Genomic DNA, 888042 nt, shown 5'->3' with positions numbered 1-888042 from the left:
ATAAAACTCAAGGAGCCTTAAATGAACAAGTTCAAACAGTTTCTTAATAATTTGGCCTTAGCTTTGATTGATGCTCGCAAAGCATATACCAAGCGTCATTTGAACCATTTATTGGGCTCATAACCATTTAGGTGACCATCAATGCGCTTGAGTGTATTTCGTTATAGAGTCTGGGATAAGCAAGATAGAAACCAGCCTCAAATTGCACCCTTCTATGCCGTCCGAGAATATATTGAACAGCTAGAGGGGGTAACCATTATTGAGGAAGATTTCTTAGAAGTGGATGAGTCCGATCTTGATATTCACGGAAGAATAGCCGCTAACTAATAGGAATGCTCTTAAAGGAAAAGTACTATGTTTATGTTTCGCAGTCTTATAACCTTGTGTTTTATCTTAATATTGTCCAACCAGTCATTTGCCCAAGCAATCTCTAAAGATTATCAAAAGAATTGCGCTCGCGAGCAAGTAGCTGAACATCAAGGCATTAAAGGCAAAGCGCTGACTGAGGAAGACTTTACCGCTTATTGCAATTGCCAAGCCGACTTCATTTCTAAAAATGCTTCAAATCGGCAAGTTAATGAATTAGTCATGAATCCAAAAGCAAAGCCTGAATGGCTGAAGGTTATAGAGTTAAAAGCACTGAAAGCTTGTATTACAGATCCCAAAATGAGTACATAGGACTTGGGAAATGATGGATAACTTCGGTCCTGTTATCTTGCTTGAAGTAGTGCTGGTGTTTGGAGGGATTTTGCTATTTGCCTGGTGGCAATTGCGTGATCTTAAAAAGGAGCGAGAAAAAGACCAGAAGAAGAAAGCACAAAATACGGAGCTGGATCGCCAAGAATGTAAATGATGATTATTAGGATTGTTAGCTTATTTACATTATTGTTTGCTGCCAATCTCACACTCGCGCAGCAGACTACCCCACCAGGATATGTCTCTATCCCAGCCAGCGCTGATGGCATCGGTAAGCGCTATATGGATCGTGAAATCTCAGGGGTCATGGGCTGGCAAGGTGCCTCATGGCTTGAGCGGGATAAGCGGGAGCGCGAAGAGCGTACAGATTTATTACTAGAAGCATTGGCATTGCAACCAAGCATGGTTGTTGCGGATATTGGCGCCGGTACCGGCTACCTATCCCGTCGCATGGCTCCGCTGGTGATGCCAGGCGGAAAAATTATCGCACTGGATTTACAGCCCGAAATGGTGAATATTCTACAAACCGGGGTAAAACGCTCGAAGCTTTCGCAGATCGAAGTAAGGCTAGGTACAGTCGACGATATTAAATTACCTAAGAACTCTATCGATATGGCCATTATGGTCGACGTGTATCACGAACTGGCCTACCCTTATGAAGTAATGAACAGCATCATGCAGGCCCTCAAACCCCGAGGTCGTATTGTTTTCGTGGAATACAAAGCAGAAGATGCGCGCGTACCAATCAAACCTCTACATAAAATGAGTGAGGCGCAAATTAAGCGGGAAGCAGGTATTTTCGCTTTAGATTGGGAGCGAACTGTAAGCACCCTGCCATGGCAACATGTTGTGGTGTTTCGTAAACGAGAATAAACCTGTTGCATTCATGAGAATTAATTAATAAGAATTTGCCAAGCCTAAAGTGATTACCGTAAAACACAATACAGAGCTTCTTGAATTTGAAACCCTAGACCAAGCAATGGCTTGGGCGAAAGAACTAGGTGAGTTTGTAACAATTCAATTCAATGGCACCGAAGTAGTAGGAAAGTTCGGAGCCGATGGTATCTTGGATGGTAAGTTTCCAAATGGCGAACTCTATACATGGAAAAAACGTAGAAGGCAGTAGAAATTAATTGATTCTGCGGATATGCCTACACACTCCTCTATTTAAAGTTTCTATCAAAAGCCTTTTATTCATTGGTACAGGGTTAATTTTTTATTAGGTTTTTGGCCTACCCAGCAAGATTCGAACGTGCGACCTTGACCTTAGTTAGTTGTTACCTCTCTAAACTCATAGCCTCTTATTAATGGTTAGCAGTTCTTCAATACACCAAGTCGATGCTCTATGTTGTCATTAAAACTGCGTAGTGCTGCCTGCACACTTTTTTAACACCCCCAGCCTTACTTAAAGTAACGCTCAAAAGACAAAACCCACACCATTTCTGATGAGGGCTTGCTTTACTGGTGGGCCCACCAGGACTTGAACATGGAATCAACCAATTGTGAGCCCTGCTTTAATCAATTGTCATTTTAGAAGTTTGAATCACTTTACCCCAGCGATCCAACTCCTTGCGCGTGAAGTCGCCTAGCTCTGCCGGCGTCATCGTTTGAATAGTTGTTCCAGCGCCGTCCGCTCTAGCTCTGGCTTCTGGCGAGTTCAAAGCCGATCCCAGTGCTAGATTCAGTTTTTGGATGATCTCTGGATTAGTGCCTGCAGGCGCAAACATAGCAAACCACGAATCTAATTCATAATTTGGCAAGCCAGCCTCATCTGTTGTTGGCATCTGTGGCAAAGCGCCAAGGCGCTTCTTTCCAGTTACGGCTAAACCACGCAAGCTTCCCGCTTGAATTTGGCTGACAACGCCAGCTGGAGTTGTAATAAACATATCAACCTGCCCACCTATTAAATCTTGAACTGCAGGGCCCGATCCGCGATAAGGAATATGGGTAATGAATGTTCCTGTTTGTTGTTTAAAGAGTTCACCTGCAATGTGCTGAATGGATCCAGACCCTGAAGAGGCGTAATTCAATTTACCAGGATTCTTCTTTGCATACGCAATCAGTTCCTTCAAATTATTAATTGGTAACTTAGGGTTAATTGCAATCACCTGCGGAGCTACCGTCATCATCCCTACTGGAGCAAAATCACGAATCGGGTCCCAGCCTGCCTGCTTAAACAAATGGGGATTTCCTACATGGTATCCGCTATAACTCACAAGCAAGATGTAGCCATCAGGCTTAGATCGTGCAACGAATTGATTTCCAATATTGCCAGACCCACCGGGTTTATTGTCAACCAATACCGGCACCCCCAGTGTCTTACTCATGGATTCGGCTACCAGCCGCGCAGAGAAATCGGTTGTTCCTCCAGGCGCTGTTGGCACAACCAAAGTAATAGGCTTATTAGGCCAGCTTTGGGCATGCACGCTAGCAGATGCGATAAAAATACAGATTAGGCTGGTTGCAATTAGTTTGAAATTTTTGAGCATGTTATCTAGTCCCTATTTGATTAACTCGGAAATCTCAATCAAGTTCTGATCGGGATCGCGTACGTAAACGGAATTGATTTTTTGAGTGGCGCCTGTCCGCATGACTGGTCCCTCAATAATAGGCCACTGCGCTTGATTCAGCTTAGCTATAACCTCATTCAGTGATCGGTCGGCAATAAAACATAAATCCAAGGATCCCGGCGTTGGAATATCTGCCTTGGGTTCAAACTCTTTGCCCTTAATGTGTAGATTGATTTTTTGATTGCCAAAACGAAAGGCTTTGCGTTCAACCGGCGGCGTTCCGCCAACAAAAGACTCGAGCTGCATACCGAGTACCCGGGTGTAGAAATCAATGCAGGCCGCTTCTTTTGCGGTTGTTAAAACCAGGTGGTCTAAGTGATCAATCATATTGCTCTCCCTATTGGCATGGTGGCTCTGGATGCAGATCATGAATGCGCCCGGCTTTAGCAACTTGACCAGGAACATCGTGCCCCACAATCCGAGGGAGTCCTTTTGCAATCGACAGCAGTGCATCCAATTGAATACCTGTGTCATATCCCATCGCATCCACCATGTGAATGGCGTCTTCGCTGCATACGTTACCACTAGCTCCAGGGGCATAAGGACAACCCCCCAAACCCCCCAATGAGCCGTCAAATCGGGTAATTCCAGACTCTACCGAAGCTAGTATGTTCGCCAATCCCATGCCCCTCGTATTGTGAAAATGCATGGTGAGCTGCAGGTGTTTAAATTGATTATGGAGTGCGTCGATCATTTTTTTCACCTGCACAGGCTGAGCCATACCCGTTGTGTCACAAATGGTCACACCACGAACGCCTAAGTGATCAAAACGACTTACATAATTCAAAACACCATCTTGGGGAACGTCCCCCTCCATCGGGCAACCAAATGCAGTTGATAAAGAAACGTTGATTGGGATTCGGCCGTTGATGAATTCAATAACCTCACGCAAAGCTGAGAAACTCTCTTCACGACCCATCCGTAAATTACTGCGATTATGGGTTTCTGAAGTTGACATAACTAAATTCAGTTCGTCTGCTTTTGAATCTAAGGCGCGCTGTGCGCCTCGTAAATTAGGCACCAAAACCGAATACTCCACTTTGGGATTGCGCTGAATTCGGCTCATCACCTCTTCAGCATCTTTCAGCATCGGAATTGCTTTAGGCGATGTAAATGAGGTGACTTCTACCTTTGCATAACCACATTGGCTTAAAGCGTCGATCAATTCAATTTTTTGATCGGTCGGAATAAAGTTTGGCTCAATTTGAAAGCCATCTCGCGTTGCAACTTCATTAAAGTAAATTCGATTCATATTCATCTCAGTGTGTAAATGCAATACCTTTGTCTTTTAATGCAGTAATCTGCTGACTACTAAGTCCAAGCTCCTGCAAGATTTGATCGGTTTGTTCCCCCACCTCAGGCGCCAATGATTTCATCGAGCCCGGGGTTCTTGATAACTTTGGAATAATGCCCGGAACCTGTAGTGCACTGCCATCCTTCATATAAATTGTTTCGATCATTCCGCGGGCGTGGTAGTGTGGATCCTTCGCAATGTCTTCAATCGTAAATATCTTTCCAGCAGGAACACTGGCTTGATCCAATGCTTCAAGAGCCTGTTCAACTGAAATCTGGCTGGCCCAAACGCCAATTGCCTCATCCAATTCACCAACCCGTTTCACTCGCCCATCATTGCTACCGAATTCTGCATCTTCAGCCAAATCTTCTCGTCCTATGAGTTTCATGAGACGCTTAAAAATACTATCGCCATTGCCTGCAATCAAGATGTATTTTCCATCCTGGCACTGGTATGCATTGGATGGCGCAATACCAGGTAATGCACTGCCAGCTGCTTGGCGGACTTCACCAAACGCGCTGTATTCTGGTAACAAACTCTCCATGCAATTAAACACCGCCTCATACAGTGCAATATCGATGACTTGTCCTTTGCCGCTGGTGTGCCGCTCCTGTAATGCGAGCAGTATTCCAATGACGCCATGCAGTGCGGCGAGAGTATCTCCAATACTGACGCCAACTCGTACTGGAGTTCTCCCAGGCTCAGCAGTTAAATGTCGTAAACCACCCATTGCCTCAGCTACTACGCCAAATCCAGGCTTATCACGGTAAGGGCCTGTTTGCCCATAACCACTAATGCGCAGCACGATTAATTTGGGATTGATCTGCAGTAAATCCTGAGGATCTAGACCCCAAGACTCCAAGGTGCCTGGACGAAAATTCTCAATCAGAATATCCGCCTCCTTTACTAGGCTCCTGACAATCTCTTGTGCTTCAAAGAGTTTCAAGTCCAATGAGAGTGAGCGCTTATTACGCGATTGAACCTGCCACCAAACCGATGTACCGACTTTTAGCAAACGCCATTTACGCAGAGCATCTCCAACAATTGGTGCCTCGATCTTAATGACATCTGCACCAAAATCAGCTAATGTTTTTGCCGCAAAAGGGCCGGCAATAAGCTGGCCCATTTCGATTACTTTGAGATTTGCTAAAGGCTCCATGGTCATTCTTAAAATAATTTGGTTGTCTTACTTTATGTTGATTTAAGGCCACTGTGAATTGCTTTATACAACACAAGCCTTCTCATTTTGCGAAGGCTTCGCTAGAATGGGTTGATGCGCAATCCAATCAATCCCAGCAGAATCGATTTTGTCACCCTCAAACTCTTTTGCGCTGTTGCAAAAGCGCAAAGCATTACCAAGGGCGCTCAAAAATGCAGCTTAGCACTCTCAGCAGCGAGCCGGCGCATGTCTGAACTAGAAGAAACTGTGGGTCTTGTTTTGCTGGAACGCTCTGCCAAAGGCGTGACTCTGACGCAAGCTGGCCATACCGTTATGCAACATGCATTACGGCTGTTCCAAGGCTTCGAGCAATTCAGTAATGAGATCGGCGACTATTCCAAAGGAATTAAAGGGCATGTGCGACTTTGGGCCAATATGTCTGCACTCTCTGAATTTCTACCCTCGGCACTTGCCTCTTTTTTAAAACTGCATCCCCAAATTCAGGTTGAAGTTGAGGAGCAGCTCAGTAGCGATATCGTCAAAGCGTTGGTTGATGGTATTGCAGATATTGGCGTCTTTGCCGAAGGGACACCGGTCACCGGCCTAGACACTATAGTTATAGGCGTAGATGAGCTTGTAATTGCATGCAGCAAAGATCACCCGCTCCACAAAAATAAAAATAAGATCGTTTCGTTTAAAGATTGTCTTCAGTATGACTTTGTTGGCCTAAACCGCGGTAGCGCCTTGTTGGAACTCACGTCAAGACATGCAGAAAAATTGGGGGAACGGATGCGCCTGCGTATTCAGGTGCGTAGTTATGATGCGATGTGCAAAATGATCTCCGCCAATTTAGGAATCGGGGTGATGCCGATTCAAGCCTGTTCCGCTCAGTTGCAGGCCATGGATCTTGCTGCCATAAAAATCAAAGACTCTTGGTCAGTACGAAATCTCTTGCTAGCTACCAATGCAGGCTCCGCACTATCCCCATCTTCTGCCCTGTTAGTCGAATTTCTGAATGAAAACTGTCAACCTAAGCGCAAATAAAAACGACTTAGGAATTTCTCCCTAAGTCGTTTTTATTACTGGTGGGCCCACCAGGACTTGAACCTGGGACCAAAGGATTCCGGTTTGTGTAGCTTTCGCCACTCCCTGGACTATGCCTTCATCATATTGATTGCTCAACTTAGATGGGTGCCGTCTAGTCTCTACACCTTCAACAGCACTTTCACGCTGAAGCTTGGCTCGGCGTTAGCTTGTGCAGCTTTTGGCTACATTTAGCTTTCTCCGAATTTGACACCATCCCTTATGCAGTTTCCAAGCATAAGGCACAACTTTCGCTATGAGTCCTCTGCTCTAACCAACTGAGCTATGGGCCCTAAATCGTTACATTTACTACACACCTTACTGCTGGTGTTTACCACTGCAAAACCACACTAAAACCGCATTTACTACACACCTCGGTTTTTGCTCCGGTGTGTAGTCGGTGTGTAAGCAATTTTGACCACCTAATCGACCACTAACCTCTTGAATCTATTGAGGTCTTTGTTACAAGACCCCTAGGACTTCTTTCTTATGAGTCCTCTGCTCTAACCAACTGAGCTATAGGCCCGTTAGTCTTTGGATCAATCCTCTTCGAGGAAGGTCTTGAGTTTGTCGCTGCGGCTTGGATGACGCATCTTTCTTAAGGCCTTAGCTTCAATCTGACGAATACGCTCACGCGTCACATCAAACTGCTTACCAACTTCTTCGAGAGTATGGTCTGTACTCATCTCAACACCAAAGCGCATACGCAATACTTTTGCTTCGCGTGGTGTTAATGAATCTAGAACATCCTTCACTACATCGCGCATTGAGTCATGCAAAGCTGCTTCAGCTGGAGCTAAGGTATTACTGTCTTCAATGAAGTCACCCAAGTTTGAGTCCGCGTCGTCACCAATTGGTGTCTCCATGGAGATTGGCTCTTTAGCAATCTTCATGATCTTGCGAATCTTGTCCTCAGGAATTTCCATCTTGAGAGCCAAGGTTGCAGCATCTGGCTCATGACCAGTCTCTTGCAAGATTTGACGGCTAATACGGTTCATCTTGTTGATCGTCTCAATCATATGAACTGGGATACGGATCGTACGTGCCTGGTCAGCAATAGAACGGGTAATCGCCTGACGGATCCACCAAGTTGCATAAGTAGAGAACTTATAACCACGACGGTATTCAAACTTATCTACCGCCTTCATCAAACCGATATTACCTTCCTGAATCAAATCCAAGAACTGCAAACCGCGGTTGGTGTATTTCTTAGCAATCGAGATTACCAAGCGTAAGTTGGCAACCGTCATTTCACGTTTCGCTTCACGCGCACGCTTCTCGCCAGCAATCATCTGCTTGTTTACTTCTTTTAATTCTGGAAGTGGCAATACAACACGCGTCTGAATGTCGATTAATTTCTGCTGTAATTCCTGAATCGCTGGAACATTACGTTGCAGCAATGCGGTGTATGGCTTGTTTTCTTTGAGGAGCTTATTTACCCACTCTAGATTCATCGACATTTTCGGGAAGTCTTTTAATACTTCGCTACGATTTACGCCAACTTTATCTACCAATAAGCTCACAATGCCGCGCTCGAGCTTCCAAACTTGATCTACTTGTAAACGCATGGTGTCACATAATTTCTCAACACTCTTTGCAGTTAAGCGGAAACCAAGCAACTCGCCACGAATAGCTTCTTGTGCCTTGATATAAGCTGGGCAGTTATAGCCCTCTTTATCAAAAGCGCGACGCATCTTGTCAGACTGGGTGCGCACAATTGCAAATTTCTCTAGAGAGATCTGCTTTAACTCCTCTAATTGCTTAGCGTTAGCTGTAGCTGCGCCACCGCCGCCACCGCCGCCCTCATCTTCACCGCCTTCATCGTCGCCCTCTTCAGCATCTGGGTCGATCTCTGGCTCTTCAGGTCCAAGCTTAATATCTTCGGCATTAGGATCGACCAATCCATCTACGAACTGATCAATCTCCATCTCGCCACTAGCAATCTTGTCTACGTTAGCTAAGATCTCGCCAATAGTGACAGGGCAAGCAGCCAAAGCCATCACCATATCTTTAAGGCCTGCTTCAATCTTCTTCGCGATCACGATCTCGCCTTCGCGAGTCAGCAAATCGACAGTACCCATCTCGCGCATATACATACGCACTGGATCGGTTGTACGACCAAACTCTGAGTCGACGGTAGCTAAAGCGGCTTCAGCCTCTTCTTCAGCCTCTTCTTCGGAAGTGGTTGCTGAAGCATTTTCATTCAGGAGGAGCGTCTCAGCATCTGGAGCCTGCTCATACACAGTAATGTTGATATCATTTAAGAGGCTGATCAATGTTTCTAATGCATCAGCGTCTGACAACTCATCAGACATCACGTCATTCATTTCTCCATGAGTTAAATAACCCTTGGACTTACCCATCTTGATCAATGTCTTTAGACGGGTACGACGTAATTCTTGTTGCTCTTCAGAGCCTAACTGTTGTGCTGCGAATTCTTTTAAGAGTGCTTTTTCTTTGGCCTTACGCTCACGCGCTTTTTGACGATCTGTCAGAACTGGCTCAGCGCCTTCCGCAGGAGCATCCGCTTTCGGTTTGCGACCTTTTTTTACCTCTTCAGTCGCAACAAGCTCAGTCTTTAGCTCAACTGCTTTTGCTTTTTTGCCCTTGGCTTCTTTAGCTTCCGGAACTTCCTTAGTAGCTTTAGCTGCCTTAGCTGGCTTTAACTCAACCTTAGGAGCGGCGGCTTTACCTTTTTTAGGTGCCTCCACTTTTGCTACTGGTTTAGCCGCAGTCTTTGCTACAGCTTTTGCCGCTTTAGCCGGTGCCTTTACTGGCTTAGCTGCTACTTTTGTTGGTGCCTTAGCTTTAGCTGCTGGTTTAGCAGGCGTCTTTGCTTTGGCCACTGGCTTAGCTGGCGCTTTGGCTGGTGCCTTAGCTTTAGCTACTGGTTTAGCGGGTACCTTGGCTTTGGCCGCTGGCTTTGCTGGCGCTTTGGCTTTTGCTACCGGCTTAGCTGGTTTAGCCGGAGTTTTTACTTTGGCCGCTGGTTTAGCAGGTGCCTTGGCTTTTGCCGCTGGCTTGGCTGGTGCTTTAGCTTTCGCTACTGGCTTAGCTGGTTTAGCTGCTGGTTTTTTCTTGGTATTGGGCATTTATTAGCACTTACTCACGTTACTGATGATTGTTCTCGACTGCTAAGGCGCAGCCACTTAGTCCACTTGCCCCAAATTTCTTCAAAATAAAGCGCAAGTGGCTGAATTAAATCGGTTTTTTTCTGGGAATAGAGGATTATAGTCGATTGTGACTTTTTTACCCCCATCTTCACTCAAAATATGGGGTAAATTTCGGGTTTTCCTAGGCTTAAATCAGAAAATTCTCAGGAGAATTTCAATCTTTCGCCCAACTCGCGATATCTAGCTCGATCTTGCTCTGTAGCAGTGCTGCCAGCAATCTTTTGGGCGATTTCTGTCATTTCTGTTTTCAGGTGGGTCAGCTCCAGCTTTTTGAAAGCCCCATCTAAATCAGCAATCGCACCCTCAATCTCTAAATCGGAGCCCATGACCCGCTTTCTTAACACCTCATAGAGCGGGGCCAGCTCACTGCGAGATAGCTGCTCTTGGAACAAAGCGAATGCACCGGCACCCACAGTAGGTGGCTTGCCGTTCTCACCGGAAATGAATTCAACTTGATCACATTGAATCAATAAATCCTTCATGAGCTCCAATGCTTTTTCTGAGCGTAGCTCGGAAGCCTGCAACGCAAGCGCCCTCTTATTAGCATCCAAAGCTTTTCCTAAATGTGGAAACTGAATCAAAACTCGCAACATCTGCTCCGCCAAATCAGTAGGGGCTTGCGGAGGTGGAATATTAAGCACTGGGGCTCTTTTCGCTGAACCCTTAGAAGTCTGCCAAGGGGCGCCCTGAGTCCGGTTACCGCTATTAGCTTGCACAAAATTAGGTGCGCGTTGATTCGTTGCCGCATAAGAACCCTGCTGCACTGGTGCAGGTACTATCGTCAATCCGCAGAAAGACTCTAACTCTGCAGGCGTTGAATTAGTGCGAATGGCGAGCTCACGCAATATTTGCGTACGCAGAGCAATTGGTGGCATTGATAGCAGCATCGGTTTTGCTGCATGATGCGTTTGCGCTCTTCCTTCAGGCGTTGTCAACTCGTGGTCTTGACTTGCAATCTTAAAAAAGAAGCTTGAGAGCGACATGGCTTCTTTGATGATTTTTTCAAAAGCAGATGCACCATAAGCTCGGACATAACTATCGGGGTCATGCTCCGTCGGTAAAAATAAGAAACGAATTTCTTTGTCATCAGACATTAATGGGAGGCACGCTTCCAGCGCACGTTGCGCCGCACGCTGTCCAGCAGAGTCACCATCAAAGGAAAACACAATGCGATCAGTTTGGCGCAACAACATACGAACGTGGTTTGCGGTACAGGCTGTACCTAATGTGGCTACAGCATTAGGAAAGCCCAATTGTGCGAGTGCCACGACATCCATATAACCCTCACATACAAGAACATATTCTTGAGAGCGAATGGCCTGTCTTGCTTCGAATAATCCGTAAAGCGTATTGCCTTTAGAGAACAGTGGTGTCTCTGGTGAATTTAAATACTTGGGCTCACCTTGGTCCAGGATACGTCCACCAAAGCCAATAGTCTGCCCCTTAGGATTGCGAATCGGAAACATGATGCGGTCACGAAAGCGATCGTAGCGTCTTGCAGTTTGATTATTATCAGTCTGCTCGCTCTGAATCAATAAACCACCCTCCAGCAAAGTCTTAGCCACTTCATCATTGGCATAAGTACCAAAGACTGCTTCAAGACCTTGCCAACCATCGGGCGCATAACCCAAGACATAACGCTTAGCGATCTCACCGGTAAGGCCGCGCCCCTTCAGATATTCCACTGCACGTGGTGCTACTTTGAGCTGTTGGCGATACCAATCAGCAGCAGCACTCATCACTTCACTTAATGCCATAGTCTGCTGTTGGCGGGCAACATCATTCGCAGTGCGCTCTTCACGTGGCACATCCAATCCTGCGGAACGAGCTAAGTCTTCGATGGCATCCACATAACCAAGTCCGGAATACTCCATCAGAAAACTAATAGCAGAGCCGTGCGCTCCACAACCAAAGCAGTGATAGAACTGCTTGGTGGGTGATACGGAAAATGAAGGGGATTTTTCTGAATGGAAAGGGCACAAACCTTGAAAGTTCGCGCCCGCTTTTTTTAGCTTCACATGCTGCCCAACCACATCCACGATGTCCACCCGATTTAATAAATCGGCGATGAAGGATTGGGGTATGAGAGCCATCAGTATGGGATGAGGCTGAGCTTGTTAACTTACTTAGCCAGCGCCGCTTTTACCAAACTAGAAACTTTGCCCATATCAGCTTTACCAGCTAATTGAGCTTTGAGAACGCCAATCACTTTACCCATGTCCTGTGGACCAGCAGCACCAGTCGACGCAAGCGCTGCTGCCACAGCTGCCTCTACTTCAGCATCAGATAACTGCGCAGGTAAGTAATCTTGCAGAATGACCATCTCAGCCGCTTCAATCGCTACTAAATCATCACGATTGGCTTTTTCAAATTGAGAGATGGAATCTTTGCGCTGCTTAATCATCTTCTCAATAGTAGCGATGACACTGGCATCATCCATCACAATACGATCATCCACTTCACGCTGCTTGATGGCTGCTAATAAAAGACGAATAGTTCCAAGGCGCGCTACTTCTTTTGCACGCATCGCGTTTTTCATATCTTCAGTAATTTGATCTTTCAGACTCATGGCATTTTTCCCCAGTATTCAATATCTCATAAATTGATGGTGATTCAAAAGCAAAAACCCGCTGCGTTTCACCGTCAGCGGGTTTCAAAGCCTCTCGGTGAGGAGAGCTTTTAAATTCGATTAGTAAAGCTTCTTAGGCAACATCTGGCTACGAATACGCTTGTAATGGCGTTTAGCAGCAGCAGCCTTCTTACGTTTACGTTCAGCCGTTGGCTTCTCGTAGAACTCGCGGGCACGCAAGTCTGTCAAAAGGCCATTCTTTTCAATGGTGCGCTTGAAACGGCGCAATGCCACTTCAAAAGGTTCGTTCTCACGGAGGCGGACTGTAGTCATACTTGTTTAACTCGTATATGCTCGAAAAATATCGATAAATTAACTGAAATGCGATTCTAGCACGACCAAGTAGAAAAATGATTGTTTTAGGGATAGAAACTTCTTGTGATGAGACCGGGGTAGCCATATACGACACCACCCCCTGGGAAAACCACGCCCCAGCCCATCAGGGCATCCTAGGGCAGGCACTGCACTCCCAAATTGCCATGCACCGAGACTACGGCGGCGTTGTCCCGGAATTGGCCTCTAGAGACCATATTAGGCGGGTTTTACCTCTTCTGGACGACACTTTGCATGAGGCTGGACTCAAATTAAAGGATCTTGATGCGGTCGCCTATACCCAGGGGCCTGGATTGGCTGGAGCCCTCCTCGTGGGCAGTGCTTTTGCCAAATCCCTAGCCCAGGGGCTCAATTTACCCTCGATTGGGGTGCATCACCTTGAAGGGCACCTGCTTTCACCACTTTTAGGGGTTTCTGTACCGGAATTTCCTTTTATTGCCCTCCTAGTCTCCGGCGGACATACCCAACTCATGCTGGTGAGCGGAGTTGGTAAGTACCAACTTCTGGGTGAAACCTTGGACGACGCTGCGGGCGAAGCCTTTGATAAAACAGCCAAATTATTAGGCTTGGACTACCCAGGCGGTGCCGCCATCTCCAAATTGGCAGAAAAAGGGCAATCCGGAAGATTTGATTTGCCAAGGCCAATGCTGCACTCAGGCGATTTGGACTTTTCTTTCTCTGGACTCAAAACAGCGGTTCTGAACCAGGTGAAAAAATTTGAGGCGCTAGGCATTACCGATTCTGATGAGATTGCCACTTTTCATGCGGATATCGCACGCAGCTTTGTCGATGCCTTAGTTGCAGTACTAGTGAGTAAATCAGAAAAAGCACTCAAACAAACTGGCTGTAAACACCTAGTGCTAGCAGGTGGTGTGGGTGCCAATTTGCAATTACGCGCGGCACTAAATGCCAGCGCCAAGAAGAATCGCTTCGAAGTGCACTACCCACCAGTCGATCTATGCACTGATAACGGTGTGATGATTGCATTTGCTGGAGCACTGCGCATGTTGGCAGCAAATAACGGCTCTACAACTTCAGGCGCTTTTGATATCAAACCCCGCTGGGATTTGGCGAGCAATAATCTTATTTAGATTATTGCTGAGTTTATTACTTAGTCAGACTAATTTTGGCGTAGGCACTGTGATTGTGAATCGACTCAAAGTTCTCAGCCTCAACCACTAAAGACAAAATACGTTGATCACCTTTAAGCTGGCCAGCTACATCGCGCACTAAGTCTTCTACAAACTTCGGATTGTCATAAGCGCGCTCGGTAACCCACTTCTCATCAGGTCGCTTGAGTAGGCCCCACAACTCACTAGAGGCTTGGCTCTCAGCAGCTGCAACTAAATCTTCTACCGTCATCTTAGTTTGCGAATCCAGCTCTACTGACATGGTCACGTGTGAGCGTTGATTGTGAGCTCCATACTCCGAAATCTCTTTAGAGCAAGGGCATAGACTCATCACTGGAACGAGAGCGCGCAGATTTAACTGAACATCAATTGCACCAGATGCATTTTGTTTTGCTTTTGCAGTCCAAGTCACCTCGTAGTCCATCAAGCTTTCAACACCGGATACAGGTGCAGCTTTTTTTACGAAGTGGGTGTAGGTAAATTGAATGCGACCTTCAGTGGCATTGAGCAGGGGCAACATCTCACGCACCATGACAACAACGTATGCGCTGTCAATAGGCTCATTATGTTTTTGCAAGAGTGCAATGAAGCGAGACATGTGAGTGCCCTTCACATGCTCAGGCAAAGCTACATCCATTTCAAAATGGCCAACTGCTGGCATCACACCCGTCTGAGTGCGAATATTCAATGGATGACGCAATCCCCGAATCCCCACCTGCTCAATTGGTAAAGCGCGCTCATCATGCGAAGACTGTATGTCTGGCATGGATTGCGGTTTGAGAAAGGCGGTGTTGATGTCGTTCATGACTCTATTTTCAGGCAAAAATGACTTATTTGCCTACAGCCACAGGATTTACTGCAGTTTTAGCGGGAAAACGTAGAGAAATAGCCTTTGTAATCCCCGCAACGTCCAAGCCACATTGACTCATCAGGAGCTTGTAATCGCCATGCTCCACGAATACATCAGGAAGACCTAATTGCAAAAGGGGTTTGTTTATCACCATTGCAGAAAGTGCCTCTAAGCACGCACTGCCTGCACCACCCTGAATCGCACCATCTTCAATCGTCACAAAATAATCATGGTCTTGCGCCAAGGATTTAAGAAGCTCAAGATCCAAGGGCTTAACAAAACGCATATTAGCAACTGAGGCATCCATTTGTTCAGCCACTTCGAGCGCTGGATAAAGCAAGGTGCCAAAAGCCAAAATAGCAATACGCTGACCAGCAGGCGCGCTCGACTTACGACGCACTTCACCTTTACCTAGTGGCACAGTACGTAATTCTTTTGAAGGAATCGTTCCAACACCAGCACCGCGTGGATAGCGCACTGCGCTTGGGTGCGGCTGATGATATGCAGTCGTCAGTAAATCACGACACTCTGCTTCATCAGCCGGCGTCAAGACCAACATATTGGGGATGCAGCGAAGGTATGGAATGTCATACGCACCAGCATGAGTTGCACCATCCGCCCCAACTAAACCAGCACGATCTAATGCAAACAGTACCGGTAGATCCTGAATCGCGACATCATGAATGAGTTGATCATAGGCTCGCTGCAGAAAGGTGGAGTAAATAGCTACTACTGGCTTCATACCTTCACAGGCCATACCAGCAGCAAAAGTCACTGCATGTTGTTCAGCAATACCAACATCGTAATAACGCTTAGGGAAATTCTTTTCAAACTCCACCAGTCCAGAGCCTTCACGCATTGCTGGCGTAATACCAATCAGCAATGGATCAGCATGCGCCATATCGCACAGCCATTCACCAAATACTTGAGTAAAGGTTTTTTGAGAAGGAGTGGCGGACTTCTTAACCCCCTCTTCTGGATTGAACTTACTTGGTCCGTGATATAGCACCGGATCTGCTTCAGCCAACTCATAGCCCTGACCTTTGCGAGTGACTACATGCAAGAACTGGGGGCCGCGCCCCTCAAGCGCCAAGCGGCGTACATTTTGCAACATCGGAATGAGAGCATCCAAGTCATGGCCATCGATTGGGCCGAAGTAGTTAAAACCAAACTCTTCAAAAATAGTGGATGGGGAAACCATGCCCTTAGCATGATCTTCTAAGCGTTTAGCAAACTCACGCAAAGGTGGTGCAATGGATAGAACGCTATCGATACCCTTCTTGGTTGCAGAGTAAATATTGCCGCTCAATAGTCTAGCAAGGTGTCGATTGAGTGCACCCACTGCTGGCGAGATCGACATATCGTTGTCATTCAGAATGACTACTAATGGTAGGTCCTCATACACACCCGCATTGTTCATGGCTTCAAATGCCATACCGCCAGTCATGGCGCTATCGCCAATCACCGCAACGGCGACTTGCTTCTCACCCTTAGTTTGGAAAGCGCGAGCCATGCCCATTGCCGCAGAAATACTCGTTGAAGAGTGGCCAGTACCAAAGGCATCGTACTCACTTTCAGCACGACGTGGAAAACCTGACAAGCCATTCAACTGGCGCAAGCTACCCATTCGCTCACGACGACCAGTCAAAATTTTGTGCGGATAACTTTGGTGACCCACATCCCACACAATCCGATCATGCGGGGTATCAAATACATAGTGCAAGGCGATGGATAACTCGACCGTACCTAAGTTAGAGGAAAGATGTCCACCCGTTTTAGATACTGAATCCAACACAAACTGGCGCAACTCATCTGCAAGCGCAGGCAGTTGCTCGCGAGAGAGTTTTTTTAAATCTGCAGGGGAGTGAATGGAATTTAAAGTCATCAAATCTTTAGTAATCTTATTTACCTCTATTAACCACTAATAGAGCCAAATCTTTCAGGGCTTGGGCTTTAGCGCCAAAACTCTCTAAGCTGGCAATTGCCGTTTCTTGTAAATCGGTTGCCGCTTTCTTGGCATAGTCTAAACCCATCAAGGTCACATAGGTGGGCTTGTCGTTAGCTGCGTCTTTTCCTGCGGTTTTACCCAAAGTTTGACTATCTGCAGTGACGTCCAAAACATCATCCACAATTTGAAAGGCCAGGCCTAAAGCTTCAGAGTAATTTTTGAGATGCTGCATTTGAATCGAATTGAGCTTGGCAGCAATGCCGCCCATCTGCACTGAACAAGAAAGCAAAGCGCCTGTTTTCATCGCATGCATTTGTTTTAAGCCTATGAGATCTAATTTTTTACCCACACTCTCCAAATCAATTGCCTGACCACCAGCCATACCGCGCGAACCAGACGCACTAGCCAACGCGCTGATCATTGCCAAGCGCGTGCTCCCATCGCACTGCGTATTTGCCAAAACCTCAAATGCACGAGTTTGTAATGCATCGCCAACCAATAAAGCAGTCGCCTCGTCATAAGCCTTATGCACAGTAGGACGTCCACGACGTAAATCATCATCATCCATACAAGGCAAATCATCGTGCACCAAGGAGTAGGCGTGAATACATTCGATTGCAAAGGCAGCAGAATCTAGGGCATTATTTTTCTCTTCGCCGGAATCATCACCTAGCTCACCAGCCGCATAAACCAATAAAGGACGAATACGCTTACCGCCACCTTGAGCGGCGTAACGCATGGCTGCGTGCAAACGTGCAGGATTAGCATTCGCAGCATCGAGCAAACTCTCGAGAACCAATTCAGTTCGCTGCCCGTGAGCACGAACCCAATCTTCAAATGAAAGTGCGTGGTTCATAAAGGCCAAGTCTCAGAGGGGCTTAGGCCTCAAATACCCGAACTTGCTGCTCAACTTGAGCAAGCATAGCCTGGCAATGTTTTAGAAGTGCTGCACCACGCTGATAAGCCAAAAGTGTCTCTTCCAAAGAGAATTTGCCCGATTCCATATCTGAAATCAGCTTTTCCAGCTCCTTGACAGCCTGCTCATAACGCAAATTAGGGTCGATTTGCAGCTCAAGACCGGGCTTCTGATCTTCAGATTTCTTCGCTGGCATTGGCTTATTTCCTTCAAATTTCTAAGAGATGTAGCCCCCTATATTAAAGCGAGATGAGGGTCAGATGGGTATAATCGCTTCCTTCCTTTCCAATATCGATCCGTCGATGGTTGGATTGGTTATTCCGCTTAGCTTCGGCTGACGTTTTCGGGGGTGGGGAGAATGACTAATCTGGCTACCGCGCAGCAGCTTGCGCCGTCCAACTTACAACTGCCGGTTTCGGCCTATTTTGACGTTGATCTCTATCAGCGTGAGATTGAACTGCTTTTTAAGCAGGGCCCAGGCTATGTTGGTCACGAACTCATGGTTCCCGAGATTGGTTCTTACCAAACTTTGATATCCGAGAATGAAGGCCGCTTATTGGTCCGAAACCAAGCGGGCGTTGAACTCCTTTCTAATGTCTGCCGCCATCGCCAAGCGCTCATGCTCAATGGCAAAGGGAGAGCAGATAACATTATTTGCCCCTTACACCGCTGGACCTATGATTTAAACGGTCAACTTATGGGCGCACCCCATTTTGAAGATAAGCCCTGCCTCAATCTCGGTAAATCACCTTTGCAGAATTGGCAAGGACTTCTATTTGAGGGTCCACGTGATGTACGCACCGATCTTGCTAGGCTTAGCGTAGCTGATGATCTCAACTTTGAAGGCTACGTTCTAGACCATGTTGAGGTCCATGAGTGCAATTACAACTGGAAGACTTTTATTGAGGTCTACCTTGAGGACTATCACGTAGTGCCCTTTCATCCAGGCTTAGGTAAGTTTGTTTCTTGCGAAGACTTACGCTGGGAATTCGGTGACTGGCATAGCGTGCAGACGGTTGGTATTCACAAGAACTTAGAAAAACCTGGCTCACCCATCTATCAAAAGTGGCATGAGGCAGTGTTGCGCCATCATCAAGGCAAGACACCCCGACATGGCGCTATCTGGCTTACCTACTATCCCAATGTGATGGTCGAATGGTACCCGGGTGTTTTATGTGTTTCTACATTACATCCATTGGGCCCTAATAAAACACGTAATGTGGTGGAATTTTATTACCCAGAAGAAATCGCACTCTTTGAACGAGAATTCGTAGAAGCAGAACGCGCAGCCTATATGGAAACCTGCATTGAGGATGATGAAATTGCAGAGCGCATGGATGCTGGTCGCGCCGCCTTACTAGCCCGCGGTCAAAATGAAGTGGGCCCATACCAAAGCCCCATGGAAGACGGCATGCAACATTTTCATGAATGGTACCGTCGAGCCATGAATTATCAAGGCGCATAATTCAGTAACACCCATCACGCTATCTATAGGAAGCCATCATGACGCCTCTCATTACTGCAAATCAATTAGAAGAAATTATTAACAGTGGTGAGAATGTTTTACTGTGCGATTGCCGCTTTGATTTAGTCGATCCACTAGCCGGTCGCAAGTCCTATTTAGAAGGTCATATTCCAGGAGCACTCTATATCGATCTAGACCACGATTTGTCTGGTGAAAAGACGGGCAAGAATGGTCGCCATCCGCTACCTAGTCCGCAGGCTTGGGCGCAAACCAAATCTCGCTTAGGCATTGACTCCAACACTTTAGTCATTGCCTACGATAATCAAGGCTCTGTCTATGCCAGTCGCCTCTGGTGGATGCTCAAAGCTACCGGCCATGCCAATGTACAAGTCTTGGATGGTGGACTAGATGCTTGGAATGGTCCCATCGGCACAATGCCACGCGAAGCAAATCCAACAACAACGCTAGTACCCACAATGCCTTATGTTGGCTTAGTGACAGTAGAAGAAGTTGTTCATAATCTTCAAGCTAAAACGAATGTCATTATTGATGCTCGTGCAAGTGATCGCTTCCATGGTCAAAATGAAACCTTAGATCCTATTGGTGGACATATCCCTAACGCAATTAATTACTGTTTTAGAGAAAATCTTTCCAGAAAAAGTTTTAAGGCCCCAGAGCAACTTTTTAAAGACTTTGTAGATCTCCTGGGCTCAACCAAACCTTCTGAGGTGATTCATCAATGTGGTTCTGGGGTTACGGCTTGTCATAACCTACTAGCCATGGAAATCGCTGGCCTCAAGGGCTCACGTGTATACGCAGGTAGCTGGAGCGAATGGTGTGCCGACCCAAGCCGACCAGTAGCTCTTTAATGCAAGAGTGACAGCAGAATTACCAAACCAACGCCACAGGCAATCAAAATCGTTTGACGTAAAGACTCAGCCCAATGTGGGCGTCGGTGCATTTGTGGAATCAGATCACTCACTGCAATGTAAATAAAACTACTTGAGGCAATAACTAGCAAATACGGCATTGCCGCATGCGCCCTCTCCAAAAAGAAGTACGCCAAGACGCCACCTAGCACTGCAGCTAAGCCACAAATTAAGTTGTACATCAAAGCACGAGTACGAGTAAATCCAGCATTCAGTAGTACGATGAAATCACCAATTTCTTGCGGAATCTCGTGAGCAATGATGGCGATCGCAGTAAAGATACCCACCTGGTAATCCGCCATAAAGGCAGCAGCAATCAAAACACCATCCACAAAATTGTGTATGCCATCACCGACCAAAATCATCCAGCCACTGCGTCCCGCTACTTCTGCATCATGACCATGGTGATGATCATGACCATCCCCTTCATGATGATGGCTATGACGTAATAAAGAAATTTTCTCGAGGAAGAAAAAACCCAAGAGTCCCGCAAGCAAGGTAGCAAATAGCAGCTGAGGGTTCACATCCGGCATCGTGAAGGCTTCAGGTAATGAATGGAGCAAGGCGGTGGCCAGCAAAATACCAACTGACACACTCACCATGCTATGAACCATCTTTGATAGCAAAGACAAAGAAAAACTTGCGGCAATGAGAACGCTAGTAGTTCCCGCTAGCGCTGTTACCAACAAGATGCTTTGCAGTACTGACATGGAAATTAGGCAACCCCGTTTTGTTTAAACCAAGCAATACATTTTTCCCAGCCATCTTTTGCAGGACCTTCGCGATAGGTAGCGCGGTAGTCTGCATGGAAGGCATGCGGTGCATCAGGATAGATTTCAAAACGAGAGGCTTTGGCTGCTGAATTTTTGGGGGCTGCTTTTGCAAGCGCTTCACGCATTTGCTCAACACTCTCTAGGGAGATGCCGGTATCAGCGCCGCCATACAAGCCAAGCACTGGCGCCTTGAGATCAGCGGCAATATCCACTGGATGGCGCGGATTGCCTTCCGTTTTCTCACCAATGACACGACCATACCAAGCTACACCAGCCTTAACCTGAGGCAGTGTGGCCGATAGCCAAGTAATGCGACCACCCCAACAAAAACCAGTAACGCCAACTTTTTTCAAATTGCCACCGTTCTTGCCAGCCCATACTAAGGCTGCTTGTAAGTCATTGAGAACTTGAGTATCGCCAGTTGCGGCAACAATATTTTTTTGGATCTCGGCAATAGTGCCGTAAGTATTCGGATCGCCAGCACGAGTAAAGAATTCTGGGGCAATCGCCAAGTAACCCAATTTAGCAAAACGTCGCGTGACATCGGCAATGTATTCGTGTACACCAAATATTTCGCTGGCAACAATCACAATCGGCAGATTACCTTTAGATTTTTCTGGACGTGAAATATAAGCGGGCATCTGAAAGCTTCCTACTGGAATCATTTGCTCGCCCGCTTTAATGCCGGTGAAATCTGTTTGGATCGCTGCAGCCATGACCGGCTCAGAAGCAGCTACAAAACCAATTCCCATAGTTGTTGCTGTAATAGCAGAGGCTTTCATAAAACCTCTTCTATCGCTAGACACCATGTTTGAACCCTGATCTTTTTTAGTTGTCATCTCTTAGTCTCCCAATTTAGTGTGCTTCTTCCCAATTATCGCCAATCCCAATACCAACCACCAAAGGAACCTTTAGTTCAGCTACCTTACACATTAAATCAGGTAGCTTTGCTTGCAAAAGCTCCAGCTCATCTAGCGGCACATCAAATACCAGCTCATCGTGGACCTGGAGCAGCATGCGAGTCTTGAGCTGCTCTTTTTCTAACCAGTTTTCGACCGCAATCATGGCCAATTTAATCAGGTCAGCCGCCGTTCCCTGCATTGGCGCATTAATTGCAGCCCGCTCTGCTCCTTGGCGGCGAGGACCACTCCCCTTAATTTCTGGAAGCCATAGACGCCTACCAAAGACCGTCTCGACATAACCATTCTCTCTGGCCTCCAAGCGAGTGCGCTCCATATACTGAGCAACTCCTGGATAACGATCAAAGTACTTAGCAATGTAGTTTTGGGCTGCTGAGCGCTCAATACCCAGATTACCGGCTAGACCAAAGGCACTCATGCCATAAATTAAGCCAAAGTTAATAACCTTGGCATATCGACGCTGCTCGGATGTGACACTTTCCAGCGGAACACCAAAGATCTCAGCAGCGGTAGCTTGATGCACGTCTTTACCAGCAGCGAATGCAGCTAATAAGTTTTCATCCTCGGCAATATGCGCCATGATGCGCAATTCAATTTGAGAATAGTCGGCAGAAAGTAACTTACAACCCTCAGCCGGAATAAACGCTTCCCGAATGCGACGGCCCTCTTCTGTGCGCACAGGAATGTTCTGTAAGTTCGGATCGCTTGAAGCCAAACGCCCCGTCACCGCAGTTGCCTGAGAAAAACTCGTATGCACTCGTCCCGTTTTAGAGTCTGCCATACGTGGGAGCTTCTCGATATAGGTCGACATCAATTTAGCGAGACTGCGGTAATCCAAGATACGCGCTGGTAAAGGGTAATCCTCCGCCAACTTCTGCAACACTTCTTCATCGGTCGATGGCGCACCCGATGGTGTCTTTTTAATTACGGGGAGCTCTAACTGCCCAAATAAAATCTCTGCGATCTGCTTAGGGGATTGAATATTAAACGGTTGCCCAGCTAGCTTATGAATCTCACCCTCTAGAGCTAACAGACGTTTGCCAACTTCTTGACCTTGCTGAGATAGCAAGGCAGAGTCAATCCGAATCCCATTACGTTCCATAATGCCCAGCACCCGCATTGCTGGCATCTCGATATTTTCATAAATATAAAGAAGGCCAGGACTTGCCTGAATTTGTGGCCACAACACTTTATGTAATCGCAAGGTAATGTCAGCATCTTCTGCTGCGTAGTCGGTGGCGATTTTCAGATCTACTTGATCAAAGCCAATCTGGTGGACGCCCTTACCGCATACCTCTTCATACTTAATAGTCTTCATGCCGAGATGTCGCTCGGCTAAGTTATCCATGTTGTGAGGCATATGCGATTCGAGCACATAAGATTCCAACATAGTGTCAAAAGTAATGCCATGCAAAGCAACACCATAGTTCGCAAAGATATGGCTGTCGTACTTGAGGTTTTGCCCTAGCTTTAAATTAGTCGCGCTTTCTAACCAGGGCTTCATGCGCGCTAAAACCAGTTCGCGGCTGAGCTGAGCTTCTCCATTGCGATGCGCTAACGGTATGTAACACGCCTCTCCGGGAGTGACGCAAAGCGAGATCCCAACAAGCTCTGCAGCCAGTGCATCTAAGCTAGTAGTTTCGGTATCAACCGCCGTAAGATCAGCACCTGCAATTTTTTTAATCCAACGATCTAAGGTCTCTTCATCAACTACACATTCATAGTGTTTTGCAATGGCACCTTGTAGATCCGCTGCTTCTTGAGATAAGGCAATTGTCGCTTCTGTAGCAGTGGGGCCAAATTTCTTGACTGCACTTTTTACATTTTCTTCAGCACTATTTTTAATGGGGCTACCAGCTAAATCAAAATCTCCAACAGACTCAGAAGTCACACTCCCCAACTGTCTCTCCACATCACGCAACCAAGTCTTAAATGCGTAGTGCTCAAACAACTCCCGCAAGAGCGGTGCATCTTCTGGTTTCGCATGCAAGTCATCTAAACCTGGGAGATGTGGCGATAAATCGCAATCGGTTTTGACGGTAATGAGTTGTCGTGCTTGTGGAAGCCACTCCAAACTATTTCGCAAGTTTTCACCTACAACACCTTTTACTTGATCAGCGTTTGCCATCAAGTTGTCTAAGTCGCCAAATTCAGCCAACCATTTATTTGCAGTTTTAGGGCCGGCCTTAGGAACGCCCGGTACGTTATCGACCGTATCACCAATGATGGAAAGGTAATCTACGATTCGCTCTGGGGGTACTCCAAATTTTTCTATGACACCATCAATATCCAACTTCTCATTGGTCATCGTATTAATTAAGGTGACAGAAGCGTTCACCAACTGAGCCAAATCTTTATCGCCAGTAGAAATAATCGTTTCCCAACCAGCTTGGGTCGCTTGACTAGCTAAGGTGGCAATCACATCATCAGCCTCAACCCCAGAAACCATTAATACCGGCCAGCCCAAGGCTTTCACCATGGCATGGATCGGCTCAATCTGCTTTACCAAATCTTCAGGCATAGGGGAGCGATGCGCCTTGTACTCGGGATACATTTCATCCCGGAAAGTCTTGCCTTTGGCATCAAAAACACAGGCAATGTGATCAGCCTTGAGTTCTGAGCGGGCTCGGCGCATCATATTCACCATTCCATAGATGGCTCCCGTTGGGTCACCTGCCCCATTTCTGAGGTCTGGCATGGCATGAAAGGCGCGATAGAGGTAGCTAGAGCCGTCTACCAACAAGAGTCTATGTTTAGTCATACCGCAATCGTACAATCTAGTTGCTAACTGCCTACAGATCAGGTTCAAATCCTCCTGAAAAGAGGCCTAAAAAGGTGAAAAATGATGCACGCGCTAACTAACTTACTCCACTCTTCTTTGAGTCAAACCCTTGTTCTGACTAGCTTTTTAGTGGCTTTCGCCTCTTTTAGCCTCAATTCAGCACACGCTCAAAACAATTCGCAAGCGCTCAGCCCCTCTGAGTTGCAGCGCATTAATAATCAACCTTTAGCGCCTGCAGTGAGCGCATCTCAAGCAACCAGCGCGCCTGAAAGTCGTAAACCGAGCTTTCAACACAAAGAAGCTACTGGTACTGAAATTACTGAATATAAAGATACCAATGCGCCCACTCAGGTGGATGTTAAGACTCGCTATACCAGCTACGAAATGGCGCCTCCGGCAACAGTGATGCCTGGCGTACCCAAAGAAACTGACCTGATCAGCGTACCGAGTATCAGAGTTCCTTTTTAATCTTTACTCATGGCCGTTTTCACCCCCATTGAACTAAGCGATATCTCTGCTTGGATCTCAAGCGACTTTGATATCGGGCAGGCCATCGACATTCGCGGAATTCATGGTGGGATTGAGAATTCCAATTTCTTTCTTGACACTGAAAAAGATGGCAAGAAACAAGAATATGTTCTGACTATTTTTGAAAGACTGTCTGCAGAGCAGCTTCCGTACTACCTAGAGCTGATGCGCCACTTGGCCAATAAAAGCATTCCAGTACCTAAGCCACTTGAAAACAAACAGGGGCAAATTTTATTTACCCTCAAAGGTAAGCCTGCAGCAATTGTGAGTAAGCTTCCCGGCCTTTCTAGGCTTGCACCCGAAGCTAAGCATTGCGCTCTGGTTGGGGAGTACTTAGCCAAAATGCATTTAGCCAGTAGCGACTTTAAGCACGCTCAAGAGAATCTTCGCAGTCTTTCTTGGTGGCAAAAAACAGTTCCACAAGTGTTGTCACACTTGAGTGACGCACAAAAAGAGTTACTGACTAGCGAGCTCTTAATCCAAGAGCAATTCTTTAGCTCTGAAGCCTATGCATCACTGCCACAAGGGGCGAGTCATTGTGATCTCTTTAGAGATAACGTGCTATTTGATACTCAAGGCGCAAGCGATGGCTCTCAAGATCAGCTGGGTGGTTTCTTCGACTTTTATTTCGCCGGAACAGACAAGTGGTTATTTGATTTAGCAGTTACTGCAAATGATTGGTGTCTTGCTGACAACAGACAAGACTTAGATCCTGCTCGCTTCAAGGCGCTGATGGATGCCTATCAAGCTGTTCGCCCACTAAGCAAAGAAGAGCAGGCAAGCTGGCCCCTGATGGTGCGTGCTGCAGCACTACGATTCTGGATCTCCCGCCTGTGGGATTTTTATTTGCCACGTGATGCGCAAATGCTCACCCCACATGATCCCCATCATTTCGAAAATATTCTTTTAAGTCGCAAGGCAATATGAAACTGAACTCCGTCGCCCCAAAAGAGGGTTACACCTGGATACGTCAAGGCATTTGGCTTTTTAAACAAAATCCTTTGGGTTTTTTAATGCTGGTATTCATGTACATATTTGTAGCGCAGCTTGCGGTACTCGTACCCGTGATTGGTATCTTTGCCGTCTTATTGCTCACACCTACTTTGTCGGTGGGCTTTATGACCGCCTGTCGCCTAGCAATTCAAAAAGAACGTATTCGACCTTCGGTATACGTGATTGCCCTGCAATCCACGCCTTTGATTCGTAAACGTATTCTCCAATTGGGATTGATCTATGCCGCGCTCATCCTAGTCCTCAGTTTTATCTTAAGCATGTTGGTAGATTTTGAGTTGCTTATTCCACTAATGACTAACGACAAGCCCATCACTTCAGAAGCTATCAATCAGATTTATCTGATTCTCTTTTTTGGCGGTCTTCTGTATGTGCCAGTGGCGATGTTGATGTGGTTTTCTCCCGTACTCGTTGCTTGGTCTGATATGTCCATAGCACAAGCCCTTTTCTCCAGTGCTATTGCTTGCTGGACTAATCGAGGTGCATTCTTTATATATCTCACGATTTGGGGTGCGATCTTAATCGCCATTCCTTTAACGATTGGCTCAATCTTTGATGCTCTCGACCTAGGCCAAGCCGCATCATTCATCATCGCGCCTATTTCTATGGCCGGGCTCACTGTAATGCACTGCTCTTTCTTTGCTACCTGGAAGGCATGCTTTGCCGAAAAAGAATCGGCTACTTTAATCGCTTAATCGATCGCAGCAAGCTTAGCAATACTGAGCTGCAGCCATTTCACGCCATGGCGCTTGAAATTCACCTGAGCGCGCGCATCAGCATCATTACCCTCTAAGCCTGTAACGCGCCCTTCACCAAACTTGGTATGGAACACATTTTGCCCAATCGTAAATGGGTAATTTCCTCGTGGTGGTGAGGCCATTCTAGTCACGGCGGTTGAGGCAGAGCCTACTCGGCCAATTTGCCTTGCAGGTCGCTCACGCTCGTTACCACTATCAAAGAAATCATTCGATCCAAACTCACGCTGACGTGTATAGCCATCTTGCCAAGTTGACCCTGAGCGACCGCCATTTCCATTGCTAGTGCCACCCCAACGGGCATCTTTGACTTTTGGAGTGAGCCACTTCAGCGAATCAGATGGCAACTCTTCCAAGAAGCGCGATGGCATGTTGTAGCGCACTTGACCATGCAACATCCGTGACTGCGTGTGAGAGAGATAGAGACGCTCTTTTGCGCGAGTAATCGCCACATACATTAAGCGACGCTCTTCTTCTAAACCATGCTGCTCATTAATACTGTTCTCATGTGGGAATAATCCCTCTTCTAAGCCGGTAATAAATACAGAGGTGAACTCCAAGCCTTTAGCAGAGTGCACCGTCATCAGCTGCACAGCATCTTGGCCTGCCTGAGCCTGGTTATCACCGGCCTCAAGTGAAGCGTGCGAGAGAAATGCGGCTAATGGCGAGACCTCGACTACGCCAGGGGCATTCTCACCAGGTAAAGTGGCAGCAGTGGCATCCTGACCATAACCTTCTTCCGCAATAAATGCGGTTGCGGCATTAATTAATTCTTGTAAGTTTTCTACGCGGTCCTGGCCTTCGCGTTCTGAGAGATAGTGCTGAATCAAACCACTGTTTTGAATCACGAACTCCACAGTTTCAGGCAAGGTATTGTGACGGGTAGCTTCACGCATATGATCTACCAGGCGCACAAAGCCGCCTAAGGAGGCACCAGCTTTACCATCTAATGTCGATGCCGCTAAATACAAAGAACTATTTTGTGCACGAGCTGCATCTTGCACAGCCTCAATCGATCTTGCGCCAATACCGCGTGTTGGGAAATTCACTACGCGCGAGAAGGAGGTGTCGTCATTCGGATTTTCTAGCAGACGTAAATACGCTAAGGCATGTTTAATCTCTGCGCGCTCGAAGAAGCGCAGTCCACCGTAAACCCGATATGGAATCGCCGCAGAAAATAAAGCGTGCTCAATAATGCGTGACTGAGCATTACTTCTGTAGAGCAAGGCAATTTCAGTGCGCTTGATACCGCTATTCACCAGGGCTTTAATTTCATCTACAAGCCATGCAGCTTCAGCGTGATCACTTGGCGCATCATAGATGCGAACGGGCTCGCCATGACCTGCATCAGTGCGCAAGTTTTTACCAAGACGATCCGTGTTATTAGAGATGAGGTAATTGGCTGTATCCAAGATATGGCCATGCGAGCGGTAGTTCTGCTCAAGCTTGACCATCATTGGGTGATATTGCTTTTCATACAAACGCATGTTCTCCACATCTGCGCCGCGGAATGCGTAAATACTTTGATCATCATCGCCTACCGCAAAAACTGCACTACTTCCCATGCCGCTGACATTGACGCGACTAGCATCGTGACCAGAGAGTAATTTGAGCCAAGCGTATTGCAAGGCATTGGTATCTTGAAACTCATCAATCAAAATATGACGGAATCGTTCTTGGTAGTGCGTACGAATGGCCTCGTTATGTTTGAGCAATTCATAACTACGTAATAAGAGTTCAGCAAAGTCGACTACACCTTCACGTTGGCATTGCTCATCGTAGGCTTCATAGAGTTGAGCCATCTTCGCCTGAAAGTCATCTCCTACAGATAATTCTTTGGCACGCTGGCCACGCTCTTTGGCGTGCGCAATAAAGTATTGCAACTGCTTAGGGGGGTATTTCTCATCATCGACCTTTAAGCCCTTCAAAAGACGCTTGATGGCGGAAAGCTGATCCTGGGTATCCAAAATCTGAAAAGTGGACGGTAAACCTGCTTCTTTGTGATGTGCACGCAATAAACGGTTGCAAAGACCATGAAAAGTGCCGATCCACATGCCTCGGGTGTTAATGGGCAACATGGCGCTTAGACGCAACATCATCTCTTTAGCGGCCTTATTGGTGAAGGTCACCGCAAGGACGCCAATAGGTGAAACCTGACCCGTTTGGATCAACCAAGCTATACGGGTCGTGAGTACGCGGGTTTTTCCACTACCAGCGCCTGCCAAAATCAGGGCTGACTGGGCCTGGCCATTTTCATTTACCGGCGGGAGGGTCACTGCCTCGCGTTGTTCTGGATTAAGGTTTGCGAGTAGGTCTGAGTACATCGCCCCAATTATAATTTGCCTCTTATGCCAAATGCTTCGAATACCCCTAATTCATCAGCGGCCAGTTCCCTAGAGGAACTAGCCAAATCCTACGAACCCGCCCCAATTGAAGCTTATTGGGGTCCGGAATGGGAACGCCGAGGCATTGCCGACGCCACCCTAGACGAGGGCAAGGGGGATTTCTCGATTCAGTTGCCGCCACCGAATGTAACCGGCACACTGCACATGGGTCACGCTTTTAATCAAACCATCATGGACGGCTTGGTGCGTCATGCCCGCATGTCCGGTAAAAATACCTTATGGGTTCCGGGTACAGACCATGCTGGTATTGCTACACAAATTGTCGTTGAGCGCCAGCTTGATGCACAGAAGATCTCTCGCCATGATTTGGGTCGCGAGAAATTCTTAGAAAAAGTGTGGGAGTGGAAAGAAACTTCTGGCAACACGATTACCCGTCAGATTCGTCGCTTAGGCGCCTCAATTGATTGGGGTAAAGAATATTTCACGATGGACAGCAAGATGTCCAAAGCAGTTGTTGAGGTATTCGTTCGCCTGCATGAACAAGGATTAATTTATCGCGGTAAACGTTTGGTGAACTGGGATCCAGTACTCGGTACTGCTGTTTCAGATCTAGAGGTAGTGAGCGAGGAAGAAGATGGTTCCATGTGGCATATCCGCTATCCATTAGCAGATGGCTCCGGACACCTGACTGTTGCCACCACGCGCCCAGAGACTTTATTGGGTGACGTGGCCGTTATGGTCAATCCAGAAGACGAGCGCTACAAACGCCTCATTGGTAAATCAGTTCAGCTACCACTGTGTAATCGTGAGATTCCGATCATTGCCGATGACTATGTAGATTTAGCCTTTGGTACTGGTGTCGTCAAAGTGACACCTGCGCATGACTTCAACGACTATGCCGTTGGACAGCGCCATCAGTTACCAATCATCAATATCTTGACCCTCGATGCCAAGATTAATGAGAATGCACCAGCGGTATATCAAGGCCTTGAGCGCTTTGCTGCCCGCAAACAAATCGTTGCCGACTTAGATGCAGCTGGCTTATTAGAAAAAGTACAGCCGCATAAATTGATGGTGCCTCGTGGAGATCGCACCCAAACCATCATTGAGCCGATGCTCACTGACCAATGGTTTGTCGCAGTATCCAAACCAAGTCCTGATAACCAATATCAACCAGGCTCCTCTATTGCAGGCGCTGCGCTAGATGCAGTAAAAAATGGTGACATTAAGCTCGTTCCAGAAAACTGGATTAGCACCTACTCCCAGTGGCTGGAAAATATTCAGGACTGGTGCATCTCTCGACAACTCTGGTGGGGACATCAAATCCCCGCTTGGTATGGCGATGACGGACAGATTTTTGTGGCACGCTCCGAAGCAGAGGTGAAATCTAAGGCTGCTACCGCTGGCTATACCGGTCAACTCCATCGTGATCCCGATGTCTTAGATACTTGGTTTAGCTCTGCTTTGGTGCCCTTTAGTTCATTAGGTTGGCCAGAGGAAACGCCTGCTCTAAATCATTTCTTACCATCATCGGTCTTGGTTACTGGTTTTGACATCATTTTCTTCTGGGTAGCCAGAATGGTCATGATGACTTGTCACTTCACTGGCAAGGTGCCATTTCATACGGTGTATGTTCATGGCTTAGTACGTGATGCCGAAGGCCAGAAGATGAGTAAGTCCAAAGGTAATACTTTGGATCCGATCGATTTAATTGACGGCATCAAGATTGAAGATCTAGTTGCTAAGCGCACTACTGGCTTGATGAATCCAAAGCAAGCTGAAAGCATAGGCAAAAAAACTAAGAAAGAGTTTCCGGAAGGAATTCCTGCATTTGGTACAGATGCCCTGCGCTTTACCTTCGCCTCACTTGCATCACTAGGTCGAAATATTAATTTTGATCAGAAGCGCTGTGAAGGCTATCGCAACTTCTGCAACAAACTCTGGAATGCCACTCGTTTTGTTCTTATGAATTGCCCTGGCGATGATCAAGAGAACGGCTTTGCTCCTTGTGACAGCCAATGCGGTCCAGAAGGGCAGCTTGATTTCTCCCCAGCAGATCGTTGGATTGTTTCTTTATTACAAAGAACGGAGGCTGATGTTGCGAAAGGCTTCCAAAACTATCGCTTTGACAACATTGCCACAAGTATTTACCAATTTGTTTGGGATGAATACTGCGATTGGTATTTAGAGTTAGCCAAGGTACAACTCCAAACTGGAACGCCTGCACAACAACGCGCCACTCGTCGCACTCTGCTGCGTGTTTTAGAAACCATCTTGCGCATGGCGCACCCACTCATTCCATTCATTACCGAAACCCTCTGGCAAACCGTTGGGCCAAAGGTTGGTAAAGATCTGGCTAAACAAGATAAGCAAACCATTGCGCTGCAGCCATACCCAGTTGCTCAACTCGATAAGATTGATGAGCAAAGCGAAGCTTGGGTTGCCCAGATTAAATCGATTGTGGATGCTTGCCGTAACCTACGTGGCGAGATGCAAGTTTCTCCTGCGTTCAGGGTACCTCTCTGGATTAGTGGGCCACAAGATTTCTTGAACAAAGCAAGTCCGTACTTAACTGCTTTAGCCAAGCTATCTGAAGTCAAAATCTACGATGACGAGTCCGCTTTAGAAAAGGATGCTCCTGGCGCACCAATGGCTTTGGTTGGTAATCTGAAGTTGCTACTCAAAATTGAAGTAGACGTGGCGGCCGAGAGAATTCGTTTAGGCAAAGAAATAGAGCGCTTAGCTAATGAAATCACCAAAGCACGTAGCAAGCTTGGCAACGAAAGCTTCGTAGCGCGAGCCCCAGAAGAAGTGGTGGCTCAAGAAAAGCAACGTCTTACTGGCTTTGAGCAAAACCACGAGAAACTTGTTGCACAATTAGAACGACTGAAATAAAGCCTCAACAAAACTGATCGGAATTGCAATGCCATTAAGCACTAAAGCCGTTACTAAAGCCGTCTTCCCGGTTGCGGGTTTGGGCACTCGTTTCTTGCCAGCCACCAAGGCTAGCCCGAAAGAGATGCTCAATGTAGTGGATAAACCACTCATTCAGTATGCGGTTGAGGAAGCAATTGCCGCTGGCATCACTGAAATGATTTTCGTGACTGGCCGTAGTAAGCGTGCCATTGAAGATCACTTTGATAAAGCTTACGAGCTTGAGGCCGAACTTGAAGCAAAAAATAAACAAGCTCTTTTAGAGATCGTTCGAAGCGTAAAACCAAGCCATGTCGATTGCGTCTATGTACGCCAACCTGAAGCTTTGGGTTTGGGTCATGCAGTTTTATGCGCAGAAAAGCTCGTACGTGATGAACCTTTTGCCATCATTCTTGCGGATGACTTACTTGATGGCCAACCTCCAGTACTCAAGCAAATGCTCAAAGTATTTGATGAGCAAAATGGCTCCGTCTTAGCGGTGGAGAAAATTGATCCATCCAAAAGTAGCTCCTACGGCATTATTTCTGGAGCAGAAGTATCCAAAGGCATCTATCGCTTAAACGGCATTGTGGAAAAGCCACAACCTCAGGATGCGCCATCCAACTTAGCAGTAGTAGGTCGCTATGTTCTCTCTTCAGATATCTTTAATCACATTCGCAATCTGAAGCCCGGTGCTGGCGGTGAAATCCAACTCACTGATGCGATTGCCTCATTACTCAAAGAAGACCCCGTATTTGCTTATGAATACGACGGTGTGCGCTATGACTGCGGCAGCAAGCTTGGCTACCTCAAGGCTTCAGTAGAGTTTGCTTTACGGCACCCAGAAGTGAAGACTGAGTTTGCGGCTTACTTAAAGAATCGTTCTTTAACCTAAGCATCACAGTGAATCTCTAGGGCGAGAAAAGCAAAAAGGCAGAAATCAATTTCTGCCTTTTTCTTTGGTGCCAGTAGTTTCAAAACATCTTATCTTCTCTTGAGAAAGAAAACCAATACGTCACCCTCAGCGCTGCTAGAGAGCAGTTCGTTGCCAGTCTGTTTTGCAAACGCAGGAAAGTCATGCGCAGCACCAGCATCCGTGGCTTTCACTTTAAGCACTTCACCGGACTGCATGGTAGCTAGAGCTTTCTTGGTACGCAAAATTGGGAGTGGGCAATTCATGCCAATCGCATCAACCTCGAGATTAAATTCGATAACGTCGCTCATTTAGATGCCACCCAATCTTTTACGCCAGCTAAAGCAGCCCCCAACTTGCTTGGGTCGGTACCGCCGGCCATCGCCATCTCTGGTTTACCGCCACCCTTTCCGCCGACTTGCTGGGCAACGAAGTTTACTAAGTCCCCTGCTTTTACCTTAGCAATAGAATCCGCAGTCACGCCGGCAATCAGACTCACCTTATCGCCCTGCACCGAAGCCAAAACTATTGCGGCAGTCTTTAGTTTGCCCTTTAAGGCATCCATAGTCTCGCGTAAGACTTGAGCATCGGCACCATCTAAGCGAGCCGCCAATACTTTGATGCCATTGACATCAACTGCTTGTGTTGCCAACTCATCACCTTGGCTAGCAGCGAGCTTGGAGTTCACCTTATCTAACTCACGCTCAGCCTGACGCAAACTGTCTTGAAGTTGAGTAACACGACTCACTAAATCACCGGGGTGAGTTTTGAGAACTGCGGCCGCTTCGTTAATTTTGTCTTCTAAACCTTGTAAAAAGATCAGGGCATTTTTCCCAGTCACCGCCTCAACACGACGAATGCCAGCTGCTACACCACCTTCAGAAACAATCTTCAAGCTTCCGATATCACCAGTACGTCCAACGTGAGTTCCGCCGCACAGCTCTTTAGAGCTGCCGATTTCTAGTACACGCACTTCATCAGCATACTTTTCACCGAAAAGCATTGTGGCACCGGTTTTTTGAGCATCATCTAGAGACATCACTTTTCCAGAAGTCGCAGTATTTGCCAAAATTTCAGCATTCACAATATCTTCTATCCGTCGAATTTCTTGCGCAGTAATAGGTGCGTTGTGAGTAAAGTCAAAGCGGGTTTTAGTGGCATCAACTAATGAGCCTTTTTGCTGCACATGATCACCCAATACTTCACGCAATGCTTTATGCAAAATATGGGTAGCACTATGGTTACGCATTGTTTCTGTTCTTTGCTGAGCATCTACCAAGGCGTTCAGCGTATCGCCTATCTTGAGCTCGCCCTCTTGCACTTCACCTTGATGACCAAAAACATCCGCCTGAATCTTGAAGGTATCTTCAACTGCAAAGCGAACTACTTCATTGCGTAACTCACCCTTGTCTCCAACCTGCCCACCGGACTCAGCGTAAAAAGGCGTGTTGTCTAACACGATCACGGCTGCATCACCAGCCTTGATGGACTGCACTACAGAACCATCAACATAGAGTGCGGTGACTTTAGCGCCCTCATGCTTCAAAGTGTCGTAACCATGAAACCGGGTTGGCTTGCCAGAGTACTCCAAGCCTTGAGCCACTTTGAACTTACCAGCCGCTCTTGCTTGGTCACGCTGCTTTTGCATTGCCAAGTCAAAACCTTCGGCATCGACTGTGACATCGCGCTCACGGCATACGTCAGCAGTGAGATCTAATGGGAAGCCAAAGGTATCGTGTAAGCGGAAGGCGGTTTCACCATCAACCGTCTTAGCGCCACCAGCAAGCGCGCTCTCCAAAATCTCCATACCGTTAGCGATCGTCTGGAAGAAACGCTCCTCCTCCTGCTTAATCACTTCACTCACTTTATCTTTCGCTGCCTGCAACTCTGGATAAGCCTGACCCATCTCTTTTACGAGGGCTGGAACGAGTTGATAAAAGAACGGTTTGCGTGCGCCTAATTTGTAACCATGACGAATTGCGCGGCGTGTAATACGACGAAGGACATATCCGCGACCTGCATTACCTGGAATCACACCATCCACCACAATGAAACTACAGGCACGAATGTGATCGGCAATGACTTTGAGAGATGGACTGCTTGGATCGCAATTCTCACCACCGGCAGCATCAACAGCCTCTTTAGCTGCTTTGAGCAAATTAACAAAAAGGTCAATTTCATAGTTCGAGTGCACGTGCTGCAACACTGCCGCAATGCGCTCAAGGCCCATACCAGTATCGACGCTCGGCTTGGGCAATGGATGCATATTGCCCGCTTCATCGCGATTGAACTGCATGAATACGTTATTCCAGATCTCAATATAGCGATCGCCGTCTTCATCAGGACTACCAGGAGGACCACCAGCAATGTGCGGGCCGTGGTCATAGAAGATTTCAGTACAAGGCCCGCACGGACCTGTATCGCCCATCATCCAGAAGTTATCTGAAGCATAACGAGCGCCTTTGTTATCGCCAATGCGAATAATGCGCTCAGCTGGAACGCCGATTTGCTTATTCCAAATCTCATAAGCCTCGTCATCTTCCGCGTAGACGGTGACAAGCAGCTTTTCTTCTGGCAGCTTAAAGACTTCAGTCAGTAAACCCCAGGCAAACTGAATTGCATCCTTCTTGAAGTAGTCCCCAAAAGAGAAATTACCCAGCATTTCAAAAAAGGTATGGTGACGCGCTGTATAGCCAACGTTATCCAAGTCATTGTGTTTGCCACCGGCACGAATACATTTCTGGGCGGTTGTAGCTCGGTTGTAAGGGCGCTTATCAAAGCCTAAAAACACGTCCTTAAACTGATTCATCCCCGCATTCGTGAATAACAAGGTCGGGTCGTCTCCAGGCACAACTGGGCTGGATGGGACAATCTGATGGCCTTTTTGGGCGAAGTAGTCCAGGTACGCCTGGCGAATTTGAGAGACTTTCATGCGAATAATTATCGCATTGGCACTAGTCGGGGGCAAAACCTGGGTAAATCACCTCAATCCTGCCTTACAATCCCGTAACATCAATAAATAGATCGGCCTTTAAGTCGATATAAGGAGCTCAACTTGAAAATTCGCAATCAACGGGATTTTGGTGCCGGAATCATGTATATGGTTATTGGCCTATTCTTCACCATCGTAGCTACCCATTACCCCATGGGCACTGCAGCCAAGATGGGGCCAGGCTACTTTCCATTTTGGCTTGGCATACTGATGACGTTTTTGGGGCTCTTAGTCCTAGTTAAATCTATGGGCGCTAAAGCTGCTATCGAATCCATTCCTAAGTTCAATTGGAAGATCATTGCGCAAATTACAGGCTCGGTAGTGCTCTATGGCTTATTGCTGCCACGCATGGGCTTTCTAGTCGCTGTAGTGGTCTTGGTACTAGTGTCAGCTAGCGCCAGCAAAGAGTTCACTTGGAAAGGCTCCTTGATTAATGCAGCCTTCCTGGTGACCTTTACTTATTCAGTCTTTGTTGTGGGTCTCAAGCTTCAGTTCCCACTCCTACCTGTATTTCTACAACAATAACGAACCGGGACTCTAAAAATGGATTTATTTGCTAATTTAGCGCTCGGTTTCGACACAGCGTTTACCTTACAAAATCTGATGTACTGCCTGATTGGCTGTATTTTGGGTACATTAATTGGTGTTTTGCCAGGTCTGGGCCCAATTGCGACAATTGCGATGCTCCTGCCAGCCACCTATGCATTGCCTCCAATTGCTGCTTTGATTATGTTGGCGGGTATTTACTACGGCTCACAGTACGGTGGCTCTACTACTGCGATTTTGCTCAACATACCAGGAGAAACGTCCTCGGTGGTGACGGCGATTGACGGTTACCAAATGGCCAGAAATGGTCGAGCAGGTGTAGCCCTCTTTACTGCCGGTATGGGTTCATTCTTCGCTGGTTGCGTAGCAACATTGGTTTTGGCTGCTTTTGCTGCACCACTCTCCCAATTAGCATTTAAGTTCGGTCCCGCTGAGTACTTCTCCTTAATGGTTCTTGGACTGATTGGCGCCGTCGTTCTTGCCTCAGGCTCTCTGATCAAGGCGATCGGCATGATCATCCTTGGTCTTTTAATGGGCTTGATTGGTACTGACGTGAACTCTGGCGTGTCACGCTATGCTTTTGACATCCCCGAATTAAGTGACGGCATTGGATTCGTAGCCGTTGCCATGGGTGTCTTTGGTTTTGCGGAAATTATGGGCAACCTAGAAAAAACTGGTGATGACGAGGGCTTCCTGAATAAGCTCACCACTATGATGCCAACCAAGACTGATATCAAGCGCATGATTCCTTCGATCTTGCGCGGTACCACCATCGGCTCCACCTTAGGTATTCTGCCAGGCGGCGGTGCGGCTTTGGCAGCCTTTGGCGCCTACTCAGTTGAAAAGAAATCCTCTAAGTACAGCCATGAGTTTGGTAAGGGTGCGATTGAGGGTGTAGCAGGTCCTGAAGCAGCAAACAACGCTGCCGCTCAAACCTCCTTCATACCATTGCTTACCTTAGGCATCCCACCGAATGCCGTCATGGCCTTGATGGTTGGTGCGATGACAATTCACAACATTCAGCCTGGTCCGCAAGTCATGACAAGCAACCCAGCTTTGTTCTGGGGTCTGATTGCCTCGATGTGGATTGGTAACGTGATGTTGATTCTCTTGAACTTGCCGCTGATTGGTTTATGGGTAAAGCTACTGAAGATTCCATATCGCTTTCTCTACCCAGCAATCTTGGTGTTCTGCTGTATCGGCGTCTATACCGTCAACAACACCGTATTTGACGTTTATGTAACCGCAGCCTTTGGTTTAATTGGTTACCTCTTCTTTAAATTAGGTTGCGAGCCACCCCCATTGCTCCTAGGCTTTGTACTTGGACCGATGATGGAAGAGAACTTCCGCCGCGCCCTCTTGTTGTCACGTGGTGACTTCACGACCTTCGTAACCCGACCACTCTCCTTAGGTTTGCTCATTGCGGCAGCCCTCTTAGTTGTGATCGTAGCCTTACCTGCGGTTAAGAAAACCCGTGAAGAGGCTTTCGTAGAAGATTAATTCTCGAGCGCTTCCCAGAAACGAGCCCGCAGCAGTTTGCGGGCTTTTTTCTTTATAGGAAGGGCTTTTCTCTACAATGGGCGCATGTCCCAAGATAGCAAACCATCTAAATCGCCTGCCGGCACTCTTGCTGAGCCCTCTAACTTTTTGCGCCAGATCATCGATCATGATCTGGCGAGTGGCGTCTACCAGAATCGGACTAATCGAGAGGGTCAGGCCATCCCTTCCATCATTACGCGCTTCCCACCAGAACCCAATGGCTATCTTCATATTGGCCATGCCAAAAGTATTTGCTTGAACTTTGGCTTGGCCGCTGACTACAACAATCAAGCGGGTGGTGCGCGTTGCAATATGCGCTTAGATGACACCAATCCAGTCAAAGAAGATGTTGAGTACGCTGACAGTATTTTGGATGCAGTGAAATGGCTTGGCTTTAATTGGGGTACACATCTGTATCACGCAAGCGATTACTTTGACCAACTGTATGAGTTTGCCGAAATTCTGATTCAAAATAGCAAAGCCTATGTTGATAGTCAGAGCGCAGATGACATCCACACCAATCGCGGCAACTTTGGACAAGCTGGAAAAAATAGTCCGTATCGCGATCGCACGCCCGATGAGAACCTCGCTTTATTTCGCGAGATGCGTGACAGTAAATATAAAGATGGCGAGCATGTACTGCGCTTGAAGATCGACATGGCGCATCCGAATATTGTGATGCGTGATCCTGTGGTCTATCGCATTCGCCATGTAGATCACCACCGCACTGGTAGTAAGTGGTGCATCTACCCTTTATATGATTTCACACACTGTATTTCTGATGCCCTAGAAAATATTTCACACTCTATTTGCACTTTGGAGTTTGAAAATAATCGTCCGCTCTACGATTGGATTGTTGCCTCATTAGCGGAGCTAGGGAACTTCAAAAATCCTGTTCCACATCAATATGAATTCGCCCGCCTCAACTTAACTTACACCATCACAAGTAAACGTAAGCTCTTGCAATTAGTAGAAGAAAAGCATGTAGATGGCTGGGATGATCCTCGGATGCCAACCATCGTAGGTATTCGTCGTAGGGGTTACACGCCAGAGAGTATTCGTCTGTTCTGCGAACGCATTGGCGTTTCTAAAGCAGATAGCTGGATTGATATGAGCACCCTAGACCAAGCTTTACGGGATGATCTTGAAGCCAAGGCTCCACGAGCCACAGCAGTCCTCAAGCCACTCAAGCTCGTCATTGAGAACTGGGTTGCGTCCGCGAGCGAACCTTGCTCAGCGCCGCGCCATCCACAGCATCCCGAGTGGGGTAATCGCGAGTTTCATTTCACCAAAGAATTGTGGATTGAAGAAGATGATTTCATGAAAGAGCCCGTCAAGGGGTTCTTCAGACTCTACCCACCAATTGGCGACCAAGCTGGGGGACGTGTGCGTTTGCGTCATGGTTTTGTGATTGAGTGCACCGGATTTGAAGTAGATGCTAATGGCAAGGTGATTCAAGTTAATGCAACGCACTTCGCAGATAGCAAGAGCGGCACCCCCGGCTCAAATAATTACAAGGTCAAGGGCAATATTCATTGGGTCAGCGCTGCGGAAGCTGTGCCTGCACAAGTGCGCCTTTACGATCACCTGTTTAATGATCCGCATCCGGATAGCGGGGATAAAAATTTCCTGGACGCAATCAATCCTCACTCGAAACAAACGATTAGTGCGTACTTAGAGCCGTGCATGAAGGACGCCAAAGCGGAAGATCGTTTTCAGTTTGAGCGCCATGGCTACTTTGTTGCGGATCTAAGCGAATCAAAACCAGGTCAACCGGTATTTAATCGTACGGTCGGACTTAAGGATTCTTGGAAATAGTTTTCAGAAACTCTGCCACGCTAGGATAGCGTAGCGGGGTTTTCAATTCGGCTAGCCGTGTATTTGTTACGCGCCGTGACTCCCGCATAAAAGACCACAGCATGGGGGATACGATTTTCTCCAACTGCTCAGCTGGCAATCTGGGTGGCCGCTCTAAGCCAAACGCATCAGCTACTTCATCAAAGTAATCACCCATCTTGGTTTCACCACCGTCACATGCATTAATGACGCGTTGTGGCTTGCCGTGATAAACAGCAGCGCAAACTAATCTTGCCAAGTCATCACTCTGTATGTGGTTTGAGTAAGCATCCTCAGCTGGGTTTAAGGCGGGGGTGCCGGCCTGAATGCGCTCAACCGGCAAGCGGTCAGTAGCATAAATACCTGGCACTCGCAGAATGGTGAGGGCAACTCCATGCGCTGGCGCCCAAAGACGTAGGCAGTTTTCTGCATCCACCCTTCTCTTAGCTCGCTCGCTTTGAGGTTTAACCGGCGTCACTTCGCTTACCTTGGCGCCTGCGTGATCACCATAAACGCCCGTTGTACTCACATAAATCAGGCGCCCAACAGTATCAGAGCCTTGGGCTAAAATTCGGAGGAGGTTGCGAGTTCGGCAATCACGATGACCTGTATTTTGGGGTGGTGCCAAGTGGATCACGGTTTGCGCTAATCCACTTAAACGCCACAAGCTATCGGGCTTATCCAGATCCCCCAAAATCGGAATCGCGCCAACCGCTCTCAACTCCTGAAAACGTGTTTTCTGGGAAGTTAAGGCATACACGCGATGACTTCGAGCGAGCTGTTTGGCAACACGCAGACCAATGTCACCACAGCCAACGATCAGGATTCGAGATTTACCAAAAGATTGCATAGATCACATCGTAACGATTTATTGAAAGGAATGAGAGTGTCTTATCAAGTCACGCTCAAGGCGAGCGGCAAACAATTTACCGTCCAGGAGGATGAAACCCTTCTTGAAGCAGCATTACAACAGGGCATCACCCTACCCTATGGGTGTAAAAACGGTGCCTGTGGTTCTTGCAAAGGCAAAATTCTAGAGGGCCAGGTAGAGCATGGCCAGCATAGTGCTGCAGCCCTGAGCTCGACCGATGAAGCCGCCGGTGGTACCTTGTTTTGCTGCGCCCATCCCAAATCAGACCTTCTCATTGAAGCTCGTGAAGTTCAGGGGGCCGGTGATATCGCGATTCGGAAAGTGCCTTGTCGCGTGAATACCATTACAAAACCGAGCGCAGATGTGGCCATTCTTCAATTGCAATTACCAGCTGCCGAGCGCTTTCAATTTCTGGCTGGACAATATTTGGAGTTTCTTCTCAAGGATGGGCAGCGCCGCGCCTACTCGATTGCCAATGCGCCAGATCAAGACGGCCCTCTCGAGCTGCATCTTCGCCATTTACCCGGCGGTCTTTTTACTGACTTTGTTTTTGGCGCAAAAGATCCCGCCCTGAAGGAAAAGGATATCCTCCGCTTTGAAGGTCCATTGGGTAGCTTCTTTTTAAGAGAAGATTCTAAGAAGCCCATCATCTTTCTTGCTGCAGGCACCGGCTTTGCGCCAATCAAATCCATCGTCGAGCAAATGCAGCTCAAAAAGATCCAGCGCCCGATTCATCTGTATTGGGGTGGGCGGCGCCCAAGCGACCTCTACCTCAATGAGCTCTGCCAGTCATGGGCAAAAGATATTCCTGACTTCAAGTACATCCCAGTCATTTCAGATGCCCTGCCTGAGGATCAATGGTATGGACGCACAGGCTTTGTGCACCAAGCTGTGATGGCCGACCATCTCAATATGAGCCCTTACCAGGTCTATGCCTGCGGCGCCCCTGTAATGGTCAATGCGGCTCGCCAGGACTTTTCATCCCAGTCCAACCTGCCCGAAGAGGAATTCTTTGCAGACTCCTTTACCAGTGCTGCTGACCTCGCGACAAACTAGTCTGCTAAGCGCGATAATAGAAACCTCATTTGATTTCACTTTGCATACGATATGAATAAGCCAGCCCAATCCGTAGATGCCCACTCAGTGATGTTTATCACCCCGCGACCAGAGTTGACTATGGTTGAAGGTAAAGGCTCATGGCTGACTGATAACAAGGGCAAGCGTTATTTGGATTTCTTGCAAGGCTGGGCAGTGAACTGTCTCGGTCATAGCAACCCCGGCATGATTGAAGCGCTCAATGCACAAGCGAAGAAACTCATTAATCCGAGTCCTGCTTTTTATAACGAGCCAATGATTCGCTTATCGAATCTTTTGACCGAAAACAGTTGCTTTAACAAAGTATTTTTCGCCAATAGCGGAGCTGAGGCTAATGAAGGCGCCATTAAGTTGGCGCGTAAATGGGGGCAACTGAATAAATCAGGCGCCTTTGAAATCATTACTTTTGACCACAGCTTTCATGGTCGTACCTTAGCAACGATGAGCGCATCTGGCAAACCAGGCTGGGACACCATGTTTGCCCCACAAGTTCCCGGCTTTCTTAAAGCCGATTTAAATGACTTAGATTCCGTCAAAAAATTGGTAACCGATAAGACTGTTGCGGTCATGCTCGAGCCAGTTCAAGGCGAGGGCGGCGTCATCCCCACTACTAAGGAATTTATGCAAAGCCTGCGTAAATTCACTAAAGAAAATAATATTCTGTTGATCGTCGATGAAGTTCAAGCTGGCTGTGGTCGTACTGGCACCCTCTTTGCCTATCAGCACTACGGCATCGAACCAGACATCATGACCTTGGGCAAAGGCATTGGTGGTGGCGTGCCATTAGCTGCACTAATGGCAACCGATGCGGTTGCTTGTTTTGTACCTGGCGATCAGGGTGGTACCTATAACGGCAATCCACTGATGGTCGCAGTAGGTATCAGCGTGATCGAACAATTGTTAGCGCCAGGCTTCCTAGAGTCTGTGCGCACTAAGGGTGAATTGCTTAGTAAAGAGCTTCTTGCCATCTCCGCAGAATTTCATCTGGATGGCGAGCGCGGTGAAGGACTATTACGCGCCCTGATGTTGAGCAGTGATATCGGCGCGAAGCTAGTTGAATTAGCTCGTGATAGAACTCCAGAAGGCTTATTAATTAATTCTCCAAGACCTAATCTGCTACGCTTTATGCCAGCACTCAATGTTTCTGATGATGAAATCCGTCAGATGTGCAAGATCTTGAGAGAGTTGCTCAAGCAAGTTAGCTAAACAATACTCAGATTGAGTGTAATAAAGGGGCTCAGAGCCCCTTTATCTTTTATTACAGCAATCATCCCAAACATGGCGTTACTTGCTAGCCCACTAAATTCTTTGGCAGTGAGAATATGACATCCTCCACCACACCTTCTAGATTACGAATGCTTCGCGGCCCAAATTCTTGAATCTTTGCCACAATCGATAGGGCCAGGCTTTCAGGGGCAGATGCGCCTGCTGTTAGGCCTACGCGCTTCTTGCCAATAAACCATTCAGCCTGAAGCTGCTCTGGTGCATCGACCATGTAGGCCGGTACGCCCAGTTTTTCAGCTAATTCACGCAAGCGATTCGAGTTCGAGCTTGCCTTACTTCCGACCACAATAACTACCTCAACTTGAGGGGCCATAAATTTCACAGCATCTTGGCGATTTTGAGTGGCATAACAAATATCTTGCTTACGAGGTTGCACGATATGCGGGAATTTTTTAATTAAGGCATTGACGATTTCCTTCGTCTCATCGACGGAGAGTGTCGTTTGTGTGACAAAGGCGATTTTTTCATTCTCAGTAAAAGGCAGCTTAGCAATATCTGCCACTTTCTCAATCAAATGAACACCTTCCTTAACCTGCCCCATCGTACCTTCGACCTCCGGGTGCCCCGCATGGCCAATCATCAAGACTGTAAAACCATCCTTACACATCTTGATGACCTCAACATGCACCTTTGTAACCAAAGGACAAGTTGCGTCGTATACCTGCAAGCCACGCGTCTCAGCATCTTGACGAACTTCCTGAGAAACACCGTGGGCGCTAAACACCACAATGCCGCCTTTAGGAACTTCATGCAACTCCTCAACAAACACAGCGCCCTTATCACGCAGCTCATTCACGACGTAAGCATTGTGAACAATCTCATGACGTACATAAATTGGAGCACCAAAGCGTGTGAGCGCTTCATTCACAATATTAATTGCACGATCAACTCCCGCGCAAAAGCCGCGGGGTTGCGCCATCAAAATTTCAGCAGCGCTTTCTCCGCCTGCTTGTGTATTCGTTTGTTTATTCATTGGCTACAAAATCGCAACAATTTGAGCTTCGAAGGTAACAGGCCTTCCAGCAAGTGGGTGATTGAAGTCAAACCAGGCGCCTTCTTCGTTAATCGATTGCAGCACACCTGCGTATTGAGCACCACCAGGCGCATTAAATTCAATGACATCACCAGGATTAAATTCCGCATCATCATCACGACCTTCTTTAAGCGCATTCAGAGAAACCCACTGAATTAATTCTTCTTTACGCTCCCCAAAACTTTCTTCCGGGGGCAATAAAGCACTTTTCTTATCACCCACACCCAATCCGATTAATACCTTTTCAAAACAAGGCGCAAATTGTCCAGAACCCATCAACACCGTCGCAGGGCGATCGATAAAAGTATTGATGTAGTCATCCCCACTGGGCAAAGTCAGCCGATAATTGAGGGTCAGGAAGGAATTGGGCAAAACCGTAAGCTTATTCATAAGGTAATTGTATCTAGGCCCGACCGTAGCGTGCACTTACCGATTACGGATTGGCCAAAAATGGAGCAACCTCGCGAAAAACTGCGCACTCTTGGTGCTGCAGCCCTAAGTGATGCTGAATTACTCGCGATCTTTCTGCGTGTTGGCGTTAAAGGCAAAACGGCCGTTGCTTTAGCTGAGGACCTTCTCCACCATTTCGGCAATTTGCCACGCCTAATGTCCTGTACCCCAGAAGAATTAACCCAGATTCATGGCATGGGCATTTCTAAGTGGTCACAAATCCAGGCGGCCTATGAGCTTGTAAAGCGTAGCCTTGAAGAAACCCTCTCCCAGGAGCCTGTCCTTACCTCACCAGGCTATGTCCGGGAGTTCTTACAGGCTAGATTTGGACGCCTGCCACACGAAGTCTTCCTTTGCCTATACCTCGACTCCCGCTTACGCCTGATTGAGTGCCAGGAGCTCTTTAGAGGCTCCCTAAGCCACACCGCCGTTTACCCGCGAGAAATCCTCAAGGAGGCTCTTGCCAGGAATGCTAGCGCCCTGATCGTGGCACATAACCACCCCAGCGGAAACCCACGACCGAGCATTGCCGATCAAGAATTAACCAAGACCTTAGCCAAAGCCTTGCAGTTGATAGATATCCCCCTGCTTGATCACTGCATTGTGAGTGATGGCGGTTTTTTCTCATTTTCTGATGAGGGTCTTATGAAAAATGATGATAAATAGAAGTGAATACTAACTTAATAGTATATTTTCGCCAATACTGCCGACTATTTCTTCTTATCCTCAAAACTAAAGCCAATAAGGGGTGGATCAAAGTAGCTGGAGACTGATACAATATTCTTTTTTCGCAATTAATGGAGTTATGTCATGGCAAAAGTTTGCCAAGTCACTGGGAAGAAGCCGATGGTTGGCAATAATGTATCCCATGCAAACAATAAAACGAAACGTCGCTTTTTGCCGAATTTGCAAAATCGTCGTTTCTGGGTTGAATCTGAAAACCGCTGGATTAGCTTGCGCTTAACCAATGCTGGTTTGCGCGTTATCGACAAAAACGGCATTGATGCTGTCTTGTCTGATCTCCGTGCACGTGGCGAAATTTAAGGAGCGCACAAATGGCTAAAGGCGGCAGAGAAAAAATTAAATTAGAGTCATCAGCTGGTACTGGTCACTTCTATACAACATCAAAAAATAAGCGCACAAAGCCTGAGAAAATGGAGATCATGAAATTCGATCCAACCATTCGCAAGCACGTTGCTTACAAAGAAACCAAGCTGAAGTAATTTATCGATTCGATATTTATTTTTAGCAAATAAAAAACCCGCTACATCAGCGGGTTTTTTATTGTCTTCGATTTCATTAAGCGTAGCGACGCAATCTCAAAGAGAAGTCACGCAGACTCGATAAACCACTCTCTTCAGCATGCTGACACCACACATGCAACTGAGTCAGCAATTGATCGCCTGTGGCGTTAGATCGGCCCCAGATTGCTTGTAAATCACGACGCATCTCAATCATCTTGCGTAGCTGCGCATTAGTTGCCATCAACTCTTCAAGCTTCTTTTTTTCTTCCACAGTTAAACGAGATTCATCCTTGCCCAACCAGGTGCGCGCATCCTTTAAGTGAGCTGCCAATACCTGCATGTGCTGAACTTCGATATTGAAGAAGGTGCTCAAAGTCTTGCTATAACGGGCCATGATTTCATAACGGTTAGCAATAATGGCTTCGAGTGTGCTTTGATCCGCAGGACGTAAGTCGCTCAGCACCGGCTTTGGAGAAGTCTTTTTTACTTTCGCTAAGCCAACAGCACTCATGATCTGAATGTACATCCAGCCAATATCAAACTCGTACCACTTACTGGAGAGCTTAGCGCTGGTAGCGAAGGTGTGGTGGTTGTTATGTAACTCTTCGCCACCAATCAAAATACCCCAAGGCAAAATGTTTCTTGAGGCATCTTCGCAATCGTAATTACGGTAACCCCAGAAGTGGCCAATACCGTTAATAACTCCAGCAGCAGTAATAGGGATCCACAACATCTGCACTGCCCACACAGTTAAACCAATTGCACCAAACAAGAGTACGTCGATGATCAACATCAAGGCTACGCCTTGCCATGAATACTTTGCATAGAGCTTGTGCTCAAGCCAATCATCGGGTGTGCCATGACCAAACTTATCTAAAGTCTCTTGATTGCGTGACTCATTTTTATATAACTCAGCACCACGAGAAAGCACAGTATGAATACCCAAAACTTGCGGGCTATGCGGATCATCCACGGTTTCACACTTGGCGTGGTGCTTGCGATGAATCGCCGCCCATTCTTTGGTCACCATACCAGTTGTTAGCCAGAGCCAAAACCGGAAAAAATGGGACACGATGGGATGCAATTCCAGAGCGCGGTGCGCTTGGCAACGATGCAGAAAAATGGTGACCGCAGCAATGGTGATATGGGTGACGACCAAAGTAAAAACCAGGATTTGCCACCAAGCCCAATTTAAATAGCCATTGGAAAGCCAATTAAGGAATAAATCAAAACCAGAAACTGTGTTCAAAAGGGTATCCCCAGAGAGATCTAAAAGCCTATTTTAGTTCTTTATCAGCTTTCTTGCTTTTGACTTTTACCGACTTTTCGTCATCTTTATCGACAGTTACTGCAGAAACAGCTGCTTTTTTCTGAAAAACAGCCCCAAAGAAGCCATCAGTCCCATGAATATGAGGCCATAACTGCCACCACGGGTTGTCAGGACTGCAACCTAAAGGCATTTTATCCTTTGGAAACAATGCTTTAAGAACTTCAGCTGCAGGAACCACCTCAAAATTAGGATGCTTTGCCAGGAAATCCTCTGCAATTTGCTGGTTTTCTTGCGGCAACAGGCTACAGGTGGCATAAACCAAGCGACCACCCGGTTTTAGTAAACGGCTTGCAGAGGCCAAAATATTCATCTGCTTTTGATTCAGCTCCAAAACACCTTCCGGGGTCTGACGCCATTTGAGGTCGGGGTTGCGTCGCAATGTACCCATGCCACTGCAAGGAGCATCCACTAGGACGCGATCAATCTTCCCAGCCAAGCGCTTGATCTTGGAGTCATTCTCACTATCAATCCAGACAGGATGCACATTAGAAAGGCCGCTACGGGCTTGCCTAGGTTTTAAATTAGCTAAGCGACGCTCTGACGTGTCCAGGGCATACAAACGGCCTGTGGAGCGCATGATTGCCCCAATTGCCAAAGTCTTACCACCGGCTCCAGCACAAAAGTCCACCACCATCTCGCCACGCTTTGGTGCCAACAAGTAAGCCAATAACTGACTACCTTCATCTTGAACCTCAAACATCCCCGTCTTAAAGCTCACAGTATTTTGCAAAGCGGGCTTACCCATGATGCGAACACCATCAGGTGCATACGGAGTTGGAATGGCTTGATAGCGACCACCAAGAGCATTCATCTCTGCAAGCAATTGCTCGCGAGTGGTCTTCATGGTGTTCGCACGCAAATCCAAAAGAGCTGGATGCATTAGTGATTTCGCCAACGCTTCACGTGACTCTTCGCCGGGATATTTTCCAAATGCATCCCAAAGCCATTCAGGCAAATTATTTCGAACCAGCGGATTGAGTGCTGATGGATCGACTGTTGCAAAACGCTGCAACCACTCATATTCGCCTGTTTTCAATACATGAGCTAAGTCGGCAATAGCACTCTCTGCACGGTTAGCAGAGCCTAGACCACCCTCGGAGAGAGCAGACAGCAAACCTAATAGGGCTAAGCGTCTAGCCTGTGAACCCTCGCCGCTAGAAGCAAATTGTGAGAACTCATTCTTCCGACGCAAGATGGCAAAAGCACTCTCAGCAATCAAGGCACGATCACGATTACCCAGCTGAGGCTCAGATCGGAAATAGCGACTCACCACACGATCAGCTGGTTGCTCGAAATTAAGCAACTCTGGCAGCAGACGCTCTAAGTGAATTGCATGCTGAGGCAAAGCCTTGGCATTAGAAAAGTTTTTCTGACCTTCTGGCGCGATGATATTGCCACTGGCGTTGCGACGCTCTGGGCGACGCAATGGATCCTTGGATTTGGCGGCATAACTTTTTTGTGGGCCTAAACGTGACCCAGATCTTGATCCTGATTTGCTGCCAGCGCTAGCTGCGCGTGATGAACGTTCTTTACTCATAATTTGATTAATTGCGACTCCGGTGGTTTAACCTGAACTTGATTACCTTCTATTCGCAATCGTCCATCTAGGAACCATTTTACGGCCCGCGGGTAAATCTGATGCTCAGCAGCCAAAACTCGCGCAGCCAAAGTATCCGCATCGTCACTGGGGAGCACTGGAACGGAGGCTTGGCAGATGATAGGGCCCTCATCTACCCCCTCGGTAACAAAATGCACGCTGGCGCCATGTTCAGCCACCCCAGCCTCCAAAGCCCGCTCATGGGTATGCAATCCTGGGAAGGCTGGCAGTAATGCGGGGTGAATATTCATCAGACGACCCTCAAAATGGCGAATAAAGCCAGGGGTCAGAATTCTCATAAAACCAGCCAGAACCACTAAATCAGCCCCTAATTCATCGATTTTCGCCATGAGAGCGCTATCAAAGGACTCGCGAGTAGCGTGTTCGCGATGTTCAATAGCAAAAGCTGGAATGCCCTGAGAGCGAGCAAAATCAAGGCCCTTGGCAGCAGAGTGGTTAGCAATGACGCCGGCAAAAGTAACCGGCCAATGCTCTTTTTGAGCTGTTTTGACGATAGCCTCGAAATTAGATCCGCGGCCTGAGATTAAGGTGACGATAGATGGCATGCCCACAATATAATTGATGGTTACCCCGAAAGCGACCCTGAAAGTGATTTAGTGAACGTATTCCGTGGCCCCACCCAGTTTTCTGCAGGACCGGCTTGTGCCTTAAGCATCGGTAATTTCGATGGCGTGCACAGGGGCCATCACGCCCTGCTCAAGGAACTGAAAGATAGCGCGCAAGAACGTGGTTTAGTTAGCTGCGTCATGACTTTCGAACCGCACCCTAAGGAATTCTTTTCCCCAGAACAGGCGCCACCACGAATCCTCAACCTGCGTGACAAGCTGGCTGCCTTTGCTGACATTGGCATTGATCGCGTAGTAGTGGAGCATTTCAATAGTGCATTTGCGCGCCTTACTCCCGAAGAATTTGTTTCTGAGATCATTGTCAAACGACTCAATGCTAAATGGATTTTGATTGGCGATGATTTTTGCTACGGCGCTAAACGTGCGGGCAACTTTGCAAGCCTCAAAGCAGCTGGCGAACAATTTGGGTTTGAAGTTTCTAGCATTCATACCGTGCAAGAAGGTGGCGAAAGAATTTCTAGCTCGGCACTACGTAATGCCTTGGCTATTGGGGACATGGATCAAGCCAGTAACTTACTAGGTCGTCCTTACGGTATCTCCGGTCATGTCATTCACGGGCAAAAGCTAGGTCGTACTTTAGGGTTCCCAACATTGAATCTCGCTGTTGCTAATCACCTGCATCACCGCAAGCCTGCCTGCTCTGGCATCTTTACTGCACAAGTCTTGGGGCTTGGAGATAAGCCACTGCCTGCTGTAGCCAGTCTCGGTGTGAGACCAACGGTAGAAGATGAAGGTCGCGTATTGCTTGAGACTCATATTTTTGATTACAACGCCGATGTCTACGGAAAAATTATTACCGTAGAGCTCTTAGAAAAAATTCGGGATGAGGCGAAATACTCCGACCTCGATACACTTACCAAAGCGATTGCATCTGATGCAGCGCATGCCAGAAATTATTTCCAGAAAAAATCTTATGTCTGAAAAAGAAAACTCTTATCCCGTTAATCTTCTAGAAACATCGTTTCCGATGCGAGGAGATTTACCAAAACGTGAACCACAATGGGTTGCACAGTGGCAGAAAAATAAGCTTTACGAAAAGATTCGTGCGGCACATGCTCACCAGCCAAAATTTATTTTGCATGATGGTCCTCCCTATGCAAACGGCGATATTCATATTGGTCACGCGGTAAATAAGATTCTCAAGGACATGATCGTCAAGTCTCGCTGGTTAATGGGCTTTGACTCTGCCTACGTTCCAGGCTGGGACTGCCACGGTATGCCGATTGAAATTCAGATTGAAAAAGAATTTGGTAAAAATTTACCGACTGCTGAGGTCCAATCAAAAGCACGTGCTTACGCTAAGGTACAAGTAGATAAGCAGAAAAAAGATTTTGAACGTTTGGGCGTATTGGGTGATTGGAATAACCCGTATCTCACTATGAACTTCCGCAATGAGGCCGATGAAATTCGTGCGCTCGGAAAGATCTGGGAAAAAGGGTATGTTTTCCGCGGCCTAAAGCCAGTGAACTGGTGTTTCGATTGCGGCTCCGCACTGGCTGAGGCTGAAGTGGAATATCAAGATAAAACTGATCCAACAGTAGATGTGGGGTTTGCTTTTGATGATGCGCAGCGCCCGCAACTAGCAAAAGCATTTGGACTATCTGAGATCCCAGCTAAGCCTGGAATGATTGTGATTTGGACAACAACACCTTGGACCATTCCATCCAATCAAGCATTGAATGTTCATCCTGAACTGAGTTACGCCCTAGTAGATACAGGCGATAAGTTACTCATCTTGGCAGAAGACCGCGTAAAAACTTGCCTTGAAGATTTTGGACTTGAAGGAAAAGTGATTGCCACTTGTCTGGGTAGCCAGTTAGCCAACATTTCTTTCTGGCATCCGCTGGCTGCATTGCATGAGGGATACAAACGCCTCTCGCCAATCTACCCGGCCCAATACGTCACCTTAGATACTGGTACTGGCGTAGTGCATTCTGCACCAGCCTACGGCGAGGAAGACTTTAAGTCTTGTAAAGCAAACAACTTGGCTGATAAAGATATCTTGAGCCCTGTAATGGGTAATGGTGTTTATGCCTCTTGGCTTCCACTCTTTGCCAATGAATATATTTGGAAAGCCAATCCCAAGATTGTGGAGGCCATGCGTGAAGCAGGAAGCCTCTTGCGAGATCAGACCTATACCCACTCCTACATGCATTGCTGGCGTCACAAGTCGCCGATTATTTATCGCGCGACCTCGCAGTGGTTTGCGAGCATGGATAAGCAACCAACTGATGGCAGCGCAAGCTTGCGCGAGACTGCACTAGCGGGCATTGAGAACACCGAGTTCTTCCCAGCATGGGGTAAGCAACGCTTAAACAGCATGATTGCTAATCGTCCTGATTGGACCTTGTCACGCCAACGCCAATGGGGTGTGCCAATGGCTTTCTTTGTGCATAAGGAAAGTGGTGAGCCACATCCACGCACAGCTGAGTTGCTTGAAGAGATTGCAAAGCGCGTTGAAAAAGAAGGTATTGAAGCTTGGCAAAAACTCGAAGTAGCCGAATTACTTGGTGAAGAAGCTGCTCAATATGAAAAGAATCGCGATACCTTGGATGTATGGTTTGATTCTGGCACTACACATTGGCACGTCATTCGTGGCTCGCATCGTGCTGAACTCTATCGCCCTGAAGCTGAAAATGCAGATAGTCGTTTAGCTGACCTGTATTTAGAGGGCTCAGACCAACATCGCGGCTGGTTCCACTCCTCATTACTCACTGGCGCCATGCTAGATGGCAAGCCGCCATACAAAGCACTACTTACGCACGGCTTCACGGTTGATGGCCAAGGCCGCAAGATGAGTAAGTCGGTAGGCAACGTGATCGCCCCGCAACAGGTTGCTGATAAGTTGGGTGCGGAGATTATTCGTTTGTGGGTAGCTTCTACTGACTACTCTGGCGAGATGACCATCTCCGATGAAATTCTGAAACGTGTGGTGGAAAGCTATCGCCGTATTCGTAATACATTGCGCTTCTTGTTAGCCAACCTGTCTGACTTTGATCCCAGTAAGCATGTGATGCCTGCAAGCGAATGGCTAGAGATTGATCGCTACGCTGTTGCACTCGCCAATCAGCTGCAACAAGATGTGCAGGCGCACTACAAGGCTTATGAGTTCCAGCCGGCTGTAGCGCGTATGCTAACTTTCTGTTCAGAAGATTTAGGTGGCTTCTACTTAGATATTCTGAAAGATCGCCTCTATACGAGTGCGCCGGATTCGAAAGAGCGGCGTGCAGCACAAAACGCACTATTCCATATCACTCGCAACCTGCTCAAATGGCTAGCTCCTTTCCTATCCTTTACCGCTGAGGAAGCCTGGTTGTCATTCCCGCATGGTGCGGATGAAAAAGCCAAAGAGTCTATCTTCATGGAAGAGTTCGGCACTTTCCCAGAAATCGCTCACGCTACTGAGCTCCTCGCTAAATGGAATCGTGTTCGAGAAATTCGTTCCGAGATCACTAAAGCCATTGAGATTGAACGTGAAGCTGGTAATGTGGGCTCATCTTTGCAAGCGGAACTCACGATCAAAGTGGGTGATGTCGATTTTGCAATTTTGCATTCTCTTGAAGATGACTTGCGCTTTGTCACCATTACTTCTAGCGCCAAACTAGAGCTCAGTAATGCAGGCCTTGAAGTACTCGTGCGCGGTAGTCAATACAAGAAATGTGGTCGTTGTTGGCATCACACTCAAGATGTTGGCTCTAACACTGAGCATCCAGAGCTGTGTGGTCGTTGCATCAGCAATCTTTTTGGAAATGGTGAATCTCGCCTTTTTGCATAAAGAACATAGTAAAAAGATCGCCACCCCATCATGAGTACAAATCTCTCCTTTCTCCGTTATCTAGCGATTGCAATCGTGACGCTCTTGCTAGATCAGCTAAGTAAATGGTCCGCCTTAAGCAACTTGCAATTAGGAGTACCTGAACCCGTTTTGCCATTTATGAACTGGTTGCTGCTATTTAACCCAGGTGCAGCCTTTTCATTTTTAGCGCAAAGCTCTGGATGGCAACGTTGGTTCTTTACAGTCCTGGGCTTAGCAGCGTCAGCCTACATTCTTTGGCTGTTGCGAAAGAGCTTAGGGGACAAGATGCTCTGCTGGGCTCTTAGTCTCATTTTGGGTGGTGCATTAGGCAATGTCCTAGATCGCATCATGTATGGCGCTGTGGTGGACTTTATTGACCTGCATTACGCTAACTGGCATTGGCCAGCATTCAATATTGCGGATAGCGCGATTTGTATCGGCGCAGCCCTCATTATTTGGGGCGAGTTACGCAAGTCATTTGGCAAAAATCCCCAATCCCTTTAAGCTGGCGCCATGCAATCACTTTTAAATAAGAAAATCATTCTCGGCATTTCTGGCGGCATTGCGGCCTATAAGTCTGCAGAGCTAGCACGCCAGTTAATGCAAGAAGGTGCCAGCGTCCAAGTGGTGATGACAGAAGCTGCGCAGCAATTTGTGACGCCTGTCACCATGCAAGCACTTACTGGTAACCCCGTTTACACAAGCCAATGGGATAGCAGCATTGCTAACAATATGGCGCATATTGAACTCTCTAGAGCTGCCGATGCAATTTTAATTGCGCCCGCAAGTGCGGATCTCATGGCTAAACTTTCCCTTGGATTAGCTGATGATTTGCTGAGTACTTTGTGCCTAGCAAGAGATTGCCCGCTCCTGTTAGCTCCCGCGATGAACAAACAAATGTGGGAGCATGCAGCTACACAAAGAAGCGCAGAACGACTCATTGCAGACAAAGTCACATTACTCGGCCCTGCAAGTGGATTCCAAGCCTGTGGTGAAGTCGGCTTTGGGCGCATGCTTGAGCCCGTAGAAATTACCGAACAACTCATAGCATTCTTTCAGAAGAAATCACTCCTCGGAAAACATGTACTGATTACAGCTGGGCCTACCTTTGAGGCGATTGATCCGGTGCGTGGCATCACCAATCGTAGTTCAGGCAAGATGGGCTTCGCCATTGCCCGCGCAGCTGTTGAAGCTGGCGCAGAAGTGCACTTAGTAGCAGGCCCCTGCGATCTCACCACGCCATTAGCGGTAACTGGAAAAATTACCCGCACTAATGTGGTCGGTGCCAAAGAAATGCATACAGCCACCATGCAATCTACTGACTGCGATATCTTCTTTGCAGTTGCTGCGGTCGCTGATTGGGGCATTGCCAAGCCAGCTAAAGAAAAAATTAAGCGCCAAGGTAAGCAAGCTCCAAATTTAGAATTTGTGGCCAACCCAGATATTCTTGCTGATGTAGCAAAAATGGTCAAAACTAAAGGTGGTAAGTTGCATCCTTACTGCGTTGGCTTTGCAGCAGAGTCTACTGATCTCCAAAAGCATGCTGATGAAAAGCGCAAGCGTAAAGGCATTCCGATGATTGTCGGTAATATTGGTCCAGATACCTTTGGTAGCGATCTTAACCAACTACTCATCGTTGATGAAAGTGGTAGCAAGAAAATGGCTCAGGCCGAAAAGCTTCAGCTTGCACGTCAGCTGATTCAGTTAGTCGCCAAGAAAATTTAATCTCGCTTTAGGAAATTTTATGCAACAACTTCAAGTCAAAATTCTCGATGAGCGTATGCGCGATCAATTGCCTGCATATGGAACCCCTGGAAGCGCTGGATTAGATCTGCGCGCCTGTATTGATCAAGCAATTGAAATTGCTCCTGGACAAACAGTCCTCGTTCCAACGGGTTTAGCGATTTATGTAGAAGATCCACGTTATGCCGCATTCATCTTGCCGCGCTCTGGTCTTGGACATAAGCATGGGATCGTTCTTGGTAATTTAGTGGGATTAATCGATTCGGATTACCAGGGTCAACTGATGGTGAGCACTTGGAATCGTGGCTCTATAGCATTCAAATTAGAGCCCATGGAGCGCTTAGCGCAATTGGTAGTGATGCCAGTACAACAGGTAGAACTCAAAGTTGTTGAAGAGTTTACTGAGAGTAGTCGTGGGGCTGGTGGTTTTGGAAGTACAGGTCGTAGCTAATTTAGATACTTTAGTCTTATCCAATAAAAAACCACCCGTAGGTGGTTTTTTATTTGCCTTAAATCTCCTCGACCGGAGCTACATCAGCTTTTGGCCGCTTACCGGGTATTGCTGGAGCATCAAACTGAAGTTGAACCTTACCATCAGCGTCAATATCGACATCCACGTGACCACCCTGCGCCAACTTGCCAAATAGTAATTCGTCAGCAAGTGCTTTACGTACCGTATCTTGAATGATTCGCTGCATTGGTCTTGCGCCCATGAGCGGGTCAAAACCATGTTTAGCCAAATGGGCACGCAATGCCGAACTAAATGTAGCATCCACCTTCTTCTCATGGAGTTGCTCTTCTAACTGCATCAAGAACTTATCCACCACACGCATGATGATGGTCTCATCAAGCGCCTTGAAAGAAACAATCGCATCTAAACGATTACGGAATTCTGGCGTGAAGAACTTCTTGATATCCGCCATCTCATCACCAGACTCACGCGCATTAGTAAAGCCGATGGTGGACTTCTGCATTGCTTCTGCACCAGCATTCGTTGTCATGATGATGATGACGTTACGGAAGTCAGTCTTGCGACCGTTATTATCCGTGAGAGTGCCATGATCCATGACCTGCAAGAGAATATTGAAAATGTCTGGATGCGCTTTTTCAACCTCATCAAGTAGGAGAACGCAATGCGGCTTCTTGTTAACAGCCTCAGTGAGTAAACCACCTTGATCAAAGCCTACATATCCTGGAGGGGCACCAATTAAGCGACTGACAGCATGACGCTCCATATACTCAGACATATCAAAGCGGAGAAGTTCGATACCTAAAATATAGGCGAGCTGCTTAGCAACCTCTGTCTTACCCACACCAGTTGGACCCGAGAACAGGAATGAACCAATCGGTCTATCGATTTTGCCAAGTCCAGCACGAGTCATCTTAATTGCGCTCGCTAGAGCCTCAATGGCAGGATCTTGACCAAACACCACACTTTTAATATCTCGATCTAATGTTTGCAGCTTGCTACGATCATCCACCGTTACAGATTGTGGCGGTATACGGGCAATCTTCGCTACGATCTCTTCAATCTCTGGACGACCAATAGTTTTCTTCTGTTTGGACTTTGGCAAGATGCGTTGCGCTGCACCTGCCTCATCAATCACATCAATTGCTTTATCTGGCAAATGGCGATCATTGATATAACGAGAAGATAATTCAGCTGCGGCTACCAAAGCTGCGGAAGCGTACTTAACGCCGTGGTGTTCTTCGAAGCGTGACTTCAAACCACGCAAGATTTGCACGGTCTGATCGACAGTGGGCTCAACCACATCGACTTTCTGGAATCGACGTGACAATGCGGCATCTTTTTCAAAAATGCCCCGGTACTCAGTAAAGGTAGTTGCACCGATACACTTGAGCTGGCCATTTGATAGCGCAGGCTTTAGTAAATTGCTCGCATCCAATGTGCCACCCGATGCAGCACCCGCACCAATTAAGGTATGAATCTCATCAATAAATAGAACACCATGGGCGCTGTCTTTTAAAGACTTAAGAACACTCTTCAAGCGTTGCTCAAAATCTCCGCGGTACTTAGTACCCGCTAATAGCGCGCCCATATCTAATGAGTAGACTGTGGCATCAGCCAAGATCTCAGGGACATCACCCTTCACAATTCTCCAAGCTAAACCTTCAGCAATCGCAGTCTTACCCACGCCTGCCTCACCCACCAATAGGGGATTATTTTTACGACGACGGCACAGCACCTGAATCACGCGCTCGACTTCACTATCGCGGCCAATCAGGGGATCAATCTTGCCCTGCTTAGCTAGTACATTGAGGTTCTGGGTGTATTGCTCTAAAGGACTTTCCTTGCCGCCAGACGACGCATCCTCGGTCTCTTGGGTGGCCTCAGCGGGCTTCACATTCTCAGCTTGATCTTTACGTACACCGTGGCTAATAAAGTTCACTACATCCAAACGAGTGACGCCTTGCTGCTGCAAGAAATACACCGCATGAGAATCTTTTTCACCAAAGATAGCTACGAGTACATTCGCCCCCGTAACTTCTTTCTTCCCATTTGAAGTGGATTGCACATGCATGATGGCGCGTTGGATCACGCGCTGAAAACCCAGAGTTGGCTGGGTATCAACTTCATCGTTACCCGGAACCACAGGCGTATTGTCGTTAATAAAATTTTTGAGCTGGGCACGAAGCTCAGCAATATTGACAGCACAGGCTTTTAAAACCTCCACTGCGGTCGCATTGTCAAGTAAGGCGGCAAGCAAATGCTCCACCGTAATAAATTCATGTCTTGAAGCTCGCGCATCAACAAACGCCATGTGCAAACTTACTTCTAATTCCTGGGCAATCATGCTTCCTCCATAGTGCACTGTAGTGGGTGACCCGCTTCGCGGGAGAGCTCGATAACTTGATGCACTTTTGTTGCTGCAACATCACGTGTAAATAAACCGCAAATACCTTTACCAACCAAATGAACCTGCAACATGATCCGTGTAGCCGTCTCATGATCCTTATTAAAATACTCCTGAATGACCATCACCACAAATTCCATTGGCGTGTAATCGTCATTTAATAGTAAAACTTTATACATCGAAGGCGACTTTAATTTCTCGGCCTGCTTTTCGAGAAGAATGGTGTCCTCAATGTGGGGGTTGTTTGGATTGCCAACCGTTGGATTTTTCGTTGTACGACTCATATGAAACATTCTAAACACAGATGTGAAAATTAGGATTCGGCAGCTTTGTTGCATAAAAACCATCCAGAAAGTGCCTTAAACACTATATTGGGGCGTTTTTCGATAAAAAAAGGGGGGTTAAATAGTAACTATATTTACCCACCCCCTTGACACCCCACCATAAAGGGCAAACAATCAGGGGGTAGGCTTCATTTGAAGTCCTATTTAGGCGTGTTGTAGAGCGAGACTGATTAAAAAGTATTCACCCTCATCACGGTTGTTTTAAGTTTATGTAATGGAGTTCGCATGGCGACCGGAATTGTTAAGTGGTTCAATGATGCAAAAGGTTTTGGCTTTATCAAACCTGATGATGGTGAAGAAGAGTTGTTTGCGCATTTCAGCGCAATCACAATGCCTGGGTTTAAAACACTCAAGGAAAACCAAAAGGTAACGTTTGATATTACCCAAGGTCCTAAGGGCAAACAAGCTACTAATATCCAAGCAGCTTAATCTGCTTTAGATCATTACTAAAACCCAGGACTTGTTCCTGGGTTTTTTTTCGCCTACATTTTCTTGTCTTACTAGCCCTGCCTTAAAATTAGCTTCACTCACACCCACCAATCAAAACACTATGCGCTCACCCAATATCAAAAAATTGATCTTTTCACTTGCAGCGATTGCTGGGATCTTTTTAAGCACCGCGTTTGCCCAGCAGAATGTTGGCTTGCCAATGATTGAGCTCAAAACTGGGATCTATCGCATTCAGGCAGAGTTAGCTGATACACCTAAAGCGCGTGAGGTTGGACTCATGAATCGCACCAGCATGCCCACGAACTCTGGCATGCTTTTTATCTTCGAGCAAAAAGCAGGGCATTGCTTCTGGATGAACAACACAAAGATTCCCCTATCGATTGCCTTCATTGCTGATGATGGCAAGATTGTGAATATCGAAGAGATGCAAGCGGAAACTACTAACAACCACTGTCCTAAGGCAGCAGTACGTTATGCACTTGAGATGAATAAGCAGTGGTTCTCCGAGAGAGTCATCGTGCCTGGCACAGTCATTCAAGGGCTTCCTAAAAAATAAGAGGGTGATCCTAGCCATAAAACAAAAAACGCAGACTCAGGTCTGCGTTTTATTTTGGGCGCAAGCAGCATTAACATCTTGCTTATCAGCCTACTTATTCAAAGTGACAAACATAGTGCACTGGAGATTCGGCACGAATGATGAAATAACCCCCTTTTGCTACTTCCCAGCTTTGGCCCGCCTTGAACTCGACTTCTGGGGCGCCGTTAATACTGACAAACGCATTACCGTCAACCACTTCCATGATTTCTTTAGTGCTGAGGTCAAAACGTAAAGTACTTGGCAATACAACGCCAACAGATTTACGAACGCCGTTTGGCAAAGTCACGGTATGAGATACGCACTTACCATCGAAAAATACATTGGCTTTTTTGCCTACAGAAACTTGATCAAATTGCATCTTCATTCTTTCTAATCTGAATTACTAGTTGGTTGTTTTATCTGAATTATTTAGCACGCTTACGTCTTGCAGTTTCAGCAATCCGCATACGCAAAGCATTAAGCTTAATAAATCCACCCGCATCGGCCTGGTTATACGCACCGCCATCATCATCAAAGGTGGCGATAGTCTGATCAAACAAAGTATTCGCTGAATCGCGCGAGATCACAGAGACAGATCCTTTGTAGAGCTTCAGACGCACAACACCGTTCACCATTTGTTGCGTGTGATCGATTAAGGTTTGCAGAGCCAGACGCTCTGGCGCCCACCACAGGCCGTTATAGATCAGGCTTGCGTAACGTGGCATCAGGTCATCCTTGAGGTGAGCTACTTCACGGTCTAAAGTAATACTCTCAATACCGCGGTGCGCTTTTAACAAGATAGTGCCGCCAGGGGTTTCATAGCAGCCACGGCTCTTCATACCTACAAAGCGGTTCTCAACCAAGTCAAGACGACCAATGCCATGCATGCCGCCGATGCGATTGAGTTCAGCTAATAACTCATGTGGCTTATAGGCTTTGCCATTAATTGCCACCGGATCACCGGAACGGAATTCAATTTCAATAATTTCTGGGGCATCTGGAGCTTTTTCAGGAGATACCGTCCAACGCCACATAGATTCTTCTGCTTCAGCATTCGGGTTTTCGAGATGACGGCCTTCATAACTGATGTGCAATAAGTTGGCATCCATAGAATATGGTGAGCCACCTTGCTTATGCTTCATCTCTACTGGGATGCCATGCTTTTCTGCATAGGCCATGAGTTTTTCACGAGAGAGTAAATCCCACTCGCGCCATGGTGCAATTACTTTAATTCCTGGCTCAAGGGCGTAATAGCCCAACTCAAAACGTACTTGGTCATTACCTTTACCAGTGGCGCCATGCGATACAGAGTCCGCACCAGTCGCGCGAGCAATTTCAATTTGACGCTTAGCAATCAACGGACGCGCGATGGAGGTACCCAAAAGGTACTCGCCTTCGTAAATCGTATTGGCGCGGAACATGGGAAACACAAAGTCACGTACAAACTCTTCACGCAAGTCGTCGATAAAGATATTTTCTGGCTTGATGCCAAACTGCAGCGCTTTGGCGCGTGCCGGCTCCAACTCTTCACCCTGACCTAAGTCAGCTGTGAAAGTAACGATCTCACATTGATAGGTATCTTGAAGCCATTTGAGAATCACACTGGTATCAAGACCGCCGGAATACGCTAAAACTACTTTTTTAATATCAGACATAATTTCTATTCAATCAAAAAATGAATCAATAAAGAACCAAGATAAATTACTTAAACAATTAATCCAAACGGCCACAGAGTAAGTACTCCATTAAGGCCTTTTGAACATGCAAACGGTTTTCGGCCTCTTCCCAAACGATGCTTTGAGGGCCATCAATCACTTCTGCAGAAACCTCTTCACCACGATGCGCCGGCAAGCAATGCATGAACAAAGCCTCTGGTTTTGCTAAGGCCATTAGCTCTTCATCGACCATCCAGTCTTTAAAAGCAGTCATACGAGAAGTATTTTCATCTTCGTAGCCCATGCTAGTCCACACATCAGTGGTGACTAAATCGGCACCTTTACAAGCATCCTTTGGATCAGCGCAAATCGTCAGATGCTTTAAAGCCCTCTCGGTCAATCTGGAACTATCCAGCTGATATCCACTAGGGGCGGAGAAGCGAATTTGAAAATCCAAACATTCTGCCGCCTGAATCCAGGTATAGGCCATGTTGTTGGCATCACCTACCCAAGCAACTGTTTTCCCTTGGATGGCACCGCGGGCCTCTACAAAAGTAAAGATATCGGCCAAGACTTGGCAAGGATGGTATTCGTTTGTAAGGCCGTTGATCACAGGCACTCGAGAATTAGCGGCAAAGCGCTCAATAATCTCTTGGCCAAAAGTACGGATCATGATGATGTCCGTCATCCTGGAAATCACCTGCGCAGCATCCTCCACAGGCTCGCCACGACCTAACTGGGTATCTCGGGTATTGAGGTATACAGCATGACCACCAAGCTGGTGTATGCCCGCCTCAAAAGAAAGGCGGGTACGAGTTGAATGCTTCTCAAAAATCATTGCTAGAGTGCGATCGTGCAAGGGGTGCCAAGTCTCGTAACTTTTGAACTTCGTCTTAAGCCAAGCAGAGCGCTTGAGGAGATAGTCATATTCTTTACGCGTCAGGTCGGCAAACTGCAAGTAATGCTTAACCTGGCCGGGCACTTGGGGCTTTGCCAAAGATGTCATTTTTGAGCTTTCTACTAGAGTTTTAGCTTGCATTATTGTTTGGGGCATCGAACTGCACGAAAATAGTTCCTAAAGTTATCCTAGGGCCTTCGCAGACTGTTAAGCTAAGGTCTAAGTAACACCGATTCCTTACTACGATTTCTACGCCAACTTGAACCACAAAAAGCTTTTCATTCAAGGCATTACAACCTCTGGCAAACCTTTTCGACCTAGCGACTGGGCCGAACGTCTTTGCGGGGTAATGGCCACTTTTCGCCCACCAGGCGATGCTGGTGATCCCCGCTTTACTTACTCACCTTATGCCAGACCAGTGGTTATTGCAAAAGTAACCTGCGTTGTTATTGATACCAGACTAAGAGACCTCGATCCGAGAGCGCTCGACTTTGTCATCAACTTTGCCAAAGACAATTGCCTGCCAATCGAAGAAGCCTGCGAATTCGAACCGAAACCGCGATCCCAGCCCTAAAAACAAAAACCCGCTCTGATAAGGAGCGGGCTTAGACCTAAATTACTTTAGAGTCTGCCTAAATCTATAAAAGTCTTACGCTGCCATCGCCTTAATAGCTGCAGACAAACGTGACTTCTGACGTGATGCAGTATTTTTGTGAGCAATCTTTTTGTCGGCAATCTTGTCGATTGTGGACTGAGTTGCTGCGAATACTTTAGCAGCAGCATCCTTGTCGCCAGTTTCAATTGCTTTGCGAACTGCCTTGATGGAAGTGCGAAGCTTTGAACGCAAGCTAGAGTTGTGCTCATTCTGTTTTACTGCCTGCCGTGCGCGTTTACGCGCTTGTGCGGTATTGGCCATCTTTAAACCTTGCTATATAAAAATTACAAAATACGGTTAACTAAAATTCTGTGTGGGTTCGCCAAATTTGTAAGCTGACTCACCAAAACCCAAGATTTTACATTAAAGGACTAAAAAAGCCCAGCCGCTTGATAAATAGGGGAAAATTAGCCTATGAATCTGCTTTCAGCTGCCGCTAAGGTCAGCTCCCTCACCATGCTCTCCCGAATTACTGGACTACTTCGGGAGACCCTGATTGCCCGTAGTTTTGGAGCTTCTGAGTGGACTGACGCCTTTAATGTAGCCTTCAGACTGCCCAATTTGCTACGTAGACTCTTCGCTGAAGGGGCCTTTTCTCAAGCATTTGTGCCCATTTTGGGAGAAATCTCCAGTCAAGGGGATGTAAAACAGTCCCAAATCCTCGTAAATGCTGTTGCCACGCTCTTATTTTGGGCCCTACTGCTAACGGTAGTCCTGGGGGTTATCGGCGCCCCTCTGTTGATTCTGGTGATTGCTACGGGATTTGAGGGCGGCCAAGCCTATGAGGCAAGCGTAGTCATGACCCGCATCATGTTCCCTTACATTGGTCTTATTTCGATGGTTTCCCTCTCTGCGGGGATCCTCAATACCTTTGGCCGTTTTGCCATTCCAGCATTTACTCCAGTTTTACTCAATTTAGCCCTAATCGGTAGTGCCATCTTTTTGGCACCCCACCTAGATCAGCCGATTTATGCTCTGAGTATCGGCGTGCTCTTAGGAGGCGTATTACAGCTAGCCATTCAAGTTCCAGCCCTCGCTCAATTGGGCTTACTTCCAAGAGTAGGACTGCTACCCGGGGCAATTACAGCGGCATTTAAAAATCCGGATGCACGTCGTGTCATGAAATTAATGGGGCCTGCTGTGTTTGCAGTTTCGGTCGCCCAGATTTCTCTCATCATTAATACCAATATTGCTTCTCGTTTACAAACAGGTAGCGTATCTTGGCTCTCTTATGCTGATCGCCTCATGGAATTTCCAACAGCCCTTTTGGGGGTAGCGCTGGGAACGGTCTTGCTACCGAGCTTGAGCAAAGCAAACGCAAAAAATGATTTGGTGCATGCGGGTGAACTGTTAATTTGGGGGTTGCAACTCACCTTTTTATTGGCAGCGCCATGTGCGATCGCTCTCTTTATTTTTGGAGAACCGCTAGCAGCAGTTTTGTATCACTACGGTAAATTCAGCGCTTTAGACGTGTTAATGACGCAGCGTGCTCTAGCAGCCTATGGTGTTGGACTAATTGGCCTTATTTTGGTGAAGATCTTAGCTCCCGGCTTTTATTCCCGCCAAGATATTCGCACACCAGTAAAGATTGGTTTGCTGGTCTTGGTGGCAACTCAATTAGCTAATTTAGTTTTTGTTCCTTGGTTAGGTCATGCCGGCCTTGCGCTATCGGTTGGCGCTGGCGCCTGCTTAAATGCCGCACTACTGTGGGTTGGCCTGCATCGACGTGGAGCCCTACCTAGCGCTGCATGGTTAAAGTATTTGGGGCAACTATTGCTTGCCTTAATTCCTTTTGCGCTCCTGATGTATTACGCTGCCACCGCACATGATTGGATAGCACTGCAATCTAGCCCCTGGATTCGAGTGGGCTTACTGGCTGCTTGGTTAGCCGCTGCAGCAGCAGTGTATTTCGCAGCATTATGGCTTGTTGGAATTCGCTGGCAAAAATTCCTGCGTCATGCAAAATAGCCTTTATGCCTACACAACAACTCGACTATTTCACATCCCTCGTAGCCGAAGACGAGCACTTCCCCCTAACTGAGGCAGCGGTGGCAGTTGCACAACATGCCTACCCAGATCTCGATGTTCAGGGCGTACTTGATCAGATCGATCAGTGGGGCAACAAAATCAAGCAGCGTATTACTCCGGACACACCACCGATTCAGCGCCTGCAGTTGCTCAAACATTTCTTTTATAACGAGTTAGGCTTTGGGCCAAACCAGAATGACTTCTACGCGCCTGAGAATTCTTACCTCCACCAGATCATTGAGAGTCGCCGCGGCATTCCCATCTCATTAGCCATCTTAATGATGGAGCTTGGACAGCAAATTGGTTTAAATATTCGCGGAGTATCTTTTCCCAATCACTTCATGATGCGTATTTCTTTGCAACAAGGCGAAATCATCATGGATCCGTTGAATGGCGAATCCCTCTCCAAAAATCAATTACAAGAAATGCTCGATCCCTATCTCGATGCCAAAGGCTATCGCGGTGAGCTCAGCCTGCCACTCAATATTTTCTTGCGAGCCTCTAGCTCTCGAGAAATTCTCTCGCGCTTTATGAGAAATCTCAAAATGATTTATTCAGAAGATGAACGCTGGGAACGTTTGCTGGGGATTCAAGAGCGGCTAGTGATTTTGTTGCCAGACTCAGCTGAAGAGGTTCGTGATCGTGGCTTGATCTTTGCACAACTAGAATATGTGAGACCTGCGATAGCTGATCTACATCACTACTTAGGCGAAATGCCTGGCGCAGAAGATGCGGCAGATATTCGTGAGCATATCGCCACGCTAGAGAGCCAAACTAAACTGCATTAGGCAGGGCGCACTCAATCTCAATAGTGCTTGCTTATTTCATTCTTATAATGGGGTATGCAAACTGAACCTCACATTCAGCCTACGCATTTACCTCATCAGCCACCCATACTTTGTATTGTTGGCCCCACGGGCGCAGGCAAAACCCATCTCGCGATGGCATTGGCTAAACATGCCAAATCCATAGGCCAGACTATTGAATTAATTAGTATGGACTCCGCACTGGTCTATCGCGGATTAGATATTGGTAGCGCTAAACCCACTCAGGCTGAGCAAGCTGCTGTTCAGCATCACCTCATCGATATCTTGGAACCCACTGAATCCTATTCAGCCGCGCGCTTTGCAAATGATGCCAAGCGGCTAAGCGAGGAAATTCGTGATCGGGGAAATATTCCCGTTGTAGTGGGTGGCACGATGTTGTACTGGCGAGCCTGGGCATATGGCCTCTCATCTCTACCGCCAGCAGACCCAGAAATCCGAGCCTGCCTCGATCAGAAAGGCAAAGCAATTGGCTGGCCTGCGATGCACGCTAAATTAGCTCAAGTTGACCCCATGACTGCCGCGCGTTTACAGCCCAATGATTCTCAACGAGTACAACGTGCTTTAGAAGTTTATGAAATTACGGGCAAGCCGATGTCCGAACTGCTGGCAGATTCACCAAGCGAAGATGGTAGGGAAGGGTCGGCTATTCCAGAATGGATTAATCTCATTTCATTAGAGCCAAGTGATCGCTCCCGCTTGCATCAGAACTTAGAAAAACGGTTTGATGAGATGCTTACTGGAGGATTATTAGAAGAAGTTGCACTATTGAGAAAAAATCCTGATCTGCATGGTGATCTGCCCGCCATTCGCTCGGTGGGTTATCGTCAAGTCTGGGAATATTTATCTGGTGAAGTAGACCAAGCCGAAATGCGCTACAAGGCACTGGCAGCTACTCGGCAGCTTGGCAAACGACAATTAACTTGGTTGCGCGCGATTGCTGGAAGAAAAACATTTGACCCGTTCAACCCAACTGAGTTAAACGCGGCCCTTGAGTATTGCAAGCAAAGCCTAAATCAATAGGTTTTTACTGAGTATTAAATAACGATAGTTTGTGGTGCGCCAGCAGGACGCTCTACAACTTCACCAACTGTCCAAGCATGTAAACCCTCAGCCTTGAGAGATTGGATTGCAGCATCAGCTTGATCAGTAGACACAATTACTACCATACCAATACCGCAGTTAAATACGCGCACCATTTCCGCATCGGCTACGCCACCCTTCATTTGTAGCCAACGGAATAGTTCTGGCATTTGCCAGCTATCGCGATGCAATACTGCTTGAATATTTTCTGGCAGTACGCGTGGCACGTTATCCACTAAGCCACCGCCAGTGATGTGGGCCATGCCCTTCACATTGATTTCATTGATCAACTTTAGTAATGGCTTGACATAAATTTGTGTCGGAGCCATTACGACATCACCCAAAGGTCGGCCGCCCAAATCATCAGTTGGCTTGGCTCCGGCACGCTCAATAATTTTACGGACTAGTGAATAGCCATTGGAATGTGCGCCACTAGAAGCAATTGCCAAGACCACATCTCCTGGGGCAATCGTTGCACCAGTAATAATTTTAGATTTTTCAACTGCACCAACAGCAAAGCCGGCTAGATCGTATTCACCTGGAGGATACATACCGGGCATCTCAGCAGTTTCACCACCGATCAGTGCACAACCAGATAACTCGCATCCAGTCGCTATTCCGCCAACGACAGTGGCTGCAGTGTCGACAGTGAGCTTGCCGCAAGCGAAGTAGTCCAAGAAAAAGAGGGGTTCAGCACCTTGCACCAAAATGTCATTCACGCTCATCGCCACCAAATCCTGGCCGATCGTATCGTGACGATTCCACTCAAAGGCCAATCTGAGCTTGGTACCAACCCCATCAGTACCGGATACCAAAACTGGCTCTTTGTAGCGTTTTGGGACCTCAAACAGGGCACCAAAGCCACCAATCCCCGCTAGCACGCCTTCACGCATGGTTTTCTTGGCTAAAGGCTTAATACGATCCACCAAGTCATCACCAGCATCGATATCGACACCTGCGTCACGGTAGGAAAGGCCTTTTGAGGAAGAATCGGTAGATGAGTTCATGGCAGAGATAGAAGATTAGTAAAAAACGCTACTTGGTCGGTAGAATCATTGAATTCTAGAGGATTCGAGGACGATGGCTGAAATTTTTACCCCTTTTCTGACTGCATTTATTCTGGCTTATGCCTTGCGCCCAGTTTGCTTGTGGCTTGAGAGGCATCGCCTACCCCGCGCAGCGGCCGCTGGGATTGCCATGATTTTTGGCCTGCTTGTCGTATTTTTAATACTGACTCTATTTATTACTCTCCTCAAAACCGAAATCCCCCTAATTAAGGCTCAATTTCCGACTTGGCTCCAAAATACGCAAGCCTGGCTTGGCCCCAAGTTGAGTGAATTTCATATTGATGTGGATTGGGGCACGCTTAAATCCAGTGCGACTCAAAAAATTACCACGCACCTTAACGACAATTCCGATGCGCTCATGTCCTCCACCTTGGAGACTGTGCTGATGTCAGGCAGCTCGGTTATTGCAGGATTCGTTAATGCGGTTCTGATCTTGTTTGTCATGTTTTATTTGTTGATCGACTGGAACCATTTTTTCAAACTCGTTAGAACGATTGTTCCGGTCCGCGCACAAGATACGGTCCACCACCTCGCAATGCATGCTGATGGCTTACTCTCGCAATACCTCCGGGGCATGCTGATTGTGATTTCGATCATGTCCGTTTTCTACAGCGTAGGCTTAAGCATCATTGGGGTTCAAGGTGCGGTCGCCTTAGGCGTCTTTACTGCGCTGATGATTGTGATTCCCTATATCGGCATTACCCTGGGCTTTACTCTAGCAGTCCTTGCGGCCCTTTTGCAATTTGGGCCTGGTGGCGCCATTATTGGAGTCCTAGTGCTGTATGGACTAGGTCAATTTATTGAGGGCTTCTTTCTCACGCCACGCCTAGTGGGTGAACGAATTGGCTTGCACCCCGTTGCCGTGCTCTTTGCATTACTGTTATTTGGAAAATTATTTGGTTTCTTTGGTGTCCTACTCGCATTACCTATCAGCGCAGTTGGTTTGGTGCTTTTGCAATATGGCTGGACACGCTACACCCAATGTCCGTGGTACCAAAAGTAAATTACTGCAGCAATGAATAGTCCATCACTACCAAGACAGTTTGCACTCGATATCGGTCACACACCCAAACCCAGCTTAAGTAATTTTTTAGCCGGAGAAAATCTAGCGCTGTACTCTACTTTATTGACTATAGCTAAATCCTGGGAAATGAATACCCCAAGATTAGCCAGTGAGAACCCTCTCAATGAACGCTGGATCTATTGGTGGGGGCCAGAAGGCTCTGGTCGCACCCACTTACTCGGTGCAATCGGCAATGCTGCTCAGCCATTAGGCTTGAAGCACTTCCCCCTAACTCCCAATGAACCCATTTCTTGGGTGAGTCTGGAGGAAAATCTGCCTGCTCTTTGCTCCAGTGCTGCACCCTCAGTTATTACCGTTGATGACGTAGATCGACTTGATGAACGCCTCGTAGCCTCCTTATTTCGTATCCTGAATGCCATTCAGGGTAGTGAAGCAATACATATTTTCATGGCAGGTAATGCTGCCCCTGGTGCATTAAGACTGAGAGAAGACCTGCGCACCCGACTGGGATGGGGCTTGGTCTTTCAAACCCATCTTTTGGGCGATGATGAGAAAATAGAAGCCTTACAGCAAGCTGCGCAAGCGCGCGGCTTGGTTTTATCGTCAGATGTATTGCCTTGGTTGCTAAATCGCTTTTATCGAGATATGCCCAGCCTGATGGCATTGATTGATGCTTTAGATGCTTACTCACTAGAAACAAAACGCGCTGTCACCTTGCCCCTCGTTAGAGAGCTCTTGCAGCCTAAATAAATATTAATGACTCAATTAGCACTGTTCGATTTAGATCACACTCTTCTCCCCTGCGATAGCGATTACGAATGGGGTCAGTTCTTGGCGCGCATTGGTGTAGTCGATAGGAAGTACTATGCGCAGCAAAATGAACGCTTTTATCAAGATTACAAAGATGGAAAGCTCAACATCCAAGAGTTCCTACGCTTTGCATTAAAGCCACTCTCCGAACATTCTCGCGCACAGCTCAAAGAATGGCATGATGCCTTTATGCAAGAGGTCATTACAGGCCAGCTCCGTCAACAGGCGCTTGACCTCGTGAAGCGCCACCAAGATGCTGGCGATCTTTGCTGTGTTGTGACTGCAACCAATAGCTTTGTTACTCGCCCAATCGTAGAAAGTTTTGGCATCGAACATCTGGTAGCTACTGAACCTGCCACTGTGGGAGATCAGCCTTTCGCCGATTTCACAGGTGAAGTTAAGGGGATTCCGAGTTTTCGGGAGGGCAAAATTCAACGAGTTCATGATTGGCTTGCTACTCAAAATCTAGCATTCGATGGGTTGCCACAAAGCTATTTTTATTCAGACTCGATGAACGATTTACCTCTCCTTGAAAAAGTGAGCAATCCTGTTGCCACCAATCCAGATGCTCGCCTACGTGATGAAGCCTTAAAACGTCAGTGGCCCATACTTGAACTGTTTGCATGATTACCAAATTTATTAAACGCATTTTGCGTCGTGATCCGATGATCCGACATACTGCAGTCCATACCTCTGGTGCGCCGAAACGAGTCCCTAAAAAAACTCACCGCATTGACCCAGATTTACTTTCTAAAAATGCTGTGAAGGTAACTCAAACATTGCAGCAGGCTGGTTATGATGCATTTATTGTGGGTGGCGCCGTACGAGATTTAGCTTTAGGCATCGGTCCCAAGGACTTCGATGTGGCAACCAATGCCACCCCAGAGCAGGTACAAAAACTATTTCGCAAGGCACGCCTCATTGGTCGTCGCTTTCAGATTGTGCATGTCACTTTCTTTGGTAAAGGCCAACCTGAAATTATTGAGGTATCTACCTTTAGAGCTCTACTAGAGAACGCTGGCGAGCATGTAGCAGAAAATGGCCGCATCTTGCGCGATAACGTCTGGGGCAGCCAGCATGAAGATGCTGCACGCAGAGATTTCAGTATCAATGCGATGTACTACGACCCTGCTACTGAAACCGTACTCGACTATCACGGCGGTATGGCTGATATGCAGAAGAAGACATTGCGCATGATTGGTGACCCGGCTAAGCGCTATCGTGAAGATCCGATTCGGATGCTGCGCGCCATTCGCTTTGCAGCCAAGACCGGCTTTACCTTAGACGCAGCAACGCGCGCACCCATCGCCAAATTAGGTAAATTGATTCACGATGTACCTTCTGCTCGCCTCTTTGATGAAATTCTCAAGCTACTCATGTCTGGTTACTCATGGGCTGCGATTCAAGGTCTTAAGGACGCGGGGCTCCATCACGGCCTCCTGCCCTTACTGGATCACATCTTGGATCAGAGTGCAGACTCTAAAGAAGCAAATGATTTTGTTCGTCTTGCCCTTGCCAATACCGATCAACGTATTCAATCGGGCAAAAGTGTTTCGGCGGGCTTCTTGTTTGCCACCCTACTTTGGCCAGATCTGCTCAGCAATTGGAAAAAGAATATCGCCAAAGGGATTTCTAACATTCCTGCACTACATGACGCCATGGATGAGACCATTGCCAGCCAAAGCAGCGGCATGGTAATTCAGCGTCGCTTCGAGAGTGATATGCGGGAAATCTGGTCCATGCAGCCCCGCTTTGAAAAGCGTGTTGGACGCTACCCTTATCGCCTGATTGAATCTCCACGTTTTAGAGCAGGTTATGACTTTATGCTGCTGCGTTGCGCCACGGGAGAAAAGAATTCAGCTCTGGGCGAATGGTGGACAAGCTTTATTGCCACTGACCCAACTGAACAAGAAGCTCTGATGGCGAGCGTTAAAAACGAGACTGGCAATAGCGCCTCCCCCACAAAACGACGTCGCCGTAGAAAAGCCAAAGTGGCTGAACCCAGTGAAATTCCAGCAGACTAAGCAGACTTGAGAAAAATTCAGTAAAGTAGTTTCAGTAGTTTTTCTGTACCCCTCTCTTGTTTGGAATGAGCATGGCTCGAGCTTTTATTGGATTTGGTGGCAATATCGGTGACACGCGTCAACTGATTACTGATGCGATTGTGTGCCTCGCGCAGCGTTGCGAGCTCCAAATACTAGCTAAAAGCTGCTTTTACCAAAGCGCGCCCTTCGAAGCCACCGGCGGAGACTACATCAATGCAGTCATTGAAATTGAAACGCAATTAAACCCTTATGGCCTTTTGCACGTGTGCCAAGCAGTCGAACAAGAATTTGGGCGCGAGCGTCCTTACGCTAACGCACCCCGAACGATTGATCTAGATATCCTATCCTTTGAGGGTGTATCTCAAACGGATACCGAACTTACAATCCCCCACCCTAGAATCATTGAGCGCTCGTTTGTCCTGCTTCCCTTGCTAGAAATTGCCCCAGATTTCTTTTTACCCAATTTGGGCGAACTCAAGGCGTATTTGCCTAAGGTAGCCGATCAGCGCATTGAAAAACTCTCTTGCCGCAACTGTAATTGCGGTGAAAAACAGGTTTATAGCCGATCAGCGCATTAATTCATTAAACTCACGCCATGGGTTACCTGCAAGGCGAAAAGCCAATTACGATTTCTAAACTCCTCGCCATGCGTGCTGAGGGTGAAAAAATTGCCATGCTGACGGCATACGATTCAACCATGTCAGCCTTGTTAAATCGCAGCGGGGTGGAAACCATCCTGATTGGGGACTCCTTAGGCAATGTGATTCAAGGTCACTCCAGCACAACACCAGTAACTGTTGAGCATGTGGCTTATCACACTGAATGTGTCGCTCGAGCTAACACCCATGCATTCATCATTGCTGACCTACCTTTTGCCAGTTATGGTGACCCCGTTCAAGCCTTAGATTCAGCAGCAGAACTCATGCGCGCTGGTGCTGACATGGTCAAACTTGAGGGTGGCGATTGGCAAATCGACATCATTCAGTATTTAGTAGAACGTAGTGTTCCTGTTTGCGCCCATCTAGGACTATTGCCACAGTCTGTTCACATCCTAGGTGGTTATAAGGTTCAAGGTAAATCGAAAGATGCTGCAAGCCTCATGCTTGAGCAGGCAATTGCTTGCGAGCAAGCTGGCGCACAAATGATTGTGCTCGAAGCAATCCCCTCCTCACTGGGTAAGCTGATTACCGAATCACTCTCCATTCCTACCATTGGAATCGGTGCAGGTGCGAATTGCTCAGGTCAAGTATTAGTATTGCAAGATATGCTGGGCATCAGCCCTGGAAAGCCACCAAAGTTTGTTAAAAACTTTATGGATGGACATGCCTCAATTGAGGCAGCAGTCAAAGCCTATGTTCGGGAAGTGAAATCCGGAAAGTTCCCCGGACCCGAACACGGCTTTGCTGGATAAGCCTGAGCTAGTAGTTAACTAAAAAAACTTTTTACGCCGTCGAACCAACCTTTTTGATGGGGGTTATGTTTATCGCCACCCGATTTGAGGCTATTGTCAAAACTCTGCAGTAATTTTTTCTGTTCATCAGTCAACTTCACTGGAGTCTCGATCGCGACGTGGACAAAGAGATCACCTACGATAGTTGAGCGCAAACCTTTAATGCCCTTGTTGCGCAAACGGAATGTTTTTCCAGTTTGCGTACCCTCAGGAATCGGAAACTCAACGCGCCCTGAAAGCGTTGGGACTTCAATATCCCCACCAATCGTTGCAGTTGCAAATGAGATTGGCATCTGAACATGCAAATCACTACCATCACGCTCAAACACTTTATGAGGCTTGACTCTCACTTCTACATAAAGATCGCCGGATGGTCCACCATTGACGCCGGGCTCGCCATTTCCAACGGAGCGCACACGCATACCATCATCAATACCCGCAGGAATTTTGATTTCAAGCGTCTTTTGTTCTTTATGTTTACCGCTGCCATGGCAAGTCTTGCATGGCTTCGGAATATATTCGCCCGTACCACGACACTTGGGGCAAGTTTGCTGCATTGAGAAGAAACCTTGCTGGACACGGACTTGGCCATGACCGCCACAAGTAGTACATCTCTCGGCTTTGCTACCAGGTTCAGCACCAGTGCCATGACACGGCTTGCAATTACTCCAGCTTGGTACCCGAATTTGAGTTGTGTAACCCTCGGCAGCTTGCTCGAGAGTGATTTCCATGTTGTAACGTAAATCAGCGCCTTTATATACCTGCGGTCCTGACTGACGTCCGCCACCCTGACCAAAAATATCGCCAAAGATATCTCCAAAAGCGTCAGCGAAACCGCCACCGCCAAAACCACCGCCACCAAAACCACCTGATTGATCGAGGCCAGCGTGCCCATACTGATCATATGTAGCGCGCTTATTTGGGTCCGTTAAAGTTTCATAAGCCTCTTTAACTTCTTTAAATTGCGCTTCTGCTGTTTTGCTATCGGGGTTGCGATCAGGGTGATGCTTCATCGCCATTTTTCGATAAGCTTTTTTTAGCTCCTCATCGCTAGCGCCTTTAGCAACTCCAAGGACCTCGTAATAATCGCGTTTACTTGTAGACACAAAATTCCTCTCAACAACCTCAATGACACAAGTCGGCACGTGGCCGACTTGTTATTTAAGTACCTCTTAACTACGTTAAATGACTTTCAATCCCCGGGATTATTTCTTGTCATTCACTTCTTTGAAATCCGCATCCACTACGTCAGCATCGGGAGCTGCACCTGGGGCACCACCGGGGGCTGCTCCTGGAGCACCACCAGCCTTAGCCTGTTCTGCAGCCATGGCCTTTTCACCCAGCTTCTGACTTGCTTTACCCAAAGCCTCAGTCTTGGCCTCAATAGCAGCTTTATCGCTACCCTTGATAGCTTCGTCCAATTCTTTCAGGGCAGCTTCGATTGCTTCTTTCTCAGAAGCCTCCAAAGCGGAACCATGCTCCTCCAAAGCTTTCTTGGTTGAGTGAGCCAAAGCATCAGCAGTGTTGCGTGCCGTTACTAATTCCAATGCTTTTTTATCTTCATCAGCATTCGCTTCAGCATCTTTTACCATGCGTAAAATTTCTTCTTCAGTCAAACCTGAGTTTGCCTTAATAGTGATCTTGTTCTCTTTGCCAGTCGTTTTATCTTTTGCAGTTACATGCAAAATACCATTAGCATCAATATCAAAAGTCACCTCAATTTGCGGCATACCGCGTTGTGCTGGGGCAATGCCTTCCAAATTAAACTCACCGAGCAACTTGTTGGCAACAGCCATCTCACGCTCACCTTGGAAGCACTTAATAGTTACCGCAGGCTGGTTATCTTCCGCTGTAGAGTAAACCTGTGAATGCTTCGTCGGAATAGTCGTGTTCTTCGGAATCATCTTAGTCATCACGCCACCCAAGGTTTCGATACCCAAAGACAATGGAGTTACGTCCAAGAGTAGGACGTCTTTACGATCGCCAGACAATACCGATCCCTGAATCGCGGCACCAACTGCAACCGCTTCATCTGGGTTCACATCTTTGCGTGGCTCTTTACCAAAAATTTCTTTTACCTTGTCCTGAACAGCGGGCATACGGGTTTGACCGCCAACCAAAATTACATCATCGATATCAGCAGGATTTACGCCAGCATCTTTAATTGCAGTCAAGCAAGGACCAGCCGTACGATTGATCAACTCTTCTACTAAAGATTCCAACTTAGCGCGGGTCAGCTTCAAGTTCAAATGCTTAGGGCCGCCAGCGTCAGCAGTCACGTATGGCAAATTGATCTCAGTTTGTTGTGCAGATGACAATTCGATCTTGGCTTTCTCAGCAGCATCTTTTAAACGCTGCAATGCCAATACGTCTTTACTCAAATCTACGCCTTGCTCTTTCTTGAACTCAGCAATGATCCAGTCAATGATGCGCTGGTCAAAATCTTCGCCACCCAAGAATGTATCGCCGTTAGTTGAAAGCACTTCGAACTGCTTCTCACCATCTACGTTAGCAATCTCAATAATGGATACGTCGAATGTACCGCCGCCCAGATCATATACGGCAATCTTGCGATCAACCTTGTCCTGCTTGTCCAAACCGAAGGCTAATGCCGCGGCAGTTGGCTCATTGATGATGCGCTTTACATCTAAACCAGCGATACGACCTGCATCTTTAGTAGCTTGACGTTGACTATCGTTGAAGTAAGCAGGAACAGTAATCACTGCCTCAGTCACTTCTTCGCCGAGGTAATCTTCGGCAGTCTTTTTCATTTTGCGCAGAATTTCTGCTGACACTTGTTGTGGTGCCATTTTTTTGTCACGCGCCTCGACCCAAGCATCACCGTTGTCCGCTTGAACAATTTTGTAAGGCATCAAGCCGATGTCTTTTTGTACTTCCGCATCAGTAAATTTACGACCCATCAAACGCTTTACTGCGTAGATGGTGTTTTTAGGATTGGTTACTGATTGGCGTTTTGCAGGTGCGCCAACCAATACTTCGCCGTCTTCAACATAAGCGATGATGGAAGGAGTTGTGCGACCGCCTTCTGCGTTCTCGACAACCTTAGGTGCATTGTTTTCAACAACAGAAACGCACGAGTTCGTGGTTCCCAAGTCAATTCCGATAATCTTTCCCATAATGGCTCCAAAAAATTAAGTTAGGTGTTATTTCGTCAAACTGCGAATAATTCGATAAGGAATAAATGGGGTCGAAGCAGAGAAATTCAAGGGTTGAAAAGCAAAAAAGGCAGATTTCTGCCCTTTTTATCTTTTTTGACCCAGAAAACCCCATTTAGAGGCTTTTAATACCTTATTTAGGCGCGCTCACGGTTACTAAGGCTGGGCGCAAAATCCGATCAGCGATGGAATAACCTCTCTGGAGCACTGAAACCACGGTATTGGCCTCTTGATCCGAAGGAACTGAAGCAATGGCCTGGTGGTGGTGAGGATCGAACTTGTCACCTACAGCAGGATTAATCTCAGTCAAACGACCTTTTTCAAAAGCAGACAGCAGTTGTTTTAGGGTGATCTCTAGGCCCTCTTTAAATGCTTTGGCATCTACAGCCTCTGCATTCAGGGCTGCGTAGAGACTGTCTGTTACCGGTACGAGGTGTTCAGCAAAACCTTCAATTGCAAACTTATGCGCCTTTGAGACATCTTCAGCGGCTCGGCGACGAATATTTTCACCCTCGGCCTTGGCGCGCAGATAGTTATCTTGCATCTCGCTTAGCTTTTGATTTAACTCGGCAATTTCTTGCTCTGGAGTCTTTACTTCGGTATCTGCAGGGGCTGCTTGTGCACTAACTTCAGCCTGAGGATCAGGAGCAGTATGTTCTTGCTCGGGAGATGGATTTTGATTTTCTTGGGTCATAGATGCAAATTCACTTTTCTATCAGGATGGCTACTTCTGAACAATATGGGGCCAATTTAGGCAATTTCAAGTGTGCCAAGCTTTAAGCAATCTTCGTTTTAGCTAACTCAGCCAAGCGGTCACGCTCCTGTAATACTGCATCAGACTCAACACCTAAACTCCAACCAGATAGATGCTGATGGGCAATGTCGTACATTGCATCGATCCACTTTGGATTGCTATTTAAGCAAGGAATATAGCGGTAGTCTTTGCCACCATGCTCCAAAAAGATTTCACGCGCCTCCATTGCGATCTCTTCTAAGGTTTCTAAGCAATCTGCCGGAAATCCTGGGCAAAAAATATCTACTCGTTTGCAGCCTGTTTTACCTAACTCTTCAATCATTGGGGCCGTATAAGGCTTGAGCCACTCCGCCTTACCAAAGCGAGATTGAAAAGTAACTAAGTATTGTCCAGGTTCTAGACCCAATGACTCACCAAGTAAGCGGCCAGTTTTCAAGCACTCGCAATGGTAGGGATCGCCCTTCATTAAATTACGCTTGGGTAATCCGTGGAAAGACATTACAAAGCGATCACCAGCAGCAAAATCTGGGCGACCATCTTTATCCCATGCACCAAGTACTTGGTCACGTAATGCTGAAATATATGCAGGGATATCGTGGTAGTACTTAACCAAACGCAACTCGGGTTGATTACGCCAAGTCCCCAGTACGCGAAACACTTCATCAAAACTGGAGGCAGTAGTAGTCGCAGAGTACTGTGGATATAGTGGCAATAACAATAAACGCTCCATGCCCTGTGCCTGCAGAGCTTCCAAGGCTTGCTGAGTTGAAGGTTCACCATAACGCATGGCTAAATCTACCAGCACTACTTCACCGTGGCTTGCGAATTTCTCACCTAACTCTTTTGCTTGCAGGCGGGAGTAATGCATCAATGGAGAACCCAATTTTGGCAACCAAATGGAAGCGTATTTCTTTGCAGAAGCACCACTACGAATCGGCAAAATAATCCCATTCAAAATACACCACCAAATAATGCGGGGGATTTCTACAACGCGTGGATCAGATAAAAATTCCTTGAGATAAGCCCTTACCGCTTTAGCAGTTGGTGCGGAAGGAGTGCCCAAGTTGAGCAATAACACTGCTGTCTTAGAGGGGCGTAGGTGGGGATTTTGATTCAAGGAAGATCCGTCTTTATTAAAGAGAGCTAAAAAATATAATGACTATTAAGAACTTATTGGCGCACTTAATGCGCCCGATAACAACTTAGAGGTGATGTCGACAATCGGAATCACCCGATCGTATGCCATACGAGTAGGTCCAATCACGCCAAGGGTGCCAACAATCTGACCATCTACACTGTAAGGTGCACTAATCACCGCCAAATCTTCATAAGGCAGCAAATCACTTTCGCCACCAATAAAGATTTGAATACCATCGGCATGACTAGATACATCTAGCAACTGCATGAGGACCGACTTTTGCTCCAGCATATCGAACATCTTGCGCAGCTTATCCAAATTCGTACTGAGATCGCCAACGTTGAGCAAGCGCCGCTCACCTGATAGCAGCATATCTCCTTGACCCATACCGTAATCACTAACGCCACTGTGCAATGCCAGAGCCATCAGCCCCGAGATATCGCTTCGTAAATTATCCAAATCAGAGGCAAGATGCGCACGCACTTCTGCAAAGCTCTTGCCGGCAAACTGAGTATTGATGTAATTTCCAGCTTCAACTAGCTGACTTGGGGTGTAGTCCTGCGAAGTAGGGAGGATGCGGTTTTGAACATCGCCTTCAGGTGTAACCATGATGAGCAGGATTTTGCCCTCACCCAGCCTCAAGAATTCAATATGCTTAAAGACCTGAGCTCGCTTGGGCGTCATCACCACCCCGGCAAAATGGGTCAAATTAGACAGGATTTGCGCAGCGGAGTTCAGTACTCTTTGCGGTGAATCTGGCAAAAGCCCTTTTTCCATCTCACGGGCGGCAATTTCCTCTAGGGGGCGAACGGTCACCATCGTATCTACAAAGAGGCGATAGCCCCTAGGAGTTGGGATGCGGCCCGCTGAGGTATGGGGGCTGGTTACTAGACCCATTTCCTCTAAATCCGCCATGACATTGCGAATCGTGGCCGCAGAAAGATCCAGTCCCGAGAATCGAGATAGGGTGCGTGAGCCAATAGGCTGCCCCTCTTCGATATAGCGCTCGATGAGGGTTTTCAGTAAGGCGCGGGAACGATCATCCATGGTGGAAGGGATTTTATGCGTATGGTTTAATCGTTATATGTTAAGCCCATCCCCAAATTCCAGCAAAAAGGCCTTTAGCCGGGTTGCGCTTGTCGGCAAATATCAGGCTGACGGCATGCAAGAGCGTCTTAAAGACCTGGCAGCACTACTTGGCCACCAAGGCTGCGAGGTCTTTATTGAAAGCGCCACCGCAAGCCACCTCAGCCTAACCACCTACCCGATCAAAAAAGTAGAGGGGTTTGCGGGAGCCATTGATTTAGCAGTGGTTTTAGGTGGTGACGGAACAATGCTGGGGATTGGACGCCAACTGGCCGGGAGCAATGTCCCCTTGGTTGGTATCAATATGGGCCGCTTGGGCTACATGACGGACATCCCGATTCAGAACGTTCAAACGGTTTTGTCACAAATTATTGCTGGCGACTACGAAGCGGATACCAGAACGCTACTAGATGCAGTTGTGATACGTGATGGCAAAAAAATCAATCAAGCTCTTGCCCTCAATGATGTAGTGGTTAATCGCTCCGGAATCTCAGGAATGGTCGAGCTTGCGGTGCGCGTCAACGGTTCATTTATGTATAACCAGCGATCAGATGGCTTGATTGTGTCTACCCCTACCGGCTCAACTGCTTATGCCCTTTCCGCTGGCGGACCAATCCTACATCCACGGGTTGCCGGAATTCTATTGGCACCAATTGCACCGCACTCTTTATCCAATCGCCCCATTGTCTTACCGCAAGATATTGTGGTGAGTATCGAGGTGGTTGATGGTAGAGAAGTAATTGTGAACTTTGATATGCAATCACAAACGCATTTGCAATCAGGTGACATTATTGAAGTCAGTCAATCTCAAAAAACCATCACCCTACTTCACCCTCGCAGCCATAGCGACTACAAAACCTTGCGCGAGAAGTTACATTGGAATGAGTATCCATCGACATTCTGATGTCGAATTTTTTGGTACGCTAAAGCATGCTACAAACACTATCGCTTCGCGACTTTGTCATTGTTGACCAGCTAGAACTCGACTTTTCCTCTGGGTTTACAGTCCTGACTGGTGAAACAGGCGCCGGTAAATCCATCCTCTTGGATGCGCTTGCTTTGGTATTAGGCGAACGTGCAGATAGTAGCCAAATTCGTGAAGGCTGCAGTCGTGCAGAAATTAGCGCGCTCTTTCGGATTGACGCACAGCAAATTAAACACTTCAATCAATGGCTAGATGAGCAAGGCTTTCCAATTGAAGACGATGGGAAAGGTCTTTTACTGAAAAGAACTGTAGAGGCCAATGGCCGTAGCCGCGCTTTTATTAATGGTAGCGTAGCAACCTTGGCGCAGCTGCGAGAAGCAGGTGATCAATTGGTAGATATTCATGGTCAACATGCACATCAACTACTGCTCAAAGGTGGCGCGCAACGTGAACTATTGGATCGCCACGCTAATCATCTAGATCTTGTTACTGAGGTCTCCCAATTATTTAAAATCCTCAGTGACTCGCGTCGCAAACTAGAGCAAGCTGAAAATGCTGGGCAAGATATTGAACGTGAGCGCGAGCGTTTGGAATGGCAATTAGAGGAGCTCACTGAACTCTCTCCGCAAGAGGGTGAATGGACCACCATTCAAGGTGAACATGCTCGCCTAGCGAACGGCGCAAAAATTATGAGTGGCTGCCAAGAGGCAATTGATGCTCTAAGCGATGCGGATAACTCTGTCGAATCTACCCTCTCTAAGGCTAGCGCAAATATAGGCGCCCTAGCCGAACATGACTCCGCACTCAGTGAGATCAGCCAAGCCTTAGAGTCAGCCCAAATTCAGATAGATGAAGCGGTGCATGGCCTCAATCGTTATTTACAAAAACTGGATTTAGATCCTGCGCGTCTCAATGAAGTGGAGGAGCGTATGCAAGCGCTGCATGGTGCAGCCAGAAAATACCGCACCGAAGCAGATGACTTACCAAAGCTTCTTTTAGATACTACCGAGCACTTAGAGGCATTAACTGCCTCGCAAAATATAGAAGCCTTGCGCGAGAGGGTGAAACAAGAAGAGCTTGCCTATCTCAAGCAAGCAAAGCAACTCTCACAAAAACGTAACAAGGCTGCGCAAGATTTAGGTAAGCAAGTTACCACTGCGATGCAGGACCTATCGATGGCGGGCGGGCAGCTGGAGATTGCCTTGCTACCTTTGGCCGAAGGTGGCGCCCATGGTCTTGAACAAATTGAGTTTCTAGTTGCAGGTCATGCTGGAAGCACTCCGCGCTCATTAGCAAAAGTAGCTTCCGGCGGTGAGTTAGCGCGTATTAGCTTAGCTATTAGCGTCATCACTAGTAAGGCGTCCTTTACCCCTACACTGATATTTGATGAAGTTGATGCGGGTATTGGTGGCGCCGTTGCTGAGACCGTTGGGAAGTTATTACGTCAACTTGGCGGGTCACATCAAATTCTGTGTGTGACTCACTTGCCACAAGTGGCTGCGCAAGGTAATCACCACCTCAAAGTAAGCAAATCTCAAGCGGGTGATAAAACTCTATCACAGGTCATGCCACTTGGAAGGTCCGAGCGAGTAGAGGAAGTTGCGCGCATGCTGGGCGGAGCAACGATTACCGACACTACACGCCGACACGCTCGTGAGCTACTAGAGCAAAACTAAACGGGTTCAGCATCCGAAGGAGCCAGAAATATTTCTTGCCATAAAGTGAGCACTACCCCTCTTGCTTGCACCAGTTGTGGCTCAAGTCCCAAATCTACCCGCGTCTTTTCTGCACCATCTAAACGCAAGCGATGTTGGCGCGCCCGAAGCAAACGATAGGCATCCCCCACCTCTTGCGCTACTGAAGCTTGAATTAAGCCCGCCTCTCCAGCAATCCGAAGTAAGGCAATGTTTCCCAGATTACCAATCAGCTGTGGATAAGCACTTGAGAATGCTAAGACTAAAAATTGCACGATAAATTCAATATCCACCATACCGCCGGCATCATGTTTCAAATCAAAGTCGGGGCTGGGGTTTGGATGTCCAGCATGAACCTTGCGACGCATCTCTAAAATCTCGTGGCGCAGTTGTCCGACATCACGCTTCTGACTTAAAACGTCAAATCGCACACTATCAAAAAATTCTCCAACTGCTCTTGATCCCGCCGAGGATCTAGCTCGTGTCAGAGCTTGATGCTCCCAAACCCATGCGGCGTTGTCACCCTCCCGCATCTGGTACTTCTTAAATGCATCGGCATTTGTTACCAGAAATCCAGCGGAACCATTTGGGCGAAGTCGTGTGTCGATCTCAAAGAGACTCCCGGCCGACGTGTAAGCGGTTAACCAGTTGATCATCCGCTTAGCGAGTAGCGCATAAATTTCTTGGGCAGCAAAATCAGCCTCTTCGGCTTGATACAAGAAAACCAAGTCCAAGTCGGAGGCATATCCCAACTCTTTACCACCCAACTTGCCATAAGAAATTACTGCGAATGGCGCAGTCGCATCAAGCGGTAATGCAAACTTCTGGGCAACGCTAGGCCATACCCGCTCAAAAGTGGTCTGCAATATCAAGTCTGCCAAAGCAGATAGATGATCACTCACCTTCTCAACCGAAAGCTCGTGATCCATGCCAATTCCTAAGTCTGCGAGCAAAGTGATAAAGGTTTCGGTGTGATGGGTAATGCGCAAAATATCCATCGCCTGCTCTGAGCCATCACCATCTGCCATCACGTCATCCAGACGCATATCCAAGGTCGCCTTTACTTCCTGCCAATACTGTTCAGGATCTTCAATCAGGGCTTTCTCAGTACGCGAGTTGAGCAAATAATCCAAGAGATGAGGATGCCGAGTTAAATATTGCGCACCCCATTGAGAGGACTTGAGCAAAGCCAATACATTGAACAGCGCCTGAGGATATTCAGACAAGATGGAGAGATAGGCGCTGCGCCTTGCAACCGCTTCTAACAAATCAAAAAAGCGAAGCAAGGTTTGATCTGCGCTAATCACAATAGGCTGATCCACTTGCAAGTTCTCCGCAGCTTTGCGAATGAGGTTGTTAAAAATAATTCTACTTTTTTCTGGTAACTGTCTTTGCTTAGAGCTATCAGCCCAAGCCAACCATCGGGTAGCAGACTCTGGGAATAGGGTGGCGTCAGGCTCCCAGCCTGCCGGAAGAGAGGTATTGTCTAAACGTGCAGCATCATCGAGTACAAAAGCTTTTTCAAAATGCTGAGCTACTGCCGTTTGGTGTGTGTCGAGCTCAGATAAAAAACGAGCTTGTTCTTGAGTCTGATCAGGGCCGACCATACTAGCTGCCAAGCGAGCACGAGGGGCCTGATCCTCGGGCAAATAGTGTGTCTGCTGATCCTCCCAAACCTGAATCCGATGCTCTAAGCGACGTAAGTAAACGTAAGCCACCTTTAAATCATCAATTTCTGTGGCAGGCAAAATACCCTGCTGCTTTATTAACTCCAATACCTCCAGAGTAGGTCGAATACGAAAGCGTGGATCCGTGCCACCACGCATCAATTGAAACATTTGCGCTAAGAACTCAATCTCACGAATGCCGCCACGACCCAACTTAATATCTCTAGATCGACCATGATGATTCGATGAACGCTTCTCAGCCTCATGCTGTATCTGCCTATGCAATTCACGGATAGAAGCAATCACACCGTAATCTAAATGACGGCGATAAACAAAAGGGCGAATCAGCTGATCGAGCTCACGCTCACAATAAGCAAAGGAGGATGAGTCAGGTAAAGGTGAGATCAACCTGCCTTTAATCCATGCATAGCGCTCCCACTCTCTCCCCTGTACCAAGAGATATTCTTCGAGCATATCGAGACTACAGACCAAAGGCCCAGAATCTCCATTGGGTCTTAAGCGCATATCCACCCGAAATACAAAACCATTAGCGTCATGCTCAGCTAATAATTTAATCAGACGCTTACCCATTCGCGTAAACCACTCGTGATTCGACAGGCTCTTGGGCCCACCCTGAGTATCACCTTCGTGCTCATACAAAAAGATCAAGTCGATATCAGAAGAAAGGTTGAGTTCTAGCCCACCCAACTTACCCATACCCACCACCATTAAAGGCATCTCTGAATCCGTGACCCGACTCCAAGGCAAGCCAAAACGACGCTGTAGATCTTCTCGACTATAGACAATCGCAAGGGCTATTGCCTCCTCAGCAAAATGACTCAGTGCATGCGTTACCTCACTGAGGTCAGCCATGCCATTGAGGTCTCGGAAGGCAATCCAGAGCATGAGGCGTTGCCTAGCCAGCCTCAGATCCGCCATAAATTGAACCTCATCTTGCTCGGGGGCGGCTAAAGCATCTTGGCAAGGACTCAATAAATCCCTGATTCCAATCGCATCCACTTTTTGGGCGCCCTGAGAACGCAGCCAATCAGACCAGTCAGGGCGAGAATGAAGCCAGCGTTGCGCATAGCTAGAGTGCTGCTTTAGAAATTCAAGTTGGGCGGCAAAATCGGTCATTTCTCCATCTTAATCCGACTCTAGACTCAAACTTGTAGAAGCTTGGCGATCACCTAATAGCTGACGGATAATAGAGATCATGCTTGTAAATATTATCCGGACTCGCCTGCAGAGCGTGCTTCAAAAACGTCCTCCAGGTTTTGGTGGTCGTTGGCGTAAGCGTGCCCTCATTCTTGTCGGTGTCACTATGGCTTTTTTCGTATTAGGCCATCTTGGGGTGCGTTTTATTCTTTGGCCACAAATTGAGAAATCAAAGCCAACTATAGAGCGCTTAATGAGTGCTCGCTTGGGCACCAACGTCACAATGGATGATGTACAGGTATCCTGGACTGGAATTCGACCTCACTTTGCGATTCAAGGTTTGCGATTCAATAATGCAAGCACTTCCACCCCGCCCTTACTCATTGAAAATATTAGCGGGCAACTTAGCTGGCTTTCTTTCTATTATTTAGCACCCTATTTTCACGAGATCACCATTGATCAGGCGCAGCTATACGCACAACGAGATGCAAAAGGCATAGTTTCGATTGCCGGAATTCCGATTCAAGGCAATGCTGATAATTTTTCAACTGGAAACTGGTTGCTCGCTCAAAATAATATCCAAGTTAACAATGCCAAAATTTATTGGGAAGACCAACAAAGTCGAAGGCTAAAAACCGCCATTGATATTCAAAGCTTCCGCTTAATAAACGGTATTCGTAGTCATGAAGGTCAGATCCTTACCCAAACCCCTTGGAGTCCAAGCCCAATCAAACTTCAAGCTGACTTTGTCCATCACCTTGGTGGCCAAGCGGGTAACTGGCGCGACTGGATCGGAACTGTTTCATGGGATTTTGCTGACCTCAAGCTCAGTCAAATTTCCAAAGACCTGAGTCTTCCAATTTATGACCTAGGCGGCAAAATCAACTCTCAGGGCAGCCTGAAGCTTGATGGGGGCAAGGCTAATGGCGGGCAAATGTCCTTAATAGCTGATCAGCTCATAGTGCAACTAAACAAGGATGAGGATCCCCTTGAGTTTGGCAGGCTAGAGACAGAGCTCATCCAAGATACAGATGGCGGCTTAAATTCTCTCACAACAAAAACCTTGGCATGGCGCAATATCGACAGCCCACAAACTGCGCCGCTTGAAAAATTAAGCCCTATTACTTTCCGTTGGCGTGCGCCAAAAGATGGTGGCGAGATTAAAGAGTTTGGCTTCTCATCACCAAAAATACAATTAGAAGATATTGCACTTTTTGCCCTAAATCTTCCTCTGCCAAAAAAGATTCATCAATGGATCAAGATTTCTGAAGCGGATGGTGAATTACAGAATGTAGATATGAATTGGTCCGAGAGCCAATCCGCCCTATCGGCTTTACCCATTCCAGGAAATTGGTTTTCCTCAAGCAAACTCGACTTCACTATTAGTGCAAAGCTGAATGATATTAGCTTCACTGGAGTGAATAAATCGATACCCTCAGTTACAAATTTGTCTGGTAACTTAGTGGTTAATCAGAAACAAGGTGATTTCGCACTAGATTCGAGCAACCTTGAGTTAGAGATGAATGACTTTTTATCCGCCTCTGAAATTCAATTGGACCGCGCAAAGGGTGAGATTAGTTGGTCCAAACAGAAAGGTGGTTGGCTAATTAATGCTAAGAAATTGCAGCTCAGTAACTCTGAAATCACCACCAATATTGATCTCAGCTATTTGATTGGCGGCCCTAAGCAACCCGATCAAATAACACTCGATATGGAGTTTGTTAAGGCTAAGTTAGCAACAGCATATCGCTATTTACCAGTTGGAATGGATAAGGATAGCCGCCTATACCTGAGCAAAGCCTTTGAGTCTGGGGAGATTCAAAATGGCTCTTTGCATATTAAAGGCGACCCCAATCAAGCGCCTTACCCAGCTGGCACTGTGGGAGAGCTCAGCTTAAACCTACCTTTCTCCAAAGCAAGCTTCAAGCCAGTACCTCTGCTTCCAAAAAGCCAAGGGGTTTGGTCAGCACTTAACAATGTCAGCGGCAGTATCAAAATGAAACAAGCAGCATTGAAGGTTGACGTTGATACAGCAAACTACAAAAAGGTGGCTATCACTAAGGTCCAATCACAAATTCCAGATCTCAGCGCTAAAAATCTGGCCTTACTCATTAATGGCTCCATTGAGGGAGATGGCTCTGAAATCCTCGAATACCTATTTGCATCACCCGTAGGCATTGCACAAGCGAACTTAGCCAAGAATCTCTCCCTCAAGGGCCCCGTAAATGTCGGTCTTGACTTAAAAATTCCGCTATCTGGAAGTAACGATGTCAACTTCGATGCAAAAATTAATCTTCCCGGAAATCAAATGCAATGGGGGCAGGTTCCTCCCTTGGAAAATCTAAAGGGTAAGGTGCGCATTACCGAAGTTAATCCTGAGTTTGATAATGTCACCGCAAACTTTTTAGGTGGTGTCCTCAAGATTGCTAGCGCACCCTCTTCAGCAGGCAACACTAGCTTTAGCATCGGAGGTGATATCAATGCTAGCTTCATCAAAGATTACATTTCAGGAAATTTAAGATCTCGAGCTCACCCTGCACTCCTCACCGCGATGAGTGGAACGGCCAAATACGAAGGTCTGATCAACTTTAACAAAGCGGGCAGTCAAACCAAGCTCAATTTTGATTTACGTAATTGGGCAAGCTCCGCCCCCTCACCCGCTAAGAAACTAGCAGGAACTCCTATGTTGGGAGAGCTCAGTCTAAAAATTTACCCAGTCAGCAAGAGTAATTTAGTGCGTGCAGATTGGTCTGGAAAATTAGGGGGGCAATACTTTCTTCAGGGAAATCTCAATTCGGTAAATGAAGTAAAAAATGCAATCGGAGTTGGGTCGCCGGCATCATTGCCACAGCAAGGTACTTCTCTCTACTTAGCAAGCAATGAACTTGATCTTGATCAGTGGGTAGAGTTTTTGGGGGCAGGAAAATCAAAGGGGAGAGCGAATGAAGTCAATCCGTCAAATACTCTCCAGGAGGATGTACAAATCTCTGCTCAAGTGAAGAAATTAATAGCCCTAGATCGCGAGTGGGCTGATGTCAGTATGCAGTCTCAGAAAAAAAATATTGCTTGGCAACTGCGTTTAAATTCACCCCAGATCGCTGGACAATTGCAATGGCAACCCGACAGTAGTGATCACCCTAGTGGATTTGTTTCTGGAAGACTTGCACGCTTAAAAGTTCCAGATCAACGCACATCTCCAGCCTTACTACCCAAAGAAGATGCCCTACAAAAAGCTACTCCCCTCAAGACTCCAGTCGACCCAAATGCTATCCCCAGCCTAGATTTAACGATCGATGATTTGAGTTGGACAAAGGCGCAACTAGGTGCTGTAAAGATCAAATCCAAAACTAGTCGTGATCTCATGAAGCTTGAGTCAATGCAAATTAATAATCCTCAAGGCAACTCCACCATCAAAGGTCAGTGGCAGGCTCGCACCCCAAATAATCCTGAACTAAGCTCATTTACCGCGGATGTGAATATTAAAGATGCGGGGCAGATTATTGCTCACTGGAGTAACTCTAAATCGGTAGAGGGTGGCGAAGGAAAGCTTAATGCCTCACTCTCATGGTCTGGGTCACCTTTTTCTCCAGCCTATGATTCTCTTGCTGGCAACGTGAGCCTAGACCTCGCCAAAGGTCGCTTACTAGAAGTCAATTCTGATGGAGCTAAGTTATTGGATGTTCTGAGTCTGCAAAGTCTCTTTAGATTTGCAACCTTTGACCTAAAAGGTAGTCTCGGAAACTTAGCAACTAAAGGTACACCCTTCAATTCTATCGCTAGTAATTTTGAGATTGCACAAGGGGTTGCACAAACCAAACAATTCACCATGATTCTAGATCAAGCTCGGGTTGCCATGACGGGGCAAATTAATGTCGCCAAAGAAACTCAAGATCTCCGCATCACCATCTTTCCTACAATTGACGCCACTGCAGGCTCACTAGCGGCATTTGCAATCAACCCCATTATTGGCCTAGGAGCAGTGTTGGGGCAGTACCTCATCACCAATCAAATTAACCGAACCATGCAGACAGATTATTTAGTTCAGGGATCATGGGACAATCCGGAAGTGATCCCCCTAGATCAAAAGGGTCAACCACTCGATTCTAAAACCTTAGAGACAATTCGCACTAAGAATCTTTTGAAAGAGCAAACAAAACCAAGCTCGCCCAATTCTGCTCCAGCAAGCCCGCCTGCAAACCAAAACACCTCCAACTAAATGCCAGGTTAAATAGATGAACGCACCTAGTAATGCTTCTGAACTCAACATAGCATCAATACAAATGGTGTCGACTCCCAGCCTTCATGAAAATCTCGAGACTGCAGCTCGCTTAATTAAAGCGGCTAAAGATTGCGGAGCGCAGATTGCCGTATTGCCGGAATATTTTTGCTTAATGGGATTGAGGGATACCGATAAGGTAAATGCGCGCGAATCGGCAGGGTCTGGTCCAATTCAAGAACGTCTCGCCGCGATTGCACAAGAAAATAATATCTATTTAGTTGCAGGGACTATTCCTCTGGAGGCTAAAGAATCTAATAAGGTTCTCAATACCTCCCTAGTGTTTGATCCTCGAGGCGTACAAATCGCTCGTTACGACAAAATTCATTTATTTGGATTTCAAACTCCAACGGAGCGTTATGAGGAATCTGAAACCATTTCAGCGGGTAGTCAACCGGGTCAATTTGTAATCCAGCTTAATGAAGTTGAATGGCGTTTTGGCTTAAGTATTTGTTATGACTTACGTTTTCCAGAGCTATATCGCGCCCTTGGCCAAGTGGATTGCCACATTATTCCGGCTGCGTTTACCTACACCACTGGAAAAGATCATTGGGAAATTCTTCTGCGCGCTCGTGCAATTGAAAACCAATGTTATGTCCTAGCTTCAGCACAAGGTGGTGTTCACTTGAATCAACGGCGTACTTGGGGTGAGAGCATGCTAATCGATCCATGGGGAGAGATATTGAGTAATCTTCCTGAGGGGGAGGGTTTTATTCAGGGCACACTCAGCAAAGATAAATTAAAAGAGGTACGCTCTAAGCTACCCGCACTAAAACACCGCAAGCTTTAATACAGAAAGTTCAGCAAAATCAAGATGAGAGCACCAGAAGCATTATTTCCAAGTGATTGGACAAAGCCCAAGAAACAGGCCGATCTTCTCAAGCTGGCTAAATCCATTCTGCTTGAGCCAACCGGCCTCTCTGAGCAAGATTTGCATCACACCTTTGGCAATATGTTTACGCATCAGCTCGATGATGCTGACTTGTATTTTCAACACACCCGCAGTGAGAGCTGGAGTCTAGAAGAAGGTATTGTGAAATCTGGTAGTTTTAGCATTGATCAGGGTGTTGGTGTGCGCGCGATCTATGGAGATAAGACTGCCTTTGCATACTCTGATGAAATTAATTTAGAGGCTCTGAATAAAGCAGCTAAATCTACTCGAGTAATTGGGCCCCAAGGTGGGACGCGTGCCGTTGCAAGCAAAATCTTTACGCCCGTTTCCAACGGACTCTACTCAGACTTAAATCCTTTAGATTCACTAGCGCCCCAAGAAAAGATCACCCTACTTGAAGGCATTGAGCGTCGTGCAAAAGCGCGCGACCCACGGATCATTCAGGTGATGGCTAGCTTGGCAGGTGAGTTTGATGTGGTGCTCGTAGTTCGAGCTGATGGCTTATTAGCAGCTGACGTACGTCCACTGGTGCGGGTATCAGTGCATGTGATTGCCGAACAAAATGGTCGTCGCGAATCCGGATCTTCGGGCGGTGGCGCTCGTCATGATTACCACTACTTCAATACAGAGCTCATTAATCAATATGTTGATGAGGCTGTTGATGGCGCACTAATTAATCTAGATTCTCGCCCTGCCCCAGCGGGCCCAATGACAGTAGTGATGGGACCAGGATGGCCTGGAGTTTTACTACACGAAGCAGTAGGTCATGGCCTTGAGGGCGACTTTAATCGCAAGGGCTCATCAGCTTTTGCTGGCAGTATTGGACAACGCGTTGCTGCTAAAGGTGTCACCGTAGTCGATGACGGAACACTTTCTGGTCGTCGTGGCTCACTCAATATCGATGATGAAGGTACTCCCACCCAATGCACTACCTTAATTGAAGATGGTATTTTGAAGGGTTACATTCAGGACAGCCTGAATGCCAGACTCATGAATATGCCCCTGACAGGTAATGGACGGCGCGAGAGTTTTGCCTCCCTACCGATGCCCCGCATGACCAATACCTATATGCTGGCTGGCAAGGATGACCCTCAAGAAATCGTAGCCAGCATTAAACGCGGCCTTTATGCCGTCAACTTTGGGGGCGGTCAAGTCGACATTACTAGCGGTAAATTCGTATTTTCAGCCTCAGAAGCCTATTGGGTAGAAAACGGCAAAATTCAATATCCCGTCAAAGGCGCCACCATCATTGGAAGCGGCCCAGAGTCCTTAAAACAGGTCTCCATGATCGGAAATGACCTGAAATTAGACGGCGGTATCGGGGTTTGCGGCAAGGAGGGTCAAAGCGTCCCCGTGGGCGTTGGGCAGCCAACTTTACGTATCGACAGCCTGACTGTCGGAGGAACGGCTTAATACGGCTTAAAATAGCCGAATGAGCCAACAAAATACGAATCCCGCAAACTGGTACGCTGCCGTTGATAAAACGTCAGATACGGATGATCAACGCATTCACAATATTACTGTTCTGCCACCACCAGAACATTTGATTCGCTTTTTCCCGATCGCTGGAACACCTACAGAAGCGCTGATCAGCAAAACACGTAAAAAGATTCGTGACATCATTCATGGAAAAGATGATCGACTGCTTGTGATCATCGGGCCCTGCTCAATTCATGATCCCCGTGCGGCATTAGAGTACTGCCAACGACTGCTCGCAGAGCGTGATCGCTTCTCGGGTGAACTCGAAATTGTGATGCGAGTCTATTTTGAAAAGCCACGCACCACCGTTGGTTGGAAGGGTTTAATTAATGACCCATACTTAGATGAGAGCTATCGCATTGAAGAAGGCTTACGCATGGCTCGCCAAGTATTGATGGAAATTAATCGCCTAGGCATGCCTGCAGGTAGCGAATTTTTAGATGTGATTTCTCCGCAATACATTGCAGATCTGATTTCTTGGGGCGCTATTGGCGCACGCACTACCGAGAGTCAAGTGCATCGCGAACTGGCTTCTGGCCTCTCAGCGCCAATCGGATTTAAGAATGGCACTGATGGCAACATCAAGATTGCTACCGATGCTATTCAGGCAGCTAGCCGTCCACACCATTTCTTATCCGTTCATAAAAACGGTCAAGTATCGATTGTGGAAACTAAAGGCAATAAAGACTGTCACGTTATTTTACGTGGTGGTAAAGAGCCTAACTATGAAGCGCAATATGTGCAAGCAGCCTGCTCTGAGCTTGAAGCTGCCAAGCTTCCAGCCAGCTTGATGGTTGACTTATCGCACGCAAACTCTAGCAAAAAACATGAGCGTCAAATTGTGGTGGCGGAAAATATTGCTGAACAAATTGAATCTGGCTCAAAGCAAATTTTTGGCGTCATGATTGAAAGTCATCTCAATGATGGCGCACAAAAATTCTCACCTGGAAAAGATGATCCAAATAAATTGGAATATGGCAAGAGTATTACCGACGCTTGTATTAACTGGGAAGACTCAGTCAACGTATTGCAACGCTTAGCTTTAGCTGTAAAGAACCGCAGAAAAGCAAAGAAATAATCAGGTAAGGAAATAAAGTAAAGCTACTTTATTAATCCTAAAAGAGACTAATTTATTTAGTCTCTTTTTTTTCGTGCTTCCATAGAACGTCTTGACCACCTGCCGCACGATTGAGTACCCGCGCTAATACAAACAATAGGTCTGATAAGCGATTGACGTATTGACGCGGAGCATCGTATAAAGGCTCCTCCCAACCCAAACGCACAATCGATCTCTCTGCCCGTCTACAGACTGTGCGACAGACATGAGCTTGAGAAGCTGCGCGAGTACCGCCTGGAAGAATAAATTCAGTCAGAGGAGGCAAAGTCGCATTGTATTTTTCAAGCCAAATATCCAACTGGGCTACCTGCTCTGGCTTGAGTAGGGTGTAATTGGGAATACAGAGTTCCCCACCTAAGTCGAATAAATCATGCTGTACTTGCAAAAATAGACTTTTGAACTCCTCTGCAAGACTCTCGGGAATCGATTCAGTCATCAAAACCCCGATTTCAGAGTTCAATTCATCTACATCACCCATGGCGCAGATGCGCAAATGATCCTTTTCGACCCGGCTACCATCGCCAAGTCCGGTCATGCCCTCATCACCAGTTCTGGTGGCTATTTTTGAAAGTCGATTTCCCATAAAACTAATTATAGGTAAATGGCTAAAATGATTCCTATGAATATGGTGACCCCACCCCCCGAACTCGCGGCTATTACCGCCCTGCAATCCAAATTGGTATCGGCCCTACGCCCTATCCTCCCCGAGCGTGCCTTGTTGTGGGAGCCTGAGGACACGATTCCTTATGAATGCGATGGCCTAGCAGCCTATCGACGTATGCCTTTGGCAGTAGCCCTTCCGGAGACTGAGGAGCAGGTTGTTCAGATTCTGAAGACTTGCTTTGCGATGCAGGTACCCATTGTCCCCCGTGGATCTGGCACTGGACTATCTGGTGGCGCTATGCCCATATCGCAGGGCCTAGTACTCTCACTAGCTAAACTCAAAAAGATCATCAATATTGATCAGTTCACCAGAACTGCAGTTGTGCAACCGGGCGTACGTAATTTAGCGATCTCCGAAGCGGTGGCCCATCTCGGACTGTATTACGCCCCAGACCCATCCTCGCAAATCGCTTGCTCTATTGGCGGGAATGTCAATGAAAACTCAGGTGGTGTTCACTGTCTCAAATACGGCCTGACGCTTCACAACGTTCTAAAAGTGCGCGGCATCTTGATGAACGGTGAGATCGTAGAGTTCGGCAGTCTTGCACCAGACTCCCCGGGACTCGATTTAATGGCAATCGTAATGGGTAGCGAGGGAATGCTTGCTGTAGTGACTGAAGTCACAGTAAAGCTGGTTGCTAAACCTAAGTTAGCGCGCGTCATCATGGCGAGCTTTGACGATATTGAAAAGGGTGCCGATGCAGTAGCGGCCATTATTGCTGCCGGGATTATTCCAGCCGGCCTGGAGATGATGGACAAAGCCACCACTCGCGCAGTAGAAGAATTTGTTCATGCAGGATATGACCTTGAAGCCGAAACTATTTTGCTTTGCGAATCCGATGGCACACCTGAAGAGGTTGCAGAAGAAATTGAGCGCATGACAAAAGTTCTAGAGCAAGCTGGGGCTAGCGGTATTCAGATTTCTCAAAATGAAACGGAGCGCCTGAAGTTTTGGAGCGGTCGTAAAAATGCTTTTCCAGCAGCAGGCCGCTTAGCAGCCGACTACTACTGCATGGACGGCACTATCCCACGCAGAAATATCGGCACCCTACTCAGACGCATACAAGGCATGGAAAAGAAATATGGCCTTGCCTGCTTAAATGTATTTCATGCGGGTGATGGCAATATGCATCCCCTCATTTTGTTTAACGGTGCCGATCAGGATGAGTGGCATCGCGCCGAAGAATTTGGTACTGAAATTTTAGAGGCCTGTGTTGAGCTTGATGGCACGATCACTGGTGAACACGGTGTTGGTATTGAAAAGATTAACTCTATGTGCGTTCAATTCGGTGAAGGTGAACGCGAATCCTTTTGGGGGGTTAAATCCGCATTTGATCCAGAGCGACTATTGAATCCCGATAAAGCTATTCCCACTTTGAATCGTTGTGCTGAATATGGCCGTATGCGTATTAGTGGTGGCAACTTACCGCATCCTGAGTTGGAGCGCTTTTAATGTCCACGACTAGCAATGCAAATATTGACTTATTTCAAGAGCAAATTCTGGCGGCAGTTAAAAATAAAACCCCTTTATCGATTGAAGGTGGCGGCACAAAGTCTTGGTATGGTAATGCCAATTCTTATGCCAAGTTAGATACCCGCACTTACTCTGGGATTCTGGAATACCAGCCTGAAGAGTTGGTGATTACTGCGTGTGCTGGTACACCGCTAAAAGAAATTGAAGCTGCTTTAGTCAATAAGAATCAAATGTTGGCATTTGAGCCACCCCACTTTGGTGAGAGCGCAACTTTTGGTGGAGCGATTGCTGCAGGCTTGGCGGGTCCAGGACGCATTAGCGCGGGGAACTTACGTGATTTTGTTCTAGGCGTACGTATCCTCGATGGTAAAGGCCAAGACTTATCTTTTGGTGGCAAGGTGATGAAGAACGTTGCGGGATATGATGTCTCACGCTTACTACCCGGATCAATGGGAACCTTGTCACTGTTGCTAGAGGCATCTGTAAAAGTATTGCCGCGACCAGCTGCCACAACATCTCTGCGTTGCAATATTACCCAAGCACGCGCACTACAACTCGTCAATGAATGGGCAGGGCAGCCTTTACCGCTCTCGGCAAGTTGCTGGATCGGTAGCTCAACAGGTGGTGATGGTGAACTCACTATTCGCTTAGCCGGAGCTGCTGCTGCAGTCAAGGCGGCAATTCCGATCATGGGCGCAGCTGTCAATGCAAGTGAATTAGACCCTCAAGTTGCTACGGAATTTTGGGTCGCCTTGCGCGAACAGCAATTAGTTGTTTTTTTAAATCTCAATAGTGATGAGACTTTGTATCGTCTCGCGCTACCGGCCGCCTGCGGACCACTCACTCTTGAGAATATTAGCGGTGATATTGCTTTGGAATGGCATGGGCAGCAACGTTGGCTAAAGGCGCCTGGCGATGATGCCACTTATGCATCCATCAAGGCATTAGCTACCGCTCATGGCGGGCATGCAAGTCGTTTTAAGCAAGGTAGCAATATTGATCCTGGCAAGCAACGCTTTACCCTTTTGAGTGAGCAAGTGCACTCAAGTGCTTTAGAGGCAGTACAAGCACGCCTCAGAACCGCCTTTGATCCAGCAGGCGTATTTGCTACTTCACGTCTTCCTTAAGCGCCTCTTTTAGCACCCTATGCAAACTCAACTCGCTCCCCAATTCGCCAATACTCCTGAGGGTATTGAAGCCGCCAGAATTCTTGGAAAGTGTGTGCACTGCGGTTTCTGCACGGCCACATGCCCTACTTATCAACTGCTTGGTGATGAGCTTGATGGTCCTCGAGGTCGCATCTACCTCATCAAGCAAATGGCAGAAGGCCAAGCCCCCACTGAAAAAACACGCCTGCATTTAGATCGCTGTCTCACTTGCCGTAATTGCGAGAGCACTTGTCCAAGCGGTGTGCAATATGGCAACTTAGTCGATATTGGTCGCAAGTGGGCAGAAGAAAATACTCCCGAGCGTCCTCTTGGTCAGCGCCTCACCCGCTGGGCTCTGAAAGAGAGTTTAACCAGCCCTAAGTTATTTAATTCTGCGATGGCCATTGGCCGCTTAGTTCGACCACTCATGCCAGCTGGTATACAGCGCAAGATTCCGGAAGCTAAAAATAAAGCGCTCAATATAAATACGGATCCCTATGCAAGGCCACAGACTAGCCACTCACGCAGGATGCTATTGCTCGAGGGTTGTGTTCAGCCTGGCATGCTGCCAAACATCAATTCAGCAACAGCACGTGTTTTAGATGCGCTCAAGATTCAGTTAATTTCTGCACCTAAGGCCACTTGCTGTGGTGCATTGCGTTACCACTTAAATGATCAAGCTGGTGGCCTAGAAAATGCCAAACAAAATATCGATGCCTGGTGGCCGCAGGTTGAGCAAGGCGTTGAAGCTATTGTGATGACCGCTTCTGGTTGTGGTGTGATGGTCAAAGACTATGGTCATCTATTTTCGAGTGACCCGCAATATGCCGCTAAAGCCAAGACCATCTCCGATCTCACTAAAGATATTTCAGAAATCTTGCCAGCGCTTCAGGAAGAGCTCGTTGCTCTGGTGGGCACTGATCCAAAACCTGGTGTGGTGTATCACCCCCCCTGCACACTGCAACATGGCCAACAAATTCGCGGCAAGGTAGAGGGTCTGTTAGCTGGTATTGGCATTGGAGTGCGCCTATGCGCCGATAGCCATCTCTGCTGCGGCTCTGCGGGAACCTACTCAGTAACCCAGCCAGAACTCTCAGAACAGTTGCGCCATAACAAACTGACTCACCTCAATGCTGCCTGCGAAGAGTTTGGCGCACAAGTGATTGTTTCCGGAAATATTGGCTGCATCACCCACCTTCAACAAGAGGACACTCCAGTACTCCATTGGATCGAGATTGTTGATCAACTTATTAATCAACAAACCCAAATCCAATCATGAGTCAAGTCACCACCAAGCTCATGATGCTGAGGCAGAGGCTTGAGCTGGCAGCTTTGGCAGCTAAACGTGAGCCAGAGGATATTCAGCTTCTCGCTGTCAGTAAAACCTTTCCCGCTATAGCGGTTGAGGAGGCCATGCATGCCGGGCAAACTGCTTTTGGTGAAAATTATGTCCAAGAAGGTGTTGAAAAAATTCAGCAGCTATCTAAATTGCGCCCTTGGCTTGAGTGGCACTTTATTGGCCCATTACAAAGCAACAAGACACGCGATGTTGCAGAACACTTTGACTGGGTACACAGTATTGATCGCATCAAAATTGCAGAACGCCTTTCCACTCAACGTGGAGAATTTTCTAACCTAGGCCCATTGCAAGTTTGCGTTCAAATTAATGTTAGCGAAGAGGACAGTAAAAGCGGTATTTCTCTCGAAGAGGTTGATGCTCTTTGCGATGCGATTTCCAAATTACCTAATTTAGCTCTTCGTGGACTCATGGCAATCCCTGCACCTAGCGATGATGTTAGCCAACAACGTCAATCTTTTGCAGCTGTTCGGGAGTGTTTTGTCGGAATTAAGGCAAAACACAGTAATGATGTTGGGTTCGATTTCTTTGATACGCTCTCCATGGGAATGTCTGATGATCTAGAGGCTGCAATCACTGAAGGTAGCACCATAGTACGTATAGGTAGCGCCATTTTTGGGAAGCGCGATAAGATCAACATATGAGCACACAACAAATAAACCAAAACGCCCACATCACCTTCATTGGCGGCGGCAATATGGGTCGCGCTTTAATTAGCGGCTTACTAAGTAATGGTTTTGAGGCCAATCAACTTTCTGTAGTCGAGGCCAATGCTAGTACTGGCTTGCAATTGCATCAAGATTTTGGTGTGCAGATCATTGGTGCTTTGGATCAAATTGCTTTTGACTTCTCTAAAAACAATGTCGTAGTGATGGCGATTAAGCCTCAGGACTTTAATGTAGTAGCTAAGTCTTTAAGTGCAAAACTCAAGCATGCGACAGCGCCAGGCCCACTCATTCTGAGCATTGCTGCCGGCATTCGTCTCAAAGACATGAGTCGCTGGCTTGATCATGAGCGTTGTGTGCGTGCGATGCCTAATACCCCAGCATTAATTGGTAAAGGCATTACTGGACTGTTCGCCGATGCTGCCGTCAATACTGCCGACCGTGCCCTAGCGGAAACTATTTGCAATGCAGTAGGTCAAGCAGTCTGGGTGCATGAAGAAAAACTCATGGACGCTGTTACTGCTGTTTCTGGCAGCGGCCCTGCCTATGTTTTTGCTTTCTTAGAAGCCATGCAATCGAGTGGGGAGAAGCTTGGACTGGACTCGGCTACCGCTCGCAAACTTGCTTACGCCACTTTAGAGGGCGCTACACAATTAGCCCATAACTCAGATGAGCATGCCGGCGTATTGCGTGAAAGAGTCACCTCCAAGGGTGGCACTACTGCTGCTGCACTAGATATGCTCAAGCAACTCGATTGGCATGGTGCACTTGAAAAAGCAATTGAAGCAGCTAGTCAGCGTGGTAAAGCCATGGGTGATGAATTAGGTAAGACCTAATAGGATTCCCAGAAATAGGAATCCGCCCAACCAGTTGTTGTGGCGAAATGCCTTGAAACAATCTTCTCGCTTGCGACTAGCAACCAACTTCAGATGATATACAGCGCAAGCGACAGCAAAGCACCAACCCACCCAAAAGTAATTATTCAGATTTGCTAATTGAGCGACCCAAATCTGACTCAGAAATAGCAGGGCATAACTCAATGCAATTGCTAAAACATCAAATCGACCAAAGGTAATGGCCGAGGTGCGCAAACCCAAACGTAAATCATCATCACGATCCACCATGGCATAGGCCGTATCATAAGCAATCGCCCAGAAAATATTTCCAACAAACAAAATCCAAGCTTCCATTGGAATGAAACCCAATACAGCGGCATAGGCCATCGGAATTCCAAAGCCAAAGGCAATGCCAAGGACTGCTTGCGGAATAGCAAAAAAGCGTTTGGTGAAAGGATAAATAATCGCAACTGCCAAGGCAAAGAAAGAGAGCTCTTGAGTTAAAGCATTCAGGGGTTGAATTAGTAAGTAAGCTATCAATGCCAAAGTAGCTGCCACAGCTAACGCTTCTTTCCCAGAAATTTTTCCGCTCGTAATGGGGCGATCTTTAGTTCTCAATACATGACGATCAAAATCTTGATCCGCATAGTCATTCATAGCGCACCCGGCACTGCGCATTAAAAATGTTCCCAAGATAAAAATAATGAGTAGATGCCATTCAGGAAAACCGCCACTTGCCAACCAAAGTGCCCACAAAGTTGGCCACAATAGAAGTAGCGTTCCGATTGGTTTATCCAGACGGATCAGGTAAGCGTAAGCAACAATACGATCGCGCATCAGATAATTAGTCTTTCTTTAATAGCAATCATAGTCATGATGCAATTATCAAGCTTTTAGAAACTCAGTGCGAGAGCCAAGCCAACGCTCAAGATGTCTTTCAACTAAGTCGGCATGCTCAGCTAACAGACGCTCTGCTGCTTTTTGAGCTAACTCAATCAGCCATGCATCACGTTGAAGGTCGACAAATCGCAACATCGCATCCCCAGACTGCTTGGCTCCCAATAATTCACCTGGGCCACGAAGAGATAAGTCGCGCTCTGCTATTACGAATCCGTCTGACGTTTCTCGTAAAGTTTGCAGACGCTCTTTAGCAGCCATGGATAATGGCTCCGCATACATCAAGATACAGACTGAATCTGCCGAACCGCGCCCAACACGCCCTCGTAACTGATGAATCTGCGCATAGCCGAATCGTTCTGCATGCTCAATCACCATGAGTGCTGCATTGGGCACATCCACACCAACTTCAATTACCGTTGTAGCCACTAAGAGCTGGATTTCATTGGCTTTGAAAGCTGCCATCACTGCAGCCTTCTCCTCACTCTTTAAGCGCCCATGGACTAGACCAACCTTAAAGTTCGGAAGTGCCTGTGTGAGCTGCTCAAAACTTTCAACTGCGGTTTGCAATTGCAAGACTTCAGATTCTTCAATCAGAGGACAAACCCAATAGGCTTGCAGACCCTTTACCAGCCAATCATGTAAACCGCCAATCACCTCATCTCTGCGTGTTGCTTTCACCACCTTAGTGGCAATAGGTTTTCGACCGGGAGGTAATTCATCAATGACAGAAACATCCAAGTCGGCATAATAGGTCATTGCCAGAGTCCGTGGAATCGGAGTAGCTGACATCATCAACTGGTGGCAATAGAATAGCTCCGAGCCAACGCGTTGCTGAATCTCTAAACGCTGTCTTACGCCAAATCGATGTTGCTCATCAATAACCGCTAAACCTAACTTCGTAAAACTCACCTTATCCTGAATGAGTGCATGCGTACCAATAATGAGTTGCGCCTCGCCGCTCTCAATCATTTCTTGTGCGAGTCGTTTTTCCTTAGCCTTCAAGCTGCCAGAGAGCCATGCAATCTTCACCCCTAAAGACCCAAACCACTCCTGCATTTTGAGATAGTGTTGCTCTGCCAGAATCTCTGTCGGCGCCATGATGGCGGCTTGATAGCCATGATCCATGGCACGCGCAGCAGCCAATGCTGCAATCACTGTTTTGCCACTACCCACATCACCTTGTAATAAGCGATTCATTGGAAAGGTATTGGATAGATCACATCCAATCTCCGACCAGACACGAGCTTGGGCACTCGTTAACTCAAAGGGCAATATTTTGATTAAGCCTTCTTCGATACTGACATTTTTTTTGTTTGCCTTACTTACTTGCTGACCCTTCACGAAACTAGGGGCACGTCTTTCTCTCCGGATAGCATGCGCCCGCTTTAAGGAAATCTGCTGGGCCAATAATTCTTCAAACTGAACACGCCGCCAAGCGGGATGAGTTCGTTCTAAAAGTGATTGGGTATTGGCATCAGCAGGTGGCTGGTGCAAATAGGTAATTGCATCTTGCAGCGGTGGCCAATCATTTTTTGGCAGAATTTCTCCCATGAGTGTGGATGGTAAAAACTCTGCCAAACTTTCTTTGAGGCTAGCATCCTGCAGAGCCTTAAGTACCGCCTTACGAATCATGGTTTGCGAGATACCAGCGCTTGCTGGATAGACAGGAGTCAAGCTCGCTGGCAATGGTGCTTCTGGAATAACTGCACGAACAGTAGGGTGAACTATCTCCGCACCTTGATAGCCCTCTCGGATTTCGCCCCGCACCCGGATATGACTGCCGACTGCCATTTGTTTTTGCTGACTAGGATAGAAATTCAGGAAGCGAAGTTGCAGCGAAGCAGTATTGTCCTCAATCGTGACTAGTAGCTGTCTTCTGGGGCGAAACGTCACCTGATTGCGAATCACGATACCCTGAGTCTGAATCGAATGGAATCTTCCAAGGCCTAAGGCCTCCTCGATGGTGAAGAGCTCAGTCTCATCTTCGTAACGGGACGGCAGGTGCAAAGCAAGTGCCATAGGGCTGTTTAAACCCATCTTTTCGAGTACAGTTGGCGGTCGCTTAGTCGTCATCGTTAAAATCCAATACCTGATGGTAATGCTATGCAACTTTCCGACTTCAATTACGACCTTCCGCCCGAACTGATTGCCCAGCACCCGCTGGCAAATAGAACGGATAGCCGCCTCTTGGAGCTCAATATAGAGGAGGGTAATGCCGCCCAATTGATTGATAGGCAGTTCCCAGACATCCTAAAACTAATGAAACCCGGGGATTTACTGGTCTTTAATGACACCAAAGTGATTCCTGCTCGCCTACATGGCAAAAAGGAGACGGGCGGCAATGTCGAGCTCCTGATTGAACGCATCAGCGGAGATAAACAAGCTTGGGTACAAATCAGGGCGTCCAAGGTTCCTAAGACCGGCAGCATTGTTCATGTACACAATCAGGCGGGCGAAACATTCCCCGTCGAAATGATTGGCTATGACGGCCGATTCTATGAAGTGCTCTTCCCCGAGAATGTATTTGATTTGCTGGAGCGTTTCGGTGAATTACCTCTACCCCCCTACATCGAGCATCAACCAGATCAAGAGGATGCTAATCGCTATCAAACTGTTATCGCCAAGAATCCTGGTGCGGTAGCAGCTCCTACGGCAGGCTTGCACTTTGATGAAGCTATTCTTAAGCAACTGAGTGAGCTCGGCGTTAAACAGGCCACGGTCACTCTGCATGTAGGCGCAGGCACCTTTACACCGGTTCGCGAAGAAGATCTCAGTAAACACAAGATGCATTACGAGTGGTTTTCAATTCCTGTAGAAACGCTTGCAGCAATTACGGCCACCCAGCAGTCGGGCGGTAGAGTCATTGCAGTGGGGACGACGAGCCTGCGTGCCCTAGAGAGTCAGGCTAAAACCCAGCAGCTTAGTGGAGAAACGAATTTATTTGTTACACCTGGTTATACATTCAAAACTGTAGATTGCTTACTGACTAACTTTCATCTGCCAAAATCGACTCTACTGATGTTGGTGAGCGCCTTTGCTGGTGTAGCCAATATCCGCAATGCCTATCAACATGCTATTCAGAATCAATATCGCTTTTTTAGCTACGGCGATGCGATGTTCTTAAGCCGTCTTAACTAAACCAGCCCATGACAAAACCTGTTCACTTTAATATCCTTGCGCGTGACTCTGCTAGCCCTGCACGCCTTGGTCAGCTTGACCTTCCTCACGGCAGCGTTCAAACACCAATCTTTATGCCGGTGGGCACTTATGGCACCGTAAAGGCGATGACCCCACGGGATCTGCATGAGGCTAAAGCCCAAATTATCTTAGGCAATACCTTTCATTTGTGGCTGCGGCCTGGTTTAGATGTTGTGAAGAAGCATGGTGGCTTACACCGCTTCATGGGCTGGGATAAGCCGATTCTGACTGATTCTGGGGGTTTTCAGGTCTTTAGCTTAGGAGCGCTGAGAAAAATTTCTGAGGAAGGCGTGACCTTTGCCTCTCCGATCAATGGCGATAAATTATTTATGTCGCCAGAAGTGTCCATGGAAATTCAAGCGGTGCTCAATAGTGATATTGCGATGCAGTTTGATGAATGCACCCCTTATGAAATCAAGGGGCAGGCAACCTCAGAAAAAACTGCACGTGCCTCATTGGAGATGTCACTTCGTTGGGGTGATCGCTCCTTGAAACGCTTTCGCGAGCTCGAGACTGGTAACGGCCTTTTTGGCATCGTCCAAGGCGGCATGTTTGAAAATCTCCGTGAATTCTCCCTGGATGCCGTAAGTCAGCAGGGTTTCGATGGGATTGCGATTGGCGGCCTCTCCGTTGGGGAGCCAAAGCCTGAGTTTGAACGCATTCTCAATTTCACAGCCCCTAAGTTGCCAGAGCATATGCCACATTACCTTATGGGGGTTGGAACACCTGAAGACTTAATGCTAGGCGTTAGTCTGGGCATTGATATGTTTGACTGCGTCATGCCGACTCGTAATGCCCGTAATGGCTGGCTCTTTACCCGCTTTGGCGATCTCAAACTGCGTAACTCAGGGTACAAGGATGATGATCGCCCTGTCGACCCTAGCTGCGCTTGCTATACCTGTAAAAACTTCACCAGATCCTACTTAAACCACCTCCAAAAAGCGAATGAGATCCTAGGGTCGCAGCTCAACACCATACACAACCTCTCGTATTACCTACAGCTGATGGAAGAGGTCCGAGAATCTCTGGCGAAAGACCGTTTTAGCACTTATCGCGAGGAATTTCATCGTAATCGCCAGCGCGGCGTAGAGCCCGGACAGGATTAATAGCCTTGGGAGCGTAAATAAGCCCTCAAAGCCCCATACAGTTTAGAATTGCGGGTTTACGGCTTCGCTTTAACAGCCTAAAACTGAAGCAGTTCCTTAAGCAGTTTTCAACTGGTAATTAATGGAGGTTTTGTATGTGGATTAGTAACGCTTTTGCCCAGGCTCCAGCCGCGGGTGCAGATTCTGGTGGCTTGATGAGCTTTCTTCCCTTGCTGTTGATGTTTGCAGTCTTGTACTTCATCATGATTCGCCCACAAATGAAGCGTCAAAAAGAAACTAAAGCAATGCTGGAGTCTCTTTCTGTTGGCGACGAGGTAGTCACTGTTGGCGGCATCATCGGCAAAGTAACTGCATTAAAAGACCAAGTAGTGACTGTTGAAATTGCTACTGGTACTGAAGTGCAAATGCAAAAAGGTGCCATCACAACAGTATTGCCAAAAGGCTCACTGAAGTCTGCTTAATACGCTTGTTTAAAAGTATCTCAATATGAATCGCTACCCTCTCTGGAAATACATAGTCATCCTCTTTGCTTTATTGATTGGAGGACTATATTCATTGCCCAATTTCTTCGGAGAGGCTCCAGCGGTTCAAGTCTCGTCCGCCAAGCCAACCATCAAGGTTGATTTGGCGACACAGTCTCGAGTCGAAAAGATTCTGACTGATGACAACATTAGCAATACCGGCATCTTCTTCGAATCTATAGGCAATGTAGGCTCAATCAAAATTCGTTTTAACAATACTGACATCCAACTTCGTGCACGCGACTTGCTGCAACAGAAATTGAACATCGATCAAAACGAACCTAATTTCACAGTCGCATTAAACCTGCTCTCCAATACACCAAGCTGGTTAAGCGCACTCAATGCCTTACCGATGCCCCTTGGCCTTGACTTACGTGGCGGCGTGTACTTCTTGCTACAAGTGGACATGAAAGGCGCAGTTCAAAAGAGGGTTACTTCTTTGGCAACAGATATTCGTAGTCAGCTGCGTGATAAATCGATTCGCCAGCAAGGTATTGAGCGTGGCCAAGACTCCATCACTTTAACTTTCGGTAGCACTGAAGATGCCGAAAAAGCTCGCTCTGTCTTGATGACTAGCCAGCCTGATCTGACCTGGCAAGTTAAGCCTACCGGCCTGTCTCCAAAACTGGTTGGCGAATTTAAACCGACTGCCTTAAAAGAAATTCAAGACAACGCAGTAAAACAAAATATCGTCACACTCAATAAGCGCGTTAATGAGTTAGCCGTTAAAGAACCAGTGATTCAACAGCAAGGTGCAGAGCGAATTGTTGTGCAGCTTCCTGGTGTGCAAGATACTGCGCGCGCTAAGGACATCATTGGTCGCACCGCAACACTGGAGTCTAGGTTAGCGGATCCAATCGTTTCAACTATTGCCATTGGTGAGACTCCACCTCCAGGTATGGATGTATTCCGTTTTGGCGAGAACCGTCAGGGCGTATTCAAAAAATCGGTCATCTTTAGTGGTGATCGTATTACTGATGCCAGCGCTGGCTTTGATCAAAACCAACGCCCTGCAGTCAATATCTCTTTAGATGCTGCTGGTGGTCGCGTCATGCAAGAAGTGACCCGTGAAAACATCGGCAAACCGATGGGCATGATCTTGTTTGAAAAAGGTAAAGGTGAGGTTCTCACGATTGCCACGATTCAAGGTGAGTTTGGCTCTAAGTTTCAAATTACTGGCCAACCAACCACCGAGAGCGCAAATGACTTAGCACTCTTGTTACGCGCAGGCTCATTAGCAGCGCCAATGGAAATCATTGAAGAGCGCACGATTGGACCAAGTCTGGGTGCAGAGAATATTGAGAAGGGTTTCAAATCTCTGATCATTGGCTTTGGAGCAATCTCTATTTTCATGATTGCTTACTACCTCTTATTTGGTACTTTCTCAGTAATTGCATTGGCAGTGAACTTGCTACTCTTAATTTCTGTATTGTCGATGCTACAAGCCACATTAACACTGCCAGGTATCGCTGCGATGGCATTGGCGCTAGGGATGGCGATTGACTCCAACGTCTTGATTAATGAGCGTATTCGTGAGGAGCTTCGTAACGGCGCCGCTCCGCAAACAGCTATTGCCGTTGGTTTTGATAAAGCCTGGGCAACAATTTTGGATTCAAACGTCACCACCTTAATTGCCGGTCTTGCACTGCTGGCATTTGGCTCTGGCCCGATTAAAGGCTTCGCAGTAGTGCATTGCCTTGGTATTTTGACGTCTATGTTTTCAGCAGTCTTTTTCTCACGTGGCCTGGTTAACCTTTGGTACGGCAGAGGTAAAAAAGTTCAGAAACTCGCTATCGGCCAAGTTTGGCGCTCTCAGGAGAAATAAGTCATGGAATTTTTCCGAATTAAAAAAGACATTCCCTTTATGCGCCATGCACTGGCGCTAAATGCACTCTCTCTCATCACCTTCTTCGCAGCTGTTTTTTTCCTTTGGCAAAACGGTCTTCACTTATCAATTGAGTTCACTGGCGGCACAGTCATGGAAGTGTCTTATCCACAAACAGCCCCTCTAGATTCAATCAGATCCAAGGTAGAAAAACTGGGTTACTCCGATACCCAGATTCAGAATTTTGGTAGCTCGCGTGATGTAATGATTCGTCTGCCACTTCAAAGAGATTCTGAAGGAAAAATGATTTCCTCTGCAGATCAAAGTGCAGCGGTCATGCAGGTGCTTGAACCAAGTACTTCCGGAGTGAAACTGCAGCGTGTTGAGTTCGTTGGCCCACAGGTTGGACGCGAGCTAGCAATCGATGGATTGATGGCACTGCTATTTGTGATCATTGGTATTGTGGTGTACCTCTCCTTCCGCTTTGAGTGGAAATTTGCAGTCGCAGGCATCATCGCAAACTTACATGACATCGTGATTATTCTTGGCTTCTTTGCCTTCTTCCAGTGGGAGTTCTCACTCTCTGTTCTGGCTGCGGTATTGGCTGTATTAGGCTACTCAGTCAATGAGTCGGTGGTGATCTTTGACCGTATTCGCGAAAACTTTCGTAAGTATCGCAAGATGAGTACTTCCGAGATTATTGACAATGCCATTACCAGCACAATCAGCCGTACCGTGATTACTCACGGCAGTACCGAGATGATGGTTTTAGCAATGTTGATTTTTGGTGGCCCTACCCTCTTTTACTTTGCCTTAGCGCTCACTATTGGTATTTTGTTCGGTATTTACTCTTCAGTATTCGTGGCAGCAGCTCTGGCCATGTGGCTTGGCGTAACCCGCGAAGATTTAGTGAAGGGCGATAAAAAGCCAGATGATGTTACACGCAACGATGATCCCAACTTTGGGGCTCAGGTTTAATCTCTCAATCTGAGTTCGTTTGAATTCTCCAGGGCGGCCATAATCTTTTGGGTCGCACCTTGATGCTCGAGCGCATAGGACTTCGCGGCGCTCGACATCTTTGCCAGTTCAGCGGTATTCAATAGCAACTCTTTTAAACCCTCCATGAGAGCTACAGAATCACTCAAGCTGAAGTCTCCCTGAATACGCTTTGCAGCACCCATCTCAATTGCATCTAAAGCAGCTTGTTGGAAGTTATAGGTATGCTCACCGAGTACTACCGGGCAACCGGCAGCACAAGCCTCAATTAGATTTTGACCACCAAATGGAAGTAGACTGCCGCCCATGACTACTAAGTCAGCAGCGCTGTAATACATTGGCATCTCACCCATTGAGTCACCCAGAATTACATCTATACCAGCATCGCCCTTTGGTGTCTCAATCCATTCTGTACGGCGTCGAAATTTCAGGCCAGCATCCTCAATTTGATTAGCCACTTCAGGGAAGCGCTCAGGATGACGTGGGACTAAGCAGAGCAATGGCGCAATCTCAAAAGTGTTGTCAAGTAAGAGATCTTTCCAAGCCTTCAGGATGATTGCCTCTTCACCATCGCGAGTGCTAGCAGCGCAGACCATCAAGCGTTGTTCGCCATGGAGTTCTTGCTTCCAAGCTTTACCTTGCTGAACTAAGCTGGGATCAAGTGGCACATCAAACTTTAGGTTACCGACAACCTCTACCTGCTTAACGCCGAGACTACGATAGCGGTCAGCATCTAATTGTGTTTGAGCCAAGATACCTGAAAATGCTTGAAATAAAGATCTTCCCGCATTACCAAATCGATTTACGCGGCGAGCACTTCGTTCAGATAGCCGTGCGTTTACTAAAAATAATGGCAGACCAATATCTGCGCAATAAAACACTATCGTTGGCCAAGCTTCGGTTTCCATAAACAAACCGAGCTTTGGCTTAAAGGCGCGAATGAAATTAGCAACAGACCAGCAGAGGTCATAGGGTAAATAGACTTGACGTAACTGACCTGCGGCAATTGCTTTCTCGAATAGAGCGGCGCCAGTACGGCGACCATTGAGTGTCATGTGCGTCAACAGAATCGTCTCGCCACGGGCTAGATAAGCTTCCACCAAAGGTTGAGCTGCCCTAGTCTCACCGACAGATACCGCATGAATCCATACAGATCCCTGGATAGTTGTTTTGCCGTAAGCAAAACCCAAACGCTCAGAGAAGTGATTTAAATATTCAGAGGAATGGCGTGTGCGCCAAGCCAAGCGAATAAATGCAAAAGGTAGAAGCAGATGCCACAGCAGTTGATAAACAGCAAACCAGATCTTAGGGCGAGCACCGTATTGCAGTTCCTTCGGTACGGGCCCAAGGCTTGGAGTCAAACTCACTTTTTCAGACGTTCGGTCAATTCGACCGCCTTGCCTAAATAAGAAGATGGGGTCATCTCCAGTAACACCGTTTTTGCATCATCAGGAATCTTTAGGCCACGAATAAAGGTTTGTAAATCAGCCTGGTTGATGCCTTTGCCACGAGTGAGTTCTTTGAGTTGCTCATACGGATTCTCAATGCCGTAACGACGCATCACAGTTTGCACTGGCTCTGCCAATACTTCCCAGCACGCATCTAAATCAGCGGCAATTGCCGCATGGTTCACCTCTAGCTTACCTAAACCACGTAAGGCGCTGTCATAAGCTAAAACACTGTGTCCAAAGGCAGGGCCGAGGTTACGCAAGACGGTTGAATCAGTGAGGTCGCGCTGCCAGCGAGAAATTGGTAACTTCTCTGCCAGATGACGCAACAAGGCATTGGCTACACCCAAGTTACCCTCAGAATTTTCAAAGTCAATTGGGTTGACTTTATGCGGCATGGTTGAAGAACCAATCTCACCCGCTTTAGTGCGTTGCTTAAAGTAACCAATAGAAATATACGCCCAGAAATCACGATCCATATCCAACAAGATGGTGTTGGCGCGAGCAATTGCATCAAATAATTCAGCCATGCCATCATGCGGTTCAATCTGAATCGTATAAGGGTTAAAGGTAAGGCCTAAGCGTTTCTCAACGACATTCTTAGAAAAGTTTTCCCAATCAAAATTAGGATAGGCAGATAAATGCGCGTTGTAGTTACCCACTGCACCATTCATTTTTCCTAACAAAGGCACTGCCGCAATCGTCGCAATCGCACGCTCTAAACGTTTAGCGATATTGGCTAACTCTTTGCCTAAGGTACTTGGAGAAGCAGGTTGGCCATGAGTGCGTGACAACATAGGCACTTTTGCATTCTCAATTGCCAAATCCGTTAATACGGAAAGTACTTTTCTAAGTTGTGGCAGTAGCACCTCATCACGCGCTCCACGTAACATCAAGCCATGCGAAGTGTTATTAATATCTTCAGAGGTACATGCGAAGTGAATAAATTCACTGGCTTTTAAGAGATCTGGGCGACCGGCTACTTTCTCTTTTAAGAAATACTCCACCGCTTTGACATCGTGATTGGTGACCGCCTCGATATCCTTAATGCGTTGCGCATCGGCATCAGAGAAGTTTTCTGGTAAAGACAATAGAAAGGCTTCATCTGCTGAACTAATTTTTGGTACATCTGGCAGGCCCGCAGAGGCTAAAGCCAACAACCAATGAATCTCTACAAACACGCGCTGCCGCATAAATGCAGCTTCGGATAACCAGGGCCTCAAGGCATCCAGCTTGCCGGCATAGCGACCATCTAAAGGGGATAGTGCATTAAGAGTAGAAATCGGCTGACTCACAAATATTGCCTTTACATTGATTATTTCAATAAAACCTGATTTTAATCGCTCTTAGAAGCAATTCAGTTTGATTGGCATCGCTATACTAAGCATATGAAACTCATCGGATCCCTCACTAGCCCCTACGTACGCAAAGTACGCATTGTTTTCTTGGAAAAAAAGGTGGATTTAGACCTAGAACTCGAGAATGTCTGGGCCGCAGACACCAAAATAGCCCTGAACAACCCCTTGGGCAAAGTGCCTTGTCTTCTTTTAGATGATGGCGAAGTGATTTACGATTCGCGCGTGATTGCTGAGTACGCTGATACATTGAGCCCGGTGGGCAAACTTATCCCGACAGGTAGTCGTGAACGCGCTACTGTCAAAACTTGGGAAACCTTGGCTGACGGGGTAGAAGATGCAGGAATTTTGGCTCGCTTAGAAGCGACCTTGCGCCCACCCGAGCAGCAGAGCCCCGCCTGGATTGAGCGTCAAATGGGCAAAATAAATACCTCTCTTGCCCAAATGTCCCGTGAATTAGGTGAAAACGCCTGGTGTCACGGTAACCAGATGACTTTGGCCGATATTGCTGTTGGCTGCGCATTGGGTTACCTGCTGTTCCGCTTTCCCAATATTGCTTGGCAAGCTCAATATCCCAATTTAGACGCCTTGTATCAAAAGTTGATGCAAAGGCCTTCCTTCGCAGAAACAGCGCCTCCAGCCGCTTAAATCAAGGCGCTAGCAGCCGGAAAGACTTAGGTGGCAATAATTCCGCCGCCTAAGCAAATATCTCCGTCGTACAAAACGGCAGACTGGCCTGGAGTAACGGCCCATTGAGCCTCTGGAAAGGCCAATTCAAAACTCAAAGGTCCCGCGGCTCCAGTAGCAAGCGTGCATAGTGAGTCTGTTTGGCGATAGCGGGTTTTTGCAGAGTACTGCCCCGGAGTAGGAGCAACTCCAGCAACCCAACTAGCATCAATTGTAGAAAGCTGATTGGCTAGTAGCCATGGATGATCATGGCCCTGGGCGACGTATAGGGTGTTATTGGCTACTTCCTTACGGGCGACGTACCATGCATCACCATTGCCGTCCTGGCTGCCACCCAAACCAATACCCTTGCGCTGCCCTAACGTGAAAAAGGCAAGGCCCATATGCTCACCCACCGTTTTACCTTCAGGGGTTTTAATGGGTCCTGGAGTACGCGGTAGATAACGGTTTAAGAATTCGCGGAAAGGGCGCTCACCAATAAAACAAATCCCTGTGGAGTCTTTTTTAGCGGCATTATGCAAGCCGATTTGCTCAGCAATCTTGCGCACTTCCGTCTTTGGAATCTCCCCCAAAGGAAAAAGTACATTCGCTAATTGACTTTGGGTTAAGCGGTGCAAGAAGTAGCTTTGGTCTTTGCTAGCATCCAAGGCCTTTAATAGCTGTACACGACCATCTTCATGTCGAACCCGCGCATAGTGGCCTGTGGCAATGGCATCCGCGCCCAAACTGATGGCATGGTCTAAAAAAGCTTTGAACTTAATTTCTGCATTGCACAAAACATCTGGGTTGGGTGTCCTGCCGGCAGCGTATTCACGCAAAAACTCAGCAAAAACACGCTCACGGTACTCAGCTGCAAAGTTGACGGCTTCGACATCAATCCCAATGAGGTCAGCTACAGACACCACATCTAGCCAATCCTGACGTGCGGAGCAGTATTCATCGCTATCATCGTCTTCCCAGTTTTTCATGAAAAGTCCAATCACTTCATAGCCTTGCTGCTTGAGCATCCAGGCTGCAACAGACGAATCTACCCCTCCAGACATCCCAACAACGACTTTAGAGGGTTTTGAAGCAGGTATTGCGACAGAATTGAGGGGGATCATCAAAAAATGCGAGAATTCGTTATCAGCTAAAAAACCCATTGTAGAAGTCTTGCTCCAAATTTACGAGATTTGTGGCAAAACCAAATAAATGGCATTAAGGGTAAATAGATAGGTAGCTTCTCACCTAACTAACTAAAATAGATTTTTTGAAAAATTTGCTTTTGGAGAAATGCCATGCGCATAGGAGTACCGCTGGAAATCAGACTCGGGGAAACTCGAGTCGCCGCCACACCGGAAACCGTTAAGAAACTGATTGGCCAAGGCCATACAGTTGTTATTCAAAAAGATGCGGGAGTTACAGCCAGCCAACCTGATTCCGCCTATGAAGCTGTTGGTGCGACGATTGGTAGCGCAGCAGATGCCTTTAGTGCGGAGATCGTCCTAAAGGTGCGCGCGCCTGAAGCTGCAGAACTCAAGCAAATTCAATCTGGTAGCGTGCTCATTGGCATGTTAGATCCATTTGATAATGACAATATCGCCGCGATGGCTGCCCAAGGCGTGACTGCATTCTCATTAGAGGCTGCTCCACGCACTACTCGTGCACAAAGCATGGACGTCTTGTCTTCGCAAGCCAACATCGCAGGTTATAAAGCGGTGATGGTTGCCGCTAATGAGTATCAGCGCTTTATGCCTATGCTCATGACTGCAGCCGGAACTGTTAAAGCAGCACGTGTGCTGATCTTGGGCGCTGGTGTTGCTGGCCTCCAAGCGATTGCAACTGCAAAGCGTTTAGGTGCTGTGATCGAAGCATCTGACGTGCGCCCTGCCGCTAAAGAGCAAATTGAATCTCTCGGCGCTAAGTTTGTTGACGTTCCTTACGAAACAGATGAGGAGCGCGAAATTGCTAAAGGCGTTGGTGGCTATGCGCGCCCAATGCCAGAAGCTTGGATGAAACGTCAAGCAGCATTAGTTGCGGAACGTGCCCAACAAGCTGACATCGTTATTACTACCGCCTTAATTCCAGGTCGCAAGCCGCCAGTCTTATTGCATAGCGATACCGTTGCCAATATGAAACCCGGTTCGATCGTGATCGACTTAGCAGCTGGTCGTGGTGACAATGGATCAGGCAACTGTCCTTTGACCCAAGAAGATAAGATTGTTGAGAAAAGTGGTGTGAAGATTATTGGTTACAGTAATCTCGCCAGCATGGTGGCTGCAGATGCTTCTGCTTTGTACGCACGCAACTTGCTCGATTTCATGAAGCTGATCGTTGATCCAGAAGCAAAATTAGCTATCCCAACCGATGACGACATCGTTACTGCCTGCCTCATGTGTCGTGATGGCCAGGCTATCCGTAAAAACTAATACAGAATATTCAAAGGAAACATCATGGATCTCGCTGCGTATCAAAGCATCCTCACAGTCCAAAACATCACCGTGTTTGTTTTGGCCATTTTTGTTGGCTATCAAGTAGTTTGGAACGTCACCCCTGCATTACATACTCCACTAATGGCAGTTACTAATGCCATCTCTGGGATCATTATTGTTGGTGCCCTACTTCAAACTGAAGTCATTGGTGGTGATGAGATCACTCTCACCAGCATCATTGGCGCTGTAGCCGTCTTTTTAGCATCAATTAATATTTTTGGTGGCTTTATGGTCACCCGTCGCATGCTTGAAATGTTCAAGAAAAAAGCCCCTAAAGCTGATGCGACTGGAACTAAATAAAAACTAGAACAAGACCTATACAGAGACCACAATCATGTCAAACATAACCGCGATTTCCTACCTCATTTCATCGGTGCTTTTCATCCTCGCCTTGCGTGGATTGTCTTCACCAACCACATCACGTCAAGGCAATACCTTCGGCATGATCGGCATGCTGTTGGCTGTGATCACCACCTTCATGATTCCTGACTTTAAACCTGTCTTCTCATTGATTATTGGTGCCATTGTTGCGGGTGCAATCATTGGAATACTTGCTGCTAAACGTGTGCAAATGACCAAGATGCCTGAGCTTGTAGCATTGATGCACTCTTTTGTTGGCTTATCAGCTGTATTGATTGCGATTGCAGCAGTGTTTAACCCAGCCCAAGACCATACTGGCGCTCAAAAGATCGAGCTCTTTATCGGCGCATTTATTGGCGCGATCACCTTCACTGCTTCTATCATCGCTTTTGGAAAATTGTCCGGTAAAGTTAGTGGTAAATCAGTGACCTTTGCAGGTCAACACTTGCTCAACCTCATTCTCGCAATTGTCATGATTGCTGGTGGCGTCATGTACTTCATGACAGGTAGCCACGAAGCATTCTTAGTGATGTGCGCGATTGCCTTGGTATTGGGCGTGACTTTGATCATTCCAATCGGTGGCGCAGATATGCCTGTGGTTGTATCGATGCTCAACAGTTACTCTGGTTGGGCAGCTGCTGGTATTGGTTTCACACTGAACAACCCAGTATTGATTATTGCGGGTGCTTGCGTAGGTTCATCTGGCGCAATTCTGTCTTACATTATGTGTAAGGCAATGAACCGCTCAATTCTGGCAGTCTTGCTTGGCGGCTTCGGTGCTGAAGCTTCTGCCGGTGGTGCTGATGATGGTGGTCCGAAGAACTACAAAACTGGTTCACCAGAAGATGCTGCCTTCCTGATGGAAAATGCCGATACAGTTGTGATTGTTCCTGGCTACGGCTTGGCAGTTGCCCGCGCTCAGCACGCACTCAAAGAATTAACAGAAAAACTGACTCATCATGGTGTAACCGTGAAGTACGCAATTCATCCAGTAGCGGGTCGCATGCCTGGTCATATGAATGTACTCTTGGCTGAGGCTGAAGTTCCATACGATCAAGTATTTGAGATGGAAGATATCAACAGCGACTTTGGTCAAGCTGATGTAGTCCTAGTACTTGGTGCAAACGACGTAGTAAACCCTGCTGCTCGTACGCCAGGCAGCCCAATCTTTGGTATGCCGATTTTGGAGGCATTTAAAGCTAAAACAATTATTGTTAACAAGCGCTCCATGGCTGCAGGTTATGCTGGCCTAGATAACGAACTCTTTTACATGGACAAAACCATGATGGTCTTCGGTGATGCGAAGAAGGTTGTGGAGGACATGGTGAAGTCAGTAAGTTAAATAGAAAACTTGTCTATAACAGACCGCCCTCGGGCGGTTTTTTATTGCGTTAAGATACACACAGGCACCTCTAGAGCGCTAAAAATTATATTAATACGAGACAAAAAATGAACATTAAAAAATGCTTACTTTTAGTAATGGGCTTAATTTGGGTTGCATCTGCCCAAGCTCAAAATACCTACCCCAATAGACCGATTCAGATGATCATGCCCTTGCAGGCGGGAAGTGGTGTTGATATTTTGATGCGGCCTATTGTGCAAAAAATGAGTGAGAACTTGGGTCAGGCAATTACGATTGAAAATCTTCCTGGTGGCGCCGGTTTAATAGGGGCTACCAAGGTAGCTCAAGCCAATTCAGAAGGCTTTGTATTGGGCGCATTTAATGACAGCATTTTGACGATGCTACCCAATCTGCATAAGAAAATTGACTACGATCCTATTCAAAGTTTTGTGCCAGTTTCTGAGGTAGCTGCAATCACTTTCGTGATGGTGGCCAACCCATCCTTTCCAGCAAACACAGCCGCAGACTTCATTCGCATCGCTAAAGAAAATCCAGGAAAAATTGATTACGCTTCGGGTGGCAATGGCTCGCCTCAGCATATTGGTATGGAGATCTTTCGTCAGTACACGGGTGCGCCATTGGTTCACATCCCTTACCGTGGAGCAGCGGCGGCGGTTACCGATGTCATGGCAGGCCAGGTGCCTGTAATGATTAGTGCTTTATCGGTTGTGCTTCCCCATATCCGATCGGGGAAACTAAAGGTGCTTGGCATCACTAGCAAAACGCGCTCGGCACTATTACCAAATGCACCTACCGTTAGCGAAAGTGTTAAAGGCTATGAGTTCTCTACCTGGGGTGCGATTGTTGCCCCCAAGGGTTCATCACCAGCAGTCGTTACCAAGCTTAATGACTCATTGGCTTTGGCATTAAAAGATCAGAAGTTGCGGGATCAGTTAATACAGCAAGGCTTTGAATTTGTGCCCCTGGGACCAGATCATTTAAAAGAAATGATTGCCCAAGGTTTAGTGAGGATGAAAAAAGTGATTAAAGATGGTGGTATTCAGCCAGATTAATAATGAAGAAGATTCATTAAAAAAACGCCTGGTCTTTTGAACCAGGCGTTTTAGTTTCTACAGCTTGATAGCTGAGGAAGTGTGCAGCATTACATCATGCCGCCCATTCCACCCATACCGCCCATACCGCCCATATCAGGCATACCACCACCAGCTGAATCATCCTTTGGTGCTTCGCAAATTGCGCAATCGGTAGTCAACAATAAGGCTGCAACAGATGCTGCATTAACTAGTGCAGTTTTTGTTACCTTGGTTGGATCGATCACACCTTGAGCGACGAGGTCGCCATATTCACCAGTTGCTGCGTTGTAGCCATTATTGCCCTTACTGGCCAACACTGCGTTCACAACTACGCTGGCTTCATCGCCTGCATTAGAAACGATGATACGAATTGGCTCTTCCATTGCACGCAATACGATGCTGATACCAGCGTCTTGGTCAGGGTTATCACCCTTCAAGCCTTTGATGCCCTGCATTGCGCGTAACAAAGCTACACCACCGCCAGGAACAATACCCTCTTCAACCGCTGCACGAGTTGCGTGCAATGCATCATCAACGCGGTCTTTCTTCTCTTTCATTTCAACTTCGGTAGCAGCACCAACACGAATCACTGCAACACCGCCCGCCAACTTGGCAACGCGCTCTTGTAATTTTTCTTTGTCGTAGTCGCTAGTTGCTTCTTCGATCTGAACACGGATATTCTTCACGCGCGCTTCGATTGCTTTAGCATCGCCAGCACCGTCAATAATGATGGTGTTTTCTTTGCCGATTTCGATACGCTTAGCTTGACCTAAGTGCTCAAGAGTTGTTTTCTCGAGTGTGAGGCCGATTTCTTCAGCGATCACAGTACCGCCAGTCAAGATTGCAATGTCTTCCAACATGGCCTTACGGCGATCGCCGAAGCCTGGAGCCTTAACAGCGCAAGTCTTGATGATGCCGCGAATATTGTTCACAACCAAAGTTGCCAAGGCTTCGCCTTCAACATCTTCTGCAATGATCAACAATGGACGACCTGACTTTGCCACTTGCTCGAGCACTGGGAGCAAATCACGGATGTTGCTAACTTTCTTATCAAACAAGAGAACGTATGGAGTTTCCAATACGGCAACTTGCTTTTCAGGTTGGTTAATGAAGTATGGGGAGAGATAACCGCGGTCAAACTGCATACCCTCAACTACTTCAAGCTCATCTTCCAATGACTTACCATCTTCAACAGTGATAACGCCTTCTTTGCCTACTTTTTCCATTGCTTCAGCAATACGCTGACCAATACTTTGGTCGCTATTAGCCGAGATAGAGCCAACTTGAGCGATTTCTTTAGTAGTTGTGCAAGGCTTGCTAATTTTCTTTAGCTCTTCGAGTGCCGCTGTAACAGCTTTGTCGATACCACGCTTCAAGTCCATTGGATTATGGCCTGATACTACGTATTTCATGCCTTCGCGAACGATAGACTGAGCCAATACAGTAGCGGTAGTGGTACCGTCACCTGCGATGTCATTGGTTTTAGAAGCAACTTCCTTCACCATCTGAGCACCCATGTTTTGGAGCTTGTCTTTGAGTTCGATTTCTTTTGCTACGGACACGCCATCTTTAGTGATGATTGGGCCGCCAAATGAACGCTCGATAACCACATTACGACCCTTTGGTCCTAAAGTTACTTTTACTGCGTTTGCGAGAATATTGACGCCTTCTACCATCTTGGTACGGGCGTTATCTCCAAATACGACGTCTTTTGCTGCCATGATTGAATTCCTTTCTTAGGTACTAATTACTTCTGTACAACAGCCATGATGTCTTCTTCGCGCATAACGAGAAGCTCATCGCTGCCGACCTTAACTGTTTGACCTGCATATTTGCCAAATAACACGCGATCGCCAACTTTGACGTCTGGTGCATTCAACTTGCCGCTGTCATCACGCTTGCCTGGGCCAACTGCCAATACTTCACCTTGATCCGGCTTTTCAGCAGCAGCATCCGGAATAATGATTCCAGAGGCAGTTTTTGATTCTTGATCTAAACGTTTAATGATTACGCGATCATGTAAAGGACGCAGATTCATTCCTTCTCCTATGTTAGTAAGTGTTAACTAATTAAAAAACCAATATAAATCAATATGTTGCATTCTCTTAACACGAGAGCAACAAGCTTTTTAGCTGAATAAGCCTGTTTTAGCACTCGCGTGTAGGGAGTGCTGATTATATAGGTCTGATTCCAGGGATTTCAAGGGCAAATTCACCTTAAATTTCAAATGAGTCTCCTGCTCTTTCTATAATAGAGGCAGGTAAGTAGGTGGATTCCTACACATAAATAAGCTTTAAGCCCTTACTCCTCCAATCTGTCCTGCCTAGACTGACTGTTCAATGATTGGAGAATGCTGATGAGCCCGAAATCCCGGCTGTACACGCTTGTAAAGGCTTGGAAGAACAAACCCTTCCAAGAAGTGCGCGATGCTTGCGGCCAGCCTTGGCTTGGTCTCAGTGGCGAAGCGCTAGAAGAACACCAATCCTGGTCCCAGCGACAAGCGATTAGTAACGAACCCATCTTTAATAGCCAAGGAACTAAGCTGACGAGCTCTTTATTTAGACCATTACTGACCGCTACCGACACGCAGCTCCTCAGATTGTTCATGGAGGGCTTAGATACCATTACGTATTGGTACCGTAGCGGTCGCTTCATTCCAGGCATCTTACCGATACCAGCGCAACATCTGACATCAAGCAGTTTTATAGATGCTTTAAGTGACCTCATTCTGAACTCACGACTTCCAGTTGGCCTAGTAAGTTTGGGCATGCACAAACTCAAGGATGCTGACTCTATGGAATCCTGCATGGAGGGCTTATTGCGAATGCGTCGTCTCGGCGTTCTGATCCATCTTCTTGATTTTTCTGGGGCGAGTGCGCAAATCCGCTGGGTAGAGAAGATCGAGCCCGAGGGCATTCATATTGAGATGGGGCAATTTCGAGCTGATGGCTTACCAAGCGAAATGATTTCCCTTGGCCAGAAATTCCAGACCCAAATCTATGCCAGCAACATCACCCTGGTGAAAGATTTAGAAAATGTCATGGCAATGGGGGCGCACCATAGCTATGGCGGACTCATGATGCCACCAGTAAGCCGACATCAAATGCTACACATGAGCGATAGCCGTATCGCCAAGGCCATTTTTTCGCTGCACCCTCATAAAACCCAAAACGGAGACAAGTAATGAGAAAACGCGTGATGTTGGTAGATGACCATCCAGCTATGCTGATGGCATTAAAAAGTATGTTGCAAGATCAATTGCTTTTTGAGATTGCAGGACAGGCGCAGCATGGTGAAGAGTGCCTACGCTCAATTAAAGAAGTCAATCCTAATATGGTCATCTTAGATTTGGATATGCCCAAGACGGATGGTTTTGATGTGATCCGTCGGATTGGCTTGATGCATCCAGAAGTTCGTATTCTGGTGCTATCTAGCCTAGATGAAGCAGTCTATGGCGGCAGAGTGCGGTCCTTAGGTGCGCATGGTTTTGTGAATAAGACTGCTGGGGCTGATGTCATTTTGGCTGCATGCGTTGCTATCTCCCAAGGCTATACCTTCTTTACACATGGCAAGAACGGCAACACTTCCTTGAGCGATAACGACAAATTGGCATTGATATCGGATCGTGAGCTTCAAGTCATGAAGTATCTAGGCAAAGGCAATACCAACCAGCAGATATCAGACCTACTGCACATTAGTAATAAGACAGTTGCAACCTACAAGACCAGAGTCTTTGACAAACTAGGTATTAATAATATTGCTGACTTGATCTTGTTCTGCCGCATGAACAACATCATCGAAAGCTAAAAACTGTATGCATCGGTTCATATTGAAAAAAGTATTCATTCTCTGCTGTGTCTATGCAGGTCTAGCGGATGCCGGACCCTTTAGCGTTGCTGAGCAATCATGGATCGATGCCCATCCAGTTGTGCGCTTCAGTATTCACGAAAAATATGCCTCCTATCTCAGCCCATCTAGTCATCAGCAGGGTACGGCACCCTTTATGGCGCTGCTATCCAAAATTGAAGAGTGCACACGACAGCAATATGTTCCGGTATGGAGAAAATCAGACTCTGAAGGCTTAAGGCAGCTCAGTAAAGGCGAGGTAGATTTCATCATTGATCCACCAAACATTGATGACCACGTATTGCAATTTGGATCTCTATCTGAAGCCATCTTTTGGGGTCATGATGCTATTGTCACTAAGTCCTCAAGTAAGCTGGACTCAAGCTCTGTGAAGATTGGCTACTTTGATCGAGGTCTTGAAAATGCGCCTGCCAGTATTAATAGTTTCAGCGACATTAAAGAGGCGCAGTCGCCCGCCAGCTTAATTCAATCTCTCATTAAAAGTGACATCGAGGCACTAGTCATGCCCATTCGCTTGGCACGTCAACTATTACGTGAAAACCAAAATTCAGATCTAAAAATTGATGGTTTATATAGTCGCGATCCTTTTGCCTATCGCTGGCTCATCTCAGACCAGCACGCCCCACTTCACGACGTACTGAGCCACTTTTTAAATGACTTAGACCCTATTGCATCACGTCAGCTTTTTGTATTAGACGATGAGTACAAGCGAGGTTCAAACCTACTTCCTTGGCTGAGCGCCACACTTATTCTCATGATTGGTGGAGCGATGTTTTATCAACTCCAAAGAAAATATTTTGACCAAAAGAAAACCGCTCATGAGTTACTTCACTCAAAAGAGCTGGCTGAAAAAGCGAATGCTGCAAAGTCAGCCTTTCTAGCAACTATGAGCCATGAAATTCGCACACCGATGAATGCTATTTTGGGCGTTCAAGAACTACTGCTTGGTAGCGCGCAATTTCCTAAGAAAGATAAGCCTCTACTAAAAAGTGCTCAAGCTTCTGCCGAGTCTCTTTTGGGTATGCTCAATCAAGTGTTAGATATTTCTAAGATTGAGGCTGGCAAACTCACCCTCAACCTAGAGCCTTGCAATCCACATCAATTGATTATGGATATTCATGCGGCATTTTCTACAGTAGCTAAGAAACAGAATCTGCTACTCCACACTTCGATTGATCCCAGAATCGCTGAAGTACTCATGATTGATTCCTTACGTCTGAGACAAGTTCTACAGAATTTACTGAGCAATGCGATTAAGTTCACCGCTGAAGGTGAGGTGTACTTTTCTACCAGCGTTCTAGCTGATGATCATGCTGGTCAATTACTCGAGTTCAGGGTGATTGATACTGGAGTAGGAATGGGAAGTGATCAAATTAAATTGGCTCTGCAAGCTTTTGAGCAATTACCAGCTGCGCAAGAGTCTTATCTATCAGAGCAAAAGAGGGGGACCGGCCTTGGTCTTACCATCACCAATCATTTGGTGAATTCCATGAACAGCCACCTTTATTTTGAGAGCGCCCCAGGCTTTGGAAGCAATGTCCACTTTTCAGTGGCACTTCCTAGAACGAGTGTTGCTGCAGCACAGGCTCCGGGCTTTAATTCGCTCGTACCATCATCTAAGAACTTAATTTTAAAAAGATCGGGTCGAAAAAATTCTCACATTCATGCTTTAGTAGTTGAAGACCACCCAGCTAGTCGGCAAATTTTATCCCTGCAATTAGAAGCGCTTGGTATCAGTACTTGCGTTTGTGAGAATGCAACTACGGCATTACAGTTAATGAAGGAGTATCAATTTGATCTGATGCTAACAGATCAATCGATGCCAGGAATGCAAGGCTCTGAATTAGCTAAACAAATCCGATCTCTCGGTAATCGTGACTTAATCATTATTGGTGTCACTGCAGATATTTATGCTCTAGACTCTCGCCATCAATTTTTATCATCTGGCATGAATGGCGTACTCATCAAGCCTTTAAGTTTGGGCGCTCTTGAAAATGAACTTTTACGTTATTTTGACTCCAGCCGAGAGTCGGGCCCCACTAGTGAGGTCTATTCGTTTGATGCCTTCTCTAATCTCATCAAAAATGATTCCCACCAGATTATAGTGATCCTGGAGGAAATTGAGAAGGTTCACCTAGACACTCTGCATCAATTGCAATCAGATGGCAATCAAATCCTAATTGATGAAGTCTATTTTCAAAGTCTGGTTCATAAAGTCAAAGGTGGGGCACAACTGCTGCAGGCTACTGAATTCACTCATGCATGCGAATCACTTCAAGCGAATGGTCCACTTATAGAGCGCATTAAGCAATTCATCGCCCTTCTAAAAGAACAAAATCAAACTATCGAGACCTACAAGAAAAAATATCGGCGGTAATTTTGGGAAATCTTAGGATCTTGCGCACCTAGGTTTATCCTATTGGGCATGCATACCCGAAACTCTTCATTCATTACTGCTGCCGTGTTGGCTAGCCTATTATTTAGCCCACAGATATCTTCTGCCGATCTAGTTTCTCAGGAAACTGTCCCTCAGCTTATTCCTAAGGCCGTAGCCGCTAGCCTTGAGAAGAGTCAGATCCCCAAAGGGGCGATCAGCATTTCAGTAGTGGAAATGAATTCAGGGCAGCCAGGGAACATAACAGCAAAAACAAAATTGGACTGGCGCTCAAAGCAAGCGATGAATCCTGCCTCCACTATGAAGCTCGTCACCACCCTCTCTGGCTTAGATATGTTGGGGCCACAATATCGTTGGCGCACCAATCTATATACCGATGGAATTATTCGTCAGGGTACCCTCAAAGGCAATATCTATTTGCAAGGCACCGGAGATCCAAAACTGATTCCTGAAGAATTCGTCAAAATGATGAAGGCCCTACAAAATCTAGGCATACAAAAAATCGATGGCAACCTATTCTTTGATAGAAGTGCCTATGCCCCTAGCGTTATGGAACACAACACTATTGATGGCGAATCGCTGCGTGCCTATAACGTACCGCCCGATCCCCTGCTGTACGCTTTTAGAACGCTTTCATTTCAGCTGGGTAAATCTCGCACTGCGGACTTCATTGATATTAGCTACACGCCACCACTATCCCAACTCAAGGTGGTTAACCAAATGCAATTAGTTGCGCAATCTTGCGATAGTTGGAAAAATAATATTCGCTTTAACCTAGATCCCGAAGGTGATGAAGCAACTACCAACCAGCTTCTGACTGCACAGTTTTCTGGAAGCTTTCCAAATACGTGTAAGGGAGTGAATTACAACGTCGTTGCTTTAGATGCCAACACATTTCTTACTCAAGGATTTGCTGCAGCCTGGGAATTGGCTGGCGGAACTTGGAAACAAGCACCTACTGGCAAGCCAAGTACTGTTCCTCTAGGGGCAAGACTACTACTGCAATTTGAAGGCCTCACTTTGGCTGACAACGTACAAGATATTAATAAATATTCTAACAACGTCATGGCTAGACAACTTATGCTGACCTTGGCTTTAGAGAAAATGGGTAAACCAGCGACTACTGAGAATGGCGAGCTTGTGATTCAGAGTTGGCTAAAGGGATTAGGACTTCAGTTCCCAGAGCTCGTTATTGAAAATGGCTCTGGCCTATCTCGTAATGAAGCAATCTCAGCTGAACATATGACGCAATTATTAGTTGCAGCTCGTAACTTATCCGTTGCAGATACGTTTTATAACAGCCTTCCGATTGCAGGGACAGATGGCACAATGAAAAATCGCCTCATGGCACATTTACGAAAATTTCTACATCTCAAGAAAAAGCCTGAGGCTCGTATCAAAACAGGGGCACTTGTAGACGTCAGAGCAATATCAGGCTATGTGATGAGTAAGTCTGGAAGGATGTATGCGGTGACCTCTTTCATAAACCACCCTAATGCCTTGAGAGGCTTAGACGCCCATGATCAACTATTGGCGTGGTTACTAAATGATGGCCCAGATCCAAAACAGGCGCGCTGAAGTCGGTCCCGAACCCCATCCCACTCCTCGCCTGGTGGCGGCTCCGGAAACAGAATCAGATCCCAACCCTGTTGATCTAAGTCCCGTAAGGTCCGATATAGGCGACTTGTGAACACAGTACTATCACTAGGAACAATCACTTCCTCAAAATGAACGGATGGATGACCATCCTCACCCAATGAGGAGTCTGAATCCCACACTGCAACTGCTACTTGCGACTTTATATCCGGAAACTCACTCAGCGCATCTAAGATGCGTCCTGAGGCATACATTCTTAATGGCGTCGTTGGGGCGTAATGCGCACGTAGACTTCCAGATACTCTTGGTAAAGCAGCATCCCGCTTACTGACAGCATCCTCACCAGGTAAATAGACTTTGATGCCGGTCTTGGTCGAAATTTCACTTGGAGTAATCAGGCCAGGTCGCAGCAAAACTGCGCGATCACTAGATGATAAATCGATGATGGTCGACTCAATACCGACCTCACAATCGCCACCATCTAAAATCATCAAATCTAATACGTCATCAAACTCGTCACGGACATCAGCCGCACTCGTTGGCGATACCTTTCCAAATCGATTAGCTGAAGGCGCTACTATTCCACCTTGAAACTGACGCAATAAGGCTTGCGAAATTGGATGGGCTGGCGCTCGAATGGCTACCGTATCTTGACCACCAGTCAGTTCATTCAAAACGCTTTTATCTTTTTTAAAGACTAAGGTCAGTGGACCTGGCCAAAAAGTGTTGATGAGTTTTAATGCATCTTCTGACAAATCTCTTACCCACGGCGCTAGCACTGGCACCCAATCTATTTGAGCCCGATCGAACTTATCAGGCGCTGCAAGGTGAACAATTAATGGGTGATTGGATGGTCTGCCCTTAGCAGTAAAAATTTTTTTGATTGCATCAGGATTCTTTGCATCCGCCCCCAAGCCATAAACCGTCTCAGTCGGAAAGGCAACTAAGCCACCATCTCGCAAAGCTTGTACCGCTTCATTAATCACTGCAGAGGAATGCAATGAGCTACTGTCACTGGACATTATTAGGTCTCGATCCCTAATTCAAGGGCAACAGCTGCACAATTTTGACGAGCTTGATTGAGTGACTCGCCTAAACAATTGATATGACCCATCTTACGACCCATGCGTGGATCAGATTTGCCATATAGATGTAACTTGGCATCCGGATGAGTAAGCACCTTGTCCCAAGCAGGCTCTCTTGCCTTATCTTCGCTGCCTTCGTACCAAAGATCTCCCAAGAGATTGAGCATAGAGACTGGCGCTAGCAAGCGGGTGTCGCCTAAAGGTAAGCGGGCCATACTTCTAACCTGCTGTTCAAACTGGCTACTAACACAGGCATCCATAGTGTAGTGGCCTGAGTTATGTGGGCGTGGAGCGATTTCATTAGCAACAATGTCGCCACTCTTCAGCACAAAGAACTCCACACACAAGACACCTACATAATCAATCTTACGAATCAGCGCTTTAGCGGCTTCAATAATTTTTTTCTCTTGAGCAGGCTTCAGTGATGGGGCTGGTACGGTTGAGGTATGCAAGATACCGTCACGATGAATGTTCTGAGATACGGGGTAAGCCACTACCGCATCGTCGTACCCGCGTACCACCAAAGCAGACACCTCAAAATCCAAATCCATGCGCTTTTCAAGAACACAAGGCACTTTACCCAATTCAGCCCAAGCTGCGACTAGATTGGCAGAGTCATAAACGGTGATTTGACCTTTGCCGTCATAACCCATGCGAGCAGTTTTCAGAATACTGGGAAATAGATCCGCTGGCACATGCTCAATGTCCGCATCGTGCTCAAGCACAAAGTAAGGAACAGGACCAATATTGGTCTCTGCTTTCCAGGTAGCCAAGAACTTTTTCTCAGCAACGCGGTTTTGAGCTAAAGATACGCAACTACTGCGAGGTGCTACAAAGACGCCTAAAGATTCAAGTTCATCTAAAGCTTGTGCAGGAACATTCTCAAATTCGGTACTAACGGATTTGCATAATGCTGCCATTTCTTTTAGGGCGGCAGAGTTTGTGTAATCAGCTTGAATAAATTTTTCTGCGATGGAGCCGGCCGGACTATCGGATCCAGGATCCAAAACGCAGACTTTGTAGCCCATTGCTTGAGCGGCTTGCGTAAACATCCGCCCCAATTGACCGCCACCTAAAATTCCTAAGTACGAGCCCGGCAAGATGGGCTCCAAACGATCTACCATCTGATTAATATCCCGGCAAATTCATGGAGCGTGCAGTATCGGACTGCTTTGAACGAAACTCTTCAAGCTGTTTTGCTAAAGCAGGATCATTGACTGCTAAATTGGCAATGACATGCAAAGCTGCATTTGCAGCCCCGGCCTCACCAATTGCAAATGTCGCTACCGGAATACCTTTAGGCATTTGCACGATGGAATAGAGAGAGTCTTCACCTCGTAAGTATTTGCTAGCGACTGGAACGCCATAAATCGGAATAATGGTTTTTGATGCCAACATGCCCGGCAAATGCGCAGCGCCACCAGCACCAGCAATAATCGCCTTGAGGCCATTTTTGGAGGCATTTTCTGCATAGGTAAACATATCGTCTGGCATGCGATGGGCAGAAACTACTTTAGCCTCATGAGCAATGCCAAATTGATCAAGCATTTGAGCAGCATGCTGCATGGTGTCCCAATCTGAATTGGATCCCATTACTATTCCGACTACTGGCTTTTTGCTCATTTCCTTCTCCAAATGCCCTGATCTACATCGTTAATCTATCTAAGTCCTTATTATCCCAGCCTTTTAGGGCTCTATAGAAATTAGACCTTAGTTAAGCGAGCGAGGGCTTCACGGTACTTTTCGGCTGTTTTATCAATCACCTCTGCCGGCAAAGCAGGTGCTGGGGCTGTTTTTGGCCAAAGCTTGCCATCGACCATCGCTGTTTCGAGCCAATCCCGCACAAATTGCTTGTCATAGGAAGGTGGGTTTGCCCCCACATAGTAGGTTTCAGCAGGCCAAAAACGGGAAGAGTCGGCAGTGAGGATTTCATCCATCAATACCACCTGACCAGCATCATCCAAGCCAAATTCAAACTTGGTATCAGCAATGATGATTCCGCGAGTCGCGGCAAATTCAGAAGCTTCTTTGTATAAACGAATACTGACCTCACGAATTTGATTGGCCAACTTCTCGCCAATCATCTCGATCACTTTGTCAAAAGAGATATTTTCATCATGCTCACCCATTTCTGCTTTTGCAGCTGGAGTAAAAATAGGCTCCGGTAACTTCTGCGCATTCTCAAGGCCTGCTGGTAAGGTAATGCCGCAGACCTTGCCAGTTTCTTTGTAATCTTTCCAACCACTACCAGCCAGGTAACCTCGCACTACTGCTTCGACCAAGATTGGCTTGAGGCGTTTAGCCACTACCGCACGGCCTTTAACCTGATCAAGCTCATTGGCAGGTACTACACTTTCAGGATCAATACCCGTTAAGTGATTCGGAATCACCTTAGCCAACTTCTCAAACCAAAAATTAGCCATTTGATTGAGCACAATTCCCTTCTCAGGAATCGGCTGACCCATCACTACGTCAAAGGCAGACAGGCGATCTGTGGTGACCATGAGCAGCTTGTCATCACCCAATGCGTATACATCACGTACCTTTCCTTTGGAGAGTAAAGGCAATGACTTAATAGAGGTGGCATACAAAGCGGGCATATCTATCTCACTTCACGATCTGGGCTAATTTGCCACTCTTATACAGCTCAGCCATTTTCTCTAGAGGAATTGGTTTAATTTTGGATGCCTGACCTGCACAGCCAAAAGCATTAAAGCGCGCAATACAAACCTTCTTAGCAGCTTCACGTGCAGGCTTAAGGTAATCACGTGGATCAAACTTGCTTGGATTCTCAAACAAATAACGGCGAATCGCACCGGTCATCGCCAACCGAATATCAGTATCAATATTGATCTTACGTACACCATTCTTAATACCCTCTTGAATCTCTTCAACAGGCACGCCATAAGTTTCTTTCATATCGCCACCAAACTCACGAATCTCAGCGAGCAGCTCTTGTGGAACACTGGATGAACCATGCATTACTAAATGCGTATTTGGAATACGGGTATGAATTTCTTTAATGCGCTCGATTGCCAAGATGTCGCCTGTCGGCTTCTTAGTAAATTTATAGGCGCCATGACTTGTACCAATAGCAATTGCCAAGGCATCGCACTGGGTAGCCTTTACAAAGTCAGCTGCTTGCTCAACATCTGTCAACAACTGCTCACGCGTCATCTTGCCATCGGCGCCATGACCATCTTCTTTATCGCCCTGCATAGTTTCCAGCGAGCCGAGAACACCTAACTCAGCTTCAACGGTAACTCCAATTGAGTGGGAGAACTTCACCACCTCTCTAGATACATCAATGTTGTATTCATAGCTAGCAACAGTCTTGCCATCAGCTTCTAAAGAGCCATCCATCATCACACTAGTAAAGCCACTCTTAATGGCAGCCATACAAACTGCTGGGCTTTGACCATGATCTTGGTGCATTACGACTGGAATATGTGGATAAGCCTCAACTGCAGCTGAAATCAAATGTCGTAAGAATGATTCGCCAGCATATTTACGTGCTCCAGCAGAAGCTTGCATGATGACTGGAGAATCCGCCTCATGAGCAGCCTCCATGATCGCTGTTACCTGCTCTAAATTATTGACGTTAAACGCTGGCAAACCGTAGCCGTTTTCAGCAGCATGATCCAAGAGTTGTCGTAAAGATACTAAAGCCATAATGATTTCTTAATTAAAAATGTTAGTGATGAATAGTTTGAATAAAAATCTTAAAAAAATGAATTACTTCACTTGAATAATCTTGAGTGAATTCGTACCGCCTGGCTCCCCCATTGGCTCACCAGAGGTCAGTACAACCACGTCGCCCTTCTTCACTGCTCCCATCTTTTTCAAGCAATCTTCTACTTCCTGTAATGCGGTATCACGATGCTTGGTGTAATCCAGTCCAATGGGAAATACATTGCGGTAAGTACTTAAAGCACGCTGAGTAGCAATCTTTGAAGTCAAAGCAAAAATAGGTAAATGGATATTATGGCGACTCATCCAAACTGCAGTAGACCCAGAGTCTGTCAAAGCGGCAATCGCATTGGCATTCAGGTGGTGCGCTGTAAACAGAGCACCCAAGGCAATCGTTTGATCAATGCGTGAGAAGGTTTGATCCAAGAAATCCGTATCCAGTTTTACACGGTCTGACTTCTCAGCTTCAACACAAATCTCAGCCATTGCCTTGATAGTTTGTACCGGGTAGTTACCAGCAGCAGATTCTGCAGACAGCATCACTGCATCCGTACCGTCTAACACTGCATTGGCTACGTCACTGACCTCAGCGCGGGTAGGCACTGGAGCATTAATCATCGACTCCATCATTTGCGTTGCAGTGATCGTAAATTTATCAGCCTCAAGTGCGAGTTTGATCATGCGCTTTTGCAAAGCAGGAACGGCTGCATTACCAACCTCAATTGCTAGGTCGCCGCGTGCAACCATGATGCCGTCACTCTCCGCAATGATGCTCTTTAGAGCTTCAGTTTCAATAGCTTCAGCGCGCTCCACCTTAGCAATCGTGCGAACCTTACCAACGCCATGCTTTGCACTAGCGGCATTTGCTAGCTTACGAGCATAAGCCATATCTGCACCGTCTTTTGGAAAGCTGATCGCCAGAAAATCCACGCCCATCGCAATCGCAGCATCCAAGTCGGCAATATCTTTTTCTGTTAGTGCCGGCGCCGTTAAACCACCTCCAGCACGATTAATACCTTTGTTATTTGAAAGTGGGCCACCTTGCTCTACCAAGGTAAAGATTTCTCCGCCTTTTACACTCTCGACTCGAAGAACAACTAAGCCATCATTCAATAACAGTCGATCACCCGGTCTAACATCTTGTGGTAACTCCTTGTAATCCAATCCTACGCGCTCTTGATTACCAAGATCACACGCAACATCCAGAATAAATTGTGCACCTTCTTTAAGGAGAATTTTGCTATTGACAAATTTACCCACGCGAATTTTGGGGCCCTGAAGATCGGCCATGATGCCAACCTCTTTGCCAACTTCTGCAGAAATACTTCGCACCAAGTCGTGACGCGCTTTATGGTCAGCAACAGTGCCATGAGAAAAGTTCATTCTCACAACATCTACGCCAGCACGAATCATCTCGCGCAATACTTCAGGCTTTTCTGATGCAGGTCCTAATGTGGCTATGATTTTAGTTGCTCTCAACATATTTAGTCTTTCGCTCTTTCGGCTAATACTGCAAAGGCTGGCAAGGTTTTACCTTCTAAGAATTCTAAGAAAGCGCCACCACCAGTAGAGATGTAATCCACTTGATTTTCAATACCGTACTTCGCAATTGCCGCTAAGGTATCGCCACCACCAGCAATCGAAAATGCGGGTGAATGGGCAATCGCTGCTGCCAACATCTTAGTACCACCGCCAAACTGATCAATCTCAAATACACCCAATGGGCCGTTCCAAACAATCGTGCCAGCGTGCGCCAGCATGGTGGATAAACGTGCGGCAGTCTTGGGGCCGATATCCAAAATCATATCGTCATCAGCTACTTGATCAGCAGCGACTCGATTGGCTCGCGCTAATGGAGAAAGTTCGTTTGCAACAACGACATCTTCAGGGATGGGAACGTGCGCACCGCGCTTTTCCATAATCTCCATGATTTCTCGTGCTTCATTAACTAAATCTGGCTCGGCTAATGACTTACCAATTGGCAAACCTTTAGCCAACATAAAAGTATTTGCAATACCGCCACCCACAATCAATTCATCCACTTTGTCAGCTAGAGCCTTGAGAATAGTGAGCTTTGAAGATACTTTAGATCCTGCCACAATCGCTACCAATGGACGCTTCGGACTTGCTAGAGCACGACTCAAGGCATCTAACTCTGCTGCCATCAATGGGCCTGCACAAGCAATCGGTGCATATTTGGCGACACCATTCGTAGTTGCTTCAGCACGGTGAGCAGTACCAAAGGCATCATTGACATAGACGTCACACAAAGCGGCAATCTTCTTAGCCAACTCATCATTGTTCTTTTTCTCGCCTACATTAAGGCGGCAGTTCTCCAGCAATACCAACTCGCCTGGATTGACTTCAAAATTACCTCCCACCCAATCGCTAATTAAGGGCACTTTACGATTTAAGAGAGTGGCAATTCGATCAGCTACTGGAGCCAAACTATCTTCGGGTTTGAATTCACCTTCGGTTGGACGTCCCAAGTGGGAGGTCACCATCACTGCTGCACCAGCATCTAAACACATTTGTACTGCCGGCATGGACGCTTTAATCCGGGTATCTTCCGTGATATTACCCACCTCATCCTGAGGAACATTGAGGTCGGCACGGATCAAAACTCGCTTTCCCTTGAGAAGACCTGCTGCAGCTAGTTCACTAAGGCGCTTTACTTTAAAGAGGGAATCCGGCATGAGAATAGGCAAATGGAGTGGTTTAAGGGGAATGCTCCATTCTAAATCGTCTCGGCTTTAGACCCCCAAGGAATTGGACTACCCCACCACGCTCCCTGCTCTACAATAAAGGCTGAGACGTATTCCAGGCCTTGGGGCTCCCTAGTTGCTTGGCACCCTGTTTTACCGAATTGAATCACCCAATTTATATAAATATCTAAAAGGTAGAGAAAATGTCGATGTCCGACCGCGATGGCTTTATTTGGTCCGATGGGAAGTTGGTTCCCTGGCGTGAGGCCAATGTTCATGTGTTAACCCACAGTCTTCACTACGGAATGGGCGTATTTGAGGGTATTCGTGCCTACAATACCCCCCAAGGTACCGCCATTTTCCGCCTTCCAGAGCACGTTAAGCGCCTATTCAATGGAACTAAGATTTTTCAGATGAATATGCCTTGGACTCCTAAAGAGATCTCCAGTGGCATTATTGAAGTCGTGAACAGCAATAAGCTGGAATCTTGCTACATCCGACCAATTATCTTTATCGGCTCCCAAAAACTCGGTATCTCTCCAAAAGGAAATAGCATTCATACGGCGATCGCTGCATGGGAATGGGGCGCTTATTTGGGTGAAGACGGTCTTAATAAGGGTATCCGAGTTAAAACCTCTTCATTTACCCGCCATTTTGTGAACTCCTCACTAGTTCGCGCTAAAGCCTCCGGTTACTACATTAACTCCATTTTGGCTAACCAAGAGGTGACGGCTAATGGTTACGATGAAGCACTCCTACTAGATACGGAGGGTTACGTATCTGAAGGTTCTGGAGAGAATATCTTTATCGTTAACAACGGCATTATTTACACCCCAGATCTGGCCTCTTGTTTAGATGGCATTACTCGTAACTCCATCATACAAATCGCCAAAGATCTTGGCTACGAATTACGTGAGAAGCGCATTACTCGTGACGAAGTGTACTCAGCAGATGAGGCCTTCTTTACCGGTACTGCCGCTGAAGTAACGCCTATTCGTGAGCTAGATGATCGCACCATTGGTGAAGGTAAGCGCGGTCCGATTACTGAACAAATCCAGAAAACTTACTTTGATGCGGTCTACGGCAGAAGCGATCAATACAAGTCTTGGCTAACTTACGTTAAGTAATTGGAAATCAGATAATGAGTGAAGCTCAAGTTGTAATGGTTGATGGCAATAAAGATTTGCCTTTGCATTGCCCAACCAATAAAACCCCTAGCTGGAATTCGCATCCACGTGTATTTCTTGATGTAGCAAAAACGGGTGACGCTAAGTGTCCTTACTGCGGCACTGAGTACAAACTCACTCCCGGTACCGAGCCCCACGGGCACTAAGCCTAGCAGCACCCCCAAGTGGGGTGCTGTGTCGGGATACCTCATATGAATCGTATTCTGATCATCGCCCCCAACTGGATTGGTGATGCTGTGATGTCCCAGCCACTACTGGCGTATCTCAAAGCAATTTACCCGCAGTCACAGATTGATGTTTTAGCAAGCCCTTGGGTTGCACCGATTTATCGTGCCTGCTCAGAAGTTCATCAAGTCATTGAAGCGCGACTAGAGCACAAACAATTGCAATGGGGCTTACGTAAGCAACTAGCAAAGCAACTTGAATTAAATCAATACACCACCTGCTTTGTTCTACCCAATAGCTTGAAGTCTGCCCTCATTCCTTGGCTTGCTAATATTCCATTTCGAATTGGCTATCGCGGTGAGATGCGCTTTGGGCTTATTAATCTTGCTCTAGATAATCCGAGCAAAGTGAATCGTCCACCGATGGCGAATCATTACCTTGCACTTGCTAAATCGCTGGAGCACTCACAAGTGATTGATGCCAGCAAGCCTGCAGATCCTAGGCTCAATATCCTACCTGCAGCCAAAGAATCAATCTGTGCTAAGTTAAGAGCCGCAGAAATTAGCGAAAATTTAATTTATGTACTTTGCCCAGGCGCTGAGTATGGCGCAACAAAACGCTGGCCTGCCGATCACTTCGCCTCTCTTGCACAGCAGTTAATCGCCCATGAGCCAGATGCTCATGTGATTCTTTTGGGTGGTAAGGGCGATCACGACTTAGGTGAGAGCATTAGGACCGAGGCAAAGAATGACTTGCAAATACACAACTGGTGCGGCCAAACTTCACTAGACGAAGCGATTGCACTTATTGGGGTGAGCAAGGCGCTGGTCAGCAATGACTCGGGCTTAATGCATATTGGTGCTGCATTAAAAGTTCCGCAGGTCGCCATTTTTGGCTCAAGTGATCCACATCACACCCCACCACTATCCGAAAAAGCTAAAGTACTTTGGCTCAATCTACCTTGCAGCCCCTGCCATGAAAGAGAGTGCCCATTAGGTCACCTTAAATGCTTAAAAGATATTTTGCCCATCACCGTATTAGGCGCCATTCAAACACCCCATTAATTTTGTAGCGCTATACATCACCAGAAAGTACGCCATGTCAAAACTAGCCAGACTTTTTCATAATGCCGATGACGTGGTGGATGCTTGGCGTGAGGCCTTAAAAAATCGTGATGTCAAAGGGGCTTTGGCAATCTGGCTAGATGATGATTCGATTACTTGCGTCCTTCCAGAAGGCCAGCGCCTTAGCGGTCATGTAGAAATTCGGGACGGTCTAGAGCGCCTCTTAGCCAAGCAAGCTCTTTTTTTGGAGCCGATTGCCTGCATAAGTCACTCTGTTTTAGGGGCCGCGGTTTACGACACCACTGAGGCTGTCCACATCCGACCCGATCAAATTGAAGCAGCATTCTTTCTCAATATCACCTTAGTTCTTCTGCAAGATAGTCAAGGCTGGCGGATTGCACATCTTCATGCTAGCCACTCCACCGAGGATACGTTTGATGCGCCCTCAACTCCACATGGATTGCATTAACTAGCAATGCCATATAGATTGATGTCTTATGGATGAGCAAGTTCTTCGATCACTAATCAAGTGGCCAAATGTCCCTCACTGCTTTGGCTGGCTGGCTCTTGATCGTCGCGGTCAATGGCGTATGCGTGATGAATTTGCCCAAGCCAATCAACTAGCTGGGAGCGTAATTCAGCACGTAGCCTTGAATGAGTTTATCTCCAGAAATTATGCGCACGACTCTTTGGGTAGATATTTTTTCCAGAATGGGCCACAACGAGTTTTTGTTACGCTAGATGCCACGCCATTCATTGCTAGAATCTTTCCGATCGAAAGTGGTCTTCAGCTATTAACCCAAGGCGGCACAGAGATAAAACCGCAGGGAGCACTGAGTGATGAAAAAGGAAACATTTATATCACCGGGTTATTTCAACAATCACTCTCTGATCAAATTGATGGGGCAGCATTTACTAAAACAGAATCTTTATCCGTCGCGCTATTACATGATCATGATTTAGATCTATTCTCAGATCAGTCAAAAGTGATGGAGGATGCATGTAGCTTTAGAGGCTCCTGGCAATGGAAAGGTAATCAACTGCTGATTGAACCTATTCACTCTAATGAATTAGCCAATCGCTTTAATTTCGCTAAAGTACCAAAAAATTAATTAGCTAGGCATATTTTTGCCCTGCTCCTTCAATTCTTCTTGATATTGCTTCTGCATTTCACGAAGACGTGCATCAATGCTAGAAGCCTGATAGAAATCTGCGCCACCAGAAGATCTAGCAATCTTGAGTTGCTCAATCGCTGATGGCCATGCACCCTCAAGCGCATATTTTTCTCCAAGGGCGTAATGGCGCATCGCTATATTCTTTGCCTGATCATAGGCATTAGATAACATGGTCCACCACACCAACTCATTGGGCTGCACTCTAGTGCGCGCCTTTAACCAGGCAATGGCGTCATTGGTACGACCTAGTTTCAGATACGCATTCATCATCGCTGCTCCAGCAGCATAGGATTGTGGGAAAGCTTTTAAAGTGGCTTGGGCGATTTGCAAAGCCTCATCACCCTTTCCTCTAGCCAATGCTAACTCGGAAGTAGTAATGTCTAAAGACAGACTTTGTCGCAGTATGGGTGATCCTGGCGCGCTAACGCTATTGGCTAGGTTGCGTGCTTGTTGCAAATAGCTTGAAGCTTGATCGAATTTACCCTGCTTTAGAGCAACCAGTGCAAGTCCATAAAAACCTTCTATCTGCTTTCCAGGGACTGATTGTTTACTCAAACCTTCAAAGGTATTTTTTAAATCGTACATCTGACTAGAGCTTCCAGATTGCTCCATGCGAGCACGTGCTTTGATGAAATAAAACTCCACTGCCGTAGGCACATTTCTGCTGGCGATATTTCGAGCACGATCTTGCATATCCGCAATACGATCAGTGGTTAATGGATGGGTACGCACATAAGATGGCACTCCACTATCCATAATTCCTGTCGCCTTTTGTAGCCGCTGGAAAAAGCCTGGAGCACCATTGACGTCATAGCCACTCGCTGCCAGAATCTGAAAGCCGATACGATCAGCCTCGCGCTCAGCATCTCTTGAGTAGGAGAGCTGATTATTAATAGCAACTGCCTGACCACCCTGCATGAGACCAGATGCTGCGCCTGGATTACGTGAGGCAGCTAAGGCACCTAGCAATATGCCAGCGAGGGCAATCATTGTGTTGGTGGTTTGTTTGTCCATCTGACGAGCCAAGTGGCGCTGTAAAACGTGACCTGTCTCATGACCCATAACAGAAGCTACTTCCGAATCTGTTTCAGCACTAACTAGCAATCCCGTATGAAAACCAATAAATCCACCGGGCAATGCAAATGCGTTAATGCTACTGTCTTTAACAGCAAACACTTCAAAGTTATAAGCACCACTACCCTGCTCATTGGCACCGCCCAATTGCAGACGTTTTGCGGCCTGCAATAAGCGTCGCTCCATATCATTTAAATAGTCATAGATCGGTAAATCATTTGAATAATCCGGATCTGGACGGATCTGGCGCATGATCATTTCGCCATACTTTTTCTCATCCATGCGACTCAAGCTATCGCCACCAGGGTCACCCATATCCGGGAGCACAAAACTGGGTTGGCTAAGAGGCGCATTGCGTGATGGCAGATTGGAGGAGCGAGCATCAGGCGACTGGACCGCTCTACCCAAATTTTGCAAGGCGGCAGACTCACCCTGTACCGATACATCCCCAGTGCTCGAAGAAGGCGCAGGGCCAGCCGCATAGACGAAACCAGCACTTGGCCAAGCCAAACTCAGAATGAGCTGAGTAGCCAAAATTCGTCTAAAAATCGATATACCCCTTGATGTCTTTATGACTTGCATCCCTATATGGTAAAACTTATCCCATGAACAAACTAACTCATTTTGATACAAGCGGCCAAGCCCATATGGTCAATGTTGGTGATAAGCCCAATACCCATCGGATTGCCGTTGCTACAGGCAAGATCACCATGCTGCCAGCAACCTTTGGCATGATTGAGGCGGGCACCCATAAAAAAGGAGATGTTTTAGGCATCGCCCGAATAGCTGGTATTCAGGCATCTAAGAAGACATCGGACTTGATTCCCCTTTGTCACCCGCTAGCCCTAACGCACGTGAGTCTAGAATTTGTCCTAAGTAATGAAACCAGCACTATTACCTGCCAAGTGAGAGCCGAAACAACTGGTCCCACTGGCGTGGAAATGGAAGCCCTCACTGCAGTACAGGTGGCCCTACTCACAATCTACGATATGGCCAAAGCTGTTGATAGGGGAATGGTGATGGGAGATGTCCATCTTCTGGAGAAGAGTGGCGGTAAGTCTGGAGAATGGAAGGCCTAATAGACAAACTTCATCATGCAAATAATTAAGCCGCCCTAGGGTGGCTTAATTTCTCATGAAGCACTAATCATTGCGTTACTTCGTAATGCGGCACTCTGAAGGCAATAGTTGAGGCAAGAGATTTGTCTCAATGGAACGACAAGACCACCCACCCGCCCAAGTCGATCCCTCTGGCTTGGATAAATCGATTGTTCTTGGAGCATTAGCATCAGGGTTATTTGTTGGGATGAGATGCAAAGTATTTTTATTATCGGGTGCTACATTATTTTGAAAGTCAATGGCAATTGCTCCAGATGGTGTGATTTCAATTAACTTCACGCTGCGGGTTGGCACAAAAGTAAACGAGCCCTGTGTTGCATCATCCATCGGCACAGCACCTCTGCTGGCAAAAGCTTCTGTCACAGCAAGCTTTGCACTTGAGGAGAGATTCATGCCCTCTACGATGCGACTGCGAGCAATGTAATCTTGATATTGAGGAACGGCTACTGCCACTAGAATACCGATGATGGCAACCACCACCATCACCTCAATCAAGGTAAATCCAGACTCTTGTTGCTGATCTTGCGTAGACATATTCATTAGCTCCTGAGGGTTAAATGCCTCATCATCCAGTCTATACCCAACACATTCAAGATGTCCAAATGTAAGAAAAAGCCGGCTTTGAAGGCCGGCTTTTCTGATTAATACGAAAGAAAAATTAATGCGCTTCTTTAGCCGCGTTCTTTTTCTTGAAATAGGTGCCAACCAAAATCACAATCGCTATACCAACCACTTCAAAGCCTAGTTTCGCATCACCTAGCGCAGCCTGAATGCTATCTTTGATCGCAGGATCGTCGACCAACATGCCGCCAGCCAAGAAACCTAAAAGCCCTGCACCAATAGTGATAATGATTGGGAAACGCTCCATTACCTTTAGCAACATAGCGCTGCCAAAAATAATCAATGGAATAGACATTGCCAAACCAATAATTAAGAGCAAGAGTCGAGTTTCTTCAGGGCCTTTTTGAGCTGCTGCTGCAACGGCTAGAACGTTATCTAAGCTCATCACTAAGTCAGCGATCAAAATCGTACGAATGGCCGCCCAAATACTGGTCTTGGCTTCCATATGCTCTTCACCGCCACTATCGGATAACAACTGAATACCAATATAGAGCAATAGCAAGCCACCTATGATTTTTAAATATGGCAGCGTTAATAGAGCAACCGCAGTAATCGTTAGAACAACGCGCAAGATGATGGCTGCGGCACTACCCCAAAAGATTGCCTTTTTTTGCTGGGCAGGTGGTAGATTGCGTGATGCCAGCGCGATTACCACTGCGTTATCCCCAGACAGCAAAATATTCGCCACGATGATTGAAAGTAATGCCGCCCAAAAGGCTGCATCTGAAAATGCTGAATAATCCATGATGTCTCCGTACTTTTATTTTTAGTTTTAACTACAAGATCCTACAAAATTCATGCCGACGAATCGGCATGAATCTTTGATTACAACATAGCTTTAAGTAATGCAGCCATTTCTGATGGATTTCTTGTTACCTTAAAGCCACATTCTTCCATCACAGCAAGCTTTGCATCCGCCGTATCCGCACCACCAGAAATCAATGCACCTGCATGGCCCATACGTTTTCCAGGAGGCGCTGTTACACCGGCGATAAAGCCAACAATCGGTTTCTTCATGTTGGCCTTGCACCAGCGTGCTGCTTCAGCTTCATCTGGACCACCGATTTCGCCGATCATGATAACTGCATCTGTATCTGGATCTTCGTTGAACATGCGCATTACATCAATATGCTTTAAGCCATTGATTGGGTCGCCACCAATACCTACTGCAGTGGACTGCCCTAAACCGATCGCTGTCAATTGACCAACTGCTTCATACGTCAAAGTACCTGAACGACTTACTACACCAATACGACCCTTTTTATGAATATGGCCAGGCATGATGCCGATTTTGATTTCATCTGGAGTAATGATGCCAGGGCAATTTGGGCCAAGTAATAAAGTCTTCTTACCTCCGGCAGCTTCTTTTGCATGCATCTTGTTGCGCACTTCCAGCATGTCCTTGACTGGAATGCCCTCAGTAATGCAGATCACAAAATCAAGGTCGGCTTCAACGGCTTCCCAAATGGCAGCAGCAGCACCAGGGGGCGGAACATAAATAACCGAAGTAGTTGCACCAGTTTGCTGAGCAGCTTCTCTTACAGTTCCATAAATTGGAATATTGAAAATAGACTCGCCTGCTTTTTTAGGATTAACGCCAGCAACAAAACAGTTTTTACCGTTTGCGTATTCCTGGCACTTTTCTGTATGAAATTGGCCAGTCTTACCAGTAATACCTTGAGTAATTACTTTAGTATTTTTATTTACCAAAATAGACATATTGATTTCCTTGGTTATTTATTTTTCGCAACAGCAGCAACTACCTTAGTAGCAGCTTCTGCCATTGAATCGGCGCTAATGATTGGTAAACCAGAGTCTGCAAGAATCTTCTTGCCTAGCTCCTCATTGGTACCCTTCATACGCACGACCAAAGGTACAGTCAAGTTCACTGCCTTACACGCTGTAACCACACCATCAGCAATCACGTCGCAACGCATAATGCCGCCGAAAATATTTACCAAGATTGCCTCAACGCTCTTGTTCTTGAGCATGATCTTGAAGGCTTCTGTTACCTTCTCTGCAGTTGCGCCACCACCAACGTCCAAGAAGTTTGCTGGCTCGCCGCCAAACAACTTAATGGTATCCATTGTTGCCATTGCTAAACCTGCACCATTCACTAAGCAGCCAATATTGCCATCAAGTGAAATGTAGGCTAAGTCAAACTTAGAAGCCTCGATCTCGGCCGCATCTTCTTCATCAATATCGCGATAAGCCACAATTTCTGGATGACGATACAAAGCATTTGGATCAAAATTGAATTTAGCGTCAAGCGCCTTGATCTTGCCATTGCCTTCAAGAATTAATGGATTGATTTCCACCAATGAAGCATCAGTTTCCCAATAGGTTTTATACAAGTTTTTAAACACGTCACTTGCCATTGGAATTGAAGCATCGGGAACACCAATACCTTTCGCAATAATCTGACAGTCAGCATCAGTCAAACCAATCAATGGATCAACAAACACTTTAATAATTTTTTCTGGATGAGATTCTGCAACCTCTTCAATATCCATACCACCTTCACTAGAAGCCATGATGACATTCTTCTGTGTGCCTCGGTCAGTAACGATACTGAAGTAGTACTCTTTTTTAATGTCTGCACCGTCTTCAATTAAGAGACGATTGACTTTTTGACCTTCTGGGCCTGTTTGATGGGTTTTCAACTGCATACCCAAAATTTCAGAAGCGTATTTTTTCACTTCGTCCATGCTGCGAGCCAACTTCACACCACCACCTTTACCGCGACCACCTGCATGAATTTGTGCCTTAACAACCCATACTGGACCACCAAGCTTTTCGGCAGCTTTAATTGCCTCATCAACATTAAATGCAGGGATGCCGTTTGGAACAGGCACATTAAATTGGTGCAGTAATTCTTTCCCTTGGTACTCGTGAATTTTCATTATTACTCCCGAAACGGTATCTTTTTAAGCAAGCGATGAGGATTAGCAAAACCGAATTAACCGTATCCACCTATTTGAGTCAACGGTAGCGGTTTAGCTGACTCCGTAAGTCTATCATGCTGCAATGCGGCAACATGGCCTATTTGCTCCGTAATTGCCCTAGTCTGGACGCCCAGCCACTACCTTAGAGACTACGGCTGAGCTAAAGCCCTTGGAGGCTAGGAAACGATATTGACGAGCCCGCTCCTTCTGCTCTGTTGGTAGAGCTCCAAATTTACGCAACCACAATTCGTAAGCGCGCTGGTATTCAGTCTCTTTTAAGGTCTTTAAAAGCGCTACAGTCTTTGAGCTATCCACCCCTGCCTGTGTGAGCTCATCTTGTATTTTTCTAGTGCCAAAGCGCTCGCTACGACGTCTAACAAGGGCTTCTGCAAAGCGCTCATCAGATAACCAACCACGAGCCTCAAAATCATCCAAGACAGCCTCAATCTGAGAAGTCAGGGAGTTGGTTGGTGCAATCTCCTCAGAATCCTCCCCGACAGTCTTAAGCTTCAACATCCTTGCTGCTGACTCTTCAAGCTTTGCTGCAAGCCCCTTGCGGCTGTACTCGCGCATGGATAAAAGGCGCAAAGCCCGAGCTTTGAGACTCGGGCTTTGTTTTTTCTTTTTTTGAACGGTGCTACCTAGCTCTGACATCGAAGAATTACGCTTCCTCTTCTTCGCTTAAAACATCGCTAACTATTGCTGTGCCAGTCTTTACTCCCAATTTCGCACGAATCTTGGCCTCAATATCTTGGGCAATGGCTGGATTCTCTTTCAAGAACTCACGCACATTGTCTTTTCCTTGACCAATGCGATCACCGTTATAGGCATACCAAGAGCCTGATTTTTCAACGATATCAGCCTCAACACCCATATCAATAATTTCACCCTCTCGAGAAATTCCAGCGCCGTACATGATGTCAAAGATTGCTTCGCGGAATGGTGGAGATACTTTGTTCTTAACCACTTTCACGCGAGTCTCATTACCAACAATTTCATCACCTTTCTTGATACTGCCGATACGACGAATATCTAAACGCATAGAAGCGTAGAACTTCAGTGCATTACCACCTGTTGTAGTTTCAGGTGAACCAAACATCACGCCAATTTTCATACGGATCTGGTTGATGAAGATGACGGTTGTATTAGTGCGCTTGATCGCACCAGTCAACTTACGCAATGCTTGACTCATCAGACGGGCTTGGAGGCCGGGCAATGAATCACCCATATCGCCCTCGATCTCCGCCCTTGGAACTAAGGCCGCTACAGAGTCAATGACGATTAAATCGATAGAGCCCGAACGCACTAATGCATCTGCAATTTCCAATGCTTGCTCGCCAGTATCTGGTTGTGAGATCAAGAGATTATTAACATCTACACCTAAGCGTGAAGCGTACTGAACATCTAAAGCATGCTCCGCATCAATAAAGGCGCAAGTTCCACCAATCTTTTGCATCTCTGCAATCGCATGCAAAGTCAGAGTAGTCTTACCTGAAGATTCTGGGCCGTAAATCTCAATAACACGTCCACGCGCCAAACCACCAACTCCCAGTGCAATATCCAAGCCCAGTGAGCCACTAGAAACTACCTGAATATCTTGATGAATCTCTGCATCGCCCAATCTCATGATTGAGCCCTTACCAAATTGCTTCTCAATTTGCGCTAAGGCCGCAGTAAGCGCCTTTTGCTTGTCTCCGCTCATACCGTCAAATTCGGATGAGGCTGATTTTCTCTTATCGTCCAAGGCCATGTTTAATCCCTTTTCACTGTTTGTTAGGCTGTTTTTCGAGTTTTTTGTGTTTTTTGTTAGCATGCAAATCACTGTATATAAAAACAGTACTATTTGCAAGCATCTTTTAAAAAGAATTTACTGATTTTTAATTAGGCTTGCACTGACATGACGGCTATGCCAATGGAAAAATAGCGGCATAGCAACACCCCATACGATTGCCAAAAGGGCGAGCCCCCCCAGTTGCCCATCTGGCCTCCAAGAGCCTGCTCCCATACGAATACCCGCCTCATAGGACATTGGACCCGCTATTGCCCCTAAGATGGCCCCCAACCATGGCCTGCCACGTAACCAGGATAAGGATCCATTAACAGTACTGGCTACCAATGCCCATAGGGTCCACATCCAAAATGGGGATAAATAGGCGCTAGGCCAAGCATCTTTAAAGTATAGAAAGCCTAGATTGGCTATAAGTGTGTCCGCACTCACTCCAAATATAACTGCCTTAAATACAAGCTTTAGCTCTAGCTTTGAATGCTCCGAGCGCCAAATATGTATCGCAAGATATAAAAGGGTGCCAATGACAGGCCATAAAACCTGCTCATTGGCTGCACCAATAATGCAAGCAAACCAACCCGCCTGAAATAGGATGAAATTCCAAAATTTAGCCATATTTCATTTTATCCATCAAAGAGAAAGAGAAAGGTCAGCCCCAATATCTAACGATATTTCAAATTGATGGGCTAGCACCTAACTCAGATAAAGCGGAAAGCGATGATGGCGATGATAGTGGGGGGTAGTGCATATAGAAACAAGTAAAGCGGACTAATTGCACCTTCCTCAAAGCTGGGCTTCAGGATGGAGAAGCCTGCGGGATTGGGGGCATTAGCAATAACGGTTAAACCGCCACCAGTGAGAGCGCCAGAAACTAATGAGTACTTAAATTCATCAGAGAGCCCATCAACCAGCGATCCTAAATAGGTAAGCGCAGCATTATCAGTTATTGCAGTAAGGACGGTAGCGCCGTAATAAACCGAAGTTGAATCTAAATTGACCAAGAGAGATTGCAACCACCATTTTTGTTGCCCACCTAGAACAACAAGACCCGCCAAGAAAAATGCTACTAATAAACTTTCACGAATAATCAACTTATTTTGATAGCGTGCATAGGCTGCGGTGTACCCCACGAAAAACAAGAATAAGCCCATGAATAAAACTGAATGGTGAACTGAGATCACTACTCCAACTAAAAATGCTAAATGGATTGTAATGACGCCGAAAGGAATCGCATCAATTTTTTTCTCGTTGGGTTCGATTCTAAAAGCATTTAATTCTTTAAAGAAGATTAATACGAGCAAGGCAGAATTGGTTGCAACTGCCAGTGCAGAGCGCCAGCCAAAGTTTTGCAACATAAACCCAAGATCCCAATTCCAAGTGGACGCAACCATCAATATGGGAGGAGCTGCATAGGGCGTTAATGCGCCGCCAATGGAAATATTCACAAACAATACCGCCAGCGCTGCATACATGAGCTTAGGGGAAATCTGCTTTGAGAAATAATAATTGCGCAGCAGCAAAGCAGCTACTGTCATGGCAGCAGGCTCGGTAATAAATGAACCAAGCAAGGGTACTAGAGTGAGCGTGACCCACAAAAATCCAACCGATTTCTTGACAGGCAGTAAAGCTGTCACACGCAATACTAAAAAAAGACAAAACTCTAAAACCGGTTTACTCGCCGCAATGATCATGATCACAAAGACAAATAGCGGTTCGGTAAAGTTCAGCTTATCAAGGTAAGCGATCGTCGCATCATGTCCAGAGTAGACAAAAAAGAATGACACCAACACCATCGCCCAAAAACCAAATACCACCTCAACCTCACCAAGTAAATGCCAAATACCAGAATGATTTGGATATCTATGTGCTAGACCCTCAAAAAACTTGGTTGAAAAAGTATGTAGTACCGCCACTGCAAAAATAGCACTACTGACAATATTGATAATGGTTGGATTCATACCAATAAGTATAAAGATGAAATCTACATTATTTGAGACTCTAATTTGTTTGATGTGCAATAAAAAACCCGCTCCGAAGAGCGGGTCTATAAAGCCTCGGGGATAAACCCGAGAATCAATCTGACAACTTAACTAGCTTGTGTATTGATGTCTCCACGCAATGTTGGATAACGAACGTGATCAATCAAATCTTGAATATCTTTACGTGGGGCTGGGGTTACCAAGCTCACCAAGAAAATCAATGCAAAGCCAAGCGGTATACCAAAGACACCAGCTGAAATTGGCGCAATTCCATACCAAAGTTCAATCGGTGATGTGACACCAAATATGCCACGCAACCAAGGCTGAGTCATGACCATGTAGTAGAAGGTCAAACCTAAGCCGCCGACCATGCCAATACATGCACCTGCTTTTGTAGCGCGCTTCCAGAAAATACCGAGGGTAAGTGCTGGGAAGAACGCTGCGCCAGCAAAGGAGAACGCTGCGCCCACTAAGAACAAGATGTCAGCCGGTTTCTGCGCAGCCACATATGCGGCTGCCAGAGCTACAACCAACAATAGTGCTTTAGAAATCAAAACACGTTTGCTAGCTGGGGCATTTGGGTTGATCATTTTGTAGTAAAGGTCATGTGACAAGGCGTTTGCAATGGTCAGCAACAATCCATCCGCTGTTGACAGCGCTGCCGCCAAACCACCAGCAGCAACCATGCCTGAGATCACGTATGGCAAACCACCAATTTCGGGGGTTGCCAGAACAATGATGTCACCACCAATGGTCATTTCAGCCAGCTGGAAAATACCATCTTTATTGATATCAGCTACTGATAATAAAGTGGCATCAACCTTATTCCATTGCGCGATCCAGGCTGGCAGTTGATCAAATGGCGTTCCCACCAACATCGTAAAGATCTCATACTTAACCAACACTGCCAAAGCAGGTGCAGTGAAGTAAAGCAAGAAGATGAAGAACAAGGACCATGTCACAGACTCACGTGCTTGCTTTACCGACGGGGTCGTGTAAAAGCGCATCAGAATGTGTGGCAATGCCGCTGTACCCACCATCAAACAGAAGATCAATGCTAAGAAATTACGACGTGAGGTATCAAATGCCGTGCGTGCTTTCTCATCACCTTCGGGATCACCCGCAAACTGCTGAGCATGGCGTGGCATATTAGCAAGCGGCTTAGAGCGATTCTCTGCTCCAGTTTTGCCCGCTGTCCAAGCTTTTTTAGCTGCTTCAGCATCCTTTGGAACAGCAGCTAGCGCTTTTTCAGCAGCAGCCAACTCTTCCGCGGGAGCATTTGCAGCTTTTAAATCAGCCACTTTTGTCTCAGCAGCTGCTTTATCAGCAGCCAGCGCAGCAGGAACGTCTTTTAATTTTTCACCAAAAGCATCAGCACGTGCTTTGAAAATCGCGCGCACTTCTAACTCTTTTGGATCTTTAATTAATTCTGCTTCTTTTGCAGTTACTTTTTCCAACTGGTATCCATAGACAGCCTGTGGAATTGGATTATTCGTTTGCTTAACTGATAACCAAACCACTGGAATCATGTAAGCAATGATCAAGATGATGTACTGGGCTACTTGTGTCCAAGTAACAGCACGCATACCACCCAAGAACGAACATACCAAAATGCCAGCCAAACCTAAGAAAATACCCACTTCAAATGGCACACCAGCTAAACGGGTTGTAATCAAACCAACACCATAAATCTGCGCAACCACATATGTGAAGGAGCATAAAATCGCCGCAAAAATTCCGATAAAGCGTGGAAGATTACCGTCATAGCGCGCGCCCAAAAAGTCTGGGATCGTGAACTGACCGAATTTACGAAGATAAGGGGCTAAGAACAAAGCCACTAAACAGTAACCGCCTGTCCAACCCATAATGAAGGCTAAACCACCGTAACCGGTTAAGTACAAAGTACCTGCCATACCGATAAAGGACGCAGCTGACATCCAGTCAGCACCCGTTGCCATACCGTTATAGATCGCAGGAACGCGACGTCCAGCTACATAGTATTCAGCAGCATCATTGGTTCGACTCATTACACCAATGCCGGCATAAAGCAAAACGGTTGCGCCCAAAAAGACGTAACCAATCATTGCACGGCTTAAGCCCATTTGCTCTGCAATAGCTAAAGCAATAACGAAGGCAATAAAGCCGCCTGTGTACAAAGCATAAACTTTGTTTAGCGCCTTTCTAAAATCGGCATTAGTTCCGCCGCCTCCAAACATACTTCCATCACCACTAGGTGTCATTCCGGCCATGATTATTCCTCCTCCACTTCAGCGCAATCGTATTCTTTATCAAGATTGTTCATGTAATGCGCATAGTAGGCAATAATTAGAACGTAAACCACCAATGCTCCCTGTGCACCCACCCAAAAGCTAAACGGCCAGCCAAAAAAGGTGAAATTCAGGTCGCGCGCAGCATATCCCACAACAAAGGTCACAACAAACCAGATGGCTAACAATAATGCTGTCATCCTCAGGTTTTTCTGCCAATATTGCTTATGCGATTCTGTTAATTGCATAACAGTGTCTCCTCAAGTTAATAAATTACTTCTAAAACAGTTGCCTACTACTAAAAACCACTAAGCAGCCAAACCGGTTTCCCGCTCTAGCTGCTTAGCAAATTTAGGTTCAAACTCTTTTAAATGGCGAATAATTTTGGTCGCCTCATCAGGCTGATTGCGCTCAACGTAAACCCGCGCAAGTTGATACCAAGCGTAAGGGCTCATTGGTTGAAGTTGAGTATTCTTCTTGAGGGCTTTGATCGCTTCATCAAAGCGTTGTAATTGAATTAGAACCAAGCCAAGACCATACCAAGCTTGATCTAACTTTTCATTAATTTTGAGGGCTTGCCGAAAGCTGTGTTCGGCATCCTGAATTTGACCGACCTCCTCTTGCAAAAAGCCGAGGTTATACCAAGTGGCTGCCGTGGCATCAGGGGACAATATGAGCCGCTTGTAATCAACAATCGCCCCTTCTTTGTCACCGCACTCAGTTTTTAGAAAGGCGAGGCTGTTAATGGCATAAGCATCATTTGGAAACAGCTTGAGCATTTCTTCAAATACTTCCATTGCCTGATTTTTCATACCAAGCACAATCATTGCGGTGGCACGCCACTTCAAAATATGCCAAGGGAGAGGGCGTCTTTTTACTGACATGCTTCAATTCCAATCGTGAGGCAATGTTCAATCTTTGCTATGGTCACAGCCATATAAAGAACACCGACAATACAAAATGCCACAAATGGGATTTGGCTATCCACAATTTGCTTTGGCGAAACAAAGCGTGCGATTACTGTCCATGGTTTGTTTACCATGCCGATGAGCTGATAAAACAAATTGGTATCCCTGCCTTGACCAGCGATAACATAAAGCAAGCCTTGACCAGCTAGGCTAAGCCCGCCAATATATAAAAGCAATTGAGCAATGTTTAAAGATAAAAGCACAAAGATTTCCTAAGGTTTTATTCCTACTAATGAATCGGATTATGTTAAATTTGTACTATTTGATATATCGGTGCTTTCCCGTATTAAAACCCCTACACAATCAAAGGTTTATGGGGTGCTTTTATAGCGTGGAATCCAGTTGGCTTGCTGGGCAATTCTCCTTAAATTAGCAAATGAACTACCTTTTTCGTTAGATAAGGTCATTGGCGCATCAAACGCTCTGCAGTAGCAAATGTATCAATCGCAGCTTGATAGCGGACAGCCTACTCAATTCTAAAAAGTTCTAGTCGATCATCAAGCGACTAAATTTTAGGGTTTAGCCTAGTAATTCTGGCAAGTAATGCGATGTCCAGCCATTCATTGTGCAGATGTTTAAGGCCAAACGAGGAATGGGTGCTAATAAGCATGGCTTCATCAAAGGCAGCATGAAATGCCAGTAATGGATAGTTGCCTTCCAAACGCCGAAATTCTTCTAAAACCTTAACTGCCGGCTTACTGTCGCTGCACTTAATATTTTTTGTCATCCGAGTACTACCTGACAGATGAACATGACTTTTGCTGAGGACCTGTTTTGATTGAAACAGGCTTAGAGGACTGTAAATATCTGCGCTTAGGCGTCCATGCTTTGCAAGCGCTTAGGAATATGGTGGCGATTCAGGGATTCGAACCCCGGACCTGTGGATTATGATTCCATCGCTCTAACCAACTGAGCTAAATCGCCGAAGGTGAGATTTTATCTTATTTGGCGCGAAGCTGAACTTTTTTTAGAACTTCCTTAAGAAAGATCCACAGGGCTGGTAGGCCTGGAATGATGATCATTGCTAAGGCAACTAAGGAAAAATTGCTTTTTACCCAGGCATTGTCACCAATAAAGAAACCAAGACTTGTCAAACTGCAGACCCACAGAATGCCGCCAGCGATATTATAAAAAGCGAACACGGGATAGCGCATGTGAGCAACCCCAGCCACAAATGGGGCAAAAGTTCGAATAAAGGGCATAAAACGCCCCAAAACAATCGTCACTGGACCATATTTTTCATAAAAGGCATGCGCCTTATCAAATGCATTGCGATTAAACCAACGTGAGCTTTCCCAAGAAAAGACCCGGTTGCCGATATAACGTCCAATTGAATAGTTCAGAGCATCGCCAATGACCGCTGCAAAAGTCAACAAAGCCATCAGCATCCACAAATCTAAACCACCCACTGCAGCTATAGCGCCAGCTACAAATAATAGAGAGTCCCCAGGTAAAAAGGGCATCACGACAAAGCCTGTCTCTACAAAAATAATGGCAAAAAGCAGGGCGTATATCCAGACACCCCACTCATTAGCTACCAGAGCTAAATTTTTATCGAGGTTAAGAAATAGATCTAAAAGATAAGAGAAGTCCAAAGGGATCCCGAGTATTAAAAGTAATAGACCCTAGTTTACCTATTGCAGCATCGGTATATTAGCTACAGGCACTAGTAAGAAACATTAGATTACCGAATTTGGAAAGTGTTCAAGCTCTCCTCGCGGTTATAGCGTACGAAAACTTCAATTTTCTTGGCTAAAAAAAGTTTCTTCAAGACCTCATCTTTGTTTTCAAAAGTGATTGCCGTTTGCTCTGGGAAGCGCGAAAAAGGATCACTCATCACCTCAATGGATTGCCCATCTACTTTAATCAGCCGAATAGTACGCTTATATAGGCGATCAGATTGAATGAAAATCAGGCGCTTGACATACTTATCTAAAACCAGCTTTTGCCCCTGATCGTTGGTTTTAAAGTAATAAACCAACTCATCTTTACCATTGGTAGTAACGTCACGCTCTTCATCCCACTTAGCAAATGCTGTCTGGCTAGTAAGCGTCAAAAGAATTGCTACCATTAATAATCTATACAGAGGCATCATTTACTTTCTTAATTCATTTCATCTTATCAGCCAAAGCACTTATGCGACTTCTCTCCATAGCCTCCGGCAAAGTGATGCCACTGTTTGGATCTCATCACCCAAACTATTCAACGGTAGCCTCAGCTATCAATAAACAGTCCATCAGTAATCTTGATACCCCCACCCCCATTGAAATCACCCGACTAGGCGTAGCAGGAGATGAGCAAGCTGATCTGTCAGTGCATGGTGGCATTGAAAAAGCGATTTACGTCTATCCAATCGAGCACTATGCTTTTTGGAACGAACTACTTTCTCGAGAAACTAAAAAATCCGTCAATCTCCCATTAGGTGCTCTGGGTGAAAACTTCACGATTGAAGGCTTACTAGAAACTGAGATATTTGTTGGGGATGAAATGCAAATTAGCACTCTTCAATTTACTGTAGTCAAGCTACGCGAACCCTGCTTTAAGTTCAATGCCAAGATGAAATACAAGGGTGCAGCCAAAGCGATGTTGCAATCAGGCTTTAGTGGATGGTACCTGCGGGTGAATCAAACTGGTGCACTTGCAGCGGGTGATGCCATTTCAGTAGTGCCGGGTCAAAGACTGATATCTATTTCGGATCAGAATCAAGCCCTCTTTAATCGCGGTAATCAAAAAGATCTATGGGATTAATTGCTGTAATGTATTTTTGGCAATAAAAAAACCCGACCACAAAGTGGTCGGGTTTAGTTTTTTGAAACAGGCTAATAAAACTTAGTCTTTAGCGTAGATATCTACGTCTTTAGTTTCTTTTACAAACAATACACCGATTACCAATGTCATCGCAGCGATGATGATTGGGTACCAGAGACCGTAGTAAATGTTACCGTTTTGCGCTACCAAGGCGAAGGAGATCGTTGGCAACAAGCCACCAAACCAACCGTTACCAATGTGGTATGGCAAGGACATCGAGGTGTAGCGAATGCGAGTTGGGAACATCTCAACTAACATCGCCGCGATTGGGCCATAAACCATGGTTACCAAGATCACCAAAACTACTAAGAGAGCAAGAACTGCAGGGTAGTTGATTGCAGCAGGATCAGCCTTTGCAGGATAACCAGCAGCATTCAATGCCTCGCGAATTGCTTTCTTGAACTCAGCATCTTTTGCTTTCGCATCAGCTGGAGCCAAACCTTTAGCAGAGTAGCCTTGGATATCTGTATCGCCAATCTTCACAACTGCAGTACCACCGGCTGGGCCAGGGATAGTTGTGTAGCTTGCAGAGTTAGAAGCCATAACCTGCTTTGCAATATCGCAAGAACTTGTGAACTTCGCAGTACCTGTTGGGTTGAACTGGAAAGTACATTCGTTCACATCAGCAGTAATGCTTGCTGGTGAAGTTGCCATTGCCTTTTCCAATGCTGGGTTAGCAAAGTGGGTTAAGCCGTTAAACAAAGAAACTGGTGTGTTCGGGATATACAAAATGATGGCAAACAACAAGCCAGCCATGATGATTACCTTACGACCAATCCTGTCAGATAAGCTACCGAATACTACGAAGAATGGTGTACCGATTACCAAAGAAGCAGCAATCAACAAGTTCGCAGCCTTAGGGTCAACCTTCAACACTTGGGTGAGGTAGAACAAAGCATAGAACTGACCTGTGTACCAAACTACTGCCTGACCTGCAACCAGACCAAACAATGCCAAGATAACGATCTTCAAGTTTTTCCATTGACCAAATGACTCTGTCAAAGGCGCCTTAGACAGCTTACCTTCATCTTTCATCTTCTTGAAAGCTGGTGACTCATTCATGGACAAACGAATCCATACAGAGATCGCCAACAATGCGATAGAAGCGATGAAAGGAATACGCCAGCCCCAAACGTCAAAGTTAGCGCCTGTGAATTCACGTGTGAACAAAATCACGAGCAAGGACAAGAACAAGCCAAGAGTAGCTGTTGTCTGAATCCATGATGTGTACGCACCACGCTTACCGTGAGGAGCATGCTCAGCAACGTAAGTTGCAGCACCGCCGTACTCACCGCCCAATGCTAGACCTTGAAGCATGCGTAACGCGATCAAGATCACAGGGGCAGCAACACCGATACTGGCGTAGTTCGGCAGAATACCCACGATGAATGTTGCACCACCCATCAAGAGAATCGTCACCAAGAAGGTGTATTTACGGCCAATCAAATCACCTAAGCGACCGAATACCAAAGCGCCGAATGGGCGAACGATAAAGCCGGCAGCAAACGCAAGCAATGCAAAAATGAAGGCAGAACCTGCATCTAGGCCTGAGAAGAATTGCTTGGCGATAACGGCAGCCAGTGAACCGTAAAGATAAAAGTCGTACCACTCAAAAACCGTACCTAAAGAGGAAGCAAAAATAACTTTGCGTTCTTCAGCGGTCATTGGGGCTGCTTTAGTTGATGTTGACATCAGTAGCTCCTAACTATTTCATTAAAAAAATACAACCACCGATTATCACTTGAAAAAAGCTAAAGAAATCCGCCAGTTAGGGTAATTCCCCACTAAATTATCTTGGGGTTTTCCCCATAAATGTGTATTTGTTGCAACGCATTTGCTGCATTATCTAGCAAGGGTCTTGCACCAAGATAATGCAAGCAGCCCAATTTAGGTGCAAATCTCAATGAGCGCCCGATGGTATCCCGATTTAATGGCATTAGCGGTCAGTATCTGGCAGCGCACTAAAAAGATAACTAATTAAGGAGCTATACAAATGAAAAGACGTGACTTTTTAAGCAAAACTGCATTGGGTGCAGCTGCTGGTGTACTGGCAGCTCCGGCTATTGCTCAATCTATGCCAGAAATTAAGTGGCGCTGTGCCTCTAGTTTTCCAAAAAGCTTAGATACGATTTACGGTGGCGGCGAATACATCTCTAAGCGCGTTGCCGCGCTGACCGATGGTAAATTTCAAATCCGTATTTTTGGTGCCGGTGAGATTGTTCCCGCATTTGGTACTGTAGATGCGGTTCAGCAAGGTACTGTTGAATGCACTCATACAGCCGGATATTACTTCGTTGGTAAAAATAAAACCTTTGCTTTCGATACCACCGTGCCATTCGGTATGAACCAACGCCAGCAAAACGCCTGGATGTATTGGGGCGGAGGCTTAAAACTCCAACGTGAATTCTTACGTGATTACAACATCGTCTCTTTCCCAGCAGGAAATACTGGCACGCAAATGGGCGGCTGGTTCAAGAAACCAGTCAAAACAGTCGCTGACCTCAAAGGTCTAAAAATGCGTATTGCAGGCTTAGGCGGTGAAGTGATGTCACGTCTAGGCGCGATCCCCCAGCAAATCGCTGGCGGTGATATTTACCCTGCTTTAGAAAAAGGTGTTATCGATGCGGCTGAGTGGGTTGGCCCATATGATGATGAGAAATTAGGATTTTACAAAATTGCACCTTACTACTACTACCCAGGATGGTGGGAAGCTTGCTCGATGTATTCCATGTATGTCAACATCAAGGAATGGGAGAAGTTGCCCAAGCAATATCAAGAGGCTTTTACCTCTGCATGCGCAGAATGCAATATCGACATGATGGCTGAATACGATTACAAAAATCCGATCGCCTTGCAAAGCCTCATTAAGAATGGAGTGAAGCTGCAGTCTTATTCAACAGAAATTATGAAAGCCGCATCTACTGCAGCCTTCGAAATGTACGAAGAAGAAGCAGCTAAAAATCCATCGTTCAAGAAAATTTATGAGCCTTGGAAAAAATTCCGTAACGATCAAATGTTGTGGAACAAAGTTGCTGAGCAAACTCTCATGAGCTTCATGTTGACTAATCCAGTCAAATAAGAACTTAATGAGAATCTGATATGCCAAAACAATTTTTAGTTTTCACAAGTTTCGTTGATCGTTTAAATGACCGTTTTGGTGTATTAGCGAGTTGGATGGTATTGATAGCCGTACTGGTCAGCACAGCAAATGCGCTGATTCGGTATGGCTTCAATGTCAGCTCCAACGGTTGGCTAGAAGCGCAGTGGTATCTATTCGCCGGCATGGTGATGTTTGGTGCCGCAACCACTTTCCGTCTCAATGAACATGTGCGAGTAGACGTACTTTATGCAATGTACCCTAACAAATTTCGCCTCTGGTTAGATTTTTGGGGTGGCATTATTTTCTTCTTACCAGTAACCATCATTATTGGTTATTACTCTTGGGAATTTTTTATTACCTCAGTAATTCAAAATGAAACTTCGAGTAATCCTGGTGGGCTGATTCGTTGGCCAGTTCGTGGCGCAATTACCTTGGGCTTTTTCTTGCTAACACTCCAAGGTATTTCAGAAATCATCAAACGCTACGCTGCCATTATTGGCATGATTCAAATCGATCCTAAGTACGAAAGACCGCTCCAATGATTAGCCATGATTTGATGGCCCCCATCATGTTTGGGGGCCTTATTATATTTTTATTGCTTGGATATCCAGCCGCTTTTTCCCTTGGCGCTGTTGGCTTATTCTTTGCATTTATCGGCATCGAAATGGGCATGTTTCAGCCCACTTTCTTGCAAGCGCTGCCAGACCGAGTATTCGGTATTCTGTCCAATGATCTATTGCTCTCCATTCCCTTCTTCACGTTTATGGGTGCGATTCTGGAGAAGTGTGGATTAGCTGAAGACATGCTTGAAGGTTTAGGTCAGTTATTTGGCCCGATCCGAGGTGGTTTAGCTTATGCCGTCATTATTGTCGGTGCAATTCTAGGGGCCATTACTGGAACCGTTGCCGCATCAGTGATTGCAATGGGATTAATCTCCCTGCCAATTATGCTGCGCTATGGATATAACCCACGTGTAGCTACTGGAGTGATTGCTGCATCAGGAACGATCACCCAACTCATTCCACCATCACTCGTATTGATCGTGTTAGCTGACCAGTTAGGTAAGTCCGTTGGCGATATGTATGCTGGCGCTATTGGACCATCCATCATTCAAGTAGTGCTGTTCTGTTTATTCATTTTCTTCTTGTCGATTTTTAGACCGCAAGATGTACCAGCGCTTCCACCAGAAGCACGCCCAACAATAGATTGGAAGTTATTTAAGAAAATCCTCTGGGGCATTGTTCCTTCAATCGCATTGATCTTCTTAGTGCTCGGGACTATTTTGATGGGTCTAGCCACTCCAACTGAAGGTGGCGCCATGGGTTCTGTAGGGGCATTAGTTCTTGCGGCAATGAACAAACGCCTACAAAAAACTTTAGTCTGGGAGGCGATGACCTCTACTATGCGCATCAATGCCATGGTGATCTTCATTCTGATTGGCTCCACTGTATTCGGTTTGACATTCCGCGGCGTAGATGGGGACCTTTGGATTGAGGAGCTCTTAACAGGTCTGCCAGGTGGGCAAATCGGCTTCTTGATTGTGGTGAACTTATTTGTCTTCTTCTTGGCCTTCTTCTTAGACTATTTTGAAATTGCGTTCATCATTATTCCTTTGTTGGCTCCAGTTGCAGACAAGCTGGGGATCGATCTCATTTGGTTTGGCGTGCTTCTCGGCGCCAATATGCAAACCTCGTTCATGCATCCGCCATTTGGATTTGCATTGTTTTACTTGCGAGGGGTAGCCGATAAAACCGTCAAAAGCTCGGATATTTACTATGGCGCCCTACCGTGGGTTGGTCTGCAACTGATTCTGGTAGCGATCATCATCTTCATACCAGAAACGGTGACTTACTTTGTTGATAAGCCGACTGCTGCTTTTGATGCTAGCGGTCCATCGGTTGATCCATTGGCCGGTGTAGAGCAAAATGAGATTACAGTAGACTCGAGCTCTGATATTGAACGTCAGCTACGAGAGAATAAATAACAATACATATTGAGACAGCAGTCAAAGGGATTTAGTAATGCAACAAAAATGGGGTATTCGAGGGATGGCGGTAGCGCCACACTCACTAGCATCTGAATCAGCATTGGCGGTACTGCGTGAAGGTGGTAATGCATTAGAGGCAATGATCGCAGCAGCAGCGACCATTGCCGTTGTTTACCCCCATATGAACTCCATTGGCGGTGACTCTTTCTGGGTAGTTCACTCCCCTGGTAAAGCCATGGGCGGAATTGATGCCTGCGGTGCAGCGGCCGGTTTAGCAACCAAACAGTGGTACGCGGAGCGCGGAGTCACCAAAGCTATTCCGTTTCGGGGTGCCATTGCAGCCAATACTGTTGCAGGCACCATTTCTGGCTGGGGTGCAGCGCAAAAGCTTTCGAAACAAGGCTTAGGCGGAAGGCTCCCACTCTCCCGCTTATTGGCAGATGCCATTCACTATGCTGAAGCTGGGGTCCCGGTAACTCACAGTCAATCAAGTTTGACTGAAAAAAAGAGAGTGGAGTTAAGCCCCATTCCAGGATTTTCAGAGACATTTTTAGTTCATGGCAAGGCTCCTGAAGTAGGTAGCATCTTTAAACAAGAGCGCCTTGCAAAAACCTTGCGCCAAATCTCTCGCAAGAGCACAGAGGATTACTATCGCGGTGATTTAGCCGAGCTACTTGCAAAAGAACTGACAGAGATCGGTAGCCCCCTCAGACTATCTGACCTGCATCGCCATCAAGCGAAGCTGATTGACCCGCTTGAGCTCAAGCACAGCATGGGCAATGTATACAACATGACTCCACCAACCCAAGGGGTTGTGTCTTTAATGATCATCGGCATCTTAGATCAACTCAATCTCAAGCGATTCAAAGTCGATAGTGCTGAATATGTTCATCACTGCGTTGAAGCTACCAAACAAGCATTCAAGGTGCGCGATCAATTTGTCACTGATCCAGCGTACATGACAAGAAATGCGCAGTCTTTCTTGGCTCCTGCATTCTTAAAGAAATTAGCAAAAAACATTGATCCTGAAAAGGCATTGCCTTGGGGTCAAGGCAAAGGACCGGCCGATACGATTTGGATGGGTGTAATCGATGGCAATGGAAATTGTGTTTCCTTTATTCAAAGTATTTATCACGAGTTTGGTGCTGGCATCGTATTACCCAAGTCTGGTGTGAACTGGCAGAACCGCGGATGCAGTTTCTCGCTGGATCCAAAGACACTCAATCACCTTGAACCCTATCGCAAACCATTCCATACATTGAATCCAGCCATGGCTTTATTTAAGGATGGTCGGTCAATGGTGTATGGCACCATGGGTGGCGATGGTCAACCCCAAACACAGTGTGCAGTCTTCACTCGCACAGCAACCTATGGACTTGATCCACAGGACGCTATCAGTCGTCCACGCTGGTTGCTCGGAAGAACCTGGGGACAAACTAGTGACAGCTTGAAATTAGAGTCACGCTTTAGTCCATGGGTTGCTAAAGAGCTACATGCTCTAGGACACGAGATTGAAATGCTCGATGCCTTTGATGAAACCGTTGGCCATGCTGGTTGCATTATTCGCGATCCATCAGGCACGCTACATGGCGGCTGGGATCCCCGCAGTGATGGCGCCGTTAGCGCGTTTTAGTAATAAATAATTTGGGTACGCGCAGATCCCAATAAATGGCAGCTGCGCGTAGTCCAAAAATACCTAGCATGCACATCACCGATCCCTCGAGTGTGTATGCCGGGAGAAAATTCAAAATCAGAATATAGATGCAGCAACCCAAAGTAACAGGGATTGCATACAGCTCATGTGACATCAATAAAGTTTTTCTGCCTGCCAATATATCGCGCAACAAGCCACCACCAATCGCAGTAACCATGCCCAGAATCACGGGGGCAACCGGCAACCCAAAGCCTAAGTTCCAAGCTTTATCTGCTCCCTGAATGCCAAACAAAGCAGCACCAAGTCCATCGATATAGAGCATCCAACGATAAATTTGCGGCTGTGTAAAAAAAGATTCCGCTACAAAAGTTACGATGCACGCACCCAAGGCTACCCAGATGTAAATTTGGGCAATAGACCAAAATGCAGGGACATCCAAAATGATGTCACGCAGTGTTCCACCACCAATGGCAGTGATGATCCCCAAAACCAATACACCAAAAAGATCGACTCCGCGATCAGCAATAGCTAGAACACCCGTCACCGCAAAAGCGATCGTGGCAATAATGCCAATCCAAAAATTAATTTGATCCATACTGACTAGTCTAAATCATCGCTATCAGTCACTCAATGAAGTCCTTAATATACTGAAGGTAATACCCCAAAGGAATCTTTTATGAAAACTCAGCTTTATAGCTTTTGGCGAAGCTCTGCAGCCTTTCGGGTGCGCATTGCTCTTAATTTAAAAAATCTTGATTACGAGGTAATTCCTGTCCATCTCGTAAAAAATGGTGGGAAACAATCTTCGCCTGAATACAGTCGCAAGAATCCGAATTGCCTGATACCTCTTTATAGTGACGGAACTCACAGCATCCACCAATCTCTTGCCATCATTGAGTACCTAGAGGAGACTCATCCAAGCCCATCACTTTTGCCAAAGAATGCAATTGATAGAGCTTGGGTACGCTCATTAGCGATGGATATTGCGATCGATATTCACCCGATTAGTAATTTACGGGTATTGCGATATCTGATTCAAAAGTTAGGAATCAGCATGGAATCGAAAGAGGTGTGGTATCAACACTGGATGGTATTAGGATTAGATAGCCTGGAGAAACAATTAAGCGCTGATGCAAGAGTAGGTCACTTTGCTTGCGGAGATCAGCCTGGCTTGATCGATATTTGTTTAATTCCTCAAATTTTTAATGCATTAAGTATCAAGATGGATATGAGGGCCTATCCCACACTGATGAAGATATTTAATGAATGTATGAAGCTACCGGCATTTATGAATGCCTCTTGGGAAAAACAAATCGATGCTGAAGGACCAAACCCCTCTATTTAATTTGGGATTCGAGCATTTTGACTAAGGCATTAACAGATTCGTTGTACGGTGTAGCGACCCCATGGCGCTTACCCAATTCCACAATATAGCCATTTAAGAAATCAATCTCTGTCATTTTTCCCTTAAATAAATCTTGAGCTGTAGAGGAAATCTGCGTAACCATAGTGGTCGCTATTGACTCGTTTGCGGCAAGCGCCTCTGCCAGAGTGATGTTGACATTCTCAAGCGCGGCAATAGCCAAAAATTCCCTAGTAATTTCTTCAATCAGATTGACAATGCCGGGGGACTTAACCATCTCCCCATAAGAAATCTGGCCAATGCCAGAAATAGCATTAAAAGAACAGTTCACCAAAAACTTTAGCCACATCTCTCTTTTAATCTGCGGGCTAATCGTACACGGAACATCTGCGACTTCAAACAGTTTGCATATCTCTTTCAGATTTTGCTCATCTCCTAAGGCACTTTCTTTCATATCACCAATCAGTAGCTCACCTCTACCGTGATGTTTCATAGTTCTATGACCGACCATACCGGCTGCGACATAGACCACTGCTGCATAAACTGGGTTGGCCACTATTTTGGAGGCAATATCGATATTGGCTATCCCATTTTGCAAACTGAGGATCAGTGCCTTGCTTGGCAAAATAGACTTAACATCTGCCATAGTCCGCTCTGTATCGAGTGACTTTACGCTTAGCAAAACTAAATCTGCATCACTCAAAACGGAAAGATCGGAACTTGCTCTGACTTTCACTGTCTCATGAAATGTTTTGCAATCCAACTCTAAGCCAGATGCATTCAAGGCCGCTGCACGCTCAGGTCTTGCAACAAAAGTAACATCATGATGTGCTCGAGCTAACATACCACCAAAGTAACACCCTACTGCACCCGCACCTAAAACATATATTTTTTGATCACTTTGTGTTTTATAAATCAAGGACCAGTGTTCCGCTTTTGATATGAGAGATGCAGGGGGTTAAATACTCTTGATGCTCGAGATCACTCAAAATACAATCTCCATGCTCTACATCACCACTGAGATATCTTGTCTTACAGGTACCACATAAACCTGATTGACAAGAGGTAGCTATCTCAATGCCTGATCTTGCCAAAGCATCGATGATTGACTCGGCTCTCGTGATACTTATTTTTTGGCCAGTACTCTGAATCTCGATCACTAGTTGTTCAGAGTCCGCACTGGAAATTGTATTCACTTTTTTGTCTCGCTCCACACAAAGAATGGGCTGTAATCGCAGCCCATTTCTTCTGATCTAAAGATTAATGCTTAAATTGTGCTTTTGCAGTTTGCTCAAGCTCTTCCATTTTTTGCTTTACAAAGTCAGTGCGCTCTTTGCCTTTATGCTGCTCACTCTCCGTGAGAATCGCAATTACACCTTTAGCAACAAATCGTCTTTGCGCTACCTCATCTTCAGTAGTGGCACCAATTGGTAATTCAAATACATTACCAGAGCAATAACTATTGGGCGCACCATTCAATTCCTTTAACCACTCAGCAAAGGCTTCTGCACTTGCCGCTGGATTAGAGCCTCGAATAGCATCCCGCAGCATCTTCCTAAATAAATAAGGGCCTGCATCAAATTTAGTGGGATTCTCTAGAGCATGGATTGCTATCGGTCTTTGACTAATGATTGCCTCGTAATCACCTGGCGCATATTGAGCCATCTTGTAATTGGAGCGCGCCCTGTGATCAGTAGGAATGTCCACAATATCGTTAATTGTGTGCTTACCAAAACGCTCAGCCCTTCTCAAGGCAACTTGGCCATCCAAAAAGTCGATTGATTCATATCCGACCAGCTCTTTTTGTCCGATTCCACGCGTATCAATGCCGGGGCCCATCACACGCCAGCCAATCATCTTGCTATTGAAATCATCGACTGGAACCGTCCAGCGAATAATGTGAAACCGGCTAAATAGCTTCTTATTAGAGCCATCCTCAGAAGTGTAGGCATGCAAGCTGAGGTTTGGTAGTACTTGATGTTGAACACGTATAAACAATTTATCGTTATTGACACGACGTGCACCAGAACAAGCCAAGCCTCGCCCACCATGGATTGGCACAAACTGCATATCCGGATGAACTTCCATTGTTGGAGAGCCTACCTCATCAAAAGTTGTGCCTTGAAAGTGACCGCCTACTACGTTTTTGGCAGCATGTAATTCAGCTGTATGAAAGTTATCCGCAGCATTGTCTTGAACTTGCAACCAATTACAGTGTTGGAAATTGCTATATGGCACAAGCTCATCGCCAGGAGCTACCGTGAAATCAGACTCCCACTCTGGAAATGGTGGCTCTTTATCAGGTGCGCCCATATAGGCAAATACTAAGCCATTTCTTTCGAAAGCTTTGTAGGCGCCCTGTTGAATTGAGCATGCATATTTTTTTGCTTCCGCTTCTTCGCCTTTAGGGAAGGGCGCATTCAAACAAGTACCGTCTACATCAAATACCATGCCGTGATAACAACACTTAATGCCACGATCTTGAATCTGCCCATACTCTAGTGAAGCGCCGCGATGAACGCAGTGCGCATGTAAAACCCCAATGCGGCCACTACCATCACGAAACGCTACCAACTCTTCACACAAGATAGTTAAAAATTTTGGTGTGTCGGTTAATTCAATTGACATACAAACTGGATGCCAAAAGCCGCGCATGTACTCGCCTGTTGGCGTGCCAGGACCAACCTCTGTGAGCTCAGGATCATGTCCTGGAACTTTATTTGTGTAGTAGCCACCGTAAGGAACCAATTTCTTGGGTGTTCCAGACCCTGCGGATGCTCCGACCTTTTTTTCCGCTTGTTCCTGTTTACTCTTCATTAATGGTGCTCCTATTGATTCACTAGCTATGTCTAAAACTATTCAATTACTCAAACATATCTGGCTGGTTTTCTTTTAGATAACCCCAGATTGGCTGGAAGTGTAACCAACCAATATACTCACTACCCACGTGTTCACGGCTGTAACGCGCAGTTTCTGGTGATAACAACACAGGCTTAATGCCTGTTGCCTCAACAATCATCTGCTGTTTGCAGCAACGCTCTAAGGCTATAAACCAGAAAGCTGCAGCCTCAATACTATGACGACTTACTGTTAATAAGCCATGATTGCGGTGAATAATCGCTTTCACTTTTTTTAATGAGCCCGCTACGTTATAGCCTGAATTATCCTCAACGGCGACTTGGCCAGCTTGTTCCGCTAAAACCATATGGTCCTCAAAGAATGCTGCGGCATCTTGAGAGATTGGATCTAGTGGTTTACCTAGCGCTGCAAATGCTGTTCCATAGACTGTATGTGCATGACACATAGCCACGATATCAGGATGCTTTTCATGAACCGCTGCGTGCAACACAAATCCAGCACGATTCAATGCATGTTTACCTTCCAAAATATTGCCTTCATGATCTGCCAAGATTAAGTTAGAAACTTTTACTTGATCAAAATGCACGGCCATTGGATTGGTCCAGTACAAATTTGGATGCTCTGGATCACGAACTGTTAAATGTCCCGCAAATCCATAATCGAACTTTTCTAGGGCAAATGCTCTGCATGCAGCAACCAATCGCTCCTTGAGATGCTGACGCTCCTCAGCAAAGCTTTTGAATTTTGGCTGGTAAGGAAAAATCTGGGATTTGTCTTCAGGTTGGTAAATGGACTCTCTGTCGCCCAAGTTCAATTTACGTTCTTTCTCCATTACCGCAGCCATATGAATTCCTTTTTAAAATGATGCGAATTTGATGCTTTGACCATATTCAAAACCTAACTAAGCCGCAATCATCAACTTTCCCAAAGGTTTTGACAAACGATAAGTATTCATGAATAGATGAATAAAAATCATGTATATTCTATTTACATGAGAAAAGTACCAAATTATGTTCTTTTGCGGGCTTTTGAGGCGGCTGCGCGCCTAGAAAGCTTCACCTTGGCCGCTAAAGAGCTACACCTCACTCAATCAGCCATTAGCCATCAAATTAGAGAGCTCGAAGACTATTTTGGTAAGTCACTATTTCTAAGAAAGAATCGCAAAGTAGAACCAACGGCTGAAGGGCGACGTTTTTTAGAGTCGCTTTCTAGAGTGTTTGATGTCATTGAAGCGGCATGCAATGAGGTGACGCTCGCTCCAAGCTCACAAGTTCTTGCTTTGCACTGTTCACCTAGTTTTGCTGCCAAGTGGCTTAGCCCAAGACTACCGGAGTTCATTAAAAATAATCCCGACATTACTATTCGACTTACTTCTGGCGCTGAGCCTATTGATCTTTTGCGCAATCAAGAAATTGATATTGCCATCTCCTATCAAGCAACTCATGAAGGCCCCGGAATTACATCTCTATCTCTGGGCGAAGAAAAAATTATGCCGCTGTGTTCGCCAGACTTAATTGATCCTACACTTTCAGTAGAAGAGTTAATGAGTAAGTTAACCCTCATCGAGTCATCACTGAATCACCATACCTGGGAGCGGTGGTTTGAGATTAATCAACTTAAAAATCCATCAAGCCGAAAGATGTCATTTGATCGTGCAGCCCTCTCAGTCTCAGCCGCCGTGGATGGCATAGGTGCCGTACTTGAGAGCGTTCGGTTTGCCGAAAGAGAGCTCTCACGAGGTGAGTTGGTTGAACTCGGCGAGGGAATCTTTTTAGCCACTACCGATAGGACTCATTTTTTATCCTATCGTTCGAATACTAAAAACAGTCAAAAAATTCAGCTCTTTAAAGAATGGATATGCATTAAGGCTGGGGTCTCTGCGGAGTGAAATCTCCAGTCTTCCTTTTTATTTTAAGTGGAATCTGCTTTTCTACAGTAGATGCAATGGCCAAGATTCTGGTCCAAGACACTAATCTCATCGCTGTGGTGTGGTCTCGATTTTTTGGTCAATTATTACTTGCGGCTCCGATAGCTTGGTACTTCCTAGGGAAAAATTTCTGGCGTACTCAAAAATTAGGTCTGCAACTCTTTCGCTCTTGCTTACTTGTCGCAACTGCAGCCTTATTTTTTGCAGGGCTCAATTGGCTGCCTTTAGCTGAGGCATCATCAATTACATTCACCGCTCCAATTTGGGTAGCAATCCTATCAGGGCCTATATTAGGTGAGCGCGTTGGACTAAAAGATTGGTTGGTTGCTGCAATAGGATTCCTGGGCATCCTCTTCATTGCCAGACCAGGCTCGGCAATTTTTCATTTAGCAGCGCTACTACTTGTTCTCATGGCATTTCTCAATGCCATCTTTCAGCTATCCACTAGAAAACTAGTTGAAGACTCGGAATACACCACTTTCTTTTATAGCGGCATCGTTGGGCTTGTGATCTCTACTGTCTTACTACCGATTGCGGCTCCACTTCCCACATTACCTGCATATGAATATGCATTATTTGGTTTGATAGGCTTATTTGGCGGAATTGCCCATCTATTGGTTGTGCTAGCGTTCTATCAAATGCGACCCTACAAACTAACCCCTTTAGTTTTCTTACAACTGATCTGGGCGGTTGGCTATGGCTACCTGATTTTTGGTGAGCTACCCGATGGCTTAAGCGTCGTTGGCATGATTCTGATTGCCTCTTCAGGGATCTGGCTGATCTGGAACCATCGCACAATATCTACCTAAGACCTAAGTGAATACTTTTTCCATTTCGCGTCGAAATTGAATGGCTTGCTGAGTAGCGTCGTAATCCACATCGCTCCAACATACCGGCTTCCCAGATGGAATCTCTTTGTTTAACACCATATTGTGTGCTAAACCAATTGGTAGAGCACCAAGCTTGAGTGAATCTGCAGCGGTCATTAGCTTTCCATAAACCGTGAAGCCACCTTCTCCATCTAATTTCTCACCAGCCTTCAGCGTGCGCTTAGCAGTAGCAACAACATCGCCCCGCCAGTCGCCAGTTGCTCCTGTCGCTTCCCCCCGTACCGCAATACTGGCGACGGAAATACCGAGCTCTAAGCCAATCAGGTGATAGGGCTTATACATTGCGGCATATTTTCCAGTGCTATCTGTTTTAAGGCCATATTGTGCAAAGCAATCAATCACATATTGACTGGGGGCTTCAAATACTGCAAAAACGCCCCATCGTAAATCCCTAAATACCGGACGGCCATCTCTCTCAATTGAAGACACTACTTCGACAGTTCCTTTTTGCTTCAAAATGCCGCCTTCAGATACGGGACGGAAGATATGTGGGAGGTCATCAACCCCACAAGGCGGGAACTCTAAGCCGTTACTCGGTGGAGTTAAATCACAAGCGTTCGATACTGCAGCCATTTCCAGCGCAGATTTTGTCCCGTCCAAAAATGAATTAAACATTTGTGCATTGAAGTCACCACCAGCAACTTGTTCCTCAGAAAATCCATAATGCCCCCAGACAGTATCGGGAGTAGCCTGATGATAGATAGGTAAATATTTAGTGCCTTTACCTGCACATACCACTTCTAAGCCAATCGTCCTTGCCCAATCCACTAATTCGGCGATGAGTGCTGGCTGATCTCCAGAAGCCATCGAGTAGATCACACCAGCCTCTGCCGCCTTACGTGCAAGTAAAGGGCCCGCCAAAACATCTGCCTCTACGTTAACCATGATGATGTGTTTACGATGATCAAAACAAAGTAGAGCATGACGTATGCCGGCTGCTGGACTACCTGTAGAATCGATCACGATATCAATGTGCTCACTAGCTATCATTTTTTCTGCGTCGTCAGTCACAAAGGTGGCGCCTGACTTAGCGGCGTCCTGTAATGAGGAAGCGCTATAACGAGGGGCATCCCAACCTACCCGAGCAAGCGATTCTTTTGCACGAGTGGGGGATAAATCGGCGACCGCAACCAAATGAATACCTGGGGTGCGCGGCGCCTGCGAAAGATACATGGATCCGAACTTGCCAGCCCCAATAATCCCCACACGCACGGGATTGTTGTTAGCTGCGCGTATATTGAGCTTTTGAATAAGGGACATCTAAGCATCTCCAGAAAATTTGGTCATTCTTGATGACTATCATGGCGACCAATATGCCTTTTTTAGGCAGAGGTTAATGAGTGGTCGATAATTAAGCGATTTTCTTCAGCGTCTTAGTGTAACGCTCTGCATTAATGACGTAGCGTCTAGCAATATCTTCGATGCCAGCAATTTGCTCTGGAGTCAGTGTCTTCACTGCCTTAGCGGGTGAGCCCAAAATCATCGAGCCATTGGGAAATTCTTTACCTTCGGTGACCAATGCTCCGGCGCCAACTAAACAGTTTTTACCAATTTTGGCACCGTTCAAAATCACTGCACCAATACCAATTAAACTGCCATCGCCAATTTGACAACCATGCAGCATTACTTGATGGCCAACGGTAACCTGTTTACCAATAATGAGGGGGAAACCAGGGTCGGTATGCAAAATTGATGCATCTTGTACATTGCTGCCCTCGCCAATTTGTATCAGATCATTATCGCCACGGATCACGACTTTGGGCCACACACTCGCATTTTGATGAAGCTCGACCCTGCCGATGACTTCTGCGCTTTCGGCAACCCAAGTTCCCTCGTCTAAGCGAGGAGCATTTCCATCTAGTTCAAATATAGCCATGGCTCATTATAGGTAATGGCTATATTTAAGACAGCCTACCAGTTAGGCTCACGATCAGGAGTGGAAGAAATCCGGTGAATACTTAAATCAGCACCTTCATACTCCTCCTCTTGTGACATCCGGATGCCTAGAGAAGCTTTTAGCAATCCATAGACCACAAAACCACTGATGAGGGCAATCGCAACTCCTAAGCCAGTCCCAATCAACTGCCCCAGGAAAGTCACTCCGCCAAGACCGCCGAGTGCTTTTGTCCCAAAGATGCCTGCAGCCAAGCCACCCCATAAACCGCATAAACCATGTAGTGGCCAAACACCCAACACATCGTCAATCTTCCAGCGGTTTTGCACTAAGGTAAACATATAGACAAAAAGAGCGCCAGCAATTAAGCCCACTACTAAAGCTCCCATTGGGTGCATTAGATCTGAGCCAGCACAAACCGCTACTAAGCCAGCTAAAGGCCCATTGTAAGTAAAGCCTGGATCATTACGACCAATTACCCATGCAGCCAAAGTGCCGCCAACCATTGCCATCAGAGAATTCATGGCCACTAAGCCACTAACTTTATCTATAGTCTGCGCACTCATGACGTTAAATCCAAACCAACCTACCGCCAAAATCCAAGCACCCAATGCCAAGAATGGAATGCTAGATGGTGGATGCGCAGCTACGTTGCCATCCTTGGTATAGCGACCGCGACGAGCGCCCAAGAGAATGATGGCTGGCAATGCAACCCAACCACCCACTGCATGAACCACAACTGATCCCGCAAAGTCATGAAACTCTTCGCCGGTCAGTGTCTTAATCCACGCTTGAATGCCGTAATGCTGATTCCAAACAATGCCTTCGAAGAAGGGGTAGATGAAACCCACCAGAATAAAAGTAGCAATCAGTTGAGGATTGAACTTCGCACGCTCCGCAATACCGCCTGAGATAATCGCTGGAATAGCAGCAGCAAAGGTCAGCAAGAAAAAGAATTTGACTAATTCATAGCCACTTTTCTCGGCTAAGATTTCAGCGCCCGAGAAAAAATCAACTCCGTAAGCAATGCTATAGCCAATAAAGAAATAGGCAATGGTTGACACTGCAAAATCCACCAAGATTTTGACCAAAGCATTGACTTGGTTCTTTTTGCGTACAGTGCCGAGCTCAAGAAATGCAAATCCCGCATGCATAGCCAAGACCATGATTGCGCCGAGCAAAATAAATAGGACATCACTGCCTGATTTCAAATTTTCCACCGAAATAACTCCCCATGTTTTTTGCATCATTATGGGGAATATCAAGACCGGATTTGCTCATTAATGCACTTATTTAGTGCAATTTGATGCCTCCAATATGGTTTATTATTAAATTCACATACACCCAAGGGAGAACCCATGAAAAAAGTTTTAGTTCTATTGGCCGCCTTAAGCACATTTTCTGGCTTAGCTCAGGCTCAAGAAAAAATTCAGGTTCTAAGCACACAAGAACTTATAAACGTTTGTAAATTGCCAGCGAGTCCTGAATCCCGCAGCTTTTGTGTAGGCTATACAACCGCTATTTACGATACTTATTTGGCTACACGCCACCCTCAGCGCGCAAAGCCATATATTTGCGTAAAGCAACCAGCGCCGTCCCGTGATGAAGTAATTAGTGAATTTGTAAAATTTGGCCAATCAAATCAACAAACTGCTGACAAACCAGCAGCAGGCGTTTTCTTGGGCTTTTTGGAATCACGCTTTCCTTGTGCCAAAAAATAAGCTAAGTAAGCAAGCTATTGAGCCAATCCAATTTATAGACTAAGGAAGAGTTGATATGAAAAAAATTATCGCTATTACTGCCGCAACCCTTGCAATCGTAGGTTGCTCCAATATGAGCAATACCGAACAACGTACTTTATCTGGCGCTAGTATCGGTGCGGCAGCTGGTGCAGTAGGTACAGCTATTTTCCACGGCAACCCAATCTGGGGCGCAGTCGGTGGCGCAGCAGTTGGCGCGGCCTCTGGTTACGTATACGATGCCTACAAAAAAGAGCAGGCCTCTGAATACAACTCTGGTTACAACGCTGGAAAAAATAATCAACCAGCCAAAGCTCCTCAGTAATACTGAATATTTCTTGTAGCAAGAAAATAAAAACCCGACCTGCGTAATGCAAGTCGGTTTTTCTTTAAGGCTTCAGTAATTTAAGACAGTAGCAGCTGATTAATACGCTTTACATAAGCGGCCGGATCATTCAATTGGCCACCTTCTGCCAAGAGAGCTTGATCAAACAAAACCTGAGTCCATTCATCAAAGTGCTGATCACCTGACTTCAACTTAAGGAGCAAAGGATGCTCTGGATTGATCTCCAAAATAGGTTTGGTATCCGGCGCTTGCTGGCCTGCTGCTTTGAGCATGCGCAATAAATTTCCAGAAAGCTCGTTCTCATCAGAGACTAAACAAGCTGGAGAATCAGTCAAGCGGAAAGTCACACGCACATCCTTCACCTTGTCTTCTAGAGCGGCCTTCATACGATCGAGCAAGTCCTTGAAATGCTTCTCAGTTTCTTCATGCTCCTTCTTTTCCTTCTCATCACTGAGACTACCAAGGTCAAGCCCGCCCTTTGCTACCGAGGTCATCTGCTTGCTATCAAACTCCGTAAAGAAAGAAAGCATCCACTCATCCACGCGATCTGAGAGCAATAACACCTCAACGCCCTTCTTTCGGAAGATTTCTAAATGCGGACTATTTTTAGCAGCATTAAAAGTATCGCCAGTCACGTAATAAATCTTGTCCTGACCTTCTTTCATACGTGAAACATATTCAGCTAAAGAAACAGTTTGATCGGCAGAATCTGTTTGCGTACTTGCAAAGCGTAATAGTTTTAAGATGCGCTCTTGGTTTGCTTGATCCTCACCAATGCCTTCTTTAAGCACTTGCCCAAACTGAGCCCAGAAGGTGCGGTACTTTTCTTTCTTAGCATCATCGCCATTGGCTAGATCCTCCAACATGCTCAGCACACGCTTGGTGGAGCTTTCACGGATGATTTTGACATCACGTGATTCTTGAAGAATCTCACGGGAGACGTTTAAAGGCAGATCTGTTGAATCAATCACACCAGTAACAAAGCGCAGATACATCGGCATTAATTGCTCGGCATCATCCATGATGAATACCCGCTTCACATACAACTTAATACCGCCACGCTTATTACGATCCCACAAATCAAATGGTGCACGTGCAGGTACATACAGTAGTTGCGTAAATTCACTGCGGCCTTCAACCCGATTCAGGGAATGGCACAAGGGATTTTCGTAGTCGTGAGACAAGTGCTTATAAAACTCGTCATACTGCTCTTGAGTAATCTCCGCTTTAGAGCGCGCCCATAGAGCGCTGGATTGGTTAATACTTTCAAGCTCATCTTTAATCACCTGCTCTTTTTTATCCGCATCCCACTCTTCTTTATTCATCTGAATCGGCAAAGAGATGTGATCAGAATATTTACGAATAATCGATTTGAGCTTATGGATAGAAAGGAAATCGTCTTCACCTTCACGTAAATGCATCATGATCGATGTTCCACGTTGTGAGCGATCAATACTTTCTATCGTAAATTCGCCCGAACCATCAGACTCCCAACGAACCCCATCGGTCGCTGGCAGACCAGCACGACGAGTCTCCACCGTAATACGGTCAGCCACAATAAAGGCTGAGTAAAAGCCCACACCAAACTGACCAATTAAAGCGGCATCTTTTTGTTGATCGCCGGATAGCTTGGAGAAAAATTCTTTCGTACCAGAGCGAGCAATAGTGCCCAAGTTAGCAATGGCTTCATCGCGGCTCATACCAATGCCATTATCAGAAATAGTTACGGTTCTGGCTGCTTTATCAAAACTGACTTTGATCTTCAGATCAGGATCATCGCCATACCAATCGGGATGCTCGATTCCCTCAAAGCGAAGCTTATCTGAAGCATCGGATGCGTTAGAAATCAACTCTCGGAGAAAAATTTCCTTGTTGGAATACAAGGAATGAATCATTAGTTGTAAAAGTTGCTTTACCTCGGCCTGAAAGCCTAAGGTTTCTTTGCTAGCTACAGTCATGCGTATTCCCTCTTCCTTCTTAATCAATGAACATCATCTCAAGTAAATGGGGCTTATTTAATACATTTCAAGATCTACACCGCTAGAAATTTAACTCTGATGTGGCTTTGAATGTTTCTCCGCTATCGGCAATTCAGCCTTTTTCCAAGCACTAAAACCGCCCTCTAGATGACAAACACCTGGCACCCCCATTTTTTGAAGGGTTTCTGTTGCCAAGGCAGAGCGCCATGCGGATGCGCAATACAGCAGTAAACGCTTACCTTCACCAAAAATCGGCTTGTAATAAGGGCTGTCTGGGTCAACCCAAAATTCCAACATGCCACGCGGTGCATGAATTGCATTCGGAATCATCCCATCACGCTCCAACTCCCTCACATCCCGAATATCTACAAATACTGTATTTTGATCATCTAGAAATTGTTGCGCTTGCTCTAAGGGCACAGTCTCAATTTGAGCCATCGCATTAGCAATTAATTCTTGATAACCCAATTTCAATTTCATCAAAATCTCCTAAATTGCTAACAGTTTTACTGAGTTAGTTTTGCAGCTATTTTGACAGGCTTGTCCTGATAATATGTAGCTATGAACTTTACCCCTACCGAGCTTGGCGCAAGCATCATTTTTGCGATCGCAGTACTTCATACCTTTTGTACCTCGTATTTTGAAGCGCTTGCTAAAAAATCTCCAAAGCACGCCGGCTTATGGCATCTTCTTGGCGAAGTAGAAATCGTCTTTGGCTTTTGGGCGGCTATTTTGATTATTTTTATGTGGCTTGCTAATGATCTCGCCACAGCAAAAGAATACGCCAACCAACGTAACTTCACTGAGCCACTATTTGTTTTTGCCATTATGGTGGTCGCTGGTAGCAAGCCGATTTTGCATTTTGCAACCCAGCTGCTACACAAACTCGGTAAGGTAATTCAACTCATCTTCCGCACCAAGCAAGCTCCTACGCTATATTTCCTGACCCTGAGCATCACACCTTTGTTGGGCTCGCTGATTACTGAGCCTGCAGCAATGACGCTGGCAGCCTTCTTATTGCGTGACCTAGTCTATCGTCACAAGTGCTCTACCCCACTACTATTCGGTACCTTGGGTGTGCTGTTTGTCAATATTTCAATTGGTGGCACGCTGACTAATTTTGCAGCACCGCCGGTACTCATGGTTGCATCCACTTGGGGCTGGAGCAGCGCTTTCATGTTTGCCAACTTTGGCCTTGAAGCAACGATTGCCATTTTTATTAATGCAACAATCGTAACGCTGCTTTTTTATAAGCAATTAATTGAACCTACGAGCAAAGCTGATCACGTTCGCATTCCGATCGCCATCACAGCCATTCATCTACTCTTTTTGCTGGGTATTGTGGCTTTTGCACATGACCCCGTGATTTTCATGTGGCTACTACTTTTTTTCATTGGCTACACCACCGCTTATCCAAAACATCAAAGCCCGCTCATCTTGCGTGAAGCTTTGCTGGTGGGATTCTTCTTGGGTGGATTAGTCGTATTGGGTGGACTGCAAGGGTGGTGGCTACAACCGATTCTGGAAACCATGAGCCCGACGGCCGTTTTCTATGGCAGCCTGGCATTAACGGCAATTACTGATAATGCGGCACTCACTTATTTAGGCTCATTAGTACAGGGCACTACCCCAGAATTCAAGTTAGCTTTGGTTGGCGGCGCAGTAGCAGGCGGCGGCCTAACCGTCATTGCCAATGCCCCCAATCCTGCTGGACTGGCTATTTTGCGTATTTACTTCCCCAATGCGGCTGTTTCGGCAGGCTTGTTATTGGTAGCCGCCATTCCACCAACCATTGTTGCGATTCTGGCCCTACGTCTTCTCTAAGCGACTTATCCCGTAAAATCTCAGCTTCGCCCCCAGCTATAAACCTGAGAACGGCATATGAAAAAGCTCTATATCAAAACCTTTGGCTGTCAAATGAACGAGTATGACTCGGGCAAGATGGCCGACCTCCTTCATGCCAATGAAGGCATGGTCATGACCAACACCCCTGAAGATGCAGATGTGGTTCTATTGAACACCTGCTCGATTCGTGAAAAAGCAGAAGATAAGGTATTTTCTGACTTAGGGCGCCTGCGTGAGCTCAAGAAGACCAAACCCGATTTATTGATTGGTGTTGGCGGTTGCGTTGCCAGCCAAGAAGGTCAACAGATTATTAGCCGAGCTCCTTATGTGGATGTGGTCTTTGGTCCACAAACGCTGCATCGCTTGTCTGATCTCATTACGCAACGTCGCGAAACTGGCAGGCCTCAAGTGGATATCTCTTTTCCAGAAATAGAAAAGTTTGATCATCTACCCGCCTCTCGTCAAACGCGCGGCTCGGCTTATGTTTCCATTATGGAAGGCTGCTCAAAATACTGCAGCTACTGCGTGGTTCCTTACACTCGCGGCGAAGAAGTATCGCGCCCCTTTGATGACGTATTGACAGAAGTAGCCGGTCTTGCAGCTCAAGGGGTGAAAGAAATTGTCTTACTAGGTCAAAATGTGAATGCTTATCTTGGCAAAATGGGTGATACGGAAGAGATTGCAGACTTTGCGCTACTGATTGAATATATTGCAGAAATTCCGGGTGTTGAAAGAATTCGTTTTACTACTAGCCACCCAAAAGAATTTACCCAGCGCTTGATTGATGTCTACGCAAAAGTTCCTAAGCTGGTGAGCCACTTGCATCTTCCAGTGCAACACGCATCCGACTCCGTTTTATCTGCAATGAAACGTGGCTACACCGCCTTAGAATACAAAAGCATTATTCGCAAGATGCGTGTTGTGAGGCCCGACCTGACACTCTCCAGCGACTTCATTGTGGGCTTTCCTGGCGAAACAGATGAAGACTTTGCAAAGCTTCTCAAAATGGTTGAAGAACTCAATTTTGATAATAGCTTTTGCTTTATTTTCAGCGCACGTCCTGGGACACCCGCTGCCAATTTAAGCGATGACACGCCTTATGAAGTCAAACTCAAGCGACTACAAACTTTGCTTGCGCTAGTTGAGTCACAAGCAAATCAGATTAGTAAAGATATGCTGGGTAATACTGAACGAGTTCTGGTTGAAGGCTTAGCAAAGGATGGAGTGAACCTGCAAGGTCGCGCTACCAATAATCGGGTAATACACTTTACTGCGCCAGATGCAGATATCGAATCACTCATTGGTCAAATGGTAGACATCCGCATCACTGAAGCGCTCAATTACACACTCCGAGGTGATCTCATCAGTGAACTCACTTCTGCGCACGCCCATTAATATGGCAGGCAAGCAATCGTCCCCTTCTAAATTAGAGATAGATATTCAGTTTGCTAGCACTGCAATTGAGGAAAAAGTTTTGACGATTGCTTCTCAAGCAGTAATCAAAAAATGGGTAAAGGCAGCGGTTCATTTAAATGGTCTGATTACCTTACGCTTTGTTAATGCAGTTGAAGGGAAAAAACTCAATTTTGCCTTTCGCAGTAAAGACTATGCGACTAATGTCCTCACTTTTCCATATGAGCTCAGCAACAAGACTTTGACTGCCGACATTATTTTTTGCCTCCCCGTGATTCAAAAAGAGGCCTCAGAACAAAACAAGACTGCTAAAGCTCACTTAGCTCATCTGATTATTCATGGCTGCTTACATGCCCAAGGTCTTGACCATGAGAACGATAAAGAGGCAAAGAAAATGGAAAGTAAGGAAATCACCCTCCTGACATCTATGGGCTTTGCCAATCCCTACGCACCCATTTAAGAGACTCTTAATACCTCCTTCATTGAATTTACTTATTTCTGCGATATTCTTGACATATGCCTGACCCCAATAAATCCCTTTTAGAACGCTTGGCCGATTTTTTAACGCCACAGCCAACCAGTCCAGCAGAACGTCGTCAGGAGCTGATTGATACCCTCAGAGAAGCTCAGACAGAGGGCTTAATTGATGCAGATGCCCTCTCCATGATTGAGGGAGTATTCCAGGTAGGTCAATTATGTGCGCGCGATATTTTGATTCCCAGAGCGCAGATTGACTGGATTGACATTAGCCAGCCTTTATCGGAAATCATCAAAAGTGTGATTGCTGCCGCTCATTCACGCTTCCCTGCATTTGAAGGTACTCGTGACAATGTGGTTGGCATACTGTTGGCAAAAGATTTATTGCGTCACTCCACTGAAAAAGATTTTCAGGTGCGTGATTGGCTCCGTCCCGCAGTATTTATTCCTGAATCTAAGCGCTTAAGCGTGTTGCTACGTGACTTCAAAGACAACCGCAATCACTTAGCTATTGTCGTAGATGAATACAGCAGCGTCGCTGGCGTCATTACAATTGAAGACGTGCTTGAGCAAATTGTTGGCGACATTGAAGATGAGCACGATATTGATGAAGAGGCAGATAACCTAATCTCTTTAGACAATGGTGATATTCGCGTGAAGGGAATTACCGAGCTCGAGCAATTTAACGAGACCTTGGGTACGCAATTTGATGTTGAAGGTATCGAAACGGTTGCAGGTTTAGTTATTCAGCATCTTGGTCGAGTGCCGAAGATGGGTGAACTGATTGAAATCGATGGGGTTGAATTTGAGGTTCAGCGTGCCGACCCAAGACAAATTCATATTCTGCTTGCACGACAACTCCCGAAAAAACCTTCCTGAGAATTACCTTGATTGATTCACAATCAGCAAGGCTTCCGAATAGCGCCAATGTATTGCTGCTATTTTTTCTCGGAGTCTTACTGGCTGCAGCAGCAGAACTACCGAATGGTGGCTGGATACAAATCCCGATCTTAAGTTTAATTTGGTGGAGGATGGGTCAGCAAGTAAGTGCGACCATCAAAGATCGATTTATTTCTGGAATGTCCTTTGGTCTAGGCTACTTTGTTCTCGGTCTATGGTGGATCTACATTAGTCTGCATGACATAGGCGGAATGCATGCTGTACTTTCTTGCTTAGCGGTATTTTTACTGGCTGCTGGAATGGCTTTATTTTTCTCCAGCGCCTCTCTCTCCCTCTGCCTGGCAAAACATAAGCGCCTGACAGGTCTGGTACTAGCGGCCTCATGGGTAATTATTGAATATCTACGTAGCGTGGTCTTTACCGGCTTTCCTTGGATGGGATTTGCTGAAGCCCAATTCAATGGCCCCTTCGCACCAGCAGCACCATTCTTCGGCGGTCTGGCATGCACATTTTTAGTGGTGTGGGTCTCTTGGGAAATCAGTCAACTCAAGAAAAATATCTTTTATAGTGGTGCCTGCATTATTTCTGCCATCACTCTTGCGCAACTTGCTAGCTTCTGGACTTTCACAAAACCGATTGGCGAGCCACTCAGTGTTCGTTTAATTCAGGGAAATTTTGAGCAGAGCCTCAAGTTCAATCCCAAAGCTATTGAAGAGCAATTTAGTTTTTATACCAACGCCATCGAGAGTCAATCAGCAGATCTCATCATCACTCCAGAGACTGCTTACCCCTGGCCCCAAAGCAATCTTCCTACAGGCCTATTGGGATCACTCCAACAGTTTTCCACTAACACCTCTAGCAATGTCTTGCTTGGCGTGATTGGAGAGACGGGTAATTCCGCTGGGGCACAGTTCACCAATCGTGCGCTTGGACTCTCTCCGAATGCACCAAGATATCAATATGACAAATCGCACTTGGTACCTTTTGGAGAATTTATTCCGCCGGGTTTTCATTGGTTTGTAAATGCCTTCAACGTACCCATGAGCGACTTTGCACGAGGCAAGCAAGATCAAGCTCCTTTCAGCATTATTCGCTCTGGAAAAGATGTGATTCATGCGGCAATCACGATTTGTTATGAGGATGTCTTTGGCGGGGAATTAGCTTCCCGCATTCTTCACAGTAGTCAACCTGTCAACCTATTGATCAATATGACCAATCTGGCCTGGTTTGGGGATTCTCAAGCACCAGCTCAGCAGTTGAGGTTATCCCAGTTGCGCTCCTTGGAGACTGGCCTTCCAGCCTTACGTGCCACTAATACAGGCATCACGGCAGCGCTTGGGCCAGATGGCAAAGTACTGTCACAACTCGATGAATTTACCCAGGGGGTACTTAGCATTAAGATCCAAGCCTACTCCGGCACAACTCCTTACGTACTTTGGGGAAACGCGCCCATTTTGAGCCTTTCTGCTCTCTTACTCCTTCTGGGTCTAATTCGCCAAAAACGAATCTAAGTGCAATTTCCTAGTTCGCTAGCTTAGCCATGTAAAATCAAAGGCTTAGCCAGGTACATCATGCTTACTTTTCAGCAAATCATTTTAAAACTCCAAGATTACTGGGACCAACAAGGTTGCGCCCTATTGCAACCTATTGACCTTGAGGTCGGTGCCGGTACATCCCATACAGCTACTTTCTTGAGAGCCATTGGCCCTGAGCCATGGAAAGCAGCATACGTCCAACCTTCACGTAGACCCAAAGATGGTCGCTACGGAGAAAATCCGAATCGCCTGCAGCACTACTACCAGTACCAAGTAGTACTGAAGCCTGCGCCAGAAAATATTCTTGAGCTCTACTTAGGATCGCTTGCAGCCTTAGGTCTTGATCTTCAAAAGAACGATGTACGTTTTGTTGAAGATGACTGGGAAAACCCGACCTTGGGCGCATGGGGCTTGGGCTGGGAAGTTTGGCTTAACGGCATGGAAGTAACTCAATTCACCTATTTCCAGCAAGTGGGCGGCATTGACTGCAAACCTGTTTTAGGCGAAATCACCTACGGTATTGAACGCTTGGCAATGTATATCCAAAATTGCTCTAACGTTTACGACCTCGTTTGGGCAGACGGCATCTCTTATGGTGACGTGTATCACCAAAATGAAGTGGAGCAATCTTGCTATAACTTTGAACATTCCAACACCGACCTCTTGTTTGCAAACTTCACCAACTATGAAAGTGAAGCCAAGCGTTTGATGGAAGTGCCATTAGCCTTGCCCGCTTATGAAATGGTACTTAAGGCAGGACATACCTTTAACTTACTTGACGCCCGAGGTGCTATCTCGGTTACCGAGCGTGCAGCCTATATCGGACGTATCCGCAATCTTTCTCGCGCAGTAGCGCAGGCTTACTTTGAGTCTCGCGAGAAATTGGGATTCCCGATGTGCCAACGTCAATCTAAAGCCTAAGTAGCTCAATCAAATTATGAGTACACCGAACTCCCTTTCTCGATCAGACAACTTTCTGATTGAGTTGTTTACTGAAGAGCTTCCACCAAAATCATTACGCCGCTTAGGCGATGCTTTTAGTGAGGGTATTTATTCAACCCTAAAAGCTGCAGGACTCTTGAGTGACAACTCTTTTGCTACTGGCTTCGCTACACCGCGTCGCCTTGCCGTTCAAATTACCAATGTCTTGAGCCAAGCTCCCGACTATCCGGTACGTGAAAAATTACTGCCGACCAGCATTGCTTTTGATGCTGATGGAAAGCCGACTGCGCCACTACAAAAGAAATTAGCTGCCTTGGGTTACGCTGATATTGACCTCTCCACCTTAGAGAAAGCCGGTGAAGGAAAAAATGAAGCGTTGTATCTCAATGTCATCGCCAAAGGTGCAGCATTAGAGCAAACTGCGCAACAAGCCCTCGAGCAGACGCTGAGCAAATTACCCATCGCCAAAATGATGCATTACCAAGTGTTGCAGAAAAATGGTGAATTAGCAGACGTTGAGTTTGCACGCCCAGCGCACAGCATCATCGCTATCCATGGCAAACAAACATTACATATCAGCGCACTAGGCATTGACGCTGGAAACCAAACAGAAGGCCACCGCTTTCTGGCTCCAGGCGTCATTTCTATTGCCTCTGCAGATCAGTATGAGTCTGACCTCACCACCAAAGCAAAAGTGTTACCAAGCTTTGACAAGCGCCGTGAATTTATCGAATCCGCATTATTAAAGGCTGCTGGCTCCGATTTAGTTTTGATGCCAGATAGTCTCTTAGATGAAGTAACTGCCTTAGTAGAGTGGCCAGCAATTTATGAGTGTCACTTTGATCAAGAGTTCTTAGAGGTTCCACAGGAATGCTTGATTCTGACAATGCAGACCAATCAAAAATACTTTGCTTTAACTGACAAGCAAGGTAAATTACGCAATCGTTTTCTGATTGTTTCCAACATCGAGACTGATAAACCAGAAGCAATTATTTCTGGCAATGAACGTGTAGTGCGTCCACGACTTTCCGATGCACGCTTCTTCTTCCAACAAGATCAAAAGCGTCCACTAGCATCTCGCGTAGCTGATCTAGGAAAAGTGGTTTATCACAATCAGCTCGGCAACCAATTGGATCGCACCAAGCGTGTTCAAGGTATTGCTGTTGGCGTTGCAAAAACTTTATCAGCTAATGAAACGCTGGCTAGCCGTGCTGCTGAGATTGCTAAAACGGATTTATTAACTGATATGGTTGGCGAGTTCCCAGAACTCCAAGGCATCGTGGGTCGCTACTATGCAACCCACGATGGCGAAAATGCTGAAGTAGCCTCTGCTTGTAGCGAGCATTACATGCCTCGATTTGCTGGTGACGCATTACCCCAGACTCAAACCGGCACCATCTTAGCGATTGCCGACAAGCTAGAAACCCTTGTCGGTATTTGGGGTGTTGGCCTTGCACCAACTGGTGATAAAGACCCCTACGCCCTACGTCGTCATGCTCTCGGAATCTGCCGGCTCTTGCTGGAGAAGAATCTCAGCCTAAGCCTGCCTCACCTAATTGAGCTGGCACGCAAACAATTTCCCCAGAAAGACGTTCAAGAAAAAGCAAAGGCTGAAGATATTAATGCTTTCATTATTGATCGCCTACGCGCTTACTTACGTGACCAAGCGGTTGCTGGCAAACCATTCACTACCGAAGAGATTGATGCAGTATTAAGTCAATCACCTGCCCAATTAAATGACTTGATAGATCGCTTAACTGCATTACGTGAATTTAATTCCTTAGCGGAAGCTGCTCAGTTAGCTGCTGCCAACAAGCGTATCAGCAATATCCTGAAAAAGAATGTCGCTACTATTCCGGGAGCCTGCTCAAGCAAGCTCTTACAAGTTCCTGCTGAAATCGCTCTACACCAAGCGCTTGAGAAGCTCACCCCAACGCTGACTGCTGCTTATGAGCAACGTCAGTTTGTGGATCTATTAAAAGCTCTCGTAGCTTTAAGTACTCCAATCGATCAATTCTTTGCCGATGTCATGGTGATGGACCCCAATCCAGAGCTGCGTGATAACCGCCTAGCTCTCCTGCAACAACTTCACCAGAAAATGAATCTTATTGCCGACCTCGGCAAATTAGCATGAGCAATAGCTCTTCCAAACTAATCATTCTTGATCGCGATGGCGTGATCAATGAAGACCGAGATGATTATGTCAAGTCGAGTGATGAGTGGGTTCCCCTGTCAGGCAGTCTTGAAGCTATTGCACTACTCAATCAAGCGGGCTATCAAATCGCTGTGGCAACCAATCAATCTGGGTTAGCGCGAGGCTATTTTAATATCAATGATCTGCATGCAATGCATAGCAAGATGGATAAACTCCTCAAACCCTTGGGCGGTCATATCGATAGTATTTTCTTTTGCCCACATACAGACGCTAATGCATGCGATTGCCGCAAACCCCTACCAGGGATGATGAAAGAGATAGCGCTGCGTTACAAGAAAAATCAGAGTATCACGCCCTTATTAGGTGTGCCGATTGTGGGCGACTCCTTGCGTGACTTACAGGCAGGAGTTGCATTGGGCGCTAGTCCGCATTTAGTGTTAACCGGCAAGGGCAGTAAAACCCTAGATAAAGGTGGCCTCCCAGAGGGAACACAGATTCATGTGGATTTGATGGCATTTGCTACCGCACTCCTACAAGATCAGGTTTAATGCCAATATGACTTTTATTCGCTCAGCCTTATTCACCCTATTTTTGCTGATATTCACGCCAATCTGGTCGGTACTTTGCATCCTCGTTTTTCCATTCCTCAATCCTGAGAATCGTTATCGCTTTATTGGGCTTTGGAATAAAGCTGTCATCTGGATTTTGCAGCCTCTTTGTGGAATTCGTTACGAGATTCGTGGGATGGAGAACATGATGGCGGTTTTAGATAAGTCTGTTGTCGTTCTAAGTAAGCATCAATCTGCGTACGAAACTATTTTCTATATCGCCCTACTTCCCAAGCAGGTTTGCTTTGTTTTCAAAAGGGAGTTACTTTGGATCCCTTTCTTTGGCTGGGCTTTGGCTTTACTCAAGATGATTCATATCAATCGCAACAGCAAAGAAACTGCCGCCATCTCTGTTGTTGGTCAAGGAAAAAAACGCTTAAGTGAAGGTAAATGGATTTTGTTGTTTCCAGAGGGGACCAGAACGCCTACCGGATCTCATAAGCCCTACAGCAAAGGTGGCGCAAGACTAGCGAGCGCTACTGAAGCTTTAGTTATTCCGATTGCCCACAATGCCGGTCGTTGCTGGCCTAAAAATAGTTTTCTAAAGCAAGCAGGTACAGTGATCTTCTCAATCGGCCCCGCCATTACCTCTACTGGAAAAACAGGTGGTCAACTTCATCAAGAAGTAGAGAAGTGGATTGAGTCTGAAATGCGGGTGATTGATCCTACTGCTTACCAGTAAAACCAGAAGCTTAATGAGCTAAAGTTTTAGCCCATTCAATGTAGCGCTCCACCGGAATATCCTGAGCGCGCGCTTTTAATTCCGACTCAGATAAAGATAATCGATCAGCAAAGGCTGATAAGTTCGTACGCAGCATTTTTCTTCTTTGTGAAAATGCTGCAGCTACTACTTTTTCCAAAGCATGCCACTGCGCATCACTTAAGCTAAAGTCTCTTCGCGGAATCATACGCACCACAGCAGAGTTGACCTTAGGCTGAGGATCAAATGCTTCAGGGGGAACCTCTAAGACTTGCTCCATATCGTAGCGCGCTTGCAGCATCACAGAAAGCCGACTAAATTCAGAACCACCAGCCTTAGACACCATTCGCTCTACGACTTCAGCTTGCAGCATGAATACCTGCTCATCAATTGCGTGGGCGGCAGAAACAAGATGAAAGAGTAATGGAGAGGAGATGTTGTAAGGCAAGTTACCAACCACCTTACATAGACCACTATTAGCCGGCCGTGCATTTGCCCATTCCAGAAAATCAAACTTGAGAGCATCTCCCTCAATCACATTCAGACCCTGGAGATTCTCTTGATTCCAGTAAGCCACCAAATCTCGGTCAATCTCCAAAAGATCTAGGTGCTCTAAGTTACTCAATAAAGGCCTTGTTAATGCGCCAAGGCCAGGGCCAATCTCAATCACGTGCATATTTTCACTGGGATTAATTGCGGCAACTATGGAGTAGATTACTCCGGAGTCCTGCAAAAAGTTCTGACCAAATCGTTTACGGGCTTGATGCATCATGTTGATAGATTCTTTGCCTTCTTTGCATTTACCGCTAATTGATAGGCGAGTCGCAAAGCCTCTAACATGCTGCCTGGATCTGCAATACCTTTTCCAGCAATTTCTAGCGCAGTACCATGATCGACTGAGGTGCGAATAATCGGCAAACCTAGGGTGACATTCACGCCACCACCAAAACTGACAAACTTGAATGGTGCTAAACCTTGATCGTGATACATGGCGATAAAAGCATCCACGCTATCTAAAGTCTTAGCATCAAACATCGTATCCCCTGGATAAGGTCCACTTACTTGAATACCCAAAGCTTTCGCAGCCTCGATAGTAGGAATAATGACATCAATTTCTTCGCGCCCAAGATAGCCAGATTCACCTGCATGCGGATTGAGTCCCGCTATCCGAATGACAGGTTTAGCAACACCAAATTTTGCCCGCAGATCCCGATCGACAATCTGAATGGTTTCCAAAACATACTGTTGGTTGAGCGCACCAGAAACTTCATTCAAAGGCAGATGGGTTGTGACCAAGGCCACCCGAAGGTCATGGCTTTTATGCAAGCCTAAGGAGCCAGCCGGTAATGTCGCGCACAACATCATGACAACATGATCTTGATGGCAAAGCTTTGCTAGGTATTCCGTGTGTCCGGTAAATAAATCTTCATTTGGAGTATTGCCTTGGTTGATCACACTCTTTTGTATTGGGGCAGTCACCATGGCATCAAAACGACCATTAAGACAGCCTTTAACCGCAGTATCCAGAATACTCAGAACATATTGTGCGTTGGCAGGATTCAATTGACCCGCAGTTGTTGGAGAAGCTAATGCAATAGACTCCAACCTAAAACGATTTGATAGTTCTTCAGGGATCTCAGTGGCTAAAAATAAGCTGCAATCGCCAAGCAAAGTAATCGTGCTGGCAGGCTGCTCTTGCAAGAAGGCTAATGCAGCTGCAATAGAGACTTCTGGACCAACTCCTGCAGGCTCTCCAGAGCTAATGACAAGATTAACGGGGACTGGCTGCTGGATCATCTGCGTTAATGATCTTCACCGTAGCGGTGTCGCGTAATTCACGTAGCCAATCTTGATAAGCCTGCTCAAACTTACGTTCACGAATGGCTGCGCGAGCGAATTGGCGCTGCTTCTCTAAAGTCAACTGCGCTTCCCGGCGCTCGAGCACCTGAATCAAATGCCAACCAAATTCAGTCTTTACTGGATTACTCACTTCACCTATTTGCAAGCGATTCATTGCCTGATCAAATTCTGGAACTAAATCACCGGGCCCCATCCAACCTAAATTACCTCCATTGGCAGCAGACCCATCTTCAGAATATTTTTTAGCTAGATCGCCAAAATCAGCAGTTTTTGCACGAACCTGATCACGGTAACCCGCTAGGCGTCTTTCAGCATCTTGGTCTGTCAAGCCCGCACGACTACGCAACAAAATATGGCGAGACAAAGTCTGCGTCACCATAATATTTTGCGGGGTGATAGCACTTTCTTGGGGGGCAGCTTGCTGCGGCTCAGGAGCACCAGTAACTAGCGCTCGACGATCTAAAACCTTCAGAACATGATAGCCCGCAGGGCTTTTCACTACAGCATTGGCAACTTGTCCACTGCCTGTATTTCTGACGGCCTCATAAAATAATTGCGGCAGGCGATCTGGGGTACGGTAACCTAAATCTTGAAACTTAATTTTTGGATTATCTTTCGCAGCCATTGCACCTAACTGCAAGAAATCTACATCACCACGCGCTTCACGCAAAAGGACTTCTGCCTTCTTCTTTGCCTCAGCCTGAGCACCAGCACCAGCATTGGCATCTGCAGGAATAAAAATCTGCGCAACGTCAATCTCTTCTGGCTCACCTTTTGCGGCAGGGCTTGAGCGTACAGGCTTTCCTCCACCAGCTAGCTCACGGTTGCGATCAGAAATAAAGTTATCTACCTCCGCGTCAGAAATCTTAATCTTGCCCTCGACCTCCCGCTCACGGTAGCGACTAATAATCACATCATCGCGCAGCATTTGGCTATAGCGCTCATAGGTACTACCAGTAGCGGCAATTTTTACTTTTAACTCCGCAAGTGTTAACTTATTCTTGGCAGCAATATCAGCAATAATCTTATCCAACTCTTTATTACTAACTGCAAGACCCTCTTGCTCCGCATTTTGTAATTGAATTTTTTCAAGGATGAGGCGCTCCAGCACCGTCTTACGCAACGCAGCCGCATCAGGGAGCTTACCTCCCTGCTTTTGTAGGGCAACGATCCGATCATCAATTTCTTTACGTGTCACATAGCCCGTATTCACAACTGCCGCAACACCATCAATATTCCGAATTTTGCTATCAGCTGAAATCTTTGCACCATCTTGCGCAAACGCGAGCTGAGGCAGCAAAGCAAGGCCAGCCAAAATTGTAGCTGCAAGTGCTTGGTTAAATCGATTCCTACGCATCATTGATAGTTCTCATAAATTGAAGGTGGTACAGGCTTGGAAGTAGGCATATATCCGGGAACATTTAGCTTCATGATATCAACTGGATTACTACCAGCGCTACCAAAGCCCCTAAATTCTATTTGGAATAAAACCTGAGTGGTTGTGATTTGCGAGGTGTTGAGCATCTGTGAGTAAGCACCGCGTAAAGTCCAGCAGTCACGCATCCACTCCAAAGCCACCAGCGTATTGAGCGTTTTGGTCGTTAAAGCATCGTAACCCCAGCGGCCCATGACAGATACTTCACGCGTAATGGGCCACTGGCCTGAGACGTTGTATTGGTCTGTGGTAGTGACTGCGGTTGAAACAGGAGTTAGTTGATTCGTTGAGCCAAAAACGTTTCGATAACCAAAATTCAAGCTGCGCCCTGGTGTCGGACGCCAACTCCCGCCAACAGTTGTTTGCATTAAGCGGTTTAATTGCGTGTTGTATTGACCGAATGCATCAGCACTAAAGTTTCCAAGCAAGCGAACCGATCCAGCCCCTAGAGTGTCTGAATAGGTTGTCGGATTTGTATTTGTAGCTCCGAGAGTCACTTTCTGCCCGGTAAAGTCCTGTCTTTGTGCGAGTGTTACTGTCGCACGTTCCGCACCAGTATTCGCCTCAATCATGCGACTAGTCATACCCATAGTCAGTTTATTGTTATCAGCAATGCGATCATTACCCACAAAGTCATTTTCTGCAAAGATTTGACTTATTCCAAAACCCGCATATGCCGTATCAAAAACTGGCGTATACGTTTGATTTTGATAGGGCGTATAAACATAAAAGGCTCTTGGTTCCATCGTGAGCAACATGTCGCGCCCAAAGAAGCCTTTTAATTCAGCGGCATCTCTTTCAAATGCCAAACCTGAATCCAAACTAAATGTTGGAATCGTAAAACCTTGTGTGGCTGGAGCTCCTACAGGATTGTATGGAGTGGCGTTATAGGTGTTCGACTGAAAGCTCACCTTAGGGGTAATGTAATAACCAGGAGTAATTTGAGGCAGCGCCAATGCGCCTTTAATCACTGTTCGATCAGCTTCACTATATAGGCCCGGAGCAGTTGCTGCCAAGTTACCACCAATGTTATAGGCAAAACGCGTGAAATCGGTTGAAAAAGTCGTTGCAGGGCCCGTGGGTAAAGTAATGTACTTACCACTTGCATCAGCAACTGCAGGTGTTAAACGATTGTTATAGGCAGCTGTGACATTCGGCAAAATATTGTAAGGAGACTGTACCGTCACAGTAGGGTCAGGCTGCAAAGTCTGGAAAGTCATTGCTCTGGCCCCCACAGTCCAATTACTTAAGCTACCAGTCAAGTTCTTGGTAGTGCCAACTTCTTGTCGAAACTGGCTAGTAATTGCACCAGCCATACTTTGCGAAAAGTCAGTGGGGTATAAGTTATCCGAAACTCGGGCCACATTGGCATATCCAGTCCAAGCACCAGCAATGGGAATCCCACCCATGCCCAATAAATCACCGCTAAAGTTTTGCCTCTGCTGCCAGTCATAGCGCCAGCGATCCGTACCAGTCTTACGATCGTAAGGAAGATAGTCACCCATCAAGTTACCAGAGTACTGCTTATCCAAAAACTGATACTTTGCACCCAACTGCACTCCACGTTGACCCATAACGCGCGGCAGTAAAAGCAAGTCACGATTAGGTGCAATGTTGACGTAGTAAGGCTGCGTTACATCAATGCCGTTATTGGAGTTATAGCCAGCAACTGGCGCCAAAATTCCGGAACGGCGTTGATTGGATGTTGGCGCAGTGAAGTAAGGCGCGTAAGCAATGGGCACATCAAAGAATCGCATCACACCATTTGTGCCAACCATTTCTTTTTGCTCGTTATCAATCTCCAGTGTACTGGCTGTGAAATACCAATCTAAATTTTCTGGGGTGCAAGTTGTATAGGTGGCTTTATCAAAGACAAACACATCGGCAGTTTGGATTGTGAGTTTTGTTGCATTACCACTCGCTCGGTTATCTCGCAGCTCATATTTGGGAGCTTCCATTTCCCCTTCACGTGCATCAACTCTAAAGCGCGCTTTAGGTCCTTTGAATACTGCATTACCTTTTGAAAATTCAGTATTACCAGATAAATTAGCTACATCAGAATCAGGGTCGTACTTAATTTCGTCTGCTTTAATCACTGCGCCATTGCGACGAATTTGTGCACGGCCTTTCAAGCGCATTTCGCGATCAACGATTCCGTCAATCGAATCACTAGAGGTAAACGTTAAAGCTTGCCCATCATTAATTGGTTTACCAACTCGCAATTGATCATCTAACTTTAGGACGGTGACATCACCACGATCGGGAATTAAAACGGAGTTAGCAGAGCTCCCTAAAGACTGTGCGGAAGGAGGTAAAGGTGCAGGTGCCTGAGCCTGACTTGCGAGTGCAAATTGCGACAATATAACCCCCATCATTAAACGCAGGGTAGCAGCTACAAAAAGAGGGGCGCAATGGCCAGCCCAAGGGCGATAATGACTCATAGATCCAGACCCGCCTTATTATACGAATCGACCATGACCGACTCTCGCTTAGACTCCCTCCGTAGCTGGCTAAAAGGCCTTGAACCTAGCTGGCAATTAGATCTCCCCACTTTGGCCCCCGCCTCAGCAGATGCCAGCTTTAGGCGCTATTTCCGGATTGCATCCAAAAACCCGGATTTTCCATCTTTGATCGTGATGGACGCCCCACCCCAACACGAACCCTTAGACGCTTTTATTGAGGTTGATTTATTACTCGAAAATGCCGGTTTAAATGTCCCGAAAATTTTAGAAAAGAATGTGGCTGAGGGCTTTCTTTTACTCAACGATCTGGGCACTAAAACTTACCTTGCAGAACTCAATTCAGAGAGCGCCAACTATCTCTATAAAGACGCAACACAAGCCTTGATACAAATGCAATTAGCAAGCAAATCAGATGTGTTGCCAAACTACGATGAGGCATTACTGAAGCGTGAGCTAGATTTATTTCCCGAATGGTATTTAGGGAAACATCTGCACATTGAATTAAGTAAACTTCAGAACTTGCAGCTTAAGCAAGCATTCGAACTGATTATTCAAAACAATCTTGCGCAGGCAAAAGTCTATGTTCATCGTGACTACCATTCACGTAATCTGATGATGACTAAAAAAAATAATCCTGGCGTAATTGATTTTCAAGATGCAGTCTATGGCCCCATCACTTACGATGCATCTTCACTCTGGCGTGATGCGTACATTTCATGGCCTGAAGAACGTGTGATTGATTGGGTGATTAAATTTTGGGAAGAAGGTCGTCAAGTAGGCTTGCCCATGCCAAACGATTTTGGTCAGTTCTATCGCGACTTTGAATGGATGGGCTTACAACGGCATCTGAAGATCTTGGGTATTTTTGCAAGGCTATTTCATCGCGATGGCAAAGATGGCTATCTCAAAGATATTCCTTTGGTACTCGAGTATGCGATTGCCACTGCCAATCGTTATATCGAATTAAAGCCCTTGGCACGCATTCTGGAATCAACGCGCACTACTCAAGATGAATAGTCACTCATCATGAATAAGCCCAATCTCATTCCATGCTTTTTATTGGCAGCAGGTCGAGGTGAGCGCATGCGCCCCTTGACGGATGAGCTACCCAAACCGCTCCTCACCATCAAAAATAAATCCTTGCTTGCCTGGCACGTGGAGGCATTGAGTGCGGCAGGTATTCAGGATGTAGTGATTAATCATGCTTGGCTTGGCAAGAAGATTGAGGAAGCACTGGGAAATGGCAGCCAATTTGGACTCAACATTACCTACTCCCCAGAAACGAGCGCACTAGAAACTGCTGGCGGCATTCGCAAAGCCCTACCTTTACTGAATCCAAGCGATTATTTTCTAGTCATCAATGGGGATGTTTTTAGCCCGAATCTACCAATTCAGCAGCTCTTAAACCAAGCTTCTAACTTACGAAGCCTGCCAAGCAGACCCCTGGCACACCTATTAATGGTGCCCAATCCAATTCAGCACCCTGGGGGTGACTTTTATATTAAGGGCTCACAAGTGACTAATGAACCTCTGAATGGTGCTGAAAAACTGACCTTTTCTGGCATCGGACTCTACCACCGGGACCTTTTTAAGGACTTGGAATTAGATGTACCTACTAAGCTAGCTCCAATTTTGAGGGAGGCCATGTCTAAAAATAGAGTGTCCGGTGAAAAATATACCGGACCGTGGCACGATGTAGGTACACCCCAACGATTACAAGAACTCAATGCAGCAAATGAATAAATCCATCATTTACCAACAACGCCGAGTTGAACTCGCCAAACAGATCTGCGCCAAAACTGGTGGTGGCGTTGCCATCATCACTACAGCGCCTGAGACAGCGCGTAATCGAGATAGTGAGTTCCCCTATCGTCACGACAGTGATTTTTTCTACCTCACTGGCTTTGAAGAGCCAGGCGCAACACTCGTACTCAAAATTGCTGGATCACCATCACAACCCCAATTGGAAGCACATCTGTTTTGTAGGCCTAAAGATGCAGAACGTGAAATTTGGGATGGTATTCGCTTGGGGCCAGATGCAGCTCCATCAGTTTTAGGTGTGGAGCATGCCTATAGCATTCATGAATTAGATACCAAACTCAGTGATTTGCTGGCTGATCAAAATGCGGTTTACATTCGCCTTTCAGAAAGCGCTGAAATCGATCGTCGCTTACGCCATTGGATGAAACAAGTACGAGCTCAGGCGCGTGCTGGTGTCAATCCTCCCTCAGAATTTCATGATGTAGAGAGTTTGATTCATGAGATGCGTCTTTTTAAAGATGTTTATGAGATTGACATCATGCGTCGTGCAGCTGCGATTTCTGCACGTGCTCATATTCGTGCCATGCAAGTCTGCAAACCCGGAATGCGTGAATATCATCTCGAAGCAGAGCTACTTCACGAGTTCCGCTACAGCGGTGCACAAAGTGTTGCGTACAACAGTATTGTTGCGGGCGGCGCTAACTCCTGCATCCTGCATTACCGTGCTGGTGATACTGAACTACGTGGCGGAGATCTGTGCCTCATTGATGCCGGTTGCGAGCTTGATAGCTATGCTTCAGATATCACTCGCACATTCCCAGTGAATGGGAAGTTCACAGGTCCACAACGCGCACTGTATGACATTACACTTGCGTCGCAAGAAGCCGCTATCGCAATGACTAAGCCTGGTAATACATTTATGCAACCACATGAGGCGGCACTTAAAGTACTCACTCAAGGCTTACTTGATGAGAAGCTGCTTAAGCTGACGGAATTAGGCTCTTTGCATAATGCAATTGAGACTGGAGCCTATCGTCGCTTTTATATGCACCGTACCTCACATTGGTTGGGCATGGATGTTCATGACGTTGGCTCATATCGCGAACCACTTGACACAGCACTAAGTTCTTCAGAAAAGCCATGGCGTGTTCTTAAACCAGGCATGGCACTTACTATCGAGCCTGGTTTATATATCCGCCCTGCTGATGATGTAGATGAGCGCTTTTGGAATATCGGCATCCGTATTGAGGATGATGCTGTAGTAAACGATTCTGGATGTGAATTGATTTCTCGCGGTGTGCCGGTTAAAGCCGATGAAATCGAAGCACTTATGAAAAATAATTAGAGCGCTACCAATAAAAGATAGATTACCAAGCATGTCAGTTGAGAACTTCGATATCGTAATTCAGGGTGGTGGTCCAGTCGGCCTAGCCTGTGCAGCTTGGTCCTTGCAAAAATTTCCCGAAGCAAATATCGCACTGATGGATCGCAATCCTGCAGATGATGTTGATTTAACAGCTGCAGATACCCGGGGAGTCGCCCTATCTCACGGCAGCAAGCTATTGTTAGACACTATCAATGCATGGCCTACTGAGTGCGCCGATATTCATCGGGTACATGTCTCGCAAGCGGGCCGCTTTGGTCGTGCCCTGATGACTCGCGAAGAACTTGGTCAAAAAGCCTTAGGTCACATCATTCGTTATCGCGATATTCACCTCACACTGCGTAAAGCCTTGAGAGCTATTCAAAAAAATAGTCCGCATTTCATTTGGAAACATATCGACCCTAATGCCGATGTTGAAAACATTCAAGCCAAGTGCGTAGTTCATGCTGAAGGTGGTTTGTTTAAAACCCAAGACTGGGTGGAATCTGGCAGAGACTATGAACAATCAGCTTTAGTTGGCTTAGTGGAGGTTGAGAATGCGCCACCCTTGCAAGCGTGGGAGCGCTTTACTTCTGAAGGACCTTTGGCTGTTCTACCAAGTCACTATGGTCCCAATATTTTGAATCTAATTTGGTGTGGAACCCCAAGCTCATCACAAGCACGTCTCGCTTTGAGTGAGGCTGATTTCCTGAAAAGCTTGCAAGCCGAGTTCGGCTCACGTATTGGACAATTTCTCAAAATCCAGGATCGCCGACTTTACGAGCTCGGGCTCAATTACCGCAAAGACATTACCCAAGCTAACGAGGTGTGGATTGGCAATGCCGCCCAGACCTTGCATCCCGTTGCAGGACAAGGTCTGAACCTCGGATTACGGGATGCTTATCTCCTGGCAGAAAAACTGAGCATCCTCTTCTCCAAGCCTGAGGATCAAAAAACTCCTCTAGCCATCGAAACCACCTTGGCTGAATATGCTCAAAGTCGTAAGCTTGATCGGTCAGCCACCATTGGCCTAACTGACTTCATGGCCAGAATCTTCACTTCCAATCTACTTCCCGTTGTGATTGGCCGTGGATTAGCTTTATCAGCCCTCCAATGGCTCCCTCCTGTCAAAACAGCCTTAGCCCGGCAGATGATGTTTGGTAGGCGCTAAGAGGCTGAAATAGCCTCCAAAATACAAATGCCTTCTGTTTGACTTCAGTCATAGAGTGTGCCTATTTTTTAGGCAAATACAGGCTAAATTGTGCTAAAGTGTCACCCTTTCCCCCAGACCTAAAAGCCATCCAGAACCTAGCCTGAAACACATGAAGATTGGCCCGCACCTTCTTGCAAATAAATTATTTGTTGCCCCAATGGCCGGGGTAACTGATCGTCCATTTCGGCAACTTTGCAAAAAGCTCGGCGCCGGTTATGCCGTATCTGAAATGATTGCATCTAACGCTTTGCTTTGGAAGAGCGAGAAAACCCAACGTCGCGCTAACCATCAAGGTGAATTCAAGCCTATTGCAGTCCAAATTGCTGGGGCCGATCCGAGGATGATGGCAGCTGCCGCCAAACTCAACGTTGATCACGGTGCTCAGATTATTGATATCAATATGGGCTGCCCAGCCAAAAAGGTGTGCAATGTTGCGGCTGGTTCCGCGCTATTGAGAGACGAGCCCCTTGTACAGCAAATTTTAGAAGCTGTAGTCCAGGCTGTAGGGGTGGGTCCTGATGCAGTGCCTGTGACCTTGAAGATTCGGACGGGCTGGGATCGCGAACATAAAAATGCGATTCATATTGCGCGTCTTGCAGAACAATCTGGCATCTCCATGCTGACCGTTCACGGTCGCACGCGGGCAGATCTCTATCACGGTGAAGCTGAATACGAAACGATTACCGCAGTAAAAAATAGCGTTGCTATTCCCGTGGTTGCCAATGGCGATATCACTACTCCAGAAAAAGCAGAATTTGTTTTGAAAGAAACTGGTGCTGATGCCATCATGATTGGTCGCGCTGCTCAGGGACGTCCTTGGATCTTTCGTGAAATTAATCACTTTCTGGAAACGGGCGGTAAGTTACCAACACCGCAGATTAATGAAATTCAAGAGATCATGAATGCTCATCTCATTGATCATTATGAGTTCTATGGCGAATACGTTGGCTTGCGCACAGCGCGTAAGCATATCGGCTGGTACTGCAAGGGCTTGCGTGACTCCCATGCCTTTCGCCAAAAAATGAACACTGCCGATGACTGCAAAACCCAATTACAAATGGTGAATGACTTTTTCAATGAAATGAAATCCCATTCAGATCGTTTGTTATTTTTAGAAGCAGCCTAAATTTAGTTTTTTATTTAATTTATCCATGACTAATAAGCACCCTATCACCGAATGTATTGAGACCCAACTCCAAGCTTATTTGGACGATCTCAAAGGAACGCCTCCCTCCGATCTATACCAGATGGTTCTCGCAGTGGTTGAAAAGCCGATGCTCGAATTGGTAATGCAACACGCGAAGCAGAATCAATCTTTGGCAGCACAATACCTTGGCATCAACCGAAATACGCTGCACAAGAAGTTAGTTGAGCACCAGCTACTGAAATAAGTCAGACCCCATGCGTAAATTCTTGATTAATCAAACCTTCTGAAAAATATGATCCGCACAGCCTTACTCTCTGTTTCCGATAAAAAAGGCATTGTGCCTTTCGCCAAAGCCCTCCATGAGCAAGGCATTAAACTAATCTCTACTGGCGGTACTGCAAAACTACTGGCTGAAAATAAGCTACCCGTAGTAGAAGTATCTTCACTTACCAAGTTTCCCGAGATGCTCGATGGTCGCGTAAAGACCCTGCATCCGATGGTACATGGTGGCTTATTAGCCCGTCGAGATTTTCCTGAGCATATGGCTGCCCTTAAAGAGCATGGTATCGATACGATTGATATGCTCGTGATTAACCTCTATCCGTTTAACGAAACAGTCGCTCAAGCGGATTGTTCATTTGAAGATGCAGTTGAGAACATTGATATTGGTGGTCCAGCGATGCTGCGCGCTGCCGCCAAGAATCACCAAGATGTGACGGTATTGATCTCCCCAGAAGATTACGCTCCTGTTCTCGAAGAGATGAAAGCTAATCAAAACGTAGTTTCTTACAAGACCAATTTGAGTTTGGCTAAAAAAGTATTTGCTCATACCGCTCAATATGATGGCGCTATTGCTAACTATCTCTCATCACTAGGTGACGATTTGGGTCACAAGACACGTTCTGCCTATCCAGCAACGCTCCATCTTGCCTTTGAAAAGGTGCAAGAAATGCGCTACGGCGAGAACCCACACCAATCAGCCGCTTTCTATAAGGATATTGATCCAGTCGATGGTGCGCTTGCTAATTACAAACAATTACAAGGCAAAGAACTTTCCTATAACAACATCGCTGATGCCGACTCTGCTTGGGAATGCGTCAAGAGTTTTACTGGCAACGCTGGTGGTGCCGCAGCCTGCGTCATCATCAAACACGCTAACCCTTGCGGCGTAGCCGTTGCTGCCAACGCACTTGAGGCCTATCAGAAGGCTTTCAAAACAGATCCAAGTTCAGCCTTTGGAGGGATCATTGCTTTTAACGTGCCCTGTGATGGCGCCGCAGCTGAAGCGATTTCTAAGCAGTTCGTAGAGGTGCTAATTGCTCCTAGCTTTAGTGACGAAGCAAAGGCCATCTTCGCTACGAAACAAAATGTGCGTCTCTTAGAGATTCCTCTGGGTACTGCATTTAATGCTTTTGACTTTAAACGTGTTGGTGGTGGCTTGCTAGTTCAGTCTCCTGATGCAAAGAACGTCCTTGAGAGCGAAATGCGGGTTGTCAGCAAACGTCTTCCAACTCCAAGTGAAATGCACGACATGATGTTTGCATGGCGTGTTGCGAAGTTCGTAAAATCTAATGCGATTGTGTATTGTGCCAACGGCATGACTCTCGGTATTGGTGCTGGCCAAATGAGCCGTGTCGACTCTGCTCGTATGGCAAGCATTAAGGCTGAAAATGCAGGCTTAAGTCTCAAAGGCTCTGCAGTGGCAAGTGATGCCTTCTTCCCATTTCGTGATGGCTTAGATGTGGTTGTGAATGGTGGTGCAAGTTGCGCCATTCAGCCGGGCGGCAGTATGCGTGATGATGAAATTATTGCAGCAGCCAATGAACATGGCATCGCTATGATATTTACTGGTACTCGTCACTTCCGTCACTAATCACTTATGCGCTGGATAGGAATCGACCCCGGTTTACGAACAACAGGTTTTGGTGTGATTGATGTCAATGGCCAAAAGCTGAGCTATGTAGCCTCTGGGACAATTGAAAGTGGTGATCCAGACCAAGGCCTTCCTGTGAGATTAGGAATCTTGTACGCGGGCATTAAAGAAGTGTTGCTGACTTATCATCCAGAGCAAGCGGCTATTGAAGAAGTATTTCTCAACGTCAATCCTCGCTCCACCCTCATGCTGGGGCAAGCTCGAGGCGCAGTAATTGCTGCTTTAGTATCTGATAAGCTCCCCGTTGCTGAATACAGCGCACTGAGAGTAAAGCAATCCATCGTAGGAACCGGTAGAGCCACTAAGCCACAAGTTCAAGAAATGGTGAAACGTTTGCTGCGTCTGAGCCGCGCCCCGGGAACGGATGCTGCAGATGCTTTGGGGGTAGCGATTTGCGCTGCACATCATGCCCAAATCCCAAAAGCAATTACTACCGCTCTTGCACCCAAAAAGAGTAGCAAGAAATAACAATCTAAACAGGTTAAGATCTTTACATGATTGGTCGCATTCAAGGAATTCTCGTTTCAGTTCATCCTCCCCGCCTCTTGGTGGATTGCCAAGGTGTTGGCTATGAGATCGATGTGCCCATGAGTACCCTGTACCAATTGCCAGAGACCAATCAAAAAATTACACTACTCACCCACTTCCAAGTCCGAGAAGATGCGCAGCAGCTGTTTGGATTTGCCACTGAAACTGAGCGTGAAGCATTTAGACAACTGATCAAGATCAGCGGCGTTGGTTCTCGCACAGCACTTGCGGTACTTTCTGGCATGAGCGTCAATGAATTAGCGCAAGCGATTGCCATGCAAGAGGCAGGGCGTCTAACTCAAGTACCTGGAATTGGTAAAAAGACTGCGGAGCGTCTTTGCCTTGAGCTGAAAGGGAAGCTAGCTCCAGATTTAGGAATTATTGGCGGTAAGCCTCAGGTAGTTGAAGCAAGTAGCGAGGTATTACAAGCCCTATTGGCGCTGGGGTATTCAGAAAAAGAGGCTCATCTTGCCCTCAAACAAATCCCGCCAGATACCACCGTATCAGATGGTATCCGCATGGGTCTGAAATACCTCTCGAAGTCTTCATAACTAGTCACCTAAACACCACTACACTTGCAGTATGGCAATCCACACAGAAGACCTTAGCTCAATCCCCGAAGATTTACCAGAAAGCAATGACCGCATTGTTAGCGGTTCAGCGGGCAATTCTGAAGCCGTTTTTGAAAGGGCCTTGCGCCCAAAACAACTTGACGAGTATGTTGGCCAAACAAAGGCTCGCGCCCAATTAGAGATTTTTATTACAGCGACCAGAGCAAGACAAGAAGCACTTGACCATGTTCTCCTCTTCGGCCCTCCTGGACTTGGCAAGACTACTCTAGCCCACATCATCGCGAGAGAGCTTGGCGTGAACTTACGCCAAACCAGTGGGCCGGTTCTGGATAGACCTGGTGACCTTGCCGCATTACTCACCAATTTAGAAGCGAATGACGTGCTCTTTATTGATGAGATTCATCGCCTCTCTCCAGTGGTTGAAGAGATCCTCTATCCAGCTCTTGAGGATTACAGTCTAGACATCATGATTGGTGAAGGTCCTGCAGCACGCAGTGTCAAGATTGATCTCAAACCATTTACTTTAATTGGCGCAACCACTCGCGCCGGCATGCTAACTAATCCACTACGTGATCGCTTCGGTATTGTGGCAAGACTCGAGTTCTATACGACTGAAGAGCTCACTAAAATTATTACGCGCTCTGCCAGCTTACTCAAAGCTGATATTGACCCTGAGGGGTCAGTTGAAATTGCGAAGCGTGCCAGAGGCACGCCACGTATTGCTAATCGTCTATTACGTCGAGTGCGTGACTACGCCGAAGTAAAAGGCACCGGTACCATTACTAAAGCGATGGCTGACGCAGCGTTGAAGATGCTCGATGTCGACCCCAGCGGTTTTGATGTGATGGATAGAAAATTGCTCGAAGCTATCTTGCACAAGTTTGATGGTGGACCTGTCGGGATTGATAACTTAGCCGCAGCGATCGGTGAAGAGCGCGATACTATTGAAGATGTCTTAGAGCCTTACTTAATTCAACAAGGCTACCTACAAAGAACTTCTAGAGGAAGAGTGGCAACGCGTCAGGCTTATGAGCACTTTGGGCTCACACCACCAAGTAACTCCGCAATAGAATCCTAAGACTTAATTCAAGCTTAACTAAGGCTTACCTTAGCAAACTTACGTTTGCCTACCTGTACAACATAGGTACCGACCTCAACCTTCAATTGCTTATCAACAATTGTTACGCCATCAATCTTTACGCCGTTTTGCTCGATATTACGCATAGCTTCTGATGTCGATGGTGCCAATCCAGCAGCCTTGAGTAGGCTAGCAATCCCTATCGGTGCACCCGAAATATTTACCTCAGGAATATCATCTGGCACACCACCTTTGGCTCGGTGATTAAAGTCTTCTAAAGCTTTTTCAGCAGCAGCTTGTGAATGAAAGCGTGCCACGATTTCTTGTGCGAGCAGCACTTTGCAATCTTTAGGATTTCGGCCGGCAGCAACTTCTTGCTTCATTAAATCAATTTCAGCCATCGGTCGGAATGACAGCAATGTGAAGTAATCCCACATCAACTCATCGGAGATACTCAAGAGCTTGCCAAACATCTCACCAGCAGGTTCGCTGATGCCAATGTAATTTCCTTTGGACTTACTCATCTTATCTACGCCATCCAAACCAACGAGGAGAGGCATAGTCAAAATACATTGCGGCTCTTGGCCATACTCACGTTGGAGCTCGCGACCGACTAAGAGATTAAATTTCTGATCAGTACCACCGAGCTCTAAGTCACTCTTTAAGGCAACTGAGTCGTAGCCCTGCATCAATGGATACAAGAACTCATGCACAGAGATGGGTACGCCACTACGGTAGCGTTTTGTAAAGTCATCGCGCTCTAACATTTGTGCAACGGTATATCTGGCGGCTAACTGAATCATGCCGCGCGCACCTAATGGATCACACCACTCGCTGTTATAGCGGACTTCAGTTTTAGCAGGATCAAGCACCATACTCGCTTGACGATAGTAAGTCTGAGCATTGACAGCAATTTCTTCAGCAGTCAGTGGTGGGCGTGTTGCATTCCGTCCAGAAGGATCACCAATCATGCTCGTGAAATCACCAATCAAGAAAATCACGGTATGACCTAAATCTTGGAGTTGGCGTAATTTATTCAGCACAACCGTATGGCCTAAATGAATATCAGGCGCTGTAGGATCTAAACCCAACTTAATACGCAAGGGAATACCTGTTGCCTGGCTCTTAGCTAGCTTTTGAATCCAATCCGCCTCAACCAATAACTCATCACAACCTCTTTTTGTTACTTCAAGGGCTGCAAAAACTTCGGGGGTCAGTGGGTATTTTTGTTCTGGTTTAGCCGTCATGCTGTATTGGTGAACTGATTCGGTTAAATTAGTATTTAGATTGCTAAAGCATAATTGTCGCATTCCTGAGAACAAAGCCCTGATACCGCATGAATAAGCCCCATCCACTCTATATCGGCCTGATGTCTGGCACTAGCCTAGATGGGATAGATGCCGTACTGGCAAAGATTGAGAAGGCTGACGATACCAGGCTTCTGGGCTCCATAAGCCTTGCCTTTAGCCCTGAATTACGCAAAGCCCTTCTGGACTTACAGAGTCCTGGGGCAAACGAGATTCACCGAGAAAATCAGGCAGCCAATGCCCTAGCGCTAGCTTATGCAGATGCAGTCAAACAATTACTTACTCAGAATGATCTTTCTCCTGGCGATATCAGTGCGATTGGTGCCCATGGCCAGACAATTCGCCATCAAGCTGATCTTGCCCATCATCTGGCCTATACACACCAGACTCTCAACCCAGCACTTCTTGCAGAGCTGACCGGAATTGATGTCATCGCAGACTTTAGAAGTCGCGACCTTGCTGCTGGTGGTCATGGTGCCCCTCTAGTGCCAGCCTTTCATGCGCAACAATTTGCTACAGATAAAAATATCGCGGTATTAAACCTGGGCGGCATTGCTAATCTCACGCTCCTTCCAAGCAAGGGTGAAGTCAAGGGATTTGATTGTGGTCCTGGCAATATGTTGATGGACGCCTGGATTTCGGAACAGCAAGGGCACACCTTTGATGAAAATGGTGCCTGGGCATCTCAAGGCACAGTCGATCAAGCACTGCTTTCAAGAATGATGACCGATGTATTTTTTGCAAAAGCTCCGCCAAAAAGTACAGGCCGTGACGACTTTCATTTAGAGTGGCTGCAAAAGTATATTGGTACAGAAAACATCAACTCAGAGGATGTGCAAGCTACGCTACTGCAACTGACTGTGGACTCGTCACTGCAAGCAGTGCTACGTTATGCACCGCAAACCCAGATTCTCATTGTCTGTGGTGGTGGTGCCCGCAACACTGCATTACTAGACTTATTTAAAGCCAGAGCTAAAGAGATATTTAAAAACTCACTCGATATCATGACCAGCGATATGTTTGGCATTGATCCACAACTAGTAGAGGGTCTTGCATTCGCATGGTTGGCTTGGGCTCATAAAGAAAAACGGCCAGCAAATCTGCCAGCCGTTACGGGAGCGAAAGGTCCTAGGATTCTAGGAGCTTGCTATCCAGCTTAAGTTATTAAGCTTGTTCTTATGCGGAGAAAGAAGAGCCACAGCCGCAAGTTGTTTGCGCGTTAGGATTCTTAATCACAAACTGTGAGCCGTTGATATCTTCTTTGTAATCAATCTCAGCACCAACTAAATATTGGAAGCTCATTGAATCCACCAACAAAGTGACGCCGTTCTTTTCAAATAGGGTGTCATCTTCGTTCACGGCATCGTCAAATGTGAAGCCATACTGAAATCCTGAACAACCACCACCCTGAACAAACACGCGTAGCTTCAATTCTGGATTACCTTCTTCAGCAATCAAGTCAGCCACTTTTGCAGCGGCGCTATCCGTAAACACCAATGGGGTTGGTGGCTCGGCTAAGTCTTGTACTGGTTGCGTAGCTAATTGGGTCATGATTTACTCCTGATTCAAAAGGCGATGGTTTATTTTAGGCTTTTAATTCCAAGTGTGCTGAAGGGTCTTTCCAATTGGTCCTATTATGGTGAAATAGCAATCTGTGTCAATCCAGTGGTCTCAGGCAAGCCAAACATCAGGTTCATACACTGAACCCCTTGGCCTGAAGCACCCTTCACTAGGTTATCCTCAACCACCAAAATCACTAAAGTATCGCCATCACCAGGGCGGTGAATGGCAATCCGCAAACCATTGCTACCCCTCACTGAGCGTGTTTCTGGATGGCTACCCGTCGGCATCACATCTACAAAAGGCTCGCCTTTGTAGAAATCTTCATAGAGCTTTTGGAAATCCACCTTCATTCCAGCCTCAGTCAAACGCACATACAAGGTTGAATGAATACCCCTAATCATTGGCGTTAAGTGCGGCACAAATGTCAGGCCAATCTGATCGTGACCGGCAATAGCCTTTAAGCCTTGAACAATTTCTGGAAGATGGCGGTGGCCTTTAACAGCATAAGCTTTGAAGTTATCAGCAGATTCTGACAATAAAGTCCCAATTTCTGCCTTGCGTCCAGCACCTGAGGTACCCGACTTAGAGTCAGAAATAATATGCATGCCATCAATGAGCTGTTTACCACCATTAGACTTTGGTGAAAGCAGTGGAGCAAGTCCAAGCTGCACAGAGGTGGGGTAACAACCAGCTAAACCCACGACGCGGGCTTTTTTGATTTCTTCACGATTGATTTCCGCCAAACCATAAACCGCTTCAGCCAAAATTTCTGGGCAGCCATGTTCCATACCGTACCACCTAGTAAATTCTTTGACATCTTTTAAACGGAAGTCGGCAGCCAGATCCAAAATCTTCACATTGTTTGCAAGCAATTCTTTTGCTTGTGCCATTGCTACGCCATGTGGTGTTGCAAAGAACACGACATCACATTCATTTAATTTGGCTTCATCCGGTGTAGTGAACTTGAGATCAATGCGACCACGCAAAGAAGGAAACATCTCAGCGACTGGCATGCCAGCTTCTGTGCGAGAAGTAATTGCCTCGATCTTGACTTCGGGGTGCTGCGCCAACAAGCGCAGTAGCTCCACTCCGGTATATCCAGTGCCACCTACGATGCCAACTTTAATCATGCCATTCTCCAAAATACCGACAGATGAATTTTATCTCTCTAATACCTAGATTGTAGAAACAAAAAGGGCCGCTTGCGCGACCCTTTCGATTAAACTGAAGCGACTGAGAGAATTAGCGCTTGCTGAACTGCTTACGACGACGCGCGCCATGCAGACCAACTTTTTTACGCTCAACTTCACGAGCATCGCGAGTTACCAAGCCTGCTTTAGACAGGGTCGGCTTCAAAGCGTTGTCGTAGTCGATCAATGCACGAGTAACACCGTGACGAACTGCACCAGCTTGACCAGTTTCACCGCCACCGCTAACGTTTACTTTGATATCAAAGGTTGTTAGGTGAGCTGTGAGAGCCAAAGGCTGACGAGCGATCATGCGTGATGTTTCACGAGCAAAGTAAGCATCGATGGGCTTACCGTTAACAGTAATCTCACCTTTGCCAGATTTAATGAATACACGTGCTACAGAGCTCTTGCGACGACCTGTACCGTAATTCCAATTTCCGTAATTAATAGCCATTTGGTTTCCTTAAATCTCTAACGCTTTTGGCTGTTGAGCCGCATGCGGATGACTGGCGTCGCCATAGACTTTTAATTTCTTAATCATGGCATAACCTAGTGGGCCTTTTGGCAACATACCCTTCACAGCCTTCTCTAAGGCACGACCTGGAAAACGATCTTGCATCTTGTCGAAGTTGGTCGAGCTAATACCACCTGGGTATCCGCTGTGACGGTAATAAATTTTGTTCAAGCCTTTTGTGCCTGTGACACGTAGCTTAGAAGAATTGATGACAACAATAAAGTCGCCGGTATCAACGTGTGGGGTGTATTCAGGCTTGTGCTTGCCGCGTAGACGGAGTGCCACTTCACTGGCGACACGACCGAGGACTTTGTCCGTAGCGTCAATCACGAACCATTCATGCACTACCTCGTGGGATTTTGCAGAAAAAGTTTTCATGATTTCTTAAATTGTTATAGTCAAAAAATTACTCCAATCAAATTACGTCCACCTTGGCCCTGCTTATGTTTGCAAGCTCGCAGATTCTGTAATTCACTTGGTAAAACAATTACCGCTGACTGGTTCGGTAATTCAGTAAAGCCTTGAATTGTAACCCAAAAAAAACCCAGGAACGAGTCCTGGGTTGGAATCCACCTATGTTTAAGTGGAGGAGACACTGGGAGGCACATCGATATCTTATATAAGACTGACAGCCAATGTGGTTATTCTACACAAGAAATATGGTGCAACGCAAGAATATTGACCAAAATCAATTTTTTGATGCTTTTTAGCAAAAAATAGCTAATAACTTTAAGCTGTAATTATTGGTAAACTATTGATAATATTGATTAATTTTGTAAATTAGGGGTCGCTAACATGGAATGTCAAGTAAGTTGGTTGGGTAATGGCGGCATGGCGTTTTCGGCAAAAACCGGTAGTGGTCACCAAGTCACAATGGATGGACCCCCCGAAGCTGGGGGCAAAAATAGCGCCTCAAGGCCTATGGAACTGATTTTGGCGGGAACTGGCGGCTGTGCCGCCTTTGATGTGGTTTTAATCCTACAAAAGGCTCGCCAAGAGATTAGCGCTTGCGATGTCCAGCTGACAGCCGAGCGAGCAGAGACTGAGCCCAAAGTATTTACAAAAATTAACCTGCATTTCACGGTTAAAGGCAAAAACCTCGATTTGTCTAAGGTTGAGCGTGCAGTCAAGCTTTCCCACGAAAAGTACTGCTCCGCGACAACCATGCTCGCCAAGACGGCAGAAATTACTTATTCGATCGACGTCCTGAATGACGAATAAGTCTTGAGAAAGTGCAGAGTCAATCGATAAGCCGGATTCTGTCGCCTAGATTTGCATCTAGGGGCAATCATTCCTCTAGGCCGGCAGTTACCTGACGGCTCAAGCTCCCTACCCGCAGACTCAGCGGGACGCCTCATCGCCTGCTTACTTGGGATTGCTCCAGGTGGAGGTTACCGCGTTTCACCGTAACTAAATACGCTCGTCTCTGTGGCCCTATTCCTCACGTCACCGTGGATGGCCGTTAGCCATCACCCTTCCCTATGGAGTCCGGACTTTCCTCCCCCACAATAAAGTGGCGGCGATTGCCCAATTGACTCTGCGCCTGCAGTCTAACGCAGTCGCAGAAATTTAGTCTAAAAATGAATAGCGAAAGTCTTAACTTACTTAAGCCAAGGTCCAAGCAATCGTCTCACCAGCACGAAGCGGCACAATCGTGTCATCACCCAAAGGAAGCTCTGCAGGAATGTTTTGCGCCTGCTTCACCAAAGTTACCTTTTGAGTATTACGCGGCATTAGATAAAAATCTGGGCCGAAGAAACTAGCGAAGCCTTCAAGTTTGTCCAGCTTGCCTACACTCTCAAATGCCTCAGCATATAAACCTAAGGCATTGAAACCACTATAACAACCAGCGCAACCGCAAGCAGCTTCTTTAGCGCCCTTAGCATGGGGCGCACTATCTGTACCCAAGAAAAATCTGGGGTTGCCACTCGTTGCGGCATCTAATAAAGCAACACGATGCTCTTCACGCTTCAGTACTGGCAAGCAGTAGTTGTGCGGACGAATGCCGCCAGAAAAAATTGCATTGCGATTCATTAATAAATGTTGTGGAGTAATCGTAGCAGCGATATTGTTTTTTCCAGCAGTGTGCGCGTCACGAACATAGTGCGCAGCTTGTTTGGTAGTAATGTGCTCAAACACAATCTTGAGCTCAGGAAAATCTTTACGTAAAGGTTCGAGCACTTGATCAATAAACACTGCTTCACGATCAAAGATATCAATATGCGCACTAGTCACTTCACCATGTACTAACAAAGGCATACCGACGGCCTGCATTGCTTCTAGTGCAGCATAACAACGCTTGATATCACTCACACCTGCATCACTGTTAGTTGTCGCTCCTGCAGGGTAAAGTTTAAATCCAACAATGCCAGCATTCTTTGCTTTACGCACTTCATCGGCAGCTGTGTTGTCCGTGAGATATAGGGTCATTAATGGTGTAAAGCTTGTCACACCCAAAGATTGAAGGTTGGCTTCAATACGACCACGATACGCATTTGCCAAATCAACCGTAGTCACTGGAGGTTTCAAATTTGGCATGATGATGGCACGCGCAAATTGGCGCGCAGTATCTGCCAAGACATCTCGCATCACTTCACCATCACGAATATGCAAATGCCAGTCATCTGGCTGAATCAGTTGAATTTGTATTTGGCTATTGGACATAATTATTTATCAAGCAAGATGATGCGAAAGTCATTCACATTTGTCAGTGTGGGACCAGTTTCCACCAAAGCATCAAATTGCGCAAAAAAACCATAGCAATCGTGCTGATCTAGAAACTGTGAAGGGATCAAGCCTTGCTTATTGGCAGCCTGGCGGATCTCAGAGGTAAACCACGCACCGGCATTCTTTTCACTACCATCGATACCATCAGTATCTGCAGCTAAAGCGGAAATATTCGGAAGATCAGTTGATGCCGCGAAGAATGAAAGCAGGTATTCACTACAACGACCACCGCGGCCTTTAATTCCATGAGGAATAGTTACCGTGCACTCGCCACCTGAGATGAGGGCAATTGGCTTATCCATCTTCAAGTGCTGACGTGCTAGAGAAGCTTGCTCTATCCCTACAGCTTGTGCCTCGCCCGTAATAGTGTCACCCAAAATAACGGGCTCGTAACCTTGTGTACGGACATAGTCTGCCGCAGCCTCAAGACTCTTATAGGCCGTAGCAATGACATGATTGCTGACCTCCATATTTTGGAGATCTGCTTCTTTTAGAGTCTCTGGAACTTCACCGGCTACACCACGTTGCAAATGGGATGAAACAGACTCCGGAATAGAGTTAGAACTTAATTGATACTTGGTCAAAATATCCAGAGCATCCTGGTAGGTCGAATAATCTGGAGCGCAAGGACCGCTGGCAATGTCTGCAGGAGAATCTCCCGTCACATCGGAAATCAGCAAGGCTTCAACTCGAGCACCACGTGCAATAGCCAGTCTTGCCAAATTACCACCCTGAATCGCTGACAAATGTTTACGAACGACATTCATCTCTTCAATTGGCGCACCGGAGCGTAATAGCGCTTCGGTTGTCTTGCGCATATCTTCGATACTGATGCCAGCTTGGGGCAAGGTAAGTAAACTTGAACCGCCACCGGAAATTAAGGCAATTAAAACATCGCCAGCTTGTAATTCACCAACCAAGCGATAGACTTCTTTAGCGCCGTCCATACCCGCTTGATCGGGCACAGGATGACCTGCTTCAATAATTTTGATGTGATTAGTAGGAGAGTTGTGCCCATAGCGGGTCAATACCACTCCCTCAATAATTGCATTAGGCCAATGACTCTGAGCATGGGACTCTAGGGCGGTTGCCATTGATGCACTGGCTTTGCCTGCACCCACCACTAAACATCTTCCCTTGGGCTCCGAGCCTTGAGGAAAGATCTTGCTGAGGTATTCAGGAACGATTTTGTTTGGGTCAGCAACCGCTAAAGCTGCGGCAAAGGCATTTTTGAGAATAGTTTCTTGCTGGCTCATGTAGATATTCTAATCAAGAACAATGCGCTCTTGCATTTGCCACATTTCAGCATAGCGACTACCAGCAGCCAATAGCTCTGTATGTGTTCCCCGCTCGACTATCTGGCCATGTTCCATCACTAAAATTTGATCCGCATGAACAATGGTGGAAAGCCTATGCGCAATAATCAAAGTTGTACGGTTTTTAGCCAAGCCAAGTAGCTCTTCCTGAAATGCCCGCTCCGTTTTAGAGTCCAGCGCCGATGTTGCCTCATCAAAAATTAACATTGCTGGCTTTTTGAGTAAGGTGCGCGCAATCGCAACACGCTGCTTCTCGCCACCAGATAATTTCAGACCACGCTCACCTACTTGAGTGTCATAGCCATCCGGGAGATGCTTGATGAAGCGATCGATCTGCGCTGCCCTAGCAGCCTCATGAACCTCTTCAATTGAAGCATTGGGATTGCCATAAGCAATGTTGTAGCCAATGGTGTCATTAAACAAAACAGTATCTTGAGGAACGATACCAATCGCTTTTCGTAAACTCAATTGAGTAACATCCACAATATTTTGATAATCAATGAGGATTTTTCCGGACTGAACATCGTAAAAACGAAACAGTAGGCGGGCTAAGGTACTCTTACCGGCACCGCTCTGCCCTACAACTGCAGTAATAGTGCCAGCAGGGATATTAAAGCTAACATCCTTCAAAATCTCACGTTTGGCATCGTAATGAAATGAGACATTCTCAAAACGAACGTCTGGGCCACGGCTTTGATTACTGATACGCAAAGACTGGGCATTGGGTGCATCCGCAATCTCCTTCTCCGTATTCAGAAGTGAAAACATACGATCCATGTCAGTCAGCGCCTGTTTAATCTCACGATAGATCACACCCAGAAAATTCAGCGGTATATATAACTGAATCATCAAGGTATTAACCAATACCAAATCACCCAAGGTCATAGATCCATCAATCACACCCTGAGTTGCTCGCCATAAAATTAGGACTAATCCAATCGCAATAATTGCTTGCTGCCCAAGATTGAGTACGGCTAAAGATTTTTGTGACTTGACTGCAGCCACTTGGTAGCGCATGAGATTTTGATCGTAACGACTAGCTTCAAAGGCTTCATTACCAAAGTACTTCACCGTCTCAAAATTCAATAAGGAATCAATTGCCTTCTGATTGGCCTTGGAATCCATGTCATTCATGGTGCGGCGGAAATGCGTTCGCCATTCTGTCACCACTACCGTAAAGACAATATAGAGTACCAATGCAACTAAGGTAATGATGGCAAACCACATATCATATGCGTAAGCCAAGTAGCCAAGTACCAAACAAAACTCAATCAGGGTTGGTAGGATGCTATATAGGGAATAGGAAATTAGCGACTGAATACCGCGAGTACCGCGCTCAATATCTCGACTAACTCCACCAGTCTGACGCGCTAAATGAAAGCTCAGAGCCAGCGAGTGTAGATGCTCAAAAACTTGTAGCGCTACTTTACGAACGGCATTTTGAGTTACGCGAGCAAAGAGGGATTCTCTTAGCTCGGTAAATAAAGAAGCAGACACCCGTAAGAGACCGTAGGCTAAGATCAATCCGGCTGGTACTACTAATAAAGCTTGAGGAGAGTCTACTCTGATATTGAGCTCATCAATCAATTGCTTCATCAAAATCGGAATGCCAAGATTAGTCACCTTAGCAGCCACTAAGCATGTCAGAGCAATCGCAACCCTAAACTTGTATTCCAATAGATAGGGGAGTAAATCGCGAATAACTTTCCAGTCGCTACCCTTTGCTGGCTTTGAGTCTGCTACTGAATGATGATGCCCTGATGAATGTCTCATCGCTCTATCTTAGTCAGTTACGCTCTGACGCGCAGAAAATAACTTGAGAATTGCTGCGCCATTACTGGGAGAGAAACATTTATTTGCCGCTTCAGCGTGTGGCAGCCATTGATAGGCAACATGCTCTCTTGGCGCCAATCTGACTAAAACTGCATTTGGAACCAGTAATGAGAACCAATGCTCAGCATTTTTGGTCACTCCAGGAGCGTAGCGATGACGCCATTGCGGATAAATCTCATACTCAATCTGATGATGCATATCCTGTAAGGAGGCTGCTGGAAGAGATTGGACATCAATGCCGGTCTCTTCAAGGACTTCACGCGCAGCGGCAGCACTAAGATCCTCATCAAGGAAATCAATGCTACCAGTAACAGATTGCCAAAAATTGGCTTTATCGGCCCGCTCGATTAGCAAGACCTCCCCATTCGATTTGTAAATGACAACTAAAACCGAAATGGGGATTTTCAAGATGATCTAAATACTGTCTTACTTAAGCAGCAGGTGCAGCTTGACGCAAGCGGATGTGAAGCTCTTTCAACTGACGCTCGTCTACTGGGCTAGGAGCTTGAGTAAGTAAGCACTGCGCACGCTGTGTTTTCGGGAAGGCGATCACATCACGGATAGATTCAGCACCGGTCATCATCGTGACAATACGATCCAAACCAAATGCAATACCACCGTGTGGAGGCGCACCGTACTGCAAAGCATCCAACAAGAATCCAAACTTCGCCTGAGCCTCTTCTGCACCGATCTTCAAGGCACGAAATACCTGGCTTTGCACTGCTTCTTGATGGATACGAACTGATCCACCACCAATCTCGCTACCATTCAGAACCATGTCATAAGCCTTGGCTAAACACTTTCCTGGGCTCGATTCGAGGTACTGCATATGCTCATCTTTAGGGCTAGTGAATGGATGGTGACATGCAACCCAACGGGCATTATCTTCATCATATTCAAACATGGGGAAATCCACTACCCACAATGGTTTCCAACCTTCGGTAGATAGACCATGCTCTTTACCCCAAGCAGAGTGACCAATCTTCAGGCGCAAACCACCAATAGCATCATTAACCACTTTCTCTTTATCAGCACCGAAGAAAATAATATCGCCATCTTTAGCGCCAGTGCGCTTTAAGATGCCTTCGATAGCAGCATCATGCAAGTTCTTGACGATGGGTGATTGCAAGCCATTACGGCCTTCTGCAAGCGAGTTCACCTTGATCCATGCCAAACCTTTAGCACCATAGATCGCTACAAATTGAGTGTAGTCATCAATTTCACTACGACTAATCTCAGCACCGCTAGGTACGCACAAACCAACTACGCGCCCATCCTCTTGGTTTGCTGCACCAGAAAATACTTTGAAATCGACATCCTTCATTAAGTCAGTCAGTTCAGTGAATTCAAAATTCACACGCAGATCTGGCTTGTCCGAACCAAAGCGCGCCATACCCTCTGAGTAAGGCATAGTTGGGAATGGATTTGGCAACTCTACATTCATAGTAGTTTTGAAAATATGACGAATCATGTTTTCAAATAACTCACGAATTTCTAGCTCATCCAAGAAAGCAGTTTCACAGTCGATCTGAGTAAATTCAGGCTGACGATCAGCACGCAAATCTTCGTCACGGAAGCACTTAGTAATTTGGTAGTAACGATCAAAACCAGCCACCATCAACAACTGTTTAAATAGCTGAGGAGACTGTGGCAAAGCAAAGAACTGACCATCATGTACACGTGAAGGCACTAGGTAGTCTCGAGCACCTTCAGGAGTGCTCTTCGTTAACATCGGCGTTTCGATATCAATAAAACCTGCAGCGTCAAGGTAGCGACGGCATTCCATAGCCACGTTATAGCGTAAACGTAAATTCTTTTGCATTTGCGGGCGACGCAAGTCCAAAACACGGTGAGTTAAGCGAGTAGTCTCCGATAAATTCTCATCTTCCAGTTGGAATGGAGGAGTAATAGACGCATTCAAAATCACTAGGCCATGGCAAAGCACTTCAATTTTGCCACTGGCTAGATCATTGTTCTCGGTACCAGCAGGACGTGCGCGAACCAAGCCTTTAATCTGAATACAAAATTCATTGCGAACCTGCTCAGCCAATGCAAACATCTCAGGGCGATCTGGATCGCAAACAACTTGCACAAAACCTTGGTGATCACGCAAGTCAATAAAGATTACGCCACCGTGGTCACGGCGACGATTAACCCAACCAGAGAGGGTAATCTCTTGACCAATGAGTGATTCAGTTACCTGGCCGCAGGTATGGCTTCGCATCGACATAACAATTTCCTATAAATCAAAGATGATGGTTTGACTGAGCAGCATTCAAACCAGTTGAACTGGTGGGAGGAACTGATCCCATTGAAACAATATGTTTGAGCGCCTCTTCGACACTCATCTCTAATTCAATGGTGTGCGCACGTGGGACGATCATAAAAAATCCAGAGGTTGGATTTGGAGTAGTGGGCAGGAAAACATTAACGTAATCCTCGCCCAACTTAGCAGCCACTTCTTTTGCTGGCATACCAGTCTGAAATGCGATCGCCCAAGAATCTGCATGTGGATAGCGAATTAATAATGCTTTGCTAAATGCTTGGCCACTGCCAGAAAATAAAGTGGAGGATACTTGTTGAACACTAGAATAAATCGATCGCACAATCGGAATGCGATTCATCAAGCGGTTCCATATCTTCATCCACCACTGCCCCGCAAAACTGATTGCAAGTAATCCAGTGACCATGATGACTGATATAACAATCAGAATGCCCACACCGGGTAATTCACGGAAATGTTGCAAATCACCGGCAAACTGATTGGGGAATACAGCAATAATGGCATGCATCACAGAACCAAAAACGCCGTCGAGCAGACCTAATCCCCATGCAATCACCCAAATGGTGATTGACATCGGTGCCCACACCAGAATGCCTGCGATAAAGTATTTTTTCATTTGCCCACGCTTACGCTTTGCCTAACCTGGCATTTTAGCGGTTTAAGCGGCAGCCGGGGACAGTCTAGTACAGACCAAGGCCGATTATCAAAATCCCAGCCAAAAAGCCACCCACGAACAGCAAAGCGCCGACCAAAAGGCGATGCGTCCGTCTTTCCTGCATTAAAAGCCCCTTTAAGACCTCTAATTCAGCATTTTGGTCTCTTTGCGGACCGCGCCCTTGCGCCAAACTCTCCGCAATCAGGCGGGGCAAGGTTGGCAGTATTTTTGCCCAAGAGGGCGCTTCACTTTTAAGCCCCTCAACCAATCCACGCCAACCCAACTGCCTACTGATCCATTTTTCCAGAATCGGCTTTGCAGTCTGCCAAAGATCGAGATCAGGATCTAATTCACGCGCTAAACCTTCCACATTTAGCAATGTCTTTGATAGCAGAGATAGTTGTGGCTGCACTTCGACCTTAAAACGACGAGATGTTTGGAACAAACGAACCAGAACAATGCCCAAAGAGATGTCTTTTAAAGGTCGATCAAAGTAAGGTTCGCAAACGGAGCGTACCGCACCTTCTAATTCTTCCACACGGGTATCTGCAGGCACCCAACCAGATTCCACATGCAATTCTGCTACACGCCGGTAATCTCGATTAAAGAAGGCTAAAAAATTAAGCGCCAAGTAGTTTTTATCGGTCTCACTTAATGCGCCAACAATTCCGAAATCCAAAGAAATAAATCGCCCAAAACTATCTGGCTCCAAGCTAATCATAATATTTCCAGGATGCATATCTGCGTGGAAAAAACCATGTTCGAATACTTGGGTAAAAAATATCTCCACACCCTCTGCCGCTAATTTTTTGAAATCTACTCCAGCGGCACGTAACTCATCAAAACGACCGATAGATATACCGTTCATTTTTTCCATGACAATCACATTGGTGTGACATAAATCCCAATACATTTCTGGAATCATGAGCTTGTCTGAATCAACAAAATACCTTCTCAACTGACTGGCATTAGCAGCCTCACGCATGAGATCGAGCTCATCATGCAGATGTCTATCAAACTCCGCCACGTTTTCAGTTGGCTTTAAACGACGACCATCAGAAGATAATTTTTCAATAATTTTTGCTAGGTCATACATTAGAGCAATATCACTCTCAATAACCGGGAGAATGCCTGGACGTAAGACCTTGATCGCAACTTCTCGTCCATTCCATTCTGGATGCCTCTCAGTGGCACGCAAAGTTCCAAAATGTACCTGAGCTACAGAAGCGCTAGCTACCGGTGTTGCATCAAAACTAATAAAGACTTCTTCAATCGATAAACCCAGCGCCTTCTCAATTAAGAGTCGTGATTCTGTATTGGAAAATGGTGGTACTTGATCCTGCAACTTTGCTAATTCATTGGCGATGTCTTCTGATAATAAATCACGTCGAGTAGAAAGCACTTGTCCAAATTTTACAAAGATCGGGCCGAGCGCTTCTAAGGTCAGGCGGATACGCTCACCCCTAGGTAGAGATTGTCCTGGTGATATCCAACAAAGAATAGTTAATAGACCACGAGAAATACCAGGCTTCAGAATATCGCGCAGTAGTGGCAATAAGCCATAACGCCATGCGGTAAAGAAAATGAAATAGAGACGGGCTAAACGACGCACAATGAATTAACCTTTTCGCTCTAAAATTTGGATGCGCTTTTCTAGGCGATCAACCGCATCACGCAACACATTTAATTCATTCTTACGAATTAAAAAATCTCGTTTATTCAAGAGGACTTTTCTTTCTTCACTGACATATTCAATTACATTTTCTATTAGATCGGTCGCTGCAGATTTCCCAGCAGAAATGAATTTCTTACCTTGCCGTACAGCAAAGTTTGCAGGTGCATCTCCAATGAAGCGCGCTAGGTCTTCCTCATACTCCCACCGAATTTGCCCTGCTAATCGACCCAATAACTGTGCCAAGTCAGCATCGCCAGTAATCCTCACCGACTTCATTGCTTGCTCCCGCAAGTTGCCAGGGCCACCAGCTAAAGCGCTCAAAGCTTCAGGTGAAACTTCCAACTCTAATGACGGGGTATCCGCATGAGTCAAGGCAAGCAGGGAGCCCTCCGGCGCTATCTCAAAAAAAAGCTGCCCAATCGGCAAACTGAGCAAAATGACTTTGCCAGCATGGCGCGCCAATTCACCCATAGCCCATGGCTCAGCTTTCAGGATGTGATTTATTCCTCGGCAAGCGGCAGACGCTGCAATATGGTGGGTGGTGGGAGATACGGTGTTCATCAGTGTAAAAAACCCGCACAAGTGCGGGCTTTCGGTGGAAAGTACTACAAGCTTAAACTAACTGGGAGATACCCGCTAGTACCCAGCCTCCAGGACCGCTTACCGGCTTGCTAAGGTTCCACACTTCAGAGAAACTATTTGCTTGTGCACCTACTTGTTCACGAATCATGCCCGTGAACTGAACGCTACAGTAGTACGTATTGTCAGCTGTCTCAATTCCGAGCAACTGTGCATTGAGTGTCACTACATCGGTTTGATTAGCGCTGTCAGCACGTCCGGCCAGATCTTGCTCAATCGTGGCATACATCTCCGCGGTGGTGTACTCACGCAATGCAGCTAAATCGCCCTGATCCCACGCTTTTTGTAAGCCTGAGAAAAACTGTTTAGCGTTATCCAAAAATGCGTACTCATCAAACCCTGGCGGCAACGTTGATTGAAATGGTGCAGGCTCAGAAGCAGCAACACCACCGAATGCACTAGCAGTTGGTGTAAACGCAGGCTCTTGTCTTGGCGCCTGATCTAGATTGCTACGCTGCATACCTTGCGCAGTCATTTGAGGACTCTTATTAGCGCCAGATAAAGCAGGCATCATTTTTCTCATGATGAACATGATGGCAAATCCAGCTAGAGCTGCAATCAGTAAGCCAGTAATCAATGAGGATGCGCCCTCACCTAAACCAAAATGGGATAAGAGAAAACCAATACCAAGACCTGCAGCTAAGCCACCTAAGATTCCACCCATGCCACCAAAGCGACTTGGTGCTGGCGCTTGAGGAGCTGCAGCTGGTGCCGTTGGTTGCGCTTGTTGAGTTGGCTTTTGTGCGGGAGTAGCTTGTTTTTGCATTGGTGCACTTGGTGCCTTACCGACACTTTTACCGCTACCTAGACGGGCAGCATTGGCATGACCAACGGTAGCAAATATTAAGCTAACGCTTAACAGAACTGCTTTGAAGAAATGCTTACTCATATTTTGATCCCCTATAGAACTACTCTAATTCTTGACCAACAAAAACTACAAAAACACTAGTATTTAATACCAATATGGAGCGCAACGATACCCCCAGTCATTCTATGGGTATCTACCTCGTCAAAACCCACTCCCAGCATGATGTCTTTAAGGGCTTGGGCATCCGGATGCATCCGAATAGATTCAGCCAGATAGCGATAGCTCTCAGAATCTTGGGCAATCTTTTCTCCCAGCCAAGGCAACACCTTAAATGAATAGGTGTCATAAATGGGCCCTAAAAAGGCATCCGGTTTCGAGAACTCCAGCACCAACACTCGACCACCAGGCTTAATTACTCTGAGCATCTCAGCCAAAGCAACGTCCTTATGAGTCATGTTTCGCAAGCCAAACGCCACTGTCACCACATCAAAGTGATTCGCGGGGAAAGGGATTTTCTCCGCATCGAACTGAACGCAGGGTAAAGCTAGTCCCTGATCGAGAAGGCGATCACGGCCAACTCCCAACATGGAAGCATTGATGTCACTTAGCCATACTTGAGCTTCAGGGTTATGGCCCCAGCCTGCTGCACGTGCAAAGGCAGTAGCTAAGTCGCCCGTACCGCCGGCAATATCCAATACTTTTTGACCAGGGCGCACTTGAGCACGAGCAATCGTCACTTTTTTCCACAAGCGATGAAGTCCAAATGACATCAAATCATTCATGACGTCATATTTACTCGCTACAGAATGAAATACCTCAGCGACCTTACCTGCTTTTTCAGCCTCATCAACGCTTTGGTATCCAAAATGGGTCTTACTCATATTCTTCTTTACTTAACTGAAACGGCGGTTAATGACTGCCACAAGATTTACCGCCAGCAACACTCATTGGCGCATCACGATCTAGGCCAGCAGCAGCTAGTTTATCCAAGTGCTCTTTCCAAAGTGCTTCTTGGTTCTCGCATAAAAATTGCAGGTAGTCCCAAGAATACAAACCAGAATCATGTCCATCAGAAAAGGAAGGCTTAAGAGCGTAGTGACCTACTGGCTCAATGTTTGCTATCAGCACTTCACGCTTACCTGTTTGTAAAGTCTCCTGCCCAGGACCATGACCTTGGACTTCAGCCGAAGGAGACACCACCCTTAGAAATTCAAAAGGTAGGCGAAAGGTATTGCCATTCTCATAAGAGAGCTCTAGCACTTTTGACTGCTGATGCACTACAACATTAGTTGGAATCATTAAACCAATACCCTCTCAATACCACCTTGATTTGCCTTAGCAACGTAATCTTGCATCCAATCAGGACCTAATAACTTTTGCGCCATTTCAACCACGATGTAGTCGGCCGTAGTATCACTATCCGCATCAAAGCGAGTGAGGCCTTGCAGACAAGATGGGCAGCTAGTGAGCACTTTGACCTCACCAGTGAAATCATCTTTACGCAATTCGTTAGCAGCCTTCTCCATCTCAATTTGCTTGCGGAAACGTACCTGAGTTGAAATATCAGGACGTGTCACCGCAAGAGTGCCAGACTCACCACAGCATCGATCATTTTTCTGGATCGCTTTTCCATCTTCTGACTGAATCAGCTCATTCACTGTCTTGAGGGGGTCTTGCAACTTCATTGGTGAGTGGCATGGATCGTGATACATGTACTTCACACCAGTCACATTCGAAAGCTTGACACCCTTCTCTAGTAAGTACTCATGAATATCAATAATGCGGCAACCAGGGAAGATCTGCTCAAACTGATAACCTGCTAACTGGTCATAACAAGTGCCACATGAAACCACAACGGTCTTGATATCTAAGTAATTTAGGGTATTGGCTACGCGATGAAAAAGAACACGGTTATCCGTAATCATCTTTTCTGCTTTGTCGAAGTCGCCATTGCCACGCTGTGGATAGCCGCAGCAGAGGTAGCCTGGAGGTAATACTGTTTGTACACCTACATTCCACAACATCGCTTGTGTAGCTAAACCTACTTGTGAAAACAAGCGCTCAGAACCACAACCGGGGAAATAGAACACTGCTTCAGTATCTGCGGAAGTTGTTTTTGGATCCCGAATAATCGGCACGTAATTTGCATCTTCAATATCCAAGAGTGCACGAGCGGTTTTCTTCGGCAGATTGCCAGGCATCTTCTTATTTACAAAGAAAATAACCTGCTCTTTAATGTTCGGCTTGCTTACTGTGGCAGGTGGGTGCGCAGTTTGTTTGCGAGCGAGCTTACGGAACACATCATTGCCCAAACGCTGAAGCTTATAACCCCAACCAATCATGGTCTTGCGAAGCAAGTTAATAGTATCGGGATCGGTAGCATTTAAGAACATCATCGATGCCGCTGTTCCCGGATTAAAGCGTTGCTGCCCCATCTTGCGCAACAAGTTGCGCATGTTCATCGAGACCTCACCAAAATCAATATTGACAGGGCAAGGTGTCAAACACTTATGGCATACAGTGCAGTGTGCTGCTACGTCATCAAACATTTCCCAATGACGAATCGATACGCCACGACGCGTTTGCTCTTCGTACAAGAAGGCTTCGATTAACGAAGAGGTTGCCAAAATTTTGTCACGCGGGCTGTACAGTAAATTGGCGCGCGGTACATGCGTAGAGCAGACTGGCTTGCACTTTCCACAACGCAAGCAATCTTTCACGCTATCAGCAATCGCACCAATGTCACTTTGCTGCATGATGATGGATTCATGACCCATCAAACCAAAGCTTGGGGTATAGGCAATGCTGAGATCCGCATGCGGCATTAACTTACCCTTGTTAAAGCGGCCTTCAGGATCTATACGCATTTTGTAGGCGCGGAAATCCTTAAGCTCAGCTTCAGTCAAGTACTCAAGCTTGGTAATGCCAATACCATGCTCACCAGAAATCACACCATCTAATGAGCGAGCCAATTTCATAATCCGATCGACAGCGCGATGAGCATCTTGCAGCATCTCGTAGTCATCCGAATTTACTGGTATGTTGGTGTGCACATTACCATCGCCAGCGTGCATATGTAGCGCTATAAATACACGCTTACGTAAAATATTTTTGTGAATAGATTCCAGTTCATTGAGGATAGGCTCAAATGCTAGGCCACCAAAAATGATTCTGAGTTCAGAGCGCACTTCTGTTTTCCATGAGGCGCGCAAACTGTAATTTTGTAGATCCGGAAAATACGTATCCATCTGCGTCAGCCAATCCGACCAGCGCGCCCGTACCTTGGCAATGAGTTCAAGAGCTTGCTGTACGCGATCACCCAAAATTTCAGCGCTGGGGATTTCATAGCCCTCATCGTTCTTGCCAAGTGGCAGGGCGCTCTTTTTTAGGAAATCTTTTAGGCCATCTAAAACTTGTAATTTATTTTTGAGTGAAAGCTCAATATTGATACGCTCGATACCGTTGGTGTACTCGCCCATGCGTGGCAGCGGAATCACGACATCTTCATTGATTTTAAAAGCATTGGTATGACGAGCAATCGCAGCAGTACGCGCACGATCTAACCAAAACTTCTTACGCGCTTCAGCGCTCACTGCCACAAAACCTTCGCCTACACGATTGTTTGCCATGCGCACGACTTCACTAGTCGCGGCTGCTACAGCCTCTTCATTATCACCAGCAATATCACCAATCAATACCATCTTAGGCATTGCATTGCGCTTGGATTTAGTGGAATAACCAACCGCCCTCAGATACCGATCATCCAAGTGCTCTAGACCGGCCAAAATTGGTCCGCCATTCTTAGTCAAGCCATCGAGATACGCTTTAATTTCTACAATGCTGGGAATAGCTTCTTGCGCTTGACCAAAAAACTCTAAGCAAATAGTCCGCATGAATTTAGGCATGCGATGCAAAATCCAAGTAGCGCTTGTAATTAATCCATCGCAACCTTCTTTTTGAACACCAGGTAAGCCTGATAAAAACTTATCAGTCACATCCTTACCCAAGCCCTCTTTACGAAAGCGCTTACCCTCTACTTCCAAGACTTCTGTTTTGAGAACGTGTTCGCCTGGCTCACTCGCACCATCAGACCAAGTCAGCTGAAAGCGTACTTGTTCAGCAACGTGAATTTTTCCTAAGTTGTGATCAAGGCGCTCGACATCAAGCCAGTTACCTTCTGGATCCACCATGCGCCAGCTAGCTAAGTTATCTAATGCAGTACCCCATAAGACCGCCTTCTTACCGCCGGCATTCATGGCAATGTTGCCACCAATACAACTAGCATCGGCAGAGGTAGGATCAACCGCAAACACTAGACCAGAGCGCTCTGCCGCATCTGCGACTCTACGTGTAACTACTCCCGCACCAGTAAAGATAGTTGAAACTTCATGATCCACGCCTGGCAAACGCTTTGCCTTAACGCCATCAATCTGCTCAAGCTTTTCAGTATTAATCACTGCCGACATAGCGTAGAGAGGAATAGCACCGCCGGTATAACCAGTACCACCTCCACGCGGAATGATGGTTAAACCCAAGGCAATACATGCTTTCACAAGGCCGGGGATCTCAGACTCGTAATCAGGCTTAAGAACGACTAAGGGAAACTCAACGCGCCAATCAGTCGCATCGGTTACATGCGCTGCACGTGAAACACCATCAAAACAAATATTATCTGCAGCAGTGATGCGGCCAAGCTCTTTTCGAGCACGCTTACGAATCTCCGTCACCTCTTTAAAACCCTGCTCAAAACTCTCAACTGCGCGATGTGCAGCTTTCAATAAAACCTGAACTTGCTCAACCGATTCACCGCTAGATCTTTTCTTGACTTCGCCAAGGCGATGCCATAAAGCGTCGATTAATAACTGACGGCGATTAGCGCTATCCAATAGGTCGTCTTGCAAGAAGGGGTTGCGTTGAACTACCCAGATATCACCCAACACCTCGAACAACATACGAGCTGAGCGGCCGGTGCGGCGAATCCCACGCAAATCATTCAGAACACGCCATGACTCCTCGCCCAACAAGCGAATAACAATTTCACGATCAGAAAAGGAAGTGTAGTTGTAGGGAATTTCGCGGAGGCGGGGAGAACCCGCTTCGGCATCCAACAACTGGTTTAAAGCTAATGGGGCGTTCATAGCGTCATATTTGGTAAATGTGCATTTTAATTGAGGGAGGTTGATATTGGCAGGAAACCAATAAAGATGTTGGCTTGGGGCGATAAACCCCTTCAAATTTAAGGGCTTAGAGCCCGTTCATGGTACGCTCATCGCATGGCAACGAACTATTTAAAGAAAATTTTATCGGCCCGAGTCTACGATGTAGCTAGGGAAACAGAGCTCCAAGTAGCCCCCGAACTCACAAAGCGCCTAGGCAATCAAGTATTACTCAAAAGAGAGGACAACCAGCCGGTTTTCTCATTCAAATTACGTGGCGCCTATAACAAAATGGCCCATTTACCCTCAGAAGCCCTAAAAAGGGGAGTAATCGCCGCTTCAGCAGGCAATCATGCCCAAGGCGTTGCCCTAGCGGCAGCCAAAATGAAGTGCAAAGCAGTCATCGTGATGCCCCTCACCACTCCTAGCCTCAAAATCGATGCCGTGAAGGCGCGTGGGGGGCCTTGGGTAGAGGTGATTTTGCATGGCGAATCTTATAGCGATGCCTTTAAGTACTCTGAGCTTTTAGAGAAAAAACGAGGGCTAACCTTTGTTCATCCTTTTGATGACCCCGATGTGATTGCAGGACAAGGCACCATTGCCCTGGAGATCTTTCAGCAACACCAAGAACCAATTGATGCCATTTTTGTAGCTATTGGTGGTGGTGGTTTAATCGCTGGCATTGGGGAATATGTCAAAGCTGTCAGCCCCAAGACTAAAGTGATCGGCGTTCAATCAGTTGACTCGGATGCGATGAGAAGGTCACTTGAAGCCAACAAGCGCATCGAGATGAAAGATGTGGGGCTTTTCTCGGATGGTACGGCAGTGAAGTTGGTTGGCAAAGAAACTTTCCGCATTTGCAAACGCGTAGTGGATGACATCATCACCGTGGATACCGATGAAATCTGCGCTGCGATCAATGATGTCTTTACAGACACCCGCAGCATTCTAGAGCCCGCTGGTGCTTTAGCTATTGCTGGTATGAAAAAGTATGTAGATAAGCATCGCCTGAAAAAGAAAACATTGGTAGCGATTGCTTGTGGTGCCAATATGAATTTCAGTCGCCTGCGCTTTGTCGCAGAACGTGCCGACGTGGGTGAATTTCGCGAAGCTATTTTTGCTGTAACCATTCCTGAGGAGCGGGGCTCATTCAGGCGCTTCTGTGAATTACTCGGCAATCGCAATGTCACTGAATTTAACTATCGCATTGCGGATCAAAGTGAAGCTCATATTTTTGTCGGCATCGGAACCCAAAAGGCAAGTGATAGCACTACGCTTGCAAAGCATTTTCGTAAAGCAAAGTTTGCAACGATCGACCTGACTCATGATGAACTAGCGAAATCTCACTTACGCCACATGGTAGGCGGCCGCTCAGCTCTCGCCCAAGATGAATTACTTTACCGCTTTGAATTTCCAGAGCGTCCAGGGGCTCTAATGAAGTTCCTCACGAGTATGGCGCCGAACTGGAATATCAGTCTTTTTCATTACCGCAATCATGGCGCAGATTACGGCCGCATCCTTATTGGCTTACAAGTACCTAAAAATGAACAGAAGAAGTTCCAAAACTTCTTAGCGTCACTTGGCTATCCACATTGGAATGAAACCGATAACCCGGCTTATCGCCTTTTTCTCAAATAAGAGTTAATCCATAAGATCGAATTCGTAATGTCATACACACTTACCGGAAAACTTGTTGTTGCGATTTCATCGCGTGCACTATTTGATTTCGAGGAAGAGAATCGTATCTTCGAATCCACTGATGACAGCGCCTATATGAAGCTGCAATTAGAGCGCCTGTCTAAGGCCGCTCAAACAGGAGTTGCTTTTCCATTAGTAAAGAAGTTATTAGCCTTCAATGAAGAAGGTGAGCAACGTGTCGAGGTAGTGATTCTCTCTCGCAATGACCCGGTTAGCGGCTTGCGTGTGTTTCGTTCGGCTGAACACCATGGTCTTCATTTAGAGCGTGGCGTATTCACGAGAGGGCGCCCACCCTATCACTACCTACGCTCTTTACATGCCAACCTATTTCTCTCGGCAAATGAAGATGATGTGCGTGCTACGATTGATGCAGGCTTTCCTGCGGCGCGGGTTTACCCAGAATCCAGTAAGACTGCAGAGTCCCACCCCAATGAAATCCGCATCGCATTTGACGGAGATGCCGTTCTCTTTTCCGATGAAGCTGAACAAGTCTTTCAGAGCGAAGGCTTGGTAGCCTTTGTAGATCATGAAAGCAAAAAAGCTGCGATCCCTCTGCCGCCGGGCCCATTCAAACCTTTGCTAGAAGCACTCCATAGTTTGCAACGCACCACTAGCGAGAAAGGGATGCGCATTCGTACTGCTTTGGTAACCGCTCGCTCCGCACCTGCACATGAGCGCGCTATTCGCACGTTGATGGCCTGGGGTGTTGATGTTGATGAAGCCATGTTCCTTGGCGGACTTTCCAAAAGTGAATTCCTCCGCGAGTTCGAGCCAGACTTTTTCTTTGATGACCAAACAGGTCATTGCCAATCTGCTGCTTCAGTAGCGCCAACTGGTCACGTGGTCTCCGGTGTATCCAATAAGCCTAAAAACTAATGTCCACACTTTCACTTGGCCAAGCAACGCCATATCCCGATCAATATGATCCGAGCCTGCTATTCCCCATTCCCCGCTCCGAGAATCGCCTTAAGCTCGATATCAAACCAAATCAAGTCCTGCCTTTTGTAGGCGTCGATATCTGGAACGCCTTCGAGCTCAGTTGGCTCAATAAAAAAGGTAAACCTCAGATTGCCTTAGCGGAATTTCAAGTTCCAGCTGATTCGCCAAACATGATTGAGTCCAAATCATTCAAGCTCTACCTCAATAGCTTCAATAGCGCCCGCTTTGATGATGAAGCGGAAGTGCGTGAACGATTGATCACTGATTTATCAGCAGTCGCAGGCAGCAAGATCGCTACCCGCATTCATTCAACTGAAGCGGTTGCCAAAAAAGGAATGCAGGAGATGAGTGGTGTTCTGATGGACCGTCTTGATATCGAGATCGATCCTAGCCTATCTGCAGACCCAGCCTTGCTTGAGGTCAATGAATCTTTTGGGCCAATCGAGCAGTGCCTGGTTTCCCATTTGCTTAAATCCAATTGTCCAGTGACCGGTCAACCAGATTGGGCAAGCATACAAATTCGTTATCAAGGCCGTCCGATTTTGGAAGAAGGCTTACTGCGCTATCTCATCGGCTTTCGGCAATTGGGTGAGTTTCATGAACATTGCGTTGAAACTATCTTCACCGATATCAAACGCCAGTGCAAACCAGAGAAACTCTCTGTCTACGCGCGCTACACCCGACGTGGTGGGCTCGATATCAATCCCTTCCGCACTGATCATAATTCGCCTTGGCCAGAAAATATTCGCCATGCAAGGCAGTAACAAAAACAGCCGTTAAACAAAAAGCCCTTCTTGAAGGGCTTTTTGTCTTAGGAAAAAAATGAACGTAATCCTTAAAACGGAATATCGTCATCCATTGCGCCAAGGGATGCCGCATTAGAAGATGCTGGCGCAGAGTTCTCAACCGGCTTTGAGCGGCTGTAGCTTTCACCACCATCACCGCTGCCACCGACTGGCTTGCCACCCAGCATTTGCATTGTTTCTGCAACGATCTCAGTGGAGTATTTTTCTTGACCACTAGCATCAGTCCACTTACGTGTGCGTAAACGACCTTCTACATAAACCTGTGAACCTTTTTTGAGATATTGACCAGCGATCTCTGCAAGTTTTCCAAAGAATGCAACACGGTGCCATTCTGTGGTTTCTTTCATTTCGCCAGACTGCTTATCTTTATAACGATCTGATGTCGCTACTGAAATATTAGTTACTGCGTCGCCGCTTGGCATATAACGCGTTTCTGGATCACGTCCTACGTTACCTACGATGATGACCTTATTTACCGAAGCCATGTTGTCTCCCGAAGAAAAATAATACGATTAATTAAATCTGAAATGTAGCTAAAAAATTAATGGAATCAGTAAAGCTACAACTATGCCTTTGCAGTTAAATCCTTTGCATCTACTACTTTTGCAGGTAATTCGCGCATCGACCAGGCAATTATAAGCCAGCACAAAAGCAATGCTGCACCCATGACAAAGACCGATAAATCACCATGGGCATCCATTAACCAACCCCCAATAACAGCACCTGTAAAGAGGCCAATCGACTGTGTAGTGTTGTAAACGCCCAGAGCAGTTCCTTTGGATTCTTTTGCATAACGAGTCACTAATGAGGGTTGCAGCGCCTCCAGTAGGTTAAAGCCCACAAAGTAAACCAGCAATGCTACTGCAATCAGCATCACGGATGAAGCTTGAGTGAAGATGATTTCAGCAATAATCAGAAGAACGATCGCTATTAATAAAACCAGTCGTATGCGCTGTTTTTTCTCACCGTACATCAAGAGTGGAACCATAAACACAAAAGAGAGTAAGACAACTGAGAGATAAACTTGCCAGTGTGCGCTCAGCGGAAATCCTGCTTGCTCTAATAGGCGTGGCACCACTAAAAACATAGCCACTTGGGTGGCGTTTAAAACAAACACCCCCACATTGAGGCGCATGAGCTCTGGGCGCAAAAATACAAGCTTCAGTGAATCTTGCTGTGCATAAACCTCAGGCTTGTTATTTGGTAATACAAAATAGGCCACTACCATCGCTGCAGCACCTAAGATTGCTAAAACTAAAAACATCCCACTTAAGTTAATCATGCGATAAAGCGGAGCAGCAACAACCAGCGAAACTGCAAAGGATAATGAAATGCTTACGCCGACCAAGGCCATGGCTTGACTGCGCACTTGCTCCCGAGTGAGATCAGCAACCCAAGCAGAGACTGCTGCAGAAATTGCTCCAGCGCCCATAACGCCTCTTCCAATGGCGATCCAAAGCAAATCGTCCTTTGCTGCGCAAATCAATGCTCCAGCAACAAACAAAGACAGACCCCATAAAACGACTGCTTTTCGACCGATTCGATCAGAAAGCCTACCTAAGGGAATGTGGAAGCAGGCCTGAACAATATTGAAAATGCCCAGAGCTAGCCCTATCAGGAGTGCTTGGTCGCCTCCAGGCAAGTCTTTGGCATGGATGCTAAAAACGGGCAAAAGCAAAAAAAGGCCCAGCATGCGAAGGCCAAAGATGCCAGCTAAGGCCAAAGTGGAGCGAAGTTCAGAAGGATTCATGGGAAAGAGCTATATTAACAAGTTACGCTAAAAAATCATGAATAACGAAATCAAGATCCGCGGTGCCCGCACCCATAACCTCAAAAACATCAATCTAGATATCCCTAGAGAGAAATTAGTCGTTTTGACTGGCCTATCTGGCTCAGGCAAAAGCTCATTGGCTTTTGACACTCTGTATGCCGAAGGTCAGCGTCGCTATGTAGAGTCCTTATCTGCTTATGCCCGCCAATTCTTACAGCTGATGGAAAAGCCCGATGTCGATACGATCGAAGGGCTATCCCCAGCGATCTCGATTGAGCAAAAAGCGACTAGCCATAATCCTCGTTCGACTGTGGGTACGGTTACAGAAATTCATGATTACCTACGTTTATTGTTTGCACGCGCTGGAACCCCGCATTGCCCAGATCATGATCTGCCCTTAGAGGCGCAAAGCGTTTCTCAAATGGTCGATACTGTTTTAGCTATGCCAGAAGACACTAAGCTCATGATCTTAGCTCCTGTGGTTAGCGAGCGTAAGGGTGAGTTCGTCGACTTATTCCAAGATCTTCAGGCACAAGGCTTTGTCCGCTTTCGCGTACGCTCTGGCGGCGGAACAACCAACACAGCCAAGGCAGAGATCTTTGAAGTGGATCAATTGCCAGGATTAAAGAAGAACGAGAAGCACTCAATAGAAGTGGTCGTAGATCGCATTAAAGTGCGTCCAGATATTCAACAGCGTGTAGCAGAATCTTTTGAAACCGCTCTACGTCTTGCAGACGGCAAGGCCATGATTGTCGATATGGATACTGGCAAGGAAATGATTTTCTCCAGCAAGTTTGCCTGCCCAATTTGCTCCTACTCATTACAAGAGCTTGAGCCACGCCTCTTCTCTTTTAATAATCCGATGGGTGCATGTCCTTCTTGTGATGGCTTAGGACATCAATCCTTCTTTGATCCCAAGCGCATTGTTGCCCACCCAGACCTCTCGTTGGCCTCTGGCGCAATTAAAGGATGGGATCGTCGCAATCAATTTTATTTCAAGCTCTTACAGACACTTGCCAAACATGGCGGGTTTGATGTCGAGAAGCCTTTTGAGACCCTCAGTAAGAAACAACAAGATCTCATTTTGTTGGGCTCTGGTGATATCACTATTCCTTTTGAATACATCAATGAACGCGGCAAAAATAGCGTTCGTCAACATGCCTTTGAAGGTATTGTTGCTAATTTTGAACGCCGCTATCGCGAGACAGACTCGGCAACCGTTCGAGAAGAATTATCACGCTATCAAAATGTACAGACCTGCCCATCATGTAGTGGCAGTCGCTTGCGCAAAGAAGCGCGTTTTGTCAAAGTGGGTGATGGCAAACAATCACGCGCAATTTATGAAATCAGCGCCCTGCCCTTGAAAGAAGCCAAAGAATATTTTGAATCTTTAGAACTCAAAGGCGCTAAACGAGAAATCGCCGACAAGATTGTGAAAGAAATTGGCTCACGTCTACGATTCCTAAATGATGTCGGCTTAGACTACCTTTCACTAGAACGCAGTGCCGACACCCTCTCGGGTGGTGAAGCGCAGCGCATTCGCTTGGCCTCTCAGATTGGCTCCGGCCTGACCGGCGTCATGTATGTATTGGATGAGCCCTCTATTGGATTGCATCAGCGTGATAACGATAGACTCATCGGCACCCTGAAGCATTTACGTGACCTCGGCAATAGCGTGCTGGTAGTTGAGCATGATGAAGATATGATTCGTGCTTCTGACTATGTCATTGATATTGGCCCTGGTGCTGGCGTTCATGGCGGTGAAGTCGTAGCCGAAGGCACTCCCGCAGAAGTAGAGGCTAATCCTAAATCTCTCACGGGCGCCTATTTATCAGGCCGGGAGTGGATCGCCGTTCCTGAAAAACGTATTCCAGTAAATGACAAGTTCTTAGAAATTATTGGCGCACGTGGTAACAACTTGCAATCCGTTCATGCCAAGATTCCTGTCGGCCTATTAACCTGTGTCACTGGTGTATCTGGATCAGGTAAATCTACTCTCATCAACGACACGTTGCACCATGCGGTTGCGCAATATATCTATGGTTCAAATGCCGAACCAGCAGCGCATGATGCGATTAAAGGATTGGAGAACTTTGATAAGGTCATTAGCGTAGACCAATCCCCGATTGGTAGAACCCCACGTTCAAACCCAGCTACTTACACTGGATTATTCACGCCCATCAGAGAGCTCTTTTGTGGCGTACCTGCTGCACGCGAGCGTGGCTATGAAGCAGGACGTTTTTCTTTCAACGTCAAAGGCGGTCGTTGCGATGCCTGTGAAGGTGATGGCGTTATTAAAGTAGAAATGCATTTCTTGCCAGACGTATATGTGCCTTGTGATGTCTGTCATGGCAAACGCTATAACCGTGAGACATTAGATATTCGCTACAAAGGTAAAAATATTCATGAAGTACTGTCGATGACAATCGAACAAGCCCATGAATTCTTTGAAGCGGTTCCGATCGTCAAACGAAAACTCAAAACCTTGCTCGATGTAGGCTTAGGTTATGTGAAGTTAGGTCAAAGTGCCACGACTTTGTCTGGTGGCGAGGCGCAACGCGTCAAACTTTCTTTAGAGCTTTCCAAACGTGATACCGGCAGGACCCTCTATATCTTGGATGAGCCAACTACGGGCTTACATTTTCATGACATTCAGTTGTTGCTAACTGTTCTTCAGACCTTGAAGAAACAAGGTAATACGATCGTCATCATTGAACATAACTTAGACGTGATCAAAACTGCAGATTGGATTATTGACCTAGGCCCTAAAGGTGGCGCTGGTGGTGGGCAGATTATTGCTACTGGCACGCCCGAGGAAGTTGCGAAGAATGAGGCTAGCTTTACCGGTCACTACTTAGCGCCATTACTAATTCGTAAACTAGTTCCCGCTAAAAAGAAAAAATAATTCCTACTAATGCCATTGAATGGCGTTATCCGAGCAATTTAGATTCGGCTAAATCAGTCGCTTCTGAATTACCTGACAGTACCAAGATATCATTGGCTTGCAAACGCAAGTCTGGGGTGAGCTCTAATTTGACGTAGTCGGAGCCGCCCACTTTTCGCCTGACTGCCTGTACGCTCACACCTTCATTTTCAAGATGCAACTCTTCAAGCGTCTGTCCAATACTGGCGGACTCAGGAAGCAAAGTCACTGAGTGCAAGCGCCACGATTCTTTGGTATCCACCTCATCATTAACGCCACGGAAGTAGCCGCGCAAAAGGCTATAACGAGCTTCACGTGCACCAGTAATGCGACGCACTACCTTACGCATAGGCACGCCCATGATCAGTAAGACGTGGGATGCCATCATTAAGCTACCTTCAATCAACTCCGGCACCACCTCGGTTGCACCAGCTGCTTGCAACTTAGCTAAATCTGCATCATCTTTAGTGCGCACCAATACCGTCATACCAGGACGTAAGTGCTCGACTTGATGCAATACTTTAAAGCTAGCTGGCGTGTCTGCATAAGTAATCACGACCGCCTTCGCTCTCGCCAATCCCGCTGCAACCAAATAATTTTCTCGACTAGCGTCACCATAGACCACGTTATCGCCAGCAGCAGCAGCTTCCTTTACGCGATCAGGATCCATGTCTAATGCAATGTAAGGAATTTTTTCTTGATCGAGCATGCGGGCTAAGCTTTGGCCTGAGCGACCAAAGCCACAAATGACCACATGATTTTCTGTGCGGACACTTTTTGCTGCAACACGTGTCAATGCCAAGGATTGCAGTAACCATTCATTGCTAGAAAAGCGCATCGCAATGCGATCGCTATATTGAATTAAAAAAGGCGCACCAAACATCGACAGCAGCATTGCTGCCAATATCGCTTGACTTAAAGCAGGGTCGATTAAATCCAAACCATCAATTTGATTTAAGAGTACGAAACCGAATTCACCAGCCTGCGCCAAACACAAGCCTGTCCGAATAGAGATGCCAGGACTTGAACCAAAAGCACGTGACAATAAAGCAATCAAGCCGAACTTAAAAATCAACGGGCCAATTAACAAAAGTAGAACTAGCATCCATTGCTGATGAATCACTTCAAAATCCAACAGCATGCCAACGGTAATAAAGAACAGGCCCAAGAGCACATCTTTAAAAGGCTTAACGTCTTCTTCCACTTGATGGCGATAGGGCGTTTCGGCAATTAACATCCCAGCCAAGAAAGCGCCTAAGGCTAGCGATAAGCCAAAGTGTTCAGTCAGTCCCGCCATCCCCAAAACAATCAACAGGAGGTTGAGCATGAATAATTCTTGAGACCGCAATTTGGCAACCAAACCGAACCAACGACTCATCAAGGTTTGGCCAATAACAAAAATAAGTACCAGGGCTACCGTGATCTTGATTGATGCTGCAGTCAGGGCTAAAAATAGGTCTCCAGGATTCTTGCCAAGCGAAGGCAACAAAATCAACAGGAAAACTACCGCTAAGTCCTGAAAGAGCAAAATACCGATGATGTTGCGGCCATGCTCGGTTTCAATTTCGGAGCGATCAGAAATGAGCTTGGTAACGATAGCTGTAGAGGACATCGCTAAGGCGCCCCCCAGCGCAATTGCAGCCTGCCAGGAAATAGGATAAATCCAGTTCATTAGCAAACTGGCTGGGACCGCTAGGAGCATGGTCAAAATGACCTGACTCCCCCCTAAGCCAAATACGATGGTCCGCATAGCCCGTAGCTTATGTAGGTTGAATTCCAGGCCAATTGAGAACATCAAGAAAACCACGCCAAATTCAGCTAAATACTTAACTGTGGCGGAATCGTTGGCCAAACCAAGGGCATGCGGCCCAATAAGGACCCCGATGGCTAGATAGCCCAAAATAGGGGGTAGCCCAAAATAGCGGAAAATAACCACTCCGGCCACTGCGGAGGCCAGCAAGATGAGAGTTAACTGAAGGACTGACGGCATATACTCACCCCATGATAGCTAAGACTCGTGACCGAACCCTAAAGCTTGCGCGCGACACCCTCACCATTGAGGCTGCTGCACTGCACACCATGCGCGATCGCCTTGAAGGCGCAGACGCTGATGCCCTCGTATTAGCGGTTGATCTACTCCATTCCTGCAAAGGCCGCATCGTCGTCTCTGGAATTGGTAAATCGGGGCATATTGCTCGCAAGATTGCCGCCACATTTGCCTCTACAGGCTCCCCCGCTTTTTTTGTTCATCCAGCGGAAGCTAGTCATGGCGATCTAGGGATGGTGACTCGTGATGACGTCTTTGTTGCACTCTCCAATTCCGGTGAAACTGATGAGCTACTCACCATTGTGCCGATTGTCAAACGCACTGGAGCAAAACTGATTGCACTGACTGGCGCACCAAATTCCTCTTTGGCAAAGTTGGCCGATGCCCATTTAGATACCAGCGTTGAAAAAGAGGCTTGTCCACTGAATCTTGCCCCAACCACCAGTACAACCGCAGCCCTCGCTATGGGCGATGCCCTAGCTGTTGCCCTGCTAGATGCTCGTGGCTTTCAGGCAGAAGATTTCCAGCGCTCACACCCAGGTGGCCGCCTAGGTCGCAAACAGCTCATGCATGTCAGTGAAGTCATGCGTAGCTATGATGAGACTCCTAAGATTGCAATCTCCGCTTCCTTACAAGATGCTTTACTCGAGATGACTGCTAAGCGCATGGGCATGGTAGTTACCTTAGATAATGCAAACAAAGTTGCCGGTATCTTTACAGATGGTGACTTACGTCGCCTGCTTGAGAAAAGCACCAATTTAGATGGTCTCACTTTAGAAAAAGCAATTACTTCGGCGCCGCGCACAATTCCACCCGAGTTATTAGCAGAAGAGGCTATCGAGATGATGGAAAAGCATCGCATCAATCATTTAGTAGTAACCGATCCTGCAGGCACACTACTTGGAGCACTCAACCTCCATGATTTATTTGCAGCCAAAGTCATTTAAGCCTTCCAATTTTTTAATTCATTATTTACCCACTCACATGCCAACCGCCTTTCACGCTCACAACACTAACCCTATGAGCCAATATCCGCAGGCCTGGGATCGTGCTGGAACAGTCAAGCTTCTCGTGCTAGATGTTGATGGCGTCTTGACCAATGGCCAAGTTTTTATTGGTGAAAATGGCAAAGAGTCCCTAAAAGCTTTTGATATTCAGGATGGTTTGGGAATCAAGTTATTAGAAAAAATAGGTATTCCGACAGCGATCATTACAGGGCGTAGCTCCAAAATGGTTTTGGCTCGTTGCGATGAGCTCGGCATTAAGCACGTTCACATGGGCGTTGAAGATAAGGCTGTAGCCTTAAAAAACATACTGCAATCTCTCGGACTACTGTCTAGCGATTGCGCAGTGATGGGTGATGACTGGCCTGATTTTCAAATGATGAAGTCTGCAGGCCTGAAGATATGCCCGGCACAAGGGCATGACGCTGTAAAAGAAACTGCTCACTTTGTCACCACTCGATCCGGCGGTAGTGGCGCAGTACGTGAAGTTTGTGATCTGATCTTGAAGGCGCAAAACCGTTATGAGGAATTACTCTCTCAGGCACGCGCTTAAGGTCAATTTGGAATGGAACTGAATACCCAAAAAATCAAACTAAGCATCTGGCGTACATCCTTACGTCTGATGCCTTTGATTTTGATGGGCACACTTACTCTCGTCACGTTTTGGTTAGTTAAGAAAAATACACCGGCAGAAAAATCAGCAATTGAACGTGTGCGTCTTCATGAGCCAGACTATATTATTAGTAATGGCGCCTTATCTGCCCTCAATGAATCTGGTGGTACTAAATATCGCGTGCTGGGTAAGAAAGTGATTCACTACGATGATGATGCTTCAATCGATATTGAGACACCGCGTATACGCCTGTTCCCGCCTGAAAAGTCACCAGTGACTGTCAAAGCAGACAAGGGTCATTTAGATGGCGACCTCACGGTGTTGGACCTCATTGATAACGCCGAAATATTTCGACCGCAACAAGCTGCATCAGCAAGTGAACCCGCAAGACCGCGTATGCTTGCGCGCTCTTCATATTTCCAAGTACTCATTAATGATGACATTATTAAAACAGATAAACCCGTTACGCTAGAGCAAGGGGTTTCTGTAATGAACTCAACTGATGGCGGTGTATTTAACAATATCGAACAAAGCATGGTTTTATCTGGGCAGGTAAAAGGTCGTATCGAACGTGTTCAATCTGGAGCGCAGCAATGAAGCTATTGCGAAAATTTCTAATAGCGTTTGCGCTACTAGGGACTTGTCTTACTAGTCATGCTGAAAAAGCAGATCAGGACAAACCCATCATCCTGGAAGCAGAAAAAGTTTCTGTGAACGACGTACAGCAGGTTTATGAGCTTGATGGTGAAGTACTCTTAATCAAAGGCAGTATTTTGATTACTGGCGCTAAGGGTAATATCAAAGTCGACCCAGAGGGTTATGAATATGTTGATGTTCAGGGTAATTCAGAATCTACTGCAAGCTTTAGACAAAGACGTGATGGACCAGCCAATGAATTTATGCAAGGTCGGGGAAAAACGGTTACCTACAATGCAAAAACCGAGCTTCTCACATTGACTGGTGATGCCAGCTTGAAGCGACTTGACAATATGCAAATGCTAGATCAATTACACGGCTGGAAGATTGACTACGATGATGTTGGGCAACGCTATCAAGTCTCACCGCCTGCAACTGCCAAAGCAGGAGACCTGCCCCTAGCTAGAGCCATCCTTTCACCAAGAAGAAAAGCTACACTAGAGAAATGACCACGAATTCCAGTAGCACTCAAAAACCAGCAACTCTAAGCGCTCAACACCTGCAAAAGCGCTATGGATCCCGTACCGTAGTGCGAGATGTATCGATTGAAGTTAAGTGCGGCGAAGTGGTCGGACTTTTAGGGCCAAATGGTGCCGGTAAAACAACCTCCTTTTACATGATTGTTGGCTTAGTACCCTTAGATGGCGGCAATATTGTTTTGGATGGCACAGATATCACGCGTCTTCCTATTCATGAGCGAGCTCGCATGGGCCTATCCTACCTCCCGCAAGAGGCTTCTGTTTTCAGAAAGCTGAATGTGGCTGAAAACATTCAAGCAGTATTAGAGCTGCAAGTGCAAGGTGGAAAACCACTGAGCAAGGCCGATATAGCGCATCGCTTGAATGAGCTCTTGGGCGAACTTCAAATCAGCCATCTGCGTGATAATCCCGCACTTTCCCTATCTGGTGGAGAACGCCGCCGCGTTGAAATTGCCAGGGCCCTCGCCTCCCAGCCTAAGTTTATTTTGCTAGATGAGCCATTTGCTGGCGTTGACCCTATTGCGGTTGGAGAAATCCAGCGGATTGTGCGCTTCTTAAGAGACCGCCAAATTGGCGTGCTCATCACTGACCATAACGTTCGAGAAACTTTGGGGATTTGTGACCACGCCTACATCATCAGCGAAGGTAGCGTTCTGGCGGAAGGCAAGCCAGACCAAATTATCGAGAATGATGCCGTCAGACGAGTCTACCTAGGCGAAAACTTCCGCATGTAATTATTCAGCGCTTTTCGAGTATTTATTAAATAAACATGATCTGCCCCCTTGGTTTTCAGCAAAATCGCTGATACGCTGGAGGTTCATGAAGTTCATTTCCGTATAAACAAGTACATCATTACAGGGGTCTGCTGCGCACCCCGAGTAATTATTTGCGCACGCATTTTGTTTTTCTATGAATAGGAGCTGCTGATGAATCTGAAAATTAATAGCCGTCATGTTGAAGTTACTCCAGCTATGCGTTCCCACCTCGAAGCCGGGTTAGAAAAAATTCGCAAACACTTTGACCACGTTTTAGATGCCACCGCATTTTTGATTGTCGATAACGCCAAAGAAAAAAATCTTCGTCAAGCAGCCGAGATTACTATTCACCTCAAAGGCAAGGAACTCTTTGCCGAAGCGCATAACGCAGACCTCTATCACGCCATGGATGCAGTGGTAGATAAACTTGAGCGTCAAGTTGTCAAGCACAAAGAAAAAATTCAAGATCATCACCACGAAAAACATTTTGAGTAATCTCTAGCATCAGGACACCTATAATCTAGTGATATGAATGCCCTGACTGATCTTTTCGCTTTAGACCGTATTGCCTTAAATAGTCCTTCTAAAAATAGGACTGAGGCGTTTGCGGCCGTAGGGCAGTTATTCTCCAAACAAGCTGGACTTGAAGCCGAAGCAATTGTTGGCTTTTTAAATGCGCGCGAGGACTTAGGCTCTACCGCACTAGGCGCTGGAGTTGCCATCCCGCACGGTCGAGTAAAGGGGCTAAAACAACCGATTGCCGCATTCGTCAAACTACAAGAGCCGATCGAATTTGCCGCTCCTGATGGTGAGGCTGTATCCATCCTCATTTTTTTACTTGTTCCTGAAAAAGCAACTCAGCAACATTTAGAAATTCTGTCTTCGATTGCACAGCTCTTATCCGATCAAGATACCCGTAAGCTACTTGCTTCGGAGGGCAGTCCAGAGAAGGTATGTGAAATTCTACAAACGTGGGGCTCAACTTGACTACTCAGCCTCTACTCTTAGAGGGAGTTACCGCCCAGCAGATCTTTGATGATAATGTCTCTGAACTGAAGCTATCCTGGATTGGTGGCCTAGAAGGCGCGGACAGACGATTTCCGCCGGAGGCTGTTAAAGCTGCCGCAGCCAGCTCAGACTTAGTGGGCCACTTAAATCTCATTCACCCAAGCCGTATTCAGATTTTTGGTGAGCAGGAGATTAACTATCATGCCCAACTTGAAACACAGCAGCGAGAAGAGCAAATCTTCGACCTCATTTCTAAAATGCCGCCTTGCGTTATTGTGGCCGACGGTAAAACGGCTGATGCCGCCCTCCAACTCTTCTGCCAACGATCCTCAACTCCACTCTTTACAACAGCCATATCAGCCGCTGAGGTGATTGATCACCTACGTACCTACCTCACTAAGATTGGTGCACCCCAAATTACGATGCACGGTGTATTCATGGATATTCTGGGCTTAGGAGTTTTGATCATGGGCGAGTCTGGCTTAGGAAAAAGTGAATTAGGCTTAGAGCTAATTTCTCGCGGCCACGGTTTGGTAGCTGATGATGCGGTAGATTTTGCTCGACTTGGACCAGACTATATCGAGGGTCGCTGCCCTGTGATTTTACGTAACCTCTTGGAAGTTCGTGGGCTTGGCTTATTGGATATCCGCACTATCTTTGGTGAAACAGCCGTGCGTCGTAAATTAAAATTGCGCCTCATAGTCCAACTAGTTCGCCGTAACGATGGTGAGTTTGAGCGCCTGCCTTTAGAAGCCCAGCACATTGATGTGTTGGGTGTCGCCATTAGAACTGTCAAAATTCAGGTGGCTGCAGGTCGCAACTTGGCAGTTCTCGTAGAGGCTGCTGTGCGCAATACCATTTTGCAGCTACGAGGTATCGATACCCTAAAAGAATTTATGGAGCGCCAGCGTTTACAAATGAATACTGAAGCAGAGTCTTCGAAGTCACAAGGCCGCCTCATTTAATATGCAAATTAATCTGATTACCGGCATCTCTGGTTCAGGTAAATCAGTTGCGCTGAGAGCCTTTGAAGATGTAGGTTATGACTGTGTTGATAACCTTCCTGTCACCCTTCTAGAAAACCTCATCACTACCCTAGAAGGTGAAAAAAGTGAACGTGTTGCGGTTGCTATTGATGCACGTCGCGGTCAGTCAATTGCAGGGCTCCCTCAGATTTTAGAAAACCTGAGGCGCAACCATCAGGTGCGAATTGTTTTCCTCAATGCTGATACCAATACGCTGATCCAGCGTTTCTCCGAAACTCGCAGACGCCATCCACTCTCTGGAAAAACTCAACAAACCCAAGCTGCCACCCTTATCGAGGCTATTGATAAAGAGCGTAATCTCTTAGAACCTCTGCGCAATCAAGCCCACAGTATTGATACCAGCAATCTACCTGCTCATGCCCTACGCTCCTGGATTCAGGATCTTCTGAAAGATAAGCCTCAAGGACTCACCGTTATTTTTGAATCTTTTGGATTTAAAAAAGGCTTACCTAGTGAAGCTGATCTCGTATTTGATGTGCGCTGCTTGCCTAACCCGCACTATGACAAAGTCTTACGCCCGATGTCTGGCAAAGATCAGCCAGTTCGCGAATTCTTGGAAAAAATTCCTGAAGTAGTTAGCATGGAAAATGACATTATTCAATTTATTGAAAAATGGTTGCCTCACTACATCGCAGATGGTCGTAGCTATCTTACTGTCGCTATCGGCTGTACTGGTGGACAGCATCGTTCGGTTTATCTTGTGAGTCGCATCATTGCGCATTTTCTGCCGCAAAAAGATTTGGCCGCACTTCAAATTAATTTCTTAAGCCGTCACCGCGAGCTAGACTCAATCCCTGCAATAGCAATTTAATCGGTTGTGGCAAGCCGTACTTTCCTAGCTGACGTATAGGGATCCACTTCAAGTCATCGCTAGAAAATTTCACGGCAGAGCCTGAAGTCGCATGCCAAATCTGCATCCATAAACGACGATGCGTAAAGACATGTTTAATTTCAAGTCCTCGCTCAATTGAGTGACAAGCATTTAAAGCGCTAGAGGTTCTTTCATCTGGCAGCACAAGCTTAAACAATTCTTTCGCAGTCAAATGAGCTGTATTGCCTGAAGATGGAGAACTTTTTTCTTTAGCTCTCCAAGTAGATTCAGGTAAGGACCAAAGTCCGCCCCAGATAGCCTTCTCGGGACGCCTTTGTAGTAATACTGAATCACCCTGACGGAGTAACAGCATGTCACAATTAAATTCAGGGGATTTTGTTTTGATGACTTTACGAGGCAATAGCAGGACCTGATCACTGAGATTAGCTTGGCATTCTTTTGCAAATGGGCATTTTCTTTCCCCACTTAAACATATAGGTTTACGAGAAGTGCACCAAGTTGCTCCAAAATCCATTAGAGCCTGCGTGTACACCGGCATATCCAGAGCTTTTTTAGGGAGCAGTGTTTTAGCCAATAGCCATAACTCATCGTTCACTGCTTTTTCTTGGATGGCGCCATCTACACCAAATAATCGTGCCAGTATCCGCTTGACGTTCGCATCTAGAATCGGTGCCCGTTCATGAAATGCAAATGCTGCAATAGCACCAGCAGTCGATCTACCAATACCCTTGAGCTGTTCGAGCAATACCGGGTCTTTGGGAAACTTACCCCCAAACTCTTCCATCACTTGCTTGGCACAAGCGTGAAGATTACGAGCTCGTGTGTAATAGCCAAGTCCCGCCCACTCCGCCAAGACATCATCTAGTGGTGCAGTAGCCAACTTCTTCACTGTTGGAAAACGCTTCATAAAGCGGGGGTAGCGCTCCAGAACAGTTGCCACCTGAGTTTGTTGAAGCATGATTTCAGAAACCCACACGGCGTATGGATCTCGAATACTCTGCCATGGAAGACCTTGGCGTCCATCCTTGCCATGCCAAGCTATCAGCTTAGTAGCGAAGTGCTTGATCAACGCTTCTGACATTGGGGGCAAAAGTAAGTAGAGCGCTGACCTTGCACTATTTGTTTTATCAGCGTCTTGCATACCTTGCAAGGCTGATCCTTACGATCATAGACTTTAGTTTGCACCATGAAGTGCCCTGGGTCGCCTTTGCTGTTCACAAAGTCTTTTAAAGAACTGCCGCCTGCAGCAATCGCTTTTTTCAAAATCAATCTCACTGAGTTAGCTAGCCTAGAACATTGCGGACGCGTGAGTTTTCCAGCAGCTTTTGCCGGATGAATACCTGCCTCGAATAAACTTTCAGAACAATAGATGTTGCCCACACCCACCACAGCTTGCCCTGCCAGTAAAAATTGCTTCACAGCAACACTACGTTTACGTGAACACTGATAAAGAACCTCAGTACCAAGCTCACCCTCAAACTCCGATGAAAAAGGCTCAACTCCTAGTTTTTGTAAAAGCGCATTGCTCTCAATTGGCCCCTTGGATTTTGAGTGCCATAAAACAGCGCCAAACTTTCGGGGATCATGCAAACGCAAACTCAGCTTGCCAAACTCAAAAGTCACTCGATCATGCAACTTAAGAGGGTCGCTACCAGGAAGGACCCGCAATGTTCCGGTCATGCCTAGGTGCAGCAGTAGATAACCCGTATCAAACTCCATTAGAAGATACTTGCCGCGGCGTTCTATTCCCAAGACTTTCTGATCAGTAAGTAAGGCATTTAAATTACTTGGGACCGGCCAACGCAAGCGACCATCAATAATTTTGACTGCGCTCACCCTCAGCCCCTCTAAATGGGGCTGGATACCCAATCGGGTAACTTCGACTTCTGGGAGTTCTGGCATAAATGGATTGTAGATTCGCGGATTAGAATGTGCTTATGACTAAATTTTCATTAAAGCCCACTTTTAGGGTCTTACTGCTTGCGGCTGGACTAAGTTTTAGCCTCTTCGCCAGCAATAGCATCGCTAAATCCAGCAGCTTGGATAGTGGTCAAGCTGTATTTGAGGTCCTTGCCTCTGAAATCGCCCTTCAGCGCGGTGAAGCTGGCTTGGCATATACAACCTATTTGGAGCTCGCGCGCCAGCTAGATGACCCTCGCTTAGCACAAAGGGCTATGGAGATCGCGATTACCGCAGGCGCACCTGATCTTGCACTCCAAGCAGCGCAAACTTGGGATGGTTTGGCCGGTCCGAAACAAACTAGGCCTAAAGAAGTACTCGTCACCCTCTTAATTTTGAATCAACGCTGGTCGGATGCAGTCAAACCCGCCATCTCACTCTTGAGTCAACAAACACCGGCGCAACGTGAAAATACTTTGCTACAGATTCAGGCGCTATTAGCTAAAGCGACCAATGAATCAGAAGCACTGAGAGCTTTCTATGAAATTGTTTCAACATTAAAGCCAGAACCAAAAGATCCTGGGCTTCTCTACACCTACGCCATGTCTGCTGAAAAATCGGGGCACATCGATGTAATGGAGAAAACTCTGCGCGAAATCTTGCGCAAAAATCCGAATGATGTAAATAGTCTCAATGCACTTGGTTACTCACTAGCTGATCGCAATCAGAAATTACCCGAAGCATTTAAGCTGATTAATAAAGCACATCAACTCTCACCTAAAGATGGTTTTATATTAGACAGCCTTGGCTGGGTCAACTTTCGTATGGGTAAAAATGATCTTGCCTTAGAGCAACTGCAACAAGCATTTGGCATGAAACCCGAAGCAGATATTGCCGCACATATTGGCGAAGTCTTATGGGTAATGAATCGCCCAGTCGAAGCAGAAGATATGTGGCGCAAAGGCCAGCAATTAGATGCCAATAACCCGACTCTCAAAGAAACTTTGAAGCGCTTGAAACCTGATTGGTCACTAGCAGATACCGCCCTCAAAGGCACATGGGACGGTCGTTTTGCGGTGAAAATTACTGGACTCACCGAAAGTAAAAATCAGGGTGGCTCAGGCGGATTTACATTGACTCAAGATGCTTTGATCGACGTATTAGAAATTCGTAATCCGGTAGGTGGATCCATTGCAAAAATTACGATTAAACCTGGTGAGGCAATTTTAGAGCGTGATGGTCAACTAACTACAGCTATCGATGCTGACACTCTGATACAAAATACATTAGGACTTCCGCTCCCTGCTCGCGGTTTATCAGACTGGTTACGTGGGAAAACCCGTCCCGGTGGCAATGCCAGTGTTGAGCGAAATGCAAAAGGGCAAGTGAGTAAAATTACGCAAGATGGTTGGACCTTAAATTACAACTGGAACAATACGCAGCGTTTAGAAAAACTCATGATGACTCGCAGCTCTAACATTGGCTCGATCGATATCCGTTTGGTATTTGATAATGCGAATGAGTGAAGTGTGAATGATGAGTAAGGCCTTAGAAATCCAATGCCCCGCGAAGCTCAATCTGTTTCTACATATTGTTGGGCGTCGCGAAGATGGCTATCACCTACTCCAATCTGTTTTTCAGTTGATTGATTGGTGTGATGTCCTCACCTTAAAGTCTATTTCTGAAAATGAGATTCGTCGCATTGATCCCATTCCAGGCGTACCCCCAGAACAGGATTTAGTAGTCCGCGCTGCCCAACTCTTAAAAGATTTTTGCAAGATTAATCAGGGCGCTGAAATTGGCTTGAAAAAAATGATCCCCATGGGTGCTGGCCTCGGTGGCGGATCATCCGATGCTGCATCCACACTGATTGGCCTCAACACCCTCTGGAATCTAAATCTTGATATTTCGACACTTTGTCGGCTCGGTCTAAAACTAGGGGCAGATGTACCTTTTTTCATCTATGGCCAAAATGCATTTGTTGAGGGCATTGGGGAGAAATTACAGGGCATTTCCTTGGAAACCCAAGACTTTGTGGTGATCTTCCCTAACAAGGGAATTGTCACTGCTCAGATTTTTCAAGACCCTCAATTGACCCGAGATCATGCTCCGATTACAATAGATGGCTTTCTTGCATCGCCAAGCTCATATCAGTCGAATGATTGCCAGGCAGTAGCGGTGCAGAAATGTCCTGAAGTGAAGCAAGCTTTAGATTGGATTTACAAGGCAGTGCCAAACTCGGCGCCTTGCATGTCCGGCTCTGGAAGTAGCGTTTTTGCCGCCTTAGACCCTAAGACGGACACCGCAAATCTGGAAAATCTTCTGCAAAATCTTCCAAAAGGATGGATAGGTCGAATTGTTCGTGGGCTAAATAAAAATCCCGCTTACAATTTGATTTCTTCAGATTGACCTGTAGGGGAATCGCCAAGCTGGTTAAGGCACTGGATTTTGATTCCAGCATGCGAAGGTTCGAATCCTTCTTCCCCTGCCAAACTCTGTAGATACGACCTTAAGATATCCATTCGACCTCTACCAAAACTCCAAAATCACCTATGTCCGCCCCAATGAACGCAGATTTACTGACTCTTTTCACAGGCAACGCAAATCCGGTTTTGGCCCATGCGGTAGCAAAAGAGCTCAACCTTCCCATGGGAAAAGCATTTGTTGGACGATTCTCTGATGGTGAAATCCAGGTAGAAATTCAAGAAAACGTCCGCGGCAAGAACGTGGTCGTTATCCAATCAACTTGCGCTCCAACAAACGACAGCTTGATGGAGCTCATGATCATGATTGATGCCCTTAAACGAGCATCGGCAAGTCGCATAACCGCAGTGATCCCTTACTTCGGTTACGCCAGACAAGATCGTCGTCCACGCTCTGCACGGGTCGCCATCTCCGCCAGAATCGTAGCAAACATGCTGCAATCTGTTGCTGGCATTGAGCGTGTTTTGACCATGGATCTTCATGCTGACCAAATTCAAGGCTTCTTTGATATCCCGGTAGACAACATTTACGCTTCCCCAGTTCTCTTGGCAGATTTAGAGGCTCAGAAAACTAAAAAAGATCTCATCATTGTTTCGCCGGATATTGGCGGTGTTGTTCGCGCCCGTGCAATGGCTAAGCAATTAGGCACAGATTTGGCGATTATTGATAAACGCCGCCCCAAGGCAAACGTATCAGAAGTAATGCACTTAATCGGTGAAGTAGAGGGTCGCCACTGCGTCATCATGGATGACATTATTGATACCGGTGGAACCCTTTGTAAAGCTGCTGAGGCATTGAAAGAGCGTGGTGCCAAGGGCGTTACCGCCTACTGTACTCATGCAGTGCTCTCTGGTGGTGCTGTAGCCCGTATTGCCGCTTCTGAGTTAGACGAATTGGTTGTTACTGACACTATCCCATTGACTACTGAAGCCTTGAAGGTGGGTAAAGTTCGTCAATTGAGCGTTGCCCCTATCCTGGCTGAAACCCTTTCTCGTATTAGTAAGGGCGACTCAGTGATGTCGATGTTTGCTGAATAAGCCAAAAATAGCGTTTACACCCCCGTTTTTGGCAATTTTGAGCCTTTTCTAGGCAAAAAGTACGATTCCCAAGATATAATCAAAGGCTTTTCTGTTTGGTCGCGAACGGAAATTAACCTTAATTTAGGAATTGAATATGAAAGTAGTAGCCTTTGAAAGAAGCGTACAGGGAACGGGTGCGAGCCGCCGTCTGCGCAACTCCGGTAAAACTCCGGGCATTATCTACGGTGGTAAAGACACCGCAACTGTAATTGAGTTGGATCACAACGCACTGTTCCATGCTCTCCGCAAGGAAGCATTCCACTCATCTATCCTTGATCTCGAAATCGGCGGAAAAGCACAAAAAGTGTTATTACGCGATTACCAGATGCATCCATTTAAGCCTCTGGTTCTGCACATCGATTTCCAGCGCGTTTCCGCGACTGAAAAGGTTCACATGCGCGTTCCATTGCATTTCATTCATGCTGACACTTCAGCTGCAGTGAAGTTACAAGGCGCTGTCATCAGCCACATCTCTACTGAATTAGAAATATCTTGCTTGCCTGCTGACTTGCCAGAATTCATTGAAGTGGACCTAAGCAAGATTGAAGTTGGTCATGGTATCCATGCTAAAGATATCGTATTACCAAAAGGCGTTACCCTGGTATTGCATATTGAGCAAGAAAACCCAGTGCTAGCTAACGCGCGTATCCCAGCCGTGAAATCTGCCGATACAGAAGCTGCTCCTGTAGCTGCTGCGGCTCCTGCTGCTGAAGCTCCAAAGGATAAAGCTTAATCATTTAAGCCATATCTTTGCGACAGAGGAAGCCCGCTTACAAGCGGGTTTTCTTTTTTGCAGAAAAGCTTTTATCCTTAAGCACTCATCATGACTAAATTAATTATTGGCCTAGGCAACCCAGGTGAAGAACATGCTGAAGATCGGCACAATGCTGGCTTCTGGTTTGTGGACGCACTCGCCAAACAATTAAACGTCGGCTTTGAAACTGAAAAACGCTTTCATGGAAAAGTGGCTAAGGCTAAATGGGAAGATGAAGATCTCTTCTTACTCAAACCCAGCACTTACATGAACCTGAGCGGTCAGGCTGTTGGAGCACTATGCCGCTTTCATAAAATTACACCTAAAGATGTGTTGGTAGTGCAGGATGAGCTAGATCTCAAGCCAGGTACTGCACGTATCAAGCTTGGTGGCGGCACTGGTGGACACAACGGCTTAAAAGATATCCAAGCTCACTTAGGAACTCCTGATTACTGGCGCTTGCGCCTGGGCATTGGCCACCCACGCGATCTTGCTGCAGAAGGGGCGCGAGTGATGGATGTGGCTGACTTCGTATTGAAAAGGCCACTACAAGCAGAGCAAAAGCAAATTGATGCAAGCATTGAAAATGGCTTACAAATTCTGCCTTTGTTCCTAAGAGGTGACACTCAAGCAGCCATACTCGAATTGCACTCTAAAACTAATTAAACAGTACTAATTGCTTATTTAGCGAGTGCTTTTTTGGCAGCAGTTAAGGCCTGATACTTTGCCATTAACTGCGTTTGATTTTCAGAAAATGAAGGATTCATTGGTATGCAATCTACCGGACAGACTTGCTGACACTGAGGCGCATCGTAATGACCTACGCATTCAGTACATTTATTGGGATCAATCTCGTAGATCTCTAGACCCATATAGATTGCATCGTTTGGGCATTCAGGCTCACACACATCGCAATTGATGCATTCGTCCGTAATCATTAACGCCATATTTGCGCCTAGGGCCTCTACTCTTTACTCTTATTAGCTTCAATCTTTTTAATCAACCACTTTTCTACCGATGGGAATACAAACTTACTGACATCGCCGCCCATAGAGGCAATCTCACGCACAAAGGTGCCAGAAATAAATTGATATTGGTCTGATGGCGTAAGGAATAGTGTTTCAACATCGGGTAATAAATAGCGATTCATACCAGCCATTTGGAACTCGTATTCAAAATCAGATACTGCGCGCAAGCCACGCACAATCACGCGCGCGTTATGTTCGCGAGCAAAATCTTTTAACAGACCAGTAAACCCAACAATCTTCACGTTGGAGTAGTGGCCAAGAACTTCTTTGGCAATCTCAATACGCTCATCCAATGCAAAGAAAGGGCGCTTGCTACGACTATCAGCAACACCAACAATGAGCTCGCCAAAAATGCTTGAGGCGCGACGTACTAGGTCCTCGTGACCACGAGTAAAGGGATCAAATGTTCCAGGGTATACAGCAACAGTCATAAGGCTCCTAAGGCTTTTTCGGCTACAGGCAAGAGTTTAGTCCCTCTTAGAGCGAAATAGACAAGCTTTTACTTGTCCAGCCTCTAAGTATTTCCCACAATGCCAATCAGGCACTAAAGCCTCAATCTGCTCACGAGGGCGAATAGCAGGAAACTCTACGTAAATTCCCCCGCCAGCACTGTCATCACAAACACGATTAGCCTCTATAAGCGCTTGATTTAATAGGCTCTCTTCCTGAAAGGGTGGGTCTATGAAGATCAGATTGCTGGAGCGGTCAGCTTGTTGCTTTAAGAATTCCAAACTATCTCTATGAAGAATCTGCACCTCTCCCGGAGCCGGAGATGACTCTAGCAAAGCAAAATTAGCCAGGAGTTTGGCATAGGCCTGTTTGTCTTTTTCTAATAGGGTTACTGAATTGGCATGTCGTGATGCGGCCTCAAAACCTAAAGCACCAGTACCAGCAAACAAATCTAAACAACGTAAACCGACTAAATCCTGCCCGAGCCAATTAAATAAAGTCTCACGAACACGATCGGTAGTAGGACGAAGACCGGGTAAATCCAGCACGCTGAGCAAACGACTGCGCCAAACTCCACCAATAATACGAATTTTCTGCAGGGACTCAGGGCGTCTGCCTAATGAAGCTGACTTAACTGGCTTATTTATTTTTTCGCTCCTAAGACCACAATTTTCATTCGATCCATGGCTAAGTGTTTTTGGAACGCAATCTTGACTTGCTCAAGGCTAACCGCTTCCACTTGCTTAGTCCAAATCTCCATCGTATCGAGAGGCAAATTATTCCAAGCAATAGATGACACATTATCTAGTAACTTGCGATTGTTATCTATTCTTAAGGGATAGCCATTGATCAAATTTGCTTTGGCTGCATCGAGCTCCGCTTGCGTTGGACCATCAGCAATAAATTGTGCAATGGTAGAACTCATTACCTCTAGCGCCAAAGTAGCTTGATCATTCTTCGTTTGTACGCCCGCCTGAAATATCCCTGCATCCTTACCAGGAGCAAAATAACTAAACACGCTGTAAGCAAGACCACGTTTCTCGCGCACCTCCGACATAAGACGGGATACAAAGCCACCGCCGCCCAAAATATAGTTACCCACCAGTAATGGGAAAAAATCGGGGTTGTTACGGGTTACCGCAGTCATTCCCATGGCGATATGTGCTTGCTGCGAATCAAATGGAATAGCAACTTCGCGTTGACTTAAAGGCTCGACTGGTGAGCACTCAAACTCTGGCAACTTAGCTACAGGAGGTCCAGACTGAGGCACTCTTTGCAATAAACTCTGAACAATTTCAGCAGCCTCGGCTTTGCTCACATCACCCACAATGCTGACAATCATTCGATCACCACGGTAAAGCTGTTTATGAAACTGCTGTAGGTCGCTTGCGCTGATATTAGCAATACTTTTCACCGTTGGTGAATTGGCCAGCGGATAGTCTCCATATACTGATTTTCTAAATCGACGATCCAAAACTGATTCTGGTTTTGTCTCCGACTCTAGCAATGCAGTAGTCATCCTTTGCTTCTCACGCGCCAAGATCTTTGCATCATAGGTAGGCATACTCAACATCGCAGAGGCTAATTGAACGGCGCGATCACGTAAATCTTTGCGACTCAAAGTTCTAATGCGCATCACAGCGCGCTCACCGCCAATAGAAATACCGAGGTTTGCACCAAGGTCTGCAATCTCATCTGCAATCTGCGCCTCATTTAACGGACCCTTATCAGATTTGGCGCCATAGTTCATGAGCCGCCCAGCCATAGTAGCTAAGCCACTTTTAGCTCCTGGGTCATAACGATCGCCTGCATCAATACTGATCTCAATATCCACCATGGGTAGCGCTTTGGTTTGCACTAAATAGGCTTGCGCGCCCTTGAAGGAGTCTAGCTTTTCAATAGGTAATATCGCGTGTGCTGATGTACTTACTCCAACTATCAGCGCGATTGCAAAACTGACTTGCGAGATGAATTTATTTAGCATCACGATTGCCCCCTTGCTTGCTCTCACCCGACTGGCGTGCTTGAGGGTCTAGTACTGCTATGGTGAGCCCCTCATCTACTAAATATTTTTTTGCAACATCTTGGACTTGCGCGGGAGTAATGGTTTGCATCTTCTCTAACATCACATCAATATCTTTCCAGGAGAATCCAGCCATCTCCGTACTACCGATTTCCATGGCCTGACCAAAAATTGAATCGCGCTTATAAATTTGATCGGACAGAATTCGTACCTTCACCCGCTTAAGCTCTGACTCTAAAATTCCTTTATCAATAACTTCTTTCAAAGCTTTGCGAATGCTGCTCTCCGCCTGCCCTACTGTCTTGCCTTTAGCCATACTGCTACTAATGAAAAATAGTTCAGGACCTCTAGAGATCATGTCATAACCAACGCCCACATCATTTACTACTCGCTCTTGCTTTACTAGAGTGCGATTCAAGCGTGCGTTGTCATAACCATCTAGTACAGCAGACAACAACTCTAGCGCATAAGGCTCATTGTCATCCAATCTCCCCACTTCTAACTTGGGAACTTTCCATGCCATTGCTAACTGTGCGCTATCAGCCGGCGCTTTTACTTGCACTCGCTTAGTGCCTTTTTGCACGGGTTCAATCTGGGGCTTACGTTCTGGTAACTCTCTTGCAGAAGCAACTCCATAGTATTTTTCCACTGCTCGTAGAATCACTTTAGGATCAACATCGCCAGCAATGACGACAGTTGCATTATTCGGTTTGTACCAGCTGCGATACCAATCGCGTGCATCTACGGCTTTCATATTGACCAAATCATTCATCCACCCAACTACCGGATGACGATAAGGGGAGCTCATGTATGCGGTGGCAGTGAGTGATTCATTGAGCAAGCTACTAGGGTTATCTTCCGTACGCAGGCGACGCTCTTCCATGACCACCTGAATTTCTTTCAGAAATTCTGCATCATCAAAATTGAGGTTAGACATACGATCAGCCTCCAACCTCATCACCTCATCTAACTTAGACTTTTCAACTTGCTGAAAGTACGCCGTGTAATCACGAGAGGTGAAAGCATTTTCTCGACCACCCACTGCTGCAACTAAGCGGGAGAATTCCCCTGACTTTACTTTATGGGTGCCCTTAAACATCATGTGCTCCAACACATGAGCCACTCCAGTCTTGCCATTCACCTCATCCATGGAGCCAGCACGGTACCAAACCATGTGCGCAACTGTAGGTGCGCGATGATCTTCCCGCACGATCAACTTGAGGCCATTGGAGAGTTGAAACTCGTGGGTATTTGCTTGGCCCACTTCTGGAGTTGCCATAGCAATAGAACAGCCGAGCAATAAATAGAGAGAAAAACTTAATAATGTGGAACGCATCTGCAAGATCACCTATTCCTAGAATTTAATTGATAAGATGCAAGGATTAAATTGTATCGATTATGTTCGGCCTACGTAAAACCCTCGGATCCCTATTCACATCCAATCAGACTGATCAAGCCTGGTTTGATGCCCTAGAAGAATCTCTCATTTTGAGCGATGTGGGTCTGCCCACGACCGAACAACTGATTAGCAAGCTCCGTAAAGCCGCCAAATCGGAAAAGGCCAATACACCCGAAGCACTCAAGCAACTTCTAATAGAAGAAGTGGCGATGCTCCTGAAATCTATGGAGCCCAACCCTAATCCCTTGTATGTCCATGAGCAAAAGACCACACCAGAGGTGTGGCTAGTAATTGGCGTCAATGGCGCTGGCAAGACCACCACGATCGGTAAACTCTGCAAACTTTTTCAATCTCAAGGCAAATCTGTCTTACTGGCGGCCGGCGACACCTTCAGAGCTGCAGCACGCAACCAGCTCCTTGAATGGGGTGGTCGTAATCAGGTCGATGTCATCATGCAAGAAAGTGGTGATGCGGCGGCAGTGGCACACGATGCCATTCATGCGGCGATTTCTCGCAAAAGCGATATTCTGATTATTGATACTGCCGGTAGACTGGCAACTCAAGACCATCTGATGGAAGAATTAAAGAAGGTTAAAAGAGTGATTGGCAAGGCCCTTTCTGGAGCGCCTCACCAGACTTTGCTCGTTCTGGATGGCAATACTGGTCAAAACGGTTTAAGCCAAGTAAAGGTCTTTCATGCCGCTTTAGGGCTTTCTGCCTTAATCGTGACCAAATTAGATGGCACCGCTAAGGGCGGGGTAATCTGTGCACTTGCCCACACCCTCAGCGATGGGTCAAAACCAGCGGTTTTAGCCTTGGGTAAAGGCGAGGGAATTGATGATTTAGCACCCTTCACGGCCGCACAGTATTCATCTGAATTATTCAATTAAATCATAGGCTTACAGAATTAAAAAACCATTAGCACTCTCTTGACAAGAGTGCTAAAATGGAACTCCATAAATAGCCAAAGCACATAAAAGAAAATGATTCAAAAGAAAGCATACAAACCGCAATTGCAAGCAAGGCAAACACTGCCAGCAGCGCAGACTGCTGCGGCTTCGCTTGCCTTTCCGATGCTGCCTTCCCTAGGGGTTGGCACACTTGACTCTTATATCTCCTATGTGAATCGCGTTCCCATGCTCAGCGCTGCAGAGGAGCTGCACCTCGCACAAGAATTTCGTCGTACTGAAAATGTCGATGCTGCGAAGACCTTAGTTCTCTCGCACCTTCGTTTAGTGGTGTCCGTTGCTCGTCAGTACCTAGGCTATGGCATTCCCCATGCCGATTTAATACAAGAAGGCAACATTGGCTTAATGAAGGCTGTCAAACGCTATGACCCTAACCAAGGTGCACGCTTAGTCTCTTACGCTATCCATTGGATCAAGGCAGAGATACATGAGTACATCCTCAAAAATTGGCGTTTAGTAAAAGTTGCTACAACAAAAGCACAACGTAAATTGTTCTTCAATCTGCGTAGCAACAAGCCTACTTTAGCTGCCCTGACACCAAATGAGGTTGAGGCTTTAGCGAAAGCACTCGATGTCAAAGGTTCTGACGTAAAAGAAATGGAGATGCGCCTTGCTGGTGGTGATGTTGCCTTAGAGGGTGATAACACTAATGATGAAGCAGCCTATGCACCAATTCAGTGGTTAGCTGATAACAGCCAAGAGCCGACTGAAATGATGGCTGCTGCTGCGACTGATGCATTGCATGGCCCTCAGCTAGATCAAGCACTCATGGCGCTAGATGAGCGAAGCCGTAATATTGTGCAATCACGTTGGTTAGCAATGGATGCAGATGGCAATGGAACAAAAACATTGCATGATCTCGCCAGCGAATATGGCATTTCTGCAGAGCGCGTTCGTCAGATTGAAACTGCTGCACTCAAAAAAATGCGTAGCCTCTTGCAAGCTGAAGCTGTCTAAGTAGCCTTACTACCCAAGCTTTTACTTCAGAAGTTCCTTCAAGTCTTGCGCCAAGGTTTCAGCACCTTGCGCATGCTTGATGTAAAGGCGTAAACGTCCTTCTGGATCAAAGGCATAACTTCCTGCCATGTGATCCATCGTGTATGACCCAGGACTCGTGCCAGGCACCTTCTGGTAGTAAACCTTAAAGTCCTTAGTCACTTTTTCTAAAGCTGCTTCATCGGCTGGACGCAAACCCAAGAAGCGCGAATCAAATACCGGCACATACTGTTTTAAGATTGCTGCGGTATCTCTTTGTGGGTCCACAGTTACAAACAGCACTTGCACCTTGTCTGCCTGAGGACCCAATAAAGTCATGACCTGCTGCATCTCAGTCAGCGTCGTAGGACAAACATCGGGGCACTGCGTATAACCAAAGAACATCAAAACTGCTTTGCCTTTAAAGTCAGCGAGTGTTCTCACCTTTCCATCAGGATCGAGCAAACTAAAGTCAGTACCAAATGCCTTGCTACCCGTAATATCCACGTTCTTAAAGCTCTGCTGGGGACTGCAAGCTAGCAGAGCTAAGCCGATCAGTGACATTACCAATAGGCGTGAAATATCAAAGTAAGATTTTTGTAAATGCATCTTCATCTCAAATGAAATAGTGGTCAATTAATAACACTACGAAAAGTAGAGACAGGTACGTAATTGAAAAACGGAAGGTCTTCTTCGCTAGCGCATCACTGTAGGAAACAAATAAAGCAATAACATATGCCAGAAATATCAGGCCCAGAATGATTGCAGAAATCAAATAGATTAGGCCACTCATGCCATAAATATAGGGCAATAAAGTAGCTGCAATCAAAATCAATGTGTATAGCAAAATATTCAGCAGCGTAAAACGTTCTCCGTGTGTCACTGGCAGCATTGGTAAACCACTTTGCACATAATCATCGCGACGGTATAGAGCAAGAGCCCAAAAGTGCGGGGGAGTCCAAACAAAAATGATCAGCACCAAGAGCCAAGCTTCTGCCGATACAGTGTTGGTAACTGCCGCCCAACCCAAGGCAGGCGGCATAGCACCCGAGAGGCCGCCAATGACAATATTCTGTGGCGTAGCAGGCTTGAGCAACCAGGTATAAATTACCGCGTAACCGACAAAAGTGGCCACGGTAAGCCACATGGTTAATGGATTGCAGAAGATCCACAAGATGGCCATTCCCAAACCACCGAGAATCATCGAGAAAACAGTAATGTGAAAAGGCGTCACTTCACCAGTTGCGGACGGCCTCCAAGCAGTTCTCTTCATCTTCGCATCAACGGCTTGCTCGATTAAACAATTCATTGCAAAAGCAGCTCCTGCCAACAACCAAATCCCAACAATGCCGCCAATCAGAACTGGATAAGGCACCATACCGGGGGTAGCCAAGAACATGCCAATAACTGCGCAGAACACTGCTAACTGCGTGACGCGGGGCTTGGTGAGAACCCAATATTGACGCCAACGTGGCATCGCTACAGGATTAGGGGAAGTTGGACTACTCATAATGATTTAGACATCTTCATGTAAATGGGGGCAGTCCAAGAGGACCATTGGACCAAACGAACCAAACAGAACACCAATGCAGCAGAACCTGCGGTATGCATTAAGGCAGCCAGCAGAGGCCACTGAAAGACTACATTAGAAATACCAGTCAGAGCTTGGAGAATGAGCAAGGCTAATAATAACTTTGCAATCCTAGCCATTCCTAATGATGTGGAATTACTTAGGCTGAGAGCGCTCACTCCTAAAGCACCAAGGATTAGCACAGCAACCATAGCAAATACGCGATGTGCCCAATGGATTGTTTGCAAAGCGACAGGGGTAATAGATTCGCCTTGAGCATTCAGGCCTAGGCCACGCCATAGAGTGAAGCCTTCTTGCCATGCTGTTTCTGGCCAAAGACGATCCATGCAGGTCGGAAAATCAGGGCAAGCTAATACAGCGTAATTCGTGCTCACCCATGCACCTAAAAAGATTTGTGTACTTAAGGTCACTGCTGCAAGTAAAAGTAACTTTGCAGAAAGAGGTTGGCTCTGTAGACGAATAGCTGAGGAAGGTTTACCCATCCACTCTTGTTGCGCATACATCGTTAAGCACGCCAACAAAACTAAAGCCAACATTAAGTGAATCGTCACAATGATAGGCTGCAATTTCAGTGTGACCGTCCAGGCACCAAATGCCCCTTGGATGCATACCAAAATCAATAAGCCAAGACTGCCCAATAAAGGTTTTTTACCTAGGCTGCGAAGTTTTCTCCAAGCAACTGCCACCTGAATCAGAATCAGCGCTCCGACAGTCATTGCTAAATAGCGATGAATCATTTCAATCCAAGCCTTGATGACAGTCACAGGACCCGTAGGCATGTTCGCTTCAGCTTGCTGGATCTCGCTAATTGCGTGCCATGGATTTGATGTGCCATAACAACCAGGCCAATCAGGGCACCCCAGACCAGAGTCCGTTAAGCGAGTAAAGGCACCAAACACAATCAAATCAAAAGTCATGAAAACCAAAACCCAATTGAGCTTTTGGAAAAAGTTATAAGTTGGCCTAGTCCAAAGATAAGCCAAAGGTAGGCCTGCAAAGACAATTGCGATTGCAGCTAACTCTGCAAGCAATAGCATGCTACTCATTGCAATTTTTCACCCTTACGATTGAGGCGCAATAGCTTCTCTAGATCCTTTTTAATACTGCCGAATTCTTTAGGCGAATTAGTCACCGGAAAAATCATCATCTTGGCTGGGCTTGGATCAATCAACTGGATCTTCTGACCTGCTCCATCACGATTAAGCCACGCATCAAATTCAGATCTTAATTTAGGATCTACTGGCAAATCTACAATCTGAAATCCCGCTGTCTTTTGATCGTATGCCAGCAACACCTCTGGATCTACTGCTTTGCCATCTGTATTAACCCACACTAGTTGAACTCGACTACTTTCACGACCAACAGCAATGCGTAGTTGACGCATTAAAAATAGAGCCTCGAGACACGTCTCATTTTTAATGGTGCATTCTCCAGCTGGCCTTGCCACTAGCAAAGTCCACTTTCCATTGAAGGGAATATCAAACCACGCGGGATTCATATCTTGCACAGGCTGAACCAAGGCTCCAAAGTTGGTCTTTCCACCCTCTGGCTTAAAAACGTAATATGCCAAATAGGAGGCGATCACTGGTGCCGCACAGGCAAGCAACAATAGCAGCATCTGAATACGCCCACGTCGAGTTTGCGTGTTAATTACAGATGCATCTGTTTGTGATGCTGGAATCAATAACTCTTTATCACTCACCCTCTACCTCCATTCACAGCAAGCTCTCGCCGATATTTCATGAGCCCATTAATGAGCCAAAATAAAAAGCCAGTCAATGCCAAAGCAAACCACTGGAATGCATAAGCATAATGGCGATCGACTCCGTTTGTTGGGGAGGGCCAATTTCTTAGTAAACCATCCTCTTTCGAAGAACCAGACTCTCGAACGATGAACGGAAGCTGCTTCCATTCATGGCTTTGAGCCTCAAGACCTAAATCAAAATTTTGCTCAATCCGAGGGCTTGCTCGAGTAGCATCCTTTTTTCCCAGCTCATAAACTCTTCCGGGATGAGGGAAAGCAACTCCCTCAACAGTCACCACTTCACCCACTGTTTTAACTGGGGGTAACTCAATACGATTTTCGTTATTACGAGGAGCCCAACCCCGGTTAACCCAAAGTACAAGCTCTTGGCCATCCAATTTCAGGGGCATCATTACATAAAAGCCGGATTGTCCTGCGGCACCAGCACCACCCTCAGGAATCGGACGAGGACGGTTATCCAGCCAAATGACCTCATCTTGAATAAAGCGCCCACGAGCTAGAATTCGGCGCTCTGTGGCCTGCTCTAGGGTCAAGCTATTGGTATTGGCATTTAGAATGGGCATTTGCAGTCTGGCACTTAAAGATTCACCCAAGCGAATCTTTTGTTCTGCTCGGTTTAGCTGCCAAATACCAGCGCCGCAGCCAACTACAATCACTGCAAGAGCTGATAATGTAGCAACTAGACGACTAGTAACTAAGCTAGAAAAAATATTCACAAGGGTACTTTGAAATGAAATGGGTTATTCCAGTTGCACTGCTAATCATTGTTGGGAGCTTAGGCTCGGCACTCTATTTCATGATGAAAGACAAGGGTCGCAGCTCAAGAATGGTTCAGTCGCTTATGTTACGTATTGGACTATCAATCGTACTCTTCTTAGGAATTCTGATTGCCCACTACTTTGGCTATATCGAAGCTACCGGCGTTCGAGTGGGAACAAACTAAGCGCCTACATAAAAGTAAGGACTCAAAACAAATCGGGGCTCAACGCCCCGATTTTTATTTCCTTACATCCAGTAAACAGCGATGTACAGACCAAGCCAAACGACGTCAACAAAGTGCCAATACCAAGCAGCACCCTCAAACGCAAAATGGTTTTCAGCAGTAAAGTCGCCGCGGATCATGCGACGGAGAACAATCGCCAACATCAAGCCGCCAAGGAATACGTGGAAGCCATGGAAACCAGTCAACATAAAGAAGGTTGAGCCATAAACGCCTGAAGTTAACTTTAAGTTCAAGGCATGATATGCATGGTAGTACTCATACATCTGAAAGCCCAAGAAGATAATGCCAAGACCAACGGTAGCAGCCAAGCCGTTGATCGCTTTCTTCATGTGATTTTCACGAATCGCGTGGTGAGCGTAAGTTACGGTCACGCCAGAAGATAAGAGTAATAAGGTATTAATAGTCGGAATCGGCCATGGGCCCATGGTCGTAAATTTCTCTACTAAACCAGCAGGGCCATCATTTGGCCATACAGCCTGGAAATTCGGCCAAAGCAATTTGCTTTCCACATCACCCATCCATGGCATCGCAATATTGCGCGCATAGAACAATGCAGAAAAGAATGCGGCAAAGAACATGATCTCGGAGAAGATGAACCAGGCCATAGACCAACGATAAGAAATATCGACGTTTACGCCATTCTTACCTGAGTTGGATTCAGCAATGGTGTCTCCGAACCACTTGTAAAGAACAACTAACACCCAAAGTACACCGACTGCAGTCACTGGGCCGCCCCAAGCTGCGTGGTTTACCCAGCCAGACATGCCAGCAGCAAAAGCAAGCAAACCTATGGCTGCCGAAGCTGGATGACTAGATAGTCCAGGAACGAAATAGTAAGGGGTTGAATTGGATGACATCTTATTCTCTCTATTCAATCAAAAAATAATCAATGGGACACAACTGCTTTAACTATCAAAAGGAGAATGCCCATAAAAATCAAGGCACCTAAAACTCCTGCAATAATAATGTGGACAAAACTTAATGAAGCAACATCTTTTTGTAAACCTGATTTTTTACGCACACCTAAGAAGGCCCACAAGACCGCGATCATAGATTGCATAAATGAACTTTTCTTACTCATGAAGCTGATTTTGATTTAGGTGTTGTTGAGCCGGCTGGCTGCTGACCAACCCCCAATTCAAAGAAGGTGTAAGACAAAGTAATTGTTTTCACATCAGCAGGTAAGCCGGCATCAATGACAAACACGACTGGCATCTTCTTCATTTCATGAGGCGCCAAAGTTTGCTGCTGAAAACAAAAACACTCTAGTTTGGTAAAGAATTCCATGGCGCTTTTCGGTGCATAGCTTGGAATAGCTTGAGCCTCAACAGGACGGCTTAAATTATTGGTAACCTCATAAACAATCTCGGTCATTTCACCTGGATGCACTTCCAAGTAGTTCTTTACTGGGCGGAACGTAAAAGGACCACGGCTATTAGAGTCAAACTCAATAGTCACCTTACGAGAATGGTCGACCTGGGTATTACCAACCTTATTTGCACTGTAGGCACGAATACCGTAGTCGTTCTTACTAGTGACCACATTAATGCCGGTTACCTCACACAAAGCTTTATACATTGGCACTAGTGCATAACCAAAACCAAACATCATGACTGAAGCTATCAAGAGCTTCAGCAAGATTTGGCGGTTAATGGAGGCAATAGCAGACATGAGTATTCAGCGGGCTTTAACCCAATAAGCCGCGTTTAATCAGGATGCCTAGAAAGAACGCTAGAACAACAGTCAAAAGAATAAAGCCCAATCTACGATTACTGGCAGATTGGGATTTGTGCGCTGCTACTTTAGATTCCTGCAGCATTTAACTCTGCAGTAGTTGGAGGTGTTTCAAATGTGTGGTGTGGTGCTGGCGATGGAACTGTCCACTCCAAACCTTTGGCGCCATCCCATGGCTTCATTGAAGCTTTTACACCCTTGCCGTTATAAGCTGGCAGAACAACAAACAACAGGAAGTAAACCTGAGACAAACCAAAACCAAGTGCGCCAATCGATGCGATCGTATTAAAGTCAGCAAACTGCGTTGGGTAGTCTGCATAACGACGTGGCATACCTGCCAAGCCCAGGAAGTGCATTGGGAAGAAAGTGATGTTAAAGAAAATCATGGAGGTCCAGAAGTGGATCTTGCCGCGAGTTTCATTAGCCATATAGCCAGTCCACTTTGGACACCAGTAATAGAAACCAGCAAACATCGCAAACAAGGAGCCGGCTACTAAGACGTAGTGGAAGTGAGCAACAACGTAATACGTATCTTGCAAGCCAATATCAATTGGCGCCATCGCTAGAATCAATCCAGTGAAGCCGCCCATCGTAAATACGAAAATAAATCCGACTGACCACAACATTGGAGTTTCAAAGGTCATGGAACCTTTCCACATAGTTGCAACCCAGTTGAAAATCTTTACGCCTGTTGGAACTGCAATCAACATCGTGGCATACATAAAGAACAACTGGCCAGTAACCGGCATGCCAGTTGCAAACATATGGTGAGCCCAAACAATGAATGACAAGATCGCAATGGATGAGGTTGCATAAACCATTGAGCTATAACCAAACAAAGTTTTTCTTGAGAAAGCGGGAATGATTTCGCTCACAATTCCGAATGCTGGAAGAATCATGATGTAAACCTCTGGATGACCAAAGAACCAGAAAATATGCTGGAACATAATTGGATCACCACCGCCAACTGCGGAGAAGAAAGAAGTACCGAAGTGACGATCTGTCAAAACCATGGTGATCGCACCTGCCAGAACTGGCATAACAGCAATCAACAAGTAAGCAGTGATCAACCATGTCCAGCAGAACATGGGCATCTTCATCAAAGTCAAGCCAGGAGCGCGCATGTTCAAGATGGTCACGATGATATTAATCGAGCCCATGATTGAAGAAGCACCTAATAAGTGAAGTGCAAAGATGGCCATATCCAAACCTGGGCCCATCTGTGATGTCAGTGGAGCATATAAAGTCCAACCGCCAGCAGGAGCACCGCCAGGAGCTAAGAATGAACCAAACAGTAAACAAGCAGCTACTGGCAAAATCCAGAAGCTAAAGTTATTCATACGAGCAAAAGCCATATCGGATGCGCCGATTTGCAAAGGAATCATCCAGTTCGCAAATCCAACGAAGGCTGGCATGATGGCGCCGAACACCATTACCAAACCGTGCATGGTGGTTAACTGGTTAAAGAACTCCGGGCGCAAAAATTGCAAACCTGGTTGGAACAACTCCAAACGAATACCCAAAGCCATTACACCGCCAGCTAGCAAGCTGATAAACGAGAAGATCAGGTACATCGTACCAATATCTTTATGGTTAGTTGCAAACAACCAACGGCGCCAGCCATGTGGCGTATGGTCATCATGCGCATGGTCGTGTGCGTGATCGTGGGTAGTTGAAATGGTGCTCATGGATTACTCCGGTTTAGTTTGATCTGTATAAATTCTTAAAATAATTACTTGCCAGCACGTGCAGAAACAATATCTTGGGTCTGAATCACTTCACCCGTTTTATTGCCCCATGCATTACGGGTGTAGGTCATCACTGCAGCAATATCGCCATCAGAAATCACACCAGCCCACTTAGGCATTGCACCCTTGCCATTAATCAGGATGTCGTATTGAGCCGCCTTTGGTCCAAGCACCATCTTGCTTCCATCTAGTGCTGGGAAGGCACCAGCACCTTTGCCGTTTGGCTGGTGGCATGCTGCGCAATTGGATGCGTAAACCTTGGCGCCACGATCCTTCTGCTCATCCAAGGCGTAAACCTTAGTTGGGTCATCCGAAGCGGAGCCCATTTCTTTTTTCTTCTCATCTACCCACTTGGTGTAATCCTCTTGGGAAACTACCTTCACTACGATCGGCATAAAAGCATGTTGTGCGCCGCATAACTCTGAACATTGACCACGGTAAGTGCCGATTTTTTCTGCACGGAACCAGGTGTCACGAACAAAACCAGGGATTGCATCCTGCTTCACGCCAAACGCTGGAACTGCCCAAGCATGGATCACGTCATTTGCAGTGGTAATAATGCGAATCTTCTTACCTACAGGCACAACCATCTCATTATCAACTTCCATCAAATATGTATTTGATTTTGGTGCCAAGTTATTAACAGCTTCGCGTGAAGTGGACAAGGTAGATAAGAAATTAATTCCCTCGCCCTCGCCCTTGATGTAGTCGTAACCCCATTTCCACTGATAGCCAGTCGTTTTAATAGTGATATCTGAATTGGTGGTGTCCTTCATTGCTACAACTGTCTTGGTTGCTGGCAAAGCCATACCAATAACGATCAGCAATGGAATAACTGTCCAAATGATCTCAACAGTGGTGCTCTCGTGAAATGATGCAGATTTGGCACCCAAAGATTTACGGTGCTTCAAGATGGAATAAAACATCACACCAAATACGCCCACAAAAATGAGCGCGCAGATGATCAACATCATCCAATGCAACCAATGAATCTCTGCCATGATTTTTGTGGCTGGGGCAGTGAAATTCAGCTGATTCACTGCTGGACCACCCTGCATATCTTCAGCCGCACGTGCAAATGCAGTGCCAAAGGCTGCTACAAAATAGAGCGAAGCCCTAGTGACTTTTACAAATAAATTCATCTTATTCTCTGTTTATTGTCGTGAACTTCTGCTGAAATACACCCTCAGGAAGCCCAAAAAAACGGTATCAAGCAATTCAACTAGCGCTAATTATAGGGTTAATTAGGCTCAAGAACAAACGGGGCTACCTATGCCACCCTCAATCTTGGCAATGGTTTAAAAGATAGTGAATACTTACACTTAAGCAGAATCATTCCTAGTCTTGCGCCCTATTTGATTTAAATCAATATAAGCGACATCATCTTGCACCTTAGCGAGGTTCTTACCCAAAGCCCAGGCATGTCCATAAACCACCTCTAAAGTGAGTTTTTGAGGTAATTGGGTGGCTATGACGCTATTTTGATAAGTGGAACCAAGCAAATTAAGTGCTCTTGCGTCTGATAGAAGAATGCTGTCAGAGTCATAATCCAAACCCAAAAACTCCATATCCATCACAGGGTCAGAAAAACGCTCACCCAGCAGGGCATCTCCCATATCGTGCATATCCCATGGGCTAGCCAAGTTTTGAATGGGTAATTGTTGCGCCAAGAGTTCGGATCTGAGTTCTTTGGCAGTATCTGGACCTAGATAGCTAAATGTGAGTAATCCACCTTCTTTGAGTACTCGCCGGCACTCCTGCAAAAAATGCTTAGGATCAACTAAATCCTGAATCAAGAGAACGCTCACTACTAAATCTACAGAATTACTAGGAAGATTAATGCGACCTGTTTTCTTGTAGTCATCGAGGGATACAACAGACGCTGACTTCATTCTTGAATTCCAAAAACGATTCGCCCTCAATTTAAATAAATTAAAACCCGATAGTTCAGTTTCGGGAGCACTGTGAAAACGAATTCCCGGAAAGCGTTTTGTCAGAAAAGAACTATGTACCCCAGGGAAATCTGGAATTAGCAAAATGTCTTGTGGTTCTAATTTTACGATGTCTAATTTTTGCAACATACGCGTTGCAATTTCATTCTGAAGCCATCTGATTGATTGGGTCATTGACTCAGTATACTCAGCGACCCATGCATCCAATAGAGAATATTTTCCAAGCAATTTGTTCTCACCTACTACCAAGCGCGTGCATTGTTTGCGGGACATATCAGCGGCGCACACTCTGCCTTGATTGCCTCATCCAATTAGAATCAGATCAGTTATCCAATTACGAATGCTGTCAGCAATGCGGTCTTACTCTTGAAGTTAGTGAGCTGACAGAAAAATGCTGCCGCGAGTGCATTAAGAGCCCACCCTACTTTGATGAAACTCACTGTCTTGATCGCTACGAGGGTAGATTGCAATCTGCCTTGCATCTACTCAAATATCAGCGACGTCTTGCTTGCGCACATGGACTGGCATCAGCATGGAATCAACTAATGAGTCGTAGCTTAAATAATTTACAAGCAGACTATCTCCTACCAGTGCCGTTGAGTCCAGAAAAATTATGTTCTCGCGGCTTTAATCAAAGCTGGGAATTAGCTAGGCGGATTGATTGTGACGAAGATACCCATAAAAACCCACACATCTTAAGACGCCATCACCATAACCAGCATCAAGCCAAAGAGAATCGCGCTAATCGTCAAATAGCTATTCGAGATATGTTCTATATCAACCCTCAATTCCAAGGCCAACTAGAATCCTCTACAGTAATTGTGTTTGACGATGTCATGACTAGCGGAGCAACCTTAAATGAAATCGCTCGCGTATTGAAGGACAATGGGGCATCTCATGTTACTAATTGGGTTCTTCTACGAACGCTGTACCCAGTCTCAAGAAGTTAATATAAAGCTCGGCACATGTTTAATATCGTTTTATTCGAACCAGAAATTCCACCCAACACGGGCAACATCATTCGCCTGTGTGCAAATACGGGCGCAAAGCTACATCTCATCGAACCGCTCGGCTTTCCAATGGAAGATGCCAAACTGCGTAGGGCTGGCCTGGACTATCACGAGTTTGCTAAAGTAAAAGTTCATCAAAACTGGGCGCAATTTCTGGCTGATGAACAACCTCAGCCTGAGCGTATTTTTGCCTTGACCACCAAGGGTTCTGGTAAGTTTCATGATGGCAAATATTTGCCTGAGGATTATTTTGTTTTTGGTTCAGAGACCAAAGGCATCACCGAAGAAGTCAGAAGCTCAATTTCACGCCCCAACCAAATACGCTTAGCAATGCAAGATAGCAGTCGCAGCTTGAATCTCTCGAATACGGTGGCGATTGTAGTTTATGAAGCTTGGCGGCAAAACGGATTATTGGGTGGAAGTTAAAGAACTTAAACTTCAAGCTTGGGGTCGCGCCCCATCAGTTTTTTCACTGCTTCATGTGGCGATAGTTTTCCAGATAGAACTGCGCCCATCATAGTGGTAATTGGCATCTCAACACCCAAACGCGTAGCGAGATTGCCGACAGCAGAGGCACATAAGACACCCTCAGCAACATGTCCTAAGTTATCTAAAATTTCAGGCAAGGGTTTTCCTGCTGCAAGCGCTAAGCCAACACGACGATTACGAGAGAGATCACCAGTAGCCGTCAAGATCAAATCGCCTACGCCGGTAAGACCCATACAGGTCTCTGGTCTGCCACCAGCTGCTTTTACTAAACGCATCATTTCTGCAAGACCGCGAGTTAATACTGCAGCGCGTGCATTTAAGCCAAGATCTAAGCCATCGCCAATACCCGCTGCAATCGCTAAAACGTTTTTAATAGCGCCACCTAGTTCGACACCAACTAAGTCATCGCTGGCATAGATGCGCATATTGCCATGGTGGAAGGCGCCTTGAACAATGTCGCACAAGGTATTGGATTGACTAGCGACGGTTAATGCGCAAGGCATACCATTAGCAACTTCTTGCGCAAAACTAGGTCCTGATAGAGCGCCATAAGAATGACGTATGCCATGACTGTGTAGTTGATCTTCGCGTTCGACCACTTGATGCGGTAACAAGGTGGTGCTAGGCTCTAGCCCCTTGCACAACCAAACAATATTGAGCGGATGTTTTGCGAGGCGCAATACCTGTGCCACTGTTTCTGATAAACCGGACATCGGGGTAGCAATCACCAAAAGATCGTTTTCAGAAAGGCGTTCGATGGCTCGCTCAAAACTCACCTCCAATTGCAAACTCTTAGGCAAAGGGACACCAGGCAAATAGCCTGTGTTTGCACCTGACTGCTGCATACCCTCAATTTGCTCAATGCGTCGAGACCAAAGACAAACGTCGCCCGGCTGAAGATAGCGAGCAGCTTGCGCTGCCATGGCTGTGCCCCACGAACCAGCTCCAAGCAGCGTCACTTTCATGATCTGTGAGCTTTAAAGGCCAGCTTAGTGAGGAAGAATGATTTTGCTTTCATCGGCTGAGCTACTTTCCGTTGCAGCTCCTTGCGCAGCCTGCATCAGGCGATGTTCATACATACCATGGAAATTAATCTCATTCAAATGAATTGGCTGGAAACCAGCGCGGCTAATAATGTCAGCAATATTTGAGCGCAGATAAGGGTACAAAATTGTTGGGCAAGCAATACCTAACATGGGATCAATTTGCTCTGCAGGAATATTACTAAATTCAAAAACACCTGCTTGTTTTGCCTCAACCAAGAAGAGCACTTTGCTCTCCACCTTAGCGGTTACTGTTGAAATTAAGGCAACCTCAAAAATTTCATCGCCCAAGCGAGTAACCGCAACATCAACCTCCACCTCAATTTGAGGCTCTGCCGCAACTAATAAAATTTGCGGAGCGTTTGGTTGCTCTAAAGATAAATCCTTGAGGTAGATCCGTTGAATACGAAAACCAGGTTCTTTTGAATTATCAGCTGCATCTGGAGTGGAAGTAGTTTGTTCAGTCATAGAAACTTTCTGAGTAAATTTTTAAGCTAGTAGTGGATCAAGTTGGCCAGCACGATCTAGGGCAACCAGGTCGTCATAACCGCCAACGTGGGTCTCACCGATGTATATCTGTGGCACTGTACGACGACCAGTGCGGGTCATCATGATCTCGCGCTGCGCAGGATCCCGATCAATCAGAATCTTCTCTAAATTGGCAACACCCTTCTTGTTCAGAAGCTTCTCTGCCATAACGCAATACGGACAAACTTGAGTGCTATACATCGTGACTGATGGCATATCTGAGACTCGCTAAGTTATTTAACCAATGGCAAGGCTGCGGCTTGCCAGCCTTGAACGCCACCATCTAGGACTGCAACTTCTGGGAACCCCAGCTTATTTAGCTCTGGGACAAGCTTGCGAGCATTCGCACCAGACTGACAGACCAAAATAATGGGATTGTTACGATCTAGCTTGAGCTTATCTATTCCAGATGGAATTTGCTCAGCCAAAATATGCTTTGATCCTGGAAGATGGCCAATCTTAAAATCGGATGCTGGACGCAAGTCCAAAACAGCTGCTTTACGACGATTTATCCAAATAGTCGCTTCTGTAGGCGATAAGCCTTTTCCGCCAATAAGCGTAGATAATGTGGGAAGGAAGAGCGCTGCACCCGTAACCAGCAGGAGGGCAATAAGCGCTAAATTATCAATTTGTGTAAGAAAGTTCATCACCGGATTATAGAATGGCTCTATGAAACAACTTGTCCTTATTCGTCATGGCGAATCCGCCTGGAACCTTGAAAACCGATTTACTGGCTGGGCGGACGTTGACTTAACCCCTAAGGGCATTGAACAGGCCCTTAAAGCAGGTGAAAACCTCCGTAAAGCTGGCTATGAATTTGATGTGGCTTACACCTCAGTACTCAGAAGAGCTATTCGTACCCTGTGGCATGTTCAAGACGCTATGGACCTCATGTGGTTGCCAGTGGTGCATAGCTGGAGACTGAACGAGCGTCACTATGGTGCCCTCACAGGTCTAAATAAAGCCGAAACTGCCCAACAATACGGAGATGCACAAGTTCATATTTGGCGTCGCTCCTACGATATACGCCCACCGCTCCTAGAAAAAGATGATGAGCGTAATCCGCAAAATGATCCACGTTACACAAAACTCAGTAATTCGGATATCCCCCTGGGAGAGTGCCTTAAAGACAATGTCGAGCGTGTATTGCCCCTTTGGAATGAATCGATCGCTCCCGCCCTCAAAGCAGGTAAGCGCGTATTGCTTGTCGCACATGGCAATAGCATTCGCTCTCTAATTAAGTATCTCGACCAGGTTTCCGATAAAGACATTATGGAAATCAATGTTCCCAATGGCATCCCGCTGATTTATGAGCTCGATGACAATCTCAAACCTATTCAGCATTTTTATTTGGATTAAGGTAAAACAGAAATATGCGCGTATTTTTCAAAAACTTTGCCCTAGTCTCTGTCGGCCTCATCGCCGGGGTTGCAGCCACTATCCAGCTCTCAGCCACAGCTCAACAGGGCACGACACTTCCTTTAGATGAGTTGCGCACACTGTCGAATGTCTTTGCGCAAATCAAGCGGGAGTATGTTGAGCCGATTGAAGATAAACAATTACTAACTGATGCAGTCAAGGGCATGGTGAGCAGTCTTGATCCTCACTCCACCTATCTTGATAAAAAAGACTTCTCTGAAATGCAAGAGCAAACTAGCGGTAAATTTGCTGGTCTTGGCATTGAAATCACTTCCGAAGATGGCGTTGTCAAAGTACTTAATCCGATTGAAGATAGTCCTGCTGCGCGCGCTGGCTTGCAAGCTGGTGATCTCATTACGCGCTTAGACGACAAACCAGTTCGCGGAATGTCGCTAGATAAAGCAGTACGCACCATGCGCGGTACGCCAGGCACAAAAATTACCTTGACCGTCTTCCGTAAGAGCGAAGAGCGCAGCTTTCCGGTAACCATTACCCGCGCTGAAATTAAAGTGCAATCGGTCAAAGCCAAAATTTTGGATAACAATATCGCTTGGGTAAGAGTGACGAGCTTTCAAGAACGTACCATTCCTGATCTTGCCAAGAAGTTAACTGAGCTTGCAAATCAAGATCCCAAAATGAAGGGCATCATTCTTGATCTCAGAAACAATGGTGGCGGCTTATTACAAGGCGCAGTTGGTGTTGCTGCTGCTTTCTTGCCAGCAGATGCTGTCATCGTTTCTACAAAAGGTCAGACAGCAGACTCTAAGCAGGTGTTTAATGCAACACCGGCGATGTATCGCCTCAGTGAGCCCGGTGATCCACTGGCTGGAGTTCCAGCAATGTATAAAAAATTACCGATGGTAGTTTTAGTAAATGCCTATTCAGCATCAGCGTCTGAAATTGTGGCTGGCGCATTACAAGATTACAAGCGTGCAACCATCATTGGTAAAACGACTTTCGGTAAGGGCTCTGTACAAACAGTTCGTCCGTTGACCAATGACTCAGCATTGAAAATCACTACGGCGTATTACTACACACCAAGTGGCAAATCAATTCAAGCTTATGGCATCAAACCCGATATCGCAGTGGATCAAAATAAAGATGGTGATCCTGATGATGTATTGATCACTCGCGAGATCGATAGCGAGAAGCATTTGCGTAACAAGCAATCTTCAGAAGAAAAACTAGCCTCTGAACGAGAAAAGCGTCGGCTAGAAGAGTTACAACGCATTGAAGAAAAAAATGCCAAGAAGACTCCTGAAGAGAAAGAAAAAGAAAAGTCGAAGAAGCCAGTTGAGCTGGGCGGTGTAGATGACTTCATGCTTACTCAGGCAGTCGCATTTATCAATGGTGAGCCTGTAAAACGCTCGGCCTCTAAGCTAGAGTAAGTTTTAGCATTAGGCATATATATGAATGATGAGCAGCTGCTTCGCTACTCGCGGCATTTACTACTGGAAGAAATTGATGTTGCTGGACAAGAGCAGCTTCTTGGATCGCACATTTTGATCATTGGTGCTGGTGGACTAGGAAGCGCTGCTGCACCTTATTTGGCCGCTGCTGGAGTGGGAAAAATAACGCTGGTTGATCATGACCAAGTCGAACTCACTAATTTGCAGCGACAAATCATGCATACCCAGAACTCTATTGGTAGAAATAAAGTAGATTCTGGCAAGCAATTTTTACAAAGCCTGAATTCCGCTCTCACGATTAATGCAATCGCAGAAAAGGCTTCGGAAGATTTACTAAACACACTCTTGCCGGCAGCTCATCTCGTTTTAGATTGCACGGATAACTTTGCTACCCGCCAGCTTATCAATCAAGTCTGCTTTATTCATAAGATTCCACTCATCTCCGGATCCGCACTCAAATTTGATGGTCAACTCAGTGTCTTTGATTTTCGTAGCAAAGCATCGCCCTGCTACGCCTGCCTTTTTTCTCCGGAGGAACAGTTTGAAGAAGTCAGCTGCGCAAGCATGGGTATCTTCTCCCCTCTCGTTGGTATTATTGGCGCAATGCAAGCGGCCCAAGCCCTTCAGGTATTAATTGGCTTTGGTCAGCCTCTCGTTGGAAGAATGTTGCTGTGGAATGCTATTAATACTCAGATTGATGAGATTCGCATTACTCGCAATCCCGCCTGTACAGTATGCGGCTCCCAGCACTAGAGAATTAAGAAAGCAAATACTCCAAAGCTTTGGCCTGCTCTTCGGGCTCATAAGCGCGAAGAACCCTAGGAGCACGCGTCTTTAGTAGTCCTACATTTGCATTCAATATCTCACGCTTGACCAACAACAGTTGACTAAAGTGCATAGAAAAATCGGTCAGCCCAAAGGCAAGCAATAGTTTTGTTAACGCAGGGTCGCCGGCCATCTCGCCGCAAACAGCAATCGGCACATCAGCACGCTTAGCTTGATCTATGATGCTAAACAGCAAATTCAAAATGGCTGGATGCAAAGGATCATATAAATGTGCTACCGCGTGATCTGCGCGATCAATTGCCAAGGTGTACTGAATCAAGTCGTTAGTGCCAATAGAAAGAAAATCGAATCGATTGATAAATAACGGTAGCATCAAAGCAGCTGCCGGAATTTCAATCATTGCGCCAACTTGAATATTTGGATTAAATGCCTGGCTACGCTGATGTAATTGCTGCTTAGCTTTTTCAATCAACCTAAATGTTTCATCGATTTCTTTGGCATGGGCAAGCATCGGAATCATGATGCGCGCCTGACCATGAGCCGATGCACGCAAAATCGCCCTAAGTTGCGTTAAAAAGATTTCAGGCTCTGTCAAAGACCAGCGAATAGCACGCAATCCAAGAGGTGACGTACCAGTTTGAGAAACATCGCCACCACCACCGAGAGCCTTATCGGCACCAACATCAATGGTTCTAATATTGACGGGCAGACCATGCATTAAATCGACTACGCGACGGTATTCTTGATACTGCCGCTCTTCATCAGGCAAGGCCTGCTTGCGATCCATAAATAAAAATTCAGAGCGAAATAAACCAACACCTACAGCACCCAACTTCACTGCCTGAATAGCATCTTCGGGCAATTCAATATTGGCAGATAACTCAATCTCGACACGATCAGCTGTTTCTGTCTTGGAATGCTTTAACTGCTTTAGCTTGCGAGCCTCTTTTAATGCTTGAGCTTGTAGTTTTCGATACTCGGCAAGAAGTTGTTCATCGGGCGCAACAACGACAACCCCATGCTCTCCATCCAATATCAGCCAATCACCATGACGAATCATTTCACTGGCGTGCCGTACACCGACTACTGCAGGAATTTCCATGCTGCGCGCAACAATGGCGGTATGAGAGGTCTTACCACCGAGATCCGTTACAAACCCCGTAAAGGCATGCTCTTTAAAACGCAGCATGTCATGAGGAGCAATGTCGTGGGCAACAATAATCGACTCAATACCGATATCGCTTGCAGGCAAAAATTCAGCATCATTTAAAGGATCTTTTTGCTGGGCATTCAAGGCCTTAATAACGCGCTCTGCCACCTGACGAATATCGTTAGCACGCTCTTTTAAATAGGTGTCCTCAATGCCTGCAAATTGCTCTAAAAGATCATTGAGCTCGGTTGTTAAGGCCCAAGCAGCATTTAACCTCTGAGTGCGAATTAATTTAATAGGCTTTTCGGCCAAAGCAGGGTCAGCTAAGATCATGCCGTGAACATCTAAGAACGCAGCCATTTCTTGTGGCGCGTCTTTAGGTAAACCTTGACGCAACTGCTCCAATTCCTGGCGCACCTGCTCAAAAGCATCTAATAATTTTTGGGCCTCAACTTCTTCTTTGCCGACTTCAACTAAGTAATGACTAACCTCTAATGCAGCACGCGATATCAGTACGGCCTTTCCAATGGCAATGCCCTTGGAAACTGCTATTCCGTGCAAAGCAAAAGTCATCCTTATTCGCCCTCACCAAATCGATCATTGATTAATGCAGTTAAAGCTTGCATTGCCGCATCTTCTTTTTCCCCAACAGTTTCTAGAGTGACTGTACTTCCAATACCAGCGGCCAGCATCATGACACCCATAATGCTTTTAGCATTGATTTGACGACCATTACGGGACAATAAGACTTCGCAAGGAAATTCAGCAGCAAGCTGCGATAGCTTGGCTGATGCTCGAGCATGTAAGCCCAACTTATTAATAATTTCGATTTCAGCAACAGGCATATCGAGTCCTATTTCTCTGTAGTAGCTTGTGGGGTTTTAGAACCTAAACGCAGGATGCCATTTTGGCCACCTTGTAGCGCTTTATGCGCCAATTCTTCCAAGCCCTCGCCGCGATGGGAGATACATCGCATCAACATAGGTAAATTGAGTCCCGCTAAAACAACTACGGGGGCATTCAAGCCTGATAGCGGGCCCAGAGCTTCAAGCTTAGACGCTACATTGGCTGGAGTGGCACCCATCACATCAGTCAAAATTAAAACGCCCTGACCTGAATTTACTCCGTAGGCCGCTTTTAAGACCCGATCGAAACTGACTTTTATATCTTCGTAGGGCGGAACGTCGACAGCCCTCACTCTCTCTGGCGCCACACCGAAAGCATGCTCAGCAAAACCAAGCATTGCACTTGCTACCGGGGTATGGGCAACGATGACGATTCCAACCATGTTTATGTCAATGCCTTTTCAAGCGCGGTTAACCAAAATTTTGGGACATCAAATCCACTTTGCTCGGTAATCTCTACAAAACAAGTTGGGCTGGTCACATTAATTTCTGTGACATACGCACCAATTAAATCTAATCCTACCAAGAATAAGCCTCGGGCATTCAAAATGGGGGCCAAGCGCTCAGCAACTTTTATCTCGGCATCTGTCAGTGGCATTGCCACACCCTTACCGCCAGCAGCCAAATTGCCTCGGATTTCACTGCCCTGCGGAATACGAGCTAATGAAAATGGTACTACCTGACCACCGATCAGCAATACTCGTTTATCACCTTGCATGATCTCCGGCAAGAATCTTTGAACCATCAAAGTACGTGCACCATTCTCACCTAGTGTCTCAACAATGCTAGCAAGATTTAAGGCATCTGGCCCAACGCGGAATACACCCATACCACCCATACCGTCTAAGGGCTTAATCACAATATCTTGATGCTCTTGATGAAACACCTCAATCGCACTGAGTTCGCGTGTTACTAAAGTTGGCGGAATGAGTTCCGGAAACTCGGTGATGGATATCTTTTCAGAATGATCTCGAATAGCAGTTGGATTATTAAATACTCTCGCACCCTGACGAACCGCAGCCGACAATAGCCACGTGGTATTAAGATATTCAATATCAAATGGCGGGTCTGAGCGCATCATGACTGCGCTGAAAGTATTGAGTGGGCGATCTTCTACAGAGCCCAATTCAAACCATGTAGTACCGCCTGGTTTGATGTCGAGAGACTGGCAATCTGCCACTACAAAATCGTTTCTCCATAGAATATTGCGACTTTCGCAAAACCAAAGTTGATGCCCCGCTTCTTGCGCAACTCGCATCATTGCTAAAGTGGAATCCTTACTAATCTTAAAAGATGCTAAAGGATCCGCAATGAAAAGCAGGTTCATATCAGTATCCGAATAAATTAAGCAGCTTCAGCATTAGGATCAGAGCGCTCTAGCTCTAGAGAGGCCGCCAGTAAGGCTAGACGAGCGACGACACCATATAGATAAAAACGATTTGGCGGTGCGCTGCCAGGCTTTGCACCTAAATCTGGGATAGAGTTTTGCTCAAATGCCAAGGGTACAAAATGCATGCCTGGGGCATTCAAATTCTCATCAGGGCCGCGGTCAGTGTGCACCCGATAGAAGCCACCAATCACATAGCGATCGATCATGTACACCACTGGCTCCGCAACAGCTTCATTGACCTTCTCGAAGGTATAGACACCCTCTTGAATCAAAACATCACTTACCTCAAGACCTTCTTTTACAACACTCATTTTATTGCGGTCTTTGCGGTTAAGGTCTTTAAGTTGCGCGGGGTCACTCACCACCATCACACCCATGCCATATGTACCAGCATCTGCTTTGACAACAACGTAAGGTTTCTCTTTAATGCCGTACTCGCGATATTTTTTGGCAGTCTTCTTTAAAACTTTCTCGACAGCAGCTTGTAATTCTTCTTCGCCCTTGCGCTCATGAAAGTTCACATCAGAGCAGCTAGCAAAATAAGGATTAATCATCCAGGGGTCAATATCAACTACCTTCGCAAACTTCTTAGCAACCTCATCGTAAGCAGTAAAGTGCTTAGACTTGCGGCGCACATGCCAGCCAGCATGCAGACCCGGCAAGAGATACTGCTCGTGTAGATTTTCTAAGATCGGAGGAATGCCTGCTGATAAATCGTTGTTCAGCAAAATTGAACAAGGGTCAAAATCTTTTAATCCAAGACGTTGCTTCTTTAGACCCAAACGAGACAAAGGCTCCATCAAGAGACGATTGCCATCGGGCAAGTCAATCCAAGTTGGCTTTTTAATTTCATCAGACAAAGTGCCCAGGCGGACATTCAGACCGGCTTGACGCAAGATCGAAGATAAGCGCGCGATATTCTGTAAATAGAAAGTATTGCGAGTGTGTCTCTCAGGTATTAATAGTAAATTTTTTGCTTCCGGGCAAATCTTCTCGATTGCCGCCATTGCTGCCTGAACTGCTAAAGGCAACATTTGGGGTGAGAGGTTATTAAAGCCACCAGGGAAGAGGTTGGTATCAACTGGTGCAAGCTTAAAGCCGGCGTTACGCAAGTCAACTGAGCAGTAAAACGGCGGAGTGTGCTCTTGCCACTCAAGCCTGAACCAGCGCTCAATCGTTGGAGTTGCTTCTAATACCTTCGACTCGAGATCGTGAAGAGGGCCGCTAAGGGCAGTGATGAGATGTGGAACCATTTCACCATTGTAAGATTTTTTAAAAGAAAGACGCGGAATCCGAGGATCCCGCGCTTAAAAACTGGGCAGCCTACTAAAGCCGCCCAGTGAGGGGTAAAACAGCTAATTAAGACTCGTAAGCGGACTCACCGTGTGAGCTGATGTCCAAACCTTCACGCTCTTCATCTTCTTTAACTCGCAGGCCAACCACAATATCAACCAATTTGAAGGCGATATAAGAAACAACGCCCGACCAAATTAAGGTCACGATCACGCCTTGGCTCTGAATCCATAATTGGCTAGCGATGGAGTAATCAGGGGCTGCAGCATTCGCTACATAATCCCAAATACCTGTTCCACCTAAAGCTGGGTCTGCAAACACACCGGTTAACAAAGCGCCCAAGATACCGCCAACGCCGTGCACACCGAATACGTCTAAGCTGTCATCTGAACCCAAAAGCTTCTTGAGACCAGAAACACCCCACAAGCAGATAGCGCCAGCAGCAGCACCGATTACTAGGGCGCCCATTGGACCAACGAAACCAGCAGCAGGAGTAATCGCAACTAAACCTGCTACGCAACCAGATGCGCCACCCAACATGGAAGGCTTTCCTTTAAGAACCCACTCAGCTACAGACCAGCTCAATACTGCTGCAGCGGTTGCCAATAATGTGTTTACGAATGCCAAGGCTGCACTACCGTTTGCTTCGAGAGCAGAACCGGCATTAAAACCAAACCAACCGAACCACAAGAGTGAAGCACCAATCATTACGAATACTAAGTTGTGTGGCTTCATCGCTTCTTTGCCGTAACCTAAACGTTTGCCGACTACGAATGAACCTACCAAACCTGCAATCGCAGCATTGATGTGAACAACGGTACCGCCAGCAAAGTCGAGAACACCCTTCTGCCACAACCAACCAGCACGCGCTGTGATTGCTTCAAGTGATGCAGCATCTTTGATGTCATCAGGACCAGGCCAGAACCAAACCATGTGAGCGATTGGCAAGTAGCTGAAAGTGAACCAAAGAATTACAAACAACACGATTGCAGAAAACTTAGCACGCTCAGCAAATGAACCAACGATCAAGCAGCAAGTAATCGTTGCAAATGCAGCTTGGAAGGCCATAAATACATACTCAGGAATCACAATGCCTTTGCTAAATGTTGCGGCAACGGAGTCTGGAGTAATACCAGCTAAGAACAAACGATCGAGTCCACCAATGAATGCGCCACCTTCAGTAAATGCAAAGCTGTATCCATAGAGAGACCACAACACCGTAATTAACGCAAATACAAACATACACTGTACAAGTACAGAAAGAATGTTTTTGCTACGTGTTAAACCGCCGTAAAACAAAGCCAAACCAGGCAATGTCATCAAGATGACTAATGCTGTACACACTAGTATCCAAGCTGTATCACCTTTATTTGGGACTAATGCAGGAGCAGCAGCAACTGCAGCTGCAGCAGCAACTGGCTTAGCCTCATCAGCAAAAGCCGGTGAAGCTACCATCACACTAGTCGCACCAATAGCTAAGGCCATTGCGCTTCCAGCTAGGAGTCGTTTCATCCAAGTTAACATTTTGAACCTCTCTTTAAAGTGCTGACGCGCCGGTTTCACCGGTACGAATGCGAATGACGTGTTCAACTGGGGAGACAAAAATCTTGCCATCGCCAATTTTTCCAGTACGAGCAGATTTTTCAATTGCTTCAATCGCTCGCTCCAAGATGCCATCTTCAACAGCAGCTTCAATTTTTACTTTCGGCAAAAAGTCGACTACATACTCAGCACCGCGATACAACTCAGTGTGACCTTTTTGACGGCCAAAGCCTTTAACTTCAGTGACGGTAATGCCCGAAACTCCCACTTCTGAGAGAGCTTCGCGCACTTCGTCAAGCTTGAAGGGCTTGATGATTGCGGTAATTAATTTCATACGTTTCTCCGTTCAGAGGAAGGAATTAGAAAGTTTTTGTGAGCGCTACAACGGCACCTGGACGACCAGCAGATCCGTTTGCAGTGCCTCCATTTGTACCGCCTGTATATGTGCTCCACCAGCTAGGATTAGCGTTGGTCGAAACATAAGCTGCTGACAGTGAAAGACCCCCGCCAAAATCTTTAGTTGCGCCCAATTTAAAATCGGTATAGCTAATATTTTTGTTGGTATTGCTAATTCCGCCCTGAGATCCCGGCTGACCAGCAACGTACTGATAACCAATGTGTCCGTTTAAAGTGATACCCCAAACACCAGTGTCATAGTTTGCCGTTAAATCAGGATAGTAAGATCCGGTGCTGCTTGGAATGCCGAAAATATTGGTAAGCGCATAGTTCAATTTGACAAAACCACTTACAGGGCCGAATGTGAAGTTCTGAGCAGCGTACAGCTCAGTGGTGTTTGGATTCACCATATTGCCGTTATAGTTTTTTCCAGTTTGGTTGTAGTAATACTGCAAGATACCGAAGTCAGAAGCAAAACCTTCGCCAATTAATTCCTTCTTAAAGCCGCCGTAGAAATCCATTTCCAGCGGGGCTCTTACGCCTCCAGCTGTTGTATTGGAAATCCAATTAATCGAACTGTTCCAGTTGCCAATATAAAGACCGCTTTCATGAGCGTAATCAAAGCCGCCTTGAATGGCAGGCTGATAGTTTGACTGTGTGATACCACGGTAACGATAGTCGTTTGTTACTGTCACGTTGGCTGTAACAGGACTAACTTCTGGAGCCTCAGCTGCAGGAGCTGTCTGTGCAAATGCTGCCGTTGCGAATAAGCCAGAAGCTGCAAGAGCGATGGCTGTCTTTTGAATCGTTTTCATATGAAACTCCTTAGTGGTCATAAAAAAGGGATGAATGCTTTATTGCATGGAGTGATCATGAATCTTGGGCTCCCCCTGAATTTGCTGCAATTCCCCTAAATAAGGCTTATGCCCAACTTTGGTGCTTGGATATGCCCCATTTTCGTTCATTTTGGTGCACGTATAGCATTTTTTACCTGGTTTCGGCTGTTTTTAGCCCAACAACTTAAAATACCATCTGTATCTTTTAAGCAAATTTCAATAGAACGGCGGTCAGCATTATGCAAAAACCAGGTGAAATCCTAGAACAAATCCAGCGTATTGCTAGCGATATGCAAAACAAGGTTGGCGATGCCATTCGTAATTCACCAGCGCAAGAGATTGAAAAGAATGTGCGCGCCATGATGAATCAAGGTTTTCAGAAAATGGACTTGGTTACTCGCGAAGAGTTTGAGCTGCAATCTAAAGTGCTGGCCAAGACTAGAGAAAAGTTAGAAGCTCTCGAAGCTAAAGTAGCCGCCCTCGAAAAGTCTTAAGCAGAATTTTTGTTTCATCTGGAAACTATTCCGGATGAAACTCATCAAAGAAACTTGAGTACGCCTCTTCAGAGAAAAACGTTTTGGCATCCACTCGTGCTGGTGCAGTATGCAAAACCGAGATCTGATAAATCCAAAGTCCGTTGTCTGGCGTCATTCTGGTGATCCAACGAACTCGCATTGACTGCTCTACCCTGCCCGAAGATTTAAATTCTAAAAAATAATCTTTCGTAGCAGCACGCTGTTTATTTGCAGTCCGATAAAGCGCATCAATACTAACGGCACTCTCCAGAGTTACATTTGCGCGGTTCAATAAGTTACCTTGCACCTGCTCTAATAAATTAGGCGCTAGGCTAGCTTGCTCTTGACTCAAACGAATCGCACCCACCGAATAAATATCATCATCAATTTTGACTGCTTCCAAGGTTTGTGGAATTTCTTGATTTTGATAAGGTAGTCGTCGCTCAATCTTTTCAGGCTTACCTGGAAAGAGAGCGCTATAACCCTCTTGTGGAGACTGCACAGTCCGCCAATCTAATTTAGGACTACAAGCAGAAAGTAGAAATGCAAGTGCCAGAACTACGCCAAACTTTTGAAGCATAAGTTTAGATAACACCTGCACTGTGTGCTTGCTCATCAGCATGATAGCTAGAGCGCACCATCGCGCCCACAGCAGCATGTGAGAAGCCCATTGCATAAGCTTCTTCTTCAAAATGCTTAAAGACATCGGGATGCACATAGCGACGAACCGGCAGGTGATGTCCTGAAGGAGCTAAATACTGTCCAATAGTCAGCATATCAATATTGTGTTCACGCATATCGCGCATGACTTCTAAAATTTCTTCGTCAGTTTCTCCTAAGCCAACCATTAAACCGCTCTTGGTTGGAATATGCGGGAAGCGCTCTTTGAAATCCTTTAGTAACTTTAAAGAATGTGCGTAGTCAGCACCGGGTCGCGCCTCTTTGTATAAGCGCGGAACCGTTTCTAAATTGTGATTCATCACATCAGGCAAACCTTGCGGCGCATGCTCAGAAAAAATATCTAAAGCCTTATCTAAGCGGCCACGAAAATCTGGCACTAACACTTCAATGCGTGTATTGGGGGAGAGATCGCGTGACTGAGAAATGCAGTCAACATAGTGCATTGCGCCACCGTCACGTAAATCATCGCGATCTACACTAGTAATCACCACATAATTTAATTTCAGAGCAGCGATCGTGCGCGCTAAATTACCCGGCTCTTTTGTATCCAAGGGATCTGGCCTGCCATGGCCCACGTCACAAAATGGGCAACGACGTGTACATTTATCGCCCATGATCATGAAGGTAGCCGTGCCTTTACCAAAGCACTCGCCAATATTAGGGCAGCTTGCCTCTTCGCAAACTGTGACCAACTCATTTTCACGAAGAATCTTTTTAATCTCAGAAAAACGAGAATTTCCAGAGGCGGCTTTTACTCGAATCCAATCCGGCTTTTTGAGTACTTGCTCTAAGGGAATGATCTTGATTGGAATGCGCGCAGTCTTCTCACTCGATTTCTGCTTGCGCGAGGCATCGTAGTTGAGATCCTGCCGAATATTACTAGTAGTGGCAATGGAATCGAGGTCCGGCTTATTGGTGGTCATGATGAAATCAGTTGCTTTTGCAAATGCCCTAAAAGGGTTTGGCTAATAATGTCTATATTGTCCTTGATCCCAAGAGTTTGCATATCCACCGTCCTTAAGCCCTCATACCCACATGGGTGAATACGGGCAAAAGCCGCTAAATCGGTAGCTACATTTAAGGCAAGTCCATGATAGGAGCACCCCTTGGAGACCTTGAGACCCAGTGCGGCAATCTTGGCGCCTCGATACTCTGCCTGTATTGCACTCTCCAGCGCAATATAAATGCCGGGTGCGCCAGCATGTCTTTCTGCCCGAATACCAAAATCTGCCAATGTATCAATCAAAGCCTGCTCAATTCTGGAGACAAGCTCTTTTACAAAAATACCCAAACGCCTCAGATCGAGCAGTAAATACACCACGATTTGTCCAGGTCCGTGATACGTGATCTCACCGCCACGATCAACCTGCACTAATGGAATTTGATTACTAGGGGAGTGTAAGTTGCCCGCATCTCCCGCCAAGCCTAAAGTAAAAACTGGGGGGTGCTCAAGAATCCAAATTTCATCTGAGGTATCACTATTTCGCTGCTGCGTAAAATCCCGCATAGCTTGATAGGTTGACTCGTATTCAGCTATCCCTAAATGTTTTACTAAAAAACTCATGCGGTTAACTTAGAGAACAACACTCACCAAAGGATGCGTGGATAAAGTGCGGTACAACTCATCCAACTGCTCTCGACTAGTGGCCGTGATTGGCAATGTAATACCTAGATAATTTCCATCCTTAGAGGGTCGCTGCTCAACCTTACTCTCATCGAACGTAGGATCAAATTGACGGGCAATGTGCAAGATTGCAGGTAGGTATTCTGGATTTGACTTACCCATTACCTTGATTGGAAACTCTGATGGGTATTCAATGAGGGATTTTTTATCTTCAGTCATATTCTTTTATCTTTTAACTTTTTTGTTTACTTTATTGATTGCGGTGATCGGGCATACCCAACCAAGCGCTAGTAATAATGTTACGTATGCAATGTAAACGTCGATGGAAAAAATGATCGGCACCCGGTACCACTTGTACTGTTAACTCTTGAGGACGCGCCCAATCTAAGACATCGATCAAGGGAATAGTTTCATCTACCTCACCATGAATCAAAATCGTATCAGCAGGCACAGGTGCTAAGACCCATTTACCAGCCGCACTACCCACCATGACAAGCCTCTCAGCTGGGCGCCCTAGCTCTGCCAAGCGCTGTACCAAATGGGTGCCAACAAAACTGCCAAATGAAAAACCGGAAACTACCAAAGGCGCAGTGTTAGCAGTCTGCACCCATGCCTGTTGTGAAGTAGCCTCAAATTGATTCCAACTAGAAGGGGTTCGCATCCAATCAGTGACGTGCAATAAGTCCTCCATCTCACCAACGCCGTCATCATGCTCGCCGGCAGTAGCCCCTACTCCGCGAAAATTGGGGCGCACACTAACGTAACCCAATTGATTAAAAGCACGTGCCATAGTTTGTGCCACTTTGTTGTCCATCGTTCCGCCCATTAATGGATGTGGATGCGCAACTAAAGCTAAGCCTCTCACCGAAAAATCAGGATTATTTTTTAATTCATCTGGCAAATCAATCGACATTTCGATTTGACCCACAACACCATCAATATGAATTATTTTTGTACGGCTATTCATGAGAAAACTTTCTGAAATCTTTTTAAGCCAACTGCAGACGCTCTACTGGACGCCCTTGTATTAAGTGCGACTGAATAATTTCTTCAACATCTTCAGTATCAATAAATGTGTACCAAATGCCCTCTGGATAAATTACTGCCACCGGGCCATCAGCACAACGGTCTAAGCATCCTGCTTTGTTAATACGGATTTTTCCCGGGCCAGATAAGCCCAATTCTTTGACACGCTTTTTTGCGAAATCAAAAAGAGCAAAAGCATTATGACGATCGCAACAATCTTCGCCGTTACTGCGCTGGTTTAGACAGAAAAAAACATGGTGTTGAAAACTCATATGTCATCTCAATTAAGGTTTTAAATTAAAGGTGGCTCTATTTCGAAGTACCCAAAATAATGCTAGTGGCAACCATACTACTGAAACCCATTGCATTAATTCATTAAAGTGTAATAGCCGGCCTTGATACCAATGTCGTAATGTCAGAATGAAATACGGGTTGTCCGGCAGGAAATTAATTACCAAGGTGGCAGTGACTAAACAGGCGATTGCAAGCCAAGCTTTGCTAGCTAAGGAAATTTGGAGAGTCCATCTGAGCAATAGACTGCCCAGCACCATTCCCCAAATAGCCCCTGCGGTAAGCCACAACAAACCAAATTCCACCCCGAACTGCAATGCAGTAAAGGCAATCTTCACTAAAACAGTGAAGCAAAGCAGGCCATTTAGAATTTTCCACTGGGACGCTTTTGCACGCATCCCCAAAGATAGTAATAGTCCGGTACCGAGCCAACAAACCGCTGTAATGATGGACTCTTGAATGACATGATTGACCACCGTGGTTCCCCAGTCAACGGAAGAAAAAATTGCATGCCCCCATACCCCCGTACCCAACCAAGAGCTTTGGGGATAGATCTGAGCCCAGGGGAAAAGTAAAAATAAAGCGCAAGCAGCCCAGTTCAAGCCAAACCATTGATCAAAGCGACGACGGATTGCGCTCCCAGAGAGCCACTGGGGGCCCAAGGGGATGGCTAATAAACCGCCCATCAAACCACCCAACACATTGGCCCACCAATCCATTTGGCTCGGAATGCGGGTGGGTAACCAAGTTTGGAGAGACTCAACACTAAAAGCCAATGTCGCACTAATGCTCAAGGCGATGCTTAAGGCAACAAAGTTACGCCAACGTGGGTAGCATGCAAAGACCAGCAAAAACCCCAAGGGAATATAGGCTAAGACATTGACTGACACATCAAAGAGCGTAATAAAGCGGGGTAAAGGGGCATCCAACCATGCCCATGGGGCGATCCCATTATCAAAACTGAAATCAAAGGGATTTAGGCTGACATAAATGATTAAAAGCGCATAGCTCAAGCTAATGGCTCGAGCCAAAGGCATTGCCTGGAGAGGCCAAATAAACTTGCGAGGACGCTGATCTTCTTGTTGCATTCCCTTATTCTAGGTCAGCCAGCCTAGATCTTTCTACAATAGAAAAATGAGCCCGAATTGCATTCTCGAACGCGTTGCCACCACCAAATCAACTAATGATGATTTATTAGCCCGTTGGCGTGCCGGTGAATTAATTGATGCCGTAGCTCGTATTGCCCACAATCAGACTTCCGGCAAGGGCAGGGCTGGAAGAGTTTGGCTTTCCAATCCTGGAGATACGCTGTGCTTCTCCTTAGCCCACCCATTCAATAAGCGCCCTCTTGAACTGAGCGGACTGAGCCTAGTCATTGGACTAGCGGTGGTTGCTGGTATTGCGGGAGCTTTAGGGATCAATGAGACCACTCTTCATCAACAAGGTCTTAGGCTGAAGTGGCCCAACGATTTACTACTGAACAATGCCAAGCTTGGTGGCATCCTGATTGAAGGCGGACAAAGCAGTCCAAATTCACCCACTTGGATGGTAATCGGCATAGGCCTGAACTTACGTAATGCAGAATTGATTACTCAGAACTCAGAAAATCAAACCGCTTTAGGTGCTGCTGCTTTGGATCAACTAATGCCTCATCAAACACCGATTCCAGATGCGGAGTTCATTTGGCTCAAGCTGATTGAGGCATTTGAAAGATATTTGACCCAATTTGAACAGCATGGGTTCAGCTATTTTAAAGATTCCTGGTTGGACTGGGATGCCTTTAACGGTCAGTCTGTTTGCATATCAGGTGCCGGCAAAGAGCCCATCATTGGAATCTCTTCCGGAGTGGATAACTCTGGCGCGCTTATTCTTCATCAGCATGACAAATCTATCGTCATTCATGCAGGCGATGTTTCTTTGCGAGTTCAATCATGAGTCTGTATTTAGTATTTGATCTTGGCAACACTCGACTCAAGTGGGCCGCAGTCGAATCTACACAAAACATCGCAGACCGCAATAAAAAACTGTGGGCATATTCTGGGTCGATCAGTACCAAATCTTTCCAGTCACCCGAACTACGTGCTGAACTATCTGACTATATTTCTAAAACCTTGCCTAAGCCAGACGCTATTGCCTTTTGCTGCGTAGCGGGCGATGCTGCGATTGAAAATCTACGCAGTCTCTTTCCACAATGGCAAGATCTTGAGTGGAAGCAATTCACAGGCAGCAGTCCTTACCAAGGTTTACGAACACTCTATCAAGACCCCAGTAAGTTGGGCGCAGATCGCTGGGCTGCACTGATTGGCGCAAGAGCTCTTTCTAGTACCAACACGCTAGTGATCAACGCTGGGACAGCCACTACCATTGACTTGCTGGGTGGTAATGGCGTCCATTACGGTGGCTGGATCTTGCCTGGCTTAAGCCTGATGCAAGAAAGCCTGCAACAAAACACAGCCCAACTGCCATTAGTAGTTCGTGCCAACAAGCCTGAAGCTCAAGCGAGCTTTGGCAGCACTACAGATGAGGCTATTACGGGCGGTTGTGATGCGGCGCAAATGGGGGCAATCTTGCGCGCAGCCTACTTAGCTAAAGCTATGAATCATCCAGTCGAGCGAATTTGGCTTGATGGGGGTAATGCCAAAATTTTGGTAAATGAAATTAAACAGTTTCCAGAGTTAGCAGTACTGCCAGTAGAGCCCATTGAAGGTTTAGTGCTACGTGGACTTTGGGCTTGGCTCTTACAGAACCTCTAAGCCACAATGCTAGTCAACTTGTGCGGATCTTGCCCAACAGGGTTGTTGTGGAGCGCTCGTATAAAAATGGGATAGCAACTGCCATACCACCCCAAGTTTTCACGAGGCGGGTTTCCTCCAGGGAATCGATTTCATAATCTCCGCCCTTAACGTAAATATCAGGATGAATCTTGGCAATCAGATTCAACGGGGTCTGCTCTGTAAATAACACCGCCAAGTCGACACTCTCAAGCGCTGCCAATAAAGCCTGGCGATCAGCCTCGGTATTAATCGGTCTGTCATCACCCTTGCCCAGCATCTTGACTGAGGCATCTGAATTCACCCCCACCACAAGACTAGCCCCCAACTCCCTAGCTTGGGCTAGGTAGCTGGCATGCCCTCGATGTAGGATATCGAAGACGCCATTCGTAAATACCAAGGGTCTCGGGAGCGCCGCAATACGAGCCTCCAGCTCCGTTGGAGCGCAGACTTTAGACTCAAAAGATGGTTGGGGTAAAGAGCTCATAGCGCCATATTAATGGCATTGGGCTACATTCAACGATATTTACCAGAATGTCTTAGACTTGGGGCATCCCCGTCCCACCCAAAGGCTCAAAATGATTCGCTATATGCCGCGGTACTTATTGGCACTACTTTTCTTGCTGATATCAATGCCGTTCGCAAAGGCAGCTCCCGCCGCAAGCAGCTGCAGCCCCCTTTTATCCCACACCTTTCCAAGATTGCAGGATGAGGCGCCTCAAAGCCTCTGCCAATATCAAGGCAAAGTCATTCTCGCTGTTAATACAGCCAGTTTTTGTGGCTTCACGAGCCAATACGAGGGTCTGGAGAAGTTGTATGCCAAATACAAAGACCGTGGCTTGGTTGTTTTGGGATTTCCATCAAACGATTTTGGTCAGCAAGAGCCGGGTAGCAATAAAGACATCGCTGAGTTCTGTAAAAATACCTATGATGTGAAATTCCCTATGTTCGCTAAGAGCTCAGTTAGCGGAAGTAATCCAAACCCACTATTTAAAATGCTCATTGCTAAAACTGGGACAACACCGAAATGGAATTTTTATAAGTACCTGATTGATCGGAACGGTAATGTAGTTGATTCGTTTGGCAGTATGACAAAACCAGCAAGCTCTAGTATTACTAGTGAGATCGAGAAACTTCTTGGAGAAAAAATTTAGTGGGTAAGAAAAAAGTTGCCATCATTGGCGCCGGTATATCTGGCTTAGGATGTGCATACGCTCTAAGGCAGCACCCAGATTTAGAAATCACCTTATTTGAAGGTGGCGACCATATTGGCGGCCATAGTAATACCGTTGATTTCACACTAGAGACTCCTCACGGACAGATGACCCATGGGGTCGATACTGGATTTTTAGTATTTAATCGAAAAACTTATCCTCGCTTAGTTCGTCTGTTTGAAGAAATTCAGGTTCCGATTGCGCCATCAGAAATGTCCTTTTCAGTATCTATTGATGCGGGAGGAAAAACTGGGCGCAGTAAAAAAATTGAATGGGCTGGTAACGATCTCAATTCCTTCTTTGGTCAAAGATCTAACCTGTTCTCGTTGTCATTCTGGAGAATGGCTTACGACATCTTGCGCTTTAATCGTCTCGCCACTCGACTGGCAGAGGAGCAAATCACTGCCAAACTTGAATACTCAGAGCCAGATGAGCGCATTAAAGATTTTTTAGATCGCAATCGTTTTAGCACCAGCTTTAGAGAAAATTATTTCTTGCCAATGATTGGTGCTATTTGGTCATGTTCTGTTGAACAGATGCTAGAGTTTCCGATTCAGACTATGGTCCGCTTCTGTCATAACCATGGTCTCCTACAAATCCAAAATCGCCCGCAATGGCTTACGGTTCAAGGTGGCTCGCGAGAATATGTGAAACTTTTAGTTGCAGTTTTAGAGAAACATCATATCCAATTTGTTCGTGAATCTGTTACTCGAGTCAATGCGAAAAAAACGGTAGACTCTCTAGTCGAAGTGATTACGTCCTCAGGGTTACACCAGTTTGATGAAGTGGTAATGGCATGTCATAGCGATCAAGCCTTAGAGTTAGTGCATGGCATTGGGCAAGATGCGCGCAATATTTTGGCTTCGGTCCCTTACCAAAAAAATCGTGCAATTTTGCATACAGATATCAATTTCTTGCCAACTACCGAACGCTGTTGGGCAGCCTGGAACTACACCGCAAAATCTGGTGCAACACCGACTGCACAACAACATGTGAGTGTGAATTATTTAATCAACCGATTACAACCACTGCCCAAAGCATTTAAGGGCACACAAGTTATTGTGAGCCTGAACCCACTGACGGATCCCAATCCAAAATTGGTGCATGAAGAAATCCATTACTCGCATCCCGTCTTTGATATGCGTGCCGTGCAGGCACAAAAGGAGCTACCTTTAATTCAGGGCAACTCTTCAATCTGGTATTGCGGAGCATGGACAGGGTTTGGTTTTCATGAAGATGGTCTGCGCTCCGGAGAATTGGTGGCAATGGATCTTATGGAGAGTATTTCTCATCGCGTTAAATCAAGCTCCATTAAAGATTCTCAGTAAATGAATTCGCCAACGATTAATTTTGGAGCAGTAAAGCATCGGCGCTTTCGTCCCGCTATTAATGCGTTTGGCTATGGCGTATTTACTTTGTCTATTCCAATGCGTGCGCGTAGGAATGATCCAACATTACTCAGCAAGCATGGACTCAAAGATAAGCAATTTGGCCTTTTTTCCTTTTTTGACCAAGACCATGGATTAGGCGGTGAAAACAGTCTGTCCTGGATCGAATCGATCCTTAAAGACAATCACGTTCACCATGATGATGGTGAGATTTGGCTACACACTTTTCCGCGAGTTCTCGGCTATGTCTTTAATCCGGTGAGCTTTTGGGTCTGCACCCAAACCAATGGTCAAGTTCAAGCGGTGCTTGCTGAAGTAAATAACACCTTTGGCGAACGACACTGCTATTTACTCCATCATGACTCTGGTAAAGCACTGCAATCCGGAGAGACGCTTGTGAGCAATAAGGTATTCCATGTCTCGCCTTTTTGTGACGTCAGAGGTGAGTACCACTTCCGCTTTTTATTTCCCCAAGACAGTAATTCAAAGCGGAATATTGTTTGTCGGATTGAGCTTCATGAGGATGGCGCTCCATTAATCAATACCAGCATCAGCGGCCTAGCTCAACCATTGACTAAAAGCGCCCTCTATCTTGCCTTTCTGCGCTACCCCCTCATGAGTCTGGGTGTTATTGGTCGAATTCACTGGCAGGCATTGAAATTATGGCTAAAAGGTGTACCCTTTCACTCAAAACCTAAACCACCAGAACTTGAAGTTACTCGATGAATCGCCCCGGTCAAACGCTCCTATCTCGCCTCACCTTCTCTCGCCCTGAAAGGCATAAATCTAAACTGCAGCAAGGCAATGCAAGCACATTGGCTTTATTGGGTCTTTTGGCTCAATTGCGCAGTGGGCACCTAGTGCTCACCCTTCCTAATAATGAAGTGAGAGAATTTGGCAACAGTGCAGATCAGCTACATGCAGAAATTCAAGTCTTAGATTGGTCTGTATTTAAGCAAGTGTTATCTCATGGTGATATCGGCTTCGCCGAAAGCTATATCCGAGGCGAGTGGAATACGCCCGATCTCAAAGCCGTTCTAGAGCTAGCCATTCGGAATCGTACTATCTTAGAGAAAGCAATCTATGGCAGCTGGTTTGGATCTGTAGCCTATCGCCTGAGACATTGGTTTAGAGACAACTCTAAATCCGGAAGCCGTAAAAATATTCATGCGCACTATGATTTAGGCAATGCTTTTTATACGCTTTGGCTAGACCCCACGATGAGCTACTCGAGTGCATGGTTCTCTGAGGGTGACAAGCAATCACTCATGGATGCCCAGCGCGCAAAAATCAAACGTATCTTAGACTCCATCCATGCTAAGGAGGGCGATCAAATCTTAGAAATAGGCTGTGGTTGGGGCGGCTTCATGGAAGAAGCCTTACGTAATGGTAACCAAGTTACTGGCCTGACATTGTCGACAGAACAAAAAGCATTTGCAGACTCTCGACTTCAAAAGATCTCTACAGAAGCAAGCAATGCAAAGCAATTTGAGGTTCGGCTGCAAGACTATCGGGACTGTAAAGAGCAATTTGACGGTATTGCCTCTGTTGAAATGTTTGAAGCAGTTGGCGAGAACCATTGGACTGAATACTTTCAAGCAGTTGCAAAACGACTCAAAGCGGGTGGACGAGCTTGTATCCAAACCATCGTGATCGCAGATGATTTATTTGATCGCTATCGCCAGAGTACCGACTTTATTCAGCAGTATGTTTTTCCAGGAGGCATGCTTCCCTCTCCCGCTAAATTTAAAGCTGCCGCAGCTAGTGCAGGTTTAGAGCTTGAAGCAGAGTTTGCCTTTGGTGCTGACTATGCCAAAACCCTATGCCTATGGCGCGATAGTTTTAATCACAAGATTGAAGAAATTTATCGCCTTGGTTTCGATGAGGCATTTATTCGACTCTGGAATTTTTATCTCATGTATTGCGCCGCTGGATTTTCTGAAAAGAATATTGATGTAGTGCAGTACACCCTCAAACATAAAGATCTCATTCACTCAAGTGACGCACTACGCCCATGAAACAAAAAGGAATAGATTCTTTTGTCAATCAACGGATTTGGGTCATTGGAGCCTCTAGTGGTATTGGTGAGGCCTGCACAAAAGCGTTTATCAAGGCGGGCGCAAAAGTCGCACTCTCTAGCCGTCGTACAGAGCGACTAGATGCTCTCGCACAGTCTGCCAAGCCAGGACAGGCCTTAGTACTCCCACTTGATGTCACCCAGCAAGAGCAGCTCGACCCTGCCTACCAAAGCATCCAAGAAGCTTGGGGTGGTTTAGATCTACTGTTGTTTGTCTCGGGCGTATACACCCCCTTACGTGCCGATAATTTTGAATTTGGTATTGCACAGAAAACAATTGATGCCAATTTGCTCGGTCCCATGCGGGCAGTCAGCATTGTTATGCCTGATATGCTCAAAGCGCATGCTGGTCATATTGCCATAGTTGGTAGCGTAGCGGGGTATAGCGGACTACCTAAGGCCTTAGCCTATGGTCCAAGTAAAGCAGGAATCATTAATTTCTGTGAAACCCTCTATTACGACTTACTGCCGCAGGGAGTGAGCGTCCATATGATCTCACCAGGATTTGTGGCAACTGAGGCTACCGCACAGAATGATTTTGAGATGCCAGCGCTCATCACTGCCGATAAAGCCGCACAAGAAATCCTCGGCGGAATTCAGGCTGGAGAATTTGATATTCACTTCCCTAAGCAGTTTTCAGGATTTTTAAAGTTCCTCAGAATCCTGCCTTACTCACTTTACTTCTGGATTATCCGGCGCTTCGTCAAGATATAAGGGCCTGAATTACTTGTACTTATCCTTGCGGATTTTTTGCTCTAAGTGCTCCATTACAGCAATCGCTTTTGCCTTGGTTCCCGCAATGGATGGGGATGTTACGTAGCGACCCTGCATCACAACCGTTGGCACCCCATCAATACGATAAGCATCGGCCATCTGTCTTGCAGCACGAGCTTTTGATACAACGGCAAAAGAGCGATAGGTAGCTAAGAAGGTATTGCGATCGATACCTTGTGATGCAATCCAATCGGCGATCTCATTTTCTGTCATCAGGCGCTTGTTTTCTTTATGCATGGCATACATGACTTTGTCATTCATCGCCTCACCCTTACCCATAGACTCCAAGGCATAGAAGAGCTGGCTGTGCGGCATGAAATCATCTCGGAAAGCAACGGGTACTTTACGGAATGTCACATCCTTTGCTTGGCGCTTAAGCCACGCATTGAGCTCTGGTTCAAAGTCATAGCAATGCGGGCAGCCATACCAAAAGAACTCGATAACCTCGACTTTTCCTTTAGCCTCAACTGGCTGAGGAATAGGCAGAATACGATAATCAAACCCCTCTTCAATCTTAGGGCTTTGCGCAGCAACAAGGCCTGAAAAAGAAAATGCCAAACCAAGAATAGTGGCAGATAAAAGAGCCCTTTTAGATTTAGATAATGTAATCATGATTTGCTAGATTTAATCACACTCGGTTTAATACCCATGCCATTAAGCTTATCACGCACGGGATTGCTTTCTTCAACACTGTTGTATGGGCCAATACGCACACGCCAAAGCGTATTGCCCTCACTATTAATCTCACTTAATTGAGATTGAATACCTTGAATCGCTAAACTCGCTTTTTGCGCATCTGCATCAGCACGCTTATTGAATGCACCTACTTGTAAGAAATAAATTGCATCCGATTTTGCGGTAGGCGCTGGGGCTAGCTCTCCCGGTTTTTTACCACTAGCTACATCAGCAATTGGATCTGGCGTGCTCGCTGAGGGTGCAGCTGACTTGCCTTGTAGGGGTTTATTCAAATCCAGAGTCTCTGCTGGGGCAATCACCTCACCTTCCACCGATTCTGATCCCGGCTTAATTGTTAAAGGAAGATTAGGGGCTCTGACTCCAGGACGCTCTTGCGGTGTGTTTTTAGAAAGGTAAAAGGCAATCACAAAAGCAACGCCAAGGCCAACACCAAGCCCTAAGATGAAGCCAAGAATAGTGCCGCCAAACTCCGAACTCGAAGACTGGGTCTTCGGCGTAAAGCTGGTGTGTTGATTATTGTTTTTCATCGTATCTTCATCCTTCTTTTTACTTCTTAAGCGCTAGCAAGTACTACAGCTTACATCTTAGCGGGTGCTGATACACCCAATACTTTTAATCCATTTTCAAGCACTTGGCGCGTCGCTAAGAGCAATGCAAGGCGTGCTAATTTCAATGCGGGATCATCTACCAAAACGCGATCTGCGTTATAGAAGGTATGGAAGTCTCCAGCCAAATCGCGCAAGTAGAAAGCTAATGCATGCGGCGCCAAGTCTGCTGCAGCGTCAGTCAGCATTTCTGGATATTCAGCCAAACGACGTAATAGATGATCTGAGGCTTTGCTTTGCAGTAGGGAGAGGTTCGCACCTTTTAGGTCAGATACTTTTCCACCCCATTGGGTCAGAATTGAACAAATACGCGCATGGGCATATTGCACATAGAACACGGGATTTTCATCATTCTGCTGTAATGCCAAATCAATATCAAAGACGAACTCTGTATCAGCCTTGCGGGAGATGAGGAAAAAACGCACGGCATCTCTTCCACGCTGAAGTGCTAGTTCACGATCATCAGCAGTCATCTCCGGTGCAACTCCACCAGACCACTCTACCAAGTCGCGTACAGTCACATAGGAGCCGGCACGTTTAGAAATTTTGACCTCTTCGCCGTGGCGCATCACCGTCACCATCTTGTGCAATACGTAATCAGGATAGGTTTTCGGAATATCCCAACCACGCTTCTGTGCCACACCCTGCAAGCCAGAGCGAACACGGGCGATGGTGCCGTGGTGATCACTCCCTTGGACGTTAATCACTTTTTGAAAGCCACGATTCCATTTGCTGGTGTGATAGGCGACATCAGGCACAAAGTAGGTAAAGCTACCATCAGACTTACGCATAACGCGATCCTTATCATCGCCATCATCTGTTGTCTTGAGCCAAAGCGCGCCCTCAGACTCATAGGTCTTACCAATACTTTGCAGCTCCTCAACAATCTTTGTAACACTACCATCGGTATACAAGGAAGACTCTAGGTAATAGCAATCAAACTTCACGCCAAATGTTTTTAAGTCAATGTCTTGTTCATTGCGTAAATACGCGACGGCAAATTGACGAATAGCTTCCAGGTTATCTTTATATTCAGGCGAAGCCTTAAAGGCAATCGCAATCTCTGCAATATATTCACCGTTATAAGCACTCTCTGGCCAAGCAGCATCGCCAGGTTTAAGTCCGCTTAATCTAGCTTGCACTGAAAGCGCCAAGTTTGCGATCTGGACTCCAGCATCGTTGTAATAAAACTCGCGGTGCACTTTGATACCCTGAGTTGCCAATAGATTTGCTAGGGCATCGCCTAGCGCAGCTTGACGACCATGACCCACGTGCAGCGGGCCAGTAGGATTGGCGGACACAAATTCAATCATGGCGCTAGCAACTGGGGCTGCCTCTGGCGCTAGCTGACCAAACTGAGATCCTGCCGTGAGGACTTCTTGCACCACAGCAGTTTTAGCGCTATTACTAAGGCGAAAATTAATGAATCCAGGCCCTGCAATTTCGCAGGAGGCAATGAGCTCACTATAGCCAGGCTGCTGCTCTAAGCGCTCAACAAGCGCTTGCGCTAATTCTCGAGGATTTAGCTTCCAAGCTTTAGATAACTGAAGCGCAATATTGCAAGCGACATCCCCATGGTCTACCGCCTTAGGGCGCTCTAAGCGAGGCGCAGGGGCATCGGCCAAACCACGCTCCTGTGCAAGACCCTGAAGGGCTGCACTCAGCATTTCAATTAAACGATTTTTATTAGTCAACAACATAGATAAGTGAGTTTATCAGGTGGTAAGCTATTGAAATGATCTATCAATTTCGATCCAAAGCGGGTCCTGACGTCATCATGCTAGCTGATCTCACCCAGAGAATCTTTGAAATTTTGGGTCGCCCATTAGAACCTAGGGGAATTTTGACGGTGGAGCAACTACCAAGCTTCATCATCGCCCTAGAAACCGCTATTTTGAAAGACTTGGAAGAGCGCTCTAAAAGTAATACAGCGGATCAAGAAAGCACTGAAAAACCAAAACTTGCCGACAGGCTGGGGCAGCGCGCCTACCCCTTCTTAGAACTGATGAAACAGGCTAAAGCCAAAGATGAGCCAGTGATGTGGGGCGTTTAAAGGCTTCATCCCCCTCCACCCAAATCCAATTTAGTCTATCGAGCTTGCCAACTGGCGACGAATGTCTTCAACGGACTCATTGCGGCGCTTAGCAAGATCTTCAATCTGGTCTGCTGACAACTTACCCACATTGAAATAACGTGCATCCGGATGTGCTAGATAAAAACCGCTGACACTGGAAGCTGGGTTCATGGCCATCGATTCGGTCAAGGTTATGCCAATATCTTCCGAACCAATGACACGCAATAAATCTTTTTTCACCTCATGCGCAGGGCAAGCTGGATATCCTGGCGCTGGACGAATACCACGATATTCTTCATTAATCATTTGATCATTCGTCAAAATCTCATCAGTCGCATAAGCCCAGAGATCGGTACGAACACGGTGATGCATCAACTCTGCGAATGCTTCTGCCAAACGATCGGCCAAAGATTGCAACATGATTGCACTGTAGTCATCATGCTTTGCATGGAACTCAGCCACTTTTTTCTCAACCCCGTGACCAGTTGTCACAGCAAAGCAGCCAAGGTAATCGGCCACATGTGTATCTTTCGGCGCAACATAATCTGCTAAGCAGCGATTAGGTCGACGAACGCCATCGACTACAGGACGCTCGGCCTGCTGACGCAAGTTATGCCAAACAAACAATGGATGCTCGCGAGATTCATCACTGTACAACACAATGTCATCACCTATCGTGTTTGCTGGGTAGAAAGCTACTACAGCATCGGCTTGCAACCACTGACCCTTAATCAACTTATCCAATAGCGCCTGACCATCTTCAAAGACTTTACGGGCCTCTACTCCAACGATTTCATCATCTAAGATTGCTGGAAACTTACCAGCCAAATCCCAAGTTTGAAAAAATGGTGTCCAGTCAATATATTTAGCGATGTCACTTAAAGCAAAATTCTTGAAAACACGACGCCCAATAAACTTAGGCTTCTCAGGCACATAACTAGCCCAATCAATTAATTCACGATTCTTACGTGCGGCTTCTAATGAGATAGTCGGGGATGCCTTCTTATTGGCATGCTGCTCACGAATACGTACGTAGTCATCGCGCAGATCCTGAATAAATTTCTTGGCACTTTCATCTGATAGAAGGCTTGATGCTACTGACACAGAGCGGGATGCATCAGGCACATAGACTACCGGTCCATCATAATGCGGCGCAATCTTGACTGCGGTATGTACACGAGAAGTTGTAGCACCACCAATCATGAGCGGAATTTGACGCTCACGGAAATAGTCATCACGCTGCATCTCTTGCGCAACGTAAGTCATCTCCTCTAGAGATGGGGTGATCAAACCTGACAAACCAACAATATCTGCTTTTTCTTCTTTAGCACGCTTCAGAATTTCTGAGCAGGGTACCATCACACCCATATTGGCAACTTCAAAGTTATTACATTGCAGCACCACCGTCACAATGTTTTTGCCAATATCGTGAACGTCACCCTTAACAGTCGCCATCACAATCTTGCCTTTGGCTTTTGCTTCACCACCAGCGGCAATGTGAAGACGCTTCTCTTCCTCAATATAAGGAATCAAAATGGCTACCGCTTGCTTCATCACACGTGCGCTCTTGACTACTTGAGGTAGAAACATCTTGCCGGCGCCAAATAGGTCACCAACGACATTCATGCCATCCATCAGGGGGCCTTCAATAACCTCAATCGGACGACCACCTGCACCCATAATTTGAGCGCGCAGCTCTTCAGTGTCGCCTTCAATAAAGGTAGTGATTCCATGTACCAAAGCATGGGTTAAACGCTCACGCACCTGGGCCTCACGCCACACCAAGTTTTCTACTTGTTTTGCGCCACCGCCCTTAAATTGGTCGGCAATATCCAGTAAGCGCTCGGTTGGAGTCTTACCATCTCTTTCTTTAAAGCGGTTAAGTACCACATCCTCAACACGCTCACGTAATTCAAGATCTAGGTCTGCATATACGCCGAGCTGTCCCGCATTCACAATACCCATATCCATGCCAGCCTGAATGGCGTGATACAGGAACACCGTATGAATGGCTTCACGTACGCGATCGTTGCCGCGGAAAGAGAAGCTGACATTGGAAACGCCGCCACTAACTTTTGCGCCCGGCAGATTCTCTTTAATCCAGCGTGTAGCATTAATAAAATCTACAGCATAGTTGTCATGCTCTTCAATGCCGGTAGCAATTGCAAAAATATTAGGGTCAAAAATAATGTCTTCTGCTGGAAAGCCGATCTCATTAACGAGAATTTGATAGCAGCGCTGACAAATTTCTGTTTTGCGCTTAAAGGTATCTGCTTGACCTACTTCATCAAATGCCATCACTACAGATGCTGCACCGTAACGACGAATCAAACGTGCTTGTTTTCTGAACGGCTCTTCACCCTCTTTGAGTGAAATCGAGTTCACAATCGGCTTACCCTGAATGCACTTCAGACCAGCCTCAATAACGCTCCATTTAGAGGAGTCAATCATGATCGGTACACGAGCAATATCTGGTTCTGAGGCAATCAAATTCAAGAAGCGCGTCATTGCCGCTTCAGAATCCAACATTGCCTCATCCATATTGATGTCAATCACTTGAGCGCCATTTTCAACTTGTTGTCTTGCAACTACTAAAGCTTCATCAAATTGATTATTCAAAATCATGCGCGCAAAGGCTTTGGAGCCTGTTACGTTGGTACGCTCGCCAATGTTTACAAAGCGGATATCGGCCGTAACGTTAAAAGGCTCTAGACCTGAAAGCTTCATCGGCGGCATTACTTTTACAGTCTTACTCATGCTGAGAGCTCCGTACTCTCACGATAGAAGGGTCGCGGCTTACGCTGTGAAACTGCATTAGCGATTGCACGAATATGATCTGGCGTAGTTCCACAGCAGCCACCTACTAGATTGACCAAACCATCTTTCGCAAAACCATCAACCAAGCTAGAAGTAATATCCGGAGTCTCATCAAAGCCAGTATCACTCATGGGATTGGGCAGGCCGGCATTGGGATAGCAAGATACTGCAACGTCGCATATGCGGGATAGCTCAGCAATATAAGGGCGCATCAACGCAGCACCTAAGGCGCAGTTCAAGCCAAAGGTGAGTGGTTTAATGTGGCGTAAGCTATTCCAAAATGCTTCAACTGTTTGCCCAGATAGAATTCGGCCAGAGGCATCCGTGACCGTACCTGAAATCATCACCGGCAAACGCTCACCGGTTTCCTCAAAGAACTCATCTAAAGCAAACAATGCAGCCTTGGCATTGAGTGTGTCGAAAATAGTTTCAACTAAAAATAAATCAACACCACCCTCAAAGAGACCTTCAATCTGCTCTCGATAGGAAGCTCGCAGTGCATCAAACGTCACATTACGTGCACCGGGATCATTTACATCAGGAGAAATACTTGCAGTCTTTGGCGTAGGTCCAATTGCACCCGCTACAAAACGTGGTTTATCTGGCGTAGAGTATTTTTCACAGGCAGCACGAGCCAATTGAGCGGAGATGACATTCATCTCTCGCGCCAAATCAGCCATCTTGTAATCCTCTTGCGCAACTGAAGTAGCGCCAAAGGTATTAGTCTCAATAATGTCTGCACCCGCATCTAAATACTGCTCATGAATCTTGCTGATAATCTGTGGCTGGGTCAGCACCAAGAGTTCGTTATTGCCTTTAATGTCGCCTGGGTGACTCTCAAAGCGTTTGCTCGCTGGTAATCCACGGTAATCCGCCTCACTCAGCTTGTATTGCTGAATCATGGTGCCCATGGCGCCATCCAAAATCAGAATGCGCTGCTTTAGTAGCTCGGGAAGTGCCTGACCGCGGGTGTAAGGCTGGGATAAACCATTAGATTGCATTGCGTAACCGGGATTAATCTCTAGAATCCTCTATTGTATTGGCAATAAGCCACTTTTATCTGACCCGGAGCCACCCCTATGTTTGGAACTATCCCAGAATTCAATCAAAGCCTTGAAATGATGAAAACCATGTGGGGTCAAGGAGCAGGCGGGCAAACGCCAGGTCAATTTCCCTTCACCACCGATGCCTCCAAGGCTGCCGGGGGCTTTGGCTCAGCATTTCCAGGACTCGATACCGACGAACTTGAAAAGCGCATCAAAGATTTGAAAAGCGTTGAAAACTGGCTTAACCTCAACCTCAATATTTTAAAGTCCACCATTCAGGGGCTAGAAGTGCAGCATGCCACCATGATGGCACTCAAATCCTTTGGGGACGCAGTTTCAGCAAGCGCAACCGCTGCCACTAGCGAAACTCCCAAGGACACCGGAACAAAAGCCTCTAAACCACGCAAAACCGCAACACGCCGTCGTCGCAAAGCTGGCGACGCAACTTTCCTCGACGAAGTAGGTAATTCAGATGGGCAATAGCCTCGCCCATAGCAAATGTCATTTGGTGAATATCTAGTTCACGTCTAAACAAAACCGGCACTATCTCACGAGCAGTTGCTGGTTTTTCACATGCTCCCAGTGTTTCTGCCAAGCGCTCATCGTGATGCGCTTTAAGCTGGCCAACCCGGGGCTTCATTCCTGTAAAGGGCTTGCCATGAGATGGCAGTACTAGAGTGTGATCGGGTAAGGGCAGATATCGATCCAAAGAACTCAAATACAGGCCCAAGGGATCTGCATCCGGATCTGCATCGTAAACACTAACATTAGTAGAAATGCGTGGCAACAGCATGTCTCCAGAAATCAACACTTCCAAATCTTTGCAAAATAATGAAGCATGTTCAGGCGCATGACCAAACCCCATAATCACTTGCCACTCATGTCCACCAATCAAAATCATTTCACCATCAATGATGCGACGATATTGTCGTGGCACACCCGGAACCATATTGCTGTAGTAATTCGAGCGAGCACGAATTTTTTCTAAATCTTCTGGTGCATTGAGTCCATGTTTTTGAAAGTGGTCTGCAGAGCCCCCGCCACCAGCGCGTGCACCAACTGCAGCCCCGCCCTCTTTATGACTAAGCCATTGCGCAGTTAAATAATCTGTCATGGAGATCCAGAGTGGTGCTTGCCACTTCTCACAGAGCCACTGAGAGAGTCCCACATGATCTGGATGCATATGGGTCACTATTACCCTCAACACTGGCAATCCCTCTAGCTGCGAAGCAAAGATCTGATCCCAGGCCGCTCTTGTCTCATCATTAGCAATGCCACAATCTACAATGGTCCAGCCTTGAAGGCCCTCGAACTCATCCCGTATTAGCCATAGATTGATGTGATCCAAAGCAAACGGTAAGCGCATCCGTAGCCAGCGTACACCTGGTGCGACCTCTATTGAACTGCCCGCTTCCGGTAAAGCATCCGCTAGGGGATAATGAATGGCACTCAGATCGCTAGATTGGTTTTTAGTATTCATCTATTTCTATTTTAAGTTTGCTTTGACAACAGTTCCATCACCTTGCATCAACTGGTGTGACATCAACCCCGACAATGGTTTTTGCCGTGGCTGCTATCGCACGCTCACTGAGATTGCAGACTGGTCTGAACTTTCTAACTCAGACAAGCTGGAGGTTTTAGAAAAACTAAAAGCACGAAAACCTCAAGCTTCGCAGTAAGCACTATCCATTAACCAATACTTATTTGTTTACATCCACAATTAAACGACCGCGTACATTGCCAGCCATCAGCTCTGCGGCATACTTTATAGAATCTTCTAAATTAATTTCGTGAGAGATCTCTTCTAAAGTTTTAAGATCTACCAGCTTACTTAACTGCTCGTAAGCGGCAATACGTTTTGCTTTTGCTACTGTCACACTATTAATGCCATACAAAGTTACGCCACGCAAAATGAATGGCGCAACAGTCGATGGAAAATCCATTCCTTGAGCTAATCCGCAAGCAGCGACTGCACCATCACTTTTGGTTTGCGCGCAAGCGTTAGCCAAAGTATGACTACCAACACTATCGACTACCGCCGCCCAACGCTCTTTTGCCAAAGGCTTACCAGGGGCTGACAGTACCGCACGATCAATCACCTCACTAGCACCCAATTTCTTTAAATAATCAGCTTCGGACATCCTTCCCGTGCTGGCGACAACTGTGAACCCTAGTTTGCTCAAAAGCGTAATCGCAAAGCTACCAACTCCACCTGCGGCGCCAGTCACCAGTACTTCGCCATCACTGGGCTTCAAGCCATGCTTTTGTAAAGCCATCACGCACAGCATTGCTGTGTAGCCAGCAGTACCAATAGCTAAAGCTTGCTTAGCAGTAAAACCCTTTGGCAAAGGAATGAGCCATTCTGACTTCACACGTGCTTGCTGCGCTAAACCACCCCAATGACCCTCGCCAACGCCCCAGCCATTGAGCAGCACCATGTCGCCAACTTTAAATTCTGGACTAGCGCTCTCTAAGACCTCTCCCGCAAAATCAATCCCGGGTACCATCGGAAAGCTACGCACCACCGGACCTTTGCCAGTAATGGCTAAGCCATCTTTGTAGTTGAGCGTGGAGTAGAGCACCTTCACTCTGACATCACCCTCAGGCAAGCTAGCCTCATCGACTTGAGCAAGCTCAGCCCGATAACCTTGATCGTCTTTATTTACTAAAATAGCCTTAAACATGCCTCTTCCTTTTAAAAGTGCTGCATTCTCCACAGCAAATACGTAATGGGTTTATCCTAACGAGCATTGCTGATTATGGAGGTTTCCATGAAAAAAATTCTACTATTAACTACAACTTGTGGTCTAGCACTGATTGGCTGCTCATCGAGCCAAATTAATATGTCTATGGGCAATATGCGTCTAATCACTTCTAGTGCAACGCCACAAGATGTGATGGATTTTGCCAGCACAACTTGTAAGAATGACTTTTACCAAGGTGCAAGCTTCCTTTCTAAGGCCGGCAAGGAATACCGCTTTAAATGCGTCAAAGCTGAAGAGAACGAAATTCTGACCCCCATCCCAGGCACCACCATTCCAACTACAACGAAGTAAGCCACCAAACAAATAGGCAAGATGACCCCATTTAACTCCCAAGAGCTCCGCAAGGGTTTCGCTTCCTTTGCAACCGGGGTCACAGTAATTACTTGCCTAGATGCCGACCAGCATGCTCATGGCATCACTATCAGCTCTTTCAATACGGTTTCCTTGGAGCCACCACTGATTTTGTGGAGCCTTAAGAAGCATTCGAACTTGATGCCCAACTTTGAAGTGGGTCACAAACAGTTAATTCATGTACTAGAACGCTCGCAAGAAGCCATGGCGATGCACTTTGCTACCGTGAAAGAAAATCAATTCACTAGCATCCCCCATAAAATTGCTGCGAGTGGGCTTACGCAAATTGAAGGGTGCTGCGCTTACTTTGAATGTGAGACAGTAGCAGTCCATACCGGTGGTGATCACAACATCATCGTTGCTACAGTTCTCAATCTAAAGCACGCTCCAGAAAGTCATCCACTCATATTTGCACATAGCAAATTTATGGGTTTAGATTCATCACTTTAAAAATACTCGAATAGGAATTGAAATGATGCGCTTATGGGGAAGAAAAAGTTCCATCAATGTACAAAAAGTATTGTGGTGCCTTGCAGAGTTAGGATTAGAGGAAGGCAAGGATTTTGAACGCATTGATGCCGGCCTTCATTTTGGGAAAAATCGTACGCCTGAATTTCTCGCGCTCAATCCTAATGGCTTAGTACCAACCTTAGAAGACGGTGATCTTGTACTTTGGGAATCTAATACGATCTTGCGATACTTGCTTCGTCAGCACGATCAATCGAAGCGCTTTACACAGGATGTTGCCTCTCAATATCAGTCTGAGAAGTGGATGGACTGGCAACTCGGAACTATGTGGCCCGTTTTACGCACCGCCTTTTTAGGTCTAACTCGTACGCCTGAAAACGAGCGAAACCACGAAGCAATTCGCAAGGCTTATCAAGATAGCAATGCACTATTTACCTTGCTGGATCAGCAGCTGGCAAGCCAGCACTATTGCTCTGGAAACGAATTCAGTATTGGGGATATTCCGCTAGCACTTTGCGTAAGTCGTTGGATTCTATTAAATCAAACCTTCCCAGACCAAACTGGCTCGCGTCCTTCTTTACACAATATTGACGCATGGATGCAGCGCATAGAAGCGGAAACTAAATACAGTGTAGTTGCAGAAAAAGAACTTAATGTTGTGAAGTGAGGCAAAGTCCCTTAGACCATCAGCATTGGGGGTATTAACTAGAAAAGGGTGAACCAAGTTCACCCTTTTTGCCTTTTAACAATACCAATCAGCTACTGTTGCTTGAATTTTTTCTGATGGTGATCTGCACCAATAAATAAGTACATCGCCGGCACCACAAAGAGTGTAAATAGCGTTCCAATTGATAAGCCAGTAAAGATCACAATACCCATCGATTGGCGACCAGCAGCACCTGCACCAGAAGCAATCACCAGAGGTACTACGCCCAATACCATCGCGGCAGTTGTCATCAAGATTGGGCGCAAACGCACACTACTAGCTTCTACGATAGCGTCCAACTTACTGCGACCAGCCTCTTGTAGCTCATTGGCAAATTCCACAATCAAAATACCGTGCTTACTAATCAGCCCCATCAACGTAACTAGTCCAACTTGGGTATACACATTTAAGGTTGTGAATCCTAAATTAATAAAGATCAGCGCTCCGAACAAAGCAAGCGGTACTGAAACTAAAATCACGATTGGGTCACGGAAGCTTTCAAACTGGGCAGCCAAGACCAAGAACACAATTAAGATCGCAAAGAACATAGTCACCAAGAAACCGCCAGACTCTGCCATGAACTGACGAGACGGGCCGGCGTAATCCATGGTGTAACCGTTCGGCGCAACCTCTTTCAAAGTTTGACGCATAAATTCCAGTAAATCTGCTTGAGAAATAAATGGGGTACTCACACCAAATATCGTCGCCGAGTTGAGTTGCTGAAAGTGATTAATTGACTGCGGCACTACTCTTTGCTTAATTGTTGCGATGGTACGAGCCTGAATCATCTGTCCGCTCGGGGTACGTATGTAGTAGTCGAGGATTTGGTCTGGATTTAAACGGTCTACTTGCTTCACCTGCGGAATGACGCGATAAGAGCGTCCAGCAACAGAGAAGTAATTAACATAGCCGCCACCCAAAGCAGCAGATAGCGCACTACCCACTTGCTGCTGGGTCATGCCCAGTGCAGCCACTTTTTCCCGATCAATTTCCAAAACATCCTGTGGTTTATCAATCTTCAAATCAGAGTCTACGAAAAAGAAGTTGCCACTACGACGTGCCTTATCCAAAACTGCTTGGGATACCTCATTCAATAGTTCGTAAGACTCAGTAGTATTAATCACAACCTGAACAGGCAAGCCCTGTGCGCCAGGCAAGGCTGGGAACTGGAAGGCTGCTACGCGAGCACCAGCGATCGAGTTCCACTTACTCTGCATATCCTCTTGGAACTTAGTAGCATTGCGGCTGCGTTGATCCCAATCTTTAAGCAAGACACCGCCAAAGCTGCTCGTTGGACTGGTAATCTGAAACATCTGCTCATACTCAGGCTCCGCTGCAGATATTTGATAAATCTGATCAGCATAAGTCTGCATCTGGTTGACTGTGCCATTAGGCGGCCCCGAAGCCTGCATCAAAACAATACCCTGGTCTTCCGTTGGCGCTAATTCAGAACGTGCAGTGGAGTAAAGATAAGCCACCCCACCCAGTAAAATCACACCCATCACAATAATGACCTGCCAAGTGCTTAAAAGCTCACGTAAAGTAGTTTGATAACTGTGGTGAACTTTTTCAAAAATACGATCAATCTTTTGAACAAACGGTGAAGCCTCTTGTTCTTCAGTAAAGATACGTGAACACATCATCGGAGAAAGCGTCAAAGCTATCAATCCAGATACTGCTACTGCACTCGCTAAAGTAAAGGCAAACTCGGTAAAGAGCGCACCCGTCAACCCCCCCTGAAAGCCAATCGGGATATACACTGCGATCAACACAATGGTCATGGCCAAAATAGGGCCGCCCAACTCACGCGCAGCAATTAGAGAGGCTTCTAATGGAGACTTGCCTTCCTTCATGTGGCGGTCAACGTTCTCAACCACAATAATGGCATCGTCGACCACCAAACCAATTGCTAATACTAGAGCAAGCAGTGTCAGTAAATTGATGGAGTAACCCAAGACCTGCATTAAGAAGAATGTGCCAATCAAAGAGAGTGGCATCGCAATCACTGGCACCGCAACTGCGCGTGCGCTGCCCAAGAAAAGATAGATCACGACTGTCACAATCAACAGCGCCTCTAACAATGTGGCCACTACTTCATCAATCGAGGTAGTAATGAACTTAGTAGAGTCATACACCACCTTTCCAGACATACCGGTTGGCAACTGCTTCTGAATATCTGGCACTGCGGCACGAACCCGTTCGGCCACATCAAGCAGGTTCGCCTGTGGAGCCACTTTGATCGCGATAAATACCGACCTCTTGCCACTAAATGCGACGTTGGTGTTGTAATCCTCAGAACCCATAGTCACGCTGGCTACTTGATCCAAATACACAATATTGATGCCGTCTTTTTTGATAACTAACTTGCGGAACTCATCCAGCGTATGCAAATCAGTGCCTGCTACCAAGTCCACTGCAACCATGTCGCCTTTAGTACTACCAACTGCAGATAAGTAGTTGTTAGCTGCCATGGCGCTATAGACATCATCCGCACCCACACCAAGCCCAGCCATCTTCTCGCGATCGAGCCAGGCACGCAAAGCAAACTTTCTGCCCCCGGTAATTTCAGCGTTCTGGACACCGTCTATAGAATCTAGCTTTGGTTTCACTACCCGCAACAAGTAATCAGTAATCGCGTTGTTTGGAATATCGTCACTATAAAAACCCATGTACATGGCCGCAGTCGATTGACCAATTTGTACAGTCAATACAGGTTGCTGGGCTTGCGGTGGTAGTTGATTCTTAACAGAGCTAATTTGGGTCTGGATCTGCGTCAATGCCGCATTGGAATCGTAGTTCAGCTTGAGAGTAGCGGTAATGGTTGAGAGGCCACTCACACTCATCGAGGATAAATAGTCAATACCCTGAGACTGAGCAATCGCGGTCTCTAAGGGCTGCGTAATAAATCCTGCAATCGTCTCTGGATCAGCGCCATAGTAGGCCGTCGTAATCGTCACAATGGCATTTTGGGTTTGCGGGTATTGATTCACCGGCAAGGATCCCACCGCCTTCAGACCAAACACCAGGACGAGTGCACTCACTACTAGCGAGAGCACTGGCCTACGAATAAATATGTCAGTCCAATTCATCTAGGACTTATTCCTGTGGCTGTGGGTTTGGTGAATTGGATGGCAACACCTTGTTATTCACAATCAACGGTGTACCGTTTTTCAGCTTGAGCTGGCCACTGGTGACAACCGTAGCACCCTCATCAACCCCTTTGAGAATCGCCACCTGATCCCCACGAGTTGGCCCAGTAGTCACAAAAACTTGTTGGGCCTCAAGTGCTGGCTTGCCCTGTTTATCTTTTTTACCAGTTGGCTTGGCAATAAAAACTGTTGAGCCATAGGGGTTATAGGTCACAGCCGTTTGTGGCAAGGTCAGCATCTTGATCTGATCGCCTAACTTGATATTCACATTAGCAAACATACCCGGCAAGATCTTTTTATCTGGATTGGCTAACTGAGCCTCTATCTGAATATTGCGTGTACTCGTATCCACCTTCGGACTGATGGCAGTAATCTTGCCAGTAAAGCCTGCACCTTTGAATGCATCAGTTGTCACCACAATTTCTTGTCCAACCTGTATCTGTTCAGCGTTACTTTGCGGGAGATTGAAGTCCACAAAAATCGGGTCCAAGGTTTGAAGTGTCAGCAACTTATCACCTGGGTTCACAAACTGACCAGGGTTGATCATCACAATGCCAACACGTCCACTGAAAGGGGCCTTTAAATTTTTCTTAGCAACTAAAGCAGTTTGCTGTTCCACCTGAGCCTGCTTAGACTTTGCATCTGCTTTACTTGTATCGAATACGTTCTTACTAATCGCCTGAATCTCTAACTGCTGTCTATCGCGCTCATTAATCACTTGAGCCAAGTCCGCCAATGCCTTTAAAGAATTAAGTTGGGCTACATCGGATGCATCATTTAACTTAATCAGCAACTCACCCTCTTTAACATCCATGCCCGATCTAATCGAAACATTTTGCACAAGGCCGCCAATTTCAGTGCTGAGCTCTACACCCCGAAATGCACGCACATTACCAACACTAGATAACTTAGGTTGCCATGCTGAAGTTTCCACAAGCATCGTAGAAACCGTTGCTGGCGGTAAACCCATGCCAGCAATAAAGTACTTGATCATGAATATCTTGAGTTGGTTAAATCCAAAAATCAAACCTAACAACAAAAATACACCGCACAACATGATGGTCATACGTCGACCCAAAGGTGTCATAGATTGTAGTTTTGCATTAATCTTGCTGCGCATGAAGCGTTCGCGCAAACGTACCCAAAATCCTTTGATCTTTTCCCAAAGCGCAATGAGCTTCTCGCGAAGTTTCCACTCTACCGCCTTAGCTAGCATCCAAGTCCATAAGGCAACTGCAGTAGCAGTTACTTTAGTTTTAATTGTTTCCAGAAGTTTCATTTTGATCTTTGTTCGCTATGGCTTTTGGTTGAAAGGCTGGGCCGGTACGATTCCACCAACCGCCGCCCAATGCTGCAAATAATGCTGCTGTGTCAGAGAATCGGGTCGCTTGCGCAGAAACCGATTTGACTTTAGCAATTTGATATTGATTTTGGTAATAGAGGACAGCCAAGTAGCTGGCAGTGCCGAGCTTGTATTGCTGCTGCACCAAATCTAAAGTTTCATAAGCATAGCGTTCAGCGTCTGATGCAGACTTCAATGCTTGAGCACCAGTTTCTAAAGCACGTAAGGAGTCAGCCACTTCTTGAAAAGCCTTGAGCACGGTAGCTTGATATTGAAAAACTGCTTGTTCGTAATTAGCCATTGCACCACGTCGTTGCGCTAATAACTGTCCACCCTGAAAGAGTGGCTGAAAGATACCGCCAGCAATGGACCATAGAGTGGCATTCGGCCCAAATAAGGCTGAGCTTGTTAATGCAGCGGAGCCAATAGCACCAGTGATATTAAATTGTGGCAATAAATTGGCAGTAGCAACGCCTACTAAAGCATTGGTGGCCTTGAGTTGCGCTTCTGCTGCGCGCACGTCTGGTCGCTGACGCACCAAGCTCGATGGTATGGAGAGTGGCAGCTTCTCTGGCAAATGCAGAGATTTCAAGTCAAACTTGGTAATGTTGGCATTACTAGGTAACTCGCCCACCAATACTGCCAACTGATTGCGCGCAAACGAAAGATTGCGCTCATACGTAAATAAATCGACTTGTGAGTTAGACACCAAAGTTCTTTGTGAGGTCACATCCACTCGAGAGACTGTGCCAATTGCCAATTGCTTTTCTGTTACCTCAGCTAAATTGGTTTGCGCCTTCAAAATTTCTTCGGTAGCCTGCATCTGTGCACGCAAAGCAGCTTCTCGTACCGCACCGGTAACGATATTGGCCGTCAAAGAAAGATAGGCGCCTTCTAGCTGAAACTGTGCAATCTCTGCTTGCGCTCTCGCACCTTCAACTGCGCGGCGTGCACCACCAAAGACGTCTAGCTTATATGTAACATTTACAGAAGCGTTATAGAGGTTGTAGGTATCAGAGCCATAAGGCAGACCATAAATTGCAGAAGGCTGTAGCTGCCGAGCGACACCGCCATTTAAACCAATCGCCGGGAAATACTGTCCACCAATTTGTGCGCTCACGTTTTCTTGGCTCGCACGGAGCGCAGCATCAGCAACGCCTAAATTAGGGTTCTGCTGCAAAGCTTTTTTAATCAATACGTCCAACTCAGGTGACTTAAATAATTCCCACCACTGAGCCTCGATATCTGCACCCTCAATAAACTCTTGATTCGTTCCACCAGGCACCCCAGGTGCGATGGCTAATTTCTGAGAGATTGTAGTTTCGGTATATCTGGATGTATTAGGAGCATCTGGCTGCTTGAAGTCTGGTCCTACCGCACAGGCAGACAGAAGCCCCGCAGATAGTAGCGGGAGTAAACGCAAAGTATAAAAATCTTTTGAGTCAAACATGAAGTGGGACAAATATCCTTTTCTACAGGAGATATTTGAACACACTTTTCTAAACCAGTCTGTGTAACACCTTGATTTAAATAATAAATTTTGTTCACAGCTAAACATAGAAGTCAAACGGATTTTTTTACACTCAAAGCATCTTCTTAGTGGGCGATTCTTCCAAAACTCCCACGATTAAAATCCTGCATTGCTTGAGTAATCTCTTCTTTGGTATTCATGACAAATGGTCCGTAGCCAACGATAGGCTCGTCAATAGCTTCGCCACTCAGTAGGAGGGCAATAGAGTCTTCCAACACATTCACCTCAATATCTTGACCTTGCTGATCAAACATCAACATCTTGGCATCCTGAGCCACCATGCCCTCACCAGCCTCAATGGCACCCTTCAGTACGACTAGAGATGCATTCCAGCCTTCTGGCACAGAAATGCTGGTTGAGCCCTTCTTCAACTTTAGGTCAATCACATTCATAGGGGTGAAGGTATGAGCAGGGCCTTGATAGCCATCAAACTCTCCAGCGATGATGCGAGCTTGCCCTGCACCATTCATTAAATTAATCGCAGGAATCTGTTTATCCAGAATAGCTTGGTAGCTTGGCTTAGTCATTTTCAGTCTTGCCGGTAGATTTACCCACAACTGCACCATATTCAAAGTTCCGCCACTTTTGGCAAATCCTTCGGAATGAAACTCTTCATGCAAGATGCCTGAGCCGGCAGTCATCCACTGCACATCGCCAGGACCAATGATGCCGCCCTGACCTGTAGAATCCTTATGCGCTACTTCGCCCTCATATACGATCGTGACAGTTTCAAAACCACGATGAGGGTGTGAGCCTACGCCCTTACGTTCAGTTGTTGCGGGAAACTCCGCTGGACCCGCATAGTCCAGCATCAAGAATGGGCTCATCTGCTTTCCCAGCTCTTGATAGAAGAACAAAGTACGCACAGGAAAGCCATCGCCAACCCAGTGACCCTGATCATTACCTTGTATGCCAATGAGTTTTTTCATGAACTTCTTGTCTTTTTCAAAGCCGTACTGCCGATTTAATTACTCGACGGTAACGTCCGAGTTCTGAACGGGGGTCACTAGCAACCCCACTTTATTTTATCTTTTCATTTAGACAAAGCATCGAGGGGGACAACCTTACTCTACTTGACAAGATTAAAGAAGCTCAACTCCAAATCCCTTTATCGCTAGGGCAAATAATCCAAAACAAATTACTGATACCGCTACGCTTGCCCCCATAGTTAGCCAAAAGCCCAGCTTGGGAAGTAAATAGGGGAATAGCAGAAACATCGGCAATGTAGGGATCACGTACCAAAAGGTGTAATAAGCGTGATTGGCTATTTTCTCTTCTGGCTGGTTTTCAAAATAAAGCCACACTAGGGTTAAAAGTGTCATCAGTGGCAATGCCGCAATAAATCCACCCAGTCGATCACTTCTTTTGGCAACCTCAGAAATGAATACAACTATTCCTGCGGTCAATAAGTATTTGGTAATGATCCAAGCCATAGAAGCCTTTAGTGTTGTGGGTTATCCGATCATAGGAATCTCGCTTAAACCGACATTACGCATATATACGCATACACGTATGTATAGAAACCTACTTTCTTTGATTAAGTTTGCCCGAGCTCCATATGTCTAGTTGCCGTTGAGCTTCAGCAGTAATGCCATCAATAGAATCTTGAGGTAACTGCTTTAGGCATTCAGCCAACGCTTCGGGGCTGAGCTTTTCAGCAGGCTTGTTCTTCTTGATTTCTTGGGATGATTTGCCATCCCAGGCAAATGGATTGCTAAACGCTGGTGTATCGGGCAGACAGTCGTCTCTATAGACTGGCGCATCATCTGTAGCAAATGGCGTAAATGAAATCGTTCTTTCAAAGATGAGTGATTTGCCTGTTGGCGTGGGTGGCAAAGCAGGCATAGACTTCATTGCCCTTCTAGCCAATTGCTCCGCTTTATCAGAAGTTTTCCAAAGCGTTTCAACTTTGACAAGAGTTCCATTTGGAGCAATTTCTATTCTAAATCTGACTTGCCCTTGGTCCGGACCCTCTACAGCTGCGCCCATCATACTTCGTACTTGCTGACCGAAAGAGTGGCGATATCCTTTGCTATTTTTTAATGTGTATTTGGATGCGAATGCCCACTCTTCCGAAGTTGGGGCTGATGGTGCCGCTAATGATGCCGGTTGTTTATCGCTTCCTAGAATAGGATTTAGATCATTACTATTTTTAGCAATAGGATCTTCTAGTCGAACCTCAATAATGTTGAGATTTACATCTTTGGGTTTAGCAAAGATAAAGCCCTCATAGGTAGCCCACCACAGAATTAGCCCAAGATGAACGGCAATTGATAGCCAGAGCGCAAAAAGGAGTCTGGGGGGCTTTTTTTTCATCAACTTAGGAGCTTATCCGATATAAGTTCCAATTGGAACTATCCAATTACTCTTAACCCAGTAACAAACTGTTTTGGCTGAGCACCTAATCTAGCGTCTCTAATTTTGCGTTTTTTATAGACTGAGAACACGCTTTCAGCACTCAAATCGAATCCTCTAGGCGAGCGATAGCCTTTTTGGGTAAGAGTCTCTGAGATCCTTTTAAAGGTCATCTTTTCCTGATCTCTCATTTGAATAATGCTGTCTGAGAGCTCCTTTTGATAATCGGAGTAAGCCCCAATCATTAGCGATTGAGTTTTGATGACTACTTCGAATTTGACAGCAAAACCTTGAAGCTCTACTACCCCCGTTGGGATCACTCCACGGTAACACTCTTTGCCAGATTGCGTGGCTTATCGACATCAGTGCCTAGAGCACAAGCAGTGTGATACGCCAAGAGCTGCAATGGAACTACATGCAGTATTGGCGAAAGATTGCCGTAGTGTTCAGGCAAACGAATCACATTGATACCTTCGCTACTAGTGATCTCGGTATCTTGGTCAGCAAAGACATACAGGTTTCCACCACGGGCTTTAACCTCTTGCATATTGGATTTGAGCTTTTCCAATAGGTCATCCTTAGGTGCTACGGTGACCACCGGCATCTTGTCAGTAACCAGCGCTAAGGGTCCGTGCTTTAACTCACCTGCTGGATAGGCTTCGGCATGAATATATGAAATCTCTTTTAGCTTAAGAGCGCCTTCAAGAGCAATCGGATAGTGCATGCCGCGCCCTAGGAATAAAGCGTTTTCGCACTTAGCAAATGCTGTACTCCAAGCAATGATCTGAGGCTCAAGAGCTAACACCGCATGCAAAGCTTTTGGTAAATGGCGCAAGTCACGCAAGAGCTCTTTCTCTCTTTCGGGGCTTACTTTTCCTGCGCGCTTAGCTAATGAAACGGTCAATAGATAAAGGGCGACTAACTGAGTTGTAAATGCTTTAGTAGAAGCCACGCCAATCTCAATTCCGGCCTTGGTTAAGAAATTCCAATTGGTTTCGCGAACCATGGCACTACTCGCTACATTACAGATCGCCAGAGTATATTGATGCCCCAAAGACTGTGCGTGGCGCAATGCTGCCAAAGTATCGGCAGTCTCACCAGACTGGGAAACCACCACAATTAACGTATTGGGATTCGGTACGGTGGTGCGGTAGCGATATTCACTAGCAATCTCAACCTGAGTCGGAATGCCCGCCAAATCCTCCAGCCAATATTTAGCAACACAAGCAGAGTAGTAACTAGTACCACAGGCTAAGATCAAAATTTGATCAAACTTTTTCCACTGCTCGGGGTCAGCGTTAAAGAGTTCCGGACCAAAGCTAGCAATATTGGCAAGCGTGTCACCAATTGCTCTGGGCTGCTCAAAAATCTCTTTTTGCATGTAATGCTGGTAAGGGCCCAAGTCCACGGAGTCAGCTTGAGCTGGCATAGGCTTTTGCTCACGCTGTGCTGTCTTACCCGCTTGATCAATGATCTCAACCCTCTCTGCCTTCAGAATGGCAACATCGCCTTCCTCCAAATACATCATGGAGTGCGCACGACCAGCAAGTGCTAAAGCATCGGAAGCAAGGAAGTTTTCATTTTCACCAAGAGCGACAACCAATGGAGAGCCAACACGCGCGCCCACCAAAATATTTGGTCGATCTTGTGCAATCACGCCAATCGCATAAGCGCCATGAAGTCGCGGCAATACAGAACGGACTGAAGCAACTAAATCTACCTGCTTACTGGATACATAGGCTTGATGAATTAGATGCGCAATGACTTCAGTATCAGTTTCTGAAGTAAATACATAACCTGCTGATTTCAACTCAGTGCGTAGTGATTCGTAGTTTTCAATAATGCCGTTATGAACCACGGCAATCAATCCACTAGAAATATGGGGATGGGCATTTTGTGTATCCGGCTTACCGTGCGTTGCCCAGCGGGTATGCGCAATCCCTAAGGTGCCATGAAAATCCTTACCCTGCTCTGCCAACTCCGAGACACGAGCTGTAGTACGTGCACGCTCGATCGGATGCTTGGCATCATCACCATTAATTACGGCAAAGCCACAAGAATCATAGCCGCGGTACTCAAGACGACGTAAGCCTTCAATTAAAACCTCAACAATGTTCTTACGCGATGCTGCGCCAACAATTCCGCACATTATTTTTTAGCCTTCACGGATTTTTTGGTGGCTACCTTCTTGGCAACTACTTTCTTTTCTTTCTTTACTGGGCGCTGCCACTGTAAAGAGATTTGCTTAGCTCGTGATACGGTCAACTGATTGGGAGGTGCATCTTTAGTGAGGGTTGTTCCCGCACCCAAAGTGGCGCCACGACCAACACGCACTGGGGCAACTAGCTGGGTATCTGAGCCAATGAAAACATCGTCCTCAATAATGGTTTGGTGTTTATTCACGCCATCGTAGTTGCAAGTAATCGTACCTGCGCCGATATTGACTCTAGAGCCCACGATGGAGTCACCCACATAAGCCAAGTGATTCGCTTTACTGTTTGCAGCGATCTTACTGTTCTTGACTTCGACAAAGTTGCCAATATGTACATCGTGAGATAAATCTGCGCCAGGACGCAAACGCGCATAAGGTCCGATTAGTGAATTTGCCCCAACCTGTGCACCATCAATATGGCTATAGGGATGGATCGTGACGTTCTTTCCAATCACGCTATTGCGAATAATGCAGTACGGACCCACTGTTGTACCCGCAGCCAAAGTGACGCAACCCTCGAATACACAACCGACATCAATAAAGACATCCGTGCCGCACTCTAGAGTTCCACGAATATCAATCCGCGCCGGATCAGCTAAAGAAACACCAGCATCCATTAATACATGTGCTTGATTGAGTTGATGCACTCGCTCTAATGCAGCCAACTGATCGCGACTATTCACACCAACAGTCTCATATTCGGCATCAGCTTGCGTAGTGCGAATAGGTACGCCATCGTTGACAGCCATTGCAATCACATCAGTTAAATAGTATTCGCCCTGGGCATTGCTTGCGCGTAAAGACTTTAACCATTTCTTGAGTGAGTTAGTTGGCAGCACCATGATGCCGGTATTGATTTCTGTAATACGCTTTTGCTCAGGCGATGCATCTTTTTCTTCAACAATCTCTTTTATTGACCCATCAATGTCGCGCACGATGCGACCATAACCTGTTGGATTGTTGAGGTTTTGAGTTAGAAGTGCTAATGCAGAATCTTGACCATGGACACCATCAGCCAATTTGACTAATTTAGAGAGCGTCTTCTTGCTTAATAGGGGGACATCGCCATACAGAACTAAAGTAGGCTCATTCACATCTAGTTTAGGCAAGGCTTGCAATAAAGCGTGACCCGTTCCTTTTTGCTCAGCCTGCAATACAGTAGTTACTTTGCCATAGCGAGAATCTTGCTCACTCGTGATCTGAAGAAATTCTTTAACATCTGCAGCGCCATACCCAACAACAACAATGGGGCCAGTTTTAGCGCTTTTACCTTGTAGGTCTAAAGCCGTATTCAAAACATGTTGGAGAAGGGGTTTCCCAGCCAAGGTTTGAAGAACCTTGGGTAAGGCGGACTTCATCCGCTTTCCCTGCCCAGCAGCCAAAATAACGATGTTCATAGAGAGAGATTATAAGACCCCTGAATAAGCGTTCCACAGGCTATTTCATCGATTTCTGTCTCATCAATTGCCTTATCGCCAGCGGATCTTGCGGCAATACCCGATAGTTCTGTAGAAATCTCCAGATTCTTAAAATCAAAGGCCTCACCATCCATTAAATGGGATGGCACGATGTGGTGCATCGCGCGAAAGAGATTCTCGACACGTCCAGGATGTTTTTTCTCCCAATCGCGCAACATCTCTTTCATGGCGCCACGCTGCAAATTGGGCTGACTACCACACAGATTACACGGAATAATCGGGAAGTTCATATCTACCGCATAACGCTCAAGTAGCTTTTCAGGAACGTAAGCTAGAGGGCGAATGACAATGTGCTTACCATCATCAGATCGCAACTTCGGTGGCATGCCTTTAAGCTTGCCAGCAAAGAACATATTGAGCATTAATGTCTCCAAGATGTCATCACGATGGTGGCCCAAGGCAATCTTAGTAGCTCCTAACTCATCTGCTACACGATACAAAATGCCACGACGTAATCGAGAGCAAAGCCCACAAGTAGTTTTTCCTTCTGGAATTACACGCTTGACGATGCTATAGGTATCTTGATTTTCAATGTGATACTCGACACCTAAAACTTTTAAATAGTTCGGCAAAATCTCCGCCGGAAATCCTGGTTGCTTTTGATCTAAGTTGACAGCAACAATTTCAAAATGAATTGGGGCACGCTCGCGCAATTTCAATAGAATATCGAGCATGGCATAACTATCTTTTCCGCCCGATAAACACACCATCACTTTATCGCCATCTTCGATCATGCCAAAGTCACCAATCGCTTGCCCAACTAAACGGCATAGCTTTTTCTCAAGCTTGTTTTCTTCTAAGACGACTTTACGGATATCACTCATAGCTACTAAATTCTTTTCTGGAGTTTCTTTAAGCCTGCTTTAGCCGAAACACCTCAACACCAACGGAGTGGCAATCAGGATAGACATCGGGCTTAGCTGTACTGACGCGAGCAGCAATGACCTTGGGGTGCAATAGCATTGCAGTCACAATATCATCACAAAACGTTTCCTGTAAATGGATATGGCCCTGGGAGGAGCGTGCCTTAATGGTCTCACGCATGAAATCGTAATCCACCACCTCTTCCAATAAGTCTTTAGTGGGGCTATTCATGCCAAGCGGAATGTATAAATCGACATTCAAAATAACGCGCTGTTCAGCCTTTTTCTCAAAATCATGAACACCAATATTGATATAGATTTCATAGTCGCGCAAAAATAAGCGGCGACAATCAGCAAGTGCTGGGTTAGAAAGAATGGTGTTCATAAATTGTGTATTAACTCTTTCTTTATTAACTATTTTTTTATTCTGTATTAAATTCTTAATGTGTTTTAAACATCACATCGCGTGATGATGGTAAGAGATGTTGTCCGCCGTCCACATATAAGGTTGTGCCCGTGATCGCATTCGAGCCAGCTAAAAATACGGCTGCTTTTGCAATATCACTGGGTGTTGATGACTTTCCTAGTGGCGTCATCTGATGTGCTTTAGTAAAACCAGCTTCGGTTTGATCGCCTGAGGTCAGCGTAATACCGGGGGCCAAACCAATTACTCGTAAGTGCGGAGCAAAATCTACCGCCAAGACCTCAACCGAAGTGAGGAGTGCAGCCTTCGATAATGTGTAAGACAAATAATCTGGATTGAGATTAATTAATTTTTGATCAAGTAGCTGGATCACCGAAGGGATTGATAAATCACCCTCGCTTACTTTCTTTGACTGGCTCTTTTGATATTCAAACATGAATTGAGATAACAAGATGGGCGCAGCTAAATTGACCTGCATATGTTCTTGTAAAGTCTTGCTACTGAGCGGAAAATCCGAATTAGCACGATCGTACTCAAAGATGGAAGCGCTATTAACTAGACATTGCAAGTTACTGAAATCAGCAAGTACCCTCGTAAATAGGAAATGGATTTCCGCCTCATTGGCAAGATCAGCCTTAAATGCTACGACCTTACGCCCTAACTTTTGGATTTCAGTAACGGTAGCTTGAGCCTCGGATTCCGACCGGCCATAGTGAACCGCCACATCCCAGCCTTGACGAGCAAACTCTAAGGCAATTTCTCGACCAAGGCGCTTAGCAGCGCCGGTCACTAAAACCGCTTTATTTTCTTGGGGTTGTGGGTTTGAACTCAAGTTACCTAAATTCTCTTAGACTAGCGAGCTATGGATATTACCTTGACCAGCCTTGAAACGGCTCATACCGAACTTCTTAGACAAAGAATAATGGCAGAAATCGCCTCAAACGGCGGCTGGATACCCTTTTCAAGATATATGGAAATGGCTCTCTATGAGCCAGGAATGGGTTATTACAGTGCTGGAGCCCATAAATTAGGTGCTGGCGGCGATTTCACAACCGCACCCGAGCTTTCCCCCTTATTTGGCGCTGCCATTTTGGAGACCCTTCTGCCTATTCTGAAGGGTCTTCAGACTCAAGGACTCCCCACCCAGATTCTGGAGTTTGGTGCCGGTACCGGCAAGTTAGCCCAATCTATTCTTAGCCGACTGCACGAGCTTGATTTCACCTTGGATCACTACGACATCATCGAGATCTCTCCAGACCTTTCTCAAAGGCAAGAGGAGCGACTTCAACATCTCTCTAAGGAACTCAATTTACCCACTCAATGCCGATGGCTCAGCTCCTTGCCCAGCAACTTCAAAGGCATTATTTTGGCCAACGAAGTCATTGATGCCATTCCTTGTGATGCCATCATTTTTCAAAATGGCTTCTGGTATTGGCAAGGCGTTTGCCTTGTTGATGACAAACTTACTTGGTCAATAGGAGGGCCCGTTGAACAAGCCCTACTTCCAGAGGTATTAATAAATGGAAGTTTTTCTGAAGGCTATGTCACAGAGCTACATGCACCAGCAAATGCTTGGATGCGCCAAGTAGCTAATCATCTCGATACTGGCCTCTTCCTCACATTTGATTACGGGTTTCCAGAGCGTGAGTACTATCACGCACAGCGCCTAGAAGGCACACTCATGGCACACCATCGCCATCATGCGATCCAAGATCCGTTTTATTTTCCAGGACTATGTGATGTGACTACCCACGTGGAGTGGTCACAAATTGCGCGTAGTGCGCTAGAGGAAGAAGTTGATGATGTCTATCTCAGCAATCAAGCAAGTTACTTACTTGATGCGGGTATTGGCGATATCGCATTAGAGATTGGCGACCCTAGCAATCCAGAAACTTTTTTACCCATTTCAAACTCTCTGCAAAAACTGTTGTCTGAGGCGGAGATGGGTGAGCTCTTTAAGGTCTTCGCATTCTCAAAGAAACTATCTGACATATTGCCAGACCATGCATTAGAAGACTTACCTGGACTTCGAGGCAGAAACCGACTTTAAGTTGATCAGATAGTGAATGCTGCAGTAATGGCCGAAAGTCTGGCGGCATCGACTGCACTGCGAATACTTTCACCATTGGATCGCTCTTCTGCAGGAATACCTTCAATAATTTCAGCCGTGTTGAGTACTTGAGTGTTTTGCATTGCCAAAATTAAAGTGTCGGCATTCAAGCCGATGCATTTAGCTAAATCCAGTAAAACCTGACCACGATCAGGCTTACGCCAAACATCTGCACGATTAAACCAAGCCAGTAGATCAGCAGGCTGAACTTCACCATTTTTAGCGATTGCACCATTCTCAATTAAGGCATTGAGCTCACTAAATATTTCACTGAAGTCACGCACCTCATTTGGCATTTTGACGCACGCTGCCCATGACCGAATTTCACTAGCAGACAAATTCATGAGAGTGATAGCGCAGCGATCTTCAAGGCGGTTATCTGCTACATGTAAATGTGCAATGAGCTGATCGCGAAATTCTTCTTGGGCTAAATTAGTTGCCAGCTTGGAAGGCAGCAGCACTTTAGCTGCGCCTGCATCTAGCAAGACTTGGAACATTCGCATTGGCTTACTAGCAGCAAAGCCTCTAGCTAACTCCTGCCAAATTCTTTCGGCTGAGAGTGCTGACAATTCATTGGATCGAACAATAGCCTGCAAAGCATCCATGGTTTCTGGCGCGATCGTGAATTCCGGGAAGCGAGCTGCAAAACGCGCGATACGCAATAGTCGCAAGGGATCCTCTGCAAACGCATCAGAAACATGGCGGAAAATTTTTGATGCCAAATCGTTCTGGCCGTTGTAGGGGTCCAGAATAGGTCCCACCCATTTGCCATCAACCCCTACCTCTTGGGCCATTGCATTAATCGTCAGATCGCGACGCTCTAAGTCTTGCTCTAGTGTGACGGTCGGGTCGGCATAAAACAGAAAGCCTTTGTAACCCTTACCCGTCTTACGCTCCGTACGAGCCAAGGCATATTCAGCTTGAGTCTGTGGATGCAGAAAGACGGGGAATTCTTTACCCACTGGACGATAGCCCTGAGCAATCATCTCTTCTACACTAGAACCGACCACCACGTAATCAATGTCGTGCACCGGCAAACCCATGAGGGTATCCCGAATAGCGCCACCGACTGCATAGATCTTCATCGACTTATTTCATGCCTTCTAGTGTGCGACGACTGATACCAAATACTTTACTCAGGGCATCCACACCATTCAGTGGCAGGATATTGGGTACCTGCATTGAGGCAATATTGTCGCGCGACATTAACGTTGGGACAGGTAGGAACTCAAAAGCCAAAGCCTGGAGGTAACCAACAAAATCGGGCACGGGAATGATCGCGCATTTTGTATCGACTTTGCGCGCCGCAAATTCCACAATCTCTTTCATGGTGTAGACCGTAGGCCCCACTAAATCATAAGACTGATGAATCGTCGGTGGCATTTTTAAAGACCTTGTAAATGCAGTAGCCACATCATCCACGCTCACTGGCTGAAACTGCGCTTCTGAGTTTGCCAAAGGCATCACTGGAAATAATTTCGTTAACTTGGCAAACAAGTTAATAAATTGATCGTGTGCACCAAAAATGACTGAAGGTCTAAAAATAGTCCAGTCGAGATTGCTAGCCTTTACTGCAGCCTCTCCGTCGCCCTTACTACGCTGATACATTGATGGGCCATGAGAATCCGCGCCCAATGCACTCATGTGCAGGTAGCGCTTGAGGCCATGTAACTGCATGGCGGTCATAATATTTTTAGGGAGCTCCACATGAGCTGCTTCAAATACTTTTCCGTAAGGCTGAGCGGGCTTGTCATGCAGAACGCCAACCAAATTAATTACTGCACCACCAGGTTTAATGCGTGAGCAAAGCTCTTGCAAAGAATCAAACTCATGCACATCAGCATCTTCTAAATGTATCTTTGGCAACATGCGCAATTCACGTGCGGATGCTAAGTGCCTAGTGGGCAGCAAAACGGAATAGCCCTCTGCCTGTAATTGGGCAGACAAGACTCTGCCTACAAAACCGTTACCGCCAATTAGCAGAATGTCATATTTCATAAAAATCCCATTTCGTTAAATTACTAGGGCAGCTCAGAGGCGTTTGCCGCCTTAGGAGTGATCACCCCTAAACGCTGCTTTAAAGATTGTGTCTGTCCATACATTACCGATGAATAGTACGTGGCGTTCGCTAAAACATTTTTTACGTAAGTGCGTGTCTCATTGAACGGGATGGTTTCTGCAAAAATTGCACCCTCTGTTGGGCTAGTGAGCTTTTCCCGCCAAGTTTTAGAGCGCGATGGGCCAGCGTTATAAGCTGCAGATGCTAGCACCCAAGAGCCATCTAGATCTACTAAGACCATATTCAAGTAGTTACTACCTAAGGTGAGGTTGGTATTGGTATCGGTGAGCTTGTCATTGGTATAAGAGGTCATACCAATCTTCTTGGCTACATACTTTGCTGTGTTTGGCATCACTTGCATCAACCCTGAAGCACCTACCGAAGAGGAGGCATTCATGATGAAACGTGACTCTTGACGAATCAATCCATAAGTCCAAGCCAGGTTCAAGTCAATTTGCTTTGCAATTGGCGATAGCTCATCACGATAGGGTGTTGGGTAGCGCAAACTGAAATCATGCTCTTGCTTTGTGCGGTCTGCAGTATTGACAACGCGGTCATATAGACTGATACGCTTGGCATACTCAGCAGATGCCAACAGTTGCTTATCGGTCATATTGCGCAACTCCCAGTTCCACTCACGATTACCTTCAAATCGTAAATTCATGGCATAGAAACGCTCGCCCCTGATAAAGCCTTTGCGCTGAGACATCGCTTCGATTTCTGCATCACCAACCTTAGTGCGCGCAGGCACATGATTTGATTTACCAAGATCCTCTCGCGCAAGCTGTCCATAAAAATTGTATTGATCAGCTACGAGCTCAAGACTCTCGCGTGCCTTTTCATTTTGTCCATCCACCTTCAACGCACGTGCATACCAATAGGTCCAGGCGGGATCCTTACTACGTACAGCAGGATTCATACCTTCAATCGCATTTTTTACCAGAGTCCAATCCTTGGCTCGCAAGCCAGCGCGCACCTTCCACTCTTGACCTTCAGTAGAGAGTAGTTCATTAAAACCTAGCTCTTGCTGAAAACGATAGGCATCATCTGCATTGGGGTCTAATTTCTTTGCGAGAAACTGACCAATGACACCCCAAGCTACAGCCTGATTCTCCTTGCTATAGCGTGATGCATTTTGTGAAAAATCTTTAAATGCTTTTGCAGGGTCGGCTTTAGCAGCTTTCACAATCTCGGCAATAGGATCTTCACCGCCTAAGCGACGTGACATTGTGTCAAAACCCATCTCACTGGCAGCGCGACCAATCGCTTTTGCTTCGCTCGGCGTCATACCTCCGGCACCAGCCAAGGCAGGTACCAATTCTTGGCAAGCCTGACCAAAATAACGTGGATCCAATAATATTGCGCGTGCATCAATCGCTAATTTGCTTGGGTTCTCACCTTGGGCCAATTTCGACTGTAGTGAATAGCATTTCACCTGCGTATCATCATCCAAAGCAAACTTGGGGTATTCGACTTCAAAGCGCGACCAATCTTTACGCTTACCTAAAACGAGTAACCAATCATTACGCATCCGATCGGCTAGAGCCGTACCTTGATATTGATTTAGAAAAGCCATCACCTGAGAGTCAGCATTGCTATCGGCGCGCGCAACACCAGCACTATCAAATAGCTGAGGCTTAATGCGAAAATAAGCCACGTAGTCGTCATAGGGGTAATTGGGGAGACTGGCAGCCAATGTTTGCGAACGGGCTACATCATTTCTTTTGGCAGCTTCGCGCAGCTCAATAAACGTGCGATCACCTTCAGTGATCTCAAAGGCTGCAATCCTACTTTCTTTAGCGGGAATAGTTTTCTTGGCTTTTTCCGCAAAAATGCTCGGCGCAGAAACAGCTAGGGCTAGAAATAGAATCCTGCCCACGATTTTTTGCCAGCCACCAGAAAGATCAAACCTCTTTTTCACCGTCTTACCTTATCGATTTACTATATCTCTTAATTTTCGCCTGATAATGGTCTATATGCACGGCAATTCTCCAAAATCACTACGGCAGGACTTGCTAGCCCAAAGAAAAGAGTTTGCGGGCAGCGCAAGCTATGCCAAAACACAAGAGGCTATTGTGGCCAGCCTTACCCAATTACTAGCCAAGTATGATGCCCAGATTCAATCCATTGCCTTGTATTGCCCCATACAAGATGAGCTTGACCTTAGACCCGCTCTATTGACTTGGGCTGACAGCAAGGCAAGTAAAGTGCTAGCACTCCCATTTGCGCGCCCCGATAAACATTTGGATTTCTATGTCTGGGAAGAGGGTGACCTACTCATTCCAAGTCGCCACGGCGTACCAGAGCCAGACCCCAATAACCCCCGCAGACCTCAAATTACTCCAGACTGTATTTTGATTCCCTGTGTTGGTTGGTCACAATCTAGGGTAGGCGATCAAACCCATTATTGGCGACTAGGTTATGGGGGCGGCTACTTTGATCGCACTTTAGCGCAATTGCGTAAAGCCAAACCTAAGCTACTGTGTATAGGAATTGGCTTTGATTGGCAAAAGTTAGATGATGCGCAGTGGCAAGCTCAAGCACATGATGAGCCTTTAGACGCCATGCTGACTGAGTCAGGCTTAGTAATTACTTGTTAAGACTTAAATTATCTGCAATGGCTAAAACGGCGTCAGCCTGATTTAATGAATAGAAATGCAATCCAGGTGCACCTGCTACTAAAAGCTGGTCGCAAAGATCGGTAACTACCTCTTCACCAAACGCACGAATCGAGGCAGTGTCATCGCCATAGGACTGAAGACGCAAACGAATCCAACGCGGTATTTCTGCACCACAGGCATCAGAAAAACGTAGCAACTGAGTGCTATTGGTGATCGGCATGATTCCAGCAATCACTGGCTGAGTAACACCCAATTCATATGCCTCATCTACAAAGCGAAAATAGGCATCGCTGTTATAGAAATATTGTGTGACTGCAGAGTTTGCTCCAGCCTTCATTTTCTGCACAAAGAAATCGACATCAGTTGCTGGTGACTTGGCCTGAGGATGGCATTCCGGATATGCAGCTACATCAATGTGAAACCAGTCGCCAGTTTCGGTACGAATAAATTCAACCAATTCATTCGCGTGATGAAACTCACCATACTGACCCATGCCAGATGGTAAGTCGCCACGTAAAGCTACGATACGCTTGATACCTAATGCTTGGTATTGCTTCAACATCTCGCGCACGCTCTCGCGTGAACTACCAACACAAGATAAGTGAGGAGCAACTGCTGCACCCGCAGCGTGAATATCGCTCACTACTTTTAATGTGCCAGATTGAGTAGAGCCACCAGCGCCAAAGGTCACAGAATAAAAAGCGGGCTTGAGCATTTCACTAAAACGCTCGCGCACGAGATACAACTTATTCTCACCTTCAGGTGTTTTTGGGGGGAAGAATTCAACGCTTAATTCCATGATCTTGGGCCTGTATCTCTATTTCTCTATTGAACAATATCTAGCAAGAAGCGGATTAGTAACGGTAGTGATCGGTCTTATAAGGACCTTCCTTCGTCACACCAATGTAAGACGCCTGCTGATCTGACAATACAGTTAACTGAGCATTCAACGTCTTGAGCTGCAAACGCGCAACCTTCTCATCCAAATGCTTAGGCAAGGTATAAACACCAACCGGGTATTTATCTGTGCCAACGGCATTCCACAATTCGATCTGCGCAATCACTTGGTTCGCAAATGAAGAGCTCATGACATAAGATGGGTGACCTGTACCGCAACCGAGGTTAACCAAACGGCCTTTAGCCAAGATAATGATGCGCTTCTCAGGATTGCCATTGCTTGCCGGGAAAATCACGTGATCTACTTGTGGCTTGATTTCTTCCCACTTATATTTCTCGATACCAGCAACATCAATCTCGTTATCGAAGTGGCCAATGTTACAAACGATAGCTTGGTTCTTCATCTTGACCATATGATCATGTGTAATCACATGGTAGTTACCAGTTGCTGAAACAAAGATGTCTGCCTTATCTGCAGCGTAATCCATTGTGACAACGCGGTAGCCTTCCATTGCAGCTTGCAATGCACAAATTGGATCCACTTCAGTGACCCAAACTTGAGCAGACAAAGCACGCAGAGCTTGCGCCGAACCCTTACCTACGTCGCCATAACCACAAACAACGGCAACCTTACCGGCAACCATCACATCGGTAGCACGCTTGATCGCGTCAACCAAAGACTCGCGGCAACCATAGAGGTTGTCAAACTTACTCTTGGTAACAGAGTCATTTACGTTAATGGCCGGGAACTTTAATTCGCCCTTAGCAAACATCTGATAGAGGCGATGTACACCAGTAGTAGTTTCTTCGGTAACGCCTTTAACTTTTTCTAAACGGGTGGAATACCAAGTTGGATCTTGTGCCAATTTCTTTTTAATGGCGGCAAACAAAATGGTTTCTTCTTCGCTGGTTGGATGATTCAAGCAAGCTTGATCTTTTTCAGCGCGTGCGCCCAGGTGCAATAACAAAGTCGCATCGCCACCGTCATCCAAAATCATATTGGTGAAGCCACCATCAGCCCACTCGAAAATACGGTGGGTGTAATCCCAGTATTGCTCAAGCGTTTCACCCTTGATCGCAAACACCGGTGTGCCGTTAGCGGCAATCGCTGCAGCAGCGTGGTCTTGTGTAGAGAAAATATTGCAAGATGCCCACTGCACCTCAGCACCAAGAGCTTCAAGCGTCTCGATCAAGACTGCAGTTTGAATGGTCATGTGCAATGAACCAGTAATGCGCGCACCACGCAATGGCTGCTGCGCTGCAAACTCATCGCGAATGGCGATAAGGCCCGGCATCTCAGTTTCAGCAATGGCGATTTCTTTACGGCCAAAGTCAGCCAAAGAAATATCGGCAATAGCGCAACGGGTTGCTACAAAGTTATTTAAATCGGAAACGGTACTCATGAATGCTCCAGCTAAATACGATCCAATGCTGGAGTAGAAACTCGCTAGCCATTGAATCATGGGTTAGCGAGCGCAGTTGCAATTAGCAAACTCTGGGGTTACCTAGGAGCTCACTCCCTTCAAGCCTGGGGAAACACTGGTCTCAGTATTCCTTGCAACGCTCCTTGAAGGTATGGCGAAATTGTAATCAATTTCGCCATATTTCGCCTCAATACAATTACATACTGCCAATTTACTACTTAGAAAGCAGATTACAAGCCGGCAGCTGCACGTAATGCAGGCGCCTTATCGCACTGCTCCCAAGTAAATTCAGGCTCTTCACGACCAAAATGGCCGTAAGCAGCAGTCTTGCGATAAATCGGACGCAAGAGATTCAACATCTTGACGATGCCTTTTGGACGCAAGTCAAAATGCTCAGATACCAGTTGTGCAATCTTTTCATCAGAGATCTTGCCAGTGCCGTAGGTGCTCACCATCACTGAAGTTGGTTTAGCCACACCAATCGCATAAGAGATCTGAATCAAGCATTTGCTTGCTAAGCCTGCAGCAACCACATTCTTTGCCACATAACGACCAGCGTAAGCAGCAGAACGGTCAACCTTAGAAGGATCCTTACCAGAGAATGCGCCGCCACCGTGAGGAGCTGCACCACCGTAAGTATCCACAATGATCTTGCGACCAGTCAGACCACAATCGCCTTGCGGACCACCGATCACAAATCGACCTGTTGGGTTCACCAAGAAATTAATAGCACCTTTGATTAAATGCTTTGGCAATACTGGTTTAATGATTTCCTCGATCACTGCTTCACGTAACTTCTCGAGAGAAATATCTTCATCATGCTGCGTAGAGAGAACCACGGTATCAATTGAGTCAGGCTTGCCATCCACGTAACGTAAGGTCACCTGAGACTTGGCATCTGGGCGCAACCAGTTCAAACGTCCATCACGGCGTAATTGAGATTGACGCTCTACCAAACGGTGCGACAAATGAATCGGCAAAGGCATGAGCTCTGTAGTTTCATCGCAGGCATAACCGAACATCAAGCCTTGGTCACCAGCGCCTTGGTCTAGGCCATCGTCATGCGCCTTATCTACGCCCTGAGCAATGTCAGGGCTTTGCTTGTCATAAGCTACTAATACGGCACAACCTTTGTAATCAATGCCGTAGTCAGTGTTGTCGTAACCAATTTCACGCAAAGTGTTACGAGCTACTTGGATATAGTCCACGTTGGCGTTTGTAGTGATTTCACCAGCCAAAACTACTAGTCCGGTGTTGCACAGAGTTTCCGCAGCAACACGCGCAGTCGGGTCCTGAGCCAGGATGGAATCCAAGATGGCATCAGAGATTTGGTCTGCTACTTTATCGGGGTGACCTTCAGAAACGGATTCTGAGGTAAAGAAGTAATCATTCGCCATTGCATATTCCTTTAAAAATTAACACGATCTTTGGGACAACTCGACGTGCCAGGAACTACGACGGCGACGCTTTAGCAGTATTTATGAATCGCCCTGCAAGTTGCCTTAACTCAGCGATAACTAGATTCTATCCGAAAAACACCTTATTCATCAAGCGTCGCCGGAAATTTGGCCCTAGCGCTGGCATTGAATATCATTAGAGGGTGCGCAAACTCTTTCTCAAGCTAACCCTCGCAGCAATTGCAGTTTTGCCCTTATTCCTGGTTCAGGTAATTGGGGCTGTTTTGGGAATTTTGGCTTATTTAGGATCGGGGCAATATCGAACACTGTTTCGCCCCCAATATGAGGCCGTTGTTAAAAGCCATCATTTGCCATTGCAAATTTGGAGTGCAACAGCGGCCTCAGGGCAACTCTTCTCAGACAGCCTATGGATTTGGCGAAATCCCAAAAAGGCGCTTTCTCTGGTTGAAATACAAGACTGGGATCTAGTTGAGGCAGCTATTAATGAAGGTCATGGCCTAGTCATGCTCACACCGCATCTGGGTGGCTTTGAAATCATCCCTAGGGTATTAGCTCAGCACTTTCCAGCGACTATTCTCTATCGTCCATCCCGCCAAGAATGGCTCAACGAAGTTGTTGAAGAGGGTCGCGCTTATCCCAATATGCATTTCGTCCCAACTAATCTGAATGGTGTTCGTCAAATGACGCGGGCACTGACACGTGGGGAAGCCATTGGCATTCTTCCAGATCAAGTTCCTAGTGGCGGTGAAGGCGTATGGGTACCCTTTTTTGGGCGCTTAGCTTATACAACTCCGCTGCCAGCACGCCTAGCGAATCGTAACAACACGCCTGTTGTCATGTTTACCGCTAAACGTAAAGGGCTGGGTAAAGGCTGGCTCATGCAAGCCAAGAGGTTGGAGCCGCTTTCTGAAGACTCGACACTGGCAGCGGCTGAACTCAATCTTGCCATTGAGAATGCAATCTTAGTTGCACCCAATCAATTCATATGGGCCTATAACCGCTACAAACATCCAAGCGGAGCAGAATTACCACCAAGTAATTAGTTAATAAATTTATAATTTATTCTCATGACCTGGTTACAAAATGTTTTTAATTTTCTAGCGCTGAGCATACTGCGCCTGTTTGCATTTTTACCCTATGGCCTCACCATTCAGACTGGCTACGGTCTCGGCTGCTTAGTAGCTCACATACCCAATGAGCGTGCCAAGGTTGTTAAAACTAATCTGCGCCTGTGCTTTCCTAATCTGAGTGCAGATGAAATTGATTCGCTAGCGCTAGAACACTGGAAATTATTTGGTCGTAGCGTAATCGAGAGGAGTCGTATTTGGCTTGGTAGTGGCAAACAAATTACTGATATCGTCACGATCAACTCTGCTATTACTCTAGGTGATCGCAAGCCACGACTCCTAATTAATCCCCACTTTGTTGGACTTGAAGGTGGCTTTATGACTCTCTCCGTTTTGGCTAGTGCACATGACTGGCCACGTGGTGCTGGTCTCTATCAAAACATGAAGAACCCCTTCTTCAATCAAAAAATGATTGAATGGCGAAATCGTTTCGGAGGAAAGTCAATTGAGAGGCAGAGTCGCTTGCGTGATTTGATTCGTGAAATTCAAACTGGTAACTTTATTTTTATCGCACCTGATATTGATCTCGGTCCACGTGACTCTGTTTTTGTACCTTTTTTTGGAATTCAAACCAATACTATCACCTCAGTCTCGCGCTTAGCTAGGCTCAGTGGTGCAGAAGTCTGCCTGATGACCACCACCTTGAATCCCGATCGTAAGGCCTATACCTGCAATATCAGCGCACCACTTCCCAACTTCCCAACAGATGATGTGGAAGCAGATACTGCACGCCTGAACAAATACATCGAAGACCTTGTTCGAGAAAGGCCGGCAGAGTACTATTGGGTACACAAACGCTTTAAGCATCGGCCGCCTGGCGAGCCAAGTCTTTATAACTAATTGGGATTCTTTTGAGTACGAATTTAAGCAAGTCCGCACGCACACTACGTTTCACCAAAATGCATGGTGCTGGCAATGATTTCATTGTGCTCAATGGTATCGCTCAAGATCTCAGCAATGTCACGCGCGAGCAATGGCAAAAATTAGCCCATCGTCAGTTTGGCATTGGCGCCGATCAAATTCTGCTAGTTGAAAAAGCTACACGCCCTGATGCTGATTTTCGTTATCGCATCTTTAATGCGGATGGTGGTGAAGTTGAGCAATGTGGCAATGGCTCACGTTGTTTTGTACGCTTTGTACTCGACCAAGGCCTATCCACGAAGAATCCCTTGCGCGTTGAGGTAACACATACCGTACTCACACTCAGATCTCATGATGATGGTCAGGTAGAAGTTGATATGGGTGCGCCAATTTTTGAGCACAGTCAGATTCCATTTAATGCAGGCGCCCTTGCTAGCAAGCAAGAGTTTCATGCAATACTCTACGCACTACCTATTAAAACCCCTGCACCACACGACAGTTGGATCAGTATCGTGTCGATGGGCAATCCTCATGCAGTTCAAGTAGTTGGCGATGTCGATAGCGCGCCCGTACTCGAAGAAGGTCCATCAATTGAGAGGGATGCTGCATTTCCAAAGCGAGTGAATGCAGGCTATATGCAAATTCTGAATCGCAATGAAATCAAGTTGCGCGTTTACGAGCGTGGCGCTGGCGAGACTCTCGCCTGCGGAACAGGTGCATGCGCCGCGGTGGTCTCAGGTATTCGTCGTGGCTTGCTCGACTCCCCGGTGAAGGTGCGTACCCGTGGTGGCGATTTACAAATTGCCTGGGGTGGCATGATCAACGAGGTAGCGCAGAGCGTCATCATGACAGGCCCAGCAATCACTGTATTCGAAGGTGAAGTAAAAATCTAAGGACGGAGCTGTGTAGTTCCTGAAGCCGCTATTAATTAAATGCCATACTTCTCGCGATAAGCTTTCACCGCTGGCAAATAGTTTGTTAGCTCAGTATTGCTGGAGGTGGTCAGGAAAGCCATCAAGTCTGCCAAGTTTGCAATTGCCAGCACTGGCAAACCAAATTCTTGCTCTACTGCTTGGACTGCTGACTTGTCTCCAATGTCAGTGGCAGTACCTGACTTTTCCATACGATCCAAGGCAATTAACACTGCTGCCGGTTCTGCACCTGCTTCACGAATGAGTTTCACAGACTCTCTCACAGAAGTGCCAGCAGAAATCACATCATCAATGATCACTACCTTACCTTTTACTGGGGCGCCTACCAATGAACCGCCCTCGCCATGATCTTTCGCTTCTTTGCGATTGTAGGCATAAGGTACATTGCGACCCATATCAGCTAAAGCGATCGCAGTAGCTGCGGCCAACGTAATTCCTTTATAGGCAGGTCCATAGAGCATATCGAACTGGATACTAGACGCTTGCAAGGCTTTGGCGTAATAGCGGCCTAGTGCACTTAAGCGGGCACCATCGTTGAACCCACCGGCATTAAAGAAATAAGGTGAAAGGCGTCCAGCTTTAGTTTTAAACTCCCCAAACGACAAAACATTTGCCTCAAGGGCAAATTGAATAAAGTTATCTTGATTAGAATTTTTTGAGCTCATAGGCCTATATGTTACGCATCATTTCTGCTAACCTCAACGGTATCCGCTCAGCGGTCAAAAAAGGCTTCCTGCCTTGGGTTGTAAAGCAAAAGGCGGACTTTGTCTGCATGCAGGAGCTCAAGGCTCAGCAGGATGATCTGGAAGATGCCATCCTTAATCCAGGTGGCCTGCACGGCTTCTTTCATCATGCTGAAAAAAAGGGCTACAGTGGTTGTGGCATCTACACCCCACATCAACCCGACGTGGTGCTCTATGGCTATGGCAATGCGGAGTTTGATGCTGAAGGTCGCTATGTCGAAGCTCGATTCAAAAAGCTTTCAGTAATTTCCGTGTACATGCCATCAGGCTCAAGCTCGCCAGAGAGGCAGGAAGCTAAGTATCGTTATCTCGATTCTTTCTTGCCGCATTTAGTAGAACTCAAGAAATCAGGGCGCGAGATTGTGCTGTGCGGGGATGTCAATATTGCTCACAATGAGATTGACCTCAAGAATTGGAAAGGTAATCTCAAGAACTCTGGATTTTTGCCTGAAGAGCGCGCTTGGCTAACACACCTGTTTAGCAAAGTTGGTTATGTTGATGTCTACAGAAAGCTAGAGCCTGAGGCTACTGATACCTGCTACACCTGGTGGAGTAATCGTGGTCAAGCGTATCCAAAGAACGTAGGCTGGCGTATTGACTATCACATCACCACCCCAGGAATAGCGGCAAGCGCTAAAAATACTGCCGTCTATAAAGATGAGCGCTTTTCAGATCACGCTCCACTGACAGTTGATTACGACTGGTCTATTTAGAAACCTGTGAGTCGTGCTGTTTAAATTCAACCACTTTGAAATGAATAGTGAGCCAAATCAGAATTAAGACTGGCGCACCAATAATCGCAGTGCTGATAAAAAAGCTTGAATACCCAAAATGATTTACAAAGACACCTGAAAATCCAGCCAACCATTTTGGCAATAAGAGCATCATCGAACTAAATAATGCGTACTGCGTTGCGGAGTACTGAATATTCGTCAAAGCCGATAAAAATGCAATGAACGCTGCCGTTGCAATTCCAGAACTCAGATTGTCAGCAGAGATGACCCAGATTAAGCCATGCAAGTCATGGCCCTGAGTGGCAAGCCAAGCAAATAACACGTTACTGACAGCCGATAAAATCGCACCCAGAAATAAAATCCGCATCACGCCAAAACGTAAAGTAAGGACGCCTCCAACGAAGGCGCCGACTAATGTCATCACTACGCCAAAGACCTTGCTCACTGCTGCAACCTCATCCTTGGTATAGCCCATGTCCACATAAAACGGGTTAGCCATAATGCCCATCACCACATCACTAATGCGATAGATGGCAATTAAAGACAAAATTAAAATAGCGTGCCAACCGTAACGTTTAATAAAGTCTGCAAATGGCTCAATCAAAGTCTGATGTAGCCACGCTTTTGCATTTCGGGCTTTTGCTAGCTCAATGCGAACGGGCTCTTTACTAAACAAGGTAGTAAGCACGCCAACACTGATAGAGAGCGCCATACAAAGATAAGCAAATTGCCAAGCGGCTGGATCATAGCCAGTAGCACCAGCTTCAGCGCGGGCGGCTAACCAGAGAACGCCAGCACCAGACCAAATTAAAGCCAGTCGATACCCTGTTTGATAAGTAGCAGCCAAAGCCGCCTGGTGATCACTATCTGCAGACTCAATCCGGAAGGCATCCAATGCAATATCTTGCGTTGCAGAACCGAAGGCAACCAGAAGTGCACACCACACAATCGGCGTAAGTTGAACCTGAGGGTCAATGCTGGCCATACCGACTAGGCCAATAATAATGAGTAGTTGTGCAAAAAGTAGCCAGCTACGCCTTCTACCAAATAATCTTGACAACAGGGGAATGGGCAGTCGATCTACTAAAGGAGCCCACATCCACTTAAACGCGTAAATCAAGCCAACCCAAGTGAGGTAACCAATCGTACTGCGATCAATTCCAGCTTCTCTAAGCCAAAAGCTGAGTGTTCCTAAAATTAGTAGCAGCGGTAAGCCTGCAGAGAAACCCAAGAAGAGCATTCGGAGGCACGGCCATTCGAGGTAGACCCGAAAATCTTTCAGCCAGGACTCAATCGTACTAAGCACGTCGAACGCGGAACAGCGCTAGGCTTCCAAAAAGATTAGGCATCAAAGTAACTTGTCGCCCTTCATGCAAGATACATTGATCCAAAATCCGTAAACCCAGACTCGAAGCCAGCTTTTCAAAATCGGCTACCGTAAGAACGCGTACATTGGGTGTGTTGTACCACTGGTAAGGCAAGCTTTTAGAAACTGGCATACGGCCAAAGCCAACAGCTAGGCGGTGTGACCAATGGCCAAAGTTCGGGAAAGAAACAATCGACTCCTTACCAACCCGAACCACTTCACGCAAAATCTTTTCAGTTTCGTGAATAGTTTGCAAGGTCTGAGAGAGTACAACCGTGTCAAAGCTATTGTTCTCAAACAATGCTAGGCCACCTTCTAAGTTTTGCTGAATCACATTCAAACTTTTTTGTACACAAGAAAGTACGCGTGCATCATCAATCTCAACCCCGTAGGCATGAACAGGTTTTTGCTTTTGCAGATACTCCAAGAAGCTACCGTCACCGCAACCCAGATCAAGTACTTCACTATTGGGCTCAATCCAGTTCGCTATTGCAGCAAAGTCTGCGCGCTTCATGCCTTCACCTCGAGCATTTGCTTAAAATACGCACGAATCAGATTGTGATAACGCGGGTCATCCAATAAGAAAGCATCATGTCCATGCGGAGCATCAATTTCTGCATAACTGACTTCACTCTTATTACTGAGCAAAGACTCCACAATCTCACGACTACGATTAGGTGGGAAGCGCCAATCTGTAGAGAAGCTCACTACCAAGAACCTGGCCTGCACTTCAGCTAGGGCACGATTTAAGCTGCCCTCATAACGACGAGAAGGATCAAAATAATCCAGCGCTCTAGTAATCAGCAAATAAGTGTTGGCATCAAAATAAGTAGAAAACTTATCACCTTGATGGCGCAAATAGCTTTCAACCTCAAACTCCACATCAAAGCTAAAGCGATAGTCTTGAGACTCGCCGCTAGGTCTTTGCAGCTCGCGCCCAAATTTTTCTGCCATGTCATCGTCAGATAAATAGGTGATATGTCCGACCATACGAGCCAACTTGAGGCCACGCTTTGGCACTACGCCATGCTCATAGTAATTACCACCATGAAAATCTGGATCTGACAAAATCGCATTGCGAGCTACTTCATTAAATGCAATGTTCTGTGCGCTCAGTTTTGGAGTCGAAGCAATCACGAGGCAATGGGCAAGGCGTTTTGGGAACTGAATGGACCAGGCCAATGCCTGCATTCCGCCCAAGCTTCCGCCCATTACCGCAGCAAAACGGCGAATGCCTAACTTGTCGGCCAAGCGCGCTTGGGTATTTACCCAATCCTCAACCGTAATGACCGGGAAGTCTGCGCCATAAGGCTTGCTGGTGGCGGGATTGATACTCATGGGTCCAGTGGATCCAAAGCAAGATCCTAAATTATTAACGCCAATCACAAAGAAGTGATTGGTATCTACCGGCTTGCCCGGCCCAATCATGTTGTCCCACCAGCCGATATCTTTTGCATCATCAGGATTGGGTCCAGCCACATGATGTGATGCATTGAGTGCGTGACAAACTAGGACAGCATTACTTTTATCGGCATTGAGCTTGCCGTACGTTTCAATAACTAAATCGTAGCCCGATAAAATGGCGCCACTTTGCAAAGGCAAGGGCTCGGCAAAATGGATGGTATTTCTAGAGAGATGTAGCTCGCTCATTCGGACAGAAGAATGCGAAGGCTGATATCAGACGCTTCGGTTGGAAGCTTCTTAAAGCCGCTACGAGCAAAGCGATGCCAACGGCCCAAAACATAACTCATCAACATCGTCGCACGGATGCTGACTTCATCTTGAGATACATCTGCCCACGTACCGCCTTGGGTTTGGGCAATACGCAGTGCCTGCTTTAAAGATGCCTCAACACGATCAAGTACTTGTGTAATGCGCTCTTGTAAGCGATCATCTTCTTGCAATAGAGCGTCACCCAAAAGCACGCGCGTCATACCGGGATTCTTTTCTGCAAAGAATAAGAGCATCTGCAAAATGCCGCGTGCCTGTGCAAGCCCAGACTCTTCTTTTTGATTTATTTGATTAATCAGGCCAAAAACCGTTTGCTCAATAAATGAAATCAAGCCCTCAAACATCTGCGCCTTACTAGCGAAATGTCGATAGAGCGCTGCTTCTGAGACTTGAATTTTTGCTGCTAATGCTGCAGTCGTTACGCGCTCGGCCTTGGGGTTTTGCAGCATCTCTGCCAACACTTGCAAAATTTGGAGACGGCGCTCCCCTGGACGTGGGCGCTTGCGTGTCTTGCCCTCCTCGGCAGTTGTCGTCTCAATCTTTGAGGCACTAGGGTCAAAAGAATCACGCATATTTATATCTCTTGTTCAACTCTTAACGGGAACGGATCATTGTTCCAAATGCTTGCTCTGTCAGAATCTCCAGCAGTAAGGAGTGCTCGATTCGTCCATCAATGATGTGTACTGAATTTACGCCGCTCTTTGCTGCATCTAGTGCAGAAGAAATCTTTGGCAACATGCCGCCAGAAATAGTGCCATCAGCAAATAAGCTATCAATTTCACGTGCAGTTAGATCCGTTAAAAGCTTACCGCTTTTATCCATCACACCAGGAATATTGGTCATCATAACTAATTTCTCTGCATGCAAAATTTCTGCCATCTTGCCGGCTACCAAGTCAGCATTAATATTGTAGGCCTGGCCCTCTTCGCTAAATCCGATTGGAGAGATCACCGGAATAAAGGCATCATCCTGCAATGCTTTTACAACTGCAGGGTTAATCGTATCAATCTCACCAACAAAACCTAAATCAATAGTTCCGCCAGGCTTCTTTTCGTCGGCAACCAGCATCTTCTTTGCACGAATCAAGCCGCCGTCTTTGCCAGTCAAGCCAACTGCCTGACCACCAAAGTGATTAATCAACATCACAATATCTTGCTGCACTTCGCCACCGAGAACCCACTCAACCACTTCCATGGTCTCTTCATCGGTCACGCGCATGCCTTGAATAAAGGTGCCAGTCTTACCAATCTTTTTCAGAGCTTCATCAATTTGTGGGCCGCCGCCATGCACCACTACTGGGTTCATGCCAACTAACTTCAGCAAAATGACATCGCGTGCAAAGCTTTCCTTCAGGCGCTCTTCAACCATGGCGTTTCCACCGTACTTGATCACAATAGTCTTACCGTGATAAGCGCGAATGTAAGGCAAAGCCTCGGCCAAAATCTCCGCCTTTAATAAAGGGGAGATGTCACTAATAGTTGGGGATTGCTTTGTCATTGCTACTTTTATATTCGGTCTGCTGATTAATCGCCAAACAACTTTTGACGCAGTTCACGACGCTCTTGCGCCTCTAGCGAGAGATTAGCTGTTGGTCGTGCAATGAGACGGTTCAAGCCAATCGGCTCGCCAGTCTCTTCACACCAACCATAATCACCAGACTCAATACGGGCTAAAGCCTGCTCTACTTTTTTCAATAATTTGCGCTCACGATCACGCGTGCGCAACTCAAGAGCATGCTCCTCTTCAATCGTTGCGCGATCCGCAGGATCAGGAACCAAAATGTTTTCGCGCAAATGCTCTGTTGTTTCCGAGGCATTTTTCAGAATGTCGCCCTTTAAGGTCAATAACTTCTGACGGAAAAAATCTAACTGGCCGGCATTCATATAGTCCTTTTCGGACATCTTGAGTAATTCAGCTTCTGTTAAAGGGGCACCTTTGGCAGCTTTTGTGCTTGCCGCTTTACTAGGGGCTTTTGCTGCAGCCGTAGATTTCGTTGGTGTTTTTACCGTCATTTCATTCTTTCCATAGATCTAAATCATTATTACTTCATTCTGCCAAATTTTTACTACCCTTTTAGCCAATATTTATTAATGTTGGCCGTGGCGCGGGATTGTACTTTAAATTTTCTAGACCAAACAGCCCTCAAGCCCAGCCAGCAGGGTGTCTTTGGGCAAATCTATTCCAATAAAGACCATGCGGGTTTGCTTGGGCTCTGCACCCCATAAACCAGCCATATCACTGCCCATCATCTGATGGACGCCCTGGAACACGACTTTTCGGTTACTCCCCTTCACATAGAGGACGCCTTTGTAGCGCAACATCTTCTCACCGAAGACCTCCAAAATGCCCCCCAGGAAGTCTTCTAATTTTTTATGGTCAAAGGGTTTATCACTACGAAAAACGAAGGATTGGATCCGGTCTGTATGGCCTGCATGATCATGGTGATCGTGGCTATGATCATGACCACAGGTGCTGTGATCGTGATGGTCATGACTGTGGTCATGGCCACAAGTAGAGTGGTCATGATCATCTTGTCCTAAAAAGTGAGGATCAATATCGAGCTTCGCGTTCAAATTAAAGCCCTTAAGATCCAAAACAGCATCCAGAGGAACGATCCCTTTAGAAATTCCCTGAATTGGAGCCCGGGGATTCATGTGCATTAGGCGATTGCGCAAGGCATCTACTTGGGCAGGCGTAACCAAATCGGTCTTAGTAATAAAGATTTGATCAGCAAAGCCTACTTGGCGCTGCGCCTCTTCATGCTCAGTCAGTTGTTGTGGGCCATGCTTGGCATCCACCAAAGTGACTACGGCATCTAGAACATAGTGGTCTGCTACGTCATCATCCATAAAGAAGGTTTGAGCGACTGGGCCAGGATTAGCTACTCCAGTAGTTTCAATGACCACGCGATCAAAGCTAATTTTTTTGTCCCTACGTTGCTCCCAAAGCTCATTCAGGGCTTCAACCAGATCCCCACGGATAGTGCAGCAAATGCAACCATTGCTCATTTGCACAATATTCTCTTGATTGTCTTGAACCAAGATGTCGTTATCGATATTTTCTTCGCCGAACTCGTTCTCAATCACAGCAATTTTTTTGCCATGCTCTGCAGTCAGGATGTGTTTGAGTAAAGTGGTTTTGCCGCTGCCCAAAAAGCCCGTGAGAATTGTTACCGGAATTAACGCCATTTTTGATCCTATCAAAATCTATAAATGCATTCCCCAAACGGGAAACCTTCTATCTTACCGAGTTCTTCAAGCTTTGCCGGCTTTCGCACGAGGATGCGCCTTGTCATATGCCTGTGCTAGGTGTTGGAAGTCTAAAGAGGTGTAAATCTGGGTACTGGCGATGCTGGCGTGCCCCAACATCTCCTGCACCGCTCTCAAATCCTGAGAAGACTGCAATACATGGCTAGCGAAGCTATGGCGCATCATATGCGGGTGCACGTGGGTAGGTAGACCCGCCCTCATCGCCAAAGTCCGCAAGCGCGCTTGGACCGTCCGAGGAGATAAGCGAGCGCCTGTTGCAGAAATAAATAAAGCCATCGATACATCTGCCTGCTCAAGCAAGTCTCGAGCTGTACGCCAGACTTTGAGAGATTGCATTGCTGGTCCACCAATGGGAACTGAGCGACGTTTGCCGCCTTTACCTAAAACCGTCACCTCTGCGGCCTCCCAGTCCAGCCAGCCAGCAGACTCATGTTGACGGTCCTTGCTTTGCATCACATCAATTCCTAGCAGCTCTGATAAACGCAGACCAGAGGAATAAAGCAAATCGATGATCGCGGCATCACGCACCGTCTCTAAATCCTTTTTTTCTTCGGCCTCTTTGACGGCCTGATTGACTAAGGAAAGCGCCTGCTCAACTGAAAGCGCCTTTGGCAAAGACTTCAAACGTTTAGGTGCTTTCACATCATCAACAGGATTGGCAACTAGATTTGCAGTAATCCTGCCTGCCTGTGCATCACGGCGCGCATCTTTCTCGGTCAACCAGTCGTACCAACCACGCCAAGCAGAAAGCGCTCTTGCAATCGTGCGAGATGACTTTCCCTTGGAGTGTAGGCGACCAGCCCAGCGACGTACGTGAGCGTTGCTTACCTTTAACAAGTCAATAGCCTCGTCTGCCGCCAGCATTTGTAACTCGCTTAGATCCATACGGTACGCTTTAAGCGTATGCGGTGAGAGCTGCCTTAATACATGCAGCTCGTGCAAGTACTCTTGCACTAGGGGGTGCAGATCAGCTAGTACTTGGCTCATAAGCCTGGATACGATCCAAAGCTGCAGCAGTGAGTTCAGCAATCTGACGCAAATAGAACGCGCCCATATCTGCAGTAAAACGAGACTCATCTTTACTTGCTAACAAAAGTACTGCTGGCGATTGCGCCACACCAATGCTTTTACCTAGTGGCAGGCCAATAGCCACCATGCTTTGCCACTCAGGATCAATGGTCACTTGAGTTGCCAACAAATCCACACTCGCTGCAGCTAGCTCTTTGGCGGACCCGCATAGCGGCGTATCAATCCACGGACCAAATGCAGTATTGGGCGATAGGAGCTGTGCTGACTCAACCTCAAACACTTCGGCCAAACCTGTGGTGACTGCAGATTCCACATCCACCTGGGTGTTGGCGCCCATCAAACGTAATAACCAAGCCACTAAGCTTTGCTGGGTTTTGTCATTACGACTTCCAAAATGCAGCATCTCACTTAAGCGACGATTGAGCTCTTGATTCTGTGTGCGCAACAAAGTCATCTGACGTTCTTGTAAAGAGATCGCGCGATCTTCATGTGGATGCTTCAAGCGAATTTCATTTAAGAGATTGGCATAACGCTCAAAGAAACCTGGGGTAGCACGCAACCACTCGGCCACCAATTCTTCTTGCTCAGCTTGCTTAGGATCGATTGCGCTCATCTGTATCTTTCTTGCTTATTTTCTGATTTAATTTTTTAGCTCAGCTTTTTACGCAGAAGCTCATTCACCTGACCTGGGTTGGCCTTGCCTTGCGAGGCTTTCATGATCTGCCCTACCAAAGCATTAAATGCTTTTTCCTTGCCAGAGCGGAATTCTTCAACCGACTTCTCGTTGGCCGCCAACACCTTGTCAATCATGGCTTCAAGCTCACCACTATCGCTAATCTGCTTCAAACCTTTAGCATCAATCACTTGATCAACGGTACTGATGGCTTTACCTGCTACAGCCTCTTCCCACAAAATTGCAAAGATATCTTTTGCAATCTTGTTAGAGATCGTGCCATCTGCTACACGAGTTAATAACGGTGCTAAATGTTCAGCTTTTAATGGCGCATCTGCAGTAGCAATTCCAGCGCGATTCAGTGATGATGCAAACTCACCCGCAATGAGGTTAGCCGCAGCTTTTGCTAAAGACTTTCCAACAATCGCGAGTAGCTCTTCAAATACCTTGGCAGTGTCACGATCTTGCGTGAGTAGTTGCGTATCGTAGGCGCTTAAGCCAAATTCACTTTGCCACTGTTCACGAAGCTGTGCCGGTAAAGCTGGCATCTTGCTGCGTACATCTTCAATCCAAGCATCATCAATCACTACCGGCAACAAGTCCGGATCTGGGAAATATCGATAGTCATTGGCATCTTCTTTGCTACGCATACTGCGAGTTTCTTGACGATCAGCATCGTATAGGCGGGTTTCTTGGATAACTTTGCCACCATCCTCAATCAATTCAATTTGTCTGCGCACTTCGTATTGAATCGCCTCTTCCAAAAAGCGGAAGGAATTTAAGTTCTTAATCTCGCAACGAGTGCCAAATTCTTTTTGGCCTATAGGTCGAACAGATACGTTAGCATCGCAGCGGAAAGAGCCTTCCTGCATATTGCCATCGCACACACCCAACCACACTACCAATGAATGTAATGCTTTTGCATATGCCACTGCTTCAGCTGCACTACGCATCACCGGCTCGGTCACAATTTCTAATAATGGTGTGCCGGCACGGTTCAAGTCGATACCACTAGATGCTTCCCCATGTGGGCCCAAGAATCCCTCTTCATGAACGGACTTACCAGCATCCTCTTCCATATGGGCGCGCGTAAGCTCCACTACTTTGACTTGATCACCAACCAGTATTTCCAAATGACCACCAACTACTACAGGGAGATCCATCTGACTAATCTGGTAACCCTTTGGCAAGTCAGGATAGAAGTAATTCTTACGAGCAAAAATACTTGCTGGCGAAATCTTGGCATTGACCGCCAAACCAAAGCGAATAGCATGCTCAACCGCTTGACGATTCAATACTGGTAATACCCCAGGTAAAGCCAAGTCAACTGCGCAGGCTTGGGTATTTGGGCCAGCGCCAAAACGCGTACTAGCCCCACTAAAGATTTTAGATTGTGTTTGTAACTGCGCATGGGTCTCAAGACCAATAACGATTTCCCATTGCATCATGCCACCTCGCTTGCTTGACGCAAATGCCAATCACTATTTTGCTGATATTGATGTGCCACTTGAAGTAAGCGCGCCTCAGAAAAATAATTGCCAATGAACTGCATGCCAATCGGCAAATTACTTGTATTGAACCCGCAAGGAACACTCATCGCAGGTAGTCCTGCTAAGTTGGTGGAGAGCGTATAAATATCTTCTAAGTACATTTGTACTGGGTCTTTTGATTTTTCACCCAAGCGCCATGCAACATCCGGGGCAACTGGTCCTAGGATGACATCGCATTTTTCAAATGCCGCTTGGAAGTCAGCTGCAATAATGCGACGAATTTTTTGAGCCTGCAAATAATAAGCATCGTAATAGCCATGACACAGTACATACGTACCAACTAAGATTCGACGCTTTACTTCTGCACCAAATCCTTCGGTGCGTGATTTCTTATACATGTCAGATAAATCACGATATTCATTTGCGCGGTGTCCGTAACGTACGCCGTCAAAGCGACTCAAATTACTTGAGGCTTCAGCTGGAGCTAAAACGTAATACACCGGAATCGATAGCTTTGTTTTTGGTAAGCTGACCTCAAGCAACTCTGCGCCCAATTCTTGTAAAGCTTTTGCTGCAGCGTTGACTGCATTGGCCACTTCCGGGGCAAGTCCTTCCGCAAAGAATTCTTTTGGCAAGCCCACTCTCAACCCCTCCAAAGGCTTTGCTGAGTTTGTGCTGTCTTTTTTCCAAGACTGGGTGAGATAGCGCCCATAATCTTCCCCAGAATCCGCCAAGGAGGTTGAGTCGCGGGGATCATGTGAGGACATTGCCGAGAGCAATAAAGCGCAATCTTCAGCTGTTTTTCCCATTGGGCCTGCCTGATCCAGAGAGGAGGCATATGCAATCATTCCGTAACGAGATACGCGCCCATAACTGGGCTTGATGCCAGTCAGCCCGCAAAAAGCTGCCGGTTGACGTATTGAGCCTCCAGTATCTGTACCTGTTGCAATGGGGGCTAATCCCGCTGCTACTGCCGCTGCAGATCCTCCGGATGAGCCGCCAGCAACATATTCTGAATTCCAAGGATTTAAAACTGGTCCGTAGGCTGAATTTTCATTAGAGGAGCCCATTGCAAACTCATCCATATTGGTCTTGCCAAGACAAACCATGCCAGCACCATTTGGGTTCAGCTCGTCTGGAATTCCGAGATTAGAGACCACTGTTGCATCAAATGGGCTCTGGTAACCCTCGAGCATTTTAGAGGCGGCTGTCGACTTCCAACCGCGCGTTACAAACACATCTTTGTGGGCGACCGGGATACCGGTCAGCTTTCCAGATTTTCGAGAGGCTATAATTTTATCCGCTTTAGAAGCTTGCTCTAAACTTAAGTGAGCACTTACATCAAGGTAAGCATTCCAGCGCTTTCCGGCCTCAATTCGATCCAAAAAGTACTGCGTCAGCTCAACGCTGGAGACCTCTTTAGCAGCCAGTGCTTTGGCCATCAATGCAATAGGGAGTTGATGCCAGCTCATTCGATCACCCGTGGAACTAAGAAGTAACCATTCTGCTCAGCAGGGGCAGATTGCATGTTTTCGGCTCGATGATCAACTTCAGTCACTGCGTCACTTCGCAAGGGTTGAGCCAAATCGCGCAAAAAGAGGATGGGGTGCGCCAAGGGGGCGAGACCGCTCGTGTCGACAGCCTGCATCTCCTCAACTAAAGCAAAAACGGCCTGTAGTTGAGGTAAGACCGCCTCGGCTTCTGCCTGACTTAAGTCAAGGCTGGAAAGGTGCGCAATGCGCTGGAAATCATTCAGTTTCATGGGGCGCTAGAGTATCATTCATAAATATATTTTTTAACACTTACTTATTTTCTCACTACATCATGTTTGGTTTTTTTCGCAGCTACTTTTCAAATGACCTGGCCATCGACCTAGGTACCGCCAACACCTTAATTTACATGCGTGAACGGGGTATTGTGCTTGATGAACCTTCAGTTGTGGCAATTCGTACTGAAGGTGGTCCAAACGGCAAAAAAACCATTTTGGCCGTTGGACAAGAAGCGAAAGCGATGCTAGGGCGGGTTCCAGGAAATATTGAGGCTATTCGCCCAATGAAAGACGGCGTTATTGCCGACTTCACGATTACCGAGCAAATGCTCAAGCAATTTATCAAAATGGTGCATGAGAGTAAGCTGCTCAAGCCAAGCCCACGCATCATTATTTGCGTTCCTTGCGGCTCCACCCAAGTTGAGCGTCGCGCTATTCGCGAATCCGCATTAGGTGCGGGGGCATCACAAGTATTTTTAATCGAAGAACCCATGGCTGCTGCGATTGGCGCAGGCCTGCCAGTCTCCGAGGCGGCTGGTTCTATGGTCGTTGATATTGGCGGCGGCACAACTGAGGTTGGCGTGATGTCACTCGGCGGCATGGTTTACAAGGGTTCGGTTCGTGTTGGCGGCGATAAATTTGATGAAGCCATCACAAACTACATTCGTCGTAACTACGGCATGTTGATCGGGGAACAAACCGCTGAGTTAATTAAAAAAACGATTGGCTCTGCTTTCCCTGGGGCTGAAGTACGCGAGATGGAAGTGAAAGGTCGTAACCTTTCTGAAGGTATTCCCCGTAGCTTCACTGTTACTAGTAATGAGATTTTAGAAGCCTTAACCGATCCATTGAATCAAATCGTTACTGCTGTAAAAGCAGCTCTCGAACAGATTCCACCAGAGCTAGCATCAGATATCGCCGAGCGCGGCATGATGCTGACTGGTGGTGGTGCACTATTGCGGGATCTCGATCGGCTATTGCTAGAAGAAACTGGTCTGCCAATTCATGCTGCTGAAGATCCTCTCACTTGCGTCGCTCGTGGTTGCGGTATTGCATTAGAGCGCATGGACAAGCTGGGCGGCGTGTTCTCACAAGAGTAATTGACTTAAGCGTCGATTAGGGAATTGCAACATAGCGCTCCACCTCTTTTTAGACAAGGCGTTCCGGCTTTAGTAAAACTGATTGTCTGTCTTTCGATTAGCATCGCATTGATGTTGATCGATTTTCGTTATAAAGCACTTGATCCCATTCGCAATAACGTCAATTGGTTATTGCGTCCACTAGAGTATGTGATGATGATGCCGCGCAATGTATTTGAGGCGACGTCAGAATATTTCACTAGTCGCGGAACTCTAGAAAAAGAAAATCAAGAAATGAAAGTGCGCCAAGCAGAGCTCTCTTTGCTTGCAAATCAATCAGAGTTTCTGCTAATAGAGAACCAAAATCTACGTCAGCTAATGGATTTGCAAAAGCAGGTTCAATTCGAAACATTGCCAGTCGAAATTCTATTTAATCCTCCCAATCCAATTTCTCAGCGCATTGTAATTAATCGTGGCAGTAAGGACGGTCTTAAGTTGGGCAATCCCATTGCAAGTGATTCGGGTATCTTAGGTCAAGTAATACGTGTCTACGATCACTCTGCAGAAGTGTCTCTATTAGAGGATCGTGACTTTGCGGTACCCGTACAAATTGCACGTAATGGCTTAAGAGCGGCGGTTTTTGGAGTCGGGCGCGGTAACCCGCTTGAGCTGCGCTACCTTCCTGTGGCCAGCGACTTGGAAGTAGGCGATGTGTTGATTACCTCAGGTATTGATGGCGTTTATCCACCTGGCTTTGCAGTAGCTGTAATTAGTCGCATTGAACGAAATGCCGATAAAAATTCTTCCAACGTCTTCTGTGTGCCAGTTGCACCGGCAAACCGCTACCGACAGGCTTTAGCATTGCTTTACGATCCGCAATGGGATGCCAAAGCATCTACCGCAAATAGCAAGCCTGACGCACCGCTAACCAATACTCTAGGGCGTCGCCAAACCCGTGCGCGAGGCATGCAATGATTGACTTTCAAAGCGGTTACATTCTTCGCCCAGTAAATGCGGTCTTTATTTATTTCAGCTTGTTTTGCGCACTACTGCTAAATCTTTTACCTATTGGTAATTACGGCTGGGTGCCAGACTGGCTAATTATTTGCATCATATTTTGGAACATCCACCAGCATCGGTACGTGGGCGTAATCATTGCATTTATTCTTGGCCTGTTGATGGACGTTCATAACTCCGACTTATTAGGCCTTAACGCTTTTAGCTACTCATTGGTAGCTTATCTAGCCATCTCTTGGCATCGACGAATCGTCGCTTTGAGTGCTTTCTCTCAAGCGATGCATTTACTGCCAATCTTCTTGCTGGTTTCATTATTCCCGGTACTCGCCCATTGGTTCTTAAGTGGTCAAGTCTACTGGGGGGCGCTCACCGGGACCATTCAAGCGCTGATTGAGGCAATGCTGTGGCCCTTAGCAACACGCATCTTGCTATCGCCTCAACGTCGCCCTATTGATGTTGATCACAATCGTCCGCTTTAAAACACTATATGGTTTCTTTTAAAAAACCAGATCTCGACTCCTTTCAAGAGCGCATTCATATTGCGACCTTATTTGTCACCGTCTGTTTCTTATTATTAGTGACTAGATTGGTATGGCTGCAACTAGTGAGTCATAGCAAATATGCTTTGCTGGCAGAAAGCAATAGAATCGCTTTAGTTCCTGCACCAGCCAATCGCGGTCTTTTAATAGACCGCAATGGAATCGTGATCGGCAGAAACTATTCAGCACTGACCTTAGATGTCAATGCCGAAGAAGTTAAAGGCAATGTTGATGAGTTGATCGATGAGCTCTCTCAAATTGTGTTGATTTCCCCCAGAGATCGTAGAAATTTCAAGCGCTCACTTGAAGACTCTCGCAAAATGGGCACCTTTCCCCTCCGATCGATGCTCACCGAGGTAGAAACAGCCCGCTTTATGGTGAATCGCTATCGCTTTCCGGGTGTCGAGATACGTGCCCGAAGCTTTCGAGAGTATCCCTACAACGAGCTCGCCTCGCATCTGATTGGTTATATTGGACGAGCCTCTAAGCGAGATATCGAGCGGATGCAAATCGAAATTGATAACTCCAAAGCGGGTGATCCTGATGCGCTACAAACTTCATTTCTACCGGGCATTCACTATGTGGGGAAAATTGGTATAGAGCAAAGTTACGAAACAGTATTGCGAGGCAGACCAGGATACGATGAAGTGGAGATTACTGCAGGCGGCAAACCCGTGCGCACACTTTCTAGCTCACCATCGGTACCAGGGAAAAATGTGGTTCTCTCGGTTGATATCAAGCTGCAATACTTAGTTGAGCAACTCTATGGAAATTTCCGGGGTGCATTTGTTGCGATTGAGCCCGAGACTGGCGATATCTTGGCATTTGTTTCTAAGCCTAACTTTAATCCCAATGACTTTGTTGAGGGTATCGACTCAGTAACTTGGAAAGAGTTGAATGACTCGCCACAGAAACCACTCTATAACCGCCCGCTTAAAGGAATTTATCCGCCGGGGTCAACCTATAAACCATTTATGGCACTCGCTGCTTTAGAAACAAAAAAGCGCACACCATCACAATCGATTTCCGATCCTGGGTACTTTGAACTTGGTAATCACACCTTCCGCGATGATAAAAAGGGTGGGCACGGTATTGTTGATATGCAAAAGTCAATTGTGGATTCTTGCGATACCTACTACTACTTGTTAGCACGTGATATGGGTGTCAACATGATGCATGACTTCATGAAACCATTTGGCTTTGGTCAAATTACCGGCATCGATCTTCAAGGTGAATCAAAAGGTGTGCTGCCATCCACCGAGTGGAAAAAAAATACTTTCAAAAAACCAGAGCAGCAAAAATGGTATGAAGGAGAAACGATTTCCCTGGGAATCGGTCAAGGCTATAACGCATTTACCATTTTGCAGCTAGCACATGGCATGGCCAATTTAGCTAATAACGGCATTGTGATGAAGCCACATTTAGTAAAGGCAATTGAAGACCCCTTCACAAGAAATCGCACCCTGACTACACCGAAAGAAAGTTATCGAATTGATCTCGTACCCGAGAATATTGAGTTTATTAAGAAGGCGATGGTCGAGGTAAATAATTCTGGAACGTCTGCCTCTGTTTTTAAAGGTACAGGTTATCAAGTTGGCGGCAAGACTGGGACTGCGCAGGTTTTTAGTTTGAACTCGAAAGAATATCACCACGGATCTACAGCAGAATTTTTACGTGATCATGCTTTGTATGTTGCTTTTGCCCCTGCAGAAAAACCAACAATTGTCATTGCAATGGTCGTAGAAAATGCGGGATTTGGGGCGCAGCATGCTGCGCCGATTGCGCGTAAGGCACTAGATTTTTATCTTGAAGGTAAATGGCCAAAGGAGGTTCCTGAATGGAAAAGAGCGCCATAAATAAAGTAAAGAAAATATTCCTCAGTATTTTCAGCGGACTTGATCGCCAGCTAGGTCTTATTCTGCTTGGCTTAGCAGGTATTGGATTTATTACCTTCTTATCCGCAAGCCAAAATACACCGGTCCGTTTTGAGGATGAATTACGCAATTTAGCGCTTTCTTTTGCAGTCATGTGGATTGTTTCTCGCATTCCACCAAAGTGGTTAGAGATGGCTGCAGTATGGATTTATGGAATCGGCGTTGCACTGCTGATTGCAGTCGCCATATTTGGGTTAATTAAAAAAGGTGCAAGACGTTGGCTCAATATTGGTTTTGTAATTCAACCATCTGAGCTCATGAAGATTGCTATGCCACTCATGCTGGCTTGGTACTTCCAAAAACGCGAAGGTATACAAAAATCCTGGGACTATGGGGTGGCAGCAATCATTCTTGGGATTCCAGTGCTGCTCATTGCGCGTCAACCTGACTTAGGCACCGCGCTCTTGGTGTTTGCTGCAGGTATGTATGCAATTATTCTTGCGGGATTGCCGTGGAAATGGATCCTACCGTTTGTAGGTATTGGCGCCCTTGGCATCATCCTGATCATTATTTTTGGCAGCACTATTTGTGCTCATGATGTTGTCTGGCCATTAGTTCATAACTACCAAAAAAATCGAGTGTGCACTTTGCTCGACCCAAGTAGCGACCCCCTTGGAAAAGGCTTCCACACAATTCAGTCGATGATCGCGATTGGCTCAGGTGGATTTTTTGGTAAAGGCTGGTTCCAGGGTACGCAAGCGCATCTCGAATTTATTCCTGAAAAGCATACTGACTTTGTCTTTGCTGTTTTCTCAGAAGAGTTTGGCTTGCTCGGCAACTTAGTTATGTTGGCGCTTTTCTTCGCTTTAATTAAACGAGGCTTAGCCATCTCTGCCAGTGCGCCCAATCTATTCACTCGCCTACTAGGCGGATCTGTCACGCTGATTTTCTTCACCTACGCCTTTGTCAATATCGGCATGGTAAGCGGTTTATTGCCTGTAGTTGGCGTCCCGCTGCCCTTCATCAGCTATGGAGGAACTGCTTTAGTGACTTTAGGGTTTGGTGCTGGTATTTTGATGAGCATTCATCGCCATCGACGCTTGGTACAAAGCTAAGACTGAACTTGGGTATGTGTGCAAAAATTGCTGCGCCCTCCATGACAACAAAAAAGCAAGAATTACTTCTTACGCTTGTTAACTGAATCTTTGAATGCCTTACCAGCAGAAAACTTAACAGTTTTAGCAGCAGCAATTTTGAGTGGCTCACCAGTTTTTGGGTTACGACCCATACGGGCAGCACGCTTACCAGAAGAAAAAGTACCAAAACCGATCAGCTGTACTGAGTCGCCTTTAGTAACAGCTTTAATGATTTGCTCAATAGCAGAATTCAATGCAAATTCAGCTTTGGCTTTTGAGATCTCAGCGTCGTCAGCAATCGCTGCGATTAGTTCTGCTTTGTTCAAGTGAAGCTCCTTATAGATATTGATATCAGCGCACCTTGCGCTTACATGATTTTAACCACAAAAAATTACAAAAATAAAGCTGTGACACAGCAAATTTTGTTATTGCCTATTTTTTACTCTTCTATAACTATCACATCGGATACAAAATACTCAGTATCGCCAAAACAGCTTGTAGGCAATCCGATATGCTGTTCATATTTAAGGGCAACTTTTTTACCCAAATTAGCGTTAATTTTTTGTGCCACAGCATCTTCACGGACTGTAAAGAGGAATTTTTCTGACATGGTTCCAGGCATTGAAACCATAGCTAGCTCACCTTCCCAGGTTTTACATACATAGCCTCGGTTGGAAAACTTTTGCACATAGCCAGCACGCTCACCGCTCCCGTAGCTCCAATTAAGCATAATCCAGGTATAAGCCACTAAGCCAATTAAGCTAATTAATATTAGGCTTGAAAGCCATTTTACGAATCTATTCATGTGAATTTCCTTAACAAATCATCTTTGCAGCACTGATTAGGTGCGTTTTTGTGGCCTATTAGGCCTTAATTAACATTGGAGCATACTCATTGCAAAAATAGGGATGAAATGGTGCTCCGTACAAATTAAAATGTAAGTGTTAACGCTTATTGGTACATTTAATGGAACTACGTCACGTCATTTTTCTGATCTTTGCTGCATCAGCCATCTATGTTTACTTTAGGGGTACGGTTCGATTTGGCATAGTTCGCTCTCTAACAGACTACCAAGTACTTTTAGCGCCGATTAACAGCCTGCTCTACTTGTTTTCAAAAACCAAGGCTGGGGCATTTATTCCAGTATCAGACTTTCCCGAAATGAAGCCCCTGCAAGATCATTGGCAGATCATCCGTGATGAAGCGCTCGCTTTGAACGCAGATGGGGCCATAGCAGCTGCTACGGGATACAACGATATTGGATTTAACTCCTTTTTTCGGACCGGCTGGAAACGTTTTCACCTCTACTGGTATGGCAAAGAAATGCCATCCGCGCAACTCCAATGCCCTAAAACTGTTGCCCTCCTCAAATCGATCCCCTCAATCAAGGCGGCGATGTTTGCTTCACTACCCCCCGGGGCAACGCTGGTAAGGCACCGAGACCCTTATGCAGGCTCGCTACGCTATCACATTGGCCTTGTCACCCCAAATGATCCCAAGTGCTTTATTAATGTGGATGGAGAGCGATATTACTGGAAAGATGGTGAGCCAGTGATGTTTGATGAAACCTACATCCACTATGCAGCCAATGAAACAGATCACCAACGAATTGTCTTATTTTGCGATGTAGAGCGGCCGGTTTACACTAAATTGGTGCAACTATTAAATCGTTGGTTTGGGCGTTACATCATGAGCGCAGCCTCTTCCCAGAATGTTGAAGGAGAGAAGGTGGGATTTGTAAACGTTCTTTTTAAGTATTTTTACCACCTTAGGGCGCAGGCCAAAAAGCTCAAAGTAAAACATCGCAGCGTGTATTACGTCGGAAAATGGGTTTTAATTTTAGGAATTCTGTACGCAATATTTTGGTAAGTCCTATGGGCTTAGAGCTTCAATAATCTGCTCGGGGGTGATTGAGCCCCAGATTTCCACTCGCTTTACACGGCTACTTTGTCCCGACAAGAGCTGAATTTGTTTTTGCGGCACCCTCAATTGCTTAGAAAGCCAAGACAAAAGCATTTCATTTGCTCTATTTTCAAGGGCTGGAGCCTGCAGAGATATCTTAAGGCAGCCGTCATGCAGACCAACGACCTTGGTCAGCTTTGCGCCCGGCTGGCAATGTAGATGAAGAACAATGCCAGTGGGGGTTTTCTTCAACCAAATAGGCATCATAAAAAGTACTTTAAACTCAAACCATGATTATGAAGAACTCCAATGCCTTAGACCAGCTATTTGCCAATAATCGCGAATGGGCGGATGCCATGATCGCCAAAGACCCTCATTTTTTTAAGCGCCTAGTTTCACAGCAGGCACCAGAATATTTATGGATTGGCTGTTCCGATAGTCGCGTACCCGCAAACGATATTGTGAACCTGCTGCCTGGCGAACTTTTTGTACATCGCAACGTTGCCAACGTGGTGGTTCACACCGATCTGAACTGCTTATCTGTGATTCAGTTTGCCATCGACCTATTGAAGGTGAAGCATATTTTAGTGGTGGGGCATTACGGCTGCTCCGGCGTGCATGCTGCCCTAACCGATAAACGGGTTGGCCTTGCTGACAATTGGTTGCGTCATGTGAAGGATGTGCATCAGAAACATGAGCGCTATCTTGGCGAAGTAATCCCATCTCCAAAACGTCAAGATCGCTTATGCGAGCTCAATGTCATTGAACAAGTAGTCAATGTTTGTGAAACTACCATTGTTCAAGACGCATGGGCTAGAGAGCAAGAACTCACGGTACATGGATGGACTTACCGTCTCGAGACCGGTCTAGTAAATGATTTAGGCATGTCCATTAGCTCTGCCGAAGAAATGAATGTGCGCTACGCCAAATCTTTAGCTCGCTATGACACCGAATAAATTGAGTCTTGTTTAAAAACTTTTCAAACTATTCTGGGGTAGCACTCCTAAGATTTCTGGTATCGCTCCCCTATAAGACTTTGGTCTCTATCGGCTATGGCTTAGGCTATCTGGCAGCCCACATACCCAATGATCGCAATCGCGTAGTCCAGAAAAACTTAGAGCTCTGTTTCCCCGAGCTAAGCGCCACAGAAGTGGATCAACTCAGAATTCAACACTGGCGACTACTGGGCCGTAGCTTAGTTGAAAAAAGCATTATTTGGCTAGGCAGCAAAAAACAGCTTACCGATATGATTGAGGTTCGCTCGGAGGTTGATCTCAATGATAGACAGCCACGCATTTTAGTAAACATGCATTTTATTGGTATTGAGGGCAGCATTATTCTGAGTGCACTTGCCAAGGAAAAAGGTTGGCCTCGTACCTCCGGATTTTTTCAAAGAATGAAAAGTCCTTTCTTTAACAAGAAGATTATTGAATGGCGCAATCGCTTCGGTGGAAATTCGATTGATCGCCAAGGAAACTCGCTTGAGCTCATTCGAGAGATCCGCAGGGGAAGTTTCATCATTATTGCCCCCGATATTGATTTAGGACTCAAAGACTCCACCTTCGTTCCCTTCTTTAATATTCAAACCAATACCATCACAGCTGTATCGCGTCTAGCCAAAATCACAGGGGCACAGGTCTGCATGATGATCACCACCCTCAAAAAGGATGGGGCTGGCTATGTTTGCACTATTAGCCAGCCTCTTGAAAATTTCCCAACTGAAAATCCTGAAGCTGATACTGCGCGGCTTAACACTATTTTTGAAAAAGAAATTAGACTCAGGCCAGCCGAATACTATTGGGTTCATAAGCGCTTCAAAAACAGGCCGCATAATGAGGCGAGCCCTTACTAGGGCAATTGCCCGATAATGTTGTCATGGAAGAAAAAATACGTGTATCCAAGCTACTCTCTGAGCTAGGCCTCTGCTCTCGACGTGAGGCAGACTCTTATATTGAGCAAGGCTTAGTCACTGTTGATGGTGAAGTGGTCAATGAGCTTGGCTCTCGAGCTTTTCGCCATCAGAAGATTGAGCTCCAATCTGGCGCTAAAGCGCAGCAGGCATCTCGGATTACAGTCATCCTGAATAAGCCCGTCGGATTTATTTCTCACTTTGATGATGAGCAAGAGTATCAACCAGCGGCCTCGCTGATCACTCCTGAGAATTACTTTGCGAGCCCCTTAGACAAGGGTCGTAACCCACGCTTTAATACCCGCGGCTTAGCGCCCGCCGGTCGCCTTGATATTGATTCCACTGGCATGCTGGTCTTAACTCAAGATGGTCGTATCGCAAAACTCCTCATTGGTGAAAATAGCCCCATTGAAAAAGAATACTTAGTTCGCGTTGAAGGTGCACTCTCTTTTGAAGATTTAGATCGCCTAAAACATGGCCTGGAATTGGATGGTGTCGTTTTGAAGCCAGCTCAAGTCAGCTGGCAGAACGAGGATCAACTTCGCTTTGTTCTACGCGAGGGCCGCAAGCGTCAAATTCGTCGTATGTGTGAAATGGTTGGCCTCCGGGTTTTAGGTCTCAAGCGCGTGCGTATGGGTAGAATTTCGCTGGGCGCCCTACCCCCCGGGAAATGGCGCTTTATAAGGCCCGAAGAGCAATTCTAAAAAGCGCTACCCGTCTATAATTCTGTCACTTAGATTAAACGCAGAATTACCATCGATACCACCAACTCCAGCACTCCCGGCGCAGAAGTTTTAAGACGCCGTAGCTTTGCCATCATCTCTCACCCGGATGCTGGTAAGACTACGCTTACTGAAAAACTCTTGTTATACGCGGGAGCGATTCAGATTGCGGGCAGTGTAAAAGCCCGCAAAGCTAGTCGACATGCAACCTCGGACTGGATGGAGATTGAGAAACAGCGCGGCATTTCTGTAGCCAGCTCAGTAATGCAAATGGAATATCGCGATTGCATTATTAATCTTCTGGATACTCCAGGCCACCAAGATTTCTCCGAAGATACTTATCGAGTATTAACTGCGGTTGATTCTGCATTGATGGTGATTGATGCTGCTAATGGTGTTGAGTCACAGACCTTACGCTTGCTTGAAGTCTGTCGTGCGCGTAACACGCCAATTGTGACCTTCATCAACAAAATGGATCGCGAAGTAAAGCCACCCATGGAGTTGATGGATGAAATTGAAACTGCACTAGGTATCGAAGTAGTTCCTTTTACATGGCCAGTGGGTATGGGTAAATCCTTCGCCGGCGTGATTGATATTGCTAACTCTCAAATGCGCATGTTCAAGGCGGGCGAAGATCGCGTGACTGAAGATTCTCATGCAATTGTTGATATTCATGATCCCGCCCTAAAAGAGCGCCTCGGCACTGATCTTGAAAATGCGCTTGCTGAAGTAGATTTAATTAAAAATGCGATGCCTGCCTTTGACCGGGAAGCCTTTTTAGCAGGTCGTCAGTCACCGGTATTCTTTGGCTCAGCCATTAATAACTTTGGTGTACGTGAAATTCTCAATACCTTAGTTGAGCTTGCACCATCACCAGGATCACGCAAAGCTTTACAACGCGAAGTTAGTCCAGCAGAAAATAAATTCTCTGCAGTGGTGTTTAAGATTCAAGCAAACATGGATCCAGCCCATCGAGATCGCGTTGCCTTCTTACGTATTTGCTCGGGACATTTTCAGCGTGGCATGAAATTGAAGATTTGTCGTAACGGCAAAGAAGTACGCACCAATAACGCGCTATCTTTCTTATCGCAACGACGCGATATCTTAGATGAAGCTTTCCCTGGAGACATTATTGGATTGCCAAACCATGGCCTACTTCGATTAGGCGACACGCTCACCGAAGGCGAGCAATTGCAATTTACAGGCTTACCATTTTTTGCTCCAGAAATTTTCCGTATGGTCGAGTCTGCAGATCCATTGCGCTCCAAGCAATTACGCACGGGCCTAATGCAGCTTGGCGAAGAGGGTGCGATTCAAGTATTTCGCCCTATGACTGGTGGCACCATGTTGCTTGGCGCATTTGGACAGCTGCAGTTTGAAGTTGTAAGCCATCGCCTACAAACGGAATACGGGGCGGAAGTGCGCCTACTACCGGCACGCTATAACCTAGCTCGCTGGGTAAGCTCAGAAGATCCTATAGCACTCAAAAAATTCATACTAGAAAATATTCACCGCATGGCAGAGGATGTGGTGAGCGCTTCCGTATTTTTAGCTAGCCATAAATCTGAACTAGATGTTGCTCAACAGCGTTGGGAATCTATTCAGTTCCATGCCCTAAGAGAACATGCAGGTCTGATCTATCAATCAGACCTCGCTGGCTAAATCTAGCGTGGGCTCGATTGCGGCCAATTGCAATCAAATACCGCAAGTAACTGAGTATCGTTTTTTCTATACGATGCAGTCTTGCCATATTGTGCGCAATACGCATTGGCCTTTGGTGTAAGTGAGGCAATAGATTCGCCATCACTAATTAGAAAAGTCACATGATTCGAATCTGATGCGTCGGTATAAACCGCGGCACAAGCACTTAAGCCAACCATGCCGAGCAATACAATATATTTGAAATGGGTCATAAAAATTCTCTTTTTCAATAAAGGCATTCGCCTACTCATCGCCCCAGCTTCTTGACCAAACTGGCAGTGAGCTTACTAGCAAATGGGCGATAGATCAAAATACAAATCATCGCCACTGGATAAGCAACCGCCCAAACCTCCAGCCGCACCCAAAAGAAATCCTGTGCAAAGCCTACCCTTACCAAAGTGGTGACCAAAGTAATGCTTATTGACATGAGCCCACCCATAATGGCGGCAAAAATAAGATTAGGAATATTCATCAGGATCTAATCATAGCGCCTTGACTGCTTAGCTGTTATTCTGATTTGTGATCACTATTCCGCGCCCTACTTAGGGGAGTCTACTGAGCAAGCTCAGAGGTTCATCATTCCAAGAATCTAGGAAAATATATGGCTGTTGGCCAAAATCAAAGAAATAGAAAAAACGACCCCATGGTGAGCAAAACTGGCAAGGCTAAATTGGGGCCACTTACTGTTACTCAACTCAATAAATTGCTCGAATCCAGCACCAAGCCTAAAGAAAAGGCAAAAATACAAAGGGCTCTTAATAAGCGCCCTCCAGTTGCGGCGCCCACTGCAACAGCAGTCGCAGCATAAGTACTAAGCCCCGAAATTACCGGGGCTTTTTCTTATGTAATATGCTGTCACTATGAATGCATCCCCCCAAATTCACTCCATTTATATTGCAGCTAGAGCAGGTGATTTGATGATGCAGCTTGCGCGAGCTGAAATTATTGCTAGGGAGGGAATTGTGGGAGATCGCTACGCACTCGGTCTAGGTGCATTCTCTAAAACTAAGCCGAAAATACGCCATGTTTCCCTCATTGCCCTCTCAAGCATAGAAAATGCTAATGGCCAATTGCGCACTAAACAGCAAGCTTTATTTGGCGAGGGTGATACCAGAAGAAATCTTGTGATTAAGGGAATTTCTGAGAGTGAGCTAAATAATCTAGTTGGACAGATTTTCTATTTAGGAGGTCTCGCATTTAAAGGCACTGAATTATGCGAACCTTGTTAGCGACCGGCCAATTTACTGAAAAGACCAGACTTCATGAACGCTTTTGAGAATAGGGGCGGTCTCAGAGCAGAAGCGCTAGACTCTGGGACTATTAGTAATGGGGATTCGCTCACATACTCATCAGACCAAGAAAAATGATCACCTACACCGAGCACGCAAGTATTAGTCCTGAACAGGCGATTGACCTCTATATCCGATCTACTCTCGGTGAGCGTCGCCCAATCGATAGCATTGAAACCTTTGCGGCGATGCTTACTAATGCAAATCTCACCATTTCCGCATGGGATGGTGAAAAACTAATTGGGATCAGTCGTAGCCTGACAGACTTCGCCTATGTGGCATATTTGGCTGACCTTGCAGTAGATGAACATTACCAGCGACAGGGAATAGGAAAGCGACTCATTGAAGAAACTCAGGAGCGCTTAAAGCCTGGCTGCATAATTGTGCTGCTTGCAGCTCCGAAAGCAAATACCTACTATGAGCACTTGGGCTTTGAGCACAATCCGCGCGCTTGGATCATGAAAAAATAATTAAACTAATATTGCAATATGTCGACCACAAAACTCTGCCTCATTCGCCATGGTGAAACTAACTGGAATACTGAAAGACGCCTTCAAGGACATACCGACATTCCCCTGAATCAAAAAGGCGTTCTGCAGGCTCGCCAAATGGCGCAGGCCATTAAAAACTCAAAACTCTTGTTCGATGTTTTATATACCAGCGACCTTAAAAGAGCGGCGGACACTGCAAATGCTATTGTTGAGTTGTTTGGCGTAGAGGCAAGGGTGGATAGCGCTTTACGAGAGCGCCACTTTGGCGCACTTCAGGGGCTCACGATTCAAGAGGCTCCATTACTACAGCCTGTGATTTGGCAAGCGCATATTACTCGTGACTTAGAGCATGATCTCGAAGGCGGTGAGAGTATTCAGCAATTTGCATTGCGTGTTCATACTACTTTAGACAAAATACAAGAACAGCATTCAGGCAAAACAATTTTGCTTGTTAGTCATGGCGGCACTCTCGATATGATGTATCGAATTGCTAGCAAGCAAGATTTGAGTACTGAGCGGGTTGCCTCAGTGCCAAATGCCTCGTTAAATTGGATTACACATCAGCCAGATGGTGGCTGGTCAATCGAGAAATGGGCAGATACTCGCCACCTTGAAGGTATAAGCTTGGATGGCGTAGATCTCTAAGCAAAAAGTCACCTATAGGTGACTTTTTGTATTTTTAAAGAAGACTTACTTTCTTATATGGGCGTGACGAGCAGCATCTTGTGACATGCCCTCACCCTTTGGCTTTCCTTCAAGGGCTTCTTTCTCGGCGGTAATTTCTTTACGGCGCTCTTTACACGAACCAGCTATCTCTTGCAAAGCTTTACGGGCTCTCGCTGCAGAAGCTTTAACCCCTTTTCCGTGAAACTTTTCATTCTCTGACTGGTACACCTCAAAAGCAGCCATTAGCTTGTCATGATGGGACATGTTTTTCCTTATAAATTATTGAAATAATCGACCTCAGAAACACTTTAACCTAATCTATGCGAATCACTTCAATTTATTGTGTCCAGCGGTTAATAATCGCTTTTAACTTTTCTGGTCCGAGCTCAGCAAGGTACAGGTTGAAGTCATTGCGTAGCTTAGAATCTTTTTTGAAGGCAAACCCGAGATTATCAAACCCAACAACTTGGTAGCTACTACTAACTGGGAGATTTAAGGTTTTTTGGTAATTAACCAGCATCACGTTATCAACAAATACTAAATCTACACTTCCATTTTGTAATGCGATCAAGGCTTCGGTTGGCGATGGGAATAGCTTTACCTGCTCAACTGAGTAATAGCCTTTTGGCTGTAATACATTTTTCACGTAATCATCAAATACACTTCCTGTTGGATAGGCAATAGTGTATTTACTTAACTGTGATAAGTCGGTTATTTTGATATTACGGTTTTTCAAACCAATTAACTGCCAAGTACTTGTGAAATATGGATTAGAAAAATCCATTACTTCTTTGCGCTTATCTGTAATAGATATTCCTGAAAATGCGACATCAGCCTGGCCACTAGTCACCGCCCCCAACATTCCAAGCCAGTCATAGGCAGTTACCTTAAATGTACAGCCTCGTGACTTGCAGTAGCCCTCAAATATTTCTAAATCTATGCCTGAATATTTCCCATCTTTTTCAAACAGCATTGGTGGGATCGCGGGCGATACGGCCACCTTAATGAGATTAGATGGCTCTTCTTTAGAGCATCCACTCAGAAGAAGTAGGCTAATCAAGAGGATAGAAAGGATGCGTTCAAGTCTCATAGTGTTTTCAAGTTTTATTTGATTGAATCATCTTATCAAGATTCGAATCTAACAATACCAACAGGGTAATATTTTTTAACCCTGGCATTTTTCGCATCCAGCCGGGTAATGATGCCAATAAAAAACCCCGCTTACACGGGGCTTTTTTATCTGACTGCGATTTACCAATTACTTAGTACGACTTTTTGCTGCTTTAGGAGTCTGACTAAATTGACCCTGCGCACCCTTCATTGCAGTTTCTACACTTTTTTCAAAGTTGGCAAAAGCATCTTGAGTACTTGAACGTACTTGGTCAAAGTTTTGCATTGTCGTATTGAATGCGGATGTAAAGGCGCTGACATAAGCCTCTGACCCAGCAGGCGCCTTTGATGTAGCAGCAGCAACAAAGCTCTTTAGATCATCCTGCGATTGAACGATAGCAGCCTCTACAGCCTCAACTAATTCTTGATTACCGCGGCGCAATACTGCAGCAACTTTTTTCTGATAATCAGCAACTTCAGCAACAGCCTCTTGTACTTCTGGGCTTTGCAAAAGGTCTAATGCTGCTTTTGCATCTTTACCTTTCATTAACTCAGCTGCTTTAGCTTGCGCATTTGCCACGGCTTGTTGAGCAGCTTGGTAATTGATTTCCGCTAACTCTTGAGCATTTTCAAGTGCCGTTTGGCCTAGGGCACGTGCACTTTCTACGGATTTAGTTTGGTTTTCTGCAAATTGATTTTTGAACATGATTTTTCCATTAATTAGTTATTTGTTGCAATGCACCATATTAATGGCATATTTGGGGCTTAGCAAGGGAGTTTTGCTGCAAAGCAACATTTTATTTCTGAGAGTGCTCTCTATGGCCTCAATTGACCATAAGAATCTGCGTTTTCAGGCTGCATCTGCGCCTAGCGGGCAAAATACATCCACCCCAAAACAATTAAGCAGCTTTATTTTTTTAAATAATCAATCACCCAAGCCGGATCACTGTCGCTTGGAAAGATGGGGTAGTGAACAGCCTCGATCACACCATCATTTGCGATAAGGGTGATGCGCTTTAATAAGGTCATTCCAGCTGCAACAAAGGTGGGCAAGCGCAAAGCTTGCTGAAATCGATAATCTGCATCACTTAGCACTGGGAATGGCAAATGCAAACGATCCGCCATTTCTTGTTGATATTCAGTAGATTGCACGCTCAGCCCTACAACATCGGCACCCAGCGAACGAAGCTCTTGGTAGTGATCCCTAAATGAGCAGCTTTGTGGGGTACATCCCCTTGCTCCCGGAATTTGGTCCCATCCATCTGGCAATGGAACATTGGGCTGACCTGTCATTGGGTAACAGTAGATCACGATACGCCCCTTAGTCTGACCAAGATTAAATTGGCCATGGGTCGTTGTTTCTAGTGAGATCACTGGCAAGCGCATGCCCACTAAGTGATCGGCGGCTCCATCATCTTGAGGGATAGGTAAGTCACCAGGTAATTGATTGAGATTTGTCATAAATGTAATCTTAGCCTACTAAGTTAGGATCTTTCTACAAGTCTTTGGCGGCACCGACCTCTTGAGTAATGCGGCCTCGGCCATTGACTCAAACTGTCGACGTAATATGTTTTTAATGAAGAATTCAATCACTACTGATGGCACTAAAGAATTTGGTTCAATTTGGGCGTCGTACTTAAAGGCAGTGAAATTCTTTTCAGAAAATAACCGCCAACTTCCCTTGTAATACTTTGTATCTCCACTTAATTGCTCAAAAAGTAATACTCTGTTGGGGGTCTCCACATACTCCAACTCAGAACGCATCTCAAATGGAATGAATAGAATTCTTTCCTCAAGTGAACGAGCGACCTTCACTTTATTGCCAGATCTAGAAAGCACTTTTGAGTCGACCACTCCGGGTAGATTTTTAGCGCCCTCATAGTCAGTAATGAAAGCAAAAGCTTCAGATATAGTGATCGGCACCTCATAGCTTGCATTCACCTGAAAGCGATCGCCGGCTCTCGTGACCGCTACTTTTAAGTCATATGCATTGGATGACTCTTGCGCCAAGGCAATGCCGCACGATGCAATCAGAAAAAAGTAAAGGAGCTGCTTCATGCTGGTAATTTAGCAGTATTAAAGCGATCCGCTTACGAATGCCATTGCGAAAGATTATGGCTCGGCATCCGAAAATTAAATTACTTCCAAGACTTTGGTTAAGGAGCTACCTTCATAATTTGGTCTCTCACCAATTTCTTCAAAGGGGTGACCTAGGCGATTGACCCAAAATACATCAAAACCAAACCACTTGGCAGCTAGCGCATCCCAAGCATTACTCGATACAAAGAGAACCTCTTCTTTTTTAATTGGAAATGCTTTTAAAAGAAGCTCATAAGCTTGCGGAGCAGTTTTAAATAAATGGATGTCTTCTACTGTCACCACTTTATCTAAATAAGGCTTCAGGCCGTTACTGTCTACTACAGTGGCGAGCATGTCTTTACTGCCGTTAGACAATATAGCCGTAAAAATAGCTTTTTCTTTAATGGTCTTAAGAACGCTCAAGCTATCTTCAAAACCAGTTAGCTTGGCATATTGATCCATCAGTTGCCTTTCATATTCTGGTGTGAGATTCAAATTCATCCGCTTGCAAACATAACGCAATGAACGAATGGTTAATTCCCAAAATGGGAGATAGTACTTGCTCCCATTTGGGTTGGGGTCGCTCATCGTCACTAAGCGGGTGTACTCAATTTGACGATCGCGCCACATCAAAGCAAGTGCTTGGCCATGCCCTGGAAATAATTCTTCAGCCAACTGGCTCATGGAGTAAACGTCGAACAATGTTCCATAGGCGTCAAAGGCAATTAGCTTGTACATAATTTGTCCTATATTTTTTATTATGAATTTCTATTGTCATTTAAAAAAATATCTTAAGTCCACAGATAAGAAAACCACCCGAAGGTGGTTTTCTTATCTCTTAGTGGCCCATGGCGGAATCGACCAAAGGGCCTAAGATGTCAAATCCTTATTAATTACATCTTGATAATCTGCCACGCACCTTCTGAGCGACCATCACCAATCTTATCACCGGGCTTGGCATCTTTAGCATAGAAATACAATGGCATGCCATTGAAGGCCAACTGCTTTTTGCCATCATCACGGGTAATAACTGAATAGCCGCTAGAGACTGCAGGACTTCCTTCAACTAATAGTGGCGGCCAGTTCGTTGCGCACATACCATTACAAACTGACTTACCCGAACCTCGCGCATCCTTGCTGTAGGTATATAGGGTCATATTATTATTGCCTGCCATTACGCCATCGTTAGCTTTAGTAAATGGCGCTAATGCCACGCCAGTCATTGAAGCACAAGCGGCAAGAGTAGCTGTGGCGACTAAGGCAGCCAATAGACTTTTGATTCGATTCATGTTTACCCCTTTGTTAGTTGATTTTGTACTTTAACTCTAATTTATGTCTTTTGCTTTACACGAAATCTATTAATAAGGGCGCCATCCTAATTAACGGAGTCTCATTCGCTGGCCCAAATGAACAAGCTATTCGAAGGTCGTTTTAGTGCTTCTTGGTGACCCGAGGTGGAATTGAAAAGGGCCGAGGATGCCGGATCTGGAACCTATTCCCCAACAATGAATTGAACTTGACCCGTTTTTATCCACTGAATGACCGCTCTTGAGGTAGCCTCTTCCCTGCCGCCCATTGAATGCAGGTGAGTTCCACCACAAACATCTCCCGTACCTTCACCACCTTTTACTGTTACTAGATTATTCTTTGAATATGCTGCTACTGTTGCGTAAGGAGTATGAACGCATTGGTCATCTTGGTGATGAACATTTAGTGCGGATGCCTTTAATGCACCCATATCAAATGACTCTACAGAGTATCCATATGCTCGATTTCGAGAATTTGCATGCGTCATGGCTGCTGAATGAACGCTTCCCTGAATTTCATTTCCTAAATTTTTAGCGAGCCATTTTGATGAGATAGTTCCATAGCTATGGCCCATGACAAAAAACTTAGTAATTCCATATTTTTCCTTTAAGACGGCCATTATTTTTCTAACATCGTTGGCATGCTTTGTGGAAGAACGATAATCATCATTACAAGCTAGTGGAGTGTTGCCTGGGGCTATTTTATTTTCATCGCTTGGGCAATCCATCACAACAATGGCTATACCTGCTTGAGCAAACAGATCAGTATTATTTTGTAAGTAATTTAAGTTTCTTTTCCAATCATGTTCTGTCTTGATATTGGCAATACCAGACCAGCCGCGATAAAAAAGTAATGCTGTATCTGATGGTATTGAGGGTTTCAGAAGAATTGCTCTTTGAACAACTGGAGATTTTGAAAAAACTCCAGACTCCCTACCAACATCGGCCTCTATGAGAATAGGGGTCATTGTTTGGGCTGTCGCAAAGTTAAAACAAGCTAAGGCACAAATACTAAATAGCCATTTCATTTCATAACCCCAGAGTTATATAGGTGAGCAGATTTGCTGACTATGAAACTCTACTCTATTTGTAAAACATTCAAGGAAACCCGCATATGAAAAAGCCACCCGAAGGTTGGGCAAGCCGGCAATGACTAAAACCAAAGATCCTAACTCTATGCCCAGAATTCTTTTATTTTTGGCGCCTCAGTTTTTGATCGATCGTAGCCGGTACGCAATGCACCAGCAATTTGTTTTGGGTCAAGCAAGTCAACACCCTTAGGAGTGCCGGCAACTATCCACTTTACTTTTGTACCGGTCGCCTTAATGTCTTCAATATTTTGAGCAACGGGATGTGGAATTGTAGTGAGAATTGCGCCCGTCACCCCATTAGTCAAGGTAATGACCAGAGCTCTTTTTGAGCCAGCAACCAAATCCACATGGGCTGGATTTGAGCAAATTCCACCATCCATAACGTAACGTTGGCCCAATAATGTTGGTCCTGCCACCCCTGGCAAGGAGCTACTTGCTGCTGCACCATGCGCCAAGGGAATGCCATTTTTTCTAGCAACTTGTTGCCCTACAACAATGCGTTCGCCTGTATAGCAATCAATACCTGTTGTGAACATCCGACCTGTAGGCCAATCTTTTTTACTATCGCCTGTTAATAATGCAACTAGTCTTTCAACGTGATCGCCGTTTAATTTATTGTTAGCCGCTAAAGCCGCATTGCCGATTATTTTGCGCGTCTCTATGCTCCCATCGGTTGCACTCATATTAATTAGGTCAGCCCTCATCTGACTTATATTGGGCTTAGTTAAAGGTGCAATCTTGGCAAAAATCTCGGGGAACTTCCCAAAGAAATCAAACTCGGTTCGTAGGCGTGTAAATTCGCCCGAGAGTAGTGATGAGCCCATATAAGATCCAGCAGAGGTGCCCACTACCATTTCAGGAAGTTGGGTCATGTCTAACCCGGCCTCAATAAGGCCATGAAAGAATCCGCAATACCAAGCAATGTAATATTCTCCGCCGCCGCCGAGCACCATTGTTCGATCGAGGCCTTTGGCTAATTTTGAAACCGTTGGTTTGGTCGCTATTGGCAATGACAAGCCATCATCGGCAAATAACTTATTAGATATTTCATCGGCCTTAATTTGAATATTTGACCTTGGGTGCGTTGACTGCGCTTTAGCTGCATCAGCCATGACTCCTGAAGCACTACTAATGGCCACAGCACCAACAGCGGAAGTTTTTAAAAAATTACGGCGTGAAGATTGCGTCATATCGGCTCCATTGATAATTAATCAATTTATAGCAGATCCGCAAATGAGAAAACCACCCGAAGGTGGTTTTGGTATTTCTTCGTGGCCCGAGGTGGAATCAACTAGGGCTGAGGATGCCTGATCTTTAAGGCATTAGTGATTATGGCCCTTATTATTCATTGGCATCTGACCGTCGATCATTTTCTGATGTTGTTTCATCATGTCGCCATGCCCATCAGGATGGCAAAACTCATGATCCGAGTTGCCACCCATTTGATGAGGGTTAGCGCTTTTGTATCCCAGAATACTTGGATCAAGCATGCCGGCGATCATGGCGATGTGTCCAAATACCAAGAACAAGGCAACGCATATCGCATGAATCTTTAACTTACCCATTTGATCTAGCGCTCGATTAACTAAACCAAACTCTTGTAGGGCAATCCAGATCAGCGGCAATCCTGCGATGACATAAGTACTAACAGCGATTACATCAATCACTGTTCTCCACTCGCCTGCCTGTGTAATGGGAATAATGGCGTTAGTCACAATGTAGTAAATGATTCCAACAAAATAAACGCCCACAGCAATCCCAGAAAAGCGATTGAGGTAATAAACAGCACCATCGAACTTGCGAGTAAAGAGTAGATATAGCTCAGTGATAGCTAAAGTCTCTGCCAAGATGATTGGGATGGCCATAAAGATAATTAAATTCCAAGGCTGATTAACAGCCAACAACTCCATGTAGTGAGTCATGTTCATTGTGTTTCTCCAAAATATAGGCGTGACTAGGTGTCACAAATCAAACTAACTTGTATTTCAAAATTAGCTTAGGCTTTTGGAGGTCTATAGATGAAGTTAATCATTGGCTGAAGAACCAATGATGAGCCGGTTGAAGGCGGGGCTTGGGTTGAGGCTACCGATAGCTCAATACTCAATATTGGAATAACGACCAAACCTAAACAGCACTGATAACTGTCGGCATGGCAAGGTTGATTGGTATTTGTATCGTGAGAGTTGCTCACCAGCTCATCACAATGATGGTCAGAGTTATCAGTAACGGCAACTTGATGCTGAGGCTGATGTGCCGATAAATCAATGGGTATCACTGCCGCATGAATCAAGCTGGCAAACAGACTAAAGCAAAGAGCGGCACATATCCTTCTCACAATTCCATTCTATGCCCATTTGCTAGATTTGTCGTTTTAAACGACATTCCTATAATGGGGCAAGCAAAAAAATTTAAGGCATCTATGGCTTGGATCATCACCAAATATCTACTAACAGCAGGAATGGTTGTATTCATTTCTGAAGTTGCCAAACGAAGTGATAGGTTGGGTGGCTTTATTGCGGCATTACCCTTAATGACTCTTCTAACACTTGTATGGCTGTATGTAGAAAACCAACCCGAAGAGAAGATAGCTAATCACGCTTATTACACCTTCTGGTATGTGATTCCAACATTGCCAATGTTTCTGCTGTTCCCATATTTACTTCCAAGGCTGGGGTTTTGGATGGCTATGGGGACATGCGTAATGGCGACAGTTATCTTTTTTGGCTTATTCGCTTTGCTGATGAAAAACTTTGGAATTGATTTGCTCTAAGAATTGTCGTTTTAAACAATATCGACTTACGCAGGGGTGAATAATTGACTCGTCTTTTTAAGGGACATTTTATGCCGGGGATAGCCAAGACTAATGGCTTATATCCCTGTAAAGCTAAAAAAAATAGCATAACAAGCAGCTTAACAACATCATATCTTTTGGACACAAAATGGCGCATGATAGTCAGATAAGTTCACAAAAAAATGCAACTAAAAAGCAGAGGTATCAAATGAGCACAAAAATAGATATTGGCATTAACGAAAAAGATCGAAAAGCCATTGCCAAAGGACTATCAGAGCTTTTAGCTGACAGCTACTCCTTATATTTGATGACACATAACTTCCATTGGAATGTGAAGGGCCAGATGTTCAACACCCTTCACACGATGTTCATGGCTCAATATACGGAGCAGTGGGCGGCGCTCGATTTAATCGCAGAGCGCATCAGAGCACTCGGGGAGCCAGCACCTGGCACTTATAAAGAGTTCTCAAAACTGACCTCAATCAAAGAAGTTGAAGGGGTGCCAAAGGCAATGGATATGGTGAGGCATCTTGTTAAGGCTCAAGAAGCTACAGCAAAAACTGCTCGTAAACTTTTTCCCTTGGTTGATAAAGCAAATGATCAACCCTCAGCAGATCTTCTGACTCAACGACAAGATATCCATGAGAAAACTGCCTGGATGCTAAGAAGTCTATTGGAGGAGTAAATCCCGTATAAATGAAAAAACCACCCAAGGTGGTTTTGGTATTTCTTGGTTGCCCGGGGCGGAATCGGCCAGGACCGAGGACATGAATCCCTCAAGAGTATGCCGTCTATCTATAACCCAGAACATCGTCCTGAGTTCTTTTTTGACCCTCTAAGAATCTTTTACTACATATTCCCGAACCACTTTGATTTGCGAGCTTTTTTGCGTCTACCTGCATTTGATACATTGTTTCAAAACAATCTCTTCTATTCACAAACTCAAATGCTTTTGTATGGGTTTGCTTACCCTTATGAAAATAGAAAAAATCTAAAGTCCAGTACTTATCGCCTGTAATGCTAACGCTCATAGGCGCTGAGTCTAGTGGCGGAGGTTGACTCGCACAGGAAATCAAAAACACCACAATGCAAAGAATAGAAAACTTGTTCACGTTTGGCTTACTGTCTATAAATCCTCAATTTCCAAGAATTCTATACTTTTTTAACAAGTAAATTCCTGACATCCCAAAATAAAAAAACACCCGAAGGTGGTTTTGGTGTTTCTTGGTGGCCGGGTCAAATTTACTTACTTTGCTGGGCGTAAATCAGCCGATCCGATGTACTCTTTAAATTGTTTACACCAAATCAGCATGCTGTTTATATCTTCTGAATTTTGTGTTTTTAAAAGATAGAATGCGGCGCCATTGGGCTTTTTAATGCGACTGACTTCAATCTGTTGAGAGCTAAACTCATCATTATCTTTAATGGCAGGCTTGCTACTGATATAGATGTGATAGTCCGGCCCAGGACTAGACTTAAAGTCATCACTGGATTGTAAAAACAATTGATTACCAACTTTAACTAACGACCACTCACCAGAAGAGTTGTGGATCAAATCTTGTCCCTTAGCGTTTTTATCAATTTGTCCTCGCTTGAGGATTTCGCCTTCAACTTTTTGATTGTCTTCAAAACGTGACTTAATATCTTGTGCGTGACCACGGATTGCGTCGAGAAGCTGGGCGCTTGCTGAAATTGGAAGTAGCAAGAAAACGCTTAAAAAGAGGATATTTAATTTATTCATCCAAAGCCTCATAAAGTAACTAGCATCAATATAGATCCTTTCACAATATTTGTCGTTTTAAACGACATCGACTGACGCAGGGATGAATAATTGACGTGTCCTTTTAAAGGACAGTTCTTGATGGGGATATCCGAGACTAATGGCGTCAAACCCTGCCAAGCCATAAAAGAAAATAGCCCAACAAGTGGGCTATTGAGATTCTTGGTGGCCCGGGGCGGAATCGAACCAGGGCCGAGGTTGCCTTATCCTATACTGGGTAATATCGGCTAAGCTCCTAGATTGATGAGAAAAAATCTACTCGGGCTCCTTTTTGCGCTCTCTCTATCCGTTGTCCTCCACCTAGGTCTATTTCTGCTGTGGACATCATATGAAGGTTTCACCTACTTAAAACCCAAAGTTAAAAATCCAGACATTATTGAGGTTCAGCTTGAAGAGCCTATTGCCAAAAATAATAGCGACTTAAATACCAGTCTAAATAGTGATAAACAACCAGCATCATTAGGGGCACCATCAGCCCCAACAGCAGAAGAGTGGGCTTTCGCATACAAATATACTTTAAAAAATAGCAAAGGCTATCGTCACTCTTTTGGTCAACAAGTGAGAAGCATGATGGGGACTGCTGTTGAGGGACCAGATCAAGGGCAAGTCAGATTCAGTATTGAAATTACTCCAAATGGTACCGTCACTAAAGTAGAAACGCTTTGGAAAACTTCCGATAAGGCGGAGCAATTAGCTAGAAAGGCAATGAAGTCTATGCCTGCTTTGCCACCCACGCCAACAGGCAAATTACTCATCTTCGAAAGAACAATTTCATTTACGCCATTTGCTACAAATGATGCGCCAGTCTATAGAGATGATTGTCTCCCCGATACACCAGCGTTTAGCAATCCATTTGCCTGGGATGGCAAATCATCCCAAGAAATCAAGAAGAACAAGCCTGCTGAAAAGCTCAGCCCCGAAGCGTTGGCTGAATGCCTAAAGCAATTACCCCAAGACTCTATTGATGGCATCACTGCTGAGGCTCAACGGCAACTAGACATATGGAGCTCGGAAAAACTTAATCAAAGAAAGTAGGGTTTCTATACATACGTATATACGCATATATTTGTAATGTCGTTTTAAACGACATCGACTGTCGCAGGGATGAATAATTGATTCGTCCTTTTAAAGGACAGTTCTTAATGGGGATATCCAACGCTTATGACAATTAGCCCTACCAAGCCACAAATGAAAAAACCACCCGGAGGTGGTTTTGGTGTTTCTTGGTGGCCCGGGGCGGAATCGAACCAAGGCCGAGGATGTCAATCCTACTTAATCAAGCCACATGCGATTCTTGGTCCTGAATTTCCAGCTGGTTGAGATTTATAGTCATCAGGATCGCGATGAACAACAACGGATCTTCCTAATATTCCAGTCGGTCCATTATTAACAGCAAATCCACTTAACTTTGCCGAATAAACCGCATTACCATTCGCATCTGATTTTATATTTGGCATATCGCCAGCATGACTTGAGCCACTTCCTGGCATACCATGTGATTTTGTGTCTGGGTTGAAATGCCCGCCTGCGCTAGTGGCATCTGGCGAGGAACAATCCCCTTTTTCATGAACATGAAACCCTTGTTCAGCATTTGGTTTCAAACCAGAAAAATTTCCTGTAACCAGCACATCATGGCCTTGCCATACAAAATTAACCGTTCCTTTTGTATTTGAGCCTGAACGGGAATCCAGGGTAGCCGATGCTTTTTGACCAGTACCATGTTCCATGGACTGACAAGCCACCAACGACAAAATGGATACAGTGCCAATTAATAGAGCAGCTTTTTTAATCATTATTCATCTCCTGTCTTTATGTCGGATCAGAATAGACCTTTTGTTAATATTCTTCAATAAAAATAGGGGCCTTGCTCTAGGCAGCCTTATTGAAAGGCCTAAAACTGCATGGCAAATGAAAAAACCACCCTCGAGTGGTTTTGGTGATGCTTGGTGATAAAGAATCTAATGGTTCACCAGCCCAAAATGGTTATCCGCAGACCCACAAGCATTGGCAGCCTCTAGACGGGAGCGTTTCCAATCAAGTAATCTCTGCAAACTGAAATTTAGTTTGCTACTAGATTTTTTGATTGTCGAGAAATAGTTGATAGGGGTTTACCTTTATGTAAGTTGCTTGGGTAAACGCTGGGTTTAAAGCCTGTTAGCTTATCAATCCCCCTTTGGTACATTGATGTATTCAAAGGGACAATGACGACAGCGGTTACCACAGCATGTACCCCGCTTTAAATGGGCTTGACTAGTAAGAACCAAATATCCTGAAGCTGGATCAATATAGGTATCTTGTCTATTTTCACAGGCAAGGCGATGGAGCTCTTCTATGCTTAACATGATCTTATTTTATCTAGTCCTACCCTAAGACTGTCGTTTTAAACGACATCGACTGTCGCAGGGATGAATAATTGACATGTCCTTTTAAAGGACAGTTCATGATGGGGATATCCAAGACTAATGGCGATTAACCCTGCCAAGCCCCAAAAGAAAATGCCCCGCATGAGCAGGGCATTATTTGAATTTGGTGGCCCGGGGCGGAATCGAACCACCGACACAAGGATTTTCAACTCCCTTGCTAGACTCGACATCGCTGTTTTCTCAAAAGGTTCACCCCACCATATGCAAACTTTGTGCACAAAACTTTCTTAGGTGTTTGTATGAGATTGATTTGGTTGAGTTATTTTGACCCACGCAAGGAGTGCGGAAGTTAATGCGTCGGTCATGAGGGTTGACTGACACAAGGATGACCATCATCTGATTCACCTATAGAGGTCCTACTCATGTGACCATTCATAGTCTATATCGATAATCTCTAAAACATAGCCATATTTGTTTAGACAATGCTGATTCCAGGCAATCACGAAGTCTTTGGTATTGACATCACAATGGTAACGATTTAACAAATGAATCAAGCCATGGTCCTTCATTTCTATTTGTCCGTTAGTGGTCTTTACGATCACTGCTTTGGCATGCTTAAAGCTCATCCTGACCTCCGATAGATTTAGATTGTCAATACCTAGAGGGAGAAGTGGGTGCCATCACATAGCGGCGCATTAGCTGATTGCTTGCATCCACAGAAATAGACAGTCATGGTCTCTGTGGCAATAAATTCCAACGGCGTCATATCCGTTCTTTGGTGTGATGCATCACAAAAGGGTTGGTTCTCACTCAGTCCACAAGTACACCAATAGTAAATCTGATCTTTGATGACTTCTACGGGATATGGCTCGTTCTTGGCAGTTTTTATTTCCATAGCAATTCCTCCAGCATTTAACTCACCTAGATTTAATTTAATCTCTATTCACCCCTTTAGCAATTGTTAACAATAAATTCATTTAAAAAGTAAGTAATTACTCATTACATTAAATTTTGGATGCAATGCAATAGATTTTCACCAGATAAAAAATTTAAAAATTTATTAGACAGCCCCTTCATTTTGGAGCAGACTAAATTTCTGCTGATGAGTTGTTTGGGCACCCCATGGTCCTGTCTCGATACAGCGTGACCCAAGCAATTTATTGGCAACCAATTTTGATTTTGTCGAAAGGAGTAAGCTATGAACCATAAACAACTAGAGATCGAAGAAGATAGTCTTCCGGACAAATACTTTGAACTGCAAAGCAATGAATTGGTGCAAGAGCGATTAATCTGGCAACACTTAACCAAACGAAAAATTAATGAAATGAATCATATTCCAGATGAAGACTATGCAGACTGGGGTGATGATTAATTCGTTTGATATGAAGCTATTGGTCTATCGTTATCGGTATGGGAGTGATCAAGCGGCTAACCACGCTCATATGCCCCCTTACTATGCAACTTTAGAATATATCGAGCATTTAATAGGTGCTAACGCTATTAAAGATCAAAGTATAGAAGTCGATGAGTCAGACTTAGATGGCCTAGGTCGAATCGCCATTGACGAAAAAGTTAATAGCCGACCGTGCGCAGATTAATGCGGCTAAAAATCCTACTTAAGCGGCAAAAAGTACCAGTCTAATTTGCCTGTATCGCTAGAGCAAAACAGCACAGTATTAAAAATAGCCATAAAGAATCGGTATTTGACATAAGCGCTCCTCTAAAGGATTGACTCATTTATTACTATGCACAATCTGTGCCATTTTGAATCCTAAAACTTGCCACTGTTACAGGCCATTTTTATCCCGATAGTCTTTGACCATTTTGTTGGTGACATTAGAGGGATAGCAAAGAAGAGCGAGCCTGCCGGTTTTTGAGTAAGCGCTATTGAGGCCGCACTGACCACCGCTGGGCGATATGCTATAGGGGCATGGGCAGGACTTTCCATACTCTTGGATCGACTGTTGGATCAAGCTCGTTTTAATTTCCTTATCTGAGATCCTGTCATCGGCCATGGACCATGTTGCGCCCAATATAAAGGTCATGAATATCAGAAATTTCATAGGATCCTCCTGAGTTTTTACTCTACTATGAATTAACCTATCCAAGCATTTAAATTGGTCGTTTAAAACGACACGCCAAGCACTGACCCTAGGTAAGCGTCGCTTAAATGGACGCAGGACCAGCACAAAGATCTTTAATTGATCCGTCCTTTTAAGGGACAGTTCTTGAAATATTTAATTCATTGGAAGTGATTATCTAGCCAACTTTTTAGTAAGCCCAAAGTTGATTACATCCGAACTGTTGATTTGAGCCTCATCTAAACCCTCACAAGACAACAATCCATTAACTCTAGCATCCGGATGAATATCTAAAGTTTTATAGCGAATATTTCCCTCAATGATCGCTGTGGGATAAACCGTCATTTTTTCAGTAACAGTGATTGATCCTTTTACTGTTCCAGCAACAATTAAATTGCTGTAGTTCAAGTCACCCGTTAATACTCCAATCTTATCAATATAAAGCGTAGCATGACTATCAGCCGCCTCAGTAATATCGCCAATAAGGTGCCCAGCTAAACAAACGTTACCATTACCCTCAAGACTGCCATGGACAGTAGAGCCCGCACCGATCTCATTGGTAAAGGTAAGATGATGATTGGTTGATTTATAAGATTCAAACATCTTTGTCTCCTGCTTACGATCACAATCTAAATGCAACTATATGCCTGATTGAAGACTATTTAGATATTGGGGGCTTGTTTTGGTGCAGAAAATAGTAAAGTAAGCGAACACTTAGCTTGGTAAGGTCTTTGTTTCTAGATAGTCAGACTCTTCTAAATTTAAATACTTCCCAACTCTTTTGGCCGCGTGTATCTTAATTACCATTGTGTAAAAGGTAAAAAAAGTGTCTGACTCTTCTAACTCTTTGATATGCCACTTTCTAAGACAGACAACCTCTGCAAGTTCTTCATGGCTCAAACCCCGCCCCTCTCGGGCAGTTCTTAACACCCCTCCTATGATGCGTTGATCTATCTTCAGTTTTTTCTTTAGCATTATTTATTACTAAGGCTGTAATTTATATATGTTATGTTGAATTTGTGAATCATTTATTACCTAGGAACAAATTTAGTGTTTTTTAAAGACCCCTCCCCCACTCAACCAACAGAGACAGAAAATAAGCTGTTACAAAACATACCTATGGCTACATTACCAATCACTCAAAATCAAGCCTCCTTTAACAGCAATGACCTAGTCGTTGGGGAGGGCGTGGTTCTAAACGGAACCCTGGAAGTTCCCAAAACAGCTTTGGTCTCAGGAGTCATTAATGGGGATTTGAAAGTTCGATCATTAATTGTCGGAAGCACAGGCAAAATTGAGGGCAAGGTCGATTGTCAGATAGCGGATATAGCTGGGCATGTAAAGGATGATCTTCTCGTTCATGAATTGCTCGTTGTTAGAGCAAGCTCGACCATTTCTGGCAATATCTTTTATAAAGATATTGACATTGAAAGAGGCGCCAAAATTACTGGTCAACTATCTATGTTGTAAGTTTTGTCGTTTTAAACGACATTACAATCATCGACCCTGGATGAGCGTCGATTTAAGCGACACTTGACCGCTACAGGGATGAGAGATCCCTGTCACGCAATTGTCCTTTTAAAGGACAACGCTTTCAGCAACATCTTCCCAAATCGTCACTTCATTGCCATATTAAAGATGTAACTTGTGTTTGTAGCATCCATTCAATAGCTAAGGGGGCAATATGAATCTCAAAGATCTACATACAACCGCTACAAATGTAACTTCCCTAACTGGACACTATGCTGTTTTGCAAGAAATTTTTAGTGAATTTCATTCCCATCTTGAAACTCAATTAGAGACCGAGCAGTATCAAGATTGGAATATTGAAGTTTCTGACTTAACCGAGCTAAATGAATTTATTATCTTGATAGCCGGGCAAGAAATCATCTTTAGTTTTGACATAGAGTCTGATGATGCAGGATCCTACTTGGGGTTGGTAACAGCTTTTGTAACAGATGATTATTTTGATGATCTTCCAAAAGTAATAGCGTCATTTACATTTGATGGAAGTGGTATTGCTAAGGATCTAACTGGTCTTGAAGATCCTGCAAATCTTAAAGTAGCCGAGCATTGCCTCAACATAGCCTTACAAATCTGTCTTGGTGCTTTTGATGAAATTGAGGAGTAGTCCGAGCAGTCAATCAGGATTTGGCATCCTGAACCTAGATTTAGAGCTCTCAGAAAGATAGCCACGCTGGGCTATGGTGGTGTCACCGTCCGCTACTTTGGTGCCACTATAGATTCTTGGTGGCCCGGGGCGGAATCGACCAGGGCTGAGGATGCCTGACTCTGCTTTAGGCTAATGCCCACTTCATTCGTAGTGAGTCCACATCCTTAAAACACGGATCGTTTTCTCCTTGCGCAAAATTTCATAAACTAAGCGATGTTGAATATTAATTCTGCGTGAGTAAGTCCCCTTTAGATCACCAACCAACTTCTCATAAGGCGGCGGATTTTGGAGAGGGTCTACTTCTAAAATATCCAATAAAGCCTGGGCTTTACCTTTAAGGCCTGCGGCAGATAGTTTTTTAGCATCCTTAATGGCATATTTGGAATAAGCTAAATTCCAAGTTACCACTTCAATGCCCTTTTACTTTTAGTAATGGGCTCAGCCATTGACTCTTTAATTGACTCACGCATTCCTGGAATTGCTAATAGATAAAGTGTCTCCTGAATAGCGCTCCAATCTTCTTCAGAGACTAAAACAGCATTTGCTCGCTTACCAGAAATGACTACTGGCTTGTGTGACTCTGCCGCTTGATCAATTAAACGGTAGAGACCTGCTCGAGCTTCACTTGCGGTTAATGTGGTCATGATTTCACTCCTTTTCAATATAGTACGTAAAAGCGTACGCTTTGTCAAGTGGCCATCTCATCCACCCGACCAAAAGAAAATGCCCCGCACGGAGCAGGGCATTATTTGAGTTTGGTGGCCCGGGGCGGAATCGAACCACCGACACAAGGATTTTCAATCCTCTGCTCTACCGACTGAGCTACCAGGCCAAGAGATGGAATTATAAATGAAACTGTGTTTTAGCTCGGAAAACGTTCAAACTGCGCTTATCCTGCTTCACTAGCAGAGAAATCCTATGGGGGCGTCCCCCTACGGCGGGTGAATGGGGATAAGGCAGGAGACTGAAGTTGCTCTTTATGGTGCCCGTCTATTGCTTAGATGTTATTTGAATCGATAACTGCTCCGCTTGTTTGGCAATTGAGCTTGCAGCTATCACATCACCTAGACTACCCATAGTTGCAGGCCCAATCATCCATAAATCATTCCACTCCCCGCCCGATGATTTGGAAACTTTATAGTCGCCAGATACAGCAATTGATTTTCCAAGGGCATCGGGTCTTGCAATTTGATCGGCAATTAACTTACTAAGTAAGGGGTCGCGCCCAACACCGGTGCAATTTAATATTCGATCTCCCGCTACCCTAGAGCCATCGCCTAAAACTACCATCACTGTTTTCGCCACCTCAATTCGTTTGGCGCGCCCCAATACAAATTGAATCTGCTTATTAGCCTCTAGCTTTCTATAGGCCTTAATTGTTTGGGGTGAAGCCCTAAAGCGATATAAAGACCAAAGCCAGCCGAGCCGCTTAAAAAGAATTCGGCGCTGGAAATTAGAAAATTGCTGCCAAATCATATTTAAATTTGGTCTAAGTTCTTCCCATGCGCTTTGCCAGACCACGCTATCCGTTGGTGCGGATGGAAGGTAGTTACGAATAAAGCGAACCAATTTAGTTGGGGTTAAATTTTTTGGCCAATCGGGTTGGCCCGCTCTCTTCCAGCACGCCTGCGTCGGCGGGAAGACTGCTCTTGGGCCAATAACTTTAATCATTCCTTGATGCCCTTGACCTACAAGCGCATTAATTGCATCTAGTGCGGTTAAGCCTCCGCCAAGCAAAATAATTTCTTCGTGAGCATGAATGCTGCCGAGGTCCTGACCCACCCAAGGACTCTCAATGAGCTGCATGGGGCTCATAGCAGTCTGAATATTTTGAACGTCGCAAGGCCAGATGGGTGGCGGGTTACCAGTTGCAATAATGACCCGCTGCGCAACAATCGTCTTGAGCTTATCTGTCTCAAGACACCAATGCTCATTAGCCTTATATAGATTGCTTACTTTTGCATCAATATGATTGATCTGATCTGAGCCAAGTTCTTTGGTCACAAGCTCAGAAATATAGCGGCCGAAATCATAGCGCCGATAAAAATAGCCCGCATCCGTTTGTGCTTCAGGGTCATCTATATGCACTGCAGCCCATCTTGCAAAATGCAATGGGTCCTCAGAAAAAATGGATGGAAGATCCTCGCGAACATTAAGGCGAAAAAAAGGGCTAATGCAAGTGTATGCATTCCCCTTGCCCAACACTCCTGGACCGATTAATACAATTTTTGAATAATGCATCCCCCTGCGTAAGAGATGAATCAATGCGACTGCGGCAGCAAAGCCATCCCCAATAATTGCAATTTCTTTTATATCTTGGGTCATCAGGAGATCATTAGAGTCAAAATCGAAACTCGCATTATTTCTTTGTCAGCCCCGCTACAAAATGAGTGCTTGTGTACTGAATAATGGGGCTACTCCTCCCACGGGAATCTTGCACGATTTAATTCTTCCATAATTTCTCGTTTGCTTGGAGCTCTTCTTCTAGTGGCGCTAGTTTCACTTTTAGGCGGATTCCGAAAATCATGATTGCATTCTGGCTCTGAAAGTTCACGGGGCGCCATAGATTGTTGATTGATTGGATTTAGAGGTGCTATCAATACCTAACTCCTAATTAGCCGCGCTTGGCATTTTTGCTCTAGCAGCATGTATTTTTCTATAGCTGTCAATCAAGCGCTGATGCCTATCGAGGCTCTCTAGCTTCATGCTGGTGGGGGTCAAGCCATAGAAGCGGATGGCTCCATCTACGGAACCGACTACGGCATCCATTCTCTCGTTACCAAACATCCGGCGAAAGTTAACGATGTAGTTCCCAAGCTCTAAATCGTCATCTAGCACCGTCTCTAACACTGCATTTAAGGCCTGATAAAACAATTTACGCTCGACTGTATTGTCGTTGTATTGGAGGAAAGCGCCAACAAGCTCATGAGCCTCGTCAAATTGCTTCAAAGCAAGATGAATGAGTAACTTCAACTCCAACACTGTTAGCTGACCCCAGGGCGTATTTTCATCAAACTCAATACCAATCAGGGTGGCAATATCGCCGTACTCGTCTAGCTCATTATTTTCTAAGCGATCAAGCAGTGCGCCTAAGCTGACATCATCCAAATTAGATATATTCAAAATATCAGCGCGGAACAGCAAGGCTTTATTGGTATTGTCCCAAACAAGGTCTTCAATTGGATAAACCTCAGAATAGCCAGGCACTAAGATTCGACACGCGATTGCTCCTAGCTGGTCATAGGTCGCCACGTAAGCTTCTTTGCCAATAGACTGAAGAATGCCGAACAAGGTGGCTACTTCTTCTTCATTCGAGTTTTCACCTTTGCCAGAAAAATCCCACTCAACAAAATCGTAATCTGGTCTTGTGCTAAAGAAACGCCAAGAGACGATGCCACTCGAATCAATAAAGTGCTCAACAAAGTTATTTGGCTCAGTGACTGCTTCACTTGCAAAAGTGGGCGGGGGTAAATCATTAAGGCCCTCCAAGCTGCGCCCCTGAAGAAGCTCCGTCAAGCTCCGCTCCAATGCGACCTCTAAACTTGGATGTGCGCCGAATGAAGCAAATACTCCGCCTGTTCTTGGGTTCATCAAGGTAACGCACATGACTGGATATTTACCACCCAGTGAAGCATCCTTTACTAGCACTGGAAAGCCCTGCTCCTCAAGACTCTGAATACCCGCCAAGATGCTGGGGTACTTTGCAAGCACCTCCTGCGGAACATCCGGCAAAGCAATTTCACGCTCAAGAATTTCACGTTTAACAGCTCGCTCAAATATCTCAGATAAGCATTGCACTTGGGCTTCAGCCAGCGTATTACCAGCACTCATCCCATTACTGACGTAGAGGTTTTCAATCAGGTTCGATGGAAAATACACCGTCTTGCCATCGGACTGACGCGCATATGGCAAGGAACAAATCCCGCGCTCGCTATTACCAGAATTAGTGTCAATTAAATGTGAACCGCGCAACTCGCCATCAGCGTTAAAAATATTGAGGCAATACTCATCAAGTATTTCTTTAGGTAGGGTATCTTTAGGGCCAGGCTTAAACCAGCGCTCATTCGGATAGTGGACAAAAGCGCCATTAGCAATCTCTTCACCCCAGTAAGCGCCCGCGTAAAAATGGTTATTACTCAGTCGCTCGATATACTCGCCTAAGGCTGAAGCAAGAGCACTTTCTTTTGTAGAACCCTTGCCATTGGTAAAGCACATTGGTGAGTGTGCATCGCGAATATGCAAAGACCATACATTCGGGATTAAATTGCGCCACGAAGCGATCTCAATCTTAATTCCTAAATTAGCCAACACACCAGACATATTGGCAATAGTTTGCTCTAGCGGTAAATCCTTTCCAGCAATGTAAGTGCTCAAATTTGAATCTGGCTTTAAAGCCAATAAAGTTTGAGCATCGGCATCTAAGTTTTTAACCTCTTCAATCACAAACTCTGGACCTGCTTGCACCACCTTCTTCACTGTGCAGCGCTCGATGGAGCGCAAAATACCTTGCCGATCGTTGGCAGAAATATCTTCGGGCAGCTCAACTTGAATTTTGAAAATCTGTTGGTAACGATTTTCTGGATCGACAATATTATTTTGAGAAAGGCGAATATGCTCTGTCGAGATATTGCGCGTATCACAATACAGCTTCACAAAATAAGCCGCACATAAGGCTGAGGAAGCTAAGAAATAATCAAAAGGTCCAGGGGCTGAACCGTCACCCTTGTAGCGGATGGGCTGATCAGCAATCACCGTGAAGTCATCGAACTTGGCTTCAAGGCGTAGCTTATCGAGAAAATTAACCTTTATTTCCATGGGAATAATTCCGAAATAATATGGGCGCTATTATCCGTCGCCTCAGAATCATTAACAGCAACTGATGGGAAGATACCTTATTGCTCAGCTTTATTGCGTGAAGTATCGATTCCTAAAGCTTTTAGCTTGCGATATAGATGAGTACGCTCTAGACCAGTATATTCAGAAATTTTGGTCATGCTGCCACCCATGATGATCATTTGATGCTCGAAGTACGCTTTTTCGAATAAATCTCTAGCCTCACGAAGCGGTAAATCAAAATAGGTTTTTGCAATCCCACTGATGTACTCGCCGCCCTGAACTTGTGAGGCTTGCTCACTGACTACGGCTTTAGGGCTTGGACTTGATGAAGGTGCTGAAGACATTTTTTCTTCGGCGAGCTCAACATGCTTTGGCGAGCTTTCTAAGGCCTTACTAACCGTCTTGAGTAACTTTTGGAGTGCAATTGGCTTTTCTAAGAAATTGAGTGCGCCTATACGCGTAGCTTCAACAGCCGTATCAATCGTGGCATGTCCTGACATCATCACTACAGGCATGGTGAGCTGCCCAGTTTTAGACCACTCTTTTAACAAACTGATACCGTCAACATCTGGCATCCAAATATCAAGCAAAACAAGGTCTGGTCGCATTTGTTCGCGAATCGTACGTGCCTGCATAGCACTCTCAGCCGCATACACTGTGTGGCCCTCATCCGTCAGAATCTCATTAAGAAGCTCACGAATTCCCATCTCATCGTCGACCACCAAAATACTTGCCATTCTTATGCTGCCTCTTTTGCCAGATTCATAAACAAAATTGATACTTGCGCACCGATCACCTCATCTGCCTGCATGCGATTCCGAACTTCGATTTTGGCGCCGTGATCATCTACGATTTTCTTCACCACCGCCAACCCCAATCCAGTGCCCTTACTCTTCGTTGTTACATAGGGTTCAAAGGCTCTTGCCAATATCTTAGCTGGAAAACCTGAACCACTATCACTTATTGTTAAACGCACCGCATTTTGCGGCATACCATTCAATTCGCCATAGGGCACTAATTCTGTTTTTATTTCAACTGGCTCAGATTGATGTATACCCTCAAGAGTAGCATCTTGTGCATTTTGCAGAAGATTATGAATAATCTGTCTGAGTTGCGTAGGGTCACCCATAATATTTGGGGAGCGTGGATCAAGCTGAGTCCTTATGGGGCTTCCCTCATACAAGCCAAGAATCTCTTGCGTCAAAGTATTGATCGAAACAGGCCTCAGTTGCGGACTTGGCGTCTTGGCGAAGTCTCTGAAGTCATTCACCATTTGTTTCATAGCCTGCACCTGACCAATGATGGTTTCTGTACTGCGATTCATCATCTCCTCCTGCTCAGGACTCAACTTACCTGCCAACTTATGCTGCAATCTCTCTGCTGAGAGCTGTATGGGGGTGAGTGGGTTCTTAATCTCATGAGCTAAACGTCTTGCCACCTCACTCCAAGCAATGGAGCGCTGCGCACTCACTACGTCAGTGATGTCATCAAACACCACCATGCGCAAATCTGCCGTCAATTCAGTTCCACGAATAAATAAAGTAACGCCAAGCTCATTTTCAAACTCATTTGTACTATGCAGCTGTATCTGTTTTTGCCATACTGGTGCTGATGTATTTTTATCTTTTGCTGTTTGACCACTCTCTACGCCAACAGCCAGTTTCATGGTGGCAAATCCCTCTTGAATGGCTTGATCAAACTCGACAAGACTAGAGCTATCACTCAAAGGGCGCCCATCCATTTGCGTTAAATCTTGTCCAAAGATACGATCAGCGCCGGCATTGCTAGAAACCATATTGAAGTTTTTATCGAAGATACAAACACCGGCAGTTAAATTACCCAACACTGTTTCCAAAAATGATTTGGATTCTTGTAAGGACGTTCTGGTGTCAGCAAGCTGACGGGTCATCACATTAAATTGGCGCGTCAACATTCCTAACTCATCACCCGTATCTAGCTCGGGCTTAGGCGATAAATCGCCTTGGGCAACAGCCTGCGTTCCTTTTAAAAGCATCAGTAGGGGCCGAGCCAACTGACGACCCAAAATTAAGGCCAAAGTAACAGCAACAAATAATGCAAAGAACAAGGTTAAGGTGAGCGTACCCACAAACATTTTTCGTAAACCGGTCCGGCCCAATGACTTCTCTTGATAGTCCCCATAGGCAGACTCAACCGCAACAATATTCTTAGCCAATGGATCAGGAATAAATCGCACTAGCTGTAAAAAATATTTATCGTCTACATCTTTACCGGTAGCCTGCTTTTTACGAACAATCGGCACAATCGCTCTGACTCGATAGCCGCGTTGACCACCTTCTACCTCAATTTGATCTATAAAGGTGGCGCCCTTCTTTCTAAAGGCGTCTGCAATCACCTCAGGACTTGGTGCGGGAAAATATTTGTTGGGGCGTGACTCGCTCGTCAATATTAGGCTGCGCCCAATTTTAAATAGGCTAACCTCTTGAATGCCAAATTGGCTCCTGGCTTTCATTACTATGGCGGCAACCTGCTCTGAACTGGTGCCCGAGGGCACTGCGACTATTTGCTCGGCAATATAATTTCCCTCTGCCAGAATTTCTTCTTGGGCGACTCGCAAGGTAACGCGCCCTAATTCAAGGCCCGCATCTAGTGCCGACTCCACCTGAACATCGAACCAGGTTTCAATACTACGGGATACGAACTGTAAAGAAACTCCGTACAAAATTAATCCCGGAACAACACCAACTAAAGCAAAAATCATTGCCAACTTTGCCACTAGGCGCGTTCCAAAACGTCCTTTACGCCAACGAATCGCAATCACAATCACTAGGATCAAAATGACTAGGGTCAGACAAATTCCAATAACCACGTTGGCTGCATAAAGCCAAATAAAGTAGTTATCAAAAAACTCAGTATTGGATGTTGCGGTTGATAAGAGTGCCAACAATAAGAGCGCAAAGGCGCCAATCAATACCATAGCCGTGGGCAATGCACGCCTTTTCCAAGCATCTTTCTCAAACGCATTTGACCCTATGAAGTCTAAAGATATCTTCATCGTTTAATCAAGTTAGGGCCATTTGATGAAAACGGAAAGCGCGCCCAGTCACTTGTGACATTCCAATCGCGATTATTGAGCGCATTTACCTGGAATGGCTTGGGTAACTTGCCTAGATCTAAGCTCATTCTTAACGCTGCAGTGTAAGACTTACTCGAATCAAGCTGGCCACCATCGATTACCCTCCAGCCCCCAATACTTCCCACGGCCTGCAAAGCCTCAAATATCGTGTTTGCAGAAAAGGTAAAACCTTCAGAGGCAATACGGTATTGCCGAGTCATTGGCTGATAAGAAAGGCGGGTTGATCGTTGAGCAAGTACGGGCTTTTCATCAAACCAGTACCAACGCGAGCGCGTTAACTCAAACTCAGTTTGAAAATATAAAACAATACCTTTTTGAACAGCATCTTCTAAGCCCGGCGTTAACTCAATCTTAAATGTGGCATTCAGAAGCCAATCGTTATCTACCCGCTCCAGATCAGCAGTTTTGAGCTTGATTCCCTCCGCACTTGCAGCGACTGGCAAAAGGATCAAGGACATCAAAACACAAAGAGTGAATTTTTTAATGCCTTGACTCATGGCCCATTTTTCTTAAACAAAGCATAGTAAAAACCGTCATTTAGCTCAGCTGGCAAAATTTGCCCGGGTGCGCTCAATCGTAATACATCAGTATGCTCTACAGCAAACCATGTCGCCTGCTCTTCGCCCTCCTCTGGGAACACAGAGCAAGTCACATACAAAAGTGTGCCGCCAATCTTCAGGATCTTCCAGGCTTGCTCCAAAATAGCACGTTGTCTAAGTTGCAGTGCCTTAATATCAGCCTCACGCCGCAAAAACGGAATGTCAGGGTGTCTTACAACAATGCCCGATGCAGAGCAAGGCGCATCCAAAAGAATTTTGTCAAATAACTTGCCATCCCACCATGCTGCCTTTGAAGCATCGCCGCGCACCACACGAACGGCATCGGAATGCAGACGCAAACGATCTAGATTGCCGCCAATTTTTCCGAGGCGCTCACCATCCAACTCCAGGGCGATCATCTCGCACTGCGCCAACTCTAGTAAGTGAGCAGTTTTTCCTCCCGGTGCAGCACAGGCATCCAATATGCGCTCACCCGGTTTTGGATCCAGCAATACAGCCGCAATTTGTGCTCCTGCATCTTGAACAGAAACTGCGCCACCATAAAAGCCGGGTAAGTCTGAAACTGGCACCGCCTCGCGTAATAACAAAGCAGAATCCAATGTCACTCCAGCAACACTATCAATAGGTTCGGCTGCGATACCAGCTTGATGCAATAACTCTTGATATTCTTTGCGCGTATGTTGTTGAACATTCACCCGCAAAATCAAGGGCGCCCGCTGAGCCTGCTGAATCAGCATGGCTTGCCAAGCCTTTGAATAGTTTCGCTTCAAACTAGCTCGCCACCAGGGTGGGAAAAACATGTGAATGGGATCTGGAGGGTAAGGCTTTTCATTCTCAGCCTGGACCGCAAGGCTCACCTTACGAAGCACTGCATTCACGAGGCCCTTGGCATACGTTGTCGGCTCATATTCACTACAAGCTTTTACAGCTTGGTCAACGATTGTATGCGCTGCATAACCCTTGCCATCGGATCCACTCTGCAAAAACAAAGCAATCGCAACACTTAATAAGTACTCTACTTCTGGTGGGGGCGTCTTTGGAATAAATTGTTGAATGAATTCATGTGATCTCACCCATTTACGCAAAGCATCAAACGTGAGACTTTGAACAATCGGTCGCTCATGGGCATCTAACTGATCTAACACTTCGGTCAGCGATCGACCTACCATCACCTCACCAATTGCTTGCGCCGAAATGGTGATTGCCTCTGATAGCGGAAGACTGCGCGGTGTTTTTTGATCGGTCAAATTAATCTTTCTTAAACTGCATTATTTTTTCCTGCGCACGATAGCTTTGTAAACAAGCGCTGGCTGCAATTTTTTTTCCGCCAGGCTTTTGCATTTCTAATATTTCAATGATGCCTTCTCCGCACTGAACATACACACCACCTCCACTAAAGTCTAAGACCTGTCCTGGGATGGCATCTAGATGTATTTGCTCCTTGCTAGGCAAACAAGAATTCCAAAACTTCAATTGCTCGCCATTCAAACTGCTGGTTGCTCCAGGAAATGGATTGAACGCTCGAATGCGTCGATCAATTTCTATCGCACTTAAATGCCAATCAATTTCTGCCTCACTCTTTAATATTTTTTCTGCATAAGTAACTCCCTCTATAGGTTGTGGAGTTCTTGAGATGGCAATACCTTCATCTAAATCATTGAGAGTCTTGACAATCAACTTGGCCCCGAGGGTTGCCAAATGCTCATGAAGTGATGCGCTAGTTTCTTGAGGTGTAATTTTTAGATCGCCCACCAGCACGGTGTCGCCGGTGTCGAGGCCCGCATCCATTTGCATGATGCTGACACCTGTATCAGCATCACCGCTTTCTATGGCACGCTGTATCGGCGCTGCACCGCGCCACCTTGGCAGCACAGAGGCGTGAATATTAAAGCAACCATGCCTCCCGCTCTGGGAAGCAAGATCAAGAATAGCCTGGGGAAGAATTAATCCATAAGCAACAACTACCATTGCATCAAATTCAATATCAGATAAATATTGAAAGGCCTCTTGCGCTGCTATTTTTTTTTGCACGTCCGTATGGTTCTGCTTGAGCGTTTCAGGTTGCAGAACCGGAATATCTTTCTCTTGTGCAAATTCTTTTACAGGGCTCGCTTGAAGATGCATACCGCGTCCTGCTCGGCGATCTGGCTGAGTTAGCGCTAGCACAATTTGATGGCCAGATTTTTCTATTGCACGCATTGCTTGTGCAGCAAACTCCGGGGTGCCAGCAAAAACAATTTTCATTGGGCGCTTAGCGCTCGCCTACTAATTCTTTTGCGCGCTTTTTCATTTTGAGGGAAATACGGTTGCGCTTCAACATAGAGAGATACTCAACAAATACCTTGCCTTGCAAGTGATCCATCTCGTGCTGCAAACAAACTGATAGCAAGCCGTCTGCCTCTACTTCAAATTCTTTGCCGTTGATATCGAGCGCCTTGACTCGGATGACTGCTGGGCGATCTACCTCATCATAATATTCAGGTACAGAGAGGCAACCCTCGCGCCAAGATTTTTTTTCTGGACTTGCCCAAATCAACTCAGGATTAATGAACACCATTAATTGATCTTGATTGTCAGAAACGTCAATCACCACAATGCGCTCATGAACGTCCACCTGGGTTGCGGCTAAACCAACTCCGGGGGCTTCGTACATTGTCTCGGCCATATCGGCCACAATTTTTTTGATGCGTGCATCCACCAGCGCTACGGGTTTGGCAACCTTATGTAGGCGTGGGTCTGGATAACAAAGGACGGTTAATAAAGCCATATCGGAATTATCCAACAGAGTAATCAGACTGTCCCGATAGTTCTTTGTAGCCCCATGCCGAAAATTGCCATATGCGCACAAGCAAAAAACCCAACATCATCCAAATTCATCGAAATACCCCCGACTACCCAGCCCGCCTCTTGGATTTATCCGACCCGCCCGATTCACTCTATATATACGGGGATATTCGCTTGTTAAATTTACCTATGATTGCCATCGTAGGGTCACGTGCCGCCAGCCCTGAAGGAATTAGGAATGCCTACAGTTTTGCGCAAGCCCTATCTGCAGAGGGCTATCTCATTATTTCCGGGCTGGCTCGGGGTGTCGATGGGGCGGCTCACCGAGGTGCTCTCAAGTCAAATCAAGGGTATCGAACCGTAGCGGTGTGCGGTAGCGGGCTAGATATCGTGTATCCGCGAGAGCATCTGGGCCTGGCTCAAGCCATCGCCAACGGTGGGCTCTTGGTGTCTGAGCTAGCTCCAGGGCTGGGGCCAAAGGCTTGGCACTTCCCCCGCAGGAACCGCATTATTGCGGCCTTATCCCTGGGAATACTCGTGATTGAGGCGGCCGAGCGTTCTGGTTCGCTCATTACGGCTAGGTTGGGCTGTGAACTTGGTCGCGAGATTTTTGCGATTCCTGGGTCAATACACAACCCACTTTCTAGGGGCTGCCATCAACTACTTCAGCAAGGCGCCAAACTAGCTCAATCTCCAAAAGACATTCTCGAGGAGCTGCCAAAATGGCCAAAACCCTCATTTAAAGGCATTTAAAGCGCCATTTTTAGAAAAAATAGGGTCTTTACTGGGTCTTTACTAAACCCCTAAAAATGAGGTTTTTGGACTTTTGTCAATTTATCGGTTAATAATAAAAAAGGGGCATGGAAATAGTCTGACCAGGATCTGGTTTAAATTGGTTACCCGTTTTCACCCATTAAAAACATCATTTCAAGCACAAATTTAGGCAAAACGCGTGGCAACTAAAGCATCTACCAAAAAAAGCAGTCCCAAGACTTCAAGCGTTGATCACCCTAAGGCACTGATCATTGCAGAGAAACCTTCTGTTGCGAATGACATTGCCAAGGCCTTGGGTGGCTTCACTAAATATGAGGACTATTTCGAGAACGACGACTTTGTTATCTCCTCTGCAGTTGGCCATCTACTTGAAATTGCCGCACCTGAAGAATTTGATGTCAAACGTGGTAAATGGTCATTTGCAAATCTTCCAGTTGTGCCGCCCTATTTCGACTTACGACCGATCGCTAAAACTGAATCGCGGCTGAAGGTCTTGCAAAAGCTCATTAAGCGCAAAGACATCAATCAACTTATCAATGCATGTGACGCAGGACGCGAAGGTGAGTTGATCTTTCGTTTAATTGCACAGCATGCAAAAGCACCGCAGGCTATTAAACGGCTCTGGTTGCAATCCATGACGCCAGCAGCAATTCGCGATGGCTTTGCCTCCCTACGCAGCGATACTGAGATGCAACCTCTCGCAGATGCGGCACGCTGCCGCTCTGAAGCGGATTGGCTAGTTGGTATTAACGGTACGCGAGCGATGACCGCGTTTAACAGCAAAAGCGGTGGATTCTTTCTGACGACAGTTGGTCGAGTACAGACGCCAACACTATCAATTGTGGTTGAGCGTGAAGAGCTCATTCGTAAATTTATCTCTAAAGACTATTGGGAGGTGAAAGCAGAGTTTATCGCTGCAGCTGGAGTGTATGAAGGGCGCTGGTTTGATCCTAAATTTAGGAAAGATGTCGCAATTCCAGATGCTCGTGAGAATCGCCTCTGGAGTGAAGCTGCCGCACAAAGTATTGTGGCTGCCTGTCGCGATAAAAAAGCGAGCGTCAAAGAAGAGGCCAAGCCAGCAACTCAATTAGCGCCTCAACTATTTGATTTAACAAGCCTGCAACGTGAGGCAAATGCGCGCTTTGGCTTCTCTGCTAAAAATACTTTGGGCTTGGCTCAAGCGCTTTACGAGCGCCATAAAGTGCTGACCTATCCACGTACTGATGCTAAGGCCCTGCCTGAAGATTATCTGGATACCGTCAAGCAGACTATGGAAAACCTGGCTGACAACTCACAAGAGTATCGCTCCTTTGCCAAACAAATTTTACAAGGCGATCCCAAGGATCCAAAAGCCAAAGCAGGATATGGCTGGATCAAACCAAATAAACGTATTTTTGATAACTCCAAAATATCCGATCACTTTGCGATCATCCCAACCCTAGAGTCTCCAAAGAGCCTCAGTGAGCCAGAACAAAAACTGTATGACTTGGTTGTCCGTCGCTTCTTGGCAGTGTTTTATCCTGCAGCCGAATTCCGCGTCACTACTCGCATCACCGAAGCATCTGGACATCACTTTAAAACCGAAGGTCGCGTGCTGGTCACACCGGGTTGGTTAACGGTATACGGCAGATCCAATCAAGCGGACGATGAGTTGGTGGCGGTGCAAGAAGGTGAAACCGTTCAAAATGAATCTATTGCAGCGATCCCATTAAAAACCAAGCCGCCAGCGCGCTATACCGAAGCAACCTTGTTATCGGCAATGGAAAGTGCTGGTAAGTGGGTAGATGATGATGATATGCGTGAAGCGATGGCCGAAAAAGGCTTGGGCACACCCGCAACTCGTGCCGCCATCATTGAAGGTCTGCTGGCAGAGAGATATATGGTGCGCGAAGCACGGGAGCTAATACCTACCGCCAAAGCATTCCAATTAATGACGCTCTTGCGCGGCCTAGATGTTGAAGAACTAACAAGGCCCGACCTCACAGGTAGCTGGGAAAATAAACTCTCCCTGATTGAGCGCGGTGAGATGAATCGCGATACCTTCATGCAAGAAATTGCCCAGATGACGCAGCGCATCGTCAAGCGCGCTAAAGAGTATGACAGCGACACTATTCCAGGCGATTACGCGACTATGTCTACGCCGTGTCCTCACTGCAAAGGCGCCGTTAAAGAAAACTATCGTCGCTTTGCATGCGAGAAGTGTGGATTTACGATTAGCAAAACCCCCGGTGGCCGTGCATTTGAATATCCCGAGGTCGAAGAACTGTTGCGAGAAAAAACAATTGGGCCACTACAAGGATTCCGCAGCAAGATGGGTAGGCCATTTGCAGCAATTATTAAGTTAAGTGAAATTCCTGAAGATGATGCCGATTATCCAAACGCAGGCTTTAAGCTTGAGTTTGATTTTGGCAATACTCAAGAGGATGAATCTGAGGCAATCGACTTTACCGGCAGACAAGCTTTAGGCGTGTGTCCAAAGTGCTCTGGTGCTGTATATGAAGATGGCATGCGCTACTTGTGCGAAAGAAACACTGGCCCAGGTAAGTCGTGTGATTTCAAAACCGGCAAGGTTGTTTTGCAACAAGAAATTTCTGCTGAGCAAGTTCAAAAACTGCTTACAGAGGGCAAAACTGATCTGCTAGCCAACTTTAAATCTAACCGCACTGGCCGTGGCTTTAAAGCTTATCTTGCCTTGGGGGCGGATGGCAAAATTGGTTTTGAGTTTGAAGCTAAAGCGCCCAAAGCGGGGGCTGCAGCTAAAGCCCCAGCAAAGAAACGCGCAGGTGCAAGTGCTGCCACCAAGTCTGTAGCAAAACCTAAGCGAGCCATTAAAGCAAAGTCATCTTCGAGCACTTGAGCTGTAATCAGCTTAGCCGCTAAAGCTGACCAAAGGGCGCCTCTCGACCCCAGGGCTGTTGCTAAAAATATCCCTGGGCGTTGACTCAGCGCACCAATGATCGGTAAGCGATCGCCCGCAACACAACGAATGCCCACAAAGCTTCCTGCCTTTTGAAGTTGCTTGGTATCACCCTCTGGGTAGTTCAATAACCCTTTTGCCTGCTCGCGATTAAAGTCATCGCTTGAATTCCAGTCTTGAAGATCAGATTCGCCTTCATCAAAACTAGAGCCTACTATCCATTGATAATTTCCATCGGTTAATTTCTTAGCTGGTAAACAATAGCCATCCCCCGTTATGGCAGTGTGCGGCAGTTGTGGTGCCCAAGAACTTTTCATATTAATAGAAAATATACTCAGCTGTCCGCGAACTGGTCTTAAGGGGAGTCGCACATCGATGCTTTCAACTAAGCTTTTGGTTTCTAGCGCTGCTGCAATGATGACTTTGCCAGCCGTCATGATGGGCTGATCTTGAGGGTTAATTAACCGCCAGCCCGCATCGACTTTTTCCAGTCGAGCTACAGAGAGATTCCAGCAGCAAGTCAGTTTTGGGTGGGGCTTTAGCGCCCCATGCGTCACTTCAGATAAGTTTAGTGACGCGCCCCGTGGAAGCCATATACCATTTTGATTAATGCCGCAAATTTGCAATGCCTCATCCGCATCAAGTGCTTTGGCCATAGCCTCATCGAGATCGAGTGATTTCAAATAAGTGGCGACATCATCACGACAAAAAGTTTTGTCCCTTTTGTTTGGCTGAAAAATGCCATGCTGATTCCAAGTCTGGCCCCAGCGAGCCTCTGCCATCAAAAATGCAATGCGAGTTAAACGTAGTAGGCGAGGGGCGCCTCGTCCAACATGAGGATGAGCAATAGCAAAGGCGTGACTAGAACATGCAGCTGCGGGATGAGATGCAGCATCAATAATACAAACAGTCTGACCACGCTCGAGTAACTCGCTAGTAATGGTCGCACCTGCAATGCCTGCTCCAATCACCACGATGTCATGGTGTTGGAGTGAGGTCATTAAATAATGGTGTTGTTGAAAAGACTACTTAAATTTCTAGGGGCGACCTAGGCATTTAAGCGCTTCTCGATTTTGCTGCGTGCTTCGACTAACTCTTTTGGCAAGCGCTCGCCTAAATGCGCAAATAACTCTGAATGCAGTTCGAGTTCATTTTTCCAGTCGTCAACAGCGACAGTAATGGCTTTTTCAAACTTATCTACTGAGTAGTCAAGGCCATTCCAATGCATATCCGCATGCTCTGGGCAAATACCAAATATAGTTTCTTTGCCTTTAGCTGTGCCTTCAGCACGGCCCAAGATCCAAGAAAGTACGCGCATATTTTCGCCAAAACCAGGCCAGATAAATTTGCCATTTTCATCTTTACGGAACCAGTTTACGCAATAGATCTTAGGCAATACAGCGCCTTCAGCAGCAAGCTTGCTGCCGATATTCAACCAATGTTGGAAGTAGTCGCTCATGTTGTAACCAGCAAATGCAATCATTGCAAATGGATCGCGACGCACAACGCCTACTTGGCCAGTAATCGCAGCAGTAGTTTCAGAGCCCATTGTCGCGGCCATATAAACACCTTCTACCCAGTCACGTGCTTCGCTCACTAATGGCACTGTGTTTGAGCGACGACCGCCAAACAAGAACGCATCAATTGCTACACCTTCAGGGTTATCCCAGTTAGGATCAACCGCTGGGTTGTTTGTGGCGGCTACAGTAAAGCGTGAGTTTGGGTGCGCTGCTTTACGGCCAGCTGTACCATCGGCAGGAGTCCAGTCTTTGCCTTGCCAATCAATTAAGTGTGCTGGAGGTGTATCAGTCAAACCTTCCCACCAAACATCACCATCATCAGTTAAACCGACGTTAGTGAAGATCACGTCTTGGTTTAATGAATCTAAACAATTTGGATTGGTTTGACGATTTGTTCCTGGGGCAACGCCGAAGTATCCAGACTCTGGGTTGATCGCAAACAAACGTGTCTTGCCTGTAACGGCGTCTTTGCGTGGCTTGATCCATGCAATGTCGTCGCCGACCGTAGTGACCTTCCACCCCTCAAATCCCTTTGGAGGAATCATCATGGAGAAATTGGTTTTTCCACAGGCAGATGGGAATGCTGCGGCAATATGATATTTCTTGCCTTCGGGGGATGTCACACCCAAGATCAACATGTGCTCAGCGAGCCAACCCTGGTCACGTCCCATGTTAGATGCGATACGCAATGCGAAACATTTTTTACCCAACAAAGCGTTGCCGCCATAACCAGATCCGAAAGACCAAATTTCGCGAGTTTCAGGATAGTGCACGATGTACTTGGTTTTGTTGTTAGGCCAAGCAACGTCTTTTTCGCCGGCAGCTAATGGCTTACCAACAGTATGAATACAAGGAACAAATTCGCCGGAAACGCCAAGCTGATCAATAACCGCCTTACCCATACGGGTCATCAAGCGCATATTGATAGCAACATATGGGCTATCGGAAAGCTCAACACCTATGTGCGCAATTGGGGAGCCAATTGGGCCCATCGAGAATGGCACTACATACATTGTTCTGCCGCGCATACAACCATCAAACAATGGCTCAAGGGTGGCGCGCATTTCGCTTGGCTCCACCCAGTTATTGGTTGGGCCCGCATCCTCTTTATTTGCAGAGCAGATAAAGGTGCGGTCTTCTACGCGAGCTACGTCATCAGGGTCTGATAGTGCTAAGAAAGCATTTTTGCGCTTGGCAGGGTTGAGGCGCTTGAACACGCCAGCGCTTACTAACAACTCACAAAATTCATCATATTCAGATTGGGAGCCATCACACCAGTGAATTTTGTCTGGCTTGGTTAGGGCAGCTACATCTGCAACCCATTGAATCAGCTTTTGGTTTTTTACGTACTCAGGTGTATTGCTATTGACGGTCATGTGAATCCTATGAAATGTAATATTTTTGATCGCACTATTTTAACATTTCAGGCGTCTTTTTTATGGACGAACCTGCCAAGAGCAAGTCTTTTATTTGCCAATACAAAATTGACTAAATATCTTGCCCAAAAGATCGTCTGGGAGCAGCTTCCCAGTAATTTGTCCGAGCTGATCTTGTGCCAAACGGAGCTCTTCTGCAAATAACTCCAGCGATACATTGCCATTAGCGGCAAATTGTTGAGACTGCTCTAGGTGGGTTGCAGCCCTATCTAAGCAATCTAGGTGCCGCCTGCGTGCCACAATCACTCCCTCCTGAGAGCCGCCCCAACCTACCAACTCTAAAATTTTCTGTTTTAGAGCCTCAATGCCCTCGCCCGTCTTAGCTGAAATGAGCAAGGCTGGCTTTCCGTCTTGATTGGGAATGGGGCCACCCAATAGATCTGATTTGTTATTGACCTCTAGCACGGGGCACTTTGAGGGGAGTGCTTTCAAGATTTGGGTTTTTAGCTCCAAAGTTTCGGTGGCATTAGTTGCTTCTGAAGAGCTTGGGTCTTGCAGAAAAATAACTAGGTCCGCCGCCCCAATGGCCTCCCATGATCTTTCGATGCCTTTTGCCTCAACTAGATCGCTGGTATCACGTAAGCCTGCGGTATCAATGATGTGCATAGGAACACCGCCGATGGTAATACTCTCCTTGACGCGATCTCTTGTAGTTCCGGCGATAGGCGTAACAATAGCGACCTCCTCACCAGCGAGGCGATTTAGTAGGGAGCTTTTCCCAACGTTAGGCGCACCAGCCAAAACTAACTGGATGCCGTCGCGCAAAATCTTGCCTTGTTTGGCCCCCTCCCTTAGCGCGTATAGCTTTTGCATTACGGCGCTTAGGCGTTCACGGGCTTGGGCATTCTCCAGAAACTCAATCTCTTCCTCAGGAAAGTCCAGGGTGGACTCCACCAAAATGCGTAACTGGGTGATCTCTTCAATCAGGCTGTTGATGTCATTTGAGAAATCTCCTTGCAAGGAGCGTGCTGCACCGCGTACCGCCGCTGCACTTTGAGCATCAATTAAATCTGCAATCGCCTCAGCTTGAGCTAAATCAATTTTGTTGTTCAGGTAGGCTCGTAAAGAAAATTCTCCAGGCTCAGCAATTACTAATCCTTGATCTTTTCCCAACTCAAGACATCGCTTCATAACTAACTCTAAAAGCTTCGGTCCACCATGGCATTGCAGCTCGAGGACATCTTCACCCGTAAAAGAGGCGGGTGCTGCAAAGTAAATAGCGAGGAGTTGATCGATCGAGTCACCCTGCGCATCTCGAAGAGTGAGTAAGTTGGCTTGCCGGGGTGTAAGCGCCCTATTAAATAAAGCTGTAGCCATAGGTAAGAGCTGGGGCCCACTAATACGAATGACACCAACTCCAGCCTTGCCCGGCGCGGTGGCAAGCGCAATGATGGGCAGCTTTCTCGTCATCATTGCGGGCACTCCTTATCTATTTTCAGCAGCTAAAAATTTATTTAACCAGCTTCTTTCCGAACATTTGATTGATCTGCCATTGCTGAGCAATCGACAGTAGGTTGTTCACTACCCAGTACAAAACCAAGCCTGCAGGGAAGAAGAAGAACATGATCGAAAACACGATGGGCATGTACAGCATTACCTTGGCCTGAATAGGATCTGGAGGGGTTGGGTTTAGTTTGGTTTGGACAAACATTGACAGAGCCATGACGATTGGCAAAATTCCGATGGGGAAAAGTTGTGTAATGCCCAAGAGGTCGCTAATTGAAGTGTCTGGGAGTGATAGGTCGTGCACCCATAAAATCCAAGGTGCGCCACGCAACTCAACAGATGACAATAACACCCAGTACAACGCGATAAATACTGGGATCTGAATCACCACTGGCAAACAGCCGCCTAAGGGATTGATCTTTTCTTTACGATACATCTCCATCATGGCTTGATTCATTTTTTGCGGCTCGCTCTTGAACTGCTCTTTCATGGCGACTAGGCGCGGCTGAACCTCTTTCATACGCGCCATGGATTTATAGCTTGCCGCGGAAAGTGGATAGAACACAAGTTTAATTAAGACCGTCAAAAGAATAATCGACCAGCCCCAGTTGCCAACATAAGTATGAATGTTTTCTAGCAGCCAGAATATGGGTTTAGCCAAAATGGTTAAGTAACCATAGTCTTTTAAGAGCTCGAAGCCTGGGGCTATTGTCTCTAAAACCTTTTCTTCTTGTGGCCCAACAAATAATCTTGCCTTTTCTGTAACAACCGAGCCAGGAGCTACAACTCCGAGGGGTGCAGTCATTCCAATGCGATAAAGATTTGTCTCAACTCTTTCCGCATAAATATCTCGCGCAACTTTGTCGCTCGGGATCCAGGCGCTTGCAAAGTAATGCTGGACCATTGCAATCCATGCTGGCTCACCAGCAGCCACTTTAGTAGGAATAGTGATTTTGTTTTTATCAATCGCCGTGAACTCAAGCTTATTGAACTTTTCTTTGTCCGTGTAGGCGGCCGGCCCAGTAAAGGTGCTGGCAGAAAAGGCGCCATCAAGGGGGCCAATTTTTTGCTCTTGCGATGCATCGCGCACAATTTCTGTGTAGAGAACAAGTGGGTTTGGATTCTTACTAACTTGAGTAACGCGATGACCAACATCAACAACGTAGCTACCTGGGTTAAGTATGAAGGTCTTTTCTAGCTTGACACCGTTGCGCTCACTAGACAAAACAGCAAAAGGTCTGCCCGAACCATCCTTGCCAGACTCGACAAGCTTAAAGGTGCTGGTATGGTTTGGAAGATCGCTGTTACCCAAAGACACTAGACCAGACCGCGCAAAATATTTATGGGTAGGTGTGTACTGAAATAACTCAACCGGCCTTTTCTCTGGCGTAAGCTGAGTAAGTAGCTTGGCACCAACAACGTTTGCGCCACTAGCACTAATCTCTAAAACTAGAACGTCGTTTTGTAGCGTAAATTTTTCGATGCCCGTAATAGCCCCAGTACTTGCGGCGGGGGCTGCAGCAACAGGCGAACCGGAAACCTGAGGAGGAGCGTCTACCTTCTTCGTGGTTGCCGCCTGGCCAACTGGGGCGGAGGTGCTTGCTGGAACACCACCGAACATCGATGGCTTGCCCTCATGAACCTGCCAGTTGTTATACAACAACAAGCCTGACATGGAGAAGACAGTCCAAAGAATTGTTTTTTTAAAGTCCATTTGCATTCACTTAATAATGATGAGATGTTGGTTTTACTGCGGGGTCATGTCCGCCTTGTGACCATGGATTGCAACGCAAGATGCGCCACACCATCAGCCTAAAGCTTTTTAAAAATCCGTAATTAGCAAAACAGTCGCAGGCATATTGTGAGCATGAGGGCATGAATTTACAGTGCATACCAACAAAGGGGCTGAGGGTTACTTGGTAGAGCCTCACGACCTTAATGGCCAACTTGTTAAGTAGACGCACGTTAAATTAGCCCTGCAATTTCGGCTCGCAGGCCTTCTTTTTCTTTGCTCCGGAGTCTGCCGCGCGTTTCACGACCAATTGGTTTTTTTAATTTCACCACAACATCGCTATTAAGGCTTGTTGCTTGAGCGCATCTAACCAGCTCGCGAATCATGCGTTTTAATTGGTTGCGATCTACCGCACGTTTGGCTAGTTTTTTAGCTACCGCAATACCCAAATCTGGTTTTGCGCCCTGATTTGGAGATGACAAATACAAGCCCCAACACAAGCTTGTCTTGGGGCGTGTTTTTAATAACTCAGAAATCCTGGCGCTATTCAACTGCTAAATTAAACGGCGAGGCGTTTGCGACCCTTGGCACGGCGGGCATTTAATACTGCGCGCCCACTCTTGGTTTTCATTCGAATACGGAATCCGTGAGTGCGTTTACGACGTGTTACTGAGGGTTGGTATGTTCTTTTCATGTTTCATCCTGCAAAACCCAGTATTTTCCTTGTTGCTCGGCAAAAGGTCAACCGCTGAAGAAGAATATATAGGTATTTTTCTCTATTTATTTGCTGCTATTTTAGTAAACCATTAACTTATATGGGATTTTTTATGTTATTCACAAGTTATCCACAGGTTTTCCACGTTTTTCTACCTTGTGGATAACTTTATGGGATCGCTACAATGAATCCTCCAAAAATATGAGCAATCTACAGAATCCAATTACTTTGAACCCACCTAGCCCACTGGGGTTTTGGGACGGCGCGCTTGGCGCGCTTGCTCGCGAGCTTTCCCCACAACAATTTAAAACCTGGATCCAGCCCCTGAGTTTGGTTTCTTTTGATGAGAGTGAGCAATCACTCATCGTAGGAGCCCCAAATAGATTCAAGCTTGATTGGATTAAGAAAACCTTCTCTGACCGCCTCCAGGAGTTGGCGGATCAGTATTTTGGTCATCCAATCAACCTCAGTTTTGTGCTAAGTGTTGAGGGGTCAGCTACCCAAGCGGTGGAAGCTACATCTATCCAGCAGCCCGCTGAGCAGCGAGAGTTTGTTGTGGCTACGGACAACAATTCCACAGAGGAGCAGGCTTTTGAGATTGAAGATCACTCCAAACTAAACCCCAACCTAACCTTTGATACTTTTGTAACCGGTAAGGCAAACCAACTAGCTAGGGCTGCCTCTATTCAGGTTGCCCATAACCCTGGCACCTCATACAACCCCATGTTCTTGTATGGTGGAGTAGGTTTGGGCAAAACCCATCTTATTCATGCAATCGGAAATCACCTCTTAAAAGAAAAGCCTGGGGCTCGGATTCGATACATTCACGCCGAACAGTATGTCTCTGATGTAGTTAGGGCCTATCAACAAAAGGCCTTTGATCGCTTTAAGCGCTATTACCACTCGCTTGACCTGCTGTTAATTGACGATATTCAATTTTTTAGTGGTAAATCTAGAACTCAGGAAGAATTTTTTTACGCCTTTGAGGCACTTTTAAGCAACAAAGCTCAAGTCATTATTACAAGTGATACCTACCCAAAGGAAATGGCTGGAATTGATGACCGCCTTATTTCACGATTTGATTCCGGCTTAACCGTCGCTATTGAACCGCCAGAGCTAGAGATGCGAGTTGCAATTCTAATGAAAAAAGCTTTAAGCGAGGGCATCCCCATGAGTGAGGATGTGGCCTTCTTTGTAGCCAAACACCTTAGGTCTAACGTACGAGAGCTAGAGGGTGCTTTAAGAAAGATTTTGGCATTTGTTCGTTTCCATGGCAAAGAGGTGACGATTGAGGTGGCTAGAGTGGCCCTAAAGGACCTCTTGTCCATACAAAATCGACAGATTTCAGTTGATAACATCCAAAAAGCAGTCGCTGATTTTTATAGCATCAAGGTTGCAGATATGTATTCCAAGAAGCGTCCGGCGAACATTGCGCGTCCACGGCAAATCGCCATGTTTATGGCGAAAGAGTTAACCCAGAAAAGTCTCCCGGAAATTGGCGAATTATTTGGGGGGCGGGACCATACAACAGTGTTACACGCCGTTCGGAAGATTGGTGAAGAGCGCTCTCATGATGGGCAGCTTAACCACGAAATCCACGTAATAGAGCAAACCCTAAAATCTTAGGTTTTTTGCCTGTGGATAAGGTTGTGGATAGCTCAGTGAATAAGTTTGGGGATTGTGTGTGGATAAATTGTGGAAAGATGGCGCTTCATGCAAAAATAGGGTGTTGATAAAAAGTTATCCAAGATTTATGCACGATTTATACAAAAGTTTTCCACAGGTTTTTTTGGTTTTAGTGGGTTGTTTTATATACAGTTTTTGACTTATCCACCGAAATAACAAACCTTATTACTACTACTAATAAGATATATACAAGGATTTAAAAGCAATGCAACTCGTAAACACTTCAAGGGATAGTTTATTAAAACCACTTCAGGTTGTTAGTGGCATTGTTGAACGTCGACATACTCTACCCATTTTGGCAAATCTATTGTTCAAAAAACAGGGTGACAAAATTTCTTTTATATCAACGGATATAGAAATCCAAATCACGACTAATGCAAGTTTTGGCGTGGGTGCTGAAGATGTCACTACTACTGTTGCAGCAAGAAAACTTTTGGATATTTTGCGTGCACTCCCAGAAGGTCCAGTGGCGCTAAACCTAAAAGATAACAAAATGGTTGTGCAGAGTGGAAAAAGCCGCTTCTCTTTACAAACCCTATCTGCATCAGAGTTCCCGGTAATGCAAAGTGTTGGTGAGGTAACTGCGAGCTGGAGAATGACTCAAAAGAGTTTTCGTCAACTGGTTAGTCAAGTTCACTTCGCTATGGCGCAGCAGGATATTCGGTATTACCTCAATGGGATGTTGTTGGTTGTTGAGGGTAAGCAGGTGATTGCTGTGGCCACCGATGGTCATCGTTTAGCCTATTCTCAGGTTGAATTAGCTGAGGCTCCAGCAGGCTCCGGACAGAGGCAGGAAATTATTATTCCCCGCAAAACCATTCTTGAGTGCCAACACTTACTCGAGGACTCTGATGAGATGTTAGAGATGAGTCTCATGTCTAATCAGGTGAAATTTACTTTTGGTGACATTGAGTTAATTTCAAAATTAGTTGAGGGTAAATTCCCTGATTTTCAACGAGTGATTCCTAAGGGCCACAAAAATTCATTAGTGGTTGGACGTGATGTTTTGCAGTCCGCATTACAGCGTGCTGCAATTTTGACAACCGATAAATTCAAAGGTGTTCGCTTTTCATTGTCACCAAATCGAATCACAGTTCAATCAACCAATGCTGAACAAGAAGAGGCGCAAGAAGAGATTGAAACTGAATATAGTGGGGATGATGTTGAGATTGGCTTCAATGTAAGTTATTTATTAGATGTTTTATCAAACCTGAAAAATGAAAAAATTCAAATTAGTTTGGGTGATGCGAACAGCAGTGCAGTGATTACCTTACCTGGTTCTGAAGATTTCAAGTATGTTGTGATGCCAATGCGTATTTAATTTAGAAAAAAATGACTGAAGAAAAAAAAGTAGTAGAGCAGTACGGTGCATCATCAATTCAAATATTAGAAGGTCTTGAGGCTGTTCGTAAACGTCCAGGAATGTACATTGGAGACACATCTGATGGCACTGGTTTACACCATTTAGTTTTTGAAGTTCTAGATAACTCAATTGATGAGGCTCTAGCAGGGTACTGCTCAGAAATTACAGTCGTCATTCAAACCGACAACTCCATTTCTATAGTTGATAACGGCCGCGGCGTTCCAACAGGTATTAAATACGACGATAAGCATGAGCCAAAAAGAAGTGCGGCTGAAATTGTGATGACAGAGTTGCATGCTGGTGGTAAGTTCGATCAAAACAGCTATAAAGTCTCTGGTGGTTTGCACGGTGTGGGCGTTAGTTGTGTAAACGCACTTTCTAAATGGTTGAAACTTACTATTCGACGCGATGGCAAAGCGCATTACATGGAGTTCGCCCGCGGCGTTATTCAAAATCGCAACATTCAAAAGGAGAATGGCGTTGCTACATCGCCAATCACTGTTACTGGTGATACAGCCCTGTCAGGTACAGAGGTTCACTTCTTGGCAGATGAAACTATTTTTGGAAACGTTGAGTTTCACTACGAAATTCTGGTTAAGCGCATCCGCGAACTTTCGTTTTTAAATAATGGCGTGCATATTAAATTAATTGATCAACGCTCTGGTCAAGAAGAAGACTTTGCCTTCTCTGGTGGTGTGAAGGGTTTTGTTGAATATATCAACCAAACAAAAAATGTTTTACATCCTAATATTTTTTACGCTGAAGGTATTCGCCCGTCGGACCTAGGTGGCAACATTACCGCTGAAGTGTCAATGCAGTGGAATGATAGTTTTAGTGAGCAAGTTTTATGTTTTACTAATAACATCCCGCAGCGTGATGGCGGTACTCACCTAACAGGATTGCGCGCGGCAATGACACGCGTAATCAATAAATATATCGATGAGCATGAAGTTGCCAAGAAGGCCAAGGTTGAAATTTCTGGCGACGATATGCGTGAAGGCCTTGCTTGCGTTTTGTCCGTTAAGGTTCCGGAGCCAAAGTTTTCAAGTCAAACAAAAGATAAGTTAGTTTCTAGCGAGGTTCGCGGACCAGTAGAGGAGATTGTTGCTGAAGCCCTGAGCGCTTATTTACAAGAGCGCCCAGCAGATGCCAAAATTTTGTGCGGAAAAATAGTAGATGCCGCTCGTGCTCGCGAAGCAGCCCGCAAGGCTCGCGACATGACTCGTCGTAAAGGTGTTTTGGATGGCCTGGGGCTTCCTGGAAAATTGGCGGATTGCCAAGAAAAGGACCCCACTAAGTCTGAGTTGTTTATTGTCGAGGGAGATTCCGCGGGCGGCTCTGCCAAGCAGGGTCGAGATCGTCGCTTCCAGGCGATTCTCCCCCTTAAGGGAAAAATTCTGAATGTTGAGAAGGCGCGCTTCGACAAGATGTTGGCAAGCCAAGAGGTGGTTACTTTAATTACTGTGCTTGGAACGGGTATCGGCGCCGAAGAATACAAGGCCGACAAACTCCGTTACCATCGGATCATTATCATGACCGACGCGGATGTAGATGGAAGTCATATACGCACACTCTTACTCACCTTTTTCTACAGACAAATGCCTGAGTTAATTGAGCGTGGCCACATCTATATTGCTCAGCCACCATTATATAAGGTGAAGTTTGGTAAAAATGAGCAATACATTAAGGATGACGCCGAACTTAATCAACTGCTTTTAAAGATTGCTCTTGAGTCAGCATCACTACAAACCCCCACGGGCGAAATCATCGAGGGGGCTGCATTAGGTGAGTTAGCTAAACACTATCAAGTGATTCAATCTATTGTTGACCGCTTATCACGCACCATCGATGAAGATGCTTTGCGTGCCATTGCCTCTGGCACACAACTAAACTTAGATACAGAAAAATCAGCCCAAGAATCTGCAGAGCGCTTGCGCGTTGCGCTTGCCGACTCTTTAAATCCATTGGCGCTTCCACCTGAAATTATTGTCCAAAAAGAAGAGCGCACCGATCGCTACAAATTATTGTTGTCTCGCCGCATTCATGGCAACCTGAGGTTGTCAGCAATCAACTCTGATTTTGTCCACGGTGATGACTATCAAAGCCTATCCAATGCGGCAGCGGTTTTATCTGGCAAGGTGTTGCCGGGCTCGAAGGTGCGCCGCGGAGATCCAGACAAAAACCAAAAGGAGCAGGCGATCCAAAACTTTAGGGCCGCCTTTGCATGGTTACTTTCTGAGGCTGAGCGCGTTCTCAGTCGTCAGCGCTATAAAGGCCTTGGCGAGATGAACCCCTCCCAGTTGTGGGAAACCACAATGGATGCGGGATCACGCACCTTGCTCCAGGTCAAAATTGAAGATGCAATTACTGCAGATCAAGTCTTCACCACCTTAATGGGTGATGAGGTGGAACCGCGTCGTGCTTTTATTGAAAAAAATGCCCTCATTGCACGCAACTTGGATGTTTGATTTAAATGAGTAAAAAGAAATTAGTAGCTCCAAAAATTGATCGTTCGCGCATTGTTGTCAAATCTTCACCTATTCATGGAAAAGGTGTTTTTGTTGCGAAACCAATTAAAAAGGGTGATGCCATTATTGAGTACAAAGGCGAGCGAATTAGTTGGAAGTTGGCGGAGAAGCGCCATCCACATAACCCCAAGGACCCAAACCATACTTTTTACTTTTCACTAGAAGATGGTCGTTGTATTGATGCGAAGTATGGTGGAAACGCTGCTCGCTGGATTAACCACTCCTGCAAGCCAATTTGTGAAACCCAAGAAGACAGCTTCGATGGTGAGCCTCGCGTATTTATCTATGCCAAAAGAGACCTTAAGGTTGGTGAGGAGCTTTTTTATGATTACTCCCTTGGGGTTGATGGGCGCATCACCAAACAAATGAAAAAGGATTATGAGTGCCGTTGTGGCGCCAAAAAATGTCGAGGCACAATGCTGTCTCTCGATAAGAAGTAAATTCTTTTTTCAACATGTTGTTTATTACTATTCAGGATTTAGAGGCTGCCATTAATTATTGGCGCAGCCAATCACCTGCGGTTGGTGAAGAGCTTCATTTATGCCCAGAGGCCGCTGCTCTTGCAAAACCATATGCTCTGATGATTGTTCAGGGCGCTCAAAGAGTTCCTGTGGAGGTTTTGGATGAGGCGGCAAGGCTAGCAATCCAAAACTTTCTAAGCAACACCTAGGCGAATTAATCATTACACCCCCTACGTTTTTAGGGTTATCGCTATATTAGTAAACCCCTTCTTAGGGTATTCTCAAACTCCTGCCTATCGATGGGTATAAGGATTTGGGTTTGCAAGAAACAATATTAAAAACAATTGGCCTTGGTAAGACTTTCAAAGGTTTTTCTGCGGTAAGTGATGTCAATTTAGATGTTGCTCGGGGAACTATTCACGCGCTTATTGGGCCCAATGGCGCCGGCAAAACAACCTGCTTTAACCTCCTTACAAAATTCTTAGAGCCCTCTAGCGGCCAGATTTTGTTTAATGGCTTTGATATCACCAAAGAGCGGCCGGCCCAAATCGCACGTCGTGGCGTTGTCCGCTCATTCCAAATTTCAGCCGTTTTCCCACATTTAACTGTTTTAGAGAATGTTCGTGTTGCACTGCAGCGAGGATTGGGCACCGAATTTCACTTTTGGAAGCCTGGAAACTCGTTAAGCGTTCTCAATGAGCGCGCTGAACAGCTTTTGTGTGAGGTGGGTTTAGCGGACTTTGCCCACGAGGAAACTCTAAACTTGGCTTATGGTCGTAAAAGAGCCCTAGAAATTGCTACCACCATGGCAATGGAGCCCGAATTAATGTTGTTGGATGAGCCAACACAGGGCATGGGACATGAGGATGTAGAGCGCGTTACCGAGTTAATTGATCGGGTTGCTAAGGGCCGTACCGTTTTGATGGTTGAGCATAATATGAAGGTAGTTTCCTCTATAGCAGACCGCATCACGGTATTGCAGCGAGGCTCAGTATTGGCCGAAGGCTCCTACCAAGAGGTTTCCAATAACCCCTTAGTGGTTGAGGCTTACATGGGTAGCCATGGGGGTGATGGCATATGAGCACGATGGCGCTGGAGGTTAAAAACCTCGAGTCTTGGTATGGTGAGTCCCACATTCTCCATGGTGTGAATTTTGCCGTTCGTGATGGTGAGGTGGTTACCCTTCTGGGTCGCAATGGCGCTGGTCGCAGCACCATTTTAAAAACCATCTTAGGTCTGACCAGTAAAAGAACGGGTTCGGTAGAAATTTATGGCAGCCAAACCATTGCGTTGCCAACTTACAAAATTGCTCGCTTAGGCGTCGGTTTTTGCCCGGAAGAGCGCGGAATCTTTGCTAGCTTAAGTGCTGAGGAGAATCTGTTGCTCTTGCCAGAGATTGCATCTGGCGGCATGGGTTTGGATGAGATTTATGAAATGTTCCCCAATTTGTATGAGCGACGCAATAGTCCCGGTACAAGACTTTCGGGTGGCGAGCAGCAAATGCTCGCAATGGCGCGCATTCTGAGAACTGGCGCAAAGTTACTGTTGCTAGATGAGATTACCGAAGGCTTGGCACCGGTGATTATTCAAAAGTTGGGCGAGGTTGTTACCAGCTTACGCAATAAGGGCTTCACTATTGTTTTGGTGGAGCAAAACTTCCGATTTGCAGCTCCTTTGGCAGATCGGCATTATGTTGTTGAGCACGGCAATGTGGTTGAGGTTGTCAATCAAAATGAGCTTACGGAAAAAGCAAGTTTATTAAACGAGTATCTTGGTGTTTAGTGGTTATTTATAGGAGACATAAATGAAGTTAAAGCAAATTACAGCGTGTCTAGTGGCGGCAACCTTTTTTGGTTCAAACCCAGCATTCGCGCAAACATCTAAAGTGAGTGGCGATGTAGTTAAGATTGGCGTGTTAACCGACCTCTCTTCAATTTATTCTGACTTGGCTGGTCCCGGTGCGGTAATTGCCGCAAAAATGGCAATCGCTGATTTTTCAAAGGATGGCACGGTTATTGGTAAGAAGATTGAGTTGCTTAGTGCTGATCATCAAAATAAGGCGGATATTGCTGCTAACAAAGCGCGTGAGTGGTACGACAAAGATGGTGTGGATGTGATTGTTGAATTGGTATCCACCAACGTTGCGCTCGCCGTAATGGAAGTAGCAGAACAAAAGAACAAGATCACTTTGGTGTCTGGCGCAGCTTCTTTGCCAATCACTAATGAAAAATGTACTGCTAATAACGTGCACTGGACCTATGACACTTATGCGCTTTCAAACGGCACTGCCAAGGCTGTTGTAAAGCAGGGTAAAAAGAATTGGTACTTCCTTTCTGCTGACTATGCTTTTGGTGCCGCCTTGGAGAGAGACGCGACGAACGTTATTAATGCTAACGGTGGCAAGGTATTGGGAACCAGTAAGCACCCATTTCCGAATAGCGACTTCTCTTCATATCTGCTAAAAGCCCAAGCAAGTGGCGCCGATGTTGTTGCCTTGGCAAATGCGGGCCAAGACACAATTAACTCTGTTAAGCAGGCTTCCGAGTTTGGCATCAACAAAAAGCAAACCGTTGTACCTTTGTTGATGTTTATTTCAGATGTTCATTCTTTGGGTTTGAATGCTGCTCAAGGTATGTACTTAACCGAAGGTTTCTATTGGGATAAAGATGACAAGACACGTGCGTTCGCCAAACGTTTTATTCTGCAACATAAGCGTATGCCGACCAGCGTTCAAGCCGGTGTTTATTCTTCGGTCCTTGCTTACTTGGCTGCAGTTCAGAAGGCGGGCTCTGATGATACTCAAGCGGTAATGAAGGTTTTGAAATCCACCAATATTGACGACGGTTTGTTTAAAGGAAAAATTCGTGCTGACGGTAAGTTTGAGCATGACATGTACTTGCTAGAAGTGAAGAAGCCATCTGAATCTACCAGCCCTTGGGATTATTACAACGTCAAAGCTGTGATTCCAGCCGCTGAGGCAACACAACCACTTTCATTGTCACGATGCAAGCTGGTTACTAACAAGTAATTGTTTTTTTAATTAGCATGTTTGAACTTCTTGGAATTACCCCACAAGGGCTGGTTGCTCAGCTCTTAGTGGGGCTTATTAATGGCTCTTTCTATGCCATTTTGAGCTTGGGCCTCGCTATTATTTTTGGCTTACTTAATATCATTAATTTTTCGCATGGTGCTCAGTACACCATGGGAGCTTTTGTTGCGTGGATTGGTTTGACTCAAATTGGCCAATGGCTTGGCTTTCCTGAGTTCTCAATTAACTATTGGTTTGCATTAATTTTGGTGCCCTTGGTGATGGCGGGTTTTGGTTTAATTCTCGAGCGCACAATGCTCAAGCGCTTATACCATCTTGATCACCTTTATGGTTTGTTGTTAACTTTTGGTTTGGCCCTGATTATTGAGGGCATGTTCCGCCATTGGTATGGAATTTCCGGTGAGAGTTATCCAGCCCCTGAATTACTACAAGGCGTTATTCCATTAGAGTCGATTGGCATTATTTTGCCTAAATATCGCTTGTGGGTAGTAGTTGCCTCTTTAGTGGTTTGTTTCTTTACTTGGTATGTAATTGAGAGAACGAAGCTGGGCTCTTATCTTCGCGCTGGAACTGAAAATCCAAAACTACTTCAGGCATTTGGCATTAACGTACCTTTAATGATTTCTTTGGCCTATGCCTATGGTGTTGGCCTGGCTGGTTTTGCTGGTGTTTTGGCTGCACCTATTTTTCAAGTTAACCCACTGATGGGTTCGAATCTCATCATTGTGGTTTTTGCAGTAGTCGTGATTGGCGGCATGGGCTCCATCATGGGCTCCATCTTGACTGGCCTTGCCTTAGGTTTGATTGAGGGCTTAACCAAAGTGTTTTATCCAGAAGCATCTGGTGTGGTTATTTTTGTGATTATGGCAATTGTGTTACTCATTCGTCCTGCTGGACTTTTCGGCCGGGAGAAATAAGTGAGCTCAAAAATAAAATTGCTTTATGGCATTTTGGTTTTAATTGCTTTGCTGATGCCTTTTCAGGACTTCATCTATTTAGTCTTTGCCATGAAGGTCTTGTGTTTCGCGCTTTTCGCTTGTGCCTTTAATTTATTGCTAGGCTTTACGGGACTTCTTTCTTTTGGTCACGCTGCATTTTTCGGAACCTCTGCCTATATCACCGCCTACCTTTGCAAAGAGGCTGGCTTGTCTCCTGAGCTTGGAATTGTCTTGGGCGTCCTGGGCTCTGGCATTTTAGGATTTTTGATTGGCTCATTGGCAATTCGTCGTCAAGGAATTTATTTTGCGATGGTGACATTGGCGCTTTCCCAAATGGTTTACTTTTTGGCGGTACAACTTCCATTCACTGGTGGCGAGGACGGCATTCAAGGGGTGCCACGTGGCATGTTGTTTGGCTTGATTGATTTAAAAGATGACGTCAGCATGTATTACTTTGTGCTGGCTATTTTCTTGCTTGGATTTGCGCTGATCGTTCGTACTGTGCATTCTCCTTTTGGCCAGGTTTTAAAAGCAATTCGCGAAAATGAACCTCGTGCAGTTTCTTTGGGTTATGACGTTGATCGTTTCAAGCTGATCTCTTTTGTAATCTCCGCTGCTCTAGCCGGTCTCGCAGGTTCTTTGAAAACTTTAGTCTTTCAGTTGGCAACATTGACTGATGTTCACTGGCATATGTCAGGTGAAGTTGTTTTAATGACTCTGTTGGGCGGCATGGGTACCATTCTTGGTCCGGTGGTCGGCGCGGGCATTGTGGTCGGCTTGCAAAACTATTTAGCTAATATTGGATCTTGGAGCACCATTGCAACTGGATTTATTTTTGTTGTTTGTGTTTTGGCATTTCGTCGAGGCGTTGTTGGTGAAATCACTCATTTTTTTAAGAACAAGAGTTAAATTCTTTTTCTATTAATTAGGTTTTAGTATGGCGCTTTGGCGCCGTACTCATTTAAGATCCCCCGCTTTCTGCTTAAAGTAAGACGCCAGCAAGAGGGTTGAGTGTTTTGTCTCAGCCTGTAAAAATATTCAATTAAATCAATTGCTTACAAAATACTGATCATGTGGCTTATTGTTTAAGCATAGATTTGTTTCACGTGAAACCTACAAAATGCTATGATCACCGCCCTATCTGAGGCAAATCATGCGTTATTCAAAAAACTTTGATGTCATTGTGGTTGGCGGCGGTCACGCCGGAACTGAGGCCGCCCTTGCGGCTGCACGCATGGGATGCGATACCCTTCTCGTAACCCATAGCATTGAGAGTTTGGGTGCAATGAGCTGCAACCCTTCAATTGGTGGAATTGGAAAAGGCCACTTAGTTAAAGAGATTGATGCTATGGGTGGTGCTATGGCAGCAGCTACTGATGAGGCTGGCATTCAGTTTCGGATATTGAATTCAAGCAAGGGCCCTGCCGTTCGTGCAACTCGCGCACAGGGTGACCGGGTTTTATATAAGGCAGCGATCCGTCGCCGTCTTGAGAATCAAGATAACCTAACCCTTTTTCAGGCTGCTGTAGATGATCTTCTGGTTCAGGGCGATGAAGTTCAAGGTGTTGTGACGCAAATGGGGCTGAAGTTTATGGCCAAAAAGGTGGTGCTAACCGCTGGCACATTCTTGGATGGGAAAATCCACGTAGGCTTAAATAATTATGCTGGCGGACGGGCTGGTGATCCAGCTGCCACCTCTTTGTCTTCTAGGCTGAAAGAGTTGAAGCTTCCCCAGGGCCGCCTAAAAACCGGTACCCCGCCCAGGATCGATGGGCGCACCATTGATTTCTCGGTGATGCTGGAGCAGCCAGGGGATTTGGATCCAGTACCAGTTTTCTCTTATTTAGGACGGCCTGAGCAGCACCCTAAGCAAGTCCCCTGCTGGATCTCGCATACCAATGAACAAACTCATGACATTATTCGCGGCGGTTTAGATCGTTCCCCGATGTACACCGGGGTTATTGAGGGGGTGGGCCCACGCTATTGCCCTTCTATTGAGGACAAGATTCATCGTTTTGCCTCCAGAAACAGCCACCAAATCTTTTTAGAGCCCGAGGGCCTAACAACAAATGAGTTTTACCCCAATGGCATTTCTACTAGCCTGCCGTTTGATGTTCAGTGGGATTTGGTTCGTAGCATCCGTGGCCTAGAGTCTGCTGTAATTGTGCGCCCTGGCTATGCCATTGAGTACGATTTCTTTGATCCACGCCATTTACGTCATAGCTTGGAAACCAAGGCAATTGCTGGCCTGTACTTTGCTGGCCAGATTAATGGCACAACAGGCTATGAAGAGGCCGCTGCCCAAGGAATGCTTGCTGGTATCAACGCCGGCTTGGCGGCACAGGGCAAGGAGTCTTGGTTGCCCAAACGCAGCGAGTCTTATATTGGTGTTTTGGTGGATGACCTCATTACTTTAGGCGTCCAAGAGCCCTATCGTATGTTTACTAGCCGTGCAGAATATCGCCTAAGCCTTCGTGAAGATAATGCGGATCTGCGCCTCACTACTATTGGTCGTGAACTAGGTTTGGTGGATGATTACCGCTGGAATACGTTTTGTAGGAAACAAGAGGCTGTTTCACGTGAAACATCTCGAATACAAGCTATTTGGATTGGCCCAAAACATGGATCAGCTAAGGCTGTTTCTGAGCTTTTAGGTCAAGATCTGTCGCACGAGTGTAGTTTGGCCGACCTTTTAAGGCGTCCAGGCGTTACTTATGAGGCGCTTACGAGTTTGGCTGAGGGCCTTTGGTCGCCAGGGATGCTAGACAGTGATTTAGGTTTGGCGCAGCAAATTAGTGATCAGGTTGAAATTTCCATTAAATATCAAGGTTACATCGAGAGGCAGGCTGTGGAGATTGCTCGACAAGAGCATAACGAGACCTTTCCACTGCCTGAAGCTCTGGATTACACCCAAGTGCTCGGCTTATCCAAAGAGGTTCAGCAAAAACTCAATTTGCATAAGCCAGGCACCTTGGGTCAGGCCGGCAGGATATCTGGTGTTACGCCTGCCGCCCTCTCCTTATTATTAGTTCACCTTAAAAAGGGCTTAGGCCGCACCCAAGAAGAAATTCATGAGTAATGATTTGGTTTCTTTGGGCATTGAGAGTTTGGGCCTCAATCTTAGCTCTTCCAACATGGCTGATTTAGAGCTTTTCTTGCAGGAAATGGGTCGCTGGAACCAGGTGCATAATTTGACTGCTATAGAGGGTGAAAAGAACTCAGTTCGACTGCATCTTATTGATTCTATTACAGTTTTACCAGTTATGCGCCGTTTTCTGGGCTTACCTAAGCCCAAAATCGCGGACCTAGGGTCGGGCGGCGGTTTACCTGCAATCCCGATCGCTATTTTGCAGCCGGAGTGGCATTTGACTTTGATTGAGGCTATTCGTAAAAAGACGGCATTTTTGCAGCACGTGCGCGGTAAGCTAGGTTTAAGGAATATTCAAGTATTGAGCGAGCGCGTTGAAGCGGTGGCCAAATCACAGCCTGGGCAGTTTGATGCGGTGATTTCTAGGGCATTTACCAATCTTGCCCATTTTTTAGAGTTGTCCTTACCCCTGCTCAAGCCCAATGGCCTCGTATTTGCCATGAAGGCTAAGCGCGCAGATGAAGAGTTGCAGGATGTTTGTATGGATGATTGGCGCCTTGTGGCCGATGAGCCCCTAGAGATTCCGAATTTGGCGGTGGAGCGCCGACTTTTGGTCTTATCCCCCGTGAGAAAATTACCCCTTTAAAGCACGACATTTTTAAGAAAAATTATGGCCAAAATATTCTGTATTGCAAATCAAAAAGGCGGGGTTGGCAAAACCACTACCGCTATTAATTTGGCCGCTGGTTTAGCTGGACACCAGCAGCGTGTTTTATTGGTGGATTTAGATCCACAAGGTAATGCGACGATGGGCTCAGGAATTGAAAAAGCAGACCTTAGCAGCACGGTCTATCAAGTGTTGATTGGCCTATCAACAGTGAAAGAATCCGCGGTGCCTTGTGAGAGCTCAGGCTACGATGTGTTGCCAGCAAATCGAGATTTGGCTGGTGCGGAAATTGAGTTGGTAGATTTAGATTCGCGCGAACAAAGATTGAAAGATGCGCTTGCTCTTGTTGCGAATGACTATGACTTTATTTTGATTGACTGTCCCCCTGCACTATCTTTGTTAACGCTAAATGGATTGTGTGCGGCGAACGGTGTCATTGTCCCAATGCAATGTGAATATTTTGCATTAGAGGGTTTGTCAGATTTAGTAAACACGATTAAGCAAGTCCACGCAAACTTAAATCCTGACTTAGTGATCATCGGCCTATTGCGTGTGATGTTTGATCCGCGCATGTCTTTGCAACAACAAGTTTCCGATCAATTACTTGAACACTTTGGGGATAAAGTATTTAAAAGCATCATTCCCCGCAACGTTCGCCTGGCCGAAGCCCCGTCCTATGGGCTTCCTGGGGTGGCGTTTGATAAGACATCGCGTGGTGCCAAAGCATACTTAGAGTTTGGCGCTGAGATGATTGAGCGCATTAAGCAAATGTAAAATTTAGGAACAAAAATATCATGGTTGCAATAAAGAAAAAAGGTTTGGGTCGTGGTTTAGAGGCGCTCCTCGGCGACAAGGCGCAAAAAGAAACTACAAACGAAATTAATCGTCTGCCATTAAGCGCATTGCAGGCTGGCAAATATCAGCCGCGTCAAAAAATGGAAGCGGGTGCCTTACAAGAGTTAGCCGAAAGTATTCGAGAGCAAGGTGTGATGCAACCCTTGTTGGTGCGTTTGGTTTCCCATGGTAAATATGAAATCATTGCCGGCGAACGTCGCTTTCGTGCGGCAACTTTGGCTGGTTTAAAAGAGGTGCCTGTATTAGTTACTGAGGCCAACGATCAAGCTGCTGCAGCTATGGCTTTGGTTGAGAATATGCAGCGTGAAGATCTGAATCCGCTCGAGGAGTCTCAAGGCCTCGCCAGACTGATTGAGGAGTTTGGTTTTACGCATGAGCAAGCAGCAAAAGCGGTTGGTAAGTCACGTAGCGCCGTAAGCAATTTATTGCGCTTAAATCAATTGCCAAAACCAGTACAAGCCATGCTTTTGGCGGGCGATATTGATATGGGCCACGCCCGTGCTTTATTGCCCTTGCCTGGAGCAAGCCAAGTCGCTTTGGCGCAAAGAATTGCTGCTCAAGGCCTTTCCGTGCGAGAGGCTGAAAGAATGGCTACTGCCCTAGCGCTTGCTGGGGGTCAAATTGGTGACAAAAAGGCCAAAACCAAGGCGGAGAGCGGCACACCAAGCCGCGATCCAGATATGCGACGCTTAACTCAAGAAATCGCTGATTTGATAGGCTTAAATGCAGAATTTAAGTTTAAGGGCAAAGGTGGCGAGCTCAGAATCCGCTTTAGCCAGTTTGATGAGCTAGATTCCCTGTTAAAAAAGCTGGGTATTCAAGCGGACTAAAGCCCTTTTGCTCCACCACGAGAAATGAATTTTGTGAATAAAGAACAGCCAATTCCCAAGCATCTATGGGATGAGATCGACGATGACTCCTTTAAAGCTCTGAGTAAAGAGGAAATGGATGCATTGCGTAAGGCAAAGCCGCTCAATTTTAGGTTACCGAATTCATGGTGGATCGTCTTAAGTCAGGTAGTGCTAACCTTAATAATTGCTTCTGCCTGCTTTGTTTTTTCTAACCAGGCTGACAAAAGCGTTTATACTTATTCGGCTTTGGTAGGCGGTTTGATTGGGTTTTTACCCTCAGCATTATTTTTGATGCGCTTAGAGGCGGCAAAAAAGAATGTAAAATCAGGCCCTAGCGGATATTTAGCAGCAGTGGTTTCTGGCGAATTTATAAAAATTCTAGCAACCGTTCTCCTGTTTATTGGCTTTGCCTTAAAGCAACCTGATTTGAAATGGATTCCATTGCTTGTCACTTATTTGGCTACGCTCAAGTGCTATTTGCTGGTGTGGTTTTGGAAGTAACAGGCGGTAAATATATAAGGACAAGTTTAGAGATGTCTAGCGAAGTCAACGCAGCAGCAGGGGCGGCCCATCATGTGGCCAGCGAACCGCTTACACCGACCGCTTATATTGCTGAGCACTTACAAAACCTCAATAATATCGGCGGGCCGCAAACCTCGGTTATTGACTTCAGCATCATTAATTTAGACACCATCTTTTGGACCTCTTTAATGGGGCTGATCACAGTTTTCCTATTGGTTCTTGCGGCACGTAGAGCATCTCCTGGCGTTCCCGGCCGCTTTCAATGTTTGATTGAGCTGCTGGTAGAAATGGTGGACAACCAAACTAAAAGCATTGTTCATGGGGATAGAAGCTTTATCGCCCCGCTGGCCCTGTTCGTTTTTTGTTGGATTATTCTTTTAAATACCTTGGACTTAGTGCCGGTAGATTGGATCTATGGGGTTAACCAATTTATCGGTGGTTTCGGAGTTCATGTTCCTCATCACAAGATAGTCCCCACTACTGATTTGAATGCTACCTTCGGCCTGTCATTTTCAGTTCTCCTGTTGGTGTTCTTCTACAGCTTCAAAGTCAAAGGCCTAGGGGGCTTTTTGCATGAGCTAGTTTCTGCACCCTTTGGCGCAAAGTGGTACTTGGCGCCTTTCAACCTAATTTTGAACATCATTGAATATATTGCTAAGGGCGTTTCCCTCGGCATGCGACTTTTCGGCAATATGTACGCAGGCGAGCTACTATTTTTGCTCATCGCCCTTTTGGGAAGCATGTGGACCTTTAACTTAGATTTGTACATGCTTGGCTTCGTCGGTAATGTGATTGCGGGTTCAGCTTGGGCAATCTTTCACATCTTAGTTATTTTGTTGCAAGCATTTATTTTCATGATGTTGACCTTGGTTTACATTGGGCAAGCCCACAGTCATCATTAACTTTTTTATTTTTAACCTCACTTTCAATACTTAGGAGTAAACATGCAAGCATTCTTAGCCAACATCCAAGGACTAACCGCTATCGGTATTGGCCTCATCATCGGCCTCGGCGCATTGGGAGCCTGTTTGGGCATTGGCCTAATGGGCGGTAAGTTCATTGAGGGCGCTGCCCGTCAACCAGAACTGATCAATGAATTACAAACCAAAATGTTCCTTTTGGCTGGTTTGATCGATGCTGCGTTCTTGATTGGCGTTGGTGTTGCAATGTTGTTTGCTTTCGCAAACCCACTGCTCGCAGTTATTAAGTAATTGTTTTGGCGTGGATGACCATCGGGTCATCCTACTGTTCTCAACAATACTGAAAGGAATATCGTGAATCTGAACGCGACCCTATTCGCGCAAATGATCGTTTTCTTCGTCTTATGGTGGGTTGTTGCACGCTTTGTGTGGCCACCGCTAGTTAAGGCGTTAGATGAGCGTTCAAGCAAAATTGCTGATGGCTTGGCATCTGCCGAACGCGGTAAAGAAGCGCTCGCATTGGCAAGCAATGAAGCTGAGCAAGAATTAACTAAAGCACGCCAAGAAGGAGTACTGCGTGTTGCAGAGGCAGAAAAACGTGCTCAAATGTCTGCAGAAGAAATTCGCGCAAACGCACAAGCTGAAGCCGCTCGCATCATCTCCCAAGCCAAGCAAGATGCTGATCAACAAGTAACACGCGCTCGCGAAGTATTGCGTGCTGAAGTAGCTGTGCTGGCCGTTAAAGGCGCAGAGCAAATTTTGCGTCGTGAGGTAGATGCAAAAGCCCACAGCACATTGCTTGATCAACTAAAGGCAGAACTTTGATATGGCTGAATTAGCCACTATTGCGCGGCCTTATGCTGAGGCGCTTTTCCAAAGCACTAAGGCTACTGAGCTTGCTACATGTTTAGAGCAGCTAAATGAATTAGCTCAGTTAGCCGCCTTACCAGAAGTTGCCGCCCTGTCAAACAATCCAAAAGTATCTGCGGATGATCTAAGCAAGCTTCTTTCTGGCATGTTGAAGACAAAGCTAGACGGCAAAATAGCGAGTTTTTTGAGTCTTGTAAATCAAAACCACCGCTTATCAGCTATTCCTGAAATTGCTAAACAATTTGAGGCGATGAAGAATAAGAGCGAGGGTGCAGCAGAAGTAATGATTACTAGCGCATTCCCATTAGAGGGTTCTGCGTTGAATGATTTGTTGTCAAGTTTGAAGAAGCGCTTTGGGGGTAAAGAATTGCGCCCAACTATCCAAGTAGATCCTGCATTGATTGGCGGAGTTCGCATTCAGGTTGGTGATGAAGTAATGGATAGCTCTGTAAAAGCACAGTTAGCTCAAATGCAAGCAAGTCTTGGCGCATAAGTTATCCCTATTAAGAACATACGAAATAATACCCAGGAGTAAGTAATGCAACTCAACCCTTCCGAGATCAGTGAACTGATCAAAAGCCGAATTAGTGAACTGGGTGTTGATTCCCAACTTCGCAACGAAGGCACTGTAATTTCAGTGACCGATGGTATTTGCCGCGTACATGGCTTGTCTGGTGTTATGCAAGGCGAAATGTTGGAATTCCCTAACAACACAATTGGCCTCGCGTTGAACCTTGAGCGTGATTCAGTTGGTGCTGTGGTGTTGGGAGAGTACATCCACATTAAAGAAGGTGACCCAGTTAAATGTACTGGCCGCATTTTGGAAGTTCCAGTTGGTCCGGAGTTGCTTGGTCGCGTTGTAAACGCGCTCGGTCAACCGATTGATGGTAAAGGCCCAATCAATACTAAATTGACTGACTTTATTGAAAAAGTTGCTCCAGGCGTTATCGCACGTCAATCTGTTAGCCAGCCAGTACAAACTGGTTTGAAAGCGATTGATGCGATGGTTCCAATCGGTCGCGGTCAGCGCGAGTTGATCATTGGTGACCGCCAAACAGGTAAAACAGCAGTTGCTGTTGATGCGATCATTAACCAAAAAGGTAAAGGCGTTTATTGCGTTTACGTTGCGATTGGTCAAAAAGCCTCCACGATTGCTAACGTTGTACGCAAGCTCACAGAGCTAGGCGCAATGGAGTACACCGTTGTTGTTGCGGCGAGTGCTTCTGAGTCCGCAGCGATGCAATACCTCTCAGCATATGCTGGTTGCACAATGGGAGAGTACTTCCGTGATCGCGGTGAAGATGCATTGATCGTTTATGACGACTTAACAAAACAAGCAGTTGCATACCGTCAGATTTCTTTGCTCTTGCGTCGCCCACCAGGTCGCGAAGCTTACCCTGGCGATGTGTTCTATCTTCACTCCCGTTTGCTTGAGCGCTCTGCTCGTGTAAATGCTGAATACGTTGAGAAATTTACAAATGGTTCAGTAAAAGGTAAGACTGGCTCTTTGACAGCATTGCCAATTATTGAGACTCAAGCTGGTGACGTTTCTGCTTTCGTTCCAACCAACGTGATTTCGATTACTGACGGTCAGATCTTCTTGGAAACCGACTTATTTAACGCTGGCGTACGTCCTGCGATTAACGCTGGTATTTCTGTGTCACGTGTTGGTGGCGCAGCCCAAACTAAAGTTATTAAGAAATTGTCTGGCGGTATTCGTACCGACTTAGCGCAGTATCGTGAATTAGCAGCATTTGCGCAGTTTGCATCCGATCTTGATGATGCAACTCGTAAGCAACTCGAGCGTGGTAAACGTGTCACTGAATTATGTAAACAGGCGCAGTACAAGCCTTTGCAGGTTTGGGAAATGGCCGCCTCACTTTATGCCATGAATAACGGCTACTTCGATGATCTTGAAGTAAAGCATGTACTAGCATTTGAAAAAGGCTTACAGGATCATTTGAAATCAAAATACGCTGATTTAATTGGTCGTATTGAAGAGACCAAAGACTTGAGCAAGGATGATGAAGCTGCTTTGCGTTCTGCAATTGAGGATTACAAGCGTTCAGCCTCTTTCTAAGAGGACTCGCATAAATCATGGCAAGCACAAAAGAGATACGATCTAAGATCAAGAGCGTGCAAAACACGCGCAAGATCACTAAAGCAATGGAAATGGTCGCCGCATCCAAGATGCGTCGTGCCCAAGAGCGCATGCGTAATGCGCGTCCTTATGCTGAAAAAATTCGTGAGATTGTGGCCAATCTTTCCAAAGCAAATCCTGAGTTTCGCCCTGCTTACATGGTAACTCGTGATGTAAAGAAAATTGGCACGATCTTGGTTACAACAGACAAAGGTTTATGCGGCGGACTAAACACCAACGTATTGCGTCTGATTGCAAACCAGGTACGCGATATGCAAGGCGGCAATATTAATATTGAATACACTGCAATTGGCTCAAAAGGTCTTCAGTTTTTGAATCGTTCAAAAGCAAAGCTGATTTCTCAAACAACTCAAATTGGTGACACGCCGCACATGGATGTGTTGATTGGCGCAATTACCGCCCAGTTGGAAGCGTTTGAGCGCGGGGAAATTGATGCCGTTTATTTGGCATATACACGTTTTGTCAATGCAATGAAGCAAGAACCTGTTTTAGAAAAACTCCTGCCTTTAGAGTCTGCAGCTTTAACTCCAGAAGAGAAGACGGGTAATTCTTGGGATTACATCTACGAGCCAGATGCAGAGTCCGTTTTGAACGGTTTACTCAAGCGCTATGTAGAGGCAATGATTTACCAAGCTGTTGCTGAGAACATGGCTTCAGAACAATCTGCACGCATGGTCTCGATGAAGGCCGCCTCAGATAATGCGAAGAACGTGATCGGCGAATTGCAATTGGAATACAACAAAACACGACAAGCTGCTATTACTAAAGAGCTGTCCGAGATTGTTGGTGGAGCGGCTGCAGTTTAAGCGGTCAGCATTTAGGAATACGAAAGAATTCAGGAATTAAAAGCGGAGAAATGCGATGAGTAACGGAAATATCGTGCAGTGTATTGGTCCAGTGGTGGACATTCAGTTCCCACGTGACAACATGCCAAACATTTATGATGCCTTGACATTGGTTGAGAGCGGAGAAAAATCATTTGCTGAAAAAGGTTTGACCTTTGAAGTTCAGCAACAAATTGGTGATGGCGTAGTTCGCGCAATTGCTATGGGTGCTAGCGATGGATTGCGTCGCGGCATGGAAGTGAAATCGACTGGTGCTCCAATTTCTGTTCCTGTTGGTCCAGCTACATTGGGTCGCATTATGGATGTTTTAGGTCGCCCAATTGATGATGCAGGTCCTATTGCCACTGAAGAGCGTCGCGCTATTCACCAGCCAGCACCAAAGTTTGATGAGCTCTCACCATCTGTTGACTTGTTAGAAACCGGTATTAAGGTTATTGACTTGGTTTGCCCGTTTGCTAAGGGCGGTAAGGTTGGCTTGTTCGGTGGTGCGGGTGTTGGTAAAACTGTGAACATGATGGAATTGATTAACAACATCGCTAAGCAACATTCAGGCTTATCTGTGTTTGCTGGTGTTGGTGAGCGTACTCGTGAAGGTAATGACTTCTATCACGAGATGAAAGAATCTAACGTTGTAGATAAAGTGGCGATGGTGTTTGGTCAAATGAACGAGCCTCCAGGCAACCGTTTGCGCGTTGCGTTGACTGGTTTGACAATGGCTGAAGCATTCCGTGATGAAGGCCGTGATATTTTGTTCTTCGTCGACAATATTTATCGTTACACACTTGCTGGTACTGAAGTATCGGCGTTGCTTGGTCGTATGCCATCTGCTGTGGGTTATCAGCCAACACTGGCTGAAGAGATGGGTAAGTTGCAAGAGCGTATTACTTCAACAAAGACTGGTTCTGTTACATCTATTCAGGCCGTTTACGTTCCTGCGGATGACTTAACCGATCCATCACCAGCGACAACCTTCTTACACTTAGACTCCACAGTGGTGTTGTCACGTGATATTGCTGCATTGGGTATTTATCCAGCGGTTGATCCATTAGATTCAACCAGCCGTCAGCTTGATCCACAAGTAGTTGGTCAAGAGCACTATGACGTAGCCCGTGAAGTTCAGATGACATTGCAGCGTTATAAAGAGTTGCGCGACATTATTGCTATTTTGGGTATGGATGAGTTGTCACCAGAAGACAAATTAGCCGTGTCTCGTGCTCGTAAGATTCAACGTTTCTTGTCCCAGCCTTTCCACGTTGCTGAGGTATTTACTGGTTCACCAGGTAAATACGTTCCATTAAAAGAAACTATCCGTGGTTTCAAAATGATTTGCAGCGGCGAATTGGATCACTTGCCGGAGCAGGCGTTCTACATGGTGGGTTCAATTGATGAAGCCATCGAGAAAGCTAAGAAGCTTTAATCGAACTCATCTAGGGAAATTATGTCAACCATACGTGTCGATGTAGTAAGTGCAGAGCAATCCATTTTTAGCGGAGAGGCCAAGTTCGTTGCGCTTCCCGGTGAAAATGGTGAGCTCGGTATTTTGCGCGGCCACACTCCTTTGATTACACGCATTCGTCCAGGCTCAGTTCGTATTGAAAAAGCTGACGGTGATGAAGAGTTTGTATTCGTTGCAGGCGGCTATTTAGAAGTGCAACCTGATCATGTCACTGTATTGGCTGATACCGCCATTCGCGGACATGACCTTGATGAAGCCAAAGCTAACGAGGCTAAGAAACGCGCTCAAGAAGCTATGCAAAATCGTGGCACTGACTTTGATATGGCCTTAGCGCAGTCAGAGTTTGCTATGGCAGCAGCACAGCTGGCTGCTATTGCTCGTTTCCGTCGTAAAAAGTAAGAGGCCGGACATTTCCTTGTTGTCAAATGATCGATTTTTAAAAGCCTGCTTGGGCGAAGCGGTTGATCAAACCCCGCTTTGGCTCATGCGCCAAGCCGGTCGATATCTCCCGGAATACAATGCAACCCGAGCTAAGGCCGGCAGCTTCCTTGGCCTTGCTAAAAATCCAGCTTACGCTACAGAAGTAACCCTCCAACCTTTGGATCGTTACCCATTAGACGCAGCGATTTTGTTCTCCGATATTTTGACCATTCCCGATGCTATGGGTTTAGGACTGAAATTTACTGCAGGTGAGGGACCTAGTTTTGATCACCCTCTTCGCACGGAAGAAGCAGTAAAAAAATTACGCGTTGCCGATATGGATCAGCTTAAATATGTTTTTGATGCTGTATCAGAAATTCGCAAGGCATTGATTCAGGATGGTAATCAGCGCGTGCCGCTGATTGGTTTTTCTGGAAGCCCGTGGACGCTGGCCTGCTACATGATTGATGGTTCTGGTTCAGACGATTTTCGTCACGCCAAGACTATGATGTTTAGTCGCCCAGATTTGCTTGAGCATATTCTTGAGATTAATGTCCAGTCGGTGGCAGCCTATTTAATTGAGCAAGTAAAGGCTGGTGCGCAAGCGCTCATGATCTTTGATACTTGGGGAGGCTTACTTCCCGATGGTTGGTATCAGCGCATGTCCTTGGCTGCTATGCAAAAAGTGATTGAAATATTGCCGCGTGAACATGATGGGCGCAAGCTCCCAATCATTATGTTTACTAAAGGTGGCGGTATTTGGTTAAACGATATGGCGCAAATTGGAGCGGATGTCATTGCAATTGATTGGACCATGCCATTAAGTCGTGCCCGTAAACAGCTTTTAGATATCAATAAGCCACTGGCTTTGCAGGGCAACCTAGATCCACTAATTTTGTTTTCAGAACCACAGCATATTGCAAGTGCTGCCGAAGGTCTTTTGGAAGATTTGGCTAGTGCGCCCACACTAAAGCCAGGCCTTCATCCGCTGGATGGGCATATCTTCAATTTGGGTCACGGCATCAACCAATTTACCCCGCCTGAAAGCGTAACAGCCCTCTCCGAAGCGGTGATTTCCAAGTCAAAAGCCTTACGGGCAATGCGCTAGACGCAAGTAATTGCTAACTTTAGCCAATGTTACGGCAAAAAGTTATGCACAGAAATGTGCAAAATCATAAATACAGAGAGATTCAAGAGAATTGTGAACTTTCACCTTTAGTAATCATTCTAAAGTATTGATTTATATAGTAAATAAATAAAATACCGTTTTTCTGTGCATACTATTGTTCCTATAAAATAAGTAAACAAGCAGAAAAAAGTAAATGATATCCACAGACTTATCCACAGGGTAAAACAGAAAAAATAGTAAATGACGCTTAAACCCACTGTTGTACAGGTAGTAATAGATAAGCCTTTGGCCCAGGGCTTTGACTACCTGTGGGATGCTGAAAAATTAGGCAAATTACCAGAGATAGGCAATGTAGTTGCAGTACCATTCGCAAGATCAAAAGTAATCGGCCTTGTTATAAAAGTGAGTAATCACTCAGATTATGAACTGTCGAAACTAAAGTCTGTGGAAAGCCTCGCCCCACTGCCAGTATTCGATCCAGGTCTATTAAGGCTGATGAATTTCGCTAGTCAGTATTACGTTCATGCGCTAGGAGAAACAATCTTGCCAGTGATTCCACAGATGTGGAAAAAGGCAGATGACTGGAAAAAGATTCCAGAAAGACTGAAGTTGGCAGCAAAAAAAAGCAAAAAAAGGCTTGATGTGATCTCAGAGGGATTAATCACACAAGACCAATTGAACCCCAATCAAAAGGTCGCCCTCAATAAATTACTGGGAGGCGCTGAAAAAAAAGAAAAACAATTTCGAGCGATCTTATTGCAGGGTCAAACCGGAAGCGGGAAAACAGCGGTATTCCTCAATTGGCTAGCAAGCATCCTTAACGATGAAAGTGCTCAAGCGCTTTTATTGGTGCCAGAAATTAATTTAACCCCACAATTAGAGAGACGAATAAGCGCCTATTTCCCCGATAAAAAAATGGCGGTATTGCATAGTGGTGTCAGCGAAAAGAAAAGAGGCATTGCTTGGTATGAGGCAATGACTGGCAAGGCACAAATTATTTTAGGAACTAGGTTGGCAGCTTTAACGCCAATGCCAAACTTACGCGTCATAGTGGTGGATGAAGAACACGACCCATCTTATAAGCAACAAGATGGCACACGATATTCGGCAAGAGATTTAGCAATCTGGCGAGCGCATGATCAAAAAATCCCCATTCTTCTATCTTCTGCAACACCTTCTCTAGAAACCTGGTTAGCAGCTCAATCAGGCCGCTATGAAAATATTCGACTGGATCAGCGCGCACAAGGCGCAAGCCTACCTAATGTGCATTTAATCAATACACGTAACCCGCAAAATCAATTTAGCCCAGGAGATGCGGGTGCACCCAGGCAAAAAAGCTTAATTACAAAAACACTTGGAAATGCCATTACTAAATCACTGGCAGAAAAAAAGCAAAGTTTGATTTTGATTAACAGGCGCGGATATGCCCCGGTACTCAGTTGCTCAGCATGCAATTGGTTATCAAAATGTACTCAATGCTCTACCTATACGGTAATGCATAAAGCCGGAGCATTAAGTAAAAGATCAGTATTAAATTGTCACCATTGTGGATTAGTAAAGCCTATCCCACAGTTTTGCCCAGATTGCGGAAACGCAGATCTCAAAACACTTGGTCATGGGACTCAAAAATTAGAAGATGCTATTGAAGCAATGTGGCCGCAGGCAAGAGTATTGCGAGTCGATACGGATTCAAGTAGAAAGAGCAATGGAGCGGAAGCCCTCTTTGCGCAAATACACGATGGTAATGTTGACATTGTGGTTGGTACTCAAATGATTGCCAAAGGACACGACTATCAAAACATTGGATTAGTGGCCGTATTAGATGCAGACAGTCGACTGTATTCGGCTGACTTTAGAGCAGCCGAAAGATTATTCGCACAGTTAGTTCAAGTAGCTGGACGTGCAGGAAGATCTGGAACTAGTGGTCAAACTGGGGGCGATATTTATATCGAGACACAATACCCTGAGTCACCTGTATTTCAGTATTTATTAAGACACGATGTCGATGGATTTTTAGCGTTTACTGCTAATGAGCGAGAAGAGGCTAAATTACCACCATACTCATATCAAGCGCTTATTCATGCAGAAGGTAAAAGTTTGGATCAGGCGATTAGGTTTTTGAATGAACTAAAGGCGCGAATAAAAAGTAGGGGCATGATTTCGAGAGAGCTCAAGGTGTATGACCCAGTACCTAAGCCAGTCATGCGGATAGCGGGTGCAGAACGCGCCCAACTATTAATTGAATCGGGTAATCGCAAGGTACTGCAAGAAGCGCTTGAAATAATTGATCAAGAATTGCGGCAAGAATCCACAGGAAGAATCAGCAAAACATCACGTATTCGATGGCTGGTAGAACGCGATCCGATTGCTATCTAAGCGCCAGCACTAGATTCGTATTGTGAGAGCGACATTAAGCCGTTAAGATTAGTACTCAGCATTTCTGGTGACGAAGGTTTAATTTTAAATAACCAAACAGCATACGGTTTAGTATTCACTATCTCTGGGGTGGCATCCATCTCTTCATTGATAGCAACAATCTCACCGCTAACCGGTGCATGAATATCGCTTGCCGCTTTAACAGATTCTATTGCAGCAATGACATCTCCCTGCTTCACCGCTTGTCCAATATTTGGTGCCTGGAAAAACATAACATCACCTAAGGCTTCTTGAGCATGATTGCTAATGCCTACCCAAACTAGCCCATCATCTTCGATGCTAGCCCACTCATGTGTTGCTGCGAATTTAAATGTGTCTTGAGTTTTCATTGTGCCTGAACAAACTAGACCTTATGGATTAGGTCATGCAAGCGTTTGTATCGACGCGCTAGTTGGAGATTTAGGTTTTTGCTGAGCCGGTACGGTGTGTACGATTGTATAAACAGCTTGCACAAATCCAGCGCTGCTTACGATTACTTGTCGGAATCCAGGTGCCACCTTCCAGACGCTTTTCGCGACTGCATGAGGAGCAAAACTTAAGGCTCTGTGAGGTTTCTTGGGTAGCAGCTGGAGTCGAGGTAGTCATGGGCAATCCGGGTAATCCAAATCTTGTACAGAGAATCTATTTTACCCGTTTTGTCCTACTGGGGCTGGGCTTAGGACTACTCTGACCGAATCAGCCGTTTTATTGCCATCAAAATCGAGCCAAGCCTTGTTTTCAAAGTCATAGAGCTTGCACTTGCGAGCTGTCTCGAAATACCAGGCCCAGGAGAACTTTTGGACAAAAATACGCTCTGGAAGGATGGTTTCCAGGGTATTTTGGGCTTCTTTGAGGCGATACAGGGGGACGCTCATATCCACGTGGTGGGCGGTATGCTCCATGATATGGTGCATTAAAGAGCCCCAAATCCAATTAAAGGTCAAATGCACTGTGGTGGATACAAAAGGTTGGGCACGCAACCACTCAGATTTCTTGTCATACCAAGAGACCGATGTATGGGTGTGATGAACATAGACCACAAAACCTATCATTCCATTCCAAAACAGGAAAGGAACAGCAAAACCAGTAATGAGGCCAAGCCAAACAGATTGACCAGTAGCGAGGGCGCCGGCAATGAGACAAGCAATCCAAATAATGGCAAAGCCAGTCACCAGCAAGTTATCTTTCAGGAAAATCGGACGATCACCAGGTTTGTTTTTGGCATTCGGAAAGTACTCACGTCTCCACCAGATCTCAATGAGATAGTAGAAAACGGGGCCCCAACCACTGCGGTAAAGACGCTCTAAGGCCTTACGCCATGCAGGTAGGGCGTCAAATTCTGCTTTTGATAATGGAGCCCAAACAAAGTCAAAGCCCTTTAGGTTCGTCTGACCATGGTGAACTACGTTGTGGCCCACATCCCATAAGCTGTATGGGGTTAGAGACGGCAAGAATGCAATCCGACCCAATACTTTATTAAGTTCGCGGTGTGGTGTGTAGCTTTGATGGCAGGCATCATGACCCAAGATGAAGATGCGACCAGTAACAAAACCAGCAACTAAGCCCAATACGATTTTGATCAGCACGCTTTCTATAAAAATAGTCCCAGCGATACAAGCAAGCCATAAAACAGCATCCACCACTAGCAAGGCAATTGCTTTTGCAGTTTCTCCCTGAGCCATTGGAATCAGCCAGCTACGAATAACTTTTCGGTGTGGCAATGGAAGGTCAGGAGCCAAAGGATTGGCCATAGATGGTTCGGATAGTGCAGAATTTAGATGATTTGACATGATAAGAATCAATAAGTTAGGAAGGAATGATAGCCTTTTTCACAAATTTACGCATGGTGTAGCTCAAAAAACCCCCCTGTTTTGGTGCGCCCGGCAGGAATCGAACCTGCGACCCTTGGCTTCGGAGGCCAATACTCTATCCACTGAGCTACGGGCGCCAGTAGTAAATTCGCTAACTACGCCATTGTAAGTGCCTATATCCTTACGGTCTCGTTATAATCATCGCAAAACCACCCTAAAACCCGTCAAACTATAAAAGTCCTATGAGCGAAGCACACGGCAGTCTAATTAAGTCACCCAAACAATTGATCATTATGGTGTTTGCCAGCTTTTTTGTACCACTCATCATTATTCTTTTATTGATGGTATTCGTAAACAATGGCAAGAGAGTAGATTTGGAAGCATCTGCTGAGCAACTCATTAAACCTGTAGCTCAATTAAATTTTAAAGATGCCAGCGCATCCGCAGAACCTAAGCAAGCGACTTCCGCTGCCAAATAATTTTTTGGCTCCTACTAAAAGCTGGCATCTAGCCAGCTTTTTTATTGCTGACCATTTTGATCTTTGGCATCCAAGGCCACCTGGTAAGCCTCTTTTTTACTGAGTCCAAGCACTTGAGCAAGTACAGCAGCAATTTCTTTGCTGCCTAAGTAAGGACTTAAGGCATTGGCCCATAATAAGAGCGCCGAATGTTCGGGAGCCTCATCTGCATTGGCTTGGCGGCCAGCAACTAAGACAATGAACTCGCCTCTGAGGCTCTCTGTTTTCTCAAGCCACTCCGGAATAGTTGCAGCAGTGAGCGTGACCAGTTGCTCAAATTTTTTGGTGAGTTCTCTGCCTATGAGAACCTGGCGCTCGGGCTCCAGTACTTTACTTAGTGTTATCAAAGTGTCGCGTATTTGATGAGGCGATTCAAAAAAGATGCTCGTTTTTGAATTGTTACGAATATCTTGAATGAGTGTGCCACGCTCTTTGGCTTTATTTGGCCAAAAGCCAAGAAACTGAAATCGCCCTTCCGATGGCAGCATGACTGAGCCACTAGCAGAAATGGCGGACGACACTGCACTAGCTCCGGGAATAGGAATGATTCGAAAGCCAGCCTTTTGTACCGCGTTCACCAATCTTGCCCCGGGATCTGAGACTCCAGGCGTACCGGCATCTGAGATGTAAGCCCAGCGTTCATTTTGAGTGAGGCGCTCAATAATGGTTTGCGCGCCAGTCATTTCATTGTGCTCATGCAAGGCGACACACTTCTTGTGGATGCCAAAATGTTGAAGTAGGGGCGCGCTATGCCTAGTGTCTTCGCAGGCAATACCGTCTACTGAATTAAGCACATGCAGTGCACGCAGGGTAATGTCACCCAAATTACCAATTGGCGTGGCAACCATATATAGAGCCCCTGCTGGCAGATCCTGCTGTTTTAAAAAGTCAAAGGAGCTTAATTCCATGGGGCAATCTTTTGCTAATGAGATTTCAATAAGTAAGAGAATACGTCCCTTTTGAATTCAGGGGCAGTGCAGACATATTGGCTGTGCTTTGGCGCATAATAATGCGATGGATAAAGATACCCTCGAACGTTTGCGCGCTCGCGCATCCCAACATTTTCTAGATAGCATTGCTGTAAAGCAAGCAGCTGAAAAAATACTTCCTGAGCAGGTTGCTCGCGGAATAGTCGCCATGACAGACTGCTTGCGTGCAGGCGGAAAAGTAATGGCTTGCGGCAATGGCGGATCAGCTGCCGATGCGCAGCATTTTGCCGCAGAGCTAATTGGTCGCTTTGAGAGAGAGCGGCAAGAGTTGGCCGCGATTGCGCTGACGACAGACACATCTATTCTGACCGCCGTAGGGAATGACTATAGCTATGACGAAATCTTTGCCAAGCAAGTTCGTGGCCTTGGAAAAAAAGGCGATATTTTGATTGGCATCTCCACCTCAGGCAATTCAAAAAACGTAGTGAGAGCAATTGAGGCTGCAAAAAAAATGGGGATTCAGATTATTGCCCTGACTGGTAACGGCGGCGGAACAATTACCAGCTTATTAGGTGCGGATGACATTCACCTGTGTGCACCCTCTACTCGTACTGCACGCATTCAAGAAACGCATTTAGTTTTACTTCATGCCTTATGCGATGGCGTAGATCATTTATTGCTCGATTAATAGTTTCATTAATTAGAAAGTACGCACATGCGAAATACTCTCATCATTAAATTACTTGCTGCGATTTTGATTTCCTCGATCTTATCTGGTTGTGGAGTGTTGGCTGTTGGTGGAGTGGTGGCAGGCGCAAGCGTAATGGCGGATCGCCGTTCGCCTGCTGTACAGGCAATCGATAAAGGCATTGAGTTAGAGGCCGGCAATGCTCTAGCCAAGCGTTATGGTGATGATGCGCATATTAACGTGACATCATTCAATCAAAAGGTATTGTTGACTGGTGAAGTGAAAGATGCCGATGTTAAGAGTCAGGCTGGCGCCTTTGTGAAGGCGATGAAAAACGCCCGCTCCGTTTTTAATGAATTGGCTATTGGACCAAACAGTAGCTTTACAGCCCGTGCCAATGACTCTTATCTCGAATCTAAAATCAAAACCCAAATGATCTTCACAGACAAGCTCCCATCGAATTCAATGGCGATTGTTGCTGAAGGTAGCAGTGTTTATTTGATGGGCATTCTCACGCAAAATGAGGCAGCGATTGCCAAGAAAGTCACCAGCAATATTGACGGTGTAAAAGACGTGTACGTCTACTTCGATATTATTTCCGACGCGGAAAAAACACGCCTAGAAAAACAAGGTAAGGCAGACCAGGCGCAGCCAAACTCAATGCCAAAACAGTAAGGCCGCTTGAAGGAAAGTGAGTAATGAATTTAGCTATGCAACAACTGAAATTTTTTTTACTCACCACCGTCTTCTTGCTGTGTTCACTGAGCGCGAATGCATCTAGTGATGATACAAAGGCGGCAGTACTTGCAAAACAAAATGCTTGCCTGGGATGCCATGCCTTAGATAAAAAAATTGTGGGCCCTGCCTTTCAAGCCGTTGCAAAAAAATATGCGAACGATACTGGCGCAACAGCTTTTCTAAAAAACAAAATTATTAAAGGTGGCTCGGGATCATGGGGTGTTGTACCAATGCCTGCAAATGCGAAGTTAAGCGACTCGGACGCATCATTATTGGCAAGTTGGATTTTGCGCGGAGCCCCTAGCGCAAATTAAGTTGGGCGAATGACAGGCTTTCTAATAAACCAAGACCAGGCATCATTTGAGCGCTTCAAGTTTTCTTTAAGGGCATAGTCAAAGTCAGCCCATTGCTCATTGGCAGCTTCCTCAACAATCGTGCCCGAATTTGCAGGCGGTAATTTCAAATAAGCATCTGCATCACCATAGGCGTATTCAACGCGCATCCCCGCCTTTTGTGCCAGATGCATCATCGCCCGGTTATTTGCCAAGCAGTGTACAAATAGGGTTTCGATACGAGTATTGCGTGAGTGCACCGAAGCACGCGCTAATAAAGCTGTGCCTATGCCCTGCCCTCTGCCATTAGGCAATACTGATACGCCAAACTCGGCAGCTAGTGGCTGACCTTTAGTTTTCGGTAAATATGCCAAATGAGCCATGCCAATCAGATTTAGCTGGGCATCAAAGCTGCCAAAGATCGCATCTTTATTGAAATCAAGGTTTTCTACATAGCGATGAATAACCTCATCAGGAGTTTGGGTGCCGAAGCGAAGACGACGATCCTCCTCATTCAATAGCAATAGATGTTGAAGAATCCGCTCTCTATGGCCAGCATGTAATTCGCGAACAGGCACAACTAAGCCAGCCGCATAGGGCTTGCTGGGTAATTGACTATTTACTAATTTATTGTGCATAGCAACATACTAGCAGAAGCTAGGGCTAATTACAGGGTTTTCCCTAATATTAGAAATCCAGGCAAAAAAAAGAGCTATTAATGGAGCACAAAACTGAATACTTGGCGTGAATTTACTGCCTTATCCATAAAAACCCTTATGTTTTCAAAAAAAGTTGAAAATATTTTCACTCTCTATCCCATTGTTTTAAATGGATTTATTTTGAAAGTAGGAAAAAACACCGCTTTTTAATAGAAAAAGACTACGAAAGGTGTTGACGGACCCTCAAAAATGGTATAAAGTCTCATCTCTCTGCTGCAACGTTTTACGAAATACGAAACGCGCAGCCCTCTTTAAAAATTAGTCAACCGATAATTGTGGGTACTAAGTGAAAGCATCCAGTCCTTCGGGACAGATGTAAATAAATAGTACTCATAGACAGTAAAAAGATTTGGTTTTATTACCAAGTCAATTTCTTTTGAATGAGTGCGACGATCCGCAAGGATCACAGGAATTAAACTGAAGAGTTTGATCCTGGCTCAGATTGAACGCTGGCGGCATGCCTTACACATGCAAGTCGAACGGCAGCACGGGTACTTGTACCTGGTGGCGAGTGGCGAACGGGTGAGTAATACATCGGAACGTACCTTATCGTGGGGGATAACGCAGCGAAAGCTGTGCTAATACCGCATACGCCCTGAGGGGGAAAGCGGGGGATCGAAAGACCTCGCGCGATTAGAGCGGCCGATGCCTGATTAGCTTGTTGGTGGGGTAAAAGCCCACCAAGGCGACGATCAGTAGCTGGTCTGAGAGGACGATCAGCCACACTGGGACTGAGACACGGCCCAGACTCCTACGGGAGGCAGCAGTGGGGAATTTTGGACAATGGGGGAAACCCTGATCCAGCAATGCCGCGTGAGTGAAGAAGGCCTTCGGGTTGTAAAGCTCTTTTGTCAGGGAAGAAACACCGGCTCTAACACAGTCCGGGAATGACGGTACCTGAAGAATAAGCACCGGCTAACTACGTGCCAGCAGCCGCGGTAATACGTAGGGTGCAAGCGTTAATCGGAATTACTGGGCGTAAAGCGTGCGCAGGCGGTTATACAAGACAGGCGTGAAATCCCCGGGCTTAACCTGGGAATGGCGCCTGTGACTGTATAGCTAGAGTGTGTCAGAGGGGGGTAGAATTCCACGTGTAGCAGTGAAATGCGTAGATATGTGGAGGAATACCAATGGCGAAGGCAGCCCCCTGGGATAACACTGACGCTCATGCACGAAAGCGTGGGGAGCAAACAGGATTAGATACCCTGGTAGTCCACGCCCTAAACGATGCTGACTAGTTGTTCGGGATTTACATCCTGAGTAACGTAGCTAACGCGTGAAGTCAGCCGCCTGGGGAGTACGGTCGCAAGATTAAAACTCAAAGGAATTGACGGGGACCCGCACAAGCGGTGGATGATGTGGATTAATTCGATGCAACGCGAAAAACCTTACCTACCCTTGACATGTCACTAACGAAGTAGAGATACATTAGGTGCCCGTAAGGGAAAGTGAACACAGGTGCTGCATGGCTGTCGTCAGCTCGTGTCGTGAGATGTTGGGTTAAGTCCCGCAACGAGCGCAACCCTTGTCTTTAGTTGCTACGCAAGAGCACTCTAAAGAGACTGCCGGTGACAAACCGGAGGAAGGTGGGGATGACGTCAAGTCCTCATGGCCCTTATGGGTAGGGCTTCACACGTCATACAATGGTGCATACAGAGGGTTGCCAACCCGCGAGGGGGAGCTAATCTCAGAAAATGCATCGTAGTCCGGATCGTAGTCTGCAACTCGACTACGTGAAGCTGGAATCGCTAGTAATCGCGGATCAGAATGTCGCGGTGAATACGTTCCCGGGTCTTGTACACACCGCCCGTCATACCATGGGAGTGGGTTTTGCCAGAAGCCGTTAGCCTAACCGCAAGGAGGGCGACTGCCACGGCAGGGTTCATGACTGGGGTAAAGTCGTAACAAGGTAGCCGTATCGGAAGGTGCGGCTGGATCACCTCCTTTCTAGAGAAAGATGCTGGAGCTTTAGTGCCCACACTTATCGGTTGACAATAAAAGCCACGGGTCTGTAGCTCAGCTGGTTAGAGCACTGTGTTGATAACGCAGGGGTCGTAGGTTCAAGTCCTACCAGACCCACCACCAGCCAGAAACAAGACTTAGTGGGACGTTGGGGGATTAGCTCAGCTGGGAGAGCACCTGCTTTGCAAGCAGGGGGTCGTCGGTTCGATCCCGTCATCCTCCACCATCATCTAAATGTCAAAACTAAGCGAAGACTTAATCGTTTAGTTTTGCCATTTATGGCTGTTCTTTAAAAATTTGAGTAAGCAAAGTGTCAAATGTTTCTTTGAGAGGACATTTGACAATGTAATAAGGGTAAAGATTGAATCATCAATCAGTAATACAAACGAGTTTTACCAAGTTCTTTAACAAGTACTTACAGTTTGGATTACGGCAAACATGTCAGAAGTAGAAATAAACCTGTAACAGGCACTAGCAATGGTGCTCGTTATAGGATCAAGTGAATAAGTGCACATGATGGATGCCTTGGCGATTACAGGCGACGAAAGACGTTATAACCTGCGATAAGCCCCGGGGAGCTGGTAAATAAGCTTTGATCCGGGGATTTCTGAATGGGGAAACCCACCACTTTTGTGGTATCCATACCTGAATACATAGGGTATGAGAAGCGAACCTTGTGAACTGAAACATCTAAGTAGCAAGAGGAAAAGACATCAACCGAGATTCCCAGAGTAGTGGCGAGCGAAATGGGAACAGCCTTCTAGTGATATCTCAGTAATTAGCAGAACGGAATGGAAAGTCCGACAATAAAGGGTGATAGTCCCGTATGTGAAAATTATTGGGTGGTACTAGGCTAGAGACAAGTAGGGCGGGACACGTGAAATCCTGTCTGAATATGGGGGGACCATCCTCCAAGGCTAAATACTCGTAATCGACCGATAGTGAACAAGTACCGTGAGGGAAAGGCGAAAAGAACCCCGGGAGGGGAGTGAAATAGATCCTGAAATTGTGTGCATACAAACAGTAGGAGCCTCGTAAGGGGTGACTGCGTACCTTTTGTATAATGGGTCAGCGACTTACATTCAGTAGCAAGCTTAACCGAATAGGGAAGGCGTAGCGAAAGCGAGTCCGAATAGGGCGCTAGTTGCTGGGTGTAGACCCGAAACCAGTTGATCTATCCATGGCCAGGTTGAAGGTGCGGTAACACGTACTGGAGGACCGAACCCACTAACGTTGAAAAGTTAGGGGATGAGCTGTGGATAGGGGTGAAAGGCTAAACAAAACTGGAAATAGCTGGTTCTCTCCGAAAACTATTTAGGTAGTGCCTCGTGTATCACTGTAGGGGGTAGAGCACTGTCATGGTAGTGGGGTCCATTGCGGATTACTGCGCCATAGCAAACTCCGAATACCTACAAGTGCAATCACGGGAGACAGACATCGGGTGCTAACGTCCGGTGTCAAGAGGGAAACAACCCAGACCGCCAGCTAAGGTCCCTAATATATGCTAAGTGGGAAACGAAGTGGGAAGGCTAAAACAGTCAGGAGGTTGGCTTAGAAGCAGCCATCCTTTAAAGAAAGCGTAATAGCTCACTGATCGAGTCGTCCTGCGCGGAAGATGTAACGGGGCTAAGCATATAACCGAAGCTGCGGATCACAGCAATGTGATGGTAGGAGAGCGTTCTGTAAGCCTGTGAAGGTGTCTTGTAAATGATGCTGGAGGTATCAGAAGTGCGAATGCTGACATGAGTAGCGATAAAGGGGGTGAAAAGCCCCCTCGCCGTAAGCCCAAGGTTTCCTGTTCAACGTTCATCGGAACAGGGTGAGTCGGCCCCTAAGGCGAGGCAGAGATGCGTAGCTGATGGGAACAAGGTTAATATTCCTTGACCATTGTTAGATGCGATGGGGGGACGGATCGCGGAAAGTTGTCCGGGTGTTGGAAGTCCCGGTTCTTGCGTTGGAGATGGCTATTAGGTAAATCCGGTAGCGTAATTCAAGGGCGTGAGACGAGCGAATTTATTCGCGAAGCAATTGGAAGTGGTTCCAAGAAAAGCCTCTAAGCTTCAGTCTAACAAGACCGTACCGCAAACCGACACAGGTGGGCGAGATGAGTATTCTAAGGCGCTTGAGAGAACTCAGGAGAAGGAACTCGGCAAATTTGCACCGTAACTTCGGGATAAGGTGCGCCCTGGTAGTTTGACCCTGTACAAGGGGAGGACGAAAGGGTTGCAATAAAAAGGTGGCTGCGACTGTTTAATAAAAACACAGCACTCTGCAAACACGAAAGTGGACGTATAGGGTGTGACGCCTGCCCGGTGCTGGAAGATTAAATGATGGGGTGCAAGCTCTTGATTGAAGTCCCAGTAAACGGCGGCCGTAACTATAACGGTCCTAAGGTAGCGAAATTCCTTGTCGGGTAAGTTCCGACCTGCACGAATGGCGTAACGATGGCCACACTGTCTCCTCCTGAGACTCAGCGAAGTTGAAATGTTTGTGATGATGCAATCTACCCGTGGCTAGACGGAAAGACCCCATGAACCTTTACTGTAGCTTTGCATTGGACTTTGAACCGGTCTGTGTAGGATAGGTGGGAGGCGTTGAAAGCGGGATGCTAGTTCCGCTGGAGCCAACCTTGAAATACCACCCTGGTTTGTTTGAGGTTCTAACCTTGGCCCATTATCTGGGTCGGGAACAGTGCATGGTAGGCAGTTTGACTGGGGCGGTCTCCTCCCAAAGTGTAACGGAGGAGTACGAAGGTACGCTTGGTACGGTCGGACATCGTACCTAAAGTGCAATGGCAAAAGCGTGCTTAACTGCGAGACCGACAAGTCGAGCAGGTGCGAAAGCAGGTCATAGTGATCCGGTGGTTCTGTATGGAAGGGCCATCGCTCAACGGATAAAAGGTACTCTGGGGATAACAGGCTGATACCGCCCAAGAGTTCATATCGACGGCGGTGTTTGGCACCTCGATGTCGGCTCATCTCATCCTGGGGCTGTAGCCGGTCCCAAGGGTATGGCTGTTCGCCATTTAAAGAGGTACGTGAGCTGGGTTTAAAACGTCGTGAGACAGTTTGGTCCCTATCTGCCATGGGCGTTGGAGATTTGACGGGGGCTGCTCCTAGTACGAGAGGACCGGAGTGGACGTACCGCTGGTGTACCTGTTGTTTCGCCAGAAGCATCGCAGGGTAGCTATGTACGGAAGAGATAACCGCTGAAAGCATCTAAGCGGGAAACTTGCCTGAAGATGAGATCTCCCGTAGGTTTAACCTACATAAAGGGTCGTTGAAGACCACAACGTTGATAGGTCAGGTGTGGAAGCGCAGTAATGCGTTAAGCTAACTGATACTAATTGCCCGTTAGGCTTGATCCTATAACCAGCACTATTGTGTTGGATGTTTGCCAGATTTAATCTGCATCCTTAATTACATGCTTACTCAAATAGAGTTGTTGATGAATTATCAGCAACTCGACCCTCTACGCCCGGTGACCATAGCAAGTTGGAACCACTCCTTCCCATCCCGAACAGGACAGTGAAACGACTTTACGCCGATGATAGTGCGGATTACCCGTGTGAAAGTAGGTAACTGCCGGGCACCAATGCGACGCCCAGACCCTCTTAGGTCTGGGCGTTTTTACTTGTGCAAAGCGTTTTGAGGTTTAAGAGATTGACAATAACTCCATTAGGAGTCAGAATATTGGGTTCGCGGAGGGGTGTCCGAGCGGCTAAAGGAGGCAGACTGTAAATCTGTTGGCTATGCCTACGTAGGTTCGAATCCTACCCCCTCCACCAGAGATGTGCGGGATTAGTTTAATGGTAAAACAGCAGATTTCCAATCTTCGGTCAAGAGTTCGATTCTCTTATCCCGCTCCAGTTTTAATAGTATTTGTATTTGCCCATGTGGCTCAGTGGTAGAGCACTCCCTTGGTAAGGGAGAGGTCGGCAGTTCGATCCTGCCCATGGGCACCATGGCTTGTGTAGTAATTAAATTTAATTTCGTGTGTTGGTTTAAGAGTTAACTAAAGGCAGACAAAAAATGGCAAAAGAAAAGTTTGAGCGGACAAAACCGCACGTAAACGTTGGCACCATTGGTCACGTTGACCACGGTAAAACCACATTGACAGCAGCAATTGCAACTGTGCTTTCTAAGCAATTTGGTGGCGAAGCAAAAGCATATGATCAGATCGATGCTGCTCCAGAAGAAAAAGCACGTGGTATTACGATTAATACTGCACACGTGGAGTATGAGACTGCAAATCGTCACTATGCACACGTGGATTGCCCAGGACATGCTGACTACGTAAAGAACATGATTACTGGCGCTGCTCAGATGGACGGCGCTATTTTGGTTTGCTCTGCAGCTGATGGCCCAATGCCTCAAACTCGTGAGCACATCCTCTTGGCACGCCAAGTAGGTGTTCCCTACATCATCGTATTTTTGAACAAGTGCGACATGGTAGATGACGCTGAATTGTTAGAGTTAGTTGAAATGGAAGTTCGTGAGCTTTTATCTAAGTACGACTTCCCAGGTGATGACACACCAATCGTTCAAGGTTCTGCTAAGTTAGCACTTGAAGGCGACGAAGGCCCATTGGGTAAAGAAGCCATCATGAAATTAGCTGATGCACTTGATACCTACATCCCAACACCAGAGCGTGCGATTGATGGTGCGTTCTTGATGCCAGTAGAGGACGTGTTCTCTATCTCCGGTCGCGGTACGGTTGTTACAGGCCGTATCGAGCGCGGTATCGTGAAGGTTGGCGAAGAGATTGAAATCATTGGTATCAAGCCAACCCTCAAGACAACTTGTACTGGTGTTGAAATGTTCCGCAAATTGCTCGACCAAGGTCAAGCAGGCGATAACGTGGGTATCTTGTTACGCGGTACAAAACGTGAAGAAGTTGAGCGCGGCCAAGTATTGGCTAAGCCAGGTTCAATCACCCCACATACTCACTTTACAGCCGAGGTTTATATCTTGGGTAAAGATGAAGGTGGCCGTCATACGCCATTCTTTAACAACTATCGTCCACAGTTTTACTTCCGTACTACGGACGTAACGGGTTCAATCGAGTTGCCAAAAGACAAAGAAATGGTCATGCCTGGTGATAACGTAACCATTACCGTCAAACTCATTGCGCCTATCGCGATGGAAGAAGGTTTGCGTTTTGCGATCCGTGAAGGTGGCCGTACTGTTGGCGCCGGTGTGGTTGCTAAGATTTTGGCTTAATAGATTTAATAAAGGGGTGTAGCTCAATTGGCAGAGCGTTGGTCTCCAAAACCAAAGGTTGGGGGTTCGATGCCCTCCGCCCCTGCCACGATTTAAACTGAAAGTTATATGTCTCAACAAACAGCAAGTCACTCTGAAGAAAAGAGCAGCTGGGTCTCCGGACTCGCTGCTTTAATCGTCGTTGCAGCGTTAGTTCTTTACTACACGTTGGCGGATCAATCTTTATTGATCCGTTTAGCTGTTTTGTTTGGCGGCATAGCAGCTGCAGTTTTGATTGTGGCGATGTCAGCAGATGGGCGTCGTTTTATCGCCTACGCTAAAGATTCTTGGTATGAGGTAAAAAAGGTTGTTTGGCCGACTCGCAAAGAGACGACTCAAATGACTCTAGTCGTATTTGGCTTTGTCGTGATCATGTCCTTGTTTTTATGGCTTGCAGACAAATTAATTGAATGGCTAGTTTTTTCAGTCTTTTTGGGCTGGAAGTGAGTAAAAAATGATTGATGCTGAGTTAGTCTCAAACCCACAAGCTACTGGCAATATGCGCTGGTATGTTATTCATGCTTATTCAGGCATGGAAAAAAGCGTTAAAAGAGGCTTAGAAGAGCGTATTGCTCGTTCTGGTATGCCAGAAAAATTTGGCCGTATCTTGGTTCCATCCGAAGAGGTTGTAGAAATCAAGTCAGGTGCAAAATCTGTATCTGAGCGCCGTTTCTTTCCAGGATATGTCTTGATTGAGATGGAAATGACGGACGAAAGCTGGCATTTGGTGAAAAACACGCCAAAAGTAACTGGTTTCGTTGGCGGTGTTCGTAATCGCCCAAGCCCGATTTCAACGGCAGAAGTATCCAAAATCATGGATCAAATGCAGGCTGGGGTAGATAAGCCTAAGCCTAAGACCTTATTTGAGGTCGGCGAGATCGTGCGAGTTAAAGAAGGTCCATTTGTTGACTTCAACGGCAATATTGAAGAAGTGAACTATGAGAAGTCAAGATTGCGCGTTTCTGTTACAATTTTTGGCCGCGGTACCCCAGTTGAGCTGGAGTTCGGCCAGGTAGAAAAGATGTAAAAAATACCCAATTTAAGGGTGTTTGTATCAAAAAGTAGTTGCATTAAGTGGTTAGTAATAACCGAGGAGCGGATCTAGAAAGCCAAAAACTAGTGAAGCGTTTACTCAACAGCGGTCTTACCTAATGAGGTTAGGCGCGCTTTTAGGAGCAATCAATGGCAAAGAAGATCATTGGCTTTATCAAGCTGCAGATCCCTGCAGGTAAAGCAAATCCATCACCTCCCGTAGGTCCAGCATTGGGTCAACGCGGCCTCAATATTATGGAGTTTTGTAAGGCGTTTAATGCTCAAACTCAGAGCATGGAACCTGGCCTGCCAATTCCAGTCGTGATTACAGCGTTTGCTGACAAGAGCTTCACATTCATCATGAAGACGCCTCCAGCGACCATCATGATTAAAAAGGCTGCGAAGATCGAAAAAGGATCACCACGCCCACATACCGATAAGGTAGGAAAAATTACACGTGCTCAAGCAGAAGAAATTGCTAAAGCAAAAATGCCAGATTTGACAGCTGCTGATATGGATGCTGCTGTAAGAACAATCGCTGGTAGCGCCCGTTCAATGGGCATCACAGTGGAAGGCCTCTAATCATGACTAAGTTATCTAAGCGTTTAAAAGCGATCGAATCTAAAGTAGATCGCAATAAGTTTTATGCATTGGAAGATGCGCTGAACCTTGTTAAAGAGTGTGCAACTGCTAAGTTCGATGAGTCTATCGATGTTGCAGTTCAGTTGGGTATTGATGCGAAGAAATCTGACCAAGTTGTGCGTGGCGCTGTTGTGCTCCCAGCTGGTACAGGTAAGCATGTTCGTGTGGCGGTATTTGCACAAGGCGAAAAAGCTGAACAAGCTAAGGCAGCTGGTGCCGAGATCGTTGGCATGGAAGAGCTGGCTGACCAAATTAAAGGCGGCAAAATCGATTTCGATATTTTGATCGCCTCTCCAGACACAATGAAGATCGTTGGTACTTTGGGTCAAGTATTGGGCCCACGTGGTTTGATGCCGAATCCAAAAGTAGGAACTGTTACTCCTGACGTTGCTACTGCAGTGAAGAATGCAAAAGCAGGTCAAGTGCAATTCCGTGTGGACAAAGCCGGTATCGTGCACGCAAGTATTGGCCGTCGTTCATTTGAGCCAGCTGCATTGAAATCTAACTTGCTCGCATTGCTTGAGGCTTTGAACAAAGCTAAGCCACCTGCATCTAAGGGTATTTATTTAAAGAAGGTTGCCGTAAGCAGCACGATGGGTGCTGGCGTACGTGTAGACCAAGCATCGATACAAGCGGCGCAGTAATCCGTTTGTAGCAAAAAGAACTTTGGGTCGACTCCTGCTCTTTGAGTGAGAGTCGAACATCAAAGACCGTTGGTGAATTATTTGCTTACTCAGAAGTAATTCTTAATCGTTACGAAAGTAATAGCCAGCGCAGATGGCGACCCTGAAAAGATTTCACAAGATTTTCTTGTGACAAATGATCAGACGCTGGTGTGTAACCCCAACTGGTAACAGTTGGTTTTTTAGGAGTTAAACCGTGCCTTTGAATGTACAAGACAAAAAAGCGATTGTTGCTGATGTCGGCGCTCAATTGGCTGGAGCTCAAACGGTCGTGCTCGCTGAATACCGTGGTATTCCAGTAGAGCAGTTGACAAAGCTACGTGCTAGCGCACGTGACCAAGGTGTATATCTTCGCGTTTTGAAGAACACATTGGCACGCCGTGCTGCACAAGGCACACAGTTTGAGCCTCTTGCTGATTCGATGGTTGGCCCCTTGATCTACGGCATTTCTGCTGATCCGATTGCTTCAGCAAAAGTATTGCAGAACTTTGCTAAGACTCAAGACAAGCTAGTCATTACTGCTGGCTTATATAACGGCAAGTTGTTGGACGTAGCGGGCGTTAAATCCCTCGCGTCTATTCCAAGCCGCGACGAGTTGTTATCTCAGTTGTTGGGCGTGATGTTGGCCCCAGTTTCTGCAATGGCTCGCGTATTGGGCGCAGTAGCAGCGCAAAAATCAGCCGGAGCACCTGCTCCAGTTGCAGCACCTGCAGTTGAAGCAGCAGCCCCAGCAGAAGTAGTTGCTGAAGCCGCCGCTCCAGAGGCAGCTGCTGAGCCTGCAGCCGCAGCCCCAGAAGCTGGAACAGAAACACCGCAAACCCCTGCCGCTGAATAAGCGCAGATTAACTATTAAGTATTAGGAGCTAAAAATGGCGATTACCAAAGAAGAAATCATTGATGCAGTAGGTAGCATGTCCGTAATGGATTTGAACGACTTGGTTAAGGCGTTCGAAGAGAAGTTTGGCGTTTCAGCTGCAGCGATGGCTGTTGCTGGTCCTGCTGGCGCTGCTGGTGGCGCTGCTGCTGAAGAGCAAACAGAATTTACTGTTAACTTGCTCGAAGCTGGCGCAAACAAAGTTTCAGTAATTAAGGCTGTTCGCGAAATCACTGGCCTTGGCTTGAAAGAAGCTAAAGACTTAGTTGATGGTGCACCAAAGCCAATCAAAGAAGCTGTTGATAAGAAGACAGCTGAAGAAGCTAAGAAGAAGCTTGAAGAAGCTGGCGCTAAAGCAGAACTCAAGTAATACAAACTCAGTTAGTGCCCCTCAAAAAGGGGTGCTAGCCCTGTTGGGTTTGACCATTAGTGGTCAAACCCGATTTCATTTCTGATTGAAATCGGGTTTGCCTTCTGATACGACTGCAGAATGCAAGTTTGGTCGGACACTGGATCTTTCGATTTAGTGTTGTCCGCCAGTGATTGGTAGTGGCCAATCGCCAAATCTTTGTACAGTCGCTGAATTCGGAGATGAAATGAACTACAGCTTCACCGAACGCAAGCGAGTCCGTAAAAGCTTTGCTAAGCGAGTAAATAATCATCAGGTTCCATACCTGATCGCAACGCAGCTGGAATCCTACGCTAAATTTTTACAGGCTGAAAAGCCAGCAATGTCTCGTCTTACAGAGGGACTTCAAGCTGCCTTTACATCAGCATTCCCAATTGTGTCTAACAATGGCTACGCACGTATGGAATACGTGTCATACCAGTTGTCACAGCCGCCGTTTGACGTTAAAGAATGTCAACAGCGTGGTTACACATACCACTCCGCCTTACGTGCAAAAGTTCGCTTGATTATTTATGATCGCGAAGCACCTACTAAGGTTAAAGAGGTAAAAGAGAGCGAAGTTTACATGGGTGAAATTCCACTCATGACAGATAACGGCTCTTTTGTTATCAACGGCACTGAGCGCGTTATCGTTTCTCAGTTACATCGTTCCCCAGGCGTGTTCTTCGAACACGATAAGGGTAAGACACACAGCTCAGGTAAGTTGCTGTTCTCAGCACGCATCATTCCTTACCGTGGTTCATGGCTCGATTTCGAGTTTGATCCAAAAGATATTCTGTATTTCCGCGTTGACCGTCGTCGTAAGATGCCTGTCACCATTTTGCTCAAAGCAATTGGTTTAAACAACGAACAGATTCTTGCAAACTTCTTTAACTTTGATCATTTTGCATTGAGCGCAAATGGCGCCTCAATGGAATTTGTTCCAGAGCGTTTGCGTGGTCAAATGGCTAACTTTGATGTGCTTGACAAAAATGGCTTAGTCGTCATTCAAAAAGACAAGCGTATTAATGCAAAACATATTCGTGAACTCGAAGCTGCCAAGACAAAAAACATCGTTGTTCCGGATGATTACTTAGTTGGCCGTGTAGTTGCACGCAACATCATTGATCCAGACTCTGGTGAAATCTTGGCTTACGCTAATGATGAAATTACTGAAGAGTTGTTGGCCACATTGCGCGATGCAGGTATTAAGCAAATGGAAACCATCTACACCAATGATTTGGATTCTGGTGCCTACATTTCACAGACATTGCGTACTGACGAAACTGCAGATCAAATGGCTGCTCGTATTGCCATCTATCGCATGATGCGACCTGGCGAGCCTCCAACAGAAGATGCTGTTGAAGCTTTGTTCCAGCGCTTGTTCTACAACGAAGATAGCTACGATTTATCACGCGTTGGCCGTATGAAAGTTAACAGCCGTCTTGGCCGCTCTGAGATGGAAGGCAAAATGGTTTTGTCGGATGAAGATATCCTCGACACCATCAAGTCTTTGGTTGACTTGCGTAACGGCAAAGGCGAGGTCGATGACATCGACCACTTAGGTAATCGTCGTGTACGTTGCGTTGGTGAGTTGGCAGAGAATCAATTCCGTGCAGGTTTGTCACGTGTTGAGCGTGCGGTTAAAGAACGTCTCGGCCAAGCCGAAACAGAAAACCTCATGCCGCATGACTTGATTAACAGCAAGCCAATCTCTTCAGCGATTCGTGAGTTCTTTGGTTCTTCACAGTTATCCCAGTTTATGGACCAAACAAACCCATTGTCAGAGATCACGCACAAGCGTCGTATTTCTGCATTGGGACCTGGTGGTTTGACACGCGAGCGTGCAGGTTTCGAAGTGCGCGATGTGCATCCAACTCACTACGGACGTGTTTGCCCAATTGAAACTCCAGAAGGACCAAACATTGGTCTGATCAACTCACTCGCGTTGTTTGCGCGTTTGAATGAGCATGGTTTCTTGGAAACGCCATACCGTAAAGTTGCTAATAGCAAGGTAAGCGATGAAGTTGTTTACCTCTCTGCGATTGAAGAAGCGAAGTACGTCATTGCTCAGGCAAATGCAACGATCGACAAGAGTGGCAAGTTAGCCGATGAATTGGTTTCAGCGCGTCAAGCTGGTGAGACCATGATGGTTAGCCCAGAGCGCATCGATTTCATTGACGTTGCTCCGAGCCAGATCGTTTCTGCTGCTGCTTCATTGGTTCCATTCTTGGAGCACGATGATGCGAACCGTGCGTTGATGGGTGCGAATATGCAACGTCAAGCAGTTCCTTGCTTGCGTCCAGATAAGCCATTGGTTGGTACCGGTTTAGAGCGCATTGTTGCGGTTGACTCAGGTACTGTTATTTTGGCTTCCCGCGGCGGTATTGTTGACTATGTTGACGCAAACCGTGTCGTGATTCGTGTTAACGATGATGAGACAGCGGCTGGTGAAGTTGGTGTGGATATTTATAACCTCATCAAGTACACCCGTTCAAACCAAAACACCAACATCAACCAACGTCCTATCGTTCAGGCTGGTGATCGTGTAGCCCGTGGCGACGTAGTTGCTGACGGTGCATCTACCGACTTAGGTGAGTTGGCCTTGGGTCAAAACATGACTGTGGCATTTATGCCATGGAACGGTTACAACTTCGAAGATTCAATCTTGATCTCTGAGAAGGTTGTTGCTGATGACCGTTACACCTCTATTCATATTGAAGAGTTGTCGGTTGTTGCTCGTGATACCAAGTTGGGTTCAGAAGAAATTACACGTGATATCTCCAACTTGGCTGAGTCACAACTCTCCCGTTTGGACGAGAGCGGTATTGTTTACATCGGTGCTGAAGTTGAAGCCGGCGACGTATTGGTTGGTAAGGTCACTCCAAAGGGCGAGACTACTCTCACTCCGGAAGAGAAGTTACTGCGTGCGATCTTCGGTGAAAAAGCATCTGACGTTAAAGATACTTCTTTGCGCGTTCCATCTGGGATGATCGGTACGGTTATTGATGTTCAAGTCTTCACCCGTGAAGGTATTGAGCGTGATGCACGTGCACAGGCAATTATTCAAGAAGAGTTACAACGCTACCGTCTGGACTTAAACGACCAGTTGCGTATCGTTGAAGGTGACGCCTTCATGCGTTTAGAAAAGCTCTTGATTGGCAAAGTTGCTAACGGCGGCCCTAAGAAATTAGCTAAAGGTACTAAGATCGACAAGGAATACCTTGCTGACTTAGACAAATACCATTGGTTTGATGTTCGTCCAGCTGATGATGAAGTTGCCTCACAAGTTGAAGCAATCAAATCTTCTATCGAAGCGAAGCGTAAGCAGTTTGATGAGGCCTTCGAAGAGAAGCGCACCAAGCTTACTCAGGGCGATGATTTGCAGCCTGGCGTAACGAAGATGGTGAAGGTGTACTTGGCAGTGAAGCGTCGCTTACAGCCTGGCGACAAGATGGCTGGTCGTCACGGTAATAAGGGTGTGGTTTCTAAAATCGCTCCAGCAGAAGACATGCCATTTATGGCCGACGGACGCCCTGTTGACATCGTCTTGAACCCATTGGGAGTTCCTTCCCGTATGAACGTAGGTCAGATCTTGGAAACCCACTTAGGTTGGGCGGCTCAAGGTATTGGTAAGCGTATTGATGAGATGGTTCGTCAACAGGCTAAACAAGCTGAACTCCGTAAGTTCATGAAGCAGCTTTACAACGAAACCGGTCGTATCGAAGATATCGATAACTTCACGGATGAGCAGATCAATGTTTTGGCTGAGAATTTACGCCAAGGCTTGCCATTCGCTACTCCAGTGTTTGACGGTGCAACTGAAGCAGAGATCGGACGTATGCTCGAGTTGGCTTATCCAGAAGAAGTGGCTACTTCTTTGAAGATGACGCCTTCGCGTCAGCAAATGATTTTGTGCGACGGCCGTACTGGCGATCAGTTTGAGCGTCCTGTAACTGTTGGTGTAATGCACGTCTTGAAACTCCACCATTTGGTCGATGACAAGATGCATGCACGTTCAACTGGACCTTACTCGTTAGTAACGCAACAGCCACTGGGCGGTAAAGCCCAGTTTGGTGGTCAGCGCTTTGGTGAGATGGAAGTTTGGGCCCTCGAAGCATACGGTGCTTCATATGTCTTGCAGGAAATGCTGACAGTGAAGTCCGATGACGTCGCAGGCCGTACCAAGGTTTACGAAAACATCGTCAAGGGCGAGCACACAATTGATGCTGGCATGCCCGAATCCTTCAACGTGCTGGTAAAAGAAATCCGCTCGTTGGGTATTGACATTGACATGGAGCGCAACTGATATGAAAGCATTGCTCGATTTATTTAAGCAAACGCAGGGTGATGAGCAGTTTGATGTCATCAAGATTGGTCTTGCATCCCCTGAAAAAATTCGCTCATGGTCTTTTGGTGAAGTACGCAAGCCAGAAACCATCAACTACCGGACTTTTAAGCCCGAGCGTGATGGTTTGTTTTGCGCCAAGATTTTTGGACCAACTAAAGACTACGAGTGCTTATGTGGTAAGTACAAGCGTTTAAAGTTCCGTGGCGTTATCTGCGAGAAGTGTGGCGTTGAAGTTACGCTCGCTAAGGTACGTCGTGAGCGCATGGGCCACATTGAGTTAGCGGCCCCTGTAGCGCACATTTGGTTCTTGAAGTCATTGCCGTCCCGTTTAGGCATGGTTCTCGATATGACATTGCGTGATATCGAGCGCGTTCTTTACTTTGAAGCCTATGTAATAGTTGACCCTGGCATGACTCCTGAAGGCGCAATGAAGCGCGGTCAGATCATGTCTGAAGACGAGTACATTGCTAAGACTGAAGAGTACGGTGACGGTGCGTTTACTGCCATCATGGGCGCTGAAGGTATTCGTGATCTCTTGCGTTCGATTGATATCGATCGTGAAGTAGAGACCATTCGTGCTGATTTAAAAGCTACTGGTAGCGATGCCAAGATTAAGAAATACGCTAAGCGCTTAAAAGTGCTCGAAGCGTTCCAGACTTCAGGTATTAAGCCTGACTGGATGATCATGGAAGTGTTGCCAGTATTGCCACCTGAATTGCGCCCATTGGTGCCATTGGATGGCGGTCGCTTTGCTACCTCCGATTTGAATGATCTTTATCGTCGTGTGATTAACCGTAACAACCGTTTAAAGCGTTTGTTAGAGTTGCGCGCACCAGAGATCATCGTTCGTAACGAAAAGCGTATGTTGCAAGAAGCCGTTGACTCATTACTCGATAACGGTCGTCGCGGCAAGGCTATGACTGGGGCTAATAAGCGTCCTCTTAAGTCCTTAGCTGAGATGATTAAAGGTAAGAGCGGTCGTTTCCGTCAAAACTTGTTGGGTAAACGTGTTGACTACTCAGGTCGTTCAGTCATCGTGGTTGGCCCTACATTGAAATTGCATCAGTGCGGCTTGCCAAAATTGATGGCCTTGGAATTGTTCAAACCATTTATTTTCAACAAGCTTGAGACTTTAGGAATCGCAACCACGATTAAGGCTGCGAAGAAAGAAGTTGAAAGTCAGACTCCAATCGTTTGGGACATTCTCGAAGAAGTGATTCGTGAACATCCAATCATGTTGAACCGTGCGCCTACATTGCACCGTCTTGGTATTCAAGCTTTCGAGCCAATGCTGATTGAAGGTAAGGCGATCCAATTGCACCCATTAGTCTGCGCGGCATTTAATGCTGACTTTGACGGTGACCAAATGGCAGTTCACGTTCCTTTGTCGCTCGAAGCGCAAATGGAAGCACGTACATTGATGTTGGCTTCGAACAACGTATTGTTCCCTGCTAACGGTGAACCATCTATCGTTCCTTCGCAGGACGTGGTGTTGGGTCTGTACTACGCTACTCGTGACAAGATCAACGGCAAAGGCGAAGGTATGGTTTTCGCCAATATTACTGAGGTAATGCGTGCCTATGATGCTGGCCAGGTTGAATTAGCCTCCCGCGTTGCTGTACGTATTACCGAGTTTGAGATTGTGGACAAAAAGGCAGAGGGCGATGCCCGTTTTGTTCAGAAGACATCGATTTATCAAACTTCAGTTGGCCGTGCAATCTTGTCAGAAATCTTACCTAAGGGTATGACTTTTGAGGAAATCAATAAGCCTCTGAAGAAAAAAGAAATCTCGCGTTTGATAAACACTTCATTCCGTAAGTGCGGTCTTCGTGAAACAGTGATTTTTGCTGACCGCCTCTTGCAGTCTGGTTTCCGCTTGGCGACTAACGCCGGTATCTCGGTTGCAATCGACGATATGCTGATTCCTAGCTCTAAAGAGCGCATCATCACTGAAGCTTCTATTAAGGTTAAGGAATATGACAAGCAGTTCATGTCAGGTCTCGTAACCAATCAAGAGCGTTATAACAACGTGGTTGATATTTGGGGCGCTGCTGGTGACCAAGTGGGTAAGGCGATGATGGACGAGTTGTCACACGTTGACGTTATCGACCGTAACGGTAAAACTGTGCGTCAAGAATCCTTCAACTCCATCTACATGATGGCGGATTCTGGTGCGCGTGGATCTGCAGCGCAGATTCGTCAGTTGGCTGGTATGCGTGGTTTGATGGCGAAGCCTGACGGCTCCATTATTGAAACCCCAATTACTGCGAACTTCCGCGAAGGCTTGAACGTATTACAGTACTTCATCTCAACCCACGGCGCACGTAAAGGTTTGGCTGATACCGCGTTGAAGACAGCAAACTCAGGTTACCTGACACGTCGTTTGTGCGACGTAACTCAAGACCTCGTTGTCATTGAAGATGATTGCGGAGCAACCTCTGGCGTAACGATGAAGGCTCTTGTTGAGGGCGGCGAAATTATCGAAGCATTGCGTGACCGTATTTTGGGTCGTGTATGTATCGATGATGTCGTTCATCCTGATACACAAGAAGTCATTGTTCCAAATGACACCTTGCTCGATGAAGATCACGTAGACCAAATCGTTGCCCTAGGTATCGATGAAGTTAAAGTTCGCACAGTGTTGTCATGCTTAACTCGTTTTGGCTTGTGCGCTAAGTGCTACGGACGTGATTTAGGTCGCGGTGGCTTGGTGAACGTTGGTGAGGCAGTTGGCGTTATTGCTGCCCAGTCCATCGGTGAACCTGGTACACAGCTGACTATGCGTACCTTCCATATTGGTGGCGCAGCGTCACGTGCATTGGTCGCAAGCAATATTGAAGCCAAGTCTAATGGCGCCTTGAAGTTCTCCGGCACGATGCGTGTTGTGAAGAACGCCAAGGGTGAGCAGATCGTGATTTCACGTTCTGGCGAAGCTGTGATTATTGACGATAACGGTCGTGAGCGTGAGCGTCATAAAGTGCCTTACGGTGCAACGCTCTTGTTTAAAGAAGATGCAGCAGTGAAGGCAGGCGCAAGCTTGGCAACATGGGATCCGTTAACACGTCCAATTATCTCTGAGTACGCTGGTATTGCTCGCTTTGACAACGTTGAAGAAGGCGTTACTGTAGCTAAGCAGGTTGACGAAGTAACCGGGCTCTCCACTTTGGTGGTGATTGACGGTAAGCGTCGTAGTGCTGCTAGCAAAGGTGTTCGTCCAATGATCAACTTAGTTGATGCCAAAGGCGGCGAAGTGATGATTGCGGGTACAGATCACCCAGTAAACATTGGTTTGCAAGTTGGCGCTTTGATCACTGTTAAAGACGGTCAAAAAGTTGAAGTTGGTGAAGTATTGGCGCGTATCCCAATCGAATCACAGAAAACTCGCGACATTACCGGTGGTTTGCCACGCGTTGCTGAATTGTTCGAAGCACGTTCACCAAAAGATGCTGCAGTTTTGGCCAAAGTAACTGGTACTGTTTCCTTCGGTAAAGAAACTAAAGGCAAGCAACGTTTAGTCATCACCGATATGGACGGCGAAGCGAATGAATTCTTGATTCCTAAAGAGAAGCAAGTTCTCGTTCATGACGGTCAAGTTGTGAACAAGGGCGAGATGATTGTGGAAGGTCCTGCCGATCCACACGATATCTTGACACTCAGAGGTATTGAAGAGTTGGCGATCTACATCGTAGATGAAGTGCAAGACGTTTACCGTTTGCAGGGCGTGAAGATTAATGACAAGCACATTGAAGTGATCGTGCGTCAAATGTTGCGTCGTGTGCAAATTACTGATGGTGGCGATACTGCCTACATCACTGGTGAGCAAGTTGAGCGCTCTAAGTTGTATGACGCAAACGATGCTGTGATTGCACTAGGTAAGCGCCCAGCTCAGTTCGAGAATGTGTTGCTCGGTATTACTAAGGCATCCTTGTCAACCGACAGCTTCATTTCAGCGGCTTCTTTCCAAGAAACCACCCGTGTATTGACCGAAGCCGCGATTATGGGCAAGACCGATACACTCCGTGGCCTCAAGGAAAACGTCATTATTGGTCGCCTGATTCCCGCGGGTACCGGCTTGTCTTACCGCCGTGCACGCAAGGTCAGAGAGCAATTCGAGCGTGATCGCGCTCAAATGATTGCCGCCGAAGAGGAAGCAATGGCTGATATGCCTGTAGAAATAGAGGCTGAAGTGATTGCTCCTGCTGGGGAGGCTGATCCAAGCTAATTTGGTAATTCTGGCCAGAAATGGCCAGTTTTTTCCCCATTTGGTTGACGGAAAAGGCTGGCCAAGCTAGAATGCTGAGTTCTACTGATTCAGAAGAGGGTCTTTTTGACCTAGAATTTATCTAAGTCATTGATTTTCTTGAAGAAAGCAACAAAGAAGTACTAACCGAGCTATTTTATGCCAACAATTAATCAATTATTACGTAAGCCAAGAACACGGCTGACCGTTAAAAGTAAGAGTCCTGCGCTGCAAAACAGCCCGCAACGCCGTGGTGTATGTACACGTGTGTACACAACCACTCCTAAAAAGCCTAACTCTGCGCTACGTAAAGTAGCTAAGGTTCGCTTAACCAATGGTTTTGAAGTCATTTCATACATTGGTGGTGAAGGTCATAACCTCCAGGAACACTCAGTAGTGTTGATCCGTGGTGGTCGTGTAAAGGATTTGCCAGGTGTTCGTTACCACATCGTTCGTGGCTCGCTTGACTTGCAAGGTGTTAAAGACCGTAAGCAATCACGTTCCAAGTACGGTGCTAAGCGCGCTAAGAAAGCTGCTTAATAGCAACTTAAAGTATTTGCAGTAAGTCTTCGTTTGTCAGACTTTAAAGACAAGTAAGTGGCTGTTCCGTCTGGAGGTTTCTCCAGATAGTAGGACGGCCGGAGCGGGTGATCTATTTGGACCACCCCTAACTGAACTGAAGGAGTAGTTATGCCACGTCGTCGTGAAGTTCCCAAACGGGAAATCCTGCCTGATCCAAAATTCGGCAATGTAGAAGTAGCAAAATTCATGAACGTCCTGATGTTGGACGGCAAAAAATCGGTTGCAGAGCGTATCGTTTACGGTGCCTTTGATCACATCGAGAAAAAAGCAAACAAAGAACCGCTTGAAATTTTCTCAACAGCTATGGGCAACGTAAAGCCAATGGTTGAGGTGAAGAGCCGTCGTGTTGGTGGTGCTAACTATCAGGTTCCTGTTGAAGTTCGCCCATCACGCCGTTCAGCTTTGGCAATGCGCTGGGTACGCGAAGCCGCTAAAAAGCGCGGTGAAAAATCCATGGCTCAACGTTTGGCCAACGAATTATTAGAAGCTGCAGAAGGTCGCGGCGGAGCAATGAAGAAGCGTGAAGAAGTTCACCGTATGGCAGAAGCCAACAAAGCTTTTTCACATTTCCGCTTCTAATCGCATAGCAAAGAAAAGGTACCAACAGTGGCACGTAAAACCCCTATCGACAGATACCGTAACATCGGTATTTCTGCGCATATTGACGCAGGTAAGACAACAACAACAGAACGCGTTTTGTTCTACACCGGTGTTAATCACAAGATCGGTGAAGTACATGATGGCGCTGCAACGATGGACTGGATGGAGCAAGAGCAAGAGCGCGGTATCACGATTACTTCTGCTGCTACTACAACGTTCTGGAAGGGCATGGCTGGTAATTTCCCAGAGCACCGTATCAATATTATTGATACCCCAGGACACGTAGACTTCACTATTGAAGTTGAGCGTTCAATGCGTGTTTTGGATGGCGCTTGCATGGTTTACTGTGCGGTAGGTGGTGTGCAGCCACAATCCGAAACTGTTTGGCGTCAAGCTAATAAGTATCATGTTCCACGTTTGGCATTCGTTAACAAGATGGACCGTACGGGCGCGAATTTCTTCAAGGTCTATGACCAGATGAAATTGCGCTTGAAGGCTAACCCTATCTTGATCCAGATTCCTATCGGAGCTGAAGAAAACTTCAAAGGCGTTGTGGACTTGGTCAAAATGAAGGCCATCTATTGGGATGAGGAATCACAAGGCACTAAATTTACCTACGAAGAAATTCCTGCTGAGTTACAAGCCTCCGCTGAAGAGTGGCGCGAGAAGTTGGTTGAAGCCGCTGCTGAAAGCTCAGAAGAGTTGATGGAAAAGTACCTCGGCGGCGAAGCATTGACCGAAGACGAAATCAAAAAAGCATTGCGTCAACGCACTATCGCCAATGAAATCATTCCAATGATGTGTGGAACAGCCTTTAAAAATAAAGGTGTTCAGGCAATGTTGGACGCAGTGGTTGAATTACTGCCATCACCATTAGATGTTCCACCGGTTCCTTGTGAATTGGAAGACGGTACACCCACAACACGTAGAGCTGCTGATGATGAGAAATTCTCAGCATTGGCATTTAAGATCATGACTGACCCATTTGTTGGTCAGCTCATCTTCTTCCGTGTTTACTCAGGTGTAATGAAATCTGGCGACACAATCTATAACCCAATTAAGGGTAAGAAAGAGCGTGTTGGTCGTTTGTTACAGATGCATGCCAACGAACGTGAAGAAATTAAAGAAGTATTTGCGGGCGATATTGCAGCTGCGGTTGGTTTAAAAGACGCAACTACTGGTGAAACATTGTGTGATCCAGATGGCATTGTGATCTTGGAGCGTATGGTATTCCCAGAGCCAGTGATCTCCCAAGCTGTTGAGCCAAAGACAAAACCAGACCAAGAAAAAATGGGTCTTGCTTTGAATCGCTTGGCACAAGAAGATCCATCATTCCGTGTAAAGACAGACGAAGAATCTGGCCAAACAATCATCTCTGGTATGGGCGAGCTCCATTTGGAAATTTTGGTTGACCGTATGCGTCGTGAGTTTGGTGTTGAGGCAACTGTTGGTAAGCCACAAGTTGCTTATCGTGAAACGATTCGCAAGGTTTGCGAAGAAGTTGAGGGCAAATTTGTTAAGCAGTCTGGTGGTCGTGGTCAGTACGGGCACGTTGTGCTTAAGCTTGAGCCACAAGAACCAGGCAAAGGTTTCCAATTCGTTGACGCTATTAAAGGCGGTGTAGTTCCACGTGAATACATTCCAGCAGTAGAAAAAGGAATTATCGAAACATTGAACTCAGGTATTTTGGCTGGCTATCCAGTTGTAGACATCAAGGCAACATTGTTCTTCGGTTCATACCATGACGTTGACTCCAACGAAAACGCATTTAAGATGGCGGGCTCGATGGCATTCAAAGACGGTATGCGCAAAGCATCACCAGTGTTGCTTGAACCAATGATGGCTGTTGAAGTTGAAACACCAGAAGATTTCATGGGTAACGTAATGGGTGACCTCTCATCACGTCGCGGTATTTTGCAAGGTATGGATGACATTCCAGGGGGCGGCAAGATCGTTCGCGCTGAAGTGCCACTGGCAGAGATGTTTGGTTACTCAACTGGCTTGCGCTCGTTGACCCAAGGTCGCGCCACCTACACCATGGAATTTAAGCATTATTCCGAAGCACCTAAGAACGTTGCTGAAGCAGTGATGGCTGCTAAAGCGAAGTAATTTATCCACATTATTTTGAATATTGACTAGCTAAGAAGGCAGACAAAAAATGGCAAAAGAAAAGTTTGAGCGGACAAAACCGCACGTAAACGTTGGCACCATTGGTCACGTTGACCACGGTAAAACCACATTGACAGCAGCAATTGCAACTGTGCTTTCTAAGCAATTTGGTGGCGAAGCAAAAGCATATGATCAGATCGATGCTGCTCCAGAAGAAAAAGCACGTGGTATTACGATTAATACTGCACACGTGGAGTATGAGACTGCAAATCGTCACTATGCACACGTGGATTGCCCAGGACATGCTGACTACGTAAAGAACATGATTACTGGCGCTGCTCAGATGGACGGCGCTATTTTGGTTTGCTCTGCAGCTGATGGCCCAATGCCTCAAACTCGTGAGCACATCCTCTTGGCACGCCAAGTAGGTGTTCCCTACATCATCGTATTTTTGAACAAGTGCGACATGGTAGATGACGCTGAATTGTTAGAGTTAGTTGAAATGGAAGTTCGTGAGCTTTTATCTAAGTACGACTTCCCAGGTGATGACACACCAATCGTTCAAGGTTCTGCTAAGTTAGCACTTGAAGGCGACGAAGGCCCATTGGGTAAAGAAGCCATCATGAAATTAGCTGATGCACTTGATACCTACATCCCAACACCAGAGCGTGCGATTGATGGTGCGTTCTTGATGCCAGTAGAGGACGTGTTCTCTATCTCCGGTCGCGGTACGGTTGTTACAGGCCGTATCGAGCGCGGTATCGTGAAGGTTGGCGAAGAGATTGAAATCATTGGTATCAAGCCAACCCTCAAGACAACTTGTACTGGTGTTGAAATGTTCCGCAAATTGCTCGACCAAGGTCAAGCAGGCGATAACGTGGGTATCTTGTTACGCGGTACAAAACGTGAAGAAGTTGAGCGCGGCCAAGTATTGGCTAAGCCAGGTTCAATCACCCCACATACTCACTTTACAGCCGAGGTTTATATCTTGGGTAAAGATGAAGGTGGCCGTCATACGCCATTCTTTAACAACTATCGTCCACAGTTTTACTTCCGTACTACGGACGTAACGGGTTCAATCGAGTTGCCAAAAGACAAAGAAATGGTCATGCCTGGTGATAACGTAACCATTACCGTCAAACTCATTGCGCCTATCGCGATGGAAGAAGGTTTGCGTTTTGCGATCCGTGAAGGTGGCCGTACTGTTGGCGCCGGTGTGGTTGCTAAGATTTTGGCTTAAGTAGTAAATAGATTCAAAGCAGTAGAAGTAAATAATATTTAGCGGTTTGCTAACCGGTGACGTCCGTGCTGCGGATGTCACCGAGCTCTTTAGAAATATAACGTGGCAGCACCACAACGCTCTTTGGAATTAATATGCAAAACCAAAAAATTCGTATTCGTCTTAAAGCATTTGATTACCGTTTAATCGACCAGTCTGCTGCTGAAATCGTTGATACAGCGAAGCGTACTGGTGCGGTTGTTAAGGGTCCAGTACCTTTGCCAACCCGTATTGAACGCTTTGACATTCTGCGTTCGCCACACGTAAATAAGACTTCACGTGATCAGTTGGAGATTCGTACCCACCTGCGTTTGATGGATATCGTTGATCCTACAGAGAAAACAGTGGATGCCTTGATGAAATTAGATCTTCCAGCAGGTGTGGACGTCGAAATTAAGTTGCAGTAATTTGGTATTTCCAGTCTTCGCGCTTGCCAAGACTGGACTTTCGGGATAGAATCAAAGGCTTCGCTCATTTATTTGGGCGAATGTTCAGGTTTTATTAGCATTAAAAACGTTGTAAGTTATTGATTTAGAAGTACTTTTACTTGTAAATCACTTAAATTAATTTTGCCGACCAATCGAAGTCGGCGTGGAGCATGAATATGAGCTTAGGCTTAATCGGTCGCAAGATCGGCATGACCCGTCTATTTACGGACGAAGGGGAAGCAATTCCTGTCACCGTAATTGACGTGAGCGACAACAGAATCGCTCAAATCAAGACCCAGGCAACTGATGGCTATGATGCTATCCAGTTAGCACATGGCACACGTAGAGCTACTCGCGTTACCAAAGCAATGGCTGGTCACTTCGCCAAAGCGGGTGTGATGGCTGGTAACGGTCTCAACGAATTTCATTTAGATGCAGCAAAAATCGCAGAAATGACGCCAGGACAAGTAATTCCTGCTGATACTGCATTTGCTGCTGGCCAAAAAGTGGATGTACAAGGTGTAACGATTGGTAAAGGCTACGCCGGTACCATCAAGCGCCATCACTTCGCTTCAGGTCGCGCGTCACACGGTAACTCACGTTCACATAACGTGCCAGGTTCTATCGGTATGGCGCAGGATCCAGGCCGTGTTTTCCCAGGTAAGCGCATGACTGGCCACCTTGGTGATGAAACACGTACTGTGCAAAATTTAGTCATCGCACGCATTGATGCAGAACGTAATCTCATCATGGTTAAAGGCGCTATTCCAGGTGCCCCGGGCGGTAAAGTGATTGTTACTCCAGCGGTGAAGACACCGTTGAAGAAGAAATAAGGAGAGCGAATATGGAACTTAAGCTTCTCCAAGATAACGGAACTTTAGGCGCTGGCATTCAAGCCTCACCAGAAGTATTCGAACGCGAATATAACGAAGCATTGGTACACCAAGTTGTTGTGGCTTACCAAGCAAATGCACGTAGCGGTAACCGTGCACAAAAAGACCGTGAGCAAGTTAAGCACACAACCAAAAAACCTTGGCGTCAAAAAGGTACTGGTCGTGCACGTGCTGGTATGAGCTCTTCCCCGCTGTGGCGTGGAGGTGGTCGTATATTCCCGAATTCACCTGAAGAAAATTTCAGCCAAAAAGTAAACAAGAAAATGTACCGCGCTGGCATGAGATCGATCTTGTCTCAGTTAGCTCGCGAAGGTCGTTTGAACGTTGTAGACCAATTTACTCTTGATGCTCCAAAGACCAAAGTTTTAGCTGACAAAGTTAAAGCAATGGGCTTGGATTCAGTCTTGATCATCGTTGATCAGGTTAGCGAGAATTTGTATTTGGCATCACGCAACTTGCATAAGGTTGCTGTATGTGAGCCACAGCACGCTGATCCATTGGCTTTAGTTCAATACAAAAAAGTATTGGTAAGCAAAGCAGCGATCGCAAAAATTGAGGAGTTGCTGAAATGAGCCAAGTCCGTAAAAACGATCACAGCTTGATGAAGATTCTGCTTGGACCGGTTATCTCTGAAAAAGCCACTATGGTTGCAGAGAAAAATGAACAAGTAGTATTTCAAGTTACCCGCGACGCTAATAAGAGCGATGTAAAACAAGCGGTTGAGTTGCTCTTTAAAGTGCAAGTTGACTCAGTTCAAATCGTGAATCAAAAAGGTAAGCCAAAGCGCTATGGCCGTTTTGAAGGTCGTCGTGACCACACTAAGAAGGCCTACGTTAGCTTGAAGCCAGGTCAAGAAATTAACTTTGAAGCGGAGGCGAATTAATCATGCCTTTGATGAAAACAAAACCGACCTCACCAGGTCGTCGCTCAATGGTCAAGGTGGTCAATCCTGACCTGCATAAAGGTAAACCTTTTGCAGCGTTGGTAGAGCCACAGTTCCAAAAAGCAGGTCGTAACAATAATGGCCATATCACTACCCGTCATAAGGGTGGTGGTCATAAGCATCACTATCGTGTTGTTGATTTCAAACGCAACGATAAAGATGGTATTCCAGCAAAAGTTGAGCGCTTGGAATACGATCCAAACCGCAGTGCAAATATTGCATTGATCGTGTTTGCCGATGGTGAGCGTCGCTATATTCTTGCTGCAAAAGGCATGACTGTTGGTCAGGCATTGATGAATGGCTCAGAAGCCCCCATCAAGTCTGGTAATAACTTGCCAATCCGCAATATTCCAGTTGGTAGCACGATTCACTGTGTAGAAATGTTGCCAGGTAAAGGTGCTCAAATCGCACGTTCAGCCGGTGGTTCTGCGGTGTTATTAGCTCGTGAAGGTGTATACGCTCAGGTGCGCTTGCGCTCTGGTGAAGTACGTCGTATTTTGATCGAGTGCCGCGCAACTATTGGTGAAGTTGGTAATGAAGAGCACAGCTTGCGCGTTATCGGTAAAGCTGGTGCAAATCGCTGGCGTGGTATTCGCCCAACCGTTCGCGGTGTGGCAATGAACCCAGTAGATCACCCACACGGTGGTGGTGAAGGTAGAACTGGCGAAGGCCGTGTACCTGTCTCCCCATGGGGCACACCAACTAAAGGTTATCGTACACGTCGCAATAAGCGCACAACTTCGATGATCGTTCAACGTCGTCAAAAACGTTAAGCGATAAGGATAAATAGATATGACACGTTCAGCTAAAAAAGGCCCATTTTGCGAAGCCAGCTTGGTAAATAAAGTTGAAGTCGCACAAGCCAACAAAGACAAAAAGCCGATTAAAACTTGGTCACGCCGTTCAACAATCCTTCCAGACTTTATTGGTCTGACGATTGCTGTACATAACGGTCGTCAGCACGTTCCGGTATATGTATCAGAAAACATGGTGGGTCATAAGTTAGGCGAATTTGCCTTGACTCGTACTTTCAAAGGTCACGCTGCTGACAAGAAAGTAACGAAGAAGTAAGGGGATGATGATGGAAGTTAAAGCTATTCACAAAGGCGCCCGCATTTCTGCGCAAAAGACACGTTTGGTCGCTGATCAGATCCGTGGTTTGCCAATTGCACGCGCATTGAACATTTTGAATTTCAGCCCCAAGAAAGCTGCCTTCATTGTGAAGAAAGTTGTTGAGTCCGCAATGGCCAACGCTGAACACAATAAGGGCGCTGATATTGATGAGCTCAAGGTTTCGACAATTATTGTTGATAAGGGTACTTCCTTGAAGCGCTTCACAGCACGCGCTAAGGGTCGTGGTAATCAAATCGAAAAACAAACATGTCACATCACCGTGACCTTGAGTAACTAAGGGAAGATATGGGACAAAAGATAAACCCAACCGGATTCCGACTCTCGGTAACGAAGAACTGGACATCAAAGTGGTATGCAAACAATACTGACTTTGCAAAGATGCTCAAAGAGGACGTAGATGTCCGCATCTATTTGAAAAAGAAATTAAAGAATGCATCTGTCAGCAAAGTAATCATTGAGCGTCCTGCAAAGAATGCGCGTATTACTATTTATAGCTCACGTCCAGGTGTTGTGATCGGTAAAAAAGGCGAAGATATTGAAGTTCTCCGCCGCGAACTTCAGAAGCGTATGGGCGTTCCAGTCCATGTGAATATTGAAGAAATTCGTAAGCCTGAAGTAGATGCTCAACTGATTGCTGACTCTATTACTCAGCAGCTTGAAAAGCGCATCATGTTCCGTCGTGCAATGAAGCGTGCAATGCAAAATGCAATGCGCCTTGGTGCACAAGGAATCAAGATTATGTCTTCTGGTCGTTTGAACGGTGCCGAAATTGCACGTCGCGAATGGTACCGTGAAGGCCGCGTCCCACTTCATACATTGAAGGCTGATATTGATTACGCTACATCAGAGGCGGAAACTACATACGGCATCATCGGTGTAAAAGTTTGGGTATACAAAGGCGATACATTAGGTCGCGGTGCTGATGCTCCAGCTGTAACAGCAGAGCCAGCGGCTGATGAAAAGAAGCCACGTCGCGCACCAGCTAAAACAACCGCACGTAAACCTGCAGCTGACAGCAAGCCATTGGTTGCTGCCAAGCCAACAGTGAAGCGTGTACCGAAAGCCGTTGAAGCCGCAAGTGCTGAAGCGCAGAAGTCAGGAGAGTAAGCATGCTACAACCAAAGCGTCGTAAGTATCGCAAGGAACAAAAGGGACGTAATACTGGCGTGGCAACACGTGGTAGTTCAGTAGCCTTTGGTGACTTTGGATTGAAAGCTATTGGCCGTGGTCGTTTGACTGCACGTCAGATTGAGTCTGCACGTCGCGCAATGACCCGTCACATTAAGCGTGGTGGCCGTATCTGGATTCGTATTTTCCCGGACAAGCCAATTTCACAAAAGCCAGCTGAAGTACGTATGGGTAACGGTAAAGGTAATCCAGAGTACTACGTAGCAGAAATTCAACCAGGTAAGATTTTGTACGAGATGGATGGAGTGGATGAAACATTGGCGCGCGAAGCTTTCAAGCTTGCTGCTGCTAAGTTGCCATTGCAAACCACTTTCGTGATTCGCCACTTAGGTTGATCGGGACAGAGATTATGAAAAAGACAGAATTAGCATCCAAAGACCTGGTTGCCTTGAACGCAGAATTAACAGAGCTCTTGAAGACAAGCTTCAAACTCCGTATGCAAAAAGGTACTCAGCAACTCACAAATACCAGCCAATTGGGTAAGACTAAGCGTGAAATTGCTCGCGTGAAGACTTTTATTACCCAAAAAACTGCACAGAAATAAGGAAAAAGGGACATGACAGAATTATCTAAACCCTTGCGCCGCACCTTGGTGGGTCGTGTCGTTAGCGATAAAATGCAAAAAACTGTGACTGTGCTAGTTGAGCGCCAAGTCAAGCATGCGCTTTATGGCAAATATGTTGGACAGTCCAAAAAATACCACGCTCATGACGAAGCTGGCCAATACAAGATGGGTGACACCGTTGAAATTGCTGAATCTAGACCAATTTCACGTACTAAATCTTGGGTTGTAACCCGTTTAGTTCAGGAATCAAAAGGTATTTAAAGAAATATTAGGGATTTTGGCGAAACTTATTGCCAAATCCCTCTTTTACGTAGTATGATAGTCGACTTCTCTGGTTTTATTGGGGAAGCAGTGTTTTTCATTAATTCCGGGTTTTAGCTTTCGTTAAAGCCCATAGACGGAACCAAGACTGTTTGCCTTTGGCTAACAAGTTGGGGATTAAAAAATGATTCAGACCGAAAGTAGATTACAGGTCGCCGATAACACAGGCGCCAGTGAAGTTTTGTGCATCAAGGTATTGGGCGGCTCTAAGCGTCGTTACGCCAGTATCGGTGATGTCATTAAAGTGACTGTAAAGTCCGCTGCTCCACGTGGCCGTGTAAAAAAAGGTGATATTTATAACGCCGTAGTAGTGAGAACTGCTAAAGGTGTACGCCGTCCAGATGGTTCATTGATTAAGTTCGATGGCAACGCTGCGGTATTGCTCAACGCTAAGTTAGAGCCAATTGGCACACGTATCTTTGGACCAGTAACGCGTGAGTTGCGTACTGAGAAGTTCATGAAGATCGTTTCTCTCGCCCCCGAAGTTATTTAAGAGGCTGATATGAAAAAGATTCGTAAAGGTGATTCAGTGGTTCTATTGACCGGCCGCGACAAAGGCAAGCAAGGAACTGTTACAGCCGTTCTCGAGAACAAACTAGTGATCGAAGGCGTAAATATTTATAAAAAGAGCGTTAAGCCAAATCCAGCAGCCGGTGTTACTGGCGGCATGATTGACAAGACGATGCCTGTTCACATTTCTAATGTGGCTTTGGTTGACGGTAACGGCAAACCATCACGTGTTGGTATCAAACTCGTGGATGGTAAAAAGCAGCGTTTCCTCAAAACCACTGGCGCAACTTTAAGCGCATAAGGGGCACGGAGAAATTATGAGCACACGTTTTCAAGAACACTATCAAGCTAAAGTAGTTGCTGATTTAATTGCCAAATTTGGTTACAAGTCAGTAATGGAAGTTCCACGTATCACCAAGGTAACCCTAAATATGGGCTTGGGCGATGCTGTGAACGACAAGAAAATTATCGAAAATGCAGTTGGTGATTTGACTAAAGTAGCAGGTCAAAAGCCAGTTGTAACAAAAGCGAAAAAAGCGATTGCTGGTTTCAAAATTCGTCAAGGCTACCCAATCGGTGCCATGGTGACATTGCGTGGTGCACGCATGTACGAATTTTTGGATCGTTTCGTGACTGTTGCTTTGCCACGCGTACGTGACTTCCGCGGAATTTCCGGTAAGGCATTTGACGGCCGTGGTAACTACAACATTGGCGTTAAAGAGCAAATCATTTTCCCTGAAATCGAATACGACAAGATTGATGCCCTCCGTGGTCTCAATATTAGTATTACGACGACCGCTAAAACTGACGAAGAAGCAAAAGCTTTGTTAGCAGCGTTCAAATTCCCTTTCCGCAATTAAGAGGCTAACGTGGCAAAACTATCCCTAATTGAGCGCGAGAATAAGCGCGCAAAAACTGTAGAGAAGTACGCTGTAAAGCGTGCAGAACTCAAGGCAATCATTGCTGATCAATCACGCAGTGATGAAGAGCGCTATGAAGCTCGCTTGAAGCTACAGGCACTTCCACGTAACGCAAGCCCGATTCGTCAAAGAAATCGTTGTTCATTAACCGGTCGTCCGCGCGGTGTATTCAGCAAGTTTGGTTTAGCGCGTAGCAAAATTCGTGAAATCGCCTTTCGTGGCGAAATCCCCGGTTTAACCAAGGCCAGCTGGTAAGCGGCGAAAGAATTAGGAGAACTCATGAGTATCAGCGATCCAATCGCCGACATGTTGACAAGGATCCGCAATGCGCAAGCAGTGCAGAAACCCGTAGTCTTGATGCCGTCGTCAAAAGTAAAAGTAGCTATTGCAAAAGTCTTGCAGGATGAAGGCTATATCGATAGTTTTGAAATCAAAGGTGAGGCAGCTAAGCCAGTGCTACACATTGAACTCAAGTACTACGCAGGCCGCCCTGTTATTGAGCGTATTGACCGTGTTTCTACACCAAGTCTACGTATCTACAAAGGCCGCCACGACATTCCTGAAGTAATGAATGGCTTAGGCATTGCAATTATTTCAACCCCACAAGGCGTAATGACAGACCGCAAAGCACGTGCAAACGGCGTTGGTGGCGAAGTTATTTGCTACGTCGCGTAAGGAGAGAAATATGTCCCGCGTTGGTAAATCACCTATTCCAGTCCCTAAGGGCGCTGAAATCAGCATCAACGGTGCAAACATTACTGTTAAGGGCCCATTGGGCACTTTGACACATAACTTGCATCCTTCTGTTGGTTTAAAACAAGAAGACGGCGTATTGACAGTTGTTTTAAACAACAACACACCAGAAGCTGGTGCACAGTCAGGTACAGCCCGCGCTTTGGTAAACAACATGGTTGTTGGCGTAACTACTGGCTTTGAGCGCAAGCTCAGCTTGGTAGGCGTTGGTTACCGTGCTGCTGCTCAGGGCGATTCATTGAAATTGCAGTTAGGTTTCTCACACGACATTATTTATAACCTGCCAAAGGGTGTCAAAGCTGAGACCCCAACTCAAACTGAAATCATTATCAAAGGTTCCAACAAGCAGCAAGTTGGCCAGGTTGCTGCTGAAGTTCGCGCATACCGTTCACCAGAGCCATACAAAGGCAAAGGCGTTCGCTACGTGGATGAGGTTGTACACCTGAAAGAAACTAAGAAGAAGTAAGCGAGACTAAAAATGAATAAAGACGAATCCAGACAAAGACGTGCTAGGCAGACTCGTATTCGCATTGCCGAAGCATTGGCAAATCGCTTAACAGTTATCCGTAGCAATACACATATTTCTGCACAGGTTTATAGCCCGTGTGGAACCAAAGTTGTAGCAGCTGCTTCAACAATGGAAAAAGATTTACGCCAAGCGATCAAAAACGGCGGTAACGCTGAAGCGGCTAAACAAATCGGCAAGTTAGTTGCTGAGCGTGCTGTTAAGGCAGGCATCGTTGATGTTGCTTTTGATCGTTCCGGTCATCGTTACCACGGCCGTATTAAGGCCTTAGCTGAAGCTGCGCGTGAAGCCGGCCTGAAGTTCTAAAAAGGTTTAGGAAAAAGACATGGCAAAAATGCAAACCAAGATGCAAAACGAAGAGCGTGATGATGGTCTTCGCGAGAAGATGATTGCTGTTAATCGCGTAACTAAAGTAGTTAAGGGTGGTCGTATTCTCGGCTTCGCTGCACTTACTGTAGTTGGCGATGGCGATGGTCGTATCGGCATGGGCAAAGGCAAATCAAAAGAAGTTCCAGTTGCTGTTCAAAAGGCAATGGACGAAGCACGTCGCAAGATGATCAAAGTTTCCTTACGTAAAGGTACTTTGCAACACACTGTGATTGGTAAGCATGGCGCATCACGCGTGATGATTTCTCCAGCTAAAGACGGTACTGGCGTTATCGCCGGTGGCCCAATGCGCGCAATTTTCGATGTAATGGGCGTAACTAACGTTGTTGCTAAGTCACTTGGCTCAACAAACCCTTACAACATGGTTCGTGCAACGATTGATGGCTTGAGCAAGATGAGCACTCCTTCTGAAATTGCTGCTAAGCGCGGTAAGTCAGTTGAAGAGATTCTCGGCTAAGACCAAAAGATTAGGAATCTATAAATGACAACAACTAACTCTAAAGTCAAACTGCAACTAGTGCGCAGCTTGATCGGCACACGCGAAAGCCATCGTGCAACTGTTCGCGGCTTAGGCCTGCGTCGTATCAATTCAGTTTCAGAATTGGAAGACACGCCAGCTGTTCGCGGAATGATTAATAAAGTTTCTTATCTAGTTAAAGTCGTTGGCTAATAACTAGCAAGTAAATAGGCGAAGAATATGCAACTCAATACACTCAAACCCGCACCGGGCTCCAATAAAAATCGTCGTCGTGTAGGTCGCGGTATCGGTTCAGGTCTTGGTAAAACTGCAGGCCGCGGTCACAAAGGTCAAAAGTCGCGTTCAGGCGGATTCCATAAAGTTGGATTCGAAGGCGGACAGATGCCGATGTATCGTCGTTTACCAAAACGTGGTTTCGTGTCATTGACACGTCGTCACGTTGGTCAAATCACTTTGAACGACTTAGCAAAAATTAACTTGCCAGAAGTAGACTTATTAGTTTTGAGAGCTCATGGTTTTGCTGGCGAGCAGATCAACTCTGTAAAAGTTATCAAAACTGGTGAATTGTCGATTGCTGTAACCCTCAAGGGTATTACTGCAACTGCTGGTGCAAAAGCGGCTATTGAAGCAGCTGGCGGCAAATTGGTTGACTTGGTTTAATTAGTTTTTAGTAAACGATGGCACTCGCACCTACCAACACAGCAAATATTGCTCAATCAGGAAGCAAGTTTGGCGAATTACGCCAACGCTTAATATTCTTGGTTTTGGCTTTGCTCGTGTTCCGTTTGGGTGCGCATATTCCTGTGCCAGGTATTGATCCAGACCAACTAGCACAATTATTTGCAGGTCAAAAAGATGGCATCTTGGGTATGTTTAACCTGTTTTCAGGTGGCGCTCTATCCCGGTTTACGGTTTTTGCTCTAGGAATCATGCCGTACATCTCTGCGTCAATCATTATGCAGTTGATGACGATTGTTGTGCCTACATTGGAGTCTTTGAAAAAAGAAGGCCAAGCAGGTCAGCGCAAGATTACTCAATACACACGTTACGGCACTGTTTTATTGGCAACATTCCAAGCTCTAGGTATTTCAGTTGCTTTACAAGCTCAACCAGGTTTAGTCATTAACCCAGGCCTAATGTTTGAACTCAACACAGTGGTCACTTTGGTTACTGGCACGATGTTCCTAATGTGGCTCGGTGAGCAGATTACCGAGCGTGGTCTTGGTAACGGTATCTCCATCATTATTTTCGGCGGTATTGTTTCTGGATTGCCTTCAGCAATTGGTAGCTTGCTTGAACTAGTACGTACTGGCTCTATGAATATTTTGTCTGCATTGCTGATCGTGGTGATTTGCGTTGCAGTGACTTATTTTGTTGTGTTTGTAGAGCGTGGTCAGCGCCGTATTTTGGTGAACTATGCAAAGCGTCAAGTGGGTAACAAAATATACGGCGGGCAGTCTTCATACTTTCCATTGAAGTTAAACATGGCTGGTGTCATTCCTCCAATTTTTGCTTCATCTATCATTTTGTTCCCTGCAACTATTGCTGGCTGGTTTACATCTGGCGAGCCAACAAATATGTTCAGCAGAGTTATTAAAGATTTGGCGGCAACATTAGCTCCAGGTCAGCCTGTCTACACAATTTTGTATGCAGCAGCAATTATCTTCTTCTGCTTTTTCTATACTGCTTTGGTTTTCAATAGCCGCGATACTGCAGATAACTTGAAGAAGAGCGGCGCCTTTGTTCCAGGTATTCGTCCCGGTGATCAAACTGGTCGTTACATTGACAAGATCTTGGTTCGTTTGACATTGGCTGGCGCGATTTATATGGTTTTGGTTTGCTTGTTGCCAGAATTTCTAGTCTTGAAGTACAACGTGCCATTCTATTTTGGCGGTACTTCATTGTTAATTATTGTCGTTGTTGCAATGGATTTTATGGCTCAAGTTCAGTCATTCGCAATGCAGCAACAGTATGGTTCTTTGATGAAAAAAGCTAACTTTAAGATGGGCGCTTAACTGAATGTCTAAAGACGATGTAATTCAGATGGCGGGAGAAATTATTGAGAATTTGCCGAACGCAATGTTTCGCGTGAAGCTAGAGAACGGACATGTGGTTTTAGGGCACATTTCTGGAAAGATGAGGATGCATTACATCCGCATCCTGCCAGGAGATAAGGTAACAGTGGAGATGACTCCTTACGACCTTACACGAGCCAGAATCATTTTCCGAGCGAAGTAAAGATTAAGTAGTACATATTTTTTTAGAGGTGAGTTATGAAAGTTTTGGCATCCGTTAAGTGTATTTGCAGAAATTGCAAGATCATTAAGCGCAAACGCGTTGTTCGCGTGATCTGTTCTTCAGACGCACGTCATAAGCAGCGTCAAGGCTGATCTGGTTAATTAAGAGGAAATCTCATGGCACGTATCGCTGGGGTAAATATCCCAAATCATCAACATACTGTTATCGGTTTAACAGCAATTTTTGGCATTGGCACAACGCGTGCACGCAAAATTTGTGAAACCACAGGTGTTGCTATCGACAAAAAAGTTAAAGATCTTACTGACGGTGACTTGGAAAAGTTACGTGACGAGGTAGGTAAGTTCATCACTGAAGGTGACCTTCGTCGTGAAGTAACGATGAGCATCAAGCGTTTGATGGACTTAGGCTGCTATCGCGGCGTTCGTCATCGTAAGGGCTTGCCTGTACGTGGTCAACGTACTAAGACTAACGCGCGTACCCGTAAGGGCCCACGTAAGTCTGGCGTGCAACTCAAGAAATAATCAAGAAAGTTTATTGACATGGCAAAACAACAATCCGCTTCTGCAGCTTCACAGCGCGCACGTAAGAAGGTTAAAAAGAACGTTGCTGACGGTATTGCACACGTTCACGCTTCTTTTAACAACACCATCATTACGATCACTGATCGTCAAGGTAATGCGCTTTCATGGGCAACATCTGGTGGTCAAGGCTTCAAAGGTTCACGTAAATCAACCCCTTTTGCTGCTCAGGTAGCGGCAGAAGTAGCAGGCAAAGCTGCTGTTGAATGTGGTATCAAGAATTTAGAAGTTCAGATCAAGGGTCCAGGCCCAGGTCGTGAATCAGCAGTTCGTGCATTGAATTCTTTGGGAATCAAGATCACTGAGATTCAAGACGTAACTCCAGTTCCACACAATGGTTGCCGTCCTCCTAAGCGTCGTCGTATCTAAGCTAGGAAGTTGGCAGTACAAGTTTTAGTAGTTTTTTTATTAAAGCCCACTGTTCATCTGAATTAAAGGGTGAACTCACCGTTAGTCGTAAGACTACGGCAAAGAAAGGAAAGCATCGTGGCACGTTACTTAGGGCCTAAGGCCAAATTAGCACGTCGGGAAGGTACCGACTTATTTTTAAAGAGCGCACGTCGCGCCCTGTCAGACAAGTGCAAGTTAGATACTAAGCCTGGTCAACATGGCCGTACATCTGGCTCAAGAACTTCTGATTACGGTAATCAATTGCGTGAAAAGCAAAAGGTTAAGCGTATGTACGGAATTCTAGAGCGTCAGTTCCGTCGTTATTTCGCAGAAGCTGAGCGTCGTAAGGGTAATACTGGCTCAACATTACTTCAGTTGTTGGAATCACGCCTTGATAACGTTGTTTATCGTATGGGCTTTGGTTCTACTCGTGCTGAAGCGCGTCAATTGGTTTCCCATTGCGCAATTTTGCTCAATGGTAGCCCAGTAAATATTCCATCTATTCAGGTCAAACCTGGTGATGTAGTTGCTATTCGTGAAAAAGCGAAGAAGCAAGCACGTATTACAGAATCACTCAATTTGGTTCAGCAGATGGCGGCAGTTGGCTGGGTATCAGTCGACGCAGCGAAGCTGGAGGGAACATTTAAGCAGGTGCCTGACCGTGAAGACATTAGCGGCGAAATTAATGAAAGTTTGATCGTCGAATTGTATTCACGCTAATTAGGCACTCTCAAGGAAAAAATATGCAAACAAATTTGCTCAAGCCAAAAATTATTTCTGTTGAAGCGCTTACTGCCAACCAAGCTAAGGTTGTTATGGAGCCGTTCGAGCGTGGTTATGGCCACACACTCGGTAATGCATTACGTCGTGTTTTGTTATCCTCAATGGTTGGTTATGCACCAACTGAAGTAGCAATCGCTGGTGTTGTTCATGAATACTCCACATTAGATGGCGTTCAAGAGGATGTAGTTAACCTTTTGTTGAACCTCAAAGGTATCGTATTTAAGTTGCAGTCACGTGATGAAGTGACCATTAATTTGCGTAAAGAAGGCCCAGGCGTCGTTACAGCAAAAGATATCGACTTGCCACATGATGTAGAAATCATCAATCCTGATCACGTTATCGCCCACTTGTCAGCTGGTGGCAAGTTGGATATGCAGATCAAGGTTGAAAAAGGCCGTGGCTATGTACCAGGCAATATGCGTCAATACCATGACGAAACTACCAAGATTATTGGTCGTATCGTATTGGATGCCTCATTTAGCCCAGTAAGCCGTGTTAGCTATGCAGTTGAATCTGCTCGTGTTGAACAACGTACTGACCTCGATCGTCTCGTAATGACAATCGAAACAAACGGTGTGTTATCTCCTGAAGAGGCAATTCGTCAAGCCGCTACCATTTTGGTTGATCAATTAGTTGTATTCGCAGCCCTCGAAAGCAGCGAAGTTTCTGGTGATCTTGCCCCAAGCCGCTCTTCAATGGTTGATCCAATGTTGATGCGTCCGGTTGATGATCTTGAACTCACAGTACGCTCTGCAAACTGCTTGAAGGCTGAGAACATTTACTACATCGGTGACTTGATTCAACGTACAGAGAATGAATTGTTGAAGACGCCTAATTTAGGTCGTAAGTCTTTGAACGAAATCAAAGATGTATTGGCGGCTCGTGGCTTAAGTCTTGGCATGAAACTCGAAAGCTGGCCTCCAGCTAACCTCGAGAAATAATTAGAAAGGAAGCATCATGCGTCACGGAAACGGCTTACGCAAACTAAACAGAACATCATCACATCGCTTGGCGATGCTGCGCAATATGTCCAATTCTCTTTTGGAGCACGAAGTGATTAAAACCACTTTGCCAAAAGCTAAAGAATTGCGCATGGTTGTTGAGCCTTTGATTACCTTGGGTAAAAAAGATAACTTAGCAAACCGTCGCTTAGCATTCAATCGCACACGCGATCGCGATATCGTGACCAAACTCTTCACAGAGCTCGGCCCACGTTACGCAACTCGTCCAGGTGGCTACCTTCGTATTTTAAAGTTTGGCTTCCGTCATGGTGACAATGCACCAATGGCTTTAGTTGAGTTGGTAGATCGTCCAGAGGTTGAAGAAACAGCAGTAGCTCAAGAGGCTTAGGCCCTTTAGCAAGATTCAAAGCCAGGCTTCGGTCTGGCTTTTTTCATTTATACAGTTATAAATATGTCATGACCCCTGATAAATCTACTGAGTTGTTAATTGTTGTCACCACTTTTGCATCCCTTCAAGATGCAAAGAAAATGGCATATCAATTGATTGAGGGTCGATTAGCTGCCTGCGTACAAATTCAAGAGGGTATACATTCAATCTATCGGTGGGATGGCAAGATTTGCGAAGGAAAGGAAGTTCTACTGTCAGCAAAAACAATTGCAGATCAATGGACGGATATTTCTAATTTCATAAAAAGTCATCATCCCTATGATCTACCCGAACTGATTGCATATGCTCCTGAAAAATACGAGGCGCATTATGGTAAATGGGTAGAGGCCGAGGTAAAGTAAGCACTATGAGATTGCTTCGTAAATTCCTACCAGTATTAGTAGCCCTGCTAGTTATTTTTGACAGTGCATTTGCTGCGCCAGAATTTCTTCCGCCTGAGAAAGCATTTCAGGCCGAAGCAACTTGGGTAACAAATACGAATGATGTTGAGTTAGAAATTTTTCCGGCTAAGGGTTATTACATCTATCAAGAGTCTCTCCATTTCAAGATGGGCTCTGAGCCCAATAAATTAGAGTTGGTAAAGGTTTCGCTCCCTGCTGGAATTGAAAAGTTTGATGAGACTTTTCAAAAGAAAATGCAGGTTTATAAGCAGGCATTTCTGCTCACCCTAGATAAAAAAGCAGAAGCAGGAAAGCCTCTATATTTGGAGCTGGAATTACAAGGCTGCGCTGAAGCTGGGATTTGTTATCCGCCAATGACTCTGAAATTTTTACTTTCAGGTCCTGGAGTAAAGGCTAGGCCGATACCAGAATTGATGAGTGGAGTTGAGTCAAGCAAGGATTCAAAAACAGCATTGAGCTTGATGGACGTTTGGCGTGAGCGTGATGATGTTAATGTCATTAGTCGTTTTTTAGAGAGCACGCCCACAGGATATCTATTCTTGGCATTTTTCATTTTGGGCCTGGCATTAGCTTTTACGCCTTGCGTTCTTCCAATGTTGCCAATCTTGTCGAGCATCGTGTTTGGAGCGCAGGGTAAGCAATCTATTACTAAGAGTCGTGCAAGCCTATTGGCGGCCGCCTATGTACTTGGAATGGCTTGTGTCTATGCATTAGCGGGGGTCTTGATGGCCGCCTTAGGCGGCAGCGTTCAGAGAGCCTTACAAAGCCCTATAGCGCTAATTGGGTTTGCATTGCTGCTATTAGCCTTATCAGGGAGTCTATTTGGCCTATACGAGCTCAGAATGCCCCAATCATGGCAGCAAAAGGTGGATCAATTAGCAGGACGTCACAAGGGGGGGAGCTTTGCGGGTGCGTTTGCTTTGGGCGGAATCTCCACATTAGTTGCTAGCCCCTGTATTACAGCGCCCTTAGCTGGGGTGCTCACTTTTATTGCTCAAACGGGCTCAATGAGCTTGGGGGCCGGACTCCTTTTTGTAATGGCTTTAGGCATGGGATTGCCACTCCTGTTTATTGCCATTGAGGCTCGCATCTTAATTCCATCCACTGGTATTTGGATGGTCTGGCTACAAAGAACATTAGGCGTTTTATTGGTAGCAACTGCAGCCTGGATTGCATCCCCCTTGTTACAAAATGGCAGTGATGAGGTGAGCAAGACAACGGCTAATGGTCAGCGCCAACATCAGATTGGAAAAGCTAGTTTTGCTGTGATTGACTCCAGTGCGCAGTTGGATCAATTCTTAGCCCAAGCAAAAGAACAAAAGAAACTAGTGCTCTTAGATTTTTATGCAGACTGGTGCATCTCTTGCAAGGAGATGGAGATAAATACGTTTGCTAATCCCGAAGTAAATCAAGAGTTGCAGAAATTTATTTTGATACAAGCTGATGTGACAAAGAACAGTCCCGAGAATCAAGCTTTACTAAATCGCTTTGGATTATTTGGCCCACCTGGAATTTTGATTTTTGATCTCAACTCAGAAGAATTAAAAGATCAACGGGTAATTGGCTACATGCCACCACAACGTTTTGTTGAGCGCTTGAAAAAGGTGCTGGGAAATTAATTTATCTTAAATATGAATGGGTTTAGAGCCCATTCATTCACGCCTAGATAATTATTTATTTGTTTTTAAAAGTCGTGCAGCCTCAAGCGCGAAATAGGTCAAAATGCCATCAGCACCAGCACGCTTAAATGCGAGCAAGGATTCCATCATCACCGCATCATGATCAAGCCAGCCATTTTGTGCGGCAGCTTTGAGCATGGCGTACTCACCACTCACTTGGTAAGCGTAAGTCGGGTAGTTGAATTCATCGCGCACTCTACGAACGATATCCAGGTAAGGCATGCCAGGTTTAACCATTACCATATCAGCGCCTTCACTAATGTCGAGAGCAACCTCCCGTAAAGCCTCATTAGTATTAGCGCAATCCATTTGGTAAGTTTTTTTATCAGCCTTACCTAAATTTTTTGCTGAACCTACTGCATCACGAAACGGGCCATAAAAAGCAGAAGCATATTTAGCTGAGTAAGCCATGATGCGGGTATGAATCAGATTCTTTTGCTCTAAGGCTTTGCGAATTTTTCCGATACGACCATCCATCATGTCTGATGGTGCAACAATATCGACACCAGCTTGTGCTTGAGCAACAGCTTGCTGCACTAAGATTGCCGTAGTCTCATCATTCAGAATGCGACCTTGATCATCCAGGACGCCATCTTGACCATGGCTTGTATAAGGGTCAAGGGCTACATCGGTCATGATGCCCAAATTAGGAAAGCGTTTCTTGAGCTCGCGCACTGCGTTTGGAACTAAGCCATTCGGATTAAACGCTTCTTTGCCGTCAGCTGTTTTGAGAGATGCATCAACCACCGGAAAGATTGCTAAAACAGGAATGCCTAGGAAGATACATTCCTCAGCAATGCTAAAAAGTAAATCGAGTGATACGCGATTAACCCCAGGCATGGAAGTAACGGCTTGAGATTGATTTGCGCCCTCAAGTAAAAATACTGGGTAGATTAGATCGCTTGTACTGAGTTGATTTTCTTGCATCAGGCGACGCGACCAATCATCGCGCCGCATACGACGAGGACGATGAGCCGGAAAGCTCAATATAGAGTTAGCTTGTGATTTCATCTTCTTGAGTCTCCGCTGCAAATAACCATTTAATAACAATATTGTCGGCCTCTTCAAGACCTATGCGCTTAGTGCTTGAGAATAATTGTGCCGTAAGTTTCTTGGAATCACCATGGCCATCAGGTAGCGCTGGATCGTATTGTTGTAACTGTTTGCGTACGGCTTCTAAGGCATGCTTACATTCACTCTTATTGAGCTTGTCGCACTTGCTGAGCAAAATATGGATGGGCTTGCCGGTTGGGACAAACCACTGAATCATTTGCTCATCCAGTTCGGTAATACCGCGCCTAGAGTCCACAATCAGTACCATGCCGACCAGTTGCTCCCGTTCCTGCAGATAATCGCTGAGAAGGGCATTCCAGTGATATTTGGTCTCATGATTGACAGCGGCATAGCCATATCCAGGTAAATCCACCAAATAGGCTAAGAGATCGTCTTTAGCAAAAAGGCCAAAATAGTTAATATGTTGAGTGCGCCCAGGCGTTTTACTTGCAAAAGCAAGGCGTTTTTGGTTGCAAAGTACATTTATTGCGCTGGATTTACCTGCATTTGAGCGCCCGGCAAAGGCGACTTCTCGGAGCTGAGTGGCAGGTAGGCAATGGGTGTCATTGACTGTGGTCGCAAATCGGGCTTGAAAGAGTTTAGACATGTCCAGAAGCTATTGTAAAATCACGCAAAATCAATAAATATCTCATAATGTTGGGTGAAAGTTGTAGAAGTAAGGGCCCAAACATTTTTAAGAATTTTTGCCAAGGTAAACATAATGCGTCAAACCCCTCAAATCTCCAAATTAACTAGCTTACGTGCTGGCTTTGCAGCCCTGTCTATTTTTGCTCTAAGCGGCCTTGCGACACAAGCTTATGCCGCTGATCCAGCACCCATGGCCCCAGCTGCAGAGGCAAAGGCTGCTGCTCCAGCTAAACCAAAAGTTGATGTCGCTGCTGGTGAGACACTCTATAACTCCGGAGATGCCACTCGCGGTGTTGTAGCCTGTATTACATGTCATGGTCCTAAGGGCCAGAGTGCTGTAGCAACTTGGCCCAAGTTGTCTGCCCAGCATGCTGCATACACAGCAAAACAGTTGAAGAATTTTAAAGAAGGTACCAGAGTCAATGCCATCATGATGGGCATGTCTATGCCTTTAACTGAGCAAGATATGATCAATATTGGCACTTTCCTTTCTCAGCAGGCTCCATCCCAAGGTGTGGCTCAAACTAAAGAAGCTCTTGATTTGGGTAAGAGTATTTATGGTGGCGGTATTGCATCGAAGGGTGTTCCAGCCTGCGCTGGTTGCCACAGCCCTAATGGTGCAGGCATTCCTGCGCAATACCCACGCCAAGGTGGACAGTGGGCTGAGTATTCCTACAATCAGTTAGTGGGTTTCCGTGAAGGTACTCGTAAAAATAGTACTCAGATGACAACAATTGCTACGAAGCTTTCTGATCAAGAGATGAAAGCTGTTTCTGATTACATGGCAGGTTTGCATTAATCGTTACCTAAGTACAAAACAAAAACCCCGCTGATGTAGCGGGGTTTTTTATTGCCTGGAATTTACCAAGGGAAGTTAATTTAATCTGGCAAGGTAGCTTCACTAGCAAAGAGATCAGCAATGTTTTCACGTGCACGAATGACATAGGCATTCTTGCCATCAACCATGATCTCTGCAGGTTTTGGCCTGGTGTTGTAATTGGAAGCCATCACAAAGCCATAAGCACCAGCAGACAGAATGGCTAGCAGATCACCTTCTTCAATCGCAAGCTGACGATCTCTTCCAAGCCAGTCACCAGATTCACATACGGGTCCAACGACGTCATAAGTAGAGCTTATAACTTGCTTGGTTTGTGCTGGAACTATCCCGTGATAAGCCTCGTAGAGCGCTGGGCGCATCAACTCTGTCATTGCTGCATCCACAATGCAAAAGTTTTTCTCAGCACCAGGCTTGAGATATTCCACTTGAGTCAAGAGCACGCCAGCATTGCCCACTAAGGATCTACCAGGCTCCAAGACAATATCGAGATGACCAAAGCCAGATTCAGCAACGCGGTTGAGTAAGGTGTTAGTGAACTCGGTAATATCTGGCGGGTTATCGTCGCCATAAGAAATACCAAGACCGCCACCTAAATCAAGATGGTGGATCTCAATACCTTCTTTTTTCAATTGAGTCACTAGCTCGAGCACTTTATCAAGCGCGTCAAGATAGGGTGCGGTGTTTGTGATCTGGGAACCAATATGACAGTCAATACCAACCACATCAATCTGTGACAGCAATGCAGCTTCACGATATGTTTTTAAAACCTCGTGATAAGCGATACCAAATTTATTGCCTTTTAGTCCAGTAGAAATGTAAGGATGCGTTTGTGCATCCACATCGGGATTCACGCGCAAGGAAATTGGGGCGCGGCAATTGAGCTCAGTAGCAACCCGATTAATTTGGTGGAGCTCTGCAATTGACTCTACGTTGATGCATTTAACGCCGACTTTCAAGGCTTGCGCAATTTCGTGAGCAGATTTACCAACACCGGCAAACACTAAACTTTTTGGATCTGCGCCAATAGCAAGAGCGCGCGCTAATTCACCGCCGCTGACTAAGTCAAAGCCAGAGCCTAATTTTTTAAAGCAATCAATCACTGCTAAGTTGCTATTCGCCTTCATCGCATAGTGAACGCGAGCTCGTCTTTTTCCAGAGGAATCTACGCAAGCTTTGTCATAGGCCTGATAAGCTTCGGTCAACGCTTTTTTGCTGTAGACATACAGGGGTGTGCCAAATTCCTTTGCCAAATCTAGCAAAGGAATTTCCTCTGCATACCAAGTACCATTTCGTTCTGTAAATCCAGCTAAGTCGGGGAGTGGGATCGCTTTACTTGTCATTGCTTGGCCGATGTGGAGTTAGGGGCTGAAGGGCTTTGGGGTGGATAGAGCTTGCCTTTAGGCTCTGGCTCAGCAGGAGGATTAGGTGCTGGCGGCACATTTGGCAAATATAAGGGGCCTCTAACCCCACATCCAACAAGGGATATTAGAAGGCTAATACCAAGAGTTCTTTTAAGAATCGCTATCATGAATGTCTCTAAAACGAATGATTGAATATAGCATGCAGGACTCTAATATGAAGCCAGGCAATTTAACTGTAGAAACCATTGACGATAAGCAATTTCATCAGTTGGGTAGTAATTTATTGGAGTCCATCGAAGTAGCCCTAGAAGCTGCAGACGATGCACTAGACCTCGATCTGGATGTGGAGCGCCAGGGTGGAAACGTGATTAATATTCGGTTCAGAGATCGCAGCGTGATAGTGGTCAATACCCAGCCCCCTTTGCACGAGATTTGGGTGGCGGCTAAATCTGGCGGTTATCACTACCGTTGGGCGGGTACTTTAGGCTCCCCACTGTGGTTAGATACTAAAACTGGGCGCGAACTGCTGGGCGACTTATCCGAATTTGCCAGTGTTCAAGCTGGTCAGGTGATCACTATTGGCCTGCTTCAGAAATAAGTAAGCTAGAAACTTAAACTGCCCCGGTCGCCGTTAAGGTCTCTATAACCTGAGCATCGGGAACGCTCTTAATTTGGGCTTTGCCAATCTTCTCTAAAACGACGTAGCGGATTTGTCCGCCCTCAGTCTTTTTATCTACTTGCATTAATTCCATATAACGCTGTGCGCCAAACTTGGGTGGTGCTATCGGCAGATTCATGGATTGAATAATTTGAGTGAGGCGATTAACTTCATCTTGAGTGATGAAGTTTAGGCGTCTTGAGAGGTCTGCACCCATGACCATACCGCAACCAACAGCTTCACCATGCAACCACTCGCCATAGCCCATGCCCGCTTCGATCGCATGACCAAAGGTATGCCCAAAATTCAATGTGGCTCGAATGCCACCTTCTCTTTCATCGGCTGACACTACGGCCGATTTAATTTCGCAAGAGCGTAAGACCGCATGCGCCATTGCGGCGGTGTCGCAAGCTAGTAAAGCTTTTGCATTTACTTCAATCCAACTTAAGAACTCAGCATCTGCAATGGCACCATGTTTAACCACTTCAGCTAGACCTGCAGAGAGTTCGCGAGCAGGCAATGTCTTCAAGGTATTGAGATCGGCAATGACCGCTACTGGCTGATGAAACGCCCCAATCATATTTTTCCCCAGCGGATGATTAATGCCCGTCTTGCCGCCAACAGAGGAGTCCACCTGGGCTAGTAAAGTTGTTGGGACTTGAATGAAGCGAATGCCGCGCATAAAGCTTGCAGCAGCAAAGCCAGTCATGTCTCCAATAACGCCACCACCTAAAGCCACCAACATAGTTTGACGATCGGCTCCATATTTGAGGAGGTCATCAAAAATTAACTGAAGATTTTTCCAGTCCTTATAAGACTCTCCGTCAGGCAAGACAATCGTCCTGACCGGCTTACCTTGTTTTTCTAAAGTCTTGGTGAGGCGCTCTGCATACAAAGGAGCAACAGTCGTATTGCTAACAATATAAATCGATGTTGCTTTTTCACAGGCGCTAAATAATTGCGCTTGATCTATTAAATCTGTACCAATATGAATAGGGTAGCTACGATCACCTAGATCAACTTCTAATGTTTTCATGGATAAATTTATGCGGAGAGTTCGAGTTGCATGATTAAAGTGTTGACCAGCTGATTGACGCTGGGTTTCCCAGTCTCAATAACATAGTCAGCAATTTCACGATACAAGGGATCGCGAATAGCGTAGAGGTTTTCTAGAATCTTTTTTGCATCTCCATTTTTAAGAAGAGGCCGACCTTCACCACCTTTAGTGCGATGCCATAACTCCATGGGATTGGCATGGAGATAAATTACCACTCCTCTTTCACTGAGAAATTTTCGATTCTCAGGCAGAAGAACAGCGCCGCCACCGGTAGCCAAAATGACATCATGTTCGCCCGTAATGTCATTGATGGCCTGAGCCTCACGTTTGCGAAATCCATCTTCACCTTCCATTTCGAAGATGACGGGAATTTTGACTCCACAACGATCTTCAATCACATGGTCAGCATCTAAAAAGCGACGCTCTAACTTTTTGGCTAGCAATTTACCCACGGTCGACTTCCCAGCGCCCATGAGGCCAATTAGAAAGATATTGTTAGATGAAGAGTTCACCCTGTGATTTTATTAGTGTTTGTCTAGTACGGTGGGGGTTAAGAAGACTAATAGTTCAGTTTTATCCGCCAATTTGGATTTATGGCGAAATAAATGCCCTATCAATGGAATATCGCCTAGGAGCGGAACTTTGATCTCGTCATCACGTTCGGTGGTTTGAAAGATCCCCCCAATAATGGCGGTACCTCCATTTTCAACGGTGACCTCAGAGCTGAGATTTTTAGTATCAATCGCATAGCCCTGTTCAGTTTTCATACCAATGGTGTCTTTATTGATCCCCACTAGCATGGAGATCTTTCCATCGGGATGAATCTTGGGCAAGACCTCTAGGCGTAAATTGGCTTTGCGAAACTGTAATTTACTCCCACTTTGTGAGCTGACTTGGTAGGGTAGTTCAGTTCCCTGCTCAATCGTGGCTTTAACCTGATCGCCAGTCATGATGCGGGGGTTCGAGAGAATCTTACCCTGGCCATCAGACTCCAGTGCTGAGAGCTCCATTTGCAAGAGTCGGGCCGCATTCTTGGAAACCAAGGTGGCAGCCAAGGTGGCTGGGTTGTATCCAGCCAAGCCAGTGCCTGCGAGATCAAGGTTTGCACTTGCGTTTTGGTCTGGGCGATTGCCAATGCCATTGGCTTGGTATCCCAACTTGACACCCAATTCTCGGGCAAAGCGCTGATCAGCTTCGACAATGCGAGCCTCTATGAGGATCTGGCGTGGGCTATTAATATGATCGCCTCCAAAAGGTAGCGCAGCATCTTCCCGACGATATTTCTGAAAACTCTGAATTTCTGCGTGAGGACCAATCCAGTAAATATCGCCATTTCGTACCAAGCGTAACCCTCTGCTAGCAAGTATGGAATGGAGGGCATTTTGCCAAGGGGTGTCCTTGAGATCGACCGAGATTTTGCCCTCAATAGATTCGCTGAGGAGAAAATTGGTATTTCCCATTTTGGCTAAAACTTGCAAAAGTTTAGTTACTTCAATTTGGCTAAATTGAAGGCTGATGCGACTCTCTTCAAGCGTGCTTAGAGGGTTCGCTTCAGGGAGGTATCCTTGGGCCGAATTGAGTAAAAAAATCAGCATCAATGGGAGTAAGGTTGTGTGGGATTTCTGCAAGATCTTCAATAGAGTCACTCTGAGTTGGTAGATTTAAGGGTGATGGATTTACCTTTGGGATGCGTCAAGATAGCCAGCTCTTTTTCAGCTTGGGTCATGCGCCATTCCCCTATAGCCAAATCCCCCTTAGCCACCATCTTTGTAGATTTCCCAGTGTGAAAAAAAGCCTGCTCTGCAGTCCCCATACGAGTGATACCTAAAAACCGCCAGCGACCAAGCTCTGCTTCATGCGGGATAGTGGCAGGCTTGCTTTGAGTGGCTTGTATTGGTGGTTTTATCTCAATTGAGTGAATACTCACTTCTAATTTATCTATTACTTCATATAGATCTTCTCGCTCAGAATGCCACTCATCCTGAGAGGATTTTAATTCTTCTTTGAGGGTTACAAATTGACTTTGAAGGACGTGTATTTCCTGTTCAGCCCCAGACTGGTTGGATTCAAAGAAAAAAAAGAGGCTAATTCCACAGACTAATAAGGCGCCACCAAAGATCCAAATAGGACTGAAATTAAGCCCCTTTACTTGGAGTGGCTTAGTAGAAAAAGAGGGCTTTGGAGTCTTAGTTTGGGGCGATGCATCCATCCCGAGTGGAGGGGAGGTTTTACGAATTCCATGGGGATCTGGGATGGCGGGGTCGTCTCCCAGCTCACTCAGAATGTCATCAAAAGATTGGGGGGAAATGTGGCGTGGTGGCATGCCTAATTGTTCTTCCCGGGGATGGGAAAAGCGATCAGAGAAGGCGGAATTGAGCGTCAGAAAAGCACTAAGCGGGCATTTAAATGACAGGTTTTAGCCCTAGAGGGCGAATTACGTAAGCACCCTATAATTTGAACTATGGCTCTCCCCCCAAAAGACAAGCCGCCATTAAACGGGCGATTCAACCGACAACCTGATAGACGTCCCGGTCAGCCAAGAGGAGAGCCATTCTCGTCCAATAAATCCGGAAGCAATCCGCTTATCAAGGCACTTCTGATCATTAGTATGGTTTTTGCAGTGGTGCTTACATTGTTATTGGGATATGCCTTCTTAGTAGCAAAGCCGAATCTGCCAAAGATTTCAGCCTTGATTGATTACAACCCCAAAACACCATTACGTATCTATACGGCTGATAAAGTTCTCATAGGTGAGTTTGGGGAGGAGCGCCGTAAGGTAATCCCTTTAAATGAAATCCCAATGAGTATGCGCAATGCAGTTTTAGCCATTGAAGATGATCGCTTTTACTCTCATGGTGGAGTGGACTACGTAGGCATCCTGAGGGCTACGCTCACCAATTTACGGGGTAATCTTTCCCAAGGTGCATCAACCATCACAATGCAAGTGGCGCGGAATTTCTTCCTCAGCAATGAGAAAACCTTCAGCCGTAAGATTTATGAGGTTCTCTTAGCCTGGGAAATTGAGTCCCAATTAAGTAAAGACAAGATTCTTGAGATTTATATGAATCAGATCTTTTTGGGGCAAAGAGCTTATGGATTTTCTAGTGCAGCTCAAATCTACTTTGGTAAAGAGCTAAAAGACATTACGATTGCTGAATCAGCGATGTTGGCTGGCTTGCCAAAAGCACCATCGGCATACAACCCTGTGAGCAATTTTCGGCGCGCCAAAATTCGACAGGAATATATTTTGCAGCGTATGCGTGATTTATCGTATATCACCCCCGAACAATATCAAATCGCCATGGCTGAAGAGTTGCATATCCGTGGTCTTGGCAATGAATTTAGTACTCGCGCAGATTTTCCTGCTGAGATGGTTCGGCAGCTCTTGATTACGCAATATGGCGAGGCAATCTATTCCCAGGGAATAGATGTATACACCACGATCTTGAGGGCTGACCAAGACGCCGCATATAAAGCAGTACGCCGTGGTATTTTTGAATACGACTTACGTCATGCATATCGTGGTCCCGAGGGCTTCATTGATTTGCCAGAAGATACGGTGAAGCGTCAACGTGCAATTGACGAAGCTTTGTTGGCTTATCCACAGTTGGATGATTTACAGTCTGGCGTTGTGCTCGATATCAAGCCAAAAGAAATGCAGGTGATGATTTCTACGGGAGATACGATCACCATAAAGGGCGAGAGTATGAAGCTTGCCGCCGCCGCTTTAACTGATAGCACTCAACCAAAAAAACGTTTGCGTCCTGGTGCGATTGTTAGGTTGCTGTCGGATGGTGGGGTTTGGAAGTTGGCGCAGTTACCTCAAGTCGAAGCTGCCTTTGTTTCAATGAATGCTGAGACGGGCGCGATTCTCTCTTTAGTGGGTGGCTTTGATTTCCGTCGAAATAAATTTAATCACGTCACTCAGGCTCAACGCCAACCGGGCTCCTCTTTTAAACCATTTATTTATGCAGCTGCGATCGAGAAAGGTTTTTCTCCGAGCACGATGGTGAATGATGCACCGCTATCTATTGGTGGCTTGGAAACAGGGAGTCAAGCTTGGGAGCCCAAGAACTACGATGGTAAGTATGAGGGCTTAATGCGCTTACGCACTGCTTTAGCAAAATCGAAAAACTTGGTTTCAGTACGATTAATTCGGACTATCGGGCCATCTTATGCTCAAGACTATATTCAACGTTTTGGGTTTGAAGCAGAGAAGCACCCACCTTATTTAACAATGGCTTTGGGTGCAGGTTCTGTTACACCTTTGCAAATGGCATCTGCTTACAGTGTTTTTGCTAATGGGGGCTATCGTGTAGATCCCTACTTAATTAATAAGATGACGGATTCAAAAGGCACGGTACTGTTCGAGGCCAAGCCTACTCATGCGCGTGAAGATGCTCCTCGCGTGTTAGATGCAAGAACTTCTTTTGTGATGGACAGTATGTTGCAAGAAGTTACGAAAACCGGTACTGCAGCTAGTGCGAGAGCGAAACTAGGCCGGAATGATATCGCTGGTAAAACAGGTACTACCAATGAGTCGCACGATGCTTGGTTTGCGGGATATAACCCGAAGGTAGTTGCAATTGCTTGGATTGGTTTTGATAAACCCGCAAGTTTGGGTGATCGCGAAACTGGTGGAGGTCTCGCTTTACCAATGTGGATCTCATACATGAGTACCGCCTTGAGGGATGTGCCACAACAAGCACGCGAAGTACCTACGGGTGTCACGCAGTTGGATGGTGATTGGTTTATTCCTGAGTTTTCTAATAACGGCGGTGTGCGCGAACTGCAGTAGTTCGTTTTAGCAATGGCAAGGCAAGCGCGAACCATCATTCCCGGTCAAGCAATGCATGTGATGGTTCGAGGTAATAATCGAGAAACACTTTTTTTTGGTGATCCAGACCGCCGCATCTATTTAGATTGGTTACGAGAGGCTACCAAACAATTTGGCAGTGCAGTGCATGCATTTGCCTTGATGCCAAATCATGTGCATCTCTTAATGACTCCCCAGAATGCAGACTCGCTTGCAAAAACAATGCAATCCCTAGGTAGGCGTTATGCCCAGTATTTCAATCAACAGCAGCAACGTTCGGGAACGATTTGGGAGGGACGCTACCGCTCCTCCTTAATAGATCCAGATTATTTTTTACGCTGCCAACGCTTCATTGAACTCAATCCCGTAAGGTCTGGTTTTGAGTCAAGCCCGCAGGCTTCCACTTGGACTAGCTTTGCTTCCCACATTGGCGGTAATGCAGAGCCTTGGTTGGTTGACCATCAGCACTTTTGGAGTTTGGGTAATACTCCTTTTGAGAGGCAAATGACTTGGGCGGCATTTGTGAAAGAGGGTGCGCCTCACTGGGAAGATCGTCAAATTACCGAGGCTCTGGTGAGGTCTAAGCCGTGGATAAGCGATGCTTATGCAAAAAAGCTATTTAAAGATAATCCTGAGCAGGCATTAATACGGCGCCGTGGACGACCTAAAAAATTAAATTTAACTAATTCAATAGCTTAGAGCTTCTTCAAGAGGTTCTGTCGTTAGCCTCACCGTCATTACATTATGACTCTGTCCCTTTTATATGGATTTATTTCGACTACCTCTTAATTTAAATGGGACAGAGTCATTTTATTTCTATTGCTTCAATATGGGTATTCCCCTATATTAGATCCTCCAAAAGTAATCAGGCCCTTAGGGCAAGCGGAAATACTATGACTACACACATAAATACAGACCTTCGTCCAATCGCGCAGGGTCTATACGATCCACAAAATGAGCATGACGCTTGCGGCGTAGGATTCGTTGCCCACATCAAGGGCAAGAAGTCACATGAGATTGTTGCTCAAGGATTGCAAATTCTGGAGAACTTAGATCACCGGGGTGCTGTAGGTGCTGATCCGCTGATGGGCGACGGCGCAGGAATTTTGATCCAAGTCCCGGATACCTTATATCGCGAAGAGATGGCAAAGCAAGGTATCGAGTTACCTCCATTTGGTGAATACGGCGTTGGAATGATTTTCCTGCCAAAAGAACAGGCATCGCGTCTAGCTTGTGAACAAGAGCTAGAGCGTACAGTTCGCTTGGAGGGTCAAGTTGTTTTAGGTTGGAGGGATGTTCCGGTTGATGTAAAGCTGCCAATGTCTCCAACAGTGCAAATGACCGAGCCATTCATTCGTCAGATATTTATTGGTCGCGGCCGCGACATCATGACTACAGATGCACTTGAGCGTAAGTTGTATGTGATTCGTAAAACTGCAAGCCATGCAATTCAAGATTTGCATCTGAAGCACGGTAAAGAATATTTTGTTGCATCGATGTCAGCACGCACCATTGTTTATAAGGGTTTGCTATTGGCTAACCAGGTAGGGGCGTATTACAAAGACTTACAAGACTCTCGCACTGTATCCGCATTAGCTTTAGTGCATCAGCGTTTCTCCACCAATACTTTCCCTGCTTGGGAGTTAGCTCACCCATATCGCATGATTGCGCACAACGGTGAGATCAATACTGTTAAAGGCAACGTCAACTGGGTCAATGCACGGGAGGGCGCAATCAGCTCACCAGTACTTGGTGATGATCTTAAAAAATTATGGCCACTCATCTATCCAGGTCAATCTGATACAGCCTGTTTTGATAACTGTTTAGAGTTATTAGTCATGTCAGGCTATCCATTGGCACAAGCAATGATGATGATGATTCCAGAGGCGTGGGAACAGCACACATTGATGGATGAAAATCGTCGCGCATTCTATGAGTACCACGCTGCAATGATGGAGCCATGGGATGGCCCAGCAGCTATGGCCTTTACAGATGGTCGCCAGATTGGCGCAACCTTAGACCGTAATGGTTTACGTCCAGCGCGTTATTACGTAACAGATGATGATCTAGTCATCATGGGCTCAGAGGCTGGTGTTCTGCCAATTCCAGAGAATAAGATCGTTCAGAAGTGGCGCTTGCAACCAGGCAAGATGTTCATGATTGATATGGAGCAAGGCCGCATTATTGATGACGTGGAATTGAAAGATGCTGTTTCTAAAGCTAAGCCATATAAGAGCTGGATCGATGCAGTACGTGTAAAGCTCGATGAAGTCGATGCCAGCAAGGCAGATTTAGTAGATGAGAAAAATACTATTCGACCGACTGCAAAACTATTAGATCGTCAACAAGCTTTCGGTTATACCCAAGAGGACATCAAGTACCTCATGGCACCAATGGCGATGAATGGTGAAGAGGCAATTGGCTCAATGGGTAACGATAGCCCACTAGCCGTACTCTCTAATAAGAACAAGCCACTGTATAACTACTTTAAGCAATTATTTGCACAGGTAACCAATCCGCCGATTGACTCTATCCGTGAAAACATGGTGATGTCTTTGGTGTCTTTCATTGGACCTAAGCCGAATTTGTTGGATACCAACAATATCAATCCCCCAATGCGCTTGGAAGTGAATCAGCCGATTTTAGATTTCGACGATATGACCAAGATTCGTCATATCGGTCACTACACCAACGGTAAGTTCCGCTCATATGAGTTGGATATTTGCTACCCAGCATCCTGGGGCAAGGCTGGTATTGAAGCTCGCCTAGCATCCTTGTGTGCTGAGGCTGCTGATGCTGTTCGCTCTGGTTACAACATCTTGATCGTGAGCGATCGTCAGGTTGATGAGCAGCATGTGGCTATTCCGGCATTATTGGCAACTTCAGCCATTCATCAGCACTTGGTTGAAAAAGGTTTGCGCACCAGCGTTGGACTCGTAGTTGAAACCGGTAGCGCGCGTGAGACACATCATTTCGCACTCTTGGCTGGTTATGGTGCTGAAGCGGTTCATCCGTACTTAGCAATGGAAACCTTGGCTGAGATGGCTAAAGGTTTGTCTGGTGACCTGTCGGCAGAAAAAGCGGTCAAGAATTTTGTGAAAGCGGTTGGTAAGGGATTACAAAAAGTAATGTCCAAAATGGGTATCTCTACTTACATGTCCTATACCGGCTCACAGATTTTTGAAGCGATTGGTTTGAATAAGGATGTGATTGATCATTACTTCAAAGGCACTCCATCTAAGGTAGGTGGTATCGGTGTATTTGAGGTGGCTGAGGAAGCCTTGCGCATGCATCAGTCTGCATTTGGTAATGATCCTGTTTTGACCAACATGCTCGAGGCTGGAGGTGAATATGCCTTCCGTATCCGTGGTGAGGACCACATGTGGACTCCGGATACGATTGCGAAGTTGCAGCACTCCACCCGTGCTGGTATTGATAAGGGCTATCAAACTTATAAAGAGTATGCCAATCTGATTAATGACCAAACTAAGCGCCAGATGACATTGCGTGGTTTGTTTGAGTTCAAGCTTGACCCAGCTAAAGCGATTCCATTGGATGAGGTCGAGCCTGCAAAAGAAATCGTTAAACGTTTTGCAACAGGTGCGATGTCTTTAGGTTCTATCTCTACTGAGGCGCATGCTACCTTAGCAATTGCGATGAACCGGATTGGCGGCAAGTCTAATACTGGTGAGGGTGGAGAAGATCCAAACCGTTATGTGAATGAACTTAAAGGCATTCCAATTAAGAAGGGTGAGACTTTAGCGAGTATTTTGGGTGACGATGTTGTTGAAGCAAACATTCCTTTGCTAGATGGTGATTCATTGCGCTCCAGAATTAAGCAGGTTGCTTCCGGTCGCTTCGGGGTTACCACTGAATATCTGCGCTCTGCTGATCAGATTCAGATCAAGATGGCTCAGGGTGCTAAGCCTGGTGAAGGTGGCCAATTGCCGGGCGGTAAAGTCTCTGACTACATCGGTAAGCTGCGCTTCTCCGTCCCAGGTGTTGGTTTGATTTCTCCTCCCCCGCACCACGATATTTACTCGATTGAAGATATCGCACAGTTGATTCACGATCTGAAGAACGTGAACCCAGCGGCTGATGTATCTGTGAAGTTAGTTTCTGAAGTCGGTGTCGGTACGATTGCCGCCGGTGTGGCTAAGGCGAAAGCCGATCACGTAGTGATCGCTGGACATGATGGCGGTACAGGCGCATCTCCACTATCTTCTATTAAGCATGCTGGTTCCCCATGGGAACTAGGCTTGGCTGAAACTCAACAAACATTAGTGCTCAATGGTTTGCGAAGCCGTATTCGTGTGCAAGCTGATGGCCAAATGAAAACTGGTCGTGATGTCGTGATCGGCGCTTTATTAGGTGCAGATGAGTTTGGTTTTGCAACAGCACCATTAGTTGTTGAAGGTTGCATCATGATGCGTAAGTGTCATTTGAATACCTGCCCAGTTGGTGTTGCTACACAAGATCCTGAGTTGCGTAAAAAGTTCTCTGGTAAGCCAGAGCACGTTGTGAACTTCTTCTTCTTTATTGCTGAAGAAGTGCGCGAGATCATGGCTCAACTCGGCATTCGTAAGTTTGATGATTTAATCGGTCGCGTTGATCTCTTGGATACGCGTAAGGGTATTGAGAACTGGAAAGTACATGGCTTGGATTTCAGTAAGATTTTTGCCGAGCCTAATGTTCCTAAAGATACTCCCCGCTACCAGATCCTGACTCAGGAGCATGGCTTAGGTAGTGCCTTGGATAACATTCTGATTGAGAAGAGTGAGCCCGCATTACAAGGCGGTGAGAAAGTCTCATTCATTGTTCCAGTGAAGAATGTAAACCGCACTGTTGGCGCAATGCTCTCCGGAGAAATCGCTCAGCGTTATGGCCATGCTGGTTTGCCAGATGACACTATCCATATTCAATTAAATGGTACTGCTGGCCAAAGTTTCGCCGCCTTCTTAGCGCGCGGGATTACCTTAGACTTAGTTGGCGATGGTAATGACTACGTTGGTAAAGGTTTATCAGGCGGACGCGTCATTGTGCGTGCGCCACATGAGTTCCGTGGTGATGCAGCCAAGAACATCATTGTTGGTAATACCGTTCTCTATGGTGCAATCGGCGGTGAAGCATTCTTTAACGGTGTGGCTGGCGAGCGTTTCGCAGTGCGTAACTCCGGTGCCACAACGGTGGTTGAAGGTACTGGCGATCACGGTTGTGAATACATGACTGGTGGCACTGTGGTGGTGTTGGGCGCAACTGGCCGTAACTTTGCAGCAGGTATGAGTGGTGGTATTGCTTATGTTTACGACGAAGATGGCCTATTTGAAAAGCGCTGCAATACCAGTATGGCAACTTTGGAGAAAGTATTGCCTTCCGCTGAGCAGATTGCCCAAATGCCTCAGTCACAGTGGCATGCCCCTGTTGACGTGAAGGATGGTGGCGAGCGCATGACTGATGAGCAAATTTTGAAAGGCTTGATCGAGCGTCATTTCCGTCACACTGGTTCTGAGCGCGCTAAAGCACTCTTAGCCGATTGGGAAAATGCTCGCGGTCGTTTTGTGAAGGTGCTACCTACTGAGTACAAACGTGCTCTAGGCGAGTTGTGGGAAAAAGCACAAAACAAAACTATTGCAGCTTAATCAAGATAGATATTAAGAAAAGATACTGAGGATTCGATATGGGTAAGGTCACTGGATTTATGGAGTTTGAGCGCGTAGATGAAACCTACGAAGCTCCCGTTAAGCGCCTCCATCATTACAAAGAGTTTGTTGCGGCACTGACAGATGACGAAGCTAAGGTGCAAGGTGCACGTTGCATGGATTGCGGCATTCCATTTTGCAATAACGGATGTCCTGTAAACAACATCATTCCTGACTTCAATGATTTGGTGTTTCATGATGACTGGAAGAATGCATTAGATGTTTTGCAATCCACCAATAACTTCCCTGAGTTCACTGGTCGCATCTGTCCTGCACCTTGTGAGGCCGCCTGCACCTTAGGAATTAATAGTGATGCAGTTGGTATTAAGTCCATTGAACACGCCATTATTGATAAGGGCTGGGAAAATGGTTGGGTTAAGCCGCAGCTACCTAAAATTAAAACGGGTAAAAAAGTTGCTGTCGTTGGTGGTGGACCAGCTGGCATGGCGACTGCGCAACAATTAGCGCGCGTTGGCCATGACGTGACCGTATTCGAAAAGAATGATCGTGTTGGTGGGTTATTGCGCTACGGCATTCCTGATTTCAAAATGGAAAAATGGCTGATTGACCGTCGTGTAGAGCAAATGCAAGCCGAGGGTGTGAAGTTTGAGACGGGTGTATTTGTGGGTAAAGAGGCGATTGGCGCTGAAGTAAAAAATTACTCCACAAAAACAGTTTCACCTGATCAGTTGATGAAAGATTTTGATGCCGTTGTCATTAGTGGTGGATCAGAGCAGCCCCGTGATTTACCAGTGCCTGGTCGTGAGTTGAAGGGTGTTCACTATGCTTTGGATTTCTTGATTCCACAGAACAAAGAAAACGCTGGCGATTTCAAAAATGAGATTTCTGCAGCTGATAAGCATGTCATCGTCATTGGCGGTGGCGATACTGGATCTGATTGTGTGGGAACATCCAATCGTCACGGTGCTGCCAAAATTACTCAGTTTGAATTATTACCGCAGCCACCAGAGACTGAAAACAAACCTTTGGTATGGCCGTATTGGCCAACTAAATTGCGTACATCTTCTTCGCACGAAGAGGGTTGTGAGCGCGATTGGTCTGTTGCGACTAAGCGTTTTGAAGGTAAAGACGGCAAACTGGAAAAGTTGATCTGTGTGCGTTTGGAGTGGAAAGACGGCAAGATGACAGAAATGCCAAACTCTGAATTTGAAATTAAGGCAGATTTGGTGTTCTTGGCAATGGGCTTTGTGTCCCCAGCAGCGCAAGTGCTCAATGCCTTCGGTGTTGAAAAAGATGCCCGTGGGAATGCAAAAGCCACAGTTGAAGGCCAAAATGCTTACCAAACCAACGTTCCTAAGGTATTTGCTGCTGGCGATATGCGCCGTGGACAGTCTTTGGTGGTTTGGGCGATTCGTGAAGGCCGACAAGCTGCCCATGCAGTAGACGAGTTTTTAATGGGGTCATCCGTTCTGCCGCGATAATATCGAGGATATGAACAGTGGCCACGCCAACTCGGTGGAAGTGAAGCAAAAAACCTCTAGTGGTGGCCAGGGCGAAGTTGTAGTTCAAATTAAGGACGTCAACTTTTCCTATGCCCCTGGCGAGCGGCAAATTCTATCGGGACTCAATATGGAGTTCCGTCGTGGCCAAGTGGTTGCGGTGATGGGTGGCTCTGGTTGCGGCAAGACCACTATTCTCAGACTCATTGGCGGTCAGTTCACCGCGCAGTCTGGTCAAGTTTTATTCGAAGGCCGAGATATTGGAAAAATGAACGGCACTGAATTGATGGCAGCCCGTCGTCGGATGGGAATGCTCTTTCAGTTTGGCGCACTCTTTACGGACCTCAGTGTTTTTGAAAACGTTGCCTTTCCTTTGCGTGAGCACACGAATTTAAGTGAAGCGCTATTGCGCTCTTTAGTGCTCATGAAACTCAATGCAGTTGGCCTGCGTGGCGCACGTGATTTAATGCCGGCGCAAATTTCTGGTGGTATGGCGCGCCGTGTTGCTTTGGCTAGAGCAATTGCACTGGACCCTCCTTTGATCATGTATGACGAGCCCTTCGCTGGTTTAGATCCAATTTCATTGGGGATTACGGCGCGCTTGATTCGGGATTTGAATCAAGCTCTAGGTGCAACCAGTCTTTTGGTTACGCACGATGTAGAAGAAACATTTGAAATTGCTGATTACGTGTATTTCATTGCCAATGGTCGCATTGGTGCTGAGGGAACGCCAGAAGAGTTAAGTCGATCAACAGATCCTTTTGTGCGTCAATTTTTAGATGCCTCCCCGGATGGCCCAGTACCATTCCACTATCCAGGGCAAAGCCTTGAGGAAGATTTTGGGGTGAGTCTCAAGTGAGCATGCTTTATAAAATTATCGATCTCTTGGGTGACCTTGGATTCTTTATTCGTCGCAACTTAACGAGCCTTGGCCTTGCTACACGTATGTTTGTAGCGGTCATTTGGCGCTCTGGTTTTTTATTAAAAAGACCTCGCTTAGTTTCTGATCAGATTCTGTTTGTCGGCAATCACTCATTTGTGATCATTGCAGTATCTGGTTTGTTTGTTGGTTTTGTTTTGGGTTTACAGGGTTATTACACTTTGAATCGTTATGGTTCGGAGCAGGCTTTGGGTTTGTTGGTGGCTTTATCGCTCACCCGGGAATTGGGCCCTGTGATAACCGCTCTCTTATTTGCTGGTCGTGCTGGTACATCACTTACCGCAGAGATTGGCTTAATGAAAGCCGGTGAACAGCTTAGTGCCATGGAAATGATGGCGGTGGACCCATTAAGCCGCGTGATTGCACCGCGCTTGTGGGCAGGCATTGTTGCTATGCCGATTTTGGCGACGATCTTTACGGCGGTTGGTGTGATGGGTGGCTACTTTGTCGGCGTGCCCCTGATTGGGGTTGACTCTGGCGCCTTCTGGGCGCAGATGCAGGGTGGGGTGGATCTCTTCTCCGACATTGGCAATGGCCTAATTAAAAGCCTGGTATTTGGTGTTGCGGTGACTTTTATTGCTCTGTATCAGGGTTTTGAGGCTAAGCCTACGCCAGAGGGCGTTTCGCAGGCAACCACTAGAACAGTGGTGATCTCTTCTTTATCGGTTTTAGCATTAGATTTCTTGCTCACCGCGATGATGTTCTCGAATTAGAAAGAATAAACTGGGACTCTTATGAGAAAAAGTGCAATTGATGTTTGGGTCGGAATTTTTGTAGCCATTGGTTTGTTGGCTGCTTTGTTTCTCGCATTGAAGGTTGGCAATATGAATGCCGTTTCATTTGCGCCAACTTACAAAATTTCTGCGCGTTTTGACAATATCGGTGGATTAAAGGCGCGCGCACCAGTCAAAAGTGCTGGTGTGGTTGTGGGTCGTATTGCGAATATCTCTTTTGATGACAAAACATACCAAGCCACTGTCACCATGACCATTGAGGATACGTATAAGTTCCCTAAAGATTCGTCTGCCAAGATTTTGACTTCAGGCTTATTGGGTGAGCAATACATTGGTCTTGAGGCCGGCGGCTCTGATGATATGTTGGCTGCTGGAGATAAGATTACTCAGACTCAGTCTGCAGTAGTGTTAGAGAACCTAATTAGCCAGTTCTTGTATAACAAGGCTGCCGATAGCGGTCAAGACAAGGGCGCAGCAAAATAATGTCCTTACTAGCAAAGCTCAAGCGCATAGTGTTACTGGGTTTGGTTGGAGCTATGGTGGGTTGTGCCTCCATACCTGCTGGCGTAGAACCTTCCCCACACGATCCTTGGGAGCCATTTAATCGCTCTGTTTTTGAGTTCAATGAAGGCTTAGACGCCTATCTACTCAAGCCAGTAGTGGCTGGCTATCGTTTTGTCTTGCCAGAGTTTGTACGTGACGGTATCTATAATTTCTTTAGTAATTACAGCGATATTTACACCGCATTGCAGAATCTTCTGCAGGGTAAGCCGGACTATGCCTTTAGCGATCTGATGAGGGTTGTAGTCAACACCACCTTTGGTTTAGGTGGCTTAATTGATATGGCAACTCCAGGGGGTCTACCAAAGCATAAGGAAGATTGGGGTCAAACCTTTGGTGTTTGGGGTATTCCTGCTGGCCCTTATGTGGTTCTACCGTTCTTTGGGCCAAGCAATGTGCGAGATACCTTTGGTACTGCAGCTGATTTAGAGTCTGATTACCTATTTAGATTGCTGCCAGATGTTGCTTTGCGAAACAGCTTGACTGGCTTACGTGTGGTTAACGCACGTAATACCTATTACGAAGCAGGTGACTTATTGGATGGGGCTGCAATCGATAAATACAGCTTTGTACGGGATGCCTATATTCAGAGGCGGCAATACCAAATTAATGAGGGCCGTGAAGACGAGGAGGTATTAATGCCTCCATACCAGAACCCCTACGAATAAAGGCGCCTAAGCCTGCCTTGATTTCCTGATGGGGCTAAAATGAGCCTCAATGACTAGCACTGATCGAGGACACATGAAAAGCTACACCACTATTCAACAATACTGTGCAGTATTGATATCAAGCTTTTTTATAGCTGTTAGTGGCGCGAGCGCCCAAGCAGTGGATCAGTCCACGCCAGATGGTCTGATTAAGACCGTTGTTTCTGATGTGATGGCTTCCGTAAAGTCTGATCCGGAAATTCAAAAGGGGAATATTCCGCGCATTGTGGATTTAGTGGAAAAGAAAATTGTTCCCTATACCGATATGCGTCGCACTACTGAAATGGCGATGGGTCCAAATTGGAAAAAAGCTACTCCAGAACAACAGGCTCAATTAGTTTCTGAATTTAAGAATTTACTGATTCGTACATACTCTGGTGCTCTAAGCCAACTGCGTGATCAAACAATTCAATTTAAGCCTTTGCGTGCAGCTCCAGACGATAAGGAAGTGGTCGTAAAAACTGTAGTCATTGGTCGCGGTGATCCGGTACCGCTTGATTACCGCCTTGAAAAAACAGCCAATGGCTGGAGGGTTTACGACATGAACATCATGGGCGTCTGGCTGGTTGAGGCTTATCGTAATCAGTTTGCCAATCAAATTAGCCAGAATGGTGTTGAGGGTTTGGTGAAGTTCTTGCAGGATCGCAACAAGCAGCTTGCTGCTGCGAAGCCAACAAACTAAAGATCGTACAAGATCAATCAACGAAAAATATTAGATGCCATTTTTATTACCCAGTTCAGTGACGCAAGACAATGTTTTGCAGTTAGAAAAAGATGGCCTCTTAAATCTTGCAACATTAAGAGTAATAGATTGCCGCAATCTCAAGGATTTTGACTCTACCGTGCTCACGGTCTTATTGGCATGGCAGAAGAAATTACAAGCTGATGGGCATAAGATTGCCTTGCAAAATGCACCTGAAAAATTAATCGTGTTAGCCGGCGTATATGGTGTTGCCCAGTTGCTAGGTTTGTCATAGCATGCACGCCGCAATATCAATTAAAAACGTATCTAAAAATTATGGCGCACTTCAAGCGCTAGATGATATTTCTTTATCCATCGAGCCAGGTGAGTTCTTTGGCCTGCTGGGCCCCAATGGTGCCGGCAAGACAACACTCATATCCATATTGGCGGGTTTGGTTACTGCAGATGGCGGACACGCTGCAATCATGGGCGCGGATGTTCAAAGTCAATTCCGTGATGCTCGCCGAATGCTGGGCGTCGTGCCGCAGGAGTTGGTGTTTGACCCATTCTTTACCGTTAGAGAAACATTGCAATTTCAGTCAGGTTATTTTGGGATTCGTCACAACGATGCTTGGATTGATGAGATCATGGCTAATTTGGATCTCACCGGTAAAGCGGATAGCAATATGCGTTCCTTATCTGGTGGCATGAAGCGCCGAGTATTGGTAGCGCAGGCCTTAGTTCATAGACCACCAGTCATTATTTTGGATGAGCCTACAGCTGGAGTTGACGTGGAGTTGCGTCAATCGCTTTGGCAATTTATTAGTCGCCTAAACCAAGATGGTCATACCATCGTTTTAACAACCCATTACCTTGAAGAGGCTGAGGCATTGTGTCAGCGCATTGCCATGCTCAAGCAAGGAAAGGTTGTGGCTCTAGATACCACTGCTAATTTACTGAGTCAGTATGGCTCGGTTAAAAAAGATGGTGAAGGTAAAACAGACCTTGAAGATGTGTTTGTCAACATCATGTCGGGGGGTGCTCGATGAAACCTATTTTGAATAAACTCCCGATCTCCTATGGAAGTGGTTTCCCAACGCTCTTGCGAAAAGAAATCAAACGTTTTTATAAGGTAGCGTTCCAGACGGTCGCCGCGCCAGTTCTTACTGCTGTTCTATATTTAATGATCTTTGGACATGTGCTCGAAGGCAAAGAGGTATACGGCCGCTTAAATTACACGGCCTTTCTGATTCCTGGTTTAGTCATGATGAGCGTGTTGCAGAATGCATTTGCCAATACCTCTTCATCCCTCATTCAGTCCAAGGTAACTGGCAACCTAGTCTTTGTATTGCTAGCCCCTTTTAGTCACCTAGAGTTTTATGCTGCTTATGTCTTGGCCGCAGTGTTTCGTGGAATTGTTGTTGGCGCTGGCGTATTGCTGATTACCGCTTGGTTTGCCATGCCATCTTTTGAATATCCCCTGTGGATCATGGCATTCGCTTTGCTGGGCGCTGCAATTTTAGGAAGCATGGGTTTAATTGCGGGCATCTGGGCAGATAAATACGATCAATTAGCAGCTTTTCAGAATTTCATCATCATGCCAGCAACAATGCTGTCAGGCGTGTTTTACTCCATTCATTCTTTGCCAGCAGCATGGCAGGTGGTGTCACACTTCAATCCATTTTTCTACATGATCGATGGTTTCCGTTACGGCTTCTTTGGAGTGTCAGATATATCCCCTTGGAATAGTTTGGCGATTGTTGCCTGCTTCTTTGTCGCGGTGTCAGCGATTGCTCTGCGTTTATTGCAAAAAGGTTACAAGCTTAGGAACTAAGTGCGTAAAACTTGCTTCAAAATTAGTATTTAAGAATATTTAGAAATTAGAAATCAGGAGATTGTGATGTTGCCAACCCCAGAACAAATTGAAGGCTATATTCAGCAAGGCCTCTCGTGTACTCATATTAAAGTTGAGGGTGATGGCCAACATTTTTTTGCGACGATTGTGAGTCTGGAGTTTGAAGGCAAGCGTTTGATTCAGCGTCATCAATTGGTATATGGCGCTATGGGTGACCGTATGAAGGCGGAGGTGCACGCTTTATCAATTAAAGCATTTACTCCTGAAGAATTCACACAAAACACCCCAACTTAAAATACGGCATTAGCTTTTTACTGGAATAGATTCATGGATAAATTACGGATGGTTGGCGGCACACCACTGAAGGGTGAAGTACTGATTGCTGGCGCCAAGAATGCAGCGCTACCAATTTTGTGCGCTTGCTTACTCACTGATCAGCCTATCACTTTGCGTAATGTTCCTGACTTACAGGATGTGCGGACTATGCTCAAGCTCCTCCAGGAAATTGGTGTGACTGTCACTTTTCCAGATGAGAATGATCGCAATTGCGTAGTCCTTAACGCGGCCAATATTAAGAGCTCTGAAGCAACTTATGAGATGGTCAAAACCATGCGTGCTTCTATTTTGGTTTTGGGCCCATTACTTGCCAGAATGCACACCGCTAAGGTTTCTCTGCCAGGTGGTTGCGCTATTGGGGCGCGTCCAGTTGATCAGCACATCAAGGGCTTAAAAGCCATGGGTGCCACTATCAAGATTAAGAGTGGCTATATTCAGGCAGAAACTAAATCTGCTACGGGTCGTCTCCAAGGCGCTTCTATCTTGACCGACATGATTACCGTAACCGGCACAGAAAATTTACTGATGGCTGCTACTTTGGCATCAGGTACAACCATTTTGGAGAATGCTGCACGTGAGCCAGAAGTCGGTGACTTAGCTGAGCTACTCGTCAAAATGGGCGCGAAGATTACGGGTATCGGTAGCGATCGCTTGGTGATTGAGGGGGTTGAAAAGCTCCACAGTGCAGAACATGCTGTGATTGCAGACCGAATTGAAGCCGGCACATTCTTGTGCGCAGTTGCTGCCGCTGGTGGTGAGGTGCTGGTGAAGCACTGTCGTCCAGACACATTAGATGCTGTGATCGTCAAGCTCAAAGAAGCTGGCTTGGAAATGGAAGTCGGCCCTGACTGGATTAAGGCCTCGATGAAGGGTCGCCCTAAGGCTGTTAGTTTCCGCACTTCAGAATATCCAGCCTTTCCGACTGACATGCAGGCCCAACTCATGGCGGTCAATGCGATTGCCGAGGGCAACGCCACGATTACCGAAACTATCTTCGAAAACCGCTTTATGCATGTGCAAGAGATGAATCGCCTTGGTGCTGATATCGCGATCGAGGGTAATACGGCAATTGCGCAGGGCGTGGAAAAGCTTTCTGGAGCTATCGTGATGGCCACTGATTTGCGTGCCTCTGCCAGCCTGGTAATTGCTGGCTTAGCTGCCCAAGGCGAAACCCAAGTGGACCGGATTTATCACTTGGATCGTGGATATGATCGTATGGAGCAAAAGTTGACCCTTTTGGGGGCTAACATTCAGCGAATCAAGTAAGCCTGATGGATAATTAGTCCATGAAGTTAACTCTAGCCCTCTCGAAGGGGCGCATCTTCGAAGAAACTGCTGAGATCTTATCTAAGATCGGTATTCGTCCGCTTGAGGATCCAGAAAAGTCACGCAAGCTCATTATTGAGACTTCCAATCCTGATGTACTCCTCATTATTGTGCGCGCATCAGATGTGCCGACTTACGTGCAGTTTGGCGGTGCCGATTTTGGAGTGGCTGGCCTGGATGTTTTGATGGAAAACGGCACCGATGGCCTATATGTTCCATTTGATCTAAACATCGCTAAATGCCGGATGTCGGTTGCTGTTAGAGAAGGCTTTGATTACGCTGCTGCAGTAAAGCAAGGTTCGCGTTTGAAGGTTGCCACAAAATATGTAAATTGCGCACGTGAGCACTTTGCCAATAAGGGCGTGCATATCGATACGATTCATTTGTATGGCTCGATGGAGTTAGCTCCATTAGTTGGTCTAGCAGATGCGATTGTGGATTTAGTATCTACAGGCAATACCCTGCGTGCTAATGGCTTAGTTGAAGTTGAGCCTATTGCTGATATCAGCGCACGCCTAGTCGTTAATCAAGCTTCTTACAAACGTAAGCGTACTCAGCTCCAACCATTTTTTGAATTGCTGAAGTAAAGAAAATTCATATGTCAACAGACATCAAAGTCAAGCGCCTTAATAGCAAAGATGCCGGGTTTAAAGACACGCTACTCTCTAGCCTTTCTTTGCCGATGGCAGATGACGAAGCGATCGATGCTGCAGTAGTAAAAATTCTGGCGCAAGTCAAAAGTGAGGGTGATACTGCAGTGCTCTCCTTTACAAAGCAGTTTGATCGTCTCAATGTTTCCAGTGTTGTTGAGTTAGAGATTTCTCAAGCAGAATTAAAAATAGCTTACGAAGGTTTATCGGCTGAGCAAAAAAATTCTTTGGATATTGCTGCGCAAAGAGTGCGCGCCTACCATGAGAAGCAAAAGATTGAAGCGGGTTGTCACTCTTGGGAATATGAAGAAGCTGATGGCACGCGCTTAGGTCAAAAAGTCACAGCTTTAGACCGCGTTGGTATTTATGTTCCAGGCGGAAAGGCAGCTTACCCATCTTCTGTGCTGATGAATGCGATTCCTGCAAAAGTTGCTGGAGTTAAAGAAGTCATCATGGTGGTGCCTACTCCTAATGGTGCTCGCAATCCTTTGGTCTTAGCTGCTGCATACCTATCCGGAGTTGATCGCGTCTTTACGATTGGCGGTGCACAAGCCGTTGGCGCCCTAGCTTATGGTACCCAAACAATTCCGCCAGTGGACAAAATTGTTGGCCCTGGCAATGCCTATGTAGCAGCTGCTAAGCGCAGGGTCTTTGGTACTGTTGGTATCGATATGATTGCCGGCCCCTCAGAAATTTTAGTGCTCTGTGATGGCTCTAGCAATCCTGATTGGATTGCAATGGATTTATTTTCTCAAGCTGAGCATGATGAGTTGGCGCAATCTATTTTGCTTTGTCCAGATGAGAAATTTATTGAGCAGGTACAAGCAAGCATTAACAAGTTATTGCCGGAGATGCCTAGAAAGAAAGTGATTGAAACATCACTTACCAATCGCGCTTTATTGATTCAGGTAAAAGATATGGATGAGGCCTCTGAGATTGCCAATGCTATTGCTGCTGAGCATTTGGAGATTTGTGCTGCTGAGCCGCGCAAGTGGGCTGAGTTAATCCGTCATGCTGGCGCCATCTTTATGGGCAACTACACCAGTGAATCTTTAGGTGATTATTGCGCAGGCCCGAATCACGTTTTACCAACAGCACGCACTGCACGTTTCTCATCCCCATTAGGTGTTTATGACTTCATTAAGCGCTCGAGCATGATTGAGGTTAGTGAAGCTGGAGCTCAAACGCTAGGGGCTGTAGCTAGTACTCTCGCGCATGGTGAGGGCTTAACAGCTCATGCACGTGCTGCTGAGATGCGACTTAAAAAGTAAACTTAGGCGATAGCCAGAATTTCTTTCAAGGCAGTAATCAATTCATTCGTTTGCTCATCAGTACCGATGGTGATGCGCAGAAATTCTTCAATGCGTGGCGACTTGAAGTGACGCACAATAATTCCACGATCGCGTAATGACTGATACAACTTTGCGCCAGCATGTTTCGGATGGCGCGTAAAAATAAAGTTCGCTGTCGATGGCAAAGTATCAAAACCTAGTGAGGCCAACTCATTCACTAATCGCTCACGAGTTTGAATTACTTTTTTACTCGTCGATTCCAAATGCGCTTGATCTTGTATTGCAGCAATTGCTCCCGCTTGAGCCAAGCGGCCTAGTGGGTAAGAATTAAAACTATTCTTCACCCGCTCAAGACCTTCAATGAGAGCTGGATGTCCCACTGCAAACCCAACGCGAAGTCCGGCTAGGGCGCGAGACTTAGATAAAGTGTGTACGACCAAGAGGTTTTCTGGGCAAGCACTTCCGCGTAGAAGTGGAATGCAAGACTCAGTGCCGTAATCCACATAGGCCTCATCGATCACCACTACGGAGTCTGTATTTCTCCTGAGCAGGGCTTCGATATCTGAACGCGGGATAGCTCGACCAGTTGGGGCATTGGGATTGGGAAAAATAATTCCGCCATTGGGGGTTTTGAGGTCTTGGGTTTGGATCTCAAAATTAGAATCTAGGGGCACTGTTTGATAGTCAATGCCAAATAACTTGCAATAGACTGGGTAGAAGCTATAGGTGATATCTGGAAACTGAACGGGTTTGGATTGCTTGAGAAGGCCTAAAAATACGTGGGCCAATACCTCGTCGGAACCATTTCCTAAAAACACCTGTTTTGGGTCTAGACCGTGCAAATCAGCAATAGCTTTTTTAAGGGCTGCTCCTTCCGGGTCCGGATAGAGCCTCAAATCATCTGTGTTTTGCTGATTTATAGCGGCTAGGGCCAGCGGGGATGGGCCATAAGGGCTCTCATTCGTATTGAGCTTTACCAGTCGCTTCATTTGCGGCTGCTCCCCCGGGGTGTAGGGGGTCAGGGTCTGAACAACGGGGCTCCAAAAGCGGCTCATGAGGGACTCTAGTTAAAAATCAGCAAAAGTGAACAAACGCTAGCAATCAAAATCAGCATTTATATCTGTATTAGGAATGATATTATGAGGCTTCAATCAACACTTCGCCTCGCGGCGCACTGAAGCATGCGGCAAGCCGACGTTACCCGAAACACTTCGGAAACCAAAATTCAAATTGCTATCAATTTAGATGGCACAGGTAAAGCCGAGCTAGCCTCTGGCGTACCCTTCCTAGACCACATGTTGGATCAAATTGCCCGTCACGGCATGATTGACCTCAAAGTAGTGGCAAATGGCGATACCCATATCGATGATCACCATACCGTTGAGGATGTGGGCATTACCTTGGGCCAAGCCTTTGCTAAGGCAGTTGGCGATAAGGCCGGTATTACCCGCTACGGCCACTCCTACGTTCCTTTGGATGAAACCCTATCTCGCGTAGTGATCGACTTTTCCGGTCGTCCAGGGCTGGAGTTCAACGTGCCATTTACCCGTGCACGCGTGGGCGACTTTGACGTGGATCTGAGCATTGAGTTCTTCCGTGGTTTTGTAAACCATGCTGGAGTCACTTTGCACATTGATAACTTGCGTGGCATTAATGCTCACCACCAGATTGAAACTGTCTTCAAGGCCTTTGGTCGTGCCTTGCGCATGGCCTTAGAGTTGGATCCACGCGCATCCGGTGTTGTTCCTTCCACTAAGGGCAGCCTCTAATCTAGAAATTTCTAGCATTGAGTAGAAGACTGTCAAAAAACCACAGATCATAGGCTAACAAGTGGCGCAAACCATTGCGATCGTTGACTACGGAATGGGCAACCTACGTTCCGTCTACCAGGCCTTTCATCATGTGGCACCAGATGCCAATGTTCTGATTGCGCACACCCCCGAAGAAATCCTCACCGCTGAGAGGGTAGTGCTTCCAGGACAGGGTGCTATGCCTGATTGCATGAAGCACCTAGAAGAGTCAGGTTTATTGGAGGCATTGCTTGAAGTCGCAAAGAACAAGCCTTTATTAGGCGTTTGCGTGGGTGAGCAGATGCTGTTTGATCAAAGTGCTGAAGTACGGGCAAATACCGACTCAGCCTGGACTCCTTGCTTGGGATTGATTCCGGGCGAAGTGCGGCGATTTGAGTTAACTGGAAAAGTACAAGCAGATGGTTCCACCTATAAGGTTCCCCATATGGGCTGGAATCAGGTTCGTCAGGATCGCCAGCATCCGCTTTGGACTGGCATTCCAGATTTGACCAGTTTTTATTTTGTGCATAGTTACTATGTTGTGCCGCAGCGTAAGGAAGATACTGCCGGCTCAACCGAATATGGCGATTGGTTTACTTCTGCTGTTGCAAGGGATAATATTTTTGCAACACAATTTCATCCAGAAAAAAGTGCAGAATACGGATTAAAGCTCTACAAAAATTTTGTTTCTTGGCAACCTTAATACTTCTCTAATCTACCGCTATGCTGCTCATTCCCGCGATTGACTTAAAAGATGGCCACTGTGTTCGACTTGAACAAGGTGACATGGATAAAGCCACTGTGTTTTCTGAAGATCCAGGCGCAATGGCTGCGCATTGGATTAGTAAGGGAGCGCGTCGTTTACATCTGGTGGATTTGAATGGTGCGTTTGCTGGAAAACTCAAAAATGAATCTGCCATTAAATCTATTCTGAAAGCAGTGGGTGATGAGATTCCGGTTCAACTGGGTGGCGGCATCCGCGATCTTGAAACGATTGAACGTTTATTGGATGACGGTATTAGTACAGTGATTATTGGTACTGCAGCGGTCAAGAGTCCTGGCTTTGTGCAAGATGCTTGTACCGCATTCCCTGGCCACATCATGGTGGGACTTGATGCACGTGATGGCAAAGTGGCAACCGATGGTTGGAGCAAGATCACAGGTCATGAAGTGATTGACCTTGCGAAGAAATTTGAAGATTACGGCGTTGAAGCGATCATCTATACCGACATTGGTCGTGATGGCATGATGAAGGGCATCAATATGGATGCCACGATTAAATTGGCCCAAGCTATCCGGATTCCGGTCATTGCTAGCGGTGGCTTATCAAATAACCAAGATATTGAAGCCTTGTGTGAAGCTGAAGTTGAAGGCGTGATGGGCGTGATTGCTGGGCGCTCAATTTATGCTGGTGATTTAGATTTAACTGCAGCGCAAAAATATGCTGATGAGTTAACGCTCAAGTTTGCTAAGAAAATTATCTAAAGTGCCGACCAGTGCTAACTAAAAGAATTATTCCCTGTCTTGATGTCACGGCAGGGCGCGTTGTGAAAGGTGTGAACTTCGTGGGTCTGCGCGATGCAGGTGATCCGGTGGAGATTGCTAAACGTTACAACGCTCAAGGCGCTGATGAGCTTACCTTCTTAGACATTACTGCTACCTCTGATGGCCGTGATCTCATACTGCACATCATTGAAGATGTTGCCTCCCAAGTATTTATTCCTTTGACCGTTGGCGGTGGTGTTCGTGCAGTTACAGATGTACGACGCTTACTCAATGCGGGAGCTGATAAGGTCAGCATGAACTCTTCTGCTGTAGCGAATCCAGATTTAGTTTCTGATGCGGCGGCATATTACGGTTCACAGTGCATCGTGGTTGCCATTGATGCTAAAAAAACGAAAGCGGGTAATTGGGAAGTCTTTACCCATGGCGGTAGAACTGCTACTGGTATGGATGTAGTCACCTGGGCTTCTGAAGTTGCCAAGCGTGGTGCTGGAGAAATTCTGCTCACCAGCATGAACCGTGACGGCAGTAAAGATGGCTTTGATCTGGAGTTAACTGCAGCAGTGAGTGATTCTGTAAGTGTTCCGGTAATTGCTTCTGGTGGTGTAGGAAATTTACAGCACTTAGTCGATGGCATTACTAAAGGCCATGCCGATGCTGTTCTTGCAGCCAGTATTTTCCATTACGGTGAATACACTGTTGGCCAAGCGAAAGAATATATGGCAAGCCAAGGGATTCCCGTCCGCATTTAATATACAGACAGATCAACCGAAAAAATCAGACGAAGATGACCATAAAAAATACCTTCACTCCAATTGAGTCTTTAGTGGCTGGAGCATGGCTTGATAGCGTTACTTGGAATGAGCAAGGTCTAGTTCCGGTCATTGTCCAGGAAGTTGGTACTAAGGATATCTTGATGATGGCCTGGATGAATCGAGATGCGCTATTGGCAACACTGCGCTTGGGCGAGGCAGTGTATTGGACCCGCTCAAGGCAAAAGCTATGGCACAAGGGTGAAGAATCTGGTCACACCCAAAAGGCAAAAGAAATCCGCCTCGATTGTGATGGTGACACCATTTTGCTCATGGTTGAGCAAAAAGACGGGATTGCTTGCCATACTGGAGAACACAGTTGCTTCTTTTTGCGATGGGATTCTGGTAAATCTGCCTGGGTGGATGAGTCTACGGGTCACAAATAAGACTCCTAGCGTCTCTCCGGCAATAAAAGACATAAAATCACTTTATGACTAGTCCAGCACAAAACCCTTCTAATTTAGATTCCGCTTTGGCTCATTTGGCCGATGTGGTGGATCAGCGACGCGATGCGTTCAAGGCTGGCGAGGCAGATCCTAAGACTTCCTATACCGCTTTGCTCTTTTCCAAGGGTGATGATGGGATTTTGAAAAAAATTGGTGAAGAGGCTACAGAAGCGGTGATGGCAGCTAAGGATGCACGTAACTCCAATCTAGCCCCTGTACAGCAAAAGCTCTTGGTAGGCGAGATGGCTGACCTTTGGTTCCACTGCTTAATTGCACTCTCCCAGTTTGGCTTGCGTCCAGAGGATGTTGTAGCTGAGCTCAATCGTCGTTTGGGCACTTCAGGTATTGAAGAAAAAGCCGCCAGAAAAGCGGCTAATAAGGAGTAATTGATGTCACATGACCCTAATTGCCTATTTTGTAAGATTTCTCAAGGATTAATCCCATCTCAAAAGGTCTATGAAGATGAGGAAATCTATGCTTTTAAAGATATCAACCCAGCCGCACCCATCCATTTTTTAATAATTCCCAAAAAACATATACCCATGTTGGAGTCTGCAGAACTGGCAGATGCGCCATTGCTAGGTAGAATGATGGAATTAGCGCCGCGTCTCGCCAAAGAACAGGGTTGCCGTCCCGGAAAAGATGGCGGCTTTAGATTAGTGGTGAACAATGGTGCAGATGGTGGGCAAGAGGTTTATCACTTGCATTTGCATGTGATGGGCGGTCCGCGCCCCTGGAAAAAATAGTCCGAGGAGATTAAAAATGGGTTCATTTAGCATTTGGCATTGGTTGATTGTTTTGGTAATCGTGATGTTGGTATTTGGTACCAAAAAATTGCGCAATATCGGCACTGACTTAGGTGGCGCTGTTAAAGGTTTCAAAGACGGCATGAAAACACCTGAGGGAACTGAAGAGTCGCACGATAAAGCCAAGGAACAAATTCAGACCGCTGCCGCATCACCAGAGAAAACTGTGGATGTTCAGGCAAAAGACATCAATAAATAATTGTTGATAGAAATAATGCGCAGCTGTAATGATTGATCTCGGAGTTTCAAAGCTTGCACTCATTGCAGTAGTTGCATTGATAGTGGTTGGCCCAGAGCGTCTTCCTAAGATCGCCCGCATGGCGGGTAATTTGTTTGGACGTGCTCAACGCTATATGGCGGATGTCAAATCTGAGGTTAGCCGACAGATGGATGTCGAGGAGTTCAAGAAACTCCGTGAAGAAAGTGTCTCTGCCTTTAAAGATGTTGAGAGCTCGCTTCAATCTACCGTTCAAGAGGCGGGCGCCAATCTAAGCGATCAGGCCGACATCTTTGAAAATAATTTCACCAGAGCTCCTCTTGATGAAAAAGAAGTCCTTAGCAAGTCAATCCGTCAAGGGCGCAAGAGTTGGGGTGTGAGACGCGCAGCTAGACCGGTTTGGTTTAAGCATTCCACTGGAATGCGCACAAGAGTTCAGTCTGGTGCTGCTCGTATGAAGCGTTTTCACCATAGCGCCAATAAGTAAGCAATAAATAATAAAAATTACAAGAATATAAATATCCGCGCATGACTGACAAAAATCCAACAGAAGATTCCGGCTTACAAGAATCCTTCTTGTCTCATTTATTTGAGTTACGTGATCGCATTATTAAGTCTGCGTTAGCCATCATTGCGGTGTTCGTCTGCTTGGTTTACTGGGCGCCCGATATTTTTCATTTATTTTCACAGCCGCTATTGGACTCATTGCCCTCAGGCGGAAAAATGATTGTGACGGATGTCACGGGATCATTCTTTGTGCCGATGAAGGTCACGATGTTGGTTGCTTTCTTGATTGCTTTGCCGGTAGTGATGTATCAGCTATGGGCATTTATTGCGCCTGGTTTATATCAACATGAGCGCAAGCTCATCGTGCCTTTAGTTGTGAGTAGCTACAGCCTCTTTATATTTGGTATGGCGTTCGCTTACTTTTTAGTATTTCCTACCGTGTTTGAATTCATGGCTAGTTATAACGCACCACTTGGCGCTGAAATGTCGACTGATATTGATAAGTACCTCAGTTTTGCGATGAACACCTTCCTAGCCTTTGGACTTACTTTTGAAGTACCCGTTGTGGTTGTAGTTTTAGTGCGCATGGGCATGGTTCCCCTAGAAAAGCTTAGAGAAATTCGTCCTTATGTGATCGTTGGTGCATTTGTGATCTCTGCCGTGGTTACGCCACCCGATGTTCTATCACAATTGCTATTAGCAATTCCTATGACTCTGCTTTATGAATTAGGACTGTTAATTGCGCGTTTTTACGTTCCAAAGCCGTCAGACGATGATGCTGACGCAAGTTCAAAGCCAGATACTCAAGCCACGACTTGATCTTGTCCGAAGGTGCTAGTAAGCCATTCGGTTACCCGATCAAATCGATAACGCCTTTGTCTTAGATTCCCCTCCAAGTCTGTATTACTGCTCGCAAAAACTTTTCCTGCTGCTAGCAATGAGCGGCGCTGCTGAGTGGTATCAATCTGAATTAATCTAGGTAGTATTTTTGGTAACTCATGGCGAATATCAACAACGACACAATGTTCATGCTGGAGTTGACTAACTTCACACAGTAGTAACTCTGCCTTACTTAAGTTAAATTGATTGGCCACAATGAGTCGATGGCATAGCAAGATCCACTCCTCACCCAATTGATGCTCTGCATGGTGGCTTAAGGCTTTTTCTGCATGCAATGCTAAGTGATGCCAATCATTTTTATTGGGGCTAGAAACATTCTCCAGAACTTTGCTAAGTAAATCCTTTGCTTCGGGTACGCCTTGTTGGTGAGCTTGCCAAATCCAATAGGAAGCTTGAAGTCCGCGAACTTTCTCTTCTACTTTTTCGCGTTTGCGCCAGAGGTTTGCGCCTCTTCTGAATTGAGCTAACGGGTGACCTAAATCAGCCGCAAGATCAAAACACCGATCACTTTCACTGGCGTTATATCCAGAGAACTGCGGACGACGATAGATTTCACCCAAAGCAAACCAGGCATCACGATCCCCATCTTTTGCAGCAAGTTCTAACCATTGCGCAGCCTTTTTGAGAGAAGCATTGGATTTGCCATTCGACCCACCCAAATTTTTTTCATTAGAATCAACTTCATTGAATTGCGCAAGACGTAAGCCCAGAGTGAGTTTTGCAATCGTTAGACCAAGTTCTGCAGCTTGCATTAGTGCGCCCTCATTCTTTTCAGATAGCCAAGTGCTCCAAAGAGAGGAGAGCGCTTCATCTTTAGGTTGGAGCTTAATCAAAAGCTCTTTAGCTAAATTGGTGAAGGGTGTTTCTGATTCCGCTAGTTGAAGAAGAAATTCTTTCGCAGTTTTTTGTAAAGCGGGGAGGTCGAGACTACCTTCTTGTTTTAAGAGCCACTCAGAAAGCTCTCCTTGAAGCACTTTTTTACTGGGATCCAGCAGTAGCTCTGCAAGTTGCCACTGCGCGGCATTGCTGACATCAATTTTTGCCTTAGCTAGCTTCCAGAATGATTCCCAGCCAAAAGAAAAGGCTGGTGAGTTAAAGGTGAGCCCCAGAGGAACCAAGGAAATTTGCTTAAACATTCCCAGCATTTCTGGGGAGAATGTATCAAGTTCAAGAAATTTATTGGCTTCAGCTCTGGAATTGTTAGCTACTTGATTTGTAATGGATAGATAGGATTTCTCTAGCCAAATCAAGGCATTAGCCGGCTGAATTGGAGTCTTCAAAGCGCCTGTTAAATAAGCAGAGGCTAAATTTTGTTGTGCGGATACGTCACCTAATCGAGCAGATTGAAGGATTTTTAAGAATTCACGGCTTGCCATATGACAATTTTGGCATCTAAGGCCCTAAAAAGACAGAAATCAAAGCCCTTGTTGCCCTGATACAACGAAGAAAGCCAAAAAACTACCTTTCCACAAGCAAAAACAGCCTCTAAATGCCCTTACCCCCAACCTAGGAGGGCAAAACAAGCAAAATTCATATGTCCCAATTTTATTGGGCATTACTTTCAATTTATGGAGATTTAAAGAATGAAAAAATCGCTATTAGCAGTTGCGGCAATCGGCGCGTTTGCGTCAGCAGCTCAAGCTCAGTCATCAGTAACCGTATACGGAATTATGGACGTTGGTTTTGCTGGCACTACATCACGTGCTGGATCAACAAAAACTAATACAACATCGTTTTCTGGTGCAGGTTCAGAGTCTAGCTCCCGTTTAGGCTTCAAAGGCAATGAAGATTTAGGTGGTGGTACAGCTGCCTTCTTTACTGCTGAATTCCAGCTTTATCCTACTGATGCATCACTTTCAGGCAATACTAATCAAGGCTTGTTTAACCGTCAGTCATTTGTTGGTTTGAGCAAAAAAGGTATTGGTCAAGGCGCAATTGGTACACAGTACACACCAGTTCACCTTGCAGTTGGTCGCACAGACCCAGGCCAAACAAATAACATGCACGGTAACGTAATTTACTCAGTAAGCTCTGGAACAGGATCTTCCCAGACTACTACTGCATATACAGTTCGTTACAGCAATGCATTGACATTACAAACAGATCGTTTTGCTGGTTTCCAAGCTAACGCTATCTACTCAAACAACATGTCAGATTCAACTTCAACAACTGTAGCCAATAACGAAGCTGCAGGCCTCGGTATTAATTACGTTTGGAGCAAGTTGAACGTTGATGCTGCATATCAAACTTCAAAAAATCGTACATTTGTCGCTGGTGTAGAAACTGCTGCAGCCCTGCCAGTAACAGCTACTGCTGGTACAGTAGTGAATCCATTTGGTACATCTCTTGCTCAGACTCAACAGTACTACGCAGCAACATATGATTTCGGGATTTTGAAGGCTTATGCACAGTACGTTAATGCAAAGTATGTGTCTAACCTGAACTCAAATATCTACCTCCAAAGAACTGCTCAGCAGATTGGTGTACGTAGCTTCATTACTCCAACAATCGAAGCGTGGGCATCAGGCGGTACAGGTCGTTACGATGCAGCTGCTGCAAACGTATTGACAACCACAAGCCGCGCAACACAAAACTTTACTGGTTACCAGTTAGGCGCGAATTACTTGCTAAGCAAGCGTACAAACTTGTATGCTATTTACGGTTCAACACAAGTATCAAGCTCTTCAGTTAATTCATCTGAAGGCGCATCAAGCTACGGTGTTGGCGTACGTCACACTTTCTAATTTGAGGCTAACGCAAGTTAGCTAATGATTAGTAAGGCATTAAATCAACCCACTATGGTGACATAGTGGGTTTTTTCTTGGCTAAGGATTGGTTAAGAAACCTACAACCAATTTCCAGTAATCAAAATTGAAAATCAGAGGCAAGCTAGCAAAGTGGCTTGCTATAAATCTGTCTGATATTCCTCATACATTTTGATGTAAGCAGCCTCAAGATTTCTAGAAAAGAGTGGGGTATTGAATAAGGGGGTGGTCAAGCGATTGTTACTTAGCTTTAATTTAATATCTGCTAGTTTCTTGCGATCCATGGCTAGATCAATTGCCATAACCTCATACTCTTCTTGAGTGTTGGTAATAAGTTCTGATAAACCAATTGCATTTAATAGGCTGGCTGCTACGCGACTAGCAAAAGTTTCTCCCATCAAAGTCAGAACTGGTAACCCAGACCATAAGGCATCACTAGTGGTGGTGTGGGCATTGTAAGGAAATGTATCAAGAAATAAATCCGCTTGACGATGGCGAGCTAAATGTTCTGGAAGTGGCATTCGCACAGCAAAAACAAGTCTATTTGTATCAATCCCATGGCTTAAGGCTTCTTTTTTGAGATTTTCAACCGCCCAAGGATTGTCCTCAAAAAGCCAGATGACGCTATCATCGACTGCTTTTAGTATTCGCATCCAACCTGCAAAAGTAGCGGGAAGAATTTTAAAATTATTGTTAAAACAACAAAAAACAAATCCATTTTCAGGCAGACCTAATTCTTGCCTTGTAAATTGCTTCTCTGAGATTAAACGCTTTCTATCATTGACCTGATAGCTATTGGGCAAATAGATTACTTTTTCAGAGAAAAACTCCTGAGACTGGGTTGGGATTAAAGTTTTATCAGCAAGAATGTAATCAATATAGTCAGCGCCCATGGTTCCTGGATAGCCAAGATAGTTCACCTGAATTGGGGCAGCTCTATGCGCAAAAATCCCTGTTCTCGAGTCTTGAGTAAAACCCGTTAAATCAACTGCTATATCAATAGAATGGGCCCGAGATGACTGGGCAACTTCGATATCAGACATGAACTCCGCGTCAATAAAATGGTCGAATGAAGCAACAAGACGCTCCCGCATTTCATCGTTAGCATTTTTCAGGGAGAATGCGTATATCTCAAACTGATTTCTGTCGTGAATCTCAAAAAGTTCGGCAATGAGAAAGGCAACAGGATGATTTTTAAAGTCAGCTGAAAAATAGCCAATACGAATTTTTTCTTTTACAGCATGCTTACGAATAAGTCCCAACGCAGGATTGAGTGGATATTTATCTTGAGCATAAATTTTGGAAGATTTTTTGTGCAAAAAAATATCATCATTTAATGCAAGCAGCGAAAAAGGTTGCGCAATCTTTTTATTTGCCACCACCTGTTTGGAAATATGATCCAAAGAATCAGCAAAACCTAGCCAGCTACATATTTTCATTTTTGTATGAAGCAAGTCGCCGTATACCCAATCAATATCAGATTTAAGAATTAACGCTTTTTCATAATGAGCTATAGCCTCGTCATAACGCTCAAGCTGCTTTAGGGAAACTCCTTTATTTGACCAAGCTTCAGCATAATTAGGATTGAGGTGAAGAGCTTTATCGAAGTGAGCAATAGCCTCTTCGTATCTTTTGAGCTCGTTTAGGGTTGCACCCTTATTTAATGAAGCTTCTACATAATTAGGGTTAAGACGTAGCGCATTTCCATACCAAATAAGAGCGTCTTCATATTGACCCAAGTTAGTTGCAGTATTTCCATAGCTAAGCCAAGCCTCTGAATTATTGGGGTCTAGAGATACTGCCTTTTTATGGTGAGCAATGGCACCTTTATCGTTTCCAGAGTCAGCAAGTGCTTTCGCTAAGTTATATTGAATCGAGGGGTCATTGGGATTAATCCGCGCGGCCCTTGTTAGGAAATCAGCAGCTTCACTATAGTTGGCCTGTGACACCCTTATTAAACCAAGAATGTGTAAAGCTGGAAGATTCTTTGAGTCGGCCTGTATAACTCTCTTTAGAATTAATGAGGCACTATCAAAATTTCCACTTTGAAAAGCTTGGATAGCCTGTTGAAGCATTGCTTGAAATTGTGGACTCATATTCATTATTTATTAAAAGCAGAACTTAATTCTATAAGAGGATAAAAAATCAGTATATGTATTAAACCTACAACCAATTTCCAGTAATCAAAATTGAAAATCAGAGGCAAGCTAGCAAAGTGGCTTGCTATAAATCTGTCTGATATTCCTCATACATTTTGATGTAAGCAGCCTCAAGATTTCTAGAAAAGAGTGGGGTATTGAATAAGGGGGTGGTCAAGCGATTGTTACTTAGCTTTAATTTAATATCTGCTAGTTTCTTGCGATCCATGGCTAGATCAATTGCCATAACCTCATACTCTTCTTGAGTGTTGGTAATAAGTTCTGATAAACCAATTGCATTTAATAGGCTGGCTGCTACGCGACTAGCAAAAGTTTCTCCCATCAAAGTCAGAACTGGTAACCCAGACCATAAGGCATCACTAGTGGTGGTGTGGGCATTGTAAGGAAATGTATCAAGAAATAAATCCGCTTGACGATGGCGAGCTAAATGTTCTGGAAGTGGCATTCGCACAGCAAAAACAAGTCTATTTGTATCAATCCCATGGCTTAAGGCTTCTTTTTTGAGATTTTCAACCGCCCAAGGATTGTCCTCAAAAAGCCAGATGACGCTATCATCGACTGCTTTTAGTATTCGCATCCAACCTGCAAAAGTAGCGGGAAGAATTTTAAAATTATTGTTAAAACAACAAAAAACAAATCCATTTTCAGGCAGACCTAATTCTTGCCTTGTAAATTGCTTCTCTGAGATTAAACGCTTTCTATCATTGACCTGATAGCTATTGGGCAAATAGATTACTTTTTCAGAGAAAAACTCCTGAGACTGGGTTGGGATTAAAGTTTTATCAGCAAGAATGTAATCAATATAGTCAGCGCCCATGGTTCCTGGATAGCCAAGATAGTTCACCTGAATTGGGGCAGCTCTATGCGCAAAAATCCCTGTTCTCGAGTCTTGAGTAAAACCCGTTAAATCAACTGCTATATCAATAGAATGGGCCCGAGATGACTGGGCAACTTCGATATCAGACATGAACTCCGCGTCAATAAAATGGTCGAATGAAGCAACAAGACGCTCCCGCATTTCATCGTTAGCATTTTTCAGGGAGAATGCGTATATCTCAAACTGATTTCTGTCGTGAATCTCAAAAAGTTCGGCAATGAGAAAGGCAACAGGATGATTTTTAAAGTCAGCTGAAAAATAGCCAATACGAATTTTTTCTTTTACAGCATGCTTACGAATAAGTCCCAACGCAGGATTGAGTGGATATTTATCTTGAGCATAAATTTTGGAAGATTTTTTGTGCAAAAAAATATCATCATTTAATGCAAGCAGCGAAAAAGGTTGCGCAATCTTTTTATTTGCCACCACCTGTTTGGAAATATGATCCAAGGAATCAGCAAAACCTAGCCAGCTACATATTTTCATTTTTGTATGAAGCAAGTCGCCGTATACCCAATCAATATCAGATTTAAGAATTAACGCTTTTTCATAATGAGCTATAGCCTCGTCATAACGCTCAAGCTGCTTTAGGGAAACTCCTTTATTTGACCAAGCTTCAGCATAATTAGGATTGAGGTGAAGAGCTTTATCGAAGTGAGCAATAGCCTCTTCGTATCTTTTGAGCTCGTTTAAAAACATTACCTTTATTACACCAAGCATCTACATAATCGGGCTTTAAGCTAAGAGCCTGATTACACGCTAGATAAGACTCGGGGAACAGCCCCATCCTATTGAGAACTACGCTTTTATTGGACCATGCCTCATAGTAATTGGGATTTAGTTTAATTGCCTCACGATAGGCACTAAGAGATTCCTGAAATAAATTCAAGTGATTAAGTGCAATGCCTAAATTAGACCAACCCTCTGGGATATCGGGTCTTATTTGGGTTGCTTTTTGTAATACATCAAGAGCTAAGGAATATTTTTTAATATCATTGTAGATTGACCCCTTATTAATAAGGGCTTCGATGTAGTGAGGTTGAATTTTGAGAGCCGAATCGTAGGCATCTATAGCGAGCCTTTGGCTTCCTTGTAAATCAAGAATGAGACCTAAGTTATAAAAAAAATTTTCATCAGATTTTTTATAGGGCTGCAAGCAATAAAATACCGCTAATGCCTCTTTGTATCTACGGGAGTTGGCATAAGCAATGCCTAGTTCAAAAATAATATTGATGCAATTAGTTTTGCTCTCCAAAATCTCTGTTAAGACCGAAACTGCATAATCAAAATTGTCACCATGAAAGGCCTTGATGGCTTTTTGGAGCTTCCATTGAACTTCAGGCATCAATATATTCATATTGGCTGAAACAGCAGTGTTTTTTGAAAAAATCTCATTGCTTATTTTTTGAGGCTATCGCGGATCTCCCTTAAGAGCAGAGTATCCTCTGGTGCTTGAGGGGTTGGAGGCGCATCAATTATCCGCACCTTGTTTACGATTTTTACCATTTGAAAAATGACAAAGGCTAATAAAATAAAATTAATAGAGATGGTGATGAAGTTGCCATAGGCAAAAATGGGTATACCAGCTTTTTTGAGTGCATCAAAGGTTCTAGGAACTCCTGCAGGAATGTTACCCAAGACCAAGAATAGGTTCGTAAAGTCAATATGACCCCCCAAAAGGGTTGAAATCACTGGCATCACGATGTCATTTACGAGGGAATCCACAATCTTCCCAAAAGCTCCGCCAATAATGACGCCAACTGCCAAATCAATGACATTGCCTTTGACCGCAAAGTCCCGAAATTCCTTTAAAACAGCCATAAATACCTTTCATTTCACTTGTAATGAGATTAACTCAAAATTAACCCCATAACTTTGATGCATACCCCATTTTTACTTTAAAATCTCATCTTTAAGTATTTTTACCTATAAATGCTCTTTTCGAGGAATTTTGTAAATGAGTGACAAGCCCAGTATGGATAAGGATCGCCGTAATTGGTTGATCGCCACTTCAGCAGTCGGCGGTGTTGGTGCAGCCGCAGCCCTTTACCCTTTTGTGGACAGTTTTCAGCCTTCTGAGCGCGCCAAAGCTGCTGGTGCAGCTGTTGAGATCGATATCTCCGGTATGCAGCCAGACGAAATGCGTATGGTTGAGTGGCGCGGTAAGCCAGTTTGGGTGGTGCGTCGCACACCTGAGCAGGTAGCAGAGCTCTCTAAAATTGATGCAGAGTTAGCAGACCCTGATTCTTTACGGGACCCAGCTCAATTTACCCCGCCTTATGCGCAAAATCAATGGCGCTCAATTAAACCTGAATACATGGTTGTAGTCGGTATTTGCACCCATCTAGGATGCTCGCCTACACCTAAGTTTGAAGCGGGCGCTCAACCTTCTTTGCCTAATACATGGCAGGGTGGTTTCCTTTGCCCATGCCACGGCTCTACATTCGATATGGCCGGTCGTGTATTTAAGAACAAACCAGCCCCAGACAATATGGAAGTGCCGCCACATATGTATTTGAGCGACACCAAAATTCTGGTTGGCGAAGATAAGAAGGCCTAAGGAGAAATAAATGGCATTTCACGAAAAAGAAGTCCCAGCAGACGCATCTGCCGCAGTAAAGATGATGGCTTGGATTGACTCACGTCTACCTGTTACTGAAGCCTTCAAGCGTCATATGAGCGAGTATTACGCTCCTAAAAACCTGAACTTCTTCTATATTTTTGGTGCTTTAGCGATTGTAGTTTTAGCGATTCAGATCATTACTGGTATTTTCTTAACCATGAACTACAAACCAGATGCCGCTAAGGCGTTTGAGTCTGTTGAATACATCATGCGCGAAGTTCCCTTCGGCTGGCTGATCCGCTACATGCACTCTACTGGTGCCTCGATGTTCTTCGTAGTGGTTTATATGCACATGTTCCGTGGTTTGATCTACGGCTCCTATCGTAAGCCACGTGAACTCATTTGGATCTTCGGATGCGCCATTTTCTTGGCCTTGATGGGTGAGGCCTTCTTCGGCTACCTCCTCCCATGGGGTCAAATGTCCTATTGGGGCGCACAAGTGATCGTCAATTTATTTTCAGCGATTCCTTTGATTGGTCCAGATCTATCCCTGTGGCTACGTGGCGACTACGTAGTTGGTGATGCAACGCTCAACCGCTTCTTTGCATTCCATGTGATTGCCATACCATTGGTATTAATTGGTTTGGTTGCGGCACACATTCTTGCGTTGCATGAAGTGGGTTCAAATAACCCAGATGGAATTGAGATTAAGAATACGGTTGATGAAAAAGGAATCCCTTTAGACGGAATCCCTTTCCATCCTTTTTACAGTGTCCATGACATTATGTATTTAGGTGGTTTCTTAATCATCTTTGCTTCGATTGTTTTCTTTGCACCAGAGATGGGTGGTTATTTCTTGGAAGCGAATAACTTCATTCCAGCAAATCCATTTGTTACGCCAACGCATATTGCACCGGTTTGGTATTTCACTCCGTTCTATTCCATGTTGCGCGCCACTACTACGAATTTCTTGCTACCTTTGTGGATCTTCTTGGCAGTAATTTTGGGAATGTTTGCCCTGCGGTCCAAAGACATCAAGGTAAAAGGCGCTTGCGCAGCTATTGCATTGGTATTGGCCGCTGGTTTCTATGCGTTTGACGCGAAGTTCTGGGGTGTTGTAATCATGGGTGGGTCTGTAGTGATCCTCTTCTTCTTGCCATGGTTAGACCACTCTCCAGTGAAGTCGATTCGCTATCGCCCACAATTCCATAAATATATCTACGGCGTATTTATTGTGAGCTTTGTGATCTTGGGTTACCTAGGTATTGAGCCGCCATCACCTATCTACGAAAAGATTTCTCAGATTTGCACTATTTACTATCTGGGCTTTTTCTTGGCAATGCCGTTCTGGAGCACGCTTGGTAAATTCAAGCCAGTTCCAACGCGCGTTACTTTTAAGCCTCATTAATTCAGATACCCGAGAAATTAGGAACTAGTATGAAACGAATTTTGCACACTGTGATGGGTGTCTGTCAGGCTACAGCCTTGATTACAGCCCTTGGTTTTGGTTTAACTGCAAATGCAAGCGAGGGCGGTTTCCCATTGGAAACTGCACCTAATCGCGTTAGCAACAATGCTTCTTTGCAAAATGGCGCCAAGATATTTGTCAACTATTGCTTGAATTGCCACTCCGCTACAAGCGTGCGTTACAACCGCATGCGTGATATTGGTTTGACAGATCAAGAAATTAAAGACAACTTGATTTTGTCCGATGCTAAAGTTGGCGACTTGATGACTATTTCAATGTCACCTAAAGACGGCAAGGCCTTCTTTGGCAAGACTCCTCCAGACTTGTCTGTAGAGGCGCGTGCGCGCGGTACCGATTGGCTCTACACCTATTTCCGTACTTTCTACAAAGACGACACTACTCAAACTGGGTGGAATAACTTGGTGTATCCGAACGTTGGTATGCCCCATGTTCTCTGGCAGTTGCAGGGTGAGCGTGCTGCAAAGTTTGAAGAGCGCCCAGACCCACACGATGCAAGCCGTGTAGAGAAAAAGTTTGTTGGATTTGAGCAGTTAACTCCAGGAACTATGAAGCCCCAAGAGTATGACGACAACATTGCTGACTTGGTTGCCTTCATGTCATGGATGGCCGAGCCGGTTCAACTCGAGCGTAAGCGTTTGGGTGTGATTGTGCTGATCTTCTTGGCAATCTTCACACTGGTAGCTTCACGTTTGAATAAGGCTTACTGGAAAGATATCCACTAAGCCGTAGTTTTTAAGGTTTAAAGTCGCAGTTGTTTGTGCGTTTGTTGTATTGAAGTAGATATTTAAGGAAATAAATTTATGATGGTGTTGTACTCGGGCACAAACTGCCCATTCTCGCAACGCTGCCGTCTGGTGCTTTTTGAAAAAGGCATGGACTTTGAAATCCGTGATGTGGACTTGTTTAACAAGCCAGAAGATATCTCGGTAATGAACCCTTACGGCCAAGTTCCAATCTTGGTCGAACGCGATTTGATTTTGTACGAGTCAAACATCATCAATGAATACATTGACGAGCGTTTTCCTCATCCGCAATTAATGCCGCCTGATCCTGTTGCACGCGCACGCGCACGCCTCTTTCTCTTTAACTTTGAGAAAGAGTTGTTTGTGCATGTGGCCGCATTAGAGAATGAAAAGGGTAAGCCAGCTGAGAAATCTCATGAAAAAGCGCGTTTAGCGATTCGTGATCGCTTAACTCAGCTTGCACCTATTTTTGTGAAGAATAAGTATATGTTGGGCGAAGAGTTTTCTATGCTGGATGTAGCAATCGCTCCTTTATTGTGGCGTTTGGAGCATTACGGCATTGACCTCTCACGTAATGCGGCACCTCTCTTGAAGTACGCCGAGCGTATTTTTAGCAGACCTGCTTACATTGAGGCATTGACTCCATCAGAAAAGGTAATGCGTCGCTAAGCGGCTCATTACTCAGGCCGGCAGAATAAGCATGTCTGATATTCCAAGCAATAAACCCTACCTAATCCGTGCCCTACATCAGTGGTGCACGGATTTTGGTTTTACGCCTTTCATGGCGGTCTTCGTGGACTCCAGTGTTGAAGTGCCTATGGAGTTTGTGAAGAAGGATGAAATTGTTTTAAATCTTTCTCTGGAGGCCTGCCATCAGCTGAATTTGGATAATGATTGGATCAGTTTTCAGGCAAGATTTGGCGGGGTTCCAAGAAAAATCATGGTTCCTGTAAGCAATGTTCTAGCAATCTATGCAAGAGAAAATGGCCAGGGAATGTCTTTCCCATTCGATGCTAGCAAGACCAGCAAGCTTAAGGGTGAAAGCTCTGAGAATGCTGAAAAGCCAAAAGCCAGCAGACCTTCCTTGACGATTGTGAAATAGGTTAAAATATTATCCGTTGCCCCTTTAGCTCATCTGGTAGAGCAACTGATTTGTAATCAGTAGGTGGTCTGTTCGAGTCGGACAAGGGGCACCAAAATTCAAAACCTAGGTTCTCACGAACTTAGGTTTTTTCAATTTTGGAACTGGTATTTAAGTCAATTGCAAAGCACTTAATTGAGTAAGTTCGCTCTTCTGGTCTCTGGTAAGTAGATCATTGCCACTATTGCCCCGCCAGCCAAGAAAGCAGTCGGGTACCAAAGTCCTGCAATGCTACTTTCCCAATATTGATTTAGCCAAGTCACAATCAAAGGCAGAAGACCGCCTATCCAGCCAGCAGCTAAATTATGCGGAAGGGTGGCTGCGCTATTTCTAGTTTTTGCCGGAAAGAGTTCTGCAAGTAGAGCTGTTTGTGGACCGACTACCAGCGCCAGGATTGCTGATAAGCCAATCAGGACACCTGCTATCAATGAGATCGACCCACTATTACTTTGTAGTAAATAAAACGCCGGCAGTATTAGCGTGGCGCCTAAGAGAAGGCCGCTGACAACGACAGGTTTTCTGCCAATCTTGTCAGACAGCCATCCCGCAAATACTGTAAAAGGTAATAGCGCAACGGTTGCATAGACGCTTAACTGGTCAACAACTTGGGGGGCAAGCTTTACGGTGGTCTTGAGGAAAATTGCGGTGTAAACCTGCACGCAGAAAAATAGCACTGCACCACCAGCAGAGATGCAAAAGAAAAGGAGAAACATCCTCTTTCTGGTTTCAGGGTCTTTTAGGTTGTCACGTAAAGGACTTTTAGATTGAGCTTCTGTTTTGCTGAGTTGTAGATAGATTGGCGTCTCTTCTAAAGCCATGCGGACTTTAAATGCAATCAAGAGCAGAATAAATGAAACCCAAAATGGCACACGCCAGCCCCAAGATAGAAATTCTTCTTGGGTAAGATAGGTTTGTAGCAAGGCAATTTGCAGTGTGGATACTAAGATGCCGAGTGGCCCCATGAGCTGTAAGAAGCTGGTCTTGAAGCCACGATTCGAATCACCGGCATGCTCAGTGAGGTAGACGGCGCTACCGCCAATTTCTCCTCCTGCCGAGAGGCCTTGAAGTAGTCTGAGGCTCACCAACAGAATAGGCGCCCAGATTCCCACCTGAGCATAGGTCGGCAGAAAACCAACGCAGACCGTAGCAATCCCCATAAGAGTAATGGTGATCATGAAGACGGGGCGGCGCCCAATGCGATCACCAATACTGCCAAATATTGCTGCTCCGATGGGCCTGACTACCATGCCAACACCAAAGGTCGCTAGGCTGGCTAAGAGGGCGGTACTAGGATCGCTAGAGGGAAAAAAGAGGGGGCCGAAGACTACTGCGAGAGTTGCAAATGTCAAAAAGTCGTACCACTCTAGAAAGGTTCCAAAGCAGGCTGCAATGGCTACTTTTCTATAGGAATGCGATGACGCTTGAGAGTCTAATGCGATAGCAGTCAATTTTTATTCTGCGTTTATTCTAGATCTGTTGAAGATTCAATCAGGGGTGCGGAAATATTCTTGCTGGGCTTAACGCCAAGCTCACGCACTTTCTCTGCAGTACGAATCAGATTGCCTTTGCCCGATTTGAGTTTATTGAAGGCATCGTGGTAACTCGTTTGGGCTTGATCTAGGCGTTGACCAAGTTTTTCAAGATCGTCAACAAAGCCAACAAATTTGTCATAGAGCGTGCCACATTGTTTTGCAATTTCTAGAGCGTTGCGGTTTTGATGATCTTGACGCCATAAATGCGCAACGGTTCTCAGCGTAGCCATCAAAGTACTTGGACATACCAGCACAATATTCTTAGCTAGTGCCTCTTGGTACAAATTAGGCGCTGTCTTCAAGGCTAGCAAGAATGCAGGTTCAATGGGCACAAACATCAACACAAAGTCTACCGAGCCAATGCCATATAAAGAGCTATAGTTTTTGCTTGAGAGTCCTTGAATGTGTTGTCGAAGAGACTGAATGTGAGCGGCCAATTCTTGCTCTGAGACTATCGGGTCGGATGCTTCAGCATGGCGGGAGTAAGCCGTAATAGAAACCTTACTATCAACCACTAAGCTTCTACCTTCTGGTAGCTTCACTACGACGTCAGGCTGGAGGCGTGAGCCATCAGTCAGGGTGTGACTATCCTGAACTAGGTACTCTTCACCCTTTCGAAGGCCTGAAGATTCAAGAATGGACTCTAAAACCAATTCACCCCAATTGCCTTGTACCTTTGAGTCCCCCTTGAGTGCCTGGGTGAGTGAACGTGTCTCATCTGACATGCGTAAATTCAGATTAGCTAGACGCTCGATCTCACTCTTAAGGGCAAAGCGCTCGCGTGCTTCGTTGCCGTAGGAGGTATTTACCTGCTCTTTGAATTCTGAAAGCTTAGTTTGTAGTGGCTTCAGAAGAGCATCTAGGCTAGCAACGTTTTGCTCAGTAAAGCGCTTAGATTTATCTTCCAAAATCTCATTAGCGAGATTTTTGAATTGGCTAGTCAGCGCCTCTTTAGCCTCATTGAGAGATTCAATTCTTCCTAAGCCCTGTTTACGCTCGGAGTCCAGTGCTGCCTCAAGTCGAATAGCATTCTGTAATGCCTGATCACGCTCTAATCTTAAGCTGGCAGAAAGGGTGGCATCAGCTTGAATTTGCGCTTCAACTCTCGTGAGGGCTGAGCGTAAATTGAGCGCATAGACCAAAAGGCCTGCGCATAAAGCAAATGGCAGGCCAAATAGTAATAGCGAGCTTAAGTCAAAAGTCACAAATGTGAGCTATGCAGATTTTGTTTGATTAGCCTTGTACAAGCTTTTTCAACTCACCGCTTTGGAACATCTCGGTCATGATGTCTGAGCCACCAATGAATTCACCATTGATATAGAGCTGAGGAATAGTTGGCCAGTTAGCAAATTCCTTAATGCCCTGACGAATTGCTTCATCTTCTAGGACATTCACAGTATGTAGATTTTCAACGCCACTTGCGCGCAAAATATTGATCGCGTTACCGGAAAAGCCACATTGCGGAAACTGGGCATTGCCCTTCATAAACAACACAACGGGATGGCTAGTAACGATTTCTTGAATTTTTGCTTGGGTATCCATAATTTTTTCCTGAATTGATGCCATTTAAAGATGATGATTTACTACTAATAATAATGAGGTAATTTTAAGGCTATCTGAAGAAAAGGGTTAATTCCCTTAGTCAGTTTTAGAGCCTTTTTCGTCCAGAAGCTACTCGGCAGTGGCCTGCCAAATCGAGGTGTGCCTGCACTTCCATTAAACCTGCTGCCGTCATCAGTCCCATCACAGCCTCAGATTGATCATAGCCATGCTCAAGGGCAATTAAACCGCCAGGTTTTAGGTATTGATCTGCCCCAGCAATAATGATTTCTAAACAGCTTAACCCGCTAGCGTAATCGGTTAATGCGGATGCAGGTTCAAAGCGGAGATCCCCTTGGGTGAGGTGAGGATCTTGATGGGCGATATAGGGTGGATTGCTTACAATCACATCAAATTGGCTGACTTGGGTCAACGCCGCATACCAGCTACCTTGTAAAAACTGGGCTTGATCTAACAGCTTGAGGGATTGTGCATTTTGCTTTGCAATAGCCAGAGCCTCGGTTGATTGATCTGTTGCAATTAGTGATGCCAGCGGCATAGCGCTTGCGATAGAAAGTGCAATAGCGCCAGAACCTGTGCCTAGATCTAATACTCTTACGTGTTTGTTGAGTTTGGTAATTTCAGTCAGGGCGATCTCTACAAGGAGCTCAGTTTCTGGGCGGGGAATCAGTACCCCGGGCCCCACCTCTAACTCAATATTATGAAAGCCCTTCTTGCCCAAGATATAGGCAATGGGCTCACCACCCATTCTTCTGGCAACCAGTCTCTCCCATTCTCCAAAAGCTTGTTCACTCAAACTTATATCATCACGAGACAGCAGGGCAGAACGTGGGAGTTGATAGTACTTTTCTAGAATGTGGGCTAGCAATATCCGAACCTCATTCGCTGGCAATGCGCAATTGCTAATGCATTCTCGTAAAGTCGGGCTGGCACTCATCCTGAGCTGGAGTTAATTATCGCCAAGTGCCGCAAGAAGCTCCGCCTGATGCTCAGACGCTAGGGCATTGCATAGATCGTCTATATCACCATCCATCATGGCATCAATCTTGTACAGCGTGAGGTTGATACGGTGATCGGTAATACGACCTTGTGGAAAGTTATAAGTCCGAATACGATCACTACGATCACCAGTGCCAACTAAAGACTTTCTGGTCTGAGCTTCTAGCTGATGTTTTTCACGTTCACGGGCATCCATGATGCGAGAGACTAGAACTTTCATGGCTTGCTCACGATTGCGGTGTTGACTGCGATCGTCCTGACACTCAACGACAGTTCCAGTCGGTAAGTGGGTGATACGGACAGCGGAGTCCGTTTTATTAATGTGTTGACCGCCAGCACCTGAAGCTCTAAAAGTATCGATGCGTAATTCAGCGGGATTAATTTTGACCGCTTCCAATTCATCAGCCTCGGGCATCACTGCCACTGTACAAGCTGAAGTATGAATACGTCCCTGAGTTTCTGTTTGGGGAACACGTTGCACGCGATGGCCACCAGACTCAAATTTGAGGCGTGAATAAACAGACTGACCTACTAGGCGCAAAACAACTTCTTTATAGCCACCAAGATCAGATTCGGCAGCATTTACCACTTCTACTTTCCAGCCCTGACGTTCTGCAAAGCGCGTATACATTCGGAGTAGGTCGCTGGCAAAAAGTGCACTCTCATCACCGCCTGTACCTGCGCGGATTTCTAAGAAGACATTGCGTTCATCGTTGACATCTTTGGGTAAGAGTAGTTTTTGAAGCACACCCTCAAGCTCTTCCATAGTGGCTTGAGCTTGTTTTTGCTCTTCATCCGCAAAGTCCTTCATATCAGGATCCTTACGCATCTCTTCTGCAGCTTGAGCATCAGCCTCAGCTTGTTTATATAAGCCAAATTGCTCCACTACCGTCGCAATATCAGAATGCTCACGTGTGAGTTTCCGATAGTTGTCCATATCCTTCGTGGACTCTTCGGTAGTTAATAAAGAATTGAGTTCGGCTAAGCGCGTATCTAGGTGGTCTAGCTTAGCCCGCATGCTGGGCTTCATCTAATGGTCTTCTGGCTTGGTGTGTGAGGCGAATAATTTGGGAAGTAACTTAATCAGTGCTTCACGCTCAGCGCCATTGGAGTGTTGCAAAGCATGTAATGAGCCATGTAAGAACTTATTCGTTAAGCCTTGAGCCATCGCATTGAGAACTTCTTGGGGATCCTCGCCACGCATCAATCGTTTCATCGCGCGATCGAGTTCAAGTTGCCTGAGGTGCTCGCCTTGTTGCTGAATATCCTGAATGAGTGGCACAGTCTTACGCCCTTGCATCCAGTGCATGAAATTACCCACACGATCTTCAATAATGGCTTCAGCCTGACTCACTGCTGCTTGGCGTAAAGAGGCGCCAGTCTGAATCATCACGCCTAGATCATCGACTGTATAAAGGTAGATGTCATTTAAGCGGCTAATCTCTGGCTCAAAGTCACGGGGAACCGCTAGATCAATCATGACCATGGGTTTACGGCGACGTTGCTTAAGAGCACTCTCTACCATTCCTAATCCGATAATCGGTAGAGATGATGCTGTACTTGAAATGATGATGTCAAATTCATGCAATCGACTCGGCAGATCTGAGAGTTTGAATGATTCTGCCTCAACATCTTGAATGGAAATTGAGTCTGCTAATTCTTGTCCGCGTTCAATCGTGCGATTGGCAATTGCTACTGCTTTAGGCTTGCGTGCCACGAAATGGGTGGCGCACAAAGTGATCATGTCACCAGCGCCGATAAACAGAACACGTTGATCAGCAATACTTTCAAAAATACGTTCGGCTAATCGAACGGATGCTGCTGCCATTGAAATCGAGTGGGCGCCAATCTCTGTCGAGCCACGAACTTCTTTTGCGACTGCAAAGGTTTTCTGAAAGAGTTGATTGAGATAAGTGCCAAGGACGCCTGCATCATTTGCAGTGCGCACAGCATCTTTCATCTGACCCAAGATTTGGGTTTCGCCAATCACCATGGAGTCCAACCCGCAAGCAACTCTAAAAGCATGACGAACTGCATCAGATTGCGGTAGCGAATAAATATGTGGCTCCAAACTGCTAGGAGCAAGTTGTTGGGTTTTGGCTAACCAGTCAAACGTCGCTTCATGTAAGAGGCTGGCTGCATCTGCATCATTAGCGGCGCAGTAGAGTTCAGTTCTATTACAGGTAGACAGGATTGTGGCCTCAGGCAGGCCGGCCTGATTCGCACCAACAAGATGTTGGCGAAGATCGTGCAACGCTTCTTGAAGAAATTCAGGGTCAAAGGCGACCTTTTCCCGAATGGCGACCGGCGCTGTGTGATGATTGATGCCGAGTGTCAACAACTTCATAATGGTGATTATAGATTTGATGGCGGCAACAATGGGGGTGGCAATGGGGTTTTTAGCTTTTCTGGTGATTGGTGGTCTAACTGGCGTATTTGCCTTGGTTTTTTACCCAGGAAAACGTCAATCTAAGCCAAGGGCTAAGAAATTTCTTATGGCAGTCTTGGTTGGCAGTGTTGCTGCCCTAGCTAGCTCCTATATTGGGCAATTTACAGGCGTATTTCAGTCAGGTCAGATGTTGGAATGGCTCAGTGCCATAGCGGCCTCTTGCCTTGCAGGCTGCCTCTACGCAGCAACACAGAATTAGTTAAATAGGTCGCCATGAGGGACGGTCCAGCAAATGGGGCTTGCTCCGTGCTCTAGCAGCCATTTATTGGCTTTGGTGAAGTGCCCGCAACTCTCTTTTCCGCCAGGCTGAATAAAGGGCCGATCTGTTTTATAGACCCCTAGCCCAGAAGGGTGTGAGGATTGCAGAATCAATTGATCTGGTGCTACTTCAATAAGGGGTAGCTTGGATTGGGCATGACCACCCCACAGCATCCAAACTAGATGCGGCTTTTGCTGCGCTAAGGCGCTTATCAGTCGATCAATGAGGGATTTCCAGCCCAGATTGGCGTGACTGCCTGCTTCACCCAATTTGACGCTGAGAGCGGTATTGAGAAGTAAAACGCCTTGCTTAGCCCAAGAATGAAGATCCCCGTTGTTAAGGGCGCCAAAACCTTCCAGTGCTAGCGCCTTGCTGATATTACGTAAGGAGCTCGGAAATTGACGGGAATTTGTTGGAATACTGCTAGGTATCGAAAAAGCCAAGCCCTGCGCTAGTCCAGGGGAGTGATATGGATCTTGCCCCAAGATGACTACCTTCACTTGATTAAGTGGAGTTTGCGTTAGTGTTTTGAAGAAATTGTGAGGTTCCGGACAAATCTTCTCGAAATCTATATTGATCTCAGCCCTCAGATTGGTCTGTAGTGTTTGCCACTCAGGGGATTCAAAATAATCTCCGAGTAGGGTGCGCCAATCTTCTGGAATATCAGCTGCAGAAAATGAATGCATTACTCAGCTGGCGTGAGAGTGTATTGGTTTGGAATTTGATCATCTTCAAGAACGGTCATGCACTCATGTTCTAAGTCATCTCGGTAAAAGCAAATCTGAATGACTTGCCCTGTGGTCAAACTAGATATCACCTTATCCCAACGTGCCGCAGTAATCCGTTCACCATTGATGCTGGCTACAAGATCTCCGGTAGCCAGACCAGCTAATTGCGCGGCACCACCATCAAGTACGTGAGTTACCTTTAGCCAGCCACTTACTTCAGTGTGACGCAACCCAAGTTGCAATTTAATTTGCTCAAGCTTGGAATGGGTTTTTTGTTTCACTTCAATAGTTTTGGAATCAATCCATTTCTGAATTGGAATATCTTCAGCGCCAAAAATGTAGCGGGATTGAAATTCATTCCAAGTTTTAGAGAATCCCTTCCCTAGTAGTTTGAGTATCAAGTCGTCCATGCCGTCTTCAGCAATGCCATCCAACGTAACTCCATGGGTTTGCCAAATGAGGCGCATCAAATCATCTAAGGATTGGCGGTTGCTTGTAAATGCACGAATCTTGAGATCTAAACCTAAAGCTAGCAATGCGCCCTTGCCGTAATAACTTACGACTGCATTCGGCGTGTTCTCATCGGCCTGGTAATACTTAGTCCAAGCATCAAAAGAGCTGTCCGCTAGGCTTTGCTTCAATCTACCAGGCCCGCGCAAAATACCATTCCAATTATTAGCCACTAGCTTGAGGTAGGTTTTGAGGTCAATACGTTTGCTACGGAATAATTGCAAGTCATCGTAGTAACTCGTAAAGCCTTCAAATAACCAAAGTAAACGAGTATGGTTTCTGCGATCAAGTTGATAGGGTTGAAATGCTTTTGGCTGAATGCGTTTAACTAACCAAGCATGGAAGTATTCATGACTACAGAGGCCTAAAAACTCACGGTAAGTTGCCTCATCTAAAGGAGTATTGACCTGAGGAATCTGATCACGACGGCACAGCAGGGCGGTGCTATTCCGATGTTCGAGTCCGCCATATCCAGAGAGGACCGCATTCACCAAAAATAAATAATTCTGGAAAGGTGCTTTCTTATTCTTTGGTTCGAAGAGATTAATTGTGCTGGTACAGATAGCCTGAAGATCTTTTGCTAAGCGCTCAAGATCAATTTCATGGATGCAACCTTGAATGGCCATGGAATGTGACACGCCATTTGATTGCCAATGTGCAATCTGAAACTCACCTATCGCAATCGGATGATCTAAGAGATCATCATAATTTTTGGCGAGATAAAAGCCGTAACCTTGATCATCTACTTTGGCTGGTTGTAAGCCTGTCTGAACAGTCCAGGCATTTGCATGGCTATCTTTAGGTGGAACCAACACTACAGCACAGGGCAGAGACTCTTGCCCCTGAACTGCTAAACATAAACTGCTAGGGTTGATAAATGCGCGTTCAGTATCAAGATACGCAGCGCGTACAGAAGAATCAAATGCATATACCGTTGTGAGTATTTCAACAGGACCGGCTACTTTTGGTAAGCGCCATTGATCGTTGTCAACTCGATCTAAGACCAGCGCTTCATTCGGCTGGTCGAGTGCAAACGCTTCGATCGTTTCAATTTGTTTGCTGAAATCACGTATTAAATAACTTCCCGGAATCCAGGCGGGCACCTGCACAATCTGTCCGTTGGGCGAGGGATTCTGAATGTGTAGCTTCACATGAAAGCGGTGACCGTGTAAATCCGCCGACCAAATGGTGTATTGGATTGCAGGTAGTTCAGAAGTATTGAGTTTGTTCATCAGTATTGCCCGTTACTTCAGACTGCTAAATTTCTTTTCAATATCGGTGATTTGAACTGCGCCAGGAAAGCGACTGCCATCAGTAAAGAAAATGGTGGGTGTACCTGTAATGCCATAAGTTTTGGCAAAGGCCATATTTTTATCTAAAGGTGTGCTGCAGTCGCCCTTACCGCTAGGTGCAATGCCATTGATCATCCAATCAGCATAGGCTTTTTGGGGATCAGCAGAACACCAAATTTGTTTCGACTTTTGCGCAGAGTCGGCCGACAAAATCGGGATAAGGTAGGTATAGACAGTCACGTTATCTAATTGCTGCAAGGATTTATCTAAACGCTTGCAGTAGCCACAATTCGGGTCAGAAAAAATGGCTAACTGTCGACTGCCATTCCCGCGCACTACTTTTAAAGCATTTGATGGATTGAGTTCAGTCCATTTGATGCGATTGAGGTCTGCTTGTTTTTGCTCGGTAATATTTTTCCCAGTAGCGATCTCAATGATTTCACCCTGGATTAAATATTTACTATTCGCATCGGTATAAAACACGTCATTTCCAACTAACACTTCGTATATGCCGGAGATGGGAGATTGAGAAACACTTTTGATTTTTGTATTTGGGCCAATCTTTTTTTGGAGCTCAGATCTGATCTGTTGTTCCGATTGCGCGTTGACTATTCCTGCTAACAAAGTGAGGGAGCAAGCTAAAGCGAGAGTAGAAAGTAATTTATTCAAAATCAGCATCTCCGAGAGCGCGCTCAATGAGACGCCGTTTAATAAAGTGACTGCGGTTAACCATGCCCAGCCCCCAATTGCGTAGTTGCCTTTCAGTGCTACTGCTCGCTGAGAAAAGCTTTTTGAGTTTATCTGTTACCCAGAGTAATGCGCTGGTATCACCTTGACGTTGGCGCTCGTAGCGACGTAGCACCACCACGTCATTAGGTGGTCGAAAAGATTCTCGCTTACCCAACACATGAAGTAGTGATGCAACATCTCTGAGGCCTAAATTTAAACCTTGCCCTGCTAGCGGATGAATGACATGTGCCGCATCTCCAATCAGAACTACTTTTGGATTTTCTGCCGGGCCAATAAAGCGACTCGCCTGAATTCTTCTTAGGGGGAAAGTGGCTGGTACTGAATTGAGCGTGAGCTCTCCCAGTTGCGCGCTTATTTCCCCATTAGCAATCGAGGAAAACTTTTCAGCCCACCCTGAAAAATCGAGCTTTAAAAGATCCTCAGCATTTTCTGGCGAGGTTGACCACACCATCGACACTTGTTTATTTGGTAGCGGTAACATCGCCACAATATCGCCGCCCGGCAGAAACCATTGATAAGCAGTTTCTAGATGGGCTCTACTGCAAATCCAATTGGCTACTACGGCATTTTGTGAGTAGCTTTCCTCTTTTGCAGAAATCCCTAACTCCGAGCGGATGGGTGAATTAGCGCCATCAGCAGCAATCAAGAGTTGCGCTCTCAAGCTTGAACCATCCTTCAGGTGAAGAAGAACCCCATCAGCAATAACTTGAATGTTTTCTACTGCGCCATTAATCCGCTCCAATTTACTTTGGAAGCGTGAGGCTTGATCTAGGGTGTGCTCGATTACGTTCGATTCGCCAATCCAAGCTAGCTGGGGAGTGCCCGCTTCAAAAGCAGATAGATGCAGTTGATCCTGGGTTTCGCCGCGATCACCAAAAATGCGCATATCTCGAACAGCTTGTAAGCGGCTGTGATCAACGGCATCCCAAACCTGCAGATGGGCTAGTAATTTTTGGGTGCCGAGAGAAAAAGCATAAATACGTTGACCCCATTGACTGCCCTCGGGGGCAGCAAGCACCTGTCCTAAGTCGGGGGCAATCTGAATCGTTTGCAGTCCAAGTTGGGCTAGACCTAAGGCGCAAGCCTTACCCACTATGCCTCCGCCAATCACAGCGACATCTACAGGCCGAATCTGAGAGGTATTTTTAGGTAATTTGATCAAGGTATTTGGGTGAACTTCTGACATATCTCGATGATATCGAAACTAGCCCTTTACAATACAGCCATGTCTTTGAAATGTGGCATCGTCGGCCTGCCTAACGTCGGCAAATCTACCCTTTTTAACGCGCTTACCAAAGCTGGAATCGCGGCAGAAAACTATCCTTTCTGCACGATCGAGCCCAATGTAGGCGTGGTTGAGGTTCCTGACCCCCGTCTTGCCGCTTTGGCTGAGATCGTCAAGCCTGAGCGAATCCTGCCAGCAGCTGTCGAATTTGTCGATATTGCGGGATTGGTGGCTGGCGCCTCCAAAGGTGAAGGTCTAGGGAACCAATTTTTAGCCAATATTCGCGAAACTGACGCCATTACCCATGTGGTGCGCTGTTTTGAGGATGCTAATGTGATCCACGTCGCCGGAAAGATTGATCCAATCTCCGATATCGCCGTCATCGACACCGAATTAGCTCTGTCCGACTTAACTACGGTTGAAAAAACGCTACAACGCTCAAGTAAGGCGGCTAAGTCAGGAAATGACAAAGAGGCCGCAGCCTTAGTGGCAGTGCTGACCAAAGTGCAGGCTCACTTGGATCAAGCTCAGCCGGTACGCAGCATGAAGCTGACTGAAGAAGAAAACTTGCTCTTAAAGCCGCTCTGCTTAATTACAGCAAAGCCGGCAATGTATATCGCCAACGTCAAAGAAGACGGTTTTGAAAACAATCCGCATTTAGAGGCGGTGATTCAGCATGCGGCCGAAGAGGGCGCACCAGTGGTGGCGGTATGCGCCGCAATCGAGGCTGAGATTGCTGACTTGGATGATGCCGATAAAGCAGAGTTCCTTGCCGACCTAGGTATGGAGGAGTCTGGATTAGATCGCGTGATCCGTGCGGGTTATAAGTTATTAGGGTTACAGACCTACTTTACCGCTGGTGTGAAAGAAGTTCGCGCTTGGACTATTCATCAAGGTGATACTGCTCCTCAGGCTGCAGGGGTGATTCATACAGACTTTGAGCGCGGTTTTATTCGTGCGCAAACTATTGCATATGAAGACTTTGTTCAATTCAAGGGTGAGTCTGGCGCCAAAGAGGCTGGCAAGATGCGCGCCGAAGGTAAGGAATATGTGGTTAAAGACGGTGATGTCTTAAATTTCCTCTTTAACGTCTAAAGCATCATCACTAAAGAAAAAGCCCTTGTTACTAAGGGCTTTTTGCTTTTTGGAGGGGCGTAAATCAACCGGCTTTGACAGCCTTTTCAAGACATTTAGAAATTTCTTCATAGCGCTTGATGGCGATCTTAGTGGGAACCACTTCTTTTTTGCGCCCATCCTCATTCGCTGCCATCTTGATATAGCCCATGGCGCTGAGATTCTTTAGACGTCCGTGCAGTGTGGCTTGAGAGCCAAACTCAGACAGAGAAATTAAGTCACCAACTAACAGTGCTTGCTTGGCATGAAAGCTCAAAATGATTTTGTCCAGCAGACTCTCTTCAATGGCATCGAGTTTTTTACCAGGATTAATTCGATCAAGAACATCGATCAGATTTAAAAAACGAATATAGCAAGAAGATTTAGTTGTAGACATTGTGTTTGGTGCGTTAAGTATGAGTAGTTAGCCCTAGGGTTAATACTATTGTAGACCTATTAATCTTGTTCGCAACTTGTATGTATTTATGGAATCAACCATACTCGCTGCAATGGATAAAAAAAGTCACGAATGGATGCTTGGATTTACCGTAAGCGTGCTTGCTTACTCAAGCCTTTTCTTTGTCAACGCTTGGCTTACAACGCACCTTAGCTATGGTCTTGGCGTGAATTGGATTTATCTTCCAGCCGGCTTACGTTTATTTTTGACGCTCATCTTTGGCTTATCTGGCGCCGTTGGCATTGCCATTGCTTCATTTGTAATTTGTTTTTTTGGGCAATTCCCACTCGAGCTCACCACTTATATTGGCATCGGGTTGATATCTGGCTTTGCACCATACCTAGCAAGACTCTTTGTGATGAGCAATATCAGTATCTCATCCGATTTAAGTAACTTGAGCTTACAGAAGCTGGTAATTTGTATTTTGATTTACGCTGCCCTAAGTTCAGGCTTACACCAATGGTGGTTCGCAGTTCGAGGCCTTGATGAAGCAGGAACTCTCAATCATTTCTTAGTCATGTTGATTGGCGACATGCTCGGGGCGGTAATACTGATCGGGCTTGTTAAATACGGCTTAGATCTAATGAGGCCCTCTAAATCTAATTAACTAAATAGCTTGACCAAAGCTAGCCCCGGATCATCTGCCCTCATAAAGGCTTCGCCTACCAAGAATGCATTGATCTGATGATCGCGCATCAATTGCACATCGGCACGATTCATGATTCCAGATTCGGTCACCAGGGTTTTGCCAGCGGGAACCATTGACAGCAAGGACAGGGTTGTTTGAAGGGTAACTTCAAAAGTTTTCAGATTGCGATTATTGATTCCAAGCAATGGCGTTTTTAATTCAAGGGCTTGCTCTAGCTCGGGAGCGTTATGAACCTCAACGAGGACATCAAGACCGAGTTCATGAGCACAAGCTTCTAGCTCCTTCATTTGATTGAGTTCTAAGCAGGCCACAATGAGCAAAATAGCATCGGCACCTATTGCCCTTGCCTCATAGACTTGATAGGGGTCGATCGTAAAGTCTTTACGTAAGACTGGAATCTTGCATGCAGCTCTTGCGGCCTGAAGGTAGACATTAGTTCCCTGAAAATAATCTTTGTCTGTGAGGACAGACAAACAGGCCGCTCCGTATTTTTCATAGGATTGAGCAATCTCAGCTGGCTGAAAATTCTCTCGCAGGATTCCCTTGCTAGGACTGGCTTTCTTAATCTCGGTAATGACGCCGGCTTTGCCTGCTGCGATCTTTCGCTCGATAGATAGAATAAAGCCCCGCGGCTTTAACAGTGCATCACGATTATTTTCTTCAGCTTGATCACGTTGATTAGCTAAAGAGATCTTTTTCAAATCAGCGGCGATCTCCATTTTCTTGGTAGCAACAATTTTGTCGAGGATATCGCTCATGAAGATCTTAGTTAGTTTTGGGTTGCTGCTACAAATTGGTCTAGCTTTTGACGGGCGGCACCAGATGCAATGGCTGCTTGCGCCATCTGAATGCCGCTAGCAATGCTTGGCGCTACATCAGCTACATACAGTACCGCACCAGCATTGAGGCAAACAATGTCACTTGCTGGGCCGGATTTTTTATTGAGCACATCTAAAACAATCGCCTTAGATTCTTCGGCATCGGCCACCTTAAAGCTGCTGGTAGGTGCCGTACTTAAACCAAAGTCTTTTGGATGAATCTCATATTCACGAACTTGGCCATCTTTTAATTCGCCAACGAAGGTGGGGCCCTCAAGAGAGATCTCATCTAAACCATCTCGGCCATAAACCACTAACGCATGATCCATTCCCATTGCTTGCAATACCCGCGCCTGAATACCGACTAAGTCTGCATGGAATACACCCATCAGGATGCGCTTGGCATCTGCTGGGTTTGTAAGAGGCCCTAGGATATTAAAAATGGTACGCACACCCAAATCTTTGCGAATTGGCACAACATTCTTCATTGCAGGGTGATGTTTTGGAGCAAACATAAAGCCCGCACCCACCTCAGAAATACACTTCGCGACTTGCTCTGGTGAAAGCGACAGCTTCACGCCTAAGGACTCCAAAATATCTGCGCTACCGGATTTGCTACTCACGCTGCGATTGCCATGCTTAGCAATTTTTGCACCAGCTGCTGCAGCGACAAACATGGCAGCTGTAGAAATATTGAAAGTGTGAGCGCCGTCTCCACCTGTGCCCACTACGTCAACTAAATTTTTTCTATACTCAACATGTACTGGCGTCGCAAATTCACGCATAACTTGCGCAGCTGCAGCGATTTCACCAACAGTCTCCTTTTTGGTGCGCAGGGCAACGAGTAGGCCGGCAACCAAAGTTGGCGGCATCTCACCACTCATGATCAGACGCATCATTGCAGTCATCTCGTCATGAAAGAGTTCACGATGTTCAATACAACGCTGTAATGCTTGCTGTGGAGTAATAGACATTGGGTTCGACTTCGTACCTGTGATTTATTTGGCTTGCAAGAAGTTCTTCAGTAATGCATGACCATGTTCTGAAAGAATCGATTCTGGATGAAATTGCACGCCTTCTACTGCGAGTTCTTTATGGCGTACTCCCATAATTTCACCATCGGAAGAAGTGGCGGTTATTTCAAGAACTGCCGGTAATGAGTTCTTTTCAATTGCGAGTGAGTGATAACGCGTTACTTTGAATGGGTTGGGTAAATCTTTGAAAACACCAACACCAGTATGGTGAATATCATCAGTCTTGCCATGCATGACTTTCTGGGCGCGAATAATTTTTCCGCCGAATGCTTCACCAATGGCTTGGTGTCCAAGGCAGACACCTAGGATTGGAATCTGTCCGGCATAGCGTTGAATCGTAGCCACTGAAATCCCTGCTTCAGCTGGACTGCAGGGCCCTGGTGAAATACAAATACGTGCAGGATTAATCTTAGCGATCTCTTCAACGGAAATTTCATCATTACGGAAGACTTTTACCTCTTCACCAAGTTCTGCAAAATACTGAACGAGGTTGTAGGTAAATGAATCGTAGTTATCAATCATGAGGAGCATCGAGTCCCCCTTGCACTAAATCAGCCGCCATTAAAACTGCTCGAGCTTTCACTTCGGTTTCCTTCCATTCGGCAGTGGGGTCAGAGTCTGCTACTACACCAGCGCCTGCTTGAGAATGTAGTACGCCATCACGAATCACGCCGGTGCGAATGGCAATCGCTACATCCATATCTCCAGAGAAGGAGAGGTAGCCTACTGCACCACCATAAACCCCGCGTTTCACAATTTCCATCTCATCAATAATTTCCATTGCCCGAATTTTAGGGGCGCCCGATAAAGTACCAGCAGGGAAAGTTGCACGCAGAACATCCATATTACTCATATTGTCTAATAGCTCGCCTTCAACAGAGCTCACAATATGCTGTACATGAGAATATTTTTCAATCGACATCGAATCAGTCACTTTAACGGTGCCTGTCTTTGCAATACGACCCACATCATTACGCGCCAAGTCAATCAACATGACATGTTCAGCAATCTCTTTTGGATCGGCAAGTAATTCTGTAGCAAGGCGCTCATCTTCCTCGGGTGTCGCGCCACGAGGACGTGTGCCAGCTAGCGGACGAATCGTCACAATCTTCTGACTCTCACGTTGCTCTTGGCGCACTAAGATTTCTGGTGATGAGCCCACTACCTGCAGATCACCAAAGTCATAGAAGTACATATAAGGCGATGGATTCAAAGAGCGCAATGCACGATAGAGAGCAAGCGGTGAATCTGTAAATGGTTTACTAATGCGCTGGCCAATCACCACCTGCATGCAATCGCCAGCCAATATATATTCTTTGGTTTTGAGAACGGCATTTTCAAAGTCTGCTGCCTTGAAATTGCGGATCAATTCTGTTTTAGTGCTTGGTAATGAGGCTGGCATGCTCACAGGTTTGCTTAAGCAAGCAAGCAATTCTTTTAAACGCGCTTGGCCTTTATCAAAGCTATCCATCACGCTGGGGTCTGCATAGACAATTAAATAAATACGACCTGCAACGTTATCAACAACTGCTAACTCTTCGGTGAGCATCAATTGAATATCGGGTACACCCAATTCATCTGGTAGATGGTGTTTTGCTAAACGCGATTCAATGTAACGAACTGTGTCATAGCCAAAGTAGCCAGCAAGCCCACCACAGAAGCGTGGGAGGCCGGGCTGGACTGCAACTTTGTAGCGCTTGAAATAAGCGTCTACAAAATCTAATGGGTTGTCATCATTACTTTCAACCACCTTGTCATTGAAGAGAACTTCAGTGAGTGGTGCATCAGGCGTCCCTACTGTTCTCAAAACAGTTTTTGCAGGTAAGCCAATGAATGAGAAGCGACCAAAGCGCTCGCCACCTAAGACAGATTCAAGTAGATAGGTATTTTTTTGTCCAAAGGCTTGAGTGAGCTTGACGTAGAGCGAGAGCGGCGTCTCTAAGTCTGCTAAAACTTCTTTCACTAATGGAATACGATTAAAACCCTGTTTTGCGAGGGCAAGAAATTCTTCGTGCTGCATTACGCTTTTCCTGACGTCGCTAGTTCTGCGCGCATCGCTTTAACCACGTCGGCATAATTTTCTTTGCCAAAGATTGCTGAGCCAGCAACAAAAGTATCTGCACCAGCTTTGGCTACTTCTGCAATATTGTCGACCTTAATTCCGCCATCCACTTCAAGGCGAATATGGCGTCCAGTCTCTTGTTGATAACGATCTAGGCGCGCACGCACTTGAGTAATCTTATTTAGAGTACTAGGGATAAATGACTGACCACCAAAGCCTGGGTTGACTGACATAAGTAACACAAGGTCGAGCAATTCCAATGTGTGGTCAAGGTGATCAAGCGGTGTTGCTGGGTTTAAAACCAATCCAGTTTGACAACCTTGATCGCGAATCAAATTAATTGTGCGGTTCACATGAGGACTTGCCTCTGGATGAAAGCTAATCAGGTTTGCACCTGCTTTTGCAAAATCTGGAATGAGGCGATCAACTGGTTCCACCATCAGGTGCACATCAATCATCGCTGGCTTGCCATCTTTTGTTGCATGTGGGCGAATTGCCTCGCAAACCAAGGGGCCAATAGTCAGGTTGGGGACGTAATGGTTATCCATCACATCAAAGTGAATCCAGTCTGCACCCGCCAAGAGAACATCCTGAACTTCCTTGCCTAGGCAGGCGAAGTCGGCCGACAAAATGGAGGGTGCAATGACAAACTGGCTATTTGAGGGTGATTTCTGGCTATCCATCCCTAGATTCTAGCTTGCAGTTGGGCTTAGGATGGAGCAGAATTCGAGCATGAATCCTCATGAAATTAGCATTACGGTCAAAACCCAGTATTTGGCTGAGCAGTCTGATCCCGATAATCGTCAGTTTGCCTTTGCCTACACGGTCACTATTAAAAATACTGGAACGGCCAGTATCCAGTTAATCGCCCGTCATTGGTTTATCACCGATGGAGAAAATGATGTCCAAGAGGTGCGTGGCCTAGGAGTGGTAGGCCAACAACCCCTTTTACGGGCAGGGGAACAGTTTGAGTACACCAGTTGGGCTACATTACCAACGCCGGCGGGAACAATGCGTGGTGAGTATTTTTGTGTCACTGAAGAAGCTCAGTTTTTCCAGGCCCCAATCCCTGAATTTGCCTTGGTGATGCCCAGAACCTTGCACTAGGCTCTCAAAAACACTATTTTTTGCCCTTACCAGTCCACAGGACAATAAAAAGCAGGAGGGCTAAGGCTAGGCCGCCCTCCAAGGCAAACAAGATCATCGGGTATTCATCGAGTAAATTGGCAATCATGATTTCTATATCCAAATTAATAAGTCGCAAAAATACTTCGCGAGTCTTTGTCTGCAGTGTATTCGTTATCAGTATTGCGAGCTTATTGGCTGCTTGCTCTACGCCTTCCACCCGTGGATCTGTTTATCGATCTAGTGGCGCTGCCCCAACTAGCTACAGCTCTTCGATCGCCAGCTTCCGATCTGTTTCCTGGCAGGACTTGCCTGGTTGGCAGGAAGATAATTTAACCCAAGCTTGGCCAGCTTGGCTCAAGAGTTGTGATGCCCTGCGGAAACGTAATAGTGAAATGAATTGGCGCCAGGCATGCGCTCAAGCCGGTAACGTTTCAGGTCGTGATGAACGTGCAGTTCGCCAATACTTCGAGGGAAATTTTCAGGCATACGAAGTACGTAATAGCGCTACAGGCAATGAATCAGGCTTAATCACCGGATATTACGAGCCCGTCATGAATGGCTCCCAGACCCGCACAGCCACCTATTCTGTTCCCTTGTATGGCCTGCCAAACGCCTGGAAGGGCTCAAAGCCAAACCCTGCACCAGCACGTGCAGAACTCATGAGTTCTGGAGTACTGCGAGGCTCAGAAATCGCCTGGGTACAAGATCCTGTAACTGCAGCTTTTATGCAAATTCAGGGCTCTGGAAAAATTCGTTTAGAAGATGGACGTGTATTGCGACTTGGTTATGCCGGCACCAATGATCAGCCGTTCAAGTCTTTTGCCCAGTGGTTGCTAGATCGCAAGGATATCACGCGCGGTGAAGCAACAATGCAGGGCATTTCTACATGGGCTAAGCGCAACCCAGGCCGAGTAGAGGAGATGCTCAATGCCAATCCTCGATTTGTATTCTTTAAAGAGTTGCCGAGTAATGTCAGCCCTGACCTTGGCCCTAATGGTGCTTTGGGAGTCCCTTTAACAGCCGAACGTAGTATTGCCATTGATCTGAAGGCGATGCCCTTAGGTGCCCCAGTCTTCTTGAGTACTACCAAACCCTTGAGTAGCCAAATCTTGCAAAAGTTGGTGATGGCCCAAGATACAGGTAAAGCCATTGTGGGCGGGGTACGAGCAGATTACTATTGGGGATCAGGAGATTCTGCAGGTGAGTTAGCGGGACGCATGAAGCAAGATGGCAAGATGTGGTTATTGCTACCACGCTGAACAAATTATTTTTTGAAAGAGATTGATGACCTACAACACTATATTGACTGAAGTGGATGGCAAAGTTGCCGTCATTACCCTCAATCGCCCTCAAGTATTAAATGCCCTAAATGATGAGTTGATGAATGAATTAGGAAAGGCGCTGTTGGGCTTTGATGCTGACGACAATATTGGTTGCATTATCGTAACCGGTAGTGAAAAAGCTTTTGCCGCCGGCGCAGATATTGCAACGATGGCGAAGTATGGATTTGCTGATGTTTATCGTAGCGGTTTTATTTCTCGTAACTGGGAAGAGATCAAAAAAGTACGCAAGCCAGTCATTGCAGCAGTGTCTGGATATGCTCTTGGTGGTGGTTGTGAGTTGGCGATGATGTGCGACACCATCATGGCAGCTGATAATGCGAAGTTTGCTCAACCAGAGGTGAGGTTGGGAATCATCCCTGGCGCTGGTGGTACACAACGTCTACCACGCGCAGTCTCAAAAGCAAAGGCAATGGATTTGGCGCTGACCGGCCGGATGATGGATGCGACTGAAGCCGAGCGTTCTGGTCTTGTTGCCCGTATTTTCCCGCAAGCAGATTTACTAAAAGAAGTGAAGGTAATTGCTGCGACGATTGCAGACATGCCGCTGTTGACATCGATGATGGTGAAAGAGGCCATTAATGCTGCATATGAAACCACGCTATCAGAAGGTATGCACCTTGAGCGTCGTTTATTCCACTCTTGCTTTGCAAGCAATGATCAAAAAGAGGGTATGGCGGCTTTCATGGAAAAGCGCCCAGCGAAATTTACAAACTCGTAAAACTTCCCATTCAGAGTTAATTATTTTTCTAAGTAACGTTGAGCTAGCTTGACCCAGTAGCTAACGCCTACTGGGATCAGTGCGTCATTAAAGTCATAAGAGGGGTTGTGAAGATGGCATGGGCCCATGCCATGACCCACCGAGCGGTGATCGCCATCACCATTACCTAGAAATACATAGCAACCAGGTTTCTCCAGCAGCATGAATGCAAAGTCTTCTGCGCCCATCGTGGGATCGATTGAGGTATTGACGTTTTGCGCTCCGACTAGCTCAGTCATGACCTCGCTTGCAAAATTCACTTCCTTGTCATGATTAATGAGTGGAGGATAGTTGCGAGCAAAGCTGACTTCAGCTTGACAGTCAAATGCGCTAGATACGTTATGAGAAATTTCTCGCAAGCGTTGCTCAATCAAATCTAAAACTTCTAAGGTGAACGTGCGAACGGTTCCACCAATAAACGCACTATCTGGAATGACGTTACTTGTCTCGCCCGCATGGAACTGCGTTACCGATAACACTGCCGCATCTACTGGGCGCTTATTGCGTGTAATGATGCTTTGCAGGGCTTGCACAACTTGAGTACCAGCAAGCAAGGGGTCAGCACTATTGTGTGGCAAGGCGGCATGTCCACCTTTGCCTCGAATGGTGATTTCAAAAGTATTACTGGAGGCCATCATCGGGCCAGACGTCACGCCAAAATGCCCTTCGGCAAGTCCCGGCCAGTTATGTAGACCAAAGACAGCATCGCAAGGAAATTGTTTAAAGAGCCCATCGTTAATCATTTCTTGCGCGCCAGCACCACCTTCTTCTGCTGGCTGAAAAATAAAAATGACTGAACCGGTAAAGTCTCGATGATTGGATAGGTATTGAGCGGCACCCAAGAGCATGGCAGTGTGACCATCATGGCCACAGGCATGCATCTTACCGGGATTCTTTGAAGTATGTTCAAAGTTATTGTGTTCTTGTAATGGCAGTGCATCCATGTCAGCACGTAACCCAACCATTTTGCCTGGGCCTAATTCCCCATCCAATCTTCCAACAACACCAGTTTTTCCAAGGCCGCGATAAACCGTAATTCCCCAGCTCGAAAGTGCTTCAGCTACTAGATCGGATGTGCGATTTTCTTCAAAACGCAATTCTGGGTGCGCATGAATATTACGGCGAATCTCTTGAATAGCTGATGCGGAGTCTATGATTTCTGGAGGTAATCGCATAAATTGATCTTATCTGAATTTACTCAGGTAGTTTTATATGCTCTGCAGCAAACCCTAAGGCCTCAATGGAATAGGGGGCATTCTCTGATTTCTGAAGCTGCTGAGGAAGGGTCGGAACAAGACCTAAAAAAGGTGCAAAAATGCGGTCTTTCAAGGTTTGAATATTTTCAGGTAATAGAGGCATTTCCTCTGCTAGCGTGTTGGCTACCCAGCCCGCAATCTTTAGCTGACGTGACGCAATGGCTTCGTAAGTGAGTAGGGCATGATTAATACAGCCCAAGCGCATGCCTACTACAAGAATGACTGGTAAGTCCATCGCCTGAGCTACATCCCCTAAATCCTCTTGCTCATTTAGCGGCACTAAAAACCCTCCCGCACCTTCCACTACGACCGAATCGAATACTGAGGTCAATGCATTGAACTCATCTAAGATCAGGGTAGCATCTAAATGCACCTTATTTTTCTGGGCAACCAGATGGGGTGCTGCCGCCACATCTAGAACAAATGGACAAAGACTTTGCTCGCCGGACTTTAATCCTGAAGCAATCCGTAATGTCTCTAAGTCTTCATTGAGTGTTTGGCCACTAGCATCAATATAAGTGCCTGCAACCACAGGTTTGAAGGCTATTGTACGAATACCAGCTTTTCTTAGTTTAAGAATGAGTGCACCGCTGACTAAAGTTTTGCCAACTTCAGTATCGGTGCCTGTGACAAAAAAACCAGTAGATGTACTCAGTGTCATAAATTGCTTTTTACTTCTTGCTCAATCACTTGCAATGTCTTTATCAGTTCGCGCAAGTCATCAACACTATGGTTTGCAGAAAAAGTAATACGTAGACGAGAGCTACCAACGGGAACGGTAGGTGGCCGAATTGCTGGGATCCAATAACCTGCTTCATCTAAGAGCTTGGCAGCTGCCAAAGCAATAGCGTTACTTCCTAAGATCACAGGGTGAATTGGGGTTGATGAAGGCGTTTTTTCCCAGCTTTGGAAAGTCATTTCATCACGCCAAATTTGAATCAGTTGATTTAATTGTTTGCGACGCGCAATACCTTCCTTACCTTCGATTAGCTCCAAACTGGTAAGTAGGGTATGCGCAATCGCAGGCGGCGTAGCAGTGCTGTAAATATAGGGACGCCCTTTTTGGATGAGCCATTCGATAAATGGTGAGGCTGCGCAAATAAATGCACCGCTAACGCCAGCTGCTTTGCCAAGCGTGCCAATGTAAATGATTCTTTCTGAATGTACGTCTGATTGCTCCAGAATGCCATGGCCATGTTCACCAAGCACGCCAAAACCATGCGCATCATCTACCATCAGTAGCGCATCATATTGTTCGGCAAGATCGAGTAAATTTTTTACCGGCGCGATATCCCCATCCATGCTGAAGACGCCATCGACTACAATCAATTTGAGTGGGTGCGTATCTTGCTGTAATACCTCTTCTAGAAAATCGAGATTTTGGTGATCAAACAAAGTCACTTTGGCTTTAGTTTGTGAGCTTGCTAGACGAACACCATCAATCAAAGAAGCATGATTGAGTTTGGCCGAATAAATACTGACTTCACCTTGATTGGCAAGTTTACTTAGACCGGTAATAGCATTGATGTTTGCAAGATAGCCAGTGCTAAAAAACAATGCTCTCGCATCGGGAATGTATTTACTCTCACAAGCTGCTAATTTTTTTTCAAGTAAGTCATGCGCAACGCTATGGCCACTGATTAAGTGTGATGCTCCGCTTCCAACCCCATATCGTTTTGCACCTTCTGCAAGCGCAGAAACTAATTCAGGATGATTGGCTAGGCCTAAGTAGTCGTTACTACAAAACGCTTTGAGTTCTCGTTGGTCAACCCGAGCCTTGGTATCGCAGGGTGACGTGGTGGTGCGCAATGTACGTCTGAGCAACTGCGTATCTAAATCGGTAATCTGATGCGCTGCCATATCGCGAGCTTTAAAGTAGGCGCTCATAGAAGGACCTGATTTAGGGCACGCTGTACAGAAGCGCCCATTTGCATCGCTTCTTCGGTAGATAGAATGTACGGCGGCATGACATAAATCGTATTGCCAATTGGCCGGATGAGAATGCCTTCTATCATCCCTGCTGAAAACATCTCTCGTGAAAAAGTATTTTTACGCTGGAGTAATTCAGGTTTGACATCAAATGCCAGGATCATGCCCTGCTGACGCCAATGTTCGATGCGAAGATCTACTTTTGCCCAAGCAAATGCGCTAGCGAGATCTTTGCTACGCTCAATATTTTTTTCAAGAACAGATTCAGTTTCGAAGATTTCTAAGCAAGCGAGGGCAGCTGCGCATGCTAATGGGTTACCTGTGTATGAATGTGAATGTAAGAAACCTTGTTGCAGTTGATCGCCATAAAAGGCGTGATAAATTTTGTCAGTCGTCATCGAGAGTGACAACGGTAGATATCCACCACTGATACCTTTAGAAAGCGTCAAGAAGTCTGGCCAAATTTCCGCATACTCACAAGCAAAAAACTTTCCTGATCGACCACAGCCCACTGCAATCTCATCAGCAATCAAGTGAATGTTGTAACGATCACAGAGCGATCTTGCTAAGCGCAAATATTCAGGAGAGTACATTGCCATTTGCCCGGCGCATTGAACGAGTGGTTCAATAATGATCGCTGCGATACTGTGATGCTCGGCCTTCAGTAACGCTTCTAATTTTTCTGCTGCCCGCATGGCAACGTCATCAGAACTTTCACCAGGCTGCGCTTTTCGCGCATCGGGTGAAGGTACGGTAAAAACATCTTGCAATAGCGATCCATATGCTTCTCGAAAAATTGCAACGTCGGTCACCGCTAAGGCACCTAAAGTTTCACCATGGTAGCCATTTTCTAGGCAGACAAATTTTTTCTTTTGTGGCTGATGATTTAGTCGCCAGTAGTGATGACTCATCTTCAAAGCAATCTCTACTGCAGATGCACCATCGGATGCAAAAAATACGTGACCCAAATGGCCTTGAGTTAAAGCGGATAGTTTCTCGGATAGCTCCACAACAGGAGGGTGGGTAAATCCGGCGAGCATGACATGCTCAATTTTTTCAAGTTGACTCGTAATGGCTTGGTTGATGCGCGGATTGGAGTGGCCAAATAGATTAGTCCACCAGGAGCTAATGCAATCTAGGAGAGTATTGCCCTGGTCATCGAAGAGCCAAGCGTCCTTACCTTTAGTAATGGCAATTAATGGCAATGACTCGTGATGCTTCATCTGAGTGCAGGGATGCCAAACGGCATCTAGGCTGCGATCAACCAGAGAGGTTTGATTTCGATCAGAAATAAGCTTCATGTTTGGTATTTGACCACTAGTTTTTCCTAATTAAGGCCTGTATCTGTTATGTTTATGCCTTGAATTGATCTATTTTCTGGAATTCGACCATGCAGGCCACCCAAACTATTGAAAAACCCCTCACCCAAGTCAAGTCTCAAAAGGATTTGCATAAAGAGCTTGACGCTTTGGGTGCTTGGTCAGTAGCTCAGGTTGAGGCTCTATTTGCCCTTCCATTGAGCGATTTGATGTTCAGGGCACAAGAGACACATCGTGCCCACTTCCCTGATGGTGATGTGGAATTAGCTACGCTTTTGTCAATTAAGACTGGCGGCTGCCCAGAGGATTGTGGGTATTGTCCCCAGGCTGCCCGATATGACACCGACGTCAAGGCGAACAAGTTGATGGATTTAGACGAGGTGCTTGAGGCTGCCAAAGCTGCCAAAGCTGCCGGATCAAACCGTTTTTGCATGGGTGCTGCTTGGCGGGAGCCTAAAGATCGCGATATTGAAAAAGTCGCTGCCATGATTAAGGGCGTCAAGGCCTTGGGTCTTGAAACCTGCGCGACTCTGGGGATGCTGGAGCCCAATCAGGCTCAAGCCCTCCAAGAGGCAGGTTTAGATTTTTACAACCACAACCTGGATACCAGCGAGGACTTCTATCGCTCAGTTATCTCTACGCGGGGTTATCAAGACCGTTTGGATACGATTTCTAATGTGCGTGCCGCTGGTATGTCGGTGTGTTGTGGCGGTATTGTGGGTATGGGTGAGTCCCGTGAACAACGTGCAGCCTTCTTGGCACGTTTGGCTAATTTAAGTCCGTATCCAGAGTCAGTCCCTATTAACCATTTGGTTCCAGTAGCGGGAACCCCTTTGGCAGATCAGAAGCCCTTGGATCCCCTTGAATTTGTCAGGACTATTGCTGTAGCTCGCATCACTATGCCGCGTGCACGTGTGCGTCTCTCAGCTGGACGTCAGGAGTTAGGTAGGGCAGTTCAGGCCATGTGTTTTCAGGCTGGCGCCAATTCGATTTTCTATGGTGAGCAACTACTTACTACCGGTAATCCTGAGGCAGAACAAGACCGCGAGCTATTGGCTGAACTAGGTTTGAAGACTAAGCAGAGTAGGAAAACAGAGGTTTTAGTCTAGTTTCTAAGGCTTATGGCACTAATCGATCGCTTCATTACTGAGTTTGATACAGCCCTACGTTCGGTAGTCGGGGGCGCTCATGCCCATCGTCCAATGCCTGGTTCAAATACCCCATCAGGCGGATTATTGGATGCCAATGAGCGAGAACATGCGGCTGGATTAATGCGCGTGAACCATGTGGGTGAGGTCTGTGCCCAAGCTCTTTATCAGGCTCAAAAATTAGTAGCTCGCAACCCTGAAATTCGGCAGATGTTGGATGACTCTGGTCAAGAAGAAATGGATCATTTGGCTTGGTGCGAAACACGCCTCCAAGAGTTGGGCTCACACACCAGTTATCTTAATCCAATTTGGTATGCAGGATCCTTTGCAATCGGCTTGGCTGCTGGCTTAGCGGGCGACAAGTGGAGTCTGGGATTTGTTGCTGAAACAGAAAAGCAGGTAGAGAATCACCTCGAAAGTCATCTCGAAAAATTGCCTGCAGAAGATGAGCGTTCTCGTGCAATTGTTGACCAAATGCGCATCGATGAAATTGAGCATGGACAGGCTGCAATTTTGGCTGGTGGAGTGGTCTTACCAAAGCCCATTCAGAATCTAATGCAGGCAATGTCTAAAGTGATGACAAGCACTGCTTACAAAATCTAGTTCTAAATTAATTATTTCGGATATTTTTCTTTAGAGTACTGTTCATTAATACAGTATATTGACCTATTATTAGGCTAAATAGCTAAGACCTATTCTTAAGTATATTTTCCAAGCCATTGTTTCAAGTAGCATTTTTATCAGCACCATTTTATCAACATATCACGCTAAGTGTTTGTAATCACTAGGAAATTTCCTAAAAAATAAGCCAAAAACACTTGACCCTCTTATTACGATCCTCTAAAGTGGGAGGAAGTGTGAAAAAGTGGGGTAAATGGTGTTTCAAGGTGCGTCAGCTCTCAATTTAGATGCAAAAGGCCGCATGTCTGTGCCGGCAAAGCATCGTGACGCCTTGTTAGTTCAAGGTGAGGGCCGAATTACGCTCACAAAACACCCTGACGGATGCCTATTGCTCTTCCCCCGACCTGAGTGGGAAACCTTTCGTTCACGTGTAGCGCAATTGCCGATGGATGCTCATTGGTGGCGTCGCATTTTCCTTGGTAATGCTGCAGAGATCGATTTGGACAGCGCCGGAAGAATATTGGTGAGCCCAGAGTTGCGATCAGCTGCTGGTATTGAAAAAGAAGTGATGCTGCTCGGTATGGGCAGTCATCTAGAGTTGTGGGACGCCGCTACTTACGCTGCAAAAGAACAGGCTGCCATTGCACAAGGTATGCCTGAAGCCCTGAAGCAATTTAATTTTTGATGACAGGGTGCCATGAACATAACTCATCGCCCAGTATTGCTGGCCGAGGCGGTGACGGCGCTGGTCAGTGGACCACTCATCACCTCTTCTGTAACTTCAAAAAATCTACTCTTAATCGATGGAACTTTTGGGCGCGGTGGTCATACTCAAGCCCTGCTAACGCAACTTCCTACGAATGCGCGAATGATTTCTTTCGACAAGGATTTAGATGCGATCGCAGTAGCGGAAAAAATCAAGGACTCTCGTTTACGCATCGTGCACGACAGTTTTGCTCAGATGGATCAGTACGCAGATCCAGAATCCGTCGATGGAATTCTGTTGGATCTCGGTATCAGCTCTCCACAAGTGGACGAAGCACATCGTGGGTTCTCCTTTCGCAAGGATGGTCCGCTCGATATGCGCATGAACACAGACCAGGGCCTAACAGCAGCGGAGTGGTTGGAGCAAGCATCACAAGAGGACATCACTCGCGTGATTAAGACTTACGGTGAGGAACGTTTTGCATTTCAGATTGCTAAAGCCATTGTGGCAAAGCGAGAAGAAGGCTTATCTCCAAAAACAACCTTGCAATTAGCGGGCCTAGTAGCCAGCGTGGTTCGTACCAGAGAAGTTGGTCAAGATCCTGCGACTCGTACTTTCCAAGCGCTCCGCATTTTTATTAATCGTGAGTTAGAAGATTTGGAGCTTGGATTAAAAGCAGCGCTCATTTTATTGAAGCCAGGCGCGCGCTTAGCAGTGATTAGCTTTCATTCTCTCGAAGACCGGATTGTGAAGCAGTTCCTACAATCACACGCTAAGTTTGAAGTACCTCGGGGATTGCCTGTCCGTGATCGAGATTTACCTCAGAGTGCTCTAGAAATTATTGGACGCGTTAAGCCAAGCGATGAGGAAGTTCGAGAGAACCCCCGTGCTCGTTCTGCCATTATGCGTATTGCTGAAAAACGTACAGGAGCGTTGGCTTGAATCGCGCTACGCTTACCTTACTAGTGCTGCTATTAGTTTGCGCACTATCTTTGGTAGCAGCACAGCAACGTGCACGTAAATTATTTATTTCCTTAGATCGCGCGCAAATCGAGGAGCGCAAACTCAATCAAGACTGGCTACGCTTGGAGTATGAGCAGCGCAATCTCTCGAAGTCCGCACGAATTCGCGATGTTGCTCGCAATCAGTTGCACATGGCTCCCATATCTCCAGAGCGTACTTTGTACTTAAAGGAAGCTAGATGAGGACTGTAGGTTTTTCAACCACACCCAATCTAGTATTACGTCTGCCAATGTGGCGGTCACGCCTCATGCTGTTCATGTTGTTCTTTGTATTCATGCTGTTGCTAATCCGCGCATTTTGGATTCAGGGTCCGGGAAATGCTTTTTATGAAGCCAAAGGTGTACGTGGTACGCAGCGTGAATTGGAATTACCCGCTTCCCGTGGAAAGATATTGGATCGCAATGGCCAGGTGATTGCTACGAGCTTAGAGGCAAAGTCAGTGATCGCTTATAACGATACTGTGCCCGATGATTTAGCTGCGGATAAGGTTCAGAAGTTAGCAAAACTTTTGCAGTTAAGCGAATCTGAATTACGTAGAAAGTTAAAAGAGGATCGTAAGCAGATTTTTCTGAAGCGCCAAGTAGATCCAGTAGTTGCGCAAAAGATTAAGGAATTAGAAATTCCAGGGATTGGCTTGAATAATGAATACCGTCGCTTTTACCCAGAAGGTGAGGCGATGGCGCACGTTGTTGGCTTTACAAACGTGGAAGATCGTGGCCAAGAGGGCATGGAACTTTCAAGAGAAAAAGAATTGGCTGGGCACCCAGGCGCTCGTCGAGTAGTTGTTGATCGCCTAGGTCGTGTTGTTGAAGATGTTGCAATTTTGCAGTTACCGCAGAATGGCAAAGATCTGCAACTTTCTATTGACAGTAAGATTCAGTTTCTGGCTTATAACGCTGTTAAAAATGCAGTTGAGCAGCACCGTGCGAGTGCTGGTGGTGCCGTTGTCTTAGATACGCAAACCGGCGAAATTCTGGCTTTAGCAAATTACCCAAGCTATAACCCAAACGATCGAAAGAAGTTAACGGGTGAGCAGTTACGTAATCGCGTTTTAACTGACACCTTTGAGCCTGGCTCAACAATAAAACCGTTAACTGTAGCGATTGCTTTGGAGAAGGGTGTCATCACGCCTAATACCAATATAGTGATTGGTGCTAAATACTTGGTGGGCCCCAAACCGATTACGGATACCCACCCTTACAGCAACTTAACTATTTCTCAGATTATTCAAAAATCTAGCAATATTGGTACGGCCAAAATTGCTATTAACAATCTAACTGCCGAAGAGATGTGGAATTTTTATACATCCGTTGGTTTGGGTCAGGCGCCGAAGATTGGCTTCCCTGGAGCTGTAGCTGGTACGGTCCATCCTTATAAGAAATGGATGCCAACAGATCAGGCACGAATTGCATTTGGTTATGGTATTTCAGGTTCACTCTTCCAAGTTGCTCGCGCCTACACTATTTTTGCGCGTGATGGCGACTTAGTACCCCTCACGATTGAGCGAAGTCCAGACTTTAAGCCTGGTACACATGTTATTTCTGCTAAGACAGCCATTGAGATGCGCAGCATGATGGAGTCAGTAACTGAGCCCGGAGGTACTGCCATAAAAGCGCAAGCTGAAGGTTATCGAGTTGGTGGAAAAACAGGTACAGCGCATAAATTAGTAGGTAAGGGCTACGGCAATAAATACCGCGCTTACTTTGCAGGCTTAGCGCCGATTAGCGCCCCTCGCATTGTAGTTGCCGTCATGATTGATGAGCCGACTGGTGGCAGTCATTATGGTGGCGATGTTGCTGCACCAGTCTTCTCCACTATTGTGAGTGAGACCCTGCGTACTTTGAATGTATTGCCAGATAGCAATGTTAAGCAGATGACGCTGCAGGATAAAAATCCTACAGAAATTCAGATTGCTGCAGTCAAAACAAATGCAGCGGTTTTAAAAAGATGATGACAATGGTCTACATTGAACCCCACCTCTTAGTTTCACATTTACGTGATCTCACATCAGCAGATGCAAAAGTGACTGCGGATAGCCGTCAAATTCAATCTGGTGACATCTTCTTCGCATACGCTGTTGGTCATGGTAGCGCCCTACGGGATGGTCGCGACTATATTGCGTCCGCCTTAGCAAATGGCGCAGCAGCAGTGGTATTCGATCCTGCTGATGGCATTGCGAATGAATACTTAGACCGCCCAGAATGTTTTGCTATTGAGAATTTATCAGTTATAGCTGGAGAGCTCTGCGCGGAGTGGTATGACTACCCAAGCAAAAATCTCAATGTCATCGGCGTCACAGGTACCAATGGAAAAACTAGTATTACTCAGTGGCTGGCGCAGGCAATGGATGAACCGAATCATCGCACTGCAGTATTAGGCACATTGGGGGCTGGGTTTCCGGGTGCACTAATTCAGACTGGTTACACCACGCCAGATGCACCGCAATTGCAAACCCAATTAAAAGAATTACTTGATGCAGGCGCTCAAAATCTTGCTATAGAGATTTCTTCTCATGCATTAGATCAAGGTCGTATTACTGGCTTGGATGTACGAAGCGCGGTATTTACCAATTTGACTCAAGATCACTTGGATTATCACGGCACGATGGGAGAGTATGCCGAAGCAAAAGCAAAACTCTTTAAGTTACCTCAACTTGAAAATGCCATCATCAATTTTGATGATGCATTCGGTCGAGAATTGGCGATGAAGCTCCTTGCTAGCGATGGTCCTCAAGTATGGGGCTATGCCTTAAGAATTAATGCATTTGCTAGATTTGAAAAATTTGGCGATCGTCTGAAACGTGTCCACGCAGAAAACATCGTATTGACGACCTCTGGCTATGAGTCTCAATTTAGCTGCGATGCTTTAGGCTCTAGTGCTGCTCAGCTTGCAGTTTTAGGTGAGTTCAATCTCAGTAATTGCCTTGCTGTTTGGGCGGTCCTGCTAGCTCAAGATATGAGCCCAAGTGACGCCTCTAAACGTATGAACAAGCTAAGTGCTGTTCCAGGACGTATGGAACTGATTCATTTGCATAAAACACAAAGAACTGAGGGTCCATTGATTGTGGTGGATTATGCACACACACCTGATGCCCTCACTAAAGCATTGAATGCATTGCGCCCCATTGCAAATCAACGCGATGGAAAAGTCTGGTGCATTTTTGGTTGCGGTGGTGATCGAGACTCAGCTAAGCGTCCTCAAATGGGTCGCGTAGCGCAAGAGCTTGCCGATCATATTGTGATTACAAGCGATAACCCTAGATCTGAAGATCCAGCATCCATTATTGCCATGATTCAAGCTGGTATGTTAGGCGACCTCTCGAATGTACAAGTATTACCTGATAGAGCGGCCGCTATTATGGCTGCGGTACGACATGCCGATGTTAAAGATGTTGTCTTGGTTGCCGGTAAAGGGCATGAGTCTACTCAAGAAATCAATGGCAAGAAATTTGATTTTTCTGATCAAGAACACATTCGTTTGGCGGCAGGAGGTTGCGTATGAATGCACCTATGACTACTCTTGCTCAAGTGCACGCCATGTTGCCAGGCAGTCAGTTGATTCACGCTGATAAGGAATCTGCGCGAGCGATCACTATTTCTCGTATTGGTAGCGATAGTCGTCAGATTGAGTCTGGTGAATTATTTATTGCCTTGGCGGGCGAACGTTTTGATGCGCATGATTTTTTGGATGATGTCGCCAAGGCAGGTGCAAGTGCAGCACTCATTAGTCAAAAACAAAAGTGCCCTACAAGCTTAGCTGCAGTATGTGTCCAGGATGTTAAGCAAGGTTTGGGTGAATTAGCAAAGGCATGGCGTAGGCAGTTTTCTATCCCAGTGGCTTTGGTAACTGGATCAAATGGTAAGACCACTGTAAAAGAGATGATTGCTTCCATCTTTAAGGCTGCTGTAGGTGAAGAACGCACACTGGTTACTAAAAGCAACTTCAATAATGATATTGGCCTACCCTTAACCTTACTGCGCATGCGACCAGCTGACCGCTTAGCGGTAATTGAGTTAGGCATGAATCATCCTGGTGAAACGGCAGAGTTAGCGGTCATTGCTCAAGCCACTATTGCTCTGATTAACAATGCACAGCGTGAGCATCAAGAATTCATGGCGACTGTGGAGACTGTTGCAAAAGAACATGCAACTGCCTTAAGTTCACTCCCTGCAGATGGTGTCGCAGTATTTCCAGCTGACTCTGAATTTTCTGATGTTTGGTATCAAGCTGCTGCAGGACGAAAGGTAATTGATTTTGCTTTATCTACTAACTCTGCCTTGGCTACGGCCTCTGTTACGGGCAAATTATTGACTAGCGGAAAAATTGAGATTGCAACTAAACTCGGCAAGATTGAGGTCCAGCTCAAGACCTTGGGAAATCACAATGTGCGTAATGCTTTAGCAGCTAGCGCCGTTGCTTTAGGCGCCGGCTTAAGTTTGGAGCAAATTCAAGCAGGTCTGGAATCTTTTGTCCCAGTAAATGGACGTATGCAATCAAAGCCTTTCAATGCAGGCCGAACTCTGATTGACGATAGCTACAACGCGAATCCTGATTCTGTAAGAGCTGCTATTGATGCACTTAAGCAGTCTGGAAATATTTCTTGGTTGGTATTGGGTGATATGGGTGAAGTGGGCGATCAAGGCCCTGACTTCCATGTGGAAGTTGGCGCCTATGCTGCCGAGCAGGGTGTTAGTAAGTTATTTGCATTCGGAGAGCAGTGTAAATACGCGGTGCAGGGTTTTAATGAATCAGAGAAGTTTTCGCTTACTAGTAGCGCTACTCATTTCGCCACATTGGATCAGTTGCTTGAAGAGCTTAATGTAGCGCTAGCAGATCATGAGTCAAGCCAGCAGCTGCATTTAGATATTTTGGTTAAGGGATCTCGTTTTATGCGTATGGAGCGTGTAGTGCATGCCCTATTAGAGGAGGCTAAAACATGCTCTTGATATTGGCGCAATGGTTGCAAGATGATTTTGGATTTTTCCGAGTCTTTAGCTACATCACATTTAGAGCAGTGATGGCAACACTGACTGCTTTGCTGATAGGTTTAGCAGCTGGTCCATGGGTTATTCGGAAGTTGACTGCATTAAAGATGGGTCAAGCGGTTCGTACTGATGGCCCACAAACTCATTTGGTGAAATCAGGTACCCCTACTATGGGTGGCGTACTAATTCTGTTGGGTATTTTTATCTCCTGCATGCTGTGGGCTGATCTGAGCAATCGTTTTATCTGGATTGTGATGATTGTGACTTTTGGATTTGGCTTGGTTGGTTGGGTTGATGATTACCGCAAAGTGGCACGGAAAGATCCTAAAGGCATGGCCTCAAGAGAAAAATTCTTTTGGCAAACTTTGATTGGCTTATTTGCTGCTATTTATTTGGCTTTTTCTGTATCTGAAGTGAATAACCTCAAAGTTTTACAGTTGTTCTTTGATTGGCTCAAGAGTGGCTTTGCTTTGAACTTGCCAGCTAAATCAAACTTACTCATTCCTTTCATGAAAGAGGTGAGTTACCCATTAGGTGTAATGGGCTTTATTATTTTGAGCTACTTGGTGATTGTTGGAAGTAGTAATGCCGTCAATCTGACGGATGGACTAGATGGTCTAGTAATCATGCCAGTCATATTAGTCGGTGCTGCTTTAGGCGCATTTGCTTATGTGATGGGAAATGCGATTTACGCAAAGTATTTATTGTTTCCTTATATTCCCGGTGCAGGTGAGCTCATGATTTTCTGTGGAGCTATGGGTGGTGCGGGATTAGCCTTTCTTTGGTACAACACGCATCCGGCCCAGGTATTTATGGGCGACGTTGGCGCACTCGCATTGGGTGGCGCACTCGGAACTATTGCCGTGATTGTTCGCCAAGAAATCGTACTCTTTGTCATGGGCGGGATCTTCGTCGCAGAAACACTGTCAGTGATGCTGCAAGTTTTCTGGTTCAAATTCACCAAGAGGCGTTTTGGTGAGGGCCGTCGTATTTTTAGGATGGCTCCACTGCATCACCATTTCGAATTGGGTGGCTGGCGCGAAACGCAAGTTGTGGTTCGCTTCTGGATCATCACCATTTTATTAGTCCTCATTGGCCTCTCCAGCCTGAAATTAAGGTAAGCCAAAAGAATATGTATAACTTAGATCAAGCCTTCGCTAACCCAGCTCTCATCACAGATGAGGGTTATCAAGCACCCCAACATTTTTTGATCTTAGGATTAGGTGAATCTGGCTATGCTATGGCCAAGTGGTGTTTGCGGAATGCTGCAAAGGTCAGTTTGGCCGATACACGTGATCGTGAAAAGTTGAATGAGCGACAAAAAGCCTGGTTAGCTGATCTTGAATTTGCGGGACTCGAAGCAGCTTATTTCGGACCTTTGGATGACCTCCACTTAAAGAGTATTGAAGTCATTGGAATTAGTCCTGGTTTATCGCCATTTCAAGAGCCGGTAGCCTCTTTCTTAGCTAAATCACAAGAATCTAATATTGATATTTGGGGAGAATTGGAATTTTTTGCCAGAGCGATTGCTGCAATGGATCGCATGGCCCAAGTTAAACAGTCTCAATACAAGCCTGCTGTATTGGCCATCACTGGAACAAATGGAAAGACAACCACAACAGCCTTGACAGGGCAGTTGTGTGAGCGAGCTGGCAAGAGAGTTGCTGTGGCTGGCAATATCAGCCCAGCAGCATTGGATAAGTTGATGTCTTGTTTGGATGAGTCTGATCAAGTTGCCGACATGCCTGAGATTTGGGTGCTCGAGTTGTCTAGCTTCCAGTTGGTTTACACCAGTACCTTCAATGCAACAGCAGCGACCGTATTAAACATTACGCAAGATCACTTGGATTGGCATGGTGATATGCAGGCTTATATTGATGCAAAAGCCAATATCTTTGGACAAGACAGTATTTGCATCTTGAATCGCGATGATGCGCTGGTTATGAATCTGCTTACTGAGGAGCAGAAATCTAGTAAATCAGTCATTACTTTTGGTACCGGCCGCCCTGATGAGCAAGGTGCTTTTGGAATCGAACATGATCTGCGCGCTGGTGGAATTGATTGGTTGGTCTGGGCTGAAATGGATGAAGATCTTGAGCCACAACCGAAGCGTCGCCGTAAAGCAGTTGTTGTAGAAGATGAGCCATTAAGACTCAAGCGTTTGATTCCAGCTGAAGCTTTGCGGATTCGCGGTCGCCACAATGCTTTAAATGCCTTAGCTGCATTAGCCTTAGCGCGCTCAGCTGGTTTGCCAATGAATATGCTTTTACATGGTTTACGTGATTACCATGGTGAGCCTCATCGTGTTCAAAGTGTTTCGATTGTGTCGAATGTTGAATATGTAGACGATAGCAAGGGTACTAACGTAGGAGCAACGGTAGCCGCTTTGAATGGTTTAAGCGCTAATGAGTCTGGCAAGCGGATCTGGTTGATTGCTGGTGGTGAGGGTAAAGGTCAAGACTTTAGTCCCTTACGTGATCCTACATTACGTTTTGTAAAAGGTGTTTTCCTAATTGGCAAAGATGCCAAAACCATTGCTGAAGCTTTGGGTGATTCAGTGCCATGTGTCATGAGCGAGACTTTGCAAAATGCAGTAGTGCAGGCTGCAAAACAAGCTCAGTCAGGCGATATCGTTTTGTTATCACCAGCTTGCGCCAGCTTCGATCAGTTTAGTGATTACGTGGCACGTGCTGAGGTGTTTATTGCTGAAGTTCAAGAATTGGGAATGCAATTCGAAGGAGTTGATGCATGAGTTTGAAGGAAAAACTTTTTCCTGAGAATCGTTTGGGGCTTGATCGCTTCTGGAATTTTTCCAGAGGCGGGATAGATAACTTCCGCAGTGGCTTGAGGGATGCAGTTTCTGGCGTTGAGCAAACGCGCTCACGCATGATGGACTATGACCAGTTGTTGGTTTGGGCGGTACTTTCTTTGGCCCTCATCGGTTTAGTCATGGTGTATTCAGCATCCATTACTTTGGCAGATGGCCCTAAGTATGCTAATTACAGTAGTAATTTTTTCTTAATTCGTCATTGCATTTCATTGGCAATTGCAATTGGTGTTGCTATTTGGGTATTTAAGATTCCCACTCACGTGTGGGATCGCTATTCCCCAATCATTTTTGGATTCACCGTCTTGCTATTGATTGCTGTGCTGATTCCTGGCATTGGAAAAGGTGTGAATGGCGCCAAACGTTGGATTCCATTAGGCCCGATGAACTTCCAGCCATCTGAACTAATGAAGTTTGCTGCAGTGATATTTGCTGCAAGTTATACAGTTCAACGCCAAGAATATCTCCACTCATTTGTTAAGGGCATGCTACCAATGGGTATTGCTGTTGCCTTAGTTGGTGGCTTGCTGATGGCTGAACCAGATATGGGTGCACTTGTAGTGATATCGCTCATTGCATTTGGAATTTTATTTTTAGGTGGCATCAACGGCAAATTATTTGGTGGATTATTGGCCGTCGGAATTTTAAGTGCCGTGACAATCATTGCCTTCTCACCTTTCCGTCAAAAGCGAATCATGGCTTTTATTGATCCTTGGCAGGCCGACAATGCGGCGAATAAAGGTTACCAGCTAACCCACTCTCTGATGGCATTTGGTCGTGGTGAATGGTTTGGCCTGGGACTAGGCGGTAGCGTCGAAAAATTACATTACCTACCTGAGGCGCATACGGATTTCATCATGGCAGTAATTGGTGAAGAGCTCGGATTTGTTGGTGTAGTAGTGATGATCTTCTTGTTCTACTGGATCGTGCGTCGCGCATTCCTGATTGGCCGCACTGCTTTGCAATTAGATCGCAGTTTTGCGGGCCTTGCTGCTAAAGGTGTGGCGATATGGATTGGTTGGCAAGCATTTATCAATATGGGTGTGAACTTAGGTTTGCTTCCTACAAAAGGCTTAACACTTCCACTAGTGAGTTATGGTGGCTCAGGAATCTTGATGAATGCCGTTGCCATAGCAATGCTACTTCGGATTGATTACGAAAACCGAATCTTAATGCGGGGTGGCAAGCTATGACCAAGCCATCCATCTTGATTATGGCCGGCGGTACTGGGGGGCATATTTTCCCGGGGCTAGCTGTTGCTGAATATCTGCGAATTTGTGGATGGAATGTATCTTGGCTTGGCAATCAAAGCGGGATGGAGTTTCGCTTAGTAAAAGCTTGCGACTTCCCATTTGAGGCGGTTAACTTTGGTGGCTTGCGCGGTAAGGGCATCAAAGCAACATTGATGTTGCCATTTAATCTTGCAAGAGCTTGTATGCAGAGTTGGAAGATCATGCGCCGCATTAAGCCAAATGTAGTTTTAGGTATGGGTGGTTACATCACTTTTCCTGGTGGCTTGATGACAAAATTCTTGAAGAAGCCATTGGTTTTGCATGAAGCTAATTCTGTGGCGGGAAGTGCTAACCGTGCTTTAGCCAAAATTGCTATGCGTACCTTGACTGGATTTCCAGATACGATGACTCATGCTGAGTGGGTAGGTAATCCAATCCGTGAAGAATTTGAAACTGTGTCCGCCCCAGCAAAACGCTATGAAGAGCGCACTGGCCCTCTCTCAATTCTGGTGGTAGGCGGAAGTTTAGGTGCCGCAGCCTTAAATGAAGTCATTCCAGCAGCCTTGGCATTGATGGATAACGATGCGCGACCTCATGTAATTCACCAGGCAGGTGATAAGCATCTTGAAGATCTACAACAGCGTTATGCCAACTTAGGTGTTGCTGCTGATATTCGCCCTTTTATTAACGATATGCCAAGCGCTTACGCTCAAGCAGATCTGGTGATCTGCCGCTCTGGTGCAATGACCGTATCAGAGATCGCAGCTTGTGGTGTTGCATCCTGTTTGATTCCATTTCCATACGCAATTGATGATCATCAGACCGCAAATGCACGTTTTTTATCGGATGCTGATGCAGCTATTTTGTTGCCACAACAAGATCTCAACCCACAGGATCTGGCATCCATGATTCAAAACTTGAGTCGCCAAGATTTACAAGTGATGGCTAAGCGTGCGCATGCTTTAGCAAAGCCTCATGCAACCCAGCGTGTGGCTGAGGTATGTGCAGACTGTGCAGGAGTAGGTATATGAAACATATCGTTCAGCAAATCCATTTTGTTGGTATCGGCGGCGCAGGCATGAGTGGTATTGCCGAAGTTTTACTGAACCTCGGATATCAGGTATCGGGATCCGATTTGGCTGAAGGTGCTGTAACAAAGCGCCTAAAAGATTTGGGTGCAGTGATTCATATTGGGCATGACCCTAAAAATATCGGTACTGCAGAGGCGGTAGTCATTTCTACTGCAGTTGCAGGCAATAACCCTGAAGTGTTAGCCGCTCGCGCAGCTAAGGTTCCCGTTATTCAGCGGGCTGTCATGCTCGGTGAGCTTATGCGTTTGAAGCAGGGTATTGCGATTGCAGGTACTCATGGCAAAACAACAACGACTAGTTTAGTTGCCTCAGTTTTGGCTGAGGGTGGTTTAGATCCAACCTTCGTTATTGGGGGTAAGTTAAATTCTGCGGGTGCAAATGCACGCTTAGGTCAGGGCGACTTTATTGTGGTGGAAGCTGATGAGTCTGATGCCTCCTTCTTGCAATTATTTCCTGCGATGGAAGTCGTTACCAATATTGATGCTGATCATATGGATACCTATCAACATGATATGGCCAGATTGAAGCAGGCTTTTGTGCAGTTTATTCAGCGTATGCCTTTTTACGGTGTTGCTGTTCTGTGCATTGATGATGCCAATGTTCGCGATATTGTTCCGTTTGTATCACAGCCAGTATTGCGCTACGGCTTGTCTGATGATGCGGATATTCGTGCAAGTAATGTGCGGGCAAAGGGTACTCGTATGCACTTTACGGTTGATCGTAAAACTGTACGTCGTCATGGCAATAAGCCAGGTCGTCTTGAGGTGCAATTAAATTTACCTGGCCTACACAATGTTCAAAATGCATTAGCAGCAATTGGTATTGCAACAGAATTAGGTGTTAGCGATGAGGCTATTGTGAAGGCTTTATCTGAATTTAGTGGCGTTGGTCGTCGCTTCCAAAGGTATGGAGAAATTCCTTTGGCCTCTGGCGGAAGCTTCACATTAATAGATGACTACGGGCACCACCCCGTTGAAATGGCGGCTACTTTATCCGCAGCCCGTGGCGCATATCCAGACCGCCGTTTGGTATTAGCATTCCAGCCCCATCGCTTTACAAGAACTCGTGATTGTTTTGGTGAATTTGTGCAAGTGCTCAAAAACTTTGATGCACTCGTGTTAACCGAAGTATATCCAGCCGGTGAGGCAAAGATTCCGGGTGCGGATGGCCAAAGTCTTATGAAAGCTGCACTTACTGCCGATAAGACTACTACTTCCTCCTTAGATGGTACAGCTGTGGCCTTTGCCTCAAGCGTTGCAGAAATGCCAGAAAAACTCAGCACTTTATTACGTGATAGCGATGTTTTAATCACGATGGGTGCTGGCTCGATCTCTGGATTGCCTCATGTATTGGCGGAGATGAAACATGTCTAATCAAAACATGCAAATGCATTCGTGGGGCGAGCGCGTCAAGAGTGACCTCGCTGACCTGGATGTCAAATCATTAGGTCGAGTAGGCGTCTTGCTGGGTGGTCGCTCTGGTGAGCGAGAGATTTCCTTAATGTCAGGTAACGGCGTATTGGAAGCCCTACTCTCTAAAGGAGTTGATGCGCATCCATTCGATCCGGGTTTACGTTGCCCAACTGAAATAGCAGATGAAAAATTTGATCGCATCTTCATCTCCCTACATGGACGTTATGGTGAGGATGGCACTATCCAGGGATTACTCGAGCTATTAGGCCTTCCTTACACCGGTAGCGGTGTGCTGGCTTCTGCACTGGCGATCGATAAAATTGCGACCAAGCTTGTTTGGCTTAGTAGCGGTCTTTCAACTCCTGAATTTGAAGAGCTTAAAGCTGACAGTGACTGGAATGCTGTTGTAAAGCATTTAGGCTTGCCATTAATTGTGAAGCCTGCGCATGAAGGCTCATCACTTGGTTTAACTAAAGTGAAATCGGTTGAAGAATTACCTGCTGCCTATAAGTTAGCCGCCGCAATGGATAAAAAGGTGATTGCAGAGACTTGTATTGTTGGTGACGAGCTGACTTGTCCGCTGGTTGGATTTGGAACAAATGCCGAAGCCTTGCCTGTGATCAAAATTATTCCACCAGAGGCTAACTACGATTTTCATAATAAGTATTTCTCTGATGAGACTAAATATCTATGCCCAACTGGACTTGAGCCAGAAGTGAATAAAGCAGTTCAAGAATTGGCGTTAGCTGCCTATCGTGCGCTTGGATGCAAAACTTGGGGTCGAGCTGATGTGATGCTCGATCAAAAAACTGGCAAACCTTATCTTTTAGAGATGAATACCTCTCCAGGTATGACCTCGCATTCTTTAGTTCCTATGGCAGCAAAAGCGGCTGGCATTGAGTATTCCGAACTAGTTCTCTGGGTCATTAGCCAAACCCGTAATAGCAAGGGGCTCACGCAAGCATGAGTCGGATAGGCGCCTTCTTAAATGGTTGTGGTGAAGTATTTACTGCACTGGCCTCTCCGCTTTGGAATTATCCAGAGCGGATGCAAAAGCTGAGCCGTTTCTTAATGCGCTGTTTTGCAGTCATGGTTTTAGTTGGAATTTTGGTGTGGTTGAGTCAGCGCCCCGTCTTTGCTTTACGTCAAGTTGTCATTGAGCCAGTAGCTGGGCAAACACTCAAGCATATTAATAAGCCGGTGGTGAAGCAGCAAGTTTTGGAAACGGTTCAAGGAAATTTTTTCAGCGTGAGGTTGGAGGATGTGAAGCGTGGGTTCGAGTCCATGCCTTGGGTGCGTCACGCTAACGTTCGCAGAGTTTGGCCCAACGGATTGATTGTGAGCATTGAAGAACAAAAGCCATTTGGCACATGGGGCGGTGCCGAAAGCCACATTTTAATGAATACCCATGGCGAACTCTTTGCTGGGCGTGTATCTGATGTAGGGGATGGCATTTCTTTGATTGATTTCTCAGGACCAGAAGATGCTAGCAAAGAGGTGATGCGCTTGTATGAAAGAGCGAATGCTTGGTTTAAGCCTTGGAGTGCGGAAGTGAAAAGCTTAACTCTCTCTGATCGCTACGCTTGGAATGTGAAGTTATCCAATGGCATGAAGGTGGAGTTTGGTCGGGATGAAGAGAATTCAGACAAAACATTAACTGAGGATCGTGTCGCACGTCTTTTTAAGTATTGGCCACAGGTTCAAGAGAAGTGGGCCAATCGGGTAGATGCAATCGATCTGCGCTACGCAAATGGTTTTGCAGTGCATCTTGCTTCGACAAGTTTGAAAAAAAATGAAGCAGATGGCAAAAAAAGCGAGCAGAAGCAATGAGGAATGAGAATGAGTAAAGACAATCGCGATTTACTGGTCGGATTAGATATTGGAACATCCAAGGTAGTTGCTTTGGTTGCTGAGTTAGAAGCTGATGGCCAATTTAATGTCGTTGGCGTTGGTCAAACTGCGTCCAAAGGTTTAAAGAAGGGCGTAGTTGTCAATATTGAAGCTACTGTTCAGTCTATCCAGAAAGCGCTTGAAGAAGCTGAAGTCATGGCCGACCGCCAGATCGTGCAGGTCTTTACTGGCATTGCTGGAAATCATATTGTGAGCTTTAACTCCAGCGGTATGGTGGCCATACGCGATAAAGAAGTGAGTGCTGGCGATGTTGAACGTGTTTTAGAAACTGCTAAAGCAATCAACATTCCAACAGATCAGCAAATTCTTCATATTCTTGTTCAGGAATTCATTATTGATGGACAAGAGGATGTGCGTGAGCCAATTGGTATGAGCGGTTTACGCCTGGAAGTAAAAGTACATATTGTTACTGGTGCTGTTAGTGCCGCACAAAATATTGTGAAGTGTGTACGTCGTTGTGGTTTAGAGGTAAACGATTTAATTTTGCAGCCCTTGGCTTCGAGTTTAGCTGTATTAACTGAAGATGAAAAAGAGTTGGGTGTTGTCTTGGTGGACATTGGTGGTGGTACAACTGATATTGCAATTTACTGTCAAGGATCTATTCGACATACTGCAGTGATTCCAATTGCAGGTGATCAAATTACCAATGACATTGCAATGGCATTGCGTACACCAACTATTGATGCTGAAGATCTTAAGATTCAATATGGCATTGCTCGCCAAGATATGGCCGATCCCACCACCATGATTGATGTCCCAGGCGTTGGTGATCGTGAACCACGCCCAATGTCAAAGCAAGCCTTAGCTGCCGTTATCGAGCCACGAGTAGAAGAGTTATTTACCTTAGTTCGAGGCGTTGTGCGTGATTCTGGTTACGAAGATATGGTGTCTTCAGGGATTGTGCTTACGGGTGGAACATCCTTGATGCCGGGAATGGTTGAGCTTGCTGAGCAAGTGTTCTTGCGTCCAGCACGTATCGGTACTCCCGAGTACCGCGGGTACCTGCATGAGGTTTTGCGTAGCCCCCGTTTTGCTACCAGTATCGGTTTATTAATGGAAGGTCAGGCGCAGCTATTGCGTGGCCGTCGAGTATCACAATCAGGCGCGTTACAAAGTGTGATTTCGCGCATGAAGGAATGGTTCGCAGGAAATTTTTAAGTTTTTCGTCGTCGTCAATGTAGTACTTATTACCTAGGAGGGTATATGGAATTTGAAATGTTAGATCAAGAAACAGCCGGTAAAACCATTATTAAAGTGGTTGGGGTTGGTGGTGCAGGCGGTAATGCAGTTCAGCACATGATTCGTCGCGGTGTTAATGGCGTAGAGTTTATTTGCATGAACACCGATGCTGGCGCTTTACAGCGTTCCGAGGCATCTGTGAATTTGCAACTAGGCTCTAGCGGACTCGGTGCTGGCGCAAAACCTGAAATCGGCGCAGCTTCCGCTGAAGAAGCGCGAGCTCGGATTGCAGATACATTGCAAGGTGCACACATGGTGTTCATTACTGCTGGTATGGGTGGTGGCACAGGTACTGGTGCAGCGCCAATTGTTGCTCAAGTCGCTAAAGAAATGGGTATTTTGACTGTTGGCGTTATCAGCAAGCCATTTGATTTTGAGGGCGTTAAGCGTCTCAAAGTTGCAGAGAATGGCGCTACTGAACTCGAAGCTTATGTAGATTCATTGATTGTAGTTCTCAATGAAAAACTTTTTGAAGTCATGGGTGAAGATGCAGAGTTTGATAAGGCATTTGCCTGTGCTGATGATGTATTACATAACGCTGTCTCAGGTATTGCAGAGATCATTAACGTGCAAGGTTTGATCAACGTCGACTTTGAGGATGTGAAAACAGTGATGGGCGAACAAGGCAAGGCGATGATGGGAACTGCAACAGTATCCGGTATGGATCGCGCACGCTTAGCTGCTGAAGCTGCCGTTGCTTCACCGCTTCTCGAGGGTGTCGATTTGTCTGGTGCGCGTGGTGTATTGGTTAATATCACTGCTAGCCGTTCATTAAAATTGTCCGAAACTCGCGAAGTCATGGCGGCAATTCGGGGCTATGCTGCAGATGATGCTACTGTGATTTTCGGCACTGTTTATGACGAGAGCTTAGGTGATGCACTGCGTGTCACTGTTGTTGCTACTGGTTTGAACAACCCACAATCACGTCAACATCATCAACCAGAGGTAGTTTGGAGACAGGCTACTGGTACACATGATGCGATGCCAACAATGGCTGACTTAAATAGTTTTGCTCCAGCAAGCGCTTCAGCAGCAATCAGTAGAGTTAATTTAGATTCAGCTCCGATTACTAGTGCCGGTTTGGCAATGACGGGTACAGGTAGTGCACCCTCGATAGCTTCTCAACCCGCATCTAGTAGTGTTGATTACAGTCAATATGATTTGCCACGTGTATTCCGTAGTTCACGGGAAGCTACACCAGCCCCTACTCTAGGTGCTGATAGCTCGCCACAGGCTAAAGCCATGTTGGACAAAGGGGCTGATTATTATGAAATCCCAGCTTTTTTACGTAAGCAAGCAGATTAAATCACTGCTCAATACAATAGGTTCTGCAGAATGCCAGCGCGGCGCCCCTCCGGACGACGAATCCCGCGCTAGCGTTGGCATACTCATGACAACTATTTAATTGGAGAATTTATGATTGCAGTCGGACAAAAGTTACCAAACGCCACACTTTATGAGTTTTTAGATGAAGCGAGTGAAGGTTGCGCCATTGGGCCAAACGCCTTTGAAGTTGAAAAACTCACTGCCGGTAAAAAGATAGTGATCTTTGCATTACCTGGTGCATTCACGCCAACTTGTTCAGCAAAGCATGTTCCTAGCTATGTTGAGCACTTTGATGCAATCAAAGCAAAGGGTGTTGATGAAATTTGGTGTATTTCAGTAAATGACCCATTTGTGATGGGTGCCTGGGGCCGAGATCAAAAGGTTGGCAAAAAGATTCGCATGTTTGGTGATGGTAGTGCTGAATTTACTAAGAAACTTGGCCTAGAGTTAGATTTAGTTGCTCGTGGTTTGGGTGTTCGCTCAGATCGCTACGCCATGATTGTTGAAGATGGTGTTGTGACAACCTTGGATCGCGAAGCACCTGGCAAATTTGAAGTAAGCGATGCCGCTTCTATCCTGAAAAAGCTTTAATAAATCATTCCTGAATTTAGATAAACCATGATGAAGCAACGCACAATCGCTACCCCGATCAAAACCGTGGGGATTGGTTTGCACTCTGGGCGCAAGGTGACTTTGTCTATTAAGCCTGCGCCGATAAATTCAGGAATTGTATTTGTACGTGTAGATACCCCAGAGCAATCGCTTGTACCGGCCACTGCTCTGGCGGTTTGCGATACCCGCTTGGCCTCAGTGATACAAAAGGATGGCGTGCGTGTTTCCACCGTTGAGCATTTACTTTCAGCTTGTGCAGGCCTAGGACTTGATAATTTATTAATTGAGCTTGACGGCGAAGAAGTGCCCATCATGGATGGCAGTGCAGCCTCATTTTTGTTCCTAATGGAATCGGCTGGTATATCTGAGCAAGAAGCTTCTAGACAGTTTGTGGTGATTAAAAAACCTGTGGAAGTGAAGGAGGGCGACAAGCTTGCACGCCTAGAGCCTTTCTTCGGATTTAAGTTGGACTTCACCATTGACTTTAAGCATCCTGCAGTAGATAAAACTGGTCAACGTTTTGTGGTGGACTTTGCTGAGCATGCTTATCGTAGTGAGATTGGCCGTGCCCGAACCTTTGGCTTTGCTCACGAGGTTGAGGCATTGCGAGAGATGGGTTTAGCGCGAGGTGGGAGCTTGGATAACGCGATTGTGCTCGATGAGCATCGTATTCTTAATAACGAAGAGTTACGTTACGAAGATGAGTTCGTGCGCCATAAAATCTTGGATGCCATTGGCGACCTGTATTTAGTTGGGCATCCGATTGTGGGTTCCTATGTTGCTGAAAAATCAGGACACGCCTTAAATAACGCGCTCTTGCGTAAGCTTTTGGAAGATCCTAGCGCTTATGAAATTAGCAGTTTCCCTGAAAATAAGGCTCCCGCAGCCTATTCCAAAGAGAGTCAACCCCTCTTTTTCTAGGTTTATTTAGGCTTGCTCTGAAGCAGGCGTTCAACTGCCTTATGTAGTTCAGAGTCAGGCGCTAACTTATCTAATAATGATTCCCAAGAAGCCCTTGCAACAGCATTAAAGCCTCTTGGTTTTTGCGTCGCCTGGAGTCCTTCACGAGGCTTGATTTCCCAGGTCGGTGGCGCTGGCTTCAGGCGCACCTTAATGCTAGCGCAAACGACTCCTTTTTTAGCTAACTCATTGATTAAGCTGGGTAAAACTTGCTGAAGACGGGTTGCAATGCTTGCCCCATTCACTAGTAAAAAAAGCTCATTTTGAGCTCCAGAGCGCCACCCAGCCTCAATTTTGGACGCTAAATTTTCTAAATCCAGCTCGAATAGAGCTGCTTTCAGGGCAATTTTGAGTTTGGCTAAATCTTCAGTTTTCGCCAGAATTCCGCCCAAGCCCTCAGACTCGCGTAAATACTCCAGCCACTCATGGGCAGCCTTCGTGCGAATAGGTTTAGGGGCAAAGTTCATATAAAAAGAGGGTGCGGGTGATAAACTCAAGGTCTTAATTTACTTCAATATCCCATGGTAATCGGTCTTCTTAAAACCCTGGTCGGCAGTCGTAACGACCGCCTCTTAAAACAGTATCGCAAAGCAGTTGCCAAAGTTAGCGCTTTCGAGCCTAGCATGCAAGCTTTGGATGATGCCGCACTGCAAGCAAAAACTGCTGAGTTCAAGTCACGTTTAGCCGCGGGTGAGTCATTGGATGATATTGCTCCAGAAGCTTTTGCTGTAGTTCGTGAAGCAAGTACACGAGTGATGAAGATGCGCCATTTTGATGCGCAGATGATGGGTGGTCTTGCATTGCATCAAGGCAAGATTGCTGAAATGGGAACTGGTGAAGGTAAAACTTTAACCGCTACGCTCCCCGTCTATTTAAATGCCCTCACAGGTAAGGGTGTTCACGTCATTACAGTAAATGATTATTTGGCTCAGCGCGATGCCGAGTGGATGTCAACTCTCTATAACTTCCTAGGAATGAAGGTTGGCGTGAATCTATCTCAGATGGATCACACCACTAAGCAAGAGGCTTATGCAGCAGACATTACCTACGGAACTAATAACGAATTTGGTTTTGATTACCTTCGTGACAATATGGTGCAAGACTTAGGTCAGCGTGTTCAGCGTGGCCTAGCCTATGCGATTGTCGACGAGGTGGACTCTATTTTGATTGATGAGGCGCGCACCCCACTGATCATTTCTGGTCAGGCTGAAGACCATACTGATTTGTATATCAAGATCAATGCATTGCCTGCTTACTTGGAGCGCCAAATCGGTGAAGAGAAAGCAGATGGCACTGGTGTTGAAAAGCCAGGCGACTACTGGGTTGATGAAAAGTCCAATCAAGTCTATTTAACAGAGCGCGGTCATGACAAGGCTGAGACAGTCTTGGTTGAGATTGGCGCCTTGAATGATGGCGACTCCTTGTATGCCCCACAAAATATTACTTTGATGCACCACGTTTACGCAGCATTGCGTGCGCATACTCTGTACAACCGTGATCAGCAATATGTCGTTCAAAATAAAGAAGTGATTATTGTTGATGAGTTCACGGGACGCTTAATGCAGGGTCGCCGTTGGTCTGATGGTTTGCATCAAGCTGTAGAGGCAAAAGAAGGTGTGCAGATTCAGAATGAGAATCAGACGCTAGCCACGATCACTTTCCAGAACTACTTCCGTATGTATGGCAAGTTGGCCGGTATGACTGGTACTGCCGATACTGAAGCTTATGAGTTCAAGGAAATCTATAGTCTTGAGACTGTAGTCATTCCTCCAAATCGCATCAGTCAAAGAAAAGATCGTCAAGATCAGATTTATAAGACATCGCGCGAGCGTTACGACGCAGTGATCAAGGATATTGAGGATTGTTACAAGCGTGGTCAGCCTGTCTTGGTGGGTACAACTTCGATTGAGAATTCAGAACTCATTGCAGGATTGTTAGATCAGCGCAAATTGCCGCATCAGGTCTTGAATGCTAAACAGCATGCTCGCGAAGCCGAGATCATTGCTCAGGCTGGTAGACCAAAGATGATTACCATTGCTACTAATATGGCAGGTCGTGGAACAGACATTGTTTTGGGTGGTAACGTTGGTAAGCAGTCCTCTTTAATTGAAGCGGACACAGCTCTTTCAAATGCAGAAAAAGCGGGCAAGATTAAGACTTTGCAGGACGAATGGCAAAGCTTGCATGATCAAGTGTTAGTCGCTGGTGGTTTGCACATTATTGGTACGGAGCGCCACGAGAGTCGTCGTATCGATAATCAGCTTCGTGGTCGTGCTGGTCGTCAGGGCGACCCTGGCTCTTCCCGTTTTTATCTTTCTTTAGATGATTCGCTTTTGCGTATTTTCGCTGGAGATCGTCTACGCGCAGTCATGGATCGTCTCAAAATGCCAGACGGTGAGCCAATTGAAGCGGGCATGGTCACTCGCTCTATTGAGTCAGCTCAGCGTAAAGTGGAAGGTCGTAACTTTGATATTCGTAAGCAATTGTTGGAATACGACGACGTTGCCAATGATCAGCGTAAAGAAACTTATCGTCTTAGAAATGAGGTTCTCGAAAGCGCTGATGTTGGTGAGTTGATTGCTAACTTGCGCGAAGATGTCTTGCGTGGCATTTGCGCTCTATATATTCCTTTGGAGTCTATGGAGGAGCAGTGGGATTTAGTTGGCCTAGAGAATGTATTGGTTAACGACTGGGGTTTAATGGTTGACCTGAAAAACTGGGTTGAAAATGCTGAGTCTATGGATGATGAGCAAATTGTTGATCGTGTTCTAGCGATTGCAAAAGAAACTTATGATGCAAAAGTAGAGCTTTCCGGACGCACATCTTTCGCTGGGTTTGAGCGCTCGGTTTTACTCTACAGTTTAGATACTCATTGGCGTGAACATTTGGCTGCCTTGGACCATTTGCGCCAAGGTATCCATTTACGTGGCTATGCTCAAAAAGATCCAAAACAAGAGTATCGCCGTGAAGCATTTGAGCTATATGGTGAGTTGCTCAATGTCATTAAGAATGATGTTGTGAAAAGCATTATGACGGTGCAGATTCGTAGTGCCAGTGAGCTAGATGAGGCCTCCGAGTCAATCAATGAGGATTTAGCCAAACTCTCAGATGTGCAATATCAGCATGCTGATGCAGACCTTGAGGTGGCTGGATCAACTGGCGATCGTGGCGCAGCAATTGAAATTATTCCAGCGCCATTGCGAGCTGGTCCTAAGGTGGGTCGAAATGATCCTTGTACCTGCGGAAGTGGTAAGAAATATAAGAACTGCTGCGGCGCGTTAAGTTAAGCTAAATAGAATCTAAAAGAGCTGCTAGATCCGGCAGTTCTGCAAGGCCTCATCTACAATTGTCAGACCATGACAGTTAACCTAACACTCCCCCAAAAAGACCAACTAAAGCCTGTCAAAGGTTTTCAGATGGGCACCGCTGAAGCTGGAATCAAAAAGGCCAATCGCAAGGATTTATTGGTGATGACCTTAGTCCCTGGCTCACAAGTTGCCGGTGTTTTTACTTTAAATCGTTTCTGCGCTGCGCCGGTTCAGGTTTGCCGAGAGCATTTGGCTTTGAACGGCTCTAAAGGCGAGATTCGCGCTTTGGTGGTCAATACTGGTAATGCCAATGCAGGTACTGGTGAGCGAGGCATGCAAGATGCTTTAGCAACTTGTACTGAGTTAGCTAAAGAGCTCAAGATTAATTCGGAGCAAATTCTTCCGTTTTCAACGGGTGTGATTCTTGATCCGCTGCCAATTGATCGGTTGATTACTGGATTGCCTAAGGCAGTGGCCAATCTAGGCGAAGACCATTGGCTTGATGCGGCAGAAGCGATCATGACAACGGATACTCAGCCTAAGGCGACATCGGTGATAGTGCAGACTCCAGATGGGCCCGTGACTATTACTGGTATCTGCAAGGGCGCAGGAATGATTCACCCTAATATGGCAACCATGTTGGGATTCATTGCAACTGATATTGGTTTTGCACCGGGCTTACTTGCGGCCTTGACTCAAGAGGTTGCTGATCAATCATTTAACGCAATTACGATTGATGGAGACACCTCGACTAATGATTCATTCATCATCATGGCAACTGGTCAATCAGCCGTGCAGATTGCATCAACCAATGATGCTACTTATAGTTTAGTTCGGACTGCATTAATTGATCTTGCACGCAAGCTTGCTCAAATGATTGTGAGAGATGGTGAGGGCGCAACGAAATTTATTACGATTGATGTGCAAGGCGGTAAGACTGAAGAGGAGTGTCGCTTAGTAGCGGAGGCAATCGCTCACTCACCTTTAGTAAAGACAGCCTTCTTTGCGAGCGATCCTAACTTAGGCCGTATCCTTGCTGCGATTGGCTATGCTGGTATTACTGATCTTGACGTGAACCAGGTGCAAATGTGGCTGGGAGATGTGTGGGTTGCCAAGAATGGTGGCCGCAATCCTGATTATCAGGAGCTTGATGGTCAGAGGGTAATGCAGGCGCCAGAAATTACTATCAAGATTGATCTAGGTCGCGGATCAGCGCAGCAGACAATGTGGACTTGTGATCTATCGCACGACTACGTTTCTATAAATGCTGATTACCGCTCATAGGAACTCGTTATATGAATGAAAAATTAGAGCAACTCTTAAGTCATCTTGAAACGTTTTTGCCTAAAGCATTGACAGAAGAGCAGTGGAAATCTTCAACTGCTTTTAGATGGCGTCGTCGCGATAGTATCTTTGGAAGCATTGGATTTTTGCAGCCAGTAAAGCATGTCGCTAATATCTCATTTGAAGATCTAAAAAATATCGATCGGCAACGTGATGCAATTCGTGACAATACGAAAAATTTTATTCAGAAGAAGCCCGCTAATAATATTTTATTAACAGGCGCACGTGGTACAGGAAAGTCGTCGCTCATCAAAGCCAGCTTGCATGAGTTTGCTAGCCAAGGCTTGCGCTTAGTTGAGGTTGAAAAAGAGCATTTAGCTGACTTAGCTGACATCACGGATTTATTGGCCGATCGTCCAGAGCGCTTTATTGTTTTTTGTGATGACCTCTCATTTGAGGATGGTGAATCTGGTTATAAGTCGATGAAGTCTGCTTTGGATGGCTCTGTGTCAGCTCAAGTGGACAATATCTTAATTTATGCCACTTCTAACCGACGTCATCTCTTGCCTGAATACATGAAAGATAACGAGAGTTATGTTCATGGCGATGATGGAGAAATTCATCCTGGTGAAGTTGTGGAGGAAAAAATTTCTCTATCAGAGCGTTTTGGCTTATGGCTTTCTTTCTATCCACCAAAACAAGATGAGTATCTAGAAATTGTGGCCCATTGGTTACGCCATTTTGGTTTAAGTGATGCGCAGATTGAGGGTGCTAGAGCTGAGGCATTGGTCTGGGCTTTAGAGCGTGGTTCGCGGTCTGGTCGTGTGGCTTGGCAATTTGCTAAGCACTGGGCCGGTTCACATGCCGCTTAATTATTGACGATGCATGAGTAATACTAATCGCCCCGTGACGGAAGTTGCCGCTGGAATTCTATTGGATGCGGAAGGTCGCTTTCTTATGGGTCAGCGTCCAGAGGGCAAACCTTATGCTGGCTACTGGGAAGTGCCTGGTGGAAAAATTGAAGCCGGTGAATCTGTATTCGCAGCGCTAAAACGTGAATTACAAGAAGAGCTTGGAATCGATATTGAGTCTAGTGAGGAGTTGCTTGTCTTAGAGCATGACTATCCACATGCTTATGTACGCTTGCATGTCAGCATCATTCGAAAATGGACTGGTGTACCCGCAGGTTGTGAGGGTCAGGCACTCTCTTGGCAGTTGCTTGGAGATGCACCTCCGACGGTGGAGCCCTTATTGCCCGCGGCATGGCCCATGCTAGAAAAGCTCAAACAGCTAAAGATTTAGAGCTGGCAGAGGGTAAGCCTAAAAGGCACATCCTCATTGATGGTCTGCGGCTTTTTATCTTGATCGATCTTCAGAAAGCGAATTGAGAGCAGATATTTATTTGCGCTGATTTCTGAATAGAGGATGTCATCTTCAACAGCAATGCGCATTAATTGATACACCTTGCCTGACGGCGCCTGTTGGTAAGCACCTTGATGTGCCACAACATCTTTAGCCTCGCCAGACTGGCGAAGTAGCCTTAAGAAAATTTGACAAGCTTCATGCCATGGCAAAAGCGGTGCAACGTATTTATCTAACAACTCTCTACGTTGAGTTGAAGAAGTATTTTTCCACGCATGGTAGCTAGGTAAATCAATCGGACTTGTTCCACCAGGAATATTTAGTCGTGCCCTAATAGCATTAAGCCACTCACTCTCGGTAATTGCAGCATTAGGCTTACCCACAGACTGATTAATATTTTGCGCAGCTTTATCAATCTCAGACAGCGTTTGTGTAAGCGCTTCTTGATCCACCTTTTGGGAGGACTTTAAGCCATTTAAGGCATATCTTTGGCGCTCAAATTCTTTTAGCAACAGGGATTTAATATCGCCTCTAGAACCAATGTCACCCAGGTCAAACAACATTGCAATCGCATTGTGGTGTAACTCGGGGTCATCTGATCGGAGGAAGTGATTAAAGCGGGCGAACAAATACTCCAGCCGAAGCATGCTTCGAACTAATTCATTGAAAGGGTATTCGTAGACAATCACAAGCCTATATTCTATGACGAACTTAAAGGCTCTTCTAAAATTTTGAGTAATTGTTGGTGCAGTTTTAAAACCGCTGGCTTGAGCTCATCTAAGCTACCTTGATTTTCGATAACAGCATTGGCTGCTGTTAGACGAGCATTTCGGCTAGTTTGCGCTTTGAGAATATTTTCCACATTTGAGCGTGTCATATTGTTGCGGTGCATCACTCGTTGGATTTGGGTTTCTTCTGGGCAATCCACCACCACAAGATAGTCAATGAACTTGATCCAAAATCCAGATTCAATTAGCAGGGGAACCACAAAAACAAGGTAGGGCGCTCCAGACTTAGCCAGTTCAAGGGCTTGCTTAGCAGTTTCCTCCTGAATCAAGGGGTGAGTAATTTGCTCTAAAACCTGACGGGAGCTGGGATCTTCGAAGACTACAGTCCGCATCTTAGGTCGATTAAGGGCACCTTGGGGATCAATAAAGTCAGCACCGAAAACCTTGGTAATTAATGGAATCGCTTTTCCACCAGGGGCGGTGATTTGATGTGAGATCTTATCTGTATCAATAACACCGGCCCCGTGCCCACCCAGCAGGTTACTAACCGCAGTTTTTCCAGACCCAATGCCACCTGTTAAGCCAATGAGAGGAATTTTCCCTTTCAGGGCTTTTAGATCAGCTTGGGCAGAACCAAAGTTTGAATGAGTTGAGGCCATAACAACTCAATGATGCCAGCAATAGCTAAAAAGGGGCCAAAAGGAAATGCTTCCCGTAAATGATGTCTACGCAATTTAAGCCAAATAATGCCACCTAGTATCCCTGCAATGGAAGCCATCAGGAGAATGCTAGGTAGAGCGTTCAAGCCCAACCAGGCACCCAGGGCCGCCAAGAGCTTGGCATCACCCATGCCAATACCATCTCGGTTTTTCAGGAGACGATAGCCAGTATTTAATGCCCACAGCAAACCATACGCTAGAAATGCTCCAACGCATGCCGAGTTTGGGGTGGTGAAGCGTAAGTCTGAGAATGCGTTAAAAACAATGCCTAGAATGATCAAGGGGAAGGTGATTGCATTCGGTAGACGGAAAGTGCGCCAATCGATATGAGCCAAATACAGTAAAGCCAGTATCAGCAGAGATTGAATTATCCAGATGCTTACTGTGGGATCCACTAAACGATTTGTCCTAAATTAAAGATGGGTAGATACAGGATTATGACTAGACTGCCAATGATGGCACCAACAAACAGAATCAATGCAGGCTCTAAACTTTGACTGAGTGTATTGAGTCGGCTACTTAGCTGGGAGCCTAGAGTGGTGGCGCGCTTATTCAACATGTCAGCCAATGCGCCACTTTCAGCGCCAATGTGAAGGAGTAGCAAAGTTTCTACGTCAAGAAGTCGTGATTTACGATCTGCGCGTTTCAGCGACTCTCCCAATGGCCAGCCACGGGTGAGGTGTTTAAATATCTCCGCACTAAAGTCATGACTCACCCAGTGATTAGAGGATTGTGCAGTAACTCTTAGAGCGTCTGGGAGTGGTAAACCCGTTTCTAACAAATGACCTAAGGTACGACACCAGTGACTCAACGTTGCCAGCCTAAATAAATTGCCAAAGAATGGCATGCGTAATAAGAGGGCATCACAATATTTTTGTAGTGAGCTTGATTTGAGCCAGATAGACATAAAGCCGGTAACCATTAATAGAATACAAAATAATATTTCTAGAGAGTAACTTTGAATACCTGTAGAAATAGAAATGAGGATTCTGGTTGGCGCTGGAAGCTCAGCCTGAAAATGTCCAAAGACTTCTTCAAATACGGGCACAACCCAGACCATCATCACTAGGACAAGTAGAAAAGATGTTCCTAAGGTGATGATGGGGTACGTTAGTGACTGCTGTACTTTTCTTCGCAACTCAATCTGGGCTTCTAGCTGTTGTGAAATTGTGCGTAGCGCTAAGCCCAGGTCACCCGTTCTCTCGCTGACTCTGATGAGGTTGGAAAACTCTGGGGAGAATTTTCCATCTTGTGAGCTCAGGCAAAAAGAAAAACTATTACCCTTTTGAAGCAGTGCGCGAACATCCTCTAGCCAAGCCTGCCAAGGTTTTGGTGCAGACTGAATTAATAGTTGGATGGCATTGAGCAAGGGAAGGCCAGCCTGAAGAAGGGCAAGCATCTGCTCTGCAAAATGGAGTTGCTCAGACTTGCTGAGCTTTCTCTTGAAAAGCATGCGGACTAATGCCAAGTGCCAAGCTCGGCATCTAGCGATATCTGATCTACTAAGCCCGACTTTAGTAATTGCATTCCTGCTGAGTGGATGTCTAGAGCTTTAGCTGACTCAAACAACTGCTTACCTCCCAAAACCTCATGGACACCAATGCGACCGAAGTAGCCAGATCCCTTGCAAAGCCTACAAGGTAACTCACTTAGAATGAGATTGCATTGATTACAGCATTTACGAATTAATCTTTGAGAGCTGATGCAACGAAGACAAGATTCAATCGATTCTTGATCTACACCGAGGCTTTTAAGTCGGCTTAACGCGCCAATCGCATTACGTGTATGAAGGGTGCTTAAAACCAAATGTCCTGTTTGTGCTGCTTGAATGACTAGCTGCGCGGTTGCAGAGTCCCGTATTTCACCAATCATGATGACGTCCGGATCTTGTCGTAAGAGTGCGCGAATAATGGTTGGAAAATCTAACCCCGCTTTTGGGTGGTAGGCCACTTGATTTATTCCGGGCAGCCTGATTTCAATAGGATCTTCAATCGAGCAAATATTGTGTTGCACGTGATTCAATGAGTTCAAACAACTGTATAAGGTTCGCGTCTTACCGCTCCCAGTAGGTCCTGTTACCAGAATCAATCCATTGGTTTGACTAATAGCCTCTTGAACTATTTTTAGTTGCTCTGGTAGTAAGCCAATTTGATCTAGCGCCAACTCTTCCAAGCAACTAGGCAAAATACGTACTACCGCTTTCTCACCATGCAAAGTGGGAAGAATGGATACGCGGCAATCAATATTGGGCTGGCTAAAGTTATAGCCAATCACAAGACGCCCATCTTGAGGCAGACGTTTTTCTGCAATATCAAGACGCGCCAATATTTTGATGCGCGTAATTAGGCGCTCATGAAAATCAATAGGGTATTGGTTTTTTTGGGTGAGAAGGCCATCTATTCTCATGCGTACTACGGTTTCTTGAGATCTCGCCTCAATATGAATATCCGTAGCCCGATTATTTAATGCATCAACAGCAATGTCATGCCAGGTTCGAATGATGTGAGAGTCATGCAGTAGATCACTCAATCTTGATTCGGTTGAGAAAGGGGTTGGTATAGCTTCACAGTTTTCACGCCATGCTCATCAAACTGTACGATTTCCATCACCACGCCAGCAACACGAATGCTGACATCGTAATCAGGAATTGCTTCGAGCTTTTCTAGGATAAGGCCATTTAAGGTGCGCGGTCCATCGAGCGGCAGATCCAACTTTAGAAGGCGATTTAAATCTCGCAATGAGGCGGTGCCGCTAGCAAGGTAAGTACCATCAGCAAGCCAATGAGGATCGTTAGAAAGATTGGAGAATGAGGTGGTGAATTCACCGATAAGTTCTTCAACGATGTCTTCAAAAGTCACTAGACCAAGGACTTCGCCATATTCATTCACTACTAAGCTTAATCGCTGTTGGTTATCCTGGAAAAATTGCATCTGCTGCAGAACGGGCGTACCACTAGGAATAAAGTAGGGCTCATTGAGTAGGGCTCTGAAGTCTTCATGATGAAGCTCTGCATTACCTAGTAATGAGAGTGCTTTTTTCACAGATAGAATTCCAACGATGCGCTCAGAGTCGCCGTCGCATACTGGAAGTTTGTTGTGATAGCAGGTTTCCAATTGCTCGACCACTTCGACAATAGGGCGAGAGAGATCTAGAACTTCGATTTTTGAGCGGGGCGTCATCACATCATCAACCAGAATATTTTCAAGATTGAAAAGATTTAACAAGATATTGCGATGATGTGCAGAAACAAAGCGATTAGATTCCAGAACTAAGCTACGCAATTCTTCCTTACTCATGACGCCGTTATCAGTAGATGCTTGTAATCCGGAGACTTTCATTAGCCCTGATACAAAGCTATTAATGAACCAAAGTAGTGGCTTGAGTACAAAAGTAAGCGGGAGAATGAACCAGCCAACATTACTTGCAATTTTTTCTGGAAAGGCTGCACCGATCACTTTCGGGGTGATCTCGCTAAAAATAATGATGAGTAGTGCAACAACCAATGTAGCAATAGATAACACCAGGCCGCTATCGCCAAAAATATGTAAAGCAATGCCGGTAACTAAGATTGGTAGGATGGTATTGATGAGGTTGTTGGATATCAGCAATACTGAAAGCAGTGAATCCATGCGCTTTAATAGTCGTTCGGCAAGTGCAGCTCCAGCGTTACCGCCATGAGCCATAGCCCGAAGACGATGACGATTGGATGAAAGCATGCTGGTTTCGGCCATAGAAAAGAAGCCGGATAGTGCGAGTAAAAATAGGACTAATGCGACTTGGCTAATAAAAGGCCATTCATCAAAAAAAGTGTCCATCAGCTATACCTGCAAAGAATAAGGAACAATCAATATAGCAAAGTGCCATTTCACTCGCTATAGCTGTATCGGAATCCTGCATGAATTTATCCCTCAATCTGTGTCAGAATCTTCCGTATGTCTACTCTTAAATCTGTCGAGTATTGCGTCATATCAGCCCCTTTTGGGCGTCTAGGCGTGCAAACAGAGCTAGTAGATGGGAGTTTGATGATCTCAAAAATCGATTATCTGCCTCTAGACGCTGACTTGATTCCTCCGGGAAATGCGTTGGCAAAAGCCTTCTCAAAACAGTGTGCCCAATACTTTAATAACGCTTTATCCATATTTGATGTTCCACTCAAGCCTGCCGGAACGGTTCATCAGCAAAAAGTTTGGAATGCCACCCTAGGTATTGAGGCGGGAAAGACAATCACCTATGGTGAGATTGCAAAAAAGATTAAAAGCGGACCTCGTGCAGTTGGGACTGCTTGCGGAGCTAATCCCTACCCGTTAGTTACCCCGTGCCATAGAGTAGTTTCTGCACAAGGTCTTGGGGGTTTTATGAAAGAAGATAGCCCAGGTTTTTATCGCCAGATCAAAATTTGGCTCTTAAAGCATGAGGGCGCGCTCTAATCATTCTTTGCCGAGATTTTTCTGAGTTGCTTAGGTGCTGCAAAAAAGAATGATTTCATCAAGAATGTATTCCCGGCTGCAATCTTTGTGAAGGCATGGAAAATCCAAACGGTATTTCTAGAAAGTTTCACCTCAGATTGATTGCTAAATTCTTTTCTACTAGCAATTTTTTCAAGCGTCATGACGGCAAGCCCAAAGGCTAGAAAGCAGAAGCGTCTCATACCTATCTCATTTTCTGGGAGCAAAATAATGTAGCTCATGGAGTCTTGAAGTTTTTTGTGGGCAATCTTTAGAAGCTCTGCTTGGCTCATCTGCGCTGGCTTCCAGGAGACTCCACGTGCATGGTCCTCCGGTGAGTCTTTCAGAATATTAGTCATTTGTAAGGCTTGACCAAAAGCGATGGCTAACTGCTCATGACCTTGAATACGTTTTGCAAACTCAGGGGAATAATGGCTAAAGATGTCTGTGAGTAACTCCCCCACTACGCCGGCTACTACATAGCAATACTTTTCAAATTCTGCGAGATCTTTTAGTCCCTCTTGCGTTTGTCGATTATGAAAGTAAGACATACCATCAGACATAATCGAAACACAACGGCCAATGGCTGCCCGATCCCTATCTGGGAAAGTGTGCAGAATGCGAAGAACAGTGGGGGTGTGAGCAATTAAATCTAGCTCATCAACATTGGAATAGCCCCTGAGAGCATCTAGACAGGGGGCTACAAATGAAGCTACTGGAATAGTCCCTAACGTTGCCTCCAAAAATAGCTTGGATAAGCGCTGCTTTTCTGCTGGACTGAGTTCAGCCGCATCCTCAATAGTGTCGACAATACGGCACAGTAAGTAGGTATTGCCAACTACCACTTCAATTGCTGGTGGCAAAAGAGGGATTGTGAGCGCAAAAGTGCGCGATACAGAACCCAAAATCGCTTTTTGATAGGCTAAATCGCTATTGGGGTACTCGTTAGGGTGTATGGCGGAATTCACCCCTGAATTATGTCAGACCAGCATGCCCAAATTTAGCCCTAGTTGCTTAAATGGCATAAGTAACAAAGCCATATAATTTGTGCAAATTCCAGAAGGAGAAATTAGGCGATGCTGATTTGGTTTGTCATCATCTATTGGGTGGTTTCGGTAGGTATTGGCCTATGGGCCGCGCTACGCGTCAAAAACACTGCTGACTTTGCTGCAGCAGGTCATAGCCTTCCTTTGCCTATTGTTACCGCCACCGTATTTGCTACTTGGTTTGGGTCGGAGGCGGTTTTAGGCATTCCTGCAACCTTCTTAAAAGAAGGCTTAGGGGGAATCGTATCTGACCCCTTTGGCTCATCCTTATGCCTCATATTAGTGGGCCTGTTTTTTGCTCGTCACCTCTATAACCGTCGAATGCTCACAATCGGTGATTTCTTTAGAGAGAAATACGGTCGTACCGTTGAAGTACTGGTTACCCTTTGTATTGTGATTTCTTATTTGGGCTGGGTTTCAGCTCAAATTAAAGCCCTCGGCTTGGTCTTTAATGTAGTTTCCGACGGCAGCATCACGCAAACGGCTGGCATGTTGATTGGCGCTGGGAGTGTACTGATTTATACATTGTTTGGCGGTATGTGGTCGGTAGCAATAACCGATTTCATTCAAATGATCATTATTGTGGTGGGCATGCTCTACATTGGTGGGGAGATGACAACCCAAGCGGGCGGGATGGGTATAGTTTTTGATCATGCACTTGCAGCAGGTCAATTTTCTAATTTTTGGCCTGATATGAACCTTGCTTCCATTTTGGGTTTTACTGCGGCTTTGTGCACCATGATGTTGGGCTCCATTCCCCAGCAAGATGTCTTTCAGCGGATTACCTCCTCTAAGAACGTCAACATTGCAGTGCAGGCAGCATTATTGGGTGGAGTCTTGTATTTCGTATTTGCCTTTGTGCCTCTATACCTAGCTTATTCAGCAACCATCATTAGCCCTGCTTTGGTAAAGCAGTACATAGACACTGACCCGCAAATGATTTTGCCTAAGCTTATCTTGAATCATGCTCCATTGATTGCGCAGGTGATGTTTTTCGGTGCCTTACTATCGGCAATTAAGAGTTGCGCCAGCGCCACTTTGTTAGCACCCTCAGTTACTTTCGCTGAAAACATCGTGCGAGGGTTTTTTAAGCATTTATCTGATCAAGACTTACTGAAGATTATGCGAATCACCGTTCTATGTTTCACGGTGGCAGTAACCTTTTTTGCGATTAATTCAGAGCTATCCATTTTTAAGATGGTTGAAAATGCCTACAAGGTCACGCTAGTAGCTGCTTTTGTGCCACTGGCATTTGGCGTGTATTGGTCAAGAGCAAATTCTTTGGGTGGCTTATTGGCTGTTTTAGGGGGGTTAGTGACATGGATTGGCTGTGAAATGATGGCTCCGACAGCAATCCTACCCCCTCAATTGGCAGGCCTTTTGGTCAGCATTATCGGCATGTTATTGGGTGGACTAATTGCAAGTCCGAAGCCAATATCAAGCTCAGGAGCGTTGGATAAGTAGAACCTCAATATTTTATTGCACCCCTAAATGTTCTCCTCTAATATGAGATTAATTCAAAATTTTTTATCTTTATGGAGTTCCTATGAAAATCTGTGTGATCGGTGGAGGGGGTGCGATTGGCGGCTATCTTGCTGTCATGTTGGCACGAGCCGGCAATGAGGTAACGGTAGTAGCCCGTGGCGCAACCCTAGCGGCAATCAAGGAGCGTGGCCTTGCATTAATTATGGATGACCAGCCTGAACCTTTAGTAGCGCAGGTAAAAGCAGTCGAAAAAATCCGAGATGCAGAAACGCCAGACGTGGTGATTTTGGCGGTAAAAGCCCACCAGGTTGAGCCAGTCATTGAAGATCTTGCCGCAATCATGGGCCCAGAAACAATCTTAATTCCGATGCAAAACGGAATTCCTTGGTGGTACTTTCAGAAGTTGGGTGGCAACTATCAGGATCACTCTGTTGAAACGGTTGATGCGGGCGGTGTTGCCAAAAATGCAATCAATCCCAACAACATCATTGGTTGCGTAGTGTATCCAGCAACCTTTACACAAGCTCCAGGTGTAATTCGTCACGTTGAAGGCAATCGCTTTCCTTTAGGTGAGTTGGATGGTAAGCAGACCGAGCGTATTCAGAAGGTATCTGAAATGATGTCGGCAGCTGGATTTAAGTCACCTATCTTGGAGGATATTCGCTCTGAGATTTGGTTGAAATTGTGGGGCAACATGACTTTCAATCCCATCAGCTCTCTGACTCATGGAACATTGGAAGGCATTTGCCAATATCCACTGACCAAAGAGCTGGCTCGCAACATGATGGCCGAAGCACAAACCATTGCTGAAAAGTTGGGCGTCACTTTTCGTGTGGACATTGAACGTCGTATTGCTGGCGCAGAAAAAGTTGGCAAACACAAGACCTCTATGTTGCAGGATTTAGAAGCAGGCCGTAGCTTGGAGATTGATGCCTTGTTAGGTTCTGTAATTGAGCTTGGCCAGATTACCAAAATACCAACACCATGCCTCAATACGGTCTTTGCATTAACAAAGTACCTTGATGAAAATGTTCAAGCCTCTAAAGGTAGCTTGGCATTGCCATCCGTTTCTGGTTACTAAAATCTAAAGAAATATTTAGATTTAATCTCTAAATTAGTAGGGAATTAAAAAACCTTCACCATTAAACATGGTGAGGGTTTTTGTTTTGAGACTTTGGTTTTAGATCAACAGCCTTGATCATTTATTCGAAGCGATTATCTAGGCGTCCAACACCATCAATAATGATGCTGATATTGCTTCCGGGCTTCATGGAGCCAACACCAACAGAGGTACCACAGGCGATGATGTCGCCAGCCTGCAGTGGGACGTCTTGAGAAATTAGGCTGACCAATTTTGCAGGTGCAAAAATCATATCTGCGATGGGGTAGTTCTGACGCTCTTGGTCATTCAAAATGGTTATGATTGTTAGCTTATTCGGATCTATATCAGTAGTGATGTAAGGGCCGAAGACGCCAAAGGTATTAAAACTCTTTGAGCGGGTCCACTGTGCATAGCCGGGATCACGATTCAAAATCTCGATTGCAGTGACATCGTTAATACAGGTGTAACCAAAAATAGCATTAGCTGCTTGAGCCTCATCTGCTTCATGACACGCTTTGCCGATGACAATGCCGAGTTCGCCTTCATAAACCACTTTTCCAGAGTAAGACTTGGGAGTGCGAATCACTTGATTTGTTGCCAAGAAAGAATTATTGCCTTTCAGAAAATATAGAGGCTCTGTTGGCACAGTATGCTCAAGCTTGGTAACTAGCGCATGAAAGTTATCCACCATAGCAACCATCTTGGATGGGGTGCATGGGATATCGATAGTGACATCAGATAGCTTTAATGTTTCGCCAGTAGCTTGCGGCTTATTAAATAGATCACCGGTATACACGGCAACCTGATCGCCTTGTACCTGTCCAAAGCCGGTTTTGCCTTGATGTTGAAACCTGAGCCATTGAGCCATAATGAATCCTCCTGATGGTTAATATTTATAAGCAATATCTTACAGGGATGGATTGATGGCTAAGCATTCTGAATTACTATTTGCGCCTGAATTAGATCAACCAGTTCGCTATATTGAGCGTACCCGTAATTACTATCTTGGTTTGGGGTATGAAACGCCGTATGTTTGGGCGCATTACATTGATGTGCCTTTTACTCCCTTGCAAAAGCCGCTGAATCAATCAACCCTCGGTTTAGTAACTACTGCCGTACCCTTTGATGCCAGTAAGGGCCCTCAAGGACCTGGTGCACCTTATAACGCCGCCGCTAAGTTTTATGACCCCTATGAATGCTCGATTGATGAGAATGTAGAATTGCGTATTGCCCATGTCGGTGTTGATAGGCTCAATGCCAATATGCAGGACAGTAATTGTTGGTTTCCAATTAGTGCGGCGAAACGGGCTGTTGCAAAGGGGCGTATTCAATCCCTATCCCAGCATTTTTATGGCTTGCCAACCAATCGCAGCCATCGCCATACTCTGGAAATTGATGCGCCCTTCATTTTGAGCAAGATGCGCGCAGATCACGTTGACCTTGCTGTATTAATTCCAAATTGCCCGATTTGTCACCAAAGTCAAAGTTTATTGGCGCGTTATTTGGAGGAGGCTGGTATTCCTACGGTCATCATGGGCGCGGCGAAAGATATTGTGGAGTATTGCGGTGTACCACGCTTGCTTTTTAGTGACTTTCCGCTAGGTAATGCTGCAGCGCTTCCTGATAATGAGCAATCGCAAGACTCGAATTTTGAATTAGCTCTGCGTTTGCTGGAAAGCGCTCCAAGCGCACGTACAACGGTGCAGTCACCCTTAGTCTGGGATTCCGACGCTTCTTGGAAATTAGACTATTCCAATCTAGAGCGTTTGAGTGCTGAGGAAATTACGCGTTTGCGTGATGAAGCGGAAAAGGCGCGTATTACAGCGCGTGATATCAGAATGAAAAGCGTTGGCGCTTAGGCCTGTCTAGACAGCGAGTACCTACTCAAAGCATGTAGCGCTGTTGTTGCCTCATTTTTAGGAAATTCTTTAAGACATTCAAGTGCGAGATCAACTTCTCGCTTTGCGGCAGCTTGGGTGTAATCCAGTGCGCCAGAATTTTGAACCGCACTCAGAATCTGCTGGAAGACATCATCTGGTAAATCTTGATTTTGTTCGATTGCCGCACGAACGAGTAAGCGTTCTTCGGTGCTACCATTTTCAAGTAGATGAATGAGCGGTAGCGTGGGCTTACCTTCTCTTAAATCATCGCCAGCATTTTTCCCCATTTGAGATGCATCGGCGGTGTAATCCAGTAGGTCATCCATTAATTGGAAGGCAGTGCCAATATGGCGACCAAAAGCAGCAGATTGCTCTCTTAGTTTGGCATCAGCGCCGGCTAAAATTGCCCCAAGCTCGGTGGATGCTTCAAATAACTTAGCGGTTTTATAGCGAATCACCCGCAAATAGCTTTCTTCATCGACTTCAGGGTCGTTCATATTGAGGAGTTGTAAAACCTCTCCCTCAGCAATCGTATTGGTAGCATCAGAAAGGATTTCCATGACTCGCAGGTCATTGGGCCCCACCATCATCTGAAATGCTCTCGAATACAGAAAATCGCCTACCAGCACGCTTGCTGCATTACCAAAAGCAGCGTTGGCGGTTTCTCGACCTCTTCTGAGGGTGGATTCATCTACAACATCGTCATGCAAAAGGGTGGCTGTGTGGATAAATTCCACTACCGCCGCTAGCTCTAAGGCATGCGGGCTTGCTTTGTCATTGGCCAAGGCTTTGCTGACCAAGAGCAAAAGAGCGGGTCTAACCCGTTTTCCACCCGCCTGGATGATGTAAGTCGAGATTTGATCAATTAAGGCAACTTTTGAGGCCAATCGCAGGCGAATAACCTCATCTAAAGCCTTGAAATCTAAGGCAATTGGGGCCAAAATTTGGCTTAATTCGTTGGTTTTGACAGTGTTCGTCATGCAAGATATAATAATCGGCTTAGCTCATCCAGGGTGGATTAGCTTAAATGTAGGTATTAATTGAGGTTTCACACCATGTACGCGGTCATAAAAACCGGTGGCAAACAGTATAAAGTTGCTGCAGGCGAAAAATTGAAAATAGAACAGATACCAGCGGAAATCGGCAGCGAAATCACTCTTGACCAAGTCTTAGCCGTAGGCGAAGGCGCTTCACTCAAATTGGGTGATCCATTGGTTAATGGTGCAGCTGTGATGGCCACTGTTGTCTCCCAGGGACGTCACGATAAAGTGACAATCTTTAAGATGCGCCGTCGCAAGCATTATCAAAAGCACCAAGGCCATCGTCAGAATTACACAGAAATTCTGATTAACACGATTAAAGCTTAATTTAGGCTAACGGCTCAAAAGCAGGAGAAAAGATATGGCACAGAAAAAAGGCGGCGGCTCGACACGAAATGGCCGCGACTCAGAATCGAAACGTTTAGGCGTTAAAGTTTTTGGCGGCGAGCAAATCAATGCTGGCAGCATCATCATTCGTCAACGTGGTACTCGAGTTCATCCGGGTATGAACGTTGGTATTGGTAAAGATCACACTTTGTTTGCCTTAGTTGACGGACAAGTGGAATTTGGCGTTAAGGGTGCATTGAAAAAGGCCCAGGTTTCAGTTCTCCCGCGTTCATAAGACGCCTGACTGAGACACGTTTGATTCAGATTTATTCCGAATTTAACTCTTAGGAACAGGCCTCGCTAAGCGAGGCCTTTTTTATTCATGAAATTTATAGACGAAGCTCGTATTGAAGTCATAGCTGGCCAAGGTGGCGCCGGGAGTGCCTCTATGCGCCGCGAAAAGTTTATTGAATTCGGTGGTCCTGATGGTGGTGACGGTGGCAAAGGCGGAAGCGTTTGGGCTACTGCAGATCGCAACATCAACACCTTAATTGACTATCGCTACGCTAAAACGCACACCGCAAAAAATGGTGAGCCTGGTCGTGGCGCTGATTGCTATGGTCGCGCGGGCGACGATATTGAGTTGCGTATGCCAGTTGGCACGATTATTTCTGACTATGAAACTGGTGAGCCAATTGCTGACTTGACTACCCACGGGGAGCGCCTTTGCTTGGCGCAAGGCGGTGTGGGTGGTTGGGGAAATATTCACTTTAAGAGTAGTACGAACCGTGCTCCTCGGCAGAAAACAAATGGTAAAGAAGGCGAGCGCCGTAAGCTCAAGCTGGAATTAAAGGTATTGGCTGACGTAGGTTTGCTAGGTATGCCTAATGCCGGTAAATCGACTTTGATTACCGCTGTGTCTAATGCGCGTCCAAAGATTGCAGATTATCCATTTACAACCTTGCACCCAAATTTAGGGGTAGTTCGTGTAGGTGCTGAGCGTAGTTTTGTGATTGCTGACATTCCGGGATTAATTGAAGGTGCTGCTGAAGGCGCCGGTCTGGGACATCGTTTCTTAAGGCACTTGCAACGTACTGGTGTGCTGTTGCATTTAGTAGATATTGCACCATTTGATGACAATATTGATCCAGTGGCAGACGCTGTTGCTATCGTGAATGAATTGCGTAAGTACGATGAAGCTCTGGTTGAAAAACCACGTTGGTTAGTATTAAACAAAGTCGATATGATTCCGGAGGAAGATCGCAAGAAGGTGGTTGCGGACTTTATTAAACGGTTTAAGTGGAAAGGTCCGGTATTTGAGATCTCCGCTCTGACAGGCTTGGGTTGCGATAAGTTGTGCTACTCATTGCAGGATTATTTAGACTCTATTCGCAAGGATAGGGATGATGAAGATGAGCGTGCTGCTGATCCGCGTTATCAAGAGCAAGCTCAGCTAGAAGATAAAACCCCAGATTAAGCAGTAGTCATTTGAGATCCGTATTGGTTATGAACACTCAGAAAGCTAAAAGAATCGTCGTGAAAGTAGGCTCAAGCCTAGTCACTAATAATGGTGAGGGCTTAGATCATGCTGCAATTGCTATGTGGGCTGAGCAAATGGCCACCTTATTAGCTGATGGTCATGAGGTGTTGATGGTCAGTTCTGGTGCGATTGCTGAAGGAATGCAGCGTCTTGGTTGGACTAAGCGCCCAACAGAAATTCATCAGCTGCAAGCTGCTGCTGCCGTTGGTCAGATGGGTTTAGTTCAGGTATACGAAAGTTGTTTTGCACGTTTTAATTTACGTAGCGCACAGGTCTTGTTAACTAATGCTGATTTGGCAGATGCTGAGCGTAATGCGAATGCCAAGGCAACTTTAGATACCTTGCTCAAGCTCGGTGTTGTTCCCATCATCAACGAAAACGATACTGTAGTTACTGATGAAATTAAATTTGGCGATAACGATAGCTTAGCTGCTTTGGTAACGAATCTCATTCATGCGGATTTATTGGTAATCCTAACTGATCAGGGTGGCTTATATACTGCCGATCCTCGTCAAGATGCTTCCGCAACTCTTTTGAGTGATGCGATTGCAGGTGACCCTGCTTTAGAAAAAATGGCTGGTGGTGCTGCAAGTCAGTTAAGTAAGGGCGGCATGTTGACCAAAGTATTGGCTGCGAAGGTTGCCGCTCTAACAGGTGCAGATACCGTCATTGCTTCTGGGCACGAGCCCCAGGTTCTTACCCGCTTGATGCGTGGTGAAAAGATTGGTACTTGCTTGGTTGCCGCTAATTAATTACGCCAAATGAATTGGTGGGCTTAGTCCCTCCGGTAAATCCATTGGGGTTCAGTGACTGAATAATATTTTTAATATTCTTCTCTTGGGAATTGAAGTTACAAAATGCACCTTGAGCTAAAGCGGCTTGGTAGCGATTAGGGGTATGATCCTGAATTCCTCGCCAGCTAGAGAGTGGATTTTCCTTCCAAACTCCACTTTCAAATGTTCCATATAGGCGCCATTGGAACGAATCACAGCGAATACCTTCATACTGAACTTGGCTATTGCCATTGGGGCTAGTCAGAATCACGATGTATCTAGTGATGCCATCATTACCAATCAAAATTGAGTTGGTATCGACTGCAAACTTAAAAATGGTCTGCTGTGATACGTAAAAAGGTTGAGTGGTCTTATTGTTCGGGGGGTTCAGTGGCATTGCTGTGGCACCCTCTTTAAAAACCATCGGTGCAAATGGATCAACACCACTTTCTAATGGATCTCCTGCACATCCTGCTATGGCTAAACTGATGGCTAAGCTAAGAATTGAAAGTCGAAGATTGCAAATAGAGAGTTTCATCATGGCTTATCGGTAGGTTTTGTTTCTGTGGGCTCATCTTCCTCACTCCCGTAGAGGGATTGAAATAGGTCGAGCGGGGATCCCCAGGCAAGTTGTTGCATTCGCATGCCACGAGATAAATAGCGCGCAAGCTCAGAAAGGGCTAGTTGATAGACTTCGCGCTTGAAATCAATGACTGAATCGAGTTGGATCCAAAAAGGAACCCAGCGCCAAGCATCAAACTCAGGATGCTCCGAAGCACGTAGGTGAATATCGCTATCTGAGCCCACTAAACGAAGTAAGAACCAGATTTGCTTTTGGCCGCGATAGCTAGCACGATGATTTTTTGAGGTTTGCTGGCGGCGTAAGAATTCCTCCGGGACGTCATAACGAAGCCAGTCCCTGGTCCGTCCAATAATTTGGACATGTTCTGGCAGCAAGCCAACTTCCTCATGCAATTCGCGGTACATGGCCTGCTCTGGGCTCTCTCCATGTTGAATCCCACCCTGCGGGAACTGCCACGAATGCTGCCCAACGCGTTTTCCCCAGAAAACCTCGTTATGGCCGTTGAGGATGACTATGCCGACATTGGGTCGATACCCTTCACGGTCAAGCATGAGATCGCGCCTCAAATCCTTTAAAATCAATGATTTGATTATATCCATACATGAAAGCTTCACAATCATTTCTCGCCACGCTTAAAGAAGCCCCTTCAGACGCTGAGGTGGTATCGCACAAACTCATGGTGCGCGCCGGTTTAATACGTAAGCTCAGCGCAGGCATTTATAACTATCTACCCTTGGGTTTGAAGTCCATTCGCAAGGTTGAAAATATTATTCGCGAAGAAATGAATCGCGCTGGTGCCATTGAGTTACTCATGCCAATGATTCAACCTGCAGAGTTATGGCAAGAGACCGGTCGCTGGGAAAAGATGGGGCCAGAATTACTCCGTATCAAAGATCGTCATGATCGCGATTTTTTAATTCAGCCAACCTCTGAAGAGGTGGTGACGGATTTAGCGCGTAACGAAATCAAGAGCTACAAGCAGCTCCCAGTGAATTTTTATCAAATTCAGACTAAATTCCGCGATGAGCGCCGCCCACGTTTTGGAATTATGCGTGGACGTGAGTTCAGTATGAAAGATGCCTATTCTTTTGATCGTGATACTGAGGGCCTGAAGAAATCCTATCAAATCATGTTTGATGCTTACACTCGTATTTTCAAACGCATGGGTTTAAAGTTCCGTGCAGTCACAGCAGATAATGGTGCTATTGGTGGATCGGGTAGTCAAGAATTTCATGTGATTGCCGATACTGGTGAAGACGCCATTGTGTATTGCCCCAATTCCGACTACGCCGCTAATCTTGAAGCTGCTGAGTCGGTCTCATTAATTGGGGTGCGTGGGGCTGCAACTCATGCTCTGACTAAAGTTGCGACACCAAATCAAACAAACTGTGCAGAGGTTGCCAAGTTTTTAAATTTGCCACTAGAGCAAACTGTGAAGTCCTTGCTGTTTGCTGCGGATCAAGAAGAAGGTCCAGCAAAATTATTTATGGTGCTAGTGCGCGGTGATCATGAGCTTAATGAAATCAAGGCGAGCAAGATTCCTGGTATGACGGAGTCACGCTTTGCCAGTGAAGCTGAGATCAAGCAAGCCTGTAATGCGCCAGCAGGTTATTTAGGTCCGGTTGGAGTTACTGCTGATGTAACCGTAGTCGCAGATCGTACCGTGGCTAATATGTCTGATTTTGTTTGTGGCGCAAACGATGCGGGACACCATTTGACTGGGGTGAACTGGGGTCGTGATTTGCCAGAGCCTTTGGTGATGGATTTGCGTAATGCTGTAGCGGGAGATCCCTCCCCTGATGGTAAAGGCGTGGTTGATATTTGCCGCGGCATTGAAGTGGGTCATGTATTCCAATTGGGTACGCGTTACTCTGAAGCGATGAGCTGCACTTACTTAGATCAGCAAGGCAAAGCACAGCCAATGGTGATGGGTTGTTATGGCATTGGTGTAACTCGCTTATTAGGCGCTGCAATTGAGCAGGGCAATGATGAGCGAGGAATCGTTTGGCCGATTTCGATGGCACCATTTGAAGTGGTAATCTGCCCAATGGGCTACGATAAATCAGAGGCGGTAAAAGCTGCTGCTGATCAATTGCATGATGAATTAATTGCTGCTGGAGTAGATGTTGTGCTCGATGATCGTGGTGAGAGACCGGGCGCGATGTTTGCTGACTGGGAGTTAATTGGCGTGCCGTTCCGTGTCGTGATTGGCGATCGCGGTTTGGCAGATGCTCAAGTCGAATTCAAAGGTCGTACAGATGCTGAATCAGAAAATATCCCACTGGCAGAAATTAAAACAAAAGTGATTGCTGCGGTTGATGCTGCTAAGAAACTCGTTTCTTAAGCCAAACAGTTTTTAACCATTATTTTTTAAAGAGTCCGCCAATGCCCTTGGCGGCTCCTTTGGCTGCCATGGAGGCCATGGTGCGAGCCATCTTGCCGCCCTTGAACTGCTTCATCATGGTTTGCATTTGCTCAAACTGCGCTAATAGGCGATTGACTTCTTGAACCTCAACGCCTGCACCAGCAGCAATACGACGCTTGCGAGTTGCTTTTAGCAATTCAGGTTTTGCGCGTTCCTTAGGTGTCATGCTATCAATAATGCCGCGCATGCGCTTTGTCTGTTTGTCAGCAGCACCCATATTTGTTTTGGAGGCTGCTTGTGCCATATGACTTGGTAGCTTATCCATCAAGCTGGCCATACCGCCCATTTGTTGCATTTGTGCGAGTTGATCTCGGAAGTCACCTAGATCAAATCCACCTTTAGAAATCTTACTCGCCAGCTTTTCAGCTTTGGCAACATCGACGTTCTGCTGAGCTTGCTCAACTAGGGCAAGAATATCGCCCATGCCCAAAATACGACTTGCCATTCTCTCGGCATCAAATGCCTCGAGACCATCCATTTTTTCGGCAACACCAATGAACTTGAGTGGCACGCCGGTAACCTGACGCACTGAAAGCGCTGCACCACCACGTGAATCACCATCTAACTTGGTGAGGATTACGCCGGTGAGTGGGAGTGCTTCATGAAAAGCTTTAGCTGTATTGACGGCATCTTGACCCAGCATGGCATCAACCACAAACAGTGTTTCGATTGGATTGAGATTGGCATGCAAGGTTTTGATTTCTTGCATAAGCGCTTCATCAATACCGAGACGACCGGCTGTATCTACTAGAAGCACATCAAAATAATGGCGGCGTGCCCAATCTAGAGCGGCAGCAGCAATTTCACTTGGCTTTTGATTGATATTGCTGGGGAAAAATTCAGCGCCAACTTGTTTGCTGACAGTTTCTAGCTGCTCGATAGCTGCAGGACGATAGACGTCACAAGAAACGGTGAGCACTTTCTTTTTCTTCTTTTCTTGCAGAAACTTGGCTAATTTACCAACTGATGTGGTTTTCCCTGCGCCCTGCAAGCCAGCCATGAGGATTACCGCTGGTGGTTGGGTTGCTAGATTCAGTTCACCGCTTTGGGAAGCGTCACCTCGCATGACCTGGGCCAGTTCGCGTTGAACAACACCAACCAGCGCTTGTCCTGGACTGAGGCTTCCAACCACTTCCTCGCCAAGGGCTTTAAATTTAATTTGCTCTAGCAGGGATTTAACGACTGGAAGCGCAACGTCCGCCTCCAGTAAGGCCAGGCGGATCTCCCGGAGCATTTCTGCAGTATTCTCTTCGGTCAGGCGAGCTTGGCCCCGCATTGTTTTAACAACACGAGATAGGCGATCGGTGAGATTCTCTAGCATTTATCGATTAGACTTTCTAGATGGATATTTTAGGTTACTTAGGATCGGGATGGCTTCCCCCAGCCCTCTATTTATTTTTATTGCTCATTTTGAGCTGGAGAGCGAAGTCGGGTAATGAATTTGTCATTTCTGGCTGGCTGACACAAGCTAGCATTTTCGTGATTTTGATATTGCATGGAATTGAATTGCATGATTCTGTCTTTACATCTCAAGGTTTTATCTTTGGGTTTGCTCAAGACTTATCCTTGATTGCCTGGGTAGGATTGGCGTTTTATTGGTTTCAATCCTGGTTTTTGCCAATCGCTAGCTTGCTTTGGATGTCAATATTGTTCGCTTTATTTAGCTCCTTGCTTCCGATCTTTTTCCCAGGGGTATTAATTTCTCCAACGGCTGTTTCAGATCCCTGGTTCAAGGCTCATTTTATTGTGGCCACTATTTCAGTGGGTTTATTAAGTCTGGCAGCTATGCAGGCTATGTTGATGAGTGTTTATGATCGCGCCTTGCATCGTCAATTAGCGATTGTTCCCAATGGTCGTCTAGCCCATTGGTTGGAAGATTTGCCGCCACTAATGACCATGGAAGGCCTGCTATTTAATTTACTCTATGTTGGTTTTGCACTCTTAACTCTGACTGTCTTCTCCGGCCTATTGTTTTCACAAGCTTTATTTGGCAAGCCATTCGTGTTTGACCATAAAACTATTTTTGCAATGATCTCCTGGATCTTGTTTGCCGGTTTGCTGATAGCCCGCTGGTGGGTTGGTTTACGTGGTTGGGCTGCAATTCGCTGGGTCTTGAGTGCTTACGTTGTTTTATTGCTTGCTTATGTTGGCAGTCGCTTTGTGTTGGAAGTCGTTCTTCAGAAAGCATGACACTTTGATTAAATGGCTTCTATTATTTGCTGGTGCAGGCGCTTTGTACCTTTGGATAAAAGGAAAAAAACAAGTAAAGCTCAATACGGATGAGGCTGCCAAGTTAAAGGCTGAGCGAAGCAAAGCTGTTGAGCCGGAAGTGATTGTCCAGTGCCACCATTGCTCTGTGCACCTTCCAAAATCTGAAGCAGTCATGCGAGAGATGCGCTTCTATTGCTCGCAAGAGCATCTCGATAGCTTGGATGCCCAAGGTTGGCTTGGTTCGGCTGCTTGGCGTATCTCACCTAACCAAGATATGCGACCGGAGGGTCTTGTACCGGATTTGGCAGTGATTCATCACATCAGCCTTCCGCCCGGAGAATTCGTCGCTCGCAATTCCACCCAATTTATCGTAGATTTTTTTCAAAACAAATTGGATTCTTCCTTGCACCCCTATTTTGAAGAAATTGCTGATCAAAAGGTATCTAGCCATTTTTTGATTTCTCGTCGTGGCGAGATCTTTCAGTTTGTATCCACTCAAAGCAAAGCCTGGCATGCCGGCGCCTCATCTTTTTTGGGGCGAGAAAAGTGCAATGATTTTTCGATTGGTATTGAGTTGGAGGGAGATGGCGACCATCCCTTTGAGGATATTCAGTATGCTGCCCTAGCTAAATTAAGCGCCCAAATGCACTCTGTTTATCCGAATCTTCAATTTGCTGGGCATAGTGATATTGCCCCAGGCAGAAAAGTCGATCCAGGTATGCAATTTGATTGGAAAAAGTTTCAGGGTAAAAACAACATTCCTGCCGAAAAATTACCCTTTGGTTTAGACCCGCGTTAGGACTCTAAATTAGTATGTGAGTACACGCTCACTTTTCTGCCCTTTAGCTAAAAGGGCTACAAAAACTGCACCAAAATGAACCCTTATTTACTGAAAATATAGGGAAAAATACTTATAAATATTCGTCAGAAATGACTTACTAATTTCCGAATATTTCCCTATACTTAGTATCAAATGCACTTCGAAACACTAGATGTAGTGTTTGAATACAGCAATACCCTATTGTTTTTTAAAGATTTTTGTCCAAATAACTATATATAAGCAGGAAAAATATGACATACGCCAACCCTCAGGCAGCGGGACAGACTGCTGGCACAAACAATCCAGGGATAAGCTCATCCGAATCGATGAATCAAGCCCCATCTGCTGGCTTTGTAGCTGGCGGAATAGGTGGCGGCCAAGCTACTCAATTATCGGATTACAAGATCATTCGTCGAAATGGCTCAGTGGTGGCATTTGAGCCATCCAAAATCGCCATTGCGGTTACGAAAGCATTTTTAGCAGTTAACGGCGGTCAGGGCGCAGCCTCTGCTCGTGTACGTGAGCAGGTTGAGCAACTAACCCACGCAGTAGTTCGCGCCTTATTGCGCAGCCGTCCAAATGGCGGCACTTTCCATATTGAGGATATTCAGGATCAAGTGGAATTGGCGTTGATGCGCAGTGGTGAGCACAACGTTGCTCGTGCATATGTTCTTTACCGTGAAAAGCGTAATCAAGAGCGTGCTGCTCAGCAAACCACTGCACAAGAAACGCAAGCGTCAACTCAAGCTACTGAGCCAGGTTTGAAGGTGTCAGATAACGGTGTTGAGAAGCTATTAGATATGGCGGCCTTGCGCACCATTATCGAGGCTGCCTGTGAAGGCCTTGGCAACAACATTGATGCCAGCCCAATCATTACTGAAACCATTAAGAATTTGTACGATGGCGTACCAATGGCTCAAGTGTATGACTCTGCAATTTTGGCATCACGCACCTTGATTGAAAAAGATCCTGCATACAGTCAAGTGACCGCACGCATTTTGATGCACGTGATTCGTAAGGAAATCCTCGGTCGCGAAGTATTGCAAGGCGATATGCAAGCTGAGTACGGCAGCTATTTTGCCAAGTACATTAATGAAGGTATTTCTGCTGAGCTCTTAGACCCACGTATGCGTGAGTTTGATTTACCAAGATTGGCTGCCGCTTTGAATGCAAGTCGTGACTTGCAGTTCAACTACCTCGGTTTGCAAACTTTGTATGACCGTTATTTCTTGCACATTGAAGATCGCCGTATTGAAATGCCGCAGGCATTCTTTATGCGCGTTGCAATGGGCTTGTCTTTGAATGAGTTGGATCGTGAGCGTCGCGCAATCGAATTCTATGAAATCCTTTCTACATTTGATTTCATGTCTAGCACGCCAACCTTATTTAACTCAGCGACGACACGTCCTCAGTTATCCAGCTGCTACCTAACAACAGTGGATGATGATCTTGATGGGATCTATGAAGCTTTGAAAGAGAATGCACTTTTGTCAAAGTTTGCTGGCGGCTTAGGTAATGACTGGACAAACGTACGCGCCTTAGGAAGTCATATCAAGGGCACTAACGGTAAGTCACAAGGTGTTGTGCCATTCTTAAAAGTGGTGAACGATACAGCGGTTGCAGTGAACCAAGGTGGTAAGCGTAAGGGTGCAGTTTGCGCTTACTTAGAGACATGGCACTTAGATATTGAAGAGTTCCTTGAGCTGCGTAAGAATACCGGTGATGATCGTCGTCGTACGCATGACATGAATACCTCAAACTGGATTCCTGATCTGTTCATGAAGCGTGTGATGGAAGGTGGTGAGTGGACACTATTCTCACCTTCAAGCACACCTGACTTGCATGACAAATTCGGTAAAGCCTTTGAAGAGACCTACGTCGCTTACGAGAAAAAAGCAGACGCTGGTGAATTGAAACCATTCCGTCGCATTCCTGCGCAGCAATTGTGGCGCAAGATGTTGGGTATGTTGTTTGAAACTGGCCACCCATGGATCACATTTAAAGATCCTTGCAACATTCGTAGCCCGCAACAGCACATTGGCGTAGTTCACTCCTCTAACTTGTGTACTGAGATCACTTTGAACACAAATGAGAGTGAGATTGCAGTTTGTAACCTGGGCTCTGTGAACTTGACAGCCCACATGACTACAGATGCATCTGGAAAAATGATGTTGGATCACGAGAAACTCCAAAAAACGATCCGTACTGCAATGCGGATGTTGGATAACGTGATTGACATCAACTATTACGCTGTTGCTAAAGCTCGTAACTCCAACTTGAAGCATCGTCCAGTGGGTATGGGCATCATGGGCTTTCAGGATTGCCTGCACATGCAACGCATTCCTTACGCTAGTGATGAGGCAGTGAAGTTTGCTGACTCTTCAATGGAAGCAGTTTGCTATTACGCCTATCAAGCATCGAATGAGTTGGCTGAAGAGCGTGGCGTTTACAGCACCTATAAGGGTTCATTGTGGGATCGTGGCATTCTTCCACAAGACTCAGTGGCATTGTTGGCGGCAGAGCGTGGTGGGTACCTTGAGGTAGATAGTTCCTCCACTATGAATTGGGATGGCTTGCGTGCCAGCATTAAGCAGCACGGCATGCGCAACTCAAACTGCGTTGCGATCGCACCGACTGCAACCATTTCCAATATCATTGGGGTATCAGCTTGTATCGAGCCGACATTCCAGAATTTGTTTGTGAAATCTAACCTCTCAGGTGAGTTCACCGTAGTAAACGAGTATTTAGTCCGTGATTTGAAAGATCGCGGTCTTTGGGATGAAGTCATGATCGCGGATTTGAAGTATTTTGACGGTACCTTATCCAAGATTGATCGTGTTCCACAAGATTTGCGTGACTTATATGCCACCGCATTTGAAGTAGAGCCGAGTTGGTTGGTTGAAGCTGCCTCACGTCGTCAGAAGTGGATTGACCAGGCGCAGTCACTCAATATTTACATGGGTGGCGCATCTGGTAAGAAATTGGATGACACATACAAGCTGGCATGGTTGCGTGGTTTAAAGACCACCTACTACCTCCGCACAATGGCTGCAACGCACGTTGAGAAGTCTACGGTTGCAAGTGGCCAGTTAAATGCGGTATCTAGTGGCGGCGGTGTGAATGGTACGGATGCGTCAGCAGCCCAAGAGTTAGATGGCCCTGCTTGCACAATGCGCCCAGGCGATGCTGGATTTGAGGAATGTGAAGCATGTCAGTAAGCTATTTGCTAACTGATTTAGAAAAATAAGAATTTGGAGAAAGTTATGTTGAATTGGGAAGAAGAAGTAGCCCCTGCAATAGCCAAGGTTGGTTTGGTGCCACAACCTGTATTTGCAGAGCCACAACGTCCACAAGCAGATCAGGTTGCAATTGCTTCCCCTCAGAATGTTGAGTCTGCACCTGTACAAGCTGCTACCTTGACTGGTGGTGCAGCTTTGCGTGTTAACGCTGCTGATAAGCGCGTGATTAATGCCAAGACTGATGTAAATCAACTGGTTCCATTTAAATATAAGTGGGCTTGGGAGAAATATCTGGCTGGTTGCGCAAACCATTGGATGCCACAAGAGATCAATATGAACCGCGATATCGCGCTTTGGAAGGATCCTAATGGCTTAACTGAGGATGAGCGTCGCATCATTAAGCGTAATCTTGGTTTCTTCACAACCGCGGACTCTTTAGCGGCAAACAATATTGTTCTGGGTACTTATCGCCACATTACTGCCCCAGAATGCCGTCAATATCTGTTGCGTCAGGCTTTTGAGGAGGCAATTCATACTCACGCCTATCAATATATTGTGGAATCTTTGGGTTTAGACCAGAGCGAAATCTTTAATGCGTATAACGAAATCGAGTCAATTCGCGCCAAAGATCAGTTCTTAATTCCGTTTATTGATGTGTTGACTGATCCTAATTTCAAAACTGGGACATTAGAAACCGATCAAATGTTGCTCAAATCATTGATCGTTTTTGCCTGCGTAATGGAGGGATTATTCTTTTATGTTGGTTTTACGCAAATACTTGCAATGGGCCGCCAAAACAAAATGACGGGTGCTGCTGAGCAGTATCAATACATCCTTCGCGATGAGTCTATGCACTGTAATTTTGGCATTGATTTAATTAACCAAATCAAGCTGGAGAACCCGCAGTTATGGACTTCTGCGTTCAAAGACGAGATCAAATCTATCTTCGAAAAAGCAGTGGAATTGGAGTACCGTTATGCAGAGGATACGATGCCTCGTGGAGTGCTCGGATTGAACGCGCCGATGTTCAAAGGTTACCTAAGATACATCTGTAATCGCAGATGTTTGCAAATAGGACTTGACGCGATGTTCCCAAATGAAGAGAATCCATTCCCATGGATGTCAGAAATGATTGATCTGAAAAAAGAGAGAAACTTTTTTGAGACACGCGTTATTGAGTATCAAACTGGCGGTGCGCTAAGTTGGGAATAAGTAGTTAATAAAAAAGCGCATGGCCGGCTAAATAGGAGATTAGACGGTTGGATAGTTTTAAAAGTCAGCAAAACCAGACTCAAATCCGAAAACCCTTGTCCAAGGGTGCCTGGTCTACTCTCTCTATTTTTTTTAGCAAATTTAAGAAGCCGTTACCTTTTGGGGTCACGGCTTTTTTTCCAAGATTCATTAGCGTGCAGCACTTAGCATCAAGCCGCGCGCCGATGAATGGCTCGCTCGTCGGCTCCAATCGGTTGCAAAACCAGGCGGAAATGAATGGTCGGGTCTTCTTAATCGGTAGTTTGTACTAATCCTCACGTGAAGGAGCATTACTATGGCAATCGCCAAGAAGAAAGTTGCTGCAAAGAAACCAGCTGCAAAGAAAAAAGTAGCTGCTAAGAAGCCTGCTGCTAAGAAGCCTGCTGCTAAGAAGAAGCCTGCCGCTAAAAAGCGTCCTGCTGCTAAAAAAGCTGCTGCTAAGAAGCCTGCTGCTAAAAAGCGCCCTGCTGCTAAGAAGAAGCCTGCTGCTAAAAAAGTTGCTGCTAAGAAGCCTGCCGCTAAAAAGCGTCCTGCTGCTAAGAAGCGCGTAGCTGCAAAAAAAAAGTAAGTAAGCCTGCTGCGAAGAAAGCGGGCAAAGCTGTAAAAAAGCCCGTGGCTAAAAAAGCTGCCGCTTCAACAACGTTGAATCCTGCCGCTGCTTGGCCCTTCCCAACTGGCACACGTCCATAAGCTTTGCTTACAGGCGGGTGAAGTTCAAAGGGATCTCTCACGAGATCCCTTTTTTATTGCTACCTAAGTGAATTATTGGCTTTAGAGGGCAAATCCAAATGCGGATTTGAATTGAGCGGCGATGTCATCTTTGCTCATTTGGTGATTTTGTGGTCCCTGATGGGTGATTTTGATCGAACCCATCAAGCTGGCTAATCGCCCGGTAGTTTCCCAATCCATGCCGTTTTCTAATCCAAACAGTAAGCCACCCCGAAATGCGTCGCCGCAACCAGTTGGATCAACTAATTTTGCTGCTGGTACCGGCGGAATCGCAATACATTTACCGTCAAAGTAGATATCCGCACCTTCAGCGCCCTTAGTCACGATTAATGCTTTTACTCTTTCAGCAACTTTTGCCAGGCTTAAACCAGTTCTTTGGGAGAGCATTTCGCCTTCATAGTCATTTACTGCGAGGTAGCTCGCTATATCTACAAGCTCTAGCAGCTCTGGACCATTAAACATCGGTAAACCCTGGCCTGGATCAAATACAAAAGGAATTCCTGCTTCAGCTAACTGATGACAGTGCTCCCACATTCCTTGACGACCGTCAGGGGCGACGATTCCAAATTTAGCGGCGGCTTTAGCATTTTTACTGCGCTCCGCAATCACCGAGGAAACTTGATTGAGATGTGATTCGCCCATTGCGCCCGGATGAAAAGCGGTAATCTGATTATTGGCTTGATCAGTGGTGATCATCGCTTGAGCGGTAAATGCCTGATCAATTTGGCGAATATGCGTTGCATCAATCTTGAGTTGTTTGAGGCGATCAAGATATGGGGCCGCATCACCACCAACGGTTGCCATGATGATGGGATCGCCACCCAGAAGACTGAGGTTATAGGCAATATTGCCTGCGCAACCACCAAATTCACGTCGCATTGTAGGAACCAGGAAGGCAACATTCAAAATATGAATCTGCTCTGGCAGGATTTGATCAGCAAATTTGCCTTCAAAGTTCATGATGGTGTCGTAAGCGATGGAACCGCAGATCAAGCTAGCCATAAATAATTACTTTCTTATAAAAATCAATTGAAATAAGTGTGAAGTGGAGTTTGAAGTCTACTTTTCAGTGTAAAAAATTCTGACGCGATACCCAGCGGCGTTTTGTGGGAGAGAAATCGGTAATGCAGATGAAAAGATTTCACCGGCAGGGGCGCCTTGACGTAAAAAATCAGGATGTGAGTCTTGCCAAGCAGTCGGTAACCATTCTTGCGGAGTGAGTTGAATCTTTTTGATTTCAGACTCCTCTGCATCGGTGAGAGAAATTTCTAAATTCGGAAATAAAACGGCGATGGCAAGACGATTTTGTATTCCAACTTGCAATACAGATTGATTTGAGGGGTTTTTAAGGCTCTCTCGCGCGTTTTCAGGCAAAAGAGTAACCGAGGTTATTTTCCAAGCAGCAAAATCGCTTACAGGGCGATTTACACACCCTAGGGCACGACACAATTGTTTATCTAACTTCTGTAAAAGAGAAAATGCACTACTTGCAATTACAGGAGAGCTGCCATCAACGCGTGTTGCTAATGTTGGTAAAAGGAAATTTCTGAAAAGGTGCTCGCCACAAACAATGAGCAGAAGGAAAAAAAGACTAAGAAAAATGAATTTAAGACTTTTTTTTTGAGCCGGTGCTGAAGTAACTCTATTTTTATCGACCGAACTTGCCAGAGCGCCTTGTGCAGGAAATTCGCCATGTAAACAGACCCAGCCTTCACTTTCTTTCCAAACGGAAAGTTTTAACCATTGGCTATAGGTTGCAATCACTTCTTCTGCTTGGCGCGCCAGCACGCCAGAGAGAACAATTTTTCCACCTGGGCGCATTTTGTTTACCAGCGCCGGCGCTAAAACTTGTAGAGGATTGGCCAAAATATTGGCCATGACGATGTCGTACTTCGTTTCCGCTGCAAGTTCAGGTGCATTTTCGTTAGGCAAAACAAAACGAATGACTGTCTTGTTGATTTCTGCATTGCTACGGGCCGCAACCATCGCTTGTGGATCAATATCAGTTCCAACTACGGGTTTACATCCCAATTTTGCAGCGGCAATGGCCAAAATTCCAGACCCACAGCCGTAATCCAGCAAGCTTTGATTCGCAAGTTGTGTGTTTTGTTCAAGCCAAAGCAAACAAAGGTGTGTGGTTGGATGGCTGCCGGTGCCAAATGCTAAACCTGGATCTACCGCCAAACAAATTGCATTGGGGTCGGTAGGCGCCTCATGCCAAGAAGGCACCACCCAAATACGCTCACCAATCTGAATAGGAGTAAATTGACTTTGGGTTAAGCGAACCCAATCTTGTTCTTCAACAATCTTTTCTTGTGGGGCTGGGAGATTGAATCCTGCTTCCTGAAGAGATGCGAGAAGCTCGAGGATGAAGTTTTCTGTATCAGAATCATCCATCTCTGGATTAAAAAGTGCAGTTACAGAAGATCGATCCCAAGCCTGAACTTCTGGCGAGAGTCCTGGCTCACCATAGAGTGGATTTTCATCGTAAGCACCTGCGGCATCATCTTCAACGGTAACGGAGAGTGCTCCCACCTCCAGCAAAGCATCACCTAAAGGTTCCGCAATCTCTGCTGGGACCGTGAAAACAAGTTCACGATAGGACATGCTTACTCCAAATGGACATCCACTAACCTGTAGCTTAAGGCTTACCGCGACTAGCGGCTTGCTCTTCAAGACGGTGCTCGAGATAGTGAATGCTGGTTCCACCTTCAATGAAGTTGGGATCAAGCATCAGTTCACGATGTAGGGGCACATTGGTTGTAATGCCATCAATTACCATCTCGGAAAGCGCAATCTGCATACGGCGTATAGCTTGCTCGCGAGTATTACCGAAGGCAATTAGTTTGCCAATCATGGAGTCGTAATTGGATGGCACCACATAACCGCTATAGGCATGTGAGTCGACACGAATGCCAGGACCACCTGGCATGTGGAATGAACCAATTTTCCCTGGGCTTGGTGTGAACTTGAACGGATCTTCTGCATTAAGACGACATTCGATGGCATGACCACGGAAAACGATGTCTTTTTGGCGATAGCTGAGTTTTAAGCCAGCAGCAATGCGAATTTGTTCTTGAACAATATCGACACCAGTAATCATTTCAGTTACTGGGTGCTCTACTTGAACACGGGTATTCATCTCAATAAAGAAGAATTCACCATCTTCATACAAGAACTCGAAAGTACCAGCACCGCGGTAAGCAATTTTTCTACAGGCTTCAGCGCAGCGCTCACCAATTTTGGCGATAGCGCGACGATCAATACCAGGTGCCGGAGCTTCTTCAATCACTTTTTGGTGACGACGTTGCATGGAGCAATCACGCTCACCTAACCAAATGGCATTGCCATGGGTATCAGCCAAAATCTGGATCTCTACGTGGCGAGGCTTTTCTAAAAACTTCTCCATATAGACTTCGGGATTACCAAAAGCACGACCAGCTTCTTCCTTAGTCATGTTTACCGCATTGAGAAGAGCAGCCTCGGTATGCACGACACGCATTCCACGACCACCACCACCGCCGGCAGCTTTAATAATGACTGGATAGCCAACGCGTTTTGCGGTAGCAATAATTTCTTTTGGATCGCTTGGCAAGGCACCCTCTGATCCAGGAACGCAAGGTACGCCAGCTTTGATCATGGCACGCTTGGCTGAAACTTTGTCACCCATGAGGCGAATTGAGGTTGCAGTGGGGCCAATGAATGCAAAACCGGACTTCTCAACACGTTCTGCAAAGTCGGCATTCTCAGAAAGAAAACCATAGCCAGGGTGAATTGCTTCAGCATCCGTCACTTCTGCCGCAGAAATGATGGCAGGCATATTGAGATAGCTCAGTGGTGATGGGGCGGGCCCAATACAGACCGCTTCGTCTGCAAGCTTTACATATTTAGCTTCTTTATCTGCGGTCGAGTAGACCACCACAGTTTTAATTCCCAACTCGCGACATGCGCGTTGGATACGGAGAGCAATTTCTCCGCGATTGGCAATCAGAATCTTATCGAACATGTCGGCTCTGAGTTAAGTAACGGTGGATTGGAATAGATCTAAGGGAGATCTATTAAGCGATGATGAACAGCGGCTGATCAAATTCAACGCCTTGACCGTTTTCACACAGAATTTGTTTAATAACACCCGCTTGCTCAGACTCAATCTCATTGAGAAGTTTCATCGCTTCAATAATGCACAGCGTTTGACCCACTTTGACTGTGTCGCCGACTTTGACAAAATCTGGAGACTCAGGGTTTGGTGCACGATAGAAGGTGCCTACCATTGGTGAGCGAGCAATAAAACCAGTTTCAGCGGGCGCTTCTTCAGCAGTTGGTGTAGTAGCTGGTGCAGCCGCAGGAGCGGCTTGCATCACTTGAGCAGGTGCTGGATTGGCGTAAACCACTTGACCTGTAGGAGTTGGAGAGCCGGCATTCACAATGCGAACACGATCTTCACCTTCATTGACTTCTAATTCAGAAATTCCTGATTCAGAAACAAGGTCGATTAGGGTTTTTAGTTTTCTTAGGTCCATGGAAAGGCTTCCTCTCGGGTAAATCTTAATTAATCTTTATTTTTGCAAGCGGGCTATGGCTGCTTGCAGTGCTAATTCGTAACCAATCGCACCCAAACCGCAGATAACGCCAGTAGCAATATCAGAAAGGTAGGAGTGTTTACGGAACTCCTCACGTTGGTGAATGTTAGATAAATGTATTTCTGTAAACGGTATAGCAACCCCAGCCAGTGCATCGCGCAAGGCAACACTGGTGTGGGTAAAAGCGCCTGGATTAATGATGATGAAATCCACCCCATCTTGTTTAGCCTTTTGAACTCGGTCAATCAGCTCGCCTTCATGGTTGCTTTGGAAGGTGGATAAATCAACTGAGTGGGACTTTGCGATCACACCTAGCTTGGTATGAATATCTTCCATGGTAGTTTTGCCGTAAACCTCTGGCTCACGGGTTCCCAACAGATTGAGGTTGGGGCCTTGGATAACGAGAATTGAAGTATTTTTCGACATAGATCGATATTTTTAGAGGCAGTTAGGTTTTATTGCGGAAATAAAGCTTGTCTCTGAAAACTGCTTATTTAATGAAGAAAGCTCTTCATCTTGCACGCAAAGTATACCCCCAGAGTACTGTCCCAAGCCAAAAAATGACACAATAAACTGGCTATTTTTTAAGATTTAAAGCTTGACTATTGCAATATTCAGCTCAGAAACTGCCAATTTTGATCTACACAGTGATCGCGAAGATCATTTAAAAAGTCTTATAAAGTCGATTTAATTGCGCTTTTGAGGTCTTCTTCACTTATCTTTCCTAATTTACTACTAGTCGCCTTGCCTTGAGCATTAATGATGACGGTATAAGGAAGTGCCCCTTGGGCGTTTCCCATCTGTTTTGAGATATTACTGCCCTCAAGTCCGCCGATCACGATTGGGTAAGAAACAGGGGTTTTTTCTAGAAATTCACGAATATTAGAGGGTGAATCGATGCCGATGCCGACAAATAAGACATTTTGACTCTTAAACTCTGCTTGTAATTTGTCCAATGTAGGCATTTCTTCAACGCAGGGAGGGCACCAGGATGCCCAAAAGTTCACCACGAGGACTTTTCCACGCCATTCTTTGGTGTCGACTGATTTTCCATCGGGTGTTTGCCATGAGTTGGCAAAAAAGGCTTTAATTGCGGGGTCGTCTGCTAGCTCTGTTCTGAAGATCCATTGCGAAGTCGCCACTCCCGCAGCCAGGGCTATGAGGTTAAATCCAATGATGCTCATCCACTGTCTTCGGTTCATTGTTGCTCCTTAGCTAAAATTGCCCTATGCATATTCATATCTTGGGCATTTGCGGTACTTTCATGGGCGGCATTGCCGCAATCGCTCGGCAAGCCGGTCATCGTGTTACTGGCTGTGATGCCAACGTATATCCACCGATGAGCACGCAGCTTGAAGCGCAGGGCATTGAGCTCATCGAGGGATTCTCGCCCGACCAATTATTACAGTTTGAGACGATGCCGGATTTATTTGTAATCGGCAATGTTGTTTCTCGTGGCAATCCACTGATGGAAGCCATTCTGAATCAAGGGCTTCCTTACACCTCTGGCCCTCAGTGGCTAGGCGAGCAAGTTCTTTTTGGTAGACATGTTTTGGCTGTTGCCGGTACGCATGGCAAAACCACCACCTCCGCCATGCTGGCCTGGATCTTAGAATTCAATGATTACAAGCCGGGCTATTTAATTGGTGGGGTGCCATTGAATTTCGCTGTATCTGCCCGCTTAGGCGAGAGTAAATATTTCGTGATCGAGGCTGATGAATACGACACCGCTTTTTTTGATAAGCGCAGTAAGTTTGTTCACTATCGCCCACGCACCGCTTTATTAAATAATCTCGAGTTCGATCACGCCGATATTTTTGCTGATCTTGCTGCAATCGAAACCCAATTTCATCATTTAGTACGTACCGTCCCAGGGGATGGTCTCGTTGTAGTTAATGGTGCAGAGCCTGCTCTTGAGAGAGTCATTGCAAGAGGTGTTTGGGCGCCTGTTGAAAAGTTTGGTCAAGATAAACACAATGCCTGGTCTTTGATCTCTCGGGAGGCTGATGGCTTCATTGTTTTGCAGGAAGGCAAAGAAGTTACAGTGGTGGCTTGGGCCCCAGATTCTGGCGTTATGGGCCGTCACAATCAACTCAATGCATTGGCAGCCATTGCGTCAGCAAATCATATTGGCATTGCACCAGCCGATGCCGCACGCGCTTTGGCTGAGTTCAAAAATGTGAAGCGCCGTTTAGAAACAATTGGTGTCGCAAATGGAGTAACCCTATACGATGACTTTGCGCATCACCCAACCGCAATTATTACCACGGTAGATGGCTTACGCCGTCGCGTAGGGCAATCACGAATTTTGGCAGTATTAGAACCTCGTTCTAATACGATGAAACTCGGGGTGATGAAGGCGCAATTACCGAATAGCCTAGAAGTTGCCGACAAGATTTTTGCTTACGGCGCAAGCGCTGGTAAAGATTCTTTAGGTTGGGATTTAGATGAAGTCTTGGCCCCATTAAATGCAAAGAGTCACAATCGTGCTGCAGCCTTTGATAATTTATCTACTTTGGTTAAGGCTGTTGCAAATGAAGCAAGGTCTGGCGATCATATTTTGGTGATGAGTAATGGCGGCTTTGGTGGAGTGCACCAAAAAATATTGACTGCAATACAAGAGAAAGCAAAGTGATAGGCATGAGACTAAAAGATAAGGTAGCCATCATTACTGGTGCTGCAAAAGGCATTGGCTTTGCAACTGCAAAACGTTTTGCGCAAGAAGGTGCAAAGGTCATGATTGCCGATGTGAATCTCGAGGCGGTTAAAGCTGCTGCAGATCTTATTTCTGGATCAGAAGCTTATGTTATGAACGTAACTGAACGTGCAAGCGTTGAAGCGGCTGTTGATCAAATCATCCAACGCCATGGACGCATTGACATTTTGATTAATAACGCTGGCATCACTCAAGACGCACGCTTAGTCAAAATGACGGAGGCTCAATTTGATACGGTGATTGATGTCAACCTCAAGGGTGTCTTTAATTGCACGCAGTTGGTAGTGCCGCATATGTTGGAGGCTGGCAAAGGCGCTGTCGTCAATGCTTCTAGTGTTGTGGGTATTTATGGAAACTTTGGACAAACTAATTATTCAGCAACCAAGTTTGGGGTAATTGGCTTTACTAAAACTTGGGCGCGTGAATTAGGTCCAAAAGGTATTCGGGTAAATGCAGTGTGCCCAGGCTTTATTGCTACTGAGATGGTCAAAGCTATGCCAGAAAATATTCTGAAAGATATTGAGAGGCGCAGTTGGCTTGGTCGCTTGGGCACCCCGGAGGAAATGGCGAACGTCTACTTATTCTTAGCAAGCGATGAGGCTAGCTATGTGAACGGTGTTGCTCTTGAGGCCAGTGGCGGGATCTCCCTCTAAGCATGCATCTTTTATATGAAGAGGGTGGCGACATCAAGGTCGCCACGGTCCAGTCTGCTTCGGGTGCCGGAGATGCAGAATCATGGCAAGCAACTAGTTTGTCTGGGAAAAAGATTAAGTTAAAAGCCAAAGAAGTTTGGTTGCGCTTTGAGAAGCCAGAGCCGCAGGCATTGATGGATGAGGCAAATGCCCTATCAAAAGAGATTGATCTGCAATTCTTATGGGATTGCGCGCCTGATGAAGAGTTTGGTTTGGTAGACGTTGCTCATGAGTACTTTGGCGCTCAAGCCACCGTACCGCAACAGACTGCATTAGCCATCGCCTTACAAAGTGCGCCAGTATTTTTCCGTCGCAAAGGGCGTGGACGTTTTCAAAGGGCGCCGCTAGAACAATTGCAGGCTGGTTTGGCTGCGCTTGAGCGCAAGCAAAAAGAATTAGAGCAGCAGACTGCATGGCAGCAAGAACTAATGGCTGGCGTGTTTCCAGAAACACTCAAGTCTCAGGCAAATCAACTGTTATTTTCTCCGGACAAAAATACCTCTGCTTACAAAGCATTGATTGCAGCGTGCACTGAGTCAGGAGAATCACCTGCACAGCTCATGATCCGCTGTGGTGCGATTGACTCACCTTTACAATATCACCAAGGGATGTTCTTAAAAGCGCATTTCCCTCAGGGTGCTACACATGACCTCAGTTTGGCGGTTGATCAAGCTGCTCTAGATGCCGCTATTTCAGAATTACCTCTAGCTGAAGTGACTGCGTTTTCGATTGATGACTCAGGCACCACTGAAATTGATGATGCTTTATCAGTTACTAGGCTCGAGGGTGGTGGACATCGTATCGGTATTCATATTGCGGCGCCTGGCTTGGTGATTGCCAAGGATGATGCTTTAGATAAAGTCGCACGTACTCGGATGTCTACCGTGTATTTCCCTGGCGACAAAATTACGATGTTGCCTGATCAGGTGATTACTCAGTTCTCATTAGATGAGGGCGCTGCTCGCCCAGCTTTATCGATTTATGTGGATATTGATCCAGCTGGAGTCGTAGATAAAGAGACTCTGCAGTTGCGTGCTGAGATGGTTCCGATGGGGGCAAATCTGCGCTTAGAGAATTTAGAGCATCTGGTAACAGAAGAAAGTTTGGCTGATGAATCAGCTGGCTATGCTTATCGTGAAGAGCTGAGTGTTTTGTGGGCCGCGGCAAAGTTATTACATGCAGGGCGCCAGGAACAGCGTGTAGCTAATGGATTGCGTGCTGAGCAATTAGGGGTCTTGGATCCTAATGCCTTAGCAAGAGACTTTCATTTTCAAATTCAAGAAGTGGGTAGCGTACAGAGGGTGGAGATTACTCCTCGCCAACGTGGCTCCATCCTCGATACCATCGTTGCTGAGTGGATGATTTATTGCAATAGCGCCTCAGGACGCTTATTGGCAGATCATGGGATACCTGGTCTATTCCGGACTCAAAAGGGTTGGGGTCCCTTACGTACGCGTATGCAGACAACTCCCGGTCCACATGAAGGATTGGGTTTGGAGTATTACGCCTGGTGCACATCACCTTTGCGCCGTTACTCAGATTTAGTAAATCAGTGGCAGTTAATCGCAATAGCAAAACATGGCATTACTGCCAAGATGGCGGCGCCGTTTCCTCCGCGTGATGCTGCCTTAATGGGTATCGCCGCTGACTTTGAGGCTTCCTATTCTGCCTATGGTGAATACCAAGATCGCCTTGAGAAATATTGGTGCTTGCGCTGGGTTTCTCAAGATGAGACTCCTAAGCAAGTCTTTGTGAGACATCTCAAGGAGGGCATGTCCCGAGTAGAACTTGTGCCATTGCATCTTCCAGTTCCGGAGTTGGCGACCCATCCGCGTATGACTCGAGCAGAAGTAAGTGTGGCTGACGTAGACCTATTGCAGCTCACTGCCGGGGTTCGGGTTCTTCATATAGAAACTCCAGAAGTTCCTGAGAGTGATGCAAGTCTTACCTAAGCTGTCGCAGCTAGTAGGACGCTTAAATACTGGTTGGCGCCGCCACCCATTTCGCTATGCGCTAGGTCTTTCGATTTTGGTTCACCTCATCTTGCTATCCTTCCGCTGGGGTATGGGGGAAATAGAAAATCGTCGTCTAAACACACCGCTTAGTGTTGTCTTGGTAAATGCTAGTAATCAAGTAGCGCCCAAGCAGGCCAATAAATTAGCCCAAGCAGATTTGCAGGGAGGCGGCAACACCTCCAGTCAAGATGCTAGTGCGCTTCATCAGGCAAGACTCGGTGCAGATGCCCGTCTCGAGGTTTTAGAAAAACAGCAAAAGCAAATGTTGGCTAAGCTTGAAGCGGATCGAGCGCTTTCGGGCGGTCGCAAAAGTGGAGATGAGAAACAAGCGACATCCCAACTAAATTCTTTGGAAGCTGAGTTGGCGAAACGTTTACAGGCAAATGGCCGTGAGCCTCGTCGTAAAGTCTTGACTGGAGCTAGTACTAAAGCGGTTGTCTTTGCCCAGTATTACGATGCCATGCGTCAAAAGATTGAATCTTATGGAAGTGCATTTTTTCCACGGGCTAATGGTCGCCCCTTATACGGAAGTTTAGTGATTGTGGTGAGCGTAGATGCTCAGGGGCGAATTGCCAACAATACTCAAGGTAAAGATGGTCTCAGTATTGGGCGAAGCTCTGGCAATCCCGAGTTGGATCGCCAGGCCTTAGCAATTGTGCGTGCTTCTGCCCCCTTTGGAGTTTTCCCCGCAGAAATGCGTAATCAGCTTGATATCCTAGATTGGGTTTCTACTTTTGATTTCACACGAGATGGATCTGATCGCTTAGATTTGCGCCCTTAATTCAGAAGACATCACTCAATTTCGCTTATCCTGTAGTTACTATGAGTCAAGTTACTTCTGCCCAAGTGCATACTGATCCCACCCAATTTCCTGGCACGGATGTTTATGCGGTTGCCGGTAATCCGATTACACACAGTAAATCACCGGCTATTCATAAACGATTTTCTGAGCAGTCAAATCAAAAAATGCATTACGGGCTTTTACAGCCTGAACTTGGTGAATTCAAAACTACTACGCAAGCTTTCTTTGCTGCTGGCGGCAAGGGTATGAATGTCACCGTCCCATTTAAGTTGGATGCTCAGGCTCTTGCAGATGTATTAACACCGCGTGCGCAACTCGCTGGCGCGGTCAATACTTTGCATATTCAAGAAGGAAAAATATTTGGTGATAACACGGATGGCGCCGGCTTAGTCAGAGATCTACTGGCTCAAGGTATTCAGATTCAAGGCTCTCGAATTTTATTGTTAGGTGCGGGCGGCGCATCTCGCGGAGTACTGGGTCCCCTATTGGAGCAATCGCCCGCAGAGTTGGTTATAGCCAATCGATCCAATGCCAAGGCTGAGGAGTTGGTTCGATTGTTTAGTGATTTAGCTGTTTCGCTCGATGTTGTGTTGCAAGCCGTCACTTTGGGCGACTTGGAAGATGCAAGCAAGATCGCATCTCCTTTTGATCTCATTATTAACGCTACTGCCGCCGGACTATCTAATGAATCTCCTATTAGCAATACCGCCGCAAGCAATATCTTTACTCCACAGTCTTTTGCCTACGATATGGTCTATGGCAAAGTCACTACCTTGATGCAACAAGCATTGCATCGCGGTGCACGAGTTAGTGATGGCTTGGGTATGTTGGTTGAGCAAGCCGCCGATGCTTTCTTAATTTGGCGTGGTGCTCAGTGTTCTGATGCAATTGATTCTCGTGCTGTATTAGCAGAACTTCGCACTTCTTAATTTATAGCTAAGCTTTAATGCGTTGGCTTTATTACCTTCTGAAATGTTTGCTAGGCGGTTTTATTGCCATGCAAATGTACTTTGTCATTCAGATTGGATTGTGGGTAGTGCTTGATCCTAGCAGTACTGCATTTCAGAGAGCTGAACGTTGGCGCCTTTGTAGTCTATCTTGGTCTTGCCCGGTTAAGTCATCTTGGGTTCCTTATGACAAGATCTCGGCCAACCTCAAGCGTGCTGTTTTGGTGAGTGAAGACGATATCTTTTTTCAGCATATGGGTGTACGGGTTGAGGATATGAAAAAAGCATGGACCAAAAATTCACAACTCAACCAGCAGGGCAGCGGTAAATCCAAAACCGCTTTGCGTGGGGGCTCTACGATCACACAGCAATTAGCAAAGAACCTTTTTCTTTCTTCTGAGCAGAATTATTTTCGCAAAGCTCAGGAGCTCATCATTACGGGTTTGTTGGAAGTAATGCTTCCTAAGCAACGTCTTTATGAAATCTATCTGAACTCGGTTGAATGGGGCGAAGGCATCTTTGGTATTGGCGCTGCTTCTCAGTATTACTATGGCATTAAGCCAGCATCACTTGATCGCGAACAGGCAGCAGCTTTAGCCTCTGCATTGCCAGCACCGAAGTGTTTCGATAAATCACAATACTGTCGCAAGGCCAATATTCACTTTCCCACACGGCAAGAATTTATCTTGGAAAATATGGATAGGGTTGCTTTAACGCCTATTCAGAAACCTAAAGCGCGCTAGTGCTACTTAGTGCTTGCAGTTCTTAGCGCATCTCTTGTTGCGATGGCTACTTTTCTGGCCGCCTCAGCAAAATCATTTCCTGAACTTGCATACAAGATTGCTCTGGAAGAGTTGATCATCATGCCTGTGCCTGGCTGATTGGGTATGCCGCCAGCTTTAATGGTGGCATCGATATCGCCACCTTGAGCGCCAATGCCTGGAATGAGTAAAGGCATCTCGCCCACAATGGCTCGCACTTTGGCAATTTCTTTGGGAAAGGTAGCGCCAACTACCAGGCTAATTTGTCCAGAGGCATTCCAGTTCTGTGCTGCAAGCTTGGCCACATGCAGATAAAGCGGTTCCTCATTGGGGGCTACATTCAAGGACTGAAGGTCGGAGCCCCCTGGATTTGAGGTTCGACATAAAACAATCACGCCCTTGCCAGCGTGCTTTAGGTAAGGTTCGATCGTGTCAAAGCCCATGTAAGGGTTCACGGTGACGGCATCTGCACCATAGCGCTCAAAGGCCTCTAAGGCGTAGTGGTCAGCAGTACTACCGATATCACCACGCTTCGAGTCCAAGATGACAGGGATATGCGGATATTGATCTTTAAGATAGCGAGTGAGCTTTTCAAGTTGAACTTCGGCTCTTTGGGAGGCAAAGTAAGCGAACTGGGGCTTGAAGGAGCAGACAGTATCCGCAGTGGCATCAGCGATCTCGCGGCAGAACTCAAAAATTCCCTCAGGCTTACCCTGAAATGCAGCGGGTAAACGCTTGGGATCTGGATCAAAGCCCACGCACAACATACTGCCTTGAGAAGCCCATGCAGACTGGAGTTGTTGGATAAAGGTATTTGAGCTGGAGTTCATTAGTATTAAGCTTATTTTAGTCAAACTGTCATGGTCTATAGGATAAACTAGCGACCATTCCTTAGGAGTTCACCATGATCAACTTGTTCGTCCTGCAAAATGGCCGCCTCTCTCAAGAGCAAGTGGAAGATCGCAATGAATTGTTGCAATACTCCAACCCCATCTGGATCGACGTTGTAGACCCTGAAGAAGAAGAACTCCTGTGGATTAAAGAGGCTTTTGGCGTACTCTTGCCTGAATTGGATGATTTGGGTGATTTAGAGGCTTCCGCGCGTTATTTCGAAGCAGATGACGGCCACCTTCATATTCGTACTGATTTCTTATTAGACGAAGAAGAAACTTCTCGCAACGTACGAGTTGCTTTCGTGATGACCAAGCAGGTTTTGTTCTCCATTCATGACGAAGATTTACCGGTATTCCGCTTGGTGCGTTTGCGTGCCCGTTTACGCCCAGGTTCAGTCAGTAATGCGAAAGACGTTTTACTTGACCTCTACTCCACTGATGCTGAGTATTCTGCCGATGCCTTAGAAGAGGTTTATGAAAACCTCGAGCAAGCAGGTAAGCGCGTTCTGCAAGATGACATCACGGATAACGATGCAGAAGAAGTGCTCGAAACAATTGCTAAAGAAGAAGATACCAACGGACGCATTCGTCGCAATGTGATGGATACCCGCCGTGCATTGTCTTTTTTAATGCGGAGCAAATTATTGTCTGATGAGCAGCAAGAAGAAGCGCGTCAGATTTTGCGAGATATTGATTCACTAGAAAACCATACTGCGTTCCTATTCGATAAGATCAACTTCTTGATGGATGCGACAGTCGGTTTTATTAATTTGAACCAAAGTAAGATCATCAAGATCTTCTCGGTGGTATCGGTTGCCTTAATGCCACCAACTTTATTAGCTAGCGTGTGGGGAATGAACTTCCGCTATATGCCTGAACTGGAACAGACTTGGGGCTATCCAGTTGCCATTATTTCAATGGTGATTTCAGCGATGATTCCATTGGGCTACTTCCGCCACAAGGGTTGGCTTAGCTCACGTTAATGCACTAGGCATTTTTTGGTTTAAGTAATTCCAAAAATTGAGAGAGTGCAAAATCACGCGCTTGCTCTCGCACTACTTGGCGATCACCGTTGAAGTGCTTAGTCAGCGTGACTGTATTAATAACATCATGCCTAACATTTTCTTTAATCGCCCAGCCAAAGCAGACGGTGCCAACCGGCTTTTCTACTGAACCACCCGTTGGACCAGCGATACCGGTAATGGAGATAGCTGCGTTGACATTGGCATGACGTAGCACCCCCTCGGCCATGGCTTTGGCGACTTGTTCGCTGACTGCGCCAAAAGAGTCAATGGTTTCCATTGAAACGTCTAAGCATTCTGATTTTGCGGCATTGCTGTAGGTGACATAGCCTCGTTCAAGCCAATCACTCGAGCCTGCTAAGTCCGTTAGTGTGGCGCAGACAAGGCCACCAGTACAGGACTCTGCCAAGGCAATTTTCCAGCCCCGGTTCATTAAAGTCAGGGCAATAGCTCTAGCTAGTTCATGCTGAGGGTCATTATTATTTTTCATGAGATGTAGCTCAATCCAATAGGTAGAAGCATCATGGTGAGTAGGGTAAAAAATGCTGCAGCCAAATCATCGGCAATGATTCCAAAGCCGCGCCACAGGATTAAGCCAATACTTGATGGAGAGGAGTTATCGCCATTCTCTAAATGTTTAAAGTATCGATCAATCATTCCGATCGGACCGGGTTTCACGGCATCAAAAAATCGGAATAGTGCAAATGCCAAGATCTGCATCCATAAGTTTGCTGGCATGATGAAAATCAATATGAGCCAGAATGCCACAACCTCATCCCAAACAATTCCACCAAAATCTTTTTTCCCTAGCTCTTCACTGACTTGTCCACAGATCCAGCAACCCAGAAGAATGCCTGCGCCAATAATCCACCACCATGCCTCAATTGATAAAAAGTATTCGCCCAATAAGAAAGCAGCCCAAGCCCACAGTGTTCCTGCAGTGCCAGGTGCAAATGGCGCCAAACCACTGCCTAGTCCAAACGCCAGGGCTCGGCTGGGTTTGCTAAATACCCAACTCAAGCTGGGGGTGGGTACGGTCGAAGTTGGCGTATTAGCTTGCTTATTCATGCGAAGTGATCGAAGGATTTGAGCAGTTGATTTACTTCTTCAGGATTTAATCTCGCCCCACTGCTGTCAATGAGTTGGATCTCTGGTGAGTGGTGTTGCATATCCTTGATGCTGCCAATTTGAGTGAGCGGAAGATTGAAGTCCCCACTGATTTTAGTGATCGCGTCTCTTGAACTACTTGCTGCAGTAAAGCACAGCTCGTAATCATCACCACCACTTGCGGCATATTGATTTTGAATAGTTTGCGATTGCTTACGCAATGTTGTCGTTTTAGGGATTCGGTCTAAGAAGATTTCTGCATCCCTGCCTGATTGCTTGAGGATATGTCTCAGATCACCTAAAAGACCATCAGAGACATCCACAGCAGAATTGGCAATGCCTCTTAAGGCTATGCCTAAATTAATTCTAGGGGTGGGTTGATGCATGCGCGCCTCAATTACTTCCAAATCACCCTTTTCTAATGCAATCTCATGATGCAGTGCAGCAAGAGCAAGTCTGGCATCACCAACGGCTCCCGAAACCCAGATGTCATCGTCTACTAATGCGCCTGACCTGCGAATGGCTTTATCTTTTGGAATGCTGCCAAAAGCAGTGATGCAAATATTGAGTGGACCCGCGGTAGTGTCGCCGCCAATGAGTGGGCAAGCAAATTGGTTGGCAATGGCAAATAAACCTTTGCTAAAGGCTTCTAACCAAGCTGAATTTGCCTCAGGCAGTGCCAGTGCGAGTGTGAAACCCATCGGCCTAGCGCCCATAGCTGCTAGGTCTGAGAGGTTGACTGCTAGGGCTTTCCAGCCTAGCCACTCTGGATTAGCGTCTGGAAAAAAGTGTCTGCCACATACCAACATATCGCTGGTAATAGCAATTTCCTCAGCGGGGTCGGTTTTTAGTAGTGCGCAATCATCGCCAATCCCCAGCTTTACTGAGCCAGGGTTGCTGACCAGCATGAGTTCCGACTGCGTTTTAAAGAAACGCTGAATTAGATCAAATTCGCCGAGCGAGGAGGTTTGAGGTTGCATGCCCCATTTTATGGCTCTTGGGACTCTTTCATCTGAGAGGAATAGAATTAGAAGCTTGAATACCTCTGATTGATGAGTGAACTGATGAGCAAACCAAGCAATAGCAGTAAAGAACAGCAAATAGCGGATTTAAGGGCGGCTGCTCTTCACTATCATGAGTTTCCAACTCCGGGGAAGATTGAAATCGCCCCAACGAAGCAGTTAACCAATCAGCGTGACTTGGCCCTAGCTTATACGCCAGGCGTTGCTGCGCCTTGCGAGGAAATTGTTAAAGATCCCGCGAATGCTTTCAAATACACCGCCAGAGGTAATTTAGTTGGTGTGATAACCAACGGTACCGCAGTTTTGGGCCTAGGAAACATTGGCCCATTGGCCAGTAAGCCAGTGATGGAAGGTAAAGCAGTTCTTTTTAAGAAATTTGCGGGCATTGATGTTTTTGATATTGAAGTTAATGAAAACGATCCAGATAAATTAGTTGAAATCATTGCAGCACTCGAGCCTACTTTTGGCGGTATCAACCTAGAAGACATCAAAGCACCAGATTGTTTTATTGTTGAGCGCAAGTTGCGAGCACGTATGAAGATTCCGGTCTTTCATGATGACCAACATGGAACTGCGATTGTGGTTGCTGCTGCGATTCTGAATGGCTTAAAAGTAGTCGGTAAGGATGTTGCTAATGTGAAATTAGTCACTTCTGGTGCTGGCGCTGCTGCATTAGCTTGTTTAGATTTATTAGTTGACCTTGGTATCCCGCGTAAGAATATTTGGGTTACTGACTTAGTTGGTGTTGCATACAAAGGTCGTCAAGAATTAATGGATCCGCAAAAGGAGCCGTTCTGTCAGGAGACAGATTTACGCACACTAGATCAAGTGATTGAAGGTGCTGATATTTTTTTAGGACTCTCAGCTGGCGGTGTTCTGAAGCAATCGATGGTGAAGAAGATGGCTGATAAGCCATTGATCTATGCCTTGGCAAATCCAACTCCTGAGATTCTGCCTGAGGAGGTAAAGGAAGTTCGTCCTGACGCGGTGATGGCAACTGGCCGTACTGATTACCCAAACCAAGTAAATAACGTGTTGTGCTTTCCATTTATCTTCCGCGGTGCATTAGACGTTGGCGCTACCACCATCACGCGTGGCATGGAAGTCGCAGCGGTTAAGGCTGTGGCGGAGTTGGCACGTGCTGAGCAGAGCGAAATAGTGACCTCGGTATACGGTATTGAGAACTTGTCTTTTGGTCCGGAGTACTTAATTCCGAAGCCGTTTGATCCGCGTTTGATTACCGTCATCGCACCCGCTGTTGCTAAGGCGGCAATGGAGGACGGCGTAGCTCTGCGCCCAATTAAAGACTTCGATGCTTACCGCAATCAGTTACAACAATTTGTGTACCACTCCGGTACTTTGATGAAGCCATTGTTTAGCATTGCTAAGGGAGTGTCTGCCGCTCAAAAACGGATTGTGTTTGCTGAAGGTGAAGATGAGCGCGTATTGCGTGCAGTACAAATCATTATTGATGAGCATTTAGCAACACCAATTCTGATCGGTCGTCCTGCGGTAATTGAGCACCGCATTGACAAGTTCGGATTACGTATCAAAGCGGGTGAAGACTTTGAGATCGTGAACCCAGAGAGTGACTCACGCTTCCGTGATTTCTGGCAAACCTATTTAGCATTGACTGAGCGTAAAGGCGTTACCGAATCTTTTGCTAAGCTAGAAATGCGTCGTCGCAATAGCTTGATCGGATCCATCATGATTAGTAAAGGTATGGCTGATGGCATGATCTGTGGCACTGTTGGCAATTTAGCAACCCATTTGAAGTACATCGATGAGGTGGTCGGTCAAGAGCCGGGTGCCAATGTGTATGGCGCCATGTCTGGATTGATTTTGCCGGGTCGCCAAGTCTTCTTGGTCGATACCCATGTGAATATCGATCCAACAGCAGAACAATTGGCTGAACTCACCTTGATGGCTGCAAACGAAATGCGTAAATTGGGTATAGCGCCTAAGGTGGCGCTCTTGTCCCATTCCAACTTCGGTTCAAGTAGCGCTCCATCTGCAGTCAAAATGCGTGACGTTCTCGCTTTGATTCAAAAAGCAGACCCTAGTCTTGAAGTGGATGGTGAAATGCACGGTGATAGCGCTTTGGATGAAACTATTCGCGCCGGTGCGGTTACTTCATCACCGCTAAAAGGTGATGCTAATTTGTTAGTTCTGCCAAATATTGATGCTGCCAATATTTCTTACAACTTATTGAAGACGGCTGCCGGTAACGGTATCGCAATCGGGCCATTGCTTTTAGGGGTTGCTAAGCCAATTCACATTTTGACGCCAGCAGCTACAGTACGTCGTATCGTCAATGTGACCACCTTGGCGGTAGTTGAAGCTGCAAGCAATGCAAGAGGGGCAGCCTAAGACCTGGGGATGGACTTTTATTTATGTTAGTTAGTATTAACTAACATAAATAATTATTATATAAATCAATGGTTTATATAAAATGTACTGTAATTGGACTTGATTTGATGGCGTGTTAAGGGTAATCTAGCATCCATCATGAATAATCGCTCTGAAAACGGCACTACAGTAGGCTTTGACGAACACAGTCGGGCCGAAAGTTGGGATAGTAACGATCGACTCGAAACCGAGTCATCCGCTGCCAATATCTATGCTGAGGGCGGTTTATCTCGTTTACAAACCTATGCAGCAAATCAAGTTTCGGGGAAAAAAGTGACAGCTTCTTGGCGTGCCGCTTTGGCCGTTCGCGATGCCGGACCGCCGGCAATGTTGCGCAGTGTGCGCCCTAATATCGTGCAATCTATTCGTGCTTTTCGCACTCCTGATCTTCAGGAGGCGGCTACTGAACTTGGCCAGCATTTCATTTACGCAAATTGTGCAAATGCAATGACTAAAGGCGAAGTTTTAGAGGCGATTGCAATTGCTTACACATTTACCAAGCAACAGGCCAAGAATTTCGATCCTTTATTGGATGCTTTGACGACAACTGTTGATAAGTCTGGCCCTCAGCCAGGTTTTGTAGTGGTGCTCGAAGGCTTGCCTTGTACTCAAAAGTTTGACAAAGAGGCTCGCGAGACTCTGTTAGATGTATTCCGTGATGCAGTGGACTTTTGGTCTGAGCGCCGGACACCGTATCGCGTGTTCTACTCTTTTGCTTAATTGCTTGTTTAAAGAATAAGCAATAAGGCAGTAAATCAGCAAAAACCGCCTCTATTTGAGGCGATTTTGCATTTCTGGGCTCCAAATACTGTGAACAGCAGTAATGGCCACAATTCCAGCAGTTTCAGTTCTCAATACACGATCACCCAGGGAAACTATTTGATAACCCGCTGCCTGAGCTTGTGCTTCCTCTTCTGGGGAGTGTCCACCTTCGGGCCCAATCATCAAAATGACATCCTGCGGTGGGTTATCCACTAAAACAGAATGTAAGCTTTTATCGGTATCTGGGCTTAAAAGTAGTTTAAGTTTAGCTTTTTGAGTCTTCTGTAGATAACTTGCAAAACTTTGAACAGGCTCTACTGTAGCTAACACTGTGCGATCACATTGTTCGCAAGCTGCTTGAACAATGCCTTGCCAGTGCAAAAGACGCTTTTGGGCACGTTCAGCATCACTAGAGCGGGTTAATTTAATCACTGAGCGCTCACACTGTAATGGGGCAATAAGCTGAGCCCCAGTCTCTATAGCCTTTTCAACCACCCAATCCATCTTGTCGCCTCCAGCAAGCCCTTGCGCCAGGGTAATAGCATAGGGGCTCTCACGATGCGTATCTTGGCGAATATCGCTCAACTCGGCTTCCCCTGATTTATTGCCCAGCGAGAGCAGTTTGGCTTGGGCAACTTGACCATTTCCATCAAAGATAGGGAAGAATTCACCGACTTGAATGCGGCGGACGCGGAGGTGATGTGCGAGCTCAGGAGTGAGGGGATTTGGCTTTTGGTTTTCCCATGGGCCGGGAAGATAAAATTGAGGCATTACTGAAATATAGCTAATTAATTTTCTCGAGACCCAATTTACGATGTCAAACCTTCAAATTCGCATGGCAAATGCCATTCGTGCTTTATCCATGGATGCAGTTCAACAAGCCAATTCCGGGCATCCTGGAATGCCAATGGGTATGGCCGATATTGCAGTCGGTCTGTGGAATGAACATTTGCAACACAATCCAACCGATCCCCATTGGATGAATCGTGATCGCTTCGTTTTATCTAACGGCCATGGCTCGATGTTGTTGTATTCCTTATTGCATCTCACTGGCTATGACTTGCCGATGAGCGAGTTAAAAAATTTCCGTCAGTTACATAGCAAAACTGCTGGCCACCCTGAGTATGGAATTACTCCCGGAGTAGAAACCACTACCGGTCCTCTAGGTCAGGGGATTTCAAACGCGGTTGGCATGGCGCTGGCAGAAAAATTATTATCTGCGGAATTTAATCGCCCAGGCCACGATATTGTTGATCACTACACCTATGTTTTTTTAGGCGATGGATGTTTGATGGAAGGCATCAGTCATGAAGTATGTTCATTGGCTGGCACACTCAAACTGAATAAACTCATTGCACTATGGGATGACAATGGCATCTCGATTGATGGCAAAGTAGTTTCTTGGTTCAACGAAGATACGCCAAAACGTTTTGAGGCTTACGGCTGGAATGTCCTGCGTGCTGTGGATGGTCATGATGCAGAGGCTGTATCTAGCGCAATCGCTAAAGCGAAGAAGAGTGACAAACCGACATTGATTTGTTGCAAGACTGCAATTGGTCAAGGCTCTCCCAATATGGCCGGTAGCGATAAGGTGCATGGCTCCCCATTGGGCGCAGCTGAAATTGCTGCAACCCGTGTTGCATTGAACTGGCCCTATGCGCCGTTTGAAATTCCAAATGATATTTATGAAGCTTGGGATTTCAAGAAGCGTGGTCAAGCTGCTGAGCATGAGTGGAATAAAGAATTTCAGGCATACAAAAACAAATATCCAGAATTGGCTTCTGAATTGCAGCGTCGCATGCAAGGCGATTTATCTAAAGACTTTTCAAAAACTTTAGACGCTTATTTAAAAACCTGTGAAGTCAAAGCAGAAACAATTGCTACTCGTAAGGCCAGTCAAAATGCGATCGAGGCATTAGCGCCAGCTTTGCCGGAGTTCATGGGCGGATCTGCCGACTTAACAGGCTCTAACTTAACCAACTGGTCTTCATGCAAGGCTGTGCGTGGAGATCAATGGGGCAACCACATCAACTACGGTGTGCGTGAGTTTGGTATGAGTGCCATCATGAACGGTATCGCTTTACATGGTGGATATATCCCATTCGGTGGTACCTTCTTAACCTTCTCTGATTACAGTCGCAATGCATTGCGCATGGCTGCATTGATGAAATTGCGTAGTATCTTTGTTTTTACACATGACTCTATTGGCTTGGGTGAGGATGGTCCAACCCACCAGTCTGTTGAGCATGTAGCAAGCTTGCGTCTCATTCCGAACTTGATGGTCTGGCGTCCATGTGACACCACTGAGAGTGCAGTTGCATGGGGTGCTGCGATTGAACGTCAGCATGGCCCAAGCGCCTTGATCTTCAGTCGTCAAAATTGCCCATTTGTGCCGCGTAATAGTCGGCAAGTAAAAGATATTGCCCGCGGTGGATATGTTTTACGTGATCCCAAGAAATTAAAGATCAAGGCAGTAATCATTGCTACTGGTTCAGAAATCGCCTTGGCATTGCAAACAGCGGAGCGTCTAGAGGGCGAGGGTTTTGGTATACGCGTGGTATCGATTCCATCAACGACAGTATTTGATCAACAAGACGCTGCGTACAAGTCAAAAGTTTTGCCGACGGATATTCCGCGCATTGCTGTTGAAGCGGGCGTGAGTGATTTCTGGTGGAAGTATGGTTGTGCAGCAGTACATGGCGTTGATACCTTCGGAGAATCTGCGCCAGCACCTGTACTCTATGAATACTTTGGCTTAACGGTCGATCAGATTGCTAAAACAGTGAAGCAATGTATTGCAAATAAATAGACAACATAAGAAACAAAGTATTTATCTAAGAATTCAAAATTAGCAAGGGAAATGGAATGACAATTCGTGTCGCAATTAACGGTTATGGTCGTATTGGTCGTATGGTCTTACGTGCTTTGTATGAAGATCAAGTCAATGGCAAGCCTAGGCGCGATATCAAAATCGTCGCAATTAACGCAATGGGTGATATCGACATCAATGCACACCTGACGCAATATGATTCTGCGCACGGCCGTTTTCCTGCTGAAGTAAAGGTAGACGGTGATTGCATAGTGGTCAATGGCGATCGTATCAAGATGTTCTCTACTCGTAATCCTTTGGAAACTCCTTGGGGTGAGTTGGGTGTGGATTTAGTGCTTGAGTGTTCAGGCAAATTCACTTCCAAAGAAAAAGCCATGGTGCATATTTCTCAAGGTGCGAAGAAGGTGTTGATCTCTGCTCCAGGTGAAAAAGATGTGGATGCCACCATTGTTTACGGTGTTAATCAGCAGGTCCTGAAGTCAAGCGATGTCGTGGTCTCTAATGCGAGCTGCACAACTAACTGTCTAGCTCCATTGGTTAAGCCATTGCTAGAAAAAATTGGAATTGAATCTGGTTTGATGACTACGATTCATGCTTTTACCAATGATCAGGTTCTAACTGACGTGTATCACAAGGATATGCGCCGCGCACGTTCTGCGGTGACCAGCATGATTCCAACGAAGACTGGTGCTGCAAAAGCAGTTGGCTTGGTATTGCCAGCTTTAGCAGGGCGCTTTGACGGTTTTGCAATGCGCGTTCCCGTCATCAACGTTTCTGTTGTGGATTTAACCTTCGCTGCCAGCCGGGCTACTAGTGTGGATGAGGTGAACTCTATCCTCAAGGCAGCCAGTGAAGGCGAATTGAAGGGTATTTTGGGTTTCAATACCTTGCCTTTGGTATCGATCGACTTCAACCACGATCCTCGCCCCAGTATTTACGATGCTTCCCAGACTCGCGTATCTGCGGACGGGAAGTTGGTCAAAGTGTTGGCTTGGTATGACAACGAGTGGGGTTACTCAGTCCAGATGCTTAATGCTGCTCAGGCATTAATGGCTGTAAAGTAAAAGGTTCGGTAAGATTTGAGGCTAAAAGTTCTTAAAATCCTGATTTAAATGCAAAAAAGACCTCAATTGAGGTCTTTTTTCGTTATTTGCTTTTATCCTCCGAAATTAGGATTTTGGTTTATTGCGACAATTCTTCTTTTGGCAGTGTCCATACATCGCTAAAGAGTGCTCCTGGAGCTTAAAACCCAGGTTTTTGGCAATATCTCGCTGCCTTTTTTCAATTGCCTCATCTACAAACTCCTCAACGTGACCGCAATCGAGGCAAACCAAGTGGTCATGGTGCTGACCCTCATTCAGCTCATAAATAGCCCTACTATCCCCTTTGCTGGACTCAAAATGACTGCGAAGCAAGATGCCTGCTTGCTCAAACTGGGTTAGCACCCTATATACCGTGGCCAGACCAATTTCTTTGTCATTCTTAGCTAGAGCCATAAAGACATCTTCAGCGCTAAAGTGAGTGCCACTATTTTGATGAAAAAAGTCCAAGATTTTCATGCGTGGACCGGTTGCCTTCAGGCCAATGTCGCGCAAATTTGCTGGAGTCGGATTTTGGTTCATATTCATGGGTTTGGGAGCTAAAATCAATGTCTTAATGATACGGCCTGCCATGCAAAATTGCCTTCAACTTTTTACCCGTCTACTGAACTCTATTTTTGAGATGTTTGACCTCGCTCGGACGAGCTTAGTTATCGCTGCTATTAGTTCGGTAATGATTGCTACTGGTTGTACCAGCGCTGTCGATGACACCCAGCGCGCTTGGATGAATAAAGTCTTTAGACCTTATGTTCCAGATGTAGTGCAGGGCAACTTTATTTCTAGCGAGCAATACGCTAAGTTACAAGTTGGTCAGAGTCGTGAGCAAGTGCGTCAAATTCTGGGAACGCCTTTACTGGCCAGTTATTTCCATGCTAATCGCTGGGACTATGTTTTTGAATTTAAGCGCGCTGGTCAACAAATGAGTAAAGAGCGTCGTGTGACAGTATTTTTCGAAGGCGATAAGCTGGTGAAGTTTCAGGGTGATGCATTACCAACCGATATCGAGTTGGTTGCTGAGATTGATGGCTACGCAAAAACGAAGCGCTCATTCTGGGATGTTATGACTGGATCAAATAAGCCACCAGTCACTCCACCTTTGCAGCAGCCTGAGTTGCTGGTTCCCAGCCCAACGAATAATTTGCCCGTCGGGGCTACAGTGCCTGCAGCTCCTGCCAGTAGTTCATTTTGGGACTTTTTTAGTTTTTCAAAAAAGTCGCCAGATCCGCAGCCCGTACCTCAACAGTTAGGCCCTGGAACTCTCAACGTTCCACAGGCTAGTGAAGCAAAGTAAAGATAAAGTTGTGTTGATGTCGAGTGAAGTTTTTCGACAACCTTGAATAAGAAACGAAGATACAAATGATGAAAATTGCAATTGCTGGTGCAACCGGCCGCATGGGAAAGATGTTGATCGAGGCTGTGCTCAACTGCACTGACACTGAGCTTGTTGGTGCGCTTGAGCATGGGTCTTGCCCTTTGCTTGGCGAAGATGCCGGTGCGTTCTTGGGTAAAAAAACTGGCGTAACCATTACATCGGATATTGCAAAGGCTTTGAGTGGTGCTGAGTTCTTAATTGATTTCACTCGGCCAGAAGGCACGATGGCTCACTTAGCTGTGGCGCAAAAGACTGGCAGCAAAATGATTATCGGTACCACTGGCCTTAGTCCAGAACAGATTGATAGCCTGAAAAAGGCTTCTGCAAATTTAGCCATCGTTTTTGCGCCCAACATGAGTGTTGGCGTGAATGCCACATTCAAATTATTAGAGATAGCTGCAAAGATGTTGAATGAAGGTTACGACATTGAAATCGTTGAAGCCCATCACCGTCATAAAGTGGATGCTCCATCTGGTACCGCCCTTCGAATGGGCGAGGTGATTGCGGATGCGCTTGGTGGGAAATTGGACGATGTTGCGGTATATGCACGCGAAGGTCATACCGGTGAGCGCAAAGCTGGCTCGATTGGTTTTGCCACTATCCGTGGTGGAGATATTGTGGGTGATCACACTGTCTTATTTGCAGGCGAGGGTGAGCGGATTGAGATTAGCCATAAGTCCTCTAGCCGTCAGTCTTATGCACAAGGTTCTTTGCGCGCTGCACGCTTCTTACAAGCTCAGAGTTCCGGTCTTTATGACATGCAAGATGTTCTTGGCCTGCGTAAGTGAATGTTCAGTAAATCAGAATAGAAGAAAAGAGTTGTATTGAATGAGTAAGGATTACGATCACCGCAGTATTGAAGCAGCAGCACGCGCTGATTGGGAAAGTGCGCAGGCTTATAAGGTAGCCGAGAACGCAGTTGATTCTTCTGGCAAGCCAAGACCAAAATACTACGCCTGTTCTATGTTGCCTTATCCATCCGGTAAGTTACATATGGGTCACGTTCGCAACTACACCATCAATGATGTCATGGCGAGACAGTTGCGCATGCAGGGCTATAACGTTCTCATGCCGATGGGCTGGGATGCGTTTGGCATGCCCGCTGAAAATGCAGCGATTCAGAATAAAGTACCGCCAGCGAAATGGACCTACGACAACATCGCTTATATGAAAAAGCAAATGGCGGCGATGGGTCTAGCAATTGATTGGTCACGCGAAGTAGCTACTTGCAGCCCCGATTACTATCGCTGGAATCAATGGCTCTTTTTAAAGATGCTAGAAAAGGGCATTGCTTATCGTAAGACTCAGGTGGTTAACTGGGATCCAATCGATCAAACCGTATTAGCAAATGAGCAGGTGATTGATGGGCGCGGCTGGCGCTCTGGTGCTCTAGTTGAAAAGCGTGAGATCCCAGGCTATTACTTCAATATCACCGCCTATGCAGAGCAATTACTTTCTGGTTTAGATGATTTAGGTTGGCCAGAACGCGTTAAAACGATGCAGCAAAATTGGATAGGCAAGAGTCGTGGTGTGCGGTTTGCGTTTAAGCACGAGATTGCAGATGCGCATGCTAACTTTGTTCAAGATGGTCAGCTGTATGTATTTACGACGCGTGCTGACACCATCATGGGTGTTACTTTCTGCGCCGTTGCAGCTGAACATCCATTAGCAACATTGGCAGCCGCCAATAATGCAGAGTTAGCTGCATTTATTGAGAAATGTAAAACAGGTAGCGTGATTGAAGTTGATCTAGCCACTCAAGAAAAAGAAGGTATGTTCACCGGCTTGTATGTGACGCATCCACTGACTGATGAATCTGTGCCAGTTTGGGTTGGTAATTATGTCTTGATGTCATATGGCGATGGCGCTGTTATGGGTGTGCCCGCACACGATGAGCGCGACTTTGCATTTGCCCTCAAATATGACTTACCGATTAAGCAAGTGATTGCTTTGCGTACTCCATCGGATATGTTCAACATCAGCCACTGGCAAGATTGGTATGCCCAGAAGGATGATGTCGTTTGCCTTAATAGCGGTAAGTACGATGGCCTATCGTATGAAGAGGCGGTTGATGCAGTAGCTAAAGATTTAGAGCAAATGGGTGTTGGTGAAATCAAAACTACTTACCGTTTGCGCGATTGGGGCATCTCTCGTCAGCGCTATTGGGGGACACCGATTCCGATTATTCATTGTGGTGATGAGAGTAATCCTGGTTGCGGCGCAGTTCCAGTGCCTGAGGCGGATTTACCAGTGGTATTGCCTGAAGATTGCGTGCCTGATGGTAGCGGTAACCCGCTCAATAAGCGTGCCGACTTCCTGAATGTGAAATGTCCAAAATGCGGCAAGCCTGCGCGTCGTGAGACTGACACGATGGATACCTTCGTAGATTCTTCTTGGTACTTCATGCGTTATACCGGCCCAGATGCGAAGACCATGGTTGATAGCCGCAATGAATACTGGATGCCAATGGATCAGTACATTGGCGGCATTGAGCATGCGATTTTGCATTTACTCTATGCGCGCTTTTGGACCAAGGTCATGCGTGATCTCAATCTCATTACTTTTGATGAGCCCTTCCAGAATTTGCTGACGCAAGGCATGGTGCTCAATGAGACTTATTACTCTGAAGAAGCATCTGGTAAAAAAACTTGGTTGAATCCTTTAGATGTAGAGCTCGAGCTAGATGACAAAGGCCGCCCTCTCAGCGCCAAGCTGAAAGGCGATACTGCTGGCACGCCAGTCATTATTGGTGGTGTTGAGAAAATGTCTAAGAGCAAAAACAATGGCGTTGATCCCCAAGCTTTGATTGATCAATATGGCGCGGATACTGCACGCCTCTTTGTGATGTTTGCGGCTCCTCCTGAGCAGCAGCTTGAGTGGTCTAGTGCTGGTGTAGAAGGTGCCTCACGTTTCTTACGTCGTGTCTGGATATATTCTAGTAGTCAGGCGGATGCAATCCGTGCTGCCGATCCAGTATTGCCAAGCGATTTAAATGATGCTGAAAAAGAATTGCGTCGTGAAGTGCATACCATTCTGAAGCAAGCTAACTTTGACTACCAGCGTCGCCAATACAACACCGTAGTTTCTGCGGCAATGAAGATGCTCAATGTCTTAGAGCCTGTAAAGCTCGGTGATAAGACTGCAGTGCGACCTGCTGTATTGCGTGAGTGCTTGAGTATTTTGATTCGGGTGCTTTACCCAGTAGTACCTCACTTGACCCATGCTCTCTGGAATGAGATTGGGTGCGATCAATCATTTGGCACCCTTTTAGATGCGCCATGGCCTGTAGTAGATGAAGCTGCGCTGATTCAAACAGAGTTGACCATCATGTTGCAAATTAATGGCAAGTTACGTGGCGATATACGTGTTCCTGCGGATGCAACTAAAGAGCAAATTGAGGCTTTGGCATTACAAAGTGAGCCAGCTGTAAAAGCATTAAATGGCGCAGCACCTAAAAAGGTGATTGTGGTTCCGGGCCGCTTGATTAACATTGTTGCTTAGATCGCTAACGCTTTATTTTGAATAGAAACTAAACACATGCGCGTAAATCACCTTCGACGTACCATGCTTGGGTTTCTGGCCTTGGCTCCAGTCAGTGGTTTGATTGCCTGTGGCTATCGTTTGCGTGGCATGGTGGATTTGCCATTCAAGGTTATTGCGATTACTGGTAGCCCATCACCACCATTGCGCGCTGACTTGCAGACGGCTATTTTGACGGGTACTGATGCTAAGGTGGCTATCAATCCTAAAGATGCCGATCTCATTTTAGAAATTACCAGCGATCTCAATGGTCGTGAGATCTTAGCCTACAACTCTAATGGTCAAGTCTCTGCCTATCGCTTAAATATACGGGTCGGATTTAGGGCGTATGACAATACTGGTGCGGATGTTGTGCCTGAAGCTGAAATCTATATGACACGTGATATGGATTTCTCGGTGTCTACTGTTTTGGCGACCGACGTCCAAATACAGCAATTTCTATCTTTGATGCGCAGAGATCTTGCAGTGCAAATTCTGCGTCGTGTTTCTGCATCTGCTCGAGCACCACAGGCTCGAAGATTTTAGAGAATGACGATCAAATCGCATGGTTAAGAGCGATGCCCTACAGCTTCATTTGAAGTCACTGAATTCAGCGGCTTCATTAAAGCCTCTCTACATATTTAGCGGTGATGAGCCCCTCCTGATGATGGAGGCAATGGACCAGTTGCGTGCCACTGCTAAAAAAATGGGTTACACCGATCGTGAAGTCTTATTGCAAGAGCGTGGGTTTGATTGGAGCGCTTTGTTAAGTGCTGGCCAAACCATGTCTTTATTTGGGGATAAGCGCTGGGTTGAGTTGCGCATACCAACAGGTAAGCCTGGGCGTGATGGTGCTGATGCGCTTAAGCAGTTTTCCGCCCAAATCGAGTCTCAGTCGCTAGGGTCTGATGGACCAGATACGATTTTTTGCATCATCCTGCCCAGGTTGGATAGTAAGACTAAAGCCTCTGCTTGGTTTAGCGCTCTGGATGAGGCGGGTATGGCGATTCAATTGGATTCCTTGGATCGCGCGCAATTGCCACAGTGGATTGCGGGGCGCCTAAAAAAGCAGGGTCAAGAAGTTCAGTCTGGTCCAGATGGGCAGCGTGCTTTAGCCTTCATTGCTGAGCAGGTAGAGGGAAACCTCATTGCCGCTCATCAAGAAATTCAGAAGCTGGGTTTGTTGCATCCTGCCGGCGTCCTTACCGAGGAACAAATTCGGTCGGCCATTTTGAAGGTGGCTCGTTATAACGTCTTTGAATTAACTGAAGCGATGTTAGCTGGCGATCTTCCTCGCCTTAATCGCATGTTAGATGGCCTTAAGGGTGAGGGTGAGCCCCTAGTCCTGATTCTGTGGAGCGTAACTGAAGAGCTTCGGATACTATCGAAATTGAAAGCAGCAAGCGATGCTGGAGAGTCTGTACAGAATTTAATGCGCGCTAACCGCATCTGGGGTAATAAGGAGCGTTTATATCCGATGGCTTTAAAGCGTGTTCAGCCTTTGAGGTTGCGCAGGGCAATGCAGGTGGCTGCAGGTTTAGATCGTCAGGCTAAGGGATTGCAGGCGGCAGAATTACCGGCAGATCCTTGGGATGGCTTGCGTTTGGTGGGTAATTTATTGCGCTAGATAAAACAATATTAATTTTGACATAGTAAATATATGAGTAATTCAACAAATACCATTCAGCAAATGATGCAAGATATTGGCCGACGTGCTCGTCAGGCATCACGCGCAATGGCGCGGGCATCTAGCGAGCAGAAAAATAAGGCCTTATTGCATATCGCCAAGTTGGTTCGTGAGCGGTCTGAAGAAATTGTCCGAGTGAATGCACTCGATGTTGCTCGAGCAAAAACCAATGGTCAAGATGCAGCGTTTATTGATCGCCTTACGATGACGCCAAAGACCATTGAATCTATGGCATTAGGTTTGGAACAAATTGTTTCTTTGGAAGATCCGATTGGCAAAATAACGCCATTGCAAAAGCAGGCTTCCGGTATTGAGCTCGGTCAGATGCGTGTGCCACTTGGTGTGATTGGTATCATTTATGAATCTCGTCCAAATGTGACAATTGATGCTGCGGCGCTATGTCTCAAATCAGGCAATGCCGTCATTTTGCGCGGTGGCTCAGAGGCAATTGATTCAAATACCTTGTTGGCGCAATTGATTCAAGAAGGTTTAGATGCTGCCAATTTACCCATGGATGCGGTGCAGGTTGTGACCACCACAGATCGCGCTGCTGTTGGCGAAATGATCACCATGATCCAATATATTGATGTGATCGTGCCACGCGGTGGCAAGAGTTTGATCGCCCGCCTGATGGCGGAGGCACGTGTGCCGATGATCAAGCATTTGGACGGTATCTGCCATACCTATATTGATGCTGACGCAGATATCGCGATGGCGATTAAGATTTGTGATAACGCCAAGACCCAACGCTATGCCCCTTGTAACGCGATGGAAACACTTTTAGTGAATAAAACTATTGCACCTCAAGTCTTGCCAGCTCTTTGTAAGATCTACCAAGACAAGGGTGTGGAGTTGCGTGTTGATGATCAAACCCGAAGCACTCTTGAGGCAGCTGGTTTTAAAGACTTAGTCAATGCCACTGAAGAAGATTGGCAAACAGAATATTTGGCACCCATTTTGTCGATTAAAACTGTTGCGGATATCGACGAAGCAATGGGTCATATCGAACAATACGGTAGTAAACATACTGATGCCATCATTACTAAGAATCAAGCGCAAGCCAATCGCTTTTTGCGTGAAGTCGATAGTGCCAGCGTCATGGTCAATGCCAGTACCCGTTTTGCAGATGGTTTTGAGTATGGTCTTGGCGCAGAGATTGGCATCTCGAATGACAAGCTACATGCTCGTGGCCCGGTGGGCTTGGATGGTCTCACTTCTCTCAAATACATCGTCATGGGTCATGGCGAGATTCGTACTTAATCCAGTTTCATTACAGAACAGAAATTTTTCATTATGGGCAATGCATATTTATGGACCAAGACTTTTCATATTGTCTTGATTGCATCTTGGTTCGCAGGCTTGTTTTATCTCCCGCGTATCTTTGTGAACTTGGCTGATGAAAAAAATCCTGAGGTCTATGCACGTATTCTAGGAATGGCGAATCGCTTATTTCGATTTATGACTATATTGGCAGTACCTGCCGTATTGCTGGGCCTAGCTTTGTGGTTGCACTTCAGAATAGGTGCTGGCGAGGTATGGATGCATGCCAAGATGTTCTTTGTACTTCTGGTAATCGGCTATCACCATGCTTGTTGGGGTTTGCTCAAAAAGTTCCGTAATGGTGTCAATACCCATTCAGGGGTTTGGTATCGTTGGTTTAACGAAGCGCCAGTCCTCCTTCTTCTGATCGTTACCGCTTTGGTAGTCATTAAGCCTTAATTTTTTTTTATTTCATCCCATCCCTTTTAGATTGCTAGCCTCATGAGATTTTTTGTTGTTTGTCCAGGCGGACTGGAAGTGCCTCTTGCACAAGAGCTAGCAAGTATTGCGCAGCGCCCTGACTGTAAAGCCTTGGGTGCCTGGGTGATTGATCCTACGCCTACGAGTCCTACGGGTGGAGTAGGTTTGGCGGCGCCAATATCTGCCGCCATGGCATTGAACTTACATTCACGTATTGCGAGTCGAGTATTGCTACAGATGGCGGAATCGACATACCGTCAGGAAGAAGATTTGTATAAGTTGGCTAGTGGTTTAGCTTGGGAGGAATGGTTTTCTTCTAAACAAACTTTACGCGTTGATGTGACAGCCCATCGTTCACCATTGAAGAGCTTAAATTTTGCAACCTTGAAAATCAAGGATGCGATTGTTGATCGTTTGCGTGATGTCACTGGTGATCGCCCCAGTATTGATACCGCATTTCCGGATGTGCGGGTACAGGCGCATCTCACTGCAACTCATGCCACGATCTATTTGGACACTTCAGGTGAGGCCTTATTCAAACGTGGCTGGAGAGATGAAAAGGGCGATGCACCTTTAAAAGAAAATCTTGCGGCCGGTATCTTATCAATTACCTGCTGGAAGCCTTCGCAAACTTTATTTGATCCAATGTGCGGTAGTGGCACCTTTTTGATTGAGGCTGCACAAATAGCTTTAGCTATTCCGCCAGGTGCTATTCGGGCGGGGATGTACGGTGATGACGCGAAGCCGAGTCGATTAGCCTATCGCCCATTAGTAACTTCCGCTCATGGGTTTGGATTTCAGCGACTCAAGCCATTTAATGAGGCTACCGAGCAAAAGCGTTGGGCGACTTTGAAAGACGCTGTACATTCTGAGATGTTGGAGAGGCGTAAACAGTTCCCAGATTCAGAGTCTTTGGGTATTAGCGGTGGTGATATTAACGAGCGCTTGGTAGCGATGTTTAAAAGCAACTGGCAACGGGCTCAGTTGCCTGGATTGCCAGTAACGCGTCAAATTGATGCTTTAGCAAGTAGACCGCCAGTAAATAATCAAAATGGTGTGATGCTATTGAACCCGCCTTATGGTGAACGCTTAGTCATTAAGGGTGGACGAGGCCAGGATCGCGCTGGAGGCGGCGAAATGGAGCGAGACACATACGAACAAGCTGAAGAGCCAGAAGATCGCTATGCCTTTAATCTAGAGACAGGACGTCAAAGTGCTAAACGCTCTAGCCGCGAGTCTCTCAAAAAGCTACAAGCTCAAGAAGAGCAGGACCCTAAGTTTGTGGAATTTTTGAGGCAGTTTGGCCAGCATCTCAAGGATACTTTTGGTGGCTGGAATGTCTTTGTATTGACTGCGGATATGGCCTTGCCCGGGCAGTTGCGCATTAAGGAGTCTAAGCGTACCCCTTTATTTAATGGCCCCCTGGAATGCAGATTATTTAAGTTCGAGATGCATCAAAAGCGTGACGCTATATCCGATTTAAAATAAAAAGATAAATAAGGAAGACAGTAATGGAATTCAAAACATATATGTGCTTAATCTGTGGCTGGGTCTACGACGAAGCTGCAGGTTTACCTGAAGAGGGTATTGCGCCAGGCACGCTTTGGAAAGATGTGCCCATGAATTGGACCTGTCCTGAGTGTGGTGCACGCAAAGAAGACTTTGAAATGATGGCGATCTAATAGATCAATTTAATTAAGCAATATTTAAATTCATTAGCTAAATCGGGAAAAGTATCTTGGGAAAAAATGACATCTTATTTGAGCGCGCACAAAAAACAATCCCTGGGGGTGTGAATTCTCCAGTACGCGCCTTTCGTCAGGTCGGCGGTACACCACGTTTTGTTGCTAAAGCCAAAGGCCCGTATTTCTGGGATGCTGAAGGTACGCGCTACATCGATTTGATTATGTCTTGGGGCCCGATGATTGCGGGCCATGCGAATCCAGAAGTGGTTGAAGCAGTCAAGCAAGCTGCAGAAACCAGCTTTAGCTACGGCGCCCCTACCGAAGGTGAAATTGAATTAGCCGAACGCATCTGCCAGTTGGTGCCGAGCATTGAGCAAATTCGTATGGTCTCGAGTGGTACTGAGGCAACGATGAGTGCTTTGCGTCTGGCACGTGGCTTCACAGGGCGCGATCTGATTATTAAGTTTGAGGGTTGCTATCACGGTCATGCCGACAGTCTTTTAGTAAAGGCGGGTTCTGGCCTTTTGACCTTTGCAGATTCGACTCAAAATGCACCTTCTTCTGGTGGCGTTCCCAATGATCTAGTGAAGCACACACTGGTATTGCCGTATAACGATGTGGCAGCACTGAAAGAAGTATTTGATAAGCAGGGTGATCAGGTTGCCGCGGTGATTATTGAGCCGTTTGCTGGCAATATGAATCTCATTAAACCTTCAAAAGAATTTCTCTCGACACTGCGTCAGTTGACGAGCCAGCATGGCAGCGTTCTCATTTACGACGAAGTCATGACGGGTTTTAGGGTTGCTTTAGGCGGTGCGCAATCTCTACAAGGGATTACTCCCGACCTCACTTGCCTTGGCAAAGTGATGGGTGGTGGCATGCCGATGGCAGCCTTTGGCGGTAAAAAAGAAATCATGTCCAAACTTGCTCCCTTGGGAAATGTTTACCAAGCGGGTACCTTGTCCGGTAATCCAGTAGCCGTAGCAGCAGGATTAAAGACGTTAGAGATTATTTCTCGAGAAGGTTTCTTCGATTGCCTGACTGGGCAAACTGAAAAACTGATGGCTGGCTTGAAGTTGGCTGCGGATGAGGCTGGGGTGCCGTTCGCTGTGGATAGTGTTGGTGGAATGTTTGGCTTTTACTTTGCCAATAAAGTCCCAACTTCTTTTGAGGAGGTGACTAAAACCGATATTGAAGCATTTAAAAAGTTCTTCCACTTGATGCTGGATCAAGGTGTGTACCTAGCACCATCAGCATATGAGGCTGGATTTACCTCTATTACCCATGACAATGCAGTCTTAGAAGAAATCATCACTGCTGCGAAAACTGCATTTAAGAAGCTTTAAGAAACCTTAAGAGGTAGAGTCAGAATTACATTCTAAGTGGATGGTCATAGCCATTTACTTGGATGATTTCTAGTTTTTTGCTCGGCTTACCTGACTCCGGAATTTCCATAGCGGTGAGCTTGCCACCCCAGACACAGCCTGTATCGAGGCCAATGATATTCTCATATCGGAGTAGTCCTAGAGTGGACCAGTGCCCGAAGTAAATCAGGGAGTCTTGTGTTTTTCTCTTGGGAGTTTTAAACCAAGGAATGTAGCCTTTGGGACCATCCTCAAAACCTTCCTTGCTCTCAAACTCCATCATGCCGGCTGGAGTGCAAAAACGAATACGAGTTAATGCATTAGTGATGACACGTAAGCGCTCATAACCCTTCAGTGAGTTACTCCATTTATTTGGAGTATTGCCATACATATTCGCTAAAAAATCTTTATAAGACTTTTTGCGCAGCGCTTTTTCCACTTCTTGCGCGCATTCAATCGTTTGCTGCAGATCCCATTGAGGTACTACGCCTGCATGGACAGTTAATACCTTGCCATTGCACAATGCCATGGGCCGATGGCGTAACCAATGAACTAATTCTTCTCTATCGGGTGCATCTAGAATAGGTTGGACGGTATCTAGCCCTTTAGTTTTTCGAATGCCAGCATCTACTGCAAGCAAGTGCAGGTCGTGATTTCCGAGAATGCACTCAATACGTTTTTCTTCTTGTAATTGTTTTAAGTAACGCAGGGTACCCAGGGAGTCAGGACCGCGATTCACAAGATCGCCCAAGAAAATCATCTTAGACTGCTTGGGGAGTTTTTTGACGAGCGCCTTTAATGAGGGCAAACAACCCTGAATATCACCTACGGCATAGATCTTGCTCATGCTCTATCTTAAAGCGGAACGCGCTAAAGATCGTAATTAAGTTGCCGAATCCTCAGGAGTTACTTTTTTAACTACGCTGTAACGTACTAAGGTCTTTTTGCGTGCTTCATCATGATTCACGACTGGTAGGGGGTAGTCGCGACCCAGAAGAATGCCAGCTGCTTCCAACTCGATATGGCCAGCTTCCCAAGGCGCATGAATGGATTTCTTGGAGAGCTTATCTAGTTGTGGCAAATACCGGCGAATGAACTTGCCTTCAGGATCAAACTTCTGGGATTGGGTAATGGGGTTAAAGATGCGGAAGTAGGGCTGCGCATCACATCCTGAGGAGGAGGCCCATTGCCATCCACCATTATTGGAAGATAGTTCAAAGTCATTGAGGTGTTTTGCAAAATACATTTCACCCCAGCGCCAATCAATACCTAGATCTTTAGTGAGGAAGCTGGCAACTACCATGCGTAGCCGGTTATGCATATAGCCACTTTGGTTCAGTTGGCACATAGCAGCATCCACCAATGGGTAACCCGTTTTGCCATCACACCAAGTTTTAAATAGCTTCTTGGCAGTAGCTCCACCTTCCCATTCGATATTGTCATAGTCTGGTTTGAAGGCTGCACCTTCGGCTAGACGTGGATGATTGGCCAGAATCATGAAATAAAAATCACGCCAGATTAGCTCGCTTAACCAGATCGTTGCACCCATACTGCCGGCAAGCATGCGGCGATGTGCTTCGCGTACTAAGCCGCGAATGGAGAGCATGCCAAAGCGGAGGTGTGTGGATAGATAGCTCACACCTTTGATTGCAGGGAAATCTCGACCGATTTGATATTGATCGATGCGGTGGAGGAAGTCCTCTAGGAAACTTTGGCCACCTTCAGATCCTGGTGGGAGGTAAGTTTCAATCCCAGTCGGGCTAAAGCCCATAGACTCTAGTGATGGGAGGGGTGTCTCTAATAATGTGGGAATAGCGGCTAACTGACCTTTTTTAGGATCGCAGTCATAAGCGGCAATGTCTTTTTCTTGTAGCGTCTTGAGCCAATTATTTTTGTATGGCGTGAAGATTGAGAAGACGGTATTGGAATTGGTGAGAATTTCTTTTTTCTCAAAGATGACTTGATCCTTGAAGGTCTGGAATTCAATGCCAAGCTTATCTAGTGATTTGGTAACCGAGGCCTCACGTGAAATTGCCGATGGCTCATAGTCATGATTGGTGTAAACGGTATTGACACCCAAAGCCTCAGCAATTTTCGGAATGCAGGAAGTGGGTTTACCGTATTGAACAATGAGTCCGCCACCTTGTTTGCGTAATTGCGCATCTATTTGTTGCAGGCCCTGCCAAATGAAGTCGACCCGTCGATCATGCGTTAAGCCGCTACTCGCCTGACCATCTGCCTTCAGGGGATCTAGAATTTCGGTATCGAAGATGAACGCTAGCCAAACTTGGGCATTATTTTTAAGGGCGTGGTGAAGTGCTGCGTTGTCGTAAAGACGCAGGTCGCGACGGAGCCAAACGAGAGCTTTTTGCATAGGCAACATATTATGGCTTATTGAAGAAAAGTGCTTGATTGCATTAGATTTTCTGTAAAATAAAACTAATATGACCACGGCCAAGAAAGCCTCCACAGAAGCCTCTCAGGCTTCGAATTCAGCCTTATCGCATGAGTCATCCATTTCTTTTTCCGCTGACCATCTAGCAAACCAATTCCTGATTGCCATGCCAGGCATGGTCGACCCCAATTTTGCAGGTTCAGTTATCTATCTTTTCGAACATACCGAACGGGGTGCAATGGGTTTGGTAATCAATCGCCCAACTGAGCTCGATATGGGCGCTTTATTTGAGAAAATTGAGGTCAAGCTGGAGGCTGAGCCAGTGTCTGAGCAACCGGTCTATTTTGGTGGTCCGGTGCAAATCGAGCGTGGTTTTGTTTTGCACGAACCAACTACAGAGGTGGCTTACAGCTCCTCCTTAGCAGTTCCAGGTGGTTTGACCATGACGACCTCTAAGGATGTGCTTGAAGCAGTAGCAACAGGTTCTGGGCCCAGTAAATTCTTAATGACCTTGGGTTACGCAGGTTGGAGTGCTGGCCAGTTAGAGGAGGAAATCACCCTCAATGGCTGGATCAACGTCCCCCTGTCCCAGCAGCAAATGATTGAGATTATTTTTAATACTCCTTCTAGTCAGCGCTACGAACGGACCATGGGTCTCTTAGGATTTGACCCCTCTCATTTATCAGGCGAGGCAGGGCATGCCTGAGGGTGTTGGGATGAATGCGGAGCTAACCATCATGGCTTTTGACTATGGGACGCGGCGTATTGGTATTGCTGTTGGCAATACTATGACCAAAGCTGGCCAGCCCTTAAAGGTTATTGAGGAGCCATCTGAGGATGTGCGATTTAGGGCTATTCAGACGCTGATCAAAGAGTGGCAGCCAAATCAGTTGGTGGTGGGGCTGCCGTGCCATCCTGACGGTACAGAGCATGAGATGAGTGCCAAAGCTCGTCGCTTTGGCAATCAGCTTCACGGACGCTTTCAGTTGCCAGTGGAGTGGGTGGATGAGCGCTATACCTCTGCTGTTTTAGAGGGTGATCCTGATATGCGAGACAATTTGGATGCGCAGTCTGCGGCCTTGATTTTGGAGCAGTATTTTCTTGAGAAGAATTGGATTAGTTGAGATGAATGCAGAGCAGTCCTATTTGAAGTTACTAGAGACTTTGAATCAGCGCAAAAAGGCTGGTGATTCATTTGAGTTGGCTGGTCTTGCAATGGGCGGGGCTTGGATTGCGGAGCGTTTAGCTGCGGATTTAAATCTTCCCCACTTTGGTGTAATTAATGTGGCCTTTCATCGAGATGACTATGCGGAGAAGGGCATGACAGCGCTTCGTACCGCCAGCACGATGGCTACACACCTTCCTTTTGAGGTCAATGGCGCAAACGTGATTTTGATTGATGATGTTTTGCTAACTGGCCGCACAGTTCGTGCAGCTCTCAATGAGTTATTTGATTTTGGTAGGCCGGCGCAAGTTGAATTGATGGTTTTGGCGGATCGTGAGAATCGTGAATTGCCAATCTTTGCTGACTTTGTTGGAGAGCGGGTGAGTGTTTCGAATAATCAAATTTTAGTTTTAGAAAAAGATGGCGCTGGCAAGTTCAGCTTCCAATTAGAGGAGCGCGCAGCATGAGCGGAATTAACGACTTGGTAAACGCCCCGGTAAATCAATTTAATGCCGCTGGTGAGCTAACCCATTTATTGACTTTAGAGGGTTTACCAAAAGAGCATATCCTCCACATCCTCGATACAGCACAACAGTTTGTGAGTGTGACGGACCCTGCTAGAGAAGTGAAGAAAGTTCCACTTCTTCGTGGCAAGAGCGTCTTCAATTTGTTCTTTGAAAACTCTACCCGTACTCGTACTACTTTTGAGATTGCTGCCAAGCGTTTATCTGCAGATGTCATTAACTTAGATATCTCTACATCTTCAACTGCAAAAGGCGAAAGTCTTTTGGATACGATTGACAATTTAGTGGCAATGCAGGCGGATATTTTTGTAGTGCGCCATAGCGTTTCTAGGGCGCCGATTGAAATCGCTCAACATATTCCTGCGCATGTCCACGTAGTTAATGCTGGTGATGGTAGTCATCAGCATCCTACCCAAGGCTTATTGGATATGTATACGATGCGCTACTTCAAGAAAGACTTTAGTGGTCTGAAGGTAGCGATTGTGGGTGACATTGTGCATAGCCGAGTTGCTAAATCCAATATCTGCGCTTTGAGAACTTTAGGTTGTACGGATATTCGTGCGATTGGACCTGAGAGTCTTTTGCCAAGTGACTTAGATATGCTGGGAGTAAAGGTATTCCACAGCATGGAAGAGGGGCTTAAAGGCGTGGATGTTGTCATGACCTTGCGTATCCAGAAAGAGCGCATGGAGGCCGGTCAAGTTCCAGAGGGCGATGCTTTCTTTAAGCAGTATGGCTTAACGCCTAGCCGTTTAGCTTTGGCAAAGCCTGATGCCATCGTGATGCATCCAGGACCGATGAATCGTGGTGTTGAAATTGATTCGGTAGTAGCGGACGGCCCCCAATCAGTCATCCTGAATCAAGTAACCTTTGGCATCGCGGTGCGCATGGCGGTGATGTCTATTGTTGCTGGTAACTAGTCGCCACGAAGAACAATTGCACTAATGCAAAAAAAGAACTGGTTAATCCTGTCGCATGGTTTCAATATGGATGGTCGGGCATCTAGCCTGACTATTACCGACAAGATTCCCTATCTATTGGATGCTGGCATCCAGCCTCATGTCTTTAGCGCTATCACCGGCATTAAAGACGCGCGGTTCCCGCACAAGCAATTTTTGGCTTGGGGTCCTGCGGCGTTTCGTTTTGATTTCCGCCATTGGTTTGCCAACCAGTATGGTCGTGGACTCTTTTATAAAGTATCTACTGGTTTAGTCTCTTTATTACTCGCGCCATTTATTGCGCTGGAGAAATTCTTCCTTGGTTACTCTAGTCAATGGTCTTGGGCAATGCCAGCCTATGTGCATGGCTTAAAGTTAATCAGGGAGGGTAAGGTAGATGTGATTTACTCGACTGGTGGTGCTTGGTCTGCACATTTAGCAGGCTTGTGGCTAAAGAAAAAAACCGGCCTACCTTGGATTGTAGAAATTCACGATCCACTGGTAATACGTCAGAGTCCGATCGATCCTGGGTTTGATAAACCTAAAAATCGTGATGCCCAATTTCGTCAATACCTAGAAAAGCAAATTTGCCAATATGCGGATCTAGCTTGGTGGTTTACCGATGGTGCTTTGCATTACGCAAAGCTACGTAATCCTAATCTCAATATGCCTGACAATGCATATGGGTTTGTCTTGATGCCAGGAGCTGAACCACCTAGTGGGCTGGATGCCAATCAAGCGCATAGCTACGCCAAGCAATTGAACCTTTGCCACTTTGGATCTTTGGCAAATGATCGTTCGCTATCAACCATCCTGAATGCCTTGGTTCCCTTACTTAGTAAGCATCCGGAGGCGAGAGAATATATACGGGTGCATGCCTATGGTGCACCTTTAGACCCACTAACTATTGAAACTCTGAAAGACCTCAAGTTCGATGATCTATTGGTAGCTCATGGCCGCTTAGAGAAAGATCTTGCAACTGGTAAGTCTGGCAGAGAGCGTGTGGCGGAGAGAATGCAGGCGGCTGATGTCTTAATTCTGTTGCATGGTAATGATGAGTGGTGTGCTGAGTACATTCCCTCAAAGCTCTATGACTATCTTTGGATGGGTAGACCGATTTGGGGAATTACTCACCGCAACCCCCAGTTAGACCAGATGTTGCTGGATCGGGGCGCCTACTTAAGTCCACAGAGTGATCCACAGGCCGTAGAGTTAGCTTTAGAAAGAATTTGGCTCGATTGGAAAAAGCAGCAATTGATAGAGCCCAAGTGGCTACCAGTCGGAGTTGATCAAGCTGTAGAGAAAATAATGGTAGAGACTCAAAAAGTACTTACTTAATGCCTATATAAGAGATTGAAAATGATGCTGAATTTTGTTTTGTATTGTTGTACTTTTAGAAAAGACTTACTTCGAACTGTTAAGTTAGCGGAGAGTATTTGTAAGCATAATAAAAATAAGATTCCTTTCTATATATCTGTTCCAGCAGATGATGTCGAATTATTTAAGGAATATCTAAAAGAGTTTAATGCCATCATTTTTGACGAAAAGGACATTTTTGTAGCCAACCCAAAATTGGATATTCAAAAGCTATATTCCATTCGTGGTGGGCTAAGACAGCAGGTCATTAAGTCCGAGTTTTGGAGATTAGGTATCTCGAAAAACTATTTAGTACTAGATTCAGACTGTATATTTATTCGTGATTTTGATGAGAGTGACTTCATTGTGCGGGATGATGTTCCGTATTCCATCATTCATGAGGGCCGAGATCTTCTTCAAGCTACCGAGCGCTTTGGGCCTAAGAAAATCCGCCAACATTTTTTAGCGGATCGCGAGCCTATCAAGGCTGCACTCAATCGAACTGGTGTTACCTATGATTTTGGTTATGCCCCATTTTTGTGGAGCGGTAAGGTTTGGGAATCCCTGGATACAAACTACCTTACTCCAAATGGTATGAATTTCTTGGATGCGGTGTTGCTCTGTGGATCTGAATTTACTTGGTATGGCGAGTCACTAATTAATTTTCGTGCGATTCCAATTTATCCGCGTGAGCAGTTGTTTAAACACTATCACTATGAGCATCAATTATGGGCGGATCAAGTGCTGGGCTATAAAGAAAAGCTCTTAGCCTATGATTACTTGGGGGTGGTTTATCAGTCCAACTGGGAAAGCTGGGGAGATTTTGGCCCTTCCACTAAGAGCATTACATCGAGAGTATGGAGAACAGTGAAGCGAGCCCTCAAGAAGATGAAGTTTAAGCTTTCTCTTTTGGCAAGGCTCTTTTAGTTTGAATGCCCACAACTAAAACAATGCTGAATTTATCTAATGTCACCCTTCTTTGTGTTGAAACAAGGGATCCAGAATTGGCACATTGGGCTATTGATCGATGCCTAGCGGGGACTCAATTTGCTAAAGTGGTGCTGATAACCAATATTGATTTAGTTAAAAGCAAACGGACAGATATTGAATATGCCCAGGCACCACCCATTGCAACTACTAAAGATTATTCCACCCTTTTGCTAACAGGAATTGATCAATATGTGGAGGGATCTCATGTCTTGGTCATTCAGTGGGATAGTTTTATTACCCACCCCAATCTTTGGCGTAATGAATTTCTGGACTACGACTATATCGGTCCGGTTTGGCCACATCATCCAGAGACTCCCGTAGGTAATGGTGGTTTCTCCCTAAGATCTGCAAAGTTATTGCAAGCAATCAAGCGCCCAAGCTTCATCAAGAAGCATCCAGAGGACTACTGCATTTGTGCGGATAACAAGGATTTTCTTGAAAAAGAATGTGGCATTCGATTTGCGACACCAGAAGTTGCCGAACAATTTGCTGTTGAGCGTTCAGAATGGCATGACGCTTTTGGGTTTCATGGATTCTTTAATTTTGGCAGGGTTTTATCCAATGAAGAAATTAAAGGATTTTTAGCGCTATCCCCAGAGCTCACCTTTAAAAATATTGATGCCTATGAGCTGCTGAATTACCTGGTAAGCAAAGGTCGAAAATCAGTTGCCAAAACATTGAAAGCCCGCATTCGTTTTATCTGGAAATACAGAAGGCAATATTTACGAATGTTCTTCCAGTAAAAATATTAAACCTTCATTTTTTGCAGTATCGATATGAGGTGAGTATCAGTTCTATACTGCTCTAATACTTTAAATGCCCCACAAAATCCGTACGTAGTTGCTAGTCGCGAGCTATCGTTAAAGTATTGAAATGTTTCTTCGGTAATATAGTTCACATGCGTAGGGTCAGAAAAGGCTGTTTTAAATGGGTAGACTGGGGTAAGCGAGAAAAATATTCCTTCTTCCTTAAGAGTTCTCCATATCTCGTTCATGAGCTGAATAAATGGAAATCGACAGTTTGGGGCATAGATGATTCGTGGCACATGCTCAATAAAGTCAAAAGCGGTAATGTAATCAAAAGCCCTATCCTCAAATGGAATTGGGTTGATGGTAAGATCTACATTTTTAACCTTACGATCCAAATCTTCGCGAATATCAATACCCCATTGGGTATTTGCTTGGAAAGGATTGCGAGGTATCGTGCCGCAGCCAAGATCTAGAGTGACAGAATTTTCCAGCCCCAGAGTTTTCGCACTATATTTTTCATAGAGGCTATCAAGATGGCGAATACGCTTAATTCTTATGAAATCTTGATTAGACTTTGAAAGAAGCGGAATAGCGGCACAAATATTTCGAATTTTCTTGGGTAATAGCATTATTTTATAGTGCCTAAGGGTGCTGGTGGAGTTGAAATTTATTGCTAGCAACGAGTATCTCACGGCCTGAATTTCGGGTACTTTTTCAATTTGGTCAAAAACTATTGCTTTGGCGATGTTCATTGCCTGATTAAATCGAGCATATATCAATGGATTTAAGGATCTTCGTGGGAGATTGTTTAAAATAGGCCCTATTCAAATAAAGAGTGAAAATTACTAATCCTCATGCCAGGTATCACAAAATATGCTGTATCGGATAAAACAGGATTATTTTTAATTGTAATAAGCTCAATTTTGCTTGGAATTTGGGCAGTTGTTGATACGATTGCATTAAGAAACATTCTCCTAGTCTCTGGAGCGGTAATAGGACTTTTATATTGGTTAAAATTCTTTTGGGGCTCTGTTAATCAGGGGGGCGGTAAAAATTTTCCCCTGCCTCAATTTGCGCCTCTTATTCTGATTGGTTTAATATTTTGCTGGATTTTATTTCACTACTGCTTTCTTGCTCGCGAACCTCTCCTGCAGTTAGATGAGCTAAAAAGTACTTGGTTTCGATCCTTTTTGGCAGTAACTGTAGGGTCGGCAACAGGTCTCGCATTAAATAGAAAAAAAGTCTACGCGCCAGTATTTTGGCTTGGCTTATTCATGAGCTTTATTGTTCTTTTGTATCAGTACATTCCTAAAGCTATAGCCAAGCAAAGTATGTTTGCGGTTGATTGGTTTGGAAGTTACATTTATTGGGCAAAATTTAGCGGTGTACTGGCTGGAACAATCTTAATTTCAGGGCTTCTTGGGATGTGGGTGGACTCTGTCTGGCCTAAATTAAGGGCAATAGACGATTTCAAGAGGCAGGGAACATCTCAAAAAATTAATTTGATATTGGTATCAATTTATGCCGTACTTGGTATTAACGTGGCTTTTTTTTCTTTTGTATTTATTTTTGATTCCAAGGCCGGTGTAGGCTTGGCCGTAATTATTTTAGTTATGTGGTTTTTTATTGTGCAGGTTTATTTCTTGAGAAAAATTCTATGTTCACGGGGTTGGGGCAATACTTTAAGGTCAATATTAAGGCTCGCTATTCTGATTTGCTTAGCTGTTTTTGTGGTGGGGTGGTTTACTCAAAAACATATTAAAAATAATCCTGGATGGGAGAGTTTATTTTCTGATATTTATGCTTCTTCACAAATAGATAAATATAAGAATTGGCAAAACATCTCAAAATTTGGTATCCCATATCGCGATAATGGCGAGATGGTGATGGGTAATACTTATGAGCGTGTATCTTGGGCAGTAGCAGGCATTAGATTGCTTCGGAGCGAACCTCTTGGTTATGGCACCCTTCGCTCGTTTCCCAAGCAAATGAAGGGGATAATTCCTGATTTTAGTGGGTCGCCTTATACCCACTCTGCCTGGATCGATATTGGCTTGGCATTTGGGCTGCCTGCACTTTTGATGATATTCACCGCTATCGGAATTGTTCTGATGAGGGCGATTCTTTGTAGCGGTAGCTCCTGGCGTGCAAGTGTAATTACGCTCTCAATTGCAATATTAATTCTGTATGGTGTAGGGGAGTATGGTTTCCAGCATGGAATAGAAATCTTATTTTATTTCCTTGGTTTTTTGAGTAGCCTGTCGTTATCCCTACCTAAAAATCTGATAGCAGATTCTGGAAGACCTTTATATAAACAGTCGGAGTAAAAATTGATTTTAGTAACTGGCGGTGCTGGGTTTATTGGCGGTAATTTTATTTTAGATTGGTTGGCCGATCCAAAGGCTGAAGGCATCATCAATCTCGATAAGCTGACCTATGCTGGTAATTTAGCTACCCTTGAGTCTTTAAAGGATGATCCCCGTCATATCTTTGCGCATGGCGATATTGGCGATAAAAATCTGGTGGCGAAGTTGTTGAACGAGCATCAGCCTCGCGCTATTGTTAATTTTGCTGCTGAGAGCCATGTGGATCGATCGATTCATGGCCCCGCTGAATTTGTTGCTACCAATATTGTCGGTACTTTTAATTTGCTTGAATGTGCACGTGAGTACTGGAATGGTTTGGATGAGTCTACTAAGAAAGACTTCCGCTTTCATCACGTATCAACTGATGAGGTTTACGGCTCACTGTCTGCTTCTGATCCTGCATTTACAGAAACCAATCCCTATGAGCCGAATAGCCCATACTCCGCATCCAAAGCAGCCTCTGATCATTTGGTGCGTGCCTGGTTCCATACCTATGGCTTTCCGGTAATTGCAACTAATTGTTCTAACAACTATGGCCCATATCACTTCCCAGAGAAGTTGATCCCTTTGGTGATTATGAATGCACTCAATAGCAAGCCATTGCCAATTTATGGTGATGGTCAGCAAATTCGTGACTGGCTTTATGTTGGTGACCATTGTTCTGCAATTCGTGAAGTGTTAGCTAAAGGCAAATTAGGTGAGACCTACAACATTGGCGGCTGGAATGAAAAAGCCAATATTGATGTGGTTAAAACTATCTGCTCAATTCTGGATGAACTCAAGCCTCGTGCTGATGGTAAGTCTTATGTAGATCAAATTACTTACGTTAAAGATCGCCCGGGCCATGATCGTCGCTATGCTATTGATGCTAGCAAGGTAGAGCGCGAGCTTGGTTGGCGACCTGCTGAGACTTTTGATACAGGTATTCGCAAGACAGTGCAATGGTATTTAGATAATCCAGTTTGGGTGGAGGGCGTTGTCAGCGGCTCTTATCGCGACTGGTTACAAAAGCAGTACAACTAAAGCCAACTTTATCTCCATGAATATTTTGGTATTTGGTAAAGATGGTCAATTAGGCAAAGCGTTTCATGTTTTGCTAGATTCACTCTTGCCTGCTTTGGCAGATAAGCCCAATCTTCAATATGTAGGCCGCTCTGAATGTGATCTTGCTGATGCGACTGCATTAAGCACTCTCTTAAATCAATTGCAGCCCAAGCTGATTATTAATGCTTCGGCATATACGGCGGTTGATAAGGCTGAGACCGATATCGATCAGGCCTTTGCCATTAATGCAAAAGCTCCCGAAGTCATGGCGCAATACGCTGCAGATCATGACGCTACTTTTCTGCATTACTCCACAGACTATGTCTTTGATGGTGAGAAATACGGCTATTACCTAGAAGACGATATACGTAACCCTTTAGGGGTTTACGGAAAAAGTAAAGCCGCTGGTGAAGAGGTAATTGTCAGAATCTTTGCCGGCAATACCGGTGGCGGTCAATATGCCATCTTCAGAACAAGCTGGGTGTATGGGGATGGTGGAAATTTCATTCGGACCATCTTGCGACTGGCGAAAGAACGTGAAGAGCTGAAGATTATTGATGATCAGTATGGCGTTCCAACAAGTGCCACATGGTTAGCGCAAGTGAGTTTAGGCTTGGTGGCGGATGACAAGCTGAAGATTAAGAAATTCCCTTCCGGCATTTACCATGCGGTTCCCAATGGAGAAACTACGTGGCACGGTTTGGCGTGTTTGGCTGTGAAAGCAGCTCTGGATGCTGGGGCAACACTTAAGACTCATCCAAGCTCTATTAAGCCCATTCCCGCAGTGGAATACCCTTTACCTGCTCCTAGGCCGATGAATTCAAGGATGTCGACCGATAAGCTTGCTCAGGCCTTGGGATTTAGGGGCAATATGTCAAAATTACAGTTACTCAATCAGCCTTGGGATATTGCCGTTAAGGCGTATGTTTCTAATTTGGCTAAAGATAGACTTATCTAGAAAGAATGCTATGGCAGTAAATCAGGTGAATCGCAAAGGTATTATTTTGGCTGGTGGATCTGGTACTCGTTTGTATCCAGTGACTCAGGCTGTTTCAAAGCAGCTCATGCCTGTCTATGACAAGCCAATGGTGTATTACCCTTTAACAACGTTGATGCTTGCAGGTATTCGCGATATTTTGTTGATTTCTACACCGCATGACACGCCACGTTTTGCAGAGTTGTTGGGTGATGGTTCGCAATGGGGCTTAAATATTGAATATTGTGTGCAGCCTTCGCCAGATGGTTTAGCCCAAGCATTTACTCTGGGCAAGAATTTTGTAGGCAACAATCCAAGCGCCTTAGTTCTTGGGGATAATATTTTCTACGGCCATGAATTGGTCGATCAACTTGATAGCGCTAACGATCGTACTTCGGGTGCAACTGTCTTTGCATATCACGTCAACGATCCAGAGCGCTATGGTGTAGTGGAATTTGATAAAGATTACAAAGCATTGTCTATTGAAGAGAAGCCTCTTAAGCCGCGCAGTAGTTATGCAGTAACAGGGCTCTACTTTTATGACAATCAGGTGTGTGATATCGCCTCCTCAATTAAGCCTAGTGCACGTGGCGAACTCGAGATTACCGATGTCAATCATGTTTATCTCGAAAAGAATGAACTCAGCGTAGAAATTATGGGCCGTGGTTTTGCCTGGTTGGATACCGGAACGCATGATTCTTTATTGGATGCTGCTGGCTTCATTGCTACTCTGCAAAAGCGACAAGGCCTTATGGTAGCTTGCCCTGAAGAGATCGCTTATCGCCAGGGATGGATTAGTGCCGAGACAGTACAAAAGGTGGCTACTCAATTAAGTAAGAATAGTTATGGTCAATACCTCACGAAGATTCTGAATGAGCTCAACACTTCTGCTCAGCCTGTTTCCTTATCGCATAAGAAGATTGTTGGATGAACGCGCCTATGAAGTTGCAAGTTACACCTACAGCTATTCATGATGTATTGGTGATTGATCCTAAAGTATTTGGTGATGAGCGTGGCTGGTTTACTGAATCCTTTAATGCTCAAGACTTTTCCGCAGCTACGGGTTTGCATGTGGAGTTCGTTCAGGACAACCATTCTTTTTCTCGTCAATGGACATTGCGCGGCTTGCATTACCAGCTAGAGCAAACGCAGGGAAAGTTAGTGCGCGTTGTAGCGGGCAGTGTTTTTGATGTGGTTGTGGATATTCGAAAAGATTCACCAACTTATGGCAAGTGGGTCGGATTGGAATTAAGCGCTCAAAATCATAAGCAACTCTGGATACCTGCAGGTCTAGCCCATGGCTTTCTAGTGCTATCCGAGACGGCAGAATTTTTATACAAAACAACTGACTACTACCATCCGCAAAGCGAAGCGTGCTTGGCTTGGAATGATCCAGCCGTAGGTATCGAGTGGCCATTACCGCAAGACATCACCCCTAATATGAACGCCAAAGATTCTGCTGGTTTAGCGTGGGATGCTGCCCCTAAGTTTTAACTAACTCTAGGGGTATTTTCAAAAGATAAGATAATGCTCGCATGAGCGCTTCTCCAAAAATCCTGCTGGTGAAACTATCCTCTCTCGGGGATGTATTGCATAACTTGCCGATTGTGTGGGATTTACGTACGCGTTTGCCAGAAGCGCAAATCGACTGGGTAGTTGAAGAGGGGTATGTTCACCTCTTGGAGCCCCTGTTATCAAAAAATGGTTTTAGAGGTATCGATCGCATCATTCCTTTTGGGCTACGCCGCTGGAAGAAAAAGCTTTTTAAGTTAGCAACATGGAAAGAGTTCTTTGCGTTTAGAAACACACTTCAGGCTACTACTTACGATGTATTGATCGAAACGCAGGGCCTGCTTAAGTCCGCCATTGTATGTTCCCTAGCTAAAAAAAGTTCTGGCGCCGTGATAGTGGGTCTTGCTAACGCAACAGAGTTTTCAGGCTACGAGCCTTTGGCTAGATATTTTTACACACAGTCAGTACAAGTTCCTACCCAGTACCATGCTGTAGATCGTTCACGTTGGGTGATGTGCTCAGCATTGGATTGGGCTTTAATAGAACGTGGTGATGCGCCACAGTTTTATCCCTCAGAATTTATTGCTAGCATTCCAAAGACTACGGTCGCTGGTTTACGCTCTCCTTATGTTTTATGCTTTCATTCTACGGCTCGAGAAGCTAAGCGTTGGTCTAATGACGATTGGATTGCGCTAGGTAAAGATTTATCTGCTCGAGGATGTCAAGTGGTTTTCCCTTGGGGCAACCCCTCTGAAAAAGCTATTAGCGAATTACTCGCCGCACAGATTCCAAATGCACTGGTGCCCCCAGCTTTTTCGATCGAAGATGCGTTTTCAGTCATTGCCGGAGCAGCTTTAATGGTAGGAGTGGATACTGGCCTGACACATTTAGCAGCAGTTCTCAAGAAGCCTACTGTCGAAATCTATTGTGACTCACCACGCTGGAAGACTGAAGGTTATTGGTCTAACCGCATTGCTAATGTGGGTGATATTCAAAATCCACCAAGCGTTCAAGAAGTTCTGGGCGCATCTTTAAAGCTTTTAAATCAAGCTTAAATAGGTGCTAATTTTTTGTTCTTAGCGCAGTAATGTATTGATGGAGATGAGATCTTCATCTGAGAGTGCCGCCGCATGCGCCTTTAGCTTGATGGCATTCAGAATGGTATTGTAGCGTGCTTGCTGTAATTGTGAGCGGGTAGTGATGACAGTATCTAATGCGATCAACACATCAATATTGATTAAAGTCCCTACCTGAAATCCCAACTTACTTGATTCAAGCGCAGAAGTAGAAGAGCGCTCTGCGGCCTCATACGCTTTAACGCTTGCTAGGCCGCCATAGAAGCCCGTAAATGCCGTACGGGTGCTTTGAGCTGCGGTACGACGTGCATTGTCATAGTTCGCTTTAGCTGCGTCTAGCAATGCAGCATTTTGACGAATGAGTGAGCTGTTGTAGCCACCAGAGACCAAGGGGATGGTCATCTGTAAGGCTATGGTGTTGTTATAAATATTCGTCTGTGCTGGAGTTAAGCTATTAGCTGTGCCGTTGGAGGTGTTGTAACCTGCTGTACCCACAAAATTGAGGGAAGGGTAGTTCAGTGATTGAGAGGCTTTATAGGTGCTTTCGGCTAGGCTGACAGACAGCTGACCAGCCAACACATTAAAGTTTGCAGTCTCAGCTTGATTAATCCAATCATCCAGAGTTTGACCTTTCGGCAATTGGGGGTTGACGCTATCCGCAATCGGAATTCCATTGGTATCTTTTGACTTAGAGCGAGGGTCTTTGAGTACACCATCAATCTTGGCTTCTTTGACTAGTGGTTTAAGGGCTCCCACAGGGCGACCTACCAATTGCTCTAAGACACCTCTTTTAACGATGAGGTCAGCTTGAGCAGCGATTTCTTGAGAGTTCGCAAGGTCTAGCGCAGCTTGTGCAGTATTGACGTCAACAATAGTTGCAAGACCAGCATTAAACTTAGCTTGAGCAATTTCTAGTTGCTGTTTGATCAAGCCCTTTTTATTACGATAGAGCTCTACATTATCTTGGCTGGTGAGTGCATCAAAGTAGGCTTGCGATACGCGAATAATTAAATCTTGCTGCGCTAAGTAAAAGCGCATATCCGCAATCTTGGTGTTTAGGTCACCTTGTTTGAAAGCCTCAAATGCTGCCATGTTAAAAACAGGTTGGGTCAGAGTAACGGTATAGTTTTTTTGGTCATATACCCGCGAACCTGAATACGAGTTGGCTGGTTGATTACCCGCTGTATGTTGGAAATAGCGAGTCCCACCAGGTTCCGCTGCAGCCTGTGGCAATAAGAGCGATAAGCCTTGCCAATACAGTTCTTTGCTGGCCTGATAGTTAAAGCGAGCAGCATTTAAAACGGGATCGCTAAAAGCTGCTTCTTGGTATAGACGTATTAAGTCAGTTGCTTGGTTAGCGTTTGCCCCATTGCCGCTGACATATGAGGGAGCGCGTTCTGTAGAAATAGCCTCCTTCGGCAGTACCACCGTTTGTGGTGGCATATCTAATCCAATGAGTGACGGAGCGCTAAGGAGTGTGTGTAGCGATGGTTTTGCACCGTTGGCACTTTGTGCAAAGCTGTTGGATGACATCACGCCGAGCCCAAGCGCCTGACTCAGGATAAGACCAAAAGTAGTGAGCTTGGGGAGATAAAAGCGTGTCGGGGTCATCTAATTCGGATACTTTTCAATGTGCCATGCAGTTTAAGGCTTATTTACACAAATTGGCTTGTTTGAACCTTATTTTGCCAAATCTTCAGAACATCTTCATCTATCTATAAAATTAAGGCTATGGATCTAATTTTGCTAGCTAAAGCGGTAGTACTAGGAGTGGTTGAGGGCTTAACGGAGTTTTTGCCAATCTCTAGTACCGGCCACCTGATTTTGGTTGGTGACTTACTCAACTTCAATGATGAGCGCGGGAAGGCCTTCGAGGTCATTATTCAGTTTGGTGCGATCTTGGCCGTCTGCTGGGAGTTTCGTGAAAAACTTTGGAAGGTGGCATCTACCGCCCGAACGAGTGCCACTTCTCGACGCTTTATCCTCAATCTATTAATCGCCTCAATTCCGGCAATGGGCCTGGCCTTCATTTTTGGTAAGCATATTAAAGTCGTACTATTCGCCCCCATTCCAGTAGCTAGCGCTTTTATTGTTGGTGCCTTGATTATTTTTTGGGCTGAACGTCGGCAAGCTAAATTAGTTCACTCAGGCAAATCCTATATTCAGTCTGTTGATGACCTCACCCCATTGGATGCTTTAAAAGTAGGATTAGCGCAATGCGCCGCTTTAATTCCAGGAACATCTCGTTCAGGTGCGACCATCATTGGCGGTATGTTGTTTGGCCTGCCTCGTGCAGTAGCTACGGAGTTTTCTTTCTTCCTAGCCATTCCGGTAATCGGTGGGGCAACCGTATATGAACTGCTCAAGCTTTGGAAGAATCCAGTCCCCCTCTCGGGTGATTTTGTTTGGGCCATTGTGATTGGCTTTATCGCCGCTTTTATTTCTGCATTCATTTGCGTGCGCTGGTTAATTCATTATGTTGCAGGACATAACTTCATTCCTTTTGCCTGGTATCGCATTGTCTTTGGTGTGCTGGTGTTGTTGAGTGCATGTAGTGGTTTGGTTGCCTGGTCTCATTGAGATAACTCTTACAAACATAAAATAGATCGACTGGAATTTTCATGGATGTCTCAATAGACGCAATCACGAATAATATTCAACTGGCCTTAGCCCCAGTATTTTTATTGACGGCAGTAGCTACCTTAATTAATGCCATTTCTGCTCGCTTAGCGCGTTCAGTGGATCGTATGCGTGCTATTCAGCATCGTATTCAGGAGGGCGGCATTCAAGATCAAGTAATCTTGAATCATATGATGAAAGAGGCCAATGAGGCAAAGGTAAGGGGGCGTCTTTGTACGGCTGCAATTTTCTTTGATGTACTGAGTGGCGTCTTTATTTCACTAACCGTTCTAGAGCTATTCTTCTTTCAGGCTGGTGCAGTTCGATCATTGCAGGCAACTTATGTCATTTGGACATTTGTACTTGGATTGATATCGTTTATGACTTCACTTTCTATCGTGCTGGGCGAGGTGGTTTACGCCTACCGTTCAGCAGGCTGGAATACACCCTTTCCAAAATAAAATTATGCAAAATTACAACCGAAATCAAAAAATCCTCATCACCGGCGGTGCAGGCTTCCTAGGCTCTCACCTTACCGAGAAACTCCTTAAAGAGGGTAATGAGGTGTTGGTGGTCGACAACTTCTTTACAGGAACGAAGCAGAACTTAGCCCACTTACTGAGCAATTCAAATTTAGAAGTAATGCGTCACGATGTGACTTTCCCGCTCTATGTAGAAACCAATCAGATATACAACTTAGCTTGCCCTGCTTCCCCGGTGCACTATCAGTACGATCCAGTGCAAACCACTAAAACAAGCGTGCACGGCGCTATTAATATGCTGGGTCTTGCCAAGCGAACTAGAGCTCGAATTTTACAGGCCTCTACTAGCGAAGTTTATGGTGATCCAGAAGTGCATCCTCAGCCTGAAGAATATTGGGGAAAAGTCAATCCAATTGGCATTCGTTCTTGCTATGACGAAGGTAAACGTTGCGCAGAAACTTTATTCTTTGATTACCACCGTCAGCATGGCTTGGATATTAAAGTTGTTCGAATCTTTAATACTTATGGTCCGCGTATGCATCCTAATGATGGTCGTGTAGTGAGCAACTTCATCGTTCAAGCGTTGCAGGGCAGAGACATCACCATTTATGGTGATGGTCAGCAAACTAGAAGCTTTTGCTATGTAGATGACTTAATTGATGCCATGGTCAAAATGATGAATTCTGCAGATGGGTTCACAGGACCAGTCAACATCGGAAATCCTGGTGAATTCACTATGCTTGAGTTAGCAGAGACAGTCCTCAGACTATCAGGTAGCAAATCAAAGATCGTTCATCAACCATTGCCATCCGATGATCCTAAGCAGCGCCAGCCTAATATTGAGCTAGCTAAAGCTGAGCTTGGCTGGGAGCCTAAGGTTAATCTGGAGGATGGTCTTAAAGAGACGATTGCTTATTTTTTAAAGACACTGAATGCTTAAATCTGCTAGAAAAAAACTTCGAAATATTACTTTTTATTTGGAATCAATTTTTCAAAGGGAGAAATTATTAAAAAATCCCAGAGCAATTAACATGGTGCGGGCATGGAAATTGGGGGATAAAGATCTGGCTCTTCAGATCATCAATTCCTTGTCACTCCCCTTAAAAATTAATCTCTCAGGTAATCAATTTGAAAGAAAAAGTAATCTCGCTATTTGGACAGCAATAAATAGTTCTGAATTAGAATTCAAAATTAATTTTGATCAAGATGAAGAAGATGTAAAGCTTGTTGCCGAAAGACTTTTTCATATATTGCCCCTCATACAAGAATTTCATCAATCGCCTCTTTTTAGGGCTGGATCAATACAGATCAATCTAGGTGATCTTGCGGAAGATGATGGCCTTGCCTTTTGCTCTAATCGAGATAATCAGATACTAATCCCTGATGATAGTTTTGTAAGAACTAGGGGGTATGCGGAAACGAGAGTTTTGTATAAGGAAGATAAAGTATCTTGGGAGCAAAAAAAACCGATTGTTTTCTGGCGTGGGGCATCAACCGGTATATCTCCAACAGGTTGTTGGAAAGATCTTCAAAGAATAAAACTTTGTGCGCTTGCCCTAAATCCAATTAACCAAAATATTTTTGATATTGGACTCAGTGGCATCGTTCAATTAAGTGAGCAAGATGCAGTCCAAATTAAAGACTTAGGTTATTTAAAGCAGTTTGTTCCAATCAAATTAGCTAATTCTTACAAGTATCTTATTGATGTCGACGGGAATACCAATGCTTGGTCTGCTCTTTTCCAAAAATTACTTTCTGGTTCAGTGGTTCTAAAGGTAGCCTCAGAAAATAATTTTCAGCAGTGGTACTACAACGAGTTGGTTCCTTGGGTAAATTTCGTCCCGGTTGAATCTGACATGTCTGATTTAGTTAATAAAGTTCACTGGTTGCTCGAGCATGATGGAGAAGCCAAGAAAATTGGAGAAAATGGAGCTAAATTAGCAAATAAATTAACCTATTCTGGAGAGTTACATAGGGCATTTATTAATATTAACCAGGCATTGGCATAAATTGACATCCCGAGACCTTACTCCACAAACAGCGCCTTATCTTGATCGTATCCGCTCTTTTGTCCTGCGTGCAGGCCGCACTACGGCTGGTCAACAACGCGCCATAGCTGAATTAGGCCCTCAGTTTTTAATTCCGTTTGAGGAATCCATTCTAGATCTGCCCAAAGCGTTTAATGGCTCTTTGCGTCCCAAGATATTGGAGATTGGTTTTGGTATGGGTGAGACTACTGCCAAAATTGCTGCCTTGCGCCCTGAGGATGATTTCTTGGCAATTGAGGTGCACCCTCCCGGAGTAGGTGCCTTGCTGAAATTGATTGGCGAAAACAATCTCACTAATTTGCGTCTGATTCGTCATGATGCGGTTGAGGTTTTGGAAAAAATGATTACATCCAATTCTTTGGATGGTATTCATATTTATTTTGCAGACCCATGGCATAAGAAGCGTCACCATAAACGTCGCTTGATTCAAGCAGAGTTCGTAAGGCTGCTGATTTCTCGTTTAAAGCCTGGGGCCTATTTGCACCTTGCTACTGATTGGCACAATTACGCTGAGCAAATGCTACTGGTCTTAAATGCGGAGTCTAATCTAGTAAATACCTCTACTGAGCAAATGCGTATTGAAACTTTTTCAGCCGCTGACATTGCTAGCGAAAGTGAACTTGCCAAAGAGTCCTTTAAAGAATTCAAGCCGACTCTTGAGCAGCTCGAGGCTAAGCATTCTGGATACGTCGAGAGACCCGCATATAGACCAACCACTAAGTTTGAAACTCGCGGTATTAAGCTGGGGCATGGTGTGTGGGACTTGGTCTACAAGAAAAAATAAAGTAGTAATGATGCTAAAAATAAAGCCGCTCACTTAAGCTAAAAGAGTGGCTTTATTTATTGCCGGTATTGATTTAAAGGCCTAGACAAACATATTTGAGCTCTAGGTATTCATCCATACCGTAGGCGCTTCCTTCGCGACCTAAGCCTGACTGTTTAATTCCACCAAATGGTCCTACCTCATTGGAGATGATTCCCGAGTTAACGCCCACAATCCCGTACTCAAGCGCTTCAGCAGCCTTCCAGATGCGACCAATATCACGACTATAAAAATAAGAAGCTAATCCAAATTGGCTATTGTTGGCCAAACTGATTGCCTCCTCATCACTTTCAAATGTCATGATTGGAGCAACTGGTCCAAAGGTTTCTTCATAGGTAATGAGCATGTCATTGGTCACATTAGACAAAATGGTGGGCTCATAAAAAGTGCCGCCTAAAGGAGAGGACTTGCCACCGGCAATGAGTTTTGCGCCCTTACTAATGGCATCAGCTACATGCCTCTCCACCTTCTCCAGAGCGGCCTGTTCAATCAATGGTCCTTGGGTATTGCCGGCTTCCATGCCATTACCTACCTTAATCACTTGAATCGCTTTAGCAAATTTTTCGACAAACTCATCCTGTACATTTTTATGCACATAGAAGCGATTTGCACAAACGCAGGTTTGACCAGAGTTGCGATATTTAGAGGTCCCAAAGCTATGGACAAAATAAACCCCCTGGACCTTTTTGAGGCGCAGGGGGTGAGATCCAAATTGAGTCTGGCGCTTAAGTTGCGTTGACCTCAGTGCTGCGTAACTGCTGGGCCAGGAGATCCAGTACACCATTAACGTACTTATGGCCATCAGTGCCGCCAAATGTTTTGGCTAATTCCACGGCTTCATTAATAGCCACTTTATAGGGAACTGCCAAATCAATAGCCAGCTCATAGGTACCGATTAGTAGGGCAGCGTGCTCCACAGGAGACAGCTCGTTAATAGGGCGATCGAGCGCTGGGGTAATGAGACCCTCTAGCTCATCTGTGCGCTCTAATACGCCAGCAAAAATACCCTGAAACAAATCATGCTGGCAACGGCGAAAGCCAGGATCTTCGGCTAACTGCTTGGCGATTGCCGCAGCATTAGGAAGACTGCCTGCGCGGCGCATAACTAGGCTTTGATAAACGCCTTGTAAAGCATATTCACGAGCACGACGACGGGGTGTGAGTGAGCGCTTAGGTGCGCTTGGTGTGCCGCTGGGGGCACCAGGTGCTGCCTGTGGGCTGGGAACGTTTTTATTCATCTTAGGAATTACGCTGCTGAAGGATTGATTTCAAAATCAATATCGGGAGTGAGGGCTAGGGCCAGGTTGGCCATTTCAACAACTGCTCTTGCACAATCTGCGCCCTTTACTTGAACACGTACCTGAGCTTGCTCATCCGTCTCGCAGGTGAGAACCCCGTTAGCGATTGGTAACCCAGACTCAAGGCAAACGCGGGTAATGCCTGCACCAGACTCATTCGATACAAGTTCAAAGTGATAAGTCTCACCACGGATGATGGCGCCTAGGGCAACCAAGCCATCAAACTCACCAGTCTCAGCAAGTTTTTGCAGTGCGAACGGAATCTCTAGGGCGCCCGGAACGGTGACTAATTTGATATCCGATTGCGACACACCGAGGTTGATCAATTCTTCGATACAAGCGGTAGTTAGGGCAGTGCAATGTTCTTCGTTGAAGCGCGCTTGCACAATACCGACACGCAGGTCTTGCCCATTAAGGTCAGTAGCGAGTACGCCTACAGCAGATTCGTCATTGGGTGTTTTTATCATATTTCCTAGCATTACTTATTTTTTGATTCGAATGGGGTGTAGCCGGTGACTTCAAGCTTGTATCCGGAAAGGCTAGGTACTGGACTAGGATTGGCGAGTAAACGCATTTTGCCAACACCAAGGTCCTTCAGGATTTGTGCACCAATACCGTAAGTACGGAAATCTGTTTTGCGTGCTGGTGGAGTCCCGACACTTGCTGAGTGCGTGCCATTAAGTTTATGGAACTGCACCAGCCAATCGGCGTCTCCGGGAGCTGCAATGCCAGATGCATTGAGTAAAACGGCAACACCAGTCGGTGATGAGGCTAGTTTTTGAAGTGCTTGCGCCAGTGGCCAAGAATGGGTGCTTACATTCGCATCTAAGAAATCCAATGCCGTAAGAGGTTCATGTACACGTACTAAAGTTTCTACATTCTCTGAAGGCTTGCCATGAACTAAAGCTAAGTGAATGCATGAGCTTGGCTTATCGCGATAGACGATGCCTTGAAACTTACCCCAGGGAGTGTCGAACTCGCGCTCGCCTTCGCGCACCACAATACTCTCATGCTGGCTTCGGTATTGAATCAGGTCAGCAATACTACCGATTTTTAACTGATGTTCTTTGGCAAATTCGAGTAAATCTGGCAAACGTGCCATGCTGCCATCATCTTTCATGATTTCGCAAATCACTGCAGTAGGTGAACAGCCTGCCATGGCGGCTAAATCACAACCTGCTTCTGTGTGGCCAGAACGAATCAATACGCCACCGGGTTGTGCCATCAAAGGAAAAATGTGGCCCGGCTGAACTAGATCATTTGGCTTTGCGTTTGCTGCAACTGCTGTCTTGATGGTGTGAGCGCGATCTGCTGCTGAGATGCCAGTAGTAACACCACTAGCTGCTTCAATCGAAACAGTGAAGTTAGTGCCCATCGAGGTGCCATTGTCCCTGACCATTAAAGGTAGGTTAATTTGTTGGCAACGTTCGCGTGTCAAAGTGAGGCAAATGAGTCCACGACCATGTTTGGCCATGAAATTGACAGCCTCTGGAGTGACATGATCGGCGGCAAGTACTAAATCGCCTTCATTCTCGCGATCTTCTTCATCGACCAGAATGACCATCTTGCCGGCTTTAAGCTCGGCAACGATTTCTTCTGTGGAGGCGAGGTTATTTTGCATAGCCCTCTATTTTAAGCTGAGGAGGGGGTTTGGGGCTTTAGCTTGTAATCCTGAGGCAGATATTGAAGCAATATCCAGTCTTTCTGACAGTGAGCGCCCATGAAAGACCTATTTTTGCCTCTCTAGGCTCGAGAAAATAGCCTATGCACTCTCGAATGCAAAAATCCTCACTGGCTCAATCAAATGCCAAGCCCAATGGGTTCATCTTGTTGGAGGTTCTGGTCGCAATGAGCCTGGTAGCAAGCAGTTGGATGGGTTTGAGCAATATCTTCCAGGGGATGATTTTGCGCTTGGGTCAACTCCAGGAGAAGCGAGTAGAGCTAAGAAAAGAGATGGATAAACATGAGTTCGCCATATTGGCTACGGCACAAGTAAATAAGCTAAACCCAACCTCACGAAAGTTAGCGGATGAATCTATTGGAGTGTCTCGTCGGTCTCGCCCTCTCCCTAGTCTTGGTCGCACCACTCATCAAAAATAGCGGTGAGTTTATCGCTAAGCAAATTCAATATGAAAAATCACAGTCTCTTACTGCAGAAGCAGATCGTGCTTTGGAATTGATCGGGCGCGCTATACGGATGGCGGGTTATCAAAATGCCAATTCAGCAATTTCATCCACAAGAAAAAATACTGCTTCGATTGATTACCTTCAGGTTCAGAAAAGCAATGGATATCGAGGATCCGATTCGCTGATGGTGAAACAGGAGATTTCACCAGGGGTGGACTTTGATTGCATAGGCAACACTTTGTCAAAAGAACGCACTAAAAATAATTTAGCACAGCAAGGATTTTTAGTAGATCGGCAAGCATCTGCACCTAAAGGCGTGAAGGTAAACGGTGGCTCATTAATCTGTCAATCACTTGATCGCCAAGGACGAATCATCAACACAACCTTAATGAGTGGTATTCACCATCTCTCCCTTGAAGCGCTTCCAGCCAGTGCTGGCAGGGCTTATATGGTCAAGATGGAGGTGACTGATGGCGTATCCATCCACCAGAAGCTTGAGCGAACATTTACCACTCGCAATCTGTTATGAATCTGCTGTGAGTCTATTGTGATTATTGCTTGGGTCTTATCGCTGCTGACACTACTCTCTATGTTAGTCATTCAGTTAGAGCGCTTAGCTGCACTTGAAGTTATGAGTATCAATACTTATGCTGAGTCTCAAAAAGAATTTATTGCTGCAGAACAATCTTTAAGTGAGTGTGAGCGACACATCTCTAATCTTGATGCCTTAGATAGCTCTACTTGTTCTATACAGTCTGCTGGAAAAAATCTTTGGTTGATATCTAGCAAATCAAAACCAAGCTTGGAGATCCTCATTTTTTTAGATGATCAAACGCGCATTGCTACTCGATTAAACTGGCGACAGAAATTTGAATAAGCAAGATCAAGGTTATAGCTTGTTAGAGTTGATGGCTGTTTTGCTCATCATCGCCATTATTGCGATATCAACCTTACCCTTTTTGCACGAGCAAATGGCCGCTCGAGAAATCGACATTATTGCCAGGCGTTTTATTGCGCATGCTCAATTTGCAAGAGCTCAAGCATTTCTAATTGGCGCACCTGTCCGCATTACTCCATTAAATGGGGGTCTTTGGGAGGAGGGCTGGGTAGTTAAAAGCGTTTGCAATGATCGCCAAGCAAAAGCAGATTGTTCAGAGCGACACTGGATTTCTCAAGGAGATCTTGCGCGGGTGTATTTCAAGGGCGGAGGTAAGCAGTTTATTGACCCTCATACAGCCAAGAGGGGTATTTTGTTTAATCCTGCCGGTGCTGCCAAAACAGCCCAAGGGGGGTTTGTGGCTAATCGCTTGATATTGGGCCACGACCGAGATTTTGGGCTTGAGCGACAGCTCATACTGGGCAGCGGGGGTCGCTGGCGAATTTGTGATCCTAGTAAGGACTCCAAAGCCTGCAAGTAGGGTGGCTAAATTTGCTGCCTCTGCCCACAATCGGTTTTAATAGACCCATGTACACCGAAGTTGACCACCAATTGATGGGCCAGGCATTTGCTCAGGCTCAAAACGCCCTTTACTTATCTAACCCCAACCCACGGGTCGGATGCATCATCGTGAAAGACGGGATAGTGATTGGGCGTGGACACACCCAAAGAGTGGGTGGACACCACGCGGAAGTTCAGGCCTTGGCTGATGTAAAGGCCAACGGTTTTGACGCTACTGGATCAACGATCTATGTCACCTTAGAGCCCTGCAGTCACACTGGTAGAACGCCGCCTTGCGTCGATGCCTTAATTGCAGCTAAACCAGCTCTGGTGATTGTGGCGATGTCTGATCCCAACCCTTTGGTTGGCGGCAAAGGCCTTGAGCGATTAAGGGCTGCGGGCATTGACGTGCGTTGCGGCTTATTGGAATCTGAGGCCCAAGCATTAAACTGGGGGTTTATTTCCAGAATGACTCGAGGTTTGCCTTGGGTTCGCATGAAGCTTGCTGCCAGCTTAGACGGCAAGACCGCTTTACCAAACGGCCAAAGCCAATGGATTACCGGTCCTTTGGCCAGAGCAAATGGACATCATTGGCGCGCTCAAGCTTGCGCTATTTTGACTGGTGTGGGCACCGTTAAAGAAGATGATCCAAGTCTCAATGTCAGAAATGTCAAGACTGAGCGCCAGCCTTGGAGAATCATTGTGGACTCCAAACTCGAGACACCGCTGAACGCTAAGGTGTTGAGTAACTTAGATGAATCAGGCGCCATCTTAGTTTGCGCTTCATTAGATTCTCAGGAGAGTCAAGATAAAGCAAAATCATTCGAGGCTCTCGGTGTTGAAGTGATTGCCATGGCTAACTCCAATGGCAAAGTAGATTTACCAAAACTCTTTTCGTATTTAGCAAAAGAGCGCCACATGAATGAAATCCATGTCGAGGCTGGATTTAAGTTAAACGGATCCTTGTTGAGAGAAGATTGTGTTGACGAGTTATTACTCTACTACGCACCCTTCTTTATGGGCGATGGTATTGGTATGGCTAACATCTCTCCGCTGACCGCCTTAGATCAGCGTCAAGATTGGCAAATCATTGATCAAAGCCTATTTGGCTCTGATCTTCGCTTACGTCTAAGAAAGAAATAGCAAGTAAGAAATAACAAGAAATAACTTCCTCAAAAAATTACAAAACCCCATCTAAGATCTCACTATGTTTACTGGAATTATTACGGCAGTTGGCCAAATCAAAAGCGCTCAAGCCAAAGGTGATGGCCTGCACTTGGTGGTTGAAGTACCTTCCGGGTATCTCGATGATGTTGCATTAGGTGACAGCATTGCGATTCAGGGAGCATGTATGACTGCCACTGAATTGACTGACACTACTTTTGCCTTAGACATCTCACGCGAGTCTTTGAACAAGACGATTGGTTTGGATAAAGCAGGGCCAGTGAATCTAGAAAAAGCATTACGTCTTAATGATCGCTTAGGTGGGCATTTGGTGAGTGGGCATGTGGATGGTATTGGTGAGGTAGTGCATTTTGCAACTGTTGCTGACGACGCTTATGGTTCTTGGCTGCTACAAATTGCGGCTCCCAAATCGTTGGCGCCATTCTTGGCTTACAAGGGATCGATTGTTGTTAATGGTGTTTCGCTCACTGTAAATAAAACAGAAGACAGCAAGGATGCTTGCATGGTAGATATCAACATCATTCCTCATACACTTGAAAACACGACCTTGGGCAATCTCAAGCAAGGTGATGCAGTGAATCTAGAGGTGGATTTAATTGCGCGATATGTTGCGCGCATGATGGAAACACAAGCTCAGTGAGCTAGGTCGCTTTCTCAGCTCTACTTCTTTTGGTAGCGTGTTGGATCGCTCAAGTTGGCTTGCTTAAAGCCTATCTGTCGTAGGCGGCAAGATTCACATTCTGCACAAGCTTCACCCAAATCATTTGCTTGGTAGCAAGAAACGGTTTGAGAGTAGTCGACGCTTAAAGTGGTGCCCAGTTGAATGATTTCTGCTTTGCTCATGCTGATGATGGGGGCATGAACCCGAAAGCGATTCTCATTATTGATGGCCTCTACACCAGCCTTGGTAGCTAAGTTCGCCATAGTCTCAAATGAGGCAACGTATTCTGGGCGGCAGTCGGGATAGCCTGAGTAATCAACGGCATTGGCACCATAAAAAATATCTAATCCTCCCAATGACTCAGCCCAGCCTAAAGCGAGTGATAGCAAGATCGTATTACGAGCGGGAACATAGGTAACGGGGATTTCTAGATCTTTGCCTGGGGTAATCGGGACATCGATAGATGAGTCAGTTAGGGCTGAGCCACCAAAGCGCGTGAGATCTAAATTGACTACCTCATGACGTACGACACCCATTTTCTTGGCGATATGTTTTGCGGCAGCTAGCTCAGAGGAGTGGCGTTGGCCGTAACCAACTGATAAAACATAGGGCTCGTAACCAAGATCTTTTGCCAGAGCCAGAATGGTGCTCGAATCTAAGCCGCCTGAAAACAAAATCACTGCCGGTGCATTGGGTTTGCGAGGCGCAATTTTTTCAAAAGCAGCAGATAACTTAGACATGGAACAGTATTGAAGTCTAAGTTACTGAATTATTTCGTGGCAGCAATGAGTTGCTGCGCATCTTTGGCTGCTTCAGTATCTGGGTACTTGCTGATGATCCCACCAAAGGTTTTCTTGGCAGCAGCTTTGTTGCCACTCTCCAATTGTGCATTACCCAGAGTCAACATAGCCGCTGGAATGCGGGGATGGGTTGGGTAGCGCTTAATGAGGTTTTGTAGTTGAGCAATCGCACCGGTGTAATCCTTGTTTGCATATTTGCTATTACCACTCCAAAAGAGTGCCAGCGGTACGTATGGACTCTTAGGGAAGCGATTCGCAAAGGCTGAGAAGCCCTCATCTGCCTTCTTGAGACTGCCTGCCTGGAATGCTTTTAAAGCATCATCGTAGACTTTTTTCTCGCCGGGTTGAACGGTGCCACTAATACCTTCAATAGTTTCTGTACGAGGCTCAAAATTACCTATGCGTGTATCAAGATCTTGATAGTAAGTCTTCTGACTTGTGTTGATGTCGTCACCTTGCTTTTCAAGATTTTCGATTTTACCTCGCAGTTCCGCATTGTCAGCTTTGAGTTTCTCAATCTGATTTTGCAAATCCATCTGCGCAGTAGCAAATGATTTACGTAAATCTAAGATGGCTTTGCGTGCGTCATCATCGGCAAAGAGGGCCCATGCATTACCAGAGGCGCTTAAGCAAAAAGCGGCCGCACTTAAACAAAACGCTCGTGAGAGCGTTTGTTTAAAAAGGTATGTAAGGCTAGGCATTAGTTTGTAATGTAAACAATGTCAGCACGGCGATTTTCTGCCCAAGCTGCTTCGTTATCACCTTCAGCCTTTGGTTTCTCTTTACCAAAACTTACTGCTTCCATTTGATTCTCAGAAACACCCATTAAGTTGAGTGACTTACGAACAGCATCTGAACGACGTTGACCTAAAGCCAAGTTGTACTCTGCAGTACCACGCTCATCGGTATTGCCTTGAATAATGATCTTCTGCTTTGGGTTCGCTTTTAAGAAGCTAGCATGAGCAGACAATTGTTTTTGGTATTTAGTTTGAACGGTGTACTCATTCAAATCAAAGTACACGCTACGCTGAAAGAGTGGGCTGCTTGGATCATTCCATGGCTGTGAGCCAAAGTTGCCACTACCACCACCATTGGCGCCATCAACATCATCCAATTTGACACTCGAACAAGCTGCCAAAAATAAGGCTGTTACGCTAACAAGGGTGAGGGTTGCGGCGCGGCGTGCGATAGAAATGTTCATGATCTGTCCTTTTTCCTACAAACTGAGTAACTAAATAAGCTAATAGCCAATATTATGCCCCTAAGATTGCTGTACTTGAATCAAAATTGCGCTGGATAGCATTCTAAATCCGCTGTAGATACTTTCATTATTGCTCAAATGAGTTAAAATAAAACCTCATATGAGGATTTTAATATGCCCAGCGTAATTCAAAAAAAAGCTGCGACGAGAGTACTTCGTAAATCTCCGCTGGAAATTACCCAGCAGAATTTATCTTTTGCCGCTATTTATCGAGTGGAGCCCATGGATCGCATTAAGTTGATTCGAGATGGAATTCCCGCTAGATATATCAACGTCATTTCTGACTCGATGGGAATTACAAAAGAAACCTTATTTAAGTTCTTGAATTTGCCGAAGTCGACCATTGACAAGAAGTCTGTGGCTAACCAAATGCTACCGATTGAGCAAGGTGAGCGTTTGATCGGTATGGCTAAGCTAGTGGGGCAAATAGAGTCAATCATTGCTGAGTCAGGGAACCCAGATGGTTTCGATGCTGCTAAGTGGATAGCAAGTTGGCTTGAAAAACCCTCCCCAGCATTAGGTGGTGAGAAGCCGTCAGCCTACCTAGATACAATTTCTGGTCAAGAAATGATTTCTGATCTCCTTGCCAAAATTCAAACTGGAGCATACGCATGAGTGTGCAGGAAGTTTGGAGAATTGCCCTAGATGCACCCCTATTTAAGGCAGATGATCTTAGTGGGGAAGGTGCAAAAAAATCTGGTGGTAGATGGAATAAAAAAGGGACACCTGTTTTATATACTTCGGAGTCCATTGCACTTGCTTGTCTAGAAACTCTGGTGCATATCAATGCCCAAGGGCTTCCTCTGACCCGCTATCTGGTGCGCATTGATATCCCAACGAGAGTATGGAATTTAGCCAAGAGGCTAAATCCTAAAACGGCTGGTGCTGGTTGGGATGCATTGCCAGCGGGCACTGCCAGTATTGAGAAGGGGCAGAAATGGCTGCAATCGAATGCAAGTGCTTTGTTGTTCGTGCCTTCAGTAGTTATTCCGCAGGCAAACAATGTGTTGATTAATCCCATGCATCCAGATATCAAGCTGATTAAAGCCAAGAAAATTGAACAATTTTCTTATGACCCACGTTTAGTGGGTCAGCCTTAATCCATAAAGGGTCCCCAAGATGGCTGACGAACATCAGACCCTGGAATGCTCAGTACCTGCTTAGAGTTTCCATCTACCGATACCGCAGCCAAGACCCGTTTACCTCCGACCTTCATGGAATATAGGACATAACGACCGTTAGCTGCAAATGATGGGGACTCATCGCTAGTGCCATCGGTGAGCGCTTGGGCGTCACCTGTTGCTAAGTTGAGGATATACAGGCGGAAAGCACCGCCAATGTTGGCGATATAAGCTAAATACTTGCCGTCCGGTGAAATGCGTGGTGAAGTCACAAAACCTTGCTTGAAGGTGACCCGCTTTGCACCTTCAACCTGTTCGCCCTCAGCACTCATGCGATAAATCTGGGGATTACCGCCACGGTCGCTCGTGAAGTAAATGTAGCGACCATCTGCTGAATATTGCGGTTCAGTATCAATGGTGTAGCCGCGGGTAAGGCGTTGCAAGCCTGTTCCATCAGCATTGATACTGTAGATCTGGGTATTACCGTCTTTTGAAAGGGAGATCGCTAGTTTCTTGCCGTCCGGTGACCAGGCTGGAGCACTGTTATTGCCCTTTTGGTTGGAAAGGGGGATGCGGCGACCAGTTGCAAGCTCGTGAACATAAATCACCGGCTTGCGATCTTCAAAAGAAACGTAAGCTACTTTCTTGCCATCGGGTGACCATGATGGCGAGATGATTGGTTCACCACTATTCATGGCATTACGAATATTTTGACCATCCGCATCGGAAATGACTAAGCGATAGCGTTTACCTTCTTTAATGACGTAGGAGAGGCGGGTTGAAAAAATACCGCGCTCGCCCAATAGTTTGAGGATGATGTCATCAGCAATTTTGTGAGCTGCTGCACGTAAATTGTCTGCGCTGGAATTGATATTCAAGCCTCCAAGGCTTTCAGATTTACGAATATCAAAAAGCTTATAGCGAATTTCAAATTGACCTGCGCTAGTCTGCACTACAGAACCAACTACTAAAGCATCTGCACCGCGAGCTGACCAAGATTTGTAGTTTGGTGTGCCCTCATCACTTTCGCTAGCATTACCATTCTCGGTATTCTTAAAATAGCCGCTGCGTGCTAAGTCTTGGCGAATGATGTCAGTCACACTGCTTGGCAGCTTGCCCTCATCCTTAAAATGCATCACGGCAATGGGATAGAGAGACTGCCCTACGCCAGTGATCTGAATATTCATTTGAGCTAAGGCTGAAGAGCTCATGCCGGCCATCGATAGCATCACTACCAATACTGATGCCAGCAATGAAAAATATTTTTTAGCAAATTGCAACATGCTTTAGTCCTTGGGTTTAAAGGTCAGCTTAACTTCTCTTTGAGGAATTTTGCCATTGTCGTCTTTCGGCAGACTTTCTGCGCGAGTTAGTGCGAGGAGAACTGCGCGATCCCAGCCAGCATTGCCACTTGAGCTGACTAGATCTGTACTTAAGATTACGCCATCGGGTGCCAGATTGACTTTAACGACTGCTGCAGGATTGCCACTAATCGATTCTGGATTAAATACGATGAGAGGCTTTACTTTCTTAACCACCTTATCTGTCCAGCCGGGAGGTGCATTGCCACCACCGCCAACACCGCTGCCACTAGTACCGCCGCTACCACCTTCAGCGCCAGCTGCTGCACGTAAGCGCGCCAACTGATCTGCACGCACTTTTTCAACAGCGGCATTGGCTTTAGTTTCTGCTGGCGTTGCAGCTTTTGGTGCTTCAGCCTTTTTAGGCTTCTCTTTTTCCTTCTCCTTGGGTGGAGTAGGTTTGACTGGAGTAACTGGCTTTGGTGTTTCTTTCACCTCTTTTTTAGGAGACTCTTTCTCAACTTGTTTTTTCTTGATCGCGATGTCGGCTGCCTCTTCCTTCATCTCGGTTTTGATTTCAGGAACGACAGGTGTTTCGACCTGTTGACTGGCATCCCAAAGCTCCACTTCAACTCCGGAAGGGGTTGAGTTATTCCAGCTAATGCCGATGACCAAGAAAGCAAGTAAGCCTAAGTGCGCAGCCAGTGAAAAACTAAAAGCCAGTTTAGTACTTTCGTTTTTAGTGGGGCGGCCTCGTTTAAAGTTTGATGGGCTTGAACGAAAAGTTTGCGCGCTATTCATGTAATCAGTACGAAGAGGCTTATTGACTCTTCACAGCAAGACCGACACGTTTCACACCATTTTCTTTTAGCTTGGACATGACATCCATGACTACTTCATATTTGATGGATTTGTCTGCAGCAAGAACGACAGGCTGCTCAGCAGATTTTTCTGCTTGTGATCTTGCAAATGCACCGAGTTCAAATTTGCTTAAGGTTTGAACGGGATCACCATCTTTGCGCACGATGACATTTTCATTGGCATCGATTGTTAAAAAGACTGGTGGCAATGATTGTACTTTTGCACCGCCAACTGTTGGCAGATTCACAACACCGGGATTCACCATGGGCGCGGTCACCATAAAGATGACCAGCAACACTAACATCACATCAATGTAAGGAACCACATTGATGTCGGCCATTGCCCGACGCTTAGAAGATTTTCTGAGTGAGCCAGCCATGCTTATTTGCCTGAAGTTTGACGTTGCAAGATATTGGTAAATTCTTCGATGAAGGTTTCAAAACGAATTGCCAAACGATCAACATCCGTTGCTGCGCGGTTATAGGCAACCACCGCAGGAATAGCAGCAAAAAGACCGATTGCAGTAGCTACAAGGGCTTCAGCAATACCGGGGGCGACTGCCGCCAGAGTGGCATTTTGTACGTTAGCCAGACCGCGGAAGGCATGCATGATGCCCCAAACAGTGCCAAAGAGGCCGATATAAGGGGAAACTGAGCCTACGGAGGCTAAGAAGGGTAGATTGGCTTCCAGCATGTCCATTTCGCGCTGATAGGTGGCTTTCATAGCGCGGCGGGCAGCATCGATTTCACGAACTTTCATGAATTCTTGCATACCTGCTTCAAAGATATGCTCTAAAACGGCATCACTACGGGTATTACGCTGGGCTGCCTCTAGGAGGGTATTGAGGTCGCCGCCGGACCAAAAATCCCGCTCAAAACGCTCTGTATCTTGTCTTACGCCCCGCAAAATGGCAGTTTTCTTAAAAATGATGGTCCAAGAGGCTACAGACATGCTTAGTAATAACAACATTACTAACTGTACTAATAGGCTGGCATTCAGGACTAGGGAAAGGAATGAGAGGTCTTGTGTGGTGGTCATGGTGGATTTTGTATTATGTAGGTTGATTTTACTAAGTTAATTCACTCAGCAATACAACTTCATCAGGATTATGACCATGTTTGACCGCCAAAATACTTTAGCCAAAACTGACCCCGAATTATGGGCATCGATTCAGAATGAAAATAAGCGTCAGGAAGACCATATTGAACTGATTGCCTCTGAGAACTATGCCTCTCCAGCAGTGATGCAGGCACAAGGCTCTCAGTTGACTAATAAGTACGCTGAAGGCTACCCAGGCAAGCGGTATTACGGCGGTTGTGAATTTGTTGACGTAGCTGAGCAGTTGGCTATTGATCGAGTGAAGGCTTTGTATGGTGCTGAAGCGGCGAACGTTCAGCCCCATTGCGGCGCATCTGCAAACCAAGCGGTATTTTTAGCTTTCTTAAAGCCTGGCGATACCTTTATGGGAATGAGTCTGGCTGAAGGCGGTCACTTGACCCACGGTATGGCTTTGAATATGAGTGGTAAGTGGTTTAACCCCATTTCTTATGGCCTCGATAAAAACGAAGCGATCGATTACGAACAAATGGAGCGCTTAGCTCGTGAGCATAAGCCTAAGTTAATTATTGCTGGCGCATCTGCCTACTCTCTCGTGATTGATTGGGAGCGTATTGGTAAGTTGGCTAAAGAAGTCGGCGCCATTTTTATGGTCGACATGGCGCATTACTCCGGTTTGATTGCTGCTGGCGTGTATCCAAACCCAGTGCCACATGCTGACATTGTGACTTCCACAACGCACAAGAGCCTGCGTGGTCCTCGCGGCGGCATCATCTTGATGAAAGCTGAGCACGAGAAAGCCATTAACTCTGCGGTATTCCCAGGCTTGCAAGGCGGTCCTTTGATGCATGTGATTGCTGCTAAGGCGACTGCATTTAAAGAGGCGCAAGAGCCCAGCTTTATCGAGTATCAAAAACAAGTGATTGCTAACGCAAAAGCCTTGGCTGAGACTTTGATCTCACGTGGTCTGCGGATTGTTTCTGGTGGTACAGATTCTCATGTGATGTTGGTAGATTTACGCGCCAAGAAAATGACTGGTAAAGAAGCGGAGCGCGTATTGGGTGAAGCACACATCACTTGCAACAAGAACGGCATTCCAAACGATCCAGAAAAACCAATGGTGACGAGTGGTATTCGTTTGGGTTCACCAGCAATGACAACACGTGGCTTCAAGGAAGTGGAAGCACGTCAAGTGGGTAATTTCATTGCCGATGTTTTAGATAATCCAAATGATGCTGACAATATCGCTAAGGTGCGTGCTCAAGTTGCAGAGCTTACTAAGCGCTTCCCGGTTTACGGTTAAGCGAGCATCCATTGCGCTGCCCCTTTTGCCATAACGACGATACCCAGGTTCTAGATACTCGGGTATCGGACGAAGGCGATACCATTCGCCGTCGTCGCCGTTGTGCGAAATGCGATAAACGATTTACGACTTATGAACGTGTAGAGCTGGTGTTGCCAGCAATTGTCAAGAAGAACGGCAGCCGTGTTGATTACAGCCACGATAAGCTGGCTAGCTCAATTAAGCTGGCATTACGCAAGCGACCGGTCTCCTCTGATTCTGTGGATGAGGCAATTGCTCGTATTGAAGAAAAGTTGCTCAGCCTCGGCGAAAAAGAAATTCCAAGTGAACGCGTAGGTGAGTTGGTGATGCGCGAACTCAAGCGCTTAGATAAAGTCGCTTACATTCGCTTTGCTTCTGTCTATAGAAGCTTTGCTGATATTGAATCTTTTGAGAGTGCGCTGAAAGAGTTGAAGTAATTACAGCAACATTCGCTTCATGTAGTCGGAAAAAAGAGGCACCGTAAAGGCTGTATCACCATGTGCCGGGCTATAAACCATCCCTTTGCTGATCAAAGATTGTCTTAGGGGGGCTATCTGATGAACCTCTTTATTCATTGCTAGTGCAATATCACCTGATCTCGGGGTTTGACTATTTATGCCGGCCATAGCTCTGAGATAGTTTTTTTCCATGGGCGTGCATCTGTCAAATCTGACACGAAAAAAACTTGAGTCTAATTGAAGTATGGCTAATTCCGTTGCTACTAGTGCATCTTCCGCCGTAATAATCTGAGTTTTTGCAACCCCCCAACACATGCTGCCCCACTCCTGTAGAAAGTATGGGTAGCCTTTAGTTTGCTTAAGGATTTCATCGATAGCCTCAGCTTCAAAACTTACCTGATGCTGACCGACCGGGCGTTGCAAGGCTTCAGTAGCAGCCTCTGGTGGGAGTGGACCTATTTCGGGGAAGTCAAATAATCGCTCAGCATAAGACTTGGCTCTTCCTACGTTCCCAACTAACTGTGGGAGACCTGCACCCACCAAAGCCACAGGTAACTTTTTCTGAGCACATGCATGTAGCGCTGAGATGAGCGCTGCGAGTTCGATTTCTGGAACATATTGCAATTCATCGATGAAAAGAACAACCGCCGTACCCTTTTCCTTGGCCGCCTCACCAATAGCTTGCAAGAGTTCTGAGAGGTCGTAATCAAGATCACCAGTGTCCGCAACCCCAGGCTCAGACCCTAGTTCGAATCCAAATTCCATACCCTCATATTTAACTTTTGCAGAAGAAATAAAGCTGCCAAGTATTCTTACTGCCTTAGTAACAGCTTCACTCAGCCCAGATAATCGATTCAGCTTGAGTAGAGCCGCCCTTAGACTTGGAACAATCATCGCTGGTAGGTTTCGGTTTTCAGGCGATTCAAACTGAACACAGACTAAACCCTCCGATTCGGCATCATTTTTTAGCCTATTAAGCAGGACGGTTTTTCCAACTCCTCGAAGACCAACCATCAAGATGCTTTTTGCCGATAGCCCTTTTCTAATGCGATGCAAGGCAATCGATACGTCTTCTATTGTCTTATCACGCCCTGATAGTTCAGGCGGTGCAGAGCCTGCGCCAGGTGAAAAGGGGTTGTTTCGCGGGTCCATATATAAGGATCTTATGTAATGTTATGTAAAAAAGATAATATTACATAATATCCTTATATTCAACCATGCGGCATATGTGGTTTAGGAGGTGCGGATGTTGAGCCAAAGAAAAAGGGGCTGCAAAAGCAACCCCTTTAATCAGTGATGATGTTAATTATTTTAATTGCGCAAAGATGGAGGCGGTAATGTCATCAACGCTACCAGTGCCACTGACCTTGCGATAGGAGGGAGCCTTTACTTTGTCAGCTGCATTAGTTTGCGTTGCCCAAGTCGAGTAATACTCCACTAGTGGACGAGTCTGGTCGTTGTATACCTGCAAGCGCTTACGAACCGTTTCTTCTTTGTCGTCATCACGCTGAATCAAAGCTTCACCAGTGACATCATCTTTCCCTTCCACTTTTGGTGGGTTGAAAGTGACGTGATAAGTGCGACCTGAGGCAGGGTGAACGCGACGACCGCTCATGCGATCGATGATGGCATCAAACGGTACATCGATTTCTAAAACGTAATCGATTGGCACGCCAGCATCTTTCATGGCTTGTGCTTGGGGAATGGTTCTTGGGAAACCGTCAAACAAATAGCCCTTGCTGCAATCAGGCTGAGTTAAGCGATCTTTCACTAAGCCAATGATGATGTCGTCAGAAACGAGGCCGCCAGCATCCATAATTTTTTTAGCAGCAATGCCAAGTTCAGTTCCAGCTTTAACGGCAGCGCGCAACATATCGCCTGTCGAGATTTGTGGAATGGCAAATTTTTCGCAAATGAACTGAGCTTGTGTTCCTTTGCCAGCACCTGGTGCACCGAGCAGAATTAACCGCATTGTTTTCCCCTTAGAAGACCATCATTGTCCCGTATTTTTTCGGGATCCTTTGTTACTAATTCCTAGGATTATCCCCGAGAACCCCCGAATAACCAGATTCTGGGCTAGCTGGCAATGATGCGACGAACCCGCTCAAGGTCTTCAGCGGTGTCAACACCGGCTGGTGGGGCTTCGCTGGCTGTATGGACTGCAATACGGTAGCCATTCCAGAGGGCGCGCAGCTGCTCTAGGGCCTCTGCTCGCTCAGGCGGAGCCGGTTCAAGGCGGGTATAAGCCTCCAAAAAGTCGGCGCGGTAGGCATAGATACCCAAATGACGTAAATGGGTGATGGCTTGCTTCGAGTCCGGATCCCGAACAAAAGGAATGGTGGCTCTAGAGAAGTAGAGCGCCTCATTAGCGCGGTTGAGGACTACCTTGACTACATTGGGATTAGTAATTTCTGCGGTATCAACAATGGGTACTGCCACAGTCGAAATTGCACATGCAGCATTGTCGGCCAAAGTTTGAGCAACCTGATTGATCAGCTCTGGCGGAATGAGAGGTTCATCACCCTGAACATTAACCACTAAGGCGTCTGCTGGAAGTTTTAATAGTTGAGCTACTTCCGCAATGCGGTCTGTACCAGTGGGATGATCGGCGCTAGTTAATAAACACTCGATACGATATTCATCGCACGCCGCTTGTATTTCCGGGGAATCGGTTGCGACCACAACACTTTGAGCCAAAGATTGCTGAGCACGTTCAGCCACACGAATCACCATCGGCTTGCCACCAATGTCAGCTAGTGGCTTGCGAGGCAAGCGTGTTGAACCTAGCCTTGCCGGGATAACAACTAAAAACTCTGGGATCTTAATGCTCATGTACTCAATTGTGCTGAATCAATGATTAATTGACTTCGTCAGCAGAAAGGCTGCGGGCTTCATCAACGAGCATGACAGGAATGTCATTTCGAATAGGGTAAGCCAAGCGGTCCGCTTTACAGATGAGCTCGTGTTTTTCTGCATCCAAATGCAAAGTACTTTTGCACAAAGGGCAGACCAAAATCTCTAATAAGCGCTTGTCCATATTTGATCTTTGCTATCTTTTATAAAGTGTATTGATTTGGGTCGGGTCTTTGCAAGATCAACTGCAACCATTCTGACAATGTATTTGGGGTATCTAAACTCATCGGAACCACCCAAATGCGTTCATCCTGTATCAAAGTGCATTTTACGGCATCCTTTTCGGTAATGAGGATGCATTCAGCATTGATGGCGGAGAAAAATTCTGGGGTGTAGATAGCGTGATCAGCTAGGCCAATGTACTTGCCTGCAACACCTTGTTTCAGTAAGTCATCAAAAAAACGTTGAGGATTGCCAATTGCAGCGATAGCAGTAATCTTGTTTGGAAGATAGGTGTCTGCAATGGAGGATAAAGATAATTGATTGCTTGGATTATTCAGTTGATAAGGGGTACCCAGTTGACTGCTCAGTGTGAAAGCGCGTCGCCCTAAGTAGTATTCATCAACATGGCTAGCGGTAGGTGAGCTCGTACCAGTCATTAAAGTGGCATCTCGCTCGCGGGATACAGGCTCACGTAAGGGGCCGGCGGGTAGCAAGAAGCCATTGCCTTCGCCTCGTTGATCACGTACTACGAATTCAATATCGCGACCACCTTCTCTTGCTGGCCAACGTAGGAGACTGCGATGCTGCAAGCCATCATCGCTGATGATGACGTTTACAGAGGGGTCTTGTTTCAATAGAGACTGAATGCTGAGGGTTCTCTTAGGATGCACCCAAATCGGAAATTGATTTTCTGTCCGCTTAGCAATTAAGACAGGTTCATCACCAACTTCTGCAGGATTGGAATCGCTATTGACTTGACGAGGCCTGCTTGATGCGGTGGCACCATAACCTCTACTAATAATTCCGGGCTTCCAACCCATGCGTGCGAGTTGCTCAGCAAGCGCAATCACGATAGGCGTCTTACCGGTACCGCCTACGCGGATGTTGCCAACAATAATGATTGGTACTGGCGCTGGTTTACGTGTACCTAGGTTCAGATCGTTTACTAAATCTAATACTTGATTTATCCAGCCATAAATCTTAGATAGAGGCCAAAGCACCAGACTCGTTGGCCCACGTCTTTCCCAAAACTGGGGGGCTTTATTGAAGAAAGAAGATTTTTTGGGCGTTGACATTAAAGGCGACTGGTTGGGCTCAATGTTTCTGTTGTGTTGAATTATTTCTTAGTAGTTTGACTGCTAAATACGATATTTGCTAGGTTGGCATCACGCGCTGCTTCTAGGGCGCTCATGACCGCCTGGTGCGGCGCTTTAGCATCCGCATCGATATTGACTTGAATGGAAGCCTCTTTATTGAGGGCACTGAGGCTATTGCTCAGTTGGCTGCGATCGGTCACCTTGCCGTTAATCGCAAAGCGTCCATCACGACTCACTGCAATATGAATTTGTTTTACCTCCGACTGGCTTGCTGCGCCATTGGCAGTCGGTAGGGTGATAGCCAGCTCTTGGTAACGAGTAAAAGTAGTAGAGATCATCAAAAAGATCAGCACTACCAATAGCACATCAATAAAGGGGATGAGATTGATCTCTGGCTCTACTGGGGATGTATTCGTCCCTAGAAAAAATCTACCCCGATGATGAAGCTTATTGTCTAACCAACTCACTTGTTATCCGTAGAGTTGGTATTGTTGGGATAGAGCTTTTTAAATAATTGACGAGTAAATTCTTCACACTCATGTTGGCGTTGACTTGCCATAGCGCGCAGACCACGCCATGCAGCTAAAGCAGGAATCGCGATCAGCAAGCCAAAAGCCGTGTTGTACAGAGCAATCGAGATGCCATGTGCCAATTGTTGTGGATTGCCGACACCCTGGCTACCAAAAATTTCAATCATGCCAACCACTGTTCCAAATAGTCCCAATAAAGGGGCAACAGTCGCGATGGTGGCCAAGATGCCAAGATAGCGCTCTAGCTTTAGCCAAGTGGATTGAGCGCTGGCTTGTAGTTCTTCTAAGGCTGAATCTGCAGTATTGCCAGAGGCTTTTTCCCGAAGGATGCAGGCAAAGAGACTGCCTACGGGAGAAAGTTGGCCAATGGCGCTAATTTCAGGCTCTGAGACTGTTTTTTGCTGGGAAATGGTATTGGCGAGACCAAATACGGTTTCTAAACTGTCTTTGGGGAAGATATGAACTTGCCGCAGATACCAGGCGCGCTCAATGACAATAGCCAGCCCGATAATGGAGATGATGAGAAGGGGCCAGATAGGCCAGCCAGCAGACAGTAAGATTGAGTACATAAGCTCAGTACTTTAGCTGAATTAAAAACCGGTTTTCATAAAGCTAGCCTGTGGATAACTCTGTGCAAAACTTTTCATTAAGTGTGCTGTAAGTCCTTGATTGATGGTCAAAGTGGGTGGTTTTAAGGAAAACGTCCTAAAATTGGTCTGATGAATTATTGATATAAATCAATGGCTTGTAATTGCTTTGTTGGATTTATGAGACGTTTTGGGTCAGTAATTACTTACTTTTGAGTATTCAACCTAGGGCGTATTGGCTTCTGTGGATATTTATTGGTCGCAAAGCCTACTAGTTGTGTAGAAAAAGAGAAAAAATGTCGGAAATATCAAGGGAAATTCTGAGTGTTGGCGATCTTAACCGCGCCATTGCAAGCTCTTTAGAGGAGCGCTTCGATACCGTTTGGGTGAGCGGGGAGATTTCCAATTTCAAGGCTTATGACAGCGGGCACTGGTATTTCTCCTTGAAGGACGAAGAGGGGCAAATTCGCTGCGTGATGTTCCGCGGTCGCAATGGGCAAGTCGGATTTATGCCTCAATCTGGGGATTTAGTCGAAGTCGCTGCCAATCTCGGGTTTTATGTTCCACGTGGGGACATTCAGCTGACGGTGCAAAGCATGCGACGTGCAGGTATGGGTGGTCTATATGAAGCCTTTTTGAAGCTCAAGGCCAAACTCGCTAAAGAGGGCTTATTTGATGCTGAGAATAAGCGCCCAATTCCCACGCATCCGAGATCGATCGGCATTATTACTTCGCCGCAAGCAGCAGCCCTCAAAGATGTATTGAGCACATTGGCTAGAAGAGCCCCGCACATACCGATTGTGATTTACCCAACATTGGTTCAAGGACCTGATGCTCCCGCTGGAATTATTTCTGCGCTGAAGGCCGCTGAAAAAGAACACGCAGTCGATGTGATCTTGCTAGTTCGTGGCGGTGGCAGTATTGAGGACCTCTGGGCATTTAATGATGAGCAGTTGGCATATGCGATTGCGCAATCACCCATTCCGATTGTGAGCGGCGTTGGACATGAAACTGATGTCACGATTGCTGATTTTGTTGCAGACTTGCGTGCACCTACACCTACGGGCGCGGCAGAATTAGCAGCGCCACGACGCGATCAAATGTTGCAGGAGTTAGATGCCATCATGCAAGCATTGCTACAAAGAGTGAGCCAGCGAGTTGAGCGCGAAGCACAAACCTTGGATCAATTAGCCTTGCGTCTCAGTCATGCTCTCCCTAACCCTGATCGTATGCGTGAGCAAATTAGCGGTTGGCAAAAACGACTAAACCAAGCATGGCTAGTGAGAGTTGAAAATTGGAAGCGTGATCAAAGCCATTTCCAGTCTCAACTTGAAATGCTGAACCCACAAAGAACTCTAGAGCGGGGTTATGCAGTCATCTTGAGTAAAGAGGAGCGAGCAATGCATGCAGTGCGCAGCCCCAACGAGCTCAATACAGAAAGCGTATTTCAGGTGCGACTGGCAGAGGGGCGGGTAGAGGTGGAGTTTTCTAAGGTAAAGGAGAGTTAGCCGATTAATCTTCAGATTGATTAATAGGCGCGCTCAAAAAATACCCCAGCTGGTACCTTAAATCGTTTTGCCAAAGAATTAATTTGGCGAACATTAAGTTCGCGAGTGCCAGAAAGAATTTGAGAGATAACGCTTTGATTACCAACCTCAGGCAAATCAGATTGCTTAAGGCCATGCTGTTCCATTAAAAAAGAAAGAAGCTCTTGGGGTTTCGCATCTGGGACATCAAAGTGTTCTAGATCATAGGCTCGGATTAATTCGCTTGCCAGTTCAAATAAGTTTAGAAGAGGATGTTTTTTGGATAAGCCGATGACATCGCTCAACATATCTGCAAGTTCAACCATTTTCCGGTATTGTTTTTCGGAATGAATAGGGCTGAGATCAACGGTCTTTGCAAGGGCATTCCAAGCTTTTTGAAGATCATTTAAGTTCATTTCTTCCACCCATCTTTATCATAGTCTTTGTGAGTTAATACAGCCTTGATATAACAGAGCTGCCTTTCGAATTGGAGGTATGCCACCAGACGATACTTATTTCCACAAATATTAAATACATATAAATCGTGTACTTTGTCTGCCGATGCAAACACTTTCTTTAATTCAGAAAAGTTCTTACAAAAGCTGAATTCCATCAACTTTCGCCAAGCCTGGAGTGCTTCCCGAGCGTCTCTATGCTTTGCTGAAAACTCTAGCAGGCGACGGTTTGTAATCACTCTCATGGTGCAATTATATTGCAAATTGCAATATAACAGAATGTTGAAAAGTGGCCCTACTTTTATGAATGTCTATTAAAAAAGTTACCATTACGACACTGACTCCAAGAGCAAAAATAGACAGATGCATAACCCACCACACCCAGGTTTGATAATCAAAGAAGACATACTCCCTGCTCTAGGTATGGGTGTAACTGAGGCTGCACATCAATTAGGTATTTCGAGTGCTGCACTTTCTTATTTAATGAATGGTAGATCTACTATTTCGCCAGATATGGCCTTACGCCTCGAGAAATGGTTGGGCATTAAAAATGGAGGTAGTGCAGATGTTTGGTTGAGTCAGCAGGCTCAGTATGATCAGTGGCACACGAGGAAGAAAGCCTGCTGAGCTGATTTTGTGAGTCTGCCAAAACTTCTTTACAGAATATTTGGCTCAATCTCGAGCTTCACATGAAATTTCTTTAAAACTTCTTCTCGAATGCTTTTTGCAAGATTGAGGATATCGGTTGATGTCCCGCCACCATGATTCACTAGTACTAGCGCTTGCTTTTCATAAACGCCTACAGAGCCAACACGTTTGCCTTTAAAGCCACATTGATCAATCAGCCATCCAGCTGCCAACTTGCGTTTGCCATTGCTATCTGGATAAGAAACCAGGCTCGGAAATTGCTGGACCAGCTGCTCGCATTGTTCAGTGCTGACAATCGGGTTTTGGAAAAAACTTCCTGCATTGCCAATGACTTTGGGGTCTGGCAATTTTTGAGATCGAATTGCGCATACGGCATCAAAAATTTGCTTTGCACTTGGGCTAGAGTTTTCTTCAGAAAATTGCTTTGCCAGATCGGCATACTGCAACCGTGCTTGCCAAGATTTGGGGATTTTAAAAACGACCTTTGTCACGATAAATCGATTGGGATTTTGCTTAAAGTAGCTATCGCGATAGGCAAACTGGCATGCCTCTTGCGGGAGAGTGACAAAGGCATGGGCCACAGCATCAAATGCTTCAATACTGTCGATATATTCGCCTATCTCAACTCCGTATGCCCCAATGTTTTGAATCGGTGCCGCGCCAACTGTTCCTGGGATGAGGGCAAGGTTCTCAAGTCCTGGGAGATCGTGTTCTAGTGTCCAGGAAACCAATTCATGCCAATTGACCCCTGCGCCCACGGAGAGCCATGAATATTTCTGATCAGCCTTGATGATTTCCTGACCTAGAATTTTGATCAGCAGTGTTGCCCCTAGTAAAGACTCTGGAAGGATGACATTGCTGCCACCGCCCAATACTCGCCAAGCAAGTTTTTTATCCCCGAGTTCTTTCATGAGGGCTGGTAACTGATCCGCGGATGTGATCTCGTACGCCAATTCCGCTGTGGAATCCAGACCAAAGCTATTCCGGTGCTTGAGCCCCAGATTAGGGGTCAATTTTGCTGGATTGGGCGCATTTTTCGCGGAGTTCATGCCACAATCTTATTCGTGTTCGAGTTTCTGTTCGTAATTTATGGAAAAACTTGAAAAGTAACAATGCATTGATTGAATTTGCAGAATTGATTACCCAGATTATTTAAGGAGTTTGAGATGCCCTCATTTGACGTAGTGTGTGAGCCAGACATGATTGAGTTGAAAAACGCAATCGAGCAATCTAATAAAGAAATTACCAATCGTTTTGACTTTAAAGGCTCTGATAGCCGAGTTGAGCAAAAGGATGAGACTTTGATCTTATTTGGTGATGACGACTTTAAATTGGGTCAAGTTCGCGACGTTCTCTACGGCAAGATGGCTAAACGCAATGTGGACGTGCGTTACCTCAAAGACGACAAAAAAGAGACTATTGGTAGTGATAAGCGCAAGCAAACCATGAAGATCCAAAAAGGGATTACTTCAGAGTTAGCTAAAAAAGTAGTGCGCATCATCAAAGACAGTAAGATCAAAGTTCAGGCGAGCATTCAGGGTGATGCGGTGCGTGTTACGGGTACTAAGCGCGATGACTTGCAAGAGACTATGGCCATGCTTAAGAAAGAAGTCAGCGAGGCTCCATTAGGCTTTAATAATTTCCGTGACTAATTGACTGCATGACCACAAAATCGCCCAGAAAAGCTAAGGCTATTCCCGTCTTTTGTAGTGAAAGCGAGGAACGTGCTTTTTGGAAGACGCAAGATGCTTCTGAATACTTTGATTTTTCTAGGGCGATTCAACCCTCCCTTGTTAATTTAAAACCTAGCAATGGTCGGCACTCGAAACCAGCACCCTGATATTCCTCTATTGAGTGCCGAAGCCATCGAGCGCTTCTGTGATGCTTGCTGGTTGGAGAATGGCTTGGCAAAAAACAGTTTATCTGCCTATCGCCGAGACCTATTGCTCTTGGCTCAGTGGCTTCAAACAGATTCAGGTGCTGATCTCTACCAGGTTTCCGAAAAAGATCTCACTGCATACATTGCGCATCGACGCGCAGATAAAGCAACCACTGCTAATCGTCGGTTGACGGTATTCAAGCGCTTTTATCGTCATGCTCTGCGTATGAACTTAGTTAAAAGTGATCCTTGCATTGGTTTACGTGCTGCAAAACAAGCACTACGTTTCCCTAAGACCTTAAGTGAAGATCAGGTTACCGCCTTGCTGAATGCCCCCGATGTGGAGACTTCGCTAGGATTGCGTGATCGCACCATGTTGGAATTAATGTATGCCAGCGGCTTGCGTGTCTCAGAAATCGTTTCCTTAAAGACAGTTGCTCTAGGATTAAATGAAGGTGTTATCCGGGTGGTGAATGGTAAGGGCGGTAAAGAACGACTAGTTCCATTTGGTGGTGAGGCAGGGCAGTGGTTGCGCCGATACTTGGCTGAGGCCAGAACGCCATTGCTAGAAGGTAAAACTTCGGACGCGGTATTTGTGGGGCGTCATACTGGAACTGGCTTAACTCGTCAGGCTTTCTGGGCGCTGATCAAGCGCTACGCCACTATTGCTAATATTCCTGTTGCCTTATCTCCCCATACCTTACGCCATGCTTTTGCTACCCATTTACTCAATCATGGGGCTGATTTAAGGGTGGTACAGCTCCTTTTGGGTCATGCTGATATCTCGACTACGCAGATCTATACCCACGTTGCTAGAGAGCGTCTGAAGTCGATTCATCAGCAGCATCATCCCAGGGGCTCTTAACCTGTGTTTCCAGGGGATTTTGCTATGGCACGTCTCTAAATTTAGGCCTCAACCCAGTTCTCTAGAGCAAGGTTTGCAACTCTTTTAAATTCTCGTAAATTATTCGTTACTAGGATAAGCCCCTGGCTAATTGCGTGGGCAGCAATATGAATATCATTCTCACCGATTACTTCACCCTTTCGCCCTAGCGCTGCTTTAATTTGTCCGTAGTGTTGAGAGGCTTTTGCGTCATAAGGGAGAACCTCTAGATGGCTAATGAACTCCTCTATTGCCTCTAAATTCTTATCGACATTGGGACTCTTCTCTGCTCCATAAATTAATTCAGATAAGGTGATGCTTGAAATTGCCATGCGACTCGCATTCGTGTTGAAAATCTTCAATACTTCCACTGGTCTGCGCTTGAGTACGTAAATAACAATATTGGTGTCTAGTAAATACTTGAGCATTAAAGGTCTTCTCGCTTAACCGGTTTTTGTTCCCCGCGTTCATTCATAAAGTCATTAGACACAGATGGTCCGCTTAGGAAAAAGTTATCCCAAGTGTTTTCAAGCGGCGTAATAATTCGCTCACGACCGCGAATACGGACAATAACTTTTTTTACCTCATCCGGTAAACGGGCTTCTGCCGGCAATCTGACTGCTTGGCTGCGATTATTGGTAAACACCGTGGTAATTGCGATTGACATGGCATCCTCCTTGTGTATATAGCAATAGTATATAGCATTTTAGCTAGGGTTGGCAAGCCAAAATTAGTTAACTAGATAAGTGTTTAAGATAGCACCATGAATTTAACTTTAGATCTATTGCTCATTCCGATCTCCTACCTGATCGGTTCGATCTCTTTTGCGGTGGTGGTGAGCAAGTGCATGCGTTTGCCTGACCCCCATTCTTATGGCTCTGGTAATCCAGGCGCAACCAATGTTCTCAGAACGGGTAATAAGTTGGCAGCTGTGCTCACTTTGATTGGCGATGCCTTAAAGGGCTATTTCGCAGTCATGTTAGCGAGAGTATCGCTCGGCGATGAATCTTTAACATCAACACTCAGCTCTTGGTTGTTATGTGGTGTTGTGATTGCTGTTTTCTTAGGACATTTATTTCCGATATTCCATAGCTTCAAGGGTGGGAAAGGTGTTGCTACTGCCTGCGGCATTTTGTTTGGTATTAATTGGACTTTGGGCTTAGCAACTTTAAGCACCTGGATTATTGTGGCGATGTTTATGCGCTACTCATCCTTAGCTGCTTTGGCGGCTGCAATTTTTGGCCCAATCTATTTTGTATTTTTGTTTGGCTTTCAGCCGATGGGCATTGCGCTGCTGGTAGTGTGTCTTCTATTGATCTGGCGTCATCGCAGCAATATTGCCAATCTCTTGAATGGCAAAGAAAGTCGTATTGGCTCCAAGAAAAAAGGACAGTTATGACTATTGCTTATGGGTGTGTATTGTTCATGGGACTCTTTCCCTATGTAGCAACAGGTATCGCAAAAAAAGGATTTGAGGGTTATGACAATGGCATGCCTAGACAATGGCTTGCTCAACAGACGGGATTTAGGGCGCGAGCCAATGCTGCGCAAGCCAACCTTTTTGAATCTCTCCCCCTCTTCTTTGCTGCGGTGATCATTGCATCTATAAGCGATGCACCGCAAGGTAGGATTGATTTATTGGCAATTGGATTTGTACTGACGCGCATTGCCTATCTCATTTGCTATTTGGCTAATTGGCCAACTACTAGGTCAATCGTGTGGCTGATTGGATTAGCTTGCGTTGTAGCAATCTTCTTCCAGATTTAAAAGAACAAAAAGTAATTTATTAAATTCATCGAGACAATAAATAAACATGCCTGCAAAAAAAATTCCTGCGAAGACGGCTGCTAAGGCCCCTGCAAAAAAAGTTCCAGCTAAAAAGATTGACGCTGGTACACCATTGTCTGTGGTGATTCGTCGCCGTATTGAAGCTCAGAAGGCACGCTTTCATGCAAATGACAATATTGCTAAATTCATTCAGCCTGGAGAATTGGAGGGCTTAGTAGATGAAGTTGCTGAAAAGATGCAGGCTGTTTTAGAAAGCTTAGTGATTGATACTGAGAGTGATCACAATACTAAGAACACTAGCCAGCGTGTGGCTAAGATGTTTGTTAAAGAAGTGTTCAATGGTCGTTATGTTGAGCAGCCTACATTAACGAAGTTCCCTAACGTCAGTCGCTTAAATGAGTTGATGATTATTGGCCCTATTACTGTTCGTAGTGCTTGCTCTCATCACCTCTGCCCAATCATGGGTCGTATTTGGATTGGGGTGTTGCCAAGTAAAGAATCTGCTCTCATTGGTTTGTCAAAGTACTCACGCTTAACGGAATGGGTCATGTGTCGTCCACAGATTCAGGAAGAGGCGGTAGTGGAGTTGGCCGATATGCTGGAGAAAAAAATTAAGCCGACTGGTGTTGCAGTTGTAATGGATGCAGATCACTTCTGCATGCAATGGCGTGGTGTTAAAGATCGCGATTCCAAGATGGTCAACAGCGTGATGCGTGGAGCATTCTTAAAAGACTCGAATTTGCGTAGAGAGTTTTTGTCCCTCCTAGATAAAAGGTAGTCCAGAGCAAACGCATGACATTAACTAAATTGGGTTGGTATCTGACGAAAGTCACTACTACTCTGCTGGTGGGTTTTATCTTGATGGGATGCTCTTTGTATCCTGATGTGAATACCGACCCGACCAAAAACAATAAAGCTACTTTTCAACGAGATGCCTTAGATTGTGCGCAATCCTACCCAGAATCGGGATCAGGTACTCACGTAAAGCAGCGTATTGCCTGCATGAATCTCAAGGGCTGGCATTAGAAATTCACAGTAAATTCAATATGAGAACAATTCTCAACAAAATAGTCATATAAATCATATATTTAGATTGCCGATAGTGGACTAATTTGATCTGCTCTATGAGCCATTCAGATGCAATTTTTGTTCTATTTCACTCTCTGGAGAATGTATGAAAAATAGTCGCCGCCAATTTATGATTTTGTCCGCTGCCGGTGCTTGCACTTTGGCTTTGAACGGTAAAGTTCAAGCTCAAGCAATGGTTGCTGAAACAGATCCACAAGCTGCTGCATTGGGTTATAAAGCAAACGCTACTACTGTAGACAAAGCAAAGTACCCTAAGTACGCCGCTGGTCAGGTATGCGGCAACTGCGCTTTGTACCAAGGTAAGGCTGATTCTGCTGCCGGTGGTTGCTCATTGTTTGGTGCTAAGCAAGTTGCTGGTAAAGGCTGGTGCTCTGCTTACGCTAAGAAGACTTAATTAAATATTGGGCTTTGGACAAGGCTGCTTTAACAGCCTTTTTTCACGCCATAAATCTTGGATAGCTGGCTGCGCCCTAGGAATGTTTACTGGCCCCGAGATCCAAAAGTGATCTATTGAATTCGGCCAGCTGCAATTGAAGCTTTGCAGCCTTTAATTGCATAGTTTTTGGCAATTACCCACGTTTTCCTTGCGAATAGACTGGCCGCACTCGGTTTATGAGTCGCGTGGGTTGATCTTGGGAATGTTTCTTTTTGTCATTTTGACTACTTACTGATAGTTTTAAATGCCATTGCTTAATGGTCTTTATGATTACCCGCCTCGAGAATTTCTTGTAATTGCGCTCTTTTTAACAAAGAATCATATTAAAACCCATTAAAATCAGTAATTATTTATAAAAAGCATAAGTAGCCTCTTATTAGCCTATGTCATTAATTTACCCTGTAATTTTGTGTGGCGGCTCTGGTACCCGTCTTTGGCCTTTATCTCGGTCAGGGTTTCCGAAGCAGTTTTTGGTTCTTTCGGGAGACGGTTCTTCGGAAAGTCTTTTTCAGCAGGCTGTGAAACGCATCAATTCTGTTGGCGATGGGAAAGTCGCTATTGGCAATACCTTGGTAGTAACTAACGAAGACCATCGTTTTTTAGTTCTTGATCAGCTACGAGAAATAGGTTCTATCAATGCCACTTTATTGTTGGAGCCCTCTGGTCGAAATACAGCGCCTGCTTTGACTATGGCTGCAAAATGTGCAGGGGTCATGGGACAAGATCAAGATCCTATTCTGGTAATTACTCCAGCAGACCAAATAATTAAGAATCAAGGCGCCTTCACAAAAGCCCTTCAAGACTGCATTAAGGTGGTGGAGAGCGAGAGTAAGGCTATCGCAATACTTGGCATAACTCCAAATTCACCTGAAACAGGTTATGGATATATTCAGCGCTCCGATATCAAGGATAAGAACAATGCTTTTGTAGTGAATCGCTTCGTTGAGAAACCTAACTTTAAAACTGCCCAAGAATATTTGCTGGATGGCTCCTTTTTATGGAATGGTGGAATGTTTATTTCACGGGCAAGTACATGGCTATCTGCTTTAAAAGAGTTTCGTCCAGATATTTATGAGGCATCTGAGAAGGCATGGCAGACACAATCTGAAGATAGCTCAGATGGATTCCACTTCATTCGGCCGGGTAAAGAGGAATTTAAAAATATTCCCAGTGAATCCATTGATTATGCGGTCATTGAAAAATGTCCAGGATCAAACTTCCCGATAAAAGTAGTTGAACTTGATGCAGGGTGGAATGATTTAGGTGCTTGGGATGCGGTATGGCAGGTGGGCAAGCAAGATAAAGATGGAAATGTAACTAGCGGCGATACATTTTTAGCTAATTCTAAAAACTCATTAATTCATGCCAGTAGTCGCTTGGTTAGTGCAGTGGGAATTGAAAATTTAGTTATTGTGGAAACAGCGGATGCAGTTCTCATTGCGGACCGAAAAAATAGTCAAGATGTAAAAAGCATCGTTTCACAGCTTGAACTGCAAGGACGGGAAGAGAAGAGCCTTCATCGCAAAGTGTCTAGGCCATGGGGCTGGTATGACAGTGTGGATGAGGGTGAGCGTTTTAAAGTAAAACGAATTCAGGTTAAGCCAGGCGCAAGTCTATCGCTACAAATGCATCATCACAGGGCTGAGCACTGGATTGTGGTGAAAGGTGTAGCAGAGATTACTAATGGTGTTCGAGTGATTACTTTAAAAGAGAACGAGAGTACGTTTATCCCTCAGGGTCAAACTCACCGGTTGGCCAATAGAGGAATCGAGCCACTAGAGATTATTGAGGTGCAGTCGGGTAGTTATTTGGGCGAGGATGATATTGTTCGCTTTGAAGACCACTACGGGCGAAGTTAATTATTAATTGAAAGTCTAAGTTAAAAAATATGAGCGATAGCAAAAAAGTCAAAGTTGCATTGATTACTGGTGTTACGGGTCAGGATGGATCTTATTTAGCAGAATTTTTGTTGGAGAAGGGTTATATTGTTCATGGGATTAAACGTAGGGCCTCTTTATTTAATACTGAGCGAGTTGACCACCTTTATCAAGACCAGCACATTTATCACCGTAATTTTATTTTGCATTATGGTGACCTAACAGACTCAACAAATTTAATAAGAATTATTCAAGAGTGCCAGCCTGACGAAATTTATAATTTAGGCGCTCAGAGTCATGTTGCCGTCTCATTTGAGGTGCCTGAGTACACCGCCGATGTTGATGCAATTGGCCCGCTTAGAATTCTGGAGGCAATTCGTATTCTGGGCTTAGAAAAGAAAACTCGTTTCTATCAGGCATCAACTTCCGAATTATATGGTCTTGTGCAAGAAATTCCACAAAAGGAAACTACTCCCTTTTATCCACGTAGCCCATACGGCGTAGCGAAGCTCTACGCTTATTGGATCACGGTGAATTATCGTGAAGCGTATGGCATATATGCTTGTAATGGCATCCTATTCAATCATGAGTCTGAGCGTCGCGGTGAGACCTTCGTAACGCGCAAGATCACGCGTGGCTTAGCCCATATTTCTATGGGTATTGAAGATTGTCTATACATGGGCAATATGGATGCTCTTCGAGATTGGGGTCATGCAAAAGATTATGTCCGCATGCAGTGGATGATGCTGCAGCAAGATAAGGCAGAAGATTTTGTTATAGCTACAGGTGTTCAGTATTCAGTAAGAGAATTTATTATCCGTAGCGCTAAACAACTCGGCATTACTTTGGCTTTTGAGGGATCGGGTGTTAATGAGCAGGCTTTTGTAGCCGCCATTACTGCAGATAAGGCCCCTTCCGTTAAGGTGGGCGATGTGATTGTAAAAATAGATCCAAGATATTACCGACCAGCAGAAGTCGAGACATTATTAGGCGATCCAAGCAATGCTAAAAAGAAGCTGGGCTGGGTACCTGAAATTACCTTAGATCAAATGATTGAAGAAATGGTTGCCAATGATCTGGATGATGCAAAACAACATTTACTTCTTAAAAAATATGGGCACGATATTCAAAAGGGCAGAGAATCTTAACTTTATCTGAGCGGCAGTTACAATGAAACGAGCTCTCATCTGCGGAGTTTCTGGGCAGGATGGTGCCTACCTAGCACAGCTTCTTTTATCGAAAGGCTATGTAGTTTTTGGCAGCTCACGACATAAAGAAAAAACAGTGTTTCCTAATCTTGAAAAGTTAGGGATCCTTGCTCAAGTAAAACTCGTTAATATGACAACATCAGATGTATTGAGTATTAGGGATGCCTTTTTCTTGAGTAAACCAGATGAGGTCTATAACTTATCTGGACAAAGTTCTGTTGGCCTGTCATTTGAGAGGCCTGAAGAAACTAGGCAAAGTATTGTGGATACAACCATAAATGTTTTAGAGGAAATTAGACTTAACTATCCGAAAACCCGTTTTTTTGGTGCTGGCTCTGGTGAGTGCTTTGGCGAAACTCATGGCGTACCAGCGAATGAGGATACTGCCTTCAATCCCAATAGCCCTTATGCAGAAGCAAAAGTAGAGGCATTTAACTTGGTTAAACTATATCGTGATTCATTTAACCTATTTGCCTGTACTGGAATATTATTTAATCATGAGTCCCCATTAAGACCAACTCGTTTTGTAACGCAAAAAATTATTCGAGCTGCAATTGAGATAGCGCAAGGACGATGCAACAAGCTCACGCTAGGAAATATAGCTATTAAGCGAGATTGGGGTTGGGCTCCAGATTATGTCGATGCAATGTGGCAAATGTTGCAGCAAGACAATCCAGAAGATTTTGTGATTGCAACGGGCATAGGCCATTCTCTAGAAGAGTTTGCAGGGATAGTTTTTTCTCAAATAGGGCTCAAGTGGCAAGATCATGTATTGATAGATAAGTCTCTTTTTAGGCCAAATGAGGGAGTGGAGATTTTGGCTGACCCTAGTAAAGCAAAAGCATTATTAAGTTGGAGCGCTAAGAAGTCTTTGCAAGAAGTAATATCAGAAATGCTCTACGAAGCTCAAAAGAGCTGAGTTTTTATTTCAGCCAATTAGGTGTTTGGAATTTAACGATAGAGCGATAGATCCAAACATAAGTCGCGCAGAATAATAAAACGAAGCCTTGCAGTGCGAAGGTGTACTGCCAGAACAATACTGCGGGAAGCACTGCAAAGCTTGATAGGACCCACAGGTATGGGGAAGTTTTAGCGTTAGCATTTTTATTGAGGGTATTTCCAAATGAATCACTAACGCTTGAGTTTGCGAGTGCCCAGCGCATAATCCGACGATAAATTAATGTATGAAAGTGAGCGCCATCAGATATTCCCGGGTTTTTCCCTTGGTGTACTTTTCTACGCCAAATGGAGAATAAAGTTTCAAAAATTGGATAGGCATTTACCAGGAGGGCAAACCAAGGAGAAACTTGTTCATTACGAGTCACTATCATAATTGATAATACTGCGATCCAAAAACCAATTAGATAAGCGCCACCATCACCAAGAAATATTAAACCTCTTGGATAGTTCCAAATAAAGAACCCGCCAATAGCACCAACCATCATTAGAGCTGCAATCAATATTTCTATATCCCCAACTCTAAATGCTACTGATGCTATAGCAAGTAAAGTAATGATGCCAACCATGCTTGCTAAACCATTGAAGCCGTCAATGATGTTGTAAGCATTAGAGAGGCCTGCAATAGCAATACAGGTGAATAAAATTGAAATTACAGGAATGGCTAAAAGTGAATCAATTCCCCATAAAGAAATGTGGGAGATCCAAGCATTTAAAAAGTAGCCAGCTAAGCCCCCAGAGATTGCGGTGCCCATAAGTCTGTTAGACACACCAACGCGTTTACTCAAATCTTCGGCAAACCCGATTAAAAATGCGAGGCTACCACAAGCAACTATAGTCATTAGCAAAATTCCATTATTAGTATCTTGTAAGTAGCGTATAGAACTAGCCATCCATAGAGCAAGATATATGCTAATTCCACCAATGCGGGGTACGGAAGAGATATGGAATTTTTGCGGACCCAAAAGATCCAGGTCGCCTGTGATGTGTTGATGAACGCTCTGATAGCGAATAATTAATAGTGAGGCGATTAGAGAGCATAAAAATGCGCTAATGAGGGTGTACATGTTTCTATCTTATTCTAGGCGTCAACTTTTAGGTGTTCTTTTTGCTTATTATTAGGTGGAAGCATTACAAAACTAATGCAGGCCATTAAAAATAGAAATTTATCTTTAAGTCTTCTACGACATTGCCAGAAATGACTTGTTAAAGAGAGGTAGCCGAGGCGATTGCCTTTGGACCAACTTGACACAAATGGACTAGTTCCCAGGCCAACCGCATTTGCAATAAGAAGTGATTGGTTTAGCCCCCAGCCATTTAAGACTTTTTTGACTCGCCCCAGAAATGCAGACAGGCCTACGTTTGCCCCTACCTGGTTATTTGCATGCTGGCGATATAACAAACTCGAATAAGGGTCAATAAACCAGTGATATCCATTAGCTCGAGCATAAGCATATATCAGCCAATCATGAAGGCTGATGCGGTTAACGGCACCCCAATTAATAAGGATAAAATTTTGCAAATTGATCGCAAATTTTTTCGTTAGCACATATGTGCAGCCAGGGCCAGCTGCTTCGAACAAAAAGTCCCACTTGACTTGCTCCTGCGCTTTATTAATGAAAAGCTTTTTCCCATTAGGCCAAAATGCAGTGATATTGCTTGAGTAAGCATCGGCATTACATTTATTTAGACTGACAATCGCCGTAAAAAGTTTTTTTGTCAGCCAAATATCGTCTTGATCTGAGAGCGCAACATGGTCATATTGGTTGAAATTAATGTTTTTTATTAGGTGGTAGAAGTTGGCAGCCGCCCCGCCATAATGTTGCCCATAAGTAAACGTATGAATGCGGGATTCACTTTTGGATAGTTGATCAATGAAATCTTCTGTACCGTCGGAGGATTGATCTACATTGATGTAGAGAGAAACCATCACTCCTTCTTGCGAGAGAATGCTATCAATTTGCTCTTTGAGCCACTGTTTGCCGTTGAATGCTGCAAGTAATACTGCTACTCTCGGTTGCATATGCTTTATTTCTCGGCGATTAAAATGAGCTCTTCCCCTGAGTCGGGGTAAAAACGCCCGTAAAAAGTCAGAGCGAGGCGGGAAAAATTCAATATAAGCCATAGAGGGAGTGAATTTTCATGATTGGTCTTGAGTCGAGCGCTGGCTAAAAGAACCCCTGCTGCACTAAAGTTGCTCGTAATCACTTTAATTTTGCTAAATCCTGCTTGCTTTGTTGCAGATAACAAAGCCTCCTTAGTAAATATATGTAAATGTCGTGGAGGCTCAAGACCATAAGCTGAGATGATTTTGGGAAATAAAGCAACGCCAACAAATAAAGGTAGGATATTGGAGGATGAATTCCAAGTGACATTATGTTTAGTAGATCTCACCATCAAAACTTCAAATCAAGTTGGGTCTAATGAAGTAATTGGAATGATGTCGCATTTTAGGGTTTTTAAATTAAGCCTACCCCGAATATTGGTGTAACCATGCCTAAGTCCTAATATCATGAGTTGAAAACGTAATGCACGCTCTTGAGAAAAGCATAAGAAGAATACAAAAAATTTAACTAGACGAAATAGTAAAAAAATTCTCCAGGTAAAGGGCATATATAAATCCTTAAGCATGAGCAACGTATTTCGAAACATATAGTAGTCGCGTAAAGGGGCATGTTCTGAGATATTGCGTATGCCAAAAAACCAAAACTTTTTGACCTTATCTCCCAAGGAATGAATCATTTTTGCATCATAAATGCCGATCAGTTGATAGCCCTTTAATAGCGCGCGTAAACACCATTCCGTGTCCACGTGATCAATAAAGTAGTCACCCCTCATTCCACGTAGCTCGATTAATTTTGGCAAATCAATCAGGGTTCCGGAGCTAATTAAAAAACTCGCAAACACTATATTACTGGTGAGTATTTTTGACTCAGGACGATGCCAAAAAGGAATTTTGAATTTACCCACCATGAACAGGGACTCAAAGTTAGTGCGCAGGTCGTAATACTGCGGGCTAGCTGCGATGATATTAGAGAATGATTTTTGTGACTGAGAAATCCCTAAGAGTAAGTTTTCAACCATCCGCTCTTCGGGCATACTGTCCTGATCAAGCAACAATATATAGGCAACATTTTGCTTGATGGCAAACTCAATGCCGATATTTTGGGCATGCGCAATTCCCATGTTTTCGGTTAGACTTACATAGGACACTTTGCATGTTGAATTAAGCTCAGATAAAGCATCACAGGGGTTAGGCGAGTTATCAACTATCATCACTGCACCTACCTGTTTGCTAGTGTTACGAATTAATTCCTTTAGATGAGCTAAGTTGGGCTGGTAAGCAACAATGATAGCTAATATTGAAGGGGTTGATGAATGCATAATTGGTATATTATCAATCAATTTTTTTCCTGATTAATCAAGCCTATGGCCAGATAATAAAAGTCACCTACTTTATCTACCAAAATAATTAATTGATAAGAAAGATGCGATAGAACAGCAGGGTTACGCAACGATATTAGCTAATTAGCCTTTGTCATGTATGTGCCAAGGCAAGTTTTTAACCCCATTTCGTTATAATCTATTTTTATGATATGAATAATTCGTTTATGGGCCGTTATTGTGTTGAGATGCTTAGTCAAAATTTCTAGAAATTTATATAAGTGATTGATTATATTAATGAAATTAGTCCTTTAAGTCTTGGTTTAGCTACTCCTTTAGATCGGTCTACGATCGAGCCTTTTTGGTTGCAGTTATGCTTTGTACATACAATGGCGAGCATTTTTTGGCTGAACAGCTCGATTCCTGAGAGGTTTAAACCTATAAAAATTGGGTGTTGGTAGTCAGCGATGAAGGTTCAAAAGACTCCACTTTAGATGTGTTGCTTAAGTACTAAGCGAAATGGCCGTTAGGTAAGATCACTACTGTAAATGGTCCCCAAAAGGGCTTTTGTCAGAATTTCTTATCCCCTGCATGCGACTCGAATATTAAACCCGATTGCTATGTATTTTGTGATTAAAATGCTGTTTGGCTCCCTGAAAAGCTTGCTGTCGACCTTCAATTAATTGCTACCAATCAAAATATTGCTGCACTGAATGATTCAAAGTATTTACTTACAAGAAGTCATCAAGATACTTTAAAAATATTTGAGGCTTTGAGAGTTGCAAAGTTAAAACATCGCTTTCAGCTGATGAGGGTTTGCAGGTTGTCTGGGCAAACACACTACTGAGGATTAGCTTATTCTTAGCAGTTTTATTTAAGAGGCTTTAATCGAATTACAGATCAAATCTTTATTGTTAAACCATTAAGGAAATATAGAATGATAGGTTACGACAATCTTTCACAATATCATGTTAACTTTTAAATCTCATCTTTGGGGGGAGCAAGGCTTGGTAAATTGGTTATTTTATTCAACAAAAAGAGCCAGTCCGAGCGATATTTATTAATATTCTAAAATATGAACGCTATAAGAGCTAATTTAATGAATAATAAAGAATATAATTAACCGGCATGAACTATAGCTTCTCAGCACCAAAAAAAGTCATTTATTCATTTTTGGATAATCGCAGGCTGATATTCGCTTTAGTAAAGCGTGAAATTTTGGGTCGCTATCAAGGCTCAGTTATTGGGGTGTTATGGTCTCTAATCAGTCCATTATTTATGTTGCTCATTTACACATTTGTTTTTAGTGTTGTCTTCAAGGCAAGATGGGCGGGTGGCAGCGATTCGAAGGCTGAATTTGCACTGATACTGTTTGCTGGATTGATCGTATTTAATCTTTTCGCAGAATGCATCAATCGGGCGCCCACATTGATTACCTCTAATATAAATTATGTCAAGAAGGTAATATTCCCCTTAGAGATATTACCGTTAGTCTCTCTTGGAGCGGCTCTTTTTCATGCAATTGTTAGTTTACTCGTTTGGCTAATAGCTTATATTTTCCTATTTGGATTACCTCAAATTACAGTATTGCTATTGCCTTTGATTTTTATTCCCCTAGTATTTTTCATACTAGGGGTTTCTTGGTTTTTTGCTTCTTTTGGCGTTTTTCTGAGGGATACAAACCAATTCATTGGGATGATGGTTTCCGTACTTATGTTCCTGTCCCCCATTTTTTACCCAATTTCAGCGCTTCCGGAACAATACCAAGTTTATTTAATGTTTAATCCAATTACTACGGTAATCGAGCAGTTTAGGGATGCATTGTTTTGGGGCAAATGTCCTGATATTGCTATTTATCTTGCCGGGTTGTTTGTCTCTGCAATGTGTGCTGTTTTAGGTTTAGCTTTCTTTCAAAAAACAAGAGTGGGGTTTGCAGATGTGCTCTGAAGTAATTATTAAAGTTGAGGGTGTTAGTAAGCGTTATGAAATTTATACAGAGCCACATGATCGTTTAAAACAGTTGATTTTCACTGCTCTACAAAGAATCATCGGAATTAAGCAAAAAAAATATTTCAAGGATTTTTGGGCCTTAAAAGACGTATCTTTCGAAGTAAAGAAAGGTGAAACCTTGGGAATAGTTGGCAAGAATGGTAGCGGCAAGTCTACGCTACTTCAGATTATTTGTGGCACTCTAAGGCCAACAACGGGAAAAATAATAATTGAGGGTCGAATTGCTGCATTACTGGAGTTAGGATCTGGATTTAATCCAGAGTTTACAGGTAGGGAAAATGTATATTTGAATGCAACAATTCTCGGGCTAACCTCGGAAGAGATAGACGAGCGTTATGAAGATATTGCTACATTTGCAGATATCGGCGATTTTATTAACCAGCCAGTTAAAACCTATTCAAGTGGAATGATGGTCCGTCTAGCATTTGCCGTAATAGCCCATGTGAGTGCAGACATTCTAGTGGTTGATGAGGCTTTGGCGGTTGGTGATATGCTATTTACGCAAAAATGTTTTAGGTTCATTAATGAGTTTAAAAAGCATGGAGTAATTCTTTTTGTGAGCCATGATTCTGGCGCAGTTGCAAATATTTCTAACAGGGCTATATGGCTCAATGAAGGTACTATAAAATCTGCTGGAATAACAGTAAATGTTTTGGATGAATATCATCGGGCAAATTTGTTAACTTTGGATTTAAATGCAAATTTAAATCACTATGGTGCTGAAATTACTACCCCCCAATCAGAAGTTAAATATTTAGAACCTAATTATCCAAATCAGTTAAATCCCAAGGCAGAAATTGGAGGCGCGGGAAAAGCAAGAATTATTAGCGCAGGCATTTGGAGTGAAAAAAATAGAGCCCCTTTAAAGATTTTGAGTAAAACTGATACCGTGATTATTCACTTAAAAATCTCCGTTTTAGAAGAAATAACCGGGCTATTAGTCGGATTTACGATAAAGGATAGGCTCGGTCAAAAGATAGTTGAAGAAAATAACTCCGCATATGTTACCCCGCCAAATAGGGAGATTAGAGTCTCAAAAAATTTAAGTATTGCCATCAAGTTTGAATACACCATTCCCGCATTAGCTGCAGGAAAGTATTCGGTAGATTTTGCGGTGGCTGAGGGGAGGCAAGATAGTCATATCCCACAATGCTGGATATATGATGGGATGCAATTCGACTCTATACCTGAAGATGAAGTTTTTGGACTTGTTTCTATAGCCCATCCAAAATTTAATATGGAGGCCATAAATGGATAATCTAGAAATTGATACCTTGGTGGATTGGAAGAAATTATCTAATTTATCTGAAATCGGAAGTTATAAAACCGCTGAACCATTCCCACATATTGTTATAGATGATTTGTTTAGCGCTGAAGTTCTAAGTAAAATACTATTAGAGTGGCCATTAGGGAGTGCTGCTCATGAGCGGCATAATGACGGCCTTTATGTAAAAAACAAGATTGGAACTAATTTTGAAACTATGCTTCCTATTTTCACAGAAATTTTCCTAAATAAGTTGATGAGCCCTAAATTTTTAGTCTCACTGGAGGAGCTGACTGGGATTGGTGGCTTGATTCCCGATCCCTATAATTTTGGTGGGGGTCTTCACGAAACAAAAAATGGAGGAAAACTTGCAATTCATGTTGACTACAACAAGCACTTTAAATATAAGCTGGATAGAAGACTTAATCTCCTTATTTATTTAAATAAAGGATGGTGTAACTCAATGAATGGCGATTTAGAGCTTTGGGATGCTGATATGCAGCAATGTGTAAAGAAAATTTCACCAATATTTAATCGGACAGTTATTTTTTCAACAACATCAACATCATTTCATGGTCAACCTATTGAAGTATGCTGCCCCGTGGGGATGTCGAGAAAGTCTATTGCCTTATATTACTTCAGTAATGGTAGGCCGGAGGAGTCGACTACCTCAAATACAGAGCACTCAACTATATGGAAGATTCGACCGGATGGGAGCTATTAAATGAATTTTTACGAGCGATATATATCTTATCTCAGAAGGGTAGAATTTTTTTAGAGTTTTTTACAGCTATAATGATGTACTTGATGTAGTTAAAGGGAGAGAATTAGACGTTGAAGATCGAAAATATGAAACTTTAATACTCAAAAAAGAAATTGATTCCCTGGTCAACAAAATACGTTAGCAAACGAACGGCAAAAAAGTTCTTCTAAAGACTAAGTTACTCTTGAATTATTAAAAGTACAAAATTATTGGCAACTAAAAAACCGCATATCTTAAGCTTATAGGCATTATTAATGCATCAAAATAATAAAATTAGAACTTATCTGCAAAAATTATTGAGAGTGGCGCGTAAATATCCAATACTTCAAAAATTATTGAGAGTGGCGCGTAAATATCCAATACTTCAAAAATTATTGAGAGGGGTGCATAAATACCCGGTAGTAGTATTTTATTCCCTGATAAATTACAGATTAAGAAAAGACTTGGAGTATTTTTTCGATAAATCTTGGTATAAGGCTCGCTATGCTGATATCAATAATTCGAAACTAAATCCAATAGATCATTATATTAAATTTGGCGCAAAAGAGGGAAGGTGGCCAAATCCATTTTTTGATAGTGGATGGTATTTAAAAGCATACTCTGATGTTGATATATCTGGGCTAAATCCCTTACTCCACTATGTAAAATATGGAATTTCTGAAGAACGTCCATTAAGTAATAAATTTTTTTCAGATCAATTTTTAATTAAATTTCCCCTGCAGGGTATTGCTAGGAGGATCAAAGGTAAATCTAAGCTAAATAAAGGGGAAATTAAAAACGAGTTATCTCGCATACCCACGTCTAGCAAGCCTCTTGTTTCCATAATAATTCCCGTGTATGGAAAGCTGGAATATACAATTCAGTGCCTAATATCAATTTCTGTCTATCCGCCAAAAATTCCATTTGAAATAATAATTATTGACGATTGCTCTCCGGATGACACGCCCAATTTATTTAAGGATATTGAAAATCTAGTTTTCACCAGAAATAAAGTAAATCTCGGATTTATTGGCTCTTGTAATTTAGGGGCGAAAATAGCTAAGGGTGAGTTTTTGTGTTTTCTAAATAACGATACTGAGGTTATGCCTGGGTGGTTAGAAGAACTTATCCTTACATTCAAAAATATTCCTAAAGCTGGATTTGTTGGATCAAAGTTACTATACCCCGACTGGTCCTTGCAGGAGGCAGGTGGAATCGTGTGGGCAGATGGACGTGCATGGAACTATGGAAGAAACCAAGACGCTAATGAACCAAAATATTGTTACGCTAGGGATGTAGATTACTGTTCGGGCGCTTCAATTGCTGTGCCAACAAAGCTATTTAATATGTTGGGTGGATTTGATGCACATTTCTCTCCTGCTTATTATGAAGACTGTGACTTAGCTTTTCAGATAAGGAACTTAGGTTTAAGAACCATATACCAACCACTTTCAATGCTCATACATCATGAGGGCATTACTTCGGGCGTAGACATTCAGCAGGGCGTGAAGGCTTATCAGCTGAAAAATCAAGAAAAATTCTACAGAAAATGGAGCAAAGCTTTACTTGAAAATGGAGCGTATGGAATTAATGTAGATAATGCAAAAGACCGACAATTCAAAAATCATATTTTAATTATTGATCATTGCATACCAACCCCTGATCAGGATGCAGGCTCCCTTTTGGCTTTCAATATGATGTTGCTTTTAAAGGAAATGGAATTCAGGATTACGTTTATTCCCGAAGATAACCTGCTATTTAATACAATTTATACGCCAATGCTTCAGCGTTTGGGCATTGAAGTTCTCTATAAGCCATATGTTAAAAGTGTAAAGACTTATTTGAAAGAAATGGGTGATATCCATGATGTCGTAATGCTAATAAGACCGCAGGTAGCTCAAAACTATATCTCGGCTGTTCGATTATGGGCGCCTAAGGCATCTATCCTATTTCACACCATCGATTTACATCATGTAAGGATGATGAGAGAGGCCATGCTGGAAAATTCCCCAGGTAAGAAAGCTCTTGCTGCCGAAATGAAGAAAATGGAGTTGAAAATTGTCGAAGAAGTGGATCTAACTATTAGCGTTAGTGAGGTCGAGTCAGAGATTTTAAGGAAAGAAGTCCCGGGAGCAGAAGTCCAAACGTTACCGTTAATTATTGAAGCGGTTGGGACAAAGAAAATATTTAGCGAAAGAAGGGATATTATTTTCACAGGCGGATTTCAGCATATGCCAAATATCGATGCGGTAAAGTTTTTTGTAAGGGATGTAATGCCCATCATTCGGGATAAGCTTCCTGGCGTGAGGCTTTTAGTCGTTGGAAGCAATACCCCTGCAGAAATATACGACTTAGCTTGTGATGATGTGATTATCAAGGGATATGTAGAGAACCTTAACGTCATTTTAGACTCGGCAAGAGTCTCGATTGCGCCATTGCGTTTTGGGGCTGGAGTAAAAGGTAAGATAGCGTCATCAATGGCAGCAGGTTTACCCGTTGTTGCTAGTTTGTTGGCGACTGAAGGGATGGAATTAGCACATTTAGACAATTGCCTAATTGCTGAAAATCCGCAAGAATATGCTGAATATATAAGATTGCTTTACGAAGATGAAATTCTTTGGGCAAAAATAAGTGATGCAGGATTAATATTCGCTGAAAAATCTTGGGGTAGTTCGGCATCTGCTAGAAAGCTTCTTGAAATTCTGAAGAAGATAGACATTAATTTATCCTATGAGGTTAAAGAGAGAGTTCCGCTTTATACATCTTTACATCATTCATATGAGTATTCACTGGGTAAATAAACAATTCATATCATTTGCATCACCTTTAAATTTAATAATGAAAAGCATTTCTTCAATTGCTAAATATGAGACATGAAACTAGGATCATTTAGATTTTTTTTGGCATTTCTAGTTTCTATTAGTCATTTATGGGCCGGGATGATTCACGGGCCTGCAGCATATGCAGTCTGGGGATTCTATTTAATAAGTGGGTATTTAATGGGATATGTTCTCAATGAGAACTATGGATTTTCGAAAAATGGAATAAAAAGATTTTATTTAAATAGAGTAATAAGAATTTATCCGGGTTATATAATTTCGTTGGTAATTGGAATATTTATATATAAACTATGCATAAATAATTCAATTCCATTAAATGCCCTAAATCCAGAATTTGGAAAGCCAAATGGAATACAGGGAATACTATTTAATTTAACATTAATCCCAATATTTCAAACAAGCTCGTTGTTGGTACCTGTATCGCAGGCACTAGGGTTAGAAGTTGGCTTTTATTTGCTTGCTCCTTTAATAGTTACTAATCGATATTGCGCATATCTAGCAATTATTATTACAGCTGGAATAAATTGGAAATTAAATATTGACCTAGATTCTTTTGGGGCAAGATACTCTGGATACTGGAGTGCCCTATTTGCATTTTCTATAGGTATAGCAATCTATTTCAATCGAAATTTTTTCTCAAAATATGCAAACTTAAAAGTAGCTATGTTTTTTTGGATTCTTCATTGCTTGGTTTGGATCTATATTCCATCATATCCATGGAGGTATGGTCTTTATATTTCATTAATCTTTACTGGTTTTGTGCTCGTGTCAAATTGCAATGTCAAAAGCGGTAATTTAGACTTGCTTCTTGGAGATATGTCATACATCGTTTATCTACTACATACTACAGTAGGGTATTTCATATTATTACTTTTCCAATTTGATCAACAGAGAAGTTTTCAATTCTTTGCAATTTCTTATGTAACAACCTGTATTTTATCATATGCAATCGTCGTTATTTTAGAGCGACCATTGCAAAATAGATTAAAAAATTATATGAAAAGACTCTAATTGAATAATAAGACTATAAATGGGCTATTGCTTGTATTTCTATTACTAACAGCTGTTGTGGTTACATTTAACAGGGGATGGTGGATTGATTACAAGTTATCGAATGAAAATTTTTTTATTTTTTCATTAGTAACAAGTGCAATACTAATTTTTTTAAAAAACAAAATTAAATATTTAGCTCTATTTTTTGTATTAATGCTTATAAATTATTGTGGCATAAGCGCTGTCGCTACGGTGATGATGACTTGGCTTACAAGCTATCTAATTGGCAAGAAGATTTACAAATTATGCGGTCAAAGCATTAATTCAAGTGATGCCATAGAAAAATCAGCAGTAGGACTATCAACTATAGGCTTGATAGCGACAATCTCGAGTCACTTTCAAATCAACTCTGGATTTTTTTATATTCTTCTATTGACGATATTTTATATTTTTATTGTTGGAGAAGATCTCCAAGAAACATACTTAAGCGCCAAGGAAGTAATTGGAACTAATATAAAAATTACACCTCTTCTGGTATTTATTTTGGCGCTGTGTATGGGCTATATTTATATGGCCACAGTATTGCCGGACCTTGGGCATGATGCTCTTTCAATGCACTTAAATGTTCCGAAATTAATTGCTGATAATTTAAAGTGGAACTATGACATTAAAGAATATATTTGGTCGGTTTTGCCTATGGGCGTTGAAATGCTCTATGTGCCTACGTATATTTTTGGAGGTGAAGAAGCAATAAGAATTCTTAACACATCATTTATTCTTGGAAGTTCACTGCAGCTATATATTATTGCAAAAAGGTATCATCGCGAATTCAGTCTTCCAGTTATTTTTGCATTATGTTTTTTAAGCTTACCTATAAACCTCTACCTAGTTGGATCTTCTTTTGTTGAGCCTTGTTATATTTTCTTTATATTAATTTCCTATTCTTTTTTGATAGACAAAAAAGTGCAGTGGCTAATGTTGGCTATTGTTTTTGGTTACGCATGCACCATGAGAATTACTGGAGTCCTTTTTCTTCCAGCAATATTGGCCTATTACTTTTTGTTCTACAAAGAGAAAAAAACTGTGCATGACAATGTAATTATTCTCGGGCTTATATTTATATTATTCAGTTCAATTCCGTACATATATGCTTATGTTATTACTGGAAATCCAGTATTTCCATTAATGAATGAAATATTTAAGTCTGATTTATGGAGTAAATCAGCTTTTTATCACCCTCTCTATGTGAATAAATTAGGTATAGCAAATATATGGTATTCAATTTTTGAATCAAAACGCTACGGCGAGTTTTCTGTAAACGGCACGGTTGGTATCATTATGTTTTTAGTTATACCATTTCAGCTATGGTTTTACTTGAGTTCTGTAAAAGAATTTACCAAGCATAGAGTCAGTTTTTTAATTTTTATAAGTGGACTTTTTTACATAGTTTCTATGTTTTATGTTCAGGCATATCTAAGATATGTTTATCCTGGATTGGTATTAATATATCTTTCATTTATACTGACTATAACCCATGTAAAGATAAATCATTATTTATTAAAAATAATACTAATAACGACCTTAGGTATAAATATTTTAAAAATACCATATGCATCTACTTACTTGCCTGTAAATAATGAAATTTATTACGATAAAAGTTTAAGATCTGGATACATCAGTCTGCATCGTCCTTATGTAGTAGCTGGTCAGATACTTGATAAATTTCCAGAGTATAAAAATTCTAAAATATTATTAATTGGGTACGGGTACGATCCGGTTTATTATTATTATCCTCAAAATACAATAGCTTATTCATGGCACTCTGCTGAAGCCTTTAATGTTATGAATAGCTTTCCAAATAACTTGGCAGCGGCTGTTGAAAAGCTTGGCGTTAACATTGTTGTATGCCCATCATCGCAGATACAAGCTGATGAAAGAAATTTTTCTACACAATGTCATTTGATAAGCTCAAGGCTATTTGAATCAAATGGAGTGTATGTAGGTTTGGTTAACCAATCATCTAAATAGATAATTTCTAGATAATTATGTCTTTGTTAATCCCTTAAGAGGCTGGGGTATATTTTTAAAAAGATATTTATATTATTTGATACCACAACCCATGAATTAAATTTACGATATTCATAATAAAGAGTGCCTATGTGAGGACGTCTTATTGTAGATATTGGAGAATTTGATTGAAGAATTTGGGTTCCATTAACTATGTAGTGTAGAAGTGTAAACGGAAGTAACCCGATCCATGATTTCCTTTGTGATTCATATAAAGTAAGGTAATGTAGGTATTGAAATCTCCGTTTCCACGGAATTCTTCTTAAAATAATTTTTCCATTAGCGTAGATTGGATATAAAACTCTGAAAAAGGGCCCTCTACAGTTGACTCTATTGTAAAGAGGGTATTGGTAGCTTTCATTAAGGTTTGATCTATTTTCTAATGCTCGATTTGAAATGACATGTAAGCAATCATGATCTGGGTGACCGCCCTCCCATGAAGGCATAAACGCTGTGATATTAGGCCCGTATTCACGCAGGAATGCATGGATCCATTCATAACCTTTATCCATCGATTTGAATAGGTCGCCGTCATCAATTGAGAGGATGTCTCCGGCGAAAATAATGTTATCTATTTTTACACCAAGATGGGTTAATACTGAAATAGATTCTTGATTCCTTGTATGTGAAGAGTAAGCCCCTTTTACTCCACGCGTCATGTAGACGCAGTAGACAACTTTACCTTCAAGAATTGAGGTGTAAATCTCTTCATAAACAGCAAATTCATCGTCTTGATGGGCAAATAAAAAAAAAGAGATATTTTTCATTAAAAAAATTAGAAGCGTCGAACTCTCTTGAGTCTACTAGACTGTTCAATGGTATTAACAAAGTTAAATTTGACCGGGACCATATATGGCTGCATTCTATCAACGCAATACTTTCGAATTGCGATTCTTGCTGCCGCCTCATCCATTCCACTATCCAAGATAATATTTGCACAAACAACCATACCCAGCAGTGTATTTTTCTCCCCAAATACTACGGCATCAATTAGCTCTGGGCATTCTAAAAGCACTTCTTCTACTTCGGCGGGATATACTTTTTGTCCTCCAACATTAATTAGATCAGAATCTCTTCCGAGGATTTTTATCCACTCACCGTCTACCTCAACTAAATCACCGGTTATCATGTAGCCGTCTTCTGTAAATGGAGTTTCAGCATTTAAATAGCCCAGCATTGCAGAGGTTGCTTTTATTTGTAATTTATTATCAACCACTCTAAGCTTATAGCCATCGCCCCCTAGTTTGATCCACAAAGAATCAGGAGATTTGGATTTGGCTCTTAGTACACCTACCTCAATCATTCCATAGGTTTGCCTTAACTCAATGTCTGGAAAGTTTTTTCGTAGATTTTTTAGAGTTGATTCAGGCATTGTTTCTGCGCCATAAGTAATTAGGCGCAGGGACTTAAAGTCTTTTCCAACGTATGCCTTGGATAGCAGGATCATATTAAGAAAACTTGGCGTCGCTGGTAAAAGCTCGACTTTATGGGAAGAAATTAGGTTGCATATATATTCAGGTGATCTATTGGTTGGGATAACAATTAAGCACATATTAGAAAGACCATAAAGTAGAGTATTTAAGCCCCCCCAGTGATCAAATAGTAGAAAATTTAATGTGATGAAAGAGGGTCGCTTCTCTATAAATTTTTCAAGTAATTTTGAAAAATCATGCACAACAGCTTTAGGCTTGCCTGAGGAGCCGGATGTGAATAGAACTAGCCCCGGTGATTTGCGATTATGAAGCTCCAAATACAGCGATGGAACATTGTGCTGAGGAAGTTTCGCAATTAGTAAATTTTCATCGCTTATAGAGATTAAAATCTGCGGAAATACATCGTTAATTGATTGCTCTAGGGCTTCATAGCTGCTTTGAGTTAAGGGGATAATAATGCAGCCAATTTCAATTAGCGCCATTAACGTTGCTATAGATAACGGTGAATAGTCCGCTCTCAGTATTGCGGGCATGCCTGTACTAACCCCTGCTTCTATTAAGCGATTAGTAGTTTTCAGACGTAAATTATTTAAGTCACCATAGGTAATTGATTTATCAAGACAGATAATTGCTTCTTTATCTGGATTCAATGAAAAACGCTCAATTAAAAAATCAATATTTGACACAAAAATCTCCTAGGCTTGTAGCAGTGTAACGCCCCATGATAATCCAACTCCAAATCCGCAAAGAAGAACTAAATCACCATTTTGAAATTTATTTTCCTTCATCATTTTTGCAAGGATAACGGGGATAGAAGCAGAAACTAGATTTCCAGTATCTCTCATATCAATAATCATCTTTTCAAAAGGAATTTTAAGACTCTTAGAGAGTCCGTCTAATGCCAAACGACTTGCTTGATGAAAAACAAAATACTTAATCTTCAAAATATCTACATCTTCGTTTCGTAAAAAATCTAGGATAAATTTAGGTAATGTGCTGTTAAAAAAGCTTAATAGCCCAAGACCATCCATTTGAATGTAATTTTCACTAATAATTTTTCCGTTTATAGTTTCTATGGGCTGGTTTGAATTTGGTTTATTTATGCCACTCTTGCTTCCCCCGTTTTTAACTATAAATCTATCAGCATATTTTCCAGCGGTGCCGAAAGAGGAGTTCTGAATTTTTAGCTGCATGTTTCTATTTGAAATAATAGTGGCTGTTGCTCCATCACCAAATAAGGGGCGGGTCGACCTATCTCTTGGGTGAACTAGTTTGGAGTAGGTGTCAGCATTTATTACCAAGATACGAGAAGCTAGTTTTGAAATTACTAGAGATTTTGCGATACCTAAGGAGTAGACAAATCCAGAACAAGCATGGGTTATATCAAAGGCCATCACATTCAAAGGTAGCCCAAGTTTTCCATGTAAAAGACTTGAATTCGATGGTAGTAAGTAATCCGGTGTTTGTGTGCAAAAAATTAGAGCATCAATATCACTCAAATTAGTATGAAGACTTTCAAAAAGATTGATTGCTGCTTGGTAACCTAAGTCTAATGCCGTGAGTCCTTTTTCGGCAAGAGGCCTTGAGTAAACGCCAGCTCTTTCTATTATCTTATCAAAATCCCAATCAGGATTTTCAGAAGATAGATCAACATTCGTACTCTTAATTTGACCCAAAAAAAACTCAATGCCTTCTATGCCAACATCTAGACTGGTATTTATCATGATTTGTCAAAAAAATTATTTAAAAGAAAGGGGTGTCCATGCCCTGGAAAAGCAACTGTGCCACGTGGTAATGACCTAAGTATTTCAACACTTTTATAAATTTGATTTTTGTCGCCACCAGGTAAATCGGTTCGGCCCACCCCCCCTTCCATTAATGTATCTCCTGTAAAAAGGTAATCATTAATTTTTAGGCAAACGCTGCCTTGAGTGTGGCCCGGAGTCAATATTGGCTCAACATTAAAATCAGTAGCAAGAAAAGAAATCGGCTCTTGAGTCAAATTTTGATCAAATAAGGGTACTTTAATAACCTCTTTTGATTCAAAAAGGATTCTGTAGAGATTTGCTTGTTTTAGAAGCTTTTGATCATTCTCATTTAGATAGAATGGAATGCCGTACAGCTCAATGAGAGCAGTAACTGCGCCTATGTGATCATAGTGAGCATGTGTATTTAAGATGGCCAAAGGGCTTAAATTGTATTCGGTAATTAATTCTTTAATGCCGCCTGGATCACTTCCTGGGTCAATTATTAAAGCATTGTTTTTATTGTTATAAATTAAATAGCAATTCTGTTTCCATTTACCATTAACGTGAGTTATTACCTGCGAGATTTTCATGCGCCACCAAAATATATTTTTTGACAGGTGATATTTTTTGAAATAGGGGAGGTAATAAAGTCTATAGCATGAATTATCTCTTCAATATTCAGTATTTCACCCTTGATCAGCTGCTCTCTTTTTGTGAGGGATGCTCTTTCTGAAAGCTCTTTCAACATGCCGGAATTCGATACAAGCGATAAACCAATTGTGTTGATGGTGATATTAGCGCGACCAAATTCTCGCGAAAGGGCAACTGTCAAGCCCTCAATTCCTGCTTTGCTTGCGTTGTAAACTGCGCTACCTATGCTACCTTGGGGAAGGTTAATCGATGAAAAATTAACTATGCGACCATAATTTGATCTCAGCATATCTTTTAATGCTGCTCGAGTAACAAAGTAGGTGCCCAATAGATTTGTTTGGATAATATTTGTCGCAACCTCATCAGGGGTTGCGATGGTTAAGCTGGTTTGACTGATACCGGCGTTATTTATTAGAATCTCTATAGGGTTCCCCATTTTTCTTATATCACTAAACATTGCACTTACATCAAGCGGGTTTCTAATGTCCAAAATGAAGTGCTTATAGTTTGAATGAGATAAAGTTGGAACGCTTCGTGAGCAGCCATAAACAATATGCCCTTTATCTAGGTAATATTTAGTCAAGTCATTCCCTAGTCCATGGCTTGTTCCCGTAATAAGTATGCATGACATGCTATGACTTTAAAATATTTTTAATATGATTTTTAAGGCTACCAACAGTCCCAAATGGGCTTACTGTTGAGTCAAATGTCGACTCATCGACTATTACTACGGCCTCGCCAATCTCCTCTTCCGCCAATCTTTCAATTGTTATAAGTAATCTGACTAGTGTAAGGGAATCAATAGAGCTTGATTCATTCAGGAGTAATTGCTCATCCTTTTTAGAAATTAAATTATCGGGATCTTGGTCAAGATTAATTTCGTCTATTGCAAGCTCAATAATTTTTTGGCTTATTGATGTCATACATTTTCCTTAATAATTTAGTTAAAAATAGTCTAGATCAGCTAGCGTGAAAAAAATATTTTCATATTTATGAAGCATATTTTCTGGCAGTTTAGTGTGTATAAAAATTGGTGTTGCGTGAGGCAAGCATCTATCCGGAATCTTGAAAAATGGTGCGCCTTTAAGCCAGTTTAGGCTGCTATTTTTTAGGTTAACCATCATAAATAATGCATCGCAATTATTTTGTATTGCAATTTTGACCATTAAAAACTTAATGCAAATTTTTTCAAGTCTACCTAAGTCTCTTATAAATATTATATCCATAAGAACATAGAAATTTATATGCTTTAGCTCAGTTTTTTTAAAGACCAGATAACCTAGGCACTCTTTGCCTTTCCAAGCCCAATATACTGCGCCATTAAAGATGGGGCCACTATTAAATCTCCAGTAATTGAATTCTTTACTCCTCTCAAAATGCGGACCAGCCCGCTTTTTAAATTGAGAAAAAATATTTTCTTGATCTATAGGTTCGTTTGAAAAGTTTATTTTTGTAAAATTAGTTAAGATTTCTCCCAAAATAACTAGAAGAGTTTTGTATGGGATCGAAAGTATTTTTAGCGCTTTGATTGCGCTTAGGTTTGGCCACTTGCTTTTAACCATTTCGTAAATATCGACAGGAAGGCCTAAGGCAGTAAGTGAAAATCTTACTGGAAATTTGAATAGATTTCGATAAAAGATATCGCTATTTTCATTTGATGTGTGAAAAATGATATCTATTTCTTCTGGGCTTTTGATAGACCTCGTAATTGCAATAAAAGAAGATGCAACTCTACATTTGGGGTCAATTAATAAATCCGTTGCTGTAGCGCCTGTGGCGGATAAGTTATCTTTTAAATAGAAATTGCGTCGCTGTAAAAATATACGTCCTGTCAAGGCGCCTTCGGCGCTATATTCGCCAATAAACTTTGAGGGGCCTGCAGGGGGAAGTATATGCTTCCATATTAGATGTTCTTTGTTGAGTACCTCCTGAGAGGTATATTCGCTAGCGCCTAACTTAATATTTTCATCTACATGTTCTTTCGAAAAAGTCTTTATGGCTATCATTTTCTGACTATTTTTTTGATGTTGACAGTAAGCTGGTAAGTGTGCCTAAAGCAATTCTATCTGCATTAGCCATAATTGTTAATGTATGTGGTTTCTCTGGAAGGCTTGTTAGACATGAGCCATCGATAACATGAACATTATTAAAGTTTGTAAGCTGCCCCAGCGAGTTTGTTTCTCCTATCCCTGGATTTTTTTTCATTGGTAGCGTACCGGAATAGTGAATATCGCCGCCTGGCTGACCAATTGTAAAACTTCCAGGAATAAGATAGGCCCCGAGTTTTCTATAATTAGAGCTGAGAATCTTGTTTGCATTCTTCATGAGATCTGCCACTTCATTTTTGGGATTATAGGATACGTCTAAATCTCCATTCTTTTGTAATTTAACGCTTCCGCCACCATATTCTCCTGGTAAAAAGAAATTTCCAACAACACAAGAGCTTAGCAAAGATCGAAGAAAAGAAATTCCGTATCTTGGGGCGAGTGGAACGTGTCTTAAAAATTCAGATACGGGTATTCCTTGGGGAGAGAATGTGGCTCCATATGCAGGAACTTTATTATTAACCAGCATGTGAAAGGCTAATTGACCGGATCCAAATGAATCGACTCTATTGCGACCTAAAAATTTTGGTATCCATGCCATAAAACCAGCTGTAGGGCAGGATTGAAGTATTTTTGTGTCATAGAGTTTCAAAAGATTGAGGGATAGCTTGGTGGAGGGCAAGGTGCCAGCTGCAATAAAAATCTTTCTACCTGTATACGACTTCAATAAGGCGGTCTTAAGCTCAACACCATGAATGGATGCAAATTTTTCTTTTGAAGAAATGCTATCTATCTTTAAGTCTGGCTCAAAAAAGAAATTGGGAAACTTCATTAGGGGCTCTATCTCAAATGCTGAAGAGTATTGGGATTTTCTTGAGCAGCCCCAAAGGCAGTTGCCAGATAGGTTACAGGGAAGGCGATTCCTATGAGCTTGGCTCAGGGTTGCAAGGCGAGTCCTACCAAGCCTAAAAATCTTATCCCCTTGGCCACAGCTTCTGGAGCTATATCTTTGTTCTAAAAATTGATGAATAGGGTCCAGTTGTATTGGAGGTTGTGCCCATGAATCAACCCCAAAATAACTGGAGAGATCGTCACCATTGCATCCACTGATGCCGATTCTTTTTGAAACGGTAGCATATGATCCTTTAATGTCGGCGGGATCAAAGGGGAATTGACTTAATTCGATATCTGAAAATGTTGCAACACCGCATCCCCATACATTTGAAAGTCCTCCTGTTGCAAGAGAGCTGATTGCAATACTTCGATCGTTTAAGCTATTATTTTCTTGTGCAAAATCATTAAATGCATAAGATAGGCCTGGTATTCTCATTTTAGGTGATGAGCTCTTGAGATGTACGAGAGAATAATTATTTTCCCCAATCATTCGTGAATGCTGGAGAGTATCAGTTTGACGCCAGGTCAGATAACTTTCTTGAGGGTATGTGTTGGTTGCTTCTTTGCCCCCATCAACCATTAATACTTTCAGGCCTGCATTTAATAAGGGGTATGCAGCAGAAGTGCCGGCAGGACCACTCCCGATGATAATCACATCAAAATTCGGATCATCCATGGTGTGAGTTAATTAGCGATTTATATTTCAAGTAGACAACAGGACTAGCAATTGTGGCAAGAATTCTTATTAGGGATGCAGAGAGAAGGGCGCTTGCAATTCCGAAAAAACTCTTTAAAAATGTATTTTTCGAGCCTAATCCTAAAAAAATATTTGCTCCAGATGGTCTTGCCTCCATTATTAAAGAGGTAATTGCAATTCTAGATTTAAGTTCATCAAGAAACTTGGATTTAAAGAACGGATTAATTTCAATAAAGTAAATGAACATTGGCCATTTGAGAAATATGGGCGGGAGTGATAAAGACCGTCCCCCTTTTAATTGCTTAATGGCCAAAAGGTAGGATTTTAAAAAGCTGTAAGAATAATAGTTATTAAAAAGATACCTCCCAAATGCAAGGCCTTCTTGAAGAATCTCTCTTGTTTGCCCATCTCCAGATTTATTCATGCCTGAAGCCAGCGGCCTTAAAACCAAATTGATTGATTTCAGATCAGCCTCGGTCTCCATTCTAGGTAATACAAAGAGTGAGTGGAGCTGCATTAAGCTTGGATAAAATTTTCCGAAGATTGCTATGAATGGAAATAGCATAAAAGATGGTATTGGGAAAAATACACGATAAATTCTTAATCGATTTACGCAAATAGATTTCAGGAAGGTGTTGAAAGATACTGGCTCAGTACTTCCTAGGCAGTATATATTTTTATGATTCTGTGTTATTTCACAAATCTTAATAATTCCATTCGCCAAGTCGTCGACATGTATTGGCTGAATTTTCGGCGACTTTACAAAGTACGGCAGTAAGGGGAGTTTGGCAACAATCATTATTAACCTTTTAAAGAGCGCCTGAGGTTTACTGCCATAAACTTGTCCAGGCCTGATAATTACCCCTGAAAATTTTTGAACCAATAACTCAATGTCAAATTTTAGTTTTCCATAAAGAGAGGGGGAGTCCTGACTGCTAGTTTGACTGGAAATAAAGATGAACTTAGCGCCGGCTTTCCGTGAAGCATCTAGCAATAGAGTTGCGCCTAATATTTCTTTTTCATAGATTGATTTAGAATCAATGCTCGATGTAGCAAGATGCACTACTACATCAATGTCCTTCGGTAAGTCTATTGGCTCATTTGATAGTAAGTCGTATGACATCCATTCGGCTGAGTTTTGGCTTGATTTTTTTCTAGATAAAGTAAGAACTGAGTGGCCGTTGTCTAGGGCTAAACGAGTTAAATGCGAGGCAATGTAGCCATTACCTCCAGTGATTGCTAATTTCAATGTGCGAGTCACCTTGAGCTTTGGTTTATCAGCGTGAGTCCGACTAAAACAGTGATGATGCCTAGCCAATAGCTTGTCGGGGGAAATCTACCGTCTAGATAGGACTGTAACAGGCTAGCAAATATTACAGATGTCGATGCAATGGGATATGCAATCCTTATGTCTACGCTAAATAAGATTAGAAGCCATATTCCTGTTGCAATTGCATAAATGAAGAGCGCCATAAAAAGCCAGTAGCTTGAAAATATGCCTGAAACAAGACTGCTTTCTGCGATATTTCCTCCAATTTGCTTGGAGGCCTTGGCCATTATTATTTGACATGAGCCCATAATTGCTGCATAAGCAAGCAACTGCGCAAATTGAATCCAAGAAATCTTAAACATTATTTCTGTATCTAATAAATTTTGCCGGATTGCCAGCATTGACTGAGTAGGGTTGTGTATTTTTTGTCACAACTGAATTGGCGCCAATAACAGTTCCTTTGGCTAGATGAATTCCCGGCATGATGATTGCGTTTGAGCCAATCCAAACATCATTCTCAATCGTTATTTTAGAGGGTATAGATTGCCTGGTAATTATTGGGGGTTCACAGCCATCTATTGGGTGAATGCCAGAGGAAATTGTTACGTTCGAGCCAAGAAGTACATGGTCACCTATCTCAATGCCTCCATAGCCGTTGAGATATGAATTTGAATTAACTCCAAAAAATTTACCCAACGATATTTTTTCTGTATGAACAAATATCACTCTTGGCTGAATCCACGGGAAACCCCCGCATTTAGAAAAGAATTGCTTGCAAACAAAACCACGCACTAAGACACCAAGGGTCGTCGGAATATAGCTTAAAAGTCCAAAAACTAGGGATTCAATTTCTAACCTTAGAACCTTAGTAAGTGGGTAACCCCTAGCTTTTTCTTTTAAAAATCTCAAATAGTTCATGTTTTAAAACGTTTTATTTTATGCAAACATCTCGAAGGCATTGAATTTATATCGTAAGCCAGAAACCCTAACAGTAGTTGCGTACCTAGAATGATAGTTATGGCCACAAGAACGACAGTACCTACTGGAGTATTTGTCATTGTTAGTTTGGAGTTGACCCAATTAGCAACGCCAAAAACTAAGCCAAAAAGAATAAAGAATACTCCAATAAGTAGCTCTATCGAAGCCAGAGACATATCTCTAAGGAAGTAATTATAAAAAATACGTTTCATAAAATTCCTACAATGCTTGGCAATAAACTCGGGAAGAATTTTATGTATCTTTAAATTGCTGACCTCATCTTCGTAGACAGCGTTCATCGGCACATCAACAACTACTGCACGCAGAGTATTTAAACGGAAAAGCATATCGGTTTCAAAAAAATAGCGGGAACTAATTTTTGAAAGAGGCAATTGACGAGCAACATTTGCATGGATTGCAGTAAAGCCGTTTGTTGGATCAAATATTTGCCAGTACCCAGAAGAGAGTTTTGTCATCAGGGAGAGGCAGGCGTTACCAAATAATCGAATTTTTGGCATTGACCCTATCTCCTCCAAATTATAAAAGCGGTTACCTTTTGTGTAATCTGCCTCCCCGCAAACAATCGGATCTATAAAATTAGGGATCAAAGAGGGGTTCATTTGGCCGTCACCATCAACTTTGACAATAATCTCCATGCCATCTTTTATGGCTTCGCGGTAGCCCGACATTACAGCAGCACCCACCCCTTGATTTATGTTGTGGTACAAAACCGTTACCCGCTTGTCCTCGCAGTATGTCTTTACAAAGTCACCGCTTTTGTCGGGGCAGCAATCATCAACTACATAAATTTTTAAAACTGACGAGTCTATTAAATTAATGACATTTAAAATTTTATTGGTAACTTTATAGCAAGGAATTACAACAGAGATTTTTTCCATACCGGGTATTTTAGTAGAATTCCAAGTGAGCAGAACGGTGGTATTGTTAATATTATAAAAAGATATTACAATAAAGTAAAATTAACTAAAGTAAAAAATGAAGAAAATAAGTATATACCTTTTATCCATAATCTTTATTTCGCTAATTTCTTATTTGAATTACCTTAGGTACTTTCATATGGCGGGAGATTCAGCTGGATACGTAGATCTCATTCAAAGAGTTTCTGATTTTGGGGATATGAGATCAAAGGTCTTTGCATCTGCATATTCCTTATACAGTCTTATAGGAAGGCCTTTTCAGGAATACTGTAGTAATGATTTTATAAATCAATATGAAAACTGGTCTTTTAGTAACTATCATTTTTATTTGGTCACATATATATTTGCAGTGATTATAAAAATTACAAATATCCCACCAATTATTTTTTCTGCAGTAATAAACGCAATAGCCTCATTTTCTACATTCTTATTAATATACTTAATTGCCTCTAAATTTAAATTTAGTATTTTAAAAAAAATATTAATTGTATTAATTTTCTTATTATTTCCACCTCTGTTGGGGTCATTGTCTGGTCAGTATTATTTCGACAGATTATATATACCATTAATTTTGTTGTTATATTATTTGTATATTTCAAATAATGATAATTTAAATAATATTTTAATTATCATTATTTCATTACTATTATTTTCAATTAGCGAAAGAACCTCTCTGATGGGGGGTGCATTTTTATTGGCATTATTTTTAATCGGAATTAAAGAAAAAAAATATGTATTATTAATTGGAATAATTGGTGTAATCAATTACTTTTTTTGGAAATATAATATTCAAAATTCGCCATATAGTGAAAATACATCTGCGGCTCAAATTATATCTAATATTAAAGATTTATTTAACCCGGAAATGCCTATATCAATTTTAGGCTTAAGGTTATTAATAATATGCGCTCCATTTGTAATAATAAGTTTATTTTCTTGGAAGTATTTTCTTTTAAGTGTAATTTTTTTAGCTCCGAATTATTTGGTAACAATTGGAGGCGCTGAAAAAATTGGCTTTGTTACGCACTATCATTCCTACTATATTCCAGTTTTAATAATTGGGTTCATAAATGGTTTTTCTAATTTAAGTAAGAATAAATCAGTTAGTAAATTAACTATAGAAAGCCTTATACTTACTACTGTTTTTTTAATACAAGTTTTCCACTATTTTAATATACAGCACGTAGTAAGCCCTACGCTTAGCCATAATTTATTTAAAGATATCAAGATAATGTATAAAAAAAGTGATTTGGGGCAGTACTCTGATTCTAGATATATCGCTTTAAAATCACTCTTCGATGATGTAAATAGGGAGGCATTTGTATCTTCTAACGAATTTATGCAGCCAACGCTTGTTGGCCTTGGTTTTGTAAATATTAGATATTTCCCAGTGGGTGTGGATCACTCAGATTATTTGCTGACAGAATCAGTGCCTGACACTAAAACTATATTCCTTTTAAACATAGTTTCTGATGAAAATATGCCAAATATTCAAAAGTGCTTATTTGAACGCGCTAATGCTAACTTCAAAATACACAAATCTGTAATTATCCGGGGTGTAGAATTTACTCTTTGGAAAAGAAATTGATATCAAAGAGGATTAATATTTCATGAATAAAACTATTATTCTCACCCCCTGTTATGAGGATTACATTTCTTTGGGAAAATTGTTGGAGTCGTTTTTGGTTGGCGATGAAGGTGGTTTCTATTTTATAATTGTGGATGATGGTTCTTTGCATCATCCGGTTGACGCAAAAATACTAGAAAATTTTGGCTTAGAGGGATTAATAATTCGACTTAAAAGAAACGTCGGTCATCAAAAGGCTATAGCTATTGGGCTTAATTACATATCTGAAAATTTTTCAAGTAATCTTAATGTTGTTGTGATGGATTCCGACGGTGAGGATCGATCTACTAGCGTTCAAAGACTCTTAGCAAAATTTAACAATCCTAACGTGGATATAGTTGTAGCTAAGCGCGGAATTAGATTCGAATCAGTTAAGTTTAAGATTTTCTATTTTCTCTATAAATTAGCTTTTCGAATGTTAACGGGGCGTAAAATTAATTTCGGTAATTTTTGTGCGATAAGACGTTCATCACTATCTCGTTTAGTGTCTATGAATGAGTTGTGGATACATTTACCAGGCTGCATTCTTCTATCAAAATTACGCATTTATTACGAGCCTATAGATCGTGGGCAACGGTTTGAAGGTAAGAGTAAAATGAATTTTTTTGGCTTGGTCCTGCATGGCTTCAGGGGTTTAATGGTTTTTGCTGAAGATGTATTAGTGAGGGCGGGCATATTATTTTTTTCAATTGCTGCATTGGCGGTTATATTTATTTGCGTTGCATTTCTAGTGCGATTTTTTGGGGAGCCAGCTTCTGGTTGGCTATCGATTGCATTTGGAATCATCTTCCTTGTTTTTTTGCAGACTGGTTCGCTAACATTAATGACGCTGATTTTGGCCGGGATATCGCGAGGACAAAATGCTAAAGATAGCTACAAAGACTACATTCAATCTTTCATAACACCTTCATTGAATAATTGAAAATACCGAAAAATCCTTTAGGCCTTAATCAGGTCAAACTAGAGTAACAAACGATAGTGTCGCCAACCCTTATACCGCTTTTGCCGGTGATTGTCGTGTCAATTTTGGTTTCTTGTTTAACCATACTTTTTTGTGGGTACGCGGCTGGATTACAAATCTACTGTTGTTATTGAGATTTGTTCTGGTGCCCGCTAATTAAAATTTATATTAACAAAATAATCTTAAATTAATAGATTATTCTGACTAAAGATCGTTAGACTTGAAACTATATGAATTGAATTGGCAATGCTCTGATAATTAATTGGAATTTATAATTGGATGGAACGTTTTGTTCTGTCACGAAAAGCTAGATAAGCTTTTAATCATGTTTGCAAAGTTTTTAAAGCCCCCTTTAATATATATTGGTTAATTTATGAAAGTCACCATCATCGGCAGCGGTTACGTCGGTCTCGTTACCGGTGCTTGCTTGGCAGAGCAGGGTAATAACGTCTTTTGTGTTGACGTCGATCCTAAGAAGATTGAGATTCTCAATTCTGGCGGTGTTCCCATTTACGAGCCAGGCTTAAAAGAGACGATCGAACGCAATCGCGCTGCGGGTCGCCTGCAGTTCTCTACTGATATTGCCGCCTCGGTTGCCCATGGCGATATTCAATTTATTGCCGTTGGAACACCTCCTGATGAAGATGGCTCTGCAGATCTTCAGTATGTTGTAGCGGCAGCCCGCAATATTGGTTGCCATATGACCACTCCTAAAGTGATTGTCGATAAATCGACTGTTCCGGTGGGTACCGCCGACAAAGTATCTGCTGCCATCAGCGAAGAACTGACTAAGAGGGGTCTCTCTTCGGAACTGTGCTCTGTAGTTTCTAATCCCGAGTTCCTTAAAGAGGGCGCAGCAGTAGAAGACTTCATGCGCCCTGATCGTATTGTGATTGGTACGCAAAGTACTCCAGCGGGTCTGCGCGCTAAGGAGCAGATGCGAAAACTCTATGCTCCGTTTAACCGTAATCACGAGCGTACCTATTACATGGACGTTAAAAGTGCAGAGTTAACCAAGTACGCTGCTAATGCGATGTTAGCTACCCGGATCTCCTTTATGAACGAGTTAGCCAATTTGGCTGACTTAGTTGGCGCAGATATTGAAGCGGTACGTCAAGGTATTGGCTCAGACTCCCGCATTGGTTACGGATTTTTATACTCCGGCACTGGTTATGGCGGCTCATGTTTTCCAAAAGATGTGTCAGCACTATCAAAGACTGCGATTGAGCATGGTCGTGATCTCAAGATCCTTGATGCTGTAGAAGCTGTCAATGAAGCCCAAAAATATATCTTGGTAGAGAAAATTGAAAAACGCTTTGGCAAGGACTTATCAGGTAAGAAGTTCGCATTATGGGGTTTAGCATTTAAACCCAATACCGACGATATGCGTGAAGCTCCCAGTCGTGTGATTATTCAAGAGCTGATTAAGCGTGGCGCACAAATCGTAGCGCATGATCCAGTGGCTATGCCGGAGGCTCAGCATTGCTTTGACGTAGACTTCAAAGGTAATCCTGAGGGTTTAAAACAAGTTAGCCTTGTTGATGATCCTATGGCGGCAGTCGATGGCTGTGATGCTTTGGTGATTGTGACTGAGTGGAAAGCCTTCCGTAGCCCAGATTTCGATCTTCTAAAGGCTAAGCTCAAATCCCCAATTATTTTTGATGGCCGCAACCTATACGAGCCTCAAGCTATGCAAGAATTGGGTATTGAGTACCAGGGCATTGGCCGTCATAATTAAATGCACCTCTATAAATTCTCTCAACCTACTGCTTTATATGCAAAATTACAACCGAAATCAAAAAATCCTCATCACCGGCGGTGCAGGCTTCTTAGGCTCCCATCTCACCGAGAAACTTCTTAAAGAGGGTAATGAGGTATTAGTAGTGGATAACTTCTTTACGGGGACTAAACAGAATTTGACCCACCTATTGGGCAATTCAAATTTAGAAGTAATGCGTCACGATGTGACTTTCCCGCTCTATGTAGAAACCAATCAGATATACAACTTAGCTTGCCCTGCTTCCCCGGTGCACTATCAGTACGATCCAGTGCAAACTACCAAAACCAGTGTACATGGCGCTATTAATATGCTGGGTCTTGCCAAGCGAACTAGAGCTCGAATTTTACAGGCCTCTACTAGCGAGGTCTATGGTGATCCAGAAGTGCATCCTCAGCCTGAAGAATATTGGGGAAAAGTCAATCCAATTGGCATTCGTTCTTGCTATGACGAAGGTAAACGTTGCGCAGAAACCTTGTTCTTTGACTACCATCGTCAACATCAGTTAGATATTAAGGTTGTGCGAATCTTTAATACTTACGGTCCGCGTATGCACCCTAATGATGGTCGTGTTGTGAGTAACTTTATTGTCCAGGCATTAAAAGGCCAAGATATTACTATTTATGGCGACGGTCAGCAAACCAGAAGCTTTTGCTATGTAGATGACTTAATTGATGCCATGGTAAAAATGATGAATTCCGCAGATGGGTTCACAGGACCAGTCAATATCGGAAATCCTGGTGAATTCACTATGCTTGAGTTAGCAGAGACAGTCCTCAGACTATCAGGTAGCAAATCAAAGATCGTTCATCAACCATTGCCATCCGATGATCCTAAGCAGCGCCAGCCTAATATTGAGCTAGCTAAAGCTAAGCTTGGCTGGGAGCCTAAGGTTAATTTAGAGGATGGTCTTAAAGAGACGATTGCTTATTTCAGGAAGGTAGTTGCCTAAATTTGATAAAAAGAGGCGATATAGAAAAGTGACTGTTCAAATTTAAGGGGTTAATTTTAATAAATGATCGATTATTCAAACTCCGTATGCTAGAAAATTTCTCATTAGCTTTGGGGATGATGGCGTTTACTATTATTCTTGGCCGATCAATCTTCTATTTTTTTGAGATTTTTTTTAAATCTTCAAAGACTTTTTTTAATGACGAAATGTCAATTCCTTATGCGGCCTTAATAGGAACGTTAGGTATTTCAATCGCGTATACCTTGTTAGGAAGTTTTGGGCTACTAAACTTACGCAATCTACTTGTTGTTACTTTAAGTATTATTTTTCTTTCTTGGATATATACAATATTGAAGGGGATAAATTTTCGGATTCATTTGAAAGATAAAAAATTATTGCCTTGGTGGTTTATGGTTTTTTTCGTACCCATTTTACTCATTGGGTTTTTAGTTGCTTCATTACCGACTTCAAACTGGGATGCTATTTCATATGTTCTTACTATTCCAAAGTTGCATATTGCCGGAGAAAATTTAAGATATCTTGACGAGTATGGAATTTTTAGCTCGTTCCCCATATTTGGTGAGGCAGCATTTGGAATTGCCTTACTGTTAAATGCCGATTCAAGCACTGCGCAATTTTTTACCTATCTATTTTTCCCAATATTGCTGTATTTCTCAGTCAGGTTATTTGCATGCTATAGCAGATCCCGCCTTTATCTTGGTTTGGCACTCTTGTCTGTTGGATATTTGCCATTAGTAGTTGTGAATTTGGGAATAGCAAAAATTGAGATTATTCAGGCGTGTTTTCTAATTGGGTCGACTGTATTAATCATTGAGTTTGGGCGAGATCAATCTGCCATGAAGCGATTTCTATCTTTTTTATTTCTTTCGTTTGCTTTTGGGTTGAAATATACAGCAGTCTTTTACTTCCCAGTATATTTAATTTTTTACGCGCAATCTCACGCCGAGTTTAGCTTCAAGCACATGTCTAAAGAAATCATATCTTTAGTCTGCGTTGGCATTGGTATAAATCTTCCCTGGCTCGGCTTAAATTATTTGCAACATTGCAATCCCGTATTTCCCAACCTTAGTGAATTAATGGGAAGTTGCACCTATACCAGCTTGCAAATGCAAAACATTTCTACCATGATTAAAGAAGCGACAATTTGGCAGAATGGCACTTCTTGGCGTACAACACATTCCTTAATGATTTATTTGGAATTTTTAACACAGGCGCTCGGCGCACTTAATATTTTTGTTTGTATCGGAGCCTGTATCACCATGATTATCATTTGGAGGAAAAATTGGAGACTAAAAATCTTCTATTCCTTTGTAACAATACTTCTAGTATTGGGCTGGCAGTTTTACTATTATTATTGGGAGTTTCGCTATTTTTACCCAACGTTAATCGTGTTTATTGTGTTGGCATGGTTAATTATTTCTCAAGCAAAAAGTATTAGATGGGTCAAATACCTTTCTATTGCCTTTGTCTGCTTGCAGGTCATTTTTTCAATTAATCAATTTAAAAATTCGATGCCTTTACTTTGGCTATACGCTCAAAACAAGATTTCTAGGGTTGATTTTCAAAACTTGGGAATTCATCTTTACTGGGTAAGTCAATATATAAATCAGAATACGCAACTAGATGAGGTAATTGCATTTAATTGGGGTGTTCAACCCTTTTTCTATCTGAACAGGGATTTTTTCTTTATTCACGATTGGAATCCTGAGGTTGGTTTTGAGTATTTAAATGGCCCTGAGGATTTTAAAAAACTTCTGAAGTCTAAAAATATTTCAATGTTAGCTTGGCGAGTGCAAGATGATTCAAGATTTCCTCTAGAGAGTATTTCAAGAACTTATCATGATCGTTTAAATCAATATTTGAAAGATTTATTAGCGCAGGGTTTTCTTAAAGAGGATTATCGTAAGGACGATGTTGTAATCTATCGTATCGCATCCTGAGGTGTTACTTTGGCAAACGTATCTTGTATTCTGTTGTTAATCGAGGGGTAATGTGAAAAGAGTTTTAATTACTGGTGGCGGCGGATATTTTGGCAAGCGATTAATTTCTTATCTTGAGATTAAAGGTAATTTTGATATTACAACGTCTTTGCGCAATTCTGAGCACAATAAAATCCATCCGTCTGCGAGGGTGGTAGCTGGTGATTTGGCGGATCCTAAAACATATTTAAGGATGCCCAAAGATTTTGATATTGTAATTCACTTAGCTTCAAACACTGATCATTTTGCAAATAGAGATGATTCATACCGTGATATTGTTTCGGCTACAGACTTATTGCTTAAGCATTTTGAATCGAGGGCTATAACTTTTATTTATTTAAGTTCGGAAGCAGTGTTTTTGGGGAATGGCCCTTTGGGTGGGTTGAGTGAGAGAAGTGAGGTCCCGAAAAGTAATATTTCTATTTATTCGGAAATGAAGAAAAAGGCTGAAAAGTTAGTGCAGGAATTTGCAATATTAAATAGTAAGTCCAGATTTATTATTTTGAGACCAAGAATGATTTGGGGTGGAGATGATTCACCAGTATTAAAAAAATTGAAATCCGCCCTAGATTCTCGGACTTTTGTTTGGGTTGATCGTGGGAGCTATCTGACTAGTGCTACGCATTACATCAACTTGTGTATTGCGGTATGCCAGAGCTTTACTTATGGGGTAAGTGGTCATGCGTACTTGATTTCGGATGGCTCACCCATCATTTTTTCTTCTTTTGTACGAAATCTTGTTGGAGAAGATTCTCGTCTAAAGAAGGCCCCATCGATTCCTAGGGCTTTGGCTTTTTGTTTGGCTCTTTTGGGCGATATGATTTACTTTCTAACTGGGCAAAAAATTCGCCCACCAATTTCAAGATCAGCCTACTATCTTAGTCTTTCATCGGTAACTCTAGACTTAGAAAATGCAAAAAAAGGATTGTATTACAGCCCTCAGGATGCAATAGTAGCTACCTCATGAAATTAACTACATTAAAAACTATAGATGGATATTTGGGGCGTTTCTTAATTGCATTTTTTTCGCCCTTGACTCATGTGCTGAATTTAGTCTGGCCATTAATATTTTCAAGGAGCAACTCCGGTTCGGTTCGGAAAATCTCTTACCTAAAAATTATGGGTGGAGGGAGTTTGCTGATTGCCTATCCTGCAATACTGGCAGTGCGAAAAAAATATCCAGAGGCAAAAATTATTCTTATTTGCTCGCCTGAGGTCGCCGCCTTTGCTGAGTTAGCTTGTGTAGTTGATCAATTTTCACTTATTAATACAAATAACTTATTGGTTTTTTTGAGGTCTCTGGTTAGCGCCCTAAGGGAGAGTTGGCGTAGTGATATTTTCGTAAATTATGAATTGCATTCCAAGCTAACAACACTGTTCTGCTTTTTTACCTTATCTGAAAAACGTTTTGGATTATTTCAGAATTGGAATAGATGGCAAATGGGATATATTAATTACCCAATTTTTTATAACTCCTCATCTCCTATCTATACAGGGTATGAACAAATTGCATTTAATGCGGGCGGAACAATCCCATCCTGGAATGACGTCTGTAATTCATTTCAAAATGCAATGGGCTTGTTGCCAAATAGAGCCTCAATAAGCAATGTAATTGGTTTGGCGCCGTTTTGTTCGATATTGTATCGTGAGCGAGAGTTGTCACTGAAGCAGTGGGGAGATATTTTGCGCGAAGAAATCAATGATATTGATTTACTTAAAGTCTATGGGGGGCGGAATGACATTGGACGAAGCAAAGATCTCTGCAAACATTTATCTACAATATTTCCTAAATTGAAGATTGAGAATCTAACAGGCAAAACATCTCTTACGGAGTTAGCTGATAGCTTACTTGGTCTTAGAAAATTAGTGACAATCGACTCGGGAATCATTCATTTATCTCGATTGCTTAGGGTTCCCACTCTTTCGTATTGGGGGCCAAGCGATCCTTATTTAAGACTTAGATGCATAGATAGTAAATTCGATGTTGTGAACTTTAAAAAAATAACTTGTGCACCATGTGTTCATGAAATTGATATCCCGCCCTGCAAGGGTAATAACATTTGTATGCAGCAATACTCCCAAGAGATTCCTATCAACTTTAGTCGTGCTGGTTGGATGCTAAATGACTAAATCCATAGCGGTAGTTGGTTCGGGTCCAACTGGGACTGCTGCTGCTCAGACACTATTAAATAGGGGGTATTCAGTCACTTTATTCGATGTGGGGTTAACTAAAAGTAACGCTAATGATTTTGGCACGAAAACTTCTTTGCCAAAGACTTTGATGCCCAAAAAGAAGCTATTTAATTCAACTTTTATGTATCAGAGAGCTGATGGGATAAATATTGCGGTTGATAATAAAGTCTCGTTTGATACAAGTCATGCAAAAGGTGGTCTTAGTACGATCTGGGGGGCAACTGTGGGCGCCATCTATCCACAAGATATTTTGAACTGGCCAATTTCTTATAATGAGATTAGTGAAAATCTCAATCTGAGCTTTAACCTCACGGGGATTATGGGGGCAATGGATCAAATTGATGAGCTTTATCCCATCAATCTTAAAGTTAATAATTTTGATTTTGAAGTCGATCAAACAATCTTTTTATTGAATAGGGCCAAAAAACATAAAATTTATTTAAATAAAAATAATATTTATGTTGGAAAGTCAAAGTTAGCGGTCCAAGCCAATCCAGCTGCAGTAAACGTTTGTGTTAAGTGTGGTAAGTGCATGGAAGGGTGTCAATATGATTCAATTTTTTCAGCTGCAAATATACTTGAGGATCTTTTAAGTGACCCTAAGTTTACTTATCAGCCGTTAGCCCTTGTTGAATCAGTTTTCGAGAGCGGTGATTCTGTTAGCCTTACTTTCAAAAACTTAGCGAGAGATGGCGAAATTAATACTAAGATTTTTTCATCAGCTGTACTGGCGGCTGGCTGTTTAGATACCTTAAGAATAATTGATAACTCTACTGAAAAAAAGCCTGATCACTACATCATAAAAGACAGTCAAAAGTTTTACTTTCCCGTTTTTGTTTGGGGAGGCAGGCAGCGTCAATCCTCAAAATCAATTTCATTAGCCCATTTGTATATTCAAAGTTTTGACTCTAATTTAAATCTTATACAAACCCAGCTTTATCCTGGCATGCAGTTTTTAAATTTAATGCTAATAGAAAAGCTTGGCCCATTATTCGGTAGTATTTTCGGTAAGATATTGAATCCAGTGTTATCTAGAACCTATATCGGGATGACATATATGCATTCGAATATATCGGGGACTATGACTGTAAAGTTTAATCAAGAAAGCATAAATGTTAGCGGTAAGCCAAATGAAAAAAGCACTGTTGAGTTCCGATCTCTGTTGGCTAGGCTTTTTAAGATTGGTCACAAAACAGGATTTTATGTTTTCCCTCGCCTCTATTTGAAGGCCAAAATAGGTCATAGTCAACATTTTGGGGGCGCTATCGAGATGATGGAGGTGTCATTACCAGGGGGCGCCGATACTCTGGGAAGGCCGTTTGGTTTTGATAGGACTTATGTGGTTGATGCTACTGTTCTGCCAACAATTCCTGCTACACCTACAACAACCATCGCCTTATCTAATGCGATTCGTATAGCTATAAAAATTATGTTTTAAAGCAACAAGATTGTATTTTCTCATCAAGAAATCAGGTTTTTAATTCCTTAGACATTCCCGCAATTTTTTGTAGTGGAAGAATAGCGTAGATAATTAATATTAATGAACTCATAATGCTCCAAAAATCAGGAAGCTTGGTGGAAATACTTTAATCAATAAGTATTATGTTGATAATGCACAAGTCTAAGTTTAATATCGACCCAAGGAGGGCTCCAAATATATGTATGCAATTTCTAATAGAGTCTTGGTGTAGTTGAGTGGAGCTTATATGAAAATTGCAATTCTCGGTGGCGGTGGATTTATAGGATCAGCTTCATATGATAGGCTCTTGATGGATGGTCACCCTTTGAAGGCTTTTGAGCGCCCGCTGCTTTTACTCCAGCCTCAATGGCGGGGTTAAGTGCCTCTGCCAAACTTACCACTGTTGCCAGTGAGATCAATAGTAAGACTAGACTGATGCCAGTTTTGAGATTGCTCGGCTTGTCCCCGTGGGCATCGTTATCAGTCTTTTGATCTTCAGCCTTGGGGAGGTAATATTCTCGATGGCTGATGTTTGGAAGAAAATAAATGTGTTACAGAGGGCGAAAGAAGCAATGCCAGCAAACGCTAGTTGGCCCTTTGTAAAGTCTGGCCCAGGCGTACTAGTAGTTACCATCGGCATCACTAGAATAAAGGTGGCTAAAGCAGTCAGTACTGCTAATGCAGAATTGGTTCCCTCGTTGCGAAAGGACATTTCATGATGTTTGAAGCCGCCCATAAAAATACATAGACCAATAACCCCATTAATCACTATCATCACGGTCGCAAAGACAGCATCACGAGCAATAAATTCAGAGCCCTCATGACCTGCAATCATCATGGCAATGATGAGGGAGACCTCAATGATGGTGACGCTAATAGCCAGTACTAGGGTGCCATACGGCTCACCAGTCTTATGAGCGATCACTTCGGCGTGGTGAACTGCGGAGAGTACTGCCCCAATAAGAGTAGCGCCCATTAAGGCGATGAACCAAGTTTGGCTAAGTAGGTCTGTCATATTGCTATATCGTTAGAGAGCTTAGTTTCGAGGTAAGCTTAAGAGATTAATGCTGATAGTTTAAAAGGTTTGCATAAATATGAATACGAAAGCAATTGTCTTATTTGGCCATGGCGCCCGTGATGTCCGCTGGCGTGAGCCCTTTGACCGCTTGGCCTCCTTGTGGAAAGCCCAGCATGCCGATACTTTGGTGGAGTTAGCCTTCTTGGAGCTAATGCAGCCTAGCCTTGAAGAGGCTATTACATCCTTGGTGGCCTCTGGAGTAGTGGAGGTGGTTGTAGTGCCGGTCTTCTTTGGACAAGGCGGCCATTTGCGGAATGATTTCCCAGTATTGCTTTTAGCATGTCAGGAAAAATTCCCCGGAGTGGTTTTAAGCGCTACGCCTGCTGTCGGTGAGGATGAGGCTGTCTTGCAGGCTATTGTGGATTTCAGCGCTAGAGCTCTTTAAGCTTTCTACTTGTTTGTTAATTTCATTATTGGTAGCTCCATTAATAGTTTGCTGCTTTTCTCTCAAAGCTTCGCCAACCATAATGAGTGCAGGTGATGCGCTATCAAACCAATCATTTGCTTTGCCATTGGCTAGCTCACCTAGAGTGCTAGACCAATGACGTTCATTCTGAGTGCTCACTGCCTCTAGGATGTGTACAGGGGTTTTTGCTGAATGCTTCTGTTTGCTATCAATTAGCTGTTTGGCAATATTGCTAGCATCTTTGCGTCCCATGTAATACACCAAGGTATCGGCTTGCGGGTTTTGAATCGGTTGATTTTGATTTTCATCATTGGCAAGATTTTCAGTACCTTGCGCCAAAGTAATAAAAGCCACACTTCTACTAACGCCACGCAGAGTAAGCGATTGCTGAATGGCTGCTGCTCCTGCTAATGCTGCAGTAATGCCAGGCACAACTTCCACTTCAATCTGGCGTTCGTTTAGTGCTTGGATTTCTTCATCAGCGCGACCAAACATCATGGGGTCGCCACCTTTAAGACGAACAATAATTTGATGTTTCTGCGCCGCATCGATTAATCGTTTGTTAATAAATAGTTGCGCTGAAGACAGCTTGCCGCAACGCTTACCAACAGGCTCTTTAATGGCTTGTGGGCAGAGCTCTAGCATTGCTGGATCAACTAAAGCATCATGAAAAACAATATCTGCCTTTGCCAGAAGATTAGCGCCGCGCACGGTAATGAGATCAGCGGCGCCAGGACCTGCGCCGACTAAATACACTTTACCGAGAGTAGTGGATGTCATGATGTTTTATCTATTGACCGATTAAGCCGCAATGGTAGCGCGTTGATCGCGCCAACTGTTTTGTGTGACTACCGAGAAGAGATCAAACTGCTTGAGAGCGATATCGGGATTTTGATCGGGACGCAGCTCAAAAGCATCAAAGCCGACTCGTGCTCCTTGCAAGAGTTGGTCAATCAAGACGTCACCAATTGCACGAACCTCACCTTGCCAGTCAAAGCGATCTCTCAGGAGGGCTGCAGTACTAAAGCTTCTCCCATCTCTAAAAATAGGGAAGTGCGCGCCAACCACTGGCCATAGGGGCTTTCCAGCCTCAATGATGTCAGCATGCTTGAGGATGTCATCATCAGCAGCAAACCAAACACCAATCTCACCTTTGCTTGCTTTGTCTATTACGTCCGCATTCTGATGATGGGCGGGGTTGTGTATGCGCCACCAATGAAACGGTACCAAGACTTTATGAAAGCCATGCTCTAAATCAGGGATGCCGCCTTCATCACGCTCACCATCCCACACCTGCCATTCATTGGCGATGAGGGTGGGCTTGCCATTTTTTGGAAAAGAAATAATTTGCTTGTTCATAGTTTTTCCAGGATTAGGCTGTTGCCCCTTTGGAGTGCTTAGCATCATTTTTATTTAATGCATTCTTATAAGCGGCCTCTTTGAAGGGTGTTACGCCTAAGCGGCGGTAAGTATCGATAAAGGGTTCATCACCTGTTCGTTGCTCTACGTAGGTATTAATGAGGCTCGTCATCACATCCGGAATCTCATTGGCATAGAAAGAAGGCCCAATCACCTTGCCAATAGAGGCATCATTACCTTGCTCGCCACCTAAAGTAATTTGATACCACTCTTCACCATCTTTATCGACACCTAGAACACCGATATTGCCGACGTGATGGTGGCCGCAAGAGTTAATGCAGCCTGAGATATTTAAAGTGATATCACCTAAGTCATGCAGGTAATCCAAATCATCAAAACGTTCTTGAATGGCTTTTGCAATCGGCAATGATTTGGCATTGGCTAGTGAGCAGAAGTCGCCACCAGGACAGGCAATGATGTCTGTGAGCAAGCCAATATTAGGCAGCACTAAATTGTAGTTTTTAGCTGCGCGCCATAGATTCAATAACTCTGCTTGTTCAACATCAGCTAAGACCAAGTTTTGTTCATGGGTAACACGCAACTCACCAAAGCTATAGTGATCTGCTAAATCCGCAATGGCATTCATTTGCGCGCTAGTAGCGTCGCCAGGGGCAGCGGTACCATGGGGCTTGAGCGACAGAATAACGCAGGCATAGCCAGGCACCTGGTGCGGCTTTACATTGCGCTCCAACCAGCGAGTAAATGCAATCTTCTCATTAGCATCTAGCTTAGATTCAGCATGAGACAGCAATTGCTCATCGCTTAATGCTGGAAGTGTTTTGTAGCTTGGTTTGGTAAAGTGCTTAGCGACACGCTCCCACTCAGCTTGCGTAAAGTTATCTTTACTCTGCTTGGTATCGTTATGTAGCTGCACCCATTCACCCTCTACTTGGCGTGCGAATTCTTCTGGGCCTAAGGCTTTTACTAGGATCTTGATACGCGCTTTATAGAGGTTGTCTCTTCTGCCAAAGCGGTTATATACGCGCAGCAGTGCAGTTAAGTAACTTGGCAGTACTTGCCATGGCACATCTTTTTTAATCAAGGAACCCAGAATCGGTGTGCGACCTATACCACCACCAGCGTAGATGTTTGCTGTCAACTCACCATTGTTAATGTTGGGATTTTTCTGGAGCTCAATTCCCACATCATGACAAAGTAATACGGTGCGATCTTCTTTGGCGCCGTTAATAGCAAACTTGAACTTGCGCGGTAAGTGTGCGAACTCGGGATGCAGGGTTGACCATTGACGTAGCAGTTCACAAACAGGACGGGGGTCGACATATTCATCAGCAGCAACGCCTGCAAAAGCGTCGCTTGTGATGTTGCGAATACAGTTACCTGAAGTCTGAATGGCATGCATCTCAACTTTGGCTAGCTCAGCCAAGATGTCAGGAGTTTGTTCTAGCTCTACCCAGTTAAATTGAATATTTTGGCGGGTCGTAAAGTGACCATATCCGCGGTCATATTTGTCGGCAATGAAGGCGAGGGTGCGTAGTTGTTTAGCGCTCAATAAACCATAAGGAATGGCGACACGCAGCATATAAGCATGGCGTTGGTGATACAGGCCGTTTTGTAAGCGCAAGGGACGAAACTCTTCTTCAGCTAGGGTGCCATTGAGGCGCCTCTCTACTTGGTCTCGAAATTGGGCAACTCGTTGATCTATAAGAGTTTGGTCAATCTGGTCATATTTGTACATAGACATTGATTGTCTAGAACTAGCGATATAACCACAAATACTTTAATGTTGAATTGATATATCGTTTTTCATATATTGATATCGATATTAAGGCGCTAAATATGGGCTAGCATGACACAATGCAATACGTCTTTAGCCCCAAAAGAGGCTCAACTAAGCCCGGTTGACCCCCAAAAGAACTTCTTTTTTGGGCTAGCACTCAACTTCATGAAATTAGCTTGGTGAAAGAAATGGCGTGTCTGAATGTCTGGATTAATTAAAAAATGCAATTAAAAAAAATTCTGATTACCTTTGTTGATAATTTCTTAATCCTAGATTATTTGGAAAAAGAGTTTAAAGTGCTGGGTATCGAGGTGGATGTCTATGCCACCAATAATTCAGGACATTGGTTACACAGATACGTTTTTAAAAAGATTAATAAATTAGCAAAGAGTCTTGGACTCATATCTAAAGATACCGATTTATTTGGGTGGTCACAATTTTCTTTTGAGAAGTACAGAGAGTATAAATTTGCGGATCGTATTCAGCAATTTAAGCCAGACTTAATCTTCTGTATACACGGCCATAAATTTGGGGAAAGCGTTCTGAAGCAAACCCATATTCCTAAAATTGGATGGTGGGTAGAGCCTAATCCAAATATCGAAACACTGATTCGGTATGCAAGACTTTTTGATCTCTATCTCTCATACGATAGTGAAATTGTAGAGATGTTAAATAATCTCCAGATTCGCTCGGAGTATCAATCTCACGTAGCCTCCACGTCAGATTTTTATCCCATCCCTGAAATAGCAAAAGACATTGATGTTCTCTTCTATGGGGCTTGGAGTCCTTGGCGTGAAGAAGTCTTATTTGCAGCTTATCAAGCAACTCACAATATTGCACTCTTTGGAAGTGACTGGACAAAAAAATGCACCCTGTTTTCACAAAAGGATTTAAAACGCATCCTTCGGGGCAGGGAAATTGTTAGTGCCGATCTAAACGAGGTCATTGGTAGATCCAAGATCGTGCTGGCCACGCAAAGATTAAATAAATCCACTACGGGTCTTGATACAAGGGTATTTGATGCATTAGCAAGTGGTGCTTTGGTGTTGACTGACGCGCCAAAAGACTTATTCAGACACTTTAAAGATCAGGCAGATTTACTTGTTTATGGGCATTCGGAAGATGTTCCTGCGCTCATTCAATCTGTGCTTGCAGGACAGGTAGAGGTAGATCAAATCCGGAGCTTTGGCAGGGAAAAAGTATTGCAAGACCTTACTTATAAAGTGCTTTGTCAAAAAATTGCAAAACAATATTCTGACGGTCTTCTGGGTTGATATTTTATTTAAGGCTAAATTCTCGATAGTGCCGATAGAGGTTGGCAATCGATGCAAAGCCTAGAACAACAATCAGAACAGCAAAAAGGTAGTCGGTTGTCAGGTAAGTAAATACACCGGTTTGAATGGCAATGACGGCAGCAATAAAGGCAGCGATTGCGCCAAATACCACTAGCTTGAAGTTCGGAATAAATGCACCCAAGGTAATAGCAACAAACAATAGAACCAGTTCAGAAACCAGTTGATCTGCCATTAAAAATATCCCGTTGGTGAACTCCGGATTAGTCAGCTTGCCAACAACTGCGAGCACCAGAATGCTGGCCAGTACGGCAAAGTTGAGTTTGGCTTTCTTGAGGATGTTGAGGAGTTGATCATTCATGATGGCAGGGGTTTCCTGGTTTTTTACGAATACTGGTAATTAGGACTGTCCACTGAATACTAGGCTGATGCCAATCCATAAGAGGATAAAGGCAACCAAAATAGTGAAGCCAATCTTTTTAAGAAAGTATTCGAGAGTATCCATGTAAGCTTCATCGTTGCGACCGAAGTATTGGTCAAAACGCTTCCAGACTAGGCGACCTACTACTAGTGGAAGTAGCATGGCAACAATGCCGAAAATAATAGTAAACGTGTTATCCATGGAGCTTGTATTCTTTCTTGCGAATTGCTGATTTGTTTCTAGTAGTTGCCAGTAAAGGCAGGGAAGTCATATAGCATACAGGGATTATCGGACAGGATGGCTTTTCTAAGTCCTGGATCCGACACCCAAGAGCCAAACAGATCACATAGGTCGGCATCATGCGGCATTTGCTTTTTGACCATCACATGAGGCCAGTCACTACCCCAGATCAATCGCTCGCTGTTAGCCTTAATCACTTCATCATTAAATGCTCGCATATCTGCATAGGGAAAGTCCCCATCACAAATGCGATAAGGTCCAGTCATCTTGACCCAAGCTTTGTTATTTTTCAGAAGCTCTAGTAGACCCTGAAAACCTTTGTCATTAATGCCATGTTTTGCGTGGGAGTAACCAAAGTGACCAAATACTAAGTCCACTGGAAAATCTGCAAATGTTTTAGCAAGATCGGGATACTCATTGACGTGAGCTAGTAATTCTAAACGCCAGCCAAATGGTTGGATACGTTCGGCGATTGCAGTTAATTCGTCAATCGGTAAACCCTTCGATTTATCAGCAACATCAACCACATTACAACGAATGCCTCGCACGCCAGCCTGATGAAGCTTCTTCAGTTCAGCATCAGTAATATTGCTGTCTATGACTGCAACCCCACGAAATTTGTTGGGGTTCGCAGAGAGCGCTGCAAGCATGGCTCGGTTATCAGTGCCATATACGCTGGGCTGAACTAAGACGGCGCGATCAACACCCAACATATTCAATAGAGATTCGTATTGAGTCAGTGTGGCATCAGGAGGAGTGTAGATGCGCTCATCAGCATAAGGAAATTCCAAGGCTGGCCCACAAACATGGGCATGGCAATCTACCGCCCCAGAGGGAAATTGAATCTTGGGTGATCGAATTTCTGGATCTGGGGCTTGGCAGAGTGGTGCAGCTTGAGTTGAGTTCAATTTGATGCGGATAGATTACTGAGGTTCGATATTGGCATCTTTAGCAATCTTTTGATACTTCGCCATTTCTTCGCGCACAAACTTAGCAAATTCTTGTGGGCTCATTGGTGTTGCTTTAATTCCTTTGGCTTCATAAGCGGCTTTCACCTCAGGAGTTTGCATCGCCAAATTGATGTCTTGATTAATCTTTTTCACAATCGCTGCTGGCACACCAGCAGGTGCCCATACACCAAACCACAGACCAATTTCAAAGTTGGAGTAACCCAACTCGGCAATGCTTGGGATATCTGGAACGGCGGCATTACGTGCTTTGCTAGTAACCCCAAGTGCTCTTACTTTGCCGCCCTTGAGTTGTCCGATAGCGGTATCAAGTGGTGCCATGTAAAAAGCGGTGCGCCCAGCCATCGTGTCTGAAATAGCTTCTGGAGATCCTTTGTAAGGAACATGTATGAGCTTGATACCCATCATTTGATTAAAGTACTCGGCTGCAAGGTGGGTTGAGCTACCAACGCCTGCCGATGCAAAAGTAATTTCACCGGGCTTAGATTTTGCCGCGATCACTAAATCTCTGATGGATTGGTATGGACCCTCTGCAGACGTGATTAAGACGTAAGGAGTTTGTCCAAGGATATCGACATCAACTAGACTCTTTAGTGGGTCGTAAGGTAGTTTTTTATAGATTGCAGGATTAGCTGCGTATGAAGCAGATTGCACCAGAAGAGTGTAGCCATCAGGCTCAGCGCCAACCACGGCACCAGTACCTATTAAGCCACCAGCACCAGGACGATTTTCAATAATGACGGATTGTTTCCAGGTTTCAGCCAGGCTCTTGGCAACGATTCTGCCGGCGATATCTGCGCCAGATCCAGCGGTCAAAGGCACAATCATCTTGACTGTTCGGTTGGGGTAGTTTTGTGCGCTGGCCGCCGTGGAAATGAGGTTGAGGCCAAGTCCTAAGCCAATGAATAAGCTCACCATCAAGTTGCGCTTTAGCGAGCGAGGGGATTGCAATATCTTTTGCATCATGTCTCCTTAGTATTTTTATTGTTTCGTTGGATAATCTACCATGCTCCTTTCAAGATCTCCATGATTAAGACGGGATATTTAAAAATTGCCGAGCTAGCCAGAAAGTACATAAAAATGAGCCAAAAACTAGAAAAACAGATCATTAAGGTGAATGGAATTGGTATTGCCTATCGTTTTGATGGTCCTAGCGATGGTCATGTGGTGATGATGGCGAATAGTCTAATGTCAGATTGCAGTATGTGGGATTGGAATGTACCCGCATTAAGCGATCGTTATCGAGTGCTGCGCTTTGATAAGCGAGGGCACGGCGGCTCTGAAACAACTCCGGCGCCCTATAGCATCCCTCAATTAGCTGATGATGCGGTTGCCTTATTGGATGCGCTAAAAATTGATAAGGTGCATTTCATTGGACTCTCAATGGGCGGCATGATTGGTCAGCAACTAGGTGCCCGTTTTCCGGAGCGTGTTTATTCTCTCTCCCTTTGTGACACAGCTAGTGAAATGCCGCCACGTAGTTTGTGGGAAGAGCGTTTTGAGATTGCTCGAAAAGAAGGAACTGCTGGTTTGGTAGATGGCACTATTAAACGATGGTTTACCGCCCCATTTATTGCGCGGGCTCCTCAAGATATTGCCAAGGTGCGCGAGATGATTTTAGGTACGGGAGTTGAGGGTTATCTGGGATGCGCTAGTGCAGTAAGAGATATGGCGCAAACCACCATGCTCTTAAAAATTAAGGCCCCAACGCTGATTCTGACAGGGCGTCAGGATCCAGCCTGTACAGTGGATCAAGCCATTGTGCTTAATCGCATGATTGATGGATCCAAGTTTGTCATATTGGAAGATGCCGCGCATTTGTCTAATATTGAGCAGCCAGAAGCATTTAATCGCAGCATTCGTGACTTTATTGATTCAGTCGATAACACTTTGTAGGAATGTATTGAAACATTAAAGCGCTATGTCAATGAAAAAAACAGATCTCTATAAAAACCTTGCCCTGACCACTGCTCAGCGCATGAAAAATGCTGCAAAGACACCAAAGCCAGGTACGGCAGAAGGTATTGCAAAAACTAAGAAAGAGCTTGCTAGTAGTAATCCCATGCTGGCATCTTTAATGGGCAAGACTAAATCCAAATAGCGCTAACGATTCTTGAAGCAAGCCTCCCCACTCTTTCTGATAGATCTGCTGAAGGTCTTTGCTGCTCTAGTTATCATCCTGCATCACCTATCTAGCTATGGCCAGATTGCAGAAGATGCGCGAGCATTCTTGCCAGGCGTGATGAACTTCTTATTTGAGTACGGTCGCTATGCAGTACAGATCTTCTTAGTCATGGCAGGTTACCTCGCAACCCAATCTCTGACACGATTTGCGAATGCAAAATTCAGTAGCCAAAATTTATTACGAGTCATCATCAATCGCTATTTGCGTTTGTTTGCTCCCTATATAGCCGCCTTAGTTTTTACAATTCTCTGTGCCTGGATTGCACGCTTCTGGGTTAATGATGAGTTCGTTGGCGAGCAAGAAACATTAGGGCAATTTTTAGCTCACTTGTTTTTCTTACAAGGTATTTTAGGTTTAGATTCGATCTCTGCTGGTGTCTGGTATGTAGCGATTGATTGGCAGCTATATTCAGTACTGGCGGTATTGCTGATTAGCTTTTCTTCTTATCAGGCTTTGATTTGGTTCATCAGCATCATTGCGACCGCTTCTTTGCTGTACTTCAATCGCTCCAATCAATATGAGGCCTACTTCATTTACTTTATTGGCTCATACAGCCTTGGTGTATTGGCTTATCTGGCTAAGAACTTTATAGACAAGAAGATCCAAGGCTTAGCTAAGTTTGTACTCATCGCAATTGGGGTGATTATTGCAGTTTCCACTCTTCAACAAGTTTGGTTACGTAACTTCTTGGCTTGGTTTGTGGCTATTGCGTTATTGGTATGGGGCAATACTGCTTATCCTGGTGCAGGTTCTGTAACTCATGGATTGAGAGTATCGGTACTGCGAGCGATTGCATGGGCGAGCCCGCGATCTTATTGCGCTTTCTTAATTCACTTTGCATTTATCTTGTTGGCGAACACGCTTTATATTGCTTCTGGAATTCACTCTCACGAGAGTGGGCTGATTGCAATAGGCTTAATGCTGGGGGTTGTGGTGTGTAGCGCTATTGCTGCTAACTATATGTATCGCTTGGTGGAGATTCCCTCGGCGAAGTTGAAGATTTAAGCGATACCTTAAATTCCCATATCCTTGAGAACGCGGAAGATCTCTCGATAAGCCTTAGGGGGTTTATTGGTTTCTTTTTCCTTGCGCGCATTACGGATGAGGGTGCGCATATTCTGAATATCCATATCAGGATATTGCTCAATCATTTTCGTAAAGGTTTCATCATTTGCGATTAGGCGATCGCGATAAGACTCTAGATGATGCAGCTTTGCAGTCTCTGCCTTGCTAACCCCTTGGATGGCATCCAAACGTTTCTGAATGGCATCCAATTCTTCTTCATCCAAAAAGCGCATGAGTTTGCCAAGGTATTGCTTATGACGACGGATCGCCTCAAAACTCTTAATTTTGTTAGTTTCCGCAATAGAGGCCTTTATAGCCTCATCCATTGGTATGGTCTTCAGGGCATCGCTACTAAGCGCTGCTAGAACTTCAGCCAGCTTTTGGCGCTCGGTCATCAGCCGCTTTAGCTCAGATTTGCTTGGGCCCTCATCAAGATCTTCTTTCTTGGGGGTGCGGTTCTTTTCATTGAGATGCATAGGCGTATTTTAGACGGGTATTTGCCGTTTCTAGCTGAATCACCTAATTTCTTCATATTGGGAGAATTAGTAAATAATAGAGTTTAAAAATAGGTATCAATAAAAGTAGAGACATGAGTACAACAAGTCATCAAAACACCTACGACTACATCATCATCGGCGCAGGCAGCGCAGGTTGCATGCTGGCCAAGCGCTTGACTGAAAATCCCGCTAAACGGGTGCTTTTGATTGAGGCTGGCAAGAACGACAACTACATCTGGATCCATGTGCCAGTTGGCTACTTATATTGCATCGACAACCCAAGGGCCGATTGGCGTTTTAAGACTACCGCTGAAAAAGGTCTAAACGGACGCTCACTTCTCTATCCGCGGGGCAGAGTATTGGGCGGTTGTTCATCTATCAACGGCATGATCTATATGCGCGGCCAAGAAGGCGATTACGCATCTTGGGTTCAGGCAACCGGTGATGAATCTTGGTCTTGGCAAAACGCATTGCGTCGATACAAGTCATTTGAGGATTATTACGGTGCTGCCAATCAGTGGCATGGCAAAGGCGGAGAGTGGACTGTATCTAAGCAGCGTTTGCGTTGGCCCATCATGGATGTTTTTAGAGAGGCTGCAGTTCAAGCAGGCATCCCAGCATCAGATGACTTTAACCAAGGCGATAACTTTGGAGTTGGTTACTTTGATGTGAGTCAGCGTAAGGGTTGGCGTCTCAATACTTCCAAAGCATTTTTGCGTGATGCTGCCAAGCGATCCAACCTCACTATAGTTACTGAAGCGATGGTCAATAAATTATTGATTGATCCAAGCTCTAAAAATTGCTACGGCGTTCAATATATTAAAGATGGCAAAACCATCGATGTGCATTGCGCTGCTTCCGGTACCGCCAATCAAGGCGAGGTGATTTTGAGTGCAGGCGCCATTGGTAGCGTGCAGGTTCTAGAGCGCTCGGGTATTGGATCAGCTACGCATCTAAACAAACTGGGCATCCCTGTCATCGCCGATTTGCCGGGCGTAGGTGAAAACTTACAAGACCATTTGCAATTGCGCATGATCTACAAAGTCAATGGCATTAAGACTCTCAATACCAAAGCGAACTCTTTGCTTGGCAAGCTGTTAATTGGCATGGAGTACGTTTTGAAGCGCTCTGGTCCGATGTCGATGGCCCCTTCTCAGTTGGGTGCTTTTGCATACAGCTCAACAGATCAGCCTTCTGCTAATTTGGAGTATCACGTTCAACCGTTATCACTAGAAAAGTTCGGCGAAGATTTACATTCTTTTAATGCGATTACTGCGAGCGTTTGTAACTTGCGACCAACATCTCGCGGCAGTGTCCACATCGGCTCGATTGATCCAGAAGCGCCTCCAGTGATTGCGCCAAATTATTTATCGACTGATGAAGATCGTAAAGTTGCTGCCGACTCATTGCGTCTCACACGCAAGATTGTGGAGAGTCCTGCGCTCAAACCGTACACGCCATATGAATACAAGCCAGGCAAGCAGTATCAAACTGACGAGGAGCTCATCAAAGCTGCTGGTGATATTGGTACGACGATTTTCCATCCAGTAGGCACCTGCAAGATGGGGCGCGATGATGATCCGATGGCAGTGCTGGATACTCAATTACGAGTTCGGGGTATTCATCATCTGAGAGTGGTGGATGCATCTGCGATGCCAACGATTACTTCTGGCAATACTGCGGCACCTACGATGATGATTGCGCAACGCGCTGCAGAATTACTTGCTGGTGAATAGTTCGCAAGCCCTGCGCGATCATCAGCCACAGAATCAATTGCCTGTCAGTCATTTACTGCTGGCCTTAGCAATTGTGGCAGTGTGGGGCACTAACTTTGTGGTGATTAAAAATAGTTTGGCGTCTTTCCCGCCGTTTTACTTTGCTGCATTGCGCTACATCTTCGTTTTGTTACCCTTTGTATTTTTATTGCGCAGACCCAAAGTATCTGGGGTTAATTTGTGCATTTATGGTTTAGCTACCGGAGTAGGTCAGTTTGGAGTGATGTATTTCGCAGTAAATAGTCAAATTTCTCCAGGACTGGCTTCATTGGTAGTTCAGACACAAGTGTTCTTTACGATTGGATTTGCAATGCTCTTTGCAAAAGAGGGGCTCCAGCCTTATCAAGCGGTAGCCGTTGCCATTGCCATGATTGGCCTAGGAATTATTGTGCTGCACACAGATGCCACGACAACTTTCTTAGGTTTAGCCTTGGTGGTCTTTGCTGGCCTCTCCTGGGGAGTTGCCAATACAGTGAGCCGTATGGCAGGTGCCATCAACATGCTGTCTTACGTTGTATGGGCAAGCGCATTCTCAATACCTCCTTTACTGCTTGTTTCACTCATTTTTGAGGGTGGCGTCAGTCATTTATGGGAAGTCACCCTGGCGGCTCCCATGGGAGCTTGGATTGGGGTGCTCTGGCAGTCTTGGGCTAACACCCTATTTGGGTATGCAGCCTGGGGCTGGCTCCTCTCGAAGCATCCAGCGGCTGTGGTGGCTCCCGCACCCTTGCTAGTACCTATCTTTGGTATGGGCGCATCTGCCTTCTTTTTGGGAGAGGCTTTACCAACCTGGAAAGTCGAGGCTGCAAGCTTGGTCATTGCCGGTTTGGTCGTCAATCTTTTCTGGCCCACATTACGAGAACAAAGTCGTAAGTTTTTTTAAAACGACTTTTATGGCAGAAGGTAAACCAGCTGAAGTTCAGGCAGACGAGAAGGTGATTCATGCCTACTTGGGTACTTAATCACTAGAACCATATTGAATCGGTAAATACCATGTTATCTATTAAGAATCTTGAAGCAGGCTATGGCAAAGTAAAAGTTCTGCACGGCATCAATATTGATGTTCCCAAAGGACAAGTTATTACTTTGATTGGCTCTAACGGCGCTGGCAAAACAACGACGATGCGCGCTATCACCGGCATGATTAAGCCTACCAGTGGTGAAGTCACTCTAGGTGGCGAAAAAATTGATGGTTACGACTCTCATAAAATTGCTCGTCTTGGTTTAGCGCATAGCCCAGAAGGTCGTCGTGTATTTACGACGATGTCTGTGAATGACAACCTCCTGTTAGGTGCATTCCCACGTTTTACTGGTAGCCGTCCAAAAGGCGACATTAAGAGCGATCTGGAGAGATCCCTCGAAATGTTCCCACGCTTAAAAGAGCGTCGCAATCAGTTGGCGGGAACATTGTCGGGTGGTGAGCAACAGATGTTGGCGATGGCCCGTGCTGTGATGCTCAATCCAGAGATCATTCTCTTGGATGAGCCTTCAATGGGCTTGGCACCGATTTTGGTTGAGGAAGTTTTCAGAATTATTTCTAATCTCAAATCACAAGGTGTCACGATGCTATTGGTGGAGCAGTTTGCTGCCGCAGCCCTAAATGTTGCTGATTATGGATATGTGCTTGAGAACGGTAAGATTGCAACTCATGGACCAGCAGATAAGTTAATGCATGATCCTGCTGTGAAAGCGGCTTACTTAGGTGGTGCTAGCAGCCACTAAGATTGAGTGTCAATGTGTTTGTCAAAAGCCCTCGAAAGAGGGCTTTTTCTATTGGAGAGTAAACCAATCCTCTACTTTTCTAGTTTTGAATAAGTAAGATAGCCTCACAGATTCAAAGTTAGTGCGCCTTTAATTAGTAAGCTCACTGCAATCACTAAAGTGAAGACCGAGAAAATGAGTTGAGTATGCGGGCCACTTAATTTTTTACCTAGTAGCTGTCCAATTAATAGTCCGCCTAAGGCAGCAAGCGCAAAAGGCGCAGCAACGAAGATATTTAAACTACCGCTAACTGCTGAGAATATTGCTCCGCCACCAGTGATGATGGCGAGCACTCCCAGTGAGGTAGCAACGATTGATTTGATGGGTAGGTCGGTATAGCGCTTTAGTGCGGGTACGATAATGAAGCCACCGCCAACGCCAAGTAGACCAGATAGAAAGCCTGCAATACTACCGGCGAGCATGAGGGCGCGAGCACAAGGCAGTGTCCATTGGAGTTTCCCAATTGTAGGGTTGATGAGGCAGGGCGGAGGCTTTCTATTTTCCTCTGGAATGCCCTTAATCTGATTACGGGCCTGACTCAACAAGCGAATAGCCACATATAACAAGATCAAACTAAAGAGGATCTGTAAGGGCGCATTCGGAATCTGAGGTGCAAGCCAAAGTCCCAGTGGAGATAGCGCTAAACCAAAGATCGCCATAAAGCTTGCCGCTTTATACCGCAAGATCTTGTTTTTGAGGCCCAAAATAGCCCCAATAGTAGAAGCTAGGGCAACAGCACATAGCGCAATCGGCGCTGCCTCTGCAATTGTCAAGCCTAGGAAGAAAACCAATAGCGGAACAGACAAGATCCCGCCGCCCGCGCCAGTAAGGCCCATGAGGATGCCTACTAGGATGCCGAGCGAGGGGCTGATGAGAGTTGAGTAATCCATTGCAATTTATTTTATATTAATATAGTATATAAATATATATATTATTTATGCACCCGAAAGCATCAGTTGACTACAAAGCTCACCCCCTTGATTAAAGACTTTTTTGACCCAGAAACATGGACCTATACCTATGTGGTTTATGAGCGTGAGGGAGCTCCTTGCGCCATTATTGACTCTGTCTTGAACTACGATCCAAAATCGGGCAGAACTAGTACCAAGTCTGCTGATGAAGTGATTGCTTTTGTAAAGACACACCAACTCCAAGTGGGTTGGATCTTAGAGACCCATGCTCATGCAGATCACTTAACAGCAGCCCCATACTTGCAAAGTCACCTTGGCGGTAAGTTGGTTATTGGGGATCATATTAAGAATGTACAGGCGGTATTTAAAGGCGTCTTCAATCTAGACGATCACTTTAAAGCGGACGGTACTCAATTTGACCACTTGTTAAAAGAGGGTGAATCACTCGCTTTCGGAAACCTCTCCTTAAAGGCGCTTTTTGTACCAGGCCATACGCCAGCTTGTATGGCTTATGAAATCGGCGATGCCATCTTTGTGGGTGATACCTTATTTATGCCAGATGTCGGCACTGCCCGTTGTGATTTTCCAGGCGGTGATGCGAAGACGCTCTATCGATCTATTCAAAAGATTTTGTCTTATCCTGGTCAGACCAAGTTATATATGTGCCATGACTATCCACCAAATAATCGACCTGCAGGCGGAGTAACCACTGTTGCTGATGAGAGGGCAAATAATATCCATGTGCATGATGGCGTAACTGAAGCGCAATTTGTGCGAATGCGCACCACACGAGATAAAACTTTAGAGATGCCAACACTCATCTTGCCATCTATTCAGGTCAATATACGAGCTGGACATTTTCCTGAGGCCGATAGCAATGGAGTGTCTTATTTAAAAATTCCTTTGAATACACTCTGAACGGAGAATGACAATGAATATGCCCATCTCTAAAGTGGAGTTAAAGAGGATGCAGTCAGCTGCAGATGATGCCTGCAAGCTCATGAAGGTCTTATCCAACCGAGATCGCATGATGCTCTTATGTGAAATCGGTCAAGCAGAAAAATGTGTTGGTGAGTTAGAGGCTGCACTGGATTTATATCAGCCAACTCTTTCGCAGCAACTTACTGTGCTGCGCAAAGAAAAGCTAGTGAAAACACGTAGAGAAGGAAAGCAAATTTATTACTCCCTATCTAGTGAGGTTGCTGTAGCAGTGATGAGTTTGCTCTACAAATATTATTGTAAGAAGTAATCAATCATTTAAACGTTTTAAAAGGGAGTTCAAGATGAAATGTAACGTCGGTGGTATCGATCGTATTTTAAGAATTTCAGTAGGTATTGTGCTGGTTGCGCTTGCAGCGAACGGTATCGTAGGCTGGTGGGGTTGGCTCGGACTAATTCCTATGGCAACTGGTATTTTCCGTTTCTGCCCAGCCTACTTATTATTGGGAAATAATTTTTGCTCTAAGTGAGCGTGCCAAATCTTAATTAAGTCATATTGAGATCAAGCTACTCAATATGACTTATTTATATTTATGACGGTAGTTTTTGGGAATAAACGCCGTGTAGTAAAAAGATGGCAAAGAAGGCAATGCCAATGATCCAGTGTGTCGTAATGACCCCATCCCGAATTTCTGCAGGGCCGTAGTACAACAAAGCGCCTGATACTAATAAGGCTGCTAAAAAAGCCAATTGACTTAAACCGCTCCATAGCTTCCTCTTAGACTTCAGGCCCGCCTTCAGGTGAAAGGGTAAGACTGAGCCTAGAGCTATCGAAGTCAATATGGCAGCAATGCCGTGCCATGCCAATACCGAGTGAGCTCCTAATACGGCTCGTCCAATATGGAATTCATGACCAAGTAAATAAGTCATCCCAGTGAGGGAGCAACTTAACATACCGATTTGGACAAAGTATTTTTGCCATGCTGGCATCTTGCCAAGACGATTTGTATTTTTCATAGAGATTGGATGTTGGGAATTCTAATTGCTTGGGCAGAAAAATAACTCAGGCAAGGATGGTGAGTATTCCCAGAAATGCTCACTACCTTAGTTAAGGCATCTGCATAGACGCATCTACTGGCGACTACCGAGTAAGAATCTGAAAACTCAATATGCTTTTGATTTAATGGATTCACCATAAAACTCTTTGAGCTGGTATTGCGGTTTGCAAAGTAGAGGCTACTAGTGGCAATCGCACCTACTGTCATGCTGCCAATCTGAATGAGTTCATGCGGTTTTGACGGATTACGAATTTGAATATCTTGGGAATGATTTCCGAATACGCGGATATCGCCGCCCGCGTTGACTGATCCAACTTGGACGCCGTTAGCAAGTAAAGCTTCAACGGCTTTATCTACTGCATATCCTTTGGCAATACCGCCAAGATCAAGGCAAAGCGGTAGTGATGATTGAACCAAGAAGGGTTCAATAAATTGGAGATCTTCAATGCCTCCAAATGAGTAATCATTGAGATTGAAATGCTTAGGGAGTAGACCTGCTTCTACCAGGCGATGACCAACTCCACAATTAAATACTCCTTCAGATTGGAGGCAAACCTCTTTTGCATTCCCTAGAACTTCAGCTGTCCAGGGGTGAATCCGAACAGGCTCTAAAGAGGATCTGGCATTGATCTGGGAAAGCTCACTATCAGGATGATGAAAACCCATTAGAGAGTGCACTTGTTCAATAGCTAAAAAAGCTTCGTCTAGCGCTTTCAATGGGGGCGATTGATCTTCAACCCTGATTTCTACAAAGGTGCCTAAAAGCGGCTTGCAACGAATCATTTTGCTTTTAGGCTTAAGGCCTGATTTTTTAAAGCGATGTCATATAAGACCGCAACCCGCTTAACGCCATCAGTCAGATGTTTACAGGAGAGAGTAGCACCACCAATATTCTGAATATCTTGATTGAGCTTAATGGGGTCTGCAGCCGTCTTACCGACAAATTGTTTGCGCCAGTTGGCTTCCGCCACTTCGTATCCATAAGATTCAACGTATTCTAGAATCTCAATTCCGGTTACTGCGCCCGCTGAATTGAGTGCTACTGCGTAAGTAATCATTTCATGTTTACCGACTACCTCATCTACGATGAACCAACTTCCGTCAGCCGCCTTCCAAATTCGATCCCCTTGAAAGGGGTGTCGAATACTCGAAGCTGAGCGCATTTTGTCTTGCAACTCATCAGTGATGATGATCGTATTTTTAACTAGCGATTTATTGGGTATCAGTATCTTCTGAGCTTGTTCAACGGATACATAAATCTTGGCCTGCGCAATGATGGGTGCAGTTACTACAGTTAGACCAATGATGAATAGGGGGTTAGGTTTCCAGTTCATATTCGTTTCTTTAGTTCAAAGGAAAGCCAACTTTGACGATAAATTCATTCACTGAATGGCTATCCCAAACACGAGCATTGGAGCATTCAGCTTCTCCGCCACCCATACAGGTGCCGCCTTTGAGTTGATAGCGCCAAGCGCCTGTGACCCACCAGTCTTTTGCGGCGTAGTGCATATTGGGGCCAACAAAAGTGGCTCGTTGGACTTGATTGCGTAAATTCAATTCTGAGTAGTCATTGTGGAAGCGTGCCTCAACACCAGCGGACCATTTGGGCGCAAATCGATAGCTAGCACCCACGAGAAAATCAAGCATCGATTCTGGTACGTTGCCATTTTCAATAAACTTCAAGCGTTGATTTGCTGCAACTACGTTACCTGCCAGGATCAATCGATCATCAATGAAATTCGATTGCAAGAGTAGGCGGGCTTCAAGTTGATTTTTATTTCTACCAATAGTCGGCTCTAGGTAGAGGCCTACACCAACGGGCGATGTCACTGGATTAGTTAGTCGGTAAATTGCCTCCAAAGAGCCACCTTCAATTCCACTCTTTCTGTAAGAAGTGGCTGGGTCATGGCTAGATGGCACCCCATACCCCCCTGTACAACTTGAGCTATCACCACAGGCTTCTGGATTGGTGTAATTCTGATTTGCGCTGGTGTAGTAGGAGTTGATATAGCCAGCAATTTGTAAATTATTGGTAAGGCCATATTCCAACTCCGTTCTCGCCGTCCAGGCATCGTAGGTGCCGGCAGCTTGTTGTTTATTCAGTTGTAAGCGCTGCTCAAACTCGAGTTTTCCTTTGGGCTGTAGATCGAGGGTATAAATCCATCCAAATGCACCTTCACCCGCATTTGCGAATGAGAAGTGCAGTGCTGTGGCTAATAGGATGCTAAAGGCAACAAGTCTTTTGATAGTCATTTTCATGGTCTAGTGGGCTGGTCAATAAAATTAAATGAGAATGATTCTCAATATACAGTAAATGAGAATAGTTCTCAATTGAGAAAATGACCCTGTGCGCTTTAGTGTTGAGTTTTTGCTTGGGAACACCCCCGAGCTTGTAAGATTTAGGCCTATGGATTCAGAAGCCCTTATGAAGTTAGTCACAATGAAGATGCCTTTCGGCAAGCATGCTGGCCGTGCACTCGCAGACTTACCTGGAAATTATTTGGCGTGGTTTGCGCGAGAAGGATTTCCTAAAGGTGAGCTTGGGCAGTTGCTGGAGTTAATGCACACCTTGGATCACAATGGCTTACGCGGGTTATTGGCCCCTATCCAACGAGCCCATGGAATTGCTCCCCGCAATCGCGAGCAATAAAGCTTTATTTAGTGCGCACTATTGCTGTGACGCGATTACGTTCATAGCTCACATTAGGTGAATCTGGCGGACTACTTTTAGAGAGGGTGGCCTGCAATGCACTTTGCAACTGAATTTCTTGCGCCAGCTTTTGAGCTAACTCTAGATTGCGATCGTATTGAATCTGCACGCTGGCTACCTTCCCCGCTTTGATATTCGTAGCGAGTGCCGCAAGCTTTTCAGGGGAATACTGATCGAAAAAGACGGGATACCACCCACCCACGATAGTTTTGGACTCCAAACTATTCTTTTCAACCGGCAGATGAAAGTCAATCCCAGTCTTCTGAATCAGTTCGACATAAGAGATCGGTGGACTCATTTGCGCATCATCCGTGTTATCGACCCAATAAGCCCAAGCTAATTTTTTGGCAGGATCGTAGACCAGCTTGTAGAGATGACTCGGAATTGTGACCTTGCCTTTGCCGATACTGCCAGCATGACCCACTGAACCAGTAAAGACATAGACATCACCTTGTACCCGCTTGATGTACATCCTGGTGGGCTCCTCAACCCGTTTTGCCCAGATGCCCTGATTGTTTTGCCTAGCTTGCGGCATCATATTTGCCAGGGAGAATGACTGCGCCATTCCCCGCTCACTTGTCATGTCGCCAGCTGGCACGTTGTGACCTCGGTCATATCCGCTGCCACGATAGTCTGACAGTAGGGCGCGTTCATGTACTGGGAGTCTGGCCTCTTCGTAAAACTGATTGGTACGGCGAGGATGTGGGGCCTGGAGTTGCTCGCCATTTAACTTCTCAACGGTATAGATGGGTTTTTTGTCTACAGGCGAGTAATAAATCGCAAAATCATCAAAACAGAGGTCCCGACCCACCTGAGCAGTGCTAGGTATTTGTTGGGATGGGAATAGATCTTGGCATTGCTCAAAGAGGGCGGACGCACTCAGAGGCAGCCAAAGCGAGACTAATAAGAGGGTTTTGGCCAAGTATTTCATTGAATATCAGTGTAATGAGTGTCGTTATTAGGGGGTGAAAGTTTTGCGCGTATTTGGCGATTGAGTTAGCTTTAAGGCTAGTGTTAATGAGTGCACAGAAGTCTTTTTCCTGAAGTTTCATTCAAGCGAAATACATGACAACAGGCTAACGCGTAACTTGAGCTCATGAGTGAAAAAACACTACCGGTAGAAAATTTAGTCCATCAAAATACTAGATGTACGGGTTAAGCAACTCTTTCGAGGGGTGAAAATAGTAGAAAAGTCGGATTTTGAGCCCTTTTTTATTATATGAAATAAGCCTTTACTAACTTCTGTAAGCTATTGAAATTAAAACAGAAAATATAAAATCTACAGGCTCTCTCAGGGATCATCCCTATTTCAAGACCTATAAGTTATGAAAATACGGTTCTTTATTCTTGACTTGATATAAGAACCTTTTTAGAGTGGCTAATGTTTTTTACTTATTGCAATGCAACATAAATCAGAGTGTTGATTTTTGGGGTGCTGCAAGACTACGAATGATTAAATGTTTTTCTGCCAATTCGAGTGACATGCAACTAGCGCAGCCAGCAAGGGCTCACGCTAAGGATTTGCTGGCTCACGCACTTTCTCCTGTTTATCGGGTTATGAATGGTCTATTGATTGTGACTGTTTTCATGATCGTCGGGCTCTGGCTCTCGGGTAACGGAACTCAAGCGGGTGCATTCGATTTAGCTCGAATCCTTGTTCCAGATGAAGCCCGTCATATAGTTTGGCAAGGTGGTTTCGCCATGTTGGATCAGTATCAAGAGGCAACTCCCCAGGCGTCTGCGGATAAAGAAATTGCCAATGTGCTTTACGGAAACACATCGGCCAACCCTGGTAGTAGTTTGATGAGTGCCAAGAAGCAAACAGTTGCCTTGTTGATGCCCTCAGTAGCGCATACCCAGGTAAAACCGATTTCCCATTTGGCTGATCGCATTCCTACCTCAAAAATTGATCCTCAGGCTCTAGATTCAAAGCTGATGGTCTCTATTCACAATCAACGTGCAGTGGCTGACTTTTTTGAGAAGAAGTACAAGTTAGATCGTGCCAAGATTGAGGAATATGTATCTAATACTGTGTTGATTGCAAAGGAAGTCAAAATTGACCCAGTGCTGTTACTCGCCGTGATTTCGGTAGAGTCCAACTTTAATCCGCTGGTTAAAAGCCATGCCGGTGCTGAAGGCTTGATGCAGGTGATGACAACGATTCATAAAGATAAGTACGCCTTGTATGGCGGCGCTACTGATGCGGTGAAGCCTGAAGTCAATATTCGGGTAGGCGCTTACATTTTGAAGTATTTGATTGCTACTAGCGGTTCATTGCGTAATGGCTTGAAATACTATGTAGGCGCTGCAAATGCAGAGAGCGATGGCGGTTATACCGACAAGGTGATCGCCGAAAGAAATCGTTTGATTAGTTTGTGTCAGCCAGTGGCGCCTAACAAACTCACTTTGAACGGCAAAGATTTGCGCTCATAAGATCCGCATACTCTTTCTTGAGAAAAATAAAGGCCACTCATTTTATCTACTTGAGTGGCCTTATTACTTGCTAATGCAGGAGTGGAATTAATTTACACCATGTAGCTCAACTTCGAATACCAATGTTGCATTTGGTGGAATCACGCCGCCGGCACCACGTGGACCATAACCCATCTCCGATGGAATAATTAAGGTGCGCTTGCCACCAATTTTCATGCCTTCTACGCCTTCATCCCAGCCCTTAATGACATGGCCAGCGCCTAAAGGAAAGCTAAATAATTGGCCGCGATCGAGGGAGCTATCAAACTTCTGGCCTTTATGGTCAGGTGCCTGTTCATCAAACAACCAGCCGGTGTAATGCACGTCTACATGATTGCCAGCAGTCGCTTCTTTACCATCGCCCACAATGGTATCTATTTTTTGGAGTTCGCTCACGTTTATCTTCCTCTTTGGCTGAAATTGAAGGGCTAGTATATTCTGAGCGTAATCTTTTTGTTCGAGCAAACTAACATGACAAACTTCTGGCCTCATTCTGCGTACAAAACCCTAACGGTGGGGTCTGACAAGCAATTGCTGGTAACCGATGATTTTCTGCGCACTTACTTATTACGCCCCGAGTTAAACCTCGTTCCTGAGTCCTGTGATGTTGAGCGCGCCCTACATCAGCGCCTAAATGCAAACCCCCGCGCGGAGATTTCCGATGAGGAAATTACCGACATGGCAGATTCTGATATACAGGTTAACTACCAAGTCTGGCTAAGGTATCGAGCTAAGTTATTGGCTGCTAGCTCTCTAGAAAATTTTTACATGAGCTTGTTTAAGGGTGATGGCGTAGATGTGCCACCGCTATTTATATCTCAACTAGCACAAATATTTATTCGACATATTTTGGGTGAGGATTGTCATCCTTTGGATGCACGCATGGGTGAGCTCTTCTTTCGGACTCAAAAGATCACTGTGTTGGAGGATGGTGTGGTGATGGGTGCAGATGATGAGGTGGTGACTCGCAATGCGCAGGCAGGTGAGACTGGCAACATCATGGATCTGCTCAAGAGTAAGTCGATGTCTATGCGCTCAGTCGACTTAGATGTATTGCATGAGGAAAACGCTGAGCTCTATTGGGATAAGAGCGAGGACCATGACTTTGCAGTGCAGTTGAACTTTGGTCAGCCGCCTATTAATCATTTTTGCCGTGTCCTCGAGAAATGGGTACAACACTTTTTAGGTGCCCAGGTGCGCATTACTCCAATGCAGCAAATCTCCGATCCAAAATGGTCTTGGCATGTTGGCCTAGATGCTGCTGCTACGGATATTCTGAATAAGCTTTACAACAAAGAGACAGTCGATACTGACGAACTGGAGAGGGTGATTTGCTTATTCCGTTTGGACTTTATTGATGAGGCAGCCGCTACCCAATCTCAGGCTGGAAAGCCGGTATACATGGGTATAGCAATGAATGATGACAAACAGCTCAAACTCAAACCGCAAAACCTACTCTTCAATCTCCCTTTAGCAAAAGTTTCTTAGGCGCTAGGGGAGGCATTAGTCTGCTTGCGATTGGCGCTAAGCCAAAGTAAAGCGCCAGCGGTGACAGCAACGGGAAGTAGCGATCCTAGATTGAGGATATTCCAGCCCTGCGAGGTAATGAGGGCTCCAGAGCCAAATGAAGTGAAGGCCATTGTGCCAAATACAAAGAAGTTAATGGCTGCCTGAGCTTTGTCACGCTCCTCAGGTCGGTATGCAGTCATCGCCAACGATGTGGATCCGGTAAATAAAAAATTCCAGCCAACACCGAGTAAAAATAGCGCAATCAGGAACTGGTGAAAGTCGACACCAGTAAGTGCGATTGCAATGCATAGAAGATTGAGAATGACGCCAACACCCATGATCTTGAGTGCACCAAAGCGCTGAATGAGTGAGCCAGTGAAAAACCCGGGTGCGAACATGCCAATCACATGCCACTCTAAAACCATCGCTGTATCCGAAAATGGGAGCCCACAAATTTGCATGGCAAGTGGGGTAGCTGCCATGAGGAGATTCATGACGCCGTATCCTAGGGAGGCACCGATCACGGCAACCAGAAAGACTGGTTGCTGCAGAATGGTTTTAAGGCTCCTGCCGGTTGAGAGCGAATGCTGCGTCTTGAACTCTTCCGGAAAATGGATGAATTGCATCACAACGATGCCAATCAAGCCCGCTATCGAGAGGGTAAGGTAAGCCCCCAAAAAAGCAGTGTCAAAGTAATCTTTGGTCCAGGATGCGAGGTTGGGTCCAATGACGGCGCCAAGGATTCCACCAGCCAGCACCCAGGAAACTGCTTTATCTCTCTGGCTGACCGAAGTTAGCTCAGCAGCCGCAAATCGATAGAGTTGCCCATTGGCACTGTAATAGCCCGCAATAAAGGTGCCGAGCACTAGAAGCCAGAAGTTTTTGGAAACAGCTGCATAGGCGCACAAAAGGGCTGAAAATACCGCTACCAGAAGACCCAGTTGAAAAGAAATCTTGCGGCCAAAGTAATTTTGGGTTTTGGCTACGATTGAGGTTGAGAAAGCGCCCCCCACAACGTAGCCCATCACAGGCAAGGTAGCCATCCAGGCAGCCGGACTCAGGCTTAGGCCAACTAGGCCATTAATGGCGATAAAGGTCACATTATTGGTTAAAAACAAGCCTTGGCAGAGAATCAACAGTACGAGGTTTTTGTTGAGTAGGGGGTGCTTGTTCATCATGCATTGCAGTTTACGATGTAAGTGGGTGTGGGTTCGGGTCGGGGTATTTCCCTAAATTGATGCACTTGAGCCAATTTGCAGCCTAAATCCCCTGAAATTACTGGGGTCGATGATTTAAAATAGATTTCTCGGTCCAGTACGTGAAATGACACCCAAGACAGCCACAAGCGCCTGAAGTGTTGCATACGGAATGCGAGAGTGGTTCGGTATAAGGCCGACCCCTAATATTTACCCATATCGAGGAAACATCAATGGCTTCAGAGACATCAAAGATCATTTACACGCTGACAGATGAAGCGCCTTTATTGGCGAGCTGTGCATTCTTACCAATCATTCGTACTTTTACGGCTCCAGCTGGAGTTCAGGTTGTAGAAAGCGATATTTCTGTTGCGGCACGTATCTTGTCAGAGTTCTCCGATTGCTTAACGGCTGAGCAAAAAGTTCCCGATAATTTGGCTGAGCTTGGTCGCATGACTTTATTGCCTGATACCAACATCATTAAGTTGCCTAATATCAGTGCGTCAGTTCCACAGCTGCTCGCTGCCATTAAAGAGTTGCAAGCTAAGGGTTACGGAATTCCTAACTTCCCAGATGATCCTAAAGATGAGGCTGAAAAATCAATTCGTATGCGTTACTCCAAATGTTTGGGTAGCGCAGTAAACCCGGTATTGCGCGAAGGTAACTCTGATCGCCGTGCACCAAACGCTGTTAAGCGTTATGCCCGTAAGAACCCGCACTCGATGGGTGAGTGGAGTCAAGCCTCCCGTACACACGTATCCCATATGCATGGTGGCGACTTCTACGCAGGTGAGAAGTCAATGACGATGACTAAAGCGTGTGATGTGAAGATGGATCTGGTAACGAAGAGTGGCAAGACGATTGTTCTCAAGCCAAAAGTAAGTTTGCTTGCAGGTGAAATTATTGACAGCATGTACATGAGTAAAAAAGCACTCTGTGAGTTTTATGAAAAAGAAATTGAAGATGCTTACAAGACTGGCATGATGTTGTCCTTGCATGTCAAGGCCACCATGATGAAGGTGTCACACCCAATCGTGTTCGGTCACGCTGTCAAGATTTTCTACAAAGATGCATTTGAAAAATATGGCAAGTTGTTTGAAGAGTTGGGTGTAAATCCAAACAACGGTATGAGTAGCTTGTACGAAAAAATCAAGACTTTGCCAGAATCTAAACGCGAAGAAATCATTCAGGACTTACATGCTTGCCATGAGCACCGTCCAGCGTTGGCAATGGTGGACTCTGCCAAAGGCATTACTAATCTTCATTCACCTAGTGATGTAATCGTAGATGCATCGATGCCTGCAATGATTCGTGTGGGCGGCAAGATGTGGGGTGCTGATGGTCGCTTGCATGACACTAAAGCCGTTATTCCAGAAAGTACTTTTGCTCGCATCTATCAAGAGATCATTAACTTCTGTAAGACGCACGGTAACTTCGATCCAAAAACGATGGGTACAGTACCCAATGTGGGCTTGATGGCTCAGCAGGCAGAAGAATACGGTTCACATGACAAGACCTTTGAAATCACTGAAGCTGGTGTAGCCCGGATTGTTGCGGATGATGGCACAGTCTTGCTGGAGCAGAATGTGGAAGAGGGCGATATCTGGCGTATGTGCCAAGTAAAAGATGCGCCCATTCGTGACTGGGTGAAGTTAGCAGTAAATCGCGCACGCTTGTCACATACTCCAGCCGTTTTCTGGCTAGACGAGTATCGTCCACATGAAGCTGAGTTGATCAAGAAGGTGCAAACCTATTTGAAAGAGCACGACTTAACTGGCGTTGATATTCAGATCATGTCGCAGACTCGCGCAATGCGCTATACCCTAGAGCGCATCATTCGCGGTAAGGATACGATCTCTGTGACCGGTAATATTTTGCGCGATTACCTTACCGACTTGTTCCCGATTATGGAGCTCGGTACTAGCGCCAAGATGTTATCAATCGTGCCTTTAATGGCTGGTGGCGGTCTCTTTGAAACTGGTGCAGGCGGTTCTGCTCCTAAGCATGTTCAACAGCTGGTCGAAGAAAACCATTTGCGCTGGGATTCCTTGGGCGAGTTCTTAGCCTTGGCAGTTTCTCTCGAAGATATTGGTGATAAGACTGGTAACGCCAAAGTCAAAATCTTGGCTCGCACTTTAGATGAAGCTACCGGCTCACTATTAGATAACAATAAGTCACCATCACCACGCACTGGAGAGCTAGATAATCGCGGTAGCCAGTTTTACTTGGCGATGTACTGGGCTCAGGCTTTAGCTGCGCAAACCGAAGATAAAGAATTGCAAGCCCACTTTGCTCCGATTGCAAAAGCCTTGACTGAGAACGAGCAAAAGATAGTTGCTGAGTTTAAAGCGGTACAAGGAAAACCTGTGGATATTGGTGGTTACTACAAACCTGATCACGACAAGTTCGTGGCTGTGATGTGTCCAAGTACTACCTTGAATGGCATCCTAAAAATGGCATCTGCTGCCTAAAATAAGCTTGCTTCACAAAAAGGGTAAACCGTTTGGTTTGCCCTTTTTTCTTGTGCGCCTTTTAGCTTAATGCAGTAGCTCAGCAATAAATTGGTAGGCATAGGAGAATGAGGCTTATTGTCACTATTAGATTCAATCCATTGAGGAGACTTTGATATGTCTACGAATGAGCAAAAGCGGCTTTCCCAGGAAATTACCCCTAAAGCGGTCTTTGAGGGACGGCGTGACTTGATTAAGAATGCTGCAGCCGGAGCCTTTGGTCTGGCACTGGCACCCTGGTTCTCGCGTGAGGCTCTTGCTAGTACTACGCAAAAGTTAATTGCTACGCCAAACCCAAACTTTGTTTTGAAAGAAGAATCAACTACTTATCAGTATGTCACTGGCTATAACAACTTTTATGAGTTTGGTACAGATAAATCAGATCCCGCTGCTTATGCCCATAGTTTGCAAACTCGGCCATGGACCGTGACGATTGAAGGTTTGGTTAAAAAACCAATGACTTTGGATATAGATGCCTTGCTTAAGCTTGCCCCGATGGAAGAGCGTGTTTATCGTATGCGCTGCGTTGAGGGTTGGTCGATGGTTATTCCTTGGGATGGTTACTCACTATCCAAGTTACTGAATCAGGTGCAGCCTTTAGGTTCTGCGAAGTATGTTGAATTTATTACCTTAGCTGATCGCAAGCAAATGCCGGGTCTGAAGAGTCAGATTATCGATTGGCCTTATCGCGAAGGTCTACGCTTGGATGAGGCTATGAACCCCCTGACGCTGCTCACTTTTGGTCTTTATGGCGAAATGCTACCAAAGCAAAATGGCGCCCCAGTCCGAATTGTGGTGCCTTGGAAATATGGCTTTAAGAGTGCGAAGTCGATTGTGAAAATCCGTTTAACAGAAGAAATGCCGAAGACTAGCTGGAGTCAATTTGATGCAAGGGAATATGGTTTTTATTCCAACGTAAATCCTTTGGTAGATCATCCCCGTTGGAGTCAGGCGACTGAGCGTCGTATTGGAGACTCTAAAGGCGCCTTTGCACCCAAAATTAAAACCCAAATGTTTAATGGTTATGGCGATCAAGTAGCGAGTATGTATGCCGGGATGGATTTGAAGAAATTCTATTAATACAATACGATAAGTAAAGCTGGATGAAGCTACTGATCTTCCTATTAGCCTTATTGCCATTAGATCGTTTGATTTGGTTGGGGTTTACTGATGGTTTGGGCGCGAATCCGATTGAGTTTATTACGCGCTCAACAGGAACGTGGGCGCTAGTCTTCTTGTGTTTAACGCTGGCGATGACACCATTACGTTTGATGACAAATTCAACAAGGTGGATTCGATATCGCAGAATGTTGGGTCTATTCAGTTTCTTTTACGCAGCACTCCATTTTGTCATTTGGCTTTGGCTGGATCAGGATTTTGATTTGATAGAGATGCTCAAAGACGTAGTAAAGCGACCCTTTATTACGATGGGCTTTATTAGCCTGGTTCTACTATCTCCACTAGCGCTGACCTCTACCCATTGGGCTCAAAGAAAACTGGGTCGTCGCTGGGCACACTTACATCGACTCATCTATCTGATTGCCTGCACTGCAATACTCCACTATTGGTGGCATAAAGCAGGCAAGAATGATTTCGATACCGTCACAATCTATGCAGTAGTTTTGCTATTGCTGTTATGTTGTAGGATTCCTTATGTTCGTAAGATTTTGGACAAGCGATCTACCATTTAAGGATAATCCGCCGATGACTCGATTTCCTCACTCCGATATTCAAAATCTTGAAATCACTGCGCAGAAAAATGCAGCTACCTGAGAAGCGCATCGGCAATTACTCGCTCCCACCCGGAATAGAAATTTTCGAGCGCGGATGGCTATCGGCAAACAATATATTACTTTTCAGTGAAGAAGATGTATCACTAGTTGATAGTGGCTACTGCGCGCACCAGCAGATGACTGTTGATCTGGTCACTAATGCACTGAAGCAGCATGGCTTAAAAAATCTCAATAAAGTTGTCAATACCCACCTACATTCTGATCATTGTGGTGCTAACGCAGTCTTATCAAAGGCATTCGATTGTGAGATATGGATACCAGAAGCAGAGGCAATTGCCGTACGAGACTGGAATGAGGATTTGCTGAGCTTTCAGCAATTAGGCCAAGAGTGTCCACGCTTCACTCATCATGCCCTGCTTGTGCCTAGTGAAGAAATACTCTTAGGCTCTTATTGCTGGCAAATTCTGGCTGCTCCAGGCCATGACAACCATTCAATCATGTTGTATCAAGAGCAGCATCAAATTTTGATCTCGGCCGATGCGCTATGGGAGGAGGGCTTTGGAGTCATCTTTCCTGAGCTCTGGGGTGAAGGTGGCTTTGAGGGGGTAGCGCAGACCTTAGAGTTGATTGAGAATCTCCCCGTTGCCTTGGTTATTCCTGGGCACGGCAAGCCTTTCACGGATGTCAGGAAGTCAATTGAGACTGCAAAATCCCGCCTCGATTACCTCTCCAGCGATGCTGATCGCAATGCACGTCATGGTGCTAAGGTCCTCCTGAAGTACAAGCTATTGGAATGGCGTAGTCAGAAGGTGGCAAAGGTCAATCAGTGGATTGCAGATACGCCTGTATTGGAAAGTATTCGCAAGCAGCTCAATATGAGCAGTGAAGATTTTCAAGTCTGGCTAGTAGAAGCTTTAGTGAAATCAAATGCAGCTACTGTCCAGAAAGATCATTTGGTAAATCTGGGTTAAGTACCACTCAAAAATTAAACGATAGTTTTCCATAAAAAGACCAGTCGTAAACAGGATAACTTTGCACGACCTGTTTGCTAGCACCTACCGCGAATAAGAAACTTTTATTAAGACGATGAGTCACCATAGCATCGAGCGGGACAAACCAGCCGCCCCCTCCACCTGTATTCAGGATGATTCCATTCTCATCCCATAATCGAAGTTGAGTGCTAGCAGAGATATTTAATCCAAGCGTTGGAAAAATATTGAGATTACGAACCAGGGGCGGTTGATTGGGATTACTAGCGAATGAATTACCCTTAGTATCAAATCCATACATATACCTGAGTAAAGGTGAAAAGTCTGAGAGTCGTGAGTCGCTGCCTTTGTTTGGTACATATACTGTGCCGATCTGAGGGCCGGCAGCCCATTGCCCGTTATTACCAAACGGAAAGATAATCCTGCCGCCTAATGTACCTTCCCAATTCTTCAGAATACTGGGGTGATTTCCCCAGACCGTAAGCATGGTGTTGCCGGCGTTATAAGTGCCAGATGACTGCTCAGCAAGGGTGGGTCCGTAAGTCGAAACATAGGAAGTATCGAGCCGCATAGTGCCTCGCCACTGGTCAAACTGTAGGGGCTGGTAGTAGCGAAGCTTTAAAGTGTCGCTTTGAGTTTGTTCTCCAAAGGTATTGTGATACCCCCAAAACTCTAGAACCCGCTGACTTGAGTGCTGATCAGATGCTTTCTCTAGATTTAAAAACCCCCCAGAGAATTTACTTTCATCAGCGAAAGCATTTCCGATGAATCCCAATGAAATCAGGCAGTGGGTAAAAATACGTAACAATGTCATATACGCAGTAATATAAATGACTCAGCTAATTACATAAAATAAGTAGATCAATATGGAACATACAGTTTTAGTCACCGGCGCTACTGCTGGCTTTGGAGAGGCAACTGCGAGGCGATTTTTGGCACATGGCCATCAAGTGATCGCCTTGGGTCGAAGGGTGGAACGCCTAGAGGCTTTAAAAGCATCTCTGCCGGCAGAGCAGCAGAAAAAATTATTAACCTTAGCTATTGATGTTTGCGATAGCGCAAAGGTAGATGGACTCGCAGCCACACTGCCAGCTGAGTTTGCCAAGGTGACAGTGTTGGTGAATAACGCTGGATTGGCTTTAGGTCTTGAGCCGGCGCATCAGGCTGTGCTCACGGATTGGGATCAGATGATTGATACCAATATCAAGGGGCTAGTGCATATGACGCGCGCCTTTTTACCGGGAATGGTAGAGCGCAAGTGTGGCCATGTGATTAATCTAGGCTCAGTAGCAGCAAATTACCCCTATCCAGGTGGTAACGTCTACGGCGGCACTAAAGCCTTTGTTCAACAATTTAGCTTAAATCTCAGGGCAGATTTGATCGGTACGCCAGTACGTGTTACTTGCGTTGAGCCAGGGATGTGCTCTGGAACTGAGTTTTCGAATGTGCGCTTTAAAGGTGATGATAGTAAGGCTGGCAAGGTCTATACCGGTGTGACAGCATTAAGTGCAGATGATGTAGCGGAGGCTATTTATTGGTCCGCTAACTTGCCAAGTCATATGAATATTAATGTCTTGGAGGTTATGCCGGTTCAGCAAGCTTTTAATGCATTTAATGTGCACCGCATGGAGAGCTAGAGGAAAGATTAGGATAAAGTTACAAGTGGATATATATAAAAATAATCAAGGAGGTAGTTTGTCAGATCAGAATAGTAAATCTAGTCGACGTAATGCCATGAAGATGGGTATTGGCCTAGCAACCATTGCGACTGCGGGTGTTGTAAGTCAGCCGCAAGCGGCAGAGGTTAAAACCCCTTTCACCGTGAGCCAGGTATACATTCCAATTGCTGGTAGTTCGCAAGAATTTCCAGTGAGAAGGGTTTACTGTATCGGCCGAAATTATGCGGCTCATGCAAGAGAAATGGGCTCTGATCCAACTCGTGAGCCACCATTCTTTTTCCAGAAGCCAACTGATGCAATTCAATTTGTTGCTCCGAATAAAATTATTGATCATCCATACCCAACATTAACTAAAAACTATCACTATGAAGTGGAGTTGGTAGCCGCATTAAATAAAGGTGGAAAAAATATCCCCTTTGAAAAAGCCTTAGAGCATGTTTTTGGTTACGCTCTAGGACTGGACATGACGCGTCGAGATTTGCAGCGTTTTATGGGTGATCAAAAAAAACCTTGGGAAATTGGTAAGTCATTCGACTTCTCGGCGCCCATTGGACCTATTTACACAGTAGATAAGGTAGGACATTTTAAAAATGGTGCTATCGGGCTATCAGTAAATGGTATTACCAAGCAGAAAGCTGACCTTAGCCAGATGATTTGGTCGGTTGCAGAACAAATTGTCAAACTTTCTGAAGCGAATGAACTGTTCCCTGGGGACATTATTTATTCAGGAACGCCTGAGAATGTTGGTCCAGTAGTTAGGGGTGATATCGTGCGTTGTTCGATTGCCGGATTGCCGGATTTAGCGGTGAAAATTATCTAAATTTTGATGAGAGCTCTAACTTTTCTTTTTTGTATCGAGCCTCTATTTTTCTCAATTAGCGCATATGCTGCTGAATATCGGTTTTTATTCAGCAGCTAGTGCTTAGATATCCTTGATTAAGTTATCGAAATTATTTAATCAAACCCAGTATGGCGGCAAGATAGTCAATTATTTTGATACAGCCGGCGCTGCAGAGAAACCACTTTAGATGACCCTAAGAGCGCTTGTTTAATAACAACTCAAGTCAGATTAATAGTACTAGTTGGACCATTTCCTTCTGAGTTTGAGCTGGCTACGCGCTATTCTTTGTGGTGCAAAGATTCATCATTGTTAGAGATATTTTCGTATATTACCCTGCTTAAATCTTGCCATGGATCCCAAGTATTGACTTCCAGCGGATTACGCCCGGCGCAATAAATGCGCCTCAACTATTGTGGTGTTTTGGGTATAGGGATCATTTGGTCTTCCACTTATAAAATTTAGGGTACGCACGCATCACTACTGGCCCGTTGAAATCCCAAGATTTACAGGTTCCCAAATAGAGGGGTGGTTTATTGTTATCCGGGTCAAATAATGCGCCTGGAATAGACTGGAATGCGGCGGTAGCAATATTGCTGAGAAGCTCTCGTAAATGAGTGCACCCCTTAATGCCTCCAAGGTGTTCGTTGATAATTTTGCGCCAACCCTTACCAATGCGGGCGCCAATCAGTGCATCCATTGGAGGTATTACCTGCGGGCATTCTGGGTGAGGGTGGCTGTCCATAGCCACTTCAATTGCCTGAATCACTAATTCAGTATTGACGGTAATGCGAACCCACATATCGTGAAAAGCTTGACCTGGCTCCCAGGTTTTTCCGCCGGTGATAAATGGCTGAAATTTAAAATCTCGCAAATGCGCTTCAATATCCCATAGGCCATCTTCACGAGCGTAGCCCTGAAAAGTAATTTCACGAGTATGAAGAGGATTTCTGGGTGCTGGGGTTGAGAGCATGGTGGTAGTAAGTAAGAAGCTCGGAGGCGATATGTGTCCATCATAACGGCTTCATTCCACGACTACTGTGAGAGCGGCTTTGTAGTATTCTCGGCAAGGTATGGCCAAACCAATTTCTATCGAAAAAATACTATTTAGCCAAGGCTTTGGTACCAGGCGCTATTGCAGCGATTTAGTCTATGCCGACCTAGTCAAGGTGAATGGTGTTCCGGCGGATGATCCAGAGGAGCGCATTGCTACCGATGGATTAATGCTCAATGTAGAGGGCAAAGATTGGGAGTTTCATGAAAAAGCTTATATTGCGTTTAATAAGCCGCCAGACTATGAGTGCTCTCATAAAACTACGCATCATCCCAGCGTCTACAGTTTGTTGCCTAAACCTTTTGTAGAGCGAGGCTTGCAATGTGTCGGGCGCTTAGACTTTGACACTACTGGCTTAATTTTGATATCAGATGATGGCCAGTTTATTCATAAGATGACTACACCCAAGAAAAACATTGGCAAGGTTTATGAGATCACAACTCCAGAGCCCATTACCCAAAAGCAGATTGATCATTTATTAACGGGGGTTGTTTTGGATGATGACCCAAAACCCTGTTTTGCTACAGCATGTAAGCAGCTTGGGGAGAATATTTTAGCAATGACTATTGTTGAGGGTCGCTATCATCAGGTGAAGCGAATGATGGCTGCAGTAGGTAATCATGTTGCCAAACTGCACCGTACCGAAATCGGACAATACATCATGCCAGTAGATTTGGCTGAGGGTGAGTGGCGTTGGCTGTACCCGGATGATTTACAGAAACTATCTCATAGTGTTGGAGCTTCCATTGTCTAAACTCAATCTACTTGCTCAAGATTTTGATTTTGCAAAAGTGTTACCTGAGTGGCGGGTAAATCTGGATACTCAAGAGCTAGAGCGGGTGTTTGTATTTAAGGACTTTAAGAGTGCCTTTGAATTCATGACGCTGTGTGCAGATTTCGCTGAGAAGTTAGATCATCATCCAGACTGGTCAAACTCTTGGAATAAGGTATCGGTACGATTGAGCACCCATTCTCTGGGGGCCTTAACTGAGTTAGACGTTGCTATGGCGAGTGCCATGGATCAGTTTGCCCTGCAAATCTTGGCGTAGTTCGTTTTACTGCACTTCCTCATCATCTTCATCCTCTGAGGTGATACTCATGAGGATGGTTGCTAAGAGACCATAAACTACTTCTGTAGCGATCATGCCATCTTCATCAAGCTCATCAATCAGATCATTTAAGCAATCTTCAGTAGGTTCATTTAGGAGCGTCATAGCGCATTCGCACCCGTAATCAAAATCTTCGTCGTTTTGGGTTTGAGTGTCATTCGTCATAAGAATCCTTTAAGTGATGCTGCAGAATAGCAAATAAAGTCTCGCAAGCCCGGCCCTATTATTTTAGTAGCACAAGAACTTCTTTGAAGACGGGATTTTGCGCTGTCTTTAGCCACTCAAATCCGAGCATCTCCGCCGTAATAAGTCGTGCTCCAGCAATGTTTAGTCGATCAAGTGCAATTTGCTTGTCGAGTGCCCGGCGTGAGCCAACACCATCTACTACTACGAAAACATCGTAGCTCTCATCGATGAGCTGAAGTGCTGTTTGCATTAAGCAAACATGGGTTTCGCATCCCATCACAATACACTGTCGGCGATTATCAGGAATAGCGGCCATCAAGCCATCAGCACAGGCATTGAAATGCTCCTTCTTAATCGTTTTGCTGCAAAAGGTCTTAATAGAATCGAGATTGCTTCCTAAGCTGCCTGGACTTTGCTCTGTACCAATAATCGGAATCTCGAGTAGTTGGGCAATTTGAGCAGTGCGAATACATTGCTTGAGCACTGCTTCACCTTGATCGATCGCAGGCATCAGACGACTCTGTAAGTCGATGAAGATAAGGATTGAATTTTCTGAATGGATTTGGTTTGATCGGTTCACAGTGGCAGACTCACAGTTTTAAAGTCAGGGTCATCATCCTGGCTATGAATCTGAAAGCCCAGATCAGAGACAAGATGCAGCATTCTAGAATTTTTACTCAAAACATACCCAATCATTTCTTTCAATCCATTCTTTTTAGCATGTTCAATGAGATCAAGCATTAAATGTGTACCAACACCATGTGTAGTGTAGTTATCACTCACGCTTAGGGAGAATTCACAAGCATTTTGATTGGGCGGCGTCACATAGCGTGCAATCCCAATAATCTCCTCAGTACCGGTGAGGCTGGTGATTACCGCAAGCAATGCCATTTCTTTTTTATAGTCCAAGTGCAAGATGTCATCAAGAAAGTCATCTGGAAGTTTAGAGATTGCGTGGGCAAATCGAAGATAGCGACTATCGGGCGAAAGGTGATTGAATAGCTCAATGATTCGTTCACGATCATCCGCTTGAATAGAGCGAATCTGGTAATAGCTCCCATCACCAAGCGCATAGGCCTTGTTGGTAAATGGCTTAGGTATATTCATGAGCTATCAATTTGGAAGCCTGATTGCCTCAGGATACCTTTTTTAGGCCCATGCTAAAAGCTTTTAGCCCTAAAATGAATTTCTACTGATTATGTATTTAGCAAACTCTTTATGATTTCTTTGTTTCAAGCCTTTGATGACCACTCTGTAGCCTTTTTTGTATTTGCGGCGATTAGTGTCATTGTTGTAGGAATATCTAAAAGTGGGTTTGGTGCAGGCTTAGGTGTACTTTCGCTTCCCCTGATGGCAAGTCAGTCGAGTATTCATGAGGCTTTAGCCATTCTTTTACCACTTCTGATTGCAATTGATTTGGTAGGATTAAGGCGATTTCTAAAAAATGCTGACTGGAGAATATTAAAGCTGATTTTATTGCCTGCTGCATTTGGCATGCTGTTGGGCTTCCTATTCTTCTCTGTTATTACCCCTAAAATTCTTTCTCTCTCAATTGGTATCTTCACTCTACTGTTTTTAATTCAAAGCCTAATCATGGCTCGCTTAGATCTGAAGCAGTCTAAGCCCCTGCCATGGCTTGGAAGATTGATGGGCGGCGTATCGGGCTTTACTTCTTTTGTTGCCCATATAGGTGGTCCACCAATCACGATCTATATGTTGAGTGAAAAAGTTTTACCTATCGTATACACCTCAACCTTGGGGATATTTTTCACTTGCATCAATGTTGGGAAATTGGTTCCTTATGCTTATCTTGACTTGCTGAACTTTAAGCAACTAGCTACTTCAATCCTGCTATTACCCTTGGTGCCAGTGGGTGTCTATTTAGGGTTTTATTTAGCTGGGAAGATTTCAGTAAAGTGGTATTACATCATCGTTCAAATTTTCTTGTTGATCGCGAGTATTAAATTAATTGCTGATGGCTTGCTAGCCTAAGCTAAGAAAGATTCATGAATATCGCCATGCGATTTAAAGCAATTGCTCTCTTTAGAATGACTCTCTGCTTTGTATTTCCAATGACTGTCGTTGCACAAATGTTCTCACCCTACACTCCCAAGCAAATCCAAGAGTTTAATAATCAGCCTATTGCCCCTGTGGAGACTCCTGCGGGCCCAGTTTACTTGGAGTCACCGCCTGTAAGTCAGAAACCGAATGTATCTATTAATTCTCGCTACATTAAAAATCCCGATGGTGAGGAGCAGACCGAAGCACAGGGCGCGGAGTCTGCTGTACCCTTTGAACCAATTCCTAGCACCTTCACCTTTTAATGACTGCTAACTGTTAAGATTGCTTCTAAATTTTAGAAAAGAGTTATTCATGAAACCCCATGCCATTTGTTTTTTTGTTAGTGCTTTGCTTGCAATTAGTTTTGTAGGCCCTTCATATGCCCAGGATGCGCTACCAGTCAATGCTGCTGCTTCTGTTAATGGCGTCATCATTTCGAACGATGCTGTTGAGCAAGGTATTCAGGCGGCATTATCTCAAGGTCAAAAGGATTCTCCAGATCTTCGTAAAGCAGTTCTAGGGAAAATGATTGAAATTTCTCTTTTATCGCAACAAGCCGAAAGAGATGGACTCGCAAATTCTGATCGGGCTAATAGTCAGCTGGCTCTGATTCGCCAAAATTATTTAGCAGATCTCGAGTTGTCCACTTATATGTCCAGAAATCCAGTGAGCGATGCTGATGTCCAAGCTGAGTACAACCGTGAGATTGCCACCCTAGGATCGCAGGGCATGATTGTGGAATATAAGGTGAGTGATATTGCTGTTGCTACTGAGGCTGACGCACTAGCTGCACTAGCCAGAATCAAAAAAGGTGAGTCCTTCGATAAAGTGGCTAAGAGTGTTTCGCTCGCGCCAAATAAGGTTCAAGGTGGGGCCGTAGGTTGGGTGCAAGCAGGACAGACTCTGCCACAGATTGCTACCGTATTAATAGGCTTGTCCAAGGGTCAGATTTCTCCGGCGCCGATTCAGATGCCCCAGGGCTGGTACTTAATTAAATTGGAGGATAAAAAATTTAGCAAGCCTCCAACATATGAGCAGGCTAAGGCAGCTATTCGTAATGGCTTGATGCAGAAAAAGCAGTTTGAATTCTTATCCCAATTACGTCAGGGTGCAAATATCGTCGTACGCTAAACCAGGGTAACTTAACTTACTTCACCAAAAAGGGCGCCTAAGGGTGCTCTTTTGCATTTTTGTCCGCCTCTAGTGGTATTTCTCTATCTCAATGCTGTTCATTCGGGAGTAGATTGAATCAATCACTAATTGAACTAGGGAGACGTTTATGAGTAAAAATCCATTTGATTTAGGCGGAATGGCAAATCAGACCAAAGGTATGAAGGCTGCTCAGGCGGTTGGCCAGGTAGCGCTAACTAGTGCTCAGGAGATTGCTCAATTAAATCAGCGTGCTGCTCAAGAGCTCTCCTCTCGAATGCAAGCCAAAGTAGCAGAGCTGATGAAAACGCAGGATCCTAAGGCAGTATTTGATTATGTCCATGCAGAGGTATTGCAGGATGCTGCTAAAGAGGTGGCCGAGTATCAGTCCAAGCTCTTTCAAGCCTTAGCAAGCGGAAATAAAGAGTTGTCAAAAATTGCTGAGGCAATGATCAAAGAGTCTCAACATGACTTAATTCATTTTGTGAATGAGGCAACACAAAATTCTCCTGCGGGTGCTGAGCCATACACCTCGATATTTAAAGCCTCCTTTAATAGCGCCCTTGAGAATTTTGAATTAATTCGAGCGGCCATGACAGGTTCATTTTCAAGCCTTGAGAAGAATATGACGAGCATGAATCAGTCTTCAGCTGGGCAGAAAACTGGCTCTGCACTAAAACCTCAAAAGTAATAGCGCTACTTGCATTAATAGGTTTTCGATGTAAACCTTTGATGGTTGGGGCTGCCATTAGGCCAATATCCAATCGAAAATGGCGCCATGAGTTTCTAACTGGCATCTCCGTTCATATTACCCATTTTCGAAACATGCCTATACATTGGTAAATCATGCTTAATTCAATATATTTGTCATAAGTATGATCTAATCAAAACTCACATATGGGGAGTAGCCTGCTCAGCTTTCTGAGTCTCTTATGCCGACAGTCCGACCCTTGGGTCCGGTATAAGAGTGAGTCAATATCAAGGCAAGACTATTTTAATTTTTATAAATGGTTATCCCGTGAATTTTCAGCGTACAAATTTGATTTTCCTGTTCAAAAATCATGCCCAGATCCCTAATCTGGGGAATTTCTCATATTTTTACGTCCACTAGGCTGGATAATGAGATATCGCACCTATTCTCTAAAGTTGTCGTAATGAATCGCCTAAGTTCTGCGCTGATCTTTGTGGTTTGCATCCTATGTATAGGAGGAGTGAGCGCACAAGGTCAAAAACCACTTTCACTCAATGAACTGATTGGAATGGCCTTAGAGTCCAGTCCTCAGGTACTAGGCGCAAGAGATCAATCTAAGGCGATTAAGGGACAACTCTCTTCGGCTCGCGCGATTCCAAATCCTGAGTTTGAAATGAACACTGGACAACAAAGGTCAGCAACTGGTCCGTTGACTACGGGTAATGTGTCATCGTGGTCAGTGACTCAGCCTCTAGACATGCCATATACCCGCTACCCTAGAGTCAATGCTGCCGAGGCGAATGTCCGTGCTGCAGAAGCTACCCGCATCGCTTTTGAAATCGAAATGATTTCAAGAGTACAGCAGCGTTTTTATGAATTGATGCGCCGTGATGCAGAATTAAAAGCTGCCGAAGAGGATTTGAGTCTGACAAAGCAAATTCGCGATCGCATGCAAATTCGTTATGACGTCGGTGATACCGCACGATTTGAATTGATTCGCGCGCAAACTGAATTTTTGAATGCGCAAATTAATACTGAATCAAGCAAGTTGAGGGTTGAGCAGGCCAAGGGCCAGCTTAGGCAGGTAGTGGGACATAGCTTGCCGCCGGACTATGAGGTACTTTCGCAACCTTTAAAGATGGAGCCATTACCTCCCTTACCGATACTACTCAGTGAGCTTAATGCGCAAAGCCCTGAGTTGCAGAAGGCAAAGGCGGAGGTTGAGGCATCTGAGTCAAAACTGAGTTTTGAGCAGAACTCTCGCTTACCTCGACTCTCCATTAAAGCCCAGCAATATAACGACCCTAACTTTACTGATCGCCTTTATGGCTTAGTGGTAAGTATTCCTATTTGGGATTTTAAGGGTGGTCAGATAGCGGAGGCAGAGGCTAATGCTTCCAAAGCTAGGAACCAATTAAATGCCCAAAGTCAAAGTCTGGAGCAGCAGTTAGAGACTGCTTATAAGCTTTACCAAATGACAAGTTATCAGGTAAAAATATTGGATCAAGAGGTTGTTCAGTTGGCTTCAAGTGCAAGACGGATTGCTGAAGTTTCTTACCGTTATGGTGAGCGCGGCATGCTCGAGTATTTGGATGCGCAAAGAACATTTAGAGTGGCTCGTAATGATTTGATCAAGGCTCGCTTTGATTTAGCTTCAGTTGTTACTGAGATTCAGCGTTTAAGAGCAACCCCAGAGTGGATTGCAAAAATTGAGAGTGGAAAGCAATGAAGCAAGAGTTCACAGCAATGACGGATCAGTTAAAGGCTTGGTATACCCAATACTTGGCGATTGCAAAAGTCTATGTACAAGAATGGATCGCTGTTGTTATCAAAACCCAAAACGATCTATATGTACTGACTCATGAGTGGTTTACCGCCCATTTGCCTCGGGTAGCTCAGCAATATGATAAGAGTCCTCAGTGGACTCAAAAAAGCCTTTTTTATCTCCCGTGGTTTTGTTTGTTTTTGATCATCCTCAATTACTTCAACGTATTTGATCGCAGTCCAAGTATCAAATCTGTTCAAGATCCTAATGTGGTGATCGTGAATACTGACTTACGCAATATGATTACCGACGGACGTATCTATACCGGCACCTTTGTTGAGGAGCTGCGTGCATCCGGCCGTGTTGATTTCAATGAACTATTTCTGTCGCGTATTGGGGCAAATGTCACGGGTCGTGTGTCCGATATTTTGGCGATACCGGGACAGCGTGTTAAGCAGGGTGATATTTTGGCAAAAATTACTTCAACTGAATTGACCCAATCTCAGCTGTCTTACTTAAAGGCAAAGAGTGCTAGTCAGCTGGCTGATCAAGCCGCTAATCGTGCCAGAATTTTATACAAAGAGGATGTAATTGCCTTAGCAGAGCTACAAAGACGCGAAGCTGAAGCCAGCAGTGCAAAGGCAGAGTTTCGAGCCACGAACGACCAATTACGCGTTCAGGGAATGGATCAACCTAGCATTGATCGTTTGGCTAAATCAGGTGTGATTGAATCAATCAATAATGTCATCGCAACCATCCCTGGTGAAATTGTTGAGCGCAAAATTAATAAGGGGCAGGTAGTTCAACCTGCTGATGCTTTATTTACAGTTGCTGACTTAAGTACTCTTTGGGCTGTTGCGGAGATTCCAGAGAGTAATGCCTACCTTATTCATAAGGGTCAGAAAGTAACCCTAGTTATTCCGGCCTTAAGAAATGCATCAATTGAGGGTGTGGTTGCCCATGTAGATTCAATCGTCAATCCGCAAACACGCACTGTAGTCGTCAGAATGGAAGTGCCTAATAAAGATAGTCTTATTAAGCCAGGCATGTTGGCAACCATGATGATTGAGAGCCAGCCTACTGAGCGATTACTAGTTCCCTCTAGCGCGGTGATTCGTGAAGATAATCATGATCACGTATTTATTCGTGAGGATGAAGATACCTATCGGATGGTCACGGTTAAATTAGGTCCAGAGGGCAAGGGTTATCGCCCAGTCATTTCCGGCTTGAAGGATGGTCAGGAAATCGCTGTTAATGGTGCCTTCCACTTAAACACGGAACGCAAGAGACAGTTGAGTGGTGGTTAGTCACGATGATTGAAAAAATTGTTCGCCTCTCACTACAACAGCGTTTATTAGTTGTCATCATTGCACTGGTGTTGTTTGTTGCAGGTTTACTGGCAACAAAACGATTATCGGTCGATGCTTTCCCTGATGTTACTAACGTTCAAATTCAGATTGCAGCCGAGGCTCCAGGCCGATCCCCAGAAGAGGTTGAGCGTTTTGTCACGGTGCCGATTGAGTTGAGTATGACGGGCTTGCCCGGCTTAACTGAGATGCGCTCACTTAATCGTAATGGCCTATCAGTGATTACATTGGTATTTACGGAAAAGACCGATCTCTATTTTGCAAGGCAACTTGTTACAGAGCGTTTGATTGAGGTAGCTTCTGCAATGCCAGTTGGTATCACTCCTGTAATGGCGCCGCCGTCGACAGGTTTAGGAGAAATCTATCAATACACGCTAGATCATCCCTCGGATGGCGATAGGCAGTTGACAGTTGAGGAGCTTGAGGAGCGTCGTACGATTCAGGATTGGGTTGTTCGACCGATGTTACGTTCAATTTCTGGTGTTGCAGAGATTAATACGCAAGGCGGTTATGCACGCGAGTACCAGGTCTTAGTCAATCCTGAAAGATTGCGTCACTATCAAGTGGGTCTTCGAGATATCTATGAAGCGCTTGCCAGAAACAATGCTAATTCCGGCGGTGGGCAGTTACCTACTTATGCAGAGCGCTATCTCATACGTGGCGTGGGACTCATTACTAAACCCGAAGATATTGGAAAAATTATTCTCAAGGAAGTAAAGGGCATTCCGGTCTATGTAAAGAACGTAGCTGAAGTTACTATTGGTAGCGAAATTCGGCAGGGAGCTGCCATTAAGAATGGCTATACCGAGAGTGTTGCTGGGATCATTCAAATGATCCGTGGTGGTAACGCGCGCGAAGTGGTTAATCGTATTAAGCTCAAAGTGGCCGAGATTAATGAGGGCAAGTTATTACCTGACGGACTGCAAATCGTGCCGTTTTACGATCGCACAGATCTTGTCAATGCGGCGATGTTTAATGTCGCCAAAGTATTGATTGAAGGCGTCATTCTCGTAGTCATTCTGCTATTTTTATTCTTAGGCGATGTTCGTTCATCTCTCATTGTGGTGGCAACTTTAATTTTGACGCCGCTATTAACCTTTTTGGTGATGAATCGGTATGGCATCTCTGCTAACTTAATGTCCCTTGGTGGTCTCGCGATTGCGATTGGCATTATGGTGGATGGATCTGTAGTGGTTGTAGAAAACACCTTTGCAAAGCTAGGTGAAAGACTCAAAATGGGTGAGTCGAAGATTCGTATTATTTTGGAGGCTGCTACTGAGGTTGGTACTCCAGTGCTGTTTGGTGTTGGCATCATTATTTTGGTTTTCATGCCACTTCTCTCCTTAGAGGGTATGGAAGGAAAAATGTTTGCGCCAATGGCGATTACGATTGCCATCGCATTAACCATCTCCCTTATTCTTTCATTTACCTTGTCACCAGTCTTGTGCTCTTACGTTCTGAAAGGTGGAAGTGAAGATGACACAAAAATTGTGGCTCGTTTGCGCACCCCATATGAGCGCTGGTTGCATTGGTGTCTTGCCAATCCCAAGTTGGTTGTTAAAAGATCTGTAATGGGGTTAGTTGCCAGCATCATTGGATTTGCTCTTCTCGGAAAAGCCTTTATTCCAGTGATGCAAGAAGGCTCTATTACGCCAGTCATCGTACGCGCACCGAATATTTCTTTGGATGAATCTATCAAGCTGGAGTTTGAGGCTATCAAACGCATCATGACCATTCCAGACGTGAAGATGGCGGTATCTCGTTTAGGTAAGGGTGAGTCTCCCGCAGATCCAGGTCAGCCTAATGAATCCGATCCGATCGTGACCCTAAAGCCTATAGGCGATCGTAAGTTTAGTCAGGAAGAAATCGCTCAGCAGATCCGTGACAAGCTAAAGACTCTGCCGGGTATCGAGCTCTCTATTTCCCAGCCTATCGCAGCACGTGTTGATGAGATGGTCTCTGGAGTTCGATCACAGGTAGCCATCAAAATTTTTGGAGATGATCTAGTTACGCTGCAAAAGATTGGCGGTCAAATTAGTCAGATTTTGACCAAAATGAAAGGTAGTAATGACTTGCGTATAGAGCAGGCTTCTGGACAAAATTACTTAAACATCACTATTAATCGTGATGCAATTGCCCGCTACGGTATTAATGTTTCTGATGTAAATGATGTGATTGAAACTGCTATTGGTGGTAAGCAAGCTAGCATTGTGTATGAAGGCGAGAGAAGATTTCCCTTGCTGCTACGTTATCCAGCTCCTTACCGAGATAACGTAGATGCAATCAGCAATATTATTTTGCATTCTCCAGATGGTGCTCAGGTGCTCATGCGCGATCTAGCGGATATCTCTATTGTCGATGGTCCGGCACAAATTTCTCGAGAGTCTGGCAAGCGACGCTTAGTGGTAGGTGTGAATGTTGATGGGCGAGACCTAGGTGGCTTTGTTACAGAAGCGCAAGAGCTCATTGCCAAACAGGTGGAGCTTCCACAAGGCTATTCACTGCAGTGGGGCGGCCAGTTTGAAAATATGCAACGGGCGATGGCGCGTTTGATGATCATTATTCCGCTAACAATCTTGGCGATCTATTTCCTGCTCTTTATGCTCTTCAAGTCATTACGCCTAGCTGGATTGATTATTTTGGTCTTACCGTTCGCCTCGATTGGTGGTGTATTTGGTTTATTTATATCCGGAGAGTATCTATCCGTACCAGCTGCAGTTGGGTTTATTAACCTCTGGGGTATTGCAGTGCTCAATGGTGTGGTGCTAATCTCCTTCATTAAGCAATTACGTGAAGATGGTTACTCCATGGAAGATGCGCTATTGCATGGTTGTGGACATCGCTTTAGGCCAGTCATGATGACTGCCTCAGTCGCTATGTTGGCTTTAGTGCCAATGCTATTTTCTGGAGGCCCAGGCTCCGAGGTAACGCGTCCGCTAGCAGCCGTGGTGATCTCGGGTCTAATTACCTCAACCGCATTAACATTGCTAGTACTCCCTGTCTTATATAGATGGTTTGAAGATAAAGAGGTGGAAGCATGATGGAAGTGAAGGCGGTTATTCGCCCAAATAAGTTGGCTGCTCTCCGAACAGCGTTATTGGAAACCTCAGGCTTTCCAGGGATGACTGTGACTAAGGTTGAAGGCTGTAGTGCTCCCAATCGCACAGCCAAATTTAATATTAAAGATGAGTTAACCGACTACTCGGCAAAAGTGAAGATTGAAATCGTTTGTAACGATGAGATTGCAGAAGTCCTGATGGACCGTATTGTGACTATTTGCCAAACAGGTCAGGTAGGGGACGGTGTTGTTTGGTGCACTGATGTTCCGAAGGCTTTCTTCATCTCTAAGACTTCTGTATAGCTATCCTCTTAAATTCTTCGGTATGATGTTTTGGGTAAGTTGTTAAATTATTGCCCATCATCTTGGAGATTGTTTTGAAAAATATCATCGACCGTATTGATCATCTTGTTCTGACCGTAACTGATATTGAGGTTACGACCCAGTGGTATGAAAAAGCATTGGGCTTTGAGCGCGAGTTTTTTACTGGCCCCGAAGGGCAGCCGCGTTATTCATTGCGTTTTGGACAGTTAAAAATCAATCTTCAGGATAAAGATACTGAAACACCTACAAAGGCTAAAGTGCCCACGATTGGTTCGGGAGACTTTTGTTTGATCTCAGCAATTCCTTTGGATGACTTTATCGCGCATCTGCAAAAGCATGCTGTTGCTATTGATGTTGGGCCTGTACCAAGACGAGGTGCGCTTGGACCCATTCGTTCGGTCTACTTGCGTGACCCAGACAATAATCTCGTTGAGGTTGCTGAATACGTCTAGTGTTGATCTGGATCTGATACGCCTAACTGGCGCGCAAGATCCAGAAAGTCTTTTGCATGGTAGTTGGTAAATTGCTCCACATGCAGATCATTCCGTATATGATTTTTACCAAACTCCAGCGGGCGCTCAATAAAGGCCGTTTGTAATCCACAGGCGTGAGCAGACTCCAAGTCATCCTTGTGTGCGGCAACCAACATCACTTCTTCGGCGGAAAGATTGAAGATCTCCGCTACCCCCAAATAGGTTTCGGGGTCTGGTTTGTAGTGACGGAACACTTCAGCTGAAAGAATTAAGTCCCAAGGCAAGCCAGCATTTTTTGCCATATTGGCCAATAAGCCCATATTGCCATTTGAGAGAGTGACGATCGTGAACTGACGTTTCAGCTGGTGTAGACCTTCGACAGCCTCAGGCCAAGGATTGAGTCGATGCCAAACGAGGTTGAGATGTTGTATTTGACTTTCAGATAAAGAGTGGACTTTAAATGCCTTAAGAACATCAATGAGGATCATGTGATGGAGATCATCAATTTTGGTCCAAGGCAGTTCACCAGAGCGTACCCGAGCCATAGCCGGCCTATAACCTTGGCGCCAGGCTGTAGTAAATGCATCAGGATCAACCGGAAGTCCTAGGCGACTGACCTCATTGGCTATGGAGCCATGCCAGTCAACCACTGTGCCAAATACATCAAATGCCAGTACCTTAGGTGCTTTATTCATGAGGAAGATTCTTGCCTGCTATGGGGCTTTTGTCAAACAAGCGGCCCACACAGAAATTGCTGGGAGTTGATAAAATGACCAATGCCCTCAAAGGGGTCATTGCATCTAACAAGGATTGAATATGGGTGGTATTTCTCAGTGGGAGCAGCTCAACGTTGAGCTCACAGCAGCTCTTGGAAGTTCTGTTCATTTCGACACAGCCCATCAGGCGGTTTATGCGTCAGAGGCTTCTAATTACCGTCAAATTCCGATTGGGGTTGTTACCCCGAAAAATACTGAAGAATTTATCAAGGGTATCGAGATTTGTCATCGCAACAAGGCTCCGGTACTCATGCGTGGTGCCGGCACCTCCATGAATGGCCAGACTGTTAATAATGCAGTGGTTTTTGATATCTCGAAGTACTGCAACCATATTCTTGCTCTAGACCCAGTGGCTGGTAATGCCGTTGTAGAGCCTGGAGTCATTTGTGATTCACTGCGTGATGCTGCTGAGTTGCATGGTTTAACTTTTGCGCCAGATCCGTCTACGCATAGCCGTTGTACATTAGGTGGCATGGTTGCTAATAATTCTTGTGGCGCCCATTCGGTGATGGCCGGCAAGACACTGGAAAATACTGAAGCCTTAGAAATTCTGACTTATGATGGTGAGCATTTTTGGGTTGGCCCAACATCTGATCAAGAGTTACAAGAAATCATTACTGCCGGTGGGCGTAAAGGTCAGATCTATCAAGATTTGCTGACCTTACGTGAGCGCTATGCTGATCTCATTCGTGCGCGTTTCCCGAACATTAAGCGTCGCGTCTCTGGTTATAACTTAGATCAGCTCTTGCCAGAAAATGGATTTAACGTTGCGAAGGCTTTGGTCGGGACTGAAGGGACCTGTGCATTAACGCTCGCTGCTAAGGTGAGATTAGTAAAGAGCCCTGCTAAACGCGTTGTGTTGGTATTGGGGTTTGAGGATATTTATGTAGCAGGTGATGCTGTACCCGAGTATCAATCTTTTAACCCCATTGCAATCGAAGGCCTAGATTACAAAATCATCCGCGGTTTGCAAGAGCGTAATTTAGCAAAAGCGGAGATCGACTTATTACCAGCTGGAAATGCTTGGGTAGTTGTAGAGTTCGGTGACGATACGATTGAGGGCGCAATTGCTCAGGCTGAAAAAGCGCAGGAGTATTTCAAAGCAAGAACTAAGGGCCCAATACCATCAACTTGGTTGGAGTCTGATCCATTAGTACAAAAGCGTATTTGGTCGATTCGTGAAAATGGTGCATCTGCTACTCATTTATCCATTGATCCAAATTCTCCTGACCCAGTAGTGGGATGGGAGGATGCTGCGGTTGATCCGGCCCGCTTAGGTGAGTACTTACGAGCTTTCCAGAAATTAGTGGACTCATACGAGTATGAAACTTCGCTCTATGGACACTTTGGTGATGGGTGTATTCATGCGCGTATTACTTTTAACTTTCGATCTGCAGAAGGTGTTGCCAAATTTAGATCCTTTATTCGTGACGCGGCAACCTTAGTGGTTGCATTTGGTGGCTCACTTACAGGCGAGCACGGTGATGGTCAGGCCAGAGCAGAATTTCTCCCCATCATGTTTGGTGAAGAGTTGATGGGCGCGATGCATGAGTTCAAGCGCATCTGGGATCCTCAAAATAAACTCAATCCTGGCAAGGTGGTTCACCCTTACCGCGTAGATGAGAATCTGCGCATGGGACCGGAATACAAAATCGTCAATATCAAGACGCGCCTGAATTTCTTGAGCCAAGAGGGCAATGGCTTTCAGAGAGCGGTTGAGCGGTGCGTTGGTATGGGTAAGTGCCGCAGTGAAAAAGTAGGCACGATGTGCCCAAGTTATCGCGCTACAAAAGAAGAGCGTTTCTCTACTCGTGGACGTTCACGACTCTTTTGGGAAATGATTCAGGGCGAAGTCATTCAAGATGGCTGGGAAAGTAAGGAGCTTAAAGAAGCTTTAGATACCTGCCTCTCCTGTAAGGGCTGCAAGAGTGACTGTCCAGCACACGTTGACATGGCTTCCTATAAGGCCGAGTTCTTATCCCATTATCACGAGACCAATAGCAGGCCTCGTCAAGCTTTGACTATGGGCCGCATTGGCGATTGGGCGCCGCTGGCAAGCAAGTTCTCTTGGCTGATGAATGGCATCATGCAAACGCCCGTCATCTCTAGTCTTGCTAAATGGGTTGGTGGCATAGCGCAAGAGCGTAGTCTGCCTAAGTTTGCCAGTCAGTCATTTAGGAAGCAATTTAAGCCATCAAAGAATGCCAGTATTGGTCAGAAGAAAGTCATTCTTTGGGTGGATACATTCTGCGAGCATTTTCATCCAGAGGTTGCCAATGCAGCAGTTGAAGTACTTGCTCATGCAGGCTTCGAAGCAACCTTGCCAAAAACACCTTTATGCTGCGGCCGTCCTTTATATGACTTTGGTTATCTGGATCTTGCCAAGCAAAAGCTAGAGAAAATTCTGGATGCAATCGGCAGTGAGATTAATGAAAGCCCTAATTCTCCGATCGCAGTCGTTGGCCTTGAACCAGGCTGCATGTCGGTATTTAAGGATGAATTACTGAAGTTTTTCCCAAATGATCCACGGGCAACTCTTTTGGCATCGAGTAGCTATTTATTAGGAGATTTCTTGCATGAGCAAGGCTATACTCCTCCACCCCTAGACTGCAATATCTTGGTCCACTCACATTGCCATCAGAAATCACTATTTGGTACTAAGGGTGACGTAGCACTGTTGACTGCTTTGGGTGCAAAAGCAAACTTCATTGATAGCGGTTGCTGCGGTATGGCAGGTTCATTTGGATTTAATCCAGAGCATATCGGAATATCCAAAGCGGTTGGCGAGCTCGTTTTGCTGCCAGCAATTCGGGCTGCCGAGCAAGAGACTATCATTCTGACTAATGGCTTTAGCTGTCGAGAGCAAATTGAGCAAGAGACGGGTCGCAAGGTTAAACATTTGGCAGAGTTACTGCAAATGGCGCACCAATCTGAATTATAGTTAGTGGATACTCACTTTCCACTCGTATATTCAAAAAATCACTGAGATCAGTATTTAAATTCCCTAAAGACAGTCTAGATACAGATAAAATAGTCGTCCGGCGGGAATATCGAAGTATGCAGCTTATTGCGTAATTGCATGATAGTTAAAGGAATAAAGAATGGTCTTCAAAAAAACACAGTCTATTAAGTTTTTACAGCCCACAATGGAGTCCTTTGAAACAATAGTTGGGCCAGCTACCGAGGTTCATGGGCGAATTGTTGCGAATGAAAGCTTACGTATTGATGGTCGCGTAGTTGGGAATATAGAATCACGCCAAGGAAAAAACGTGAGTATTGCTCTCGGACGCACTGGCATGGTGCAAGGCGACATTAATGCTTTTAGGGTACTAGTTGCGGGTCGAGTGGAGGGTAATATTTATGCCACCGAGCGCGTGGAGTTGCATGAGGGGGCTGAAGTGCGCGGAGATATTACTTACGGCCAACTCGGAATCGAGCATGGTGCTAAGTTAAACGGTTTAATGATTTCCAAAGGCAGTGAAGAACCAGAGGGGGCAACGGATTCAACCGCAATTTTCCAGGCAAATTGGAATAAAATCAAAAGTCAATGATTGCTTAATACCTGCTCTTGGCGCTCAAAAGATCCCTACAAGAGGGGATCTTTTATCTATAAGCTGTATTAATCGATATCGCTAATCTCATCTTTCGGATGGATATCAGTTTCAGTTAGAGGTTGTCTGACTGAAGGTATGGGGGCATCGATCAGGCGTAGCTCACCACTAAGCTTCGCTCCTTTTTCTACGCTCATTTCTGCATATTGTGTAAGACCAGTAATTTTTGCACTGGATCGAACGTTCAAATGATTGGTGACATTGAGGCCTTGGGTAACTTCACCGCGAACCTCGACAACTTCCGCATTGATTCTGCCGTTAACAATTCCTGAGGTATCAACCAAAACTTCTTTAGTGTTCAACTCACCCTCTACAAGGCCTGCAACCACTGCCATTTCTGGTACCTCAAAGGTGCCCCTAACAATGACCCCTTCGCCTACAAAAAGTGATCCTCTAGGATTGTTATCAGCCATCATATTTCCTGAATAAGTGAGTACGTGCTAATAATATAACAATACCAACAAATTGGGAAAAGCCTCAGAGGAGTATGCCGCTAAGTGAATTTTTAAAATACAACTTAATCCTTGGCGCTTGTAGGTATGGATAGTTCGGCAAACTGATCCTTTAGGTTCTTAAGAGTAAGGATTTTGCTCTCAATTATGGGGAGTTGCGTCTGAATTGTCTGGATTTTCTGCTGATAAATGAGCTCTAAGTCATCCATCTCCTTACGAGAAATGACCCCCCCCATTTGTTTTGCCATTTCGGGATTAAAGCGAATTGCCACCCTAAAGCCAAAAAAATGGATACTCATGCCAATCAGAATAAATACGCTAAAGGATAAAAGCGCAATCTTAATAACGGTTTTACGGGTGATTTTTATCTGCTTCATAGATGAAGTAGACCCAGAAATCCAAATTAACTGCATTTTTTGCCCTCAAATTATCTTGAAGCGATTCTAGCATTAAGAAGCATTTACATTATTCGTTCTAATAGGCTTTTCTAATGATAATTTGATACTATGCTCTTTAATGTAGTTTTGCTTTCCAGGGAATATGAGATGTCTTGGATTTTCAAGATAATTTGTGCGTTGCAATAATATAATGGCGTTACAACAATGCGGCCTCACAAGCACGATGCACAACTAGAAATTATTGGCTCAGTATTAAAAGATGCTAGAGAGAGAAAAAATCTAGCCAGGGCAGAGTTTGCCAACTTATGTTGTTTGTCCACCAAAATGATTTTGGAGTTGGAAGAGGGTGGCATGAGCTCTTTCTACACATTTGAATTAAAGATCGCCACCGCTAAGCGAGTTGGTCGAGTGTTGGAGCTAGATGAAGCATCTTATTTGATAGATCCCAGAGCCACAGAATCTGCTGACGACACTTTAGATGCGCCAATTGAAGAACAAGAAATTTCTGCCCCTAAAAAAATTGAGGTAGGCGGAACTGATTCAGGCCCAAAGAATCCCCCGCTAAAAAACGAGACCATATCTCTCTTAGAGCTCGCAAATCCTCAGGTTCTTAATCTGGAGGAATCACTGAATCATGTTGATAGAAAACAGGGGTTTAAGTTCAGCACTGCTGGGGCTAGTGTTGTAACAATAAGAGCGATGGTAATCCTGTTTAGTTTTTCAGTGCTGACGGGCGCTATTTATGGGTTAAATGAACGGTTCAACATCATCAATTTAGCTATTGAACTGGTGAACCCCCCGCAGAAGGCCATGCTAGCTAATGATGCTCAGGATGTAAAAGTTGATGAAGATTTAGCTCTTAAGTCCGATGGTTCTGATACTTCGGTTAAATCGCCAGAAACTCAGCCAGCTCAAGCGCTTCTGAGCACTCCTAGTGAACAATGCCCATATAAACAGGAAGCGCAATTACCTAGCTATCAATCTCCCAATCCCTCTAAAAAGGGAGATACTGTAAATATTAAATCTCTTATTAATCAAGCCATTTGTGTTGTGGATAATTCTGGGAAACAAACTGTTGTTAATTTAGAGTCAAATACTTCTTATGCATTTCGGGGCACCTCCCCATTTGTGGTGATTACTCAGGACTTAGATAGCGTTGAAATGTATTTCCAGGGTTGGAGAGTTCGCTCACCAAGTGCAGGCGCAAAGCAGATTAAATTATTGGAAGTTTCGCTATAAAGTTTGATAAGCTAAAAGAAGCAAAAATTGAGGCGTACAAATGTTTGAATTTTCTAAAAAAAGTAATCCCAATACAGATGCTCAACTGACGTATTTAACTACAGTTGGAGCTGGTTCTATTATGAAGGGCGACTTTATTCATAGTGGAAACATGCTTTTGTTAGGGCATTTAATTGGCGATATTTCCCAGACTGAGGAAGAGGGCTCTGGTAATGGCCATACCGCCGTAATCGGATCCACCGGATTCTTATTGGGGAACATTTACAGCCCACATGCGATCATTATTGGAAGAATTGAGGGTTCGGTATTTGCAAAAGGACGCGTTGAAATTTATCCCGGAGCTGTAGTGATTGGAGATGTTACTTATGCGCAGATTAATGTGCATCCAGACGCCAAGGTCAACGGTAATCTCAGGTGTTTATTGCCGGATGCCGCTGAGCAAAAAAATCTCTCTTTAAACAATGAAGAAATGCCGAGCAATGTTGTTCTATTGGCTAAAGCAGAATGATATTAAATTTCAATGTAGCCGTTGGATCAATCATCTGCAGCCAATAAGTGCTCTCATAACCTTAAAGTGTTGATACAAGAGGGTACCCATTCAAATGAAAATTCCCTACATCCTTTTGGCCAGCTTCGTTTTATTAGTAGCTTTGGCAGGACTTTTTTATAAGTACTACACTCGGGATTTGCCTGAATGTAAGGATGAATATATTCAGATATTGTTAAACCAAAAGATTCGAAATCACGAGGATTTGATTCAAGAATCACGCACATTGGCTTTTAATGATATTGCAGAATTGTCACATCGCAATGGGGTGCGCATATGCTCTACTAATCTTCTCACCAGCCAAGGTATCTATTCGATAGGCTATCAGGTAGTCAACCCAGAGATGGGGCAAGAAACAATCTGGAAGCGCTTAATGGGCCCTACTGATTATTCAGTCAAGATTGAATATGTTAGGAAAACAGAACGAGACTAGTTATTTGGGGTAAGTGACGTTCTTTTGGAAATCTTCAGTTTTCCAGCTTTTACTTAAATCTCCCGTTGGTCCATAGACAACAAATGTGTATAAGACTCCGACGATTAATCCGGCAATCAAGCCTATTTTAAGGATTGAGTAATCACGTTTCTCCGGAACTATTTTGCTAGTAGGGGGTGGTTTATGTGAGGAGAAATATTCTGGAAATGCTGTTTCTAAAGTAGCGCGTGCTTTTTTAATATGCTGGTAAACATGCTCCTCACTTTCGCCTTGTTCTAAACCAAGCGCAGCATTTTCATAAGATTTACTCGCAGACTCTAAAAGTTTTGCAATATGTGCATAGCTTTTTTGGCGATTCGTTGTATCAGGCGTCATGACGAGGTTTGATTTCTTTCATCCGAGTAGCTTATTACAAATATTTATAGAAAAAATCTGCTCACTATGTACAAAGTTATTCCTGCAGCAAATACATAGGCTATAGACTTCACTAAGGTTTTTTCTATAGTATTTTCAATAGTTTTCTCAATGCCATCTTTTAGATTTTTATTGTGAGCAATTTCCTCGGAAATAATATTTTTAATATTCCAAAGATCTTTTCGGATAACGTTTAAGCTCTCATCTAATTTTTGATCTTTTTGCTGCAAAAGAGCGCTAATGGTCGAAAGATGTTTGTTCACTTCTTTTAGCTCAGTAACAGCAGATTCATCTAGATTACTCATATTTGCTCAACACTAGAGATAATTTATTTTCGGCATTTTCTAATCTTATCTGCTGACTTAAACCTTGAGGCGGAATAAGGCATTGATTTGATAAATATGGCTTCATAGTAGGTGATTATTAGAAAAAAGTCGAATTTGCTTGGGGTTTGCAGAGCTTCATTGTGTTTTTCAGCTTTCTTTTAGGGGTCTCAAAAGATTTGCTTTATAGTGTTACGCTAATAATAGCAAATTCAATTTGCAGGATGATCAACTAGATATCGCCTGGACTATGCCCAAACAACCAATATCCATTGCTGCAAAAATAAGGAAGTTGGTGATGAATATCACCAAGTGGATTCTTTATGTATTGATCATCCTTGTTTTGGCCTACGCTTCTTTCAAAGTTTGGGAATATAAGGGCGAATATGAGAAAGAAAAAACAGCAAAAATCCTTGCCAAAGAACAAGAAATAGAATTTGATGATTTGAGAAAAAACTTAGCAACTTACGCCCCTTTATTGGTTGGTAGCCCTTCCTCAGTATTGACAACGCGTGCAAATGGAAAATTCATTCTTGCCTATATGCTTGGGGCAGAGATTGAAGCATTTCAAAATGCATTTGAGGAAAGTATGCCTATCATCTATGTAGGCAGTCAAATACTGGGGGCTGGTTGTAAAAAGTCAGATTGCGAGGAATCTAGCGCTGCTTTTGTAATTGAGCCTGCCAATGGAAAAGTATATCTAGCCCTTAGAAAAAATGGGGAGTTAACTTTTTATGGGCTAGAGGATAGTAAAACTATTCCTTTAGCTTTTGAGAGGTGGCAAGGCTTTAAGAAAGCTGGGGTGCAGTGATGAAATTTGTCATAAGCTTTTTACTCTTGTCATTGTGGGTGACGATCGTCCCTGCTAAATCTTCGCAAGAACCCCAATCCCTGAAGTCCAATTTACAAAAACCTGAACCAAAGGCGGCAAACGATAAAGATATTATTTTGAGTAAAAATACTCAAAGTACCCTGTATTTGTTGTCAGGCTGGGGAAAGGCCGAGGGGCCTTATGTTTGGTTTACTGTTTCCGCACATTTCAATGAAAATCAAGTTGCCCCAAATAGTCAAAATTTCAATCTATTTAGTGCAAGTGGCGCCCTTGATTGCAAGGAAAACACTACGTTTTATTATCTAATTTCTTACATGTACTTTGATCCTAAAACAAAAAAGCTCAACGAAATTTACTCTGAGAAAAATAAATCCAACGTCATGAAAATTGAATCCACTACCACGGAGTCAGACATCAAGAAGATTGTTTGCAATTAAGTTAGATATTGATTCATTTAGGATGAGTATGTAGATCGCCCATCCTCTGCTGTAAAGTTTGGCTACCTAATATAGAGAGTTGAAATGGGCAGAGACCAAAAAAAAATTGTTGTTGACAATGCTATTACTAAAGAAACAGGTCGTAATCGCAACGCCCCCAATGTAAGCGAAGCATTGGATGCTGATGATCCAATTCAAGTAGCTGAGCATTTTTCAAACTTAGTTGCTAAGCTACAGCAGCTTGTAAAAACTGTAGATCAAAATGATTTATTAAAATATTTTCATCGAGATAGTAATGCAACAGCTATTGAGCGTCGAGTGTTGGATCTGATGATTTATGGCGAAGAGTTTGACACCAAAACCAGGCATGACCATTTAACTGGCTTATTGGAGCGGACTAGTTTCTTGGAAAAACTTAATTATGTTTTATCGAAGCCTCTTAAGCACACTAATTTAACGGCAATAATCTTTGTCGATTTAGATGACTTTAAGGCAATCAATGATCAGTACGGTCATGGCGCTGGAGACGAGGTGATATCAATCATCGGCAGACGGATCTCTGCATCCATTCGCGCGCAGGATTTAGCCTGTCGTTGGGGTGGTGATGAGTTTGTTTTAGCGTTACAAGATATCACTAACAAAGATTTAGTCAGTCAATTAGCCAATCGTTTGCTAACAGCAATCTCGCAACCTATTCAGCCTAGATCTAAAGAACCATTGCAGTTACTGCTGGGTGCAAGTATTGGTATCGCAATCATGGATGATATGAGTCTCAGTTCGATGGATTTAGTTGAAAGGGCTGATAAAGCAATGTACCTTGCTAAAAATGCTGGGAAGAATTACATTGAGTTTTATTCTTAAGGGTTTATTTTTTTCGAAGGTGCACTGCTGGAATACGCATCCCTTCTCGATATTTGGCTACCGTTCGCCTAGCAATTTCATAGCCTTGATCACCCAGTAACTTAGCAATTCTGCTATCAGAGATAGGCTTTATCGCTGATTCTTCTTGGATAATTCGCTTAATTAGTTCCTGAATTGCAGTTGAGGAAATTGCGACACCTTTATCAGAATTTAATTGGCTACTGAAAAAGTATTTGAATTCAAAAATACCTAGCGGACAAGATAAATATTTTTGTGTCGTCACTCTCGAAATTGTTGATTCATGCATTTCTAAAGTTTCTGCTATTTCACGAAGAACAAGTGGCTTCATTCCAATTGCACCCATGGAAAAAAACTTTTGCTGGTGTTTGACTATTTCATTTGCTACTCTGAGGATCGTATCTTCTCTCTGAGCAATATTTTTGATAAGCCAACTTGCTTCTAGAATTTTTTGTTTTAAGACTCCATCAGCTTTTCCTTGCCCGCTCTCTTTCAGTATTTTGGCGTACTCACTATTGAGAGAAATACGTGGCCTAGCATTGGGGTTTGATTCGACAACCCATAAGTTATTTATGGATTTGACCACTACATCAGGCAGAATCCATTGGTCGTTCTCACGGTCAAAGTAAGCGCCTGGATTGTGTTGCAAGCTGCGTATAAGCTCTACTGCTTTGAGGACTTCCGCTTCAGTTTTGTTGCTAGCCTGTTTGATCTTGAGCCAATCTTTTGAGCCAACCTTGTTTAAATGGGTATTGACAATATATTTGGCTAGCTCCCATGCCGATTGATCGTGGGTGGGTTTTTCCAAAATACGATCAATTTGCAGTGAGAGACATTCCGCTAAATTGCGTCCACCAATGCCGGGCGGATCAAGTGATTGCAGTTTTTTTAGTGCAGACTCTATTAGATAAAGCGTGCTTGATTCTGGACTATCAAGCTCATTTTTGATCTCAGCATGAATTGACTCGAGATCATCGATTAGGTAACCTCTGTCGTCCAGACAGCCTGCAAGATAGGTAATGATCAACCGCTCTTGCGGGTCGACATGAAGGAGATGAATTTGCTCCTCGACATACTCTAAAAGGGTTTGTTGATGAGCTATGCGCTCAAAGCGCTCTGCCCAGTCGTCGTCGTCGTCCTGCGATGCTCTATTGCTTGAGGTCCATGAGTTTTGTGTCTGTTCAACCCGTTCAGAAGATTGTGAGACATTAAACTCAATTTCTGGATTAGGCTCAAACTCCAGTAAGGGGTTATCTTCGGCGGCCTTTGCTAATTCCTGCTCTAGTTCGTTATTGGATAACTGCAATAACCGGATTGTTTGTTGCAGTTGAGGTGTTAGGGTGACCTGCTGACTTACTCTAGTATTAAGCGAAATAGCCATTTTTATATTTTCTTGTGGTTCGCTAGTGAAAATTCTATCGTTGCTGACCTAACTCAACGTTGTAAAAGAGGGTTTTTGGAGGCATTCGGCTCATATAATTAGTCTAAATGTGATCTGTTTCTCGGTTGCAAGAGTAGAGTGCAATCAACTACGATCATTCTAACCATTTATAATAAAAAATCTATATAAATTAAAGGGTTAAGAATCTTTTTGGACCTTTTAATGCAATCTAGGTTAGATTAATCTAAGCAAACATGGCAAACTTACCGTAGTAAGGAGTCAATAGACTATATAAAGCATTTCATATTATGGAAAATCCTGTCATTACAGAGCACCGTATACGTGGTGATCGCTTTTACACCATAGAAAAAAACAACAAAATCGCTTTTTACACAACTAATATTGCGGCTGCACGCTATTGGGTCAAGAATGTGACCGACAAGGAGTCTCTTGCTATTGAGGAATCCTCAGAAGGTAAGTCTGATGGGTAATGAATGGCATGCAATTGATGTTTATTTGGGGCTAATTTAGGATTATTCCGAAATCCCCCCAAAAAGAGGAAAAAGTCTCCCGGGCAGCTTAATTAGCCCATAACTCCGTATAATAATCCATTCATTTGGCTTATTTACATGATTTATTACCACCCCCTTTTTTTTACCTTTGTTTTGCTTTTAGGCCCATTGGGGTCAAGCTTTGCAATGACTCAGGCCGAAAATGACATGGTCACAGTTTTGGACAAAAGAGGGTATTCCATTGCTTACTATAAAAGCTCTATTAAGGCATTGCCTCCAGAGTCAAAAAAGGTGTGGATTATTACCAATCGTCAAAAAATAGATGAGCCCACGAAACAACGCATTGGATCAGTGCGCAGCAATATTTTATTCAATTGTAAATATATGACTTACTCCACCTTGGCTACCATTCAATACTCCGAACCAAATGCACAGGGTAAGAAGGTTTTACAAACAGAGACTGGCTTCAACTTGGCGGATGATCCAGTGCCCGAGGAAAGCGCTCTGGCAATCATACAAAAACAAGTCTGCAATCCTTAACTTAATTCCAATCTATATGCCTATCATTACCTATCTCCCCGAATTAATTGAAAAAATAGATCCTCAATTCCACATAGAGCACTCGGCTATTGCTAAAACCATGCTCCGAGAGATTAGTAAAACCCCATTGGCAGGGGTGCATGCCATTGATGGATCTGGCTCAGAGTTTGCGGTAACTGTCCTTGATATTTATAAAGGATTACTCGTGATGAAGCCGGAGACCGAGCCTCCTAGGGGGCTCAGCAGCATTATTGGCACTAGTCAGATTGTTGTAGCCTGCAATGAAAACTCAAAGATGCAGTTTCTGTCTAGTGACTTTAGGATGCATGAAGATGGTAGTTTGATAACCTGCGCACTGCCGCAAGATCTTATTGTGATCCAGCGTCGTAAAGAGTTTAGGACATTGGGGCCTAGTGATGAGCAGTTTAATTTCGTTTTGTCACTGGGGGCTGGTCAAGAATTGCTGGCAAGAGTGAGTGATATTTCTGATCATGGTATTTTGCTAGATATTCGTTTGGGCGCAACAGAGGTTGAAGTGGGGCGATATTGGCATTCAGGATACTTTGAGCGCCAAAAGTCCCGCTCAGGTGGTATTGACTTAATTATCCGAAATGTGCGACCTGGTAAGGCGCTTGATCGAATTCGAGCGGGTTGCGAGTTGTACAACCCTAGCAAGAATGCACTCAAAGATTTTGAGTCCACTAGAAATGCCATTGAAAATGCCCGTGTACAAGGACGCTTAAATCGTTGGTATGCGTCGGCTAGTTGGTGTGAATAATCACAGTGTTTGCACCCTAATTTTATGAAGCTAAAGGCATGAGCTTGTTTACTAATCTTACAAGTGGAAAATTGATCATGATCCTCAGTGTGATCATGCTTATTCCACTGATGTATTTTTTTATTCGTGATTTTTACAGCAAAGTGGTTGATGAGGTAAAAAATACCGGCCATTCTGTTCCAGTTGAACCTATCATGGTGACAAGCTTAAATAAGACAAACCAGCTTGAAGAAGTAATCAATCAAAAGATTGCTAATATGAAGTTAGATTTAATGGCTGAGCGCTTGCGCATTACTTCCACAGCTGATGTCTTAAAAAACCTTGCATTTGAGCGACATCTCCCAGAAACTCTCTATCAAATTTATTTTGAGACCAGAGCTTTTCCTCGAAAAAACGTAGAAGCTCAACAAACAGATTTGGAATGGCATGCCAAAGCAGGTATTACAGAGCTTAAGGTAGAGCCGATGCCATTAGATGATGGCACTGTTATTCAATTCACTTTGCAGAATTACCCCTACACGCTTAGCGCTATCAATCATCGCTTTGCGAGAACCTATTTTGTTGAGTTGACTCTACGAGATGTTGATGGCACTCGCTTATTCGTAGTGCGTATTAAGGCCAATGAATTAACTGGCAGAGAGATTTTGGAAACAGCCATAATTGAAATGAAATCCGGTGAGTGGATAGATGATCTTGCTAGTTGCCGCCTATTGATGGATAAGCGCAAGACTGAGGTTCAGTTAATGGCTGAGCATCGTGAAGTAGAGATGTTAAAAAAGCGTTTTATTTTAAATAGCGCTAGCGATAAGCTTGTTGCAAGTAAAGTTAATACTAAGCCGCGCAAAGGTGAATGATCATTGTGACTGAAAAAATGACTTTCTACTCACAAAAAAATATCTATTTTTGGTTTTTAACCTTTTCTGGATTCCTGTTTGCGGTCTCTTTATTGGTGCTACTTGGGGCTGCAAATGATTTATCAGAATCTTCTTCTGAGTTAAAGCAGCTTAAAGTTGCGATGCCAGTAATAGAGGATTTTGTTGCAACTCAAAAAATTGATGTTCGCCTCAATAAAAATCAGCGCCGCTTAAAGCCTAGCGATATTCCAAAATTAGTCGATGGTGCAATTATTCCAGTAAATACAGATGAGGCGGTGAATCGTGCTTTTCAATTTTTTTCTGAATTTGAAAACAAACGTTCTGCATCATTGCTTGCACTTGAATTGCCCACTGTAGAGTCAATTGAACTTGGCTCACCTGCTGAGGCAGCAGGCATAAAACCGGGCGATTTAATCTTATCTGTTAATGCAACAAAGATTGAATCTGCCTTAGGTTTTTATCTTGCATTGAACGAAAAAATTTCCGCGGATGTAAACGTTAAATTATTGAGAAATAAAAAAGATAGTTTGACAGTTGTAATGCGCATGGCAGATAGGTCGACAATCACGGGAAGTAATTGTGGGATTAAATTTACCCTTCCTGGTGATGTTATCTACCTGACAGAAGTTGAGACCAAGCGACTTGCAGAGCTATATCGTCGGGATATATTGTCAACGATCCCGGTAGATTGGAGGGCCGAAGTATCTAATGATCTGATGCAAATTGCTAGACGCCTTAATGCTATTGCAAAAAACGTGATTGATCCAGCCGGTGTAAACCCAGTCAGAATACAAACCAAAGATGTAGTTATTTGGCATGGTAAAAAGGTTACAGAAAACATTGATATTTACTTTTCCCAGAGACGTAAGATTGAAGCTAAAAATGTCTCTTATATGACGGGGATCGGGGATGCATTTGTTGGTTTTGTGTGCAGCGTGCTCATTTTCGCTGTGGCACTTGCCATATTTTGGTATCAACGTCGTGAATCAGGAAAAAAGTCATGACAACATTACCAATGCAAGATTACTGGTTAGGAATGCGGATTAATGGTGGTCGTTATGCAATTTCAACAAAATTAATACAGGCTGTTTTTTTACACCCTGAGTCCGAGCAGATGATAAAAGATCTGCGTATTAATGGTGTCGTAGTCTATAAGGGCGAACCTATTTGTTTACGTAATCATTTTCAATTACTGCGCTTTGATCAGCGTGGAGATAGTTTTGTAGATTGGCAGCAGGTCCTAAAGCAGTCTAGTGCACCTTGGATCATTGTGCTGAGAAATGGCCCTCAAGAAGGTTTGGGTTTTAGGGTCAATAACATTGTTGGACCTTTTTACGCTGAGACGATACCTGATTCTTCATTCTTTTATCACAACGGCGCTGATTATCATTTGGTAGGGGTCTCTTAAGGCCGATATGCAGATCAGTCACTTAATCGCTAGTCGAGATCATTTACATGAATAAGAAAAATAATAGCCATATCTTTTCCCAGCGCCCAATTCTTTTTTGGCAATGGGTATCGTACATTTCGTTTGCTCTTGTGCTGGCTGCTAGTATCGGCGCTTTTTTCTCTGCGCGTTCTTGGGTATCTGAGGGCAAGTATTTGCAATCGATTGATGGTGAGCAAGTAGAAGTTTTGCGTTTGATTCCTTTTTTAAAAGAGTTGCAGCAACAAACAAATGGCCCTATCGCCCTTGAACCCGCTTTTTTTGCGAACTTAAAAAAAGCCGAGATCTTCTTAAAATCAGCGACTGCAGACTTGAAGAACCAATCTGAGTTGAGTCCTAATTCAGTATCTACAGTATCGAGCAAGGGGATTAGTGAACCTAGTGCATTGAAGTCTTTAAGTGGAGGAGTGGCAGATCCAGCCATCAAAAAACCCAGCACAACTAAAGAAGCGGAATCGTCTATTCCTTTGTTACCTCTATCTGACAATCCGATCATCGCTCTCTTTCAAAGGATGGACTCTAAACTAATGTCAGTCGTTTTCGGTAAGCCAGAGAAATATGCCGTAATGTCTGATAAAAAAATTGACGAGGAGGGATCTGAGCAGACAGAGTCAGATAAAAAGTTCAAGAAAAATCCAAAACCTTCCACTCCGCTTGAGGTGCTACTAAGCGCTAAAGATACTGAACAGTCAATTGGAGTAATACTTGCACAAGAAAAGGGCTTAAATGATTTGGCTGTCTTAGCAAGGTCAGGTGAGGTATTAATTGGCTCTAAAGGACCGCTAGAGTTAGATAAATTACCCTCTGAATCTGCTGTAAAAAAATATGCAGAAAGTATAGATAATTTTGTCAAAGCACATAATGCTTGGCAAAAAAATATCACTGACCCTACTACAACATCAGATCTTCAAAAAACACTTGCTGCAGTTCTAGAGCAAAAGGTGATTCTGGAAATTGATATCGGTAAAAAAACAGCTGGTAAATCAAACCTTAAATCTACAGATGTAGCGCCGAAGGTACCGCAAAGTCCTTGGTATTCCAAGTTACCGCAAGAAAGTGCAGCAGTACTGAATACTTATGTTTTGAATATGCGGGTAATTAAGGACTTCGCTAACGACTATGGGTCTTTGCGTCTTGCAGCGCAAAAAAAATCCCAATCGATTCAATATTTTGACTTTAAGGGTGCCGGTGGATTTCTGGGATTAATTTTAGTTTCAGCCATTGCTGCTTTTGGAATTATGTTGGGTGCCTATATGGTGCTTATGAATACCGCTCGTAATGCGCAAGATTTGCAGCGGGCATCTAAACAAACTAAGGCTGCCGGTCAATTATTAAGATCAATTGACTTAGGTTTTGCGAGTGCGCCAAACAATAAAACATCCAAACCTAATTCGCAAAGCAGCGATTCTGATCAGTCGGCAGATCAGCTCAATGTGAAGACGGTGATGAATGTCATTTCTGAATTAAGTGATGATCTAAAAAATAGGATTAATAAAATTGATACGCACTTTAAAGTACTTGCGCAACTCAATATCAAATTACGACATTCGATTGACACACTGCATGAGAAGAGTGGCCAGATTCGTACAAATGCATCCGATAAAAATAGTAATTCACCGTATAGCCAAGAGATGGGTGTCAGTAGAGGCGGGCCTTTAGATCAACTGCAAGACGCCTTTTCTGCATTAAAGCAACAGGGCGTTCGTCTTTACTTGGCAATATTGGATAACCATTCTAGTAAACAGCTTGCTGTCGAAACAGAACAGCTAAATTTATTGGTCGAGAGAGTGGAGGCTACTGTATCGAAAATGCGTTCAACGCTAGCCACTGCATTAGAGCAAGCAACACCCCTAGAAGTACAAGCGCCGCAGATCTCTTTGGAAGCCATCGAGCTCTTGGGTATGGATGCTAAACAGGTAATGCGTGATCTACAGTTATGGCAAGGTGAGTTTGATGGGTTGAATAAAGCTTTTACTGAATTAAAACGAGAAGCAAGGGTCTAATGCAATTGATTTTTTATAAGGCGTAATGCAAATATGGCCGAAGAAAAACCCCTGTTTTTAATTGATATTGATCGCGCTATTGAGGGTCTGCAGTCTGCTGCTCCTAAAAAGGGCTCAGGGGATCCAGTGTCGATTGAGCCATTAATCATGCATAGTGTTGATTTAGCGAATGCCCTAGATGGCGCTGGATTAGATGCTTTAAGTGAGATGGCTAATGAATTAGCGCACTGCTTTAAGAATAACCATACACAAGCCTTTTTGGTGCTGGATGATCTAGTTAGTATTGTCAGGTCAGAAGTCGCGTTTACACATCCATCGGTGGCGAGTGAAGTCGCTTGTACTCTAGAGCAATTAAATCAAGCAAAAGCGTTATTCGCTAGCAAGTTGTCACAAATCAAAAACGGTCTACCAGTTGCTAAAAATCCTGATAATGAGCTATCGCCCCTTGGCAGGCCTTCTGAGATGATTCAGGAGGCGATGGAGACTGTCATTAGTGAGGTGGATAAACGGCCCTTCAGCAGAGCGCCAATTTCTGAGTTGCCCGCTACTCCAATAGTGCCCGAGGTATTCCCAGAACCTTCTCTCGCAGAACTGAGCGCCTTATTCGCGCCGCGCCTACAAGACGATTCTCCGGTAGTTTTTACCCCCCCCTGAGCCCAAGGCATTTTCTTTTCCTGAAGGTGTTACTCGCCCTCTAGATCGTGAAAATTCATTAGATTATTCAGGAAGTCAACGTTATTTAGATAAGCACTTTTCCTTGGATCGCGCCCACAACCTCAATCGTATGCAAATAGCGCGAAGTTTGGTCACTAAGACTGACAACTGGAATGCTGTAGAGCTTGATTTCTTGCTTGGTCGTGAACAGGATGAGTTGACAAAGGCTGGTCAACAATCGCTACGTCATGTATTTGAAAATTTGACAGATGAGCTCTTAATTGATGAGGTGTATGCTGATCCTGAGATTGTTCAGCAACTGGTTACGATCATTAGTATCTTGCCACCTTGCCCAAGTATTTTTGCAGTTCAGCAAGATTTAATGATTTTTATTGATTTGGACCATATAGCCTTATCGGATGAACATCTCTTGGCGGCAGGCAAAATGATGGCCGAAATTGGAGGCTCACTCGAAACTCATCACGAAGGAGTGCGTTTATCGTGCCCGTCTAGTCTATTAAGAATGCCAATGGTCTTTTTTGGCCGACATGGGCAAAACTATGCTGTTTCTGCAATTCAATATTTAGGGGAAGAGGCTATCAATAAACCGGTTGATAGCAAGGTAGATGCATTAGGTGAGATTTTGCATCCTGCCAGGATGATTAATTTGCTGGTGGGCAATCAGCATTACTCTATTTATGCCCATGAATTTTTAGGGGTTCAGAATATGAATATCCACCTTAATATCCCTAAATTAGTAGAGCGCCCTTATTGGCTGGCTGGTGTAGCCTTGGATGGCATGAATAATGTGTACCCTTGGGTAGCCTTGGATCGGTTTACCAAATAATGCCGCTTTTTAATCGTTTTTTGATAGTGCTGATATTTAGTACGCTGTCTTTTGGAGTTTATGCCGCTTTACCTCCGGATATTGAACAGGCTATCAAGCGATTCATTCAAAAAAGCCCCACTGTCAATGGTTTGCGGGTAGAGACAGAGTGGCTCGAACCAAATTTAACTATTCCAGCCTGCTTGGGCGGTAGTGTTGAGATTTTGACTCCCACAGGTTCGCGCTTGTGGGGAAGGTCGATGATCCAATTACGTTGCACTAAAGCTGCATGGTTAATTAATGTACCGGTCAATATCCATGCCTATGGAGATTATGTTGTAGCCAGTCGCTACCTACCTTTTGGTCAAAAGCTTGAAATTGGCGATATTCGGCTGATAGAGGGTGATTTAACCGTTCTACCAGATGATGTGTTGCGCAACCCCAGGGGGGCTTATGAGCGGATTTTAGGCAAATCTTTGCAAATGGGTATGCCAATTGGGCTAAACGATTTAAAAGAATCTGCCGTAATAAAAGTAGGAGATCCTGTTAGGATTCAATTAACAGGTAAAGATTTTCAGGTTTCTGGAGAAGGTATTGCCCAAACCCCTGGCATGATTGGGGATATGGTTAGAGTGCGATTATCTGATGGACAGGTTTTACAAGGCAAGGTATTAAGGCCAGGAATCATTAGCGTGAATATGGAATAAATCGCTAAAATGCTATAATGTTGTGTATCAATGTTGTGTTTTTAGACAGTGCTGGGGAGAATAAGATGAAAATTAATGAGAATGCACCACTAGTTCCGCCAAATGTTGGAACAGCTAAAGCTGTGCCAGGATCAAACTCTGCCGCCAGTACTAACAATCTAACATTAAATCAAACTCCGGCACCAGCAGTAAGTCGCCCCGCAGTTAATTTGGATATTGGGCTGACAGCTAAGCTGGCTGAAGCACAAAGTAGCACCAGCGCTGCTAATCAGGTTAGCGATGATCTGCTAATTAAAAAACTTCGCGACAAGGTTGCTAGCGGTCAATTTGAGATTGATTACACCCAAATCTCTCAGGCAATGTTAAAAGACGTAGTCGCAGCAATTGGGCAAAAACCAAATCGCCCCCAAAGCTAAGTTCTCCCCTTAGATCCGCTCAATTCTATTGATTTCGCTGTATTTTGCTCTCATTCTGAGCTCGAATTACTATAAACAGAAAAATCCAATTTTAAGATGGTAAAAGTTCAGCCATCAATGTCCTTTGATGACCTATTGTCGTTCTTAAAGGGCGTTGCAAGTGCTATTGAGGATTTGCGTGCTGCTTTGGAGGCGAATGATATGGATCGTCTGCCAGCATCACTGGAAAATACCAATGCCGCTTTGGATGCTATACAGAGTTATCCAGGCGGTACTGAGAAGCTCAAGCAAGATATTCACCAATTTGAGCCGGAAAAAACGACGCAATTATTAGTGCTACTCGATGAAGCCTCAGTCAATCACCAAATCAATGGGGATTTGATTCGTTTGGCCATGCAACGCAGCTCTGCTATGCAATCTTTTATTGCTCAGCAAGCACCAAGCGCAACTTACGGAAGTGATGGGGGAGTACCAGGATCGGTAGGCGGAGTGCTGTCCCGCAAAGTCTAGCGCAAAAAGCTTTTAAGAACTAAGACTTTAGTTTTGCCCGAATGCGGATCATACCTTGCGTATGAATCTGGCTAATGCGCCCAGGGGTAATATTCATAACCAGGGCAATTTCTCGATAAGATAGATCTTCTTGATAGTGTAGGGCCATCACTAACTTTTCATTATCAGGTAAACCTGACAAAATTTGGGCTATTCGTTCTGCAAATTGACTCATTGCTACAGAGCGCATCGGGTCAGATTCATCGGTATCCGAAGGCATGAGATCATCCGATAAATCATCCAACGGCATTAAATGCACCATATTAGTGATGATGGCATGGTATGACTCAATGCTCAAATCAGCGCCTTGGGCAATTTCTTTTTCCGATGGGTGGCGCCCTAAGGTCTGCTCTAAACGGCGCGTTACTTTTTCGATTCCAACAAGTTCATCGCGCTGATTGCGCGGCAAAATATCATTTTTGCGGCAGGAGTCATAAATAGCGCCCCGTATACGGGTTTTAGCATAGGCTTCAAATGCTAAATTGGGTTGGGGTTCATAGCGCTTAAGAGCATCCAATAAACCCGTTAACCCTTCCTGAATGAGATCATCTACCTCAACATTAGGCGGTAAGCGAGAACAAATTTGATGTGCAATCCGCTTTACCAGAGGTAAATGAGTGCGAATGGCTTCGTCAATATCAAGAGACGCAAAATAACTAGAAGGCTTCAATGACAGATCGCTTAAAGGCGGGGTTAAAGGTACATGACTGAATGCTTAACTGCTTATTTTGGCAGAAATTGCCTTAAAAAAACCCATTGGCAAAACAAATTCTTCTTGAGGGCCTTCGCTTGGCGCATTCCAACTTTGATCATCCGGATCTAATGTAACCCGCCGAGCCGTCACCGCAGCAATCCAGCCAATAAATTCAATCTCCTCATGCAGAGCAGATCTGGCGGCATTTTGTAGTCGTTCGAAAGCAGCGGTACCTGCAGATTCATCTTCTCCGCCAACGATGATGACTGCTAGTGGTTCATCTACTTGAAAAATAGCCATTTGGCGTAACATCACCAAGGCTTTGGTAAGCGATGCTTGATCTCCTGCGGTGACTAAAATCCGCTGAATATTGCTGCCATAGAACGCCACAATTTGTGCTTGCGGATCAATCGTGGGAAAGATGACATAGTCAATTCCCATCTGTTCTTGGATCAGTCGCACATCAAGCTGAGGATATTTTGCAAAGCGATGCTCAACTTCAGATCGTAGTTTGGTGCTAGTGGCATACCAAAGATATTCATCAATCTGACGAATACTGCGCGCTAAGGGCACGGCATTATTAAAGACTTGACCCAAATCATAGCGTGTCGGATATAAAAATCCAGACATAGTTTTACGTTGCGCGAGTGGAATTTCATCGACTAATAAAACATGGTTATTGTGTTGCTTCAGACTTTGGGCGGTGCCATGCCCCAAGTGAATTGTGCTATCAGCATCTAGAGTACTTGCAATACAAATAACGCGGCATAGCTCTGCGCCAAAGATATTGCGTAGCCCTTCAGCCTGATCGTTACCGCTCACTACCGTACTCATGAATTCACTTTACGAATCCAGTCACCCAGGTGATCTGACAAAATAGCAGGAACTTGTTCGTCGGTAATGGAAAACGTCTCAGAAAAAGCGCGCATTGCCATCGCGCGATGACTTAGGTAGTTAATATCGGGAAGACTTAAGTCTTCTGGTACCCGCTGACCATTTGAAACAAACAAAATAGACAAATCATGACGAATGACACTATCAATGACTGGCGCTAGGTGGGCTGCTTCATCAATTTTGGTAATGATGACAGAGTCTAATTTATTGTTGTGGCTATTTTGCATTGCTTGGTTATGCAAATTAATCACTTCTTCTTGGGTGCGTAAATCCGTAGTGGAGCTCATTACCAAAATCCGTTTTGCACGATCCGACCCATTTTGGAGCAGTTGGCATTGCTCAACCATCAGAGTATCCCGCTGACTCACGCCAGCAGTATCTAATAAAATAATTTTACGATTAGAAAACTCTTTAATTTTGCTTGCTAGATCATCACTATCGCGCAGCGCTGTGACAGAAAGACCTAAAATTTTTGCATAAGTCTTGAGTTGTTCTTGGGCCCCAATTCGGTAGGTATCGGTGGTGAGGAGGGCAACTTGATTACGACCATAGCGCAGAACACAGCGCGCTGCAATCTTGGCAACTGTAGTGGTTTTACCGACACCGGTCGGACCAATAAAGGCAAAGACACCGCCGCGATCAAAGAGATCAAACGCCCGAGAAGTTTTGATTAAGCACTTGACTTGTTCACGAGCGTTTTTAATAAGTTGTTGGGTATTGAAATCATCTGGTAAATTGCGGGCTATTTGAGCGCACAATTTAGGAGAAAAGCCACTATTAAGTAGGTGCTTCACAATCTCCGTTACGTGGGAACTTTCTTGTTGTATGTTGCCCCATAAGTTGCCAGCCACATGCGATTGCAGCAAATACTTAACCTCGCTAATTTCAGCAAGCAATTGCTCTACTTTTGGATTACTAGCCGCCGAGGTCGCTGGCAAAGCGCTAATTGCGCTTGCGGTATCGCTACTAATACTTGCCAACATTGAGGGTGCGGCGTTGGTAGCACTGTCAGCGGGGATTTCATTGGCAATCGGCGCTGGATTGAGTGCCGCTTTAGCATCTGCTTTTGCTTCTGCAAAGGCAGCCGCATCTTGTTTCTTTTTAGCACTGAGGGCGGCGCTAGGGCTAGCACTAAAGAAGGCATCGTTGTTCGATGGATTGATGACATTTGCGTCTCCGCGACGGATACGTTCAGCGCCATTAAAAGAGGCGGGCGTAAAAGTTTCAGAGCCTGGAGCTCTGACTGATCGCTCTGAGCGATCAGAACGTTCGGTTCTAGCAGGATTAAGGCGCAAAGAGCCTGAAGGTAAGTTAGCGCTAAATGGATTACGAGGACTTGGCGGTGCAATGGCACGATCAAAGCTAGAGCCAAAGTTGCTAACTGAGTTACTGCCCAAGTTGCTGCGTCCAATTGGTCTATCTGAGGAGTAATTTGGTGAGTAGCCCACTGGTTTTTTTACACTCTTATTGCTAGCTATTGTGGGGTCTGAAAGTGAAGCAAGATCTTCGGAGCTAATAGCAACAATCTCCACACCTTGGTCAATATCAGTGGTTGAGATCACCATGGCATCCGGCCCCATTCGCTTGCGAATCAGTTTTAAAGCTTCTGCCGAATTAGAGGCTGTAAATTTTTGGGGGCCCATGACGTTGCTCCAAATAGGGTTTCAATAATTATTTTAGGGGTTTTTGCCCGTTTGGGCGCAAAGTACTTTGTAAAACTCGAGATTAGATGTGGGCGGTAATTCACTTAAGGCTAAAACAATGGCTTGTGGGCAGACCCGTCTTGCAATCCGAGATAGCGTCATGCGGGTCCGAGTGCCACTGACAATGACCGGTGGAAGATTTTGACTCTCTAATTCTTGAACCCCGCTAATCACTTCTTCACCAAACATCCTGGCTAGAGAGGGTTCTATGAGACCATCTGGTGCAATAGCCCCTTGACCAATGGATTGCTCAATTAAGCGTTCAAATTCAGGTTGGATGCCTAGCACTTGGAAAGAGCTACCTTCACCCAACGAGTCTTGCACAATTGTGCGTCTTAATGCATAGCGAATATGAGATAGAACTTCTAGCGGATCATTCAGTTTGGCGGCATGCTCGCTAGCAACCTCTAAAATCGTGCGCATATCTTTAATCGGAATACTCTCGTCAAGTAAGAGCTGCAAAAGACGCTGCAACTGGGCAAGACTCACGACTTTAGGGATGACATCCTCCACTAGCTTGGGGTAGCTCATCTTAAAATGATCAATGAGATCTTGGGTCTCTTGACGCCCTAAGAGTTCAGCGGCATGTTGATGAATTAAATGATCTAAATGGGTGGTGATCACGACAGCTGGCTCCACTACGGTATATCCTTTGGCAATTGCCTCGTCGCGTAACTTACGATCAATCCAAACAGCAGGCATGCCAAAGGTGGGATCTTTTACCTCAATTCCTGGTAAGGTTTCATTACCACTTTGCTGAATTGCTAGCAGGCGATCAGGTAAGCATTGACCGCGACCTACCTCAGCACCATAAAGCAAAATACGATAGGTTTCAGCATTGAGTTGCAGGTTATCGCGAATATGCACTGAGGGAATTAAAAAGCCGACCTGTGACACAAACTTGCGCCTAATCGCCCGAATCCGCTTAATTAAATCACTTTCATCGCCTTTATCTACCAGCGGAATGAGTCGATAGGCTAGCTCTAAAGATAGCGGCTCGACAATTGGCACATCTTTCCATTCCAATTCTTGATTAACAGCGGCTGGCTGTGAAGCAGCCAGTTCAGCCGCTTTGGCTTGGCGATTGATCTTTTGATGCGCCAAGTAGGCCAAACCCCCAAAGAGCGCAGCAAAGCCCAGAAAAATAAAGTGCGGCATACCAGGCAGAACTCCTAGGATTCCCAATACTCCGGCCACCACTCCTAGAGCGCTACTGTTGGCTTCAAATTGCTTGGAGACTTGACCTGAAAAATCATCTTCGGTAGCAACGCGAGTCACCAAAATACCAGCTGCAGTAGAAATAATGAGTGCAGGGATTTGCGCAACCAAGCCATCACCAATGGTTAGGGCGGCAAAAGTGGCTAAGGCTTTGCCAAAGTCCATATTGTGTTGTAAAACCCCAATCAATAGGCCGCCAATGAGGTTAATAACCAAAATCATGATGCCCGCCATGGCATCGCCTCGTACAAACTTAGAAGCACCATCCATGGAGCCAAAAAAGTCTGCTTCTTGGGCCACATCAGCGCGCCGTGATTTAGCCTCTTCTTGTTGAATCAGGCCGGCATTCAAATCCGCATCAATTGCCATTTGTTTGCCGGGCATGGAATCTAAGGCAAAACGGGCAGAAACTTCGGCTACTCGTCCAGAGCCCTTGGTGATAACTACAAAGTTAATAATGGTGATCACGATAAAGATCACAATACCAACGGCAAAATTACCCCCAATTAAGAATACGCCAAAAGCTTCGATCACTTTTCCGGCAGCATCAGTGCCTTTGTAGCCCTCCATCAGCACAATTCTGGTAGAGGCTACATTGAGGGACAGGCGCAGTAAGGTGGTTAGAAGGAGTACCGTTGGAAAGGCAACAAAGTCTTTAAAGCTCTTAATATTGATCGCCGTAAAGAGGACGATGATCGACAGGGCAATGTTAAAAGTAAAAAGTACGTCTAAGAGAATTGCTGGCAAAGGCACCAGCATCATAATTAAGACAAGTAATACCAAGACAGGTATGGCACCTTGCGCGGATGGCTGTAGCCTAGTGATGTCAAAACCTAAGATCTTCATATCTTAATGAGTGCGGGTAAACAAGAGGATGTGAAGAAAGCCTTCAAAAATTGCCTTGAAAGTAACAAAACCACTACATATGGTAGAAAAGGAAATATTTGCCACTAAATATACCCCATCTGCTCTAAAAATAGGGGTAAAAAAGTCCCAAAAGTGTGAAAAAAGGCAAAAATTTCCTCATAACCTCCTGACCATGATCTTGGGTAGATCAAGTTTGTCCCTCAGTCGTTAATGCGGAAAGAAAAGACATGAATTGCTTTTCTTGTGTAGTGAGGTCCCGCAAGCCTTGTTTTATTTGCTTTTGGCTTTGATGTACTACCCGATTCGAACGTGCGACCTTCGCCTAGGCCTTGAGATGAATCGTGCTTGAGCCAACCTGCAGAGTTGATGTGGCCGTGATTTCAGCTGTTGTTTTAATCTTTGTGACTGAAACCGGGATATTGGCATTGCTATCAGGGTCACTGACAGGGGTTTTAGAGGCTATTAATGATTTAGGGACCAACAGAGGCGGTTGTGGAATTGAGTCATTGATAGCGCTGGACATGAAGAACCTTTCTTAGGACCAGTCAAGGAAAACAGTGCTTTCCTTCACGACTACCTCAAGATAGCTCAGGTCAGTATAGGCTTGAATTTTGGGATCTTTCAGTTATTTTAAATGCCGAGTAACATCATAGACAGGATATGCTCATGATTTTGCTCCCAACGAACTTCTCCTGAGGGCTATAAAGGTTGCATCTTTATAGGGTCGCTCTCCTTGCTACAGCTAATGAAAGTAATTACTACAGCGAGCGATAGAGTTTGCGCATATTTTGAATTTTCCAGAATTGCTGCTCTGCAGCATCATAGACTTTTGTGAAATCGCCCTTGATCGCTTTTTCAAAAATAATCAGACAGCGGTGCGCATGTTCATGCTTTTGTAGTGTGGCCAGAGTCAAGAAATAGAAGGCTTTGTCATAGTCTTGGGGGATAGCAGTACCTTTTTCATACAAAGTGCCCAGGTTATAGGCGGCCACTCTGCTACCTGCATTAGCTCCTACGGTGAGCAATTCGACGCCCCGAGGGATGTCTTTGGGAACCCCTTGGTCTAAGCCTGTTCCAAATACGTAAATATTGCCTAGATTGCAATAGGCATCCAAAACCTCATCTTTGATGGCTTTTTCATAGTATTGCACTGCTGTTTTCACATTACGGGCGATTTCACCCATACCTAATTCATACATCAGACCCACGTTGAAGTTGGCATAGCCATTACTCTCTCTGCTATATGAATTGAGCCATTCAAATAGCTTATTGACCTGCTCAGGGTTTAATTGCCCATCAAAGCACATTCTGGTCAGAGCAAAAGCAGCCTCCTCATCTGCCTCATTAACAGCTATATCAAAGAAGACCTCAAAAGCAGCTTCAAAGCGACCGCGTTCTAGGTTAGAAATGCCAGCTTGTAAGCGGGGATTATCAAATTCCATACTCATGGGAAACACTTTCTTAAATGGTCCTAAACATGCTTCTCAACCAATTTTAGGGTCAATTCCAAGGTTAATACAAGAAAGGGGTTCTGACTTAAGCAAAACCCAGGATTAAATCGCATCGTAGGGCTAGATTGATTAATTCATAGCATTACTGATCCCCGCCTAAGGCACTACTTTAGACAAAAGCAAGGCAATTCACGGTGCAATATGTGAGTGGATGCAAACGTGTATTTAAAAAATTAGTTTAATAAAAACAATGACTTATATTTTTCAGCACTAGAGCAAAAAGGTGGAGTAAAGAATATCTAAACACTTTCCAAAGCATCACCGTAAAAGAATAGGTATGAGGAGCTATTTGATGTTGGTCCTCTCTAACTTGAAATTAACTTGAAATAACGGAGAAAAACATGGCAACGGTAATCAACACCAATATGGCATCGATTTACGCTCAAAATAATTTGAGCGCAGCGCAAAGCAAGCTATCGACCTCAGTTCAGCGCCTTTCATCAGGATTACGTATTAATAGTGCAAAAGACGACTCTGCTGGCCTTGCAATTAGCATGGGTATGCAATCTCAAATTTACGGTATAGAACAGGCTAACCGCAATTTAAGCGACATTATCGGTATGGCGCAGGTCACAGAAACTGCGTTAGGGACAGTCCAAGATATGTTGTTGCGTCTCAAATCTTTGGGAACACAATACGGAAACGAGGCCTTAAGTTCAGGACAGCAGCAACAAATTAATACTGAAGCATCAGCCATCATTCAACAAATTAGCTTAACTAGGGTTGAAGCTGTCTACAACGGTATTGATTTGGTTGGAGTTGCTGCTGGGTCAACTTATAACGTTCAGTCTGGTGTAGAGACATCTACTACGATTGATTTTGTATCGGCAAATGCACTTATTAACACCACATCTACGACCTTTACTGCTGTGGATGCCGATTTGCTGCAGATCTCTTCGGAGCGCGCCAGAATGGGTGCATTAATATCACGTGCCACTTATTCTGCTCAAAACTTGGCGGCACAAAGCGCTAACTTAACACAAGCGCGTTCTGCGATTGTAGATACGGATTTTGCTGCAGAAACTGCAACATTAACCAAGGGCCAAATCATGCAACAGGCGGCCACTGCAATGCTAGCCCAAGCAAATCAGATGCCAAACGTGATTTTGTCATTGTTGAAGTAATTCGTTAAGATTGTGGGTACCAGGGTAAAAGCTGGTCCCACTTAACTTTTTAGGAGTAAGAGATGAGCGAGATAACAGCACGAAGCGTGGCTTCATCTGTAGCTAGTTCTTCGTCTCGGTTAAATCAACCTAACGGAACCACTTCTGGTGCGGTTGGGAAAACAAACACAGATGCAGTAGTTGTTGCAGCAGCAGCTAGCGCAGAATTTAAACCTTCCAATGTCAACCAGGTAATGCAACCAACCCGTGAAACAGTAGCGAAAGCGGCGGAGCAAATGCAACAGTTTGTCAGCTCCATGGGCCGAAATTTGAATTTCTCTATAGATTCAGAGTCGGGCTACCACGTTGTAAGAGTAACTAACCCTGCAACTGGTGAGGTGGTAAGGCAATTGCCCTCGGATGAGATGCTTAGACTATCGCATAGCTTGACCCAAATTTCTGCCCTAGTAAACCAAAAAGCGTGATTATCAGCTACTCCCATTAAAAATGGCACGAAATTTGCTTATAACAGAGAGTTAAAACCTCAGGCTATCGGCTGACACTCAAAGCGAGATTAAAAAATGGCTACATCTAGCATCAGCTCTGGTACAGCAGCGATTGATGTGACCGGCATGGTTGCAGGCCTAATGGCGGTAGAAAAAAAGCCTTTAGTAACCTTGCAGTCAAAAATTACTAGTCAAAATTTATTAATTAGTAACCTGGGATTACTAAAAAGCAAGGTAGCCGCTTTTCAAACGGCACTTCAGGCTGTTGAAAATCCAGACTCTTACTCTGCCGCAGTTGCAAGCAGCTCAAATGAATCGGCAGTTACAGTATCTAGTTCAACGGGAGCCTTGATCGGTAGCCATAATTTACAGGTTACCCAGTTAGCCAAACCTGCCCAATATATTTTTGCAAATGCAGCATTTTCAACTACTAATGGCTTAGTTGCTGGCTTCGATGACTATGATGACGGCGACGCCATTACTACCGATGACTCTTATACCTTTGATCTAACAGTAGCCGGCGAAACTAATAGCTTAGCTGTAGATAGTGAAACCACTATTGAAGATTTAAGTACTTGGATCAATGGGCTTGGTTTAGATGTTGCTGCCAGTGTTACCCAGACGACATCTGATCAATATGCCTTAATTATTCAGGGTACCCAATCTGGTTCAGACAATGAAATCACTTTTAGTGTCAGCGGTGGAAGTGATCCAATCTCATCAGCTACAGCACTAGAGGGCTCTGATTTAACGGCTTATGGTAACCAAGCTCAGGACGCGGAGTTTACCTTAGATGGCCTAGATTTTACGAGAACAGCCAACAATATTAGCGATTTGCTATCTGGCACAACATTTAATTTAGTTAGCACGGGTTCAGCCACTATCACTTTAGCAACCGGACCCGATGACGGACAGGAAGTAATCCAGGCATTCATTACCGCCTTCAATGATCTTGCTGCAACGTCCAAAAGGCTCACACAAAAAGGGGATGGCTCTACGACTGCTGGCTCACTATCAGGAACACCGGGGGTTCTATTTTTTATCAATCAAATTAAGTCTATGCTCTCAACAGGCATTACTTATGAAAGTGGCGGCGTTTCTACTGCTTTAGATTTATATGAGCTAGGTATCGATATCAATTCAGACGGCACGCTCCAATTTAACTCGACTAATTATGCAAGCACCGACAATATTGCAACCATCTTAGCCTCTGGAATTAATATCGGATCAACGAGTTTTTCCGACACTGATAATCTCGATACTTTTTTGACTTCACAGATACAGTCCGGTGGTGACTTAAGTGCCTTTATTAGCAATGAAAAAGATACTCTTTCTCAATTGAGTCAAAAAGAGGTAGCGTTACAAATGCGCCTCGATTCTAAGGAGAAAAGCTATATAAGCCAGTATTCCAGTTTAAATGCGCTATTATTTAACTTAAGCAATACCAGTAGCGCTTTAACTAGCGCATTAGATGGTTTGGTCAGCGGTCAGAATAATTAATGATTGGTTAGACGATCAAGAAAAGTGAAATGATGAATAAAGCAGCTCTTAAATACGAAGATAGCAACAACTTAACATCGGTTATGGCCGCTGATGCTCGAGAGCTTATTGTGTTGATTCATGAGAGGATATTTGACCACTTAAATACCGCAAAGGTAGCTCTGGAAAATAATGAGATGCCCTCCGATAGTTTTGCTAAGGCAAGTGACTTGATTATTAAAGGCTTGCTTGGCTGTTTAGATTATAAAAAAGGTAAAGAAATTGCTGAAAATCTGAGCGTAATTTACCTTTGGTCAATACAAGAATTGATTTCTGCTCGCGCTGAGCGTTCGGCTGATAAGGTTCAGGATGTGATAAACACATTAACTCCACTCTATGAGGCATGGGTAGAGATCTCTGACAGAGTTTAGTAGTCAATCAGCGGTGTTTGCAGTAAAAAACACCTCAGCAAGATTTAGGGAAATTTTTAGGCTGGAGAAGTAATATGCCGATACCAATACCCTCAAGCCTAGTCATCAACCCCATGGTGGATGTTCGTAAAAATGACTTAGTTACTCCACTTGCTGCCCCATCTACTGTAGAAAGCCTCAATGCAATAGATCCGCGTCTAGCGCTCAATATGCCTATGCCAGTAGTTGATTCTGCAGCAGGAAATGCAGTTCGGACTGCTTTGCAAAATGGTAATGTAAAAGAATTAAAAACAATGCTGGAGTCTGGCGAGCCTAGTGTTCAGCAGGCAGTTTTATTAGAAATTTCGAACCTTGCTTTGGGCAAATCTAATCTGTCAGCAAAGCTTACACAGGCTAATTTAAACAATCTAGTATCTGAGAATTTAAGCAAAATGGACAGTCTAGGAAGCGCCGCCTTAGGGCAATTGCTTTCTGAAATCTTGATTGCTGATACCCCAGAGATATCCCCGAGTAGACAAAATCAAGCCAACTTAAATCAGGCTAAAAGCGTAGTGGTGAATTGGCCGGCAATAGATCCCAGCAAGCCAAGTAATCAAGATCCAAAAGTGGCCATGGGGGCTCTGTACCTAAGTTTGCAAGCTTCTGGTATTTTTGCGGCCGATCAGTTAAAGCGTGTGCTATTTCCTGCGGGCAGTGCCGATGAAAAAATGGATTCTTTTCTGACGGCAGGTGATCAGCACAAAGCCAGTGAACTCATGGCGCAACTATCAAATGATTCGTCAATCATTCGCGATTCGATGCGTTTATTATTACGTGGCGACTTATTATGGCAAGGCCAATTAATGCCCAATGTTCAGGGTCGTCTATATCGCGAAGATGCCTGGCAATCAGATCCTCATCAGCCAAATCAATTGGAAAAGGGTAGTCGTATAACCCTAGAAGTGGGCTTACCTAACTTAGGCCCATTAAAGATTATTGGCACACAATTTGGCGAAAGTCTGCAGTTAATCGTTCAGGTAGATCCCACAGCACAAGCAAGCATGTCGAGAGCGTTTGCTACATTAGAAGAGCAATTACACACGCAAATTGATCCCAAGACGCGGGTTAGTTTGGGTCAAATAGAGGCGCCTGTGTAATGCAAGAGAAGGAAGAGAAAAAAATCCTCAAGGCAGTGGCGCTGAAGTATGAAATGAATAGTGCCGCGCCTCGGATTACGGGGCAGGGGGAGGGTTTTATTGCTGAAGCTATTTTGGCAAAAGCAAAAGAATTGGGTATCCCGACTAAAGTAGAACCTGAGTTAGTTGAGTTTTTAATGCAGCTCAAGCTTAATGAACTTGTTCCCCCTAAGCTTTATGCCGCTGTGGCAGAAGTACTCGCTTGGGCTTATGAATTAGATGGTAAAACGCCCGAAAGACCTACTCAGGAATAAGCGCTGAGATATCAATTTACTTTTTTATTGCCAGTGGGCTTTAAAGCAAAAAAATAGTTTAAGTAAATGCTAAATCTTAAACCTGAAGATTGGTCACTTCTTTGTAGGCTTCAACCAGTTTATTTCTCACTGCAATCATCCCCTGTAGTGAAAGATTGGCTTTTTGTAGAGAAACAATCACATCCTCTAATGAAGTATCTGATGCCCCAGAAGAAAAGGATTGAGCTTTAGCTTGAGCGCTGTTTGAAGCGGTACTGACATTCTCAATCGCGTTTTTCAATATCGCCGAGAAATCAACTCCGTTGGTAGCTTGAGAATCCGTAGAAACAGGTTTACCACTGGCTGCAGCAGCAAGCGCTTGCATCCGGGTAATCATGGCATCTACGTTTGGAGTACTCATGGTCATATTATCTAACAAAATCAATCATTAATAAAGCCAGCCTCTTTATAAGATTTCAGCTTGTAACGCAATGCACGAGCCGAAATCCCTAAAATTTCTACTGCCTTGGTTCTGTTGCCATCGACTTTAGCCAAGACTTTCAGAATATGTTCTCGCTCTACTGAATCAATGTCTTGCCCAATTTCATCAATAACTGATGCAATATTTATGCCACTTTCTGGGGTATAAACAATACTTTTCTCAGCAAGAGGTAAGTCGGGAATAGCATTTTTTGCTATTCCTGGCGGATTCATGCGTATATCCTCTAGCTCTAAGTCCTCCGCCAAAATTTGGTCTCCATCAGCTAGTAATACGGCTCTTTGGATAATATTCTCTAGTTCCCGAACGTTACCAGGCCAAGAATACGTTTTCAGCAGTTTTTTTGCCCCTTCACTCAATATGAGCTGATCTCGGCCAATATTCATGCGGTAACGGGATAAAAAGAAATCGGCAAGGGGCAAGATATCGAGTGGCCGCTTACAAAGCTCGGCAACGTGGATTGGGAATACGGCCAATCGAAAGTAGAGATCCTCCCGAAATTGACCGCTCTTAACCTGCTCTTGAAGGTTGCGATTGGTTGCTGCTATGACTCTGACATCGGCTTGGATGAGTTCAGTAGAGCCAATTCGTTCCACCATTTTGTCTTGCAACACTCGTAATAACTTCGCTTGCAAAGAGGCAGGCATTTCACCAATCTCATCTAGAAAAAGTGTGCCTTTATGGGCTTGCTCAAATTTGCCGGTTTGGGCTTTGGTAGCGCCAGTAAAGGAGCCCTTTTCATGTCCGAAAAGAATTGATTCCAGTAGGGTATCTGGAATCGCAGCGCAGTTAATCGCTATGTAGGGGCCATTCACTCTTTTGGAATGCAGGTGTATGTGACGAGCCACCAATTCCTTGCCTACTCCAGATTGGCCGGTGACCAAGACGCTCGTGTCCGTTCCCGCTACTCTCTCGCAGCGAGCAAATGTGGCAATCGTTTCGGGATCGGCAGCAATTAATTGATGCGCGGGGCTGCGAATCTCGGAGCCTACTAGTTGTGAGCCTTGAGTAGGAGTGACTACTTCAGATGTTTTGATGGATTCAGGTTGATTGCGGGCAATGATTTCAATGAGCTGCTGCGGCACAAACGGTTTAATTAAAAAATCCCTTGCACCAGCCCGAAGAGCCTCTACTGCTAATTTGGCATCTGCAAAGGCAGTCATGATGACTACCGCAAGATCAGGACATTCTTTTTGTGCGATCTTCAGTAAATCTAAACCAGTCATTCCTGGTAATTTGTAATCGGTTACTAAAACAGTTTTAAGATCTGCACGTAGTAAAGGAATGACTGTTTCAGCTCGCTGATGTGTCACAAAATCGATCTTATTCATACGTAAAGTGACCGCAATGGCCTCTCTGAGATCCTCATCATCTTCAATCAAAATCACGGGAAATGGTTGTGGGTCGCTAGCACGCATAGATATTTTCTAGGTTAAGGAATCAAGGAGGGTTGGGCATAAGGAAGCCTGATCTTAAAGACAGCGCCGTGTTTAGAGCTTTCCGCACTAATACTGCCTCGGTGCGTTTCAATAGTATTTTTTGCAATAGATAGGCCAAGCCCAGTACCATTGGCGCTAGTGGTTGCAAAGGGTTCAAATAAGGAATTGAGAATTTCCTTTGGGATACCTGGGCCTTGATCAGAAATCGTAATCGTGAGCATTTGCTGATCGTTGGCAGCCATCAAACTAACAATTTGATTTGTTTTGGAAACAGCAAGCGCATTTTCCAAAATTGCAACAATGGCATTGGAGATTGCTTTGGGCTCAACTAGTAGATTTCCCTGATTGATATTGCTCATGGTGACCGACAAACTGACTTGCTTAGCCTTAAAGAGAAACTGAATACTTGCCTGAGCCTCTTCAATGATTTGGGTAGCGTTTACCAATACTGTCTTATTGGGTTTGTTTGAAATAAAACGCAACATATCTTGGGATAATTTCTCAAGATCCAATAGTTGTTTGCGCAAGCGATCAGCGAATTCTTTAGCAGTGTCAGTGTTAATCTCTCCATCACACAGATGGGATGCATAAAGCAGTGCCGTTGCTAGGGGCGTACGAAATTGATGGGCTATACCAGCTGCCATGCGCCCCATGGCCGCTAAACGATTTTCTCGTTGCGTTTCTTCATGTCGCAAAATATTGGCAGTGATATCTTGAATTTGAATAAAACTGCGCGAGCCTTCGTTGATTCGAATAACTTGCACCGTTTTTTGTATGCGTTGATGAATACCCTTTTCTGCAATGACGTATTCCCCTGGGGTGATGGAGCCCAGCCAATCTGCTGGAATTTCAAAAGTTACCCCTGGTTTTAAATCAGGAAGAAAAATGAGCACAGCTGGGTTGTGTAATAAAACCACTTCGTTTTCCAGCAAAATCACCCCTGCTGGAATGGCATTGAGCAGAATCGCCAAGCGTTGATTTGACTTTTGTAGTTCGCTGCTGAGTTGGTTGATCTTGTCCTGCAGGGCGGTCTGTTGAGCCTCGAGTTTCTGGGATTCCGCGTAGAAAATCGCAAAAGCCTCTTCCAGATGTTTGGTGGCATCTAGGGTGTGCTGCTCGGGAGATAATTTGCTGGTATCTGGGTTCAATGAATGATTTTTTAAGGGATTTGATGATTAGGCAATATTTGCCGTTTTCTATAAAATAGGACTCAAGGATATCAACATTTAGGCAAAATAGGCAAAAATGTCCCATATATAGTGTTATGATCTTTTCAGAATCAGCCCTGACATGACGGAATCTATCAAAATTGAGTGAAGAAACGCAACCCGGAATACAGGAAAGTGAGCGAGATGCGGCAGTAGTCAATATTGGCTCGCAGGTTGCCGCTGCCCCGATAGCTCCAGCCAGCTCTTTTAGCGGGGGTGGTGGGTCACTCCCCCAAAGTTTAGTAGGCCTACAAAATCGCATCAAAGCGCTCAATGCTCAGCAACGCCTGATTTTGTCAGCAGCAGTATTTTTGGTAATAGCCGTACTGGTATTTGTTTTTATCTCTGGAAAAAGTAAAGACGACTATCGCATCTTGTTTTCCAGCATTAATGAGCGAGATGGGGCTGCAATCGTGGCAGCCTTACAACAAATGAACGTGCCTTACAAGTTCACCGAAGGCGGGGCAGCCATATTGGTGCCTGAATCCGCGGTTTATGAAACCCGATTGCGTTTGGCGGGTCAAGGCTTACCCAAGGCTGGTAATGTGGGTTTTGAGCTGCTCGAAAATCAAAAAATGGGAACGAGCCAGTTTGTAGAGCAAGTCAATTACCAGCGTGGTTTAGAAGGTGAATTAGCCCGTAGCATCAGCTCTTTAGCGCAAGTCAAGTCCGCAAGGGTCATGTTAGCGATTCCTAAGCAGACGGCTTTTATGCGCGAACAGGAAAAGCCTACTGCCTCTGTCATTGTGACGATGCACCCTGGACGCTTTTTAGATCCTCAGCAAGTTGCAGCCATTACCAATTTAGTGGGTTCTTCCGTCCCAAATCTTGGCCCCGCAAATGTAACAATTGTTGATTCAGAAGGCAGTTTGCTTGCACCTAATGCACAGCGTCTGGCAGGCTTGGATAGCACGCAACTAAAGTATGTTGCTGAACTTGAGGGTGCCCTGTCTAAGCGGGTGCAATCGATCTTAGAACCTGTCACTGGTAAGGAAAATGTCCGAGCGCAAGTCACGGTGGACATGGATTTTGGCGAGCTAGAGAGAACTGAAGAAACTTTTGGTCGTAATTCGCCACCCAATCAATCTTCGATTCGCAGTCAACAAACCAATGAAGCTGCCACTCCCAGCTCGACTACTTCTGGTGTTCCTGGCGCTTTAACCAATCAAGCGCCTGGCGCTGGGCAAGCGCCGATTAATACTCAAGCTGCTGGTGGTGCAGCGGGACCGCAAAACCTCAATGCACCCCCCACTAGTTCAGGTTCTAGCGCCAGCAATATTAAAAAAGATGCAACGATCAATTACGAGCTTGACCGCGCTATTCAGAGGATTAAGTCTGAGAAAGGTCAAGTCAGGAGGGTTTCAGCTGGTGTAGTGGTGAACTATAAACAGCCTGCTGGCGAAGATAAGGATGGGAAGCCCCGAAAACCGATTCCATATAACGCTAAAGAACTTGAGCAAATCAATAATTTAGTGAGGGATGCCGTCGGGTTTTCAGAGCGTCGTGGCGATAGCGTCAGCGTAGCTAACATTCCATTTAAGGTGGAGTTGAGTGATGAACCCCCGTTTTATAAGCAGCCTGGAATCATTGAGCTAAGCAAAGAATTCTTTAAGTTCGCCATTATTTTGGGCTCGCTCGGCTTGATGTTTTTTGGAGTTGTGCGCCCCTTACTCTTCCCTCCGAAAAAGGACGAAGTTATGGAAGAGCAGCGTATTGAGGAAGAGTTTGACGAGAAGATTAAAGCTGAAATGGCGCAGATGGATCCTCGGGCGCGTGAAAAGCGCCGTATGGAAGTGGAGCTCTTGCGCGAGCGCCAACGCCTTGCTGAAGAAGAAGAGCGAGCTAGAGCTGAAGAGGATCGCAAACGGACTGAAGAAGAGCGTAAACGGATCGACGAAGAGAAGAAGCAAGAGTACGAAGAGCTGCTTCAATACGCTAAGGATTTTGTGGAAAATAATCCTAGGGCAGTTTCTGCAATTTTCAAAGAGTGGTTGTCTGAAGATGCGGCTAAGCAAAATGCTGGCAATGCTGAAGCTGCGCCGGCCGTATAACATGAGGAGAATCTGTTTTGGCTGATGAAGCTCCCGTAGAAAAATCGCTATCGATAGCAGAGGCTCTGAAAGAGGGAGTCAAAGCTGCGCCTGTTGGCGGTACGATTTCTTTCGATGATTTGGACGGTGCTTCTCGTGCTGCAGTAATACTTTTGGCTGTTGGTGCTGAATCTGCAGCTAATGTGATGCGCGGTATGACTCCATTTGAGGTGCAACGCCTCTCAGGAAAGATGGCCGTCGTGCGTTCTTTAAGTAGAGATTTAGTATTAGAAGTGCTGCGGCAATTTAAGGACGTCAGCTCCAACAACACCCAAGTTGCATTTGACACTGATGATTTTATGCAGAACATGCTTACCAAAGCCATGGGCGCAGAAGGAGCTTCAGATCTATTAGGGCGCCTTGAGTCTACGCTGGACATGTCTGGTATCGAAACTCTGAAGCGCATGGAGTCAGATGTTCTGTATGAGCTTATCAAAAATGAACATCCGCAAATTATTGCAACCGTGATGGTGTTCCTGGATCCTACGCAAGCAGCCGGCCTGCTGAAGCTATTCCAAGATGAACTGCGTAACGAACTCATCTTGCGTATTGCTCTTTTGGAGAAAGTACAGCCAGCCGCTCTCAAAGAGTTGAACGAGGTAATGTCTCGCTCTTCTGGCCCAGATTCGGATTTCCGTCGCAGTACTGTTGGCGGCGTAGTACCTACTGCCGAGATTTTGAATATGCTTTCGGGTGGATTGGATAAAGTCGCTTTAGAAAATATTCGAAACTACAACAGTGACTTGGCAGATGCTATTCAAGAAAAAATGTTTGTCTTCGAAGACTTTTTGGAGCTGGAAGATCGTTCATTACAGACTTTATTGACAGAGGTTCCGCAAGAGACACTCATCATTGCGTTAAAAGGTGCAAGTCCAAAATTGCGTGAAAAAATCTTTAAGAATATGGCAAAACGCTCTGCTGATACAGTGCGTGAGGATCTCGAAACAAGGCCGCCTGTGAAGGTGATCGAAGTCGAGTTAAGTCAGAAAGATGTGATTGCGATAGCACGTGCCTTGAGTGAAGAGGGTCGAGTCAATATGGAGAGAGGTAAGTCCGCTGATGCCTTCCTCTGATGAGGACTCCTTGCTAACGCGATGGGAGCCACCTTCTTTTGATCCTCCTGCACCTCCTAAGCCACCTAAGGTGGCTCCGATTTACTACCCTACGGTTGAAGAAGTTGAAGCCATACGCGAGGCAGCTTACAAAGAGGCTTATGAGCTTGGCTCCAATCAAGGCTTTGTAGAAGGTCGTGAAGCGGGTTATAACGAGGGTAAGGCAACTGGTCATGAAGAGGGATATAAAGTAGGGTACCAAGACGCAGAAGAAGAGATACTGCGTTTGCAAAATGCCTTGGGTCATCTTTTAGAGGCAGTAAGTGGTATGCCTGAGGCTATTGCAGAACCGCTAACACAATTTAGCTTTGAAATCGCCTCACGTTTAAGCGCAAACAGTTCTATGGAGCGCGCTCCTTTTGTCATGGCGGTGCAAGAAGCGCTGATGCGTTTACCTCGACCTGGTGAGAATCTTTATCTACGCTTACGCGCTGAAGAGGTGGAAACTTGGAGAAGAATTGTTGAAGATCCAGGTTTGCCATTTAATTGCACTATCTTAGTAGATGCAGATGTTCGCCCTGGGCATGCTTACGTAGAGGTGAGTGGTGCTCGTATTGATGTGGGGGTTGAAGCGCGTATCGCATTAGTCAAGGCCGCCTTGGGTTTAGATGGTGTAGCAATGCAAGACGAGAAAGGAATTACTCCAAAATCTTCTGCCGCACTCTTAGATAATCAGTTTGATAGTGAGTCGCACACTGCAGAAGAGAAGTATCCTGAAAAAGATATACAGAGCGATTCTGAAATGAATCCTGATGATCAGGCGAATCTAAAATGAGTGTTTTGCAAGCTCATGAGTTGGTAGATCAGATAGAGTTGCGGCGCCAACATCTCATGCAAACGCCTTACTCGATTCGAGAAGGGAAGTTAAAGCGCGTCTCTGGAATTGTTTTAGAGGTTGAAGGCTTGCCAATGAGCATTGGGTCTGGCGCAACCATCCTATCCGAGTTGGGCGGCAAGACTTATGATGCCGAGTGTATTGGCTTTAATGGTGCCATCACTTATTTGATGCCGATTGATGCTATGGAAAATATTTCGCCAGGTGCATTAGTGTATCCAGCAAATACGCCCTTTAATTCTGGTGCAGGTTATATCTCTAGTAGCGTAGGTGAACCCTTGACGATTGGCGAGAGTTTGCTTGGCAGAGTAGTCGATGGTTTGGGCCGACCAATCGATGGGAAGGGTTACGGTGAAAAACAATTTTCACCCATCATTCAAAGAATGTTAAATCCCTTGGACAGAACGCCTATCCACGAACCATTGGATGTTGGTATTCAGGCAGTCAATGGTTTGTTAACAGTAGGCCGTGGTCAACGCGTTGGAATATTTGCGGGTTCCGGTGTCGGTAAAAGTGTTTTATTAGGAATGCTCGCGCGCAATTGTGTTGCTGATGTCATTGTGATTGGTCTAGTTGGCGAGCGTGGCCGTGAAGTGCGGGAGTTTTGTGAAGATACTCTAGGACCAGAATCCTTTAAGCGTGCTGTGGTTGTTGCTGCACCTGCAGATGCTTCCCCTTTAGCGCGCTCAAAAGGAGCGTCATACGCAACCGATGTGGCGATCTGGTTTCGAGATCAAGGCAAACATGTAGTTTTGATTGTGGATTCACTCACCCGTTATGCCATGGCTTTGCGAGAAATTGGCCTTAGCTTGGGAGAGGCACCGGTTGCACGTGGCTATCCGCCTAGTGTATTCGCCCGCATGCCTGAGTTAGTTGAGCGAGTCGGCAATGGCGCCAACCCCGATGGCTCGATCACTGCTTTTTATACTGTGTTGCTCGAGGGTGATGACACTAATGATCCTGTTGCTGATACAGCTCGCGGTATTTTAGATGGGCACTTCTTCCTTTCTAGAGAGTTAGCCGATAGCGGACACTACCCAGCTATTGATGTGGAGAAATCAATTTCTCGTGTAATGCCAAAAGTAGTCTCTAAAGAGCACCTACTTTCTGCTAGAAGAATGAAGCAGCTATACAGCCGATACATGCGGGGTAGAGATCTAGTTTCAATGGGCGCTTATATTGCAGGTAGCGATCCAGAATTAGACGCTGCTTTGCAAGCTTGGCCCAAAATTCAGGCTTTTTTACAGCAAGACGCCGATGTAACTGTGCCAATAGATCAAACTGAGAGCTTGTTAGCTGAAATTAGCCCGCCCAACCCGTAAATCTGATGAATGCCATAGAGCTCCTCCATCGCTTAGCCAAAATACGGGAAGATCAAGCTATGGCGCGAGCAAAACGTGTTGCCAGTCAGGTAAACCAGCAAAAAGCCTTTAAAGATCAAGTACTTCAATACGCTAAAGATTATGAAGCTCAAATGCTTGCCAGCGGTAAGGGCGGAGCGTCGGTTGCATTTATTCAGGACGCTAATGCCTTTAGAGAAAAGTTACTGCATAGCGCAATTGAGATGGATGGACAGATTCAGGGCTTGACTAGAGCTTCTGAGGAGACCCTAAAAACAGCTACTATGGCCAGAATGCGTACTCGAGGGCTATCAAAGTTGGTCGACAAAATGCACCGAGAGGCCAAGATAAAGCTGGCTAAAGCAGAGTTAAGCCAGTTCGAAGATAACTTCTCAGCAAGGCTGAGTTATAAAACTGGCACGAAAGATGCATAGTTGGTAGTGTTCCATTTGGAGAAAGCATGCCAACAGTCAGTCAAATACAGATGCAAGCAGCAGTTAGCCCCTTCAGTGAGGCTATTGCTCAACCGGGTAGTCTTGCCGGCGGCTCTGCCATGCCTGTTGGTTTTGATACTTTCTTGTCTTCCTTGAACCAAAAGATGCTGGCACGCTTAGATGCGAGAACAGATTCAGGCAAATTAAGCAGTCCTAAAACTGGTTTGGGTACCTTAGGTATGCAAAATTTGCCAGGATTTACAAAGCAAGATAAAGATTCTGCAAAAATTACCGATCCCATGCAGTTACTGGCGGCTCAGTTGGCAGCCCAAGGACTGATTAGTCCAGTTGTAAATCAACCCACTGTAAGTAACCCATTGCTTAATAGTGGCCTGGGAGTGAATGCTGTAGATTCAAGCAAAACAATGGCTGGGTTGAATTTGCCTAGCGCTTTAAGTCTAAAAGGTCAAAATATTGACTCCCAGCAAAACCAGTTAATTACGCAGTCACTTGCAAGAGCAATGAAGGAATCGGGACAAGGGAACAACTTAGCCGCTCAAAATCCGCAAGTAGCTCAGTTAATGCAAATGCTGCAGCAAGCCCAACCTACCAACACTGCCCAAGCCAGTGCCCTAGAGCAATTAAAGGGCTTAGTGGCGCAAGCTGGCCAAACTAGCCAAACAGCTAGCCCAGCTCCTAAAATCACGCTGACCCCAGAGCTCGCTAGTGCGATCCGGGATCTCGCGCAGCAAGCCCAACCTACCAACACTGCCCAAGCCAGTGCCCTAGAGCAATTAAAGGGCTTAGTGGCGCAAGCTGGCCAAACTAGCCAAACAGCTAGCCCAGCTCCTAAAATCACGCTGACCCCAGAGCTCGCTAGTGCGATCCGGGATCTCGCGCAGCAAGCCCAACCTACCAACACTGCCCAAGCCAGTGCCCTAGAGCAATTAAAGGGCTTAGTGGCGCAAGCTGGCCAAACTAGCCAAACAGCTAGCCCAGCTCCTAAAATCACGCTGACCCCAGAGCTCGCTAGTGCGATCCGGGATCTCGCGCAGCAAGCCCAACCTACCAACACTGCCCAAGCCAGTGCCCTAGAGCAATTAAAGGGCTTAGTGGCGCAAGCTGGCCAAACTAGCCAAACAGCTAGCCCAGCTCCTAAAATCACGCTGACCCCAGAGCTCGCTAGTGCGATCCGGGATCTCGCGCAGCAAGCCCAACCTACCAACACTGCCCAAGCCAGTGCCCTAGAGCAATTAAAGGGCTTAGTGGCGCAAGCTGGCCAAACTAGCCAAACATCCCCTCAAGTATCTTCTTCAGACCTTAAGCCTGCTTTAGTTGTCACTACTTCGACCGTAGGAGTAGCTGAAAAACTTTCTACGCCGCCTCTAGATAGTCGCAGTATTAGTAAGGATCAAAATTCTGCGATTATTAGTTCGCAAAATATGAAGAATTCTGATAATTCCTTGATTCCTTTGTATGCAGGTCAAGCGTCCAAAGAAAATAAAGGCCTTGAGGTCGCGCCCCGTATTACCCTAGCATCTGATTTTCACGACAAAGAACTTGAAAAAATAGATGAGTTAGCTAGTCAAGATCTTAATAGCCTAAGCGCCCAATATAGTGGTCTTGCACGCTTAGATAGTCAGACTTCAGAAGCTCTTCAAAAGTTTCAAATCAAGCAAACAGAGGCTTCTTTTGTGAGTGGCCCCTTACATAGTGAAATTATGAGCGCTGCAAAGTCTGGTGGCGGTCGCATAATGTTTGAATTAACACCGCCGGAGCAAGGTACGATCCGGATTGATTTGCAAATTAATCAAAATGGCCATGCACACTTAATTGTTGAGGGTGCCAGTGATGCAACAAAATCTCGCCTCGATCAGGGCGGCCAAAACTTAAAGCAAGAGTTTGCTCAAATGGGCCTCAATCTTTCCCTTGATCTTAGGCAGGGTAACCAGTCTCAACAGGCGTCAGGTCAATCCTTTAATAATGCCCGTCAGGACTATTATGCTAGCCAGCAGACTACGAATCCCAACCCTAAAAACCTTGCAACAATAGATCTTATAGGTTCGGGTCATAATACGAGTGCTAGCGGAACAGTGCATCTGTTTGCTTAATATGATGAAAAATAAAGGGAATTAGCATGGCTGATGAAGAACGCGTAGAGCCTACCTTAGATGTCAATGGCGGGCTACCACCCCCACCAGTCGTAGAGAAGATAGAGATAGAAGAAGAAAAGCCTAAAAGCAAAAAAATGCTGTTTTTGATCATAGGCTTGGTAGTAGTGCTGGCCGGAGCGGTTGGTGGCTATTTCTATATGCAACATAACGCTGAGCTTAAAAGACAGCAAGAAGCTGAAGATAAACGCCCTGAAAATATTTTGAAGAAGCAATTGATGGAGCGCAAAGATAATGCTGCCCCAATTTATATTGCGCTAGACGAAATGATCGTAAACCTGCCTGGTAGAGGAGGCGAGCATTATTTGCAGACTAAGATGGTTCTCAGAACAAATGATGGGTCCACCGAAGATAAAATCAAGAAGTTTATGCCTGTCATAAGGGATAAAGTTATTACGGTTTTATCCTCACGCCAAATGCAAGAGTTGGCAACTGTCGAGGGTAAAACGATGATGGCTCGCGAGGTCGCATTGGTAATTAATTCAATTATTGCGCCGCAGCTAACTGCCATTTATATACTCCAGCAACAACCATCAACAGCTGATATTCAGAATTTAGAGAGAATAGGTGCTGTACCAAAAGAAACTTCTTCAGGTCAAAAGATTACTGGCGAGGCTGCTAGGGCTGCGGCAGAATTTTGGAATGTTACTGAGATGGATCTTCCAGTTCAGGCCGTACTATTCAATACCTTTGTAATGCAGTAAAATGAGGGCAAGACAGACCACTTAGGAAGATATGGCGACAGGAGCAATCAATGTCGAGATGAACATTGCAGCTGAAGATCAGCAGTCCATGTTCGACAAATCGAAGATTATTGCTCGTCGGCGCATGCCGACATTGGAGCTGATTCACGAGCGTTTTTGCCGGGCGGTTCGTTTATCCTTATTTAATATGATTCGAGCACCCATTGAGGTGCAAATGCATATGCCGAGCGTCAAAAGCTACGAGCAATTTGTATCTGAATTTCCTGAGCGGACAAATATTAATATTGTTGGTATCCGTCCTTTGCGCGGGGTGGGGTGCTGGATTGTTGACCCTGGAGTTGTCTATATCGCGATTGACAATATGTTTGGTGGCGAAGGACGATTAGCGCCCAGACTGAGCTTACGCGAATACACCCCTACTGAGTTGCGCATCATTCGTCGCTTAGTCGATGCACTTCTAAATGACTACGAGAAGGCTTGGAAAGCGGTATATGAAATCAAGTTTGATTTCATGCGCCAAGAGACTAATTTTGGATTTGCGAAGATTACCTCCCCAGGGGAGATGGTGCTTCATTCCAAATTTACCATTGAGATTAACGGCAGACCTGGTGATGTCGACCTTTGTATTCCATTTTGGGTAATGGAACCTATTAAAGCCATTCTTTATAACAATATGCAAGGCTTTGCAAGTGAACCGGATGAGCATTGGACTAATTTATTAAATGATCAAGTCCACGAAGCTCCAGTGACTGCCGTCGCTGTATTGGCTCGTAAGCAGATGCTATTACGTGAGATTACATCTCTATCAGTGGGAGACATTATTCCTATTGAAATTAATGATCCAGTGACTGTTTATGTTGATGGTTTGCCTGTGATTAAGGGGCAGTATGGTGTAAAAGAAGGTCGCTATTCTGTCAAAGTGAGTACGATTCAACATCCTGCAGAATTCCTAAAAAGCCCGCTAGAAAAGGCACGCTTGGGTCCGAGTATGATGCGAAGTGCGGAAAAAGGGGAGTTGTACGAGCAGCCGGGAGAGCATCCTCAGTCTTTTGCGCCGATGCCGACTACTGAGTCCAATAAAAGGGACGCCTCAAGCGATACAATAGGTCAGCTTGCGGATGAGCTGGACCCCAAATAAACCCAAGTATCAAGCAGGCATAGAAGAGATTAAAGAGGATCAAGATGGCTGAAAACGATAATGATTTAGCGAAAACGCTCACAAGCGCTGATGTATCTGGTTCCCTTCGTAAGGCTACATTTAACAACTTAGAAGATGGCGCAAAAACCGGTGCAGATTTTAATGATATCGATTTAGTGATGGATGTACCGGTTCAGGTCACAGTCGAACTTGGACGTGCAAAAATGCAAATCCGTAATCTCTTAAATCTCACTTACGGCTCTGTGATCGAGTTAGATATTCTGGCTGGAGAGCCACTAGAAGTTGTGGTGAATGGTTGCTTAGTAGCACAAGGTGAAGTGGTTATCGTGAATGATCGTTATGGTATCCGCTTAACCGATATTGTGACTCCCGCAGAGCGTCTGCGTAAAATTAATCGTTGATTTAAATGGGTACCTCGGTTGGAGGCATGTTGCTTTTCTCATTCGTCTGGCTGGCACTTGCTGCCGCACTAATTTGGGTAGTTGCCTATTTAGTCAAACGTGACTCTGCAGTGCGTGCAAATAATCCTCATGTAATGATCTTGGCTCAACAAGCTTTAGGCCCTAGAGAGCGTGTAATTATTGTGAATATACTTAATCGTATCTTGGTGATTGGGCATACTCCGACCCAAATTAATCTATTGATTGAATTAGATCCTGAAGATGTGGCCCACATGAAGCCGCAACCCAGTAGCGTCGACTTTGCCAATCAGTTACGTGCTTTGGTCAAAAGGAAAATCGGTTGAAAAATAAGATTACCTTTTATATCACCGGGGTAATAGGAGTACTTGGATTTTTCCCATTCATAGCGTGGAGTCAAACTTTACCGCTAGTGACTACAAAGCAGGTCAGTGGTGGTACAACTTATTCAGTGCCTGTTGAAACGGTTTTAGCTCTCACAGCATTGAGTTTTTTGCCTGCAGCTTTAATTTTAATGACTAGTTTTACAAGGATTTTGATTGTGTTTTCTTTGTTACGTCAGGCACTAGGTTTAACCACTATGCCACCTAACATTGTATTAATAGGGCTTTCGTTGTTCCTAACTTTATTTATTATGAATCCAGTATTTGATTCAATGTATAAAAATGCTTATCAACCATATTCCGTAGGTAAGTTGGCTTTTCCCCAGGCGGTAGAAATTGGATCAAAGCCCTTAAAAGAATTTATGTTGAAACAAACGCGTAAGGACGATTTGAATTTATTCGTCAAATTGTACGGAAAAGAAATTGAAGCACGTGAAGAAGTTCCGTTCACGGTTTTGATCCCAGCATTTGCGATTTCAGAGATTAAGACAGGTTTTTTAATTGGCTTCATTATCTTCCTGCCATTTTTGGTCATTGATTTTGCAGTTGCCAGCATCTTAACCTCTCTAGGTATGGTGATGGTTTCGCCGATGATGTTTTCCTTGCCACTGAAGTTGATTGTATTTACCTTGGCAGATGGTTGGGTCTTACTCTCGACCTCATTAGTCCAAAGTTATATTAATTAATTGCCATGGAGAGTGGGGTCGTTCTCGATTTGGTTTATCAGGCCTTGAGGATGGTCGCAGTTTTGGCGGGGCCTATACTCATGGCATTATTGGTTGTGGGACTAATCATTGGTATTTTGCAAGCAGCTACCTCTGTAAATGAGTCCACAGTTGCGTTCATTCCAAAGCTTATTGTATTTGCTGCCGTTGTTATGATCGCTGGGCCCGTCACTCTATCGTTGTTTACAGACTATATGAGAGAGCTCTTTGCGCGCATACCAGGCTTGGTAAGTTAATTGATGTTGACTATCAGCGGCCTTCAAATTGAGCAATATATGGCGATCTTTATGTTCGCCTCGTTAAGAGTTTTTGGACTTCTTTTGACTGCACCCATGTTCGCCTTAAGAACAATTCCGTTACAGTTTCGTCTATTCGTCGCTTTGGCATTTGGTATTTATCTTCTGCCGCTACTGGGAACTGAAAAAATTCCATACCCCGGGAGTATTACTTTTTTTGCTTCGGCGATTGAGTTGGCTATTGGCGCTTTCATTGGATTTGCGGTTCGCATAGCATTTATGGTGGTCGATATTGCAGCAGAAGTACTCTCTTTTTTAGCTGGCTTTAGTTTTGCATCTACTAACTTTTTCGATCCTTCTTTAGCATCTGGTTTGGTATCACAGTTTTTGGGCTTAGTGGTTTTGGCGCTTGCATTCACGCTCAATATTCATTTAGTGTTGATCGATTTGGTCTTAAGTAGCTTTAAAACAGTACCATTAGGAATTTGGCCTCAAGCATGGACTTCTAAAGGATTGATAGATTTATTTTCCGCATCATTTCGTTTAGGATTAATACTATCAATGCCTGTACTACTGGTTTATATGATGTTCAATTTAATTCAAGCATTTCTAGGAAGAACTAGCCCACAAATGAATTTATTTTCTGTAGGGTTTGCGGTCAGCATACCTTTGGCCTTTTTGGTTATTTTTTTGATCTTGCCAGATCTGCAGTTTATTTTAGAGCGCTCTCTTGAAAATCCTTTACAACTTATCCGTCAAGGTTTGGAGACACCCAATGCGAAATAAGTTCAACATAAAATCTCTGATTCAATTTGCAGGTAGTACTTTATTCATAATTGCTAGCTGTTCTGTAGGCTGTCAGACCCTAGATTCATCTGATAAGCCCAGCTCAATAACGATTTCAGTTGAGGAAGGGCTTACTCCAAAAGAGCAAATATTGTTAGGACAAAACTCATTAAATCAAGCGACTGATGGCCCCGATGAATGTGACAAGAAATTCCCTTTTTCAACTGCGACGAATAAAAATGATCCATATGCTGATACTGGCCCTGAAACATGCAAGAAGCTAAAAATACGTGGTCAACGCATGCAATGTGAAATTGACTCACTTGTATTGGAGAAGCCTGAATCGAATACAACGGGAGCCAAAATAGAGTTGGCCAGTTGGGCTCGTTGCAATGGGAAGATAGCCGATTTATTAATTGAAGGCTACTATTTGCCAGCGAGTGAAATTGAAAGAAGGTTGCAAATTTGCAGCTCTAATTATTATGCCGATCCTGGTAAGATGCCCAAAGCAGGTTGGTATCAACGGTTTCTCAAATGGTATACCAGTAATGATTTAACCCCGCCACCAACTGATGCAGCCCTTGAGGTTGCATTAAAACAGTCAACACCGCTCGATAGCCGGCAAGATACTGCTGGCTTGATGAAGTGTGAGTGGATGTTTGGTAATAGCCGTACACCTCAGATAGATCCACTACCAAGTTCCAGTAATGTAGTGCCGACCACTCCAGCTAAAAGACCTGTTAAGAAGTAAGAATTAGCACCCGCTGACAGTTTCTACTGGCCAATCTGTTGATAAGGCGCTTAAATTAGTGCTTCTAAGGTAGATATTCGAGTCATCTGAAAATATATTTGTAAATCTTTCTTAAACGAAATTACAAATATTGCCGTAAGCAGGATCATGATGAATAGAATCCTCAGTCCCTTTGCTATGGTCATAGCCCTAGCTATTAGCCTTGTGCTGACGCAGCCGGTAATGGGCTCCGATCCTGCGCCAACCCCCAATACAGTAAATAAAGTTGAGAAGATAGCTGATAAAGCCAAGGTTACTGTATCCCCATCCCCTTCCAGTGACGAAGAGATGAGCAAGGCATTGACTAGTAAAATTAACAAAGGGTCTGGTGACATCATTATCCGAACTAGTGATCTGGCTGTTAACAGCACTGCCATGATCTCTGCAGAGGTGAAGCCAAAGTCCGTAGCTAAGCCATCTACCAAGCCCGTCGAAAAAGACATACATACTCATCATTGGACCTATTTTGATGGACCAGGTGGTCCAGATAATTGGGGTAATTTAAGTAAAGATAATTTAGCTTGCCTTAAGGGAAAGAGCCAATCTCCTATCAACATCAATATTGATAGGGCTGTCAAAGCAGAATTAAACCCAATAGAGTTTATTTACAGGGCATCGCCTCTGACTATTATCGATAACGGCCATACCATCATGGTGAATTACGGCGAAGGCAGTAATTTGATGGTAGATGGTAGGCAATATCGACTGGTTCAGTTTCACTTTCACAAACCTGGCGAAGAGGCAATTAATGGTGAGCGTAGTGATATGGTGGCACATTTAGTGCATCAGCATCATGATGGTAGTCTAGCAGTAGTGGCGGTTTTATTGAGTACTGTGAAACCAGTAGCGCTCAGAAAATACTGGTGGGGCGAGGATGCTGCAAAAGAGAATTCTCTTATTAGCACTCTTTGGAACAACGTTCCATTGGTCAAAGGCAAAGCCGAAACTCCTGGCGTCATGATTGATATCAATCAAATATTGCCAACAGATAGAAGCTACTTCACTTACATGGGATCTTTAACAACGCCGCCGTGTACTGAAAACGTTCTCTGGCTTGTACTCAAAAATCCAATTTACATTAGCGAGGCTCAAGTAAAGAATTTTGATCGCATTTATCCGATGAATGCACGACCTCTGCAACCTAAGGGTGACAGATTGGTTAAAGAAACTAAGTAGCTATAGTTTGATGCTAAGCGATTAATAAAATAATGAATCAAATCAAAAAGATTTCGAATCAATCTGGTGGGAATATTAGTATTTCTCAGAAGATTGTTTCCGAATTAAATAGTCAATCCCAAATATTTGATTTGGTAGATATGGCTATTGCATTTCATCAACATGGAATGCTTGAGGAGGCTAGTTTAATTTATGAAAAAATTCTAATTAAAGATCCGGGGCATATCGATGCTATGAATTTGCTTGGCCTGATCGCTTTGCAAAAAAAAGAATATCCGCATGCAATAGAGCTCATTAATAAGGCAATTTCAGCATCGCCTCATAATAATGTCCCTGAATTTCATGTAAATCTTGGATGTGCGCTACACCAAGAAGGCTTATTGGATGAATCAATCGCAAGTTTTGATTTGGCAATATCCTTAAATCCATCTGTTGTGCTTTATTACACGAAGCGAGGTCTTGCTCAACTAGAAAAGAAATATTTTGATAGCGCCATCAATAGCTTTGATCAGGCAATTGAGCTCAGCTCACAAGATTCAATGAGCTTTTATTATCGCGGTCTTGCTCAATTAGAAAAGAAATATTTTAATGATGCCATTAACAGCTTTGATCAGGCAATTAAACTAAAAGATGATTTTTCTGAGGCTTTTAATAATCGCGGTATTGCCCAATTAGGGGGTAAGTATTTTGATGCCGCTATTGAAAGCTTTGATTGTGCAATTCGGCTGAAGCCTGATTATTCTGAGGCCCTATGGAATAAGGGGCTAGTATTACTAAAATTAGGGAGATTTGAAGAGGGCTGGATGTTGTATGAGGCTAGATTAAAAAAGTCCCCAGCATTTCCTTTGGTGAGACAAGAACTTCAATATAGCTATATTGAAGTGGATCAATTAGCAAATAAGTCTGTCTTACTATTCAGTGAGCAGGGGATAGGTGACACTATTCAGTTTTATCGTTATGTGAAAAAAATTGCCAATCTGAATGCTAGAGTAACTGTAGCAGTTCAAAAATCTTTAGTTGACTTGTTATCAGAATCAAATCCATTGTGGAGCATAGTTAGTATTGAGGGGGCATTACCAGAGTCTGACTATAGAAGTTCGCTACTAAGCCTCCCTTTTGTTTTGCAAGAAAAATGTATTGATATTCACGCTGATAATCCTTATATTTTTAGTAGTCCGCTTAAAGTATCGGAGTGGAAGAATAGGCTTGGTACAAAGCAAAAACCCCGTATTGGATTGGTATGGAGTGGCAACACCTTATTTAAAGAGAATGCTAATAGAAGTATCCCCTTACTTCAGTTAATTCCATTTTTACCTAGCGATTTGCAGTATGTGAGTCTGCAGAAGGAATTAAGTGATTTTGACTTAAAGGTATTAGAAAGAAATGCGTTTATTTCAAATTATGCTAGCTACCTAATTGATTTTAATGAAACCGCGGCCTTAATTGACTGCTTAGACCTAGTCATTACCGTGGATACTAGTATTGCCCATCTTGCTGGGGCTATGGGCAAGAAAGCATGGCTATTGCTTAGTGACAATGCTGATTGGCGTTGGTTTATAGATACTGAGTCTTCACCGTGGTATCCAACAATAAAAATCTTTAGGCAGGACCAATTGGGAGATTGGTCAAGCGTGCTAAAAAGAGTCGAACTTGAGCTGGGAGCTCAATTTAGATAACACTCCTACTTTTAGCTTTTCGCAGATATCCACCATCTTTTTTGGTAATTATTGCCAAGACTAGCCCTTAATAGGCAATTTTTGCCTATTAAGGGCTCTAGCTTATGTTTCTTGGAATTATTCCGGCCCTTGCTAGAAAAGGGTGGACATGTATCCCTATTTTCCGAAAACTGGCACGCTCCTTGCATATCTACTCATGAGGAATTTCCCCTCGGTTTAGATCATTCCCTAATAGGGAGGAGATGAAATGAATGCAGTGCCGCAATACGACTCATTAATGTTTGGTGAAACTGCGCTGAAACTGCGTACTTTTCGCCAGCAAATCTTGAGTAATAACTTAGCAAACTCAGATACTCCCGGCTTTAAGGCCAGGGATATTCGTTTTGCTGACGTATTGAAGGCGCAGTTGGAAGGCAAGTTGCCTTCAACAGGTGTCTCCATGGCGACAACTCATGCCGGACATATTGATGGCAGCAATAATAAAGATGACCCTCGTCTGCTCTTTAGAGTACCAAACCAGCCGTCTAAAGATGACAACACAGTAGATAGTGACGTGGAGTTAAGTGAATTTACGAAAAACTCTGTATTTACCGAGGCTGCACTCCTTTTCTTGGGTGGCACACTGAATAGTCGCTTGACCGCAATTAAAGGACAGCCCTCATGAGTCTATTGGCTGCTTATGATATTGGGTCTTCCGGTCTAGCGGCGCAAGCTATGCGTTTGAATGTGACCGCATCCAATATTGCTAATGCAGAGAGTGTTTCTGGCCCTGATGGTCGTCCATATCGCGCACGTCAGGTTGAATTTAGTGCATTGATGAAACCAGGCTCTCCAGGATCAGGGGTTGCTGTGAAAAGCATTGTAGAGAGCGATGCCCCACTCCGAATGGAGTATCGACCAGGACATCCAAAGGCCAATGCGGCTGGATATGTGGAAATGCCTAATGTAAACCCAGTCGAAGAGATGGTGAATATGATTTCAGCATCACGATCGTATCAAATGAATATTGAAGCGATGAATGTTTCACGCCAATTGATGCTGAAGACTTTAGATTTAGGCCGCTAAATTTTTGAATAGATGAAGAGCTGAGGAATATATGACAACAACAGGTCCAATGAGCAACATTCCGGTGTACGATCCAGCCGTAGCTAAGAGTGCGGGTACTAATTCCTCTATTGGAACAACAGCGCAAGATGAAACCCAGAATTTTTTGAAGTTACTAATAGCGCAAATTCAAAATCAAGATCCAATGGCTCCAATGGATGCATCAACCATGACGGCACAAATGTCTCAGCTCAATATGGTGACGAGCATGAGCAACATGAACACCTCAATGACTGCCATGCTCAATCAAATGCAGAGTGTTGACTTTATGAATCAAGCCTCTCTCATAGGGCATAGTCCAGCAGTGGCAGGAAACACAATCTCATTTGATGGAACAAGCCCAGTGATCTTGGGTGCAAATGCTGCAAATCCGATGAGCTCAGCAGTGGCAACAATTAAAGATGCTAGTGGCAATGTAATCAATAGCGCAAGTCTAGGTGCTGTAGTTGCTGGAATGAAAAATTTTGCATGGGATGGTACTGATGCTGACGGCAATGCAGTCGCCGCAGGTACATACAGCATTAGTATTAGCGGAACAAATACAGCTGGTGGAACTGAGTCTCTAACAGCTTATGTGGCATCCCCGGTAGCTGCAGTAACTAAGGGGGCTAAAGGTGAAACGCTACTCACCTTGCAAGATGGAAGACAGATCAATGCATCAACAATCCAGCAATGGGTCAATTAAATTAATAAAGAAATTACGATAAGGAGTCGAAAATGGGATATGGAATCGGATTAGCAGGCTTGACAACAACTTCACAAGCGATTGACGTTGTCAGCAATAATATTGCCAATGCTCAAACTGTTGGATATAAAAACGGTCAGTTTGTATTTGCTGATATGTATTTCAAGGCAAATGATGCTCAGGCAAAAGACCGCGTTGGTATGGGCTCACAACAACAGGCTATTAGAAGAGATCAATCCTATGGATCGGTAACATCTACACAAAATCCATTGGATTTAGCGATTACTGGCCCTGGTATGTTCATGCTAGCAAAAGATGTTGTTGGAACTGTTCCAACAGAAAGTCCAAGTAAGTTTGAATACACACGTAACGGACAATTCGGAACCGATAGTGAAAACCGAATGGTCAATCCAAGTGGTTTGTTGGTAGTGGGCTACCCATCAGATGAGGCTGGAAATATTATTGCTGGCGCAAAATCTGTAATGACATTAGATCAAACGCCTCTTCCATCGCAGCCTACTCAAAATTCTGTAATGGCTATGAACTTGGATACTAGGAATGGAGCATTGGACTATGCCTTTAGTCCCACTAATAGCAGTACCTACAGCCAAGCCACATCGCAAACTTTATACGATCAAAATGGTACCGCACACATATTGGCCTTGTACTATAAGCAAGTCTCATCTCAGGAATTAACATTAGAACTAGACGATGATGGCGGCTATTCCTATAATCCAACTCAGTCAATAACTTGTCCAGATAACGAGCAATTAGCATTAATCGCAAGTACCTACAAAGGTGAGGATAAAAAGTACGTTACTACATCAGGTGCAAGAGCACTTGGCAGTGGTGAGTCGATTAATACTGAGGACGTCACAATTACTGGAGCTGTGAAAACGCTGACTGGAGGTACTTTAAATACTATTGGATCAACCTATGATCTGACATTATCTGATGGAACCCATGTCCCAATTACTCAAACAAGAGTAGGGGTAGCGACAAACGGTGTTTACACTACTACTCCAAGATATACAGCATCAGTCGATCGTTTTGAAGTATACGCAACTATTGATGGCAACAAAGTCGGACACGACCCAGATACTGATGGTGATGTGGATTTTATTCAGCAAAGCGATCTTTCAACCTACACTCAGCAAATGTCCATTGGTACCATGGCCTTTATGGGGGGTAAAAATATCGATACCCTGCAATTGGGTTCAGATGGAACACCTGAAAATGATGCATCAACAAGTCTTTATATAAATGCATTAAGTTCAAGCGTTGCTGGTGATTACGGGCGTACAGATGATTACGGAATTATGCAATTTACGATTACTAGTGACGATATGTCAGCGTTAACTGCTCCTTCACAAACTTACGCTAACAGTCAGGATGGTCACACGGTATCAAATTTATCTAGTTATGCAATTGATAGTGATGGAAAATTAATTGCCACTTATGACAACGGTGAAACCCTTGTTAAGGGACAGTTAATACTGGCACAGTTTAATAATCTTGATGGTTTAATGCCAAATGGTAGCAATACTTTTACGGCAACAGATACATCTGGTGAGCCGATTTTGAGTGCGCCTGGAAGTGGTTTGTTGGGTCAGGTACGATCAAAGGCACTAGAGGCATCAAACGTGGACCTAACATCTCAACTAGTTCAGTTGATGGTATTGCAAAGACAATATTCAGCAACTTCGCAAGCTTTGAAACTACAGGCTTCCACATTGATTGATGATGCAATTAATATGGGTCGATAAGCAGCACGATCTAATTTATGATTAATCGATACGCTTACACTTCCATGACAGGGGCAACAGCTTCAACTAATCAGTTGGCTGTTACCTCTAATAATCTGGCAAATAGCTTAACGCCCGGTTTTAGGGAAGTGATAAGCGCATTTCGTGCTGTGCCTCTCAAAGGCGATGGTGAACCATTTACAGGAAACGGCGCAGATACCAGGGTATTTTCTGTTGAAACTACCCCCGGGAGTAACTTTACAGGCGGGCCATTGCAAACAACCTCAAATCCTCTAGACGCAGCTATTAAAGGCGATGGATTTTTTGCAGTGCGTAGGCCTGACGGGAAAGAGGCATATACCCGCGCTGGTAAGTTCATGGTGAATGATCAAGGAATTTTGAGTATCGGCAAGGATATACCAGTGGTCGGTGATGGAGGTAGCATCACAATTCCATCGGGCTCAATAATGCAAATAGCTGAGGATGGCGCAATTTATACCCAGGTTCCTGGAACACAATTTCTCAATCAAGTCGGCAAGTTAAAGCTAGTTAACCCCAATACCAATAATTTAGTGCGCGCGGAAGATGGCTTATTTGATCTACCAGGAGAGCAAGCAGCCTCTGACTCGCGTGTCAAAGTAGTACAGGGGGCTTTTGAGCAAAGTAATGTTAATCCAACCATGGCGATGGTGCAGATGATTGGTCAAAGCCGATTGTTTGATTTAAATACCCGCTCGATCACGATGGCCGATCAAAATGCAAGATCCGCTACCACGCTGTTATCACTATCACGTAGCTAATATAAGAAGATAAAAAATGATACGCTCATTATGGATAGCTAAGACGGGCATGGATGCCCAGCAGATGAATCTAGATACGATTGCTAATAATCTTTCTAACTCATCTACAACTGCATATAAGCGGGTCCAGCCGTTATTTCAGGATTTGCTCTACACCACTGTTCGCGCTGCTGGCTCAGCAGCAAATGCGCAAAATCTTTTGCCAACAGGTCTGCAGATTGGATCTGGATCAGCGATTACCTCTACTGAGCGTAATAATTTACAAGGTACATTATTTAAAACAGGTAATCAATATGACCTTGCTATTAACGGTAATGGCTTTTTTCAAATTGCACTTGCTGATGGAACTACTGCCTATACCCGTAATGGCCAGTTTAGTACAAGTGCAACGGGACAAATTGTCACATCATCCGGAAATGTAGTTTCACCTGGATTGACTATTCCGATTACCGCAACGGGCGTTACTATAAGCCTTTCAGGTGTGGTACAAGCTACGAATCAAAACGGAACTATTACGCAAGTTGGTCAATTATCCATGGCTAACTTCATTAATCCTGCGGGCTTAGTTGCACTTGGTGGCGGAAACTATATTGCATCGCCAGCATCCGGTAATGCAACGAATGGTTTACCAGGATTAAATGGTTTTGGTACGATGAATCAGTACTATATTGAGCAGTCCAATGTGAATGTGGCTGAAGAGCTTGTGAATTTAATAGCAGCGCAGAGAGCATATGAGATAAACACCAGAGCTGTATCTGCCTCTGATCAAATTTTGCAGCGCGTCTCTAATTTAGGTCAATGATGATGAAACTTGGTAGATCATTACGATACGTCTTTGTGAGTGCCATGAGCGCCATCTTATTAGGCGCTTGTGCTAGTGCAGATCGCCCGTCTTTATTATCAACACCCACGACTGCAAGGCCCCGCCCTATTCAGGAAACATCTGCAAACATGGGAAGCTTATATCCAGCTAATTCAGGTGGACCCTATATTAATGCAGTGAGTCATCGACCACTTTTTGAGGATCGTCGCGCTCGAAACGTAGGAGACACTCTCACAGTGGTGTTGAATGAAACTACTAGCGCAGCGAAAAATTCTGGTATGACGGCAGCTAGAAAAGCAAATGGCACATCCACCTTTGGTAATAACAGTCCGACATTCAATGGCGCTATGTTTAGTCTTGCAAACGCAGCAAACTTTAGCGGTACCGGAGATATCAAGAGTGAGGGCGCAGGTACCAGTGCCGCTAGTAATACCTTTGCTGGTACGATCACTGTAACTGTTGTAGAGATTCTTTCTAATGGTAACTTAGTTGTTGCTGGCGAAAAACAAGTTGCCGTTAGTAATGAAGAGGAAATTATTCGTTTTGGCGGTATCGTGAACCCCAATACTCTTGTGTTTAATCAAGTCTCTTCACAGCAAGTAGCTGATGCTCGAATAGAGTATCGCGGACGCGGTGCGACAGATGACACCCAGGGTACCGGATGGTTTACGCGTTTAATGCTGAAGCTCGCACCTTTCTAATGAAGATGAATAACATAACTTCTCGATGGACTAAAGGCTTACTAATATTAGTCAGCTCAGCTTTCTTTAGCGGCAACTGCCTAGCTGATCGCATCAAAGACTTTACTGATATCGCTGGGCAAAGATCAAACCAGTTAGTGGGCTACGGTTTAGTAGTTGGCTTGGATGGAACAGGCGACCAAACAACGCAGACGCCATTTACTCTCCAAAGTGTTCTGCAGATGATCGGAGTACTAGGCGTTACTTTGCCGTCAACTGGAAACCAAACACAGCTTCGTAATACGGCAGCGGTAATGGTTACTGCAGATTTTCCAGCGCTTTCTAGGCCTGGACAGCAGTTAGATGTAACAGTGTCTTCTTTGGGTAATGCCACTAGCTTAAAAGGCGGCACCTTAGTGATGACACCGCTCAAAGCTGCTGATGGTCAGGTTTATGCACAGGCTCAGGGTAACGTTGTCATCGGAGGCTCACGGGCTGCATCAGGTGGGGCCTCAACCTCGGTTAACCATTTATCTGCCGGTCGAATCCCTTCAGGCGGTATTGTAGAGAGGGCTGTGCCAGCTCTGCTAGTTGATGAATTTGTGCAACTCGATTTACGTCAAGCTGATTTTTCTTTAATGCAAAGAACGGCTGAGACGATTGGTCGTCGCTTTGGGATTGGTACTGCATTACCGATTGATGCCAGATCACTTAATGTACGTGTGCCAACAGAGCCATTAAAAAGAACAGCATTTATGGCAGCGTTACAAGATTTAGATGTGCTGATGGGTAGTCAACCTGCGCGGGTGATATTAAATTCGCGTACCGGATCTGTTGTTATGAATCAAGCGGTCCGATTATCACCTTCAGCAGTTGCCCATGGAAATTTAACCGTCAAAATACAGCAGTCTCAAACGGTTAGTCAGCCATTGCCTTTCAGCCGTGGCCAGACAACAACCGCTACGGAAGATACTGCCACTATTAGTGATAGTGGGAAAGAAAATAGTTTGATTTCAGTTCCAGGTGGCGCATCCTTAGACCAAGTGGTTAAAGCACTCAATATGATGGGGGCAACCCCGCAGGATTTAATTTCAATCTTACAGTCACTGAGAGCCGCTGGTGCGCTACGGGCAGAATTAGAGGTGATTTAATGGATGTTAATCAATTAACACCTTCAATGAATCATGATGTAGCTAGACTTTTACAAGGTGCAGCTACAAAAACTACATCAACTAACTTAACCGATGAGGCTAAATTAAAGCAGGCTGCACAGGGTTTTGAGCGCACTTTAATTAGGCAGATGCTTAGTTCTGCACGCAATACCAGCTTAAATGGAATGGATGGGCAAAGTAGCGCGTCTAAATCGTATTTAGAGATGATGGATGACCATGTGGCCGATATGCTCTCAAGGGGGCCGGGTGTCGGATTTGGAAATAAGATGGCTGAACAGTTAATTGCGCAGGCTAATGCAGGAAAGCTAAGCGGAAATGAAAAAGTAGCCGTAAAACCATTAGATACTCCTCGCTCAGCTCCAGTTACAGCGCAAACATTGCAGTCTTTGCAAAGACCAAATGGCTTTGGGGGTGCTCCTTAATAAGGAAATTATATGGGCGTCTATTCAATCACCGATTCAGCAATGGCTGCGCTTAATATAGCGCAAGCAGGGGTCTTAATTACCTCGCAAAACGTTGCTGGAGCATCAGTAGATGGCTTTACTCGCCGATCTGCAACAGCAACTATTAATGCAATGGCCCCCAATAACTTGATGCTAAATGGCACAAGCTTTGCGGTTGGTGGTTTTACACGCCAGTACTCAGCGTTAGTTAATGGTCAACTATTAAATCAAGAGGCAAAGTCTAGCTACAGCGATACATTAGTGCAATACACCCAATCGATTGATACCTTAGTGTCTGGTGCTTCTACTGGATTAAATTCAGCCATTAGTAACTTTTTTAATGCGATGGGTACTTACGCAGCAGATCCAACAAGTAAATCACAGGCAGCGGCTATTACCGCAGCAGCAAATGATGTTGCACAGCGTATGACCGGGATGACAAGCTTGGTTTCGCAAATAGAAGATGATGCTAAAAAAGGATTATCTGATACAGCAGAACAAGTCAATACACTCTTGCCAGCACTAGCACAAATCAATCAAAAAATTATTGAGAGTACTAGTGCAGGAAATTCAACACCATCTGCTGATTTATTGGATGAGCGTGATCGATTAAGTTCGCAATTGCAAAAATTAGTAGGTGGTCAAACACTGATTAATGGAGATGGTACGGTTACGCAATTAGTAGATGGAATGGCCTTAGTAGAAGGAGCCATGGCCAATGAATTGCTAATCAATAGCAGTGGTACGTATTCTTTGAGAAGTGGTACTAATAATTCAACCATATTAAATATTCAGGACTTGGACGGTGGGCAAGCAGGTGCATTGCTGGAGTTGGCCAATAGTTTTGTACCAAAAATTAATCAGCGATTAGACTCGTTGGCTATTGGATTGGTCAAGGTTGCAAATACAGCAACTGCTAGTGCTAGCTCGGGTGTTGGACTTTTTGGATTTGAAGTGGGATCAGCCACTATCTTTGATCTTGATGATGATAGTACTGCTTATGCTGATGATGTACCAGATATTGCCCTAGACTCATGGATGACTACTCTTTACTCTGATTTAGGTGATTCTGGTAATTCGATGACTTCAGCAGGGTTGGTTGCCAGTAATTTTGTATCCATTGCGCCTCAAGACCCATCGACATACTTTGATGATGATGGAGAGCCTATTATCACTTCGGATCTGGCCAATACAACCTCAAACAGAATATCTATTTTTGCAAATGCTACTTCTAGTTTAGTAAGTGATGTGGGTGTTCAGGTTGCCTCATGGAGAAGTAGTCAAAAAGCCGATCAAGCCGTTTTAAAAACTTTAACTGATGAACGAGATTCGATTTCAGGCGTTAATTTGGATGAAGAGGCAGCAAATTTATTAAAGTATCAACAGCTCTATTCGGCATCTACAAAAGTGCTTCAAGTAGACAACCAAATGTTTACTGCTCTTTTATCAATTATGAATTAGGATAAATAATGTCTATTCGAATAAGCTCAAACCAAGTTATCAATGCCGGCGTTGATTCTATGAATACCGCTCTGAATGACGCGACTGCGTGGCAACAAAAAATCAGTTCTGGTAAGAATTACACTAAAGCCTCAGATAATGTCTACGCTATCTCAAGAGGGGTTGAGTTAGATTTTGATATATCTCGCCTTCAGATGTTCAAATCTAATCAGGCAATCGCAACAAACAATCATAATGATGCGCAATCCCAAATGGATAGCATCCTAAACCAACTTACTCAACTTAAAACGACATTCATACAGTCTCAAAACGCCTCTTTAAATGAGTCTAACTTTGCCGCTTTGGCTATTCAAGCTGAGCAAATAAGAGATGCTATTCAGAGTCAAATGACTGCAACAGATTCAACAGGCCATGCAATATTTCCCGATGCGGTGAATAGTGTTCAAATCGAGCCGGGGGTTACTGTGGCTTCTGGAGTTGCTTTTAATGATGCTTTTGGCGCGGATGGCTCTTTGTCAGAATCAGAAGATGCTAATATTTATCTAAATATAGACGCTTTTGTAACCTATTTGACAGAAAAATCTCAGGGCTTAACGACAACCAACACTGGTGCAGAGGTGTCGAGTGGTTTAGACACTTCGTATACGCGGTTGATGCAAGCGCAACAGACTAGTGGAGGTATTTCCAAACAGGTGGATAATGCTCAAGCAACGGTAGTCGCTGTCAGAACTGAATTGATTGCTGCATCCTCAGCGCTTTTAGATACTGATATGGCTGAAGCAACAGCAGCTTTTACTAGGTCACAGACCCTATTAAACGCTGCTCAAGCAATGTTTGCTAGACTACAGCAAAGTAACTTATTTTCAAAACTTTAAATTGAGTAAATAGAAGTATGAATATTCCATTAGGCTGGATTATTGCGATGGGTTGTGCCCTAGGGGGCTATGCTCTGCATGGCGGTCATCTAGCGGTTTTATGGCAACCTACCGAGGTTTTGACCATTGTTGGGGCTGCACTTGGTACGATGATTGCCTCAAATACCATCATCAATCTGAAGAAAACTTTAGGAGCTCTGGGCGGGGCTTTTAAAGGTGCTGGCGACCAAAAGAAAAAGCACTTGGACTTACTGTGTCTCATGTTTGAGATTTTGCAGAAAGTGAAACGTGATGGTTTGATGTCTTTAGAGGGTGATATTGAGGAGCCAGAGTCGAGCCCACTCTTTGAGGCATACCCAGACATTTTGAAGGATCACCATTTAGTCGATTTCATTACTGACTACTTGCGGATGATGCTTGGTGGTTCATTAGATCTAGTTCAAATTGAAAGCTTGATGGAGCAAGAATTAGATGTTCATCATCAAGAGAGCCATATACCTGTTGCATCGGTCACGATGGTGGGTGATGGTCTACCAGCATTTGGTATTGTGGCGGCGGTGATGGGTGTGGTTCACACCATGGGCTCCATTGGCTTACCCCCAGCAGAGTTGGGTAAACTCATTGGTGCAGCGCTTGTAGGTACCTTCTTAGGTATTTTGTTGGCCTACGCTTTTGTGCAACCAGTTGCCAAAGTTCTCGAACAGCAAGCCGAGTCCGAAACCAGGGCCTACATGGCGATTAAAGCTATTTTGCTTGCGAGCCTGAATAATTTTCCCCCTGCAGCAGCGGTTGAATTTGGACGCAAAGTACTCTTTACTTATCAACGTCCAACATTTACTGAGCTGGATGAAGGAACCAAAGCTGCTAAAGGAAAGTAAGCACGATGGCTAAATCCGACGCGCCAATTATTGTCGTTAAGCGCGTTAAAAAAGGCGGTCATGGTCATCATGGTGGTGCCTGGAAAATTGCTTACGCCGATTTCGTGACGGCGATGATGGCCTTCTTCTTGTTGATGTGGGTTTTAGGATCCACTACAGCAGGTGACTTGGCTGGTATCTCCTCCTATTTTCAAAATCCGATGCGCGTTTCTATGAGTGGTGGTCAAGGGTCGGGCGAGACTACTCGGATTATCAAGGGTGGTGGTGACAATATTTCTAAGGTAGCTGGGGTTGAGGCCAAGGCTGATGCCGATACTGAGCAACGCCGTATTAGTGACTCATCGGTAACTGATGTTGAAAATGCCCGTAAAGACAGAACTAAAAATGAGGCAGTCAAATCAGAAATTGAAAAAAGTGTTGAATCTGATGCTGAGCTAAAGAATATCAAAGGACAACTCTTTATGGACATCACCTCCGAGGGTCTACGGATTCAGGTGGTAGATGAAAAAGGTAAACCTTTGTTTAATAGTGGCGGCGTAGTACCTAGTGTTGCTGCAAGACGTTTATTGCGTGTAATTGGAAAGTCTTTAAATGATAATCCAGGCAAGATTCGTATTGAGGGCCATACAGATGCTGCAAAATTCTCTAATGGTGAAGCAGGTTACACCAACTGGGAGCTTTCTAGTGAGCGTGCTAATGTAGCTCGCCGAGAAATGATTGCTGGAGGCTTGGCGCCTTCAAATGTTGCCCAAGTCATTGGTTTCGCAGATACCATTCCCTTAAATCCAGCTGATTTAAGTGACCCCTTAAATCGCCGTATCTCAATCACGCTTCTAAATAGAAAGCCTAAGAAAGAAGAGAAGCCAGTACAAAGACCGATTGAGAGGCAGAAGGAGGAATTGCCAAAAGGAGCACAAGAAATCCCGGCTAATTTGAGAGCGCCTGCCCAATTTTTATCTAAGGATCCGCCAATAGCACCTGCAATGGATACTTCAAAGGTAGATAAACCAGCTACAGGCAAGCCTGCGAGGTAAGGTTTTGGTATCGCTCTTTAGAATCCTTCTTGCCTTCATGATCATGGTGCCCTTAGTGAGCATAGCTTCAGACCTTAAAGCTCAAGACAAGAATATTCAAAAAAAGAGCAGTACAGAAGCTAAGACTTCTTCAGAGCCTTTTGTGGGGCCTGCGAGTGAAGCAAAAAAACTCTATAAACGCTATAAACGTAGTTTTGATAAAACTATCGTTGCGATTGCTTGTGTGAAAAATCCCAAATGTATTGAGCCAGAGGATGAGGTGCTGCGTTATAGCAAGGAGGCTTTGGGGATCTTAGAAAAACTCGATACCCTAGCAGGGAATGGGGATGTGCAGGCAAACTACTATCGTGGATTAATTGCCTTTGAGCGTATGAAGTACTACGATCGTCAAGCTGAGATCGTGACCCATCCTGATTTCATCTTAACGAATACCGTTTTTCGTCGTTATGCTAAAAAACAATATTTATTAGCGGAAAAGCACTTTATTGTGCCGGCTAAAATTCAGAATCCCAGTGCATGCGAATATTTAGGCAATCTTTATCTATCGTCCATTGTTGGTAACCCGCAACAAGAAAAGGCAGCCGGTTATTTTTATAATGCTGCTAACGCCTATATTGAGCAGGGCAACCAAATTGCCGGTGCAAGGATGTATAACGCAATGAAGGATAATCTGAATCCTGCAGATCCTAGAATTATTCAGGTGTATGCAAAGTTGCATAATAAGGAACCGATTGCGACATGGCGAAAGCTACCCGGAGATTTAGTGCAAAGTGCACCTAAGAAGGCTGAGCAACATTGATAATCCATTGATTGGAAAGTAACAGATATGAATGAAAAGCTTGAATCCTTAATACAGTTGGCTAAAAAGCTCCTGCTTTGGCTCATTCTGCCATTAGTTATTCTGATCTCTGGCTTTTTCTTAGGTGAGCAGTTTGAGGTTGGACGCTTGTCGGCGATTGCGAGTTGTGAGGGTAGCATGAACAATAGTGCATGCATTCGCTCAAAAGGTTATTTAGTCGCTGCCCCTTACTACCCTGATCTGGGACGCCGTTATTTTGGTGGCTTTGCCAGAATGATTGGTGGGGATTTAGGTGCAAGTTACTATATTGAGCCTGCCTTGCCAGTGAACTTGCCTAAGGCCAGCGATACTCCTCCGGATGAGGATGTCGAAGAGCCTGAAGAGAAGAAGCCTGCGCCTCCGAATAAAAAGTAAGTAATAGCTAACTATCGTACTCAACCGAGCTAGCCATGCCCAGACTGAATTGGTTAAAAGGCTTGCGTATTTCATTGCTGCTGGCTTTTGGGGGTCTTTTATTGGCTTGTTCGGATTACCAGCAGGCAAGGTCAGCTTATGCCGCCGGTGATTACACCAAGGCCTATCAATTATTTCAAGGTCTCGCAGAATCTGGGGATACCAAGGCTCAGTATGATTTGTCTTTGATGTATATCCAAGGAATTGGCACAAAACAAAATATTGAGCAAGGCTTAGTTTGGTTAAATCGTGCGGCCGAAAAGGGCAATATTGAAGCCATGCTTGAATTGGGTGTCTTGTATCAAAAAATCGATACTTTGGACAATGCTCCGCAATTAGCCCTCTATTGGTTTGAAAAAGCCGCCATGGCTGGGAGCGCAGTGGGGCAATACAACTTAGCCCATCTCTATATGGATGGCGGCCAAATTGCGGTAGATTTACCAAAAGCTTATATTTGGATGTCCATATCAGATTCCACCGGTAATCCAGTGGCTGGTGCAGAGGTAGTGAAGCTCAAGGCATCATTGAGCTCTCAAGAGCTCAATGATGCCCAAGAAAAAATCTCTACACTCAAAAAAACCTTGCCTTAACAAATCTAGACCCTAACTCCAACGCTGCATTGACCTCTAGTAATTCAGGAATAATGGGCTCGTAGGGTGTAAGCTTGAGCCATATTATGAATGATGGGTGGGAATAAAAAGTGGCAGAAGGAGGAGATAACTCCCAAGAAAAGGAACTAGAACCGACTGAGCGGCGCATTGCCCGTGCTCGAGAGCAGGGTCAATTACCCCAATCCCGTGATTTGACCACTTTTATTGTGATGATTATTTTCACCATATTTCTAGTGTGGATAGGCCCTTTGTTAGTCAAGCAGTTGGTATTGATGACCCAAGCAATCTTCCAGTTTTCAGAGCCTGCAAAGTTGATTGATCATGTGCAAGAATGGTTTGGAGGATCGCTTCTAATGGTTATCTTGCTCCTAGCTGTGCTCCTCATTCCGTTATGGATTATTGGCGTTTTAGGCCCACTATCTTTAGTAAACTTTCGCGCTTATTTTGCGCCCCAATTTAAGTTGGAAAAACTCGATTTCATCGCAGGTATAGGGCGGATGTTCACCCTGAAAACCTTAAGTGAGTTGTTAAAAAACTTTATTAAAACTACCCTCATGTTGGGGGTGGGTTTTACCTATTTAGTGGGTTTATTTACTTACATTCGTTCGATCGTTAATTTAGGCTTTGATGCAGCACTAGTGCAAACATCGTCTTTTATCTTGGATGGTTTTATGCTGTTGCTTTTACCTTTGTTATTGATTGCGGTTGGGGACTCTTGGTTGCAATTGTTTGACTTTCGCAAGCAAATTCGGATGAGTCCTGAAGAAATGAAGCAAGAGGGTAAAGAGACTGAAGGTTCTCCTGAAATTAAGCAGCGCTTACGTCAAATGCAAAGGCAAATTTCTTCATCTAGGATGATGGCGGCCATTGAGCGGGCAGACGTCATACTTGCCAACCCAGAGCACTATTCTGTGGCACTGCGCTACGATATGGAAAAGATGTCAGCTCCAATCGTAGTTGCAAAAGGGGTAGACCAGATGGCTTTACGCATTCAAGAGGTAGCAAAAGACTTTAATGTACCTATTGCCCAAATCCCCCCTTTGGCGCGCTACCTATATAGTCAGCTAGAGATTGGAGAATCTATTCCGTTACCACTGTTTGAGGCAATCGCCCAAATTTTGGCGTGGGCCTATGACACCAAGGAATCAGGCGCACCGGGCGAAATTCCTCAAGTCGACTTCATTGCTACCCAGCTCAAGCCAGGTAAACCCCTGCTTTAACTAAATTAGGCCAAACATATCCAGCCTAACCTAAGTCAAAATAACTCAGTTCATGACGCTTTTGGCAAAGGTTGTACCGACATCTTCAGGAAAAAAATAGACCAGCATCAATTCATTGCGGTTATTGAGGCTTCTTCCAATCTGAAAGGCCACTTGCCCGCCTCCAAAAACATAGCTTTTGGTCTTTCGAACCCCTGAGGCAAAAGCGCTTTGTTGGCCCTCAGAGGGACTGTAATCTAAGCCGTATTTGATAGTGAAGCGCTCAATAATGGCATCTGCCACATCTTGCTTGTAGTAGCCCAACTCTTTTTTCATGAGCACCATACGACCAGCCTCATTGTAGATTAGCCATAAATCTTCGTCTTTTTCACCATTTTTGACTTTGCAGCTATAGGTTAAGTCATATTGGGTGCACTTAAATTTCTCAATCGCCTCCTGGCCACTGGTATTAAATGGAATTCCTGCATATTCTTCTATTGGTAGTTTGACTGTTGCCGTATCTGGTAGCCAAACCTCCGCCTTAGGTGCAGGCTCATTGTTGCCGCAGGCAAAAAGACTGATAGTAATTAAGCCTAAGATAGTTCTATTTAAATTGCGAAGGATAGACATAATTTTATAGTTTAAATTGTTAATAATCTAATATAGTCGAATTTAGCGAAGATTTAAATAGTGCAGACTGCGATAAGTAAAACTCATATTGGCAATGAAAAAAGGGGGTAATTTGAGCGGTAATCGAATTGAATTAAAAAAAAGCCAAATTGAGGAGGCGGTAGCACTCTTGCATGCTGGAAATTTTGAGGATGCAAGGGTTATTTACGAAAGGATTTTACAAGAGGATCCAAATGATTGTGGTGCGCTTAATTTACTTGGTTTGGTAGATTATTCCCTTAAAAATTATCAACAAGCCTTAATTTTATTTAGTAAGGCAATCTCAATTTGTCCTCATCAAGCATCCTTTCATTCTCACCTTGGTAATACTTTTAAAGAGCTTGGTCGATACTCTGAGGCGCTTGAAAGTTATGATCAGGCTATTAGGATTAATCCAAAATTTGCCCAAGCTTATATGAACCGTGGTGTCCTATTAAGAAAGCAGGGGCGATATGCTGAAGCCTTGGCAAGTTTCACCAATTCAATTGAACTAGATCCGAACGATTTTAAGATCTTTATTAATTGCGGTAATACTTTGCGCGATTTAGGAAAATTTAATGAAGCACTTGTAATGTTCGATTACGCTGTTAATTTGCAGCCTGATTCACCTGAGCTTTTTTTGGATCGGGCAAATGTACTTATTGATTTGATGCTTATTTCAAAGGCATTAGCAAGTTATGAGCGTTCTATTTATTTGAGGCCTGATTATTCTCTAGCTCATATGAACAAAGCTCACACTTTATTAGCAAATGGACAGTTTGACGAGGGTTTTGAGTCATATGAATGGCGCTGGCGTACTACTGAATTTGGCAGTTTTATAAGATCTTTTCCAGATCCAAAATCCTTTTCTGAGCCCCTCTGGCTAGGCTCCCAATCATTGTCAGGAAAAACAATCTTATTGCAAGCTGAGCAGGGTATTGGCGATATTATTCAATTTTGTCGCTATGTTAATCCTCTTTCAGATTTAGGTGCCCATGTGATTTTAGAGGCCCCTAAGAAGTTAGTGACCTTGCTCAATAGTCTTGACGGTAGATATGAAGTAGTAAGTGTAGATGATGCTCTGCCGCACTTTGATTATCGCTGTCCGATCATGTCACTCCCCCGTGCTTTTAAAACAAACTTGCATAATATTCCACTTTCACAGGGCTACCTGAAGGCTGATCAAAAAAGAGTCTCTCAAATTCAAGAGGAGATTAGACTGAAGAATCCACATTCTAAAAAGTTATGTGGCATTAGTTGGCTTAGTAAAGCTGATAAAACCGGGCTTTTCCGAAGTGTTCACTTAAAAGACTTTATCAGCATGTTGGCTGAGGACGATCTCTTATATGTCAACCTTCAGTATGGTGAGGTTGACGAAGAAATTGCCCAAGTTGAAAAAGACTTGGGCGTTACGGTTGTCAATTTAGATTCAGTAAATAAGTATGATGATATTGATGGCTTAGCTGCGATCATTCAGGCTTGTGATTTGATTATATCAATCGATAACACTACAGTGCACTTAGCGGGTGCTTTAGGTAAAGATACTCGTGTCTTACTACCTTATGTGCCAGCATGGCGCTGGATGTTGGGTAGAAAAGATAGCCCTTGGTATCAATCGTTAATATTGTATAGACAGCCAGCAGTATTTGACTGGGTTGGAGTGTTTGCGAATCTTAAGGAGGATTTGAAGGTAGAAATATCAACATATTATTTAAATTGTTAATAATCTAATATAGTCGAATTTAGCGAAGATTTAAATAGTGCAGACTGCGATAAGTAAAACTCATATTGGCAATGAAAAAAAGGGGGTAATTTGAGCGGTAATCGAATTGAATTAAAAAAAAGCCAAATTGAGGAGGCGGTAGCACTCTTCCATGCTGGAAATTTTGAGGATGCAAGGGTTATTTACGAAAGGATTTTACAAGAGGATCCAAATGATTGTGGTGCGCTTAATTTACTTGGTTTGGTAGATTATTCCCTTAAAAATTATCAACAAGCCTTAATTTTATTTAGTAAGGCAATCTCAATTTGTCCTCATCAAGCATCCTTTCATTCTCACCTTGGTAATACTTTTAAAGAGCTTGGTCGATACTCTGAGGCGCTTGAAAGTTATGATCAGGCTATTAGGATTAATCCAAAATTTGCCCAAGCTTATATGAACCGTGGTAACGTACTTAGAGATCAAGGACGATACCCTGAGGCTTTAGCAAGCTACTCTAATTCAATACAACTAGATCCGAACGATCCGGCCACTTTTCTAAACTATGGCAATGCCCTGCGTAATTTAGGTCGATATGATGAGGCTCTTTCATTGTATGACTATTCTATTAGTTTGAATCCGGATTTACCTATGGTCTTTAATAATCGAGGAAATGTACTTACGGACCTAGGTCTTATTTCCAAGGCGATAGCGAGTTACGAGCGTGCGCTTTATATGAAGCCTGATTATCCAGAGGCGAATTGGAATAAATCTATGTCACTTCTTGTCAATGGACAGTTTGACGAAGGTTTTGAGTCATATGAATGGCGCTGGCGTAATGGTAAATTTGGTGGTCTTGCAAGAGCATCCCCTGGACCCCTCTGGCTAGGCTCCCAATCATTGTCAGGAAAAACAATCTTATTGCAAGCTGAGCAGGGTATTGGCGATATTATTCAATTTTGTCGCTATGTTAATCCTCTTTCAGATTTAGGTGCCCATGTGATTTTAGAGGCCCCTAAGAAGTTAGTGACCTTGCTCAATAGTCTTGACGGTAGATATGAAGTAGTAAGTGTAGATGATGCTCTGCCGCACTTTGATTATCGCTGTCCGATCATGTCACTCCCCCGTGCTTTTAAAACAAACTTGCATAATATTCCACTTTCACAGGGCTACCTGAAGGCTGATCAAAAAAGAGTCTCTCAAATTCAAGAGGAGATTAGACTGAAGAATCCACATTCTAAAAAGTTATGTGGCATTAGTTGGCTTAGTAAAGCTGATAAAACCGGGCTTTTCCGAAGTGTTCACTTAAAAGACTTTATCAGCATGTTGGCTGAGGACGATCTCTTATATGTCAACCTTCAGTATGGTGAGGTTGACGAAGAAATTGCCCAAGTTGAAAAAGACTTGGGCGTTACGGTTGTCAATTTAGATTCAGTAAATAAGTATGATGATATTGATGGCTTAGCTGCGATCATTCAGGCTTGTGATTTGATTATATCAATCGATAACACTACAGTGCACTTAGCGGGTGCTTTAGGTAAAGATACTCGTGTCTTACTACCTTATGTGCCAGATTGGCGCTGGATGTTGGGTAGAAAAGATAGCCCTTGGTATCAATCGTTAATATTGTATAGACAGCCAGCAGTATTTGACTGGGTTGGAGTGTTTGCGAATCTTAAGGAGGATTTGAAGGAAAAATAATAAAACTCATTTAACTCCTAAATTTATTGCCATAAACAGTGCAGAGGATATAGATGAAAGATTAAACATAGCGGCAAAACTATTAAAAAATGGCTTATTTATTAGATTACCAAAATTCCATGAAGCTAAAGAATATATATCAGCTATTAATCAATCACATCAATAAATAAAATTGCATCCATCATTTGTATGTAACGAGCATTTATAAACTAGCTCAGTGGTGATTTAGTATGATATTTCTAGAATTATCCATTTTCTATTATAGTAGTGAAAGTAAGCATAATTAATCCTTAAAAGAAAATCTATGGAAAATGGAATTAAATTAAATCTAGGCTGTGGAGATAAGATTCTAAGTGGTTATATAAATGTAGATACGGTATCAGAGCGTGCTGGGCATAAGCCCGATATCATTTGTGATGTTAGAAAATTAGATATTTTTTCAGATGGATATGCAGATGAAATATTGGCAGTTCATGTCGTAGAGCATTTTTGGCGCTGGGAGGTGGTATCCATTCTCAAAGAGTGGGTTCGAGTTTTAAAGCCAGGAGGAAAATTAATTCTTGAGTGCCCTAACTTAAAGTCTGCTTGCGAAGAGTTTTTAAAAAATCCTGATTTGATGTCTCAACCTGGAGTGGAGGGGCAGAGAACAATGTGGGTATTTTATGGAGATCCTAGATGGACGGATCCATTGATGGTGCACAGATGGGGTTATACCCCCCTATCTTTAGCTCAAGTTATGAATGAAGCAGGGCTAAAGGATTTGCGCCAAGAGCCTGCGGAGTACAAACTGAGAGAGCCAAGAGATATGAGGATTACAGGAGTAAGGTAGGCTATAAAATTTTCTTTAGGAATTATTTTGAACAGCATACATTTTTTACTCCCAGCAATCGATGAAAACTTAGAGTCCATATTTAGATCGAATATGGCAAGTATCAGATTGCGCATTGGCCCTGCAATCAGAGGTCTTATAGAACACGGTGAAAAAGTGACTTTTGGTGAGGTTATCGTTAACCCTACAGATAAGGTGATAATTACCAAAATTGGCGGTAATAATATTCTGGATCGACAAAATCAGTGGCTGCAGCAAATAGAATATGCAAAGTTATCTGGAGCCAAGATATTTATGGATTATACGGATCACCATCTTGGCTTTGAGTCGGGCATGTCAGACTTCTACAGAGATGTTCTGTGTATGGCTAAAGCGGTTGATAGAGGCATGGTGATGGGTGATGTCCACCTACTAGAGAAAAGTGGTGGCAAGTCTGGGGAGTGGAAGGCGGGATAGTGGACGCTAACCTAAGCACCATTCAAAGTATGTAACTTTTAGTCTTGTCCAAATCTTGTCCAAGTGAAGGATAAGAAATGGCATCAATTCGATTCAGAAGTAACAAGTGGCAAGCTCGTGTTTCTCGCAAAGGGGAACAATCTCTAGCCAAAACATTCCAGTCCAAAGAAGATGCCGAACGCTGGGCAAGAAGCGTTGAGGTGGAATGGGACAGGGGAACATATACAAATATCCACCAAGCTCAAAAGACTACCTTTGGTGAACTCATAGAGAGATATCTTCGAGAAGTCACACCACTAATGCGTGGAGCTGGGGCAGACACTATTCGCCTTAAAGCCATCATGAGAAGACCGATTGCTAAAGAGAATATGGCAACACTGACATCTGCCAAGATTGCCAAGTACCGTGATGAGCGTTTACAAGAGATCAAGCCCAGCACAGTTGTTCGTGAGCTAGCCTACTTTTCCTCCATCATTAACCATGCTCGCAGAGAGTGGGGTTTGAACACTCCCAATCCCGTTTTAGGCGTTAGAAAGCCAGCTCAACCTCAAGGTAGAAATCGGGTGCTTACTTACGATGAGGAAAGGATTCTGCTAGAGGCATGCACCCCGAAAGCCAACCGCAACATCTACACAAGACCGTTTGTAATCCTTGCCATTGAGACTGCAATGCGTAGGGGCGAGATTTTGAGCCTTCGCTGGGAGAATATTGATTACCAAACTCGGACAGCTTTTTTGACTCTGACTAAGAATGGTGAATCTAGAAGAGTTCCGCTATCCACGAGATCAATAGAGACTCTCCAATCACTACCAAGGAGTATTGATGGCAGAGTTCTACCCATCAACTTTGCAGCTCTAGAGACGAACTTTAAGCGAGCTAGAGACCGTGCTGGACTTGCCGATTTGCGGATTCATGATCTCAGACATACCGCAGCCACACGACTATCAGAGAAGCTACCGAATCTTCTTGAGCTATCAGCCGTAACTGGACACAAGAGTCTAGCTATGCTCAAGCGTTACTTCCATCCAAATGCTGAGCAGCTAGCTATGAAGCTGGGGTAAGGATTCGCCAAATTTAGCAGTGTCGATGTATCTCATTGTATTTGTTGATATTTTCTGATATTTCTCAGAGTTTTCTTCACATAATGGAGGGGAAGAGGCAACCACTGGATAGCAGTTTGACTCCTCAGCTCTTTGGCTGATATTTCCAGAAAGCACTCAAGAACTCATCATGCTGAGAATCTGCGTACTTGTTCTTCATATAGGTGAGATCAAGCTGACCACTTGGATAATAGACTGGCTCAAAATCCGTTTTGAACTGCTCAGGATCTTTCAGTTGTGGAACCGAACCTAATACCGCCTCATAGGCTTCACGCATAGCAAGCTCCAACTCAGGTAGGTGATGTTCTTGGCATATGAACGAGTCATGGACGGGCAAACACAGAATGTCTTGACCCAACAATTTCAACATCACCATCTCAGCAATCTGGGAGTCAACAAACTGGTACCTCAGACCGAATCCTTTGCCCTTGATCTCTTGAATGATCGGATGCTTTTTGATTACCCATGACTCTAGCTGGGCGGTATTCATTTCCATTATCTTGATTTGTCGACTATTGAGCTTAAAGTTGCCCCGATCATCGTTAATCATGGCATTGATATATGTCTTAATCACCTTCCTTTTGGATTTGTATGGCTCAATGTTCTTGTCATATTCCTTGCCCTCATAACGCAGCCCAAGATCGTATAGGTCACCTTCTGGTAGTGGCAAATTAGCATCTCGGTACATCATCCTTGGATGAAGCTCAGAGTAATCAACCTCAACAGTTGGCAGGCCGTTGATAGTGATATATCTGCGGTATTCACTGGGAATAAATTGCCACCAACCCCCATAAAACCGACCACCCTTTTGAAAGCTTCTCCTGGAAAAGATCCGTCTTAACTGAACATGCAGATAGTTAAATATCCGTGGCTTCTTCTTGCTATCTCCAAAGACCCAATCAAGTTGATATTTGTCATTAGTCATCTTGGCGATCAAGCCTGCATCCAGATGGTGCTTATCAATAGATAGGCAGATGGCATTTTGGGTAATGAAGCTGTTATAGCTCTGAAGATTTTTTCTCCATCTGCGGATATCGTTATTGTCCTTAAATGGACATTGAATCTTAGATTTAGTCTTGAGATCAAAATCCTTGAGAACAATAACATCCTGCTTCTTCGGGGTAATCTTTCGCCATACATATTTAGTGCGTTCAAATTCCTCAAGCAGACCCCCTACCGCTCTAATGGTTGTAGGGATATTCTCCCCACTTTTATTCTTAAAGCCCTTTTTGCGTTCAACCCACTCAAGGGACTCTAGGGTATCCAAAACCCTTAAAACAGCCGTATGGCTTAATTCATTTAATTGGTGAGGCTTATCACCGTATGCACCATCGCTAGTTGGAACAGCAAGCCTACATTGCCGATGCCTGCTTCCATACACCTGATACAAGCCCTCAATGATTGAGCGAGCAGCAAACTCATGAGCAGTCTGCATTTTGGCTTGAGGCTTATTTTGAAGTTTCAGTCTGGACAAAAGCTGCCCCATAACAATCGAAACCAAATATTCAAATATCTGGTCTTCTGGCATATGAATATGCTTCAAATGCAAGTTATATGTCTTATATTGTTTGAGATTGTTTGTCATATTAGTCTCACCTACTAGATTAAGGCACAGTCACCTGTTGAGATAAATGAGTACAAATCAGGAACAAAATGGGAGCATTGCTAAGGCGATATCTACAGGGGTAAGTTCAGCTGTTTCATGGGGTAGCGAAAATATCCGCTGGGAAATATCAAAAAACCGTCAAACATCGTAATGCTAGCTATCTTTTAGGCTCAATCAATCCCAAGTAGATTGCTAACTCCCCTAAGAGCTTAATATAGGCGCTACCTTCGGCAAGCTTCCTACGACTTTCCTTGGTGCAATTACCGTGCCGATAATTCCAATGCAACTCTCCAGAAGGTGATAAACCGCCATGCAAGCGACAGCGAACCTTACCAACTAGCGGATGCTTCTGACAAAGGCCTCCCGAGCGTGTTTTAGCATTACATGACATGCTTTATTTTAGTCACACAACCATCTTGAAGCACTCTGCTACTGGCGGCAATTCATTTATACCTGAAAATTAATGTGAATAGTCTGTCTACGAACCATAAAAAATATAGTCCTTGAATACTTATTACATAACCAAATAATCTTTCACAATTTATTTGAGGCGCTAAAGTTCCATTATTTTTTTATAAAAATCGATCATTAGGCCTTTTCTTGCGGGTCCCTTAAAGTGTAGAAAAGTTGCTTGAGAAACATAATTCATGTTTTCAGGTAAACATGCATAAGTATGTTCAGGTATGAATCCTAATTGCCCATTAGACTTTCTTTTTGCAACAATTTTTAAGGCTTCCTGATCCCCATACCAAATTCGAAATTTTTCACTTAGGCCATCACACACATCAGCAAGCTCAATCCATACCTCCGAATTTCTTGTAATTGTTGTACAGGCTAAATAAGGATAAACCTTACCAAGCGGCATTTGGTCATACTCAAGATAATTCATTCCACGGAAATTTCCATTAAATAATGCGTCCCCGCCAAATGATCTCTCGCATATATAGAGATCTTTACTCTCCAAAAATTTCTCTGGATCAAACGATCTTAGGCACAACATATCCGTATCTAAATATATAGCAGGCCCACCAATCCCAGAGCTGGCAAAACTATTCAGTCGGAACGTCATAATCTCGTGAGGATTGCCATCAAACTCCAAGCGATGAGTTACTCCGTTTATATTTGGAGAATGGCGATCTGTGCAATAGACTATTTCTGAATTAGGATTAAATTTCCTAATAGAATCTACAAGCATTTGGGGGCAGCTTGAATCACTACCTATATGGAAAAAACAAAATATGGATTTATTCATAAAATGTAAGAAATTTCTATAGCCTTTAGTTGATAGTTAATATATATCAGCGATTCAATAAAATTAGTCATAATAGATTATAGTTCCGCCAAGTTACATACAGATCAATACAACATTAATCAAATTTAGAGGATTTAATGGTTATTCAAAATAATAATCTCACCATAGAGGATGCGATAGCCTATCGCAATCAACACCCAAATCGCAATAATTACTCAATTAGTGAATTAACAAACTTACCAAAATTTTTTGATTGGGTAAATTGCAATCCATCCGACAATTCTCAGTTTTCCATGTATTTGGCTGGGGCTGATGATGGCGTTGTATTACGTTTTTTCTGGAATGGGCGTTATGAATATTTCACACTAAAGACTTGGTCTAATATCTGTTCAAAATCTAAAGTAATTGTTGATATAGGGGCGCATACTGGAGCCTATACTTTGACTGCCGCCAGCACGAATTCTAATGCAAGCATATTTGCATATGAACCGCACTTTATGAATTTTGCCCGCTTAAACTTGAACCTACGTAGAAATGGATTTAATGCCAATTGCGCTCACATGCTAGGTGTAGGTGAAAGAAACGAAATGATGCCTTTCTCAATATCTACCGATATAAGCTATTTAAGTACAGGAGGATCAATTGGCGCAAGAAATAACTCTCATATCACCCCCATTCAAGTGGTAAAGCTAGATGATTTTTTCCCGCAAAACATGCATGAAACAATTGACCTCATCAAAATTGATGTAGAAGGATTTGAAGGTTCTTGTTTGCGAGGAATGTCGAGCATCCTTAATCGAGGATTACCCACTATTTTCTTTGAGTGCATAGACCATACAGCTGGATCTGAAGTCTTTAGTGAACTTTCACCATTGGGCTACTCTTTTTATGAAATAGACGATTTGACCTGCCACATAAAAAAAGTTGAAGATATTAAACCCATATTTGATGATCTGGGAAAACCGAAGATGAACACTCTGAATAGAATTGCAGTCAAAAATGAAAGCCTTCAACGCCAACTAGATGGCCTATCAACTCAACAATAAATTAGAAATAGTATTTTTCATAATCTCAAGTGCAAAATACTATGTATGACTGTGTTGTGACTCCTACTTTACAGATTGGGGGTGCCCCTGGGTGGGGTCGTCATATTTTAAAAGAGTAGATCTTTGCTCTTAATATATTGTGATAACCTTTGTCCAAACGTTGTCCAAGTAAACCTAAAGATTTGCTCAAGATTAAAGTTACTGGCGTAGAAATGGAAGCTCTCACCGCAGTCCAAGTTGCCCTTCTCACAATCTACGATATGGTTGATGTTGCTACTACTTCCTCGCGAATGATGCAGCAAAACCTAGCAATGTATTACTCTGGAAATATTGAGTTACTAGAAGATGCAATAGAGTTCTTTCCTCATGATATCAAGCCGGTAAATAAACCAACTACCCTCTTATGGTTTGGTCATGCATCAAATATTGAACATTTAATTTCATTCATTAAACTGGGCTTTGAGATTGGAGATCAAATCAGATTAATCATCCTATCTAATGAAGCTGGATTAAAATACTTTTCCAGAGCCCAGTTGAATTCAAAAGCCGAAATTCAAATTCAGCTTGGGATCTGGTCACCAGAGGCAATGGTCCATGCTTCAAAATTAGCCGATGCCTGCATTATTCCGATAAATAATGCCGATCCAAAGAAGAATGGCGCAAGTTCAAATAGATTAATTACAGCCCTTGTACTTGGGTTACCAGTAGCAGCTGGGGCTCTTGATAGCTATAAAGATTTCGAAAAATACTATGTCGATATTAATGGTGAGGAGTTTAGGGTCCTAATTGAGGACCCTTCAATATTTCACGATCGAGTCAAGCTCGCTCAACTTGAAGTTGTACCAAAGTTTTCCGTTCAAAATATTGCGAGTAAATGGGTAGAGCTACTTACTTAAATGCATAATATTTAGGATGCCAGTTCTAGTTTTTTTAAAGTTTTTTATTTATGATCAAATTTACCCAATAATATATTTGTGGAAAATTTATTTAGCTTATATATTTATTTTCTAAAAATGGAGATTTTATGTTGAGAATTTTTATCGGAATTGATGAGCGTCAACTTGTGGCATATCATGTATTGGTTAGCTCTATACAGCGTTTATCATCCAAGCCAGTCGCCATAACGCCGCTACTCCTTAATCAATTGCCGATAACTAGACAAGGCCTCACTACCTTCACCTATTCGCGCTATCTTGTCCCGTATTTATGCAACTATAAAGGCCAGGCTTTATTTATGGATTCAGATGCTCTTCTTTTGGGTGATGTTGTTGAGCTATTTGAGTCTGCCACAGGTGCCAGTGTGGATGTTGTTCCGTTTACTGGCCCTTTTTCTTTTGAACGTCCCTCCGTGATGCTTTTCAATAATGAGCGTTGTCTCAAGCTAACACCAGAATTTATCAGCACCGACACACCCCAAAATTTAAACTGGGCTGAAGAAGTTGGGGCCTTATCGCCCGACTGGAATCATTTGGTAGGTTATGCCCCTTCAAATCCAAACGCAAAATTAATTCACTATACACAGGGAGTGCCTGGCTATAAGGAGTGCAGGGAATGTGAATATGCCCCAGAATGGTTTAAGGAGAGGGAGATAATGTTAAGTCATTGTTCCTGGTTGGAAATTATGGGCAAATCAGTTCATGCTCAGCCCGTCCTAAATAGACTTAACGGAATAGCGGATGTTTGAGTGAGAACTAATTGGAGAATAATAGCTTTTTAGCCAGAACTTCTAACCGCAAGGAAAATTTTTTGCAGTTTTGTTGTGACCGCCAAAGTCCAATTCTAAGTGGGCATTAGTAAGAAAGTTTTGATTTACGATATGCACTTTCTAAAAATTTCTCAAGTGCTCTAATGGGCTCAAGATCCCCATATAAAAAATAACGATTTTCTTCAATTTTATCTCTAATGAAGCTTTTGTATTCTTGATTACTTGCAATTTTAACGACTAGATTCACAAAGGCATTCTCATCCTGCGCTATTAACTCCTCTAGACCAATTTTTTTTAATATGCCGCTTGCTAAACGTCCTCTCATAAACCTTCCTTCGCGCGTAACAATAGGAAGTCCACACTCAATCGCTTGATATGCTGTGTTAAATCCAGAGAAGCCAATGGTATCAAGATAAATATCTGCACGTTTCATTAGGCCAAAGAAGCAAGATTTTGGCTGCCAAGGTATGAAAACACAATAGTCTTTACTATTGAGTCCCGATTCTAAAAAATGGCAAGAAAGTCGCTCTTGAAGAAGGCAGGTAAGCTGTTTATCTTGATGTGTGAAGAATATGAATTGACATTTCCCTAGCCGTTTTGCTATGTCTACGAAAACATGATCATACTGTGGCTGATATTTAAAAGGTGTTCCAGGGCAGATTAGTAATGGCTGATCTGCCTTAATACTAAGTTGCTCTAGATTTATAGAAATAGGTATTACTGCTGATGGTTTATGGTGGGACCCCAAGTTCGGTAATTTTACTAGCCGTTCAGTATAAAATTTTTCAGAGTTATCAGGCTCGAATAAATCTGCAGATAGATAGTAGTCAATTGTTGGTAACCCTGTTGTATCAGGATGACCCCATGATCCCACTTGAACCGGCGCTAATCTTAGATTGGCTAATTTGATCGACATTGGGTCCATTCCGATTTCAGGATAGATCAAAATGTCAATTTGGCTAGAAAAGATTGCTTTCACCCAAGCAATTAGGCGATCACCGCAGGTAATGAAATCCTTTGCAACTGATTTTGCAAATTTTGTCTCTAGATCATTTATGACACCAGTATAGAAAAAAACCAATTCAAAATGGTTACGATTAATTTGCTCGACCCATCCCCTGGTAAGCGCATCCCATACAGAGTGCTGGTGAATATGGTGAGAGACTATCCCCACTACAATGGGTTTATTAAAAGCTTTTGGCCTAGTAAATTGACTCTCCTTTTGTTGCCAATAGCTCATAAGCCGGTGACATAATGCCCCATAGGTTGAAAGGAGCTCTTTATTATTCTCTTCATGGTAGGCAAGATAAAACGGCTGTGCTGAACCAACAGCTTTGTGCCCGTTTTTAAGACGCTCTTGCGTAGAAAACCAGCTATTCATGTCAGATAGTTCTTGAGAAAATTCTATGCGAGAGGATTTGGAGTTCTCAACATGGTTTGGAATGATTGGTAGCACAGTCATGGCGCGTCCCCAGCGAGCTAATACAAAGTCGGGCTTGATGAGTAAAGCTTGGTCATAGCTTTCTTTTGCTTCACTCTCCCTGCCAATCTTTTTTAAAACATTGCCACGATCAGCGTAGGCCTCCGGGTAATCAGGTTTAAGCTCAATAGCTTTGTCGTAGCTAGCAAGAGCTTCTTCTGAACGGTGAAGATTTGATAAGATATTGCCACGATTAGCGTAGGCTTCTGGGTAATCAGGTTTAAGCTCAATAGCCTTGTCGTAGCTAGCAATAGCTTCTTCTAAACGCTGAAGATCTTTTGAGACATTGCCACGATGAGAGTAGGCCTCTGGGTAATCGGGTTTAAGCTCAATAGCCTTGTCGTAGCTAGCAAGTGATTCTTCTAAACGCTGTAGATCTTTTAAGACATTACCACGATTAAAGTGGGCTTCTGCAAGATTAGATCTAAGCTCAATAGCCTTGTCGTAACTAACAAGAGCTTCTTCTAAACGTTGAAGTTCTCTTAAAGCATTGCCGCGATTACAGTGGGCTACTGCATAATCAGGGTTGATCTCAATAGCTTTATCGTAACTAACAAGAGCTTCTTCTAAACGCTTGAGTTCTTTTAAAGCAAGGCCGCGATTACAGTGGGCTACTGCATCATAAGGTTTTATTTTCAGTGCTTTAGTTAGAAAATAATCCGCTTTTATAAATTGCTTAGTTTGTATAAATAGGACGCCTAATAACTGTAGGGCATCAAAATGATTCTCCTCTATTGCCAATACCAGCTCATAAATTAGTTGCGCATCTTCGAGTCGACCTTCTTGATGTAAGGCTAAGCCTTGATCAATTAAATCAAATATTTTATTTTCTTGCTGCATGTGGTTTGATTTAGTAACTTGCGTTAAGAAATGTTAGATAGGTGAATTATTGATAAATTCTGCAATAAACGGGATATCTCTTAAAAATTCAATGAAAATTTTCTTCGCTAATCTACATCAATAACTTCCCTCTTGAACTGTTGTAAATTTAGGTCCACGATCAAAGAGAGTTTTTCTATAGTAAATCATTGCAGCAACATGGGTTGATTTTGTATTATTTTGGGTACTTGGGTTTGGGGTGCTGGCGGTCTATAACCCAAAGCGCTATGGGGCCTGACATGGTTGTAGTGTTTCACCCACTCCCCTACGATGATCTGAGCTTCTTAAAGGCTGTAGAAGATCTCCCCATCCAAAAGGTTATCTCTCAAGGTACCATTTAAGCTTTCACAAAAGCCATTCTTCCAGGGGCTACTGGGTTCAATATAAGCAGTTTTGACCCCAATGCCAGATAACCAACTACGCAGGTCTTTGGCAATAAATTCTGGGGCATTATCACTACGGATGTACTCCGGGATGCCGTTGTCAATCATGGCGTTGGCCAGTTGTTCAATCACCTGAATCGATCCAATCCTTCTAGCGTAGTGGATGGTTAAGCATTTCTTGGTGAACTCATCAATCATCGTGAGCATCCCGAACTTGCCGCCATAAGTATCTCTAATAAAGATAAAGTCGTAATTCCAAACATGATTGGGGGCAGCAGCTCTCAGGCGCATACAACTACCATCGTTAAACTAAAGTCTGCCTCTAGGAGGCTGCTTTTGTGGAACTTCAGACCCTCTTGCCGCCAGATGCATGGGACCTTTGCGATGGTAGCGCCTGCCCCCAACCAGCGTTGCGCATCATCCCGGCAATAAATCGGTAGCCATACCTGCCATAGGTGCTCGCCATCCGGATGACTTCAGCCCTAAGCGGCTCTTCGTCATCTCTAGGCAATGGCATGTAGCGATACGCTGCTCTGGAGAGCCTGGGCTAGGGTTTTACCGTTAGTGGTTAAAACATCGATTTGACGCAATAAGGTAACGATTTGCTCGGGTTTAAGGCGTTGGCCTTTAGCCATATTAAGCACTCCTTTAAGGTAGAAGATTATCAAAAATCCTCTCTTTGGGAGTGGTACTAAAAATCAGGTCAGTTCAAATATCAGTCGTAAAATTTTGTAATTCGTCTAATAGATATATAACTTATTGTTGGAGTATATTAAAATTTATTTATGCTTCGTCCACCCAATATTCCTAATCGCAAATTACCGAGCTTAGTCAAATAAGTGTTACAACAAGACTCCACATTGCCCTTGATAGAGCAAGCCTTTAATTTACATCAGCAAGGTAAATTCAAAGAGGCACAGGCGTTTTATGAGCAAGCTTTAACAATAGATCCCAATCATTTTGATGTTCTACAGTTATTGGGTACTTTATTTCTGGAGGCTGGGCAATTTATCAAAGCGGTTGAGTTTCTAACTAAAGCATTACAAATCAAGCCTGATTTTGTAGAGGCTTACTCTAATCTTGGCATTGCTTTGCAAGAGCTCCAGCGTTTTGAAGAAGCGTTAGTTAGTTATAACGAAGCCATCCGTATCAACCCCAATTACGCAGAAGCCTACTCTAATCGAGGCATTGCTTTAAAAGAACTTGAGCGTTTTGAGGAGGCTCTGGTCAGTTACGATCAAGCCATTTCAATTAAGCCAGATAATGCAGAAGCCCACTCTAATCGCGGCGTTGTCTTGCAGACACTGCAGCGTTTTGAGGAGGCCTTAGTGAGTTATAACGAAGCCATCCGTATCAACCCCAATTACGTAGAAGCTTACTGTAATCGCGGTATTGTCTTAAAAGAACTTGAGCGCTTTGAAGAAGCGTTAGTTAGTTACGATACAGCGATTCGCATTAGACCTGATTACGTAGACGCTTACTACAATCGCGGCGTTGCCTTGCAAGATCTCAAACGTTTTGAAGAAGCCCTTATTAGCTGCGATACAGCTATTGCCATCAAGCCCCATTTCGCAGAAGCCCACTCTAATCGCGGTATTGTTTTAAAAGAACTTGAGCGTTTTGAAGAAGCTCTAGTTAGCTTTGATCAAGCTATCCGTATTAAGCCGGATTATGCGGAAGCCTACTCTAATCGCGGTGCTGCCTTAAAAGAACTTGAGCGCTTTGAAGAAGCCTTGGTGAGTTACAACAAAGCCATTACCATCAACCCTAATTACGCAGATGCTTACTCTAATCGCGGTAATACCTTAAAACTCCTCAAACGTTTTGATGAAGCTCTAGCGAGTTACCACCAAGCTATTGCGATTAAACCCGATTATGCAAACGCCCACTGGAATCTATCTTTGTGTCACTTATTACTGGGTAATTTTAAGGATGGTTGGCAAGGATATGAATGGCGCTGGAAGAACGAAAGTGCTATAAGCCTGCAGAGCAGAAGACACTTCTCTCAGCCCTTGTGGCTTGGGGGGCAATCCCTGGTAGATAAAACCATCTTGCTCCATGCGGAGCAAGGGCTAGGTGATACGATTCAATTTTGTCGCTATGTCTCCTTAGTTGCTCAGCTTGGCGCTAAAGTGATTTTAGAAGTGCGGCGCCCTTTATTTAAAATACTGCAAAACTTAGAAGGTGTTAGTCAGCTGGTGGCAATGGGCGATCCACTACCTGCGTTTGATTATCAATGCCCGCTCATGAGTTTGCCGCTGGCATTTAATACCGAAATTGAGAGCATCCCCAATCAGGTCCCGTACATTAAAGCACCCCCGATACAAGAGGAGTACTGGAAAACCAAGCTAGCAGCGCACCAAAAGCTTAAAGTAGGCCTCGTTTGGAATGGGGGATTTCGTCCTAATCAACCCGAGCTTTGGAGTCTAAACGCTAGGCGCAATATTCCCCTAGCCCAAATCGCTCAAATTAATATTCCGGATATCAATTTTTATAGCCTGCAAAAAGGTGAGCCCGCTGAATCCGAGCTGATCCAAAGCGGTAATCAATATTGGAACCCATCTAATTTTTACAACTTTGTGAGCGAACTTGACGACTTTTCAGATACGGCAGCACTGATTGCAAACCTTGATCTCATTATTAGTGTGGATACTTCAACAGCGCACCTAGCAGCAGCGATGGGTAAACCGATTTGGCTATTAAATCGATTTGATACTTGCTGGCGTTGGTTAGTCGATAGAAAAGATAGTCCTTGGTACCCGACAATGACGCTGTATCAACAAGAGGAAATGGGGAACTGGGAGGGCGTCATAGAGAGGGTTAAGGGGGATTTAGTAGGGAGGGTTTAGGGAGTTCAATCAAAAATATGGGGAATGAATTTTATGCCGCAAAAAAAGTGATTTTTAAGTGTTCATTGACAAAGGTTGTTGCGACTGATTTGTGAATTTTCGACTTACGAGACCAATAATTAATCATTAAATATAATAGAGGACTCTTCGGGCACGCAAAGATAGTTGGCTCCAATACCAGAATAAACTTTGTAGTTAGCTGTTTTCAACCAATCAATAATTTCATCCCTATCACTTTTTAAATACTCTATTAGCATAAAAGGCCTAAAGTTTAGGATACTTTTCTCAGCACCTTTTAAAACCTTCATCTCCATTCCTTCAACATCGATTTTAATAAAATCTATTTGTGAAAAATTAACATCGTCAATAACCACACACATCACTTTCTCGCACTCACCTACACTAGATAGCTGCCCTATAAACTCCTTTTGCTCCCTCCAAACTCTACGCTACCAAAACTCAGTGGTTTTCCATAGTCAAATTTTGGAATATCTATAGGCTCTTGCGCATCAGACACTGCGTTATGGCAACAAAAAACATTGCTCAAGGAATTTAAAGAGATATTGTCAGCAAGCATATTAAATATAATTCGTTGGGCTTCAAACGCAAATACTGAGCCATTACCAACCTCTTGAGACATGATGACAGAATGTACTCCAATGTTTGCTCCGATATCCAATACAGTAAGATTCGGGTTTTTTTCGCAACAGTCTCAATATACCTCTAACTACATTTAACTCATGAGGGTCATATACCCCATACTCAGAGAGTTGCCAGCCAACTCCAGTATCATTTTTATTGACTATGAATGTACCGATATCTGTTGCAACTACGACATTGTATTTTTTCAATTATGCGTACCTATGATTTATTCTAGGCTGAATATAAACTAGAACATTCGAAGTATATTAAAAATCAGACTGCTAATCAATGATTACGAGAAAAGTGCAGTTCAGTAAAATCTAATTTATTTTGAGGTATTTTATTCTGGACTCGATCATTTTATCGAATATAAGAATTTTCTTATTAGAAGGAGTTTAATAATATTGCTAGGGCTTATTGCCGGCAAGTGATGGCGCGACATAAATAAAATCAGCTTGATTACCGTAAACGACCTGATCCGGTTTTGCTCGAGATTTTTTTTCTATTACGACTACACTATCGTAAAAATGAATCGAATCAGTAGCTTGTGTAAAGTAGTTTGGAGCTAAGGATTCGCTTTCTTTGACATGAAATGCGTTAAGTTGATCAACTAGTTTTTTTGAATACTCAATAAATGTATCTGCCTTTAGATGTCCCCCTCCAAAGGCTGGCATATAAGATGTATGGGTATCCTCACAAAGGTAAACACCATCATCACGCATCGACAAATATAATTCTTCCAATGTTGTAACTTGTTGCTCCATTCTATGGCCCCCATCATCAATTACAACGGCAAATTTTGAATACTGCTTGGATAATGCCTGCAAAAATTTTGGATCTGCTTGATCCCCAATTACTATCTCAATCCCTGGCTCTTCATATTTTTTACAACCTGGATTTATATCTACTCCAACAATTGTCGCTTTGGGACCAAAATACTCTTTCCACATCTTTAAAGAGCCACCGTTAAAAATCCCAATTTCAATCATCGTTATTGACTCCCCCCTAAAGCGAGAAAAGTGACGATGATATATATCGAAATAATGCCGCCAGCGATGAACAACCCTACCATTAGGATTTTGTTCTAAATATTCAATCAACGGATTTATATATTTATTGTTCATTATTATTTCCACCCTCAAAATCAATAAATTAATTCTACATATATCATACGCCACCATCGTTTTTAAATAAGATTTTTTATCCCACGACCCGCGATTGACATAAATAATTTATGCATTCTAATAGTTTAGGATGCAGTCGATCACAGTAAGTAAATCAGATATAAAAATTGTGGATATCAATGCTCTGTAAAAAGAATTAGCTTTTTTCAATTTGATCTTTAATTATCTCCCCATATTTGAGGTCTAAAAAAGATAAAGTCACTGAAATTTTTTCTAAGAGCTTTTATATTTTTGGTATTTCAGATGAGATTAGTATGGTGGAAACTTGGTTCGTGAATTTAGGACCTATGAATTAAATGCCTACGGCTTTATAAATTATGCAATCATCAGTTTGAGGCACTGCTGAAGTACTCTATCTCGAAGAATCGTTGCAGATAGCTTTTGTCGAATAGTATTCTTGCTCCGTACTTCCATGAGGTATTCCTATCTTTTCTGAAAATGGGGCGCTTAATCCACTTTGGGATGCAATCAATAGAGGTAAGGTTTCGAGCTTTTTAGGTGGGCGCTCTCCACCGCTAAATACAGTGCTTTTTGAAGTAGACCACCGTGAGTAAGCTCGGTTGAGGGTTCAGTTGAGAATGCTTGGATCTCGCTTAATTGCTGTCAATTTAGGCCAGCATCAAAGAGGGTTTTCTATAGCAAATCATTGCAGCAAACTAGGTTGATTCTGTAATAAGTTGGGTGCTTTGATTTAGTGCTAATAAGTAGCTTTTTAAGATAACAAGTCATGGGCCCAACAAGCTAGGGTCCAATTGTGGATATCTGTGATGTTAATTGAATAAAGTTGTACAAGCCTTTTGAGGCCCCTAGCTTTAATTACTATTGAACTATTGGTAATTTGAAGTAATTGCTAGATTCGTTCGTAAAAAACTTTCGAGTTGAGCTGGGCGTCTAACTTTTGGGCATCGGCTCACATAAGGGCTTCGCAAGAATCCTTCAAAAAATTACGTGGGTGGTCTGGACTCTCTTGCTTTAGCTGTATCAATTAGAGTGCTTTTAGCTAAAAATAGTTAATCAATTCGTGGTTAATCTGGCAAATATCGACGCATTTAAGACGGTGGCTGGAAAAAAGATACCTATCTTTTATATTGGCTACTTAATACCAATTCAAACTCAAAATTACTTAAAAATTTAACGTCAGAATTAATGCTGCAAAATTCTAATTTTAGTCAGCATGAATTATCAGTTCATCGACTTTAATTTTTCCATGTAGTGTACCCATTTTGCTTACGTAATTATTTGGCAGGTGATGAATAAGACTATTGGGATCAACGCATTTGGTCTCAAAATCATACCCAATAAAATTTCTAGAATGACAGTCCTTTGGTACATTAACAAATGTCAAGCCTGCCGCCGCTTTCTCCCTAATACCCCAGGGAGTACATTCTGGAATTGAGGATGGCCCATTTAAATGCTCGTACATCAATTCTCGATCAAGTAAATACATGCCTTGATATGGTTGGGGTAGATTTAAGTAGTAATAGATTTCCGATTCTTTAACTTTAGGTAGGCTATCGAAACTTGACCTTGTTTTAACATCCGTTGCATACATTGCCTTAGAGCCCTCTTTTTCCTCATAGCGCAAAAAGGATGGAATGACTTTGTTATTCCTTAGCGCCTCTCGAGATCTTAACCAGTACTCAATATTCTTTTTGGTTATAAAAATATCATCCTCTAAATACATAAAATGCGAAATCGATTCGTCAGTATTAAAAAGCTCTCTAAAGGTGTGAAAATGACTCCAAGTTAAAAGGTAAGGATGGCCAAGATATGTTGGAGTGTGAATATTTACCGCCAATTCACGGTCTTGCTTGACGGCACGCATAATATTTAGCATCTTATCCACACCATTTTCATTCGTGAAAATATGAACAAAAACCTCATTTCCTAGAGAGTTAAACTGGGTCGCAATTTTCTCTAGATATTTAATTCGATCTGAAGCGTAATGAAAAGTTACGGCAATGGCTAATTTTTTTATCTCCATGAAGTTATTTTACTCAAAATAAAGTGGCATCGTATTTCCATGTTGACGTAATTCAAAGAAACTCCCGCTTATTTACTAGGGCCTGCCGATCAATTGATACAAAAAAACGTCATTTTGAAAAAAGAAATGGTATTTACCCAATAAAATTGGTTTTTAGTGAAAATTGATTCATTATATTTTGATGTTCAACATGCATTTACCGATTTGCACCAACACCGTTCTTCTATGCTCCCCAATATTAATATCTCTCTATCTAAGGCTATTCATGCTGTAGGTTTAAAAAAGTTAGCTACAGCTAAAGAAGGTTTACTCTATGAAGGTCAAACCATGTCTGGCTCAACGAACGTGACTCAAGACCTTGGCGGGATTCGTACCCTGCGCTTTGGAAAACAGGGAACTCGTCAAAGCGTGGTCAAAATGGGCGACCTGGATTACTTGGGTTTGCCCTATGCAAAATCAGCCATGATTGGCCTGGCTTTTACCGAGCAGCTCGATCGCATTTTGGTGTTAGGAGTTGGCGCTGGCAACATCCCGATGTTTTTACGTAAACATTACTCGGATGCACAAATTGATGTGATCGATATTGATCCACAAATTATTGGCTTAGCTAAGCAGTATTTTAATTTTGTTGAAGATGACTTGCTCCATGCGTATGCACAAGACGGTCGAGCATTTATTGAAAATGTCCAAAAGCCGTATGATCTGATCTTTTTAGATGCCTATACGGCAGCAGGGATCCCCAAGCATTTAGCAACGAAAGATTTTTTGCTCTCACTCAAAAAAGCGCTCAAGCCCTCTGGCGCTATTGTCGCCAATATATGGAGCACTCCCAAAGTCAATCCGCTCTATAGATCCATGCTGCGCACCTATCAAGAGGCCTTTCATGAGGTGTATATCTTAAGAGTCCCTACGGCTGGTAACAAGATTGTGATTGCGCTGCCACAGCTAAGGGGGCTACCCTTGAACAGTATTGTGCAGCGCGCTGAGCAGATCAGCGCGCAAAAGCGCTTACCGTTTGATTTAAGCCAAGTGTTACAACCTGGATTGATTAAGTTAATCGACCTACAGGAAAAGCCGGTACTGCTTGATGATGACCTATAAAAATGGAGTTTTGAGCAGTCGTGGCGCCGTTTTGGCCAAGGTTTGCAGGGATAACTTGCATGAGCACTTCATTTTCAGTATTGTCTATAGACCCCATAATGATTATGGTTTCTTAACAAAAATCCTTGCGATGCCGTAAACACTTATTGTGCTCAAGATACGCTAGAAGGGCGCACAGCTAAGAGAAACTCTGTTTTTGTGCAGTGCGACTTTATTTAGTAATAACTTTTTGCTACATTTCTTATATCGATAAATATATTTACTTGATCATGAGCATCCTATCGGTACATTTTCCTGAAACCACTGCGATTCGCCTAAAAGCTTTGGCAGGCTTAACTGCTGCCGATCTTTGCCTGATTTATGACAAGTGGATCACTTTTTTTGTGTTGATTGCTATTGCTATCGCTTTGGAGTTCCTCTATCGCAGATTGCATGAAGTTTTATTGCACAATCATGAAATCGAAAAAACAGCCCAAAAAATCGCTGAGCGCAAAGCGCATGCATTGGCTATGCAAGAAGCAGGTGTTCATAAGTAACTCATTCAATACAGTGCATCTCTGATTGGTTATAGTCAGTGAAATTGGGTTATGCCTAGACTTGTAAATGCTTAGTAGTGCTTTGCTTTTCCCATGACTACTTAAATGTATTTCTCATCTACAGCAAATTTTCGCAATGTAATGCTTTGAGTTTGGTGTAACCCATAAGCTACTTTCAGCACCTCTAATTGAACTCCTTCGATTTCGGAGACTTTTAGCTTTGCACTATTTTGTAAATCTTCTCCGATACTTTTTGCCCTAGCTTTAGTCATGGCGGTCAGTATTTTGATACCCAGCGGTTTACTGACATTTTTTAAGCAAACGACTAAAGTCTGATCAGAAATCTTGAGAAGTAGTGTCTGCATATCTAGCGCAGATAAAAATAGTAAGTCTTCAAAGCTAAAGAGATGATCCAAAATGGCTTGAGCGATTTGGGCATCATGAGTCTCGACACGTTTTACGCCCAAATTTATCTGTTCTTGATGAAGATGAGCCAAAATATCTGCAGCATTTTTTACAGTCATAAATGCTATCTACGCTTTAGAAAAAAGATTTGAGAGATCAAGCATTTTGAGTAAGGCGGCTAACAAGCAAAAGCTCAGGACTTCCAAAAACAGGCCAGCTTACGATCCATGCCAGCAGCGTAATCATGGTAGATCCATTTGTTACAAATGAATTGATCAATCGAAAGTACTAGGCCCAAGAAGATGAGCGCGCTGAAAAGATATTTAAAAAGAGGCTTCATGGTCGGGGCATGGCTCAATTAGCCTAAGTGAATAAGAACTTGGTTAGTAAATGATGCTTTTTAAATTGTTCAGTAGCAGGGGAATTTAAAGCCATTCACAATGAGCATTAAAGATCTCAGGGGTCTAAGAATGCTTACCAATATTTTGAGGGTGGGGCGTAGACCAAAATCTTGGCTGGATTGAGGTAAGTATTATTTTGGTGAATCTCATAGTGAAGATGCGGGCCAGTCGATCTTCCGGTAGAGCCCGATTGTGCAATCACTTGACCACGCTTTACTAGTTGTCCAACTTTGACCAAGAGCTTGCTGTTGTGAGCATACTTGGATACAAAACCTTCGTTATGGGCAATTTCAATAAAGTTGCCATACGCTGGATCGAATGCCGACTTAAGCACCGTGCCATCACCCGACGCCACAATTGGGGTACCCGTTGGGGTAATAAAGTCAATGCCAGAGTGCTGCGCCAATTGCTGAGTAATAGGATCTATGCGTACACCAAAGTTACTAGTCATACCCAGCCTAGCATCAATCGGCGGACCAATCGGCAGGGCTCTGAGCCAGTTGTATTGCTTTTGCCATTCGGGTTCTAGCTTAGTGGCAATATCGAGAATTTCATTGGACTTATTGGCAAGATCTTCAAGATTATCGACCAATGCTTTGGTGGGATCTAGCTGAAAATTGACTGGTTTTAGAGGGCCACCAAGGTGTGCGGGGTCTAAGAGCTTCTCTTTAATAGTGCTCGGGGTTGAGATGGCAAGATAGCGGTCTTTACTGGCTTTAAGCTCATTAAAGGTGGTACTTACCTCCTTGAGGCGCGCTTGGTAAGAAGCCAGTTCTCGGCGATACATACCGTCTAGTCTTGAGCGCTCTTCAGGTGTCACTACCCCAGTAACTTCTTTAGCCAGCTCAGGGTTGACTTCAAATGCAATGGTAATGCCAGTATAAAAAATCAAAATCCCAAAGGCGCAAAAAGCACAGCTGACAATAGCCACTAAGCGTAAAACACTCTTTTTGGTGATATTGATTTGTTTAATCGAGCCAGTCGATCCAGAAACCCAAAATAATTGCATTGATATTCTATAAGTGCTTGATTTTTTTAAAAAAATTACAAAGCTGCATTGCAAGGTAACCTATAATACCAATAAGTTTACTTTTCAGCGACCCTGTCATTCGCTTCTTATGAATTTATTACGCCCCACATTTAAAATACTGTTAGCTAGCATCTTTTCGTTTGGCAATCAAATTGCTCAAGGCGCAATCATTGGCCAAATGCCAGCCCATGGCGACATTTTGTACATTACCGCCGAGCCTTGTACCTCCGAAACGGGCAGGATTGAGCCTAATTGGTTTTTTTCCTATAGTGTCAGCGCTACAGGTAGCGTGAGCCGCAGTTGCTACGTGAGATATAACGATCAAATCTGGATTCGGGGACCATTTGGAGCTGAGACTACCTATCCAATGAGTTACTTCTCCAAGCCTGCTAATACTGCTGAAAACAAGCCAGACGCCGCTCCAGAAGTGAAGCCTTAATTAGTTCCAGCGGCTACTTGCCGCTTTGGCCCTTGCTGGACTGACCTGGTTTACAAAAAAACTGAAATAAGACATCACTCATTGTGTCCGGAATGACACGTTCCCAGGGCGAATTCGGGGTATTTTCAGCACCCAAACTGGTGCCAGAGCCCTCCGGACCTGCGTAATAACCAATATAAAACTGCTTATAGCTCTCGTAGCCAGTCCGGCAAAAATAGGATAAATCCTGAATGACAGAAAGGGTGGGCTCTCCATTGGGGCCGGAAAGAGCTTGAGAATAGCTTGTTAATAGCCATGTGCTGACTTGCTCTGCTTGGGCTTCCCTGACAGTTTTGCTGTCATCGTAATAGTAGTGATTTCCCAGTGCATCAGAGGAGATAAAGCTCCACCCGGCATAGCTGGCATTAAGCGGGTTTAGTAAAAAAGCCGTTAAAACCATCAAGAGCCATTTTTTGGTCATAAAAAGAGGGTAAATTTTGGTGCGTGAAATATTTAAATTGTTCATATATAGTGCGTTTAAGCCCTTACAGGGAGTTTCAACTGATAAAATCGTTGCAATTTATACCAATAATAGAAGTACTGCCCCCAAGGAGTGTTAAGCATGGCTGAAGCAAATCAACAAGGTTGCCTATTTGTAGGTGAAGGTGTGGTTCTCAAAGGGAATTTTGAAGTTCCAGATATTGCCTCCATTTCAGGAGTCGTTGAGGGTGAGATTACTGCAAAACAAGTCATCATAGAGGCAACGGGTGTCGTGCGTGGCAAATTGTCTGGTGAGTCGGTCGATATTCGTGGTGAAGTAAATGAGTATATTTCTTCAACCCGTAGTTTGATTATTCGATCCACTGGTAAGGTTAGTGGCTCCATTAATTATTCTGAAATTGAGATTGAAAAAGGTGGTCATTTGCATGGTGAATTACATAATCTCAATCCCCATTCCTAATTATCTTAAGCAGAACATACGACGATGTCTATCTTTTCAAAAAATTCCAATTCACAAAATAACCCAGAGCAGAATACGGAAGAGCAGCCTGATAACCTTTCTCAGTCAAGCATGCCTGAAGAGGTTGACTCTGAATCAGTCGAGCAAAATTTTCGAAGTGAAGCGCCAGTTCGATCTTCCATCAACACTAAGCCATCGATTCTGAGTGAGGGCTTTGTCTTTGAAGGTACGATAGTTTCTGATGGTGTGTTGAATATTTCTGGGACTGTACGTGGCAAGGTTACAGCTAAATCTATCTTGATTGATTCCACCGGTCAAGTTGATGGTGAACTCAATACTGAAAACCTAGTAATTAAGGGTGACTTGAAGGGTGACGTCAACTGCGATGACTTGAATGTTGGCCCTCTTGCTCACGTGAGTGGAAATATCAACTACAAATATATTCATATTCAACGTGGTGGCAAGATTAGCGGTAAATTTAATAAAAACTAACCTGCAACTAATATTGCTTTGAAACAAAATACCGTCATACGCCTGCTTGATCCGTCTAAAGAAACCTTCGGCTCAATTATTGGATCTGATTTAGAAATTACTGGTAGTTTATTAGCAACAAAGTCCCTAAGAATCGATGGCACGATAGTTGGCGATATTAAAACGAAAGCGGGCGCAGATGTTTGTATTGCGCTTGGTAAAACGGGTTTAGTGCAAGGTAATATTTCCGGGGTACGAGTGTTGGTTGCTGGCCGAGTAGAAGGCAATGTGCTGGCAACGGAAAGGGTGGAATTGCACAGTGGTGCAGATGTCCATGGAGATATTATTTATGCTCAAATTGGTATCGAACAAGGTGCCCGTTTGAGTGGACTCCTTTCTAAAATTATCAACGATGATGATAATTAGGAACCTAGCATTGTTGGCAAAAAAAGAGTAATTAACATGTATACCAATGGCACAATCAAAATTCTAGTGACCAACCAAAAGGGTGGTGTTGGTAAGAGCACGATTGCCGTTAATCTAGCAGCCTACCTTGCGATACAAGAAAACATCAAAGTGTCTTTGATTGATATGGATCCTCAGGCATCATCCTCTCGCTGGGCTAAGAAAGCGCCGGATATTGGCGTCCAAGTCCATTGCCTTGACGTCAATTATGAAAGTAGTGGGGCGGCTCTTCTAAGCGCTCGCTCGGGTGTTCGCAAGTATTCATCTGGAGTTGAGGTCTGCATTTGTGATCTCACTTGGACCCCAGCCATGTCTGAACAATTTATCTTAGATTTTGATATGGTTCTAGTGCCCAGCTCGAATTCTAAATTTGAAATGGCAAGTACTGAAATTTTTATTCTGAAATATGCGCAACAGTGCATGTCTCGTCTGGCAGTAAACAAACAATTTATCTTGGTAGTTCCCAGTAAAGTGGAGGAAGGCTACTCTTCTCATGCAACTTTTACTAACTTAGACTTTCTCATGAATTGTCACATCACACCGCCTGTCTATCGAACACCAGAAATTGACAGTTACGTGTATGAAGATTTTTTATGTGTTTGCCCTGATCAAAAAATTGCAGCGAATTTTTCTTCTTTTGGAAAGTATATTTCTAAAAAAATCATTGAACGCAACATTGTTAGAAAATCAATTTCGATCAGTGGCAACTCTTTAAATCGTGCGATCGTGAAAAAAGTGAGCGTCCTAGATGATTATCGTGAAAGAGCACGTGGTCTCAATTTTTACGGCGGTATTGCAAACACTCTACCTGTGCCGGAACTAAAAAATGAAGACTCAACAGAATATCGCTCGAAAAAGGGAAGCTTGGTGCCCTCTTTCTTGAGAAGGGGTGGTAATTGAACTCATGACAGACATGAAAGATCCCTACAGAAACGATGTATTTGAGGATGAGCATGGGCGTCGAGTTGCCGTAAAGCGACTCTATACTCCTAATGAGTTAGGTGTGAGCTATGTTGAGTATAAAAATTACGATGACTCTGCTTTGCGTTTTATGCCCAAAGAACAGTTTCTAGAAGTTTTCCACTGGGTCGATAACTTTGGCACAACAGATACTTTTGTCAGAATGGAAGAGGTCGTAGAGCCTCCAAAACAGGCTGCTAAGGAGCCAGATTCCTCGGCTAGCCCAAAGGAGGAGTCTGGACAACAGCAGGCTGCGGATACCGCTCCTCCTAAGCGTATATCCTAGCTTAGCTTTAGAGCTTTCGGCTTGGGCATAATGGTATTCGTTTGATCATACAGCGAGTAACCAAATAGATTAGCTGGTAGAAATTTTTTGGAGTCCTTGAGTCCAACATTTATTCTCTTTGCATTTATTAAGGAATTTTAGTGTCCGACAATCCAATATATTCTCGCTACTTGCAAATTACTATGAAGGTGATTGCAGCTTTGTGCGGTCTTACCTTGTTATTCTCTGCAGCCCAAAGTCAAGTTATTGGATTGGATGGCGAAGGATTGCTGCAATTTTTCCTGAGTCAAATACAAAATCCAGTGCAATTTAAATTACTGGTGGGCCTCACCTTTTTAGTTGCGGGGATTTGTTTTCCAATGCCCCAGAAAAGTAGCGCAAGATTATCTGGGCCCAAAGATTTACAATCCAGCGCATACCGCTTGTATTTGGTTAATAAGTACAAGATAGAAAGAAATGCGGTCTTAAATCAATTGGTTTGCCGCGATACAGTTTTTGCAAGTCTGGAAGAGGCTTTATCTTATGCACATGGACTAGAGTGCCCACCACAACATCCTAGCTATAAAGCTCCTACCTTGGATTCCTTAAAGGATAGTTTCCCTGAAACTAGTTCTGAATTAGCAAAGGTTGCTAACACCGAATCACCTGAGAATGCTTCACTCACGGTCGGGCAAGAATCTAGAAATCCATTGCCCATCCCCATGATGATAGGTTCCTTGCTGTATTTAATTATTTTAGGTGGTATGTTTTACGCCCTTTCTCAAAATATAGTTAGTACTGAGATTGTTGAGTTTTCTAAAGCCCCAGAAGTTCAGAGTCCTGTAGAGGCCAATTCTAGTAACCCTAACGCTAGTGCAGAAGCGCCTAGTAGTGATGCAGTTCCTGCCGAACTTACTGCTCAAACTGTTGCTATCAATGAGCGCTGGCTTGGGGTATGGGCATCAGAGGGCAGTACTCAAAAGCTGTCGATTACTTCTACTGCAGTGAAGTATGGCAACGATGAGTTTTTATGGGTTGGAGTTCGTCCAAAGGGCGTTGTAAAGTGCTGCCCAGCTTTTTATGAGGGGTCAACCAATAAGGCTGAGTTATTGACAAGAATGCAGGCTCAGCAAGCTTCGCCTGAAACCTCTACAATTGATTCCCAGAAGACTACAGCCATGGTGAATAACCTTGGCCAAGGTAATTTTAAAAAGATTGTATTGGCCGATCCATTTCTACGAAAATATTTCTTTATTTACGATCAGAATTATGTCTATCGTGTTGGTAGAGACGTAGGTGATAAATCGCCATTCATCTTTGAGCAATTTAAGAGGCAAGAGTGAGTGATATTGATAATCCAGCATCTAAAAAAGAAGACAAGCTTCATCCTATAGAGCACTTACGATTATTACGCGAGACTACGCCTCTACAAAAAGTCATTAATGAAATAGCTGGTCGTCAATGCATCTTTTTTTATAATACTTCTTGGGTTTTTGATTTTTCTTTAAATCACTCAGATCAGCCATGGTCAGTTACCAAGCAGGTTTATTTTCGCAACTCGCGAAGACACAAATGCTTAGCCTTTGCTTTGCCCTATCTAGTTATACAAATGAAGTTTTTAGATGAGCCTAAATATTTGCGCGCAGTCGTGACCTATGGCGAAGATGTTGCCACGATGATTGGCTTCATGAGTCAGTTTGTTAAGCAAGAAAAGGGTGCCAAGGTATGGGCCGAAAAACCTGGCTTTGATTGGGAGCCGTGGAACATCTCTGCTTTATTTAACCATCTTTTGAATGCCGATGGACGCTTTAATGAAATTGAGTTTTATCGCTATACCGATGCCTTTCATGTGAAATTAAAAGGTAGCTGGGAAATGATTAATGTCTAAGAGGTAGATCCGTGATTTTGATGTACGTTTACACGCAGACTATTTGGGTATAAGTAAGCCTCTTTGCACTACTTTTATTTATATTGAAATACCCAAAACGATAAATTCCTATATTTATCAATAAGTTCTAATGCTTACTTTATCTATTTTTGAGAAATTTTCGATAGGCTAATGAAGTTAATCATTTATCTGCTTGGAAATTAATGCGGGGATAACAATCGGCTTTATTCCCGTCAATAAAATAGATATAAATCAATTACTTATAAAAGGATTTCATTAGGCGAGAAAATCACTTTGCCTTGTGAAAATCACTTTATTTTGCTTGCGAGAGAGTCTAGGATGGTACTAACAAGTCAACGCTTTTATAAGGAGATAAGGTCATGAACCAGTTCCAAGCGAAGAGTGATTTATCAGCAGTCTCATCAACATTTATTAAATTAGAAATCGATGACTTGGTCAGGGATCGCTTGCTTTGGCAGGAACAGATTGCAAGATCATTCAATCCCACAGAAATATTGCCCAATGTGATTCATCCACTTCAGGCCAATATTCTGAAGATACTCTGAGCTGGAAAAGCCCTTGAGGACATATATCGCCCCAGTTAGCTTTGCCTTATTAGTCATAGTAGCTGGTTTATGCCTTTTTACCTATGAGGCTAAGCCAACATCAGGCCCCCATAAATTTGAGGATGTTGCGATGGACTCTGACGCCAAAAAACATTTTTCCCTTATCGCTGAAAAATATGCCTCTGAAGCTTCTGATGCATCTAGAGCTTCAAAGAACTAAGTCCATTAAAAAAGTTACTTATAACTTTATGTTGAGATCTTGACGATTATTTCGGGCTTTATTTAGGGTCTATAGAGCCCATACCCGGATATGATTAAGCAGGACTCCTTGGAGCCTATCTAGGCTCCCTCACCGCTTATCAATATTTAACATCTTAGGCGTAGTAAGCTATGACCTTATTGATATCAAATGAAGTGAAATTTATGACTGAATTGGATTGGGATCATTGGATTGCTAAGCAATATGTTTATACATGGCAAGCAGCTGCTTTAGTGCTTGGATTAAACCCTCGCCAAATTAAATTTCCAAGAAGAGATTCCGCTGGAGAGCTCCATTTCGATCGGGAAAATTTTGAAGGTCTCTTTTCTGATTTCAAGCTTAAGCTAGATTTACTGATCGAGCATGCCTGGATGCAAAATTTTTCCGCTCAGAACATGCGGGTCGATTTAAAACGATTTTTGTATTGGGCGCACAATGTTGTCAAGTGGGATATGCCGCAAAAGCTATTGTCTTTTGCTAAAGAAATTAATCTGCAAGATTTAGATGAGAGTGCAGAAGATAAGGCGAGCATTTTGTTGGATGAGCGCGCTTCCTTGCAATTAATTTGGGCATTAAGAATGATGCTGAAGGATCATCAGTTTGGCAAAACTGATCGAGAGCTCATTTATTATTTGGCAAAACAATATCCAGATCAAGCAGCTTTTAAGCGCCTCGCTTTAGAAATGAAGCTTGCTGAGGCACAGGTAGCTGCTGAGGGTTAGATGATTTGCGTTCAGAATCGCCCAGATCTGATGCAGGTCTGGGCGAGCTCACTGTTTATGAGCGAATTAAATAATCAAATGCTGAGAGTGAAGCCTTTGCCCCTTCACCCATGGCGATAATAATTTGCTTATAGGGAACAGTGGTGCAGTCACCGGCTGCAAATACACCAGGCATCGAAGTTTCTCCCTTTTGATCAATGATCACTTCTCCGCGAGGAGATAAATCAATCACCCCTTTGAGCCAATCCGTATTAGGTAATAATCCAATCTGAACGAAGATTCCTTCCAGTGCCACATCATGCATCTGATTGTTAGCTCGGTCTTCGTAGCGCAAAGTAGTTACCTTACCGTCGGCACCCAATACCTCTTTACTTAATGCGTTGGTAATTACCGTCACGTTAGGAATGCTGTACATTTTTTTCTGAAGTACGGCATCCGCACGTAACTTAGTATCAAACTCAACTAAGGTGACATGACTCACAATGCCCGCCAAATCAATTGCAGCTTCAACTCCAGAGTTACCTCCCCCAATCACTGCTACGCGTTTGCCTTTATAGAGCGGACCGTCACAGTGTGGGCAGTAAGCGACGCCTTTACCGCGGTACTCTTGCTCACCCGGCACATTCATTTCGCGCCAGCGTGCACCAGTACTCAGAATGACTGTCTTGCTCTTCAGTAAAGCGCCATTTTCTAAGGTGATCGTGATTTCATCACCAGTCTTACTCAAGCCCTTAGCAGTCTGCAGATTCATGACATCGACTTCGTACTCTTTGACGTGCTGCTCAAGGGCCATCACTAATTTAGGGCCCTCAGTTTCTTTAACGGAGATGAAGTTTTCAATTCCTACAGTATCGGCCACCTGCCCACCAAAGCGTTGGGCTACGACACCAGTCCTGATTCCTTTGCGGGCAGAATAAATTGCGGCTGAAGCGCCTGCTGGACCACCACCAATAATCAGAGAGTCGTAAGCGGCTTTAGCGCTTAATTTTTCTGCATCACGTGCCGAGGTATTGGTATCCAATTTGGCAGCAATTTCTTCAACGCTCATGCGACCCTGACCAAAGACTTCGCCATTCAGAATCACAGTGGGTACAGCCATGATTTGGTATTGATCTACCAAACCCTGAAAGAGGGCGCCATCAATCATTTCGTGTTCTATGTTTGGATTCAGTGCCGCCATCAGGTTCAGGGCTTGAACCACATTTGGACAGTTGTGGCATGACAAAGAGATAAAGGTCTGGAAGCGCTTTTTACCCTCTAAGCCTTTGATGCTCTCAATCACATCTTGCTCAACCTTTGGTGGATAACCACTAGCTTGCAAAATAGCCAAAATGAAAGAAGTCATCTCGTGACCCATTGGTAGGCCAGAGAATGCAATACGAGCAAGTTTATCTACCTTTCCCACGGTAAAGCTAGGTATGTTTTTGCTGCTACCTGAAGTCTGTACGGTAATCTTTGTTGATTGTTCAGCAACTTCAGTCAAGAGCTCTAGCATCTGTGCTGATTGGGTGCTGTCATCCAAAGTAGCTTCTAAAATAATTGGGCTTTCTATTTTTTCAAAATAGGCTTTAAGTTGGGTTTTGATATTGGTATCTAACATGCTGTATTCCTTAGTATTGAATCTTGATGAGTCTATTGGGCAGGATGAGAAAAAACCTGCCCAATAGACTCTCCGAAGAGAGTCTATTGATTGCTAATTGCTTCTAACTTGGATTCTTAGATCTTGCCTACGAGGTCCAAAGATGGAGTTAATGTTGCTGCGCCTTCTTTCCACTTAGCTGGGCATACTTCGCCTGAGTGAGCAGCTGTGTACTGAGCAGCCTTGAGCTTGCGCAATGTCTCAGAGATATCGCGAGCGATTTCATTGGAGTGCACTTCAGCAGTCTTGATAACACCTTCTGGATTGATGATGAATGTACCGCGCAATGCAAGACCTTCTTCATCAATATGTACATCAAAACCGCGTGTCAAGGTATGTGTTGGATCACCAACCAATGGGAACTTCGCCTTACCTACTGCAGGTGAAGTCTCATGCCAGACTTTGTGTGAGAAATGAGTATCGGTAGTAACGATGTAAACCTCTGCACCCATCTTCTGGAACTCAGCATAGTTATCAGCCGCATCTTCAATTTCTGTTGGGCAGTTGAATGTGAATGCTGCTGGCATGAAAATCAATACTGACCATTTGCCTTTGAGGGACTCATCGGAAACAGTGACAAACTTACCGTTATGGAAAGCTTGGGTTTTGAATGGAATTACTGGTGTGTTGATTAATGACATGGGGTTTTCCTGTTATAAATAAATGAGTTAATGCACAACAGGAATCATTCTGAAGCGGAATGCTATATTTGTATAACAAATAATAATGATATAAATGATCGTTTTTTTAGATCAATAAATTGAGCGCTGGCTTGATAATGACGCGATGAGACCAATTTTGTATTCTTACCGCAGATGCCCTTATGCAATGAGGGCTCGCATGGCTTTGAAATACACCGGTATTGAATATGAGCACCGGGAAATTATTTTGCGTGATAAACCGCAATCCATGTTGCGGGTATCGCCCAAAGGCACTGTTCCAGTTTTGTGTGTTGATGAGCTGATTTTGGATCAGAGTCTGGATATTATGCGCTGGGCCTTAGAGAGATCTGATCCAGATGGTTGGTTAGACGTTGATCAAATCATCTCGATAGAGTGGCTCGAGAAAAATGATGGCCCATTTAAAACTCTTTTAGATCAATATAAATATCCCGAGAGATATCCCCATCTCAATCGAGAAGTGATTTTGAATGCCGCAATAGAGTTGATGCTGAGGCCAATGGAGACCGCGCTGAAATTGAATACTTATCTAATGGGTAATAAGCTATCTTGGGTAGACGTAGCTATATTTCCGTTTATTCGGCAATTTTCAATGTCTGATCAAAAAAGCTTTGAGGGATTACCGCTCCCCAATATTCAGAATTGGCTTGGTGAACTGATTGAATCGGAATTATTTAATTCGGTAATGCACAAGCATCCAGCCTGGATTGATTAGGCCTGAAAAAAAGCCCCCGAATTTTCATTCGAGGGCTCTCAAATTAAATTACTGCGCTAATTAAGCGTTTGCCAAATGGGCTTCTAAAGTCTTAGTGAACTTGTTAGCGTGGCTACGCTCAGCCTTAGCTAATGTTTCAAACCAGTCAGCGATTTCGTCAAAGCCTTCGTCGCGTGCTGTCTTAGCCATACCTGGGTACATATCTGTGTACTCATGTGTTTCACCAGCGATAGCTGCTTGCAATGCTTCAGCAACTGTCTTAGCTGGCATACCTGTGCCTGGCTCGCCTGCGCCGCCTTCGATCAAGTATTCCATGTGACCATGGGCATGACCTGTTTCGCCTTCAGCTGTTGAGCGGAAAACTGCTGCAACATCGTTTGCACCAGCGATATCAGCTTGGTTCGCGAAATACAAATAACGACGGTTTGCTTGTGATTCTCCAGCAAATGCTTCTTTCAAAGACTGCTCAGTCTTTGTACCTTTTACAGTTTTAGCCATGATTGACTCCTAAAAACGGTTAGTTGAAATTGGGTGATTCGCTAAGTTACTAGCTCTATAAGGTTCACCTGACGATGATTATGAACAAATCTGTAGATTTGAATAATCATATTTTTGTATTGACTTGATAGCTAAAAACAACTGATAAGCAAATATCAATTAATAAAATGTAACGCTATTTAGAGCTATTTTTTGAGGTTTTTTGCTATCCAATGCGTTGACTGGGGGATGGAGTTGAATAAAAGTTAGTGGTCACTACCTATTATTAATCAATTAAGAGACTATCTAAGTGGGGTCGATCAAACTAATTAGGTATTTTCTATGAAGATTGTTAATTAATACAATTTCACTATCGACTGGCTGAGCTCTAAACTTAGCCCTACAAAATTAATGCATTGCATACGCTCAAATAGTAGAGGACATACATGACAACTCGCGAAGGTAGTTTAGAAGCTCCAACCAGACATCCTTTGGATTGGCAAAACCCCAAGTTTTACGATAAAGCCGATCTAGAAGCTGAGATGGAGCGTGTCTTCGATCTTTGTCACGGTTGCCGTCGCTGTGTCAGTCTTTGTGGGTCATTCCCAGCCCTTTTTGATTTGGTAGATGCTACTGAAGATTTGGAGATGGAGCAGGTTGATAAGGCCGATTACCAAAAGGTAGTTGACCAATGCTACCTGTGCGATGTTTGCTACATGACCAAATGTCCTTATGTTCCTCCACACCCTTGGAATATTGATTTTCCTCACTTAATGCTTCGTGCAAAGGCAGTGAATTTCAAGGACGACAAAGCCACCTTCCGCGACAAGCTGCTCTCCTCTACAGATAAGCTTGGCCACTTTGCTGGTATTCCAATCGTTACGCAAGCAGTCAATGCTGTGAATAGCACTGGGCTTGCACGTTTGGTGATGGAGGGCGCCTTGGGAGTAGATAAAAATGCTTGGATCCCTGAATATGCTCCTAAGACATTCCCGCAGCTAGCTGAGAAATCTGAAAATTTACCAGTAGTGGATGGAGTCAAGACGCCTGGAAAAGTTGCTATCTATGCCACCTGCTATATCAATTACAACGAGCCAGGCATCGGGCAAGATCTCATCAAGATTCTGAAACACAATGCTATTCCATATGAGCTTGTGGATAAAGAAGCTTGTTGCGGCATGCCTAAGCTCGAGTTGGGTGACTTAGAGTCTGTTGCGCAGAACAAGGAAAAAAATATTCCGAAGTTGGCTAAGTTGGCGCGTGAAGGTTATGCCATCTTGACGCCAATCCCATCATGTACTTTGATGTTTAAGCAAGAGTTGCCACTCATGTTCCCTGATTGTGCTGACACGCAATTGGTGAAAGAGGCGATGTGGGATCCCTTTGAATACTTTATGGCGCGAAATTCGGATAGCCTATTGAAGAAGGATTTTAGTAAAGAGCTCGGACAGGTTAGCTACCATATGGCTTGCCATTCGCGGGTTCAAAACGTAGGTCAAAAAACTGCGGAAACTCTGAAGCTAGTGCCCGGTACTGAGGTAAATGTTGTGGAGCGTTGCTCAGGACACTCAGGTACTTGGGGTGTGAAGAAAGAGTTCCATGAAATGGCAATGAAAATTGGTAAGCCTGTGTTCAGAAGAATGGCGGAGGAAGAGCCAAACTATATTAGTTCTGACTGTCAGCTAGCGGGTCATCATATTGAGCAGGGTATGGAAGAGTTGGGTTTACCTAAGTCCGAGATGGCTCACCCATTGACCTTGCTTGCAAAAGCATATGGTCTTTAATTTATACAAATAGAGGAAGATAGCAGTATGGGAATCATTACACGCGATAGTCTTTTAAGTCTTGAGACTTACCACAAAGAGCGTCCCGTTTTTCGTGAAAAGGCGATTAAAGAACGTCGCCTTCGAACCGTTCACCTTGGAGATCACGTAACACTGATTTTTGAGAATGAGTTTTTAATGCGCTATCAAATTCAAGAGATGTTACGTGTAGAAAAAACATTTGAAGAGAGCGGTATCGAAGATGAGTTGAACGCTTACAACCCGTTGGTACCTAGTGGATCAGATTTCAAAGCCACTATGATGATTGAATATCCCAATGAAGCAGATCGTAAAGTTGCGCTTGCGAAGTTAGTGGGCATAGAGCACAAGATCTTTATTGAGGTCGAAGGTCAGCCACGTGTCTATGCAATTGCTGACGAAGACTTGGAGCGCTCTACTGCCGAGAAAACATCTGCAGTGCATTTCATGCGCTTTGATCTCACAGGCGATATGAAGATGGCACTAAAGGCCGGCGCTCAGATGATGGTCGGCTGTGACCATAAAGGCTACCCGATGCATGTGCAAACTCTCCCTTCAGAAACATTGGCTTCGCTTGTTTCTGATCTGAGCTAAAGCAAGCAATAGATCCTAAAGATACTGAACGCCTGGCAAGGCGCATTGACGAATTACTTCAGCTAGTTCATCCATAGCAGCGGCGCGTGGGAAGTTTTTCCGCCAGACGAGACAAACTCGTCTGGTTGGAATAGGGTCTTCAAATGGAATATAGCGAATGAGTTGATCTGCGGATGCATTATCAGAGGCGGACGTTCTCGGTAGTACTGAAATACCGATGCCACTAGCTACCATCTGTCGAATAGTTTCCAGGGATGAACCCTCAAAGCTACGCTGCTCCCCAATCGTGGTTCCAGAGCCTAAGCGATTCAATTCTGGGCAGACACCAAGCACATGGTCTCGAAAACAGTGCCCAGTACCTAGTAACAAAGTATTTTGCTCTTTTAGCTCCCGATGCGGAATGAATGGTCTATTTTCCCAAGGATGACCTTTAGGTACCGCCACTAAAAAAGGTTCGTCATACAAATCAATTTGATTAAGTCCTGTGCTTGCGAAAGGGTCTGCAATCACTATGCAATCTAAAGCCCCTTGACGTAAAACTTCAAGAAGGCGAACGGTGAAGTTTTCTTCTAAAAATAAAGGGGCATGAGGCAGGCGCTCTCGTGCAACTCGCACTAAGCTGGGCAATAGGTAAGGTGCAATGGTATAGATCGCACCAAGCCTGAGTGGGCCAGATAGAGGATCTTGCCCATGCTTTGCTAAGTGCTTTAAGGAGTTAGCTTCTTCAAGCACTCTTTGAGCCTGGTCCACAATCAGTGAGCCGAGGCTAGTCATTGCAACCTCGGTATTGGTGCGCTCAAAGATTTGCGTATTGAGTTCTTCCTCTAGCTTTCTGATGGCTACTGATAGTGTAGGCTGGGACACAAAGCAGGCATCTGCCGCTCTTCCAAAGTGGCGTTCACGTGCAACTGCGACGATGTAGCGAAGTTCAGTAAGAGTCATTTACGTCCTTGGGCTATTAATAGGTATAGCGGAATATGTTTAACTATAGTGTATTTGCAGGCAATTAAATCGGTAGGGATTACTGCGGGGTATCTCAACTGGCATAGTAAATCTCCATTACCATTAGATGTATAAAAAACAGTACTTTTTAATAGGTTCAACATCAAATCCCTTATTGAAATCGTAACGCCGGCACCATCAGGTAGTCTGCACGGAAACCGGATCACGGCGCTACGCTGGCAGGATTTCTTGGAGAAGCTTGGCTATGCAGTTGTAGTGACTGAATCCTGGTCAGGTGAAGATGCCGCCATGCTGATAGCCTTGCATGCCTATCGAAGTCATTCATCGATGATGGCGTTTCATGAGCAGCACCCTAATCGGCCTATTACCTTGGTTTTAACAGGTACTGATTTGTATCGAGATATGGCAGACCATGTTGAAGTCCTGCGCTCAATGGAAGTGGCAGATCAATTGATCGTCTTGCAGTCCTCGGCCTTAGATTCAATTCCAGCGTATCTGCGACATAAAGCCCGAGTAATTTATCAATCGGTTCGGGTTGATATTCCCAATAAAATTCTGAGTGCGGATTTTCAAATAATAGTGATTGGTCATCTAAGGGAGGAGAAAGATCCCTTTTGTATCGCCCGCAGCCTTCCCCTGTTGCCATTAAATTCTAAAATCAGCGTTCTACATTTAGGTATGGCCATGAATGAGCAAATGGAGCGTGCTGCTCTTGGGTATAACGAAAATCTAGAGCATTACCAATGGATTGGCGAGCTAAGTCATGTCGATACATTAAAGGCGCTCTCTCAGAGTCGTCTGATGGTGATTTCCAGTCGAATGGAGGGCGGTGCTCATGTGGTTTCAGAGGCAATAGCACTAGGGGTACCAGTGATTGCTTCGGATATTCCGGGGAATCGAGGTCTGCTTGGAGATGACTATCTGGGCTACTATCCGGTAGGTAATGAGGTTGAACTTGCAAGCTTGCTATCTCGTGCTGAAACCATGCCTGATTTTTACTCTGCACTAAAAAAACAGATTGATACTCGCAGAGATCTCGTAAGTCCTAACCGAGAGATGCAATCCATTCAAGAGTTGATGATTCAGCTACTTGGGAATTAATTAGGCCAATTAGGTATTTGCAAAGCAAACTAAAAAGTGCTTTTTTGGATCGGTCCAGCATTGAATATCAGTGAATCCAGCACGACGAAGTTTTTCTACGAAATTTTCTTGGGTGTATTTGTAGCTATTTTCAGTATGAATTAAATCGCCTTTACTAAAGGAAATAATATGATCTTGACTTCCATTGCTCGGCAGAGTCACCTGCACATCAGATCGTGCTCGCAGATGCATCTCAATACGGGACTGAGAAGCGTTATAAAAAGCGTAGTGCTCCCAATCCTGAAGTTTAAAGTTGCTGCCAATCAGTCGATTGACGTTTAGCAGGGCATTCAAATTAAATGCGGCAGTAACTCCCAAAGGGTCGTTGTAGGCTAGGTTTAGGGTTTGTGTATCTTTAACTAGATCGACTCCAATTAAAAGCCCGCCATTCCCGTAGCACTCCTGAGCAAGATTTATAAAAAACTGATCTGCTTTTTCGGGATCAAAGTTGCCGATTGAGGAACCTGGGTAGAAAAATACTTTCCGAAGCGCTTGAAGTTCAGGAAACGTTAGTGGCAAGCTCAGATCGACGGCCTGAGCTGACATCTCAATTTGAGGGAACTGCTTTTCTAGATCAGCAACAGCAGCCTCTAAATATTCTTTTGAAATATCGAGCGCTCTATATTGTTTTGGCTTAATACTAGTGAAAAGTTGACTTCCTTTGGCGCAATTACCGGCACCTAGATCTACCAAAACGTCGCAATGAGCTACAGCATCAGCAATCTCACGCCGATAGGCAACCATAATCCATTTCTCTGTGCGAGTTGGATAGTATTCATTGAGCAGTGTAATCACATCAAATAGATGTGATCCGACATCATCATAAAAAAACTTTGGCGATATCGATGGCTTATCAGCGCTAAGGCTGACCAGCAACTCTTCAGTCAAAGTATTTTTCATTGGTTCAATTCTTTAGGCGACAGACAAGCCCGTACCCGCTACGAACTGACCGATTTTTTGAGCACTAGCAAAGCCGCCTGCATTGAGAATTGATAAGACTTCAGACTCTTGCTCTGGTGCGCAAGCAATCAGTAAACCACCGCTGGTTTGTGGATCGGTAAGCACATTTTGTTGCCATAGCTCTAGGTTGCTCGCGAGCTGAATTTCTTTGCCGTAGCCAGCCCAATTGCGCGTAGATGCGCCGGTAAAGATGTCTGCTTTGACGTGCTCAATTGCTTCCTTCACAACTGGAATAGCATCCCAGTCGATCTTGGCCATTAAATTGGAGCCTCGTGCCATCTCTAGCAAATGCCCTGCAAGGCCAAAGCCCGTGACATCGGTTAAGGCATGTACACCATTTAGCTGGGAGAGTGCCACACCTGGCTTATTCAGTTTTGTGGTGAGGGCAATCATCTCTTTGTAACCCGCATCAGAGAGAACTTCTTTCTTTAGTGCTGCAGAAAGAATGCCTACACCTAAGGGCTTACTGAGGATGATGCTATCGCCTGCTTGAGCACCGCTGTTACGTTTCAACTTTTTTGGGTCGACTACACCAATCGCGACAAGGCCATAAATTGGCTCTACCGTATCAATAGAGTGACCACCAGCAATCATGATGCCCGCATCATTACAGACGGATTCGCCACCAGCAGTCACTTGCTGGATCACTTCTAAAGGTAAAACTTGAATTGGCATGCCCAGTAGGGCTAGTGCAAACAGGGGCTGAGCCCCCATTGCATAAATGTCAGAAATTGCATTGGTGGCAGCAATACGGCCAAACTCAAATGGATCATCTACGATTGGCATAAAGAAATCCGTCGTAGCAACAATCGCCTGATTTTCATTTATCTGGTAAACGGCAGCATCTTCGTTGTTATCGGAACCCGCTAACAAAGCAGCGGGTAGATTGCGCATTGGTGAGGCCTTCAGGATGTCACTTAAGACGCCAGGTGCAATCTTGCAGCCACAGCCTCCGCCGTGAGAAAGAGAGGTAAGGCGACCGTTATAAGGTGTAGTCATAAAGTATTAACAATTCAGATTAAAAGTAGTAGTTACCGCAACATCATGAGCTTACTCAATTTGGAGTAAACACGTACGAAAGCCGCAAAAATGATCGCTTCTCTGACCTTGATAAAAGTTACGAAATGCCACTCTTCTCAAGCGATCAGGGGTAAACGAGCTGCCACCCTTAAGCACCTGATAGCTGCCATCAAACCAGGGCTGTGAGTAGTCGACATAGGGATCGGCACTAAATCCTGGGAAGGGTGAAAAAGTGCTGCTAGTCCATTCCCATAAATTAGATGATTGCCAAGCCCCCTGTTTTTGCGACATTAATAGGCCAAGCTCATATTCGTTAGGTAGGCGTACTTGATGGTGCTCACAAAAACGCTGAGCATCTAAATAGCTAATATGACGAACAGCCGCTGCGCGATTTAAAGGTAGCCATTGATTAAACATTCGCTCCAACCAAACAGCTCCATCCTTTTTCCAGTGAGAGGGTGGTGCTACAGGCGTGGACTGGGCAAGATGACTTGGTGATTCTAGGAAGTTTAGATAGTCGCCATTGGTGACGGGTGTACTCGCAATATCAAATGCGGGTAGGTCAACAGAGTGCAGCCACTTTTCATTATCAAAAATAAAGCCGGAGCCCTGCTCGGAACCTGCTTGTATTGTTGATTTTGGGAAATGAATCCAGGTTTGCGGATTGGTCTCCAACTTGCTCTCTTTAGTGAAGGGAGTAAAGGGGGTAAAAGGAATAGGGCGTCCCATGGTCTGCCACATATAGGCAAATGCTTCATTGTGCATATCCTGATGCAAGATTGCCAGCTGGATAAAGTAGGCAACTTTATTGTCGATTGGTGCGCGCAGTAACTCTTGGGTGGCTTCAATGACGCTGTGGTTGTATTCCAGTAAGCTATCTAAGGATGGCATTGGAGTGGACCAACGATCTTGATGTGCCATCTCTGAGGAATTAAATAAGTAATCAGCGTTCTGCATGAATGATGGCTTACTCTCTTGGCCATCGCGATGAACCCAGAATTCATGAAACCAGGTTAAGTGACCCAATTCCCACAGCGGGGGATTCAGAATGTTGAGTTGGGGAACCATCTGATCTGCTGCCGAAATATTGCTCAGAATCTGACGGGTGATGCGGTTACTTTCCTCTAGCCACAGAGCCAAGGTCGACCCGGGTGGATGCGGAGTGTAGAGAGGATAATCGTTGCTTAAGGATTCGGACATACAGTATTTTTAGGTAAATCTTGAGAGTGCAGCAGGCGACTCATTTCAGCATTCAAATATAGGGTTTTTCTCAAAGATACTGCAAATATCAGGCTAGTGCGTATTATCGCTTTATAGGTGAGTTATTGCACTGTAGAAGACCACTAAATAGCACTTTTTTAGATTCATCAAAGATCAATTCCATGCGCTCTATATTTCTGATTAAAAGAAGGTTGCAGCAATTTTATGATGATGTCATGAGTCTCATAAAAGCCAATTTGCGCTAACACCTGACACATTATTTCTTTTCAGCCTGTCAGGCCAGTCCAATCGTAGTCATTTTTAGTACATGTATTTAAATAAGGAAAATTATGTTCAGTCACATTATGTTGGGTGCAAATGATTTGGAGGTCTCTAGAGATTTTTATGATGCCGCCTTAGGGGCATTGGGAGTTAAGCCTGGAAGCTTCAGTCATAATAAATATTTTTATCGTGGCCCTGGTGGCGTTTTTGCAATCACTAAGCCTATTGATGGCAAGGAAGCTACTCATGCCAATGGCGGAACGATTGGCTTTGCTGCTAAATCGATGGCTGATGTAGATGCCTTTCATGCCATTGGTGTTGCGCATGGTGGGACGTCATGTGAGGGTGACCCAGGCTACCGCGAAGGTGTCGCTGGAACTATTTATATAGTGTGGTTAAGAGATCCCGCTGGCAATAAGATTTGCGCAATGCATAGGCCCCCGAAAGAAGTCTGAAACAAGGCTCAAATAAGGCCGAAGCAAATCAAATACTAGATATTTTTTGATTTGTGTTTTGGCGTCAGAATCATTTGCGCTAACAGAGCCAGCATAGCGGCTGGGATGGCTCCAGCAAGCATCAGCGCGTGGTCGTTTACGGCCAGCCCAGCTACTATGCGATCACCAAATCCGCCGGCACCCACTAGCGCTGCTAGGGTGCAGGTACCAACTCCAATCACGGTTGCTGATGCCAAACCCGTCATGATGACGGGCCGAGCAAACGGAAGCTCGATTGACAATAGTAACTGCCACTCATTACAGCCAAGAGCCAGCGCTGCTTCTTTGAGATTGGATGGAACCTCCACCAAACTAATGTGGGTTGCATTCACAATGGGCAGTAGGCCATATAGAAATAGGGCTAAAACTGCTGGCACAGCCCCTATTTGATCTAGTAAAGCAATCAATATCGTCAGCAGTGCAAGTGAAGGTATGGTTTGCAAAATACCAGTAGCCCCTAAAATCCAAGCTGCATATCGGGGTCTTCGATAGGCCAGAATGCCTAGAGGAATTCCGACAAGAAGAGCCATCGTTGAAGAGATCGCTACAAGCAGAACATGATCACGCAGAGTGGTCAAAAAATCTGAACCAAAGAGTAGCTTAAAAAACCGAGAGAGCTGGGTTTGACTCTGCTGATCATTTACGCTTGCGTTTAAAAAAATATTTGCCACTTTTTCAAAACTAAGGCCTGACTCAGCCAATCCATTAAGTTTGGCCATGGTGACTTCGTCTAATTTCCCCTCTAAGCTTTGTAAGGGCTTTTCATCAAAATCAGAGCGCATTAACAACACGGCATCATAGCGTGGAAATGCCCCCCTATCGTCTTCCAATAGAACCAGATTCTTTTGCGCAATCGCCGCATCAGTGGAGTAGGCGTCCACAATATCGACATCGCCTCGTGCCAGAGCATCGTAGGCTAGGCCATGCTCTAGTACTTTCCCTGGCTTCATTGTTAGGCGGTAATTTTTAACCAGCGCAGACCAACCATCCGCCCGAGTCTTAAATTCTGGAGATAAGGCGATTCGCAAAGTGGCTTGCTGCTCAGTGCTGAGGTTTGCAATATCGCTGATACGCTTTAGGCCTAAAGTTCTAGCTTGCTCTGCCCTCATGGCAAGTGCATAGGTGTTATTGAACCCAAGTGGTACCACTACTTTTAAGCCCTTAGGCTTAAGCCAAACATTGAGCTCGCTCAGTGATGCTAGGGTTTCTGAGCGTTTTAGAATTTCTCGCAGAATGGTACCGGTGTACTCTGGGTAAACATCAATCTGACCCGTTGTCAGTGCTTGAATGACAATCGCAGTATTGCCAAGGCCTTGCCGATGGATGGCTTGAACGCCAGCATCCCGTAATGTTTGATTGACCAGCTCCCCGAGCACGTAGCTTTCTGTAAAACGCTTTGACCCAACTACGGTATTTTTTTCTATAGGCTGCGCCATTACGGAGCAGCTGAGGGCTACTCCGATGCATAAGCTGAGCTTCATCCACAAAGGAAAAATATATTTGCTGAAATACAAGTGGGAGTGACCTCTTAAATAACGGAAGATCCCATCATAAAAGCCTTTGGCTAATCTTGCCTGATAGGCTAGTTTTTAGTGATACCACTTTAGGGTGGCATTTACTGTTACATTAGTATTGATACAACTTAATAGCAAAGACTATTTATATGTCAGTTGACTTAGATTTTAAAGCGCTGGTTACACAACTAGGTGAAGCAGTCATTATTTCTGACCGAGATGAAAATATCTTATTTTGGAATGTATCTGCCGAACGGATCTTTGGATTTACTCCCGATGAAGCTTTGGGTAAAACGCTCAGCATCATCACGCCTGAGCGCTTTAGAGAGCGTCACTCGAAAGGCTACTTTCATACCATTCAGACTGGGCAAACTAAGTATGGACATACTTTACTGAGAGTCCCTGCAGTGCATAAAGATGGACGCTCTATTTCAATTGCATTCTCAGTAAGTATGTTATTTGATGAGCAAAAGCAAGCTATTGCAATAGCGGCAATCATTCGAGATGAAACAGAGCGGTTTCAGGAAGAGCGTCAGTTAAAGGCAAAGCTAGCAGCTTATGAGAGCAGTGATTGATATTTATCACAAAGTTAATACTTGTAATCTCAGCATCGAGCTCTAAATACAGATATGAATTTTTTGTTCAGTAGCTAGATCTTAAAAATTCTCTGTAGCACAAGAGACTTTGCCCGATTTAATTGCTCTTAAAAATGTGGCATAGTCAGCCTCATTCTGTTTGCTATAAGCAATCGAGAACTTGACGAGAGCATCATCTAGGGCTTCGCTTTTTCCGCAGTAGCCGGCAAGAACTGCAGGATCTCCTGATCGGGCATGGGCGTTAGCTAATGCCCATCCAAAGAGTTTTGCAAAGTCAGGAAATACTTTCGTGTTGATGCCGTCTCCCCCAACTGAAATTCCACCTTTCATGTCGCGCAGTTGTCTTACATAAAAATCGGATTCTACTGTTTTTCCAAAGCCGAGAAAGAGGTCTGGAGCGCCTTGTATTAAGCATTGCCCATGAACAACACGCTCTCCCTCGGACTTAAATTGCGTATCTGGGAAAAAGGAAGCCAGAACAGACTTTTGCGCCTGTTTCGTTTGGAGGAAAAGTGGGTCATTTGCATCAAGCCCCTCAAAGTACATTACCCAGCAAGCAGTACCTACACTACCAACCCCAACAACTTTTCTTGCCCAATCAATCCATTTGTAGCATTCCAATAAATGTCTTCGATCTGGCGCTAAAGATTGAATATAGGAATTTAAACCTTCGTCATTAAGCACAGTAATTCTTGTTCCATGAGGTGAAAATTCGGGATGCTCTATGAGCGGAGGATTATTGATGAGTCGAATTCCCTCGTCACTTAATTCGGTTAGTTTTCCAAGCATGCCATGGCCACTATTTTTCCGAGCCTTATCTAATAAACCCTTTAAATACTTTTGGCTTGCAGCATTTGCATTTTTTGCGGCGACACTTGTCAATGATTTTTCATCTATATACGAACGTTTGAGATCAATGTAGGGCATAGAAGCATATTGATGAAGATTATTTCTATATGCTCTGGAGATATTTCGCACAATATCCTCTCCATAAGCTTGATCTTGACCAAGCAACTTCACGGCAATCATCGCGCTTGCTGTCAGCCGCTTTAAATCCCAGTCAAAATTTCCGGGAAGCGTTTCATCAAAATCATTAATTCCAAAGACTAATTGGTGTTCAGTTGTGGAAAAGAACCCAAAGTTACTAACGTGCATATCTCCACATAATTGAACTTGAATGGAAGGGCTTAGGAGTTTTGATAAGTCATGCGCCATAGTTGCAGCGCCACCTCTAAAAAACGCAAAGGGATCGGCCGCCATGCGAGCATGGCGAATTGGAACATACTCAGGAATTCGGGTTTTAGCTTGAGCAAGCAGAATCTCAATTGGGCCTTGGCGCTTGCTCACTTCGGTAAATTGCCCAATTGAGGAGCGATCAACCTCTTTGCGAATCGATTTTCCTAAATTAAGCCGCTCTTGAGGGCTTGGATTCTTTTTAAGAAATGATTCATACAGTTTGCTGGTCATGGTTCTATGATCTCATAGACTTTGGGCAGTAAAAAGCCCCGCAGAGCGAGGTTTAGTAATGCTTGGTGGATCGGGCGAAATTTGAACTTTCGATCAACAATACTTAGGCGCTAAGTTGGCGCTGTTTAATCAGTTCAGCAGCTGTGATCCGAACAATCTTGCCGTCAACAGTAGTTACGATTGCCGTATTGGTTTGTATTGCCAAGTCGATTGCTGCTTGCCCCGCTCGTTGCATAGCGTAGTAGGATCCAGCGATATCGGGATCCAGAGAATTACGAATGTCTTTGCTAGGGGTAGTCATGGCTAATTTTCTTACTCATTGCAGTTGTCATCTGATTAGATTTACAGCATAGCGTTGCTTAGCTTCCTTTATTAGTTTCACAATGCTCTTTTTGTCGGATACATAATCAGTCAGGCTTTTCTGAAGCCGCTCAGTCAGGGCGATGCCTTCGATGCGAGCGTTGGCTAAAGCGTTGGAAGCAATGTATTGGCGAAGTTGTTGTGTAGTGGCAAGCTTAACTAACATTTATCCATTTTAGTGGATTTAGGGTCGATTTCATAACTAATAAATGACCCTAAAGCATGCCTGAAAGAGTTATTTTTAAAGGATATCGCAGGCAATAAAAAAGCCCCGCAGAGCGAGGCTTAGTAATGCTTGGTGGGTCGGGCGAGATTCGAACTCGCGACCAACGGATTAAAAGTCCGCTGCTCTACCGACTGAGCTACCGACCCAGTAAAATGAAGATTATAGCAAGAAGTTTATGGGCGCTCCCGGGTCAGTAGGCGTCTGCCTTCAAGCCCTTGTACTTACAAGAGTGCTATGCGTTTGCGCGTCTAGCAACGGGTGGATTTTTAGAGAAATAGTCCTTAATTCCCCTCATAATCGCTTCAGCAATTCGGTCTTGGTAGGCATCATCATTGAGACGCGCTTCTTCTTGAGGGTTGCTGATAAAGGCCGTCTCCACCAAGATGGATGGAATATCTGGAGCTCTCAGAACAGCAAAGCTGGCTTGCTCAACTTTTGGTTTATGTAGTGGGGCAAATCCACTGATTTGCTTGAGGATGGAAGTGCCTACTTGAAGTGAGTCTTTAATCTGGGCGGTAGTCGACATATCGAGCAATAGATTGGCTACCTGTTTATCTTGCGTCTTGATATTGATTCCACCGATCAAATCAGATGAATTTTCTTTATTGGCCATCCAGCGTGCTGTCGTACTACTTGCACCCATTTGAGATAAAGCAAAGACCGAAGCACCTTTTGCTCTCGGTTCGATAAATGCATCTGCGTGAATCGAGACAAATAAATCGGCTTCAACGCGACGTGCCTTTTGTACTCGCGTATGCAGGGGCACAAAGTAATCACCATCTCGCGTGAGGAAAGGGCGCATATAAGGATCACTCTCAATTTTGTCGCGTAAGCGTCTAGCAATCGAGAGAACAACATGCTTTTCTTTAGAGCCCATGGTGCCAATAGCGCCTGGATCCTCTCCACCATGCCCTGCATCAATTGCAATGGTAATGAGGCGCTTATGTTTGGATTTTGTAGAAGCTTCTTTTACATCTGGAATGGCTTGCGCCACTGGAGCCTTGGGTGCATCCTTTTCTTTTTTTGTAGCGAACTGCGCAATCAAGTCAATTTCTTCATTGGCTTTATCCAAGGCGCTTTCTTTGCGGGCACTACTTTTGACTAACTCCATTAAAGGGTCTGGTGGTGTAGCAGGGTAGAGATCGAGCACCATGCGGTATTGGTATTCCGCTATAGGATCTAGCGTGAAAAGCTGTGGCTTCACAGGCTCTTTGAGATCAAATACCAGCCGCACCATACCGGGTTGGAACTGCCCCACCCGAATCTGTGACACGTATGGGTCATTCGACTTTACTTTAGCCACTAAGTCTTTCAGGGTGGAATTGAGTTCCATACCTTGAACATCGACCACCAAACGATCAGGATTGGTAAGCAGTTGTTGGGTAATGGGAAGCGCTTTATCCGATTCAAGGGTAATACGCGTGTAATCCTCCGCCGGCCAAATACGAACACCGAGAATTTTGGCTCCCCAAGCAATATCCATTTCAGTAAAGAAGAGAATGAAGCCCATCATCTTTGCTGAAGTTTTGAGATGCTCTCTTCTAGAGGAATTGATGGGGGGCTTACTCATTGCTATGAGATGTTCATCTTATCGAGAACAGTCATTCCTTGAATTGAACTTGCTTGGAAAAGGATATTTCTTTCACTTTCATCCGTACTAGCCATCAGATGAATTTCAATATCAAAAACCGGCAGCGTCCCTTCAGCTTTTTCTGGCCACTCCACTAAACAGAATCCAGGCTCATCAAAATACTCCGCAAAGCCGGCCTCTTGCCATTCCAAGGGATCTCGCATGCGATAGAGGTCAAAGTGGTTGATCGCTAGAGTCTTCCCATGGATGATGAGCGGATAGGGTTCACATAAGGTGTAGGTTGGACTCTTCACTCGGCCCTCATATCCTAGGCCTTGTATGAGATGGCGGGCAAAGGTAGTCTTGCCAGCTCCAAGATCACCTTCTAGTGAGATATTGAGGTGAGCGCTTTGATCTGCCTGAAAAAGATGGCCTAGACTTGAGGCAAGCTTTTGCGCTAAAGCAGCTGTATCCGCTTCTTGCCTACAATGTTGAGTAAATGAATTCTGAGCCATTCGCCTAGTTTATTCAATTATTAAGCTACATTCTGTATTCCTAATGACTTCTTCTCAAATACCTAACTCTGTTGATCAGGCTAATCTGCGTGAATGGCTGGGTGAGCAGTCTCGAAAATTGGGTTTTGATGACTTGCGTATTACTGATACCCATCTTGGTATCGCAACTGAACGTCTGAATGACTGGCTTGCACAAGGGCGGCACGGTCAGATGGAATATATGGCCAAGCATGCTCAAGTACGCTCGGATCCAAGCCTCTTAGTTCCGGGTACGGTGAGGGTCATTTGCGTCACCATGAATTACTTATCCCCTGCAATAGACTTCGATCATGAATGGGGCAGATTAAGAGATCCTACTCAAGCAGTGGTATCGATGTATGCCCGTGGGCGTGACTATCACAAGGTGATGCGCAATCGTTTGCAAGAGTTTGCTCAAATGATTGAGAAACAGATTGGAGCATTTGGCTATCGTGTGTTTACTGATTCTGCACCCTTGATGGAAGTGGAGTTAGCTCGTAAGGCAGGTTTGGGTTGGAGAGGCAAACATACCTTGTTACTCAATCGTGAATCTGGATCGACATTCTTTTTAGGTGAGATCCTCGTTGATGTTCCGTTACCTGTAGATCAAGAACAGGAGTCGCATTGCGGAACTTGTCAGTCTTGTATAGACGTTTGCCCCACACAAGCCATTACTGCGCCTTATCAATTAGATGCGCGACGCTGTATTTCGTATTTGACGATTGAGAATCCAGATGCCATTCCGGTGGAGTTTCGTAGGGCGATGGGTAATCGTGTTTACGGATGCGATGATTGCCAATTGATCTGCCCTTGGAATAAATTTGCTCAACGCACAGCCTTGCCAGATTTTGCTGAACGCCATGGCCTCGGAAAGGCGAGTCTTTTGCAACTGTGGTCTTGGACTGAGGATCAATTTGAGAGACGCCATGAGGGTAGTGCTATTCGTCGCATTGGCTACTCTAGGTGGCGCAGAAACTTAGCAGTGGCCATGGGGAATGCTTTAGCAGCTGATGATCTATCCGAATCAGATAAAGATCTCCTGCGGCAGGCTTTGCAAGGCGCCTTACCTTTGGCAGATGCCTTGGTAGCTGAGCACATCGATTGGGCGCTGAGTTGCTAAGTATTTTTTGGCAAAGTACGTAGTAACTCTTACAATCAAAGTATGTCATCAGCCGATCAACCTTTTATAGACCCCAGTGAAATCAAGCCAGAAGCCTCAGTGGTGCAGCGCTATAAAAATCGCAGTGAGGCTTTTTGGGCAGGTATTCGGGATGCGGCTGGTGCACCTGCTATGGTGCTCTTTGCTGGCATGGTGGGCTTTGGTGCGATGGGTAAAACTAGCGGTATGGATGCTTGGTTTACCACTGCCACCAGCTTCTTCATGTTTGCATTACCTGGTCAAGTGGTTTTACTTGAGATGGCAATTACCGGATCATCAGTTATTGCTATTGCCCTCGCAGTGACTTTAACTTCTACGCGCTTCATCACGATGACAGTGACGCTCTTTCCCCAGTTTCATGAAAAAGATCGTAATCATGGGCTTTATGCTTCGGTACATCTGCTAGCAATGACTGCTTGGGCTATTTCTATGCGCGAGTTTCAGACGATTGAAGCGAGGCACCGCTCGAGTTATTTCATTGGTCTTGGTTTGCTGTGCTGGATTATTTCTATTCCGGGCACTATCCTTGGCTATTTATTGGCAGGTGTCGTGCCGCCGTACGTCACGCTTGGCCTCGTTTTCATTAACCCATTATTCTTTTTGCTGACCTTTACCGAAGTCAAGCCTTGGGTTAACCGAATCGCCATTGGCCTAGGTTTTGTATTGGGCCCCTTTTTCTTTCTCTTAGATCGCGACACCAGCTTGCTGACCACTGGTCTAGTAGGAGGAACGATCGCTTATGTATTTGATCGTAAAGTGCTGCGCAAAAGGGCGGGGGTGATCAGTTGATGAATGCTAGCCTCCAAGGCTGGGGTTTGTGGATTGCCTTAGCAGGCGCCACAATTGGAACTTATATTTGTCGTGCCATTGGTGTTTTGCTCGCTAAAAGAATTAATCAAGAGAGCGAAATCTTTCGCTATCTTTCTGCCGTCACTTATGCGATGGTAGCGGCCCTCGTTGTCAGAATGGTCCTCATGCCGATTGGCCTCTTATCAACCGTACCCGTATGGATTCGACTTCTGATTTGTGCCTTAAGTATTGGTGTGATGGTTTCAAAGCCAACACACCGTCTTGTTCCAGCCCTATTGACTGGAACCTTGCTGATGCTAGCGTACGGTGTTATTCGTTAACTAGTATTGACATCCTGTTTTAGAGATGGGCTGCCAAGATCTTGGCAATATGTACAGCGTCTCTTTGGGTGCCATCAGCAATCTGGTGGCGACAGCTGGTGCCATCTGCGACTACCCAACTATTTGGTGCTTTACGAATCGCGGGTAAGAGGCTAGCTTCTGCCATTTGCTTAGAGACTTCAATGTGCTCAGCCTCGTAACCAAAGCTACCAGCCATGCCGCAACAGGAAGACTCAATTAGCTTAGGCTCTGCATTCGGAATAAGTTTCAGAAGTTCCATTGCAGGCGTGACAGCAGCAAATGCTTTTTGATGGCAATGGCCATGAAATAGCACAGGGCGCGTTGCCGTTTTCAGTGACAGTTTAAGTTTGCCTGTTTTGGCCTCACTTGCTAAAAATTCTTCTAAGAGCTGCGCATGCTTACTAACAGTAACTGCGCGCTCACCAAAGCCCATCACTAATGCTTCGTCCTTTAAGGTGAAAAGACAGGAGGGCTCTAGACCAATAATGGGGATATCTTTTTCTGCAAATGGAGCTAGATGATTGACTAATTCATCTAGGCTTGCTTTGGCTTTATCGACCATTCCAGCTGCTAGGTAAGTACGACCACAGCAAAATTCTTTGGAGCAGGTATTGTTACTATCACTTGGAGCTTTGGTCTTTTGAGGAATGTGAACACGATATCCAGCCGCTTGTAAAACTTGTAGAGCCGCACGTAAGTTCTCGTCCTCAAAATAGGCATTGAAGGTATCAGCTAATAACACCACTCCCTTATTACCATTTGCATCTAATTTGCTCAGTTCTGCGGGGGTAAATTGATAGGGTGCAATTGCACTTGGATTGTTCCAGAAGTTTTTTGCTTTCCAGATCGGCAGACTTCTTTGTGCAGAAATACCCATGACCCATTCTTGTAATTTAGCAATAGGCGTAATGTGGTTGCGAAGATTGAGTAAGGCGGGAAGCCCTGGAATACTGCTGATGATAGGGGCATATTTTGGCAAATAGGCAACCGCTAGATCGCGCATCGTATGACCAGTTCGCTTCTTGTAAGCAGATAAAAACTCGATCTTCATCTTCGCCATATCAACGCCAGTAGGGCATTCACGGCGGCAAGCTTTACAGCTAACGCAAAGTTCCATCACTTCTTTAATAGCGTCGCTAGCGAGTGGTGAGCCCCCGTCTTTTATATCTAGTTGATTAGAGAGAGCTAGGCGTAATGTATTGGCGCGACCACGGGTGAGGTGCTTTTCATCACGGGTAACGCGATAGCTTGGGCACATCACTTCCGCATCAAACTTACGGCAATGACCATTGTTATTACACATCTCTACTGCTTTAGCGAAGCCCATCGCAGGATCGCCGCCAGAGCCTGGTGCACTAGTTTCTTCAGTAACGGGATTGTTCTGTACATTCCAGGTAGACCAATCTAAGGCTGGTTGCAGCGGAATTACTTTGTAGCTCGGTGGAAAGCGGAAGTTACTCGCATCATCCATCTTTGGTGGGTTAACGATCTTGCCGGGATTAAATAATCCCTTGGGATCAAAAGCATGTTTGATTTCAGCGAGGGCCTGCGTAATATTTGGACCAAATTGCCAAGAGATCCATTCACCTCGGCAGAGTCCATCACCGTGTTCACCGCTATAAGCACCTTTGTACTTGCGAACTAGGACAGAGGCTTCTTCGGCAACTGCGCGCATCTTTTGTGCACCATCGCGACGCATATCTAAAATAGGACGGACATGGAGGGTGCCGACGGAAGCATGTGCATACCAAGTGCCACGTGAACCGTATTTTGAAAATACATCTGTCAGTGCTTGAGTGTATTCAGCAAGACTCTCTAGTGGAACTGCACAATCCTCAATGAAGCTTACTGGCTTGCCATCACCTTTTAGACTCATCATGATGTTCAGGCCAGCCTTACGCACTTCCCACAGATTCTTTTGCAAACTAGCATCAGGCATCGCAACTACCGATCCCGCAAGCCCTAGGTCCCCCATCAGATCCTGTAAAGACTTTAATTTCTCAAGCAGTGGGGCATGCGCTTCGCCCGAAAACTCTACTAATAAGATAGCCTCAGGCGTTTGAGCGCTAGCATCAATCAGTGCAGTCTCAATAGTTTTCTTAAAGCTAGGATTGTGGCGCGCCAAGTCAATCATGGTGCGATCGACTAACTCAACAGCGGTAGGCCCAAGCTTAACGATATGTTGCGCGCTATCCATTGCCTTGAAGAAGCTTGCAAAGTTCACTACTCCAAGTACTTTATGTTGCGGTAATGGTGCTAACTTCAGCTCAAGTGATTTGAAATACGCTAATGTGCCTTCACTGCCCACTAATAAGTGGGCTAAGTTAACACTACCGTCTTGGGTGTAGGGAAGCTCGCTTTGTGGATGGAATACATCTAGGTTATAGCCAGCGACACGACGCAAGACTTTGGGGAAGTGTGCCTCGATCTCAGGTTGTAATGTATTAGCAAGCCCCTTAACAAAGTCACCCAATTGTTTTGCAGCACCAGAACTATGGGCGTAATTTCCAAAGCTAGCTACCTGTCCATTTGCTAGCCAGGCATCAATACCTAAAACATTGTGCACCATGTTGCCATAAGCAATTGATCGACTGCCGCAAGAGTTGTTACCTGCCATGCCGCCAATGGTTGCTTGTCCTGCAGTAGAAACGTCTACTGGGTACCAAAGGCCGTGTGGCTTGAGTGCAGCGTTGAGGTGATCGAGCACAATGCCCGGCTCAACAATTGCTGTGGCCTTGATTGGATCTGCATGCAGGAGTTTGCGAAAGTATTTAGTGTTATCGATAACAAGTGATGTGCCGGTAGTCTGTCCGCACTGACTAGTACCTCCACCACGAGGCAGAACTGGAATACCTAAGTCAGCTGCAATCTGAATCGCCGTCGCAATGTCCTCAGCTGTTTTAGGAATGAAGACGGCAACTGGCATGGCTTGGTAGATCGATGCATCGGTTGCATAACGCCCACGACTAGCTATATCTGTCATGACCTCGCCAGAAGTTTCTTGCTTCAGGCGTTTAGCAAGCTCTGCCTTATTGGCAACAAATTCAGGCAATGGCAAATCAACTGGCTTGTTCATGCTGCAACCTTCTCTTTAGATTCTGAGTCAATTAATTGAATCACGACATCACGTTTATTCATTACATGCTGCATCATGACCTTGCGCATCCGCACGCTATCGCGAGCCTTTAATGCGTCCAACATTTCTTGATGTTCTTCAACGGCTTTTTCCCATTTGACGCCATCTTGATTAGAGCGAAAGCGGAGCGCTTCAATGCGAGCATTGACTTGGCTAAATAGTTGGCTCAGGACAGGATTGTTCGCTGCGTGATTAATAGCTTGGTGAATTTTGAGATTGAGTCGATAGTAGCTAGATAAATCTCTACGGGCATACGAGGCCATCATTTCATATTGGAGTGCTTCAAGTTCAATCAGTGTTTGATCACTAATATTTTGTGCTGCTAGTTCTCCAGAAAAGCCTTCTAAATTGGCGATTACATCAAAGGTGTGAATGATGTCGTCTCTGCTCAGTTGAACGGCAATAGCACCACGGTTAGCAATTAACTCAACCAGTCCATCAGCGGCCAAGCGTCGAATTGCCTCGCGGATAGGAGTGCGTGAGACATTGAGCTGCTCTGCTAGCTCACGCTCATTGAGCTTACTACCAGGCGTAATGGCGCCCTCCACCAATAAAGCCCTGAGCTTAAGGAAGATCGCTTCATGCAAGTTTTGTGTATTTGCTGGTGTTGTGAGCATCATTTGAAATGCCTTAAATTTGTATACATAATTACTATAACGCATCTAGAAGCATAAATTACGCTGTAAATAGCTTATTTTTTTGACTATTTGATAATTATTTTGCATACAAAATTGTAAATTGCCCAAAAGTGACTTACACTAAGCCACAAGATTAACTACAAAAACCAAGCGAGACTCAGCATGCTAAAACTAGATAACCACCTCTCGGGGCGTCATTTCTTACATATCCCCGGTCCAAGCCCGGTACCTTCGCGGATTCTGAGGGCGATTAGCTATCAAACCATCGACCACCGTGGTCCCGAGTTTGGGGAATTTGGTCTCAAGGTTTTAGATGGCATTAAAAAGATTTTTAAGACCGAGCAACCAGTCATTGTTTACTCTGCCTCTGGAACGGGTTCATGGGAAGGCGCTTTGGTAAACGTCCTTAACCCTGGCGACAAGGTGCTCTTCTATGAAACCGGCCAGTTTGCTAACTTGTGGTTTGCCTTAGGTAAGCGTCTCGGTTTAAATGTTGAGGTAGTGGGTAAGCCTGGTCAAGATACTTGGCGTTGGGGTGTAGATGCATCAGTAATTGAAGAGCGTTTACGCAAAGACGCTGGACATGAAATCAAGGCAGTTTGTGTAGTTCATAACGAAACCTCTACTGGCGTTACTTCGAATATTGAGGCAGTTCGTAAGGCGATTGACTCACTGAAGCACCCGGCTTTGTTATTGGTTGATACCGTTTCTGGCTTAGGCTCTGCGGACTATGAGCATGACAAATGGGGCGCTGACGTGACTGTTTCTGGGTCGCAAAAAGGATTAATGTTGCCTCCTGGTATTGGTTTTAATGCCTTGTCAGCCAGAGCAATTGAAGTCAGCAAAACCAACAAGATGCCGAAGTCTTATTGGGCTTGGGATGAAATTTTGGAGTCCAATAAATCAGGTTATTGGCCAACCACTCCAAGCACCAATTTAATGTATGGCCTGCATGAAGCAATCGATATGATGATGGCCGAAGGTCTAGACACTATCTTTGCCCGTCATCAACGTTTGGCGGCAGCTTGTCGCGAAGCAGTTAATGCATGGGGCTTAGAAATCCAGTGTCAAGATAAAGATTGCTACTCGCCAGTACTTACTTGTATTACTACTCCAGAAGGCATGAATGCGGATGTTCTGCGCAAGCATGCCCTAGAGAAGTTCAATTTATCCCTAGGTACAGGCCTTGGAAAAATCAAAGGTAAGGCCTTCCGCATTGGTCATTTAGGGGATTGCAATGAGCTTAGTCTGATGGCCGCGCTGAGCGGGGTAGAGATGAGTTTGGGTGCGATGGGCTATAAGCCCAAGTCAAGCGGTGTTGTTGCTGCCCAAGAATTTCTAAAATAATCAGTAAGTTGGGTGTAAATGGGGTGTCGGCTAGCGAATCCACTGGCTTACACCCTTTATAATTCAAGCACTTATAAAGATAGCAGTTTCATCAAATAAAACATATTCGAGACAGAGAGAGTAATCATGTTGGCAACTAAACCGTATTTAACCCAGACCGATGTTCAAAAGATTTTGGATGCCGCTGACAAGCACGCTGCTGCCAATAACTGGGCTGTGACGATTGCTGTCTGTGACGACGGTGGTCATCTCTTAGGTTTGATCCGTCGTGATACATGCGCTCCTGTCTCTGCTTACATCGCTCAAGAAAAAGCGCGTACTGCTGCACTGGGTAAGCGTGAGAGTCGTGTATACGAAGAGATTATTAATAATGGCCGTACTTCCTTTTTATCTGCCCCGCATATTTCAGGCATGTTGGAAGGTGGCGTCAATATCGAGGTAAACGGGTTTACCATCGGCGCAGTCGGCGTTTCCGGCGTTAAATCGACTGAGGATGCCGAAACCGCAAAGGCCGGCATTGCAGCCATTCTGTAAGTTACCTTGACAAATACTGTTCCTGAAATAAATTCCTCTACCGGCGCTACTGAGAGTAGCGCCACCCCAGCAACAATTACCTTTGCTGACTTTGGTTTAGATCCAAAGATTCAAAAAGCGGTTTCTGAGCAGGGTTACAGCATTCCAACTCCGATTCAAGCGCAATCGATTCCGCACGTTTTGGCGGGAACCGATTTGATGGGCGCGGCTCAAACAGGTACCGGCAAAACGGCTGCTTTTGTTCTGCCCATTATTCAAAAGATTCTGCGCCACGCTAGCAGCAGCGCTTCCCCTGCTCGCCATCCAATCCGTGCTTTGGTCTTAACACCAACGCGTGAGCTGGCTGTTCAGGTTGCTGAGAATGCAGCAAGTTATTCCAAACACACCGATTTGCGTGCTGCCGTGGTTTACGGTGGCGTAGATATGAAAGAGCAAGTGGCCACACTACGTGGCGGTGTAGAGATTTTGATTGCTACCCCGGGACGCTTGCTTGATCACATTGGTTCTAAAGTGGCCAACCTGTCTCAAGTAGAAATTCTGGTGCTAGACGAAGCCGATCGCATGCTCGATATGGGCTTCTTGCCTGACTTGCAGCGCATCATTGATTTGATTCCGGCTCAGCGCCAAACTCTGTTGTTCTCCGCTACATTTTCACCAGAGATTAAGAAGCTGGCACAAAGTTATTTGCGCACGCCGGTGACTGTTGAGGTGGCGCGCCAAAATGCTGCGGCAGATACTGTTAAGCAAGTAGTCCATATGGTGGCTAGTGCTGATAAGCAACAGGCGATTGTGAAAGTGCTTGAAGCGCGTACTCGCCTGGGCTTATCTCGTCAGTGCATTATTTTTACCAACAGCCGTTTAGGTTGTGCAAGGCTAGCTCGCTCATTGGAGCGTGATGGTATTAAAGCTGGTGCGATTCATGGTGACAAGAGTCAGGGTGAACGCACTCTAACTCTAGATGCATTTAAGTCAGGAGCGATCGAGGCCTTGGTTGCAACTGATGTGGCCGCTCGTGGTCTAGATATTCCATCTATGCCTTGCGTAATTAATCACGAGTTGCCATTTAATGCGGAAGATTTTATTCATCGTATTGGTCGTACAGGTCGCGCTGGCAGTAAGGGCGATGCAATTGCATTGGTTGATGCCAGTGAAAAACGTTTACTCGACGATATTGAAAAGTTGATGAAGCGCAAGTTAGACATTCAGCCGTTGCCTGAAGGCAACTCACGCCCCGTACCCAGTAGGACTTCGTCGAGATCAGATGTGCCAGCAAAAATGTCAGATCCATTTTTCTACAAGCCTTATGAGCCTAGCGCTGTAGTTAAGTCAGCATCAGAGTCTGTAAATTCTACAGAGAAAAAAGTGGGGATTACTCCCGCAAAACCAGCGCTTGGCGCTTTACTTGGCGGCTTTAAGAAAAAATAACTTTTCTGTCCCAAGCCTGGGTGGCTGCCAAAAGCCACTGTGCAATCGAAGTTTCTTCTCCATCCGGAAGATCCCTCAGCCCTAAATGCCTAGCGGCTCTGCGTAACTCTTGTAAAGCCTGCTGCGCATTCTCAGTATGAATGGCGCTTGCCAAAGTTTGCTTACTGAGTTTTTCGCCATGCTCATCAAGCACTAGTGGTAGATGCAGGTAGCTCGGAGTTTTATGTCCCAAGACCCTTTGCAGATAAATTTGTCGTGCTGTGTTATCCAGTAAATCTGCCCCGCGCACAATATGCGTAATTCCTTGCTCGGCATCATCCACTACGACGGCCAGTTGATAGGTAAATATGCCATCTCGGCGATGCAGGACAAAATCTCCTACTTCTCGATTGAGATCTTGAGTTTGTTTACCTAGGGCTAGATCTTCAAAATGAATGCTGAGTCCGGGTGGCAAGGCAAGTCGCCAAGCCACTTCGGTTGATGATCTCTCTCCTTCATCGTATGAGAAGAGTTCATGAGGTCTACAGGTTCCGGGGTAGACCATCTCATGATTGCGGGGGGTCATTACGCCACGAGCTTCTAGGGCGTTTGCAATGCCTTGTCGAGAGCAGGTGCAGGGATAGATGATTTGGAGCTGATTTAAGCGCTCCAGAGCCTTTTTATGGCGCTCTTGATGCTTGGATTGCCAAGTTGGTTCCTCGTCCCAAGTGAGGCCGCAAGCAAGCAATTGGCGCAGGATTTCTTGATCCGCCCCAGAAATATTGCGGGGAGTGTCTAAATCCTCCATTCTGAGTAGCCATTTCCCGTGATTTTTACGGGCATCTAACCAGCTTCCTAGGGCAGCAACAAGCGATCCCGCATGAAGCGGGCCAGTGGGCGAGGGGGCAAATCGCCCGCGATAGCCGTCGGCTGGGGGTGAGGGGTTTTTGAAGTTCGGCACAGCTAAAATGATCTCATGGCTTCACCCCGTTTTGTTCATCTGCGCGTCCATTCCGAGTTTTCAATTACGGATGGCGTCGTTCGCATTGACGATGCGGTAGCTGCTGCTGAAAAAGATGGCATGGGCGCCTTAGCCCTTACCGACTTAAGTAATTTATTTGGCCTGGTTCGTTTTTATAGTACTGCACGCTCTGGCGGTATTAAGCCAATTGCAGGCGCAGATGTTTGGGTGAGTAATCCTCAAGACCCAGATCAACCTCATCGTTTATTACTTCTAGTACAAAATCACTCCGGCTATCTCAATTTATGCCAGCTCTTGACTAAAGCCTCCCTTGAGAATCAATCCCGAGGTCGAGCTGAGATTGATCTGAAATGGTTTAGCGAACCAGCTTCAAAAGCTGAAGATAAAGCTGCAAAAAGAACGCTGTCTTATGGATTAATTGCACTTTCAGGTGGGCGCTGGGGTGATGTTGGTGCTTCGCTCCTAGCTGGTCAAGAAGATTTAGCGAAAGATGCTGCTAAGCGTTGGGCGAGCTTATTTCCAAATGCTTTTTACATTGAAGTACAGCGCGGTGGCCATCCTCAGGATGAGCAGCAACTACAACTGGCTTGCCATCTTGCTAGTGAAATGGATTTACCGGTTGTTGCTACGCATCCAGTGCAGTTTATGCAGCGTAGTGACTTCACAGCCCATGAAGCACGAGTCTGTATCGCTGAAGGTGAGCTTTTAGGTAATCCTCGTCGCACCAAGAAATTTAATGAAGAGCAATATTTTTTATCTCAAGAGGAGATGGAAAAGCGCTTTGCAGATTTACCAGTTGCACTTGCAAATTCAGTGGAGATTGCCAAGCGCTGCAACCTCTCTTTGACTTTAGGTCAGCCGCGTTTGCCGGATTTCCCAACACCACCAGGTATTACGCTCGACGATTATTTATTGCAGCAATCTGAAATTGGCTTAAAGCGTCATATGGAGCGTAATTTCCCTGACGCAGAAGAGCGTGCCAAGGAAGAGTCCCGCTATCACGAGCGCCTGGTATTTGAGGTGAAGACCATTGCTCAAATGGGTTTCCCTGGTTATTTCTTAATTGTTGCGGACTTCATTAACTGGGCAAAAAATAATAGCGTACCTGTAGGTCCAGGCCGTGGATCTGGTGCTGGCTCTTTAGTCGCCTATTCATTAGGCATTACTGATCTTGATCCACTGCGTTACAACCTTCTCTTTGAGCGCTTCTTAAATCCTGAGCGGGTGTCGATGCCCGACTTCGATATTGACTTTTGCCAGCATGGGCGCGATCGCGTGATTCAGTACGTAAAAGATAAATACGGAAAAGATGCGGTTAGTCAAATTGCGACCTTTGGAACGATGGCTGCACGTGCGGCAATCCGTGACGTTGGTCGCGTGCTCGAGCAAGGCTATAACTTCGTTGACGGTATCGCGAAATTGATTCCGAACAAGCCAGGTCAGTACATGACTATTGAAATGGCTAAGAAGGAAGAGAAGCAATTAGGCGAGCGTGAAAAGAATGAAGATGAAGTGCGTCAACTGTTATCTCTCGCACAGCAATTAGAAGGCATGACTCGCAACGTGGGCATGCATGCGGGCGGTGTATTAATTGCGCCTGGTCGTTTAACCGATTTTTGCCCGCTCTATACCCAAGAGGCGAAAGACTCCAAAGACCAAGAGAGTGGTTCAGTCATTAGTCAGTTTGATAAAGATGACGTAGAGGCGATTGGCCTGGTGAAGTTCGACTTCCTGGGTTTAACCACCTTAACAATTTTGGCGGCTGCTGAGAAATGGATTAAGACGTTACATACCGATCGTAAAGATTGGAATATCGGTGAAATTCTGCTCGACGATCAAAAGGCTTTTGAAGTTTTAAAGAATGCTAATACGGTCGCCGTCTTCCAGCTAGAAAGTCGCGGCATGCAAGGCATGCTTCGGGAAGCTAAGCCTGACCGCTTCGAAGATATTATTGCTCTTGTTGCTCTCTACCGTCCTGGTCCAATGGACCTGATCCCGGACTTTATTGAACGTAAGCACGGGCGGCAAAAAGTAGAGTATCCGGATCCTCGCATTGAGCCCGTTCTGCAAGAAACCTACGGCATCATGGTTTACCAAGAGCAGGTGATGCAGATGGCGCAGATGATCGGCGGCTATTCACTCGGTGGCGCTGATATGTTGCGTCGTGCAATGGGTAAGAAGAAGCCTGAAGAGATGGCGCAGCATCGCAAGATTTTTAGTGATGGCGCAAAAGCTGGCGGTATTACTGAAGGTAAAGCCAACGAGATTTATGACTTGATGGAGCGTTTTGCAGGCTATGGATTTAATAAATCCCACGCTGCTGCTTATGCGCTCTTGGCATATCAAACTGCTTGGCTAAAAGCCTACTACCCCGCTGAATTTATGGCAGCCAACTTATCGCTCGCAATGGATGACACCGATAAGGTGAAGATTCTGTATGACGATTGTTTGGCAAATCATATTCGCGTGTTTTCACCAGACATTAATACTGGCGTGTTCGTGTTCACACCATTGCGCGCACCAGATGCGGCACCGGATTCTCCTATTAGCCATATTCGCTATGGTTTAGGTGCGGTTAGGGGAACTGGTGAAGCGGCAATCGAAGTGATTGTGAAGGCCCGTGAAGCTGGCGGTCCATTCAAGGATCTGTTTGATTTCTGCGCACGCGTGGATCGTAGACAGGTAAACCGTCGAGCGATTGAGGCTTTGATGCGTGCTGGCGCCTTTGATAGCTTGTATAAGGACTCCATTCCTGCTGGTGGCAATCCTTACGATATTCGATCTACTCTACTGGCTTCTCTTGCGCGCGCAATTGAAGCTGCCGAACAAGCTGAAGCTTCAATTAATCAAGTAAGCTTGTTTGAGGTGGCAGGAGAAGACGATCGTCATTTACCAGAGCTAGTTCGCGAATTACCATGGTCTGAAAAGAAACGTCTCCAAGATGAGAAGAGTGCTCTTGGGCTTTGTTTAACTGGCCATATGTTTGACGCCTATCGCGACGAAACGGCGCATTTCATTCGCCAGCCATTGGCCAAGGTAACTGAGGGCAAGGATCAGTTGATCTCCGGCATTATTACCTCCGCTCGGATGCTGACTGGTCAGCGTGGACGTATGATGATTGCAACCATTGATGATGGTACTGCTGCGATTGAAGTGACTCTTTACAGCGAAGTCTATGAACCCAATCGTTCTTGGCTCAAAGAAGATGAGTTGCTGGTGGCTAAGGTCAATATCACTCCGGATAAGTTTTCTGGTGGAGTGAGAATCGTTTCTGAGGCGGTGATGGATATTACGGGAGCCCGTATGCGGTTTGCACGCAACTTGCATCTGTCGATCGATTCAGCAATTGATCTCAAATCCTTACGTAGCCAAATTGGACCTTACTTGATGAGCAACCGGGTACGCGATCCTAAGCTAGGTCCTGCGGTAGCTTCGATGCCAAGCGCTAGCGAAGGCATGAAGGGCTTAATGCTTACTGCTGTAGTCACCACCAGTGGTGGAGCCTGTCTGATGCAGTTCCCGGAAGAGCTCCGAATTTATCCAGATGACGCTTGCTTACATAGTTTGAATCAAATTTTGGCAGCCAAGCAATCTAATACTGTTCAAGTTCAGTACCTCTAAGCGAGCATCAGTTTTATTTCTTTATAGCGCTTTGTAGTGCTTGAATCACTTGGTTTGGCTCTAGCTGGTCCAAGCATTCGCTTTTGCTACTTGCACGATCCTCGCAACCTGCTTTGCGGCAGGGGACGCATTCACCAGGCCCTTGTAGGATTGTGACGTTACCAACTGTCTGCGAGCGAGCTCTTAACTGATATGGCTGTTCACCAACAAAACCATTAGGCCATGGCCCAAAGTTGGTGGGTGGTGTTGGACCGAATAGGGCAATGGTGGGCGTATTGCATGCGGCTGCTAAGTGCGTAATAGAGGTGTCTACTCCAACATAAGCGATCGCTCCACGAATGAGTGTTCCCGCCTGTGGGATAGTGAGCTGGCCCGCGGTATCAACGACATGTTTACGGACTTCTTTATCAAGCAATGAAAGAATATCTTGATTGAGTTGTAGATCTTGCTTTGCGGGAGATGCGCTCAGTACCACTTGCCACCCTTGTTTTGCAATCCATGTCAGCAATGTTTGCCAATACGCAAGTGGCCAACGCTTATATGCGGTTAAAGGCCCGGGGTGAACCACTACGTAAGGCGAGTGAAGTTGAGCGGCAATGCTTGGGGTAATCGGATCACCAGCGGGAGCTGTTACCGAGATTGGTTTCTTAAATAATTCCAGTGGACTTTTATAAAAGATCTCGAGTAGACGAAGCTTTTCAGTAATGACATGTTGTGCAAAATAATTTACGTCAACTGTATGCAGGCTGATAGTTTTTTTCCAGGCATTTTGTTTGGCGCTCTTACTTTTCTTAGCTTTATCTTGCTCAGTGAGTCCTTGAGGATGGCCACCTAGTACACCCACTCGGTGATGAGCTGCTGCTAAGCCATAGAAATAGGCGCGATCACTGGGTTGCGTAACCACTGCTAAATCATAATGTTGAAAGAGTTTAAAAAATAAAGTGAAATATTCCCCAAGCTTGGGGCGATCTGAGGTTTCAATGATCTGAGCAATATCAGGATTGCCTTTGAGCATCTCAAGCTTACCGCGGTAGCCTAAGAAGTGAAATTCCGCATCTGGCCATAATTCACGTGCTTGTGAAATTAGTGGCGTAGTGACAAGGACATCTCCAATTTGGCGAGTCGCAATAAATAAAACTTTTTTAGGCTTGAGCGCTGAGAATGCAGTCATAGGGCTAATGTAACTGAATCCTACAGAGCTTTAGCCAGAATTTTTTCACGGACGCGACGCGCATTTTCTGCAGCATTGGATTGATCATTGATGCGGTGGTAGAGGTGCAAGACCTCAGTTGCCCAGGATCCGGATTTACGAATCAAGCCTTTGTTTTGAAGTCTGAAAACAAAATCAGCATCCTCGTGTCCCCAGCCTGTCATAGTCTCATCAAAGCCACCTATCGCCAGAGCGTCAGCTTTCCAACACGCCATATTGCAACCTTTAATACGACGCCAGACAAATTTTTTGTAATTACGCCAGGCGCCATTACCCAACTTGACTTTGAGGGGCCAGTACTTATTAATACCACCGGATAGTCGATAGCTTAATAGGTTATCGGTGAATTTCTTAAAATCCCAGTGGGGCCATGAAAGCAATTGCTTGCTGAGATCGTCGTTCAGTATGACACGGCTACCTGTTACTAAATGGCTCACCAGCGACAGTGCGCGATGTTGCGCAATAAAGTCGGGTTGAACAATGCAATCACCATCAAGAAATACTAGATATTCACCGGACGCTGCTTGAATGGCTTGATTAAGAATGCGGGTCTTACGAAATCCATGATCTTCTTGCCACAAATGAGTGATTTTTACTGGGAAATTTTTCTGGATGTCTTCTATGAGATCTTTGGTGTCTGTGCTTGAGCCATCATCGGCAATGATGATTTCAAAATGGAAATCTACTTGAGTACTAAGTGACTCAAGACAGAGTTTGAGGGCCTGCGGCCAGTTATAGGTCGCTAGAAGAACAGAGATCATTTACTGAGGGAGTTATTGGAGTTCGCTTCTTGGTGTAAATGCCACAACTTCATATAGCGATAGTAGGTTCCTTGCCCATTCGAGATTGCTAATGCAAAACCCTGAGGGCCGTCCAGAAAACCAAGTCGTATGAAGTAGGTACGAGTAAAAGCCCAAATACCATGAAGTACTGCAGTTAATGGACTACTCTTTTTACCTTTAGAAAATGCCTGCTCTGCTGAAGCTGTTGAATAGCGATCTAGTTTTTGGAGCACTTGTGAGTAGTTCATGAAGCTGAAATGCAGCATTGGATTCTCTAGCTTGGCTACTTGCCCATTAGGGATCAGCCGCTCATGAACCAGATCATCTGAGAAGCGGGCAGTTCCGCGCTTAAACAATCGATCTACATAATCCGGACTCCAGCCGGAATGTCGAATAAAACGACCGCAATACCAAGATAGGCGAGGAATTGCGAAACAGTCAACATGGGCTAAATGATGGATAGCCGTCAGAATTTCACTTCTGAGGGCGGGGGTGAGTCGCTCATCCGCATCC

914 protein-coding genes, 12 tRNA genes, 3 rRNA genes, 1 other RNA gene, 8 pseudogenes and 1 riboswitch (1 of these 939 cut by a window edge) are annotated in these 888042 nt (G+C 45.1%); of the genes and pseudogenes, 534 read left to right on the top strand and 404 right to left on the bottom strand.

Going from position 1 to position 888042, the window contains the following annotated elements:
* Positions 1 to 141: 141 nt before the first annotated feature.
* Genes ICN26_RS06415 through ICN26_RS06395 form a run of 5 tightly spaced genes read left to right on the top strand, consistent with a single transcriptional unit; the run spans position 142 to position 1822 of the window.
* Positions 142 to 327, top strand: coding sequence for a hypothetical protein (locus tag ICN26_RS06415; RefSeq protein ID WP_216266030.1), 186 nt, complete (start codon positions 142 to 144; stop codon positions 325 to 327).
* Positions 328 to 354: 27 nt separating this feature from the next.
* Positions 355 to 678 carry a hypothetical protein gene (locus ICN26_RS06410; RefSeq protein WP_216266031.1) on the top strand — a complete coding sequence of 108 codons (324 nt, stop codon included), beginning with the start codon at positions 355 to 357 and terminating at the stop codon, positions 676 to 678.
* 10 nt (positions 679 to 688) lie between these two features.
* Positions 689 to 853: a hypothetical protein gene (locus ICN26_RS06405; RefSeq protein WP_156156265.1), complete on the top strand. Its 165-nt coding sequence runs from the start codon at positions 689 to 691 to the stop codon at positions 851 to 853.
* Positions 850 to 1569 carry a class I SAM-dependent methyltransferase gene (locus ICN26_RS06400; RefSeq protein WP_216266032.1) on the top strand — a complete coding sequence of 240 codons (720 nt, stop codon included), beginning with the start codon at positions 850 to 852 and terminating at the stop codon, positions 1567 to 1569. The genes ICN26_RS06405 and ICN26_RS06400 overlap by 4 nt, the downstream gene beginning before the upstream one ends.
* 49 nt (positions 1570 to 1618) lie before the next feature.
* Positions 1619 to 1822 (top strand): hypothetical protein, encoded by a 204-nt coding sequence (locus ICN26_RS06395; protein WP_046330012.1) that lies wholly within the window; start codon positions 1619 to 1621, stop codon positions 1820 to 1822.
* Between the two features lie 388 nt (positions 1823 to 2210).
* On the opposite strand, the gene ICN26_RS06390 is transcribed toward ICN26_RS06395, so the two are convergent.
* Genes ICN26_RS06390 through ICN26_RS06375 form a run of 4 tightly spaced genes read right to left on the bottom strand, consistent with a single transcriptional unit; the run spans position 2211 to position 5719 of the window.
* Positions 2211 to 3185 carry a Bug family tripartite tricarboxylate transporter substrate binding protein gene (locus ICN26_RS06390; RefSeq protein ID WP_216267595.1) on the bottom strand — a complete coding sequence of 325 codons (975 nt, stop codon included), beginning with the start codon at positions 3183 to 3185 and terminating at the stop codon, positions 2211 to 2213.
* Positions 3186 to 3197: 12 nt separating this feature from the next.
* Positions 3198 to 3593 carry a VOC family protein gene (locus tag ICN26_RS06385; RefSeq protein WP_216267594.1) on the bottom strand — a complete coding sequence of 132 codons (396 nt, stop codon included), beginning with the start codon at positions 3591 to 3593 and terminating at the stop codon, positions 3198 to 3200.
* 10 nt (positions 3594 to 3603) lie between these two features.
* Positions 3604 to 4518, bottom strand: a complete 915-nt coding sequence (locus ICN26_RS06380) for a hydroxymethylglutaryl-CoA lyase (protein WP_216267593.1) — start codon at positions 4516 to 4518, stop codon at positions 3604 to 3606.
* Positions 4519 to 4525: 7 nt separating this feature from the next.
* Positions 4526 to 5719, bottom strand: a complete 1194-nt coding sequence (locus tag ICN26_RS06375; protein WP_216267592.1) for a CaiB/BaiF CoA transferase family protein — start codon at positions 5717 to 5719, stop codon at positions 4526 to 4528.
* 114 nt (positions 5720 to 5833) lie between these two features.
* Between ICN26_RS06375 and ICN26_RS06370 the strand changes: the two genes are divergently transcribed.
* Positions 5834 to 6763 (top strand): LysR family transcriptional regulator, encoded by a 930-nt coding sequence (locus tag ICN26_RS06370; protein ID WP_216267591.1) that lies wholly within the window; start codon positions 5834 to 5836, stop codon positions 6761 to 6763.
* Between the two features lie 578 nt (positions 6764 to 7341).
* Here the strand turns inward: ICN26_RS06370 and rpoD are convergent.
* The gene (rpoD, locus tag ICN26_RS06365; protein ID WP_369411796.1) at positions 7342 to 9648 is read right to left on the bottom strand and encodes an RNA polymerase sigma factor RpoD; all 2307 of its coding nucleotides are present in this window, start codon (positions 9646 to 9648) and stop codon (positions 7342 to 7344) included.
* Between rpoD and ICN26_RS11090 the strand changes: the two genes are divergently transcribed.
* The gene (locus tag ICN26_RS11090) at positions 9641 to 9901 is read left to right on the top strand and encodes a hypothetical protein (protein WP_369411795.1); all 261 of its coding nucleotides are present in this window, start codon (positions 9641 to 9643) and stop codon (positions 9899 to 9901) included. The genes rpoD and ICN26_RS11090 overlap by 8 nt on opposite strands.
* A 217-nt stretch (positions 9902 to 10118) precedes the next feature.
* On the opposite strand, the gene dnaG is transcribed toward ICN26_RS11090, so the two are convergent.
* The 3 genes from dnaG to rpsU all read right to left on the bottom strand — a co-directional run bounded on the left by dnaG (position 10119) and on the right by rpsU (position 12877).
* Positions 10119 to 12068 (bottom strand): DNA primase, encoded by a 1950-nt coding sequence (gene dnaG, locus ICN26_RS06360; RefSeq protein WP_216267589.1) that lies wholly within the window; start codon positions 12066 to 12068, stop codon positions 10119 to 10121.
* Between the two features lie 29 nt (positions 12069 to 12097).
* Positions 12098 to 12544 carry a GatB/YqeY domain-containing protein gene (locus tag ICN26_RS06355; RefSeq protein WP_216267588.1) on the bottom strand — a complete coding sequence of 149 codons (447 nt, stop codon included), beginning with the start codon at positions 12542 to 12544 and terminating at the stop codon, positions 12098 to 12100.
* A 120-nt stretch (positions 12545 to 12664) separates the two neighbouring features.
* On the bottom strand, positions 12665 to 12877 hold the full coding sequence (rpsU, locus tag ICN26_RS06350) for a 30S ribosomal protein S21 (protein ID WP_011903537.1): 213 nt from the start codon (positions 12875 to 12877) through the stop codon (positions 12665 to 12667).
* A gap of 77 nt (positions 12878 to 12954) precedes the next feature.
* On the opposite strand from rpsU, the gene tsaD reads away from it, so the two are divergent.
* Positions 12955 to 14028 carry a tRNA (adenosine(37)-N6)-threonylcarbamoyltransferase complex transferase subunit TsaD gene (gene tsaD / locus ICN26_RS06345; protein WP_216267587.1) on the top strand — a complete coding sequence of 358 codons (1074 nt, stop codon included), beginning with the start codon at positions 12955 to 12957 and terminating at the stop codon, positions 14026 to 14028.
* 16 nt (positions 14029 to 14044) lie between these two features.
* Here tsaD and folE2 read toward each other — a convergent pair whose 3' ends face one another.
* The 4 genes from folE2 to xseB are packed head-to-tail and all read right to left on the bottom strand — an operon-like array spanning position 14045 to position 17977.
* Positions 14045 to 14872, bottom strand: a complete 828-nt coding sequence (folE2, locus tag ICN26_RS06340; protein ID WP_216267586.1) for a GTP cyclohydrolase FolE2 — start codon at positions 14870 to 14872, stop codon at positions 14045 to 14047.
* A 25-nt stretch (positions 14873 to 14897) separates the two neighbouring features.
* Positions 14898 to 16802, bottom strand: coding sequence for a 1-deoxy-D-xylulose-5-phosphate synthase (gene dxs, locus ICN26_RS06335; RefSeq protein ID WP_216267585.1), 1905 nt, complete (start codon positions 16800 to 16802; stop codon positions 14898 to 14900).
* Positions 16803 to 16818: 16 nt separating this feature from the next.
* Positions 16819 to 17721, bottom strand: coding sequence for a polyprenyl synthetase family protein (locus ICN26_RS06330; protein ID WP_216267584.1), 903 nt, complete (start codon positions 17719 to 17721; stop codon positions 16819 to 16821).
* A gap of 22 nt (positions 17722 to 17743) precedes the next feature.
* Positions 17744 to 17977: an exodeoxyribonuclease VII small subunit gene (gene xseB, locus ICN26_RS06325; protein WP_046330712.1), complete on the bottom strand. Its 234-nt coding sequence runs from the start codon at positions 17975 to 17977 to the stop codon at positions 17744 to 17746.
* Positions 17978 to 18139: 162 nt separating this feature from the next.
* Between xseB and ICN26_RS06320 the strand changes: the two genes are divergently transcribed.
* Both ICN26_RS06320 and ICN26_RS06315 read left to right on the top strand, forming a co-directional pair.
* On the top strand, positions 18140 to 19246 hold the full coding sequence (locus ICN26_RS06320) for an aromatic ring-hydroxylating oxygenase subunit alpha (RefSeq protein WP_216267583.1): 1107 nt from the start codon (positions 18140 to 18142) through the stop codon (positions 19244 to 19246).
* A 38-nt stretch (positions 19247 to 19284) separates the two neighbouring features.
* Positions 19285 to 20115: a sulfurtransferase gene (locus tag ICN26_RS06315; protein ID WP_216267582.1), complete on the top strand. Its 831-nt coding sequence runs from the start codon at positions 19285 to 19287 to the stop codon at positions 20113 to 20115.
* Here the strand turns inward: ICN26_RS06315 and ICN26_RS06310 are convergent.
* The 3 genes from ICN26_RS06310 to polA are packed head-to-tail and all read right to left on the bottom strand — an operon-like array spanning position 20112 to position 24629.
* Positions 20112 to 20885 (bottom strand): ZIP family metal transporter, encoded by a 774-nt coding sequence (locus ICN26_RS06310; protein WP_216267581.1) that lies wholly within the window; start codon positions 20883 to 20885, stop codon positions 20112 to 20114. The two genes, ICN26_RS06315 and ICN26_RS06310, sit on opposite strands and share 4 nt — an antisense overlap.
* Positions 20886 to 20890: 5 nt before the next feature.
* A complete protein-coding gene (locus ICN26_RS06305) occupies positions 20891 to 21787 on the bottom strand; it encodes a dienelactone hydrolase family protein (RefSeq protein ID WP_216267580.1) in 897 nt (298 codons plus the stop codon).
* A 16-nt stretch (positions 21788 to 21803) separates the two neighbouring features.
* Positions 21804 to 24629 (bottom strand): DNA polymerase I, encoded by a 2826-nt coding sequence (polA, locus tag ICN26_RS06300; RefSeq protein WP_216267579.1) that lies wholly within the window; start codon positions 24627 to 24629, stop codon positions 21804 to 21806.
* A gap of 117 nt (positions 24630 to 24746) precedes the next feature.
* Between polA and ICN26_RS06295 the strand changes: the two genes are divergently transcribed.
* Genes ICN26_RS06295 through ICN26_RS06285 form a run of 3 tightly spaced genes read left to right on the top strand, consistent with a single transcriptional unit; the run spans position 24747 to position 26884 of the window.
* Positions 24747 to 25118 carry a hypothetical protein gene (locus ICN26_RS06295; protein ID WP_255534392.1) on the top strand — a complete coding sequence of 124 codons (372 nt, stop codon included), beginning with the start codon at positions 24747 to 24749 and terminating at the stop codon, positions 25116 to 25118.
* 9 nt (positions 25119 to 25127) lie between these two features.
* Complete coding sequence (locus ICN26_RS06290) at positions 25128 to 26105, top strand: homoserine kinase (RefSeq protein WP_216267578.1); 978 nt, start codon at positions 25128 to 25130, stop codon at positions 26103 to 26105.
* A complete protein-coding gene (locus ICN26_RS06285; protein ID WP_216267577.1) occupies positions 26102 to 26884 on the top strand; it encodes a BPSS1780 family membrane protein in 783 nt (260 codons plus the stop codon). The genes ICN26_RS06290 and ICN26_RS06285 overlap by 4 nt, the downstream gene beginning before the upstream one ends.
* Here the strand turns inward: ICN26_RS06285 and ICN26_RS06280 are convergent.
* Complete coding sequence (locus ICN26_RS06280) at positions 26881 to 29268, bottom strand: UvrD-helicase domain-containing protein (protein ID WP_216267576.1); 2388 nt, start codon at positions 29266 to 29268, stop codon at positions 26881 to 26883. The genes ICN26_RS06285 and ICN26_RS06280 overlap by 4 nt on opposite strands.
* A gap of 24 nt (positions 29269 to 29292) precedes the next feature.
* Here ICN26_RS06280 and ICN26_RS06275 point away from each other — a divergent pair, with 24 nt between their 5' ends.
* Complete coding sequence (locus ICN26_RS06275; protein WP_216267575.1) at positions 29293 to 32184, top strand: valine--tRNA ligase; 2892 nt, start codon at positions 29293 to 29295, stop codon at positions 32182 to 32184.
* A gap of 28 nt (positions 32185 to 32212) precedes the next feature.
* A complete protein-coding gene (gene galU, locus ICN26_RS06270) occupies positions 32213 to 33097 on the top strand; it encodes a UTP--glucose-1-phosphate uridylyltransferase GalU (RefSeq protein ID WP_216267574.1) in 885 nt (294 codons plus the stop codon).
* Between the two features lie 89 nt (positions 33098 to 33186).
* On the opposite strand, the gene ICN26_RS06265 is transcribed toward galU, so the two are convergent.
* Positions 33187 to 33414, bottom strand: a complete 228-nt coding sequence (locus ICN26_RS06265) for a sulfurtransferase TusA family protein (protein WP_216201495.1) — start codon at positions 33412 to 33414, stop codon at positions 33187 to 33189.
* 8 nt (positions 33415 to 33422) lie between these two features.
* Positions 33423 to 36047: an alanine--tRNA ligase gene (gene alaS / locus ICN26_RS06260; protein ID WP_216267573.1), complete on the bottom strand. Its 2625-nt coding sequence runs from the start codon at positions 36045 to 36047 to the stop codon at positions 33423 to 33425.
* 123 nt (positions 36048 to 36170) lie between these two features.
* On the opposite strand from alaS, the gene ICN26_RS06255 reads away from it, so the two are divergent.
* The 3 genes from ICN26_RS06255 (at position 36171) to ICN26_RS06245 (ending at position 40010) form a co-directional block, all read left to right on the top strand.
* Positions 36171 to 36632, top strand: coding sequence for a tripartite tricarboxylate transporter TctB family protein (locus ICN26_RS06255; RefSeq protein WP_216267572.1), 462 nt, complete (start codon positions 36171 to 36173; stop codon positions 36630 to 36632).
* Positions 36633 to 36650: 18 nt separating this feature from the next.
* Positions 36651 to 38153 (top strand): tripartite tricarboxylate transporter permease, encoded by a 1503-nt coding sequence (locus ICN26_RS06250; protein ID WP_216267571.1) that lies wholly within the window; start codon positions 36651 to 36653, stop codon positions 38151 to 38153.
* 84 nt (positions 38154 to 38237) lie between these two features.
* The gene (locus ICN26_RS06245; protein ID WP_216267570.1) at positions 38238 to 40010 is read left to right on the top strand and encodes a glutamine--tRNA ligase/YqeY domain fusion protein; all 1773 of its coding nucleotides are present in this window, start codon (positions 38238 to 38240) and stop codon (positions 40008 to 40010) included.
* Here ICN26_RS06245 and ICN26_RS06240 read toward each other — a convergent pair.
* Positions 39991 to 40878 (bottom strand): SDR family oxidoreductase, encoded by an 888-nt coding sequence (locus tag ICN26_RS06240; RefSeq protein ID WP_216267569.1) that lies wholly within the window; start codon positions 40876 to 40878, stop codon positions 39991 to 39993. The two genes, ICN26_RS06245 and ICN26_RS06240, sit on opposite strands and share 20 nt — an antisense overlap.
* A gap of 36 nt (positions 40879 to 40914) precedes the next feature.
* Here ICN26_RS06240 and ICN26_RS06235 point away from each other — a divergent pair, with 36 nt between their 5' ends.
* Both ICN26_RS06235 and ICN26_RS06230 read left to right on the top strand, forming a co-directional pair.
* Positions 40915 to 41955 carry a CDP-6-deoxy-delta-3,4-glucoseen reductase gene (locus ICN26_RS06235; protein WP_216267568.1) on the top strand — a complete coding sequence of 347 codons (1041 nt, stop codon included), beginning with the start codon at positions 40915 to 40917 and terminating at the stop codon, positions 41953 to 41955.
* Between the two features lie 51 nt (positions 41956 to 42006).
* Positions 42007 to 43200 carry an acetylornithine transaminase gene (locus tag ICN26_RS06230; protein WP_216267567.1) on the top strand — a complete coding sequence of 398 codons (1194 nt, stop codon included), beginning with the start codon at positions 42007 to 42009 and terminating at the stop codon, positions 43198 to 43200.
* 85 nt (positions 43201 to 43285) lie between these two features.
* On the opposite strand, the gene ispH is transcribed toward ICN26_RS06230, so the two are convergent.
* Both ispH and ICN26_RS06220 read right to left on the bottom strand, forming a co-directional pair.
* The gene (gene ispH, locus ICN26_RS06225; protein ID WP_216267566.1) at positions 43286 to 44251 is read right to left on the bottom strand and encodes a 4-hydroxy-3-methylbut-2-enyl diphosphate reductase; all 966 of its coding nucleotides are present in this window, start codon (positions 44249 to 44251) and stop codon (positions 43286 to 43288) included.
* A gap of 3 nt (positions 44252 to 44254) precedes the next feature.
* Positions 44255 to 44701 carry an FKBP-type peptidyl-prolyl cis-trans isomerase gene (locus ICN26_RS06220; protein ID WP_216267565.1) on the bottom strand — a complete coding sequence of 149 codons (447 nt, stop codon included), beginning with the start codon at positions 44699 to 44701 and terminating at the stop codon, positions 44255 to 44257.
* Between the two features lie 30 nt (positions 44702 to 44731).
* On the opposite strand from ICN26_RS06220, the gene radC reads away from it, so the two are divergent.
* The 3 genes from radC (at position 44732) to rpmG (ending at position 45984) form a co-directional block, all read left to right on the top strand.
* Positions 44732 to 45427, top strand: a complete 696-nt coding sequence (gene radC, locus ICN26_RS06215; RefSeq protein ID WP_369411793.1) for a RadC family protein — start codon at positions 44732 to 44734, stop codon at positions 45425 to 45427.
* A 144-nt stretch (positions 45428 to 45571) separates the two neighbouring features.
* On the top strand, positions 45572 to 45805 hold the full coding sequence (gene rpmB, locus ICN26_RS06210) for a 50S ribosomal protein L28 (RefSeq protein WP_011903570.1): 234 nt from the start codon (positions 45572 to 45574) through the stop codon (positions 45803 to 45805).
* A gap of 11 nt (positions 45806 to 45816) precedes the next feature.
* Positions 45817 to 45984, top strand: coding sequence for a 50S ribosomal protein L33 (gene rpmG / locus ICN26_RS06205; protein ID WP_015421876.1), 168 nt, complete (start codon positions 45817 to 45819; stop codon positions 45982 to 45984).
* 76 nt (positions 45985 to 46060) lie between these two features.
* Here rpmG and ICN26_RS06200 read toward each other — a convergent pair whose 3' ends face one another.
* The 3 genes from ICN26_RS06200 to purN are packed head-to-tail and all read right to left on the bottom strand — an operon-like array spanning position 46061 to position 49498.
* Positions 46061 to 47254: a DesA family fatty acid desaturase gene (locus ICN26_RS06200; protein ID WP_216267563.1), complete on the bottom strand. Its 1194-nt coding sequence runs from the start codon at positions 47252 to 47254 to the stop codon at positions 46061 to 46063.
* A gap of 28 nt (positions 47255 to 47282) precedes the next feature.
* Positions 47283 to 48872: an RsmB/NOP family class I SAM-dependent RNA methyltransferase gene (locus ICN26_RS06195; RefSeq protein WP_216267562.1), complete on the bottom strand. Its 1590-nt coding sequence runs from the start codon at positions 48870 to 48872 to the stop codon at positions 47283 to 47285.
* Positions 48869 to 49498, bottom strand: coding sequence for a phosphoribosylglycinamide formyltransferase (gene purN / locus ICN26_RS06190; RefSeq protein ID WP_216267561.1), 630 nt, complete (start codon positions 49496 to 49498; stop codon positions 48869 to 48871). Before purN ends, ICN26_RS06195 begins: the two co-directional genes overlap by 4 nt.
* 51 nt (positions 49499 to 49549) lie before the next feature.
* Between purN and ICN26_RS06185 the strand changes: the two genes are divergently transcribed.
* The 5 genes from ICN26_RS06185 to dut are packed head-to-tail and all read left to right on the top strand — an operon-like array spanning position 49550 to position 55569.
* Positions 49550 to 50500: a bifunctional riboflavin kinase/FAD synthetase gene (locus ICN26_RS06185; protein ID WP_216267560.1), complete on the top strand. Its 951-nt coding sequence runs from the start codon at positions 49550 to 49552 to the stop codon at positions 50498 to 50500.
* The gene (gene ileS, locus ICN26_RS06180) at positions 50493 to 53354 is read left to right on the top strand and encodes an isoleucine--tRNA ligase (RefSeq protein ID WP_216267559.1); all 2862 of its coding nucleotides are present in this window, start codon (positions 50493 to 50495) and stop codon (positions 53352 to 53354) included. The genes ICN26_RS06185 and ileS overlap by 8 nt, the downstream gene beginning before the upstream one ends.
* A 30-nt stretch (positions 53355 to 53384) precedes the next feature.
* On the top strand, positions 53385 to 53879 hold the full coding sequence (lspA, locus tag ICN26_RS06175) for a signal peptidase II (protein WP_046330735.1): 495 nt from the start codon (positions 53385 to 53387) through the stop codon (positions 53877 to 53879).
* Positions 53880 to 53888: 9 nt separating this feature from the next.
* Entirely contained in the window at positions 53889 to 55100 is a 1212-nt protein-coding gene (coaBC, locus tag ICN26_RS06170) for a bifunctional phosphopantothenoylcysteine decarboxylase/phosphopantothenate--cysteine ligase CoaBC (RefSeq protein ID WP_216267558.1), read from the top strand.
* Positions 55101 to 55119: 19 nt separating this feature from the next.
* Positions 55120 to 55569 (top strand): dUTP diphosphatase, encoded by a 450-nt coding sequence (gene dut / locus ICN26_RS06165; protein WP_216267557.1) that lies wholly within the window; start codon positions 55120 to 55122, stop codon positions 55567 to 55569.
* A 58-nt stretch (positions 55570 to 55627) separates the two neighbouring features.
* Here dut and clpA read toward each other — a convergent pair whose 3' ends face one another.
* Both clpA and clpS read right to left on the bottom strand, forming a co-directional pair.
* The gene (clpA, locus tag ICN26_RS06160; protein ID WP_216267556.1) at positions 55628 to 57934 is read right to left on the bottom strand and encodes an ATP-dependent Clp protease ATP-binding subunit ClpA; all 2307 of its coding nucleotides are present in this window, start codon (positions 57932 to 57934) and stop codon (positions 55628 to 55630) included.
* Complete coding sequence (gene clpS / locus ICN26_RS06155) at positions 57931 to 58287, bottom strand: ATP-dependent Clp protease adapter ClpS (protein WP_046331280.1); 357 nt, start codon at positions 58285 to 58287, stop codon at positions 57931 to 57933. Before clpS ends, clpA begins: the two co-directional genes overlap by 4 nt.
* Before the next feature lie 276 nt (positions 58288 to 58563).
* On the opposite strand from clpS, the gene ICN26_RS06150 reads away from it, so the two are divergent.
* Positions 58564 to 58767, top strand: a complete 204-nt coding sequence (locus ICN26_RS06150; protein ID WP_011903586.1) for a cold-shock protein — start codon at positions 58564 to 58566, stop codon at positions 58765 to 58767.
* 121 nt (positions 58768 to 58888) lie between these two features.
* Positions 58889 to 59344 carry a DUF192 domain-containing protein gene (locus ICN26_RS06145; RefSeq protein WP_216267555.1) on the top strand — a complete coding sequence of 152 codons (456 nt, stop codon included), beginning with the start codon at positions 58889 to 58891 and terminating at the stop codon, positions 59342 to 59344.
* A gap of 94 nt (positions 59345 to 59438) precedes the next feature.
* On the opposite strand, the gene ppnP is transcribed toward ICN26_RS06145, so the two are convergent.
* Genes ppnP through argF form a run of 3 tightly spaced genes read right to left on the bottom strand, consistent with a single transcriptional unit; the run spans position 59439 to position 62026 of the window.
* A complete protein-coding gene (ppnP, locus tag ICN26_RS06140; protein ID WP_216267554.1) occupies positions 59439 to 59744 on the bottom strand; it encodes a pyrimidine/purine nucleoside phosphorylase in 306 nt (101 codons plus the stop codon).
* Between the two features lie 46 nt (positions 59745 to 59790).
* Positions 59791 to 61020, bottom strand: coding sequence for an argininosuccinate synthase (locus tag ICN26_RS06135; protein WP_215354786.1), 1230 nt, complete (start codon positions 61018 to 61020; stop codon positions 59791 to 59793).
* A 58-nt stretch (positions 61021 to 61078) separates the two neighbouring features.
* Positions 61079 to 62026: an ornithine carbamoyltransferase gene (argF, locus tag ICN26_RS06130; protein WP_216267679.1), complete on the bottom strand. Its 948-nt coding sequence runs from the start codon at positions 62024 to 62026 to the stop codon at positions 61079 to 61081.
* A gap of 151 nt (positions 62027 to 62177) precedes the next feature.
* Between argF and ICN26_RS06125 the strand changes: the two genes are divergently transcribed.
* Positions 62178 to 62492: a DUF3579 domain-containing protein gene (locus tag ICN26_RS06125; RefSeq protein WP_216267553.1), complete on the top strand. Its 315-nt coding sequence runs from the start codon at positions 62178 to 62180 to the stop codon at positions 62490 to 62492.
* A gap of 75 nt (positions 62493 to 62567) precedes the next feature.
* Here ICN26_RS06125 and rpsT read toward each other — a convergent pair whose 3' ends face one another.
* On the bottom strand, positions 62568 to 62834 hold the full coding sequence (rpsT, locus tag ICN26_RS06120; RefSeq protein ID WP_046330744.1) for a 30S ribosomal protein S20: 267 nt from the start codon (positions 62832 to 62834) through the stop codon (positions 62568 to 62570).
* 153 nt (positions 62835 to 62987) lie between these two features.
* Between rpsT and murJ the strand changes: the two genes are divergently transcribed.
* From murJ to miaA, 3 genes are read left to right on the top strand one after another with little or no spacing between them, the layout of a single operon-like run.
* Entirely contained in the window at positions 62988 to 64541 is a 1554-nt protein-coding gene (gene murJ, locus ICN26_RS06115; RefSeq protein WP_216267552.1) for a murein biosynthesis integral membrane protein MurJ, read from the top strand.
* Between the two features lie 5 nt (positions 64542 to 64546).
* The gene (locus tag ICN26_RS06110) at positions 64547 to 65389 is read left to right on the top strand and encodes a SirB1 family protein (RefSeq protein ID WP_216267551.1); all 843 of its coding nucleotides are present in this window, start codon (positions 64547 to 64549) and stop codon (positions 65387 to 65389) included.
* 54 nt (positions 65390 to 65443) lie between these two features.
* Positions 65444 to 66448, top strand: coding sequence for a tRNA (adenosine(37)-N6)-dimethylallyltransferase MiaA (gene miaA, locus ICN26_RS06105; protein WP_216267550.1), 1005 nt, complete (start codon positions 65444 to 65446; stop codon positions 66446 to 66448).
* 14 nt (positions 66449 to 66462) lie between these two features.
* Here the strand turns inward: miaA and purM are convergent, their stop codons facing one another.
* A complete protein-coding gene (gene purM / locus ICN26_RS06100; protein ID WP_216267549.1) occupies positions 66463 to 67515 on the bottom strand; it encodes a phosphoribosylformylglycinamidine cyclo-ligase in 1053 nt (350 codons plus the stop codon).
* Between the two features lie 73 nt (positions 67516 to 67588).
* On the opposite strand from purM, the gene ICN26_RS06095 reads away from it, so the two are divergent.
* From ICN26_RS06095 to panB, 6 genes are all read left to right on the top strand, one after another.
* Positions 67589 to 68578 carry an AI-2E family transporter gene (locus ICN26_RS06095; RefSeq protein WP_216267548.1) on the top strand — a complete coding sequence of 330 codons (990 nt, stop codon included), beginning with the start codon at positions 67589 to 67591 and terminating at the stop codon, positions 68576 to 68578.
* A gap of 12 nt (positions 68579 to 68590) precedes the next feature.
* Positions 68591 to 69349, top strand: a complete 759-nt coding sequence (gene hda / locus ICN26_RS06090) for a DnaA regulatory inactivator Hda (RefSeq protein WP_216267547.1) — start codon at positions 68591 to 68593, stop codon at positions 69347 to 69349.
* Positions 69350 to 69355: 6 nt separating this feature from the next.
* Complete coding sequence (locus ICN26_RS06085) at positions 69356 to 70036, top strand: histidinol-phosphatase (protein WP_216267546.1); 681 nt, start codon at positions 69356 to 69358, stop codon at positions 70034 to 70036.
* Positions 70033 to 71433 carry a polynucleotide adenylyltransferase PcnB gene (pcnB, locus tag ICN26_RS06080; protein ID WP_216267545.1) on the top strand — a complete coding sequence of 467 codons (1401 nt, stop codon included), beginning with the start codon at positions 70033 to 70035 and terminating at the stop codon, positions 71431 to 71433. Before ICN26_RS06085 ends, pcnB begins: the two co-directional genes overlap by 4 nt.
* A 71-nt stretch (positions 71434 to 71504) precedes the next feature.
* Entirely contained in the window at positions 71505 to 72032 is a 528-nt protein-coding gene (folK, locus tag ICN26_RS06075; protein ID WP_216267544.1) for a 2-amino-4-hydroxy-6-hydroxymethyldihydropteridine diphosphokinase, read from the top strand.
* 17 nt (positions 72033 to 72049) lie between these two features.
* The gene (panB, locus tag ICN26_RS06070; protein ID WP_216267543.1) at positions 72050 to 72865 is read left to right on the top strand and encodes a 3-methyl-2-oxobutanoate hydroxymethyltransferase; all 816 of its coding nucleotides are present in this window, start codon (positions 72050 to 72052) and stop codon (positions 72863 to 72865) included.
* Positions 72866 to 72879: 14 nt separating this feature from the next.
* On the opposite strand, the gene dnaJ is transcribed toward panB, so the two are convergent.
* From dnaJ to hrcA, 5 genes are all read right to left on the bottom strand, one after another.
* Entirely contained in the window at positions 72880 to 74010 is a 1131-nt protein-coding gene (dnaJ, locus tag ICN26_RS06065; RefSeq protein WP_216267542.1) for a molecular chaperone DnaJ, read from the bottom strand.
* Between the two features lie 99 nt (positions 74011 to 74109).
* Complete coding sequence (gene dnaK, locus ICN26_RS06060; protein ID WP_046330755.1) at positions 74110 to 76041, bottom strand: molecular chaperone DnaK; 1932 nt, start codon at positions 76039 to 76041, stop codon at positions 74110 to 74112.
* A gap of 172 nt (positions 76042 to 76213) precedes the next feature.
* Positions 76214 to 76774, bottom strand: a complete 561-nt coding sequence (gene grpE, locus ICN26_RS06055; RefSeq protein WP_216267541.1) for a nucleotide exchange factor GrpE — start codon at positions 76772 to 76774, stop codon at positions 76214 to 76216.
* Between the two features lie 82 nt (positions 76775 to 76856).
* Complete coding sequence (gene hemH / locus ICN26_RS06050; RefSeq protein ID WP_216267540.1) at positions 76857 to 77951, bottom strand: ferrochelatase; 1095 nt, start codon at positions 77949 to 77951, stop codon at positions 76857 to 76859.
* Between the two features lie 45 nt (positions 77952 to 77996).
* Entirely contained in the window at positions 77997 to 79019 is a 1023-nt protein-coding gene (hrcA, locus tag ICN26_RS06045; protein WP_046330758.1) for a heat-inducible transcriptional repressor HrcA, read from the bottom strand.
* A gap of 37 nt (positions 79020 to 79056) precedes the next feature.
* Here hrcA and ICN26_RS06040 point away from each other — a divergent pair, with 37 nt between their 5' ends.
* Positions 79057 to 79962 carry an NAD kinase gene (locus tag ICN26_RS06040; RefSeq protein WP_216267539.1) on the top strand — a complete coding sequence of 302 codons (906 nt, stop codon included), beginning with the start codon at positions 79057 to 79059 and terminating at the stop codon, positions 79960 to 79962.
* 26 nt (positions 79963 to 79988) lie between these two features.
* Positions 79989 to 81659 (top strand): DNA repair protein RecN, encoded by a 1671-nt coding sequence (recN, locus tag ICN26_RS06035; RefSeq protein ID WP_216267538.1) that lies wholly within the window; start codon positions 79989 to 79991, stop codon positions 81657 to 81659.
* Here the strand turns inward: recN and glnE are convergent.
* Positions 81656 to 84481 carry a bifunctional [glutamate--ammonia ligase]-adenylyl-L-tyrosine phosphorylase/[glutamate--ammonia-ligase] adenylyltransferase gene (gene glnE / locus ICN26_RS06030; protein ID WP_216267537.1) on the bottom strand — a complete coding sequence of 942 codons (2826 nt, stop codon included), beginning with the start codon at positions 84479 to 84481 and terminating at the stop codon, positions 81656 to 81658. The two genes, recN and glnE, sit on opposite strands and share 4 nt — an antisense overlap.
* 79 nt (positions 84482 to 84560) lie before the next feature.
* Between glnE and ICN26_RS06025 the strand changes: the two genes are divergently transcribed.
* Genes ICN26_RS06025 through ICN26_RS06010 form a run of 4 tightly spaced genes read left to right on the top strand, consistent with a single transcriptional unit; the run spans position 84561 to position 92227 of the window.
* Positions 84561 to 88718, top strand: coding sequence for a YhdP family protein (locus ICN26_RS06025; RefSeq protein WP_216860371.1), 4158 nt, complete (start codon positions 84561 to 84563; stop codon positions 88716 to 88718).
* 16 nt (positions 88719 to 88734) lie between these two features.
* Positions 88735 to 89568, top strand: a complete 834-nt coding sequence (locus tag ICN26_RS06020; protein WP_216267536.1) for a carbon-nitrogen hydrolase family protein — start codon at positions 88735 to 88737, stop codon at positions 89566 to 89568.
* Positions 89569 to 89592: 24 nt separating this feature from the next.
* On the top strand, positions 89593 to 91083 hold the full coding sequence (gene tldD, locus ICN26_RS06015) for a metalloprotease TldD (protein ID WP_255534391.1): 1491 nt from the start codon (positions 89593 to 89595) through the stop codon (positions 91081 to 91083).
* A 19-nt stretch (positions 91084 to 91102) separates the two neighbouring features.
* On the top strand, positions 91103 to 92227 hold the full coding sequence (locus ICN26_RS06010; RefSeq protein ID WP_216267535.1) for a 3-deoxy-7-phosphoheptulonate synthase: 1125 nt from the start codon (positions 91103 to 91105) through the stop codon (positions 92225 to 92227).
* 52 nt (positions 92228 to 92279) lie between these two features.
* Here ICN26_RS06010 and ICN26_RS06005 read toward each other — a convergent pair whose 3' ends face one another.
* Positions 92280 to 92849, bottom strand: coding sequence for a cob(I)yrinic acid a,c-diamide adenosyltransferase (locus ICN26_RS06005; RefSeq protein WP_216267534.1), 570 nt, complete (start codon positions 92847 to 92849; stop codon positions 92280 to 92282).
* 27 nt (positions 92850 to 92876) lie between these two features.
* On the opposite strand from ICN26_RS06005, the gene ICN26_RS06000 reads away from it, so the two are divergent.
* Genes ICN26_RS06000 through proC form a run of 5 tightly spaced genes read left to right on the top strand, consistent with a single transcriptional unit; the run spans position 92877 to position 98409 of the window.
* Positions 92877 to 94382: an FAD-linked oxidase C-terminal domain-containing protein gene (locus ICN26_RS06000; RefSeq protein ID WP_216267676.1), complete on the top strand. Its 1506-nt coding sequence runs from the start codon at positions 92877 to 92879 to the stop codon at positions 94380 to 94382.
* On the top strand, positions 94382 to 95530 hold the full coding sequence (gene glcE / locus ICN26_RS05995; RefSeq protein ID WP_216267533.1) for a glycolate oxidase subunit GlcE: 1149 nt from the start codon (positions 94382 to 94384) through the stop codon (positions 95528 to 95530). The genes ICN26_RS06000 and glcE overlap by 1 nt, the downstream gene beginning before the upstream one ends.
* Before the next feature lie 19 nt (positions 95531 to 95549).
* On the top strand, positions 95550 to 96830 hold the full coding sequence (gene glcF / locus ICN26_RS05990; protein WP_216267532.1) for a glycolate oxidase subunit GlcF: 1281 nt from the start codon (positions 95550 to 95552) through the stop codon (positions 96828 to 96830).
* On the top strand, positions 96827 to 97552 hold the full coding sequence (locus tag ICN26_RS05985) for a YggS family pyridoxal phosphate-dependent enzyme (protein WP_216267531.1): 726 nt from the start codon (positions 96827 to 96829) through the stop codon (positions 97550 to 97552). The genes glcF and ICN26_RS05985 overlap by 4 nt, the downstream gene beginning before the upstream one ends.
* Positions 97549 to 98409 (top strand): pyrroline-5-carboxylate reductase, encoded by an 861-nt coding sequence (proC, locus tag ICN26_RS05980; protein ID WP_216267530.1) that lies wholly within the window; start codon positions 97549 to 97551, stop codon positions 98407 to 98409. Before ICN26_RS05985 ends, proC begins: the two co-directional genes overlap by 4 nt.
* On the opposite strand, the gene ubiA is transcribed toward proC, so the two are convergent.
* Positions 98395 to 99246 (bottom strand): 4-hydroxybenzoate octaprenyltransferase, encoded by an 852-nt coding sequence (gene ubiA, locus ICN26_RS05975; RefSeq protein WP_216267529.1) that lies wholly within the window; start codon positions 99244 to 99246, stop codon positions 98395 to 98397. The genes proC and ubiA overlap by 15 nt on opposite strands.
* A 48-nt stretch (positions 99247 to 99294) precedes the next feature.
* A complete protein-coding gene (gene recG, locus ICN26_RS05970) occupies positions 99295 to 101382 on the bottom strand; it encodes an ATP-dependent DNA helicase RecG (protein ID WP_216267528.1) in 2088 nt (695 codons plus the stop codon).
* Between the two features lie 30 nt (positions 101383 to 101412).
* Between recG and queA the strand changes: the two genes are divergently transcribed.
* From queA to secF, 5 genes are all read left to right on the top strand, one after another.
* Positions 101413 to 102447 (top strand): tRNA preQ1(34) S-adenosylmethionine ribosyltransferase-isomerase QueA, encoded by a 1035-nt coding sequence (gene queA / locus ICN26_RS05965; protein ID WP_216267527.1) that lies wholly within the window; start codon positions 101413 to 101415, stop codon positions 102445 to 102447.
* A gap of 8 nt (positions 102448 to 102455) precedes the next feature.
* On the top strand, positions 102456 to 103613 hold the full coding sequence (tgt, locus tag ICN26_RS05960; protein WP_216267526.1) for a tRNA guanosine(34) transglycosylase Tgt: 1158 nt from the start codon (positions 102456 to 102458) through the stop codon (positions 103611 to 103613).
* A 134-nt stretch (positions 103614 to 103747) separates the two neighbouring features.
* The gene (yajC, locus tag ICN26_RS05955; protein ID WP_215354857.1) at positions 103748 to 104074 is read left to right on the top strand and encodes a preprotein translocase subunit YajC; all 327 of its coding nucleotides are present in this window, start codon (positions 103748 to 103750) and stop codon (positions 104072 to 104074) included.
* A 25-nt stretch (positions 104075 to 104099) separates the two neighbouring features.
* Entirely contained in the window at positions 104100 to 105959 is a 1860-nt protein-coding gene (gene secD / locus ICN26_RS05950; RefSeq protein ID WP_216267525.1) for a protein translocase subunit SecD, read from the top strand.
* A gap of 3 nt (positions 105960 to 105962) precedes the next feature.
* On the top strand, positions 105963 to 106937 hold the full coding sequence (gene secF, locus ICN26_RS05945; protein ID WP_216267524.1) for a protein translocase subunit SecF: 975 nt from the start codon (positions 105963 to 105965) through the stop codon (positions 106935 to 106937).
* On the opposite strand, the gene ICN26_RS05940 is transcribed toward secF, so the two are convergent.
* The gene (locus tag ICN26_RS05940) at positions 106934 to 108322 is read right to left on the bottom strand and encodes a 3-deoxy-D-manno-octulosonic acid transferase (protein WP_369411792.1); all 1389 of its coding nucleotides are present in this window, start codon (positions 108320 to 108322) and stop codon (positions 106934 to 106936) included. The genes secF and ICN26_RS05940 overlap by 4 nt on opposite strands.
* A complete protein-coding gene (gene purB, locus ICN26_RS05935) occupies positions 108319 to 109698 on the bottom strand; it encodes an adenylosuccinate lyase (protein WP_216267523.1) in 1380 nt (459 codons plus the stop codon). The genes ICN26_RS05940 and purB overlap by 4 nt, the downstream gene beginning before the upstream one ends.
* A 93-nt stretch (positions 109699 to 109791) precedes the next feature.
* Here purB and ICN26_RS05930 point away from each other — a divergent pair, with 93 nt between their 5' ends.
* Positions 109792 to 110406 (top strand): glutathione S-transferase N-terminal domain-containing protein, encoded by a 615-nt coding sequence (locus tag ICN26_RS05930; RefSeq protein WP_216267522.1) that lies wholly within the window; start codon positions 109792 to 109794, stop codon positions 110404 to 110406.
* A 26-nt stretch (positions 110407 to 110432) separates the two neighbouring features.
* Here ICN26_RS05930 and mnmA read toward each other — a convergent pair whose 3' ends face one another.
* Positions 110433 to 111548: a tRNA 2-thiouridine(34) synthase MnmA gene (mnmA, locus tag ICN26_RS05925; protein ID WP_216267674.1), complete on the bottom strand. Its 1116-nt coding sequence runs from the start codon at positions 111546 to 111548 to the stop codon at positions 110433 to 110435.
* Positions 111549 to 111722: 174 nt separating this feature from the next.
* Here mnmA and ICN26_RS05920 point away from each other — a divergent pair, with 174 nt between their 5' ends.
* The 4 genes from ICN26_RS05920 (at position 111723) to ICN26_RS05905 (ending at position 115691) form a co-directional block, all read left to right on the top strand.
* Positions 111723 to 112853: a Re/Si-specific NAD(P)(+) transhydrogenase subunit alpha gene (locus ICN26_RS05920; RefSeq protein WP_216267521.1), complete on the top strand. Its 1131-nt coding sequence runs from the start codon at positions 111723 to 111725 to the stop codon at positions 112851 to 112853.
* A 24-nt stretch (positions 112854 to 112877) separates the two neighbouring features.
* Positions 112878 to 113216: a proton-translocating transhydrogenase family protein gene (locus tag ICN26_RS05915; protein ID WP_216267520.1), complete on the top strand. Its 339-nt coding sequence runs from the start codon at positions 112878 to 112880 to the stop codon at positions 113214 to 113216.
* A gap of 34 nt (positions 113217 to 113250) precedes the next feature.
* Positions 113251 to 114618, top strand: coding sequence for an NAD(P)(+) transhydrogenase (Re/Si-specific) subunit beta (locus tag ICN26_RS05910; protein ID WP_216267519.1), 1368 nt, complete (start codon positions 113251 to 113253; stop codon positions 114616 to 114618).
* A gap of 107 nt (positions 114619 to 114725) precedes the next feature.
* Positions 114726 to 115691, top strand: a complete 966-nt coding sequence (locus tag ICN26_RS05905) for a Bug family tripartite tricarboxylate transporter substrate binding protein (RefSeq protein WP_216267518.1) — start codon at positions 114726 to 114728, stop codon at positions 115689 to 115691.
* Between the two features lie 89 nt (positions 115692 to 115780).
* Here ICN26_RS05905 and groL read toward each other — a convergent pair whose 3' ends face one another.
* Positions 115781 to 117433 carry a chaperonin GroEL gene (gene groL, locus ICN26_RS05900; protein WP_046330784.1) on the bottom strand — a complete coding sequence of 551 codons (1653 nt, stop codon included), beginning with the start codon at positions 117431 to 117433 and terminating at the stop codon, positions 115781 to 115783.
* A 26-nt stretch (positions 117434 to 117459) separates the two neighbouring features.
* A complete protein-coding gene (locus ICN26_RS05895) occupies positions 117460 to 117750 on the bottom strand; it encodes a co-chaperone GroES (protein WP_015421939.1) in 291 nt (96 codons plus the stop codon).
* A gap of 318 nt (positions 117751 to 118068) precedes the next feature.
* On the opposite strand from ICN26_RS05895, the gene ICN26_RS05890 reads away from it, so the two are divergent.
* From ICN26_RS05890 to dacB, 4 genes are read left to right on the top strand one after another with little or no spacing between them, the layout of a single operon-like run.
* A complete protein-coding gene (locus tag ICN26_RS05890) occupies positions 118069 to 118896 on the top strand; it encodes a diguanylate phosphodiesterase (RefSeq protein WP_216267517.1) in 828 nt (275 codons plus the stop codon).
* Complete coding sequence (locus ICN26_RS05885; protein WP_046330786.1) at positions 118896 to 119519, top strand: response regulator transcription factor; 624 nt, start codon at positions 118896 to 118898, stop codon at positions 119517 to 119519. Before ICN26_RS05890 ends, ICN26_RS05885 begins: the two co-directional genes overlap by 1 nt.
* Before the next feature lie 7 nt (positions 119520 to 119526).
* Positions 119527 to 121956: a response regulator gene (locus ICN26_RS05880; protein WP_216267516.1), complete on the top strand. Its 2430-nt coding sequence runs from the start codon at positions 119527 to 119529 to the stop codon at positions 121954 to 121956.
* Between the two features lie 48 nt (positions 121957 to 122004).
* The gene (gene dacB / locus ICN26_RS05875; RefSeq protein WP_216267515.1) at positions 122005 to 123552 is read left to right on the top strand and encodes a D-alanyl-D-alanine carboxypeptidase/D-alanyl-D-alanine endopeptidase; all 1548 of its coding nucleotides are present in this window, start codon (positions 122005 to 122007) and stop codon (positions 123550 to 123552) included.
* Here dacB and ICN26_RS05870 read toward each other — a convergent pair.
* The 7 genes from ICN26_RS05870 to ICN26_RS05840 form a co-directional block, all read right to left on the bottom strand.
* On the bottom strand, positions 123498 to 124592 hold the full coding sequence (locus ICN26_RS05870) for an L-threonylcarbamoyladenylate synthase (RefSeq protein ID WP_216267514.1): 1095 nt from the start codon (positions 124590 to 124592) through the stop codon (positions 123498 to 123500). The two genes, dacB and ICN26_RS05870, sit on opposite strands and share 55 nt — an antisense overlap.
* Before the next feature lie 2 nt (positions 124593 to 124594).
* Positions 124595 to 125779: a 5-(carboxyamino)imidazole ribonucleotide synthase gene (locus tag ICN26_RS05865; protein ID WP_216267513.1), complete on the bottom strand. Its 1185-nt coding sequence runs from the start codon at positions 125777 to 125779 to the stop codon at positions 124595 to 124597.
* 4 nt (positions 125780 to 125783) lie between these two features.
* Entirely contained in the window at positions 125784 to 126278 is a 495-nt protein-coding gene (purE, locus tag ICN26_RS05860) for a 5-(carboxyamino)imidazole ribonucleotide mutase (RefSeq protein WP_216267512.1), read from the bottom strand.
* Between the two features lie 80 nt (positions 126279 to 126358).
* On the bottom strand, positions 126359 to 127255 hold the full coding sequence (locus tag ICN26_RS05855; protein ID WP_216267511.1) for a phosphoribosylaminoimidazolesuccinocarboxamide synthase: 897 nt from the start codon (positions 127253 to 127255) through the stop codon (positions 126359 to 126361).
* A 7-nt stretch (positions 127256 to 127262) separates the two neighbouring features.
* Entirely contained in the window at positions 127263 to 128327 is a 1065-nt protein-coding gene (gene fba, locus ICN26_RS05850; RefSeq protein ID WP_216267510.1) for a class II fructose-bisphosphate aldolase, read from the bottom strand.
* A 63-nt stretch (positions 128328 to 128390) separates the two neighbouring features.
* Entirely contained in the window at positions 128391 to 129827 is a 1437-nt protein-coding gene (gene pyk, locus ICN26_RS05845) for a pyruvate kinase (RefSeq protein WP_216267509.1), read from the bottom strand.
* A gap of 2 nt (positions 129828 to 129829) precedes the next feature.
* Positions 129830 to 131041, bottom strand: a complete 1212-nt coding sequence (locus ICN26_RS05840) for a phosphoglycerate kinase (protein WP_216267508.1) — start codon at positions 131039 to 131041, stop codon at positions 129830 to 129832.
* Positions 131042 to 131253: 212 nt separating this feature from the next.
* Here ICN26_RS05840 and ICN26_RS05835 point away from each other — a divergent pair, with 212 nt between their 5' ends.
* The 5 genes from ICN26_RS05835 to ICN26_RS05815 are packed head-to-tail and all read left to right on the top strand — an operon-like array spanning position 131254 to position 134578.
* Positions 131254 to 132177 carry a branched-chain amino acid transaminase gene (locus tag ICN26_RS05835; protein ID WP_216267507.1) on the top strand — a complete coding sequence of 308 codons (924 nt, stop codon included), beginning with the start codon at positions 131254 to 131256 and terminating at the stop codon, positions 132175 to 132177.
* Between the two features lie 14 nt (positions 132178 to 132191).
* Positions 132192 to 132383: a zinc-finger domain-containing protein gene (locus ICN26_RS05830; protein WP_082091923.1), complete on the top strand. Its 192-nt coding sequence runs from the start codon at positions 132192 to 132194 to the stop codon at positions 132381 to 132383.
* A 45-nt stretch (positions 132384 to 132428) separates the two neighbouring features.
* Complete coding sequence (waaF, locus tag ICN26_RS05825) at positions 132429 to 133466, top strand: lipopolysaccharide heptosyltransferase II (protein ID WP_216267506.1); 1038 nt, start codon at positions 132429 to 132431, stop codon at positions 133464 to 133466.
* Positions 133467 to 133500: 34 nt separating this feature from the next.
* On the top strand, positions 133501 to 133935 hold the full coding sequence (locus ICN26_RS05820) for a nuclear transport factor 2 family protein (protein WP_216267505.1): 435 nt from the start codon (positions 133501 to 133503) through the stop codon (positions 133933 to 133935).
* A 28-nt stretch (positions 133936 to 133963) separates the two neighbouring features.
* The gene (locus ICN26_RS05815) at positions 133964 to 134578 is read left to right on the top strand and encodes a DUF2946 family protein (protein WP_216267504.1); all 615 of its coding nucleotides are present in this window, start codon (positions 133964 to 133966) and stop codon (positions 134576 to 134578) included.
* On the opposite strand, the gene ICN26_RS05810 is transcribed toward ICN26_RS05815, so the two are convergent.
* Positions 134579 to 136249 (bottom strand): M48 family metalloprotease, encoded by a 1671-nt coding sequence (locus ICN26_RS05810; RefSeq protein ID WP_255534390.1) that lies wholly within the window; start codon positions 136247 to 136249, stop codon positions 134579 to 134581. It lies immediately after the preceding gene.
* A 71-nt stretch (positions 136250 to 136320) separates the two neighbouring features.
* On the opposite strand from ICN26_RS05810, the gene moaC reads away from it, so the two are divergent.
* The gene (moaC, locus tag ICN26_RS05805) at positions 136321 to 136794 is read left to right on the top strand and encodes a cyclic pyranopterin monophosphate synthase MoaC (protein WP_216267502.1); all 474 of its coding nucleotides are present in this window, start codon (positions 136321 to 136323) and stop codon (positions 136792 to 136794) included.
* 75 nt (positions 136795 to 136869) lie between these two features.
* Here moaC and ICN26_RS05800 read toward each other — a convergent pair whose 3' ends face one another.
* The 16 genes from ICN26_RS05800 to ICN26_RS05725 form a co-directional block, all read right to left on the bottom strand.
* On the bottom strand, positions 136870 to 137367 hold the full coding sequence (locus ICN26_RS05800; RefSeq protein WP_304610412.1) for a pilin: 498 nt from the start codon (positions 137365 to 137367) through the stop codon (positions 136870 to 136872).
* 124 nt (positions 137368 to 137491) lie between these two features.
* On the bottom strand, positions 137492 to 138199 hold the full coding sequence (locus tag ICN26_RS05795) for a TerC family protein (protein ID WP_216267500.1): 708 nt from the start codon (positions 138197 to 138199) through the stop codon (positions 137492 to 137494).
* A gap of 80 nt (positions 138200 to 138279) precedes the next feature.
* A complete protein-coding gene (gene sucD, locus ICN26_RS05790) occupies positions 138280 to 139173 on the bottom strand; it encodes a succinate--CoA ligase subunit alpha (protein ID WP_216267499.1) in 894 nt (297 codons plus the stop codon).
* 14 nt (positions 139174 to 139187) lie between these two features.
* Positions 139188 to 140357, bottom strand: coding sequence for an ADP-forming succinate--CoA ligase subunit beta (gene sucC, locus ICN26_RS05785; RefSeq protein ID WP_216267498.1), 1170 nt, complete (start codon positions 140355 to 140357; stop codon positions 139188 to 139190).
* 159 nt (positions 140358 to 140516) lie between these two features.
* Positions 140517 to 141053, bottom strand: coding sequence for a RecX family transcriptional regulator (locus ICN26_RS05780; RefSeq protein ID WP_216267497.1), 537 nt, complete (start codon positions 141051 to 141053; stop codon positions 140517 to 140519).
* 7 nt (positions 141054 to 141060) lie between these two features.
* A complete protein-coding gene (gene recA, locus ICN26_RS05775) occupies positions 141061 to 142149 on the bottom strand; it encodes a recombinase RecA (protein WP_216267496.1) in 1089 nt (362 codons plus the stop codon).
* Between the two features lie 117 nt (positions 142150 to 142266).
* On the bottom strand, positions 142267 to 142800 hold the full coding sequence (locus ICN26_RS05770; RefSeq protein WP_216267495.1) for a DUF2878 domain-containing protein: 534 nt from the start codon (positions 142798 to 142800) through the stop codon (positions 142267 to 142269).
* A gap of 83 nt (positions 142801 to 142883) precedes the next feature.
* Entirely contained in the window at positions 142884 to 144143 is a 1260-nt protein-coding gene (locus ICN26_RS05765; protein WP_216267494.1) for a putative Na+/H+ antiporter, read from the bottom strand.
* A gap of 128 nt (positions 144144 to 144271) precedes the next feature.
* Positions 144272 to 146413, bottom strand: a complete 2142-nt coding sequence (locus ICN26_RS05760; RefSeq protein WP_216267493.1) for a sodium:solute symporter family protein — start codon at positions 146411 to 146413, stop codon at positions 144272 to 144274.
* A gap of 2 nt (positions 146414 to 146415) precedes the next feature.
* The gene (locus ICN26_RS05755; protein WP_216267492.1) at positions 146416 to 146679 is read right to left on the bottom strand and encodes a DUF4212 domain-containing protein; all 264 of its coding nucleotides are present in this window, start codon (positions 146677 to 146679) and stop codon (positions 146416 to 146418) included.
* Between the two features lie 60 nt (positions 146680 to 146739).
* On the bottom strand, positions 146740 to 147315 hold the full coding sequence (locus ICN26_RS05750) for a tetratricopeptide repeat protein (RefSeq protein WP_216267491.1): 576 nt from the start codon (positions 147313 to 147315) through the stop codon (positions 146740 to 146742).
* Positions 147306 to 147602 carry a hypothetical protein gene (locus tag ICN26_RS05745; RefSeq protein WP_216267490.1) on the bottom strand — a complete coding sequence of 99 codons (297 nt, stop codon included), beginning with the start codon at positions 147600 to 147602 and terminating at the stop codon, positions 147306 to 147308. Before ICN26_RS05745 ends, ICN26_RS05750 begins: the two co-directional genes overlap by 10 nt.
* 302 nt (positions 147603 to 147904) lie before the next feature.
* The gene (locus ICN26_RS05740; RefSeq protein ID WP_216267489.1) at positions 147905 to 148126 is read right to left on the bottom strand and encodes a 3'-5' exonuclease family protein; all 222 of its coding nucleotides are present in this window, start codon (positions 148124 to 148126) and stop codon (positions 147905 to 147907) included.
* A 120-nt stretch (positions 148127 to 148246) separates the two neighbouring features.
* A tRNA-Met gene (locus tag ICN26_RS05735) sits at positions 148247 to 148323 on the bottom strand.
* A gap of 17 nt (positions 148324 to 148340) precedes the next feature.
* Positions 148341 to 148994, bottom strand: a complete 654-nt coding sequence (locus ICN26_RS05730; protein ID WP_216267488.1) for a VTT domain-containing protein — start codon at positions 148992 to 148994, stop codon at positions 148341 to 148343.
* 89 nt (positions 148995 to 149083) lie between these two features.
* A complete protein-coding gene (locus ICN26_RS05725) occupies positions 149084 to 149494 on the bottom strand; it encodes a hypothetical protein (protein ID WP_216267487.1) in 411 nt (136 codons plus the stop codon).
* Between the two features lie 41 nt (positions 149495 to 149535).
* Between ICN26_RS05725 and ICN26_RS05720 the strand changes: the two genes are divergently transcribed.
* Positions 149536 to 150147 (top strand): MOSC domain-containing protein, encoded by a 612-nt coding sequence (locus ICN26_RS05720; protein WP_216267486.1) that lies wholly within the window; start codon positions 149536 to 149538, stop codon positions 150145 to 150147.
* Between the two features lie 81 nt (positions 150148 to 150228).
* Here the strand turns inward: ICN26_RS05720 and ICN26_RS05715 are convergent, their stop codons facing one another.
* On the bottom strand, positions 150229 to 151899 hold the full coding sequence (locus ICN26_RS05715; protein ID WP_216267485.1) for an MFS transporter: 1671 nt from the start codon (positions 151897 to 151899) through the stop codon (positions 150229 to 150231).
* Positions 151900 to 152200: 301 nt separating this feature from the next.
* On the opposite strand from ICN26_RS05715, the gene ICN26_RS05710 reads away from it, so the two are divergent.
* From ICN26_RS05710 to ICN26_RS05695, 4 genes are read left to right on the top strand one after another with little or no spacing between them, the layout of a single operon-like run.
* Positions 152201 to 153286 (top strand): TRAP transporter substrate-binding protein, encoded by a 1086-nt coding sequence (locus tag ICN26_RS05710; RefSeq protein WP_216267484.1) that lies wholly within the window; start codon positions 152201 to 152203, stop codon positions 153284 to 153286.
* 20 nt (positions 153287 to 153306) lie between these two features.
* Positions 153307 to 153849, top strand: coding sequence for a TRAP transporter small permease subunit (locus ICN26_RS05705; RefSeq protein WP_216267483.1), 543 nt, complete (start codon positions 153307 to 153309; stop codon positions 153847 to 153849).
* Positions 153846 to 155291, top strand: a complete 1446-nt coding sequence (locus tag ICN26_RS05700) for a TRAP transporter large permease (RefSeq protein WP_216267482.1) — start codon at positions 153846 to 153848, stop codon at positions 155289 to 155291. Before ICN26_RS05705 ends, ICN26_RS05700 begins: the two co-directional genes overlap by 4 nt.
* 37 nt (positions 155292 to 155328) lie before the next feature.
* On the top strand, positions 155329 to 156927 hold the full coding sequence (locus ICN26_RS05695) for a gamma-glutamyltransferase family protein (protein ID WP_216267481.1): 1599 nt from the start codon (positions 155329 to 155331) through the stop codon (positions 156925 to 156927).
* Here the strand turns inward: ICN26_RS05695 and ICN26_RS05690 are convergent.
* On the bottom strand, positions 156914 to 157543 hold the full coding sequence (locus tag ICN26_RS05690; RefSeq protein WP_216267480.1) for a trimeric intracellular cation channel family protein: 630 nt from the start codon (positions 157541 to 157543) through the stop codon (positions 156914 to 156916). The two genes, ICN26_RS05695 and ICN26_RS05690, sit on opposite strands and share 14 nt — an antisense overlap.
* Before the next feature lie 81 nt (positions 157544 to 157624).
* Between ICN26_RS05690 and maiA the strand changes: the two genes are divergently transcribed.
* Complete coding sequence (gene maiA / locus ICN26_RS05685) at positions 157625 to 158293, top strand: maleylacetoacetate isomerase (protein ID WP_216267479.1); 669 nt, start codon at positions 157625 to 157627, stop codon at positions 158291 to 158293.
* Here maiA and ICN26_RS05680 read toward each other — a convergent pair.
* From ICN26_RS05680 to ICN26_RS05665, 4 genes are all read right to left on the bottom strand, one after another.
* On the bottom strand, positions 158286 to 159230 hold the full coding sequence (locus tag ICN26_RS05680) for a ketopantoate reductase family protein (protein WP_216267478.1): 945 nt from the start codon (positions 159228 to 159230) through the stop codon (positions 158286 to 158288). The two genes, maiA and ICN26_RS05680, sit on opposite strands and share 8 nt — an antisense overlap.
* Positions 159220 to 159507 carry a 2Fe-2S iron-sulfur cluster-binding protein gene (locus ICN26_RS05675; RefSeq protein ID WP_369411791.1) on the bottom strand — a complete coding sequence of 96 codons (288 nt, stop codon included), beginning with the start codon at positions 159505 to 159507 and terminating at the stop codon, positions 159220 to 159222. The genes ICN26_RS05680 and ICN26_RS05675 overlap by 11 nt, the downstream gene beginning before the upstream one ends.
* 64 nt (positions 159508 to 159571) lie before the next feature.
* Positions 159572 to 161128, bottom strand: coding sequence for a Rieske 2Fe-2S domain-containing protein (locus ICN26_RS05670; protein WP_216267477.1), 1557 nt, complete (start codon positions 161126 to 161128; stop codon positions 159572 to 159574).
* Between the two features lie 46 nt (positions 161129 to 161174).
* Complete coding sequence (locus ICN26_RS05665; RefSeq protein WP_215325765.1) at positions 161175 to 162014, bottom strand: class II aldolase/adducin family protein; 840 nt, start codon at positions 162012 to 162014, stop codon at positions 161175 to 161177.
* Between the two features lie 147 nt (positions 162015 to 162161).
* On the opposite strand from ICN26_RS05665, the gene ICN26_RS05660 reads away from it, so the two are divergent.
* Together ICN26_RS05660 and ICN26_RS05655 are read left to right on the top strand one after the other, a co-directional pair.
* The gene (locus tag ICN26_RS05660) at positions 162162 to 163058 is read left to right on the top strand and encodes a LysR substrate-binding domain-containing protein (RefSeq protein ID WP_255534389.1); all 897 of its coding nucleotides are present in this window, start codon (positions 162162 to 162164) and stop codon (positions 163056 to 163058) included.
* Positions 163055 to 163906: a DMT family transporter gene (locus ICN26_RS05655; RefSeq protein WP_216267475.1), complete on the top strand. Its 852-nt coding sequence runs from the start codon at positions 163055 to 163057 to the stop codon at positions 163904 to 163906. Before ICN26_RS05660 ends, ICN26_RS05655 begins: the two co-directional genes overlap by 4 nt.
* 3 nt (positions 163907 to 163909) lie before the next feature.
* Here ICN26_RS05655 and ICN26_RS05650 read toward each other — a convergent pair whose 3' ends face one another.
* From ICN26_RS05650 to ICN26_RS05640, 3 genes are all read right to left on the bottom strand, one after another.
* Positions 163910 to 165247, bottom strand: a complete 1338-nt coding sequence (locus ICN26_RS05650; RefSeq protein ID WP_216267474.1) for an NAD(P)H-dependent oxidoreductase — start codon at positions 165245 to 165247, stop codon at positions 163910 to 163912.
* A gap of 91 nt (positions 165248 to 165338) precedes the next feature.
* Positions 165339 to 165863 (bottom strand): gamma carbonic anhydrase family protein, encoded by a 525-nt coding sequence (locus ICN26_RS05645; protein WP_216267473.1) that lies wholly within the window; start codon positions 165861 to 165863, stop codon positions 165339 to 165341.
* Positions 165864 to 165898: 35 nt separating this feature from the next.
* The gene (locus ICN26_RS05640; protein WP_216267673.1) at positions 165899 to 167101 is read right to left on the bottom strand and encodes an ammonium transporter; all 1203 of its coding nucleotides are present in this window, start codon (positions 167099 to 167101) and stop codon (positions 165899 to 165901) included.
* A 138-nt stretch (positions 167102 to 167239) separates the two neighbouring features.
* Here ICN26_RS05640 and ICN26_RS05635 point away from each other — a divergent pair, with 138 nt between their 5' ends.
* Both ICN26_RS05635 and ICN26_RS05630 read left to right on the top strand, forming a co-directional pair.
* Entirely contained in the window at positions 167240 to 167602 is a 363-nt protein-coding gene (locus tag ICN26_RS05635; protein WP_216267472.1) for a Rap1a/Tai family immunity protein, read from the top strand.
* A 55-nt stretch (positions 167603 to 167657) separates the two neighbouring features.
* The gene (locus ICN26_RS05630) at positions 167658 to 167945 is read left to right on the top strand and encodes a YMGG-like glycine zipper-containing protein (RefSeq protein ID WP_216267471.1); all 288 of its coding nucleotides are present in this window, start codon (positions 167658 to 167660) and stop codon (positions 167943 to 167945) included.
* Between the two features lie 80 nt (positions 167946 to 168025).
* Here ICN26_RS05630 and htpG read toward each other — a convergent pair whose 3' ends face one another.
* Both htpG and ICN26_RS05620 read right to left on the bottom strand, forming a co-directional pair.
* Positions 168026 to 169924, bottom strand: coding sequence for a molecular chaperone HtpG (htpG, locus tag ICN26_RS05625; RefSeq protein ID WP_216267470.1), 1899 nt, complete (start codon positions 169922 to 169924; stop codon positions 168026 to 168028).
* Between the two features lie 90 nt (positions 169925 to 170014).
* Positions 170015 to 170425, bottom strand: a complete 411-nt coding sequence (locus tag ICN26_RS05620) for a rhodanese-like domain-containing protein (protein ID WP_216267469.1) — start codon at positions 170423 to 170425, stop codon at positions 170015 to 170017.
* 81 nt (positions 170426 to 170506) lie between these two features.
* On the opposite strand from ICN26_RS05620, the gene ICN26_RS05615 reads away from it, so the two are divergent.
* From ICN26_RS05615 to ICN26_RS05575, 9 genes are read left to right on the top strand one after another with little or no spacing between them, the layout of a single operon-like run.
* Positions 170507 to 171769: a putative Na+/H+ antiporter gene (locus ICN26_RS05615; RefSeq protein ID WP_216267468.1), complete on the top strand. Its 1263-nt coding sequence runs from the start codon at positions 170507 to 170509 to the stop codon at positions 171767 to 171769.
* Between the two features lie 57 nt (positions 171770 to 171826).
* Positions 171827 to 173185 carry a tRNA (N6-isopentenyl adenosine(37)-C2)-methylthiotransferase MiaB gene (miaB, locus tag ICN26_RS05610; RefSeq protein ID WP_216267467.1) on the top strand — a complete coding sequence of 453 codons (1359 nt, stop codon included), beginning with the start codon at positions 171827 to 171829 and terminating at the stop codon, positions 173183 to 173185.
* Positions 173157 to 173663: an rRNA maturation RNase YbeY gene (ybeY, locus tag ICN26_RS05605; RefSeq protein ID WP_369411790.1), complete on the top strand. Its 507-nt coding sequence runs from the start codon at positions 173157 to 173159 to the stop codon at positions 173661 to 173663. The genes miaB and ybeY overlap by 29 nt, the downstream gene beginning before the upstream one ends.
* 56 nt (positions 173664 to 173719) lie before the next feature.
* Positions 173720 to 174559, top strand: a complete 840-nt coding sequence (locus ICN26_RS05600; RefSeq protein WP_216267465.1) for a CorC family transporter — start codon at positions 173720 to 173722, stop codon at positions 174557 to 174559.
* A gap of 8 nt (positions 174560 to 174567) precedes the next feature.
* Entirely contained in the window at positions 174568 to 176091 is a 1524-nt protein-coding gene (gene lnt / locus ICN26_RS05595) for an apolipoprotein N-acyltransferase (protein WP_216860369.1), read from the top strand.
* A 60-nt stretch (positions 176092 to 176151) separates the two neighbouring features.
* Positions 176152 to 177036, top strand: a complete 885-nt coding sequence (gene glyQ, locus ICN26_RS05590) for a glycine--tRNA ligase subunit alpha (protein WP_015422011.1) — start codon at positions 176152 to 176154, stop codon at positions 177034 to 177036.
* Between the two features lie 16 nt (positions 177037 to 177052).
* The gene (gene glyS, locus ICN26_RS05585; RefSeq protein ID WP_216267464.1) at positions 177053 to 179191 is read left to right on the top strand and encodes a glycine--tRNA ligase subunit beta; all 2139 of its coding nucleotides are present in this window, start codon (positions 177053 to 177055) and stop codon (positions 179189 to 179191) included.
* A complete protein-coding gene (gene gmhB / locus ICN26_RS05580) occupies positions 179188 to 179760 on the top strand; it encodes a D-glycero-beta-D-manno-heptose 1,7-bisphosphate 7-phosphatase (RefSeq protein WP_216267463.1) in 573 nt (190 codons plus the stop codon). The genes glyS and gmhB overlap by 4 nt, the downstream gene beginning before the upstream one ends.
* Before the next feature lie 7 nt (positions 179761 to 179767).
* Positions 179768 to 180502, top strand: coding sequence for a lysophospholipid acyltransferase family protein (locus tag ICN26_RS05575; protein WP_216267462.1), 735 nt, complete (start codon positions 179768 to 179770; stop codon positions 180500 to 180502).
* 10 nt (positions 180503 to 180512) lie between these two features.
* Here ICN26_RS05575 and rsmA read toward each other — a convergent pair whose 3' ends face one another.
* From rsmA to ICN26_RS05555, 4 genes are read right to left on the bottom strand one after another with little or no spacing between them, the layout of a single operon-like run.
* Positions 180513 to 181289, bottom strand: coding sequence for a 16S rRNA (adenine(1518)-N(6)/adenine(1519)-N(6))-dimethyltransferase RsmA (rsmA, locus tag ICN26_RS05570; protein ID WP_216267671.1), 777 nt, complete (start codon positions 181287 to 181289; stop codon positions 180513 to 180515).
* Positions 181289 to 182317: a 4-hydroxythreonine-4-phosphate dehydrogenase PdxA gene (gene pdxA, locus ICN26_RS05565; RefSeq protein ID WP_216267461.1), complete on the bottom strand. Its 1029-nt coding sequence runs from the start codon at positions 182315 to 182317 to the stop codon at positions 181289 to 181291. The genes rsmA and pdxA overlap by 1 nt, the downstream gene beginning before the upstream one ends.
* A complete protein-coding gene (locus tag ICN26_RS05560; protein WP_216267460.1) occupies positions 182292 to 183740 on the bottom strand; it encodes a peptidylprolyl isomerase in 1449 nt (482 codons plus the stop codon). The genes pdxA and ICN26_RS05560 overlap by 26 nt, the downstream gene beginning before the upstream one ends.
* A complete protein-coding gene (locus ICN26_RS05555; RefSeq protein WP_216267459.1) occupies positions 183737 to 186256 on the bottom strand; it encodes an LPS-assembly protein LptD in 2520 nt (839 codons plus the stop codon). The genes ICN26_RS05560 and ICN26_RS05555 overlap by 4 nt, the downstream gene beginning before the upstream one ends.
* A 33-nt stretch (positions 186257 to 186289) precedes the next feature.
* On the opposite strand from ICN26_RS05555, the gene ICN26_RS05550 reads away from it, so the two are divergent.
* From ICN26_RS05550 to ruvB, 10 genes are all read left to right on the top strand, one after another.
* A complete protein-coding gene (locus ICN26_RS05550; RefSeq protein WP_216267458.1) occupies positions 186290 to 187294 on the top strand; it encodes an aminoglycoside phosphotransferase family protein in 1005 nt (334 codons plus the stop codon).
* A 9-nt stretch (positions 187295 to 187303) separates the two neighbouring features.
* A complete protein-coding gene (gene murU / locus ICN26_RS05545) occupies positions 187304 to 188020 on the top strand; it encodes an N-acetylmuramate alpha-1-phosphate uridylyltransferase MurU (protein WP_216267457.1) in 717 nt (238 codons plus the stop codon).
* Positions 188013 to 189383: an aminopeptidase P N-terminal domain-containing protein gene (locus ICN26_RS05540; RefSeq protein WP_439650724.1), complete on the top strand. Its 1371-nt coding sequence runs from the start codon at positions 188013 to 188015 to the stop codon at positions 189381 to 189383. Before murU ends, ICN26_RS05540 begins: the two co-directional genes overlap by 8 nt.
* A 31-nt stretch (positions 189384 to 189414) precedes the next feature.
* A complete protein-coding gene (locus ICN26_RS05535) occupies positions 189415 to 190572 on the top strand; it encodes an FAD-dependent monooxygenase (RefSeq protein WP_216267455.1) in 1158 nt (385 codons plus the stop codon).
* Positions 190573 to 190723: 151 nt separating this feature from the next.
* Positions 190724 to 191740 carry a tRNA dihydrouridine synthase DusB gene (dusB, locus tag ICN26_RS05530; RefSeq protein WP_216267454.1) on the top strand — a complete coding sequence of 339 codons (1017 nt, stop codon included), beginning with the start codon at positions 190724 to 190726 and terminating at the stop codon, positions 191738 to 191740.
* 25 nt (positions 191741 to 191765) lie between these two features.
* Positions 191766 to 192005, top strand: a complete 240-nt coding sequence (locus ICN26_RS05525; protein WP_215325802.1) for a helix-turn-helix domain-containing protein — start codon at positions 191766 to 191768, stop codon at positions 192003 to 192005.
* A gap of 48 nt (positions 192006 to 192053) precedes the next feature.
* Positions 192054 to 193634 carry a bifunctional phosphoribosylaminoimidazolecarboxamide formyltransferase/IMP cyclohydrolase gene (gene purH / locus ICN26_RS05520; protein WP_216267453.1) on the top strand — a complete coding sequence of 527 codons (1581 nt, stop codon included), beginning with the start codon at positions 192054 to 192056 and terminating at the stop codon, positions 193632 to 193634.
* Between the two features lie 6 nt (positions 193635 to 193640).
* Positions 193641 to 194162, top strand: a complete 522-nt coding sequence (gene ruvC, locus ICN26_RS05515) for a crossover junction endodeoxyribonuclease RuvC (RefSeq protein ID WP_216267452.1) — start codon at positions 193641 to 193643, stop codon at positions 194160 to 194162.
* 26 nt (positions 194163 to 194188) lie between these two features.
* Positions 194189 to 194773, top strand: coding sequence for a Holliday junction branch migration protein RuvA (ruvA, locus tag ICN26_RS05510; RefSeq protein WP_216267451.1), 585 nt, complete (start codon positions 194189 to 194191; stop codon positions 194771 to 194773).
* A gap of 31 nt (positions 194774 to 194804) precedes the next feature.
* A complete protein-coding gene (gene ruvB / locus ICN26_RS05505) occupies positions 194805 to 195872 on the top strand; it encodes a Holliday junction branch migration DNA helicase RuvB (protein WP_216267450.1) in 1068 nt (355 codons plus the stop codon).
* A gap of 14 nt (positions 195873 to 195886) precedes the next feature.
* Here ruvB and tyrS read toward each other — a convergent pair whose 3' ends face one another.
* Complete coding sequence (gene tyrS / locus ICN26_RS05500) at positions 195887 to 197119, bottom strand: tyrosine--tRNA ligase (protein ID WP_216267449.1); 1233 nt, start codon at positions 197117 to 197119, stop codon at positions 195887 to 195889.
* A gap of 89 nt (positions 197120 to 197208) precedes the next feature.
* Between tyrS and ICN26_RS05495 the strand changes: the two genes are divergently transcribed.
* Entirely contained in the window at positions 197209 to 198339 is a 1131-nt protein-coding gene (locus ICN26_RS05495) for an anhydro-N-acetylmuramic acid kinase (RefSeq protein ID WP_216267448.1), read from the top strand.
* 16 nt (positions 198340 to 198355) lie between these two features.
* Here the strand turns inward: ICN26_RS05495 and erpA are convergent, their stop codons facing one another.
* The 4 genes from erpA to rplM all read right to left on the bottom strand — a co-directional run bounded on the left by erpA (position 198356) and on the right by rplM (position 200824).
* Positions 198356 to 198730 (bottom strand): iron-sulfur cluster insertion protein ErpA, encoded by a 375-nt coding sequence (erpA, locus tag ICN26_RS05490; protein WP_215305360.1) that lies wholly within the window; start codon positions 198728 to 198730, stop codon positions 198356 to 198358.
* An 83-nt stretch (positions 198731 to 198813) separates the two neighbouring features.
* Positions 198814 to 199872: an N-acetyl-gamma-glutamyl-phosphate reductase gene (gene argC / locus ICN26_RS05485; RefSeq protein ID WP_216267447.1), complete on the bottom strand. Its 1059-nt coding sequence runs from the start codon at positions 199870 to 199872 to the stop codon at positions 198814 to 198816.
* A gap of 112 nt (positions 199873 to 199984) precedes the next feature.
* Complete coding sequence (gene rpsI / locus ICN26_RS05480) at positions 199985 to 200386, bottom strand: 30S ribosomal protein S9 (protein ID WP_015422033.1); 402 nt, start codon at positions 200384 to 200386, stop codon at positions 199985 to 199987.
* A gap of 9 nt (positions 200387 to 200395) precedes the next feature.
* Positions 200396 to 200824 (bottom strand): 50S ribosomal protein L13, encoded by a 429-nt coding sequence (gene rplM / locus ICN26_RS05475; RefSeq protein WP_015422034.1) that lies wholly within the window; start codon positions 200822 to 200824, stop codon positions 200396 to 200398.
* Positions 200825 to 201241: 417 nt separating this feature from the next.
* On the opposite strand from rplM, the gene ICN26_RS05470 reads away from it, so the two are divergent.
* Complete coding sequence (locus tag ICN26_RS05470) at positions 201242 to 201667, top strand: OsmC family protein (RefSeq protein ID WP_046330856.1); 426 nt, start codon at positions 201242 to 201244, stop codon at positions 201665 to 201667.
* An 11-nt stretch (positions 201668 to 201678) separates the two neighbouring features.
* On the opposite strand, the gene rnpB is transcribed toward ICN26_RS05470, so the two are convergent.
* From rnpB to ICN26_RS05405, 13 genes are all read right to left on the bottom strand, one after another.
* Positions 201679 to 201985: RNase P RNA component class A (rnpB, locus tag ICN26_RS05465), an RNA gene on the bottom strand.
* Between the two features lie 66 nt (positions 201986 to 202051).
* Entirely contained in the window at positions 202052 to 203110 is a 1059-nt protein-coding gene (pyrC, locus tag ICN26_RS05460) for a dihydroorotase (protein ID WP_216267446.1), read from the bottom strand.
* A 2-nt stretch (positions 203111 to 203112) separates the two neighbouring features.
* Positions 203113 to 204429: a glycerate kinase type-2 family protein gene (locus ICN26_RS05455; RefSeq protein WP_216267445.1), complete on the bottom strand. Its 1317-nt coding sequence runs from the start codon at positions 204427 to 204429 to the stop codon at positions 203113 to 203115.
* Between the two features lie 9 nt (positions 204430 to 204438).
* Entirely contained in the window at positions 204439 to 206262 is a 1824-nt protein-coding gene (locus ICN26_RS05450; protein ID WP_216267444.1) for an ABCB family ABC transporter ATP-binding protein/permease, read from the bottom strand.
* Positions 206263 to 206271: 9 nt separating this feature from the next.
* Positions 206272 to 206730 (bottom strand): dihydroneopterin triphosphate diphosphatase, encoded by a 459-nt coding sequence (gene nudB, locus ICN26_RS05445; protein ID WP_216860368.1) that lies wholly within the window; start codon positions 206728 to 206730, stop codon positions 206272 to 206274.
* A 22-nt stretch (positions 206731 to 206752) separates the two neighbouring features.
* Positions 206753 to 208552, bottom strand: a complete 1800-nt coding sequence (aspS, locus tag ICN26_RS05440) for an aspartate--tRNA ligase (RefSeq protein WP_216267443.1) — start codon at positions 208550 to 208552, stop codon at positions 206753 to 206755.
* 16 nt (positions 208553 to 208568) lie between these two features.
* Positions 208569 to 209222, bottom strand: a complete 654-nt coding sequence (locus ICN26_RS05435) for a DUF502 domain-containing protein (RefSeq protein WP_216267442.1) — start codon at positions 209220 to 209222, stop codon at positions 208569 to 208571.
* Between the two features lie 64 nt (positions 209223 to 209286).
* Positions 209287 to 210873, bottom strand: a complete 1587-nt coding sequence (gene ubiB, locus ICN26_RS05430; RefSeq protein ID WP_216267441.1) for a ubiquinone biosynthesis regulatory protein kinase UbiB — start codon at positions 210871 to 210873, stop codon at positions 209287 to 209289.
* A gap of 6 nt (positions 210874 to 210879) precedes the next feature.
* Positions 210880 to 211497 carry a ubiquinone biosynthesis accessory factor UbiJ gene (locus tag ICN26_RS05425; protein WP_216267440.1) on the bottom strand — a complete coding sequence of 206 codons (618 nt, stop codon included), beginning with the start codon at positions 211495 to 211497 and terminating at the stop codon, positions 210880 to 210882.
* A gap of 52 nt (positions 211498 to 211549) precedes the next feature.
* Positions 211550 to 212464, bottom strand: coding sequence for a Tim44 domain-containing protein (locus tag ICN26_RS05420; protein WP_216267439.1), 915 nt, complete (start codon positions 212462 to 212464; stop codon positions 211550 to 211552).
* A 56-nt stretch (positions 212465 to 212520) separates the two neighbouring features.
* A complete protein-coding gene (ubiE, locus tag ICN26_RS05415) occupies positions 212521 to 213264 on the bottom strand; it encodes a bifunctional demethylmenaquinone methyltransferase/2-methoxy-6-polyprenyl-1,4-benzoquinol methylase UbiE (protein WP_216267438.1) in 744 nt (247 codons plus the stop codon).
* A 28-nt stretch (positions 213265 to 213292) separates the two neighbouring features.
* Positions 213293 to 213682 (bottom strand): gamma-butyrobetaine hydroxylase family protein, encoded by a 390-nt coding sequence (locus ICN26_RS05410; RefSeq protein WP_215325829.1) that lies wholly within the window; start codon positions 213680 to 213682, stop codon positions 213293 to 213295.
* Positions 213682 to 217521 (bottom strand): DUF3683 domain-containing protein, encoded by a 3840-nt coding sequence (locus ICN26_RS05405; RefSeq protein WP_216267437.1) that lies wholly within the window; start codon positions 217519 to 217521, stop codon positions 213682 to 213684. The genes ICN26_RS05410 and ICN26_RS05405 overlap by 1 nt, the downstream gene beginning before the upstream one ends.
* A 135-nt stretch (positions 217522 to 217656) precedes the next feature.
* Between ICN26_RS05405 and ilvA the strand changes: the two genes are divergently transcribed.
* The 3 genes from ilvA to queF are packed head-to-tail and all read left to right on the top strand — an operon-like array spanning position 217657 to position 220940.
* The gene (ilvA, locus tag ICN26_RS05400; protein WP_216267436.1) at positions 217657 to 219177 is read left to right on the top strand and encodes a threonine ammonia-lyase, biosynthetic; all 1521 of its coding nucleotides are present in this window, start codon (positions 217657 to 217659) and stop codon (positions 219175 to 219177) included.
* A gap of 27 nt (positions 219178 to 219204) precedes the next feature.
* The gene (locus tag ICN26_RS05395; protein WP_046330867.1) at positions 219205 to 220113 is read left to right on the top strand and encodes a 5'-nucleotidase; all 909 of its coding nucleotides are present in this window, start codon (positions 219205 to 219207) and stop codon (positions 220111 to 220113) included.
* Positions 220113 to 220940, top strand: a complete 828-nt coding sequence (queF, locus tag ICN26_RS05390; RefSeq protein WP_216267435.1) for an NADPH-dependent 7-cyano-7-deazaguanine reductase QueF — start codon at positions 220113 to 220115, stop codon at positions 220938 to 220940. Before ICN26_RS05395 ends, queF begins: the two co-directional genes overlap by 1 nt.
* A gap of 71 nt (positions 220941 to 221011) precedes the next feature.
* Here queF and ssb read toward each other — a convergent pair whose 3' ends face one another.
* Entirely contained in the window at positions 221012 to 221467 is a 456-nt protein-coding gene (gene ssb, locus ICN26_RS05385) for a single-stranded DNA-binding protein (protein ID WP_046330869.1), read from the bottom strand.
* Positions 221468 to 221547: 80 nt separating this feature from the next.
* Positions 221548 to 222732 carry an MFS transporter gene (locus tag ICN26_RS05380; protein ID WP_216267434.1) on the bottom strand — a complete coding sequence of 395 codons (1185 nt, stop codon included), beginning with the start codon at positions 222730 to 222732 and terminating at the stop codon, positions 221548 to 221550.
* Between the two features lie 37 nt (positions 222733 to 222769).
* On the opposite strand from ICN26_RS05380, the gene uvrA reads away from it, so the two are divergent.
* The gene (gene uvrA, locus ICN26_RS05375; RefSeq protein WP_216267433.1) at positions 222770 to 225658 is read left to right on the top strand and encodes an excinuclease ABC subunit UvrA; all 2889 of its coding nucleotides are present in this window, start codon (positions 222770 to 222772) and stop codon (positions 225656 to 225658) included.
* Positions 225659 to 225683: 25 nt separating this feature from the next.
* Here the strand turns inward: uvrA and ICN26_RS05370 are convergent, their stop codons facing one another.
* Positions 225684 to 227666, bottom strand: a complete 1983-nt coding sequence (locus ICN26_RS05370) for a monovalent cation:proton antiporter family protein (protein WP_216267432.1) — start codon at positions 227664 to 227666, stop codon at positions 225684 to 225686.
* An 11-nt stretch (positions 227667 to 227677) separates the two neighbouring features.
* On the opposite strand from ICN26_RS05370, the gene ICN26_RS05365 reads away from it, so the two are divergent.
* The 9 genes from ICN26_RS05365 to rapZ all read left to right on the top strand — a co-directional run bounded on the left by ICN26_RS05365 (position 227678) and on the right by rapZ (position 234135).
* The gene (locus tag ICN26_RS05365) at positions 227678 to 228670 is read left to right on the top strand and encodes a KpsF/GutQ family sugar-phosphate isomerase (protein ID WP_216267431.1); all 993 of its coding nucleotides are present in this window, start codon (positions 227678 to 227680) and stop codon (positions 228668 to 228670) included.
* A gap of 73 nt (positions 228671 to 228743) precedes the next feature.
* Positions 228744 to 229280, top strand: coding sequence for a KdsC family phosphatase (locus ICN26_RS05360; protein ID WP_439650718.1), 537 nt, complete (start codon positions 228744 to 228746; stop codon positions 229278 to 229280).
* Positions 229281 to 229292: 12 nt separating this feature from the next.
* Positions 229293 to 229937, top strand: a complete 645-nt coding sequence (lptC, locus tag ICN26_RS05355; protein WP_216267429.1) for an LPS export ABC transporter periplasmic protein LptC — start codon at positions 229293 to 229295, stop codon at positions 229935 to 229937.
* Positions 229934 to 230485, top strand: a complete 552-nt coding sequence (gene lptA, locus ICN26_RS05350) for a lipopolysaccharide transport periplasmic protein LptA (protein ID WP_216267428.1) — start codon at positions 229934 to 229936, stop codon at positions 230483 to 230485. The genes lptC and lptA overlap by 4 nt, the downstream gene beginning before the upstream one ends.
* Entirely contained in the window at positions 230482 to 231249 is a 768-nt protein-coding gene (gene lptB, locus ICN26_RS05345) for an LPS export ABC transporter ATP-binding protein (RefSeq protein WP_216267427.1), read from the top strand. The genes lptA and lptB overlap by 4 nt, the downstream gene beginning before the upstream one ends.
* A gap of 192 nt (positions 231250 to 231441) precedes the next feature.
* On the top strand, positions 231442 to 231765 hold the full coding sequence (gene hpf / locus ICN26_RS05340) for a ribosome hibernation-promoting factor, HPF/YfiA family (RefSeq protein ID WP_046330878.1): 324 nt from the start codon (positions 231442 to 231444) through the stop codon (positions 231763 to 231765).
* A 33-nt stretch (positions 231766 to 231798) separates the two neighbouring features.
* Positions 231799 to 232257 carry a PTS sugar transporter subunit IIA gene (locus ICN26_RS05335; RefSeq protein ID WP_216267426.1) on the top strand — a complete coding sequence of 153 codons (459 nt, stop codon included), beginning with the start codon at positions 231799 to 231801 and terminating at the stop codon, positions 232255 to 232257.
* Positions 232254 to 233243, top strand: a complete 990-nt coding sequence (hprK, locus tag ICN26_RS05330) for an HPr(Ser) kinase/phosphatase (protein WP_216267425.1) — start codon at positions 232254 to 232256, stop codon at positions 233241 to 233243. Before ICN26_RS05335 ends, hprK begins: the two co-directional genes overlap by 4 nt.
* A 1-nt stretch (position 233244) precedes the next feature.
* On the top strand, positions 233245 to 234135 hold the full coding sequence (gene rapZ, locus ICN26_RS05325; RefSeq protein ID WP_216267424.1) for an RNase adapter RapZ: 891 nt from the start codon (positions 233245 to 233247) through the stop codon (positions 234133 to 234135).
* On the opposite strand, the gene mutY is transcribed toward rapZ, so the two are convergent.
* Together mutY and mutM are read right to left on the bottom strand one after the other, a co-directional pair.
* Positions 234080 to 235237, bottom strand: coding sequence for an A/G-specific adenine glycosylase (mutY, locus tag ICN26_RS05320; RefSeq protein ID WP_216267423.1), 1158 nt, complete (start codon positions 235235 to 235237; stop codon positions 234080 to 234082). The genes rapZ and mutY overlap by 56 nt on opposite strands.
* A complete protein-coding gene (mutM, locus tag ICN26_RS05315; protein ID WP_216267422.1) occupies positions 235222 to 236058 on the bottom strand; it encodes a bifunctional DNA-formamidopyrimidine glycosylase/DNA-(apurinic or apyrimidinic site) lyase in 837 nt (278 codons plus the stop codon). The genes mutY and mutM overlap by 16 nt, the downstream gene beginning before the upstream one ends.
* Positions 236059 to 236093: 35 nt before the next feature.
* Here mutM and ICN26_RS05310 point away from each other — a divergent pair, with 35 nt between their 5' ends.
* The 6 genes from ICN26_RS05310 to pth all read left to right on the top strand — a co-directional run bounded on the left by ICN26_RS05310 (position 236094) and on the right by pth (position 241038).
* A complete protein-coding gene (locus tag ICN26_RS05310; protein ID WP_216267421.1) occupies positions 236094 to 237581 on the top strand; it encodes a lipoprotein insertase outer membrane protein LolB in 1488 nt (495 codons plus the stop codon).
* Positions 237582 to 237588: 7 nt separating this feature from the next.
* Complete coding sequence (gene ispE, locus ICN26_RS05305) at positions 237589 to 238464, top strand: 4-(cytidine 5'-diphospho)-2-C-methyl-D-erythritol kinase (protein ID WP_255534388.1); 876 nt, start codon at positions 237589 to 237591, stop codon at positions 238462 to 238464.
* 5 nt (positions 238465 to 238469) lie between these two features.
* Positions 238470 to 238546: transfer RNA gene (locus tag ICN26_RS05300), tRNA-Gln, on the top strand.
* A 73-nt stretch (positions 238547 to 238619) separates the two neighbouring features.
* Positions 238620 to 239576 (top strand): ribose-phosphate pyrophosphokinase, encoded by a 957-nt coding sequence (locus tag ICN26_RS05295; protein WP_216267420.1) that lies wholly within the window; start codon positions 238620 to 238622, stop codon positions 239574 to 239576.
* A 136-nt stretch (positions 239577 to 239712) separates the two neighbouring features.
* Positions 239713 to 240351 (top strand): 50S ribosomal protein L25/general stress protein Ctc, encoded by a 639-nt coding sequence (locus ICN26_RS05290; RefSeq protein WP_216267418.1) that lies wholly within the window; start codon positions 239713 to 239715, stop codon positions 240349 to 240351.
* Positions 240352 to 240441: 90 nt separating this feature from the next.
* A complete protein-coding gene (gene pth / locus ICN26_RS05285; RefSeq protein ID WP_216267416.1) occupies positions 240442 to 241038 on the top strand; it encodes an aminoacyl-tRNA hydrolase in 597 nt (198 codons plus the stop codon).
* A gap of 14 nt (positions 241039 to 241052) precedes the next feature.
* On the opposite strand, the gene ICN26_RS05280 is transcribed toward pth, so the two are convergent.
* The 5 genes from ICN26_RS05280 to ICN26_RS05260 all read right to left on the bottom strand — a co-directional run bounded on the left by ICN26_RS05280 (position 241053) and on the right by ICN26_RS05260 (position 245209).
* Positions 241053 to 241319 carry a YfhL family 4Fe-4S dicluster ferredoxin gene (locus ICN26_RS05280; protein WP_215308512.1) on the bottom strand — a complete coding sequence of 89 codons (267 nt, stop codon included), beginning with the start codon at positions 241317 to 241319 and terminating at the stop codon, positions 241053 to 241055.
* Positions 241320 to 241336: 17 nt separating this feature from the next.
* Entirely contained in the window at positions 241337 to 241831 is a 495-nt protein-coding gene (gene coaD, locus ICN26_RS05275; protein ID WP_215328105.1) for a pantetheine-phosphate adenylyltransferase, read from the bottom strand.
* Between the two features lie 36 nt (positions 241832 to 241867).
* Entirely contained in the window at positions 241868 to 242398 is a 531-nt protein-coding gene (gene rsmD, locus ICN26_RS05270; RefSeq protein WP_439650717.1) for a 16S rRNA (guanine(966)-N(2))-methyltransferase RsmD, read from the bottom strand.
* Between the two features lie 95 nt (positions 242399 to 242493).
* A complete protein-coding gene (locus ICN26_RS05265; protein WP_216267414.1) occupies positions 242494 to 243834 on the bottom strand; it encodes a M16 family metallopeptidase in 1341 nt (446 codons plus the stop codon).
* Positions 243824 to 245209, bottom strand: coding sequence for a M16 family metallopeptidase (locus tag ICN26_RS05260; RefSeq protein ID WP_216267412.1), 1386 nt, complete (start codon positions 245207 to 245209; stop codon positions 243824 to 243826). The genes ICN26_RS05265 and ICN26_RS05260 overlap by 11 nt, the downstream gene beginning before the upstream one ends.
* Before the next feature lie 62 nt (positions 245210 to 245271).
* On the opposite strand from ICN26_RS05260, the gene ftsY reads away from it, so the two are divergent.
* The gene (gene ftsY / locus ICN26_RS05255; protein WP_216267410.1) at positions 245272 to 246162 is read left to right on the top strand and encodes a signal recognition particle-docking protein FtsY; all 891 of its coding nucleotides are present in this window, start codon (positions 245272 to 245274) and stop codon (positions 246160 to 246162) included.
* 93 nt (positions 246163 to 246255) lie between these two features.
* Positions 246256 to 247197, top strand: a complete 942-nt coding sequence (gene rpoH, locus ICN26_RS05250; RefSeq protein WP_216267408.1) for an RNA polymerase sigma factor RpoH — start codon at positions 246256 to 246258, stop codon at positions 247195 to 247197.
* A gap of 21 nt (positions 247198 to 247218) precedes the next feature.
* Here rpoH and ICN26_RS05245 read toward each other — a convergent pair whose 3' ends face one another.
* Genes ICN26_RS05245 through ICN26_RS05225 form a run of 5 tightly spaced genes read right to left on the bottom strand, consistent with a single transcriptional unit; the run spans position 247219 to position 251287 of the window.
* The gene (locus tag ICN26_RS05245) at positions 247219 to 247779 is read right to left on the bottom strand and encodes an SCO family protein (protein WP_439650723.1); all 561 of its coding nucleotides are present in this window, start codon (positions 247777 to 247779) and stop codon (positions 247219 to 247221) included.
* A gap of 52 nt (positions 247780 to 247831) precedes the next feature.
* Entirely contained in the window at positions 247832 to 248725 is an 894-nt protein-coding gene (cyoE, locus tag ICN26_RS05240; RefSeq protein WP_216267405.1) for a heme o synthase, read from the bottom strand.
* The gene (locus ICN26_RS05235) at positions 248722 to 249852 is read right to left on the bottom strand and encodes a COX15/CtaA family protein (protein ID WP_216267404.1); all 1131 of its coding nucleotides are present in this window, start codon (positions 249850 to 249852) and stop codon (positions 248722 to 248724) included. The genes cyoE and ICN26_RS05235 overlap by 4 nt, the downstream gene beginning before the upstream one ends.
* Positions 249849 to 250508, bottom strand: coding sequence for a redox-active disulfide-containing membrane protein (locus ICN26_RS05230; protein ID WP_216267403.1), 660 nt, complete (start codon positions 250506 to 250508; stop codon positions 249849 to 249851). Before ICN26_RS05230 ends, ICN26_RS05235 begins: the two co-directional genes overlap by 4 nt.
* Positions 250505 to 251287, bottom strand: a complete 783-nt coding sequence (locus ICN26_RS05225; protein WP_369411789.1) for an SURF1 family protein — start codon at positions 251285 to 251287, stop codon at positions 250505 to 250507. The genes ICN26_RS05230 and ICN26_RS05225 overlap by 4 nt, the downstream gene beginning before the upstream one ends.
* A 14-nt stretch (positions 251288 to 251301) precedes the next feature.
* Between ICN26_RS05225 and ICN26_RS05220 the strand changes: the two genes are divergently transcribed.
* Positions 251302 to 251514 (top strand): twin transmembrane helix small protein, encoded by a 213-nt coding sequence (locus ICN26_RS05220; RefSeq protein WP_046330897.1) that lies wholly within the window; start codon positions 251302 to 251304, stop codon positions 251512 to 251514.
* A 62-nt stretch (positions 251515 to 251576) separates the two neighbouring features.
* On the opposite strand, the gene ICN26_RS05215 is transcribed toward ICN26_RS05220, so the two are convergent.
* The 7 genes from ICN26_RS05215 to ICN26_RS05185 all read right to left on the bottom strand — a co-directional run bounded on the left by ICN26_RS05215 (position 251577) and on the right by ICN26_RS05185 (position 257182).
* On the bottom strand, positions 251577 to 252431 hold the full coding sequence (locus ICN26_RS05215; protein ID WP_216267402.1) for a cytochrome c oxidase subunit 3: 855 nt from the start codon (positions 252429 to 252431) through the stop codon (positions 251577 to 251579).
* 29 nt (positions 252432 to 252460) lie between these two features.
* Positions 252461 to 252634: a DUF2970 domain-containing protein gene (locus ICN26_RS05210; protein ID WP_255534387.1), complete on the bottom strand. Its 174-nt coding sequence runs from the start codon at positions 252632 to 252634 to the stop codon at positions 252461 to 252463.
* Positions 252635 to 252651: 17 nt separating this feature from the next.
* Positions 252652 to 253245, bottom strand: coding sequence for a cytochrome c oxidase assembly protein (locus tag ICN26_RS05205; RefSeq protein ID WP_216267400.1), 594 nt, complete (start codon positions 253243 to 253245; stop codon positions 252652 to 252654).
* A gap of 16 nt (positions 253246 to 253261) precedes the next feature.
* A complete protein-coding gene (locus ICN26_RS05200) occupies positions 253262 to 253393 on the bottom strand; it encodes a cytochrome oxidase small assembly protein (RefSeq protein ID WP_216267399.1) in 132 nt (43 codons plus the stop codon).
* Positions 253377 to 254996 carry a cytochrome c oxidase subunit I gene (gene ctaD, locus ICN26_RS05195; RefSeq protein ID WP_216267398.1) on the bottom strand — a complete coding sequence of 540 codons (1620 nt, stop codon included), beginning with the start codon at positions 254994 to 254996 and terminating at the stop codon, positions 253377 to 253379. Before ctaD ends, ICN26_RS05200 begins: the two co-directional genes overlap by 17 nt.
* A 44-nt stretch (positions 254997 to 255040) precedes the next feature.
* A complete protein-coding gene (gene coxB / locus ICN26_RS05190; protein ID WP_255534413.1) occupies positions 255041 to 256114 on the bottom strand; it encodes a cytochrome c oxidase subunit II in 1074 nt (357 codons plus the stop codon).
* Positions 256115 to 256378: 264 nt separating this feature from the next.
* Positions 256379 to 257182 carry a methyltransferase domain-containing protein gene (locus ICN26_RS05185; RefSeq protein WP_255534386.1) on the bottom strand — a complete coding sequence of 268 codons (804 nt, stop codon included), beginning with the start codon at positions 257180 to 257182 and terminating at the stop codon, positions 256379 to 256381.
* A gap of 371 nt (positions 257183 to 257553) precedes the next feature.
* Here ICN26_RS05185 and ICN26_RS11010 point away from each other — a divergent pair, with 371 nt between their 5' ends.
* Together ICN26_RS11010 and trmL are read left to right on the top strand one after the other, a co-directional pair.
* Positions 257554 to 257958, top strand: coding sequence for a ComF family protein (locus tag ICN26_RS11010; protein WP_255534385.1), 405 nt, complete (start codon positions 257554 to 257556; stop codon positions 257956 to 257958).
* Between the two features lie 15 nt (positions 257959 to 257973).
* Positions 257974 to 258444 (top strand): tRNA (uridine(34)/cytosine(34)/5-carboxymethylaminomethyluridine(34)-2'-O)-methyltransferase TrmL, encoded by a 471-nt coding sequence (gene trmL / locus ICN26_RS05175; protein WP_216267394.1) that lies wholly within the window; start codon positions 257974 to 257976, stop codon positions 258442 to 258444.
* A 5-nt stretch (positions 258445 to 258449) separates the two neighbouring features.
* Here trmL and ICN26_RS05170 read toward each other — a convergent pair whose 3' ends face one another.
* From ICN26_RS05170 to ICN26_RS05155, 4 genes are read right to left on the bottom strand one after another with little or no spacing between them, the layout of a single operon-like run.
* A complete protein-coding gene (locus ICN26_RS05170; protein WP_216267393.1) occupies positions 258450 to 259472 on the bottom strand; it encodes an NAD(P)H-dependent glycerol-3-phosphate dehydrogenase in 1023 nt (340 codons plus the stop codon).
* Between the two features lie 24 nt (positions 259473 to 259496).
* A complete protein-coding gene (secB, locus tag ICN26_RS05165; protein WP_216267392.1) occupies positions 259497 to 260018 on the bottom strand; it encodes a protein-export chaperone SecB in 522 nt (173 codons plus the stop codon).
* Positions 260019 to 260039: 21 nt separating this feature from the next.
* Positions 260040 to 260294 (bottom strand): glutaredoxin 3, encoded by a 255-nt coding sequence (gene grxC, locus ICN26_RS05160; protein ID WP_216267391.1) that lies wholly within the window; start codon positions 260292 to 260294, stop codon positions 260040 to 260042.
* Positions 260295 to 260311: 17 nt separating this feature from the next.
* A complete protein-coding gene (locus ICN26_RS05155; protein WP_216267390.1) occupies positions 260312 to 260725 on the bottom strand; it encodes a rhodanese-like domain-containing protein in 414 nt (137 codons plus the stop codon).
* A 22-nt stretch (positions 260726 to 260747) separates the two neighbouring features.
* On the opposite strand from ICN26_RS05155, the gene gpmA reads away from it, so the two are divergent.
* The 3 genes from gpmA to ICN26_RS05140 are packed head-to-tail and all read left to right on the top strand — an operon-like array spanning position 260748 to position 263659.
* Complete coding sequence (gene gpmA, locus ICN26_RS05150; protein WP_216267388.1) at positions 260748 to 261437, top strand: 2,3-diphosphoglycerate-dependent phosphoglycerate mutase; 690 nt, start codon at positions 260748 to 260750, stop codon at positions 261435 to 261437.
* A 14-nt stretch (positions 261438 to 261451) separates the two neighbouring features.
* Positions 261452 to 262885, top strand: coding sequence for a S41 family peptidase (locus ICN26_RS05145; RefSeq protein WP_216267386.1), 1434 nt, complete (start codon positions 261452 to 261454; stop codon positions 262883 to 262885).
* Between the two features lie 21 nt (positions 262886 to 262906).
* A complete protein-coding gene (locus ICN26_RS05140; RefSeq protein ID WP_216267384.1) occupies positions 262907 to 263659 on the top strand; it encodes a HesA/MoeB/ThiF family protein in 753 nt (250 codons plus the stop codon).
* Positions 263660 to 263663: 4 nt separating this feature from the next.
* Here the strand turns inward: ICN26_RS05140 and ptsP are convergent, their stop codons facing one another.
* The 8 genes from ptsP to ICN26_RS05100 all read right to left on the bottom strand — a co-directional run bounded on the left by ptsP (position 263664) and on the right by ICN26_RS05100 (position 271183).
* Positions 263664 to 265415, bottom strand: coding sequence for a phosphoenolpyruvate--protein phosphotransferase (gene ptsP / locus ICN26_RS05135; protein WP_216267383.1), 1752 nt, complete (start codon positions 265413 to 265415; stop codon positions 263664 to 263666).
* A 2-nt stretch (positions 265416 to 265417) separates the two neighbouring features.
* Positions 265418 to 265687, bottom strand: a complete 270-nt coding sequence (locus ICN26_RS05130) for an HPr family phosphocarrier protein (protein ID WP_216267381.1) — start codon at positions 265685 to 265687, stop codon at positions 265418 to 265420.
* 8 nt (positions 265688 to 265695) lie between these two features.
* A complete protein-coding gene (locus ICN26_RS05125) occupies positions 265696 to 266130 on the bottom strand; it encodes a PTS sugar transporter subunit IIA (RefSeq protein ID WP_216267379.1) in 435 nt (144 codons plus the stop codon).
* Positions 266131 to 266132: 2 nt separating this feature from the next.
* Positions 266133 to 267074, bottom strand: coding sequence for a glutathione synthase (gshB, locus tag ICN26_RS05120; protein WP_216267377.1), 942 nt, complete (start codon positions 267072 to 267074; stop codon positions 266133 to 266135).
* Positions 267075 to 267091: 17 nt separating this feature from the next.
* Positions 267092 to 268390: a glutamate--cysteine ligase gene (gene gshA, locus ICN26_RS05115; protein WP_216267375.1), complete on the bottom strand. Its 1299-nt coding sequence runs from the start codon at positions 268388 to 268390 to the stop codon at positions 267092 to 267094.
* A 106-nt stretch (positions 268391 to 268496) separates the two neighbouring features.
* Positions 268497 to 269954 (bottom strand): ammonium transporter, encoded by a 1458-nt coding sequence (locus ICN26_RS05110; RefSeq protein WP_216267373.1) that lies wholly within the window; start codon positions 269952 to 269954, stop codon positions 268497 to 268499.
* Positions 269955 to 269967: 13 nt separating this feature from the next.
* Positions 269968 to 270306, bottom strand: coding sequence for a P-II family nitrogen regulator (locus ICN26_RS05105; RefSeq protein WP_011903792.1), 339 nt, complete (start codon positions 270304 to 270306; stop codon positions 269968 to 269970).
* 25 nt (positions 270307 to 270331) lie between these two features.
* Entirely contained in the window at positions 270332 to 271183 is an 852-nt protein-coding gene (locus ICN26_RS05100) for a TorF family putative porin (RefSeq protein ID WP_216267371.1), read from the bottom strand.
* 260 nt (positions 271184 to 271443) lie between these two features.
* On the opposite strand from ICN26_RS05100, the gene ICN26_RS05095 reads away from it, so the two are divergent.
* On the top strand, positions 271444 to 271698 hold the full coding sequence (locus ICN26_RS05095; RefSeq protein WP_215325890.1) for an accessory factor UbiK family protein: 255 nt from the start codon (positions 271444 to 271446) through the stop codon (positions 271696 to 271698).
* Between the two features lie 25 nt (positions 271699 to 271723).
* Here the strand turns inward: ICN26_RS05095 and ICN26_RS05090 are convergent, their stop codons facing one another.
* Genes ICN26_RS05090 through ICN26_RS05060 form a run of 7 tightly spaced genes read right to left on the bottom strand, consistent with a single transcriptional unit; the run spans position 271724 to position 276429 of the window.
* Positions 271724 to 272299: a hypothetical protein gene (locus tag ICN26_RS05090; protein WP_216267369.1), complete on the bottom strand. Its 576-nt coding sequence runs from the start codon at positions 272297 to 272299 to the stop codon at positions 271724 to 271726.
* Between the two features lie 4 nt (positions 272300 to 272303).
* Positions 272304 to 273323, bottom strand: coding sequence for a lipoyl synthase (lipA, locus tag ICN26_RS05085; protein WP_216267367.1), 1020 nt, complete (start codon positions 273321 to 273323; stop codon positions 272304 to 272306).
* Positions 273320 to 273964, bottom strand: a complete 645-nt coding sequence (gene lipB / locus ICN26_RS05080) for a lipoyl(octanoyl) transferase LipB (RefSeq protein ID WP_216267364.1) — start codon at positions 273962 to 273964, stop codon at positions 273320 to 273322. Before lipB ends, lipA begins: the two co-directional genes overlap by 4 nt.
* A 9-nt stretch (positions 273965 to 273973) precedes the next feature.
* Positions 273974 to 274243: a YbeD family protein gene (locus ICN26_RS05075; RefSeq protein WP_046330922.1), complete on the bottom strand. Its 270-nt coding sequence runs from the start codon at positions 274241 to 274243 to the stop codon at positions 273974 to 273976.
* A 31-nt stretch (positions 274244 to 274274) separates the two neighbouring features.
* Positions 274275 to 274991 (bottom strand): alpha/beta hydrolase, encoded by a 717-nt coding sequence (locus ICN26_RS05070; protein ID WP_216267362.1) that lies wholly within the window; start codon positions 274989 to 274991, stop codon positions 274275 to 274277.
* A gap of 22 nt (positions 274992 to 275013) precedes the next feature.
* A complete protein-coding gene (locus ICN26_RS05065; RefSeq protein ID WP_216267361.1) occupies positions 275014 to 275322 on the bottom strand; it encodes a (2Fe-2S) ferredoxin domain-containing protein in 309 nt (102 codons plus the stop codon).
* 12 nt (positions 275323 to 275334) lie between these two features.
* Complete coding sequence (locus tag ICN26_RS05060) at positions 275335 to 276429, bottom strand: VanZ family protein (protein ID WP_216267359.1); 1095 nt, start codon at positions 276427 to 276429, stop codon at positions 275335 to 275337.
* A 46-nt stretch (positions 276430 to 276475) separates the two neighbouring features.
* Here ICN26_RS05060 and ICN26_RS05055 point away from each other — a divergent pair, with 46 nt between their 5' ends.
* Positions 276476 to 277276, top strand: coding sequence for a biotin--[acetyl-CoA-carboxylase] ligase (locus ICN26_RS05055; protein WP_216267357.1), 801 nt, complete (start codon positions 276476 to 276478; stop codon positions 277274 to 277276).
* Positions 277273 to 278094 carry a type III pantothenate kinase gene (locus tag ICN26_RS05050; protein WP_216267354.1) on the top strand — a complete coding sequence of 274 codons (822 nt, stop codon included), beginning with the start codon at positions 277273 to 277275 and terminating at the stop codon, positions 278092 to 278094. Before ICN26_RS05055 ends, ICN26_RS05050 begins: the two co-directional genes overlap by 4 nt.
* Positions 278095 to 278107: 13 nt before the next feature.
* Here the strand turns inward: ICN26_RS05050 and rfaE2 are convergent, their stop codons facing one another.
* Positions 278108 to 278599 carry a D-glycero-beta-D-manno-heptose 1-phosphate adenylyltransferase gene (rfaE2, locus tag ICN26_RS05045; RefSeq protein ID WP_216267353.1) on the bottom strand — a complete coding sequence of 164 codons (492 nt, stop codon included), beginning with the start codon at positions 278597 to 278599 and terminating at the stop codon, positions 278108 to 278110.
* Positions 278600 to 278702: 103 nt separating this feature from the next.
* On the opposite strand from rfaE2, the gene ICN26_RS05040 reads away from it, so the two are divergent.
* Genes ICN26_RS05040 through ICN26_RS05020 form a run of 5 tightly spaced genes read left to right on the top strand, consistent with a single transcriptional unit; the run spans position 278703 to position 283505 of the window.
* On the top strand, positions 278703 to 279266 hold the full coding sequence (locus ICN26_RS05040) for a glutathione peroxidase (protein ID WP_255534384.1): 564 nt from the start codon (positions 278703 to 278705) through the stop codon (positions 279264 to 279266).
* Positions 279266 to 280654: an NAD(P)/FAD-dependent oxidoreductase gene (locus tag ICN26_RS05035; RefSeq protein ID WP_216267351.1), complete on the top strand. Its 1389-nt coding sequence runs from the start codon at positions 279266 to 279268 to the stop codon at positions 280652 to 280654. Before ICN26_RS05040 ends, ICN26_RS05035 begins: the two co-directional genes overlap by 1 nt.
* Positions 280655 to 281440 carry a DUF1365 domain-containing protein gene (locus tag ICN26_RS05030; protein ID WP_216267349.1) on the top strand — a complete coding sequence of 262 codons (786 nt, stop codon included), beginning with the start codon at positions 280655 to 280657 and terminating at the stop codon, positions 281438 to 281440.
* Entirely contained in the window at positions 281437 to 282732 is a 1296-nt protein-coding gene (locus tag ICN26_RS05025; RefSeq protein WP_216267348.1) for an SAM-dependent methyltransferase, read from the top strand. The genes ICN26_RS05030 and ICN26_RS05025 overlap by 4 nt, the downstream gene beginning before the upstream one ends.
* Positions 282729 to 283505: an SDR family NAD(P)-dependent oxidoreductase gene (locus ICN26_RS05020; protein ID WP_216267346.1), complete on the top strand. Its 777-nt coding sequence runs from the start codon at positions 282729 to 282731 to the stop codon at positions 283503 to 283505. Before ICN26_RS05025 ends, ICN26_RS05020 begins: the two co-directional genes overlap by 4 nt.
* 9 nt (positions 283506 to 283514) lie before the next feature.
* Here the strand turns inward: ICN26_RS05020 and ICN26_RS05015 are convergent, their stop codons facing one another.
* The 3 genes from ICN26_RS05015 to argS are packed head-to-tail and all read right to left on the bottom strand — an operon-like array spanning position 283515 to position 286566.
* Positions 283515 to 284177 (bottom strand): thiol:disulfide interchange protein DsbA/DsbL, encoded by a 663-nt coding sequence (locus tag ICN26_RS05015; RefSeq protein WP_216267343.1) that lies wholly within the window; start codon positions 284175 to 284177, stop codon positions 283515 to 283517.
* Positions 284174 to 284788, bottom strand: a complete 615-nt coding sequence (locus ICN26_RS05010; protein WP_216267341.1) for an SPOR domain-containing protein — start codon at positions 284786 to 284788, stop codon at positions 284174 to 284176. Before ICN26_RS05010 ends, ICN26_RS05015 begins: the two co-directional genes overlap by 4 nt.
* A 50-nt stretch (positions 284789 to 284838) precedes the next feature.
* Positions 284839 to 286566 (bottom strand): arginine--tRNA ligase, encoded by a 1728-nt coding sequence (gene argS / locus ICN26_RS05005; RefSeq protein WP_216267339.1) that lies wholly within the window; start codon positions 286564 to 286566, stop codon positions 284839 to 284841.
* A gap of 35 nt (positions 286567 to 286601) precedes the next feature.
* Between argS and ICN26_RS05000 the strand changes: the two genes are divergently transcribed.
* On the top strand, positions 286602 to 286919 hold the full coding sequence (locus tag ICN26_RS05000) for a DUF1840 domain-containing protein (RefSeq protein ID WP_216267337.1): 318 nt from the start codon (positions 286602 to 286604) through the stop codon (positions 286917 to 286919).
* Between the two features lie 30 nt (positions 286920 to 286949).
* On the opposite strand, the gene metH is transcribed toward ICN26_RS05000, so the two are convergent.
* Positions 286950 to 289697 carry a methionine synthase gene (gene metH / locus ICN26_RS04995; RefSeq protein ID WP_216267335.1) on the bottom strand — a complete coding sequence of 916 codons (2748 nt, stop codon included), beginning with the start codon at positions 289695 to 289697 and terminating at the stop codon, positions 286950 to 286952.
* Entirely contained in the window at positions 289694 to 290758 is a 1065-nt protein-coding gene (locus tag ICN26_RS04990; protein ID WP_216267333.1) for a homocysteine S-methyltransferase family protein, read from the bottom strand. Before ICN26_RS04990 ends, metH begins: the two co-directional genes overlap by 4 nt.
* A 78-nt stretch (positions 290759 to 290836) precedes the next feature.
* On the opposite strand from ICN26_RS04990, the gene ICN26_RS04985 reads away from it, so the two are divergent.
* Positions 290837 to 291286 carry a PhaM family polyhydroxyalkanoate granule multifunctional regulatory protein gene (locus ICN26_RS04985; protein WP_216267331.1) on the top strand — a complete coding sequence of 150 codons (450 nt, stop codon included), beginning with the start codon at positions 290837 to 290839 and terminating at the stop codon, positions 291284 to 291286.
* Here ICN26_RS04985 and ICN26_RS04980 read toward each other — a convergent pair.
* Positions 291198 to 292283: an MBL fold metallo-hydrolase gene (locus ICN26_RS04980; protein ID WP_216267329.1), complete on the bottom strand. Its 1086-nt coding sequence runs from the start codon at positions 292281 to 292283 to the stop codon at positions 291198 to 291200. The genes ICN26_RS04985 and ICN26_RS04980 overlap by 89 nt on opposite strands.
* A gap of 22 nt (positions 292284 to 292305) precedes the next feature.
* Here ICN26_RS04980 and ICN26_RS04975 point away from each other — a divergent pair, with 22 nt between their 5' ends.
* Positions 292306 to 292482 carry a DUF1289 domain-containing protein gene (locus ICN26_RS04975; RefSeq protein WP_216267327.1) on the top strand — a complete coding sequence of 59 codons (177 nt, stop codon included), beginning with the start codon at positions 292306 to 292308 and terminating at the stop codon, positions 292480 to 292482.
* 21 nt (positions 292483 to 292503) lie between these two features.
* On the opposite strand, the gene acuI is transcribed toward ICN26_RS04975, so the two are convergent.
* Positions 292504 to 293487 carry an acrylyl-CoA reductase (NADPH) gene (gene acuI, locus ICN26_RS04970; protein ID WP_215355134.1) on the bottom strand — a complete coding sequence of 328 codons (984 nt, stop codon included), beginning with the start codon at positions 293485 to 293487 and terminating at the stop codon, positions 292504 to 292506.
* Positions 293488 to 293574: 87 nt separating this feature from the next.
* Between acuI and ICN26_RS04965 the strand changes: the two genes are divergently transcribed.
* The 3 genes from ICN26_RS04965 to ICN26_RS04955 are packed head-to-tail and all read left to right on the top strand — an operon-like array spanning position 293575 to position 295054.
* Complete coding sequence (locus tag ICN26_RS04965; protein WP_216267325.1) at positions 293575 to 293859, top strand: hypothetical protein; 285 nt, start codon at positions 293575 to 293577, stop codon at positions 293857 to 293859.
* A gap of 21 nt (positions 293860 to 293880) precedes the next feature.
* On the top strand, positions 293881 to 294369 hold the full coding sequence (locus ICN26_RS04960; protein WP_216267324.1) for a flavin reductase family protein: 489 nt from the start codon (positions 293881 to 293883) through the stop codon (positions 294367 to 294369).
* A 22-nt stretch (positions 294370 to 294391) separates the two neighbouring features.
* On the top strand, positions 294392 to 295054 hold the full coding sequence (locus tag ICN26_RS04955; RefSeq protein WP_216267322.1) for a glutathione S-transferase family protein: 663 nt from the start codon (positions 294392 to 294394) through the stop codon (positions 295052 to 295054).
* A 92-nt stretch (positions 295055 to 295146) separates the two neighbouring features.
* Here the strand turns inward: ICN26_RS04955 and ICN26_RS04950 are convergent, their stop codons facing one another.
* From ICN26_RS04950 to ICN26_RS04900, 11 genes are all read right to left on the bottom strand, one after another.
* Entirely contained in the window at positions 295147 to 298182 is a 3036-nt protein-coding gene (locus ICN26_RS04950) for an efflux RND transporter permease subunit (protein WP_216267319.1), read from the bottom strand.
* A gap of 7 nt (positions 298183 to 298189) precedes the next feature.
* Entirely contained in the window at positions 298190 to 299329 is a 1140-nt protein-coding gene (locus tag ICN26_RS04945) for an efflux RND transporter periplasmic adaptor subunit (protein ID WP_439650722.1), read from the bottom strand.
* Positions 299330 to 299498: 169 nt separating this feature from the next.
* The gene (locus ICN26_RS04940; RefSeq protein WP_216267317.1) at positions 299499 to 301034 is read right to left on the bottom strand and encodes an efflux transporter outer membrane subunit; all 1536 of its coding nucleotides are present in this window, start codon (positions 301032 to 301034) and stop codon (positions 299499 to 299501) included.
* Between the two features lie 146 nt (positions 301035 to 301180).
* Positions 301181 to 302044, bottom strand: a complete 864-nt coding sequence (locus ICN26_RS04935; RefSeq protein WP_216267316.1) for a pirin family protein — start codon at positions 302042 to 302044, stop codon at positions 301181 to 301183.
* Between the two features lie 153 nt (positions 302045 to 302197).
* Complete coding sequence (locus ICN26_RS04930; RefSeq protein ID WP_216267313.1) at positions 302198 to 302548, bottom strand: DUF3147 family protein; 351 nt, start codon at positions 302546 to 302548, stop codon at positions 302198 to 302200.
* Between the two features lie 91 nt (positions 302549 to 302639).
* Positions 302640 to 303431: an energy transducer TonB family protein gene (locus ICN26_RS04925; protein ID WP_216267311.1), complete on the bottom strand. Its 792-nt coding sequence runs from the start codon at positions 303429 to 303431 to the stop codon at positions 302640 to 302642.
* A gap of 355 nt (positions 303432 to 303786) precedes the next feature.
* Positions 303787 to 305619, bottom strand: a complete 1833-nt coding sequence (glmS, locus tag ICN26_RS04920) for a glutamine--fructose-6-phosphate transaminase (isomerizing) (RefSeq protein ID WP_216267309.1) — start codon at positions 305617 to 305619, stop codon at positions 303787 to 303789.
* Positions 305619 to 307079, bottom strand: coding sequence for a bifunctional UDP-N-acetylglucosamine diphosphorylase/glucosamine-1-phosphate N-acetyltransferase GlmU (glmU, locus tag ICN26_RS04915; RefSeq protein ID WP_216267308.1), 1461 nt, complete (start codon positions 307077 to 307079; stop codon positions 305619 to 305621). Before glmU ends, glmS begins: the two co-directional genes overlap by 1 nt.
* Positions 307076 to 307984 (bottom strand): tRNA 2-thiocytidine(32) synthetase TtcA, encoded by a 909-nt coding sequence (ttcA, locus tag ICN26_RS04910; protein WP_216267306.1) that lies wholly within the window; start codon positions 307982 to 307984, stop codon positions 307076 to 307078. The genes glmU and ttcA overlap by 4 nt, the downstream gene beginning before the upstream one ends.
* Before the next feature lie 28 nt (positions 307985 to 308012).
* A complete protein-coding gene (locus ICN26_RS04905) occupies positions 308013 to 308408 on the bottom strand; it encodes a dihydroneopterin aldolase (RefSeq protein ID WP_216267304.1) in 396 nt (131 codons plus the stop codon).
* 55 nt (positions 308409 to 308463) lie between these two features.
* Positions 308464 to 309279: an SDR family oxidoreductase gene (locus tag ICN26_RS04900; RefSeq protein ID WP_216267302.1), complete on the bottom strand. Its 816-nt coding sequence runs from the start codon at positions 309277 to 309279 to the stop codon at positions 308464 to 308466.
* Positions 309280 to 309369: 90 nt separating this feature from the next.
* On the opposite strand from ICN26_RS04900, the gene ICN26_RS04895 reads away from it, so the two are divergent.
* Positions 309370 to 310497: a class I SAM-dependent methyltransferase gene (locus tag ICN26_RS04895; RefSeq protein ID WP_255534382.1), complete on the top strand. Its 1128-nt coding sequence runs from the start codon at positions 309370 to 309372 to the stop codon at positions 310495 to 310497.
* 5 nt (positions 310498 to 310502) lie between these two features.
* On the opposite strand, the gene ICN26_RS04890 is transcribed toward ICN26_RS04895, so the two are convergent.
* The 3 genes from ICN26_RS04890 to ICN26_RS11085 are packed head-to-tail and all read right to left on the bottom strand — an operon-like array spanning position 310503 to position 314537.
* Positions 310503 to 311642 (bottom strand): tRNA nucleotidyltransferase/poly(A) polymerase-related protein, encoded by a 1140-nt coding sequence (locus tag ICN26_RS04890; RefSeq protein ID WP_216267298.1) that lies wholly within the window; start codon positions 311640 to 311642, stop codon positions 310503 to 310505.
* A gap of 4 nt (positions 311643 to 311646) precedes the next feature.
* Complete coding sequence (locus tag ICN26_RS04885) at positions 311647 to 312555, bottom strand: complex I NDUFA9 subunit family protein (protein WP_216267296.1); 909 nt, start codon at positions 312553 to 312555, stop codon at positions 311647 to 311649.
* Between the two features lie 23 nt (positions 312556 to 312578).
* The gene (locus ICN26_RS11085) at positions 312579 to 314537 is read right to left on the bottom strand and encodes a lytic transglycosylase domain-containing protein (RefSeq protein ID WP_369411787.1); all 1959 of its coding nucleotides are present in this window, start codon (positions 314535 to 314537) and stop codon (positions 312579 to 312581) included.
* Positions 314538 to 314592: 55 nt separating this feature from the next.
* On the opposite strand from ICN26_RS11085, the gene ICN26_RS04875 reads away from it, so the two are divergent.
* Positions 314593 to 315216 carry a 5-formyltetrahydrofolate cyclo-ligase gene (locus tag ICN26_RS04875; RefSeq protein WP_255534381.1) on the top strand — a complete coding sequence of 208 codons (624 nt, stop codon included), beginning with the start codon at positions 314593 to 314595 and terminating at the stop codon, positions 315214 to 315216.
* On the opposite strand, the gene metF is transcribed toward ICN26_RS04875, so the two are convergent.
* From metF to metK, 3 genes are all read right to left on the bottom strand, one after another.
* Positions 315206 to 316036: a methylenetetrahydrofolate reductase [NAD(P)H] gene (gene metF / locus ICN26_RS04870; protein WP_216267293.1), complete on the bottom strand. Its 831-nt coding sequence runs from the start codon at positions 316034 to 316036 to the stop codon at positions 315206 to 315208. The genes ICN26_RS04875 and metF overlap by 11 nt on opposite strands.
* Before the next feature lie 55 nt (positions 316037 to 316091).
* The gene (ahcY, locus tag ICN26_RS04865) at positions 316092 to 317537 is read right to left on the bottom strand and encodes an adenosylhomocysteinase (protein ID WP_216267291.1); all 1446 of its coding nucleotides are present in this window, start codon (positions 317535 to 317537) and stop codon (positions 316092 to 316094) included.
* 61 nt (positions 317538 to 317598) lie between these two features.
* Positions 317599 to 317709, bottom strand: a riboswitch (S-adenosyl-L-homocysteine riboswitch).
* 79 nt (positions 317710 to 317788) lie between these two features.
* Positions 317789 to 318955 carry a methionine adenosyltransferase gene (gene metK, locus ICN26_RS04860; RefSeq protein ID WP_216267290.1) on the bottom strand — a complete coding sequence of 389 codons (1167 nt, stop codon included), beginning with the start codon at positions 318953 to 318955 and terminating at the stop codon, positions 317789 to 317791.
* A 203-nt stretch (positions 318956 to 319158) separates the two neighbouring features.
* Here metK and ICN26_RS04855 point away from each other — a divergent pair, with 203 nt between their 5' ends.
* Genes ICN26_RS04855 through dapF form a run of 3 tightly spaced genes read left to right on the top strand, consistent with a single transcriptional unit; the run spans position 319159 to position 321857 of the window.
* Positions 319159 to 320019, top strand: coding sequence for a lysophospholipid acyltransferase family protein (locus tag ICN26_RS04855; protein WP_216267288.1), 861 nt, complete (start codon positions 319159 to 319161; stop codon positions 320017 to 320019).
* A 24-nt stretch (positions 320020 to 320043) separates the two neighbouring features.
* Positions 320044 to 320943 carry an LpxL/LpxP family acyltransferase gene (locus tag ICN26_RS04850; RefSeq protein ID WP_216267286.1) on the top strand — a complete coding sequence of 300 codons (900 nt, stop codon included), beginning with the start codon at positions 320044 to 320046 and terminating at the stop codon, positions 320941 to 320943.
* Positions 320944 to 321002: 59 nt separating this feature from the next.
* The gene (gene dapF, locus ICN26_RS04845; protein WP_216267663.1) at positions 321003 to 321857 is read left to right on the top strand and encodes a diaminopimelate epimerase; all 855 of its coding nucleotides are present in this window, start codon (positions 321003 to 321005) and stop codon (positions 321855 to 321857) included.
* Between the two features lie 35 nt (positions 321858 to 321892).
* Here the strand turns inward: dapF and pyrE are convergent, their stop codons facing one another.
* Positions 321893 to 322561: an orotate phosphoribosyltransferase gene (pyrE, locus tag ICN26_RS04840; protein WP_216267284.1), complete on the bottom strand. Its 669-nt coding sequence runs from the start codon at positions 322559 to 322561 to the stop codon at positions 321893 to 321895.
* Positions 322562 to 322569: 8 nt separating this feature from the next.
* Between pyrE and ICN26_RS04835 the strand changes: the two genes are divergently transcribed.
* On the top strand, positions 322570 to 323352 hold the full coding sequence (locus tag ICN26_RS04835; RefSeq protein WP_216267281.1) for an exodeoxyribonuclease III: 783 nt from the start codon (positions 322570 to 322572) through the stop codon (positions 323350 to 323352).
* On the opposite strand, the gene ICN26_RS04830 is transcribed toward ICN26_RS04835, so the two are convergent.
* The 12 genes from ICN26_RS04830 to gatC all read right to left on the bottom strand — a co-directional run bounded on the left by ICN26_RS04830 (position 323345) and on the right by gatC (position 334693).
* Complete coding sequence (locus tag ICN26_RS04830; RefSeq protein WP_369411786.1) at positions 323345 to 324679, bottom strand: AmpG family muropeptide MFS transporter; 1335 nt, start codon at positions 324677 to 324679, stop codon at positions 323345 to 323347. The two genes, ICN26_RS04835 and ICN26_RS04830, sit on opposite strands and share 8 nt — an antisense overlap.
* A complete protein-coding gene (gene metW, locus ICN26_RS04825; protein ID WP_216267278.1) occupies positions 324672 to 325253 on the bottom strand; it encodes a methionine biosynthesis protein MetW in 582 nt (193 codons plus the stop codon). The genes ICN26_RS04830 and metW overlap by 8 nt, the downstream gene beginning before the upstream one ends.
* Entirely contained in the window at positions 325250 to 326389 is a 1140-nt protein-coding gene (gene metX / locus ICN26_RS04820; protein ID WP_216267276.1) for a homoserine O-succinyltransferase MetX, read from the bottom strand. Before metX ends, metW begins: the two co-directional genes overlap by 4 nt.
* On the bottom strand, positions 326386 to 327042 hold the full coding sequence (gene slmA / locus ICN26_RS04815; RefSeq protein WP_216267274.1) for a nucleoid occlusion factor SlmA: 657 nt from the start codon (positions 327040 to 327042) through the stop codon (positions 326386 to 326388). The genes metX and slmA overlap by 4 nt, the downstream gene beginning before the upstream one ends.
* A gap of 22 nt (positions 327043 to 327064) precedes the next feature.
* The gene (gene argB, locus ICN26_RS04810; RefSeq protein ID WP_216267272.1) at positions 327065 to 327967 is read right to left on the bottom strand and encodes an acetylglutamate kinase; all 903 of its coding nucleotides are present in this window, start codon (positions 327965 to 327967) and stop codon (positions 327065 to 327067) included.
* A 26-nt stretch (positions 327968 to 327993) separates the two neighbouring features.
* Positions 327994 to 328371: an RNA polymerase-binding protein DksA gene (dksA, locus tag ICN26_RS04805; RefSeq protein WP_046331310.1), complete on the bottom strand. Its 378-nt coding sequence runs from the start codon at positions 328369 to 328371 to the stop codon at positions 327994 to 327996.
* A 225-nt stretch (positions 328372 to 328596) separates the two neighbouring features.
* Complete coding sequence (locus ICN26_RS04800) at positions 328597 to 329658, bottom strand: CobW family GTP-binding protein (protein ID WP_216267271.1); 1062 nt, start codon at positions 329656 to 329658, stop codon at positions 328597 to 328599.
* 66 nt (positions 329659 to 329724) lie between these two features.
* Positions 329725 to 330726, bottom strand: coding sequence for a tyrosine recombinase XerC (locus ICN26_RS04795; protein WP_216267269.1), 1002 nt, complete (start codon positions 330724 to 330726; stop codon positions 329725 to 329727).
* Positions 330707 to 331381: a DUF484 family protein gene (locus ICN26_RS04790; RefSeq protein WP_216267267.1), complete on the bottom strand. Its 675-nt coding sequence runs from the start codon at positions 331379 to 331381 to the stop codon at positions 330707 to 330709. Before ICN26_RS04790 ends, ICN26_RS04795 begins: the two co-directional genes overlap by 20 nt.
* A 35-nt stretch (positions 331382 to 331416) precedes the next feature.
* A complete protein-coding gene (gatB, locus tag ICN26_RS04785) occupies positions 331417 to 332886 on the bottom strand; it encodes an Asp-tRNA(Asn)/Glu-tRNA(Gln) amidotransferase subunit GatB (RefSeq protein ID WP_216267265.1) in 1470 nt (489 codons plus the stop codon).
* Entirely contained in the window at positions 332886 to 334403 is a 1518-nt protein-coding gene (gene gatA, locus ICN26_RS04780; protein WP_216267262.1) for an Asp-tRNA(Asn)/Glu-tRNA(Gln) amidotransferase subunit GatA, read from the bottom strand. The genes gatB and gatA overlap by 1 nt, the downstream gene beginning before the upstream one ends.
* Positions 334400 to 334693: an Asp-tRNA(Asn)/Glu-tRNA(Gln) amidotransferase subunit GatC gene (gene gatC, locus ICN26_RS04775; RefSeq protein ID WP_216267260.1), complete on the bottom strand. Its 294-nt coding sequence runs from the start codon at positions 334691 to 334693 to the stop codon at positions 334400 to 334402. Before gatC ends, gatA begins: the two co-directional genes overlap by 4 nt.
* A gap of 62 nt (positions 334694 to 334755) precedes the next feature.
* Between gatC and ICN26_RS04770 the strand changes: the two genes are divergently transcribed.
* The 5 genes from ICN26_RS04770 to rodA are packed head-to-tail and all read left to right on the top strand — an operon-like array spanning position 334756 to position 340323.
* Entirely contained in the window at positions 334756 to 335799 is a 1044-nt protein-coding gene (locus ICN26_RS04770) for a rod shape-determining protein (protein WP_216267258.1), read from the top strand.
* A gap of 24 nt (positions 335800 to 335823) precedes the next feature.
* Entirely contained in the window at positions 335824 to 336753 is a 930-nt protein-coding gene (gene mreC, locus ICN26_RS04765; protein ID WP_216267256.1) for a rod shape-determining protein MreC, read from the top strand.
* Positions 336750 to 337274 (top strand): rod shape-determining protein MreD, encoded by a 525-nt coding sequence (gene mreD / locus ICN26_RS04760; RefSeq protein ID WP_216267254.1) that lies wholly within the window; start codon positions 336750 to 336752, stop codon positions 337272 to 337274. The genes mreC and mreD overlap by 4 nt, the downstream gene beginning before the upstream one ends.
* An 8-nt stretch (positions 337275 to 337282) precedes the next feature.
* Positions 337283 to 339190 (top strand): penicillin-binding protein 2, encoded by a 1908-nt coding sequence (mrdA, locus tag ICN26_RS04755; RefSeq protein WP_216267252.1) that lies wholly within the window; start codon positions 337283 to 337285, stop codon positions 339188 to 339190.
* Positions 339172 to 340323 (top strand): rod shape-determining protein RodA, encoded by a 1152-nt coding sequence (gene rodA, locus ICN26_RS04750; protein WP_216267250.1) that lies wholly within the window; start codon positions 339172 to 339174, stop codon positions 340321 to 340323. The genes mrdA and rodA overlap by 19 nt, the downstream gene beginning before the upstream one ends.
* A 62-nt stretch (positions 340324 to 340385) precedes the next feature.
* Here rodA and ICN26_RS04745 read toward each other — a convergent pair whose 3' ends face one another.
* Together ICN26_RS04745 and ICN26_RS04740 are read right to left on the bottom strand one after the other, a co-directional pair.
* Positions 340386 to 340670, bottom strand: coding sequence for an HU family DNA-binding protein (locus tag ICN26_RS04745; protein WP_046330979.1), 285 nt, complete (start codon positions 340668 to 340670; stop codon positions 340386 to 340388).
* Positions 340671 to 340783: 113 nt separating this feature from the next.
* Entirely contained in the window at positions 340784 to 341149 is a 366-nt protein-coding gene (locus ICN26_RS04740) for a DUF8785 domain-containing protein (RefSeq protein WP_216267248.1), read from the bottom strand.
* 161 nt (positions 341150 to 341310) lie between these two features.
* On the opposite strand from ICN26_RS04740, the gene ICN26_RS04735 reads away from it, so the two are divergent.
* Entirely contained in the window at positions 341311 to 342213 is a 903-nt protein-coding gene (locus tag ICN26_RS04735) for an aspartyl/asparaginyl beta-hydroxylase domain-containing protein (protein WP_216267246.1), read from the top strand.
* Positions 342214 to 342216: 3 nt separating this feature from the next.
* Here the strand turns inward: ICN26_RS04735 and ICN26_RS04730 are convergent, their stop codons facing one another.
* Complete coding sequence (locus ICN26_RS04730) at positions 342217 to 342513, bottom strand: DUF167 domain-containing protein (RefSeq protein WP_216267244.1); 297 nt, start codon at positions 342511 to 342513, stop codon at positions 342217 to 342219.
* A 23-nt stretch (positions 342514 to 342536) separates the two neighbouring features.
* On the opposite strand from ICN26_RS04730, the gene can reads away from it, so the two are divergent.
* Genes can through ICN26_RS04710 form a run of 4 tightly spaced genes read left to right on the top strand, consistent with a single transcriptional unit; the run spans position 342537 to position 346539 of the window.
* Complete coding sequence (gene can, locus ICN26_RS04725; protein ID WP_216267242.1) at positions 342537 to 343202, top strand: carbonate dehydratase; 666 nt, start codon at positions 342537 to 342539, stop codon at positions 343200 to 343202.
* 8 nt (positions 343203 to 343210) lie between these two features.
* Positions 343211 to 344098, top strand: coding sequence for an LpxL/LpxP family acyltransferase (locus tag ICN26_RS04720; RefSeq protein WP_216267240.1), 888 nt, complete (start codon positions 343211 to 343213; stop codon positions 344096 to 344098).
* 23 nt (positions 344099 to 344121) lie between these two features.
* Positions 344122 to 344859, top strand: a complete 738-nt coding sequence (locus tag ICN26_RS04715) for a pseudouridine synthase (RefSeq protein WP_216267238.1) — start codon at positions 344122 to 344124, stop codon at positions 344857 to 344859.
* A 51-nt stretch (positions 344860 to 344910) separates the two neighbouring features.
* Entirely contained in the window at positions 344911 to 346539 is a 1629-nt protein-coding gene (locus ICN26_RS04710) for a peptide chain release factor 3 (RefSeq protein WP_216267662.1), read from the top strand.
* Between the two features lie 2 nt (positions 346540 to 346541).
* On the opposite strand, the gene ICN26_RS04705 is transcribed toward ICN26_RS04710, so the two are convergent.
* Positions 346542 to 346790, bottom strand: a complete 249-nt coding sequence (locus ICN26_RS04705; RefSeq protein WP_216267235.1) for a hypothetical protein — start codon at positions 346788 to 346790, stop codon at positions 346542 to 346544.
* A gap of 35 nt (positions 346791 to 346825) precedes the next feature.
* Complete coding sequence (locus tag ICN26_RS04700; protein ID WP_255534379.1) at positions 346826 to 347050, bottom strand: DUF2798 domain-containing protein; 225 nt, start codon at positions 347048 to 347050, stop codon at positions 346826 to 346828.
* A 129-nt stretch (positions 347051 to 347179) separates the two neighbouring features.
* On the opposite strand from ICN26_RS04700, the gene ICN26_RS04695 reads away from it, so the two are divergent.
* From ICN26_RS04695 to ICN26_RS04680, 4 genes are all read left to right on the top strand, one after another.
* Positions 347180 to 347386 (top strand): hypothetical protein, encoded by a 207-nt coding sequence (locus ICN26_RS04695; RefSeq protein ID WP_216267233.1) that lies wholly within the window; start codon positions 347180 to 347182, stop codon positions 347384 to 347386.
* Positions 347387 to 347438: 52 nt separating this feature from the next.
* The gene (locus ICN26_RS04690; RefSeq protein WP_255534378.1) at positions 347439 to 347807 is read left to right on the top strand and encodes an MOSC domain-containing protein; all 369 of its coding nucleotides are present in this window, start codon (positions 347439 to 347441) and stop codon (positions 347805 to 347807) included.
* A gap of 134 nt (positions 347808 to 347941) precedes the next feature.
* Positions 347942 to 348337, top strand: coding sequence for a GNAT family N-acetyltransferase (locus ICN26_RS04685; RefSeq protein WP_216267231.1), 396 nt, complete (start codon positions 347942 to 347944; stop codon positions 348335 to 348337).
* Between the two features lie 18 nt (positions 348338 to 348355).
* Entirely contained in the window at positions 348356 to 349003 is a 648-nt protein-coding gene (locus ICN26_RS04680) for a histidine phosphatase family protein (protein ID WP_216267229.1), read from the top strand.
* A gap of 45 nt (positions 349004 to 349048) precedes the next feature.
* Here the strand turns inward: ICN26_RS04680 and ICN26_RS04675 are convergent, their stop codons facing one another.
* The 11 genes from ICN26_RS04675 to ICN26_RS04625 form a co-directional block, all read right to left on the bottom strand.
* Positions 349049 to 349288, bottom strand: coding sequence for an Hc1-related histone H1-like protein (locus ICN26_RS04675; RefSeq protein ID WP_215308617.1), 240 nt, complete (start codon positions 349286 to 349288; stop codon positions 349049 to 349051).
* Positions 349289 to 349361: 73 nt separating this feature from the next.
* A complete protein-coding gene (locus ICN26_RS04670) occupies positions 349362 to 350114 on the bottom strand; it encodes a transporter substrate-binding domain-containing protein (RefSeq protein ID WP_255534377.1) in 753 nt (250 codons plus the stop codon).
* A 168-nt stretch (positions 350115 to 350282) separates the two neighbouring features.
* Positions 350283 to 350840, bottom strand: coding sequence for a phasin family protein (locus ICN26_RS04665; protein ID WP_216267225.1), 558 nt, complete (start codon positions 350838 to 350840; stop codon positions 350283 to 350285).
* Positions 350841 to 351043: 203 nt separating this feature from the next.
* Complete coding sequence (locus ICN26_RS04660) at positions 351044 to 351595, bottom strand: peroxiredoxin (protein WP_216267223.1); 552 nt, start codon at positions 351593 to 351595, stop codon at positions 351044 to 351046.
* Between the two features lie 18 nt (positions 351596 to 351613).
* Entirely contained in the window at positions 351614 to 352192 is a 579-nt protein-coding gene (locus ICN26_RS04655) for an SRPBCC family protein (protein WP_216267221.1), read from the bottom strand.
* 75 nt (positions 352193 to 352267) lie between these two features.
* Positions 352268 to 352951 (bottom strand): haloacid dehalogenase type II, encoded by a 684-nt coding sequence (locus tag ICN26_RS04650; RefSeq protein WP_216267219.1) that lies wholly within the window; start codon positions 352949 to 352951, stop codon positions 352268 to 352270.
* A 155-nt stretch (positions 352952 to 353106) separates the two neighbouring features.
* Positions 353107 to 353502, bottom strand: a complete 396-nt coding sequence (locus tag ICN26_RS04645; RefSeq protein ID WP_215355233.1) for a COG4315 family predicted lipoprotein — start codon at positions 353500 to 353502, stop codon at positions 353107 to 353109.
* A 203-nt stretch (positions 353503 to 353705) separates the two neighbouring features.
* Positions 353706 to 354548: an alpha/beta hydrolase gene (locus ICN26_RS04640; RefSeq protein ID WP_216267217.1), complete on the bottom strand. Its 843-nt coding sequence runs from the start codon at positions 354546 to 354548 to the stop codon at positions 353706 to 353708.
* A gap of 146 nt (positions 354549 to 354694) precedes the next feature.
* Positions 354695 to 355801, bottom strand: a complete 1107-nt coding sequence (locus tag ICN26_RS04635) for a patatin-like phospholipase family protein (protein WP_216267215.1) — start codon at positions 355799 to 355801, stop codon at positions 354695 to 354697.
* Positions 355802 to 355933: 132 nt separating this feature from the next.
* Positions 355934 to 356539, bottom strand: coding sequence for a DUF6803 family protein (locus ICN26_RS04630; protein WP_215355237.1), 606 nt, complete (start codon positions 356537 to 356539; stop codon positions 355934 to 355936).
* A 68-nt stretch (positions 356540 to 356607) separates the two neighbouring features.
* Positions 356608 to 356901 (bottom strand): hypothetical protein, encoded by a 294-nt coding sequence (locus ICN26_RS04625; RefSeq protein WP_216267213.1) that lies wholly within the window; start codon positions 356899 to 356901, stop codon positions 356608 to 356610.
* Here ICN26_RS04625 and ICN26_RS04620 point away from each other — a divergent pair.
* The gene (locus ICN26_RS04620; protein WP_439650716.1) at positions 356893 to 357381 is read left to right on the top strand and encodes a DUF3147 family protein; all 489 of its coding nucleotides are present in this window, start codon (positions 356893 to 356895) and stop codon (positions 357379 to 357381) included. The genes ICN26_RS04625 and ICN26_RS04620 overlap by 9 nt on opposite strands.
* 229 nt (positions 357382 to 357610) lie before the next feature.
* Positions 357611 to 358087 carry a Dps family protein gene (locus ICN26_RS04615; protein WP_215355243.1) on the top strand — a complete coding sequence of 159 codons (477 nt, stop codon included), beginning with the start codon at positions 357611 to 357613 and terminating at the stop codon, positions 358085 to 358087.
* Positions 358088 to 358648: 561 nt separating this feature from the next.
* On the opposite strand, the gene ICN26_RS04610 is transcribed toward ICN26_RS04615, so the two are convergent.
* Positions 358649 to 359143, bottom strand: a complete 495-nt coding sequence (locus tag ICN26_RS04610) for a DM13 domain-containing protein (RefSeq protein WP_215355245.1) — start codon at positions 359141 to 359143, stop codon at positions 358649 to 358651.
* A gap of 282 nt (positions 359144 to 359425) precedes the next feature.
* Between ICN26_RS04610 and ICN26_RS04605 the strand changes: the two genes are divergently transcribed.
* On the top strand, positions 359426 to 360217 hold the full coding sequence (locus tag ICN26_RS04605; protein WP_216267211.1) for an energy transducer TonB family protein: 792 nt from the start codon (positions 359426 to 359428) through the stop codon (positions 360215 to 360217).
* 233 nt (positions 360218 to 360450) lie between these two features.
* On the opposite strand, the gene ICN26_RS04600 is transcribed toward ICN26_RS04605, so the two are convergent.
* From ICN26_RS04600 to ICN26_RS04585, 4 genes are all read right to left on the bottom strand, one after another.
* Entirely contained in the window at positions 360451 to 360975 is a 525-nt protein-coding gene (locus ICN26_RS04600) for a superoxide dismutase family protein (RefSeq protein ID WP_215355247.1), read from the bottom strand.
* A 369-nt stretch (positions 360976 to 361344) separates the two neighbouring features.
* Positions 361345 to 361524, bottom strand: coding sequence for a C1orf53 family protein (locus ICN26_RS11080; protein ID WP_215355249.1), 180 nt, complete (start codon positions 361522 to 361524; stop codon positions 361345 to 361347).
* A 437-nt stretch (positions 361525 to 361961) separates the two neighbouring features.
* Positions 361962 to 362171: a hypothetical protein gene (locus tag ICN26_RS04590; protein ID WP_215355261.1), complete on the bottom strand. Its 210-nt coding sequence runs from the start codon at positions 362169 to 362171 to the stop codon at positions 361962 to 361964.
* Between the two features lie 32 nt (positions 362172 to 362203).
* Entirely contained in the window at positions 362204 to 362440 is a 237-nt protein-coding gene (locus ICN26_RS04585) for a CDGSH iron-sulfur domain-containing protein (RefSeq protein WP_215345464.1), read from the bottom strand.
* 303 nt (positions 362441 to 362743) lie between these two features.
* Here ICN26_RS04585 and ICN26_RS04580 point away from each other — a divergent pair, with 303 nt between their 5' ends.
* Entirely contained in the window at positions 362744 to 362917 is a 174-nt protein-coding gene (locus ICN26_RS04580) for a hypothetical protein (RefSeq protein WP_216267209.1), read from the top strand.
* Entirely contained in the window at positions 362910 to 363143 is a 234-nt protein-coding gene (locus ICN26_RS04575; RefSeq protein ID WP_216267207.1) for a hypothetical protein, read from the top strand. The genes ICN26_RS04580 and ICN26_RS04575 overlap by 8 nt, the downstream gene beginning before the upstream one ends.
* A 189-nt stretch (positions 363144 to 363332) precedes the next feature.
* On the opposite strand, the gene ICN26_RS04570 is transcribed toward ICN26_RS04575, so the two are convergent.
* The 3 genes from ICN26_RS04570 to ICN26_RS04560 all read right to left on the bottom strand — a co-directional run bounded on the left by ICN26_RS04570 (position 363333) and on the right by ICN26_RS04560 (position 364601).
* The gene (locus ICN26_RS04570) at positions 363333 to 363608 is read right to left on the bottom strand and encodes a hypothetical protein (protein ID WP_216267205.1); all 276 of its coding nucleotides are present in this window, start codon (positions 363606 to 363608) and stop codon (positions 363333 to 363335) included.
* 192 nt (positions 363609 to 363800) lie between these two features.
* On the bottom strand, positions 363801 to 364229 hold the full coding sequence (locus ICN26_RS04565) for a bactofilin family protein (RefSeq protein WP_215355266.1): 429 nt from the start codon (positions 364227 to 364229) through the stop codon (positions 363801 to 363803).
* A gap of 111 nt (positions 364230 to 364340) precedes the next feature.
* Entirely contained in the window at positions 364341 to 364601 is a 261-nt protein-coding gene (locus tag ICN26_RS04560) for a helix-turn-helix domain-containing protein (protein ID WP_215355268.1), read from the bottom strand.
* A 144-nt stretch (positions 364602 to 364745) separates the two neighbouring features.
* Between ICN26_RS04560 and ICN26_RS04555 the strand changes: the two genes are divergently transcribed.
* On the top strand, positions 364746 to 365096 hold the full coding sequence (locus tag ICN26_RS04555; protein WP_215355270.1) for a bactofilin family protein: 351 nt from the start codon (positions 364746 to 364748) through the stop codon (positions 365094 to 365096).
* A 214-nt stretch (positions 365097 to 365310) separates the two neighbouring features.
* Complete coding sequence (locus tag ICN26_RS04550; protein WP_088525549.1) at positions 365311 to 365757, top strand: hypothetical protein; 447 nt, start codon at positions 365311 to 365313, stop codon at positions 365755 to 365757.
* 183 nt (positions 365758 to 365940) lie between these two features.
* On the opposite strand, the gene ICN26_RS04545 is transcribed toward ICN26_RS04550, so the two are convergent.
* The 11 genes from ICN26_RS04545 to def form a co-directional block, all read right to left on the bottom strand.
* Positions 365941 to 366207, bottom strand: a complete 267-nt coding sequence (locus ICN26_RS04545; RefSeq protein ID WP_216267202.1) for a Txe/YoeB family addiction module toxin — start codon at positions 366205 to 366207, stop codon at positions 365941 to 365943.
* Positions 366201 to 366443: a type II toxin-antitoxin system Phd/YefM family antitoxin gene (locus ICN26_RS04540; RefSeq protein ID WP_072584031.1), complete on the bottom strand. Its 243-nt coding sequence runs from the start codon at positions 366441 to 366443 to the stop codon at positions 366201 to 366203. Before ICN26_RS04540 ends, ICN26_RS04545 begins: the two co-directional genes overlap by 7 nt.
* Positions 366444 to 366555: 112 nt before the next feature.
* Positions 366556 to 366631: transfer RNA gene (locus tag ICN26_RS04535), tRNA-Phe, on the bottom strand.
* A gap of 158 nt (positions 366632 to 366789) precedes the next feature.
* Positions 366790 to 368124, bottom strand: coding sequence for an FAD/NAD(P)-binding protein (locus ICN26_RS04530; protein ID WP_216267200.1), 1335 nt, complete (start codon positions 368122 to 368124; stop codon positions 366790 to 366792).
* A 285-nt stretch (positions 368125 to 368409) separates the two neighbouring features.
* Positions 368410 to 370614: an OsmC domain/YcaO domain-containing protein gene (locus ICN26_RS04525; RefSeq protein WP_216267199.1), complete on the bottom strand. Its 2205-nt coding sequence runs from the start codon at positions 370612 to 370614 to the stop codon at positions 368410 to 368412.
* Between the two features lie 77 nt (positions 370615 to 370691).
* Positions 370692 to 371372, bottom strand: a complete 681-nt coding sequence (locus ICN26_RS04520) for a response regulator (RefSeq protein ID WP_216267197.1) — start codon at positions 371370 to 371372, stop codon at positions 370692 to 370694.
* Positions 371373 to 371374: 2 nt separating this feature from the next.
* The gene (locus tag ICN26_RS04515) at positions 371375 to 373669 is read right to left on the bottom strand and encodes a sensor histidine kinase (RefSeq protein WP_216267194.1); all 2295 of its coding nucleotides are present in this window, start codon (positions 373667 to 373669) and stop codon (positions 371375 to 371377) included.
* Positions 373666 to 374247 (bottom strand): DUF4390 domain-containing protein, encoded by a 582-nt coding sequence (locus ICN26_RS04510; protein WP_255534375.1) that lies wholly within the window; start codon positions 374245 to 374247, stop codon positions 373666 to 373668. The genes ICN26_RS04515 and ICN26_RS04510 overlap by 4 nt, the downstream gene beginning before the upstream one ends.
* Entirely contained in the window at positions 374244 to 375557 is a 1314-nt protein-coding gene (gene rsmB / locus ICN26_RS04505) for a 16S rRNA (cytosine(967)-C(5))-methyltransferase RsmB (RefSeq protein ID WP_216267192.1), read from the bottom strand. The genes ICN26_RS04510 and rsmB overlap by 4 nt, the downstream gene beginning before the upstream one ends.
* 1 nt (position 375558) lies before the next feature.
* On the bottom strand, positions 375559 to 376554 hold the full coding sequence (gene fmt / locus ICN26_RS04500; protein ID WP_216267190.1) for a methionyl-tRNA formyltransferase: 996 nt from the start codon (positions 376552 to 376554) through the stop codon (positions 375559 to 375561).
* Positions 376555 to 376561: 7 nt separating this feature from the next.
* The gene (def, locus tag ICN26_RS04495) at positions 376562 to 377077 is read right to left on the bottom strand and encodes a peptide deformylase (RefSeq protein ID WP_216267188.1); all 516 of its coding nucleotides are present in this window, start codon (positions 377075 to 377077) and stop codon (positions 376562 to 376564) included.
* 71 nt (positions 377078 to 377148) lie between these two features.
* Here def and dprA point away from each other — a divergent pair, with 71 nt between their 5' ends.
* Both dprA and ICN26_RS04485 read left to right on the top strand, forming a co-directional pair.
* Positions 377149 to 377847, top strand: coding sequence for a DNA-processing protein DprA (gene dprA / locus ICN26_RS04490; protein WP_216267186.1), 699 nt, complete (start codon positions 377149 to 377151; stop codon positions 377845 to 377847).
* A gap of 199 nt (positions 377848 to 378046) precedes the next feature.
* Entirely contained in the window at positions 378047 to 380725 is a 2679-nt protein-coding gene (locus ICN26_RS04485) for a DNA topoisomerase III (RefSeq protein ID WP_216267183.1), read from the top strand.
* Here the strand turns inward: ICN26_RS04485 and mnmC1 are convergent.
* The 7 genes and pseudogenes from mnmC1 to rpmH all read right to left on the bottom strand — a co-directional run.
* Positions 380695 to 381786: pseudogene (gene mnmC1, locus ICN26_RS11000) on the bottom strand (FAD-dependent 5-carboxymethylaminomethyl-2-thiouridine(34) oxidoreductase MnmC1); the annotation flags it as partial. The gene ICN26_RS04485 and the pseudogene mnmC1 sit on opposite strands and share 31 nt — an antisense overlap.
* A 47-nt stretch (positions 381787 to 381833) precedes the next feature.
* Positions 381834 to 383681, bottom strand: coding sequence for a phosphoenolpyruvate carboxykinase (GTP) (locus ICN26_RS04480; protein ID WP_216267181.1), 1848 nt, complete (start codon positions 383679 to 383681; stop codon positions 381834 to 381836).
* A 90-nt stretch (positions 383682 to 383771) separates the two neighbouring features.
* Complete coding sequence (gene mnmE / locus ICN26_RS04475; protein ID WP_216267658.1) at positions 383772 to 385151, bottom strand: tRNA uridine-5-carboxymethylaminomethyl(34) synthesis GTPase MnmE; 1380 nt, start codon at positions 385149 to 385151, stop codon at positions 383772 to 383774.
* Between the two features lie 40 nt (positions 385152 to 385191).
* On the bottom strand, positions 385192 to 386901 hold the full coding sequence (gene yidC / locus ICN26_RS04470; RefSeq protein WP_216267179.1) for a membrane protein insertase YidC: 1710 nt from the start codon (positions 386899 to 386901) through the stop codon (positions 385192 to 385194).
* Between the two features lie 10 nt (positions 386902 to 386911).
* Positions 386912 to 387151: a membrane protein insertion efficiency factor YidD gene (gene yidD / locus ICN26_RS04465; protein WP_216267177.1), complete on the bottom strand. Its 240-nt coding sequence runs from the start codon at positions 387149 to 387151 to the stop codon at positions 386912 to 386914.
* A 1-nt stretch (position 387152) separates the two neighbouring features.
* Positions 387153 to 387401: a ribonuclease P protein component gene (locus ICN26_RS04460; RefSeq protein WP_255534373.1), complete on the bottom strand. Its 249-nt coding sequence runs from the start codon at positions 387399 to 387401 to the stop codon at positions 387153 to 387155.
* Between the two features lie 77 nt (positions 387402 to 387478).
* A complete protein-coding gene (gene rpmH / locus ICN26_RS04455; RefSeq protein WP_011903922.1) occupies positions 387479 to 387613 on the bottom strand; it encodes a 50S ribosomal protein L34 in 135 nt (44 codons plus the stop codon).
* Positions 387614 to 387835: 222 nt separating this feature from the next.
* Here rpmH and dnaA point away from each other — a divergent pair, with 222 nt between their 5' ends.
* The 25 genes from dnaA (at position 387836) to priA (ending at position 413819) form a co-directional block, all read left to right on the top strand.
* Positions 387836 to 389260 carry a chromosomal replication initiator protein DnaA gene (dnaA, locus tag ICN26_RS04450; RefSeq protein ID WP_216267173.1) on the top strand — a complete coding sequence of 475 codons (1425 nt, stop codon included), beginning with the start codon at positions 387836 to 387838 and terminating at the stop codon, positions 389258 to 389260.
* 265 nt (positions 389261 to 389525) lie between these two features.
* Complete coding sequence (gene dnaN, locus ICN26_RS04445) at positions 389526 to 390641, top strand: DNA polymerase III subunit beta (protein ID WP_216267171.1); 1116 nt, start codon at positions 389526 to 389528, stop codon at positions 390639 to 390641.
* A gap of 11 nt (positions 390642 to 390652) precedes the next feature.
* On the top strand, positions 390653 to 393151 hold the full coding sequence (gene gyrB / locus ICN26_RS04440; protein ID WP_216267169.1) for a DNA topoisomerase (ATP-hydrolyzing) subunit B: 2499 nt from the start codon (positions 390653 to 390655) through the stop codon (positions 393149 to 393151).
* A 5-nt stretch (positions 393152 to 393156) separates the two neighbouring features.
* Complete coding sequence (locus ICN26_RS04435) at positions 393157 to 393651, top strand: SET domain-containing protein (RefSeq protein ID WP_216267167.1); 495 nt, start codon at positions 393157 to 393159, stop codon at positions 393649 to 393651.
* A gap of 14 nt (positions 393652 to 393665) precedes the next feature.
* Positions 393666 to 393881 carry a DUF3717 domain-containing protein gene (locus tag ICN26_RS04430; protein ID WP_216267165.1) on the top strand — a complete coding sequence of 72 codons (216 nt, stop codon included), beginning with the start codon at positions 393666 to 393668 and terminating at the stop codon, positions 393879 to 393881.
* Between the two features lie 104 nt (positions 393882 to 393985).
* A complete protein-coding gene (locus ICN26_RS04425) occupies positions 393986 to 394753 on the top strand; it encodes an ABC transporter ATP-binding protein (protein WP_216267163.1) in 768 nt (255 codons plus the stop codon).
* On the top strand, positions 394750 to 395454 hold the full coding sequence (locus tag ICN26_RS04420; RefSeq protein ID WP_216267161.1) for an ABC transporter ATP-binding protein: 705 nt from the start codon (positions 394750 to 394752) through the stop codon (positions 395452 to 395454). Before ICN26_RS04425 ends, ICN26_RS04420 begins: the two co-directional genes overlap by 4 nt.
* A gap of 22 nt (positions 395455 to 395476) precedes the next feature.
* On the top strand, positions 395477 to 396700 hold the full coding sequence (locus ICN26_RS04415) for an ABC transporter substrate-binding protein (protein ID WP_216267159.1): 1224 nt from the start codon (positions 395477 to 395479) through the stop codon (positions 396698 to 396700).
* A gap of 17 nt (positions 396701 to 396717) precedes the next feature.
* Positions 396718 to 397638: a branched-chain amino acid ABC transporter permease gene (locus tag ICN26_RS04410; protein WP_215328310.1), complete on the top strand. Its 921-nt coding sequence runs from the start codon at positions 396718 to 396720 to the stop codon at positions 397636 to 397638.
* 54 nt (positions 397639 to 397692) lie between these two features.
* Entirely contained in the window at positions 397693 to 398568 is an 876-nt protein-coding gene (locus tag ICN26_RS04405) for a branched-chain amino acid ABC transporter permease (protein WP_216267657.1), read from the top strand.
* Positions 398569 to 398812: 244 nt separating this feature from the next.
* A complete protein-coding gene (gene mnmG, locus ICN26_RS04400; protein ID WP_216267157.1) occupies positions 398813 to 400738 on the top strand; it encodes a tRNA uridine-5-carboxymethylaminomethyl(34) synthesis enzyme MnmG in 1926 nt (641 codons plus the stop codon).
* Positions 400731 to 401393, top strand: a complete 663-nt coding sequence (rsmG, locus tag ICN26_RS04395; protein WP_216267154.1) for a 16S rRNA (guanine(527)-N(7))-methyltransferase RsmG — start codon at positions 400731 to 400733, stop codon at positions 401391 to 401393. Before mnmG ends, rsmG begins: the two co-directional genes overlap by 8 nt.
* 24 nt (positions 401394 to 401417) lie before the next feature.
* Complete coding sequence (locus ICN26_RS04390) at positions 401418 to 402188, top strand: ParA family protein (RefSeq protein WP_216267152.1); 771 nt, start codon at positions 401418 to 401420, stop codon at positions 402186 to 402188.
* 17 nt (positions 402189 to 402205) lie between these two features.
* Positions 402206 to 403099: a ParB/RepB/Spo0J family partition protein gene (locus ICN26_RS04385; protein ID WP_439650721.1), complete on the top strand. Its 894-nt coding sequence runs from the start codon at positions 402206 to 402208 to the stop codon at positions 403097 to 403099.
* A 33-nt stretch (positions 403100 to 403132) separates the two neighbouring features.
* The gene (locus ICN26_RS04380; RefSeq protein ID WP_216267148.1) at positions 403133 to 403621 is read left to right on the top strand and encodes an ATP synthase subunit I; all 489 of its coding nucleotides are present in this window, start codon (positions 403133 to 403135) and stop codon (positions 403619 to 403621) included.
* 32 nt (positions 403622 to 403653) lie between these two features.
* Positions 403654 to 404544, top strand: a complete 891-nt coding sequence (gene atpB, locus ICN26_RS04375) for a F0F1 ATP synthase subunit A (RefSeq protein WP_216267656.1) — start codon at positions 403654 to 403656, stop codon at positions 404542 to 404544.
* Positions 404545 to 404586: 42 nt separating this feature from the next.
* Positions 404587 to 404853, top strand: coding sequence for a F0F1 ATP synthase subunit C (gene atpE, locus ICN26_RS04370; RefSeq protein WP_028818346.1), 267 nt, complete (start codon positions 404587 to 404589; stop codon positions 404851 to 404853).
* Positions 404854 to 404916: 63 nt separating this feature from the next.
* Positions 404917 to 405387 carry a F0F1 ATP synthase subunit B gene (locus tag ICN26_RS04365; protein WP_216267146.1) on the top strand — a complete coding sequence of 157 codons (471 nt, stop codon included), beginning with the start codon at positions 404917 to 404919 and terminating at the stop codon, positions 405385 to 405387.
* A 1-nt stretch (position 405388) separates the two neighbouring features.
* Positions 405389 to 405925 carry a F0F1 ATP synthase subunit delta gene (locus tag ICN26_RS04360; protein WP_216267143.1) on the top strand — a complete coding sequence of 179 codons (537 nt, stop codon included), beginning with the start codon at positions 405389 to 405391 and terminating at the stop codon, positions 405923 to 405925.
* Positions 405926 to 405970: 45 nt separating this feature from the next.
* Positions 405971 to 407512, top strand: a complete 1542-nt coding sequence (gene atpA, locus ICN26_RS04355; protein ID WP_216267141.1) for a F0F1 ATP synthase subunit alpha — start codon at positions 405971 to 405973, stop codon at positions 407510 to 407512.
* 17 nt (positions 407513 to 407529) lie between these two features.
* Positions 407530 to 408399: a F0F1 ATP synthase subunit gamma gene (atpG, locus tag ICN26_RS04350; RefSeq protein ID WP_216267139.1), complete on the top strand. Its 870-nt coding sequence runs from the start codon at positions 407530 to 407532 to the stop codon at positions 408397 to 408399.
* A 55-nt stretch (positions 408400 to 408454) separates the two neighbouring features.
* Positions 408455 to 409855, top strand: a complete 1401-nt coding sequence (gene atpD / locus ICN26_RS04345) for a F0F1 ATP synthase subunit beta (RefSeq protein ID WP_173959366.1) — start codon at positions 408455 to 408457, stop codon at positions 409853 to 409855.
* Between the two features lie 21 nt (positions 409856 to 409876).
* The gene (locus tag ICN26_RS04340) at positions 409877 to 410293 is read left to right on the top strand and encodes a F0F1 ATP synthase subunit epsilon (protein WP_216267137.1); all 417 of its coding nucleotides are present in this window, start codon (positions 409877 to 409879) and stop codon (positions 410291 to 410293) included.
* 10 nt (positions 410294 to 410303) lie between these two features.
* A complete protein-coding gene (gene hemE, locus ICN26_RS04335) occupies positions 410304 to 411422 on the top strand; it encodes a uroporphyrinogen decarboxylase (RefSeq protein ID WP_216267655.1) in 1119 nt (372 codons plus the stop codon).
* A gap of 261 nt (positions 411423 to 411683) precedes the next feature.
* Positions 411684 to 413819, top strand: coding sequence for a replication restart helicase PriA (gene priA, locus ICN26_RS04330; protein ID WP_216267135.1), 2136 nt, complete (start codon positions 411684 to 411686; stop codon positions 413817 to 413819).
* Here the strand turns inward: priA and gcvH are convergent.
* From gcvH to ICN26_RS04310, 4 genes are all read right to left on the bottom strand, one after another.
* Complete coding sequence (gene gcvH / locus ICN26_RS04325; RefSeq protein ID WP_216267133.1) at positions 413816 to 414208, bottom strand: glycine cleavage system protein GcvH; 393 nt, start codon at positions 414206 to 414208, stop codon at positions 413816 to 413818. The genes priA and gcvH overlap by 4 nt on opposite strands.
* 70 nt (positions 414209 to 414278) lie before the next feature.
* Complete coding sequence (locus ICN26_RS04320) at positions 414279 to 414464, bottom strand: hypothetical protein (protein ID WP_041396810.1); 186 nt, start codon at positions 414462 to 414464, stop codon at positions 414279 to 414281.
* Positions 414465 to 414505: 41 nt separating this feature from the next.
* Positions 414506 to 415540 (bottom strand): fatty acid desaturase, encoded by a 1035-nt coding sequence (locus tag ICN26_RS04315; RefSeq protein WP_216267654.1) that lies wholly within the window; start codon positions 415538 to 415540, stop codon positions 414506 to 414508.
* A gap of 190 nt (positions 415541 to 415730) precedes the next feature.
* Positions 415731 to 415806 (bottom strand) — tRNA-Arg (locus ICN26_RS04310).
* Between the two features lie 105 nt (positions 415807 to 415911).
* Here ICN26_RS04310 and ICN26_RS04305 point away from each other — a divergent pair.
* A complete protein-coding gene (locus tag ICN26_RS04305) occupies positions 415912 to 416148 on the top strand; it encodes a hypothetical protein (RefSeq protein WP_255534371.1) in 237 nt (78 codons plus the stop codon).
* A gap of 41 nt (positions 416149 to 416189) precedes the next feature.
* Here ICN26_RS04305 and rsmI read toward each other — a convergent pair whose 3' ends face one another.
* Complete coding sequence (gene rsmI, locus ICN26_RS04300; RefSeq protein ID WP_216267132.1) at positions 416190 to 417095, bottom strand: 16S rRNA (cytidine(1402)-2'-O)-methyltransferase; 906 nt, start codon at positions 417093 to 417095, stop codon at positions 416190 to 416192.
* Between the two features lie 106 nt (positions 417096 to 417201).
* Here rsmI and ICN26_RS04295 point away from each other — a divergent pair, with 106 nt between their 5' ends.
* Genes ICN26_RS04295 through ICN26_RS04285 form a run of 3 tightly spaced genes read left to right on the top strand, consistent with a single transcriptional unit; the run spans position 417202 to position 418856 of the window.
* Complete coding sequence (locus ICN26_RS04295; protein WP_216267130.1) at positions 417202 to 417804, top strand: phosphoheptose isomerase; 603 nt, start codon at positions 417202 to 417204, stop codon at positions 417802 to 417804.
* Between the two features lie 27 nt (positions 417805 to 417831).
* Complete coding sequence (locus ICN26_RS04290; RefSeq protein ID WP_216267128.1) at positions 417832 to 418479, top strand: BON domain-containing protein; 648 nt, start codon at positions 417832 to 417834, stop codon at positions 418477 to 418479.
* Positions 418480 to 418502: 23 nt separating this feature from the next.
* Positions 418503 to 418856 (top strand): c-type cytochrome, encoded by a 354-nt coding sequence (locus ICN26_RS04285; RefSeq protein WP_255534370.1) that lies wholly within the window; start codon positions 418503 to 418505, stop codon positions 418854 to 418856.
* On the opposite strand, the gene ICN26_RS04280 is transcribed toward ICN26_RS04285, so the two are convergent.
* Positions 418853 to 419512: a GNAT family N-acetyltransferase gene (locus ICN26_RS04280; RefSeq protein ID WP_216267126.1), complete on the bottom strand. Its 660-nt coding sequence runs from the start codon at positions 419510 to 419512 to the stop codon at positions 418853 to 418855. The genes ICN26_RS04285 and ICN26_RS04280 overlap by 4 nt on opposite strands.
* A 495-nt stretch (positions 419513 to 420007) precedes the next feature.
* Here ICN26_RS04280 and ICN26_RS04275 point away from each other — a divergent pair.
* The 53 genes and pseudogenes from ICN26_RS04275 (at position 420008) to dsbD (ending at position 460082) form a co-directional block, all read left to right on the top strand.
* Positions 420008 to 421540, top strand: a 16S ribosomal RNA gene (locus ICN26_RS04275).
* A gap of 58 nt (positions 421541 to 421598) precedes the next feature.
* Positions 421599 to 421675, top strand: a tRNA-Ile gene (locus tag ICN26_RS04270).
* A 30-nt stretch (positions 421676 to 421705) separates the two neighbouring features.
* Positions 421706 to 421781: transfer RNA gene (locus ICN26_RS04265), tRNA-Ala, on the top strand.
* Between the two features lie 267 nt (positions 421782 to 422048).
* A 23S ribosomal RNA gene (locus tag ICN26_RS04260) occupies positions 422049 to 424922 on the top strand.
* Positions 424923 to 425031: 109 nt separating this feature from the next.
* Positions 425032 to 425145 (top strand): 5S ribosomal RNA (gene rrf / locus ICN26_RS04255).
* The 16S, 23S and 5S rRNA genes sit together here with 5 tRNA genes alongside, the layout of an rRNA operon.
* Positions 425146 to 425257: 112 nt before the next feature.
* Positions 425258 to 425342 (top strand) — tRNA-Tyr (locus ICN26_RS04250).
* Positions 425343 to 425349: 7 nt separating this feature from the next.
* Positions 425350 to 425423, top strand: a tRNA-Gly gene (locus tag ICN26_RS04245).
* 21 nt (positions 425424 to 425444) lie between these two features.
* Positions 425445 to 425519, top strand: a tRNA-Thr gene (locus tag ICN26_RS04240).
* A gap of 67 nt (positions 425520 to 425586) precedes the next feature.
* Complete coding sequence (tuf, locus tag ICN26_RS04235; protein ID WP_216267118.1) at positions 425587 to 426777, top strand: elongation factor Tu; 1191 nt, start codon at positions 425587 to 425589, stop codon at positions 426775 to 426777.
* 12 nt (positions 426778 to 426789) lie between these two features.
* Positions 426790 to 426865: transfer RNA gene (locus ICN26_RS04230), tRNA-Trp, on the top strand.
* 20 nt (positions 426866 to 426885) lie between these two features.
* Entirely contained in the window at positions 426886 to 427263 is a 378-nt protein-coding gene (gene secE, locus ICN26_RS04225) for a preprotein translocase subunit SecE (RefSeq protein ID WP_216168554.1), read from the top strand.
* 7 nt (positions 427264 to 427270) lie between these two features.
* A complete protein-coding gene (nusG, locus tag ICN26_RS04220; RefSeq protein WP_215308682.1) occupies positions 427271 to 427843 on the top strand; it encodes a transcription termination/antitermination protein NusG in 573 nt (190 codons plus the stop codon).
* A 155-nt stretch (positions 427844 to 427998) separates the two neighbouring features.
* Positions 427999 to 428430 carry a 50S ribosomal protein L11 gene (gene rplK / locus ICN26_RS04215; protein ID WP_011901890.1) on the top strand — a complete coding sequence of 144 codons (432 nt, stop codon included), beginning with the start codon at positions 427999 to 428001 and terminating at the stop codon, positions 428428 to 428430.
* A gap of 2 nt (positions 428431 to 428432) precedes the next feature.
* On the top strand, positions 428433 to 429134 hold the full coding sequence (gene rplA / locus ICN26_RS04210; RefSeq protein WP_173959377.1) for a 50S ribosomal protein L1: 702 nt from the start codon (positions 428433 to 428435) through the stop codon (positions 429132 to 429134).
* 235 nt (positions 429135 to 429369) lie between these two features.
* Positions 429370 to 429885, top strand: a pseudogene (gene rplJ, locus ICN26_RS04205) (50S ribosomal protein L10); the annotation flags it as partial.
* A gap of 157 nt (positions 429886 to 430042) precedes the next feature.
* Positions 430043 to 430417, top strand: coding sequence for a 50S ribosomal protein L7/L12 (gene rplL / locus ICN26_RS04200; RefSeq protein ID WP_011901893.1), 375 nt, complete (start codon positions 430043 to 430045; stop codon positions 430415 to 430417).
* A gap of 226 nt (positions 430418 to 430643) precedes the next feature.
* Entirely contained in the window at positions 430644 to 434744 is a 4101-nt protein-coding gene (gene rpoB / locus ICN26_RS04195) for a DNA-directed RNA polymerase subunit beta (RefSeq protein ID WP_216267124.1), read from the top strand.
* Between the two features lies 1 nt (position 434745).
* Entirely contained in the window at positions 434746 to 439008 is a 4263-nt protein-coding gene (rpoC, locus tag ICN26_RS04190; protein WP_216267122.1) for a DNA-directed RNA polymerase subunit beta', read from the top strand.
* A gap of 177 nt (positions 439009 to 439185) precedes the next feature.
* The gene (rpsL, locus tag ICN26_RS04185) at positions 439186 to 439566 is read left to right on the top strand and encodes a 30S ribosomal protein S12 (protein ID WP_041484791.1); all 381 of its coding nucleotides are present in this window, start codon (positions 439186 to 439188) and stop codon (positions 439564 to 439566) included.
* A gap of 150 nt (positions 439567 to 439716) precedes the next feature.
* Positions 439717 to 440187 (top strand): 30S ribosomal protein S7, encoded by a 471-nt coding sequence (gene rpsG / locus ICN26_RS04180; RefSeq protein WP_011901897.1) that lies wholly within the window; start codon positions 439717 to 439719, stop codon positions 440185 to 440187.
* 27 nt (positions 440188 to 440214) lie between these two features.
* The gene (gene fusA / locus ICN26_RS04175; protein ID WP_216267120.1) at positions 440215 to 442317 is read left to right on the top strand and encodes an elongation factor G; all 2103 of its coding nucleotides are present in this window, start codon (positions 440215 to 440217) and stop codon (positions 442315 to 442317) included.
* A gap of 49 nt (positions 442318 to 442366) precedes the next feature.
* Positions 442367 to 443557: an elongation factor Tu gene (gene tuf, locus ICN26_RS04170; protein ID WP_216267118.1), complete on the top strand. Its 1191-nt coding sequence runs from the start codon at positions 442367 to 442369 to the stop codon at positions 443555 to 443557.
* 134 nt (positions 443558 to 443691) lie between these two features.
* Complete coding sequence (gene rpsJ, locus ICN26_RS04165; protein ID WP_011901899.1) at positions 443692 to 444003, top strand: 30S ribosomal protein S10; 312 nt, start codon at positions 443692 to 443694, stop codon at positions 444001 to 444003.
* A gap of 197 nt (positions 444004 to 444200) precedes the next feature.
* Entirely contained in the window at positions 444201 to 444857 is a 657-nt protein-coding gene (gene rplC, locus ICN26_RS04160; protein ID WP_046329376.1) for a 50S ribosomal protein L3, read from the top strand.
* Between the two features lie 11 nt (positions 444858 to 444868).
* Entirely contained in the window at positions 444869 to 445489 is a 621-nt protein-coding gene (gene rplD, locus ICN26_RS04155; RefSeq protein WP_046329377.1) for a 50S ribosomal protein L4, read from the top strand.
* Complete coding sequence (rplW, locus tag ICN26_RS04150) at positions 445486 to 445800, top strand: 50S ribosomal protein L23 (protein WP_216267116.1); 315 nt, start codon at positions 445486 to 445488, stop codon at positions 445798 to 445800. Before rplD ends, rplW begins: the two co-directional genes overlap by 4 nt.
* Positions 445801 to 445802: 2 nt before the next feature.
* Positions 445803 to 446633 carry a 50S ribosomal protein L2 gene (gene rplB / locus ICN26_RS04145; RefSeq protein ID WP_216267115.1) on the top strand — a complete coding sequence of 277 codons (831 nt, stop codon included), beginning with the start codon at positions 445803 to 445805 and terminating at the stop codon, positions 446631 to 446633.
* Between the two features lie 19 nt (positions 446634 to 446652).
* Positions 446653 to 446931: a 30S ribosomal protein S19 gene (rpsS, locus tag ICN26_RS04140; protein ID WP_046329379.1), complete on the top strand. Its 279-nt coding sequence runs from the start codon at positions 446653 to 446655 to the stop codon at positions 446929 to 446931.
* Between the two features lie 7 nt (positions 446932 to 446938).
* Positions 446939 to 447271: a 50S ribosomal protein L22 gene (gene rplV / locus ICN26_RS04135; RefSeq protein ID WP_205621309.1), complete on the top strand. Its 333-nt coding sequence runs from the start codon at positions 446939 to 446941 to the stop codon at positions 447269 to 447271.
* Positions 447272 to 447279: 8 nt separating this feature from the next.
* Complete coding sequence (gene rpsC / locus ICN26_RS04130; RefSeq protein ID WP_215331773.1) at positions 447280 to 448101, top strand: 30S ribosomal protein S3; 822 nt, start codon at positions 447280 to 447282, stop codon at positions 448099 to 448101.
* Positions 448102 to 448103: 2 nt separating this feature from the next.
* Positions 448104 to 448517 (top strand): 50S ribosomal protein L16, encoded by a 414-nt coding sequence (rplP, locus tag ICN26_RS04125; RefSeq protein WP_088526677.1) that lies wholly within the window; start codon positions 448104 to 448106, stop codon positions 448515 to 448517.
* Between the two features lie 14 nt (positions 448518 to 448531).
* Positions 448532 to 448726: a 50S ribosomal protein L29 gene (gene rpmC / locus ICN26_RS04120; RefSeq protein WP_015420239.1), complete on the top strand. Its 195-nt coding sequence runs from the start codon at positions 448532 to 448534 to the stop codon at positions 448724 to 448726.
* Between the two features lie 12 nt (positions 448727 to 448738).
* Complete coding sequence (gene rpsQ / locus ICN26_RS04115; protein ID WP_046329381.1) at positions 448739 to 449008, top strand: 30S ribosomal protein S17; 270 nt, start codon at positions 448739 to 448741, stop codon at positions 449006 to 449008.
* A 184-nt stretch (positions 449009 to 449192) separates the two neighbouring features.
* Positions 449193 to 449561, top strand: a complete 369-nt coding sequence (gene rplN / locus ICN26_RS04110) for a 50S ribosomal protein L14 (RefSeq protein WP_015420241.1) — start codon at positions 449193 to 449195, stop codon at positions 449559 to 449561.
* Positions 449562 to 449570: 9 nt separating this feature from the next.
* Positions 449571 to 449879, top strand: coding sequence for a 50S ribosomal protein L24 (rplX, locus tag ICN26_RS04105; RefSeq protein ID WP_015420242.1), 309 nt, complete (start codon positions 449571 to 449573; stop codon positions 449877 to 449879).
* Positions 449880 to 449895: 16 nt separating this feature from the next.
* A complete protein-coding gene (gene rplE, locus ICN26_RS04100; RefSeq protein ID WP_046329383.1) occupies positions 449896 to 450438 on the top strand; it encodes a 50S ribosomal protein L5 in 543 nt (180 codons plus the stop codon).
* 9 nt (positions 450439 to 450447) lie between these two features.
* On the top strand, positions 450448 to 450753 hold the full coding sequence (gene rpsN, locus ICN26_RS04095) for a 30S ribosomal protein S14 (RefSeq protein WP_015420244.1): 306 nt from the start codon (positions 450448 to 450450) through the stop codon (positions 450751 to 450753).
* Positions 450754 to 450777: 24 nt separating this feature from the next.
* The gene (gene rpsH / locus ICN26_RS04090) at positions 450778 to 451173 is read left to right on the top strand and encodes a 30S ribosomal protein S8 (RefSeq protein ID WP_015420245.1); all 396 of its coding nucleotides are present in this window, start codon (positions 450778 to 450780) and stop codon (positions 451171 to 451173) included.
* 10 nt (positions 451174 to 451183) lie between these two features.
* Complete coding sequence (gene rplF / locus ICN26_RS04085; RefSeq protein WP_216267113.1) at positions 451184 to 451717, top strand: 50S ribosomal protein L6; 534 nt, start codon at positions 451184 to 451186, stop codon at positions 451715 to 451717.
* A gap of 12 nt (positions 451718 to 451729) precedes the next feature.
* Entirely contained in the window at positions 451730 to 452083 is a 354-nt protein-coding gene (rplR, locus tag ICN26_RS04080) for a 50S ribosomal protein L18 (RefSeq protein WP_046329386.1), read from the top strand.
* Positions 452084 to 452102: 19 nt separating this feature from the next.
* Positions 452103 to 452621, top strand: coding sequence for a 30S ribosomal protein S5 (gene rpsE / locus ICN26_RS04075; protein ID WP_015420248.1), 519 nt, complete (start codon positions 452103 to 452105; stop codon positions 452619 to 452621).
* A gap of 24 nt (positions 452622 to 452645) precedes the next feature.
* Positions 452646 to 452834, top strand: coding sequence for a 50S ribosomal protein L30 (gene rpmD, locus ICN26_RS04070; RefSeq protein WP_046329387.1), 189 nt, complete (start codon positions 452646 to 452648; stop codon positions 452832 to 452834).
* A gap of 27 nt (positions 452835 to 452861) precedes the next feature.
* A complete protein-coding gene (gene rplO / locus ICN26_RS04065) occupies positions 452862 to 453302 on the top strand; it encodes a 50S ribosomal protein L15 (protein ID WP_215308693.1) in 441 nt (146 codons plus the stop codon).
* A gap of 17 nt (positions 453303 to 453319) precedes the next feature.
* Positions 453320 to 454657 (top strand): preprotein translocase subunit SecY, encoded by a 1338-nt coding sequence (gene secY, locus ICN26_RS04060; protein ID WP_216267111.1) that lies wholly within the window; start codon positions 453320 to 453322, stop codon positions 454655 to 454657.
* A 4-nt stretch (positions 454658 to 454661) separates the two neighbouring features.
* The gene (gene infA, locus ICN26_RS04055; protein ID WP_015420252.1) at positions 454662 to 454880 is read left to right on the top strand and encodes a translation initiation factor IF-1; all 219 of its coding nucleotides are present in this window, start codon (positions 454662 to 454664) and stop codon (positions 454878 to 454880) included.
* 35 nt (positions 454881 to 454915) lie between these two features.
* The gene (gene rpmJ, locus ICN26_RS04050) at positions 454916 to 455032 is read left to right on the top strand and encodes a 50S ribosomal protein L36 (RefSeq protein ID WP_012357167.1); all 117 of its coding nucleotides are present in this window, start codon (positions 454916 to 454918) and stop codon (positions 455030 to 455032) included.
* A gap of 24 nt (positions 455033 to 455056) precedes the next feature.
* Positions 455057 to 455422 carry a 30S ribosomal protein S13 gene (gene rpsM / locus ICN26_RS04045; protein WP_015420253.1) on the top strand — a complete coding sequence of 122 codons (366 nt, stop codon included), beginning with the start codon at positions 455057 to 455059 and terminating at the stop codon, positions 455420 to 455422.
* An 18-nt stretch (positions 455423 to 455440) separates the two neighbouring features.
* Positions 455441 to 455848, top strand: coding sequence for a 30S ribosomal protein S11 (rpsK, locus tag ICN26_RS04040; RefSeq protein ID WP_011901923.1), 408 nt, complete (start codon positions 455441 to 455443; stop codon positions 455846 to 455848).
* A 117-nt stretch (positions 455849 to 455965) separates the two neighbouring features.
* Complete coding sequence (gene rpsD / locus ICN26_RS04035) at positions 455966 to 456589, top strand: 30S ribosomal protein S4 (RefSeq protein ID WP_215308699.1); 624 nt, start codon at positions 455966 to 455968, stop codon at positions 456587 to 456589.
* A 23-nt stretch (positions 456590 to 456612) separates the two neighbouring features.
* Entirely contained in the window at positions 456613 to 457593 is a 981-nt protein-coding gene (locus ICN26_RS04030) for a DNA-directed RNA polymerase subunit alpha (RefSeq protein WP_046329391.1), read from the top strand.
* A gap of 16 nt (positions 457594 to 457609) precedes the next feature.
* Positions 457610 to 458002 (top strand): 50S ribosomal protein L17, encoded by a 393-nt coding sequence (gene rplQ, locus ICN26_RS04025; RefSeq protein WP_215328361.1) that lies wholly within the window; start codon positions 457610 to 457612, stop codon positions 458000 to 458002.
* Between the two features lie 68 nt (positions 458003 to 458070).
* Complete coding sequence (cutA, locus tag ICN26_RS04020) at positions 458071 to 458403, top strand: divalent-cation tolerance protein CutA (protein ID WP_216267109.1); 333 nt, start codon at positions 458071 to 458073, stop codon at positions 458401 to 458403.
* Between the two features lie 5 nt (positions 458404 to 458408).
* Positions 458409 to 460082 carry a protein-disulfide reductase DsbD gene (dsbD, locus tag ICN26_RS04015; protein WP_216267107.1) on the top strand — a complete coding sequence of 558 codons (1674 nt, stop codon included), beginning with the start codon at positions 458409 to 458411 and terminating at the stop codon, positions 460080 to 460082.
* Positions 460083 to 460133: 51 nt separating this feature from the next.
* On the opposite strand, the gene hemB is transcribed toward dsbD, so the two are convergent.
* Both hemB and yihA read right to left on the bottom strand, forming a co-directional pair.
* Positions 460134 to 461153, bottom strand: a complete 1020-nt coding sequence (gene hemB / locus ICN26_RS04010) for a porphobilinogen synthase (protein ID WP_500797035.1) — start codon at positions 461151 to 461153, stop codon at positions 460134 to 460136.
* Entirely contained in the window at positions 461137 to 461802 is a 666-nt protein-coding gene (gene yihA / locus ICN26_RS04005) for a ribosome biogenesis GTP-binding protein YihA/YsxC (protein ID WP_216267104.1), read from the bottom strand. The genes hemB and yihA overlap by 17 nt, the downstream gene beginning before the upstream one ends.
* A 114-nt stretch (positions 461803 to 461916) precedes the next feature.
* On the opposite strand from yihA, the gene ICN26_RS04000 reads away from it, so the two are divergent.
* A complete protein-coding gene (locus ICN26_RS04000) occupies positions 461917 to 462642 on the top strand; it encodes a c-type cytochrome (RefSeq protein ID WP_216267102.1) in 726 nt (241 codons plus the stop codon).
* An 80-nt stretch (positions 462643 to 462722) separates the two neighbouring features.
* Here the strand turns inward: ICN26_RS04000 and lysA are convergent, their stop codons facing one another.
* The gene (lysA, locus tag ICN26_RS03995) at positions 462723 to 464021 is read right to left on the bottom strand and encodes a diaminopimelate decarboxylase (protein ID WP_216267101.1); all 1299 of its coding nucleotides are present in this window, start codon (positions 464019 to 464021) and stop codon (positions 462723 to 462725) included.
* On the bottom strand, positions 464018 to 464209 hold the full coding sequence (gene lptM, locus ICN26_RS03990; RefSeq protein WP_216267099.1) for an LPS translocon maturation chaperone LptM: 192 nt from the start codon (positions 464207 to 464209) through the stop codon (positions 464018 to 464020). Before lptM ends, lysA begins: the two co-directional genes overlap by 4 nt.
* A gap of 17 nt (positions 464210 to 464226) precedes the next feature.
* Here lptM and cyaY point away from each other — a divergent pair, with 17 nt between their 5' ends.
* A complete protein-coding gene (cyaY, locus tag ICN26_RS03985) occupies positions 464227 to 464640 on the top strand; it encodes an iron donor protein CyaY (protein ID WP_255534368.1) in 414 nt (137 codons plus the stop codon).
* Positions 464641 to 464653: 13 nt separating this feature from the next.
* On the opposite strand, the gene aroB is transcribed toward cyaY, so the two are convergent.
* The 4 genes from aroB to ICN26_RS03965 are packed head-to-tail and all read right to left on the bottom strand — an operon-like array spanning position 464654 to position 468080.
* Positions 464654 to 465736, bottom strand: coding sequence for a 3-dehydroquinate synthase (gene aroB, locus ICN26_RS03980; protein WP_216267097.1), 1083 nt, complete (start codon positions 465734 to 465736; stop codon positions 464654 to 464656).
* A gap of 8 nt (positions 465737 to 465744) precedes the next feature.
* Positions 465745 to 466269 carry a shikimate kinase gene (locus ICN26_RS03975; RefSeq protein ID WP_216267095.1) on the bottom strand — a complete coding sequence of 175 codons (525 nt, stop codon included), beginning with the start codon at positions 466267 to 466269 and terminating at the stop codon, positions 465745 to 465747.
* Between the two features lie 12 nt (positions 466270 to 466281).
* Positions 466282 to 467403 carry a secretin GspD/PilQ domain-containing protein gene (locus ICN26_RS03970; protein ID WP_369411782.1) on the bottom strand — a complete coding sequence of 374 codons (1122 nt, stop codon included), beginning with the start codon at positions 467401 to 467403 and terminating at the stop codon, positions 466282 to 466284.
* Positions 467400 to 468080, bottom strand: coding sequence for a hypothetical protein (locus tag ICN26_RS03965; protein ID WP_216267093.1), 681 nt, complete (start codon positions 468078 to 468080; stop codon positions 467400 to 467402). Before ICN26_RS03965 ends, ICN26_RS03970 begins: the two co-directional genes overlap by 4 nt.
* Positions 468081 to 468218: 138 nt before the next feature.
* Here ICN26_RS03965 and ICN26_RS03960 point away from each other — a divergent pair, with 138 nt between their 5' ends.
* The 16 genes from ICN26_RS03960 (at position 468219) to hisD (ending at position 486794) form a co-directional block, all read left to right on the top strand.
* Positions 468219 to 470555, top strand: a complete 2337-nt coding sequence (locus ICN26_RS03960) for a penicillin-binding protein 1A (RefSeq protein ID WP_216267091.1) — start codon at positions 468219 to 468221, stop codon at positions 470553 to 470555.
* A gap of 12 nt (positions 470556 to 470567) precedes the next feature.
* The gene (locus tag ICN26_RS03955; RefSeq protein WP_216267089.1) at positions 470568 to 471272 is read left to right on the top strand and encodes a transposase; all 705 of its coding nucleotides are present in this window, start codon (positions 470568 to 470570) and stop codon (positions 471270 to 471272) included.
* A 194-nt stretch (positions 471273 to 471466) separates the two neighbouring features.
* Positions 471467 to 476212, top strand: coding sequence for a glutamate synthase-related protein (locus ICN26_RS03950; protein ID WP_216267088.1), 4746 nt, complete (start codon positions 471467 to 471469; stop codon positions 476210 to 476212).
* A gap of 38 nt (positions 476213 to 476250) precedes the next feature.
* The gene (locus ICN26_RS03945; RefSeq protein WP_216267085.1) at positions 476251 to 477714 is read left to right on the top strand and encodes a glutamate synthase subunit beta; all 1464 of its coding nucleotides are present in this window, start codon (positions 476251 to 476253) and stop codon (positions 477712 to 477714) included.
* A gap of 10 nt (positions 477715 to 477724) precedes the next feature.
* Positions 477725 to 478591, top strand: coding sequence for an ABC transporter ATP-binding protein (locus ICN26_RS03940; RefSeq protein ID WP_216860366.1), 867 nt, complete (start codon positions 477725 to 477727; stop codon positions 478589 to 478591).
* A 2-nt stretch (positions 478592 to 478593) separates the two neighbouring features.
* Positions 478594 to 479385, top strand: a complete 792-nt coding sequence (mlaE, locus tag ICN26_RS03935; RefSeq protein WP_216267084.1) for a lipid asymmetry maintenance ABC transporter permease subunit MlaE — start codon at positions 478594 to 478596, stop codon at positions 479383 to 479385.
* A gap of 21 nt (positions 479386 to 479406) precedes the next feature.
* Positions 479407 to 479889 (top strand): outer membrane lipid asymmetry maintenance protein MlaD, encoded by a 483-nt coding sequence (gene mlaD, locus ICN26_RS03930; RefSeq protein ID WP_216267082.1) that lies wholly within the window; start codon positions 479407 to 479409, stop codon positions 479887 to 479889.
* On the top strand, positions 479889 to 480635 hold the full coding sequence (locus tag ICN26_RS03925; protein WP_216267078.1) for an MlaA family lipoprotein: 747 nt from the start codon (positions 479889 to 479891) through the stop codon (positions 480633 to 480635). The genes mlaD and ICN26_RS03925 overlap by 1 nt, the downstream gene beginning before the upstream one ends.
* A 73-nt stretch (positions 480636 to 480708) precedes the next feature.
* Positions 480709 to 481356, top strand: a complete 648-nt coding sequence (locus ICN26_RS03920; protein ID WP_216267649.1) for an MlaC/ttg2D family ABC transporter substrate-binding protein — start codon at positions 480709 to 480711, stop codon at positions 481354 to 481356.
* 58 nt (positions 481357 to 481414) lie between these two features.
* Positions 481415 to 481651 carry an STAS domain-containing protein gene (locus ICN26_RS03915; protein ID WP_369411781.1) on the top strand — a complete coding sequence of 79 codons (237 nt, stop codon included), beginning with the start codon at positions 481415 to 481417 and terminating at the stop codon, positions 481649 to 481651.
* A gap of 1 nt (position 481652) precedes the next feature.
* Positions 481653 to 482405 (top strand): ABC transporter ATP-binding protein, encoded by a 753-nt coding sequence (locus ICN26_RS03910; RefSeq protein WP_216267073.1) that lies wholly within the window; start codon positions 481653 to 481655, stop codon positions 482403 to 482405.
* On the top strand, positions 482402 to 483190 hold the full coding sequence (locus ICN26_RS03905) for an ABC transporter permease (RefSeq protein WP_216267072.1): 789 nt from the start codon (positions 482402 to 482404) through the stop codon (positions 483188 to 483190). Before ICN26_RS03910 ends, ICN26_RS03905 begins: the two co-directional genes overlap by 4 nt.
* Before the next feature lie 66 nt (positions 483191 to 483256).
* Positions 483257 to 483505 carry a BolA family protein gene (locus tag ICN26_RS03900; RefSeq protein ID WP_216267070.1) on the top strand — a complete coding sequence of 83 codons (249 nt, stop codon included), beginning with the start codon at positions 483257 to 483259 and terminating at the stop codon, positions 483503 to 483505.
* A 33-nt stretch (positions 483506 to 483538) separates the two neighbouring features.
* Entirely contained in the window at positions 483539 to 484813 is a 1275-nt protein-coding gene (gene murA, locus ICN26_RS03895) for a UDP-N-acetylglucosamine 1-carboxyvinyltransferase (RefSeq protein ID WP_216267068.1), read from the top strand.
* Between the two features lie 20 nt (positions 484814 to 484833).
* On the top strand, positions 484834 to 485460 hold the full coding sequence (gene hisG / locus ICN26_RS03890; protein WP_216267066.1) for an ATP phosphoribosyltransferase: 627 nt from the start codon (positions 484834 to 484836) through the stop codon (positions 485458 to 485460).
* A gap of 11 nt (positions 485461 to 485471) precedes the next feature.
* Positions 485472 to 486794, top strand: coding sequence for a histidinol dehydrogenase (gene hisD / locus ICN26_RS03885; RefSeq protein ID WP_216267064.1), 1323 nt, complete (start codon positions 485472 to 485474; stop codon positions 486792 to 486794).
* Between the two features lie 2 nt (positions 486795 to 486796).
* On the opposite strand, the gene hisC is transcribed toward hisD, so the two are convergent.
* Positions 486797 to 487870: a histidinol-phosphate transaminase gene (gene hisC / locus ICN26_RS03880; RefSeq protein ID WP_216267062.1), complete on the bottom strand. Its 1074-nt coding sequence runs from the start codon at positions 487868 to 487870 to the stop codon at positions 486797 to 486799.
* Between the two features lie 126 nt (positions 487871 to 487996).
* On the opposite strand from hisC, the gene hisB reads away from it, so the two are divergent.
* The 10 genes from hisB to tatC all read left to right on the top strand — a co-directional run bounded on the left by hisB (position 487997) and on the right by tatC (position 493715).
* The gene (gene hisB / locus ICN26_RS03875; RefSeq protein WP_173959420.1) at positions 487997 to 488584 is read left to right on the top strand and encodes an imidazoleglycerol-phosphate dehydratase HisB; all 588 of its coding nucleotides are present in this window, start codon (positions 487997 to 487999) and stop codon (positions 488582 to 488584) included.
* 61 nt (positions 488585 to 488645) lie between these two features.
* The gene (hisH, locus tag ICN26_RS03870) at positions 488646 to 489308 is read left to right on the top strand and encodes an imidazole glycerol phosphate synthase subunit HisH (RefSeq protein ID WP_216267060.1); all 663 of its coding nucleotides are present in this window, start codon (positions 488646 to 488648) and stop codon (positions 489306 to 489308) included.
* A gap of 20 nt (positions 489309 to 489328) precedes the next feature.
* Positions 489329 to 490090 carry a 1-(5-phosphoribosyl)-5-[(5-phosphoribosylamino)methylideneamino]imidazole-4-carboxamide isomerase gene (gene hisA, locus ICN26_RS03865; RefSeq protein WP_216267058.1) on the top strand — a complete coding sequence of 254 codons (762 nt, stop codon included), beginning with the start codon at positions 489329 to 489331 and terminating at the stop codon, positions 490088 to 490090.
* A gap of 11 nt (positions 490091 to 490101) precedes the next feature.
* A complete protein-coding gene (hisF, locus tag ICN26_RS03860) occupies positions 490102 to 490860 on the top strand; it encodes an imidazole glycerol phosphate synthase subunit HisF (RefSeq protein ID WP_216267056.1) in 759 nt (252 codons plus the stop codon).
* A gap of 35 nt (positions 490861 to 490895) precedes the next feature.
* Positions 490896 to 491306 (top strand): phosphoribosyl-AMP cyclohydrolase, encoded by a 411-nt coding sequence (gene hisI, locus ICN26_RS03855; RefSeq protein WP_216267054.1) that lies wholly within the window; start codon positions 490896 to 490898, stop codon positions 491304 to 491306.
* Positions 491307 to 491350: 44 nt separating this feature from the next.
* Entirely contained in the window at positions 491351 to 491752 is a 402-nt protein-coding gene (locus tag ICN26_RS03850; RefSeq protein ID WP_216267053.1) for a phosphoribosyl-ATP diphosphatase, read from the top strand.
* 3 nt (positions 491753 to 491755) lie between these two features.
* Complete coding sequence (locus tag ICN26_RS03845) at positions 491756 to 492112, top strand: histidine triad nucleotide-binding protein (RefSeq protein ID WP_216267051.1); 357 nt, start codon at positions 491756 to 491758, stop codon at positions 492110 to 492112.
* A 16-nt stretch (positions 492113 to 492128) separates the two neighbouring features.
* Entirely contained in the window at positions 492129 to 492371 is a 243-nt protein-coding gene (tatA, locus tag ICN26_RS03840; protein WP_216267049.1) for a Sec-independent protein translocase subunit TatA, read from the top strand.
* A gap of 28 nt (positions 492372 to 492399) precedes the next feature.
* The gene (gene tatB, locus ICN26_RS03835; protein WP_046329423.1) at positions 492400 to 492876 is read left to right on the top strand and encodes a Sec-independent protein translocase protein TatB; all 477 of its coding nucleotides are present in this window, start codon (positions 492400 to 492402) and stop codon (positions 492874 to 492876) included.
* 41 nt (positions 492877 to 492917) lie between these two features.
* Positions 492918 to 493715, top strand: a complete 798-nt coding sequence (gene tatC, locus ICN26_RS03830) for a twin-arginine translocase subunit TatC (RefSeq protein WP_216267046.1) — start codon at positions 492918 to 492920, stop codon at positions 493713 to 493715.
* Here the strand turns inward: tatC and ICN26_RS03825 are convergent.
* The gene (locus ICN26_RS03825; protein WP_216267044.1) at positions 493700 to 495172 is read right to left on the bottom strand and encodes a tetratricopeptide repeat protein; all 1473 of its coding nucleotides are present in this window, start codon (positions 495170 to 495172) and stop codon (positions 493700 to 493702) included. The two genes, tatC and ICN26_RS03825, sit on opposite strands and share 16 nt — an antisense overlap.
* A gap of 207 nt (positions 495173 to 495379) precedes the next feature.
* Between ICN26_RS03825 and ICN26_RS03820 the strand changes: the two genes are divergently transcribed.
* Positions 495380 to 496540: a porin gene (locus tag ICN26_RS03820; protein WP_216267042.1), complete on the top strand. Its 1161-nt coding sequence runs from the start codon at positions 495380 to 495382 to the stop codon at positions 496538 to 496540.
* A 161-nt stretch (positions 496541 to 496701) separates the two neighbouring features.
* On the opposite strand, the gene ICN26_RS03815 is transcribed toward ICN26_RS03820, so the two are convergent.
* The 4 genes from ICN26_RS03815 to mscL form a co-directional block, all read right to left on the bottom strand.
* Complete coding sequence (locus tag ICN26_RS03815; RefSeq protein ID WP_216267040.1) at positions 496702 to 498657, bottom strand: O-linked N-acetylglucosamine transferase, SPINDLY family protein; 1956 nt, start codon at positions 498655 to 498657, stop codon at positions 496702 to 496704.
* 127 nt (positions 498658 to 498784) lie between these two features.
* Complete coding sequence (locus ICN26_RS03810; RefSeq protein WP_216267039.1) at positions 498785 to 500296, bottom strand: O-linked N-acetylglucosamine transferase, SPINDLY family protein; 1512 nt, start codon at positions 500294 to 500296, stop codon at positions 498785 to 498787.
* Positions 500244 to 500942 carry a tetratricopeptide repeat protein gene (locus ICN26_RS03805; RefSeq protein WP_216267036.1) on the bottom strand — a complete coding sequence of 233 codons (699 nt, stop codon included), beginning with the start codon at positions 500940 to 500942 and terminating at the stop codon, positions 500244 to 500246. Before ICN26_RS03805 ends, ICN26_RS03810 begins: the two co-directional genes overlap by 53 nt.
* Positions 500943 to 500995: 53 nt before the next feature.
* Entirely contained in the window at positions 500996 to 501418 is a 423-nt protein-coding gene (gene mscL, locus ICN26_RS03800; protein WP_216267035.1) for a large conductance mechanosensitive channel protein MscL, read from the bottom strand.
* A 136-nt stretch (positions 501419 to 501554) separates the two neighbouring features.
* Between mscL and petA the strand changes: the two genes are divergently transcribed.
* The 6 genes from petA (at position 501555) to ICN26_RS03770 (ending at position 505588) form a co-directional block, all read left to right on the top strand.
* Positions 501555 to 502157 carry a ubiquinol-cytochrome c reductase iron-sulfur subunit gene (gene petA / locus ICN26_RS03795; RefSeq protein ID WP_046329429.1) on the top strand — a complete coding sequence of 201 codons (603 nt, stop codon included), beginning with the start codon at positions 501555 to 501557 and terminating at the stop codon, positions 502155 to 502157.
* A gap of 10 nt (positions 502158 to 502167) precedes the next feature.
* Entirely contained in the window at positions 502168 to 503568 is a 1401-nt protein-coding gene (locus ICN26_RS03790) for a cytochrome b (protein WP_216267033.1), read from the top strand.
* Between the two features lie 29 nt (positions 503569 to 503597).
* A complete protein-coding gene (locus tag ICN26_RS03785; protein WP_216267031.1) occupies positions 503598 to 504371 on the top strand; it encodes a cytochrome c1 in 774 nt (257 codons plus the stop codon).
* Between the two features lie 78 nt (positions 504372 to 504449).
* Positions 504450 to 505061: a glutathione S-transferase N-terminal domain-containing protein gene (locus tag ICN26_RS03780; protein WP_216267029.1), complete on the top strand. Its 612-nt coding sequence runs from the start codon at positions 504450 to 504452 to the stop codon at positions 505059 to 505061.
* Positions 505062 to 505092: 31 nt separating this feature from the next.
* Positions 505093 to 505494, top strand: coding sequence for a ClpXP protease specificity-enhancing factor (locus ICN26_RS03775; protein ID WP_216267027.1), 402 nt, complete (start codon positions 505093 to 505095; stop codon positions 505492 to 505494).
* A gap of 18 nt (positions 505495 to 505512) precedes the next feature.
* Positions 505513 to 505588: transfer RNA gene (locus ICN26_RS03770), tRNA-Thr, on the top strand.
* Between the two features lie 76 nt (positions 505589 to 505664).
* On the opposite strand, the gene ICN26_RS03765 is transcribed toward ICN26_RS03770, so the two are convergent.
* The 6 genes from ICN26_RS03765 to hemA form a co-directional block, all read right to left on the bottom strand.
* Entirely contained in the window at positions 505665 to 506981 is a 1317-nt protein-coding gene (locus ICN26_RS03765; RefSeq protein ID WP_216267025.1) for an MFS transporter, read from the bottom strand.
* 14 nt (positions 506982 to 506995) lie between these two features.
* Positions 506996 to 508270: a DNA recombination protein RmuC gene (locus tag ICN26_RS03760; protein ID WP_216267023.1), complete on the bottom strand. Its 1275-nt coding sequence runs from the start codon at positions 508268 to 508270 to the stop codon at positions 506996 to 506998.
* A 28-nt stretch (positions 508271 to 508298) separates the two neighbouring features.
* Positions 508299 to 508607 (bottom strand): Grx4 family monothiol glutaredoxin, encoded by a 309-nt coding sequence (gene grxD, locus ICN26_RS03755; RefSeq protein ID WP_215308779.1) that lies wholly within the window; start codon positions 508605 to 508607, stop codon positions 508299 to 508301.
* A gap of 106 nt (positions 508608 to 508713) precedes the next feature.
* The gene (gene prmC, locus ICN26_RS03750; RefSeq protein WP_216267021.1) at positions 508714 to 509562 is read right to left on the bottom strand and encodes a peptide chain release factor N(5)-glutamine methyltransferase; all 849 of its coding nucleotides are present in this window, start codon (positions 509560 to 509562) and stop codon (positions 508714 to 508716) included.
* Positions 509563 to 509574: 12 nt separating this feature from the next.
* Positions 509575 to 510654, bottom strand: coding sequence for a peptide chain release factor 1 (gene prfA / locus ICN26_RS03745; RefSeq protein WP_216267019.1), 1080 nt, complete (start codon positions 510652 to 510654; stop codon positions 509575 to 509577).
* Positions 510655 to 511971, bottom strand: a complete 1317-nt coding sequence (gene hemA / locus ICN26_RS03740; RefSeq protein ID WP_216267017.1) for a glutamyl-tRNA reductase — start codon at positions 511969 to 511971, stop codon at positions 510655 to 510657.
* Between the two features lies 1 nt (position 511972).
* Here hemA and ICN26_RS03735 point away from each other — a divergent pair, with 1 nt between their 5' ends.
* Positions 511973 to 512272 carry a hypothetical protein gene (locus ICN26_RS03735; protein WP_255534365.1) on the top strand — a complete coding sequence of 100 codons (300 nt, stop codon included), beginning with the start codon at positions 511973 to 511975 and terminating at the stop codon, positions 512270 to 512272.
* Here the strand turns inward: ICN26_RS03735 and ICN26_RS03730 are convergent.
* Genes ICN26_RS03730 through ICN26_RS03715 form a run of 4 tightly spaced genes read right to left on the bottom strand, consistent with a single transcriptional unit; the run spans position 512269 to position 516798 of the window.
* The gene (locus ICN26_RS03730) at positions 512269 to 513018 is read right to left on the bottom strand and encodes a uracil-DNA glycosylase (RefSeq protein ID WP_216267015.1); all 750 of its coding nucleotides are present in this window, start codon (positions 513016 to 513018) and stop codon (positions 512269 to 512271) included. The two genes, ICN26_RS03735 and ICN26_RS03730, sit on opposite strands and share 4 nt — an antisense overlap.
* Positions 513018 to 514802 (bottom strand): M61 family metallopeptidase, encoded by a 1785-nt coding sequence (locus ICN26_RS03725; protein WP_216267013.1) that lies wholly within the window; start codon positions 514800 to 514802, stop codon positions 513018 to 513020. Before ICN26_RS03725 ends, ICN26_RS03730 begins: the two co-directional genes overlap by 1 nt.
* A 12-nt stretch (positions 514803 to 514814) precedes the next feature.
* Entirely contained in the window at positions 514815 to 515558 is a 744-nt protein-coding gene (locus tag ICN26_RS03720) for a DsbC family protein (protein ID WP_255534364.1), read from the bottom strand.
* Complete coding sequence (locus ICN26_RS03715; RefSeq protein WP_216267011.1) at positions 515524 to 516798, bottom strand: FAD-dependent monooxygenase; 1275 nt, start codon at positions 516796 to 516798, stop codon at positions 515524 to 515526. Before ICN26_RS03715 ends, ICN26_RS03720 begins: the two co-directional genes overlap by 35 nt.
* A gap of 39 nt (positions 516799 to 516837) precedes the next feature.
* Here ICN26_RS03715 and ychF point away from each other — a divergent pair, with 39 nt between their 5' ends.
* Positions 516838 to 517932, top strand: coding sequence for a redox-regulated ATPase YchF (gene ychF, locus ICN26_RS03710; RefSeq protein WP_216267009.1), 1095 nt, complete (start codon positions 516838 to 516840; stop codon positions 517930 to 517932).
* A 64-nt stretch (positions 517933 to 517996) separates the two neighbouring features.
* Here the strand turns inward: ychF and ICN26_RS03705 are convergent, their stop codons facing one another.
* Positions 517997 to 518347, bottom strand: a complete 351-nt coding sequence (locus tag ICN26_RS03705) for a hypothetical protein (protein WP_216267007.1) — start codon at positions 518345 to 518347, stop codon at positions 517997 to 517999.
* Positions 518348 to 518435: 88 nt separating this feature from the next.
* Here ICN26_RS03705 and ICN26_RS03700 point away from each other — a divergent pair, with 88 nt between their 5' ends.
* A complete protein-coding gene (locus tag ICN26_RS03700) occupies positions 518436 to 519014 on the top strand; it encodes a hypothetical protein (protein ID WP_255534363.1) in 579 nt (192 codons plus the stop codon).
* Here ICN26_RS03700 and trpC read toward each other — a convergent pair.
* The 5 genes from trpC to rpe are packed head-to-tail and all read right to left on the bottom strand — an operon-like array spanning position 519011 to position 523653.
* Positions 519011 to 519814, bottom strand: coding sequence for an indole-3-glycerol phosphate synthase TrpC (gene trpC, locus ICN26_RS03695; protein WP_216267005.1), 804 nt, complete (start codon positions 519812 to 519814; stop codon positions 519011 to 519013). The genes ICN26_RS03700 and trpC overlap by 4 nt on opposite strands.
* Positions 519815 to 519825: 11 nt before the next feature.
* Positions 519826 to 520848 carry an anthranilate phosphoribosyltransferase gene (gene trpD / locus ICN26_RS03690; protein ID WP_216267003.1) on the bottom strand — a complete coding sequence of 341 codons (1023 nt, stop codon included), beginning with the start codon at positions 520846 to 520848 and terminating at the stop codon, positions 519826 to 519828.
* A 24-nt stretch (positions 520849 to 520872) separates the two neighbouring features.
* Positions 520873 to 521439 (bottom strand): aminodeoxychorismate/anthranilate synthase component II, encoded by a 567-nt coding sequence (locus tag ICN26_RS03685; RefSeq protein WP_216267001.1) that lies wholly within the window; start codon positions 521437 to 521439, stop codon positions 520873 to 520875.
* A complete protein-coding gene (gene trpE / locus ICN26_RS03680) occupies positions 521423 to 522928 on the bottom strand; it encodes an anthranilate synthase component I (protein WP_216266999.1) in 1506 nt (501 codons plus the stop codon). Before trpE ends, ICN26_RS03685 begins: the two co-directional genes overlap by 17 nt.
* Positions 522928 to 523653, bottom strand: coding sequence for a ribulose-phosphate 3-epimerase (gene rpe / locus ICN26_RS03675; protein ID WP_216266998.1), 726 nt, complete (start codon positions 523651 to 523653; stop codon positions 522928 to 522930). The genes trpE and rpe overlap by 1 nt, the downstream gene beginning before the upstream one ends.
* A gap of 49 nt (positions 523654 to 523702) precedes the next feature.
* Between rpe and apaG the strand changes: the two genes are divergently transcribed.
* The 3 genes from apaG to ICN26_RS03660 all read left to right on the top strand — a co-directional run bounded on the left by apaG (position 523703) and on the right by ICN26_RS03660 (position 526159).
* Complete coding sequence (gene apaG / locus ICN26_RS03670) at positions 523703 to 524077, top strand: Co2+/Mg2+ efflux facilitator ApaG/CorD (RefSeq protein WP_216266996.1); 375 nt, start codon at positions 523703 to 523705, stop codon at positions 524075 to 524077.
* A 125-nt stretch (positions 524078 to 524202) separates the two neighbouring features.
* Positions 524203 to 525357, top strand: a complete 1155-nt coding sequence (gene mltA, locus ICN26_RS03665; RefSeq protein WP_216266994.1) for a murein transglycosylase A — start codon at positions 524203 to 524205, stop codon at positions 525355 to 525357.
* A gap of 25 nt (positions 525358 to 525382) precedes the next feature.
* A complete protein-coding gene (locus ICN26_RS03660; RefSeq protein ID WP_216266992.1) occupies positions 525383 to 526159 on the top strand; it encodes an enoyl-CoA hydratase in 777 nt (258 codons plus the stop codon).
* 20 nt (positions 526160 to 526179) lie between these two features.
* Here ICN26_RS03660 and ICN26_RS03655 read toward each other — a convergent pair whose 3' ends face one another.
* From ICN26_RS03655 to bioA, 4 genes are read right to left on the bottom strand one after another with little or no spacing between them, the layout of a single operon-like run.
* Complete coding sequence (locus ICN26_RS03655) at positions 526180 to 527373, bottom strand: M20 aminoacylase family protein (RefSeq protein ID WP_216266990.1); 1194 nt, start codon at positions 527371 to 527373, stop codon at positions 526180 to 526182.
* Positions 527374 to 527392: 19 nt separating this feature from the next.
* Positions 527393 to 528115 (bottom strand): dethiobiotin synthase, encoded by a 723-nt coding sequence (gene bioD / locus ICN26_RS03650; protein ID WP_216266988.1) that lies wholly within the window; start codon positions 528113 to 528115, stop codon positions 527393 to 527395.
* Positions 528112 to 529341, bottom strand: a complete 1230-nt coding sequence (locus ICN26_RS03645) for an aminotransferase class I/II-fold pyridoxal phosphate-dependent enzyme (RefSeq protein WP_216266987.1) — start codon at positions 529339 to 529341, stop codon at positions 528112 to 528114. The genes bioD and ICN26_RS03645 overlap by 4 nt, the downstream gene beginning before the upstream one ends.
* Entirely contained in the window at positions 529338 to 530684 is a 1347-nt protein-coding gene (gene bioA, locus ICN26_RS03640) for an adenosylmethionine--8-amino-7-oxononanoate transaminase (RefSeq protein WP_216266985.1), read from the bottom strand. The genes ICN26_RS03645 and bioA overlap by 4 nt, the downstream gene beginning before the upstream one ends.
* An 89-nt stretch (positions 530685 to 530773) precedes the next feature.
* Between bioA and bioB the strand changes: the two genes are divergently transcribed.
* The 19 genes from bioB (at position 530774) to lpxC (ending at position 551756) form a co-directional block, all read left to right on the top strand.
* The gene (gene bioB / locus ICN26_RS03635) at positions 530774 to 531811 is read left to right on the top strand and encodes a biotin synthase BioB (protein WP_216266983.1); all 1038 of its coding nucleotides are present in this window, start codon (positions 530774 to 530776) and stop codon (positions 531809 to 531811) included.
* A 12-nt stretch (positions 531812 to 531823) separates the two neighbouring features.
* Positions 531824 to 532453 carry a 2-polyprenyl-3-methyl-6-methoxy-1,4-benzoquinone monooxygenase gene (gene coq7 / locus ICN26_RS03630; RefSeq protein WP_216266981.1) on the top strand — a complete coding sequence of 210 codons (630 nt, stop codon included), beginning with the start codon at positions 531824 to 531826 and terminating at the stop codon, positions 532451 to 532453.
* Positions 532454 to 532727: 274 nt separating this feature from the next.
* On the top strand, positions 532728 to 533156 hold the full coding sequence (gene mraZ / locus ICN26_RS03625) for a division/cell wall cluster transcriptional repressor MraZ (protein WP_215310265.1): 429 nt from the start codon (positions 532728 to 532730) through the stop codon (positions 533154 to 533156).
* Positions 533157 to 533168: 12 nt separating this feature from the next.
* On the top strand, positions 533169 to 534119 hold the full coding sequence (gene rsmH, locus ICN26_RS03620; protein WP_216266979.1) for a 16S rRNA (cytosine(1402)-N(4))-methyltransferase RsmH: 951 nt from the start codon (positions 533169 to 533171) through the stop codon (positions 534117 to 534119).
* The gene (gene ftsL / locus ICN26_RS03615; RefSeq protein WP_046329456.1) at positions 534116 to 534382 is read left to right on the top strand and encodes a cell division protein FtsL; all 267 of its coding nucleotides are present in this window, start codon (positions 534116 to 534118) and stop codon (positions 534380 to 534382) included. Before rsmH ends, ftsL begins: the two co-directional genes overlap by 4 nt.
* The gene (locus tag ICN26_RS03610; protein WP_216266977.1) at positions 534379 to 536151 is read left to right on the top strand and encodes a peptidoglycan D,D-transpeptidase FtsI family protein; all 1773 of its coding nucleotides are present in this window, start codon (positions 534379 to 534381) and stop codon (positions 536149 to 536151) included. The genes ftsL and ICN26_RS03610 overlap by 4 nt, the downstream gene beginning before the upstream one ends.
* A complete protein-coding gene (locus tag ICN26_RS03605) occupies positions 536148 to 537701 on the top strand; it encodes a UDP-N-acetylmuramoyl-L-alanyl-D-glutamate--2,6-diaminopimelate ligase (RefSeq protein WP_216266975.1) in 1554 nt (517 codons plus the stop codon). Before ICN26_RS03610 ends, ICN26_RS03605 begins: the two co-directional genes overlap by 4 nt.
* On the top strand, positions 537698 to 539146 hold the full coding sequence (locus ICN26_RS03600; protein WP_216266973.1) for a UDP-N-acetylmuramoyl-tripeptide--D-alanyl-D-alanine ligase: 1449 nt from the start codon (positions 537698 to 537700) through the stop codon (positions 539144 to 539146). The genes ICN26_RS03605 and ICN26_RS03600 overlap by 4 nt, the downstream gene beginning before the upstream one ends.
* Positions 539137 to 540306: a phospho-N-acetylmuramoyl-pentapeptide-transferase gene (gene mraY / locus ICN26_RS03595; protein ID WP_216266971.1), complete on the top strand. Its 1170-nt coding sequence runs from the start codon at positions 539137 to 539139 to the stop codon at positions 540304 to 540306. The genes ICN26_RS03600 and mraY overlap by 10 nt, the downstream gene beginning before the upstream one ends.
* Positions 540307 to 540317: 11 nt before the next feature.
* Positions 540318 to 541937, top strand: coding sequence for a UDP-N-acetylmuramoyl-L-alanine--D-glutamate ligase (gene murD, locus ICN26_RS03590; RefSeq protein WP_216266969.1), 1620 nt, complete (start codon positions 540318 to 540320; stop codon positions 541935 to 541937).
* Positions 541934 to 543205, top strand: coding sequence for a putative lipid II flippase FtsW (gene ftsW, locus ICN26_RS03585; protein WP_216266967.1), 1272 nt, complete (start codon positions 541934 to 541936; stop codon positions 543203 to 543205). The genes murD and ftsW overlap by 4 nt, the downstream gene beginning before the upstream one ends.
* Positions 543202 to 544275, top strand: coding sequence for an undecaprenyldiphospho-muramoylpentapeptide beta-N-acetylglucosaminyltransferase (murG, locus tag ICN26_RS03580; RefSeq protein ID WP_216266965.1), 1074 nt, complete (start codon positions 543202 to 543204; stop codon positions 544273 to 544275). Before ftsW ends, murG begins: the two co-directional genes overlap by 4 nt.
* On the top strand, positions 544272 to 545708 hold the full coding sequence (murC, locus tag ICN26_RS03575; protein WP_216266963.1) for a UDP-N-acetylmuramate--L-alanine ligase: 1437 nt from the start codon (positions 544272 to 544274) through the stop codon (positions 545706 to 545708). Before murG ends, murC begins: the two co-directional genes overlap by 4 nt.
* Positions 545709 to 545721: 13 nt before the next feature.
* Positions 545722 to 546714 carry a D-alanine--D-alanine ligase gene (locus ICN26_RS03570; protein WP_216267645.1) on the top strand — a complete coding sequence of 331 codons (993 nt, stop codon included), beginning with the start codon at positions 545722 to 545724 and terminating at the stop codon, positions 546712 to 546714.
* Positions 546711 to 547577: a cell division protein FtsQ/DivIB gene (locus ICN26_RS03565; protein ID WP_216860364.1), complete on the top strand. Its 867-nt coding sequence runs from the start codon at positions 546711 to 546713 to the stop codon at positions 547575 to 547577. The genes ICN26_RS03570 and ICN26_RS03565 overlap by 4 nt, the downstream gene beginning before the upstream one ends.
* Positions 547578 to 547586: 9 nt before the next feature.
* Positions 547587 to 548816: a cell division protein FtsA gene (gene ftsA / locus ICN26_RS03560; RefSeq protein WP_216266961.1), complete on the top strand. Its 1230-nt coding sequence runs from the start codon at positions 547587 to 547589 to the stop codon at positions 548814 to 548816.
* 45 nt (positions 548817 to 548861) lie between these two features.
* Positions 548862 to 550202, top strand: coding sequence for a cell division protein FtsZ (ftsZ, locus tag ICN26_RS03555; protein WP_215355532.1), 1341 nt, complete (start codon positions 548862 to 548864; stop codon positions 550200 to 550202).
* A 111-nt stretch (positions 550203 to 550313) separates the two neighbouring features.
* Complete coding sequence (locus ICN26_RS03550) at positions 550314 to 550814, top strand: peroxiredoxin (protein WP_216266959.1); 501 nt, start codon at positions 550314 to 550316, stop codon at positions 550812 to 550814.
* Between the two features lie 27 nt (positions 550815 to 550841).
* Complete coding sequence (gene lpxC / locus ICN26_RS03545; protein WP_216266957.1) at positions 550842 to 551756, top strand: UDP-3-O-acyl-N-acetylglucosamine deacetylase; 915 nt, start codon at positions 550842 to 550844, stop codon at positions 551754 to 551756.
* 2 nt (positions 551757 to 551758) lie between these two features.
* On the opposite strand, the gene ICN26_RS03540 is transcribed toward lpxC, so the two are convergent.
* Positions 551759 to 552292, bottom strand: coding sequence for a hypothetical protein (locus ICN26_RS03540; RefSeq protein ID WP_255534360.1), 534 nt, complete (start codon positions 552290 to 552292; stop codon positions 551759 to 551761).
* A gap of 24 nt (positions 552293 to 552316) precedes the next feature.
* On the opposite strand from ICN26_RS03540, the gene secA reads away from it, so the two are divergent.
* From secA to ICN26_RS03520, 4 genes are all read left to right on the top strand, one after another.
* On the top strand, positions 552317 to 555082 hold the full coding sequence (gene secA / locus ICN26_RS03535) for a preprotein translocase subunit SecA (RefSeq protein WP_216266955.1): 2766 nt from the start codon (positions 552317 to 552319) through the stop codon (positions 555080 to 555082).
* A 69-nt stretch (positions 555083 to 555151) separates the two neighbouring features.
* Complete coding sequence (argJ, locus tag ICN26_RS03530) at positions 555152 to 556387, top strand: bifunctional glutamate N-acetyltransferase/amino-acid acetyltransferase ArgJ (RefSeq protein WP_216266953.1); 1236 nt, start codon at positions 555152 to 555154, stop codon at positions 556385 to 556387.
* An 11-nt stretch (positions 556388 to 556398) separates the two neighbouring features.
* The gene (locus tag ICN26_RS03525) at positions 556399 to 557259 is read left to right on the top strand and encodes an ATP-binding protein (RefSeq protein ID WP_216266951.1); all 861 of its coding nucleotides are present in this window, start codon (positions 556399 to 556401) and stop codon (positions 557257 to 557259) included.
* Between the two features lie 13 nt (positions 557260 to 557272).
* Complete coding sequence (locus tag ICN26_RS03520) at positions 557273 to 557689, top strand: NUDIX domain-containing protein (protein ID WP_216266949.1); 417 nt, start codon at positions 557273 to 557275, stop codon at positions 557687 to 557689.
* Here ICN26_RS03520 and zapD read toward each other — a convergent pair.
* The 6 genes from zapD to ICN26_RS03490 are packed head-to-tail and all read right to left on the bottom strand — an operon-like array spanning position 557686 to position 563011.
* Positions 557686 to 558438 carry a cell division protein ZapD gene (gene zapD / locus ICN26_RS03515; protein ID WP_216266947.1) on the bottom strand — a complete coding sequence of 251 codons (753 nt, stop codon included), beginning with the start codon at positions 558436 to 558438 and terminating at the stop codon, positions 557686 to 557688. The genes ICN26_RS03520 and zapD overlap by 4 nt on opposite strands.
* Before the next feature lie 11 nt (positions 558439 to 558449).
* Positions 558450 to 559136: a dephospho-CoA kinase gene (gene coaE / locus ICN26_RS03510; RefSeq protein WP_216860362.1), complete on the bottom strand. Its 687-nt coding sequence runs from the start codon at positions 559134 to 559136 to the stop codon at positions 558450 to 558452.
* The gene (locus ICN26_RS03505) at positions 559091 to 559591 is read right to left on the bottom strand and encodes a prepilin peptidase (protein ID WP_216266945.1); all 501 of its coding nucleotides are present in this window, start codon (positions 559589 to 559591) and stop codon (positions 559091 to 559093) included. The genes coaE and ICN26_RS03505 overlap by 46 nt, the downstream gene beginning before the upstream one ends.
* Positions 559591 to 560649 (bottom strand): type II secretion system F family protein, encoded by a 1059-nt coding sequence (locus tag ICN26_RS03500; protein WP_216266944.1) that lies wholly within the window; start codon positions 560647 to 560649, stop codon positions 559591 to 559593. The genes ICN26_RS03505 and ICN26_RS03500 overlap by 1 nt, the downstream gene beginning before the upstream one ends.
* 5 nt (positions 560650 to 560654) lie before the next feature.
* On the bottom strand, positions 560655 to 561725 hold the full coding sequence (locus ICN26_RS03495) for a GspE/PulE family protein (protein WP_216266941.1): 1071 nt from the start codon (positions 561723 to 561725) through the stop codon (positions 560655 to 560657).
* The gene (locus ICN26_RS03490) at positions 561722 to 563011 is read right to left on the bottom strand and encodes an HlyC/CorC family transporter (RefSeq protein ID WP_216266939.1); all 1290 of its coding nucleotides are present in this window, start codon (positions 563009 to 563011) and stop codon (positions 561722 to 561724) included. The genes ICN26_RS03495 and ICN26_RS03490 overlap by 4 nt, the downstream gene beginning before the upstream one ends.
* A gap of 117 nt (positions 563012 to 563128) precedes the next feature.
* On the opposite strand from ICN26_RS03490, the gene ICN26_RS03485 reads away from it, so the two are divergent.
* Entirely contained in the window at positions 563129 to 563623 is a 495-nt protein-coding gene (locus ICN26_RS03485) for a methylated-DNA--[protein]-cysteine S-methyltransferase (RefSeq protein WP_216266937.1), read from the top strand.
* On the opposite strand, the gene ICN26_RS03480 is transcribed toward ICN26_RS03485, so the two are convergent.
* Positions 563620 to 564609: a phytoene/squalene synthase family protein gene (locus tag ICN26_RS03480; RefSeq protein WP_216266936.1), complete on the bottom strand. Its 990-nt coding sequence runs from the start codon at positions 564607 to 564609 to the stop codon at positions 563620 to 563622. The two genes, ICN26_RS03485 and ICN26_RS03480, sit on opposite strands and share 4 nt — an antisense overlap.
* A 108-nt stretch (positions 564610 to 564717) precedes the next feature.
* On the opposite strand from ICN26_RS03480, the gene ICN26_RS03475 reads away from it, so the two are divergent.
* Positions 564718 to 566151 (top strand): high affinity choline transporter 1, encoded by a 1434-nt coding sequence (locus tag ICN26_RS03475; protein WP_216266934.1) that lies wholly within the window; start codon positions 564718 to 564720, stop codon positions 566149 to 566151.
* A gap of 82 nt (positions 566152 to 566233) precedes the next feature.
* On the top strand, positions 566234 to 567253 hold the full coding sequence (locus ICN26_RS03470) for a 2-dehydropantoate 2-reductase (protein WP_216266933.1): 1020 nt from the start codon (positions 566234 to 566236) through the stop codon (positions 567251 to 567253).
* Positions 567254 to 567374: 121 nt separating this feature from the next.
* On the opposite strand, the gene ICN26_RS03465 is transcribed toward ICN26_RS03470, so the two are convergent.
* Positions 567375 to 568142 carry a fumarylacetoacetate hydrolase family protein gene (locus tag ICN26_RS03465; RefSeq protein ID WP_216266930.1) on the bottom strand — a complete coding sequence of 256 codons (768 nt, stop codon included), beginning with the start codon at positions 568140 to 568142 and terminating at the stop codon, positions 567375 to 567377.
* 55 nt (positions 568143 to 568197) lie between these two features.
* On the opposite strand from ICN26_RS03465, the gene ICN26_RS03460 reads away from it, so the two are divergent.
* A complete protein-coding gene (locus tag ICN26_RS03460) occupies positions 568198 to 569133 on the top strand; it encodes a hypothetical protein (RefSeq protein ID WP_216266928.1) in 936 nt (311 codons plus the stop codon).
* Here ICN26_RS03460 and ICN26_RS03455 read toward each other — a convergent pair.
* Positions 569130 to 570134 (bottom strand): polyprenyl synthetase family protein, encoded by a 1005-nt coding sequence (locus tag ICN26_RS03455; protein WP_216266926.1) that lies wholly within the window; start codon positions 570132 to 570134, stop codon positions 569130 to 569132. The genes ICN26_RS03460 and ICN26_RS03455 overlap by 4 nt on opposite strands.
* Before the next feature lie 75 nt (positions 570135 to 570209).
* Here ICN26_RS03455 and rplU point away from each other — a divergent pair, with 75 nt between their 5' ends.
* The 4 genes and pseudogenes from rplU to proB form a co-directional block, all read left to right on the top strand.
* The gene (gene rplU, locus ICN26_RS03450) at positions 570210 to 570521 is read left to right on the top strand and encodes a 50S ribosomal protein L21 (protein ID WP_041484800.1); all 312 of its coding nucleotides are present in this window, start codon (positions 570210 to 570212) and stop codon (positions 570519 to 570521) included.
* A 34-nt stretch (positions 570522 to 570555) separates the two neighbouring features.
* Complete coding sequence (rpmA, locus tag ICN26_RS03445; RefSeq protein ID WP_015420374.1) at positions 570556 to 570816, top strand: 50S ribosomal protein L27; 261 nt, start codon at positions 570556 to 570558, stop codon at positions 570814 to 570816.
* A gap of 87 nt (positions 570817 to 570903) precedes the next feature.
* Positions 570904 to 571998: a GTPase ObgE gene (gene obgE, locus ICN26_RS03440; RefSeq protein ID WP_216266924.1), complete on the top strand. Its 1095-nt coding sequence runs from the start codon at positions 570904 to 570906 to the stop codon at positions 571996 to 571998.
* An 11-nt stretch (positions 571999 to 572009) separates the two neighbouring features.
* Positions 572010 to 572804, top strand: a pseudogene (gene proB, locus ICN26_RS03435) (glutamate 5-kinase); the annotation flags it as partial.
* Between the two features lies 1 nt (position 572805).
* On the opposite strand, the gene ICN26_RS03430 reads toward proB, so the two are convergent.
* Both ICN26_RS03430 and ICN26_RS03425 read right to left on the bottom strand, forming a co-directional pair.
* On the bottom strand, positions 572806 to 573375 hold the full coding sequence (locus ICN26_RS03430; protein WP_255534358.1) for a CNP1-like family protein: 570 nt from the start codon (positions 573373 to 573375) through the stop codon (positions 572806 to 572808).
* A complete protein-coding gene (locus ICN26_RS03425) occupies positions 573372 to 573968 on the bottom strand; it encodes an RNA pyrophosphohydrolase (RefSeq protein WP_216266920.1) in 597 nt (198 codons plus the stop codon). Before ICN26_RS03425 ends, ICN26_RS03430 begins: the two co-directional genes overlap by 4 nt.
* 50 nt (positions 573969 to 574018) lie before the next feature.
* Between ICN26_RS03425 and ICN26_RS03420 the strand changes: the two genes are divergently transcribed.
* Positions 574019 to 575761 carry a proline--tRNA ligase gene (locus ICN26_RS03420; protein WP_216266918.1) on the top strand — a complete coding sequence of 581 codons (1743 nt, stop codon included), beginning with the start codon at positions 574019 to 574021 and terminating at the stop codon, positions 575759 to 575761.
* Between the two features lie 19 nt (positions 575762 to 575780).
* Here ICN26_RS03420 and ffh read toward each other — a convergent pair whose 3' ends face one another.
* Positions 575781 to 577163, bottom strand: coding sequence for a signal recognition particle protein (ffh, locus tag ICN26_RS03415; protein WP_216266916.1), 1383 nt, complete (start codon positions 577161 to 577163; stop codon positions 575781 to 575783).
* Between the two features lie 20 nt (positions 577164 to 577183).
* Here ffh and ICN26_RS03410 point away from each other — a divergent pair, with 20 nt between their 5' ends.
* The 5 genes from ICN26_RS03410 (at position 577184) to ICN26_RS03390 (ending at position 583931) form a co-directional block, all read left to right on the top strand.
* Positions 577184 to 578032 carry a cytochrome C assembly family protein gene (locus ICN26_RS03410; protein WP_216266913.1) on the top strand — a complete coding sequence of 283 codons (849 nt, stop codon included), beginning with the start codon at positions 577184 to 577186 and terminating at the stop codon, positions 578030 to 578032.
* A complete protein-coding gene (ampD, locus tag ICN26_RS03405; protein WP_255534357.1) occupies positions 577986 to 578852 on the top strand; it encodes a 1,6-anhydro-N-acetylmuramyl-L-alanine amidase AmpD in 867 nt (288 codons plus the stop codon). The genes ICN26_RS03410 and ampD overlap by 47 nt, the downstream gene beginning before the upstream one ends.
* A gap of 272 nt (positions 578853 to 579124) precedes the next feature.
* Complete coding sequence (locus tag ICN26_RS03400) at positions 579125 to 582091, top strand: ribonucleoside-diphosphate reductase subunit alpha (RefSeq protein WP_216266912.1); 2967 nt, start codon at positions 579125 to 579127, stop codon at positions 582089 to 582091.
* Between the two features lie 45 nt (positions 582092 to 582136).
* The gene (locus ICN26_RS03395; RefSeq protein ID WP_216266910.1) at positions 582137 to 583324 is read left to right on the top strand and encodes a ribonucleotide-diphosphate reductase subunit beta; all 1188 of its coding nucleotides are present in this window, start codon (positions 582137 to 582139) and stop codon (positions 583322 to 583324) included.
* A gap of 334 nt (positions 583325 to 583658) precedes the next feature.
* Positions 583659 to 583931 carry a hypothetical protein gene (locus ICN26_RS03390; RefSeq protein ID WP_439650715.1) on the top strand — a complete coding sequence of 91 codons (273 nt, stop codon included), beginning with the start codon at positions 583659 to 583661 and terminating at the stop codon, positions 583929 to 583931.
* 203 nt (positions 583932 to 584134) lie between these two features.
* On the opposite strand, the gene ICN26_RS03385 is transcribed toward ICN26_RS03390, so the two are convergent.
* The 7 genes and pseudogenes from ICN26_RS03385 to ICN26_RS03360 all read right to left on the bottom strand — a co-directional run bounded on the left by ICN26_RS03385 (position 584135) and on the right by ICN26_RS03360 (position 589874).
* Entirely contained in the window at positions 584135 to 585094 is a 960-nt protein-coding gene (locus ICN26_RS03385; RefSeq protein WP_216266908.1) for a carbohydrate kinase family protein, read from the bottom strand.
* 57 nt (positions 585095 to 585151) lie between these two features.
* Positions 585152 to 585466 (bottom strand): DUF3426 domain-containing protein, encoded by a 315-nt coding sequence (locus tag ICN26_RS11120; RefSeq protein ID WP_500797036.1) that lies wholly within the window; start codon positions 585464 to 585466, stop codon positions 585152 to 585154.
* Positions 585467 to 585781: 315 nt separating this feature from the next.
* Positions 585782 to 586699: pseudogene (gene prmA, locus ICN26_RS10990) on the bottom strand (50S ribosomal protein L11 methyltransferase); the annotation flags it as partial.
* Between the two features lie 34 nt (positions 586700 to 586733).
* The gene (gene accC / locus ICN26_RS03375; RefSeq protein WP_216266905.1) at positions 586734 to 588098 is read right to left on the bottom strand and encodes an acetyl-CoA carboxylase biotin carboxylase subunit; all 1365 of its coding nucleotides are present in this window, start codon (positions 588096 to 588098) and stop codon (positions 586734 to 586736) included.
* Between the two features lie 52 nt (positions 588099 to 588150).
* A complete protein-coding gene (gene accB, locus ICN26_RS03370) occupies positions 588151 to 588612 on the bottom strand; it encodes an acetyl-CoA carboxylase biotin carboxyl carrier protein (RefSeq protein WP_216266903.1) in 462 nt (153 codons plus the stop codon).
* Between the two features lie 36 nt (positions 588613 to 588648).
* A complete protein-coding gene (aroQ, locus tag ICN26_RS03365; protein ID WP_216266901.1) occupies positions 588649 to 589098 on the bottom strand; it encodes a type II 3-dehydroquinate dehydratase in 450 nt (149 codons plus the stop codon).
* A gap of 248 nt (positions 589099 to 589346) precedes the next feature.
* Positions 589347 to 589874, bottom strand: coding sequence for a TlpA family protein disulfide reductase (locus tag ICN26_RS03360; protein ID WP_216266899.1), 528 nt, complete (start codon positions 589872 to 589874; stop codon positions 589347 to 589349).
* Positions 589875 to 589900: 26 nt separating this feature from the next.
* Between ICN26_RS03360 and mpl the strand changes: the two genes are divergently transcribed.
* Genes mpl through mtgA form a run of 6 tightly spaced genes read left to right on the top strand, consistent with a single transcriptional unit; the run spans position 589901 to position 596587 of the window.
* On the top strand, positions 589901 to 591307 hold the full coding sequence (gene mpl, locus ICN26_RS03355) for a UDP-N-acetylmuramate:L-alanyl-gamma-D-glutamyl-meso-diaminopimelate ligase (protein WP_216266897.1): 1407 nt from the start codon (positions 589901 to 589903) through the stop codon (positions 591305 to 591307).
* A 5-nt stretch (positions 591308 to 591312) separates the two neighbouring features.
* Positions 591313 to 592041 (top strand): 3-oxoacyl-ACP reductase FabG, encoded by a 729-nt coding sequence (fabG, locus tag ICN26_RS03350; protein ID WP_216266894.1) that lies wholly within the window; start codon positions 591313 to 591315, stop codon positions 592039 to 592041.
* A gap of 2 nt (positions 592042 to 592043) precedes the next feature.
* Positions 592044 to 594032 (top strand): ribonuclease catalytic domain-containing protein, encoded by a 1989-nt coding sequence (locus ICN26_RS03345; RefSeq protein WP_216266892.1) that lies wholly within the window; start codon positions 592044 to 592046, stop codon positions 594030 to 594032.
* Positions 594016 to 594876: an energy transducer TonB family protein gene (locus ICN26_RS03340; RefSeq protein WP_216266890.1), complete on the top strand. Its 861-nt coding sequence runs from the start codon at positions 594016 to 594018 to the stop codon at positions 594874 to 594876. Before ICN26_RS03345 ends, ICN26_RS03340 begins: the two co-directional genes overlap by 17 nt.
* A 41-nt stretch (positions 594877 to 594917) precedes the next feature.
* Positions 594918 to 595826, top strand: a complete 909-nt coding sequence (aroE, locus tag ICN26_RS03335; RefSeq protein ID WP_216266888.1) for a shikimate dehydrogenase — start codon at positions 594918 to 594920, stop codon at positions 595824 to 595826.
* Between the two features lie 17 nt (positions 595827 to 595843).
* Positions 595844 to 596587, top strand: a complete 744-nt coding sequence (gene mtgA, locus ICN26_RS03330; RefSeq protein ID WP_216266886.1) for a monofunctional biosynthetic peptidoglycan transglycosylase — start codon at positions 595844 to 595846, stop codon at positions 596585 to 596587.
* A 2-nt stretch (positions 596588 to 596589) separates the two neighbouring features.
* Here mtgA and pyrF read toward each other — a convergent pair whose 3' ends face one another.
* On the bottom strand, positions 596590 to 597435 hold the full coding sequence (gene pyrF / locus ICN26_RS03325; RefSeq protein WP_216266884.1) for an orotidine-5'-phosphate decarboxylase: 846 nt from the start codon (positions 597433 to 597435) through the stop codon (positions 596590 to 596592).
* 74 nt (positions 597436 to 597509) lie between these two features.
* On the opposite strand from pyrF, the gene corA reads away from it, so the two are divergent.
* Positions 597510 to 598481 carry a magnesium/cobalt transporter CorA gene (gene corA, locus ICN26_RS03320; RefSeq protein WP_015420400.1) on the top strand — a complete coding sequence of 324 codons (972 nt, stop codon included), beginning with the start codon at positions 597510 to 597512 and terminating at the stop codon, positions 598479 to 598481.
* Positions 598482 to 598485: 4 nt separating this feature from the next.
* On the opposite strand, the gene ICN26_RS03315 is transcribed toward corA, so the two are convergent.
* Genes ICN26_RS03315 through thiL form a run of 3 tightly spaced genes read right to left on the bottom strand, consistent with a single transcriptional unit; the run spans position 598486 to position 600607 of the window.
* Entirely contained in the window at positions 598486 to 599010 is a 525-nt protein-coding gene (locus ICN26_RS03315) for a CinA family protein (protein ID WP_216266882.1), read from the bottom strand.
* Positions 599007 to 599588 (bottom strand): phosphatidylglycerophosphatase A family protein, encoded by a 582-nt coding sequence (locus ICN26_RS03310; protein ID WP_216266880.1) that lies wholly within the window; start codon positions 599586 to 599588, stop codon positions 599007 to 599009. Before ICN26_RS03310 ends, ICN26_RS03315 begins: the two co-directional genes overlap by 4 nt.
* Complete coding sequence (gene thiL, locus ICN26_RS03305) at positions 599585 to 600607, bottom strand: thiamine-phosphate kinase (RefSeq protein WP_216266878.1); 1023 nt, start codon at positions 600605 to 600607, stop codon at positions 599585 to 599587. Before thiL ends, ICN26_RS03310 begins: the two co-directional genes overlap by 4 nt.
* Positions 600608 to 600679: 72 nt before the next feature.
* Between thiL and ICN26_RS03300 the strand changes: the two genes are divergently transcribed.
* Together ICN26_RS03300 and ICN26_RS03295 are read left to right on the top strand one after the other, a co-directional pair.
* Positions 600680 to 603019, top strand: coding sequence for an NADP-dependent malic enzyme (locus ICN26_RS03300; RefSeq protein ID WP_255534356.1), 2340 nt, complete (start codon positions 600680 to 600682; stop codon positions 603017 to 603019).
* A 138-nt stretch (positions 603020 to 603157) separates the two neighbouring features.
* Complete coding sequence (locus ICN26_RS03295; protein ID WP_015420405.1) at positions 603158 to 603778, top strand: barstar family protein; 621 nt, start codon at positions 603158 to 603160, stop codon at positions 603776 to 603778.
* Positions 603779 to 603829: 51 nt separating this feature from the next.
* On the opposite strand, the gene ICN26_RS03290 is transcribed toward ICN26_RS03295, so the two are convergent.
* On the bottom strand, positions 603830 to 604591 hold the full coding sequence (locus tag ICN26_RS03290; protein WP_216266876.1) for a 16S rRNA (uracil(1498)-N(3))-methyltransferase: 762 nt from the start codon (positions 604589 to 604591) through the stop codon (positions 603830 to 603832).
* A 43-nt stretch (positions 604592 to 604634) separates the two neighbouring features.
* Between ICN26_RS03290 and tkt the strand changes: the two genes are divergently transcribed.
* Both tkt and gap read left to right on the top strand, forming a co-directional pair.
* Positions 604635 to 606629: a transketolase gene (tkt, locus tag ICN26_RS03285; RefSeq protein ID WP_255534355.1), complete on the top strand. Its 1995-nt coding sequence runs from the start codon at positions 604635 to 604637 to the stop codon at positions 606627 to 606629.
* Between the two features lie 56 nt (positions 606630 to 606685).
* The gene (gene gap / locus ICN26_RS03280) at positions 606686 to 607714 is read left to right on the top strand and encodes a type I glyceraldehyde-3-phosphate dehydrogenase (RefSeq protein WP_216266874.1); all 1029 of its coding nucleotides are present in this window, start codon (positions 606686 to 606688) and stop codon (positions 607712 to 607714) included.
* Between the two features lie 105 nt (positions 607715 to 607819).
* Here gap and fur read toward each other — a convergent pair whose 3' ends face one another.
* Positions 607820 to 608278, bottom strand: a complete 459-nt coding sequence (gene fur, locus ICN26_RS03275) for a ferric iron uptake transcriptional regulator (protein ID WP_082091945.1) — start codon at positions 608276 to 608278, stop codon at positions 607820 to 607822.
* 43 nt (positions 608279 to 608321) lie between these two features.
* On the opposite strand from fur, the gene ICN26_RS03270 reads away from it, so the two are divergent.
* The 10 genes from ICN26_RS03270 (at position 608322) to hemL (ending at position 619099) form a co-directional block, all read left to right on the top strand.
* Positions 608322 to 609041, top strand: coding sequence for an outer membrane protein assembly factor BamE (locus tag ICN26_RS03270; protein ID WP_216266871.1), 720 nt, complete (start codon positions 608322 to 608324; stop codon positions 609039 to 609041).
* A gap of 68 nt (positions 609042 to 609109) precedes the next feature.
* Positions 609110 to 609910, top strand: coding sequence for a 4-hydroxy-tetrahydrodipicolinate reductase (dapB, locus tag ICN26_RS03265; protein ID WP_216267637.1), 801 nt, complete (start codon positions 609110 to 609112; stop codon positions 609908 to 609910).
* A gap of 40 nt (positions 609911 to 609950) precedes the next feature.
* Positions 609951 to 612623, top strand: coding sequence for a leucine--tRNA ligase (gene leuS, locus ICN26_RS03260; RefSeq protein ID WP_216266869.1), 2673 nt, complete (start codon positions 609951 to 609953; stop codon positions 612621 to 612623).
* A 36-nt stretch (positions 612624 to 612659) separates the two neighbouring features.
* The gene (locus tag ICN26_RS03255; protein ID WP_216266866.1) at positions 612660 to 613187 is read left to right on the top strand and encodes an LPS-assembly lipoprotein LptE; all 528 of its coding nucleotides are present in this window, start codon (positions 612660 to 612662) and stop codon (positions 613185 to 613187) included.
* A 19-nt stretch (positions 613188 to 613206) separates the two neighbouring features.
* The gene (gene holA, locus ICN26_RS03250; protein WP_216266864.1) at positions 613207 to 614268 is read left to right on the top strand and encodes a DNA polymerase III subunit delta; all 1062 of its coding nucleotides are present in this window, start codon (positions 613207 to 613209) and stop codon (positions 614266 to 614268) included.
* Positions 614269 to 614301: 33 nt separating this feature from the next.
* Positions 614302 to 615588: a glutamate-5-semialdehyde dehydrogenase gene (locus ICN26_RS03245; protein ID WP_255534354.1), complete on the top strand. Its 1287-nt coding sequence runs from the start codon at positions 614302 to 614304 to the stop codon at positions 615586 to 615588.
* A 33-nt stretch (positions 615589 to 615621) separates the two neighbouring features.
* Positions 615622 to 616047 (top strand): CopD family protein, encoded by a 426-nt coding sequence (locus tag ICN26_RS03240; RefSeq protein ID WP_046331053.1) that lies wholly within the window; start codon positions 615622 to 615624, stop codon positions 616045 to 616047.
* Between the two features lie 42 nt (positions 616048 to 616089).
* Positions 616090 to 617556 carry a THUMP domain-containing class I SAM-dependent RNA methyltransferase gene (locus ICN26_RS03235; protein WP_216266861.1) on the top strand — a complete coding sequence of 489 codons (1467 nt, stop codon included), beginning with the start codon at positions 616090 to 616092 and terminating at the stop codon, positions 617554 to 617556.
* A gap of 23 nt (positions 617557 to 617579) precedes the next feature.
* Positions 617580 to 617750, top strand: coding sequence for a rubredoxin (locus ICN26_RS03230; RefSeq protein WP_011902084.1), 171 nt, complete (start codon positions 617580 to 617582; stop codon positions 617748 to 617750).
* A 56-nt stretch (positions 617751 to 617806) separates the two neighbouring features.
* Positions 617807 to 619099: a glutamate-1-semialdehyde 2,1-aminomutase gene (gene hemL, locus ICN26_RS03225; RefSeq protein WP_216266859.1), complete on the top strand. Its 1293-nt coding sequence runs from the start codon at positions 617807 to 617809 to the stop codon at positions 619097 to 619099.
* A 25-nt stretch (positions 619100 to 619124) separates the two neighbouring features.
* Here the strand turns inward: hemL and ICN26_RS03220 are convergent, their stop codons facing one another.
* Together ICN26_RS03220 and ICN26_RS03215 are read right to left on the bottom strand one after the other, a co-directional pair.
* Positions 619125 to 619964 (bottom strand): symmetrical bis(5'-nucleosyl)-tetraphosphatase, encoded by an 840-nt coding sequence (locus ICN26_RS03220; RefSeq protein WP_216266856.1) that lies wholly within the window; start codon positions 619962 to 619964, stop codon positions 619125 to 619127.
* Positions 619965 to 620000: 36 nt separating this feature from the next.
* A complete protein-coding gene (locus ICN26_RS03215; protein WP_216266854.1) occupies positions 620001 to 621491 on the bottom strand; it encodes a cryptochrome/photolyase family protein in 1491 nt (496 codons plus the stop codon).
* Positions 621492 to 621633: 142 nt separating this feature from the next.
* Here ICN26_RS03215 and ICN26_RS03210 point away from each other — a divergent pair, with 142 nt between their 5' ends.
* From ICN26_RS03210 to ICN26_RS03180, 7 genes are read left to right on the top strand one after another with little or no spacing between them, the layout of a single operon-like run.
* The gene (locus ICN26_RS03210) at positions 621634 to 622218 is read left to right on the top strand and encodes a YqgE/AlgH family protein (RefSeq protein WP_216267634.1); all 585 of its coding nucleotides are present in this window, start codon (positions 621634 to 621636) and stop codon (positions 622216 to 622218) included.
* 10 nt (positions 622219 to 622228) lie between these two features.
* Positions 622229 to 622636, top strand: coding sequence for a Holliday junction resolvase RuvX (gene ruvX, locus ICN26_RS03205; protein WP_216266851.1), 408 nt, complete (start codon positions 622229 to 622231; stop codon positions 622634 to 622636).
* 1 nt (position 622637) lies between these two features.
* Entirely contained in the window at positions 622638 to 623144 is a 507-nt protein-coding gene (gene pyrR, locus ICN26_RS03200; RefSeq protein WP_216267635.1) for a bifunctional pyr operon transcriptional regulator/uracil phosphoribosyltransferase PyrR, read from the top strand.
* On the top strand, positions 623141 to 624121 hold the full coding sequence (locus tag ICN26_RS03195) for an aspartate carbamoyltransferase catalytic subunit (RefSeq protein WP_216266849.1): 981 nt from the start codon (positions 623141 to 623143) through the stop codon (positions 624119 to 624121). Before pyrR ends, ICN26_RS03195 begins: the two co-directional genes overlap by 4 nt.
* Positions 624122 to 624145: 24 nt before the next feature.
* Positions 624146 to 625477: a glycosyltransferase gene (locus ICN26_RS03190; RefSeq protein WP_216266847.1), complete on the top strand. Its 1332-nt coding sequence runs from the start codon at positions 624146 to 624148 to the stop codon at positions 625475 to 625477.
* Between the two features lie 21 nt (positions 625478 to 625498).
* Positions 625499 to 626422 (top strand): DUF6492 family protein, encoded by a 924-nt coding sequence (locus ICN26_RS03185; RefSeq protein WP_216266844.1) that lies wholly within the window; start codon positions 625499 to 625501, stop codon positions 626420 to 626422.
* A 5-nt stretch (positions 626423 to 626427) separates the two neighbouring features.
* Complete coding sequence (locus ICN26_RS03180; RefSeq protein WP_216266842.1) at positions 626428 to 627228, top strand: DUF5672 family protein; 801 nt, start codon at positions 626428 to 626430, stop codon at positions 627226 to 627228.
* A 5-nt stretch (positions 627229 to 627233) separates the two neighbouring features.
* On the opposite strand, the gene ICN26_RS03175 is transcribed toward ICN26_RS03180, so the two are convergent.
* Positions 627234 to 627986 (bottom strand): class I SAM-dependent methyltransferase, encoded by a 753-nt coding sequence (locus ICN26_RS03175; protein ID WP_216266840.1) that lies wholly within the window; start codon positions 627984 to 627986, stop codon positions 627234 to 627236.
* A gap of 102 nt (positions 627987 to 628088) precedes the next feature.
* Here ICN26_RS03175 and ICN26_RS03170 point away from each other — a divergent pair, with 102 nt between their 5' ends.
* From ICN26_RS03170 to waaC, 6 genes are read left to right on the top strand one after another with little or no spacing between them, the layout of a single operon-like run.
* Positions 628089 to 629561, top strand: coding sequence for a hypothetical protein (locus ICN26_RS03170; protein WP_216266838.1), 1473 nt, complete (start codon positions 628089 to 628091; stop codon positions 629559 to 629561).
* Positions 629562 to 629564: 3 nt separating this feature from the next.
* Positions 629565 to 630623, top strand: coding sequence for a dTDP-glucose 4,6-dehydratase (gene rfbB / locus ICN26_RS03165; RefSeq protein WP_216266836.1), 1059 nt, complete (start codon positions 629565 to 629567; stop codon positions 630621 to 630623).
* The gene (rfbD, locus tag ICN26_RS03160) at positions 630577 to 631602 is read left to right on the top strand and encodes a dTDP-4-dehydrorhamnose reductase (protein ID WP_255534353.1); all 1026 of its coding nucleotides are present in this window, start codon (positions 630577 to 630579) and stop codon (positions 631600 to 631602) included. The genes rfbB and rfbD overlap by 47 nt, the downstream gene beginning before the upstream one ends.
* A 25-nt stretch (positions 631603 to 631627) precedes the next feature.
* Complete coding sequence (rfbA, locus tag ICN26_RS03155; protein ID WP_216267632.1) at positions 631628 to 632551, top strand: glucose-1-phosphate thymidylyltransferase RfbA; 924 nt, start codon at positions 631628 to 631630, stop codon at positions 632549 to 632551.
* Between the two features lie 8 nt (positions 632552 to 632559).
* The gene (gene rfbC / locus ICN26_RS03150) at positions 632560 to 633114 is read left to right on the top strand and encodes a dTDP-4-dehydrorhamnose 3,5-epimerase (protein ID WP_216267631.1); all 555 of its coding nucleotides are present in this window, start codon (positions 632560 to 632562) and stop codon (positions 633112 to 633114) included.
* Positions 633115 to 633155: 41 nt separating this feature from the next.
* On the top strand, positions 633156 to 634187 hold the full coding sequence (waaC, locus tag ICN26_RS03145) for a lipopolysaccharide heptosyltransferase I (RefSeq protein WP_216266834.1): 1032 nt from the start codon (positions 633156 to 633158) through the stop codon (positions 634185 to 634187).
* Positions 634188 to 634208: 21 nt separating this feature from the next.
* Here the strand turns inward: waaC and ICN26_RS03140 are convergent, their stop codons facing one another.
* Positions 634209 to 635819, bottom strand: coding sequence for a TolC family protein (locus tag ICN26_RS03140; RefSeq protein ID WP_216266832.1), 1611 nt, complete (start codon positions 635817 to 635819; stop codon positions 634209 to 634211).
* A gap of 120 nt (positions 635820 to 635939) precedes the next feature.
* On the opposite strand from ICN26_RS03140, the gene ICN26_RS03135 reads away from it, so the two are divergent.
* From ICN26_RS03135 to trmB, 5 genes are read left to right on the top strand one after another with little or no spacing between them, the layout of a single operon-like run.
* Positions 635940 to 636788, top strand: coding sequence for an undecaprenyl-diphosphate phosphatase (locus tag ICN26_RS03135; protein ID WP_216266830.1), 849 nt, complete (start codon positions 635940 to 635942; stop codon positions 636786 to 636788).
* A 41-nt stretch (positions 636789 to 636829) separates the two neighbouring features.
* Positions 636830 to 637288, top strand: a complete 459-nt coding sequence (locus tag ICN26_RS03130; RefSeq protein WP_216266828.1) for a DUF2721 domain-containing protein — start codon at positions 636830 to 636832, stop codon at positions 637286 to 637288.
* A gap of 4 nt (positions 637289 to 637292) precedes the next feature.
* Positions 637293 to 638249 (top strand): UDP-glucuronic acid decarboxylase family protein, encoded by a 957-nt coding sequence (locus tag ICN26_RS03125; RefSeq protein ID WP_216266826.1) that lies wholly within the window; start codon positions 637293 to 637295, stop codon positions 638247 to 638249.
* A complete protein-coding gene (locus tag ICN26_RS03120; protein ID WP_216266824.1) occupies positions 638242 to 639318 on the top strand; it encodes a glycosyl transferase family 90 in 1077 nt (358 codons plus the stop codon). Before ICN26_RS03125 ends, ICN26_RS03120 begins: the two co-directional genes overlap by 8 nt.
* 1 nt (position 639319) lies before the next feature.
* A complete protein-coding gene (gene trmB / locus ICN26_RS03115) occupies positions 639320 to 640141 on the top strand; it encodes a tRNA (guanosine(46)-N7)-methyltransferase TrmB (RefSeq protein WP_255534351.1) in 822 nt (273 codons plus the stop codon).
* 73 nt (positions 640142 to 640214) lie between these two features.
* On the opposite strand, the pseudogene ICN26_RS03110 reads toward trmB, so the two are convergent.
* From ICN26_RS03110 to ribBA, 4 genes and pseudogenes are all read right to left on the bottom strand, one after another.
* A pseudogene (locus ICN26_RS03110) lies at positions 640215 to 640826 on the bottom strand (aldehyde dehydrogenase family protein); the annotation flags it as partial.
* A 79-nt stretch (positions 640827 to 640905) separates the two neighbouring features.
* Positions 640906 to 641418, bottom strand: a complete 513-nt coding sequence (gene nusB / locus ICN26_RS03105; protein ID WP_216266822.1) for a transcription antitermination factor NusB — start codon at positions 641416 to 641418, stop codon at positions 640906 to 640908.
* An 8-nt stretch (positions 641419 to 641426) separates the two neighbouring features.
* Positions 641427 to 641945 carry a 6,7-dimethyl-8-ribityllumazine synthase gene (ribH, locus tag ICN26_RS03100; RefSeq protein WP_216266820.1) on the bottom strand — a complete coding sequence of 173 codons (519 nt, stop codon included), beginning with the start codon at positions 641943 to 641945 and terminating at the stop codon, positions 641427 to 641429.
* Between the two features lie 11 nt (positions 641946 to 641956).
* The gene (gene ribBA, locus ICN26_RS03095) at positions 641957 to 643099 is read right to left on the bottom strand and encodes a bifunctional 3,4-dihydroxy-2-butanone-4-phosphate synthase/GTP cyclohydrolase II (protein WP_216266818.1); all 1143 of its coding nucleotides are present in this window, start codon (positions 643097 to 643099) and stop codon (positions 641957 to 641959) included.
* Between the two features lie 155 nt (positions 643100 to 643254).
* On the opposite strand from ribBA, the gene ICN26_RS03090 reads away from it, so the two are divergent.
* From ICN26_RS03090 to ICN26_RS03065, 6 genes are all read left to right on the top strand, one after another.
* Positions 643255 to 643578, top strand: a complete 324-nt coding sequence (locus ICN26_RS03090; protein WP_216266816.1) for a hypothetical protein — start codon at positions 643255 to 643257, stop codon at positions 643576 to 643578.
* The gene (locus ICN26_RS03085; protein WP_216266814.1) at positions 643508 to 644134 is read left to right on the top strand and encodes a hypothetical protein; all 627 of its coding nucleotides are present in this window, start codon (positions 643508 to 643510) and stop codon (positions 644132 to 644134) included. Before ICN26_RS03090 ends, ICN26_RS03085 begins: the two co-directional genes overlap by 71 nt.
* A gap of 18 nt (positions 644135 to 644152) precedes the next feature.
* On the top strand, positions 644153 to 644482 hold the full coding sequence (locus ICN26_RS03080; protein WP_216266812.1) for a hypothetical protein: 330 nt from the start codon (positions 644153 to 644155) through the stop codon (positions 644480 to 644482).
* Positions 644475 to 645023, top strand: coding sequence for a GspH/FimT family pseudopilin (locus tag ICN26_RS03075; RefSeq protein WP_255534350.1), 549 nt, complete (start codon positions 644475 to 644477; stop codon positions 645021 to 645023). Before ICN26_RS03080 ends, ICN26_RS03075 begins: the two co-directional genes overlap by 8 nt.
* Before the next feature lie 47 nt (positions 645024 to 645070).
* Positions 645071 to 646186 carry a bifunctional diaminohydroxyphosphoribosylaminopyrimidine deaminase/5-amino-6-(5-phosphoribosylamino)uracil reductase RibD gene (ribD, locus tag ICN26_RS03070; RefSeq protein ID WP_216266810.1) on the top strand — a complete coding sequence of 372 codons (1116 nt, stop codon included), beginning with the start codon at positions 645071 to 645073 and terminating at the stop codon, positions 646184 to 646186.
* Positions 646187 to 646250: 64 nt separating this feature from the next.
* The gene (locus tag ICN26_RS03065) at positions 646251 to 646868 is read left to right on the top strand and encodes a riboflavin synthase (RefSeq protein WP_216266808.1); all 618 of its coding nucleotides are present in this window, start codon (positions 646251 to 646253) and stop codon (positions 646866 to 646868) included.
* A gap of 20 nt (positions 646869 to 646888) precedes the next feature.
* Here ICN26_RS03065 and queC read toward each other — a convergent pair whose 3' ends face one another.
* Genes queC through pal form a run of 3 tightly spaced genes read right to left on the bottom strand, consistent with a single transcriptional unit; the run spans position 646889 to position 648890 of the window.
* Positions 646889 to 647629 (bottom strand): 7-cyano-7-deazaguanine synthase QueC, encoded by a 741-nt coding sequence (gene queC, locus ICN26_RS03060; RefSeq protein WP_216266806.1) that lies wholly within the window; start codon positions 647627 to 647629, stop codon positions 646889 to 646891.
* 29 nt (positions 647630 to 647658) lie between these two features.
* Entirely contained in the window at positions 647659 to 648390 is a 732-nt protein-coding gene (ybgF, locus tag ICN26_RS03055) for a tol-pal system protein YbgF (protein ID WP_216266803.1), read from the bottom strand.
* The gene (pal, locus tag ICN26_RS03050; RefSeq protein ID WP_216266801.1) at positions 648390 to 648890 is read right to left on the bottom strand and encodes a peptidoglycan-associated lipoprotein Pal; all 501 of its coding nucleotides are present in this window, start codon (positions 648888 to 648890) and stop codon (positions 648390 to 648392) included. Before pal ends, ybgF begins: the two co-directional genes overlap by 1 nt.
* Before the next feature lie 174 nt (positions 648891 to 649064).
* Here pal and ICN26_RS03045 point away from each other — a divergent pair, with 174 nt between their 5' ends.
* The gene (locus ICN26_RS03045) at positions 649065 to 649565 is read left to right on the top strand and encodes an Xre family toxin-antitoxin system antitoxin (protein ID WP_216266799.1); all 501 of its coding nucleotides are present in this window, start codon (positions 649065 to 649067) and stop codon (positions 649563 to 649565) included.
* On the top strand, positions 649562 to 650050 hold the full coding sequence (locus ICN26_RS03040; protein WP_216266797.1) for an RES family NAD+ phosphorylase: 489 nt from the start codon (positions 649562 to 649564) through the stop codon (positions 650048 to 650050). Before ICN26_RS03045 ends, ICN26_RS03040 begins: the two co-directional genes overlap by 4 nt.
* Here ICN26_RS03040 and tolB read toward each other — a convergent pair.
* The 4 genes from tolB to tolQ are packed head-to-tail and all read right to left on the bottom strand — an operon-like array spanning position 650047 to position 653271.
* Complete coding sequence (tolB, locus tag ICN26_RS03035; protein ID WP_439650714.1) at positions 650047 to 651354, bottom strand: Tol-Pal system beta propeller repeat protein TolB; 1308 nt, start codon at positions 651352 to 651354, stop codon at positions 650047 to 650049. The two genes, ICN26_RS03040 and tolB, sit on opposite strands and share 4 nt — an antisense overlap.
* 3 nt (positions 651355 to 651357) lie before the next feature.
* Positions 651358 to 652173, bottom strand: a complete 816-nt coding sequence (gene tolA / locus ICN26_RS03030; RefSeq protein ID WP_216266796.1) for a cell envelope integrity protein TolA — start codon at positions 652171 to 652173, stop codon at positions 651358 to 651360.
* Between the two features lie 19 nt (positions 652174 to 652192).
* On the bottom strand, positions 652193 to 652612 hold the full coding sequence (locus ICN26_RS03025) for an ExbD/TolR family protein (RefSeq protein ID WP_216266794.1): 420 nt from the start codon (positions 652610 to 652612) through the stop codon (positions 652193 to 652195).
* A 2-nt stretch (positions 652613 to 652614) separates the two neighbouring features.
* Positions 652615 to 653271, bottom strand: a complete 657-nt coding sequence (tolQ, locus tag ICN26_RS03020; RefSeq protein WP_216266792.1) for a protein TolQ — start codon at positions 653269 to 653271, stop codon at positions 652615 to 652617.
* 76 nt (positions 653272 to 653347) lie between these two features.
* Here tolQ and glyA point away from each other — a divergent pair, with 76 nt between their 5' ends.
* Positions 653348 to 654592, top strand: coding sequence for a serine hydroxymethyltransferase (glyA, locus tag ICN26_RS03015; RefSeq protein ID WP_216266790.1), 1245 nt, complete (start codon positions 653348 to 653350; stop codon positions 654590 to 654592).
* A gap of 11 nt (positions 654593 to 654603) precedes the next feature.
* Positions 654604 to 655050, top strand: coding sequence for a transcriptional regulator NrdR (gene nrdR, locus ICN26_RS03010; RefSeq protein ID WP_215365132.1), 447 nt, complete (start codon positions 654604 to 654606; stop codon positions 655048 to 655050).
* Here nrdR and ICN26_RS03005 read toward each other — a convergent pair whose 3' ends face one another.
* From ICN26_RS03005 to ICN26_RS02975, 7 genes are all read right to left on the bottom strand, one after another.
* Positions 655051 to 656223 carry an ATP-binding protein gene (locus ICN26_RS03005; RefSeq protein ID WP_216266788.1) on the bottom strand — a complete coding sequence of 391 codons (1173 nt, stop codon included), beginning with the start codon at positions 656221 to 656223 and terminating at the stop codon, positions 655051 to 655053.
* Between the two features lie 154 nt (positions 656224 to 656377).
* Positions 656378 to 657043, bottom strand: coding sequence for an adenylate kinase (gene adk, locus ICN26_RS03000; RefSeq protein WP_216266786.1), 666 nt, complete (start codon positions 657041 to 657043; stop codon positions 656378 to 656380).
* Positions 657044 to 657147: 104 nt separating this feature from the next.
* Positions 657148 to 657903, bottom strand: coding sequence for a 3-deoxy-manno-octulosonate cytidylyltransferase (gene kdsB / locus ICN26_RS02995; protein WP_216266784.1), 756 nt, complete (start codon positions 657901 to 657903; stop codon positions 657148 to 657150).
* A 25-nt stretch (positions 657904 to 657928) separates the two neighbouring features.
* Positions 657929 to 658108, bottom strand: a complete 180-nt coding sequence (locus ICN26_RS02990) for a Trm112 family protein (RefSeq protein WP_216266782.1) — start codon at positions 658106 to 658108, stop codon at positions 657929 to 657931.
* A 19-nt stretch (positions 658109 to 658127) separates the two neighbouring features.
* Positions 658128 to 659222, bottom strand: a complete 1095-nt coding sequence (gene lpxK, locus ICN26_RS02985; RefSeq protein ID WP_216266780.1) for a tetraacyldisaccharide 4'-kinase — start codon at positions 659220 to 659222, stop codon at positions 658128 to 658130.
* A gap of 41 nt (positions 659223 to 659263) precedes the next feature.
* Complete coding sequence (locus ICN26_RS02980) at positions 659264 to 659710, bottom strand: ExbD/TolR family protein (protein WP_216266778.1); 447 nt, start codon at positions 659708 to 659710, stop codon at positions 659264 to 659266.
* Positions 659707 to 660342 (bottom strand): MotA/TolQ/ExbB proton channel family protein, encoded by a 636-nt coding sequence (locus ICN26_RS02975; RefSeq protein ID WP_216266776.1) that lies wholly within the window; start codon positions 660340 to 660342, stop codon positions 659707 to 659709. Before ICN26_RS02975 ends, ICN26_RS02980 begins: the two co-directional genes overlap by 4 nt.
* 314 nt (positions 660343 to 660656) lie before the next feature.
* Here ICN26_RS02975 and xseA point away from each other — a divergent pair, with 314 nt between their 5' ends.
* Positions 660657 to 661868 (top strand): exodeoxyribonuclease VII large subunit, encoded by a 1212-nt coding sequence (gene xseA / locus ICN26_RS02970; RefSeq protein ID WP_216266774.1) that lies wholly within the window; start codon positions 660657 to 660659, stop codon positions 661866 to 661868.
* A 20-nt stretch (positions 661869 to 661888) separates the two neighbouring features.
* On the opposite strand, the gene ICN26_RS02965 is transcribed toward xseA, so the two are convergent.
* Both ICN26_RS02965 and ICN26_RS11075 read right to left on the bottom strand, forming a co-directional pair.
* A complete protein-coding gene (locus ICN26_RS02965) occupies positions 661889 to 662302 on the bottom strand; it encodes a helix-turn-helix domain-containing protein (protein WP_216266772.1) in 414 nt (137 codons plus the stop codon).
* Positions 662299 to 662586 (bottom strand): type II toxin-antitoxin system HigB family toxin, encoded by a 288-nt coding sequence (locus ICN26_RS11075; protein WP_216266769.1) that lies wholly within the window; start codon positions 662584 to 662586, stop codon positions 662299 to 662301. Before ICN26_RS11075 ends, ICN26_RS02965 begins: the two co-directional genes overlap by 4 nt.
* Before the next feature lie 118 nt (positions 662587 to 662704).
* On the opposite strand from ICN26_RS11075, the gene ICN26_RS02955 reads away from it, so the two are divergent.
* Positions 662705 to 662968, top strand: a complete 264-nt coding sequence (locus ICN26_RS02955) for a HigA family addiction module antitoxin (RefSeq protein WP_216266767.1) — start codon at positions 662705 to 662707, stop codon at positions 662966 to 662968.
* 29 nt (positions 662969 to 662997) lie between these two features.
* On the opposite strand, the gene murB is transcribed toward ICN26_RS02955, so the two are convergent.
* Positions 662998 to 664038, bottom strand: coding sequence for a UDP-N-acetylmuramate dehydrogenase (gene murB, locus ICN26_RS02950; protein ID WP_216266765.1), 1041 nt, complete (start codon positions 664036 to 664038; stop codon positions 662998 to 663000).
* A gap of 117 nt (positions 664039 to 664155) precedes the next feature.
* Here murB and ICN26_RS02945 point away from each other — a divergent pair, with 117 nt between their 5' ends.
* The 3 genes from ICN26_RS02945 to xerD are packed head-to-tail and all read left to right on the top strand — an operon-like array spanning position 664156 to position 665733.
* Entirely contained in the window at positions 664156 to 664641 is a 486-nt protein-coding gene (locus ICN26_RS02945) for a YajQ family cyclic di-GMP-binding protein (RefSeq protein WP_046329570.1), read from the top strand.
* Between the two features lie 8 nt (positions 664642 to 664649).
* Positions 664650 to 664829, top strand: a complete 180-nt coding sequence (locus ICN26_RS11070; RefSeq protein ID WP_216266763.1) for a CopG family antitoxin — start codon at positions 664650 to 664652, stop codon at positions 664827 to 664829.
* A complete protein-coding gene (xerD, locus tag ICN26_RS02935; RefSeq protein WP_216266761.1) occupies positions 664801 to 665733 on the top strand; it encodes a site-specific tyrosine recombinase XerD in 933 nt (310 codons plus the stop codon). Before ICN26_RS11070 ends, xerD begins: the two co-directional genes overlap by 29 nt.
* A 41-nt stretch (positions 665734 to 665774) precedes the next feature.
* Here xerD and vapC read toward each other — a convergent pair whose 3' ends face one another.
* Together vapC and vapB are read right to left on the bottom strand one after the other, a co-directional pair.
* A complete protein-coding gene (gene vapC, locus ICN26_RS02930; protein WP_216266759.1) occupies positions 665775 to 666179 on the bottom strand; it encodes a type II toxin-antitoxin system tRNA(fMet)-specific endonuclease VapC in 405 nt (134 codons plus the stop codon).
* Complete coding sequence (vapB, locus tag ICN26_RS02925; protein WP_216860359.1) at positions 666179 to 666418, bottom strand: type II toxin-antitoxin system VapB family antitoxin; 240 nt, start codon at positions 666416 to 666418, stop codon at positions 666179 to 666181. The genes vapC and vapB overlap by 1 nt, the downstream gene beginning before the upstream one ends.
* A gap of 96 nt (positions 666419 to 666514) precedes the next feature.
* Between vapB and plsY the strand changes: the two genes are divergently transcribed.
* From plsY to ICN26_RS02885, 8 genes are all read left to right on the top strand, one after another.
* Positions 666515 to 667150 (top strand): glycerol-3-phosphate 1-O-acyltransferase PlsY, encoded by a 636-nt coding sequence (gene plsY, locus ICN26_RS02920; protein WP_216266757.1) that lies wholly within the window; start codon positions 666515 to 666517, stop codon positions 667148 to 667150.
* On the top strand, positions 667147 to 667518 hold the full coding sequence (locus tag ICN26_RS02915; protein WP_216266755.1) for an MAPEG family protein: 372 nt from the start codon (positions 667147 to 667149) through the stop codon (positions 667516 to 667518). Before plsY ends, ICN26_RS02915 begins: the two co-directional genes overlap by 4 nt.
* A gap of 46 nt (positions 667519 to 667564) precedes the next feature.
* Positions 667565 to 668317, top strand: coding sequence for a GTP cyclohydrolase I (gene folE / locus ICN26_RS02910; protein WP_216266753.1), 753 nt, complete (start codon positions 667565 to 667567; stop codon positions 668315 to 668317).
* 14 nt (positions 668318 to 668331) lie between these two features.
* Positions 668332 to 668565, top strand: coding sequence for a hypothetical protein (locus tag ICN26_RS02905; protein WP_216266751.1), 234 nt, complete (start codon positions 668332 to 668334; stop codon positions 668563 to 668565).
* 148 nt (positions 668566 to 668713) lie between these two features.
* A complete protein-coding gene (locus ICN26_RS02900; protein WP_216266750.1) occupies positions 668714 to 669022 on the top strand; it encodes a high-potential iron-sulfur protein in 309 nt (102 codons plus the stop codon).
* Between the two features lie 425 nt (positions 669023 to 669447).
* Complete coding sequence (locus tag ICN26_RS02895) at positions 669448 to 670923, top strand: mannose-1-phosphate guanylyltransferase/mannose-6-phosphate isomerase (RefSeq protein WP_216266748.1); 1476 nt, start codon at positions 669448 to 669450, stop codon at positions 670921 to 670923.
* 29 nt (positions 670924 to 670952) lie between these two features.
* Positions 670953 to 672089 (top strand): GDP-mannose 4,6-dehydratase, encoded by a 1137-nt coding sequence (gmd, locus tag ICN26_RS02890; RefSeq protein ID WP_216266747.1) that lies wholly within the window; start codon positions 670953 to 670955, stop codon positions 672087 to 672089.
* A 22-nt stretch (positions 672090 to 672111) separates the two neighbouring features.
* Positions 672112 to 673068, top strand: coding sequence for a GDP-mannose 4,6-dehydratase (locus ICN26_RS02885; protein ID WP_216266745.1), 957 nt, complete (start codon positions 672112 to 672114; stop codon positions 673066 to 673068).
* Positions 673069 to 673072: 4 nt separating this feature from the next.
* Here the strand turns inward: ICN26_RS02885 and ICN26_RS02880 are convergent, their stop codons facing one another.
* The 4 genes from ICN26_RS02880 to ICN26_RS02865 are packed head-to-tail and all read right to left on the bottom strand — an operon-like array spanning position 673073 to position 676511.
* Positions 673073 to 674173 carry an MraY family glycosyltransferase gene (locus ICN26_RS02880; RefSeq protein WP_216266743.1) on the bottom strand — a complete coding sequence of 367 codons (1101 nt, stop codon included), beginning with the start codon at positions 674171 to 674173 and terminating at the stop codon, positions 673073 to 673075.
* A 14-nt stretch (positions 674174 to 674187) separates the two neighbouring features.
* On the bottom strand, positions 674188 to 675129 hold the full coding sequence (locus tag ICN26_RS02875; RefSeq protein ID WP_216266741.1) for a glycosyltransferase: 942 nt from the start codon (positions 675127 to 675129) through the stop codon (positions 674188 to 674190).
* A gap of 5 nt (positions 675130 to 675134) precedes the next feature.
* A complete protein-coding gene (locus tag ICN26_RS02870) occupies positions 675135 to 675503 on the bottom strand; it encodes a hypothetical protein (protein WP_216266739.1) in 369 nt (122 codons plus the stop codon).
* Positions 675504 to 675515: 12 nt separating this feature from the next.
* Positions 675516 to 676511 carry a glycosyltransferase family 2 protein gene (locus ICN26_RS02865; protein WP_216266738.1) on the bottom strand — a complete coding sequence of 332 codons (996 nt, stop codon included), beginning with the start codon at positions 676509 to 676511 and terminating at the stop codon, positions 675516 to 675518.
* 1107 nt (positions 676512 to 677618) lie between these two features.
* Between ICN26_RS02865 and ICN26_RS02860 the strand changes: the two genes are divergently transcribed.
* From ICN26_RS02860 to ICN26_RS02835, 6 genes are all read left to right on the top strand, one after another.
* Positions 677619 to 678437 (top strand): ABC transporter permease, encoded by an 819-nt coding sequence (locus ICN26_RS02860; protein WP_216266736.1) that lies wholly within the window; start codon positions 677619 to 677621, stop codon positions 678435 to 678437.
* A complete protein-coding gene (locus tag ICN26_RS02855) occupies positions 678427 to 679758 on the top strand; it encodes an ABC transporter ATP-binding protein (RefSeq protein ID WP_216266734.1) in 1332 nt (443 codons plus the stop codon). The genes ICN26_RS02860 and ICN26_RS02855 overlap by 11 nt, the downstream gene beginning before the upstream one ends.
* Complete coding sequence (locus ICN26_RS02850; RefSeq protein ID WP_216266732.1) at positions 679751 to 680488, top strand: 2OG-Fe(II) oxygenase; 738 nt, start codon at positions 679751 to 679753, stop codon at positions 680486 to 680488. Before ICN26_RS02855 ends, ICN26_RS02850 begins: the two co-directional genes overlap by 8 nt.
* Positions 680489 to 680781: 293 nt before the next feature.
* Positions 680782 to 683307 (top strand): glycosyltransferase, encoded by a 2526-nt coding sequence (locus tag ICN26_RS02845; RefSeq protein ID WP_216266730.1) that lies wholly within the window; start codon positions 680782 to 680784, stop codon positions 683305 to 683307.
* Positions 683308 to 683379: 72 nt separating this feature from the next.
* Complete coding sequence (locus ICN26_RS02840) at positions 683380 to 684357, top strand: acyltransferase family protein (protein ID WP_216266728.1); 978 nt, start codon at positions 683380 to 683382, stop codon at positions 684355 to 684357.
* Positions 684358 to 686367: a glycosyltransferase family 39 protein gene (locus ICN26_RS02835; protein WP_216266727.1), complete on the top strand. Its 2010-nt coding sequence runs from the start codon at positions 684358 to 684360 to the stop codon at positions 686365 to 686367.
* 26 nt (positions 686368 to 686393) lie between these two features.
* Here ICN26_RS02835 and ICN26_RS02830 read toward each other — a convergent pair whose 3' ends face one another.
* From ICN26_RS02830 to ICN26_RS02775, 12 genes and pseudogenes are all read right to left on the bottom strand, one after another.
* Entirely contained in the window at positions 686394 to 687173 is a 780-nt protein-coding gene (locus tag ICN26_RS02830) for a PIG-L deacetylase family protein (protein WP_216266725.1), read from the bottom strand.
* Between the two features lie 8 nt (positions 687174 to 687181).
* Entirely contained in the window at positions 687182 to 688525 is a 1344-nt protein-coding gene (locus ICN26_RS02825; protein ID WP_216266723.1) for a class I adenylate-forming enzyme family protein, read from the bottom strand.
* 9 nt (positions 688526 to 688534) lie between these two features.
* On the bottom strand, positions 688535 to 689563 hold the full coding sequence (locus ICN26_RS02820) for a 3-oxoacyl-ACP synthase III family protein (protein ID WP_216266721.1): 1029 nt from the start codon (positions 689561 to 689563) through the stop codon (positions 688535 to 688537).
* Entirely contained in the window at positions 689560 to 690177 is a 618-nt protein-coding gene (locus ICN26_RS02815; RefSeq protein WP_216266720.1) for an MBL fold metallo-hydrolase, read from the bottom strand. The genes ICN26_RS02820 and ICN26_RS02815 overlap by 4 nt, the downstream gene beginning before the upstream one ends.
* A complete protein-coding gene (locus tag ICN26_RS02810) occupies positions 690174 to 690869 on the bottom strand; it encodes an SDR family NAD(P)-dependent oxidoreductase (protein ID WP_216266718.1) in 696 nt (231 codons plus the stop codon). Before ICN26_RS02810 ends, ICN26_RS02815 begins: the two co-directional genes overlap by 4 nt.
* Before the next feature lies 1 nt (position 690870).
* Positions 690871 to 691161 carry a hypothetical protein gene (locus ICN26_RS02805; protein WP_216266716.1) on the bottom strand — a complete coding sequence of 97 codons (291 nt, stop codon included), beginning with the start codon at positions 691159 to 691161 and terminating at the stop codon, positions 690871 to 690873.
* A gap of 21 nt (positions 691162 to 691182) precedes the next feature.
* Positions 691183 to 692244 carry a hypothetical protein gene (locus tag ICN26_RS02800; protein ID WP_216266713.1) on the bottom strand — a complete coding sequence of 354 codons (1062 nt, stop codon included), beginning with the start codon at positions 692242 to 692244 and terminating at the stop codon, positions 691183 to 691185.
* A 7-nt stretch (positions 692245 to 692251) separates the two neighbouring features.
* Entirely contained in the window at positions 692252 to 693853 is a 1602-nt protein-coding gene (locus tag ICN26_RS02795) for an FAD-dependent oxidoreductase (protein WP_216266711.1), read from the bottom strand.
* Positions 693846 to 695123: an NAD-dependent epimerase/dehydratase family protein gene (locus tag ICN26_RS02790; protein WP_216266710.1), complete on the bottom strand. Its 1278-nt coding sequence runs from the start codon at positions 695121 to 695123 to the stop codon at positions 693846 to 693848. Before ICN26_RS02790 ends, ICN26_RS02795 begins: the two co-directional genes overlap by 8 nt.
* An 8-nt stretch (positions 695124 to 695131) precedes the next feature.
* On the bottom strand, positions 695132 to 695506 hold the full coding sequence (locus tag ICN26_RS02785; RefSeq protein WP_216266707.1) for a DMT family transporter: 375 nt from the start codon (positions 695504 to 695506) through the stop codon (positions 695132 to 695134).
* A 4-nt stretch (positions 695507 to 695510) separates the two neighbouring features.
* Positions 695511 to 695666 (bottom strand): annotated as a pseudogene (locus ICN26_RS11115) (DapH/DapD/GlmU-related protein); the annotation flags it as partial.
* Between the two features lie 392 nt (positions 695667 to 696058).
* A complete protein-coding gene (locus ICN26_RS02775) occupies positions 696059 to 697021 on the bottom strand; it encodes a glycosyltransferase family 2 protein (RefSeq protein ID WP_216266704.1) in 963 nt (320 codons plus the stop codon).
* 178 nt (positions 697022 to 697199) lie between these two features.
* Between ICN26_RS02775 and ICN26_RS02770 the strand changes: the two genes are divergently transcribed.
* The 8 genes from ICN26_RS02770 to ICN26_RS02735 all read left to right on the top strand — a co-directional run bounded on the left by ICN26_RS02770 (position 697200) and on the right by ICN26_RS02735 (position 708008).
* Entirely contained in the window at positions 697200 to 698648 is a 1449-nt protein-coding gene (locus ICN26_RS02770) for a DUF2079 domain-containing protein (protein WP_216266702.1), read from the top strand.
* A gap of 22 nt (positions 698649 to 698670) precedes the next feature.
* A complete protein-coding gene (locus tag ICN26_RS02765) occupies positions 698671 to 699609 on the top strand; it encodes a glycosyltransferase family 2 protein (protein ID WP_216266700.1) in 939 nt (312 codons plus the stop codon).
* 412 nt (positions 699610 to 700021) lie between these two features.
* Positions 700022 to 701386: a UDP-glucose dehydrogenase family protein gene (locus ICN26_RS02760; protein WP_216266698.1), complete on the top strand. Its 1365-nt coding sequence runs from the start codon at positions 700022 to 700024 to the stop codon at positions 701384 to 701386.
* Between the two features lie 37 nt (positions 701387 to 701423).
* Positions 701424 to 702377: a UDP-glucuronic acid decarboxylase family protein gene (locus ICN26_RS02755; protein ID WP_216266696.1), complete on the top strand. Its 954-nt coding sequence runs from the start codon at positions 701424 to 701426 to the stop codon at positions 702375 to 702377.
* A gap of 86 nt (positions 702378 to 702463) precedes the next feature.
* Positions 702464 to 704338: a hypothetical protein gene (locus tag ICN26_RS02750; protein ID WP_216266694.1), complete on the top strand. Its 1875-nt coding sequence runs from the start codon at positions 702464 to 702466 to the stop codon at positions 704336 to 704338.
* A gap of 52 nt (positions 704339 to 704390) precedes the next feature.
* The gene (locus ICN26_RS02745) at positions 704391 to 705344 is read left to right on the top strand and encodes an NAD-dependent epimerase/dehydratase family protein (protein WP_216266693.1); all 954 of its coding nucleotides are present in this window, start codon (positions 704391 to 704393) and stop codon (positions 705342 to 705344) included.
* Positions 705341 to 706507, top strand: coding sequence for a glycosyltransferase family 9 protein (locus ICN26_RS02740; RefSeq protein ID WP_216266691.1), 1167 nt, complete (start codon positions 705341 to 705343; stop codon positions 706505 to 706507). The genes ICN26_RS02745 and ICN26_RS02740 overlap by 4 nt, the downstream gene beginning before the upstream one ends.
* A complete protein-coding gene (locus ICN26_RS02735; protein ID WP_216266689.1) occupies positions 706500 to 708008 on the top strand; it encodes an NAD(P)/FAD-dependent oxidoreductase in 1509 nt (502 codons plus the stop codon). Before ICN26_RS02740 ends, ICN26_RS02735 begins: the two co-directional genes overlap by 8 nt.
* Before the next feature lie 448 nt (positions 708009 to 708456).
* Here ICN26_RS02735 and ICN26_RS02730 read toward each other — a convergent pair whose 3' ends face one another.
* Complete coding sequence (locus ICN26_RS02730; protein ID WP_216266687.1) at positions 708457 to 709044, bottom strand: calcium:cation antiporter; 588 nt, start codon at positions 709042 to 709044, stop codon at positions 708457 to 708459.
* 79 nt (positions 709045 to 709123) lie between these two features.
* Between ICN26_RS02730 and ICN26_RS02725 the strand changes: the two genes are divergently transcribed.
* Positions 709124 to 709492 (top strand): sirohydrochlorin chelatase, encoded by a 369-nt coding sequence (locus ICN26_RS02725; protein ID WP_216266685.1) that lies wholly within the window; start codon positions 709124 to 709126, stop codon positions 709490 to 709492.
* Here the strand turns inward: ICN26_RS02725 and cobA are convergent.
* Genes cobA through ICN26_RS02710 form a run of 3 tightly spaced genes read right to left on the bottom strand, consistent with a single transcriptional unit; the run spans position 709415 to position 712628 of the window.
* Positions 709415 to 710293 (bottom strand): uroporphyrinogen-III C-methyltransferase, encoded by an 879-nt coding sequence (gene cobA / locus ICN26_RS02720; RefSeq protein ID WP_216266684.1) that lies wholly within the window; start codon positions 710291 to 710293, stop codon positions 709415 to 709417. The two genes, ICN26_RS02725 and cobA, sit on opposite strands and share 78 nt — an antisense overlap.
* 21 nt (positions 710294 to 710314) lie before the next feature.
* On the bottom strand, positions 710315 to 710872 hold the full coding sequence (locus ICN26_RS02715; RefSeq protein ID WP_216266682.1) for a DUF934 domain-containing protein: 558 nt from the start codon (positions 710870 to 710872) through the stop codon (positions 710315 to 710317).
* A gap of 13 nt (positions 710873 to 710885) precedes the next feature.
* On the bottom strand, positions 710886 to 712628 hold the full coding sequence (locus ICN26_RS02710) for a nitrite/sulfite reductase (RefSeq protein WP_216267626.1): 1743 nt from the start codon (positions 712626 to 712628) through the stop codon (positions 710886 to 710888).
* Between the two features lie 263 nt (positions 712629 to 712891).
* On the opposite strand from ICN26_RS02710, the gene ICN26_RS02705 reads away from it, so the two are divergent.
* On the top strand, positions 712892 to 713944 hold the full coding sequence (locus ICN26_RS02705) for a CgeB family protein (protein WP_216266680.1): 1053 nt from the start codon (positions 712892 to 712894) through the stop codon (positions 713942 to 713944).
* 4 nt (positions 713945 to 713948) lie between these two features.
* On the opposite strand, the gene ICN26_RS02700 is transcribed toward ICN26_RS02705, so the two are convergent.
* The 4 genes from ICN26_RS02700 to ICN26_RS02685 are packed head-to-tail and all read right to left on the bottom strand — an operon-like array spanning position 713949 to position 716554.
* Positions 713949 to 714323 carry a hypothetical protein gene (locus ICN26_RS02700; protein WP_216266678.1) on the bottom strand — a complete coding sequence of 125 codons (375 nt, stop codon included), beginning with the start codon at positions 714321 to 714323 and terminating at the stop codon, positions 713949 to 713951.
* 39 nt (positions 714324 to 714362) lie between these two features.
* Positions 714363 to 714584: a hypothetical protein gene (locus tag ICN26_RS02695; RefSeq protein WP_216266677.1), complete on the bottom strand. Its 222-nt coding sequence runs from the start codon at positions 714582 to 714584 to the stop codon at positions 714363 to 714365.
* 38 nt (positions 714585 to 714622) lie between these two features.
* Positions 714623 to 715531 carry an amidohydrolase family protein gene (locus ICN26_RS02690; RefSeq protein WP_216266673.1) on the bottom strand — a complete coding sequence of 303 codons (909 nt, stop codon included), beginning with the start codon at positions 715529 to 715531 and terminating at the stop codon, positions 714623 to 714625.
* Positions 715532 to 715546: 15 nt separating this feature from the next.
* Entirely contained in the window at positions 715547 to 716554 is a 1008-nt protein-coding gene (locus ICN26_RS02685) for a Bug family tripartite tricarboxylate transporter substrate binding protein (RefSeq protein WP_216266671.1), read from the bottom strand.
* 117 nt (positions 716555 to 716671) lie between these two features.
* Between ICN26_RS02685 and pcaD the strand changes: the two genes are divergently transcribed.
* Genes pcaD through ICN26_RS02670 form a run of 3 tightly spaced genes read left to right on the top strand, consistent with a single transcriptional unit; the run spans position 716672 to position 718781 of the window.
* Positions 716672 to 717487, top strand: coding sequence for a 3-oxoadipate enol-lactonase (pcaD, locus tag ICN26_RS02680; protein WP_216266669.1), 816 nt, complete (start codon positions 716672 to 716674; stop codon positions 717485 to 717487).
* A 31-nt stretch (positions 717488 to 717518) separates the two neighbouring features.
* Complete coding sequence (locus ICN26_RS02675; protein WP_156156250.1) at positions 717519 to 717692, top strand: hypothetical protein; 174 nt, start codon at positions 717519 to 717521, stop codon at positions 717690 to 717692.
* Positions 717693 to 717704: 12 nt separating this feature from the next.
* Positions 717705 to 718781: an acyltransferase family protein gene (locus ICN26_RS02670; RefSeq protein ID WP_216266667.1), complete on the top strand. Its 1077-nt coding sequence runs from the start codon at positions 717705 to 717707 to the stop codon at positions 718779 to 718781.
* A gap of 8 nt (positions 718782 to 718789) precedes the next feature.
* On the opposite strand, the gene yjgA is transcribed toward ICN26_RS02670, so the two are convergent.
* Positions 718790 to 719317, bottom strand: coding sequence for a ribosome biogenesis factor YjgA (gene yjgA, locus ICN26_RS02665; RefSeq protein ID WP_216266665.1), 528 nt, complete (start codon positions 719315 to 719317; stop codon positions 718790 to 718792).
* 113 nt (positions 719318 to 719430) lie between these two features.
* Here yjgA and ICN26_RS02660 point away from each other — a divergent pair, with 113 nt between their 5' ends.
* From ICN26_RS02660 to ICN26_RS02645, 4 genes are read left to right on the top strand one after another with little or no spacing between them, the layout of a single operon-like run.
* A complete protein-coding gene (locus tag ICN26_RS02660) occupies positions 719431 to 721074 on the top strand; it encodes a GMC family oxidoreductase (protein WP_216266663.1) in 1644 nt (547 codons plus the stop codon).
* Between the two features lie 37 nt (positions 721075 to 721111).
* Positions 721112 to 721996 (top strand): EamA family transporter, encoded by an 885-nt coding sequence (locus ICN26_RS02655; protein ID WP_216267625.1) that lies wholly within the window; start codon positions 721112 to 721114, stop codon positions 721994 to 721996.
* A gap of 10 nt (positions 721997 to 722006) precedes the next feature.
* Positions 722007 to 722075, top strand: coding sequence for an ABC transporter ATP-binding protein C-terminal domain-containing protein (locus ICN26_RS11065; RefSeq protein ID WP_369411798.1), 69 nt, complete (start codon positions 722007 to 722009; stop codon positions 722073 to 722075).
* A 31-nt stretch (positions 722076 to 722106) separates the two neighbouring features.
* Positions 722107 to 722835: an ABC transporter ATP-binding protein gene (locus ICN26_RS02645; protein WP_216266659.1), complete on the top strand. Its 729-nt coding sequence runs from the start codon at positions 722107 to 722109 to the stop codon at positions 722833 to 722835.
* Positions 722836 to 722939: 104 nt separating this feature from the next.
* Here ICN26_RS02645 and ICN26_RS02640 read toward each other — a convergent pair whose 3' ends face one another.
* Positions 722940 to 723764 (bottom strand): sulfite exporter TauE/SafE family protein, encoded by an 825-nt coding sequence (locus ICN26_RS02640; protein WP_216266657.1) that lies wholly within the window; start codon positions 723762 to 723764, stop codon positions 722940 to 722942.
* A gap of 66 nt (positions 723765 to 723830) precedes the next feature.
* Between ICN26_RS02640 and ICN26_RS02635 the strand changes: the two genes are divergently transcribed.
* The 3 genes from ICN26_RS02635 to ICN26_RS02625 are packed head-to-tail and all read left to right on the top strand — an operon-like array spanning position 723831 to position 725254.
* Entirely contained in the window at positions 723831 to 724703 is an 873-nt protein-coding gene (locus ICN26_RS02635; RefSeq protein WP_216266655.1) for an MBL fold metallo-hydrolase, read from the top strand.
* A gap of 19 nt (positions 724704 to 724722) precedes the next feature.
* Positions 724723 to 725034 (top strand): ArsR/SmtB family transcription factor, encoded by a 312-nt coding sequence (locus ICN26_RS02630; protein WP_216267624.1) that lies wholly within the window; start codon positions 724723 to 724725, stop codon positions 725032 to 725034.
* A 34-nt stretch (positions 725035 to 725068) separates the two neighbouring features.
* The gene (locus ICN26_RS02625; RefSeq protein WP_215305896.1) at positions 725069 to 725254 is read left to right on the top strand and encodes a YgaP family membrane protein; all 186 of its coding nucleotides are present in this window, start codon (positions 725069 to 725071) and stop codon (positions 725252 to 725254) included.
* 61 nt (positions 725255 to 725315) lie between these two features.
* Here the strand turns inward: ICN26_RS02625 and ICN26_RS02620 are convergent, their stop codons facing one another.
* From ICN26_RS02620 to ICN26_RS02605, 4 genes are read right to left on the bottom strand one after another with little or no spacing between them, the layout of a single operon-like run.
* On the bottom strand, positions 725316 to 725741 hold the full coding sequence (locus ICN26_RS02620; protein ID WP_216266653.1) for a hypothetical protein: 426 nt from the start codon (positions 725739 to 725741) through the stop codon (positions 725316 to 725318).
* A complete protein-coding gene (locus tag ICN26_RS02615; protein WP_216266651.1) occupies positions 725738 to 726565 on the bottom strand; it encodes an FAD:protein FMN transferase in 828 nt (275 codons plus the stop codon). Before ICN26_RS02615 ends, ICN26_RS02620 begins: the two co-directional genes overlap by 4 nt.
* The gene (locus ICN26_RS02610; protein WP_216266649.1) at positions 726562 to 727116 is read right to left on the bottom strand and encodes an FMN-binding protein; all 555 of its coding nucleotides are present in this window, start codon (positions 727114 to 727116) and stop codon (positions 726562 to 726564) included. Before ICN26_RS02610 ends, ICN26_RS02615 begins: the two co-directional genes overlap by 4 nt.
* 10 nt (positions 727117 to 727126) lie before the next feature.
* Positions 727127 to 728035 (bottom strand): DUF6662 family protein, encoded by a 909-nt coding sequence (locus tag ICN26_RS02605; protein ID WP_255534349.1) that lies wholly within the window; start codon positions 728033 to 728035, stop codon positions 727127 to 727129.
* A 154-nt stretch (positions 728036 to 728189) separates the two neighbouring features.
* Between ICN26_RS02605 and ICN26_RS02600 the strand changes: the two genes are divergently transcribed.
* Positions 728190 to 728432, top strand: a complete 243-nt coding sequence (locus tag ICN26_RS02600; protein WP_216266645.1) for a DUF3820 family protein — start codon at positions 728190 to 728192, stop codon at positions 728430 to 728432.
* A 4-nt stretch (positions 728433 to 728436) separates the two neighbouring features.
* Here the strand turns inward: ICN26_RS02600 and ICN26_RS02595 are convergent, their stop codons facing one another.
* Complete coding sequence (locus ICN26_RS02595; RefSeq protein WP_216266643.1) at positions 728437 to 729423, bottom strand: DNA/RNA non-specific endonuclease; 987 nt, start codon at positions 729421 to 729423, stop codon at positions 728437 to 728439.
* A 551-nt stretch (positions 729424 to 729974) separates the two neighbouring features.
* Between ICN26_RS02595 and ICN26_RS02590 the strand changes: the two genes are divergently transcribed.
* Entirely contained in the window at positions 729975 to 730925 is a 951-nt protein-coding gene (locus ICN26_RS02590; RefSeq protein WP_255534348.1) for a transglycosylase SLT domain-containing protein, read from the top strand.
* An 87-nt stretch (positions 730926 to 731012) separates the two neighbouring features.
* Here the strand turns inward: ICN26_RS02590 and ICN26_RS02585 are convergent, their stop codons facing one another.
* Entirely contained in the window at positions 731013 to 731360 is a 348-nt protein-coding gene (locus ICN26_RS02585; protein ID WP_216266640.1) for an FKBP-type peptidyl-prolyl cis-trans isomerase, read from the bottom strand.
* A gap of 75 nt (positions 731361 to 731435) precedes the next feature.
* On the opposite strand from ICN26_RS02585, the gene ICN26_RS02580 reads away from it, so the two are divergent.
* On the top strand, positions 731436 to 732452 hold the full coding sequence (locus ICN26_RS02580; RefSeq protein WP_216266638.1) for a DUF6352 family protein: 1017 nt from the start codon (positions 731436 to 731438) through the stop codon (positions 732450 to 732452).
* Here ICN26_RS02580 and ICN26_RS02575 read toward each other — a convergent pair.
* Positions 732449 to 733648 carry an MFS transporter gene (locus ICN26_RS02575; RefSeq protein ID WP_216266636.1) on the bottom strand — a complete coding sequence of 400 codons (1200 nt, stop codon included), beginning with the start codon at positions 733646 to 733648 and terminating at the stop codon, positions 732449 to 732451. The genes ICN26_RS02580 and ICN26_RS02575 overlap by 4 nt on opposite strands.
* Before the next feature lie 254 nt (positions 733649 to 733902).
* On the opposite strand from ICN26_RS02575, the gene ICN26_RS02570 reads away from it, so the two are divergent.
* The 4 genes from ICN26_RS02570 (at position 733903) to ICN26_RS02555 (ending at position 738883) form a co-directional block, all read left to right on the top strand.
* Positions 733903 to 736140 carry an NADP-dependent isocitrate dehydrogenase gene (locus ICN26_RS02570; protein WP_216266635.1) on the top strand — a complete coding sequence of 746 codons (2238 nt, stop codon included), beginning with the start codon at positions 733903 to 733905 and terminating at the stop codon, positions 736138 to 736140.
* Positions 736141 to 736296: 156 nt separating this feature from the next.
* The gene (msrP, locus tag ICN26_RS02565) at positions 736297 to 737259 is read left to right on the top strand and encodes a protein-methionine-sulfoxide reductase catalytic subunit MsrP (protein ID WP_216266633.1); all 963 of its coding nucleotides are present in this window, start codon (positions 736297 to 736299) and stop codon (positions 737257 to 737259) included.
* Positions 737260 to 737282: 23 nt separating this feature from the next.
* A complete protein-coding gene (gene msrQ, locus ICN26_RS02560) occupies positions 737283 to 737870 on the top strand; it encodes a protein-methionine-sulfoxide reductase heme-binding subunit MsrQ (protein ID WP_216266631.1) in 588 nt (195 codons plus the stop codon).
* A gap of 68 nt (positions 737871 to 737938) precedes the next feature.
* Positions 737939 to 738883 carry an MBL fold metallo-hydrolase gene (locus tag ICN26_RS02555; RefSeq protein WP_216266630.1) on the top strand — a complete coding sequence of 315 codons (945 nt, stop codon included), beginning with the start codon at positions 737939 to 737941 and terminating at the stop codon, positions 738881 to 738883.
* A 7-nt stretch (positions 738884 to 738890) separates the two neighbouring features.
* Here ICN26_RS02555 and ICN26_RS02550 read toward each other — a convergent pair whose 3' ends face one another.
* Positions 738891 to 739715, bottom strand: a complete 825-nt coding sequence (locus ICN26_RS02550; protein ID WP_255534347.1) for a hypothetical protein — start codon at positions 739713 to 739715, stop codon at positions 738891 to 738893.
* Positions 739716 to 739767: 52 nt separating this feature from the next.
* Here ICN26_RS02550 and ICN26_RS02545 point away from each other — a divergent pair, with 52 nt between their 5' ends.
* A complete protein-coding gene (locus ICN26_RS02545) occupies positions 739768 to 740538 on the top strand; it encodes an SDR family oxidoreductase (protein WP_216266628.1) in 771 nt (256 codons plus the stop codon).
* A 97-nt stretch (positions 740539 to 740635) separates the two neighbouring features.
* Positions 740636 to 741400, top strand: coding sequence for a fumarylacetoacetate hydrolase family protein (locus tag ICN26_RS02540; RefSeq protein ID WP_216267622.1), 765 nt, complete (start codon positions 740636 to 740638; stop codon positions 741398 to 741400).
* Positions 741401 to 741854: 454 nt separating this feature from the next.
* Here the strand turns inward: ICN26_RS02540 and ICN26_RS02535 are convergent, their stop codons facing one another.
* A complete protein-coding gene (locus tag ICN26_RS02535) occupies positions 741855 to 742391 on the bottom strand; it encodes a DUF2889 domain-containing protein (protein WP_216266626.1) in 537 nt (178 codons plus the stop codon).
* Between the two features lie 100 nt (positions 742392 to 742491).
* Between ICN26_RS02535 and ICN26_RS02530 the strand changes: the two genes are divergently transcribed.
* Together ICN26_RS02530 and ICN26_RS02525 are read left to right on the top strand one after the other, a co-directional pair.
* Positions 742492 to 743226 carry a pseudouridine synthase gene (locus ICN26_RS02530; protein WP_216266623.1) on the top strand — a complete coding sequence of 245 codons (735 nt, stop codon included), beginning with the start codon at positions 742492 to 742494 and terminating at the stop codon, positions 743224 to 743226.
* Positions 743219 to 743521 (top strand): 4a-hydroxytetrahydrobiopterin dehydratase, encoded by a 303-nt coding sequence (locus ICN26_RS02525; RefSeq protein WP_255534346.1) that lies wholly within the window; start codon positions 743219 to 743221, stop codon positions 743519 to 743521. Before ICN26_RS02530 ends, ICN26_RS02525 begins: the two co-directional genes overlap by 8 nt.
* A gap of 6 nt (positions 743522 to 743527) precedes the next feature.
* Here the strand turns inward: ICN26_RS02525 and ICN26_RS02520 are convergent, their stop codons facing one another.
* From ICN26_RS02520 to ICN26_RS02510, 3 genes are read right to left on the bottom strand one after another with little or no spacing between them, the layout of a single operon-like run.
* Positions 743528 to 743746, bottom strand: a complete 219-nt coding sequence (locus tag ICN26_RS02520; RefSeq protein ID WP_046329638.1) for a hypothetical protein — start codon at positions 743744 to 743746, stop codon at positions 743528 to 743530.
* Between the two features lie 58 nt (positions 743747 to 743804).
* A complete protein-coding gene (locus ICN26_RS02515) occupies positions 743805 to 744347 on the bottom strand; it encodes an isochorismatase family protein (protein ID WP_369411774.1) in 543 nt (180 codons plus the stop codon).
* A complete protein-coding gene (locus ICN26_RS02510; RefSeq protein WP_216266618.1) occupies positions 744344 to 744874 on the bottom strand; it encodes a GNAT family N-acetyltransferase in 531 nt (176 codons plus the stop codon). The genes ICN26_RS02515 and ICN26_RS02510 overlap by 4 nt, the downstream gene beginning before the upstream one ends.
* Positions 744875 to 744985: 111 nt before the next feature.
* On the opposite strand from ICN26_RS02510, the gene ICN26_RS02505 reads away from it, so the two are divergent.
* The 9 genes from ICN26_RS02505 to ICN26_RS02465 all read left to right on the top strand — a co-directional run bounded on the left by ICN26_RS02505 (position 744986) and on the right by ICN26_RS02465 (position 754634).
* Complete coding sequence (locus ICN26_RS02505; protein WP_216266616.1) at positions 744986 to 745759, top strand: sulfite exporter TauE/SafE family protein; 774 nt, start codon at positions 744986 to 744988, stop codon at positions 745757 to 745759.
* A 14-nt stretch (positions 745760 to 745773) separates the two neighbouring features.
* On the top strand, positions 745774 to 746091 hold the full coding sequence (locus tag ICN26_RS02500; protein ID WP_216266614.1) for a hypothetical protein: 318 nt from the start codon (positions 745774 to 745776) through the stop codon (positions 746089 to 746091).
* Between the two features lie 49 nt (positions 746092 to 746140).
* On the top strand, positions 746141 to 746959 hold the full coding sequence (locus ICN26_RS02495; protein WP_216266612.1) for a peptidylprolyl isomerase: 819 nt from the start codon (positions 746141 to 746143) through the stop codon (positions 746957 to 746959).
* Positions 746960 to 747107: 148 nt separating this feature from the next.
* Complete coding sequence (locus ICN26_RS02490) at positions 747108 to 747668, top strand: phasin family protein (protein ID WP_216266611.1); 561 nt, start codon at positions 747108 to 747110, stop codon at positions 747666 to 747668.
* A gap of 520 nt (positions 747669 to 748188) precedes the next feature.
* Positions 748189 to 749397 carry a TolC family protein gene (locus ICN26_RS02485; protein WP_216266609.1) on the top strand — a complete coding sequence of 403 codons (1209 nt, stop codon included), beginning with the start codon at positions 748189 to 748191 and terminating at the stop codon, positions 749395 to 749397.
* Positions 749394 to 750740 carry an efflux RND transporter periplasmic adaptor subunit gene (locus ICN26_RS02480; protein ID WP_216266607.1) on the top strand — a complete coding sequence of 449 codons (1347 nt, stop codon included), beginning with the start codon at positions 749394 to 749396 and terminating at the stop codon, positions 750738 to 750740. Before ICN26_RS02485 ends, ICN26_RS02480 begins: the two co-directional genes overlap by 4 nt.
* A gap of 5 nt (positions 750741 to 750745) precedes the next feature.
* Positions 750746 to 753841 carry an efflux RND transporter permease subunit gene (locus ICN26_RS02475; protein ID WP_216266605.1) on the top strand — a complete coding sequence of 1032 codons (3096 nt, stop codon included), beginning with the start codon at positions 750746 to 750748 and terminating at the stop codon, positions 753839 to 753841.
* Positions 753838 to 754161 (top strand): P-II family nitrogen regulator, encoded by a 324-nt coding sequence (locus tag ICN26_RS02470; protein WP_216266603.1) that lies wholly within the window; start codon positions 753838 to 753840, stop codon positions 754159 to 754161. The genes ICN26_RS02475 and ICN26_RS02470 overlap by 4 nt, the downstream gene beginning before the upstream one ends.
* Positions 754162 to 754244: 83 nt before the next feature.
* On the top strand, positions 754245 to 754634 hold the full coding sequence (locus ICN26_RS02465) for a VOC family protein (RefSeq protein WP_439650720.1): 390 nt from the start codon (positions 754245 to 754247) through the stop codon (positions 754632 to 754634).
* On the opposite strand, the gene ICN26_RS02460 is transcribed toward ICN26_RS02465, so the two are convergent.
* On the bottom strand, positions 754631 to 755350 hold the full coding sequence (locus ICN26_RS02460; RefSeq protein WP_216266600.1) for a haloacid dehalogenase type II: 720 nt from the start codon (positions 755348 to 755350) through the stop codon (positions 754631 to 754633). The two genes, ICN26_RS02465 and ICN26_RS02460, sit on opposite strands and share 4 nt — an antisense overlap.
* Positions 755351 to 755471: 121 nt before the next feature.
* Between ICN26_RS02460 and ICN26_RS02455 the strand changes: the two genes are divergently transcribed.
* Positions 755472 to 758372: an FAD-binding and (Fe-S)-binding domain-containing protein gene (locus tag ICN26_RS02455; RefSeq protein ID WP_216266598.1), complete on the top strand. Its 2901-nt coding sequence runs from the start codon at positions 755472 to 755474 to the stop codon at positions 758370 to 758372.
* 160 nt (positions 758373 to 758532) lie between these two features.
* Positions 758533 to 758982, top strand: a complete 450-nt coding sequence (locus ICN26_RS02450; RefSeq protein ID WP_216266596.1) for a bactofilin family protein — start codon at positions 758533 to 758535, stop codon at positions 758980 to 758982.
* Positions 758983 to 759050: 68 nt separating this feature from the next.
* Here ICN26_RS02450 and ICN26_RS02445 read toward each other — a convergent pair whose 3' ends face one another.
* Together ICN26_RS02445 and ICN26_RS02440 are read right to left on the bottom strand one after the other, a co-directional pair.
* The gene (locus tag ICN26_RS02445; RefSeq protein WP_216266595.1) at positions 759051 to 759455 is read right to left on the bottom strand and encodes a bactofilin family protein; all 405 of its coding nucleotides are present in this window, start codon (positions 759453 to 759455) and stop codon (positions 759051 to 759053) included.
* A 104-nt stretch (positions 759456 to 759559) separates the two neighbouring features.
* On the bottom strand, positions 759560 to 759871 hold the full coding sequence (locus tag ICN26_RS02440; RefSeq protein ID WP_216266593.1) for a hypothetical protein: 312 nt from the start codon (positions 759869 to 759871) through the stop codon (positions 759560 to 759562).
* A 225-nt stretch (positions 759872 to 760096) separates the two neighbouring features.
* On the opposite strand from ICN26_RS02440, the gene ICN26_RS02435 reads away from it, so the two are divergent.
* From ICN26_RS02435 to ICN26_RS02425, 3 genes are all read left to right on the top strand, one after another.
* On the top strand, positions 760097 to 761131 hold the full coding sequence (locus ICN26_RS02435; RefSeq protein ID WP_216266591.1) for a helix-turn-helix domain-containing protein: 1035 nt from the start codon (positions 760097 to 760099) through the stop codon (positions 761129 to 761131).
* A 40-nt stretch (positions 761132 to 761171) separates the two neighbouring features.
* Positions 761172 to 761639 (top strand): bactofilin family protein, encoded by a 468-nt coding sequence (locus tag ICN26_RS02430; protein WP_216266589.1) that lies wholly within the window; start codon positions 761172 to 761174, stop codon positions 761637 to 761639.
* A 94-nt stretch (positions 761640 to 761733) separates the two neighbouring features.
* A complete protein-coding gene (locus ICN26_RS02425) occupies positions 761734 to 762111 on the top strand; it encodes a hypothetical protein (protein ID WP_216266587.1) in 378 nt (125 codons plus the stop codon).
* Here the strand turns inward: ICN26_RS02425 and ICN26_RS02420 are convergent, their stop codons facing one another.
* Both ICN26_RS02420 and ICN26_RS02415 read right to left on the bottom strand, forming a co-directional pair.
* Entirely contained in the window at positions 762112 to 762486 is a 375-nt protein-coding gene (locus ICN26_RS02420; protein WP_216266585.1) for a hypothetical protein, read from the bottom strand.
* A gap of 44 nt (positions 762487 to 762530) precedes the next feature.
* Entirely contained in the window at positions 762531 to 762830 is a 300-nt protein-coding gene (locus ICN26_RS02415; RefSeq protein ID WP_216266583.1) for a hypothetical protein, read from the bottom strand.
* A 316-nt stretch (positions 762831 to 763146) separates the two neighbouring features.
* Between ICN26_RS02415 and ICN26_RS02410 the strand changes: the two genes are divergently transcribed.
* The 3 genes from ICN26_RS02410 (at position 763147) to ICN26_RS02400 (ending at position 764978) form a co-directional block, all read left to right on the top strand.
* Entirely contained in the window at positions 763147 to 763659 is a 513-nt protein-coding gene (locus ICN26_RS02410) for an Ivy family c-type lysozyme inhibitor (RefSeq protein WP_216266580.1), read from the top strand.
* Positions 763659 to 764117, top strand: a complete 459-nt coding sequence (locus ICN26_RS02405; protein ID WP_216266579.1) for a hypothetical protein — start codon at positions 763659 to 763661, stop codon at positions 764115 to 764117. The genes ICN26_RS02410 and ICN26_RS02405 overlap by 1 nt, the downstream gene beginning before the upstream one ends.
* Before the next feature lie 84 nt (positions 764118 to 764201).
* Entirely contained in the window at positions 764202 to 764978 is a 777-nt protein-coding gene (locus ICN26_RS02400; RefSeq protein ID WP_216266577.1) for a GGDEF domain-containing protein, read from the top strand.
* A gap of 4 nt (positions 764979 to 764982) precedes the next feature.
* Here ICN26_RS02400 and rpoN read toward each other — a convergent pair whose 3' ends face one another.
* Positions 764983 to 766377, bottom strand: coding sequence for an RNA polymerase factor sigma-54 (gene rpoN / locus ICN26_RS02395; RefSeq protein WP_216266576.1), 1395 nt, complete (start codon positions 766375 to 766377; stop codon positions 764983 to 764985).
* Between the two features lie 308 nt (positions 766378 to 766685).
* Between rpoN and ICN26_RS02390 the strand changes: the two genes are divergently transcribed.
* From ICN26_RS02390 to ICN26_RS02335, 12 genes are all read left to right on the top strand, one after another.
* The gene (locus tag ICN26_RS02390; protein ID WP_216266573.1) at positions 766686 to 766868 is read left to right on the top strand and encodes a hypothetical protein; all 183 of its coding nucleotides are present in this window, start codon (positions 766686 to 766688) and stop codon (positions 766866 to 766868) included.
* Between the two features lie 207 nt (positions 766869 to 767075).
* Complete coding sequence (locus ICN26_RS02385; protein ID WP_216266571.1) at positions 767076 to 767429, top strand: surface-adhesin E family protein; 354 nt, start codon at positions 767076 to 767078, stop codon at positions 767427 to 767429.
* A gap of 16 nt (positions 767430 to 767445) precedes the next feature.
* The gene (locus tag ICN26_RS02380) at positions 767446 to 768207 is read left to right on the top strand and encodes a PilZ domain-containing protein (RefSeq protein ID WP_215355904.1); all 762 of its coding nucleotides are present in this window, start codon (positions 767446 to 767448) and stop codon (positions 768205 to 768207) included.
* Positions 768208 to 768251: 44 nt separating this feature from the next.
* Positions 768252 to 769061 carry a hypothetical protein gene (locus ICN26_RS02375; RefSeq protein ID WP_216266569.1) on the top strand — a complete coding sequence of 270 codons (810 nt, stop codon included), beginning with the start codon at positions 768252 to 768254 and terminating at the stop codon, positions 769059 to 769061.
* 5 nt (positions 769062 to 769066) lie between these two features.
* Positions 769067 to 770086: a PDZ domain-containing protein gene (locus ICN26_RS02370; protein ID WP_216266567.1), complete on the top strand. Its 1020-nt coding sequence runs from the start codon at positions 769067 to 769069 to the stop codon at positions 770084 to 770086.
* Positions 770083 to 770490: a hypothetical protein gene (locus tag ICN26_RS02365; protein WP_216266565.1), complete on the top strand. Its 408-nt coding sequence runs from the start codon at positions 770083 to 770085 to the stop codon at positions 770488 to 770490. Before ICN26_RS02370 ends, ICN26_RS02365 begins: the two co-directional genes overlap by 4 nt.
* 47 nt (positions 770491 to 770537) lie before the next feature.
* Positions 770538 to 772532: a hypothetical protein gene (locus ICN26_RS02360; protein WP_216266563.1), complete on the top strand. Its 1995-nt coding sequence runs from the start codon at positions 770538 to 770540 to the stop codon at positions 772530 to 772532.
* Positions 772533 to 772565: 33 nt separating this feature from the next.
* Positions 772566 to 773186 carry a hypothetical protein gene (locus tag ICN26_RS02355; RefSeq protein ID WP_216266561.1) on the top strand — a complete coding sequence of 207 codons (621 nt, stop codon included), beginning with the start codon at positions 772566 to 772568 and terminating at the stop codon, positions 773184 to 773186.
* Between the two features lie 103 nt (positions 773187 to 773289).
* Positions 773290 to 774033 carry a hypothetical protein gene (locus ICN26_RS02350; protein ID WP_216266558.1) on the top strand — a complete coding sequence of 248 codons (744 nt, stop codon included), beginning with the start codon at positions 773290 to 773292 and terminating at the stop codon, positions 774031 to 774033.
* Positions 774033 to 774719, top strand: a complete 687-nt coding sequence (flgA, locus tag ICN26_RS02345) for a flagellar basal body P-ring formation chaperone FlgA (RefSeq protein ID WP_216266556.1) — start codon at positions 774033 to 774035, stop codon at positions 774717 to 774719. The genes ICN26_RS02350 and flgA overlap by 1 nt, the downstream gene beginning before the upstream one ends.
* A gap of 65 nt (positions 774720 to 774784) precedes the next feature.
* A complete protein-coding gene (locus ICN26_RS02340; protein WP_215355917.1) occupies positions 774785 to 775135 on the top strand; it encodes a flagellar biosynthesis anti-sigma factor FlgM in 351 nt (116 codons plus the stop codon).
* A 96-nt stretch (positions 775136 to 775231) separates the two neighbouring features.
* Positions 775232 to 775645 carry a hypothetical protein gene (locus ICN26_RS02335; protein WP_216266555.1) on the top strand — a complete coding sequence of 138 codons (414 nt, stop codon included), beginning with the start codon at positions 775232 to 775234 and terminating at the stop codon, positions 775643 to 775645.
* 19 nt (positions 775646 to 775664) lie between these two features.
* Here the strand turns inward: ICN26_RS02335 and ICN26_RS02330 are convergent, their stop codons facing one another.
* The 6 genes from ICN26_RS02330 to ICN26_RS02305 all read right to left on the bottom strand — a co-directional run bounded on the left by ICN26_RS02330 (position 775665) and on the right by ICN26_RS02305 (position 782508).
* Positions 775665 to 776354 (bottom strand): FliA/WhiG family RNA polymerase sigma factor, encoded by a 690-nt coding sequence (locus tag ICN26_RS02330; RefSeq protein WP_215355921.1) that lies wholly within the window; start codon positions 776352 to 776354, stop codon positions 775665 to 775667.
* 45 nt (positions 776355 to 776399) lie between these two features.
* Complete coding sequence (locus ICN26_RS02325; RefSeq protein ID WP_216266552.1) at positions 776400 to 777212, bottom strand: P-loop NTPase family protein; 813 nt, start codon at positions 777210 to 777212, stop codon at positions 776400 to 776402.
* A complete protein-coding gene (gene flhF / locus ICN26_RS02320; RefSeq protein WP_216266550.1) occupies positions 777209 to 778915 on the bottom strand; it encodes a flagellar biosynthesis GTPase FlhF in 1707 nt (568 codons plus the stop codon). The genes ICN26_RS02325 and flhF overlap by 4 nt, the downstream gene beginning before the upstream one ends.
* A 33-nt stretch (positions 778916 to 778948) precedes the next feature.
* Complete coding sequence (flhA, locus tag ICN26_RS02315; protein ID WP_216266548.1) at positions 778949 to 781039, bottom strand: flagellar biosynthesis protein FlhA; 2091 nt, start codon at positions 781037 to 781039, stop codon at positions 778949 to 778951.
* Positions 781040 to 781382: 343 nt separating this feature from the next.
* The gene (locus tag ICN26_RS02310) at positions 781383 to 781583 is read right to left on the bottom strand and encodes a hypothetical protein (protein ID WP_216266547.1); all 201 of its coding nucleotides are present in this window, start codon (positions 781581 to 781583) and stop codon (positions 781383 to 781385) included.
* Between the two features lie 235 nt (positions 781584 to 781818).
* Complete coding sequence (locus ICN26_RS02305; RefSeq protein WP_215355933.1) at positions 781819 to 782508, bottom strand: tetratricopeptide repeat protein; 690 nt, start codon at positions 782506 to 782508, stop codon at positions 781819 to 781821.
* Between the two features lie 404 nt (positions 782509 to 782912).
* On the opposite strand from ICN26_RS02305, the gene ICN26_RS02300 reads away from it, so the two are divergent.
* The 6 genes from ICN26_RS02300 to ICN26_RS02275 all read left to right on the top strand — a co-directional run bounded on the left by ICN26_RS02300 (position 782913) and on the right by ICN26_RS02275 (position 787519).
* Complete coding sequence (locus ICN26_RS02300) at positions 782913 to 783695, top strand: flagellin (RefSeq protein ID WP_216266545.1); 783 nt, start codon at positions 782913 to 782915, stop codon at positions 783693 to 783695.
* A gap of 62 nt (positions 783696 to 783757) precedes the next feature.
* Positions 783758 to 784159: a flagellar protein FlaG gene (locus tag ICN26_RS02295; protein WP_216266544.1), complete on the top strand. Its 402-nt coding sequence runs from the start codon at positions 783758 to 783760 to the stop codon at positions 784157 to 784159.
* A gap of 96 nt (positions 784160 to 784255) precedes the next feature.
* A complete protein-coding gene (gene fliD, locus ICN26_RS02290) occupies positions 784256 to 785680 on the top strand; it encodes a flagellar filament capping protein FliD (protein WP_216266542.1) in 1425 nt (474 codons plus the stop codon).
* A 32-nt stretch (positions 785681 to 785712) separates the two neighbouring features.
* Positions 785713 to 786090 (top strand): flagellar export chaperone FliS, encoded by a 378-nt coding sequence (fliS, locus tag ICN26_RS02285; protein WP_216266540.1) that lies wholly within the window; start codon positions 785713 to 785715, stop codon positions 786088 to 786090.
* A 74-nt stretch (positions 786091 to 786164) separates the two neighbouring features.
* The gene (locus ICN26_RS02280) at positions 786165 to 787226 is read left to right on the top strand and encodes a hypothetical protein (protein ID WP_216266538.1); all 1062 of its coding nucleotides are present in this window, start codon (positions 786165 to 786167) and stop codon (positions 787224 to 787226) included.
* Positions 787226 to 787519, top strand: coding sequence for an EscU/YscU/HrcU family type III secretion system export apparatus switch protein (locus ICN26_RS02275; protein ID WP_216266536.1), 294 nt, complete (start codon positions 787226 to 787228; stop codon positions 787517 to 787519). Before ICN26_RS02280 ends, ICN26_RS02275 begins: the two co-directional genes overlap by 1 nt.
* A 76-nt stretch (positions 787520 to 787595) precedes the next feature.
* Here the strand turns inward: ICN26_RS02275 and fliE are convergent, their stop codons facing one another.
* From fliE to ICN26_RS02260, 3 genes are read right to left on the bottom strand one after another with little or no spacing between them, the layout of a single operon-like run.
* On the bottom strand, positions 787596 to 787919 hold the full coding sequence (gene fliE / locus ICN26_RS02270) for a flagellar hook-basal body complex protein FliE (protein ID WP_216266534.1): 324 nt from the start codon (positions 787917 to 787919) through the stop codon (positions 787596 to 787598).
* Between the two features lie 20 nt (positions 787920 to 787939).
* Entirely contained in the window at positions 787940 to 789415 is a 1476-nt protein-coding gene (locus ICN26_RS02265; protein ID WP_216266531.1) for a sigma-54-dependent transcriptional regulator, read from the bottom strand.
* A 14-nt stretch (positions 789416 to 789429) separates the two neighbouring features.
* Positions 789430 to 790584 carry a sensor histidine kinase gene (locus ICN26_RS02260; protein ID WP_216266529.1) on the bottom strand — a complete coding sequence of 385 codons (1155 nt, stop codon included), beginning with the start codon at positions 790582 to 790584 and terminating at the stop codon, positions 789430 to 789432.
* Positions 790585 to 790745: 161 nt separating this feature from the next.
* Between ICN26_RS02260 and fliF the strand changes: the two genes are divergently transcribed.
* The 33 genes from fliF to ICN26_RS02095 all read left to right on the top strand — a co-directional run bounded on the left by fliF (position 790746) and on the right by ICN26_RS02095 (position 821463).
* Positions 790746 to 792695 carry a flagellar basal-body MS-ring/collar protein FliF gene (gene fliF / locus ICN26_RS02255; protein WP_216266527.1) on the top strand — a complete coding sequence of 650 codons (1950 nt, stop codon included), beginning with the start codon at positions 790746 to 790748 and terminating at the stop codon, positions 792693 to 792695.
* A gap of 17 nt (positions 792696 to 792712) precedes the next feature.
* The gene (gene fliG / locus ICN26_RS02250) at positions 792713 to 793807 is read left to right on the top strand and encodes a flagellar motor switch protein FliG (protein ID WP_052728712.1); all 1095 of its coding nucleotides are present in this window, start codon (positions 792713 to 792715) and stop codon (positions 793805 to 793807) included.
* A complete protein-coding gene (locus ICN26_RS02245) occupies positions 793794 to 794621 on the top strand; it encodes a FliH/SctL family protein (protein ID WP_216266525.1) in 828 nt (275 codons plus the stop codon). The genes fliG and ICN26_RS02245 overlap by 14 nt, the downstream gene beginning before the upstream one ends.
* Complete coding sequence (locus ICN26_RS02240; RefSeq protein ID WP_216266524.1) at positions 794618 to 796003, top strand: FliI/YscN family ATPase; 1386 nt, start codon at positions 794618 to 794620, stop codon at positions 796001 to 796003. Before ICN26_RS02245 ends, ICN26_RS02240 begins: the two co-directional genes overlap by 4 nt.
* A 5-nt stretch (positions 796004 to 796008) precedes the next feature.
* A complete protein-coding gene (locus ICN26_RS02235; protein ID WP_215355956.1) occupies positions 796009 to 796455 on the top strand; it encodes a flagellar export protein FliJ in 447 nt (148 codons plus the stop codon).
* Between the two features lie 26 nt (positions 796456 to 796481).
* Positions 796482 to 798566 carry a flagellar hook-length control protein FliK gene (locus ICN26_RS02230; protein WP_216266521.1) on the top strand — a complete coding sequence of 695 codons (2085 nt, stop codon included), beginning with the start codon at positions 796482 to 796484 and terminating at the stop codon, positions 798564 to 798566.
* A gap of 26 nt (positions 798567 to 798592) precedes the next feature.
* The gene (locus ICN26_RS02225; protein ID WP_216266518.1) at positions 798593 to 799330 is read left to right on the top strand and encodes a flagellar basal body-associated FliL family protein; all 738 of its coding nucleotides are present in this window, start codon (positions 798593 to 798595) and stop codon (positions 799328 to 799330) included.
* 31 nt (positions 799331 to 799361) lie between these two features.
* A complete protein-coding gene (gene fliM / locus ICN26_RS02220) occupies positions 799362 to 800468 on the top strand; it encodes a flagellar motor switch protein FliM (RefSeq protein WP_216266517.1) in 1107 nt (368 codons plus the stop codon).
* Between the two features lie 44 nt (positions 800469 to 800512).
* Positions 800513 to 800890: a flagellar motor switch protein FliN gene (gene fliN / locus ICN26_RS02215; RefSeq protein ID WP_215355964.1), complete on the top strand. Its 378-nt coding sequence runs from the start codon at positions 800513 to 800515 to the stop codon at positions 800888 to 800890.
* A gap of 5 nt (positions 800891 to 800895) precedes the next feature.
* Positions 800896 to 801234, top strand: a complete 339-nt coding sequence (gene fliO / locus ICN26_RS02210; protein WP_216266514.1) for a flagellar biosynthetic protein FliO — start codon at positions 800896 to 800898, stop codon at positions 801232 to 801234.
* Positions 801231 to 801977, top strand: a complete 747-nt coding sequence (gene fliP, locus ICN26_RS02205; RefSeq protein ID WP_216860358.1) for a flagellar type III secretion system pore protein FliP — start codon at positions 801231 to 801233, stop codon at positions 801975 to 801977. Before fliO ends, fliP begins: the two co-directional genes overlap by 4 nt.
* Before the next feature lie 5 nt (positions 801978 to 801982).
* Positions 801983 to 802252, top strand: a complete 270-nt coding sequence (locus ICN26_RS02200) for a flagellar biosynthetic protein FliQ (RefSeq protein ID WP_215355967.1) — start codon at positions 801983 to 801985, stop codon at positions 802250 to 802252.
* Positions 802253 to 802255: 3 nt separating this feature from the next.
* A complete protein-coding gene (locus ICN26_RS02195) occupies positions 802256 to 803038 on the top strand; it encodes a flagellar biosynthetic protein FliR (RefSeq protein ID WP_216266512.1) in 783 nt (260 codons plus the stop codon).
* Positions 803028 to 803789 carry a hypothetical protein gene (locus ICN26_RS02190; RefSeq protein ID WP_216266510.1) on the top strand — a complete coding sequence of 254 codons (762 nt, stop codon included), beginning with the start codon at positions 803028 to 803030 and terminating at the stop codon, positions 803787 to 803789. Before ICN26_RS02195 ends, ICN26_RS02190 begins: the two co-directional genes overlap by 11 nt.
* Before the next feature lie 150 nt (positions 803790 to 803939).
* On the top strand, positions 803940 to 805004 hold the full coding sequence (locus ICN26_RS02185) for a carbonic anhydrase (RefSeq protein WP_216266508.1): 1065 nt from the start codon (positions 803940 to 803942) through the stop codon (positions 805002 to 805004).
* A gap of 32 nt (positions 805005 to 805036) precedes the next feature.
* The gene (locus ICN26_RS02180) at positions 805037 to 806680 is read left to right on the top strand and encodes a tetratricopeptide repeat protein (protein WP_216266507.1); all 1644 of its coding nucleotides are present in this window, start codon (positions 805037 to 805039) and stop codon (positions 806678 to 806680) included.
* A 247-nt stretch (positions 806681 to 806927) separates the two neighbouring features.
* Positions 806928 to 807344, top strand: coding sequence for a flagellar basal body rod protein FlgB (gene flgB, locus ICN26_RS02175; RefSeq protein WP_215355976.1), 417 nt, complete (start codon positions 806928 to 806930; stop codon positions 807342 to 807344).
* On the top strand, positions 807341 to 807745 hold the full coding sequence (flgC, locus tag ICN26_RS02170) for a flagellar basal body rod protein FlgC (RefSeq protein ID WP_215355978.1): 405 nt from the start codon (positions 807341 to 807343) through the stop codon (positions 807743 to 807745). Before flgB ends, flgC begins: the two co-directional genes overlap by 4 nt.
* A 31-nt stretch (positions 807746 to 807776) precedes the next feature.
* Positions 807777 to 808469, top strand: coding sequence for a flagellar hook assembly protein FlgD (locus ICN26_RS02165; RefSeq protein ID WP_216266505.1), 693 nt, complete (start codon positions 807777 to 807779; stop codon positions 808467 to 808469).
* Positions 808470 to 808501: 32 nt separating this feature from the next.
* Positions 808502 to 810235 (top strand): flagellar hook protein FlgE, encoded by a 1734-nt coding sequence (locus ICN26_RS02160; protein ID WP_216266503.1) that lies wholly within the window; start codon positions 808502 to 808504, stop codon positions 810233 to 810235.
* A 17-nt stretch (positions 810236 to 810252) separates the two neighbouring features.
* Positions 810253 to 811014 carry a flagellar basal body rod protein FlgF gene (locus ICN26_RS02155; protein WP_215355983.1) on the top strand — a complete coding sequence of 254 codons (762 nt, stop codon included), beginning with the start codon at positions 810253 to 810255 and terminating at the stop codon, positions 811012 to 811014.
* Positions 811015 to 811030: 16 nt separating this feature from the next.
* Entirely contained in the window at positions 811031 to 811816 is a 786-nt protein-coding gene (gene flgG / locus ICN26_RS02150; RefSeq protein WP_046329698.1) for a flagellar basal-body rod protein FlgG, read from the top strand.
* Positions 811813 to 812538, top strand: a complete 726-nt coding sequence (locus tag ICN26_RS02145; RefSeq protein WP_216266501.1) for a flagellar basal body L-ring protein FlgH — start codon at positions 811813 to 811815, stop codon at positions 812536 to 812538. Before flgG ends, ICN26_RS02145 begins: the two co-directional genes overlap by 4 nt.
* Before the next feature lie 5 nt (positions 812539 to 812543).
* The gene (locus ICN26_RS02140; protein WP_216266499.1) at positions 812544 to 813668 is read left to right on the top strand and encodes a flagellar basal body P-ring protein FlgI; all 1125 of its coding nucleotides are present in this window, start codon (positions 812544 to 812546) and stop codon (positions 813666 to 813668) included.
* Positions 813668 to 814111 carry a hypothetical protein gene (locus ICN26_RS02135; protein ID WP_216266497.1) on the top strand — a complete coding sequence of 148 codons (444 nt, stop codon included), beginning with the start codon at positions 813668 to 813670 and terminating at the stop codon, positions 814109 to 814111. The genes ICN26_RS02140 and ICN26_RS02135 overlap by 1 nt, the downstream gene beginning before the upstream one ends.
* Before the next feature lie 12 nt (positions 814112 to 814123).
* Positions 814124 to 815593: a flagellar hook-associated protein FlgK gene (gene flgK, locus ICN26_RS02130; RefSeq protein WP_216266495.1), complete on the top strand. Its 1470-nt coding sequence runs from the start codon at positions 814124 to 814126 to the stop codon at positions 815591 to 815593.
* Between the two features lie 8 nt (positions 815594 to 815601).
* Positions 815602 to 816468, top strand: coding sequence for a flagellin N-terminal helical domain-containing protein (locus ICN26_RS02125; RefSeq protein ID WP_216266493.1), 867 nt, complete (start codon positions 815602 to 815604; stop codon positions 816466 to 816468).
* A gap of 17 nt (positions 816469 to 816485) precedes the next feature.
* On the top strand, positions 816486 to 817346 hold the full coding sequence (gene motA / locus ICN26_RS02120) for a flagellar motor stator protein MotA (RefSeq protein ID WP_046329702.1): 861 nt from the start codon (positions 816486 to 816488) through the stop codon (positions 817344 to 817346).
* 5 nt (positions 817347 to 817351) lie between these two features.
* Positions 817352 to 818380 carry a flagellar motor protein MotB gene (gene motB, locus ICN26_RS02115; RefSeq protein WP_215355997.1) on the top strand — a complete coding sequence of 343 codons (1029 nt, stop codon included), beginning with the start codon at positions 817352 to 817354 and terminating at the stop codon, positions 818378 to 818380.
* Between the two features lie 55 nt (positions 818381 to 818435).
* Positions 818436 to 819179 (top strand): hypothetical protein, encoded by a 744-nt coding sequence (locus tag ICN26_RS02110; RefSeq protein ID WP_216266491.1) that lies wholly within the window; start codon positions 818436 to 818438, stop codon positions 819177 to 819179.
* Between the two features lie 27 nt (positions 819180 to 819206).
* Complete coding sequence (locus ICN26_RS02105) at positions 819207 to 819593, top strand: hypothetical protein (RefSeq protein ID WP_215356000.1); 387 nt, start codon at positions 819207 to 819209, stop codon at positions 819591 to 819593.
* Positions 819594 to 819628: 35 nt separating this feature from the next.
* Entirely contained in the window at positions 819629 to 820222 is a 594-nt protein-coding gene (locus ICN26_RS02100; RefSeq protein ID WP_216266489.1) for a tetratricopeptide repeat protein, read from the top strand.
* Positions 820223 to 820332: 110 nt separating this feature from the next.
* The gene (locus ICN26_RS02095; protein ID WP_216266487.1) at positions 820333 to 821463 is read left to right on the top strand and encodes an EscU/YscU/HrcU family type III secretion system export apparatus switch protein; all 1131 of its coding nucleotides are present in this window, start codon (positions 820333 to 820335) and stop codon (positions 821461 to 821463) included.
* 45 nt (positions 821464 to 821508) lie between these two features.
* Here ICN26_RS02095 and ICN26_RS02090 read toward each other — a convergent pair whose 3' ends face one another.
* Positions 821509 to 822072: a hypothetical protein gene (locus tag ICN26_RS02090; protein ID WP_216266485.1), complete on the bottom strand. Its 564-nt coding sequence runs from the start codon at positions 822070 to 822072 to the stop codon at positions 821509 to 821511.
* A 94-nt stretch (positions 822073 to 822166) separates the two neighbouring features.
* On the opposite strand from ICN26_RS02090, the gene ICN26_RS02085 reads away from it, so the two are divergent.
* From ICN26_RS02085 to ICN26_RS02065, 5 genes are all read left to right on the top strand, one after another.
* Positions 822167 to 823813, top strand: a complete 1647-nt coding sequence (locus tag ICN26_RS02085; protein WP_216266483.1) for a tetratricopeptide repeat-containing glycosyltransferase family protein — start codon at positions 822167 to 822169, stop codon at positions 823811 to 823813.
* Between the two features lie 90 nt (positions 823814 to 823903).
* A complete protein-coding gene (locus ICN26_RS02080; RefSeq protein WP_216266482.1) occupies positions 823904 to 825490 on the top strand; it encodes a tetratricopeptide repeat-containing glycosyltransferase family protein in 1587 nt (528 codons plus the stop codon).
* Positions 825491 to 825794: 304 nt separating this feature from the next.
* Positions 825795 to 826319, top strand: a complete 525-nt coding sequence (locus ICN26_RS02075) for a class I SAM-dependent methyltransferase (protein WP_216266480.1) — start codon at positions 825795 to 825797, stop codon at positions 826317 to 826319.
* Between the two features lie 93 nt (positions 826320 to 826412).
* On the top strand, positions 826413 to 826775 hold the full coding sequence (locus tag ICN26_RS11110) for a hypothetical protein (protein WP_439650713.1): 363 nt from the start codon (positions 826413 to 826415) through the stop codon (positions 826773 to 826775).
* A 77-nt stretch (positions 826776 to 826852) separates the two neighbouring features.
* Complete coding sequence (locus ICN26_RS02065; RefSeq protein ID WP_216266478.1) at positions 826853 to 827836, top strand: tyrosine-type recombinase/integrase; 984 nt, start codon at positions 826853 to 826855, stop codon at positions 827834 to 827836.
* Positions 827837 to 827960: 124 nt separating this feature from the next.
* Here the strand turns inward: ICN26_RS02065 and ICN26_RS02060 are convergent, their stop codons facing one another.
* The 3 genes from ICN26_RS02060 to ICN26_RS02050 all read right to left on the bottom strand — a co-directional run bounded on the left by ICN26_RS02060 (position 827961) and on the right by ICN26_RS02050 (position 830733).
* Positions 827961 to 829460, bottom strand: coding sequence for a hypothetical protein (locus ICN26_RS02060; RefSeq protein WP_216266476.1), 1500 nt, complete (start codon positions 829458 to 829460; stop codon positions 827961 to 827963).
* Positions 829461 to 829638: 178 nt separating this feature from the next.
* Entirely contained in the window at positions 829639 to 829872 is a 234-nt protein-coding gene (locus ICN26_RS02055; RefSeq protein ID WP_216266474.1) for an HGGxSTG domain-containing protein, read from the bottom strand.
* Between the two features lie 162 nt (positions 829873 to 830034).
* Positions 830035 to 830733 carry a glycosyltransferase family 32 protein gene (locus ICN26_RS02050; RefSeq protein ID WP_216266472.1) on the bottom strand — a complete coding sequence of 233 codons (699 nt, stop codon included), beginning with the start codon at positions 830731 to 830733 and terminating at the stop codon, positions 830035 to 830037.
* Between the two features lie 137 nt (positions 830734 to 830870).
* Here ICN26_RS02050 and ICN26_RS02045 point away from each other — a divergent pair, with 137 nt between their 5' ends.
* The 3 genes and pseudogenes from ICN26_RS02045 (at position 830871) to ICN26_RS02035 (ending at position 833463) form a co-directional block, all read left to right on the top strand.
* Entirely contained in the window at positions 830871 to 831779 is a 909-nt protein-coding gene (locus ICN26_RS02045; RefSeq protein WP_216266470.1) for an FkbM family methyltransferase, read from the top strand.
* 200 nt (positions 831780 to 831979) lie between these two features.
* Positions 831980 to 832046 (top strand): annotated as a pseudogene (locus tag ICN26_RS11105) (cyclic pyranopterin monophosphate synthase MoaC); the annotation flags it as partial.
* A gap of 757 nt (positions 832047 to 832803) precedes the next feature.
* Complete coding sequence (locus ICN26_RS02035; protein WP_216266466.1) at positions 832804 to 833463, top strand: glycosyltransferase family protein; 660 nt, start codon at positions 832804 to 832806, stop codon at positions 833461 to 833463.
* 106 nt (positions 833464 to 833569) lie between these two features.
* Here the strand turns inward: ICN26_RS02035 and ICN26_RS02030 are convergent, their stop codons facing one another.
* From ICN26_RS02030 to ICN26_RS10980, 4 genes and pseudogenes are all read right to left on the bottom strand, one after another.
* Positions 833570 to 835804, bottom strand: a complete 2235-nt coding sequence (locus ICN26_RS02030) for a tetratricopeptide repeat protein (RefSeq protein WP_216266464.1) — start codon at positions 835802 to 835804, stop codon at positions 833570 to 833572.
* Between the two features lie 221 nt (positions 835805 to 836025).
* Positions 836026 to 836517, bottom strand: a pseudogene (locus tag ICN26_RS02020) (integrase core domain-containing protein); the annotation flags it as partial.
* A 55-nt stretch (positions 836518 to 836572) separates the two neighbouring features.
* Positions 836573 to 836743, bottom strand: coding sequence for a hypothetical protein (locus tag ICN26_RS02015; protein WP_216266458.1), 171 nt, complete (start codon positions 836741 to 836743; stop codon positions 836573 to 836575).
* Positions 836730 to 836861, bottom strand: a complete 132-nt coding sequence (locus tag ICN26_RS10980; RefSeq protein WP_255534344.1) for a hypothetical protein — start codon at positions 836859 to 836861, stop codon at positions 836730 to 836732. The genes ICN26_RS02015 and ICN26_RS10980 overlap by 14 nt, the downstream gene beginning before the upstream one ends.
* 204 nt (positions 836862 to 837065) lie before the next feature.
* Here ICN26_RS10980 and ICN26_RS02010 point away from each other — a divergent pair, with 204 nt between their 5' ends.
* On the top strand, positions 837066 to 839075 hold the full coding sequence (locus tag ICN26_RS02010) for a tetratricopeptide repeat protein (protein WP_216266456.1): 2010 nt from the start codon (positions 837066 to 837068) through the stop codon (positions 839073 to 839075).
* 119 nt (positions 839076 to 839194) lie between these two features.
* Here ICN26_RS02010 and ICN26_RS02005 read toward each other — a convergent pair whose 3' ends face one another.
* The 4 genes from ICN26_RS02005 to ICN26_RS01990 form a co-directional block, all read right to left on the bottom strand.
* The gene (locus ICN26_RS02005; RefSeq protein WP_255534401.1) at positions 839195 to 839455 is read right to left on the bottom strand and encodes an FkbM family methyltransferase; all 261 of its coding nucleotides are present in this window, start codon (positions 839453 to 839455) and stop codon (positions 839195 to 839197) included.
* Positions 839456 to 839490: 35 nt separating this feature from the next.
* A complete protein-coding gene (locus tag ICN26_RS02000) occupies positions 839491 to 839754 on the bottom strand; it encodes an FkbM family methyltransferase (RefSeq protein ID WP_216266453.1) in 264 nt (87 codons plus the stop codon).
* A gap of 370 nt (positions 839755 to 840124) precedes the next feature.
* Entirely contained in the window at positions 840125 to 840841 is a 717-nt protein-coding gene (locus tag ICN26_RS01995) for a class I SAM-dependent methyltransferase (RefSeq protein ID WP_216266451.1), read from the bottom strand.
* Between the two features lie 1225 nt (positions 840842 to 842066).
* Positions 842067 to 842885: a hypothetical protein gene (locus ICN26_RS01990; RefSeq protein WP_216266449.1), complete on the bottom strand. Its 819-nt coding sequence runs from the start codon at positions 842883 to 842885 to the stop codon at positions 842067 to 842069.
* A gap of 225 nt (positions 842886 to 843110) precedes the next feature.
* Here ICN26_RS01990 and ICN26_RS01985 point away from each other — a divergent pair, with 225 nt between their 5' ends.
* Entirely contained in the window at positions 843111 to 843986 is an 876-nt protein-coding gene (locus ICN26_RS01985) for a spermidine synthase (protein ID WP_216266447.1), read from the top strand.
* Between the two features lie 269 nt (positions 843987 to 844255).
* Positions 844256 to 844522 carry a hypothetical protein gene (locus tag ICN26_RS01980; protein WP_216266445.1) on the top strand — a complete coding sequence of 89 codons (267 nt, stop codon included), beginning with the start codon at positions 844256 to 844258 and terminating at the stop codon, positions 844520 to 844522.
* Positions 844523 to 844623: 101 nt separating this feature from the next.
* Here ICN26_RS01980 and ICN26_RS01975 read toward each other — a convergent pair whose 3' ends face one another.
* Together ICN26_RS01975 and ICN26_RS01970 are read right to left on the bottom strand one after the other, a co-directional pair.
* Positions 844624 to 845046, bottom strand: a complete 423-nt coding sequence (locus tag ICN26_RS01975) for a FliG C-terminal domain-containing protein (protein ID WP_216266442.1) — start codon at positions 845044 to 845046, stop codon at positions 844624 to 844626.
* 355 nt (positions 845047 to 845401) lie between these two features.
* On the bottom strand, positions 845402 to 846337 hold the full coding sequence (locus ICN26_RS01970) for a M23 family metallopeptidase (protein ID WP_216266440.1): 936 nt from the start codon (positions 846335 to 846337) through the stop codon (positions 845402 to 845404).
* Between the two features lie 109 nt (positions 846338 to 846446).
* On the opposite strand from ICN26_RS01970, the gene ICN26_RS01965 reads away from it, so the two are divergent.
* Positions 846447 to 846797 (top strand): hypothetical protein, encoded by a 351-nt coding sequence (locus ICN26_RS01965; RefSeq protein ID WP_216266438.1) that lies wholly within the window; start codon positions 846447 to 846449, stop codon positions 846795 to 846797.
* Between the two features lie 13 nt (positions 846798 to 846810).
* On the opposite strand, the gene ICN26_RS01960 is transcribed toward ICN26_RS01965, so the two are convergent.
* Positions 846811 to 847257: a surface-adhesin E family protein gene (locus ICN26_RS01960; RefSeq protein ID WP_216266436.1), complete on the bottom strand. Its 447-nt coding sequence runs from the start codon at positions 847255 to 847257 to the stop codon at positions 846811 to 846813.
* 141 nt (positions 847258 to 847398) lie between these two features.
* On the opposite strand from ICN26_RS01960, the gene ICN26_RS01955 reads away from it, so the two are divergent.
* From ICN26_RS01955 to ICN26_RS01910, 10 genes are all read left to right on the top strand, one after another.
* Positions 847399 to 847737 carry a bactofilin family protein gene (locus ICN26_RS01955; protein ID WP_215306033.1) on the top strand — a complete coding sequence of 113 codons (339 nt, stop codon included), beginning with the start codon at positions 847399 to 847401 and terminating at the stop codon, positions 847735 to 847737.
* A gap of 24 nt (positions 847738 to 847761) precedes the next feature.
* Positions 847762 to 848229 carry a bactofilin family protein gene (locus tag ICN26_RS01950; RefSeq protein ID WP_216266433.1) on the top strand — a complete coding sequence of 156 codons (468 nt, stop codon included), beginning with the start codon at positions 847762 to 847764 and terminating at the stop codon, positions 848227 to 848229.
* Positions 848230 to 848247: 18 nt separating this feature from the next.
* Complete coding sequence (locus ICN26_RS01945; protein ID WP_215309397.1) at positions 848248 to 848634, top strand: bactofilin family protein; 387 nt, start codon at positions 848248 to 848250, stop codon at positions 848632 to 848634.
* 36 nt (positions 848635 to 848670) lie between these two features.
* Positions 848671 to 849573 (top strand): ParA family protein, encoded by a 903-nt coding sequence (locus tag ICN26_RS01940; RefSeq protein ID WP_216266431.1) that lies wholly within the window; start codon positions 848671 to 848673, stop codon positions 849571 to 849573.
* Positions 849574 to 849577: 4 nt separating this feature from the next.
* Positions 849578 to 849919 (top strand): hypothetical protein, encoded by a 342-nt coding sequence (locus ICN26_RS01935; RefSeq protein WP_216266430.1) that lies wholly within the window; start codon positions 849578 to 849580, stop codon positions 849917 to 849919.
* A gap of 140 nt (positions 849920 to 850059) precedes the next feature.
* Positions 850060 to 851241: a hypothetical protein gene (locus ICN26_RS01930; protein ID WP_216266428.1), complete on the top strand. Its 1182-nt coding sequence runs from the start codon at positions 850060 to 850062 to the stop codon at positions 851239 to 851241.
* Positions 851238 to 851786, top strand: coding sequence for a hypothetical protein (locus tag ICN26_RS01925; protein WP_216266426.1), 549 nt, complete (start codon positions 851238 to 851240; stop codon positions 851784 to 851786). The genes ICN26_RS01930 and ICN26_RS01925 overlap by 4 nt, the downstream gene beginning before the upstream one ends.
* A 380-nt stretch (positions 851787 to 852166) precedes the next feature.
* Positions 852167 to 852352 (top strand): hypothetical protein, encoded by a 186-nt coding sequence (locus tag ICN26_RS01920; RefSeq protein ID WP_216266424.1) that lies wholly within the window; start codon positions 852167 to 852169, stop codon positions 852350 to 852352.
* A gap of 13 nt (positions 852353 to 852365) precedes the next feature.
* Positions 852366 to 852572: a hypothetical protein gene (locus ICN26_RS01915; protein ID WP_216266421.1), complete on the top strand. Its 207-nt coding sequence runs from the start codon at positions 852366 to 852368 to the stop codon at positions 852570 to 852572.
* 170 nt (positions 852573 to 852742) lie between these two features.
* Positions 852743 to 853333, top strand: coding sequence for a hypothetical protein (locus ICN26_RS01910; RefSeq protein WP_216266419.1), 591 nt, complete (start codon positions 852743 to 852745; stop codon positions 853331 to 853333).
* Positions 853334 to 853388: 55 nt separating this feature from the next.
* Here ICN26_RS01910 and ahpF read toward each other — a convergent pair whose 3' ends face one another.
* Entirely contained in the window at positions 853389 to 854933 is a 1545-nt protein-coding gene (gene ahpF, locus ICN26_RS01905) for an alkyl hydroperoxide reductase subunit F (RefSeq protein WP_216266417.1), read from the bottom strand.
* Between the two features lie 116 nt (positions 854934 to 855049).
* A complete protein-coding gene (gene ahpC / locus ICN26_RS01900) occupies positions 855050 to 855613 on the bottom strand; it encodes an alkyl hydroperoxide reductase subunit C (protein ID WP_216266415.1) in 564 nt (187 codons plus the stop codon).
* A gap of 145 nt (positions 855614 to 855758) precedes the next feature.
* Between ahpC and ICN26_RS01895 the strand changes: the two genes are divergently transcribed.
* Complete coding sequence (locus ICN26_RS01895; protein WP_216266413.1) at positions 855759 to 856367, top strand: glutathione S-transferase; 609 nt, start codon at positions 855759 to 855761, stop codon at positions 856365 to 856367.
* A gap of 60 nt (positions 856368 to 856427) precedes the next feature.
* On the opposite strand, the gene ICN26_RS01890 is transcribed toward ICN26_RS01895, so the two are convergent.
* On the bottom strand, positions 856428 to 856865 hold the full coding sequence (locus ICN26_RS01890) for a rubrerythrin family protein (RefSeq protein WP_046329724.1): 438 nt from the start codon (positions 856863 to 856865) through the stop codon (positions 856428 to 856430).
* A gap of 425 nt (positions 856866 to 857290) precedes the next feature.
* On the opposite strand from ICN26_RS01890, the gene ICN26_RS01885 reads away from it, so the two are divergent.
* Positions 857291 to 858628: a heterodisulfide reductase-related iron-sulfur binding cluster gene (locus tag ICN26_RS01885; RefSeq protein ID WP_216266411.1), complete on the top strand. Its 1338-nt coding sequence runs from the start codon at positions 857291 to 857293 to the stop codon at positions 858626 to 858628.
* A gap of 27 nt (positions 858629 to 858655) precedes the next feature.
* Positions 858656 to 859240, top strand: a complete 585-nt coding sequence (locus ICN26_RS01880; RefSeq protein WP_216266409.1) for a DUF3501 family protein — start codon at positions 858656 to 858658, stop codon at positions 859238 to 859240.
* 15 nt (positions 859241 to 859255) lie between these two features.
* Here the strand turns inward: ICN26_RS01880 and ICN26_RS01875 are convergent, their stop codons facing one another.
* Complete coding sequence (locus ICN26_RS01875) at positions 859256 to 860182, bottom strand: LysR substrate-binding domain-containing protein (protein WP_216266407.1); 927 nt, start codon at positions 860180 to 860182, stop codon at positions 859256 to 859258.
* A gap of 162 nt (positions 860183 to 860344) precedes the next feature.
* Between ICN26_RS01875 and senB the strand changes: the two genes are divergently transcribed.
* Entirely contained in the window at positions 860345 to 861304 is a 960-nt protein-coding gene (gene senB / locus ICN26_RS01870) for a selenoneine biosynthesis selenosugar synthase SenB (RefSeq protein WP_216267620.1), read from the top strand.
* Positions 861305 to 861313: 9 nt separating this feature from the next.
* Here senB and egtD read toward each other — a convergent pair whose 3' ends face one another.
* From egtD to ICN26_RS01855, 3 genes are read right to left on the bottom strand one after another with little or no spacing between them, the layout of a single operon-like run.
* The gene (gene egtD / locus ICN26_RS01865) at positions 861314 to 862243 is read right to left on the bottom strand and encodes an L-histidine N(alpha)-methyltransferase (RefSeq protein WP_216266405.1); all 930 of its coding nucleotides are present in this window, start codon (positions 862241 to 862243) and stop codon (positions 861314 to 861316) included.
* Between the two features lie 12 nt (positions 862244 to 862255).
* Positions 862256 to 863302, bottom strand: coding sequence for a selenide, water dikinase SelD (selD, locus tag ICN26_RS01860; RefSeq protein ID WP_216266403.1), 1047 nt, complete (start codon positions 863300 to 863302; stop codon positions 862256 to 862258).
* A gap of 51 nt (positions 863303 to 863353) precedes the next feature.
* Positions 863354 to 864523, bottom strand: coding sequence for an SUMF1/EgtB/PvdO family nonheme iron enzyme (locus tag ICN26_RS01855; protein WP_216266402.1), 1170 nt, complete (start codon positions 864521 to 864523; stop codon positions 863354 to 863356).
* 350 nt (positions 864524 to 864873) lie between these two features.
* Between ICN26_RS01855 and ICN26_RS01850 the strand changes: the two genes are divergently transcribed.
* On the top strand, positions 864874 to 865260 hold the full coding sequence (locus ICN26_RS01850; protein ID WP_216266399.1) for a VOC family protein: 387 nt from the start codon (positions 864874 to 864876) through the stop codon (positions 865258 to 865260).
* A 35-nt stretch (positions 865261 to 865295) separates the two neighbouring features.
* Here ICN26_RS01850 and ICN26_RS01845 read toward each other — a convergent pair whose 3' ends face one another.
* Complete coding sequence (locus tag ICN26_RS01845) at positions 865296 to 866735, bottom strand: glycine betaine ABC transporter substrate-binding protein (RefSeq protein WP_216266398.1); 1440 nt, start codon at positions 866733 to 866735, stop codon at positions 865296 to 865298.
* A 227-nt stretch (positions 866736 to 866962) separates the two neighbouring features.
* Between ICN26_RS01845 and ICN26_RS01840 the strand changes: the two genes are divergently transcribed.
* The gene (locus tag ICN26_RS01840; protein WP_216266396.1) at positions 866963 to 867388 is read left to right on the top strand and encodes a PAS domain-containing protein; all 426 of its coding nucleotides are present in this window, start codon (positions 866963 to 866965) and stop codon (positions 867386 to 867388) included.
* Between the two features lie 81 nt (positions 867389 to 867469).
* On the opposite strand, the gene ICN26_RS01835 is transcribed toward ICN26_RS01840, so the two are convergent.
* The 6 genes from ICN26_RS01835 to tsaE all read right to left on the bottom strand — a co-directional run bounded on the left by ICN26_RS01835 (position 867470) and on the right by tsaE (position 871547).
* Positions 867470 to 868876, bottom strand: coding sequence for a DUF2252 domain-containing protein (locus ICN26_RS01835; RefSeq protein WP_216266395.1), 1407 nt, complete (start codon positions 868874 to 868876; stop codon positions 867470 to 867472).
* Positions 868877 to 868979: 103 nt separating this feature from the next.
* Positions 868980 to 869177, bottom strand: a complete 198-nt coding sequence (locus ICN26_RS01830; RefSeq protein WP_216266392.1) for a hypothetical protein — start codon at positions 869175 to 869177, stop codon at positions 868980 to 868982.
* A 27-nt stretch (positions 869178 to 869204) separates the two neighbouring features.
* The gene (locus tag ICN26_RS01825; RefSeq protein ID WP_216266390.1) at positions 869205 to 869402 is read right to left on the bottom strand and encodes a hypothetical protein; all 198 of its coding nucleotides are present in this window, start codon (positions 869400 to 869402) and stop codon (positions 869205 to 869207) included.
* A gap of 130 nt (positions 869403 to 869532) precedes the next feature.
* Positions 869533 to 869608: transfer RNA gene (locus ICN26_RS01820), tRNA-Lys, on the bottom strand.
* Positions 869609 to 869694: 86 nt separating this feature from the next.
* Positions 869695 to 871032, bottom strand: a complete 1338-nt coding sequence (locus ICN26_RS01815; RefSeq protein ID WP_216266389.1) for an N-acetylmuramoyl-L-alanine amidase — start codon at positions 871030 to 871032, stop codon at positions 869695 to 869697.
* 2 nt (positions 871033 to 871034) lie between these two features.
* Positions 871035 to 871547 carry a tRNA (adenosine(37)-N6)-threonylcarbamoyltransferase complex ATPase subunit type 1 TsaE gene (gene tsaE / locus ICN26_RS01810; RefSeq protein WP_216266386.1) on the bottom strand — a complete coding sequence of 171 codons (513 nt, stop codon included), beginning with the start codon at positions 871545 to 871547 and terminating at the stop codon, positions 871035 to 871037.
* 43 nt (positions 871548 to 871590) lie between these two features.
* Here tsaE and queG point away from each other — a divergent pair, with 43 nt between their 5' ends.
* From queG to ICN26_RS01795, 3 genes are read left to right on the top strand one after another with little or no spacing between them, the layout of a single operon-like run.
* Complete coding sequence (gene queG / locus ICN26_RS01805; protein WP_216266384.1) at positions 871591 to 872685, top strand: tRNA epoxyqueuosine(34) reductase QueG; 1095 nt, start codon at positions 871591 to 871593, stop codon at positions 872683 to 872685.
* Positions 872686 to 872727: 42 nt separating this feature from the next.
* Complete coding sequence (locus tag ICN26_RS01800) at positions 872728 to 873513, top strand: AzlC family ABC transporter permease (RefSeq protein WP_216266382.1); 786 nt, start codon at positions 872728 to 872730, stop codon at positions 873511 to 873513.
* Positions 873513 to 873854, top strand: coding sequence for an AzlD domain-containing protein (locus ICN26_RS01795; protein WP_216266380.1), 342 nt, complete (start codon positions 873513 to 873515; stop codon positions 873852 to 873854). Before ICN26_RS01800 ends, ICN26_RS01795 begins: the two co-directional genes overlap by 1 nt.
* 19 nt (positions 873855 to 873873) lie before the next feature.
* Here ICN26_RS01795 and ICN26_RS01790 read toward each other — a convergent pair whose 3' ends face one another.
* Both ICN26_RS01790 and ICN26_RS01785 read right to left on the bottom strand, forming a co-directional pair.
* Entirely contained in the window at positions 873874 to 876951 is a 3078-nt protein-coding gene (locus ICN26_RS01790) for an FAD-binding and (Fe-S)-binding domain-containing protein (RefSeq protein WP_216266378.1), read from the bottom strand.
* Entirely contained in the window at positions 876948 to 877631 is a 684-nt protein-coding gene (locus tag ICN26_RS01785) for a GntR family transcriptional regulator (RefSeq protein ID WP_251367006.1), read from the bottom strand. The genes ICN26_RS01790 and ICN26_RS01785 overlap by 4 nt, the downstream gene beginning before the upstream one ends.
* Before the next feature lie 180 nt (positions 877632 to 877811).
* On the opposite strand from ICN26_RS01785, the gene ICN26_RS01780 reads away from it, so the two are divergent.
* The 3 genes from ICN26_RS01780 (at position 877812) to ICN26_RS01770 (ending at position 880955) form a co-directional block, all read left to right on the top strand.
* On the top strand, positions 877812 to 878996 hold the full coding sequence (locus ICN26_RS01780) for a pyridoxal-phosphate-dependent aminotransferase family protein (protein WP_216266376.1): 1185 nt from the start codon (positions 877812 to 877814) through the stop codon (positions 878994 to 878996).
* A 129-nt stretch (positions 878997 to 879125) separates the two neighbouring features.
* Positions 879126 to 879530, top strand: a complete 405-nt coding sequence (locus ICN26_RS01775; RefSeq protein WP_216267619.1) for a GlcG/HbpS family heme-binding protein — start codon at positions 879126 to 879128, stop codon at positions 879528 to 879530.
* Between the two features lie 6 nt (positions 879531 to 879536).
* Positions 879537 to 880955, top strand: a complete 1419-nt coding sequence (locus tag ICN26_RS01770; RefSeq protein ID WP_216266374.1) for a DEAD/DEAH box helicase — start codon at positions 879537 to 879539, stop codon at positions 880953 to 880955.
* Here ICN26_RS01770 and gluQRS read toward each other — a convergent pair.
* Positions 880942 to 881895 (bottom strand): tRNA glutamyl-Q(34) synthetase GluQRS, encoded by a 954-nt coding sequence (gene gluQRS / locus ICN26_RS01765; RefSeq protein WP_369411768.1) that lies wholly within the window; start codon positions 881893 to 881895, stop codon positions 880942 to 880944. The genes ICN26_RS01770 and gluQRS overlap by 14 nt on opposite strands.
* Positions 881896 to 881910: 15 nt before the next feature.
* Here gluQRS and dnaE point away from each other — a divergent pair, with 15 nt between their 5' ends.
* Positions 881911 to 885537, top strand: coding sequence for a DNA polymerase III subunit alpha (dnaE, locus tag ICN26_RS01760; protein ID WP_216266372.1), 3627 nt, complete (start codon positions 881911 to 881913; stop codon positions 885535 to 885537).
* A 13-nt stretch (positions 885538 to 885550) separates the two neighbouring features.
* On the opposite strand, the gene ICN26_RS01755 is transcribed toward dnaE, so the two are convergent.
* The 3 genes in view from ICN26_RS01755 to ICN26_RS01745 are tightly spaced (at most 20 nt apart) and all read right to left on the bottom strand, a layout consistent with a single transcriptional unit that may run on beyond the window.
* Positions 885551 to 886708, bottom strand: coding sequence for a glycosyltransferase family 9 protein (locus ICN26_RS01755; protein WP_216266370.1), 1158 nt, complete (start codon positions 886706 to 886708; stop codon positions 885551 to 885553).
* A 20-nt stretch (positions 886709 to 886728) separates the two neighbouring features.
* Entirely contained in the window at positions 886729 to 887508 is a 780-nt protein-coding gene (locus tag ICN26_RS01750; RefSeq protein ID WP_216266367.1) for a glycosyltransferase family 2 protein, read from the bottom strand.
* Positions 887505 to 888042, bottom strand: partial view of a glycosyltransferase family 2 protein gene (locus ICN26_RS01745; RefSeq protein WP_216266365.1) — the 3' portion only. 242 nt of this gene lie beyond the right edge of the window; only the last 538 of its 780 coding nucleotides appear in the window; the start codon falls outside the window, past its right edge; its stop codon occupies positions 887505 to 887507. Before ICN26_RS01745 ends, ICN26_RS01750 begins: the two co-directional genes overlap by 4 nt.

Source organism: Polynucleobacter hallstattensis (assembly GCF_018881835.1).
GTDB lineage: Bacteria > Pseudomonadota > Gammaproteobacteria > Burkholderiales > Burkholderiaceae > Polynucleobacter > Polynucleobacter hallstattensis.
Note: the sequence above shows the minus strand (reverse complement) of the source record. Positions and strands in the feature narration are given on the sequence as shown.

Coding starts and splice junctions, on each gene's coding strand:
- tyrS (WP_216267449.1), bottom strand. CDS start 197,119: ATGACGGCTAAACCAGAACAAAAATACCCACTGACCCCCGAAGTTTTT.
- hpf (WP_046330878.1), top strand. CDS start 231,442: ATGAATCTGAAAATTAATAGCCGTCATGTTGAAGTTACTCCAGCTATG.
- sucC (WP_216267498.1), bottom strand. CDS start 140,357: ATGAAAATTCACGAGTACCAAGGGAAAGAATTACTGCACCAATTTAAT.
- ICN26_RS05670 (WP_216267477.1), bottom strand. CDS start 161,128: ATGAAGAGTAAACAGGAACAAGCGGAAAAAAAGGTCGGAGCATCCGCA.
- ICN26_RS04665 (WP_216267225.1), bottom strand. CDS start 350,840: ATGTTCAAAAATCAATTTGCAGAAAACCAAACTAAATCCGTAGAAAGT.
- ICN26_RS05800 (WP_304610412.1), bottom strand. CDS start 137,367: ATGTCTACGCAAGATCAGCAACAAGAGTCTGGATTTACCTTGATTGAG.
- dapB (WP_216267637.1), top strand. CDS start 609,110: ATGAAAATTGCAATTGCTGGTGCAACCGGCCGCATGGGAAAGATGTTG.
- fliO (WP_216266514.1), top strand. CDS start 800,896: ATGGGTACCTCGGTTGGAGGCATGTTGCTTTTCTCATTCGTCTGGCTG.
- ICN26_RS05695 (WP_216267481.1), top strand. CDS start 155,329: ATGCAACAAAAATGGGGTATTCGAGGGATGGCGGTAGCGCCACACTCA.
- cobA (WP_216266684.1), bottom strand. CDS start 710,293: ATGACATCCACTACTCTCGGTAAAGTGTATTTAGTCGGCGCAGGTCCT.
- ICN26_RS05145 (WP_216267386.1), top strand. CDS start 261,452: ATGCGCGTATTTTTCAAAAACTTTGCCCTAGTCTCTGTCGGCCTCATC.
- gshA (WP_216267375.1), bottom strand. CDS start 268,390: ATGGTTCCACATCTCATCACTGCCCTTAGCGGCCCTCTTCACGATCTC.
- hisB (WP_173959420.1), top strand. CDS start 487,997: ATGCGGCAAGCCGACGTTACCCGAAACACTTCGGAAACCAAAATTCAA.
- ICN26_RS02160 (WP_216266503.1), top strand. CDS start 808,502: ATGGGATATGGAATCGGATTAGCAGGCTTGACAACAACTTCACAAGCG.
- maiA (WP_216267479.1), top strand. CDS start 157,625: ATGAAAACTCAGCTTTATAGCTTTTGGCGAAGCTCTGCAGCCTTTCGG.
- ICN26_RS05405 (WP_216267437.1), bottom strand. CDS start 217,521: ATGAACGCCCCATTAGCTTTAAACCAGTTGTTGGATGCCGAAGCGGGT.
- glyQ (WP_015422011.1), top strand. CDS start 176,152: ATGCTTACTTTTCAGCAAATCATTTTAAAACTCCAAGATTACTGGGAC.
- rplV (WP_205621309.1), top strand. CDS start 446,939: ATGATGGAAGTTAAAGCTATTCACAAAGGCGCCCGCATTTCTGCGCAA.
- pcnB (WP_216267545.1), top strand. CDS start 70,033: ATGATTACCAAATTTATTAAACGCATTTTGCGTCGTGATCCGATGATC.
- ICN26_RS04360 (WP_216267143.1), top strand. CDS start 405,389: ATGGCTGAATTAGCCACTATTGCGCGGCCTTATGCTGAGGCGCTTTTC.
- ICN26_RS02850 (WP_216266732.1), top strand. CDS start 679,751: ATGGATAATCTAGAAATTGATACCTTGGTGGATTGGAAGAAATTATCT.
- ICN26_RS06195 (WP_216267562.1), bottom strand. CDS start 48,872: ATGAGTAAAGAACGTTCATCACGCGCAGCTAGCGCTGGCAGCAAATCA.
- ICN26_RS04800 (WP_216267271.1), bottom strand. CDS start 329,658: ATGGCGTTAATTCCGGTAACAATTCTCACGGGCTTTTTGGGCAGCGGC.
- fba (WP_216267510.1), bottom strand. CDS start 128,327: ATGGCTTTAGTATCTTTACGACAACTCTTGGATCATGCTGCTGAAAAC.
- ICN26_RS02860 (WP_216266736.1), top strand. CDS start 677,619: ATGAACTATAGCTTCTCAGCACCAAAAAAAGTCATTTATTCATTTTTG.
- ICN26_RS04835 (WP_216267281.1), top strand. CDS start 322,570: ATGTTACGCATCATTTCTGCTAACCTCAACGGTATCCGCTCAGCGGTC.
- ptsP (WP_216267383.1), bottom strand. CDS start 265,415: ATGACTTTTGCTTTGCACGGAATAGCAGTTTCCAAGGGCATTGCCATT.
- mtgA (WP_216266886.1), top strand. CDS start 595,844: ATGCGTTGGCTTTATTACCTTCTGAAATGTTTGCTAGGCGGTTTTATT.
- purM (WP_216267549.1), bottom strand. CDS start 67,515: ATGAACTCATCTACCGATTCTTCCTCAAAAGGCCTTTCCTACCGTGAC.
- ICN26_RS05205 (WP_216267400.1), bottom strand. CDS start 253,245: ATGTCTGCTATTGCCTCCATTAACCGCCAAATCTTGCTGAAGCTCTTG.
- ICN26_RS02275 (WP_216266536.1), top strand. CDS start 787,226: ATGCAAGAGAAGGAAGAGAAAAAAATCCTCAAGGCAGTGGCGCTGAAG.
- ICN26_RS01840 (WP_216266396.1), top strand. CDS start 866,963: ATGTCAGTTGACTTAGATTTTAAAGCGCTGGTTACACAACTAGGTGAA.
- ICN26_RS10980 (WP_255534344.1), bottom strand. CDS start 836,861: ATGGCTAAAGGCCAACGCCTTAAACCCGAGCAAATCGTTACCTTATTG.
- prfA (WP_216267019.1), bottom strand. CDS start 510,654: ATGAAGCCCAGCATGCGGGCTAAGCTAGACCACCTAGATACGCGCTTA.
- ICN26_RS02630 (WP_216267624.1), top strand. CDS start 724,723: ATGCCCATCTCTAAAGTGGAGTTAAAGAGGATGCAGTCAGCTGCAGAT.
- ICN26_RS03910 (WP_216267073.1), top strand. CDS start 481,653: ATGCACGCCGCAATATCAATTAAAAACGTATCTAAAAATTATGGCGCA.
- murJ (WP_216267552.1), top strand. CDS start 62,988: ATGAATCTGCTTTCAGCTGCCGCTAAGGTCAGCTCCCTCACCATGCTC.
- ICN26_RS06285 (WP_216267577.1), top strand. CDS start 26,102: ATGAAACTGAACTCCGTCGCCCCAAAAGAGGGTTACACCTGGATACGT.
- ICN26_RS05295 (WP_216267420.1), top strand. CDS start 238,620: ATGAACGCAGATTTACTGACTCTTTTCACAGGCAACGCAAATCCGGTT.
- ICN26_RS02240 (WP_216266524.1), top strand. CDS start 794,618: ATGAGTGTTTTGCAAGCTCATGAGTTGGTAGATCAGATAGAGTTGCGG.
- rpsS (WP_046329379.1), top strand. CDS start 446,653: ATGACACGTTCAGCTAAAAAAGGCCCATTTTGCGAAGCCAGCTTGGTA.
- lipA (WP_216267367.1), bottom strand. CDS start 273,323: ATGACCACCAATAAGCCGGACCTCGATTCCATTGCCACTACTAGTAAT.
- coaBC (WP_216267558.1), top strand. CDS start 53,889: ATGCAATCACTTTTAAATAAGAAAATCATTCTCGGCATTTCTGGCGGC.
- ICN26_RS06230 (WP_216267567.1), top strand. CDS start 42,007: ATGAATAAGCCAGCCCAATCCGTAGATGCCCACTCAGTGATGTTTATC.
- ICN26_RS05280 (WP_215308512.1), bottom strand. CDS start 241,319: ATGGCGTTAATGATTACGGACGAATGCATCAATTGCGATGTGTGTGAG.
- ICN26_RS04585 (WP_215345464.1), bottom strand. CDS start 362,440: ATGGAAATAAAAACTGCCAAGAACGAGCCATATCCCGTAGAAGTCATC.
- ICN26_RS06020 (WP_216267536.1), top strand. CDS start 88,735: ATGAACGCACCTAGTAATGCTTCTGAACTCAACATAGCATCAATACAA.
- ICN26_RS05575 (WP_216267462.1), top strand. CDS start 179,768: ATGACTTTTATTCGCTCAGCCTTATTCACCCTATTTTTGCTGATATTC.
- ICN26_RS03065 (WP_216266808.1), top strand. CDS start 646,251: ATGTTTACTGGAATTATTACGGCAGTTGGCCAAATCAAAAGCGCTCAA.
- ICN26_RS04555 (WP_215355270.1), top strand. CDS start 364,746: ATGGCTACATTACCAATCACTCAAAATCAAGCCTCCTTTAACAGCAAT.
- rplW (WP_216267116.1), top strand. CDS start 445,486: ATGAGCCAAGTCCGTAAAAACGATCACAGCTTGATGAAGATTCTGCTT.
- ICN26_RS05000 (WP_216267337.1), top strand. CDS start 286,602: ATGATCTATCAATTTCGATCCAAAGCGGGTCCTGACGTCATCATGCTA.
- ICN26_RS05050 (WP_216267354.1), top strand. CDS start 277,273: ATGAGTCTGTATTTAGTATTTGATCTTGGCAACACTCGACTCAAGTGG.
- gatC (WP_216267260.1), bottom strand. CDS start 334,693: ATGAAACTGAATGATTTCCAGCGCATTGCGCACCTTTCCAGCCTTGAC.
- gatB (WP_216267265.1), bottom strand. CDS start 332,886: ATGCAATGGGAAATCGTTATTGGTCTTGAGACCCATGCGCAGTTACAA.
- ICN26_RS03130 (WP_216266828.1), top strand. CDS start 636,830: ATGGATGTCTCAATAGACGCAATCACGAATAATATTCAACTGGCCTTA.
- grpE (WP_216267541.1), bottom strand. CDS start 76,774: ATGACCCAAGAAAATCAAAATCCATCTCCCGAGCAAGAACATACTGCT.
- ICN26_RS03025 (WP_216266794.1), bottom strand. CDS start 652,612: ATGGCTGGCTCACTCAGAAAATCTTCTAAGCGTCGGGCAATGGCCGAC.
- ICN26_RS04405 (WP_216267657.1), top strand. CDS start 397,693: ATGCCTTTTCAGGACTTCATCTATTTAGTCTTTGCCATGAAGGTCTTG.
- ICN26_RS05835 (WP_216267507.1), top strand. CDS start 131,254: ATGTCGATGTCCGACCGCGATGGCTTTATTTGGTCCGATGGGAAGTTG.
- coxB (WP_255534413.1), bottom strand. CDS start 256,114: ATGCAGGGTGGTCCAGCAGTGAATCAGCTGAATTTCACTGCCCCAGCC.
- rplM (WP_015422034.1), bottom strand. CDS start 200,824: ATGAAAACTTTTTCTGCAAAATCCCACGAGGTAGTGCATGAATGGTTC.
- ICN26_RS03045 (WP_216266799.1), top strand. CDS start 649,065: ATGCCCAGCGTAATTCAAAAAAAAGCTGCGACGAGAGTACTTCGTAAA.
- pth (WP_216267416.1), top strand. CDS start 240,442: ATGACTAAATTAATTATTGGCCTAGGCAACCCAGGTGAAGAACATGCT.
- ispE (WP_255534388.1), top strand. CDS start 237,589: ATGATGAGTAAGGCCTTAGAAATCCAATGCCCCGCGAAGCTCAATCTG.
- ICN26_RS03785 (WP_216267031.1), top strand. CDS start 503,598: ATGAAACGAATTTTGCACACTGTGATGGGTGTCTGTCAGGCTACAGCC.
- aspS (WP_216267443.1), bottom strand. CDS start 208,552: ATGTCGATGCGAAGCCATACCTGCGGCCAGGTAACTGAATCACTCATT.
- ICN26_RS04615 (WP_215355243.1), top strand. CDS start 357,611: ATGAGCACAAAAATAGATATTGGCATTAACGAAAAAGATCGAAAAGCC.
- ICN26_RS03235 (WP_216266861.1), top strand. CDS start 616,090: ATGAGATTTTTTGTTGTTTGTCCAGGCGGACTGGAAGTGCCTCTTGCA.
- rplA (WP_173959377.1), top strand. CDS start 428,433: ATGACTAAGTTATCTAAGCGTTTAAAAGCGATCGAATCTAAAGTAGAT.
- yajC (WP_215354857.1), top strand. CDS start 103,748: ATGTGGATTAGTAACGCTTTTGCCCAGGCTCCAGCCGCGGGTGCAGAT.
- ICN26_RS03780 (WP_216267029.1), top strand. CDS start 504,450: ATGATGGTGTTGTACTCGGGCACAAACTGCCCATTCTCGCAACGCTGC.
- ICN26_RS02030 (WP_216266464.1), bottom strand. CDS start 835,804: ATGCAGCAAGAAAATAAAATATTTGATTTAATTGATCAAGGCTTAGCC.
- infA (WP_015420252.1), top strand. CDS start 454,662: ATGTCTAAAGACGATGTAATTCAGATGGCGGGAGAAATTATTGAGAAT.
- tgt (WP_216267526.1), top strand. CDS start 102,456: ATGACAAAACCTGTTCACTTTAATATCCTTGCGCGTGACTCTGCTAGC.
- ICN26_RS05660 (WP_255534389.1), top strand. CDS start 162,162: ATGAGAAAAGTACCAAATTATGTTCTTTTGCGGGCTTTTGAGGCGGCT.
- dnaA (WP_216267173.1), top strand. CDS start 387,836: ATGAGCAATCTACAGAATCCAATTACTTTGAACCCACCTAGCCCACTG.
- ICN26_RS03310 (WP_216266880.1), bottom strand. CDS start 599,588: ATGAATAAGCAAGCTAATACGCCAACTTCGACCGTACCCACCCCCAGC.
- ICN26_RS02755 (WP_216266696.1), top strand. CDS start 701,424: ATGCAAAATTACAACCGAAATCAAAAAATCCTCATCACCGGCGGTGCA.
- ICN26_RS05985 (WP_216267531.1), top strand. CDS start 96,827: ATGAGTCAAGTCACCACCAAGCTCATGATGCTGAGGCAGAGGCTTGAG.
- ICN26_RS02600 (WP_216266645.1), top strand. CDS start 728,190: ATGGATTCAGAAGCCCTTATGAAGTTAGTCACAATGAAGATGCCTTTC.
- dacB (WP_216267515.1), top strand. CDS start 122,005: ATGCATACCCGAAACTCTTCATTCATTACTGCTGCCGTGTTGGCTAGC.
- hisD (WP_216267064.1), top strand. CDS start 485,472: ATGTCAACAGACATCAAAGTCAAGCGCCTTAATAGCAAAGATGCCGGG.
- ICN26_RS03905 (WP_216267072.1), top strand. CDS start 482,402: ATGAAACCTATTTTGAATAAACTCCCGATCTCCTATGGAAGTGGTTTC.
- gcvH (WP_216267133.1), bottom strand. CDS start 414,208: ATGAAAACTCAAGACACATTTAAATTCGCAGCAACACATGAGTGGGCT.
- rodA (WP_216267250.1), top strand. CDS start 339,172: ATGGAAAAGAGCGCCATAAATAAAGTAAAGAAAATATTCCTCAGTATT.
- ICN26_RS03175 (WP_216266840.1), bottom strand. CDS start 627,986: ATGAACATCGCCAAAGCAATAGTTTTTGACCAAATTGAAAAAGTACCC.
- tolA (WP_216266796.1), bottom strand. CDS start 652,173: ATGAATAGCGCGCAAACTTTTCGTTCAAGCCCATCAAACTTTAAACGA.
- ICN26_RS02420 (WP_216266585.1), bottom strand. CDS start 762,486: ATGACGCCTGATACAACGAATCGCCAAAAAAGCTATGCACATATTGCA.
- ICN26_RS04950 (WP_216267319.1), bottom strand. CDS start 298,182: ATGAATTGGACTGACATATTTATTCGTAGGCCAGTGCTCTCGCTAGTA.
- ICN26_RS04885 (WP_216267296.1), bottom strand. CDS start 312,555: ATGAAATATGACATTCTGCTAATTGGCGGTAACGGTTTTGTAGGCAGA.
- yidC (WP_216267179.1), bottom strand. CDS start 386,901: ATGGACTTTAAAAAAACAATTCTTTGGACTGTCTTCTCCATGTCAGGC.
- ICN26_RS01950 (WP_216266433.1), top strand. CDS start 847,762: ATGTCTATCTTTTCAAAAAATTCCAATTCACAAAATAACCCAGAGCAG.
- tatA (WP_216267049.1), top strand. CDS start 492,129: ATGGGTTCATTTAGCATTTGGCATTGGTTGATTGTTTTGGTAATCGTG.
- ICN26_RS01885 (WP_216266411.1), top strand. CDS start 857,291: ATGACAACTCGCGAAGGTAGTTTAGAAGCTCCAACCAGACATCCTTTG.
- ICN26_RS01970 (WP_216266440.1), bottom strand. CDS start 846,337: ATGCAATTATTTTGGGTTTCTGGATCGACTGGCTCGATTAAACAAATC.
- ICN26_RS01985 (WP_216266447.1), top strand. CDS start 843,111: ATGCTCCCCAATATTAATATCTCTCTATCTAAGGCTATTCATGCTGTA.
- rpsC (WP_215331773.1), top strand. CDS start 447,280: ATGGGACAAAAGATAAACCCAACCGGATTCCGACTCTCGGTAACGAAG.
- ICN26_RS03605 (WP_216266975.1), top strand. CDS start 536,148: ATGATGACAATGGTCTACATTGAACCCCACCTCTTAGTTTCACATTTA.
- ICN26_RS02915 (WP_216266755.1), top strand. CDS start 667,147: ATGACTATTGCTTATGGGTGTGTATTGTTCATGGGACTCTTTCCCTAT.
- ffh (WP_216266916.1), bottom strand. CDS start 577,163: ATGCTAGAGAATCTCACCGATCGCCTATCTCGTGTTGTTAAAACAATG.
- ICN26_RS02065 (WP_216266478.1), top strand. CDS start 826,853: ATGGCATCAATTCGATTCAGAAGTAACAAGTGGCAAGCTCGTGTTTCT.
- ICN26_RS01940 (WP_216266431.1), top strand. CDS start 848,671: ATGTATACCAATGGCACAATCAAAATTCTAGTGACCAACCAAAAGGGT.
- bioB (WP_216266983.1), top strand. CDS start 530,774: ATGCAGGCCACCCAAACTATTGAAAAACCCCTCACCCAAGTCAAGTCT.
- ICN26_RS05615 (WP_216267468.1), top strand. CDS start 170,507: ATGAACTTTACCCCTACCGAGCTTGGCGCAAGCATCATTTTTGCGATC.
- ICN26_RS05245 (WP_439650723.1), bottom strand. CDS start 247,779: ATGTCACTGATCGGCTTAGCTCTGCTAGCTTGCAGTCCCCAGCAGAGC.
- clpS (WP_046331280.1), bottom strand. CDS start 58,287: ATGTTTCATATGAGTCGTACAACGAAAAATCCAACGGTTGGCAATCCA.
- atpD (WP_173959366.1), top strand. CDS start 408,455: ATGAGTAACGGAAATATCGTGCAGTGTATTGGTCCAGTGGTGGACATT.
- ICN26_RS05365 (WP_216267431.1), top strand. CDS start 227,678: ATGATAGCTAAGACTCGTGACCGAACCCTAAAGCTTGCGCGCGACACC.
- ICN26_RS02965 (WP_216266772.1), bottom strand. CDS start 662,302: ATGAACTTAAATGATCTTCAAAAAGCTTGGAATGCCCTTGCAAAGACC.
- bioD (WP_216266988.1), bottom strand. CDS start 528,115: ATGACACTGAGTACATCTACTGGTTTTTTTGTCACAGGCACCGATACT.
- ICN26_RS02760 (WP_216266698.1), top strand. CDS start 700,022: ATGAAAGTCACCATCATCGGCAGCGGTTACGTCGGTCTCGTTACCGGT.
- ICN26_RS05025 (WP_216267348.1), top strand. CDS start 281,437: ATGAATCGCCCCGGTCAAACGCTCCTATCTCGCCTCACCTTCTCTCGC.
- ICN26_RS05795 (WP_216267500.1), bottom strand. CDS start 138,199: ATGGATTATTCAGCATTTTCAGATGCAGCCTTTTGGGCGGCATTACTT.
- rplC (WP_046329376.1), top strand. CDS start 444,201: ATGAGCTTAGGCTTAATCGGTCGCAAGATCGGCATGACCCGTCTATTT.
- gyrB (WP_216267169.1), top strand. CDS start 390,653: ATGACTGAAGAAAAAAAAGTAGTAGAGCAGTACGGTGCATCATCAATT.
- ICN26_RS05105 (WP_011903792.1), bottom strand. CDS start 270,306: ATGAAATTAATTACCGCAATCATCAAGCCCTTCAAGCTTGACGAAGTG.
- ICN26_RS06400 (WP_216266032.1), top strand. CDS start 850: ATGATGATTATTAGGATTGTTAGCTTATTTACATTATTGTTTGCTGCC.
- ICN26_RS02190 (WP_216266510.1), top strand. CDS start 803,028: ATGCGAAATAAGTTCAACATAAAATCTCTGATTCAATTTGCAGGTAGT.
- ICN26_RS04715 (WP_216267238.1), top strand. CDS start 344,122: ATGGAAGAAAAAATACGTGTATCCAAGCTACTCTCTGAGCTAGGCCTC.
- ICN26_RS06010 (WP_216267535.1), top strand. CDS start 91,103: ATGAGCCAACAAAATACGAATCCCGCAAACTGGTACGCTGCCGTTGAT.
- nusB (WP_216266822.1), bottom strand. CDS start 641,418: ATGAATAAAAACGTTCCCAGCCCACAGGCAGCACCTGGTGCCCCCAGC.
- ICN26_RS02015 (WP_216266458.1), bottom strand. CDS start 836,743: ATGCCATTGCCTAGAGATGACGAAGAGCCGCTTAGGGCTGAAGTCATC.
- ICN26_RS05725 (WP_216267487.1), bottom strand. CDS start 149,494: ATGATGCCTCTGTATAGATTATTAATGGTAGCAATTCTTTTGACGCTT.
- ICN26_RS05425 (WP_216267440.1), bottom strand. CDS start 211,497: ATGAACACCGTATCTCCCACCACCCACCATATTGCAGCGTCTGCCGCT.
- ICN26_RS05780 (WP_216267497.1), bottom strand. CDS start 141,053: ATGTCAGAGCTAGGTAGCACCGTTCAAAAAAAGAAAAAACAAAGCCCG.
- ICN26_RS03490 (WP_216266939.1), bottom strand. CDS start 563,011: ATGGACACTTTTTTTGATGAATGGCCTTTTATTAGCCAAGTCGCATTA.
- ICN26_RS02100 (WP_216266489.1), top strand. CDS start 819,629: ATGCCCAGACTGAATTGGTTAAAAGGCTTGCGTATTTCATTGCTGCTG.
- ICN26_RS05525 (WP_215325802.1), top strand. CDS start 191,766: ATGACTAATAAGCACCCTATCACCGAATGTATTGAGACCCAACTCCAA.
- ICN26_RS03610 (WP_216266977.1), top strand. CDS start 534,379: ATGAGGACTGTAGGTTTTTCAACCACACCCAATCTAGTATTACGTCTG.
- rpoB (WP_216267124.1), top strand. CDS start 430,644: ATGAACTACAGCTTCACCGAACGCAAGCGAGTCCGTAAAAGCTTTGCT.
- ICN26_RS04675 (WP_215308617.1), bottom strand. CDS start 349,288: ATGTCCCATCATGACAAGCTAATGGCTGCTTTTGAGGTGTACCAGTCA.
- ICN26_RS03685 (WP_216267001.1), bottom strand. CDS start 521,439: ATGCTCCTCATGATTGATAACTACGATTCATTTACCTACAACCTCGTT.
- ICN26_RS04905 (WP_216267304.1), bottom strand. CDS start 308,408: ATGAACACCATTCTTTCTAACCCAGCACTTGCTGATTGTCGCCGCTTA.
- dprA (WP_216267186.1), top strand. CDS start 377,149: ATGCGCACAAGCAAAAAACCCAACATCATCCAAATTCATCGAAATACC.
- rplN (WP_015420241.1), top strand. CDS start 449,193: ATGATTCAGACCGAAAGTAGATTACAGGTCGCCGATAACACAGGCGCC.
- ICN26_RS01910 (WP_216266419.1), top strand. CDS start 852,743: ATGACCTTATTGATATCAAATGAAGTGAAATTTATGACTGAATTGGAT.
- ICN26_RS05890 (WP_216267517.1), top strand. CDS start 118,069: ATGAGCCCGAAATCCCGGCTGTACACGCTTGTAAAGGCTTGGAAGAAC.
- ICN26_RS06405 (WP_156156265.1), top strand. CDS start 689: ATGATGGATAACTTCGGTCCTGTTATCTTGCTTGAAGTAGTGCTGGTG.
- rplK (WP_011901890.1), top strand. CDS start 427,999: ATGGCAAAGAAGATCATTGGCTTTATCAAGCTGCAGATCCCTGCAGGT.
- ICN26_RS01750 (WP_216266367.1), bottom strand. CDS start 887,508: ATGATCTCTGTTCTTCTAGCGACCTATAACTGGCCGCAGGCCCTCAAA.
- atpB (WP_216267656.1), top strand. CDS start 403,654: ATGTCTAGCGAAGTCAACGCAGCAGCAGGGGCGGCCCATCATGTGGCC.
- fur (WP_082091945.1), bottom strand. CDS start 608,278: ATGAATATGAACCAAAATCCGACTCCAGCAAATTTGCGCGACATTGGC.
- ICN26_RS02325 (WP_216266552.1), bottom strand. CDS start 777,212: ATGAGTACGGTAGTGAGCGGTAACGATCAGGCTGAAGGGCTACGCAAT.
- ICN26_RS05715 (WP_216267485.1), bottom strand. CDS start 151,899: ATGTCAACATCAACTAAAGCAGCCCCAATGACCGCTGAAGAACGCAAA.
- ICN26_RS05055 (WP_216267357.1), top strand. CDS start 276,476: ATGAGCCCGAATTGCATTCTCGAACGCGTTGCCACCACCAAATCAACT.
- ubiA (WP_216267529.1), bottom strand. CDS start 99,246: ATGCGCGATCGTATTGTTGCTTACGCTTACCTGATCCGTCTGGATAAA.
- ICN26_RS03570 (WP_216267645.1), top strand. CDS start 545,722: ATGCATTCGTGGGGCGAGCGCGTCAAGAGTGACCTCGCTGACCTGGAT.
- ICN26_RS03900 (WP_216267070.1), top strand. CDS start 483,257: ATGTTGCCAACCCCAGAACAAATTGAAGGCTATATTCAGCAAGGCCTC.
- ICN26_RS04580 (WP_216267209.1), top strand. CDS start 362,744: ATGAACCATAAACAACTAGAGATCGAAGAAGATAGTCTTCCGGACAAA.
- ICN26_RS02975 (WP_216266776.1), bottom strand. CDS start 660,342: ATGTACTCAATCTTACTGTCTGCTGGCTGGCCTATCTGGCCCCTTCTC.
- ICN26_RS03715 (WP_216267011.1), bottom strand. CDS start 516,798: ATGTCAGAAGTTCACCCAAATACCTTGATCAAATTACCTAAAAATACC.
- ICN26_RS02310 (WP_216266547.1), bottom strand. CDS start 781,583: ATGTCCAGCGCTATCAATGACTCAATTCCACAACCGCCTCTGTTGGTC.
- argS (WP_216267339.1), bottom strand. CDS start 286,566: ATGTTGTTGACTAATAAAAATCGTTTAATTGAAATGCTGAGTGCAGCC.
- gap (WP_216266874.1), top strand. CDS start 606,686: ATGACAATTCGTGTCGCAATTAACGGTTATGGTCGTATTGGTCGTATG.
- rsmG (WP_216267154.1), top strand. CDS start 400,731: ATGAGTAATGATTTGGTTTCTTTGGGCATTGAGAGTTTGGGCCTCAAT.
- ICN26_RS05815 (WP_216267504.1), top strand. CDS start 133,964: ATGGATGAGCAAGTTCTTCGATCACTAATCAAGTGGCCAAATGTCCCT.
- miaA (WP_216267550.1), top strand. CDS start 65,444: ATGCAAACTGAACCTCACATTCAGCCTACGCATTTACCTCATCAGCCA.
- rplU (WP_041484800.1), top strand. CDS start 570,210: ATGTACGCGGTCATAAAAACCGGTGGCAAACAGTATAAAGTTGCTGCA.
- ttcA (WP_216267306.1), bottom strand. CDS start 307,984: ATGAGTGATATCCGTAAAGTCGTCTTAGAAGAAAACAAGCTTGAGAAA.
- ilvA (WP_216267436.1), top strand. CDS start 217,657: ATGGCAACGAACTATTTAAAGAAAATTTTATCGGCCCGAGTCTACGAT.
- ICN26_RS03660 (WP_216266992.1), top strand. CDS start 525,383: ATGACCTACAACACTATATTGACTGAAGTGGATGGCAAAGTTGCCGTC.
- ICN26_RS05455 (WP_216267445.1), bottom strand. CDS start 204,429: ATGAGCCAGCAAGAAACTATTCTCAAAAATGCCTTTGCCGCAGCTTTA.
- ICN26_RS02675 (WP_156156250.1), top strand. CDS start 717,519: ATGAAAAAAACAGATCTCTATAAAAACCTTGCCCTGACCACTGCTCAG.
- ICN26_RS02990 (WP_216266782.1), bottom strand. CDS start 658,108: ATGGACAAGCGCTTATTAGAGATTTTGGTCTGCCCTTTGTGCAAAAGT.
- ICN26_RS02140 (WP_216266499.1), top strand. CDS start 812,544: ATGAATAACATAACTTCTCGATGGACTAAAGGCTTACTAATATTAGTC.
- fmt (WP_216267190.1), bottom strand. CDS start 376,554: ATGAAAATTGTTTTTGCTGGCACCCCGGAGTTTGCTGCACAAGCAATG.
- trpC (WP_216267005.1), bottom strand. CDS start 519,814: ATGAGCGATATCCTCGACAAAATTGTTGCTACCAAGAAAATGGAGATC.
- ICN26_RS01800 (WP_216266382.1), top strand. CDS start 872,728: ATGTCATCAGCCGATCAACCTTTTATAGACCCCAGTGAAATCAAGCCA.
- ICN26_RS02620 (WP_216266653.1), bottom strand. CDS start 725,741: ATGAAAAATACAAATCGTCTTGGCAAGATGCCAGCATGGCAAAAATAC.
- lspA (WP_046330735.1), top strand. CDS start 53,385: ATGAGTACAAATCTCTCCTTTCTCCGTTATCTAGCGATTGCAATCGTG.
- ICN26_RS05260 (WP_216267412.1), bottom strand. CDS start 245,209: ATGCGTTCCACATTATTAAGTTTTTCTCTCTATTTATTGCTCGGCTGT.
- argC (WP_216267447.1), bottom strand. CDS start 199,872: ATGATTAAAGTTGGCATCGTAGGTGGCACTGGATATACCGGAGTGGAG.
- ICN26_RS01845 (WP_216266398.1), bottom strand. CDS start 866,735: ATGGCGCAGCCTATAGAAAAAAATACCGTAGTTGGGTCAAAGCGTTTT.
- ICN26_RS05765 (WP_216267494.1), bottom strand. CDS start 144,143: ATGAATCCAACCATTATCAATATTGTCAGTAGTGCTATTTTTGCAGTG.
- rfbC (WP_216267631.1), top strand. CDS start 632,560: ATGAAGTTGCAAGTTACACCTACAGCTATTCATGATGTATTGGTGATT.
- ICN26_RS04415 (WP_216267159.1), top strand. CDS start 395,477: ATGAAGTTAAAGCAAATTACAGCGTGTCTAGTGGCGGCAACCTTTTTT.
- ICN26_RS05555 (WP_216267459.1), bottom strand. CDS start 186,256: ATGAGTCATTATCGCCCTTGGGCTGGCCATTGCGCCCCTCTTTTTGTA.
- gatA (WP_216267262.1), bottom strand. CDS start 334,403: ATGAGCTGGCATCAACTCCCTATTGCATTGATGGCCAAAGCACTGGCT.
- ICN26_RS11070 (WP_216266763.1), top strand. CDS start 664,650: ATGACCACAAAATCGCCCAGAAAAGCTAAGGCTATTCCCGTCTTTTGT.
- ampD (WP_255534357.1), top strand. CDS start 577,986: ATGTTGGCAGTCGCTTTGTGTTGGAAGTCGTTCTTCAGAAAGCATGAC.
- rpoN (WP_216266576.1), bottom strand. CDS start 766,377: ATGGCTATTTCGCTTAATACTAGAGTAAGTCAGCAGGTCACCCTAACA.
- rpoH (WP_216267408.1), top strand. CDS start 246,256: ATGATTCAAAAGAAAGCATACAAACCGCAATTGCAAGCAAGGCAAACA.
- ICN26_RS02615 (WP_216266651.1), bottom strand. CDS start 726,565: ATGATTCGTTGCAAGCCGCTTTTAGGCACCTTTGTAGAAATCAGGGTT.
- rpsU (WP_011903537.1), bottom strand. CDS start 12,877: ATGACTACAGTCCGCCTCCGTGAGAACGAACCTTTTGAAGTGGCATTG.
- ICN26_RS03360 (WP_216266899.1), bottom strand. CDS start 589,874: ATGAACCGAAGACAGTGGATGAGCATCATTGGATTTAACCTCATAGCC.
- glyA (WP_216266790.1), top strand. CDS start 653,348: ATGTTTGACCGCCAAAATACTTTAGCCAAAACTGACCCCGAATTATGG.
- ICN26_RS03395 (WP_216266910.1), top strand. CDS start 582,137: ATGTTGAATTGGGAAGAAGAAGTAGCCCCTGCAATAGCCAAGGTTGGT.
- cyoE (WP_216267405.1), bottom strand. CDS start 248,725: ATGAGTAGTCCAACTTCCCCTAATCCTGTAGCGATGCCACGTTGGCGT.
- ICN26_RS05540 (WP_439650724.1), top strand. CDS start 188,013: ATGAATAAATCCATCATTTACCAACAACGCCGAGTTGAACTCGCCAAA.
- ICN26_RS02390 (WP_216266573.1), top strand. CDS start 766,686: ATGGAAAATCCTGTCATTACAGAGCACCGTATACGTGGTGATCGCTTT.
- ICN26_RS11075 (WP_216266769.1), bottom strand. CDS start 662,586: ATGAGAGTGATTACAAACCGTCGCCTGCTAGAGTTTTCAGCAAAGCAT.
- ICN26_RS05620 (WP_216267469.1), bottom strand. CDS start 170,425: ATGAAATTGAAATTGGGTTATCAAGAATTAATTGCTAATGCGATGGCT.
- dnaK (WP_046330755.1), bottom strand. CDS start 76,041: ATGGGAAAGATTATCGGAATTGACTTGGGAACCACGAACTCGTGCGTT.
- sucD (WP_216267499.1), bottom strand. CDS start 139,173: ATGTCTATTTTGGTAAATAAAAATACTAAAGTAATTACTCAAGGTATT.
- ICN26_RS02430 (WP_216266589.1), top strand. CDS start 761,172: ATGTTTGAATTTTCTAAAAAAAGTAATCCCAATACAGATGCTCAACTG.
- ICN26_RS01880 (WP_216266409.1), top strand. CDS start 858,656: ATGGGAATCATTACACGCGATAGTCTTTTAAGTCTTGAGACTTACCAC.
- ICN26_RS06150 (WP_011903586.1), top strand. CDS start 58,564: ATGGCGACCGGAATTGTTAAGTGGTTCAATGATGCAAAAGGTTTTGGC.
- ICN26_RS04685 (WP_216267231.1), top strand. CDS start 347,942: ATGATCACCTACACCGAGCACGCAAGTATTAGTCCTGAACAGGCGATT.
- ICN26_RS05635 (WP_216267472.1), top strand. CDS start 167,240: ATGAAAAAAGTTTTAGTTCTATTGGCCGCCTTAAGCACATTTTCTGGC.
- ICN26_RS03845 (WP_216267051.1), top strand. CDS start 491,756: ATGTCACATGACCCTAATTGCCTATTTTGTAAGATTTCTCAAGGATTA.
- rpmC (WP_015420239.1), top strand. CDS start 448,532: ATGAAAAAGACAGAATTAGCATCCAAAGACCTGGTTGCCTTGAACGCA.
- ICN26_RS02820 (WP_216266721.1), bottom strand. CDS start 689,563: ATGATAAATACCAGTCTAGATGTTGGCATAGAAGGCATTGAGTTTTTT.
- ahpF (WP_216266417.1), bottom strand. CDS start 854,933: ATGTTAGATACCAATATCAAAACCCAACTTAAAGCCTATTTTGAAAAA.
- ICN26_RS02870 (WP_216266739.1), bottom strand. CDS start 675,503: ATGGTGAGATCTACTAAACATAATGTCACTTGGAATTCATCCTCCAAT.
- dsbD (WP_216267107.1), top strand. CDS start 458,409: ATGAGATTGCTTCGTAAATTCCTACCAGTATTAGTAGCCCTGCTAGTT.
- flgB (WP_215355976.1), top strand. CDS start 806,928: ATGAATGCAGTGCCGCAATACGACTCATTAATGTTTGGTGAAACTGCG.
- ICN26_RS03005 (WP_216266788.1), bottom strand. CDS start 656,223: ATGGACCCGCGAAACAACCCCTTTTCACCTGGCGCAGGCTCTGCACCG.
- ICN26_RS02595 (WP_216266643.1), bottom strand. CDS start 729,423: ATGAAATACTTGGCCAAAACCCTCTTATTAGTCTCGCTTTGGCTGCCT.
- mpl (WP_216266897.1), top strand. CDS start 589,901: ATGCATATTCATATCTTGGGCATTTGCGGTACTTTCATGGGCGGCATT.
- ICN26_RS02905 (WP_216266751.1), top strand. CDS start 668,332: ATGACATTAACTAAATTGGGTTGGTATCTGACGAAAGTCACTACTACT.
- ICN26_RS03230 (WP_011902084.1), top strand. CDS start 617,580: ATGGAATTCAAAACATATATGTGCTTAATCTGTGGCTGGGTCTACGAC.
- ICN26_RS04315 (WP_216267654.1), bottom strand. CDS start 415,540: ATGGCTCAGGGAGAAACTGCAAAAGCAATTGCCTTGCTAGTGGTGGAT.
- nusG (WP_215308682.1), top strand. CDS start 427,271: ATGATTGATGCTGAGTTAGTCTCAAACCCACAAGCTACTGGCAATATG.
- aroB (WP_216267097.1), bottom strand. CDS start 465,736: ATGAAAACATTAGAAGTTGATCTAGGTGATCGTAGCTACCCTATTCAT.
- metX (WP_216267276.1), bottom strand. CDS start 326,389: ATGAGCGAGCTACATCTCTCTAGAAATACCATCCATTTTGCCGAGCCC.
- ICN26_RS04305 (WP_255534371.1), top strand. CDS start 415,912: ATGAGCGAAGCACACGGCAGTCTAATTAAGTCACCCAAACAATTGATC.
- ruvC (WP_216267452.1), top strand. CDS start 193,641: ATGCGCTGGATAGGAATCGACCCCGGTTTACGAACAACAGGTTTTGGT.
- fliE (WP_216266534.1), bottom strand. CDS start 787,919: ATGAGTACTCCAAACGTAGATGCCATGATTACCCGGATGCAAGCGCTT.
- ICN26_RS05630 (WP_216267471.1), top strand. CDS start 167,658: ATGAAAAAAATTATCGCTATTACTGCCGCAACCCTTGCAATCGTAGGT.
- ICN26_RS06415 (WP_216266030.1), top strand. CDS start 142: ATGCGCTTGAGTGTATTTCGTTATAGAGTCTGGGATAAGCAAGATAGA.
- tatB (WP_046329423.1), top strand. CDS start 492,400: ATGATTGATCTCGGAGTTTCAAAGCTTGCACTCATTGCAGTAGTTGCA.
- ICN26_RS05820 (WP_216267505.1), top strand. CDS start 133,501: ATGTCAAAACTAGCCAGACTTTTTCATAATGCCGATGACGTGGTGGAT.
- ICN26_RS05750 (WP_216267491.1), bottom strand. CDS start 147,315: ATGTCAGTAAAAAGACGCCCTCTCCCTTGGCATATTTTGAAGTGGCGT.
- flhA (WP_216266548.1), bottom strand. CDS start 781,039: ATGAAGATCTTAGGTTTTGACATCACTAGGCTACAGCCATCCGCGCAA.
- ICN26_RS03090 (WP_216266816.1), top strand. CDS start 643,255: ATGCAAAAATCCTCACTGGCTCAATCAAATGCCAAGCCCAATGGGTTC.
- cyaY (WP_255534368.1), top strand. CDS start 464,227: ATGATTGAATATAGCATGCAGGACTCTAATATGAAGCCAGGCAATTTA.
- ICN26_RS03465 (WP_216266930.1), bottom strand. CDS start 568,142: ATGGCTCAATGGCTCAGGTTTCAACATCAAGGCAAAACCGGCTTTGGA.
- ICN26_RS04480 (WP_216267181.1), bottom strand. CDS start 383,681: ATGACCGTCAATAGCAATACACCTGAGTACGTAAAAAACCAAAAGCTG.
- proC (WP_216267530.1), top strand. CDS start 97,549: ATGAGCACACAACAAATAAACCAAAACGCCCACATCACCTTCATTGGC.
- atpE (WP_028818346.1), top strand. CDS start 404,587: ATGCAAGCATTCTTAGCCAACATCCAAGGACTAACCGCTATCGGTATT.
- ybgF (WP_216266803.1), bottom strand. CDS start 648,390: ATGCCTAGCCTTACATACCTTTTTAAACAAACGCTCTCACGAGCGTTT.
- ICN26_RS04695 (WP_216267233.1), top strand. CDS start 347,180: ATGGCTGTTGGCCAAAATCAAAGAAATAGAAAAAACGACCCCATGGTG.
- ICN26_RS04530 (WP_216267200.1), bottom strand. CDS start 368,124: ATGACCCAAGATATAAAAGAAATTGCAATTATTGGGGATGGCTTTGCT.
- ICN26_RS02305 (WP_215355933.1), bottom strand. CDS start 782,508: ATGAGTATGGAATTTGATAATCCCCGCTTACAAGCTGGCATTTCTAAC.
- ICN26_RS02580 (WP_216266638.1), top strand. CDS start 731,436: ATGACAAACTTCTGGCCTCATTCTGCGTACAAAACCCTAACGGTGGGG.
- vapC (WP_216266759.1), bottom strand. CDS start 666,179: ATGCTCAAGTATTTACTAGACACCAATATTGTTATTTACGTACTCAAG.
- hemA (WP_216267017.1), bottom strand. CDS start 511,971: ATGAAGTTGTTGACACTCGGCATCAATCATCACACAGCGCCGGTCGCC.
- ICN26_RS04285 (WP_255534370.1), top strand. CDS start 418,503: ATGAATTTAGCTATGCAACAACTGAAATTTTTTTTACTCACCACCGTC.
- gmhB (WP_216267463.1), top strand. CDS start 179,188: ATGAGCAATAGCTCTTCCAAACTAATCATTCTTGATCGCGATGGCGTG.
- ICN26_RS02880 (WP_216266743.1), bottom strand. CDS start 674,173: ATGTACACCCTCATTAGCGCATTTTTATGCTCTCTAATCGCCTCACTA.
- ICN26_RS05880 (WP_216267516.1), top strand. CDS start 119,527: ATGCATCGGTTCATATTGAAAAAAGTATTCATTCTCTGCTGTGTCTAT.
- ICN26_RS04620 (WP_439650716.1), top strand. CDS start 356,893: ATGAATCAAGCTGGCAAACAGACTAAAGCAAAGAGCGGCACATATCCT.
- argF (WP_216267679.1), bottom strand. CDS start 62,026: ATGACATCTTTGGCAAAGCCCCAAGTGCCCGGCCAGGTTAAGCATTAC.
- ICN26_RS03385 (WP_216266908.1), bottom strand. CDS start 585,094: ATGGCTAGCTTGATCTGCGGTTCCATCGCTTACGACACCATCATGAAC.
- lipB (WP_216267364.1), bottom strand. CDS start 273,964: ATGAGTTTTTTAGTAAAACATTTAGGGATAGCTGAATACGAGTCAACC.
- ICN26_RS03255 (WP_216266866.1), top strand. CDS start 612,660: ATGCGCGTAAATCACCTTCGACGTACCATGCTTGGGTTTCTGGCCTTG.
- ICN26_RS04320 (WP_041396810.1), bottom strand. CDS start 414,464: ATGACTACCTCGACTCCAGCTGCTACCCAAGAAACCTCACAGAGCCTT.
- recG (WP_216267528.1), bottom strand. CDS start 101,382: ATGACGACTAAGCGACCGCCAACTGTACTCGAAAAGATGGGTTTAAAC.
- lptC (WP_216267429.1), top strand. CDS start 229,293: ATGGAACTGAATACCCAAAAAATCAAACTAAGCATCTGGCGTACATCC.
- lysA (WP_216267101.1), bottom strand. CDS start 464,021: ATGACAAGTAAAGCGATCCCACTCCCCGACTTAGCTGGATTTACAGAA.
- pyrC (WP_216267446.1), bottom strand. CDS start 203,110: ATGTCCAATAGCCAAATACAAATTCAACTGATTCAGCCAGATGACTGG.
- ICN26_RS05395 (WP_046330867.1), top strand. CDS start 219,205: ATGTCATACACACTTACCGGAAAACTTGTTGTTGCGATTTCATCGCGT.
- tuf (WP_216267118.1), top strand. CDS start 442,367: ATGGCAAAAGAAAAGTTTGAGCGGACAAAACCGCACGTAAACGTTGGC.
- ICN26_RS02730 (WP_216266687.1), bottom strand. CDS start 709,044: ATGACAGACCTACTTAGCCAAACTTGGTTCATCGCCTTAATGGGCGCT.
- ICN26_RS04420 (WP_216267161.1), top strand. CDS start 394,750: ATGAGCACGATGGCGCTGGAGGTTAAAAACCTCGAGTCTTGGTATGGT.
- ubiE (WP_216267438.1), bottom strand. CDS start 213,264: ATGAGTAAGACCCATTTTGGATACCAAAGCGTTGATGAGGCTGAAAAA.
- ICN26_RS03825 (WP_216267044.1), bottom strand. CDS start 495,172: ATGGCAAGCCGTGAATTCTTAAAAATCCTTCAATCTGCTCGATTAGGT.
- ICN26_RS02605 (WP_255534349.1), bottom strand. CDS start 728,035: ATGACTATCAAAAGACTTGTTGCCTTTAGCATCCTATTAGCCACAGCA.
- ICN26_RS05210 (WP_255534387.1), bottom strand. CDS start 252,634: ATGCAATCTATGATCGCGGTCTTGTGGGCCTTCTTAGGTGTGCGTAAA.
- ICN26_RS01780 (WP_216266376.1), top strand. CDS start 877,812: ATGCTAAAACTAGATAACCACCTCTCGGGGCGTCATTTCTTACATATC.
- ICN26_RS04650 (WP_216267219.1), bottom strand. CDS start 352,951: ATGTACAAGCTAATTGCCTTTGACGCCTATGGAACATTGTTCGACGTT.
- rsmH (WP_216266979.1), top strand. CDS start 533,169: ATGAACATAACTCATCGCCCAGTATTGCTGGCCGAGGCGGTGACGGCG.
- ICN26_RS01955 (WP_215306033.1), top strand. CDS start 847,399: ATGGCTGAAGCAAATCAACAAGGTTGCCTATTTGTAGGTGAAGGTGTG.
- ICN26_RS03815 (WP_216267040.1), bottom strand. CDS start 498,657: ATGAGTCCACAATTTCAAGCAATGCTTCAACAGGCTATCCAAGCTTTT.
- rpmH (WP_011903922.1), bottom strand. CDS start 387,613: ATGAAAAGAACATACCAACCCTCAGTAACACGTCGTAAACGCACTCAC.
- ICN26_RS01890 (WP_046329724.1), bottom strand. CDS start 856,865: ATGGCTAAAACTGTAAAAGGTACAAAGACTGAGCAGTCTTTGAAAGAA.
- ICN26_RS02280 (WP_216266538.1), top strand. CDS start 786,165: ATGCCGATACCAATACCCTCAAGCCTAGTCATCAACCCCATGGTGGAT.
- ICN26_RS04940 (WP_216267317.1), bottom strand. CDS start 301,034: ATGTTTGACTCAAAAGATTTTTATACTTTGCGTTTACTCCCGCTACTA.
- adk (WP_216266786.1), bottom strand. CDS start 657,043: ATGCGGTTAATTCTGCTCGGTGCACCAGGTGCTGGCAAAGGAACACAA.
- ICN26_RS02740 (WP_216266691.1), top strand. CDS start 705,341: ATGAAATTAACTACATTAAAAACTATAGATGGATATTTGGGGCGTTTC.
- rpsE (WP_015420248.1), top strand. CDS start 452,103: ATGGCAAAAATGCAAACCAAGATGCAAAACGAAGAGCGTGATGATGGT.
- ICN26_RS06025 (WP_216860371.1), top strand. CDS start 84,561: ATGCTTGTAAATATTATCCGGACTCGCCTGCAGAGCGTGCTTCAAAAA.
- ICN26_RS02480 (WP_216266607.1), top strand. CDS start 749,394: ATGAAGCAAGAGTTCACAGCAATGACGGATCAGTTAAAGGCTTGGTAT.
- tolB (WP_439650714.1), bottom strand. CDS start 651,354: ATGTTGCAATTTGCTAAAAAATATTTTTCATTGCTGGCATCAGTATTG.
- ICN26_RS05435 (WP_216267442.1), bottom strand. CDS start 209,222: ATGAAAAAATACTTTATCGCAGGCATTCTGGTGTGGGCACCGATGTCA.
- ICN26_RS04520 (WP_216267197.1), bottom strand. CDS start 371,372: ATGGCAAGTATTTTGGTGGTCGACGATGAGATGGGAATTCGTGAGCTT.
- xerD (WP_216266761.1), top strand. CDS start 664,801: ATGGTCGGCACTCGAAACCAGCACCCTGATATTCCTCTATTGAGTGCC.
- mscL (WP_216267035.1), bottom strand. CDS start 501,418: ATGGCTGTTTTAAAGGAATTTCGGGACTTTGCGGTCAAAGGCAATGTC.
- ICN26_RS02365 (WP_216266565.1), top strand. CDS start 770,083: ATGACAACATTACCAATGCAAGATTACTGGTTAGGAATGCGGATTAAT.
- yjgA (WP_216266665.1), bottom strand. CDS start 719,317: ATGCATCTCAATGAAAAGAACCGCACCCCCAAGAAAGAAGATCTTGAT.
- erpA (WP_215305360.1), bottom strand. CDS start 198,730: ATGACCCAATTAGCTACGCAACCAGTACAAGACTTAGCCGAGCCACCA.
- argB (WP_216267272.1), bottom strand. CDS start 327,967: ATGACAAAGCAATCCCCAACTATTAGTGACATCTCCCCTTTATTAAAG.
- htpG (WP_216267470.1), bottom strand. CDS start 169,924: ATGACTGTAGCTAGCAAAGAAACCTTAGGCTTTCAGGCCGAGGTAAAG.
- dksA (WP_046331310.1), bottom strand. CDS start 328,371: ATGTCCGAAAAGGACTATATGAATGCCGGCCAGTTAGATTTTTTCCGT.
- ICN26_RS05710 (WP_216267484.1), top strand. CDS start 152,201: ATGAAAAGACGTGACTTTTTAAGCAAAACTGCATTGGGTGCAGCTGCT.
- msrQ (WP_216266631.1), top strand. CDS start 737,283: ATGAAGCTACTGATCTTCCTATTAGCCTTATTGCCATTAGATCGTTTG.
- ileS (WP_216267559.1), top strand. CDS start 50,493: ATGTCTGAAAAAGAAAACTCTTATCCCGTTAATCTTCTAGAAACATCG.
- secY (WP_216267111.1), top strand. CDS start 453,320: ATGGCACTCGCACCTACCAACACAGCAAATATTGCTCAATCAGGAAGC.
- rplR (WP_046329386.1), top strand. CDS start 451,730: ATGAATAAAGACGAATCCAGACAAAGACGTGCTAGGCAGACTCGTATT.
- tatC (WP_216267046.1), top strand. CDS start 492,918: ATGACTGACAAAAATCCAACAGAAGATTCCGGCTTACAAGAATCCTTC.
- lpxC (WP_216266957.1), top strand. CDS start 550,842: ATGATGAAGCAACGCACAATCGCTACCCCGATCAAAACCGTGGGGATT.
- ychF (WP_216267009.1), top strand. CDS start 516,838: ATGTCTTTGAAATGTGGCATCGTCGGCCTGCCTAACGTCGGCAAATCT.
- ICN26_RS05125 (WP_216267379.1), bottom strand. CDS start 266,130: ATGGTTGGAATCGTCATCGTTGCCCATACCCCGGTAGCAAGTGCAATG.
- ftsY (WP_216267410.1), top strand. CDS start 245,272: ATGTTCGGCCTACGTAAAACCCTCGGATCCCTATTCACATCCAATCAG.
- murC (WP_216266963.1), top strand. CDS start 544,272: ATGAAACATATCGTTCAGCAAATCCATTTTGTTGGTATCGGCGGCGCA.
- mlaD (WP_216267082.1), top strand. CDS start 479,407: ATGAGAAAAAGTGCAATTGATGTTTGGGTCGGAATTTTTGTAGCCATT.
- ICN26_RS03180 (WP_216266842.1), top strand. CDS start 626,428: ATGCCCACAACTAAAACAATGCTGAATTTATCTAATGTCACCCTTCTT.
- ICN26_RS05290 (WP_216267418.1), top strand. CDS start 239,713: ATGAAAGTAGTAGCCTTTGAAAGAAGCGTACAGGGAACGGGTGCGAGC.
- secE (WP_216168554.1), top strand. CDS start 426,886: ATGTCTCAACAAACAGCAAGTCACTCTGAAGAAAAGAGCAGCTGGGTC.
- rpsM (WP_015420253.1), top strand. CDS start 455,057: ATGGCACGTATCGCTGGGGTAAATATCCCAAATCATCAACATACTGTT.
- egtD (WP_216266405.1), bottom strand. CDS start 862,243: ATGAAAAATACTTTGACTGAAGAGTTGCTGGTCAGCCTTAGCGCTGAT.
- ICN26_RS06085 (WP_216267546.1), top strand. CDS start 69,356: ATGACTCAATTAGCACTGTTCGATTTAGATCACACTCTTCTCCCCTGC.
- ICN26_RS02575 (WP_216266636.1), bottom strand. CDS start 733,648: ATGAACAAGCACCCCCTACTCAACAAAAACCTCGTACTGTTGATTCTC.
- pyrE (WP_216267284.1), bottom strand. CDS start 322,561: ATGAGCTCAAAAAATTCTAATCAAGATAACTTTATTCAATTTGCCCTT.
- ICN26_RS04540 (WP_072584031.1), bottom strand. CDS start 366,443: ATGACCACATTAACCGCAAGTGAAGCTCGAGCAGGTCTCTACCGTTTA.
- ICN26_RS05755 (WP_216267492.1), bottom strand. CDS start 146,679: ATGCAATTAACAGAATCGCATAAGCAATATTGGCAGAAAAACCTGAGG.
- ICN26_RS04630 (WP_215355237.1), bottom strand. CDS start 356,539: ATGAACATGACTCACTACATGGAGTTGTTGGCTGTTAATCAGCCTTGG.
- ICN26_RS04990 (WP_216267333.1), bottom strand. CDS start 290,758: ATGCAATCTAATGGTTTATCCCAGCCTTACACCCGCGGTCAGGCACTT.
- dnaN (WP_216267171.1), top strand. CDS start 389,526: ATGCAACTCGTAAACACTTCAAGGGATAGTTTATTAAAACCACTTCAG.
- ftsA (WP_216266961.1), top strand. CDS start 547,587: ATGAGTAAAGACAATCGCGATTTACTGGTCGGATTAGATATTGGAACA.
- ICN26_RS03315 (WP_216266882.1), bottom strand. CDS start 599,010: ATGAAAAATAATAATGACCCTCAGCATGAACTAGCTAGAGCTATTGCC.
- ICN26_RS05560 (WP_216267460.1), bottom strand. CDS start 183,740: ATGATGCGTAGGAATCGATTTAACCAAGCACTTGCAGCTACAATTTTG.
- obgE (WP_216266924.1), top strand. CDS start 570,904: ATGAAATTTATAGACGAAGCTCGTATTGAAGTCATAGCTGGCCAAGGT.
- ICN26_RS04605 (WP_216267211.1), top strand. CDS start 359,426: ATGAGAAAAAATCTACTCGGGCTCCTTTTTGCGCTCTCTCTATCCGTT.
- ICN26_RS01980 (WP_216266445.1), top strand. CDS start 844,256: ATGAGCATCCTATCGGTACATTTTCCTGAAACCACTGCGATTCGCCTA.
- ICN26_RS05885 (WP_046330786.1), top strand. CDS start 118,896: ATGAGAAAACGCGTGATGTTGGTAGATGACCATCCAGCTATGCTGATG.
- ICN26_RS05420 (WP_216267439.1), bottom strand. CDS start 212,464: ATGAGTAAGCATTTCTTCAAAGCAGTTCTGTTAAGCGTTAGCTTAATA.
- ICN26_RS03725 (WP_216267013.1), bottom strand. CDS start 514,802: ATGAACAAACTCAATACTTCTGAACTACCTGCAATCCAATACACCATT.
- grxD (WP_215308779.1), bottom strand. CDS start 508,607: ATGGATACCCAAGCAAAAATTCAAGAAATCGTTACTAGCCATCCCGTT.
- hrcA (WP_046330758.1), bottom strand. CDS start 79,019: ATGGATGATCGTTCCCGCGCCTTACTGAAAACCCTCATCGAGCGCTAT.
- tuf (WP_216267118.1), top strand. CDS start 425,587: ATGGCAAAAGAAAAGTTTGAGCGGACAAAACCGCACGTAAACGTTGGC.
- ICN26_RS01850 (WP_216266399.1), top strand. CDS start 864,874: ATGTTCAGTCACATTATGTTGGGTGCAAATGATTTGGAGGTCTCTAGA.
- ICN26_RS05665 (WP_215325765.1), bottom strand. CDS start 162,014: ATGGCTGCGGTAATGGAGAAAGAACGTAAATTGAACTTGGGCGACAGA.
- ICN26_RS05410 (WP_215325829.1), bottom strand. CDS start 213,682: ATGATTCCAACTAATGTTGTAGTGCATCAGCAGTCAAAAGTGCTAGAG.
- ICN26_RS01795 (WP_216266380.1), top strand. CDS start 873,513: ATGAATGCTAGCCTCCAAGGCTGGGGTTTGTGGATTGCCTTAGCAGGC.
- polA (WP_216267579.1), bottom strand. CDS start 24,629: ATGACTAAACATAGACTCTTGTTGGTAGACGGCTCTAGCTACCTCTAT.
- ICN26_RS04280 (WP_216267126.1), bottom strand. CDS start 419,512: ATGCACAATAAATTAGTAAATAGTCAATTACCCAGCAAGCCCTATGCG.
- pyrF (WP_216266884.1), bottom strand. CDS start 597,435: ATGAACTCCAGCTCAAATACCTTTATCCAACAACTCCAGTCTGCATGG.
- ICN26_RS05235 (WP_216267404.1), bottom strand. CDS start 249,852: ATGAGTAGCATGCTATTGCTTGCAGAGTTAGCTGCAATCGCAATTGTC.
- ICN26_RS01895 (WP_216266413.1), top strand. CDS start 855,759: ATGAGACCAATTTTGTATTCTTACCGCAGATGCCCTTATGCAATGAGG.
- mnmA (WP_216267674.1), bottom strand. CDS start 111,548: ATGATCCCCCTCAATTCTGTCGCAATACCTGCTTCAAAACCCTCTAAA.
- hemB (WP_500797035.1), bottom strand. CDS start 461,153: ATGAAATCACAAGCTAACTCTATATTGAGCTTTCCGGCTCATCGTCCT.
- clpA (WP_216267556.1), bottom strand. CDS start 57,934: ATGATTGCCCAGGAATTAGAAGTAAGTTTGCACATGGCGTTTGTTGAT.
- ICN26_RS05760 (WP_216267493.1), bottom strand. CDS start 146,413: ATGGCCGGAATGACACCTAGTGGTGATGGAAGTATGTTTGGAGGCGGC.
- ICN26_RS11080 (WP_215355249.1), bottom strand. CDS start 361,524: ATGTTAAGCATAGAAGAGCTCCATCGCCTTGCCTGTGAAAATAGACAA.
- ICN26_RS03950 (WP_216267088.1), top strand. CDS start 471,467: ATGACTACACACATAAATACAGACCTTCGTCCAATCGCGCAGGGTCTA.
- ICN26_RS03730 (WP_216267015.1), bottom strand. CDS start 513,018: ATGCATTCATTTTCTGCAGCTGATATTCCAGAAGATTGGCGCACCCTA.
- thiL (WP_216266878.1), bottom strand. CDS start 600,607: ATGCAACCTCAAACCTCCTCGCTCGGCGAATTTGATCTAATTCAGCGT.
- ICN26_RS06040 (WP_216267539.1), top strand. CDS start 79,057: ATGTTAAGCCCATCCCCAAATTCCAGCAAAAAGGCCTTTAGCCGGGTT.
- ICN26_RS02570 (WP_216266635.1), top strand. CDS start 733,903: ATGGCTTCAGAGACATCAAAGATCATTTACACGCTGACAGATGAAGCG.
- ICN26_RS05895 (WP_015421939.1), bottom strand. CDS start 117,750: ATGAATCTGCGTCCTTTACATGATCGCGTAATCATTAAACGTTTAGAT.
- ICN26_RS02500 (WP_216266614.1), top strand. CDS start 745,774: ATGAATATCGCCATGCGATTTAAAGCAATTGCTCTCTTTAGAATGACT.
- ICN26_RS02505 (WP_216266616.1), top strand. CDS start 744,986: ATGATTTCTTTGTTTCAAGCCTTTGATGACCACTCTGTAGCCTTTTTT.
- ICN26_RS05185 (WP_255534386.1), bottom strand. CDS start 257,182: ATGACCCAATCAATCAGATGGCTTCAGAATGAAATTGCAACGCGTATG.
- rpmB (WP_011903570.1), top strand. CDS start 45,572: ATGGCAAAAGTTTGCCAAGTCACTGGGAAGAAGCCGATGGTTGGCAAT.
- tkt (WP_255534355.1), top strand. CDS start 604,635: ATGTCAAACCTTCAAATTCGCATGGCAAATGCCATTCGTGCTTTATCC.
- pcaD (WP_216266669.1), top strand. CDS start 716,672: ATGAGCCAAAAACTAGAAAAACAGATCATTAAGGTGAATGGAATTGGT.
- cutA (WP_216267109.1), top strand. CDS start 458,071: ATGACCCCTGATAAATCTACTGAGTTGTTAATTGTTGTCACCACTTTT.
- ICN26_RS01990 (WP_216266449.1), bottom strand. CDS start 842,885: ATGGAGATAAAAAAATTAGCCATTGCCGTAACTTTTCATTACGCTTCA.
- ICN26_RS04895 (WP_255534382.1), top strand. CDS start 309,370: ATGGCAGAAATCGCCTCAAACGGCGGCTGGATACCCTTTTCAAGATAT.
- dnaG (WP_216267589.1), bottom strand. CDS start 12,068: ATGGCTCTCATACCCCAATCCTTCATCGCCGATTTATTAAATCGGGTG.
- tsaE (WP_216266386.1), bottom strand. CDS start 871,547: ATGGCTCAGAATTCATTTACTCAACATTGTAGGCAAGAAGCGGATACA.
- ICN26_RS05335 (WP_216267426.1), top strand. CDS start 231,799: ATGAATGCCCTGACTGATCTTTTCGCTTTAGACCGTATTGCCTTAAAT.
- ICN26_RS02645 (WP_216266659.1), top strand. CDS start 722,107: ATGTTATCTATTAAGAATCTTGAAGCAGGCTATGGCAAAGTAAAAGTT.
- ICN26_RS03520 (WP_216266949.1), top strand. CDS start 557,273: ATGAGTAATACTAATCGCCCCGTGACGGAAGTTGCCGCTGGAATTCTA.
- ICN26_RS04960 (WP_216267324.1), top strand. CDS start 293,881: ATGACCCCATTTAACTCCCAAGAGCTCCGCAAGGGTTTCGCTTCCTTT.
- ICN26_RS03135 (WP_216266830.1), top strand. CDS start 635,940: ATGGATCTAATTTTGCTAGCTAAAGCGGTAGTACTAGGAGTGGTTGAG.
- holA (WP_216266864.1), top strand. CDS start 613,207: ATGGTTAAGAGCGATGCCCTACAGCTTCATTTGAAGTCACTGAATTCA.
- pdxA (WP_216267461.1), bottom strand. CDS start 182,317: ATGATCCAGCAGCCAGTCCCCGTTAATCTTGTCATTAGCTCTGGAGAG.
- bioA (WP_216266985.1), bottom strand. CDS start 530,684: ATGAAGCTTATTTCTGATCGAAATCAAACCTCTCTGGTTGATCGCAGC.
- queF (WP_216267435.1), top strand. CDS start 220,113: ATGTCCACACTTTCACTTGGCCAAGCAACGCCATATCCCGATCAATAT.
- secD (WP_216267525.1), top strand. CDS start 104,100: ATGAATCGCTACCCTCTCTGGAAATACATAGTCATCCTCTTTGCTTTA.
- ICN26_RS03475 (WP_216266934.1), top strand. CDS start 564,718: ATGCTGATTTGGTTTGTCATCATCTATTGGGTGGTTTCGGTAGGTATT.
- ICN26_RS04985 (WP_216267331.1), top strand. CDS start 290,837: ATGTTTGGAACTATCCCAGAATTCAATCAAAGCCTTGAAATGATGAAA.
- ICN26_RS05535 (WP_216267455.1), top strand. CDS start 189,415: ATGTCAGTTGAGAACTTCGATATCGTAATTCAGGGTGGTGGTCCAGTC.
- purE (WP_216267512.1), bottom strand. CDS start 126,278: ATGAGCAAAAAGCCAGTAGTCGGAATAGTAATGGGATCCAATTCAGAT.
- ICN26_RS02450 (WP_216266596.1), top strand. CDS start 758,533: ATGGTCTTCAAAAAAACACAGTCTATTAAGTTTTTACAGCCCACAATG.
- rplO (WP_215308693.1), top strand. CDS start 452,862: ATGCAACTCAATACACTCAAACCCGCACCGGGCTCCAATAAAAATCGT.
- ICN26_RS02625 (WP_215305896.1), top strand. CDS start 725,069: ATGAAATGTAACGTCGGTGGTATCGATCGTATTTTAAGAATTTCAGTA.
- ICN26_RS02735 (WP_216266689.1), top strand. CDS start 706,500: ATGACTAAATCCATAGCGGTAGTTGGTTCGGGTCCAACTGGGACTGCT.
- rplD (WP_046329377.1), top strand. CDS start 444,869: ATGGAACTTAAGCTTCTCCAAGATAACGGAACTTTAGGCGCTGGCATT.
- ftsW (WP_216266967.1), top strand. CDS start 541,934: ATGAGTTTGAAGGAAAAACTTTTTCCTGAGAATCGTTTGGGGCTTGAT.
- ICN26_RS05200 (WP_216267399.1), bottom strand. CDS start 253,393: ATGCTGCAGGAATCTAAAGTAGCAGCGCACAAATCCCAATCTGCCAGT.
- fabG (WP_216266894.1), top strand. CDS start 591,313: ATGAGACTAAAAGATAAGGTAGCCATCATTACTGGTGCTGCAAAAGGC.
- ICN26_RS02725 (WP_216266685.1), top strand. CDS start 709,124: ATGAATACGAAAGCAATTGTCTTATTTGGCCATGGCGCCCGTGATGTC.
- ICN26_RS11110 (WP_439650713.1), top strand. CDS start 826,413: ATGGCAAGTATCAGATTGCGCATTGGCCCTGCAATCAGAGGTCTTATA.
- ICN26_RS02895 (WP_216266748.1), top strand. CDS start 669,448: ATGTCATTAATTTACCCTGTAATTTTGTGTGGCGGCTCTGGTACCCGT.
- ICN26_RS05870 (WP_216267514.1), bottom strand. CDS start 124,592: ATGTCCAGTGACAGTAGCTCATTGCATTCCTCTGCAGTGATTAATGAA.
- ICN26_RS04690 (WP_255534378.1), top strand. CDS start 347,439: ATGAATGCATCCCCCCAAATTCACTCCATTTATATTGCAGCTAGAGCA.
- ICN26_RS04740 (WP_216267248.1), bottom strand. CDS start 341,149: ATGAATAGATTCGTAAAATGGCTTTCAAGCCTAATATTAATTAGCTTA.
- ICN26_RS02195 (WP_216266512.1), top strand. CDS start 802,256: ATGTTGACTATCAGCGGCCTTCAAATTGAGCAATATATGGCGATCTTT.
- ICN26_RS05070 (WP_216267362.1), bottom strand. CDS start 274,991: ATGAATAGCCGTACAAAAATAATTCATATTGATGGTGTTGTGGGTCAA.
- ICN26_RS03485 (WP_216266937.1), top strand. CDS start 563,129: ATGTCTACTCTTAAATCTGTCGAGTATTGCGTCATATCAGCCCCTTTT.
- ICN26_RS04850 (WP_216267286.1), top strand. CDS start 320,044: ATGACCTGGTTACAAAATGTTTTTAATTTTCTAGCGCTGAGCATACTG.
- rplB (WP_216267115.1), top strand. CDS start 445,803: ATGCCTTTGATGAAAACAAAACCGACCTCACCAGGTCGTCGCTCAATG.
- ICN26_RS05700 (WP_216267482.1), top strand. CDS start 153,846: ATGATTAGCCATGATTTGATGGCCCCCATCATGTTTGGGGGCCTTATT.
- ICN26_RS02470 (WP_216266603.1), top strand. CDS start 753,838: ATGATGGAAGTGAAGGCGGTTATTCGCCCAAATAAGTTGGCTGCTCTC.
- can (WP_216267242.1), top strand. CDS start 342,537: ATGATTATGAAGAACTCCAATGCCTTAGACCAGCTATTTGCCAATAAT.
- aroE (WP_216266888.1), top strand. CDS start 594,918: ATGAGTCAAGTTACTTCTGCCCAAGTGCATACTGATCCCACCCAATTT.
- ICN26_RS03925 (WP_216267078.1), top strand. CDS start 479,889: ATGTCCTTACTAGCAAAGCTCAAGCGCATAGTGTTACTGGGTTTGGTT.
- ribD (WP_216266810.1), top strand. CDS start 645,071: ATGTACACCGAAGTTGACCACCAATTGATGGGCCAGGCATTTGCTCAG.
- ICN26_RS04930 (WP_216267313.1), bottom strand. CDS start 302,548: ATGGCTTGGATCATTACCAAATACTTATTGACCGCAGGAATAGTTGTA.
- ICN26_RS03140 (WP_216266832.1), bottom strand. CDS start 635,819: ATGACCCCGACACGCTTTTATCTCCCCAAGCTCACTACTTTTGGTCTT.
- acuI (WP_215355134.1), bottom strand. CDS start 293,487: ATGTTTAAGGCTATTTTAGTAAATAAAGACGATCAAGGTTATCGGGCT.
- hda (WP_216267547.1), top strand. CDS start 68,591: ATGAATAGTCCATCACTACCAAGACAGTTTGCACTCGATATCGGTCAC.
- ICN26_RS04565 (WP_215355266.1), bottom strand. CDS start 364,229: ATGTTTGAATCTTATAAATCAACCAATCATCATCTTACCTTTACCAAT.
- ICN26_RS02295 (WP_216266544.1), top strand. CDS start 783,758: ATGAGCGAGATAACAGCACGAAGCGTGGCTTCATCTGTAGCTAGTTCT.
- xseA (WP_216266774.1), top strand. CDS start 660,657: ATGTCGGAAATATCAAGGGAAATTCTGAGTGTTGGCGATCTTAACCGC.
- ICN26_RS03460 (WP_216266928.1), top strand. CDS start 568,198: ATGGCTAAGCATTCTGAATTACTATTTGCGCCTGAATTAGATCAACCA.
- murB (WP_216266765.1), bottom strand. CDS start 664,038: ATGAACTCCGCGAAAAATGCGCCCAATCCAGCAAAATTGACCCCTAAT.
- ICN26_RS03810 (WP_216267039.1), bottom strand. CDS start 500,296: ATGTTTTTAAACGAGCTCAAAAGATACGAAGAGGCTATTGCTCACTTC.
- ICN26_RS04430 (WP_216267165.1), top strand. CDS start 393,666: ATGTTGTTTATTACTATTCAGGATTTAGAGGCTGCCATTAATTATTGG.
- ICN26_RS04550 (WP_088525549.1), top strand. CDS start 365,311: ATGAATCTCAAAGATCTACATACAACCGCTACAAATGTAACTTCCCTA.
- ICN26_RS03700 (WP_255534363.1), top strand. CDS start 518,436: ATGGAATCAACCATACTCGCTGCAATGGATAAAAAAAGTCACGAATGG.
- lptB (WP_216267427.1), top strand. CDS start 230,482: ATGACCACGAATTCCAGTAGCACTCAAAAACCAGCAACTCTAAGCGCT.
- ICN26_RS03965 (WP_216267093.1), bottom strand. CDS start 468,080: ATGCCACCACGCCACATTTCCCCCCAATCTTTTGATGACATTCTGAGT.
- murD (WP_216266969.1), top strand. CDS start 540,318: ATGTATAACTTAGATCAAGCCTTCGCTAACCCAGCTCTCATCACAGAT.
- ICN26_RS02715 (WP_216266682.1), bottom strand. CDS start 710,872: ATGAACAAGCAAATTATTTCTTTTCCAAAAAATGGCAAGCCCACCCTC.
- panB (WP_216267543.1), top strand. CDS start 72,050: ATGGGTTACCTGCAAGGCGAAAAGCCAATTACGATTTCTAAACTCCTC.
- ICN26_RS02085 (WP_216266483.1), top strand. CDS start 822,167: ATGAAAAAAGGGGGTAATTTGAGCGGTAATCGAATTGAATTAAAAAAA.
- ICN26_RS05930 (WP_216267522.1), top strand. CDS start 109,792: ATGAAACTCATCGGATCCCTCACTAGCCCCTACGTACGCAAAGTACGC.
- ICN26_RS06145 (WP_216267555.1), top strand. CDS start 58,889: ATGCGCTCACCCAATATCAAAAAATTGATCTTTTCACTTGCAGCGATT.
- ICN26_RS01835 (WP_216266395.1), bottom strand. CDS start 868,876: ATGACCAGCAAACTGTATGAATCATTTCTTAAAAAGAATCCAAGCCCT.
- rsmI (WP_216267132.1), bottom strand. CDS start 417,095: ATGGAATTAAGCTCCTTTGACTTTTTAAAACAGCAGGATCTGCCAGCA.
- ICN26_RS05100 (WP_216267371.1), bottom strand. CDS start 271,183: ATGAAAACGATTCAAAAGACAGCCATCGCTCTTGCAGCTTCTGGCTTA.
- ICN26_RS05030 (WP_216267349.1), top strand. CDS start 280,655: ATGAATTCGCCAACGATTAATTTTGGAGCAGTAAAGCATCGGCGCTTT.
- groL (WP_046330784.1), bottom strand. CDS start 117,433: ATGGCAGCAAAAGACGTCGTATTTGGAGATAACGCCCGTACCAAGATG.
- ICN26_RS04705 (WP_216267235.1), bottom strand. CDS start 346,790: ATGACCCATTTCAAATATATTGTATTGCTCGGCATGGTTGGCTTAAGT.
- ICN26_RS02415 (WP_216266583.1), bottom strand. CDS start 762,830: ATGAGTAATCTAGATGAATCTGCTGTTACTGAGCTAAAAGAAGTGAAC.
- mutM (WP_216267422.1), bottom strand. CDS start 236,058: ATGCCAGAACTCCCAGAAGTCGAAGTTACCCGATTGGGTATCCAGCCC.
- hisA (WP_216267058.1), top strand. CDS start 489,329: ATGCTGCTCATTCCCGCGATTGACTTAAAAGATGGCCACTGTGTTCGA.
- glcF (WP_216267532.1), top strand. CDS start 95,550: ATGCAAACTCAACTCGCTCCCCAATTCGCCAATACTCCTGAGGGTATT.
- ICN26_RS03245 (WP_255534354.1), top strand. CDS start 614,302: ATGAGTAATTCAACAAATACCATTCAGCAAATGATGCAAGATATTGGC.
- ICN26_RS03195 (WP_216266849.1), top strand. CDS start 623,141: ATGAGCGGAATTAACGACTTGGTAAACGCCCCGGTAAATCAATTTAAT.
- rpsL (WP_041484791.1), top strand. CDS start 439,186: ATGCCAACAATTAATCAATTATTACGTAAGCCAAGAACACGGCTGACC.
- rplX (WP_015420242.1), top strand. CDS start 449,571: ATGAAAAAGATTCGTAAAGGTGATTCAGTGGTTCTATTGACCGGCCGC.
- ICN26_RS03340 (WP_216266890.1), top strand. CDS start 594,016: ATGCAAGTCTTACCTAAGCTGTCGCAGCTAGTAGGACGCTTAAATACT.
- mlaE (WP_216267084.1), top strand. CDS start 478,594: ATGCTTTATAAAATTATCGATCTCTTGGGTGACCTTGGATTCTTTATT.
- mltA (WP_216266994.1), top strand. CDS start 524,203: ATGATTTCTATATCCAAATTAATAAGTCGCAAAAATACTTCGCGAGTC.
- ICN26_RS05720 (WP_216267486.1), top strand. CDS start 149,536: ATGCGACTTCTCTCCATAGCCTCCGGCAAAGTGATGCCACTGTTTGGA.
- ICN26_RS02750 (WP_216266694.1), top strand. CDS start 702,464: ATGCTAGAAAATTTCTCATTAGCTTTGGGGATGATGGCGTTTACTATT.
- ICN26_RS01830 (WP_216266392.1), bottom strand. CDS start 869,177: ATGACTACCCCTAGCAAAGACATTCGTAATTCTCTGGATCCCGATATC.
- ICN26_RS05130 (WP_216267381.1), bottom strand. CDS start 265,687: ATGCCTGTTGCTGAAATCGAAATTATTAATAAGTTGGGCTTACATGCT.
- yihA (WP_216267104.1), bottom strand. CDS start 461,802: ATGTCTAAACTCTTTCAAGCCCGATTTGCGACCACAGTCAATGACACC.
- purH (WP_216267453.1), top strand. CDS start 192,054: ATGATCCGCACAGCCTTACTCTCTGTTTCCGATAAAAAAGGCATTGTG.
- rpmG (WP_015421876.1), top strand. CDS start 45,817: ATGGCTAAAGGCGGCAGAGAAAAAATTAAATTAGAGTCATCAGCTGGT.
- glmU (WP_216267308.1), bottom strand. CDS start 307,079: ATGAACATCGTTATTTTGGCTGCTGGGCAGGGAAAGCGGATGAAGTCC.
- metW (WP_216267278.1), bottom strand. CDS start 325,253: ATGAAGCGCGCAGACTTTGCTGCAATAGCGAACTGGATTGAGCCCAAT.
- dapF (WP_216267663.1), top strand. CDS start 321,003: ATGCATGGTGCTGGCAATGATTTCATTGTGCTCAATGGTATCGCTCAA.
- ICN26_RS02700 (WP_216266678.1), bottom strand. CDS start 714,323: ATGAATGATCAACTCCTCAACATCCTCAAGAAAGCCAAACTCAACTTT.
- dnaE (WP_216266372.1), top strand. CDS start 881,911: ATGGCTTCACCCCGTTTTGTTCATCTGCGCGTCCATTCCGAGTTTTCA.
- ICN26_RS06000 (WP_216267676.1), top strand. CDS start 92,877: ATGATTCCTATGAATATGGTGACCCCACCCCCCGAACTCGCGGCTATT.
- ICN26_RS04730 (WP_216267244.1), bottom strand. CDS start 342,513: ATGATGCCTATTTGGTTGAAGAAAACCCCCACTGGCATTGTTCTTCAT.
- ICN26_RS03300 (WP_255534356.1), top strand. CDS start 600,680: ATGAGTGAACTGATGAGCAAACCAAGCAATAGCAGTAAAGAACAGCAA.
- ICN26_RS06220 (WP_216267565.1), bottom strand. CDS start 44,701: ATGAATAAGCTTACGGTTTTGCCCAATTCCTTCCTGACCCTCAATTAT.
- rapZ (WP_216267424.1), top strand. CDS start 233,245: ATGCAAATTAATCTGATTACCGGCATCTCTGGTTCAGGTAAATCAGTT.
- fliD (WP_216266542.1), top strand. CDS start 784,256: ATGGCTACATCTAGCATCAGCTCTGGTACAGCAGCGATTGATGTGACC.
- ICN26_RS02180 (WP_216266507.1), top strand. CDS start 805,037: ATGAATCAAATCAAAAAGATTTCGAATCAATCTGGTGGGAATATTAGT.
- rpsH (WP_015420245.1), top strand. CDS start 450,778: ATGAGTATCAGCGATCCAATCGCCGACATGTTGACAAGGATCCGCAAT.
- secA (WP_216266955.1), top strand. CDS start 552,317: ATGGTAATCGGTCTTCTTAAAACCCTGGTCGGCAGTCGTAACGACCGC.
- ICN26_RS01965 (WP_216266438.1), top strand. CDS start 846,447: ATGAATTTATTACGCCCCACATTTAAAATACTGTTAGCTAGCATCTTT.
- ICN26_RS02830 (WP_216266725.1), bottom strand. CDS start 687,173: ATGAAAAATATCTCTTTTTTTTTATTTGCCCATCAAGACGATGAATTT.
- rpsT (WP_046330744.1), bottom strand. CDS start 62,834: ATGGCCAATACCGCACAAGCGCGTAAACGCGCACGGCAGGCAGTAAAA.
- ICN26_RS02770 (WP_216266702.1), top strand. CDS start 697,200: ATGGCGGGAGATTCAGCTGGATACGTAGATCTCATTCAAAGAGTTTCT.
- glnE (WP_216267537.1), bottom strand. CDS start 84,481: ATGACCGATTTTGCCGCCCAACTTGAATTTCTAAAGCAGCACTCTAGC.
- queG (WP_216266384.1), top strand. CDS start 871,591: ATGACTTCTTCTCAAATACCTAACTCTGTTGATCAGGCTAATCTGCGT.
- ftsZ (WP_215355532.1), top strand. CDS start 548,862: ATGGAATTTGAAATGTTAGATCAAGAAACAGCCGGTAAAACCATTATT.
- fliN (WP_215355964.1), top strand. CDS start 800,513: ATGGCTGAAAACGATAATGATTTAGCGAAAACGCTCACAAGCGCTGAT.
- ICN26_RS01825 (WP_216266390.1), bottom strand. CDS start 869,402: ATGTTAGTTAAGCTTGCCACTACACAACAACTTCGCCAATACATTGCT.
- ICN26_RS05065 (WP_216267361.1), bottom strand. CDS start 275,322: ATGAGTTTTCAACACCATGTTTTTTTCTGTCTAAACCAGCGCAGTAAC.
- secF (WP_216267524.1), top strand. CDS start 105,963: ATGGAATTTTTCCGAATTAAAAAAGACATTCCCTTTATGCGCCATGCA.
- ICN26_RS05550 (WP_216267458.1), top strand. CDS start 186,290: ATGACCGACTCTCGCTTAGACTCCCTCCGTAGCTGGCTAAAAGGCCTT.
- ICN26_RS02490 (WP_216266611.1), top strand. CDS start 747,108: ATGAGTAAAAATCCATTTGATTTAGGCGGAATGGCAAATCAGACCAAA.
- ICN26_RS01995 (WP_216266451.1), bottom strand. CDS start 840,841: ATGAACAATAAATATATAAATCCGTTGATTGAATATTTAGAACAAAAT.
- ICN26_RS04525 (WP_216267199.1), bottom strand. CDS start 370,614: ATGGAAATAAAGGTTAATTTTCTCGATAAGCTACGCCTTGAAGCCAAG.
- vapB (WP_216860359.1), bottom strand. CDS start 666,418: ATGTCAATCGCAATTACCACGGTGTTTACCAATAATCGCAGCCAAGCA.
- mraY (WP_216266971.1), top strand. CDS start 539,137: ATGCTCTTGATATTGGCGCAATGGTTGCAAGATGATTTTGGATTTTTC.
- priA (WP_216267135.1), top strand. CDS start 411,684: ATGACGCTTAAACCCACTGTTGTACAGGTAGTAATAGATAAGCCTTTG.
- ICN26_RS02885 (WP_216266745.1), top strand. CDS start 672,112: ATGAAACGAGCTCTCATCTGCGGAGTTTCTGGGCAGGATGGTGCCTAC.
- rplL (WP_011901893.1), top strand. CDS start 430,043: ATGGCGATTACCAAAGAAGAAATCATTGATGCAGTAGGTAGCATGTCC.
- ICN26_RS02520 (WP_046329638.1), bottom strand. CDS start 743,746: ATGACGAATGACACTCAAACCCAAAACGACGAAGATTTTGATTACGGG.
- ICN26_RS02945 (WP_046329570.1), top strand. CDS start 664,156: ATGCCCTCATTTGACGTAGTGTGTGAGCCAGACATGATTGAGTTGAAA.
- pyrR (WP_216267635.1), top strand. CDS start 622,638: ATGAATGCAGAGCAGTCCTATTTGAAGTTACTAGAGACTTTGAATCAG.
- ICN26_RS04435 (WP_216267167.1), top strand. CDS start 393,157: ATGAGTAAAAAGAAATTAGTAGCTCCAAAAATTGATCGTTCGCGCATT.
- rpmD (WP_046329387.1), top strand. CDS start 452,646: ATGACAACAACTAACTCTAAAGTCAAACTGCAACTAGTGCGCAGCTTG.
- ICN26_RS02900 (WP_216266750.1), top strand. CDS start 668,714: ATGAAAAATAGTCGCCGCCAATTTATGATTTTGTCCGCTGCCGGTGCT.
- ICN26_RS01785 (WP_251367006.1), bottom strand. CDS start 877,631: ATGATGCTCACAACACCAGCAAATACACAAAACTTGCATGAAGCGATC.
- coaE (WP_216860362.1), bottom strand. CDS start 559,136: ATGGCCTCAACTCATTCAAACTTTGGTTCTGCCCAAGCTGATCTAAAA.
- ICN26_RS02185 (WP_216266508.1), top strand. CDS start 803,940: ATGAATAGAATCCTCAGTCCCTTTGCTATGGTCATAGCCCTAGCTATT.
- flgA (WP_216266556.1), top strand. CDS start 774,033: ATGCCGCTTTTTAATCGTTTTTTGATAGTGCTGATATTTAGTACGCTG.
- ICN26_RS06305 (WP_216267580.1), bottom strand. CDS start 21,787: ATGACAACTAAAAAAGATCAGGGTTCAAACATGGTGTCTAGCGATAGA.
- pyk (WP_216267509.1), bottom strand. CDS start 129,827: ATGTTGAGAGCAACTAAAATCATAGCCACATTAGGACCTGCATCAGAA.
- alaS (WP_216267573.1), bottom strand. CDS start 36,047: ATGAAAGTCTCTCAAATTCGCCAGGCGTACCTGGACTACTTCGCCCAA.
- ICN26_RS02045 (WP_216266470.1), top strand. CDS start 830,871: ATGGTTATTCAAAATAATAATCTCACCATAGAGGATGCGATAGCCTAT.
- rpoC (WP_216267122.1), top strand. CDS start 434,746: ATGAAAGCATTGCTCGATTTATTTAAGCAAACGCAGGGTGATGAGCAG.
- ICN26_RS04945 (WP_439650722.1), bottom strand. CDS start 299,329: ATGACACCTTTGGGTCGACGTATGACCATCATGTTGTGCGGTGTATTT.
- ICN26_RS02640 (WP_216266657.1), bottom strand. CDS start 723,764: ATGGATTACTCAACTCTCATCAGCCCCTCGCTCGGCATCCTAGTAGGC.
- ICN26_RS06095 (WP_216267548.1), top strand. CDS start 67,589: ATGGCTGAAATTTTTACCCCTTTTCTGACTGCATTTATTCTGGCTTAT.
- ICN26_RS02050 (WP_216266472.1), bottom strand. CDS start 830,733: ATGAATAAATCCATATTTTGTTTTTTCCATATAGGTAGTGATTCAAGC.
- grxC (WP_216267391.1), bottom strand. CDS start 260,294: ATGCCATCAGTCACGATGTATAGCACTCAAGTTTGTCCGTATTGCGTT.
- ICN26_RS02705 (WP_216266680.1), top strand. CDS start 712,892: ATGCAATTAAAAAAAATTCTGATTACCTTTGTTGATAATTTCTTAATC.
- ICN26_RS03645 (WP_216266987.1), bottom strand. CDS start 529,341: ATGAGCGCCTACTTTAAAGCTCGCGATATGGCAGCGCATCAGATTACC.
- ICN26_RS02360 (WP_216266563.1), top strand. CDS start 770,538: ATGAATAAGAAAAATAATAGCCATATCTTTTCCCAGCGCCCAATTCTT.
- ICN26_RS05220 (WP_046330897.1), top strand. CDS start 251,302: ATGAAATGGGTTATTCCAGTTGCACTGCTAATCATTGTTGGGAGCTTA.
- ICN26_RS06390 (WP_216267595.1), bottom strand. CDS start 3,185: ATGCTCAAAAATTTCAAACTAATTGCAACCAGCCTAATCTGTATTTTT.
- ICN26_RS04570 (WP_216267205.1), bottom strand. CDS start 363,608: ATGAAATTTCTGATATTCATGACCTTTATATTGGGCGCAACATGGTCC.
- xseB (WP_046330712.1), bottom strand. CDS start 17,977: ATGCCAGCGAAGAAATCTGAAGATCAGAAGCCCGGTCTTGAGCTGCAA.
- lptA (WP_216267428.1), top strand. CDS start 229,934: ATGAAGCTATTGCGAAAATTTCTAATAGCGTTTGCGCTACTAGGGACT.
- ICN26_RS03565 (WP_216860364.1), top strand. CDS start 546,711: ATGAGTCGGATAGGCGCCTTCTTAAATGGTTGTGGTGAAGTATTTACT.
- lpxK (WP_216266780.1), bottom strand. CDS start 659,222: ATGTCAACGCCCAAAAAATCTTCTTTCTTCAATAAAGCCCCCCAGTTT.
- ICN26_RS02445 (WP_216266595.1), bottom strand. CDS start 759,455: ATGGCTGATAACAATCCTAGAGGATCACTTTTTGTAGGCGAAGGGGTC.
- moaC (WP_216267502.1), top strand. CDS start 136,321: ATGAACAAACTAACTCATTTTGATACAAGCGGCCAAGCCCATATGGTC.
- ICN26_RS02815 (WP_216266720.1), bottom strand. CDS start 690,177: ATGAAAATCTCGCAGGTAATAACTCACGTTAATGGTAAATGGAAACAG.
- ICN26_RS03040 (WP_216266797.1), top strand. CDS start 649,562: ATGAGTGTGCAGGAAGTTTGGAGAATTGCCCTAGATGCACCCCTATTT.
- ICN26_RS04000 (WP_216267102.1), top strand. CDS start 461,917: ATGCGTCAAACCCCTCAAATCTCCAAATTAACTAGCTTACGTGCTGGC.
- ICN26_RS02710 (WP_216267626.1), bottom strand. CDS start 712,628: ATGTACAAATATGACCAGATTGACCAAACTCTTATAGATCAACGAGTT.
- ICN26_RS05855 (WP_216267511.1), bottom strand. CDS start 127,255: ATGCCCGCTTTGTATGCCACCTCTATTAAGTCATTGCCTTTACTCTCC.
- gpmA (WP_216267388.1), top strand. CDS start 260,748: ATGAAACAACTTGTCCTTATTCGTCATGGCGAATCCGCCTGGAACCTT.
- ICN26_RS02405 (WP_216266579.1), top strand. CDS start 763,659: ATGAAATTTGTCATAAGCTTTTTACTCTTGTCATTGTGGGTGACGATC.
- ICN26_RS02695 (WP_216266677.1), bottom strand. CDS start 714,584: ATGGATAACACGTTTACTATTATTTTCGGCATTGTTGCCATGCTACTT.
- leuS (WP_216266869.1), top strand. CDS start 609,951: ATGAGTAAGGATTACGATCACCGCAGTATTGAAGCAGCAGCACGCGCT.
- mnmG (WP_216267157.1), top strand. CDS start 398,813: ATGCGTTATTCAAAAAACTTTGATGTCATTGTGGTTGGCGGCGGTCAC.
- argJ (WP_216266953.1), top strand. CDS start 555,152: ATGACAGTTAACCTAACACTCCCCCAAAAAGACCAACTAAAGCCTGTC.
- ICN26_RS06410 (WP_216266031.1), top strand. CDS start 355: ATGTTTATGTTTCGCAGTCTTATAACCTTGTGTTTTATCTTAATATTG.
- ICN26_RS03735 (WP_255534365.1), top strand. CDS start 511,973: ATGGTGATTATAGATTTGATGGCGGCAACAATGGGGGTGGCAATGGGG.
- ICN26_RS05040 (WP_255534384.1), top strand. CDS start 278,703: ATGCCGCGGTACTTATTGGCACTACTTTTCTTGCTGATATCAATGCCG.
- ICN26_RS04340 (WP_216267137.1), top strand. CDS start 409,877: ATGTCAACCATACGTGTCGATGTAGTAAGTGCAGAGCAATCCATTTTT.
- ICN26_RS02775 (WP_216266704.1), bottom strand. CDS start 697,021: ATGGAAAAAATCTCTGTTGTAATTCCTTGCTATAAAGTTACCAATAAA.
- ICN26_RS04590 (WP_215355261.1), bottom strand. CDS start 362,171: ATGAGCTTTAAGCATGCCAAAGCAGTGATCGTAAAGACCACTAACGGA.
- hisI (WP_216267054.1), top strand. CDS start 490,896: ATGACCATAAAAAATACCTTCACTCCAATTGAGTCTTTAGTGGCTGGA.
- ICN26_RS05650 (WP_216267474.1), bottom strand. CDS start 165,247: ATGTCCCTTATTCAAAAGCTCAATATACGCGCAGCTAACAACAATCCC.
- ICN26_RS01960 (WP_216266436.1), bottom strand. CDS start 847,257: ATGACCAAAAAATGGCTCTTGATGGTTTTAACGGCTTTTTTACTAAAC.
- ICN26_RS04735 (WP_216267246.1), top strand. CDS start 341,311: ATGGAACTACGTCACGTCATTTTTCTGATCTTTGCTGCATCAGCCATC.
- ICN26_RS06135 (WP_215354786.1), bottom strand. CDS start 61,020: ATGTCTGATATTAAAAAAGTAGTTTTAGCGTATTCCGGCGGTCTTGAT.
- galU (WP_216267574.1), top strand. CDS start 32,213: ATGCCATTAAGCACTAAAGCCGTTACTAAAGCCGTCTTCCCGGTTGCG.
- ICN26_RS04410 (WP_215328310.1), top strand. CDS start 396,718: ATGTTTGAACTTCTTGGAATTACCCCACAAGGGCTGGTTGCTCAGCTC.
- ICN26_RS03955 (WP_216267089.1), top strand. CDS start 470,568: ATGGCAAGGCAAGCGCGAACCATCATTCCCGGTCAAGCAATGCATGTG.
- ICN26_RS05905 (WP_216267518.1), top strand. CDS start 114,726: ATGAACATTAAAAAATGCTTACTTTTAGTAATGGGCTTAATTTGGGTT.
- ICN26_RS11010 (WP_255534385.1), top strand. CDS start 257,554: ATGAGTCGTAGCTTAAATAATTTACAAGCAGACTATCTCCTACCAGTG.
- metK (WP_216267290.1), bottom strand. CDS start 318,955: ATGGCGAATGATTACTTCTTTACCTCAGAATCCGTTTCTGAAGGTCAC.
- corA (WP_015420400.1), top strand. CDS start 597,510: ATGATCAACTTGTTCGTCCTGCAAAATGGCCGCCTCTCTCAAGAGCAA.
- ICN26_RS01855 (WP_216266402.1), bottom strand. CDS start 864,523: ATGTCCGAATCCTTAAGCAACGATTATCCTCTCTACACTCCGCATCCA.
- ICN26_RS02400 (WP_216266577.1), top strand. CDS start 764,202: ATGGGCAGAGACCAAAAAAAAATTGTTGTTGACAATGCTATTACTAAA.
- ICN26_RS01935 (WP_216266430.1), top strand. CDS start 849,578: ATGACAGACATGAAAGATCCCTACAGAAACGATGTATTTGAGGATGAG.
- ICN26_RS05840 (WP_216267508.1), bottom strand. CDS start 131,041: ATGCCGGATTCCCTCTTTAAAGTAAAGCGCCTTAGTGAACTAGCTGCA.
- ICN26_RS03500 (WP_216266944.1), bottom strand. CDS start 560,649: ATGCTTTTCAAGAGAAAGCTCAGCAAGTCTGAGCAACTCCATTTTGCA.
- rpsG (WP_011901897.1), top strand. CDS start 439,717: ATGCCACGTCGTCGTGAAGTTCCCAAACGGGAAATCCTGCCTGATCCA.
- ICN26_RS02105 (WP_215356000.1), top strand. CDS start 819,207: ATGAATGAAAAGCTTGAATCCTTAATACAGTTGGCTAAAAAGCTCCTG.
- folE (WP_216266753.1), top strand. CDS start 667,565: ATGCCTGCAAAAAAAATTCCTGCGAAGACGGCTGCTAAGGCCCCTGCA.
- ICN26_RS04875 (WP_255534381.1), top strand. CDS start 314,593: ATGCACGGCAATTCTCCAAAATCACTACGGCAGGACTTGCTAGCCCAA.
- ICN26_RS02060 (WP_216266476.1), bottom strand. CDS start 829,460: ATGACAAACAATCTCAAACAATATAAGACATATAACTTGCATTTGAAG.
- ICN26_RS02435 (WP_216266591.1), top strand. CDS start 760,097: ATGCGGCCTCACAAGCACGATGCACAACTAGAAATTATTGGCTCAGTA.
- rfaE2 (WP_216267353.1), bottom strand. CDS start 278,599: ATGAGCTCTTTACCCCAACCATCTTTTGAGTCTAAAGTCTGCGCTCCA.
- ICN26_RS03345 (WP_216266892.1), top strand. CDS start 592,044: ATGCATCTTTTATATGAAGAGGGTGGCGACATCAAGGTCGCCACGGTC.
- ICN26_RS03470 (WP_216266933.1), top strand. CDS start 566,234: ATGAAAATCTGTGTGATCGGTGGAGGGGGTGCGATTGGCGGCTATCTT.
- atpG (WP_216267139.1), top strand. CDS start 407,530: ATGGCAAGCACAAAAGAGATACGATCTAAGATCAAGAGCGTGCAAAAC.
- ICN26_RS05010 (WP_216267341.1), bottom strand. CDS start 284,788: ATGAAAAACAATAATCAACACACCAGCTTTACGCCGAAGACCCAGTCT.
- ICN26_RS04660 (WP_216267223.1), bottom strand. CDS start 351,595: ATGACAAATCTCAATCAATTACCTGGTGACTTACCTATCCCTCAAGAT.
- ICN26_RS02455 (WP_216266598.1), top strand. CDS start 755,472: ATGGGTGGTATTTCTCAGTGGGAGCAGCTCAACGTTGAGCTCACAGCA.
- ICN26_RS03240 (WP_046331053.1), top strand. CDS start 615,622: ATGGGCAATGCATATTTATGGACCAAGACTTTTCATATTGTCTTGATT.
- ICN26_RS01815 (WP_216266389.1), bottom strand. CDS start 871,032: ATGAGTAAGCCCCCCATCAATTCCTCTAGAAGAGAGCATCTCAAAACT.
- ICN26_RS03960 (WP_216267091.1), top strand. CDS start 468,219: ATGGCTCTCCCCCCAAAAGACAAGCCGCCATTAAACGGGCGATTCAAC.
- ICN26_RS02225 (WP_216266518.1), top strand. CDS start 798,593: ATGGCTGATGAAGAACGCGTAGAGCCTACCTTAGATGTCAATGGCGGG.
- ICN26_RS02300 (WP_216266545.1), top strand. CDS start 782,913: ATGGCAACGGTAATCAACACCAATATGGCATCGATTTACGCTCAAAAT.
- ICN26_RS04680 (WP_216267229.1), top strand. CDS start 348,356: ATGTCGACCACAAAACTCTGCCTCATTCGCCATGGTGAAACTAACTGG.
- ICN26_RS06245 (WP_216267570.1), top strand. CDS start 38,238: ATGTCCCAAGATAGCAAACCATCTAAATCGCCTGCCGGCACTCTTGCT.
- ispH (WP_216267566.1), bottom strand. CDS start 44,251: ATGAATAAACAAACGAATACACAAGCAGGCGGAGAAAGCGCTGCTGAA.
- ICN26_RS03170 (WP_216266838.1), top strand. CDS start 628,089: ATGCCAGGTATCACAAAATATGCTGTATCGGATAAAACAGGATTATTT.
- ICN26_RS03400 (WP_216266912.1), top strand. CDS start 579,125: ATGACATACGCCAACCCTCAGGCAGCGGGACAGACTGCTGGCACAAAC.
- ICN26_RS04290 (WP_216267128.1), top strand. CDS start 417,832: ATGCGAAATACTCTCATCATTAAATTACTTGCTGCGATTTTGATTTCC.
- hisG (WP_216267066.1), top strand. CDS start 484,834: ATGAAGTTAACTCTAGCCCTCTCGAAGGGGCGCATCTTCGAAGAAACT.
- ICN26_RS02035 (WP_216266466.1), top strand. CDS start 832,804: ATGTTGAGAATTTTTATCGGAATTGATGAGCGTCAACTTGTGGCATAT.
- mrdA (WP_216267252.1), top strand. CDS start 337,283: ATGGTTTCTTTTAAAAAACCAGATCTCGACTCCTTTCAAGAGCGCATT.
- ICN26_RS01875 (WP_216266407.1), bottom strand. CDS start 860,182: ATGACTCTTACTGAACTTCGCTACATCGTCGCAGTTGCACGTGAACGC.
- ICN26_RS05140 (WP_216267384.1), top strand. CDS start 262,907: ATGAATGATGAGCAGCTGCTTCGCTACTCGCGGCATTTACTACTGGAA.
- hisC (WP_216267062.1), bottom strand. CDS start 487,870: ATGAGCCGCTTTTGGAGCCCCGTTGTTCAGACCCTGACCCCCTACACC.
- ICN26_RS03425 (WP_216266920.1), bottom strand. CDS start 573,968: ATGCTTGACCGTGAAGGGTATCGACCCAATGTCGGCATAGTCATCCTC.
- ICN26_RS06370 (WP_216267591.1), top strand. CDS start 5,834: ATGCGCAATCCAATCAATCCCAGCAGAATCGATTTTGTCACCCTCAAA.
- plsY (WP_216266757.1), top strand. CDS start 666,515: ATGAATTTAACTTTAGATCTATTGCTCATTCCGATCTCCTACCTGATC.
- ICN26_RS02055 (WP_216266474.1), bottom strand. CDS start 829,872: ATGTCATGTAATGCTAAAACACGCTCGGGAGGCCTTTGTCAGAAGCAT.
- ICN26_RS06290 (WP_216267578.1), top strand. CDS start 25,128: ATGGCCGTTTTCACCCCCATTGAACTAAGCGATATCTCTGCTTGGATC.
- ICN26_RS02590 (WP_255534348.1), top strand. CDS start 729,975: ATGCAACTAGCGCAGCCAGCAAGGGCTCACGCTAAGGATTTGCTGGCT.
- ICN26_RS05075 (WP_046330922.1), bottom strand. CDS start 274,243: ATGACTGAAGATAAAAAATCCCTCATTGAATACCCATCAGAGTTTCCA.
- accB (WP_216266903.1), bottom strand. CDS start 588,612: ATGGACCTAAGAAAACTAAAAACCCTAATCGACCTTGTTTCTGAATCA.
- apaG (WP_216266996.1), top strand. CDS start 523,703: ATGAATCCTCATGAAATTAGCATTACGGTCAAAACCCAGTATTTGGCT.
- glcE (WP_216267533.1), top strand. CDS start 94,382: ATGTCCACGACTAGCAATGCAAATATTGACTTATTTCAAGAGCAAATT.
- ICN26_RS02155 (WP_215355983.1), top strand. CDS start 810,253: ATGATTAATCGATACGCTTACACTTCCATGACAGGGGCAACAGCTTCA.
- ICN26_RS05060 (WP_216267359.1), bottom strand. CDS start 276,429: ATGCAACAAGAAGATCAGCGTCCTCGCAAGTTTATTTGGCCTCTCCAG.
- ICN26_RS06110 (WP_216267551.1), top strand. CDS start 64,547: ATGCCTACACAACAACTCGACTATTTCACATCCCTCGTAGCCGAAGAC.
- selD (WP_216266403.1), bottom strand. CDS start 863,302: ATGACTACACCTTATAACGGTCGCCTTACCTCTCTTTCTCACGGCGGA.
- ICN26_RS01975 (WP_216266442.1), bottom strand. CDS start 845,046: ATGACTGTAAAAAATGCTGCAGATATTTTGGCTCATCTTCATCAAGAA.
- prmC (WP_216267021.1), bottom strand. CDS start 509,562: ATGAGTGCCAGCCCGACTTTACGAGAATGCATTAGCAATTGCGCATTG.
- glyS (WP_216267464.1), top strand. CDS start 177,053: ATGAGTACACCGAACTCCCTTTCTCGATCAGACAACTTTCTGATTGAG.
- murA (WP_216267068.1), top strand. CDS start 483,539: ATGGATAAATTACGGATGGTTGGCGGCACACCACTGAAGGGTGAAGTA.
- ICN26_RS06355 (WP_216267588.1), bottom strand. CDS start 12,544: ATGAGTCTGAAAGATCAAATTACTGAAGATATGAAAAACGCGATGCGT.
- tldD (WP_255534391.1), top strand. CDS start 89,593: ATGAGAGCACCAGAAGCATTATTTCCAAGTGATTGGACAAAGCCCAAG.
- ICN26_RS01755 (WP_216266370.1), bottom strand. CDS start 886,708: ATGACTGCATTCTCAGCGCTCAAGCCTAAAAAAGTTTTATTTATTGCG.
- waaC (WP_216266834.1), top strand. CDS start 633,156: ATGAGCGCTTCTCCAAAAATCCTGCTGGTGAAACTATCCTCTCTCGGG.
- flhF (WP_216266550.1), bottom strand. CDS start 778,915: ATGGGCCCCCAAAAATTTACAGCCTCTAATTCGGCAGAAGCTTTAAAA.
- ICN26_RS03550 (WP_216266959.1), top strand. CDS start 550,314: ATGATTGCAGTCGGACAAAAGTTACCAAACGCCACACTTTATGAGTTT.
- ICN26_RS03270 (WP_216266871.1), top strand. CDS start 608,322: ATGCAAAATTGCCTTCAACTTTTTACCCGTCTACTGAACTCTATTTTT.
- ICN26_RS02410 (WP_216266580.1), top strand. CDS start 763,147: ATGAATATCACCAAGTGGATTCTTTATGTATTGATCATCCTTGTTTTG.
- ICN26_RS03390 (WP_439650715.1), top strand. CDS start 583,659: ATGGCAATCGCCAAGAAGAAAGTTGCTGCAAAGAAACCAGCTGCAAAG.
- rpe (WP_216266998.1), bottom strand. CDS start 523,653: ATGGATAGCCAGAAATCACCCTCAAATAGCCAGTTTGTCATTGCACCC.
- atpA (WP_216267141.1), top strand. CDS start 405,971: ATGCAACTCAACCCTTCCGAGATCAGTGAACTGATCAAAAGCCGAATT.
- ICN26_RS04390 (WP_216267152.1), top strand. CDS start 401,418: ATGGCCAAAATATTCTGTATTGCAAATCAAAAAGGCGGGGTTGGCAAA.
- ICN26_RS05095 (WP_215325890.1), top strand. CDS start 271,444: ATGCAAAAACCAGGTGAAATCCTAGAACAAATCCAGCGTATTGCTAGC.
- ICN26_RS02090 (WP_216266485.1), bottom strand. CDS start 822,072: ATGTCTATCCTTCGCAATTTAAATAGAACTATCTTAGGCTTAATTACT.
- msrP (WP_216266633.1), top strand. CDS start 736,297: ATGTCTACGAATGAGCAAAAGCGGCTTTCCCAGGAAATTACCCCTAAA.
- ahpC (WP_216266415.1), bottom strand. CDS start 855,613: ATGTCATTAATCAACACACCAGTAATTCCATTCAAAACCCAAGCTTTC.
- rpsI (WP_015422033.1), bottom strand. CDS start 200,386: ATGGCTATTAATTACGGAAATTGGAATTACGGTACAGGTCGTCGCAAG.
- ICN26_RS05155 (WP_216267390.1), bottom strand. CDS start 260,725: ATGAACTTTCTTACACAAATTGATAATTTAGCGCTTATTGCCCTCCTG.
- gshB (WP_216267377.1), bottom strand. CDS start 267,074: ATGAACCTGCTTTTCATTGCGGATCCTTTAGCATCTTTTAAGATTAGT.
- ICN26_RS05910 (WP_216267519.1), top strand. CDS start 113,251: ATGTCAAACATAACCGCGATTTCCTACCTCATTTCATCGGTGCTTTTC.
- ICN26_RS05170 (WP_216267393.1), bottom strand. CDS start 259,472: ATGAAAGTGACGCTGCTTGGAGCTGGTTCGTGGGGCACAGCCATGGCA.
- ICN26_RS06380 (WP_216267593.1), bottom strand. CDS start 4,518: ATGAATCGAATTTACTTTAATGAAGTTGCAACGCGAGATGGCTTTCAA.
- ICN26_RS05830 (WP_082091923.1), top strand. CDS start 132,192: ATGAGTGAAGCTCAAGTTGTAATGGTTGATGGCAATAAAGATTTGCCT.
- ICN26_RS03120 (WP_216266824.1), top strand. CDS start 638,242: ATGCTTAAATCTGCTAGAAAAAAACTTCGAAATATTACTTTTTATTTG.
- motA (WP_046329702.1), top strand. CDS start 816,486: ATGAATATTCCATTAGGCTGGATTATTGCGATGGGTTGTGCCCTAGGG.
- ICN26_RS02475 (WP_216266605.1), top strand. CDS start 750,746: ATGATTGAAAAAATTGTTCGCCTCTCACTACAACAGCGTTTATTAGTT.
- ICN26_RS02955 (WP_216266767.1), top strand. CDS start 662,705: ATGCATAACCCACCACACCCAGGTTTGATAATCAAAGAAGACATACTC.
- queC (WP_216266806.1), bottom strand. CDS start 647,629: ATGTCTAAGTTATCTGCTGCTTTTGAAAAAATTGCGCCTCGCAAACCC.
- ICN26_RS03940 (WP_216860366.1), top strand. CDS start 477,725: ATGAACAGTGGCCACGCCAACTCGGTGGAAGTGAAGCAAAAAACCTCT.
- ICN26_RS03220 (WP_216266856.1), bottom strand. CDS start 619,964: ATGAGCAAGATCTATGCCGTAGGTGATATTCAGGGTTGTTTGCCCTCA.
- ICN26_RS03775 (WP_216267027.1), top strand. CDS start 505,093: ATGTCTGATATTCCAAGCAATAAACCCTACCTAATCCGTGCCCTACAT.
- murG (WP_216266965.1), top strand. CDS start 543,202: ATGACCAAGCCATCCATCTTGATTATGGCCGGCGGTACTGGGGGGCAT.
- ICN26_RS05265 (WP_216267414.1), bottom strand. CDS start 243,834: ATGCTAAATAAATTCATCTCGCAAGTCAGTTTTGCAATCGCGCTGATA.
- ICN26_RS02785 (WP_216266707.1), bottom strand. CDS start 695,506: ATGTTTAAGATTTCTTGGATTCAATTTGCGCAGTTGCTTGCTTATGCA.
- ICN26_RS02380 (WP_215355904.1), top strand. CDS start 767,446: ATGCCTATCATTACCTATCTCCCCGAATTAATTGAAAAAATAGATCCT.
- ICN26_RS05380 (WP_216267434.1), bottom strand. CDS start 222,732: ATGAATCCTTCTGAACTTCGCTCCACTTTGGCCTTAGCTGGCATCTTT.
- secB (WP_216267392.1), bottom strand. CDS start 260,018: ATGACTGAACAAACTACTTCCACTCCAGATGCAGCTGATAATTCAAAA.
- rplE (WP_046329383.1), top strand. CDS start 449,896: ATGAGCACACGTTTTCAAGAACACTATCAAGCTAAAGTAGTTGCTGAT.
- ICN26_RS03820 (WP_216267042.1), top strand. CDS start 495,380: ATGAAAAAATCGCTATTAGCAGTTGCGGCAATCGGCGCGTTTGCGTCA.
- ICN26_RS02460 (WP_216266600.1), bottom strand. CDS start 755,350: ATGAATAAAGCACCTAAGGTACTGGCATTTGATGTATTTGGCACAGTG.
- trpD (WP_216267003.1), bottom strand. CDS start 520,848: ATGTCTATTACTCCACAGCAAGCATTACAGCGTTGTATTGAACATCGT.
- fliS (WP_216266540.1), top strand. CDS start 785,713: ATGAATAAAGCAGCTCTTAAATACGAAGATAGCAACAACTTAACATCG.
- ICN26_RS03850 (WP_216267053.1), top strand. CDS start 491,351: ATGACTAGTCCAGCACAAAACCCTTCTAATTTAGATTCCGCTTTGGCT.
- ICN26_RS06005 (WP_216267534.1), bottom strand. CDS start 92,849: ATGGGAAATCGACTTTCAAAAATAGCCACCAGAACTGGTGATGAGGGC.
- uvrA (WP_216267433.1), top strand. CDS start 222,770: ATGAATAACGAAATCAAGATCCGCGGTGCCCGCACCCATAACCTCAAA.
- ICN26_RS04790 (WP_216267267.1), bottom strand. CDS start 331,381: ATGAGCGCAATCGATCCTAAGCAAGCTGAGCAAGAAGAATTGGTGGCC.
- rpsK (WP_011901923.1), top strand. CDS start 455,441: ATGGCAAAACAACAATCCGCTTCTGCAGCTTCACAGCGCGCACGTAAG.
- ICN26_RS05920 (WP_216267521.1), top strand. CDS start 111,723: ATGCGCATAGGAGTACCGCTGGAAATCAGACTCGGGGAAACTCGAGTC.
- ICN26_RS05770 (WP_216267495.1), bottom strand. CDS start 142,800: ATGGCTAAATTTTGGAATTTCATCCTATTTCAGGCGGGTTGGTTTGCT.
- mnmE (WP_216267658.1), bottom strand. CDS start 385,151: ATGACGAGAAAGCTGCCCATCATTGCGCTTGCCACCGCGCCGGGCAAG.
- pal (WP_216266801.1), bottom strand. CDS start 648,890: ATGAACATTTCTATCGCACGCCGCGCCGCAACCCTCACCCTTGTTAGC.
- ICN26_RS02440 (WP_216266593.1), bottom strand. CDS start 759,871: ATGAAGCAGATAAAAATCACCCGTAAAACCGTTATTAAGATTGCGCTT.
- waaF (WP_216267506.1), top strand. CDS start 132,429: ATGAATCGTATTCTGATCATCGCCCCCAACTGGATTGGTGATGCTGTG.
- ruvB (WP_216267450.1), top strand. CDS start 194,805: ATGGCAATCCACACAGAAGACCTTAGCTCAATCCCCGAAGATTTACCA.
- ICN26_RS02540 (WP_216267622.1), top strand. CDS start 740,636: ATGAAGATGGGTATTGGCCTAGCAACCATTGCGACTGCGGGTGTTGTA.
- folK (WP_216267544.1), top strand. CDS start 71,505: ATGGCTCGAGCTTTTATTGGATTTGGTGGCAATATCGGTGACACGCGT.
- aroQ (WP_216266901.1), bottom strand. CDS start 589,098: ATGTCGAAAAATACTTCAATTCTCGTTATCCAAGGCCCCAACCTCAAT.
- rpmA (WP_015420374.1), top strand. CDS start 570,556: ATGGCACAGAAAAAAGGCGGCGGCTCGACACGAAATGGCCGCGACTCA.
- metH (WP_216267335.1), bottom strand. CDS start 289,697: ATGAGTAAGACTGTAAAAGTAATGCCGCCGATGAAGCTTTCAGGTCTA.
- ICN26_RS05645 (WP_216267473.1), bottom strand. CDS start 165,863: ATGGCTATATTTGAACTAGATGGAAATGCTCCTCGCTTAGACGAGGGA.
- ruvA (WP_216267451.1), top strand. CDS start 194,189: ATGATTGGTCGCATTCAAGGAATTCTCGTTTCAGTTCATCCTCCCCGC.
- recN (WP_216267538.1), top strand. CDS start 79,989: ATGCTACAAACACTATCGCTTCGCGACTTTGTCATTGTTGACCAGCTA.
- ICN26_RS04770 (WP_216267258.1), top strand. CDS start 334,756: ATGTTTGGTTTTTTTCGCAGCTACTTTTCAAATGACCTGGCCATCGAC.
- ICN26_RS02795 (WP_216266711.1), bottom strand. CDS start 693,853: ATGGATGATCCGAATTTTGATGTGATTATCATCGGGAGTGGTCCTGCC.
- ICN26_RS03420 (WP_216266918.1), top strand. CDS start 574,019: ATGAAAGCTTCACAATCATTTCTCGCCACGCTTAAAGAAGCCCCTTCA.
- slmA (WP_216267274.1), bottom strand. CDS start 327,042: ATGCGTGATTCTTTTGACCCTAGTGCCTCAAAGATTGAGACGACAACT.
- ICN26_RS05450 (WP_216267444.1), bottom strand. CDS start 206,262: ATGAGACATTCATCAGGGCATCATCATTCAGTAGCAGACTCAAAGCCA.
- ICN26_RS04560 (WP_215355268.1), bottom strand. CDS start 364,601: ATGCTAAAGAAAAAACTGAAGATAGATCAACGCATCATAGGAGGGGTG.
- lptM (WP_216267099.1), bottom strand. CDS start 464,209: ATGATAGCGATTCTTAAAAGAACTCTTGGTATTAGCCTTCTAATATCC.
- ICN26_RS06275 (WP_216267575.1), top strand. CDS start 29,293: ATGCCAAATGCTTCGAATACCCCTAATTCATCAGCGGCCAGTTCCCTA.
- ICN26_RS02765 (WP_216266700.1), top strand. CDS start 698,671: ATGAATAAAACTATTATTCTCACCCCCTGTTATGAGGATTACATTTCT.
- rpsJ (WP_011901899.1), top strand. CDS start 443,692: ATGCAAAACCAAAAAATTCGTATTCGTCTTAAAGCATTTGATTACCGT.
- ICN26_RS02165 (WP_216266505.1), top strand. CDS start 807,777: ATGACAACAACAGGTCCAATGAGCAACATTCCGGTGTACGATCCAGCC.
- ICN26_RS02425 (WP_216266587.1), top strand. CDS start 761,734: ATGAAAATTCCCTACATCCTTTTGGCCAGCTTCGTTTTATTAGTAGCT.
- ICN26_RS02135 (WP_216266497.1), top strand. CDS start 813,668: ATGGATGTTAATCAATTAACACCTTCAATGAATCATGATGTAGCTAGA.
- ICN26_RS04965 (WP_216267325.1), top strand. CDS start 293,575: ATGAAAAAAATTCTACTATTAACTACAACTTGTGGTCTAGCACTGATT.
- ICN26_RS02610 (WP_216266649.1), bottom strand. CDS start 727,116: ATGAACTGGAAACCTAACCCCCTATTCATCATTGGTCTAACTGTAGTA.
- rplQ (WP_215328361.1), top strand. CDS start 457,610: ATGCGTCACGGAAACGGCTTACGCAAACTAAACAGAACATCATCACAT.
- ICN26_RS02810 (WP_216266718.1), bottom strand. CDS start 690,869: ATGTCATGCATACTTATTACGGGAACAAGCCATGGACTAGGGAATGAC.
- ICN26_RS03185 (WP_216266844.1), top strand. CDS start 625,499: ATGATGCTGAATTTTGTTTTGTATTGTTGTACTTTTAGAAAAGACTTA.
- ICN26_RS02200 (WP_215355967.1), top strand. CDS start 801,983: ATGGAGAGTGGGGTCGTTCTCGATTTGGTTTATCAGGCCTTGAGGATG.
- purN (WP_216267561.1), bottom strand. CDS start 49,498: ATGCCATCTATCGTCACCTTAATCTCAGGCCGCGGATCTAATTTCGAG.
- petA (WP_046329429.1), top strand. CDS start 501,555: ATGAGTGACAAGCCCAGTATGGATAAGGATCGCCGTAATTGGTTGATC.
- ICN26_RS02660 (WP_216266663.1), top strand. CDS start 719,431: ATGAGTACAACAAGTCATCAAAACACCTACGACTACATCATCATCGGC.
- ICN26_RS02875 (WP_216266741.1), bottom strand. CDS start 675,129: ATGCAACCGAGAGTAGCAGTATTACTTGCAGCATTCAACGGCAAACAG.
- flgK (WP_216266495.1), top strand. CDS start 814,124: ATGGGCGTCTATTCAATCACCGATTCAGCAATGGCTGCGCTTAATATA.
- ICN26_RS05865 (WP_216267513.1), bottom strand. CDS start 125,779: ATGGTAGATCGTTTGGAGCCCATCTTGCCGGGCTCGTACTTAGGAATT.
- ICN26_RS04795 (WP_216267269.1), bottom strand. CDS start 330,726: ATGAGCCAAGTACTAGCTGATCTGCACCCCCTAGTGCAAGAGTACTTG.
- ssb (WP_046330869.1), bottom strand. CDS start 221,467: ATGGCTTCGGTAAATAAGGTCATCATCGTAGGTAACGTAGGACGTGAT.
- ICN26_RS05090 (WP_216267369.1), bottom strand. CDS start 272,299: ATGCTTCAAAAGTTTGGCGTAGTTCTGGCACTTGCATTTCTACTTTCT.
- ICN26_RS04645 (WP_215355233.1), bottom strand. CDS start 353,502: ATGAATCGAATCAAAAGTCTATTGGCTGCCTTAGTCGCCACAGCTACT.
- ICN26_RS05470 (WP_046330856.1), top strand. CDS start 201,242: ATGGAATGTCAAGTAAGTTGGTTGGGTAATGGCGGCATGGCGTTTTCG.
- mreD (WP_216267254.1), top strand. CDS start 336,750: ATGATTGACTTTCAAAGCGGTTACATTCTTCGCCCAGTAAATGCGGTC.
- ICN26_RS04610 (WP_215355245.1), bottom strand. CDS start 359,143: ATGAATAAATTAAATATCCTCTTTTTAAGCGTTTTCTTGCTACTTCCA.
- flgG (WP_046329698.1), top strand. CDS start 811,031: ATGATACGCTCATTATGGATAGCTAAGACGGGCATGGATGCCCAGCAG.
- ICN26_RS05740 (WP_216267489.1), bottom strand. CDS start 148,126: ATGACAAAAAATATTAAGTGCAGCGACAGTAAGCCGGCAGTTAAGGTT.
- ICN26_RS04515 (WP_216267194.1), bottom strand. CDS start 373,669: ATGAAGATATCTTTAGACTTCATAGGGTCAAATGCGTTTGAGAAAGAT.
- ICN26_RS03945 (WP_216267085.1), top strand. CDS start 476,251: ATGGGTAAGGTCACTGGATTTATGGAGTTTGAGCGCGTAGATGAAACC.
- ICN26_RS05015 (WP_216267343.1), bottom strand. CDS start 284,177: ATGATTACATTATCTAAATCTAAAAGGGCTCTTTTATCTGCCACTATT.
- ICN26_RS03455 (WP_216266926.1), bottom strand. CDS start 570,134: ATGACGAACACTGTCAAAACCAACGAATTAAGCCAAATTTTGGCCCCA.
- ICN26_RS02005 (WP_255534401.1), bottom strand. CDS start 839,455: ATGTGTGTGGTTATTGACGATGTTAATTTTTCACAAATAGATTTTATT.
- ICN26_RS02340 (WP_215355917.1), top strand. CDS start 774,785: ATGAAAATTAATGAGAATGCACCACTAGTTCCGCCAAATGTTGGAACA.
- ICN26_RS02265 (WP_216266531.1), bottom strand. CDS start 789,415: ATGCGTGCTAGCGACCCACAACCATTTCCCGTGATTTTGATTGAAGAT.
- metF (WP_216267293.1), bottom strand. CDS start 316,036: ATGGAATTAAGCGTTGAATTCTTCCCCCCAAAAACACCTGAAGGTGAG.
- ICN26_RS02845 (WP_216266730.1), top strand. CDS start 680,782: ATGCATCAAAATAATAAAATTAGAACTTATCTGCAAAAATTATTGAGA.
- tsaD (WP_216267587.1), top strand. CDS start 12,955: ATGATTGTTTTAGGGATAGAAACTTCTTGTGATGAGACCGGGGTAGCC.
- ICN26_RS03290 (WP_216266876.1), bottom strand. CDS start 604,591: ATGCCTCAATTTTATCTTCCCGGCCCATGGGAAAACCAAAAGCCAAAT.
- ICN26_RS03125 (WP_216266826.1), top strand. CDS start 637,293: ATGCAAAATTACAACCGAAATCAAAAAATCCTCATCACCGGCGGTGCA.
- ICN26_RS02335 (WP_216266555.1), top strand. CDS start 775,232: ATGGTAAAAGTTCAGCCATCAATGTCCTTTGATGACCTATTGTCGTTC.
- ICN26_RS04925 (WP_216267311.1), bottom strand. CDS start 303,431: ATGAAAAAAAAGCCCCCCAGACTCCTTTTTGCGCTCTGGCTATCAATT.
- dut (WP_216267557.1), top strand. CDS start 55,120: ATGCAACAACTTCAAGTCAAAATTCTCGATGAGCGTATGCGCGATCAA.
- ctaD (WP_216267398.1), bottom strand. CDS start 254,996: ATGAGCACCATTTCAACTACCCACGATCACGCACACGACCATGCGCAT.
- ICN26_RS02355 (WP_216266561.1), top strand. CDS start 772,566: ATGGCCGAAGAAAAACCCCTGTTTTTAATTGATATTGATCGCGCTATT.
- mutY (WP_216267423.1), bottom strand. CDS start 235,237: ATGTCAGAAGCGTTGATCAAGCACTTCGCTACTAAGCTGATAGCTTGG.
- ICN26_RS05600 (WP_216267465.1), top strand. CDS start 173,720: ATGCCTGACCCCAATAAATCCCTTTTAGAACGCTTGGCCGATTTTTTA.
- ICN26_RS03705 (WP_216267007.1), bottom strand. CDS start 518,347: ATGTCTACAACTAAATCTTCTTGCTATATTCGTTTTTTAAATCTGATC.
- ICN26_RS03525 (WP_216266951.1), top strand. CDS start 556,399: ATGAATGAAAAATTAGAGCAACTCTTAAGTCATCTTGAAACGTTTTTG.
- ICN26_RS05310 (WP_216267421.1), top strand. CDS start 236,094: ATGACTAAATTTTCATTAAAGCCCACTTTTAGGGTCTTACTGCTTGCG.
- ICN26_RS02495 (WP_216266612.1), top strand. CDS start 746,141: ATGAAACCCCATGCCATTTGTTTTTTTGTTAGTGCTTTGCTTGCAATT.
- ICN26_RS04635 (WP_216267215.1), bottom strand. CDS start 355,801: ATGACGCAATCTTCACGCCGTAATTTTTTAAAAACTTCCGCTGTTGGT.
- flgC (WP_215355978.1), top strand. CDS start 807,341: ATGAGTCTATTGGCTGCTTATGATATTGGGTCTTCCGGTCTAGCGGCG.
- ribH (WP_216266820.1), bottom strand. CDS start 641,945: ATGATAAAAACACCCAATGACGAATCTGCTGTAGGCGTACTCGCTACT.
- ICN26_RS03410 (WP_216266913.1), top strand. CDS start 577,184: ATGGATATTTTAGGTTACTTAGGATCGGGATGGCTTCCCCCAGCCCTC.
- ICN26_RS02840 (WP_216266728.1), top strand. CDS start 683,380: ATGAAACTAGGATCATTTAGATTTTTTTTGGCATTTCTAGTTTCTATT.
- ICN26_RS02230 (WP_216266521.1), top strand. CDS start 796,482: ATGCCAACAGTCAGTCAAATACAGATGCAAGCAGCAGTTAGCCCCTTC.
- ICN26_RS02510 (WP_216266618.1), bottom strand. CDS start 744,874: ATGAATATACCTAAGCCATTTACCAACAAGGCCTATGCGCTTGGTGAT.
- ICN26_RS04700 (WP_255534379.1), bottom strand. CDS start 347,050: ATGAATATTCCTAATCTTATTTTTGCCGCCATTATGGGTGGGCTCATG.
- fliM (WP_216266517.1), top strand. CDS start 799,362: ATGGCGACAGGAGCAATCAATGTCGAGATGAACATTGCAGCTGAAGAT.
- ICN26_RS02855 (WP_216266734.1), top strand. CDS start 678,427: ATGTGCTCTGAAGTAATTATTAAAGTTGAGGGTGTTAGTAAGCGTTAT.
- ICN26_RS06240 (WP_216267569.1), bottom strand. CDS start 40,878: ATGCAATCTTTTGGTAAATCTCGAATCCTGATCGTTGGCTGTGGTGAC.
- ICN26_RS06315 (WP_216267582.1), top strand. CDS start 19,285: ATGACGCCTCTCATTACTGCAAATCAATTAGAAGAAATTATTAACAGT.
- ICN26_RS02530 (WP_216266623.1), top strand. CDS start 742,492: ATGGCCAAACCAATTTCTATCGAAAAAATACTATTTAGCCAAGGCTTT.
- ICN26_RS05915 (WP_216267520.1), top strand. CDS start 112,878: ATGGATCTCGCTGCGTATCAAAGCATCCTCACAGTCCAAAACATCACC.
- ICN26_RS04600 (WP_215355247.1), bottom strand. CDS start 360,975: ATGATTAAAAAAGCTGCTCTATTAATTGGCACTGTATCCATTTTGTCG.
- gmd (WP_216266747.1), top strand. CDS start 670,953: ATGAGCGATAGCAAAAAAGTCAAAGTTGCATTGATTACTGGTGTTACG.
- ahcY (WP_216267291.1), bottom strand. CDS start 317,537: ATGAGTACCGTTTCCGATTTAAATAACTTTGTAGCAACCCGTTGCGCT.
- ICN26_RS03430 (WP_255534358.1), bottom strand. CDS start 573,375: ATGATGAAACTCTCTATTTGCAATCTTCGACTTTCAATTCTTAGCTTA.
- ICN26_RS03295 (WP_015420405.1), top strand. CDS start 603,158: ATGAATAATCGCTCTGAAAACGGCACTACAGTAGGCTTTGACGAACAC.
- ICN26_RS05690 (WP_216267480.1), bottom strand. CDS start 157,543: ATGGATCAAATTAATTTTTGGATTGGCATTATTGCCACGATCGCTTTT.
- dusB (WP_216267454.1), top strand. CDS start 190,724: ATGAAGATTGGCCCGCACCTTCTTGCAAATAAATTATTTGTTGCCCCA.
- ICN26_RS03190 (WP_216266847.1), top strand. CDS start 624,146: ATGCAAAAAAAGAACTGGTTAATCCTGTCGCATGGTTTCAATATGGAT.
- rplF (WP_216267113.1), top strand. CDS start 451,184: ATGTCCCGCGTTGGTAAATCACCTATTCCAGTCCCTAAGGGCGCTGAA.
- ICN26_RS06330 (WP_216267584.1), bottom strand. CDS start 17,721: ATGAACCACGCACTTTCATTTGAAGATTGGGTTCGTGCTCACGGGCAG.
- glmS (WP_216267309.1), bottom strand. CDS start 305,619: ATGTGCGGAATTGTTGGCGCAGCATCGCGTAAGAACATTGTTGAGGTT.
- ICN26_RS02800 (WP_216266713.1), bottom strand. CDS start 692,244: ATGATAGCCATAAAGACTTTTTCGAAAGAACATGTAGATGAAAATATT.
- ICN26_RS06385 (WP_216267594.1), bottom strand. CDS start 3,593: ATGATTGATCACTTAGACCACCTGGTTTTAACAACCGCAAAAGAAGCG.
- ICN26_RS04670 (WP_255534377.1), bottom strand. CDS start 350,114: ATGAGACTTGAACGCATCCTTTCTATCCTCTTGATTAGCCTACTTCTT.
- ICN26_RS02075 (WP_216266480.1), top strand. CDS start 825,795: ATGGAAAATGGAATTAAATTAAATCTAGGCTGTGGAGATAAGATTCTA.
- ICN26_RS05495 (WP_216267448.1), top strand. CDS start 197,209: ATGAATAAGCCCCATCCACTCTATATCGGCCTGATGTCTGGCACTAGC.
- ICN26_RS05020 (WP_216267346.1), top strand. CDS start 282,729: ATGAAACAAAAAGGAATAGATTCTTTTGTCAATCAACGGATTTGGGTC.
- ICN26_RS01790 (WP_216266378.1), bottom strand. CDS start 876,951: ATGAACAAGCCAGTTGATTTGCCATTGCCTGAATTTGTTGCCAATAAG.
- ICN26_RS02805 (WP_216266716.1), bottom strand. CDS start 691,161: ATGACATCAATAAGCCAAAAAATTATTGAGCTTGCAATAGACGAAATT.
- ICN26_RS02125 (WP_216266493.1), top strand. CDS start 815,602: ATGTCTATTCGAATAAGCTCAAACCAAGTTATCAATGCCGGCGTTGAT.
- ICN26_RS02685 (WP_216266671.1), bottom strand. CDS start 716,554: ATGCAAAAGATATTGCAATCCCCTCGCTCGCTAAAGCGCAACTTGATG.
- rpmJ (WP_012357167.1), top strand. CDS start 454,916: ATGAAAGTTTTGGCATCCGTTAAGTGTATTTGCAGAAATTGCAAGATC.
- ppnP (WP_216267554.1), bottom strand. CDS start 59,744: ATGCAATTTGATCAAGTTTCTGTAGGCAAAAAAGCCAATGTATTTTTC.
- recA (WP_216267496.1), bottom strand. CDS start 142,149: ATGGCCTTGGACGATAAGAGAAAATCAGCCTCATCCGAATTTGACGGT.
- ICN26_RS01920 (WP_216266424.1), top strand. CDS start 852,167: ATGAACCAGTTCCAAGCGAAGAGTGATTTATCAGCAGTCTCATCAACA.
- rplP (WP_088526677.1), top strand. CDS start 448,104: ATGCTACAACCAAAGCGTCGTAAGTATCGCAAGGAACAAAAGGGACGT.
- ICN26_RS02535 (WP_216266626.1), bottom strand. CDS start 742,391: ATGCTCTCAACCCCAGCACCCAGAAATCCTCTTCATACTCGTGAAATT.
- ICN26_RS04640 (WP_216267217.1), bottom strand. CDS start 354,548: ATGAAATGGCTATTTAGTATTTGTGCCTTAGCTTGTTTTAACTTTGCG.
- ICN26_RS04510 (WP_255534375.1), bottom strand. CDS start 374,247: ATGAGTCAAGGCATTAAAAAATTCACTCTTTGTGTTTTGATGTCCTTG.
- ICN26_RS05705 (WP_216267483.1), top strand. CDS start 153,307: ATGCCAAAACAATTTTTAGTTTTCACAAGTTTCGTTGATCGTTTAAAT.
- trpE (WP_216266999.1), bottom strand. CDS start 522,928: ATGCAGCACGAAGAATTTCTTGCCCTCGCAAAACAGGGTTTTAATCGT.
- ICN26_RS02550 (WP_255534347.1), bottom strand. CDS start 739,715: ATGACATTGTTACGTATTTTTACCCACTGCCTGATTTCATTGGGATTC.
- ICN26_RS05215 (WP_216267402.1), bottom strand. CDS start 252,431: ATGTCATCCAATTCAACCCCTTACTATTTCGTTCCTGGACTATCTAGT.
- ICN26_RS02555 (WP_216266630.1), top strand. CDS start 737,939: ATGCAGCTACCTGAGAAGCGCATCGGCAATTACTCGCTCCCACCCGGA.
- ICN26_RS02245 (WP_216266525.1), top strand. CDS start 793,794: ATGCCTTCCTCTGATGAGGACTCCTTGCTAACGCGATGGGAGCCACCT.
- ICN26_RS02385 (WP_216266571.1), top strand. CDS start 767,076: ATGACTCAGGCCGAAAATGACATGGTCACAGTTTTGGACAAAAGAGGG.
- rsmA (WP_216267671.1), bottom strand. CDS start 181,289: ATGCATCAAGCCCGTAAACGATTTGGTCAGAACTTTTTGCAGGACTCC.
- ICN26_RS06310 (WP_216267581.1), bottom strand. CDS start 20,885: ATGTCAGTACTGCAAAGCATCTTGTTGGTAACAGCGCTAGCGGGAACT.
- ICN26_RS04030 (WP_046329391.1), top strand. CDS start 456,613: ATGCAAACAAATTTGCTCAAGCCAAAAATTATTTCTGTTGAAGCGCTT.
- ICN26_RS03805 (WP_216267036.1), bottom strand. CDS start 500,942: ATGCCTGAAGTTCAATGGAAGCTCCAAAAAGCCATCAAGGCCTTTCAT.
- motB (WP_215355997.1), top strand. CDS start 817,352: ATGGCTAAATCCGACGCGCCAATTATTGTCGTTAAGCGCGTTAAAAAA.
- ICN26_RS02545 (WP_216266628.1), top strand. CDS start 739,768: ATGGAACATACAGTTTTAGTCACCGGCGCTACTGCTGGCTTTGGAGAG.
- def (WP_216267188.1), bottom strand. CDS start 377,077: ATGGCTTTATTAACCGTCCTTTGTTATCCAGACCCACGCCTACATAAG.
- ICN26_RS04955 (WP_216267322.1), top strand. CDS start 294,392: ATGATGCGCTTATGGGGAAGAAAAAGTTCCATCAATGTACAAAAAGTA.
- ruvX (WP_216266851.1), top strand. CDS start 622,229: ATGAATGCGGAGCTAACCATCATGGCTTTTGACTATGGGACGCGGCGT.
- dxs (WP_216267585.1), bottom strand. CDS start 16,802: ATGACTTTAAATTCCATTCACTCCCCTGCAGATTTAAAAAAACTCTCT.
- ICN26_RS04575 (WP_216267207.1), top strand. CDS start 362,910: ATGATTAATTCGTTTGATATGAAGCTATTGGTCTATCGTTATCGGTAT.
- ICN26_RS03655 (WP_216266990.1), bottom strand. CDS start 527,373: ATGCGATTACCTCCAGAAATCATAGACTCCGCATCAGCTATTCAAGAG.
- ICN26_RS04980 (WP_216267329.1), bottom strand. CDS start 292,283: ATGAATACTAAAAACCAATCTAGCGATCTGAGTGCCATTCATTATCCC.
- ICN26_RS06320 (WP_216267583.1), top strand. CDS start 18,140: ATGACTAATCTGGCTACCGCGCAGCAGCTTGCGCCGTCCAACTTACAA.
- ICN26_RS04655 (WP_216267221.1), bottom strand. CDS start 352,192: ATGAAGCAGCTCCTTTACTTTTTTCTGATTGCATCGTGCGGCATTGCC.
- coq7 (WP_216266981.1), top strand. CDS start 531,824: ATGGCACTAATCGATCGCTTCATTACTGAGTTTGATACAGCCCTACGT.
- ICN26_RS04935 (WP_216267316.1), bottom strand. CDS start 302,044: ATGAAAAAACTCATTGGCATACAAGGTAATGATCAGGGTCACTGGGTT.
- trmL (WP_216267394.1), top strand. CDS start 257,974: ATGTTTAATATCGTTTTATTCGAACCAGAAATTCCACCCAACACGGGC.
- coaD (WP_215328105.1), bottom strand. CDS start 241,831: ATGACTGTTGCTGTATACCCTGGAACATTTGATCCCTTTACTCGTGGT.
- ICN26_RS05360 (WP_439650718.1), top strand. CDS start 228,744: ATGAGCCAATATCCGCAGGCCTGGGATCGTGCTGGAACAGTCAAGCTT.
- ICN26_RS02145 (WP_216266501.1), top strand. CDS start 811,813: ATGATGATGAAACTTGGTAGATCATTACGATACGTCTTTGTGAGTGCC.
- ICN26_RS03600 (WP_216266973.1), top strand. CDS start 537,698: ATGAATGCACCTATGACTACTCTTGCTCAAGTGCACGCCATGTTGCCA.
- folE2 (WP_216267586.1), bottom strand. CDS start 14,872: ATGAACGACATCAACACCGCCTTTCTCAAACCGCAATCCATGCCAGAC.
- ICN26_RS03085 (WP_216266814.1), top strand. CDS start 643,508: ATGAATCTATTGGAGTGTCTCGTCGGTCTCGCCCTCTCCCTAGTCTTG.
- ICN26_RS03215 (WP_216266854.1), bottom strand. CDS start 621,491: ATGCAAAAAGCTCTCGTTTGGCTCCGTCGCGACCTGCGTCTTTACGAC.
- ICN26_RS03790 (WP_216267033.1), top strand. CDS start 502,168: ATGGCATTTCACGAAAAAGAAGTCCCAGCAGACGCATCTGCCGCAGTA.
- ICN26_RS06280 (WP_216267576.1), bottom strand. CDS start 29,268: ATGTACTCAGACCTACTCGCAAACCTTAATCCAGAACAACGCGAGGCA.
- ICN26_RS05370 (WP_216267432.1), bottom strand. CDS start 227,666: ATGCCGTCAGTCCTTCAGTTAACTCTCATCTTGCTGGCCTCCGCAGTG.
- ICN26_RS04890 (WP_216267298.1), bottom strand. CDS start 311,642: ATGAAGATCTATGCAGTCGGTGGCGCTATTCGGGATACCCTCATGGGT.
- ICN26_RS06375 (WP_216267592.1), bottom strand. CDS start 5,719: ATGGAGCCTTTAGCAAATCTCAAAGTAATCGAAATGGGCCAGCTTATT.
- ICN26_RS06250 (WP_216267571.1), top strand. CDS start 36,651: ATGGATTTATTTGCTAATTTAGCGCTCGGTTTCGACACAGCGTTTACC.
- accC (WP_216266905.1), bottom strand. CDS start 588,098: ATGTTCGATAAGATTCTGATTGCCAATCGCGGAGAAATTGCTCTCCGT.
- tolQ (WP_216266792.1), bottom strand. CDS start 653,271: ATGACCACCACACAAGACCTCTCATTCCTTTCCCTAGTCCTGAATGCC.
- rpsQ (WP_046329381.1), top strand. CDS start 448,739: ATGACAGAATTATCTAAACCCTTGCGCCGCACCTTGGTGGGTCGTGTC.
- miaB (WP_216267467.1), top strand. CDS start 171,827: ATGAAAAAGCTCTATATCAAAACCTTTGGCTGTCAAATGAACGAGTAT.
- ICN26_RS02235 (WP_215355956.1), top strand. CDS start 796,009: ATGAATGCCATAGAGCTCCTCCATCGCTTAGCCAAAATACGGGAAGAT.
- ICN26_RS03920 (WP_216267649.1), top strand. CDS start 480,709: ATGAAAAGCTACACCACTATTCAACAATACTGTGCAGTATTGATATCA.
- queA (WP_216267527.1), top strand. CDS start 101,413: ATGCAACTTTCCGACTTCAATTACGACCTTCCGCCCGAACTGATTGCC.
- ICN26_RS05110 (WP_216267373.1), bottom strand. CDS start 269,954: ATGTTAACTTGGATGAAACGACTCCTAGCTGGAAGCGCAATGGCCTTA.
- ribBA (WP_216266818.1), bottom strand. CDS start 643,099: ATGCAAAATAACCTCGCCTCCACAGAAGAAATCGTTGCCGAGCTTAAA.
- kdsB (WP_216266784.1), bottom strand. CDS start 657,903: ATGAGCATTAAGATCCCAGAGTTTTTAGTTGTTATCCCGGCAAGGCTA.
- ICN26_RS04295 (WP_216267130.1), top strand. CDS start 417,202: ATGGATAAAGATACCCTCGAACGTTTGCGCGCTCGCGCATCCCAACAT.
- murU (WP_216267457.1), top strand. CDS start 187,304: ATGAATAAGCCCAATCTCATTCCATGCTTTTTATTGGCAGCAGGTCGA.